This window comes from Microbacterium sp. AC035 (assembly GCF_979258485.1).
The window spans coordinates 113,953-1,022,838 of sequence record NZ_OZ409858.1 but is presented as its reverse complement, the minus strand read 5'-3'; the positions used below and the strand labels follow the sequence as shown (position 1 = coordinate 1,022,838).

The following is a 908,886-nucleotide window of genomic DNA, read 5'->3' as shown; positions in this document are numbered from 1 at the left end:
CGCACTTACAGGCTTGGCCAGGATTGTCCGGTTCAGCGTGTCAGGCCTCCGCGGAGCGTCCCGACCGTCCGCTCCTGCCTCTGGCGTCACAGCCGGTTGCTCGGTAGCGTTCGTTGATGCCGAACCGCACAGCTGCCGCGACCGTGGCGCTCTTCACCGCCCTGTCCGTCTCAGTGCTCGCCGGCTGCAGCGCGCCGACTCCGGAGATCGTAGAGACCGCGGCCGAGGTGCAGCCCGCCGCGAAGCCGACGCCGAGCGGCACCCCCACGCCGACCCCGACTTCGACGTCGACTTCAGAGGTGAGCCGCTGCGACGTGCTTTCCATGATCTCGATTCCCGGGTACAGCGAGGGAGATGAAGAGCCGACCTATTACGCCACGTGGAACGGTGTACTCCCGGTGGACAACGGCGAGACCGATCATGCCCGCGGCACGATCACGAAGACATCGGACGGCCGGATCGCGACGTACACGGTCGCGGAAGGGGATGCGCCGATCGCAGTGCGGGAACGGCTGTGCACGGACGTCCACGCGGCGATGACATACAACCGGCTGGGGTCGCTGCTCTATCCGGGCGATGTTCTGACGCTGGGGCCGGGAGCTATGGAGCCGCTCGCGACGGAACCGTTCGTGATGGAGCCTCAGCGACGCTGAGCGCGGAAAGCTGCTCTCGCCGAGCGCCCGGGTGCGACCGGCGACAGCCGAGCGTCGACGTGAAGGCGCACGGTGTTCTCGGAGCGGTTCTACGGCCGACCGCTGAGAGTGTCCGAGACGCTGTCTGCAGCCTCCGCAGCCTCCGCAGCCTTCCTGCGCTTGAGGTTGCGTCGCACGAGGGGCCAGAACAGCACGAGCACGCCCGTGGCGATGAGGCTCGTCCACACCTGGGTGCGGCCTCCCTCACTGAACATCATCACGACGATCACTGCAGCGATGCAGGCGATCAGCAGGATGTTCAGCCAGGGGTGCAGCCACATCTTGAGCTTGAGATTCGCGACCTCCTCCGGTGTCATCTTCTGGCGGAGCCGCCACTGAGTGACGGCGATGAAGACGTAGACGAGCAGGGCGACGAGGCCGGCCGAGTTCATGATGAAGTCGAAGATGCCGGATCCGGGCGTCAGGAAGTTCACCAGGGTGGCGATGAGTCCGCCGCTGGTCGAGGCCAGCAGCGCCATCACCGGTACGCCGTTCTTCGACCTCTTCGCCACGATCTTCGGCGCGAAGCCCTGCTCGGCGAGCGCCGCGAACATGCGCGAGGCCGAGTAGAGACCCGAGTTCAGCACCGAGATGACCGCGGTGAAGATGACGAGCTGCATGATGATGCTCGCCCCGGGGATGCCGAACTGCTCGAGGGCGTAGGTGAACGGTGCGTTGGCGACGTCTGTCGGAGCCGGCAGCTCGTTCCACGGCACGACGGTCACGATGATGAGCACCGAGCCGACGAAGAACAGCAGGATTCGCCAGATGATCGTGCTCGTCGCCTGGCGGATGCCCTTGGCGGGGTCTTCCGACTCGGCAGACGCCATCACGGCGATCTCCGTGCCGAAGTACGAGAAGATCACCAGCGCCACTCCTGTGAAGGCGACGCCGAAGCCGTTCGGGGCGAAGCCGCCGTGCTCCCACAGGTTCGAGATCGAGACCTCGGAGTTCGGCCACAGGCCGAAGGCGAACAGCAGACCGGCACCGAGGAACACGACGATCGCGAGCACCTTGACGCTGGCGAGCCAGAACTCGACCTCGCCGAACGCTCGGACGGAGATGATGTTCGTGCCGACGAAGATCCCGATCAGGATCAGCGACCACGCCCATGACGGGACTGCGGGGAACCAGCTCGCCATGGTCTCGCCGCCCAGCACCGCCTCGTAGGCGAGCACGCCGACCCAGAAGTACCAGTACAGCCACCCGACGACATACGCGGCCCAGTTGCCGAGGCCCACTCGTGCGTATTCCATGAACGAGCCGATGGCCGGGCGCGAAGCCGCCATCTCGCCGAGCATGCGCATTGCGAGGAACACGAGCAGCCCGCCGATGAGATACGACAGCACCGCGGCCGGCCCGACGGCGCGGATCACGTTGCCGGAACCGACGAAGAGGCTCGCCCCGATGATCCCGCCGAGGGTGATCATCGTGACATGGCGCGATCTCAGCTTCTTCGCCTGAGGTCTCTCGACGGGCACGAACCCCGCCGACGTCGCCGGCGAGACCGGCTTCTCCCAGGATGATTCTGACGGTTGGTTCATCTCGAAGCTGCCTTTCGTTGCCACGCGACCTGGACGTCGGGGCCGTAGTCCAGAGGTATCTCACCGACCGAGGAGGACACGCAGGGATGCCATGTTGCCACGTGTCCTGGTGGTGCGCAGTATTTTCTGCGGACTGACCGTCCGAGAGCCCGCACCCCGGGAAGCCGCCTATCTCTCTACCGGAAACGGAGAAGGCCCCACCGGATCGGCGGGGCCTTCTGCAGTCTGTGGTCGTGGGATCAGTCGCCGGCGAGGGACGCCGCGCCGATGATGCCCGAATTGTTGCGGTGGATCGCCGGGACGATCGGGGTCTTGAGGTCGAGCAGCGGGAGGAAGTCCCCGGCGTTCTTCGACACGCCGCCGCCGACCACGAACAGGTCGGGGCTGAACAGGAACTCGATGTGCGAGTAGAACTTCTGCAGACGCTCGGCCCACTCCGACCAGCTGAGCCCCTCTCGCTCCCGGGCGGAGGTCGCGGCATACGTCTCGACAGACTCGTACTCGCCGAAGTTCAGGTGACCGAGCTCGGTGTTCGGCAGCAGCACGCCGTCGTAGAGGAAGGCCGAGCCGATACCCGTGCCGAGCGTCGTGAGCAGCGTGAAACCGCGCACATCGCGGGCTGCACCGTGGCGTGCCTCGGCGACACCTGCCGCGTCGGCGTCGTTCACGAAGACGATGTTGCGTCCGAGGCCGTCGCGGAAGAACCGCTCGGCATCGAAGTCGACCCACTCCTTCGAGACGTTGGCGGCCGAGAGGGTCTTGCCGCGCTTGACGATGGCGGGGAACGCCACGCCGAGCGGGAGAGTCGAGTCCTTGACGTCGAGGGTCTTCAGCACGGTCTGCACCGCCTGCAGGACATCCTGCGGAGATGCACCCTCAGGAGTGGGCACGCGAACCCTGTCCGAGGCCATGATGCCGTGCTCCAGGTCGACGAGACCTGCCTTGATACCCGTGCCGCCGATGTCGACGCCGATCGCTTTTGCCATGCTCGATAGCTTAGCGACCGACGTCCGCGCCGATAGGATCGATGACACCACGTGAAGAAGGGGATCGGCCATGTCGAACGGCGATGAGAAGTACTGGTACAACCTGGAGACCGGTCAGGTGGAGTTCGGCATGATCTCCGCGTCGGCTGACCGTGTCGGTCCCTTCGACACCGAGGCAGAGGCGTCTCGGGCTCCCGAGAAGCTCAAGGAGCGTTCGCGTGCCTGGGCCGACGAGGAAGCCGCCGAGAGCGGCTGGGACGCCGGAACCGGCAAGGGCGCTGAGTGACCGTGGACAAGCAGAGAGATTTCGTCCTCCGGACGATCGAAGAGCGCGGCGTCAAGTTCGTCCGCCTGTGGTTCACCGATGTCATCGGCACTCTCAAGTCCGTCGCCATCGCGCCGGCCGAGGTCGAGGGCGCGTTCGCCGAGGGGATCGGGTTCGACGGCTCCGCCATCGAGGGGCTGACCCGCAGCTACGAGTCCGACCTGCTCGCGCAGCCCGACCCCACCACTTTCCAGACCCTCCCGTGGCGCGGCGAGATCGACCCCACCGCGCGCATGTTCTGCGACATCACCACGCCGGACGGGCGACCGGCCGTGTCAGACCCGCGGCACGTGCTCAAGCGCACGCTCGCGAAGGCCGCCGATGCGGGGTTCACCTTCTACACGCATCCCGAGATCGAGTTCTACCTGCTCAAGTCGTCGTCGTTCGGCCCTGAAGGCCCTGTACCTGTCGACTCGGCAGGGTACTTCGACAACGTGCCGGGCGGCACGGCCCACGACTTCCGCCGCCGCTCGGTGCGGATGCTCGAAGACCTCGGGATCTCAGTCGAGTTCAGCCACCATGAGGGTGGACCGGGCCAGAACGAGATCGATCTCCGCTACGCCGACGCGCTGACGATGGCCGACAACGTGATGACGTTCCGCACGGTCATCAAAGAGGTCGCGATCGAGCAGGGTGTCTACGCGACGTTCATGCCGAAGCCTCTGAGCGGTCACCCCGGAAGCGGCATGCACACGCACATGTCGCTCTTCGAGGGGGAGCGCAACGCGTTCTACGAAGAGGGTGCCAAGTACCAGCTCTCCAAGACCGGTCGTCACTTCATCGCCGGTCTCCTGCGGCACGCCAATGAGATGGCCGCGGTGACCAACCAGTTCGTGAACTCGTACAAGCGCCTCTGGGGCGGCGACGAGGCTCCGAGCTTCGTCACGTGGGGGCACAACAACCGTTCGGCGCTCGTACGCGTGCCGATGTACAAGCCGAACAAGGGCGGCTCGTCGCGCGTGGAGTATCGTGCGCTCGACTCCGCGGCGAACCCTTACCTCGCCTACGCGCTCATGCTCGCGGCCGGCCTCAAGGGCATCGAGGAGGAGTACGAACTGCCTCCCGAGGCCGAGGACAACGTGTGGTCGCTCAGTGACGCCGAGCGTCGTGCGCTGGGCTACTCGGCGTTGCCGGCGAGCCTCGATCACGCGCTCGAATACATGGAGAGCTCCGAGCTGGTCGCCGAGACCCTCGGCGAGTCGGTCTTCAACTACGTGCTTCTGAACAAGCGCAAGGAGTGGGAGGCCTACCGAGGCCAGGTCACGCCGCTGGAGTTGAAGAACAACCTCGAGCTCCTCTGAGCGTCGCCCATGGCCCGTTCGGACGACTCCGTCTCTCTTTCCGCGCTGGCCAGGCTGGGGTTCGCCGAGCTCAGCGAGGCTGCGGCGAACCTCACCGAACTCGCGACGCTGATCGGCGTCGACCGGTCGCTCCTGCTCAGCGAGGCGGATGCTGCTGATCCCGACGCGGCGGTCGAGGGGATGCTGCGTGTGGCGAGACGCGATGCGGCACCGATCGCGGCCCTGTTCACCGACCAGCGGGCACGCAGACGGGCATGGAGGGTGTTCGGGGCGTCGCAGGGCTTCGCCGACTTCTTCCTGAGACACCCCACCGAGGTGTCGGTGCTGGCCGACCGATCGACGGAGCTGCCTTCGGCGGACGAGCTGCGCACGCGCATGCTCGATGCGGTCGGCGCGCGAGACGGCTTCGCGGAGTCGGGCGACGACGGTGCGGTGGTCACCCTGCGTGTGGCCTACCGGCGCAACCTCGCTGTGATCGCCGCAATCGATCTGACGGCGCACAACCCCGTGCGGATCGTAGCCGACGTCGCCGCGTCGCTGGCCGACATCGCCGGTGCCGCACTGGAGGCGGCGCTGGCGATCGCTCGTCGACGGCTCGTCGACACGATGAGCCGTGACGAGGTCGCAGCCACGCAGCTCGCCATCATCGGCATGGGCAAGGCGGGCGCGCGCGAGCTGAACTACGTCAGTGACGTCGACGTGATCTTCGTCGGCGGAACAGCAGACGACGACGTCGTCTCGGAATCGCGGGCGATCGACATCGCGACGCGTCTCGCCAGGGAGACGATGCGCGGCCTGAGCGGCATCGAGGTCGAACCGCCGCTCTGGGAGGTCGACGCGGCGTTGCGTCCAGAGGGCAAGCAGGGCGCGCTGGTGCGATCTCTCGGCTCGCACCTGGCGTACTACGACCGCTGGGCCAAGAGCTGGGAGTTCCAGGCGCTGCTCAAGGCGCGACCTCTCGCAGGCGATCCCGGACTCGGCGCCGAGTACATCGCCGCGGTCCAGCCCAAGGTCTTCTCGAGCGCCGCGAGGGAGAACTTCGTCGACAGCGTGCAGCGCATGCGCGAACGGGTCATGGAGCACATCGACCCGGAGGATGCTCCGTACCAGCTCAAACTGGGATCGGGCGGGTTGCGCGACATCGAGTTCACGGTGCAGCTGCTGCAGCTCGTGCACGGCCTCACAGACCCGCGGCTGCGCACGCGCGGGACGCTGGAGAGCCTCGACGCACTCGTGGAGGGCGGCTACATCGGCAGGGCCGACGCTGCCTCGTTCGCCGACGACTACTGCGTGCTCCGTCTGATGGAGCACAGACTGCAGCTCAGGGAGCTCAGCCGCACCCACCTGATGCCACGCACGCCTGCCGGGCTGCGCGTGCTGGCCCGCAGCACGGGACTGGGCGAATCCGGCGAGGCGATCTGGGCTCGGTGGGAGAGCGTCCGGCGTGAGGTGCGCGACATCCACACCCGGCTGTTCTATCGCCCACTCCTCAGCGCCGTGGCTTCGCTGCCGGAAGAGGAGCGCACGCTGTCGACGGCGCAGGCGCACGACCGGCTCATGGCCATCGGCTTCCGGGATCCGGCAGGTGCTCTGCGGCACATCGGCGCGCTCACCACAGGGTTGAGTCGCAAGGCGACCATCCAGCGGCATCTCATGCCCGTCATGGTGCGCTGGTTCGCTGACGGCAGCGATCCGGACTACGCGCTGATCGCGTTCCGCCGCATCAGCGAGCGTCTCGGCGACACCCCCTGGTTCCTCCGGATGCTGCGGGATTCCTCCGGCGCCGCGGAGAGCCTGACGAGGCTGCTGTCGTCGTCACGGTACGTCGGCGAGCTGATGGAGTGGATCCCCGAGTCCGTGGCCTGGCTCGACAGCAGCGAGCTGCTCCGTCCTCGCAGCGGGGCCGCGCTCGACGAAGAGGCCAGGGCCATCCAGACGCGCCACCGGAATGTGGGGGACGCGTTGCAGGCCGTCCGCGCGCTCCGTCGCCGGGAGCTTCTGCGCACCGCCATGGGCGGCGTCCTCGACGTGCTGTCGATCGAGGAGATCGCGACCTCGCTCACCGAGATCACCGACGCCACGATCCAGGCTGCACTGCGCGCGGTCCGGCGCGAGATCGTCCCCGCCGAAGACGAGGCACTCGACTTCGCGATCATCGGCATGGGGCGGTTCGGGGGAGCGGAGCTGGGATTCGGCTCGGACGCCGACATCCTCTATGTCTACGACGCGAACGGCGTCGATGCTCAGCGGGCGCAATCGCTCGCCACCCGCATCGTCGCGGGGCTCAGAGAGCATCTGACCGATCACCGGGTGCCGCTGGACCTCGACGCCGACCTCCGACCGGAGGGACGCAACGGCCCCGTGGTGCGGTCGATCGACGCGTATGCGGAGTACTACCGACGCTGGTCGCTCTCGTGGGAGGCGCAGGCGCTGCTGCGGGCTCGAGGAGTCGCGGGCAGCGCGACTCTGATCGCGAAGTTCACTGCCCTCGCCGACAGCATCCGGTATCCCGCGGAGGTCGATCTGCAGGGCACCCGTGAGATCAAGCGGATCAAGGCTCGGGTCGAGGGGGAGCGGCTGCCTCAGGGCGTGGATCCGCGTCGCCATCTCAAGCTCGGGCCAGGCACTCTCAGCGATGTCGAGTGGCTGGTGCAGCTTCTGCAGCTGCAGCATGCCCACGATGTGCCTGAGCTGCGGACCACGTCGACGCTCACTGCCCTGGGGGCTGCTGTGGACGCGGGATTCGTCCCGGCGGATGCTGCCGATCTCCTCCGCGCCGCGTGGTTGCTGTCAAGCCGTCTGCGTTCCGCGATCACTCTGTACACGGGCAAGACGAGCGATGTCCTGCCGACGGACCCGCGTGACCTCGATGCGATCGGTCGGCTGCTCGGATACCCCGACCGCTCCGCGAGCGTGCTCGACGACGACTACCTCGGCGTGACCCGCCGGGCGCGCAGGGCGTTCGAGCAGCTCTTCTACGGGTGACCGCGCACTCGCTCCGTCAAGGGCTGGCGCGTCATTTGCCTTTTCCCGGCCTGTCGCACAGGCTGAGCGCATGACGATCTCGAAGCTCGGTGTGATCTGGAACCCCTCGAAGATCGATGAGGAGAAGCTGCGCGCCGCCGTGGCCGACATTTTCACCGCCGAGGTCGAGTGGTGGGAGACGAGCGTCGAGGACCCGGGTCGCGGAATGGCGACCGCCGCGGTCGAGGCGGGGTGCGATGTGGTGGTCGCCGTGGGCGGCGACGGGACAGTGCGTGCCGTGGCCGAATCCCTTGCCGGCACCGAGACGGCGCTCGGCATCGTCCCACAGGGCACCGGCAACCTGCTGGCCCGCAACCTCGAGATCCCACTCAACAACATTCCCGCCGCGCTCAAACGTGTCCGAGACGGCGAACCGAAGAAGATCGACATCGGCTGGGTCGACCTCGACGGTGAGGAGCATGCCTTCGTCGTCATGGTCGGGTTCGGGATCGACGCGCAGATGCTCGTCGAGACGGACGATGATCTGAAAGACAAGGCAGGCTGGCTCGCCTACGTCGAGGCGATGGGCCGCGCGCTCGCGGGCACCGAGATGACCGACATCACCGTGACTCTGAACGACGGCGATGCACAGGAGCTGCGCGGTCACACGATGCTGATCGGCAACTGCGGAATGGTGCAGGGTGGCATCCGTCTGCTCCCCGACGCGGTGCTCGACGACGGTCTGCTCGACATCCTGCTCGTCAGCGCCGACGGCCCGCTCCAGTGGCTCGACACCGTGCGCACCTTCGTCTGGGAGAACGGCATCCGGCGGATTCTCGGCAGCGTCGACGAAGCCGTGAGCAGCGAATCCACGCGGCACATCTCGGCGGAGAAGGCGACGATCACGCTGTCCGCCCCGCTCGCCTTCGAGATCGACGGCGAAGAGGTCGGCGAGGTGTCGTCGTTCGGGGTGCGGGTCCAGCCCGCGGCTCTCATCGTTCGCTGAGCGTTCCCGGCGGGACGACCTTGCTGTCCTGCGTCGGGAAGACGACCTTCTGCACGATGATGATGATGCTGGCGGCGACCGGGATCGCCACGAGCGCACCGAGGATGCCGCCGAGCGCGCCTCCGGCGATGGCCGCGATCACGACGAGCGAACCGGGAACCGCGACCGCCTTGTTCATGATTCTCGGAGACAGGACGTATGCCTCGATCTGCATGTATACGAGGTAGTACCCGAACGCGATCAGGGCGGTCACGGGGCTCACGATGAGGCAGATCAGCGCGTTGATGATCGACGCGCTCAGCGTGCCGACGAGAGGGATCATCGACCCGATGAAGGCGATCAGCGCGAGCAGGGCCGGCACGGGTGCACCGATGATGCTGAGCACGATCAGGCTCAGGACGCCGTTGATCAGCGCGAGGCTGGCCTGCCCCATCACATAGCGGCCGACAGCGCCGGAGACGTCTTCCAGGAGACCGCCGAAGGTATCCCGCTGGTACGAGGGGACGAAGCGCACCGCGACGCGCTTCATGCTGCGCAGCGAGGCCATGAAGTACAGGGTCAGGATGAGCACGATGGTGACACCGGTGAAACCTCCGGCGATCCCGGCGCCGACCGCGAAGACTCCGCCGCTGATGTTCAGGATGTTGCCCGGATCCTGGACGAAGCTCAGCACACCCTGTGCCGCATCATCGAAGGTGGAACCGAACTGCTCGCTCACGTCCTTGAACCAGGCGCTGGCCATGAAGTCCTCGACCATCTTGGGCCCGTCGTTGATCAGGTTCGTCACCTGCTCGATGAGAAGCGGCACGATCGCCAGGATGATTCCGGCGAACGCGAGGACCACCACGGAGACCACGATCGCGACCGCAGCGGGGCGAGGGAGCTTGCGTTCGATGAACGAGACGATCGGATCGAGGCCGAGCGCAAGGAAGATCGCGACTCCGATGTAGACCAGGACCGTCGCGAGCTGGTTGACGATCCCGCCGAGCATCAGTGCGACGAGCACCCCCAACGCGCCGAGCAGGCCGAACGTGAAGGGATTGATCCGGGCGATGGCGGCGGCGGCGGTCTTCGGCTGTGCCGGGGGAGTCTCGGTGGTGTGGACCTTCTTCGGCTGCAGCCTGTCGTTCTTGCGGCGCATGATGGCCCCCCACTTGTGTTCGTTCGGACCCCTCAGTTGACCAGTCGGGGCGGGCGAAAGCAAGCGCGACACGGCCCCGCCCCTTGTGGTGTATGGCGTGGTGAATGTCCGATGCCCGTGCGATCGTTCACGCATGGATGCGCTGACACTGAGACGCTGGTCCGCGGGCGATCTCGAGCTGCTGCGGCGAGCGAATACGCCGGAGATGACGGCATACCTGAACGGCGTCGAGACCGAGCGGCAGCTTGTCGATCGCAACGCCCGCTACCTGCGGCTGTGGGACGCGGGAGAAGCGAGGATGTTCGTCATCGAAGACGGTGAGCAGCGGCAGCTCGGATCGATCGGCTTCTGGAGAGTCGAATGGCGTGGCGAGCCGGCTTTCGAGACAGGCTGGTTCGTGGTCCCCGAGGCGCAGGGGAGGGGAGTGGCTTCCCGGGCTCTCGGCCTGCTGATCGATGATGCGAGAGAGCACCGTGATGGTCGAAGGTTCCTGACGGCATTCCCCTCGGTGGAGAACGCAGGTTCGAACGGCGTATGCCGTCGAAGTGGGTTCGAGATGGTGGGCACTTTCACCGATACATTCCGCGATGCCGAGCTGACGATGAACGAATGGGTGCTGGATCTCGTCGGCTGAGTGCGCAGATCATGCAGCGCCCGAATCCGCCGCACGGGGGATGCGCCGAGTGCGCGAGCCTTCGTACGGTGGGCGTATGACGGATGCAGAGAAGGACTCGCAGCAGAGGCCGCAGAACGGTCTCGCAGTCGGCATCGGCCTGGGGATCGCAGTCGGGGCGGGCCTCGGCCTCACCGTGTTCGACAACCTCGCACTCGGGATGGGGCTCGGGATATCGATCGGCGTCGCGATCGGAGTCGCCGTCGACGCCCGCAAGGACGAGTAGCTACGTACGACGCGCATGGGGGAGGAAGACCACCGCAACACGAGCTCGCCAGGATGACCTGACGGGCTCGAACGGAACTTCCCACTCTGGATCTACGGCGTATCCGACGAACTGGCGCGGCTCGTCCGAATCCTGTTGTGATGACGTGAAACACCCCCGCCTAGCCTTCGGGCCGGGCGGGGGCGTTCTGGGGCTAGGTCAGGCGGGCGCGGTGATGTACTTGAACTTCGAGAAGTTCTGAGTCCAGGCCGGTTCCCCGATCGTGCGGTAGGCCATCGAGTCGAATGCTGACCGCTCGACGCTCGCCTTGTTGCCAAGGCTGCGGATCGTCATGTTCAGGTGATCTACGAGCAGAAGGTTGTTTGTCGGGGTGTAGAGCCAAAGCTGAGTAGCCAAGTCGTCCTCCAAGCTAGGAATGAGTGGTTGCGGGTTGGTCGGCGACGGACCGGCGCCGACCGTAAGGAAATGGAGCGGACTGATGTACGCGCCATTGATGAGTACTTCGAAGTGAAGGTGAACGCCCATGCCGCTGGTCGGGCCGTACTGGCTATTGCCCATGTAGCCGATGGTCTGACCTTGACTGACCGTGGCCCCGTGTCCAACAGTGGGAGCTCCATTGAAGTGCGCGGAGCGGGTGACGACGCCGTTGCCGTGATCGATGAGTACGTTGTGCCCCCAGCCATGTCCGTCGCCGGAGGTTGATTGCCAGTCGCCACCGATCACTCTCCCGCTGGCGACCGCGAGGATGGGCATCCCCCGATACCCCCACGTGTCGAGCCCCATGTGTCGTCGGCCGTTCTCGCGCGGAGCGTTGAATTGCCCCGCCGCTTCTGTCGACGCCCGGAATGGGTCCGTGGGGTAGATGTAGCCATTGGCCGCAGTGACTGCGGCCGATGCTGGAGCAGCCTCTAGGATGCCGTTCCCTACGAGGGCAAGCCCGGCAGCAAGCCCGGTCGCAGCGAGAAGAGCGCGTCGAGATATTGGTGTTCCGTTGAACGTCGCCCCGGGTGGTTCCTGGTCTTGTGGTGGACTCATGGGTTCAAACTAGCGGCGCTGACGGCGCTGCCGCTGTCCGCTCTTCGGCCTACAGACACAGCGAGAATTTCTCGATATCGTGGTCTGTTCTTCCGGATGAGCGGTTCGGAATGTCGAGCGTACGGGTGTGACTCGCTCGGTGATTCAGCCCTTCCTATGTCAGTCTTTCGTCCCCAGCGTCGACATAGTCCGAGTGTTTTGATATCGCGATTGCGATCGGCATCTCCGCCTCGACCTCTGTTGAACGCCTTGCACGGACACAGGCCTCCACCTGCCTTCGGGCCGGGGCGGGCGGGGTCGTTCGTCCTAGCGCCCGCTATACCGCCGCGACTCGGTTGAGGAACCTCTCGACGGTCTGCCCTACGACGACATCCGGTTTCAACTGATCCACGAGATCCCAATCGACATCCGGCCCCCAGTGGAAGTGGAACTCTCGGAACAGGTGTTTTCCCCACCAAGAGAGGTAGCCGGCGAAGTCTCCGGTTCCGAAGAATGAGTTGCCGAAGATGAGCACTTTGAGCGGGCTCGGCGCGGTGCTGTTGGTCCACCTGAAACGCCGGCCCCTCATGCCGCCATCGGCAGGGAAGTGCTTCTCGATCATCGTGATGCCGCCCGCGTAGGCGGCAAGCTCATCGTCACTCGGCTCGACGATCCGTGAGTAGAGAGGCAACTTGAAACGACCGGTGAGGTCACCGACTGCATACCTGAACTGGTACATCCGCACGGCATCCACGAGCGGAACGAGCTGGGGGTCGATCTGAGCGGCCAGGGCAGAGAACATCCTCTGAGCACCGACCGCTGAGAAGTGCGTGTCCGCCATCAGGAATGGATCATCGACGTCGGTCCACTCCTCGAAGGGTGCGAGGCCGCTGACGTAGAAGTCGGCGTCGCGCAGCCTGTTCTCTATCTCTTGGAGCACGGGGCTCGGACCGTCGATATCGAGGGGAGCATCGTCGCGCAGGACGGTCAGTTTCTCCGGGATGATGGTCTGAACGAAGCGCGCCCCACGCGCCTCGCATCCCTCTCCTCGCTGGGCGAGCACATTCATCCACTGATCAACTCGCGACATGAGCGCATCGTCGACGGGCTCGTCGTACAGCGACAGCAGGGAGTTGGTCCCACCAGTGAGGAACAGGTGCCCGCGCAGACCGATGACCGCTGACCCATCCATCGACGGCAACCCGGCCGGCATGAGCATGGGGGACAGGTTGCCCGCCTCGACCTGGTGTTTCACCGCGTTCCGCTCCTCTGGGGACCAGAGGGTGGTCGACGACACGCCATTCAGTTCTTCGACGGCGGCCTTCTTCAGGGTGGCTAGACCGTCGGCTCCGAGGCTCAGCGTTGCCTCTCGGCCATCACTCAGAGCTTTGACCAGGAACCGTCCGGATACGATATCGAGAGCGGTGAAGCGTCGGGAACACTCGAGAGAGAACCATGCGTCTTGGGTCGTGATTTTCTGCAGGTCGTCACGAGTCGCGCTCGGTCTCGTTTCCCCGACGATCTCGCCGTCGAAGGTCGCGACCACGCGAACATCGCGGTTGTCCTCGGCCTCCGCGTCGTACACCCATCCTCTGATGGTGTGCTTGTCGAAATCGAAGCGTTCTGCGTATCCCCTCACCCGGTCAACTTTAGCGAACGGGCTGCGTGACGCATTCCGGCCACGACGCCCCCGCTGCGTGCAGTACTCAGTGAGCCCGGGCTGATGGCTGTCTTCCGAGCCAAGGACGTCGTCGATACTGACGGGGGCTCAGCACACAAGGGAAGAGGTGTTTCGCCCATGCATGACTCGGACTGGGCGAGATCGCTGCCAGCTCTGGCAGAAGTGAACGCAAGAGAGAGCCCGCCAGGCATAACCTGACGGGCTCTCTTAGAGTTTTGCGGACTCCCTGCGGACCAACCCCAGGAATCCCGCAGGAACTGGCTACACGCCGAAGTACAGCTCGTACTCGAACGGGTGCGGGCGCTGAGCCATCGGCAGGATCTCGTTCTCGTACTTGTACGAGATCCAGGTCTCGATGAGCTCCTCGGTGAACACGCCGCCCTCGAGGAGGAACTGGTGGTCGGCCTTCAGGGCCTCGAGCGAGTCCAGCAGGGAGTTCGGAACCTGCGGAATGTTCTTGGCCTCCTCGGGAGGAAGCTCGTAGAGGTCCTTGTCGACGGGCTCGTGCGGCTCGATACGGTTCTTGATGCCGTCGAGTCCTGCCATGAGCTGCGCGGCGAAGGCGAGGTACGGGTTGCCCGATGCATCCGGCGCGCGGAACTCGATGCGCTTGGCCTTCGGGTTGGAGCCCGTGATCGGGATGCGGATCGCAGCCGAGCGGTTTCCGGCCGAGTAGACCAGGTTGACCGGAGCCTCGAAGCCCTTGACCAGACGGTGGTAGCTGTTCAGGGTCGGGTTGGTGAACGCGAGCACTGCGGGGGCGTGCGCGAGCAGGCCTCCGATGTACCAGCGGGCGATGTCGCTGAGCTGGCCGTAGCCGGCCTCGTCGTAGAACAGCGGCTTTCCGTCGTTCCACAGCGACTGGTGCGTGTGCATCCCCGAGCCGTTGTCGCCGTAGAGCGGCTTCGGCATGAAGGTGGCGACCTTGCCCCACTCTTCGGCGGTGTTCTTGACGATGTACTTGAACTTCAGGATGTCGTCCGCCGAGTGCACCATGGTGTCGAAGCGGTAGTTGATCTCCTGCTGGCCGGCGGTGCCGACCTCGTGGTGCGAACGCTCGAGGATGAACCCGGCGTCGATCAGCTTCAGGGTGATGTCGTCGCGCAGGTCAGCGGTCTTGTCGACCGGGCTGACGGGAAAGTAGCCGCCCTTGTACGGGGTCTTGTTGGCGAGGTTTCCGCCTTCTTCCTCACGACCGGTGTTCCACGCGGCCTCTTCGGAATCGACCTTGTAGAAGCTCTCGCCGGCGGTGACCGAGTAGCGGACGTCGTCGAAGATGTAGAACTCGGCCTCGGGGGCGAAGACCGCGGTGTCGGCGATGCCGGTCGACGCGAGGTACTTCTCCGCCTTCTTGGCGACCTGACGCGGGTCCTTCGAGTAGATCTCACCCGTGCGCGGGTTGTAGATGTCGAACACCATGACGAGGGTGCTCGCCTCGCGGAACGGGTCGACGTATGCCGTGGTCACGTCGGGGATGAGCTGCATGTCTGATTCGTGGATGCTCGCGAAGCCGCGGATCGAGGAGCCGTCGAACAGCTGGCCGTTGACGAAGAAGTCCTCATCGACAGTGGACGCAGGGATGTTGAAGTGCTGCTGGACACCAGGAAGATCAGTGAAACGGATGTCAAGGAACTTGACGTCGTTCTCCTTGATGTAGGTCAGTACCTCGGACGAATCTTTGAACATGTACGACTCCTGGATTGCGGATCGATGGCTTCACGGCCATTGTGCACAGTACGTGCGGGGCGTTACCCCACGGTATCCGCTTTGTTTCCGGCATGTTACGCGCCGGTAGGCTGGATACGTGACGGATGCTGTGAACACGTACCCCGGAGAACGACTCGGAATGCCGCAGACGGGGACGGGCAGCATCGCTCGCCCTGGCCGACGGATCGGGGCTCTCCTCATCGACTACGTCGCTGCGACGATCATCGCCACCGGCTTCCTCGGATACGACCAGTTCGCTCTGCCCGCCGAGGCCGGGCTGACGATGTTCGCGCCGATGGCCGTATTCGCCGCGCTGCAGATTCTGTTCATCCCGACTGCGGGCGGCAGCCCAGGGCACCGCATCCTCGGCATGCGTGTCGTGCGCCTCGGTGGCGGCTGGGTGGGGGTGTGGCGACCGATCGTGCGCACGCTGCTCATCGTCATAGTGATCCCGGCGGTGATCTGGGATGCCGACCAGCGCGGTGTGCATGACAAGGTGACGGGACTCGTGCTCATCCGCGCCTGAGCCGGCTCAGTCCTTGCCGCGATTGCGGCGTCTCGCCTCTCGTGGTGCGCGGCCTCCGAGGAAGGAGCGCGCAGGGTCGACGACGTATCCCTGTCGCAGCGCCTCGCGTCCGATGAGCATCCTGAATCCCATCTCATCCCGATTGCTCAGCGTCACCTCGGCGAGCACCTCCCGGTCATGCAGGCGAATGAGCATCTCGACGACGAGGCGCTCCTGCGCGTGACCGGAGGAGCTCCGCACGGCGCGGCGATCGTGCACCGGGGATTCGACGATGACGGCGTCCTCCTGGCTGTCCTGCCAGGGCTTCACCCGGAACCGAACCCACGACACGCCGTCCCGCTCGAACTCCTGGATCTGGAATGCGTGCAGCGACGAGGTCCGAGCGCCCGTGTCGATCTTGGCTTTGAGCCAGTCCACACCGAGATCGGGCAGGCTCACCCATTCTCGCCACCCGATAAGGGTGTTTGAATGGGATGACTTACTCACCCGACCATCCTGGCAGGAAATCCCCCGTGAAGATCGCAGTGCTCTCCCGCGCGCCGCAGGCGTACTCCACCCAACGGCTGCGCGCCGCCGCGCTCCAGCGAGGTCACAACGTCAAGGTGCTTAACACGTTGCGGTTCGCGATAGACCTCACGGCCGATGAGCCCGATCTGCACTACCGCGGTCGTCAGCTCAGCGACTACGACGCGATCCTGCCTCGCATCGGCAACTCGATCACCTACTTCGGCACCGCCGTGGTCCGGCAGTTCGAGCAGATGGACGTCTACACGCCGAACACCGCGAACGGGATATCGAGCGCGCGCGACAAGCTCCGCGCGAACCAGATCCTCTCGCGCCACAACATCGCGATGCCGCCGACCGCCTTCGTGCGCAATCGAGCCGACGTGCGGCCGGCGATCGAACGGGTCGGCGGCGCTCCCGTCGTCATCAAGCTCCTCGAGGGCACACAGGGGATCGGCGTCATCCTCGCCCCCCAGGTGAAGGTGGCCGAGGCGATCATCGAGACTCTGCACTCGACCAAGCAGAACGTGCTGATCCAGAAGTTCATCTCCGAGAGCCGCGGGCGGGACATCCGCGCGCTCGTGGTGGGCGACCGCGTGGTGGCGGCCATGCGACGATCGGCGGCCGGAGACGAGTTCCGCTCCAACGTGCACCGTGGTGGCTCTGTCGAAGCCGTCGAGCTCGACCCCGTCTACGAACGCGCTGCTGTCCGCTCGGCCCAGATCATGGGTCTTCGCGTGGCCGGAGTCGACATGCTCGAGGGAGAAGACGGTCCCCTGGTCATGGAGGTCAACTCCTCGCCCGGATTGCAGGGCATCGAGACGGCCACGAAGCTCGACGTCGCCGGGGCGATCATCGACTACATCGCGGGGCAGGTGGCATTCCCCGAGATCGATGTGCGCCAGCGCCTGACGGTGTCCACAGGCTACGGAGTCGCCGAGCTGATGGTGCACGGCGCGGTCGACCTCGTCGGCAAGACGCTGGGCGAGGCCGGGCTCTGGGAGCGCGACATCACGGTGCTCACGCTGCACCGCGGCGTCTCCGTCATCCCCAACCCGCGTAAGCATGTCGTTCTCGAGGCCGAGGATCGGCTCTTCTGCTTCGGCAAGCTCGACGAGATGCGATCGATGGTGCCCGAGCGTCGCCGGCGTCGCGCGAAGGTGCGCCGACTGCCGCGCCAGCCGCTCTCCGAGTGACACGAAGAAGCGCGGCCGCTCCTCCGAGGAGGTGCGACCGCGCTTCTGCGTCTGCGGGGCGCTGGATCAGCGCGGGCGCTGAGCCCGGACCTTGGTGGGGTCGATGCCCTTCGGAATCGGCAGCGAGGAGATCGACTGCGACACCGACTCGATGCGTCGGATGACGGCGCCCATGGTGGCCTTGTCGATGACCTTCGGAAGCTTCTTGATGGTCTTGGCGAGGTCGGCGATCGCGACGTCATCATCGCCGTGGCCGACGTAGAGCACCGTCACGGGCACGCCGTGGGCGACACGGGCTGCCTTGCTGCGCTCGTCGTTGACGAGGCGGCTGAGGCGTCCGCGCGATCCCTCTCCGACGACGACGACACCGCCACGTCCGACCGTGCGGTAGACGGCGTCCTGCGTCTTCGGGTTGATGCCCACAGGTGTCTCGGAACCCTGCCAGTTGCGCCCGAGGCTCGTGCTGAGTACGTGTCCGGTAGCACCGGGCATTCCGTCGATCTTCTGGTACATCGCGGAGGTCGACAGGCGCGTCATCAAGAACATGGCGCCGAGCAGGCCGAGCATCAGGCCCGAGATGCCCCAGAGGATGAGGGTCCACACCTGGAACGGCGGGATCAGGTAGCCGACGATGAGGCCGAGGAGCACCCCGACGACCAGCAGCGCGATCTGAGCCCAGGGCAGCCAGGGGTAGATCTCTCTCGTGAACTTGAAGAGGGACTTGATCTGGGAGAAGAACCCCGGACGTTTCTCGGGCGCGGACGTGCGGTTTGCCATGTGCATAAGAATACCGACTCCGGGAGGCGCTCACGGCGTCGTTCGCGTCAGGCGGATTCCCGGGCCCCATCTTGCTCTGCACAGGTCATCGATCCGCGCGGATGCCTCCACATACCCCTTCATGTCCACACGCGATCCGAGCGATGCGCTGACATGGGGTGATGGCAGACACAGAAGCGCGACCACGAGGGGCGGTCCTCGCGCCCGGCGCACATCGCGTGATCAGAAGGATCGATCTGGGCGAAGGGCCGTATGGGGGAGTGCTGGTGACGCGAGGAGGAACGGTGGCGGTGCTCGTCGACTCCGCGTCGATCAGCGGCTGGGCAGGGTGGGAGCATGCGGGTGACGATCACGTCGCGGGGCCGCTCGACATCGTGCGGCGATCAGACGGGCATGACGTGCTTCTGCCGTGGTGCACGGAGCGAGTCTCCTCGTTCTTCGGGCGTCGTGTCGCCGCCGACGCTGCGTTCTCGTCAGGGGAGATGACGACTCTCGTGGCCAGCATCCTGCGCGGTATGGGCGAGCTTGCAAGAGGCACGACGCAGGAAGAGACCGGCGAGTGGTGGATCACGGATGACGGCAGACCGACGTTCGTGATCGGCGCCGGCGAGACTGCACGGTCGGCGGGGGCCGCCCTCGTGGCTCGGTTACGGCGGGACTGCGCCGACCGTACGCTCGCACGTCTGCTCGTCGTGATCGAGGAGGGGCTCACCGCCGACAGTGCGCGACCCGGTATGCCGGTGCGCCAGCTCGAGAAGTGGGAGGCCGAGCTCTTCGACACGGCAGCCCCGAAACCGTTGAGGCTGGACGTGCATGCACCCGAACTGGCGAGGGATGCGGACGCTGCGAGGCACGCAGCGGTTCCCAGGACCGACGTGCGACGTCCTGTGAGGAGCCGCTCCTCGTTGCCGCGGGAGGTCGGTCGCGTCAGGGCGCTGTCCTCGCGCATCCTCACTCCTCTCGTGCATCGTCTCGGCGCCTGGCGGGCGGCGGTCGTCGTTCGTCTCGAGCGCCAAGGCAGGCGCAACGCCGACCGAGACCCCCTCCTTCGAGGCGGGCGGACGGATGCCGGCGCTGGCGAACGCGTCGGCGCGCGGGGACGCTCGCGTGCCCGCGCCGAGGTGGGCGGTCGCGCTCCCGTGAGCCGTGGTCGGCGAACGATCGTCGCCGCGGGGGCGGCCGCCGTGGTGCTCGCTGGCGGGTTCCTCTGGCCGGGTGGGGCGACCGGGGAGCCTGCCGGGCGAGGTGCCGTTGCCGAGCCGAAGAGCACTCCCCGGGCGACGGAACACGACCGGATCCCCGCGGATCCGTCGCCGACGCCTTCTGCACCAGCACCAGTACCAGCACCAGTACCACCCTCGGGGGAGGGAAAGCCGCGTGACGGATCCGATTCGGAGGACCCCGTCGAGGCGGCACGATCGCTGATCGATGCGATAGGTGTCTGCAGCGAGACGGACGACGCGGTCTGCGCGGGTGCCGTCGCTGACGGTTCTGCCGGTGTCGTGGAAGCACTGGGCGGTTCCAGCGTCGGAACGCTGCAGTTCGAACCGGTGGACGAGTACGGGGACGTCGCCGTGATCCGGGTGTCCTCGTCCGAAGGGGGTGGCGATGGAGCGGCGCCCGCGGAGGGGGAGCGGATGGTCGTGCTCGTCCGGATCACAGAGAAATGGCTGGTCCGTGACGTCTACGACGTCGCGGACCAGCCAGGATGATGCTGCGGTCAGGCTCCGAGCTGAGCGGCGAACTGCGCCGACTCGAGGCGGGCCTTCACTGCGCCGAGGAAGCGGGCGGCGTCAGCTCCATCGATGATGCGGTGATCGTACGAGAGCGCGAGGTACACGTACGAACGGACGGCGATCGCGTCTGCGCCGCCGACCTTGACCAGACCGGGGCGCTTGACGACCGTTCCGGTGCCGAGGATCGCGGACTGCGGAAGGAACACGACGGGGGTGTCGAACAGCGCGCCCCGCGAACCGGTGTTGGTCAGCGTGAACGTGCCGCCGGCCAGCTCGTCGGGCTTCAGCTTGTTGTCACGCGTGCGCGCGGCGAGGTCGGCGATCTCGTGGGCGATCTCCGCGATGTTCTTCGATGCGGCATCGCGCAGAACCGGCGTGAGCAGACCGCGCTCGGTGTCGACCGCGATCGACACGTTCTCCGACTCCGGGTAGACGATGTTCTCCCCGTCGACCGTGGCGTTCACGATCGGGAAGGCGCGCAGCGCCTCGGCGGCAGCCAGAGCGAAGAACGGCAGGAACGACAGCTTGTCGCCGGTCTTCTCGAGGAACGATCCCTTGACGCTGTCGCGGTACTCCGCGAGAGCGGTGACATCGACCTCGACGACCGTCGTGAGCTGAGCCGTCTGCTGCATCGACTCGACCGCGCGCTTGGCGAGAACCTTGCGCAGGCGCGACATCGGCTGAGTGGTGCCGCGGAGCGGCGAGACCTCGAGCGGAGCGGGGGCAGCAGGAGCGGCAGTGGCAGCGGGTGCCGACGACGCGCTCTCAGCAGCCTTGAGGACATCTTCCTTGCGGATGCGTCCACCGACACCGGTGCCGGTGACACTGGCGAGGTCTACGCCCTGCTGCGACGCCAGACGACGCACGAGCGGCGTCACGTAGAGGTTGTCGCTCTCGGTCGGGAGCGACAGCTTCGACTCGGCGGCGGCGGGGGCCGGAGTAGATGCTGCAGCGGGTGCGGGCTCCGACGGTGCTGCCGCAGGAGCGGGGGCGACGGGTGCAGCCGTACCCTCGGCGGCGGGCGCCTGAGCCACGGGGGCCTCCGCAGCCGGAGCGGCGGGAGCTTCTGCAGGAGAGGCAGGAGTCTCGGTGGGGGCGGCGGGAGCCTGCGCAGCGGGAGCGGCTCCGGAGCCGACGCGTGCGAGCACGGCGCCCACCTCGACGGTCTCGTCTTCGCCTGCCACGATCTCCTGCAGCACACCGGCGACGGGCGACGGGATCTCGGTGTCCACCTTGTCGGTCGAGATCTCGAGCAGTGCCTCGTCGACCTCGACGGTGTCGCCGATCTGCTTGAGCCAGCGCGTGACGGTGCCTTCGGTGACGCTCTCGCCGAGTTCGGGGAGGACGATGTCCGTGGCGTCTCCTGCAGGTGCGGCGGCGGGAGCCGCCTCGGAGGCGGCAGGCGCGGCGGCTTCGGGCTCGGCGGGAGCCTCAGCCTGCGGGGCGGCGGGTTCGGCGGCCTCTTCCGCGGCGGGCGCGGCGGCGGCGGGAGCATCCGCTGCCGGAGCAGCCGCGCTGCCATCGCCGATGCGCGCGAGCAGCGCGCCGACCTCGATGGTCTCGTCCTCGGCGACGAGGATCTCCTCGATGACACCGGTGACAGGAGAGGGGATCTCGGTGTCGACCTTGTCGGTCGAGATCTCGAGCAGGCCCTCATCCGCCTGAACAGTGTCTCCCACCTGCTTGAGCCAGCGGGTGACGGTGCCCTCTGTGACGCTCTCGCCGAGAGGAGGGAGGACGACGGATGTGCTCATGACTGAGTCTCCTTCAGGAAGTTAAATGACGCGTGTCTAGCTTAGTGAACTGTTCACCGGTTGGTGTTCAGAGGGCGTGCAGCGGCTTTCCCGCGAGGGCGAGGAAGGCTTCTCCGAGCGCCTCGCTCTGTGTGGGGTGCGCATGGATGAGGGGGGCGATGTCCTCGGGGTGGGCCTCCCACGCGACGGCCAGCTGGCCCTCGGTGATGAGCTCGCCCACGCGGTCGCCGAGCAGGTGGACGCCGATGACCGGGCCGTCCTTGAGTCGGACGACCTTCACGAGCCCGCCGGTGCCGATGATCTCGCTCTTCCCGTTGCCCGCGAGGTTGTACTCGTAAGCCACCACGGCATCCGCGCCGTGCTCGGCGACGGCCGCATCCTCCGTGACGCCGACCGAGGCGACCTCGGGGCTCGAGTAGGTGACCTTGGGGATCTGGATGTCGGGGACGTTCACGGGCGAGAGCCCGGCGATGCGTTCGGCGACGGCGATGCCCTGCTGGAATCCGCGGTGCGCGAGCTGCAGTCCCGGCGTGATGTCGCCGACCGCCCAGACTCCGGGCACTCCGGTGCGGAGCTCCTCGTCGACCGTGACGAATCCGCGGTCGAGCGTGACACCCGCTTCCTCGAAGCCGAGGTCGGCCGTGACCGGTCCGCGACCCACGGCGACGAGCAGGTAGTCGGCGGTGAACTCCTTGCCGTCCTCCAGCGTGACGGTGACCGAGCTGTCGTCCTGGCTCGCGCTCTGGAAGCGGATCCCGAGCGAATACTGGATCCCGCGCCGGCGGAACGCCCGCTCGAGCCCCTTGCTCATCGCGATGTCCTCGTTGGGCACCAGGTGCGGCAGCGCTTCGATGATGGTGACCTCGGTGCCGAACGAGCGCCACACGCTGGCGAACTCGACGCCGATGACGCCACCGCCGAGCACCAGTACGCGCTCGGGGATCACATCGAGGGACAACGCCTGCTCGCTGGTGAGGATCCGACCGCCGATCTCGAGTCCGGGAAGCGTCCGGCTGTACGAGCCGGTCGCGAGGACAACGTCCGTGCCGACGTACACATCGTCGCCGACGCTCACAGAGCGGTCGGCATTGAGTCGGCCGAAGCCGGCGACGGTGGTGATTCCTCGAGCCTTCACCAGGCCTTCGAGGCCCTTGTACTTCTTCGCCACGATGCCCTCGCGGTAGGCGCGGACGCCGGCGGGGTCGATGCCCTCGAGGGTCGCTGAGATGCCGACATGGGCGGCATCCCGCACGTGCTCGGCGACCTCCGCCGCGTGCAGCAGCGCTTTCGTGGGGATGCAGCCGCGGTGCAGGCAGGTGCCGCCGACCTTGTCCTTCTCGATGAGCGCGACGGACTTGCCGAGCTCGCTCGCGCGCAGCGCCGCGGCGTATCCGCCGCTGCCTCCGCCCAGGACGACGATGTCGAACGTATGAGTGGTCATGGTCATGCCTCCTTGTGGGATGCTTCGGCGAACGCGATGATCGATCGGACCATCGCTCCTGTGGGGCCCTTGTCGGTGAACCCGTAGGGTGCGCCGTTGTGCTCGCCGGAGCCGGCGATGTCGAGATGCACCCAGGGGATGCGCGGAGCGTCCTTCTCGTCGGAGACCCGCCCGATGAAGCGGCGCAGGAAGAGTCCCGCGTACGATGCGCCGCCCATGCGGTCGCCCATGTTGGCGTTCTGCATGTCGGCGATGGGGGAGTCGAGCGAGTCCTCCATGTACTCCGGGAGCGGCATGTGCCACGCCAGTTCGCCGGCGGCGTCGGCTGCGGTGAGGAACTCGGCGACCGCCTCGTCTGCGCCGAAGACCCCGGTATGACGGTGGCCGAGTGCCATCACGATCGCGCCGGTGAGCGTCGCGACGTCGATGATGACGTCAGGGTTCGCCCGGCTGGCCGCCACGAGTCCGTCTGCCATGACCAGGCGCCCCTCGGCATCCGTGTTCGGGACCTCGACGGTCGTGCCGTCGAGGATGCGGATCACGTCGCCGGGGCGCAGCGCGCGACCCGACGGCATGTTGTCGGTGATGCACAGCCATGCGGTGACGCGCACAGGCAGGCCGAGTGCGGCGATCGCGCGAAGCGCGGCGACGCTGGTGGCGGCTCCGGCCATGTCGAACTTCATGCCGACCATCGAGGCCGCGGGCTTGAGCGAGAGCCCGCCGGTGTCGAAGGTGATGCCCTTGCCGACGAGCGCGATGTGGCGGGTGGAATCCGCCGGTGCGTAGTCGAGCCGGACGAGGCGGGGCGGCCTGTCGGAGCCCTGAGCGACGCCGAGGATGCCGCCGAAGCCCTGCTCTGCGAGGGCGTCTTCGTCCAGGATCTCGACACTGACGTCTGACAGGCCCTCGACGCTGTCCGCGGCGCGCTGAGCGAGCTGGGCGGGGCTCTGCCACTCGGCTGGCACGAAGACGAGGTCCTTGATGAGCGCGACGGCCTCGCCGATCGCGGTAGCCCGCGCGAGGTTCGTGTCGTCGGCGTCTGCATGCAGCAGGACAGACGAGGCGCGGGTCTTTCCGGCGTCTCTCTTGTAGCCGTCGAAACGGTACCCGCCGAGGACCGCGCCCTCGGCGGCGGCGCCGGCGAAGGACTCGAGCCCTGGCGCGAGAGCCACGGACACGGTCTCGAAACCGGTGAAGGAACGCAGTGCCGCGCCGACGGCGTCGCGCACCGCGGGGGCCCCTGCATCGCGCCCGACGCCGACGACGGCGAACGGGAGTGCCGTGACCTCTGGCGCGTACACGCGGGCGAAGGCTGACGCCGAACCCGTGAACCCGATGCCCTGCAGCGATTCGGCGAGACCGGGATAGCCGTCGAGCGATTCTGCGGAGTCCGAGATCTCGGGGATGACGAGCACTGCGGCGTCTGCAGCGCTTCCGGGGAACTGATCTGAGGTGCGCGAGAGCACGGGAAGCGTCATGAGTCCATCCTAGGTCGGTCGTGCGTCGGGTCGCCGAGCGGGTGTTCGCTCTCAGCATGAAGGTCACCGCCCGGCCGTCCGACCCTGCTCGTAGCATTGACTCATGCCCTTCTCCGGAGAGATCCATGAACGTGTAGCGAACGCACCGGTCGTGCCGCGCGGACTGCCCCTTGTACTGCTCCTGACAGGTTTCACCGACGCGGGCAACGCGGTCTCGGGGCTCATCGAGCACCTTCGAGAGACGACCTCTCCGCAGCCGGTAGCGGTCTTCGACAACGATGTGCTCCTCGACTATCGGGCGCGTCGTCCGGTGATCTCCTTCGATCAGGACCATCTGACAGAGTTCCGTCCCGCACGACTCGAACTCTCGCTCGCGACGGACGCCCTCGGCCAGAAGTTCCTTCTCCTCGCAGGGTACGAGCCTGATTTCGCATGGAACGAGTTCGCACGCACCGTGCTCGAACTCGCCGACGAGTTCGAGGTGTCCGGGCTGAACTGGGTGCATTCGATCGCGATGCCGGTTCCGCACACGCGCCCCATCGGCACGACGGTGAGCGGCAACAGGCGCGAACTCACCGTGGCGCACTCCGTCTGGCGACCGCGCACCCAGGTGCCGGCCACCGCAGGGCACCTTCTCGAATTCCGCTTCGCCGAGCACGGTGATCGGGTCGTCGGCTTCGTGCTGCTGGTTCCGCATTACCTGGCCGAGACCGAGAACCCCGACGCTGTGATCGCGGCGGCGGAGAAGCTGATGGCGGCTACGGGCCTGGTGATCCTCCTCGACGAGGTGCAGCAGCGTCGCGAGGACTACCTCACCCGCGTCGACGATCAGGTCCTCGGCAACGACGAGCTGCAGCAGATGGTGCAGGGTCTCGAGCGCCGCTACGACGCCTACATGGCTGGTCGTGACCCCGAGGACGGCTCGTACGACGAAGGCGGTTTCAACGAGCGTGACCTGCCGAGCGCCGACGAGCTGGCCGCAGAACTCGAGCGCTATCTCGCATCGCGCCCCAGCGGCGACGAGGACAAGCCGGGTCGGGGTTGACGTCAGAAGCGGGAACTTCGGCGGATTGCACCTGCATGCCCACACGTGTGCGATACTAGGACTCTGACCCGTTGTCAATCGATCTCTCCGGAGATCGGACTTGACAAGGGTCTTACTAGTGTCCGAAATGCTCCGGGGCCTGCGAGCGGCCCCGTGAAAGGCGAAACGTGACTCCTGCCACGACGAAGAAGACCCGGACGAAGAAGACCGCCGACGCTCCCGAGGTCGACGCTCCCGTCGAGGAGGCGGCTGAGAAGCCGGCCCCCAAGACGGCAGCGCAGCGGGCCGCTGCCAAGCGCGCGCCCGCGAAGAAGAAGAAGGCCGAAGACATCGTCGAAGACGACGAGACTCCTCCCGCCGCAGAGCCCGACGAGGACGACGAGGACTCGAAGCCGAAGTTCACCGAGCCTCTGCCGACCGGCGCCATCGTCATCTCGTCGAACGACGACGAAGACGTGCCCGTCTATTCGACGCAGATCACCGGCGCGACCGCCGACCCCGTCAAGGACTACCTGAAGCAGATCGGAAAGGTCGCGCTGCTGAACGCGGCCGAAGAGGTCGAACTCGCGATGCGCATCGAGGCCGGTCTGTTCGCCGAGGAGAAGCTCTCCACGATGACGGCCGCTGAGAAGGCCAGCCAGCTCGGACTCGACCTGCAGTGGGTCGCCCGTGACGGTCAGCGCGCCAAGAGCCACCTGCTCGGTGCGAACCTGCGTCTCGTCGTGTCTCTCGCCAAGCGCTACACCGGTCGCGGCATGCAGTTCCTGGATCTGATCCAGGAGGGCAACCTCGGGCTGATCCGTGCGGTCGAGAAGTTCGACTACACCAAGGGCTTCAAGTTCTCGACGTACGCCACCTGGTGGATCCGTCAGGCGATCACCCGCGCCATGGCCGACCAGGCCCGCACCATCCGCATCCCGGTGCACATGGTCGAGGTCATCAACAAGCTGGCCCGCGTGCAGCGCCAGATGCTGCAGGATCTGGGCCGCGAGCCCACGCCGGAAGAGCTCAGCCGCGAGCTGGACATGACGCCCGAGAAGGTCGTCGAGGTCCAGAAGTACGGCCGCGAGCCCATCTCGCTGCACACGCCCCTCGGTGAGGACGGCGACAGCGAGTTCGGTGACCTCATCGAGGACACCGAGGCCGTCGTCCCCGCGGACGCGGTCGGCTTCACGATGCTGCAGCGTCAGCTCGAGCAGCTGCTCGACTCGCTCTCGGAGCGTGAGGCCGGTGTCATCCGGATGCGCTTCGGACTCGGCGACGGCCAGCCCAAGACGCTCGACCAGATCGGTGACACGTTCGGCGTGACGCGCGAGCGCATCCGTCAGATCGAGTCGAAGACGATGGCGAAGCTGCGCCACCCGAGCCGCTCGCAGTCGCTGCGGGACTACCTCGAGTGATGCAGGCGAACGAGGGCAAGGCGCTCGAGACGAGTGTCGACGGCAAGAGCTACGCGCGCATCCCGCTGCGGACGCGCGTGGTCATGCCGAATGACGATCTCGACTCGGTCGTCATGGAGTACGCGAAGGATGCGGTGCAGCCGGGCGACCTGCTGTTCGTGACCGAGAAGATCGTCGCTATCACACAGGGGCGGTCGTACCGACTCGATGAGATCTCGCCGCGCCCGCTCGCACGCTTCCTCTCGCGATACGTCGTGCGCACCTCCTACGGCATCGGTCTCGGAATGCCCGAGACCATGGAGATGGCGCTGCGCGAGTGCGGCACTCTGCGGATCCTGTTCGCCGCAGGCGTCTCGGTCGTCACCAAGGCCTTCGGACGCCGGGGCGACTTCTATCGCATCGCCGGCGACAAGGCGCGTGCGATCGACGGCCCGACGAAGAACACGATCCCGCCGTACAACCAGGCGGTCGTTCTGGGCCCGAAGAACCCGCGCGAGGTCGCCGAGCGCCTGAAGAAGATGCTCGGCGGAGACCTCGAAGTGGCCGTCGTCGACATCAACGACATCGGCGGCAACATCCTCGGCTCGACTCTCGACAAGGCGGGCGAGCGTCGGCTCGTCCAGATCCTGGGCGACAACCCGCTCGGACAGGCGACGCAGTCGACGCCCATGGGCATCGTCCGCGAGGTCTGATCTTCGCGAGTCGCACTCACAGCAAGAAGGCCCGGATGCTCAGCATCCGGGCCTTCTTCGTGCCCGATTCGGGCCAGAACCCAGTCGCGTCAGAACCCGATCGCGGCCTGATAGCGCGGCTTGTGGCCGGTGCGGATGCCCGTGACGCTCGGCTTGTTCTCGTACACGCCGGCTCCCCAGTTGCCCTCGACCAGGACAGGTCCCTCGGGGGTGACCACCACGTCCCAGCCCACGTACTGCACCTGAGGCACGACGCGAGCCACCTGGTCGACGAACTCCCGGACCTCGTCCATCATCGGCAGCTGGAAGTCGGCGATCGGGAAGCCCGAATCCGGGTGCGTGACGTGCACGTGACCGTGCGAGTCGTAGCCCGAGCCGACGGCATGGCCGTTCTCGTCGAGCATCGTGTAGAAGCCGCCGAAGCTCATCTGGTCGCTCACCGCGCCGCGCCCGAACTTCTGTGCCATCGCGAGGATGTGCGTCTTCTCTCCATCGAAGAATGCGGTGATGCGGGTGGTGTTGACGGTGCCGGGGCAGACGGCCGCGAGGTCGGCGTGCTGGCGGATGACCTCTTCGACGAGGACCTGCTTCTTCGAGAGGAGGTCGGCGTGGAACGCATCCCAATCGGTGACATCGGCGGCGTGATAGCGGTGCACACCCGTGCCTGCCTGACCGTGGGTCTCCTTGACGACGATCGTGCCCTGACGCTCTGTGAAATCTCGCAGCTCGTCGGCGTTGCCCTCGGTGATGACCATCCACTCGCGCTTGAGGAACGCATCGAAGACGGGGTTGAACTCCGCCTTGTCGTGGAAGAAGTGACGGTAGTCCGGGTGGTCGTACTTCTGCGAGATCTCGTTCGACACCGGGTGGGTCATGAAGGTGTCGCGCTCCGCCTTGGTGAGGATCGCGAAGTCGTAGTCGATGTAGTCCTGGAACCCGACGTTGTGCCGCCCGGCCGACCACAGCATGTCGACGACCACGAGCGGGACGGCCTTGCCATGCTGGGACGACGCCTCTTTGGCCCTCTCGATGACCGAGGCTACGTCGATGCGGCGGGCGCGCGCCAGCAGATAGCGGACGCGGGGCGCGAGGGAAAAGCGTGACATGGATCTCCAAGGTCGGGGTCGCCTCCAGTCTACGGTGGGTGCGCAGGGCATCCTGAGAAGGCAGAGCTAGGCTGGAAACGTGTGTGAGAAGACATCGAGCTCCCGTCCGCGCGCGATGATCTCGCGGTCGGCGCTGGCTGCTGCATCGAGCGCCGCTGTCGGTGCCGGCGGCCGAGTGGCCGACCTTCGCAGGGATGCGTGGGGGCACGGAGTGCTCGCTGTCGCGCATGCCGTCGTCGCGGCAGGTGCCGCCGCCGTGCGGGTCGACTACGAGGCGGAGGTGGAGGCGCTGGCGCTCGAGGGCATCGATGCGACGACAGCCGGCGAAGCCGACATCGACCCGTTCCTGCTCTATGGACTGCCTGACTTCGACGGGACGCTGCGGACGAGTCCGGTGATGCGTCTCGCAGGCAGAGTGCTCTCCACCAAGCCGCTCGCAGCCGGAGACGCGGTCTCGTACGGCTACACGCATCGAGCGATGCGCGATACGACGGCCGCGCTGGTGACGGGCGGATACGCACAGGGGATCGTCCGCGCTCTGGGCAATGCCGCGCACGTCGAGATCGAGGGCGTGCAGCGTCCGATCATCGGACGTGTCGCGATGGATGTCTGCGTGATCGATCTGGAGGGATCTGCCGAAGTCGCCCTGGGGTCCGATGCCACCTATTTCGGAGGGCGCGGACCGGCCGCTCCCGGCCTCGCGAGGTGGAGCGCGGTGACAGGACTCACGGTCGCCGAGCTCGTCACGGTCGCGGGCTCCCATGCGGAGCGGGGGTGGGAGGCATGAGCCGCCCGGAGCTGCGCGTCGACACAGACCGCTTCAGATCGAACATCGGCGCCGTGCGTGATCGCATCGCTCCATCTGCGTTGATGATCGTGCTCAAAGACGACGCCTACGGCCACGGTCTCCGCTGGGCAGTGGAAGCCGCGAAGGGGATGGGCGTCGAATGGTACGGGGCGTACGACGTCCGGAGCGGCGTCGAGACCAGACGCGTGCTGGGAGACACCGGACGGATCTTCGCGTGGGCCACATCGAACGACGATGAGGTCGACGAGGCGCTGCACGCGCGCATCGATCTCGGTGTCGGGTCAGCGGAGTACCTCGCGCGCATCACCGCTCGGGCGGCGCGAGAGGGACTGCAGGCGCGGATCCACCTGAAGATCGACACCGGACTGCATCGCAACGGTCTGCTTCCCGACGAGTGGGCACGCACCATCGCCGACGTACGAGCCGGCGAGGCCGCAGGCCACCTGCAGCTCGTGGGCGTCTGGAGCCATCTCGCGGAGGCCAGCGACGACGAGGACGACGAGGCGCAGACACTGTTCCTCGATGCGGTGCGCGCGGCCGAGCAGTCCGGTGCCACGCCCGAGGCGCTGCACCTGACGGCATCCGCCGCATCCTGGTGGCGCCCTGAGCTTCGCGGCTCGGTGTCGAGGATCGGAGCATTCTGCTACGGCGTCCGCTCGGCGGATGGCCCGGAGCTCGCAGGTGTGACACCGGTCGCTGAGCTCACCGCGACGGTCATCGACATCGTCGACGGTGACGCCGTGTTGGGCATCGGCGCCTTCGACGGCATCCCGTCGTCGTTGGCGGGGGCTCGAGTCGGCACCGCCTCCGGTGCCCGGGAGCTTCTGCGTATCGACGCGACGACGTCGGTGGTCGAAGGGTGGCCGGGAATGCGGCTCGGTGATTCGGTCTGGATGTTCGGCGCAGGAGATCATGGCGAGTCGAGCGCGACGACCCTCGCCGAGCGCATCGACACCGTGGGTGAGGAGATACTCACCCGGCTCACCGCGCGCATCCGGCGAGTGAGCACCCCTTAACGAAAGCGGAGCCCGTCTGATGACGGGCTCCGAGGCGGATCTGACCGCAGCTGATCAGTCGATCAGGCGAGCGGTCTCGTCGTGCCAGCTCGTTGCGATGCTGCGGAGCTTCTCCTCGTACTTGCGCCCGTGGTGCGCGCAGAAGAGAAGTTCGGAGCCGTTGACCTCGGCGGCGATGTAGGCCTGAGCGCCACACGAATCACAGCGATCCATGGCGGTCAGGCGGAACTCGACGGCGGAGGTCTCACGTTCGGTCGTTGCGTTCATCATGGTGCCTCCTTGAGTGTCGGGTTCGCTGGTTGGGCGTGTTCAATACAACCACGCTGACGCTGTACGCATGCCCGGTTTGCGGCGTGTTTCGCTCAGCGCGTACGCGCGGGGCCCGGCATCGGGGTCGCGGGGGAGTGTCTGCGGCTTCAGGCGGGGCATCGCGAATAGACTCGGAGATTGTGACCGCCGAGTATTCCGCCCATCATCTCCAGGTGCTCGAAGGGCTCGAGGCCGTCCGCAAGCGTCCCGGTATGTACATCGGTTCGAACGGATCCCCGGGTCTCATGCACTGCCTCTGGGAGATCATCGACAACGCCGTCGACGAGGCCGTCGCGGGCAACGGCTCGAAGATCGACATCATCCTGCATGAAGACGGCAGCGTCGAGGTCCATGACCGCGGTCGTGGCATCCCCGTCGACGTCGAGCCCCGCACGGGTCTCACCGGCGTAGAGGTCGTCTTCACCAAGCTGCACGCCGGCGGCAAGTTCGGCGGCGGTTCGTACGCGGCATCCGGTGGCCTGCACGGTGTCGGAGCCTCCGTCGTCAACGCTCTGTCCGAGCGCCTCGACGTCGAGGTCGACCGAGGCGGCAAGACCTACGCCATGTCGTTCCACCGCGGCGAGCCGGGACTCTTCGCCGATGACGGCGAGAAGCGGCCGGACGCGAAATTCACGCCGTTCCAGGACAAGAGCGAGCTGCGGGTCGTCGGCAAAGCACCGCGCGGCACCAGCGGAACGCGCATCCGCTACTGGGCCGATCACCAGATCTTCACCAAGGATGCCGCGTTCCAGCTGAACGACCTGGTCACTCGCGCGCGACAGACAGCCTTCCTCGTCCCGGGACTTGAACTCGTCATCCGAGACGAGCGCGCGGCGAACGGGTCCGAGGTCGAGGGCCAGCCGATCGAGACCTCCTACCGGTACGACGGCGGCATCTCGGAGTTCGTGGAGTACCTCGCGAACGATGCGCCCGTCACCGACACCTGGCGCATCCAGGGCGAGGGCACGTTCAAGGAGACGGTTCCCGTTCTGCAGGCCGACGGTCACATGATCGCGACCGAGGTCGAGCGGGTCTGCGCGGTCGACATCGCGATGCGCTGGGGCACGGGGTACGACACGACGACCCGTTCGTTCGTGAACATCATCGCCACGCCCAAGGGCGGCACGCACAACCAGGGTTTCGAGCAGGAGCTGCTCAAGGTTCTCAGGGCGCAGGTCGATCAGAACACCCGTCGGCTGAAGGTCGGCAGCAACGACAAGCTCGAGAAGGACGACGTCCTCGCCGGGTTGACCGCGGTGCTCACGGTCAACGTACCCGAGCCGCAGTTCGAGGGGCAGACCAAGGAGATCCTCGGCACGCCGGCTGTGCGTCAGATCGTCGCACAGGTGCTTCGCAAGGATCTCGCTGCCCGGTTCAGCTCGACCAAGCGCGATGACAAGAGCCAGGCGACGCAGCTGCTCGACAAGGTCGTCGCCGAGATGAAGGCTCGGGTCTCCGCTCGCGCACACAAAGAGACCCAGCGTCGCAAGAACGCCCTCGAGTCGTCGACCCTGCCGACCAAACTGGTGGACTGCCGCACCAACGAGGTCGAGCGGAGCGAGCTGTTCATCGTCGAGGGCGACTCTGCACTGGGCACAGCGAAGAACGCCCGCAACAGCGAGTTCCAGGCGCTGCTGCCGATCCGAGGCAAGATCCTCAACGTCCAGAAGGCATCGGTGGGCGACATGCTCTCCAACGCCGAGTGCGCGTCCATCATCCAGGTGATCGGCGCGGGCTCCGGGCGTAGCTTCGACATCGACGCCGCACGATACGGCAAAGTGATCCTGATGAGCGACGCGGACGTCGACGGCGCGCACATCCGCACGCTGCTCCTCACCCTCTTCTATCGGTACATGCGTCCGCTCATCGAGCACGGTCGAGTGTTCGCCGCCGTGCCGCCGCTGCATAGGGTGATCGTGATGAACCCCGGCTCCAAGCCGAACGAGACGATCTACACCTACAGCGAGCAGGAGATGCACGCGCTGCTCGCAAAGCTCCGCAAGTCGGGCAAGCGGTGGCATGAGCCGATCCAGCGGTACAAGGGTCTCGGCGAGATGGACGCGGAGCAGCTCGCCACGACGACCATGGAGCGTGGCGGACGCCTGCTGCGCCGCGTGCGCATGGAGGATGCCGAGGCGGCCGGCCGGGTCTTCGAGCTGCTGATGGGCAACGAGGTCGCTCCTCGCCGGGAGTTCATCATCGAGTCGTCGGATCGGCTGTCCCGCGAATCGATCGACGCCTGAAGTTCAGCGATTCAGCGCCAGAGCGGCCCGATAGACGCCCAGCAGCGCGTCGCGGTGCGTGTCCTGAGCGACACGGTCGCGATGAGCGAGTGCGGCTGCGCTCATGAGCGTGAGCCGTGCAGGATCGTCGCGCAACTCTCGGATCGCGGTCGCCAGGCCGTCGGCATCCGGTGTGCGTGAGACGAGACCTCCGTCCGCGGGCAGCATCTCGAGGAGATCCGGGTCCGCGACGATGACCGGCAGCCCCGCGGCGATCCCCTCGAGGATCACCATCGGCTGATTGTCGAAGTCGAGAGAGCTCGACACCAGGACGTGAGCGCCCCGCATCGCTTCGAGGACGCGCGACTGCGCGACACCGCCGTGCACCGTGAGCCGGCCGGGCGGCATCCCGTCCGATGCCGAGGAGACGCGGCGTCTGGCCACGCCGTCGCCGAACATCTCGGCGCGGATGCCGGGGACCTGCCTCACGGCGTCGACGAACACCTCAGGGCGCTTCTCGGGCGACAGCCTGCCGCACCACATCACCCTCAACGGCTCCCCGGGTTCGAGCGTGCGTGGCGGGGGAGCGCCGACCTCCTCGAGTACGGTCGCCTCCAGGCCGTTCGAGATCACCGTGAGCGGCGTGTGCACACCCTGAGCCGAGAGCTTCGCCGCGAAGTGCGCCGAGGGCACGATGACCTGATCGGCATGGTTCGCCTGGCTGACCATGAGTCTCCACATGCGCTGTGCCGTGCGCGTCTTCGCGTACGGTGCGTCGCTGTCGACCGTCGCGCGGGCGTGGCTCATGCGGCGACGGTGCATGGTCGCGAGCAGCGCCGTCGTGATCGAGGGCAGCGGGAGCACGGAGCGGGTGTACACGTCGATGCGCCCGTGCATGGTCTGCACGACGGGTATGCCGAGCGCCCTCGCCGCCTCGAAACCGCCCAGCGCCGCGAACATCTCGGTGTGCACGTGGACGATCTCGATCGCGTGTGAGCGCAGACCTTCGGTGAGGGCCGCCGCCACCGCTGAGGGTGGCCAGGCGAACGGGTATCCGTCCGGCGCGAAGGCTCGGGCGGTCGGAAGGCGCACGACCTGCGGGTCATCGCTGGGGTCGGTGAGCGGCGCGAAGACGACGACCTCGTGCCCTGCGTGCTCGAGCGCTTCTCTGTGCGCCTTGATGGCGGTCTGCACGCCACCGAGCGTGGGCAGGTAGTAGTCGGTGACCATGGCGATGCGCACTCGACCACAATAGGACGACTATCGTGATGAGCATGTCCGGAGCCCGTGTGCTGGTGACGGGGGCGAGCGGGTTCCTCGGCGGCTACGTCGTGCCCGAGCTGCAGCGACACGGATACGAGGTCTTCGCCGCCGGTCGCAACGAGCAGGCGCTCGCGCGAATCGCCGACGCCGCGCATCGCGTGCCCGGTGATCTCGCTTCGCTCCGCCTTCGCGACCTGCCGCTGGATGCCGTGATCCACTGCGCGGCGCTGTCGACGCCGTGGGGTCCGTGGAAGGACTTCCACGAGGTGAATGTCGTGGGCACAGGTCACGTCGTCGAGTTCGCCCGCCGCAACGGGGTCAGACGGATCGTGCACGTGTCGTCGCCCAGCGTCTATGCCGCGGCCCGCGACCGCATCGCCGTCCGGGAACCCGACGTCGACCGCAGCAACCGTCTCAACGGCTACATCCGGTCGAAGATCGCCGCAGAGGACCTGCTGCTCGATGGGCTGGACAGCGGGGCGATAGCCGAGCTCGTGATCGTGCGTCCTCGCGGTCTGATCGGCGTGGGCGACCCGAGCCTCGTGCCGAGGCTGCTGGATGTGCATGCCAGGGTGGGCGTGCCGGTCTTCGATGGAGGCGACAATCTCATCGACGTCACGGCGGTCGAGAACGTCGCCTCGGCGCTGAGGCTCGCGGTCACCCGAGGAGATGCCGCGGGCGGGGTGTACAACATCACCAACGACGACCCGCGCCGATTCCGCGAGCTGCTGACGATCCTCCTCGCGAGGATGGGCCAGGCCCCGCGGTTCCGCCCGATGAACCGACGGGTGGCCTGGGCCCTGGCCTCCGCGATGGAGGGCGTCTGCTCGATGCTGCCGTGGCGACCCGAGCCTGCGCTCACCCGGTACACGCTCAGCACCATCGCCTATTCGCAGACGCTCGACATCACCCGCGCGAAGGCGGACCTCGGCTACCACCCCGAGGTGTCACTCGATGATGCCCTCGCCGCTGTCGCCGCTCACCTGGGGGAGAGCAGATGACAGGCCGCCTCCGTCACTACACCTGCGGCAGCACGTCGCACGACGTCGGTGCGATGTTCCGCGGGGGAGCGCGTGGAGTCCGCGAGTTCCCGTCCGGCGTATTCCTCTACGACGCCGCGGACGGCCGGCGCGTGCTGTTCGACACCGGCTATGCGACGGGACCGTGGCACACCGGCTGGCGTGGTGCCGTCTACCGGCTTCTGCTCCCTCCGGTCATCAGGGGCTCCGACGATGTGGCCGCACGGCTTCGCGCGGACGGCGTCGACCCGGCATCCGTCACCCACGTCGTGTTGTCGCACCTGCATCCGGACCACGTCGGGGGAGTCCGTCGCTTCCCGCATGCGACCTTCGTGCTCAGCGCGGGCCACGAGCGGACGCTCTCGGCCCCACGTCTGCGCGCGGGGGTGCTCACCGGCCTGCTCCCGACCTGGTTCCCGGATGCCGAGCGGATCGTGATCGGCGAGGAGGCCTTCTCCACCGTCGAGCTCGGCGGCACCGTGCTGCGCGCTCACGATCTTCTCGGCGACGGCTCATACCTCCTGCTCGATCTGCCCGGCCATGCCGACGGTCACCTCGGCGCGCTGATCGAGCGCCGTGTCCTGCTCGCAGGCGATGCGGCATGGGGGAACGACCTGATCCACGTGTCGGGGAACCTGAAGGCACTGCCCCGGGCGGTCCAGCACGATGCGGATCGATACGCCGCCACGGCGCGGAGTCTCGGCGTACTCGCGGCCGCCGGCATCCGTGTGGTCTGCAGCCATGATCCGCTCGACGCGAAGGAGCTGTTGAGCTGATGTCGAAGCTCAGGATCCTGCGCGAGTTCGTCGCGGTGCGGTGGCTGCGCCCGTTGCGGACTCGGGCCGCGATCGAGCGGCGTCAGAGGCGCCTGCTGCGCTCGCACCTGAGATTCCTGCGACGGCGGTCGCCGTACTTCCGTGACCTCCTGGCGACGCGCTCGTTCTCGGAACTGCCCCTCATGGACAAAAGCGTCATGATGAGTCGATTCGACGAGATCAACACCGTCGGCGTCGGAAAGAGCGAGGCACTCGCGCTGGCGATCGCGAACGAGCGCTCCCGAGACTTCGACGCGGATCTGGGCTCGAACTCGGTCGGCCTCTCGAGCGGGACCAGCGGGCACCGCGGCCTCTTCGTCGTCAGCAGTGCCGAGCGCGATGCCTGGGTGGGAACCGTGCTCGCCCGCACGCTCCCGCGGGGCACACTTCTCGGACACCGGATCGCGCTGTTCCTCCGCGCGGACAACAGTCTGTACGAGTCGGTCGGCTCACGGGCGGTGTCCTTCCGCTACTTCGACGTGTACGCCGACATGGATGACAACATCACCCGGCTGGGAGAGTACCGACCGACCATCCTGGTCGCTCCGCCGTCGGTGCTCAGACTGATCGCGCGTGCGGCCGATGCAGGTCGGCTCGACATCATGCCGCAGCGGGTGTATTCGGTGGCCGAGGTGCTGGAGATAGCCGACGAGCGGCGAATCACGGCTTCACTCGGTCAGCCCCTTCTGCACCAGCTCTACCAGTGCACGGAGGGGTTCCTGGCGCACACCTGCGAGCACGGTGTGATCCATCTCAATGAAGACGACATCCTGGTCGAGCGCGACGCATTGGATGCCGAGCGGTTCACGCCGATCGTGACGGATCTTCGCCGTCGTGCGCAGCCGATCGTCAGGTATCGGCTCGGCGACGTCCTGCGCGTGCGGACCCGACCGTGCCCCTGCGGCAGTGCGCTCACGGCGATCGAGCGCATCGAGGGCCGAGAGGGCGACACCCTGGTCTTCCGCTCGCTCGACGGCCGCGATCTGCCCGTCTTCGCCGATGTGATCGCACGCGCACTGCTGTACGCCGACGGATTCGACGAGTACCGCATCACTCAGATCGGCGAGTCGCACCTGCAGATCGCGCTCGACACCCTCGACGATCGATCGCGGGGTCTCGTCGAAGGCGAGGTGCACGCGTTGGCCGATCGGCTGGCGTGCGAGCGACCGGCTCTCACATTCATCGACTTCGTGAGCGACGGATCCGTGAAGCTGCGCCGCGTGGTGCAGGAATGGGGGGACCGGCGATGGTGAGGAATTGCGAGATCGTGGGCTGGGGGACGTCTCTGCCTTCGCGTGTCGTGCGGTTCGGGGACCAGACGCGGTATCGCATCGACGACGACGTGTCCCATCTCGACATGCTGACCGAGGCGTGCGAGCGGGCACTCGCGCACGCGGGCATCACGGCCGACGACGTCGACCTCGTTCTCGGCGCCTCGGCCGCGGGAATCCAGCCCATCCCGTGCACGGCCGCGCTCGTGCTGGAGAGGCTCTCGCTCACAGGCCACGCAGCGGCCTTCGACGTGAACTCGACCTGCACGAGTTTCATCACCGGTCTGGACATCGCCTCGCGGTATCTCGATGCCGGTGATCACGACACGATCCTGGTGTTCGCGGGAGACGTGGGAACGCGATTCCTGAATCCGGAGCAGCGGGAGAGCTTCGAGCTCTTCAGCGATGCAGGCGCGGCCGTCGTGCTGCGCCGCTCCGCCGACCCCGATCGAGGCGTGATCGCCAGCGCTCAACGCACCTGGCCCGCGTACGCGCACGACACGGAGATCAGAGGAGGGCTGTCGAGATCGCCCGCCCAGGCCTATTCCGCGGGGGATCCCGCCGATTACCTCTTCGACATGAACGGACGCCGGGCGCTGCTGGGGATGATGCGCGTGCTTCCCGAGTTCTTCGACGCGTTCCATCGACGATCGGGCATCTCGCACGAGGATGTCGCTCTCTGGGTTCCGCACCAGGCGTCTGCGGCGCTCGGACCGATGCTCGACCGCCTCGGGATCCCGGCAGACCGTCGGATCGACGAGGTGCGGGACTTCGGCAACATGGTCTCGTCGTCCGTGCCGTTCATGCTCATCCGGGCGCTCGAGAGCGGTCGCGTCGAGCCGGGCGACACGGTGATCCTCTGCGGCACGGCCGCGGGCCTCACCGCCAACATCCTCGCTCTCCGACTCTGAGCCGGACGGCGGCTGTCAGGTCAGCGCCAGGGAGAGATCGTACTCTCCCTGGCGCTCAGACCAGAGTGCGACCGATGCTCCCGATCACGCCGTCGATCGGCTGACCGGATGCATCGCGTCGTGCACCGGGTTCGGGGAGCTTGCGCACAGCGCCTGTCGGATCGACGGCCTGCGCGGGACTCGGCCCGACCCAGGCGACCGTGAGGCGGTCTTCGCCCTTCAGGAACGAGTGAGCGCGCACTCCGCCGGTCGCTCGGCCCTTCGACGGGTATTCGGTGAAGGACGTCACCTTGGCGCGGCCCGGCTCGGTGCCCGGCAGGCTGCTGTCCGAGCCCGAGACGGTGGCGACCACGGCATCGGCCTCCGGCGTGACCGCGCCGAAGAACAGCACCGACGAACCGGCGCCGAGCTTGACGCCGGCCATGCCGCCTGCGGGTGCACCCTGCGGTCGGACCGCGGAGGCCGAGAGCCGCAGCAGCTGTGCGTCGGTCGTGACGAAGACGAGGTCGGCGTCGTCCTGAGCTTCCATGGCCCCGACGACGGTGTCACCGGGCTTCATGCCGATGACCTCGAGATCCGGCCGCACGGGCAGCGTGGACGGGACGATCCGCTTGACCGTGCCCTGCGCGGTGCCGAGCGCGATCGGCGTATCGCTGTCGAAGCGGACGAAGCCGAGGATGCGCTCTCCGCGGGTGGTGATCCCGAGGTAGTCGCGCAACGGGGCGCCCGCTGCGAGCTGCACGGAGGACGACGGCACGGACGGCAGGTCGACGGGGGAGAAGCGCAGCACGCGCCCCTCCGTGGTCAGCGCGCCGATCTCTGCGCGAACCGTCGTATCGACCGTCGTCAGGATCGCGTCGTGCTTGCTCCGCCGCGCCGGAAGCGTCAGCTCCTGGCCCTCGGCGAGGTCCACCCGCACGGCGCGACCGGTCGTCGACAGCACGAGCACGGTCGGAGCGTCGGCGATCTGCAGGTCGACCGCGCCCTTCGTGGCGCGCGGCTTCGGGGGCGCGGCGTTCATCAGGAGCGTGCGGCGAGGGGTGCCGTATGCCTCAGCCACGGCATCCAGCTCCTCGGCTACCACCGCACGGAGAAGCACATCGCTACCGAGCAGCTCCCGCAGTCTGGCGATCTCGGCGAGCAGGGCGTCTCGCTCGGTCTCGAGCTCGATGCGCGAGAACTTCGTCAGGCGGCGCAGCCGCAGTTCGAGGATGTACTCGGCCTGCAGCTCGCTGAGGTCGAACACCGAGCGCAACCGGGCGCGCGCCTGTTCGGAGTCGTCCGACGAGCGGATGACCTGGATGACCTCGTCGATGTCGAGGATCGCGATGAGCAGGCCCTCGACGAGGTGCAGGCGCTCTTCGCGCCGGGCGAGGCGGTATCGACTGCGACGGGTGACCACCTCGAGCCGGTGCGCGACGTAGACGCGAAGCATCTCCTTGAGCCCGAGCGTGCGGGGCTGCCCGTCGACCAGGGCGACGTTGTTGATGCTGAAGGAATCCTCGAGCGGGGTGAGCCGGTAGAGCTGATCGAGCACTGCGTGCGGGTCGAAACCGGTCTTGATGCCGATTGCGACGCGCAGCCCGTGGTTGCGATCGGTGAGATCGGTCACGTCGCTGATGCCCTGCAGCTTCTTCGACTGCACGGCATCACGGATCTTCTCGATCAGTCGCTCGGGTCCGACCATGTAGGGCAGCTCGGACACGATGATGCCGGTGCGCCGAGGGCCGAGAGGCTCGACGGAGACCTTGCCTCGCACCTTCAGTGCGCCCCGCCCGTTCGTGTACGCGTCCTTGACGCCGTCGAGACCCATCAGGATCCCGCCCGAGGGGAAGTCGGGGCCGGGCACGAACTCCATGAGCTCTTCGGTCGTGGCGTCAGGGTTCTCGAGGAGATGCGTGGCAGCGGCGACGACCTCGATCAGGTTGTGCGGTGCCATGTTGGTCGCCATGCCCACGGCGATGCCGCTCGCGCCGTTGACCAGGAGATTCGGGAAAGCCGCGGGGAGCACGGACGGCTGCTGGAACTGGCCGTCGTAGTTCGGGATGAAGTCGACGACGTCCTCATCGAGGTTCTCGGTGAGGGCCATGGCAGGGGATGCCAGCCGTGCTTCGGTGTAGCGGGCGGCTGCGGGGCCGTCGTCGAGCGAGCCGAAGTTGCCGTGACCGTCGACCAGAGGCACGCGCAGAGCCCACTCCTGGGCGAGGCGCACGAGGGCGTCGTAGATCGCGGAGTCGCCGTGCGGGTGCAGCTTTCCCATGACCTCGCCCACGACGCGGGCGCTCTTGACGTGACCGCGGTCGGGGCGGAGTCCCATCTCCGCCATCTGGTAGAGGATGCGACGCTGCACGGGCTTCAGGCCGTCGCGAGCGTCGGGCAGAGCGCGCGAGTAGATCACCGAGTAGGCGTACTCGAGGAATGAACCCTGCATCTCTGTCTCGAGATCGATGTCCTGGATACGCTCAGGGGCGAGCTCGGCAGGCGGGGTCTTCGGCATGGGCATCCTGAGTGGTGCGAGGCTGAGGGCGTACGGGAGCCTGTGTCAGACTGGCTCGGATGTCCCTCATTCTACCGTCCGAGTCGCTTGCAGCCCGCAGCGTCGTCGGGGTGGCGGACGACGTGTTCGCCGCTCTGCGCGGCGAATCGGCGAGCCTGCCGCGGGCCGAATCCGTCGTCCTCGTCTTGATCGACGGCCTCGGCGCCATCAGTCTGCGCGCCCACTCCGGCCATGCCAGGGCGCTCACGTCGGGGATGGCGAAGAAGGATGTCGCCCACTCGGTCTTCCCGTCGACCACCGCGGCCGCTCTGACCAGCATCCTCACAGGGGTGTGGCCGGGCCAGCACGGTCTGGTCGGCTATCGCGTTCTCGACCCCTCCCGGGGGATCCTGGTCAACCAGCTCACGGGCTGGGAGTCGGAAGGACTGGATCCGGCGACCTGGCAGGCGGCTCCGACGGTCTTCGAACGCGCTCGAGCGGAGGGGCGTCCGACCTACGCGGTCGGCGTCGCAGCCTATGCGGCGAGCGGGTTCACCCGAGCCACGCTGCGCGGGGCCGACTTCGTCGCCGCACAGACACCCGCAGAGCGCGTCGAGGCGGCCTACGACCTCGCAGAGCGCCACCCGGGCTCCCTGGTCTACTGCTATCTACCGGAGGCCGACAAGGCCGGGCACAGGTACGGTCTCGACTCGGTGCACTGGGTGTCGGCGCTCGAGGAGATCGATGCCGCGCTGTCGCGACCCGTGCCGCCAGGTGTCGGCGTCCTCGTGACGTCGGATCACGGCATGATCGACGTGCCGGCGCATCGGCAGATCGTGCTCGAGGCCGAGCACCTCGTGGGGGTTCAGCACATCGGCGGAGAGCCGAGGATGCTCCACGTCTACGTGGAACCGGATGCCGACGGGGCGGTCGTGGCTGAGCGGTGGCGCCGTGATCTCGAGGGCCTCGCCGACGTGGGCACCCGGCAGCAGGCGATCGCATCCGGGTTCTTCGGCCCCGAGGTGACACGGGCCGCCGCGTCGCGGATCGGCGATGTGCTCGTCGTCGCGAGAGGCAACGGGGCCGTCTACGACGGCACCGCAGCCGACCAGCGCAGCCGGGGGATGATCGGTCAGCATGGCGGTCTGACTCCGGAGGAGCGTCAGGTTCCGCTGCTCAGATTCGGCGCCTTCGCCCGCTGAGCGTCTGCATCCGCGGTCCTGCGGACGCCCTATTCGTCGGTGCGTGCTCCGAACACGATCTCGTCCCACGACGGCATCGCGTTGCGGCGCTTGCGGCGTCCGTTGCCGCCCTCGTTGGACGGCTCCGGTGCGACCTCCGGCTCGTCGTCCTCGTGGGGCTGGACGTTCTCGAAGGCGTCGAACAGCGCGATCGGGTTCTGGTCCGTGTCGCTGTCGTCTGCGTGGTCGAGGATCGGCGCGGTCTCGCGCTGACCGCGCCGGCGTCGCAGCGCCTCGAGCAGATCGGCGGTCTCGGGGCTCGTCGTCGCTGATTCCGGGGCGCGTTTGATGGCTGCATCCTGCACGGCGGCTGTCGAGCGCTCCGGCGCGATGCTGTCGTCGACGTCAGCCTCGGGCGCGGGCAGCAGACGAGGGCCGAAAGCGCCGGAGTCGAAGCGGCTGTCGTCCTTGTAGGGCGATGCCTGCCGTTCGGCTTCGACAGCGCGCAGACGAGGGATGAGACCGTCGGGCAGCGAGCCCTGGCGCGACAGCTGGGTGGCATCGGCGTTGAGGGGCGCCAGTGCGCTGCGGCGAGGATCGAAGCTCCAGCGGGCGTCGTGCTCGACCTCGTTGGCGGTGAACTCGAGCTTGATGATCCAGCCGCTCTCGTCCTTCCAGCTCGCCCAGCGCTCGGCTGATGCCTCGACCTCCGACAGCTTGGCGCGGATCGCGGTGCCGAAGGTGGGCTGAGCATCGGGCTCGACGTCGCTGCCGATCAGGACGGGCACGGCGAGAGCCTGGCCGATGACGTGCTCGCGCTCGGCGAGGACGGGTCCTTCGAAGCGGATGACGTCATCGACGCCGATGCCGAGGAGTGCCGCCACCTCGGGTGCCGTCAGGCCGGCGCGGATCTGGGCCTGGATGTCGCGAGGGCTCGCGGCGAGCCGCTGAGCCGTCGGCTCGCTCTGCCGGGTCGCGCGCCGGATCTCACGGTGCAGGACGTCGTCGATGGGCAGCGCGAAACGCTCGCCCGACTCGGTCGCGAGTACGAGCAGTCCTGCTTCTGTGCCGACGATGGTGACGTTTTCCATGCGAATGCCCCTCTGATGGGTGTGCGTTCATGGTGTCACGCGGGGCCGCTCGGAGCCGGGAATACTCTGGGCGTGCCGTGAGTTTGGTCTGTCGCAGCCGCGGGCATTTGCTTATTCCTCCGCGGTCATGCAAACTATGGCCGCCGATTACCCCGACGGCGCACCACCCACTCGCATGAAAGTGGAGATTCACCACATGGCAACCGACTACGACGCCCCCCGCAAGAGTGAAGACGACTCCGAGTCGATCGAAGCCCTCAAGGAGCGTGTGCCGGACAAGCTCTCCGGCTCGTCAGGAGACGAAGACGCGGACAACCCGTCCAGCTTCGACCTTCCTGGAGCCGATCTTTCCGATCTCGAACTCGATGTCGTCGTGCTGCCCGCGCAGCAGGACGAGTTCACCTGCATGAACTGCTTCCTCGTGAAGCACCGTTCGCAGCTCGATCACGAGGGCGCTTCCGGCCCCATCTGCAAGGAGTGCGCTGCCTGAGCGCACCAGAGAACAAGATCTCACGCGCCCCCGACCTCACGGTCAGGGGCGCGTCGTCTTTCCGGGGCTGATCCATCCCGTCTCTGCAACCGTCGTTCGAGATCGCGCACAGAGCGGATGCCGCGGGGCGAGTGAGTGCGAGACGGGCGCGATCGTCAGCGCTGGGCTGCGGTGATCGCTGCGGCCAGCCGATCGGGAGTGCGCGTCGAGATCGTCCAGGCGTCCACCGGATCGTCGGAGTCCTCGTTCGGAACGACGACGATGCCGTCGACCCCGCCGCGGATGAGGTGCCAGCCTCGCGCCGGCAGTCCGGGGCCTCGCGCCTGGCGTGCCTCTTCGGCGCTCAGCGCTCGGGGCCTGCCGAGATGCCGGACCTCGATGTGCGCTCGACCGGCGCGAAGCACGTCGCCATCGACCGACACGACCGGGGCGAGGGCGATGAAGGCGACGACCAGCACCGCGGAGACCGCGGCTCCTACGATCAGGGCGACGGTCGAGCCGATGGGCACGAAGATGAGCGCCACCATGGGGCCCGCAAGAGCGACCGTCACCAGCAGCCACAGGCTGGGGGACAGTCTCTCGCGGTAGCGGGTCCGCGTGTCAGGATCGATGTTCTGCATTAGCCTCGGGGGGTGACTGAATCCGTTGATGTCCCCATTATCGCCTCTGTGGTGCCCGGCTACGCCCACCCCGGGGATGCCGGAGCCGATCTGGTGGCGGCCGAGGCCGTTCATCTGGCCCCGGGGGAGCGCGCGCTCGTCGCGACCGGCGTGCGCATCGCGCTGCCGGAGGGGTACGCGGCGTTCGTCGTGCCCCGCAGCGGTCTCGCGGCCAAGCACGGGATCTCGATCGTGAACTCGCCGGGGACGGTGGACGCCGGGTATCGCGGCGAGATCAAGGTGAGTCTGATCAACACCGACATTCACACGGCGTACGATGTCGCCGTGGGCGATCGCATCGCGCAGCTGATCGTGATGCCCGTGACGCGTGCCACCTTCATCCCGGTAGAGGAGCTGCCAGACAGCCTCCGCGGCGAGGGCGGCTTCGGCTCGACCGGCTACCAGGCAGGACTCCATTCATCTTCGGCAGGACAGATCAATGACTGACAACAACGCGACTCCTTCGAAGTCGGCACCGGGTGACCGGGCTACGCAGGGCCCCTTCGACGACTCCGAGGCGAACCCGGTGCGACCGTACATCGACCTCGGCGGCATCAAGATCCTGCCGCGCGAGGGGCTGAACCTCCGCCTCGAGGTCGAGGAGCAGTCCAAGCGCATCGTCGCCGTCGGCCTCGACTACGCCGACTCCTCTCTTCAGGTGCAGCCGTTCGCTGCGCCCCGATCCGGCGGGCTGTGGGACGAGACCCGCGTGCAGCTGCGTGATCAGGTCCGCACCCAGGGCGGGCGGGTCGAGGAGCGCGAGGGCCCGCTCGGCAAGGAGCTTCTCGCCGAGGTCCCTGCGGCTGCGAATGAGGGTTCCGAGCTGCGGCTCGCCCGGTTCATCGGCATCGACGGTCCTCGCTGGTTCCTCCGCGGCGTCATCGGCGGAGCAGCGGCGTCCGACCTCGAGGCCGCTGCCAAGGTCGAGGATCTCTTCCGGTCGATCGTCGTGGTCCGCGGTGGTGCTCCGATGCCTCCGCGAGACCTGATCCCGCTGAAGATGCCCGCGACTCCCGGCTCCGCGTGACCACGCCGGCTCCCGAGCCCGAGCAGAGCGCATCCGACATCGTCGGGGCAGCGCTCGGCGGCGCTGCTCGCCGCGCGGGTCTCGACCCTGCGGAGAGCGACGCGACGCACAAGGTCGTGTGGTCTGCGATGGGCGGGTGGCGCGGCATCCTCGAATCGGTGCTGCCCAGCCTCGCGTTCGTGATCCTGTTCACGCTCCGACCGGAACCCCTGATCCTGCCTCTGGGAGTGTCGGTCGGACTCGCGGCGGTGTTCACCGTCGTCAGGCTGCTCCAGAAGTCCCCGCCCTCGGCTGCCATCGGCGGCCTCGTGGCTGCGGCGGCAGCCGCAGCGCTCGCGCTGTGGACGGGACGGGGCGAGGACAACTTCGTCCCCGGCCTGATCACCAACGCCGTCTACGGCACCGGCATGCTCGTCTCGGCCCTGATCGGCTGGTCGCTGATCGGTCTCGCGGTCGGCTTCCTGATGGGAGAGGGCACCGCATGGAGGAGCGACCGTCGCAAGCGCCGCGCCTTCCTGTGGCTCGGCATCGCCTGGGCTGCGTTGTTCTTCGCCCGCCTCGCGGTGCAGCTGCCGCTGTACCTGGCCGGGGATGTCACGGCTCTGGGCACGCTCAAGCTCATCATGGGTCTGCCGCTGTTCGCCCCGCTGATCGCCGTCACCTGGCTCGTCGTGCGCGCGCTGTATCCGCGCGACCGTGGTGCCGACACGGCGACGCGGTCGTGATAGATTTATCTTGACATCAAGATAAATTGCAGGCTTTCGCCCGGAGGCCGAGCAGAGCAGACTGGTTAGGTCTGCCTTGCTAGCCGCAGGGGCTCGCTGGCGAGCAAGATGGAGGCGCCTGTCGCTCCCATCCGAATAGAAGGAGACGGAATCGTGTCCACGGTGAACAGCTTCGGTGCCAAGAGCACCCTGACGGTCGGCAGCACCGACTACGAGATCTTCCGCATCGACACGGTGCCCGGTTTCGACAAGCTCCCTTTCAGTCTCAAGGTCCTCCTCGAGAACCTGCTTCGCACCGAGGACGGCGCGAACGTGACGAAGGCGCAGATCGAAGCCCTGGGCTCCTGGGATGCTGCGGCAGACCCGAGCACCGAGATCCAGTTCACGCCGGCCCGTGTGGTCATGCAGGACTTCACCGGCGTCCCGTGCATCGTCGACCTCGCCACCATGCGCGAGGCCGTGACGGCGCTCGGCGGCGATGCGAACAAGATCAACCCGCTCTCGCCCGCCGAGATGGTCATCGACCACTCGGTGATCGCCGACCTCTTCGGCTCGGAGAACGCTCTCGAGCGCAACGTCGAGATCGAGTACGAGCGCAACGGCGAGCGCTACCAGTTCCTGCGCTGGGGCCAGACGGCCTTCAGCGACTTCAAGGTCGTTCCCCCGGGGACCGGCATCGTGCACCAGGTGAACATCGAGCACCTGGCCAAGGTCATCTACGACCGCGACGTCGACGGCGTGCTGCGCGCATACCCTGACACCTGCGTCGGCACCGACTCGCACACCACCATGGTGAACGGCCTGGGCGTGCTCGGCTGGGGTGTCGGCGGCATCGAGGCAGAGGCCGCGATGCTGGGTCAGCCCGTGTCGATGCTCATCCCGCGCGTCGTCGGCTTCAAGCTCTCGGGCGAGATCCCGGCCGGTGTCACGGCGACCGATGTCGTGCTCACGATCACCGACCTGCTGCGCAAGCACGGCGTCGTCGGCAAGTTCGTGGAGTTCTACGGCGAGGGCGTCGCATCCGTGCCGCTCGCGAACCGCGCCACCATCGGCAACATGTCGCCCGAGTTCGGTTCGACCGCGGCGATCTTCCCGATCGACGACGTCACCCTCGACTACCTGCGCCTCACCGGCCGCAGCGAAGAGGCCGTCGCTCTGGTCGAGGCGTACGCCAAGGAGCAGAAGCTCTGGCACGACGCCTCGCAGGAGCCCGTCTTCAGCGAGTACCTCGAGCTCGACCTCGGCACCGTGGTGCCGTCGATCGCCGGCCCGAAGCGCCCGCAGGACCGCATTCTCCTGTCCGAGGCCAAGTCGCAGTTCGAGCAGGACATCCTCGCCTACGCCTCGGCGTCGACGTCGGACTCGCTCGTCGATCTCGAGTCGAAGCACTCCTTCCCGGCATCCGACCCCGGTTCGGTCCCCGGCGAGGAAGAGCCGACCACGACTCGCCCCGTGCACATCAACAGCGGTGCTCCGGCGAACGCGTCGAAGCCCGTGCCGGTCACGACCCCCTCGGGCGAGAAGTACATCCTCGATAACGGTGCGGTCACCCTCGCCGCGATCACCTCGTGCACGAACACCTCGAACCCGTCGGTGATGATCGCCGCGGGTCTGGTGGCCCGCAAGGCGCTCGAGAAGGGGCTCAAGCAGAAGCCGTGGGTCAAGACCACGCTCGGCCCGGGCTCCAAGGTCGTTACCGATTACTACGAGAAGTCCGGCCTCGACAAGGACCTCGAAGGTCTCGGCTTCTACACCGTCGGCTACGGCTGCACCATCTGCATCGGCAACTCCGGTCCGCTGATCGAGGAGGTCTCTGCGGCCATCAACGATCACGACCTCGCCGTGACCGCAGTCCTCTCCGGAAACCGCAACTTCGAGGGACGCATCAGCCCCGATGTCAAGATGAACTACCTCGCCAGCCCGCCGCTGGTGATCGCCTACGCACTCGCCGGATCGATGCACTTCGACTTCGAGAACGACGCGCTGGGCAAGGGAACCGACGGCGAAGACGTCTTCCTGAGGGACATCTGGCCCACCCCGGCCGAGGTCCAGGAGCTCGTCGACTCGTCGATCTCCCGTGAGCAGTTCATCAAGCAGTACTCGACCGTGTTCGACGGCGACGAGCGCTGGCGCAGCCTGCCCACGCCGGACGACGACATCTTCCAGTGGGACGAGAACTCGACGTACGTGCGCAAGGCGCCGTACTTCGACGGCATGACGATGGAGCTCACCCCGGTGCGCGACATCGAGGGCGCGCGGGTCATGGCGACCCTGGGTGATTCGGTCACCACCGACCACATCTCGCCCGCCGGCAACATCAAGCCGGGCACGCCCGCGGCGCAGTACCTCACTGAGCACGGCGTCGATCGCAAGGACTTCAACTCCTTCGGATCGCGTCGCGGCAACCACGAGGTCATGATCCGCGGAACCTTCGCGAACATCCGCCTGAAGAACGTCATGGTCTCGGCCGTCAACGACGGCCAGGTCGTCGAGGGTGGCTTCACCCGTGACTTCACGAAGCCCGGCGGACCGCAGTCGTACATCTACGACGCGAGCATGAACTACCAGGAGCAGGGCACGCCCCTCGTCATCTTCGGTGGCAAGGAGTACGGCTCCGGCTCGTCGCGAGACTGGGCGGCCAAGGGCACGAGCCTGCTGGGCGTCAAGGCCGTCATCACCGAGAGCTTCGAGCGCATCCACCGCTCGAACCTCATCGGCATGGGCGTCGTCCCGCTGCAGTTCCCCGCCGGGGAGAGCTGGGAGTCGCTGGGTCTCGACGGCACCGAGGTCGTCTCGATCTCGGGTCTGGAAGAGCTCAACAACGGTGTGACGCCGAAGACGGTGCGGGTGACCGCGACGCCGACCGAGGACTCGCCCGAGGGCAAGCAGGTCGTCGAGTTCGACGCCGTCGTCCGGATCGACACCCCCGGCGAGGCGGACTACTACCGCAACGGCGGAATCCTGCAGTACGTGCTGCGCTCGCTGGTCTGATCACAGCGACATCAGGGGCCCGGTTCTTCGGAACCGGGCCCTTTCGCGTGTGCGCGCGCGGTGTCAAGGGGCGAGGCGTTCTCCGAGCTTTCCCGGGTGGTCGCGGTAGGATCGATCAGGCTTCGAACCGGAATCGGATGCCGCCAATGGTGCCTATGAGGAGGTGCAGATGCCCATTCTTCCGAGCATCTCAGGACCCCGTGATCTCGACTCCTTGTCTGCGGAGCAGCTCATCGAACTCGCCGGCGAGGTCCGCGAGTTCCTCGTCGAGAACGTGTCTCGCACCGGTGGACACCTGGGGCCGAACCTCGGTGTGGTCGAACTGACGATCGCCCTGCATCGGACCTTCTCCTCGCCCGATGACCCGTTCATCTTCGACACCGGCCACCAGTCCTATGTGCACAAGCTGCTCACGGGCCGACAGGACTTCTCGTCTCTCCGCGTCCGCGGCGGCCTCGCGGGCTATCCCCAGCGCGGGGAGAGCGCGCACGACGTGGTCGAGTCCTCCCACGCCTCGAGCTCCCTCAGCTGGGCCGACGGGGTTTCCCGTGCGCTGACCGCGACCGGTCGCGGCGATCGTCACGTGGTCGCGGTGGTCGGCGACGGCGCCCTCACGGGTGGTATGACGTGGGAGGCCCTCAACAACATCTCCGATGACAACGACCGGAACCTCGTGATCGTGGTCAACGACAACGGACGCTCCTACGCTCCGACCATCGGCGGGATGTCCCGGTACCTGAACCGGGTGCGCACCGCCGCGGCCTACAAGGAGCTGCACCACAAGTCGGATCGGCTCTTCCGGGCGTTCGGCCCCGTCGGCCGTGCGGTCTTCAGAGGCGTGCGTGGGGGCACGCACGGATTCCTGTCGCGCTTCACGAACAACGAGGCGCTGTACTCCAACCTCGACATCAAGTACCTGGGTCCGGTCGACGGGCACGACCTGCCGGCACTCCTCGAGACACTCGAGCTCGCGAAGTCCTATGGCGCTCCGGTGATCGTGCATGCGATCACGGAGAAGGGGCGCGGATACCAGCCCGCCCGGGATGATGAAGCCGACCAGTTCCATGCTGTCGGGCGCATCGATCCGACCACCGGCGAGACGCTCTCCTCGAGCGGCACCGGCTGGACCGACGTCTTCTCCGACGCCCTGGTCTCGGTCGGCGAGCGTCGCGACGACGTCATCGCGATGACGGCGGCGATGCTGCGTCCCACGGGACTCGCTCCGTTCGCCGAGCGGTTCCCCGACCGGGTGTACGACGTGGGGATCGCCGAGCAGCATGCTGTGGCCTCCGCCGCGGGTCTCGCGTTCGGCGGGCTGCACCCCGTCGTGGCCCTGTACGCGACGTTCATGGGACGCGCGTTCGACCAGGTCCTCATGGACGTCGCATTGCATCGCGCGGGCGTGACCTTCGTTCTCGATCGCGCGGGCGTCACCGGGCCGGACGGACCCAGCCACCACGGGATGTGGGACCTTGCGATGCTGCAGATCGTCCCGCACATCCGCATCGCGGCGCCTCGAGACGGGGCGCGCCTCACGGAGGCTCTCGACGAGGCAGTCCTCGTGGACGACGCTCCCACGGTCATCCGATTCCCCAAGGGTGACGTCGCACCCGAGCTGCCCGCGATCGAGCGCCTGCACGATGGTGTGGACGTACTGGCGAGAGGAGAGTCCGAGGACGTCCTCCTGGTGGCCATCGGCCCGTTCGCGGCTCTCGCGATGGATGTCGCCGAGCGGCTCCGAGCGCAGGGCATCGGCGCGACCGTGATCGACCCGCGATGGGCGATCCCCGTGCAGCCCTCGATCGTGAGCATGGCCGCGCGGCATCGACTCGTGATCACCATCGAGGACGGCATCCGGGTCGGCGGCATCGGCACTCGCGTGCGTCAGGTGCTTCGCGAAGCGGGCATCGACACGGCCGTCGACGAACTCGGGCTTCCGGACGAGTTCATCGATCATGCGTCGAGGGACCAGATCCTCGCCGACGCAGGCCTCACCGCGTCGAAGATCGCGCAGGACGTCGTCTCTCAGGTGCTCGGAACACGTATCCCTGTCGCTCGCGACGCGGGCGCGAACGGGACGGTCGACGTGCCGCTCCACGAGCGGCGCTGAGCGGCTTCATAGGTCGCACGTCGGCACGCGACCGCGGGGTTGCAGAGCACCCGACGGATCAGTTCAAGGCGTGGAGGGCGGCGACGGCCTGGGCTCCGCGATCGGAGTCACGGAGCGCGGTCGAGAGCAGGTAGCCGTCGGTCAACGCATCGCCGGTGACCATGACGCGCACGAGTTCGACTCCGCACGCGCGGCGCACCTCGTCGGCACTGGCTGCGATCACGCGGGTGTTGATCTCGTCGTTGTGCGGCAGGTCCGCGCCGTCGAGCCCGCGGATGACGTCGCGCAGCGCCGCGCCGACGATGTTCGAGGCGCGTTCTTTGACGTTGACGACGTCGAGTTCGAAGACCCGCAGATCTCGCCCGGTCGGGATCGGACGCCATTCGAAGGATGCATGCACACGGTGCTGGTGCCCGTTGGCCCCGGTCATCTCCCGCGCGGGCAGATCGGTGGCCCGGCACCGCACATCTATGAGCCGGTACCAGTAGAAGAGCGGGAATGCGCCGTGCGATCCCGGGTCGAGCACGACGACCTCACCGACCGCTCCGCCGCGCGACGTGGGACGACGCTGCGGGCGGTTCCGGATGATCGGCTTGCCGTTGCGAGTGCGGATCGCCGCCCACCCCTCGTCGACCGTGACGATGAAGATCTTCAACAGCGCCGGCACGACCAGCAGAATCGTGAGGATCGCCGTGCCGGTCTTGAAGAGGCCCGACATTCCCTTGCCACCCAGCATCGAGAGGAGCATGTCCATGCCACCACTGTGCCTCCTCCAGCGCACGCGGATCACCATCTTCGACGCGGAGGCGGAGGTGTTCATGCGCTGTTCCGCACGCGTTACCCCGCCTGCCGCGAGGTGGATACGGTGCGCGCGGATCGCGACGGTCGCGGCGTCGTCAGGAGAGCGCGGAGAGGGTCGCGGCGACGACGGATTCGACGCGTGACCGCTGGCGCTCTCGGTCCTCATCGACGAGTCCGACGCGAGTGCGTCGATCGAGCACGTCGTCGGCGGTGAGTGCGCCCTCGGCACGGACCGCGAACTCGATGGTGGCGCGCGACAGGCGCTCACCGGGCGCGGTGTCCCCACCCGGGCTGGCAGTGTCCGTGAGCCGCAGGGAGGCCGTGCTGCCGGCGCCCGCGTCGAGTCCGGCGGTGTGCACTGCAAGGTCGACCGCATCCTCTGCCATGCGCCGGTAGGTGGTCAACTTGCCACCGAGGACGTTGATGAAACCCTTCTGGGAGACGGTGACGAGGTGACGCCGCGAGATGTCCGCCGTCGAGAGGGCGCCCGTGTCGACGAGCGGGCGCAGCCCTGCGAAGGAGCCCCGCACCTGACCCCGACTGATCGGCGCCGCAAGCACTCGGTTGAGGGTGGCGAGCAGGAACGCGATCTCGCCCTCCGTGGCCGCCGGCACGCGCGGCACGGGTCCGGGAGCATCCTCGTCGGTGAGCCCGACGATCACCCGTCCGTGCTGCTGAGGCAGCGCGAACACGTAGCGGCTGATCGAGCCCTCGTGGGGGATCGTCAGCGCCGTCGAGGGATCGCCGAGATCGGCGGCATCGAGCACGATGTGGGTTCCACGGCTGGGACGCACCGTGATCGACTCATCGAGGCTCCCGGCCCAGACACCGGTGGCATTGACGACCGCCCGCGCACGGATCTCCAGGCGCTCCTCCGTCAGCACGTCCTGCGCTGTCGCGCCATCACTGCGCAGTTCGAGCGCCCGTACCCGTGTGAGGATGCGAGCACCGCGACTCGCCGCTGTCCTGGCGACAGTGACGACGAGGCGGGCATCGTCGACGAGCTGCCCGTCATACGACAGCATCCCGCCCCGTAATCCCGTGTGCGAGAGTGCGGGAACGAGGCGCTGAGCCGTTCGAGCCGAGACCAGGCGGGGCGGCGGCAGAATCCGGCTCGGTGTGTGTGCTCGCATGCGGAGCAGGTCTCCCATAGCCATCCCGATCGACCCGGCTGTGCGCTGGCGCGCCGTCACCCCGGTCGCGAAAGGCAGAAGCTGCCCGAGCGGACGGATCAGGTGCGGCGCGATCCGTGTCATCAGCAGGTGGCGCTCGAAGGCGCTCTCCTTCGCGGTGGCCACGTCTCCCGTCGCCAGGTAGCGAAGTCCACCGTGCACGAGCTTGGAGCTGAACCGGCTGGTGCCGAACGCGAGGTCTTCGGCCTCGAGAAGCGTGACGCTCAGGCCCCGTGCTGCGGCGTCGAGTGCGACGCCCGCGCCTGTGATGCCTCCGCCGATCACGAGGATGTCGACCGTCTCCTCCCCGGCCCGAAGGAGCTCGGCGGCCCGACGCGCTGCGTTGAGATCGGGGGAGTGAGCGGTCATGGCCTGAGCAGCCCATCGAGCGCGGCCCTCAGCTCGCGCTCCCAGGCATCCTCTGAGAGGAGCTCAGAGACCGTTCCGTGCGAGAGCACCGCCGATTGGGCGATGAGCAGCAGCATGACCGCGATCTCGTCAGGAGCTCCTGCGCGCACAGAGCCGCCACGCTGTGCCGTGCCGACAGCCGTGGCCAGCCAGCCCAGGATCAGTCGCTGACTCGATCCCACCCGCTGCAACGTGTACCGGGTGAATGCCTCCGGTTCCTCAGCGAGAAGCTGCCCGTACACCGCGTCGGCGCGGAAGAGCGCGGAGAAGCGGAGAACGTCGTCGACCAGCTCGTGCCGGGTGGTCGCATGCGCGGGGAACTGCTCGAGGATCCTCGCGACCCTGCGGAGTAGAGCTGCGCGCACGACATCATCGGCATCGCTCCAGCTGCGGTAGATCGTGGGACGGCTGTGACCGGCACGCCGAGCGAGCTCCGCGATCGTCACGCCCCGCACACCCCGGCGTCCGATCAGCGCATCGGCCGCATCGAGGATGCGCGACTGGGTGGGATCCCAGTCGGGCTGTCGGCCGGCCTCGATAGGGGCGGTCACTTGACGTTCTTCCATGATCTGTCACACTGTAACGTATGAGTGGAGAGAACGGCAGGGTCGCCGTGCGGTCGGAGATGCGGTGGAACGGCTGGGGTGAACCTGCCCGGGCATCGGATCTGCCGCGGGCGGTGCGGATGCTCCTGCCGTTGCTGCTCGGACGCGTGCGGAAGCCCGCAGCGGCGGTGGATCTCGCCGAGGTGCGGCTCGAGCCGTCGTCGCTTCAGGAGGACGATCTGCAGGAGCTCGGGTCGATCGTCGGAGCGGAGCACGTCGACACTGCGGACGAGTCTCGGATCCGCCATGCGGGTGGGCGCTCGACACCTGACCTGCTCAGACGGCGAAGGCGCGAGCAGGCGTCCCCGGACGCCGTCGTGCTGCCGGGGAGTCACGCCGAGGTCGTGGACGTGCTCCGCGCGTGCGCCGGGCGAGGGATCGCGGTCATACCGTTCGGCGGCGGCACGAGCGTGGTGGGCGCTCTCGACCCCGAGCGCGGCGCGCACCGCGGGGTGATCAGCCTGGATCTGCGGCGGCTCTCCGGCCTCATCCGCCTCGATGAGGTGAGCCGCGAAGCGTGCATCGCAGCCGGCACCACGGGGCCCGACGCCGAGGCGCTGCTTGCCGCGCAGGGCTTCGAACTCGGCCACTATCCGCAGAGCTTCCGCTACGCCACCATCGGCGGATTCGCCGCGGCGCGCTCCTCCGGGCAGAACTCCGCCGGTCACGGACGATTCGACTCCATGGTCACGGGGCTCAGAGTCGCGACCCCGACCGGTGACATCGATCTCGGCCGGTCACCGGGTTCCGCAGCCGGGCCCGATCTCATCAGGGTGTTCCTCGGGTCGGAGGGCATCTTCGGGGTGATGACCGAGGTGCGGGTGCGAGTCCATCCGGTGCCGCGGGAGCGCATCCTCGAGGCGTGGAGATTCCCCGACTTCCCGCAGGGCGTCGACGGACTGCGACTGGTGACCCAGAACGGCGGGGGCCCCACCGTCATCCGTCTCTCCGACGAGGCAGAGACCGCTGTCAGCCTCGCTCAGGTGGGCCGGATCGGGAAGGCACTCGCGACAGGTGCGAGCATCGTCACCGTGTACGAGGGCGACGGCATCGCCGAGCGTCGAGCACGCACCTCCGAGATCCTGACGGCGGCGGGCGGGGTGTCGTCAGGAGAGGGCGCTGCGGAGGGATGGCTCGACGGTCGATTCGACGGTCCCTACCTGCGTGATTCCCTGCTGGATGCGGGTGTGTTCTGCGAGACACTGGAGACCGCCACGACCTGGTCGAACCTGAAGCACCTCAGAACGGAGATCACGGCCACTCTCCGCCGTGGATTCGCGGAGGCCGGTGCCAGATCGTACGTCATGTGCCACGTCTCGCACGTCTATCCCACCGGCGCATCGCTGTACTTCACCGTGCTCGCGAACCTCCGGTCCGACCCCCTGGAGGCGTGGGCGGGGATCAAGCGACAGGTGAACGATTCGATCATCTCGGCGGGTGGCACCATCAGCCATCACCACGCCGTCGGTCGCGATCATGCCCCATGGCTCGAACAGGAGATCGGCGAGACGGGGGTGCGGATCCTGGCGGCCATCAAACGGGAGCTCGATCCGACGTGGATCCTCAACCCGGGCGCAGTCATCACGTCAGATCGGGCGGGCCGACGTGGCTGAGCACGTCGCGGTGCTGTCGAATCCCTTCGCCGGCAAGGGGCGCGGCGCTCGAGAGACCGAGGCCGCACTCGCGCATCTGCGCGCGCGGGGCGTGGATCTTCGGGTCTACACGGGAGAGTCGGCTGCATCCAGCCGGATTCTGGTGGCACGGGCGCTCCTGGAGAGTCCTCGGATGCTCGTCATCGTCGGAGGTGACGGCACGTTGTCCGGCATCCTCGACCCAGTGTGCGCGGCCGGCATCCCCGTCGTCCTTGTGCCTGCAGGCACCGGCAACGACCTCGCGAGAGCTCTGGGCCTGCCCCGCCGCGACCCGGTCGCCGCAGCCGAGCTCGCCCTGACCGGCGTGCCGCGCGCGATCGACGTCGGCGAGGTCCGCGCCGCGGGCCGGATCGACCCCTTCCTGACGATCGCCGCTCTCGGATTCGATGCGAAGGTCAGCGATCGAACCAACAGGCTGCGCTGGCCGCACGGTGTGCTGCGCTACTACCTCGCGCTGGTCGTGGAGCTCGTGCGTCTTCGCCCGATGGAGTTCACGGTCTCCGTCGACGGCGAGCCGCCCGTCCGCACCCCGGGAACGCTCGTCGCGGTGGGCAACACCGAGAGCTACGGAGGAGGTATGCCCCTGTGCGCCGGAGCCGCCGCAGATGACGGATTGCTGGACATCGTGCAGGTCGCTCCGATGACACGGCTCCGACTGCTGCGCCTGTTCCCTCTGCTGCTGCGCGGAGTGCATCTCTCGAGACCTGAGGTGACCCGGCGCCAGGCGCGCTCCGTGACGGTGAGCGCCCCAGGACTCGTCGTCTACGCCGACGGAGAGCGGATCGCCGAGAACGAGTGCACCATCGGAATCCGCCGGTCGGCTCTGACGATCCTCGTGCCCGCTGCTCCGGGGCGGCAGTCATGAACGACACGTCACGAGAACCGCAGCGCGACCTCGCCTTCGACGAGGAGGTCGTCGTCATCGGCTCGGGCTTCGGTGGTTCGGTGGCCGCACTGCGACTGGTGGAGAAGGGATATCGCGTCCGCGTGTACGAGGCAGGTCGTCGCTTCGAGGACGAGGACTTCCCGAAGACCAATTGGAACGTCCGTCGCTATCTCTGGGCACCGAAGCTCGGCTGCTTCGGCATCCAGCGCATCCATCGACTGCCGCACGTGATGATCCTCGCGGGAGCAGGGGTCGGCGGGGGGTCTCTCAACTACGCCAACACGCTGTATCAACCCAGCGGCGCGTTCTTCGACGACCCGCAGTGGAGTGCTCTCGCCGACTGGGAGACCGAGCTCGCTCCGCACTATGCGACGGCGAAGCGCATGCTCGGAGTCGTCGAACGCTATCCGCACACCGGCCCGGTCGAGCGCATCATGGCAGGCGCGGCCGACGACCTCGGCGTGGGCAGCACGTTCCGCCATGCACCGGTCGGCGTGTGGTTCGGAAAGCCCGGCGAACGCACGCCCGACCCCTTCTTCGGCGGGGAGGGGCCGGACCGCACAGGCTGCACGCTCTGCGGAAACTGCATGGTCGGATGCCGTGTCGGTGCGAAGAACACACTGATGAAGAACTATCTCGCCCTGGCCGAGAGGCGTGGCGTCGTCATCGAGGCGATGCGCACCGTGACCGAGGTGCGTGCACTCCCCGGCGGTGGCTTCGCCGTGACGACGGAGCGGAGCGGAGCATGGTTCCGACGAGAGCTGCGCACGGTCCGCGCGCACCAGGTGGTGCTCGCGGCAGGCACCTGGGGCACGCAGCAACTGCTGCATCGGATGAAGCACGCGGGGGCGCTTCCTCGCGTGTCCGAGGCTGTCGGCCTCCTCACCAGAACGAACTCGGAGGCTCTCGACGGCGCCGTCGCCGTCGAGGTTCCCCCGTCTCTCGAACTCGCGCGCGGAATCGCGATCACGACGTCCTTCCACATCGATGCGAACACGCATGTCGAGAATGTGCGATACGGGCCGGGATCGAACCTCATGGGGGCGCTCGCGTCGATCATGGTACCCGGCGACCGCGGACTCGGACGTCGGCTGGCGAGCCTGCTGGGGCAGTTCCTGCGTGCGCCGATCCGTCAGCTGCGCCTGGGGTCGCTTCGTCGCTGGAGCGAACGCGGCATCATCGCGCTGGTGATGCAGACCGTCGACAACTCCCTCTCGCTGTCGCTCCGGCGGCGGCTCGGGCGGCTGGTCATGACCAGCGCCCAGGGGCACGGTGCACCGAACCCCAGTCATCTGCCACAGGCACATCGTGCGACCGCGGCGATCGCGGCGCGCGTCGAGGAAGACGGCGGCATCCCGGCCGCGGCGCGAGGATCCTGGCCCGAGGTGTTCGGCATCCCGCTGACCGCACACTTCCTCGGAGGTGCGGTGATCTCGTCCAGCTCCGAGACCGGCGTGGTCGATCTCTACCATCGAGTGTGGGGTCATCCGGGGCTGCACGTCGTCGACGGCGCCGCAGTGCCGGCGAACCCCGGGGTGAACCCCTCGCTGACGATCACCGCGCTCGCTGAGCGGGCCATGTCGTACTGGCCGCGCGTGGGCGAACCTGACTCACGTCCTCCGCAGTAGACGCGAAGAAGGGGGCCGCGAGAACGCGACCCCCTTCGATCCCTCGGATCAGCGGTTCTCGATGCCGCGGATCTGCGGGGTGTGGAAATCGCCGCCGAACGCCCGCTGCGAGGCGCCCTCTCGGTCGAGGTAGGGCGAGGCCCCACCGTCGATGAACGGCCAGCCGGCGCCGAGGATGAGGCACAGGTCGATGTCCTCGACCTCGGGCACGACCCCCTCGTCGAGCATGAGCTTGATCTCGCTCGCGAGACCGTCCTGCACCCGCTGCAGGATCGTCTCGGCCGACGCGGGGGTCTTGCCGACGGCGGGCTTCAGCAGCTTCTCGGCCGGCTTCGTCCAGCCGGTCACCCGACCGCCCTTGTCCTTCTCGATCACCGCGTCGAGCTCCGCGAGAGCGTGGAAGTTCTCGTTCGCGTAGAAGCGTTCCGGGAACGCGTGCGCCATCGTGTCCTGCACGTGGGCGGCGACCTTCCATCCGACCAGATCGATCAGCTGGAAGGGTCCCATCGGCAGACCGAGAGGCGCGAAGGCCTTCTCGACATCCGTGATCGGAGTGCCCTCGTACACCGCGCGGGCGGCTTCGCCCATGACCTTCGCCAGCAGACGGTTCACCACGAAGCCCGGCGCGTCGGCGGTGAGGACCGCGTTCTTGCCGAGACTCTTCGCGACGACGAAGGCGGTCGACAGCGCAGCCTCGGAGGTCGTCGGTGTCTTGACGATCTCGATCAGCGGCATCACCGCGACCGGGTTGAAGAAGTGGAAGCCGACGAGACGCTCGGGGTGAGTGAGCTTCGCGCCGATCTCCTCGACTGAGAGCGACGAGGTGTTGGTCGCCAGGATCGCGTCCTCGGCGATGATCTTCTCGATCTCGCCGAACACCTGCTGCTTGACGCCGACCTCCTCGAACACGGCCTCGATGACGAAGTCGCAATCCGCGTACAGGCTCTTGTCGGTCGTGCCGGTGACGAGCGCACGCAGCTTGTTCGCGGAGTCCGCGTCCAGGCGACCCTTGCCCTCGAGCTTGCCGATCTCCTCGTGGATGTAGGCCACGCCCTTGTCGACACGCGCCTGATCGAGGTCGGTGATCAGCACCGGCACCTGCAGTTTGCGCACGAACAGCAGCGCGAACTGGCTCGCCATGAGCCCCGCGCCGATGATGCCGACCTTGGTGACCTTCTTGGCGAGAGCCTTGTCCGGCGCGCCGACGGGCCGCTTCGCACGCTTCTGCACGAGGTCGAAGGCGTACATGGATGCCGCGAACTGGTCGCCCGTCACGAGTTCGGCGAGAGCCTCGTCCTCGCGAGCGAAACCCTCGGCCTTCGTTCCGCTCTTCGCCCTGTCGAGCAGGTCGAGCGCGGCATACGGGGACTTCGGAACGGTGCCGATCTTCGACTCGAGCATCCCTCGGGCCATCTTGATGGCGATCGGCCACTTGGTGAGTCGTTCGATCTTGCCCGGCTCGTTCTTGCGCTCGACCTTCCTGCCGCCGAGAACGGCGTCGGCCCAGGCCAGCGAGTTCTCCAGGTAGTTCGCCGCGGGGAAGATCGCGTCGACGATACCCAGATCGAAGGCCTGCTGCGGCTTCAGCATCCGGTTCTGCTTGAGCGGGTTCGAGATGACGACCTCGAGGGCGTTCTCGATCCCGATCAGGTTCGGGAGCAGGTAGGCGCCACCCCAGCCGGGGATGATGCCGAGGAAGACCTCGGGCAGCGCGATAGCCGCGGCGGAGGCGTCGACCGTGCGGTAGCTGGAGTTGAGCGCGATCTCCAGGCCGCCACCGAGCGCGAGGCCGTTCACGAAGGCGAACGACGGGACGCCGAGTTCGCCGAGCTTGCCGAGGACCTTGTGACCGAGCTGGGCGATCAGGCGGGCGTTGTCACGCGAGCCGACCTTGCTGATGTCGGAGAGGTCGGCGCCGGCGGCGAGGATGTACTGCTTGCCGGTGATGCCGACCGCCTGGATCTCGCCGGCCGCAGCGCGCGCGGCGAGGGCGTCGAGTGTCTCGCCGAGGGCGGTGAGGGTGGCAGGTCCCAGGGTGTTCGGGCGGTTGTGGTCGCGTCCGTTGTCGAGAGTGACCAGTGCGAGCACCTTGCCTGAGGCGAGACGGATGTCGCGCACGGGGGAGTGCGTGATCACCTCGCCGTCGGTGAGGGCCTGGATGGGGGAGAAGTCGACGTTCGCGTACTGCTCGGAAATCGAGTGGGCCATCGGGCTTACTTCCTCTTCTTGCCGTCGTAGTGCGGGTTCTCCCAGATGACGGAGCCGCCCTGTCCGAGTCCGACGCACATGGCCGTCAGGCCGTAGCGCACGTCGGGTCGCTCGGCGAACTGCGCCGCGAGCTGGATCATCAGGCGCACGCCGGATGCCGCGAGGGGGTGGCCGAGTGCGATGGCGCCGCCCCACTGGTTGACGCGGGGGTCGTCGTCGGCGATGCCGAAGTGGTCGAGCAACGAGATCACCTGGATGGCAAAGGCCTCATTGAGCTCGAACAGCCCGATGTCGGCGATCGTGAGGCCGGCCTTCTGCAGTGCCTTCTCGGTCGAGGGGATCGGTCCGATGCCCATGATCTCGGGCTGCACGCCGGCGAAGGCGAAGGAGACCATGCGCATCTTCGGTGCGAGACCGAACTCCTTCACGGCTCCGCCTCCGGCGAGCAGCGACATGGTCGCGCCGTCGGTGAGCGGAGACGAGGTCCCCGCAGTCACACGACCGTGCGGACGGAAGGGCGTCTTCAGAGCCGCGAGATCCTCCATCGTGGTCTGCGGACGACGGCCCTCGTCTTCAGTGGCGAGACCCCAGGCGCCGTCGGCGCCCTTGGTCGCGACGGACACCAGGTCGGGCTGGATCTTCCCGGCGTCGTACGCCGCCTGGACCTTGTGCTGGCTGAGCATGCCGAACCGGTCGGAGCGCTCCTTGGTCAGGTGCGGGAAGCGATCGAAGATGCGCTCGGCCGTGACGCCCATGTTCAGAGCACCGGGGTCGACCATGCGCTCGGCGACGAAACGCGGGTTGGGATCGGCGTTGGCGCCGATCGGGTGGTGGCCCATGTGCTCGACACCGCCGGCGAGAGCGAAGTCGTACATGCCGACGCCGATCGACGCGCCCATGGTCGTCACACTGGTCATCGCGCCGGCGCACATGCGCTCGACCGCGAGTCCCGGCACCGTCTGCGGAAGCCCCGCGAGGATCGCCACGGAGCGGCCGAGGGTCAGACCCTGGTCTCCGGTCTGGCTGGTCGCGGCGATGGCGACGTCGTCGATGCGGTCAGCCGGGACGGCTGCGTTCCGCTCCATGAGGCCGATGGTCGCCTTGACGGCGAGGTCATCAGCGCGGGTGTTCCAGTACATGCCCTTTTCGCCGGCGCGCCCGAAGGGGGTGCGCACTCCATCGACGAAGAAGACGTCCGAGATCTCGGCCACTCTGCCTCCAAGTTTGTGCGGTGGCCTCAGTCTATGGAGGGCCGGAAACGGGGAGGAATCGGTTGGATCGAACCTACGAAGCGTCTGAGGGGGCCTCGTCGGGGGTTTGCGCTGCTTCTACAAAGGCGTCGGCAATCTTCTGTGCAGTCTGTGCAATCTGCCAGGGGCGGGCACCGAGGGCGGCGAGCGCCTCGCCGATCGCTTCGGGCGTGGTTCCCGGCACGTCCCATGCCACTCGACGGAGGTGATCGGGGGTCAGCAGGTTCTCCGTGGGCATGCCGAGCTCTTCAGCCGTGGCCTCGACGACGGGTCGAGCAGCCTTCAGACGAGCATCGGCCTCGGGATTGCGGTCAGACCATGCACGCGGCGGCGGCAGCGTGTCGCTCGGAACACGTTCACGGGGGAGCTCCTCCGTGGCACGTCCGTCGATCATCGCCTGCCACCAGCGATCGAGCTGTGTGCGGCTCGCCCGACCTTGGAATTCCTTGACTCCCGCGAGGGCCTGCTTGCTCTGCGGGTTCGCGAGCACGGCCGCGATCAGCGAGCGATCCGGCACCAGGCGCCCAGGAGAGACATCCTGATCCTGCGCGAACGCCTCACGGGCCTGCCACAGCGATCGAGCGACGGCCAGGTTGCGTGCACCCCGCACCTGGTGGAGACCGCTCAGTCGACGCCAGGGGTCCTCCCGAGGAGGCTTGGGAAGCCGGGTGAGCGTGGCGGCGAACTCCTCGGCCGCGTACTCGGTCTTGCCCTGCTCTTCGAGCTCTGCCTCCAGCGCCTCGTAGACGTCGATGAGGTGCAGCACATCGAGCGCCGCGTACTCGAGCCAGGCTGCGGGCAGCGGCCTGGTCGACCAGTCCGCGGCGGAATGCTCCTTCTTGAGGGTGATGCCGAGCGAGTTCTCCACGACCGCGGCGAGACCGACACGTTCGTGACCCAGCAGACGGGATGCGAGCTCGGTGTCGAAGATGGCCCGCGGCAGCAGATCGAGCTCGCGAAGCGAGGGGAGGTCCTGGCTGGCGGCGTGGAACACCCAGAGCACGTCGCCGATCGCCTCCTGCAGCGGGCTGAAGTCGCCGAGCGCGGGAGGGTCGAAGAGGAAGACCCCGGCGTCACGACGGAACACCTGCACGAGATATGCCCGCTGTGAATAGCGGAATCCGGATGCCCTCTCGACGTCGACGGCGACAGGACCTGTGCCTGCGGCCATTGCGGCGCATGCCGCATGGAACTCCGAGACGTCGGAGATCACGGAGTATTCAGTCACGTGCTGCCTTTCGCGCGCCGATAACGGCGATGCCCTCGGAACCAGGCGGAAGACCCGCCAGCATCCCGACCAGTTCGACCCAGGCCTCGACATGGGGTGTGAAGGGGCCCTCGGGTGTCCAGGACGCCCTCAACTCTATCTGTGCGCCGTCGCCTTCGACCGCGAGGCCCCCGAAGCCCTTCGACAGGGTCTTGGTCGATGTGCCGGAGGCGGAGTGGTATCCGGCGCCCCTCGAATCGAGCGCGTCGACGAGCCACGACCACGTGACGTCAGCGAGCAGAGGGTCGGTGCCGATCTCCGTCTCGAGCGGTGCCTGGGCGAAGATCACTATCCGCCAATCGCCGTCCCACGCTGCCGGATTGTCGGGATCATGCAGCAGCACGAAGCGTCCGGTGCCGTACGCGGACTCCCCGTCGTCGTCCGGGCGGACGTCGGCGGCGAGCGCGAGGGCGTGCGGGGCGAGGCCCTGCGGAGTGGGTATCTCGCGGATGGTGATGTCTGCGCGGAAGGCGATATCGCGCAGTTCGGCCACGGCGGCGTCGAAGATCGTCCCGGCATCGGGGTGTGCGGTCACGGCAACAGGCTAGAGTCAGGAAGCGATGAAGAGTCTCAGGCACGCCGTTGCACTCCTTGTCCCTGCACTGCTCGCTCTCGGGACGGCGCTGGCCCTGCTCGTCTTCAGCGTCGCACGCCGGGTCGTCAAGCCTGCCGCACGCCCCGCGAATGCAGAGATCCTCGCCGTGGACACCGGCGCGCAGACGATCGAGCTCACGCGGACACGAGATACCGAGCTGCCGGGGCGGTACGGCCTCTTCACGTCGGGAACCTACGGCTACGTCAAGCTCGGTGCTGTGCTCAACGCGGACGCGACGACCGTGCGGCGCAAGCTGCTCACGCAGATCGAGCCCGGCGCCCGGGTAGACAGGACCGCGGCGTTCAGCGGCTGGTACTACTCCACACCCAGCGAGCTGCATCTGCCTTGGCAGAACGTGCTCATCGGGTCGCCCGCCGGCCCCTGCCCGGCGTGGCTCTTCCCGGCCGAGTCATCGACGTGGGTCATCCAGGTGCACGGCCGCGGCGTCACCCGCGCCGAGTGCCTTCGCGCAGTTCCGGTGCTGCACGCCGCAGGCTTCCCGAATCTCGTCGTGTCCTATCGGAACGACGGCGAGGCTCCGCGCAGCAGAAGCGGTGCGTACGCTCTGGGGGCCGCCGAGTGGCGCGACGTCGATGCAGCGGTCTCTTTCGCCCTACGCCATGGTGCTGAACGGGTGATCCTGATGGGGTGGTCGATGGGGGGAGCCGTCTCGCTGCAGACCGCCCTCAACTCGGGCAACCGTGATCGCATCGCCGGACTGATCCTCGAGTCGCCCGTGATCGACTGGCGCAGCGTGCTGCGCTTCCAGGCCAGGGAATCGGGCATGCGAGCGCCGCTGCCGGATCTGGCGATGAGCGCGCTGTCCGTTCCGTTCACCGCGCGGCTCAGCGGCGCGGAGAACGCGATCCCGTTCGACAGCCTCGACATGGTGGCGCGAGCCGATGAGCTGACGGTGCCGATCCTCATCCTGCACAGCGACGACGACGGATTCGTGCCGGCCGACGCATCTCATGCGCTCCAGCAGGCCCGCCCTGATCTCGTCACCATGCCGGCGTTCTCCGGTGCGCGGCACACCAAGATCTGGAACTACGACCAGATCGGCTGGAACGACGCCATCACCGGATGGCTCGCAGCCCGGGGATTCAGCGCTTCTGCCTGACCTGCTTCTTGGCTCGCATGAGCATGCCCGTCATCCCGCCGATCCGCAGCGGCGACACCGCTCTGGTGAGTCCGATCGACTGCGGGTAGTCATCGGGGATCGCCAGGACTTCGTCGGCGGTGAGACCGGTGATGCCCTGCACGAGGATGCTGGCGAACCCACGCGTGGTCGGAGCCTCGGGCGGAGCCGTCGCGTGCATCGTGACCACGTCGTCGTTCACCTCGACATAGATGTAGACGGGGGACTGGCACTCCGCGACGCGCTCGCACATCTCGGGGTGGTTCGCGACCTCCTCGGAGACCTCGGGCAGTTCGTCCGAATACTCCAGCAGGAGCAGCAGGCGATCCGCCTCCGGGGTCTCGAGGAATCCGTCGCGGATCTCGGCGAGGGTGTCAGGAACTTCGCTCATGCTCATCCCTGCCATCCTTCCACGGTCAGAGGGATCCGGGCTCCGATCCGGTGACGATCGGAACGCGCACCGCGCTGCCCCACTCGGTCCAGGAGCCGTCGTAGTTGCGCACGTTCTCGAATCCGAGCAGGTGCTTGAGCACGAACCAGGTGTGGCTGGATCGCTCACCGATGCGGCAGTAGGCCACTACCTCGTCGCCGTCTGCGAGTCCGGCGCCGTCGCGGTAGATCGCGTCGAGCTCCGCGCGCGACCGGAAGCCGCCGTCCTCGGCGACGGCCTTCGCCCACGGCACGCTCTGAGCCGTGGGGATGTGTCCTGCGCGCAGAGCACCCTCGTCGGGGTACGCCGGCGCGGTGGTGCGCTCACCGCTGTATTCCTCGGGGGAGCGCACGTCGATCAGGGGGCTGCCGATGTGGGCGAGGACGTCTTCCTTGTAGGCACGGATCGCCGAATCGTCGCGTTCCACGACGGGGTAGTCCGTCGAAGTGATCTGGGGCGCGTCGCGGGTGATCTCGCGACCCTCGCCGATCCAGCGGTCGCGCCCGCCATCGAGCAGTCGCACATCCTCGTGACCGAACAGCGAGAAGACCCAGAGCGCGTAGGCCGCCCACCAGTTGTTCTTGTCGCCGTAGATCACGACGGTGTCCTCGCGGGAGATCCCCTTGCTGCTGAGGAGTGTGGCGAATCCCTCGCCGTCGACGTAGTCGCGAACGACCGGGTCGTTGAGCTCGGTGTGCCAGTCGACCTTCACAGCGCCCGGGATGTGACCCGTCTCGTAGAGCAGCACGTCCTCGTCGGATTCGACCACGACCAGGCCGGGCGTGCCGAGGCGTGCAGCCAGCCACTCGGTGGTGACGAGCCGGCCGGGCTCGGCGTACTCGGCGAACTTCGATGAAGTGGTGTCGAACTCGATGGCCACAGGGATCTCCTCAGACGGTGAGCGGCGATGATGCAGGGGGTGACGGCGTAATGTGGAGCCGATACTTCGACGATAGATCCACGCCGTGCGCCCTGCACCCGATTCGTAAGACTTCGACACAGGTGCGCCCCCGATACAGGACCGTGATGACCGACACGCCCACCCGCACGGGCATCGTGCACCTGACCGATCGACAGCCGACCGTCACTGGTCCAGAGATGCTGGCAAGCCTCGTTCCACCGCCGCAGTTCGACGGCGCGACGTTCGAGAGCTATCGCGCTGATGACGCGTACCCCTCGCAGGAGGAGGCCAAGGAGACGCTGATCCGCTTCGCCGGGAAGGGCGCTCCAGTGAAGCGGGGCGGCTTCTTCAGCCGGGCGAAGAAAGAGCCGGAGGTGAAGCCGGGCGTGTATCTCGACGGAGGGTTCGGCGTCGGCAAGACGCACCTGCTCGCGTCGATCTATCACGCGATGCCTGCGCGCAGGAAGTACTTCGGGTCATTCATCGAGTACACGGCTCTGGTCGGTGCACTGGGATACAAGAACACCGTCGACCTGCTCAAAGGCGCCGACCTGCTCTGCATCGATGAGTTCGAGCTCGACGACCCGGGCGACACCATGGTGATGACACGCCTGATCGGCGAACTCGTGCCGACCGGCACCAGACTCGCTGCGACCTCGAACACGCCGCCGAACGCGCTGGGTGAAGGACGCTTCGCGGCTCAGGACTTCCTCCGCGAGATCCATGCGATGTCCGACAGCTTCCAGACGATCCGCATCGACGGCGTGGACTTCCGTCAGCGCGCACTCGACGGACACGCCGTGGTCAGTGACGACGACGTCTACGGTCGCGCGATCGAAGAGGGTGCGGGCAGTGGAACCGCCTCCGACGACGCGTTCGCGGATGTGATCCGTCACCTCGCCCGCGTGCACCCCTCGCGCTACCTCCGCATCATCGCCGGGCTCGACCTCGTGGGCCTGCGCGATGTGCAGGTTCTGACCGATCAGTCCGAGGCGCTGCGCTTCGTCGCGTTCGTCGACCGTGTCTATGACGCGCAGATCCCCATCGTCGCCACCGGTGTGAGCCTCGATCAGGTGTTCGCGCAGGAGATGCTGAGCGGCGGATACCGCAAGAAGTACCTGCGTGCCATCTCCAGACTCAATGCACTTACACACGCGGATCGCCGTGTCGCGTAACGCGATGTTCACACGAGAGTCGTCTCTGTAACGCCACCGCAACAAACTTCACGCATACCGGAAATCGGGCCTCGTCACACTGAAGCTCTCAGTTTCCCGAATGTGAGGTTTGACTATGGATGCTCCAGGCAACATCTCCTGGGCGATCACCGCGACCGCCCTAGTACTGCTCATGACGCCCGGCGTCGCCTTCTTCTACGGCGGTCTGGTCAAGGCCAAGAGCGTCGTCAGCATGATGATGATGAGCTTCGGCTCGATCGGCCTCGTCGCCGTTCTGTGGATCCTCTTCGGATTCTCGATGAGCGCCGTCGACAGCCCCACCGCCTTCGCAGGCAACCCCTTCGCCGACATCGGCCTCTCCAGCCTCGCTTCCGGTGAGGGCTCGAACGTCGCACTTCTCGGAGTCGCATACGGTGCGACCTTCGCGATCATCACCGTCGCGCTCATCTCGGGCGCCATCGCCGACCGTGCGAAGTTCGGCAGCTGGCTGATCTTCGCAGGCGTCTTCGCCACGGTCGGATACTTCCCGGTCGCCGCATGGGTCTGGGGCGGCGGGTGGATCATGAACCTCGGAACCACGCTGTTCGGTGAGGACAGCGGCATCGGCGTCATCGACTACGCCGGTGGTACCGCTGTGCACATCAACGCGGGCGCTGCAGCACTGGCCCTCGCGATCGTCCTCGGCAAGCGCATCGGCTTCCAGAAGGGCATCCTCAAGCCGCACAACGTGCCGCTGACCCTCCTCGGTGCCGCGCTGCTGTGGTTCGGCTGGTTCGGCTTCAACGCCGGTGCAGAGTGGCTCGCAGAGGACATGGGCGGCGTCGGACTCATCGGCCTGAACACGCTCGGCGCAACCGCGGCCGCGATCCTCGGCTGGATCCTCATCGAGAAGATCAAGGACGGCAAGCCCACGTCGGTGGGTGCAGCGTCCGGTGCCGTCGCCGGTCTCGTCGCCATCACGCCTGCCTGCGCCAACCTGACCCCGGGCTGGTCGCTCCTCCTCGGTGCCGTCGCCGGTATCGTCTGTGCACTGGCGGTGGAGCTGAAGTTCCGCCTCGGCTTCGACGACTCGCTCGACGTCGTCGGCATCCACCTCGTCGGTGGCCTCATCGGAACTCTCTACCTCGGCTTCTTCGCCACCGGCACCGGCCTGTTCGTCGGCGGTGACGGTCGCCAGCTCGCTGTCCAGGTGATCGCCGCGCTCGGTGTCCTGATCTACTCCTTCGTCGTCGCCTTCATCATCGGCTTCGCGATCGAGAAGACGATCGGCTTCCGCGTCACCAGCGAAGACGAGATCGCCGGTGTCGACCAGGTCGTCCACGGCGAAGAGGGATACGCGCTGGCCGACGCCTGAACTGCCGTTAGGGTGACCGTGTGAGCAACTCGAACGGCATCCTGGCAAGACTCGCGGAGATCCTCTTCACAGCGCTGGGATCTGACCGGGCGTCTCGGACGAACAATCGTCCGAGACGCCCGGTCTCGCGTGTGCGCACCTCTGACGAGGTGCGCTCCGCTGCATCCGGCACGAATGATCCGCCGCGCGGAACGGGGACCGTGCGCATCGATCCCGACCGGATCCAGGCGCTCCGCATCGGCTACGCACCCGACCGGGATGGCGCGCCGGACGCGGGCGAGATCATCTGGACGTGGGTGCCGTACGAGGAGAACGACGGCAGGGGCAAGGACCGTCCGGTGCTCGTGATCGGTCGCGAATCCGCTGAGCGCGTGTATGCGGTGCGGATGACGAGCAAGGCCCATGACGGCGATCGTGACTACCTGTCGATCGGTTCCGGAGCCTGGGACTCGCAGGGGCGGGAATCCTGGGTCGACATCGAGCAGCTCTACAGCGTGCACGAGACCGGGCTGCGCCGTGAGGCCGCGGTGCTCGACCGGTCACGCTACGGTCGGGTCGCCTCCGCGCTCACGCGGCGATACGGCTGGGCGAGCGCCTGAGCACCTGACTCCTGCAATCCGTTCGGCGAACCGCTGCGAACCATCTGTGAGTCGCAGCACGCGACGACACCACAGGAGGAATCATGCGTTTCATCCCCACCAAGGTCCACGGAATTCTCGACTACGTCGTCGGCGTGGCGCTGATCGCTGCTCCATGGCTGTTCGGCTTCGCGAGCGTCGGCGGCCCCGCCGTGATCATCCCGATCGTGCTCGGCGTCGGACTCATCGTCTACAGCCTGTTCACGAAGTACGAGTGGGGCCCCTTCGGCTTCATCCCGATGCCCGTCCACCTCGTCTTCGACATCGTCGCGAGCCTCTTCCTGGCGCTGTCGCCCTGGATCTTCGGCTTCTCGACCGAGGCGCCCAACGTGTGGGTCCCGCACGTGGTGGTGGGTGTCGCAGTGATCCTCGTCGTGCTGTTCTCACAGCCCCAGCCCGCGAGTGTCAAGGCGACGGCGCGCGCCTGATCCCTCAGAACTCTGAAGCCCCGCACGGAACGTCGGCCCCGTGCGGGGCTTCAGTTCTGCAGCGACGCGCTCACCCAGCGTGCGTACAGCTGCCAGGGATCACCAGCCGCGCGAAGCCCCGCGATGTGGGAGGAGAGAACAGGGGTGAGCGTGAACCACTCGCCCCCTTCTCGGGCCTCCGCGAACTCCCGGTGCCTCGCCTGCTCCACATCCCGACCCCCACGCTCGAAGGCCAGGAGCTCTTCGTGACGGATGCTGGAGAGGCGCTGACGGGGACGACGGCTGGTGCCGATCTTCACTCGGCGGTCGTAGCGGATGTAGTAGACGACCTCGATCACCGGCCGCGGCAGTCCCGGATCCGGCGAGTCCCCGTATCGCCATCCGCACCACGCGCACATCAGAGCGGCACCCACGCGCACTGCATCCGCGTGGCCGCACAGCGAGCAGGGGGTGGGGAGCTGGATGGCCGGCACGGTCGGCACGTTACCGGCATCCACCGACGTCAGACCTCGCCTCTACGCCTCTTCAATCCGCGGGGCACCCAGTTCCACCAGGTGAAGTGGTGATCGCCCTGCTCGATGTCGAACACCTGTCCGCACACGGTGCACTCGCAGAGGTAGGTCATCGACCAGCCGGGTTCACTCGTGGAGAGGATCCGGACGTTCCCGTGCGCTTCCTCCTTGCGCGGGTCGTGCGTGAGCAGGCCAGGGTAGACGGCGCACCAGCACTTCCCGTCGCGATACTGCTCGAGTTTGAGGAGTGCGTGCTCGAGGTTGGCGTTGTTCGAATAGACCATCCCACCCAGATCGAGCCTCGTCGCCTCACGCCTGAGCTGAGGGAGGGCTGCGACAAGAGGGTCGAGAGTCTCGGCATCTCTGGAGTGGATCGTCTCCCACACTGCGTGCATCACGCGGCTGCGGTCGTCGGAGAGGAAATCTTCCAGCAGGGTCGTCACTCCGTCAGGCTAACAATGCGTGGCCGGACCGCACTGTCTTGACGTCGTCCGCAGCGCGCAGTCAGCGGGGGACGACGAGCGGAGTGCCAGTGTGCGGGTCGGGGATGATGCTGCAGCTGAGCCCGAACACCTCTTCGACACGGTCGCCTGTCACGATCGATGCAGGGTCGCCGGAAGCGACGATGCGGCCGTCGCGCATCATGATCATGTGATCGGCGAATCGCGCCGCCTGGTTGAGATCGTGGAGCACGGCGACGATCGTGCGCCCCTCCCCGTGCAGTTCGTGGAACAGGCGCAGCAGATCGTACTGATGCGCGATGTCGAGGAAGGTCGTCGGCTCGTCGAGAAGCATGGTGGGCGACTCCTGTGCCAGCAGCATCGCCACCCACACGCGCTGGCGCTGTCCACCCGACAGCTCGTCGACCAGACGCCCGGAGAGGTCTGTCGTGCCCGTGGCGGTCAGCGCTGCCGCCACCGCTGACTGATCGCGGTGCGACCACTGGCGCAGGATCGTCTGGTGCGGGTGCCTCCCACGCGCCACCAGGTCGGAGACCCGGATGCCGTCGGGAGCGATGGACGTCTGCGGCAGAAGGCCGAGACGCCGGGCGACCTCCCTGGTGGGCAGCTCGGTGATCGCCCGACCGTCGAGCAGCACCTGTCCCGTCCGGGGCTTCAGCAGGCGGGCGAAGGCGCGCAGCAGCGTCGACTTGCCGCACGCGTTCGGTCCGACGATGACCGTGAACGATCCGGTGGGGATGTCGACGCCGAGATGCTCGGAGACGACGCGGCCGTCGTATCCGATCGTGAGGTCGTCTGCGCGCAGCCGCGCAGCGCTGTCGATGTCGATGTCGGCGATGGTCATCGTCTTCTCGCTTCCTGAATGAGCAGCCAGACCAGGTAGAGGCCGCCGAGGCACACCGTGATGATGCCGACCGGGATCTGGGTGGGTGCGAACAGTCGTTGCGCCAGGACATCACTGGCGATCAGCAGAAGTGCTCCGACGGCTGCGGATGCTGTGAGGGTCACGCTCGCTGAGCCGGTCAGACGTCGTGCGACCTGCGGGGCGGCCAGAGAGATGAAGGCGATCGGTCCCGCCATGGCGGTGACGGCGGCGGTGAGGCAGACGCCGAGGACGATGAGCATCAGACGGGTGCCGCCGGTTCGAACGCCGAGGGCAGATGCCGTGTCGTCGCCCAGTTCGAGCAGGTGCATCCGATCCGCCATCGTCGCCACCGCCACCCCGATGGGAATGATCACGCACGCGGCGATCGAGACCTGCTCGGCGGTGATGACGTTGAGGGAGCCGGCGCCCCAGGCGCTGGCGAGCATCGCGATCCGCAGATCCGCGTTGAGGACGATCCAGGTGTTGACGGATGCCAGCATCGAGGCGACTCCGATGCCGACGATGATCAGCCGGAAACCCGTGAATCCCCGTCGGAATGCGAGGAGGTACACGAGCAGAGCCGTCGTGGCGCCGCCGACGAGAGCAGCTGCTGCGGTCGAGGCGACACTGATACCCGTCGTGGTGATCACGATCAGCGCGCCGGTGTACGCGCCGGCATCGAATCCGATGACGTCGGGACTGCCCAGCGGGTTGCGGGTGAGCGACTGGAAGATCGCGCCGCCCATGCCCAGGGCGACGCCGAACACCAGTGCTGCGAGCACACGGGGCAGTCGCCATTCGATGATCACGAGTTCAGCGCGTGGTTCGCCGAGACCGAGCAACGTCAGGAGCACCTCGCCGGGGGAGAAGGCGACATCGCCGAGGGTCAGGGCGAAGACGCCGAGGGCTGCGGCGGCCAGGAGCGCGAGCACGGCGACGATCGTCGCACGCACGCCGATCCGTCGCGAGAACACGGACGTACGCGGTGTGAAGACCCGTGGGCCGGCATCGACCGCGACGGGCGAGGTCAGAAGAGCGGTCACAGTCCGCTCACCTTCCGCCGACGCACGAGTGCGATGAGCACGGGGGCGCCGATCAGCGCCGTCATCACCGACACCGGAAGCTCTCCGGTGCGGAGTACCGATCGCCCGACGACGTCGGCGGTGAGCAGCAGCAGCGGGGCGGCGAACAGCGTGCCGAGGAGGATCCACCCCTGATGGGAGCCGACGAACCAGCGCACGGCGTGCGGAACCATCAGACCCACGAAGGCGATCGGTCCGGCTGCCGCGGTGGCTGCGCCGCACAGCAGAGTCACGGCGACGATCGAGAGCGTCCGGGTCAGGACGACCCGCGATCCGAGAGCCGTCGCGAGGTCGTCGCCGAGCGCGAGCGCGTTGAGGGAGGGCGCAAGGCAGAAGGCGAGTAGGAGACCGACGAGCAGGAACGGGATCACAGTGAAGACGTCAGGAGTGAGGGCGGTCAGCGATCCGGCGTTCCAGGTGCGGATCGCGTCGAAGGCACGGGGGTTGAGCAGTCCGACCGCCGCCACGACACCGCCCATCACGGCGCCGAGAGCTACGCCGGCCAGGGTCATCCGCATCGGATCCGGCGTCGTGCGACCCGCGGATCCGATCAGGTAGACGAGGACGGTCGCGACGATGGCTCCGGCGAACGAGAACCAGATGTATCCGCTGGCGGCGCTGAGTCCGAAGAATGCGACCCCGATCGTGACGCCGAGGCTTGCGCCGGCATTCACGCCGAGGATGCCCGGGTCAGCGAGCGGGTTGCGCGTGAAGCCCTGGATCAATGCACCGGCGATGCCGAGTGCGGCGCCTACGGCGAGACCGATCACCGTGCGCGGGATGCGCATGCCCTGGACGATCGCACCGGGGTCGCCCTCACCCGTGGTGAGCCCGCTCCAGACCTCGTCGACGCCGATGCGTTGCGAGCCGGAGAAGATGCTGGCGGTGCAGACGATCACCAGTGCGATGGCGAGGAGGACGATCACCAGGCCCCGGCGCGAGGCCGAGACCCGGGGTGTCTGCTCCTCCGTGAGAACGTCGGTCATGAGTCGGCGGTCACAGGCCCAGCTTCTCGAGCTCGGCCTCGTACGCTTCCTCGATGTCCTCTGTGGGACGGGTGTCGTCATCCCACATCGCCATGAGGCGTGCGTGGGTGCCTTCATCGAGCGAGTCGTAGCGCTCCCGCCACGCCTCGGCGTTCTCCGTCCAGTACCCGATCACCTTGTACGCAGACGCGGGCAGCTTGAGTTGGTGGCGCAGATGCTTGCGGACGCCTCGGGTCGCCTTCGTCTCCCCTGCGACCCAGACATAGCCAGGACCGCTCGGAAGCTCGGACGCACGGAGGATCTCCTCGATACGCGTGGGCGCGTGGCCGTTGCCGCCGTGCACCCAGTGCAACTCGACGCCGTCGGCCGGACGGATGTCGAGCTCGTCCTCGGGGGAGGAGACCTCGAGGACGACCCGGGTGCGGACGCCAGCGGGAGCGTTCTCGGCGAGGCGCGCGGCAGCGGGCAGCCCGGTCGCATCGGCGATCAGCAGCTGCCACTCGATCTCGGCCGGCGGATCGTAGAGTCCTTTCGGAGTGTTCACCCCCGCGACGTCGCCGGGGCGGGCGTTCAGCGCCCAGGCTGCCGCGACGCCGCCGTCGTGCACGACGAAGTCGATCGTCAGCTCGGCGGCTTCGGCATCCCATCCGCGAACCGTGTAGGTGCGCATCGGAGCCGGTTCGACGCCGTCGGCGAAGTCCCAATAGCCGTCTTCGGTAGGGAACGGGAGATTCGGCTCGTGCTGCCCTTCAGCGGGGAAGAAGACACGGAAGTACTCGTCTCCGACCCCGGTGGAGACGAATCCGTCGAGCCCCTCACCTCCGAAAACGATGCGGACCATGCAGGGGCTCAGGCGCTGCACGCGTTCGACGACGATCCGGTGGATCAGATTGACGATCATCCGAGAAGCGCCTTCTCGACCACGGTCAGGAACGCGTCCATGCCGCTGGGGGAGCCGTAGATCATCTCGTAGTTGTAGGGGTGATAGGCGCCGCCCTGGACGAAGGGCAGGTCCTGCCAGAGCTGATTCTGCTTCAGCGCGTCGTCGTCCTCGATCCACACGGTGCCGTCTTCGTCCGCACCCGTGAAGACGACATCCACGCCGTCCAGCTGCCCGACCTGCTCGGGGCTGAGCCTCGCATAGTCATCGCTCGCCGGGAGGCCGTCTTCGGTGGCGTTCATGAGCTCGTGCATCTCGAGGCCGAGGTCGGCGAACACCAGGCAGGGGACGCCGTAGCAGGATGTCGTGACATGGCCTTCGAAGTAGCCGACGTCGGCGACCACGGGGTGGATGTCGGTAGCGTCGAGACGGGCCCTGATGTCGGCGACGCGCTCTTCGTACTGATCGACCCAGGCCTGCCACTGATCCTGTCGTCCGAGGTCTTCGGCAGCCTGAGCCACCACATCCCGCCAGTCACCACCGTCGAACGCGTTGTACGTGTAGGTGGGAGCGATCTTCTGCAGCTTGCCGTCGAGGTCCTCCTCATAGCCGAGGCCGTTGAGGATGAAGTCCGGCTCCGCCTCGAGCACGGCCTCGAGGTTGAATTCGGGGAAATTGCCGAAGGTGTCGAGCCCCTCGAGCTCTTCCTGCGGGAAGAAGTCGGGGAACGATGTGAAGTCGTCGCGGATCGGCTGGGTGTCTGCGAGCTCGAAGCCGAGGGTGATGAGGATGTCGAGGTCGGTCGTGTAGAAGCCGAGCGCGGACCGCGGTTCGGCGGGGATCGTGATGTCGACGCCTGCGGGAGTGGTCAGCTCGACGGTTCGCCCCTCCTCAGAGGAGCCGGCGGCTGTCGAGCCGGCGCAGGAGGTGAGCAGGAGTCCGGTCGCGGCGAGCGCGACGAGAGAGAGGGGTGTGGAGCGCATGGATCGTCTTCCAGGTGTGGATTCGGGAGGCGCCGAAGAAGTTAGCTAAGGCTTGGCTTACCAAGTATGGATCGCCCGTGTGTCGCACAGGTGCCAGTCCGTGTCGCGCTCAGGCCGACTTCTTCGTGGCGTCGTTCCGCACCGAGGCGAATTCGCCCGGCGTGCGTCCGAGTTCTCGCCGGAACGCCTGCACGAACGCGCTCGGTGTCGCATAGCCCGATCGCCGGCTGACATACGCGACGGTGTGGTCGGCCGCGAGCCATTCGATGGCGCGGCGCATGCGCGCGCGAGTGCGCCAGGTCGAGAAGCTCATGCCGGTCTCTGCCGCGAAGAGACGAGACAGGTTGCGGGCGCTCGCGCCCACGTGACGACCCCAGTCCTCGAGTGACCTGTCGTCGGATGGGTCGGAGAGCAGAGTCTCGGCGACTCGTCGCGTCCGCATGTCGCGGGGGAGAGGGAGGTCGACCGTCGACACCTCGACGGGTTCGAGGAGGCTCAGGGCCAGCTCTTCGGCGTGCAGACGCGGGGAAGCCGAAAGGTAGGGGGAGGCTTCGAGGCGATCGAGAACCGCGCGCACCACTTCGGGCATGGCCACCGCGGTCGTCCGCCTCGCGATGGGAGGGATGTCGGCGGTGATGAAGGTGCAGCGGAAGGTCGTTCCTGCGGCAGCGACCACGCGATGGGTCACCCCGGCGGGGATCCAGAGGCCGAGCGATCCGGGGATGGCGAAGTAGCCGTCGTCTGTGTCGGCGGTCAGGCCCCCGCGTGCTCCCCAGAGCAGCTCATGACGGTCTTCGTGGGAATGGGCTCCCCATTCGCTGTGGTCCGACAGTACGAATGAGTTCGTGTCTATGCGCCAGACTTCCGACTCTGCAGGGCGCTGTCCGATCAGCGACATCGTCTCCCCATCTGTCGTCCCGCGGCATGGTTAGGTGACCCTAACTTAGCAGGTGGGCGTGCTGCGGTCGGAGTCCTGCCACTCGAGAGGTGCCGGTGATCGCCGCGCGGCATCGGCGCAACCGGTGAGGAAGGAGGCCATCACGCGAGGGGTCTCGACGCAGTCGACCTGCAGCAGCGCCATTCCGACGCGGAACGGTGCCCCGACCGGTCCTGGGGTACCCATCGGGACACCTAACCGGCTTCGCTGGGGAACTCCACCGGCTCAAGGCCGTGTTTTGTATGGCCACGGCCCAACGTATCGCCAATACATCGGTGTATCTAGTGGTTGCGGATACGCGGCGATTCGAGGGCCCTCTCAGGGGCCCGGCCGACCTCGAACCTCCTGGTGGTGACCACGCACCGGTCCGAGCCACCGTGTTTCGTCCCACCTAGGGTACGCCCGGGAATCGGTATCCGCCATGGGATGTGATGTTGCGCTGATCGGACGTAGCATCGCGCTCGAGAGCGTTCATCGGCCATGGTCTGGGGACCGCATCGATGACGCTCCGGTCGAGGGGCTCTTCCTCATCAGGGTCGCGCGACCCGGAGAGAGAGTCCCTCCGCTGTGCGATCTCCTCCGCTCGAACGCGATCGACCACGATGCCCACCCTGACCTCGCACGAAGAAGCCCCATCAGGCTTTCTTTCCCTGATGGGGCTTCGTTACTGTGGGCGATACCGGACTCGAACCGATGACCTCTTCCGTGTGAAGGAAGCGCGCTACCAACTGCGCCAATCGCCCATACCTGTGGGGTACGTCAACCGATACTACCCGACGGTCGGAGGCGAAGTTGACCACCCTGAGAGACACGCGCGAGATTCGGTTTCGGTTTGGACAGTCGCCGATCATCGGCTAATGTTTCATAAGTGCCCGGGACAACAACCGGGAACAACGCGGATGTAGCGCAGTTGGTAGCGCACAACCTTGCCAAGGTTGGGGTCGCGAGTTCGAGTCTCGTCATCCGCTCAAGTGCAGGGGCCTTCTTCGGAAGGCCTTCCGCACGTGGGGTCAATCCACACGGTGGCGTGGCCGAGCGGCTAGGCACCGGCCTGCAAAGCCGTTTACACGGGTTCGAATCCCGTCGCCACCTCAGTAACTGAATAGCCCGAACGGGCGCGATTGGCGCAGCGGTAGCGCGCTTCCCTGACACGGAAGAGGTCACTGGTTCGATCCCAGTATCGCGCACAGAGAAACCCCCGGTTTTCCGGGGGTTTTTTGTTTGTGCGGGGAGCTCTCGATGAATGAGGCAGCGACGAGATCGTTCACTCGGCGGTGATGAGCGTCGGAGCAGGGTCCTCCAGCCCACTCCGTAGCTCCACCCGTGTCCACGCGACGGGAGCATCGCTGAAGATCGGTTCGAGAACGTCCCACATCGACTCCGCGTCATCTCCGACGAAGTAGAGCTCGTAGCCGTACGCGCCGACATCGTTGCCGTCGATCATCCCGGCATTCGCCTCTGCGAGGGCCTCGTCGGCCTTCATCTCGGTGTCGAGAAGGGCGTCCATGAGATTCCCGTCGAACTTCTCGGGACGGTCCTCGAACATCACAACGACCCACGCATCGGTGCTGCCAATCGCGGCGATTGGGGGCGCTGCGTCCGACGGCTCAGACTCGTTGACTTGCCGGTCCGCCGCGCATCCGGCGAGAAGCACCAGCGGGATCGTGAGAGCGAGCGCGGTCTGAGCACCGGCGGAGAAGCGACGACGTGGCACAACGCAATCATGTCAGTCGACCAGGCGGCGCGACATGCCACTGAGCGTTCTCGGGCATCAGCCGGCGCGACGAACCGGCCGTACTGCAATCAGGAGGTCGGCTGTGACGATCGCTTGACGACGTCGTACGCCGCGAGCGCGCCCTTGCGTGTGGTGGCAAGATCGACGATCGGCTCTGACGGAGCATCCGATGCCCATTGGGAGATGTACAGACCCTGCGGATCGAACTTCTTGGCCTGAAGCTCGGGGTTGAAGACCCGGAAGTACGGCGCAGCGTCCGCTCCGGATCCCGCAACCCACTGCCAGTTGAAGGGATTGCTCGCACCGTCGGCGTCGACGAGGGTGTCCCAGAACCACTCCTCGCCGCGGCGCCAGTCGATGAGCAGGTTCTTCACGAGGAACGACGCCGTCACCATGCGCACCCGATTGTGCATGAAGCCGGTGTGCCAGAGTTCGCGCATGCCCGCATCCACGAGCGGGATGCCGGTGTCGCCGTGCTGCCACGCCTCGAGCTGCGCCGGATCGAGCGGCGGCCACGGGAACGCGTCGTACTGTCGGCGCAGATTGACGGTCGCCAGATCCGGCGAGTGGAACGTCGTATGCCAGGCGAACTCGCGCCAGCCGAGCTCCGAGAGGAAACCTGCGGCGCCGTGTGCGTCGACTGCCTCATGCCAGACGGTGAACGGGCTGAGCTCGCCCCAGCGCAGGCGAGGCGAGAGAAGGGAAGTGGCACCGGCCGATGGCTCGTCGCGCGCACGGTCGTACGACCCGATGTCCTCGTGCAGGAAGGCGTGCAGGCGAGCGCGCGCTGCGGGCTCGCCAGGCTCCCAGGTCTCGCGCAGTCCGCCGGCCCAGTCCGGGCGGGTGGGCAGCAGGTTCCAGTCATCGAGGTCGTCTGAGGCCGGCGCGCTGGCGACTCCGTCGAGGCTTCGCGGCGCGGGGAGTGGCGCACGCGGCGTGGGGAGCGCGAGGCAGGCGCGCCAGAAGGGTGTGAACACCGAGAAGTGCGTGCCGCTGCCGGTCTTCACGGTCCATGGCTCGTGCAGCAGCGAAGCCTGGAACGAGGTCACCTCGAGCCCGTCGGCGCGCAGCGAGGTCTTGAGTGCCGAGTCGACATCCCGCTCCGGGCCGCCGTAGCGACGGTTCCAGAACACCGCCGTGGCCCCGGTATCGGTGACGGTTTCACGCACGACGCGCTCGGCGGAACCGCGCCGGAGGACCAGCGACGCCCCCAGCTCGCGCAGGCGTTCGCTCAGAGACGCGAGCGAATGGTGCAGCCACCAGCGGGCGGCTCCACCCAGCGGACGGATGCCGGGCGATTCCTCGTCGAGGACGAAGAGCACCACGATGGGCTCATCACGATCGATTGCGGCCCGCAACGCCGGGTTGTCAGCGAGTCGGAGGTCGTCGCGGAGCCAGACGAGCGAGGGAGAGGCCATGTCTCCATTCTCACTCGCTCCACGGAATCGGCGGGCGGGGGTTGCCTGCGGGCTGTCTCAGCGGGTACGACGGCGCCCGCGACCCGCCCGAACAGGGGTCGGAGCCGTAGACCACAGCGCCCAGAGCACGAGCAGCGGCTGGAGGAACAGTCGCCCGAACCGGCGAGCTTCGGTGTCCAGCCCCGGTGTCGAGCGATGCGTGTGCCATTGGTGCACGTTGCCGGGGAAGACGGCGATGAAGAACGCGGCCGTCGCGATGCCCATGCGGCGCCGCTCGTGGGGGAGGGCGAGCAGCCCCGCCGCGAGCGCGACCTCTGCCGCGCCGGAGGCGATCACGATCGTGTCCTTGTCCAGGCGGGTGAGCGTCGTCGCCCAATCGGGCACCACCACGCGGAACCCGCGAGTGCTGACGAAGTGGATGACGCCGATCGAGCCCAGTGCGAGGGCGAGGATCCAGCGCGCGAGTGCTCTGACCATCCGCTCACGCTACCTCGGCTCACTCCTCTTCGAGGGTGCGGGCCGCCTCCCAATCACGGAATCCGTCGGCGATCTCCGGGGAACGGGTGTGGTGGAGGTAGTGCTCGCCGTCGATCGGTACGACGGTGCCGTCGTCCGCTGCCGCCGCCTGGCGCTCGTGCAGCGGGGTCCAGTCCGGGTTCTTCGCATTGTCCGCCTGCACGAACAGGAGGAGCGGGATGCTGGCCGGGAACGCAGTGCCGGCCGCATCCGCGAAGTTCGTCCTGATGTGCGCCATCTCGTTCAGATACGTGGGAGCGAGCGAGGTCCGGTGGCTGATCAGCGACATCTGCTCTCGAGCCTCGTCGGTGTAGGGGGCGTCGTCGAGGCCATCTCCTACGAGACTCGCGGCGAGCCGGATGAGCCCCAGACTCTTCGCCGCGCCCAACAGGCCGGTGGGGAACTCCGTGTCCATGCTCGGCTGCCCTGGCACACTGGTGTCGATGCCGACGAACGCCGTCACTTCATCCGGATATCGGTCGGCATACTCGATGGCGTAGAGCCCGGCGATCGAATGCCCCATCAGCACGTACTCGTCGACCTCGAGCGCCTGGAGAGCCTCGTGAATCTCGCCGACGATGTTCGCCGTGGTCCTGTCGGTGTCGGTGCCGTCGCTCAGGCCGTATCCGAACGGTTCGACGACGATCACCCGGTGATCCGTCGCGAGTTCGGACACCAACGGCTCGAAGTCGAGCACAGGCGAGGCCGTGCCGAAGCCCGGCAGGAGCACGATGTCCGTCGCACCCTCTCCCGTGATGAGGACGTTCATCTCCCGGCCGTCGACCGACACCAGACGCCCATAGGGTTCGATCCGATCCTGCTCGACGGCCGTGGCCACCGCATCGACGACCGTCGTGGTGGTGAGGCCGACCGCGACGACGGCGCCGATCGCGGTCAGCGCGACAAGGGCTCTCCTGAGGGATCTGCGCACGATGGCCTTCCCGGCACACGCGGATATCGGAAGGAACGCGCGCCTGCTCTCCAGCCTGACGAACGCGGAGTGCCTGCGCGTCAGCCCTCGGCAGACACCCGCGTACCGCGTCTGCGGTATGCGGATGTCATCCGGCAGGACGATCCGGGAGACGCCGACACACGGAATACTGGAGGTATGCCGACGATCCGTGAATCTCGCGACGGGTTTCGGCCGAATGATGTCGTGGTCGTCGCGCTGATCGTGGTCTTCGCGGTTCTGCCGTTCCCCGATGAGTCCTTCCGGGCGCGAGGCCTTCTCCTCGCACCGGCGCTCCTCCCCGCCGCGGCCATGCCTTTCCGTCGTCGCTGGCCGCTCGCGGTGCTGGCGATCTGTCTGGTCTGCGCCGTCGCGTCGGCGGCAGCGGGCACCATCGCTCCGAGCGCGCTCGTCGCCGCGGCTTTCGGCTGCTACGCGGCAATCGATCGACGAGGCCGCGGCATCGGACTGATCGCGGTCGGAGCTTCCGCCGTCGTCGCGTTCCTCTCGAACGGCTGGGCGCTCGCGGGGGATCTCCTCGACTCGACCGCGCTGCAGTTCGTCCTGCTCCTGGCCCTCGGCGGCGCGCTCGGAGACGCCGCCAGGTCACGCCGAGAGTTCGCTGCCGCGATGACCGAGCGCGCGGAGCGCGCCGAGCGGACCCGCGATGACGAGGCACGCAGACGTGTCGCCGAGGAACGGGTGCGCATCGCCAGGGACCTCCACGATGTCGTGGCCCACCAGATCGCCGTGATCAGCCTGAATGCCGGTGTCGCCTCCTCGGCGCTCGACACCAGGCCGGAGCGCGCCAGAGAGGCACTCACCACGGTGCGCAGCGCATCTCGCACCGTGCTCAGCGATATCGGAGGCCTCATGTCGCTGCTCCGCTCTGACGCACCCGACGACCACGATGAGCTCCGTCCGCAGCGCGGCCTGGCGGATCTCGACACCCTCGTCGAGAGATTCCGGCGCGGCGGTCTCCGCGTCGACCTTCGGCGACACGACGACGGATTCGCCCTCTCGCCGGCGAGTGACCACGTCGCGTATCTGGTGCTGCAGGAGGCGCTCACGAACGCCCACAAACACGGCCTCGGGGGCACCGCGACGGTCGCGTTGCGCATCGAGAGCGCGGCCCTGCACGTGACGGTCGTGAACCCGAGCAGAGCCGTCTCACCCGCTTCGCAGAGCCCCGGCAACGGGCTCCGCGGCATCCAGGAGCGGCTCGGAGCGGTGCGCGGAGCCGCACACTTCGGCAGCGACCGAGGGGTCTTCTCACTCGAGGCGTGGATCCCGGTCGAGAGCGTCGGGGCGCCATGACCGTCTCGGTGCTCGTGGCAGACGACCAGCCGCTCGTGCGACACGCTGTGCGGGACATCCTCATCGACGGTGGCCTCGTGGTCGCGGGTGAGGCATCGAACGGTCTCGATGCGGTGCGTCTGGCCAAGACGACCGCACCCGACGTCGTGCTCATGGACATCAGGATGCCGGAGCTGGACGGCATCGCCGCCACAGCGCTCATCCGCGACCAGAACGACGCTGCCGATCAGCCGCGGGTTCTGATCCTGACCACCTTCGAAGAGGACGAGAACGTGGTCGCGGCACTTCGCGCAGGTGCCAGCGGCTTCATCGGCAAGGCTGCGGAACCCGAGGAGATCGTCCGCGCGGTGCGGTTAGTCCACGGGGGAGAGGCCCTGCTGTCGTCGACCGCGACGCGCGCCCTGATCGCTCGCTCGGTCCGGCGCAGCGGACCGGACCCCGCCGCGCGATGGACCACCGCCCTCGCTCTCCTGACCCCGCGCGAGCGCGAGGTGCTGACGCTCGTCGCCGAGGGGCTCCCGAACACGGAGATCGCTGCGAGACTCACGATCTCGCCGCACACCGCGAAGACCCACGTGAATCGGATCATGGCGAAGGTCGACGCTCGCGACCGGGCCCAGCTCGTCATCCTGGCTTACGAGTCGGGGATGGTCGTCGCCGGAGCCTGAGCGGAGCGGTCCGGTGCGCGGCTCTGCGCCACACTGGGAGCCATGACCATCCTGCGCATCAGCATCCTGTTCGTGCTCGCCGCCGTCGCCGAGATCGGCGGGGCCTGGCTGATCTGGCAGGCGGTCAAAGAGAATCGAGGGTGGCTGTTCGCGGTGCTCGGCGTCATGGCGCTCGGCGCCTACGGCTTCATCGCGGCGCTCCAGCCGGATGCGAACTTCGGACGAGTGCTGGCCTCGTACGGCGGCGTGTTCATCGCAGGTTCGCTGGCCTGGGGGATCATCGTCGACGGCTTCAAGCCGACGATCTGGGACTGGGTCGGATCCGCCATCGCGCTCGTCGGAGCGGCGATCATCATTTTGGCGCCGACAGCGGCGAACACGGCCTCCGAGACGGTGTCGTAGCGGTCAATCGCCCCCGGCCATGCGAGTAGCCTAGATCCAGACCCAGATGGAGTGTGCAGTGCCTGAAAATGCTCAGCCGAAAGACGGCTTCGCCCTGTTCTCTGACCGTTCAGTCGTCGCGATGCGCGTCAACGGAACCCTCAAGGACCTCGCCGCGACAGTGACCGACGCCGACGAGGTCGAGCCGGTCACGATCGACAGCCCCGACGGGTTGAACATCCTCCGTCACTCGGCGGCTCACGTGCTCGCGCAGGCGGTGCAGCGGATCAACCCGCAGGCGAACCTCGGCATCGGCCCGCCCATCAACGACGGCTTCTACTACGACTTCGGCGTCGACACTCCGTTCACGCCCGAGGACATCAAGGCCATCACGAAAGAGATGCAGCGCATCGTCCGGGAGGGTCAGCGCTTCGTGCGCCGCGTCGTCACCGACGACGAGGCGCGTGCAGAGCTCGCCGACGAGCCGTTCAAGCTCGAGCTCATCGGCCTCAAGGGCGGCAAAGAAGCAGCCGAAGGCGCATCGGTCGAGGTCGGCGAGGGCGAGCTGACGATCTACGACAACACGACGCGCGACGGCGAGGTGGTCTGGAAGGATCTCTGCCGCGGCCCGCACCTGCCCAACACCCGCATGATCGGCAACGGCTGGGATCTCACCCGCATCGCCGCCGCGTACTGGAGGGGCAGCGAGAAGAACCCGCAGCTGCAGCGCATCTACGGCACCGCCTGGCCGTCGAAGGACGAGCTGCGTGAGTACCAGCACCGTCTCGAGGAGGCCGCCAAGCGCGACCACCGCCGGCTCGGCAAGGAGCTCGACCTGTTCTCCTTCCCCGAGGAGATCGGCTCGGGTCTCTCGGTCTGGCACCCGCGCGGCGGAGTCGTCCGCGGCGAGATGGAGCAGCACGCGCGCAAGCGTCACATCGAGGGCGGCTACACGTATGTGTACACCCCGCACATCTCGAAGGAAGACCTCTTCCTCACCTCGAACCACCTCGTCACGTACAAGGAGGGCATGTACCCGCCGATCGTCATGGACGAGGAGCGCGACGACGAGGGCAACATCACGAAGCAGGGCCAGGACTACTACCTGAAGCCCATGAACTGCCCGATGCACATCCTGATCTACAAGGAGCGTGCGCGCAGCTACCGTGACCTGCCGCTGCGGTTCGCCGAGAACGGCACCGTCTACCGCAACGAGCTCTCGGGCGCGCTGCACGGACTCACCCGCGTGCGCGGCTTCACCCAGGACGACTCGCACCTCTTCGTCACGCCCGATCAGCTCGAGGCGGAGGTCTCGAAGGTCCTCGAGTTCATCCTGTCGATGCTGCGCGATTTCGGTCTCACCGACTTCGAGCTCGAGCTGTCGATGAAGGACGACGAGAAGTCCAAGTGGATCGGCTCCGACGAGTTCTGGGAGTCGTCGACGGATGCCCTGCGTCGTGTCGCCGTGGCATCCGGGCTCAAGCTCACGGAGGTCCCCGGTGAGGCGGCATTCTACGGACCGAAGATCGACCTGAAGACGCGCGACGCGATCGGCCGCACCTGGCAGCTGTCGACCGTGCAGGTCGACCCGAACCTGCCCGAGCGCTTCGAACTCGAGTACATGGACAAGGACGGGCAGAAGAAGCGTCCGATCATGATCCACCGTGCCCTGTTCGGCTCGATCGAGCGGTTCTTCGCCATTCTGCTCGAGCACTACGCGGGCGACTTCCCCGTGTGGCTGTCTCCCGTGCAGGTCGTGGGCATCCCCGTGGCCGACGAATTCGCCGACTACCTGGGCGAGATCGTCCAGACGCTCCGTACACAGGGCGTGCGCGCCGAGCTCGACGACTCCGACGACCGGATGCAGAAGAAGATCCGCACGCACACGACCGGCAAGGTCCCGCTGCTGCTGATCGCGGGGGAGAAGGACCGCGACGCGGGCACCGTCTCGTTCCGCTACCGCGACGGCACGCAGGAGAACGGCGTGCCGATCTCCGATGCCGTGTCGCGCATCCGTGCCGCGATCGATGCGCACACGCTCGTGCAGACGGCAGGGGATCTGGCGTGACGACCCCCTCCGAGCCGTGGGAGGACGCCGGCGAGTTCGCCGGTGTCCCCGACGAGTTCCAGCGGCTGTGGACTCCGCACCGGATGGCGTACATCCAGGCGGGCCCCGAGCCGTTGCGCGAGGAGTGCCCGTTCTGTGAGGCGCCGAAGTTCCCGGATGCCGAGCGGCTGATCGTCGCCCGGGGTGAGACGGCCTACGTGCTGCTCAACCTTTTCCCGTACAACTCGGGGCACCTCCTGGTCTGCCCGTACCGCCATATCGGCACCTACGACCAGGCCACGCCAGAAGAGGTCGCCGAGATCGGCGTGCTGACCCAGATCGGAATGCGTGTGCTGCGGGAGGTGTCGCGCTGCGACGGCTTCAACATCGGGATGAACCAGGGCGCCGTCGCCGGTGCCGGTGTCGACGGCCACCTGCACCAGCACATCGTGCCTCGGTGGACGTCGGACGCCAACTTCTTCCCGATCATCGCCAAGACCAAAGCGCTGCCCCAGCTGCTCGGCGAAGTGCGAGAAGCCGTGGCGGACGCCTGGCCGAAGCCGTAGAGCGGCGGGTCAGCGCACCTGGCGTGCGGTGAACTGCATCCTCGGGTTCGCGTAGAACTCCTGCGCCTCGACGAGCTGCAGTTCGCGCGCCCCCGCCTCGAGCGTCGCGGCGAGCAGATCGAACACGCTGGATGCCGTGCGCTCGAGCGCCGTCTTCGCGTCGCCGGTCTCGACGTAGTGCGCCGTGAAGAGGGCCGCGGTGACATCGCCCGAGCCGTTGGCCTTCATCGGGAGGCGGGGCGTCTGCACGATCCACGCTCCGGCGGGGTCGGCGACGAGCATCTCGATGGTGCCCTCCTCGCGGTCGGGACGCTCCACGCTCGTGACGAGCACCGTGCGCGGACCCATCGCCGTCGCGAGGTCGACCGAGGCGAGTGTGGACTCGAGCGTGTCGGGCTCAGTGCCGGTGAGGAAGCCGAGCTCGAACTGGTTCGGGGTGATGATGTCGGCGGCAGGGACGACCTTCTCACGCAGCAGGATCGGGATGGCGGGTGCGACGAAGCATCCTGACTTCGCGTTGCCCATGACCGGGTCGCAGGCGTATACCGCGTCAGGATTGGCCGCCTTGACGCGCGCGACCGCGTCGATGATCACATCGCCGATGCCCTCGCCACCCTGATAACCGCTGAGCACCGCGTCGATCTCGCCGAACACTCCGCGCTCCTCGATGCCCGTGATGACCTCACGAACGTCGTTCGGATCGATCAACGGGCCACGCCAGGCGCCGTAGCCGGTGTGGTTCGAGAAGTTCACCGTGTAGACCGGGAGCACCTCGACGCCGATGCGCTGCAGGGGGAAGACTGCGGCGGAGTTTCCGACATGGCCGTACGCGACGGCGGACTGGATGGAGAGGATCTTCATTCTCCGATCCTTTCAGTGAGGGCGGGAAGGATCCCGCAGCGGGTGATCATCGCACGGCCGCGACGAGATCGGCGACGAGCGTGTCCGCGTCGTCGTCGGACAGATCGTGCACGGTGAGTCGCAGGTGGTGTGAGGGCTCGGCTCGCTCGTCGAGGGCGAAATCGTCCCCTGTGCGTGCCAGCCAGCCGCGTCGCATCAGTCGCTCTGCGACGATCCGCGCCGGCTTCGGGAGCTCGACCCACAGGCTGAGCCCGTCGGTGGCGGGGGAGTCGAGTCCCTGCTCGCGCAGACGGGTGGCGAACGCGGTGTTCCTGGCGGCGTAGTGCTCACGGGCCTCGGCGATCCGCGAGACGACCGAGTCGTCGGTGAGCTGGGTCAGCGTGAGGCGCTGCAGCAGGTGGCTCACCCATGTGGTGCCGGGGCTGAGCCGCATGGCGAGGCGCTCAGCCGTGGTCGCGTCGGTCGCGGCGATCGCGAGGCACATGTCGGGACCGAGGAACTTCGAGACCGAGCGCACGAGGGCGAACCGTCGGTGCTCCGGTCCGATGAGCGACTCGTAAGGCCGGTGGGACAGCATCGAGAAGTGATCATCCTCGATGACCAGGACGTATGGGTGGTTGGCGAGCACGGCGCGCAGCTCGGCGGCCCGGGCGGCCGTGAGGCTCGCGCCGGTCGGGTTCTGGGCTCGGGGAGTGCAGATCACGGCGCGGACGCCGGCATCCAGCGCGTCGCGAAGTCCTTGAACCGTCATGCCCTGGTCGTCGACGGGCACGGGGACCGCACGGTACCCCCCGAGCCGCACCGTGTGGATGCTGGCCAGGAAGCAGGGATCTTCGAGCGCGACGGCGTCATCGCGCATCAGCGCTTGGGCGAGCAGACGCTCCACGGCGTCGACCGCTCCGCTGGTCACGGTGATGCCGAAGTCGACGTGACCGATGTCGCCGGCGATCCACTCGCGCGCCCAGAGCTCGAGACCGCGGTCGATGACGGGCTCTCCGTAGAGCACGGGTCGCCCTGCGACCGTGGCGAGTGCCTGCGACGGATCGGGGATCAGCCGCGGGTCGGGGTTGCCTGTGCCGACGTCGCGCAGCACGGTGTCTGATGCATAGCCTTCCTGTGCGACAGTCTCGAGACCCGTGATGACAGTGCCGGCCCGGCCGCGCGAGATGACGATCCCCGCCTGGGCGAGCTGCCGGTATGCGGCGACCGCCGTGTTGCGGTTGACGCCGAGTGTCGCGGCGAGCTCGCGGACAGGCGGAAGGGGGCTGCCTGCGCGCAGGACTCCGCGGTCGCGCAGGCCGCGCACGCTGTCGGCGATGTCCGCTGCGGTCGTTCCGGTGATCTGGTCGCTCATGGGTCCTCAGCACTGATTCTAGGTCGTTCCGGACAGTGCTACTGTTTGGCCTAGATCAAACGAGACATCGTTCGACACCCACGCACATCGTGCTTCCCCGACAGGAGCTCTCATGACAGAACAGACCACCACCGGATCGTCGCGCGTCAAGCGCGGTCTCGCCGAGATGCTCAAGGGCGGGGTGATCATGGATGTCGTCACGGCGGACCAGGCGAAGATCGCCGAAGACGCCGGAGCCGTCGCCGTCATGGCCCTCGAGCGCGTCCCCGCCGACATCCGCGCGCAGGGCGGCGTCTCGCGAATGAGCGATCCCGACATGATCGACAGCATCATCGCCTCGGTCTCGATTCCCGTCATGGCCAAAGCGCGCATCGGCCACTTCGTCGAGGCGCAGGTTCTGCAGGAGCTCGGTGTCGACTACATCGACGAGTCCGAGGTGCTGTCGCCCGCCGACTACGTGAACCACATCGACAAGTACGGCTTCACGGTGCCGTTCGTCTGCGGTGCCACCAACCTCGGCGAGGCGCTCCGCCGCATCAACGAGGGGGCCGCGATGATCCGCTCCAAGGGCGAGGCCGGCACCGGCGACGTCTCCGAGGCGATGAAGCACATCCGCAAGATCCGCGGCGAGATCGCCGCTCTCACGGCACTGCCCAAGGACGAGCTGTTCGTCGCGGCGAAAGAGCTGCAGGCACCGTACGAGCTCGTCGCGGAGATCGCCGAGACCGGCAAGCTCCCCGTCGTGCTGTTCGTCGCCGGCGGTGTGGCAACTCCTGCTGACGCCGCGATGATGATGCAGCTCGGTGCCGACGGCGTGTTCGTCGGATCCGGCATCTTCAAGTCGGGCAACCCGGTCGAACGCGCGAAGGCGATCGTCAAGGCGACCACGTTCTTCGACGACGCGAAGGTCATCGCGGAGGTCTCGCGCGGGCTCGGAGAGGCGATGGTCGGCATCAACGTCTCCGACCTCCCCGCACCGCACCGCCTGGCCGAGCGTGGCTGGTAACCCACGGATCGGCGTCCTCGCTCTGCAGGGTGACGTGCGCGAGCACGCCACCCTGCTCGCCGGGCTCGGCGCCGAGGTCGCGCCGGTGCGTCGCCCGGAGGAGCTGGCGGCCGTCGACGGCCTCGTCATTCCCGGCGGCGAGTCGAGCGTGATCGACAAGCTGTCGCGCATCTTCGGGATGCAGGAGCCGATCCGCGCCGCGATCGCTGCCGGGCTTCCGGTGTACGGCACCTGCGCCGGGCTGATCCTCCTCGCCGACGAGGTGCTCGACGGCATCGAGGGGCAGCAGTCGTTCGGCGGCATGGACGTGAGTGTGCGCCGCAACGCCTTCGGTCGTCAGACCGAGTCGTTCGAGATCGGGCTCGACGTGCCGCTGCTGGGCGATGTGCCGGTGCACGCGACGTTCATCCGTGCGCCGATCGTCGAACGCGCAGGCGAGGGAGTCGAGGTGCTCGCCTCGCTGCCGGACGGCGGGATCGTCGCGGTGCGGCAGGGAGCGCTCCTCGGAACGAGCTTCCATCCCGAGGTCGACGGCGAGACACGGTTCCACGAGATGTTCCTCGAGGGGGTCCGGGAGTACGTCGCCAGGGGCTGACGTGCTGTGGTGCGACCCGCCACGGACCGCGGCATGACAAGCGCGGGCCTGAGGGCGGACTATTCTCGTTCGAGTGACTGGATCCAGGGCTGAGGCCGCGTATGCGCGTGCCGTCACCGCATTCAGCACCCCTACCCTCGATCTCCTGCACGGACGGTTCGCCCCTTTCGTCGTCGCATCACTCTCCCTTCTGTTCAATGCAGACAGGGCCTCGGTCGCGGTCGCTGATGCGCACGCCGAACTGGCCGAGGTGCTCGACGAGCTCCGCGCGGCGGGGTACGACGAGGACGACCGGAAACTGCCCTCGGGAACCGGACGTGACGTATGCCGCAACTGGGTGCGTCTCGGCTGGCTGATCCAGCAGATCGATGACGACGTCGAGGTCTATCGTCTGTCTGCTCACGCAGTCGCCGCACTCGAAATCTCGGGCCGCACCGGCGGGGGGCGCACTCGAGTGTCGAACTCCCGCGTCCGCACCCTGCTGGATGCCGTGGATCATCTCTCCGTCAGCGCCGAGGTCGACCCGGTTCGTCGCCTGTCACGACTGCGCGCGGAGCGCGATCTGCTCGACGCCGAGATCGCTCGCATCCAGGAAACCGGACACGCGGACCCTACGGACGACGAGGAGCTCCTCGAGGAAGCGGAGAACGTGCTGCACCTGGCGCGCGAGCTCCCCGCCGACTTCACTCGTGTGGCCGAGTCGCTCAGAGCGATGCAGCGCGACGTCGTCGCCCACCTCCGAAGGGACGAGAGGCCGACGAGCGAGGTGCTGCGCGAGTACCTCCAGCGTGCGCAGGACGTGATGCAGTCGACCCCGGAGGGACGCGCCTTCGCGGGAGCCCTGCGCCTGATCGGCGACCCTGACCGCATCGACGCCCTCACCGAGCAGCTCCGCGGCCTTCTCGACCTGCCCTTCGCCCGCATGCTCGACGGCACGCAGCGTGCCGAGCTCGACGCGATCGCGCGACGAGTGGAGCTGGGGGTCGAGGAGGTGCTGGCCGCTCAGCGCCACGCCTCGCATGTCATCACCGGACAGGTGAAGACCCACGATCCGCTGCGTGATCGTCAGATCGACGACCTCCTCCGAGACGTCATCGCAGGACTCCACGGGTGGTCCGGCCCCGCGACCGTCGTCGACCCGGTGCGCAGCATGCCGCTGATCGACCTCGGGCATCTGCGTCAGACCACCAGCGACATCCGTCCTCCTCGTGCTCCGGCGCCCCTCGCCGACGCGGACGATGTCGACTTCCTCGATCACGACACCCGGGCGTGGGGCGGTCCGCGATATGCGGAGCTCGAGGCGTACCTCGCCGGGCTCGATGCAGACTTCGATCTCGCAGAGGCGTTCAGGGCGGTGCCTGACGCGGCCAGACGTCCGGTCGATCTCCTCGGCCTTCTCGAGATCGCGCACCGCAATGGACTCACGGACGGTGACGGGATCTCGACGGTCGAAGCCCTGAGACCCGACGGGACGACTCGCCGGTTCGCCTTCGGCACCGTGACCGCCCGCAGCACGAAAGAAGATGCAGATGAGTGACGACGACCTCACCACAGCCGTCGCGGACGAGGGTTTCATCGCCCCCACGGCGATGGAGGACGACCTCGAGGCGCACTTCCCGGGTGACCGCGGAACGCTCGACCCGGAGATCAGGCGGGTGCTCGTGCACCTCCTCCAGCGCCGCTTCATCTCGATGGAGCGCAACCGCCGGGAGTGGACCCTGCTGCTCGAGCATCAGCAGGTCATCGAGTCGCGACTCAACGACATCTACCTGCGGCTGATCATCGATCATGCCCGAGGTTTCGCGTACAAGCAGCAGCTGCGCTCCGATGAGGTCGAGATGCCCGTGCTGCTGAAGGACTCTCCGTACTCCCGTGCGGAGACGCTCGTCCTGGTGCACCTGCGGACCGTCTATCAGCGCGAGTCGGCGTCGGGCGAGGGCTCCGTGCGGATCGACATCGAGGACGTCGAGCAGACGGTCCTCAGCTACTTCGCCGACGTGGACGGCGGAACCGCGAAGCAGCAGAGAGCGATCCGCAGCGCGTTGGACAGGTTGGACCGAGAGGGCATCGTGCAGGAGGAGACCAGCGGGCGGTATCGGATCACCGCGCTCGTCGAGGTGGTGCTCAGCGCCGAGACGCTCAAGGAGCTGCGCGAGTGGCTGCGGGCCCAGGCGGTGGTGGCGCGATGACGATGATGGACACGCTCTTCGGGATGATCCCCGCGCGCTCCCGCGGCCAGCAGTGGGTCGCTGAGGAGCTGCAGCTCATCAACTGGGGCGGCTACGACGGCGGACCGCACCGGGTGCGGTTCTCGCCGGATGCCACGCTGCTGTGCGGCGGCTCGGGGTCGGGCAAGTCCACGCTCATGGACGGCTACATCGCCCTGATGATGCCGCACACGACTCCGTTCAACGGTGCCTCGAACGGCGGGGTGACCGGGCGGCCGCGCGGCGAGGAGCAGCGGAACATCCTGTCGTACGGTCGGGGCAAGATCGACGAGTCCCGCACCGACGAGGGCACGAAGCTCCGCGTGCTGCGCGGCGACGGCGAGGACACGTGGAGTGCCGTCTCGATGACCTGGTTGGACCACGACGGCTCCCGCTTCACGGCGGTGCGCGGGTGGTACATCCCTGCGGACGCCCGCACGCTCGAAGACACCACCAGGCTGCGCGCCACGATCGACGGCGCCTTCGATCTCAGCCGGCTCGAGCGGGGCGCGGCGCAGCGTCTCAGCGATGCGTCGGTGCGCGCCGTCGGGCTCGATCCCGTCGCGACCGATCGCGAGTTCTCGGCGCGCCTGCATGCCGTGCTCGGTATCGGCGCCGCAGGCTCGGGCGCGAAGGCGATCAGCCTCCTCGCCCGCATCCAGGCCGGCCAGCAGATCACCACGGTCGACGACCTGTACAAGAAGCTCGTGCTCGAGGAGCCGGAGACGATGGCGACCGCCGACGCGGTGGTCGCTCATTTCGATGAGCTGGAGAGCACACGCACGCGGATGCTGGTCGCCAAGCAGCAGGTGGCGGCACTCGAGCCGATCCGCGGGATCTCGCAGCGCATCGAGGCAGCGACGGAGCGGATGCGGGTCGTGGACGAGGTCGGGGTCTTCTCCGAGTCGACCTCTCTCGCAGCTCTGTGGAGCGCCGAGCGTCGTCTCGACCTGCTGCGCGAGGTGGAGACGGACCTGCGCGACCGGACCCAGGCCCTCCACCTGGCGGTCAGAGAGAAGAACGCCCTCATCGCCGCGGCCGAGGTCGAGCGCGAGGGGCTTCTCGATGTGCTGCGACAGTCGGGAGGCGATCGTCTCGAGACCGCCCAGCGCGAGCTGCGCGGCGTCGAGCGCCGACTCGAGGACATCCAGCGCGAGCGAGCTCGTTTCGACGCCCTGGCCGGGGAGCTCGGCGTCGAGGTGCATGATGCCGCCGGGTTCGAGAACCTGCTCGCCGGCCTCGGTCGCGAACTCCCGCAGGCGGGTCTCCGGGATGCGCGTGCGGCCTTCGCGGACGCCGAGTCCGCGCGCCGGACGGCGGAGACGGAGCTGGCCCGGGTGCGTGCCGAGCGGGACCGCACCCGAGAGCTGCGGGGGAGCATTCCTGCGCATCTGCACGAGTCGCGAGCCCTGCTCGCTCAGGCGGCCGGGCTCGCTCCGACGGATCTGCCCTTCGTCGGCGAGCTGATCGAGGTCCGCACCGAGTTCGAGCCCTGGCGGGACGCGTTCAACCTCGCGCTCGGCGGATTCGCGCGGACGCTGCTGATCGATGTCTCGAACCTCGGGCGGTTCCGCGCCGCCATCGACACGGTGCGCACCGCCGAGCGCATCAGCTACGAAGGCGTGCACACCGGGCTCGCCGAGTCGACGACGGCGGACCCGCGAACGCTCCCCGGTCGTCTCGATCACCGCTCCACGCCGTTCACCGGGTGGCTCCAGCAGCGACTCCGCGAACGGTTCGAGTACGTGTGCGTCGACTCCTCGGCCGAGCTCGCCGAGCACCCTCGCGCGCTCACACTCTCGGGACAGGTCTCGCAGGGCGACCGCGGGTCGCACGGCGGGCACGGCCGCGCGAACATTCTCGGGTTCTCGAACGCCCGCCGGCTGCGGGAGCTCGACGAGCAGATCAGCGATCTGGAGAGTCGACGGGATGCTGCGGCAACGGCGGCTGCGGAGGCGGAGGCGGGCCTCGACAGGATCGAGGCCACAGCAAAGGCGCACGCGAAGATCGAGGACCTCACCTGGGATCAGATCGACGTCGGGGCCGTCTCGGCCGAGCGCTCTCGGTGGCTGGCTGTCGAGGCCGAGGTCACCGACGAGAATCCGAAGATCGCGGAGCTGCGAGCTCAGGCCGAGGAACTCAGGAAGCGTGCGGCCCGGCTTCGTGACGAGAACTCCCGCCTCGGCGGCGATCTCACGCTCGCTCAGGACCGCTGGGTCGAGGTGACCGACCAGGTCGACGCCTGTCAGCGGATCGTCGATGCGGCGGAGGCGGCGGAGACTGCGCTCGAGGAGCGGCACCGTTCCTTCCTCGACGCGCGCTTCCTCGGTGCGGACGCGGCCGTCAGCGTCACGGCGTCGGAGCGACTCGCCCACCTCGATTCCGCATTGCGCACCGCGGCGACCAGGCTGCTCGAGGATCGCACGTCGGCAGCCGCGGCGCACGCCGACCAGCGCGAGCAGATGCGGCGCCTGATGACCGGGTTCCTCGAGCGCTGGGACACGCTCACGATCCTGCCCGACCCCGACGAGTCCGTCGCCGAGTTCGAGGGCATTCTCGAGGCACTCGAGACCAACGGGCTGCACGAGCTCGAGTCCGAGTGGAGAGACAGCCTCCTCAAGCTCTCCGGAAACGATCTGACGAGTCTCGATTCGACTCTCGGCCGCTCGCTGCGCGAGATCAAGAACCGCATCGACCCGATCAACCGGATCATGGAGGAGCTGCCGTTCTACGACGACGAGCATCGCCTGCAGATCACGCCGCGCGAGAACCAGTCAGAGGCACGCAGACGGTTCCGCAGGGAGCTGCGCGAGGTGCGGGGACTGATCGAGGCGGCGACGACGGACGCCGATCGCGAGAGCGTCTACCGGAGGATGAGTCGCCTCATCGGCCGGATGCGGCGAACCGCACCGGACTTCGCCGAGCTCATCGATGTGCGCAACCACGTCAGGGTGAGCGCCGAGCGGATCCACGCCACGACCCGGGAGCACGTCGCGCTCTACGACCACATCGGCGAGAAGTCGGGCGGAGAGTCTCAGGAGCTCGTCGCGTTCATCGTGGGTGCCGCGCTGCGATATCAGCTCGGCGACGCGGGGGCTGCGCGTCCTCGATACGCGCCGGTGTTCATGGACGAGGCGCTCATCAAGGCCGATGCGCACTTCACGAAACGGGCGATCGGCGCGTGGCGGGGTCTCGGCTTCCAGCTCGTGATCGGTGCGCCGAACGACAAGTACAGCGCGATCGAACCGCACGTGGACGTGGAGTACGACATCCTCAAGGACACCCGCGGTCGCTCGTGGGCTCGGCCGAAGGTGGGCCTGCCCGCTGGGGGCGAGTGATCGGACTCGACGCGGCTCATCCGGCCACAAGGGTCCGGATCGCCCCGACCGTGCGGTCGATGTCGGCTCGGGTCGTCGCCCAGGACGACATCGAACAGCGCAGCGCTGCGCGACCCCGCCATTCGGCGCCGGTCAGAGCGGCCGTGCCCTCGACGAGAACGGCCTCACCGAGGGCGCGGGTCGCATCGTCGTCTTCGAGCCGGAACATGACCTGTGTGTAGCCTACGTCGTTGAGGATGCGGATGCCGTCGATCGTGGCAAGCCCCTCGGCCATCGCGACCGCGTTCTCGTGCAGCCCGTCGATCAGGTGGGCGATGCCGTCCCGTCCCAGACTGCGCATCGCCGCCCAGGCGGGGACGCCGCGTGCACGACGGGACAGCTCGGGGGTGACATCCCACGGATCCAGGCTCGTGTAGATCAGATAGTCGCCGCCGGTGCGGAACGCGGCGATCGAGTCGGCCGGGTCGCGGACGATGGCCATGCCGCAGTCGTAGGGCACGTTGAGTGTCTTGTGCGCATCGGTCGCCCACGAGTCGGCGTCGGTCATGCCCATCGTGAGCGGCCGGAGCGACTCGGATGCGGCGGCCCACAGGCCGAAGGCCCCGTCGACGTGCACCCAGGCGCCGTGCTCGTGGGCGATCGGCACGAGTGCCGCGAAGTCGTCGAACGCTCCGGTGTGCACTTCACCGGCCTGAAGGCAGACGATGGCCGGTCCTGAGCCGCTGTCCAGGACCTCGCTCAACGCGTCGGGGCGCATGCGCCCCTCGTCATCGGATTCGACGACGGTGATCTCGCTGCGGCCGATCCCGAGGAAGCGGGCCGCTCGGTCGATCGACCCGTGACGGTCGGCGCCGACGACGAACCGGATCGGCGGAGATTCCCGCAGCCCGTGTTCGCTGAGGTCCCATCCCGCTCGGGCGAGTACGGCGTTGCGCGCCGTCGCGAGGCAGGTGAAGTTCGCCATCTGGCCGCCCGTGACGAAGCCCACGCTCGCCGACTCGGGCAGGCCGAGGATGTCGAGCATCCATCGTCCCGCCACGCGCTCCAGAGCGACGGTGGTCGGCGTGAGCAGAGCCGAACCCGAGTTCTGGTCCCAGGCCGAGACGAGCCAGTCGGCGGCGAGAGCTGCGGGATGCGTGCCGCCGATCACGAATCCGAAGAAGCGTCCGCCGGGGATCGCGACGAGGCCGGGATCCGCCCGTGACGCGATCTCGTCGATGACAGCCTCGGCGCTCATGCCCTCGGCGGGCAACGATCCACCGAATGCATCGAGCATGTCGGCGAGGGTGGCGCGCGGCCACACCGGTCTGTCGTCGAGCGAGCCGAGGAACTCCAGCGCCGCGCGGTGAGCGGCTTCCAATCCGCGGATCCTGTCATCGTCGACGCTGTCGTCCATGAGTCAGGAGTACACCCGCGCGGCGCGTCACGCCAGAGGGGGAGCGTCCGGCGTCGGTCCGACGCCACCAGCGGCGCACCGGAGCCCCTCGACACGTGTGCAGCCGCATGGCGCGATCATGGTTCGATAGAATGGACGATGCCCTGGGCCGAGCCCACGGGCGGATACGACGAGCGGAGAAATATGTCCGGGCATTCCAAGTGGGCCACCACGAAGCACAAGAAGGCCATCATCGACTCCAGGCGCGCCAAGTCCTGGGCCAAGCTCATCAAGAACATCGAGGTCGCCGCCAAGCTCGGTGGAGCCGACCTGCAGGGCAATCCGACCCTCTTCGACGCCGTCCAGAAGGCGAAGAAGACCTCGGTCCCCAAGGACAACATCGACCGCGCGGTGAAGCGCGGAGCGGGCATCGGCGGCGAAGCGGTCGAGTACACCTCGATCATGTACGAGGGCTACGGGCCGAACGGCGTCGCCATGATGATCGAGTGTCTGACCGACAACAAGAACCGCGCGGCGGCCGAGGTGCGCACGGCGCTCAGCCGCAACGGCGGCACTCTCGCCGACCCCGGCAGCGTCGCGTACAACTTCAGCCGCAAGGGCGTCATCGTCGTCGGCTCCGAGGGGACGACCGAGGACGACGTCATGATGGCCGCTCTCGAGGCAGGAGCCGAAGAGATCGAGCCGCACGCCGAGGGCTTCGAGATCATCACCGAGGCGACCGACCTCGTCACCGTGCGCAGCGCGCTCCAGGAGGCCGGCATCGACTACGAGTCGGCCGATGTGGAGTTCGTGCCGAACCTCAAGGTCGAGATCGACGCAGACACCGCACGCAAGATCTTCCGCCTCATCGATGCGCTCGAAGACAGCGAGGATGTGCAGAACGTCTTCACGAACTTCGATCTCACTGCCGACGTGCAGGCCGAGCTCGAGAACGACGACGCGTAGGCGCGCCGACGGCTCGCCCCTCGGTACGACGCTTAGCCTGGGGGAGTGACCTCCTCCTCGCTTCGCGTGCTCGGCATCGACCCGGGTCTCACCCGATGCGGCGTCGGCGTGGTCGATGTGGACCGCGCTCGTCGGGGCACGCTCGTGCACGTCGGAGTGATCCGCTCTGCGCCTGACCTCCCGATCGGCGAAAGACTCGCGCTGGTCGCCGCCGGCATCCGCGAGGTGATCGAGACGCATCGCCCCGACGCGGTCGCGGTCGAGCGGGTGTTCGCACAGCAGAACACCCACACCGTGATGGGAACGGCGCAGGCGAGCGGCGTGGCGCTGCTGCTCGCCGCCGAGGCCGGCCTTCCTGCGGCGACGCACACTCCGAGCGAGGTGAAGGCGGCTGTGACGGGCTACGGCTCTGCCGACAAGCGTCAGGTCCAGGCGATGATCGCTCGGATCCTCCGCCTCGACGCTCCTCCGCAACCGCCCGATGCCGCGGACGCGCTGGCGATCGCGCTCTGTCACGCCTGGCGACGAGGAGCGGCCGGGGCGCCCGGGCAGGAGTCGTTGACGCCCGCCCAGAAGGCATGGGCTGACGCGGAGCGTGTCGCTCGAACATATCTACGATCGGGTGCGTAGGCTGGTCGGATGATCTCCTCGCTGCACGGCGCTGTTCTCCACTCGACCGCCGATCAGGTCATCATCGACGTCGGCGGCGTCGGATTCTCGGTCGCGGTTCCCGCCGACGTGGCACACACCGCTACCGTCGGCGAGAAGCTGCTGCTGCACACGAGCCTCATCGTCCGCGAAGACTCCCTGTCGCTGTTCGGCTTCGCCGATCGCAGCGAGCTGGAGATCTTCGGCCTGCTGATCAGCGTCACCGGAGTCGGACCGAAGTCCGCGCTGGGCGTGCTCTCGCACCTCACCGTCGACCAGATCGCGGAGGCCGTGACCGGCGAGGACGACGCGCCGTTCCGGCGTGTCTCCGGGATCGGACCGAAGACGGCCAAGCTCATCGTCCTGCAGCTCGCGGGCAAGGTGCATCCTGTGAGCGCCGGGTCGAAGCCGACGAAGTCCGGTCCGGTCGATGTCGTCGACCAGGTGACCGCCGCTCTCGTGGGCCTCGGGTGGTCCGAGAAGGTGGCCGCCGAAGCGGCCGCTCAGACCGCCGCCGAGGCCTCTGAGGCAGAGCGATCCGACGTGGCGCCGCTCCTGCGCCGCACCCTGGCTCTCCTGGGGCCGGCGCGTGTCTGACGTCCGCGACGCCGCCGAGCCGTCGGACGACACCGAGCTCGCGATCGAGGGCGCGCTGCGCCCTACGAGCCTGGGCGAGTTCGTCGGCCAGCAGAAGGTGCGCGGGCAGCTGCAGCTCCTGCTCGATGCCGCGCGCATCCAGAACCGTCCGCCCGACCACATCCTGCTCGCGGGCCCTCCAGGACTCGGCAAGACCACGCTGGCGATGATCGTCGCGCATGAGAGCGAGCGCCCGCTGCGGCTCTCGAGCGGACCGGCGATCCAGCATGCGGGCGACCTCGCCGCTCTGCTCTCCAGCCTCGTACCCGGTGAGGTGCTGTTCATCGACGAGATCCACCGGATGGCGCGCTCGGCGGAGGAGATGCTGTACCTCGCGATGGAGGACTTCCGCATCGACATCATGGTCGGAAAGGGGGCGGGCGCGACGAGCATCCCTCTGGATCTGGCCCCGTTCACGCTCGTGGGCGCGACCACCCGCTCAGGGCTCCTCCCGAACCCGCTGCGCGATCGCTTCGGGTTCACCGGCCATCTCGAGTTCTACGACGAGCCCGAGCTCGAACGGGTGATCGCTCGCTCGGCTCTCATGCTGCGTGTCGATCTGCCCCACGATTCGCTCTCGGAGATCGCGCGCCGGTCGCGCGGCACGCCCCGAATCGCGAACCGCCTTCTCCGCCGGGTGCGCGACTACGCGCTCGTCCACGGAGGCGGAGAGGCGTCGCTGCACGGAGTTCGGGCAGCGCTCGAGCTCTACGACGTCGACCCCATCGGTCTCGATCGCCTCGACCGGGCTGTCCTCGAGGCTCTCGTGCGCCGCTTCCGCGGCGGTCCCGTCGGCCTCAGCACACTCGCGGTCGCGGTCGGCGAAGAGGCCGAGACCGTCGAGAGCGTCGTCGAGCCCTACCTCGTGCGCATCGGATTCCTCGGCCGGACACCACGCGGCCGAGTGGCGATGCCGGAGGCCTACAGCCACCTCGGCATCGCACACCCCGATGGGGCACTTCGTCTTGATGACCTATAATCACTGAAGACTTCCCCCGATAGAACTGCGCGCCCGTTTTCTGGTGCGCGCACCTGAGAAAGGCCCTTCGCCACCATGCCCATGGAAATCCTCCTCTTCGGCCTTCTCGCCGTGCTCGTCGTCTTCATGTTCGTCAACGGACGCAAGCGCCAGAAGCAGATGAAGGCAGAGCAGGAGGAGAAGGCCACCAAGACCGTTCCCGGTGTCAAGGTGCTTCTGCAGGGCGGCATCTACGGCACGATCGTGGCCTACGACCACGATGACCTCGATTCGCCCGCGCTCGTCGAGATCGCGCCCGGCACGGTCATCGAGGTGCACAGCCAGGCGATCCTGCGCATCGTGGAGCCCAAGGACGCTCTCATCGAAGACGCTGACGACTCGGTCGTCGTGATCGACGAGGCTCCGATCGTCGACGACGCTCCGGCCATCGAGACCACCGAAGAGACCCGTCGTCGTCTCGAGCGCGACGCCGACGACAAGTAGCCTCCGCGCTGCACCACCTCGGCACTCCGGCATCTTAGAAAGCTGATCACACGTGGCCACTTCTTCCCCGGTCCGTCATGCCTGGCGGGTCCTCATGGGCCTGCTCCTGGTGACGGGCGTCCTCTTCGGCATCAACGCCCTCGGCGTCCACGTGTTCGAGAAGAGCTCCTGGACCCCTGAGCTCGCGCTCGACCTTCAGGGCGGCACGCAGATCGTGCTGAGCGCGGAGACCGAGGATGGAGCTGCGCCCTCGCCGGAGCAGCTCGACCAGGCCGCGTCGATCATCCGTCAGCGCGTCGACGCGTCGGGCGTGGCCGAGGCCGACATCACCACCGAGGGCGGCCGCAACATCGTGGTCCAGATCCCTGGTGTGGCCGACGAGCAGACCCGCGCCCGCATCCAGTCCAGCGCGCAGCTGGAGTTCCGCCCCGTGCTCGCCACGACCGCGGGGACGAACACCTTCGTGGGTGAGGACGGCAACGAGACTGCCTACCCGGCGCCGGACGACTCGGTGAACGACACCCCGACCGCCGAGCCGACGGATGCGAGCGACCTGTCATGGGTCACTGAGAAGCTCGCGGCCGAGTTCCAGGCGTACGACTGCGCCAACCCCGACAACGATCCGTCGAATGCGCCCAAGGATCAGCCGCTCATCGCGTGCGATCCCTCCGGTCAGGCGAAGTACCTGCTCGGTCCGACAGAGCTCACCGGTGATGCGATCACGGACGCCACCGCCGGCCGCGATCCGCAGTCCGGTGCGTGGAACGTGCAGCTCACGATGAACGGCGACGGCGCCGAGGCGTTCGGCGAGGTCAGCACCCGACTGAACCAGAACCGCCTGGCGGAGCTCTCGCCGCGTGACCAGTTCGCCTTCGTGCTCGACGGTTCGGTGATCAGCGCACCGCGGATGAACGGCCAGATCCTCGACGGTCGCCCCAGCATCTCGGGCGACTTCGATCAGGAGTCCGCGACCGCTCTGGCAGACCAGCTCAAGTTCGGCGCGCTGCCGCTGAGCTTCGAGGTGCAGAGCGACGATACGATCTCGGCGACGCTGGGAACCCAGCAGCTCCAGATCGGTCTCATCGCCGGACTCATCGGTCTCGCACTCGTCGCGATCTACTCGCTGATCGTGTACCGGGCACTCGGAACGGTGATCATCGCCTCGATCGCGGTGATGGCGGTGCTCACCTACGTCATCATCTGCATCCTCGCGTGGCGACTCGGCTTCCGTCTGTCGCTCGCCGGCGTCGCAGGTCTCATCGTCTCGATCGGTTTCACCGCAGACTCGTTCATCGTCTACTTCGAGCGAATCCGAGACGAGCTGCGCGACGGGAAGTCGATCACCTCGGCGGTCGAAGACGGCTGGGGCAGAGCCAAGCGGACGATCTACATCTCGAAGTCGATCAACATCCTCGCCGCGGTCGTGCTCTACATCCTCGCCGACTCCACAGTGAAGGGCTTCGCCTTCACACTGGGTCTGACGACCCTCATCGACGTGTTCATCTTCGTGATCTTCACCCACCCGGTGATGCAGCTCCTCGCCCGCACGAAGTTCTTCGGCGGGGGTCACAAGCTCTCGGGCCTCGACCCGGACTCGCTCGGCGCGGTGTACCGCAGCCGATCGCAGTTCCGCGCTGTATCCGCCGCCTCCTCGGGGCGCGGCGCGAAGAACGCCAGGGCCAAGGGCGAAGCCGAGCGCCGTCAGACCATCGCAGAGCGCAAGCGCGCCGAAGCACTAGCCGGTGACAGATCCAGCCGCACCGGAAGCGAGGGGGACGCCTGATGGCTTCCATGAACGAGTTCGGAAACAACCTCTACACGGGAAAGACATCGTTCCCGTTCGTCGCGAAGCGCCGCCTGTGGTTCATCATCGCGATCGTGCTGGTCGTCGGTTCGGCTCTGGTGCCCCTCTTCCGCCCGATCCAGTTCTCCATCGAGTTCACCGGCGGATCGCAGTTCACCGTGCAGGCACCGGACAGTCTCGAGCAGGAGACCGCGACGACAGCAGTGCAGTCCGTCGTGCCGGGAGCGGCGACCAAGGTCGTCGTCGTCGGCGGCAAGGACATCCGCGTCCAGACCGATCAGATGAGCGCGGCTGAGACGCAGCAGGTCGCCAACGCCCTCGCAGACGCCTACGGCATCGACCCCGAGAGCGTCACCTCGTCGTTCATCGGACCGGCGTGGGGAGAGAACGTCACCAAGCAGTCCCTGTGGGGGCTCGCGATCTTCCTCGCACTGACCTTCCTGATCCTCGCGATCTACTTCCGCACGTGGAAGATGTCTGCGGCCGCGATCATCGGACTGCTCGACGTGCTCGTCATCACGGTCGGCGTCTATGCCCTTGCCGGCTTCGAGATCTCGCCCGCCGCCGTCATCGGATTCCTCACGATCCTCGCGTACTCGCTGTACGACACGACGGTGGTGTTCGACAAGATCAGAGAGAACACGACGGAGGACGGCGAGAACTCGTCTCGGACGTTCGGCGAATCGGTCAACCTCGCGGTGAACCAGACGCTCATCCGATCGATCAACACGTCGGTCGTCGCGGCACTGCCCGTGGGAGCCGTGCTCTTCATCGGCGCCTTCTGGCTCGGCGCCGAGTCGCTCACCGACATCTCGCTCTCGATCTTCGTCGGCATCCTGGTCGCGACGTACTCGACGCTGTTCGTCGCCGCGCCGCTGTACTCGCTGTTCCGTGAGAACGAGCCGCAGATCGCGGCGCGCGACGCGAAGATCCGCGAGGCTCGAAGCCTCGCCACCGCAGAGGCCTGATAGTCCCCGCTCTGCGGGGCCGCACCCCGCAGAGCACGCGTAAGCTGTTGTGATTCGGAGGTGAGCGGATGGCGGAACCGCAGACGGCGTCGCAGGGATCCAGCCTGAGACGACTGGTTCCCCGCATCTTCTCCCGCGCGCCCAGGGTCAACGATCTCGACAATCTCATCCGCACGGTGCGGGCGAACCATCCGAAGGGCGACCTCGCGGTCATCGAGCGTGCCTACACGGTCGCCAAGGACAAGCACGCCGGGCAGCAGCGTCAGAGCGGCGAGCCGTACATCACGCACCCGCTCGCGGTCGCGCAGATCCTCGCCGAGATGGGCCTCGGACCTCGTGCGATCGCGGCGGCACTGCTGCACGACACCGTCGAGGACACGGGCTACGCCCTCACCGACCTCACGGCCGAGTTCGGCGACGAGGTCGCGATGCTCGTCGATGGCGTCACCAAACTCGACAAGGTCAAGTACGGCGAGAGCGCGCAGGCCGAGACCGTCCGCAAGATGATCGTCGCGATGTCGAAGGACATCCGCGTCCTGCTCATCAAGCTCGCCGACCGGCTGCACAACGCACGCACCTGGGGCTTCGTGCCGCCTGAGAAGGCCGCGAAGAAGGCGAAGGAGACTCTCGAGATCTACGCGCCGCTGGCCAACCGCCTCGGTATCCAGGCGATCAAGTCGGAGCTCGAAGACCTCTCGTTCGCCGTCCTCCACCCGAAGATCTACAACGAGATCCACAACCTCATCGCCCAGCGCACCCCGCAGCGGGAGAAGTACCTCGCTCAGGTCGTCGAGGAGATCGATGAGGATCTGCGCGATCTCCGCATCCGCGGCAAGGTCGTCGGACGCCCGAAGCAGCTGTACTCGGTCTATCAGAAGATGGTCGTGCGAGGTCGTGAGTTCGACGACATCTACGACCTCATCGGCATCCGGGTGCTCGTCGCCTCCGTGCGCGACTGCTATGCCGTCCTCGGCGCGATCCACGCGCGATGGACACCACTTCCCGGCCGTTTCAAGGACTACATCGCGACCCCGAAGTTCAACCTCTACCAGTCCCTGCACACCACGGTGATCGGTCCGTCCGGACGCACGGTCGAGATCCAGATCCGCACGCACGAGATGCATCAGCAGGCCGAGTACGGTGTCGCGGCGCACTGGATGTACAAAGAGCGCATGAACGGCGGCAAGGCCGAGGTGCGCGCATCAGACAGCGACATGGCCTGGCTGGCGCACATCTCCGACTGGCAGGCGGAGACCGCTGACCCTGGGGAGTTCCTCGATTCTCTCCGCTTCGAGATCGGCGCCAAAGAGGTCTACGTCTTCACACCCAAGGGGCGTGTGGTCGGACTCCCCGCCGGCGCGACACCCGTCGACTTCGCCTACGCAGTGCACACCGAGATCGGGCACCGCACGATGGGGTCGAAGGTCAACGGACGTCTCGTGCCTCTGGAGTCGGAGCTGAAGAGTGGCGATGTGGTCGAGGTCTTCACGTCGAAGAACCCCGATGCCGGCCCCAGCCAGGACTGGCTCGGCTTCGTCAAGAGCACCCGTGCACGCAACAAGATCCGCGGGTGGTTCACGAAGGAGCGGCGCGAGGAGGCCATCGAGCAGGGCAAGGAGGCCATCGCTCGCGCGATGCGTCGCCAGAACATGCCGCTGCAGCGCCTGATGAGTCAGGACTCGTTCGCCGAGGTGGCTCACCAGCTCCGCTACGAAGACGTCTCGGCGCTGTACGCCGCCGTGGGCGAGGGGCATGTGTCGACGCAGTCGGTGCTCGAGAAGGTCACGGCGCTGGTCGCGGCGACCGACCCTGCCACGGGTCCCATCGATCTCCCCGGCAGCATGCCCTCTCGCGAGCCTCGCTCGGGCGACTCGGGCGTTCTCGTGCGTGGTGCATCCGACATCCTGGTCAAGGTCGCGAAATGCTGCACCCCGGTGCCCGGCGATGCGATCGTCGGATTCGTCACGCGCGGCAGCGGCGTATCGGTGCACCGCACCGACTGCCCGAACGTCAAGGCACTCGAGAGCGAGGAAGACCGATTCGTCGAGGTGTCTTGGGCGCCGACGACGAAGAGCGTGTTCCGAGTGCAGATCCAGGTCGAGGCTCTCGACCGGTCTGGTCTTCTCTCCGACGTCACCCGGGTGCTGAGCGAGCACCACGTCAACATCCTGTCGGCGACGGTCAGCACCACGGACGAACGTCTCGCGATCAGCCGCTTCGTGTTCGAGATGGGCGACGCCGTGCACCTCGACCGCGTGCTGAACGCCGTGCGTCGCATCGACGCGGTGTACGACGTCTACCGCGTCACCTCGTCCTGACGAGCAGTCGTTCAAGCGCACCGCGTCCGGCCAGCTTCCCCGGCACGCGGATCATGGTGTCGAGTTCGCTGAGCGCAATCCGCACGAGCCCCGGTTCGGCGTGGGCGAGGAGAAGCATCCATCGCCGCAGCGACTCGTCGCGATGCAGTCCGAGGGCGAGGTCGACCATCGTGCGCTCAGGGCTCATCACCGGAACTCCGCCGAGCAGCACGACGTCCGTTCGAGCAAGCGCGGTGTCGTGCAGGATCACCCGAGGAGGCAGCGCAGGGCGGATGCGGTGGCTGACCGCGCGCCTGACGTGGTGGCGCGCGGGTGGCGTGTCGCCGGCCCCATGAATCCATGCTGCGGACGGCCCGGAGGCCGCAGTGTGGACGGGGACGAGAGTCGCGATCGCAGCCGCTCGCGCACTCGGGGTCTCGATCAGATCAGCGGGGATGTACCCCTCGCCGAGATCGACCAGGTGCCCGTCGATCCTCGCCGCGCTGAGTTCGGGGATCGTGAGGCGAACGCCGGGCAGGTACAGGAAAGCGGAATGCATCACGCCAGTCTGGCGCGGTGCATCCCGCGTTCCGAGTCGATCCGGGGATCTGTGGAGAAGGTCAGCCGCCCAGGGCGTTGAGCCAGGTGCGTCGCGCTTCGAGAGCATCGGCGGCAGCCTTGGCCGCCTTCTTGTCTCCTGACTTCTCCGCGGCGGCGAGCTCGGCCTCGAGCTTCTCGATCGCCTCGAGGAGCTGCGAGCTCATGTCGTTGGCGCGTGCCTTGGTCTCGGGGTTGTTCTTCTTCCAGTCGACCTCTTCACGAGCCTTGAGCGCCTGCTCGATCACGCGAAGTCGATCATCGAGAGCGCGCTCCTTGTCGCGGGGGAAGATACGACCGATCTCATCCCACTGGCGCTGGATGCCGGTGAGCAGTGCACGCGCACGCTTGATGTTCGGTTCATCGGCCACGGCCTTAGCCTCTTCGAGCAGTGCCTGACGAGCCTCGATCTTCGGGGCGGAGTCAGCCTCTTCGGCAGCGGACTGCTCGGCACGCGCCGAGTACAGTGCGTCACCGGCCGCCTTGAACCGCGCCCAGAGGGCGTCGTCGGCCTTGCGCCCGGCACGGCCCGCGGCCTTCCACTCGTCCAGAAGGGTGCGGTACGCCGGGATGCCGTCGACGCCGCGGGGTGCGAGGGCCTCCGCACGTTCGACCAGACGGGTCTTCGCATCGCGGGCGCTCTTGTGCGTGTCGTCGAGCTCGGAATAGAAGGCACGGCGTGCCTTGTCGACGGTTCCACGCGCGTCGCGGAACCGCTTCCAGAGCTGCTGCGAGACGCCCTTCGACAGGCGCGGACCGTTCTGCTGCTGTGCCTGCCAGGCGTCGAAGAGCTCGCCGAGCTCAGCGGTGACCTGCTTCCACTGCACCTTCGACAGATCGCGGGCGGCGATCTCCTCGGCGCGCTCGACGAGGGCGGTGCGCTCCGCGATGGCCTTGTCGACCAGTTCCTTCGCCTGCTGCGCCTCCTGAGCCGTCGCCTCGGACAGCGACGAGGTCAAGGCGTTCAGGCGTTCGCGGAGTCCGGCGAGGTCGCCGACGGCGGCCGCATCCGTCGCCTCGGCGAGGAGATGCCCTGCCTGCTTGACGAGATCGGCGGCGGAGGCGCCACCTGCCTGGTGACGCTGTTCGAGCGTGTGCACCTTGAAAGCGATGTCCTCGTATTTGCGCACGAAGTATGCGAGAGCTTCGTCGGGGGTGCCGTCAGGGTACTGGCCGACGACGCGCCACTCCTCACCCTCGCGAACCTCGACGGTGCCGTCGTCTGCGACACGACCCCACTTCGCGGCATCGGACGACGCGGTGACGGCTGCGGCAGCTGCTCCCGTCGGGGCGACAGCTGCGGGCGTCGGCACCTTCCGCGGCAGGGGCGCGGCAGGGGGAGCGGGAACGGGGGGAGTCGGCTTCGACGGCTCTGTGGCAGACACGGTGATTCTCCTTGCGCGGTAGGGCCCGCGGGAGGCGGAAAGGACGAGCTTCAGCCTAGTACGAGAGCGAGGTTGCAATGTGGTGCTCGGATCTCACAATGGCCGTTACCGATCTGTGAGCGAATCGTTCGACGCACGAAACACCACGCGTCACATCTGGGAAACACCAGGCTCCTATCGTCGCCATCACGACGTCCCCCGGCGATTGGAGCAGCATGAGCGAGGTCTTCCTCACCCCCAAGGAGATCGTCGTCGTCGGTGCGGGTATGGTCGCGCACCGTTTCGTCGAGAGTCTGATCAGTCGAGCTGAGACACCCCTGCATGTGACGGTGATCGGCGACGAGGCGCGCAGGCCGTACGACCGGGTCGGTCTCAGCGGGTTCTTCTCGGGATCGACGCCGGAGGATCTGGAGCTCGATCCTTCGGTCTTCGACGACTTCCGCGTGCGGTTCCTCCCCGATGACAGGGTGCTGCGGATCGACCGCGCGGCACGCACCGTCACGACGAGGTCGCGCACGAGCATCCCCTACGACACGCTGGTGCTCGCCACGGGCTCGTACGCCGCCAAGGTCGCGGTCGACGGCGCCGACCTGCCCGGCTGCTTCGTCTACCGGACCCTCGACGATGTGCAGGGCCTCAAGGACTTCGTCACGCAGCGGAGCGGAGTGCTCGGCCGTCCGCTGCGCGGCGCGGTCATCGGCGGAGGTCTGCTCGGCCTCGAGGCCGCCGGCGCGCTGCAGGGGATGGACGTGGAGGCGACCGTCGTGCAGTACTCGGATCGCCTGATGTCGGCGCAGCTCGACTCAGCGGGTGGAGGGATGCTCAAGCGACTGCTCGAAGCGCGCGGGATCTCGGTGCGCACCCAGTCGCGCACGACGCGTCTCGACCCCGACACCTCGGGTGCGGTCACCGCGCTCGAGTTCCAGGACGGCTCAGTCGAAAGAGCCGACGTCGTCGTCTTCACGGTGGGCGTGCGGCCGCGCGACGAACTCGCACGAAACGCGGAGATGCTCGTGGATCCGCGGGGCGGGATCATCATCGACGACCGGTGCGCGACCTCCGACCCGCACATTCTGGCGATCGGCGAGGTCGCCAGCTTCGAAGGCCGGTGCGTCGGCCTCGTGGCACCCGGCTACGCGATGGCGGAGGTCGCCGCCACCCGGCTCCTCGGCGGCGACGCGGCGTTCCCCGGATACGACGACTCCTCCAAGCTCAAGCTCTCGGGCGTCGACGTGGCGAGCTTCGGTGATACGATGGCGACCACGCCGAACGCTCTCGATGTCGTCTATGCCGATCCTGTGGCAGGGGTCTACAAGAAGCTCGTGCTGTCGGACGACGCGCAGACGCTGCTCGGTGGGATCCTCGTCGGCGACGCGGCAGCCTACGGCGCCCTGCGGCCGCTGGTGGGCGCAAAGCTCGGAGCAGACCCTGCCGCATATCTCCTGCCGGAAGGAGGCAATGAGGCCCCCGGCGGAGAGCTGCCGGACGAGGCCGTCGTCTGCTCGTGCTCCAATGTGACGGCGGGGCGCATCCGCCAGGCGGTGCACGACGAGGGCTGCACCGATGCCGCCGCGGTCAAGGGATGCACGAAAGCCGGCGCCACCTGTGGTTCGTGCGTCCTGATGGTGAAGAAGGTCGTCGGCCAGGAGCTGACGAAGCTCGGTCAGACCGTGTCTCACGCCCTGTGCGAGCACTTCGATCTCTCACGCCGACAGCTGTTCGACGCGGTGCGCGTCGCGCAGCTCACGACCTTCAGTGCGATCGTCGACCGGTTCGGACGAGGGCGTGGGTGCGACATCTGCAAGCCGGCGATCGCCAGCATCCTGTCGGTCCTCGTCGGAGCTCACGTGCTCGACGGGGAGAACGCCACGCTGCAGGACACGAACGACCACGTGATGGCGAACATGCAGAAGGACGGCACCTATTCGGTCGTGCCGAGAATGGCCGGCGGCGAGGTCACCCCGGAGGGCCTGATCGCGATCGGCCAGATCGCGAAGGACTTCGCGCTGTACACGAAGATCACAGGCGGTCAGCGCATCGACATGTTCGGGGCGCGGCTCGAGCAGCTGCCGGTGATCTGGCAGCGTCTGGTGGACGCAGGCTTCGAATCGGGACAGGCATACGGCAAGTCCCTGCGCACGGTGAAGTCGTGCGTCGGCTCGACCTGGTGCCGGTACGGAGTGCTGGACGCCGTCGGGATGGCGGTGAAGCTGGAGCTCCGCTATCGAGGGCTTCGCGCGCCACACAAGCTCAAGCTCGGCGTGTCTGGATGCGCTCGTGAGTGCGCGGAGGCGCGGGGCAAGGACGTCGGAGTGATCGCCACCGAGACCGGATGGAACATGTACGTCGGCGGAAACGGCGGGTTCACTCCGCGGCACGCCCAGCTGCTGGCCTCCGATCTCGACGACGAAGGTCTGATCACGGCCATCGATCGGTTCTTCATGTACTACATCCGTACGGCCGATCGTCTGCAGCGCACGGCTCCGTGGTGCGAGGATCTCGAAGGAGGCCTCGACGGCCTCCGGAGCGTGATCTTCGACGACAGTCTCGGTATCTGCGCCGACCTCGATGAGGCGATGGCGCAGCATGTCGATCGCTACGAGGACGAGTGGGCGGCGACCCTCGCCGACCCCACCAAACTCGAACGGTTCCGGTCGTTCGTGAATGCGGCGGACACCCCGGATCCGTCGCTCGCCTACGTCTCGGAACGCGGTCAGATCCGTCCGGCCACCGCGGAAGAGCGACGGACCGGCGGGGTCCTGATCGCCGGCACCGCTCTCGAGGTGCGTCGATGAGCATCGCAATCGACCCCTCCACGCACGTGCGGGTGTGCGCGATCGGCGACCTCGAGGTCGAGCGCGGGCGCGCGGCCCTCATCGACGGACAGCAGGTGGCGCTGTTCCTCCTTCCGGACGGGACGGTGCACGGTGTCGACAACCTCGACCCGTTCACCGGCGCGCACGTCATCTCGCGCGGGATCGTCGGCAGCCGGGGAGACGCCCCCACCGTCGCTTCTCCGCTGCACAAGCAGGTCTTCGACCTCCGTACCGGCGAGTGCATCGAGACCCACGGCAAGCCGCCGGCAGCGCTGCGGGTGTGGCCGGTCGCGATAGAAGACGGCGACGTCTACGTCGGGACGCCGGAGAGCACGGACTCATGAGGCGAGCACGAGTGGGCAGGGTCGATCTGATCGGAGGAGGGCCGGGTCCCGCCGATCTCATGACGGTGCGCGCGTACCGGCTGCTCATGGCGGCCGATGTCGTGATCGCCGATCGCCTCGGGCCGTTCGAGGAGCTCAGGAACGAGCTTCCGCCGCACGTCGAGATCATCGACGTCGGCAAACGACCGGGCCATCATCCTGTACCGCAGCACGAGATCGACGCGCTGCTGGTGGATCGCGCTCTCGCCGGGCACCGGGTGGTGCGCCTCAAAGGCGGCGACCCGTTCGTGCTCGGGCGGGGCGGAGAAGAGGTTCTCGCGTGCGAAGCAGCCGGCGTGCCGGTCAGCGTGACGCCGGGCGTCAGCAGCGCGATCTCCGTGCCCCAGGCCGCGGGGATCCCGGTGACCCACCGCGGCGTCGCGTCTGGTGTGCACATCGTCAACGGGCACGGCGAGCTCACCGCGAGTGCGCTCGCATCCATGGCAGATCCGTCTGTCACCACCGTGATCCTGATGGGGGTGGCATCCTTGCCGCGGCTGGCCGCATCGGCCGTCTCGCACGGCGTGTCCGGCGACACCCCCGTGGCGATCGTCGAGAACGGGCACACCGAGAGGCAGCGGACGATTCGCAGCACCCTCGCGCGGGCGGCGGAGGATGCGGCGTCGGCCCAGCTGGTGAACCCGGCCGTCATCGTGATCGGTGAAGTCGCTCGGGCGGGGCTCCTGCTGCCGACGCCGGCGATGATCGCGGAGAGTATCACATGACGACCGCGCGGGCACTGGACTCGGCGCTGGCCGGATGCACGATCATCGTCGCGGCCGACCGCCGTTCGATCGACCTGGCGACCGCTCTCGAACGTCGGGGAGCGGTCGTCCATCGAGCGCCCGCATTGAGCATCGTCACCAACTCCGATGACGCCGAACTGCTCGCCCGCACCGAGCGGGTCATCGGCTCTCCGCCGGACATCGTGATCGTGACCACCGGGGTGGGGTTCCGCGGGTGGATGGACGCGGCGCACGAGCACGGACTCGACGGGCAGCTCGACGCGGCGCTGCAGGGCGCCCACTTCGTCGCCCGAGGTCCGAAGGCGCACGGTGCGATCCAGCAGGCCGGTTTCACCGCCGACTGGGTCGCCGAGTCCGAGACGTCTGCCGAGGTGGGCGAATACCTCCTCGCCTCCGGCGTGGCGGGCAAGCGGATCCTCGTGCAGCATCACGGTGCCGGAGCGGACGGACTCGACGAGCTGCTGGCGGATGCCGGAGCCGACGTGCTGAGCATCACGGTGTACCGCTGGGGTCCTCCTCCGGATCCTGACGTGGTGCGACGTTCGGCGCTCCAAGCCGCAGGCGGAGAAGCCGATGCCGTGCTGTTCACCTCGGCGCCGGGAGCGGCATCGTGGATCGCGTTCGCCGAGGAGTCGGGCGCCCTGGAGAGCATCAGAAGGCGCGCCGAGTCGGGACGCCTCCTGCTGGCGTGCGTGGGGCCGATCACCGCGGCACCCCTGCAGACCGCGAACCTCCGCACCACGATCGCCGACCGAGGGCGACTCGGATCGCTCGCCCGAACGGTCATCGCGCACTTCGGAGGAGGGAGGGCGCCGTCGCTGCCGACCGACGCGGGCCTCGTCGAGGTCCGCAGCGGCGGAGTCCTCGTGGACGGCGCGTTCATCCCGCTCTCGCGCTCGGCGGCGGCGCTGATAGAAGCGCTGGCCTCGGCAGGTGGCCGTGTGCTCTCGCGGGCCGAGCTCGGCGGGGTGCTTCCGGGGGCCGAGCGCAACGGACACGCGGTCGAGGTCGCCGTGGCTCGGCTGCGGGAGGCACTCGGGGGCAATGAACTCGTGCACACCGTCGTGAAGAGAGGCTACCGCCTCGCCGTCACCGAGTACTGAGGGCCGCGGCAGGAGCCGACGGATCAGCAGATGTCGCAGTTCGTGCGCTGCAGACGAGGGCGAACCGCGGGTTCACTCGGCCGGAGCGTCTGAGGGGGCGGGTTCGGGACTCGCGGGTTCTGTCGGCAAGGGCGCGTCGGTCGGCTCGACGGTCGGCGTGGGGGAGGGCGCGGGCGGGTTCACCTGAGCGTGCACGACCTGACTCACGACGGCGCCGGCGACGATGAGCACGCCGACGACGACGGCGATCACGTTGTCGCGGGCGCGACGGCGGATCTGCCCCTCGTGCCAGGTCTTGCGGGCGGTGTGCAGGCGCGCGCGCTCCGCCTCGGTGCGCGACTGCTGCGTGCTCTTCCCGCGTCCGGCCATTGCGTGCTCCCTTACTGGACGTGAATGTGCAACGTCGCCTGAGAGCCTACCGTCGAGATCGCGCCGGCCTCTCCCGCCCGAAGTGTCGGCGCCCCGCGTTAGCCTGGACGAATGACCTCCGCAGCCGCACTGCTCTCCGGGCAGACGCCTCTCGCCGTGCGCATGCGCCCTGTGTCTCTCGACGAGGTCGCCGGTCAGAAGCACCTGCTGCGTGCCGGTTCCCCGATCGTCGCCCTGGCCGACCCTGCCGCCACCTCGCCGGGCGCCGTGTCGATCATCCTCTGGGGGCCGCCGGGCACGGGCAAGACGACCCTCGCGCAGGCGATCGCGCGGTCGTCCGGTCGCAGGTTCGTCGAGCTCTCGGCGATCACCGCCGGCGTGAAGGACGTGCGTGAGGTCATGCAGGAGGCGATCACCCAGCGCGACCTGTACGGCCAGACCACGATCCTGTTCCTCGACGAGATCCACCGATTCACCAAGGCGCAGCAGGACGCGCTGCTGCCCGGGGTCGAGAACGGCTGGGTCCTGCTGATCGCCGCGACCACCGAGAATCCCTCTTTCTCGGTGATCTCGCCGTTGATGTCGAGGTCGCTGCTCCTCACCCTGCAGCCGCTGACGGACGACGACATCGGGCTGCTCGTCGATCGGGCGGTGATCGATGCGCGCGGACTCAACGGTGCGGTGACCCTGGCCGATGACGCGCGCGCTGCCCTCATCCGACTGGCTTCCGGCGATGCGCGTCGCGCGCTCACCGGGCTCGAGGCGGCGGCAGCCGTCGCTCTGTCCAAGGGCGAGGAAGGCGCGGTGCCCGCCGCGACCGCCGATGACGTGGCTCAGGCCGTCGACAAGGCGCTGCTGCGATACGACCGCCAGGGCGACGAGCACTACGACGTCATCAGCGCGTTCATCAAGTCGATCCGCGGATCAGATCCCGACGCCGCACTGCACTACCTCGCCAGGATGATCGAAGCGGGGGAGGACCCCCGCTTCATCGCGCGACGTCTCGTGATCTCCGCATCTGAAGACGTCGGACTCGCCGACCCCCAGGCGCTCTCTATCGCGGTCGCCGCTGCCGATGCGGTCGCCTTCATCGGCATGCCGGAGGGGCGTATTCCGCTCGCTGAAGCGACCGTCTACCTCGCCACGACCGCCAAGTCGAACGCGGCGTATGTGGGGATCGACCAGGCGATCGCCGACATCCGATCCGGAGGCTTCGGGCGGGTGCCGCTGCATCTGCGCGATGCGCACTATCCGGGTGCCAAGCGGCTCGGCCACGGTCGGGGATACGTCTACCCGCACGACAGCGAGTTCGGCATCCTTCCGCAGCAGTATCTGCCTGACGAGCTGCGGGGAAAACGCTATTACGAGCCCAAGAACCTCGGTGCCGAACGCGACATCTCGGCCCGCCTGGAGCGCATCCGTCGCATCCTCGACGGCCGCTGACGCGAATCTGTTAGACTGGATCGGCTCGAAACCAAGTTTTCGGGCATCTCCTCGTTCACACCCCACCTTGCTGGCGCCCCGGCGTGCGCTCCAAGGAAGAACGCGGACGATACGTCCGTGAGTCGTGAAAGACGCGACCACGTCATCGGAAGGATAACTTCGTGACCACGAAGTCCCAGGACCGCCGCAAGGTGCGTCTGAGCCGTGCACTCGGCATCCCGCTCACCCCGAAGGCCGCCCGCTACCTCGAGAAGCGTCCCTACGCTCCGGGTGAGCACGGCCGCACCAAGCGCAAGGCTGACAGCGACTACGCCGTCCGTCTGCGTGAGAAGCAGCGTCTGCGCGAGCAGTACGGCATCCGCGAGAAGCAGATGCGCAACACGTTCAACGAGGCTCGCCGTCAGGACGGCCTGACCGGTGAGAACCTGGTCGAGCTGCTCGAGATGCGTCTCGACGCCCTCGTCGTGCGTTCGGGCTTCGCCCGCACCACCGCACAGGCTCGTCAGCTCGTCGTGCACCGTCACATCCTCGTCGACGGTCAGCTCGTCGACCGCCCGTCCTTCCGCGTGAAGCCGGGTCAGCTCATCCACGTCAAGGCCAAGAGCGAGGGCACCGAGCCCTTCCAGGTCGCAGCGGCCGGCGGTCACGCCGAGGTCCTGCCTCCCGTTCCCGGCTACCTCGAGGTCGAGCTCGACAAGCTCCAGGCTCGCCTGGTTCGTCGCCCGAAGCGCGCCGAGGTCCCCGTGACCTGTGAAGTGCAGCTCGTCGTCGAGTACTACGCAGCTCGCTGAGTTCAGCTTTTCCGCAGAAGGCGTCGGGGTCACCCGACGCCTTCTGTCGTTTCCGCATACGATGGAAGCACCGCGCCCACGCGGGCCAGAGGCAAGGATGGCGACATGAAGAACGTGCAGTGGTTCCTGATCGGTGTGATCGGCGGCTTCATCGCGGCGCATCTCATGAACAACGACCCGCGCGGTCATGAAATCCTCGCCGAGGTCGACGCCCGCTTCAACGAGTTCACCGGGATCGTCGGCGATGCCTTCCGCGAGGAGCAGGCTCGTCTCACCGACCCCGCTGACGACTGACCGTCACGGCACCCTCGCCGCGACCCCTCGTCAGTCGGCACGCCCTTCCACACCCTGTACGCAAGGACACCTGGCACCCCTATGAAAACTGCGGAGATCGCGGAACGGTATCTCGACTTCTTCGAGAAGCACGACCACCTCATCGTCCCTTCGGCCTCTCTGGTCAGCGACGATCCGTCGTTGCTGTTCACGGTCGCCGGGATGGTGCCGATGATCCCGTACCTCACCGGAGTCGTGCCCGCACCGCATCCGCGAATCGCCGACCTGCAGAAGTGCATCCGCACCAACGACATCGAAGAGGTCGGCAAGACCGCGCGTCACGGCACCTTCTTCCAGATGATGGGCAACTGGTCGTTCGGCGACTACTTCAAAGAGGGCGCGATCCGCTACGCGTGGGAGCTGCTGACGAGCTCCGAGGCCGACGGCGGGCTCGGGTTCGACGAGAAGGACCTCTGGGTCACCGTGTACGAGACGGACGACGAGGCCGAGGCCATCTGGCGCGACATCATCGGCCTCAAGCCCGAGCGCATCCAGCGTCTGGGACGCGCCGACAACTACTGGAACACCGGCCAGCCCGGCCCCGGTGGACCTGACAGCGAGATCTTCTTCGACCGCGGCCCCGCGTACGGCAAGGACGGCGGCCCGGCGGCCGACGACTCGAGGTTCCTGGAGATCTGGAACCTCGTGTTCATGCAGGACTTCATCGAGAACATCCGTGGCAAGACCGAGTTCGACATCGTGGGGGAACTGCCCCAGAAGAACATCGACACGGGCATGGGGCTCGAGCGCGTCGCCTTCCTCAAGCAGGGCGTCGAGAACATGTACGAGACCGATCAGGTGCGCCCGGTGCTCGACCGCGCGGTCGAGCTCTCAGGCCGCCGCTACGGTGCGGTGCACGAAGACGATGTGCGCTTCCGAGTGGTGGCTGATCATGTGCGCTCGTCGCTCATGCTGCTGTCGGACGGCGTCCGCCCGTCCAACGAAGGACGCGGCTACATCCTCCGACGCCTCATGCGGCGCACGGTCCGCTCCATGCGACTGCTCGGCGTCGACGAGCCGGTATTCCCCGAGCTCTTCGCCACCTCGCGAGACGCGATGAAGTCCGCCTACCCGGTGCTCGAGAAGGAGTGGGCGACCCTCTCCGCCTCGGCCATCGCCGAGGAGGAGACCTTCCGGCGCACGCTGGCATCGGGGTCCACGATCCTCGACCTCGCGCTCGACGAGACCAAGAAGAGCGGCGGAGCGTCGCTGAGCGGCTCCGAGGCCTTCCTGCTGCACGACACGTACGGGTTCCCGATCGATCTCACGCTCGAGGTCGCGGAGGAAGCGGGTCTCGCGGTCGACCGCGAGGCGTTCGACACGCTGATGCAGGAGCAGCGCTCACGCGCCAAGGCCGATGCACGCAATCGCAAGCGTCAGCTCGCGGACGTCTCGGTGTACCGCGATCTCCGTGCGCTGGGCGAGACGGGCTTCGACGGATACTCCGAGCTCGAGGTCGATTCGCGCATCCTCGGCATCCTCGTCGACGGTCACACGGTTCGCAGCGCGGCCGAGGGACAGATCGCCGAAGTCGTGCTTGCCGAGACCACGCTGTACGCCGAGTCCGGGGGCCAGGTCGCCGACAAGGGCGTGATCGTCGGACCCGGGTTCGAACTCGAGGTGCTCGATGTGCAGCGCCCGGTGCCCGGACTCATCAGTCACACCGTCGAGATCACTCGCGGTGTCGTCGCCGTCGACGATGCGGCCACCACCGTCGTCGACGCGGCGAATCGCCGCGCTGCGCGCCAGGCTCATTCGGCGACTCACCTCGTGCACGCGGCGCTCCGCGACACTCTGGGGCCGACCGCCACGCAGGCCGGTTCACTCAACCGCGCCGGGTACATGCGATTCGACTTCTCGTGGTCTCAGGCGCTCTCGGCAGACACGCGCACCGAGATCGAGGAGATCACGAACCGCGCCGTCAACGACGCTCTCGAGGTCACCACCCGCATCGTCACGCTCGACGAGGCGAAGGAAGCCGGAGCCATGGCTCTCTTCGGCGAGAAGTACGGCGATGTCGTGCGCATGGTCGACATCGGAGGTCCCTGGTCGCGCGAGTTGTGCGCGGGCACCCACGTCAGCACGAGCGCGGAGATCGGTCTCGTCAGCGTCGTCGGCGAATCGTCCGTCGGCGCGTCGAACCGCCGTATCGAAGCGCTGGTCGGTCAGGACGCCTTCCGGGAGCTCGCGGCGGAGCGGGCGCTGGTGTCGCAGCTGACGACCTCGCTCAAGACACCTCGCGACCAGCTGGCCGAGCGCATCGCCGATCTTTCTGCGAGCCTCAAGGCGGCCGAGAAGCGCATCGCGCAGTTCGAGTCCAAGGAGCGCGCAGGTCGTGTTCCCGCCATCGCCGATGCGGCGAGCCGCGTCGGCGCGTTCCGGGTCGCTGCGCAGTCGCTCGGCGAGGTGGCTTCGGCCGACGACGTGCGCGAGCTCGTCCTCGGTGTCCGGGACCGCCTCGGTTCCGACGCTGCGGTCGTGGCCCTCGGTGCCTCGGTCAACGGTCGCCCTGTGGTGGTCGTCGCGACGAACGATGCCGCTCGCGCAGCCGGAGCGAAGGCCGGAGCACTCGCGAAGCGCGCCGCTTCGGTGCTCGGAGGAGGCGGCGGTGGTCGTGACGACGTCGCTCAGGGCGGAGGCACGGATGTGGCCGCCTTGTCGGCCGCGCTCGAGGCCGTGTCGCAGGAGCTGCAGTCAGCGTGAGCGGTTTCCGCCGCGGCGTGCGGATCGGTGTCGACGTCGGACGGGCACGCGTCGGGGTCGCGCGTTGCGATCCGGACGGCATGCTCGCGGTGCCTGTCGAGACGGTTCAGCGGAACGAACAGGCGATCGACCGGATCGCCGCGATCGCCGAGGACTTCGACGTGCTCGAGTTCGTGGTCGGGCTTCCGGTGAACCTCATGGGTGCGGACACTGCGTCGACGACGGACTCCCGGGAGTTCGCCGCTGCTCTGCATGCTCGCACCGGCACGCCCGTCAGGCTGGTCGATGAGCGGCTGAGCACCGTCACGGCACACGCCGCGTTGCGTTCTTCGGGCAGATCACAGAAGAACTCTCGTAGCATTGTGGATCAGATCGCCGCGGTGGTCCTGCTGCAGCAGGCGATCGACACGGAGAAGAGCACCGGAAACCCGACCGGTGCCACGATTCCGCTCGACGAGGAGTCCCCCCGATAATGCCCGAACGTGAGAGTGCTTCGCCTCAGCACGATCCGGACGCCCGCCTGGGTGACCTGTTCGAGAACCTTCCCGACCCGTCGCAGCGGATACCGACGGTCGACAACACGCCACCCGCACCCGGGTCTCGGAGAGCGGCGCGCGAAGCCGCGGCCGCACAGCCGTCCGCTGCTCCTGCAGGCACGTCTCCGGACACCTCGACAGGTGAGGACGTGTCGACCCGCGCGATGCCGACGGCCGCGACCCGCGACGCGGCCGACGCTCGCTCGGCCGCGTCGTCCATGCCGTCGGAGGATGCGGCTGCTCCCGCCGACGGAGCCTCCGATCTCACCTCTGACGGGCCCGCCGGCGACGTGCCGCCCGCCCGGGCCGGGGATGGCTCCGCAGCTGGCGGCCGGCTCGAGGACCTCTTCCACGGACATCCGGAGGATCACACCGGAAACCGACCGCCGGCGAAGAAGAAGCGACGCACCGGGTGCCTCGTCGCCCTCGTCATCGTCCTCGCCGTGATCGGCGGCATCGTCGGCGCAGGCGTCTGGGCGTGGAACGCGTACGGCGACAAGATCAGCGATGCCCTCGGCTGGGGCGATCCCAAGGACTGGGAGCCGGGGATGGCCACCGGCGAGGTGCTCGTCACGATCCATGAGGGCGACACGGGCTCACCGGTGTCGACCGCACTGTACGAGGCCGGCGTCACGCGCACGGAGGACGTCTTCTACGACTATCTCGTCACCGAGAACGTCGCGGTGACCTTCTACCCGGGCATCTACTCCCTGAAGGAGAAGATGACGGCCGAAGCGGCGCTCGAGGCGCTCCAGAACCCCGAGAACAAGCGCGAGAACTCTGCGAGCGTCGGCGAGGGTGCAACCATCGAATCTTCGCTGCCCGACATGGCCGAATCTCTGGGGATGCCCATCGAGGAGCTCCAGGCGGCGGTCGATGCGGATCCTGCGACTTACGGTGTCAGCGCGCAGAGCCTCGAGGGGTGGCTCTTCCCGGCCGTCTACACGTTCGATCCGGAGGTGACCGCCACCCAGGTCGTCCAGCGCATGGTCGATCGCACGAAGGAAGCGCTCACGGAAGCCGCTGTGCCTGCGGAGGACGCGCAGCGCGTCCTGACCATCGCATCGATCATCCAGCGTGAAGGCCTCACCGCAGATTTCCCGAAGGTGTCTCGCGTGATCGAGAACCGTCTCGACATCGACATGAAGCTGCAGATGGACTCGACTGCGCAGTACGGATACGGCTCGCTCCACGAGGGTGTCGTCTCGAGTTCTGCCGAGGCCCTCGAGGACGACAACCCGTGGAACACCTACGTGCACACGGGCCTGCCGGTCACGCCGATCGCCAGCCCGAGCTACGCGGCGATCGACGCGGCGATGCATCCCGCAGACGGTCCATGGCTCTACTTCGTCACGACGAACCTCGCCACCGGAGAGACCCAGTTCTCGGTCACCTACGAGGAGCACCTGCAGGGAGTCGAGAAGTGGGAGCAGTGGTGCCAGGAGAACCCCGACGGGGGATGCTCGGCCGGATGACCCAGCGGCGCCTCGCGGTGTGGGGAGACCCGATCGCGCACTCCAAGTCCCCTCGACTGCATGCTGCGGCATACGAGGCGCTCGGACTCGACTGGGAGTACACGCGTCTCCAGGTCGATCAGGCCTCGTTCAGCGGCGCTCTGGGCGCTCTGGACGATTCATGGCGCGGGCTGTCGCTCACGATGCCCCTCAAGGAGCAGGCGCATCGAGCAGCGCGAACACACGATCGCTACGCGGACCTCACCGGCGCGGTGAACACACTGCTGTTGACGGACGGCATCCACGGTTTCAACACCGACGTCGGCGGCATCGTGGACGCTCTGGGCGAGCATGCGCTCCTCGGCATCGGGAGCGTGCGCATCCTCGGGGCCGGCGCCACAGCCGCATCCGCCCTGGTCGCGTGCGTCGAAGGAGGATCCCGCTCCATCGAAGTGCGCGCACGCCGACCTGAGCGTGCAGCCGAGCTCGTGGCTATCGGTCGACGGCTCGGGGTCGAGGTCTCGTCGTCCCCGTTCGACGCAGATGCGGTCGACGTCGGTCTCACCGTTGCGACGCTTCCCGGGGGAGCGGCCCTCGACGACGCGACCTCCGCACGCTTGAGTGCGAGCGGGGGAGTGCTGTTCGATGTCGCCTACTCGCCCTGGCCCTCGGCGCTCGCCTCCACCTGGAGAGACGGACGCGCCGTCTCCGGCGAGGGGATGCTGCTGCGTCAGGCCGTGCGTCAGGTCCGGATCTTCCTGCACGGCGATCAGAGCGTTCCGCTGCCGTCCGAAGACGCCGTGGTCGCCGCGATGAGGGCCGCTCTGCGGTGAACGGTCGTCACGCGGCACGATCCGGGTCGAAACGCGTGGGAGACTAGAGCAATGCTCCGCGTGCTCACTGCCGGCGAATCGCACGGCCCAGAACTCATTGCCGTCATGGAGGGTCTGCCTTCGGGCGTCCCGGTGTCCTCCGAGGCGATCCAGGCCGATCTCGCACGTCGCAAGCTCGGCTACGGGCGCGGCTCGCGCATGAAGTTCGAGCAGGACGAGCTGACGATCTCGGGCGGCGTCCGCCACGGAAAGACCCTCGGCAGCCCGATCGCTCTCCGCATCGGCAACACGGAATGGCCCAAGTGGATCGAGGTCATGAATCCCGAACCCGTCGAGCTGACCGACAAGTCCCGTGGCCGGAGCGCACCGTTGACGCGCCCGCGACCGGGACATGCTGATCTCGTGGGCATGCAGAAGTACGATTTCGACGAGGCGCGTCCCATCCTCGAGCGTGCCAGTGCCCGGGAGACGGCCGCCAGGGTCGCCCTCGGCGCCATCGCCCGCTCGTTCCTCGGCGAACTGGGCATCCGCCTGGTCAGCCACACGCTGTCGATCGGTCCCGTCCGGGTGCCGGACGGTGCTGCGCTTCCGACCCCGGATGACGTCGAGCGGCTCGATGCCGATCCGCTGCGCTGCTTCGACGCGGCCACCTCCGCTCTCATGGTGGCCGAAGTCGATGACGCGAAGAAGGACGGCGACACCCTCGGCGGAATCGTCGAGGTCCTCGCTTACGGTCTTCCGCCGGGGCTCGGCTCGCACGTGCACTGGGACCGCCGTCTGGATGCGCGTCTCGCGCAGGCCCTGATGAGCATCCAGGCGATCAAGGGGGTCGAGGTCGGCGACGGTTTCGAGACCACGCGTCGACGTGGCTCCGCCGCGCACGACGAGCTGTTCGCGACCGCAGAGGGCATCTCGCGCGGCTCGGACCGCGCGGGAGGCACCGAAGGCGGCATGTCGACCGGCACAGTGCTGCGTGTGCGCGCGGGCATGAAGCCGATCGCCACCGTGCCGCACGCTCTGCGCACCATCGACATCGCATCCGGAGAGGATGCCACCGCGCACCATCAGCGATCCGACGTCTGCGCTGTGCCTGCGGCCGGTGTCGTGGCCGAAGCCATGGTTGCGGTCGAGCTCGCCAATGCCGTGCTCGAGAAGTTCGGAGGCGACAGCATCGGCGAGACGCGCCGCAACCTCGACGGCTATCTCGCGGCGATTCCGGCCGAGCTGCGCACGACGCCCGCGTCCGAGGCGGCGCTCATCGCGCATGACGAGCGAGGCTGACCGGCTGACGCTGGTACTGGTCGGTCCGATGGCGGCCGGCAAGACCAGCGTCGGGCGTCGCGTCGCACGCAAGCTCGGGGTGCCCTTCGTCGACACCGACAAGCGCGTGGTCGCCGCACACGGCCCCATCCCCGCGATCTTCGCGGAGCACGGAGAGGCGCATTTCCGATCGCTCGAGCGCGCCGAGGTCGCAGCGGCTCTGCAGGCGGGCGGGGTGGTCTCTCTCGGCGGAGGGGCGGTGACGGACCCGGCCACGCGGACGCTGCTGCTCGAGCAGCCGGTCGTGTTCCTGACCGTCACCCCTGCGGCGGTGGCCGAACGCATCCACAGCGACGGACGCCCGCTGCTCGCGGGCGATGACCCCGTCGGCCGATGGACGCAGATCTTCGAAGAACGTCGAGACTGGTATGACGAGGTGGCATCGGTGACGTTCGACACGTCGCGGCGCCCCATGCAGCGCATAGCCGACGACATCGTGGCATGGAGGAGGGAACTGGGATGAGTACGACAAGCATCAGCGTGACGGGGGAGAACCCCTACGACATCTCGATCGGACGGGGCATCCTCGATCGGGTGTCCGCGGCCCTCGACGCCGGAGTGCGCAAGGTGCTCGTCGTGCACCCGCCCACGCTCGCCGCGCGCGCGGCGGAGCTCAGGGATCGGCTGCTCGCCGACGTCGACAACGGACAGCGAGAGGTTCTGCTCGCCGAGGTGCCGGATGCCGAACAGGGCAAGCGCATCGAGGTGGCCGCCTTCTGCTGGCAGGTGATGGGCCAAGCCGACTTCACGCGCTCGGACGCGGTCGTCGGATACGGCGGCGGAGCCGTGACCGATCTCGCCGGCTTCGTCGCGGCGACCTGGTTGCGCGGGGTGCAGCTCGTTCAGGTGCCGACCACCGTGCTCGGCCTCGTCGACGCATCCGTCGGCGGCAAGACCGGGATCAACACCGCCGAGGGCAAGAACCTCGTCGGCGCGTTCTGGGCGCCCCGTGCGGTGATCGGAGACCTCGATGAACTTGCCAGCCTCAGCCCGAACGAGGCGACCGCCGGCTTCGCGGAGGTGGTGAAGGCCGGATTCATCTGGTCCCCCGAGATCCTCGACATCATCGAAGCGGACCCCGCGCGCGCCGTGGACACGACGACGCCGGAGTTCCGCCGGGCGATCGAGCTCGCGATCGACATGAAGGCCCAGGTCGTCTCCGACGACTTCCGGGAGGCGGGGCAGCGCGAGATCCTCAACTACGGTCACACCCTCGGCCACGCGATCGAGCACGCGGAGAGATACCGCTGGCGGCACGGGGCGGCGGTCTCGATCGGCATGCTGTACGCGGCGGAGCTGTCACGGCTCGCCGGGCGGCTGTCGGACTCCGCCGCCGAGCGCCACCGCACGATCCTCGACTCGCTCGGGCTGCCGACCGGCTACCGTGCCGGTGCGTGGCCGCAGCTGCTCGCCACCATGCAGCGCGACAAGAAGAGCCGGGGCGGCATGCTGCGGTTCATCCTCCTCGACGACATCGCCAAGCCCACCGTGCTGCAGGCCCCCGACGAGTCGCTGCTCTTCGCCGCCTATCAGGAGATCGGCGAGTGACCCGCCGCATCCTGCTCGTCAACGGACCGAACCTCAACCTGCTCGGCAGCCGAGAGCCCGAGGTCTACGGCACGGCGACTCTGGCCGATGTCGAGAGGCTCACGGCTGAGGCCGCCGCGGAGGAGGGTTATGAGCTCAGGGCCCTGCAGAGCAACCACGAGGGGGTGCTGATCGACGCCATCCATGCCGCCAGGGAGGATTGCACAGCCATCATCATCAACCCCGGGGGACTCACGCACACGAGCGTCTCGCTGCGAGACGCCCTGACCGGAGTAGCGCTGCCCTTCGCCGAGGTGCACATCTCCGATGTGTACGCGCGGGAGGAGTTCCGGCATCATTCCTACCTTCACGACGTCGCGGCGGTGCGTGTGATCGGCGAGGGTGTCGACGGGTATGCGAGCGCCGTGCGGCAGCTCGCAGCGCTCATCGCGTAGAATCGACTCTCGGCCCACCCCAGTCCACCTCGGACGCGAGCGGCCCCCAGACTCCAGAAACGGAAAGCCCAGCGCATGGCATCTACCGCAGACATCAAGAACGGCGTCGTCCTCAGCATCGAGCGGCAGCTCTGGAGCGTCGTCGAGTTCCAGCACGTCAAGCCCGGCAAGGGCGGCGCGTTCGTCCGCACCAAGCTCAAGAACGTGATGAGCGGCAAGGTCGTCGACAAGACGTTCAACGCCGGCGCGAAGATCGAGATCGAAAACGTCGACCGTCGTGATTACACGTACCTGTACACCGATGGTGACGGGTACGTGTTCATGGACCAGACCGACTACGACCAGATCACGGTCCCCGCTGCGACTGTCGGTGACGCGAAGAACTTCCTGCTCGAGAACCAGCAGGTCACGATCGCACTCAACAACGGCAACCCGCTGTACATCGACCTCCCGGCTTCCGTGATCCTCGAGATCACTTACTCCGAGCCCGGTGTGCAGGGAGACCGTTCGTCTGCAGGCACGAAGCCGGCGACGCTCGAGACCGGCTACGAGATCCAGGTGCCGCTTTTCGTCGAGACCGGCACCAAGGTCAAGGTCGACACGCGCACCGGCGACTACCTCGGTCGCGAGAAGTAAGGCGTGAGCGCCCGTACGAAGGCGCGCAAGCGCGCACTCGACATCCTGTTCTCCGCTGACGTCCGAGGCGACGAGGTATCGGTGACCCTGGCCGCAGAGGCCAAGCGAGCCGCGAGCGAGCCCGCCCGTGAGGCTTCCTGGCTGTATGCGCGTGAAGTCGTCGACGGCATCATCGATCACCGTGACGAGATCGACGAGCTCATCACGACGCACAGCCGCGACTGGAAGCTCGAGCGGATGCCCGCAGTCGACCGTGCGCTGCTGCGCATCGGCGTCTGGGAGATCCTCTTCAACGCCGAGGTGCCGACGGCCGTCGCCATCGATGAGGCGGTCGAGCTCGCCAAGGAGTTCTCCACCGACGATTCGGGCGCATTCGTGCACGGCGTGCTCGCCCGCGTCTCTCGCGCGGCCTGAGCGACGACTCAGGGCGCGGTCGCCGAGATGTCGGAGGCCGCGGGAAGGATGGGGGCATGCCCGCGCCGCACGTCGATCTTCGAGATCTCATGCACATCACCGATGCGGGTGGTTACCAACGTGGTCTCGCATACTTCCGCGCGGGCAACGTGCTGGACGTGGTCTGGCATGAGGACCTCCTCGAACTCGAGGGGCACGTTCGCGGCAGCGCGGATGCCCAGTATGTGACCGAGATCCTCTTCCACTCGTCGAACGGGACACGGCGGGCGCGGACGACCCGCTGCTCGTGCCCGGTGCGGAGCGGCTGCAAGCACGTGGTCGCCACGCTGCTCGCGTCCAACGTGCACGAGTACTCCCAGCAAGCCGCTGTTCTTCAGCGACAGCCCGACGCGCAGCCCGAGACGACCGCGCCTCGCAGCGCCTCGGCGCCGTCGTGGCGCAGCCTGCTCGACCCGTCAGTGTCTCGGCACCCGCAGCGACTCGCGCTCGGGATCGAGCTGCGGCACCGCGAGTCCCGGAGCGAGAACCATTGGGGACCGCGTCCCGTTCGTGCAGCGACGGCACGCGACCTCGCTCGTCCGAACGGTGAGCTGCTGCTGGCGATCCGCCCGATGATGCGGAGCGCGCAGACCGGGGCCTGGATCCAGGGCGGCGCAGGCTGGGACGCCGTGCGTCGCGATGCGTCGCAGTTCGGCAGAGACCAGAACCGCTGGTTCGGCGACCTGCTCAGCATCTCGCGGGATTCACTGCTCTCAGGCAACGCCGGCGAGTGGCTCGTACTCGATCAGGTCGAGTCCCCGCTGCTCTGGCGGCATCTCCGATCCGGAGCCGAGCTCGGCATCCCGCTCGTCGCGAGCCAGAAGAGCGCATCGGTGCGCATCGCGACCAGCGCTGAGGTCTCGGCACGCATCTCGCGCACGGACGACGGCTCCCTGGCGGTGTCCGCGGAAGTGCGCATCGATGATCGAGACGTTCCCGACCGCGAGGTGCACCCGATCGGCCGCACGGGTGTGTACTCGGCTGGCCTTGTGGGCGCACGGATCGAGATCGTCCTCGCCGAGGCGCCGCTGAGCGAGCAGACGAGGGCGCTGCTCGCGGCATCCGATCCGATCGTCGTGCCCTCCGATGACGAGCAGGCGTTCATCACCGACGCCTATCCGCTGCTGGCGAGGCGCAGCACGGTGCGCACGGTCGGAGCCGTCGCGCTGCCGGACGTTCCGGAACCGGAGCCCGTGCTGACCGTGAGCTACGAGCGCGGCGATGTCGTGAGCTACTCCTTCGAGTGGACCTACGGCCAGTTCGGGCGTGTGCCGTTCGCCTGGAACGACGCGGCTGTGCGCGACGCCGCCGTCGAGACCGCCAAACGGGCGGCGATCGAATCCGCATGGCAGGAGTTCCGCACGACGAGCTTCAGGCCGAGCGGCTCCTTCCACGACATCGACGCGGCGGCGTTCGTCGCGGAGGGTGTGCCCGCGCTCGAGGCCGTGGGTGTCCGCGTCGAATCGAGCGGTGAGCGCAAGGCCTACCGCGAGCTCACGGGTGACCCTGAGGTCAAGGTCACGACCGTCGAGTCGACGGATTCCGACTGGTTCGATCTCGGCATCCTCGTGACGATCGACGGCCGGACGATCCCGTTCGGACCGCTGTTCACGGCGCTGAGCAAGGGGCGCAAGAAGCTGCTGCTCTCCGACGGCGGGTACTTCTCGCTCAACCATCCGTCGCTGGATCGTCTCCGTGACCTCATCGAGGAGGCGGGCGAACTCGACGAATGGGAGACGGGTCCACGGATCAGTCGCTACCAGACGGATCTCTGGGAGGAGTTCGAGGATCTCGCGGATGAGGCAGAGCCGGCTGTCAGCTGGCGCGCGACGGCTGACGGTCTTCGCCAGGCCACCGGGGTTCCTGCGACGCCGGTGCCTGCAGGAGTGCACGCCGACCTGCGCCCGTACCAGAAGACCGGCTTCGACTGGCTGGTCTTCCTGTGGCGTCATCGGCTGGGAGGGATCCTCGCCGACGACATGGGCCTGGGCAAGACCCTGCAGCTGCTCACGTTCGTGCAGCACACCAGAGAAGCCGGCGAGACCCGGCCGTTCCTCGTGCTCGCTCCGACATCGGTGCTGAGCACCTGGCGGTCTGAAGCCGCCCGGTTCACCCCGGGGCTTCGTGTCTCGATCGTCGACAGCACGAGTGGCAAGCGAGCTGACGCGTTGAGGGAGGCTGCCCGGTCGAGTGATCTGGTCGTGAGCTCGTACACGGTCGCACGACTCGATGAAGAGGAGTTCCGCGAGGTCGAGTGGGCCGGACTGATCCTCGATGAGGCGCAGTTCGTGAAGAACCCCAAGACCAGACTCCACCGCGCCATCTCGACGTTCCACGCCGACGTCACCTACGCCGTCACGGGAACGCCGATGGAGAACAGCCTCTCCGAGCTGTGGTCGCTGCTCAAACTCGCGGCCCCTGGCCTGTTCCCCTCGGCTCGCAAGTTCAAGGACCGCTACATCCAGCCCATCGAGAAGGGGAAGATCCCCGAGAACGAGGAGGGCGGCGCGTACCGGGCTCGGCGCCTCGCGCAGCTTCGCCGTCGCGTCAGGCCTCTGATGCTGCGACGGACGAAAGAGCTCGTGGCGCCCGACCTCCCTGCCAAGCAGGAGCAGATTCTCGAGGTCGAGATGAGCCCGGAACACCGGGCCCTCTACGACGTCGTGCTTCAGCGCGAGCGTCAGAAGGTCCTCGGGCTCGTCGACGATCTCGATCGCAACCGCTTCATCGTCTTCCGCTCCCTCACACTGCTGCGCATGCTGAGTCTCGCGCCTGCACTGGTCGACGAGGCCGACGCGGAGATCGGCTCGAGCAAGCTCGACACCCTTCTGGAGCGCGTGGTCGAGCTTCAGGCCGAGGGGCACCGCGCGCTCGTCTTCAGCCAGTTCACCTCGTTCCTCGATCTCGCGGCGGAGCGACTCGAGGCCGCGGGCATCCCCTATGCGCATCTCGACGGGTCCACGCGGCGCAGAGAGCAGGTGATCGACGGGTTCAAGGCGGGGGAGCAGCCCGTCTTCCTGATCAGCTTGAAGGCCGGCGGATTCGGACTCACGCTGACCGAGGCCGACTACGTCTTCCTGCTCGACCCCTGGTGGAACCCCGCCGCTGAAGAGCAGGCGATCGACCGCACGCACCGCATCGGGCAGACGAATCAGGTGTTCGTCTATCGGATGATCTCGACCGGCACGATCGAGGAGAAGGTCCTCGAGCTCCAGCGTCGCAAGGCCAGGCTCTTCACCGCGGTGATGGACGACGACGAGCTCTTCGCACAGTCGCTCACGGCCGACGACATCAAGGGTCTGTTCGACGAGGCTTGATTTGTTCCGGCCGGGTCACCGCATCCGCCCAGGACCCCGTCGGTAGAATCGAACGGTTCACTTCAGGAGGAATGCATGCGGATCACGGGACTCGGCCACGCCGGGATGTTCATCGAGACAGTCGGCGGGAACATCATCTGCGACCCGGTTCTCGGGCCCTCTTTCTTCGGCTCGTGGTTCCCGTTCCCCGACAACCGCGGGCTCGACTGGGAGCGATTCGGCCGTGAGGCGGACTTCCTCTACATCTCGCACCGGCACCGCGACCACTTCGATCCCGCGCTGCTCGAGCGCTACATCCGCAAGGATATCGAGGTGCTGCTGCCCGAATACCCGATCGATGATCTCGAGCGGGACATCAGGGCGCTCGGTTACACGAACATCACCTACGCGCCCGCGGGCGAGATCATCGAGCGCGGCGATCTGAAGATCATGATCACGCCGCTCCGGGCGCCGAGTGACGGCCCGATCGGCGACTCGTCGTTGAGCGTCGACGACGGCACGGGATCGATGCTGAACCAGAACGACTCCCACCCCCTCGACCTCGACACCCTGCTGCACTTCGGCAAACCCGACGCGTACTTCACGCAGGTCTCCGGCGCGATCTGGTGGCCCATGGTCTACGACCTGCCGCTGGACGCGAAGCAGAACTTCGCGAAGCTCAAGCGCGACGCGCAGAACAAGCGCGCCATGTACTACATCGACAAGGTCGATGCGCCGCATGTCTTCCCGATGGCCGGCCCGCCGATGTTCCTCCGCGACGATCTCTTCGACTTCAACGGGCTCGGCCGCAACGGAGAGTCGATCTTCACCGATCAGAAGCAGTTCCTCGCGCATATGAACGAGCTCTCGCCGCAGTACGACGGGCACCTGTTCGTACCGGGCACGGTCGTGACCGTCGATGCCGGTGAGGTGTCCTCCGAGCAGTCGCTGTACACCGAGGCCGAACTCGCCCACATCTTCGACGAGAAGTGGGACTACCTCGAAGAGCAGCGCGCCTCGCGTCAGCAGGAGATCCTCGATGAGGAAGCCTCGCGCGCCGAGGTCCTGCCCGCCGCCGAGATGCTCGAAGAGCTGAAGGCCTGGTGGGAGCCGCTCCTCAAGAAGTCACGCACCATCCGGTTGGGAGTCGGCGGCTGCGTCCGATTCAAGATCGGCGACCTCGACATGGTCGTGGACTTCCCTCGGGCGAAGGTCCGCGAGTACGCCGGCGAGGAATGCATCTACTGGTACACGATCCCTGCAGACCTCGTCTCCACGAACATCCGCGAACATGAGATCGACTGGTCGAACTCGATCTTCCTCTCGATGCAGTTCCAGGTGGGGCGCAGCGGAAAGTTCAACGAGTTCCTGACGACCTTCCTCAAGTGCCTGTCGGTCGACCGCATCGAGTACGTCGAGAACTGGTACCAGGAGCAGACGGATCAGACCGAGGATGCCGAGATCGGCGAGTGGCTCGTGCAGCGCCGCTGCCCGCATCTGCGTGCCGACCTGACGAAGACCGGGAAGGTCGACGAGGACGGCATCCTGACCTGCAGCATGCATGACTGGAAGTGGGACCTCAAGACGGGCCGCTGCCTGTCGACGAGCGGCCACCCCATCCGTTCCACGAAGATCGACGAGGTCAGCGACGCTGTGCTCCGTGAGGCCAGCTGACGTGTCGCGGTCCCCGCATCCGCAGGGGTCAGGTCGCGACGCCCGAACGTCGCGGTTCGAATACAACGGGCCTTTGCGTGGTGCCCGGTGGATCGTGCGCTCGGATCCTGAACGGCTCGTGCGCATCGCCGCAGACTTCTTGACCGGCGTGGGCTTCGAGCGCCTCGACGATGACTTCGAGCGCCGTCTTCGCGAGCGAGGCTCGGAGTGGACGGCGACGGCGCTGCAGATCGGCGATGAGAGAGGCTCGAAGCGCAGCTGGTGGCGCGGACTGCTGACCGAAGACCTCCCGTTCCCGTTGCCGCATGCGCTGCAGCCCGTGCTGCCCCCGACACTCGTCGTCGCCGCCGCGCGGCCCGTCGCGGCAGGCGTCGGCGAGCTCGTCGTCTTCCCCCACACCTCGGCACGCGGAGACGCGACGCATGCGCGGGCGGCGGCTCCACGGGTCACTGCCGCGCTGGAACAGATCACCGCCGCCGCAGGGGCCGAGGGCGCCATGCTCTCGCATGAGTCTCTCTCGGGCATAGCGAACGACGGGTCGCCCGCCTCCCAGGCGGTCGTGCGCGAAGTCCTGCAGTGGCGCTGAGCCGCGCTAGACTGGGTGCATCAAGCAACCTTTAACACCGTCCTGTGAGGCGGAGAAGGGAGCGGCCGATGAGTGCACGAACCGTGCTGCATGAAGCCGATATCTCGCGGGCACTGACCCGCATCGCACATGAGATCCTCGAATCCAATCGAGGGGCCGAGAACCTCGTCCTGCTGGGCATTCCGACCCGCGGAGTCACTCTCGCACATCGCCTGTCCGCCGTGATCGGCGAGATCGCGCAGACCACCGTTCCGGTGGGAGCCCTCGATGTCACGCTCTTCCGCGACGATCTCGCCACCCAGCCGACGCGGTCTCCTCGTCCGACCGACATCCCCGCCGGTGGCATCGACGGCAAGACCGTCGTCCTCGTGGACGACGTGCTCTTCTCCGGGCGCAGCATCCGTGCCGCACTCGATGCGCTGCAGTCGATCGGGCGCCCGTCGATCGTCCGCCTCGCGATCCTCGTCGATCGGGGCCATCGCGAGCTGCCGATCCGCCCTGATTTCGTCGGCAAGAACATCCCGTCCTCCCGGCAGGAGCGAGTCAACGTGCGGCTGGCCGAGCACGATGGCGCCGAGGAGGTGACGATCGAAGCATGAGACACCTCCTCGATACCCGCACCCTCGATCGCGAGACCGCTCTGCGCATCCTCGATGTCGCCGAGGACATGTCCGACACGCAGTCGCGCGAGGTCAAGAAGCTCCCGACCCTTCGCGGCAAGACCGTCGTCAATCTCTTCTTCGAAGACTCGACGCGAACCCGCATCTCCTTCGAGGCCGCGGCGAAGCGGCTGTCGGCCGACGTGATCAACTTCGCGGCCAAGGGATCCAGCGTCTCCAAGGGAGAGAGCCTCAAGGACACCGCCCAGACGCTGCAGGCGATGGGCGCGGATGCGGTCGTCATCCGCCATCCCGCGTCAGGTGCGCCGCAGACCCTCGCCACCAGCGGATGGATCTCCGCCGGAGTGGTCAACGCAGGCGACGGCACACACGAGCACCCGACCCAGGCGCTGCTCGACGCGTTCACGATCCGCAAGCGTCGCTTCGGAGCGGACAGCCGAGGTCGCGATCTCGCCGGCATCCGGGTCGTGATCGTCGGCGACGTGCTGCACTCGCGAGTCGCGCGGTCGAACGTCTGGCTGCTCGCCACGCTCGGCGCCGAGGTCACTCTGGTCGCTCCGCCCACCCTGGTGCCGCAGAACGTCTCCCTCTGGCCTGCGAGGGTCGTCTACGACCTCGACCAGGCTCTGGCAGACGGGCCGGATGCCGTGATGATGCTCCGCATCCAGCTCGAGCGCATGAACGCCGCATATTTCCCCACTGAGCGGGAATATTCCAGGCGATGGGGTCTTGACGCACTGCGTGTGGCCGGACTTCCGGACGGTAGCATTGTCATGCACCCCGGACCCATGAACCGAGGGTTGGAGATCTCCTCCGAAGCCGCCGATTCCCCGCGCTCGACCGTGCTGGAACAGGTGACGAACGGAGTGTCCATCCGCATGGCGGTGCTGTACCTGCTCCTTGCAGGAGAACGAGACGACGAACGAGGGGGAGACCAGTGAGCGAGACCCTCGTCATCACCGGCGCACAGCTTCTCGGTGCCGAGCGCGCCGACATCATCGTGGAGAACGGTCTGATCGCCGAGATCGGCACCGGGCTGAGCCGTGCGGGCGCGCGAGTCATCGACGCCGACGGCCTGGTCGCCCTTCCCGGACTCGTGGATCTGCACACCCATCTGCGCGAGCCCGGTTACGAAGCGTCCGAGACGATCCTCACCGGCACCAGGGCGGCCGCGTCAGGCGGCTTCACGGCAGTCTTCGCGATGCCGAACACCTCACCGGTGGCTGACACCGCCGGCGTGGTGGAGCAGGAGCTCGCTCTCGGTGAAGCCGCCGGGTACGCGACGGTCCAGCCCATCGGCGCCGTCACCGTCGGGCAGAAGGGCGAACGACTCGCCGAGCTCGGAGCGATGGCGACGTCGCGCGCTCGCGTCCGCGTCTTCAGCGACGACGGCTTCTGCGTCTTCGACCCGCTCATCATGCGGCGTGCTCTCGAGTACGTGAAGTCCTTCGGCGGAGTCATCGCGCAGCATGCACAGGATCCCCGCCTCACCGAGGGTGCCCAGATGAACGAGGGCACCGTCTCGGCCGAACTCGGACTCGCCGGATGGCCCGCGGTCGCCGAGGAATCGATCATCGCCCGCGATGTGCTCCTCGCCGAGCACGTGGGCTCGCGTCTGCATGTCTGCCACCTTTCGACAGCAGGCTCCGTCGACATCATCCGCTGGGCCAAGAAGCGGGGCATCGACGTCACGGCCGAGGTCACCCCGCATCATCTGCTGCTCACCGATGAACTCGTGCGCGGCTACGACGCGCGCTTCAAGGTCAATCCGCCGCTGCGTCGTGAAGAGGACGTGCTCGCGGTGCGTGAAGGACTCGCAGACGGCACCATCGACATCGTCGCGACCGATCACGCACCGCATCCGAGCGAGCACAAGTCGTGCGAGTGGCAGGCTGCCGCTAACGGCATGGTCGGAGTCGAGAGCGCGCTGCGCGTCGTGCACCAGTCCATGGTGCAGACCGGCCTGATCGGCTGGGAGGACGTCGCTCGCGTGATGAGTGCCGCGCCCGCACGGATCGGACGGCTCTCGGGCCACGGGCTGCCTCTGGAAGCAGGTGCTCCCGCCCAGATCACGCTCTACGACCCTTCGGTCGCGGGTGTCTTCACCGAGGCGGACCTGCACGGCCGCAGCGTGAACTCGCCGTACCTCGGCCGCGATCTTCCCGGTCGCGTCGAGTTCACGGTGCATCGCGGAATTCTGACGGTCGACTGCGCGGATGTCGTCGAGGAGCTGAACGCATGAGCGCACGCGACATCGCCATCGCGATCACGATCGCCGTGGCGGCCCTCGTGCTCGTCGTGATGTTCACCGCATGGCGACGACGACTCCGACGCGACTCGGGTCTCGCGGCACCTCTCGGTGTGCCGGAGCACGCCGAGGTGATCGACCGTCACGAGGTGCTCTACGTCTCGACGACCAAGCACGGACAGCCTCTCGAACGGCTGACCCTGCATCCGCTCGCCTACCGTGCCAGGGGAGAGGTCGCCGTCACGGATCGCGGGCTCGCACTCTGCCTCGACGGCGCGCCGACAGTCTTCATCGCCTCCGCACGGCTCGCGAGCGTCGACCGTGCGACGGTGACGATCGATCGCGTCGTGGAACCCGGCGGGCTCGTCCGCGTCGCCTGGAGCGCAGACGACGACACGATCGTCGACTCGTACCTGCGCCTCACCGACGGTGACCCCCAGAACTTCATCTCTGAACTGCAGCGTCTCGTCCCGGCCACGGACGACACCGCCGCCCCCGACACAGGAGCAACGTCATGACAGCCCTCCCCGAACCCGCCGTCCTCGTCCTCGAAGACGGGACCCGCCACACGGGCCGTGCATACGGCGCGCGTGGCACCACCTTCGGCGAGGTCGTCTTCGCCACCGGCATGTCCGGCTACCAGGAGACGCTCACCGATCCCTCGTACGCAGGTCAGATCGTCCTGCAGACGGCCCCGCACATCGGCAACACCGGCATGAACGACGAGGACCCCGAGTCCCGTCGCATCTGGGTGGCCGGCTACATCGTCCGCGACCCCTCGCGCGTCGTCTCGAACTGGCGAGCCAACGCCTCGCTCGACGAGATCCTCGAGCGCGACGGAATCGTCGGCATCAGCGGCATCGACACCCGGTCGATCACCCGACACATCCGCTCGGCCGGCTCGATGCGCGGGGGCGTGTTCTCGGGCGACGCCGCGAAGATCGACGCCGAGGAGCAGCTGCGCCTGGTGCGCGAGGCGCCGCAGATGGCCGGTCAGAACCTCTCGGCGCAGGTGTCCGTCGACGTCGCCACGGTGACGACGGCCATGGGCGAGAGGGTCGGCAACCTGGCGGTCCTCGATCTCGGCGTCAAGCAGGCCACGATCGACAACCTCGCGGCCCGCGGCTTCGAGGTGCACGTGCTGCCCCAGAACGTCACGATCGACGACATTCGCTCGATCGATCCGGTCGCGGTCTTCTACTCGAACGGACCCGGCGACCCCGCAGCGTCCGGCGATCACGTCGAGCTGCTCCGTGCGGTCCTCGACGACGGCCTCCCGTTCTTCGGCATCTGCTTCGGCAACCAGCTGCTCGGTCGCGCGCTGGGCCTCGGCACCTACAAGCTGCCGTTCGGTCACCGCGGCATCAACCAGCCCGTGCTCGACAAGTCGACCGGTCGGGTCGAGATCACCGCGCACAACCACGGCTTCGCGGTGGACGCCCCGCTCGAGGGCTCCTTCGACAGCCCGCACGGCTACGGCAAGGTCGAGGTCAGCCACGTCGGATTGAACGACAACGTGGTGGAAGGCCTCCGCGCCCTCGACATCCCCGCATTCTCGGTGCAGTACCACCCGGAGGCGGCCGCAGGCCCCCACGACGCCAACTACCTCTTCGACCGGTTCCGTGACATGGTCATCGCCAGCAAGAAGGACGCCAAGTAATGCCCAAGCGCGACGACATCAACTCCGTTCTCGTCATCGGCTCCGGCCCGATCGTCATCGGTCAGGCCTGCGAGTTCGACTACTCCGGCACCCAGGCGTGCCGCGTCCTCCGCGAAGAGGGCGTCAGGGTCATCCTGGTCAACTCCAACCCGGCGACGATCATGACCGACCCCGACTTCGCCGACGCGACGTACATCGAGCCGATCACGTGGCAGGTCATCGAGACCATCATCGCCAAGGAGCGTCCGGATGCCATCCTGCCGACCCTCGGCGGTCAGACCGCGCTCAACGCCGCGATCGAGCTGCACAACCACGGCATCCTCGAGAAGTACGACGTCGAGCTGATCGGTGCGAGCTTCGAGGCCATCAACAAGGGCGAGGACCGCCAGATCTTCAAGCAGCTGGTGCTGGATGCCGGCGCAGACGTGGCGCGCAGCATCATCGCGCACACCATGGACGATCTGCTCGAGGGCGCAGCTGAGCTCGGCTACCCGCTCGTCGTCCGTCCGTCGTTCACCATGGGCGGCCTCGGCTCCGGCTTCGCCTACGACGAGGAGGACCTGCGCCGCATCGGTGGCGCGGGGCTCCGGGACTCGCCGACCACCGAGGTGCTCCTGGAGGAGTCCATCCTCGGCTGGAAGGAATACGAGCTCGAGCTCATGCGGGACACCGCCGACAACACGGTGGTCGTCTGCTCGATCGAGAACGTCGACCCCGTCGGCGTGCACACGGGCGACTCGATCACGGTCGCCCCGGCGCTGACGCTGACCGACCGCGAGTACCAGAAGCTCCGTGACATCGGCATCGACATCATCCGCGCCGTCGGCGTCGACACCGGCGGATGCAACATCCAGTTCGCCGTCGACCCCAGCAACGGTCGCATCATCGTGATCGAGATGAACCCGCGCGTCTCACGTTCGAGCGCCCTCGCCTCGAAGGCCACCGGGTTCCCGATCGCCAAGCTCGCGGCGAAGCTCGCTCTCGGCTACCGCCTCGACGAGATCCCCAACGACATCACCGGTGTCACTCCCGCGAGCTTCGAGCCCACGCTCGACTACGTCGTCGTCAAGGTGCCGCGGTTCGCGTTCGAGAAGTTCCCGGCCGCCGACGCGACGCTGACGACCACCATGAAGTCGGTCGGCGAGGCCATGGCGATCGGTCGGAACTACGCGACCGCGCTGCAGAAGGCTCTGCGCTCGCTCGAGAAGCGGGGCTCGAGCTTCCACTGGGGCGAGGAGAACCGCTCGGCGGCCGAGCTGCTCGAGATCTCGAAGATCCCGACCGACGGCCGCATCGTCACCCTGCAGCAGGCGCTGCGCAAGGGAGCGACGGTCGAGCAGGCGTTCGAGGCGACCGCGATCGACCCGTGGTTCATCGACCAGATCGTGCTGATCAACGAGGTCGCCGAGACCGTGCGCACGGCGCCCGAGCTCGACGCGGCCACGCTCCGCTACGCCAAGGAGCACGGCTTCTCCGACGTGCAGATCGGGCAGCTCCGGGGCGACGACGAGGCCGAGATCCGCGGCGTGCGCCACGGATTCGGCATCCGCCCCGTTTTCAAGACGGTCGACACCTGCGCCGGCGAGTTCCCGGCCCTCACGCCGTATCACTACTCGAGCTACGACTTCGAGACCGAGGTCACGCCGTCCGATCGCACCAAGGTCGTGATCATCGGTTCGGGTCCCAACCGCATCGGCCAGGGCGTCGAGTTCGACTACTCGTGCGTACACGCGTCGTTCGCGCTGTCGGACGCCGGCTTCGAGACCATCATGGTCAACTGCAACCCTGAGACGGTGTCCACCGACTACGACACGTCGGATCGGCTCTACTTCGAGCCGCTCACGCTCGAGGACGTGCTCGAGGTGCTCGACGCGGAAGCCGCCAGCGGCACCATCCTCGGCGTCGTCTGCCAGCTCGGCGGCCAGACGCCGCTGGGCCTCGCCAAGGGCATCGAGGCCGCTGGCTACAAGGTGCTCGGCACGAGCCCCGAGGCCATCGACATCGCCGAGGAGCGCGAGCTGTTCTCGCAGCTGCTCGACTCGGCCGGGCTCATCGCACCGCGTCACGGCACCGCTGTGAACGCCGACGGCGCGGTGGCCGTGGCCGACGAGATCGGCTACCCCGTGCTCGTGCGTCCGAGCTTCGTGCTCGGCGGCCGGGGCATGGAGATCGTGTACAGCGCCGAGTCGCTGCGCGAGTACTTCGTGCGCACGGCGGGGGAGGTCATCATCGAGGAGGGCAAGCCCCTGCTCGTCGACCGGTTCCTCGACGATGCGATCGAGCTCGACGTCGACGCGCTCTACGACGGCACCGACCTGTACATCGGCGGCGTGATGGAGCACCTCGAGGAGGCCGGCATCCACTCCGGCGACTCCAGCTGCACCCTGCCGCCCGTCTCGCTGGGCCGCACCGACATCGACCGCGTGCGCGAGGCGACCCTCGCGATCGCCAAGGGCGTCGGCGTCCGCGGACTGCTGAATGTGCAGTTCGCGATCAGCGCCGGCGTGCTCTACGTCATCGAGGCGAACCCGCGCGCGAGCCGCACGGTGCCGTTCGTCTCGAAGGCTCTGGGCATCCCGATGGCCAAGGCGGCGAGCCGCATCATGGTGGGCTCGACGATCGCCGAGCTCCGCGCCGAGGGCATGCTGCCACAGCAGGACGGCTCGCGCGTGCCTCTCGATGCCCCTGTCTCGGTCAAGGAGGCTGTGCTGCCCTTCAAGCGTTTCCGCACCGCAGACGGCAAGACGGTCGACTCGATCCTCGGACCGGAGATGCGCTCGACCGGCGAGGTCATGGGCATCGACCGCGACTTCCCGACCGCGTTCGCCAAGAGCCAGGCTGCCGCATACGGCGGGATGCCGACCTCCGGCACCGTGTTCATCTCGGTGGCCGACTCCGACAAGCGCGCGGTGATCCTGCCGGCGCACCGCCTGCAGCAGCTCGGTTTCACGATCGTGGCCACAGAGGGCACCGCCGAGATCCTCTCGCGCAACGGCATCGCGGTGACGGTGGTCGAGAAGTACAGCGAGACCCAGGAGTCGGGAGCGACCAATATCGTCGATCTCATCAACGACGGGTCGATCGACATCGTCGTGAACACGCCTTCGGGTGGCGCGGCGCGCGCAGACGGATACGAGATCCGCGCTGCGGCCGTCGCCGCAGACAAGGCGCTGTTCACCACGATGGCGGTGCTCGGCGCCGCGGTGAGCGGCATGGATGCGGCGCACGAGGGCTTCCAGGTGAAGAGCCTGCAGGAGTACGCACTCGACCGGAAGGCTGCGGTGTGAGCGCACGCTTCGGCGAACGGGTCCGTGCCGCCGTGGCGCAGCACGGCCCGCTGTGCGTGGGAATCGACCCGCATGCGGCGCTGCTCGCGTCGTGGGGGCTCGGCGACGACGCGTCCGGCGTCCGCGAATTCGGCCTCCGCACAGTCGATGCCTCCGTCGGCCGTGCCGCGATCGTGAAGCCGCAGGTGTCGTTCTTCGAGCGCTTCGGCTCCGCGGGATTCGCAGCGCTCGAAGAGGTGCTGGCGGCTGCACGGGAGGCCGGGCTCATCGTCATCGCCGACGCGAAGCGCGGGGACATCGGCTCGACCATGGATGCCTATGCCGCGGCGTGGCTCACCCCTGGCTCTCCGCTCGAAGCCGATGCCTTGACTGTGAACCCGTTCCTCGGGGTCGGCGCGCTCGACGGCGCGTTCGCCCTCGCCGATGAGCATGACAAGGGTCTCTTCGTGCTCGCCGCCACGAGCAACCCCGAGGCGCAGACGCTGCAGCGCTCGGTCTCGGAGACCGGCCGTGCGGTGTCCGCGGACATCATCTCGGTCGTCTCGGCCCGCAACGCCGAGCACACGGACGCGGGCGAGTGGGGGAGCCTCGGTTTCGTCATCGGAGCGACGGTCGACTGGACGGATGCCGGCATCGCCGCGTTCGCGCCGATGGCGCCCATCCTCGCCCCCGGTTTCGGCGCCCAGGGTGCGACTCCGGCAGACCTGCACCGTCGGTTCGGCTCGATGAGCCCCGCGGTCATCGCGAGCGAGAGCCGCAGCATCCTCTCGGCCGGACCCGCCGGTCTCGCCGCCGCCATCGACGCTCGCGTCGCAGAGTATAGGGAGGCCGGCCGTGGCTGAGTCCCGTCCCGTCCCCGAGGTCGACCGTGCTGCCGCCGCACGCAAGGCGGTCGAGCGACGCCGTGCCCGTGCATCCCTCAAGCGCGATATGACGACGCGCGTCGTGACCCCGCAGTCGGTGCTCGAGCGGGCGACCGCCGATCCCGACTCGGTCGAGGGCTCGATGCGCATCACGGACTTCCTGCTCGCTCTCCCCGCGATCGGAGCGGGCAAGCGAGACCGGATCCTCGCCGAGCTGCACATCTCGCCGGTCAAACGACTGGGGGGTCTCGGAGTCCGGCAGCGGGCGGCGCTGTCGCAGTGGCTCGACTCGCGCTTCCCTCGCCTGCAGCCACGCGGCGCACGGAGCCGGCTGCTCGTGCTCGCCGGCCCGACCGCAGTGGGCAAGGGGACGGTCGCAGCCCATATCCGCGAGAACAACCCCGAGATCCACCTCTCGGTCTCGGCGACGACCCGTGCGCCGCGACCGGGCGAGATCGACGGCGTGCACTACTACTTCGTCGACGATGCCGAGTTCGATCGGCTGATCGCCGAGGACGAGCTCCTCGAATACGCGGTCGTGCACAACAAGTCGCGATACGGCACTCCCCGGGCGCCGATCGATGCCGCGCTGGCCGCGGGCAAGACCGTGCTGCTCGAGATCGACCTGCAGGGTGCCCGCCAGGTGCGCAAGGCCGAGCCGGCGGCGACACTCATCTTCTTGCTGCCGCCGACCTGGGACGAACTGGTTCAGAGACTGGTCGGTCGAGGCACCGAAGGCGCCGAGGAACGTGCTCGCAGACTGCGCACTGCGAAGGTCGAATTGGCCGCGCAGAACGAGTTCGACCACCTCATCGTGAACGAGGACGTCGCCGCAGCGGCCGCGGAGGTCGTAGAATTGTCTTCGAGCTCTGCGCGCTGAGCGTCTTCGCGCGCCCGCTGCACCGTCTTCGCGACGATCCCGTCGCCTGATCAGGAGGTCCCACCATGGCCGGACACCACACAAACGGAATCATCGATCCCCCCATCGACAACCTGCTCGACCGTGTCGACTCGAAGTACGAACTCGTGATCTACGCGGCCAAGCGCGCCCGTCAGATCAACGACTACTACTCCGACCTCCACGAGGGCAACCTGTTCGACAACGTCGGTCCGCTCGTCGACTCCTCCGTCGAGGACAAGCCGCTGACCATCGCTCTGCACGAGATCAACGAGGACAAGCTCCGCCTCCGTCACGCCGAGTGACGTCCGATGACCGCACCGCCGACTGATGTCGGCGGTGCGGTCCATCATGGGAGCCACCCCCTTCCTGCTGTCCGATTCCGTTCTGGAGCCCTGATGAGCGCGCTGCGTCTGTTCACGTCCGAGTCCGTCACCGAAGGACACCCGGACAAGATCTGCGACCAGATCTCCGACAGCATCCTCGATGGCCTCATCGCGAAAGACCCCGGTTCGCGGGTCGCGGTCGAGACGCTGGTGACCACCGGCCTCGTGCATGTCGCCGGCGAGATCCGCACCGAGGCGTACGTCGACATCCCGACGATCGTCCGACAGGTCGTCAACCGCATCGGCTACACGTCGAGCGACACCGGCTTCGACGGAGACTCGTGCGGCGTGAGCATCTCCGTCGGCGAGCAGTCGACAGACATCGCCCACGGAGTCGACAACGCCCAGGAGCACCGCGACGGCTCGTCGGTCGATCCGCTCGACGGACTCGGGGCCGGCGACCAGGGCATCATGTTCGGGTTCGCCACGAACGAGACGCCCCAGTTGATGCCGATGGCGGCGTGGACCGCACACCGCATCGCGGAGCGTCTCGCCGAGGTCCGCCGCTCCGGCGCGCTGCCGTTCCTCCGCCCCGACGGCAAGACCCAGGTCACGCTCGGGTACGACGGCTTCACGCCCAAGACCGTCGACGCGATCGTGCTCTCGACCCAGCATCACCCCGAGATCTCTCAGGACGAGCTCCAGGCGCAGGTACGCGAGCACGTCATCGACCCGATCCTCGAGACCACGGGACTCGATCTCGACGACATCACCTACTACATCAACCCTGCGGGTCCCTTCGTCACCGGTGGGCCCAAGGGCGATGCGGGTCTTACCGGACGCAAGATCATCATCGACACCTACGGGGGAGCGGCACGTCACGGTGGCGGCGCGTTCAGCGGCAAGGATCCGTCGAAGGTCGACCGTTCGGGTGCCTATGCGACTCGATGGGTGGCCAAGAACGCGGTCGCGGCTGGACTCGCCGACCGGCTCGAGGTCCAGGTGGCGTACGCGATCGGCGTCGCACGCCCGGTGGGTCTCTACGTCGAGACCTTCGGCACCGGCAAGGTGTCGGACGAGGCGATCACCCGCGCGATCGACGAGGTCTTCGATCTCCGTCCGCAGGCGATCATCGAGCACCTCGATCTGCTGCGCCCGATCTACGCCCAGACCGCCGCCTACGGGCATTTCGGTCGCGAGCTGCCCGAGTTCACCTGGGAGCGCACCGACCGCGCTGACGAGCTGCGACGCGCTGCTGGCCTCTGACGGAGCGAAGGCCTGATGGCGATCCGCTCATGACGACACAGAGCCGTCGTATCGCGCGCGTTCTGCTCGACTCGCCGCTTCCTCAGCTCGATCGGCTCTTCGACTACGCGCTCCCGACTGAGCTCGGGGACGTGCCGGTCGGGGTGCGCGTGCGAGTGCCGCTTCGCACAGCCGGCCGCATGATCGACGGGTATGTGGTCGAGATCGACACGGAGGACGACGCCGACAGGCCCCTCTCCGAGGTCGAGAGCGTCGTCTCGCAGGTTCCCGTGCTCCCCGAACGCACGTACCGGTTGGCTCGTCGTGCAGCCGACCGCGCGGCCGGGTCGGCGTCGGATGTGCTGCGTCTCGTCATCCCCAAGCGCCAGGTGCGGGTCGAGAAGGCCTGGACCGCTGACGCGCCGGCGCCAGTGCCGACCGAGGACGCCGTCGCCTCCGCCGCCTCGCTCCTCGCCTCGTACGACCACCTCGAGGAGGTTCTCGAGAACGCGGGCAGGGCTGCGGTGGAGGCCATCCCGATGCAGCATGAGGGCGAGCCGGGCTGGGCCGCTCTGCTCTCCTCGACCGCGACGCGGATGCTCGCCGCCGGACGCTCCAGCATCCTGATCGTGCCGGATCATCGAGACCTCGATCTGCTGCTCGCTGCGCTCGGGGCGCTCGTCCCGCCCGAGGCCGTCGTGCGACACGACTCGCGACAGACGAACCCCGATCGATACCGCTCCTTCCTCAGATCTCTCGAGGATGCGCCGTGCATCGTGGTCGGCAACCGCTCTGCCGTGTACGCCCCGGTGCGTGCCGGGCTCGTCGCGGTGTGGGACGACGGCGATCCGCTGCTCGGTGAGCCGCTCGCCCCTTACATCAACGCGCGCGACGCGGCGCTGCTCCGTCAGGAGCAGGAGGACTCCGCGCTGCTGTTCGTCGGTCACACCCGCACGACAGACGTCGAGCGCCTCGTCGCGCACGGCTATCTGCAGGACGTGCGAGCCGCGCGGCGTGTGATGCCGAGGGTGATCCTGAGCACCCCGCAAGAGATGGACGCGCCGACCGCACAGCGGATGCCGTCGTCGGCGTTCCTGTCGGCGCGAAACGCCGCAGCCGAGGGGCCGGTGCTCGTTCAGGTCTCGCGCCCGGGTTTCGCGCCGTCCCTCGTGTGCGCCGAGTGCCGCGCGCCCGCCAGATGCGCGCACTGCGGCGGGCCTCTGGGGGCCAAGCATCGTGGTGCGGTGCCGGTCTGTGCCTGGTGCGGCAGGGGCGCGCGAGCCTGGGCCTGCCCGACGTGCTCATCGACCAAGCTGCGTCTGGCCTCCTCGGGAAGCGAGCGGACCGCCGATGAGCTGGGAAAGGCGTTCCCCGGGGTCCGCGTGATCGTCGCAGACAGCGCGCACCCGGTCGAGCACGTCGCGGACAAACCGGCTCTGGTGGTCGCGACGCGCGGTGCCGAGCCGCTCGCAGAAGGGGGCTACCGCGCGGTGGTGCTGCTCGACGGCCCGCGGATGCTCCAGGCCCCCGATCTGCGCATCGGCGAGTCCTGCCTGCGGTGGTGGTCGAACGCGGCCGCACTCGCAGCGCCGGGGGCGCCCATCCACCTCGTCGGAGTCGACGGCACGATCGCCCGAGCGCTCGCGACATGGAACCAGTCCGGTTACGCACGCGCCGAGCTCGCCGAGCGCGCCCCGCTGCACATGCCGCCGGCCGCGCGCGTCGCCCTCGTCGAAGGGTCCGCTGCGGCGGTCGGCCGTGCGCTGGCAGCGCTGCAGGAGCTCGCGCTGCCGTCCGATGCGGTCCTGGGCCCTGTGCCCATCGAGTCCGACGATTATCCGCCGCGCGTGCGCGCGCTCGTGCGATTCGAGTACGGCGCCGGATCGAAGGTCGCGGCGGCGCTGCGAGCAGTCGTCGTCGCCGAAGCCGTCAGCAATCGTCGGGGCAAGGGCAAGTCGACTAGGAGCACGCTCTCGGTTCGGCTCGATATCCTCGACCCAGAGCTCTGATCAGTCCGCACCGATCCGATCTCCCCGATCCACACACAGCATCCCTCCGGAGCACCTTCATGCGTCTCGTCTTCGCCGGCACACCATCGGCAGCAGTCCCCACCCTCCTCCGCCTCGCGGCCGAGCACGACATCGCGGCTGTGGTCACGCGACCTGATGCGCCCCTGGGCCGCAAGAAGGTTCTGACGCCGTCGCCGGTCGCTCAGGCTGCGATGGACCTCGGCCTGCCGATCATCAAGGCTGCGCGTCTCAACGACGAGGCGACAGAGGCCATCGCCGCGCTGGAGGTCGAGCTCGGCGTGATCGTCGCGTACGGCGGACTCGTGCGAGAGCCGCTGCTCTCGACCCCGACCAGAGGATGGATCAACCTGCACTTCTCGCTCCTGCCCCAGTGGCGGGGCGCTGCCCCCGTGCAGCGCGCGCTGATCGCCGGCGATGCCGAGCTCGGAGCAAGCGTCTTCCAGCTCGTCCCCGCCCTCGACGCGGGCGATGTCTTCGCCACTCGCGTCGTCGACGTGGCCGCAGGGGCGACGGCCGACGCGGCGCTCGAGACCCTCGCCATCGATGGGGCGCAGCTGACGGCAGAGGTCGTGCAGGCCATCGTCGACGGCACAGCACGAGCGGTGCCTCAGCACGGAGAGCCGACCCTGGCACCGAAGCTGACTCTCGACGACGGACTGCTCGACTGGAGCCAGCCCCTCGCGCAGGTGTTCGCGCGCTTCCGGGGCGTCACTCCCGAGCCCGGGGCGCACACGTCCGTCGACGGGCTCCGCCTGAAGATCCTCGAGGCAGCACCGTCGAGCGACGTCGTCCCGCTCGAACCGGGGGAGATCACGGCGACGAAGTCGTCGCTCCTCATCGGCACGGGCTCAACCCCCCTGGCGGTCACTCGTGTGCAGCCGGCAGGCAAGGGTGCGATGAACGCGGTCGACTGGTGGCGCGGTCAACGCGACACCGACGGTCTGCGAGCCGGAGCATGAGCGGCCAGGAAGACGCGAAGCGTCGCGACGGCCGTCCGGGCGGTTCGCAGAGCAGGTCGCAGGGGCGACCGCAAGGGCAGCGAGGCGGTCAGACTCGGGGAGGTCACGCGCGGGATGGTCAGTCTCAGGGCCAGCGCGGCGACCAGTCTCGCGGGGCGCAGCGCACGGTGCAGCCCGCGCGTCGTGTCGCGTACGACGTGCTTCGTGCGGTGTCCGAGTCGGATGCCTACGCCAACCTGATCCTGCCTCCGGCGATCGCCGAGGCGCGCCTCGACCCGCAGGACGCCGCGCTCGCGACGGAGCTCGCGTACGGAACGCTTCGCCGTCGTGGCACCTACGATGCGATCATCGCCGCGGCCGCCGATCGGCCGGCGGAGGAGATCGACCCCGGCGTGCTCGACGCACTGCGTCTGGCCACCCATCAGCTGCTCGCCACACGGGTCGCCTCCCACGCAGCTGTGAACGAGTCCGTGAACCTGGTCGCCTCGACTCAGGGCCGAGGCGCATCGAGCTTCGCGAACGCCGTGCTGCGCCGGATCTCCCGCGAGACTCCGGGGGAGTGGGAGGAGCGCATCGAGAGCTCGGCGCGGTCCGATGACGAGCGTCTGGCACTGCGCTCCGCGCACCCCGTCTGGGTCATCAGAGCGCTGCGGCGTGCTCTCGCGGCCGAGGGACGCGCCGACGAACTCGACGACCTCCTCGACGCCGACAACGCCTCGCCGGAGGTGACGCTGGTCGCCCTCCCCGGACTCGCCGAGCCGGGTGAGCCCCGGCGACCGTATGCGCCGACGGCCTACGGATCGCCGGGCGGCGACCCGCATCGTGTGATCGCCGCGACCGGCGGCACTGTTCGCGTTCAGGACGAGGGCTCTCAGCTGGTGGCGCTCGCGCTGACGGCGGCCGCCCCGATCGCGTCTGGCGAGCGCTGGCTCGATCTGTGCGCCGGTCCTGGCGGCAAGACCGCGCTGCTCGCCGCTGTCGCCCGCGAGCACGACGTCACGCTCGAGGCCAACGAGGTCATCCCGACACGCGCACGTCTCGTGCGCAACGCGCTGCGTGCCGTGCCGGGCGAGGTCGTGGTGCACGAGGAGGACGGGCGCTCGTTCGGTGCCACCCACCCCGGTGCCTTCGATCGCATCCTCGTGGATGCGCCCTGCACCGGCCTCGGTGCCCTCAGACGGCGGCCGGAGGCGCGTTGGCGAAAGACCCCTGCCGACGTCGCAGAGCTCGTGCCGCTGCAGGTCGAACTCCTGAGCTCCGCGCTCGACGCACTCGCGCCTGGCGGGATCGTCGCGTACGTGACCTGCTCGCCGCATCTCGCCGAGACGACGGGCGTCGTCCAAGAGGTGCTCCGTGGCCGCTCCGACTTCGGCGAGATCGACGCGCGTGCCGTGCTCCGGAGCATCTCCGACTCGCCGATCGACCTCGGCGACGACGGTTCCGGTCGGGTGCAGCTGTGGCCGCATCGTCACGGCACGGATGCCATGTTCCTGGCGCTTCTCCAGCGCAGGGGCACCGAGCAGGGCGACGCGAACTCCGAAGAGAGAGACTAGAGACGTGGAACTCCCCAGCGCACCGCGCATCAACCCCAGCATCCTCGCCGCCGACTTCGTGAACATGCAGCGCGATCTCGCGAAGATCGCGACCGCGGACTTCGCGCACGTCGATGTGATGGACAACCACTTCGTGCCGAATCTCACATTCGGGCCGCAGATGGTCGAGCGCATCCAGGCGACCAGCCCGATTCCACTCGACGTCCATCTGATGATCACCGAACCGGAGCGCTGGGCGCCCGCCTACGCCGAGCTGGGGGCCGCCAGCGTCACCTTCCATCTCGAGGCCGCCGCTGATCCGATCTCGCTCGCTCGCACTCTCCGCGGCATCGGGGCCAGGGCGGGCGTCGCTATCAAGCCCGACACTCCCGCCGAGGGGCTCTACAGTGTGCTCGAGGAGTTCGACCAGATCCTCGTCATGACCGTCGAACCGGGGTTCGGCGGTCAGGGCTTCATGCCCGAGACGATGCCGAAGCTGCGTGCTCTCGCCGACGAGGCGAAGCGCAGAGGCTCGAACGTCTGGCTCCAGGTCGACGGCGGCATCTCCGATGCGACCATCGAGGCGGCGGCCGCCGCCGGCGCCGACACGTTCGTCGCGGGATCGGCGATCTACGGGGCCGATGACGTCGAGGCGGCCGTCACTCGGCTCAGAGACCGCGCCAGAGCCGCTAGCCTGGAATCGTGAAGACTTTCGACGAGCTGTTCGCCGAGCTCAGCGTCAAGGCCGAGACCCGTCCTGAGGGATCGGGCACGGTCGCAGAGCTCGACGGCGGCGTGCACACGATCGGCAAGAAGATCGTCGAGGAGGCCGCCGAGGTCTGGATGGCATCCGAGTACGAGTCCGACGAGGCCGCGGCCGAGGAGATCTCGCAGCTGCTGTATCACGTCCAGGTGATGATGATCGCGAAAGGCCTGAGCCTGCAGGACGTCTACCGACATCTGTGAAGCGCTCCGCCCCACTCGCTTCGATCTGAAGGCTTCCCATGCTGCGCATTGCTGTTCCCAACAAGGGCTCTCTCTCCGAGACGGCCGCCGACATGCTCGCGGAGGCCGGTTACGCCGGTCGCCGTGATCCCAAGACGCTCCACGTCGTCGATGCCGACAACGACGTCGAGTTCTTCTATCTCCGCCCGAAGGACATCGCGACCTACGTCGGCTCCGGCGCCATCGACGTCGGCATCACCGGTCGCGACCTGCTCCTCGACGCCCGCATGCCCGGTGCGCGCGAGATCGAGGCGCTCGGCTTCGCCGGGTCGACCTTCCGCTTCGCCGCGCCCTCGGGGCGCTACACCGACGTCTCCGAGCTCGACGGTCTGCGCATCGCGACGTCGTATCCCGGCCTCGTCGACGCGTTCCTCGACGAGCGGGGCATCGCCGTCGACCTGGTGCCCCTCGACGGCGCAGTGGAGTCAGCAGTGCGGCTCGGCGTCGCGGACGCCGTCGCCGATGTCGTCGAGACAGGGACGACGCTGCGTCAGGCCGGGCTCGATGTGTTCGGACCGGTGATCCTGCAGTCCGAGGCCGTCCTGATCGCCGGCCCCCAGGATGCCGAGGGATCTGAGACCCTGCTCCGACGCCTGCGTGGTGTCATGGTCGCTCGCCGTTTCGTCATGATCGACTACGACCTGCCGCTTGCTCTCCTCGACGAGGCTGTGAAGATCGCGGGCGGCATCGAATCGCCCACCGTCTCGCCGCTGCGCGACCCGGAATGGGTCGCCGTCCGCGTCATGGTGGCGCGTGCCAGGGTCAATCCCGTGATGGACGCGCTGTACGCGCTCGGCGCTCGCGCGATCCTCGTCACGGCGATCCACAACGCGAGGCTCTGATGACGCTCGCGAGTCGCGTCATCCCGTGCCTCGACGTCGCCGCCGGTCGCGTGGTCAAGGGCGTCAACTTCGAGAACCTGCGCGATATGGGCGACCCGGTCGAACTCGCTCGCCACTACGCGGCGCAGGGCGCAGACGAGATCACGTTCCTCGACGTCACCGCGACCGTCGACGCCCGCGCGACGACGTACGACGTCGTGCAGCGCACGGCTGAGCAGGTGTTCGTGCCGTTGACAGTCGGCGGGGGAGTGCGCAGTGTCGACGACGTGGCGCGGCTGCTCTCGGTCGGCGCCGACAAGGTCGGGGTCAACTCCGCCGCGATCGCTCGCCCAGAGCTGATCGGCGAGATCGCCGACCGCTTCGGTGCGCAGGTGCTGGTGCTGTCTCTCGACGTCAAGCGGGCGGCGGGCACCTCCTCCGGCTTCGTGGTCACCACCCACGGCGGGCGCACTCAGACCACCCTCGACGCGCTCGACTGGGCGCGTGAGGCGGCAGAGCGCGGGGCAGGCGAGCTGCTGGTCAATTCGATCGACGCCGACGGCACGCGAGACGGCTTCGACCTCGAACTGGTGAAGCTGATGCGCGAGGCCGCCTCGGTGCCCGTGATCGCGTCGGGCGGTGCGGGAAAGGCCTCAGACTTCGCCCCGGCGATCAAGGCAGGGGCGGATGCGGTCCTGGCAGCCAGTGTGTTCCACACCGGCGCGCTCACGGTGGGCGACGTCAAGGACGCGCTGCGTGCGGAGGGGGTGCTCGTCCGATGAGCGATGTCGAGGAGCGCATCGCTCAGGTCGCCTTCAACGACGACGGCCTCGCCCCGGTGATCGTGCAGCAGTGGGACACGGCAGAGGTTCTGATGCTCGCCTGGGTCGATGCCGAGGCACTCCGCCGCACCCTCACGACTGGACGCGCGGTGTACTGGTCGCGCTCGCGTCAGGAGTACTGGCGCAAGGGAGACACCTCGGGCCATATCCAGGTCGTGCACGAGGCGAGGCTCGACTGCGACGGCGACGCGATCCTGCTGCGCGTCGACCAGACGGGTCCCGCGTGTCACACCGGCACCCGCACCTGCTTCGACACGACGGATCTGCACGCCGTCGAGGGGAGCTCGGCCGAATGACGCTCGCTCGCAGAGGTCGCTCGATCGCCGTCTCCGGGTTTCTTCTCTCCGGCGCGATCGGGATCATCTCGTCGACGCAGACATGGCTCACGGTCGAACGCGCGGATGCCGGGGAGTCGATCCTCGTGCCCGGCGCGTCAGCGCTGCCGCTGCTCGCTCCTCTGAGCCTCGCAGTCCTGGCACTCGGCATCGCGCTCTCGATCGTCGGCCCGGTGATGCGACTCGTGTTCGGCGTGCTCGCCACCGCAGCCGCGCTCTTCCTCGGCTGGACCACTCTCCAGCTGCTCCTGACCGAGCCGTTGAGCGCTGTGGGCGCGACGGTCACCGAGACCACCGGGCTCGCGGGCAGCGCGGCGATCGCCGATGTCGTCGCCGGCATCGAGCTCTCGGCCTGGCCAGTCATGACGCTGATCGGCTGGGTCATCCTGTTGGCGGCATCGCTCGTCGTGCTTCTCACGTGGCGGGGATGGAAGCGCGGGGGTCGCCGGTATCGCACGGATGCGGCGCACGTCGATGCGACCGCCGGGCCGGTGGACGCGATCGATTCGTGGGACGACCTGTCCCGCGGAACCGACCCGACACGCTGACCCCGATAGACTTGACCCGAACCGCCCGTCGTCCCCCGGAGGAGACCATGACCAACCCGATCGCTGACCCCGGCCACGGACATTCGCCTGCCGCATGGACGGGCGTCATCATCATGCTCGCCGGCTTCACGATCGGCACGCTGGCTTTCTGCCTCGCCGAGTTCAGCCCGGTCTGGGTCGCCCTGATCTGGGTGGGTGCCGCGATCGTTCCGATCGGTGCGCTCGTGGGATGGCTCGTCTCGAGGGCCGGTTATGGCGTGAAGGGCCCCAAGTACTCTCCGAAGGCGCACTAATGGTGCTCGCCGACCTCACGGCCGGCGCAGTCGCAGACGCTGAACGTCGCGCTCTCACCCGGCCTCTGGCCGAGGTGGAACGCGAGGCTCTCGCACGCCCCGCCGCCAAGGATGCTCTCGCGTTCCTCGCTCCCTCCGAGCGAGTGAAGATCATCGCGGAGGTGAAGCGCGCCAGCCCGTCACGCGGTGCCCTCGCCGAGATCCCCGATCCCGCACTCCAGGCCTCTCTGTATGAGACAGGCGGTGCATCGGCGATCAGCGTCCTCACCGAGGAGCGTCGATTCGGCGGCAGCCTCGCCGATCTCGAGGCCGTCACGGCCCGCGTGTCGCTGCCTGTGCTGCGCAAGGACTTCATCGCGAACCGATACCAAGTGCTCGAAGCACGTGCGGCCGGTGCCGACCTCGTGCTGCTGATCGTCGCCGGTCTCGACCCGCACGTGCTCAGCGATCTGTTCGGCTTCATCACCGAGCTCGGGATGACTCCGCTGGTCGAGACGCACTCGGCCGACGAGCTCGAGGTCGCGATCGACCTCGGCGCTCCGTTGATCGGCGTCAACGCGCGCGATCTGAAGACCCTCGAGCTCGACCGCGACCTGTTCGGTCGCCTGGTCGACCGGATCCCGGATTCCGCGGTCAAGATCGCCGAATCCGCGGTCCTCACACCTGAAGACGTCACGCACTACCGCTCTGCGGGCGCGGATGTCGTACTGATCGGGGAGGCGCTCGTCACGGGCGACCCGGTCGCCACACTCAAGAGCTTCCTGGAGGCGTGATGAGCCTGCGAGACCAGCACGGTCCACTGTTCGGCGAATACGGCGGGCGCTACATGCCCGAATCCCTGATCGCCGCGATCGACGAGCTCTCCGCGGCGTACGCCGATGCGATCGTCGACCCGGAGTTCCGCGAAGAGCTGGCGTCGCTGCTCAGCTCGTACGCGGGCCGTCCGTCTCCGCTCACCGAAGTCGCGCGGTTCGCCGAGCACGCCGGTGGTGCGCGAGTCTTCCTCAAGCGCGAGGATCTGAACCACACCGGCTCCCACAAGATCAACAACGTGCTCGGGCAGGCGCTGCTGACCAAGCGCCTCGGCAAGAAGCGTGTGATCGCCGAGACCGGTGCGGGCCAGCACGGCGTCGCCACGGCCACCGCGGCCGCGCTGTTCGGCCTCGAGTGCACGATCTACATGGGTGAGGTCGACACCGAGCGTCAGGCGCTGAACGTCGCTCGGATGCGACTGCTCGGGGCCGAGGTCGTCGCTGTCACGTCGGGCTCGCGCACCCTGAAGGATGCGATCAACGACGCTTACCGCGACTGGGTCGCGTCTGTGGAGACCACCAACTACATCTTCGGCACCGCCGCGGGCCCGCACCCGTTCCCCGCGATGGTCCGCGACTTCCAGAAGATCATCGGCGAAGAGGCGCGAGAGCAGCTCCTCGACGAGGTCGGCCGCCTGCCCGACGCGGTCATCGCGTGCGTGGGAGGAGGATCGAACGCGATCGGCATGTTCGATGCCTTCCTCGACGACGAGGGTGTCAAGCTCTACGGAGTCGAGGCGGCCGGCGACGGCGTCGACACCCCCCGGCATGCGGCGTCCATCGAACGAGGACGACCCGGAATCCTCCACGGCGCGAAGACCTATGTGCTGCAGGACGAGGACGGGCAGACCGTCGAGTCGCACTCGATCTCCGCAGGTCTCGACTACCCGGGCGTGGGGCCGGAGCACTCCTGGCTCGCTGACATCGGACGTGCCGAGTACATTCCGGCGACCGACGACGAGGCCATGCAGGCGCTGCGTCTGCTCAGCCGGACGGAGGGGATCATCCCCGCGATCGAGTCGGCGCACGCCCTCGCCGGCGCGATGCGCCTCGGTCGCGAGCTCGGCCCTGATGCGGTGCTCGCCATCTGCCTCTCCGGCAGGGGTGACAAGGACATGGACACGGCCGCCCGCTACTTCGACCTCTACGACGCCGAGGCGCTCGCGCACGACGTCGAAGAGGAGAGCGATACCGAGGCAGCCGCGTCGAAGGGGGAGCCGGAACTGTGAGCCGCGTGGAACAGGCGATAGCCGCAGCCCATGAGGCCGGTCGCAGCGCCTTCGTCGGGTACCTGCCGGTCGGGTTCCCCGACCTCGAGACCAGCATCCAGGCGGCCATCGCCCTCGCTGAGAACGGCGTGGACATCATCGAACTCGGCCCGCCCTACAGCGACCCGGTCATGGACGGCGCGGTGATCCAGGAAGCGACCACTGCGGCGCTCGCGAACGGGTTCAAGATGAAGGACCTCTTCACCGCCGTGCGCGCGATCACCGCCGCAACCGACGTGCCCGTGCTGGTCATGACGTACTGGAACCCCGTGTTCCAGTACGGGGTCGATCGCTACGCCGACGACCTGCTCGCCGCAGGTGGCGCCGGGCTCATCACCCCCGACATCACACCGGAAGTCGCGGGGGAGTGGATCGCCGCGAGCGAGCGCACCGGTCTCGACCGTGTCTTCCTCGCCGCGCCCACCTCGTCGGACGAGCGGCTCGAGCTGGTCGTGAAGTCCTCGACCGGGTTCGTCTACACGGTCTCGACCATGGGCATCACGGGTGAGCGCACCGAGCTCGACCGGGCCGCCCGCACTCTCGTCGGCCGCCTGCGCGAGCACGGCGACGTTCGAGCCTGCGTCGGCATCGGCATCTCGACCGCCGACCAGATCGCCGGCGTCTCCGAGTATGCGGACGGCGCCATCGTCGGCACCGCACTCGTCCGAGCCCTGCGTGACGGCGGCATCCCCGCTCTCGCGGAGGTCACCCGAAACCTGGCAGTCGGCACGTCGTCGGCACGCCCCGTACACGAGAACTAGAATCGCACTCATGTCCCTCGCGCTTCACAGCACCTTCAGCGGCGTGCTCGCCAGCATCCCGAGCCCCCCGGTCTCCTACATCGACCTCGGCCCGCTCCGGATCCACTTCTACGCGCTCTGCATCATCGCCGGCATCATCGCCGCCGTGCTGCTGACCAACCACCGCCTCACGAGGCGCGGGGCAGAGCCGTGGGTCGTGATCGACATCTCGATCCTCGCCGTTCCGCTGGCGATCATCGGCGCGCGCATCTTCCACGTGCTCACCCACCCGAACTTCTACTTCGGCGAGGGCAAGAACACCTGGAACCCGTTCGAACCAGGCTCCGTCTGGGCGATCTGGGAGGGCGGCATCGCGATCTTCGGCGCGCTCATCGGCGGCGCCATCGGCGCGTACCTCGGGTGCCGCTGGACCGGCATCCGCTTCTGGACGTTCGCCGACGCGCTGGCACCCGGACTTCTGCTCGCGCAGGCCATGGGCCGTTTCGGCAACTGGTTCAACAAGGAGCTCTACGGCCTCCCCACCGACCTGCCGTGGGGTCTCGAGATCCCCGCTGACAACTCCGCGCTCCCCCCTGGGCTCCCGGAAGGCACGCTCTTCCACCCGACCTTCCTCTACGAGGTGATCTGGAACGGTCTCGGTGTTATCGTCCTGCTGTGGCTCAGCCGCAAGGCGACCGCGTTCCAGTGGGGTCGTCTCTTCGCGATCTACCTCATCTGGTACAGCGCCGGCCGAGTCGTCTGGGAGTCGATCCGCATCGATCCGAGCGAGATCATCCTGGGCCTGCGCAGCAACGTCTGGGCCGCGATCATCGGCATCGTCGTGGGTCTCGCGATCCTCATCGTGCAGTCGCGTCGTCACCCCGGACTCGAGCCGTCGCCGTACCAGCCCGGTCGCGGCCGGACCGACCTGAACGCTGATGTAGAATCGCAGGACAATCCCTCCGATTTCGTGGACGTGAGTGAGCCTCCGTCCGAAGAAGTCGCCGCAGGAGCCAGCGCCACAAGCACCGCTCCCACGGACACCGAAGGCGCTCGATAGCCGACCGGTCCGTGCGGACCCCACCACATCCACCCGGCCAATGACGTCCCCGGGTCAGCTGCAGATCTGAGGACGGTACTGGTGTATTTTCAGCCTCCCTACGGCGCTTCCGGCGCTTACCCCCCGAAGCAGGGCATGTACAACCCGGCGTTCGAGAAGGACGCCTGCGGCCTCGCCATGGTCGCTACCCTGCGTGGCGAAGCGGGCCACGACATCATCGCGCTGGCGCTCGAAGCGCTGCGCAACCTCGAGCACCGCGGTGCGATCGGCTCGGATGCCGGCACCGGAGACGGTGCGGGCATCCTGACGCAGATGCCCGATGCGTTCCTGCGAGCGGTCACCGATTTCGAACTGCCCCCGGTCGGCGAGTACGCCGCGGGTCTGGCGTTCCTCCCGCGTGATTCCAGCGAGCGTCGTCAGCAGAAGGCCGGCATCGAGAAGATCGCCCGCTCCGAGGGCCTGCGCGTCCTCGGCTGGCGCGAGGTCCCCACGGTCAACGACAACCTCGGCAAGCTCGCCGACGAGGCCCGTCCCGCGTTCGAGCAGCTCTTCGTGAGCGCCGGGGGAGCGACCCACTCCGATGCCCCGCTCACGGGCATCGCCCTCGATCGCGTCGCGTACCGTCTGCGCAAGCGCGCGGGTCACGAGCTGGGCGCCTACTTCGTCTCCCTCTCGGCTCGCACGCTCGGCTACAAGGGCATGGTCACCACCCTGCAGCTCGAGCCGTTCTACCCGGATCTGCAGGACGAGCGCTTCATGTCCGAGCTCGCGGTCGTGCACTCCCGCTACTCCACGAACACTTTCCCGTCGTGGCCGCTCGCTCAGCCGCTGCGCATGCTCGCGCACAACGGCGAGATCAACACCGTGGGCGGCAACCGCAACTGGATGCGGGCGCGTCAGTCGCAGCTCGAATCCGAGCTCCTCGGCGATGTCGCACCGCTGCTTCCGATCTGCACCGACGGCGCCAGTGACTCGGCATCGTTCGACGAGGTGCTCGAGCTGTTGACCCTCACCGGCCGCAGCCTGCCCCACGCCATCATGATGATGGTGCCCGAGGCCTACGAGAAGCAGTCCGACATCTCGCCCGAGCTGCGCTCGTTCTACGAGTACCACTCGAACCAGATGGAGCCGTGGGACGGCCCGGCCGCCCTCATCTTCACCGACGGCACCGTGGTCGGCGCGACTCTCGACCGCAACGGGCTGCGCCCCGGTCGCTGGACCGAGACGACCGACGGTCTGATCGTCATCGGCTCGGAGACCGGCGTGCTCACCTTCGAGCCCGAGCGCATCAAGCGCCGCGGGCGCCTGCAGCCGGGCAAGATGTTCCTCGTCGACACCTCGCAGCAGCGCATCATCGAGGACGAGGAGATCAAGCACGACCTCGCGACGATGCACCCCTGGCAGGAGTGGCTGGATGCCGGTTCCGTCCGTCTCGCCGACCTGCCCGAGCGCGAGCACATCGTGCACCCGCCGGCGTCGATCACCCGCCGCCAGCGCACGTTCGGCTACACCGAGGAGGAAGTGCGCCTCCTCCTGACGCCGATGGGCCAGACCGGTGTCGAGCCGCTCGGCGCCATGGGATCGGATACGCCGATCGCCGTGCTGAGCAAGCGTCCTCGCCTGCTCTTCGACTACTTCACGCAGCAGTTCGCGCAGGTCACGAACCCGCCGCTGGACTCGATCCGCGAAGAGGTCGTCACGAGCCTGAAGCTGGGTCTCGGCCCGGAGAGCAACCTGCTCACCTGGGGCCCTGACCACACGCGCACCGTGTCGCTGGACTTCCCGGTCATCGACAACGACGAGCTCGCGAAGATCCGCCACATCGACAAGGCGATGCCCGACCGCTCGAGCGTCACGATCCGCGGGCTCTATCACTTCGACGCCGGTTCGAACACGCTCGAGAAGCGTCTCACCGAGATGTGCGACGAGGTCGACGCGGCCATCGAGAGCGGCGCCGAGTTCATCATCCTGTCGGACCGCGACTCGAACAAGGATCTGACCCCGATCCCCTCGCTGCTCATGGTGTCGGCGGTGCACCACCACCTGATCCGTCGCGAGAACCGCATGAAGGTCGGTCTGATCGTCGAGGCGGGCGATGTGCGCGAGGTGCACCACGTCGCGACGCTGATCGGCTACGGCGCCTCGGCGGTCAACCCTTACCTCGCGATGGAGACGGTCGAGCACCTGGTGCGCACCGGCTACATCACGGGCATCAGCCCCGAGAAGGCCGTCCGCAACCTGATCTATGCGCTCGGCAAGGGCGTCCTGAAGATCATGTCGAAGATGGGCATCTCCACGGTGTCCTCGTACGCCGGCGCTCAGGTGTTCGAGGCCGTCGGTCTGAGCGAGGAGTTCATCGACCGCTACTTCACCCGCACCGAGTCGAAGCTCGGCGGCATCGGCATCCAAGAGATCTTCATCGAGAACCAGGCGCGTCACGACTACGCCTATCCCGAGGATGAGGCCGCTCGTGCGCACGAGCGACTGTGGACCGGTGGCGAGTACCAGTGGCGTCGCGACGGCTCACCGCACCTCTTCAACCCGGAGACGGTGTTCAAGCTGCAGCACGCGACACGCGAACGCCGCTACGACATCTTCCGTGAGTACACGAAGATGGTCGACGATCAGGCGGCGGAGCTCAAGACCCTCCGCGGCATGTTCACATTGCGCACAGGCACGCGCAAGCCGGTGCCGCTCGACGAGGTCGAACCGGTCTCGGCGATCGTGAAGCGCTTCTCGACCGGCGCCATGAGCTACGGCTCGATCTCCAAAGAGGCTCACGAGACGCTGGCGATCGCCATGAACCGGCTCGGCGGCAAGTCGAACACCGGTGAAGGCGGCGAGGACACCGACCGTCTGCTCGACCCCGAGCGTCGCAGCGCGATCAAGCAGGTCGCCTCCGGACGCTTCGGTGTCACGAGCCTGTACCTCACCGAAGCCGACGACATCCAGATCAAGCTCGCCCAGGGCGCCAAGCCCGGCGAGGGCGGCCAGCTGCCTCCGCAGAAGGTCTACCCCTGGGTCGCCCGCACGCGCGGCGGAACGCCCGGCGTCGGCCTCATCTCGCCGCCGCCGCATCACGACATCTACTCGATCGAAGACCTGAAGCAGCTCATCTTCGATCTGAAGCGGGCGAACCCCGAGGCGCGGATCCACACCAAGCTGGTCAGCCAGTCGGGTATCGGCGCGGTGTCCGCGGGCGTCGCGAAGGCGCTCAGCGACGTCATCCTGGTATCGGGCCACGACGGCGGCACGGGCGCGAGCCCGATGAACTCGCTCAAGCACGCGGGCACCCCCTGGGAGCTCGGTCTCGCCGAGACGCAGCAGACGCTGATGCTGAACGGCATGCGCGACCGCGTCGTGGTGCAGGTCGACGGCCAGCTGAAGACCGGGCGCGATGTGATCATCGGCGCTCTCCTCGGCGCCGAGGAGTTCGGTTTCGCCACTGCGCCGCTGGTCGTCAGCGGGTGCATCATGATGCGGGTCTGCCACCTCGATACCTGCCCTGTCGGCGTCGCGACGCAGAACCCCGTGCTGCGCGAGCGGTTCACCGGCAAGCCGGAGTTCGTCGTGAACTTCATGGAGTTCATCGCCGAAGAGGTGCGCGAGATCCTGGCGGAGCTCGGCTTCCGCTCGATCGACGAGATCGTCGGACGCGCCGAGCTCATCGAGGCGAACGCGGCATTGCAGCACTGGAAGGCAGAGGGTCTCGACCTGAGCCCCGTGCTCGAGGGCCCGGCGTTCCCCGCGAGCGAGCCGCGTCGCAGCCGTCGCACCCAGGATCACGAGCTCGAGAAGCACTTCGATGTGCAGCTCATCGACATCGCGAAGCCCGCTCTCCTCAACGGAGAGCCGGTCGTGGTCGAACTGCCCATCGCGAACACCGAGCGCGCCGTCGGCACCATGCTGGGCCACCAGGTCACCTCGCGCCACGGCGCGGCGGGGCTTCCCAGTGGCACCATCGACGTCACACTGCATGGCACGGCCGGTCAGTCACTGGGAGCGTTCCTTCCCTCGGGCATCGTGCTGCGCCTCGAAGGCGACGCGAACGACTATGTGGGCAAGGGGCTCTCGGGTGGCGACATCTCGATCCGTCCGGCTCGAGGCTCTGCCATCGCGCCGCACGAGAACGTGATCGCCGGCAACGTCATCGGATACGGCGCGACGTCGGGAACCATGTTCCTCTCCGGCGTCGTCGGCGAGCGATTCCTCGTCCGCAACTCCGGTGCCACCGCTGTCGTCGAGGGCGTCGGAGACCACGCGCTCGAGTACATGACCGGGGGAGTCGCGGTGATCCTCGGCTCGACGGGTCGCAACCTCGGCGCCGGCATGTCCGGGGGAGTGGCGTACATCCACTCGCTCGACAGCGGCAAGATCAACGCCCAGTCGCTCGGCAGCGGAGAGCTCAGGCTCGAACCGCTCGACCGTGCCGACCTCGAAGTGCTGCGCAGCCTGATCGTCGCACACGTGGAGCGCACGGCTTCGCCGCTCGGCTCCGACATCCTGGCGCGGTTCGATGAGACCGCCGGCCAGTTCACGAAGGTGCTTCCGCGGGACTACGCCGCCGTGCGCAGCATGCGCGAAGAAGCAGTCGCCGAGGGCATCGACCCCGACGGCGACATCGTCTGGAACCGCATCCTGGAGGTGACCGGTGGCTGATCCCAAAGGTTTTCTGAAGGTCACCGAGCGTGAGCTTCCGAAGCGTCGACCTGTGCCCGTGCGCATCATGGACTGGAAAGAGGTCTACGAGGCCGGCGACCAGGCTGTGCTGAAGCGTCAGGCCGGGCGCTGCATGGACTGCGGCGTTCCGTTCTGTCACCAGGGCTGCCCGCTGGGCAATCTCATCCCCGAGTGGAACGACCTGACCTGGCGCGGAGAAGGGCGTGCGGCGATCGATCGCCTGCATGCGACCAACAACTTCCCTGAGTTCACCGGTCGGCTGTGCCCGGCACCGTGCGAGAGCTCGTGCGTGCTCGGCATCAACCAGCCCGCAGTCACGATCAAGCAGATCGAGGTCTCGATAATCGACGAGGCCTTCGCCAAGGGCTGGGTCGAGCCGCAGCCTCCCGCCCGTCTGACCGGCAAGACTGTCGCCGTCGTCGGCTCCGGACCCGCGGGGCTCGCAGCCGCGCAGCAGCTCACCCGTGCGGGTCACACCGTCGCAGTGTTCGAGCGGGACGACCGCATCGGCGGTCTGCTGCGGTACGGCATCCCCGACTTCAAGATGGAGAAGGGTCAGCTCGAGTCGCGCCTTCGCCAGATGCAGGAGGAGGGAACGCGATTCCGCGCCGGAGTGGAGATCGGCAAGGACATCTCGTGGTCCGACCTCCGCGCTCGCTACGACGCCGTCGTGATCGCCACCGGCTCCACGGTTCCCCGCGACCTGTCGATTCCGGGTCGCGATCTCGACGGAGTGCACTTCGCGATGGAGTACCTCGTCGAGTCCAATCATGCGGTCGCCGGAGACAAGGTCCCCGAGCAGATCACCGCTGAGGGCAAGCACGTCATCGTGATCGGTGGAGGTGACACCGGTGCTGACTGCATCGGCACCGCGCATCGCCAGGGCGCGATCAGCGTCACGAATCTCGCCATCGGCAAGCAGCCGAGCACCGAGCGCCCGGAGCACCAGCCCTGGCCGATGATGCCGACGCTGTTCGAGATCGCCTCCGCACATGAAGAAGGCGGTGAGCGCGTCTTCCTCGCCTCGACCGTCGAGTTCCTCTCGAACGATGTCGGAGAGGTGCGCGCGCTGCGCGTCGCGGAGACCGAGTACATCGACGGACGACGCGTGCCCAAGAGCGGCACCGAGCGCGAGATCCCGGCAGACCTCGTGCTCATCGCGATGGGCTTCACCGGACCTGAGCAGGACGGCTACTCGGAGGACACGCTTCCGCAGGTCACCGACCGCGGTGCCTTCCGGCGCGACGACAGTTACGAATCGACCGTTCCCGGTGTCTTCGTCGCCGGCGACGCCGGTCGGGGGCAGTCGCTCATCGTCTGGGCGATCGCGGAGGGCCGTGCGGCTGCGGCGAACGTCGACCGCTTCCTCATGGGCACGACCGTGCTGCCCGAGCCGGTGCGCCCGCATGAAGTCGCTATCGGCCTCCAGCCCGCGTAGGCTGAGCCGCGGCACCGTCGCCTGATTTCCATCCCCCACTACCCTGGAGCAATCTTTGAGACGCGCGAAAATCGTCGCCACCCTGGGCCCCGCCACCTCCACGTATGAGACCGTACGTGCACTCATCGACGCCGGCGTGGACGTCGCCCGTCTGAACCTCAGCCACGGTGACTACTCCGTGCACGAGAACAACTACGCCAACGTCCGCAAGGCAGCCGACGACGCGGGCCGCGCCGTCGCCATCCTCGTCGACCTGCAGGGACCGAAGATCCGACTCGGCAAGTTCGAGGACGGCCCCTACGACCTCGCTGCCGGCGACATCTTCAAGATCACGACCGAAGACATCATCGGCAACAAGGAGATCTCGGGCACGACGTTCAAGGGCCTGCCCAACGACGTCAAGCCGGGGGACTTCCTGCTCATCGATGACGGCAAGGTCCGCGTCGAGGTCGTCGAGACCGACGGCGTCACCGTCACGACCCGCGTCATCGTCGCCGGCGCCGTGTCGAACAACAAGGGCATCAACCTTCCCGGTGTCGCCGTCAACGTCCCCGCTCTGAGCGAGAAGGACGAGGACGACCTCCGCTGGGGCCTTCGCATCGGCGCCGACCTCATCGCCCTGTCGTTCGTCCGCAACGCGGAAGACATCACGCGCGTGCACGAGATCATGGCTGAAGAGGGCGTCAAGGTCCCGGTCATCGCCAAGGTCGAGAAGCCGCAGGCCGTCGATGCGCTCGAGGGGATCGTCGACGCGTTCGACGCGATCATGGTCGCGCGTGGCGACCTCGGTGTCGAGCTTCCGCTCGAGGCCGTCCCGATCGTGCAGAAGCGCGCCGTCGAGCTGGCGCGTCGTATGGCCAAGCCGGTCATCGTGGCGACGCAGATGCTCGAGTCCATGATCAACAGCCCCGTGCCGACCCGCGCCGAGACGTCGGACGTCGCGAACGCGGTGCTCGACGGAGCCGACGCCGTGATGCTCTCGGGAGAGACCAGCGTGGGCGACTACCCGGTCGTCGTCGTCGAGACGATGGCTCGCATCATCGAGTCGACCGAGGAGCACGGTCTGGAGCGCATCGCGCCTCTGACGACCAAGCCCCGCACCCAGGGTGGCGCGATCACCCTGGCCGCTCTCGAGGTCGCCGAGTTCGTCGAGGCGAAGTACCTCTGCGTCTTCACCCAGTCGGGCGATTCGGCGCGTCGTCTGTCGCGTCTGCGCTCGCGCATCCCGATGATCGCGTTCACGCCGGAGCCGAACATCCGTCGCCGCATGGCGCTGACGTGGGGGATCCAGTCGAAGCTCGTCGACATGGTCCAGCACACCGACCTGATGTACCTGCAGGTCGACGACTACCTGCTCTCGAGCGGTCTCGCCGTCGAGGGAGACAAGGTCGTCGTCATCTCCGGTTCCCCTCCCGGAATCGTGGGCTCGACCAACGACATCCGCGTCCACAAGGTCGGAGACGCCGTGAACGGCGCTGCTCCGATCTACAAGGAAGCGACGATCTGATCCAGGTCGAACAGGAAAGGGGCGGAACGATTGTTCCGCCCCTTTCCTCGTCCCTCGGCGAAGCTTCGCCGGACCGTGTCAAGCCGCTGGTGCGAGGTCGCGCACCGAAACTACGCTGATGACATGACCCTTCTCTCTCGGCGCGGTGATCGAGGGGCGGACGCAATCCGCGCGCTGAGACGAGCCGGCTGGTGGATCGCCGACTACACCTACGCCGTGTACTGGCAGCTGCGTGCCGCCTTCGACCGACGGGACGCCGGATCCTTCGCGAGCGGCTCGGAGGCTCCGATCATCATCCTTCCAGGCGTGTACGAGACGTGGCGGTTCATGCAGCCGCTCATCACGGCACTCCACGCCAGAGGCCACCCCGTGCATGTCCTCGACTCGCTCAGGCGCAACCGCCGGCCCGTCGTAGAATCGGCCCAGCTCATGACCGACTTCCTCGAGACGACGCAGCTCACCGATGCGCTCATCGTCGCGCACAGCAAGGGAGGCCTCGCCGGCAAGATGGCGATGGCAGGTCCAGCGGGCTTTCGCGTGCGCGCGATGGTGGCAGTCGCCACGCCTTTCGGCGGCTCCAGCTACGCGCGGATGCTGCCGGTGCGCTCGCTCCGCGCGTTCGCGCCCTCGGACCCTTCCATCGTCCAGCTCGCGCGCCAGCGGGACGTGAACGAACGGATCGTATCCGTCTACGCCGAGTTCGATCCGCACATCCCCGAGGGCAGCGAGCTCGCCGGCGCGATGAAGAACGTGCGTCTCGACTCCGGCGGGCATTTTCGGGTCCTCGCGAATCCCCGAGTCCTCGCCGAGGTCGCCGCGTTGGCGGAGCGATGAGCTGCAGGTCGGCGCTCCGCAGTCGCTACCGCCCGCCTGCGGCCTCGCTGCTTCTCAGCCACAGCCCTGTACTCTGGTGCAGGCGCAGGCCGCCCGCATCTCGGCGGCCCCGCACCCCCAACCATGGATGACCTGACCATCGACCCCGCCGTGGCCGAGCCACCCGAGCGCTCCCGCCCGCTGGTCGGAGCGCCATCCGCACCTCCGTGCCGCGGCATCGGCGATCAATCGGAGTCCGACGACGCGCCGTCGCTCTCCAGGAAGCCGGGGAGCATCGGCGTCCGATACCGACTCCGGCGCCGCTTCCGCACCTACGACGCCATCGCGTGCGTTCCCGCGTACCTCGCACAGACGCGCTCCGGCGACACCATCCTCGGACCCGACGGACACCGGGTGTACGACGGACAGCTCTACGAACCGGTTCTGGTCGGCGGAATGTGCGTCGATGCGACCGACGAGAACCTCGACGCGATCCTGAGGGCCATGGTCCCGGGGGACGTCGTCACCGCCGATCACCCTGCGGCCGCGGAGCGGATGATCCTCGCGGCGATACGCCCCGCCCTCGACCGGTATCTGCTGATCGACGGTCGGGTATGGAACAGCATCTGAACTGATGTGCCGGCGGTGGGACTCGAACCCACACGCCCTTTCGGACAAAGCATTTTGAGTGCTCCGCGTCTGCCATTCCGCCACGCCGGCTCGTGTGTCGCGCCTTCGACTTTAGCGCAGACGATCCGCCTTCACCTTCACCCGCCGCGCCATCGGGGGACCTCGGAGGTGGTCTCCACTAGGATGGGTCTGTGACCGAGCAAGAACAGGCAGCAGAACAGCCCACGTCATCCGCACCCCGACGCGTCGTCGTCGCCGAGGACGAGTCGCTGATCCGTCTCGACATCGTCGAGATCCTCCGCGACAACGGCTTCGATGTCGTCGGTGAGGCAGGTGACGGTGAGACCGCTGTGGCTCTCGCGACCGAGCTGCGCCCGGACCTCGTCATCATGGATGTCAAGATGCCGCAGCTCGATGGCATCAGCGCAGCCGAGAAGCTGCACAAGGGCAACATCGCCCCCGTGGTCCTCCTCACGGCGTTCAGCCAGAAGGAGCTCGTCGAGCGAGCGAGCGAGGCCGGAGCGCTGGCCTACGTGGTCAAGCCCTTCACCCCGAACGACCTGCTGCCCGCCATCGAGATCGCCCTCGCCCGCCACGAGCAGATCATCACGCTCGAGGCCGAGGTCGCCGACATGGTCGAGCGCTTCGAGACCCGCAAGCTCGTCGACCGGGCCAAGGGGCTGCTGAACGAGAAGATGGGGCTGTCCGAGCCCGAGGCGTTCCGCTGGATCCAGAAGGCATCGATGGACCGCCGCCTCACGATGCAGGATGTCGCCAAGGCGATCATCGAGCAGCTCGCACCGAAGAAGTAGTCTGTGGAGCCGCTCGACGCGGACCATGTGCTTCGTCCGGTGCGGATCGGCGACGGTGCCGCGCTCGCACGAGCGTATTCAGCGAATCGCGAGCATCTCGCACCGTGGGAGCCGCTGAGGGAGTCGGAGTTCTTCACTCCGGAGTGGCAGGAGTTCCACGCGGAGCAGTGCGTCATCGAAGCCTCCGCCGGTCGGAACATCCGCTTCGTGATCCAGTCGTCCGACGGTGAGATCCGCGGACGGATCAACCTGAACAACATCGTCCGCGGTGCGTTCTGGAACGCGGACCTGGGCTACTGGGTCGACAAGACTCGGCTCCGTCGTGGTCTCGCCTCCCGCGGGGTTAGCCGCGTCGCCGCATATGCACGGGACGAGGTACGACTGCACCGCCTTCAGGCGGCGACATTGCTGCACAACTCCGGTTCACAGCTGGTGCTCGCGGACAACGGCTTCGAGCGCATCGGCATCGCGCCTCAGTATCTGCGCATCGCGGGGGAGTGGCAGGACCACCTGCTGTTCCAGCTGCTGCTGGACGAGCCGCTCAGCGCGCTTCGGGAACGTCCTTGATCATGTTCGTGATCCGGATCGTCGAGCACCTGCGACCCTGATCGTCCGAGACGACGATCTCGTGGACCGTGATGCTGCGGCCGAGGTGGACCGGCGTGCACACGCCGGTCACCACGCCGGAAGTCGCCGATCGCGTGTGGGTCGCATTGATGTCGACCCCCACGGCAAGTCGCCCCGGACCCGCGTGCAGGTTCGCGGCCATGGATCCCAGCGACTCGCCGAGCACGACATACGCGCCGCCGTGCATCAGACCGACGGGCTGAGTGTTGCCCTCGACGGGCAGCGTGGCGACGCAGCGCTCGGTGGTGAACTCGAGGAACTCCATGCCCATCTTCTGAGCGAGCGCGCCCATGCCGCGGGCTGTCGCCCAGTCGAGTCCTGCACTGGTCGCGGTGTCGCTCATGGTTCCTCCTCAGCGGGTGTCTGTCGTCCTCGTTAGGCTGACAGGGTGACGGACTCCGCAAAGCCTACCCTCATGGTCGTCGACGGCCATTCGCTCGCCTATCGTGCCTTCTTCGCCCTCCCGGTCGAGAATTTCACGACCAAAGACAATCAGCACACGAACGCCATCTACGGCTTCCTGTCGATGCTGGTCAACCTCATCAAGGCCGAGCAGCCGACGCACATGGCGATCGCGTTCGACACGTCTCGCCATTCGTTCCGCACGGATGTCTATCCCGAATACAAGGCGACCCGGTCGGAGTCGCCCCAGGAGTTCCGTGGGCAGATCCCGCTGCTGCAGGACTGCCTCGCAGCGATGTCGATCCCGGTGCTCACGAAAGAGGGCGTGGAGGCCGACGACATCCTCGCCACGCTTGCGGCGCAGGGTGCGGAGCAGGGCTACGACGTCCTCGTGGTCTCTGGCGACCGTGACACCATCCAGCTGGTCACCGACGACGTGACGCTGCTGTACCCATCGGTGCAGGGCGTCTCGCAGCTCAAGCGGTACGACCCGGTGACGGTGCAGGAGCGCTATGGAGTCAGGCCAGAGCAGTACCCCGACATCGCCGCCCTCGTAGGCGAGACGAGTGACAACCTTCCCGGTGTGCCGAAGGTGGGCGAGAAGACCGCCGTCAAGTGGCTGACCCAGTTCGGCTCGCTCGACGATCTGCTCGAGCGCTCAGGCGAGATCAAAGGCGTCGTGGGCGGCAATCTGCGCGACCACATCGAAGACGTTCGCCGCAACCGGCGACTCAACCGACTGCTGCGTGACGTCGAACTTCCCGTCGCACCGGACGATCTCGCCGTCACGCCGATCGATGCCCAGGCCGTGCGCGACATCTTCGCCCGTCTCGAGTTCCGCACTCTGCTGCCTCGCGTGTTCGAGGCGGTCGGTGCGGGCGAGGTGGCCGATGACCCGGCGACGTCTGTGGTGCTGCCGGAGCCGACCCAGGTCACCGCGGCGGATTTCATCAGCTGGGCCGAGGCCCAGACGGACGACGTCGCGCTGCGGATCCTGGTGCAGAACGGCGCGCCCACCCGTGTGGGGGCCGCGACGGAGAAGGAGCTCCGTGAACTCGACTGGAACGATGAGGCAGCCGGCGTGCTTCGCCCATGGCTCGAGTCCGCGAGTCCCAAGGTGCTGCACGACGCCAAGCCACAGGTGAAGGCGCTGCTGCGCCTCGGCATCCGCCTCCAGGGACTCGCGTACGACACGAGCCTCGCCGGGTGGCTGCTGCGTCCGAGCTTCCCCGACAAGACCCTCTCCGACCTGGTCGAGCGCTATCTCGGTGAGAAGCTCCCCGAGGCAGACCCATCGCAGCTCGTTCCCGAGACCGAAGGCGCCACGCCCTCGCAGGAGGCATGGTTCGCGCTTCGCGTCGCCACCGCACTGCGCGAGGACATCCCCGAGTCGGTCGCGACCGTGCTGACCGACATCGAACTTCCGACGCTGCTCACGCTGGCCGACATGGAGGTCGCCGGAGTCGCCGTCTCGCACGACGTGCTCTCGACGTTCTCCGGAGAGCTGGCGACCCGCGCCGAGGGCCTCGCACAGGAGGCGTTCGGCATCGTCGGGCGCGAGTTCAATCTCGGATCTCCGAAGCAGCTGCAGGAGGTGCTGTTCGACGACCTGCAGCTCCCCAAGACCCGCAAGACCAAGACCGGCTACTCCACGGATGCCGCGGTGCTCGCTGACCTGCAGGAGTCCCACCCGCACCCGTTCCTCGGTCTGCTGCTGCAGCACCGCGAGGCGACGAAGCTGCGCCAGATCATCGAGTCCCTCGACACCGCCATCCAGGCCGATCAGCGCGTGCACACGACGTACGTGCAGACCGGCAGCCAGACCGGACGTCTGTCGAGCACCGACCCGAACCTCCAGAACATCCCGGTGCGCACCGAGGAATCCCGTCGCATCCGCAGCGCCTTCCAGGTGGGAGAGGGCTTCGAGTCGCTGCTCACCGCCGACTACTCCCAGATCGAGATGCGGATCATGGCCCACCTCTCGGGCGACGAAGGTCTCATCGAAGCGTTCAACAGCGGTGAGGATCTGCACCGGTTCGTCGGCGCGCGCGTCTTCGGAGTCGAGCCGAGCGATGTGACCTCTGCGATGCGCACCAAGGTGAAGGCGATGTCGTACGGGCTCGTCTACGGTCTCTCGGCCTTCGGGCTCTCGAAGCAGCTCCGCATCGAGCAGTCGGAGGCGAAGCAGCTGATGATCGAGTACTTCGCGCGGTTCGGGGCGGTGCGCGATTACCTCAGGGCATCCGTCATGAAGGCCAAGGAGGTCGGGTATACAGAGACGATCTTCGGACGGCGCCGACCGTTCCCCGATCTTTCGAGCCCGAACCGTGTGCTGCGCGAGAACGCGGAGCGCGCGGCGCTCAACGCGCCCATCCAAGGAAGCGCGGCCGACATCATGAAGATCGCGCTCCTGCACATCCACGAGGATCTGAGGTCAGAGGGCCTCGCCTCGCGCGCACTGCTGCAGATCCATGACGAGCTCGTCGTCGAAGTGGCTCCGGGGGAGTGGGACGCGGCCGAGCGGATCGTTCGAGCGCGGATGGGCGACGCAGCGGATCTCACCGTGCCGCTCGACGTCCAGGTCGGGCGCGGACAGGACTGGAACGAAGCAGCTCACTGAGCGCCACCGCGCAAGGGTGGGCGCGACGGCAGGGGCAGGGCCTGGAGCCCTGTGACGGGCATGCCGATATCTTGCGCCTGAGGTGCAGGGCTACGCTGGAGGGATGACCTCATCCCCTCGCACACCGTCTGCCATCGACAGAGTCGCCGATGAGTGGGTCGACACCATCGCGGTGCTCGCCCCGACGCTCGGCACCTACATCGGCCGAGACGAGGTCAATGACCGTTTCGGCGACCTGAGCCCCGAAGGGCACGAGCAGATCGCGTCAGCGACCCGTTCGACGCTCGCGAAGCTGGAGGCACTCGAGCCGGTCGATGCGATCGACGCTGTCACGAAGACCGATCTCTCCGCTGAGCTCAGCCTCGACCTCGAGCTCCATGACGCCGACTGGCACCTCCGCGACCTGAACGTCATCGCTTCCGTGCCCCAGGATGTGCGTTCGTCATTCGATCTGATGCCGACGGCCACCAGCGACGACTGGAGCGTCATCGCGACCCGTCTCGCTGCGGTGCCGGGCGCCCTCCGGGGCTACACCGAGACCCTGCGCGCAGGCATCGCCGCCGGAGTCACCCCCGCTCGGCGTCAGGTGGTCGAGGTCGCGACGCAGATCGACCGGTACACCGCTGATGACGGATTCTTCGCCGCGTTCGTCGCCGAGGCGTCTCCCCAGGAGGGCAACCTCCCCGCATCCCTCGCCCGCACCCTCGCCGACAACTCCGCTGCGGCGCGAGTCGCATACGACGAGCTGCGCAGCTTCCTCGCGGAGGAGCTGGCACCGGCGGCGACCGAGACCGATGCCGTGGGTCGAGAGCTCTATGCGCTGAACTCCCGTCGCTTCCTCGGTGCGACCATCGACCTTGACGAGACCTACGAATGGGGCCGCGAAGAGCTCGCCCGCATGGTCGCCGAACAGACCGCGATCGCGAACGAGATCCTTCCCGGGTCGTCGGTCGAAGAGGCCGTCGCCCATCTCGAGGCCGACCCGGCTCGCAAGCTCGTCGGCACCGAGGCGCTGCAGCGCTGGATGCAGGAGACGAGCGACCGTGCGGTCGCGGAACTCGGCGCGACGCACTTCGACATCCCTGAGGCGATCCGCACCCTCGAGTGCATGATCGCGCCGACCCAGGAGGGCGGCATCTACTACACCGGTCCGACCGATGACTTCTCGCGGCCGGGCCGGATGTGGTGGTCGGTTCCCGAGGGCGTCACCGAGTTCGACACGTGGCGCGAACTGACTACGGTGTACCACGAGGGCGTACCGGGGCACCATCTGCAGATCGCACAGGCGGTCTACAACCGTGCCGAGCTCAACTCCTGGCGTCGTCTGCTCGCCGGCACCTCCGGTCACGCCGAGGGATGGGCGCTCTACGCCGAGCGCCTGATGCAGCAGCTCGGCTATCTCGACGACCCGGCCGACCGCCTCGGCATGCTCGACGGCCAGAGGATGCGTGCGGCCCGCGTCGTGCTCGACATCGGTGTGCACCTCGGAAAGCCGCGCCTCGACGGCGAAGGCATCTGGGACGCGGATTACGCGTTGGACTTCATGCGCAAGAACGTGAACATGTCGGATCAGTTCGTCCAGTTCGAGGTCAACCGCTATCTCGGCTGGCCGGGCCAGGCGCCGTCCTACAAGGTGGGCCAGCGCATCTGGGAGCAGGTGCGTGACGCCTATCAGGCTGAACGGGGCGCGGACTTCGACGTCAAGGAGTTCCACAAGCGCGCTCTCGACATGGGAGGTGTCGGACTCGACACGCTCCGAACCGCCCTTCTGACGCGCTGAGGGAATGCGACGGTCGGGTCCGCTGTTCATTCAGCTGAATAGAAAGGGCTGACATGAGCATCGAGTTCGGGCTGGACACCTTCGGCGACATCACGAGAGGCGACGACGGCGAGCTCCTCACCGGCGCGCAGACGATCCGCAACATCGTCGAGCAGGCGGAGCGAGCCGACAGCGTCGGGGTCGACTTCTTCGGCGTGGGGGAGCACCACCGCACGGAGTTCGCGGTGTCGGCGCCGGAGATGGTGCTCGCCACCATCGCAGGTCGCACCAAGGACATCCGCCTCGGCACCGCCGTCACCGTGCTGTCCTCGGACGACCCCGTGCGCGTCTTCGAACGCTTCGCCACTCTCGATGCTCTCTCGAACGGACGAGCAGAGGTCGTGCTCGGCCGCGGTTCGTTCATCGAATCGTTCCCGCTCTTCGGCTACGACCTCCGCGACTACGACGCCCTCTTCGAGCAGAAGCTCGAACTCTTCGTCGAACTCCTCACCGAGCAGCCTGTGACGTGGTCCGGAACGATGCGCGCGTCGCTCGAGAATGCGAACGTCTTCCCGAAGACGGAGAACGGCCTGCGCACCTGGGTGGGGGTGGGCGGCAGCCCGGAGTCCGTCGTGCGGGTCGCACGTCATGGATTGGGCTTGATGCTCGCGATCATCGGAGGCCCCGCCGGTCGCTTCCGTCAGTTCGTCGACCTGTACCACCGTTCGGTGGCCTCCTTCGGCACGACCTCGCACCCGATCGCCGTGCACTCGCCGGGCCACATCGCCGACACAGACGAAGAGGCATGGGAGGCCGCCTACTCCGGGTTCGAGGCGATGAACAACACCATCGGCCGCGAGCGTGGATGGCCTCCGTACAGCCGGGCACGTTTCCAGAACGACGTGGGCCCGGCCGGAGCGCTCTACGTCGGCTCACCCGATCGCGTCGCGGCGAAGATCGCCGACACCGTCACGACACTCGGGCTCGGTCGATTCGACATGAAGTACGCGACCGGAACGCTGTCACACGATGCGATGATGCGCAGCGTCGAACTCTACGGCTCCGAGGTCATCCCTCGGGTGCGCCGCCTGCTCGCCGACCGCGACTGACGCGCAGCTCGGCAGCGCGGTGCGGCCCTCTACGATGAAGGAATGGCCAACACCGCGCTGCCGAGCCGGGCGTCGATCGCCGGGCGTCTCGATGAGCTCCCGTTCACGCGCCGCCACCTCCGTCTTCTCACCGGCTCAGGTGTCGGCTGGGCGCTGGACGCGATGGACGTCGGACTCATCTCCTTCATCCTCGCGGCGCTCACCCAGCAGTGGGGCCTGACGAAGACGGATGCGGGATGGATCGCGTCCGTCGGCTTCATCGGAATGGCGATCGGCGCGACCCTCGGCGGCCTCCTCGCCGACCGGCTCGGGCGGCGCCAGGTCTTCGCCTTGACCCTCCTGATCTATGGCGTCGCAACGGGAGCGAGCGCCCTCGTGAGTGGGCTCGCTGCTCTCCTCGTGTTGCGGTTCCTCGTCGGGCTGGGGCTCGGCGCCGAGCTTCCCGTGGCTTCCACCTATGTGAGCGAGTTCGCGCCGGCCCGTATCCGAGGCCGGCTCATCGTCATCCTCGAGGCGTTCTGGGCACTGGGCTGGACGGCCGCCGCGCTGATCGGCTTCTTCGTGATCCCCGCGTCCGACGAGGGCTGGCGATGGGCTTTCGCCCTCGGCGCGATCCCCGCCGTCTATGCCCTCATCGTGCGGTGGGGGCTGCCCGAGTCTCCGCGATGGCTCGCCTCACGCGGGCGCATCGCCGAGGCCGACCGGATCGTCGCGACCTTCGAAGCGGACGCGGGTGTCGAACCAGGGCCGGCGATCAGGCGAGAGCCGGTCTCGCGAGCGATCGCCGTCACCGCACGCGCGCGCTTGACCACGCTGTGGAACGCGGAGTTCCGGGTGCGCACCCTGTGCTTGTGGATCGTCTGGCTCTGCGTGAACTTCGCGTATTACGGCGCCTTCATCTGGATCCCCAGCATCCTGGTCGACGCGGGCTTCGATCTCGTACGCTCCTTCGGGTTCACTCTCATCATCACTCTCGCCCAGCTTCCGGGCTATGCGGTCGCCGCATGGCTCATCGAGGTGTGGGGCAGGCGCACGACGCTCTCAGTCTTCCTCGTCGGATCGGCCGTGTCGGCGGTGTTCTTCGGGACTTCGACGACCGAGGCGACCATCATCGCCTCCGGCATGGCACTCTCGTTCTTCAATCTCGGCGCCTGGGGTGCGCTGTACGCCGTCACCCCGGAGATCTACCCGACATCCTTGCGAGGAACCGGGGCGGGCTGGGCCGCGGGGGTCGGCCGCATCGCGTCGATCGTCGCCCCGCTGGCCGTGCCGGTCGTGCTCGTCGCCGGGGGAGCACCTGTGCTGTTCGCGGTGTTCGGAGCATGCTTCATCGTCGCCGCGGCGGCGGCCTGGGGCCTGGTCGATCGCGGCGGGATGGCACTCGACGACCGCTGATGCCCGCCGTGTCCGTGCGCGGGAATAGGCTGTCGAGGTGACTGACGTTCGCTATGTGGCCATCGGAGACTCCTTCACCGAGGGAGTGGGTGACGTTCTGCCGGACGGTCGCGAACGAGGGTGGGCGGATCTCGTGGCTCAGGGCTGGGCGGATGCCGCCGGTCACTCCATCAGCTACGCGAACCTCGCGATCCGCGGCAAGCTGGCCTGGCCGATCGTCGAGCAGCAGCTGGAGCCCGCGCTCGCACTGCGGCCGACTCATCTTTCGTTCAACGGCGGCGGCAATGACATGCTCCGACCGAGGACCGACCTCGAGCACATCGCGGACGCGTTCAGTCGGGTTCTGCGCCGGTGCGACGAAGAGGGCGTCACCCTGATTCTGCTCTCCGGGGCGAACCCGAGCGGGCAGCTTCCGATGGGGGCGCTCGTGCAACGTCGCGGCGACCTGCTCTCCGACGCCGTGCTGCGCAGGGTCGAGGGTCGCGACGACGTCGTGCGGGCGCTGAACTGGCCCGATCGAGAGCTCGCGGACGCGAAGTACTGGTCGGCCGATCGCCTGCACATGAGCGCCGCCGGTCACCACCGCGTCGCCGCGCGGGTGCTGCAGGGCTTGGGGTTCGAGCCGCCGTCGACGTGGTGGTCTCCGACCTCTCTCACTGCGGGCGGCCCGGCAGGACTCGCCTACTACCGCGAGTACGTCGGCCCCTGGGTCAGGCGGCGAGTCACACGCACCTCCTCCGGTGACGGCCGTGCGGCGAAGTACCCCGACTGGGTCGAGAGGGTTCCGCACGCGTGACCGACATCGAGATGCGCCACATCTCCGGCGGCTCCGTCACCCTTCACGATGCGCGCCGCAAAGTCGAGCGCACGGTCGCCGTCGAGGACTTCGAGATCGGGGTGTTCCCGATCACCGAGGAGCAGCTCGCGGAGATCCTGCCCATCGCGTCTCGGCATCCTCGGCGACCCGCTGTCGATATCAGCTGGTTGCGCGCCGTCCACTTCTGCAATGCCGCCTCCGAATGGGAAGGCCTTGATCCGGTATATCGGTTCGACGGCGAGGAGGTCAGCTGGGATGCGACAGGGGACGGGTATCGGCTGCCCACCGAGGCCGAATGGGAGTACGCCTGCAGGGCGGGCTCGGTGGGTCCTCACTACGCCCCTCTTGCTGACGCCGCCTGGACGAGTGCCGATGCGATCTCCTCGCCGCAGGAGGTCGGTGGCAAGCTGCCGAACCTCAACGGACTCTTCGACACCCTCGGCAACGTGTGGGAGTGGTGCTGGGATCTTCTGGATCCGGCGCGCTACGGCGACTACCGGGTGTTCCGTGGTGGCGGATTCGCGGACGATTCCTGGAGTGTGCGGGCATCCGTGCGCCGAGGGGGAGGACCCCGGATGCATCACGAGGACGTCGGCATGCGCGTCGCCCGAGGGGCCTTCGACACCTCGGACGATGCACAGGGGTGGTCGGTGCGAGCAGATCGCGAGCGGGCGTTCGTCGACGGCGCCGTACCGTTCGGTTGGACGCCGCTGAGGCGACCCGGGCGCTGACGTCACCCGCGATCGATCAGCTTCACCATGTAGTGCTTCGGGTCGGCCGACGGAGCGAAGCCGTACTGCGCGTACAGGCCGCTGGCGGTGCTGGTGGCGAGCATGATGCGCTTGACCGTCGAGGAGTCGCGAAGGTCGTCCAGCACGCCTTCGACCAGCATCCGCCCGATTCCGTGCCCGCGTGCGCTCGTGTCGACGAACACGTCGCAGAGCCGTGCGAAGGTCACTCCATCGGTGACGACGCGGGCATACCCCACCTGCCGGTCGTCCTGGTCGCGGATCGAGTAGTTGCGCGATGCGTCGATCGCGGCATCCTGGGCCGTGCGACTACGGCCCTTCGCCCAGTACGACTCCTCACTCAGCCAGCGATGCACCAGCGCGCGATCGATCAGGGCGCGGTCGTTCGAGAAGGTGAAGGTCGTGGGCATGAGCATCATCCTAGAAGCCGTCAGCGCCGCCTCTCGGGATCCAAGCCCATCCTGATGCGCGTGCGCTTGCGCTCGATCAGGATGAAGGTGACGCCGAGGATCCAGAGCGGGATGGGCATGAGGAACGCGACCCGGAACGCCTCCAGCGAATAGGTCTCCGGGGTCCCTGCCCCTTGAAGGTCGAGCGCGAGGCCGATGAGGAAGATCGCGATCAGAGCCGCGATGAACCCGCCCGCGTTCGTCACTCCGGTCGCCGTGCTCAGGCGGTGCGACGGATTGTGGGTGCGCGCGTGGTCGAAGGCGATCATGCTCGCCGGGCCCCCAGTCGCGAGAGCGACGGCGAGCACGTAGAGCAGCCAGAGTGGCGCCGGCTCGGGCAGAGCGAGAACGACCAGCCAGGCGACGAACTGCACCCCGACCGCAGGCAGGACGAGTGCGAGCGAGCGCTGATTCGGCAGACGTCGCGACAGGTCGCCGATGATGGGACCGAGCGCCATTCCGGCGACCACGTACACGGAGATGATCCCCGCCGCGTGCGCGGTGTCGAGGCCCTGAGCCGCGGTGAGGAACGGCATTCCCCAGAGCAGGATGAAGGCTGTGCCGGCGAACGGAGTCGTGAAATGAGACCAGAAGGCGAGTCGGGTGCCGGGGTGAGCCCACGCCGCTCGGATCCCGACGCCGGTGTCGATCGCCGAGGTGACCACGCGGATCACGCCCGTGTCGGTGTTGACCGTCACGTCTGCACCACGCTCGACCGGGTGATTGCGGATCACGAGCGCGACGAGGATCGTGAACAGGACGCCGAGCCCGGCGATGCTGCCGAAGGTGATCGTCCACGTGGTCGCGTGCAGAAGAGCTGCCAGAGGAACGAGAGCGACCAGCTGGCCCGCCTGACCGATGATGCCGGTGAACTGCACCATGATCGGTCCCCGCTGTGCGGGGAACCAGGTCGCCACCAGCCGGAGCACCGCGGGGAAGATCGCCGCGTCGCCGGCGCCGAGCAGGACGCGAGCGAAGATGGCGATCCCGATACCGGGGGAGAGGGCCATGGCGAGCTGGCCTGCGGCCATCAGCAGCATGCCGATCGTCATGATCGGGCGGGAGCCGAAACGATCGAGCAGGATGCCGATGGGGATCTGCATGCCGCCGTAGACGGCGAGCTGAACGACGGCGAACAGGGCGAGGGTCGAGGCGTCCGCCTGGAACCGGTCGGCTGCCTCCACACCGACGGCACCGAGGGAGGTTCGGTTCGTGATCGCGAGGACGTACGCCGCGACACCTACGCCCCAGATGAGCCAGGCCCTCCAACCCGGGGTGGTCACGGGAGAGCGGGGAACCTGTTGCACTCCTCCCACGGTACTCCTGGTCCGGCGGTATCCCGACGCGCGGACTCTCGGAGCATGGGCTGTCGAATGTCCGACGCTCTCGCTACCGTGGCCGCATGACTCCTGCACCTGTGCACCACTCCATCAACTACGTCGAGCTCGTCGTCAATGATCTCGACACCGCGAAGCGCTTCTATCGAGATGCATTCGGGTGGGTCTTCGTCGACTACGGCCCCGCGTACGCCGGCATCGCCTCACCGACGGGCGACGGGTCGGAGGTGGGCGGCCTACTGGCATCCGACCAGGCACGACCGGCCGGCGGTCCCCTCGTGCTGCTCTACTCGGACGACCTCGATGCGACTCAGGCTGCGATCACGGAAGCGGGTGGCGCGGTGACCCAGGGGCCGTACGACTTCCCTGGTGGTCGGCGATTGCATTTCGTCGACCCCAGCGGCAACGAGCTGGGAGTCTGGGCCGCACAGTGAAGGCAGAATGAGGATGTGACGTCCCAACCTCATTCTCACCCTTCGCACGACGAGCGCCGCCCGTCGATCCGTGTTCGTGAGTCGCTGTGGGACGACGCCGATACGACCGCGGTGAGTGAGCTCGTTCGCACCTATCTCCTGCAGACGGAGATGGAGAAGATCACGCATGGCCAGGGAGAGTCGGTTGCGCCGACGACAGTGCTGCCTCAGAGATATGAGCGGGAGGTAGCGGATCCACGCGCAGCCTACGCGGATTGCACGACCCTTCTCGCCTCGATCGAACAGCGGCCCGTCGGAGTAGTGGTCGTCCGGGTCGATGGGGGAGAGGGCGAGATCAAGCGCCTCTGGGCAGATCCGGACCTCCGCGGACGTGGACTCGGATCTGCGTTGCTGGATGCTGCGCTGGCACGGACATCCGGGCGCGTCCGTCTGTCCGTCTGGGAGTGGCGGGCTCCGGCGATCGGCCTCTACGAATCTCGCGGTTTCGAGAGGGTCGCTTCCTGGGACGATCGGGAGGGACTCATCTGCATGGTAAGACCCGCAGATACTATGCTCTTGCGCTAACCATCTGCGTGCACAATACTTATCCTCATGGCTAACCATGACGGCGCGAACGAGGTGTTTCTGGCTCTCGCCGACCCCACACGGCGCGAGGTCATCCGCGCGCTCGGCCGCGGTCCCGCAAGCGTGGGGGAGCTCGCCCACCCCTTCGCGATCACGCTCCCGTCGTTCATGAAGCACATTCGCACGCTGGAGGACAGCGGGCTCATCCGCACCTTCAAGAGCGGTCGCGTGCGCACCTGCATACTCGACCGCGACCGTCTCGCAGTCGTGGAGGACTGGATCGAGGAGCAACGGCATGTCTGGGATGACCGGACGGACCGCCTCGAAGCCCTCGTGACCGATCCGGAGGAGACCCGATGACCAGCACCGCACTCGACCCGCGACTCGACCTGACTCTGCAGAGGACGATCCGTGCGTCGCCGTCGTCGCTGTGGCGCGCGTGGACCGACCCTGAGCTTCTCGCCCGGTGGTGGGTACCCGCGCCCATGCAGGCACGGGTCGATCGGCTCGACGTGCAACCCGGTGGCGCCTTCGTCACAAGCATGCGCGAGACAGCAGGGGAGTACCTGCCGCATACCGATGGGATCTTCCTCGTCGTGGAGCGCGAGAGACGACTGGTCTTCACCAACGCCATCGACAGCTCCTGGCGGCCGGCGAAGCCCGAGCCGGTCTCGATGACGGCGGAGATCATCCTCGACGAACACGCCGACGGTACGGCGTATCGTGTGATCGTGCGCCACGGTGATCCCGCCGCGCGGAATCTGCACGAAGACCTCGGCTTCTTCGAAGGCTGGGGTTCGGTGACGTCGGCGCTGGCCGAACTCGTCGAGACCGGATCGGCGGCAGGGGAGTGAACACCGCTCTCCGCTCGCGGGGCGCTCTGGGCGGGGAGACTCTGCGAACCGAGCGATTAGTCCTCCGACCTCAGGCGATCGCGGACGCGGACGTATTCCACCGGCTGTGGACCGAGCGTGACGAGCGCGTGCCCGCTCGTCGGAAGCTCGATGCCGACGGGCGCCCGACGGTCTCCGACATAGCGGCCCGGATCGCGAACGAGGGAAGGCAGCGCTCCGACCTGCTGTCTGTAGAGGACGCTGCGACCGGCGACGTGTACGGCTACTGCGGACTCATCTTCAAGGACAACGGAGCAGAGGGCGAGCCGGAGATCGCGTTCGAACTTCTGCGCAGCGCCCACAATCGCAGGTACGCGACGGAGGCCGCCACAGCCGTTCTCGCCTGGGCGGTTTCAGCAGGCCATGAGCGAGCCTGGGCGAGCGTCTGGGAATGGAATGTCGCCTCGCGCCGCGTGCTCGAGAAGCTCGGCTTCGTGGACTCAGCTCGTGATCGCCCCGCGAGCGAGCACGGGCGGAACATCCTGACGGTGAGGGCGCTACGTCCGACGCCACCATCGTCGATCCGACTCGCGGAGGATTCTGAATGACCGAACACGTCGTCATCGTCGAGCACGACGCTCTGTCCGATTCTCAGTCGGCCGCACTGCGAGATCTCTTCGACCGCGAGTACCAAGCAGAGCACGGAGCGTGGAACCCAGACCGCCCGTACGGCTACTCACCGGCTGACGTCCACACGGTGATCTTCCATGGCGCGATCGCGGTCGCGCATGTCGGATTCCAACGGCGCGTCATCCGCGTCGGCGACCGAGAGGTCGCGGTGGCTGGAACCGGGGGAGTCCTGGTCCATCCGGAGTGGCGCTCCGACGGAGTCGGCCGTCGCGTGATGGCTCACGCCCAACAGGTCATGCGCGACGACGATCGCGTGGACTTCGGCTACCTCGGGTGCCGAGAAGAGGTGGCGTCGTTCTACGAACGCACCGGGTGGTCGCGGGTTGATGCGGTGGAGCGTCACGTGTCGATGAGCGACGCGAGCGAGACGGTGACATCTTCAGCGGGGCCGATATTCGTGTTCGCGTCCACCTCAGGCGCCGGCGCAGATCCGTGGCCGCAGGGTGACATCGACCTTCATGGCACTCCCTGGTGATGACCCTCACGAGCGTCGGCCGACAGAGGAATCCCTCTGCTGCAGCGCTTCCGACGGGTGTACTTGCGCAGCAGACCTTCGACGCGGCGCTTTCCATCAAGGCGATCCCCACCCGAGAGAAGAGGCCCCTCCCGGTTCGAGCTGACATAATGTGCATTATCGGCATTACCGTGATCAGCGTGAACGAGGCTGTCGATAGGCTCGAGACGTGAACGGAAGCAACGTCGAGATCGATTGGGAAGCCGCGCGCAGCGCGAATCTGCAGAACTGGAACGACCGCGTGCCGTTGCACCAAGCTGCGTACGGATTGGATGCGTTCGACGAGCCGGGTCACATCAGCGACGTCGTGACCGACGACCTGCCGGTGCTCACTCGCTTCCTGCCCAGCGCGAGCCTGTCAGGACTCGATCTCTGCCATCTCCAATGCCACATCGGCACGGATACCATCTCGCTGGCACGCTCCGGGGCGATCGTGACGGGCGTCGACTTCTCAGAGCCCGCGCTCCGCGCTGCAGAAGCGCTCGCGAACCGCACGGGCGTCTCAGCCACCTGGGTCCACACCGACGTGCTCGATGCGCGCGACGCAGTGTCTGGCGACTTCGACGTCGTGTACACGAGCATCGGGACGATCTGCTGGCTCGAGGATCTCGATCGGTGGGCTGCGCAGATCGTCGCATTGCTGCGCCCGGGCGGCACGTTCTTCATCCGCGACGGCCATCCGGCGCTGCTCGCACTCGACGAGGATGCACCCGGGCTCACGACGCGCTACCCGTACTTCGGCGACGGCCGCGCACAGCAATGGGACGACGAGTCCACCTATGCCGGAGACGGCAAGGTCACTCACCCGCGCACGTACGAGTGGCCGCACCCCCTCTCCGAGATCCTCGGCTCCTTGCTTCGCGCAGGGCTCCGTCTCGTCCACTTCGACGAGGGCCGCACCCTCCCCTGGCGATTCAGCCCTCGAATGGTCGACGTCCCCCGCGGGTACGCTTGGCCCGAGGCCGAGCGCAACCTCGTGCCGTGCACTTACACGATCGTCGCCCACAAGGACTGACCTTCGGAGACCTGCCATATCGGCGAGGTACCCGTACGATGACGTCGTGATTCTGCCACGTGCGACCCCTTCGTCCGTTGCCATCTCATCTCCGGCGATCGGCGCACTACTCGATCGACTGCAGCATCTCGACATCGAGTGCCATTCGCTCATGATCACGCGCCGAGGCCGGGTCGTCGCGGAGGGATGGTGGGCGCCATATTCGGCCACTCGGCCGCACCTGCTCTACTCGCTGACGAAATCCTTCACGGCGATGGCCGTGGGGATGATGATTGACGACGGGCTGCTGAAACTCGACGATCGGGTCATCGACATCCTCCCGGCTCACGTCCCCCCAGACATGCCGCCCCGCGCACGTCTGCTCACGGTTCACCACCTGCTGACGATGACCGCCGGACACGCCGAGGACACGCTGGCGGGTGCGTGGGAACTCGAGCCGCAGGATCTGGTGCGAGGCTATCTGCGGATGTCGATCGAGGCCCAACCCGGGATCCAGCACACCTACGACAACGCGACCACCTTCGTACTGGCCAGAATGGTCGAGCAGGTCGGCGGTAGGTCGCTGTCCACGCTCTTGGCCCAGCGGCTCTTCGAGCCGATGGGTATCACCGATGTCGAGTGGGATCGAGTCGGCAGCGGCGCCGAGTTCGGCTTTCACGGCCTGCATCTCACCACGGAGGCCGTGGCAGCCTTCGGTGAGTTGATGCTGCGCGGCGGCGCCTGGCGAGGACGACAGTTGCTGTCTCGGGAGTGGATGGACCGTGCGACTCGCAAGCACATCGACAGTCGGCACTACTCGCCGGGTGCGCCCGGCAAGGACTTTCACGCCGGTTACGGATATCAGATCTGGATGTCCAGACACGGCTTCCACGGCAACGGCGCCTTCGGCCAGCAATGCGTCGTGGTTCCCGACTTCGATCTGGTCGTCGTGTTGACAGCCGCGCACACCGAGGTCGAACACGCCCAGGAGGTGCTCGACGCGATCTGGGATTGTCTGCTCCCCGGCGTCGATATACCCGGCGGCCCTGATGCGGATGCCATCTTGGCTCGGCGGCTTCGACAGCTGGCCATGCCCACGGTCGACGGTGACGAGCGGCGAGCCTCGATGCCTGTGACCGCCACCGTCGACGGCGCGCTCGAAGGATCCGCGTTGCCGGACGGTACTCCGCTCGTGATCGACGCGCGGCCGGGCGGGTGGGTGATCCAGTTCGCGGACTCGTTCGCCGTGCACGCAGGCTACGGTTGCTGGTCCGAGAGCAGTCCTCTGGGGCGCCCGGTCGTCGCATGCGGGGCATGGCAGGACGAGGCGTTCGTGTGTGAGATGCGCATCGTGAGCACACCGCATCGGGTGCGGTTGACAGTTCGGGGTGGAACTGCAGAACTCGTCTGGGTGACCAGTCCGCTCACTGGCACGGATCTGACGGTGCACCTGACATCGCCGCTGATGACCCGGCCCGACGTGGCCTGACCCGGCCTCTCCCCTACGCGCCGACGTACTCCGCCAGGTGCTCCCCCGTGACCGTCGACCTCGCTGCGACGAGATCTGCAGGGCTGCCCTCGAAGACGACGCGACCGCCGTCATGACCTGCACCGGGCCCGATGTCGATGATCCAGTCGGCGTGGGCCATGACGGCCTGGTGATGCTCGATCACGATCACGGTCTTGCCTGATTCGACGAGTCGATCGAGGAGACCGAGGATGTTCTGCACGTCAGCCAGATGGAGCCCCGTGGTCGGTTCGTCGAGGACGTAGGTGTCGCCCTTCTCCCCCATCTGGATCGCCAGCTTGATGCGCTGACGCTCGCCGCCTGACAGAGTCGACAACGGCTGCCCGAGAGAGAGATAGCCCAGGCCGACATCTTCGAGGCGTCCGAGGATCGCGGCTGCGGCCGGGAGCTTCGCTTCGCCCTCGGAGAAGAACACCCTCGCCTCCGCGACGGGCAGGTCGAGCACCTCGGTGATGTCTTTACCAGCGAGCTTGTACTCGAGGACGGCAGCTTGGAATCGCTTGCCGCCGCAGTCCTCGCAGGGAGTCTCGATCGTGTCCATGAAACCGAGCTCGGTGATGATGACTCCCGCACCCTTGCATGTCGGGCAGGCTCCCTCGGAGTTCGCACTGAACAACGCGGGCTTGACCCCATTGGCCTTCGCGAACGCCTTGCGAATGGGTTCGAGCATGCCGGTGTACGTGGCCGGATTGCTGCGCCGGGACCCCTTGATCGCCCCCTGGTCGATCGCGACGACCCCCTCGAGCTTCGACACCGATCCGTGGATCAGCGAGCTCTTGCCTGAGCCGGCCACCCCGGTGACCACGGTGAGGATTCCGGTGGGGATGTCGACGTCGACGTTCTGCAGGTTGTTCGCGGTCGCGCCACGGATCTCGATCGCACCGGTGCTGCCGCGCACCGATCCCTTGAGCACTGCGCGATCGTCGAGGTGATCGCCGGTGCGCGTGCCGCTGGCCTTCAGTCCTTCGACCGTCCCCTCGAAGCAGATCTCGCCTCCTGCACTCCCGGCGCCGGGACCGAGGTCGACCACGTGGTCGCCGATCACGATGGTCTCGGGCTTGTGCTCCACGACCAGCACGGTGTTTCCCTTGTCTCGCAGACGCAGCAGGAGCGTGTTCATCCGCTGGATGTCGTGGGGATGGAGGCCGATGGTCGGCTCATCGAACACGTAGGTGACGTCGGTGAGCGACGAGCCGAGGTGACGCAGCATCTTGATCCGCTGTGCCTCTCCCCCGGACAGCGTCCCGGAGGGACGGTCGAGGCTCAGGTACCCCAGGCCGAGCGTGACGAACGCGTCGAGGTTGGCGCTGAGCGCCTCGAGCAGCGGAGCGGCGCCCGGAAGCTCCAGACCGCGCACCCATTCAGCGAGATCGGTGACCTGCATGCGGCATGCATCGGCGATGCTGACGCCTTCGATCTTCGATGATCGAGCGCCCTCGGTGAGACGCGTACCGTCGCACTCGGGGCAGGTTGCGAAGGTCGCGACGCGCTCGACGAATGCCCGGATGTGGGGCTGCAGGGCGTCGAGATCCTTTGACAGCATCGACTTGGTGATCTTGGGGATGAGCCCCTCGTAGGTCATGTTGATGCCCGAGATCTTGACCTTGGTGACCTCACCGTAGAGAAAGAGCTGACGCTGCTTCTCGGTGAACTCCGCGACCGGCTTGTCGGCGGGGTAGAAACCCGACGCGGAGAAGCCTTTGACCATCCAGCCGTCCGCGGTGTACCCGGGGACCATGATGGCCCCCTCATCGAGGGACTTCGATTCGTCGACGATCTGGGAGAGATCGAGGTCGGACACCGACCCCCTGCCCTCGCATCGGGGGCACATCCCGCCGAGGTAGATCGCGTCCTTGACGATCTTCTTCTCTCCGCCCGGCCCTGTCATCACGCCGCTGGCCTTCTGCGTGGGGATGTTGAAGGAGAACGCCGTGGGGCCGCCGATGTAAGGCTGGCCCAACTTGCTGAAGAGTATCCGCAGCATCGCGTTCGCATCGGTGACCGTGCCGACGGTCGACCGTGGATTCGCCCCGAGGCGTTCCTGGTCGACGATGATCGAGGTCGTGAGACCCTCGAGCACGTCGACGTCCGGGCGTGGCACCGACGGCATGAACCCCTGGACGAACGCGCTGTAGGTCTCGTCGATCATGCGCCGCGATTCGGCGGCGATCGTGTCGAAGACCAGCGAGCTCTTGCCCGATCCGGAGACCCCGGTGAACACCGTGAGACGACGCTTGGGGATGTCGACGCTCACTTCTTTCAGGTTGTTCTCGCGCGCACCCTGCACGCGGATGATGTCGTGGCCGTCTGCGGGGTGCGTCGTCGTCATGGTGATCCTCGAGTAGGGACCGGCGTCAGCCGGCCTGGTTGATTCGGAGCAGATTGCCCGCGGGGTCGCGGAACGCGCAGTCGCGCACCCCGTATGGCTGGTCCATGGGCTCCTGGACCACGTCGGCACCGCTGTCGACGAGCCGCTCGAACACGGCGTCGAGATCGTCGCTCGCGAGCGTCAGCGCGCCGTAGCTTCCTTTGGCTATCAGTTCGAGGATCGTCTGGCGTTCGGTGTCGGTGATACCGGGGTCCGTGGCCGGCGGGTGCAGCACGATCGAAGTCCCTGGTTGCCCTTGCGGACCGACAGTGAGCCATCGCAGGCCGTCATAGCCGACGTCGTTGCGCACTTCGAAACCGAGGGCATCTCGGTAGAAGCCGAGGGCGGCCTCGGCGTCGGTGTGTGGGAGGAATGCGTAGTGGATGCTGATGTTCATGGGTTCACGTTAGATGCGCATCGGTGCGCGGTGCTTCTTGATTCCTGATCGGTCTGATGACGTGTTTCGCCTGGAAGGTGGGAATTCCCTCGACATCGGCTGCGCGCTCACGATACACGCGGGGTGGGACACCGACGAGCTCGGTGAATCGAGAGCTGAAGGTGCCGAGTGAGGAGCATCCCACTTCGAAGCACACCTCGGTGACGCTGAGATCGCCACGACGCAGCAGCGCCATGGCCCTCTCGATCCGACGGGTCATCAGATAGGAGTAGGGCGATTCGCCGTAGGTCTCTTTGAAGCGCCTGCTGAGGTGCCCCGCCGACATGTGCGCGCCGCGCGCGAGCGCCTCGACGTCGAGGGGCGTGGCGTAGTCGCGATCGATGCGATCCCGCACTCTGCGCATCACGACGAGCTCGCGGAGCCGCGCATCGTCGTCCGGGTTCACCTCACGATTTTCGCATGTCCTCTCGTATCCGAGTGTGAACTCCCACGACATATCGATATCAGCTTCCCCAATCTCGCCCCGGACAGCGCTACTCTGTCAGCATCCCTCACAGGATTTTCTCAGAAAGGGTCCCCCACCATGACTGATCCCCTCGCTACCGAAGCGAAATCTCTGTTCAAGTCCATCCGCGTCGTCCTCGCGGTCTCCGGCGCCATCGCATTGATCGCCGGCATCGTCCTGCTCGTCTGGCCTGCCAAGTCCGCCGTCATCGTCACCGGCATCTTCGCCACCTACCTCGTGATCGCCGGCCTCGTCTATGTCGGCCTCGGCATCTTCTCGCGCGTCAAGGGCGGCTGGGCTCGAGTGGGGCACATCGTGCTCGGCCTCGTCTACATCGTGGCCGGCGTCATCGCGTTCGCCAACCTCGGCGTCGCCGCTGCGACGCTCGCGCTCGTCGTCGTCATCTTCATCGGCATCAGCTGGATCGTCGACGGAGTGGTGGCGCTGTCTCTCCTCGGCCGAGACGGCTCGCGGGTGTGGACGCTGCTCTACGCGCTCCTCAGCATCATCGCCGGCATCGTCGTGCTCTTCTCCCCGCTGTACGCAGCGGCGGTCCTCTGGCTGGTTCTCGGCATCTCTCTCGTCGTCCTCGGAATCGTGCAGATCGTCCGCGCGATCACCCTCGGAAAGGACGCGAAGGAGTTCGTGGCCTCGGCGAAGGCCGACTCCGCGATCTGACTCTCCTCGCAACGCAGAGAGCCCCGTCCGTCCGGACGGGGCTCTCTGCGTTCGTCTCAGCGATTCACTCCGCTGCGAAGGCGCTCACATCACCCACGAGGCGGGTGTTGTCAGCAGGCACAGCATCGACCGCCGCGCGTGCGACCTCTGCCGCGAATTCCGAGACGTTGTAGAGCTTGCCTGCGGATTCGCGGCGCTCGGCGATCGCGCCGGGATTCGCACGCTCGAGCAGCGTCGCCGTGATCGTGCCTTCGATCATGTCGCCCGAGACGACGGTGAATCCGATGCCCTTCTCCGCGAGAGCCGGGATGCGCTCCCGGAGCGCGTCTTCGCCGGCGCGCTTCGACAGCGCGACCGGCTCGTACTCCGGCATCGTCGGCGTGGTGCGGATGAAGTGCGCCTGGTGGCTCGTGACGAACACGACTCGGGACCCGTCGCCGAGCAGAGGGGCAGCCGCGTCGAGGACGTTGAGCTGCGCATCGCGGTTGAGCGTCAGGGCGTAGTCCTCCGCCATCCCGGATTCCATGCCCCCGGATGCGTTGAGAACCAGCACGTCGAGGCGACCGAACTCGGCCTTCACCGCATCGAACATCTCACCGACCGACGCGGGATCCGTGAGATCCGCGCCGACGACGAGCACACGTCGTCCGAGCTCGCGCAGCTGGCCGGCGAGCTTCTCGGCGCGCGGCGCCTTGTTGCGGAAGTTGATGACCACGTCGGCGCCGGCCTCAGCGAGGTAGCGCACGGTGTCCGCCCCGATCCCTCGTGACGAGCCGGTGACAAGGGCGACCTTGCCCTCGAGAGAACCTGCGGGAAGAACGTCGGTCACGGTGACTCCTCTGATGCGTGAATCGCCGTGATGACACGGCGGTTTCAGACTATCAAGCCGACCCCGTCGAGCCGGGACCGGGCTCGCGCTGCGTGATAGGTTGACCGCAAAGGAGGCCGCATGGACAACTTCGCGACATTCGTACAGTTCATCGACCAATGGGCATGGATCGGGTGGCTGATCCTGATCGCCATCTTCCTCGTGATCGAGATGCTGACTCTCGACTTCACCTTCCTGATGCTGAGCTTCGGCAGCGTCGTCGGACTCGTCACCGACTTCCTCGGGATCCCGGTGTGGGTGCAAGTGCTGATCGCCGCAGCGGCGGCCGCGCTCTTCATCCTCTTCCTCCGTCCACCGCTGATCAAACGCCTGCATCGCGGTGAGGACCCGACCAAGTCCAACGTCGAAGCGCTGCTCGACCTGCGCGGCACCGCGCTGCAGGACATCACCCAGATCTCGGGCCAGGTGAAGCTGAGCAATGGCGACACCTGGACCGCCCGCACCGCCGGGGCCGTGCCGATCCCCCAGGGGTCACCGATCGCAGTGATCGCGATCAACGGCGCGACCGCGACCGTCCGTCCCGTCAACGACTAGGAGAACCTCTTGGACGATGCATCGTTCATTCCCGCAGCGATCGGGTGGATCCTCGTCATCGCGATCATCATCTTCGTGGTGGTCACGCTGGCTCGGTCCATCCGCATCATCCCTCAGGCCACCGCCGGGGTGGTCGAGCGTCTGGGCCGGTATCACAAGACGCTGATGCCGGGACTCAACATCCTGGTGCCCTTCATCGATCGGCTGCGGCCCCTCATCGACATGCGCGAGCAGGTCGTGTCCTTCCCGCCGCAGCCTGTGATCACCGAGGACAACCTGGTGGTCTCGATCGACACCGTGGTCTACTTCCAGGTGACCGATGCCCGGGCTGCGACGTACGAGATCGCGAACTATCTCGGCGCCGTCGAGCAGCTCACGACGACGACGCTCCGAAACGTCGTCGGTGGTCTCAACCTCGAAGAGGCTCTCACCAGCCGCGACAACATCAACGGCCAGCTCCGCGTCGTGCTCGACGAGGCGACGGGTAAGTGGGGCATCCGCGTCGGCCGAGTGGAACTGAAGGCGATCGACCCGCCGATCTCGATCCAGGACTCGATGGAGAAGCAGATGCGCGCCGAGCGTGACCGGCGCGCGGCGATCCTCACGGCTGAGGGAACGAAGCAGTCGGCGATCCTCGAGGCCGAGGGCGCGCGGCAGGCGGAGATCCTCCGCGCAGAGGGTGACAAGCAGGCCGCTGTGCTGCGCGCACAGGGTGAGGCCGAAGCGATCCAGAACGTCTTCACCGCCATCCACCAGGGCGAGCCGGACGACAAGCTGCTGGCCTACCAGTACCTGCAGATGCTGCCGAAGATCAGCGAGGGGCAGTCGAACAAGCTCTGGATCATCCCGAGCGAACTGACAGAAGCTCTCAAGGGCATCGGCTCCGCGTTCACGCCGAAGCCCGGCCAGCCTCCGACGAACTACCCGGGCGCGTGACGCACCCCTACTTCGAGAAGGCGGCCCACCCCAGAGTCCTCGCCCACCGCGGTCTGATCACCGCGGCGGGCGAGGACTCCGGCGTCTGGGAGAACTCGGCAGCGGCCTTCGCAGCGGCTCACGCCGCCGGTGCCGAGTACATCGAGACGGACTGCCGGATGACGGCCGACAGTGACGTCGTGCTGTTCCACGATGCGACGCTGCAGCGCCTTGTCGGTGATCCCCGACCCGTGCGGGATGTGCGCACACGTGAGCTCGCCAGGGTCTTCGCCGACCACGGCGGACTCCTCACCGCCGCGGAAGCACTGGCCGCGTTCCCGACGACACGCTTCAACATCGACGTGAAGACGACCGAGGCCGCCGAGCCCCTCGGCCCGATCCTCGCAGACCACACGCATCGTGTGCTCGTGACCAGCTTCTCGGATGCCGACCGTCGCGCCACGATCGCATCCGTGCTCCGGGCCGGTGCCGCTCTCAGACCGGCCACCTCGGGTGGCAGCCGCACCATCGCCGCCGTCAGCGCGCTCTCGGCCGTCCGCCTCTCCCCCGGCCGGGCGTTGCGCGACATCGACGTCCTGCAGATCCCCGAGCGTCATCGCGGAGTGAAGATCCTCACCACGTCCCTGCTGCGCGCCGCGCATCGACGCGGCGTCGAGGTCCACGTGTGGACCGTGAACGATGCCGGCTCGATGCGACGGCTCGTCGAGGCCGGCGTAGACGGGATCGTCACCGACCGCGCCGACGTCGCCCTGGCCACAGTCGGCCGCTGATCGCGCCACGCCGCCTTTACGCTGCGGCGCTGGGATTCCGCTGTGAATCGCGCCGAGAATCCGCTCGCGTGGATGAAGCGCACAGGCTGGAGCGTTATACCTGACAGCGACGAGAGGACCACACAATGGCAGATCGCAGCCTACGCGGCATCCGACTCGGCGCCCAGAGCCTACAGAGCGAAGAGGGCGTCGTTTTCATGGAGCGCCGTGAAACCACCTACATCTGTGACACCTGCGGCCATGTCACGAACCTGATGTTCTCGGCGGACGCAGAGCCGCCCCAGACCTGGGAATGCCGTGCCTGCGGAGCGGACGCCCGCCTGAACGTCGACGGCCAGGCCGTCACGCTCGACGCCACCGACGAGAAGGCCGCACGCACGCACTGGGACATGCTCCTGGAGCGTCGCACCCGCGCGGAGCTCGAAGAGCTCCTCGAAGAGCGACTCGCCTTCATCCGCGCGCGCCGCGGTGCGGGCGAAGACCCGACCCGCGAGAAGATCGGCGCCTAGCGCCGGCGGGCGCGCAACCACCCGAAGGCCAGCGCGCCCAACCCGCCCCACAGCAGAATCTGCTGGATCCAGGGGCCGAGAACCATTCCAGCGGTCAGGCCGGAGCGCAGTTCGACATCCTCGAGCAGCGCTCCGGCCTTTCCCGCATCCAGACTCGAGACGGTCGACCCGTCAGGTCGGATGACCTGACTGGTTCCGACGGTCGAGATGTTGACCACGCTGCGCCCCGTCTCGATCGCGCGCATCCGCGCGAAAGCGAGCTGCTGCAGGTTCTCATCGGTTCCACGGAAGTCGGCGTTGTTCGTCTGGAACACGAGCACCTCCGCGCCGTCTCCGATCCCCTCGTTGATGACGTCGTCGTAGATCACGTCGAAGCAGATCGCCAGCCCGACCTTCACTCCGTCGACATCGATGACCGGTGGATTCGTGCCCGGCGTGTACTCGCGTTGGATGAGACCGATCAGGTCAGGGGCGAGGGCGTTGAAGAAGGGGCGGTCGGGTACATACTCGCCGAAGGGAACCGGATGCCGCTTGTCATGCAGCTGGCCGTCGGCGCCGTCCTGCGTCCACAGCATCGACGTGTTGTAGAACAGACCTTCACGTTCCGTCGCGGCATTGGCAAGCAGCGGCGCGCCGATCCGCGAGGCGATCGCGCTCATCCTCCGCGTCAGCGAATCCGACTGGAACGGGTCGTAGTCGAGCGATCCCTCGGGCCAGACCAGAAGGTCGACGTCCTCGCCGTAGAGCGGTTCGGTCGCGTCTGTCTGCGCGTCGATGAGCGAGTACGGTTCGCGCTCGTCGAAATACCCGCTCGGCCCGTTCCCCTGCACGGCGGCGATGCGCATAGACCCGCTGACTGTCGTGGGGAACAGAGGAGTGACCAGCAGGGCCACCGTGACGATGACCGGTGCGATCAGCGCGGTCGGGCGGCGCCAAGCACGTTCGCGAACCACCTGGATGACGAGGGCGACGAGGAACACCATCAGGAAGCTGAGACCGCTGACGCCGACCCACGAGGTGATGGGGGCCAGCGGACTCTCGGCCTGGCTCATGCCCAGCCGTGCCCAGGGAAAGCCTCCGTAGGGCCAGGAGCCGACGAACAGCTCTCGCCCGACCCACAGGGCGGCCACGACGACCGGAAGGAGCAGGAGCCGCACCCAGGCGCTCGGGAAGGCCTTGGGGATCCAGCGATAGGCCAGGGTGGTCAGGATCAAGGCCGCTGCCGTGAGAACGCCTTCGAGGACGCTCAGCGCGGCCCAGGGCAGCGGCCCCAGATAGCGCGATGTGAACGACACGAGGAGTCCGAAGAAGATCACACCGTAGACGAGTCCCACCGCGAGCGCGCCTCCGGCCCGACGGCCGATCAGCGCGACGAGCAGCAGCGCGGTGGCCGGGAACGCCAGCGCCCACACCGCGGTGTCCGGGTAGGCGAGATCCATCAGGAGGGCAGCCGCCGCGGCGGCTGGAAGGGCGAGCGAAAGGGGTAGAAGAGGGCGCTGTCGCACTCGGGAATCAGGCATGGGTCCCGTTCTCACATCGAGGAGTAGGCGACGATGCCGCGGCGCACACCATCGAGAGCGACGCGCGCATTGCGCGCCAGCGCACCGTCCTCGGCGACGATGGAGAGCTGGTCGAGCAGGTCGATGGTCTGTTTGGCCCAGCGCACGAAGTCTCCTGCGGCCATGTCCGCGTCGACCAGGACGCGATCCAGCATCCCGCCACGGGCCCATGAGTGCATGGCTCCGGCGAGACCGGCGGCCAACGGCTCGGAACCCGGGAGATGGTGATCCTTCTCGAGGTCGTCGAGCTCGGCCCACAGCGTCGTGGTCTTCTCGTACGCCGCGCGGAAAGCCCCCCGTGGCAGATCGCGCTCGCCCGAGTTCGCCTCGTCGCGGCGTGGCTCGTAGACGAGGCAGCAGGCCATCGCGGCGAGCGAGGGTGCATCCAGACCGCTCCACAGCCCTTGCCGCAGAGATTCGGCGACCAGCAGGTCACGCTCCCCGTAGATGCGACGCATGGTCCGGCCGGCTTCGGTGAGGGTGGTCTCGTCATCCTCGTCTCGATGGAGGTAGTCGAGGGTCTCGAGCACCTCGACGACGCGGTCGAAGACACGAGCCACAGTTCCGGTCCTCGTCTCGATCTGACGACGGATACGGTCGTTCTGCCGCTTGAGCTTCCAGTAGCGCTCGGCCCAGCGGGCGTGGGATTCACGATCTGGACAACGGTGACAACCGTGACGTTGCATCCGGGTGCGCAGACCCTGGATCTGCTTCATGCGCTTGTCGCGCGACGCCCGGGGAGCGTTCGAGTCCTGGCGGTTCTTCTTCTCGAGGTCACTGAGCTCTCGACGGATCGAGGCGTAATCCAGGAAGTCACCATGGTCACAGACCATCGCCGCCTTGTAGCCCTCGAGGGACTCCTCCGCCTCGCGCACCTGACGGGCGAGTCCGACGACGGCCCGATCCGCCTGGAACTGAGCGAAGGACGATTCGAGCACCTCGCGAGCCCGCTGCTTGCCGAACAGATCGATCAGGTTGACGGCCATGTTGTAGGTCGGACGGAAACTCGAGTTGAGCGGATAGGTGCGTCGCGAGGCGAGTGCAGCGACCGCCTGCGGATCCATCCCCTCGGTCCACTGGACCACGGCATGGCCCTCGACATCGATGCCGCGTCGCCCGGCTCGTCCGGTGAGCTGCGTGTACTCCCCCGAGGTGATCGCCACGCGGGCCTCGCCGTTGAACTTCTCCATCTTCTCGAGCACCACGGTGCGCGCAGGCATGTTGATGCCCAGCGCCAGCGTCTCGGTCGCGAACACGACCTTCACGAGTTTGCGCTTGTAGAGCTCCTCCACCACCTCCTTGAAGGCGGGCAGAAGCCCGGCGTGGTGTGCGGCCACGCCGCGTTCGAGGTTCTCCAGCCAGTCCCAATAACCGAGAACTCCGAGATCTTCGTCCTGCAGCGACCGGGTTCTGTCCTCGACGATGGCGCGGATCTCGGCCCGTTCCTCGGTCGATGTCAGCCGGACACCCGATCTGCGCACCTGCTGGACCGCCGCGTCGCAGCCGACCCTGCTGAAGATGAAGAAGATCGCCGGCAGAAGGTTCGCCTGCTCGAGCAACCGCACAACATCGGGGCGGTCCATGCGCTCGATCCGTCGCACGTTCGCCGAGCGGACGGGTCGACGTCCTCCGCGAGGCGGACGCTGCGCCTGCCGTCCGGCATGACGATTGCTGCGATACGACTGCGCCTCGCGGTTGTTCTCATAGTTGGAACCGGTGAAGGAGCGGATGCGCATCAGCTCCTGATTCACCTGCGCTGTCGCGATTCCCGCGCGGTCGTCGAAGAGCGGAAGCAGGTCGTCGCGCACCAGCACATGCTGCTCGAGTGGCACCGGTCGGATCTCCGAGACGATCACCTCGGTGTCGCCGCGAACCGTGTCGAGCCAGTCGCCGAACTCCTCGGCATTCGAGACCGTGGCACTCAGCGAGACCAGTCGCACCTGCTGCGGCAGATGGATGATGACCTCTTCCCACACGGCCCCACGGAACCTGTCGGCGAGGTAGTGCACCTCGTCCATCACCACATACCGGAGGTCGCGCAACGCCGCGGAATCGGCGTAGATCATGTTGCGCAGCACCTCGGTCGTCATGACGACGATCCGGGCGTTGCCGTTGATGTTCGTATCGCCGGTCAGCAGACCCACATCGTCGGCCCCGTAGACGTCTACCAGCTCGCGGAACTTCTGGTTCGAGAGCGCCTTCATCGGCGTCGTGTAGAAGGCCTTGTCGCTCGGCGTCTGCATCGCGAGGTGGATCGCGAACTCCCCGACGATCGTCTTTCCCGCACCCGTCGGCGCCGCGACCAGCACACTCCGCCCGTCCTCGAGCGCATGGCACCCTTCGATCTGGAACGGGTCGAGCTCGAACTTCTGGTTGGCAGCGAAGCCGATGGTCGCCGGATGCCCCGCGGCTTCGCGAGCCGCGGCGTACCGTTCTGCCGGCGAGCTCATGCGCTCACGGGTTCGATGCCCGCGGCCGCGTCAGCCTTGCGCTTGCGCCGATCGAACAGCATCGAGATGAATGTCGCCGCGAAGTAGAGCACGATCATCGACCCCATCAGCAGCAGCATCGAGAAGACATCCGCGGGCGGCGTGGTGACCGCCGCGAAGATCGTGCAGACGAGGATCGCCACGCGCCAGCCCTTGAGGATCTCCTTGCCCGAGACGATGCCCGCAAGGTTGAGCGCGACGAGGAAGACGGGGAGGACGAAGGCGATGCCGAGCACCAGCAGGAACTTGAAGACGAAGTCGTAATACGTCGCGTAGTCGAAGAACTGCGCCATGCCCGTGGGCACGAACGAGGCCATGATCTCGATGACGTGTGGCAGGACGAAGAAGGCGACTGTGCACCCGCCGAAGAACAGAGGGATGGCTGCCCCCAGGAACCCCCAGGTGTACTGGGTCTCCTTCTTGGTGAGCCCCGGCATCACGAATGCCCATACCTGCCAGAGCCACACCGGTGCGGAGATGAGGAGTCCGATGGCGAAGGCGATGCGCATGCGCAGATCGAACCCGCTGGTCACGGTCGTGAAGTTGAGACCGACGTACTCACGGCCTTCTTCTTCGGCGATGGCGGCGATCGGGATCGACAGCAGATCGATGACGGGCCCGGTGATGACGAACGCGATGATCATCCCGACCACGAGCGCACCGGCCGCGATGAAGAGTCGCCGTCGCAGCTCGACCAGATGCGCGCCGAGAGACATCCGCCTGTCGCGGCCCGGCGTCTCCTGGTCGGCGGATTCGAGAGCGGACACGAACTATGCGGATCGAGGAGGCTGACCCGGATCCGTGTCGCGAGCCGTCACCGTCGTGTCTGCGACCGAAGTCGCGGGGGTCGGGGATGCGGGGTTCGCGGCGTCAGTCGCGTCCTCGTTCTTCATCGCCTTCATCTCGCCCTTGAAGACCCGGGCGGACTGACCGAGGCTCTTCGCGAGTGCCGGCAGCTTCGCCGCACCGAAGAGCAGCAGGATGACGGCGAGGATGATCAGCAGATGTGGCCAACCGAAAGCGCCCATGATTCTCCTTCGTCGTTTGTGAAAGTCTACCGGGCGTTGTCGCCGTCAGGGTGGCGATACAGGGCGAGTCCCGCAGCAGCCCATTCTCGCGCTGCGGTGCGGGCGACGCCGGGGTCCACGACTTCGAGGGCTCCGCCGAACTTCGCCGCCAGTCGCTTCACTCCCCGGGGGTCGGCGAGGTGCAGCCGCACGGTGACGATCCCGTCGCTCACGTCCGCGTTGTCGGCGGTGAGGAAGTCTCCGAGCAGTGGCGCCATCCGCTCGGGCACGCGAACTCGAACCTCGCCCTCGTCCTCGACGGCCGCGAATGCCTCAGGGACGTGGTCTCCGGCATGGGTGATCGGGATCTCGGTCAGATGCGCGTCGCTCACCCGATCCAGATGGAACGTCCGCATCGCCTGCCGCATATGGCACCAGCCCTGCAGATACCACTGCGCGTTGGTGATCAACACTTGCACCGGATCCACGGTGCGCGTCGTGGGCGCGGCATCGGGTGCCTGATAGGTGAACGACACGGCGACGCCGTTCTGCACACCCCGTGAGACGACCTGGCGCACCTCGTCGACGGCGCTCGGCGCGACGACCACCTCTGCCGGAGCGTCTGCCGCACCGCGCGAGAGCTTCGAGATGAGACCGCTGACGAGTCCGGAGTCGGAGACCGCCGGCACGGCCGCGACCATCTGCAGACCTGCGAGCAGAGCCGCTGCCTCGCGGGCGGTGAAGCGCGGAACCCGTCGCAGCGCGACATCGTTCGTGATCTCGATGACGTCCTCTTCGTCGAGGAGGTCCCAGTTGATGTCGAACATCTCCTGTGGCTGCTGCCAGAAACCTGAGTCACCCGGCAGTCCGATGACGGTCAGCTTCTCGACCATCTGACGCATCTCCGCCGGGGTCACCCCGAACTCCGCGGCCGCCTCAGCGAGGGAGACCTGACCGTGCTCGAGCAGATAGGGAACGAGCGTGAGGTAGACGCGTACGCGGTCGGCCGCGAGCAGCGGCTTGGACGGGGTGCTCATCGCGCCTCCCCTGCTTCTGAGTTCTTCGCGACGACTGCGGTCAGGCGATCGACGACGGCGGAGCGGAGCGCCACGGGCTCGACCACGCGCACCTCGGGACCGTACGAGGCGAGTTCATCGGCGAAGATGTGCAGGTCGACGAAGGGAACGAGGATGCCCTGGGGTGCCGCCGGCGTCGCGCGGCGGCCCAGACGCAGCGACGCCTCCGTTCCAGGGGTGACTTCGAGCAGCGCGGAGTTCTGAGACGCGACGCGATCGAGACCGCTCAGTGCACGCTCGCCGGCTCCTTCGCGCAGGGACGGGTCGAAGGCCTTCGCTGTCATCTTGACGTCGCCGACGATTCTGCTGAGCAGGAACATGCGATCCTCCTCGATGTCCACGTCGACGCCGAAGACATGCCATCTCGCCTCGTAGTCGACGAGAGCGAGCGGACGAATGCTCCGACGGCGCGGAGCGTCCTCCCCCGGCTTGAGGTAGTCGAAGACGACGACTCGACTCTTCTCGATCGCGTCCTGCAGCTGCGGGAATGCGGCATCGCGAGCGGTGATCCTTGGCGCGAAGCCGATGATCGGCTCGTCGCCGTCGATCCCGAGCGCCCGGATCTTGCGCACGCCGGCCTTGGCATCGCCCGATGCGGATTCGGCGCTCCAGACGCTGCCGGCCAGCTGCAGCACGGCGAGCTCCGCCGCGGTGAACTCGATATCGCTCGGAAGATCGTATTCCGCCTGCGGAATACGATAACGGGCTTCGCGCAGGTCGTTGGGATCGGCCTGGTCGCCGATCGTCTCGACCGGGACGCCGAGAGTGCGCAGTTCGTCTTTGTCGCGTTCGAACATCTTCTCGAGCGCGTCGGAGCGCACTCCCGCGTCGGCACGCTGACGATAGCCCGACACGTTGTCCAGGATCTGCTGCTTGGTGAGCCCGATCTCCGTGGCCATGAGCGCCACGACGAGGTTCGTCAGACGCTCTTCCGCGGGAATACGGGCAGCCATCACTGCTCCGGGACGGGAACGATGCCCAGGATGTCGACCACGATCGCGGTCGCCGGGGTGCCGTCGGCTTCCGGCACGACGACGAGCAGCTGCGACCCGACGGTCGCTCCGACGAGCTCCTTCGCAGCCGGACCGATGTTGGGCTCCGCACCCCAGCTGCTCGAGGTGACGGTCTTGTCGTCCCAGCCCAGGGCCATGATGTTGGTCACGATCGTCGAATCCTTCTCGACCTTCGCGCCATCACCCTTGATGAGAGTCTGGGTCACGGTCTCCTTGGGGGCATCACTGTCGGGGATGATCACACCCGGGGTTCCATCGGGAGCACGAACCACGGTCGGCAGGCCACGGGCGTCGTTGAACTGCGACGCTCCTTCGGCGTGTGCCAGATAGACGTCCTGCAGGTCGACGACCGCTACGACGTTCTCGTCCTTCGCGAGTCCGAATGCCTCGACATTGGCTTCGCCGAAGTCCTCGGGTGTCAGCACGGCGACGATCCGGCTGCCGCCGGTGGCGCACTCGAGCACCGTCTCGAGCCCGGCCGACCGCTCAGCCCAGTAGGAGATGCTGTGCACCCGGCTCGGGTCGCCGTTGAACTCGGATTCGTACAGCTTCTCGCCGCTCTCTCCGCCGTAGAAGGCGATGTCGAGCACCATGGGCTGCGAAGTCGACGTGAGGGTGTTCCCCTCGCCGGTGATCACGTCGGCGAAGGAGGTCTCGTCCGCCTTGACCGGACTGTAGACCGTGACGTCGGGAGCTTCGCCCAGATCGCCGTCCACGGACACCGAATCCTTGACGGACGCGGTCGACGCGGCCGCACGATCGCAGGCTTCCCCGGCGAACGAAGGCGCCGAAGCGCACCCGGTCAGAGTGAGGACGGCGAGGCTGAGGGTGGCCAGAACGGCGGACGTTTTACGCACGCGCTCCAGTCTATTCCGTCGGTGGCTCGGATTCGCGCGAACCGGATGCAAGACGCGCCCCTTCGGCGGCCTTGGCCGCCTCCCTGGCTCTCTTGCGGAGGTTCTTGTCGTTGATCTCCCGATCGCCGACGGCGCCGGGGGTCCACGCGTCGACATCCGCATCGCCGTAGCTGCTCTTCGAAGCCCTGCGCTTCACTTGGGGAGCTACGGCACCCGGTGCGAGCCGACGTGCCGTGAGCAGGAACCCGGTGTGAGCCACCATGCGGTGATCGGGCCTGACGGCGAGTCCTTCGACGTGCCAGCCTCGCACCATCGTCTCGGATGCCTCCGGATCGGTGAACAGCCCGGTGCCGCGGATGTACTCGGCGACCCGCGACAGCTGGGTGGCTGTCGCCACGTAGCAGAGCACGACGCCACCGGGGGTGAGCGCGTCGGCGACGACGTCCATGCACTCCCACGGTGCGAGCATGTCGAGGACGACGCGATCGACCGAGCCCGCGGGGAACTCGCTCGGAAGCGCATCCGCGAGGTCCCCGACAACCACGTTCCAGGTGTCGGGTGTCTCTCCGAAGAAGGTCTCGACGTTCCCGCGCGCGACCTGGGCGAAGTCCTCGCGGCGCTCGAATGACACCAGACGCCCGACCGGACCGATGGCCCGAAGCAAGGAGAGCGAGAGGGCACCTGATCCGACGCCCGCCTCGACCACGACGGCGCCGGGGAAGATGTCGGCCTGCATCACGATCTGCGCCGCATCCTTCGGGTAGACGATCGCCGCACCGCGTGGCATGGACATCGCGAAGTCACGGAGCAGAGGCCGCAGGGCGAGGTACTCGTGCCCTGAGCTGTTCGCGGCCACCGAACCGTCGGGAAGCCCGATGAGGTCCCGGTGCCGGAGAACTCCCTGATGGGTGTGCAGCTCCCCGTCCTCGCGGAGGGTCACGGTGTGCAGGCGTCCCTTGGGCCCGGTCAGCTGCACCCGATCGCCCTCCCTGAACGGCCCGCTCGGCCGCGGTGAGGTGATATCGGTCATCGGGTGGCTCCCGTCATGGAGGTCTTGCGGTCGAAGAGTTCGATCAGATCGGCGGCGGTGCGACCCTCGAGGCTCGGCCAGAGCTCGTGCGCCCCGACGTCGTCGAGGGAGACGATGTGCGGCACGCCGAGAGCGACGGCGCCGGAGGCGATGCCCGCGCGGAGTCCGGTCGGAGAGTCCTCGATGACCACGGCATCGGTGATATCGATCTCGAGCGACGACGCAGCGTGCAGGTACGGCTCGGGATGGGGCTTGGGGTGGGTCACGTCGTCGCCCGCGACGACGATGTCGAAGGCCTCGAACTCGATCAGGTCGACCACGCTCAGAGCCATGCGACGCAACGACATCGTGACGAGGCCGGTGGGGATCCCCGCCGACTTCAGATCCTGCAGAAGCTCGCGGGCACCGGGGCGGAACGGCACGCCCTGCGTCCGCAGCGCATGCTGCACTCCATCGGTGAGGAGCGAGATGATCGACTCGGCATCCATGTCGACACCCGCGTTCTGGAGGATGATCGCGCTGTCGATGAGACCGTTGCCGACGAGCTGGAGAGCGTCCTCGTGGGTCCACTTTCCGCCGAACGATTCGACAAGCGCCGTCTCGGCTGCCATCCAATACGGCTCGGTGTCGACGAGTGTTCCGTCCATGTCCCAGAGGATCGCGCGGGGCTGTCTGCTCACCGAACCATGTTACCCGTGGCTCCGCCCGGTCCCCGCGCCGTCGGACTAGCCTGGAGGGATACCGATCCGGAACTGGCGAAGGGAGCCCACGATGGATGTCCTCGGTTCACGCATCGTCATCGTCGCCTTCGATGGCTGGAACGACGCGGGTGAGGCCGCGAGCGGCGCGGTCGCCGCGCTGCGTTCCGCGAAAGACTACGACCTCGTGCACTCCATCGACCCGGAGCTGTACTTCGACTATCAGTACACCCGCCCTGCCACGAAGATGGATGCCGAGGGCCGGCGTCAGCTGACCTGGCCCGAAGCCGGGCTGTGGCGTCCGCGCGACCCCGGGCCCGGCCCCGAGTTCTGGGTGCTCACCGGAGTGGAGCCCGCGCGCACCTGGCAGTCGTTCGCGGCGGAGTTCATCGACGTCGCCCTTCGCGACGACATCACCGGGTTCGTGACCCTCGGCGCGATGCTCTCGGATGTGCCCCACACTCGACCGATCTCGATCTTCGCCTCGAGCCAGAACGAGCAGGTCCGCGAGGCTCATGGCCTCGAGCGCTCGCTCTACGAGGGGCCGGTCGGCATCCTCAGCGTGTTCGAGCACTTCGCCGAGAGCGCCGGCATCCCGACCGCCAGCCTCTGGGCGAGCGTCCCGCACTATGTCGCGTCGGCCACTCCGTCACCGAAGGTGACCCTCGCGCTGCTGGACCGGCTCGAGGAGCTGACCGGAGTGGACGTCCCCCGCGATCACCTGCGCACAGAGGCCGCTGCATGGGAGGCGTCGATCGACGCCGCCGCCGCCGATGACGAGGACATGACGGAGTACATCCGACAGCTCGAGCAGACGCGCGACACGTGGGACTCCCCCGATGCCTCGGGTGACGCGATCGCCCAGGCGTTCGAGCGCTATCTGAAGCGTCGCGGCGACGGCCCCGGAGACCACAAGCGCTGAGCTCGGAGCTCCGGGGCGCTCTGCTATGCCGCGATGAATCCGGTGCCGAGCAGGACCAGGAGCACCGTTCCCAGCAGGATGCGGTAGATCACGAACGGCAGGAAACTGCGCTTCGAGATGTAGTTCATGAAGAACGCGATCACTCCGAGGGCCACGACGAATGCAATGCCTGTCGCCGCGAGAGTGTCTCCGAAGGAGAAGAACGAGGGCTCGTCCCAGCTCTTGAACACCTGGTAGAAGCCGCTGCCGAACACGGCCGGGATCGCCAGGAGGAACGCATAGCGTGCGGCTGCCGCCCGCTCGTAACCGAGGAACAGCCCCATCGTGATCGTCCCGCCTGAGCGCGACACGCCGGGGATGAGCGCGAGCGCCTGCGCGAAGCCGTAGGCGATGCCGTGCGGATAGGTGAGCTGATCGAGCTTCCGTCGCTTCGCACCCACGTGGTCGGCGATGCCCAGCAGGATGCCGAACACGATCAGCATGATCGCGACGATCCAGAGCGACCGGAAGACCGTCTCGATCTGATCCTGGAAGAGCAGTCCGAGCACCACGATGGGGATGCTGCCGATGATGATCATCCACCCCATCCGAGCATCCGGATCGCTTCGCGGAACCCGGCCCGTCAGCGAGCGGAACCACTGCGCGATGATGCGGACGATGTCGCGCCAGAAGAACACCACCACCGCCGCCTCTGTGCCGATCTGCGTGATGGCGGTGAACGCCGCGCCAGGGTCTTCGCCGGACGGCAGGAAGGTGCCGAGGATGCGCAGATGGGCGCTGGAGGAGATCGGGAGGAACTCGGTCAGTCCCTGGACGATGCCGAGGATGAGCGCTTCGAACAAGTGCATGGAGGAGCTTTCTGATTCGTGGTGCGCGGACGCGGAGCAGAGAGCTCAATACGTGCGCAGCAGATCGGCCAGCACCCGCTGACCGAAGACAAGCGATTCTACGGGCACTCGCTCATCGACCCCGTGGAACATACCGGTGAAGTCGAGGTCGGCAGGCAGGCGGAGGGGCGCGAACCCGTACCCGGTGATCCCGAGATAGGCCAACGCCTTGTTGTCGGTGCCGGCACCCAGCAGATACGGGATGACCGGCACTCCCGGGTCGTGACGACCGAGACTCGCAACCATCGCGTCGACGAGGTCTCCCGCGAATGGCGTCTCCATGCCGATGTCCCGTACGACAGTCTGGATCTCGATGTCGTCGCCGACGATCTGCTGCAGCTCGGCGAGCACGTCGTCTTCGGTGCCGGGAATCACCCGCACGTCGATCAATGCCTCCGCCCGCTCCGGGATCACGTTGTGCTTGTACCCCGCGGTGAGAGCAGTGGGGTTCGTCGTCGTCCGGAACGATGAGCGGAGAAACGCCTCAGCGGGGCCGGCGGCTGCCGCGAGGGCATCGGGGTCGTCGACCGAGCGCCCGGTCAACGCACTCAGGCCCTGCAGCAGCGCCTCGGTGGTGGGCGTGAGTCGCAGGGGCCACCGCGTGCGTCCGAGGGCCGCCACAGCCTCGGCGAGCTTCGTGACGGCGTTGTCGTCGTGCAGACGGCTTCCGTGGCCCGCACGCCCCCTGGCGACCAGGCGGATCCAGATGAGCGCCTTCTCCCCCACCTGCAGCAGGTAGGCGCGGCGCTCGTCGACCGTGATCGAATAGCCACCCACCTCGCTGATGGCCTCGGTCGCTCCCGTGAACCACTCCGGGTGGTTCTGCACGACGAGCGCCGATCCTTCGACGCCGCCGTTCTCTTCGTCGGCGAAGAACGCGAGCACCAGATCCCGCTCGGGCTGCTCCCCCGCACGCAGGAGGTCGCCCACCGCGGTCAGGATCATCGCGTTCATGTTCTTCATGTCGACCGCACCCCGGCCCCAGAGCATGCCGTCCTTCACGATTCCCGCGAACGGGTCGATGCTCCAGTCGTCGGCCATCGCCGGCACCACGTCGAGATGCCCGTGCACGACCAGCGCCGGCTTGCTGCGATCACGTCCGGGCACGCGCGCCATGACGTTCGTGCGGCGCGGGATCGGCTCGTAGTACTCGACGTCCAGGCCGAGATCCTGCAGATAGGCGCCTACGTATTCGGCGGCCTCACGCTCGCCCTTCGCGTTGCCTCCGCCGAAGTTCGAGGTGTCGAATCGGATCAGGTCGCTCGCGATGCGAACCACCTCGGGGAGAGCCAGGTCAGTCATGAGGTCCAGGCTATCGAAACGACGTGGCGCGCCCGGGCGTCACCGTCGGTTTCTGAGTGCCTCGAAGCTCGTGCTAATGTAAATCTTCGTTCGGCAACGAACATCCAACACCTGCGCGGGTGGCGGAATGGTAGACGCGCTACGTTGAGGTCGTAGTGCCCGTAAGGGCGTGGGGGTTCAAGTCCCCCTCCGCGCACAGACAGGCCTCGGATATCCACACGATATCCGAGGCCTTCTTCGTACCCGCGTCTTTGTCGTGTCCTCGGCCAGAACTCGAGGTGAATTCCTCGAATCCCGGCCGACGGATGGCGTCGGCGTCAGAGCGCTCCGACGCCGAACACCAGACCGAGCACGTAGGTGACAGCCGCAGCGCCGAAACCGATCGCCAGCTGCCGCAGCGCTCGACGCAGGGGCGGACCTCCCGACAGGATCCCGACCATCGCTCCCGTCGACAGCAGAGCGACACCCACCAGCACGAGCGCGACGATGACCGCAGTGGTCCCTTCGAGACCGAAGATCCACGGCAGGACAGGGATGATCGCGCCAGACGCGAAAAGAAGGAAGCTCGAGATGGCCGCTGTCCAGTCGCTGCCGACGATCTCGTGGTCGTCTGCTGCGTGGATGTGGATCGGCCCTGTCGACGTGCGCTCGACTCCGGCGCGTGCGGCATCGACGATCCGACGTGCGCGCTCGAAGGCCTCCTGCTGTCCGATACCGCGCGCACGGTAGACCAGAGCGAGTTCGTTCTCGTCGATGTCGAGATCGGCAGCGGACGCCGCGGCGTCCTCGTTCGCTTCCGTCGACGCCAGCAGCTCGCGTTGAGAGCGCACGGAGACGAACTCCCCCGCTCCCATCGACAGCGCCCCGGCGAGCAGACCCGCGATCCCGCTGAACAGGACGAAAGCGGAGCTCACACCTGTGGCCCCGATACCGAGCACGAGGGCGAGGTTGCTCACGAGGCCGTCGTTCGCTCCGAAGACAGCCGCACGGAAGGAACCCGACAGGCGGCGTCTGCCACGCGCGGCGAGGCCGCGGACCACTTCGTAGTGCACCTTCTCGTCTGCGCGCATGGCGGGAGTCGCGTACTGCTCTGAGTCGTACGGGGATCTGGCCTCGGCGCTCTGCGCGAGCGCGAGGACGAAGATGGACCCGAACCGGCCGGCCATCCATCCGAGCAGGCGTGACCGGACGCCTGCTCGCGGCAGTCGCCCGGGCTCGGCGCCCAGCAGATCGAGCCAGTGCTGTTCGTGTCGACGCTCGGCATCGGCGAGGCTGAGCAGGATCTCGCGCTCCTCCCCCGTGCGACGGCTGGCGAGCTTCTGGTACACGAGCCCTTCGGCGCGTTCTTCCACGAGGTAGCGAGCCCAGCGGCGACGGTCTGCTGTGGTCGGCTCTGCGGCAGCGGGGGCTGTCATGAAGTCTCCTGATCGACGGTGCCCGAGGACGGGGCAACCGTTCAACGCTAGCTTCGAGCTCCTGTCACGGGCGCACCGGAAGCAGGATTGCCAGCTTTTCGGGCTTCCGAACAGAGGGCCGGATTCAGGACCGGACGCGCTTGCGGAGCACGTCGATGCGCGACTGCAACTGTGTGACTGTCGCCTGTGCGACCGCAGGCCCACCGCAGATTCGGCGCAACTCGGCGTGCACCGCACCGTGCGGCTCGCCCTTCTGACGGGCATACAGGCCCACGAGGCTGTTCAACAGCTGGCGCTGCTCGCGAAGCGTGCGATGCAGCGGCGCGGGGAGCGTGGTCGTCTCGGTCGGCCCGGCCTCGGCTTCTCTCGTCTCCCGCAGACGGGTCTGACGCGCCTGGCGCTGCATCAGCAGCTCGTGCACGTGCTCGGGCTCGAGGAGGCCGGGGAAGCCGATGAACTCCTCCTCCTCCGGCGTTCCGGGCTCGGCGAGCTGACCGAATTCCTGGCCCTCGAACACGACCCGGTCGAAGTGCGCCACCGATGAGAGCGCCTGATAGCTGAACTCCTGGGTCAACGCGTCCGATGCGTCGTCTTCGCGGTTGGCCGACTCGAGCAGGGAGTCCTCGAGACCATCGTCGTCCTTCGACTGACGATCGAGCGCGTGGTCGCGCTGCTTGTCCATCTCGTTGGCGAGCCCCATGAGCACCGGAACCTGAGGGAGGAAGACACTCGCCGCCTCACCCCTGCGGCGCGCCCGCACGAAGCGGCCGATCGCCTGCGCGAAGAAGAGCGGGGTCGAAGAGGACGTCGCATAGACCCCGACCGCGAGTCGGGGCACGTCGACGCCCTCCGACACCATGCGCACCGCGACCATCCAGCGATCCTCGCTGTTGCTGAACTTCTCGATGCGCTCGGAGGCCGTCGCGTCATCGGACAGGACGATAGTCGGCTGCTGGCCGGTGATGCTGTGCAGGATCTTGGCGTAGGCGCGCGCGACAGTCTGGTCCGTCGCGAGCACCAGTCCCCCGGCATCCGGCACATGATGCCTGATCTCGGTCAGACGACGATCCGCCGCCGAGAGCACCGCAGGCATCCACTCGCCCTCGGGATCGAGCGCGGTGCGCCATGCCTGCGAGGTCACGTCCTTGGTGTTGTCCTGACCGAGATGCGTCTCGAGCTCGTCGCCGCTGCTCGTGCGCCACCGCATCTTGCCCGCATACATGTGGAACAGCACGGGCCTGACGACGCCGTCGGCCAGCGCCCGCCCGTAGCCGTAGTTGTAGTCGGTGCGGGAGATCCGGGCACCGGACTCGTCGGGGTGATACTCGACGAACGGTATCGGCGCGGTGTCGCTCCGGAACGGGGTGCCGGAGAGAAGCAGTCGGCGCTTGGCCGGTCCGTACGCATCGCGGATCGCGTCGCCCCAGCTGAGCGCGTCGCCGCCGTGATGCACCTCGTCGAGGACGACGAGCGTCTTCGCGTCCTCGGTCAGATGACGGTGGACCGACGACTTCGCGGCCACCTGCGCGTAGGTCACCACGGCTCCGTGGTAGTGACGCGCCGGAGCCCAGTGGCTGTTGCGGAATCGGGGATCGAGACGGATGTGCACGCGAGCCGCGGCATCAGCCCACTGCGTCTTGAGATGCTCGGTCGGCGCGACCACGATGATCCGGTTCACCTCGCCCATGCGCATGAGCTCGACAGCCAGGGTGAGGGCGAACGTCGTCTTTCCCGCACCCGGTGTCGCCGCCACGAGGAAGTCACGCTGATCCGCCTGGAAGTACTGCTCGAGCGCCTCCTGCTGCCACGCGCGCAGCTTGTTAGCGGTTCCCCAAGGGGCGCGCTGAGGAAAGGACGGAGAGAGCATCGAGACAACGATAATCGCTGCCGCGGACACTCGGCACGCTCGAGCGCTCACCCGCGCGCGTCCTCACTCGCCGTTCGCACCCGAGTAGGCTCGGTCACTGCGCAGTCGCCGTCTACGGCAGCGTCCGTCCGTGAAGGAGAGCTGGATGACAGACCCGGATTCGACCCCCACCACGCACGCCGACAACGAGACCTCGCACCCGTGGCGACGGTTCGTGGCGATCGGCGATTCGTTCACCGAAGGCATCGGCGATCCCGATCCCTCCCGCCCCGGCGACCACCGCGGTTGGGCGGACCGCGTCGCCGAGGTGCTCTCGAGCCAGGTCGACGACTTCGCTTACGCGAATCTCGCCGTGCGCGGCAAGCTGATCGCCCAGATCGTGCGCGATCAGATCGAGCCCGCCGTGGCGCTGCACCCAGACCTCATCTCGATCTGCGCCGGCGGCAACGATGTGATCCGTCCAGGCACCGACCCCGACGCCATCGCCGCCCAGCTCGAGGATGCCGTCGCCCGGCTGTCGTCGACGGGCGCCGCCATTCTGCTCTTCACCGGAGTCGACACGGCATTCACCCCCGTCTTCCGGGCCTTCCGCGGCAAGGTCGCCATCTACAACGAGAACGTCCGCGCGATCGCCGAGCGGCATGACTGCATCGTCGCCGACCAGTGGGCGCTGAAGGTCGTGCAGGACATGCGGTTCTTCGACGACGACCGGCTGCATTACAACTCGCTCGGCCACCACGAGGTCGCCCGCATGGCACTGCGTGCGCTCAACGTGCCCAACGAGCTCGAGGCCATGCAGCCCGAGACGATCCCGCTCCGCACCTGGCGCGAGGCACGCACCGAGGACTTCGGCTGGGCACGGGAGCACCTCGTTCCCTGGGTCCTGCGGCGCCTGCGCCACGAGTCATCCGGCGATCACGTCGTGGCCAAGCGCCCCGAGCCCTCCCCGATCATCTTCCCGAAGGCCGACTGACCACCCCTCGGGGTCGTTCAGCTCGACCTGAGTGCCCACAGCGCGACCGCCGCGGCCGACGCGACGTTCAACGAATCGACCCCGCCGGACATGGGAATCGTCACGACGGTGTCCGCTTTGTCGAGCGCTGTCCGGGAGAGCCCGTCGCCCTCGGCGCCCATGACGACAGCCACGCGCTCGGGGCGGTTCGCGACATAGGCGTCGAGCGTCATCGCATCATCGCGCAGAGCCAGAGCGGCGACGTCGAACTCCGCAGCGTGAAGGTCCGCCACTGCCGACTCCCAGTCCGTGATGCGAGTCCATGGCACCTGGAACACGGTCCCCATGCTGACGCGCACGCTGCGGCGATACAGCGGATCCGCTCCCCCGGGCGACACCAGCACGGCGTCTGCTCCGAGGCCGGCGGCCGCACGGAACGCCGCGCCGACGTTGGTGTGATCGCCGACGTTCTCGAGGATCAGCACGAGCGAGGCGCCAGCGAGCACTTCGCTCACCGTCGGCAGCACGGGACGATGCATCGATGCGATCGTGCCCCGGTGCACGGCGAAACCGGTCACAGATTCGGCCACCTGGTCAGGGACGACGTACACCGGCACGTCGAGGTCGCCGACGATCGCTCCGATGTCATCCACCCGGCGTTCCTGCACGAGCACGGAACGCGGACGATGGCCCGCGGCGACCGCCCGAGCGATCACCTTCGTCGATTCGGCGATGTACAGCCCGCCGGCCGGTTCTTTCACGGTCCGGAGCGCGGTGTCGGTGAGCCCGCGGTAGTCGTCGAGTCGTCGGTCGTCCGGATTCGTCACGCGCAGCAGTTCCACGAGCCCCAGTCTGCCATCGCTCGATCCCCGACTCCGCGGTGAGCCACGACGCATCGACCACGCTGCGCACGCCGTAGACTCGCACAGGGAGGTCCTGTGAGCGCATCGAGTCCGGTCGAACTGTCGGCCACCATCGCTCGCACCGCCGAACTCCTGCGCGGTCGCAAGATCGCACTGCTCACCGGCGCCGGCATCTCCACGGACTCGGGAATCCCCGCCTACCGTGGCGAGGGATCCCGCAACCGGTCCGATCCGATGACCATCCAGCGGTACCTCGCCGACGAGGCTGCACGGCGCCGCTACTGGGTCGGCGGCCACCTCGGATGGCGGGCGTTCGCTCGGGCCCAGCCGAATCCCGGGCATCTCTCCCTCGCGGCGATGGAGTCGTCGGGCCAGGTCAGCGGTGTGATCACCCAGAACGTCGACGGTCTGCACCTGCGAGCAGGCAGCTCCCATGTCATCGAAGTGCACGGAACGATGCGCAGGGTGCTCTGCCTGAAATGCGGCCAGGTCTTCGACCGTCGCGACATCGCCGTGCAGATCGAAGAGCGGAACCCATGGATCACCGTCCCCGAGAACGTGGCGTTGAACCCCGACGGCGATGTGCTCCCCGAGAGCACCGACGGCTTCATCGTCCCCGTGTGCACGGTATGCGAGGGGATGCTGAAGCCTGACGTCGTGTTCTTCGGCGAGTACGTCCCGCAGGACCGCTTCAAAGCCGCTGAGTCGTTGCTCCGAGCCAGCGACGCGTTGATCGTCGCCGGCTCGTCCCTCGTCGTCAACTCCGGCGTGCGGCTCGTCGAACGCGCACGACGGCGGAGCATCCCGCTCATCATCATCAACCGTGAGCCCACGCGCGCGGATGTCTGGGCCGATGCCACCATCGCCGCAGGCACCAGCGATGTGCTCCCCGCGATCCAGGAGCTCCTCGAATGACTCTGCTCACCCTGATCCGCCATGGCCAGACGGACTGGAACCTGGCACGCCGGATCCAGGGGTCCACCGACATCCCTCTGAACGAGAAGGGCCGCGCGGATGCACGGACCGCCGCAGGTCTCCTCGAAGGCGTCACGCACCACTCGATCTACGCCAGCCCGCTGAAGCGCGCACGGGAGACGGCCGAGATCATCTCCGAGAGCCTGGGTCTCGGCTCCCCCGTGCTGGTGCCGGACATGCGCGAGCGCGAGTTCGGCGAAGGCGAGGGCATGCTCGTGTCGGAGTACATCGAGAAGTACGGCGATTGGCTGTCGCCGGTTCCCGGGGCGGAGACGTTGAAAGGAGTCGCAGAGAGAGCGCTCGTCGCACTCGACACGATCGCGCGTGACGCCCGACGTCGATCGGCACCGGTGGCGGAGTCCGTGATCGTCGTGACGCACGGGGGTGTGATCCGATCGCTGATCGACCACGTCTCCGGCGGCACGCTGCCGCGGGCGGGCGAGGTCCTCGCGAACGGCTCGGTGCACCGTTTCGAGGCTTCTCCAGGCTCACTGCGCCTGATCGACCAGGGGATCCTCGTCTGACCCGCGTCTGATCAGCGTCTGATCAGCGTCTGATCAGCGCGCGCGGCCGAGCACCGAGCGAGCGTGCCTGAGCATGGGCTCGTCGATCATGCGTCCTCTGAAGCGGAAGACCCCGCGCTCGCCCGCGGCGGCCGCGAGGACTCCGCGGGCCCACTCGAGGCTGGCTTCATCGGGCGCATACGCCGAGCGGATCACCGCGACCTGACTCGGGTGGATGCACGCGGTCGCGACGAACCCCGATGCCGCAGCGTCGACCGCTTCGGACTCGAGACCGGCGACATCCTCGATGTCGACGTGCACCGCGTCGATGGCGCCCTTGCCCTGAGCGCCTGCCTCCAAGAGCACCCGTGAGCGCGCGTAGCGCGCGATGTCGCGATAGCCGCCCTGCGCCGTGCGACTCGATGTCCCACCGAGGGAGGCCACGAGGTCTTCGGCGCCCCACATCATCGCGACGACCTGGGGGTGCGCGGCGATGAGTTCCGCGGCATGGATGCCCCTCGCCGTCTCGCACAGAGCGATCAGCGAGAACCGCTCATCGAAGGCGGCGAGACTGTCCGCGCTCTCCGTCTTTGCGACCATGACGGTGCGGAACTCGGTCTGGACAAGCGCAGCGAGATCCGCGGTGAAGGCATCAGTGCCCGGCGCGTTCACGCGGACGATCACTCGGTCGGCATCGAGATCGGCGTCGATGAGATGCCCGCGAGCGGCGGCCTTCGCGTCGGGAAGCACGGCATCTTCGAGGTCGAGGATGACCGCGTCCGCCTTCTCGAGAGCCCCCTGGAAGCGCTCCGGGCGGTCCGCCGGACAGAAGAGCAGGGCGGGCCCGAGGTCGAAGCTCATGCCTCCTCCCCGGGCAGGCAGTGGACGAGAACGGCACGGGTCGCCGTCGCGACGACCGTGGATTCCTGATTGCGTCCGGTATGAGAGATGGTCACGATCCCCTGGCCCGGTCGCGATGTCGAGAGCCTCTTCTCGACGATCACGCTCTCGGTGTACAGCGTGTCTCCGGCGAACAGCGGGTGCGGGAAGGCGATCTCACCGAATCCGAGCTGAGCGACGAGAGTGCCCTGAGTCAACTGCGCGACAGATGCCCCGACCATCGTCGAGAGCGTCCACATCGAATTGATCAGACGCGCGCCGAAAGGCTGCTGCGCGTCGGCGAACGCCGCGTCGAGGTGCAGCGCCTGGGTGTTCATCGTGAGGGTCGTGAAGAGGACGTTGTCAGCCTCGGTCACGGTGCGTCCAGGGCGGTGGAGGTATCGCGCGTCTGTGACGAACTCCTCGAAGAAGAGCCCCCGCTGGACGATGTCGTGCACGGTCATGTCTGCCACGCTACCCGGCGAGTCCGAGCGCCCGCGCGATGACCAGCAGCTGCACTTCGGTGGTGCCCTCACCGATCTCGAGGATCTTCGAGTCGCGATAGTGACGGGCGACCGGGAACTCGTTCATGAAGCCGTTGCCGCCGAAGATCTGCGTCGCGTCCCTGGCGTTGTCCATGGCAGCCTCTCCTGCGACGAGCTTCGCGATCGCGGCCTGCTCGGCGAACGGTCGACCCGCGTCGCGGAGACGCGCTGCATGATGCCAGGCGAGACGAGCGGTGTGCACTCTCGCGCGCATGCGCGCGAGAGTGAACTGCGCGTTCTGCCGCGTGCTGAGGGCGCTGCCGAAGATCGTGCGACTCTTCGCATAGTCGACTGCTGCTTCGAGGCAGCCTTCGGCCGCACCGGTCGAGAGTGCGGCGATCGCGATCCGTCCCTCGTCGAGGATGCTGAGGAAGTTGCGGAAGCCGCTCCCCTCCTTCCCCAGAAGGTTGCCCGCGGGCACGCGTGCGCCCGCGAAGCTGAGGGGATGCGTGTCGGACGCGTTCCATCCGACCTTGTCGTACGGTGCCTCGACGGTGAATCCCGGGGTGCCGTTGGGGACGATGATGGTCGAGATCTGCTTGCGCCCGCCTTCGTTGCCGGTGACGGCGGTCACGGTGACGAACCGGGTGATCGGGGTTCCCGAGTTGGTGATGAACTGCTTCGACCCGTCGATGACCCATTCATCCCCGTCACGACGAGCGGTCGTGCGGGTCGCTCCCGCGTCGCTGCCGGCCTCCGGCTCGGTGAGACCGAACCCCGCGAGGGCGCGGCCGGCGAGCAGGTCAGGCAGGTGCTCGTGCTTCTGGTCCTCGGACCCGAAGCGGAACACGGGCATCGCTCCGAGGCTGACTCCGGCCTCGAGAGTGATGGCGATCGACTGATCGACGCGCCCGAGCGCCTCGATCGCGATGCCCAGGGCCATGTAGTCGCCTCCCTGGCCGCCGTACTCCTCGGGGAATGGAAGACCGAACAGTCCGAGATCACCCATCTGGGTCACGACGTCCATCGAGAGGGTGTGCGTGCGGTCCGCTTCGTAGGACTGCGGCGCGACGACCGTCTCGGCGAAGTCGCGCACCATCGCGGCGAGCTCGCGCTCCTCCTCGGTCAGCTCGTACATGCTCACATCTCCTCCGTCGTCATATATGCGACCTGCTGATCGCGTCGTACCTGGTCGCCGACGGCGACCGTCAGGCGCACCGTCCCGTCGTGGGGGGCGAGCACCGGGTGCTCCATCTTCATGGCCTCGATCGAGACGAGAGGAGTGCCCGCGGTCACCACATCACCGTCGCGTACGTGCACGGCCACGACGCTTCCCGGCATCGGGGAGCGCGCGTCCGGTCTGCTCTCGGACGCACGCCGTTCTCGCGCCTCGAGGCGGTGCAGCATGCGGGCCCTGCGATCCAGCGGTCGCAGGTGTGCCGTGCGCCCTTCCTCGCTCACCCAGATGTCGCCGTCGACGTCCGTCGCGACCGCCGCACGGGATCGAGGACCGGCGGACGCAGGCGCGGGGATCACCTCGCCATGGTCGGTGAGGAACGAGACCTCTCGACGATCGCGAGCGGTGAGCGCCTCCCACACCTGACCCGCCCGTCGAGCCCTCCTCGCTTCGCCGACCGCGTCGTCGACGTGCGATACGGCGCGGCCTGCAGCCGCCAGCATCGTCGGCGACGGCGGCTCCTCCTCGAACGGCAGAAGAGTCTCGATGAGCCCGGTGAAGAGGTCGCCGGCCGTCACCCGCTCATCGCGGCAGAGCCGCCGGAGGAAGGCGATGTTCGTGTCCACGCCCAGCACGACGGTTCTGCTCAGGGCGTCGTCGAGGCGGCGGAGAGCAGTGCTCCGATCATCTCCGAAAGCGATCACCTTGGCGATCATCGGATCGTAGAATCCCGTCACCTCGCTGCCGGTCTCGACCGCTGCATCGACCCTCACGCCCTGAGGCGGGTCGAAGAGCAGGATGCGACCGGTCGAGGGAAGGAACCCGCGCTCGGGCGCCTCGGCATACACGCGGGCCTCGAAGGCGTGCCCGCGAACCGGCGGCGCGGGGTCGAGACGTCCTCCAGCGGCGACACGGATCTGCAGGGCGACGAGGTCGAGTCCGGTCACCTCCTCGGTGACGGGATGCTCGACCTGCAGGCGTGTGTTCATCTCGATGAAGAACACCTGGTCCGGGGCATCCGCGTCGATCAGGAACTCGACCGTGCCGGCACCGACGTACGCGACGCTCGCCGCGGCCTGCGTGGCGGCCTCGAGCAGACGGTCCCTGGTCGTGTCGGGGATGCCTGCAGAGGGAGCCTCTTCGATGACCTTCTGGTGGCGACGCTGAAGCGTGCACTCGCGCTCGCCGAGGGCGATCACGGTGCCATGCGTGTCGCCGAAGACCTGCACCTCGATGTGGCGGGGGCGTCGGATGAGCTTCTCGAGGATCAGTGAGTCGTCACCGAACGCCGATCGCGCGACCCGTCGCGCAGAGGCCAGGGCGGCGCCCAGGCCGGCCGGCGCCTCGACGACCTCCATCCCCTTTCCGCCTCCCCCCGCGCTCGGTTTCACGAGCAGGGGGTAGCCGACAGCGTCCGCCTCCTCGGAGATCTCCGCATCCGACAGACCTCTCGCGTCGAACCCCGGCACCACGGGGACTCCCGATCGGACGACATGATCGCGGGCCTTGGCTTTGTCTCCCATGATCTGGAGCGCGTCGATCGACGGCCCGATGAAGACGACGCCGCTCTCAGCGCAGGCTTCCGCCAGCCCGACACTCTCAGAGAGAAAGCCGTAGCCGGGGTGGATGGCCTGCGCTCCGGTCGCACGCGCGGCGGCGATGACGGCGTCGATGTCGAGGTACGACTCGGCGGCCGGGGCCGCGCCGATCCGCACAGCATCGTCGGCCTCGCGCACGTGGGGCGCGTCGGCATCCGCATCGCTGTACACGGCGATGCTGCGGATGCCCATGGTCCGCAGCGTGCGGATGATGCGCCGTGCGATCTCGCCTCGATTGGCGACGAGGACGGTGTCGAACTCGCGGGCGGCAGAGCTGTTCATAGTGGCGGTCACATCCTGAAGAGGCCGAAGCGGGGCTCCGGCAAGGGGCTTCGCGCGACCACGTCGAGGGCGAGCCCCAGCAGGTCGCGGGTCTGGACCGGGTCGATGATGCCGTCATCCCACAGGCGAGCAGTGGCGTAATACGGCTCGCCCTGAGTCTCGTACTGCTCACGGATGGGCTGTTCGAAGGCCGTTCGCTCGTCGGAGCTCCAGGTCTGTCCGCGTGCTGCGAGCTGGTCGTCCTTGACCGTTCCGAGAACGGACGCCGCCTGGGCGCCGCCCATCACCGAGATGCGACTGGCCGGCCACGTCCACAGGAATCTCGGCGAGTAGGCCCGTCCGCACATCGAATAGTTGCCTGCGCCGAAGGAGCCGCCGATGATCACCGTGAGCTTCGGCACGCGCGTGCTCGCGACCGCGGTGACCATCTTGGCTCCGTCCTTCGCGATGCCCCCTGCCTCAGCGTCCGACCCGACCATGAAGCCTGAGATGTTCTGCAGGAACACCAGGGGGATGCCGCGCTGATCGCAGAGCTCGATGAAATGCGCGCCCTTCAGCGCGGACTCGCTGAACAGCACGCCGTTGTTCGCCACGATCCCGACCGGATGCCCGTGCAGCCGCGCGAACCCGGTGACGAGCGTCGTGCCGTACTCCGCCTTGAACTCCCGGAACGTGTCGCCGTCGATCAGCCTCGCGATGACCTCGTGCACGTCGTATGCGGCGTTGACGTCGACGGGGACGACGTCGTAGAGCGACCCCGACTCCGCGGGCTCACGAGTGTCCTGCACCTCCCACACCGGGTGGAGAGGCGCCGGCAGCGTGGCCACGATGTCGCGCAGGATCTCCAGCGCGTGCTCGTCATCTTCGGCGAGGTGGTCGACCACACCGCTGCGCCGGGCGTGCAGTTCGCCGCCGCCCAGCTCTTCGGCCGAGACGACCTCGCCGATCGCCGCCTTGACGAGCGGCGGGCCACCGAGGAAGATCGTGCCCTGGTCCCGGACGATCACGGTCTCATCGCTCATCGCCGGGACGTAGGCGCCGCCGGCCGTGCACGAACCGAGCACAGCGGCCAGCTGCGGGATGCCCTCCGCGGACATCCGCGCCTGATTGAAGAAGATGCGGCCGAAGTGCTCCCGATCGGGGAACACCTCGTCCTGCTTAGGAAGGAAAGCGCCGCCCGAGTCGACGAGATACAGGCAGGGCAGTCGATTCTCGAGCGCGATCTCCTGCGCGCGCAGGTGCTTCTTGACGGTCAGCGGGTAATACGTTCCGCCCTTCACGGTGGCGTCATTGCAGACGACCATCACGTGGCGTCCGTGCACGAGACCGATCCCGGCGATCACTCCGGCGGCCGGCGCCTCTCCCCCGTAAAGCCCGTCCGCGGCGAGCGGTGCGATCTCGACGAAAGGGCTGCCCTCGTCGAGGAGTCTGGTCACTCGATCTCGCGGAAGCAGCTTGCCCCGAGCGATGTGCCGCTCACGAGACGCTTTGGGACCGCCGCTGGATGCTGCAGCCAGCCGTTCGTGCAGCTCGGCAGCGAGGGACTGCTGGGTTGCGGGCATCGTGACGTCCTCCTCGACCACAGGGCGCCGGCGTCATCGCCCTGGCGCACTCGATGCTTTCTCGGTTAGTGTTCACTAACCGACCGCATCAGGTTAGCGAGGATTAACTGAGATGACAAGCCCCCTCACAGCGCGCGATCGCGCGAAGGCGGAGCGGTCGGACGCGATCCTCCGAGAGGCCGCCCGACTATTCGCCGAAAGCGGGTACAACGGCGTCAGTCTCGAAGACATCGGCGCCGCAGTGGGCGTGTCCGGCCCGGCCGTATACCGCCACTTCGCGGGAAAGCAGGCGCTTCTCGGCGCCGTGCTGATCAAGGTGAGCGACGATCTCGTCGCGGGCGGCACCCGGGTCGCCGCTGACGGCCCCACTCCCGAGGAGCGCGTCCGCGCGCTCGTCGCCTTCCATGTCGATTTCGCGCTCGGCAACGCCGACGTGATCCGCGTGCACGATCGAGACGTCGTGCACCTCGCACCTCACGATCACGCCGCGGTCCGACGACTGCAGCGCGCCTACATCGAGCTCTGGATAGACACACTGCAGCCCCTCGTCGAGGCCGACGCCGACGAGCTCCGGCTGCGAGTGCAGGCGTGCTTCGGGCTGATCAACTCGACACCGCACAGCACGCGGGCAGCAGCCAGACAGCACTCCGCCACCGCGGCAGTGCTCGCCGCGATGGCGGAATCGGCGCTCCGAGCGACTATCTGAGGAGCATCGCCCGACCCGGCTCCTCCAGCACATCGGCGACGTCCTTGAGGAACTTCGCGCCCTCGGCTCCGTCGACGATCCTGTGATCGAACGAGAGGCTGAGAGTCATCACCTGGCGCAGGGCGATCTCGCCGCGGTGCTCCCATGGACGGCGTCTGACAGCACCGACAGCGAGGATCCCCGATTGTCCCGGCGGGAGGATCGGCGTGCCCGCATCGACTCCGAACACCCCGATGTTCGAGATCGAGAACGTGCCACCGGACAGTTCCGCCGGAGATGTCCTGCCCTCCCGCGCTGTGGTGGCCAGTGACTTCACGGCATCCGCGAGCTCGATGAGACTCAGTGCCTCCGCGTCGCGGATGTGCGGCACGATGAGTCCGCGTTCGGTCGCCGCGGCGATGCCGAGATCGACGTAACCGAACTGCACGATCTCTCCGGCGGCCTCGTCCCACCGCGCATTCAGACCGGGCGCGCGGCTCAGCGCGAGACACACCGCTTTAGCCACGACCGCGAGCGGACCGATCCGGTGTTCGGCCAGTGACCGGTCTCCTCGCAGCGATTCGAGGAACTCCATCGTCGATGTCACGTCGACCGTGTGGAAGACCGTGACGTGCGGCGCGGTGAATGCACTCTCGACCATCGCGGCCGCGGTGCGCTTGCGAATTCCGCGAATGGGGATTCGCGTCTCTCGCGAGGGTCCCTGGAGCCCGCTCGCGTCATTCGGAACCGCTGCATGTCGTGGGGCCGGGGCGGCCTGTTCGGCGGACGCTCCGGTGCGAGAGACGTGATCGTCGATGTCGCCCCGAGTGATCACGCGATCTCCGACCCATGCGGCCACGAGAGCCAGGTCGATGCCGAGGCGTTTCGCGTACGCGCGCACCGGAGGGGTGGAGCGGGGCCGTTCGACGACGACTTCGACGTTCGCAGTGGGCGAGGCGTCATGCGGTGCCGCCTCGAGCACAGCGGTGTCGGTCGTCACCCTGACGCCGGCTGCGCGACGGGCGCGGCGAGCGGGCCGCCCCGACGCCGTGGGTGCGGCTCCGTAGCCCACGAGGTTGGGCTGTGCCTTCTCCTGCCCTTCGCCTGCGGCTGAGTCCGCCGACGGCGACTCATCGACTCCCTCCACATCGAACTCGATGAGAGGAGCCCCCACTGCGATCGTCTCTCCCGCCTCAGCGTGCAGGGCGGCGACGACCCCTTCGTAGGGAGAAGGAAGCTCGACGATCGCCTTGGCCGTCTCGACCTCCGCGAGTGTCTGGTTGAGCGTGACCGTGTCGCCGGGCGCGACGAGCCACTGAACGACCTCGGCCTCGGTCAGCCCCTCACCGAGATCCGGCAGTCGGAATTCCGCGTTCATGCGTCTGCTCCCGTCAGGCTGTTCGGACGATCGAGCACGCGGTCGACGGCATCCAGCAGCCGGTCGAGGTCCGGCAGGTGGTACTTCTCGAGCTTGGCCGGCGGATAGGGAACATCATGCCCCGTCACACGCAGCGGGGCAGACTCGAGGTACTCGAAGCATCGCTCGGTGATGCTCGCGATCACCTCGGCAGCCACGCCCGCCTCACGCGACGCCTCGTGGGCGACGACGACCCGTCCGGTCTTTCGGACCGACGTCGCGACCGTGTCGTAGTCGACGGGCGACAGTGAACGCAGGTCGATCACCTCCAGCGAGATGCCGTCGTCCTCGGCAGCCTCGGCCGCCTGCAACGCGGTCGCCACCATCGCTCCGTAGGTGATGAGGGTCGCATCGTCGCCTGCTCGCACGACGCGCGCGAGTCCCATCGGCGCAGAATCCGCCAGCGGTGAGTCCAGGTCGACCTCGCCCTTGTGGTGATAGAGCCGCTTGGGCTCGAAGAAGACCACCGGGTCGTCCGACGCGATGGCCTGACGCAGGCTCCGGTAAGCGTCCTCAGGATTCGACACGGCGATCACCCGCAGTCCTGCCGTGTGCACGAAGTACGCCTCCGGCGATTCCGAGTGGTGCTCGGCCGCGCCGATCCCGCCGGCCCACGGGATGCGGATCGTGATCGGCATCCTGACCCGACCCTGTGTGCGATAGTGCAGCTTGGCGACCTGAGCGACGATCTGATCGAACGCGGGGTACACGAAGCCGTCGAACTGGATCTCCACGACCGGCCGATAGCCACGGAACGCCAGCCCGACAGCCATGCCGACGATGCCGGACTCCGCGAGGGGCGTGTCGATCACGCGCTTCGAGCCGAACTCGTCGAGGAGTCCGTCCGTGATGCGGAAGACACCGCCGAGCCTGCCGATGTCCTCCCCCAGCAGCACGACCTTGTCGTCGTCGCGCATCGCCTGGCGAAGACCGGCGCCCAGCGCCTTGCCGAGAGTGAGCTGGGTCATGCTCACACCTCGCCGTCGAAGGAGGCCAGGTACGCGGCGTACTCGTCCCGCTGACGCTCCAGCCCCGCGTGCGGCTCCGCATAGACGCCGTCGAACACGGCGAGCGGTGTGCGCGTCACCATGCTCAGGCACTCGGCGCGCATCTCGCGTGCCGCGATGTCCGCGGCGTTCTGCGTCTCAGCGACATGCTCATCGCTCAGCTCGCCGATAGACCGCAGATGCGCTTCCAGACGCGCGATGGGGTCGCGGCGACGCCATGCCTCGAGCTCGTCGTCCCTGCGGTAGCGAGTCGGATCGTCGGCCGTCGTGTGCGGACCCATCCGATACGTGACGGCCTCGATGTAAGCGGGGCCCCTTCCCGAGCGGGCGTGCGCGAGCGCCCAGCGCATCGCGGCCATGCACGCGAGAACGTCGTTGCCGTCGACCCGGAGGCTCGGGATTCCGAACCCGGGCGCCCGTCCCGCGATCGGGTACTTCGACTGCACCGTCACAGGCTCCGAGATCGCCCAGTGGTTGTTCTGGCAGACGAAGACGACCGGGGCCTGATACGACGAGGCGAAGATCATCGCCTCATTGACATCACCCTGACTCGTGGCGCCGTCGCCGAAGTAGGTGACGGCGACTTCGTCCGTTCCTTCATGGCGGATGCCGAGCGCATAGCCGACGGCGTGCAGCGTCTGCGCTCCGATGATGATCTGCAGCGGAGCGACCCGAAGCTCGGCAGGGTCATGGCCGGCGCCCTCCTCGCCACGCCACATGCGGACGAAGTCGCCGGGCTTCGCGCCGCGTGCGTAGATGACGCCTGTCTCCCGGTAGCTCGGGAAGACGTAGTCGCTCGGAGCGAGTGCCCGCGCGGTGCCGATCTGGGTCGCTTCCTGTCCCTGGCAGGGCGCCCAGAGCCCGAGCTGTCCCTGACGCTGAAGCGCGACGCCCTCTGCGTCGATGCGTCGGAGGATGACCATGTCGCGATGGAGCGCCCGCAGCTGCGCCGGATCGACGTCATCGACGTAGGGATCGAGCAACGGGTTCGGGATTCGCTCGCCCTCCGGTGAGAGGATGCGCTCGGAGAGTTCGAGATCCTGTGCCGTGTCGGCGATCGGGGTGATCTGCGGTGACATCATCGTCCTCCTCATTCGTGGCCGTCGTCACGGGTTCTACGCTCGGCCCCGGCCTCATCGCCGGTTGACTTGAGCGTACGTCCGCTCATCACCTCGCTCAAGCAACCGCGATCGGCTTGAGCATGTTGCCAAATATCGGCGGTAGCCACCCTGCTATCGTTTGGCAGTATGGCCGGACTTGACCGCATTGATCTGGAACTCCTCGCAGCCCTCGCCGACGACCCGCGCGTCACGATCGTGGCGCTCGCGGAGAACCTCGGGTTGTCGCGCAACACCATTCAGGCCCGTATGGCGAGACTCGAGCAGACCGGGATCTTCCAGTCCTACGAGCGGTCGTTCTCGACCGATGTGCTCGGGTTCCCTCTTCAGGCGTTCGTGAGCATCGGGGTCCGTCAGACCGAGCTGCCGCGAATCATCAACGAGCTGGCGCGCATCCCCGAGGTCGTGCAGGCGCATGGACTCAGCGGATCGATCGACCTGCTCGCGCGCGTCGCGTGCAGGGACGCCCGGCACCTCTTCGACACCGACGCCCGCATCCTGTCGATCGAAGGCGTCGAACGCACCGAGACCTCTCTCGCCATGGGCGAGGTGATCCCATTCCGCGTCGCCGGCCTCATCGGCCTCGCGCGACGGGAATCCTGAGGAATCGGCGAACCGCGCCCGCAGCTTCAGCAGGCGTCTCGTAGTGGATGAGGTGACCGACCTCGGCGATCTCGACCAGAGTGGCGTCGTCGAAGCGGGTCGCGAGCTGTCGCTCGACCTCGATAGGGGTGATGTCGTCTCGCTGGGCAGCGATGAGCAGCGTGGGCGTCGAGATCGATGAGGCGAACTCGCTCACGTCATGCGACACGCTCGTCACGAACGCATCCCGCAGGACGTCGCGGTCGGCGAAGCGCGAGAAATAGGTGTCGTGCTGGTCGTGGATGAACCGCCGCAGCTGCGGATCCGACGTCTTGGCCATCGTGATGCTCATGACCCTGACGATCAGACGATTGCGCAGGAGCGCTGTGCCCGCTCGCTCGGGCAGGCGCGCCCCGAGCGAGTAGTACAGGACGGCGAGGCGCGTCATGATGCCCTTCGGCCCCTCGAGCGCAGGTGCCCCGATCGGGTTGATCAGGATGAGTCGCGGTGTCTCGAGGCCCGCGGCGACCGCCGCGGAGGCGACGATCGATCCGAAAGAGTGTCCGAGCACCACCGCTCCGGGAGCCACCGCCGCGGCGAACTCCGTGAGCCACGCGACGTACTCGTCGAGATCGTAGGAACGTCCGACGACGGGTGCCGTCTCGCCGAATCCGGGAAGATCGGGAGAGATCACACGAACCTCGGGAAGGAAAGCGAGGACCGGCTCGAGGCCGTGGTGCTCACCTCGGAATCCATGCACCGCGATGATCGTCACGTCGGCGTCAGCGGGTCCGTACTCCCAGAACACGGTGGTCCCGCCTCTCACCTCGACCTCGTGGCGAACGACCGGCAATCGGCTGAGGCGGTCTGCGTAGGGAGAGGGGACGCTCATGCACCAAGTCTAGAGTCGACGGTTGCGTACTCTCCGTGTGCCTCCGCGCGGATGTCGGACCCCGGTTCTACGGTGAGATCATGCCCCCGATCCCCGCGCTCCCGCACTGGATCACCCGTGTAGGCGTGTTCGATCTCGAGACCACCGGTGTCGATGTGGAGCACGACAGGGTCGTCACCGCTCACGTGGGGCTCCTCGATGCCGACGGACGCGAGATCGCCGCGAAAGACTGGTTGTCGGATCCCGGCATGCCGATCCCCGACGGTGCCACCGCCGTGCATGGCATCACCACCGAGCACGCCCGCCGGCACGGACGTCCAGGTGCTGAGGTCGTCGGCGAAGTGACCGCTGCCCTCAGATCCCTGCTTTCGCAGGGGGTTCCGATCGTCGCGTACAACGCGGCATACGATTTCTCCCTCCTGGCGCACGAGGCGCATCGCCACGGAATCGCCCCGCTGGAGAATCCCTCCCCGATCATCGACCCTCTCGTGATCGACAAGGCGTACGACAGGTATCGCCCGGGAAAACGCACCCTGCAGGTGGTCGCCGCTCTCTACGCCGTGCGACTCGAGGACGCCCATGAGGCGGCTGCGGATGCGGTAGCCGCAGGCCGGGTCGCTCAGGCACTGGCGCGGCAGTTCATGCTCCCCGAGACTCTCGAAGAACTGCACACCCGCCAGATCGGGTGGGCCCGCTCCCAGGCGGCGAGCCTCACGGAGTACTTCATCCGGATCGGTCGCCTCGACCCTGAGGAGCGCCTCGACGGCACGTGGCCGGTGCGAGCACACCGCACCCCCGAGGAGGTGCCTCGCGATGCGGTTTCGAACCAGTGACGTCTCGCGCGTGGAGAGCACGTGGAAGCAGTATGTCCCCTCGGCAGTACTGCACGACGTCGACCCCGCGCGGTTCCGCTTCGATTGGCACTCTGCGGATCTCGGGGGTGTGAGCCTCGTTCGTTACGACCTCGCGGCTGAGGTCCGCTCGACAGCAGAACCCCACGACCAGGTTCTGGTGTGCCGAGTGGACGGTCCGGACGCACGGGTGCACTCCGATCGGGGCGATCTCGATGCGAGTCGCCCGTGGATCTCCGACGGACCACGGGTGCATGCGCGATGGGACGCGGGAGCCCGAGTCTCAGCACTCGTCTTCGAACGCGACTCGCTGTCGCAACTCGCCCAGCGGATCAGTGGTGACGATGACCTCTCCATTCGCATAGCCGATCTCTCCCCGCGCTCCGCGTACGCTGCCGCGACCTGGGATCGCATGTTCGCCTATCTCGAACAGAGCGCCGCACCTCTCGAGAACAGCACGGACGACGACGAGATCCTCCGCAGCGAGTTGGCACGGCATGCGGCCGCGACGACGCTCGCGGCCTTCGCGACGACGAGCCGGTTCGATCGCCATCGCCCGACGCAGAGCACTGCGGCCCCGGTGACGGTGCGCCGTGCTCTCGACTTCATCGCCGAGAACTCGCACCGTCCGATCACCGTCGATGACGTCGCGGCGTCCGTCCACATCTCGACACGGGGATTGCAGTACGCGTTCCGACGAGCACTCGATTCGACACCGGCTGAGTCGCTGCGACGAGCGCGCCTCGACGGCGCCCATCGCGACCTGCAGTCCGGGGCGGATTCGACGGTCGCCGCAGTCGCCCGCCGGTGGGGTTTCTCGCATCCTTCCCGGTTCGCAGCCGCGTATCGCGACACCTTCGGCGTGCTTCCTTCTGTGACCGCGACGAAGCACCGCCGATGACAGTTTGCGAACAGATTGTTCGTGTGCGTCGCGCGCCGAGGGCGGGCGGCGCGAAGGGATGCGCCCGGACGCATATATTCCGAGATATGGGTTCTCTCTATTACGGCGCCTCGGAGCCGATCCATATCGACGATCGGGCACTCGCGCACCTCAAAGTCGTCGTCGCTACGAAACTGCGTCGCAACGAGAGCTTCACACTGACCTGGAAGCACCCGGAGGGCGATCCCGAAGGCCGCTCGACGGTGTGGTTGCATCCCTCCATCCCCCTGCGGTTCGTCTTCGACGAGAGTGAGGCGCCGGAACTCAGCCGTCGATGGATCGAGGATCTCGCTCATTCGGCGAACTCGAGCGGTGGCATCACTCTCGTCGACGAGCTGATCGAGCCTTCGTCCGACCTGCAGGCCGCGGACGCTCGCTGACTCCCCTGCGCAGTCGGGGTGCGCTCCGCCGGTGTCAAGTCCCTCGTCCGCTCTGCTGATCGATGACACGATCGTCACGATGACGGTACGAAACGAGGACCAGGTGACGGGCAGTGCGCCTTCGATCGATCCGTGGACGCGACCCGCCCGCTCCCCCACGACCTCCGTGATCATCCCGGTCAAGGACGACGCGGTGCTGCTGGCGCGGTGCCTGCGGGCTCTGGGCGCGCAGCAGTCGCCGGCCGACGAGATCATCGTGGTCGACAACGACTCGTCCGACGCCTCGGCATCCGTTGCTCACGCCTCCGGCGCACGGGTGCTCACATGCCTCGAACCCGGCATCTCGGCTGCGGCGTCCACCGGATACGACGCCGCGCGCGGTGATCTGATACTCCGCCTCGATGCCGACTGCGTACCTGATCCTGACTGGATCTCCGCCGTCCTCGCCGCCTTCCGGGAGGACGAGAATACCGACGCGGTCACCGGAAGGGCACGATTCACCGACGGACCTCACGCACTTCGCATCCCGCTCGCTCGGCTCTATCTCGGGGCCTACTCCAGCGTCTTGCGCGTGACACTCGGCCATCGGCCGCTGTTCGGCTCGAACCTCGCGTTCCGCAGGGAGGCGTGGCACTCGGTGCGTGCCGACGTGCATCGGGGCGACCCTCACATCCACGATGACCTCGACCTCGCCTTCCACCTCGGCGAGAACCACCGGATCGCTCGGCTCCCGGGTGAGTCGATGGGGATGTCGATGAGACCATTCACCGCAGGCCAGTTCGGCAGGCGTGTGCACCGAGGCTTTCGCAGCGTGCTCGTGCACTGGCCGCGCGACTTCCCGCCCGTCCGATGGGCACGTCTGTTGATCCGACGTCGTCTGCTCGGCCCCGCACCGCGGAGGACGCGATGACCAGGTCCCCGCTGATCGGCTCGGCCGCCGCACCGTCGCTGCACGTGATGTCGTTCAACCTCCGCCGCGCCATGGACGGCCCCCTGTCTCCGAGACGCGACCGCTGGAGCGTCCGTGCCCCGGCCGTCGCCGAACTGCTCGGCTCGGAACTGCCGACGATCCTTGGGCTGCAAGAGGTGCTCCCGCACGCGATGACGGTCGTCACCCGAGCACTCAGCCCCGCTCACCGGTTCGTGGGCAGAGGAAGAACACGCGAAGGCACGGGCGAGGGCACTCCCCTCGTCTACGACGCGGAACGACTGGAGCTTCGTGAATGGGAGCAGCGGGCCCTTTCGGCGCACCCTGACGAACGGGGCAGTCGGTCCTGGGGCAACGTCCTCCCCCGCATTCTCGTGACAGCGGAGTTCACCGACAGGTCGACGGGCGTGCGGTTCCTCGTCGTCAACACTCATCTCGACCACCTGTCCTCTCGTTCGCGACGACGATCGGCCGAGGCCATCTCCGCAGTGGTCCGCGAGCGTGGCCTGCCGACGATCGTGATGGGGGATCTCAATGCCGGTCCCCGCTCCGGCGCTGTACGCGCGCTTCTCTCGCACGCGGAGCTCACGGATACCTGGAGCGCCGCGGAAGATCGGCTGACGCCGCTGTGGAGCACACTCAACGGATATGGGCGACCGCGTCTCACGGGGCGGCGCGTCGATTGGATGCTCGTCAGCCGAGACGTGCGGGTGCGTGCTGCCGCCATCAACGCACGTGTCTTCGACGGGATCAGACCCTCCGATCACCTGGCAGTGCAGGCGCTGCTGCATCTGGACGGGAAGACACAGTGAAAGAAGACACAGTGAGAGAGGACTTCCTCCGCCCGCCTCATTCCCTCGCGGAGTGGTCTGCAGACGCTCTGCGCGTTCTGGGGATCATCGGCGTCGGCGTTGCTCTGATCTGGCTCGGGCCGACGGACGCCGGCATCGCCGCACTCGCTCTTCCGGCCCTGATGCTGCCACGAGCGCTGGGTCTGCGCGGGTGGTTCGATCTGGCGGTCTGCGCGACCGTGCTCGTGGCCGCGTGGAGCAACGTCCTCGACCTGTACCGGACTATCCCGGGGTGGGATCTGGTCGTGCACCTGGTCTGCACGGGCGTTCTGACCATCATCGCCGCGCTGATCCTCACCCGGGCAGAGGTCGTCACGATGACTCGCGACCACGGCGCCCGGCCGCGAACTCCGCTCGTCCTCGCACCGCTCCTGGCCCTCGCACTCAGCGCGATGTGGGAGATGGTCGAGTGGCTGGGCTGGGCCTACCTCAGCGACGAGATCTTCGTCACGTACCAGGACACGATCGGCGACATGGTCTTCGGCGGACTCGGCGGCGTCGCCGCCGGCGTCATCCTCGCGACATCATCTCTGAGGCGACCGCGCTCGACAGGTCAGGTGGCCGGATCGAACAGCAGGAGTAGGGCGGGCGGGACGTGAACCCGCAGACGAAAGCGGGATGGGCTCAAGGGGCTTGGACGAGCACGGGGACTTCTTCTCCAGGAACCAAGTCGTCGACGCCGACGCCTCGCGCCACTCCCGATTCATACGGGAAGACGAGTACGGCTTCGTCGCTCGCGGTCGAGCGCTGGTTCGGCCCGTCGCCGGCGCCGAGCTCAAACGCCAATCCCGAGGGATGGGTGACTGTGTAGATGGTCGTCCCCTCAGGTGCGCCACTCCTCAGAGACATGCCCACGAGCCCGTCGGCGGAAGTGATGTCGTTGACGTAAACCACCACGGGGGTCCCCGCGCCGACGCTCCTTTCGTACTCGGAGGCGCCCAGGGTGCCAGGCAAGGCGACGTAGATCGACTTACTTGTCGGGTCCGTCAGTTCACCGGCAACTGTTCGGCTGACATCGATCCTCAGCAGAACGGGCGAGTAATTCGGAGTGCCTTCGGGTGCGTTCGTGTCGAGCTCCCCTTGCGTGAATCCGGCGACTTTACCGATGATTCCTGCTTCCGAGAACGCAGTCATCTCGTCAACCTCGGTGACAGGTTCGACGTCGAAATCGGGGGAATTCCAGTCCCCGATCAGGTCGTACGCGGTCGGTACTGGAACTGACGTCTCCGCAACGTGGGATGAGGGCGATGCGCACCCTGCGAGCAGTATCCCGCAGAGTGCAACTCCAGACGCAGCGAAGGCATCCTTGATCGTCTTCCGCATCGGGTTCTCCTTCGAGAGATTGCATGAACCACGGCCGAGAACGGCTGGGCGACACTCTGGGGCAAGGTCTGTTGCTTCGCTGGAGAAGGGGCATCGCGCGACGTGTGGTGGGTCGAATGTACGCCGTTGGTGGACGGAGGACCAGAGCGTGGCGATATGAAGCGCGCCATCGCTCGCCTCACCGTCTTCGTCGGCGAGTGTGGCACGTCCTCGGGCCGCCGCAGATGGCGGAGCCGCGACCCGCAGGCGTGAGACTGAACACGGGCGGGTTGTCCTGCTTGGTCGTCGGCTCCGCCCGGGAGATTCCGTGCTTGCGTAATTGTTGCCCTGGTCCTCGACGCTCGGGCTGAGACCCGACGCGGAACTCGCGGATTCTGGAGAGTCAGGAGTAGGGCGGGCGGGACTTGAACCCGCGATCGTTGGGTTATGAGCCCACTGCCTTAACCAGCTTGGCCACCGCCCCGTGACGACCAGCCTATCGGGCGAACCCGGTCATATCGGCGTGGCGGCGCCGTGGGTCTCCAGGTGCCCCAGATAGATGTCGGCATTGGCGATCAGATCCGCGCGCTCATCGTCACTGAGCGATCTGCGCACTTTCGCGGGAACCCCGGCCACCAACGAACCGTCGGGCACTTCGGTGCCTCCGAGCACCACTGCTCCCCCAGCGATGAGACAGCCTGCGCCTATGACGGCGCCGCTGAGGACGACAGCCCCCATGCCGATCAGCGAACCGTCTCCGATCATGCATCCGTGGACAACCGCGTTGTGACCGATCGACACCTTCGCTCCGACCACGACGGGATGAGCCGCATCGACGTGGACCGAGACGTTGTCCTGCACGTTGCTGCCGGGGCCGATGGTGATGGCTGCCGAGTCGCCCCGGAGCACGGCGTTGTACCAGACGCTCGCACCCGCAGCGATCGAGACGTCGCCGACGACGCGAGCTCCCTCGGCGATGAACACGTCGTCGGCTAACGACGGTGCCTTCCCCGGGAGCGCGAGGACAGAGGCTCCTGCTGCGATGCTCATGAGGTGAGACTATCCTCTGAACGCCGAATTTCCGCGTGATTCCGGGGCACTAAGCCGAGCCTTCGCTTGCTTGCGGAATGTTTTCAGACGAGTAGCGTTGTCATCATCAGGCACGAAGAGACAACTCCGGAGGAGTCAAGATGAGCAAGGTACAGACCGTTTCCACCACCGCCAGCGACCCGACCGTGGCAGCTGCAGCGGCACAGTTCCTCTCCCCCGTCGTGCTCGGACTTCAGGCGCTGACGATCGATGGCAAGCAGGCGCACTGGCACGTGCGCGGCGCCAACTTCGTCGGCGTTCACGAGCTCCTCGACACGATCGTCGCGCACGCTGGGGACTTCGCAGACACCGCCGCCGAGCGGATCGTCGCCCTCGGTCTGCCGATCGACGCGCGCATCAGCGCCGTGGCTGCCAAGGGCAGCGCGACCTCGGTTCCCGCGGGCTTCACCCAGTCCGATGAGCTCGTGCGCGCCGTCATCTCCGACATCGACGCGATCCTCGTCGACGTGAAGGCTGCGATCGACGGGCTCGACGAGGTCGACCTCACGAGCCAGGACGTCGCGATCGAGATCATGCGCGGACTCGAGAAGGACCGCTGGTTCCTCGTGTCGCACATCGCCGCGTAAGCAACCGTCTGACGAAGAAGGGCACCGGTTCTCCGGTGCCCTTCTTCGTGCTCCGGGCGTCATCCGCCGTGGGTGAGCCGACCCGCCACCATCGTCGCCGTCACCGGCATCCCGCGCAGTTCCGCTCCCGAGGCGGTCAGAGGGTCGTAGCCGCACAGCGCGATGTCGGCGAGCTCGCCTGGACGCACGGCGCTGCGGACGCTCGCCTGGAGAGCCTGCTCGCGCGTCAGGCGCTCCTCGGGGTGCCAGGGATCGCGGTCGTCGTCCGTGCGGGTGACAGCGGCGGCGATCGCCTGCCACGGATCGAGCGGCGCCACAGGTGCGTCGGATCCGAAGCGCAACTCCACTCCGGCGTCGCGCAGGGCGCCCAGCGGGTATCCGATCGAGGTCTGCCCAGCCCAGTGCCGTCCGACGAGATCTCTGTCGTCGAGCGCGTGCTGCGGTTGCACGCTCGCGACGACGCCGAGCCTTCCGAACCGCGCGAGATCGGCGTGCCTGACCAGTTGGGCGTGCTCGATCGTCCCGACCGCGCCTGACGCGGTGAAGGCGTCGAGAGCACCGGTGACGGCGCGATCGCCGATCGCGTGCACGGCGACCGCGAGTCCCGCTCCGGTGGCGGTGGTGAGGAGATCCACGAGCTCTGCCGGCGGCACCGTGAGCACTCCGAAGTTCTCAGGATCACCCGGATATGCGTGCGAGCACGCGGCGGTCCGCGTGCCCAACGAACCGTCGCTGATGATCTTCAGCGGCCCGACGTGGATCAGGTCGCGCCCGGCTTCCGGTGCGTCCTCGGCCTGGTGCAGCTCGCCCGACCTCAGACCCGCACGGATGGCTCGCTCGAGGTCGAACGGATAGATGGCGAACTCGACGCGATGAGCGGCGAACCCCGCCGCGACTCGACGTGGCCACGCGTCGGCGTTCCAGGCCATGTCGAAGTCCACCAGACCTGTGACCCCTCGGGACGCTGCTCGCTCGCCCGCGTCCCGGACCGCCGCGTCGCCGCGATCAGGATCCACGGCATTCAGTCGACGGGAGATCTCGAACGCGTCCTGCTCGCGCAGCATTCCGTCGACGCTGTCGAATCCCTCGATCCGCAGGGCCGCCGAGTTGAGCCACGTGCTGTGCACATCCGCGTTGATCAGGTAGGTGGGCACGCCCCCGGTGACACTGTCGAGGAGCGCGAGTGTGGGGTGATCGGGCCACATCGCATCGCGGAATCCGCTGCCCACCTTCCGCCCGTCCGGAAGGGGTGCCGCTGCCGCCATGATCGCAGCCGCTTCCGATGCGGAGGCCGCACCGCCGAGGGCGACGCGCTCCGCAGCCAGTGCCCACTGCACGGTGTGGACGTGGTTGTCCCAGAGGCCGGGCACCGCCCATGCTCCGTTCCCTTCGAGGGTCTCGCCCTGCGGCGCGAGAGCTCCCGTCGGGGCGATGTCAGTGATTCGGCCGTCCTCGACGAATATGTCGACGGGTTCGTCGTCGATCAGGAATTCTTTCCCGGGGCCGGAGACCCGCACCCCGACAAGTGTGCCGACCCGCTCCCCGATCCCGATCACGAACGTGCTCCGGCGCGCGCCTGCTGCGCGCGACGCATCTCGGCCGCCAGTTCGGGGTGTGCGTACGGGCCATCACCCTCGAGCTCGGCGATCACGGTCTCCACGGTCTCGAGCGGCTTGTTCTGACTGAGCTTGCGCTTGGCGACGACTCTGATCGGGGTGAGTCTGAAGCCCACTGTCCCTCCGGCGAGCCGCGTCACGAATGCGGGATCGTTCGGCCGTTCCCACATGCGCCGAGGCTCAGGCATACGCCCCTCGAAACGGTCGACCAGCCGGTCCAACACGGCGAGGTTCTCGTCATCGCCGAGTATCTCGGGAGTCCCCGCGAGATGCACGGCCGTGTAGTTCCAGGTCGGCACCGACTGCACATCGCCGTACCATCCGGGTGAGATGTAGCCGTGCGGTCCCTGGAAGACGACCAGCAGCTCCCTCTCGCCCAGGCCGTGGATCAGGTCGTCCGGCCGCCCGACATGGCCCACGACCGTGAGGTCGTCGCGATCCTCATCGAGCAGAACGACGTAGTGCGACGAGACGAGCCCATCGGGACCGTGGCTCACGATCGTCGCCCAAGGGTTCGCATCGATGATGCGACGGATCTCGGGCACATCAGCGAGCGTGAAACTGGGGTTCTGACGCATCCCCTCAGCCTATGGCCGCCGGGTCACGCTTGGCAGCGTGGGCACCAGTACAGCTTGCGTGCCCCGATCTCCTCGAGAGCGATCTCGGTGCCGCAGATGCGGCAGGGCAGCCCGGCGCGATGGTAGACCCAGTGCCGGTCGTCGCGGCTCGCCATCGCGGCTCGGTACGCATCGGGCGAGAGGTCGTCCATGGTCATCATCTGCCCGGTCTCGACGCCGATGGCAAGGAGACGCACCCAGTCGTGCCACAGGGCTCGCACGATGTCTTCCGGAACCTCGCGGCCGGGCGTGTGCGGGTTCAATCGCTGGCGGAACAGCATCTCGGCGCGATACACGTTGCCGATGCCGCTCACCACGGCCTGATCCATCAGCAGGAGCGCGATCACCGTCGGCTTCTTGCGGACCGCCTGAACGAAGCGCTCCTCGTTCTGTGCGGGATCACCCACGAGTGGATCGGGACCGAGCTTCGCGACGCTGGCGAGCATCTCTTCAGGGGTCTGAAGGACGCAGGCGGTGGGCCCCCGCAGATCTGCAGCGGTGATGTCGGTCATCAGACGCATTCGGACCTGGCCGACGACCGGGGGCGGCCATTCCAGACCCTCGTCAGCAAGGCCCTTCGTCTGCTCCGACATGCGGACGTGCACGCGAGTGCGTCGGGGGGCGCCGATCGAGGCGAGCGAGTTCTCGCCCGCGTCGTCGAGGATCTCCTCGTCGACCACCGTGCCCCGCTGGTTGGTCTGTCCCATTCGACCGTTCGCCGAGGCGATGGTGGGGTCGACCAGGATCTCTCCCGCGAAGTCCCAGGCTCCGTAGAGACCGAGGTGCACGCGCAGCCACACATCTCCCTCGGCCTCGAGGAACATCTGCTTGCCCACCGCCTGCACGCTGATCGCTTCGCGACCGTTCAGAACGGCCGCACCCTCGGCGAAACGTCCCTGCGGGCTCGAGGCGAGCATCGTCTTGCCGACGAAGTTCCGCTCGAACTGTCGAGCGATGCGATGGACGGAGTGACCCTCGGGCATATCAGGCCCGCGGATCCGGAAGCAGCGATCCGTCGCGCTCGAAATCTGCGATCTGACCGATGCGACGGACGTGGCGCTCGTCGTATGAGAACGGCGTCGCGATGAAGGTGTCGATGAACGAGGTGACCTCGTCGAAGGTGTGCTGACGCGCCCCGATCGAGATCACGTTCGCATCGTTGTGCTCGCGGGCCAGCTCAGCCGTCGACGTGTTCCACACCAGTGCGGCGCGGACGCCCTCCACCTTGTTCGCGGCGATCTGCTCGCCGTTGCCCGAGCCGCCGAAGACCACACCCAGCGTCCGGATGCCGGCTGCCTGGTCTGACACGACCGCCTGTGCCGCGCGGATGCAGAACGCGGGGTAGTCGTCGAGCGCGTCGTACTCCACCGGACCGTGGTCGACGACTTCATGCCCGGCACGGCGCAGATGATCCTGCAGCTGTGTCGAGAAGTCGAGACCGGCGTGATCGGTGGCGATATGGATGCGCATGGCATCCATCCTAGAAGCGCCGAAGGTCAGCGCGTGCTCACGGAGCCACGCCGGCAGCGGCCGGCTTGAATCCCGCCCGCACGTTCTCGCAGCAACCGGGGCGGCACACGTCGAACGCACCGGGAAGAGACGTCACATGGGGGCGTTCCTCATTGGGACGACCCTCCAGGCGCTCGACGATCAGGTCGACGATGCCGGTGACGAACGACGGAGCGACCCCGGGCGTCGGAGTGCGCGTGAAGGCGAGTCCCGCTTCCTCCGCCGCTTCAGCGGCCTCGGTGTCGAGGTCCCAGAGCACCTCCATGTGGTCGCTCATGAAACCGACGGGCACCACCGCCACGGCCTTGCGACCGCGTGCGGGCAGCTCGCCGATGACGTCGCACACATCAGGCTCGAGCCACGGCTGCGAGGCGGGGCCCGAACGGGACTGGTAGACCAGCTCCCATGAGACGTCAGCTGCGTCCGGGACGCTCTCGCGGACCCGATCCATCACCCAGGCGGCGACGGCGAGATGCTGAGCGGCATACGCGCCGCCCTCTCCCCAATCGATGTCGCGGGCGCCCGAACGCTCGGCATCCGCGGTCGGGATGCTGTGCGTCGAGAAGAGGATCTGGATGTCGGCGGGAGCGATGCCCTGAGCGAGGAAGGTCTCCACGGCCTCGCGGACGCCCGTCTCGAACGACTCGACGAAACCGGGGTGATCGTAGAAGGGACGGATCTTGTCGATCGTGACCGTCTCGCCGAGCTTCGTCTCCTCGAGCACTCGCGCGAAGTCCTCGCGGTACTGCCGGCAGCTCGAGAACGAGCTGTAGGCGCTCGTGGCGAAGGCGAGCAGCGTCGTCTTGCCATCGGCTGCCGCTTCGGTGACGACCTCTTCGAGGTACGGGCTCCAGTTGCGATTGCCCCAGTACACCGGAAGATCGATGCCACGGCGGGCGAGCTCGCCCTCGAGCGCCTCCTTGAGGATGCGGTTCTGCCCGTTGATGGGGCTCACGCCCCCGAAGTGGCGGTAGTGGTGCGCGACCTCTTCGAGACGCTCATCCGGGATCCCCCTGCCCCGCGTCACGTTGCGGAGGAACGGGATGACGTCATCCTGTCCCTCAGGGCCGCCGAAGCCGGCGAGCAGGATGCCGTCATAGGCCACGGGGGTGGTCATGTACGGCGCGCCGGAGGCAGCAGCATCGGAAGCAAAGAGGACGGTGTTCGGCTCGATCGCGGTCACCCGTCCATTCTTTCATCTCCTGGAAGTGAGTCAGGCCGCCGTGCTGGCGTAGGCTGTCATGGTTGCCGTGGGCGCCAACTGCGCTGGGTTGCGGCAGCATCCCCTCACCCCTGGGAGTACAGCTGTGCCTGGAGAGAACCTCACCCGCATCGAAGCGCAGGAGCGCCGCGACGTCATCGACACCCAGTCGTACGAAGTCTCGCTCGACCTGACGAAGGGTGCGGAGGTCTTCGGCTCCCGCAGCGTCGTCCGGTTCACCGCGACACCGGAGAGCCACACCTTCATCGACCTGATCGCACGCGACGTTCGCGAGATCTCGTTGAACGGCGAGCAGCTCGACCCCGACGAGGTCTTCGCCGACTCGCGCATCGCGCTCGCCGGGTTGCAGGCCGAGAACGTCCTCGTCGTCGACGCCGACTGCGAGTACACGAACACCGGCGAGGGCCTGCACCGATTCGTCGACCCGGTCGACGGCGAGGTCTACCTCTACTCGCAGTTCGAGGTCCCCGACTCGCGGCGCGTGTTCGCCGTGTTCGAGCAGCCCGACCTGAAGGCGACGTTCCAGTTCACGGTGACGGCACCGGCATCCTGGAAGGTCGTCTCCAACTCCCCCACGCCCGAGCCCATCGTCCACGACGACCACTCGGTGGCGACCTGGGGCTTCGAGCCGACGCCCCGCATCTCCTCTTACATCACGGCGCTCGTCGCAGGCCCCTACGAGGCGACGTTCTCCGAGCTCACCAGCGCATCGGGCCGCGTGATCCCGCTCGGCGTCTACGGTCGCAAGAGCCTGTGGCAGCACCTCGACGCCGAGTACATCTTCGACAAGACGCGCGAGGGCTTCGCCTACTTCGAGTCGAAGTTCGGCGTGCCGTACCCCTTCGCGAAGTACGACCAGCTGTTCGTCCCCGAGTTCAACGCGGGTGCCATGGAGAACGCGGGCGCGGTCACCTTCACCGAGACCTACGTGTTCCGCAGCAAGGTGACCGATGCCGTCAAGGAACGCCGCGTCGTCACGATCCTGCATGAACTGGCGCACATGTGGTTCGGCGACCTCGTCACGATGAAGTGGTGGAACGATCTCTGGCTGAACGAGTCGTTCGCGGAATGGGCGTCGACGATCGCGACGGCTGAGGCCACCGAATGGACCGAGGCGTGGACGACGTTCAACGCCATGGAGAAGACCTGGGCCTACCGCCAGGATCAGCTTCCCTCGACCCACCCCATCGTGGCCGAGATCAACGACCTCGAAGACGTGCAGGTGAACTTCGACGGCATCACCTACGCGAAGGGCGGCTCGGTCCTCAAGCAGCTCGCCGCCTGGGTCGGCATCGAGGCGTTCTTCGCCGGCGTATCGCAGTACTTCCAGAAGCACTCCTGGGGCAACACCGAGCTCAGCGACCTGCTCACCGAGCTCGAGGCCACCAGCGGACGCGACTTGAGCACCTGGTCGAAGAAGTGGCTCGAGACCGCGGGCGTCAACACTCTCGAACCGGTGATCGCAGATGACTCCGACGGCACGATCACGCGATTCGCCGTGACGCAGACCGCTCCGGCCGATTACCCGACCATCCGTCCTCACCGCCTGGGCATCGGCTTCTACTCCCTCCAGGGCGGCGCTCTCGTGCGCTCGCACTACGCCGAGGTCGACGTCGACGGAGACCGCACAGAGGTCCCCGAGCTGCACGGCCTCAAGCGCCCCGATCTCGTGCTGCTCAACGACAACGACCTCGCCTACGCGAAGATCCGCCTCGACGAACGCTCCCTCGCCACCGCGATCGCGCACCTCGCCGACATCACCGATCCCCTCGCCCGCTCCCTCGTCTGGGGAGCGGCATGGGACCAGACCCGCGATGCCGAGACCGCGGCCTCCGACTACATCGACCTCGTACTCGGCAACATCGGCCGCGAGACGGAGTCCACCACTGTCCGCACCACGCTGGCGCAGCTGCGCAGCGCCGCGACGCTCTACGTCACACCGGAGGCTCGCCTCGCCGCCCGCCAGAAGGTCGCGGACGGGCTCTGGGCGCTCGCAGAGTCCGCCGAGTCGGGAAGCGACAGTCAGCTGCAGTTCGTGACGGCGTTCGCGAACGCGCTCGTGACGCCAGAGCATGCGGGCATCATCGGTCGGCTGCGCTCCGGCGAGGAAACGCTCCCGGGTCTCGAGATCGACGCGGACCTCAGCTGGCAGCTGCTCGTCGGACTCGCCACGATCGGTGCGACGGATGCCGCTTCCATCGATGCCGCACTCTCGTCGGACAACACGTCGAAGGGCGGCGAGTTCGCCGCACAGGCACGTGCGGCGCTGCCCGACTCCGCCTCGAAGAAGGCCGCCTGGGCGTCGCTGATCGAGCGTGACGACGCCCCGAACACGATTGTGCGCTCCGCGGCGCTCGGCTTCGTGCACCCGGCGGGCGCCGAGGCTCTTCGCGAGTTCGTACCCGCGTACTTCGACATGCTGGTGCCGATCTGGGAGTCTCGCAGCTATCAGATCGCGCAGTATCTGGTCGTCGGCCTGTTCCCGACGGCCATCGCGGACGTCGAACTCCGTGATGCGACGCGGGCCTGGCTGTCTGCCAACCAGGACGCGGCACCGGCGCTGCGCCGTCTCGTGCTCGAGAACCTCGCCGACGTCGAGCGCGCCCTCGCTGCACAGTCCCGCGACGCCGAGGACTGAGCCGGCTTCTGCGATCAGGCCTCTGCGCGGTGCATCCAGCCCGCACAGAGGCCTGATCGTTAGTATCTGGAGTGATGATGATCCCCTTCGAAGTCACTCCCCAGCCTGCTGAGACCACTCTTCCCGCCTGGTGGACGAACACGCTCGGCGTGCTCCGTGACGTGGGCCTGCAGGCGCTCGGCGTAGTCGCGATCATCGCGGGTTGTGTCCTCATCGCCCTTGTGCTGCGAGTGGTGATCCGACGCGTCGTACACCGCATCGTCGACAGCGCGAAGAACAAAGCAGCGGTCGACGACACCCAGGCGCTCGAGCGCTCTCCGTTGGCCGATATGCGCCTCGTGCAGCGCACCCGAACGCTCGGCACGATCCTGCAGAACATCGTCAACGTGATGCTCGTGGTGATCGCCATCGTCCTCGTGGTCAATCACCTCACTCCGACACTGCTCGGCTCGCTGACGCTCCTCACTGCGGCTGTCGGCGCGGGTCTCGGTTTCGGTGCCCAGAACATCGTCAAAGACGTGCTCAACGGCATGTTCATCGTGGCGGAGGATCAGATCGGCATCGGCGACGTCGTCGACCTCGGCCTCGCGAGCGGTGTCGTGGAGTACGTCAGTGTGCGCATCACGCAAGTGCGTGACGTGAACGGAACACTCTGGTACGTCCGCAACGGCGAGGTGCTCCGCATCGGAAACATGTCGCAGGGCTGGGCCAGGGCGATCATCGACCTCGGCGTGCCGCTCGACTCCGACCTCGAGAAGGTCGAGCAGACGATGCTCGACACCGCGCTCGCGCTCTCGAAGGACCCGAAGTGGCGAACCCGCATCATCGAGAAGCCGGAGCTGTGGGGTCTCGAGTCGATCGACGGCGAGGCGCTGGTCGTTCGCCTCGTCATCAAAGCTCGCGCCAACGCCAAGGACGACGTCGCCCAGGAGCTCCGCAAGCGCCTGCGATCGGCGATGCTCGAGAACGATGTCGTCCTCCCGAGCATGACGACCGTGGTGCCCACCGGTCTCGAAGGTGCCCGCCGCGTCCGGGGCGCCAATCCGCCCAAGACACGTCCGAACGCCGTCACCGGCGTGCCCGTCATCCCGGATCGTGGAATCTGGCGGCGCAAGAAGACGAACGACGACGGGAGCTCCCAGAAGTGACGTTCTACGACGAGGTCGGTGGTCGCGAGACCTTCGCGAAGATCGTGTCGGTCTTCTACCGCGAAGTCGCCCTCGACCCGGTGCTGAAGCCGATGTACCCGGAAGAGGACCTCGGCCCCGCCGAGGAGCGGCTGCTGATGTTCCTCGAGCAGTACTGGGGCGGCCCGACGACCTACGGCGAGACGCGAGGGCACCCCCGCCTGAGGATGCGCCACATGCCCTTCCACGTCGACCCCGACGCTCGTGACCGGTGGCTCCGACACATGCGGACGGCTGTGGACGAGGCGCAGTTGTCGCCCCTCCACGAATCGACGCTGTGGGACTACCTCGAACGCGCCGCGTATGCCATGGTGAACACATTCGAGGCGTCCGGCATCGGCACGCCCTCGGCCGGGCGCCCGACGCTCGAGACCCGATCACGTCAGGAATCAACGGAGAGCACATGACGAACACGCCCCTGTCTGCAGACGTCCTGGTCATCGGATGGGGGCTCGCCGGTCTCGTCGCAGCAGGTGAGGCGCTGGACGCCGGCCGTCGTGTGATCCTGGTCGACCAGGAGCCACGCACGAACCTCGGCGGGCAGGCCTGGTGGTCGTTCGGCGGCCTGTTCCTGATCGATTCTCCCGAGCAGCGGCGGATGGGCATCCGCGATTCGCTCGCCCTCGCCACACAGGACTGGTTCGGGACCGCATCGTTCGATCGCCCTGAAGACGACTGGCCGCGACGGTGGGCCGAAGCGTACCTGCAGTTCGCCGCTGGAGAGAAGCGCTCCTGGTTGCGCGAGCGCGGAGTGGGTTTCTTCCCGGTCGTCGGCTGGGCCGAGCGCGGAGGGTACGGTGCACTCGGCCCTGGCAACTCGGTCCCCCGATTCCACATCACCTGGGGCACCGGGCCGGGTGTCGTCGCGCCGTTCGCTTCAGCGGTCGAACAGGGCGAGCGCGACGGCCGGATCACCATCCTCCCCCGTCATCGCGTGACGGAGCTCATCATGACGGACGGAGCGGTCACCGGCGCGCGCGGGACGATCCTGGAGTCGAGCCCTGCCGCTCGCGGCGTCGAGTCGTCACGGCACGCGATCGGCGACTTCGAGATCAGCGCCGGTGCCACGATCGTCTCGTCGGGCGGTATCGGAGGAAACCACGACCTCGTCCGCGCCGCATGGCCTGCCAGTCTCGGTGTGCCGCCTGATCACATGCTCACGGGGGTCCCCTCGTACGTGGACGGTTCGATGCACGCCGTGTCGGAGGTGGCCGGTGCGCGCCTCATCAACGGCGACCGCATGTGGCACTACGTCGAGGGCATCACCAATTGGGATCCGGTGTGGCCGTCGCACGGCATCCGAATCCTCCCCGGGCCGTCCTCGCTCTGGCTGGACGCCACGGGCAGGAGACTGCCCGTGCCGCTCTTCCCCGGCTTCGACACTCTGGGCACGCTCGCTCACCTCCGCGCCACCGGCTACGACCACTCGTGGTTCGTCGCCTCACGTCAGATCGTCGAGAAGGAGTTCGCCCTCTCGGGGAGCGAGCAGAATCCCGATCTCACAGGCAAGGATGTCGGACTGCTCGTGAAGTCCCGGCTCGCCAAGGGACCGACGGGTCCGGTGCAGGCGTTCCTCGACGAAGGAGAGGACTTCATCGTCGAGAACGACCTCGAATCGCTGCTCGAGCAAATGCAGAAGCATCCAGGCGGAGAATCACTCGACATCGATCACGTGCGGCGGGAGGTCATCGCACGTGACCTGGAGATGGACAACGAGTTCACGAAGGATGCCCAGATCGGCATGCTGCGTTCGATGCGCGGTTACCGCGGCGACAAGCTGATCCGCACCGCAGCTCCGCATCGCCTTCAGGATCCGGCCGCCGGACCTCTCGTCGCCGTCAAGCTGCACGTGCTCACCAGGAAGTCACTCGGAGGGATCACCACCGATCTCGATGGCCGCGCTCTCGGAGCCGACGGCTCACCGATTCCCGGTCTGTACGCGGCAGGCGAAGCGAGCGGCTTCGGCGGGGGCGGAGTTCACGGGTACCGTGCGCTCGAGGGAACGTTCCTCGGCGGGTGCCTCTTCTCGGGCCGCCAAGCCGGACGCGCCGCGGCCCGGTGACCTCACGCTCGCACCGTCGGTCGACGGCACTCCTCGGGTGACCGCGCCTCTAGCCCGACGCCGCTATCGGGCGGAGCCCGTGCCTCGGACCGCTGTCAGCCCTGTGGCAACGGGCCCTCGAGCGAGAACGTGGCCCCGCCGGAAAGCGAGTCGAGTCCATCGCCCGGACTGCATGACAGGGACTTCCTCCTCGCCGGAGATGAAGCCGAACGCATCGGCTGCGAAGGCGACTCCGCGCGGCAGGCCGCCGAGATCCTCATCGGGTTCGCCCCAGATCGCTGCACGGAGCGCTCTCACGGCTTCCTCCCCCGACCCGGGCGTCGCTCCGCGCGCTACGGCGCTGATCCCCCACTGCGCACGCCGGGCTATGACGGATGCTGCCAGAGTCGAGACCGTCAGCCACTGGCCTCGCGGCGGAGCGACTCCGGCCCACGCTGGCGAAAGACCTGTCTCGGGGAGACCCAGCGCGCGCTCATCGTCGGTCGCCGTGAGAGATGCGACGACGACATCGCACTCGAGCTCAGGGTCCGCCTGCACGACGCGCATCGCCAGCACCGTCGGGGTCTGGTCGAACAGACCCTGAGGCGAGAGAGCGGCCCCGGTGAGCGCGAGAACACCCCGCGCCGCCTGCAGCCGAACCCCCTCATCGGAGATGCGGGTCGCTCGGCCGAGGAAGGTCAGAACGTCCTTCGCGGTCTCGGCGTCTGCGAGAAGAAGCTGGTGGGGCACACCCTCTAAACTAGCAACGCCAGCGGCATCCGCAGTCGCGGAAAGGAACTCATGACCGCCGACGCACACGCGATTCGCACCGTCGAACAGCTCCTGGACGTGCTGGACCTCGATTCGACTCAGGCCCGCACCACGGAGGACATCTTCACGGGGTCTTCGCATCCGATGCCCTCTGGGCGGATATACGGCGGCCAGGTGCTCGCCCAGAGCCTCCTCGCCGCGGAACGGACGCTTCCGGAAGATCGTGCAGTGCACTCCATGCACGGGTATTTTCTTCGGCCCGGCGACGCAAGCCAGGGCATCACGATCGCGGTCGATCGCATCCACGACGGGCGGTCCTTCTCGACCCGTCGTTCGCAGGCGTATCAGAACGGGGTGCCGATCTTCTCGATGATCGCCTCCTTCCAGGACGACGATCCGGGCATCGAGCACGCAGTTCCGATGCCCGACGGCATCCCTGGTCCGGACTCTCTACTGCCCGACGAGGAGCGCGTCGACGGCCTGCCGTCCGGCGTCGTTCGCATGCTCAGCGATCGCGCCGCCGATGTCCGCCACATCGACTCGCCGATGTTCCTGCCGAGCGAGGATTCCCGGGTACCGCAGCAGGGTGTCTGGATGCGGATGAAGGCGCCTCTTCCTGACGATCAGCGCATCCATCGGGCAGCTCTTGCGTATCTGAGCGACATGACGATCCAGGAATCGATCCTGCGCGCCCATGGCGTGTACTGGGGGCTTCCCGGGCTGAAGGTGGCGAGCCTCGACCACGCGATGTGGTGGCACCGGCCCGCTCGCGTCGACGAATGGCTGCTCTACCTCCAGGAGTCGCCGAACGCTCGTGGCGGCCGAGGTCTTGCTCAGGGACGCATCTACACGCAGTCGGGCGACCTGGTGGCCTCCGTGGCGCAGGAGATCATGGTCAGAGTGCCCGACCCGGCCTGATCGCGGGCGCCTCGGGTCAACGGTGGGTGTACTCGATGGAGGGACCGACATACGGCTCCCACGCGTCGCGCATCTCCTGGGTGAGTCGGGTGGGCCGGCCCGTCTTGGCATCGACGAGCACGATGATCGCGGTCGACCGCGCATAGATCGTGCGGGGCTCGGCTGCAGGGTCGTTGTGCACCTCGTAGCAGACCTCGACGCTGGAGCCACCGAGCTTGCCGAACCACATCTGCACTTCGAGCGGGCGACGCTGATAGGGCACCGGTGCGAGGTACTCGATCTCCTGCCGCGCGATGAGCGTCAGGGTGCCCTCGTCGATGCCTGAGTCGAGCACGGCGGTCGAGGGCGCCTGTTCACCGGGACCCGCACGCCAGAACGCGCGCACGCGCGCCTCCTCGAGCAGCTTGAGCATCGAGGTGTTGTTGACGTGATTGAATGCGTCCAGATCGCCCCAGCGGAGGTGGATCGGAATGTGCAGCCGGGGTCCCGGTGTCAGGTCGGACATCGAGCGATCAGTCGCGCGTGAGCTTGCGGTGCGTCGAGCGGTGCGGCTTGGCCGCGTCGGCGCCGAGTCGCTGGATCTTGTTCTCCTCGTACGCCTCGAAGTTGCCCTCGAACCAGTACCACTGAGCGGGCTTCTCGTCGGTGCCCTCGTACGCGAGGATGTGGGTCGCGATGCGGTCGAGGAACCACCGGTCGTGGGTGATGACCACAGCGCAGCCGGGGAACTCGAGAAGCGCGTTCTCGAGTGAACCCAGCGTCTCGACGTCCAGGTCGTTCGTGGGCTCGTCGAGGAGGAGCAGGTTGCCACCCTCCTTGAGCGTGAGGGCCAGGTTCAGACGGTTGCGCTCACCACCGGAGAGCACACCTGCCTTCTTCTGCTGGTCCGGCCCCTTGAATCCGAACTTCGAGACGTACGCGCGTGAGGGGATCTCCGTCTTGCCGACCGTGATGACATCGAGGCCGTCAGAGACGACCTCCCACAGCGTCTTGTCGGGGTCGATGTTCGAGCGCGACTGGTCGACGTAGCTGATCTTGACAGTCTCGCCGATCTTGAGGTCACCGCCGTCGAGCGGCTCCAAGCCCACGATCGTCTTGAACAGGGTCGTCTTACCGACACCGTTGGGCCCGATCACGCCGACGATCCCGTTCGGCGGGAGGTTGAAGCTGAGACCGTCGATGAGCACCCGGCCGTCGAAGCCCTTCTGCAGCTTCTTCGCATCGATCACGATGCTGCCGAGGCGAGGCCCCGCGGGAATCGAGATCTCCTCGAAGTCCAACTTCCGGGTCCGCTCCGCCTCCGTCGCCATCTCCTCGTACCGCGCGAGTCGAGCCTTCGACTTGGTCTGGCGACCCTTCGCGCTGGACCTGACCCACTCCAGCTCCTCCTTGAGGCGCTTGGCGAGCTTGGCGTCCTTCTTGCCCTGGATCTCGAGGCGTTCGCCCTTCTTCTCCAGGTAGGTCGAGTAGTTGCCTTCGTAGCCGATCAGGCGGCCACGGTCGACTTCGGCGATCCACTCGGCGACGTGGTCGAGGAAGTACCGGTCGTGAGTGATGGCGATGACCGCGCCCTTATAGGCCTGGAGATGCTGCTCCAGCCAGAGCACGCTCTCCGCGTCGAGGTGGTTGGTGGGCTCGTCGAGCAGCAGCAGATCGGGCTTCTGCAGAAGCAGCTTGGCGAGTGCGACCCGTCGCTTCTCGCCTCCGGAGAGCGGGGCGATCGCCGCGTCCCCGGGGGGCGTGCGAAGGGCGTCCATGGCCTGCTCGAGCTGCGAGTCGAGGTCCCAGCCGTCCGCAGCGTCGATCTCCTCCTGCAGGGTTCCCATCTCGGCGAGGAGCGAGTCGAAGTCGGCATCGGGATCTGCCATCAGCATCGAGATCTCGTTGAACCTGTCGACCTTCGCCTTGATGGCGATACCGTCCTGGATGTTCTCGATCACCGTCTTGGTCTCGTCGAGCTCGGGCTCCTGCATCAGGATCCCGACCGAGAAACCGGGAGACAGCTTCGCCTCACCGTTGGACGGCGTGTCCATACCGGCCATGATCTTGAGGATCGTCGACTTACCAGCGCCGTTCGGGCCCACCATGCCGATCTTGGCACCGGGGAGGAAAGCCATCGTGACGTCGTCGAGGATGAGCTTGTCGCCCACCGCCTTGCGCGCACGAACCATCGAGTAGATGTACTCAGCCACCGAAAAACGCTCCTTCTGTTGGCGTCGAAGATCGACACTCCAGCCTACCGGCGATCGAGAGGGCCGCTACCGAGGGCAGACGCAACCTCTGAACACGCGGATGCGCGAACTGCCACACGCGTCGTCAAAAGGGCGAATCACCAGTCGATCGTCCTCGTCGCACCGACGAGACAACGCCCCTCGGCCAGCTGGGGCATGACGACCGTGACCGGTTCGCCCGTCGACGGACCCACCTGACCGACGAGGCACTCCGTGTCGCCCCAGCGTACGGCGAACATCAGGCTCTCGACCGGGTTGCCGACCGTCGTGACGTCCTGGGTCACCTGCATGGCGGCGCGGTCGAATCCTGCGGCCGTCAAGGCGTCGATGTATGCGCGACCCGACACCCTCTGATCGGACGCCCACACCTCACCGGTCACGGCTGCGAACAGCGGCAGATTGTCGTCCGCGGTGCCGTCCGCGACATACACGGGATCGGAGGGGGGCGTCGACGGGCTGGGGCTCGCACCGGCATCCGTCGGTTCCGGCGTGACTGAAGGCGATGAGGTCGGACCGCATGAGGTCAGCAGCAGCGCCATCATCACGGCGACGCCTGTCGCGATCGCCGCGCGCGGTGCGGAGGAGTCCGGTCGTCGAGGCACGAATCGAGTCTAAGGGTGTCCTCCCCCGCACACGCACGGCGATCGCACTCATGCGCGACATGGGCGCCGACGCCGAGCGGCCACGACGCCTCAGAGAGGGCTCGTGCCTGCGGGAGACGAGTCCACGAGGTCGCCCCCATCTCCCGACAGCCCGCTGTCCGCCGCCGCCCATGACGTGTCGAGGTCCGAGATGGAGCCTTCCGCTTGCGACGGGTGCCGTGTCTCGTCCTGCGGATCCGATGTCATCGAACTCCTGGGAGAGGCATCGGCCGCCGATCGCGCACTTCGGCGATACGCCGTCGTCCCCCACCGGAGGTCGTGGCCGATCGCGTCGGCATCTATGTCGACGCTCGTGCCCTGCTTGCCGTTGTTCTCCCATGCACGGATCTTCATCCTCCCCGTCACGATCACACTGTCGCCGGAGCGCAGCGAGACCTTCGCGTGCTCCCCCAGCTGACGGAAAGCCGCGACCGAGTACCAGTTCGTCATCACATCGACCCACGTCTGCGTCGCATCATCGAATCGCCGATGAGTGCTGGCGAGTCGGAAGTTGGTCACGGGAACTCCACTGGTCGTTCGCCCTTGGGTGGGATCGGTGGCGACGTTGCCCACGATGGTCACTGTGTCATGCATGTTCTCTCCTCTGTTCCCGGAGCGTGCGTCCGGACAACCTCAGAATGGGGCGTGTCACGACCTCGGCGATGCCGAGAACACGGGCACCCTGAACAACCCGACTCGGGGTCCGAATGTGCAGAGCGACTGCGTCTCGGGCACTGCGCAGTCCCAGGCCGCGAATGTCGGTGGTCGGTCATACGTTCGAATCAGGAAAGGAGATTCGATGTCTGCAACCCTGATCACTTCCGTACCCGAGGTTCCCTACGCCACACCGAGGCTGACGGCCAAGAAGGAGCACCTCGTGCGCGCCTCCGCTCGCCTCTGGCGGGTTCAGGACGCGAAGGAGCGGGTCCTCGGACACCTGCGCCTCATGCCCGATCCTCTCGGGGTGCGTTACCGGGCTGAACGCCTCCATCTCGCCACGGCATCGTTCCGACTCGTCGGCGACTTCTGGAGCGCAGATGATGCGGTGGCCGCGTTGCGCAACGGATGACCGCACTGCTCGGGTGATGGTGCCCCCGGCAGGATTCGAACCTGCGACCAAGAGATTAGAAGGCTCCTGCTCTATCCCCTGAGCTACGGAGGCGCACAGATCTACCGTACCGCGCCCGACTCGGATGTCGGAGCCGTCGATAGGATAGCGAAATGGTATCTGCCTCAGAGAACGACCGCCTCGTATGGATCGATTGTGAGATGACCGGTCTCGATCTGGCCGTCGACGAGCTCGTCGAGATCGCCGTCGTCGTCACCGATTTCGAACTCCGACCGGTCGACCCCGGCTTCCAGGTCGTCATCCGTCCGAGCGATGCAGCACTCGAGAACATGAACGACTTCGTGACGAAGATGCACGAGACGTCAGGGCTGATCACGGAGATCCCCCATGGTGTCTCGCTGGCAGAGGCCGAAGCGCAGACCCTCGCATACATCAAGAGATTCGCCCCTGTCGAACGCAAGGCTCCGCTTGCGGGCAACACCATCGGCACCGACCGGATGTTCCTGGCCAAGTACATGACTCAGGTCGACCAGTGGCTGCATTACCGCAATGTCGACGTCTCGAGCATCAAAGAGCTTTCGCGGCGGTGGTACCCCCGGGTGTTCTTCCAGGCGCCGGCGAAAGACGGCGGGCACCGCGCCCTCGCCGACATCCTCGAGTCCATTCGCGAGCTCCGCTATTACCGCGAGGCGGTCTTCGTCGATGAGCCCGGCCCGTCGAGCGACGATGCTCGCGACATCGCGGCGCGCACCGTGTCAGAGTTCACCCCGAACATGTAATAGACTCGTCTGGTTGCCGATCGCGATCGGCACATGGTGGGTATAGCTCAGCTGGTAGAGCGCTGGCTTGTGGTGCCGGATGTCGCGGGTTCGAGTCCCGTTACTCACCCCACTCAGAGAAGGCCCGAGTCGAGAGACTCGGGCCTTCTCTGTGTCTCGGCGCCTTCGCAGAACCGGACCCGACCGACCGTGATCGGGTGGAGGTGAGCCACCCATAGGATTGCGGGGTGTCGCTCCCCGTGTGGTTCTCGCTTCTGACTGCCTGTGTGGTGATCAGCTTCACGCCGGGGGCAGGCGCCATCAACACGATGTCGAATGCTCTGAGTCAGGGCTGGCGTCGTTCGATCTGGGGGATTCTCGGGCAGCAGCTCGCTCTCATCGTGCACGTCGTGATCGTCGCGGCGGGCCTCGGACTCGTCGTGTCGCAGTCCGAAGTGCTGTTCAACGTGATCCGATACGCCGGCGCGGCATACCTGGTGTTCCTCGGCATCCGTCTGATCCTCACGCGACCGAAGCTCCCCGCCGCCGACGAAGGGGCGACTGTCGACCTTCACGAGGGGCATTGGTCGATGATCAGACGAGGGTTCTGGGTGAACCTCCTCAATCCGAAGGCGATCGTGTTCTTCCTCGCATTCATCCCTCAGTTCATCCGCCTCGACGAGCCGCAGCTCCCCCAGTACCTCACCCTCATCGTCACGGTCATCATCGTCGACATCGTCGTGATGTGGGGGTTCTTCGCCACCGCGGCTCGGCCTTTCCGCCGACTCACACGATCGGCGAGAGGACAACGGACTCTCAACGGCGTCTTCGGAGTCCTCTTCATCGCCGTCGCAGGCATCCTCGTCTTCCTCCACTGATGCTCCGCGCGCTCTGCCGGCAATAGGCTGGACCTGATGGAGATGGATGCTGCGCACTTCGAGGAACTCGTGATCGACGAGCTCGATCGGCTGCCCGACGAGATGGTCGATGGTCTGGAGAACGTGGTGTTCGTCGTCGAGGATCGCCCGGAGGACGGAAGCCTCGACCTGCTGGGGCTGTACGACGGGCTCGCCCTCACCGAACGTACGCAGTACGGCTCCGGCGAACTCCCCGATCGGATCGTCGTCTACCGCGAGCCGCATCTGGCTGGGTGCGACACAGAGGACGAACTGCGCGACGAGGTGCACACCACACTGGTGCATGAGATCGCCCACTTCTACGGCATCGACGACGAGCAGCTCCACACGTTGGGGTGGGCATGAGTCCCCTCGCGACGCCAGACGTCGACGAACTGGTCGATCTCTCGGCAGCTCCACTGGAGCCATGGGAGGTCGTCGTGTGGAACGACCCCGTCAACCTCATGAGCTATGTCGTGCGAGTCTTCCGCACCTACTTCGGCTACTCGCTCGAGCGCGCGACGGTGCTCATGCGGCAGGTGCACCACGACGGCCAGGCGATCGTCGCGACGGGGCCTCGCGAGACCATGGAGGTGCACGCGCAGGCGATGCACGATTACGGCCTGTGGGCGACTGTGCGAAGGACCGCGAGATGATCGAGCCGATGGTCCGGATACGTATGGCTCGAGTCGAGGGCGCGCAGCTCGCGCAGCTCGTCGATGACTTCCGCGATCTCGTCGGCGCGAATCGCGACGTCGAGGATCCCGCGATCGGTCGCCTGGTTCCCGATCCCTATCCCGAGGACGAGGAATCATCTCGGGAATTCCGGGAGGCGACTCGAGATGGCCTGCTCGATCGACGTGCTCTGGACGCGGACATCGTTCGCACCGCCCTCGCCGGCATGCGCGGTGATCTCGACGAGATGTCACAGAGCGAGGCCTTCGCAGAGCATGACCTCGACATCCCTCCGACCGACGTCGACGCGTGGCTGCGCACCCTCACCGCACTGCGTCTCGTGATCGCGGAGCGCCTCGGCATCGAGAGCGATGGCGATCATGACCCCGAAGACCCGAGGTTCGGCGTCTACGACTGGCTCGGATACCGTCTGGAACTCACGATCGACGCCGCCGACGAACTCCTCTGAGAACTACGGCACCTCGACGACTCGGGTCGCGAGCGCGCGGGGATCGTCGCGCACGATGTGATCCGCCTCCTGCTGGGCCCAGCGTTCCCAATGCGGACGGTACGTGTCGCCGTCTCGCGCCAGCGCTCGCGCCTTACGGCCGGTCTCTGCGGACTCGACCCAGACGCGGACATCCGCGATCGCAGCCGTGGCAGGAGTGAGGATCCCGCTCCCCTCGATGAGCACCCCGAGTGCGGGGTCCACTGCGTGAGTCTCCGCCTCGGTGCCACTCCCCCAGTCCCATCGTCGCCACTCGCCGAGGTAACCTCTGCCGTGCGGGCGGAGGATGCCCTCCAACGCGCGCTCGACTCCGCCTCTGAGCCCGTCCCACCCCGGATAGATCGAGTCCAGCGCGACGAGCTGCACCCGTCCTGCGATCGGCCAGCGTTCGATGAGCATGCGCGCGAGAGTCGTCTTTCCCGCTCCGCTGCGACCGTCGATCAGGACGACCGGATTCGCCGCCGCCAGCATGTGGATGTCGTCGACGATCGAGGTCGCGGCACGCTCGAGGGCTGCAGCGACCGGGTCATCACTTCTTGAGGGCACGGATGATGCGAGAGAGCGCACGTCCGGTCGCCCAGACGAACGGCACAGCGACGACAAGCAGCGTCACGATGTTCGGCTCGAACCTGAGTCCTTCCTCACGGCGCACATAGACGCCGACCGGGATCGACACGCCACCGCCCCCGCCGCCTTCGGCACCATCACCGCTTCCTCCGCCGAAGCCGGAGTAGGTGAACGCCACCGGGGTGATGGTCGCCCCATCTATATCCTGCGGCTCGCCGTACGCGCTCTTGACGCCGAAGGAGGCGGCCTGCTGTCCGAGTTCCAGTGCAATGTTGGGCATGGCTCCACGCTAGCCCAGGAATCAGTCCGGAGAAGGGTCAATCCAGCCCGTGCGCGCGGGGGTGCTGCGCGGCACCACGCCCGTCGCCACGGCCGATGTGCCTCGCGCGGCTGATCGTGGCGATGCCGAACCGTGCAACGGCGTCGTCGACTGCGCCTTCGACCCGCCGCCAGTCCTCGTCCTCGTCCCAGAGGCCGAATCCGCTGCCACCAGCCGGCCGCAGCTTCTCTGCGCGCACGCCGACCAGTCGCACGGGGTCTCGTCGTTCGATCTGGTCGAAGAGCGCCTGAGCGGCCTCGCCGATGCGCTGGCCCACCGCGGTGGGCTCGGAGAGCGTCTGCGAACGGCTGAGCGTGCGGAAGTCGTCGAACCTGATCTTGATGGCGACCGTCGCCGTCTCCCATTCGGCTTTCCGCAGGCGCGCCGCGACACGGTCGGCGAGACGCAAGAGTTCCGCTCTCAGGAACGACCGATCCGAGATGTCGGTGTCGAAGGTCTCTTCATGCCCGATGCTCTTCTCGATGCGCTCCGTCTCGACGGCGCGTGGGTCCTCACCCCGTGCGAGATCCGCGAGCCGAGCGCTCAGAGCCGGACCGACGGCGCGGTCGAGCATCGCCCGCGACGCCGTGCGGATGTCGCGCACCGTGCGGATTCCGCGACCCTCCAAAGCCTCGGCTGCTTTGGGTCCCACGCCCCACATCGCGCGCACCGGCCGCGGGTCGAGGAAGTCCTGGGTCTCGGATGCCGCGATCACGAGCATGCCATCGGGCTTCGAGATCGTCGACGCCATTTTCGCCACATGCTTCGTGGCCGCGACCCCCACGCTGCACGTGATGCCCACCTCGTCCTTGACCCGCTCGCGCACGAGATGCGCGATCTGCGCAGGGCTGCCCCAGAGCCGTCGTACACCCCGCACGTCGAGGAACGCCTCATCGACCGACAGCGGCTCGACCAGTGGCGTGAACGACTCGAAGATCGCCATCACCTGACGCGAAACCGCCTGGTAGCGATGGAAGTGCGGAGGAACGATGCGCGCCGACGGGCACAGGCGCAACGCCTGGGAAACGGGCATCGCCGCACGTACGCCGTAGCGACGGGCCTCGTAAGAGGCACTGGACACCACTGATCGGCCGTCTGGTGACCCGATGATCAGCGGCAGGCCCCGCAGAGTCGGGTCGTCCAGCACCTCGACTGCCGCGTAGAACGCATCCATGTCGACGTGCAGGATGCTCGTGCCGGTGTCGTCGGCGTCGGCGGACGACACGATGCGCCCTCTGCCGTCACCGTGTCCCATGAGACCATTCTCCCCCCGACCTCAGACACGAGGTCCGGGGGATCCGGTTACTGTGCAGCGCGCTCGAGGACGAGTTCGCGGACTCGGGCTGCGTCCGCCTGACCCTTCATCGCCTTCATCACAGCACCGATCACGGCTCCGGCCGCTTGGACCTTGCCATCCTTGATCTTGGCTAGCACGTCGGGCTGAGCCGCGAGGGCCTCGTCGATCGCGGCGATGAGTGCACCGTCGTCCGAGACGACCGCCAGTCCGCGGCTGTCGACGACCTCCTGCGGAGTCCCCTCACCGGCGATGACTCCCTCGAGCACCTGACGGGCCAGCTTGTCGGTGAGGGTCCCGGCATCGACGAGCTTCTGCAGCGCCACGACGTTCTCGGGGGAGATCAGCTCCGTGGCATCCTTCTCCTGCGTGTTCGCGAGACGACTGATCTCGCCCGTCCACCACTTGCGGGCCGTGGCAGGAGTCGCGCCGGCGGCGATCGTCGCCTCGACGACCTCCAACAGCCCGCCGTTCCGCACGTCCTGGAACTCCAGGTCTGTGAAACCCCATTCGGCCATCAGTCGGCGCCGACGGGCCACGGGCTGCTCGGGCAACTGCGCTCGGAGCGCCTCGATCAGCTCGGCAGCCGGCTCCACCGGGAGCAGATCGGGCTCGGGGAAGTACCGGTAGTCATCGGCATCCGACTTGGGGCGACCCGGCGAGGTCGTTCCGCTGTCTTCGTGCCAGTGCCGGGTCTCCTGCGTGATCGTTCCGCCGTCGGCGAGGATCTGCGCCTGACGCTGGATCTCGTAACGCACGGCACGCTCGACGGAGCGCATCGAGTTCACGTTCTTGGTCTCGGTACGAGTGCCGAGCTTCTCCTGGCCGCGAGGGCGCAGCGAGATGTTCGCGTCGCAGCGGAGGTTGCCGCGCTCCAGGCGTGCTTCGGAGATCCCGAGGCTGCGGACGATGTCGCGAATGGTCGCGACATAGGCTTTGGCCACCTCCGGTGCGCGGTGCTCGGTGCCGAAGATTACCTTCGTGACGATCTCCACGAGCGGGACGCCTGCGCGGTTGTAGTCGACGAGCGAGTACTCGGCACCCTGGATGCGACCGGTCGCTCCACCCATGTGGGTGAGCTTGCCCGCATCCTCTTCCATGTGCGCGCGCTCGATCGGGATCTGCACGATCGTTCCGTCTTCGAGCTCGACCTCGACGGATCCCTCGAACGCGATCGGCTCGTCGTACTGGGAGATCTGGTAGTTCTTGCCGAGGTCGGGGTAGAAGTAGTTCTTCCGGGCGAATCGGCTCGACGGAGCGATCGAGCAGCCGAGCGCGAGACCCAGGCTGATCGACGAACGGATGGCGGTCTCGTTGACGACGGGCAGCGCGCCCGGCAGACCGAGGTCGACCGGAGCGATCAGCGTGTTCGGCTCAGCCGCGTGGTAGAGCTCGTTCGCCGGGTTCGGCGCGTCGGAGAACATCTTGGTGTTGGTGTTGAGCTCGACGTGCACCTCGAACCCGAGAACGGGCTCGAACAGCTCCAGCGCCTTGTCGAAGTCCATGAGCTTGGCGGTGGCCATCAGCGGGTCCCTCCCACGAGCTGGGGTGCACGCGTGAGGAGCGGCGCTCCCCACGAATCCACGAGAAGCGTCTCGACCGCCGCGCCGACCTTGTAGAGCCGTGCGTCCTCCCGCGCCGGTGCGATGAACTGGATGCCGACGGGCAACCCGTCCTCTGCCGCGAGGCCGCTGGGGATCGAGATCCCCGGGACGCCTGCGAGGTTGACCGGGATCGTCGTGATGTCGTTGAGGTACATCTGCAGCGGATCGTCGATCTTCTCGCCGATCTTGAACGCGGTGGTCGGTGCCGACGGCGTCGCGATCACGTCGACCTCCGCGAAGGCGCTGGCGAAGTCCTGCTGGATGAGGGTACGGACTTTCTGAGCACTGCCGTAGTAGGCGTCGTAGTATCCGGCCGACAGCGCATAGGTGCCGAGGATGATGCGGCGCTTGACCTCGTCGCCGAAACCGGCGTCACGCGTCGCGGACATGACGTCCTCGACGGTCGGGTTGCCGTCGGGGGTGACGCGGAGACCGAAGCGCACTGAGTCGAACTTCGCCAGGTTGCTGGATGCCTCCGCGGGAAGGATCAGGTAGTACGCGGCGACACCGTACTCGAAGTGCGGGGCGCCGATCTCGACGATCTCCGCTCCCTGAGCCTCCATCACAGCGAGGGCGCTGCGGAACGACTCGGCCACGCCGGGCTGGAAGCCGCTGTCGGGCAGCTCCCGGATCACGCCGACCTTGAGTCCCTTGAGCACGTCTCCGCGCGCGCCCTCCCGGGCGGCGTCGGCGAACGAGGGCCACTCATCGCGCAGCGAGGTGGAATCCTTCGGGTCGTGACCGCCGATCGCATCGTGCAGAAGCCCTGCATCGAGCACGGTGCGCGCGACGGGACCGACCTGGTCGAGGCTGGACGCGAGGGCGATCGCGCCGTAGCGGCTGACCCCGCCGTAGGTCGGCTTGACGCCGACCGTGCCGGTGACGTGCGCGGGTTGGCGGATCGATCCGCCGGTGTCGGAGCCGAGCGCCAGCGGCGCCTCGAACGCGGCGACGGCCGCAGCCGACCCGCCTCCCGAACCGCCGGGGATACGGTCGAGGTCCCACGGGTTGCGGGTGGGCCCGTACGCGGAGTGCTCGGTCGACGACCCCATGGCGAACTCGTCCATGTTGGTCTTGCCGAGCGGGATGAGCCCCGCGGCACGCGAGCGAGCGACGACGGTGGCGTCGTACGGCGAGCGATAGCCCTCGAGGATCCGCGAACCACTCGTGGTCGGCTGGTCCGTCGTGACCAGCACATCCTTGATGGCGAGAGGCACACCGGCGATCGGCCCCAGCTGCTCACCGGCGGCGCGCTGGGCGTCGACGGCCGCCGCGGCATCGAGCGCGCCGTCGTTCACGTGCAGGAACGCGTGCACGTCGCCGTCGACCGCGGCGATGCGGTCGAGGTGCGCGCGCGTCGCCTCGACGCTGGAGATCTCGCGACTGACGAGCTTGTCGGCGAGCTCGGCCGCGGTCATACGGATGATGTCGCTCACTGCTCTTCTCCCAGGATCGCGGTGACGCGGAATCGGCCGTCGGCCTGATCCGGCGCGTTCTGGAGCACCTGCTCATGCGTGAGGGTCTCGCCCACGACGTCGGGGCGGTAGACGTTGCTCAGCGGGATCGGATGACTCGTCGCGGCGACGTCAGGGCTTGCGACCTCCGACACCTTCGCGATGTTGTCGACGATGGCGTCGAGCTGGCCCGTCAGCCGGGTCACCTCTTCGTCGTTGAGCTGGATGCGCGCGAGGACGCCAAGATGGCGCACAAGATCAGGGGTGATTTCAGACACGACCCAAGTCTAGTTGCCGTGTCCGACGTCTCCCGCAGACGAGCGGGGCCGGTCCTATGCTGGGCAGGTGAGCTCGTACCAGCCTCCCCGCCCTTGGATCGCCAGCTACGCGGACGGCGTCCCCGACGATCTCGCCCCCGTCTCGGGATCTCTGATCGACATCGTCGCGGCATCCGCTCGCGACTACCCGGACGCTCCTGCACTGCAGTTCTTCGGCCGTGAGACGACCTACGCGCAGCTGCAGGAGGCGATCGACCGCGCCGCCGAGGGTCTGCGGGAGCTGGGCGTGCGCACCGGGGATCCGGTTGCGATCGTCCTGCCGAACTGTCCTCAGCACATCGTGGCGTTCTACGCGGTGCTCCGTCTGGGCGCGGTGGTGGTCGAACACAACCCGCTCTACACGCCGCGCGAGCTGCGGAAGCAGTTCGAGGACCACGGCGCGAAGCACGCGATCGTCTGGAACAAGGTCGTGGCGACGGTGCAGGAGTTCCCGGCAGATCTCGCCGTGACGAACGTCATCTCCGTCGACGTCACCCGGGCGATGCCTCTTCTCACGCGCGTGGCTCTGCGACTGCCGGTGGCGAAGGCGCGGGAATCTCGCGCGGCGCTCACGGAGCGCGTACGCGGAACCGTCACATGGGACTCACTCGTGCAGTCGCCCCCTGTTGCGGCGACCCACCCGAAGCCGGCCACCGGCGACCTCGCCATCATCCAGTACACGTCGGGCACCACGGGCACTCCCAAGGGAGCGGCGCTCACCCACGGAAACCTGCTCGCGAACGCCGCTCAGTCGCAAGCCTGGGTGCCCTCCATCCAGCGAGGCAAGGGATGCGTCGTCTACGCCGTCCTGCCCATGTTCCACGCCTACGGCCTCACCCTGTGCCTGACCTTCGCGATGTCGATGGGCGCACGCCTCGTGCTGTTCCCGAAATTCGATCCGGATCTCGTGCTCGATGTGATGAAGAAGCACCCGGCGACCTTCCTTCCGCTCGTGCCGCCGATCGCAGATCGGCTGCTCACCGCGGCGAACTCCCAGGGCGTGTCACTCGACGGCATCGAGGTCGCGATCTCCGGTGCGATGGCGCTGCCGCACGAGCTCGTGGTGCCTTTCGAGGCTGCGACGAACGGCTTCCTCGTCGAAGGCTACGGGCTCAGCGAGTGCTCCCCCGTTCTGATGGCGAATCCGGTCGCCGACAACCGTGTCCCCGGCACCGTCGGGCTCCCGTTGCCCGGCACCGAGTGCCGTGTGGTCGATCCTGAGAATCCGACCGTCGATGTCGAACCCGGCGCGGCGGGCGAGCTCCTCGTGCGCGGTCCTCAGGTGTTCTCCGGCTACTACGGCAAGCCGGAGGAGACCGACGCCGTCTTCGTCGACGGCTGGTTCCGCACCGGAGACATCGTGACGGTCGACCATGCGGGGTTCATCCGCATCGTCGACCGCATCAAGGAGCTCATCATCACCGGCGGCTTCAACGTCGCACCGACAGAGGTGGAGAGCGCACTGCGACAGCACCCGCAGGTCGCGGATGCCGCCGTAGTCGGCCTGCCGAGCGACCATTCCGGCGAGGAGGTCGTCGCTGCGATCGTCGTGGATGCCGGAACCGACGTGGACGTCGAGGCGATCCGCGAGTACGCGCGCAGCATCCTCACCCCCTACAAGGTGCCTCGTCGGATCTTCGTCGTCGACGAGCTGCCGAAGTCCCTCATCGGCAAGGTGCTGCGACGACAGGTCAGAGAGCGGCTCCTGGCGCTGACCTCGGGCTCCTGAGGGCGCCCTCACAGGCGCGGGAAGACGCGACGCGCTACCCTTGATCAGTGACCCCTGAAGACGCTGTACCCACCGAAGCCCCCGAGACCCCTGGATTCGAGGAACTCGGTATCACCGGACCCGTCCTCAAGGCGATCCGCGATCTCGGCTACGAGACCCCCTCCCCCATCCAGGCCGCGACCATTCCGACCCTCCTCGCGGGACGCGATGTCGTCGGCATGGCGCAGACCGGCACGGGAAAGACCGCCGCCTTCGCGCTCCCCGTGCTCGAGCGCCTCGACGTCTCGCAGAAGACGCCTCAGGCGCTGGTGCTCGCACCGACGCGCGAACTCGCCCTGCAGGTCTGCGAGGCCTTCGAGTCGTACGCCTCGAAGATGAAGGGCGTGCACATGCTGCCCGTCTACGGCGGCCAGGCCTACGGCGTGCAGCTCTCCGCTCTGCGCCGGGGCGTGCACGTGATCGTCGGAACGCCCGGCCGCATCATGGATCACCTCGCCAAGGGCACTCTCGATCTCTCCCAGCTGCAGTACCTGGTGCTGGACGAGGCCGACGAGATGCTGAAGATGGGCTTCGCGGAAGACGTCGAGCAGATCCTCGCGCAGACGCCCGTCGAGAAGCAGGTCGCCCTGTTCTCCGCGACGATGCCCCCGCAGATCCGGCGCCTCGCGCAGAAGTACCTGCGCGATCCCGAAGAGATCAGCATCAAGTCCAAGACCGCGACGGGCACCAACATCACGCAGCGATACCTCGTGGTGTCCTACGCGCAGAAGGTCGATGCGCTGACCCGCATCCTCGAGGTCGAGAACTTCGACGGCATGATCGTGTTCGTCCGCACCAAGAACGAGACCGAGACGCTCGCCGAGAAGCTGCGGGCTCGCGGTTACTCGGCCGCCGCGATCAACGGCGATGTGGCGCAGGTGCAGCGTGAGCGCAGCGTCAACCAGCTCAAGGACGGCAAGCTCGACATCCTCGTCGCAACGGACGTCGCCGCCCGTGGTCTCGACGTCGAGCGCATCAGCCACGTCATCAACTTCGACATCCCCACCGACACCGAGTCCTACGTGCACCGCATCGGCCGCACCGGCCGCGCCGGGCGCAAGGGCGACGCGATCAGCTTCATCACGCCTCGCGAGCGCTACCTCCTCAAGTCGATCGAGAAGGCGACCCGCCAGCAGCCGGCGCAGATGCAGCTGCCGAGCATGGACGACGTCAACACCACGCGTCTCGCGCGCTTCGATGACGCGATCACGACGGCGCTCGGCGACAACGCGCGCATCGAGAAGTTCCGCGACATCATCGCCCACTATGTGCGCAACCACGACGTGCCGGAGGCCGATGTGGCAGCCGCACTCGCGGTCGTCGCGCAGGGCGACACACCGCTGCTGCTCGACCCTTCGGATGACCCGCTGACGAAGGCCGTCGAGTACGACAACCGTCCGCCGCGCGAGAACAACAACCGCGACAGGCGCGAGCCGCGCGAGCCCCGTGAGCGTCGCGGGCGGGGTGACTACAAGCCCTACCGCATCGAGGTCGGTCGACGTCACCGCGTCGAGCCTCGTCAGATCGTCGGCGCGCTCGCCAACGAGGGCGGCCTCGGCCGCGACGACTTCGGCGCCATCAACATCCGGCCCGACTTCACGGTCGTCGAGCTGCCCGCGAACCTCGACTCGTCAGTGCTCGAGAAGCTGAAGGACACTCGCATCTCCGGTCGTCTGATCGAGATCAAGCCCGACCGCGGCCCCGCGTCGCGACGCAACGACGGACCCCGCGATGCCGGCGCTCGGGGTAGCTACGACCGCCCCCGCTACGATCGCGAAGACCGTCCGGCCCGCACCGACGATCGTGGCGAGAAGCCGTTCCGCAAGCCGCGCCACAAGGACTGACCGAGACATGCACATCGAGCGCGCCGGACCCGAAGACGTCCGGGGTCTGGCGCGCTTGAAGTGGATCGACAGAGCCGGTGCCGACGCCGCGGATTTCGACTCGTTCGCGAATGTGCTCCTGTCATGGTGGGAAGCTCATCGGGCCACACACACCGCGTTCGTCGCGCGGACGGTCGATGGTGCGATGATCGGCGCCGCCTGGATCGCGCTGCTGCCCCGAGTGCCGAGCCCCGGTGCGAGCGTCCGCCTCTCGGCAGACATCCAGAGCGTTTTCGTGTTGCCCGAGCACCGTGGTTCAGGTGTGGGAACAGCTCTCGTCGACGCAGCGACAGCCCATGCGAACAGTGCCGGCGCGTCGAGGATCACCGTGCACTCGAGCGAGCGAGCAGTTCCTGTGTATCGGAGACTCGGGTTCGCCGGATCACCGAAGTTGCTCCAACGCATCGCCGGAGCATGAGCACGTCAGGAGCCTGACGTTCCGGTCGACGCGGTGCGAGCGAGGCGCGCTGCCACATCGATGAGCGGTTCGGGACGAGCGAGCAGCGCCCGCTGCTCCGGGTTGTCGATGAGGTGCTGAAGCAGCCTGTGGGCGCCGTCGATCGTGGGAGCCCAATACCCGCCGACATGGTGGCGGCTGAGTGGCGCGGTGGTCGATTCTCCGTCGATGAGCACGTCGACCGTGCCGTCATCCGGGTCCAGTCCCAGATCCGAGAGAGCGAGAAACGTGAGCGCACCGATCACGATCGTGCTCACCAGACCCGGCAGCCGGAAGCGCGTCACCGGCACGTCGAGAAGCACCCGCTCCACCTGGCCCCATGGGACGATTCCTCGATTCTCGCTGCCCTCGCGAAAGAGCACAGCGTCAGGCGTGAGTCGCAGGTGGTGTCGTCCCGGGTCGCCGACGGCCAGAGCGCCGGGAACGACGATCAGCGGTCCGTAGCGTTTCATCCGAGCGCGTCCGGCCCCTCGGTGACGAGGATGTGGAACTGCGCCGCGTCGAGGATTCGGATACCCAGCTCCTCGGCCTTCCCGAGCTTCGACCCGGCTCCCGGCCCGGCCGCCACGAAGTCGGTCTTCTTGGAGACACTCGACGCCGCCTTGCCGCCGGCCCTGATGATCGCCTCCTGTGCTCCGTCGCGAGTGTAGCCGTCGAGGGATCCCGTGGCCACGATGGTCAGCCCGTCGAGGACGCCGCCCTCTACGATCGCCGCGCCCGGCCCCGGGTGCCCAGGGGTGGCCCACTGCACACCCGCCTCCGCCCACCGCTGCACGATCTCCTGGTGCCAATCGATCTCGAACCACGCGAGCAGCGAGTCGGCGATGATGCCTCCGACTCCCTCGACTGCGGCGAGCTCGTCTCGAGATGCGGAGCGGATGGCATCGAGGGAGCCGAACCACTGGGCGAGCGCCCGCGCAGCCACAGGGCCGACGTGACGGATGTTCAGAGAGACGAGAAGTCGCCAGAGGTCCTTCGTCTTGGCCTTCTCGAGCTCGGCCAGGAGCGTGACGGCCTGCGATGACGGCTGCGGCCCCTCGAGGCCTGACTTCTTCTCGGCGGCCGTGGGATTGCGGCGGAACGGCGCTCGGGTCTTCACGAGCCCGTCGTCGTCCTCCTTCGGCAAGCCCGTCTCCGCGTCGCGGACGAACAGCTCGATCGGCACGATCTCTTCGAGAGTGAGCGCGAACAGCCCTGCCTCGGTCTCGAGTGGCGGAACGGCAGGCGATGTCGGCTGTGTGAGCGCCGCCGCCGTGACTTCGCCGAGAGCCTCGATGTCGAGAGCGCCGCGGGATCCGATGTGCTCGACACGACCACGCACCTGCGCTGGGCACGAGCGTGCGTTCGGGCAGCGCAGATCGATGTCGCCTTCTTTCATCGGACGCAGCGGTGTGCCGCACTCCGGGCACTCGACGGGCATGACGAACTCGCGTTCCGTGCCATCGCGTTTGTCGACCACAGGACCGAGCACCTCGGGAATGACGTCGCCTGCTTTACGCAGAACGACCGTGTCGCCGATGAGCACGCCCTTCGCCTTCACCACGTCCTTGTTGTGCAGAGTCGCCTGCCTGACCACCGAGCCTGCCACCTGGGCGGGAGCCATCACCGCGAACGGCGTGGCCCTGCCGGTGCGACCGACCGAGACGACGATGTCGAGGAGCTTCGTCTGCACTTCTTCGGGTGGGTACTTGTAAGCGATCGCCCAGCGCGGGGCTCGGCTCGTGGCGCCGAGCTCATCGTGCAGCGAGAGCTCGTCGACCTTGACCACGATGCCGTCGAGTTCGTGTTCGATGTCGTGCCGGTGCTCACCGAAGTACTCGACGAACGCCGCGACCTCGTCGATGGTCGTACACACCTTGGTGTGAGGGCTCGTCGGCAGACCCCATGCTGCGAGCTGCTCGTACACCTGGCTCTGCGCGGCGACGGGCGGGTCCGGCCACGCGCCGATGCCGTGCACGTAGAGTGCTAGTGATTCGATGCGCAGCATCCCCGCCTCGAGCTCGAGACCGTTCTTCTTGTCGATCTGCTGCCGGAGCCCCCCGCTGGCCGCGTTCCGCGGGTTGGCGAAGGAGGGGAAACGTCGCGCCGCGGCTGTGCGAGCCTTCTCTTCGTCGAAGGGCTTCTTCGCGCCCGCGCGCGCGTCCCAACGGGCCAGCGCGTCGGCATACGCGCGGTCGCGGAACGACGCCTGTGCGGCATTCAGTCGTTCGAAGGCAGCCACGGGGATGAACACCTCGCCGCGAACCTCCACGATCGCGGGGTGACCCGAGCCGGTGAGTTCGAGCGGTATCTCCGGCAGCCGCAGAGCGTTCTCGGTGACGATCTCGCCGACGCGGCCGTCGCCGCGGGTCGCCGCAGAGGTCAGCCGGCCGTTCTCGTAACGGAGATTGATCGCGAGACCATCGATCTTCAGCTCGGTCAGCCAGTCGACGTCACGTCCTGCCGAGGCCCTCGTCTTCGCGGCCCATTCCCTCAGCTCCTCGATGGAGAACACGTTGTCGAGACTCAGCATCCGCTCGGCGTGCTCGATGGTCGCCAGGCCCGTCGCTTCGGCAGCGCCCACCATCTGGGTGGGGGAATCCTGACCCTGAAGCTCGGGATGCAGGCGTTCGAGCTCTTCGAGCCTGCGCATCCATCCGTCGTACGTGGAGTCGTCGACGAGCGAGGTGTCACGCCCGTAGTAGGCGTCCTTCGCCTCGAGGATGCGAGTGGTCAGCTCGTCGGCTTCTATACGGGCTTCTTCCAGCGAGATGTTCTCCGGCACTCCGCCAGTCTACGAGCGGCCACCGACATCCTCAGGGAGGCGCTACGCGTCGACCGGCACCGCAGACACCGTGCGGTCGATGGTGAACTGGCCGAGCACACGAGTGCCGACGTACAGCACCGCCGTCTGGCCAGGGGCAACGCCGTTGAGAGGCTCGACCGGCACGACGCGCACGCCGTCCGCCGACACGAAGGCCCGAGCGACCTCCGGCTCCGCATGGGCCCGGATCTGCACCTCGCAGTCGAACTCCGCGTCCACGGGCGCGGCGCCCGCCCAGCTGAACCTGTCTCCGGAGATCTCTCGCGTCGCGAGAGCTTCCTTCGGACCGACGACCACGGTGTTCGACACCGGCCGCACCTCGAGCACGAACCGGGGCTTGCCGTCTGCCGCCGGAACGCCGAGCTTGAGTCCACGACGCTGGCCTACCGTGAACGCGTGCGCACCTTCATGCGAACCGACCACGGAGCCCGTGCGGTCGACGATCTCCCCGGTCGCAGTGCCCACCTTCTCGGCCAACCAGCCCCGGGTGTCGCCATCGGGAATGAAGCAGATGTCGTGGCTGTCGGGCTTCTGGGCCACGCTGAGACCGCGCGCTTCCGCCTCCGCACGCACGACGGCCTTCGAGGGCGTGGTTCCGAGCGGGAAGTAGGTGTGCGCAAGCTGCTCGGCCGTCAGGACACCGAGAACATACGACTGATCCTTCGCGTTGTCGGCAGCCCTGTGCAGCTCGAGCCCGGCGTCAGTAGGGATCAGCGTCGCGTAGTGCCCCGTGCAGACGGCGTCGAAGCCGAGTTCGATCGCGCGCTCGAGCAGAGCGGCGAACTTGATCTTCTCGTTGCAGCGCATGCACGGATTGGGAGTGCGCCCCGCCTGGTACTCGGAGACGAAGTCGGCGATCACGTCTTCACGGAATCGCTCCGAGAAATCCCAGACGTAGAAGGGGATGCCGAGGAGATCTGCTGCACGCCGTGCGTCGAGAGCGTCCTCGATGGTGCAACAGCCTCTGCTCCCCGTCCGCAGCGTGCCTCCCGCACGGGAGAGCGCGAGATGCACTCCGACGACGTCGTGCCCCGCCTCCACGGCACGCGCGGCCGCGACTGCGGAGTCCACTCCGCCACTCATGGCCGCAAGAATCCTCATACGACCAGTCTACGAGCGTGCGGCTGAGCCGGAGCCGGAAGCTCTCGCGTAGACGTCGGCGATCGAGGCGAGAACCGCATCGACGTCGGCGTCCGTCGAGGTGCGCCCGAGTGTGAACCGGAGCACGCTGCGAGCATCCTGCTCGCTGCGTCCCATGGCGATCACCACATGCGACGGCTCTGCGACCCCTGCCTGGCAGGCCGATCCGGTCGACGCGGCGATGCCGGCCATGTCGAGGAGGAACAGCAGGCTCTCACCCACTGCGCCGGGGAACAGCACGTGCGCGTTGCCGGGGAGCCGCTCGGACGGGTGCCCGAGCAACTCCGCCTGAGGCACTCGGGTCAGGATGCCGTCGACCAGCCGGTCGCGCATCGCCGCGAGCCGAGTCGACTCCGATTCCCGTTCCGACTCGGCGAGTTCGAGCGCGGTGGCGAACGCCGCTGCGCCCGCCACATCCTGCGTCCCGGCACGGAGCCCCCTCTGCTGTGCGCCGCCGCGGAGCAGCGCCGAGAGCCGGGCGGTGCGAGCGGCGACCAAGGCACCGACACCGACCGGCGCCCCGATCTTGTGCCCCGCGACGCTCATCGCGACCAGGCCGGCTGCGTCTGACGCATCGCCCCTCAGCGCACGGAAGGACAGCGGAAGATGACCGAGTGCCGACACCGCATCGAGGTGCAGTGGAACGTGTGCGCGCGCGGTCGCCGAGGCGAGCATCGCAGCGTCGTTGATCGTCCCCGCCTCGTTGTTCGCGACCAGCGCGGTCGCCAGCGCCGCACCCGGAAGCTGCTGGGCGAAGACGCCCAGGTCGATGGCTGCCGTGCCATATACCGGAACAGCACGCAGTACCGCCCCAGCCGCCACCAGGGCCTCGACCGTGTCGACGGTTGCGTGGTGCTCCGCATCGGGCATCACGATGGCATCCGTCCCCGCCGGGCGCGCGTGCCAGAGCCCCTGCAGCGCGAGGTTTATCGACTCGGTGCCCCCTGAGGTGAAGACGACCTCGATGGGGTCGCAGTCGAGCACAGCAGCCGAGCGCTCACGCGCTTCCTCGAGCAGGCGCCGCGCTTCCTGCCCCGCGCCATGCGTCGACGACGCATTGCCGACGATCGAGCTCGCGTCCAGCCACGCCTCGCGCGCCTCGGGGCGCAGCGGGGTCGTGGCGGCGTGATCGAGATAGTGCTGCATCCCTCAACTCTCCCCCATTTCCAGCCTCCCGAGCGCACATGGAACTGAGTGCACGCGGTCCTGAGACCCGAGCGCAGCCCTCTATTGTGTACTCATGCCCGCGATCCGAGACATCACCGTGCCCGGCGGTACTGCACTCGACAACCTCGGTGTGCGCCTTCACGACGGCGTCGGGACCCTCCGCGTCTGGTCGCAGAATGCGTCGTCGATCGAACTCGTCGTCTTCGATGCCACCGACCTCGACTGGGTGATCGATCAGGTCGACCTCGCCCGCCTTCCCGGCGGCATCTGGGAAGTGACCACGGAGCTGCTCCAGCCCGGCACCCGATATGCCGTCCGTGTCGGAGGCCCGCACGGTCCAGGCAACACGTTCAACCCCGAGACCCTGCTGCTGGATCCCTATGCCCGGGGTCTCGCCCAGGGCGACGGCTATGAGGAGTGGCGTTCCGTCGTCATCGTCGACGGCTTCGACTGGGGAGACTCCGTCAAGCCGCGGATCCCCCTCGATCGGACGGTGATCTATGAAGGCCACCTGAAGGGGCTCACCAAGCGGCAGCCCGACGTGCCTCCTGCCCTGCACGGCACTTACGCCGGGCTCGCACACCCCGCGATGATCGAATACTTCCACTCTCTCGGTATCACCTCGATCGAACTGCTTCCCGTTCAGGCTTTCGTGCCGGAACCGCGGTTGCTCGAGCGCGGCCTGACGAATTACTGGGGCTACAACACCCTCAACTTCTTCACGCCGCACAACGCCTATGCGACCGAGGACGCGCGCAAGGGCGGCCCCGAGGCGGTTCTCGCCGAGTTCAAGGGCATGGTGAGGCTGCTGCACGAAGCCGGACTCGAGGTCATCCTGGATGTCGTGTACAACCACACGTCGGAAGAGGGACTCGGCGGTCCTCGCTCGAGTCTGCGTGGCATCGACAATGCGAGCTACTACCGGCAGGACGCGTCCGGCGCCTACATCGACACGACGGGCTGCGGCAACACTCTCGACACCTCGACGGACGCCGGCGCTCGGCTCGTGCTCGATTCTCTGCGCTACTGGGCGCAGGAGATGCAGATCGACGGGTTCCGGTTCGACCTCGCCGCTGCGATCGCGCGAGACGGCTCGCACACCTACACACCGGAGCACCCCCTGCTCACCGCGATCGCGAACGACCCGATCCTCCGCGAGACCAAGCTCATCGCAGAACCGTGGGATGTCGGCATGGGCGGCTGGCAGACCGGCAACTTCCCGAACGGCTGGTTGGAGTGGAACGACCGCTACCGCGACCGGGTGCGGAACTTCTGGCTGAGCGACATCGACTACGCGCGTCGTGCCTCTGCTCCTGTCGGCATCGGCGGTTTCGCCACGCGTCTCGCCGGGTCCTCGAACACCTTCGCGGACGAGAGGGGCCCGCTCGCGAGCATCAACTTCGTCACGGCACACGACGGATTCACGCTGCACGACCTCGTGTCTTACGACGTCAAGCACAACGAGGCGAACGGAGAGCAGAACCGCGACGGCGCCGACATGAATCGCGCGTTCAATCACGGCATCGAGGGTCCGACCGACGATCCGGCCATCCTCGCAGCCCGCCGCAAGGCGATGCGCAACCTGCTCGGCACTCTGCTTCTGTCGGCGGGGATCCCGATGCTCACGGCAGGCGATGAGGTCGGACGCACGCAGCGCGGCAACAACAACGCCTACGCCCAGGATTCGTCGATGACCTGGCTCGGATGGGACGCCGAGCCCTGGCAGGAAGACCTGCGAGCACACGTCGCTCGGCTCATCCAGCTCCGTTCCGAGAACCCCGCTCTGCGTCCGAGTCGATACGCGCGACTCGGCGAGCACATCCCCAACGCCTCAGTCATGGACTGGTTCGACCAGAACGGCGAGACGATGGAGAGCGAGCAGTGGACGGACCCCGGGAACCGGACGCTGCAGTACGTCGCGGCCTCGACACCCGACCTCGAGGCGGCCAACCGCATCCTCCTCATCGTGCACGGCACGGAGTCCCCCATCGACGTCCGTCTCCCGGAGGATCTCGAGGATGCGACGCGCTTCGTGTCCCTGTGGTCGAGCGCGGATGAGCGCCCTGATGCCGGCGGCGAGGTGTTCGCCCCGGGCGACATCCTGCCCATCCCCGGCACCTCCATGCGACTCTTCCGCGTGGAATGAGCGGCGGCGCGCCGGTGCTCTCAGCGAGCTACCCGGTCCACGTCCGTAGCGGTACATTCGGGGGGTGGCCGCACGTATGAGCAGCATCAGTCCGAAGGCTCTCCGAAGCCCCGCGCAGATCCCGACGCGCCCCTTGGGCGCCGTCTCGGACGGCGACGGGCTCGTAGCGACTCGCATTCCGCTCGTCGGTGGGACACCGGCCGTACCAGGCGGTTTCGCACCGAAGGCCTTCGTCGGCGAGGTGGTTCCGTTCAGCGTGGTCGCGTTCCGGGAGGGGCACGATCTCATCGGCGTGCAGCTTCGGTTGACCTCGCCCGACGGTGACGAGACGCTGCACAGACTGACCCCGTTCTTGGACGGGAGCGATCGCTGGGGTGCCGAGATCGCGATAGACCTGCAGGGTCGCTGGACGTTTCGCTTCGAAGCGTTCTCCGATGACTTCGCGACCTGGGCTCACGCCGCCGAGGTGAAGGTCGCCGCCGGCGTCGACGTGCCTGTGATGGCGGCACTCGGCGCCGAGCTGTTCACGCGCGCGGCGGGCCAGAAGGACCGCCCTGCAGCTCAGCGCAGACGTCTCGACGACGTCGCCGCCGCACTGTCCGGCGGAGACGCCGCGACCACGATCGCCGCGTCGACGGATGCCGAGCTCGCCGCTCTCTTCCGGGACCGGCCGCTCATGACACTGCGTTCGGCGTCAGCAGCGCACACGCTGCTGGTCGAGCGGACAGCCGCAGGCGTCGGCGCATGGTACGAGTTCTTCCCGCGCTCGGAGGGCGCGAAGCGCCTCAAGGACGGCACGATCAAGAGCGGGACGTTCCGAACGGCCGCCAAACGCCTTCCTGCTGTCGCCGCCATGGGATTCGACGTCATCTACCTGGTCCCCGTCCATCCGATCGGGACCACGAACCGCAAGGGCCGGAACAATACGCTGACGACGGAGCCGGGCGATCCGGGTTCGCCGTATGCGATCGGCTCCGCCGATGGCGGCCACGACGCGATCCACCCCGAGCTCGGCAAGCCTGCTGATTTCCGTGCCTTCGTGCGAGCTGCGAAGAGCGAAGGTCTGGAGGTCGCTCTCGATCTCGCTCTGCAGGCATCTCCGGATCACCCGTGGGTCGACGCGCACCCGGAGTGGTTCACGACCCTGCCCGATGGCACCATCGCCTACGCGGAGAACCCGCCGAAGAAGTATCAGGACATCTACCCCCTGAACTTCGACAACGACCCTGCCGGCATCTACCAGGAGATGCTGCGTATCGTCCAGCACTGGGTGCGCGAGGGTGTGAAGATCTTCCGGGTCGACAATCCGCACACGAAGCCGCTCCAGTTCTGGGAGTGGCTCATCGCCACGGTCAACGCGCAGGACCCGGACGTGATCTTCCTCGCCGAGGCCTTCACCCGACCTGCAGTGATGCGCGCCCTCGCCGCCGTGGGATTCCAGCAGAGCTACAGCTACTTCACCTGGCGAAACACCAAGGCCGAGCTCGAGGAGTTCCTCACCAGCGTCTCCCACGAGACCAGCGACTACATGCGACCGAACCTCTTCGTGAACACGCATGACATCCTCACCGAATACCTGCAGTTCGGCGGACGCGCCGCCTACCGGATCCGCGCGTGCATCGCGGCCACCGCTGCTCCGGTCTACGGCGTGTACGCCGGATACGAGCTCTTCGAGAATGTCGCACGCCCGGGTTCCGAGGAGAACATCGACAACGAGAAGTATGAGTTCAAATTCCGTGATTGGGAGGGTGCGGAGGCTGCCGGTGAGTCGTTGGCCCCGCTGCTGCGTCGGCTGAACGAGATCCGCAGCGCGCATCCGGCGCTTCGCCAGCTCCGGAACCTCTCCGTGCACTGGAGTGACGACGACTCCGTGCTGGTCTACAGCAAGCACCTCGATGCGGCTTTCACCGGCACCGGCCACTCCGACACGGTCCTCGTGATCGCGAACGTGGATCCGCATTCGGTTCGTGAGACCACAGTTCATCTCGACACGACGATCTGGGGTGTTCCGCCGGGCGAGCCGTTCGAAGTGGAGGACCTGCTGACCGGAGCAGTCTGGACGTGGGCCGACCACAACTACGTGCGCCTCGACGCCTTCGCCGAACCGGTGCACATACTGAAGGTGAGGAGACGAGCATGAGCTACGTCGAAGATGCCACGACGTCATCGGACTGGGCCGCAGTGGCGGCCGGCGCCCACCACGACCCGCACGCCGTGCTGGGCTCGCACCCGTTCACAGACGCAGGAGAGCGCACCGTCACGGTCATCCGTGCCCGTCGTCCTCTCGCCTCCTCGGTCGCCGCGGTCTTCCCGGACGGAAGCCGATTGGATCTCGATCACGTCGCGCACGGGATCTGGGAGGCTCAGCACGATGGCGCCCCCGTCCCCTATCGGATCGCCACCGCATACGGTGACGACGACGAGACGATCAGCGGCGACCCCTACCGACACCTCCCCACGCTCGGCGACGTCGACCTGCATCTGATCGCGGAGGGACGGCACGAGCGGCTGTGGCAGGTGCTGGGTGCGCACGCACAGGTTGCAGGGGGCGAGCCCGGTGTCGCATTCGCCGTGTGGGCTCCCAACGCCACGGCCGTACGCGTGGCCGGCGAGCACAACGGCTGGAACGGCGAAGCCCACGCGATGCGCTCGATGGGTGTGAGCGGCATCTGGGAGCTGTTCATCCCCGACCTCGCGATCGGCACGACCTACAAATACGAGATCCGCACGCGCAGCGGCTCCTGGATCTTCAAGGCCGACCCGATGGCCCAGGCGGCGCAGGTCCCGCCCGAGACGGCATCGGTCATCACGCAGTCGACGTACGCCTGGTCGGATGGTGCCTGGATGACGCGCCGTGCGGCGACACATGCGGTCGCCCAGCCGCTGTCAATCTACGAGGTCCACCTCGGTTCCTGGCGCGGAGGATTGAGCTACCGCGAGGCCGCCGATCCCCTCATCGCCCATGTCAACGAAGCCGGTTTCACGCACGTCGAGTTCATGCCGCTCGCAGAGCACCCCTTCGGCGGCTCTTGGGGATACCAGGTGAGCGGTTACTACGCCGCGACGAGTCGTTTCGGCAGCCCCGACGATCTGCGGTACTTGATCGACCGGCTCCACCAGGCCGGGATCGGCGTGATCATGGACTGGGTGCCAGGGCACTTCCCCAAGGATGCCTTCGCCCTCGCGAAGTTCGACGGGCAGCCGCTCTACGAGCATCCCGACCCTCGACGCGGCGAGCACCAGGACTGGGGAACCCTCATCTTCGACTATGGCCGCCCTGAGGTGCGTGGCTTCCTGGTGGCAAACGCGCTCTTCTGGCTGAGCGAGTTCCATGTCGACGGCCTTCGGGTCGACGCCGTGGCCTCGATGCTCTATCTCGATTACTCCCGCAATGAGGGTGAGTGGGAGCCGAACATCCACGGGGGCAGGGAGAACCTCGAGGCGATCCGCTTCCTGCAGGAGGTGAACGCGACCGCCTATCGCCTGCACCCGGGCGTGCTGATGATCGCAGAGGAGTCGACGAGCTTCCCCGGGGTGACCGCGCCGACCGACCACGCCGGACTGGGCTTCGGGTTCAAGTGGAACATGGGCTGGATGAACGACTCCCTCCAGTACATCGAACGCGACCCGATGTACCGATCGCACCATGAAGGCGAGATGACGTTCTCATTCGTCTACGCGTTCGGAGAGAACTATCTGCTGCCGATCAGCCATGACGAGGTCGTGCACGGCAAGGGCAGCCTTCTCGCGAAGATGCCCGGGGACCACTGGCACAAGCTCGCGAACGTTCGTGCCTACCTGGCGTACATGTGGGGCCATCCTGGCAAGAAGCTGCTCTTCATGGGGCAGGAGTTCGGGCAGCTCGCGGAGTGGTCCGAGTCCCGCGAACTCGACTGGTGGCTGCTGGAGCAGCCGTCGCATGCGCAACTGCAGGGTTTCGTCGGCCAGCTCAATCGCACCTATCGTGCCCAGGCCCCGCTCTGGGAGCGAGACAACGACGGCTCCTCGTTCGCGCGTCTCGGCGCTCCGAGCTGGGACCCGAACGTGATCGCGTTCGAGCGCCGCGACGCACACGGTGGCCGCGTCGTCGTGATCAGCAACTTCGCCGGCGTCGAGCGCAGCGGCCACAGCCTGACCCTGCCTGTCGCCGGCGTATGGCAGGAGATCCTCAACACGGATGCCGCAGAGTACGGCGGCCGCGGATCGGGCAATCTCGGCATGGTCGTCGCCCGTGCCGAGGACGGCGGACCCGCAATCGCGACCGTCACGATTCCTGCACTGTCCACGCTGTGGCTGCGACACGAGGGCGACCCCCACGTGCCCACGATCAGCCACGGCTGACCCTTCACGGCCGCCGTTCATGGCTGACCGCCCCACTGGGCTGGTCAGCCATGTCGTCGCGTCAGAAGAGCAGCGAAGAGAGCCTGTTCCGCGCAGAGACGACGCGAGGGTCTGCGGCACCGATCAGGCCGAAAAGCTCGATCAGGCGCGCTCTGACCGGCGTCCGCTCGTCCGAGGGAAGCTGAGCGAACAGGTCGAGCAGCCTTCCGAACGCATCGTCGACGTGTCCGCCGGCGAGGTCGAGATCAGCGACATCGAACTGCGCCTGGATGTCTCGCGGACCAGCCGCAGCCGCCGCCCGCGCATCGTGCAGGTCGAGCTTCTGGACCCGGTCGAGGAGCCGAACCTGCCCCAGACCGGCGATAGCGTCCTCGTCGCGGGGATTCTCTGACAGCGCCTTCTCATACGCCACGATCGCGGCAGCGTAGTCGCCCGTCTCGATGGCGGCGAAGGCCTCAGCGTGCAGAGGCGGCATCGGCGGTTCCGCCGGCTCCTCCTGTCCCTCGGCCGGCTCGCCGACGTTCAACGTTCCCGTCACGCCGTTCTGAGCCGCGAGCTGGAGCAACTGCGCGAAGACGTCCCTGACCTGCTGCTCGGGAACCGCCCCCGTGAACATCGGGACCGGCTGACCGGCGATGAGGGCGACGACCATCGGGATCGACTGCGCGCGAAAGCCCTGAGCGAGCTGCGGGTTGGCATCGACATCGACTTTGGCGAGAAGCACCTTGCCGCCGAGTTCCCGCGCCACCTTCTCGATGATCGGACTCAGCTGCTTGCACGGACCGCACCATTCCGCCCAGAGGTCCACGACCACCGGCACGGTGCGCGAGAGCTCGAGGATCTGGCCGAACGACTCGTCGGTCGCATCGACCACGATGTCAGCGGTTCCGGGAGCAGGACTCGGCGCACCCGCAGCCGGCGCCGCCGGGCGGTTTCGCAGAGAGGAGAGGTCGACGGCTCCTCGGAGCGCGGCGGGAGAGATATCGGTCACTTGATCACCTCGACGGAGAGAAGGTCCTGTCGGACTGCCAGAAGACGGATCTGCTCCGTCGATCCCTGCGAGGGAACGGAGAAGAACAGCTGGAACTCGTACTTGGTCGTCACACCCTTGGCGGACTCGGTCACGCCCGTGAGTGCCTTCGCCTGCGCGTTGTCGCCGAAGCGGATCACGGCGTCCGCCGACGTCGGCGTCACCGATTCCGTGTCGACGAGCGAGACAGCCACGATGGCGCCGCTGTCCAGCGTTGCCATCGATACCGGTGCGGAATCCGCCGGGATGATGTCGAACGCGGTCTGCGAGGTCTCTGCAGCGCCGTTGTCAGCGAGGTTCTGCACGACGGCCTGGCGACTGTCGCGAATCGACTGGGCGAGATTCTGAGAGATCTCATCGAAGAGCCCGTAGGACGCGCTGGTCTCCCCCGCATCGACGATGTCTGCGAACGTCGCTGCCAGCTCACTCGGCGGGAGGCTGAGGAACGCGGAATCGTCCGGCACGAGCGAGGTCCCGAGCCACGGCGCGGCCACCTCGGGGAAGACGGCGTCCGCCGACATCTCGGCCATGTTCGTGACCTTGTAGCTCGACCACGGATCCTGCTGAGTCATGGTGAGGATCACCGGCGGCACGGTGTCGTCCGCTGCATCCTTCGAGAGCAGAAGCACGGTGCGCGGCCACCGGTCGGTGGCTTCGGGCAGCACGACCTCGACGTCATCGGTCGGGATCACTGCAGGTACCGGGGTCTCCGGCAGAGCGGTCCGGAGCGCGTACTCGGTCGTGCGCGCTGTGAGCGCCGGCCCATCGAGACGGGTTCCCGCCAGAGCGATGTCCATCGCCGCGTCCGCGTCGGAGAGAGTCGTCGACACCTCCTGCAGGATTCGCTTCGCCTGCGACTCGGTCACTGCGGGTGGCTTCTGGTTCTCCGGGGCGATCACGGTCGCGCTGGGCGACGGCGACGGCGTACCCTCTCCGAACTGCGGCCAGGAGTCGGGCGAGCAACCGCTCGCGAGCAGCGCCGTCACCGCGAGCGCGGGCAACGCGAGCAGGCGGCGCCTGCGATCCGTTGTCGTCGCACGCATCTCGGACTTTCGATCCCGGTCGGGGCTCTGCGCGCCGGCCGCATCATCCGACCCTTCGCTTCCCGCTCCAGCCGTGTCCGCTCCCTCCCCGGAGGGTGCGGAGACTTCAGGTGCATCCGCTGCTGAGCCCTCGATCGCGGCGCGTTCCGACGGCGGCAGCTGAGCCACATCGATCGGCTCCGTAGCCGGAAGGGGGCCAGGGCCCTTGCGACGCGGTCCACGCCCGCGGCGCTGGTGACGGATGGCGAGGACATAGAGCACCAGCCCGGCGAGGAGCATGGCGGCGCCTGCCGCCATGAGCGGACCGGCAAGAGGCGTCGAGGTGTCGAGCGGCCACGAGATCGCGATGTCGTCTGGAGCGTCCTGGGTGCCGTCGTACGCGATGATCAGGCTGACGCCTTCGGGGATCTGCATGTTGTCCACGATGAGAGCATCGGTCTCGGTGAACGAATCGAGCCAGAGATCGGAGCCGGCCGGGTTGCGGCCCGTCTCCGCGGCTGCCCCGTCCTCGGCGGGGGTCGCGGACGGGGCAGGCGTCTCCGCGGGGGCGGGGCTCTCCGTCGGTGCCGGAGATGCCGTGGGTTTATCACCATCGTCCGTTGCACCGGCAGGAACCAGCTCCGCCTCGAGCTCGCCATCCTTGCCCGCGGTCACGTGATTGTAGGAGGCGTCAGCCAGCCACGCCTCCATGTCGGCCGTCCGCCCGTACGCCGCGAAGATCTCGCCTTCTCCCCGCACGAGCAGGGTCTGAGACCCGGGGTGCTCTCGCAGGACGTCGCCGTCCAGCAGCACGTAGGGGGCGGGTTCTTCTACAGCGACTGAGACCTCCTGGGTCGACGGACCCATGAAGATGGTTCGCTGCGCGACGCCTGCAGCGATCAGTCCCGCAGCCAGCACGAAGGCCACAACGGCCCATACGAAACGCACGAATAGTCTCCTCACACGGCCCGGACGCACGCCCGAGTCGCAACACTCGACATTTCAGACTAGCGAAATCACCTGTGCATTGCCCACGAGGGGCACGCCGGGGTCGCGCGCGGCACGTCGTCGCGGCCTGTCGCTATGCGGTGGATACGCTTGCAGAGTCCCCCATTCCGAGGAGCAGCGATGAAGATCCACAACCCGTTCCGTACCGCTCTCGTGGCGACGCTCGGCGTGGGGTTGGGCATCCTGCTGATCGGCAGCGTCGAAAGCCTCTCGACGGTGCTGCTGTACGTGGGCACAGCGCTCTTCCTGAGCTTGGGGCTCGACCCGCTCGTCTCGTTCCTCGAACGCAGGAGGCTCCCGCGCTGGCTCGCCGTGCTCATCACGATCCTCGCCGTTCTCGGTGTGTTCGCGGGAATCATCCTGATCGTCATCCCCGTGCTCGTCGATCAGATCTCGCAGCTCATCGCCGAGATCACGGCCATCGTCCAGCGAGGCACCTTCCTCAGCGACTTGCGCCAGTGGATGGTCGACACCTTCCCCAACCTCAAGGTCGACGATGTGTTCGCCTATGTCACGAACTGGCTCGAGACCAACCTCGCCCAGATCGGCGGGTCGATCGGCCAGAGCGTCCTCGCGGCCGGCGGCGCCGTCGTGAGCGGACTGTTCGGCGCCTTCATCATCCTCATCCTCACGATCTACCTCACCGCATCCACGCCGTCGCTCAAGCGCGCCGTCTATCAGCTCGCCCCCGCATCGAAGCGCGAGCGATTCATCGACCTCGCCGAGCAGATAACCGATTCGGTCGGCTACTACGTCATGGGTCAGGTCACTCAGGGTGTCATCAACGGCATCCTGAGCATGATCTTCCTCACGATCATCGATGCGCCGTTCCCCGCGGTGCTCGCCGTCGTGGCCTTCTTCTTCTCGCTGATCCCGCTCGTCGGAACTCTCACGGGGTCCACGATCATCGTCCTCGTGTGTCTGATCCCCGGACTCGGCTCGCCGGCGACAGCGATCGCGGCCGCGATCTACTACCTCATCTACATGCAGATCGAGGCCTACATCATCTCCCCGAGGATCATGAGCCGAGCAGTGTCGGTGCCCGGTGCGGTCGTCGTGGTCGCGGCGCTTGCAGGAGGCAGCCTGCTGGGCCTGCTCGGCGCGCTGATCGCGATCCCCGTGGCGGCCAGCATCCTGATCCTCTATCGGCAGGTGCTGATCCCCCGGATGAACGAGCTCTAGGCCTCGGGCCATTCGGTCGGAAGCGGGAGAGCCGCCGGATTCACCGCAGCGACGATCTCGGTGAGGACGCGCCGCGTCTGGCTCTCCCCCACCCAGAGGTGCTTGCCGCCCTCGACGGCGATCAGCTTCGCGTGAGGGATCGCAGAGAAGCGATCGCGTGCTTCGGCCGGGCGTAAGTAGTCGTCGAGCTCGGGAACGAGCACGACCACGTCGACGTCGGAGTTCGCCCACGCCGCGACCTCGGCGTCCGTCGCACGGTGGAGCGGCGGAGACAGGAGGATGATGCCCTCGACGTCGTGCTCCCGCCCGTACTTCAGGGCGAGTTCGGTGCCGAAGGACCAGCCGAGAAGCCACGGGCGCGGAAGAGCTCGCTCGCGCACGAACTCCATCGCCGCTGCGACGTCGAACTGCTCCGCCGCTCCCCCGTCGAAAGCCCCATCGCTGGTGCCGCGTGGCGAGGTGGTGCCTCTGGTGTTGAACCGCAGCACTGCGAGATCAGCCAGCGCAGGCAGTCGAGCTGCGGCCTTGCGGATGATGTGCGAGTCCATGAACCCACCGGCTGTCGGCAGTGGGTGCAGAGTGACCAGAGTGGCCGCAGGCGTCGATGACTCGGGCATCACCAACTCGCCGACGAGCCTCAGCTCATCCGCCGTCTCCAGCACGATGTCTTCCCGGCGTGCCGGGAGTTCGATCGGTCCACGGATCTCCATGCTCACGCAATCCTCCAACAGTGTGTGTGCCAGTGCCTTCGTGCGGCGAGATCCGCGGCATCGCCGAGAACTCCGTCCGCACGCCAGACCACGAGGTGCGCGGTGCCTGGCACGACGCTGCGCCCGCATCCCGGGCAGATGTACTCCTTGAGAGCCTGCACCGCCGACACCGGTTGCACTGTCCACTCCGACCCTCGACGCATCTCTGTGCGCTTCCAGGACGTCAGAAGGCGTTCGAGCGAGTCTTCAGCGTCAGGGCGCGCCGGACGCCGTTTGCGAGAGCGAGGCATGACGCCGGCTCACCACCAGTGGTTGTTCGTCCAGAAGGCGTGAGCGCCGGCCCAGCTGCCGTATCGTCCCGTGGCGTATCCCGTCGCCCAGCGCAGGTTATCGACCGGGTCGTAGCCGTTGCCGGGAACCTTGCTGCAGGGCAGTGCCTGGACGAGACCGCATGCACCTGAGGACTTGTTCGTCGCATTCGGGTTCCACCCGCTCTCGCGGGAGACGATGTAGTCGACGTAGCCCCAGTCAGACTCCGCGATGCCCGCAGCAGCCATCCACTCGGCAGGAGCTCCCCCTCCGGTGTAGAAGAGAGGAGCGCTGGGACCGGGTTTCGATGATCCCGACGAACCTGAAGACGCAGTGGTCGGCGTCGGTGTCGGGGTCGGCTTGGGTGTCACGTAGACCGAGAAAGTGCCTCGCTGAACCGGTGCGATCGCGGCGCCCTCTGCGGTGACGGTGAGATTCTGGGTCTCGCTGAGTGCGGCCGAGTATGCCGACTCCGGGCCGACCGTTTCAGGCTGCTGGGCGAGAGCGACGCCGGTCGGTGCCACCATGGCCGCAGCGAAGCCGACGACCGCGAGACCGCTGAAAAATCCTGCGACGCCCCGTCGACGACTGCCGTTGCGCGCCGAAAGAGTCGCCGATGCGGGCACAGGCGCGACGTCGTTTCGATGGGATGTCATGTCGTTTCGGGAGTTCACGATGAGTGGCAGTCTACCCGGTGAGGCCCGAGTAGGCCATCGGAACGCTCAGCGAACGGCCAGGATCACGTCGACGGTCGCATCGAGCAGAGCATCGACCTGCTCCTCCCGGTACCCCCCGCGCTGCATGCGGAACGCGGCGGAGCGCAGCTGCTCGGCCGTCAGGGGCTCGCCATCCCGCAGATAGCGTGCGATGCGGGTGCCGACATGATCGACCTCATCGATCCGGTAGCCGAAGGTGAGAAGGCCTGTGCGAGCGAAACGCTGCCGCTTCGGACGCGCGAGGTGGTCGAGGATGACCTGGGCATCGTCGCGGGCCTGCTCGACCCACGCTCCCGCGCCCTGCGAGCGTACGACTCGATCGCGCGCGCGAGCTGCCAGCGCGTCTTCCACTCGCCCGAGCGCTGCGTCGACCTCGGCCACGACATAGCCGTTCTTGACCAGAGGGAAGGATGCCACACGGACATCGGCCGCGCTGAGGTCGTCGGCGTCGGCTTCGAACGCCGCTCTGGCGGCCGCGAGGAAAGTGTCGACCGCAGACCGGTGATAGCCGCGCACACGGCCGGTGGTCAAGGAGAACGCCGGCGGTCCTTGAACGGCCGCGTCCGATGTCTGTACGTCGTCGGAGACCATCACAGCACCACCCAGGAGGAGAAGAGGAAATACAGGCACAGCGCGGGCACGGTCGACGGCAGGATGCTGTCGAGTCGGTCCAGGAGCCCTCCGTGGCCCGGGAGCCAGGAACTCATGTCCTTGATGCCGAGATCGCGCTTGAGCATGGACTCGCCGAGGTCGCCCAGGGTCGCGGACAGGAGTATGGCGACGCCGAAGATCACGCCGATCCACCACGGCAGGTCCAGCAGGAAGAGAGCGAGGAGCACACCGGCCGTGATCGACCCGACCACAGCTCCCCCGAATCCCTCCCATGTCTTCTTGGGACTGATCTTCGGCGCCATGGGGTGCTTCCCGAAGGCCAGTCCTGCGGCATACGCTCCGGTGTCGGCCACGACGGCGATCGCGATGAAGCTCAGCACCCACCACTGGCCCCCCTCCTGCTTGAGCAGGATGAGTGCGACGGCAGCGAGAAACGGCACGTAGATCTGGACGAACCCGCCGATGACCGCATCCGTCAGCACATCCCCGTAGGTTCTGCCGTCCTTGGCGATCATCTGGGCGACCAGCCGCCAGACGATCACGAATGCGACGGCGAAGAACAGCATGACCCAGACGAACCACAGGTCGAGGAAGAACGCGGACAGCACGAGCAGGGTCGCGGCGATGAACTGCGGGATCACGTCGATCCGTCGACCCGATGCACGCAACGCCAATGAGAGCTCGTAGACCCCGAGCAAGGCAGCGGCCAGCGCGAACGGCACGAAGAGGACCTTGATGAACAACAGCGACGCGAGCAGCGCGGCCCCGAACGCGAGTCCGATCAGGGTCGCGAGGATCAGGTCGCGCCCTGTGCGCTCCTTGATGCGCTCGTTGGCCTGATCGAGCTGACCTCGAGCATGCGTCACATGCGTGCCGAACTCGTCGCGCTTGGCCCGCCACTGCTCTCTGATCGCATTGTGTTCAGCAGTGTCCAGCGGCGACTCTGTCATCGCACGCTCGTCGGCGGGATGGGGCGGACGGGGCGGGATGCTCGTCGCGTCGAACGCCGCGAAGGCGCCGTCGACCAGCGGGACGGCGCCGGTCGACGTCGACGAGTCGCGCGCCGCGCGGCGCGTCTGCGGCTTGTCGGCGCCGTCATCAGTGGGTTCGTCGGACATGCCGCCTATACCTCGAGGAGTTCAGCCTCTTTGCGCTTGAGTGCGTCGTCGATGAGATCGACGTGCTGGCGCGTGAGGGCGTCGAGTTCCTTCTCTCCCCGAGCGATCTCGTCTTCACCGAGTTCGCTCTTGAGGCCGTCGAGTTCGTCCTTCGCCTTACGACGGATGCCGCGCACGTGCACCTTGGCGTCCTCCGCCTTGGTCTTGACGAGCTTGACGTACTCCTTGCGGCGCTCTGCCGTGAGCTCAGGCATCGTCACGCGAACGAGGTTGCCGTCATTCGTGGGGTTCGCACCGAGATTGGGCATGTCGCGAATCGCCTGTTCGATGCCCTTCAGAGCCGTCTTGTCGTAAGGCGTGATGATGAGCGTACGCGCCTCCTGGTTCGCCAGCGAGGCAAGCTGAGCGAGCGGAGTGGGCGTGCCGTAGTAGTCGACGAGCACCTTCTGGAACAGCTGCGGGTTGGCGCGGCCGGTGCGCACCGTGGAGAAGTCCTCCTTGGCGGCCTCGACCGCTCGTGCCATACGGGAGGTGGTTTCAGCGAGGACATCCGCGATCACGGTGACTCCTATCGTCGGGGTGTTCTGAAATTCTATCGGGCATGGCCCGGGAGCACCGTCAGGCGCTCAGGCGGTGACGAGAGTGCCGATCGGCTCTCCCAGGAGCGCACGCGTGACGTTGCCGGCAGGTTCCATACCGAAGACGCGCATATCCATGTTGTTGTCCATGCAGAGACTGAACGCCGTGGAATCGACGACCTTGAGCCCCCGCTGGAGTGCATCCCGATACGTGACGCGCTCGATGCGCTCCGCGTCGGCGTGCTTGTTCGGGTCGGCCGTATAGATCGCGTCCACGCCGTTCTTGGCGACGAGGACCTCCTGCGCGCCGATCTCGAGAGCGCGCTGTGCTGCGACCGTGTCGGTGGAGAAGTACGGCAGGCCCGCTCCGGCGCCGAAGATGACGACACGGCCCTTTTCCATGTGCCGCTCGGCCCGCAGCGGGATGTACGGTTCAGCGACCTGAGTCATCGAGATGGCCGACTGCACGCGAGTGGGCGCACCCGCCTGCTCGAGGAAGTCCTGCAGGGCGAGAGCATTCATGACCGTGCCGAGCATTCCCATGTAATCGGCTCGGCCGCGGTCCATCCCGCGCTGGCTGAGTTCGGCTCCGCGGAAGAAGTTGCCTCCGCCGACGACGATGGCGACCTCGACCCGATCGACCGCCGCAGCGATGTCGCGCGCGATCTGACTGACGATGTCCGGGTTGACGCCGAGCTGGCCGGCGCCGAACGCCTCGCCGGAGAGCTTCAGAAGGACGCGACGGCGTCCTGTGCGTTCGGTCATGGGGGTGATCCTCTCGTCCCGATTCAAGATAGTGCCTTCTGGGCATGAAGAAGGGGTTCGGATCGCGTTGATCCGAACCCCTTCGACGGTGTTACGCGCCGACCTTGAAGCGCGCGAAGTCCGTCACGGTGATCCCGGCGTCCTTCGCCACCTGAGCGACGGAGAGCTTGCTGTCCTTCGCGTAGTCCTGCTCGAGCAGGGCGACCTGCTTGATGAACGCGGAGACACGGCCCTCGACGATCTTGGGCAGCGCCGCCTCCGGCTTGCCCTCGTTGCGAGAGATCTCGGTCACGATCTGACGCTCCTTCTCCACGGCGTCGGACGGAACGTCCTCGCGGGAGAGGTACGACGGGTTCGCGAACGAGATGTGCTGCGCGATGCTGCGAGCGGTCTCGGCGTCATCACCCGTGTAGGCGACGACGACACCGATCTGCGGAGGCAGATCCTTGCTCGTGCGGTGCAGGTAGACCTCGACCTTGTCGCCGGAGATCGTGCGCACGCGACGCAGCTCGACCTTCTCGCCGATGATCGCGGCCTCTTCCGAGATGACCTGCTCGACGCTCTTGTCGCCCGCCTGGGCGGCGAGAGCGGTCTCGACCGAATCGGCCTTGACGGCTGCGACGGCGTCGGCGACCTTGTCGGCCAGCGCGATGAAGCGCTCGTTCTTCGCGACGAAGTCGGTCTCGCAGGCGAGCTCGATCAGCGTCACCGAACCGCCCTGTTCGCGAGCGACGATGAGGCCCTCGCTGGTGGAGCGGTCAGCGCGCTTCGCGTTGCCCTTGGCACCCTTGAGACGCAGGATCTCGGTGGCCTTCTCGACGTTGCCGTCAGCCTCCTCGAGCGCCTTCTTGGTGTCGACCATTCCCGTGCCGAGCTGCTCACGGAGCGCCTTGAGATCGGCGATGGTGAAGTTGGCCATGTGTGGTGGCTCCTTGCTTCGTGATGTGTGTGGTGGTCGCGGAATTACTTGGCGTCTGCTGCCTCGGCGTCGGCGACCTCAGCGGTCTCCTCACCGGAAGCATCAGCGATCGCCTCGTCGTGTGCCTCGGCACCGGCCTCGTCAGCAGCGGTCTCGTCGGCAGCGGGCGTCTCGACGACGGCGGCCTCATCGGCAGGCGTCTCGACGGCGGCGGCGTCAGCGGACTCCTGAACGGGGGTCTCGAGAAGCTCCTTCTCCCAGTCGGCGAGCGGCTCAGCGTCGCCCGTCTCGGGGTTGTGCTTCTGCTGGAGGCCCTCTGCCGCTGCGTCCGCGATGATGCGGGTGAGCAGCGAGACCGAGCGGATCGCGTCGTCGTTGCCGGGGATCGGGTACTGGAAGTCGTCGGGGTCCGCGTTGGTGTCGAGGATGCCGATCACCGGGATGCCGAGCTTCTTCGCCTCGTCGATGGCGAGGTGCTCACGCTTGGCGTCGACGACCCACAGGGCGGACGGCGTCTTGGTGAGGTTGCGGATACCGCCGAGCGACTTGTGCAGCTTGTCGAGCTCGCGCTTCTTGAGGAGGAGTTCCTTCTTCGTGAAGCCTGAAGCGGACGGGTTCTCGTAGTCGAGCTCCTCGAGCTCCTTCATGCGGGCGAGACGCTTCGCGATCGTCTGGAAGTTCGTGAGGAGTCCACCGAGCCAGCGCTGGTTGACGTAGGGCTGGCCCACGCGCGTCGCCTGCTCGGCGAGGATCTCCTGCGCCTGCTTCTTGGTGCCGACGAAGAGGATGGTGCCGCCGTGGGCGACGGTCTCCTTGACGAAGTCGTATGCCTTGTCGATGTACCCGAGCGACTGCTGCAGGTCGATGATGTGGATGCCGCTGCGCTCGGTGAGGATGAAGCGCTTGACCTTCGGGTTCCACCGACGGGTCTGGTGTCCGAAGTGCACGCCGCTGTCGAGCAGCTGGCGGATGGTGACCACAGCCATGGTCGTCTCCTGGTTCTGGCGCGGTTCTGCGCCTTTGAGGTTGTCAAGTCGATCGGACGATCGAACTCCCTGGTGCCCGGCGCACTCCCGCCTGAGTGAAAACAGGACCTGTGGGAGTGGATGCCACGACTGAAGTCGCTTTGGGCACGCGTAGTCACCTCGAGATCGAGGTGCTCCCCCAGCATACAGGAAGCGGGGCCCTCACTCACCCTGCACATCAGAGCCGCGTCACACATTCCGCACACGATCCGCGGGGGTGTCCGTCCAGCCCGATGCTTCTTCGCCTCCGTGACGGAGCATTGCCCCATGAGTACCGGCACTCGCGCGACCACCGCCTTCCTTCTGATGATCGTCGTCGCTCTCGTACCGCCGATCCCGACGACTGCGAGCGCATCTGCAACGGACGGTGCGCATCCGCTCTGGCGATGGCCGATCGATGCTCCCCGGGTGGTCGCGTCCCCATATCGAGCTCCGGCCCACGAGTACGGGGCGGGCCACAGGGGGATCGACATCGCGACGGCGCAGGGGACGATCGTCCTGGCGCCTGCCGATGGGATGATCGCGTTTCGAGGGACCGTCGTGGACAGACCCCTGATCACGATCGAGCATCCCGGAGGCTATGTGTCGACGTTCGAACCGCTGTCCTCCACACTGACCCCCGGCGACACCGTCTCCGCCGGCGAGGCGGTCGGCACCGTCGCGGCGGGCGGCCACACGGTGGTCGGCGCGATGCATCTGGGAGTACGGCTCGATGGCGCCTACATCAACCCGATGCTGCTCTTCGGCCCGGTTCCGCGAGCGGTGCTCCTCCCCTGCTGCGCCGCACCGTGAGAGACGCAGCGCCCGCGCTCACGCGCGGGGGTGGGCGAGACGATAGGTCGCAGTGAGACGCTCCGCAGAGACGTGCGTGTAGATCTGCGTCGTTCCCAGGCTCGCATGACCGAGGATCTCCTGGACCGCGCGCAGGTCTGCGCCGCCGTCCAGGAGATGAGTTGCGGCGGTGTGCCTGAGCGCATGCGGACCTACGGTATCTGCGCCGACGAAAGGCGCGAGCACTTCGGCGACGAGCGAGTACACCGCGCGCGGTCCGATGCGCGCGCCACGACTGCCCAGGAACAGGGCGGGAGAAGGCCGCGCTGTGCGAGCGGCGAGTGAGGGACGCCCTCGAGAGAGGTACGAGCCGACAGCATCGCGCGCAGGGACCCCGTAGGGCACCACTCGCTCTTTCGACCCCTTGCCCAGCACGCGCGCCGTGCCTCGATCGAGGTCCAGGTCGTCGACATCGAGTCCGCAGAGCTCGGAGACGCGGATGCCGGCGCCGTACAGCAGTTCGAGAATCGCGTGGTCGCGGAGCGGAATCGGCTCACCGGCAGCGGCGGCCCGGCGTTGCGCATCGAGCAGGGTCGTCATCGCGTCCTGCGAGGCGATGGTGGGAAGCGTTCGCCCCCGCTTGGGGGCCATGAGACGCAGACTCGGATCGTGGTCGACGAGTTGTTGCTCTTGAGCCCAGCTGAAGAACGACCGCGCCGCCGCCGCTCGCCGTGCCAGCGTCGACCGGGCGTCCCCGCGCTGAGTCGCCCGCCAGAGCCAGTCGCGGAGAGTCTCCAGTGTGACCTGGTCGAGCTCGAGCTCTCCGACGGTCTCGGCGAGATCCCGCAGATCTGACCGGTAGGCGCGCACCGTCGCGGATGACAGCCGACGTACCAGGGAAAGGTGGTCGGTGAAGGCATGTGCGGCTGCCGCGAACTCCATGGATCAAGTGTGCCGGAGCGTGGATCAGCGAAGCATCAGCCGCGCCGCTCGCCGTTCTGCGTCCTCTGCCATCCCCCATCGGCGCGCTGGACCGCTCCGTCGAGCTCGAGCAGCCCGAGCAACGCACTCACTCTCTCCGGGGCGAGTCCCGACCTTCGAGAAACTTCGAGAACGGCCCGCGCCGCACGCGTGCTCATGGCGTCGAGCACACGGGACTGGTCCGGGTCTGTTCCTCTTCCGGGAGATGTCTCTGGCCGCCCGCCGGCCCAGAGCTCGCGTATCTCGGCTGTCGTCGTGACGCAACGCGCGTCGTACTCTCGCAGGAGCCGATGACAGCCGGCCGACGATGCGGATGTCACCGGCCCGGGCACTGCGCCGAGTGGTCGCCCGAGTGCAGCTGCGTGCCCTGCCGTGTTCAACGACCCGCTTCGCCAGCCGGCCTCGACCACAACCGTCGCGTCGCTCACCGCAGCGATGAGTCGGTTACGCGACAGGAATCGCCACTTCGTCGGAGCCGTACCGCAGGGCACCTCGCTCGCCACGGCGCCGGTCTCGACGATTCGGCGTAGAAGCTGCTGATGGCCCTGGGGATATGCCCGATCGACTCCGCCGGCGAGGAAGGCGATGGTCCTTCCGCCGACCCCGAGCGCGGCGCGGTGCGCTGCACCGTCGATGCCGTACGCTCCCCCGGACACGACGACCGCACCCTCGGCGGCCAGCTCGCCTGCGAAGTCGCCGGCGAGCATCTCACCGTATCCGCTCGATGCCCGGGCGCCGACGATCGCGACTCTGGGCGCCGCGCTCAGCAGCATCGGATCTCCGCGCACCCAGAGCAGCGTCGGCGCGTGCACCCCGAGATCGTCGAGAGAACTCGGCCAGAGGGGATCTCCAGGGAGCAGCAGCCGGGCTCCGACATCCCGGCCCCCACGGAGCGCGTCGACCACGCTGCGCCTCTCGGCGCGGATCGTCCACCGAGCCCGCCCGTCGACGAGAGCCCGACCGCCGATCTCCGAGGTCGCCGCATTCTCTCGGCCCAATGCGAACCGGAGTGCGTCTGAGGGGCCGAGCTGCTCGATGAGGGTCCCGGCCACGCCATCGCCCGGCTCGGCGAGCACAGACCACGACACCCGGGCGAGGGCGTCCTCCACGTCACCAGGCGGCCGGACCTCTTCCAGCAGCGCCCGCACCGCAGCGTCGCCTGCGAGTGATTCGATCATGATGCGTATCCCCTCTTGAGAAACAGCGCCTGGCCCACCTCGTCGCGTCCTGGCCTGTCGGCTCCCGCAAGATCCGCCATGGTCCACGCGAGCCGCAGGACTCTGTCGTATCCGCGCAGAGTGAGCGTTCCCCGCTCGAGAGCCCGGTCGAGCGGCGCTCTCGCCTCACCGGAGATCTGCAGATCGAGTTGTCTCAGCCGAGATCCGGGCACCTGACCGTTGCGAAGCCATGGTGTCCCGCGCCACCGTGCGGCTGCTCGCTCACGCGCCTCGATGACCCTCGCGCGCGCGATCTCACTCGTCATGCCGGTGCGGTCTCCGCGCATCGCCTGGGAGGCGGACACCCGGGAGACATGCAGCTCCACATCTATGCGGTCGCGCAGCGGACCCGAGAGCCGCGTCGAGTACCGCCGGATCGCCAGAGACGGGCACGTGCACTCCGCACCACGCACTCCGTAGTTGCCGCACGGGCAGGGATTGAGCGCCAGGAGCAGCTGAAAACTCGCGGGAAAGTGCGCCGTGACGCCCGATCGGCTCACTTCGATGACACCTGACTCGAGCGGTTGCCGCAGTGCGTCGAGTGCGACTCTCGAGAACTCGGCCGCTTCGTCCAAGAAGAGCACGCCTCTGTGCGCTCGAGAGATCGCCCCCGGGCGAACAGACCTCGATCCACCTCCGACGAGGGCTGCGACGGAAGCGCTGTGGTGCGGCGACTCCAGCGGAGGCATGACATCGAGACTCCGCACAGACTCCCCCGCGAGCGAGCGGATCGAGGCCACCTCGAGCGCTTCATCTTCGGTGAGGCTGGGCAGAATGCCCGGCAGCCTTCGTGCGAGCATCGTCTTGCCTGCCCCCGGCGGGCCGCTGAGCAGCATGTGATGGCCACCCGCCGCGGCGACGATCAAGGCGCGCACGGCGTCCTCCTGCCCCACCACATCAGCGAGGTCGAGCTCCTCCGGGCGCTCGCGCGCGACCGCTGCCGACGCGACCGGATCGGTATCGAGCACGTCGACCTCGGCGCCATGCCAGACAGCCACCTGCGAAAGGCTCGCCGCGGGCCGCACCTCTATGCCCGGCACGAGCCTGGCCTCTGCCTCATTGCCCCAGGGGACTATCACGGTGTCGAACCCTGCGCGGGCGGCAGCGAACACGGACGGCAGCACCCCAGGTACTGGCCGGAGTCGACCGTCGAGCCCGAGCTCACCGAGGTGCACCACGCGTGCGATGGACCGGCTCGACAACGCTCCCCCGGCTGCGAGAGAAGCGACGGCGATGCTGAGATCGAAGCCTGCGCCCTGCTTCGGCAGGCTCGCGGGCGAGAGGTTGACCGTCAGCCGACGACGGGGAAGGGCGAGAGAGGTGTTCTTGCACGCGTTGTGCACACGCTGAACCGCTTCCCCGAGAGATTTGTCGGGAAGCCCGATGATCTTGAACTCGGGCGTCTGGTTCGAGATGTCCGCTTCCACCTCGACCATGTGCCCATCCACCCCCGTGAGCGCGACCGCCCAGGTGCGCGCAGTCTTCACGACACGTCCACGAGGTGCTCGAGGGTACTGTGCTGTGGATCTGTGCCGATGATCCCGATCGCCTCGATCCGGATCCTGAGCCCATCGGCCTGGTCGGGATGATCGGACGCCCAGGCATACGCGAGCTGCCAGAGCCGGCGGATCTTGCGGGCGTCCACCGCTTCGAATGGGTGCCCGTGAGAGATCGTCCTTCTCGTCTTGACCTCGACGACCGCGAGATGGCGTCCGCGGCGCGCGACGATGTCGATCTCGCCCTGCGCACATCGCCAATTGCGGTCGAGCACCTGGTATCCGATGCCAGTCAGGTACCGGACCGCTTGTTCTTCGCCGGATCTACCGAGTTCGTCTTTCGCTGCCATGCTGACAGCCTGTCGATCGACCTCGACGCGCAGCGCCCCGAGGGGGTCGACGAGCCGAGACCCTTGGAGAACCCGTCAGAAGCCCGGGCGGTGCAGAAGATGTCACTCCCCGTCGAGCGACAGCTCCTGGGGCAGTTCGAACTCGCGGCGCTGCAGCTCTTCGACGTTGACGTCCTTGAAGGTCAGCACCCGCACAGCCTTCACGAAGCGGTCGGCGCGATAGATGTCCCACACCCACACATCGCTCATCGAGATCTCGAAGTAGAAGTCGTGCTCGGTGTCGCGGCGTACGACATTCACCTCATTGGCGAGGTAGAACCGCCGCTCGGTCTCGACCACATACTGGAACTGTGCGACGACGTCGCGGTATTCGCGGAACAGCGCGAGCTCGAGTTCGCGGTCGTAGTCGTCGAAGGCTTCCTCATCCATGATCCCTCCATCCTAGAGTCGGCGGCACTTCGATGCCGCACGCAGACTCAGAACAGAGTCGGGACATCTGCGATCGCCCAGGACGACCGGTGGTGCGGGGAGAGCCCGAGGCTCCTGATCGCGTCGCGGTGCTCGAGGCTCGCATATCCCTTGTTCCTGTCCCACTGATAGGCGGGGTGACCTTCGTGGAGCTCGGCCATGTACGTGTCGCGGGCGACCTTCGCGATCACCGATGCCGCCGAGACCGACGCGCAGTCACGGTCGCCCTTGACCACCGGCCGGACGCGCAGGGGAACCGGGTGCACGGGCGACACGTAGTCGTGATTGCCGTCGAGCAGCACGAGCGCTCCATCGAGGACGACGCCCGAGTCGACCACACTCTGCACGGCGCGAGACGCCGCGAGCCCGAGGGCACGCATGATGCCCACCTCATCGACTTCGGCCGCACTCGCCCAGCCGACTCCCGACGCCTGCACCCACGCCGCGGCCCTCGCGGCGACATCAGGTCGTCGTCTCTCGGTGACGAGCTTCGAATCCCGCAGTCCTTCCGGGACACGGCGGCGCGCACCGGCTGCATCCATCACGGCGGCTCCGACCGCCACGGGGCCGGCAAGCGCGCCGCGTCCGACCTCGTCGAGGGAGATGATGAGATCGCACTCGCTCAGCAGCCTGCGCTCCAGAGTGAGCTTCGGAGCGACGACCGTCATTCCGAGTCCGGGACGCCGTTGAAGCTGTCGTGATGACCGTCGATCGTGCCCATCCGGTCGAACGGCCATGTGGTGAAGAACGCCTTGCCCACGACGTTCTCGATCGGCACGAAGCCACCGCTCGGAAGATCCTGGTGCGCTCGGGAGTCCCGCGAACGGTCACGGTTGTCTCCCAGCAGCCACAGGGATCCCTCCGGGACGACCACGTCGAAGGGATCGTTGGACGCCGCCGTGTCGCCGTCCGGCAGGTTCAGGTAGCTGAGCTCGTCGATCGGCGCGCCGTTGACCGTGATCTGACCCAGCGCGTTGCAGCACACGACGTGGTCGCCGGGCAGCCCGATCACTCGCTTGACGAGGTGATCCTGAGAGTCTGTGGCCGAGATGCCGATGACGTTCAGCATCCAGTCGAAGGCCTCGATGAGCGGAGGCTGAGCCGGGGTCTGCGGCTGACCGTCGAGCCATCCGCCCGGATCCTTGAAGACCACGACGTCGCCGCGTTCGTAGGCGGTCCACCGGGGAGTCAGCTCATCGACGAGGATGCGATCTTTGACCATGAGGGTGCGTTCCATCGAGGCAGATGGAATGTAGAAGGAGCGGACGACGAAAGTCTTCACGACGAACGAGACGAGCGCGGCGATGACCACGATCACCAGGACATCTCGCAGGAACACCAGGAACCCGCGACGCCGCTTCGTCGGTGGAGTGGACGCGGCGGCGGAGTCAGTCGTCATGAGGGGTTCCTTCACAGTCTCGCACCGCACTGAGACGGCATCATCAAGGGTCGCACACCCCGGGGAGAACACAGCACCCCGGGACATCGTGTCCCGGGGTGCTGTGGAGAACCTGCGCGTCAGTTGTCGCGCTTCTCCTTGATCTTCGCCTTCTTGCCCCGCAGCTGGCGGAGGTAGTAGAGCTTCGCGCGACGCACGTCACCGCGGGTGACGACCTCGATGTGGTCGATCACCGGGGAGTGCACCGGGAACGTACGCTCGACGCCCACCTGGAAGCTGATCTTGCGAACGGTGAAGGTCTCGCGCACGCCGTCGCCCTGGCGGCCGATGACGACGCCCTTGAAGACCTGGATACGCGAGCGGGTGCCCTCGGTGATGTTCACGTGTACGTTGACCGTGTCACCGGGGTTGAAGACGGGAACGTCTGAACGCAGCGAAGCTGCGTCGACGGCGTCGAGGATCTGCATGATCGTCTCTCTCTGCACTCGCCTCAGGTCGGTTGCATGATGTAAGTAGGAACAAGAAGAGGTGTGTGCTGAACGGAGCCGAAGCATCCGTGGGCTCCCCTGAGGCAGAACCGGTCACGGCACAAACACTCATTCTGCCATGGATGCTGCGCACGGCCAAAACGCCGCGTGCTATTCCGTCAGTCCCGAGAATCCTTCTCGCGCACCACGATCACTTCGTGCGCGCGGGTCTGAGGCGCGGGCTCGTCGACGCCGGGCACCGACGACCAGGCGATGGTCTCGCGTATCCGCGCTCCGCTTCCCTTTGCCTCGTTCCACAGCTGCCAGAGCTGCAGCCAGACGAGGCCGATGCCGACCACCACCGCTGCCGCGAGCAGCCAGCCGAACGCGCCGTCGATGAAGCACCCGACCGCGATCGTCAACCCGTGCCAGAGCGTGAAGCCGCCAACATCCCACCAGGAGACCGCTCGTTCGACCCGCACCGACGGACGGGAGCGGGTCAGGAGGGTGAGAAGGAGCTGACCGACGAAGACCGACGGCACAGCGATGAACAGCACCCACAGGATCGCCCATCCGCCCTGGAACACGCCCCACCCGACCAGCAGCCAGAGCGGCAGCAGGAACGCGGCCGGAATCAGCCACCGGAAGAACGCCTGACGCAACCACATGTCACAAATGGTACGACGAGGAGCTCGGCATCGTCCCGGTGTTCGCTGTGAGCGCGCGATCTCCGCGCGCACGCCTGCGTCCGGGAGATCGGGGAGAATGGAGGGGACGAGAGGACACCCGATGATCGAACTGCGCACCCCTGCCGAGATCGACGAGATGCGCGCCGCCGGTCGCTTCGTGGCTGAGACACTGGCAACCCTGCGCGACGAGACGAAGGTCGGCACGAATCTGCTGTCGATCGATCGTCGCGCGCACGATCTGATCCGCAAGGCCGGAGCGGAGTCGTGCTACATCGACTACCACCCGTCCTTCGGCGCCAGCCCGTTCGGCAAGGTGATCTGCACGTCGATCAACGACGCGGTGCTCCACGGACTCCCCCATGACTACGCGCTTCGCGACGGCGACCTGGTCTCGCTGGACTTCGCGGTGTCTGTCGACGGCTGGGTGGCGGACTCTGCCCTCTCGTTCGTCGTGGGCAGTCCGCGCGACGAAGACCTTCGCATCATCGACACGACGGAGCGCGCGCTCGACGCGGCGATCGGCGCTGCGGTCGTCGGCAACCGGATCGGCGACATCTCGGCGGCCATCGCTGCGGTGTCGCACGGCGAGGGCTACTCGATCAACACCGATTTCGGCGGGCACGGTGTGGGGCGCATCATGCACGGCGACCCCCACGTTCCCAACGACGGTCGGGCCGGGCGCGGATTCCCGCTGCGCGAGGGCCTGGTGTTCGCCCTCGAGCCGTGGCTGCTCGAGACCACCGACGAACTCGTCACCGACCCGGACGGCTGGACCCTCCGGAGCGTCGACGGATCGAGGGGCGCTCATTCGGAGCACACCGTCGCAGTGACCGCCGATGGTCCGGTCATCCTCACCGACAGATCGTTCCTCGGCGTCCGCTGACACTCACCGCTCTGCTCGGCCACTTCACGCGCGGCGATAGACGAACACATCCGTGACGATCGGCAGGTCGTACTCGTCATGACCCCGTGTCTCGGGGTCTGAATCCAGTACCGCCTCGATGGCCTCGAGCCACTGGGCGCGCGTTACCTCATCAGCGACGAGGAACGTGCTCACGGTCGACCAGCGACGGAGGTACGCGTCGCGTCGAATCCGCTCCGCCGAGTGAATCTGCTCACGACGCACGAAGTCGAAGCCGGGAAGCTCATCCGCCGCTGTGCTCGTGGTCGCGTCTGAGTCCCCGAGCGCAGGGTGCGCGATCCGGTGAGCCGCTCGATCCCACGCACACGACGGATCGAAGCGATTCCAGACGAGTCCGAGCGCTCCCGACGGAGCGAGCACTCGCGCGATCTCCGAGCACGCGGCATCCCGATCGAACCAATGGAAAGCCTGCGCGACCGTCACGACGTCTGCGGTGCCGGACCCGACCGGTATTCGTTCGGCGCTGCCAGGATGCGCCTCGACCCCCGGCAGCTTCGATCGCAGGATCGCGAGCATCGACTCCGACGGCTCGACGGCGATGACCCGCTGTGCTCGTCCCACGAGCAGTTCGGTGAACTTGCCGGTGCCGGCGCCGAGATCGAGCACTGTGCGCACCGCGTGGGGCATCACGACGTCGGCTGCAGCTGGCGGGAAACCCGGGCGGTAGCGGTCGTAGTCCGCGCCGGTGAGGGTGAAGGATCTCGCCAGCACGTCGTCGACCATGCCGTGACGCTATCAGACGACGGCGGGATGACCCGGCCCGGGACGGTGAGGCTGTGCCATCCTGAGTGCATGATTCCGGAGGATCGTCATGTGCCTGATCATCTGTTCCTGGTTCGGCACGGACAGACCCGATGGAATCTCGAGCGCCGGCTGCAAGGACAGCTCGACTCACCCCTGACCGAAGACGGCGTCAGACAGGCGCAGAGCGTTGCCGAGCGCGTGGCCGATCGTGGGATCACGACCGTCTGCTCGAGCCCGCTCGGCCGCGCACGACAATCGGCGGTGATCATCGCGGACCGGATCGACGCAGAACTCATCGAGGTGCCGGAGCTCGCCGATCTCGATCATGGCGAGATGGCAGGACTGACCTGGGACGAGATCGATCAGCGATTCCCCACGGCGCGCGCGGACAGGGCTGCTAACAGGTACGGCTGGGCTTTTCCGGGCGGCGAGAGCTATGCCCAGGCCAGAGGACGGGCCCGCAGGGCGCTTTCATCGTGCGGCTGGGCTTCGAGGGGTCTCCCTCTGCTGGTCAGTCACGAGATGTTCGGCCGGCTGCTCCGCGCAGACCTCCGGGGGCTGGACGGCGTCTCCGCGTTGTCGCTGAGACACCCGCAGGATGTGGTGTTCGAGATCGATCGAGGGACCGAACGTATGCTCTAGCGCTGATCGTCCGGCAGCAGATCCGGGCGGCGGCGGCGCGTGCGCTCGATCTGCTGATCGCGACGCCACGCGGCGATCACGGCATGATTGCCGCTCAACAGCACCTCGGGCACGGCCCGGTCTCGCCACACTGACGGCTTCGTGTACGACGGATACTCCAGGAGCCCGTCTTCGTGGGACTCCTCGACCAGGCTCTCCGGATTTCCCACGACGCCGGGGATCAGGCGACCGATCGCCTCGATCATCGCCATGGTCGCGACTTCTCCACCGTTGAGGACGTAGTCGCCGAGGCTGATGAGTCGCACTTCGCCGAGCGACGCCGCGTATTCGAACACCCGCTCATCGATGCCCTCATAGCGACCGCATCCGAAGATCACGTGCTCGCGAGTGCTGAGATCGTGTGCCGTGGCCTGGGTGAACACCTCGCCCGCGGGCGAGGGGAAGATGATCGTCGGCGGTCGGCCGTCGGCGGAAGGAGCCGTCGAAGCCAGTTCATCGAGCGCGAGCCCCCAGGGCTCGGGCTTCATCACCATTCCCGCTCCGCCGCCGTACGGGGTGTCGTCCACGGTGCGGTGGCGGTCAGAGGTCCAGTCCCGCAGATCTCGGACGCGCAGGTCGAGGATGCCGGCGCTCTGCGCCTTCCCGAGCAGGGAGAGCGTCAGACCGTCGAAGTAGGACGGGAAGATGGAGAGGACGTCGATGCGCACGGGCAGACCCTACCCGTGGTCACTCGGTGGCGTCGGCGTCCGAGGACTCCGCCGCCTCCGTCGCTTCGGAAGCGTCGGGAAGCTCTTCGAAGAGCCCGGCGGGCGGCGTGACGATGACGCGTCCGGCGCTGACGTCGACCGTCGGAACGATCGCTTCGACGAAAGGCACCATGATGTCCTGGTCGCCTGACCTGACGATGAGCAGATCCTGTGCCGGGAAGTGCTCGATTCGAACGACCTTGCCGACCACGTCTCCGTCGCGGACGACGTCGAGACCAGTGAGCTGGTGATCGAACCACGCGTTGTCTTCGACCTCGTCGTTGTCCTGATCGATCCACAGGATCGCTCGGACGAGGGTCTCAGCGCCTTCACGGTCGTCGACGTCCTTGAAGAAGACGACGGGGTTGCCGTTCATGACGCGATACTCGCGCACGACGACCGTCTTCCCGTGCCACGGAGATGCCTCCGGCACCTGCAACGTGAACTCGGCGCCGGTCGTGAAACGCCGCTCGGGATTGTCTGTGTAGAGCTCCAGCTTGAGAGCACCCTTGAGGCCATGGGCCTTGACGAGGCGCCCGACGCGCAGCTGGTTCTTGCCCTGGTTGCGGTCTGTCGACACCACGTCAGTCATCCGCGACATCGACACGGACACGACGCCCGTCCGCGAGTGCGGAGATGAGCGTACGCAGTGCCTTCGCGGTGCGGCCGCCGCGCCCGATCACACGTCCACGGTCGTCGGGGTGCACGCGCACCTCGAGGAGATCGCCTCTCGGCGAGGTGGAGGCGTTGATGCGGACATCCTCAGGGTGATCGACGATCCCCTTGACGATGTGTTCGAGCGCGGCGGCGAGCACGACGGATTACTCGGAGTCGGCGGCGGGAGCCTCAGCGGCCTCCGCGTCGGCCTTGGCGGGAGCCTCCTCAGCGGGAGCCTCTGCCTTCTTCTCGACCTTGGGCTTCACGACGGACTTCTTGGAAGCGTCGATCTCGAACGGAACCTTGGGCTCCTTGACCTTGAGCGTGGACTTCGCGTCCTTGTCGCCCTTGAACTTGCCCCAGTCGCCCGTGATCTTGAGCAGCGCTGCGACCTGCTCGGTCGGCTGAGCGCCGACGGACAGCCAGTACTGCGCACGGTCGGAGTCGATCTCGATGAACGAGGGCTCCTCGGTGGGGTGGTACTTGCCGATCTCTTCGATCACGCGACCATCGCGCTTGGTCTTCGAGTCGGCGACGACGATGCGGTAGTACGGCGCACGGATCTTGCCCAGGCGCTTGAGACGAATCTTGACAGCCACGATTCTCCTGAATTGTGTGGAAGTTGACGAACCGATCGCCTGGAGAGTGGGGTGCACACCCGGCGGAAGCTCAAATAGGGAGGACGAGTGCTGGATAGAGGGTCGAGCACGTCGTCCGACCTTCTATTCTGCCAGATCCGCGGCCCAGGAGCGAAACGGGGCGACACGGCGGTTGCCGTGTCGCCGACACCGCATGTCAGACTGTGGTCGTGAAGCTCGATTTCGCGTCATCGGCCCGGTCCACCGTAGGCCTCGAATGGGAGATCATGCTCGCCGATCCGGTGAGCGGTGATCTCGTCGGCCGCGCCCCCGAGCTGCTGTCGGCGCTCGAGCACGAGAGCGCCGACGAACGTCATACCGTGACGGGTGAACTGCTCACCAACACCATCGAGGTCACGAGCGGCATCGGCGATTCGGTGGCGCATGCGGTCGATGACATCGCCAACGCGATAGCGGCCGTGCGCTCGGCGACGGATCCGGCCGGTGTCGAACTGCTCTCTGCAGGCAGTCATCCGTTCGCGCAGTGGTACCAGCAGGAAGTGACGGACAAGACCCGGTACCACACCCTGATCGAGCGCACCCAGTGGTGGGGGCGCAACATGATGATCTGGGGAATCCACGTCCACATCGGCGTGGAGGACCGGCGCAAGGTCATCCCCATCATCAATGCCCTCGCGGCATACCTCCCGCACCTGCAGGCGCTCTCAGCGTCGAGTCCGTTCTGGGCGGGTGAACGCACGGGGTACGCATCCAACCGCGCCCTCGTCTTCCAGCAGCTGCCCACTGCCGGACTCCCCTGGCCGCTGAACGACTGGTCGGACTACGAGGCCTATCTCGACGACATGGTGCGCACCGGCGTGATGGCGGATGCCACCGAGGTGCGCTGGGACATCCGGCCGGCCCCACGGTGGGGAACGATCGAAGTCCGGGCCTGCGACGGACTCTCCACACTGCCGGAGCTGGCAGCGGTGGCCGCCCTCGTGCAGGTTCTGGTGGAGCATCTATCGCGGCAGCTCGACGAGGGCCGCACTCTCGCACAGATGCCGGCGTGGTATCACCGCGAGAACAAGTGGCGCGCGGCGCGCTACGGTCTGGACGCCCGAGTGATCGTGGACTCGGCGGGAACCCAGCGCCCCGTGCGGGAGCATCTGTCCGAGGTGCTCGAAGAGCTCGCACCGGTCGCAGTCGAACTCGGCTGCGTGCGCGAGTTCGGCAGCATCGACACGATACTCGAGAGCGGCGCGAGCTACGAACGGCAGCTGACGATCGCCAACGCGACAGGTGGTGACCTCGGGGCGGTCGTGCAGCATCTGATCCGGGAGTTCCGCTCAGGCCCCGAATCTTCGACCGACGAGCCGTAAGGGTCAGTCCTCCACGAGTCGGCGCGCCAGCCCCTCGTCGAGAACCACATCCGTGATGAGTTCGGCGGCGATCGCCGCGCGGAGGCTCGCGAGCTTGGGCACTCCCGATACGACGCAGACCCGCCTCGGCACGCGCCGCAGCCTGTCGAGGCCAGGACCGGTAGCGCGAGCGTTCACACGGATGTCCCTCCATGATCCGTCGGCGCGGAAGAAGACCGTTGCCACGTCGCCGATCGCGTGGTCCTCGCGGAGGCTCCGATAGTCATCGCGCCCGAGGTAGCCCCCGACGTAGACGCGGCTGGGCACCTCCGCAGCGGGAGAGCCGAGGCTGAAGACCGCGATGTCCATCTTCGACTGCAGATCGAGCACTCGCCGCGTGCTTCGCTCGCGCCACATCGCCTCGCGCGTCGAAGGGTCGTCGAAGAATGCCGGCACGGGAAACTGCTGCACTTGCGCGCCGAACGCGCTGCCGAAGCGCTGCAGGATGTCGCTCGAATACTCGACGCCACTCGTCTGCGTGTTTCCCGCACCGTTCAACTGCACGAAGGTCGTGTTGTGCGTCTCCTTCTGAGTGAGCCCCCGGCTCACTGCACTGATCGTCGATCCCCACGCGACGCCGACGATCATGTTGGAGTCGACGAACTGCGACAGCAGCCGCCCCGCTGTAAGAGCCACACGCTCGAGGCGCTCGACCTCGCTGACGATCTCCGGGATGGGTACGACGTGCGCGACCAGTCGGTGTCTGTCTCTGATGCGCTGCTCCAGCATCCCCAGACGCTCCAGAGGAGAGTTGATGCGGATGTCGACGAGTCCGCTCTCGCGCGCGAAGCTCAGCAGACGGGAGACCGACGATCGCGAGGTCTTCAGCTCCTTCGCGATCACCTCCATGGTCTTGTCCTGCATGTAGTAGAGCTGCGCGGCGGTGAGCGCGGCGATCAGCTTTGAATCGCGTGATCCGGCGTCCGACTGGCCCATGACGACCTCCTCGCGTCGATCTTTGCACATATGTGCAGCGGGCTTGCGCATGGTGGTCGATCGGGTCGAAGCTGGGAACACGCACAGAGAAGGGTCGAAGATGATCGAGTCGACACACTCATCACCGGAACGCGCCGAAGTCCGCGCCGTCCGTGAGTCCGGACGCACGAGCGTCCTTGTCATCGGAGCCGGGATCAACGGGATCTCCGCTTTCCGTGACCTCGCACTTCAGGGCGTCGACGTCCTGCTCGTCGAACGGGGAGACTTCGCCTCCGGGGCCTCCGCGGCCTCGAGCCACATGATCCACGGCGGCATCCGCTACCTCGAGAACGGCGAGTTCCGGCTCGTCCGCGAGTCCGTCGAGGAACGGAACGGTCTGCTCAAGATCGCGCCTCACTATGTGAAGCCGCTCGAGACCACGATCCCGATCTACTCCACCTTCTCGGGGATCCTCTCCGCTCCCCTGCGTTTCCTCACGCACAAGAGCGGCAAGCCGCAGGAGCGCGGCGCGTTCCTCATCAAGGTCGGGCTCACGATCTACGACACGTTCTCGCGCGACGGGGGCATGGTCCCTCGTCACCGTTTCCTGGGCCGCAAGCGCTCGCTCGCCGAGCTGCCCTCGCTCGACCCGAACATCAAGTACACGGCGACCTACTACGACGCCTCCATGCACGATCCGGAGCGTCTGGCGCTCGACGTCCTTCAGGACGGTCGCGCCGCGCATCCGGGCGCCGTGGCACTGAACTACATCGAGGCGATCGCCCGCGACGGAGAGAAGGTCGTCCTCCGCGATCGCGAGAGCGGCACGGAGTTCTCCGTCACGGCAGACGTGGTCGTGAACGCCTCCGGGCCCTGGACGGATCTCACCAATGACGCGCTCGGCAACGAAACGCGCTTCATGGGAGGGACCAAGGGGTCTCACATCGTTCTCGATCACCCGGAGCTGCTCGAGGCGACGCGTGGACGCGAGATCTTCTTCGAGCACTCCGACGGGCGCATCGTGCTGATCTACCCGCTCAAGGGCCGCGTGCTCGTCGGGACGACCGACATCGACGCGGATCCGCGCGAGCCGGCGGTGTGCACGGAGGAGGAGATCGACTACTTCTTCGACCTCATCCACCACGTGTTCCCGAAGATCGACGTGACACGCGAGCAGATCGTCTTCAACTTCTCGGGCATCCGTCCGCTTCCTCGCCACGAGGACACCGCACCGGGGTTCGTGTCCCGTGACTACCGCATCGAGGTGGACGAGAAGGGCGCTGCTCCGCTGGTGAGCCTCGTCGGCGGCAAGTGGACGACGTTCCGTGCACTCGGCGAGTCTCTGTCCGACGTGGTGCTCGATCTCATCGGCCGCACTCGCACGGTCTCGACCGCCGGACGAGCCATCGGCGGAGGTCGCGACTTCCCGCGCACCGAGAAGGCCCGTCGCATCTGGATCCAAGAGAACCTGCCGGGCGCCGGTGACCGCGCCGAGCGCCTCCTCGCCCGCTATGGAACACGTGCGGCACAGGTCTGGGAGTTCATCGAGCAGGGTGACGACGCTCCTCTCGCCGGCGATGACCTCTCCACTCGTGAGCTCGCCTGGATGGTGGAGAACGAGATGGTGGCGCGCCTGCAGGATGTCGTCATGCGACGCACCAGCATCGCATTCACCGGCCACGCCGATGCGGATGTGCTCGAAGAGCTTGCCGCAGCCCTGGCTCCTCTGCTCCACTGGGACCGTGCACGTCAGGATGCCGAGCTCGACCAGACGCGTACGATGCTGAACGATCGACATGGACTCCAGATCTCGTCCCGCGCACGCGGCTGACGAGAGATCCGAACGCCGCCCTCCACGCGGCGTAAATCCCAACAAGTGCCAGAGCTATGGGGCTCTGGCACTCAAGAAAGGTCAATGAAGACATGACTGAAGTGAATCTCGGTCTCTACTTCCTCTCGGAGTTCGTCGGCACCGCGATGCTGATCCTCCTCGGATGCGGTGTCGTCGCCAACGTCGCTCTTGCCAAGAACAAGGGCTTCGGCGGCGGCTTCCTGATGGTCAACTGGGGATGGGGCCTCGCGGTCTTCGTGGGTGTCCTCGTCTCGGCGTACTCCGGCGCCATCCTCAACCCGGCGGTCGGCATCGGCCTTCTCGTCGCGGGCAAGATCGACTTCTCGCAGTTCGCGGTGGCGACCGGAGCCGAGCTTCTCGGTGCGATCGTCGGTGCGATCCTCACGTGGCTCGCCTACAAGCAGCACTTCGACGAGGAGCCCGACCCGGCCAACAAGCTCGGCGTCTTCTCGACCGGCCCCGCCATCCGCTCCTACGGATGGAACCTCGTCACCGAGGTCATCGGCACGTTCGTCCTGGTGTTCGCGATCTTCGCGTTCGCTGACTACGGCGACATCGAGATCGGCGTCCCCGGCGGCCTCGGCCCGCTCAGCGCCCTTCCGGTCGCACTCGTCGTGGTCGCCATCGGTGCGTCGCTCGGTGGCCCCACCGGTTACGCGATCAACCCTGCACGTGACCTCGGACCTCGTATCGCCCACGCGATCCTGCCGATCAAGGGCAAGGGCTCGAGCGACTGGTCGTACTCGTGGGTCCCGGTCGTCGGTCCGCTGATCGGCGGCGTCCTCGCTGCCGTCGCAGCGCCCGTTCTGCTCAACCTCGCCTGAACCCGAACCTGACTTCAAAGGAGAACACAATGGCCGACTACATCATCGCCATCGATCAGGGCACCACCTCCAGCCGCGCGATCATCTTCGACAAGAAGGGCAGCATCGTCGCGACCGGTCAGAAGGAGCACGAGCAGATCCTCCCCAAGGCCGGCTGGGTCGAGCACGACCCTGCCGAGATCTGGCGCAACGTGCAGGAGGTCATCGGCCTCGCGCTGAGCCGCGGCGACCTGACACGTCACGACATCGCCGCCGTGGGAATCACCAACCAGCGTGAGACCGCAGTGGTCTGGGACAAGACGACCGGAAAGGCCGTCTACAACGCGATCGTCTGGCAGGACACCCGCACGCAGGAGATCGTCGACCGCCTCGCGGCCGACGGTGGCGTCGAGCGGTTCAAGCCCGTCGTGGGCCTGCCTCTCGCCACCTACTTCTCGGGCACCAAGATCGCCTGGATCCTCGAGAACGTCGACGGTGCGCGCGAGAAGGCCGAGGCGGGCGACCTCGTCTTCGGCACGACCGACAGCTGGGTGCTGTGGAACCTCACGGGCGGCGTCGACGGCGGTGTGCATGTCACCGATGTCACCAACGCCTCCCGCACGATGTTCATGGATCTCGAGACGCTCGAGTGGCGCGACGACATCCTCGAGGCGTTCGGCGTGCCGCGCTCTATGATGCCGGAGATCCGCTCCTCCTCCGAGGTCTACGGTGCGGCCGAGGACTCGTCGCTGCTGCGCGAGACGCCGATCGCCGGCATCCTGGGCGACCAGCAGGCCGCTACGTTCGGCCAGGCCGCGTTCAACCAGGGCGAGAGCAAGAACACCTACGGCACCGGATGCTTCCTCATCTTCAACACGGGCGAGGAGATCGTCCACTCGAAGAACGGACTGCTCACCACCGTCGGCTACAAGCTCGGCGACGGACCGACCCACTACGCTCTCGAGGGCTCGATCGCCGTCACCGGATCGCTGATCCAGTGGCTCCGTGACCAGCTCGGGATCATCGGCTCGGCCCCCGAGGTCGAAGAGCTCGCCAAGCAGGTCGACGACAACGGCGGCGTGTACATCGTCCCCGCGTTCTCCGGTCTGTTCGCGCCGTACTGGCGTCCGGACGCCCGCGGTGCGATCGTCGGCCTCACCCGCTACGCGAACAAGAACCACATCGCCCGCGCAGCGCTCGAAGCCGTCGCATTCCAGACCCGCGACGTTCTCGACGCGGTCAACGCGGATGCCGGTGTCGACCTCACCGAACTCAAGGTCGATGGGGGCATGGTCGCGAACGATGCGCTCATGCAGTTCCAGGCCGATGTGCTCGGCGTGCCCGTCGTGCGCCCGGTCGTCGCCGAGACCACCGCGCTGGGTGCCGCGTACGCCGCCGGTCTGGCAGTCGGCTTCTGGAACGGTCTCGACGACCTCTCCGCCAACTGGCAGGAAGACCGTCGTTGGGAGCCGTCGATGGAAGACGGCGAGCGCGACCGCCAGCTGCGCCTGTGGCGCAAGGCCGTCAGCAAGTCGATGGACTGGGTCGACGAGGACGTGAAGTGACCTCAGGATCCTGAGGAGGCGGGCCCGGAGGATTCCTCCGGGCCCGTTTCGTATTCTCCCCCGGATGTCACCGATGCGATGACATCGAGAAACGCAGTGGCGACGGCCCGCGGTGCTTTCGCGTCCCAGGCGACATGTTCGACGCGCACCGGTCCGCCGATGATCTCGGCAGCGACTGCGTCGGACGATGTGGCGGCGATGACACCCGGCGCCAACAGCGTGATCGCGAGCCCGGCCGACACGAGTCCGAGAATGAGCTCCGCGGAGTCCGCTTCGAACGACACATCGCGTGGCACGCCGGACGACGCGAACGCCGCGTCACTCTGCACGCGCCCCGACGTGCCCGCAGGGAAGTCCGCGAAGACCTCTCCGGCGAGCTCTTCCAGCGTGAGATCTGTGCGGCGCGCGAATCGATGAGTCGAAGGTACGGCGGCGACCAGGCTCTCGCGCGCGAGCTCTCTCGACGCGACACCGCTGGGGCTCACCTCGTCGCGCAGACCGAGCAGTGCGACGTCGAGCTCCCCTCGACGGACGCCGGCGACCAGGGCATCGCTGTTCCCCATGATGAGGTGCACCCGCGCCTCAGGGTGCGCCCTTCTGAATCGGGCGATCACGTGCGGAACAGAGACCGCGGTGACGGTCGGGATCACCCCGAGACGAAGGGTGCCGACCACTCGCCCAGCGGCCTGCGCTGCGGCTTCGCGTGCGTGATCCGCTGCAGCGACCGCGATCCTCGCGTGAGCGACGAATGCGTCCCCTGCCTCCGTCGTCCTCACGCTGCGACTCGAGCGCACGAACAGGCGCTGCCCGAGTTCACGTTCCAGCGCGGCGATCTGATGACTGAGCGCTGATTGAGTCACGAAGCAGCGCTCCGCCGCGCGGGTGAAACTCGACAACGACGCCACCTCGATGACGTACCTCAGCTGCTGCAGGTCCATGCTTACATGATCCATGTTCATGAGTGACATGCCAAACATGCGTTGGACTCATGGTTGCGCTTGGATCAGGCTGACACTCATGAACCGGCTGACCATGTTGCTCCTCACCTCGCTGGCGCCGCTCTCCTGGGGCACGACCTACATCGTGACGACCGAGCTGCTGCCCGCCGATCATCCGCTGCTGGCTGGCCTTCTCCGGTCGCTGCCCGCGGGTCTCGTGGCGCTTGCGATAGGCCGCACTCTGCCTCCTCACGGTTGGTGGCTGAAGTCGCTGGCTCTCGGCATCCTCAACATCGGCGCCTTCTTCCCGCTGCTGTTCCTGGCCGCCGAGCGATTGCCGGGCGGCGTCGCGGCGGCCGTCGCCGGAGTGCAGCCGCTGATCATCCTGGGCTTGGGCGCACTCGTACTCCGCGACAGGATCCGCCCTCTCACTGCCACTGCAGCCGCGGTCGGCGCCGGCGGTGTCGCTCTCGTGGTTCTGGGTCCGGCCGCGGAGCTCGACATCGTCGGGATCATCGCGGCGGTCGGGGGCGTCAGCGCGACCGCTCTCGGGATGATCCTCACCAAGCGCTGGGGCCGCCCATCCGGCGTCGGGCCGGTCGCATACGCGGGCTGGCAGCTGACTGCGGGCGGGTTGTTCCTGCTGCCTCTCGCGCTCGCGTTCGAGGGGCTCCCTCCGTCGATCGACGGCCGCGCAGTTCTCGGCTACCTCTGGCTGGGTACCGTTGGCGGTCTGATCGCATACACGCTCTGGTTCCGCGGCATCCAGGAGCTGCCCGTCATCGCCCCCGGACTGCTCGCTCTGCTCTCCCCCGTCATCGCGACGATACTGGGCACGCTCCTCGCCGGAGAGACGTTCACGCCGATTCAGGCCGTCGGAATGTCCCTCGTGCTGGGCGCGCTCGTCACGGGACAGCTTGCAGCGCTGTGGAGGCCACGAAGGGGCTTCACACCGTCGACCGAGGAGGCTCTCGCGGCGACCCGTCCGTGAAGAACGTCAGCTCTTGCCGAAGAGCTTCTGGATCTCTGCGAGATCTGCTTCGCTCGGCGCCTTGGCGCCACCGAGACCGAAACCCGAGCCTGTCGGCGTGGAGGCCGAGGTGAGCCCCGCATTCTCCGCAGCACGCTTCGCGGGGTTGCCCGAGCGGGATCCGCCCGAGGACTTGCCCTTCTTGCCGCGCTTCGACGACGCACCCGGCTTGCCCATACCGGGCATGGAGCCCATTCCGGGGATGTTCGGTGTGCCGCCGCGGGCGACGGTCTTCATCATCTTGGCTGCCTGATCGAAGCGCTGCACGAGCTGGTTGACGTCCGTGACGGTCATTCCCGAACCACGCGCGATGCGCAGACGACGCGAACCGTTGAGCACCTTGGGGTTGCGACGCTCGCCCGGTGTCATCGAACGGATGATCGCCTCGGTGCGGTCGATCTCGCGCTCGTCGAAGTCCTCGAGCTGCTGCTTCATCTGGCCCATGCCGGGAAGCATCCCCAGCATCTTCTTCATCGAGCCCATCTTCTTCATCTGCTGAAGCTGATCGAGGAAGTCTTCGAGGGTGAACTGCTCGGTCGCGAGCTTCTCGGCCATCTTGACGGCCTCTTCCTCGTCGAAGGCCTGCTGAGCCTGCTCGATGAGGGTGAGGATGTCGCCGAGATCGAGGATCCGGCTGGCCATGCGATCGGGGTGGAAGGGCTCGAGGTCTTCGAGGCGCTCACCCGTCGAGGCGAAGATGATCGGGCGACCGGTCACGGATGCGACGGAGAGCGCTGCACCACCGCGGGCGTCGCCGTCGAGCTTCGAGAGGACGACGCCTGTGAAGTCGACGCCTTCCTGGAACGCGCGAGCAGTGTTCACCGCGTCCTGACCGATCATGGCGTCGATCACGAAGAGGACCTCATCGGGGTCGGTCGCCTTGCGGATGTCGGACGCCTGCTTCATGAGTTCCGCGTCGACACCGAGGCGACCCGCGGTGTCGATGATGACGACGTCATGCTGGTGGCGGCGCGCATGCTCCACGCCGTCGCGCGACACCTTGACCGGGTCGCCCACGCCGTTTCCGGGCTCCGGGGCGTAGACCGTCGCGCCGGCCTGCTCAGCCACGACCTGGAGCTGGTTGACGGCATTCGGACGCTGCAGGTCGGCCGCGACGAGAAGGGGCGTGTGCCCCTCGCCCTCGAGCTGCTTCGCCAGTTTGCCGGCGAAGGTCGTCTTACCGGAGCCCTGGAGCCCCGCGAGCATGATGACGGTCGGCGCGGTCTTGGCGAACTGCAGACGACGCTGCTCTCCGCCGAGGATCTGCACGAGCTCTTCGTTGACGATCTGCACGACCTGCTGCGCGGGGTTCAGCGCCTTGCTGACCTCGTCGCCGAGCGCTCGCTCGCGGACCTTCGCGGTGAACTCCTTCACCACGGTCAGCGCGACGTCGGCGTCGAGCAGTGCACGACGGATCTCGCGCACGGTGCCGTCGACGTCGGCCGCAGTGAGCTTTCCCTTCGTGCGAAGGTTGCGGAAGGTCTCGGTGAGCCGATCGGAGAGCGTGCCAAAGGTAGCCATGGTGAGACCGAGTTTACGCGAATCCGGCACCATTCTCCGCGCTCGGAGCGGCACCGACCGCGAGCTCGGCCCTGAGCAGTTCTCGGGCGCGGGCATAACGCCCGCGCGCGGTCGACGAAGGGATGCCGAGAAGCTCCGCCGCGTGCACGAGCGGCAGCCGATCCCAGTGCACGAGCCGGACGATCTCCGCGAGATCGGGATCGAGCCGCGCGATGGCGTCCCGCACCTCGAGTCCCTCGTCGGCAGCAGGCGAGCTGTGCCTCTCCCGCCCCTGCATCCGCAGCCGATCCGCGAGCGCCCAGCGCCTCCGCTGGCCCCTCTCGTGGTTCGCGAGCGTGCCTCGGGCGACGCCGAAGAGCCACATCCGAGCGCGTTCCGGTTCGTCGGGAAGATCGGATGACCGACGCCACGCGATGACCATGGTCTCGCCGAGGAGGTCCGGTGCGTCGTCGGGGCCGACCCGACGCGAGAGGTAGGCGAGCAGGTCGGCAGCGCTCACCTCCAGCGCCCGGGTCAGGTCTGCATCTCGACTCATTCCCCGTCCCCCCAGTCCTCGTCGTCGCAGTGCACCTGACTGTGGGACTCGGCTCCCCCGAGCGTCTCGCTGGGGAAGCCGTTCTCGGCGAGCTCCTCGTGCACGAGTTCGTCGACAGCCACTCCGTGCGCAGTCCAGGCATCGAGGTCGGCCTGCCGGGGGTCGGGCTCGGCCTGCGTGTCCGCCGCCCGATCCTCCTCCAGCTCGGCCAGGATCCCCGGCACGAGAGGGGCTGCCGCCGCCTCGACATCGGTGGTCGCGAACCAGTCATCGATGATTCGATTGACCTCGGCGTCGATGAACAGGTCGTGTGTGTCGAGCGCGCTGAACCTCAGCTCGCACTGCCCCCAGGTCGGCGAGGTGTATCTGTAGATCCGATCCGGATCCTCGAGACCAGGGCTCCAGAGCCAATCGGACGACGCCACCGCCACACCCGTGCCGCCGATGAGGAAGAGAGCCAGCGCAGCGCTCAGCACGGTTCTCCGACGACCCCGACGAGGCGATCGAGTCTCGGCGCGCGCTGCGAGGATCACGGCCCGGATGTCCGCGGGTTCCGGCTTCGAGTGGGGAGGCGCGGAAAGATCGAGCATCTCGTCGAGCGGGTCGGTGGCCATGGTGTCTCCTCGGTCGGGAACGGTGTCTCACTCCTGACCTGTCCGGCTCGCGCGATTTCGTCCGCGGGAGATCAGGGCGCCGAGACGACCCACGGCAGTCGGCCGATCGCCAGCACGGCGTCGGCGAACCGGTCGCCCACGGAACCTCGGCCGGCGCCGCCCTCAGCCCACGCGCGCACAGCGGCGAGCACAGCCGCAGCCCAGGTCGCTGCGGCGATGTCCGCCGTGAGGGCGGCGACACCGGAGCGTCGGGCGAGATCGGCCAGCGCTGCCGCGAGACGAGCCTGGCGCAGAGCGGCATCCTGTTCGAGTTCGTCGTCGAGACCCATGGCCGACGAGTTCGTCATCGCGAGAGCGAGGCTGTCTGGCGCGAAGTCCGCGACGAGAGCCGAGAGGATGCGCCTCACCTGCGTGCCGTCGCGATCCTCGGGTTCTGCGACCAGGTCCTCGACTGCGCGACCGATCCGGTCGTCGAGGCCGGACCAGAGCACGTCGCTCTTCGACGAGAAGTAGTTGAAGAAGCTCGAGCGGCTCACACCTGCCCTCTGGGTGATGTCGGCGACAGAGGTCGCGTCGTATCCCCGCTCCAGGAACAGCTCGCAGGCAGCTTCGGCGAGGGTCTCGCGCGAAGACGCCTTCGGCCGCCCCGCTCTGCTCGTGCTGCTCATGTCAACACGCTACCGCGCGTCGCCGCCACGCGCCTTCGGCAGCACGGAGGAGTATTCTTAGACGCAATCCATCAATTGACCGAGAGCGACCGCACATGCTCGACATCCTCACCCCGGGGTTCGCCCCGCACTGCATCCCCTACACCGACGGCTGGGATCTGCAGCGCCGCACCCACGCCGACGTCGTCGACGGCACTCGCCCTGACACGCTCATCCTTCTCGAGCACGAGGCGGTGTACACCGCCGGCAAGCGCACCGAGCCGCAGGAGCGCCCGACCGACGGGACACCCGTGATCGACGTCGACCGCGGCGGCAAGATCACCTGGCACGGACCGGGGCAGCTGGTGGGCTACCCGATCGTCCGGCTGCCCGAGCCGATGGACGTCGTCGCGCACGTGCGTCGCCTCGAGCGCATCCTGATCGACGTGCTCCGGCCACTCGGCGTGGACGGATACCAGGTGGAGGGGCGCAGCGGGGTGTGGGTACGCCGTCCTCTGTCCGAGGACAAGGTCGCGGCGATCGGCGTGCGCGTGCAGCAGGGCGTGACGATGCACGGCTTCGCGATCAACTGCGACAACAGTCTCGCCGGGTTCGGCGGCATCATCCCCTGCGGGATCACCGACGCCGGAGTCACCACGGTGAGCGAGGTCATCGGGGCGGACGTCTCCCCCGTCGACATAGCCGACTCGGTCACTGCAGCCTTCCTTGCTGAATACATGACAGCCGACCACGCAGGAGCATACGCATGACCGCCGCACCCGAAGGACGCAAGCTCCTCCGCCTCGAGATCCGCAACGCCGAGACTCCCATCGAACGCAAACCGGAATGGATAAAGACGAAGGCGAAGATGGGGCCCGAGTACACGGCGCTCCACTCGCTGGTCAAGAGCGAAGACCTCCACACCGTCTGCCAGGAAGCCGGCTGCCCCAACATCTTCGAGTGCTGGGAGGACAGAGAGGCGACCTTCCTCATCGGCGGATCGCAGTGCACGCGCCGGTGCGACTTCTGCCAGATCGACACGGGCAAGCCCGATGCCTACGACACGGACGAGCCGCGCCGTGTCGCCGAGAGCGTCGTGCGGATGAACCTCCGCTACGCGACCGTCACCAGCGTCGCACGCGACGATCTGCCCGACACCGGCGCCTGGCTGAACGCGGAGACCGTGCGGAAGATCCACGAGCTCAACCCGAACACCGGCGTCGAGCTGCTCGCCAACGAACACAACGCCGATCCCGCGTTCCTCGGCCAGATCTTCGATGCCCGCCCCGAGGTCTTCGCGCACAACGTCGAGACCGTGCCTCGCATCTTCAAGCGCATCCGTCCGGCATTCCGATACGAGCGCTCGCTCGACGTGATCACCCAGGCGCGGGACGCCGGTCTCATCACCAAGTCGAACCTGATCCTGGGAATGGGCGAGGAGCCCGAAGAGGTCGTGCAGGCACTGAACGACCTGCACGATGCCGGATGCGACATCATCACCATCACGCAGTATCTGCGCCCCTCCCCTCGCCATCTCCCCGTCGCCCGATGGGTCAAGCCCTCGGAGTTCGTCGAGTTCAAGGAGGAGGCGGAGCGGATCGGCTTCCTCGGCGTGCTCGCCGGACCTCTGGTGCGTTCGTCCTACCGAGCGGGTCGGCTGTGGGCGCAGTCCATGGCGTCGAAGGGACGCGAGATCCCCTCGCACCTCGCCCACATCGCCGAGAGCGCGGATCTCGGCTTCGCTCAGGCGGTCTGACCGAAGCCGAGGTGGTGAGCGTCAGTCGGCGCTCATCACCGACTGCACGCTGCCGTCCGAGCCGAGGTTCACCAGCAGGACGTCGTCAGTGGTGGTGGCGTCGAGCGCGTACTCCAGCACGGCGAAGGGCTCGGACCCACCGTGTTCGTCGGCGAGGATCGTCATGCTCATGAGTCGCAGGGAGCGGATGATGTCGACGGCGGCGTCGCCGCTGACGTCGACGAGGACGTCCTCGAGTTCATCTCCGTAGGCCTCCTGCTGCTGCAGGATGTACTCGGTGACCTCGCTGGTGCGATCATCGACCTCTGCGAGCATGCCCCGCCTCGAGACGGCGTCGACGTTCTCGATGCCGGCGATGAGCGAAGCGGCGATGTCGAGCGCGTCGGCAGAGACATCGTCCTGGTCAGGAGCCGTGAGATCGACGGTGACGCTCTGGTCACCGAGCTCCACGGTCTCAGACCAGAAGATCGAGCCGTCGGGCCCTGAGGACAGGAGTCCGAAGTAGTCGTGTTCGATCGCCATAACGCTATGAAACCAGCCTCGTGCTCGCGGCGGTAGTCCCGTAATCAGCCGACGAGCGACTGGACGAAGACATGGGGGGTGAAACCGGTCAGATCATCGATGCCCTCGCCCTGGCCGAGAAGCTTGACGGGGATGCCGGTGCGCTCCTGCACAGCGAGGACGAAGCCGCCCTTGGCCGAGCCGTCGAGCTTGGTCAGGACGAGTCCGGTGACGCCTGCATGCTCGAGGAACGCCTCCGCCTGCATCACGCCGTTCTGACCCGTGGTGGCGTCGAGGACGAGCAGGACCTCACTGATGGGAGCCTGCTTCTCGATCACCCTGCGGATCTTCGAGAGCTCGTCCATGAGCCCTCCCTTGGTGTGCAGTCGGCCGGCCGTGTCGATGATCGCGATCTCGATCCCCTCGCGCTGAGCGAACTCGACGGTCTGGTAGGCGACTGACGCCGGATCCTGGCCCTCCTGCTGAGGGCGGACGATGGCCGCTCCCCCACGCTGAGCCCAGGTGGCGAGCTGATCGACCGCGGCCGCGCGGAACGTGTCGGCTGCTCCGACGACCACACTGCGCTGGAACCCGCGGAGGAACTTCGTGAACTTGCCGATCGTCGTGGTCTTGCCGACGCCGTTGACGCCGACGACCAGCACGACCGCGGGCCGCTCGGTGAGCTTCAGGGTCGTGTCGAACTTCGCGAAGTGCTCCTCGAGCGTCTCCCGCAGCATCCGCTGGAGATCCTGAGGATCGGTCGTGCGGTAGCGCTCGACCTTCTCGCGCAGCTCTTCGACGACACGCTCGCTGATGTCGGGGCCGAAGTCGGCCGTGATGAGGGCCGTCTCGAGGTCCTCCCACGTCGTCTCGTCGATAGTGGGCTTGACGAACATCCCGCGCAGCGCGCGAGTGAGGGACCACGACTTCTCCGCCATGACTCCAGCCTACGGGTAGCGCCGTCAGCCGGCCGCCGCCCGGTCGCCCACGCGCTGTCCGACCACCGCCGACACACCGTCCTGGCGCATCGAGACCCCGTAGAGGGCGTCGGCGATCTCCATCGTCCGCTTCTGATGCGTGATGATGAGCAGCTGCGAGCTCTCGCGAAGCTGCTCGAAGACGGTGAGCAGGCGGCCGAGGTTGGCATCGTCTAGGGCCGCCTCGACCTCGTCGAGGATGTAGAACGGGCTCGGGCGTGCCTTGAAGATCGCGACCAGCAGGGCCACGGCCGCAAGGGAGCGTTCGCCGCCCGAGAGCAGAGACAGCCGCTCGATCTTCTTGCCGACCGGACGCACCGAGACCTCGATGCCCGTCGTGAGCATGTTCTCCGGATCCGTGAGCGAGATGCTTCCGGATCCGCCCGGGAACAGCAGAGGGAAGACCTCACCGAACGCGACCCTCGTGTCTTCGAACGCGCTCGCGAAGATCGTCTGCATCCGCTCGTCGAGGTCGGCGATGATGGTCAGCAGGTCCTGGCGCGTCTGCGTCAGATCCGCGAGCTGCTCTGTGAGGAAGGCGTGGCGCTGCTCGAGCGCCGCGAACTCCTCGAGCGCGAGCGGGTTGACTCGACCGAGCTGCGCGAGCTTGCGTTCGGCGTCGGCGAGCCGGCGCTGCTGAATCCGGCGATCGAACGGGATCGCCGTGTCGTCGAGGAGGTCGTCTTCCGCTACCACGACTCCAGGATCACGGGGAACGGGCTGATCGGGGCCATATTCCGCAACGAGAATATCTTCATCCAACGCGAGTTCGGAGGCCACGCGCTCAAGCAGGCTGTTGAGGTGCAGCTTCTTCTCGTGGATCTGCAGCTCGAGGCCGTGGACGCTTTCCGTGAGCCCGGCGAGCCTCTCCCGCAGGGAGGTCTCCTGCGCGCGAAGCGCGGTGAGCTCGTGGTTCTGTGCCGATCGGGCGGCTTCGGCCTCGGCCAGCGCGACCCGAGCCTCGGTGACAGACCGATCGATCGAGTCCAGGATCCGGGGAAGCTCCTGCGCCACTCCGGATGCCGCTTCGCGCTGTGCGCGCCGGATGACCGCTCGACGTGCTGTTTCGGCGGCGGCGTCCCGCTCCTGTTCGCGCTGTCGCTCGAGGCCGACAACACGCGCCTGTGCAGCGCGAACACGCTCGCGGAGCGTCTCGATCTCCAGACGAGCTCGGACTTCATCTTCGCGCGCCAGCTCGAGCGCTTCGAGCAGACCATCACGCGCAGAGGCATCCAGCACGGGCCGTGGAGCGGCGACGGCCGCGTCCAACTCTGCCCTGGCGGCTTCGGCCTTCGCCTCCGCATCCTGCACCGCGCCCTGCGCCTGTGCGAGTCCCGCCTCGAGCCGCTCGCATTCGGCGACCGCCGACTCGTGGGTCACCGTGATGCGATTCACCTGTTCCGCATGAGTGGCCAGCGCGGCGTCGTGCTCCCGCAACGCTCGAAGCGCGTCCTTCGCCTGGCGACGGGACGTCTCCACAGCCTCGTCGGCGTCCTCGCGAGCCTCACGCAGTGAATCGACGATGACCTGCACCTCGGCCAGGCGCTCGTTCGCCGCGTCCCGTTCGGCGGCGAGCTCGAGACGGGAGCGCTCGCCTCCGGATCCGGTACGAAGCGTCTGCGCGGTGACGACGTCACCGGCCGTCGTGACGATCGTCGTGGTGGTGTCGCCGGCGACGTCGAGCGCGGCTCTCGCAGTGCGCGCCGCGTCGAGGCTCGCGGCGATGACGACGTGAGACAGGATTCCGAGGACGCCGTCCGGAGCCGTGACCGTATCGACCGCCGGCGTCACACCGTCGAGAGCGGGCAGCTCGATCGACGGGCGCGTCGCGTCGGCGACGACGAAATCCACCACTCCCCTGCGCTGGTCCGCCGCATCCCGTGCGAGAGCGAATGCATCGGTGGCCCTCTCCACGAGGACGCCTTCGGCCAGCGAACCGAGCACGGCAGCGATCGCGGCCTCGAACCCGTTCCTGACCTGCACGGAGTCACCCACAAGGCCGCGAACACCCGCGCCGCCTGCCTTCACGATCTCGGCGGCGCCTCCGGAGATCGCGAGCGCGCTTCCGAGTGCCGCCGATTTGGCGGTGAGCGCGTCGACTTCACGCTCTGCCGCATGCAGGCGTTCGCGGAGTGTCTCTCGCTCGGCCTCGGCTGCCGTGGCGGCACGTTGCGCACTCTCGTATGCGGCGGAGTGCTCTGCTGCTGTCCCCTCCGGGGCTTCCGCGTCATCGATCGCCTCGAGTGCTTCGGCTGCGGCGCGGCGACGCGCGTTCGCCGCCTCGAGCGCGTTCTCCTGCCGCAGAACCGCACCGCGCACCGCGGCCAGGGCCGACGCGGCCGCATCGGCTGTTCCTCGCAACGAGCTGAGCCGCATGTCGTATTCCGACACGAGTGCGCTCTGCTCGGCGATGTCCACATCGAGCGTGTCGAGTTCCGCGCGTGCGTGCACCACCTCGCGGCTCGCCACGGTCGCGGCGTCCTGAGCGTCGCCGAGGCCCGCGGAGATCTCGGTGATCTGGTCCTTGGCCTCGTCGATCGTGCTCTGAGTGACCGTGACGGCTGTGACCGCCGCGTCGTCCTCTTCCGAGCCGAGCAGCGCGAGTCGCTGATTGGCGAGGGTGTACAACCCGCGCATCCGCTCCTGCACCTGCTCGAGACCGAATGCCACTCCTCGCGCCTGATCCACGGCGATCGAGTTCTGATCCTGCTCAAGGCGCGTGATGCTCCCTCGCACCGCCTCGGCCTGATCGGACAGCACGAGTCGTTCGGTGTGCCGCTCGTGCTCCGTGCGAGTGTGATCGGCGAGTGCCGTGCGCAGCGCGACGACGTCGTCTGCGAAGATGCGCGCCTTGGCATCACGCACGACAGCGGCGATCGTCTGCGCTTCTCGGGCGATCTCGGCCTGGCGGCCCAGAGGCTTGAGCTGACGTCTGATCTCCCCCGCGAGGTCGCTCAGTCGAGTGAGGTTGGTCTCCATCGCGTCGAGCTTTCGGAGGGTCTTCTCCTTGCGTCGGCGGTGCTTGAGGATGCCTGCGGCCTCTTCGATGAATCCACGACGGTCCTCGGGCGAAGCCTGGAGCACGGTGTCCAGACGCCCCTGACCGACGATGACATGCATCTCCCGGCCGAGACCGGAATCGCTGAGCAGCTCCTGCAGATCGAGCAGCCGGCAGTTCTCCCCGTTGATCGCATACTCGCTCGCCCCGTTGCGGAACAGTGTCCGACTGATCGTCACCTCGGCGAATTCGATCGGCAGGGCGCCGTCGCTGTTGTCGATCGTGAGCTGCACCTCGGCGCGACCGAGCGGCCCTCTCGTCGACGTGCCGGCGAAGATGACGTCCTCCATCTTGCCGCCGCGCAGAGTCTTCGCTCCCTGTTCGCCCATGACCCAGGCGAGGGCGTCGACGACGTTCGACTTGCCCGATCCATTGGGTCCGACGATGCAGGTGACGCCCGGTTCGAACACGAAGCTGGTCGGCTGCGCGAAGGACTTGAACCCCTTGAGGGTCAGGCTCTTCAGATGCATGCGCGTGCCGCGCTTCCGGGGTGAATCACGCCCACACGCTACCGGAATGACGGCTCAGAACCGGCATCCCGCGCGGGAGCGGAGTGAACCGGAATCAGGCGCGACACGCCGAACCACGCCGGAGGTGCTTGACGGACACGCCCGGGTTTCGCTACCGTAACCTCCGGATCGCCACACGAAAAGGAGGTTACCGATGATCACTCAGCTCACTGCTCAGGCCACTGGCCTCGCCGCGCCATTCGCGCCGCGCCTTGCGCACTCGGTAACCACCGGCGTCCGTTTCGGCGCTCTCTCGTAGAACCGCAGCCCGAGAACTCCGCCCCGAACCACTCACCGGTCTCCGATCGATGACGGGGCTTCTCGCTCGCGTGTCTCCGCGCCCCACCCTCTGATCCCTACCGGATCACGGATCACCGCCGACCCCGGCGATCGCCTTCCGGCGCGCTGGGCTCTCGACTCTCGTCGCGCTCCGCCGGCCGTCTTCGCGGCGCTCTGCGTCAGCGCTGACCCATCACCACCACTCACCTCGAAGGAATCATCGTGAACACCACGCTGTATCGCAGCATCCCCCACCCTCCGGATACCGAGGACCATCAGGTCCTCCACATCCCCGCACCCGATGAGCTGCGGCGCCTCGCGCTGGCAGATCGTCTCTCGCTCAGGATCGGCCTCTGGCTGCTCCAGCGGGCTCAGCGCCCTCGTCCGGCGCACCGCGTCACCGGCCTCGAGGCGGACGCGCTGCATCTCGATCGGCGGAACCGCACCGCGGGCGAGACGTATGCCCTGCTCACCTACGACCTGCAGCGTCAGCTGCGCTGACCTGGAGATCACCATGAGCATTCCGCTCACCGCAGATGCGTCGCTGCATCCGCTCGTGCTGCCGGCACGGGCGGATGCGGCTGACGCGGCTGAGTTCCGCGAGCTCGCTCGGGTACGCAACGCCGTCTATCGCGAACTCACCGGTCGCACCGAACAGGACCTCACACCAGAGGCGCTGCTTCCGATCCTGCGCTCCCGCAAGGATCGCACGACCGCGGTGTGGACGGTTCGCGTGGAAGGAGAGATCGTCGGACGCACTGTCATCGACATCCCGCACGAGGAGGGGTCGCGTGTGGCCATCGCCTCGATCGAGATCCACCCGCGCGTCTGGGGACGGGGAATCGGGACGGCGATCCTGCCGCACGTCGAAGCGTTCGCTCGACTGCATGACCGCACGGTCGTGCAGAACTGGACGGAGCAGCAGGCGAGCGAAGGGCCGAGACTCGAAGCCCGGACCGGCTTCGGCAGCGTGCCGGACGACCACGTCGCGCGATTCCTCGTCCGCCACGGGTTCAGCCTCGAGCAGGTCTACCGGGTGAGTCGACTCGAGGTGAATCCCGAGACGGTTCGGCGTGCTCAGGAGCTGCGCGAAGACGCACGCGCGTTCTCTCAGGACTATCGCGTCATCCGGTGGATGCTCCCCACGCCGCCCGAGCATGTCGAGGGCTACGCGTGGCTCAAGTCGCGCATGTCGACCGATGCGCCGTCTGCCGATCTCGAGACCGACGAGGAGGTCTGGGATGCCGAGCGCCTGATCGCTTCTGAGAAACGAGTGGAGGAGATGGGCAGGTCATCCAGGTCACCGTCGCGCAGCACGTCCGAACGGGCGAGCTGAGTGCCTTCACCGAGCTCCGCATCGGACCGGATCTGGGCGCCACCACCCATCAGCACGACACTCTGGTGCTCAAGGAGCATCGCGGCCACCGATTGGGACAGCTCGTGAAGTGCGACGCGTTCCTGTCGTGGGCGGGCGTCGCCCCCGGGTCCCCCGACGTGATCACCTACAACGCCGAGGAGAACCGGCCGATGCTCTCGATCAATGAGGCGATGGGCTTCACGGCCATCGCCTATGAAGGCGCCTGGAAGAAGGAACTGTCATGACGACCACCACACTGACGGTCACGCCGCTCGTCATCCCCGCCACCCTGGACGCCGCGGACGGCTCGGACTTCCGCGCCTACGGAGAGCTCAACCGGCAGATCTGCGACGAGCTGGTCGGCCTGCCGGACATCGCCCCCGACGCCGCGCAGATGCTCGCATCCTGGCAGGACTCCAGCGACACGCTGCAGACCGGATTCGTGGCCAGGCACGGTGACGAGATCGTGGGCATGATCACGATCGCCTACGCCAGGGAAGCGGATGCGAAGGCGGCCGAAGCCGACCTCCTCGTGCCCGAGAAGCACTGGGGAATCGGCGTCGAGGATGCCCTCCTCTCACTCGCGGAGTCGGAGGCTCGGGCCCATGGTAGGTCTCTGGTGCAGATATGGACGCTCCACCGACCGGTCGAATCCGAACGGATGATCTCCCCGAAGACGGGCTGGGGCCGAATCCCCGCGAATCCGCTGTCGGATGCTCTCGAAGCCCGCGGATACGACTTCGAACAGGTCGAACGCAACAGCGAGCTGGATCTGCAGTCGGATCCCGCTCCGCTCCTGGCAGCTCTGGAGTCGGCGCAGGCGGCAGCGGGCGATGACTATCGCGTGCTGCAGTGGATGGCTCCGACACCGTCCGAGTTCCGAGACGGCTATGCGGCGATCCTCGCTCGCCTCTCGACAGATGCCCCGAGCGGCGAGATGGACTTCGTCGCTGAGGAATGGGACGCGGAGCGAGTCGTGCGACGAGAGAGACGGCTGACCGGCGCGGGTCAGGCTCTGTCGATCGTCGCGGTGCAGCACGTGCCGAGCGGGGACATAGTGGCGTACAACGAGCTGCTCGTCGGAGCGGACCGATCTGGAGTCACACACCAGCTCGGCACCCTGGTCTCTCGGGGGCACCGCGGGCATCGGCTCGGCACTGTAGTGAAGTGCGCGAATCTCCTGCACTGGCGAGAGGTGATGCCGCTCTCTCCCACGGTCTCCACTTTCAACGCAGAGGAGAACCGGCCGATGCTGAGCATCAACGAGGCGATCGGGTTCGCGCCGGTCTCCTATGCCGGAGCGTGGCAGAAGCGGATCTGACCGAGATCATCCGAGCGGTGTAGGCGCGCGCAGATTGATCATCCGCCTGGCCGATGCCGCACCCCCGGTGGCGTCGCGAGGCTGGAAGCATGAACGACTCCGTCCTCGACGCACGCTCCCTGACCAAGTCCTATGGCACCACCCGCGCACTCGCCGGGGTGGATCTCACGATCCATCGCGGCGAGTCGGTGGCGATCATGGGTGCCTCCGGATCCGGCAAGACGACACTCCTCCATGTGCTCGCCGGCATCGTCACGCCGGACTCCGGCACAGTGACCTTCCACCCCTCGACCGGGCAGCCTGTGGAGATCGCGGGACTCGGTGAATCCGCTCGTTCGCGATTGCGCAGGGAGAGATTCGGGTTCGTCTTCCAGCAGGGGCTCCTCATCCCCGAGCTCACTGCCGTCGAGAACGTGGCGCTCGCCTCGATGATCAACGGAGTGAAGAGAGCGGATGCCACGGCCCATGCCGCCTCCTGGCTCGCCGCGCTGGGCCTCACGGGGATGGAGGACCGCCGCATCGGCGAGCTCTCCGGCGGGCAGGCGCAGCGCGTCGCGATCGCACGGGCCCAGGCCACCGGCGCGGACCTCGTGTTCGCCGACGAGCCGACCGGTGCGCTCGACTCCCACACCTCGCAGGACGTCATGAACGCACTGCTGTGGTCGACGACCGGGCAAGGGCGGACGCTCCTCGTCGTCACCCACGATGCGGACGTCGCCGCGCGATGCTCGCGCGTCGTGGCGGTTCGCGACGGACAGATCGTCTCATCGGCGGTGTCCGCATGAACGCGCGAGTTCTCGCACTCCTTCTCCGACCGGCGAAAGGAGAGAGCGCTGTCCTCGCGCTCCCTGTGGTCGCCTTCGGCGTCGTCACCGCTCTGGTGCTGACCGTCGTGGGCGGTGCGCAGTCCTTCTGGACATGGACCGACGACTACGCGCCGATCTATCAGGCACTGGCTGCAATCGCTCTCGTGCTCCTCGTCGTGCCGCTGATGAACCTCGGTGGAGCGGCAGCGCGCCTCTCGGCCCGCCGCCGCGAAGAGCGGCTCTCGACCCTGCGTCTTCTCGGCGTGACCCCGATGGGTGTCAGCGTCGCCACCGTGATCGAGTCGATGCTCGTCGCGGCCGCAGGTGCCGTCGCCGGAGTGGTCGTCCATCTGGCGACCGCTCCCCTGATCGGGCTCATCCCGTTCCGTGGCACGGCTCTCGGCGCCGGTGCTGTGCTGCTCTCTCCCCTCAACATCGTGGCGGTCGTGGGCGGGGTCCTCCTTGTGGCGGCCGGCAGCGCCGTGCTGGGTCTCCGACGAGTGATCGTGTCACCGCTCGGGGTGCGCCTGCGGACGACGGCGTCGCCGGTGCACTGGTTCCGTGCGATCATCGGCGTCTCGGTTCTCGCCCTCGTCTTCGTCCTCGTCAAGATCTTCCCGTCCGTCGCGGGTCTCGCGGTGACGATCACCGTTCTGGCAGTGCTGTTCGCGGTGGCGCTGGCCGTGCTAAACGTGATCGGGCCGTGGATCCTCAAAGTCACAGCATCGCGTCAGCTGCGCAGGGCCGACCGACCCGAGCGTCTGCTCGCCGCCCGTCTGGTACTGGACTCGCCCAAGGCGGCTTGGCGTCAGGTGAGTGGCATCGCGATGACGAGCTTCATGGCGGTGTTCGCGGGGACCGGCGTCTCTCTGATGAACGTGATGAGCAGCGGCGACGCGACGCACGCTGATGCAGCACTCGCCGCGGACATGCGCACCGGTCTCGTCGTCACGCTCGTCGCCTCTTTCCTGATGGTCGCAGCGTCCGTGGGAGTCAATCAGGCGGCTTCCGTGCTCGACCAGCGCGAGCTGCACCGTAGTCTGCACCATCTCGGGATGCCGCTCGACACCGTCGACTCGGCCCGTCGCCGCGCGATCATGTCACCGTTGCTCGTCACCGCCATCGGATCGGCGACCTGCGCAGCCGTGCTCGTGTTCCCTCTGCTCGGGATAGCCCTGATCACCGCGCCAGAGTCGCTGCTGACCATCGGCATCGTGCTCTCGGCAGGCATCGGAATCGTCTGGCTGAGCACGCGTGCCACCCGGCCGCTGCTGGCGCGGTCGTTCGAGACGGCATGATTCTCAGCGTCGGCGCTGGCAGCGCGGGCAGAAATGACTCGACCGGTTCATGAAAGCCTCGCGACGGATCAGAGTGCCGCACCGAGGGCATGGTTGACCGCCTCGACCGTACGCGTTGAGGGAGTGCGCGAAGTATCCGGCCTGGCCGTTCACGTTGACGTACTGGGCATCGAAACTCGTGCCTCCCTCGGCCAGGGCCTTCGCGAGCACCACTCGGATCTCGGCGAGGAGACGCCGCGTCGCCGATGTCGACAGGGCTGTCGCGAGAGTCTCCGGGTGGATGCGCGCTGCCCAGAGCGCCTCGTCCGCGTAGATGTTGCCCACCCCGCTGATCACCTGCTGATCGAGCAGCACTCGCTTGACAGCGCTGCCTCGCTTTCGGAGGGCGCGCTCGAAAGTGCCGTCGTCGAAGAGCGGATCGAGGGGGTCACGAGCGATGTGCACGACCTGCGTGGGAATCATCGTCGGACCGTCCGGCACGAGGCGGTCGACCGCCAGCGACCCGAACGTCCTCTGATCGGCGAACACGATCGCGAGCTCGCCATGCTGGGGGTGCTCGATGCCGATGCGGATCCGTTCGTGGCGCTCGGCTCCGGCATCCGGCGCGCGGAGCAGCATCTGCCCGCTCATCCCGAGGTGTGCGATCAACGCGGAATCGTCGGCGTCGAGCGGAAGCCAGAGGAACTTGCCTCGTCGCTCGGCGGCGGTGAAGGTGCGCCCCTCGAGTCGCGCGACGAAGTCGGAGGCCCCCGCGGGGTGACGAGTCAGCGCACGTTCGTCGAACACGCTCACCCCGGTGATGACGGAACCGACCGCCGCAGGAGCGAGACCTGCTCGCACCACCTCGACTTCGGGGAGTTCAGGCACGCTCGTTGAGGAAGCGCCACGCGCTCAGCGCGGCCGCCATCTCTGCGGTCTTCTTGCTGCTGCCCTTGCCGGTCATCTGCACATCGCCGACGCTCACGGTCGCCACGAAGCGACGATCGTGATCGGGACCGCTCGCCTCCACTGAATACTGCGGCGGGATGGCACCCACGCGCGCAGCCAGCTCTTGAAGACTGGTCTTCGGATCCATCGCAGCGCCATAGCGCTCGGGGTCTGCAAGCAGCGGCTCGGTCAGACGGAGCACGAGCTCGGTGGCCGACTCAGGCCCCGCTGACAGATAGGTCGCGCCGATGACGGCTTCCATCGTGTCGGCGAGGATCGAATCCTTGTCGCGTCCGCCCGTCTGCTCCTCGCCTCGACCGAGCAGCAGATGGCTGCCCAGATCGATGCCTCTCGCCACCTCGGCGAGAGCGACCGTCGAGACGACACTCGCGCGCCGCTTGGCGAGTTCGCCCTCATCGAGCCCTGGATGGGTCGTGAAGAGCATCACCGTCACGGCCTGGCCGAGAATGGAGTCGCCGAGGAACTCGAGACGTTCGTTGTGAGGGATGCCGCCATGCTCATAGGCATATGAGCGATGGGTGAGCGCCAACTCCAGAAGCTCCGCGTCGATGTCGACGCGGAGCTTCTCTGGGAGTGGTCTCGTCCCCCCAGGGACCTCAGTCACAGAAGTGAAGTCGCGACTCAGACGTCGGCGACCTTGCGGCCCTTGTACTCGAGGAACAGCTCGGTGCCCTGCGAGTCGGTGACGACCTTCGCCTGGTGGGGGCGGCTGTAGACGGCCTTGCCGTTCTCGATGGTCTTGACGAGAGCGATGGGCGCCGCCTTCCACTGCGCGCGGCGCGAGCGGGTGTTCGAACGGGATACCTTGCGCTTCGGGGGGTTACCAGCCATGACTAGCTCTCTTCTTTCTCGGCGGCACGAGATTCTTCCGTGCCGTCTTGGTCTGTGATGTTCTGGAGCGCGCTCCACCGAGGATCGATGGGAGCCGCCTGCTCCTTGTCGGTGTTCGCTGTCAGCCTCTCGCCCGTCTCCGGGTCGAGCCCGGGGCAATCCGGCTGACACACCGGCTGAAATGGAAGCGCCAATACGGCCGCATCCCTGACTAGAGTTTCAAGATCCACGTGGTCGTCTTGAACCTCGAAGTCAGTTTCTTCCTCACCAGGATACGCGAAAAGCTCCTGGAACTCGACTTCGACGGGCCGAGTGATGTCGATGAGGCACCGACCGCACACGCCGGAGTACTCCGCATCGACGATTCCAGAGACCAGAATGCCCTCGTGGACCGACTCCAGACGGACATCCAGGTCGAGTTCGGAACCGGCTTCGTACGACACGATGCCCTCTCCCCAGGCATCCTTCAGGGTCACGGAGAACTCATGTTCGCGCATCTCTCCCGGCTTGCGGACGATGTCGCGGACGGGGAGGACGAAAGGACCACTCATTCGGGAACGCACCCAGCAATGGTACCGGCTAGATGCGGCGGGAGGCTGGCTTCGGGCTGAGCGCGGTGTGCGGAAGCGCGGCGTCAGATGCCGCGAGACCCCGTGTCGAGGAAGGCGGCGACCGCGGGAGGGACGAAAGGCGACACATCGCCTCCGAGCCCGGCCACCTGTCGCACCAGCGAGCTGGACACGAGAGCATGCGCGGGGTCAGGCAGGAGGAAGACCGTCTCGATGTCGGCGAGGTGCCGGTTGACGATCGCCATCGGCGATTCGTAGGCGACGTCGATCTGCGACCGGATCCCCTTGACCAGCACGCCGGCTCCCACGTCACGCGCGTAGTCGACGAGCAGGCCCATGCTCCACGATCCGACGATGACGTTGCCGTCCATGCCCTCATCGGCGATGGACTGCTCGATGAGCGAGAGTCGCGCCGCGATCGGCAGCATCGCTTCCTTGCCGGGGTTGTGAACGACGAGCACATGCAGCTCGTCGTACAGCTTGGCCGCCCGACGGATGACGTCGAGGTGGCCAAGGGTCGGCGGGTCGAAGGAACCCGGGACGACGGCGATCCGGCTGCTCATGCCCCCAGCCTAGGGCACGCCGTGCTGGTCAGTTCTTCGCCAGGGCTGCGCGATCATCGTCGCTCACCCGTCGTTCGATGGCAGATCTGAGCCCGGGGTTCGCATCGAGGCCAGGGTCGGCTGCGAGGATCACCTCTGCGAGCTCGCGCGCCCTGACGATCAGGCCGGAGTCCTTGACCACGCGCAGCAGCTTCAACGACGACCGCACGCCCGCCTGCGCTGCGCCGAGCACGTCGCCTTCGCCTCGGAGCTCGAGATCGACCTCAGCGAGGGCGAAGCCGTCGAGGGTCGCTGCAACCGCGTCGACCCTCTCGCGCGCCACCGAGCCGGCCTCCGCCTCGGTCACGAGCAGACACAATCCTGGTACGCCACCTCGGCCGACGCGACCCCTCAGCTGATGCAACTGGGAGACACCGAAGCGGTCGGCGTCGAGGACGATCATGGTCGAGGCGTTGGGCACGTCGACGCCCACCTCGATGACCGTCGTCGCAAGCAGCAGATCGATCTCACCCCGAGCGAAGGCCTGCATGACCGCGTCCTTCTCATCGGACGGCATGCGTCCGTGCAACACGGCTCGACGGAGACCGCCGAGCTTCGGATGCGTCGCGAGCGCCTCGTCGAGCTGAACGACGCCCCACCGCGGTCCGGATGCACCCTCGGGCTGAAGGACTGCGGGCTCTCCCGCCTCTGCCGTCTTCTTCGTGGTGTCGATCGCGGCACACACCGCGAAGACCTGACGCCCCTGGGCGATCTCCTCGGCGGCGCGCTCCCAGACGCGGTTGAACCACCCCGGATGCTCGGCGAGCGGGGCGACGAACGACTCGATTCCCGCCCGCCCCTTCGGCATCGTGCGGATCACCGATGTGTCGAGGTCGCCGAAGACCGTCATCGCAACGGTGCGCGGGATGGGTGTGGCGGTGAGCACGAGGGCGTGCGGGCTGGAGCCCTTGGCACGGAGAGCCTCGCGCTGCTCGACGCCGAACCGGTGCTGTTCATCGACCACGACGAGCCCCAGATCTGCGAAGGTCGTCTTCTCGCCGAGCAGTGCGTGGGTGCCGACGACGATCAGCGCCTGCCCGGAGGCGACGCGCAGGGCGGCTTTGCGACGCGCTGCGGCCGGCATCTGCCCGGTGAGCAGCGTGGGCATCACAAGCGGAGCCAGCTGGGGTCCGAGCATCTTCGAGATCGACCGCAGATGCTGGCCCGCAAGGACCTCGGTCGGCGCGATGAGCGCGGCCTGGCCGCCGGACTCGGCGACCTGGAGCATCGCACGCAGAGCGACCAGCGTCTTGCCGGAGCCGACCTCTCCCTGCACGAGCCTATTCATCGGCCACGAGCCGACGAGGTCCTTCGCGACCTGCTCGCCGACGGTCTGCTGATCGGGCGTGAGGTCGTACGGCAGCGACGCGTCGAAGCGCTCGAGCAGCCCGCCGGGCTTCGCCGCACGCGCCGTGGCGGAGAGCGCTCGCACTGCATCGCGCTGCTGAAGGAGAGCTGTCTGCAGCGTGAGCGCCTCGTGCATGCGCAGAGTGCGGACTGCGGGATCGATGTCGTTCCGGGTCTTCGGGCGATGGATCTGCTCGAGCGCCTCTCTCGCGGTCAGCAGCTCCTCCCGCTGCCGGACATCCGCGGCGAGAGGCTCGGGCACGTCACCGAGACCATCGAGCACGCGGGTGATGAACTTCGCGATCTGCCAGGTCTGCAGCGTCGACGTCGCGGGGTAGATCGGGATCAGCACGGCGGCGCGGGCGTCCGCACGCCGCCTGGCCGCATCCTCGTCATCGAACAGCTCGTACTCCGGGTGCGCGAACTGCGTCATCCCATTGAACTCGCCGACCTTGCCCGAGAAGACGCCTCGCCGACCGACGGCGAGATCCTCGGAGCGCCACTTGGCCGCGCCGAGGTTCTTCGCGAAGAACGTCAGAGACATCTTGCCGATGCCGTCGCCGATCACGACATCGACCATCGCGCCCCGCCGATTGCGCATCGCCCTGGCGCTCGACGACAGCACCTCGGCGACGATCGTCACCGTCTCACCGAGCGGAAGCTCGCGAATGGGAGTCAGCTCCCCAGGGTCGGCATATCGCCGGGGATAGTGCGACACGAGATCGCCGACCGTCTTCATGCCGAACGCCCGATCGAGGGACTTCGCCGGCGTGGAGCCCAGCGCATCCTCCAGCGACGAATCCAGCGTGAGCGACATGATCCGAGTCTAGGAGGCCGCACGGACACGACGTGCGCCGGAGCTGTCGTATCGTGAACGGGTGACGAGGATCATCGCCGGAAAGGCGCGTGGCGCGCGGCTCGACGTCCCCCACGCGGGAACGCGACCCACCAGCGACCGCGTGAGGGAGTCGCTCTTCGGAGCACTGGAGTCGGCCGACGCGATCGTCGGCGCCCGAGTGCTCGATCTCTACGCGGGCTCGGGCGCGCTGGGGTTGGAGTCGCTGAGCCGCGGCGCGGCCAGTGCTGATCTCGTCGAGCACGGCAGAGAGGCTGCAGGAGTCGTCCGTCGTAACGCAGCCACGGTCGCGAAGGCCGGCGCACCCGGCGCGAGGGTGCACCAGAGCACGGTCAGGTCGTTCCTGCTGCGAGCCTCCGGTCCATACGACCTCGTCTTCTCGGACCCGCCCTACGACCTCGACGACGACGCGATGACCGCGGATCTCATCGCGCTCGCGCCGTGCCTCGCACCCGACGCCCTCGTGATCATCGAGCGTGCACGGCGCTCCACGCCTCCCGACCTCCGGGCAGCCGGCCTGGATCTGATCCGTGAGAGGGCCTACGGCGACACCGCTCTGTGGTGGGCCGAGCCCGCGGTCGCACCCGAGACACCTCAGCCCGAGGCCGAATCCCAGTCACGATAGGGGTCCCAGCCGCTCACGTCTGCGGGAGCGTCATCGACCAGCAGATCATGCTCGCCCTGTGGGCTCACGACCCCGATGATGCGAAAGCCCGACGGCAGCATCCCCGGAGGGAAGGTGGCGAGCAGCGCATGATCCTCACCGCCGGCGAGAGCACGCTGCGGAGAGTCTCCGAGCGCGGCGCTGTCTAGGGCGATCGTGACGGCCGAGGCCGCCGCCATCCGCCGCGCGTCCAGTGCGAGGCCATCCGAGATGTCCATCATCGCTGTGGCTCCGGCTGTAGCCGCGAAAGGTCCGAGGCCGATCGGCGGCGACGGGCGGAGCTGCGCCGCCAGCGCGGCCCTCTCCCCCTGTCCGAGCACCGACGGGTCGACAGCGACAGGTGTCTCACCATCACGGAACCTGCCGAAGAGGACGGCGAGTCCGTGCGCGGCGTGACCGAGTTCGCCCGCCACCGCGACCACATCTCCGACTCGCGCACCCGAGCGCGTCACCGGCGTCCGCCCCTCGAGATCGCCGAGCGCGGTGACGGCCACGGTGAGGACGTCGGAGACGGTGAGGTCTCCGCCGACCACCGCGCAGCCCGGAGCCAGGGCCGCGCACGCCTCGCGGAAGCCGTCGGCGAGCCGTTCGATGAAAGAGAGCCTCAGATCGCGCGGAACCGCCAGCGCGACGAGCAGCGCGGTCGGGCGCGCCCCCATGGCGGCCACGTCGGCGAGGTTCACCGCCGCCGCCTTCCACCCGAGGTCATAGCCCGACGACCACGCGAGTCGGAAGTCGGGGCCGTGCACCAGCGTGTCCGTCGTGGCGACCACGGACCCCGACGGAGCAGCTATCACCGCCGCATCGTCGCCGGGACCGATGATCGTGTGACTGGCCTGCGCAGTCCTCGCCAGAATCGCCCGCAGGATCTCCCCCTCCGAAAGATCGCCGAGGGTCGGATCATCGTCGCGAGGTCGGGAAGGCATGCTGTCAAAGGTAGCCTGGATGCATGCCCCGCTCTCGTCGTCTCGCCGTCATCGCGGGGTCGCTGGTCCTCGTCGCAGCCCTCTCCGGATGCTCGACCACGATCCACCTCGAGCCGGCCGACGATGCGAACAATCCGGCATGCGCGGAGGTCTCCGTGCTGCTTCCCGACGCCGTGGGCGATCTGGACCGCGTGTGGACCGATGCCCAAGCCACCGGCGCCTGGGGCGATCCGACGGTCGTACTGCGCTGCGGCGTCGAACCGCCGGCACCGTCGACCGAAGTCTGCACGACCATCGGCAGCGTCGACTGGCTCGTTCTCGACCAGGAGGAAGAACGCCAGCGTCTGGTGACCTACGGTCGCGATCCTGCCATCGAGGTGATCATCCGCCGGGGCGAGGAGATCGACTTCCGCACGGTGGTCGAGAGCCTCTCGACGAGCATCCAGTCCGGCCTCGAACCGGCGACGGCTCGGTGCACAGACCGGGTGCCAACCGAGGAATCCCCTGACGCGGGATCGACCGAAGGCTGACCGAACGCCACCTGATCAGCGGTGCAGACCCGCTTCGATCAGCTCGGAGATCAGGTCGCCGTAGCTGAGTCCGGATGCCACCCAGCACTTCGGGAACATCGAGATCGGCGTGAATCCCGGCATCGTGTTCAGCTCGTTGACGACGAGGTCGCCTGCGGGAGTGACGAAGAAGTCGACGCGGGCGAGTCCCTTGCCATCCACCGCTTCGAAGACACGCACCGCGGTCTCGCGGAGGCGCTCGATCAGCGCATCGTCGACGTCGGCGGGGCACACGATCTCGACGCCGTCACCGCCGAGGTACTTGCCCTCGAAGTCGTAGAAGCTCCGCGAGGTGAGCACGACCTCTCCGGGCAGCGAGGCGCGGGCCCGCTCTCCGGCACGCCCAGCCAGAACGCCGACCTCGATCTCACGGCCGACGACCTGCGTCTCGACGAGAACCTTGCCGTCTTCGGCGAACGCGATCTCCATCGCGGCGTCGAGGCCGTCCCCATGGTCGACGCGTGACACGCCGACGCTCGATCCGGCGCTCGCCGGCTTGACGAAGACCACGTCGCCCAGCGCGGCGATCCGATCGCGGACCATCGCCGGAGCGTCCTGCCACTCGTTCCTGCGCACTGTGATCCCGGGCGAGACTGCGATACCCGCGGATGTGAGTGCAAGCTTCGTGAAGTGCTTGTCCAGCGAGACCGCCGAATCGAGGATGCCGCAGCCTGCGTAGGGCATGTCGATGACCTCGAAGAACCCCTGGATCGCTCCGTCCTCGCCATGCAGTCCATGCAGGAGCGGCAGCACGACGTCGACACGGCCGAGCGATTCGGTGTTTCCGTCCGGGCGAACCACGCGCAGCGTCCGGTCTCCGCCGGGCTCCGGCCACAGCACCCTGGTGCCGTTGTCTGCGACTTCGGGGAGATGCGCGGCATCGAGGGGGAACTTCGACGGGTCGTCGTCCTCGAGGACGAACGCCCCTTCGCGCGTGATCCCGACGGGGATCACCGCGTAGCGGTCACGATCAATCGCGCCCAGCACTCCGCCCGCCGTTGCGGAACTGATCGAATGCTCGCTGGAGCGCCCTCCGAAGAGCACCACCACCGTCTGCTTGTCCATGGTTGGTCCTCTCACCCTGCGGGGTGTCGTCGTCCGTCGTCAGGTGGGGTGCGATGTCGCGCGGGTTCATCTTGCCGTCGAGCACCATCTTCACCTGCTCGACGATGGGCATGTGCACCTCGGACTCGCGGGCGAGCTGCAGTACCGGCGCGACGGACGCGAGGCCCTCGGCTGTCTGCTGCATCTGCTTGACGACGTCCTGGAAGCTGTAGCCCTGGCCGAGAAGGCGCCCGGCCGTGTTGTTGCGGCTCAGTGGAGACTGGCATGTCGCGATCAGGTCCCCGAGCCCGGCGAGGCCCTGGAGCGTCTCCGGGTGGGCCCCGTTCGCGACGGCGAAGTCGGTCATCTCGACGAGACCGCGCGTGATGATCGACGCCTTCGTGTTCTCGCCGTACCCGACGCCGTCGACGATTCCGATCGCCACGGCGATGAGGTTCTTGAGCACTCCCCCGAACTCCGTGCCGATCACGTCGGTGTTCACGAAGGTGCGGAAGTAGCTGTTGCGTGCGGCGCGAGCGACCTCCTCGGCCGTCTCCTGGCTGCGCGAGGAGATCACGGCGGCCGTGGGCTGCTCGCGGGCGATCTCGAGCGCGAGGTTCGGTCCCGAGGCCACGGCGATCCGATCGGGATCGCACCGCAGCTCCTGTTCGATGACCTGACTCATCCGCAGCCCCGTGGTGCGCTCGACGCCCTTCATCAGGCTGACGATCTTCGCGTCGTTCTCGGCCAGCAGGGGCCGCAGCGCCTTGAGGTTCTCACGCAGAGACTGGCTCGGCACCGAGAGGTAGACCTGGTCGACATCACGCAGTGCGATCGCCAGCTCATGCGTCGCCGCCATCGTGCGCGGCAGATTGATGCCGGGCAGGTAGCGAGAGTTGCGCTTGGCCTCGTCGATCTCGTGCGCCAGCTCAGCGCGGCGGGCCCACATCGTGACCTGTGCGCCGCCGTCGGCCAGGATCTTTCCGAACGTGGTTCCCCAGCTGCCTGCGCCGATGACGGCGACCCGCGGGCCCGCGGGCGTGTTGCGCTTAGGAGTCAAGGCGACCCGTCTCCTTCTGTCCGTGTGAGGCGGGGTTCCAGCGTTCAGCCGGCGCCTTCTCGCCGCGCAGCTCTTCGAGCAGCGCCGTGATCGCGTTCATCAGTCGGTCGGTGGCCTCGTTCAGCGCTGCCGTCTCGCCCGCGCGACCACGCAGATCGGAGATGTCGACCGGGTCGCCGATGACGACATCCACGCGCTTGCGCAGCGGCCACAGGCTCAGACCCTTCTGATAGCGCCCCATGATCTCCTGCGTGCCCCACTGGGCCATCGGGATCAACGGGATGCCGTCGGTCAGCGCCAGTCGAACCGCGCCCGATTTGCCGCGCATCGGCCACATGTCCGGGTCGCGCGTCAGAGTTCCCTCGGGATACACGATCACGCCGCGTCCGTGCTCGACCAGCTCGGCCGACTGCTTCAGCGTCTGCTTCGCGGCCGATGCCGACGACGAACGAGCCACGGGGATCATCCCGGTGCGACGCAGGATCCATCCGAGCACAGGGACCTTGAACAGGCTCTCCTTGGCCATGAATCGGGGGGCGCGCCCGATCCGCCACACCGCGAGCGCCACGATGAGCGGATCGAACTCCGAATAGTGGTTCGGCGCCAGCACGAACGAGCCGTCCCGGGGAAGCTTCTCGGCGCCGCTGATACGGATCTTCGCGAGCAGGGAGATCAACGGCACGGCGATCGCTGCGAGCGGCCAGAACACACTGGGCCGCGTCGTCTCACGCGATCGGGAACCCATCCGGGTCACCGGATGACGTCGAAGTCGGCGCCCACGGCATCGAGCTTGGCGAGGAACTTCTCGTAGCCACGGCTGAGGATGTCGACTCCGGAGACCTTGGACTCGCCCTCGGCCGTCAGCGCAGCGATCACGTGGCTGTACCCGCCGCGCAGGTCGGGCACGACGATGTCTGCGGCGTGCAGCGGGGTGGGCCCGGTGATGACGGCCGCCTGCTCGAGATCCCGGCGAGGGACACGCCGCGGCCCGTCCTGCAGCCCGCGCGGGTGCACGACGATGTCGGCGCCCATCTTGACGAGCGCATCGGTGAAGCCGAGACGATTCTCGTAGACCGTCTCGTGCACGACCGAGCGGCCGTTCGCCTGCGTCAGCGCCACGACGAGCGGCTGCTGCCAGTCGGTCATGAAGCCGGGGTGCACGTCGGTCTCGACCACGACGGGCTTGAGCTCGCCGTCGCGGCGGAAGAGGATGCCGTCCTCCTGGATGTCGAACCAGCCGCCCGCCTTGCGGAAGATGTTGAGGAAGGTGAGCATCTCCTGCTGCTTGGCTCCGCCGACGAAGATCTCACCGTCGGTGGCCAGCGCCGCAGACGCCCACGAGGCCGCCTCGTTGCGGTCGAAGATCGACCGGTGGTCGTAACCGCGCAGCGTCTCGACACCCTCGATGAGGATGACGCGGTTCGGCTCGTAGGAGATGATCGCGCCCATCTTCTGCAGGACGGCGATCAGATCCATGATCTCGGGCTCGATGGCTGCGTTGCGCAGCTCGGTCGTGCCCTCGGCCCTGACTGCGGTCAGCAGCACCTGCTCGGTGGCACCGACGCTCGGGTAGGGCAGGTGGATGTTGGCGCCGTGCAGGCGGGCTCCGCCCGTCGAGAGTCGGATGCCGCTCGGCAGCTTCTCGACGATGGCGCCGAACTTGCGGAGCGCGTCGAGGTGGAAGTCGATCGGACGGTCGCCGATGCGGCATCCGCCGAGGTCCGGGATGAAGGCCTGACCGAGACGGTGCAGGAGCGGGCCGCAGAACAGGATCGGGATGCGGGAGGCACCGGCGTGCGCGTCGATCTCCTCGAAGTGCGCCGACTCGACATCACTCGGGTCGAAGACGAGAGCACCCGGCTCATCGCCGTCGGAGACCCGGACACCGTGCACCTCGAGCAGCGAGCGGACGACTGCGACATCGCTGATGGCTGGCACGTCGCGAAGCACGCTGACGGTCTCGCCGAGCAGGGAGGCCACCATCGCCTTGGTCGCGAGGTTCTTCGCGCCCTTGACGTCGACACGGCCGCGCAAAGGGCGTCCGCCTCGAATGGCGAGTACGTCTCCGGTCAAAGGGGGGACTCCGTCCGGAAGAGCGTCGCGCACAGGTGTCGTCATTCGGAGCCTCACTTCATTCAACGGAATTCGGGGCGGGGTCGCCCTCTGCTCCCCCGCCCCGCCGTTCACTGAACGGGAAGGGTCCGGGGCCGCCACGACTCGCGACGGGCCTCGAACTGCGCGATCTTGTCTTCGTTGCGCAGGGTGAGCCCGATGTCATCGAGCCCTTCGAGGAGCCGCCATCTAGTGTAATCGTCGATCCCGAGGTCAGCCTGGACTTCACCGATCGACGCGACCCGCGCCTCGAGGTCCACCGTGATGGATGCCCCGGGATTCCGGTCGATCTCGGCCCAGATCAGCTCGAGATCCTCTTCGGAGATGGTGGCCGCGAGGAGGCCCTGCTTGCCCGAGTTTCCTCGGAAGATGTCGGCGAACCGAGGGCTCAGCACGACCGCGAACCCGAAGTCGCGGAGCGCCCAGACCGCGTGCTCCCGGCTCGATCCGGTGCCGAAGTCCGGTCCGGCGACGAGCACCGACGCCCCCTGGAAGGCGGGCTGGTTGAGCACGAAATCGGGGTCCTGGCGCCAACCGTGGAACAGCGCGTCCTCGAAGCCGGTCTTCGTGACCCGCTTGAGGAAGACGGCAGGGATGATCTGGTCGGTGTCGACGTTCGAGCGCTTCAGCGGAGCGGCGATACCGGTGTGGGTGAGGAACTTCTCCATGGTCAGACCTCCGCCATCTCGTTCAGATCACTGGGACTCGACAGCGTGCCGCGGATCGCGGTCGCCGCGGCGACCAGCGGCGACACCAGGTGCGTGCGACCGCCCTTGCCCTGTCGACCCTCGAAGTTGCGATTCGACGTGGACGCGCAACGCTCCCCGGGAGCGAGCTGATCGGGGTTCATGCCGAGGCACATCGAGCAGCCGGCGAATCGCCACTCGGCGCCGAAGTCCTTGATGATCTTGTCGAGGCCTTCCGCCTCGGCCTCGAGCCGGACGCGGGCCGAACCGGGCACGACCATGACGCGGACGCCGTCGGCCTTCTTCTTGCCTTCGATGATCGACGCGAACGCCCGGAGGTCCTCGATGCGGCTGTTCGTGCACGACCCCATGAAGACGGCGTCGACCGGCACCTCCTTGAGCGGCGTGCCGGGGGTCAGATCCATGTATTCGAGAGCACGCTCGGCGGCGGCGCGCTCGTTGGCATCGGCGATCTGAGCGGGGTCCGGAACCGCTGCCGACAGCGAGCTGCCCTGACCGGGGTTGGTGCCCCAGGTGACGAACGGCTCGAGCTCGTCGGCGTCGATGAAGACCTCAGCGTCGAACGCCGCCCCTTCGTCGGTCGGGAGCGTGCGCCAGTAGGCGACGGCGTCGTCCCAGTCCTGACCCTCGGGTGCGTGCGGGCGGCCCTTCAGGTACTCGAAGGTCGTCTCATCGGGGGCGACCATGCCCGCGCGGGCGCCGGCCTCGATCGACATGTTGCAGATGGTCATCCGGCCCTCCATCGACAGCGCGCGGATCGCGCTGCCGCGGAACTCCAGAACGTATCCCTGACCACCACCGGTGGTGATCTTCGCGATCACGGCGAGGATGATGTCCTTCGCGGTGACCCCGGGTCGGAGAGTGCCCTCGACGGTGATCGCCATCGTCTTGAAGGGCTTGAGCGGAAGCGTCTGGGTCGCCATGACGTGCTCGACCTCGCTGGTACCGATGCCGAACGCCATGGCACCGAAAGCACCGTGAGTCGACGTGTGGGAGTCTCCGCAGACCACGGTGATGCCCGGCATGGTCAGTCCGAGCTGCGGACCCACGACGTGCACGATGCCCTGTTCGGCATCACCGAGCGAGTGCAGACGGACGCCGAACTCGGCGGCGTTGCGGCGCAGCGTCTCGATCTGGGTGCGGCTCGTGAGGTCGGCGATGGGCTTGTCGATGTCCCACGTCGGCGTGTTGTGGTCTTCGGTCGCGATCGTCAGGTCGAGCCGACGCAGCGGACGACCCTCGGATCGCAGGCCGTCGAACGCCTGAGGGCTCGTGACCTCGTGCACCAGGTGCAGGTCGATGTAGATGAGGTCGGGCTCGCCGTTCTCGCCCTTGACGACGAGGTGGTCGTCCCAGACCTTCTCAGCGAGGGTCCTGGGTCGGGCGGGAGCAGTATCTGCTGCGGGGATCTTCATTGCGTCTCTCCTGAGGCTGGCGGTTCGGCCCACGATGGACTCCGCGACGAGGAGGGGCTCAGAACGAGGTCTCGTCGCGGCCGCTAAGGAGGAGCACGATCCGCATGACGTCAGATTACCACCGCTTCAGCGACCGGAGTCGCCGCGTGACACGCTACTGTCACCCGCACCTTCGAGAGGCATCCGCATGACCGACGACACGACCGGCTTCGCCACCAGAGCGGTCCATGCCGCCCGGAATCAAGGCGCCGCGTCGTCGAGGGCGACACCGATCTATCTGACGGCGGGCTTCGAATTCGACGACTTCGATCACGCTGCGGACCACTTCGGCACCGGCGCGGGTTTCGGCTACACGCGGACGGGCAACCCGACGATTCGCGCCGTCGAACGACAGCTCGCCTCCCTCGAGTCGGCCGCGGAAGCGGTGCTCGTCGCGAGCGGTCAGGCCGCCGTCGTCACGGCTCTGCTCACCGTGGCCGGCGCCGGAGACCACATCGTCTCCTCGACGCACATCTACGAAGGCACCCGGGGGCTCCTGCTCGACAACCTCGCTCGTCTCGGCATCGAGACGACGTTCATCGACGAGATCGCCGATCCGGATGCGTGGCGGGATGCGATCCGCCCCACCACGCGCGCACTGTTCGCGGAGTCGATCGCGAACGCACGGAACGACATCCTCGACATCGCCGCAGTGAGCGCGATCGCGGATGAGTTCGCGATCCCGCTCATCGTCGACAACACCCTCGCCACGCCGTTCCTGCTCCGTCCGATCGAGCACGGCGCCGCCATGGTCGTGCACTCCGCATCGAAGTTCCTCGCGGGTCATGGATCGGTGCTCGGCGGTGTGATCCTCGACGACGGTCGTTTCGACGCGGATAAGGCCGGTCACAACGCACCGCACCTGGTGCTCCCCGGCCGCGGGGGCTTCCCGAGCGTCTTCGCCCGTCACGGCGGCAACGCTCGGATCGCCTACGCCCGCGAGTCGGTGGCTCCCCGCTTCGGCGCCTCGCCGTCTCCTCTCAACGCGTTCCTGATCGGACAGGGCGCCGAGACTCTCGGGCTCCGTGTCGAGCGCCAGTCCCGGAACGCGATCGAGGTGGCCAGGTGGCTGGCAGCCCAGGACGCGGTCGAGAGCGTCGACTACGTCGGCCTGGAGAGCCACCCGGATCATCGACTCGCTCGAAAGTACCTGCATGGCGGGTACGGATCGATCTTCACGTTCACGCTGCGCGGAGGGCTCGACGCGGCACGCGACTTCATCGAGAGCGTGGAGGTCTTCACGCACATGACCCACATCGGCGACGTGCGCTCGCTCGTGCTGCATCCCGCGACCACCAGCCACTCGCACCGGACGCCCGACGAGCGCGACCTGCTCGGCGTGCGGCCGGGAACGCTCCGGGTGTCGGTCGGCATCGAAGACGTCTCCGATCTCATCGCCGACCTCGCGCGGGTGCTGGAGCCGGCGCGGGAAGCCGTCGCATGAGCAGGCCTCAGCACTTCGGCTGGTTCCTCGCCCGTGGTTTCGGCCCGCAGGGGTGGGGATACCCCTCTCTCGACTGGGACTACGACTGGACCCGACCCGAGATCTATCAGGAGGCGGCGCGCACGCTCGAGCAGGCGGGCTTCGATCTCGTCGTCATCGAGGATGCGCCGTCGCTCGGCTCGCCGGACACGATCGACCTCCGCGTGCGCCATGCCTTCGGCGGCCCCAAACACGATCCGCTGCTCCTCGCTCCTTACCTGTTCCAGGCGACTCAGCATCTCGGAGTCGTGCCCACCGTGAATCCGGCGGCGTACCTCCCCTATACGGCGGCGCGGCAGTTCTCGACCCTTCAGCACCTCAGCGGCCACCGTCTCGGGCTCAACGTGGTGACCGACACAGGCAGCGCGCGTCACTTCTCAGCGGCAGCGCAGCTCGGCCACGATGCCGCCTACGACCGAGCCGAGGAATGGCTCTCGGGCATCCGCTCGCTCTGGCGCAGCTGGGGAGACGGAGCGCTGGTCGGAGACAGGGAGACCGAGGTGTTCGCGGACGGGTCGAACCTGAACACCGTGCGGCACCGCGGAGAGCACTTCTCGTTCGACGGCCCTCTGAACGCCGTGCCCTTCACCGACGGTGAGCCGGCGATCGTCTCCCCCGGCGGCTCGGGGCGCGGCCTCGGATTCGCCGGCGCCAACTCCGATGTCCAGCTCGCCCTCGCTCCGCTGGACGAAGCATCCGTGCGCGCCTATCGCGCGAAGATCCACGGTGCGGCGATCGCCGCCGGGCGTTCAGCCGCCGACATCAAGATCCTCTTCGCGATCCAGCCCGTGATCACTCCATCTGCGGAGGAGGCCGACCGGATCGTCGCCGCATCGGCACACCCCGATGACACGGCACTCGTGCAGATCGCGCGCAAGCAGTCGAGCGATCTCGAGACCGACCTCACCTCGCTCGATCTCGACCGGCCGCTCGACGTGTCGATCTTCGGGGAGCATGTCTCGCGCGGCAGCATCCAGCGTCTGATCGGCGACCGCGGAGAGGATGCCCCGCTGCGCGCCCACCTCACCGCCCTCGCCCGCGCCGGTCGCATCGCCGACCGTTCGGGCTTCGTCGGGACGGCCGAGGAGTTTGCCGATCTGATCGAGGAACTCGGCGAGTGGGGCAACGACGGCGTGCTGCTGTGGGGCGATTTCCACCCCGTCACGCTGCACCGCACGCTCGATGAGCTCGTGCCGGTGCTGCGTCGCCGGGGGATCCTGCGTCGCGAGTACGTGGACGGCGGACTGCAGGCCAACCTTCGCGCGTTCTGATCGGGCGGGCTACCAGCCCATCGAGCCGGGAACGCCCTTGAAGGGCCCGACGACGGACGACGTGACCCAGCCGCCATAGAACCCGCCCGGCTGCGGAACGACGACCTCGCCGCCGACGGTGCACGCGTCCATCGGCCCTGCGTACACCGCGACGCTGTTGCGGAGCACCTCGAAGCCGGGGGACGGATGCGGATAGTTCCATGCCGCACCGGGTGCGACCAGGCCTCCGCCGCGCACGTCGAGATAGCGCGCGGCGCCCTTGAACTCGCAGAACGATGAGCCAGGGGCGTCCACGAGAGCGCCCGCGATGAAGTCGGCCATCGGCAGGTAGTACACCGGAGGATGACTCGTCTCGAGCACCCGCACAGCACTCAGAGTGTCGGCGATGAGATCGCCCCCGAGGCGGATGGTGATGCGCTCGCGCACCTGCTCGACCCGCGGCGGCCGCGGATAGTCCCACACGGATTCCTGTCCGGGCGACGGAACGACGGGCTGAGGTCTGCGCATCTGTTCACTGTACGTCCCGGGGTGTTGACTGGGGAGCATGGCTGAACTGCCCATGTTCCCGCTCGGCTCGGTGCTCTTTCCCTACACGCCGCTGCCGCTGCGCGTCTTCGAGCCGAGATACCTCACGATGATCGGGCACCTGCTGGACGACGACGACCCGCAGTTCGGCGTCGTGCTCATCGAGCGCGGTCACGAGGTCGGCGGCGGCGATCGACGCAGCAGGATCGGCACCATGGCCAGGCTGGTCAGCGTGGCGGCGGATGCGCAGGTGCTGCACACCCTCGCAGTCGGCACGGCCCGCTTCACGGTCGATCAGTGGCTCGACGACGCGCCCTTCCCGCGCGCCGAGGTGACGCAGCTGCCTGAGCTGACCTGGAACGACGCCCTCACACCCCTGCGCACCGAAGCCGAGGCGATCGTGCGTCGGGTCCTCGCGCGCGCGGACTCGCCCTGGGATGCCGACACCGAGCTGTCGGAGGACCCGCTCGCCGCAGCCTGGCAGCTCGCCGCGATCGCACCACTGGGCGAGTACGACCAATACGCTCTGCTGCAGTCGAACTCACTCGGCGCCCTGCTGGGTCAGGTCATCGATCTCACCCTCGAAGCGGAGCTCCTCTGGTCAGCCGAGTGAGCGAGCTGCGATCACTCGACGAGCGGTGCCTTCTTCGCCGCTGACTTCTCGCGCGAAGACGCGATGAGGCTCGCGACCGTCGCGACGGTCATCGCCACGACGATGACGCCCAGCGAGACCATGTTGTCGATGTCGGGCACCCACTCGACATGCTCGCCGCCGTTGATGAACGGCAGCTCGTTCTCGTGCAGTGCGTGCAGGATCAGCTTGATGCCGATGAAGCCGAGGATCACGGCGATGCCGTAATGCAGGTAACGCAGGCGGTCGAGCAGGTCGCCGAGCAGGAAGTAGAGCTGACGCAGCCCCATGAGCGCGAAGATGTTCGCGGCGAAGACGAGGAATCCGTTGGTGGTGATCTCGAAGATGGCGGGAATCGAGTCGATCGCGAAGATCAGGTCGGTGACGCCGATCGTGATGAACACGATGACCATCGGCGTCCACATGCGCTTGCCGCCGACGGTCGTGCGGAGCTTCGCTCCGTCGTACTCCTCGCTGATGTCGATGCGACGACGCAGCAGCCGCACGACGAAGTTCTCGCGTTTGACCTCGCCGTCGTGATCACCCTCGGGCATCGCCTGCTTGATAGCGGTGTAGATGAGGAACGCACCGAAGATGTAGAAGATCGGCGAGAAGTGCTCGACGATCGCCACTCCGACGAGGATGAACGCGCCACGCAGGACGAGCGCGATGATGATGCCGACCATCAGCACCTGCTGCTGCAGGCGTCGCGGGACCGCGAACTGGGCCATGATCAGCACGAAGACGAAGAGGTTGTCGATGGACAGGCTGTATTCGAGCGCCCAGCCGGTGATGAAGTCGCCCGCGTTGCGCCACCCCGCGACATTGCCGAGGAGCACCGCGAACAGCAGTGCGAGTCCGACGTAGAACACGACCCACAGCGTCGACTCCTTGGTCGAGGGGATGTGGGGGCGAAGGCGGATCAGAAGCAGGTCGCCGATCAGGATGATCGTGAGGACGATCATCGAGGTGATCTCGAACCAGACGGGGATGTCCAAGGGCGTACAGCACCTTTCGGGAGGGTAGGAAGAACGCCGAAAGTCTCTCCCACGCACAGAGTGCGTCGCACGACCGGAGCAGCGATGACGGTGCTCGTGATGACGGTGGATGCGCTTGCGGGATACTCCCTCTCGCGTCACCAATGTTAGCGGAGCGGAGGGGCCGTGGTGGAATAGTCGACGTGACCTCGAACTCGCGCCCAGACAGCGCCACGAACGACATGCCTCCCCTCGCCTCCAGGCCGCAGAATTCCTGGGCTCGGGCGATCGGATCCCTCATCTTCGTCAGTCGCTGGCTGCAGGCCCCGCTGTACCTCGGGCTGATCGTCGCGCAGCTCGTCTACGTGATCGTCTTCATGGTCGAGCTGTGGCACCTCATCGAGGGCGTCATCCACGACATCTCCCACCTCGACGAAGCGGTGATCATGCTGGCCGTGCTCGGTCTGATCGACGTCGTGATGATCGCCAACCTGCTCATCATGGTGATCATCGGAGGCTACGAGACGTTCGTCTCGCGCATCAATGTCGACGGTCACCCCGACCAGCCCGAGTGGCTCTCGCACGTCAACGCCAACGTCCTCAAGGTGAAGCTGGCTATGGCGATCATCGGGATCTCCTCGATCCACCTGCTCAAGACCTTCATCGAGGTCGGTGGCATGAGCGAGAACGGGATCAGCACAGACGGCGAGAAGTACACCCCCATCGGCGTGCTCTGGCAGGTCGTCATCCACATGGTGTTCATCGTGTCGGCAGTGGCACTCGCCTGGATCGACCGCATGTCTCAGCAGACGCTCGCGAAGGCACACGCCCAGCCCGCGCACTGATCTGAGACGATGGGGCATCTTCCGACACTTCCCAGGTGAGAGACACCGAACGGAATCGGGATGCCAGTGCAGACGAGTGATCAGAAATGGGCGGCTCAGGCCGCGGCAGGTGACGAGAGCGCCTTCCGCGAGCTGTACCGCTCGTATGTCCGCCCGGTCTACTGGATCGCCCATGGCATGCTCGGCTCCCCCGCCGATGCCGAGGATGTGACCCAGGAGACCTTCGTCACTGCGTGGCGGAAGCTGCCGGGGTTCGAGCTGCAGGGGGACTCGATCCTCCCGTGGCTCGCAACGATATGCCGCTTCCAGGCCGCGAACCGCCTACGTCAGCGCAGGCGCGACCAGGCCCACACGACGGATGCGGCGGATGAGACCCTGCCTTCGACGATCAGCGTCGAGGAGCAGGTGATCACCGCGGAACTCGCGGAGCGGATCGCCGCCGAGGTCGGCACCCTGAGCGACCTCGACCGCGCGATCTTCCGGCTCTGCGCCGCCGAAGGCTATGCCTACCAGGCCGCAGCCGAGGAGCTCGGCGTGAGCCATGCCATCGTCCGGAACCGTCTCTCCCGAGTCCGCACCCGACTGCGCGGTGCCGTGAAGGAAGCGAGCGACGCATGAACGACAAGACCAGCACCGAGCAGCTGCCCGAGCTCACCGATGCCGCGGTGGCGCGCATCGAGCGCTCGGTATTCGCGGAGATCACGGCCGAGCGCCCCCGCGAGACCCCCGCCGCTGCCAGGTCGCGAACGCGCCGCCGCCGCTGGCTGACCGGCACCGGGATAGCCGCTGCGTTCGTGGTGGGCGTCCTGGTCACTCCCCCGATCCTCGGCATCGTGGGCGGCAGCGCCATGAGCACTGCGGGGAGCGGGGAGATGCCTGCGGGCGTCGCCGTGGAGGACTCGCGCTCCGGATCCTTCGATCAGAGCGCGCCCGGAGCCGCATCCGACTCTGCGGAATCCTCGAACCTGGCACCCGGCGCCGTCGACGTCGCCGACCGCGAGATCATCGCGACGGCGAACGCCACAGTGCAGGTGAAGGACATCGGCGACGCCGCCGCCGCGATCTCCGCACTCGCCGAGTCTCGTGGCGGTTATGTCGAGAGCACCGAGATCGGCCAGAGCGTGGCCGTCGACGGCACCTCGGAGCCTACGCCCTCCGACCCCGGATACGGCTGGATCAGCATCCGCGTGCCCTCGGCCGATCTCGCCGCCGTCATGGACGACCTCGCCGACTCGGGCGACGTGCTCTCGTCGTCGATCTCGAAACAGGATGTCACCTCCACGGCGATCGATCTGCGTGCGCGCGTGGATGCCACCAGGGCATCGGTGCAGCGACTCACCGAGCTGATGTCCCAGACCGGCACGGTCGCGGAGCTCATCGAGGCCGAGGTCGCGCTCACGGACCGCCAGGCGCAGCTCGAGTCGTACGAACAGCAGCTCGCCTCTCTCGACGACCAGGTCGCCATGTCGAGCCTCCAGGTGCAGCTGACCCGCACGACGCCGCCGACGACCGCCGATCCGGCCGGCTTCGCAGACGGCCTTCTCGCCGGCTGGAACGGCCTCGTGGTGTCGTTGAACGCACTGGTCGTGGCGCTCGGCTTCCTCCTGCCGTGGCTCGCCCTCGCCGGCGCGGTCGTGCTGGTGATCTGGCTCATCCGGCGCGCACGGCGCACTCGCCGGGCAGTCGGCGAACCGCCCGCCGAGGGCTGAGCCGCATCCCCCGAAAGGGCCGTCCCTCCCAGTGAGGGCGGCCTTTTCGTTGTTTTTCCGGGGTATACAAGAAGTCTTGTGCGAATTTGGACCCGGATTTACCGTTGCATCCATGGAAGACATCTCGGTGATCACGGCGGTGCACCACCCGCTGCGCCGCCGCATCTACGACTACCTGCTGCTGTACGGCACCTCGCAGGTAACCACGCTCGCACGATCGCTCGGGAGTCAGGTCGGGAGCATCAGTCACCACCTGAGGATGCTCGAACGAGCCGGGCTCGTCGAACGCGATGAAGACCCCTCCGGCGACCGTCGTACCAGCTGGTGGAAGCTCGCTCGACGCGGCCTCACCTGGTCGGCGGAGGACTACGTCGACTCCCCCGCCGACGCTCTGCTGGCACGCGAGGCGCAGCGCCAGGGAATCCGGATGCAGATCGATCGCCTTCAGCGGTGGCAGCGACGCCATGGCGACCCCGCCTATGCGGCGTACGATGCCTCGAACACCGAGACGACCGCCTGGGCGTCTCCTGACGAGCTCCGGGATCTGAGCGCGCGCCTTCTGCGCACGATGGAGGAATGGCGGGCGTCCGTCGACCTCGAGGACGGGCAGGAGCGCACGCCGATCTTCTTCTTCGCGCACGCGTTCCCGACGACGCCATGAGCACCGCGGTCGACCCCGTGCAGCTGTCGGAGCCACCGGCGTTTCGACGAGACCGCCGTGTGCACGCCTGGATCGCCGTCAAGGCGCTCTCCGATGCCGGGGATGCCCTGTGGACCATCGCCCTCGCCTGGACGGCCGTGCAGACGGCCTCGCCCGCGATCGCCGGGCTCATCGTCGCCGCCGGGACGATCCCCCGGGCGATCGTGCTGCTCTTCGGCGGTGTGATCGCGGACCGCTCCGATGCCCGGCGGGTGATGATGCTCTTCAACGTGCTGCGAGTCGGCGTGCTGGTCTCCGTCGCCCTCTGGGTTTTCGCGACCCCGCCGACCGTCGGCGTGCTGCTGTTCGCGGCGATCGCCTTCGGAGTCTGCGACGCGTTCTACGAGCCGTCGGCCGGAACCGTCGCCCGCCAGCTCGTACGCCCGGGCGATCTCCCCTCCTATGGTGCGCTCGCACAGACCGCGTCGCGCCTCGGAACCATGGCCGGCGCGGCGATCGGCGGCGTGCTCGTCGCCTACACGGGGCTCGTGGGCAGCGCGGCCGTCAACGCCCTCACATTCAGTCTCGTCATCGCCTTCATCGCGATCTGGCTCCGGCCGCGCTTCCTGCTCGCCCGCGCGGCGAAGGAGTCCACATTGCACGGCATCGCCCGCGGATTCACCCATCTCGGCAGTCACCCGACGACGCGCACCCTCGTCGTCGCGCTCTCGGGACTCAACCTCGCGGTCGGCCCGGCCGTGGGGATCGGGCTCGCGCTGCGCGCGCACGACGAGGGATGGGGCGCCCAGGCGGTGGGACTGTTCGAGGCGCTGCTCGGACTGGGTGCGGCGCTCGGCGCCGTCTCGGTCGTGAAGTGGCGACCGCGAAGAGAGGCGTTCGCCGGCTTCTGGGCGCTCGTCGTGCAGGGCGCCGGAATCATCGCACTCGGCTGGGGCCCGGCGTGGGCGGTCGCGACCGCGGCCTTCGTCATCGGCGCAACTGCGGGGTACGCCTCGGTCCTCCTGAGCGCCACCTTCTCTGCCACGGTCGACACCGCCTACCTCGGCCGGATGGGCTCGATCACCCGTCTCGGTGACGACTGTCTCATGCCCGTCGCCATGGCGGGGTTCGGTCTGCTGGCCTCGATCACGGCCGTCTGGGTGCCGTTCGCTCTCTTCGGCGGCACGATGATGGCGCTCATAGTTCTGCCGCTGAGCAACCGCACGTTCCGGCAGCTCGCCCTCGCACCGACGACCTGACCGCGCCTGCGGCCGCTCCCGTCGACAGCCTCCCGTCGCCGCTAGAGTCGTCGCTCTCGCACTGTGGTTGACGGGGGCACGCAGGAACGCTGCCTGACCTCCTCGCGGGCGGCGGTGCGCCCCGGATACGACGAAAGCCCTCGGAGAACCGAGGGCTTTCGTGTGTTGTGTGACCCCAGCGGGATTCGAACCCGCGTTACCGCCGTGAGAGGGCAGCGTACTAGGCCGCTATACGATGGGGCCGTCTGGCGGAACGTTTCCGTGCCGCGACAACTCAACAAGTATGCCATGACGATTCTCGCGCCGCCAAATCGAGCCGAGCCATCATCGATTCCCGGGCGTGGCGCACCGGCTCGACGGTTTGCCAGCGAGGCCGCGAAGGAGTTGACTCACCTCATGCGCATCACGAAATTCGAACATGCCGCTCTTCGCATCCAGCAGGGCGATGACATCCTCCTGATCGATCCCGGCTCATTCACCGCTCCCCTGAACGATCTCTCGGGTCTCGTCGCCGTCGTGATCACCCATGAGCACCCCGACCACTGGACGCCCGAGCACCTGGATCGGATCCTCCGCGCCGCCCCCGGCACTCCGATCTACGCTCCCGCTGGCGTTGCCCGTGCGGCCGAGGGCTACGACATCTCAGTGGTCGCTCCGGGCGAGACCGTCGAGGTCGGCGCGTTCACGCTCCGCTTCTTCGGCGGCACGCACGAGGTGATCCACTCGTCACTTCCCACCGTCGAGAACGTGGGCGTGCTGGTCAACGACGACTTCTACTACCCCGGCGATTCCTACGCGGTGCCGGAGGGCGTCGAGGTCGGCACGCTCGCCGCTCCGCTCGGGGCCCCCTGGCTCAAGATCGGTGAGGCCATGGACTACGTCCTCGCGGTGCACCCGCGTCGGGCTTTCGGCACTCACGACATGACCTTGTCTGTCGCAGGCAAGACGATGCACCGCCAGCGACTGCAGTGGGCGACCGAGCAGGGCGGCGGAGAGTTCTCTGTGCTCGAACCGGGCGACTCGCTCGACATCTGACCGTGGCGGACTCCCCCTCCGCCGAGTACTCGCTCGACGAGAGCGGCGTACGAGAGCTTCTCCGGCGAACCCGCCCCGATCTCGCCGGCCTGCCACTGAGACAGTTCGCCGACGGCTGGGACAACTCGATGTGGAGACTCGGGTCGGAGCTCGTCGTGCGACTGCCGAGGCGCGAGCTCGCCGTGCCCCTCATCGCGAACGAGCAGCGCGCGCTACCCGTGATCGGCTCTGCACTGGCGGCCATCGGCATTCGGTCTCCCGTCCCCGTGATCGCCGGGGAGCCGAGCGAGCACTTTCCACGTCCTTGGTCGGTCGTCCCCTGGATCGCCGGAACGACAGCGCTCGCATCGTCACGTTCGGACAACACGGCGTGGGCGCCGCGACTCGCAGACGCCCTGAGTGCGCTGCATGTCCCCGCCCCTGCGGATGCTCCGCTCAACCCGGTTCGAGGACGCGCCCTGAGCACTCGAGACGACGCGATACGGCCACGACTCGACGCATTCGCGAATCGCACGACGCTTCGAGACGCCTGGGCCGCGGGTCTCACCGCATCGGTCTGCTCGGAGCAGGTCTGGATCCACGGCGACCTACACCCGGGCAATGTGCTGGTGGCAGACGGCACGCTCACTGCGCTCATCGACTTCGGCGACGTCACGGTCGGCGACCCCGCCTACGACCTCGCGTCGTCGTGGATGATCTTCGACGCATCAGGTCGCAAGACCTTCCGCAGAGCGACCGGAGCCCGATACGACGAGGCCACCTGGATCCGCGCCAGAGCGTGGGCGGCGTACATCGCCCTCGTCCTCCTGACCCAGAGCGACGACCGACCCGAGTACTTCGCCGTGGGGGCGAGCACCGCCGACGAACTCGACGCGGACTAGCCCTGCAACGCTCGAACGCGCAGCGCTCGGGTCAGGTGATCACGCTGCTCGATCACGATCCGGCGCAGCGCCGCAGGCGCCGAGCTGTTGTCCTCGAGCCACGCATCCACGAGATCGAGCGACGGCGAGGCGGGGAACAGCCCCACGACCAGCCGCTGAGCCAGCTCGATGCTCCTCGTGCCCCACGCGTCACCGATCCTCTCGAAATACTCGGCGTCGAACCCCGCGATGAGATCACGGCGTCCGCCAGCCCGGAAGCCCGCGATCACGGCATCCAGATGATCGTTGCTGAGCGTTCCGTCGTTCCAGGCTGCATCCCAGGCTGCGGCCCTCACCGCGGCATCCGGTTGCGCGGCGAGTGCCCTGCGAGCAGCCGTGCGACCGCTTCCCGTATCGTCGGACTCCAGCTGGGCGGCGACGTCATCGGCCCCTGCGTGTCCTGTCGTGACGAGAGCTGTGAGCAGCTGCCACCGCAGATCAGGGTCGATGGTGAGACCCGCCGGGGCTTCGCCGCGCAGAAGCGCGCGGACCTCCGTCGCGTGCACGTCGTCGAACACCGACGCGGACGCGAGAGCACGCGCCCATGACAGCTGCGCATCGCTGCCGGCATCCGATGCCTGCAGCGCAGCCCAGGACGTCTCCACCCACGCCCGCTGCTCATCCTGTCGCTCGTGGTCGCTCGCATAGTTCCGGATCGCGAAGAGGGTGTTCGCGAGTATGCCGGCGAGCAGACCGATGTTTGGCTCGTGCGGGGCATGCGCGCGCACGATCGAGGTGTATCTCGCCACCGTCAGCTCGCCGTCGCGCGTGGCGTTCCAGAGTGACGACCACACGACGGCCCTCGCGAGCGGATCGTCGATGGAAGACAGCGATTCGTGCACCGTCGTCAACGAGGTGTCGTCGAGCCGAACCTTGGCATAGGTGAGGTCGTCGTCGTTGAGAAGCACGAGATCGGCGTCCGGGACGTCGATCGGCGTCCGCTCCTCGTGGATGTCGAGCGCGAGCTGGTCGCGACGGACCACCCGCCCGTCGACGCGGTGATAGAGACCGATGCGCAGACGATGCGGGCGAGGATCGCTCTGCACGAGTACGGCGCCGCCATGCGCCTCACGCTCGAGGCGCAGCGTGGAGACCCCGGTCGTCTGCAGCCATGCCTGCGACCACTCGGTCATGTCGCGGCCGGACACCGCGCTCAGCTGCACGAGGAAGTCGTCGAGAGTCGTGTTGCCGAAGGCGTTCGCGGCGAAGTACCGACGGGCACCCTCGAAGAACGCCTCATCACCGACGAAGGCGACGAGCTGCTTCAGCACCGCGGCACCCTTGGCATAGGTGATGCCGTCGAAGTTCAGCTTCGCCGCCTCGAGGTCGGTGATGTCCGCGACGATCGGGTGGGTCGTCGGCAGCTGGTCCTGCTGGTAGGCCCACGCCTTGCGGTTGGCGGCGAACTTGACCCAGGCGTCATGGAAGCGCGTCGCCACCGCTGAGGCATGCGAGCCCATGTAGTCCGCGAAGGACTCCTTGAGCCACAGGTCATCCCACCACTTCATCGTCACCAGGTCGCCGAACCACATGTGCGCCATCTCGTGCAGGATCGTGTTCGCCCGTGCAGCGCGCTGGGCGTCGGTCGCAGCGCCACGCGAGAGGTACGCCTCGGTGAACGTCACGAGTCCCGGGTTCTCCATCGCTCCGAGGTTGTACTCGGGCACGAAGATCTGGTCGTACTTGCCCCAGGGATAGGGGTAGGCGAAGGCATCCGTGAAGAAGTCGAGCCCCTGGCGCGTGATCTCGAGGATCTCCTCGGACTCCAGGTACTGCGCGAGCGACTGCCGAGCGAACACGCCGAGCGCGATGCGCTGATCACCGCGCGCCCATTCGCCGTCGACCCGGGCGTAAGGTCCCGCCGCGACGGAGGTGATGTAGCTCGAGATCGGGAGCGTCGGGGCGAACTCCACACGCTGCACCCCGACTCCGGCGTCGACGGTCGCCGCGACCTGGTTCGAGAGCACCTCCCAGCCCGCAGGGGCATCGATCACGAAGGTGTACGGCGCCTTGATGTCCGGCTGCTCGAAGCAGGCCATCACGCGTCGCGAGTCGGCCGGCTCGTACTGCGTGTACAAGTAGGTCCGGTCATCGACGGGGTCGTGGAACCTGTGCAGCCCCTCGCCGGAGCGGCTGTAGCTTCCGACCGCCTCGACACGCACCACGTTCGTGTCGGAGAGGTCGTGCAGCTCGATGCGCGCACCGTCGTAGACCACATCGCGCTCGACGCCGTTCACGACGACTCGCTCGACGTTCTCTCCGATGAAGTCCAGCCAGGTCGAGTGCGCAGTCGTGGTGAACTCCAACGTGGTGGTCGTGGAGAACCCGCTGCGCGCCCGCTCGGGTGCACCCGTGAGGTCGAGTTCGACGCGGATGCTGCTCACGGAGACGGCGGCGGATCGCGCCGCAGTCTCCTCTCGCGAGAGATTGGCTGTGTCCATGTCTCCATCCTTCCATCTGAGGTCAGCGGAGGAGGACGACCATTGCGTTGCATCACGCAACAAACAGGCGTAGAGTTGCACTATGCAACAGCAGGAGGGTTCATACGGACGCCAGAGCGACAGCGCCGCCGTCCTGCGATCCCTCGTCGCGATCACGCGTCGCGGCCTCGTCGACGCACGGGCCGAAGAACCGAGCCTGTCGATCACCGATCAGTCCATCGTCATGGCGATCGCCGACGCCCCTGGGATCCGTTCGACGGACATCGCCCGCATGTTCCGCCTCAACCGATCGACCGTGTCGCGTCAGCTCTCGACGCTCGTCTCTCTCGGCCTGGTGCAGGAGACACCGTCATCTTCAGGGCGTGGCCGTCCGCTCGAGCTGACAACCGAGGGCGAAGAAGTCTTCCGCAACACGCTGCGTTCGCTGCAGGGCGTGATCGATGAGCATCTCGCCCGATGGACGGATGCCGAGGTGCAGCGCTTCGCGCATGACCTCCAGCGCTTCGACAGAGGCGACGAACCTGCCTGACCCACGGCCCACAAGGCCACCAGAGGAAGAAGAGAAATGAAGAACATCACCGTTCTCGGCACCGGCGTGCTCGGATCGCAGATCGCGTTCCAGACCGCCTTCCACGGCTTCGATGTCGTCGCCTACGACATCGATCAGCCTGCGCTCGACCGCGCGGCCGAGCGCTTCGAAGGTCTGGTGGGGCGCTACGTCGCCGACGGAGTCGAGAACGCCGCAGACGGCGGTGCGCAGGCGGCGATCGGCCGCATCCGTCTCACATCCGACCTCGCTGAAGCCGCAGCCTCGGCCGACCTGATCATCGAGGCTGTGCCGGAGAGCCTCGAGCTCAAGCAGGGCATCTACCGAACTCTCGCCGACGCCGCACCGGCGAGGACGATCTTCGCGACGAACTCCTCGACCCTGCTGCCCAGTGCGCTCGCAGAGTCGACGGGGCGCCCGGACCGTTTCCTCGCCCTGCACTTCGCGAACGAGATCTGGTCTCACAACACCGCCGAGGTCATGGGCACACCCGCCACCGACGCCGCCGTCTACGAGAAGGTCGTCGAGTTCGCGGCTCAGATCGGCATGGTCCCGATCCAGATCAAGAAGGAGAAGGCCGGGTACCTGCTGAACTCGCTCCTCGTGCCCTTCCTCCAGGCCGGCGCCGACCTGCTCGTCGACGGGATCGCCGAACCGGAGGCGATCGATGCCACGTGGCGGATCGGCACGGGCTCCCCGGCTGGCCCCTTCGAGATCTACGACATCGTCGGGCTGACCACGGCATACAACATCTCCCGGATGGGAGGCGAGAAGCAGCAGCGCTTCGCCGAGCTGCTCAAGGAGCAGTACATCGACAAGGGCAAGCTGGGCGTGGCGACCGGTGAAGGTTTCTACACCTATCCCCGAGAGAGCTGAGTCCCCTCAGCGCCCGAGCAGCCGGCGGATCGCTGTCTCGGGCGAGACGCTCAGGTCGAGTGTCCGCCCACGTGCGTAGAGACGGAAGACGCGCGGGTCGATATAGCTCCCCCGCGCCACCGCGAGCGTGTTGCCGAGTGCCGTCGCCGTCGCCTGGACAGCGAGGCGCTCGGCGCGCCGCCGCTCGTTCTTCGTCTCGAGTCGACCGATCCGTGCGAGGGCGTCAGCCGCGAGGATCGTGCCGTGCAGCGTGCGGAAGTCCTTCGCCGTGAAAGCCGTCCCGGCGACCTCCCGCAGGTAGTCGTTGACTTCGCCCGACGTCAGGCGCACGCGTCTCCTCCCCTTCCGATAGGCCAGCAGAGGCGCACGCGGCGACCCGACGGCGAACTCCGAGAGCGCATCGGCCAGCGGTGCGTCCGTGATCTCGATGGACGCGACCTGCTTGCTCTTGGCGGGGAAACTCAGTGAGACGGTGCTTCCGTCCACTCGGACGTCACGGCGACGCAACGTGCTGAGCCCCCGGCTGCCGTGCTTGACGAGATATCGTTCCGACCCGATGCGCAGCGCGGCGTCGTCGAGCAGACGGAAAGACACCGCCAGCGCCCGCTCTCGCGTCAGGCCCGGTCCGCCGATGGCGCGCGTGACCTTGGCCCTGGCCGCAGGCAGGGCCGCTGCCAGCTTGAGCGCTCGGGCGAACTTGCGCTGATCCCTCCCCGTGCGCCAGAGCGGGTGGTAGAGATACTGGCGCCGGCCCGCGTCGTCGGTGCCGACCGCTTGGATGTGCGCGAGCGGGTCGGCGGCGATCCAGACGTCCTTCCAGGCCGGGGGAATCGCCAGATCGCGGATGCGCTCGCGATCCGGCTCGTCCACCGGCGTGTTGCCGGCATCGACGTATCGGAATCCGGAGCCCGATCTCACACGCCGGATCCCCGGCGTCTCGCCGGGCACAACTCTCGTGAGCGCCATCCTCGTCCTCTCGCCGCATCGTGCGTCGTCGATCACGATGCCGTCGCCACGTCGTCCGGTGAAGGGCATGGCGCCGGATGCCTTCGACCTGCTAGGTGATGGCGATCAGGCCCAGGAGGCCCTCGTCAGAGCCGACGCATGAGGATTGTCGACAGCACCGGGCGTCTGACATCCTCATCACTATGACGATGACACTCGAGGAGTTCCGCGAATCCCTGACCAGAGCAGATCTGCGGGCCGCCCTCGGGTTGCAGCTGACGGATATCGAGGCGGGGCAGGTCGCCGCTGACCCGGCCTCCACTCAGAGCTGGTACTCGTACTGGCTGTCGACTCAGCCGACGCCCCCTCCGCCCGCGTACGACGCGCGGTCGCACGACGCTCCTCCGCCCGCGCAATACGACGGCATCCCCTCCCCTGACGTGCAGCAGACCACACCGCTGCCAGGCGTGCTCGCAGGCTCGCCCGAACCCGCCTACGCAGCGGCTGAGGCGTACCCGGGGTATGGGGTCGCTCCCGGCGCTTCACCCGTGTATCCGGGTTCTCCGGTGGCGCCCGACGGCGAGTCCGGCAAGAGGAAGCGGGTCGGATTGTGGGTGACCCTGTCGATCCTCGGTGCTCTGCTGCTGATCGTGGCGATCGTCGTGGTCTTCGCCTTCGCCACCGCACGTCATTGGACGAAGACCGATGTGGCTGAACAACCCGAGACCTTCCACAGCGAAGAATACGAGACCGGCCGCGTCGACGTCACGATGGATGACGTGAACCCGTGCTCGGTGAACCAGGACTGGACCGACTGCACGAACCTGATGGTCGCGACCTATACGGCCGCCTGCGTCGATGTCGAGCTGACCGAGACCGCGACGCTCCTGTGCACGGAGTACAGCGCCGCGATCGACGAGATGAAGGCACAGGACGGCGACGGCTTCTACGTGGCGACCCTCGGCAGCTATGGGAGCCTGCATCAGACACCTGAGATCGACACTCGCCAGGTCTCCAACGACGACTACAAGCCTGCCGTGACCCACGAGGCGGTGTGCTACCTCGAGTTCATCGGCGAGTGCGAGTAGGCAGTCCGCCAGAAACGACGAAACCCCCGCCTGAGCGGGGGTTTTCGTCTTGCTGGGGTACCTGGACTCGAACCAAGAACAACGGAACCAGAAACCGCCGTGTTGCCAATTACACCATACCCCAAGGGCGAAACCGGAGTCTCGCACCGAGAGTCAAGCTTACCCGAGCCGTGGCCCGAATGCCAAAACGCCTCGATCCGTCCGGGCGCGTCGCCCGCCGGTCGCTGCAGGCACTCGACGATCACGACGGGCAGGAGAGCACCGAGCCGATGCTCCCCCGCCCGACGGCATCGTCAGTTCGCGAGGAACTCCGACAGCGACCGGAGGCGCCGCAGCGACTCGTCCTTGCCCAGGAGCTCCATGGACTCGAACAGCGGGGGCGAGATCCGACGGCCGGTGATCGCGACTCGGGGAGGGCCGTAGGCGATGCGAGGCTTGAGCTCGAGCTTCTCGACGAGCGCCTCGGCGAGCGCCTCCTGGATCTTCTCGGGCGTGAACTCGGTGACCGGCTCGAGCGCGACGACGCAGGCATCGAGGACCTCACCGGCGTTCGCGGGCAGCCCCTTGAGCGCGTCGGCGTCGTATGAGACATCGTCGGTGAAGAGGAACCCGACCATGCCAGGCACGTCGCCGAGCAGCTGCACGCGCTCCTGCACGAGCGGCGCGACGCGGAAAGCGAGCACGAGCTGCTCGTGCGTGGGCTCATCGAAGAGGCCCGCGGCAGCGAGGTACGGGATCGTCCTCTCGGCGAAGTCCTTCTCGTCGAGATTGCGGATGTGGTCGCCGTTGATCGACTCGGCCTTCTTCTGATCGAAGCGTGCCGGGTTCGGATTCACGTCGACGATGTCGAACGCCTCGGTGAACTCGTCGAGTGTGAACACATCACGGTCGTGGCCGATCGACCAGCCGAGGAGCGCGAGGTAGTTCAGCAGCCCCTCGTGGATGAAGCCGCGATCCCGGTGCAGGAACAGATCAGCCTGCGGGTCGCGCTTCGACAGCTTCTTGTTTCCGGTCTCCCCCAGCACCAGGGGCATGTGGGCGAAGCGGGGCACGAACGTGGTGACCTCTGCCTCGATCAGCGCCGCATAGAGCGCGAGCTGGCGAGCCGTCGACGGCATCAGGTCTTCACCGCGCAGGACGTGGGTGATGCCCATCAGCGCGTCGTCGACCGGGTTCACGAAGGTGTACAGCGGGATGCCGTTCGGACGCACCACCACGAAGTCCGGGAAGGATCCTGCGGGGAAGGTGACCTCGCCACGGATCAGGTCGACGTAGGTGAGGTCCTCGTCCGGCACTCGCAGACGGAGCGCGGGCTGACGCCCCTCGGCGCGGAACGCGTCCTTCTGCTCCGCCGTGAGGTCCCGGTCGTGGTTGTCGTACCCGAGCTGCTTGGCGCGGCCGGCGGCCTCGTTGCGAGCGTCGATCTCCTCCGCGGTGGAGAAGCTCTCGTACAGGGCACCGGAAGCGAGGAGCTTGTCGATCACGCCACGATAGATGTCGTGGCGCTCGGACTGACGGTAGGGAGCGTGCGGGCCGCCGACCTCGACGCCCTCGTCCCAGTCGATCTTGAGCCAGGTCAGGGCGTCGACGAGCTGTCGGAAGCTCTCCTCGCTGTCGCGGGCAGCGTCGGTGTCCTCGATGCGGAACACCATCTTCCCGCCGTTGTGGCGGGCGTACGCCCAGTTGAAAAGGGCTGTGCGGACCATGCCGACATGCGGCAGTCCGGTCGGCGAAGGGCAGAAGCGGACGCGTACGTCGGCTCCGCTGGCGGTCGTGGTGAGGGGGTGCGGGGTAGCCATATCCCATTGATTCTAGTTGCCGGGTGCCGTCTCGACCGCTCCGATCCGCCCGCCATCGCGGCCCGGTGACGAGTGGTCACCGTGGGTAACAGTCCCTCACCCTGGGTAACAACCCGCACTCGGCCCCGTCGCGCTCCTATCGTTGCCGCATCGACCAACCGGAAGGGTGACGACGTGACAATCACGGATGCAGTGACGACAGGCCTCAGCGATCGCTGGAGGGGCGCACCACGACCTCAGACGAGCCTCGAATGGATCGACCGCGCCGAGGAGGTGGCCGACATCCTCGCGGTGGATGCCGTCGAGAGGGACCGGGCGAACGCGACGCCCCGGGCCGAAGTCCAGCTGCTCAAGGACTCGGGTCTCGTCACGCTGCTGGGCCCTCGCGACCACGGCGGTGCCGGCGAGAGCTGGGACACCGCGTACCGGGTGATCAGGGCGGTGGCCCGCGGCGACGGCTCGCTCGGACAGGTCCTCGGCTACCACTACCTGTGGGCGTGGGCCGCCCGTCTCGTGGGAACGGAAGAGCAGATCGCCGCGGTCGAGGAGCTGTACACCGCGAACGACCTCGTCTTCGGCGGCGCCGTCAACCCCCGAGACTCCGACCTCGTGGTCCGCGAGGACGGCGACGACCTGGTGTTCTCCGGCAGGAAGTCCTTCTCGACAGGTGGACAGATCTCAGATCTGACCGTTCTCGAAGGCGTCCTCGAAGGCACGGAGACGCACATCTTCGCGATCGTCCCCACGGCGCAGGAGGGAATCGTCTTCGCGAACGACTGGGACAACCTGGGCCAGCGACTCACCGAATCGGGCTCGGTCGAGATCCGGGACGTCCGCGTCCCCTGGTCCGCGGCGGCCGGCTTCGTCGATCGGGTGTTCCAGCCTCTGACCTACAACACCCTGAACGTGCCGACCATCCAGCTCGTGTTCGCGAACTTCTACCTCGGCATCGCACAGGGTGCGCTCGAGACGGCATCCGCCTACACCCGATCCACCACCCGCCCTTGGCCGTATGGCGGCGACGACAAGCAGCATGCGACGGACGAGTGGTATCTGCTCGAAGGCTACGGCGAGCTGGCCTCGAAGCTGTGGGCGGACGAAGCACTGCTGGATGCGGTGGGCTCCGAGATCAGCGCGGTGCTGCACGCCCCGCGCGAAGAGCTCACTGCACGCAGACGGGGCGAGATCGCCGTGCGCATCGCGGCGGGGAAGTTGCGCATCATCGACGACGGCCTGGAGGTGGCCACGAAGATCTACGAGCTCACCGGTGCACGCGCGTCCGCCAACTCGGTCGGCCTCGACATCTTCTGGCGCAACCTGCGCACGCACAGCCTGCACGACCCGATCGCGTACAAGAAGCGGGAGGTCGGCGACTACGTGCTCCGCAATGAGGTGCCCGAGCCGACCTGGTACACCTGAGCTCCGCGCTGCCGCACCCTCGGCGCCGCTCCCGCGCAGGCGGTCTCGGCGCCGAGGGATCGCGGAGCACTCCGACCGCGCCCGGACTCAGCGCCGCGACGCGACGGCGACCGCAGCAGAATGGGCCAGCGGAAGGCGGCCGGCGATTGAGCGCTCGTCGCACACGGAGTCGAAGGCCGCGCGGAACGACCGCCGACCGGTGTCGTCGAGTGCTCGATAGAACTGCCCGGCTCCCCCGACGCCTCCCTCGGCGGACGCCCACAGCGCTGTCGACTTCACCGACCACGTCCAGGTGATCTCCCTCACCTGCGGGCGCACCCACCCCGCGTCGTCGAGCATCGTCGCGAAGCCCTCGACGGTGCGCTCGAAGTCCTTCTCCGGCGGCAGTCGCTCCCCCGTCGCAGGAATGAGTGCCGCACGCTCGCACACCTCTCGCCAGAGCCACGTCGGCGAGTTCGTCCAGATCGTGGCCGCGACGAGGTCGGCGGAGACACGGAGCAGCTCACCGGCCGATGCGCGCGGGTCGGCGACGTGGTTCAGCACGAAGTTCGCCACGACGACGTCGAACTGGCCGTCCTCGAAAGGCAGGTCAGGCAGCGTTCCGTCGCGCACCGGAATCGCGGGATGCTCGCGCAGCGCCACGTCTCGCATCGTCGGCTCAGGCTCGCATCCGGTCGCTTCCCAGCCGGCATCGGCGAATGCGGCCGTGAGCATTCCTGTGCCCGACCCCACGTCGAGCAGCGTCCGCTCCCCAGGGGTTCCGAACGCTCCGAGCAGGGCCTCCGCGGTCCCGACGCAGAGCGACGCGTAGGAGTCGGCGTATGCGCGTCCGGTGCCCGCCCAGTCCTTCATCCGCGAGAGCGGCCGAGCGGCGACAGCACGACGATGGCGATGACGATCACCGATGCCGCGATCCCGAGCCCTGCGTACTGGAAGTTCGCGAGCACCACACCCGCGAGCACAGCGCCTGCTGCGGCCGAGAGACTCATCAGCGAATCGCTGCGGCCCTGCCTGCGCGTGCGGATCTCGGGGGCACTCGACTCGGTCAGCAGCGCGGCCCCTGCCACCGTCGCCGCGCTCCATCCGAGCCCCAGCAGGATGAGAGCGACGATCACGCCCCATTCCCGATCGTTCGCGAAGACGGCGAAGGCGAGCGCCCCGGCGAGAAGGATCTGACCCAGCAGAACCACTCGTAGCCGCCCCCATCTGTCGGCGAGGATGCCGAAGACGGGCGACAGCGCGTACATGCCTCCGACGTGCAGGGCGATCGTGATGCCCACGAGCGCCGAGACATCGGCCGGGGTGGGCGCCATGCCGTGTGCACCGTGCGCCATATGGGCGAGGTGGACAGGGGTCATCGCCATGACGGAGGCCATCACCACGTGCGAACCGGCCACCGCGAACATCGCGTAGCGCGCGACCACAGGTCGGTCGGCGACGACAGTGCCCGTCGCCTTCGCGGCCGCCGAGGCGAGCCGCTGCGCTGCCAGAAGCGGGTCGGGCCGGAGCGCAACGAGGTACAGGACGAGCGCGACGCACTGAGCGACGAACGAGAAGGCGTACGAACCGGTCTGTGGCGGCATGCCGATCGCGGCCCCGACGATCTCCCCCGGCCCCAGCAGCAACGGCCCAGCGACACCGCCGATGGTGGTCGCCCAGACCACGATCGAGAGGTCCCTTCCGCGATGCTGCGGTGCGGCGAGGTCGGTCGCGGCGAACCGCGATTGCAGATTACCCGCATTGCCGGCGCCGATCATCAGGATGCCGACGAGCAGCAGCGGGAACACCCGCAACGACGCCGCGAGGATCACCACCGCGATGCCGACGAGGGCGAAGAGGTTTCCCAATGTGAGGGCTCGGCGTCGGCCCATCTTGGCAGCCAGGCGCGCGAGCGGGATGGCGCACAGCGCGGCGCCGAGGGTGACGGACGCCGTCGCGAGCCCCGAGAGTGCGTCGCTGCCGGAGATGTCGGCTGCGAGAAGCGCACCCAGAGACACCGTCGCCCCGAAGGCGATCCCGCCCAGGACCTGCCCTGTGGAGAGAACCAGCACGGTTCTCCGTTGCACCGCTGTCTGCTGAGCCGCCGTCAGGGCGACCACGGTCATGATGCGCGCACGGCGTCGCGCACGGTGTTGCGCAGAATACCCAGACCGGTGATCTCGACCTCGACGGTGTCGCCGGCGACGAACTCGCCCACACCGGCCGGTGTGCCCGTCAGGATGACGTCGCCTGGCAGCAGTGTGAAGGCAGCCGATGCGTGCTCGATGATCGCCTCGACGGAGTGGATCATGTCGGTCAGCGGGGCCTTCTGACGGACCTCGCCGTTGACTCGGGTCTTGATCGTCGCGACCGACGGATCGAACTCCGTGCTGATGGTCGGGCCGAGAGGGCAGAACGTGTCGAAGCCCTTGGCCCGAGCCCACTGGCCGTCCTTGCGCTGGAGGTCACGCGCGGTGACGTCGTTCGCGATCGTGTAGCCGAGGACGTGGTCGAGAGCGTCCGCCGCCTTCACGTTCTTCGCGACGCGTCCGATGACGACAGCCAGCTCGCCCTCGTATTCGGTCTGCTCAGAGATCGAGGGGCGCACGATGGCGTCACCGGGGCCGATCACGGCGGTGTTGGGCTTGAGGAACAGCAGCGGCTCCTCGGGGGCCACTCCCCCCATCTCGGCGGCATGGTCGTGATAGTTCTTGCCGACGCACACGATCTTGGATCGAGGGATGACCGGCGCGAGGATCACCGCATCGGCGATCGGGACACGGTCTCCCGTGGGCTCGTACCCGGCGAAGAGCGGATCGCCCGCGAGGACGACCAGGTCGGTGTCGTCGACGATCCCGAAGAGGATGGCGTCGTCATGGCTGAATCGGGCGATCTTCATCCCACCAGCCTAGCCAGAGTGCCGGACGACGAGGCCCCGCTGTGCAGCGTGCGCACAGCGGGGCCTCGTCAGTGCGACGTGCTCAGGCGTCGAGGCGCAGGAGCCAGCCGTGCTTGTCGTCCCGGCGGCCGTACTGGATGTCGGTGAGCTCTTCACGCAGCGACAGAGCGAGCTCGCCGAGCGGCTGCGGCTCGTCGAATCCGTCGCCCACCAGGGCGCCGATCGGCGTCACGACCGCGGCGGTGCCGCACGCGAACACCTCGACGATGTCGCCGGATGCCACGCCCTCGCGCCACTCGTCGATCGAGATCGGTCGCTTCTCGACCGTGTAACCGCGGTCCTCTGCGAGCTGGAGCAGAGAATCCCGGGTGATGCCCTCGAGGATGCTGTCGGACTCGGGCGTGACGACCCGGCCGTCCTTGAAGACGAACACGACGTTCATGCCACCGAGCTCTTCGACGTTGCGCTCTTCATCGAGGAACACGACCTGGTCGCAGCCCTTCGACGCTGCCTCGCTCTGAGCGAGCAGGCTCGACGCGTAGTTCCCACCCGTCTTGGCCTTGCCCGTGCCGCCCTTGCCCGCTCTGGCGTAGTCCTCCGAGAGCCAGATGCGCACGGGCTTCACGCCGCCGCTGAAGTAGGCGCCCGCGGGGCTGGCGATCACGTAGTACGCGACCTTCTGCGCCGCGCGGACGCCGAGGAAGGCCTCCTTGGCGAACATGAAGGGGCGCAGGTAGAGGCTCTGGTCGGCCCCGGACGGCACCCAGCGGCCGTCGACCGCGATGATCTCGCGCAATGACTGGATGAAGTACTCGGTCGGCAGCTCGGGCAGCGCGAGTCGACGTGCACTGGCCTGAAGCCGGGCGGCATTGCGGTCGGGGCGGAAGGTGTGGATCGAACCGTCTGCGTGACGATAAGCCTTGATGCCCTCGAAGATCTCCTGCGCGTAGTGCAGCACGGAGGCAGCGGGGTCGAGCGGGATCGGACCGTACGGCTGCACGCGCGGGCGGTGCCATCCGCCCTTGACGGACCAGCAGATGTCGACCATGTGATCGGTGAAGACCACGCCGAAGCCGGGGTTCTCGTGAACCTCGGCGACGCGTCCCGGCGTCGCGGCGGTCAGGTTCTTGGTCACCGCGAACTCCAGTGGAGCCACGGTGGTCTCGGCGTCGATGGTCGTCATCTCGTCATCCATTCCTCGTGCGGCGCGCATCCTCGCGCCGTCTCAGCCTACGCCTGTCGGTCAGAGCAGAGCAGTGATCGCGGAGCCGATCTCCGCCGTGCTGCGCGCACCCGAGCGGGTCGCGATGTCGGATTCGACGGCGACGCTCACACGAGCGGCCTCCGTAGCGAATCCGAGGTGGTCGAGCAGCAGCGCGACCGACAGGATGGCCGCGGTGGGGTCGGCCTTCTGCTGACCCGCGATGTCGGGAGCGGATCCGTGCACCGGCTCGAACATCGACGGGAACGCACCGTCGGGGTTGATGTTGCCCGAGGCGGCCAGGCCGATGCCTCCGGTGACCGCGCCGGCGAGGTCGGTGAGGATGTCGCCGAACAGGTTGTCGGTGACGATCACGTCGAAGCGCGAGGGGTCGGTCACCAGGAAGATCGTCGCTGCGTCGACGTGCAGATAGTCGACAGCCACATCGGGGTGCTCGGCGGCGACCTCGTTCACGACTCGCTGCCAGATGGCACCGGCGTGCACGAGCACGTTGGTCTTGTGCACGAGCGTGACCTTCTTGCTGCGCCGCTCGGCGAGGTCGAAGGCGTAGCGCACGACTCGCTCGACGCCGAACGCCGTGTTCACGGAGGTCTCGTTGGCGACCTCGTGAGGTGTGCCCTTGCGGATCGCGCCACCGTTGCCGACGTATGGACCCTCGGTCCCCTCGCGCACGACGACGAAGTCGATCGTGCCCGGGTTCGCGAGCGGTCCGGGAGCACCCGCGAACAGCTTGGACGGACGCAGGTTGACGTAGTGGTCCAGCGTGAAGCGCAGCTTCAGCAGCAGGCCACGCTCGATGTTCGCGTCCTTGAGCCGGGGGTCGCCCGGCGTGCCGCCGACCGCGCCGAGCAGGATCGCATCGTGCTCGGAGATCGACTGGAGGTCGCCGTCGGTGAGCGTGTCCCCCGTCTCGAGGTACCGGGCCGCACCGAGCGAGAAGCGGGTCTTGTCGAACGTCACATCGCTGGAGGCGGTGACCGCATCGAGTACCTTCTCGGCCTCGGCGACGACCTCTGGGCCGATTCCGTCACCGGGGATGACGGCCAGCTTCACGACACGCGACATGACACTCCTTGCATCGGGATGAACCGGCCAGCACTCGGGCGGATGCCGAGCGGGCCGGTTCTCCCAGAGTACTGGTCAGTGCGTGGGAGCCTTGCGCAGTGTGACGGCCGCGATCCCTCCGGCGAGGACGACCAGCCCCGCGCCGATCAGCGAGGTCACCATGACGCCCGAGCCGAATGCCGCGGATGCCGCGTCCCACAGCGCATCTCCGAGCTGTGCCGGAAGCTCCTGCGCGGCCGTGTAGGCGCCTGCGAGCGTCTCGGTCGCTGCATGCGCGGCTTCGGCGGGAATGCCATCCGGAACTACGAGCGCGCCTCGGTAGAACGCGGTGATGAGGCCACCGAGCACTGCCGTGCCGAGAACGGCGCCCAGTTCGTAGGCCGTCTCCGACACGGCGCTCGCCGCTCCCGCCTTCTCCGCCGGAGCGCTGGAGAGGATCAGTTCGTTCGAGATCGTCTCGGCGCCGCCGATGCCGATCCCGAGCACGACGAACGCGAGGATGAGGGGGGCGACGCCGTGGTCGACCGTCGTGAACGCGACGAGCAGGTAGCCCGCCACCGAGAAGACGAGTCCTGCCGGGACGAGGATGTGCGGGGGCACCCGACGCGAGATCGGCACCACCGAGAGCCCTGCCACGATCATCGCGACCATGCCCGGGACGAGTGCTGCTCCCGCGGTCATCGGCGAGAGGCCGAGCACCAGCTGCAGGTGTTGCGAGACGAAGTACAGGAAGCCGACCAGCGCGACCACGCTCAGCAGGTTCACCAGGATCGCTCCGGAGAACGAGCCGCGGCGGAACAGTGCCATGTCGAGCATCGGCACCTCGGCGCGCGTCTGACGTCGCACGAAGAGATAGCCCATGGCGACGCCGAGCAGTGCCCATGCTGCGGCCGTGAGACTCGGACCGTCGACGGCGAGCGACTTGATCGCGTAGACGACGGGGATCATCGCGGCCATCGAGAGCACGATGCTGACGATGTCGATGCGCCCCGGGTTCGGGTCGCGGCTCTCCGGCACCAGCAGAGGCGCGGCGATGAGGAGCGGGATGAGCACCGGCACGGCGATCAGGAAGACGGACCCCCAGTCGAAGTGCTCGAGCAGGAACCCGCCCACGATCGGACCGAGCGCAGAACCGGCGGAGAACGCCGACGCCCACACGGCGATGGCCAGGCGACGCTGGTCGCGGTTCTGGAAGATCGAACGCAGGAGCGACAGCGTCGAGGGCATCAGCATCGCCCCGAAGAAGCCGAGAAGTGCGCGAGCGGCGATCAGCAGACCCGCGGTCGGCGCGAAGGCTGCGAGAACCGAGACTGCGGCGAAACCGGTCGCACCGATCAGCAGCATCCGACGACGTCCGAAGCGGTCACCGAGGGTTCCCATCGTCACGAGCAGGCCGGCGAGCACGAGCGGGTACACGTCGATGATCCACAGCTGCTCGGCACCTGTCGGTGCGAGTGCGATCGATATCTCAGGGAGCGCGAAGCTCAACACCGTGTTGTCCACCGACACCAGGAGCACCGGCAGCATGAGGACGACGAGCGCCGCCCAGCCGCGGGCTCCGACGCGGGGAGCATCCGTCTCTGTCGTCGGGATCGACGCAGTACGGGTCATGGAACACCTCTCAGGATCACGACGGCCTCGTTACTAAACCGTCCAGATGGTATAGTAACAGAATCGTCACACTGCCGCGCTACTGTGATGCAAGACGAACAGAGGACCCCGATGCCCCGACCTCCCCTGGCCCGAGAACGCGTTCTCGACGCCTTCGAAGCGATCGTCATCGAAGACGGTGAGCGCGCAGCCACCCTCGACGCGACAGCCAAGGCCGCCGGCGTGTCGAAGGGCGGGCTGCTCTACCACTTCGGATCGAAAGAAGATCTGGCCGCAGGGCTGATCGAACGCCTCGACGCGCTCACGACGGCGGATCTCGAGCGTATGACGACGGCAGAAGAGGGGCCGGTGGCGTACTACGTGCGCACCTCCGTCATGGAGGACGATGCGCTGGATCGCGTACTGATCGCTGCGACGCGACTCGCCCAGGGCGGCTCGGCTCCGGCAGCCGACGCGCTGCGCAGGAACCGGGACCGGTGGGAGGACACGATCCGCCCCCACGTGCGGGATGCAGCGAGCCTCGACCTCGTGATGCTGCTGAGCGACGGGCTCTATTTCAACAACTCGCTCGATGTGCACGGACCGGAGCGATTGGTCCCCCGCAGCGACGAGCTCTCCGACCTGATCGCTCTCGTGCTCCGCACGACGGCACCCTGACTCCCGGCCCCACACGCAGAAAGCGGGAGGGCGGCCTTTCGGCCTGCCCTTCCGCTCCGCTGATCCGGGTCTGCGCTGTTCAGATGTCGGTGATCTCGATCTGACGGAACAGGTCGGCGTCGATCTCGCTGCGCAGGTCGTCGAGGAGGTCGTCGGACACCGGCGAGTCCAGCGTGAGCACGCTGAGGGCCTGGTCGCCGGCGCCGAGACGCGAGATCTGCATGCCCGCGATGTTGATGCCCGCCTCACCGAACTTCTGCCCGTAGACCGCGACGATTCCGGGGCGGTCGGTGTAGAGCATCACGACGTGGTGCTTCTCGATCGGCAGCTCGAGTGCGTGGTCGTTGATGGCGACCAGTTTCTCGGCCTGCTTGGGACCGGTGAGGGTGCCGGACACCGAGAGCTGCGATCCGTCCGAGAGCGCGCCGCTCAGGGTGATCACGTTGCGGTACTCGTCGCTCACGTCGTCCTGGAGCAGGCGGACCGCGATGCCGCGCTGGTCGGCGAGCAGCGGAGCGTTGACGTACGAGACCGTCTCGCTGACGATGTTCGTGAAGACGCCCTTGAGCGCCGCGAGCTTCAGGACACTGACGTCGAAGTCGTTCAGCTCGCCGTGCACCTCGACGTCGAGGCTCGTGAGAGGCGAGGTCGCGAGAGCGGCGAAGATCTGACCGAGCTTCTCGACGAGCGAGATACCGGGGCGGACATACGGATCGATGACGCCACCGGCGACGTTGACCGCGTCGGGAACGAGGTCGCCTCCGAGCGCGAGACGCACGGAACGCGCGACCGAGACGCCAGCCTTCTCCTGCGCCTCCTCGGTGCTCGCACCGAGGTGCGGCGTCACGACGACGTTGGGGAGGTCGAGCAGCGGACGAGCGGTTCCCCCCTCGGCGGGCGGCTCGGAGGTGAAGACATCGAGGCCTGCACCGGCGATCTCACCGGCGACGAGGGCCGTGTGGAGTGCCTCTTCGTCGATGAGGCCACCGCGGGCGACGTTCACCACGAAGGCGGTCTTCTTCATGGCCTTGAACTGCTCGGCGCCGATCATGCCGGTCGTCTCGGGCGTCTTGGGCATGTGGATCGTGAGGAAGTCCGCCTCAGCCACGAGCTCGTCGAGTGAAAGGAGCTGCACGCCGAGCTGCTGCGCGCGGGCCGACGTGACGTAGGGGTCGTACGCGACGACGCGCATGTCGAACGCGGCGAGGCGGGCGGCGACGAGCGCACCGATGCGGCCGAGCCCCACGATGCCGACGGTCTTCTCGAAGAGCTCGGCGCCCGTGAACGAGCTGCGCTTCCACTGGCCGGCGGCGAGCGAGGCGTGTGCCGCCGGGATGCGACGGGCGAGGCTGAGGATGTGTCCGACCGTGAGCTCGGCGGCGGAGACGATGTTCGACGTCGGAGCATTGACGACCATGACGCCGGCCGCGGTGGCCGCCTTGATGTCGACGTTGTCGAGTCCGACACCCGCGCGGGCGACGACCTTCAGCTTCGGCGCGTGCGTCAGCGCCTCCTCGTCGATGTGCGTCGCCGAGCGGATCAGCACCGCATCGGCCTCTGCGAGCGAGGCGAAGAGCGCCTCACGATCGGTGCCGTCGACGTTGCGGACGTCGAAGTCGGGGCCGAGGGCCTCGATCGTGGCGGGAGAGAGAACTTCGGCGATGAGCACGACGGGCTTCGGCACAGGGATCCTTCGGGGCAGCGCGACAGGGGGCCGATGCGCCGCACACCATGGGGGCGCGATCACCTCAACTGTACCCGAGCGCTCCTGCTGCTCCGTGCCGTGTGACGGTGTGGATCAGACCACCGACGTCACGAGCTCCGACAGGTTGAGGATGCTGTAGCCGATCAGACTGAGCCAGAACACCGCCACCACGCCGAGGCCGGCCAGCAGCACCAACGCGAGTTCGCCTGCTCGACGCCGTCGACCGATCCCATAGGCGAAGACGAAGACGATCACCGGGAAGACCACACCGAAGAGGAGCGTCACCCAGCCGATCCCGGTGAGTCCGCTCTGTGCCATCGAGATCAGGTGGGCCACGGCGTTCCAGACCGCGTAGGCGTAGAAGAGCCCTGCGATGCCGAGAACGACCGCGCTCAGCCGCCGAGGAGATCCGGTGGTCGCCGGCTGTGCCGACTGCTGCTCGGTCATGATCCGATCACCCCCACCGTCACGAAGGGCCACGGCACGAGGAGCACCACTCCGAGCAGGAGCAGGCCGATGCGGATCCAGGCGGCCTTGGCCCGGGTGAGGACCCACACCGCGAGGAACCAGAGCGCGGGCGCCGCCACCGCGAGCACGAACCACGGCACGTACATGGCATCGGCGACGATCAGATTGGCGAGCGGCTTGAGCCGCAGGCCTCCGACGACCCAGCCGATGCTGTAGAGCAGGTATACCCCACCGACGACCCCGAGTGTCAGGAGCATCGCTGTGCTGAGGTGAGTCGCTTCCGGCTCCTCGGGCATCGTGACCGAGCCATCCGTCTCGACGCGCCCGACGGCCTCGCTCCCCCGGCCGACGGCGTTCCACCCGTCCGGCAGGGCTGCATCTTCGGAGGCGCCACCACGGGGCGCGGATGCCTCTCTGTCGGACTTCTCGGGTGCGGGCGCCTTCGGTGCGACGCCGTCGTCACCGTCCCAGCTCAGGGCGTCGTCGGAATCGGAAGTCATGTCCCCAGCGTAGGACACGTCGTCCACTATGCTCGGGGGCATCTGGGCCACCGGGGCCCTCTCCGGAAGGACGATCGTGGCCGAGCAGAACAAGAGCGCCGACCAGAGCCCCTCTGACGGCTCCGTCGACGAACCCGCGGCCGGGTGGAAGCCGACGGCCGCCGCCAAGTCCAAGGCCACGATGTTCCGCTGGATAGCGGCCGCGCTGTGGGCGATCGCCATCGCGTCCGAAGCGGTCGCGATCTTCTGGCTGCTCCGCCAGCGTGAATACGTCGGCGAGGACGGTGCCCTCGTCCGTGATCCGGATACCGGTCTGCTTGAAGACCGCGGCGTCACCGTGGTGTTCCCGCAGTGGGCGTTCATCACGCTCCTCGTGCTGCTCGTGGTGATCGCAGCCCTCGCCATCACCGGTTCGATCCTGTGGAAGAAGGCGAACCGTCTCGACCCCGCGCGCAGGTCCGAGACGGTGCGCTTCTTCGTGCAGAACCAACTCGGCGCGATCATCGCGATCGTCGCGTTCCTGCCCCTGGTCATCCTCATCTTCCTCAATAAGGACATGAGCAAGGGCCAGAAGACCACCGCCGGGATCGTCGGCGTGGTCCTCGCTCTGCTCGCCACGGTGATCGGAGTGGACTTCAACCCGCCGTCCGTCGAGAAGTACACGGCAGATCAGTCTGCGGTGATCCAGCTCCTCGGCAAAGACGAGGTCGTGTGGGTCGACGGAGGCGCGGTCTACCACGTCTGCGAAGACGTGTCGGACATCCAGACGGGCAGCGAGAAGCGCATCGGCACCACAGCAGAAGCCGTGGAGGCCGGCAAATCCCGCCTCACGCTGAAGTTCGCATCCGAGCTGAACACATGCGGTCTCGCTGTGCCGCTCAACGCGGACGACATCGAGGCGGCACTGCGTGAGATCCAGGGCGGCCAGGTCGACACCGTACTACCCGCACCCGTGTGGGCGAACGGTGACGACGCCCCCGCCGTGGTGGAGGACGCGCCCGCCGCGGAGTGACTCCCCCGCCGCAGGACGAAGGGCCCGGTGCGGATCGCACCGGGCCCTTCGAATATCGAACCAGCGTCAGCGCGCAGCGCTGCCGTCGACGTAGTCCTCGTCCTGCTGCTTCCATGCGAAGAGCGAACGCAGCTCCTTGCCGGTGGCCTCGATGGGGTGCGTCTCCTCCTTGGCCCGCAGTGCGAGGAACTCCTCGCCACCGTTGTCCTGGTCGTCGATGAACCGCTTCGCGAACGCGCCGCTCTGGATGTCGGCGAGGATCGCCTTCATCGACTCCTTGACCTCCGGGGTCACGACGCGGGGACCCGACACGTAGTCGCCGTACTCGGCCGTGTCGGAGACCGACCAGCGCTGCTTGGCGATGCCGCCCTCCCACATGAGGTCGACGATCAGCTTCAGCTCGTGGAGCACCTCGAAGTAGGCGATCTGCGGCTGGTAGCCCGCCTCGGTGAGCGTTTCGAAGCCGGCCTGCACGAGGTGGCTGACGCCACCGCACAGCACGGCCTGCTCGCCGAACAGGTCGGTCTCGGTCTCTTCGGTGAAGGTCGTCTTGATGACACCGGCACGGGTGCCGCCGATGGCCTTCGCGTACGACAGGGCGGTCGCCCAGGCGTTGCCCGATGCGTCGCGCTCGACGGCGATGATGTCGGGGATGCCGCGACCGGCGACGAACTCGCGACGGACGGTGTGGCCCGGCGCCTTCGGAGCGACGAGGATCACGTCGACGCCCTCAGGAGCGTCGATGTAACCGAAGCGGATGTTGAAGCCGTGCGCGAAGGCGAGCGTCTTGCCCTCGGCGAGGTTCGGGGCGATGGACTCGCTGTAGATCGTGCGCTGGTGCTGGTCCGGCGCCAGGATCATGATGAGGTCGGCCCACTGCGTCGCGTCCGCGACGGTCTTGACCGCGAATCCGGCCTCCTCCGCCTTCGGCGCCGACTTCGAGCCCTCCTTGAGAGCGATCGCGACCTCGACACCCGAGTCGCGAAGGTTCTGCGCGTGCGCGTGACCCTGCGAGCCGTAGCCGACGATGGCGACCTTCTTGCCCTGGATGATCGACAGATCGGCGTCTGCGTCGTAGAAGATCTCGGTGCTCACTGGTTTTCTCCTTGATTGGTGTTCGTGTACGTGTGTGAAGTCTGATCAGCCGCGCAGGACGCGCTCGGTGATGCTCTTGCCGCCGCGGCCGATGGCGAGGAGACCCGACTGCGCGATCTCCTTGATGCCGAACGGCTCGAGGGCGCGGAGCATGGCGTCGACCTTGCCCCGATCGCCGGTGACCTCGATCACCAGCGCATCGGACGCGTAGTCGACGACAGAAGCGCGGAACAGGTTCGCGACCTCGATGACGTTCGACCTGTTCGCGTTGTCGGTGCGGACCTTGACGAGCATGTGCTCCCGCTGCACCGAGGTCGGGAAGTCGAGCTCCACGATCTTGATGACGTTGATCAGCTTGTTGAGCTGCTTGGTCACCTGTTCGAGAGGAAGATCCTCGAGGTCGACGACGACGGTGATGCGCGAGATGCCAGGCACCTCTGTCACACCCACCGCGAGCGAGTCGATGTTGAATCCGCGGCGTGCGAACAGACCCGCGACACGGGTCAGCAGACCGGGGGTGTTCTCCACGAGGAGGCTCAGCACGTGAGTCGACATGGTCAGTCCTCCTCGTCGAAAGCGGGCGCGTGCTCGCGGGCGTACTGGACGTAGCTGTTGCTCACGCCCTGGGGAACCATCGGCCACACCATGGAGTCGGCGCTGACGACGAAGTCGATGACGACGGGGCGGTCGTTCGTCTCGAGTGCGAGCTTGATCGCCGCGTCCACCTCCTCCTCCTTCTCCACGCGGATCGCGAGGCAGCCATAGGCCTCGGCGAGCTTCACGAAGTCGGGGATGCGCACGGTGCCGTGGCCCGTGTTCAGGTCGGTGTTCGAGTGGCGACCGTCGTAGAACAGCGTCTGCCACTGGCGCACCATGCCCAGCGAGGAGTTGTTGATGATCGCGACCTTGATCGGGATGTTGTTGATCGTGCAGGTGGCGAGTTCCTGATTCGTCATCTGGAAGCATCCGTCGCCATCGATCGCCCACACCACGCGATCGGGCTCGGCGACCTTGGCGCCCATGGCTGCGGGGACGGAGTAACCCATCGTGCCCGCACCGCCGGAGTTCAACCAGGCGTTGGGTCGCTCGTACTTGATGAACTGCGCGGCCCACATCTGGTGCTGTCCGACGCCCGCGGCATAGATGCCCTCGGGGCCGGTCAGCTCGCCGATCCTCTGGATCACGTACTGCGGCGCGAGCAGGCCGTCGGTGGTCGGCGCGTATCCGAGAGGGAACTCGGTGCGCAGCCCGTCGAGGTACGACCACCACTCCTCCGTGTCGGGGGTCGTCGTGCTGACGGCCGTGCGGAACGCGGACTCGAGATCCACCAGGACGTCGCGGACGTCACCGACGATCGGCACATCGGCTGTGCGGATCTTCGAGATCTCCGCCGGATCGATGTCGACGTGCACGACCTTGGCGTTCGGTGCGAAGAGTGCGGCCTTGCCGGTCACACGGTCGTCGAACCTCGCGCCGAGCGACACGATCAGGTCGGCCTCCTGCAGCGCCAGCACCGCGGGAACGGTGCCGTGCATGCCCGGCATGCCCAGGTGCTGCTGGTGCGAGTCGGGGAACGCGCCGCGAGCCATGAGGGTCGTCACGACCGGTGCGTTCGTCGTCTCGGCCAGAGCGAGCAGCTCGGCCGACGCACGACCGCGGATCACACCGCCTCCGACGTAGAGCACCGGCTTCTTGGCCTCGGCCAGGAGCGCAGCGGCCGCCTGGATCTGCTTGCCGTGGGCCTTCGTCACGGGTCGGTACCCCGGCAGGTCGTACTTGGGCGGCCAGACGAACGGCGCCATGGCCTGCTGGGCGTCTTTGGTGATGTCGACGAGCACCGGACCGGGTCGACCCGTCGATGCGATCTCGTATGCCGCGGCGATGGCACCGGGGATCTCTGACGCGTCCTTCACGAGGAACGAGTGCTTGGTCACCGGCATCGTGATGCCGACGATGTCGGCTTCCTGGAACGCGTCCGTGCCCATCAGGGTCGAGAACACCTGACCGGTGATCGCGAGCAGCGGCACCGAATCCATGTAGGCGTCCGCGATCGCAGTCACGAGGTTGGTGGCACCGGGACCGGAGGTCGCGATGCAGACGCCGACCTTGCCCGACGAGGAGGCATAGCCCTCGGCAGCGTGGCCTGCTCCCTGCTCGTGTCGCACCAGGATGTGCCGGAGCTCGGCGGCGTCCATGAGCGGGTCGTAGACGGGCAGGATCGCGCCACCGGGAAGACCGAAGACGTCCCTGACGCCGAGGAGCTCGAGCGTGCGGACCACGGCCTCGGCTCCGGAGATCTCCGGTGCGGCGGACTTGGGTGCGGGCGGCCTCGGCACAGCCGAGACGGTGTCAGCAGTCATGACACTCCTTCTGATGGTCTGTTGGCGACGTCGGAGGCGGGAAGCCGGAGCCGACGTGGATCAGCCGGTCGTCGCGCCCTCGGCGGCGGACCGCACGAGACGCGAGTACTTGGCAAGAACGCCACGGGTATAGCGCGGGGGTAGCGGCTCCCAGCCAGAGCGGCGGGAGGCGAGCTCCGCCTCGTCGACGAGTAGGTCGAGAGAGCGAGCTGCGATATCGACCCGTATCAGATCACCATCGCGCACGAAGGCGATGGGACCTGCGTCCACCGCTTCGGGTGCTATGTGGCCGATGCACAGGCCGGTTGTGCCGCCTGAGAATCGTCCGTCAGTCAAGAGTAGTACATCTTTTCCGAGCCCCGCGCCCTTGATGGCCGCGGTGATGGCGAGCATCTCACGCATACCCGGTCCGCCCTTCGGACCCTCGTAGCGGATCACGATGACGGTGCCCGCCTCGATCTCGCCGTTGGCCACGGCGTCCATGGCGGCACGCTCGCGCTCGAACACACGGGCGGAGCCCTCGAATACGGCGGCGTCGAAGCCCGCGGTCTTCACGACCGCGCCCTCGGGGGCGAGCGACCCGTGCAGGATCGTCAGGCCGCCGGTCGCGTGGATCGGGTTGTCGAACGTGTGGATGACCTCGCCGTCGATGGGCTGCGGGTCGAGGTCCGCGAGGTTCTCGGCCAGCGTCTTGCCTGTCACCGTGAGCGCGTCTCCGTGCAGCAGACCCTCGTCGAGCATCGCCTTCATGATCACCGGGATGCCGCCGTGGCGGTCGACGTCGTTCATGACGTACTTGCCGAACGGCTTCATGTCTGCGACGTGCGGCACCTTGTCGCCGATGCGGTTGAAGTCGTGCAGGCTCAGCTCGACTTCGGCCTCTCGCGCGATCGCGAGCAGGTGCAGCACGACGTTCGTCGAACCGCCGAGGGCCATCGCAAGGGCGATCGCGTTCTCGAACGCCTCTTTGGTGAGGATGTCACGGGTCGTGATGCCCTGACGGAGCAGGTTCACGACGGCCTCGCCCGAGCGGTGCGCGAAGTAGTCGCGGCGGCGATCCGCAGCGGGCGGTGCGGCCGAGCCGGGAAGGCTCAGGCCGAGGGCCTCGGCGACCGACGCCATGGTGTTGGCCGTGTACATGCCACCGCAGGCGCCTTCACCCGGGGCGATCGCGCACTCGATGCGCTTGAGGTCCTCTTCGCTCATGAGACCCGCGCGGCACGCGCCGACGGCCTCGAACGAGTCGATGATCGTGACGTCCTTCTCGGTGCCGTCCGACAGCTTGACCCAACCGGGTGCGATCGAGCCGGCGTAGAGGAAGACGCTGGAGAGGTCGAGGCGGGCGCTGGCCATGAGCATGCCGGGGATCGACTTGTCGCAGCCGGCGAGCAGCACCGATCCGTCGAGTCGCTCAGCCATCATCACGGTCTCGACCGAGTCGGCGATGACCTCGCGCGACACCAGCGAGAAGTGCATGCCCTCATGGCCCATCGAGATTCCGTCGGACACCGAGATCGTGCCGAACTGCAGCGGGTAGCCGCCGCCCGAGTGCACCCCCTCTTTCGCACCCTGAGCGAGACGGTCCAAGCTCAGATTGCAGGGGGTGATCTCGTTCCAGCTGGAGGCGATGCCGATCTGGGGCTTGTCCCAGTCGGCGTCGCCCATGCCGACGGCACGGAGCATGCCTCGGGAGGTCGTCGCCTCGATGCCGTCGGTGACGACGCGGCTGCGGGGCTTGATGTCGATGGGCGCGCTGCTGGAGGGATCATGCGAGGACATGACGGAAGTCTATTCCCGCCGAGAGGTGCGCTCGTCCGCGAGCGCCTCCAGAAGCTGAGCCATCTCTTGTGGATTCCCCACACGGAGCACGGCGGCGCTCTCCCCCGGGCCCACCCGCACGCCCAGATCACCGTCGGTGAGCACGCGCATCGCGTCTTCATCCGTCACGTCATCGCCCGCGAACAGGATTCCGGTCGCGTCGAAGTGCTCGCGGAGGGCCGCCATGGCGGCATCCTTGCCCTCGTTCCTCGATGAGAACTCGAGGACACGGTGCCCGGCACGCCGACGCCAGTGCGGGAACCGCTCGGCCACGAGAGCGTCGATCTCGGCGAACACCGCCTTCTCGACCTCGGGCGTGGCAGTGCGCGTGTGCACGCCCATCCCGAAGGTCTTGGGCTCGAGCTCGGCACCCTCGTAACGATCGATGATCGGTCGCGCAGCCTCCCACAGCTCCTCACGGGACCCCTCAGCGGTCTCGGCACCGTCGGTCGGGGCATCGCCGACACCCGGGTACCAGTACTGGGCGCCGTGCGAACCGGCCAGAGCGATCAGCGAATCGTCCGTGTGCTCGGTGATGACCCTCAGGTCGTGCATGCTTCGCCCCGACACGTAGGCGACCACTGTGTCTGGCAGGGCAGCGAGCCGAGCGACCTGAGTCGCGACCTCTGGGAGAGCGCGCGCGGCCATCGGGTCAGGGACGAGCGGAGACGCCGTGCCGTCGAAGTCCAGGGCGACGACCAGCCTGGGCGTGGCTGCGATGGCGCTCAGCGCCGGGTCTGCTTCTCCGGGGGTCCAGCTACGGGTCACAGGGTCTCCAATCGAGGCGGTGTCCTCCCAGTATGACCCGGCGGATCAGCGTCGGCGGACGTCAGCGAGCGCGCGGAGGAACGACGACGACCAGGCGTTCACGTCGTTCTCCAGCACGCGGCGCCGCAGGGACCGCATCCGCTTGCCCTGCTCGGCCGGCGTCATGGCGACCGCCGTCATGATCGCGTCCTTCAGCCCGGCGATGTCATGAGGGTTGACCCGCACCGCCTGTCGCAGCTCATCGGCGGCACCCGTGAACTCGCTCAGCACGAGCACCCCGCGATTGTCGGCCCGGGTCGCCACGTACTCCTTCGCCACGAGGTTCATGCCATCGCGCAGGGCGGTCACGAGCATGACGTCGGCGGCCAGGTACAGCGCGACCATCTCCTCGCGCGGATAGCCCTGGTGCAGATACCGGATCGCCGTGTGGCCCATCGTGTCGTGATCGCCGTTGATGCGGCCGACCGCCAGCTCGATCTCGTCTCGAAGGTGCACGTAGGCATCGACGCGCTCACGGCTCGGGCTCGCCACCTGCACGAACGTGACGTCGTCGACACTCAGCTGCCCGTCTTCGAGCAGCTCGCCGTAGGCCTTGATGCGGTGCCGAATGCCCTTCGTGTAGTCCAGCCGGTCGACGCCGAGCAGGATCTTCTTGGGATTGCCGAGGCTCGCTCGGATCTCGGCTGCCCGCGCCCTCACCTCGGGGCGGGCTGCGAGTTCGAGATACGGAGCCGTGTCGATGGAGATCGGGAAGGCCCTGGCGACCGCAGTGCGGGTGCCTCCGTCGTCCGTCGGGATCGCCACGGCCGACCCCTTGACCTCGTAGCGGAGGCGACGGCGCACGGCAGTCAGGAAGTACGTGGCGTCCTGCGCACGCTGGAATCCGATGACGTCGGCGCCGAGCAGTCCCTTGAGCACCTGATCGCGCCAGGGCAGCTGCGCGTAGAGACCGTGCGCCGGGAACGGGATGTGATGGAAATACCCGATCGTGACGTCGGGCCTCAGCTCCCGGATCATCTGCGGCACGAGCTGCAGCTGATAGTCGTGCACCCATACCGTGCCGTTGGGTGCGACGACGTCGGCAGCGGCCTCGGCGAACCGACGGTTGACCTTGACATACGCCTCCCACCATTCGCGGTGGTACTGCGGGGGCGCGATGACATCGTGGTACAGCGGCCAGATCGTGTCGTTGGCGAAGCCCTCGTAGTAGTCGGCGACCTCTTCGGCGCTGAGGGGCACGGGGATCAGGTCGATGCCGTTGATCTCGAATCGGTCCAGCTCGATGTCAGGCTGTCCCGGCCATCCCACCCAGGCCCCGCGCGCGCTGCGCATCATCGGCTCGAGAGCCGCGACCAGACCACCCGGGGAGGTCCGCCACTCCTCGTCTCCGTCAGGACCCACGACCCGGTCGACGGGAAGTCGGTTGGCGACGACGACGAAATCTGCGACTGACATTGGTGAGTGCTCCTGACGATGCAGTGGGGTTGCTCCTCAGGCTACAGAAGCTCAGACCGAGGCTACGCGAGGTCCGGTCGCACTGAGGTGCCAATTGACAAGGGCGGAAGCGAACGCTACGCCGGCGGCGATGATCGGCAGGACGAGGGCGCTGCCCGTTCCCACGCTCTCGGCGAGCTCCCCTGCCACGGCCGCTCCGAGGGACTGGCCGACGACGATCCCCGAGCCGAGCATCGTCATCACGGTGGCCGAGCGGCCGAGCGGACTGCGCGCAGCGCCGAAGCTGTACTGCGTCACCAGGGTCGGTCCGATTCCGATGCCCATGATCGCCAGTGCGACCATCATCATCGCGGGCGAGTCGACGAGGAGCAGCAGCAGGCTGCCCGCAAGCAGGATGCCGGAGAACATCAACCAGCGAGCGCGCAGCGAGAAGCGCACCGGCAGCCACGCGACGCCGAGGGCGAGGATCGCCGAGCCGACGCCCATGACACCGTAGAGGAGCCCTGCCTGCTCAGGGGCGCCTCGATCGGCCATGAAGGATGTGAGCGCCGTGAGCATCGTGCCGAAGAACATCCCCACTCCGAGGATGCCGATGACGACGATCAGCAGACGCGCACTGAAGAGCTCCGACACCGACGACGGTGCCCTGCCGTGCTCATCTCGGTGCACGGAGACGGCACGCGCACTCGGGTGCAGGGCGAATGCGCCGACGAACACCACCGTGAGCGCAGCCGCACCGATGAGCGGGGCCCACGGCGCGATCGCCGACGCGAGGATGCCGACGATGAAGGGCCCGAACACGAACACGGTCTCGTCGGCGGCGGACTCGTACGCCATGGTTCCCGAGACGGTGCGGGTGCGGAGGGACTCCGGCATCCGGTCGGCGATCATCGTGACGAGTCTGGATCGTGACATCGGGGCGACCTGCGGGGCCGTCGCGCCGATGCCGAAGGCGGAGATCAGCACGAGAGCGTCCGCTCCCCCGGTGTAGACGACGACGGCGAACAGCACCAGCATCGCCCCGTTGGCGATCGCCAGGATCAGCAGCACCATGCGCTGGCCGAAACGGTCGGCCGCGGCGCCCAGCAGGGGACCGAAGCACGCCGTGCCCAGGCCGACGGCTGCGGAGGTGAGACCGCCGAGCGAGAGCGACCCTCGCGCCGAGACGACGACGGTGAGGACTCCGACGACCATCATCGCGAACGGCAGCCGGGCGATGAACGCGATGATGAAGTACGGCAGGCCCGCGATACGGAGCAGTCCAGGTGCCTCCGGCGTCGGGGTCGGCGTCGGGGCGTGGTTCTGAGGGCTGGGAGTTGCGTGTGTCATGGGCTCTCGCGCGTCCGCAGACGCGGGGTCGGGTGCCGCCGCTGTCCGCCGGAAAGCCGGCGGCCGGTAGATACACGGATTGCGGCCGCGGACCAGCCGCGACTCCCCCATCGTACCGCGCGCGGCAGAACGGCGTCCGAGTACCTTACGCTCATCGCAGCTTCGCCTGACAGAATCCGGCCCCGATTGTCAAGGCTGAGCGCGGCCTGGCCAACGGAAGGTAGCGTGAGGGCATGAACTACCTCTCGGGAACCGGACTCCTCGGCGCCATCATGACGGGAACCACCCTTCTTCGCGGCTCCCGCGACACGCGGCTCACGTGGCGATCCGCTCTCGCGTGGGTGAGCTGGGGCATCAGTCTGGCCCTCGCCATCGGAGCGGTCATCGACACGCGCCGCGCGAAGCAGGGACGACCGGTCTCGCCGGACTCGCCCGTCTACGCGAAGCAGCAGAGGGAGCACGAGAAGGAAGCCAAGAAGGAGTCGAAGGGCATCAAGCCCCTCAAGCGCTGACTCGCCTCAGCGGGTGAGGATCAGCGCCTCGCCCTGTCCTCCGCCACCGCACAGCCCGACGGCAGCGGTGCCCGAACCGCGGCGCGCGAGCTCATGCGCGACGTGCACGACGAGCCGCGTGCCGGATGCTCCGATCGGATGACCGATCGCGACGCCGCCGCCGTGGATGTTGACGACGTCGCTGCTCAGACCGAGCTCGACCTGAGACCGTGCGACCACCGCTCCGAACGCCTCGTTGATCTCGACGACATCGAGGTCTGCGGGTGTGATGCCCTGCTTCTCGCACGCGCGTTCGATCGCCCGCGCGGGCTGGGCCTGCAGCGAGTTGTCCGGCCCTGCGGTCTGCCCGCTCGCGCCGACGGTCACGAGCACCGACCAGCCTCTGGTCGCCGCCGTGGCGCGGGTGGTCACGACGACCGCCGACGCTCCGTCGGAGATCTGAGACGAATTGCCGGCCGTGATCGAGCCGCCCTCGGCGAACGCCGGCCGAAGGCCCGCGAGCGACTCGACGGTCGTGTCAGGCCTGATGCCCTCATCGGCGGTGACGAGCAACGGCTCACCCCGGCGCTGGGGAACGGCGACGGACACGATCTCGTCGTCGAACACGCCGGCGGTCTGAGCCGCCGAGGCCCGCTGATGCGACAGCGCCGCCACCTCGTCCTGAGCCGCGCGCGTCAGCTCGTAGCGGGCGTTGTGGCGCTCGGTGGACGCGCCCATGCTCTCTTTGTCGTATGCGTCGGTGAGGCCGTCGTGGGCCATGTGATCGAGCACCTCGACGCTGCCGTACGTCCATCCGTCCCGCGACCCCATAAGCAGGTGCGGGGCCCTGGTCATCGATTCCATCCCGGCCGCGACGACGACCGCCGCGTCTCCCGTCCGGATCATCCGAGCCGCGTCGATGATCGCAGTGAGACCCGAGAGGCACACCTTGTTCACGGAGTGGGCGGGAACGTCCCAGCCGATGCCGGCTCCGATCGCTGCCTGTCTCGCGGCGTTCTGTCCGGAGCCGGCCGCGAGGACCTGGCCGACGATCACGGCGTCCACGTCCGAGGGATCGATGGATCCCTGTTCGAGGGCACCTCGGATCGCGAATGCGCCGAGCTCCGGTGCGCTGAAGCTCGCCAGTTGTCCCTTGAGGCGACCCTGGGGAGTGCGCGCCGCGGCGACGATCACGACGTCCGCGTCGCTCGAGTGGTCTTGGGCGGTCATCTTCGCCCCTCCGTTCTGTGCGTTCATCTGTCGTGCAGCTCTTCGGGGATCGTGAGTGCCGGCTCCGTCGCCGCCACGACCTGCTCCACCGTCACGCCCGGTGCGAGCTCGACGAGCGAGAGACCTTCCGGTGTCACGTCGATCACCGCCAGGTCGGTGATGATCCTATCGACCACCTGACGGCCGGTCAGGGGAAGCGAGCAGTCGTGCACGATCTTCGCCGATCCGTCCTTCGCGACGTGCTCCATCAGCACGATGACGCGCGCGGCACCGTGGACGAGATCCATCGCGCCGCCGGGGCCTTTCACCATCTTTCCGGGGATCATCCAGTTCGCCAGGTCTCCGCTCGCGGACACCTGCATCGCTCCGAGGATCGCTGCGTCGATCTTTCCGCCTCGGATCATCCCGAAGCTCGTCGCGGAGTCGAAGTACGCAGCACCCGGCAGGACGGTGACCGTCTCCTTGCCTGCGTTGATCAGGTCGGGATCCACCGCATCCTCGTGCGGATAAGGCCCGACTCCGAGGATGCCGTTCTCCGACTGCAGCACGACGGTGATGCCCTCCGGCACGTGGTTCGGCACGAGCGTGGGCAGCCCGATGCCGAGGTTGACGTAGGAGCCGTCCCGCAGCTCTGCTGCAGCGCGAGCGGCCATCTCATCGCGTGTGAGCGCCATGTCAGACTCCTTCCGGCGTGACGGTTCGACGTTCGATGCGCTTCGGGATGTCGGTGCCGACATCGACGACACGGTGCACGAAGACACCCGGCAGATGGACGCGGTCCGGATCCAGCTCGCCCGGTTCGACGAGCTGCTCCACCTGCGCGATGCAGATTCGTGCGGCCATCGCCGCGAGCGGGTTGAAGTTGCGCGCCGCCTTGTTGAAGATCAGATTCCCGTGTCTGTCCCCCGCCAGCGCATGGACCAGCGCGAAATCGGTGGTGATCGCCTCTTCGAGCACATACTCACGTGGTCCTTCCGCGGTGTCGAAGGTGCGAACATCCTTCGCCGGAGACGCCACCGCGATGCTGCCGTCGGGGTTGTAGCGTCGCGGGAGTCCACCTTCGGCGACCTGCGTGCCGACGCCGGTCTGGGTGAAGAATGCGGCGATCCCAGACCCTCCCGCCCTGAGCTTCTCGGCAAGCGTTCCCTGCGGGGTCAGCTCGAGTTCGAGTTCGCCGGAGAGGAACTGCCGCTCGAACTCTTTGTTCTCCCCGACGTACGACGAGGTCATCTTGCGGATGCGGCGGGCCGCGAGCAGGATGCCGAGCCCCCAGTCGTCCACTCCGCAGTTGTTGCTGACGATGCTGAGCCCGCTCGTGCCCTGAGCGAGGAGCGCCTCGATCAGCGCGATCGGGTTACCGGAGAGTCCGAAGCCCCCGACGGCGAGGGACGCACCGTCCTCGATGTCTGCGACCGCTTCTGCGGCGCTCGCCCACTGCTTGTCGATCACGCTTGCTCCTTCGAAAGGCATACCTGTTCAGCATCCGCTCCTGGTCGCCTGAGCGAAAGGCGCATGTTGCCATGTGGTCGCTTCGGGGCGTAGCGTCCACATTATGGAATCGAACGCCGTCGTTCCGGGAGCCCAGGCGATCGCTCGCGCCGCGAAGCTCCTCCGGCTCGTCACCGCCAGCGGGCACGAGGGAGCGTCACTGCAGGATCTCGCCCGCTCCGCCGACCTGTCCCGCTCGACCACCCATCGACTCCTGTCCGCGCTCCGGGCGGAAGGGCTGGTCGACCGCGAAGAGTCCAGCACGCGCTGGATGCCCGGGCCGGAGCTCTTTCTCATGGGATCCGTGGCTGCCGCGAGGTACGACGTGACCGCACTCGCCCGGGACATCGTCCGTTCCCTCGCGGTGAGGACTGAGGAGAGCGCCTTCCTCTCGGTGCGCAGGGCCGACGAGACGGTCTGCCTGCTCCGCGAGGAAGGGTCATTTCCGATCCGGTCCTTCGTGCTGAGCGAGGGAGTCCGGTTCCCGCTCGGAGTGGCAAGCGCTGGCCTCGCCATCCTGGCCTTCCTGCCTGACCACGATGTGGACGCCTATCTCGACCGTCATCCCGAGCTGGAGAGCACCTGGGGTCGCCAGCACAGCACCGGACCTCTGAGAACTCGCCTGAGCGAGACCAAGGAGCGGGGCTACGCGGTGAATCCAGGACTCATCGTCGAAGGCAGCTGGGGACTCGGCGCGGCCGTGTTCGATCGGTCTGGACGACCGGAATGGGCGCTGAGTCTGACCGGTGTCGGATTCCGCTTCGGCCCCGATCGCATCGGCGACCTCGGCAGGACACTCCTCGCCCACGCGCACCAGCTCTCGGCGCGGATCGCCGGCGCCCGACGCTGACTCGGGATCATTACATACCCTCTGGTATATACTTAGTGGTATGAATCGCCAGGATGTCATCCCCTCCCTCGTGCTCTCGGGATACGCGCTCGGCCGCATCGCTGCTCAGGACGCCGGTAACGATGCACCTGCGGCCCAGTGGCGGGTGCTGAGCCTGCTCGAGCAATCGGGACCGAAGCGGGTCGGAGAGCTCGCGGCTGCGGCACGCACGACCCAACCCGGCATGACGCGACTCATCGGGAATCTGGAGCGCGAAGGACTCGTCCTCCGCTCCCCCGATGCCGACGACTCGCGCGCGATAGCCGTCGCCGTCACAGACTCAGGCTCCCGCGCACTGCAGGCGTGGCGCGAGGAGTTCCGAGACACGCTCGCTCCGCGCTTCGCCGACCTCGATGCCGACGAGTGGGGAATCCTGACACGCGCCGCCGAGATCCTCGCGGCACACACCATCACCGACTCGACAGGAGCAGCAGAGTGAACACCCCCGCCACCTCAGTGTGGAAGCAACCGGCCCAGGTCTGGGCCGTCGCCTTCGCGTGCGTCGTCGCCTTCATGGGAATCGGCCTGGTCGACCCGATCCTCCCGGCGATCGCGGAGTCGCTCCAGGCGACCCCGTTCCAGACCGAGCTCCTGTTCACGAGCTACCTCGCGGTCACCGGACTCGCGATGCTCGTCACCAGCTGGATCTCGAGCCGCATCGGCGCCAAGAAGACCCTGCTGATCGGACTGGCCCTCATCGTCGTGTTCGCCCTCTTCTGCGCGCTCAGCGGCAGCGTCGACGCGGTCATCGGCTTCCGTGCGGGGTGGGGACTCGGCAATGCGCTCTTCATCTCGACCGCATTGGCGACGATCGTCGGTTCGGCCGCAGGGGGCAGCTCCGCGGCCATCATCCTGTATGAGGCGGCTCTCGGCCTCGGCATCGCGATCGGCCCGCTCCTCGGGGGCCTCCTGGGCGAACAGAGCTGGCGCGCACCGTTCTTCGGCGTCGTGGCGCTGATGGCCATCGCGTTCCTCGCCGTCCTCGTGCTGCTGCGCGGGCCGGGCGAGAAGCGCACCCCCGTGCCGTTCTCGGCGCCGTTCAAGGCCCTCGGCAACCCCGCGCTCGCGGTGCTGGCCGCTGCGGCGTTCTTCTACAACATCGGGTTCTTCATCCTGCTCGCCTTCTCGCCGTTCCCACTGGGCTTCGGGGCGATGGGGATCGGCTTCACCTTCTTCGGCTGGGGCATCGCGCTCGCCGTGACGAGCGTGTGGGTCGCACCGCTGCTGATGCGAAGGATGTCACGCACGCGTGTCATCCTCACGGTCCTCCCGCTTCTCGCGGTCGATCTGATCGTCGCCGGGCTCTTGGTCGAGTCGGCAGTCGCCCTCGTCGTCTGCATCGTGGTCGGCGGGCTGCTCCTCGGCGTGATGAACACCGTGCTCACGGAAGCGGTCATGGAGGCGACGGATCTGCCCCGCTCGGTGGCCTCGTCGGCGTACTCCTCGGTGCGGTTCCTCGGCGGAGCCATCGCTCCGCCGCTCGCGGCAGCTCTGTGGCACGCATTCGATGCAACGGTCCCCTACCTCGTGGCAGGCATCGCGGTGCTCGTCGCCGCTCTGACCGTCTTCCTCGGGCGCAGGATCCTCGCACACATCGACGACGAGCCGGATGACGCCGCCGTCGAAGACGCAGAGGCCATCCTGCTGGGCGACGCCGCCTGAGACTCGGGCCTGCTGCGTTCGATACCGTGGGGTCATGAACGACCTCCCCGAGCGCAGCAGGCTCGTCCAGCAGCACCTCATCGACGCGGGCGTCACGGCCGAGATACGCGTCCTGCCTGATTCCGCGCGGACCGCCCGCGAGGCTGCCGCCGCAATCGGATGCGATGTCGCAGCGATCGCGAACAGCCTCGTGTTCGTCGCCGACGAGACCCCCGTGCTCGTGATGACGAGCGGTGGGCACCGGGTCGATCTCGAGGTCCTGGCACGAAGCATCGGTGCCACCACGATCGCGATGGCACCGGCATCCGTAGTCCGCGACGCCACCGGCCAGGCGATCGGCGGGGTCGCCCCGGTCGGGCACCCGACGCGGCTCCGGACGTACATCGACGAGGATCTCCGCGAGCACCGAGAGCTCTGGGCAGCGGCCGGGCACCCGCACACGGTGATGCCGTTGACCTTCGACTCCCTTCGGCACCTCACCGACGGAGACGTCATCGCGGTCGGGTGACCGACCGCTACTTCACCGTGACCGTGATCTCGGCGGTCTGCTGATCGTCGACGTCCTCGGGCACTGTCCCGCGGAACTGGTACTCGAACTGGATCACCGTGGTGCCGTCGCCGACCGGCGCGAAACGATACGAGACCTCACTGGGAGCGCCGGTCTCGCCGTCTTGGCCGAGGTATCGGGTCCGCTCATCGCCCGGACCGAGCACGGCCGGGTCGGGCTCGCGAGTTATCACCCACGCGTCGCCGACCGACGGATTGATCTCGCCGAAATCGACGACGAGGGCTTCCTCAGGCGCGAGTGTGACAGACGAGGTCGTGTGGTCGACCGTCTTCTCGGCGGCTGAGCAACTCGTCAGTCCCCAGCCGAGAGATGTCGCGACAGTCACGACGGCACAGACCTTCACCAGTCTCCACATGGCCATCCCCCCCTAGCGTTTGCATCACGCTAGCGCACCGGAAGCCTGATCCTCGGCATCTCCGTGGGTGCAGAAAAGCCCCGATGACTGGCGAGAGTCATCGAGGCTGATCCGTGCACCCCCTCGGACTTGAACCGAGAACCCACTGATTAAGAGTCAGTTGCTCTGCCGATTGAGCTAGAGGTGCGTGGCGCGGTATTCCCCGGCCGAGGAATTACATTACCAGCCGATCGCCGCCGGGCGAAATCGAGCCGGGTCCTCGGCGTTCGCCGCGCGTGTCGCATCATGTCAACCCCTCTCAGAGTCCCGTGTCCGGGCGGTTATCCTGGACTCGTGACCGCCTCCCCCCGCGTCGACGACCTCTCTCGCGACCTCGCACTCGCCCTCCGACTCGCCGACGCCGCCGACGCGCAGTCCCTCCCCCGGTTCGACAGCCCCGACCTGGAGATCTCGACCAAGGCCGACCATTCGCATGTCACCGATGCGGACCTCGCGACCGAGCGGGCGATCCGCGAGATCCTCGCCACCGAACGACCGAGCGACGGCATCTTCGGCGAGGAGTTCGGCGCCGAAGGCAGCACCGACCGGCAGTGGATCATCGACCCGATAGACGGCACAGCGAACTTCCTCCGCGGAGTGCCGCTGTGGGGCACCATGATCGCCCTCGCGGTCGACGGAGTCCCCCAGGTGGGCGTCGTCAGCATGCCGGCCATCGGACGCCGCTGGTGGGCCGCCGCAGGCTCGGGAGCATGGACCGCGACGGAAAGCGGCCCCCGTCGCGTCAGAGCATCCTCCGTGTCGTCTCTCGACGACGCCAGCGTCAGCTTCCAGAGCATCACCCAGTGGGCCGAGTCCGGGCACATCGATCAGCTGCTCGCGCTCGCCGACCGGGTCTGGCGTGATCGCGCCTACGGCGACATCTACGCCTACATGCTCCTCGCCGAGGGGCGAATCGACATGGTCGCGGAGTTCGGCGTCAAGGAGTACGACGTCGCCGCTGCCGTGCCGATCGTGCGCGAGGCCGGCGGCCGGATGACCGGATTCGATGGCGCTGAGACGATCTCGGACCTGTCGGCACTGGCCACCAACGGCATCCTCCACGACGCCTTCCTCGATCTTCTGCACGACTGAACCCTGATGAAGGCTCGCCCGATGAACCGCTTCACCTCCGCCGCGCTGGGCGCTCTGCTGCTCACTGTCGCGCTGACATCCTGCGCAGGAGCGCCCGACGGCTCTGCGTCCCCCGGGCCGGACGCACCGAAGCCCTCTCCCACAGCCACGTCTCAGCCCGCCAGCACTCCGCCCACCACGCCCGCGGCGGAGCCCGCATGCGACACGATCGTGTCAGCCGGCACGGTGCAGGTCCTCACCGACGAGGGATGGTCGTTCGAGGAGAAGGAGTTCGTGGTGGGCGGCGTGACGCTGGCCGACGGCCTCCTCTGCTTCTGGGCCGATTACAGCGTCGCCTCCGACCACGGTCAGCTCTACGGCTGGTCGCCGATCAGCGCTGAGGATGCCACGAAGGCGCAGTCCTCGCTATTGGCAGAAGGCTGGACCCGAGAAGACGGCCCTGACGGCATCTACATCACCGAGAACCCGCAGTTCGCGATGGGCACCGACGAAGACGGATACGGCATGACCTACCTGTTCGGCGACGGATGGGTGAAGTTCGCGGACACGCGCCAGGGCCTGATCTTGATCGAGTGGTCCGCCTGATCGGACCCCGACCGGCCGCGCGGCGCGCTCACTGCGCCGGTGCGTCGATCACCTCGTCAACCAGGAGAATGCCGCCGGTGGAGTTCACCGACTGCATGAGGTCGTCGATCCACCGCGGGTTCAGCTGAGGCTGTTCCGGCTCGTCGAAGGTGAAGCGAAGCGGGATGGACGGATGGATCCAGATGGTGGACCGCCCGCCCGGCTCCCCTTCGGGGTGACGCCACGACAGAGTGAAACTCTCCTGTCGGCGGAGTTTCGTCGCGATGACGATCTTCAGATGCGCGAGTGCCCGGTCCTCGATGTGGATCGGAACGTCCGACGCGCCATAGAACAGCGTTGCCATGCCAACCAGAATACTGATTCAGACGGCGTTCGACGTGCACGCGACGCCGCCCCGGGGCACAGAACTTGCGCGGTGTATCGTCGCTCGCATGGACTCCGAGCTCGCTGACATCGCGGTGACGCTCTACACCGGATCGCCGGCAGAATTCGTGGCCGCACGCAACAGGAGAGCGGATGACGTCGAAGACGCCGATCTCGCGGCTCGGATCCGTGCTCTGAAGAAGCCGTCGGTCGCAGCCTGGGTGGTGAACGTCTTCGCCCACGAGCGCAGCTCGCAGCTCGGAGAGGCCCTGCAGCTCGCGGAGGAGCTGCGCGAAGCGCAGGAAGATCTGGATGCTCGGGCTCTCGCGCAGCTCGGCCGAGATCGACGTGCACTCACGAGCAGACTCGCCGCCGACGCCGCCGAACTCGCCGAAGCCCGGGGACAGCGCGTCACTGCGTCGACGCGCGAGGCGGTTCAACAGACCATCAGCGCCGCGTTCTTCGATCCGACCGCCGCCGCGGCCGTCGCCTCCGCCAGGCTCGTCCGGGAGCTGGAACCCGCTGGCACGTTCGCAGACATCGTCGACAGCATCGTCGGTGGAGGGGCACCGGGCACGCCCTCGGTCGCCGCCAAGCCTCTCGACGAGGTCAAGGCTCGCAGAGAGCGGCGGGACGCGGAAAGGGCGTTCAGAGGAGCGGAGAAGACGCACCACGACGCGGCGCGCGAAGCGGCGGCAGCCGATCGAGCGCTCCGCGATGCTGTGGTGAAGATCGAGGACCTCACACGCCGCGAGCAGGATCTCGAAGCCGATCTGGCGAAAGTGCGCCGCGAAGCAGAGCGTGTGCGGGGGGACGCCGAGAAGGCGGAGACCGAGCAACAGGTTCGCGCACAGCGCGTGCGCGAGTCGGAACAAGATCTCCGCACCGCACAGAAAGCCCTCGACCGACTCACCGGCCGCTGATCACCGGCGGCGAAGACGGGTCGGCTGGAATACGCGCACCCGAACGCGCTCGTCGGCGTACCGGTATTCTGTGTGTATCCTGAGCGCGGGACTCCACGGCGGAGCCCGTTTCACAGGGAGTGGCATGCGCAATCGGATCCTGGGTGCCTCTCTCGTGGCGGTCGCTGTCGTCGTCGTATGGCTCACTCCTTCGACGGCTCTGGCAGCGCCTCCGACCTCGGAGGAACGGATACTCGTCGCCACGCTCCTGGATCAGTTGCGCGTCGAAGCGCCTGCCACCGTGAAGTACGACCGCGACCTGTTCTTCGAAGGCGCGGACCTCGACCGGGATGGATGCCGCACCCGCCAGGAGGTGCTCCTCGAGGAGACGGACGTGCCCGCGACCGTCACCGGCGTCTGCACCGTCTCCGCGGGTCAGTGGTTGTCCTACTACGACAACGTCACGCATGTCGACCCCGCCGCAGTGGAGATGGATCACCTCGTCGCGCTCAAGGAGGCATGGGTATCCGGCGCATGGTCGTGGACCGACGCACAGCGAAAGGCGTACTCCAACGACGTCGACGACTACCGCACTCTGACCATGGTCACCGCGGCCGTCAACACGGCGAAGGCCGACAAGGATCCCGCCTCGTGGATGCCGTCCTACCGTCACGTTCGGTGCACCTACGTCGCCGAATGGGTCGCGGTGAAATGGCGTTGGAACCTGTCCGTCGACCCCACCGAGAAGAACGCCATCCAGACGCTCCTCAAAGAATGCGGCGCTCAACCGGACGCCTGGCTCCCGGCGATGCCGTCTGTCGGGCAGCCATCCGCACCACCCCTGCCAGAGCCCGTCGCCGTGCACCGATTCTGGAGCCCCGTCTACCAGGGGCACTTCTTCACCGCAGACCCGGCGGAACGCGATCAGATCATCGCACGCTGGCCCGATGTGTGGACCTATGAAGGACAGCGTTACACCGCGTTCACGACCCAGGTCGCAGGCACCATCCCGCTTTACAGATTCTGGAGCAGCACGTACTCGGGGCATTTCTACACCGCAGACCCGGCCGAGCGTGCTGCGGTCTCCGCCAGGTGGCCGAACATCTGGAAGGACGAAGGGGTCGCCTATTACGTGTACCCGGTGGACTCCCCGCAGGCCGACACCGTTCCGGTGGCTCGATTCTGGTCGAACTCCGCCGCCCATCACTTCTACACGGCGGACGCGGCAGAACGGGATGCAGTCCTCGCCAGATGGTCCAGCGTGTGGTGGCACGAAGGCGACAGCTTCCGCGTGCCCGCCGCGGGCGTACCCGGCCCTTAGCGACCCGGGCGACCGGGCGACCCCGGCGACACACTGCCAGCGCCGTCGTCGCCGCTGGAGCCACCGCGACTCACGACAGAGCAGAAAAAGGCCCGCCTCCCCAGTGATCACCAGGGAGGCGGGCCTTCTTGCTTGTGACAGCGACGTGGTGGAGCTGGGGGGAATCGAACCCCCGTCCAACGCTGAGTCTCCACGCCTTCTCCGGGCGCAGTCTGTGAAGACGTTCTGCTCGGCTCCGACCTTTGTCACAGACACCTAAGTCGACGAGCCCAGCCTGGGAAGAGTCCCACGTGACGTCCAGACGCCATCACGCAGCAAGATTCCTAAATGACGCCAGGATCCGTATCGGAATCACATACGGCCTGACGGACTATCGGGCTCGCTTATGCAGCGAGGGCGAAGTCGTTGCGCTTGGTTTCGGCAACTATTTTTTTGCAGAGAGCGTTTACGAGATAACTCTGCATCCTCGGCCCGCTTCTCGTGGATTCACAGGCGCTGTCGAAACCGATCAGCCCCGTGGTCCTTCTCTCGAAGGAGCCGCTGTCACACTGTTGATTTTTCACCTCGGGAACCGGAGTCCCCGAGCCTCATAGACTACAACGTTCGCAGCGGCTGCGCCATTCCTCGCCTCATCAGCGTGCTGGCGTAGAGTCACGGCATGAGCGAAGTCACTGTCACCGTCCGCGGCGAACACGAGGCGCGGCTCGCGCCCGAACGCGCCACCATCCGCGTCACCGTCCGCGCAGAAGGCGCCGACCGCGCATCGGTGGTCGACCGCGTCATGCATCTCACCGAGCCGGTTCGCGAGAGCATCACCACGCGGCGGGACACGGGCATCGTCGTCGACTGGTCGAGCAAACGCCTCTCCGTTCGCGCCGAACGTCCGTGGAACAGCGAGGGCAAGCGACTCGCGCCCGTGTACTACGCCAGTATCGATCTGACTGCGACCTTCGGCGAGGCATCCGAGCTCTCGCTCTGGGTCTCGGACGTATCGGCATGGGACGGAGTCGAGGTCGGCTGGGTCAACTGGCATCTCACCACCGAGACGAGTTCGCGGATAGAACGAGAGGTCGCGGCGGAGGCGGTCGGAGTGGCCGTCACCCGTGCACAGGCGTACGCGACAGCGCTCGGACTCGGCACCGTCGTCCCTGTCGAGATCGCCGATGTCGGACTGATCGCGCCCGCCCCCGTCCAGCCGTTCGCCGGGGTGGCGAAGATGCGCGGGGCCATGATGCAGGAGTCCGCAGACGCGGGTGGAGCGTCGATGGAGTACGAGCCCGACGAGATCGTCATCTCGGCAACAGTCGAGGCGCGGTTCCTCGCGCGTTGAACCTCGCCCGTCAGACGCGCACGGCGAAGGGCGCGAGATCGGCCGCGAGCCGCTCCGACACTCGCGCGTGCACGACGGTGCCCTGTTCGCTGTGCTCGACCGACAGCAGCATCCCCGTCTCATGGATCGCTGCGACCAGATCACCGCGGTCATAAGGAACCACCGCGTGCACCTCGACTGCGGGCTTCGGAAGCGCCTCTTCGATGGCCGCTCGAAGCTCCTCGATGCCCTCACCCGACCGCGACGAGACGAAGTGCGCTCTCGGCTCGAGGCCCTGCAGCACGAGGCGCTCGTCGTCGGCGATCAGATCCGCCTTGTTGAAGACGACAAGCTCCGGCATGTCGCGGACGCCGACGTCGCCCATCACGTCACGCACCGTCTGCAGCTGACCGGCGGGATCGGGGTGCGATCCGTCGACCACGTGCAGCACGACATCCGCATCGCCGACCTCTTCGAGCGTCGAACGGAACGCCTCCACGAGCTGGTGCGGAAGGTTGCGAACGAACCCGACGGTGTCGGTCAGCGTGTAGACGCGCCCGTCCGAGGTCTCCGACCGGCGTACGGTCGCATCCAGCGTCGCGAACAGGGCGTTCTCCACGAGGACCCCGGCGCTCGTCAGCGCGTTGAGCAGGCTCGACTTGCCGGCGTTGGTGTATCCGGCGATGGCGACAGATGGGATCGTGTTGCGCTTGCGCTCGGCACGCTTGGCTTCTCGGGCCGGACCGAAGTCGCGGATCTGACGCCGCAGAAGCGCCATCTTGGTGCGGATGCGGCGACGGTCGAGTTCGATCTTCGTCTCACCGGGGCCACGTGAGCCCATACCGGCACCGCCGGCGCCGACCTGGCCACCCGCCTGACGGCTCATCGAGTCGCCCCAGCCGCGCAGACGCGGCAGCAGGTACTCGAGCTGCGCCAGCTCGACCTGGGCCTTGCCCTCGCGACTCTTGGCGTGCTGACTGAAGATGTCGAGGATCACGGTGGTGCGATCGATGACCTTGACCTTGACGACGTCCTCGAGGGCGCGTCGCTGGCTGGGGGCGAGTTCGGTGTCTGCGATCACGGTGTCTGCACCGGTGGCTGCGACGATGCCCTTCAACTCCTGAGCCTTGCCGCGGCCGATGTAGGTCGCAGCGTCCGGATGCGGCCGTCGCTGGAGAACGCCGTCGAGCACGACCGCGCCTGCTGTCTCGGCGAGTGCCGCCAGCTCGCGGAGCGAGTTCTCTGCATCGTCCTGGGCACCCTGCGGATACACGCCGACCAACACCACGTTCTCGAGCCGGAGCTGACGGTACTCGACCTCTGTGACGTCTTCGAGTTCGGTGGAGAGACCGCCGACGCGCCGCAGCGCATGACGATCCTCGAGGTCCCACTGGTCGCCGTCCGAGGACGCGTGCGAGGCCGTCGAATGGTCCTGCAGCGCCTGTGCGGCGCCGAAGACACGTGCCTCCGTTCGCTTCTCCGCATTCGCGAGTACGCGATCGACTGCTTCGTCACCGGTGGAGTGTGTGCTGGTCTCCGTCATCCGTCCCTTATCTCTGGGTTTTGTTGCGAGCCTTAACCTTAGCCCGCACTGTCCGCTACGCTCACGGTATGGGGTCCGACCATTACTTCACCGCGGCCCCGGCAAGCCCCGAGAACCTGCGATCGATCCGTGTGACGCTCGCAGGCCGTGAGCTGGACGTCACCACCGCTGGTGGCGTCTTCAGCCCGGATCGGCTGGATGCCGGTACTGCCGTCCTTCTCGCAAACATGCCTCCCGTTCCGCCGGGAGGCAATCTTCTCGACCTCGGGAGCGGGTGGGGGCCCGTGACGTTGTCGATGGCCCTGGCCTCACCTCACGCGACCGTCTGGGCTGTCGACGTGAACGAGCGAGCCCTCGATCTCGTACGGCGCAACGCCGCGGCTCATGGTCTCAAGAACATCAACGCATCTCTCCCCGAGGATGTTCCCGCCGATGTGACATTCCGTTCGATCCGGTCGAATCCTCCGATCAGAGTCGGCAAGAACGAACTTCACGGACTGCTCGAGAAGTGGATCCCTCGGCTGGACGAGCGCAGCGATGCGTGGCTCGTCGTGCAGCGCAACCTCGGCGCGGATTCGCTGCAGCGCTGGATCGGCGCGACGTTCCATCCCGGTTTCAGCGTCCACCGGACTGCGACCTCGAAGGGATACCGGATCCTGAAGGTGCGCAAGCACGGCACCCCGCCCACCGAGCCGATCACGCTCGTCTGAGGCGTCGCGTCGTCGGTGATCATCGACGCACGAGCTCGGGAAGATCGCGCATGTCCGTGAACACTATGGCGCCTTCGCGTTCCAGCCACTCGGCCGGGGTCAGTCCACCGGCGTAGCCGAGAACCCGCATGCCCGCGGCCCGGGCTGCCTGCGCTCCGAATCGGCTGTCCTCGACCACCACGCAGCGTTCCGGGTCGACACCGAGACGCTCGGCCGCGTGCAGGAACAGGTCCGGAGCAGGCTTGCCGTTCGCGACGTCGTCGGCGCTGAAGATCCGTCCAGCGAATCGCGGAAGAAGGCCGGTCTGCGCCAGGTTCCTCCAGATCTTCGCATGAGATCCGCTCGATGCGACACATGTCGCCGTCGTGATCTCGTCGAGTGCTGCCTCTACCCCGGCCACTGCCGTCAACTCGCGTGCGAACGCGTCGAGGTACCACGACTGGTACGGCGCCTCCCAGTCGTCGGGAAGCGATCTCCCGAGATGCGCTTCGATCTCAGCACGGAAATACGCGGAGGAGCGTCCGACGAATCGGTGCAGGATCTCGTCGTGTGAGATGGCCCATCCGAGATCCGCGAGAACCCTGCGGTCCACCTCGATCGACACCTTCTCGCTGTCGACGAGGACACCGTCGCAGTCGAAGACGACCAGGTCGGGCCGGTCGGTCGCCTGCATCAGATCAGGTCGACCTCGCCGCTGAAGACGAGCTGGGCCGGTCCGGCGAGGGCGACGTGCTCACCGTCTTCGGCGGGGAACATGCGCACGCCGAGCGTGCCGCCCGGCACGTCCACGCGCCAATTGTCCGGCGCCTTCTCACCTGCCCAATAGCGCACAGCCAGAGCAGTGGCAGCGACACCCGTGCCACAGCTGAGGGTCTCCCCCACCCCGCGCTCTGAGACGCGCATGGAGACGTGTCCGATCCCGTCCCTCACGAGCGGCTCCCCCGGGACGACGAACTCCACGTTCGCACCTGCGGGCGGTGTCGGATCGAGGATGGGAGCGCGGTGGAGCTCGAGGGACGCCAGCTCTGCGTCGGAGGCGAGTGCGACCACGACATGCGGATTTCCGACGTCGATACCGAGGCCGGGCCTCGTGACGGGCAGCCCGTCGGCGGTGACGAGCGGGTCGCCGCCGGAGAGCTTCCACAGGCCGAGGTCCACCTGGTAACCCGTATCGCTGCGTGTGACGTCACGCACGCCGGCACGTGTCCCGATCGGGAGTGTGGAGCCGGGCTCGATCGTGGCGAGGCCGGAGCGCACGAGGTAGTGCGCGAAGACCCTGATGCCGTTGCCGCACATCTCGGCGAGGGAACCGTCTGCATTGCGGTAGTCCATGAACCACTCGGCAGCCGGCTCTTCCGCGAGTGCCGCCTTCCCGTCGGCGATCGCCGCAGAGCGAACGACGCGAAGGATGCCGTCGGCGCCGATGCCTCGGTGCCGATCGCAGAGTACGGAGACCTGCTCGGCGCTCAACTCGAGAACGCCGTCGGGGTCGGCGATGATGACGAAGTCGTTGCCGGTCCCGTGCCCTTTGGTGAATGCGACCATCCACCCAGTCTAGAGATCTCGGCTAGGCGTCGACGATCAGACGCCTTCCCGTGTTCGACACGGAGAAGCGCTCGTACCCGAGGTCATCGTAGAAGCCCAGCGCACCCTCGTTGCCTTCTCTGACCATGAGCTGCACCTTCGGACATCCCATATCGAGAAGCAGCCGTTCGGCCTCTCGGACGAGCGAGCGCGCGATCCCTTGACGGCGGTGCGACTTTGCGGTCGCCAGGTAGTAGAGCCATCCTCTGTGCCCGTCGTAACCAGCCATCACCGTGCCGATGATCCGCGGTGAGGTCGGCCTCGCCTCGCCGTCCTCGACGACCAGGAACAGCTCGGGCTGCACGGTGAGCTTGCGCTCGATGTCGAGCCGGGGGTCGTTCCATGGCCGTGTGAGTCCCGCCTCGCTCCACAGAGCGACCACAGACTCAGTGTCGGACGGATCGAAGGCCCTCACCGCCCAGTTCTCCGTCGAGGGCACGGGAGTCGACGACTCAGCCACGACGCACGCGGTAGCGGCCGCACATGAAGTTACGGTTGCGGGCGACCTCGAGAAGCTCGAGATCCAGAGCCCTCGGCAGCAACGGCGCCCCTGAACCGAGTGTCACAGGCGCGTATTGCACCCACACCTCATCGAGAAGACCGGCGTCGGCGAACTGCCCGGCCAGATCACCACCGCCGACGACCCAGAGATCCTTTCCGCCTGCGGCGGCGACCATCTCGGAGTGAACCGCGGTCACATCGCCCTCGGCGATGCGAATGTTCGCGTCGGCCGGAAGCTCGAGTGGTCGGTGGGCGAAGACCCAGGTGGGCTGCTCATACCCCCACCGGCCCTCCTCATGGTTCATGACCCATTCGAAGGTCGATGCTCCCATCGCCAACGCGCCGATCGTCTTCTCGAAGGATGCGTAGGACATGGGGCCGTCTTCGTCGATGTCCTGCTTCAGCAGCCAGTCGAGGGAGTGCTGGTCGGTCGCGATGAAGCCGTCGATGCTGCTCGCGGTGTAGAAGTGCGTTGCCATCTTCCAACCTTCTCATCGGGCACCGACATCAGCCACCGAGACCGGTGCGTCGGGCGCCTCAGGGCGCGACGAGCGACGCGACGTCTACGGGCGGTTCGTACCACGCGAGTCCGGGATACCGCTTGAACCAGGAGACCTGGCGGCGGGCGTAGCGTCGAGTGAGCGCCTGCGTCTCGGCGATGGCCTCGACCTGGGTGAGGCGGCCATCGATCTGCGCAAGAGCCTGGGTGTAGCCGATAGCACGCTGCGCCGTCACGCCGTCTTCGAGCCCGTGCCCTCGGAGCTCTCGCGCTTCATCGACCAGTCCCGCTTCCCACATGCGTTCGACCCGGGCGTCCAGCCGCTCGACCAGCGCTGCACGTTCGACGTGCAGACCGATCAGACGCGTGCCGGACTGCCAGAGTGCAGGCTGTTCGGGCAGAGCGGCGCCGTGCGTGGCACTGCCCTGTTCGATCACCTCGAGAGCGCGGATCACTCGTCTGCCGTTCTTGGGATCGACGCGGGACGCCGTCGCGGGGTCGAGCGCACGCAGCCGCTCGAGCATTCCGTGCACGCCCTCACTGTCGAGCTCGCGCTCCAGCCGCTCACGGATCACCGGATCGCGGGGCGGGAAGGCGAAGTCGAACACCACGCTGGAGACGTACAGACCCGACCCGCCGACGAGGATGGCATCGGCGCCACGCTGTTGGATGTCGGTGATCACGGAACGCGCCAGCGGCTGGTACCAGGCGACGGCGGCTTCTTCGTGCACCTCCCGGACGTCGAACAGGTGGTGCGGGATACCGCGGCGGTCAGCCGGCGCGAGTTTCGCTGTGCCGATGTCCATTCCGCGGTACAGCTGCATGGCATCGGCGTTCACGATCTCGGCGGCGTTGCCTCGACTGCGCAGCGTCTCAGCGAGATCGAGGGCGAGATCGCTCTTGCCCGTGCCCGTCGCACCCACGACCGCCCAGAGCCGCGGAACCCTGTCCGCGCCCTTCGACGCCGGAGCGGTCATGCCTCGAGCAGCGGTCACCTGCCGACGCGGAGCGTCGGAAGGCCGAGTGACACGGCGCGGGTGCCGTCGCCGGAGCTCGGTGCAGGCACGGCACACGACTCCGCCTGTCCGCGGTCCCAGGCGTCCCCACCGCGTGTGCGGCGGATCCGCAGCGCGGAGCCCGTCGGGTCGTCTGCGAGCAGGTGGAACGGGGCCGCATGGGTGATCGTCACCGAGACCACGTCGCCGGGTCGCGGGACAGCGGATCCGGGGGTGACTTCGAAGTGCACGAGGCGGTTGTCCTCGGCGCGTCCGGTGAGTCTGTGGGTCTCGGCGTCCTTCTTGCCTTCACCCGTCGAGACGAGCACCTCGACCACGCGTCCGACCTGCTTCTGGTTCTCCTCGAGGCAGATGCGCTCTTGAAGCGCCATCAGCCGGTTGTAGCGTGCCTGCACGACCGCCTTCGGAACCTGGTCTTCCATGGTCGCAGCGGGTGTGCCCTCGCGGATCGAGTACTGGAACGTGAAGGCACTCGAGAACCGTGCCTGTTCGACAACCCGCATCGTGTCTTCGAAGTCCTCCTCGGTTTCACCGGGGAATCCGACGATTATGTCGGTGGTGATCGCAGCGTGCGGAATACGATCACGGACGCGATCCAGGATTCCGAGGAACTTCTCGCTGCGGTACGAACGGCGCATGGCCTTGAGGATGCGGTCGCTGCCCGATTGGAGCGGCATGTGAAGCTGCGGCATCACGTTGGGAGTCTCCGCCATCGCGTCGATCACGTCGTCGGTGAATGCGGCGGGGTGGGGACTCGTGAAGCGGATGCGCTCGAGCCCGTCGATCTCACCCGCAGCGCGAAGCAGCTTGCCGAAAGCCTGCCGATCGCCGAACTCCACCCCGTAGGAGTTGACGTTCTGTCCGAGCAGGGTGACCTCGATGGCGCCGTCGTCGACGAGCAGGCGGATCTCATTCAGGATGTCGCCCGGGCGGCGGTCCTTCTCCTTGCCACGAAGGCTCGGAACGATGCAGAAGGTGCAGGTGTTGTTGCATCCGACCGAGATCGAGACCCAACCGCTGTGCGCAGAATCCCGTTTGGTCGGAAGCGTCGACGGGAACACCTCGAGCGACTCGAGGATCTCGAGCTCCGCGTCTCCGTTGTGGCGCGCGCGCTCGAGAAGTCCGGGAAGCGAACCCATGTTGTGCGTGCCGAAGACGACGTCGACCCAGGGCGCCTTATCGAGCACCGCCTGCTTGTCCATCTGCGCCAGGCAGCCGCCGACGGCGATCTGCATCCCGTCCTTGCGTCGCTTGACCGACGCGAGCTGGCCCAGTGTGCCGTAGAGCTTGCCTGCGGCATTGTCGCGCACCGCGCACGTGTTGATGATGACCACGTCGGCCTCGGCGCCATCAGTCGCGCGGACATATCCGGCGCTCTCGAGCGAACCCGAGAGTCGTTCCGAATCGTGGACGTTCATCTGGCAGCCGAAAGTGCGGACCTCGTACGAGCGCTGGCGCCCGTCGAGGTCGATTGCTGCTGACGACGACGCGATGATCGTCGGCTCACTGCGAGGGATAGTCATGATCTCCCCATTCTACGAGCCGATCCCAGACGTCGCCGCTGTGGCGAGAGCTTGAGGCCCTCGCCGTCGTCAGTCCGAGTCGACGAATCGCACGCCCGATGACGACGACCCGAAAGAGGCCTCGGCAAGAGCAGATTTCGCGGCCGTCATCGCGATGGCGCCGTTGTAGCCACGGCGAGACAACTGACCGACGAGGCGCCGCAACGCAGTGTCGCCGTCCAGCCGAGACATCGCTCGCGCCTTCGATCGCGCGTATTCGAGCGCGCGCTCGGCGTCATCGTCGGGAACGTCGTCGAGCGCCGCATCGATCACCTCGCGAGGGATGCCGCGTTGCGACAGTGCCCTCGACAGCGCTACCCGTCCCTGCCCCTTGCGCTCGATTCCGGACGTCACGAGTTGTCCCGCGAGAAGGGCGTCGTCGAGGTAGCCGCGCCGACAGAAATCGTCGATCACGTCGTCGATCACCGCCGAATCGAGCCGTTCGGCGTTCTGTCCATAGCCCCTCAGAACCATCCGCGCCTCTGACAGGGAGAGCGATCGAGTCCGCAGCTTGCGGACGAGAAGCTCCTCAGCCTCGGCGCGCAGCTGCGCGGGGTCGACTCCCACGACGTCGTCTGATCCCGTGTCCTGGGCCTGCAATGCACGCAACCTCGGGGCAGACCGAGCTGCTGCGCCGCGGGCGGGATGACGCTCACTGGGGCCACGCGAATCGATGGGTGCGACCGGGTTCGAATCACGGTTCGATCCGTCGTCGTCTGTCGACTTCCACAGCCCGGCGTCGGCGGACGAACGAGTCGTCACGCCCTCGCCCTCCGGATCCCGGCGGGCCTGCTTCGCCCGCGTGTCATCACGACCGAAGAGAGGGATGATGGGGGCGAGCTGCTCGGGCCCGCCCCCGCCATCACTCACGGTTCGCTCCGGCTGCTTCACAACCGCGAACCATCATGGTCATGCCGGACGGCGCTCGGCGAGCTCGTCGGCAGGCGCCTCGGTGGCTCCCCCGATGCCGAGCTTCTGCTTGATCTGCGTCTCGATCGCAAGCGCGACGTCGGGATTCTTGAGCAGGAACGATCGAGCGTTCTCCTTGCCCTGACCGAGCTGGTCACCGTCGTAGGTGTACCACGAGCCGGACTTCTTCACGATGCCGTGCTCCACACCGAAGTCGATCAAGCTGCCCTCGCGCGAGATGCCGATGCCATACAGGATGTCGAACTCCGCCTGCTTGAAAGGCGGAGCCATCTTGTTCTTCACCACCTTGACTCTGGTGCGGTTTCCGACTGCGTCGGTGCCGTCCTTCAGCGTCTCGATGCGGCGGATGTCCATGCGGACCGACGCATAGAACTTCAGCGCCTTTCCACCTGCGGTCGTCTCGGGTGATCCGAAGAAGACGCCGATCTTCTCGCGCAGCTGGTTGATGAAGATCATCGTGGTGTTCGTCTGGTTGAGCCCACCGGTGAGCTTTCGCAGCGCCTGCGACATCAGTCGGGCCTGCAGACCCACGTGCGAGTCACCCATCTCGCCCTCGATCTCGGCCCGGGGCACGAGAGCCGCGACGGAGTCGATGACGATCAGGTCGATGGCGCCGGATCGGACGAGCATGTCTGCGATCTCGAGAGCCTGCTCACCCGTATCGGGCTGCGAGACGAGAAGGGCGTCGATGTCGACACCGAGCTTCGCGGCGTAGTCGGGGTCGAGCGCATGCTCGGCGTCGATGAAGGCCGCGATCCCACCAGCGCGCTGTGCATTCGCGATCGCGTGCAGCGTGAGCGTCGTCTTACCCGAGGATTCGGGGCCGTAGATCTCGACGATTCGTCCACGCGGGAGCCCACCGACGCCGAGGGCGACGTCGAGAGCGATGGAACCGGTCGGAATGACGGCGACGGGTGCGCGCTCGTCGCTGCCCAGTCTCATGACCGAGCCTTTTCCGAACTGACGGTCGATCTGGGCGAGGGCTGTCTCGAGGGACTTCTCGCGGTCAGCGGGTGATGGCATGACGTGCTCCTTATGCTCGCGTGGTGCCGCCTGTAGGCTGTCGCGGTCCTCCCGGCTGGGCGGAACTCTCCGACAAGGCGTATGGCTCTTCGGCTTGCTTTTCACCGTACGAGGCACCTCGGACATTGCGTCGTCAGCTCCGCGAAACAGGGAGAACACCGTCTCTGAACCACTTGTGCAGAAGACTACGCCCGTTTCGAACACATATTCGACGACACGCCGCTACGGCGTGTCGTTAGTCGAACGCGTGTCGAACGCGTCAGGGCGTCATCGCTTGCGCGGTTCGAGGCGCCCGGCCCCGTGCCGCCGCTCCTGAGGCACATCGGTCTCGGCGCACAGCGCCAGCCAGATGTCACGCGGAGGTACGCCGGCATCCAATGCCTGGTCGGCAGTACGGCCGGACAGCTGAGTCAGGATGAGGTCGCTGATGAGAGACGACCCTCGACCACCGAATTCCGCGTCGACTGCGCGGAGGAACTCACTGCGACGCATCAGAGGATGAAGAGGATCCGAAGCTCAGTGGAGCGAGAGCTCTGGCTCTACGGAAGCCACGAGGTCATCCGGAACGACATCAGGGAAGACCTGGATGCCCTCGAGCACGGAGATGCGGTCTCCCACCTCTCGCATGATGATCGAGATGGGAACATCCAGAGCATCGGCCACCGAGGCGAGAATCTCGCTCGACGCCTCCTTCTGGCCCCGCTCGACCTCGCTGAGATAGCCGAGTGCCACAGATGCCTTGCTCGCAACCTGCCGGAGCGTACGCCCCTTCTGCAGGCGGAAGTCCCTCAGCACATCGCCGATTTCTTGTCGTACAAGAATCATCGGAACCTCCTCCCAGATCGCCTTCTCGAGGTCTCCCTCAAGGAGACCGCCAGTCTAGTCCTACCGACCTTCACAAAATCTACCTTCGCACGCTGTGCTTTCGGTGTGAGCACATAGGGGATAACGGAACGTCCGCATCAGCTATTCCCGGAGGATCCGCGCGAGCATCGCCACGGCCGCGTCGACCGCTTGAGCCCGGACCTGCGCGCGATCGCCGTCGAACCTGAATGACTCGCTCACAGAGGAATCCGGCGTCACGACGGCGATGTGCACTGTTCCGACGGGCTGACCGTCCGGTGACTCCGGTCCAGCGATCCCCGTTGTCGAGACGCCGACGTCGGCGGGAGTTCCCGAGACCTCCAGGGCGCGGCGCACCCCCGCTGCCATCTGCAGCGCGACGCCGGGATGCACCGGTCCATGCGCGTCGAGCAGTCCGTCGTCGACGCCCAGCAGTGTGTGCTTCACCGGGGTGGCATAGGCGACGATCGCTCCCCGCAACACCGCCGATGCACCTGGCACCGAGACGAACTCTGCAGCGAGAGCGCCGCCCGTCAGCGACTCCGCGATACCGAGGGTCCAGCCACGATCTACCAGCGCGGCGAGCACCTCCGACGCAGACGTCACGACGGCTTCCGTGACCCTCGCACCTGAGCCACGATGTAGTCGATGCCGCTCGCCACCGTGAGGATCAGCGCCAGGATCATCAGGATGGCGGTCCCGACCACCCACAGCTGGGCCCCGATCACCACGTGCAGCGGGAGCAGCGCCCAGGAGAGCGCCACGGCCTGGACCGCAGTCTTGACCTTGCCCATCCACGCGGCAGCCACGACGTGCTCCTTCGCGACCATGAGGCGGTGGATCGTGATGCCCCACTCGCGGATCAGGATCACGATCACGACCCACCAGTTGAGCTCACCGAGCACGGCCAGGCCGATGAAGCCCGCCCCGGTGAGCAGCTTGTCGGCGATCGGGTCCCACAGCTTGCCGAAGTCCGAGACGATGTTGTGGCGACGTGCGAGGTAGCCGTCGACCCAGTCGGTGGAGATGCCCACGACGAAGAGGATCGCCGCAACCCATCGGATGACGATGTCGTCGAGCCCGTACGTTCCGCCCATCAGGAGCAGGACGAAGAAGATCACCGCGAGCGGGATGCGCGCGATGGTTATCGCGTTGGGAAGCTGCCGTGGAATACTCATCAGTCTCTTCCTGTCAGTCCCCAGGCGTCTTCGTCGCCGTCGTCTTCAGCCTCGACCACCGGCAGCCCCTGGAACTGGGCCTCGATCGGGTCGTGCGGCGCTCCGGCCGCGGTCGCGGCGGCGGGAGCGGCGGGCTTCGGCGGAGCATCGTCACCTCGCAGCTTCGCCATGACCTGGGGCAGTTGCTCGGCCGTCGCCAGCACGTCACGTGCCTTGGACCCTTCGGACGGGCCGACGATCTCTCGCGACTCGAGGAGGTCCATCAGGCGACCTGCCTTGGCGAAGCCGACACGCAACTTTCGCTGCAGCATCGACGTCGAGCCGAACTGCGAAGACACGATGAGTTCGGCTGCCGCGAGAAGGAGTTCGAGGTCGTCCCCGATGTCCTCGTCGACCTCCTTCTTCTTCGTCGGCTCCAGCGCTTCCTGCACATCCGCGCGGTAGTCGGGACGGGCCTGACGCGTGACGTGCTTGACGACCGCGTCGATCTCCTTCTCATCGACCCACGCACCCTGCAGACGGAACGGCTTGGATGATCCCATCGGCGAGAACAGGGCGTCACCTTGGCCGATCAGCTTGTCAGCACCGGGGCTGTCGAGGATCACGCGGCTGTCCGTGACGCTCGTCACGGCGAAAGCGAGGCGCGACGGCACGTTGGCCTTGATCAGACCGGTGACGACGTCGACGCTCGGTCGCTGCGTCGCGAGCACCAGGTGGATGCCGGACGCGCGCGCCAGCTGGGTGATGCGGACGATCGAGTCCTCGACATCTCGCGGCGCGACCATCATCAGGTCTGCGAGCTCATCGACCACCACGAGGAGATACGGGTAGGGCTTGAGGACACGTTCACTGCCGACCGGGAGCTCGACCTCTCCGGCGCGCACCGCCCGATTGAAGTCGTCGATGTGGCGGAATCCGAACGACGCGAGGTCGTCGTACCGCATGTCCATCTCCTTCACGACCCACTGGAGAGCCTCGGCGGCCTTCTTCGGGTTCGTGATGATCGGTGTGATCAGGTGCGGCACTCCCGCATAGCTGGTCAGCTCGACGCGCTTCGGGTCGATCAGGACCATCCGCACGTCGGTGGGCCGAGCGCGCATGAGAAGGCTCGTGATCATCGAGTTCACGAAGCTGGACTTACCCGACCCTGTGGAACCGGCGACCAGGAGGTGCGGCATCTTCGCGAGGTTCGCGATGACGATGTTGCCGCCGACGTCCTTTCCGACGCCGATCGTCATCGGATGAGTGCTCTTGTGCGCTGCCGGAGACCGGAGCACATCCCCGAGCGCCACCATCTCCTTATCGGCGTTCGGGATCTCGATGCCGATCGCGCTCTTGCCCGGGATCGGCGACAGGATCCGCACGTCGTTGGATGCGACCGCGTAGGCGAAGTTGTTGCTCAGCTGAAGGATCTTCTCGACCTTGACACCATGGCCGACCTCCACCTCGTACTGAGTGACCGTCGGACCACGCGAGAATCCGGTGACCTTCGCATCGACCTTGAACTGCGTCAGCACGCTCGTGATCTGCTCGATCACCTTGTCGGTCGCTTCGGACCGCATGACCGGAGGTGGGCCTTCGACCAGGAGTCCCGGCGAGGGAAGCACGTAGGGAGTCACGGGCGCCTGCGGGCCCCGCTCCCCCGGCCCTGCGGTTCCGAAGCCGTCGAGTCCCGGCAGCTCGGGCATCTCGCCCGTGTCGGACTCGTCATCGAGAAGTGCGGTGGTCTGCTGCCCGGCCAACGACTCGGTTACCGAGCGCACGTCTGACAGCACCTCAGTCGCGGCATCCGAGGGGTTCTCCACGACGACGGCCTGGTCGTATGCAGGAGTCGGCTCCGAGGTGGTGAGCAGAGCGGTGATGTCGTCGGATCCGAGAGTCCCCTCGTCGGGATCCTCCTCGCGACCGGTCTTGTTGCGTCGCCACCACGGCAGGACATCCGGATCGTCGACCTTGTCTGCCTCATCGACCGCGGCGGCATCCTTCGCGGTCTTCTCCGGCCGCTCGGCGTCGAACATCCACGCGTAGAGATCTCCGAGTCGCTGACCGATGCGGTTCGGCGGGGTCTTGGTCAGGATCAGGACGCTGAGAACGGCGAGGACCGACAGCACGACGTACGCACCGACCGCGGTGAGGTAGGAGAGCGGCTCCCCGAGCATCCAGCCGAACAGTCCGCCCGCCTCGCTGAGCGCGGGCATGCCGTCCTTGGGCTGTGGCCGCACGAGCAGCCCCGCGGAATCGGCACGGCCGGCAGCCGTGTGGCAGAAGCCCGCGAGCGCGAGGATAAACAGTCCGAACCCGATGCCGATCCGCCCGTTGTCATGCACGGACGACGGGTGACGGAACAGCCAGCCGGCGAGCAGCAGGAGCAGGACCGGCATGACGAAGGCCACGCGTCCGACCAGAAGCCCCACCGAGTAGGCACTGATGTTGGCAGCGACCTCGTTGCCGATGAAGAACCACTCGTTGACCGCTCCGGCGATCGCCAACAGCACGAGCAGGAGGGGGAAGCCGTCGCGCCGATCGTCCTTCTCGAGGGTCTCGGGACCGAATGCTCGGAACAGTCCCCCGACACCATGGGCGAGGCCGTTCCAGGCCCGCACCGCCACAGGCGGCTTGTCGATCTCGTCGATGTACTTCTTGGGCGCTGCCTGAGCCTTCGGAGCAGCCTGCCTCTTCGGGCGAGGCGTGGCGCTCTCGGACGCGCGCGCTGACTTCGTGGTACTCCTGGCCATGATCTCACGTTACGTCGAGAGGCCGACAATCCCCGTAATGACGCGGCATTCCGGTGTCATCCGCCCGCGTAGCAGCCGTGGGTCAGGACCCGCGATGCACCATCGTGTCGCGCACGCTTCCTGCGTCCGTGACCACGAATCCCTCCGATCGGTACAGCGTCCGGGCGAAGTTGTCCCGTTCCACACTGAGGCTGAGCCGAGGGTGCCCCTGCTCCCGGGCGTGAACCACGAGGCGTCGAAGCAGAGTGCGCCCGACGCCGTGAGCACGCCAGATCGGCTGCACGCCGATGATGAGCTCCGGCACGGCGGTTCCGACGAATCCGAAACCCGCGTCGTCTGGCACGAGCATGCGGTACCACGCTGCGCCGATCGGCCGCCCGTCCGCGTCTATGGCCAGGAAGCCCGCATCCGCCGGTCGCATCCATCCGGAGACGTAGCGTCGATGCTCGACCGCGGTGAGGATCTCGTGGCGTGGTCGCGCCCCGCCCGAGCGCCAATTCGCCGCCTCGACGACCATGTCGCCGAGGAAGCTCCCGTCCGCCTGTTCGGCGGGTCGGATCGAGAAGTCGTCCGGCATGAGGAGAGCGTATGCCGCTCGCGTTACAGCCGAGTGTCGGTCGACTGTGAACCCGCGAGCGGCGCGGCTGCGATCACGCCTCGATGACGAGCGGAACGATCATCGGGCGACGACGGAGCTTCTGATTGACCCAGCGCCCGATCGTGCGGCGGATCACCTGTGAGAGCGCATGGGTGTCGCGCACGCCGTTGCCGGAGGCTTCCTTCAGCGCGGCGATGATCTTCGGTGTGACGTCGTCGAAGACGGAGTCGTCTTCAGCGATGCCGCGAGCGTGGATCTCCGGCCCAGAGATGATGCGACCCGTTGCAGCATCGACCACGACGATCACGGAGACGAAGCCCTCCTCGGCCAGAATCCGGCGGTCCTTGAGATCGGCGTCGGTGATCGCGCCGACAGTCGACCCGTCGACGTAGACGAATCCGAGGTCGAGCTGGCCGACCACGCGTGCATCGCCGTCCTTCAGGTCGATGACGGTGCCGTTCGACGCGATGATCGTGCGCTCGGCGGCGACTCCCGTGTCCTGAGCCAGCTTGGCGTTGGCGATCAGATGACGGTACTCGCCGTGGACGGGAAGGACGTTCTTGGGCTTGAGGATGTTGTAGCAGTAGATCAGCTCGCCGGCCGCGGCGTGCCCCGAGACGTGCACCTTGGCGTTCGCCTTGTGCACGACGTTCGCGCCGAGCTTGGTGAGTCCGTCGATCACACGGTAGACGGCATTCTCGTTTCCGGGGATCAGGCTCGACGCGAGGATCACGGTGTCACCTTCACCGGGCTCGATCGCGTGGTCGAGGTTCGCCATCCGGCTGAGCACGGCCATCGGCTCACCCTGAGAGCCGGTCGACATGTAGACGATCTTGTCGTCGGGAAGGTCTCGCGCCTTCTTGTAGTCGATCAGCAGACCGCTCGGCACCTTCAGGTAGCCCAGGTCCTCGGCGATCGTCATGTTGCGCAGCATGCTGCGCCCGAGCAGAGCCACCCGGCGGCCGTGCGCCGCTGCGGCGTCGAGGACCTGCTGCACTCGGTGCACATGGCTCGAGAAGCTCGCGACGATGACGCGTCGCGGCGCCTTGCCGATGACCTGATCGAGCACCGGGCCGATCGAGCGCTCGGTGGGGGTGAACCCCGGCACGTCGGCGTTGGTCGAGTCGACGAGGAAGAGATCGACCCCCTCCTCACCCAGGCGGGCGAAGGCACGAAGGTCGGTGATGCGCCCGTCGAGCGGGAGCTGATCCATCTTGAAGTCGCCGGTCGCGAGCACGAGGCCGGCGGGCGTGCGGATCGCGACCGCGAGGGCGTCGGGGATCGAGTGGTTCACCGCGATGAACTCGAGGTCGAAGGGCCCGACCTTCTCGCGCTGCCCCTCTTTCACAGTGAGCGTGTATGCCTTGATGCGGTGTTCCTTGAGCTTCGCCTCTACGAGTGCGAGCGTGAGGCCGGAACCGATCACCGGGATGTCGCTCTTCAGACGCAGAAGATACGGAACCGCGCCGATGTGGTCTTCGTGCCCGTGGGTGAGGACGACGCCGACGATGTCATCGAGTCGACCCTTGATCGGCTCGAAGTCCGGCAGGATCAGATCGACCCCGGGCTGGTGCTCCTCGGGGAAGAGCACTCCGCAGTCGACGATCAGGATCTTGCCGTCGAACTCGAAGATCGTCATGTTGCGACCGATCTCGCCGAGGCCGCCGAGCGGGGTGACCCGAAGCGTCCCCTCTTCGAGTGCTGCGGGGTCTGCGATCGGGATGGACATGCTGTCTCCTCAGTCGGACGCGCGACGCGTCCGTTCGTTCGTTGTGACGCGGCTCACCGCGTTCGGTCTCAGCGGGTTGTGCCGTGCACCTTCGGCAGGGCACCGCCCGCGGCCGCGTTGCGGTCGGGGCGGAAGTTGGAGAAGTCTGCGCCGGGGACGTCCCTGACGAGATCGAGCTCGTCCTCGATGAGAGCGGCCTCCCACTCTTCGGGTCCGACGAGCGGCAGACGCACGCGCGGGCTCGAGATGCGGCCGAGCCCGTGCAGGATGTACTTCGCCGCGACGGTGCCTGGCACGTGGGTCATGACGGCGCGCACCAGCGGTTCGAGCCGCTTGTGCTCAGCGGTCGCGGTCGCGAGATCGCCTCGGTTGACGGCGTCGATGATGGTGCGGTATGGCGCCGCAGCGACGTTCGCGGTCACACCGATCAAGCCGGTCGCGCCGATCGCGAGGTGCGGCAGCACGTTGGCGTCGTCTCCGGAGAAGTACATGAGGTCGGTCTGGTTCAGCACGCGGCTCACCTCGGAGAAGTCTCCCTTGGCGTCCTTCATGGCGAGGATGTTCGGGTGCTTCGCGAGCCGGAGGATCGTCTCGTACTTGATGGGGACGCCTGTGCGACCGGGGATGTCGTAGAGGATCACCGGGAGGTCGGTGGCATCGGCCACGAGACGGAAATGGGTCAGGATGCCGGCCTGCGTCGGCTTGTTGTAATACGGCGTGACGATCATGATCCCGTCTGCGCCGGCCTTCTCGCTGGCCTTGTACAGCTCGATCGCGTGCGCGGTCTCGTTGGACCCGCCGCCTGTGATGATCTTGGCGCGGCCAGCGGAGACCGACTTCCCGACCTCGACGAGCTTGAGCTTCTCGGGGTCCGTCAGGGTCGAGGTCTCGCCGGTCGTTCCCGTCACGACGATCCCGTCAGCACCAGCGGTGATGACGTCATCGATGTGCTTCTCGACGGCGGGCCAATCGACTTCACCGTCGGCCGTCATCGGAGTGACGAGCGCGACGAGAACCTGTCCGAAGGGGTTGCCCGAGTGCGTCATGCCCCCAGCGTATCGGTTAGCGTGCCGCTCACCCAGACGGGGCGAGGCGGATGACATCTCCGCGCGCGATCGCGATCTTCTCACGGAGCACCAGACCGGACAGCTCTCCCACCGTCGCCTCGTCCACGTGCTTCCGGAACATCTCGATGCCGGTGATCCGCGTCCGGGCCTGCAGAGCTCCGTCGCGCAGCACCACGATGTCGTCATCGACCCGCAGCGTGCCCGACGTGACCTTTCCCGTCGCCACCGTTCCGCGCCCGGTGATGGTGAAGACGTCCTCGACCAGGAACGTGGTCGAACTCGAGGGCACCGACAGCGAAGCCGACCCCGGAACGCGAATGCTGACGCCCATCGCCGTCTCCTCGGCGACGCCGGAGGTCATCGCAGCGAGTCGCGCTGCTTCGGCCTCGTTGTACCGGCGCAGCAGCTCGTTGGCATCCTCAGAGTCACGCTTCCTCCCGAACAGCCATCCCATGCAGTCGATACTAGGGATCCGCATAGGCTCGACTCCATGACATGGGTCACACGCGAGTCGTCGACGGTGTACGAGAACCGGTGGATCGAGGTGCGGGAGGACAAGGTCACGGGCCCCGGGGGCGACGGAATCTACGGCGTCGTGACCATGCGGCATCCGGCTGTCTTCGTCGTCGCGCTCGATGACGAAGACCGTGTCTGCCTCGTCTCGCTCGAGCGATACACGACAGGCGTCTCAATCGAGGTGCCTGCCGGAGGAAGCGACGGTGAGGATCCGCTCACAGCCGCGCAGCGCGAGCTGCTCGAGGAGACAGGGTTCGTCGCCGAGGACTGGACGTCCCTCGGAACCATGAACGCCCTGAACGGGATCGCCCACGCGCCAGAGCATGTGTTCCTCGCCCGCGTCATGGCGCCGGCGGATGACTCGACGCACAGCCAGGCAGAGGAGGGCATCGACGCCGTCACCTGGGTTCCGTTCGCCGAGGTCCTCGACATGATCGCGGACGGCCGGATCACCGATGGAGAGACCGTGGCGGCGATCGCCTACGCCGGCATCCGCCTGGGCAGATTCCGCTGACGCAGGCGCACCTGCGCTCTCGTCAGACGCGGCCGCGCCGTGCGACGCCGGACGTCAGCGAACTCGGCAGGATGGAAGCCACGGCCACGATGGCCTTGTAGCGCAGGGACGGGATCGAGACGGCACGACCGCGAGCAGCGTCCCGCAGAGCCTCTCGGACCACGTTGCGCGCATCGAGCCACATGAATCCGGGAACACCCTCGTGCCCCGGTTCGAGCCCCATCCGCTCGTGGAAGGACGTGTGCGTGAACCCGGGGCACACTGCAGTCACCGTGACACGGTCCCGCGAGTACTCCGCATTCGCCCATCGGCTGAACCCGATCAGCCACCCCTTGCACGCCGAATACGTCGAGCGCGAGATGAAGCCGGCCACCGAGGCGACATTGATGATCCTGCCGCCGCGTCCGCGCATCGATCGGAGCGCAACATGCATGAGACGCATCGACGCCTCGACGTGGACGCGCAGGTGGCGTACCTCGTCTTCGATGTCGTTGTCTGCGAACCGGAGCGGCAGACCGAATCCTGCGTTGTTGATGAGCAGATCCACAGGATCCGCGGTGTCGCGCAGACGCGCAGCCACGCGTTCGACTCCCTCGGACTCGGAGAGATCCGCAGGAATGACTTCGACCGCGACCCCGTACTCACCTCGAAGCTCGGCCGCCACGGCGTCGAGGGACTGCGCGGATCGCGCGACGAGGATCAGGTCGGTTCGTCGCCGGGCGAGCTGGCGCGCGAACTCGGCACCGAGTCCGGCGCTTGCACCGGTGATCAATGCGGTGGGCATCAGCGCTCGTAACCGAGGAAGCGGTAGCGGACTCCGGAGCGTGACGTCTGCCACTCCCCCTCGTCGACGAGGCGCCACCCCGCCTTGGAAGGCGCGTAGGCGTCGCCGGCGACGTCGATGTCGAGCTCTGTGACCTCGAGGCGGTCCGCGTCCGTTATCACGAGGCGGAAGATCTCGGCTCCCCCGATGATCCAGACCCTGTCGTGGCCGCGTACGGCATCCGTCACGGCCGCCGCGCGACGAGCCCCGTCCGCGGTCCAGTCCTGCTGACGGGTTATCACGATGTTCTCGCGCCCGGGGAGCGGACGAAAACGCTCAGGAAGCGAATCCCACGTCTTACGTCCCATGATCACCGGAGCACCGAGGGTGACCTCTTTGAAATGCGCCAGGTCTTCGGGGACGTTCCAGGGCATGCCGCCCTCTGCGCCGATGACGCCGCCATGCGCCTCCGCCCAGATGAGCCCCACCCAGGTCATACCGCGACCGCCGCCCGGATCGGAGCGTGGTGCTGATAGTCCTCGACGATGAAGTCCTCGTAGCCGTAATCGAGGATCGATTCGGGCTTCTGAGCGAACCGCAGCGTGGGGTACGGGAATGGGTCGCGAGTGAGCTGTTCCTTCACCTGCTCCAGGTGGTTGTCATAGATGTGGCAGTCACCACCCGTCCAGACGAAGTCGCCGGGCTCGAGTCCGACCTGCTGCGCGACCATCAGCGTGAGCAGGGCGTAGGACGCGATGTTGAAAGGGACCCCGAGGAAGAGATCGGCGCTGCGCTGATAGAGCTGGCAGGAGAGCTTGCCGTCTGCGACGTAGAACTGGAAGAGGGCGTGGCAGGGCGCGAGCGCCATGTCGGGGATGTCCGCCGGGTTCCAGGCAGACACGATGAGGCGACGGGAGTCGGGTGTCTGACGGATCTGCTCGATCACCTGCGCGAGCTGATCGATGCTCTCGCCCTCGGGTTTCGGCCAGCTTCGCCATTGCACTCCGTAGACGGGGCCGAGATCTCCGGATGCGTCGGCCCACTCGTCCCAGATGGTGACGCCGTGGTCTTGCAACCACTTCACGTTCGAATCTCCCCTGAGGAACCACAGGAGTTCGTAGGCGATCGACTTGAAGTGCACGCGCTTCGTCGTGATCAGCGGGAACCCCTTCGAGAGGTCGAAGCGGATCTGCCTGCCGAAGACGCTGGTGGTCCCGGTGCCGGTTCGATCCGACTTGTGGGTGCCCGACTCCAGGACGTCTCGGAGAAGGTCTTCATACGGCGTCGGGACGGCTGCGCTCATGTGTGCCAGACTACCCGCCCCGAGGGCGGAGGAGTCGGATCGTCACGATGCGACACATCGGCCTCGACGCTTTCGGATCACCGTATTCTCGACCCATGTCGCCCGCGCTCGCCCTCGCTATCGCCGCAGCGTTGCTGGTGTTCGCCGTCGCCATCGGAATCGTGCTGCGTCTCCTGGACGGAAGACGTCGCCGGGGCGGCCACTTGAGATTCGACCCGGTCGACGCCGGCGACCTGGAGCTGGGCGACCGCGCGACCTTCGTGCAGTTCAGCACCGAGATGTGCACTCGCTGTCCTAAGGTGCGGCGGATGCTGAGGGGCTACGCCGCCGAGTCGGCCGGCCTGCACCACGTGGAGGTCGACCTGACTCATCGGCCGGACCTGTCAGCCCGCTACCGAGTGCTGCAGACGCCGACGACCTTCATCGTCGACGGCTCCGGCGCAGTCCGCGCCCGATTCCACGGCGTGCCCCATCGTCACGCACTGGACGAAGCACTGGCCGCCGTATGAGACGGAAAAGGATGGAACACAGATGACCGCACCCGCAGGCATCGACCCCAGGGGGCCGCGATTCGCAGCGACGATCACGGCGGTGCTGCTGCTCGTCGCGACGTTCCTCGGGCTGGTCGGCATCTCGACCGCCAGGACGTTCGGCTGGTTCGCCTACCAGCCGCTGGCCTCGGCCGGCCTGGGTTCAGATACATGGGCTGTCAGCTCCGCGACGCTCGCGCAGCGGGCGCTGGACCCGGGGTTCCTCCTCACCGTGGTGATCGCGCTCCTGTTCCTGTGGAGTGTGCTGTCGCCGAGGACCGCGCCCTGGGGGCTGCTGTTCCGCCGGTTCCTGCGCCCGAGACTGGCACCTCCGAGCGAGCTCGAGGACCCGCGTCCTCCTCGCTTCGCTCAGGGCGTCGGTCTCTTCGTCGTGACGATCGGGCTCGTGCTTCACCTTGCCGGGGTGCCCTGGGCGCTGCCCGTCGCGACGGCAGCGGCGTTCATCGCGGCCTTCCTCAACGCCGCGTTCTCGTTCTGCCTCGGGTGCCAGATTTATCTGCTGCTGCAGCGGGCAGGTGTTGTCGGCCGCGCCGCACGCGCAGCCTGAGGCCGCTGTTCCGCCCGGCGCACCCGGTCGATAGGCTGGCCGGACACGCGATCCGCATACCGAGCAACGCGCGATACAACGGAGGAATCATGCCCGTCACCAGCGAAGCCACCACCACCTGGACCGGATCTCTCGCAGAGGGCTCGGGCACCGTCGCGTTCTCCTCGTCGAAGCTCGGCACCTTCCCGATCAACTGGAAGGCTCGCAGCGAGGGAAGCGACACGACGACCACGCCCGAGGAACTGATCGCCGCGGCTCACGCGTCGTGCTTCAGCATGGCCCTGTCGCACGCGCTCTCGGAGAACGGCACTCCGCCGGAGCGCGTCAACACGAGCGCATCGGTCACTTTCAAGCCCGGCGTCGGAATCAGCGGAAGCCACCTCAACGTCAACGCCGTCGTTCCCGGTCTCTCCCCCGACGACTTCCAGAGGATCGCCGCCGAGGCGAAGGTCGGCTGCCCGGTCTCCCAGGCTCTGGCCGGCATCGAGATCACGCTCGAGGCGACGCTCGCCTGAGTCCGGTCAGCCGCGAGCCACTCGAATCGCCTCACGGATGCTGGCGCGGGCGTCCTTCCGACGCCCCGCCGCATCCTGAACGACGCCCAGGCGGTACCGCGCACGCCAATCCGTCGGGTCGGCGTCGGAGATCTCCGCGTATCTCGCGATCAGCGGGTCGGCGTCGGCTCGGGCGATACGCCCGCTGGGCGTGAGCTCGGACTCCGCTTCGGGCATACCGCCCTCCGCGTCGAGCGCACGTCCCAGGCGATCGGCCGCGAATCCGAACTGCATCTCGCGGACGAGTGCCCACGCGCCGATCGGAGCGAGGACGATCAGGGCGACGCCCATGCCGATCGACACCGGCGTCCCGACGGCGAAGAACATCACGGCCAACCAGACGGCGACCGCGAGATAGACCAGCAGCGCCGCGGCCATGAGGCCGACGCCGATACGCGACATCACGAGCGGATGCCGATGTCGATCATGCTCTCCAGGCCGACGAAGACTCCATTCGCCTGGGCCGCGAACGGGACAGCCAGACGGATTCCCGGCGCGTAGGCGAGCGCAGGCTCGACCGTGTCGTGAGTGAACGTCAGTGATTCGCCCGGTCCCGAGAGGATGATCTCCTGCTTCGCGATGACGCCAGGACGCCGGAGCGAGTGGATCGGCACGCTGCCCACCTGCTGCCCTCTCGCACGCTGGTCGGCATGCGGAGCACTGACGGGGCCCTGCTCGGCTCGTGCGGCGGCGATGAGCTCGGCAGTGCGCACCGCGGTGCCACTCGGAGAGTCGACCTTCGCCTCGTGGTGCGCCTCGACGATCTCAGCCGATCCGAAGAAGGGCGCAGCTGCGGAGGCCAGCGCGGAGCCGAGTACGGATCCCAGCGAGAAGTTCGGAATGAAGACCGCCCCCGTACCCGCGTTCTCGACCAGAGGACGCACCAGAGCGATGCGTTCCGTGGACCATCCGGAGGTCGCGACCAGGATGTTGATCTGACGTTCCACCGCAGCGCGCACGACGTCGACGCTCACCTGGGGCGTGGTGGCATCGATCACGAGATCCGCACCGTCGAGCTCCGCGAGATCACTTCGAGAGGTGAGCACGCGACTCACCTCGAAGCCCTCGAGCCCATCGATCACCGCACCGATGATCGATCCGAGCTTCCCGGTTCCGCCGACGAGTGCTACCTGCGTGGTCATGCGCTCAGTCTATTTCTCCACGGCACGCGGCCCGCCGCGGCGGGCCGGGGTATCGGGAATCAGACCGGCATCGCGTCGGGAATGCCCGTCCGCAGCTCGACAGGAAGATGCCCGGTGTCGTTGTGAGTGAGCAGCGTCCACGGACGCCCCTGCTTCTGCGCGATCACGGTCAGCCCGCAGTGCGCCTGATTCAAGGTCATCCATCGCCATTCCGGGGCGCCGAGGACCTCTCGCACGAACCAGGAGATCACGAAGTTGTGAGTGATGAGCACCTCGTGCACGTCGCCCGGCTTGCGCACCAGGAACTCGTTGACCGCGTCGAACATCTGGGCGCGGCCGGCGTCGAGCTCGGCCTCGGTGACCGATCCGAAGAACGGCTCGTAGGCGGCCGGGGTCTCGTCGGTCATCCCCGTGGGCACGCAGTCGAAGAGCAGCGCGGTGGGCTCAGGGTCTACCGACGGGAGCCGCTGAGCGATCGCCCGAGCCGTCTCGTTCGCCCGCAGGAGGGGTGAGTGCCAGACGGCATCGAGCGGGAGTCCTGAGAGCCTGTCGGCGATGAGCTCGGCCTGACGCTGGCCGCGTGGCGACAGGGGTCCGTCAGCGAGACCGTGTTCGGCGTCCTGATGTTCACCGTGTCTGACCAGATATATGTAATGCGTCACAAACTCGCTCGCTTCATCGACAGCGTCCGCCGGGATCCACTCCACCCTATGTCAGGTCTGTGACAGAGGCGTTACGACGCTCAGTTGCCGGCGCGTGTGAGTTCGGCGACCTGAGCGCGCGAGAGAGTGACGCCCGCGCCCTGCATCAGCTCGTCGACATGGTCGGTCGCGAACGTGTTCACGATCGGTGCCGCGATGGTGCGCTGCGCGAGCAGCCAGGCGATGGACACGGCAGCCACCGGCACCTCGAGCTCGGTCGCCACCTGGTCGAGGGCCCGCAGGATCTTCGTGCCGCGACGGTTGAGGTGGCCGCGCAGCTGTTCTCCGCGCACACCGCGCGAGGTCAGAGCCTTGCTGCGGTGCCTTCCGGAGAGGAAGCCGTGCTCGAGAGCGTGCGACGGCGTCACGGCGAGGTTCTGAGCGCCCGCGACGAGACGGAGATCGCCCTCGAAGGGCTGACGACGGACGAGGTTGTACGGCGAATCGATCACCTCGATGCGCGGGTAGCCCGCGGAGGCGAGGATTCGAGCCTCGACGAGCCGCTCCGGCGCGAAGCCGAATGCCCCGAGCGCGCCGATCTTCCCGGCATCGACCATCCACTCGACGGTCGCGAGCGTGTCTTCGAGGTTCGTCGTGCGATCGAGAGTCGCGTCGAGATACAGCACGTCGATGCGGTCGACGCCGAGACGTACGAGCGAGCCCTCGACCGCGCGGACGAGGTTCACCGAGCCGAGGCCCGGGTTGTCGGCGTGGGCTCCGATCCGCACGCTCAACAGGGCACGATCGCGCCGCCCCCTGGACTGCAGCCACTGACCGATGATGTGCTCGCTGCGGCCGCCGGAGAATCCGTCAGCGGTGTGGATCGCGTTGCCGCCGAACTCCACGTAGCGGTCGAGGATCCCGTGGCTCGTCTCGAGATCGACGTTCCAGCCGAACTCGGCCGCGCCGAGCATCAGCGGAAAAGTATCGAGACCGGTCTCGCCGAGAGGTACGCGGATGCTCTCTCCTATGCCGGGGCCGACGATGGGTATGGGCGCGGACGGGTGCTCTGCCGTGCCCTGCTGCGCACGCTCAGCCGACGCTCCTGCGCCTACGCTGAACAACCGCATATCCTCACCCCCGTCGATCGGTGCGTACCGACCTGCGTCACTGCCTCGATTGCACCCCCCGGTGCGTACTTCGAGAGTAAGCGAGATCCGCGAACGCGCCGACCAATCCGGGGAACGGCGCGAGAACTTCCGATAACGGTTTGGTCACATCGGATACGACGAAGCCCGAGCCGTCCGTGAAGGACGACCCGGGCTCCGTGTGGAGACGGCGTCGATTACTCGGCGGCGGCCTCTTCAGCAGAAGCTGCGTCAGCTGCGGGAGCGTCGTCGAGCACGGGCTCGAGCGACAGCTTGCCGCGGTCATCGATCTTCGTGATCTTCACGAGGATCTTCTGACCGACCGACAGCACGTCGTCGACGTTCTCGACACGCTTGCCACCGGCGAGCTTGCGCACCTCGGTGACGTGCAGCAGGCCGTCCTTGCCAGGAAGCAGCGAGACGAACGCACCGAACGTCGCGATCTTGACGACGGTTCCGAGGAACTGCTCGCCCACCTCGGGGTTGGTCGGGTTGGCGATCGCGTTGACCTGGGCACGAGCGGCCTCGGCCGACGGGCCATCGGTCGCGCCGATGTAGACGGTGCCGTCCTCCTCGATGGAGATCTGAGCACCGGTCTCGTCCTGGATGGCGTTGATCGTCTTGCCCTTCGGGCCGATCAGCTCGCCGATCTTGTCGACCGGGATCTGCACGCTGATGACGCGAGGCGCGGTCGGCGCCATCTCGTCGGGCGCGTCGATCGCGGCGTTCAGGACGTTGAGGATCGTCAGACGAGCGTCGCGGGCCTGCGTGAGCGCACCGGCGAGGACCGAGGTCGGGATGCCGTCGAGCTTCGTGTCGAGCTGGATGGCGGTGATGAACTCACCGGTACCCGCGACCTTGAAGTCCATGTCGCCCAGAGCGTCTTCCGCGCCGAGGATGTCGGTCAGCGCCGCATAGCGGGTCTCACCGTCGACCTCATCGGAGACGAGACCCATGGCGATGCCGGCGACGGCTGCGCGCAGCGGCACACCCGCGTTCAGCAGCGACAGGGTCGACGCGCAGACAGAACCCATCGACGTTGAGCCGTTGGAGCTCAGCGCCTCGGACACCTGACGGATCGCGTAGGGGAACTCCTCGCGGCTCGGCAGCACCGGCACGAGGGCGCGCTCGGCGAGGAAGCCGTGCCCGATCTCGCGACGCTTCGGCGAACCGACGCGGCCGGTCTCACCGGTCGAGTACGGCGGGAAGTTGTAGTGGTGCATGTAGCGCTTGCTCGTGACGGGAGACAGCGAGTCGATCTGCTGCTCCATCTTGAGCATGTTCAGTGTGGTGACACCCAGGATCTGGGTCTCCCCGCGCTGGAAGATCGCAGAGCCATGCACGCGCGGGATGACCTGCACCTCAGCGTCGAGCGGACGGATGTCCGCGAGTCCACGACCGTCGATGCGAGCGCCCTCGGTGAGGATGCGACCACGGACGATCTTCTTAGTGACGGACTTGTACGCCGCGGAGAACTCGAGCGGAGCGGCGGCCGGGAGGTTGCCCGCCTCGGTCGCCTCGATGAGCTCGGCCCTGACGCGATCCTTGATCGCGTCGTCGGACGTCTGACGCTCGACCTTGTCGGCGATCTGGTAGACGCCGACGAGGTCGTCGTACGAGCGGCCGGCGACGAAATCGTAGACCTCCTGGCTGTACGCCGGGAAGACCGGGTAGACGCCCGGCTCCTTCGACGAGGTGGCTGCCAGCTCTGCCTGAGCCTTGACCAGCTGCGCGATGAACGGCTTCGAGGCCTCGAGTCCCTGCGCGACGATGGTCTCGTCGGGCTTCGTGGCTCCGGCCTTGATCAGGTTCCAGCTGCCCTCGGTCGCCTCAGCCTCGACCATCATGATCGCGACGTCTTCGGTGCCGTCGGCCTTGGTGACGACACGACCGGCGACGATCAGGTCGAACACGGCCTCGCTGACCTGCTCGGCGGTCGGGAACGCGACCCACTGGTCGGCGTGCTCGCCGTGGCCGGGGACGAACGCGAGGCGCACACCGGCGACCGGACCCGAGAAGGGCAGGCCGGAGATCTGCGTCGACGCGGAAGCGGCGTTGATGGCCAGAGCGTCGTAGAACTCGCCAGGAGCGATCGACATCACGGTGATGACGACCTGGACCTCGTTGCGCAGACCGTCGACGAACGACGGACGCAGCGGACGGTCGATCAGACGGCAGACGAGGATCGCCTCGGTCGAGGGGCGGCCCTCACGACGGAAGAACGAGCCGGGGATCTTGCCTGCGGCGTACGAGCGCTCTTCGACATCGACCGTCAGCGGGAAGAAGTCGAAGCCCTCGCGAGGGTGCTTGCCGGCGCTGGTGGCCGAGAGGAGCATGGTCTCGCCGTCGAGGTACGCGGCGACTGCGCCCTGAGCCTGCTGCGCGAGGCGGCCGGTCTCGAAGCGGATGGTGCGGGTGCCGAAGCGGCCGTTGTCGAGAACGGCCTCGGTGGCGGTGATTTCAGGACCTTCCAAGAGGTCTCTCCTTCTTTGTTTAGACTCGCGAGTCCGTATGACGCGCGAGCGCATTCATGAAGGAGCGGATGCTGACGGATATGGGCGCGCGGGCATTCCCGCGAATCTCACCTGCGCTGGCCACCAGTAGAAAGCCACCCGACGTCGTGCCGAGGAACCCACCACAGGGGACCAGCTCTCCGCCGATCGCTCCATGAGTCGATATGAAATTGTCCGGTCGGCACACGCCGACCTCGTCCAGCCTATCAGCGCGGCATCGAAACTCCTCGGCATCGCAGCTCCGGTTCATCGGACCAGCCTGCGGCGGCGCGCTCCCCGAGGGTTCTGACGACCGCACGCACGCACGCGGCGAGACTCCAGAAGTCAGCTGACGGCGACATTGCGCGGGGCGCTCGATCGCCCCAGGTAGACGTACCCGTCGTGCTTCGCGACGCGTCCGTCTCCCGCAGCGCGTCCGTGCAGCCGTCGCCATACCCACGGCAGCGCGTGTCGGCGCCACCAGAGCCCCGGCCCGATGGGCTCGTTCTCATGCAGAGCCGCGTCGAGGACTCCGAGGGCGTCAGCGTGCGGCACGGCGAGCACCTCCCCCGCCCGGTACGCGAGGAATCTGTGGCCACGACTGCTGAGGTGCACGAGGTCCTCGCCCCAGTTGGGGCGATCGGGAAGCGACGGGTGCAGGTCCGTGTCGATCAGGATGGCGCCGGTGCGTGCCGCGATGCCCGTGAGGGCCGTGGCGAACGCCGCGAACCGCCGCGTGAACAGCGCGGCCGCGCGCCGACGAGGAAGGAAGGGCGTGACGAGGAGGACATCCGCTCCGATGCTCCGGAGCTGCATGACCGCGCCCTCGAGCTCCGCGGCGAGCGCCGGGACGTCGGCGTTCGGTTTCACGAGGTCATTGGCGCCGATGAGGATCGACACGAGATCCGGTTCGAGTTCGAGAGCACGAGGAAGCTGCGTGACGCACAGATCGCGCACCCGCTTCGACCTGATGGCCAGGTTCGCATAGTGGAGCCCACCCCGCGCGGCGAGCAGGAGCGCGAGTCGGTCGGCCCATCCGCGAAGGGCACCGTCCGGTGCCGGGTCACACAGCCCCTCGGTGAGGGAGTCCCCCAATGCAACGTAACGCTGCCAACGGCGGGAGTCGACCGGGATGCTGGGCTCGGGACGCGACAGGCGGCGCGCGCGCAGCCCGGCATCCACTGCCCGGAGCTCGCGTGCCTCGTCGAAGTGCCCCAGCAGCTGATCGCAGATGCTCGCCCAGCTGCGCCCCTGCACCGCTTCGCGTCCCGCGGCGCCGAAGGCCCGGCGTTTGCGCGCGTCCCCGGTGAGGTCGGCGACGCGCATCCGCAGATCGTCGAGATCCCCCGGCCGATAGAGCCAGCCGTCGATCCCCATGCGCACGAGGCCGAGGGGGCCGCCGCGACCCGTGGCGATGACGGGCACCCCGCTGGCGTGGGCCTCCTGCAGGGTCTGGCCGAAGGTCTCGCTCTCCCCTGGGTGCACGAACACGTCGAACGATGCCATCGCCGCCGCGAGCACGTCGCCTTCGAGGTGCCCGAGGAACAGAGCGCCGGGCATCAGGGCTTCGAGCCGGGACCTGCTCGGTCCGTCGCCCACGATCACGAGGCGCGTCCCCGGGATCGTCTGCAGGATCGCCAGATCCTCGACCTGCTTCTCCGGGGCCAGCCGCCCCACATAGCCGATCACGACCTCGGGCCCCCACTCCGCACGCAGCGACGCGCTGCGGCGGCCCGACTGGAATCTCTCGGAATCGACCCCTCTGCCCCACAGGCGGACGCGATCGACGCCCAGCGCGGCGAGCTGGTGCGCCGAGTCAGGCGATGGAGCGAGCGTCAGGGTCGCACGGCGGTGAAGCCGGGCGATGTGCGCGTGCGCGACACCCGTCGCCACGGGGATGCGGTACCTCTGCGTGTATGCCGCGACATCGGTCTGGTACGCGGCGACCGAGGCCACGCCGAGCTGCTCCGCGGCGAGCGCGCCTCGCCATCCGAGAGCGAAGGGCGAGGCCAGGTGCACGACATCCGGAGCGAAGCGGCGCAGCGATGCCGCGACCTGGCGTGCCGGAGAGGTCCCCACCCGTACATTGCGATAGCCCGGGAGCGGGAGGCTGGGCATGGGTTCGACGGCCGCTCCGTGGAGCTCGGCGGGCATGCCGACCGCGTCGGGGGCGACCACGTGCGCGTCGTGGCCTGCGCGTTCGAGGTGGCTGAGGATCTGAAGTACTGACCCGGTGACACCGTTCATGTGCGGAAGGAAGGACTCTGTCACGATCGCGACTCTCACATCCTCAGAATGCTGCCACCGGCGCACGCGGCATGCAGGAAACGACCCCTGGCACCAGAAGTTCACCGGATGCTGGAGCGCTGGTCACCGGCTATCCGGACGTTGGTTCCCGTTCACCTGCGCCGAGCACTGTGGAGGTGTGCCGACCGACCTGCTCAGCGGCCCCTGGGCCCTCGTGATCATGAGCCTCCTCGTCCTCGGCGACGCATTCTTCGTGGTCATCCCGGGGGAGATCGCGGTGACCGCGCTCGGTGCCGTCGCCTCGACCACCGGCACTCCCCCGCTCTGGGCGGTGATCGTGTGCGCTGCAGTGGCGGCCGCCGCCGGCGACACAGCGTGTTACCTGATCGGCCGCACCGTCGGCACCGAACGCTGGAGATGGATGCGCGCGCCACGTGTGCGCCAGGCCCTCGCCTGGGCGCGACGTCGCCTCGACGGCGGGACCGCCACAGTGCTCTTCACCGCACGCTTCGTGCCGTTCGCCCGTCTGGCGATCAATCTCGTCGCCGGCGCCTCGCGCATCCACCCCGGCCGATATCTGCTGCTCGTCTCAGTGGCGGCCCTCGGGTGGGCCGTCTACCAGGCGTCCGTCGGTGCCGTCGTCGGCGCGCTGGTGCCAGGTGGCCCTGTGGTCGCGGTCGCGGTATCCGTGGCCATCGCGGTCGGTCTCGGCGCTGTGATCGACGTCGTGTCGCGCCGGGCCCGGAAGTGATCCACCCACCGGTCAGGAGCGTGCCCTAGGCTGGCGAGCATGAGCACCGAAGAAGGCGCCTCCTCCAGCGAGGAGATGAAGCGCAAGTTCAAGGAAGCGCTCGAGAAGAAGAACGCGCACCACCGGCAGGGCGAAGCCCACCTGGATGGCGACTCCGCCGTCCACGGCGCGCCCGCCCCGCAGACGCGGCGCGAGTTCCGACGCAAGAGCGGTTGACCACACGGATGCGGGAGCCGACCGTCGTCGGCTCCCGCATCCCTCTTCTCCGTCTCCTGCTCAGTTCTGCGCTGCTCGCGCTCGCGCCCTCTCCTCCTTCGCGGCCATCTCGTCGAGGGCGGACTCCTTGAGTCCCTGGATGTCGGCGGCGTTGCTCTCGTCTGCCATCCCGTGGTCGTCGACGCCATCGAGCGACGACTCTTCGAACGGCAGCGCACCGCTCAGCACCTGCTGCACCCGCGCGCGATCGATCTGGTGCGTCCAGGTGCCGATGAGCAGGGTCGCGACCGCGTTGCCGGTGAAGTTGGTCAACGCGCGCCCCTCCGACATGAAACGGTCGATGCCCACGATCACGCCGACCCCGTCCACCAGGTCGGGACGGTACGCCTGCAGGCCACCGGCGAGCGTGGCGAGTCCGGCGCCGGTGACACCGGCTGCCCCCTTGCTCGCGATGATCATGAACACGAGCAAGCCGATCTGCTCGCCGATCGTCATCGGCTGACCCATGCCGGTCGCGATGAAGAGAGAGGCCATCGTCAGGTAGATCGCCGTGCCATCGAGGTTGAACGAGTATCCCGTGGGCACGGTGATCCCGACGACCGGCTTCGAGACGCCGATGTGCTCCATCTTCGCGATGAGCCGCGGAAGGGCCGACTCCGACGACGAAGTGCCGACGATCAGCAGGTACTCGCGGGCGAGGTACTTCACGAGGCTGAAGATGTTCACCCGGGTCACCGCGAAGAGCAGCGTCCCCAGCACGACCACGATGAACAGGAAGCAGGTGATGTAGAACGCGATCATCAGTACGCCGAGACTCCAGATGGCGGCGATGCCCGTCTTCCCGACGACGGCGGCGATCGCCCCGAAGGCGCCGAGAGGTGCCAGCCACAGGATCATGCCGAGGATGCGGAACACCAGCTTCTGCAGGTTCTTCACCGCGTCCATGATCGGAGCGCCCTTGTCGCCCAGCCCCTGGAGCGCGAAGCCGACCAGCAGCGCGATGAACAGCACCTGCAGCACGCTCTCGCCGGTGAAGGCCGAGAAGAAGGTCGTCGGGATGATCCCGAGGATGAACTCCGTCGTGGTCTTCGCCTCGGTCTTCGTCGCGTCGTAGGTCGAGTTGGCCATGTCGAGGCCGGCGCCCGGGTGGATGATGTTGCCGACGACCAGACCGATCGCCAGCGCGAACGTGGACATGACCATGAAGTAGAGCAATGCGAGGCCGCCGATCTTGCCGACCGTCGCAGCCTTGGCGATCGACCCGACGCCCACCACGATCGTGCAGAAGATGATCGGCGCGATCATCATCTTGATCAGGGCGACGAAGCCTGTGCCGATCGGCTCGAGGCTCTTTCCGACCTCAGGCCAGATGAGGCCGACCGCCGCGCCGAGCACGACGGCGATGATCACCGAGACATACAGCCACGTGTGCCTGTCCCACGCCTGCTTGCCCCGCCGCCAGTGGAATCCGGGAAGTGAGAACCCTGTCGTGATGGCCATGTTTTCCTCCTTGATCATGAACGTCTTCGTCGCATGCCCTCGGGCGCCGTCGCCTTCGGTAAGCTCACCGTCGCGGACTTCACACGGCAACGCCATTTGTGGTCGTATTGGTCACCACTGATATGCCGGCTCCGCGATCACCGATGATCGGAAGGACGTGATGAGACCCGCCCGCAGCGTCGCCTCACGTGTGTTCGTCGTGCTCCTGATCGCGGCGCTCGTCGTCGGCGGCCTGGTCGCCGTCTTCCTCGTCACCGATGCGCAGCGCACCACGCACACCGAGGCTGAGCGGGTCACGGCGGCGGCAGCCGTGACACTCGCCGTGTCACCGCTGGTGACCGAATCGTTGGACGCCGGCGACGTCGACGCGGCCACTCGCGCTCTCGAGCCCTATGCACTCGACGTGATCGTCGGCGCGGATCTCGACTTCGTGACGATCATGACGCCGCAGGGCACCCGGGTCACTCACCCCGACACGGAGCAGATCGGTGAGAGGTACCTCGGCACGATCCCCGACAGCCCCCGAACCTTCACTGAGGTCTTCACCGGCACTCTCGGTCCTTCGGTGCGGACGATCGTTCCGGTCACCGCGGCCGATGGCGACCTGGTCGGCTGGGTGTCAGCCGGCGTGACGACGGAATCGATCTCCGACACCCTGATCCGCAGGCTCCCTCTGTCGCTCGGTATCACCGCGGGCCTGGTCGCCCTCGGTCTTCTCGGAGCCTGGGCCGCTCGCCGCTTCACGCGGCGCATCGCGGGCGATCTCCCGCCGGGGCAGGTGCGCGACGCCGTGTCGTCCTATGAGTCACTGCGCACGCTGGGCGATGCCCTGCGGGCGCAGACGCACGAGCACGGCAACCGCATGCACACTGCTGTCGCTCTGCTGGAGCTGGGGCGTGCGGACGAGGCGATCGAGATACTGACCGAGACCTCACGTCAGAGCCAATCGCTCATCGATCAGGTCACTGCGCGACAAGCCGGCGACTCCACGGTGGGCGCCCTTCTGCTCGGCAAGGCCTCGCAGGCGAAGGAGCGTGGGATCGACTGGCGGTTGCAGATCGATCCCGACACTCCGCGATCGCCCCTCTCGCCGGTCGACAGTGTGGCCGTTCTCGGCAACCTGATCGACAACGCCATGGATGCCGCGTCCGCAGGAACCGAACGATGGGTTCAGGTGACGCTCGAGCCGTCGATCGACGGCGGCATCGTGCTCGCTGTCGCGGACAGCGGGCCGGGGATCGCTTCCGAGCTGCGGACGAAGATCTTCCTGCAAGGGTTCTCGACGAAACCGGCGGGCTCACAGGGGCGCGGGGTCGGACTCGCACTCGTGCGATCCGTGGTCCTCGGCGTCGGCGGGACCGTGGACATCGAGGCCGACCCGACGACATTCCGAGTTGCTCTGCCACCGACGCGAAAGAGGCGCGCACCGTGATCCGCACACTGATCGTCGACGATGACGCTCTCACGCTGGAGCTCCACCGCTCGTACCTCGAGAGGATCGATGGCTTCGTCGTCGCCGGCGAGAGCACCCGAGCACGTGCCGCGGTGAGCGCCGTGCTCGAGCAGCCGCGTGGAGAGGCCTTCGATCTCATCCTTCTCGACATCACGATGCCTGACGGCTCGGGCATCGACGTGCTGCGCGCACTCCGTGCCCGTGCGGCGTCGGTCGATGTGATCGCGATCACCGGCGTCCGCGACGCGGATACCGTGCGGCAGATGGTCGCTCTCGGCGTGTATCAGTATCTTGTCAAGCCGTTCTCCTTCGCGGTGTTCGACGAGCGTCTCACGGCATACCGAGCGCACCGCGAGAAGGCACGATCCACGGATGGCGAGGCGACCCAGGCGGAGATCGACGCGCTGCTCGGTCGTACGACGAAAGCGATACCGGTTCCGAAGGGGCTCTCAGGGGCGACTCTGCAGAAGGTCACCGCCGAGCTCCGCACGGCCGGCGCCCTCTCGGCGAGTGAGGCAGCTCAGAGACTCGGGATGTCGAGGGTCTCCGTACGCCGGTATCTCGAGCATCTCGCTGCATCGGGAATCGTCCTCCGCAGCGCCCGCTACGGCGCTCGCGGACGTCCCGAGACCGAGTACGAGTGGAACCGTCGCACCGACGGATCCGTCTGAGTGCCGGATCGTCGGCTGCCGTTCGCGGCTCTCAGCGCTCTCCACGGCCTGCCGGCCTGCCGCTCGCCGCGAGTCAGCGCGAAAGGCGCCCCTCGTGCAGCAGGGCCTCGGGGTCGGCGAGCGCGCGAGCGCGACGGAGGCGGTCGATCGATGCCGCCTCGGCGCAGCGCTCCAGGGTCTGCCCCGGGCCCAGGAAGGTGGGTATCGTGTGCGGCGCCGTCGCCCGTGCCAGCACGTCACTGAACCCCGCCATGCTCGCGTCTCCCGGCTCGCTCGGGGCTCCCGGGAACACAGGAACCAGAGCGTGCATCAGCCAATCGACCCCCTGCAGAGTCGCGAGACCCGCACGTCTCGGATTCTCCAGCGCTCCGCCGAGCATGCGGATGTCGATGCCCATGATCGGCCACTGGTCCGGCTGCTCGCGGAAACGCATCAACTCATCGATCGTCTCGTCGTCGAGCGATGAGAGGGCTGCCGACACGCCTCGCCCGGGCGTCGGATCGGTGGGCTCCCCGCTCGACGCGGCGATGGTTCTCGGTGATGTGGCCCCGGAGACCGAGCGGCGCACCGTGCCGGCTCGACTCACCCCCTCGAGCAGATCATCGAAAGCGCCGTTCGTCGACAGCGCCTGCACGGTGATGAAGCTGCGTCCGCGGATCTCCTCTGGCAGCTGCGGGACATCGGGCATCCGCATCGAGTTCATGAACACGTTCAGTGAAGACGGCGCGTCGGCGGCGAGGTCTCGGACGGCCCGCACCACCGCGCCAGCATCCGAGGCGTCGAATGTGAGCTCAGCCCCCCACACGGCGGGTGCAGGCACCAGGTCGATCTCGAGCGCGGTGACGATGCCGATGACCCCACCCGCGCCCCGCAGCGCCCACATGAGCTCGGGGTCGCTGTGGTCGTCGACGCGCTCATGCGCGCCGTCGCTGCGCAGCATCCACACAGCGCGGAGATTGTCGGACCCCAGCCCGGCCGTGCGGCTGAACCACGAGTGGCCGCCGCCGAGGGTGTAGCCCGCGACGCTGACGACCGGGCTCGTTCCCGCCGGGGCGACCCAGCCGGTGCCCTCGAGCGCCTCGACCACGGCTCCCCAGCGGACCCCGCTGCCGACGCGCACTGTTCCGGATTCGAGGTAGACCTCGAGTTCGTCGAATGCCGTCATCCGCAGGATCACGGCGCCGGAGAGATCGCCGGAGGCACCGTGCCCTGAGGGTTGCACGGCGATCGTGACACCCGCATCGCGCGCTGCGCCGACGAGCGTGCGCAGATCGTCGAGACCGGCGGGAACGGCGACACCGACCGGATGCTGTTCGATCGCGAGGTTCCACGGTCGACGGGCGCGATCGAAAGCCTCGTCACCGGGGAGAAGAAGGGTTCCGCGCAGCGCGCGTCGCGCAGCGTCCAGCACAGACAGGTGGGCCATGACGTCACCGTACGATGCCCCACGGACATTGTCGATGGCGTCATGGCCCATCGGGTGACCCATGATCCGGGTGTCGCGGTCTACTCGCCGGCGAGACCGCCGAGCATGTGGCCGAACGAACGGCCCTCCCCGAGATAGGTCGCCGGGTCGTACGGGTCGGCTGCCGCAGCCACCTCGCGCTTCGCGATCGCCTCGGCGAGCTCGCGCGCGCCCTTCTCGACGCGCTTCGCGAGCGGAGCGACGTCGTCACCGGCCCCGCCCCAGTCGCTGGATGCGGCGAAGACGCCGGTCGAGACCGCGTCGGCATGCAGGTAGGCGAAGAGCGGTCGGATCGCGTAATCGATCGCGAGCGAGTGCCGAGCCGTGCCGGCGTTCGCTCCGATCAGCACCGGCTTCCCGGTGAGGGCGTCCGGATCGAGCACGTCGATGAACGATTTGAAGAGCCCGTTGTAGCTCGTCGAGAAGATCGGCGTGACGGCGATGAGCGCGTCCGCCGACACCACGGTGTTGATCGCGGTCTCGAGCGCGGGCGGCGCGAATCCGGTGAGCAGGTTGTTCGTGATGTCGTGGGCGTAGTCGCGCAGCTCGATCACGTCGACGCTCGCCTCGATGTCGTGGCCCGCGAGGGCCTTCACGGTCTCCGCCGCGAGGCGATCCGCGAGCATCCGCGTGGACGACGGGTTCGAGAGCCCGGCAGACACGACTGCGATACGACGAGTGGTCATCTCAAGCCTCCTTCCGGCTGAGTCCGAACGCTGCGCCCGCGGGGGCGGGAGAGTCCTGATAGGGCGAATCGCCCGTCAGGTTGTCGCCACGGTTCGCACCGGGGCGCGCCTGACGCGTCGGCCCGTCGCCGAACTCCGCCTTCACCCGCGCAGCGTGTGTCGGAGCATCGGGGACCGATGCGGGGCGGTCCTTCGCGAGCTCCTTGCGGAGCACCGGCACGACCTCGGAGCCCAGGATGTCGAGCTGCTCGAGCACCGTCTTCAGAGGCAGGCCCGCGTGGTCGATGAGGAACAGCTGGCGCTGATAGTCGCCGTAGTGCTCGCGCATCGCGGCGTAGCGGTCGATGACCTGCTGAGGCGAGCCCACCGTCAACGGGGTCATCTCGGTGAAGTCCTCCATGCTCGGTCCGTGACCGTACACGGGGGCGTTGTCGAAGTAGGGGCGGAACTGGTTCACCGCGTCCTGCGACTTCGCAGCCATGAAGACCTGCCCGCCGAGGCCCACGATCGCCTGCTCGGGGGTGCCGTGACCGTAGTGCGCGTAGCGCTGACGGTACAGCTCGATCAGACGCTGATAGTGCTCCTTCGGCCAGAAGATGTTGTTCGCGAAGAAGCCGTCACCGTAGTAGGCCGCCTGCTCCGCGATCTCCGGGGTGCGGATCGATCCGTGCCAGACGAACGGCGCGACTCCGTCGAGCGGACGCGGGGTCGAGGTGAAGCCCTGAAGCGGGGTGCGGAACTTGCCTTCCCAGTTCACGACGTCCTCCCGCCACAGCTTGTGCAGCAGCGCGTAGTTCTCGATCGCGAGCGGGAGGCCCTGCCTGATGTCCTGGCCGAACCACGGATAGACCGGCCCGGTGTTGCCGCGGCCGAGCATGAGATCCATACGCCCGTCGGAGACGTGCTGCAGCATCGCGTACTCCTCGGCGATGCGCACCGGGTCGTTGGTCGTGATGAGAGTGGTCGACGTCGAGACGATCAGACGCTCCGTCTGCGCTGCGAGTGCCGCGAGGAATGTCGTGGGGCTCGACGACCAGAAGGGAGGGTTGTGATGCTCGCCGATCGCGAAGACGTCGAGGCCGACTTCTTCACTGTGCTTGGCGATCGCAAGGGTCGCCTTGATCCGCTCCTGCTCACTCGGCGTCTCGCCGGTGGTCGGGTCGCGGGTGATGTCGCTGACCGACATGATTCCGAACTGCACCGGGACGCCTGCCTGCTCACTCATGATTGCTCCGTCTTCTCCGAATCGGGTGCCCTGCATCCGGTTCTATTCATTTGAATGTATCTGAGTCAACGCGATGCGAGCAACTTTATTCCCCGAGTAGCCTCAGAGGATGAACAGTGCCGGAGCCGACACGACGAACCCCGCCACCGGATCCGTGCAGAAGCCCCGCAAGCGCGTCCCGTTCTGGGACAACGCCCGCTACGCCTGCATCGTCCTGGTGGTTCTCGGGCACGCGATCCAACGCCTCACCTACGACTCCGACATCGCACTCGCTTCGTACCTCGCTCTCTACGCCTTCCACATGCCGGCCTTCGCGATCATCTCCGGCTACTTCTCGAAGTCCGGGTCCCCCACGCGAGTTCAGATGGCGCGCGTGATCACCGACATCCTGCTGCCCTATGTCATCTTCGAATTCCTGTGGACTCTGACGAAGTGGCTGGTCGAAGGACAGGCCGACCCGAACTTCACCAAGCCGTCGTGGACACTGTGGTTCCTGCTCGCACTCGGCATCTTCCGTCTCGTGCTCCCCTACCTCGCGCTGCTCCGATGGCCGTTGCTGTGGACGGTGATCATCTCGGTCGGGGTCGGCTATCTGCCCAACGTCGACAGCACGTTCTCACTGTCGCGCACTCTCGGCCTGCTGCCGTTCTTCGCGCTCGGATGGTGGCTGCGCGAGCGCGATGTGGTCGCCCGCTTCAGCCTCCTCGAAGTCCGCCCCTGGTGGATCCGCGCAGCCAGCGCAGCCGTGCTCGGCATGGCCGGCTTCGCCGCCTGGCAGTGGATCGACGTCTGGAAGGAGATCGACCTGCGCCACTGGCTGTTCTACGAGGATGCGTACGCGGACCTCGGCGGAGAGCAGTGGTGGGCGGGTGGCGTGCGCATCGCTCTGATGCTGCTGGCAGTGCTCCTGAGCGCCGCGTTCTTCGCTCTGATCCCCCGCGGCACCTACTGGTGGACGAGATTCGGCCAGTACACGATGTACGTGTTCCTGCTGCACTCGTTCGTGCTCTACCCGTTCCGCGAGTCCGGCGTGCTGCGCGATCTCGATCCGACATGGCTGTGGCTGCCGCTCGTGACCCTGTTGTCCGTGGTGCTGGCCCTCGCACTCGCGACGAAGCCCGTGCGCTGGCTCTTCCGCCCCCTGGTCGAGCCCCGCCCGCGATGGCTCTTCCGAGACCCTGAGCTGGCCCGACGCGAAGGCCACCGCAGCGACCCCACCGGATCCCGTCGGCCGCGCCACAGGGCAGCGGCTAACCTGAAGGAGTGACCAGAGCCGAGACGATCCGCGACCGCCTGGTGGACCACGTGAACGTCTCGGGGTTCGGCGCCCATGGGCTTCATGTGCTGGTCGGGGCCGATGCCGCAGAGCACCGGTGGACAGCCGACGTCCGCGAGGACATCCATTCGGTGGCGAAGGGCGTGTGCGTCCTCACGGCCGGAATCGCCGCCGACGAGGGCCTCGTGTCACTCGACGCTCCGATCGCCGCGTACGTCCCGGATCTCGCGCTCGGAGACGGAGTCGATCGGATCACGCTCCGACACCTGCTCTCGATGTCGAGCGGCATCGACCTCGCTTGGTCGGAGACCATGATGACCGACTGGCCCGACCTCGCACACGAGTTCCTCTCGCGCCCATCGCGCGGACCCGTCTTCCAGTACTCGAACGCCAGCACCTACGCGGCGATGGCGGTCCTCGCAACACGGGTGGGCGACATCGTCGACTATCTGCGTCCGCGGCTGCTCTCTCCTCTCGGCCTCGACGACATCGGGTGGGAGCGCTGCCCGCAGGGCCGGATCGTCGCCGGCGGCGGCATCGCGTTGCGCACCGAGGAGATGGCCCGCCTGGGCCGACTGATCCGCGATCGTGGGGAATGGGAGGGGCGGAGTCTCGTCTCCCCGGCAGTCATCGACGCGATGCACTCCGACTGGGTGACGGCGGGCCAGAACCCGGGATACGAGCGCTATGCGCTGTCCGGATGGGACGGCCCAGGCGCGGCCTGGCGACTGCACGGCGCCTACGGGCAGCTGCTCATCTTCCGCGGCGATGCCGTCGTGACGATCACCGCTGACGACCACTTCGGCGCAGACGCCATGTCGGCTTTCGTGGCGGAGACGCTGGGCGCCTGACCGCGCTCCGCGACCGTCAGGCGAAGAGCCCGGCGCCGACGTACGATCCGGGCTTCGCACCGGCGGGGATCGCCCAGATGCCCGAGCCGACATGCGTGATGTACTCGTTCATCCGGTCGGTCGACAGCCGTCGCTGCAGTGAGATGAACTGAGCAGGATCGCGCTGATATGACAGGAAGAAGAGCCCGGCGTCGAGCCGGCCGAGGTCGTTGTTGCCGTTGACGTAGTTGAAACCCCGGCGAAGGATCCGGATGCCGTTGTTCTGCTCCGGGTGCGCGAGCCGCACGTGCGCGTTCTGGTCTATCGCCGAGGAGCCGAAGTCCGGTGCGGCGAACTCGTCGCCGCCGGAGAGCGGAGCACCCTCGCCCTTGTCGCGCCCCACGATCGTGTTCTGCTCCGAGAGCCGCACCCGATCCCAGGTCTCGATCAGCATCGCGATCTTCCGAGCGACGAGATACGAGCCTCCCGCCATCCAGGAGGGCTGATCCGATGCTCCGACCCAGACATTCGCGTCGAGGGCGGTGGCGTCGTCGGCGAGGATGTTCGCCGTGCCGTCCTTGAATCCGAACAGGTTGCGCGGGGTCGCCTGAGCGGAGGTCGTGCGAGAGGTCTTGCCGAAACCGAGTTGCGACCAGCGCAGGCGTGCGCGCCCGAAGGCGATACGGCTGAGGTTGCGGATCGCGTGCACAGCCACCTGCGGGTCATCGGCGCAGGCCTGGATGCACAGATCGCCGTGCGACGCCTGCGGGTCGAGGTCGTCGCCCACGAACGCGGGAAGCCGCTCGAGCTTCTGCGGCCGCTGAGCGGCGATTCCGTAGCGGTCGCCGTCTTCGTTCTCGAACAGGCTCGGCCCGAAGCCGAACGTGATCGTGAGCCCGGCGGCCGGGAGGCCGAGAGCTTCACCGGTGTCATCCGGCGGCACTTCGGAGTCACCTCCGACGGCGCCCGTCGCGCTCACCTCGAGCCCCTTGGTCATTCGCGACGCCGCATACGTCCAGTCCTGCAGCAGTGTGATCAGATCGTCCCGATCAGTCCGCGGCATCATGTCGAACGAGGCGAAGTGCAGATGCTCCTGCACCGGAGTGGTGATCCCCGCCTGATGCGCGCCGAAGAACTCGTACGAGACCTGCGAGTCCGCGTCTGCTCTGGCACGGCCGAGGGCCACGCCACCGGCCAGTCCGCCGCCCACTCCCACTGCGAGGGAGGCGACTCCCCCGCCGATCGCGAGGCCGAGGAGGCCACGTCGACTGAGGCCCGTGGAAGAGGAGGCAGCAGCTGCCGACTCCGGCGTGGAGTCGGCAGCAGCTGCATCCTTCGAGCGTTCGTTCACCTGCGAGATCGTACCCTTCGAATCAGTCGAGGACTGTGCCGGTGAGCTGCGACAGCGGCTCGGCGAGCGCATTGATGAGGTCGGTGAACTCGCGCTTGTCGGCGTCGGTCAGTTCCGAGTAACCGACGAAGCCCTCGTCGAGCGAGCCGTGCGCCGCAAGCGACTCTTCGAGAGCCGCGTATCCGTCCTCGATCTCGGTCACGAGCGCTGCGCCGTCATCGCCCTGCGCGGTGGCGAAGTCCTGCACGAGAGAGAAGGCCATCTTGGAGCCCTCGACGTTGGCGGCGAAGTCGTAGAGGTCGGTTCCGGACCACCAGTCCTCCTCACCGGAGATCTTGCCGGTCGCGACCTCGTCGAGCAGTGCGATCGCACCGTTCGAGATCCCGCCGATCCCCTGGTCGTCCAGAGCCGTCGTGAAGTCGTCGGAGTGCACATAGTCGTAGAGCTCCTGCACGTCTGCGAGCAGCTGGTCGCCATAATCGGCGCGCTCCTCGGTCGTCGAGGGAGCCCAGTCCTGCCAGGCGGGCGTCTCGCCGTCGGCGTTGAGTGCGTCCTGAGCCGGCACCCAGAGATCCTTCTCGATGCGGTGGAAGCCGGTCCAGTCGATTCCGTCGGCGACGGCGTCGACCTCGCGGAAGTCGATGCGCGGGTCGAGCGTGCCGAGCGCCTCCGCAACGGGTTCGATGCGCTCGTAGAAGGCGCGGGTCTGGGGGAAGAGAGCGCGAGCGGCCTCGTCGTCACCCGACTCGTACGCGGCGACGAACTCGTCGACGGAGGGGACCAGCTGCCCGACCTGGTCCTTCACGAATGCCGCGTACAGGTCGACCGCCTGCTGCTTCTGCTCCGAGTCCTCTCCCTCGACCTCCACCCGGTCGCCCGTGACCGTGAACTCCGACTTGCCGACGCCCTCGCCGATCATTCCGGGCTTGCACAGCGTGAAGTACTTGCCTGGCTGCGCCACGACGGTGAGTGTGCGGGAGGCGGCCGGCGCGATGTTCTCGACCTCGCCGACGATGCGCAGTCCGTCGTCGGCGAGCAGGTAGAACTCCGAGGTCTGTGCACTGTCGTTCGTCACGTCGAACGTGAGCGTGCCGCTCTCGGCAGTCGTCGCGGAGACGGCGCACTCTGAGTCGGTCGACGAGACGTCGAACGCGGCGCCTGCTGCGGCATCGCTCTTGGCGACACAGCCGCTGAGGACGAGCGCTGCGGCGCCGGCTGCGGCGACAGCACCGAGGATTCGGCGAGAGGTGGTCATGCTGCTCCTTGCTGGGTGAGAGTGGGGGTCGAGACGTCACGGTCTGCAGACGTCGACGAACGAGGCGTGCTCGGCCGACGCGCGCGCAGTCCGCGGACGAAGAAGAATCCGACGACGACGATATAGACGGCCCATGCCGTGACCTGGAGCCACGTCATCCGCGGCATGAAGCCGACGGTCGCCTGCAGGATGGTGGCCCATGCTCCGTCCGGGGCGATGACGTTCGTCACGTCGAACGCCCACCCGAACGGGAACGCCGCCCAACCGAGTGCCACGGCGCCGGTGAGGGCGTCGATGGGGGCTGCAGAAGTGAAGGGTCCGGGCAGCGCACCGGCCTCCTGAAGGTCCATGATCGCGTAGGCGAGCACGCCGGCGGCGACGATCACGAGGAAGCCGCTCGTCCAGGTGAAGAACCGGCGGAGGTCGAGTCGGACGGCGCCGCGGGCGAGCAGCCATCCGATCACGACGGCGGTGAGGAGGCCGAGCATCGCTCCGAGCAGTGCGGCGGGGGCGTCTCCGAACGACTGGACCATCGACCACAGGAGCAGAGTCGTCTCGATCCCCTCCCTGGCCACGGAGACGAAGCCGATCGCGATCAGGGCCCAGAGGCCGCCGTGCGTGAGAGCCCGATCGAGCCCCCCTTCGAGCGTCGCCTTCATGGTGCGCCCGGCCTTCTGCATCCAGAAGATCATCCAGGTGACCATGCCGACAGCAAGCAGGGATAGCAGTCCGCCGATGAGCTCCTGCGCTTCGAACGTCAGCGAGTACGCCCCGAAGGTGAGGATCGCACCGATGCCCAGAGCGAGAGCGATCGCCAGCCCTACGCCGGCCCAGAGTCGCGGCAGCGCGTCGCTTCGGCCGAGGCGACGTAGGTAGGCCACGAGGATGCCGACGACGAGAGCGGCTTCGAGGCCTTCGCGAAGACCGATCAGGAACGTTGCGAGCACGGAATGAGACTCTCTGCGATAAGACTGAGGTAAGGCATCCCTTACCTCGGAGAGATTATCATCAGATCGCCGTCGCCTCGTACACGCGCCGAGGAGCGAGGAGAGTAATGCGACGCAACACTCGACCGTCCGCCTCACGACCGATTTACGCTCGATGCATGGCTGATCTCTCGCTCCCCATCCTCGACCTGTCCCAGCTCGATGCCGGCCCCGAGGCCGCAGCGCGATTCCGAGACGAACTACGCGCAGCGACGCATGATGTGGGCTTCTTCTACCTCACGGGCACGGGCGTCTCCCCCGAGCTCGAAGCTCGCCTGCACCGGGCCGCGCTCGACTTCTTCGCTCTTCCCGAAGAGGAGAAGCTCGCGATCGAGAACGTCAACAGCCCCCACTTCCGCGGATACACCCGCGTCGGGGGCGAACGGACGCAGGGCAAGGTGGACTGGCGTGAGCAGATCGACATCGGCCCCGAGCGCGAACCCATCGAGGGCGGACCCGCTTTCAACCGCCTCACCGGACCGAATCTCTGGCCGGCAGCCCAGCCCGAGCTCAAGGCGGTCGTCACCGAGTGGCACGACACGCTGACCGAGGTCGCACACAAGCTGCTGCGCGCATGGGCGGTCACCCTCGGGGCGGAGGAGTCGTACTTCGATGTGCCGTTCCGCGACCCGTCGACGCTCATCAAGATCGTCCGCTACCCGTGCACGCATGAGCCGGAGCCCCAGCAGGGCGTCGGCGCGCACAAGGATTCCGGTGTGCTCACCCTGCTCTGGGTCGAGCCCGGCAAGGGTGGGCTGCAGGTGGAGCGGAACGGCGAGTGGGTGTCGGCTCCGCCCGTGCCCGGCGCGTTCGTCGTCAACATCGGGGAGCTGCTCGAGTATGCGACCGGGGGCTACCTGAAGGCCACCAATCACCGGGTGATCTCCCCCAAGGCACCGGAGGAGCGCATCTCCATCCCCTTCTTCTTCAACCCCGCGCTCGACCAGCAGCTGCCGCTCCTGTCTCTCCCGGCCGACCTGGCCGCGGAGGCGACCGGCATCACCGAGGATCCGAGCAACCCCATCCACGCCACCTACGGCGAGAACGCCATGAAGTCACGTCTGCGCGCGCATCCTGATGTCGCAGCGATCCATCACCCCGACCTGGTCGGCGCGAAGGTCTGACACCGGTCACAGCGCGGGACCGCCTCCGAGCGCGACGATCTCGCGCAGCGCCTGGAGGTGGCCGGCGAAGGCCGCGCGGCCTGCGGCGGTCGAGTAGACCCAGGTGCGAGGACGGCTGCCGAGGCTCCCTTTTCGCGCGATGACGTACCCCGCCGCCTGCAGGTGCGTGATGGCCTTGCTCAGCGGCGAGTCACCGCACTGGAGGATCTCGCGGAGCGTCGCGAAATCCAGTTCGATGCCATCCCCGAGCGACGCCATCAGCGAGAAGCGGATCGGCGACGCGAAGTTGTCGTCGAGCCGGGTGCGGGGGTGGGGCGCCGCGGGCCCGTCAGTCACGCAGATCACGCCCGGGTATGAAGGAGACGGCGACGAACAGGATGATCACGGAGGCCCCCGCCAGCGCTCCCCCATCGAAGGGAATGGGGAGCAGGACGACCGCGGAGAGCGCCGAGACCGAGATAGCGAAAACGGTCAGGTGCGGCCATCGCCAGGATGCACCGATCGCAGGCAGCCCGAGATCGCTGCTGAACGCGAACATCCAGACGAACAGCATCAGCAGGACGAGCATGACCAGAACGCTCGCGAGCACTCCGTTCGGCGCCGACGCGAGCGTGATCAGCACCCCGAGCGCGACGCCGACGAGGATCGTCCCCCATCGAATGACGCGCGAAAGAGGCTGTGGGCGCGAGCGCGGCGGGCGGACGTCGCCGGACGCACGGGCGAGCTGTGCCGCTCCGTAGCCGCCCAAGCCGAACAGGACGAGTGCGGGCGGGATCAGCACTCCGATCGCCGGAAAGCCCGGCGCCCAGACAGCGAAGCCGAAAGCGACCAGCGCCACGGTGACGAGGAGCCCGCCTGCGACCAGCATCGGCCAGTTCGACCACGAGGGGCGACGCTGCATGCCGCTGCGCTGCGCCATTCCGCTCGCGAGCTGAACCCACACGAGGAAGCTGAAGACGATGGTCTGCGAGGCGAGGACACTGTCAGCCCGGAGGGCGAACGCCAAAACCGCCAGATACGCCGCCGTGGCCACGGCATTGACGATCTGCAGCCATGCCAGCGCTCGACGATCCACCGTGAGCTCACGGCGCGTGGCGACCGCTTCAGCCTCGTCGAGATACCTCTTGGCGATGTCCGCGCTGGGAGGTGCGAGCACCTCGTAGCCGTCGACAGGCTTCTGCTCCATGATGCCCCCCTCTTACTTTCCAGATGGAAAGCTCCCTACTTTCCTACGGGAAAGCTGGTGCGAGGTCAACCCCTGGAACATGACGAAGGCCGCCCCACACCTGGGGCGGCCTTCTCAAGAATGTTCTGCGCGATTGTACGCTGGAGCGCTCTGCGTTATCGGCGGAGACCCAGGCGTGCGATCAGCGAGCGGTAACGCTCGATGTCGACGCTCTGGAGGTAGCCGAGCAGACGACGGCGCTGACCCACGAGCAGGAACAGGCCACGACGCGAGTGGTGGTCGTGCTTGTGCTCCTTCAGGTGCTCGGTGAGGTCCTTGATGCGCTGCGTCAGCATCGCGGCCTGCACCTCGGGGGATCCGGTGTCACCGGGGTGCGTCGCGTACTCTTCGATGATCGCCTTCTTGACGTCTGCTTCCAGTGCCATAGATTCGATCCCCTCTCTGCTTGTTGCGCGGTGCCCGACGCCTGATGCGTGAGCTCTCTTTATCCGCGGCCGATCAAACGGCAACCTGAAGAGTCTACCAGGACTCGATGCCGCTGGAAGACCGCGACTGCGCGCGCCCGATGGCGCCTCGGATAACCTCGAACCATGCATGACGGACACTCGGCGTGAGCGCCGCGCGCAGCCACCTGATCGACCTCAGCCCCCTCAAGGCCAGCCCGGCGTTCGCGCGGATGTGGATCGGCTCGGTCCTCGCGGGGATCGGCGGCCAACTGACGATCGTCACGGTGATGCTGCACGTGTTCGCACTCACCGGGAGCACCTTCGCGGTCTCGATGATCGCCGTGGCCGGACTCGTGCCGATGATCCTCGCGGGGCTGTACGGCGGGATGCTCGCCGACGCATTCGACCGTCGCAGGGTGGCACTGATCGCCGCCACGGTGACCTTCGCCTCGACCGCGCTGCTCGCTGCGCTCACCTGGACGGGCACGGAGACCATCTGGTGGCTGTATGTGCTGAGCATCGTAAACTCCGCGGCGAACTCGGTCGGCATGGCCACCCGTACGGCGATCGTGCCGCGGCTCATCCCCCGCGACAAGCTCGCCGCCGCGTCCGCCCTCAACGGGGTGGCATTCGGACTCACGGTGATGGCCGGACCCGCCATCGCGGGAATCCTCGTCGCACTCACCGGGTACGGATGGACCTACACCCTCGATGTGATCCTGATGCTGTCGATGTTCCTCGGGCTGTGGAGCCTGCCTCCGCTTCGCCCCGAGGGCGAGATCGTGAGGCCGGGTTTCGCGTCGCTCGTGGACGGATGGAGATTCCTGCGCCGAGCGAGCAACATCCGGATGCAATACGTGGTCGACATCATCGCCATGACTTTCGGACAGCCGCTCGTGCTGTTCCCCGCTCTCGGGACAGTCCTCCTCGGCGGAGGAGCGGTGACGACCGGCATCCTCACCGCGGCCGTCGCTGCCGGCACCTTCGCTTCGAGCCTCTTCTCCGGACGGGTCGTGCAGTACCGCTGGCACGGACGCGGCATCGAGCGTGCGGTCGAGGCATACGGCGCCTCCATCCTGCTGTTCGGCGCGGTCCTGGTGGCCGGGGCCCTCTCCGCCGGAGCGACCGAACAGGTTCCGAATGTCGGGCTGATCATTGCGGCGTGCGTCGCACTCGCCCTCTCGGGCGCATCCGACAATGTGAGCTCGATCTATCGCAACACGATGATGCAGGCGGCGGTGCCAGACAGCATGCGCGGCCGTCTGCAGGGCGTCTTCATCATCGTCGTCGCCGGTGGCCCTCGCATCGGCGCGCTCTATGCCGGCACGCTCGCGACCCTCACGACACTGTGGGTCCCCCCGCTGATCGGCGGCCTGCTCGTGATCGCCCTGGTCGCTCTGCTCGCGCGCCGCAGCCCTGGCTTCCGTGCGTACGACGCAGAGAACCCCGAGCCCTGAGGGGCCCGGGGTTCTCGAGATCAGCTGATCAGTCCTGCTGCAGAGCACCCTGCAGGTCGAGGCTGATCGTGACATCCTTGCCGACCAGCACTCCGCCGGTCTCGAGGGCTGCGTTCCAGGTCAGGCCGAAGTCCTCGCGGTTGATGACCGTCTTGGCCGACGCGCCGGCCTTGTAGTTGCCCCACGGGTCGGAACCGAAGCCACCGAAGTCGAGTTCGAAGCTCACGGGCTTTGTGATGCCGCGGATCGTCAGGTCGCCGTCGACGAAGAGCTCGCCGCCCTCGGTGCGCGCACCGGTCGAGACGAACTCCATGGTCGGGAAGTTCTCGGTGTCGAAGAAGTCGCCGGAGCGGAGGTGCGTGTCGCGCCCCTCGTCCTTGGTGTCGATCGACGTGACGTCGACGCTGGCCTCGACGCGGGCGTCGAGGGGGTTCTCGGGGGCGATCAGGGTCGCGCTCTTGACACCGAAGGTGCCACGGACCTTCGAGATCATCATGTGGCGCACGCTGAAGGTGACCTCGCTGTGCGACGGGTCGAGCACCCAGGTGCCGGGACGGTAACCGGGAATGTCGATGCTGGTCATGGTTTCTCCTCGGGAGACATCAGCCGCATTGCGCGGCAACGGATGAGGGGCCGCGTTCACGGCGTCACGCGTTACAACTTACATGCACATGCATGTATTCCCGGAATGTGCGGAATCCCCTCCGCGCACGCAAAAAGGCGCCGCACCCCGATGGGGCACGGCGCCTTCCGGCGGTGATCCGGTCAGCCGACGGCGACGAGGTCGATGATGAAGATGAGGGTCTTGCCCGAGAGGAAGTGTCCTCCGCCGACAGGGCCGTAGGCGAGGTGCGGCGGGATGACGAGCTCGCGGCGCCCGCCTTCCTTCATTCCGGGGATGCCGTCCTGCCAGCCCTGGATCAGGCCGCGGAGCGGGAACTGGATGGTCTCGCCGCGTCCCCACGAGGAGTCGAACTCCTCGCCGGACTCGAACTCGACACCGGCGTAGTGCACGGTCACGGTGTCACCGGGCTTCGCCTCGGCACCGTCTCCCTCGATGATGTCGCGGATCACGAGCTCCGCGGGGGCGGGGCCGGTGGGGGCGTCGAACTCAGGCTTTGTGCGATCAGTCATGCTCTCCATCCAACCCGAGCCGTGGGCCGTCGGTCAACGGGATCGCTCCGCTGAGGGCGAAACCGCGATGCGCTCAGTGTCGCTCTCCCTTTCCAAGCCCTTGACACTCGTGCGCACCGGGTGCACCCTGTTTACAGACCAACTCAGCGCCCGGTAGACATGCAGGCATCGCCGCAGCACCGGGCGCTGAGTCTTGCGACGGGGAGCTCTTCGCGACTCCTCAGCCACGCACCTCGGCCGAATACTCGACGAGCATCGACGCGAGTTCTTCCGGGCGACTGAGCGCGACGCAGTGACCGGCCCGGATCTCGTCTGCGGCGACGCCGAGTCGCTTGCGCGCGAGTTCTCGGAGGAACGCAGGTGGAAAGAACCTGTCCTCGGTGCAGACGACGAACCTCGTCGGCACGCTCGGCCAGTCGGCGAGAGGCCAGGGAGCTGCCATCGCGGCTTCGGACGGATGTGCTCTCTCGCGGTCCATCGCCTCTTCCGCCGTCGCTCGAGGTACATCGTGATAGAAGCCGACGAACGGATCATCGTTCCCCGTGAGACCGCCGTCGCGAGCAGCCTGCGCCTCCACCGCCGCGCTGAAGCCGGTGTTCGACCACCAGTCATCCGGAGACTCCCCCGGCATCGGAATCATCGCAGCGAGCAACACGAGAGAGTCCGCCGCCAGCCTCTCGGCGACGATCGGCGCGGTGAACCCGCCGAACGAGTGACCGACGACGATTCCCCCTCGTCGTCCGCCGACAGCATCCACGACGGCATCCGCATAGTCGACGAGCGTGAGGGACTCGTCGTCGCCCGGCAGATCCGGCGCGATCACCTCGTGTCCGCGCTCCCGCAGGACGGCAGCGAGCCGATGCCATGACCACCCTGTGTCGCCCGCTCCGTGGACGAGGATGAAGCGGGTCATGACGGGGCTGCCTCAGTACGCCAGCAGGGCGGCCCGGGCGGCGCGCGTGCGAGCGAGCAGGGCCTGCTCGTCTGCAGGAGCCATCGGGTCGCGGCCCGTGATCGCCCGCTGACGGACGGATGCCAACGTCGTGGCGTCCTTGATGAACTCGCGCATCAGCGGACGTCGATCACCGCGCAACTGGGACGCCCAGGCGAGACCGGTCTTGCGCCCCGCAGGGGTGGCCAGCATCGTGACCTCCTCGGGGGTGAACCATCCGGCAGCCGCGTAGTCGCCCAGACGCGCCTTCGTCAGACGTGACTCCTCTCTCCGCAAGGCGATGATGCCGAGGATGAATCCGACGAACAGCGGCACCTGGAGGACGAAGTAGAGGAGGAAGAAGTTCGCGAAGGACGATCCGTTCCACAGCCCGTGCAGCACCATCGCCCCCAGCATCCCGAGGAGACCGAAACCGAGCGCAGCACCCGTCGAGGCGTGGCGTCGAGCGGCCAGACCGATCGCGAGGCCGGTGAGCGAGGTGAACATGGCGTGAGCGAACGGCGACATGATCGCGCGCAGGATGAACGTCACCGTCAGCTGCTCTCCCCCGCCCTCGATGAGGCTGATGGCGAAGTACTGGATGTTCTCGGTGAACGCGAATCCGGCGCCGACCAGGGCTCCGTACACGACCCCATCGACCGGTCCGTCGAACGATCGACGCGCGATGACGAAGATCAGGAAGACTCCGAAGCCCTTCCAGAACTCCTCGACGATGGGAGCCTGGATCACGGCGCCTGCGACCTCCCCCCTGAGCCCCAGCACGGCTGTCAGGCCCAGGTCGACGAGAAGCGTGAGTCCCACGGCGGCGATGGCACCCCAGGCGATCGCGAAGAACACGAGCGACTTGGGCTCGGGCTCCCATCGGTCGATCATGCGCACGACGAAGAAGACGATCGCAAGCGGCACGAGCGCGAGAACGAGACCGATGATCGACGCCAGTGGCCCGAGGAACAACCCGAAGTAGGCGATCAGCCCGAGCATCAGCAGCCCGAGGAACCCGAACAGCGAGAACAGGGCGGCCCGGCCACCTCGGCGCGCTGCGGGCAGCGCAGGCAGACCCGGGGCAGGTGATGGGGCGGCCGGGGCCGGCGGGGAGTAGGGAGTCGGCTGGGCGAGGACCGACGCATACCCCGGGTGCTGGGTGAAGTGGGCCGGTGCGTAGTTCGACTGCGCATACTGCTGAGCGGAGTACTGCTGCGGCTGCTGCGGATACGTCGGCTGCTGCGCGGGCGGCTGCTGCGCGGGCGGCGGCGTGTACGGCGATGGCTGGGACGGTCCTCCGGAACTCATAGCCAAAGCATATGGCGAACAACCAACTTCCCTCGGGTCTGGTGACTTCCTCCATCCAATCGACCCGAGCAGCGGATAGCGTAGGAACATGCGGTTCGCTCATCTGCGTCGTGCCGACTCCCCTGCTGCGCATCTCGCAGTCGTGGAGGGTGCCGATGCCATCCTCGTCTCCGACCTCCTTCCCGACCCCCCTGCGACGCTTCAGCAGCTGATCGAAGGAGGAGAGCAGACGCTCGCCGCGCTTCGTTCTGCTGTCGAGAGCGGCACCGCCACCCGGCATCCGCTCGAAGACTGGACGTTCTCGTCAGCAGTCATCGCCCCGCCCGCGGTTCTCGCAGTCGGCCTGAACTACGCCGCCCACTCGAGCGAGCTCGGCCTGAAGACCGACGCGGCTCCGACCGTCTTCACGCTGTGGCCCAACTCGCTGACGGGCCATGAGCAGACGACGTCGTGGCCGCGAGCGCTGAGCGAGGCCGTGGACTACGAGGCAGAGCTCGGCGTGCTGATCGGCACGCCTGCGAAGGACGTGGCCGAGGCCGACGCCCTCTCGCATGTCTGGGGTTACACCGTCGTCAACGACATCACCGCCAGGAACGTGCAGTTCTCGGAAGCTCAGTGGTCACGGTGCAAGTCCTTCGACGGGTTCACCCCGACCGGTCCGTTCGCGGTCACGGCCGACGAGGTCGCCGACCCGCAGGACCTCCACATCTGGGCGGTCGTAGACGGCCAGACCGTGCAGGACGCGAGCACCGACCAGATGGTCCGATCGGTCGCGAAGCTCATCGCGCACCTCTCGCAGTCGCTGACTCTGCTGCCCGGCACGCTGATCTCCACGGGCAGCCCCGGAGGAGCCGGCTACTCTCGCGACCCGCAGATCTTCCTCCGTGATCGTTCGACCGTGACGGTCGGCATCGACGGGATCGGCGAGCTCACCACCCACTGTCGAGTGCTGGACTGACGCCTCGTACGTACACAGAGCGAAGGGGCCCCGGCGGATATCCGCCGGGGCCCCTTCTGCACGTCTCGTCAGATCTCGATGAGGTCCTCGGCTGAGATCACCGGGATCGCGGCCGTGATCGCTTCCAGACCGGACAGGCGCGCGGGCGACAGCTGCTTGACGACCTCTTCGCGCGACATCAGACCCGCCTCGACGACCAGATCGGCCACGTTGCGGTTGGTCAGCAGCGCGGTCTTCGCCAGAGCGGCCGCTGCCGCATATCCGATGAACGGCGTGAGGGCGGTGATGACGCCGACCGAGGCGCCGACCATCGCACCGAGGCGGTCGCGGTTCGCGGTGATGCCGTCGACGCAGTTCACCCGGAGCGTCCACATCGCCTGACGCATCCACGTGATCGACTGGAAGATCGAGTGGGCGATCACGGGCTCGAAGGCGTTGAGCTGCAGCTGACCCGCCTCGGCCGCCATCGTGACCGTCATGTCGGCACCGGCGACCGCGAACGCGACCTGATTGACGACCTCCGGGATCACCGGGTTGACCTTGCCGGGCATGATGCTGGAACCCGCCTGCATCGCGGGCAGGTTGATCTCGCCGAAACCGGCCTGCGGCCCCGACGACAGCAGCCGCAGGTCGTTGCAGATCTTCGAGAGCTTCATCGCGTTGCGCTTCAGCGTCGACGAGAACGACATGAACGAGCCGGTGTCGCTGGTGGCTTCGACGAGGTCGGCGGAGGTGACGAGGTCGAGCGAGGTGATCTCGCGCAGATGCTTCAGCACGGCGGGCGCGTAGTCGACGTGGGTGGTGATGCCGGTGCCGATCGCCGTAGCACCCATGTTGATCTCGAACATGAGCGAGGCGTTCTCGGTGAGGCGGGTGTGATCGAAGCCGAGCGTCGACGCGAAGCCGTGGAACTCCTGGCCCAGAGTCATCGGCACGGCGTCCTGCAGCTGCGTGCGTCCGACCTTGAGCACGTCGTGGAACTCGTGCGACTTCTGCAGGAACGAGATGCGCAGCAGATCGAGCTCTTCGAGCAGAGACCGCAGCGTCAGCGACAGACCGATCTTGACGGCAGTCGGGTAGACGTCGTTGGTCGACTGGCTGCGGTTCGTGTGATCGATCGGCGACAGGAACGCGTAGTCGCCCTTCTGCCGTCCGGCCAGCTCGAGCGCGATGTTGGTGATGACCTCGTTCGCGTTCATGTTCGTCGAGGTGCCGGCCCCACCCTGGATCACACCGACGGTGAACTGGTCGTGGAACTCTCCGTCGATGACACGCTGAGCCGCTCGGTCGATCAGATCGGCGCGCTCGGGGTCGAGGACCCCGATCTCGCGATTGGCCCTGGCGCTGGCCTGCTTGACCATCGCGAGCGCGACGACGAGGTCGGGATAGACCGAGATCGGACGCTTGGTGATCGGGAAGTTCGCGTCGGCGCGGGCAGTGTGGATCCCCCAGTACGCGTCGGCGGGAATCTCCATGCTCCCGAGCGAATCGGTCTCGGTGCGGGTGGGGGCAGGCGCGGCAGAAGCCATGTCACATCCTTGTGGGTAGTGGCGAGTGTGTGGTGCGGGGGATGCATCCAGTCTACGCCTGCATGCATGCGCTGCCGGGGATACGACGGCGGGTCAGCGTTTGCGCGAGAAGGCCTCGAGGCGCTGGTCCGGGCTGAGGCGCGCCATCTTCTCCAGCCATGCCCGTGAGAAGTGATCACCGGTCGGTGCGTCCGTCACGGGCACCACTGTGTGCGTGATCGTCTCGGGACGCACATGCACGATCTGAAAAGCCTGTGCGGCATCCATGCCGTTCACGTCGGCGGCAGGGCGGGCGACGTTCATCGTGTAGCAGGTCGCCGAGGACACGCTCACCGGCACCCCCGCGAAGGTGCCGTGCGACGAGTAGTGCAGGTGTCCGGCGAGGATGCCGCGCACGTCGGTGTCGCGGATGACCGCTGCGAGTTCGTCCTGGTGCCGCAGTTCGAGGATGTCGAAGAGCGGAAGGTGGCTCGGCAGCGGCGGGTGATGCATCGCGAGCAGAGTGCCGTGCGGCGCCGGTTCGCGCAGAACCTCTGCCAACCACGAGAGCTGATCTGCGTCCAGGTCACCGTGATGCCACCCCGGCACACTCGTGTCGAGCGCGATCAGCCGCAGCCCGTCGAGGTCCCATACTCCCGTCACCGGCTCCTGGGTCGGGGGCAGGTCGAGCAGCCCCTCACGCAGCGCAGGGCGCTCGTCGTGGTTACCGGCCACCCAGACGACGGTCGTCCCGAGCTCTCGGGCGACGGGCTCCACCGCGAGGCGGAGTCGCCGGTAGGCATCCGGCTCCCCCAGATCCGTCAGATCACCGGTGATGACGATGGCCGCCGGGTGCGGATGCACGACCCTGATCGCCTCGAGAGTGCGGGCGAAATTCGATTCGACGTCGTAGCGTCCGCCGAGCCGCACTCCCCCCGCCAGGAAGTGCGGGTCGCTCACGTGGATCACGACATGACTTGCGGGCTCATGTCGACCGAAGACGAACTCGCTGTCGGAAGGCGCTGACATGCTCTCAGCCTAGGCCGCATGGCGACATCGGACCATGACGGCTCCACGTCAGCTGTAGTAGTCGCGATAGTGTGCTCGGATGGCGAAGAACGAGGCACGGCGAAGGATCATCGCGGATGCGGGCTTGACCGTCCTGGCGACGGACGGTTCTCGCGGGCTCACACATCGCGCCGTCGACACCGTGGCCGGTGTGCCGTCGGGGACCACGTCGAACTACTTCCGCAGCCGGGACGCACTCGTCGAAGGCCTCGTCGAGCGGATCGGCGAACGCCTCGCCCCGAGCGATGCCGACCTCGCCCGAAGGTCGACCGCGCAGCCCAGCAGGGAGCTCTTCGCCGACTACGTGAGAGATATCGTCAGGCGTCTGACCGACGACCGCGATGTCACGCTGGCGCTGTTCGAGCTGCGACTCGAGAGCAGCCGGCGCCCCGAAGTCGGCGCCCTCCTGGGTGCGTGGCAGAGAGCGGGGCTCGACGCCGACGTCGCATTCAACTCGGCAGCCGGTCTCCCGGGGGGTCGACGCGAGATCGCACTCTTCCACTACGCGATCGACGGGCTCCTGCTCGATCGGCTGACGACTCCGATCGATCCCGGAACGTCGACCGACGAGATCGTCGACGACCTGGTCGCCGGCCTCCTGCGCTGAATCCGGTCGATGCCGGACGTCGCGGTCAGTGCCCGACGACGATGATCAGGATGCCGGCCACCACAGCGACTGCGCAGAGCGCGAAGCACCCGTAAGCGCCGTATAGCGCGATGCGTCGCTGTCCCTCGGTGAGTGGACTCTTCCTCGCCGCCTTGGCCGCCTGCTTCGCCGCCCGCTTGAGTTCCTTCTCGGAGATCACGGTGATGGCGTCGGTGAACGCCGCCGGACTCACGACCGGCGCATGGCCGCTGCGGACCAGCAGTCGAAGGCCGAACGCGTAGAACGTCACGACCGCGCAGGCTCCGATCAGAGCCGCGAGGAACACCTGGACGAATGCGCCCCAGTCGATGCCGACACTCACTTCGACTCCTCGCTGTCCGCCTTCTCAGGGCTGTCGGTCTTCGTCACGGCGCCCGTCTTCGGCGCCTTCTTCGCGGCCTTCGCCTCCGCCTTCGCCTTCGCGTCGGCCCGGGCCGCGGCCTTGGCCGTCTCTCGGGCTTCAGCGCGGGCCTTCGCCTCGGCCTTCGCCTCGATGATCCGCTGCTGCCGGCGCGTGGGAGGAGGCGAGTCGGGGTGGTCGATCGCGAGACCCGATTCGGCGACGTCGCTCATCGCGTTCGCCGGGGTCACGGCGTCCTTGCGGGAGCGGAGGAACAGGCCGATGATCACGGCGAGAGCGAGGACCGTGTCGATCGCGATTCCCCAGAGCCCGAGCCACGTGATGAGCAGGGCCGCGAGAGCGCCGACGGCACCTGCCGCCGGAAGCGTGAGGAGCCAGCCGATCGCGATCCGACCGGCGGTCCGCCAGCGAACCGTCGATCCACGGCGACCGAGTCCCGAGCCGATGACCGACCCCGATGCCACCTGGGTGGTCGAGAGCGCGAAGCCGAAGGCGCTGGAGGCCAGGATGGTCGCGGCTGTCGAGCTCTCCGCAGAGAAACCCTGGGCAGGCTTGACCTCGGTCAGGCCCTTGCCCAGCGTGCGGATGATCCGCCACCCGCCGAGGTACGTTCCGAGGGCGATCGTGACCGCACAGGCGATGATGACCCAGAGGTACGGATCCGCCTGCTCGCTGTTCTGCCAACCGACTGTGATGAGGGCGAGGGTGATCACGCCCATCGTCTTCTGGGCGTCGTTCGTGCCGTGCGCGAGTGCCACCAGCGATGAGGTGAAGATCTGGCCCCAGCGGAAGCCGTCCCGCCCATCGGGCTTGCCGTCATAGCGCCGAGTGATCGAGTAGGCCAGCTTGGTCGCGGCGAACGCGATGACGCCTGCCGTCAGAGGGGCGATGAGCGCGGGGAGGATGATCTTCGACAGCACCATGCCGAAGTCGATGCCGCCGACCCCGACGCCGACCAGCGTGGCACCGATGAGTCCGCCGAAGAGCGCGTGGGACGAACTCGAAGGCAGGCCCAGCAGCCAGGTCAACATGTTCCAGGTGATCGCGCCGATCAGACCGGCGAAGATCATCGGGAGGAACACGTCGCCTTGGATGGTGTCCTCGCGGATGATCCCGTGCGACACGGTCTTGGAGACCTCCGTCGAGAGGAATGCGCCGACGAGGTTCAGCACTGCCGCGAGAAGGACAGCTGTCTTGGGCTTGAGCGCACCTGTCGCGATGGGCGTGGCCATCGCGTTGGCCGTGTCGTGAAACCCGTTGGTGAAGTCGAAGAAGAGTGCCAGCACGATAACCAGCACGACGATGAGGGCTGCGGTTTCCACCGTTCGCTTTCGGTCGTTGAGGAAGAAAGGAGAGGTGTCGACGGGATCGACGTGACGAACGAAGAGTTCACCGTGGGTTTTACTTCCGTTAACCGGCCCCGGTAGATCCTCCCACCCTCCCGGGTACCGGTCAACTCGACCTGGGCTAGCGTGGAACTCGTGACTGATGCCCCGATCGCAGACCGCCGCTCGACCCTCCGCACGCACCACGGCGACACATTCGATGATCCTTATGAATGGCTCCGCGAGAAGGACTCCGGCGAGGTGATCGCACACCTCGAAGCCGAGAACACCCACACCGAGGACGAACTCGCCCACCTGGCGGACCTGCGCGAGACGCTGTTCCAGGAGATCAAGGGCCGCGTGCAGGAGACCGACCTGTCCGTCCCCACGCGTCGCGGGAGCTGGTGGTACTACAGCCGCACGGAGGAGGGCGCGCAGTACGGCATCCATTGCCGAACCGCCGCGGGCGAGGACGACTGGACTCCCCCGGTGCTGGAGCCTGGCGTGGCGGTGCCGGGCGAGGCCGTGCTGCTCGACGGCAACGCCGAGGCCGAAGGCCACGAGTTCTTCTCCCTCGGCGCGTTCGACACCTCGGACGATGCGACGAAGCTGCTCTGGGCGACCGACTTCGAGGGCGACGAGCTCTACACGGTCCACGTGCGCGACCTCGTCACCGGCGAGACTCTCGCCGATGAGATCCCCGACACGGGTGGCGCGTTCTTCACGCCCGACGGCACCGGCATCCTCTACACCACCCGTGATGACGCATGGCGCCCCGACACCCTGTGGCTGCATCGCCTCGGCACGCCGGTCTCGGATGACGTGAAGCTCTTCCATGAGCCCGATGAGAAGTACTGGCTCGGCGCCGGCATCACCCGCAGCCGCAAGTACCTCGTGATCGCTGTCGGATCGAGCATCACAAGCGAGGAGTACCTCGTCGATCTCTCGGGCGATCTGACCGCCGCACCTCAGGTCGTGTGGCCACGCCGAGAGGGCGTCGAGTACTCGCTCGAGCACGCGGTGGTCGGCGGCGAGGACCGCCTGTTCATCCTGCACAACGACGAGGCCCTGGACTTCGAGCTCGTCTCGGTCTCAGCATCCGACCCTCAGGGAGACCGTCGCGTGGTCCTGGCGCATGAGCCCGGCCGCCGGCTGCTCGGGATGGACGCGTTCCGCGACTTCGCGACGGTGGAGTACCGCCGCGAAGGGCTCGAGCGTGTCGGGCTCCTCGACTACGCCACGGATGCGGTGGAGGACATCGTCTTCCAGGAACCCCTGTACTCTGCGGGCGTCAGCGGCAATCCGGAGTGGCATTCACCCTTCCTTCGACTCGGATACACGTCGTTCGTGACCCCGGGAACCGTCTACGAGCTGAACCTCGCCACCCGCGAGCTCCACCTGCGCAAACAGGTCACCGTGCTCGGCGGGTACGACCCCCTCGACTACGGCCAGAAGCGCGACTGGGCCACGGCAGCGGACGGCACGCGCGTGCCGATCTCGCTCGTCTGGAATCGCTCATTCGGCGAGCCGGGCTCCGAGGCGCGACCTGTGCACCTCTACGGCTACGGCTCGTACGAGCACTCGATCGATCCCGGTTTCTCGGTCGCACGCCTTTCAGAACTCGATCGAGGGATCGTCTTCGCCGTCGCACACGTCCGCGGCGGCGGTGAGATGGGCCGGCAGTGGTACGAGGACGGGAAGCTGCTGAACAAGCGCAACACCTTCACCGACTTCGTCGCATGCGCCGAGCACCTCATCGAGCAGGGCGTCACGACTCCCGAGCGCCTGGTCGCCGAGGGGGGAAGCGCCGGCGGACTGCTCATGGGGGCGGTGACGAACCTCGCTCCCGAACTGTTCGCCGGTGTGCTGGCGGCTGTGCCGTTCGTCGATGCGCTCACGACGATCCTCGACCCCTCGCTCCCCCTGACCGTGATCGAGTGGGACGAATGGGGCGATCCGCTGCACGGCGCCGACGTCTACGAGTACATGAAGTCGTACTCGCCGTACGAGAACGTTCGCGACGGGGTGCGCTACCCGCGCATCCTCGCCGTGACCTCGCTCAACGACACCCGAGTCCTCTACGTCGAGCCCGCGAAGTGGATCGCAGCCCTGCGCGTCGCCGGCGCGACCGACGCGCTGCTCAAGTGCGAGATGGTCGCCGGACACGGCGGTGTCAGCGGTCGGTACAACTCGTGGAAGGAGCGCGCTTTCGAGCTCGCCTGGATCCTCGACACTGTCGGGCTCGCCGCGGACTGACGCTCCACACTCGGTGATCTGAGTTCAGGGCGACGGGCTGAGATCAGGACGCACCACACAGCATCAGCCTGATCTGGCACTGTTGTCCTGCTTCCGACAGCTGCACTCGCTCCTGCACATTCGGCGATTGATCCGATTCGATACACATCAGAGCCGCCTGGCCCCATGAGAGGGCGTGCGGCTGCAGAGTGACTGGATGCGACTGGAGGACTGGCTTCGCGAGCGCGACGGAGCAGCACACACCACGGAGATCTACGCGGCCGGATTCAGCAGACACGCTGTCGCCTCGGCTGTCGACTCCGGGCGGATGCTGCGGCTCCGCCGCTCTTGGATCGCATCGAGGACATGCGATCCAGCGGTTCTCGCAGCCGTCGGCGTCAGCGGGCGTCTCACGTGCGTGACCGCCGCACGACGACTCGCGCTGTGGACGCCGGCTACCGCCGAGATCCACATCGCCGTCGCTCCGAATGCGGCGCGATTGGACTCAGCCGGCCTGCACGTGCACTGGTCATCTGGACCGGCACCGACCGGACCACACGCTGTCCTGGATCCGCTGATCAACGTGCTGCATCACGTCGCGCGATGCCAGGAGCCCGCCACGGCGCTCGCCGTCTGGGAGTCCGCACTCAACAGGCGCCTGATCGCCCCGGAAGTACTGAGCCGCATCGAATGGCGCAGCGCGCGAGCATCACGCATCGCTGCGGTCGCTGACGTCCTGTCCGATTCCGGGCTCGAGACCCACTTCGTCATACTGATGCGCTCGATCGGGGTGGTCGTCGTCCAGCAGGTATGGATCGACGGGCACCCGCCGGATGCCCTGATCGGTGATCGCCTCGCGGTCCAGTTGGACGGATTCGCCCACCACAGCAGTGCCCAGGATCGACGGCGCGATATCGAGGCAGACGCGCGATTGCGCGTGCGCGGCTACACCGTGCTCCGATTCGACTACCACCAGGTGCTGTTCCAACCACAACTGGTCCTGAACGTGATGCGTACGGCGATCGCCCAGCAGTTGCATCGGCGGGGATGAGTCGCGTCACCAACCGAGTTCAGGACAACCGCCTGAGATCAGGAGACTTCAATCGGAATCCTCCTGATTCACGTCGGTGGCCCTGGTCTCGCGTCGACGCCCGTGCGGACTGACGGGGAACTGCTCCGGCATCAGCCGAAGAGCGCTGCAGCCTCGTCGTAACGGCTGCGGGGAACCGTGTTCAGCTCGCCCAGTGCCTCTGCGAACGGGACGCGGACGATATCGGTGCCCTGCATCGCGACCATCTGGCCCCATGCCTTCTCGACGATCGCGTCTGCCGCGTGGAGTCCGAGGCGGGTGGCGAGCACACGGTCGAACGCTGACGGCGATCCGCCCCGCTGGATGTGCCCGAGGATCGTCGCGCGCGTCTCGATGCCCGTGATGCGCTCGATCGCAGGAGCGAGCTGGTCGCCGATGCCGCCCAGACGAGGGCGGTTGAACGCATCGAGGCCCTTGTCGCTGTAGGCCTCGTCCATTCCGAGCAGCTTGAACCCCTCGGAGACGACGACGAGCGGCGCACGCCCGCGGTCGTGCGCGCTCGAGACGAGTGCGGTGATGTCGTCGATGGACATCGGCACCTCGGGGATGCAGATCGCATGCGCGCCCGCTGCCATGCCCGCGTGCAGAGCGATCCAGCCGACGTGACGGCCCATGACCTCGGCCACCATACAGCGCTGGTGGGAGTCGCCGGTGGTGCGCAGGCGGTCCATCGCGTCCGTGGCGATGTTGACAGCCGTGTCGAATCCGAAGGAGTAGTCCGTGGCGCGAAGGTCGTTGTCGATCGTCTTCGGCACGCCGATGACGTTGATGCCATCCTTGGCGAGGCGGTCGGCCGCTGCGAGGGTGCCCTCGCCGCCGATCGCGATGATGCCGTCGATCTTGTGCCCGTAGAGCGTCTTGGCGATGTTCTCGGCGCCACCACGTTCCCCCTCGTAGGGGTTGGTACGGCTGGTGCCGAGGATCGTGCCGCCGACCTTCGACAGGCCCTTCACCTCATGCCGCGTGAGGGGGAAGAAGTCGCCGTCGACCACGCCTCGCCAGCCGTCGCGGATGCCGACGAACTCGAGGTCGTAGGTGGTGGTGCCCTTGAGCACGATGCCGCGGATGACCGCGTTGAGTCCGGGGCAGTCGCCGCCGCTCGTCAGAATGCCGATCTTCATGCTTGCCTCAGACGGTTCAGTGGAAGGGGGAACAGGCGACGGTGCCTGCGATCGACACTAGCGCTCCGAACCGACCGGGCGCCATTCGAGGCGATGAAAACCGGTGATCTTGCGGGTGATCCGAGACGATTCGTGACAAATGAGAAAGCAGGTCGCTCATCACGAGAAATCGGCGTCAAGAACCGAGGTTCTTAACGCCGATCTCCGTGGCATCACGCAGGGCTCAGACGGCTCCGAGAGCCTCTCGGAGCAGATGCATGAGAGCACCGAGCTGCACGGGCTCGGCAGCAGCCTCATCGAGAGCTTCGCCGTCGAGTGCACGCGCTGCGAGCCCCTGCTTCTGATCGATGAGCTCCGCGATCTTCGCGTCGATCGTGTGGGCCGCGATGATCCGCCAAGCGGTCACGGGCTCATCCTGTCCGATGCGGTGCACGCGATCGATCGCCTGCGTCTGCTCCGCCGCAGTCCACGACAGCTCGGCCAAGACGACGTTCGATGCCGCCTGCAGGTTCAGGCCGACGCCGGCAGCGGTCAACGAGCACACCGCGATGCCCACCGAAGGGTCGCTGTTGAAGTCGTCGATCGCCTGCTGGCGCGTGGTCGAGGTCTGGTCACCGCGGATGGAGACCGACCGGATGCCGGCGGAGGCGAAGTGCGCCTCTGCCTGGTCCATCACATCGATGTGCTTCGCGAAGAACACGACCTTGCCCACCGAACGCTGGAGCTGGGCCGCGTAATCGGCCGCGAGATGCGCCTTCGCCTGACCGATGCGGCGCACCATGGTGAAGACGTTGTCGCCGCCGGTGCCGGCGGCCTTCGACTCCTCGAGCTCGTTCTGAGCGACCAGACGCACGATGTCCTGGTCGATCTCGCCCGGTGCGAGTCCGCGGTCCCCTCGGGCCTCGATGATCCGCCGGTATCGAGCGGCGAGCCGCTCGCCCAGCTCGCGCTCGGCCTGACGGATGCCGCGCCCGAACTCATCGTCCAGCTGCACGGGCAGATCGGCGATGAGCTTGTCGGGCAGATCGGCTGCGACGTCCTTCTTCTTGCGCCGGACGATCCCCATCGAGATCACGGCTTCACGCGCTTCCGGGTAGAACGCCTTGTCGGCAGGCGTGAAGCCGGTCGCATCGAGCTTCTCCATCAGCTCCGGCCCCGGCTTCTCACCTGTGGTCCAGCCGAGGAAGCGCCAGATCGCATCGAAGTCCTCGACGTCGTTGATCAGCGGCGTGCCCGTGAGCGCGAGCATCAACGGGTTGCCGCCGGGTGTCCGCTCGCGCACACGGTTCGCGAGCGACAGCACGTTCTGCGAACGCTGAGAGCTGAGGTTCTTGATGAAGTGGGCCTCGTCGACGACCATGCCGCGAAGACCGATCGACGCGAGCCACGACATGTGACGGTCGAGGATCTCGTAGTTCACGATGAACACGTCGGCGAACGCGTCGATGTCGGTGCCATCACCCTGGATCACCGTCGCCCTGCGTTGCGGAGTCCACCGCTCGACCTCTCGCGCCCAGTTCATCTTGACGACGTTGGGAACGACGACGAGCAGCGGGTAGGCGCCGGCGACGGATGCGGCGAGAACCGACTGCGCGGTCTTGCCGAGGCCTGGTTCGTCGGCGAGCAGGAAGCTCCGGTGTCCTTCGCGCACCGCTTCGAGGAAGCGCGACTGGTGCACCATGACCTCGAGGCCCTTGGGCGAGAGGTGATCGTACTCGGGAGCCGGCGGCAGGTCCATGCTCGCGGCTCCTCCCCCGGCTCCGGTCTCGAATGCCTTGTACAGGGGCCCCATCAGCTCCCAGCCGTCCAGGCGTCGACGAGGGGTCGTGGTGGCACGCGGGGTGAGATCCGGGGCGAGGAACGGGTTCGCCAGCTGACGCGCCTCGACGGAGGGCGGCGTCACCTGGCGCTCCGCGATCCCGGCGGACACCATCGGCGTCTGCACGGGGGCGACGTCGGCGATGATGAGCTCTTCGGGGGCCAGTTCGGCACCGGACTCGAGCAGCCAGTCGCGTCGCATGCGCTTCGCAACGGGCGAGGTCGCCTGATCGGCTTCGAGGAGCTGGATCAGCGATGTGTCGCGTGCTGCCGTCTTCGCCAGGATCGTGGCCACGCCGTCGAGGCGCTTGAGCAGCTCGGCACGCGCGGCGTCGGCGATCTCGGGATCGGCCTTGACTCTCGCGCGCTCCTCGCGCACCAGGAACGCGATGACCTGGAACTTGACCCGGTTGGTGGGCCCGAGCTTTCCTCGCTGCGACTTCGCCTCGATCTCACGCACCTTGCGGGCGAGAATCGGGATGAGGGGTGCCTCATCATCGCGACGAGATGTCTTCTTGCGCCGTGTTGCGGCGGTTGCCGTGGTCGGCATGCTCCTCCTGAGCGTGAAGGCCGGAGCATCCATGGGATGAGTCGGCCGTTCTCGGTGTCCGCGTGTGGCGTGAGCCAGGACCGTACGAACAGTATTTCCGGTGATCGTCTACGAGCGAATGTCGCTCGAGGATCAAGGACCACCGAGACCCATTCTATGCCATGCGGCCTGAGCGACGCAGATCAGGACACGCAGAGTTCGGGCGGAGTTCAGCGGGAGCGACGCGACAGCACGCTCTCGGCATCCGTCACGTCGGAAGCCATCTGCGTCTTCAGCTTCTCGATCCCCTCGAACGCGACCATGCCGCGCAGACGCTCCACGAACTCGACGGTCACGTCGTGACCGTACAGGTCGAGATCTGTCTCGCCGATCACGTGCGCCTCGACCTGCCGCTCGAGCACATCGTCGAACGTGGGGTTCGTGCCCACCGAGATGGCTGCTCGATGCCGGAGTCCGGTCTCATGGTCGACGAGCCAACCGGCGTACACCCCGTCGGCAGGGACGAACGAGTCGACCGATGCCGAGAGGTTCGCGGTGGGGAAACCGAGTTCCCGTCCGCGCTTGAGTCCATGCACGACCTCGCCGCGCACATCGACATTGCGGTCGAGCACGCGTGCCGCGGCAGTGACGTCGCCGGCCATCAGGAGTTCTCGGATCCATGTCGACGAGACTCGGCGGTCCGACCCGTCGAGGAACACGTCGTCCACGACCTCGACGGTGAAGCCGTACTTCGGCCCCAGTTCTCTGAGTAGCTCGGGGTCACCTGCTCCGCCCCTGCCGAACCGGAAGTCCTCTCCCACGAGGATCGTGGACACATGGAGCGCACCGGTCAGGATGCCGGCGACGAAGTCCTCGGCGCTGCGCGCCGCGAACTCCTCATCGAAGGTCAGAAGCAGCGTGGCATCGAGCTCGAGCTCGCTCAGCAGTTCGAGCTTGCGGCCCACGGTGACCACGTTCTCGGGGCAGCGATCCGGTCGGAGCACGGCGAGCGGGTTGCGGTCGAAGGTGACTGCCACGGCCCGGACTCCCGACTGCGCCGCGATCTCCTTCAGGCGCCGGATCACCGCTCGGTGACCGGCATGCACGCCGTCGAACTTGCCGATGGCCACCGCTGAGGGGCCGAAGCCGGCGGGCACCTCGCTCGGGTCCCGGAAGACGATCATGCGTCGACCTCGGCGCGGAGAGATGGCTGTGCCTCGCGGGCCGGCCGATGGGTGCGCAGCCACCAGATGCCGAAGACCGGCAGCACGAGCGGGATGAACAGGTATCCGCGCCCGAACATCGACCAGACGGTGTCGTGCGGGAACAGTTCGGGGAAGAAGATGCTGAGCGAACCGACCACCAGGACTCCGGCGAGCTCGAAGACGATCGCCACCCACGCCACCGCGTACCAGCCGCGACGACTCGCGAGAACGAGCGCCAGAGTGGCGAGGATGTACACGACTGCGGCGAGTGCCGAGAGTGTGTAGGCAAGCGGTGCCTCGCCGAACTGTCGGAAGATCTGCACGAAGCTTCGACCGGTCGCCGCCAGCGCCATCACGGCGTAGACGATCACGAGGACACGGCCGATGCCGGTCATGCGGGAGGTGGGAACGGTGGTGCTCATAGCGTCCCCCATTCTAGATCCGGGCGGGAGGACTCGGATGCGCGCTCGACCGGCTCAGGCGACCTGGATGGTCCAGATGACGTGCATACGCCAGACCATGATCGCGACGGCGAGAGCAGCGACACCGAGGATCACGGTGCTCCAGCGACTGCGCTCCATCAGCGCCCACAGCACGGCACCCACGGGCAGGAGCACCGCAGACACGAGGTAGACCCAGTACTCGAGCAGATCACCCGTAGGAGGGTTTCCTGCCAACGGCGCCACGATCGCGACCACCACCTGGACGACGAGGAGCAGTTCGACCAGCGCGAGCGCTCCGACGGTGTAGTCGCTCGGACGCCGACCGGCCAGACCGAGCACGACGCAGAACACGCCAGCAGCGGCCGCGACCGCCACCTGGGCGATGGTCAGCCAGAGGATCATCCGACTGCCTCCGGCATGTTCATGGCGCTCTTGAGATCGGCCCCGCGTCTTTCGACGACTCCGACGAGGACGCCGTCCTCATCGATCGCGGCCGCCAGGGAGCCGGTCATCCGATCGGCTTGTCCGATCAGCCTCTTACCGTGACGGAGGTCTCTCGCTTCCTCGGTCGACACCGGCAGCGGATCGAGGACCCGCGCGGCCGCCGCGGCCGGGGTCAGCAGCGCCGTCTCCACGACATCGTCGACCTTCACCGCATCTGCGACGTCGAAGTCGCCGACGCGTGAGCGCCGAAGAGCTGTGAGGTGCCCACCGACACCGAGGGCGGCACCCAGATCACGAGCGAGCGAGCGGATATAGGTGCCGGAGGAGCAGTCGACGACGACGTCGAGGTCCAGAGACCCTGCGGTCGAGCGCTCGGCGATGACCTCGAAGCGCGAGACGGTGACATCGCGCGCGGCCAGCACGACCTCTTCCCCTGCGCGCACGCGGTCGTACGCGCGGCGTCCGTCGACCTTGATCGCCGACACCGAACTCGGCACCTGCGAGATCGCCCCGGTGAGTGCCCGGATCCCGGCGGACACGCGGTCGGGGGTGACCGAGTCCCAGGACTCCGCAGCGGCCCGCGTCAGGATCTCGCCATCGGCGTCGTCCGTGTCCGTCGTCTGCCCGAGACGGATCGTGGCCTCGTAGGTCTTGTCGGCTCCCACGATGTAGGTCAGCAGTCGCGTCGCGCCCTCGACGCCGATCACGAGCAGACCGGTTGCCATGGGGTCGAGGGTTCCCGCATGCCCGACCTTGCGGGTGCCGAGTGCACGCCGGGTGCGTGCGACGACGTCGTGGCTGGTCAGTCCAGCTGGTTTGTCGACGAGGAGGATGCCGGGCGAGACCATCTCTCAAGCCTACGATGCGTGCGAGCGCTTCATCGCACGCACGCACGCCGACCATGCCCCCTGGTCCCTCCTAGGGGATCCCTGTTCGCCTAGGCTGTCGAGGTGCCTTCGACATCGCGTCCCGCCGCCGAGGTGGCTCTGCCTCTTGCGCACTGGTATCGACGCGCGGCACGCGATCTGCCGTGGAGGCGCCCGCGATTCCATGAGGACTTCGGCGCCTGGGGCACGCTGGTCAGCGAGTTCATGCTGCAGCAGACCCCCGTGAACCGGGTGATTCCGCACCTCGAGGCGTGGCTCGACAGGTGGCCCACCCCCGCTGCGATGGCTGCCGCCTCGACCTCCGACGTGCTGCAGCAATGGGCCAACCTCGGCTATCCCCGCCGCGCCCTGTGGTTGCACCGCGCTGCCGTCGAGATCACGGAACGACATGGCGGAATCGTCCCCGAGGACGTGGACGACCTGCTCAGGCTCTCGGGAATCGGCGACTACACAGCAAGAGCGGTGGCCGTCTTCGCCTACGGAGCTCGACACCCCGTCGTCGACACGAACACACGACGCGTGATGGCACGGGCGATCCTCGGACAGGCGCAGCCGGGCCCTCCCTCGCGCCGCGATCTGGAGCTGATGGATTCGCTGCTCCCCGCCGATGTGGCGGATTCCGCCGTGTTCAACGCTGCGGCGATGGAGCTGGGCGCGACCGTCTGCACGGCGAGGTCGCCGCGCTGCGATATATGCCCTCTGGTCGACGGGTGCGCGTGGGTGGCTGCGGGGCGGCCGGACACCGGCGACACCCGTAGGCGTCAAGCCGCCTTCGAGGGCTCCGACCGTCAGGCCCGCGGAGCAGTGCTCCGGATCCTGCGAGCCGCGGCACCTGAGCCCGTTCTGATCGACTCCGTGCTCGCCGAGTGGCCGGATGCTCTTCAGCGCGACCGTGCGATCGACTCTCTCATCGTCGACGGCCTCGCCGAAGCCGATGGAGAGATGCTGTCGCTCCCCCGCTGATCATGCGGGTCAGATGAACTGCCCGATGCGGTGGGCGAGCACCGTGAGCTCGACGCGGGTCCGCACTTCGAGCTTCGCGAAGACGCGGCCCAGATGCACTTCCACCGTGCGCACCGACACATGGAGCGAGTCGGCGATGTCGCGGTTCGAGGCACCGCCGACCGCCAGCATCGCGACTTCGAGCTCGCGAGCGGTCAGCATCGACTCCCAGACTCGCCGGCACGCCGACAGCGGGTCGCCGAGGACGCTGACCCCGTCCGCCCTCTCCACCCGTTCGAGACGCACCGAGATGGCCCTCGCCCAGGCGGTCGCACCGGAGACCTCCAGAAGGTTCCGTGCCATCGACAGATGCTCTCGGCCGAGTTCGAGATCGCCCTTGATCAGCGACTTCGTGCCGATCATCGCTTCGACTCGCCCGCGTGAGAACGGCGAGGTCAAGGTGCGAGCGGCAGCGACGACGAGCGGACGCTCGACGCGCCATTCATCGTCCGAGCAGCTGGTGATCTGCACCCGCAGTCGCTGGGCGAGCGCGATCTCGGGCGGCTCGATCCGACGAGGGGTCCACGATGCGCCATGCGTGACGACGATGGCCTCCTCGAGTCCGGGAACCGACAGCGTCGGCTGCGGGGCGCCGCGATCTCTCCAGAGCCGCATGCACGCCGCCGCCTCGGCTGAGTGCCCTGACAGGAACGCCTCGATGCCTCGATCCACAAGCTGATCGATGCGGAGAGGGGCGGGAAGCGCAGCAGTGAGAGCCCTCGCGATCGGCCCCAGCCGACCGAGAACCGCGAGGTCGAGGCGCCGAGCGATCACGACGCCGAGCCCGGCGAACGGCACGGCGACGGGCAGTTCGATGGCCGCACGCATCATCCTGTCGCGCGCAGCTCCGATGTCACCACGCCACATCAGCAGCAGCACCTCGACCACCGCTCGATACGCCGCGATGAGAGGGCTGAGCTCGAAACCGGCCACGAACGGGTCCACTCCCCCGCCGACCGGCGAGTCTCCCGCTGCAAGCAGGCTGAGGCCCCTGTCGACGTCCCCGTCCAGCGCGGCCTGCAGAGCGCGGAGCATGCCTCCGGTGAGCGGACCCGCGCCGCGCACATGGTCGATCTCGCCGTCGCCCATGACGAGCCAGGCGAGAGCGATCACCGGGTCCCGAAGATCCTGGTCAGCGTCGACCCGCGCACTCGACGTCCGCAGAGCTTCGAGCCACGACCGCATCCCCCGGCGGTCACCGCGCTCGGCACACAGCATCGCTGCGAACGCCGTGGACCGTGCCCACGAGTACCAATGCTCGGCATCATCGACGCGAGGCTGGACCGCGCTCATGTCGACCTCAGGCACACCGCCGCGGAGATGCGCCTCGGCGACCAGCCACCCGCCGAGACCTTGCAGACGATAGAGCTCTGCGCCGTTCGGAAAGAGACTCCCCAGTCGTCTCGCCGCCTCGACGGCGTAGCCTGCGGCGATCGCTGCGACACCGGCCACGAGAGTCGCCTCATCCCGCTCCACGCCGCTCGAGTGCGCCGCGGCCTCGGCCGCGAGGTGGAAAGCCCGCTCGCTCAGGCCCGCCTCCGAATGCGCTCTGGCGATTCGGGTGAGCTCGTCGGCGGTCACGGGCTCCCCGTGCATCGCTGCACGAGCACCATGCCAGTCGGCGTCGACCCGCTCACCACGTTCATCGAAGAGCCTGCTCAATCTCGCGTGCACCGAGGCGGCCGCGGCCGACGCCGTCGTCGCGCGCAACCAGATCGCCAGCCGAGGGTCGGCGAGGCGGACTCGACCCGCGTGGATGTCGAGAAGCGCTCCGAGCGGACCTCGGGTGAGCTCTGCGGCGGACCGACCCGCGAAATCCACCAGCGGGTCGAGCCTGTCGTCGAGCCGCAGCGACACGGCGACGAGGACCTCACGGTCTCGATCATCGAGCTCCAACTGAGCGAACAGCGCCTCGACCGATGGCACCATCGGCAACGGCGACGGGAGCGCGCTGAGACCGTGGCGCTGAGCAGCGTCGAGACGAGCGGCGACCGCCAGGATCGTGTGCGGATCTTCTGACAGCTCGAACGCGAGTCGCGCCGCGACATGCGGCGCGCAACTCAGGTCGTTCTCGAGCAGGTCGTCGAGGATCTTCTCGACAGCCGCAGGCGCGACTGCTGCCGCCCCCAGCGCACGCGAAACGTCGATGTCGAACCCCCCAGTCCCCGCGGGCGAACGCCCGTCGAGCTGAGGTTATCAAGACAGTCGGACCCGCAGACGAGGGCTCCGATATTCAGGACTTCGTGTCGTCGTCTTCCTGGCGGAGGTACGGGTCCGCTTCGCCCGCGTGGGATGCCGAGGACGCGAGCCTCGCCACCTCGGCGTCTCGCTGCTGCGCTTCGCGCAGGAGAGCCGAGATGTGGTCGGCGTTCTCGGGCAGTGCATCCGGGATGAACTCGAGCGTGGGCACGAGGCGCGTGCTGAGCTGCTTCCCAACCTCGCTGCGCAGCATTCCGGTGGCGGAGGTCAGAGCCTCGCCACTGGAGAGACGTTCCTCTTCGGTGCCGAGCACCGTATAGAAGACGGAGGCATGCTGCAGGTCTCCTGTGACACGGACATCCGTGATCGTGACGAAGCCGAGGCGCGGGTCTCGCAGCCCCTTCTCGAGCCGCTCCGCAAGGATCACTCGAATGCGATCAGCAAGTCGGGCCTGTCGTTCACCAGCCATTGTTCTCTCCCTCTACGTACTCTTCGGGCGAGGATGCATCACGCACCCTCGCCCGAAGATATCGAACTCGATCAGCCGCGAGGCTTCTCGATCAGTTCTGTCGTCTCGATCTCATCACCGATCTGGATGTCGTTGAACTTGCCGAGGCCGATACCGGCCTCGTAGTCCGTACGCACCTCGGTGACGTCGTCCTTGAAGCGACGCAGCGACTCGATGGCGAGACCATCGGCCACAACCACACCGTCGCGGATGACGCGAGCCTTGGCGTTTCGCGTGATCGTTCCCGATCGCACGATGACACCGGCGATGTTGCCGAACTTCGAGGAGCGGAACACCTCGCGGATCTCGGCGACACCCGACTGGACCTCTTCGTACTCCGGCTTGAGCATGCCCTTGAGCGAGCTCTCGACCTCGTCGATCGCGTTGTAGATCACCGAGTAGAACCGGATGTCCACACCCTCACGCTGGGCGCGCTCGCGCGCCTTCGTGTCGGGGCGGACGTTGAAGCCCACGATGATCGCATTGTCGATCGTCGCGAGGTTGACGTCGGACTCCGTGATCGCACCGACACCGCGGTGGATGATGCGGAGCTGCACCGAGTCATCGACCTCGATCTTGAGCAGCGACTCCTCGAGTGCCTCGACGGCACCGGAGACGTCACCCTTGATGATGAGGTTGAGCGACTCGACCTTGCCCTCTTCGAGAGCACGGGTGAAGTCCTCGAGCGAGATGCGCTTGCGGGCCTTGGCCAGCTGGGCGTTGCGCTCGACCGCTTCACGCTTCTCAGCGATCTGACGGGCCATGCGGTCTTCTTCGGTGACGATGAAGACATCGCCTGCACGCGGCACCGAGTTCAGACCCTGCACCTGCACCGGACGCGACGGGTAGGCCTCGAGGACCTGCTCGCCGTTCTCGTCTGCCATCGCACGCACACGGCCGTACGCCGTTCCTGCGACGATCGCGTCACCGATCCGGAGCGTTCCGGACTGGATCAGCACCGTGGCGATGGATCCGCGGCCCTTGTCGAGCTTCGCCTCGATGGCGACACCGCGAGCGGCCTTGTTCGGGTTGGCCGTGAGGTCGAGACCCGCGTCAGCCGTGAGCAGCACAGCGTCCAGGAGTTCCTGGATGCCGGTGTTCGCCCGAGCCGAGACGTCGACGAACATGACGTCTCCGCCATACTCCTCGGCGACCAGACCGTATTCGGTGAGCTGCTGACGAACCTTGGCCGGGTTGGCGTCGGGCTTGTCGACCTTGTTCACCGCGACCACGATCGGCACATTCGCCGCCTGAGCGTGGTTCAGCGCCTCGACCGTCTGGGGCATGATGCCGTCGTCGGCTGCGACCACGAGGATCGCGAGGTCTGTGACCTGCGCTCCACGAGCACGCATGGCGGTGAACGCCTCGTGACCCGGGGTGTCGATGAAGGTGATGGCACGCTCGATGCCCTCGTGTTCCGTCCACACCTGGTACGCACCGATGTGCTGCGTGATGCCGCCGGCCTCACCGTCGATGACGTTGGTCTGGCGGATCGCGTCGAGCAGTCGGGTCTTACCGTGATCGACGTGACCCATGACGGTGACGACGGGCGGACGGATCTCGAGGTCGTCTTCGTCCTCCTCCTCCAGCTCCTGCGCGAGGTTGAGTCCGAAGCCCTCGAGGAGCTCCTTGTCCTCGTCCTCGGGCGAGACCATCTGGATCTTGTATCCGAGCTCCTCACCGAGCACCTCGAACGTCGCCTCGTCCAGGGACTCGGTGGCCGTGGCCATCTCGCCGAGGTTGAAGAGGATCGTCACGAGGGTTCCGGGCTGAACCGTGTAGCCGGTCAGCGTCTCGATCTTGTCGGCGAAGTCCGCGATCGACGCACCACGGCGCATGCGGATGATCTCCCCGTTGCCACGGGTGACGTTGACGCCACCGACGACCGGGGCGCTCCGCATCTCGAACTCTTGCCGCTTCGCCCGCCGCGACTTGCGCTGCTTGCTCTTGCCGCCGCCCTTGCCGAAGGCACCTGCGGTACCTCCGCCAGGACCACGACCGCGACCGCCGCCACCACCGGGGCGGCCTGCGAAGCCACCGCCGGGACGAGCACCGGGACCGGCACCGGGTCCACCGGCACCGCCGGGACGACCGGGACCGCCGGGACGCTGCTGGAACGGTGCGCCACCGGGACGACCGCCCTGCCCGCCGCGCGGAGCGCCGGGACGGGGGGAACCGGGACGAGGCGCACCCGGACGCGGGGCACCGGGACGCGGAGCCTGCGGACGCGGGATGTTGCCGGGAGTCGGACTCGGCCGCTGGCCCATGCCCTGCGCCGAGGCGAAGGGGTTGTTGCCGGGGCGCGGACCAGCCGGACGCTGGCCCATGCCCTGCGCCGACGAGAACGGGTTGTTGCCGGGACGCGGTGCGCCGGGCTTCGGCGCGCCGCCGTCGTTCGACTTCGGCGCAGCGGATCCGGACGCTGCATCCGTCGAAGCGGCCTCGGCAGGAGCCTCAGCGGCCGGGGCGGGAGCCTCGGGAGCCGGGGCGGCTACGGGCTCCTCCGGCGCGGGGGCCGGCTTGGGCCCGGGCTTGGGCCCGGGAGTCGGTCCGCCGGTCTTGGCGGCGCCGGGCTTCGAGGCACCGGGCGTTGCAGCACCGGGTGTTGCAGCACCGGGCTTGGCTGCACCGGGCTTGGCTGCACCGGTTTTGGCTGCACCGGTCTTGGCCGCTGCGGGAGCCGCGTCAGCGGATGCCTTCAGCGAGGCATCCGACTCGATGGCAGCGCGAAGCTTGCGCGCCACCGGCGGTTCGATGGTCGAAGAGGGGCTCTTGACGAACTCTCCGAGTTCCTTGAGCTTTGCAAGTGCGATCTTGCTGTCGACGCCGAGTTCGGCGGCGATCTCGTGTACGCGTGGTTTACCAGCCACAATTCTCCTGTCTGGGGTCGGTCCACCCAGACAGGGCAGACCACTAGTCGCGGACGGGTCTCATTTCGAGCCGTTCACTTTGTTTCCATAGCCGTTCAGCCTTTGTTTCTTGGTGGGTATTGTTCGATGATCCGCGTGTCCAGATTGCCGGACACGCGAAGTGCTCTGCCGAAAGCACGGCGCCGCAGAGCGGCATCCATGCATTCCGGTGTCGGATGCACCCACGCGCCTCGCCCTGGCAGAACGCCTCGCTCATCGATGATGAGGATCTCGTCCTGGGACACCACTCTGAGAAGAGCGGCGCGGGGAGCACGCGTGCGACAGCCGACGCACGTTCGTACGGGTTCCATCTTACACCTGTGTTCCCGTCCGACTCACGCGACGAGCGCGAGTCGGACGTGACGAGAGGTCAGTCCAGGACGCTGTCGGGCTGGATGTCGATCTTCGCGCCGGTGAGCTTCGCAGCCAGACGGGCGTTCTGCCCCTCCTTGCCGATCGCGAGGGAGAGCTGATAATCCGGCACGAGTGCACGCACGGCCCTGGTGTTCGCGTCGAGGATGAACGCGCTGGTCACCTTGGCAGGAGAAAGCGCATTCGCGACGAAGGCGGCGAGCTCGGGGTCGTGATCGACGATGTCGATCTTCTCGCCTGACAGCTCCTCGGTGACGGCGCGCACACGGCGCCCCATCTCACCGATGCACGCGCCCTTGGCATTGATCGCCGGGTCGTTGGCTCGGACGGCGATCTTCGTGCGGTGACCGGCCTCTCGGGCGAGCGAGACGATCTCCACAAGACCTGCGGCGATCTCGGGAACCTCGAGTGCGAACAGCCTGCGGACGAGGCCGGGGTGCGTGCGCGAGACGGTGATCTGCGGCCCCTTGAGCCCCTTCGCGACGCTCGTCACATACACGCGGAGGCGTGAGCCGTGGGTGTATTCCTCGCCGGGCACCTGCTCCTCCGGCGGAAGGATCGCCTCGACAGCTCCGAGATCGACGTGGATCATGCGGGGATTCGGTCCCTGCTGGATCACGCCCGCGACGATGTCGCCTTCCTTGTCCTTGAAGTCCCCCAGCACCACGTCATCCGCGATGTCGCGCAGACGCTGGCTGATGACCTGCTTCGCGGCGAAGGCGGCGATCCGGCCGAAGTCATCCGGCGTGGCGTCCTCTTCCCCGATGATCGCGCCCTCTTCGTCCTTGACGACCTGCAGCACGGCGACGTGCCCGGTTCGACGATCGAGCTCGACGCGGACGCCCTCGGGGGTGGCTCCTTCTGCGGAGACGTGCTTGGAGTAGGCGGTCAGGATGGCCTGTTCGATGATCGAGACCAGCTCATCGAAGGGGATCGCCTTCTCCTTCTCGATCCCACGCAGCAGACTCAGTTCGATATCCATGACGACTCCCTATTCAGCTCTCGTCGCGCGGGTGTGCACGCGCGACATCCGTACCACGATACCCTGTGCCCACCGCCGGTCGCCACGAGGGCAGCCGCACCGATGCGGTGCCGAGCGTGCAGGAGGACTCAGTGACGGCATACGACACCATCGTGATCGGGGCAGGGATGTCCGGGGTGACGGCGGCTCGCATGCTCGCCGACGCCGGAGCGGACGTCATCGTCCTCGAGGCGAGGGACCGCATCGGCGGCCGGATGCACACCGATCGCGCCGCAGGCTTCCCCGTCGATCTCGGCGCATCTTGGGTGCACGGCATCGCGCGCTCCGAGCTGTGGGACCTCGTGCAGGCACTCGGCATCCCGACGCTCGAGTACACCGTCGGCAGCTTCCAGGCCGGAGGGCGGCCCATCGAGAACTTCGACGGAGACGGCAGGCCGATGGATGCCGCGCGCACCTCGCAGTGGGTGTCCGACGTCGACGAGGCGGATCGCCTGCTGGTCGACGAGATCGAACGGTGCTCGCCCGGTGAGACCTATCTCGATGTCACCGAGCGCGCGCTCGACCGCACCGGCTTCGACCCTGAGCGCATCGACGAGATCCGGGAGTTCTTCCGTCATCGCGTCGAGGAGCAGTGCGGAGCATGGATCGGCGACCTCGACGCGCACGGGCTCGACGAGGACGCGATCGACGGAGACGAGGTCATCTTCCCCCGTGGGTACGACGAGCTCCCTCGGCGCATCGCCGCCGGACTCGACATCCGCCTGAGCCAGGTGGTCACCCGCATCGCGCGCACGGATGCCGGGGTCACGGTGTCGACCGACGACGGCGAGTTCTCGGCGCGCAGTGCGCTGGTCACTGTGCCGCTGGGCGTGCTCAAGGCGGGATCGATCGACTTCGCTCCTCCCCTGCCCGACAGCGTCGCGGGGCCGATCGCCCGACTGGGCATGGGGGTGTTCAACAAGGTGTTCATCCAGTTCCCCGAACGCTTCTGGAACGAGGAGAGCTACGTCCTGCGGGCCCTCGGCGAGGCGGGAGAGCACTGGCACTCCTGGTATGACGTGTCAGCGGTGAGCGGAGTTCCGACGTTGCTGACCTTCGCTGCCGGCCCGTTCGGCCGCAGGATGCAAGAGCTCTCCGACGAAGAGATCGTCGCGGATGTCGTGAGCGCTCTCCGCGCCCTCTACCCTGATGCGGTCGGCGAGCCCATCGCTCACTGGATCACCCGCTGGGGGAAGGACGCGTTCTCGAAAGGCTCGTACTCACATCTCGCGCTCGGGTCGTCGCACCACGACCATGACGAACTCGCGGGGCCTGTCGACGGAGTGCTGCACTTCGCCGGCGAAGCGACGTGGGGTGACGAGCCCGCGACCGTGGGGGCGGCCTTCTATTCAGGGCACCGCGCGGCGGAGCGGATTCTCGGGTGCTCGATCGATCTCGCCGCGTTTGCGGGCGGCATCACAGCGCGGGAGCGGACTCCAGCGAGTTGATCGCGCCGATCAGGCGGAAGAGACCGCCGACCTGACGCTGATCGAGGTGCAGAGCAAGACGAGGAAGATGCAGCACGTCATCATCGGCGACCTCGGGCGAACGCGGAGCAGTCCGCTCGATGCGTCCGCTCGCCAGCATCCCGGCGAACTGCTCGTTGAGCTGCTCCACCTCGGCATCGGATGGCTCGGCCCGGAGGCGCAGCACCAGGGTGTCTCCGAACCACCGCAGTGAGTCGTAGTTGCGCCAGAAACCTGCGATCACCGCCGCTGCCGACTCGACCGAGTCTGTGATGACGACGCGGTCGAAATCGCCCTCTGAGATCACGCCGGTGGGCGCGAGATCCTCGTCGATGAACCGCTTGAGTCCGTGCCAGAAGGTGCCGCCGGGCTCATCGAGCAGCACGATCGGGGTCGGCTCGGCCTTTCCGGTCTGCTGGAGGGTCAGCAGCTCGAACATCTCGTCGAGCGTGCCGAACCCACCGGGGAGGCAGATGAAACCGCTGGACTCCTTGATGAGCATGAGTTTGCGGGTGAAGAAGTACTTCATCGCCACCACGTGCTCGCTCGCCGCGATCAGGCTGTTGGCCTTCTCCTCGAACGGCAGTCTGATCGATACGCCGAGCGACAGCGCGGGGCCGGCACCCTCAGCGGCTGCCTGCATGATTCCCGGTCCTGCTCCGGTCACCACCATCCATCCGTCCGCAGCGAGAGCAGCCGCGACATCACGCGCCTGGACATAGAGCGGATCGTCGTGGAGGGTACGCGCCGAGCCGAACACCGTGACCTTCGGTACCCCTTCGAACGGTGCGAACAAGCGGAAGGCATCCCTCATCTCGGCGAGGGCGGCGGAGGCGATCTTGAGGTCGAGGCGGTTCGTGCCGTCCTCTCCCAGCAGCACCGCCGTGCGCATCATGCGCATGACCAGTCGGCGATCGGTCTTCACTCCGGCCTCGTCGAGGACGTTGTTGATCTCGGCGCTCAGAGACTCGGGCAGCGGTTCGTCCGTCATGCCCCCAGCCTGTCACGAGCCCCGGTCGAGCGGGTCTCCGCAACGCCGCGCTCCGCCCTCACCACGCGCGCGGCGCCTTGTCAACGCCCGTGTGGAGTCTGCCGGCCCGCGGCACAGTGGCCGCATGACAGAGATCACTGGACCCGAAGCACTCGCACGCGTACACGAACTCGTCGAGGACATCGACTTCACGATGCTGACGACGACCGATGACGACGGCAACCTGGTGAGCAGGCCGATGTCGACGAGGCAGATGGACGACGCGGGAGACATCTGGTTCTTCACCGCGGAGGACACCGAGAAGGTGGAAGAAGCGCGGGCCCACCGCCAGGTCGGCCTCTCGTATTGCGACGCGAAGGGAATGCGCTACGTGTCTGTGGCCGGCAATGCATCCGTGGTGCACGACCGCGCCAAGATGGAAGAGCTCTACTCGCCCTCCCTCGACATCTGGTTCGAAGACGGGCTCGACACCCCCGGCATCGCACTTCTCAAGGTCACTCCCACCGTCACCGAGTTCTGGGAACCCGCCAAGGGCAAGATCGCGATGGCGGCGGGGGCCCTGAAGGCTCTCGTCACGAAGGACACGCCTGACGACGACATCATGAACCACGGCCACATCGTCTGCTGACCGGCGACTCGGCTCCGTACAGACGGAATGCCGCGCACCTCGGTCGAGGGCGCGGCATTCGTGGTCTGTACCGTCAGCGACGGGTCAGCTGCTGCACGGCCTCGGCGACCGACACCGCTTCGCGAGCCCCGGTGCTGCGATCCCACAGCTCGACCTGACCTTCGGCAGCACCGCGACCGACGATGACGATCTTCGGCACGCCGACGAGCTCGGCGTCGCCGAACTTGACTCCGGGAGAGACTTTGGGGCGGTCGTCGTAGAGCACGTCGAGGCCTGCGGATTCGAGCTGGGCAGAGAGATCAGCCGCCACGTCGAAAGCCACCTGGTCACGACCGGCCGCAACGACCTGCACGTCGAACGGTGCGACCGATGCGGGCCAGATCAGGCCCTTCTCGTCGTTGTTCAGCTCCGCGATGATCGCGAGGATGCGGGTCACGCCGATTCCGTACGAGCCCATCGTGACCGTGACGAGTTTGCCGTTCTCGTTCAGCACCTTCAGACCGAGAGCCTCAGCGTACTTGCGTCCGAGCTGGAAGACGTGGCCGATCTCCATACCCCGAGCCAGCTCGACGGGTCCGGAGCCGTCGGGCGCGGGGTCACCCGCCCTGACGTTCGCGATCTCGACGATTCCATCGCCGAAGAAGTCCCGTCCGGCCACCACCGAGTGCGCATGCTTCTGATCGAGATTGGCGCCGGTGATCCAGCTGGTGCCCTCGCTGACGCGGGGGTCCACGAGATAGCGGATGCCGGTGGCGGACTCCTCGCCGAGCACGGCCCCGGTCGGTGACCATGGCCCGATGTAGCCCTTGACCAGCAGAGGGTTCTTCTCGAAGTCCTCGGCGGAGGCAGTCTCGACCTCGGCGGGCGCGAAGGCGACCTCGGCGCGCTTCTCGTCGACCTCACGGTCGCCCGGGATGCCGACGATCACCAGCTCGCGGGTGCCATCGAGGTGGGTGAGCGCGAGCACGACGTTCTTCAGCGTGTCGGCCGCGGTGTACTCGCCGTCGAGGTTCGCGTTGACGTGGGCCACGAGCGTCTCGATCGTCGGCGTGTTCGGCGAGTCGAAGATCACCGGCGCAGCATCCGCGTCGAAGGGGATCGCGTCGGGGACGGCCGTGGAGAACGCCTCCACGTTGGCTGCATACCCACCGGCGCTGCGCACGAAGGTGTCTTCACCGACCGGCGTCGGGTGCAGGAACTCCTCGCTGCGTGAGCCGCCCATCGCCCCGGCATCCGCCTGCACGATCACGTACTCGAGACCGAGGCGCTGGAAGATCCGCTCGTAGGCGTCGCGCTGCGCCTGGTAGCTGACGTCCAGACCCTCATCGGACGCGTCGAAGGAGTATGCGTCCTTCATGGTGAACTCCCGCCCGCGGAGCAGGCCCGCGCGGGGACGCGCCTCGTCGCGGTACTTGTCCTGGATCTGGTAGATCGTGAGGGGCAGATCCTTGTAGGACGAGTAGAGGTCCTTGACGAGCAGCGTGAAGGCCTCTTCATGCGTCGGGGCGAGCAGGTAGTCGCCGCCCTTGCGATCCTGAAGACGGAACAGCAGGTCGCCGTATTCGTCCCAACGCCCGGTCGCCTCGTACGACTCTCGGGGCATCAGAGCGGGGAAGTGCACTTCCTGGGCACCTGCCGAGGCCATCTCCTCGCGGACGACGGTCTCGATCTTGCTCTTCACGCGGAGCCCTAGCGGAAGCCACGCGAAGATGCCGGCGGCCTGCGGTCGGATGTATCCGGCGCGGATCAGCAGCCTGTGGCTCGCGACCTCTGCGCCTGCAGGGTCTTCGCGGAGTGTGCGGAGGAAGAATTTCGAAAGACGAGTGACCACCGGGCAAGTCTACTGACCGGTGGTCACTCGGTTTCGCGATACGTCAGTCGCTACACGTCAGTTGAGTGCGGGCAGGCCGTTGGGGATGACGCCACCGGCGTACAGGCTCGCTGCGAGCTCCTGCACGGCGGTCAGGGCCACGCGCTGCGGGAGGGGTCCGTAGGAGATGCGGGCGACGCCGAGCTTCTCGTACTCCGACGCCGCGAGGGTGCCGGGGAGGCCGATCACGCTGAGTTTGCCTTCGCCGAGTCCCTCGACGAGCTGCCTGGTGATGTTGGCGTCGAGCATGCCGGGCACGAACACCGCTGTGGCTCCGGCGTCGAGGAAGGCACGGCCGCGCTGGATCGCGTCGGCGACGCTTTCGGCGACGGGGCGGTGACCGGCGCGGACGAACGCGTCGGTGCGCGCGTTCAGCGCGAACGGGACGCCCTCTGCCTCCGCAGCCTTGACGATCGCCTCGACCGCCGCGACGGACTCGTCGAACGGCTTCAGGCGGTCTTCGACGTTGGCTCCCACGACGCCGGCACCGATCGCGAGGCGTGTGGTCTCCCCCGCGTCGCCGTACCCGTCGTCGAGGTCGGCGGTGACCGGAACCGAGACTGATGCCGCGATGCGACCGACCATGTCGATCATGATGTCTCGGGGGATCGTGCCATCCTCGAAACCGAACGAGGCGGCGATGCCGTGACCGGCAGTCGCGATCGCCTTCGTCTCGGGCAGCTTCGCGACAGCGCGGGCGGAGACGACGTCCCACACGTTCACGACGCGGAGGATCTCCGGGGCTTCATAGAGTCCGATCAGGGTCTTGGCCTTCGCAGCAGTGGTCATGCTTCCACGCTAGCGCCCAGTATTCCGGTCTAGGTCGGACGGACACGCGAATCACAGGTTCCCGAGGGGCCCGGCGCATCGGCGATCGTCCGAAGTATCGCCTCTCGGATCCTCACCCATCCGATCACCGGGGCGATGCTCGCCGTCGACCGCTACCGCCCCTCGGCCGCCCTGACACGGCACCTGAGAGCCCGCGATCAACGATGCCGATTCCCGACCTGCGGGCACCCCGCCCGCGACGGCGACCTCGACCACACCCGAGACCACGCCCTCGGCGGCGCAACCACGGCCGACAACCCTTCTGACCGTGGGAAGACAACGCGACCACACCCGAGACCACGCCGTCCTGCGTCCACGGCGTCATAGTGTGGGGGCATGCCTCAGCGCCGATCGCACGTTGCCCCGTCAGCCGCGCAGACCGAGCTCGCCGCAGCACTCGCGGCGCTCCGAGAGTCTCTCGACGCGCCGGCAGACTTCCCCGCCGCGGTCGTCGCCGAAGCAGAAGCCACGAAGGCGGCGACTCCCGAGCTCGATCTGCGCGACATCCCCTTCGCGACACTGGATCCTCTCGGGTCACGCGACCTCGACCAGGCGTTCCACCTCGAACGAGACGGTTCCGGCTATGCGGTCCGCTACGCGATCGCAGATGTCCCCGGATTCGTCGCGCCCGGTGGGGAGGTCGACGCGGAGGCTCGGCGTCGTGGCCAGACTTTGTATGCCGCGGACGGGACGATTCCCCTGCACCCCAAGGTCCTCAGCGAGGACCGCGCATCGCTCCTGGCCGATGTGGATCGCCCTGCCCTCGTCTGGACGTTCGCACTCGACTCCTCGGGCGTCGTCACGGACTTCCGTCTGGAGCGGGCTCTGATCCGGTCCCGCGCCCAGCTGGACTACGCCAGCGCCCAGGCCGCGCTCGACCGCGGCGAGGGCGGTCCGGCGGCGCTGCTGCCGGAGATCGGCGCGCTGCGGATCGAACAGGAGAAGATCCGCGGCGGCGCCAGTCTGAACCTTCCGGATGAGGAGGTGACCAGAGCAGCGGATGGCAGTTACGCGATCGAGCGCCGGCATCCGCTTCCCGTCGAGGAATGGAACGCGCAGCTCTCCCTCATGACCGGCATGGCAGCAGCGTCCCTCATGCTGGGTGCCGGCATCGGCATCCTTCGAACGATGCCGCAACCCGACGAGAAGTCCTTCGACGCGTTCCGCCATCAGACCGAGGCTCTCGGGCGCCCCTGGACGACCGGACGATACGGCGACTACCTCCGTCAGCTGGATCGCGCCGACCCGATGACCCTGCCCGTCCTCGAAGCGGCCGCGACCTTGTTCCGGGGCGCGGGCTATGAGACATTCGACGGCGCGGCCCCGAGCGACGCGGAGCAGGCCGCGATTGCGGCTCCGTACGCCCATGCGACCGCTCCCCTGCGTCGCCTCGTCGATCGCTGGTCCCTCGAGATCTGTCTCGCCGTGTCAGAAGGTCGAGAAGTGCCCGGCTGGGTTCGCGAGTCGCTCCCCGAACTCCCTGCGCTGATGCAGAGCTCGGGGCAGCGCGCGTCCAGACTCGACTCGGCGACCATCAACTGCGTCGAAGCCGCACTGCTCACCCCGCTCGTGGGCGGGACGGTCGAGGCGACCGTGATCGAGATACGCGGCGAGCGCGCGACGGTCCAGATCGCGGATCCCGCCGTGACCGCATCCGCACCTGTACCCGCCGGAACAGTGCCCGGAGGGCGCGTATCCTTGCGCGTCGTCAGCACGGATATCGCCCGGGGTGAGATCGAGTTCGCGATCTGACACCTAGGCTCTGCTCCATGCCCACATCGCCGTATATCAGCGGGATCCGCGAACGCATCGGTCACGATCTCCTGCTGCTCCCCGCGGTGACGGCTGTCATCCGGCGCGGTGACCGTTTCCTGATGTGTCGACGGGTGGACTCGTCGGAATGGGGCCTGGTCGGCGGCGGTGTCGAACCAGGTGAGGATCCGAAGGATGCCGTGCGGCGGGAGGTGCGCGAAGAGCTCGGGGTCCGCGCCGACATCGATCGTCTCGTCGGAGCGTACGGCGGGGAGGACCTCTTCGTCCGGTACGCCAACGACGACGTCGTCAGCTACGTCACGACCGCGTTCCTCTGCTCGATCCCGATGATTCGCCCCTGATCTTCGCCGACGGAGAGTTGGCCGAGACGGGATGGTTTGCGATAGACGAGATCGCAGGGCTGCGACGCGATCGAGGCGTCGACCGAATCCTCGCAGATGCGACCGACTTCATCCGGACTCCTGCCGCGACGTCGACCCCGATCGTCGAGAAGGCCGTCTGCTACGTGATCGCCGAGGGGCACCTGCTGGTGTTCACGCACGATGATGTCGACATCCTGGTCACCGGCGTCCAGGTCCCCGCCGGAACCGTTCAAGAGCACGAGGCACCTGCGCACGCTGCCGCACGTGAGCTGTTCGAGGAGACGGGTCTCCGAGGCTCCGTGACTCGGAGTCTCGGAACGGAGTTGTACGACCTGGCACCGGCGCGGAACGAGATCGCACGGCGTCACTTCTTCCAGATGGAGGCCTCTGACGCCGATGTGACGGCGGTCTGGCGCGCAGGCGAGGCCGATCCGGCGACCGGCGGCTCTCCGGCCTCATGGACCTGTCGATGGATCCCTCTCGCTCAAGCGCATGTGCTCGCCGGCGGGCTAGGCGCCAGGCTGGGTGCCGTCTCCCTCTGACCCGACCCGCCTGCGCACCGAGGGCTACGCTGACGGGGTGGATCACCTCGCCGTCGCAGCACGATTCGTCACCGCTCACTACCCCACAGCTGACGTCGCCCTCGTGGCGGGGAGCTCTGCACGGGGCGACCGCACCGCGACGAGTGACATCGACCTGCTGGTGCTCGGAGATCGGCTCTTCAGCGTCGAGGGGCAGACGAGCGAAGCCTCGACGCACGAGTTCGAGGGCGAGATCTTCGAGGTGTTCGCATACACCCCGACGGGGTTCGACGAGTGGGCGGCGCGAGGCATCGCGCAGCATCGGCCGGTGACGGTGCACATGCTCGTCGACGGCACCGCGATCCGCGACGATGGCCGACTGGCATCACTCCGCACGCATTGGCAGAGCGTGCTCGACGCGGGGCCTTCGCTCAGCGCGCAGGAGTGCGCGTTCCGCCGGTACGTCATCACGGATGTGCTCGACGATCTGGAGGATTCGACAGACCCTCTCGAGCAGCGAGTGGAGGCATCCATCCTGTTCGAGCGAATCGCAGAGCTCATTCTGCTCACCGAAGGACGCTGGATCGGGGCGGGAAAATGGCTCCCTCGGCGTCTCCGCGAGCTGAGCATGGAGCGAGCCGACCGTTTGGCGCTCCCTCTGATCGAGAGCGACTATGCGACCTTCGCGGCCCGCGTCTCGGCTGAGCTCGACCGCGCCGGCGGGCGCGTCCAAGCCGGTTTCGTACGCTGAGCAGGCTCAGACTGCGGGAACGGCCTTCGTGGTCATCACCAGCAGCTGCGGATCGGTCAGATTGAGCGAGACCGAGATGGAGACGAACTCGGAGAGAGACTCGACGTGGGTTCCGCCGCAGAGGATCTCCGCGTCACCATCCGGCAGTTCGCAGTGCCAGCTGCGACGGTCCACGATCGTGGGGCCCTCGGGAACCACGCGGCTCGTCGCGCCGGAGGCGACCCACGTGGCCAGCTGCGAGTTGATCGCGGTCTCGCGAACCTCGAGCGTCGTCGCGAAGGTCTCGGTGTCGAATCCGGCCCTGCGAAGACTCTTGCCCAGGCGGTACTCGTCGACCGCGCCGTCTTCATGGATACGGCTGGACTGGTTCGCCCGTGCCTCGAAGTTCGGGTTGCCCAGAGCATCGGAACCGGGGTCCTTGCGCCACAGGTCGGCGAGAGCGATGTCCAACGCCAGTGATGCCAGGTGGCAGGCGGTGTGACCGCGGCTGAGCCCTGCCCGTCGCGGGGCATCGACCGACAATTCGACGCGTGCGCCCTCGGCGAGCCAGGCGGGAGCATCGCCGTCGATCGGGTGTCCGACGAGCCAGGTCCATCCCTCCACGCCCCGCTTGACGGGGATCTCGGCTCCGACGGCGAACTCTCCCTCGTCCGACACCGCGGCCATCACGGCCTCGGCGATGCGGACGGCATTCCCCTCTGCAGACAGCTCACCTGTATCTCCCGGCTGGTCCGGCCAGGTGTGGTCGACCGGATGGAACGGGGTCGCGTCGACGACGACGACGGTTCCCCGCGATGACGTCTCGACTCGTGCGACGGTGCTCGACCCAGTGAGGTCGCCTCCCGCGAAGGAGACGATCGTGGACGACGGCATGGAACTCCTCGTGTCGAACCGGCGGGGGGTGCAGGTCGGTCAGGCCGTGACGACCTGAGCGGTGCCGAGCGGTGCCTCAGGCCCCATCTCGGCCGCGATCCGGTTGGCCTCTTCGATCAGCGTGGCGACGATATCCGCTTCGGGAACGGTCTTGACGACCTCGCCCTTGACGAAGATCTGCCCCTTGCCGTTTCCCGAGGCGACCCCGAGATCGGCCTCGCGCGCTTCACCGGGACCGTTCACGACGCAGCCCATGACGGCGACGCGCAGCGGCACGGTCATGTCCTTGAGCCCCTCGGTGACGTTCTCGGCGAGCGAGTAGACGTCGACCTGAGCGCGCCCGCACGACGGGCATGACACGATCTCGAGCTTGCGCTCGCGGAGGTTCAGCGACTGCAGGATCTGGTGTCCGACCTTCACCTCTTCGGCCGGCGGCGCTGACAGGGACACGCGGATGGTGTCTCCGATGCCCTCGCCGAGCAGGATGCCGAAAGCCGTGGCGCTCTTGATCGTGCCCTGGAACGCGGGACCGGCCTCGGTCACACCGAGATGCAGCGGCCAGTCGCCCCGTTCGGCGAGCTGACGGTACGCCTTCACCATGACGATCGGGTCATTGTGCTTGACCGAGATCTTGAAGTCGTGGAAGTCGTGCTCCTCGAACAGCGAAGCCTCCCAGACGGCGCTCTCCACGAGCGCCTCAGCGGTCGCCTTGCCGTACTTGGTCAGAATGCGGCGGTCGAGCGAGCCCGCGTTGACGCCGATCCGCAGCGAGACGCCCGCAGCCTTGGCGGCCTCGGCGATCTTGCCGACGTTGCCGTCGAACTCGCGGATGTTGCCAGGGTTGACCCGCACAGCGCCGCACCCCGCATCGATGGCGGTGTAGATGTAGCGCGGCTGGAAATGGATGTCGGCGATGACGGGGATCTGGCTCTTCATCGCGATGATCTTGAGCGCGTCGGCGTCGTCCTGATGCGGGACGGCCACACGGACGATCTCACACCCGGATGCGGTCAGTTCCGCGATCTGCTGGAGGGTCGCGTTGATGTCCGTCGTCTTCGTCGTGGTCATCGACTGGACGGTGACGGGCGCGTCACCACCGACGAGCACCTTGCCCACCTTGATCTGACGAGACTTGCGTCGCGGGGCGAGGACTTCGGGGATCTTCGGCATCCCAAGATTCACTGCTGGCACAACGCCCAGCCTACGCCGCCTGAATGCACGCAGGCTGGAAGTCGCCCGCCCCTGACGCGCGTCATGCGGCCTGGGCCCTGGCGTGCGGTGTGATAGTTTTCAGCCCATGCTCGCGAACTTCACCTGGTGGCCCGCCTCTTAGGCGGTGTGTTCGCGTTCCCACGAATCCAGACCGCCTCCGGGGCGGTCTTTTCGTTGAGCCGAGCCGGAGCCACGCACAGGAGACCCCGATGACCCTCTCACGTCTTGCCGAGCTCACCGCAGACCCGGCCGCATCCTTCGTGCTCATCGCACGCGACGGCGCCGAATCGGTGGAACTGCTCACCGGCGAGGTCGTCGATGTCGAACTGCTGGCTGACATACCGCTGTCGATCGACGGCACCCCCCGCGAGATCTTCACGATGGTGCCTTACCGTCAGGTTCGCGAGCGCGGCTTCGTCGCTCAGGACGACGGCGCACCCCTGCGATGCATCGTGGTGGATGAGCACCTGCATCTCGCGACGCCCGAGCTGCTCTCGACACTGCCTGCAGATCCCGTGCCCCTTCGTGACGGCGGGTTCGACATCCCCGACGACGAGTACGCCAGGATCGTCGAGACCGTGATCGCCGACGAGATCGGACGGGGCGAGGGGGCGAACTTCGTGATCCGCCGCGACTTCACCGCCGAGATCGACGTCGACGACCGGACAGCCGCGCTCACCTGGTTTCGCGCCCTCCTCACGCACGAGCGAGGCGCTTACTGGACCTTCGCGGTCGTCACACCCGGACACATCGCAGTCGGCGCGAGCCCGGAGGCGCACGTCGTCGCGCGCGGCGGCGTCGTGACGATGAATCCCATCTCGGGCACCTTCCGCCACCCTTCCGGTGGAGCCACGCGAGACACCCTGATCGACTTCCTCTCGTCCACGAAGGAGACGGAAGAGCTCTTCATGGTCGTCGACGAGGAGCTCAAGATGATGAGCGCGGTGTGCTCCGACGGCGGACGCATCACCGGCCCGCATCTGAAAGAGATGTCTCGCCTCACCCACACCGAGTACATGCTCCGCGGCCGCAGCACGCTGGACCCCCGCGACATCCTGCGCGAGACGATGTTCGCGCCGACCGTGACCGGCTCGCCGATGCAGAACGCGTGCGCGGTGATCCGCCGTCACGAGAAGAAGCCGCGTGGGTACTACTCCGGCGTGGCCGCCCTGTTCACTCCGAACGATGCGGGCGGGCACGACCTCGATGCGCCGATCCTGATCCGCACCGTGTACCTGCAGAACGGCTCGCTCAGTGTGCCGGTGGGCGCGACTCTCGTGCGGCACTCGGACCCGCGCGGCGAGGTGTCGGAGACCCACGGCAAAGCCGCCGGTGTTCTCGGCGCCATCGGGGCGATCGATCGCGACAGCGTCGCCGAAGCGCGCGATGATGCGGACGCCCCGGGTGAACGGCAGCCTCTCGCCGACGACCCCGCGGTCGCGGAGCTTCTCTCCTCGCGCAATGCCCGGCTGGCGGACTTCTGGCTGAATCCGCAGGGCGACGAGCTGACCGGGCCCTTCGCCGGCCGATCCGCGATCGTCGTCGACGCCGAGGATCGCTTCACCACGATGCTCGCCCACCAGCTGCGTCACCTCGGGCTCGGGGTCACGATCCGCGCCTGGAGCGACGTCGATGATGCGGAGCTCGACGCAGCCGACCTCGTGGTCGCAGGCCCAGGGCCGGGTGATCCCCGCGACGTCGAGAGCGACCGCATCCGCAGGCTGCGCGAGGTCGTGGCCCGACGCGTGGACGCGAGATCGCCGCTGCTCGCTGTGTGCCTGAGCCATCAGATCCTCAGCGATCGTCTCGGCATCGCTCTGACACCACTCGCCGCGCCGCATCAGGGACTCCAGAAATCGGTCCCCGTGTTCGGCGAGGACGCATCGATCGGCTTCTACAACACCTTCACGGCCAGGGTGGCCCCCGGTACGACATCGACGGGACCGGTCGACGTGTCAGCCGACCCCGAGTCCGGCGATGTCTACGCGCTTCGTGGCGACCGATTCGCGTCGGTCCAGGGGCACCTCGAATCGATCCTGTCGCGGGACGGCATCCGCACGCTCGAGCGTCTGGTCTCGCACGCGCTGGCCTGATCCGAGAGCGGATGCCGGGGCAACTCGGCTACCGAAGTAGCCGCGCCTCGAAGGCGATTCAGCCTCCGAAGATGTTCACCGGGTTGAAGACATCGGCGAGGAGCAGCACAGCCCCCATGACGATGAGCAGCGTGGCGACGACCACGGTCAGCGGCACGAGCCTGGTGGCGTCGACGGGCGGGGGCGGCGGTCGACGGAACAGCTTGGCCCAGGCACGGCGGATGCCGTCCCACAGCGCGACGACGACATGACCTCCGTCGAGCGGCAGCAGTGGGATCAGGTTGAACACGAACAGCGCCACATTCAGAGATCCGAGGAGCCCGAGGAGGACTGAGAAGCGGTTGAGGATCGGCGCATCGATCGCCGCGACTTCACCCGCGATGCGTCCGACGCCCACGACGCTCAGCGGCCCGTTCGGGTCGCGCTCAGACCCCGTGACCAGGGAGACACCGGTGTCCCAGATGCGAACCGGAAGAGTCACGATCATCGACCCGACGCGCGCGACGGTGTCGGCCGCCATCTGGGGTCCTGCCGACAACGGTTGCTGGACGAAGCCCATCTGCGCCGCCATGCCGACATATCCGACTTCCCGGACGACGGGTTGACCGTCCTCGCCCATAACCGGCTGTCCACTCGCATCTGTGATGGTGCGCTCAGCCTCGATCGGCGTGATGCTCAGCGTCTCCTCGGCGCCGTCTCGAAGAACCACCAGTCGCAGGGTCTCCCCTGGAGCCGCCTGCACGATGGCGGTCGCCTGCGCGAACGTCGACACGGGCTGCCCGTCGACGGACACCAGCACATCACCGGGTCTGATCCCGGCTTCTGCTGCCGGCGTCGCCGGGTCGCCTGCCTCGCACTCCGTCGCCGTCGATCCCGCGGGCAGGACGCACTGGTTCACCGAGGCGATCGTCGTGGTTCCCTGCTGCACCCCGATACCCGACACGAGAACGGTGAAGATGAGGACCGCGAGGATTAGGTTCATCAGCGGACCACCGAGCATCACGACGACGCGCTTCCACACGGGCAGGCGATAGAACACACGGTCCTCCGCGCCTTCCGCGATCGTCTCGTCGTTCGCGGACCTCGCGTCCTGCACGAGTGCGCGGAAGACGCCCTTCGCCGGACCGGATGCGGCGGAAGCCGGGTACATCCCCGACATCGAGATGAATCCACCGAGCGGCAGAAGCTTGAACCCGTACTCGGTCTCGCCGATGCGCTTGGACCAGAGCCTCGGGCCGAAGCCGATCATGTACTGGCCGACGCGCACGCCGAACAGCTTCGCCGGCAGGAGGTGGCCGACCTCGTGCAGACCGATCGACAGGCCGAGGCCGATCAGCATGAACACGATGCCACCCAGATAGAGCAGTGCTTCCACTCCCCCAAGCTAGTGCTCGCCGCCTAGGAATAAGCCCCATGTGCTGCATGGGGCGCAGACGTCGCACCGTTAGGCTTGTCCTGTGACCTCCCGCCAGCTGCGACTTCTGCGCGCAGCCACGGCATCCGGCGCCGCCACTCTGGTCGCTGCGGCGTCGCACACCACCGCGGGCGGAGCCGCCCCGCACCCGCTTCTGGTGCTCGCCGTCGCGACGCTCCTCGTGCCTCTGGCAGCGCTGCTCATCGGCGCCCGAGTGTCCCGGACGCGCGTCGCTCTGACCGTGCTGGTCAGCCAGGGGCTCTTCCACCTCGTGTTCCAGCTGCTCGGCACCCCGACCGATGGAACGGCGCTCGCGGGGCACGCACACCATCTCGATCTCGCCGCTCTGGGTCCGGTGGTCGCCACGACCGCTCCTGATGCCCTCATGCTCGTCGGACACGTCATCGCAGCGATCATCACCACCGTTCTGGTCTGTCACGGCGAGTCGTCGGTGCGAGCGATCGCCGGCTGGGTGCAGGCACGCCTGCGTCAGGCGGTCGCGCTGTTCCGACCGGCCCACGAAAGCCCCGCATTCCCGGTGTTCGCGATCCGAGTGCCGGCCGAGAGCGACTTCTCGGTATCGGTGTCGCGCCGCGGTCCTCCTGCACACGTCTGATCTCGCATCGCCTCTCCGAGGCGTTCCACCTTCCCGCGGATGCCGCGCACACCGCCGCGCCCGCAGATCAGCACACAGGAGTACCACCATGCGTTCCACCACCACCCGCCGCAACGTCACCGCAGGACTCGTCGGAGGCGCGATCCTCGCCCTCGCCATCCCTGCGATGGCCAGCGCCCACGTCAGTGTCAGCCCGGACGAGCTGACCGCAGGAGACCACGGCGTGCTGACCTTCTCGTTCGCCCACGGCTGCGAGAACTCCCCGACGACATCGCTCAAGGTGACGATGCCCGAGGGGCTCGCCTCCGTCGCGCCCACCATGGACAGCAACTGGTCGATCGACATCGAGAAAGGCGATGACGGACTCGTCAGCGCCGTGACCTACACCGCCGTCGCACCGGTGCCCAACGAACTGCGCGGCGCAGTGAGCATGGCTGTCGGGCTCGATGAGGACACGCCCGACTCGCTCGCTTTCCCGGTCGTCCAGACGTGCGTCGAGGGAAGCACCGAATGGACGCAGCTCGCAGAGGACGGCGAAGACCCGCACAGCCTCGATGCGCCCGCTCCGGTGGTCGAGGTCGTCGCCGCGTCCGCTGACGGACACGGGGCGCACGGCTCCGCGGAGGAAGCCGAAGACGCGGATGCCGCCGACTCGGATGCCGCCGACGAAGCAGACTCTTCGAACGCGCTCGGCACGGCGATGGGCGCGGGCGGCCTCGTCGCCGGCATCGCCGCACTCGTCGTCTCCGTAGTGGCCTACCGCCGCAAGGCGTGACGCCCTGGCGCGTCTCCTCGGCTCGATGGAGCCGGGGAGACGTGCCGCACCCCGTGATCCCACCGGAGCCGTGAGATCATGGATGCGACATGTCGATTGAACAACAACCGAGCCTGCCTCCCGTGCTCCGCCCCGCGAACCCGCCCCGGCGCGAGCTGTCCGAACTCGCCTCTCGATTCGCACGAGACGTCCGCGGCGAGGTGAACGGTGTCGCCCTGTCGGGCATCACCCTCGCCACTGCCGACCTCCGTCCCGGCGAAGCCTTCGTCGCGATCCGGGGCGTGAATCGCCACGGCGCCGAGTTCGCGGTCACCGCCGCCGAGAAGGGGGCCGTCGCGATCATCACCGACGAGGACGGCGCCGACATCGCCGAACCGGCCGGACTCCCTGTGCTCATCGTGGACGACCCCCGCGCCGTCCTCGGCGCACTGAGCGCGTGGGTCTACGGCACGGGCGCGGGTGCGCCGCTCCCCCTGCTGTTCGCCACCACCGGGACCAACGGTAAGACGAGCGTCTCGCATCTGCTCGAGGGCATCCTCGACCAGCTCGGCGTCGTCACCGGACTCTCCTCGACCGCCGAGCGCCACATCGCCGGTGAGGTCATCGTCTCGAGACTGACGACCCCGGAGGCGTCGGAGATGCACGCGCTGCTCGCGCTGATGCGCGAGCGCGATGTCGAAGCCGTGGCCGTCGAGGTCAGTGCCCAGGCGCTCTCTCGTCATCGCGTCGACGGCATCCGCTTCGACGTCGCCGGCTTCACCAATCTCAGCCACGACCACCTCGACGACTACGCCGACATGGAGGAGTACTTCGAGGCCAAGCTGCCGCTGTTCCGACCGGATCGGGCGACGCGCGCAGTGGTGTGCCTCGACTCGCCCAACGGCGCGATCGTCGTGCAGCGTGCGGAGATCCCTGTCGTCACCGTCGGCACCCCGTCGATCGCGGCCGATCCCAACGCCGCCGCCCGCGCCGACTGGGTCGTCGTGATCGACGACGAACGAGCCTCGGGGACTACGTTCACGCTCACCGGCCCTGCCGGATCCGTGACGACCACGGTGCCGGTGATCGGTCCGCACATGGCGGCGAACGCCGCTCTGGCCATCGTCATGCTGCTCGAGGGCGGCTATGCCTGGGATCGCATCGTCGCCGCCCTCGATCGTGACGGCGGCATCCATGCTCATCTCCCCGGGCGCACGCAGCTCGTCTCCGGAGACACCGGCCCTGTCGTCTTCGTCGACTTCGGGCACTCGCCCGACGCTTTCGAGAAGACGCTCGCCGCGGTCCGCCGCGTGACCCCGGGCAAGGTGCTGATGCTGTTCGGTGCCGACGGGGACCGCGACGCCAGCAAACGCTTCGACATGGCGCGCACCGCCGTCGAGGGCAGCGACATCCTCGTCGTGACCGACCACCACCCCCGCTTCGAAGACCCTGACTCGATCAGGGCCACTCTCGTCGCAGGCGCGCGCACCGCGCGCCCCGACGCCGAGATCCACGAGTACTCGCCGCCCGAGGCGGCCATCGTGGCGGCGGTCGGACTGGTCGGAGAGGGCGATTCGATCCTGTGGGCAGGCCCCGGGCATCAGGACTATCGCGACATCCGGGGAGTGCGCACGCCCTATTCCGCCCGAGAGCTGGCACGACGGGCGCTCCGCGCGGCCGGGTGGCCCGTGCCCGATTCGCACTGGCCCGTCCCCTACCCCGACGAAGACTGACTCGAGCGCCGGTGCCGTCGCGATCAGCGGTTGCGCACCGGCTCCTCGACCGCCACTCCCCTCAGGCGAGTCGCGGCCTCGCCGGAGATCAGACGCGCGCGATCAGCTGATCGGCCTTTCGGCGCGCCCACTCCTCGGCCTCGGCGAGCGATTCGACCGTCAGCGTCTGCGGCGGCTCGTGGGCGTCGACCACGCGTGAGATCGTGTCGACGATGCCGAGGAACGGCAGCCGTCCCTCGTGGAACGCATCGACCGCCTGCTCGTTGGCCGCGTTGTAGACCGCAGGGAATGTCGCGCCCGCACGGCCCACGGCCTTGGCGAGGTCGACGGCCGGGAAGGCGACGTCGTCGAGCGGCTCGAACGTCCACGAGGTCGCTTGGGTCCAGTCGAGAGGGCGTCCGACCCCACCGACGCGACTCGGCCAGTCGAGCCCCAGTGAGATCGGAAGACGCATGTCGGGCGGGGATGCCTGGGCGATCGTCGAGCCGTCGATGAACTCGACCATCGAGTGCACGATCGACTGAGGGTGCACGACGACCTCGATGTCGTCGTAGGCAATGTCGAACAGCAGGTGCGCCTCGATCACCTCGAGACCCTTGTTCACCAGCGTCGCGGAGTTCGTGGTGACCATGCGGCCCATGTCCCATGTCGGGTGCGCGAGCGCTTCCTGCGGCGTGACCTCGAGCATCTGTTCACGCGCGCGACCGCGGAACGGCCCACCGGACGCCGTCACGACAAGGCGTCGCACCTCGGCATGGGTGCCACTGCGCAGCGCCTGCGCGAGGGCCGAGTGCTCTGAATCGACGGGGACGATCTGATCGGGGGCCGCTGCTGCGAGAACCAGTTCGCCGCCGACGATGAGGGATTCCTTGTTCGCGAGAGCGAGGGTTCTGCCGGCTTTCAGCGCTGCGAGGGTGGAACCGAGCCCGATCGATCCGGTGATCGCGTTGAGCACCACGTCGGCCTCGACATCGCGCACGAGCTGTTCGGCCTCGGCCGCGCCCAATGCGGTGCTGTCGACATGGAAGTTCGCGGCCTGCTCCGCGAGCATCTCGGCGTTCGTCCCGGCGGCAAGGCCGACGAGTTCGAAACGACGAGGGTTGGCGCGGATGACGTCGAGCGCCTGCGTGCCGATGGAGCCTGTGGAGCCGAGGACGATGATGCGACGCATGCCGTCAGCCTATGGCAAGCCCTCGGCTCCTCTGCGTTACGGGGCCTGCTCGACCGGCGTCGTCGCGAGGATGTCGACGACGAAGACCAGGGTTTCGCCGGTCAGATCCGCGTCGTTGATCTCGCCCTCGCCGTAGCCGTCCTTCGGAGGCATCGCGACGACGACCTGCGAACCGACCTTCTGGCCCTCGAGTGCCATCTTGAACCCGGGGACCACTCCGCTGGTGGGGAACTGCGACGGGGCGGCGTCCCGGCTCCAACTGGAGTCGAACTCGGAGCCGTCGGACCACTTCACGCCGCGGTACTGCACCGTGACCAGGTCGCCCGCACCCACGACGGCGCCGTCGCCCTGCTTGAGCACGGCCACCGCGGTCTCGGCGGGGGCATCGGAGTCGGGGATCGTGATCGTCGGCGATCCGGCATCGTCGAGCTCGACGACGGGCATGCCATCGGTCGCGTCGACCTCGGAACCGGTCGCCGTCGTCGGAAGCTGCTCGATCGTCTCGACGTAGAGGACGCTGGGGTTCATGCCCTCCTGCGCCGAAGGAAGGGTCAGCACCACGCTGGATCCGATCGGGAGGCACTCGGCCGCGACGGTGAACACCGTCGACTGCGTGGGATCGACGATCTGCTGTGGCTGCTGGACGGCCAGGAGAGCGGACAGGACTCCGTCGGGGCCGCGCTCCGACGTGCTGAGCACTTCATTGGTGGTGGCATCGATGAGCTGGTACCGCAGGGATACGAGATCTCCGGGCATGACGTCATCGCCGTCGCCCTCGACCACCACCGAGCGCTCGGCCTCAGCAAGATCCGCGCCCTCGGGAACGGAGACCTTGACATCCGCACCGGATCCTTCGACGGTCACGGCATCAGAGCCTGCACCCGACGCGATGTCGGCGAGGCAGGAGCTCTCGGCACCGGCGTCGGGGGTGGCGGTCGACTCGGGCGTCGAGCCGCCGGAGCACCCCGCCAGCAGAAGGGTCGCCGCGGCGACGGTGGACAGGACGATAAGCGGACGCTTGCGCACAGTTGAACCTCAGGATCGCGGGCGGGACACCCCATCATCCCTCACGCCCCTTTGCTGATGCTGGGAGGCGCGCGCTGGCGCTTCATTCCCGCCGCGGCATGATTGCCGGGGTAATCTGCTCTGATGACGTCAGATCAGTCCGTGGAGCCCGAAACTTCGCCCGCAGAGACTGAGAAGCCTCGTCACGCAGGCTTCGCCTATGCGCTCGGTCGCAGCCTCATCACCCCGCTTGCGCGCACGATCTACCGGCCCCGCATCGAGGGTAGGGAGAACGTCCCGAAAGACGGCGCGGTCATCTTCGCGAGCAACCACCTGTCGTTCATCGACTCGATCGCGATTCCGGTGGCCGCACCGCGCCCCGTGCATTTCCTGGCGAAGTCCACCTATTTCGAGGGGACGGGATTCAAAGGCTGGCTCAGCAAGACGTTCTTCGAGTCGATCGGCGCCATCTCCGTGCGCCGCGGCGCGGGGAAGGCCGCCCTCGACGCCCTCGATGTGCAGCGCCAGCTGCTCGAAGAAGGCCTCGCCGTCGCGCTCTACCCCGAAGGGACACGTTCTACCGACGGACGCCTGTACAAGGGGCGCACCGGCGTCGCCTTCCTGGCTCTGCAGACCGGAGCACCGGTCGTCCCTGTCGGATTGATCGGCACGGACAAGGTGATGCCGGTCGGCGCGAAGATGCCGACGCTGAAGGAACGCATCACGGTGCGTTTCGGAGAACCGCTCGATCTCTCCCCCCATGGCCCCGCCACGAGCGGTCGCGCCCGCAGACTCGCCACGGACGAGATCATGGCCGCCATCCATGCCCTTTCCGGCCAGGAGCTGGCCGACGCCTACAACGAGGCTCCCGCGCAGGGCACGATCGAGAAGATCAAGCAGGCGCTTCCTCACGAGCGCCGCTGACGCGCACCGGCCGCTCAGCTCGTCGCGGCGCGCACCGACGCTTCGTGTCGCACGGGAAAGTTCATCGAGTTCGCGATGAAGCACCACTCGTTGGCCTGCGCATGAGCGCGCTCTGCCGCGTCGATCATCGATACGTCGGCGACGACGACGTCGGGACGCAGCATCACCTCGACGAAAGCGCCGCCGCCCTTGCCGTCCTCCCGCATCATCCCCGAGGCGGTGTCTCGATAGGAGACGACGACGACGCCTGCGGTGACGCAGGCGTGCAGGTACGAGAGCAGGTGGCACTCGGAGAGCGAGGCGAGGAGCAGATCCTCGGGATTCCACCGCGACGGATCGCCTCGGAACGGCTTGTCGGCGGAGGCGAGGATGTCGGGCTTGCCCGCGACCTCGAGCGTGACATCGCGCCGATACTCGCGATAGCCACTCGTGCCGGTGCCTGAGTTGCCCGTCCAGGTGGAGCTGAGTGAATAGCGGTGCTCGCCGAGCGGGGCTGATCGATCTGCCATGGCGACAGTCTGCCACCAGGATGGGCGCGACGATCACGGAGGCTGGCGCTGCGTTCGCCCAACCGACGATATCCTTGGGAGGTGCTGGAGACTCTCACCGTTCAAGATGCCGTGGAACTCGCCGTCGTCGAAAGAAGCGGATTCATCGAGTCTCGCCATGCGGGGGCCGCGGTCGTTCTCTCGCCTGACGGCGATGTCGTCGCGCGCTATGGAAACGCGGATGCCGTGATCCTGCCTCGCTCGAGCCTCAAGCCGCTGCAGGCGGTGGCATGCATCACCGCCGGGGCGACTCTCGACGGGGAGCAGCTCGCGATGTCGACCGCGAGTCATAGCGGAACCGACCGCCATGCAGCCGTGGTGCGCGACGTGCTCACCGAGGGCGGTCTCACCGAGGATCATCTGGGCTGCCCGCCGGCGTGGCCCGGTGATACCTCCGCCCGTGACGAACTCGTGCGCGAGCACGGCGCGCAGACCCGGATCCGCATGAACTGCTCGGGCAAGCACGCGGCGATGCTTCGCGCCTGCGTCGCGACCGGCTGGCCCACCGACAGCTATCTGGACCCCGCGCACCCGCTTCAGCTGCACATCCGCGAAGTCATCGAGCGTCTGACCGGTGAGAAGGTCGCCCACACCGCGATCGACGGGTGCGGCGCTCCCGTCTATGCGATCACGCTGACGGGCCTCGCGCGGTCGATCCATCGGATCGGCACCGCCTCGGACCGTTCCCCCTTCGCTCTGCACCGGGTCGCCGGCTCCCTGGTTCGCGCGGTGCGTGAGCACCCGTGGACCATCGACGGTCCCGGTCGCCCTGACACCATCGCGATCGAGAAGCTCGGAGTGTTCGCGAAAGGCGGCGCCGAGGGCATCATGGTCATGGTCGCTCCGAACGGAACGACCGTCGCGCTGAAGATGCTCGATGGCGGTGCCCGCGCGTCGACGATCGTGGCTGCGACTCTGCTCGCCCGCGCAGGCGGGCTCACCGACTCCGAGGTCGCGACGCTCGCTGCCGCTCTGCCTCTCGAGGTGCTCGGCGGCGGCGCGGAGGTCGGAGCCGTCCGCCCCGGAAGCGGCATCTGACCGCACGGCGCACCGCGCTGCTCATCACCTGGGCGCGAGGGCAGGGATCACGACACGACGAGGTCCGGCGTCCCCGATCAGCGACCAGGCTCGTCCGGCATGCGGTCGCGCGTAGGGCGGGAGTTCTCGCACGCCCGCGAGCTGCCGGAGCTCGGCCGCGTTCTCTGCCCGGATGAGCGCCTCCCCGCCCCTGCGCACCCGCTGCCACAGCGGCCAGTTACGTTGCCACGCATCCGCCTCGCCGAGCAGTATCGTCGGACGCGCCGGGGCCTCGAAGTCGCGAGGCTCACCTGAAAGCACCACGACGTCGCACCCTGGATGGGCGGCTGCCAGTGATTCGGCGACCGCCGACACTCCACCGCTGATGAGCGCCGTGAGAGCAGACCTCGGCGCCCAATCGTGGTCTTCCCGATATCGAGAAGCACCGCGCGCAGAGCCCGACGATCTCAATCGTTCTTCGGGGACCCAGGCGAGCTGGATCTCCCGGTCCCCCATCCGCATCCGCCCCGGCGGTCGGTCTCGATCGAAGCCCGCGGACTCGCCGCCTGCGGCCAGATGATCGACGCGGCTCGGCATTCTCAGCAGCCCTCGGCGCGGAAGCGCGTCGAGAAGCCGCCCGAGGGGTCCCGAGGTTCTGGTCGCAGTGAGCGCGAAGGTGGCTCCGGAGCCGTGCCTCAGGATCCTCTCCCAGAGCTGAGCGAGATGCTGGCCGTATTCGAGAGGCAGCTCGCTGATCCTGGCGTCGATGTCATCGCACAGGACGAGACCTGCGACACGCGCTCCGTCTGCCGCCAGCGCGACGACGGAGTCCCAAGCACGTTCCGGATCAGCAGGTATCCAGATCGGGTCCGCGTGCTGTTTGGCAAGCGCACGCAGGGCCGAAGTACGCCCCGATCCCGATCCGCCCAGGAACACGATTCCGCGCTCGGCGCCGATCGAGAGGAATTCGAGCGGCTGTCGCTGACGCTCGGGATCGTCAGCACGCCCCAGGATGGCTTCGCCCTTCCGGGTCTCGGCCTGTAGCGCCGCCAACGGGAGCATGCGCGGAAGAGCAGGCAACCACGGGCTGGGCGGGATGTCTGCATCAGCCCATCTCAATGCGATCGCCCTCAGATCTGCGGCGCCCGTCAGAGCCACTCTCATCGCCATCGGGTCAGCGTCCTGAGGACGACGGACCAGCGCCAGCCCCCTGGACTCCACACCGCCCGGAAGCTCGGCCGCGTCGTCGGTGCCGATGACGGCTCTGCTGTCTGCGGCGTCTGAGACACGCAGGCTCACCCTGAGCGGACAGTTGGCGGCCAGAGCATCGCGAATCACACCGGAAGCACGCTGGGTCCCGAGGATCAGATGCATACCGAGGGCTCTGCCCCTGGCGGCGATATCAGTGAACACGACCCCGAGATCGGCATGATCCTGGAGCAACGCCGCGAACTCGTCGACCACGATCACCAGCCTCGCCATTCCGATCTCCCGCACATCCCGTGCGCCTGCTTCCGCGAGAACGGACTCTCGGCGGCGCAGCTCTGCTGTCAGGCTGGAGACTCCCCTGCGGGCGCCCTCCTCGTCGAGATCGGTGATGACCGCGGCGACCTGCGGGAGCATCCGAAGCGGCTCGAAGGCCGTGCCCCCCTTGAAATCCGCCAAGACGAAAGTCACTCGGTCCGGGCCATGGCCGCTCGCCATAGCCGTCACCCACGACACCAGCAGCTCGCTCTTGCCGCTGCCCGTCGTGCCGGTGACGATGGCGTGCGGCCCGTCATCGACGATGTCGAGGACGATGTCTGCGCGTTCGCCTCGGCCCACCACCGCAGCGAGCCCGACCGGCGACTCGGGCTGGTTGAGATCGCTGAGTGCCACCCCGCCCGGGAGCGAGTCCAGCTCCTCGCCCTCGACCGAGCGTTCTTCGCCGGTCGCGACCGTCTGATCGCGAGACATGCACTCGGTCGCGACCTCGACGATGCCATGCGGAGTACGAACCCTCGCCCGGTGCGGTTCGAGGACGTCGACGACCGTCGTGATGCCCTCAGGGACGTCTTCGTCTCGGCCGAGCAGCCAGATCACAGCGTCAGCCGCGGGACGGGAGTCACCGCTTCGAGCCACCGCGAGACGAAACGAACCGCGCCGCGCGAAACGCGCCTGTGGAAACCCCGAGATCCCCAACTCCTCGAGATGTGGGCCGACCACCGACATCTGAGAGGCTCCGAATCTCAGACACAACTGGATCACGAGCGCTCTCGCGACAGCGGCGACGACGGGGAGGGCTCCGCGGAGTCCGACGCCGCCGCTGAGCGGAACCGTCACCGGCACGTGCTCGAGCCGGGCGCATCGCATCCGGAAGTCGCGCTCACGCTCCCCGTCGCCCCCCGATGCACGGACTGCGCTGTCGCCGACGCCGCTGCCCACGACGATCTCCGTATCGGCGTCCGGTGGTTCGAGGCCGCGCAAGGGCGGCTGCGCCAGGGCGGCCGCCGCGTCTGGACGACGGTGCCATCGCATCTGACGCTCATCATCGTGGAGCCGCGACAGCTGCGCCTCAGCGAGCGACCACGCCGCCGCGCTCTCCGTCTCGGCGACTCGGAGCGCCCTTCGCCGGGAGCGCGATCCGTCGAGCAGCGACGCGAAGATCATCAGCGGACCGAGCGCGGCGAAGCACAGGGAGAAGAGGGAACCGGTGACGAGCCAGAGCACCACGCCGGCGGCCACGGGCACGAGCGCCGCTATGAACGGCGTCGGTGGTCTGCGCGCTTGCGCGGGTGCGGCGGGGATCGCGATAGGCAGAGAGTCCATGCTCCCAGTGGACCTCACGGGAGAGGCGCGGAGAGCGCCCTCCACAGCGATCGGACGCTATTCGGAGGACTGGCCCGCTGTGGAGAAGGACTCGCCCTCGGCAGACGAGGACTCGTCCGCGACCTGCACGATCACGAGCGTCACGTTGTCGCGGCCCCCGTTCTCCAGCGCCGCCGCCAGCATCGCATCGACAGCGGCCGCAGGATCGGCGTTCTCGCGGAGGAAATGCTGGATGCCGTAATCGGTCAACTCTTTCGTCAGGCCGTCCGAGCAGATGACGAACCGATCGCCCGGCCGGACATCGAGCGTGACGTAATCAGGAGCAGTGAGCTCACTCGCTCCCACCGCTCGCGTGATCACGTTGCTGTACGGATGCCCTTCGGCCTCTTCAGGGCTGATCTTTCCTGCGGCGATTAGCTCCTGGACGACCGAGTGGTCGGTGGTGATCTGCACCAGACGATCGTCTCTGAGGAGATATACGCGCGAGTCGCCGATATTGAGAGAGGTCCAGTGCGGCTCGTCGTCTTCGAACTCGAGGAAGACTCCGGTGAGTGTGGTGCCGGTTCCTTCGTCCGTGGTCTCGGGGTGGTCGGCGATGTCGGCCACCGCAAGCTCCAGCGCTCCCTCGATGGATCCGCGATCGACTGCTCCTGCTGCGACGACGGCATCGAGTCGCTTGACCGTGCTCTGGCTCGCGATCTCGCCGCCGGCATGACCGCCCATTCCGTCGGCGACGATGAACAGCGGGTAATCAGCGAAGAACGCATCCTGATTCGTCTCGCGTCGCCGACCCACGTCGGTGACGCCCGCCCAGGAAAGCAGCAGCGGGCGCTGCGCAACCGTGACGCTGCGCGTCTTCGTCGTCGTCTCAGCCACTCGTCGCCTCCGGATCGCCTGCGGGTCGGGCTACCCCAGGACACTCACACATCGTAGTGGACGCTGCCCCGGTCGCACTCGCACCGCCGACCGTCACGCGCAGTCGCGCGGCGTCGATCGTCGGCTGCGAAATGACCATTCCTCCACGTTATCGCCTTCCACCGACGCTCTTCGCCACGGCGAGATGTCTTCCCCGCACAGCACAGAGCCCCCGACCGGAGTCGAGGGCTCTGTGTGACGTTCAGATCACGCCGGGGGCTGCGTGGGATCCGTGGGCGGAACCTGCGGAGCCGCCGGAGGCGCTGCCGGCGGTGCGGGCGGAGCCGTGGGCGGAGTGGACGGCGCAGCCGGGGGAACACCGGGGCCCGCCGGGGTCGACGGAGCAGCGGGCGGCGCGTACCCGGGCTGAGCCGGCGGCGCGTAGCCGGGCTGGGCAGGCGGCGCGTACCCCTGAGGAGCGGGAGGCGCGTAGCCCTGCTGAGGAGCGCCATAGCCCTGGGGAGCGCCATAGCCGGGGCCTGCTACCGGGCGCGGCTGTACGGGAACGCCGTCCCAGACGGTGGAGTCAGCAAGGAAGCCGTTGCCTGCCCACGGAGCAGGAACGATGTTCGGGTTCCAGCGGGACTTGTCGAAGGCGTTGATGCCGTACCAGACGATCGAGAGCAGAACGAACAGGACGACCCAGACAGCGTCCTTCTGCAGCTTGAGTCCGACCCGCCATGCAGCGAGAGCGAGAACCACGGCCAGGGCGATGCCCGTCAGGAAGTTGAGGTACGGGATGAACGAGAGACCGATGCCGATCAGGACGACCCACGGGGAGATGTCTCCGAGCTTCGCGAAGACCATCGTGTTGTACACCGGCACCCACGCGCGCCACTTGCCCTGGACACCTGCCTTTTCGAAGATCTTCATCAGGAAGATCGACGAGATCACATAGAACGCCAGTGCGAAGAGCAGACTGATCAAGAAGACGACGAAGAGACCGGCGATAGCCGCCCCGTTGTCGTAATAGTCGTTGTACATGATCCCCTCCGGATCCGATGGAGCTGACGCTGTGCGCGCCGCGACACCAACCATATCGGTGTGCCGATATGCGGGGCAACGACACACGCGCGGAGAGCCCGCTGCGCGTCATGCGCGGTCATTCCGCGACGACGAGCTCCTCGACGCCGGGTTCATCGGCGCTGCGGAGAACGAATCCTCGGCGATCGGCCCACGTCCGCAGCATCCGAAGGGATCGCAGCCGTGCCCGGTCCTCCGCCAGAGCCCGCACGAGCAGCCCCTTGGACTTCTTGTTGAAGTGGTTGAGGGCGCGACCGTGTTCCGTGACGACCCGGACATAACGGGAGGCCACCGCGTCCGGCACCGGGCCGAGCGCGACGTACGCCTCGCTCCGCAGGTCGAGAATGAAGTCGGGGTCCTCCCCCGCTATCGCCTCGGTGGTCGCGTCAGCCCAGTGCCGGCGCAACGGGGGCAGACCTGGCAGCGAGGTCCCCGCGGCCAGTCGGTACGGCGGTATGGGATCCAGCGCACCGATGGGGCCGAGCGGCGCCGAGTGGATCCACACGTGTGCACCGAGCCAGCGACGGGATGCGGGGGCGAGACTACCCGAGTCGAGAGCATCGAACAGAACCCCGGTGTAGCGATCCACCGCCGGCATGGTGGCCGCCGAGCGCAACATCCGATTGTGCGCGATGTCGCCCGCCTGCTTCGCACTGAGCTTCAGCACCCTCCGGGCGTGATCCTCATCTCCCGCCAGATCGATGAGAGCGTCGATCACCTCGTGCCGCGCAGCGGCCAGACCGGGAAGCGCGAGTGCGCTCACGTCGAGGGGTGCACCGTTCCCTCCTGGTCGCTTGGTCTCCGACGGGGGCAGCAGAATCTTCATGGGACCTCGGGGATACAGACGCGTCCGCCCCGGCTCCACAGGGGAGCCGAGGCGGACGCGATGAACTGACTGCTCAGGCGATGAGAGCCGCGTTGCCTGCCACGATCGTCAGGACATCGCTCTCCATCGAGAGGAATCCGTCCTGTGCGTTGGCGAGCACCTTGGTGCCATCCGTCTGCGTGATCCGAACCTCGCCCTGAGCGAGGATCGCCAGGACCGGCTCGTGGCCGGCCATGAATCCGATCTCGCCCTCGACGGTCTTGGCGACCACGAGACTCGCCTCTCCCGTCCAGACCTCCGCATCCGCGGAGACAAGGCTGACATGCAATGCCATGATCAGCCGTTCTCCTTCTGGATCCGCGCCCACTGCTCTTCGACGTCGGAGATGCCACCGACGTTGAAGAAGGCCTGCTCGGCGACGTGGTCGAAGTCACCGCGGGTGATCGCATCGAAGGACTCGATGGTCTCCTTGAGCGGGACGGTCGAACCCTCGACACCCGTGAACTTCTTGGCCATGTAGGTGTTCTGCGAGAGGAACTGCTGGATGCGACGTGCACGCGACACGACGATCTTGTCCTCTTCGGAGAGCTCGTCGACGCCGAGGATCGCGATGATCTCCTGCAGTTCCTTGTTCTTCTGGAGGATCTGCTTGACCGTGGTGGCGACGCGGTAGTGGTCCTCGCCCAAGTAGCGGGGGTCCATGATGCGCGACGTCGAGGTCAGCGGGTCGATGGCCGGGTACAGACCCTTCGACGCGATCTCACGCGAGAGCTCCGTGGTGGCGTCGAGGTGGGCGAACGTGGTCGCCGGGGCCGGGTCGGTGTAGTCATCGGCCGGCACGTAGATCGCCTGCAGCGAGGTGATCGAGTGGCCACGGGTCGACGTGATGCGCTCCTGGAGCACACCCATCTCGTCGGCGAGGTTCGGCTGGTAACCCACGGCGGAGGGCATGCGGCCCAGCAGCGTGGAGACCTCGGAACCGGCCTGCGTGAAGCGGAAGATGTTGTCGATGAAGAGCAGCACGTCCTGCTTCTGCACGTCACGGAAGTACTCCGCCATCGTCAGAGCCGAGAGGGCGACGCGCAGACGCGTTCCCGGCGGCTCGTCCATCTGGCCGAAGACGAGGGCCGTCTTGTCGAAGACACCCGCCTCTTCCATCTCGTGGATCAGGTCGTTGCCCTCACGGGTACGCTCGCCGACACCGGCGAACACCGAAACTCCACCGTGGTCCTGCGCGACGCGCTGGATCATCTCCTGGATGAGGACGGTCTTGCCGACACCGGCTCCACCGAACAGACCGATCTTTCCACCCAGCACGTAGGGGGTCAGAAGGTCAATCGACTTGATGCCGGTCTCGAACATGGTCGTCTTCGACTCGAGCTGGTCGAAGTTCGGAGCCTTGCGGTGGATCGGCCAGCGCTCGGTGACCTCGATGGTCTCACCGGGCTCGAGGTTCAGGACCTCGCCGATGACGTTGAAGACCTTGCCCTTGGTGACGTCGCCGACGGGGACCGAGATGGCCTCGCCGGTGTCGCGCACTTCCTGGCCGCGCACGATGCCGTCGGTCGGCTTCAGAGCGATGGCGCGAACGAGGTCGTCGCCGAGGTGCTGAGCGACCTCGAGGGTGATCTCGACCGAAGAGTCGCCGATGACGATCGTGGTCTTGAGTGCGTTGTAGATGTCGGGGATCGAGTCGTGCGGGAACTCGATGTCGACAACCGGACCGTTGACGCGTGCGACGCGCCCGACGACCGCGGTCGCCGGCTGGTCAGCCGTAGCGGTGGGGGTCATTTTCGTCTCTCTCCTGATGGTCTATTTGCTCGATGAGAGCGCGTCGGCGCCGCCGACGATCTCTGCGATCTGCTGCGTGATCTCCGCCTGACGCGCGTTGTTGCGCAGACGGGTGTAGTCGGTGATGAGCTTGTCGGCGTTGTCGCTGGCCGACTTCATCGCCTTCTGCGTCGCGGCCTGCTTGGCGGCAGACGACTGCAGGAGAGCGTTGAAGACGCGGCTCTGGATGTACACCGGCAGGATCGCGTCGAGAACGGTCTCGGCGTCCGGCTCGAACTCGTACAGCGGGTAGACGGCGTTGCCGGCCTCCGAGTCGTCGGCTTCCGTGATCTCCAACGGAAGCAGACGCACGGACTCGGGCGACTGCGTCATCATGCTGACGAAACGGTTGTACACGAGGTGGATCTCGTCGACGCCGCCGTCGTCTGCACCGCGCCCGAAGTCCTCGAGCAGCTTCGCCGAGATCTCCTCCGCGGTGTGGAACGACGGGGTGTCGGTGTCGCCGGTCCACTCCGCGGCCGCCGCGATGCGACGGAACTGGAAGTAGCCGACGGCCTTGCGTCCGACGAGGTAGAACACCGGCTCCTTGCCCTGCCCGCGCAGGAGCTCCGCAACCTCGAGACCCTCACGGAGGATCTGCGAGTTGAAGGCTCCCGCGAGACCGCGGTCCGAGGAGAAGATCACGACCGCGGAGCGGCGGATCGTCTCGGGCTCGCGGGTGAGCGGGTGGTCGACGTTCGAGTGCGTCGCGACGGCGGACACGGCCCTCGTCACGGCTCGCGCGAAGGGGCTGGACGCTTTGACACGTCCCATCGCCTTCTGGATGCGCGAAGCCGCGATGAGTTCCATCGCCTTCGTGATCTTCTTGGTCGTCTGAGCAGAGCTGATCTTCTGCTTGTAGACCCTGAGTTGAGCGCCCATGAATTCAGTTCCTCACGCGGTTACGCGCGACGACCCTTGACGATCTTCTCCTGGTTGACGTCCTCAGCCTCTGCTGCAGCGTGCTCCTCGTGGCCGGGAGCGCCGATGGCGTGTCCCTTGCCACCCTGGAACTCCAGGATGAAAGCGTCAGTGTGCTTCTCGAGCTCGGCGACGGTGTCGTCGTCGAGGACGTTGGTGTCGCGCAGCGTCTCGAGAACCTTCGTGTTGCGACGAAGGTAGTCGAGCAGCTCGCGCTCGAAGCGCAGGACGTCGGAGACCTCGAGGGTGTCGAGCTTTCCCTTCGTTCCGGCCCAGATCGAGACGACCTGCTCCTCGACGGGGTACGGCGAGTACTGAGGCTGCTTGAGCAGCTCGGTCAGACGCGCACCACGGGAGAGCTGACGACGCGAAGCCGCATCGAGGTCAGACGCGAACATCGCGAACGCCTCGAGCGAGCGGTACTGCGCGAGCTCGAGCTTCAAGGTTCCGGAGACCTTCTTGATCGACTTCACCTGAGCGTCACCGCCGACTCGCGAGACCGAGATACCCACGTCGACCGCCGGACGCTGGTTGGCGTTGAAGAGGTCGGACTGCAGGAAGATCTGGCCGTCGGTGATCGAGATCACGTTGGTCGGGATGTACGCCGAGACGTCGTTCGCCTTGGTCTCGATGATCGGAAGACCGGTCATGGAGCCTGCGCCCAGCTCGTCGGACAGCTTCGCGCAACGCTCGAGCAGACGCGAGTGCAGGTAGAAGACGTCACCCGGGTAGGCCTCGCGGCCCGGCGGACGGCGCAGGAGGAGCGATACGGCACGGTAGGCCTCAGCCTGCTTCGACAGGTCATCGAAGATGATGAGGACGTGCTTGCCGCCGTACATCCAGTGCTGGCCGATGGCCGAACCGGTGTACGGGGCGAGGTACTTGAAACCGGCGGGGTCGGATGCAGGAGCGGCCACGATGGTGGTGTACTCCAGAGCGCCGGCCTCTTCGAGCGCGCCCTTCACCGAAGCGATGGTCGAGCCCTTCTGGCCGATGGCGACGTAGATGCAGCGAACCTGCTTGTTGACGTCGCCCGACTCCCAGTTGTCCTTCTGGTTGATGATCGTGTCGATCGCGATGGCCGTCTTACCGGTCTGGCGGTCGCCGATGATCAGCTGACGCTGACCGCGGCCGACGGGGATCATCGCGTCAATGGCCTTGATGCCGGTCTGCATCGGCTCATGCACCGACTTGCGCTGCATGACGCCGGGAGCCTGGAGCTCGAGCTCACGCACGCCATCAGTGGCGATGGAGCCGAGGCCGTCGATCGGGTTTCCCAGCGGGTCGACCACACGGCCGAGGTAGCCGTCGCCGACGGGAACGGAGAGGACCTCACCCGTGCGGGTGACTTCCTGACCGGCCTCGACGCCGGTGAACTCGCCGAGCACGACGACACCGATCTGGTGCTCGTCGAGGTTGAGCGCGAGTCCCTTGGTGCCGTCTGCGAAGGTGACGAGCTCGTTCGCCATCACGCCGGGAAGTCCCTCGACGTGCGCGATGCCGTCTGCCGCGTCGATGACGGTGCCGACCTCGGTCGCCGCGGCCCCAGTGGGCTCGTATGCTGCGGCGAAGTCCTTCAGCGCGTCACGGATGACGTCGGGGCTGATCGATAGTTCTGCCATTGTCTTCCCTTTGTATCTGGGTGCGCGGTTCCCCGCGCGAAGTCGTGTTAGCCGGCGAGCTTCTGGCGAAGATCGGCGAGACGGGCGGAGATGCTGCCGTCGATGACGTCATCGGCGATCTGCACGCGCAGGCCTCCGACGACGGCGGGGTCAGAGACCTCGTTGAGTGAGATCTTGCCGTCGTAACGACGCGAGAGTGCGTCGCTGAGACGAGTGCGCTGTGCATCGGTGAGCGGCTTGGCGCTGTGCACCGTCGCCACCACGCGGTCGCCCTGATCTGCAACGATCCGAGTCGCCCGATTGAGCATCTGCCGGACACGGCGATCTCGAGGCTGACGAACCAACGCCGAGACGATCACCGCAGTCGCGTCGCTGACGCCGCCCGCGAGCAGCTTGTCGACGAGTGCACCCTTGGCGTCTTCTCCCCCGAGGCGGCTTCCGAGCGCGAGCTCGAGTTCCGCGTTGGCGGCGATGACACGGGTGAAGCCGAACAGCTCTCCCCCGATATCTGCCTGAGGTGCAGCGATAGCCGCAGCCCGGATGGCGAGTTCCTCGATGCCGTCCACGAGCTGTGAAGCCGAGGACCAGCGCTCAGCGACGACGGTCTTCAAGACGCTCTGGGCGTCCTGAGAGAAACCGCCGAAGACCGCTGCGACGACGTTCTGTCGCGCCACGACCGGAGCCGAGGCGTCGGCGAGCGCGCCGCTCAAATGAGACGACTCCGTCACGGCACGCGCAGCTGCGAACAGCTCCCGTGCCGTGTCGAGAGAGACGTCCTTCGCTGCAGCAAGCGCCTGAGTGGATGCCGCGAGTGCCTGAGTGGTCGCGCTGCCCATTACTGAGCCGCCTTCTCGGATGCTTCGAGGTCTGCGAGGAAGCGGTCGACCACTGCGGTCGCACGTGCATCGTCGGAGAGCGTCTCGCCGACCACGCCACCGGCGAGGTCGATGGCGAGCGAGCCCACCTCGCTGCGCAGCGAGACGAGAGCGGTCTGACGCTCGGCCTCGATCTGCGTGTGCGCGGTCGCGGTGATGCGAGCAGCCTCGCTCGACGCGGCGTCCTTGGCTTCGGCGACGATCTTCTTGCCGTCCTCGCGGGCGGCCTCACGGATCTCACCGGCCTCGGTGCGTGCCTCGGCGAGCTGCCGGGTGTACTCCTCGAGCGCGGCCTCAGCCTGCTTCTGTGCTTCGTCAGCCTTGGCGATGTTGCCCTCGATGGCGGCGGACCGCTTGTCGAGCATCGCCGTGAACTTCGGAAGGGCGACCTTCCACACGACGATGAGGATGATGAGGAACCACAGACCCGACCAGATGATGTCGTACCACGCAGGGATCAGCGGGTTTTGCGCTTCACCCTCAGCTGCGAGGTTCGTGACAAGAGCGTTCAGCATCCTGTCTCCTTCTGAAGTCGGTATGAATTACGCGGGGAACGGGATGAACGCGACGGCGATGCCGACGAACGCAAGCGCCTCGGTGAAGGCGATACCGATCCACATGAGGACCTGGAGGCGGCCGGCCAGCTCGGGCTGACGGGCGACACCCTCGATGGTCTTGCCGACGACGATGCCGACGCCGATGGCGGGGCCGATTGCTGCGAGGCCGTAGCCGACAGCTCCGATGTGACCGTTGATTTCAGCGAGAACCGTAGTAGCGTCCACGGGTTTTTCCTTTCGTTGGGTGGGTCGGCAGTTGCCGGCCCGCTCAGTGCTCTTCTGCGACCGCGAGCTGGATGTAGACCGCGGTGAGGACGGCGAAGACGTATGCCTGGAGAACGGCGACCAAGAGCTCGAAGAGCGTGAAGGCGCCGCCGAAGGCGAGGGTTCCGACACCGAGGACGGCCCAGCCGCCACCTGCGGTGAAGAAGAAGAACTGGGTGGCCGCGAAGCACAGCACCAGGAGCATGTGGCCGACGACCATGTTCATCAGGAGTCGAAGCATCAGCGTGACCGGGCGCAGGATGAAGGTCGAGACGAGCTCGATCAGCGCGACGATCGGGAGAGCGAAACCGGGAACGCCCTGCGGAAGCAGCGCATTCTTGAAGAAGCGCAGACCGTGCTGGCGGATACCGGCATAGATGAAGGTCACGTAGCTCACCACGGCGAGCGTCAGCGGCACGGCCGCGATGCTCGTGCCGGCGATGTTCAGGAACGGGATGATTCCCGTGATGTTCATGAACAGCACCATGAAGAAGATCGTGGTGAGGATCGGCAGGAATCGGTCGCCGTCCTTGCGTCCGAGCAGATCGTGCGCGATGTTGGTGCGGACGAAGTCGAGCCCCATCTCGACGACGCTCTGGAAGCGGCCGGGGACGATCTTCATGCGGCGGGTTCCGAGAACCAGGAGCAGCACCACGACGACTACGGCGAGCAACTGCACGAGGTGGATTCGGTGCACGGGGATACCCGCGACTTGGAAGAGGATCTCCGGGAAGAACTCGTCGATCGAAGGTCCGTGGAACTCGCCGTCAGAGGCGAGTTTGGGCATCAGGGTCGCAGCAAGATTGAACAGCGCGGGCTCCAGCTTCGGGGCACCGGTCAAAACCGGGGCGACGATGGTCGGTGTGCTTCAAGCGCAAGCGCTCGCGAACGAGCGGCGGGCACGTCATAACACTATCAGAATCTGAGGGTGTCCTAAGACCGCGGCGCCTCTTCTGCCGACCCCTCCTCGTCGCGGGACTCGGGGATCAGGTTGTGGCGTCCCGGAGCACGGTCCTCCGGCACGATGGTCGGCAGCTGCACACCGGGGGCGTGGTCGGTCGGTGCCTCGGTCGGCAGGGACGCGTCGCTCACATTCGGCAGTCGCATCCTCGTGATGACGATCACATCGACGACGAGGGTCGCCACGACGCCCGTGACGATCGACAGGAAGAACACCATCGGCTGGATCCACGGCTGACCGCTCAGGACGATCATGATCACGACGAAGAGGCCGAGCTTCAGCAGCCAGCCGCCGAGCACGATCGCGAAGAACAGCTGCACGTAGAGCGGGTCGCCGAACCAGCGGTTGGCGATGAGGATGCTGAGGGCGGTGATGCCGAGGAAGAGCATGGCGAGCACGACACCGAGAAGCCCGCTCACGAGCCCCTCTCCCCCACCCACGAGTAGGCCGATCCCGCCGGCGAGGATGGCGAGGACCACCATCGCGAGGGCGGACCAGAGCAGCGTCCTCCGCAGGATCGGATTGCTGGAAACGGGGCTCGGGCTCACGGGGACTCCACGGGTGTCGGGTCGGGCTCAGCAGACGCCGCGGGCTTCCGTCGGCGCAGAGGATTGAGGGTGATGACGAGGCACGCGGCGATTCCCACGAGGCCGAACACGACGCCGGGGAGGTACTGTCCGGGCCAGTCCTCGCGGGCGCCCACGTACATCAGGAGGACGGCGAGGGAGATGACAGCCGTCCAGGCGTAGAAGATCAGCACGGCATCACGGTCGCGGTGGCCGAGGTCGAGCATGCGGTGGTGAAGGTGCTTGCGGTCGGGAGAGAAGGGCGACTTGCCCGCGTTCATGCGGCGCAGAACGGCCAGCCCGAAATCGAGGAGCGGCAGCAGCACCACCAGCAGCGGCAGCAGGATCGGGATGAACGCTCCGAGGAGCTGCGATCGCCCGAGGCGCTCCGGGTCGAGGGCGGACGGCTCTAGCTGGCCGGTGACGGCGATCGCCGACGTCGCCATCAGCAGGCCGAGGACCAGCGCCCCCGAGTCGCCCATGAAGAGCTTCGCCGGACTCCAGTTGAAGGGCAGGAATCCGAGGCAGGCGCCGATGAGCACGGCCGCCAGGAACGAGGCGAGGTTGAAGTAGCTGGATGCGCCGGTGTCACGCGTCAGGATGTAGGAGTAGGCGAAGAAGACTCCGTTGGCGATCAGGCAGACACCGGCGACGAGACCGTCGAGTCCGTCGATGAAGTTGACCGCGTTCATCACGATGACGATCGCGAACATGGTGATGGTGATGCTCAGCCAGCTCGAGAACACGATCAGATCGCCGAACGGCAGCGAGAGGATCTGCAGCCCGCCGCCCACAGTGATGATCCCCGCGGCGAGGAACTGCGCGCCGAGCTTGATCATCCAGTCGAGATCCCACAGGTCGTCCACCACGCCGATGACGGCGATCAGCAGCGACGCGGCGAGGATCGACCACATGGTCTGCGGCGGCATCCACATGGTGGCGAAGAACGGGTTCGCGGCCGAGAATCCGATCGCTGCGGCGATGCCGAGGAAGATCGCGACCCCGCCGAGACGCGGGGTGGGGGTCGTGTGCACATCCCGCTCGCGGATGGTCGGGTAGAGCTTGAACCGCAGGCTCAGTCGCCAAACCGCCCAGGTCAACGCGAATGTGATCGCGGCGGTGAGGATGATCGTGAAGAGGTACTGCTTCACGAATCCCCGTCCGATTCCGATGCGTCGGGCTCAGGCTCGAGCAGATCGCCGAGCACCTCCTCCAGCCGTTCACGGCTGACCGCGCCGACGCGGAGGATGCGCACGCCGCCGGCGGTGGGCTCGGCACCACGGGGCACCAGGGATGTCGCGTCGACGATCGTCGACGCGATCCCGTCGCGACTGACGCCGTCTGCGAGGTAGACGGCGACGCTGTCTCCGAGCATGCGTTCGGCATCGAGCGCCGAGATCGCCGACTCACGACCGGTGAGGTTGGCGCTGGAGACCGCCAGCGGCCCTGTCTCGGCGAGAAGCTCGAGCGCGACGCGCCCTTCGGGCATCCTGACGGCGACTGTGCCCTGCGTGTCGCCCAGATCCCAGACGAGAGACGGCTGGGCGGGGAGGACGATGGTCAGCCCGCCGGGCCAGAACGCATCGACGAGACGCTGTACCGGCTCCGGCACCGACTCTGCGAGCGCATGCAGAGTCTCCTTCGTGCCGATCAGGACGGGTGGGGGCTGGTTGCGCCCTCGCCCCTTGGCATCGAGGAGACGCTGAACCGCTGCGGGAGAGAAGGCATCGGCCGCGACGCCGTAGACGGTGTCGGTGGGCATGACGATGAGTTCGCCGCGGCTGATCGCCTGGCGGGCGTGACGCATGCCGGCGAGGAGCTGGGCCTCATCGCCGCAATCGAAGATGGAGGACATGACGATCTGATTCTAGTTGGGGATGCCTGTGCGATTCGTGTCTGCGCGTCACGGGCGCAGAGCGGTCGTCGCTCTGTCTCGCAGGGTGAGGTCGCGATGCGTCGCCGCCGCCCGCCATCCGTCGCGAGTGAGGATGCTCCGGATCTCCTCGCCCTGGAGCTCTCCGTGCTCGATGACGAGCAGTCCGCCCGGATGCAGCAGCTCGAGAGCGCGCACGCTGAGCACGCGCACGATGTCGAGACCGTCCGCTCCCCCGTAGAGCGCCATCGAGGGATCGAAGAGCCGCACCTCGGGGTCACGGGGAACAGCTGAGTCAGGGACGTAAGGGGGGTTCGAGATCACGACGGAGGCCGTGCCGTCGAGCTCGGGGAACGCATGCGCGAGGTCTTCGTTCACGAGCGTGAGGTTCGCCACACCCGTGGTGTTCCGCACCGCCCACGGATAGGCGTCGGGCGAGAGCTCCGTGGCGAAGACGCGCGCGTGGGGCACCTCGGTGGCCATGGCGAGAGCGATCGCCCCGCTGCCCGTGCCCAGGTCGATCCCGATCGGCTCCGGAAGCGGGGAGCCGAGAAGCGCGTCGATCGCGTACTGCACGACCGTCTCCGTCTCAGGCCGGGGCACGAAGACTCCGGGACCGACCGCGAGCTCGAGATGCCGGAACGGCGCGGTCCCGGTGATGTGCTGCAGAGGCTCTCTCGCGGCGCGGCGGGCGACCAGCGCTCGCAGAGACTCTGCGCCCCCCTCATCGAGCGCATCGCCGCGGATGATGCCGGCCTGCACCTCGCCTCGTCGCATTCCGAGGACGTGGCCCGCCAGCAGCTCGGCGTCGACGAGGGGATCCGAGATGCCCGCATCGGCGAGCTGCCTTGCCGCGGCGTGCACGGCGGAGGCGAGGGAGAGATCGGGCATGGATCAAGCGTAGAGCGCGGCAGGTGTCATATTGCCCACCCCTCCAGGGCCCTCGCATAGGCTGGAGCGCGCAGTCCCCCCGCACAGGAAGGCTCTCCCCATGCCCGGAATCCACTCCGACATCACCACCGCTTTCGGCAACACTCCCCTGGTTCGCCTGAACCGGGTCACCGAGGGCCTCGGCGCCACAGTGCTGGCCAAGCTCGAGTTCTACAACCCGGCGTCGAGCGTGAAGGACCGGCTCGGCATCGCGATCGTCGACGCTGCGGAGGCGTCCGGAGAGCTGAAGCCCGGGGGCACGATCGTCGAGGCGACGAGCGGCAACACCGGTATCGCGCTGGCGATGGTCGGCGCTGCGCGCGGCTACAAGGTGATCCTCACGATGCCCGCGTCGATGTCGAAGGAGCGGCGCATGCTGCTCAAGGCGTTCGGCGCCGAGGTCGTCCTCACCGACCCCACCAAGGGCATGACGCACGCGGTCGCCGAGGCGGAGGCCATCGCCGCCCGGACGCCGGGTGCCGTGCTGGCGAAGCAGTTCGCCAACGAGGCGAACCCCGCGATCCACCGCCGGACGACGGCCGAGGAGATTCTGCGTGACACGGAGGGCTCCGTCGACTACTTCGTCGCGGGCATCGGCACCGGCGGAACCATCACCGGCGTCGGACAGGTGCTGAAGGAGCGCATTCCCGGCGTTCAGATCGTCGCCGTCGAGCCCAAGGACTCGCCCATCCTGACCGAGGGGCACCCCGGACCGCACAAGATCCAGGGCATCGGACCGAACTTCGTGCCGCCCATCCTCGACCGAGACATCCTCGATGAGGTCATCGATGTCACCTTCGACGATGCGATCCGGGTCGCACGCGAGACGGCGAGCAGAGAGGGCATCCTCGTGGGCATGTCGAGCGGTGCCGCGATCTGGGCCGCTCTGCAGGTCGCGCAGCGTCCCGAGGCCGCAGGGAAGACCATCGTCGTCATCATCCCCTCGTTCGGTGAGCGCTACCTCTCGACCGCCCTGTACGAGCACCTGCGCGAATCCTGATCCGTCCGATGGGCATGATCGGCCGAATGCGCGAGGACATCGCGGCAGCTCGACTTCGCGACCCCGCCGCTCGCAGCGCCGCGGAGGTGGCGCTCCTCTATCCCGGACTGCATGCCATCTGGGCGCACCGGGTCTCGCACGCGCTCTGGCGCCGGCGGCTCCGCCTGCTGGCACGCGCGACGTCACAGGTCTCGCGATGGCTGACGGGCATCGAGATCCACCCCGGCGCGCGGATCGGACGCCGATTCTTCATCGACCACGGCATGGGCGTGGTCATCGGCGAGACCGCCGAGGTCGGCGACGATGTGATGCTGTATCACGGCGTCACGCTCGGCGGCCGAACCAGGGACTCCGGCAAACGGCACCCGACGCTCGGTGACGGCGTCGCCGTGGGTGCGGGGGCGAAGATCCTCGGACCGATCACGATCGGCGAGGGATCGGTGGTCGGCGCGAACGCCGTGGTCACCCGCGACGCACCCGCCGACAGCATCCTCGTCGGTGTTCCTGCGAAGGCACGGGCACGCATCCTCGGCGAAGACACCAAGGCCGTGCTCACGGCGCCCGACTACTCCATCTGAGAGAGCACCCGGCGCCGGCCGGCATGTCTCAGCGAGCGCGTGCCTTCTCGACCCTCTTGCGCAGGAAGATCAGCGGCAACAGAACGCTGCCGAGCGCCGTGACGAGCCACACGATCACTGCGCCCAGCAGCCAGCCGGTGAGATCGACGATGCGCAGACCGCCGATCGGCAGCAGGACGACCACCACCAGGGCGATCAGGGTCGACACGATCCCGATGCCGCCCATCAGCACGGGCGCATAGCGATCGGCGATCTTGCTGACCCAGGGAGCGAGCACGCTCTGCACGATCGCGAAGATCAGGATGCAGATGACGAAGCCCCACCACTTGTCCCACTGGATCTGGAAGCCGTCGAGCACGAGATCGGCGACGATGAGGCCGAGCCCGGCGGACACGACGTACAGAAGCGCGCGAAAGAGGAACGTGATCACGCGCTGAGCATATCGCCCTCACTGCGCGACGAAGAAGGGGATGGCTCCGGACAGGATGCCGACGGCGAGCATCACCAGCGACACGATCACCGCACGCCAGAGCACCTTCTTGTGGTGATCGCCGAGGTTGACGCTCGCGAGCGACACGAGCAGCAGGATCGCCGGCACCAGAGGACTCTGCAGGTGCACCGGCTGACCGATGATCGACGCACGCGCCATCTCGACAGGGTCGATGCCGAAGGTCGCAGCACTCTGAGCGAGCACCGGCAGGATGCCGAAGTAGAAGGCGTCGTTGGACATGAAGAACGTGAACGGGATCGACAGGACGCCTGTGATGGGTGCGAGGAAGGGCCCGAGCGCCGGCGGCAGCACATCGGTGATCCACGTGGCCATCGCGTCGACCATGCCGGTGCCGGTCAGGACGCCGACCAGCACCCCGGCGGCGATCACCATCGACACCACTCCGACGATGCTGGGGGCGTGGGCGACGATCTCGGACGCCTGCTCCTTGATCCCCCGGAAGTTGACCAGCAGCGCGACAGCGGCGCCGACCATGAAGACGTATGGGAGCGGCATGATGTCGAGCACGAGCAGGACCATCACGGCGAGCGTGAGGGCGAGGTTGAACCAGATGAGCCTCGGCCGCAGGGTCGGTCGTGCCGGGTCGAGCATGGTGTCAGCCATCGCGGTGTCCGCAGGATCGACACTCGCCGCGGCCACGGGACCGTGCCCGCCCGCGACGACGACGATGTTGCCGGTGCGAAGCGCCGCACGGGCGCCGGGCTTCGGGCCGGCACCGCGGAAGATCTTGGGAACGGTCGACAGAGCACCGCCGTCTGCGCCCGTGAGCAGCGCCTCGGAGTCGAGACGTCCGAGGCGACGTCGCTCCTGCAGACCGAGCATCCAGGCGAAGCCGAGCGTCACGACGATGCCGACGCCGAGCGCCGGCAGCATGGGAACGAAGATGTCGGTCGGCTGCAGGCCCAGCGCGGTCGCGGCGCGCACGGTGGGCCCACCCCACGGCACGATGTTCAGCGTGCCGTTCATCAAGCCGGCGACGCAGGTGAGGACGACCGGGCTCATGCCGAGACGGAGGTAGATCGGCAGCATCGCCGAGGTCGTGATGATGAACGTCGTCGAACCGTCGCCGTCGAGGGAGACCGCACCGGCGAGGATCGCCGTGCCCAGCACGACCTTTGCGGGGTCATCGCCCAGAACTCGCGTGATCACGCGGATCAGCGGGTCGAAGAGACCGACGTCGATCATGATGCCGAAGAACATGATCGCGAACATCAGCAGTGCGGCTGTCGGCGCCATGGTGGCGATCGAATCGAGGATCATGTCGCCCATGCCGAGCCCGGCACCGGCGAACAGTCCGAACACGGTGGGCACGAGGATCAACGCCACCATGGGAGTCAGACGCTTCGTCATGATCAGGGTCATGAAGGCCAGCACCATGGTGAATCCGAGGAGCACGAGCACCCACTCCGGCGGAACGAACGCGACGTCGTACGTCGGCGCCTCTTCTGCGGCCGCTGACAGGCCGGTGAGTACGTCGGGCATGCTGTGACTCCTTCGTCGAAGCTCCGTCGACTGCGACGGATCCTGACGAGACTAGGCAATCCGACGCTCGCGAGCGCGGTATGCCGCATTCCCGGACGTTGTGCGCGTAGCGTGAGTTCTGCGCATATTGCGCGATCGTGCGGGCGAAGGGATCACAGTGTCGAAGGCGACCACGAGACCTCGATTCGCGACGCGCACACTGCTGCTGCACCTCGCCACGGTCGCGCTCGTGGTCGCGCTGTGCACCGGCGTCTACCTCGTGCTCGCCGTGCAGCAGCTGCGCACCGAGGCCGAGTCGACCGCACTCGGCATCGCCAGGACTCTCGCCGAGGACCCGCAGGTTCGAGCCGAAGTCGCACGCATCTCGTCAGCCCAGGAGGAACCCGATGCCGAGGCGCTCAGGAACGGAGACCTGCAGCGCATCGCATCGGGCGTCGCCGAGCGCACCGGCGCGCTGTTCGTGGTGATCGCCGACGCAGACGGCATCCGTCTCGCCCACCCCACCAGCTCCCGCATCGGCGAGATGGTCAGCACACCGTTCGCAGAGGTTCTCGCCGGCAACGAGGTCGTCGACTGGCAGACGGGGACCCTCGGAGAGTCGGCGAGGGCGAAGGTTCCGGTGCGCGACGATGCCGGGGTGCCCGTCGGCGAGGTCAGCGTGGGGTTCGAGCGCACCGGAGTCTTCGACGATCTTCCGCCGCTGCTCGCCGTGATTGGGGCCACCGCTGCGGCGGCCGTCGCTCTGGCGATCAGCGCGTTCCTCCTGCTGCGGCGTCGCTGGGAGCGGCTCACGCTCGGTGTGCAACCGGAAGAGCTCGTCGCGCTCGTGCAGAACCAGACAGCAGTGCTCAACGGGGTCGACGACGGTGTGCTCGCGGTCGACATCTCCGGAGTCGTTCGGGTCAGCAACGACGCGGCCGATCGGATGCTCGGCCTCGACTCGCCGGTCGGACTGCAGCTGGCGGGCCTCGGGCTGCCGCAGGCCGTCGTCGAGACGGCGACCGGCGGGCGCATCATGTCGACCGCCGTCGTGGACCGACGCGTGCTGTATTTCGACTCCAGGCCGGTCGTCCGCGACGGGCGACCGCTCGGAGACGTGCTGATCATCCGCGATCGCACCGACCTCATCGCGTTGACGGAGCGGCTTGAGACCGTCCGCGCTGTGACCGCTGCCCTGCGTGTGCAACGTCATGAGTTCGCCAACCGCATGCATGTGGTCGCCGGACTCATCGATGCGGCCAGGATCGACGACGCCAGGGATTTTCTCGACGAGCTCGTCGAGCGCGGCTCGGTCGGCTTCCCCGTCGCCAGGCTCGACCTGCTCAGCGACCCATTCCTGCAGTCGTTCCTCGGCGCCAAGGGCATCGAAGCCGGTGAGCGCGGGGTCGCGCTGCGCATCGCGGACGACACCCACCTGATCGGGAGCGTGGCAGAGCCGGAGGACGTCGCAGCCGTGCTCGGCAACCTCGTCGACAACGCGGTGACGGCAGCAGTCTCGGGAGAGCGGATTCCTCGCTGGGTGGAGGTCGCAGTGCTGGGAGACGGCGATGCGCTGGTGGTCACGGTCGCGGACTCCGGGGCGGGACTCGCGGGAGTCGACCCGATGGCGCCGCGTCCGCCGGGCGAGGACGAGCCCGATCGCGTGCACGGGCACGGTCTCGGTCTTCCCCTGGCTCGAGACATCGCGCGCCGCCGCGGCGGCGACCTCTGGATCATCGACGCGGGAGGCGAGGAGCACGGCGCTGTCTTCGCTGCTCGCATCGGCCGCGCCGTGTCCGACCCCTCGACGACCCAGGAGAAGCAATGACCGATCCCCTCCGCGTTCTGATCCTCGACGACGACTTCCGCGTAGGCCTGCTGCATCAGCGCATCGTCGACGACCAACCTGGGTTCACCGCTCTCGAGCCGGTGCGCTCGCTCGCCGAGGCGAGGGACGGCATCCGCTCGTCGCGTCCTGACCTGCTCCTGGCGGATGTGTTCCTCCCCGACGGAGACGGCATCGCCCTGGTGCGGGAGGCCGGTGTCGACGCGATCCTCATCTCGGCTGCCGACGACGCGCCGACCGTGCGCCGAGCGCTCAGATCAGGTGCCGTCGGATACCTGCTGAAGCCATTCGACCGTCGCGCACTGGTCGGCCTGCTCGAGCGCTACGCGCGGTACCGCAACCTGCTCGCCGGCGACCGACCCCTGCGGCAGGAGGACGCGGATCGCGCTCTCGCGATCCTCCACGGGGCGGGAGAGCCGGTATCGGTCTCGCGCTCGGCGACGGAGCAGCTGGTGCTCGCCGCACTCGGCGACGGCGAGGCCTCGGCGGCCGAGGTCGGGGAGCTCGTGGGCATCTCCCGCGCCACCGCACAGAGGCACCTCGCGGCTCTCGCCGCACGAGCCGTCGTGGAGGTGCGCTTGCGCTACGGTGCGACCGGACGACCCGAGCACCGGTACGCGGCCCGCACCTGATCGAAGGACAGACCAGGAGACACGCGCTATCGGCTCAGGAGTCGGAGCCCACCGCGGCGAGTCGAGCCTCTTCGTCTGCCTGGATGGCGCTGACGATGATCGGCTCGAGGGCACCGTCCATCACCTGATCGAGGTTGTACGCCTTGAAACCCGTGCGGTGGTCGGCGATCCGGTTCTCGGGGAAGTTGTAGGTGCGGATGCGCTCGGAGCGGTCCATGCCGCGGATCTGCGACTTGCGCGCGTCGGATGCCGCCGCATCCAGCTCCTCCTGCTGCTTCGCCAGCAGTCGCGCACGCAGCACACGCATCGCCGCTTCTCGGTTCTGCAGCTGCGACTTCTCGTTCTGCATCGACACCACGATGCCGCTCGGCAGGTGCGTGATGCGCACGGCAGAGTCGGTCGTGTTCACCGACTGACCGCCGGGGCCGGACGAGCGGAAGACATCGATCTTGAGATCGTTCTGATTGATCGCGATCTCGTCGGGCTCATCGACCTCGGGGAACACCAGCACTCCGGTGGTCGAGGTGTGGATGCGCCCCTGGGACTCGGTCGCGGGAACACGCTGCACGCGGTGCACGCCGCCCTCGTACTTGAGATGGGCCCAGACGCCCTGAGCGGGGTCTGTGGACGATCCCTTGATCGCGACCTGCACGTCCTTGTAGCCGCCGAGGTCGGATTCGTTGCGCTCGAGGAGCTCGGTCTTCCAGCCCTTCGAGGCCGCGTACTGGATGTACATGCGCAGCAGGTCTGCGGCGAACAGCGCCGACTCGGCACCGCCCTCCCCCGCCTTGATCTCCATGATCACGTCGCGAGCGTCATCGGGATCCCGCGGGATGAGCAGCCGTCGAAGCCTCTCCTGCGCCGCCTCGACACCCTCTTCGAGTGACGGGACCTCTGCGGCGAACGCCTCGTCCTCACGGGCGAGCTCGCGCGCGGCGTCGAGGTCGTCTGACGCCGCCACCCACGCCTCGTAGGCGGCGACGATCCTCGACAGCTCGGCGTAGCGGCGGTTCACACGCTTCGCCCGCGCAGCATCGGCGTGCACCGCCGGGTCGGAGAGTTCCTCCTGCACCCGGCGATGCTCGTCGATCAGAGTCTGGACGGACTCGAACACTCCGGCTCCGCTCAGCGGATGTTGCTGTCGTGTCCGTGCGGACCCGAAGGCAGCGTCGGAATCGCCTTCTGCATCTGCACGAGGAACTCGACGTTCGAGTGGGTCTCCTTGAGCTTGCCCAGGACGACCTCGAGCGCCTGCTGCTGGTCGAGTCCGGCGAGGGCTCGGCGCAGCTTCCACGTGATCTTGACCTCATCGGCCGAGAGCAGCATCTCTTCGCGGCGCGTGCTCGACGCGTTCACGTCGACTGCCGGGAAGATGCGCTTGTCGGCGAGCTGACGCGACAGGCGCAGCTCGCTGTTGCCGGTGCCCTTGAACTCCTCGAAGATGACCTCATCCATCTTGGAGCCGGTCTCGACGAGAGCCGTGGCGAGGATCGTGAGGGATCCGCCGTTCTCGATGTTGCGCGCAGCACCGAAGAAGCGCTTGGGAGGGTACAGCGCCGAAGCGTCGACACCACCCGAGAGCACGCGACCGGATGCCGGAGCCGCGAGGTTGTACGCACGGCCGAGGCGGGTGATCGAGTCGAGCAGGACGACGACGTCGCGGCCCAGCTCGACGAGACGCTTGGCGCGCTCGATGGCCAGCTCGGCGACCGTGGTGTGGTCTTCTGCCGGACGATCGAACGTCGAGGCGATGACCTCGCCCTTGACCGTGCGCTCCATGTCGGTGACCTCTTCGGGGCGCTCGTCGACGAGCACGACCATGAGGTGGACCTCGGGGTTGTTCTGCGCGATCGCATTCGCGATCTGCTGCAGGACGATCGTCTTGCCGGCCTTGGGCGGTGCGACGATGAGGCCGCGCTGTCCCTTGCCGATCGGAGCGACGAGGTCGATGATGCGCTGGGTCAGCTTCTCGGGAACCGTCTCGAGGCGCAGACGCTCCTGCGGGTAGAGAGGGGTGAGCTTGCCGAACTCCACGCGGGTCGCGGCGTCGTCGATCGACAGGCCGTTGATCGAGTCGACCTTCACGAGAGCGTTGTACTTCTGACGGCCCTGCTGCTCGCCTTCGCGGGGCTGCTTGATCGAGCCGACGATCGCGTCGCCCTTGCGCAAGTTGTACTTCTTGACCTGTCCGAGTGAGACGTAGACGTCGCTCGGGCCGGCGAGGTAGCCGGTCGTGCGCACGAAGGCGTAGTTGTCGAGCACGTCGAGGATTCCGGCGATCGGCACCAGGACGTCGTCCTCGCCGATCTCGGTGTCGAACTCATCGGTCGGCACACCGCCGCGGCGCTTGTTGCGCTGACGGTTGCGGCCGTTGCCGCCCTCGTCCTCGGCGGGCGCGCTCTGCGGCTGCTGCTGCTGCTGCTGCTGCTCGCCGCCCTGTCCGGTGCCGTTCTGACCGCGACCGCGGTTGCGGCTGCGGTTGCGGTTGCGGTTGCGGCCGCCCTGCTCGTCGCCGCCGTCAGCGGAGTCGGAGGAGGAATCGGCGGCAGGAGCGGAGTCTGCCGGGGCGGACTCGGCGGGCTTCTCGGCGGCCGGAGCCTCGGTGTCGGCCGCGGGCTTCTTGGCGGTGCGGCGTCCGCGACCGGTGGTCTTCTTCGGCTCGTCTGCGGAACCTGCGTCTGCGGACCCCGCGTCGGCGGAGGCGTTGCCCTCTGCGGTCTTGGCCGCGGGAGCCTCGGCGGATTCGGCGGAAGCAGGAGCGGACGTCGCAGGAGCCTCGGCGGCTGCTGCGGAGGCCTCGGCGTTGTCGGCGTCGGTCTTCTTCGCACGACTGCGGCGAGGGGCCTTGGCCTTGGGGGCGGCGTCAGCGGCGGGGGCCTCTGCTGCGGGGGCCTCGGCAGCCGGTGCGCTGTCTGCGGATGCGGCGGCCTTCTCGGCCTTCGCGGCGGCGGTCGCGGTGCTCGCGCGGCGCGGAGCGCGCTTGCGGGCCGGTGCCACCTCGGTCGCGGCAGTGGTCGCGGCGTCGGAGCTTGCGGCCTTCGCCACAGCCTCGGCGGCAGGTGCCGCCTGGTCGTTCTGGGTCTCGGAGAAATTCTCCACGAGTACTCCCTCTTTGGTCTCGGGGACATGAGCGGCACGCGCACAACGGGTGCTGCGCGCGATCGCACGGACTGACGCTCGGCGTCAGCCAGCCTCTGCACTGGGTTCTCGGAAAGAACAGAATTCTCGGTGAGAGCAGTGCCACAGGGGTTTGCGTGCGGGTCTTGCAGAGTTGCAATGGGGCCAGATTCACGCAGTTACGTGGAGCCCTCCGCTCGATTCCCCACTGTACCACCACGCACGTCGACCGCGAGCAGCAGCGCGTCCCACGGGGTGTCGGTCGTCGATTCGGCGAGTTCCACGGCGTCCTGTCGGCTTCCGGGGCCGTCAGCGAGGACCAGCACGCTGGGGCCGGCACCGGACACCACCGCGGCGAAGCCTGCCGCGCGAAGAGCCTGAACCAGTCGCTGAGTCTCGGGCATCGCCTCGGCTCGATAGTCCTGGTGCAGACGATCGGCCGTCGCATCGAGAAGCAGCTCGGGGCTCTGCATGAGTGCAGCGATGAGCAGGGCCGAGCGCGAGACGTTGAAGACGGCATCGGCGGTCGACACATGCGGCGGCTGCAGAGACCGCGCCTTCGACGTCGACATCGTGTAAGACGGCACGAGCACGAGCGGGGAGACGCCGCGGTGCACCAGCAGCTTCTTGTGCTGGGGTCCTCGCTCACCGACCCAGGCGATCGTCAGCCCGCCGAACAGCGCGGGCGCCACGTTGTCGGGGTGTCCCTCGATCTCGGTGGCGAGGCGCAGCATGTCTGCGTCGCTGATCTCCACATCGCCCTCGAGCAGTCCCTTGGCAGCGAGGATGCCTGCAGCCACCGCCGCACCGGAGGATCCGAGTCCACGACCGTGCGGTACGCCGTTCTCGGCGACGATGCGCAGCCCCGGAAGGGGTCGTTCGACGTCCGCGTAGACATGCGCGATCGTGCGGACGATGAGATTCGAGTCATCGCGCGGGATCTCCTCCGCGCCGGACCCGGAGACCTCGATCTCGAGCGCGCCTGCCGCGAGCTCCGTCACCAGGAGCGTGTCGTAGACGCTGAGCGCGAGTCCGAGGGTGTCGAAACCGGGCCCGAGGTTGGCGCTGGTCGCGGGAACCGTCACCTCGACCGTGCGCCCCACCGGCATCGTCACTCGCCTTCCACGCGGAGCACCGAGACGACCCGCTCGACGACAGAGCTGCCGGCGAGCGCATCGACCGTGGCGCTGAGCGCGGCATCCGTGGCCCGGTGCGTGCCGATGACGAGACGAGCGGTGGGCTCGCCCTCGCCTTCGACGGTCTGCACGACGGTGGCGACGGACACCGCTCCGTCGCTCAGGATGCCTGCGACGGTCGCGAGAACGCCCGGAGCGTCCGCGACCTCGAGAGTGATCTGGTATCGGGTCGTGACGTGACCGATCGGCACCACGGGGAGGTTGGCCCTGGTGGACTCCCCCACGCCGACGCCGCCGGCGATATGCCGGCGAGCGGCGGACACGACATCTCCGAGCACCGCGGATGCCGTCTGCACGCCGCCAGCCCCTGCGCCGTAGAACATCAGCGAGCCTGCCGCCTCAGCCTCGACGAAGACGGCGTTGTTGGCGCCGTGCACGGAGGCGAGGGGGTGCGACGTGGGGACGAGTGCCGGGTAGACGCGGACCGAGATCGACTCGGTGCCGTTCGCCTCGATGCGCTCGCACACGGCGAGGAGCTTGATCACGAAGCCGGCGGCTCGCGCCTCGTCGATCATCGACGCCGTGATCGTCGTGATGCCCTCGCGGTAGACGGCGTCCAGCGGAACAGCCGTGTGGAAGGCGAGGCTCGCGAGGATCGCGGCCTTCTGCGCGGCGTCGAAACCCTCGATGTCGGCAGTCGGATCTGCTTCGGCATAACCGAGGCGCTGCGCGTCGGCGAGCACGTCGGCGAAGTCGGCGCCCTCGGTGTCCATGCGATCGAGGATGTAGTTGGTCGTGCCGTTCACGATCCCCATGATGCGCACCACGCGGTCACCGGCGAGCGAGTCGCGCAGTGGGCGGATGATCGGGATCGCGCCCGCAGCGGCCGCTTCGTAGTAGACGGAGGCGCCCACGCGGTCGGCCGCCTCGAAGAGCTCGGGACCATGGGTCGCGAGCAGCGCCTTGTTGGCCGTCACCACATCGGCACCGGAGCCGATCGCCTGCAGGATGCTCGTGCGTGCAGGCTCGATGCCGCCGATCAGCTCGATCACGATGTCCGAGCCGAGGATCAGCGACTCGGCATCCGTCGTGAACAGCTCCTTGGGCAGATCCGTCTCGCGCGGCGCGTCGAGGTTGCGCACGGCGATACCGGCCAGCTCCAGCGTGGCACCCGCACGGTCGGCGAGTTCGTCACCGTGTCGCAGCAGGAGTGCGGCCACCTGGGAGCCGACCGCTCCGGCGCCGAGGAGCGCCACCCGAAGTCGTCGGTACTCAGTCGTCATTGCATCTCTCCTTAGGAGGGTTGTTCAGTCATGCTTCGTCGGCGATCGCGTCGTTCGTCGCGCGGATCACCCGTGGTTCTCAGGCGCCTCGACACCGACATCGCGTGACAGGACGTCGGCGATGGTCTCACCGCGGACGATGATCGCAGACCGGCCGTCGCGCACGGCGACGATCGGAGGGCGAGGGACATGGTTGTAGTTGCTCGCGAGCGGGGCGCAGTAGGCGCCGGTCGAGGGGACAGCCAGCAGGTCACCGGGAGACACATCAGCGGGGAGGTACTCATGGTCGACGACGATGTCGCCGGACTCGCAGTGCTTGCCGACCACTCGGCTCAGCTGAGGCGCGCCCGTGCCGAACCGTGAGGCGAGGCGGGCTGAGAACTGTGCTTCGTACAGGGCAGTCCTGGCGTTGTCGCTCATGCCGCCGTCGACGCTGATGTACCGCCGAGTGGCTCCGGTGTCGAGAGCGACGTCCTTGGTGGTTCCGACCTCGTACAGCGTCACGCCGGCTGTGCCGACGATCGCTCTACCGGGTTCGAACGACAGGGCGGGCACGGCGATCCCGCGAGCAGCACAGCCCTCGGCGACCGCCGCGACGATCTCACCCGCGAGCGTCTCGATCGGAGTGGGGTCGTCGACGCTCGTGTACGCGATGCCGAACCCTCCGCCGAGGTTGAGCTGAGGGACGGGCCCGCCGTCGAGCAGTGCGGCGTGCAGTTCCAGCACGCGCGACGCCGATTCGCGGAAGCCTGCGACACCGAAGATCTGAGATCCGATGTGGCAGTGGAGTCCGGCGAAGTCGAGACCGGGGATCTCACGGATGCGCGCGACGGCCTGTTCGGCTTCGGGCAGCGGGAAGCCGAACTTCTGGTCTTCGTGAGCAGTTGCGAGAAAATCGTGGGTCTCGGCGTGCACTCCGCTGATGACCCGCACGAGCACGCGCTGCACAGTGCCGGTCCTGGCGGTGATCGCCGCCAGACGCTCGATCTCGATCGCGCTGTCGACGATGATCGTGCCGATGCCCACCTCCACGGCGCGCTCGAGTTCGGCGACCGATTTGTTGTTCCCGTGGAAGCCCAGGGATGCCGGGGAGACGCCTGCCGCGAGCGCGACCTCGAGCTCTCCCCCGGTGCACACGTCGATGCGGAGTCCTTCGTCGATCACCCAGCGCGCGATCGTCGTGGTCAGCAGCGCCTTGCCCGCGTAGTACACCTGTGCGGTCGTGCCGTGGTCGGCCGCAGCGGCATCGAAAGCCGAGCGGAAGGAGCGGGCGCGGGAACGCACCTCGTCCTCGTCGATCACCAGCAGCGGCGTGCCGTATGTCTCAGCGAGAGCGGTGGCGGAGATGCCGGCGATCTGCAACGCTCCGTCGTCGCCGCGCACCGCGGAGGCCGGCCAGACGGCGGAGGGGAGATCATTCACGTCGTCGGGCACGACGAGCCATTCCGGGGCGAGCGAATCGGCAGGGGAAAGCAAGGAACACCAATCGTGGGACGGGTCTCGGGCGGATACGCGCACTGCGAGGTTGCCCCCGATTCTAGGGCACCAGGCATGCCGCATCAGTCATGGTGACGCTCGGCGTCAACCCCCTGCGGACACATCCTGCCGCCTCGTAAGGTGGTGCAGATGAGCACCGAATCCGCAGCACCCGATGCCCGACGCCCCGGCCCGATCGCGCGCGTCAGCACTGCGGCGATCCGCTGGGCCCTGACACGTCGTCCGGTGCGGGCCTTCCTTCTGTACTCCGAGCGTCGGGGTCCGATGCTCGCCGATAGCGTGACCTACCGTGCACTGTTCAGTGTGTTCGCCGCTGTTCTCCTGGGCTTCTCGATCGCCGCACTGTGGCTCGCCGGCAACCCCGATGTCTGGGATGCGATCATCTCCGCCGTGCAGTCCGTGGTGCCGGGCCTCATCGGCGAGGACGGCGTGGTGAATCCCGACGACCTCAAGGAGCCGATCTCACTGTCGATCGCCGGCGCGGTGTCGACGATCGCTCTGATCGGGTCGGCGCTCGGTGCGGTGGGGTCTCTGCGCACAGCGGTGCGCGTCCTCGCCGGAACCGCGCACGCAGACGTGCTGTTCATCTGGGTCATGCTCCGCAACCTGCTGCTCGCGGCCGGCGTCGCCGTGCTGTTCGTCGCCGCGGCGGCCGTCACCTTTGCCGGCCGACTCGGAATCACCTGGCTCAGCGGTTTGCTCGGCTTCTCCGAGGAATCAGCCGTCGCGTCATGGAGCATCCGGATCGTCTCGCTGATCGTCGTGCTCGCGCTCGACACCGTGCTCATCGCGGGCGTGTTCCGCTTGCTCTCCGGTCTCCGCCCAGCGGCGCGCTCCCTCTGGATCGGCGCGCTGATCGGCGGCGTCGGCCTGCTCGTGCTGCAGGAGCTGTCCGGGCTGTTCATCGGCGGTGCGACGAGCAATCCGCTGCTCGCCTCCTTCGCCACGCTGCTGGCGCTTCTGATCTGGCTCAACCTGTCGACCCAGGTCATCCTGATCTCCTGCGCCTACATCGTCACGTCGGAAGAGGAGCGCAAGGACCGCGTGCATGCTCGGTTCGGTGCGACGACCTTCCCGCAGCGACGGGTACAGCGCGCTGAGGCCGAGGTCGCGCTCGCGACGTCGGAGCTCCGCGCGGCGCAGAAGGCCGAGCGGGAGGCCCGCCTCGGCTCCGACGACGACTGAGCGTCAGCCCTGAGGGCAGGTGCCCTTCTCGAGCAGGCTCTCGTCGGTCGCGATGGCCCCGTCGACGTCGACGTCGATCACAGCCTCCGCTCCATCGATCTCGAGGCCGGTGAGTGTGATGCCGGCGGGCAGCTGATCGGCGATGCAGATGCGCTGCGTCTCGGTGAGCCGGTCTCCCAGGGCGCCGAGGGTCGAGCCGACCTGATCCGCGTCGACCTCGAGTCCGCCGATCGTCAGCCCGACGGGGGTGAGTTCGAGGTCTCCCTCCGCGACGCCAGGAGTCACCGTGAGGGAGATCGGGATCGCGATGCCCAGTACGCTCACGGAGCCTGCGACCGTCGCGTTCGGCGCATCGAGGGTGACCGTGTCGATCGGCAGATCGGTGTTCGACAGCAGATCGGTGAACTGCGACTCGTCGATGCGAATCGTGCCCGATGCGCCGCGCAGGTCGCCGCCGCGCAGCGGGACACCCGTGGCGGTGACGTCGACGGCACCTGTGATCCCTTCCAGGGTCACGGAGTCGGTCGAGAGGTGCAGGCTGTCGAGCGTTCCGCCGATCAGCTGGGGCAGCAGGATGCCGTCGGCCTCGACGTCGAGCTGCTGGTCAGCGGGCAGATCGAGCTGCTCGACCACGATCCCCCGCACGATGCCAGGCAGGACCGCGCGCGCGATGAGCTCGGCCGCGACGACAAGAGCGGCCAGAACCACGACGACGATCAGCAGTACCCACGGCCAGCGCTTGCGCGTGCGTGCCGGTGGCGCGGCACCGTCGACAGCAGCACCGTCCTTTCCCCCGGGGATCACGAGCGTCGGATGCTCGGAATCCGCAGCGGGGTAAGGAAGGGTGTGGTTGTCGTCGCTCATGCTGCCATCCTGCCCTACGGCGCCGGACGGCAGCAGGAGTCACATCCGCTCTGGCGCAGACACACCGAGCAGGTCGAGCCCGTTGCGGAAGACCTGACCTGCGGCGTCGTTGAGCCAGAGGCGCGTGCGGTGCACGGTCTCGATCGGGTCGTCGCCCTGAGGGATCACGCGGCAGTTGTCGTACCAGCGGTGGTACAGGCCGGCGAGCTCTTCGAGGTAACGCGCCACACGATGCGGCTCGCGAACCTCAGCGGCGAACGCCACGATGCGAGGGAATTCCTGCAGAGCGCCGAGCAGCGCGCTCTCGGTCTCGTGCGTGAGCGTCTCGGGGGCGAATTCCGAGCGGTCCACCCCGGAGTCGGCGGCGTTGCGCGCGACGTTGTGCGTGCGGGCATGCGCGTACTGGACGTAGAACACCGGGTTGTCGTTCGTGCGCTTCTGCAGCACGTCGAGATCGATGTCGAGGTTGGAGTCGGTCGAGCTCCGAGTCAGTGCGTAGCGCGCCGCATCCACGCCGACGATCTCGACGAGGTCTTCGAGCGTCACCACAGTTCCCGCACGCTTCGACATGCGCATCGGCTGGCCGTCGCGCACCAGGTTGACCATCTGCCCGATGAGGATCTGCAGGTTGACGTTCGGCTCATCGCCGAATGCCGCGCACATCGCCATGAGACGCTGCACGTATCCGTGGTGATCGGCGCCCAGCATGATGATGCACCGGTTGAAGCCGCGTTCCCGCTTGTTCAGGTAGTACGCCAGGTCGCCGGAGATGTACGCGGGCTGACCGTCGGACTTCACCACCACCCGATCCTTGTCGTCGCCGAACTCCGTCGTGCGCAGCCACAGAGCGCCGTCGGCCTCGAACATGTGACCGAGCTCCTGCAACCGAGAGATGGCGCGCTCGACCGCCCCCGACTCGTGCAGGTCGTTCTCGTGGAAGTAGACGTCGAAGTCGACGCCGAACTCATGCAGGCTCGCCTTGATCTCGTCGAACATCAGGTTCACGCCATTCGCGCGGAAGGCCTCCTGCAGGTCTTCCGGTGACAGCGTCGAGAGGTCGCCGTCGTACGCGAGTTCGACACGCTTCGCGATGTCGAGGATGTATCCACCGCCGTACCCGTCTTCGGGGGTCGGCTCTCCCAGGTGCGCGGCGACCAGGCTGCGCGCGAAGCGATCGATCTGCCCCCCGTGATCGTTGAAGTAGTACTCGCGGGTGACCTGTGCGCCCTGGGACTTGAGCATGCGGGCCAGCGAGTCGCCGACGGCTGCCCACCGGGTGCCTCCGAGGTGGATGGGACCGGTGGGGTTCGCAGACACGAACTCGAGGTTGATCGACTCGTCCGCGCGTGAATCGTTGTGTCCGTACTCCGCGCCGGCATCGACGATCAGCTTCGCCAGGGCGCCGGCGGCAGCCGCGTCGAGGCGGATGTTGATGAAGCCCGGGCCCGCGACCTCCGCGGTCTGCACACCATCGACCTGCGCGAGTCCGTCGGCGATCTGCTGCGCGAGTTCACGCGGGTTCGTGCCGAACGGCTTCGCCAGGCGCATGGCGATGTTCGAGGCCCAGTCGCCGTGGTCACGGCTGCGAGGGCGCTCGAAGACGATGTCGGCTGCGGTGAGCCCGAGCGGCTCGCCAGGACGTCGTTCCTCGGCGATCGGTGCGAGGACGGCGAGGAGGGCTGTGGCGAGCGTTTCAGGGTTCATAGGCCTCCCAGTTTACGGCGCGTCACGCGTAGGAATTTGCGACGGCGGGATCGTGATCTACAGTCATGCCATGAAGGCCGCCTCCGCCCGCCGTCGTCTGCCGGTCGCAGGCCTCGCTGTCGCAGTGATCTTGGCGCTCGCCGCGGTCGTCCTCGGCATCTGGCGCCCATGGGTTCCGGTGCCGTCCTCAGCGCCCGTCGGCGCGGCCGCGTCGACCGGCGACGCCGTCGCGATCGCGCCGGTTCCGCTGCTTCTTCCCGAGCATCCGACTGTTCTCGTGTTCGGCGATTCCTGGACCTACGGCTCGGCTGCGACCGACCCGACCCTCGGCTATGCGTATCGGCTCGCCGACCTGATCGGCGGCGAGACGATCGTCGAGGGCGTCCGGGGCAGCGGCTACCTCAAGCCCGGCCTCGACGGCCCCGCTTTCGGCGAGCGCATCGCCGCCCTGGATCCCACGCTCACTCCCGACCTGATCATCCTGCAGGGGTCGATCAACGACCGAGCTCAGGGTGAGACAGGGTACAGAGAAGCCGTCACCGCCGCCTGGGACGCGATGTCGGCGAAGTACCCGGAGGCGACGATCGTCATTCTGGGCCCGGCGCCGCATGAGCTGCCTGTGGGAGCCGAGACCGCTCGCATCGACGCCGATCTCAGCGAACTGGCCGCGGCCCGCAGCTGGTGGTACATCTCCCCCGTCGCGCAGGACTGGATCACCGACCAGAACTATCTGTCGGTCATCGATGTCGAGATCGGCCGCAAGCATCCGTCGACCGACGGCCACCGTTACCTCGCCGAGAAGCTGGCCGCGGCGCTCGGTGAACTGGGCGACGCGCCGGTGACCGAAGCGGGTGGGTCGGAGACCACTCCCGAGCAGTGATATTGTCGATCGGTACGCCTCCGTAGCTCAGTGGATAGAGCGCCGGTTTCCGGTACCGTAGGTCGCAGGTTCGACTCCTGTCGGGGGCACACACCACAACGCCAAAGGCCGCCTGATTTCAGGCGGCCTTTCTCGTTGCCCCCTGTTCTCGGATCCCTCACGCTCCCCGCGAAGGCGACGACGGGACTGCTTCGAGATCGTCAACGAATCACGTTTTCGGCTGTCGTCTCGGCCAGATTGGCGAGCAGCTGCAGGCGCTCGTGGGTGGCGGATCCGGGTTCGGCCGAAAAGACGATCATCTGGAGTCCGCGGTCCGAGGCGAGGTCCATCGCCTGGAATGTGAGCTCCAGGTCGCCCACCACCGGGTGGTGGACGATCTTGAGCCCGGTGCGGTGCTCGCGGACGTCGTGCGCTCCCCACAGCTTCCGGAAGAGATCGCTGCGGGTGGACAGCTCGCCGATGAGGTCGGTGAGCTGCCGGTCGTACGGCGATCGCCCTGCTTCGGCTCTGAGCAGGGCGACGATCTGTCGAGTCTGTCCTTCCCAGTGGGGGTAGAAGGTCTGGGCGCGCGCGTCGAGGAAGACGAAGCGTGCCGCGTTCGCGGGCGGGCGCGCGTGGTCGAGCATCTCGGAGAAGACCGCACGACCGAGCGCGTTCGTGGCGATGGCGTCGAGCCGGCCGTTCTGCACATACACCGGGACGGTGGACATCGCGTCGATGGTCTGACGTATTCCGGAGGTGAGCTGCGTCGTGCGGACAGGGCGCCGTCGCTGCTGCGGATGCGCGCCCGCGTTGGCCGCCCGGATCAGGTCATGCAGATGCGCGTGCTCGGCCTCATCGAGCTGAAGCGCTCGACTGACCCCGTCGATGACCGACTCCGACACCCCCGCCGCGTTCCCGCGCTCGAGACGCTTGTAGTACTCCGAGCTCATCCCGGCGACGAGGGCGACCTCTTCGCGACGCAGCCCGGGGACGCGGCGGCGGCCGCCGAAGTCCGGCAGCCCCACCTGCTCCGGAGTGAGCTTCGCGCGCCTCGTGGTGAGGAAGTCGCTGATGGCGGCATGAGTGTCCATGACATCGAAACTACGCCGGTGCCTGCGATCGTGAGGGGCCCTGTCGGGGCACCCATAGGTAGGGCCACGCTGACGCCGACGAAAGAGCGTTGACTCGGATCATCAGTCGGCGACAGAAGGACATGACATGAAGAACGCACATCTCGGAGCCCTCGAGGTCTCCCGCATCGGCCTCGGCGCCATGACCATGGCCGGCACCTACACGACCGGTGGCCGTCTCGACGACGGCGAGTCCATCCGCACCATCCACCGCGCCCTCGACCTGGGGGTCACCCACATCGACACGGCCGAGATCTACGGTCCCTACCTCAGCGAGGAGATCGTCGGACAGGCGATCGAGGGTCGCCGGGACCAGGTGAAGATCGCCACCAAGTTCGGCCTCGTCTCGCACTCCGGCGGTGGGCCCGGAGCGATCGACAGCAACCCGGCTAACGTGAAGGCAGCCGTCGAAGGCTCCCTCCGTCGTCTGAGGACCGACCACATCGACCTCTACTACCAGCACAGGGTCGACCCGAACACGCCCATCGAAGACACCGCAGGCGCGGTCGCCGACCTCATCACCGAGGGCAAGGTGCTGCACTTCGGACTGTCTGAAGCGTCGGCGCAGACCATCCGCCGCGCCCACGCCGTGCAGCCGGTCGCGGCGCTCCAGACCGAGTACTCGCTGTGGACCCGCGACGTGGAGGCAGAGATCCTTCCCATGCTCCGCGAGCTCGGCATCGGGTTCGTCCCCTACTCGCCATTGGGCCACGGCCTTCTCACGGGCCAGATCCGTTCTGCGGCGGAGATCCCCGACGACGATTGGCGCAAGACCAATCCGCGGTTCGTGGGTGAGAACTTCACACGCAACCTCCGTCTCGTCGACGAGGTCCGCTCCATCGGCGCCGAGATCGGCGCTACGCCCGCGCAGACCGCGCTGGCATGGATCCTCACCCGCGGCGACGACATCGCCCCCATCCCGGGAACGCGCCGCATCGCGCGCGTGGAGGAGAACACCGCCGCAGATGCCATCGTGCTCACTGCCGACCAGGCCGACCGGCTGACGGCACTCGAACCCGCGTCCGGAGAACGGCACGACGAAGCCAATATGGTCTCCATCGACAAGTGACCGGGCCTCTCACCTGAACGACAGGCTGGCCTCGCAGAGTTACCTCGCGTTGCTGCCGGCCACGTGAAGAGGGACCATCCTGATGGGTCGTCCGTCTTTCGACTCTCCGGCGCGTGCCGTCGGCGGGTCCTGCTCTACTGGTGCCGCATGGCCGCCTCGAGCCACGCTTCCGGGTCGACCAGGTGGTTGTGGTCGTCGAGTCCGAGGTCGATCTGTGCCCAATGGATCGTGCCGGAGAACACACCTCCCTTTGTCGCATATCCCTCGTATGCGGGCATCCCCGTGTCCTGTCCGACGTCGAGCCCCTCGTCGAACGAGAAGTACATCGGGTGCGTGCGGACGACCTCCGCGGTGCCGACGGGATCACCGTCGACGAAGAGGGTGACCGTCCCGCCTCGACCGATGCCGCCGCCGGCGTACGCGAACTCGGAGCGCACCTGATGTGTGCCAGGGGTCAGAGGATCTGCCGAGAGCGCCGTGCTGCGGAGCAGCCCGCAGTAGTTGTAGTGGAAGCCGACCTTGCCGCCCTCACCGAACAGTGACCATCCTCCGGTGCGACCGCCCTGCGCGAGGATCGCACCGTCGAGGGCTCCGTCGTCCGGGACGACGATCTCGGCGGTGGCCGACCATGACCGGTTCTTGACATTGATCGCGACGTTCTCGTTGAGCCGCGTCATCCCCGGGTACAGCCGCAGCGTCTCTCCCTGCACGATCGTCGGCCTGCCGGCGAACTCGGGGTTCATGCGCTGCGCCGCGCGATCATCGAGCGGGATGACGTTGTAGCGCGTCGCCTCGATCAGGAACAGCTGCTGCAGCTCAGCGAGCTTCTCGGGATGCTCCTTCGACAGGTCGTTCGACTGCGTCCAGTCGACCGTCGTGTCGTACAGCTCCCACACGTCCTCCGAGAAGTCCGGTGCTGCGCTCACGACGTCCCACGGCGTGCGGTGGCGGGTCTGGGCCGTCCAACCGCGGTTGTAGATCCCCCGGTTGCCCATGATCTCGAAGTATTGCGTGTGATGGCGCTCCGCCGCCGAGGCGTCGTCGAACGAGTAGGCGAAGGAGGTGCCGTGCATCGGGACCTGGGTCACGCCATTGACCGTGTGCGGTTGAGCGAGGCCCGCGAGCTCGAGGATCGTCGGGGCGACATCGATGACGTGATGCCACTGGTCGCGCACCTCCCCCTTGGCGGCGATGCGTCCCGGCCAGTGCACGATGGTGCCGTTGTGTGTTCCGCCGTAGTGGCTCGCCACCTGCTTGGTCCATTGGTACGGGGTGCACATGGCGTGGGCCCAGCCGACCGCGTAGTGGTTGTAGGCCTCAGGACCGCCCACTTTGTCGAGGTTCTCCTGCCAGAACTCGACCGTCTCGTATTCCGATCCTCCGTTGGCGGCCGTGGAGAGGATGAATGCCCCCTCGAGGCCGCCCTCCGCAGACGCGCCGTTGTCGCCGATGATGAACAGGACGAGGGTGTCGTCGAGCAGCTCGAGCTGTTCGAGCGCATCGATCACACGCCCGGTGTGATGGTCGGCGTACTCGAGGAAGGCTCCGTAGACCTCCATCTGATGCGCGAGGATCGGGCGTCGCTCCTCGGGCACCTCGTCCCACGAGGGGATGCCCTCGCTGCGCTCGGTGAGCACTGCATCCTCGGGGATCACGCCCAGTGCCTTCTGCCGCTCGAAGGTCGCAGCGCGCAGTGCGTCCCACCCCTGGTCGTACTTTCCCTTGTGCTTGGCGATCCACTCCTTCGGAACGTGGTGCGGCGCATGCGTCGCTCCCGGCGCGAAGTAGACGAAGAACGGCTTGTCGGGTGTGAGCGCCTTCTGCTGGTTGATGTAGTCGATGGTCCGATCGGCGAGGTCGGGCATGAGGTGATAGTCGGGATCGTCGGGGGCCTCGACGAAGCTCACGCCGTCGATGAGCGCGGGCGTCCACTGGTTCGTCTCACCCCCGATGAATCCGTAGAACTTCTCGAATCCGCTGAAGGCGGGCCAGTGGTCGAAGGGCCCCGTCGGCCCGGATTCCCACACGGGAACCTCGTGGCATTTGCCGAACTGCGCGGTGTTGTACCCGGCCTGTCGCAGGATCTCGGGCAGTGGCACGCACGAATTCGGACGCGTCGAGCGGTATCCGGGCGAGGGTGTCGCGGTCTCGGTGATCTGCCCCATACCGACCTGATGATGGTTGCGCCCCGAGAGCATCGCGGCCCGGGTGGGTGAGCAGATGGCCGTGGTGTGGAACCTGCTGTATCGCAGACCTCCCGCGGCGAGACGTTCGGCGGTCGGCATCGGCACCGGCCCCCCGAAGGCGCTGGAGGCCCCGAAGCCGACGTCGTCGAGCAGCACGAGCAGCACGTTCGGCGCTTTCTTCGGCGGACGCTTCATCTCGATGGGCGGAAGCTTCTCCTCCATCTTCTTCGCATCCATGACCATCGGACCCACGTAGGTCTGGTCAGGAATCGGCAGAACGCTTCCTGGAAGCTCAGTGGTCATGTGCGTCTTCTCCCCGTCGTGATGCCTCCAGTTCTATCGACTGCTCACCGTCTCGGCACGAGCTGCTCACCCTGACGAGGTGACCTCGCACTGCGCGGGGCGCTCACGCCGATGCGTCCTCCTCCCGCCGATTCTTCGCGGTGGCCCCGAGGGAGATCGTCGAGAGCAACCCGAGCGACAGGAACCCTGCCGCCGTCAATGCGGCGAAGCGCGTGCCGTCGGAGAATGCGGCCTTGGCGTCGTCCGCGATGTCAGCGGTCTCGGGCTGCGCCTCCAGCCCGCTGATCGCCGCTCCGGCGCTGTCGACGACGGTCGAGACGATCTGTTCGCGCTCGTCAGCGGGGATTCCCCGAGCGTCGAGTGATGACGCGAGAATCCCTGCCGTACTCGTGAACAGCACGGTCCCGAGCACGGCGACTCCGAGTGCTGCGCCGAGCTGTCGAGATGTCGACTGTGTGCCCGACGCCGCACCGCTGTCGTCGACCGGCACGTCGGCGAGCACGACGCCCGTCAGCTGAGCGGTCGCGAGGCCGACACCTAGTCCGTAGACGAAGAGGAACGGGACGAGCGGCACCCATGAGGCGTCAGGAGCAATCACGAAGCCGACACCCGCGACCCCGACGATCTCGGCGATGAGCCCTGCCCGCACGACCCAGACCGGCGCGATCTTCCCGCTGGCCGCCCCCGCAGCACCGCTCGCGACGAACGATCCGAGCGCGAGCGCGAGCAGCAGGAGCCCGGTCTGCAGCGCATCGAAACCCAGAACGAACTGCAACCACAGAGGCAGAGCGAGGATGATGCCGAACTCTCCCAGCGACACGACTGTCGCCGCGATGTTGCCGTTGCGGAACGAGGGGATGGAGAACAGACGCAGAGCCAGCAGCGTGGACCTGCCCTGCCGCTCGCGATGCACACCCCATGCGATGAACGCGACGAGTGCCACGATCGCCAGTGCGAAGGCGAAGGGGATCGGAGAGACATCGAGCGGCCAGGCCCAGTCGCCGACCTGCGGACGCTGTTCGACCAGCCACCAGCCGTACGTGCGCCCCTCGATCAGACCGAACACGAGGCTCGCCATCGTGATCACCGAGAGGATCGCCCCGACCACATCGATCTTCGACGTCCGGTCGCTGCGCGACTCCTCCACCGTGAGGAGCACGCCGATGATGATGACGATGCCCAGCGGGACGTTGATCCCGAACGCCCACCGCCAGGAGAAGGCAGTCGTCAGCCATCCGCCGAGCAGCGGCCCCACCGCCGCCATGCCACCGATCGTCGACCCCCACACCGCGAAGGCGATCCCCCGCTCGCGCCCGCGGAAGGTGGCGTTGATGATCGACAGCGTGGTCGGCAGGATCATCGATCCGCCCACTCCCTGCGCAAGACGGGCGAGGATCAGCATCCCGCCGTCCGGAGCGAACGCCGCGAGCACTGACGAAGCCGCGAAGACGACGACGCCGATGATCATCACGCGCCGACGCCCGAACCGGTCCGCCAGGCTGCCGAACACGAGCAGCAGTGCGGCGAACACCAGCGTGTATGCCTCCTGCACCCACTGCACTTCGGTGGAGGTGATGCCGAGATCATCCACGATCGCTGGAATCGCGACGTTCACGATCGTCGAATCGACGATGATCAGCGAGACGGCGATGCTGATGAAGACCAGGCCCACCCAGCGCAGGCGATTGTAGCGTTCCATGACTACTAGCTTAGCTAGCAATACGCGAGGCGTGCAGTTTTTCTTGTTATCGGGACGGCAGCGGCTACAACATCGCGGTGAGCACTCCCCCGTCCGCCCGCAGCGCCGCGCCGTTGGTCGCGGATGAGCGAGGGCTCGCGATGTAGGTCACCAGACTCGCGATCTCATCGGGCTCGATGAATCGCTCGAGCAGCGTAGTGCGGTTCTGACCGATGATGGAGCCTTTCATCACCTCGGGCGGAAGGGACTGCGCCTCTGCCACCGCTGAAACGCTCGCCGCCACCCCGTCTGAATACGTCGGCCCTCCGAGGATCGTGTTCACGGTCACCGCGGTGCCCCTGGTGCGCTTGGCCAGCCCGCTGCCGAGGGCGGTCATCGCGGCCTTCGTCGTGCCGTAGTGCACCATGTCGGCGGGGATGTTCACGCCCGACTCGCTGCTGATGAAGACGATGCGACCCCAACCGCGCGCGAGCATGCCTCCGAGAAGGTGCCGGGACAGCCGGACCCCGCTCATGACGTTCACCTCGAAGTAGCGACTCCAGTCGTCGTCCGTGATCGTCTCGAACTCGGCGAGGCCGAAGATTCCCACGTTGTTGACGAGAATGTCGACGTCGCCCAGTGCCTGCGCCAGGCGGCCCACGTCTTCTCGCCTCGCGAAGTCCGCCGCCAGTCCTGAGACCGTCGAGCCAGGGTGCTCCGCGCGCAATCGCCGGATCGCCGCATCCACACGCCGCTGATCGCGTCCGTTCACCGTCACGTCCACACCCTCGCGGGCGAGCGCGGAGGCGATCGCGAACCCGATGCCCTGCGTCGAGCCGCTGATGAACGCCGTCTTCCCGTGCAGCTGCAGATCCATGGTGCTTCCTCTCCTCGACGCGCACGCGCCGTTTTACTTGCTTGGGAAAGTTAACCGTAGGTCCTGAGACTTGCTCAGGCAAGTTCGCGGATCACCATCCCAGCGGCACGATGACCTAGTCTGAGGGCATGTCAGAGCAGCAGGACCCTTCCCCGCTCACCACGGAACAGCTCGAGATCTGGGCATCCGTCGCCACGCTCATCGAACGGCTGCCCACCGCGCTCGACGCGCAGCTGCAACGCGACAGCGGTCTGACGCACTTCGAGCACGGCATACTGTTCGCTCTCGACTCGGCACCCGAACGATCGCTGCGCCTGAGTGTGCTCGCCGGGTACGCGAGCTGCACCCTCTCTCGCCTCTCGCGGGCGGTCACCCGTCTCGAATCGAGAGACTGGGTGCGTCGCGTCGCGGACCCCGATGACGGGCGCTTCACACTCGGAGTCCTGACGGCGGCGGGACACGAGAAGGTCACGCGGTCGACGCCCGGCCACCACGCTCTCGTGCAGCAGCTCGTCTTCGACGCGATCACCGCCGCGCAAGCTCGACAGCTCGCAACGATCAGTCGACGGATCTCGTCGGCTGTCGGGCCGGACTCCGGGTGGAGCCCCACTGCAGCAGCCGACTGAGGCCCGAGCACGGCTGCGCTCCCTCGCCCGAAGCGGGTGACGGGGTCTCCACCGCACGCTCGGCCGGTGTCAGGATGGGCCGACGAACGGCCCGCACGACGCACCATTATCGAGAGAATCGAGAGCGCGATGGACGACCCGGCAGAGCTGCGATCCTGGAACCGGGGTGCGACGCGCGACGCGATCGAGCACTTCGTCCTTTCGGTCACGGAAGGTACGGACGCGGTCCCCGTCGAAGACCGAATCGCTGTGTTCGACAACGACGGAACCCTCTGGTCGGAGAAGCCCATGCCGACGCAGCTCCACTATGTCGTCGAACAGTGGCGTGTGGCCGCCGAGCTCGACCCGGAGCTGGCGCAGAAGCAGCCGTACCGCGCCGCCGTGAGCGGTGATCTCGCATGGCTGGGCGCGGCCATCGACAAGCACTATTCGGGTGACGACTCGGATCTGGGCGTCATCCTCCAAGCCCTCGGCGGACTCACCGATGGCGTCAGCGTGGAGAAGTACGCCGAGTCGGTGGCGGAATTCTTCGCGACCGCGACACATCCCGTGCTGGAGCGACGCTACGCCGATGCGGTCTACCAGCCGATGGTGGAGCTGCTCCGGTATCTCGAGCAGCACGGCTTCACCTGCTACATCGTGTCAGGCGGCGAGCGCGATTTCATGCGACCCATGACGCAGAGCAACTACGGCATCCCGCCGGAACGCGTCATCGGCTCGGCGTTCGGGCTCGGCTACGACGCGGAGAAGGCGGTGGTGCGCTATGCGCCTTCACTGGCCTTCTTCGACGACGGGCCGGAGAAGCCGGTGCGGATCTGGAGCAGGATCGGACGCCGACCGCTCTTCGCTGCCGGCAACTCCAACGGCGACGTGCCGATGCTGGACTTCGCCCGCCGAGGTCCACGTCCGGGCCTGGCCCTGCTGATCCACCATGACGACGACTCCCGCGAGGACACTCCGTACGATGCCGGTGCCGAGACGGCACTCGCGAGCGCCGTCGACGCCGGTTACATCGTCGTGAGCGTGCGAGACGACTGGGAGACGGTGTTCCCGGGCGTTTCCGGATCACCCGCAGACGTGCCGTGAGCACCCCCCGCGCCGCCGGCACCCACGTCCTCGTGGTGCTGGCGTGCGCGACGATCACACTGGCGGGACTATGGCTTCTCCGCGACGTGATCGCGCCGCTCGCGGTCGCTCTGGTGGTCGTCGTGATCTGCAGCCCGGCGAGCAGCGCTCTCGTCCGGCGCGGGTGGCCGCGGGGACTCGGCGTGACGGCGATCATCCTCCTCGCCTACTCTGTGCTGCTCACGATGGGCGCACTGGTGTGGATCGCCGGAGTGCAGTTCGTGGATCTCCTCGGCGACCTCTCCCCCGGTGGCGATCTCACGCATGTCGCATCGCAGCTCGACAGCTGGGCCGCGCTGGGCACCGGAGCCCCGAGCTCGGACTCCGGTGACGCCGCGCGCATCGTCGTGCCCGCTCTCGTCGCCGTCGCCCAGGGCGTCAGCAGCGCGGTCTTCGGCATCGCCGTCGCCCTGTTCCTCGTGTGCGCCTATGTGGTCGTGATGGCGGTGGATGCCGGGCGATATCAGAATGCCTCGATCGTCTTCGGCGCTCGGAAGGCCGAGACGATCGCGCGGATAGCGCGGCTGAACACGAACATTCGCCGCTACTACGTGGTGAACACCGTCTTCGGTGCCGTCGTCGCCACGATCGACGGCCTCGCGCTGTGGTGGCTCGGAGTGCCGGCGCCCGTGCTGTGGGCGGTCCTGGCCTTCGTGACGAACTTCATCCCCAACATCGGCTTCGTCATCGGACTCGTGCCACCGGCCATCCTCGCCCTCGCCGTGGGCGGGTGGCCCCTGCTGCTCGGCGTCATCGCCGTGTACTGCGTCGTGAACGTCGTGCTGCAGGTGTTCGTCCAGCCCAAGTTCGTGAGCGATGCGGTCGGCCTGAGCGTGACACTGAGCTTCTTCGCCGTCGTGTTCTGGACGGTGATCATCGGACCGGTCGGCGCTCTGCTGGCGGTCCCGCTGACGCTCGTGACCCGGACGTTGCTCCTCGAAGGCAGCGACGACACCCTCTGGCTGCGGTGGGTCTCGGGAGACCGCGGAGCTCGCCCTTCGCCTGAGACGACGACTGCGCGAAGGGTCAGACGCATCCCCTGGGATGCACATCGCATCAGGCGGTGGTCGCGATGACCGACGACATGACCGGCACCGCCCGAGAACTGCCGCGCTGGACCGTCGGCCGCCTGCTCGTCCTCTCGCTCCCCTGCGTGCTGATCGGCGTCGTCTCGGCCCTGATCCTGTTCGGTCTCGACGAGCTGGCGGCGGTCTTGCAGAAGGCGCTGTGGTCGGGGTTGCCGGCGCTCACCGGCATCGACCCGGATTCACCGTGGTGGATCCTCTCGGTGCTCACCCTCACCGGACTCGCGGTCGGGCTCGGAATCCAGCTGCTCCCCGGGCACGGCGGACGCGACTCGGCGACGACAGATCTCATCGCGCCGCCTCTGCCCCTGACCGCGCTGCCCTCCCTCGCCCTGGTCACTGTGCTGGGCCTCGCCGGCGGAGTCAGCCTCGGGCCCGAGAGCCCCATCATCGCCATCAACACCGGCATCCTCGTCGCAGCCTTCGGCAGCCTGTGGCCCGGCGTCTCGAGAGAGCTCGTCGTGCTGGTCACCGCCGCCGGCACCATCGGAGCGCTGTTCGGCACACCGGTGGCCGCCGCTCTCGTCTTCACCGGCGTCGTCGGCTCGATGGCGACCGGCGCACTCTGGGACAAGCTCTTCCTGCCGCTGCTCGCCGCTGGGGCAGGCGCGGTGACGATGTCGCTGCTGCATCATCCCGAGTTCGCCGTCCCTCTTCCCGCCTACGACACGGTCGCCGTGATCGACCTGCTGAGTGCGAGCGTCATAGCGCTCGTCGCCGCAGCCATCGGCATCGGAGCCGCCGCTCTGTTCCCGCTGGTGCACCGCACGTTCCGCCTTCTTGGCCACCCCGCGCTGTACGTGACACTCGGCGGGGCGCTGCTGGGGGTGCTCGGGATCATCGGCGGCCCGATCACCCTGTTCAAGGGCCTCGAACAGACCGCCGCCATCACAGTGAATCGTGCCGACTACAGCGCCGCCGACCTCGCTGTGATCGTGGCGGTGAAGGTCGTCGCGCTGATGATCGCCGCAGCTGCCGGGTTCCGCGGCGGGCGCGTCTTCCCCGCCGTGTTCATCGGAACGGCGATCGGCGTCCTCGCGAACGCCGTGATCCCTGACATCCCCGTGAGCCTCGCGGTCGCCAGCGGGGTGCTCGGGATGGTGCTCGCCATCGCCCGAGACGGGTGGATCGCGCTGTTCATCGCCGTGGCGGTCACCGGCAGCGTCACGGTGCTCGCCGTGCTCTGCATCGCCGTTCTTCCGACGTGGCTGCTCGTCTCGCGCGCTCCCGAGATGCTGATCCACCCACCGCCCGAGGGATCACCCGCGCAGGCGCGACCGGAGCCCGCAGCATGAGCGGCCCGATAGCCGACGACTCCAGCCCCGCGGATGCCGAGACGACACTGGATCGCTGGGAGTCCGCCGCGACCGTCCCCCTCACGGTGCTCGGCCTCGGGTTCATCGTCGCCTACTCCGTGCTCGTGCTCGTGCCCGACCTCCCCGCATGGGTGCGCATCATGCTCGGCGTCGAGATCGCGATCACCTGGCTCGCACTGGTCGTCGACCTCATCGTGCGAGTGGTGCTCACCCCGGCCGGCGGGCGGATCGCGTTCCTCGTGCACCATCCCATCGACGTCCTCTCGGTTCTCGTCCCCCTGTTCCGGGCGTTCCGCGTGGTCGAGCTCGCTCGCGGGCTGCCCTATTTCCACCGCCGCACGGGCAACGCGGTCAGGGCCCAGATCATCACCTTCGCCCTCGCCTACACGGTGCTGTTCGTGTACTTCATCTCTCTCGCCACCCTGCAGGTGGAGCGAGGCGCCCCCGACGCGACGATCGTCGACTTCGGCACGGCGATCTGGTGGGCGTGCGTCACGATCGCGACGGTCGGCTACGGCGACACCTACCCGGTGACGACCCTCGGACGGGTGTACGCGGTGTGCTTGATGATCGGCGGCATCGCGATCGTGGGCACCACCTCGGCGCTCGTCATCTCTTACATCGGTGACCGCGTGCGGCGGATCACCCACCGGGAAGAGACCCGAGAAGAGGTCTGACCGATGACGCCTCGCCCGCGACGGGTGACGTGCCGCAGAGCGCTCCGCTCAGCGATGCCAACATGAGCACATGAGCGACCACGCCCCGCGGCGCGCCCCGCGAGTTCTCCTGCCGAGCATGGCGGGATACCGTCGCGAATGGCTCGTGCCCGATGTCGTCGCCGGTCTCGCAGCCGGCGCCGTCGTGGTGCCGCAGGCTATGGCCTACGCCACCATCGCGAACCTCCCGGTGCAGGTGGGCCTCTACACCTGCATCATCCCGATGCTCGTGTACGCGCTGCTCGGCGGTTCCCGCGCGATGAGCGTGTCGACGACCTCGACCATCGCGACCCTCACGGCCACGACGCTGGTGACGGCATCCGTCGCGTCGAGTGTCGAGGACCCGGCAGGAAGCCTGATGACCCTGGCGATGCTGGTGGGTCTGCTGCTGGTAGGGGCGCGGCTGCTGCGATGGGGGTCACTGGTCGAGAACATCAGTGCGGCGACGATCCTGGGCGTCAAGATCGGCGTCGGCGGGACGGTCGCGGTCGGGCAGCTCCCGAAGCTCCTCGGCGAGACGACGGAAGTCTCGGGTGAGGGGTTCTTTCGCACGATCGGGGCCGCGATCACGGCTGCAGGGAGCATCAATCTGCCGACCCTCGCCCTCTCGGTCGGAAGCCTGATCGTGCTCTTGCTGCTGAAGAGGTTCGCACCGCGGGTCCCTGGCACTCTCGTCGTGGTCGTGGCCGGCATCGTCCTCGTGGCGTTGGCCGACCTCGACGAGAAGGGCGTGGAACTCATCGATCGCGTGCCGTCGGGGCTGCCGACACCGGGCCTGCCGGACCTCACTCAGATCGGTGCACTGCTGCCCGGAGCACTCGCGATCGCGGTCATGGTGTTCCTCGAGACCGCGGCGGTCGCGCGCAGCATGCGGCGCATGTCGGAACCGGCGATCGACGCGGACCAGGAACTCGTCGCGGTCGGGGCCGCCAATCTCGCCGGCACGTTCTTCACCGTTCTCCCCGCCGCAGGTGGATTCTCGCAGAGCGCTGTCAACCGGGATGCCGGCGCCAGGACGCAGCTCGCGACCCTCGTCACGGTCGCGCTCGCGATCGTCGTCGCGGTCTTCCTCGGGCCGGTGGTCTCGATGCTTCCCCAGGCGACTCTCGCGGCGATGGTCTTCCTCGCCGTCGCCGGACTCATCGACATCCCGATGCTCGTGCGCTGGGCTCGCATCAGTCCCATCGACTTCTGGATCGCCCTGCTCGTCGCCGTGCTCGGCTTGACCGTCGGGCTGCTCGCCGCGGTGGCGGCCGGGGTGGCCCTCACGCTGATCCTGGTTCTGCGCGAGCTCAACATCCCGAAGCTCGACATCGTCGGAGAACGTGACGGACGCATCGCGATCCATACCGTCCGCGGGCTCTACACCGCCAACGCCCTCGCGTGCGAGCGGGCCATCATCGATATCGCGGGCAGCCGGCCGGAGCCGATTCGGGTGGTGATCCTCGACGCCCTACGACTGGACATCGTGACCATCACCGTCCTCGACACACTCGAAGACCTCGATCGCGAGCTGGCGGCGATGGGCATCGCGCTGCACATCGCCGCGCTTCCGGAGCGCGCCACCTCGATCGCGGTGAAGACGGAGTGGTATCAGCGAATGATCGCCGAGGGCCGCGTGCACGCGAGCGTCGAGGAGGCCTTCACCGCGACCGAGTAGCGGCGGGGGCTCGGCTCGCTACTCGCGCGACAGCATCGCTGCGGCCTCGAGTTCGAGGTCGAGATACTGCTCGGCGCTCACATCGACACCGACCCCGAGCAGCTTGCCGCCGGTGAACGGGAACGGGACACCGTACTGGCTGCTCACAGGATCGGCGCTGTCCCATCCGATGCAGAGACCGTCGCCGCACAGCGTGAACTTGCCGATCTGAGCGCGCATCGGCCCGGAGGCGACTGCCTGGTCGTCGACGTAGAGAGTGGCGGTGCCGAGCGACTCTCCGTGCTCCCCCGGGCCTTCTCGGACGAACTCGACGCCGAGGGTATGCGGACCGGGAGTCAGCTGCCCGGAGGTGAACGTCTGCTCCGGCGGGATCCCTAGGAAGTTGTAGACGTACGTCAGGCGGTTGTCCTTGATGAACAGGGAGTGCCCGCCGAACCTCGATCCATGGGCGAAAAGCACTCCCTGCGCGCCCTCATCGAGCACGACGTCGGCGATGATCTTGTACGAGCGCCCTCGGACGTTGACGGCGACGCTCTCAGGCACCGCTGCGGTGTCGGGATAGTAGATGTAGCGCTCCCGGGGCCTCTCGGCCTGAGGCCGATCGATGGTGAGCTGCTCTCTCGCGGAGCGATCGTCCAACGGAAGGACGAAGTTGGCGTCGGCCTCCTCGAACCACGCGGCGATGAGCTCCTTCAGCTTCTCCGGCTCACTGGCTGCGAGGTCGTTCGACTCCGAACGGTCGATCTCGACGTTGTAGAGCTCCCACACGTCGTCCTCGAAATGCCCCTTGCCGGTCAGCGGGGCGTGCACGGCGGCCGCCTTCCAGCCGTCCTTCCAGATCCCTCGCGTGCCGAGCATCGCATAGTACTGAGTCTTCTTCTCGCTTGCGGCATCCGGCTCCGCATCGAAGCTGTACTTCATCGAGACCCCATCGAGCGGATGCTGCTGCACGCCGCGGAATGTCTCCGGCATCTCGATGCCGACCACGTCGAGCACCGTGGCGACGACGTCGACCGAGTGATGGTACTGATGACGCAGCTCTCCCTGCGCCCGGATGCCCTTGGGCCAGTGGATCACCATCGGATCGCAGGTGCCGCCGGCGAACTGCGAGTAGCGCTTGAACATCTGGAACGGTGTCGAGAAGGCGACCGCCCACCCTGTGGGGTAGTGATTGTAGGTGTCGGCGGAGCCGAGACGATCGAGCATCGCCAGATTCTCGGCGAGGTCGTCGGGATACCCGTTGAAGAACTTGTTCTCGTTGACCGAGCCGTTGGGCGACCCCTCCCCTGACGCGCCGTTGTCGGCGCAGTAGAAGACCAGCGTGTTCTCCAACTGACCGCTCTCTTCGAGATAGTCGATGATCCGGCCCACCTGCGCGTCGGTGTACTCCGAGAACCCGGCGAACACCTCGGCGAACTTCGCGAACAGGCGCTTCTCATCGTCGTTCAGCTCATCCCAGGGGCGTACCTCGTCCGCGGGGTTCGCGACGTCGTCCGGCAGCGGGTTGATGGGCGTCAGAGCGGTGCCCTCAGGGACGATGCCCTTCTCGACCATGCGGGCGAGCACCCACTCGCGATAGGCGTCATAGCCGTCGTCGAACGCGCCCTTGTACTTGTCGATGTACTCCTGCGGCGCGTGGTGGGGCGCGTGGTTGGCACCCGGGCAGAACCACATGTACCAGGGCTTCGACGGGTTCGAGGACTGCTGATTGCGGATCATCCGCAGCGCCTGATCTGCGAGGTCCTTCGAGAGGTGGTACCCCTCCTCTGGAGTCGCGGGGGCCTCGATGAAATGGTTGTCCTCGACGAGGTCGGGGTACCAGTTGTTCGTCTCACCGCCGAGGAAGCCGTAGAAGCGATCGAATCCGAGCTGGAGGGGCCACATCGAGCGGTTCCCGCCCGGGGAGACGTCCTCTTCCGGGACGTTGTGGTTCTTGCCGACCCAGAACGTCGAGTACCCGTTCTGCTGCAGGATCTGACCGACCGTGGCGCACTCGGCCGGGAGACGTCCCGCGAATCCGGGGAAGCCGTTCGTGCCCTCCATGATCACGCCCGCGCGGTTGACGTGATGGTTGCGGCCGGTGAGCATGGTCGACCGGGTCGGTGAGCACAGCGAGGTGGTGTGCCACTGCGTGTATGTGAGGCCCGACTGCGCGAGCCGATCCATGGTCGGCATGTTGATGCGTCCGCCATACGGGGACCAGGAGGCGAGGCCGGTGTCGTCGTAGAGGACCACCAGCACGTTCGGCGCGCCCTCGGGTGCGACCGGCAGCTCGTACGGCGACCAGTCCGGCACCGACTCCCGGACGTCCAGCTCGATCTTGCCCGAGAAGTCCGCGTTGAATTCCGACATCGTCTCTCCTTCGTCACCGTGTGAGAAATGGCCCGTCCCGAGGAGGCTAGCCACGACGAGGGCTGCCCGCCCCCGCGTGTCACCCGCGGAGGGTGAGCAACGTCATGTCATCCGGCATCGATTCGGCGGCGCGCCACCTCGGCGAGCGCGTCCTGCAGCGCATCTCCGAGTCGGGGCTGCTCGACGAAGATGTTCTCCTCGCCGACGACGGCGCGAACCCCCGTCGATGCCAGCTGCGCCTGCACCCGCGGTCCGACGCCCGCGACCATGAGAGTGGCCCCCACCGCCGAGAGCTCCTGCGCGTAGGTGCGGATCATCGTGAGGAATGTGACTCCGAGTTCGTCCGTGCCGCGGAGGCGGATGATCACGAAGGCTCCGGGGCTGCTGTGTTCGGCATCCGGAAGCTGCTGGCGGAACGACGGCGCAGAGGCGAAGAAGAGACTGCCGTACGGGGTCAGCACGATCGTCTCGCCCGGTTCGAGAGCTGCCGGCGGATCCTGCTCGATCGGACGCCCGTTCGGCTCGTCGAAGACCCATCGGCGCACCCGTACGCGATTCGACTGCCGCGCGATCTGCAGTACCACGGCGAGCCCGACTCCGGCGAGCACCGCATACTGCAGAGGGATCAGGAGCGTGAGCGCGAAGGTGACCAGGAACACGGCGATCTGGACGGCGCCGGTCTTGAACACCATGACGATCTGGTGCGGCTTGACCGTTCTGACTCCGACGAGGATCAGGAGGCCGGCGAGCGCGGGCATCGCGATGTATCCGATCAGAGGTCCGAACAGGAGCATGCTGAGCACCATCACGACGGCGGCGATGAGGTTGCCCGCCGCGCTGCGCGCACCGGCCGCGCGGGAGAGCGCCGTCGCCGACATGGAGCCGCCGACCGGGATGCCCTGCAGCATCCCGGTCGCGATGTTCGCGATGCCCTGTCCTCGGAAGTCGGCGGAGGCATCGGGGTATCGTCCGTCTGGATTCGGGATGGATCCGGAGATGGCTGCGCCCTGCACGAGGCCGACCAGCGCCAGCGACAGGGCGGGCACGATGAGGACGAAGAACGTCGACAGGTCCGGCAGCGAGATCGAGGGAAGACTGCGTCCCGCCTCCGCCACGTCTGCGATCGTCGCGACCGCTCCGTCCGGCAACACCACGGCGAGCACGGATCCGACGACGATCGCGACGACCATCGACAGGGCACCGAGCGGCGTGCGCTCGAGCACGAGGATCAACCCGATCGTGACGGCGCCGACGAGGACCGACCACCAGCTGATCTGCAGCACATTGGCGACGATGTCGACGACCCTCAGCAGTCGAGCGTCCGCGTCGCTGTCGAACCCGGTGAAGTTCTCGAGCTGGCTCAGCACGATGTTCACGGCGACCGCATTGACGAAGCCGATCAGCACGGCGGTCGGGATGAAGCGGACGAGGCTGCCCAGTCGCGCGATGCCGAGCACCAGCATCACGACCCCGGCCATCACGGTCAACATGGCCATCGCCCCCATGCCGTCGTCTCCGTGCACCTCGGGGACATCGGCGATGATCACCGCCATCGCCCCCGTCGCCTGCACCGACATGAAGACGGAGCCCGTCGCGAGTGCGCCCGCGAAAGTACCAACGATGTACGCGTTCAACCCCATCACGGGATTCACCCCGGCGAGCAGACCCGACGCGAGCCCGTCCGGAACGCTCTCGACTCCCAAGACGATTCCGGCCTTGAGGTCGCTGAGGATGGTGCGTCTCGAGCCGAAGCGACGCCGATAGCGCAGCCAGCGCTGTCGCATCTCGTCCCCGGTCATCTGCATCGGAGCGGAGTCAGATCTTGATCGGGAACGTCAGCAGGATCACGAGCCCCACGAGGGCGATCACACCGCTGAGTGCGAGGAATGTCCTGCGCCGCCAGACCGCGCTCTGGTGCTGCGACAGTGCGGCGAAGAACAGCACCAGGGCGAACAGCACCGTCAGCAGCGAATAGTCGTCGCCGCGCTGGTTGTTGGCGAGGGCCTCGTCGAATTTCGCGTCGGCTCGCGCGTTGAGCTCCTCGGCCTCCCTCGTGCCCGGGGGCACGTACTCCTCCATCACGAACGGCCCCTGCGATTCGCGGTCTTCAGCGATCCAGGCGTCGAACGCGATCGTGAACTCGGGGGTGAACCGCTGCTCGATGAACTGCACCAACTCCTGCCTGCCGTCCGCCTCCGCCAGCACCCACTCGGTGTAGATGGTGAGGTCGTACTGACGCGCGGCCTGGGCGGTCGACTGGGCCGACGCCGCCTGCACCCGGGCACTGGATGCCTGGCTGAAGGCGATCGACATCTCGCCGCCCCACTTCGACGCCTCAAATCCGCACCATGCCGTGACGACCGCCGTGATCGAGAGCAGGACGACCGTGACGACGTCGAGGATCCGCGTGGCTCTCGTGCGTTCGGGTGTCGAATCGTCCGTCATGCGCCCATCTTCTGCGTTGATCCGTGTCGAATGCAGCGGCGCTCACCCGTCGAGGGTGAGTGCCGCCGAGGCCGGGCTAGCTCACGGCATCCGGAGCAGGCTCCGTCATAGGCTCCGGTAACCGTTCCTCGCGCGGATCACGTGCCGGTACCTCCGCCTCCGCGTCCCCCTCCGGCCGCCGCAGCAGCTCGATGAGGATCGCGAGAACCAGCAGGCCCACTCCGACTCCGATGACCGCCCCGAAGGAGACCGGCCTCGTGACGATCAGCAGCGTCATCGCCGCGAGCGCACCGACGAGGAAGATCGGACCTCGGAAGCGGTCCACCCCTCGACCGAAGGCACCGGTCGTGAGGCCCCGCCGCTCGGCTGCACCGCGCACGGCCGAGAACCCGCTCTCGAGGAGACCCCTGAAAGCGACCGCCGTTCGACCCGAGCCTGCGAGCCACGCCCAGATCGCGATGAGCACACCGACGAGGGCGAGCGCGGCGATCGTTCCCGCAAGGAGCGACGTGAGCTGTTCGAACAGCGCGGTCGCCGCCGCGGCCGACATGATCGATGGGCTCACCGCGCGGATGAACACACCTCGCCCGATGCCCATGCCCGCCGTGAGCAGCAGGAATACGAGAGCGAAACCTGCGCTCGACCAGAACAGAGCTCGGGGACGATCGCGCATCAGCAGCACACCGGCGACGAAGAGGCCGAGCACGAGCCACGGCAACCAGAAACCGCCGATGTCCGCGACCTGGTACACCGTGCGCACCAGCGCGAGGGCATCCGCCTGGGCGATGGGAATCGACCTGTCGATCTCGGGGATCACGTCGGCGAGGCCGATCCCGCGCTCCGACATCGCCTCTTTGACCCGGTCGATCACCACTCCGAGTTCGATCGTGACCGCGCCGTCGTCGCCGAGCTGCACCGCCGTGCCCGGTGCGTTCTGGATGATCGCCGTGGCCCGCTCATGGGTGAAGCGCAGCGACTGCGTCCAGATGTCGGCGAACTGGTCTGATCGCACCACATCGCGCACCACTCCGTCGATCAGCGAGATCGCGCCGTTCGCGGCGGGGCCCTCGAGCAGCGAGATCGCCGTGTCGGCGCGCGGCGGAAGCCCGAGCGACCGGATGCCGTCGAACACCTCGCCGACGACCGCCGAGATGTCGACCTGCTCGTCTATCGCGGTGGTCACCTGATCGGCAACGAAATCCTGCACATCCGGATCGGACGCGAGCGGGGCGAATGTCGCGACGAAACGCTCGGTGTCGACCAGCTGCAGTCGAGCCCAGGTCCCCATCGCGGCGACGGGCGCGAGCACCACCGCCAGCACGAGCAGGATCGCACCGACGACGCTCTTCGCTCGGAATCGTCGCTTCTTCGGCGTGCGGAGTTCGTCGTTCTCCCGTTCGAGCGCGACGACGCGCTCGCGGAGCTCATCCAGTTCACTCATCCGAGTCCCCTCCGTTCTGCGTCGCTCACCCGAAGGCGGCGATGCCCTTGCCGATGATCACCACACCCAGCACAAGTAGCAGCACCGTCATGATGACGGCGTTCTCCGCCTGCAGCCAGTCGCGCAGTCTGCCCAGCGGCGCGCGCAGGCGCTCCGACGCGAGCAGGAATCCGACGACCGGGATCAACACCGTCGACGACGCGAGGATCGTGTAGATCACCACCACGACGACCATGTCTCCGACACCGAGCCCTGCGCCGCCCAGAGTCACGCCTGCACTGGCTCCGAGCAGCAGGTTCTTGGGGTTCAGAGCCGCGAGCAGCAGTCCGAGTCCGAGAGCCGTGAAGAACGTCATCCCGTCGATCTGACGCATCCACTTCGGCATCTCCGGCTGCGCGCCCGGCTTCGGTCTGCCCCGCCACTGGCGAACGGCCATGAGCAGCATCAGCACACCGAGAGCGAGCTGCACGACACCCAGAATCGGGGTGGCCTCATCACCGGACTGCTCGGGAAGGATCGATGAGAGTGCGGCGAAGAGCACTGCCACGATCACGATCCCCCCGAGCCATCCGACGAGGAACCCGACGCCCGTCGACCGCGCGCGCGGAGACATCAGCATCAGGATGCCGGCTATCACCGGCAGCGGGCTGATCGCGATTCCCACCGCGAGCGGCAGCAGCTGACCGATCACCTGACCCATGACGCCTCCCTCTCCTCGCCCCGCCCCACCGACTAGGCCAGCAGCTTCTGCTTCGCTGCGGCGAACTCCTCTTCCGACAGCACGCCGGAGTCACGAAGCGACGCCAGCTGCTGGATCTTGGCGATCATGTCGTCCGCGCCTCCGGCGGCCGGAGCCGCAGGAGCTGCCGGAGCATACTGAGCCGCGGCGTTCTGGGCTGCCGCGTCGATCTGCGCCTGCTGCTGCGCCGCCTCGTACTGCTGCTGCTCGTACTGTCCCTCCGCTCTCTGCTGCTGGTGACGCATCGATGCGCCGGACACCGCGGATGCGGTGCCTGCGACGACTGCTGTTCTCGCGGCGAGTCCGATCAGTCCCGGACGGCCGAATCTCCTCAGTGGCATGTCACTCTCCTTCCTGCTCGAGGATGTCCATCATGGCGTTGACGACGGGAGCGGGGATGCGGTCGGTCCGCAGCACCTCTCCTCCCGCTCGTGCGAGGTTCTCGGCCAGCGTCCGCGCGAACGCGAGCTCGAGCACGACGATGGCCGCCGAGCTCCCCGGGGGCACGGTCTCGGCGAGCGTCTCGATGTCCTCGTCGCCGGCCAGTCCGGCTGCGAGCGGCTCGAGTTCGTTGAGGCCGGGAAGATCGCCGTCTTCGAGGTCGAAGATCTCGATCTCGCCGTCGTCGGACTTGGCCAGGACGACGATGTCGAGCAACCGCACCGTCCCCGCGCCTATGAGGTCGTCCAGTGCTCCGAAGATGCTCGGATCCGGATGCCTCCCCTCGAACCCGACGAGGTAGTACTCCACGGGTCCGTAGCGGAAATCATTCATCTCGTGTTCCTCTCTCTGACGGCGCGTGCTCGCTGAGCTCTTCGATCGCCGCACGATTGGTGTCGAAGACCCTCTGGTCGTCGAGGATGCCCAGTCTCTTCAGACGGTCGACTGCCGTGGCGCGCAGGCGGCTGAACGACACGGTGACACCGTGGGAGCGCATCGATTCCATGAGGCTCTCGAACGACTCCGCAGCTGTGACATCGGCGTCCGTGACCGCCTCCATGTCGATCACGACGTGGCGCACAGCTCCCGGCCCTGGTGCCTCGACCGCCGATCGCACGGCGGTCGCGAAGGCATCCGCGTTCGCGAAGAACAGCGGCGCCGCCATACGCACGACGACGATCCCTGGTGCCGTCATCGTGCCCGGCTGCGCGGCGTCGAGGAGCGAAGCCGTCGGCCGGTCGTCGTCGGCGAGCACATCGATCGCCGGGCTCGATGCGCGTCGGGCCAGGTTGATGAGGGCGAGCACGAAGGCGATGAGGATGCCGGGGATCGAGCCGACGAACAGCGTCACGAGGAAGCACACGGCGCCGATGGCGAACTCGAAGCGATCGATGCGCCACAGCGCTGCGAATTCCTTGATGCCCAGCAGCGGGAGGATCGCCACCCCGACGATGGCCCCGATGGCCGGAGACGGGATGTCCTCGAGGAGCCCGGTGCCGAACAGCAGCAGAAGCAGGGTCCCGGCGGCGAGGACCAGCGAGGGCAGCTGGGTGCGCGAACCCGACTGGTCCATCGCCGCGGTGCGGCTGGTCGACGATCCGACCGCGAAACTGCCCTGTGCCCCGGCGGCGATGTTCGCGACCCCGAACGCGAGGAGATCGCGGTTCGGAGACGTGCGGTAGTGCCGCTTCTCGCCGTACGAGCGGGAGACGAGAAGCCCCTCGGCCGTCGTCACGAGAGTGAGCGCCATCGCCGACGGGACGAGCAGCAGCCAGGTCTGCCAGTCGAGCACGGGCCAGGTGAGGGTCGGTGCGCCCGCAGGCACCTCGCCGAGGACGGCGACGCCGCGATCCGCGAGCCCGGTGCCGAGCACCAGCACGGTGGCGACCACCATCACGACGAGCGCCCAGGGCACCGCTCTCAACAGCCGCCGCCCGAGGATGAGAACCGCGACGGATGCCGCGGATATCGCGAGCGACCACGGGTTCGTGGTTCCGAGTCCGCCGATGAGCCCGGCCACCTTGTCGACGAACTCTCCACCGGAATCGATCGAGACACCGAGCATCTTGGCGATCTGCGAGACGAGGATGTCGAGGGCGAGGCCGCCGACGAATCCGACCAGGATCGGCTTCGAGAGGAAGTTCGCGAGGAACCCCAGCTTGAAGACGGCGAGCAGCACGAACATGACGCCGCAGATGATCGCCTGCGCGAGGGCCATGGTGACGTAGTCGTCGGACCCGGCCGCGGCGAGGCCTCCGATCGAGGAGGCGACGAGCGCGGCTGCCGCCGCATCGGGCGACGCCACGAGCTGTCGGGAAGACACGACGAGCACGTAGACGATCGTCGGGACCACCAGTGCATAGAGCCCGGCGGTCGCGGGCAGACCGGCGATCTGCGCGTAGCCGATGTTGAGAGGGATCGCGATCGCGAGGAGGGTCACGCCGGCGAGCAGTTCGCTCACGAGATTCCGACGTGTGACGCCGACCAGCGGTCTCTGCACCTCGTCACCTCCGTGCTCGCGCCCTCGGTGCGGGCGATGTGCCCATGCTGACATCGGCGCCGCGACCACGACGTCGCCACTCACCCCAAGCGGGTGAAGGGCGTCGATCACTCCAGTGGAGGCGATGTCTCGCTGTCCTGGCGCGGGATCCACACCTGGCGGACGATGATCAGGATCGACGCCGTGATCGGGATCGCGACGAGTGCGCCGAGGAGGCCCAGCAGCGTCGCTCCGATCATCGCCCCGATGATCACGAGCACGCTCGGAACCGCCGCCGCTCGACCCATCACCCTCGGGGTGACGATATAGGCCTCGATCTGGATGTAGACGAAGTACGCGATGACGAAGATCAGGGCGGCTATCGGACTGACGAAGAGCGTGGCGACTCCGCCGATCACGAGGAAGACCAGCGAGCCGATCATCGGCACCAGCGTGATGAAGAACGCCACGATCGCCAGCACCACGGGCGCCGGCGACCCCACGACGAGCTGCAGCACGAGCACCACGGCCGCATTGATGGACGACAGTGTGACTCCCCCGGCGACCACGCCGCCCACCGACGACGTCACCTCGTCGAGCAGTCTCGAGAAGGTCGCTCGTCGATAGGCGGGAACGAGTCGAGCAGCCGCCGCCTTGATGCTCTCGAGCGACGCGACGAAGTAGAGCGTCAGCACCGACACCATCACGAAGCTCGACACCGCACCGATGACACCGAACCCCGCTTTGAGCACTCCCCCCGAGATCGTCAGGAACGACGACAGGGTCGTGAGCGAATGCAGCCCCTCGGCGATCACCGCCGAGAGATCCACGCCCAGGTTGCGTTCGAGATCGAGATACCACTCACTCTGCTGCATCGAGTCGATCGCCTCAGGCGCGCCGACGACCACCGCTGCGAGCTGACGGACCGTGGCCGGAACCACGACCAGGAGGATCACGACGACGAGGAGCAGGAACGCGACGGCGACGATCGCGACCCCGATCGGTCGGCGCACGCCGCGACGCTCCAGAGCGCGCACGGCCGGGTCGAGCCCGAGCGCGAGGAACACACCGAGGAAGATCGACATGAGGACCGTCGAGATGCCTGCGATGGTCGCGGCGAGCGCCATCGCCAGGAGCACACCGAGAGCCACCGCGAAACCGGAGCGCAGCGGATGCGCAGGCAGCACTCGCTGCAGTCGGCCCCACCGCGATGCGTTCGCTGGCACGGCCGCTGGATCCTGCCGTTCCGTCTGGTCCACACGAGGACTGTACCGAGGCGTCCGGACGGCCCGGATGGCCGCTCGCCCGCTCCGGGTGAGGGCGCGGCGACTTCGGTGATCCGCGGTGCCAATATCACCACAGACAGAAACTCAACGAGAGGAGTCTGCAATGTCCATATGGGATAGCTTCTGGGCCATCATCTGGTGGTTCTTCTGGGCTTTCGTATTCATCTCCTACCTGATGGTGCTCTTCAACATCATCGCCGACCTCTTCCGCGACCACGCGCTGAACGGATGGCTCAAGGCGCTGTGGATCATCTTCCTGATCTTCGTGCCCTTCCTCACCGCACTGGTCTACCTGATCGCCCGCGGCCCCGGCATGGCAGAGCGCAACGTCTCGTCCATGCAGGCGCAGCAGCACGCGGCCGACAGCTACATCCGCAGCGTCGCCGGCAGCAGCCCGAGTGACGAGATCGACAAGGCGGCCAGGCTCCTGGCCGCGGGCACGATCACCGAGGCGGAGTTCGCGTCGATCAAGGCTCGGGCCCTGGCCTGACGCCCAGGACTGGGGTGGTCGGACCGATGACTCGCGATCTCGGGGATGTGCAGATCCTCGTCGTGAGGATCGGCTCCGACCGCCCCAGTCCGGGGTTGCTCGAGGCTCTGCTGCGCCAGGTCGAAGCCGGCACTCTTCAACTCCTCGACTTCTTCCTCCTGCATCGACGGACCGAAGGCGGCTACGACCTCACCGAGATCGACGAGTCCGAGTTCTCCCTCGCCGGGCTGTCGCTGCAGATCGCCGGTCTGGTCGGCACGGACGACGCCCGGCGCATCGCGATGGACCTGCCCCTCGGCGCGTGGGCGGCAGTCGTCCTCGTCGAGCCGATCGAGCTGCTCGACGCGGTGTCGTTCGCGCGACTCTCGTCAGACCTCGCCCGTCTCGGTCATCCCCTGATCGACACGCATTCCGTGTCTGCGTCCACGGCCAACGCGGTGTGGGATCGAGCGCGCCGCCGCACGTGACCTGCGGCCCGCGTGCTCGGCACCCTCTCAGAGTGTGCTCCGCACGGCCTCCCGACGCGACGACACCTCCAGCTTGCGGTAGATCGAACGCTGGTGCGTCTTGACGGTGTTGATCGACAGCCCCAGCTCTCGCGCGATCTCGGGGAGGGTCCGAGAGGTCTGCAGCTGCCGGAAGACATCTCTCTCTCGCTCCGACAGAGAGCCCGACGCGGGGCCTGCGGTGTCTGAGGCGAGGCACCGGCCGATGAAGTCCTCGAACTCGGTGCCGTGATGCACGTGCTCGCTCAACAGTCGGCGGACGGCCGTCTCCCGCGGACCGAACGGCAGACGAACGTTCTCGCCTGATGCCACCGCAATCGCCGCCTCGCACAGGTCGTGGGCCTTGTCATGGTCGCCGACATGGCGGCGCATGACTGCCGCGGTGATCAAGGTCGACGACTTGACGTACGAGACCTCGGCGAAGATCCGCATCGAGCGCAGCATCTCGAGAGCGGCGGCGTAATCGCCTCCGCGCCGGAGCACCCCGGCGAGCGCGACGCCGATGAGCGGCAGGTCGGGGATCGGAAGGTGTCGTCGGGCGATCCGCAGGGCGCGGTCGCCGTTTCCGACGGCCTCTTCGAGCAGCGCGATGGCCGACTCTCGGAACACGGGCCACGAGACACCGTGGAGCATCTCGAGCGGGATGTCCTGGACCCCGATGGCTGCTCGTCGGCATGCCGCCGTCTCGCCGCCTTCCGCGGCAGCGTATGCCAACATCATCCGCGCGATCGCCGTGAACGACGGGTCATGACCGCTGGTGGCCAGCACAGTCTCGAAGTGGCACGCAGCGGCGTCCGTCTCGCCCGCCCAGTAGGCGACGAGACCGGCCGCTGCCGCTGTGCTGCCTCCCGCATAGCCGACGGCCGCCGACAGGGCGGGACCGGGAGCATCGATCTCGGCGAGCGTTCTCGCGGCATCCACGAAGCGGCCCTCCCAGGTCTGGCCGAAGGCGAGGTGCCCGAGTGCTCGCTTCCACAGCCCCACGTCCCCTGACCCCTCGATCTCCCTGGCAGCGGCGCCGAAGTACTCCGCGGGGAGCGTGGGATTCGTGGGATACCGGATCTCGGACCAGCCGATCAGATAGTTGACGGCCGCCCGATCGCTCACGAGTTCTTGCGCGCCGGAAAGCAGGGAGCGCAGAGTGGAGCCTGCCGACATGGCGTGCTCGCGGTCGTCGGCGACGAAGAGCTGCGCGATCGCGAGCGTCGTGGAGCATCCTCCCCCGGCCCTCGTGTGAGCGGCCTCGGCACGATCGATCAGCTCACGAGCGAGATGGTGCTCTCCGAGCACATCGGTCGCACACGCGCGCACGGCGAGGATCTCGGCGTCGTCCGGGTGGTGCCCGAGAAGGACGGTGGCGACGCGCTCGACCTCAGCCGCGTGCGCGCCCATGACCAACCGCATCCACTGGCTCATGAATGTCGCCCTGGCCCGGTCCGGATCCTGCGCACGCAGCGAATGGGCGACCGAGATCAGCGGGTCGGTGAGCTCCAGGAACCGCGCGACGCGTCTGTGGCGCTCGGCGTTGCGCTTCGGATCCTTGCGGGCGATCTCGATGCACTGACGGGCGAACGAGCCGTGCCAGCGGTAGACGACACCGTGGGGTCCTTCGAACCGATCGAGGAAGAGCCCCAGCCTGACGCAGTCGTCGAGAAGCGACCCTGCGTCGGCGCGACCTGTCACGGCGCTCGCCAGCTCGGGAGTGAGCTCATGGCAGATGGCGGCGTCGAGCACGAACTCGACGGTCTCCTGCGAAAGAGCGCTGAGCACGTGGTCGCGCACGTAGTCGCCGAGGAACGCGGATGCCGTCGCGGCATCGGATGACGGCCGCGCTCCCCCGATCGCCACGAGTTTGACGGCGATGGGCCATCCGTGCGTCTCGCGGAGGATGGTCTCCGCGTCCAGCCCCATCGCCCCCACGCCCTCGATCCGCTCGATCTCGGACCGCGTGAAGCGCAGAGTGTCGGGTCCGACGAACGCGCCGGGGTCCATCAGATGCTCCCTTGACAGCGTGATGTCCAGAAGGGTCGTCCCCACGAGCACCAGGTGGAGATTGTCCGGCGGCTGATCGGCCAGCAGTCCGAGCAGTCCGTCTCGCCAGTGCTCACCCGCGCGCTGCGCGTCGTCGATGACGAGGTGCACGAGAGCGTCGACCGCATCGAGCCCGTCGCAGATTTCGGCGTAGGCGCGCATGGGGTCGACGAGGCCGCGTGTGAGCGCAAGGGAGCGGCCCGCTCTCTCACTGCCGACGATCAGCGCATCGACCACTCCCTGCGCGAGGAACCCGGGTTCAGCATCCGACGGAGTGAGCGCGAGCCAGGAGAGCTCGTCTGTGCCGGATGCCCATTCGGCGACCGCCGTCGTCTTGCCGTATCCGCTCGGAGCGCTGACGACGCTGAGCTGTCGTCCCGTCGCCGCGTCGATCAGTGCATCGTTCACACGCGCTCGCCGCACGCCTCCCGGTTGTCGTTCCGGAGGGCGGAAACGCACAGCGGGTACAGGACGAGACAGGCGCGTGGGGGAGGCCATGCCCTCAACCTAGCGATGGCCGGTATATCGGACAAGGGGCCGTCTCTCAGTCGTCACGTCACCGCGTAGGAGCGCTCCCACATCGACACTCGCGGCAGGACCTCACCCGCATGGGGTGAGAGACCCACCATTCACGCCACCGTCGGTGCACTCTGAGACCAGCACGTCAGTTCGTGCGCAGGGGGTTCTCGATGACGGATGAGGGCGGCCATGAGTGAGCTGCTGATCACTCTCATCCCCGTCGCGCTCGGAGTCGTGCTCAGCCCGCTGGCGATCATGGCCTTAGTCGCCGTGCTGCTGTCTCGACGGGCGAGTGCGAACGGCATCGCGTTCCTGATCGGGTGGGTCGTCGGTCTCGCCGGTCTCCTCGCGCTGGCGCTCTGGCTGTTCGGCGTCTTCGAGGTGCACGGGCTCCGCGAACCGCCGCTCTGGGTGCCGATCCTCCGCCTCCTCATCGGACTCTTCCTCGTGGGCGCCGCCGTGTGGGTGTATCGCAGAGGCTCCGCGCGAATCCGTCAGATGGCCGCCGCATCCTCTCCGCAGCAGGTGGTCGCGGCCGCGCCGCAGCTCCCGGGGTGGCTGCATGCGGTCGAGACCTTCCGTCCCGTGCGCACCGGGTTCCTCGGCCTCGCGCTCTTCGTGCTCAATCCCGTCGACGCGTCCTGCGCCATCATCGCCGCGCTCGACATCTCTCTCGCGCAGATCGGCGGCGATGCCGTCTGGGTCGCTCTGGCATTCGTCGTCGTCGGCACGCTTCCGATCGCCGTGCCGGTGTTCTACGTCGCGATCCGAGGCGAGAGCTCTCAGCCGATGCTCGACGCCGCCCGCCGCTGGGTCGCCGGGAACACCCACGTGATGAACGCCGCTCTGCTGCTGGTGATCGGCGCCCTTCAGCTGCAGAAGGGCATCTCGGGCCTGCTGTGAATGAGGTCGTGCGTCGTCTCGCCGGGCCTGCCGCCATTAAATTGCGCACAATCTAATTGCGTGCAATGCTTGAGTCATGGCCGTGACCGATGAGATGGTGTGCTTCTCGCTGTACTCCGCCGCCCGCGCGACGACGCAGGCGTACCGCGCCCTCCTCGCGCCCTGGGGGCTGACCTACCCGCAGTACCTCGTGCTCGCCATCCTGTGGATGGAGGGCGAGCAGACCATCGGTTCACTGGGCGACGCCATGCAACTCGATTCGGGCACGCTGTCGCCGCTCGTGCGGCGGCTCGAACAGGCCGGCTACGTGGCCCGTGTCCGCAGCTCGACCGATGAGCGCGTCGTCATGGTGCAGCTGACAGGCGCCGGCACGGCGCTGCGCACCGAAGTCGCACCCGTTCACACCAAGGTCGCGGCCCTCGCCGGCATGCAGGACGACGACCAGCGTCACCGCCTGATCACCGAGCTGCAGCAGCTCACCGCACGGCTGCAGCACACCGACTGACCACAACCCGGAAGGAATCCACACGATGGACGCTCTCTACACCGCCGAAGCACTCGCCACCGGAGCAGGCCGCAACGGCCGCGTCACCACGGGCGAGGGCCGACTCGACCTCGACCTCGCGATCCCGAAGGAGATGGGAGGCAGCGGGGACGGAGCCAACCCCGAGCAGCTGTTCGCCGCCGGCTACGCCGCGTGCTTCCACTCCGCGCTGCAGACCGTCGCCCGTGCGCAGAAGGTGAAGATCGCCGACTCGTCGGTCGGCGCCCGCGTGCAGATCGGATCCAACGGCGACGGCGGCTTCGGCCTGGCCGTGCAGCTCGAGGTCGTCCTCCCCGACCTGCCTCATGAGCAGGCGCAGTCGCTCGCGGATGCAGCCCACCAGGTCTGCCCGTACTCCAACGCGACTCGCGGCAACATCGACGTCACGATCACCGTCACCGACGACTGATCCCCTCGAACATCCCCACGACCGATCCCACAAGGAGAACATCATGCGCGCCCTCACTCACGACACGTTCGGCGATCCCGAGCAGGTACTCACCGTCACCGAGCGTCCGACTCCGGACCCCGGGCCCGGCCAGGTCCGTCTGCGGATCGCCCTCTCCCCCATCCACAACCACGACCTCTGGACCATCCGAGGCACCTACGGCTTCAAGCCCGAGCTCCCGGCGGCATCCGGCACCGAGGCGCTCGGCATCGTGGATGCGCTGGGCGAAGGCGTCGAGAACCTCTCCGTCGGTCAGCGCGTCGCCACGGGCGGCACGTTCGGCGCCTGGGCCGAGTACGTCGTCGCCGACGCAGCCGGACTCATCCCCGTGCCGGAGTCGCTGAGCGACGAGAGCGCCGCGCAGTTGGTCTCGATGCCCTTCAGCACCATCAGCCTGCTGCAGTTCCTCGGCGCCGAGAAGGGCGATTGGATCGTGCAGAACGCGGCGAACGGCGCGGTCGGTCGCATGCTTGCCCAGCTCGGTGCTGCTCGTGGCGTGAACGTCATCGGTCTGGTCCGCCGCGCGGCCGGCGTCGACGAACTGCGCGAGCAGGGCATCGAGAACGTCGTGGCGACCGACCAGGACGGCTGGCGCGAGCAGGTCGCCGAGATCACCGGCGGTGCGCACGTCGCCTTCGGCATCGACTCGGTGGGCGGCTCGTCGGCGGGCGACGCGCTGTCGCTCCTCGGCGAAGGCGGCACGCTCGTGGCCTTCGGCGCGATGAACTCCCCCACCATGGAGATCGCATCCGGCGACGTGATCTTCAAGCAGGCCACCGTGAAGGGGTTCTGGGGCAGCAAGGTCATTCAGACGATGGATGCCGCCACACGCGGCGCCCTGTTCGGCGAACTCATCCAGCGTGTCAGCGACGGCACCCTGACCCTGCCTGTCGCCGGCGTCTTCGACGCCGCCGATGCGGCTGACGCTGTGCGTGCGAGCAACACCGCCGGCCGTGTGGGCAAGGTGCTCCTGCAGTTCTGAGTCGAGCGGCTGACCACCATCGCCACAGCCTCGCGCTCGCCTGGTGGTCAGCCGCCGAACTCGGTGCGGATGTCGGCGCCCAGGTGCAGACTCTGCACATGGAGATCACACTCGCACAGCCGGCAGGACTCGTCGTGAGCCCCGCCTTCAGTCACGTCGCCGTCATCCCTCCTGGGGCCACGACGATCCACGTCGGCGGCCAGAACGGCGTCGATGAGACCGGCGCACTCGTCTCGACGGATGCCGCCGAGCAGTCGCTCCGAGCCGTCCAGAACGCCCGCATCGCCCTCGAGTCAGCGGGCGCGAGCCTCGAAGACGTCATCAGCTGGACCATCTACATCCACCAGGATGCCGATCTCCGTGCTGCCTACGGCGCCGTCGCGTCGACGCTCGCACGCGATGGCGCACCTCCCCTGGTGACCGCTGCGCTCGTGGCCGGACTGGGCGTGCCAGGCGCACTGATCGAGGTGAGCGCCATCGCCGCTGTCATCCACGGCTGACATCCCCGGATCAGCGGCTCAGATCCTGCCCCGCACCGGTGTCCGCTCGGTCGAGTCACCACCGTCCGGCATCGCCATCTCGGCACGAACGCCGAGCAGTCGCACCTCCCGGTCGCGATCGAGAGTGGCCCCGAGGGCGAGAGCCGCGTCGACGACCGCGGCGCGCTCGTTCGCCGGCTCTGACAGCTTTCTACCGAACGTCCTGGTGTCGAAGGGCGCGTACCGCACCTTCAAATGCACGCGGACGACCGGCCGCCCTTCGGCGGCGCAGTCCTCGAAGGCCTGCCCTGCCAACTCGACCAGCGCCGCCTCCACCTCCGCAGCCGTCGTGAGGTTCTGCTGAAACGTCGTCTCACGGCTATGACTGCGCGCCACCCAGGGGGTGTCGTCGACCACGGCAGGTCCGAGGCCAGAACCGAGCCCGTGATACCAGACGCCCATCCGCGGTCCGAACTCCGCGATGAGCTGCCCCTCCTCCGCGTCAGCGAGCTCGCGCACGGTCGTGATGCCGTGGGCGGCGAGCCTCTTCTGCACCTTCGGGCCGACACCCCACAGGTCCCGCGTCGGCCGTGCACCCATCACCGCGAACCAGTTCTCGGCGGTGAGTCGGAACACGCCTCGGGGCTTGCCGAACTCGGTGGCGATCTTGGCGCGCACCTTGTTGTCGCCGATCCCGACCGAGCAGTGCAGCCCGGTCGACTCCAGCACAGCGCTCTGAGCGATGCGCGCCACCCCCTCAGGGTCGTCCGTCGTGACGCCGAGGAAGCACTCGTCCCAGCCGATGACCTCGAGCACCGCCCCTGGCAGCGTGCGCAGCGTCGACATCACCTCGGTCGATGCCGCCTCGTAGGCGTCATGATCCACCGGCAGGAAGACAGCGTTCTCCGGGGCCTTGCGTGCCGCGATCTTCAACGGCATCCCGGATCCGATGCCGAACTCGCGCGCCTCGTACGACGCCGTCGACACGACGGCGCGCTCCGTCGGATCCCCTCTGCCGCCGACGATCACGGGGAGCCCGGCGAGCTCAGGCCTGCGCAGCACCTCGACGGCAGCGATGAACTGGTCCATGTCCACGTGCAGAACCCAGTCGCTCATGCAACGAGTGTGGCCCGAGTCGGGCGGGAAGTCACCCCTCGGACACCATCAGCGCGCGGACGTCAGCCGATCGAGACGCCGATCGCCGTCGCGATCACGGCGAGCAGCGGCAGGGTGCCCTGCATCGCGGCCGCACGCAGCTTGCTCGGATCCGAGAGCACGAGCACCAGCGCGGCGGCGAGCATCATCCCCGTGCCGGCGAAGACCAGGGTCAGCCCGATCGTGGTGAGGCCGATGATCACGAAACCCACACCGAGCAGCGCGGTGAGCGCGAGGAACAGGTTGTAGAAGCCCTGGTTGAAGGCGAGGGCCTTCATGGTGACCGCGTCGGCCTCACTGGCGACTCCGAAGATCTTCCTCGTCTCGGGCTCCGTCCACCTGAGCGATTCGAGCGCGAAGATGAATACGTGGAAAGCGGCAGCGGCCGCGGCGAGGACGAGTCCGACGATGAGCATGACTCGATCGTATCGACCCGCGCGTGCCGTCAGATCAGGAAGATCGGCAGCAGCCCCGGGTTGTGCGCGTGCACGAGCACGGCGAACACGACGGCGTCGAACAGCAGATGCACGGTCACGACGTACGCGAGCGAGTGCGTCCGCACGAAGATGAAGCCCTGCAGGAGGGCGAACGGGATCGTGAGCAGCGGACCCCACTCGCGGTAGCCGAGCTCCCACAGGAAGGAGACGAACACGATCATCTGCAGCACGTTGGCGAGCGCATCGGGGAAGTGCCGGCGCAGCAGTGCGAAGACGGTGCAGATGAAGAACAGCTCGTCCCAGATCCCGACCGCTCCGACGCCGACGAACAGGCGCGCGATGAGTTCGGGTGAGTCGACGACCGGCCAGTTCTGGTAGACGCCGCTCGTGATGAAGTAGAAGGGCAGGATCAACCAGCCGAGCACGAGGACCGCCACCAGCCAGCCCCACTGCAGGCGCCCCCACCGCCGGTGCGCACGCCAGGGAAAGCCGATCGCGCGGTCTCGGAAGACGAAGCGGGAGACGACGTACGGCACCGCGACCGCCCCGCCGAGTGCCAGCGTGAATCGCAGCATCGCGAGGTTGTCCAGCTCCGCCGCCAACGGTATGACGCTCACGATGAGCATGCCGAGGGCGATCAGCGAGAGGTCACGGGTGAGCGAGGGCTGACGACTCACTCCGATCACGCGAGCACTCTCGGGCCGCACGCCGACGCTCACCGTCTGATCCGGCGGCGAGGGCACCCGTCGTTCGACGAGCCACGCGCCACCGACGCCGAGCGCGAGCAGCACCCAGCCGAGCCAGGCGATCTGCACCACGAAGAAGGCCGGTGCCGCCGCGCACACGAGCAGCGCGGGCACGAGAGCGGGCACCGTCGTCGACGTGCGCTGCCCAGCGGTCACGCGCGCGACTTCCGCCGATACACGAGATCGCGGATGTCGCGTCCCTTGGCGATCCCCTTGCGCTCGAAAGCCGTCATGACTCGTCCGTCGAACCGCTCCGCCCATTCACCGTCGAAAGCGCGCTCGAACAGCGGCTCCGCGTCCAGCACCTCGCGCATCTGCAGGGCGTAGTCCTCCCAGTCGGTCGCGAGCCGGAGCAGGCCTCCGTCGCGAAGCGCACGGGCGGCGGTGTCGCCGAACCCCTGGCGGACGAGGCGCCGTTTCGTGTGCTTCTTCTTGTGCCAGGGGTCGGGGAAGAAGATCCAGACCTCCGCAGCAGCAGCCTCGGGCAGGTACGACGAGAGCACCTCCGGAGCGTTCGCCTCGACCACCCGCACGTTGCGAGCGCCCTCGCGATCGGCATCGAGCATCGTCCGGGCGAGGCCGGCGCGAAAGACCTCGACCGCGAGGAAGTCGTCAGCGGGACGCGACGATGCCGCGGCGACGATCGCGTGACCTTGACCGGACCCGATCTCGACGTACAGATCGGCATCGCGCCCGTATTCCACGGAAGGATCGAGGCGCGCCTCAGGATGCACCGAGGTCCAGGCGACATCGCGAGGAACGTCGAGGAGGTAATGCGGTCCGAGTTCTTCGAACGCCCGCTCCTGGGCGTCGGACATCCGGCCGCTGCGGCGCACGAACGAGACCGGTTCGTCGCGGAAGGTGCGGGGTTCGGGCATGTTTCCAGGGTAGTCGGCGACGGGGAACGCCACCGACCGCGGCTCAGGGCGCTGGTGCCGTCACGAAGTCGATCAGCTCTTCCACCCGGCCCAGCAGCGCGGGCTCGAGGTCCCGGTAGGTGTGCACCTTCGACAGGATGTGCTGCCACGCCCGCCCCGTGTCGGCCTGCGTTTCGTATGGCCACCCGAATGCTCGGCAGATTCCGGTCTTCCAGTCCGTTCCCCGAGGGATCTCGGGCCATTTCGCGATACCCAGAGCCCGAGGTGTGACGCACTGCCAGACGTCCACGAAGGGGTGCCCGACGATCCGCACGTGCTTCCCGTGCGGACCTCGTGCCACGGCATCCGCGATGCGCGACTCCTTCGAACCGGGAACGAGATGATCCACCAGCACGCCGTAGCGGCGTGACGCGCTGGGCGGCTCCGCAGCGAGCAGGTCGTCGAGCAGATCGACTCCCTGCAGGAACTCGACGACCACGCCCTCGACCCGCAGGTCGGCTCCCCACACCTTCTCGACGAGCTCGGCGTCGTGCTTGCCCTCCACGAGGATACGGCTGGGCAGAGCGACCCTCGCCCGCTGGTCGGCGGCCACGAAGGATCCGGATGCCGTGCGGCGGAGCCCCTGCTCCTTCGCCGCGGGAGGGGTGAGCCGCACCGGCGATCCGTCGATCAGGAATCCGCCGCCGAGGGGGAAGAGGCGCTTGCGTCCTACCCGGTCCTCGAGCTCGACGTTGCCGCCCTGCACCCGAGTGACCGCTCCGCAGAATCCGTCCTGCGCGACCTCGACGACGAGATCGAGCTCGGCCGGGATCTGGGGCACCGGCTTCGCCGCGCGCTCCCGCCAACCAGCCGCGAGCACATCCGATCCGTACCTGTCGTCCATGCCATCCAGCGTATGTGTCTCCGCTGAGGGCGAACGGTCATCCCCGCTCGGAAGCTGTCGCGTGTCGGCCTCAGTGCATAGACTCGTGCCATGGGGCTCGGCTGCCGGTCGGAGGGAACACGATGAAGACACGGTGGCTGGCGCTGGCCGCAATGACCGCGGCAGCAGCCGCAGGAGCCTTCTCCGTCTCGGCTGCGTCTGCGACCGATCCGGTCACGCTCGACTCGGGATACGTGACCGACGACGCCGACGTGCTCAGTGCGAGCGAAGAGGATGCCGTCGAGGCTCGGCTTCAGACGCTCAGCGACAACTCCTCCTCCGATCTCTTCGTCGTCCTCGTCGACGATTTCACCTCGCCGACCGACAACGCTCAGTGGGCCGACACGGTCGCCGAGAACAACAACCTGGGCTCCGAGCAGTACCTCCTCGCCATCGCGGTGGACGGGCGCAGCTACTACATCTCTGCCGCACCCGACGGTCCGCTCAGCGACAGCAAGCTCGACGACGTGGAAGACAAGATCCAGGGCCTGGCTGCGCAGGAGGACTGGGAGGGCATGATCGTCCTCGCCGCCGACGAGATCCAGGGTGACGGCGGCGCCGGCGCGCTCCGCGCCACGCTCATCGTCGTCGGGATCATCGCTCTCGGCCTCATCGTCTGGCTCGTCGTCTCTCTCATGCGCCGTTCCCGTCGGAACGCAGAGATCCGCAGGCGCGGGGCCATGCCCGAGAAGCCCGATCCGAACGATCCGTTCTCGACGCTGACCGACGAGCAGGTGCAGACGCAGGCGGGAGCTGCACTCGTGCAGGCCGACGATGCGATCACCTCGAGCCGGGAGGAACTCGGATTCGCCGTCGCTCAGTTCGGCGAGGCGGCCACCTCGGCGTTCACCGGTGCCGTCGAGACCGCCAAGGCCAAGATGTCCGAAGCCTTCGACCTCAAGCAGAAGCTCGACGACGAGATCGAGGACACTGTCCACGATCGCCGGGCCTGGCACATCCGCATCATCCAGATCTGCGACGAGATCGACGACGTCCTCGACGAGAACACCGAGGCGTTCGACGCCCTTCGCAAGCTCGAGCAGAACGCGCCGCAGGAGCTCGAGCGGGTCAGGGGCGAGCGGGCAGCGCTCACCCCTCTTCTCGCCGGCGCCTCCTCCGCTCTGTCGGCGCTCGCCGACACCTACGACGCCACGGCCCTGTCGACCGTCGCTGACAATCCTGCGCAGGCCCAGGAGCGAGCACTGCTCGCCGACCGTTCGATCGAGGCCGCAGGTCAGGCGATCGCCGCCGGCAGATCCGGCGAGGCGGCCTTCGCGATCCGCACGGCCGAGCAGTCGATCGCCCAGGCCGCTCAGCTGGTCGACGCGATCACCGCGCTCGGCGCGGAGCTGACGGACATCGAAGCCCGGGCGCAGGCCCTCGTCGCAGAGCTGCAGGCCGACATCGCCGCCGCGCAGCAGCTGCCCGACTCCGGTGGAGCCATCTCCTCCGTCGCTGCGGCGACCGTCCAGCAGCTGCAACAGGCGCAGACCGGTCTCGCCGGCACCTCACGGAGCCCCCAGCGGGTCCTCGACGCCCTCACCGCGGCGAATGCGCAGATCGATGCCGCGATCGCCCAGGGCACGCAGGCCGCAGAGCGCGCCCGCCGAGCACAGCAGATGCTCGAGCAGACACTGACCCAGGCCGGCTCGGAGATCCGCGCAGCGCGGGAGTTCATCGAGACCCGCCGCGGCACGGTCGGGTCCACTGCGCGCACTCGGCTCTCGCAGGCCGAAGCCTCCCTGACACAGGCGCTGAACCTGCGCGCATCCGACCCCGAAGCGGCGCTCACCGAGGCCGGGCGCTCACTCGACCTCGTCCGTCAGGCCACGTCGTCTGCTCAGGCCGACGTCGAGGCGATGAGCCCGAGCCGGTACCAGAACGACGGATGGGGCGGAGGCGGCAGCATCTTCGGCGGCTCGGGGTCCGGCGGATCCGGCCTCGGAGGAGACATCCTCGGCGGCATCATCGGCGGCCTGCTCTCCGGCGGCGGAGGCGGCGGCGGGTCCTCCCGCAGCAGCAGCTGGCGATCCAGCGGAGGCGGAGGCTTCCGCAGCTCCGGTTTCGGCGGAGGAGGCGGCAGCCGCTCCAGTGGCCGCAGCGGCCGTTCGGGAGGGCGACGCTTCTGAACCGCACATCTATCGACCCCAGACATCGAGTCCGACCCTCTGAAAGGAACCACGCATGACCAAGCAGTCCATCTTCGGACGTATCTCGACCCTTGTCCGCGCGAACATCAACTCGCTTCTGGACTCTGCGGAAGACCCGCAGAAGATGATCGACCAGCTCGTTCGCGACTACACGAACAGCATCGCCGACGCCGAGTCGGCCATCGCCGAGACCATCGGCAACCTGCGTCTGCTGGAGCGCGACCACGAAGAAGACGTCCAGGCGGCCACCGAGTGGGGCAACAAGGCGCTCGCGGCGAGCCGCAAGGCCGACGAGATGCGCACCAAGGGCGATGCCGCAGACGCCGACAAGTTCGACAACCTCGCGAAGATCGCTCTCCAGCGCCAGATCAGCGCCGAGCGGGAGGCGACCGGGGCAGAGCCCCAGATCGCCGCACAGACCGAGATCGTCGACAAGCTCAAGTCCGGCCTCAACGGCATGAAGGACAAGCTCGGCGAGCTGAAGAACAAGCGCAGCGAGCTGCTCGCCCGCGCGAAGGTCGCCGAGGCGCAGACGAAGGTGCAGGACGCGGTCTCCTCGATCAACGTCCTCGACCCCACCAGCGAGCTGGGCCGTTTCGAAGACAAGGTCCGCCGCCAGGAGGCTCTTGCGCAGGGCAAGATCGAACTCGCGGCATCGAGCCTCGACGCGCAGTTCGAGAGCCTCGAGGACCTCGGTGAGCTCACCGAGGTCGAAGCTCGTCTCGCCGAGCTGAAGGCGGGCGGCTCCGCCCCTCGCCAGGCCATCGAAGGCTCCTGACACACCTGCGGGTGCCTCGGATCCTCGTGTCCGAGGCACCCGCTCCTCTTTCTCAGCTGGAGGCACCCATGGTGCGTTTCCTCGTCGTCCCGCAGTGGCAGGGCTCCCCCGCCGCCCGCGCGATGCTTCTCGTCGACGGCGCCTCGGCGATCGCCGGTGACCTTCCGCGTGCGGCGACCACCGTGCTCGATGTGCCGGTGGAGGCAGGCGAGTCTCTGGGCACGGGCGTTCGCCGCCTCAGCGCACTCATGCGCACCAGGGAGCTCGTCGATGCGAGCATGTCGGCCGACACGGTGATCATCGGCGGCGATTGCAGCGTGACGGTCGCGGCCCTGGCGGCTCTGCCGGGTGGGACAGACGACCTCGCCGTCGTGTGGTGCGACGCTCACGCCGATATGCACACGCCCGACACCTCGCCCTCCGGCGCCTTCTCGGGTATGGCGCTCCGCGCGGTGCTCGGCGAGGGCGAGACTCAGCTCGCCGTGACGCCCGGGATTCCCCGTGGTCGAGTGGTCACGGTGGGCATGCGCAACCTCGATGAGGCCGAGCTCACCGCTCTGGACGGCCTGACACAGCTCTCCGTCGAAGATCTCGAGTCGCCCGATGCCCTGGCCGACGCGGTCGAGGCGACAGGCGCACGCCGCGTGTGGGTGCATATCGATGTCGATGTGCTCGACCCCGCCGAGATCGCCGGAGTCTCCTCTCCTGCCCCGTTCGGACTCGCGCCCGCAGCTCTGAGCGCAGCGATCCGCGCGCTGCGGGCACGCGTGCCGCTGGCAGGCGCCACCATCGCGGGGTTCGCCCCTCGGTCGCCTGCCGATGCGGTCGATGATCTCGGCGCGCTGCTTCGTCTCGTCGGTGCAGTCGCATGACTGCTGACTGGCGTCCGGCCGCCGAGCTCGCCCTGGCCCGCGGTCGACGACTCGACCGACGGATCCCCGCGTTCCTCCTCCGTTCGCCCATCAGCCGGATCGGCTATTGGTGGGGCACGGCCGTCGGCTGGATCTGGGGCTCGCTGTGGAGCACCGGCCCCGTCGAGCGACGAGCGGGACTCTGGGTGTTCCGCGGGATGCCGAAATGGACGTTCAATCGCGGTGGCGTCTGCGTGGGCGGTTGCTTCCTCACCGGAGACACGCGTCCGAGCGACGCGATGCTGCGACATGAGGCCGTGCACAAAGCACAGTGGCTGCGTTACGGCTTCCTGCTCCCGGTGCTCTATCTCTTCGCGGGTCGGGACCCGCTGCGCAACCGCTTCGAGATCGAGGCGGGCCTCGAAGACGGCAACTACGTCCGCCGCAGCAGGTCTGCGCCGTAGTCGGCCCAGAGCCTTCAGCCGTAGACGAGCGGAGCCCTCAGGCTTAGGAGGGCAGGGCCCTCAGCCTTGGAAGCGCAGAGCCTCAGCGCTCGAGGGGCAGAAGTCCGAACCGCTCGGGCGCGTGGATCTGAGCGGGCTGGATGTCGAGGGTGTCCGTCAGGTGCTCGACGATGTCGGCAGTGCCGAGGTATCCGCCCAACAGGGTGATGTGCGTCTCGAGCTCGTCGTCGCAGAGCATCTCGTCAGCCCAGGCGCAGGTCGCTCGCGCGAGCGCCTGACCAGGAGCGCAGGCGCGGCCCGTTCCGGGTGCACCCGATCGTTGAGCTCGTGCGAGCCAGGTGACCGTCATGCGTCCGGGGGCCTCGATCACGCCGATGTCCGACGCGTCCGCGACCTCGATGAAGATCCGGCCCGATGCGCACAGCGGCAGAGTCGAGAGGAAGACCTCGAGTTCGACGAGCGAATGCTCGTCGGCAGTGACCAGGTGGTGAGCGCGACGACGTGCGGCGCGGCGCTCGGCACGCGTGCTGCGAGTCTCGACGAAGGTCTCCATGATTCAACAATCATACAGCACGTGAAGGGTTGCCTAACCTTGCTCGACGACTTCTTCCACGAGCGCCGACCGGAGAGCAGCGAGCTCCTGATCCGTCATTCCGTTCGCGCGCAGATAGCCGGCGGCAGAGCCCCACCGCTCGTCGACCTGCTCGAGCAGCGCCCTCATGACCGGCGCAGGAGACTGCGTGGCCAACGCGACGGCGTGCACCGCCTGCGGATGCTGCGACCTCAGGTATGCGGCGATCCGGTGCGATCGCTCGGCAGGGAGCAGCGACTCGGTGAGGGCGTAGTCCTCGACGATCGCTTCACGATCGGCACCCACTGCTGCGAGCGCGAGGGCTACCGTCACCCCGGTGCGGTCCTTGCCGACGGTGCAGTGAACCAGGGTCGGCTCTCCGGCCGCGATGATGCGGATGGCGGCGACGAGCCGCTCGCCGCTCTCCTCCAGAAGATGCAGATAGAGGTCTTCCAGACTCGTGTCGGTCTCGAAGAACGAACGCACGGAACCGAGGAAGAGCGGAAGGTGGGTGGTGTCCGGTCCCTCGATCTCGGTCGGCTCCGCGGCGACCTCCTCACCGTCGCGGAGGTCGACGATGTGGGCGACACGACGACGAACCTCATTCACACCGGCCGTGGTGGCGGCGGAGAGCTGGCCGGAGCGCAGCAGCATCCCCGAGCGGATCCGCCCGCCGTCAGCGGGGAGCCCGCCGACGTCGCGGAAGTTGTTGACGCCGTCGATCTCGAGGACGCTCATGCCTGCGCCTGCGGGGCGCGCGGCGGAACAGGGTATCGACCGGCGATGACGACCCTGTTGAAGGCGTTGATCGAGACGCAGGCCCAGCTCAGGGCCGCGTACTCCTTCTCTGTGAAGACACCGCCGACACGGTCGTAGACCTCGTCGGAGATGCCCTCCTCGGAGATGAACGTGAAAGCCTCGGCGAGCTCGAGCGCAGCCTCCTCGCGGTCGCTGAAGACATCGCTCTCACGCCATGTCGCGATCTGCATGAGCGTATCCGTGTCGATGCCGGCTTTCAGCGCCCTGTCGACGTGCAGACGTGTGCAGTAGCTGCATCCGTTCAGCTGCGAGGAGTGGATCATCACGATCTCCTTGAGCCGATCGTCGATGCCGTTCGCGGCGCAGATGTCCCCGACCGTGCGGGCGAACGCGTCGAGCGCCTGATAGGCCGCTGGCTCGGTCTTGGAGAGATGCACTCGGGTCTCGCTCATGCCTCAATGATATTCCGAAGTGCACTCGTCTCGGCGAGTTGATGCGAGTGGCCGTGAATGCAGAACAATAAGCAAGTAGGCGCGCTCATGAGCATTTTGTGCGCCGTAGCAGTGTTCTCGCTTCACAAATTGACCTCGCATTTCCGCAGCACCCGGAAAGCAGAGCAGAATATGCAGGTGGCGAACGACACCAGCGAGTTCAACTATCTTCCCGCACAGGCGCAGGCGATGGGGGTCCCCGTGCCGCCCGTCCGAAGAGTGACTCTGCCACTCCCCGATGGCCGTCATGTCAGCGCGCTGTTGTTCGGCGACGAGACGCCCCGCGTCACGCTGCTGCACGGTGCCGGTCTCAACGCCCACACGTGGGACACGACGGTGCTCGCACTGCAGCAGCCGGTGCTCGCGATCGACCTCGCCGGGCACGGCGACTCGTCGTGGCGCAGCGACGTGGACTACACCCCTCGCACGCTCGCGATCGACGTCGCAGCAGCACTCGACGCCTGGACCGATGGCACACAGCTGGTCGTCGGCCAGTCGCTCGGCGGCCTCACCGGCGCCGCCCTCGCTGCAGCCCGCCCCGACCTCGTCTCGGAGCTGATCGTCGTCGACATCACCCCTGGCATCGACACCGCTGCCGGACCGGCCGCCCTGCGGGAGTTCTACGCGGGCCCGACCGATTTCGAGACCCGCGACGAGCTCGTCGATCGCGCGATCTCCTTCGGGTTCGGAGGCGCCCGATCCGACACCGAGCGCGGCGTGTTCCTGAACACCCGTGTGCGTGACGACGGCCGTGTCGAGTGGAAGCACCACTTCGCGCACCTGGCCGCTCAGACGCTGGCCGCGCACGACCGTGGCGACGTCTCGGCGCCGTCCCCGCTCCACACCACCGGATGGCAGGATCTCGCGGAGACGACGGCCCCGGTGACCCTGGTCCGGGCGATCGACGGCTTCGTGAGCGAGGCGGATGCGCAGGAGTTCGGCGAGCGCCTGCCGCATGCACGCGTCACCGCCATCCAGGCCACCCACAATGTTCAGGAGACGGCGCCCGCCGAACTGGCGTCGCTGATCTCCTCGTCCCTTCCACCTCGCGGAATGTGACGTTCCGTTCCACATTCCGCCCTCACCGCCCGACACATCCCTAGGCTCGATCCAACGGCACACAGCAACTGCCGCACCGAGAGGAAACAACCCATGTTCCGACGTACGCGACGACTCGCGCTGATCTCCGCGATCGCGGCGAGCGCCATCGTCCTCACCGCCTGCGCAGGTGCCGCAGAGCCGGAGACCACCGAACCGGCCGGAGAGCCTGATCCCGACGCGACGCTCCAGGTGGGCCTCGTTCTGGAGCCCACGAACCTCGACATCCGTCACACCAGCGGCGCCGCGCTGGAGCAGATCCTGATCGACAACATCTACGAGGGTCTCATCAGCCGGACGCAGGAGAACGAGATCGTGCCGCGGCTCGCCTCCGACTACGAGGTCTCCGAAGACGGACTCACCTACACGTTCACCCTGAACGACGGCATCACCTTCCACAGCGGCACCGCGCTCACCTCCGCCGATGTCGTCGCCTCGTACGAGGCCGTGCGCACGGACCCCACGCTGCAGGGCAATGCCGAGTTCACCTCAGTGGCGTCGATCACAGCGCCCGACCCGACCACCGTGCAGATCGTGCTGACGGAGCCGAACCAGAACTTCCTGTTCTCGTTGACGGGTCCTGCAGGCCTCGTGTTCCAGACCGGAGACACGACCGATCTCAAGACCGCCGAGAACGGCACGGGGCCGTTCACCCTGACGCGATGGAACAAGGGCAGCGCCATCACCTTCGCCCGCAACGAGGCCTACTGGGGCGAGCCGGCAGGGGTCGCCGAGGTCGAGTTCCAGTACATCCCCGACTTCACGGCAGGGGTGAACACGGCTCTCGACGGCGGTGTCCAGGTGCTCACGGCAGTGGATCCGAATCTCGCCCCGCAGCTCGAGGAGTCCGGTGACTTCTCCCTCACGACCGGCCGGACCACCGACAAGGCGACGCTCGCGTTCAACAACGCCAAGGCGCCCCTCGATGACGTCCGGGTGCGCGAAGCACTGCGTCTCGCGATCGACCACGAGGCTCTCGTCGAGGCCGTCGGCGCGGGCTCCACGCTCTACGGACCGATCCCCGAGCTGGATCCCGGTTACGAGGACCTCTCCGACGTCGTCTCCTACGACCCCGAGAAGGCCAAGGAACTGCTCGCCGAAGCCGGGCAGGAAGATCTCGAGCTCACCCTGACGATCCCGAACTTCTACGGCACGACTGTTCCGAAGGTTCTCATCTCCGACTTCCAGAAGGTCGGAGTCACCCTCGACGTCGACTCGGTGGAGTTCCCGGCCTGGCTGGAGGACGTCTACACCAACCACGACTACGACCTGAGCTTCGTGCTGCACGTCGAGCCGCGCGACTTCGGCAACTTCGCGAACCCCGAGTACTACTTCGGGTACGACAACGCCGAGGTCCAGGGCCTGTACACCGAGGCCTTGGCCGAGGTCGACCCGGACAAGTCCGCAGACCTGCTCGCCGAGGCCGCTCGGATCGTCTCCGAGGACCACGCCGCGGACTGGCTGTACAACGGTGCGACGATCACGGCCGTGAGCCCGCTGGTCACGGGCTTCCCCGAGGACTCGATCAACTCGCGCATCAACCTGGCCGGCGTCACCGTGGCCACCGAGAAGTGATGACGCGCACTTCGTGATCCGCTACGCGCTCGTCCGAGGAGTCCTGCTCATCGCAGGGCTCCTCGTGTCGAGTGCAGTGATCTTCCTGACGCTGCGGGTCTTTCCCGGCGACGTCGCACAGCTGATCGCGGGAACCCAGGCCTCCCCCGCCGAGGTCGGGGCGCTCCGCGAATCGCTGGGCCTCAACCGCCCCCTTCCGGCACAGTACGCCGAGTGGATCGGGGGCATCTTCCGCGGCGATCTCGGCACGTCACTGCTCTCGGGCGCATCAGTCGGCGAGGAGCTGCTCGAGAAGGCGCAGGTGACGGTTCCGCTCGGGATGCTCGCCCTGCTGATCGCCGTTCTCATCGCAGTGCCCTTCGGCATCCTCGCCGCGCTGCGTCGCGGGGGCCACGGCGGCACGGCCCTCAGCGTCGGCGCACAGGCCCTCGCCGCTGTGCCGGTCGTGTGGGCGGGGATGATGCTCATCGTCGTCTTCTCGGTCTGGCTCGGCTGGCTTCCGCCGCAGGGCTTCCCTCGCACGGGCTGGACCACTCCCTGGAAGGCGATCGAGTCGCTCCTGCTGCCCGCACTGACGATCGGCATCGTCGAGGGGGCGATGCTCATGCGTTTCGTCCGCAGCGCAACCCTTCAGGCGGCTGGCCAGGACTTCGTCCGCACGGCGGCGGCCAAGGGACTCACCCGCACCCGCGCCCTCATCTCGCACGGCATCCCCGCTGTGGGCCTCTCGATCATCACCGTGCTGGGTCTCCAGATCGCCGGGATCATCGTCGGGTCGGTCGTCATCGAGCAGCTCTTCACGCTGCCGGGGATCGGACGGATGCTGGTGGCCGACGTCGGCACGCGCGACCTCATCAAGGTGCAGAGCGAACTCCTCGTCCTCACCGGATTCGTGCTCGTGGTCGGATTCGTCGTCGACCTCATCCATCGTGCGATCGATCCGCGGCAGAGGGAGGCGTGATGCCCGGTTGGCTTCCGAGGCTGGCGCGATCCGCCACCGGGCGATTCGGCCTGATCGTCGTCGCCGTCGTCGCGCTCACCGCCCTCGTCTCGCTGTTCTGGACACCGTTCGATCCACAGGAATCCGACCTGCGCGCTCGCTGGTCGGTCCCGAGCTGGCCGCATCTGCTCGGCACCGACGACACAGGGCGCGACATCCTCAGCCTCCTCATGGCGGGCTCTCGCACGACGTTGTTCGTCAGCATCGGCGCCGGCGTCATCGCGACCCTCGTCGGCATCGCCCTCGCCGCACTCGGAGCGCTCACCGCCCGTTGGCTGCGCGAGACGGTGGCCGTGCTCGTCGACATCCTGATCGCCTTCCCTGTGCTGCTGATCGCCATGATGATCTCCTCGGTCTGGGGCGGCTCGCTGTGGGTGGTGATCTGGTCGGTCGGCATCGGCTTCGGCGTCAACATCGCCCGTGTCACGAGACCCGAGCTGCGCCGCGTGCAGCAGAGCGACTTCGTCCTCGCCGCGCGGGCGTCCGGCCTCACGACCGGACAGAGCCTCGCTCGCCATCTTCTTCCGAACGTCGCCCCGGTGTTCATCGTGCAGCTCTCGTGGTCGATGGCGGTCGCGGTGCTCGCCGAGGCCGGACTGTCGTACCTCGGCTTCGGCGCCTCGGTCACCGAGCCGAGTTGGGGGCTGCTCCTCGCCGACCTGCAGCGCTACATCGGGGTGCATCCGCTCTCGGTCATCTGGCCCGGCCTCGCGATCACGATCACCGTGCTGGCGCTCAACCTCCTCGGCGACGGCCTGCGTGAGGCCACCGATCCCACGCTGCGCCACCGCGCTGCGGAGACCCACACACCGGCGGTGATCGCATGAGCCTCGAGGTGACAGACCTCGTCGTCCGCATCGACGGGCGTCCCGTCGTCGACGGAATCTCGTTCGAGGTGCCGGACGGATCCCGCCTCGGACTGATCGGCGAATCCGGCTCCGGCAAATCACTGACCGCTCTCGCGGTGCTCGGCCTGCTCCCCGATGGCGCGGTCGCGAGCGGCAGCATCCGCTGGGACGGCACCGAGCTGATCGGACTGCCCGATCGCGAACTCGCGAGACTGCGCGGCGACGAGATCGGGATCGTGTTCCAGGAGCCCCGCACCGCACTGAACCCGATCCGCACGATCGGCAGACAGATCGCCGAGTCGATCCGCATCCACGAGGGCATCGGTCGGCGGGAAGCCCGCGAGCGGGCGATCGAGGAGGCAGCGCGCGTGCGACTGCCCGACCCCGCAGCGATCGTCGATCGCTATCCGCATCAGCTGTCCGGCGGTCAACGACAGCGAGTGGCGATCGCGATAGCGCTCGCGTGCCGGCCCCGCCTGCTCATCGCCGACGAGCCGACGACCGCTCTCGATGTCACGATCCAGGCGGAGATCCTCTCGCTGCTGTTGAACCTCGTCGAGGAGCAGGGCATGTCGCTCATGTTCATCACGCACGATCTCGCGGTGCTCGCCCAGGTGGCGACCCAGGGCGTCGTCCTCGAACACGGACTCGTGGTCGAGGCCGCCCCCGTGAGCACACTCCTCACCGCTCCGGCATCCCCGATCACGCAGGGGCTTCTCCGCGATGCCACCGCCACCCTCTGGCGACCGGAAGGGGGCACGCGATGAGTCTGATCGAGGCCCGGGCGCTGCGACGCGACTTCGTGGTCCCGAAGCGGTCGACGTTCGAACGCACCCGGCGGCAGACCGCACTGGCACCGACCGATCTCGACATCCTCGAGGGGTCATCCGTGGGCATCATCGGCGAGTCCGGATCGGGCAAGTCCACTCTCGTCCGGCTGCTTCTGGGCCTCGACAGCCCGACATCCGGCACCGTTACGGTCGATGGCAGGACGGTGGACGCCTCAGCCTCCACGCGATCGCTGCACTGGCTGCGCCGTCAGACGGGGCTCGTGTTCCAGGACCCCTACGCATCGTTGGACCCGAGGATGACCGCCGCGCAGATCGTCCGTGAGCCCCTGTGGGCGCTCGGGATCGACGGAGATCATCGCGCCAGGGTGCGTGAGGTCCTCGAGCAGGTCGGGCTGGAGCCCGATATGGGCGACCGGTATCCGCATGAGTTCTCGGGCGGACAGCGGCAGAGGATCGCCCTGGCGAGGGCCATCGTGCACCGTCCGCGCATACTCGTCGGCGATGAGCCCCTGTCAGCACTCGATGTGACCGTTCGCGCTCAGATCCTCGAGCTGCTGATCGAGCTGCGGCGCACCGCCGACCTCACGCTGGTCCTGGTGTCGCACGACATCGGGGTGGTGCAGAACCTCTGCGACGCCGTGGTCGTGATGAAGGACGGCAGCATCGTCGAGCGAGGTGCCACCGCAGACGTGCTGCTGCGTCCGACGCAGGACTATACGAAGACGCTTCTGGCAGCGATCCCGGTGATCCCCGCTCCCCCGGTGTGAGTGCGGCTGTCAGCGCCCGGAGCTCGTGCTGAAGAACTTCCGCCGACGACTCGGGCGCAGGGCTCGTCGCATGTAGACGGTGCCGAGGTCGCGGCCGAACTTGTGTCCGACGCGACCCATGCGCCCTGCTTCGACGAATCCGAGCTTGGCGTGCAGGCGGATCGACGCATCCGCCTTGGTGTCGCTGATCACGGCCACCATCTCGCGGATGCCGAGGTGCTCGCATGCGTCGATGAGCGCCTGCAGCAGGGCGACCCCGAGGCCCTTGCCCCCGGCCCCTGGTCCGAGGTAGATCGAATCCTCGACGGTATACCGATACGCCATCTTCCCGGCCCACGGCTGCGCCAGCGCATACCCGATCACGACTCCGGCCGGCGAGACCGCCACTAGGAAGGGCAGGCCGAGCTTGCTCAGCAGCGCGAACTTCTCCCGCCAGTAGGGGATGCTGCTGCGCCGCTCATCGAGGGTCACGACCGAGTTGCTGACGAAATGGTTGTAGATCTCGCGCACGTACGGCAGATCGCCCGACCGCGCAGGACGGATCGAATAGGAGAACACCTCGGGTTCGGGCTGCGGGCGCAGATGGCGCGGCAGCACACGTCGGCGATCACCGGGCTCGAACTGCATGCGATCAGCTTAGAGGGGGCTCGCCGCCGATGCGCCAGTCGATCGGGCTCGCGCCGAGTCCTTCGAGCATCGTGTTCGCCCGCGAGAACGGTCGGGAGCCGAAGAATCCCCGACTGGCGGAGAGCGGCGACGGATGCGCCGACACGATCACCGGGGTCTCGCCGAGGAGCGGCTGCAGGTTCGCGGCGTCTTTTCCCCAGAGGATCGCGACGAGCGGTCGGTCGCGATCGACGAGGGCGCGGATCGCGAGCTCGGTCACCTGCTCCCACCCCCATCGGCGATGGGAGCCGGCCTCCCCCGGGCGCACGGTCAGCACCCTGTTCAGCAGCAGCACGCCCTGGTCGCTCCACGCGGTCAGATCTCCATGGGGCGCCGGCGCGATGCCGAGGTCGCTCTCGAGCTCCTTGTAGATGTTCCCGAGGCTGCGCGGCAGCGGACGCACGTGGCTGTCGACCGCGAACGACAGACCGATCGGATGCCCGGGAGTCGGATAGGGGTCCTGACCGGTGATGAGCACCTTGACGTCGGACATCGGGCGCTCGAACGCCCGGAGCACATGATCGCCCGCGGGGAGGTAGCCCCGCCCTGCGGCCTGCTCGTCGCGCAGTCGCTCGCCGAGGGCGGTGATCGTCTGCTGAGCCGGGGCGAGCGCGTCAGCCCACTCGGGATCGATGAGGCCGTCGTCGGCGAGCTGGGCCAGAGTTCGCGCAGCCATCGTTCAGTCGATGGGTCGCACGCGCAGCGGGCCGCGAGCGAGCAGATGGTTCGCCGACTGCGCGACGGGTCGCATCGTGATGAGGTCGAGGTTCACATGGCCGGGGGCATCCAGCGCGTAGGCGATCACGTCGGCGACGTCCTCGGCCTGCAGCGGCGCCTCGACCCCCGAGTACACGGCCTCTGCAGCGACCGAGTCGCCGCCCAGCCGGTTGAGGGTGAACTCCTCGGTGTGCACCATGCCCGGAGCGATCTCGGCGACGCGGATCGGCTCACCGTTCAGCTCGAGGCGGAGAGCGTGCACCAGCATCGCCTGCGCGGCCTTGGCTGCGTTGTAGCCACCTCCGCCGGGGTATGCCACCTGCGCGGCCGTCGACGTCACGAACACCGTGTCGGCGTGCCCGTCTGCCGCCGCGGCCCGCCGCAGCAGGGGCAGGAGACCTGCGACCAGACGCTGGCTCGAGAGCACATTCGCGTCGTACATCCACTGCCAGTCGTCGATCGATGCGTTCTCGACCCGGTCCGTCCCTCGCGCGCCGCCGGCGACCTGGACGAGAGCATGCACGGGCCCAGAGGCCTCGAGCTCGGTGACCAGTGCTGCCACGGCATCCGGATCCGTCAGATCGCACGCGATCGTCGAGGCACCCGTCTCCGCTGAGAGCGCCGCCAACCGGGACGCACGTCGTGCGACTCCGACGACTCCCCAGCCTCGCGCGCGCAACGCTCGTACCGTGGCCTCTCCGATACCCGAACTCGCACCCGTCACGACCGCACGCCTGTTCACCATTCCTCCACCGTACGATGTTCCGGCGACTATCTCGCCTCGTGCACGGCCACGTCGCGCTTTCGGGTCGACGATGCGTTCATCTCCCGCGACCTCGCCTCGCTGGTGAGCACCACCGCGACACCGATTCCGCACAGTGCGAACCCTGTCACGGTGATGACGGTCATCGGCTCTCCCAGCAGGATGCTGCCGGCGAGCGACGTCGCGGGCGCGATCAGGAAGAGCAGAGCCTGCAACGCGGTGATGCCCACCCGTTGCAGCAGCCACCAGTACAGACCGTAGGCGGCGAGTGTCGGGAACACCGCGGTGAGCACGACCGCGAGCCAGAAGGAGGCCGACGCCGGCGGGATCAGGGTTCCGGTCACCACCGCGATGAGGAGGAGCAGCACCGCGGTGACCGTCACGTGGACGGTCAGGGTGAGGAGCACGCCGCTCTTCACCGCCGACCTCCGCTGCAGCAGGGTGCCGATGATGAGACACACCATCGCGACGGCCGGGAGCAGATACGCCAGTGGAGGCGCCTCGGAGGAACCGAACTGCGAACGCACCACGAGCAGCACGCCGATCGCTCCGATGACCAGCCCCACCCATTGCGCACCTCGCACCCGCAGACCGAGCACCGGGCCGACGAGCACGGCCACGACGAGCGGCTGCACCGCGTCGATGAGGGCGACGGTCCCGGTCGCTATGCCCACCGCGACGGCGCCATAGACCGCGAGACAGTATCCGAACTGCGCGAAGAGTCCGATCGTGGCCTGGGTGCGCAGATCGCGGGCACTCAGCCCCTTCGCTCCACCGGAGATGAGGAGGACGGCGAGGAGGAGGACTGCCAGTGGCACGAAACGCCATACGAGGAGCGTCAACGGCGACACATCCACCGTGGCGTAGGCGGGAATGATGAATCCCGCGCTCCAGGTCACGATGAAGGCGACGGCCGCGGCGACAGTCACCAGAGCGTGAAGTAGACCGATCTGTTTACTCATGCGTTTGACTATACAGACTGGTATAGTCAAACGCATGACGACGCCCGTTCCCGAGCTCGCCCCGCTCACCCCCGGAGGTCAGCGTGTTCTCGACGCCGCGTCCCGGCTCTTCTACGAACGCGGCATCCATGCCGTCGGAGTAGACACGATCGCCGAAGCGGCCGGCGTCACGAAGAAGACGCTCTACGACCGCTTCGGATCGAAGGAGGCGCTCGTCGTCTCCTACCTCCAGCACCGCGACGCCCGGTGGAGGGAGCATGTGGCCACGCATCTCGCCCGTGTGCCCCTGCCCGGCCCTGAGCGCGTGCTCGCGATCTTCGACGCCGCCATCGCCTGGTCTGACGAGAACAGCCCGAAGGGATGCAGCGCCATCAACGCCCGCGCCGAGATCGGCGACGGAAACGACGACCACCCGGTGTTCCCCGAGGTGTCGCGCCAGAAGATCTGGCTGCTCGATGTGTTCGAGGAGCTCTGTGCCGAGGCGCTGATCCCCGATCCCCGTGCGATGGCACAGGCGATGATGCTGCTGTACGAGGGGGCGATCGTGACAGTCGGGATGACGACGTTCGCCGAGCCGTTCATGATCGCTCGCACGTGGGCTGCGAGACTGCTGGGTCAGGCCTGAGCCACCGGCCCGTCAGCCCGCGGATTCGGCCCGAGTTCATTACGTCACATTTCCCACCCGCTGTTGACAGCCGACGATATTCCGTACTGTCGCATCATCGACATCAGTCGAACCGACCTTCCAACAGTTCCAGGGGGAACACATGTCCGCACCCGAGACCTGGCGTTTCGAGACGAAGCAGATCCACTCCGGAGCTGCTCCCGACCCGGTGACCAAGGCCCGCGCCACGCCGATCTACCAGACCACGTCGTACGTGTTCGACAGTGCCGACCACGCGGCGAACCTCTTCGCCCTGGCCGAGTTCGGCAACATCTACACCCGCATCCAGAACCCGACCCAGGACGTCCTGGAGCAGCGTCTCGCGGCGCTCGAGGGGGGCACCGGCGCCCTCGTCCTCGCCAGCGGCCAGGCTGCATCGACGTTCGCGGTGCTCAACATCGCGGAGGCGGGCGACCACATCGTGTCGTCGAGCTCGATCTACGGCGGCACCTACAACCTGTTCAAGTACACGCTCGCGAAGCTCGGCATCGAGGTCACGTTCGTCGAGAATCAGGACGACCCCGAAGAGTGGCGACGCGCCCTGCGCCCGAACACCAAGCTGTTCTTCGCGGAGACCATCGGAAACCCGCAGATCAACATCCTCGACATCCGCACCGTCGCCGACGTGGCGCACGAGGGCGGCGTGCCGCTGATCGTGGACAACACGATCGCCACCCCGTATCTGATCCGCCCGTTCGAGCACGGCGCCGACATCGTCGTGCACTCCGTCACCAAGTTCCTCGGCGGGCACGGCACCACCATCGGCGGCGCGATCATCGACGGCGGCACCTTCGAGTGGTCGAAGAACGTCGAGAAGTTCCCCGGGCTCACCGAGCCCGACCCCTCGTACCACGGTGCCAGCTACACCGCTGCCGTCGGCGACCCGCTCGCCTACATCATCAAGGCGCGCGTGCAGCTGCTGCGCGACCTCGGCTCGGCCATCGCACCGCAGAGCGCCTGGAACCTCATCCAGGGCATCGAGACACTCTCACTGCGCATCGAGCGCCATGTGCAGAACGCCCAGGAGATCGCCGAGTGGCTCGACGGCCGCGACGACGTCGCGTCGGTCAACTACTCGGGCCTGCCCTCCTCCCCCTGGTATGCCAAGGCGAACCAGTACGCCCCCAAGGGCGTGGGCGCGGTGCTGTCGTTCGAGCTCAAGGGCGGCGTCGAGGCCGGTCGCGAGTTCGTGAACAGCCTGTCGCTGTTCAGCCACCTCGCCAACATCGGCGACGTGCGCTCGCTCGTGATCCACCCCGCGTCGACCACGCACGCGCAGCTCACGCCCGAGCAGCAGCTCACAGCCGGCGTCACCCCCGGTCTCGTGCGCCTGTCGGTCGGCATCGAGAACATCGACGACCTCAAGGCCGACCTCGACGAGGCGCTCGGCGCGGCTCGCCGCGTGTCGGAGGCCGCACGCGCCTGACCCTCTGTCGGACACAGCAGGTGCCCCGGGCTTCGGCTCGGGGCACCTGCTGTGTTCCGGGGCGCGTACGGCCGGTGCACAGACAGCTCGGCCGACAATGAGAGGCCTGCCAGAGGAGCTCACGATCACCGCCACGCCGAATTCGCCGACACGCCGACGCTCGAGTGCGCGCGCGGGGCGCATCATCGCGGTCGCAGGGCTCGTGGTGCTGGCCATGGTCGTGGCCGTCTGGATCCCCGGCGTCGTAGGCACGGCCGCCGCCGCGCTCCTCCCCTGGTGCGGCCTCGCACTCGGAGTCCTGTCGGCGATCGCGCTCGTCCGGGCACGCCGCGTCGTCCTGGTGTTGCTCGTGCCCATCCTCGTCTGGGTGCTGGCGATCGCGCCCTCAGCCCCCGGATTCGCATCGGGTGCAGCCGACAAGACGTCCACGGTCGAGATCGTCAGCCAGAACGTGCGCGCGCACTCCGGCGGCGCAGCGGAATCCGCGGCCGACCTCGCCGCCTCCGGCGCCGACATCATCGCGCTGACGGAGCTCGACGCCGACAGCCTCGCCGCCGCCCGAGACACGCTCGCCGCCGACTACCCGCACTCCTATGCGATCGGCACAGTCGCCGTCTGGAGCCGCCTTCCGATCGCCGATGCGCAGGCGCTGTCGCTCGGCCTCGACTGGAAGCGAGCATTGCGGGTGGTGGTGAACGCGCCGGATGCCGACGTCGCCGTCTACGTCATGCACGCCGCCTCCGTGCGGCCGGGAGTGCAGGACGGCCGAGACGCGATGCTGTCCGGTATCGCCGACGCGGTCGCCGCCGACACCGCCGAATCCGTCGTCGTCGTCGGCGACTTCAATGCCGCCTCCGCCGACCCGGCGCTGGGGGCCGTCCGGTCGCAGCTCGACTGGGTTCGACCGACCGACGGCACCCTCGGGTTCACCTGGCCTGCATCTCTGCCGCTCGCCAGAATCGACCACGTCTTCGTGCGAGGGGCGACCGTGCTCGAATCGACCACGGTACGAGCCGGCAGCAGCGACCACCTGGCAACCCTGACGACTCTCGATTTCTGAGACCACGCGTCGGCACATCAGACGGCGGCACACCCCGGTACGTAACGTGCGGCCGACGGGTCGCGTGCCAGGCGAGAATGGGAGCATGGACTGGCAGACGACCTCTGAAGACACGGTGCCGTCGGCGCCCGTGACGGAGGCCGACGTGCGTCTGCTTCGCGCACGACCACCCGCGACCGGCGCCTGGCGAGATGGCGACCCGGCGGGCGGACGCAGTTTCGCCTCGTTCGGGCCCTTCCCGACCGAGAGCGGCGCCGAGCTCCCCGGCATCCGTCTCGCATTCGAGACGTGGGGCGAGTTGAACGAGGCCCGCGACAACGCGATCCTGGTGCTGCACGCGCTCACCGGAGACAGTCATGTCCGCGGCGGCGCCGGGGCGGGACACCCGACCGCGGGCTGGTGGGAGGATGTCACGGGGCCTGGAGCACCGCTCGACACCGACCGCTGGTTCGTCATCGCGCCGAACATGCTCGGCGGGTGCCAGGGCTCAACCGGTCCTGCCAGCATCGCGCCCTCCGGATACGAGTGGGCATCCCGCTTCCCATACCTGACCATCCGCGACCAGGTCGCGGCGCAGGTCCGCCTGGCCGATTCCCTCGGGATCGACACCTGGGCCGCCGTGATCGGCGGGTCCATGGGCGGAATGCATGCCCTCGAATGGGCCGTCTCGCACCCTGACCGCGTCGCCCGCCTCGCCGTGCTCTCGTCGCCGCCCGTCACGACCGCCGATCAGATCGCCCTGAACACGGTGCAGCTCGAGACGATCCGCATGGACCCGCGGTTCCAGGGTGGCGAGTATTACGACCTGGCAGACGGCGAAGGCCCGCATCGCGGCCTGGCCCTGGCCCGGCGCATGGCTCTGCTGAACTACCGCAGCCCGATCGAGCTCAACCAGCGTTTCCAGCGTTCCTGGCAGTCCGGGGTCTCGCCTCTCGGTCACGGTGGTCGCTTCGCCGTCGAGTCGTACCTCGACTTCCACGGCAACAAGTTCACCCGCCGTTTCGACGCGAACAGCTACATCACCCTCGTCGAGGCCATGAACTCGCACGACGTCGGTCGTGACCGCGGTGGCGTCGAAGAGGCGCTGCGCGCCGTGACCGCCACGACACTCGTGCTGGGGATCGACAGCGACCGCCTCTTCCCCGTCGACGGCCAGCACCGCATCGCCCGGAGCATCCCGAACACCCTCGACGGCACAGAGGCGGTGGTGCTGACCAGCGATTTCGGGCACGACGGCTTCCTCATCGAGACCCAGGCAGTCGGCAGCAATCTGCGCCGGCTGCTCGCGAGCTAGCTCTCGTCGATCACCCAGGGCAGGGAGCCGGTCCGCAGTCGCAGTCCGTCCCACTCGAAGTGGGTGCCGTGCGTCGATTCGACCACGCGGGTCGAGAAGTGTCGGGCCACCCCTGCCGAGGCGAGGGCGGCATCGGCCGATGCGAAACGGCTGAGCTGGTGCAGCGTGACCCATGTCGGTGGGAACAGCGTCAGTTCCCCTGTCGCGTGCCTCGACAGAGCCTCCGCGGGGCTCAGCCACACCACATCGACGACCTCGTCGACCGAGACTCGCGGTTCGTCGTCCGGAGCAGAGGCGAGGAAGAACCAGGTCCGGATGCGGGTGGGCGCCTCGACCGGCGGCTGCCAGCGCGACAGCAGCACCGGATCGCTGATGACCAGGCCGACCTCCTCGGCCGTCTCGCGAACCGCCGCCCGGCGCGCATCGTCGCTCTCGTCCGCCCCCTCTCGACGGTCGGACGGCTCCACCTTCCCGCCAGGGAACACCCAGGCCCCGGGGAACGAGCCACGATCAGGCCGACGCATCAACAGCACGGCGAAGCCTTCGGGCGTCGGGCGCAGCAGAACCGCCGTCCCGGCCGCGGGCAGATCGTCGAGGTCGGTCACAGGGCTCACTCTACGAGCCGTGCCGCCTCTCACGCCGCAGCGAGCACCGGTCTCCGTGCCTCGGAGCGATAGGACAGCAGGGCGATAACGAGGCCCGCGACCGCGAGCGCAGCCCCGGTCCACGACGGCGCGACGAAGCCCCATCCTGCGGCGATCACCATGCCACCGAGGAACGCCCCGAGGCTGTTGCCGATGTTGAGCGCAGAGTGGTTCATCGCTGCGGCGATCGACTGGTTGTCGCCGGCGACATCCATCAGCCTGGTCTGGATCGTCGGGCTGAGCACCGAAGACACGAAGCCGACCACGAACACGAGCAGAGCGAGTGTGACGATCCAGAATGCGAGCGTGGCGAGAAGGGCGAACACCACGGCCATCGCCGCGAGTCCGAAGAGCAGCGTGCGTCGCAGGTCGATGTCTGCGAGATGACCGCCGACGAGGTTGCCCGCTGTCATCCCGAGCCCCATCAGCACCAGCACGATCGGCACTGCCCACTCGGGAGAGCCCGCCACCTCGGTCACGAGGGGTGCGATGTAGCTGTACACGGCGAAGAACCCGCCGAAGCCGATGGCACCGACGCCGAGCGTGAACCAGACCTGAGGAATGCGGAAGACGCCGAGCTCTTCGCGCATCGTCCGCCCTGGAGATCCGGGGTGCTTCGGAACGAAGAAGGCGATGCACACGGTCGCGAGGGCGAAGACGAGAGTGACGACCGCGAACGCCACCCGCCATCCCCAGAGCTGGCCGAGGAAGGTGCCCAGGGGCACTCCCACGACGTTCGCCACGGTCAACCCGGTGAGGATGAAGGCAACGCCCTTGGCTCGGTTGCCCGGCCCCATGACGTCCGCCGCGACCAGAGCACCGATGCCGAAGTAGGCGCCGTGCGGCAGACCGGCGAGGAACCGCGAGGCGCCCACCAGCTCGAAGGTCGGCAGGAACACCGTCAGCATATTGAACACGGTCAGCGCCAGCGCCAGGCCGATCATCACGCGGTGCCGAGGGTAGCGGGCGACGAAGCCGGCGATCGTCGGGGCGCCGACGACCACGCCGAGCGCATAGAGCGAGATCAGCCACCCTGCCTGACTCAGCGCATCCTCAGGGCTGCTCGCCCACAGAGCGGGCAGCAGTTCGTCGGCGATGTTGGGCAGCAGGCCCATCACGACGAACTCGGTCATGCCGATGCCGAAACTGCCGATGGCGAGGGAGAGGAGCGCCCACTTCGCCGCACCCCTCGATTCAGTCGAGGGATTCACTCGTCGATTCTACGGGGTCTCCGCGTCTTCGATCGCCGCCTCGAGCCGTTCGACCTTCGCGTCGAGCTCACCCGTGTATCCCGGTCGGATGTCGGCCTTGAGCACGAGAGAGACCCGCGAGCCGAAGGGCATCACGGCTTCTGTGGCGCGCTTGACGACATCCATCACCGAGTCCCAGTCCGGACCCTCGATCTCGGTGAACATGCTGGTCGTGCGGTGCGGCAGACCCGACTCCCGCACGACGCGGACTGCGGCGGCGACCGCATCATGGACCGACGCGTCGGAGCGCTCGGTTCCGTCGGAGGGGACGCCGCTCGGCGCGACGGAGAAGGCGATCAGCATGGTTTCACTCCCGGGTGGTGGACGGACGGTGGGCGGGCACGCGGACGAGGGCACGGATGCCGACGGCGAGGAGCACGAGGAGAACGACGTTCCGCAGAGTCAGGACGGCGACAGGCAGCACCTCGACACGCAGCAGCGCGTCGTAGCTGAGCGGATAGACCAGGCACGTCAGGGCGCACAGCGCGAGCACGAGCAGCGCGGGGCCCGCGGCTCGCGTGCGGTCGAAGACGATCCAGAGGATGACCGGAGCGAGCAGCCACGTCTGGAACTGGGGCGAGCCCACTTTGTTCACGACGATCAGGGTCGTGACGAGACTCAGCGCGAGCGGAGGGAACAGCCGGGCGAACGACGCACCGCGTGACGCTTTGAACCCGCCGATCACGGTGATCACGACGACGACGACCGCCATCAGCGGAGTGAGCACCGCGCTGACGGCGTCCGCCCCCTGCGCGCTGATCTGGAACGTCAGGATGTCGAAGCTGTACTCGATGCGGGCGGCCCCGGCGATCGCGAGCCACAGGAACGGGGTCGCAGCCACGGCCTCGATCTGCAGTCCGCGCCCGGTCTGTTCCGTCAGGAATCCGAACATCTCGGTATCGGCCCCGAAGACGAGCAGTACGACGAGGACGCCTGCCGACACGGCTGCGGCGGTGAGCAGCATACGCATCCGACTCTTGGCCGCCACCACGGCTGCGAGCAGCAGCGCTCCCGGCCAGATCTTGATCCAGGCGCCGATCGTGAGCAGCACGGCGGCGGCGGCCGGACGGCGAACCGACCAGAGTGCGCCGATCACCGCGAGCGGCACCGTGATCGCGTCGATCCGGTACATCCCGATAGGTCCCAGCAGGAGTAGGGCGACCACCCAGAACCATGCGGCGATCCGCCGTGGCTGCGACGGCGATCGTCCGACGAGCACCGCGAAGGCGATCGCATCGAGCACCGCGACGAGCACGGCCCACGCGATCAGGTATGCCGCTGAGGCGCCCAGCGCGGCGATGAGCGGTGTCGACAGGATCTTGGCGACCAGCATGGGGACGAGCGCGAGCTGCGGGTAGACCCAGGTCTCGGTGATGCCGACGATCTCCCCTCCCGACAGCGCAGCAGACGACCAGGGCTCGTAGACCAGCACGACGTCACCCATCGGCTGACTGGGGAAAAGCCAGCCGGCGGCCGCCGTGACGAGATGCACGACGGCGAAGGCGCTCCAGAGCACGACGAGACGGATCGTCGAGGTGCGGCTCACGCGCTGATGTCCGCGATCGCGCGAGGCAGAGCCTCTGCGACGTCGAGGGCGACGATCGGATGACCCTGCGCACCGCCCGCCGTGCCGATGCCGGCGGCGATGCGGCCGGCATGGCCGTGCAACCAGGCTGCGGCCGCCGCGACCTCGGCCGTCGCTGCCTCGGCATTTCCGGCGAGCAGTGCTCCGAGCACACCGCCGAGGACGTCGCCGGTGCCCGCCGTCGCGAGCCACCCGGTTCCCGCCTCCACTCGGATCACGCCCCCGTCTGCATCGGCGATCAGCGTCTGAGCGCCCTTCAGCAGGACTGTCGCACCGAGGTCGGCCGCGACCCGGGCGACAGCGCTGACACGGTCGTCCGCGGCAGCGGATCCCAGCTGATCCTGCAGGCGCTCGAACTCCCGTCGATGCGGCGTCAGCACGAGAGGCGCTTGACTTCCCGGCGCCAGATCCAGCGCGCCCGCGTCGACGACCACCGGCACGGATCCGGCGAGCAGGTCGCGCAGTTCCCTCTCCGCCGCGCGGCTGCGGCTCGCGGCATCCGTCCCGGAGCCGATCACCCACGCCCCGACGCGTGCGCCGGCGGCGTGCGGGCTGACCACCGTCTCAGGGCGCCGAGCGATCACCGCATCCGCTGCCGGACCGTCTCCGACATATCGGACGAATCCCGCTCCCGCACGCCACGCCGCTTCCACGCTGAGAACGGCGGCACCGGGGTAGGCGGACGAGCCGGTGCGCAGGCCGACGACCCCACGGGAGTACTTGTCATCATCCACTCCGGGCACGCGCAGGAAGCGTGCGGTGTCCTCGCGGGACCAGTCGCGTGCGTCGGGCATGACTCCACGTTAGTGCGGCGGCCCGCATGGCCCCACCCGACGAGTAGCGTCGAGGAGTGAGCATTCTCTTCTCTCCACTGAGCATCCGTTCCGTCACCTTCCGCAATCGGCTCTGGGTCTCCCCCATGTGCATGTACAGCGCGGTCGACGGCGTCGTCCAGGAATGGCACCACACCCACCTCGCCCAGTTCGCGTCCGGCGGCGCCGGTCTGATCGTGGCCGAGGCGACGGCCGTCGTGCCCGAAGGACGCATCTCGCCGCGGGACGCGGGCCTGTGGAACGACGAGCAGCGCGACGCGTGGGTGCCGGTCGTCGAGGCGATCCATGCGCGCGGCGCCGCAGCCGGCATCCAGCTCGCGCATGCCGGTCGCAAGGCGTCGACCTGGTGGCCCTGGGCGGACGAGCGCGGGTCGGTCCCGGATGCGGAGGGCGGATGGACGACCTCCGCACCCTCTGATGTGCCGTTCGAGGGCTTCGCGGAGCCTGCAGCGCTCGATCACGACGGCATCGACGCCGTCGTCGAGGGGTTCGCGACGGCGACCCGCCGTGCCCTCGACGCGGGCTTCGACGTGCTCGAGGTCCACGGTGCGCACGGATACCTGCTGCACCAGTTCCTGTCCCCGCTCTCGAATCTGCGAGACGACGAGTACGGCGGGTCGCTCGAGAACCGCGCTCGGCTGCTCCTCCGAGTGGTGGACGCGATCCGTGAGGTCGCCGGAGACGGAGTACCCGTGTTCGTGCGCATCTCGGCCACCGATCACGCCGAAGGCGGTTTCACGCCCGACGAGGCGGCGACGGTGAGCGCCTGGGCGACCGAGCACGGCGCCGACCTCATCGACGTCTCCAGCGGCGGACTCGTCGCACACCAGCAGATCAGCGTGTTCCCCGGATACCAGGTGCCGCTCGCCGAGACCGTGCGCCAGGGCGGACGCATCCCCGTGACCGCGGTAGGACTGATCACCGCCGCCGAACAGGCCGAGCAGGTACTCGCCGAGGGCGCGGCGGATGCGATCTTCGCCGGCCGCGAGTGGTTGCGCGACCCGCACTTCGCCCTCCGCGCGGCTCATGAGCTCGGTGCCGACATCGCCTGGCCGCCGCAGTACGAGCGGGCGCGCTGGCGCTGATCACCGCCCGATGGAATGGAGAAGCCCCCGGTCCGCAGGGACCGGGGGCTTCTCGATGAGTCCGGCTCAGTGGCCGCGGATGCGACGGGTCGCGTCTTGCACCTCGCCGACGAGCTCCTCGAGGATGTCCTCCAGGAAGAGCACGGCGGTCGTGCGGCCCTGGGAGTCTCGGACCTTCGCCAGGTGACGCCCTGCTCGTCGCATCACGGCGAGAGCGTCCTCCAGATCGGTGTCCTCCTGCACCGGAACCATATGGTTGATGCGCTTCGAGGGCAGCGGTTCGACCAGCTTCTCTGCAGCGCCCGGTCCGTCCGATGCCCGCAGGATGTCCTTGAGGTGGACGTATCCGACCGGCACTCCCTCATCGTCGACGATCACATAACGCGAGAAGCCGTAGCGGGCGACGGCCTTCTCGACATCATCGGGGGTCGTCGACTGCGGAAGCGTGACGAGATCGCTGAGCGGCACGGCGACGTCGCGAGCCTTCTTGTCGGTGAATTCCACCGCGGCCGCCACGGTGCCCGCCGTGTCGGTCAGTACGCCCTCTCGACGCGACTGATCGACGATCGTCGCGACCTCGTCGAGCGTGAACGTCGACGCCGCCTCGTTCTTCGGCTCGACCCGGAACAGCCGCAGCACGCCGTTGGCGGCCGCGTTCAGCAGCCAGATCACCGGCATGAAGATCTTCGACACCAGTACCAGGGGCGGCGCGAGAATGAGCACCGCACGCTCCGGCACCGAGAACGCGAGGTTCTTCGGAACCATCTCGCCGAAGACCACATGCAGGAACGACACGATCAGCAGAGCGATCGCGAACGACACGGCATCGACGACTCCGTCCGACCAGCCGAACGCGTGCAGCGGCACCGCGAGCAGATGATGGATCGCGGGTTCGGAGACGTTCAGGATCAGCAGTGAGCAGATGGTGATGCCCAGCTGCGAGGTCGCCAGCATGAGCGTCGCGTGCTCCATCGCGAAGAGCGCGGTCTTGGCGGCGCGCGATCCGCGGTCCGCCTTCGGCTCGATCTGCGACCGGCGCGCGGAGATCACTGCGAACTCGGCGCCCACGAAGAAGGCGTTCGCCACGAGCAGCACGACCAGCCAGGCAAGTCCTCCCCAGTCGTTCATCGTCCGACCACCTCTCCCGGCATCTCCGGACTCGGCACATATCGGATGCGGTCGACGCGGCGACCATCCATGCGCACGACCTGGAGCTTGCCGGTGTCGAGGTCGACCTCGTCGCCGACGGACGGCACGCGTTCGAGGATGCTCATGACGTAACCGGCCACGGTGTCGTACACATCGCCCTCCGGAACCTCCACGCCTGCTCTGCGTCGGAGCTCATCCGGCCGCAGCTCTCCGGGGAAGGTGATGCCGTCTCTGCCGCGGACGACTCCGGCACGCGTGCGGTCGTGCTCGTCGGAGACCTCGCCCACGAGCTCCTCCACGAGGTCCTCGAGGGTGACGAGCCCGGCCGTTCCTCCGTATTCGTCGACCACGACAGCCAGCTGGTAGCCGCGGGCTCTGAGCTCGGAGATGAGCGCGTCGACGTGCACGGTCTCCGGGACGCGGAGCGGATCGGTCGAGAGCGCGCCCACCGGCACTTCGCCTCGTCGATCACGCGGGACGGAGATCGCGGCTTTCAGGTGCACGACACCCGTGATGTCGTCGAGATCGTCGTCGTAGACGGGGAAGCGGCTGTGTCCGGTGCGGCGAGCGAGCTGGATGACGTCGTCGGCCGAGTCGCCGACAGCGAGGGCGTGCATGCTCGGACGAGCCGTCATCACGTCGGCGGCCGTCAATCGGGAGAACGTCAGCGTGCGGTCGAGCAGACTCGCGGTATCGGCTTCGAGCAGCCCGGCACTCGCCGAGCGACGCACGAGGGAGGAGAGCTCCTCGGCGCTGCGCGCCCCCGAGAGCTCTTCCTTCGGCTCGATCCCCATGCTCCGCAGCACGCCGTTCGCGCTGCCGTTCAGCACCACGACGGCCGGCTTGAAGACGGTCGTGAAGGCGACCTGGAACGGCATGACGAGCTTGGCGGTCGCGAGCGGCAGAGCCAGCGCGAAGTTCTTGGGAACCAGCTCGCCGAGGATCATCGACAGCACGGTGGCGACCAGCATCGCGACGATCGTCGCGATCGGACCGACGGCGGCGTCAGGGATGCTCCATGCCACCAGAGTCGGACCCAGGAGGTTCGAGAGCGCCGGCTCCATCGTGTAGCCGGTCAGCAGCGTCGTCAGCGTGATGCCCAGCTGTGCGGAGGACAGATGGGTCGACGTGTGCTTGAGTGCGCTGATGGTCAGCGACAGGCGGGATTCGCCGCGGGCCTGACGGGCCTCGAGATCGGCGCGGTCGAGGTTGACCAGGGCGAACTCGCTCGCGACGAACAGCCCGGTGCCCACAGTGAGCAGAAGCCCCACGCCCAAGAGGATGTAGTCCATCAGTCGTTCCTCCCGAGACGGGGAGGCAGGCAATGGGGCGATGTACTACAACTGGGAGGGTCGTCCATGGTGTCCACGATTCTACGGGATCGCGGCGGTTCGGAGCGCTGACGGCTACCAGCTGACCGGGAGCGCCTTTCCCTCTTCGTATCCGGCGGCGGACTGCAGCCCGACGAGCGCCCGTTCATGGAACTCCGGCACCGAGGATGCGCCGGCATAGGTGAATGACGAGCGCACACCCGACGTGATCATGTCGAGCAGGTCCTCCAGTCCCGGGCGCAACGGGTCGAGGTAGATCTTCGACGACGAGATCCCCTCGGCGAACAGTTCCTTGCGGGCACGCTCGTAAGCATCGAGACGGCCGAACCGGGCCTGCACGGCCTTCGTGGAGGCCATGCCCCAGGATTCCTTGTAGATGCGACCCTCGGCATCGCTCTGCAGCTCGCCCGGGGCCTCGATCGTCCCCGCGAACCAGGAGCCGACCATCACGGACGCGGCACCGGCGGCGAGCGCGAGCGCCACATCGCGCGGGTACCGCACTCCCCCGTCCGCCCAGACATGCGCGCCGAGCTCCTGGGCGGCCTGAGCCGTCTCGAGCACAGCGGAGAACTGCGGGCGGCCGACGGCGGTCATCATGCGCGTCGTGCACATGGCGCCCGGCCCCACGCCGACCTTGAGGATGGAGGCGCCGGCCTCGACGAGGTCCTTGACGCCGTCTGCGGTGACGATGTTGCCCGCCACGATCGGGATGCCGAGGTCCAGAGCGGCGACGGCGCTCAGCGCGCGCAGCATCCCCTCCTGGTGTCCGTGCGCCGTGTCGACCACGAGCACATCGACGCCGGCACCGGCGAGCGCCTTCGCCTTGGCTGCGACGTCTCCGTTGATGCCCACCGCAGCAGCGACGGCGAGGCGGCCGTCGCCGTCCAGTGCCGGCCGGTACAGCGTCGACCGCAGGGCGCTGCGCGCGCTGAGAGTCCCGACGAGGTGCCCGTGGTGCGTGATCGTCACCATGTCGACGCCCGCATCGGTGATCACGTCGAACGCATGACGCTCTGATCCGATGTCATCCGCATCGAGGGACGGCGTGCCGGCGTGCACGAGGTCGCCCAGCTGCGCATCGGTCAGCGCAGTGGCGAGGCGAGTCGCGGGCAGGATGCCGAGAATGCGTTCCGCATCGTACGGACCTCCCCCTGTCGCCACGACGATGCCGTGCCCTGCGGTCGCCGGCATCAGCCGGAGAGCATCGGACACCGATGCCTCGGGCGGCAGCACGATCGGCGTGTCCCACAGCACGGGCTGCGCCTTGACGTCGCGGATCGCGGCATCGAGACCCTGCAGCGGCATGTCCTGAGGGAGCACTCCGAGTCCGCCACGCCGCGCGAGGACCGCCGCGAGCCGGGGGCCGGTGACGGAGTTCATGTTCGAGGCCACGATCGGGAGCGTGGCCGGGGTGCCGTCCTGCGGAGCCAGATCGACCTGCAGACGGCTGGTGACGGCGGATCGTCGGGGCACGAGGAAGACGTCGGAATAGGTCAGATCGACTGTGGGTGACTCACCGGAGAACTCCATACCCCCACGGTACTCAGATAGCGGCGACGAGGGCGCATGCCTTCGACGAATGCACGAGGAAACACGTTAGGCTTAGAAGTCGAGAGTGTGCGGGCCCGGACGCATCACGCGTCCTGCTGTGCATACGTGGACTTCAGCGATGAAAGAGGGCGATCGAGCGTGTCGAACCAGGTGACCGGCGTCGGGGGCGACGGGGGGTTCGGAGCCAATTCCTGGCTCGTGGAAGAGCTCTACGAGCAGTACAAGGTGAACCGCGACTCCGTCGACAAGGAGTGGTGGCCCATCCTCGAGAAGTACCAGTCGGATGCCGCCACCGGCGCCGCGACTCCCGCGCCTGCTGCCGAGCAGCCCGCGCATCCGGTGACCGCCCCCATCCCCGTCATCGGCGCACAGCCCGTGGCGCGGACCACGACCAAGCCTGCCGCCGCGGCGCCGATTCCGGCGCAGGCCCCGAAGCCCGCGGCGAAGGCCGAGGCACCGGAGTCGGCGGAGCCCGTCGAAGAGGACAAGGTCACTCCGCTCCGCGGTCTGCCCAAGACCCTCGCCGCGAACATGGACGAGTCCCTGACCGTCCCCACCGCGACCAGCGTCCGCACGGTGCCCGCGAAGCTGATGATCGACAACCGCATCGTCATCAACAACCACATGGCCCGCACCCGCGGCGGCAAGATCAGCTTCACCCACCTCATCGGCTGGGCGCTCATCCGCACGCTCGACGAGTTCCGCAGTCAGAACGTGTTCTATGCCGAGATCGACGGCAAGCCCTCGGTCGTGGCACCTGCGCACGTGAACCTCGGCATCGCCATCGACCTGCCGAAGCCCGACGGCACGCGCGCACTGATGGTCCCCAGCATCAAGCGTGCCGACACACTGTCGTTCAGCGAGTACCTCGTCGCCTACGAGGACCTCGTCACGCGGGCCCGCAACAACAAGCTCACGGCCGCCGACTTCCAGGGCACCACCGTGTCGCTGACCAACCCGGGAGGCATCGGCACAGTGCATTCCGTGCCCCGCCTCATGAAGGGGCAGGGCTGCATCATCGGCGCCGGTGCGCTCGAGTACCCGGCGGAGTTCCAGGGCGCGAGCGAGAAGACGCTCAACGAGCTCGCGATCGGCAAGACGATCACCCTGACGAGCACGTACGACCACCGTGTCATCCAGGGTGCCGGTTCCGGAGAGTTCCTCAAGAAGGTGCACGAGCTGCTGATCGGGCAGCGCGGCTTCTACGACGACATCTTCGCCGCTCTGCGCATCCCCTACTCGCCGATCCGCTGGAACCCCGACATCGCGGTGGACCTCGCCGAGCGCGTCGACAAGCAGTCCCGCGTGCAGGAGCTCATCAACTCGTTCCGCGTGCGCGGACACCTGATGGCCGACATCGACCCGCTCGAGTACGTCCAGCGCTCGCACCCCGACCTCGAGATCGAGAGCCACGGACTCACCTTCTGGGACCTCGACCGCGAGTTCGTCACGGGCGGGTTCGGCGGCCGTCGGGTCGCGAAGCTCCGCGACATCCTCGGTGTACTGCGCGACTCCTACTGCCGCACGCTCGGCATCGAGTACATGCATATCCAGGACCCGGAGCAGCGTCGCTGGTTCCAGGAGAAGGTCGAGGTCAAGTACCAGAAGCCCGGCCACGACGAGCAGCTGCGCGTCCTCCGCAAGCTCAACGAGGCCGAGGCGTTCGAGACCTTCCTGCAGACCAAGTTCGTCGGCCAGAAGCGATTCTCACTCGAGGGCGGCGAGTCTCTCGTCCCGCTGCTCGACGAGATCCTCCAGGGTGCGGCCACCGCCGGCCTCGAGGGTGCAGCGATCGGCATGGCGCACCGCGGTCGCCTGAACGTCCTGACGAACATCGCCGGCAAGACCTACGGCCACGTGTTCCAGGAGTTCGAGGGCACGCAGACCCCGGGCAACCAGCGCGGCTCCGGCGACGTGAAGTACCACCTCGGCACCGAGGGCACCTTCGTCGCCGACGACGGCTCCGAGCTCCCGGTCTACCTCGCCGCCAACCCGTCTCACCTCGAGACGGTCGACGGCGTCCTCGAGGGCATCGTCCGCGCCAAGCAGGACCGCAAGCCGATCGGCACGTTCGCCTGGCTGCCGATCCTGGTGCACGGTGACGCGGCGTTCGCCGGTCAGGGCGTGGTCGTCGAGACGCTGCAGATGTCTCAGCTGCGCGGATACCGCACCGGCGGCACGATCCACGTCGTCGTCAACAACCAGGTCGGCTTCACGACCCTCCCCAACGACTCGCGCAGCTCGGTGTACGCGACCGATGTCGCGAAGACGATCCAGGCGCCGGTTTTCCATGTGAACGGCGACGACCCCGAGGCCGTCATCCATGTCGCGCAGCTCGCTTTCGAATACCGCGAGCGGTTCCACCGCGACGTCGTCATCGATCTCGTCTGCTACCGCCGCCGCGGGCACAACGAGGGCGACGATCCCTCGATGACCCAGCCGCTGATGACCGACCTGATCCAGGCGAAGCGATCGGTGCGCAAGCTCTACACCGAGTCGCTCGTCGGTCGTGGTGACATCACCGAAGAGGAGTACGACGAGGCCAAGGCCGACTTCCAGAACCGTCTGGAGATCGCCTTCGCCGAGACCCACGCCGCCGAGACCGGCGCCAATCAGGTCGCTCCGGACCTCCCGCCCGCGGACGAGCAGGTCGGCGCCCCTGAGATCACGGGAGTCTCGAACGAGGTCATCCAGCTCATCGGCGACGCGTTCGTGAACAAGCCCGAGGGCTTCACCGTTCACCCCAAGCTGCAGCAGCAGCTCGAGAAGCGTCTCGACATGAGCCGCAACGGCAACATCGACTGGGGCTTCGGCGAGCTGCTCGCCTTCGGTTCGCTCCTCGTCGAGGGCACGCCGGTGCGTCTCGCGGGGCAGGACTCGCGACGCGGCACGTTCGTGCAGCGTCACGCGACTCTGCACGATCGCGCGAATGGCCAGGAGTGGCTGCCGCTGTCGAACCTCTCCGAGTCCCAGGGTCGTTTCTTCGTCTACGACTCGCTCCTGAGCGAGTACGCGGCCCTCGGCTTCGAGTACGGCTACTCGGTCGAGGCGCCTGAGGCTCTCGTGCTGTGGGAAGCCCAGTTCGGCGACTTCGTCAACGGCGCCCAGACGGTCATCGACGAGTACATCTCCGCGGCCGAGCAGAAGTGGGGACAGCAGTCCAGCGTCACGCTGCTGCTCCCCCACGGCTACGAAGGACAGGGACCGGACCACTCGTCCTCCCGCATCGAGCGCTTCCTCCAGATGTGCGCGCAGGAGAACATGATCGTCGCGCGCCCCTCGTCGCCCGCGTCGTACTTCCACCTGCTGCGCCGTCAGGCGTACGCCCGTCCCCGCAAGCCACTCATCGTCTTCACGCCGAAGGCCATGCTGCGTCTGCGCGGAGCGACGAGCCCGGTCGAGGCCTTCACGCAGGGCCGTTTCGAGCCCGTTCTCGACGACAGCCGCGATCTCGACCGCACTGCGGTGAAGAGGGTGCTCGTGCACTCGGGCAAGGTCCACTGGGATCTCAAGGCCGAGCTCGAGAAGAACCCGAACCCGGAGGTGGCGCTCGTGCGCCTCGAGCAGCTGTACCCGACACCGATCGACGGACTGAAGGCCATCACCGACTCGTACCCGAACGCCGAGCTGGTGTGGGTGCAGGAAGAGCCGGAGAACCAGGGAGCGTGGCCGTTCCTGGCGCTCGCGTTCGCCGATGTCCCCGGTGACCGCAGCTTCCGTCCGGTGTCGCGTCCCGCGTCGGCATCGCCTGCGACGGGCTCGTCCAAGGTGCACGCGGCCGAACAGGCGAAGCTCCTGCGCGACGCGCTGACGATCGGCTGATCCGAGCTGAAGCGAAAGGGGCGCCTCGACATCGGTCGAGGCGCCCCTTTCTGCGCTGCGTGTTCAGTACCAGATGTCGAGGGCCGGCGCGGGGAACGAGACGAACGCGCGATCCAGGGCGTCGACGACGGTCGAGTCCGCGTCGATCCGGCCCGCCGCGCGCAGCGTGGACGCCCGCACTCCCCCGGCGAACAGGATCGAGAGCGCTGAGACGTCGAGCTCGGCGTCCACGGCCACGTCCTCGACGGAGTCGACAGATGCCTTCCCTGCCTGATCGACACGCAGACGCCAGTCTCCGGACGCGAATCCGAGCGGATCGCGAACGCGGAGCACTGCATCGATCTGCGCGGAGTAGGTTCTGGCCGTCAGAGCCGTGGGCAGATCGAGAAGTCGCAGCCAGCCGTGGTCGTGCACGGTCTGAGTGACACCGCGGGGGTCTCTTACAAGCCACGGAAGCGCATCGTCGAGCGGGCGCAGGTCGGCCGTGACCTCGTCGACGAGATCGTGCTGCAACGCGAACCCCCACAGAGCCGCGGTCGCCTCGGGAGTCTCGGCGACGAGCAGGCGCACGTTCAGTGCGAATCGGAAGGATCCGCTCCGCTCGCTGAGCGTGAAGGCCATCGCCCCGCGCACCTCGCCGTCGGCATCTCTGAAGCGGATGCCGCGCACCTGATCGCGGTCGGTGTCGCTCGGGGACAATCCCGCGATGCCGGTCCATCGCGAGGACCATCCAGGGATCTGTCCGCCGCGATGACCTCGGACACGATCATGCACCGACCCCAGTTCGGCGGCGAGCATGTCGCGGTCGACGTACTCGACGCGACCTCCCGATGCGGGTCCGGCCCAACCTGCCCGACGGGTGTCGACCGTGAAGCGCGACATGTGCAATGCCGAGCCGAATCCGTACCGGCCGTAGATCGTCGCTTCCGAGACGGTCAACCCCACGATCGGCACTCCTGCCGCTGCCGCTGCGCGCAGTTCTCCTTCGAGGAGCGCCCTCGCTATGCCGCGGCGACGATGCGTCGCCGACACCGTGACTCCGCTGATCGCCCACATCGGCAGCTCGCCGCCGCCGGGCAGCGCCATCGGGGTGACCCATGAGTCGATCGTGGCGACGGGCGGAGCATCCGTCGCTGCAGCGTCGTAGACGCCGATGTTGCGTCGGGATTCGAACGCCGACCGGCCGGAGGCGAGCACCTCAGGTGTCGGTTCTGCGCCCAGGAATCCTCGGGTCATCGCCCGCTGGAAGCTCTCCGACTGAGCACCGTCCGCGGTATCGACCACGCGGTAGACCAGCGCTTCTGCGGCCAGGTGCTCGGCGGAGGTCGGGTCGGCAGGGATGTCGCGTGAATCGATGACCGTCATGCTTCCACCCTACGGGCGAACGACGACAGCACGATCCGGGGCACCGACGGCGGCCCGACGACTGTCAGTGCTGCGCGGCCTGAACCTCACGCAGTCGAGCGAAGACCTGGTCGCGCAGCTCTTCGGGCGCTGTCTCCTTGCACGCGCGCGCCACGACCTCGGTGAGGGTCGTCGCCACGAGCGCTTCATCCCGGCAGGACGGGCAGTTCTCGAGATGCTCGCGGATCTCGGTGTGCTCCGTGTTGCACACCTCGTTGCGGAGGTACTCCTCGAGATCCTTGCGGGCCTTGTCGCAGCCGCAGTCGGTCATTTCGTGCTCCTCGGGTCGGCCGCGGAGATTCCCCGCTCCACGGCGTAGTCGGCCAGCAGCTCCCGCAGCATCCGCCTGCCTCGATGCAGACGGCTCATCACGGTGCCGATGGGTGTCTTCATGATGTCCGCGATCTCCTGATAGGCGAAGCCCTCCACATCCGCGAGGTACACCGCCAACCTGAAGTCCTCGGGAACGGCCTGCAACGCGTCCTTGACGACCGATGCGGGCATGTGGTCGATGGCTTCCGCCTCGGCCGAACGGCTGTGCGAAGCAGTGGTCGACTCGGCACCGCCCATCTGCCAGTCCTCGAGCTCGTCGATCGTGCCCTGGAACGGCTCTCGCTGCTTCTTGCGGTAGATGTTGATGTACGTGTTGGTGAGGATGCGATACAGCCACGCCTTCAGGTTCGTGCCCTGCGAGAACGTCGCCCAGGACCCGTAAGCCTTGACGAACGTCTCCTGCACGAGATCAGCAGCGTCAGCCGGGTTGCGCGTCATGCGCATCGCCGCGGCGTAGAGCTGATCCATGAACGGGATCGCCTGTTCCTCGAATTCGCGCCGAGGGTCGCTGACCGTCTCTGCGGTTGCCGTGTCATCCATCACCGGCCAGTCTAGGCGGGTGAGGTCGACGGACTCGCGTTCCAGCGTTGCGAGCATGCTCTCTCCTTGTCGGCGTGCGCCCATATTCGGTCATGCGGACACTCGCGTTTACTAAGGTGGGAACCGATGAGCGCCAACAGGTATTCCCCCTCCCCTGTCCAGGGCGTCTACGTCGCGCCGACCAGCACCTCAGCCGTTCATGCGACCGTGACGATCCCGGGCTCGAAATCGCTCACCAACCGCGAACTCATCATCGCCGCGATCGCCGACGGACCGGGCAGACTCATCGCTCCCCTGCACTCCGATGACTCACGCCGCATGATCGACGCGCTTCGCGCCCTGGGCGTCGGAATCGAAGAGATCGACGGCGACGGAGAGTTCGGTCCCGACCTGGCGATCACTCCCGCCAAGCTCGTGGGCGGCACCACGATCGACTGCGGTCAGGCCGGCACCGTGATGCGCTTCATCGCGCCGCTGGCGGGCCTCGCCCAGCACGATGTGCACCTCACAGCTCACGAGACGGCCCTGCACCGGCCGATGGGCGGACTGATCAGCGCACTGCGCGACCTCGGAGTCGACATCGACGATGAGGGCACGTGGGCACTGCCGTTCACCGTCCGCGGCCACGGTCGCATCCGCGGTGGGCGCGTCGAGATCGATGCCTCGGCATCCAGCCAGTTCGTCTCGGGACTGCTGCTCGCCGCCCCGCGGTTCGACGTGGGTCTGCACCTTGTGCACACCGGCGAACACCTGCCGAGCCTTCCCCACATCGACATGACCATCGAGGCCCTGAGCCGACGCGGCATACGGATCGAGCGCCCCGCAACGGGCGAGTGGCTCGTCGAGGCGGGCGTGCCGCGCGCCAAGGAGATCGCGATCGAGCCCGATCTCTCGAACGCCGCACCGTTCCTCGCAGCCGCACTGGTCACGGGGGGCGCCGTGTCGGTGCCGGGTTGGCCCGTGCACTCCACGCAACCCGGCGCCCTGCTTCCCGAGATCCTGCAGGCCATGGGCGCGCATGTCGGCCGTCACAGCGGCACTCTGACGGTGCGGGCGGGCTCCGAGATCCGCGGGCTCGACATGGATCTGTCCGCGGCGAGCGAGCTGACCCCGACGCTGGTCGGACTGGCGGCGTTCGCGTCCGGTCCCACCACGATCCGCGGTATCGGTCACATCCGGCTTCACGAGACCGATCGCATCGCCGCTCTCGTCGGGAACGTCCGCGCTCTCGGTGGCGAAGCGGAAGAGCTCTCCGACGGCCTGCGCATCATTCCGCGACAGCTGCGCGGTGGCTCGTGGGCCGCGCACCACGACCACCGGATGGCCACGACGGGCGCCCTCATCGGCCTTCGCGTCCCCGGCGTGGAGATCGACGACATCGGCACCACCTCCAAGACTCTTCCGGAGTTCACCCTCCTGTGGGAGCGAATGCTGCAGGGCGCATCCTCGTGAGCTGGCTCGACGACTCCGACGACCTCGACGACGACTTCGAGGACTTCGACGAGAGCAGCATCCGCACGCGTCCGAACCCGAAGGCCAACCGCCCTCGAACCAAGCGACGCCCGGCTCACGACGACGCGCAGATCGGTCGCGTCCTCGGGGTCGACCGGGGCAGGTACTCGGTGCTGATCGATGAGGACACGCCTGACGAGCGCATGATCACCGCCGCGCGGGCGCGGGAACTCCGCCGGAACCCGATCGTCACCGGTGATCTCGCCAAGGTCGTCGGTGACATCTCGGGCGAAGACGGCACTCTGGGGCGGATCATCGGCATCGCCGACCGTACTTCCCTGCTTCGGCGCAGCGCCGACGACACCGACCAGGTCGAGCGGGTGATCGTCGCGAACGCCGACCAGATGCTCGTCGTCGTCGCCGCCGCAGACCCCGAGCCGCGTGCCCGCCTGGTAGACCGCTACCTCGTGGCCGCATTGGATGCGGGTGTACGTCCACTCCTCGTCGTCACGAAGACGGACCTGGCAGACCCCAGCGCGTTCCTGTCGCATTTCGACGGACTCGATCTGCGCGTCTTCACCAGCGCGCAGGACGAGATGCCCGTCGACGAGATCGGCGCGGCACTCGTGGGGCACTCCACGGTCTTCGTCGGGCACTCCGGTGTGGGCAAGTCGACGCTCGTGAACGCTCTGGTGCCCAGCGCTCTGCGCGCGACGGGTCACGTCAACCAGGTCACCGGCCGTGGCCGGCACACCTCGTCCTCGACCGTCTCGCTGCGCTACGTCAGCGAGGAGGGCAACGGCTGGGTGATCGACACTCCCGGCGTCCGATCCTTCGGGCTGGGGCACGTGAACCCCGCGAACATCCTCGCCGCCTTCACCGAGCTGGCGGAGATCGCCGAGAAGTGCCCGCGCGGATGCACGCACCTCGTGGATGCTCCGGATTGCGCCCTCATCGAAGCGGCCGAGAACGGCGAGCTGAGCGAGACAGGGCGAGCTCGCCTGGACTCGCTGCAGAGGCTGCTGCAGACCTTCGCCGACAAGGCGGAGCAGGCGCCCGGCCGGTAGGCTGGATCCGTGACTGTGCGCCTGGAACCCGGATCCGCTGCCCCCGACTTCGCCCTCCTCGATCAAGACGGCGCGACCGTCCGACTCGAGGATCTGCACGGCCGGAAGACGGTGCTGTATTTCTACCCGGCTGCCATGACGCCCGGCTGCACGACGCAGGCCTGCGATTTCCGTGACAGCATCTCGTCGCTCGAGGGCGCCGGATATCGGGTGATCGGGGTCTCGCGCGACGAGCCTGCGAAGCTCGCCGAGTTCCGCGAGCGGGACGGCCTGACCTTCACCCTTCTCAGCGACCCGGACCACGCCGTGCACACCGCATACGGCGTCTGGGGCGAGAAGATGAACTACGGCAAGGTCGTAGAGGGTGTCATCCGCTCGACCTTCGTGCTCGACGAGCAGGGCACGATCACCCTCGCTCAGTACAACGTCAAGGCGACAGGGCACGTCGCGCGTCTGCGCAAGCTGCTCGGCATCGACGCCTGAGAGTCACTCCGCCGGGCGCTCGTTCTCAGCGCGTGTGCTCGCGATCAGCAGCGCGAAGCACAGCAGCGCCGGCAGACCGACTCCGACGGCGAACGCCCAGCTGATCGGCTGCAGGGTCAGCGAAGCGAGCGCGAGCGCGATGGCGAGCACCTGGAAGACGACGCCACCTGAGCGCGCCCAGGAATGGCCCTTCCTGGTCCCGACGGCGAAGGCGATGAGTGCGACAGCGCCGACGAGCGTCAGCACGATGAGGGCGAGCGCAGTCGGCAGCGATGCGGCATCGCCCGCGCCGAGCCCGACGAGTTCGATGAGGGCGAAGACGATCAGCGCAGCACCCTCTGCCGCGAGGACCGCGGCGGCCGCCAGAGCGAGGCCGGGTGAGCGCACTGTTGTCTCCTGAGAATCGAATGAGAACGGCTGAAACCCTTGATTTCGCCGGTTTCATGTAACAGAATAGACAGCGTCATGTGCTCCCACAGCGGCGTGGGGCGGGCTCGTCGCCCGCATCACAAAAGCGGGCATCCGTCCGTATCTCATACAGGGTAGCTGAACCCGATCTGCACCCGAAATCCGAGTCGTCGCAATGCGTCGATTTCTGAAAAACCACACCGAGGAGCCCCCATGGACTGGCGCGATAAGGCCGCCTGCCTGACTGTCGACCCCGAGCTGTTCTTCCCAGTCGGGAACACCGGCCCGGCCGTCGACCAGATCGAGAAGGCGAAGACCGTCTGCGCCACCTGCACGGTGACCGAGATCTGCCTGCAGTACGCCCTCGAGTCCAGCCAGGACTCGGGCGTCTGGGGCGGCCTCTCCGAAGATGAGCGCCGTGCCCTCAAGCGCCGCGCCGCTCGCGCCCGCCGCGCCTCCTGAACGAACAGAAGCGGCCCGAGACGATGTCTCGGGCCGCTTCTGTGTCTCCGCTCGACGCCGCGGCCGATTGTTTCGGCTAGTTCGTCAGCCAGCGAAGCGGGATGTCGATGACCACCTCGGTTCCCTCGCCCTCGCTCCCCCGCCACTCGATCGATCCGCCGAGCTCGCCTTGGATGAGGGTGCGGATGATCTGCGTTCCCAACCCCTGGCCGATCCGCCCCTCCGGCAGCCCCTTGCCGGTGTCATGCACGGTGACGCGCAGATTCTCCTCGGTGCGCGCAGCATCGATGGTGACCATGCCCTCCTGCCCGGCGAGGCCGTGCTCCACTGCGTTCGTGACGACCTCGGTGAGAGCGAGCGCCAGCGGTGTCGCATACTCACTCGGGAGAACTCCGAAGCGACCGGTCGACCGAGTGCGCGCTCGGGTGTTCGGCGCCGACGCGACTTCGGCCACGAGCTTGAGGACGCGATGGAACACCTCGTCGAAGTCGACCTTCTGCGTCAGACCCTGCGCCAGGGTGTCATGCACGACGGCGATCGAGTCGACCCGTCTCATCGCCTGGGTCAGCGCATCGCGTGCCTCATCGGAGTGCGTACGACGCGCCTGGATGCGAAGCAGCGACGCGACCGTCTGCAGATTGTTCTTGACTCGGTGGTGGATCTCGCGGATCGTCGCATCCTTGGTGATGAGCTCCTGCTCCTGGTGGCGCAGCTCTGAGACATCCCGGCACAGCAGGATGGCACCGATGCGGGTTCCGTGATCCTTGAGCGGAATCGCCCGCAGCGACACCGTCACGCCGCGCGCTTCGATGTCGGTCCGCCATGGTGCGCGTCCGGTGACGACGACGGGCAGCGACTCGTCGACCTGTCGAGACGGCGGCACGAGCCTCGTGGTGACCTCGGCGAGGGATTCCCCCTCGAGTTCATCATCGAAACCCATGCGATTGAACGCGGAGAGGGCGTTCGGGCTTGCGAACGTCGTGATCCCGTCGACATCGATGCGGATCAGGCCGTCGGACGCGCGCGGAGCACCGCGGCGAGGAGACGTCGGAGCGGCCGGATCCGGGAAGCTGCCGTCGGCGATCATGCGGAAGATGTCGTTGGCGCACTCGTCGAACGTGATCTGCTGCCGAGACGGCGTCCGAGCCTCGCCCAGGTTGGTGTGGCGGGTGACGACGCCGATGACCATGGCCTGGTGTTCGCCGCCGCGGCGTTCGTTGACGATCGGCACAGCTCTGACACGTGTCGGGGTCTCTTCGAACCAGTCCGGCGACGACGAGTCGACGATCTTCGCCGAATCGAATGCCCCCTGCACCTGCGTGCGCCACTGAGGGCGCACCCGCTCGCCGACGATGTCCCGATAGAACAGCGTGGCCGCTCCACTCGGGCGGGCGTGCGCGACGGCGACGAAGGAGCCGTCGTCGGTCTCGATCCAGACCACGATGTCCGCCGAAGCGAGGTCCGCGAGAAGCTGACCGTCACCGGCGAGTCGGTGCAGCCACTCGACATCGTTGTCGGCAAGACGGCCCTGGGCATTGGCGAGGTCGCTGAGCGTTGACACCCCACCAGCCTAGAGCGCGCGGGCTCAGAGAACGGCCAGCGACGTCGCACGCCAGCGGCGGTCGAGTCCCTCGAGCCGGATCGCGACCGCTCGGGTGCGTCCCGGCCCGGCGACGACGACGACTGCTTCGACCTTCCCGTCGACAGGCTCTGTCACGCGGATCGACAGGATCTCGAAGGTCGGGCGCGCAGGCGAGACCCCCCTCGCACTGCGCGCCCTCGCCGAGAGGTTCGCTCGCGTCACCAGGCTCCGGTACGCGTCTTCATTGAACCAGCGGGCGAGCTGATCGACCTCTCTGACTCCCGCGAGCACCTCGAGGACGCCCTGCGTCAGGCTCCGCAGCAGCGGATGCGGATCCGGCAGCTCGGCACGCGGCGTCGGCTGTGGTGCGAAGTACTCGTGAAGCATCATCTGAGGCACTCTCCATCGGGAAGACTGCGCCAAGTAGAGCATGCGCCCAGTCGCCGTTCGGGCCGTGTTCGGGATGTATGTGGATAACTCGTACATGCCCGCCGGGACATCACTTACGGTGGGGCGCGTGCACTGGGATCGACTGTTCGAAGACCTCGAAGGCCAGCTCGCCTCGGAGTGGGAGAGCGAGCGCGCTGCACTGGATGCCGAATCCGAGCGATTGCGCATCTCGAGGCTCGAGCTTCGTACCCGTCTCAGGGTGCTCTGCGCCTCAGCCGCTCCGACGACGATCGACCTACCGCACGGAAGACGCGTTCGCGCCCGGCTCAACACGCTCGGCGCCGATTGGGTCGCCACGACGATCGCCCAGGCCGAGGAATCGGCGGCCAAGCGGTCGACGCTGATCGTTCCCTTGCACGCGGTGCGCGGGCTCACCGTGGATCACGGCCTGCTGCTGTCCAGCCTGGAAGAGGACGACGCCGTGCCCGCGCTCCGGGAGCGCATGTCGCTCGGATTCGTCCTGCGTGATCTCGCCCGGCGGCGGGTCCCGGTGAGGATCGTCAGCGTCGACGGCTCCGAGATGCACGGGACGATCGACAGGGCCGGAGCAGATCATCTGGACCTCGCTCTGCACGATCCGGGAGAGGCACGGACCGCCTCAGCGGTGCGCAGCTTTCAGATCATCCCGTTCTCTGCCGTGACCTCGGTGCAGACCGTCGGAGATCAGATGCTGTGACGGCGGGAAGCACCCCAGACCTCCGGGAAACTCGCCTCATTCGCCTGCCGCCACAATGCCATCCGCCTGGCCTCTTCCGACTGCTCGGCGAGGTACTCCGAAAGGCTCGATTCCTCGATGCGCCATCTGGCAGGGGCGCCGAGCTGGCACCCGCGCAGACGTCCCTCGTAGACGAGTTCGATGACCTCGTGCACCTCGATGCTCAGCAGCTCCGCCACCTGCGCCGGCGCGAGGAAGCCCTGAGTGGGCTGTGAGGAATGAAGCATGCCCCCATTCTCCCCCTGCCGCGCAGGAGCGCCAGCGCCGATCCGATGCTGTGGATAAGTCTCGAGCAGCTGCGCCGATTTCTGTGACCATGTCGGCATGAGCAAGTTCGTCCGTTCCCGCCGCGCCTTCTGGGGTGACGCGCGGTTCCTGATCGGCATCGCGGTGGTCGCGCTTTCGATCGGCGGCGTCTGGGCCGTCGTCTCCACCTCCGGCACCACGACTCCGGTGCTTCAGGCGACGCGCACGATCGCTCTCGGTGAAGCCCTCATCGCAAGCGACTTCCAGGTGGTCGAGGTCGGACTCGGAACAGTCACGGATCGCTACCTGGCACCGCAGGAACTGCGCCCCGGCCAGATCGCGTCCCGCACTGTCTTCGAAGGAGAGCTCATGGCGACAGCTGCTGCCGAAGACGGCGACGCGAACAGGACGACCACGATCGTGGTGGAGAGCAGCACGGGTATCCCCGCAGGTGTCGCCGCGGGGAGCGTGATCGAGCTATGGCACTCGCCGCCGGTCGACGACGGCAGCAGCCAGGGTCTGCCTCGTATCCTCGTGGCCGACGCGACTGTCGCGTCGGTCACGAAGACCGAGGGAATGCTCACCGCCGAAGGCACCACCGCGGAGGTTGTCATCGACCGAGCGGATGTCGCCGACGTGCTGGCCGCGATCACCGGCGGCTCGGTGCTCTCCGTCGTGCCGATCGGTTCGACCTCGTGACTTCGGTGATCATCGCCGTCCCGGAAGCCCGTGCGCGCGGCTTGGCCGACGAGCTCGAGATGGAGGGCATCAGCGTGGTCTCCATCGTGCCACCGAGCAGAGTCCTCCCTCTGCCCGAGGGCATCGACGCCGCCATCGTCGCCGCCACCCGCGCGGTCCTGACAACCGAACTCGTGGCCGAGTGCGACAGAGCCGGCGTGCGGATCATGCCACTCGGCGACGGCGACAGCAGGCTGCTCGGACGCTACGGACTCATCGCGGCCCTCCCGGCGGATGCGAGCGGCTGGGAGGTCGCAGCAGCGCTGACCGCCGACATCCCGAACACCGTCGAGCGTGCGGCATCACCTCCGCATCGCCTCACGGTCGTGTGGGGCCCCTCCGGCGCCCCCGGGAGATCGACGATCGCGATCCAGCTCGCCGTCGAACTCTCCCGGACGGGCCGACGCACCGCTCTGGTGGATGCCGACACCGTCGCACCGTCGCTCGCACTGCTTCTGGGACTCAGCGACGACGCGCCGGGTATCGCCGCCGCGTGCCGACGCGCAGAACTAGGCGCACTCGACTCAGCCGAGCTCACGAGGCTGGCCACGATCCTCGAGACGAGCGCTGGAGAGATAGAGGTCCTCGGCGGCATCAATCGTCCTGGACGCTGGCCGGAACTCGGAGCGAGTCGTCTGCAGACGACTCTGCGCGCCTGCCGCAGCTGGGCAGAGGAGACCGTCGTCGATGTTGCGAGTGCGTTCGACGCCGACGACGAAGCGACCTACGACCTCACCGGCCCGCGCCGCCACGCGGCCACGGTCGCGGCGCTGCAGGAGGCGGATGCGGTCATCGCGGTCGCGTCGGCGGATCCCCTCGGCATCAGTCGCTTCGTGAGAGAGCACGCCGAACTCAGACGGCTCACGGCCCCCATCCCCATCAGGGTCGTCGTGAACCGGGTCCGACCCGGCCCGCTGGGCATCGACGCACGTGGTCAGATCCGGCGCACTCTCGAGCGGTTCGCGGGCATCACCGACGTCGAGTTCCTGCCATTCGACCAGCGCGCCGCTGACTCCGCTCTGCTGCACGCCCGGCCGATGGCAGACGTCACGCCGCGTTCGACCCTGGTCGCCGGTGTTCGCCGCATCGCAGAGGCCTACGCATCTACGGCGTACGAGCCGCCTACTGGCGGTAGCTCGAGAGGAAGTTCCCGAGGCGCTCGACGGCTTCTGCGAGCACGCGGGGCTCGGGGAGCGTGACCAGCCTGAGGTGATCCGGCGTCGGCCAGTTGAAGCCCGTCCCCTGCACGAGAAGGATGTGCTCGGACACCAACAGGTCGTAGACCAGCTTCGCATCATCCCTGATCTCGTGGACGTTCGGGTCGAGACGGGGGAAGGCATACAGGGCACCGACGGGTTTGACGCAGGAGACGCCGGGGATCGATTCCAGCCCTTCCCATGCGATGTCGCGCTGCTCGTGCAGGCGTCCGGTCGGAGCGATCAGCGCATCGATCGACTGCACGCCACCGAGAGCCGCCTGCACCGCATACTGCGCAGGCACATTCGGGCAGAGGCGCGTGGACGCGAGCAGGTTGATCCCCTCGAGGAAGCCCTTCGCGTGGCCCTGGGGGCCGGTGATCACGAGCCACCCGGAGCGGAATCCGGCGACCCGATATGTCTTCGAGAGGCCGTTGAAGGTCAGGCACAGGAGGTCGGGCGCCAACGTGGCCGTCGGGATGTGCACCGCGCCGTCGAACAGGATGCGGTCGTAGATCTCGTCGGAGAGCAGCAGCAGCTGGTTCTCTCTCGCGATCTGCACCATCCCCTCGAGCACCTCTCGGGAGTAGACGACCCCGGTCGGGTTGTTGGGGTTGATGATCACGAGGGCCTTGGTCCGAGGAGTGATCTTGGAGCGGATGTCCTCGAGGTCGGGTTGCCACCCGTTGTCCTCGTCGCAGAGATAGTGCACGGGGGTGCCGTCAGCCAGACTCGTCATGGCGGTCCACAGCGGATAATCCGGTGCGGGGATGAGCACCTCATCCCCCTCGTCGAGGAGCGCCTGCATCGTCATCGTGATGAGCTCGGAGACGCCGTTGCCGAGGAAGACGTCTTCCGGATCGAATCGTGGGAATCCCGGAATCTCCTCGTACCGACTGACCACGGCGCGGCGCGCAGAGATGATCCCCTTGCTGTCGCTGTACCCGTGAGCGGTCGGAAGCGCCGCGAGCATGTCGTGCACGATCTGGTGGGGAGCTTCGAAGCCGAAGATGGCGGGGTTGCCCGTATTGAGCTTGAGGATCCGGTGGCCCTCGGCCTCGAGCCGCGCCGCCTCGACGAGCGTGTTTCCACGGATCTCGTACAGGACGTTCTTGAGCTTCGACGACTGGTCGAAGTGGCGCGTTGGTGTCATTGCGCAAGCCTACAATGACGCGAAGAAGGGCCGATCCACCCGGACCGGCCCTTCATCGACGTCGCGCTACTTCTTCTTCTTGCTCTGCGCGCGGCGCTGCTCACGGTTGCCGGCAGGTGCTGCCGGTGCCTCTGTACGCTGTCCGAACGCTCCGCGCGGAGCCTCCTCGGGTTCGGCCTGTTCGGCCGGCGCCTGACGCGCTGCAGCAGCCTGGCGGAGCTTCTCGGTCGCCGCCTGCTGAACCTGCCCGCGGTCGTCGCGCACCTCGACCTCGCCGGCATCGTTCGCCGCCGAGTATTCGAGGTGCTGATCTCCCCCGCCTTCAGCGAGGCCCTTCGCCTCGACCTCGGCGGTCTGCGAGTCGCCTGCCCGACGGACCTCGACCTCGAGGTTGTAGAGGTACCCGACGGACTCCTCCTTGATCTGGCCCATCATCGACTGGAACATCGCGTACCCCTCGCGCTGGTACTCGATGAGCGGGTCGCGCTGCGCCATCGCACGAAGACCGATGCCGTCCTTGAGGTAGTCCATCTCGTAGAGGTGATCGCGCCAGCGACGGTCGAGCACCTGGAGCACGACACGACGCTCGAGCTCGCGGGTGGCCGCTTCTCCGAGCGACTCCTCGCGGGTCTCATAGGCGATCTTCGCGTCCGACAGCAGTTCGCGGGTCAGACCGTCGGCGGTGATCCCGCCCTTGCGACCGGCGGCCTCGGACACGACCTCGTCGATCGTCACGCTGACCGGATAGAGCGTCTTGAGCTCGGTCCAGAGTGCGTCGAAGTCCCAGCTCTCGTTGTGTCCCTCACCCGTGTGGTCGCGCACGACGCCGCTGATCGCGTCTTCGATGAAGTGCTGGACCCGGTCGGCGATGTCGTCGCCCTGCAGAATGTGACGACGGTCGGCGTAGATCGCCTCACGCTGGCGGTTCAGGACGTCATCGTACTTGAGGACGTTCTTGCGCATCTCCGCGTTGCGGGACTCCACCTGCGACTGAGCGCTGCGGATGGCGCGCGACACGAGGCCCGACTCGATCGGGACGTCGTCGGGGAAGTTGGTGCGAGCCAGAATCGCCTCGGCGGCACCCGACTGGAACAGACGCATCAGGTCGTCGGTGAGGCTCAGGTAGAAGCGGCTCTCGCCGGGGTCGCCCTGACGACCGGAACGGCCTCGCAGCTGGTTGTCGATTCGACGCGACTCGTGGCGCTCGGTACCCAGGACGTAGAGGCCACCGGCCTCGATGACCTTCTCGGCCTCCTCGGACACGATCGCCTTCATCGCCTCGTAGGTCTCGTCCCACGCGATCTCGTATTCCTCGGGCGTCTCGACCGGGTCGAGGCCCTTGCCCTTGAGCTCCTGCACGGCGAGGAACTCCGCGTTGCCGCCGAGCATGATGTCGGTTCCACGACCGGCCATATTCGTCGCAACGGTCACGGCGCCGAGGCGGCCCGCGCGTGCCACGATCTCGGCCTCACGCGCGTGGTTCTTCGCGTTGAGGACCTCGTGCTTGACGCCCTTCTTGGCGAGCAGTCGAGAGAGGTACTCGCTCTTCTCGACGCTCACGGTGCCCACGAGCACCGGCTGGCCGTTCGAGTGGCGCTCCGCGATGTCTTCGACAACCTGAGCGAACTTCGCGGTCTCGTTCTTGTAGACGAGATCCGACTGGTCCTTGCGGACCATCGGGCGGTTCGTCGGGATGGGGATGACACCGAGCTTGTAGGTCGACATGAACTCCGCCGCCTCGGTCTCGGCAGTACCCGTCATGCCGGCGAGCTTGTCGTAGAGACGGAAGTAGTTCTGCAGCGTGACCGTCGCGAGAGTCTGATTCTCGGCCTTGACCGGCACGGCCTCCTTGGCCTCGATGGCCTGGTGGATGCCCTCGTTGTAGCGGCGCCCGACGAGGATGCGACCGGTGTGCTCGTCGACGATCATGACCTCGTCGTTCATGACGACGTAGTCGGTGTCCTTCTTGAACAGCGCGAGGGCCTTGATCGAGTTGTTGAGGAACGAGATCAGCGGAGTGTTCGCGGACTCGTACAGGTTGTCGATGCCGAGGTAGTCCTCGACCTTCTCGATGCCGGGTTCGAGCACGCCGACCGTGCGCTTCTTCTCGTCGACCTCGTAGTCGACGCCGGCCTCGAGGGTGCGGGCGATCTTCGCGAACTCGGCGAACCAGCGGTTGGCCTCGCCCGATGACGGGCCCGAGATGATCAGCGGCGTACGCGCCTCGTCGATGAGGATCGAGTCGACCTCGTCGACGATCGCGAAGTAGTGCTCTCGCTGAACGAGGTCTTCCTTGCGCCACGCCATGTTGTCGCGGAGGTAGTCGAAACCGAACTCGTTGTTCGTGCCATAGGTGATGTCGGACGCGTACTGCTCGCGGCGCACGGCCGGAGTCTGCCCGGACACGATGATGCCGGTGGACATGCCGAGCGCCCGGTACACGCGGCCCATCAGCTCAGCCTGGTAGCTCGCGAGGAAGTCGTTGACCGTGATCACATGGACGCCTTCGCCTGCGATCGCGTTCAGGTAGGCCGGGAACGTGGCGACCAGGGTCTTTCCCTCACCGGTCTTCATCTCGGCGATGTTGCCGAGATGAAGTGCGGCACCACCCATGATCTGCACGTCGTACGCGCGCATTCCGAGCGTGCGCTTCGCCGCCTCACGCACCGCGGCGAACGCCTCGGGCATGAGCTGATCGAGCGACTCGCCCTTCGCGAACCGCTCGCGCAGCTCGACGGTCTCGTTGCGCAGTTCGTCGTCCGTGAGCTTGGAGATGTCCTCTTCCAGCGCGTTCACGGCCTTGACCACCTGGTTCAGGCGGCGGATGACCCGCCCTTCTCCCGCGCGCAGCAGCTTCTCAAGAGGATTCGCCACAGATGTCATCTCCCTGTCGATGGTTCCGGCGGCGCCGCTTGTCGGGCGCGTGCCAGGCATACCTTGCCATGTTACCCGTCCGTGACCTGCGCGTCGTCTGCATGGCGTGCCGCCGTGGAGTTTCCGAGTATGTATATATTGATCCACGACACCGGGAGGTCCACATGTCGGTCCGACAGAGTCTGCTCGCGATCCTCGCGCAGGGCCCCTGCTACGGGTACCAGCTGCGCCACGAGTTCGACCGGCGCACGGGCTCGGTCTGGCCACTCAACGTCGGTCAGATCTACAACACGCTCGAGCGCCTCGAGCGCGACGGGCTGGTCGAGCGTGGAGCACCCGATCCACAGGGCCATGTGTACTGGGAGATCACCGACGCCGGTGCGTTCGAGGTCGACCGGTGGCTGGCGTCGCCCGTCGCTCGGAGCCGGGCCGTGCGCGACGAGCTCGCGATCAAGCTGGCCGTCGCGGTGACGCTTCCGGGCGTGGATGCGACCCGCCTGATCGCGGCCCAGCGCGCGGCGTCGAAGGAGCATCTCGGCGAGCTCGCCACGGCGAGGGAATCGCGCGAGGACGACAGCCCCCAAGGGCTCGCACGGTCGCTCGTCGTCGATTCGATGATCTTCACCGCGGAGGCCGAGCTCCGCTGGCTCGAACACGTGCAGGCGCGGCTCGCACAGCATCCCCAGCACGCGCTCGCCCTCGAGCTGACGGCCGAGCGGCCGAAGCGCGGACGTCCGGCGAGGGGCGAGGTCGCAGCGCTCGTCTGAGCGGAGTTCGCCCGAAGCGTATGCACAGCCAGTGGTGCGGCCCGGGAAACTAGGATCAGTCCTATGGCTGGAATATGGGGCAGACGCAAGCGCGAGCAGGAACAGCTGGCCGCACAGGACGCCGACCTGGCTCGCCGCGCAGAGCAGGCACTCGTCGCTGCTGACGAGCGCATCAGGAGCACCTCCGACGAGTTGGCGTTCGCGGAGGCCGAGCTCGGCGAACAGCTGACTCGAGACCTGAAGAAGGCACTGAGCGCTGTGCGCACTCATCTGCGCGAGGCTTTTCAGCTCCACCAGCTCAACCACGACGAGATCCCTGACACTCCCGAAGAGCTCCGCACCCGCAACGCGCGGATCATGCAGCTGTGCGATTGGGCGCAGGATCTGCTCGACGAGAAGACTTCGGACCTCGCGACATCGATCTCGAAGGTGCGTCGCGCACCGGAGGTCATCGCCCAGGTCCGAGCGGATGCCGAGACGCTCAGCGCGCGGATCCCGCACACCAATGAGACCGTCGCCCGCCTCTCCTCGCGCTATTCGGATTCGGCGATGCACCAGATCACGGCCAGCGCGGCCGAAGCCGAGCAGCTGATCGCGTTCGCCACTCATGGCGCCGCCGTCTCGGAGCGTCGTCGCGCAGCGAAGCAGAACGAGGAGGCGAACCTCGCCCTCGAGACCGCCACCGAGGCGACGCGGCGCGCATCCGCTCTGCTCGATGCCGTAGAGGATTTCGAGATCGAGGCGCTGCGCGCCGAGTCGACACTCGCCGAGGTCGTCGCGGACTCCCGGAACGACCTCATCGCAGCTCGGACCGCTCCGCAGGTGCCCGCTGTCACTGCGGCGGTCTCGGCCCTGCAGGACGCCCTCAGCGCACTGTCGCCCGCCGGTTCTCCGGGAGACCCCTTCGCCGAGCTCTCGCAATTGCGCGAGGCGAACACCGCCCTCGACGACGCGATCGCCACCGCCCGCCACCGGGAAGCACACCCGCTGCCCAGCATCCAGCAGGTGCAGCACGCGATCGACGACGCGGATCGTCAGCTCGGCGTCGCCCGCGGACTCATCGCCGGGCACCGGGGCTGGATCGGCGCGGATGCCCGCACTCGCCTCGCCGAGGCGGAACGGCTGCGCGCCGACCTGTCGGCACTGCTGCCGGCGGAAGAGACCCGCGACGAGGCGCTCGTCAGCGCTCGGCGCGTCGCGCACCTCGCCTCCGAAGCACTGCAGCTCGCTCAGCGTGACATCGATTCGTCGCGACCGCAGGATCAGGGCTGGGGCGGCGGAGACGGCTGGGGCGGTGGCGGCTGGAGCGGCGGCGGCCGACGCGGCGGAGGCAGCGACGTCGCCTCCGGGATTCTGGGAGGTCTCGTCATCGGGAGCATCCTCGACGGGATTTTCGACTGACCTGCGCCACGCACACACGACAACGGCCCGGTTCCTTCTGGAACCGGGCCGTTGTCATGTCAGCCTCAGGAGGCGAGCGCCTCGGTGGGCGGAGCCTGGGTCTCCAGGGCGATCACACCGTAGTCCCAGCCCTTGCGTCGGTAGACGACGCTCGGGTGATCGGTGCGCACATCGACGAACAGGAAGAAGTCGTGCCCGACCAGCTCCATCCGGTCGACCGCCTCTTCGACGGTCATCCATTCCGCGCCGAAGTTCTTGGTGCGGATCACCACCGGCGAGTAGACCTCGTCGTCCTCGTTCTGGATCGGCACTGCGCCCGTTGCGACTGCGCGAAGCACCTCCACGGACGCGGGCTGGACATCGATGCCCTCCAGCGCACCGCTCTCTTTCTCGAAGTGCGCCCCACGCGGGTGCTGGCGCCCGTCGACTCGCTTCTCCTTGGCTCGACGAAGCTGTTCGGCCATCTTGTCGACGGCCATGTCGAGTGCGACGAACTTGTCTCCGTCCGTGGCCTCGGCGCGCACGACAGGACCCTTGCTGACGAGCGTCAGTTCGACGGTCTCGTCCGGCACATGACCGTTGCGGTACACCCGGTGGGTGACCTTGACATCCAGCCGTTGCGCACGGGACGCGAACGTCTGGATCTTGGCGATCTTCTCTTCGACAACGGTTCGGAATCGATCGGTGATACCCACCCCGACGCCAACGATGCTCGTTTCCATTGCTGCCTCCTTGTCCCGGTCCTCCCGGCCAAGGGCGGACCGTGGTCGCCTTGTGACCCCCAACGGTAGTCCGCCTGACCTCGGATGTCACGGGTCATTTGCTGCGTGTCTCCGATGCGTTCGCATTCCGTTCGCCGAGACGGAGTGTCGCGGCGAGCGCGACCGCCGACACGACTCGGAAGCCGGCATCTCTCAGCGTGCGTGCCGCTTCATCGAGAGTGGCTCCGGTGGTCACGACGTCGTCGACGAGCACGACGACTCCGCCCCCGATCACCGATCGCGATCGCATGCTCCCCCGTGCGTTCTCCGCTCTGCCGGCCGAATCGAGTCCGCGCTGATCCGCGCGTCGCCCCCGTGGCGCCAGCAGGCGATCGGGCACCGACCCCGCCCGTCGGATCAGCAGTTCGGGCACGCGGTATCCCCGTCGTCTGAACGCACTCCGCGATGTCGGGGTGGGCACCAGGCGCACCGGCGCATCGGCCTCGCCCTGCGCTGCGACGACGCCGGCAAGCACCTCGCCCAACGCTGCTCCGAGCGGGCGCGCGAGCAACGTCTCGCCGTCATCCTTGAGCCTGCGGATGCATCGAGCTGCGATCGACTCGAACGGCATGGCGGCGCTGACGACGAGACCGTCGGGCGTGCGTCGCACGAGCGGCGCGGACCGGATCCCCTGCCGGCATGCGTCGCACAGCAGCGTCTCGGGTCGATCGCAACCCGCGCAGGTCGCCGCCAGCAGGAGAGCGAGCACCTCGACGCCGACGGCGTGGACGAGAGGATGCGACAGCATCCGTCGATCCTGTCGCACGCGTCGCGCGCTTCGGCCGAGGGCCGTTGCGCATCTCATCCGCTGTGAACGCTCAGTCCTCACCGGCTCGTCGTGCAGAGGCAGTCGCGCTCAGTGGCCCGCCCTGGTGGCGAGGAGCGAGACTCCGGTGATCGACTCGCTCCATGCCGACCCGGTCCGAGCGAACACGGCGCCGTCCGCGCCCAGAACCCGAAGACCGGTCGTGGCTCGCGAGCCCGCTATCGACACCGCATCCGTCGGCGCGACTTCGGCCGTCCCCGGCCCTCCGACGACCTGCGTGACGACCATCCGGTCGGCGGGGTCGGTCAGCAGGCCCAGACGGTCTGCGCCCAGCCAGACGATACCCACGGCGCTTCCGTCGAGCTGCGCCAGCGGCTCGGTCGGCCCCAGTTCGGTCGGCAATCCCGTCTCGTCGCGGATCACCGAGGAGACGACGATCCAGCGCTCGCCGCCGATCACGACGGCGGCAGCCACCCTGGCGCCGTCGGCCGACACTCGGATGGCGGAGACCGACGATGCTTCGGGCCACGCGCCCGCGATGGCCTGCGGAGCGACATCGCTGCCGATCGCCTGCAGAGCCGCCGGCGCGTTCGACGGCACCGACCACGTGTAGTCGTAGGGGTCCATGGACGGCCGCACCAGTGAGGGGCGCGTATCCAGTTCATCGAAGCCGCCTTCTCCGGCAAGCCACACGTGACCGTCGATCAGCTGCACCGCCGCGTGGGAGCTGTCGATCGACACGTCGATCGCCGTGACGGGTTGACCCGCGTTGAGAATCTGATCCGTGACACCCGGGATCGGGGTGATCTCGCCGCCCACCAGCATCCCGAACGTCCCGTCCTTCATGACGAGGCTGCCCGCATCCGCCTTGTCGGTCACGACTTCGACGACCCCGGCTTCCAACGCGCGTCCGTCGACGGTGAAGCGCACCTGGTCGATCTGCACCCCCGCGGCCGCGAGGGTCGCCTGCAGCTGAGTGCGCATGCGCGCGAGAGTCGTCGGATCGAGTCCGAGAGCGGCGCGGTTCAGTGCGACATCCGCGATCTGATCCGGATCGATCGGGACGGAGTCGCGTGCGAGCTGCACCTCCTGCGGGAACGCGCTCTGCACCGCGGGATCGAGCCACGGGCTCGGTGCACCGCCGATCAGCGATTGCGCGATGGTCGTGGCCACCGTGGCGCGTCTGGGGAACCAGCGCACATCGGGGACGAGCCGTTCCCAGCTCTGGTCGAAGTACTGCAGGGCGTAGTCGTCATACACACGCGAGAACCTCGACTCATCGATCACCACTCCGTCAGGAGCTTCGGAGATGCGCCACTGGCCGTCCGTGAGCTCGACCACGAAGGCCGAGTTCGACGCACCGAACGCCTCGGAGTACGCTCCGGTCGCGTCGACGCTGGCGACCTGGTCGAAGGAGACGCGCACGTCGGCCGTGTCGCCGTCATCGACGTCGTCGTCGTCATCGATGTTCGAGGTGAACGAGCGGGTCGCGGAGCTCACATCGATCGACACTCCGGTGTTCGGACGCCAGGTCGACGCGAGATCGGGGGTGAGGAAGCTCCGAGCCGTGGCCCAGTTGTCCGCGGGCGTGATCGCCGCCTCCACGAAGCCCTCGACGATCGCGGCCGGTCCTGCGCCGTCCACCGGGCCTGACGCCAGAGGGAGGAAGTCCTGCCCCTCGGGCGAGGAGCCGAGGGGCTTGCCCGGTTGCGCGTCTCCGCTCGTCGGTAGACCCGTGCATGCAGACAGGATGAGCACCGCGGCCGTGATCGCGAGTCCGCGCAGCGCGCGCCGCGTCATGGTCGTCATTCGATGCTCCCTCGATCGAAGAGCTCGGCCGGCACGTCGGCGAGCTGGATCGGCTGCGTGGCGTCGTCGATGTCGGCGCGAGAGTTCTGCGGCTCGACCGGGATGGGCGAGGGGCCATCCGTCGCGTCCCCCCTGCGAGGCAGAGTCAGGACGAAGTTCGTGCCGACCCCGAGCTCAGACCAGACGGCGAGTGAGCCGCCGTGCAGAGTCGCGTCGCCGAGCGCGATCGACAGCCCGAGCCCCGTGCCCCCGAGCGTGCGCTGGCGAGAGGGGTCCGCGCGCCAGAACCTGTCGAACACACGCTCCGCATCGGCCGGGTCCATGCCGAGACCGAAGTCGCGGACGCCAGCGGCCACAGCGTGCTGGTTGCTGTCCACGGTGACGACGATCGGCCTGCCCTCACCGTGCTCGATCGCATTGCCGATCAGATTGCGCAGCACCCGTCGCACTCGCCGCGGATCCATGTCCACCGGCGAGTACCCGCCGGGCGCGACGAGCCTCAGCTCGCTGCCCCGGTCATCGGCGAGAGGCTTCATCTGCTCGATGATGTCCTCGGCGAGGTGCGCGAGGCTCGTCGCCTCGAGCTCGAGCTGCACGGATCCTGCGTCATAGCGGCTGATCTCGAGCAGATCCGACAGCAGAGTCTCGAACCGCTGCACCTGCGTGTGCAGAAGCTCAGTGGTGCGTGCGGTCGTCGGGTCGAACTCCCCCCGTTGATCGTTCAGCATGTCGGCGGCGAGGCGGATCGTGGTCAGCGGAGTGCGCAGCTCATGCGACACGTCCGACACGAAGCGCTGCTGCACGAGAGAGAGTTCGCCGAGTTCCTTGATCTGGGATTCGATGCTGTCAGCCATGGCGTTGAAGGAGCGCCCGAGCGTCGCGATCTCGTCTTCTCCGTGCACGTCGATGCGCACCGCGAGGTCGCCCGATGCCAGACGCGCGCTGGTCTCCGCGGCCTCGACGATCGGCGTGGACACCGTGCGGAGAACGATGAAGGAGATCGCGGCGACGATCGCCACGAGCCCGATCCCGGCGACCCAGAGGGTGCGCTGCACGAACGTGAGGGTGTTGTCGGCATCCGCCAGGTCGTATGCGAAGTAGATCTCGAACGGCCCCGCCTCCGGCACCCGCAGCTGCTGTCCCACGATGATCCCCGGAACCGATCGCCCCCCGACCTCGAGCGACACGGATTGCCAGGACTGCCAGTCGTCGAACTCGACCACTCGATTCCTGAGGCCCGAGGTGATCAGATTGTCGCTCAGGCCGGCGGTGAAGCCGTTGAGCGGGACGTCAGGGTCGACCTCCATGCGGAATCCGGCGAGGCCTTCGGCCGTCGAGTTGCGCCCGAGGTCCTCCTGCACGCTGTCCCACAGCTCCGGGAGTGCTGCCGGATCGTCGCCGAGCGCAGTGGCGTCGAGAGTCGCCTGAGCTTGATTGACCGAGCGCGCGGCGTCGTCGAGCGCCTCGTTCTTGCGCGACTCGAACAGATCGTTCTGGATCACGAGCGCCATGGTGACGCAGGTGATCAAGATCGCCGTCGACGTCAGCAGCAGCGTGATCGTCAGCGTTCGGAACCGCAGGGAACTGCGCCACAGCGCTCGTAGGACGGTCGGCCAACCACGCCAGTCGCGGATGACAGCGACCGCCGTGGTGGTCGCTGTGGTCGCGGCCATGGTGGGCCTAGCCCGCGCCCCCGGCACGGTAGCCGACGCCCCGCACCGTCATCACGATCTTGGGGTTGTCGGGGTCGAGCTCGACCTTCGCCCGCAGACGCTGCACGTGCACATTCACCAGCCGCGTGTCGGCCTTGTAGTGATAGCCCCACACCTGCTCGAGCAGCATCTCTCGCGAGAACACCTGCTGCGGCTTGGAGGCGAGGGCGACGAGCAGCTGGAACTCCAGAGGTGTCAGCGCGATCGGAGCCGTTCCGCGGCGCACCTCGTGGGCGTCGACGTCCACCGTGAGGTCCCCCACTCGCAGCTGCTCCCCCACGTTCTGCGACGTGGGCCGGAGCCGGGTTCGGATCCGGGCGACGAGCTCCTTCGGGTTGAAGGGCTTGACGATGTAGTCGTCGGCTCCCACCTCGAGGCCTCGAACCACGTCGGCGGTGTCGCTGCGGGCGGTGAGCATGATGACGGGGACTCCGGACTCGGCGCGGATCCGCGTGCAGATCTCGATTCCATCCATGCCTGGCAGCATCAGGTCGAGCAGCACGAGGTCAGGGCGCTGTGTGCGCCACTCATCGACCGCCCGCGCACCGTCGGCGCAGAACACCGGCTCGAAGCCCTCGGTGCGCAGCACGATGCCGATCATCTCGGCGAGCGCGGTGTCGTCGTCGACCACAAGAATGCGTGAGGTCATAACTGTTACCTTATGGCACTCAGTACCACGGCCCCCATGTCTACGCGCCGACGGGTCATGTGACACGATGGGAGCGCACGACGGAGGGAGTGCCGGTGAGCGGCCAGACGTGGACCCCTGCCCCGAAGAAGGGCATCATCCCCCTGCATCCGCTGACGTTCGGGATGCTGCTGAGCAAATCGTTCGTCGCGCTGCGGCACAACCCCAAGGTCCTCTTCGGCTTCGGAGTGGTGATCCAGCTGGCGGTCGTCGTGCTGAGCGCCACGGTGATGGGCTTCGTGTTCGTCACGACCTTCACGCGGCTCGAGTCGCTCTCTCCCTCGTCTCCGGACTTCGAGGCCGTGTTCGCCGGCACCATCGCCATGAACATCGTCGCCGGCATCGCCGTCGGTCTCGCGTCCGTCGCCTTCACCGCTCTGATGCAGGGAGTCGTCGCCGCCGAGATCGGCTTCGCCGCGATCGGGGTGAAGGCGAGCCTCAAAACCCTCTGGCGCAAGATGATCCCGTCGTTCTGGCGGCTCGCGGCGTTCGCGTCGCTCTCGGTCATCTTCATCTTCGGTGTGATCGTGATCCTCTTCGTCATCATCACCGGCTTCATCGCGAGCGGGCTCGGCGGTTCCGTCGAGGCCATCGGTGGCATCGTCATCCTCGTCCTGGTCCTGCTGCTCGCCACAGTCCCGCTCACGGTCTGGCTCACGACCAAGCTGCTCCTGGTGCCGTCGATCCTCGTTCTGGAGCGCGCGAAGTTCCGCGATGCGCTCGTACGATCATGGCGCCTCACCCGCGGCCGCTTCTGGATCGCCTGGGGAGTCACCTTCCTCATCGGCGCCATGATGGGCGTGGCGATGCAGCTCGTGAGCCTGCCCGTCTCCCTGCTGAGTTCGATGCTCGGGTCGGTCATCGCCCCGACCGGATCTGCCGACACCGCGACGATCATGGGATTCGTCTTCGCTCTCCTCGCCCCGCAGATCCTGCTGCTGGTTCTGCAGGCCATCACCCTCGTGGTCCAGAGCACCGCGGGCACCCTGGTGTATCTCGACAGCCGGATGCGGTACGAGGGTCTCGACCAGACGCTGATCAGCCACGTCGAGAGACGCGACCTCGGGTGGACGGACGAGCAGCTCGGCGATCCGTTCGTCATCGACCCCGAGCGCGCCGTGTCGAGTGCGCCGCCACCCAAGCAGGTTCCGGAATGGGTCGCGATGACACCCCCCGGCTATGAGATGCAGCAGTACCAGGGCCAGCCGTACACCGGTTCGGGGTACCCGGCGCAGCCGTACCAGGGCCAGCAGTACGCCGGGCAGCAGTACCCCGCGCAGCCGCCCTACGCCCAGCCGTACCCGGGCGAGCCGTACCCCGCGCAGCAGTACCCCGCGCAGCCGTACCCCGCGCAGCAGTACCCGGCCCAGCCTCCCGCCCAGCCTCCGTACGCGCCGGCAGCTGCACCGATGCCGCCCCAGCAGGCCGCCGGGGGATCCGTCGTGCCCGCTGACCCGCCCCCTCCCGTTGCTCCCCCGAACACTGCCCCTCCTGCTGCTCCCCCGGCATCGCCCGACGAGTCGACCTGGGCCGCGCCGGGAACAGGCAGCGAAGGATCTGCATGATCCGCTCGCTCGACGATGTGCGGGTTCCTGACGGAGACGATGCGAGGCAGTGGGCCGAGCAGGAGCTCTCCGATCCGCGCTACGCCGACGCCAAGCCGACCTGGTTCGACCTCGTCGCGCGCGACATCGGACGGTTCCTCGCCGACCTGTTCAGCTCCGACAACGGCGCCAGTGTGGGCCCCTCTGCCCTGATCATCGTGAGCGTCATCGTCTTCGGCGCTCTCGTGGCGGCGCTCATCATCTGGGGCCGCCCGCGCCGCGCCCAGACGATCCGTCGACCCGGGAGCGGCCTGCTCGGTGCCGATGATGACCGCTCGGCCGCTCAGCTGCGGGCCGATGCCGATCGCTGCGCCCGGGGAGGCGATTGGGACGAGGCGACGATCCTGCGATTCCGTGCGCTCGCCAGGGGACTCCTCGAGCGCGACCTCATCGATCCCTCCCCGGGAGCGACGGCGCAGGCGATCGCACGTGAGGTTTCGGTCGTGTTCCCTGCGGAGACGATTCCGATCCGCCAGGCCGCGGTCTCCTTCGACGACGTGCGCTACCTCCGGCATCCGGCGACCGCTGAGCGCTATGCCGAGCTCGCCGCGACGGACGACCGCCTCAGCGCACTGCGTCCAGAGGCGGTGTCGGCGTGAGCGTTCTCGAGGACCACGGCGCCGCGGCGTCGACGGCTGAACGCGCACCTCGCGGCAGACGGTCGCGATCCCTTCTCGGGTGGGCGGTCGTCGCGGCGCTCGTGCTCGGCGGCGTCTTCGTCGCGATCCAGGTCGGTGTGCGCATGCCCGATCAGCGTGGGTCACTCGACCCTGAGAGCGTGGGCGATTCGGGAGCGATGGCCATCTCCCAGATCCTCGAGGACAACGGCGTCGAGGTCTCGGTCTTCCGCTCCCGGAATGAGGCGCGAGCCGCGCTCGATGACGACGCCACCCTCGTGATGGCCAATCCCTACACGCTCTCCGACGACGCGATCGCCGAGCTGATCGAACCAGCTGACCGAGTCGTGTTCCTCTCGAGCAGCACGCATCTGTTGAACCTCCTGCGCATCGGCGACAACGCCACACCGGATTCGACTCCGGTGCAGGCCGAGTGCGACGCCCCGGAGTTCGCGGATGTCGGAACCATCCGCCCTGACCGGCTGTTCACGCCCGGCGACGGTGTCGAGGGCTGCTTCGGTGCGACCGACGCAGCGGCCGTGCTCATCGACGAGGCCGACGGCACGACGCATGTCGTCGTCGAGGGCGCGCGTCTCTTCAGCAACGCGTACCTGGCCGAGGACGGGAACGCAGCCCTCGCGCTCGCGCTGCTCGGTCAGACCGACCGGGTCGTCTGGTACGTGCCGAGCTTCAGCGACACCGACATCGAAGGCGAGACCGATGACACGCTCGGCTCGCTCACCCCCGGATGGGTGACACCCGCCATCCTGCTGCTCATGATCGCCGGCATCACGGCGGCTCTGTGGCGCGGTCAGCGTTTCGGACCACTCGTCGCCGAGACCCTTCCGGTGACCGTCCGCGCCTCGGAGACGATGCATGGACGGGCACGCTTGACGGCGAAGGCAGGTGACGCCGCGCACGCGGCGGACGCGATCCGTGACGGCAGCAGGCGCCGGCTCGCACGCCGGCTCGGACTCGCTGTCACCGCGGGCGCCGAGGAGGTCGCGGATGCCGCAGCCGACCGGCTCCTCATCCCCCGTGGATCTCTGCACGACCTCCTCGGGGGCGCGGCGCCCGCGGACGATCCATCGCTGATCGATCTCGCTCGGCGACTGCAGGAGCTCGAGAGCGCCGTCGACGCCTCCTCCTTCACGGAACGGAGACCCGAATGATCCGTCGATCCCATCGAACCGCCGTCCATCCATCCGAACGGAAGCCGAGGACACCACGTGACCGCTGAGACATACAACGACGCCGAACTGCGTCAGGCCATGCACCGTGTGCGCACGGAGGTCGACAAGGCCGTCGTCGGACAGGCGGGCACCGTGACCGGCCTGCTGGTGTCGCTTCTCGCGCGAGGCCACGTGCTCCTCGAGGGCGTGCCCGGGGTGGCGAAGACGCTCGTCGTACGCTCGTTCGCGCGTGCGCTGGGCCTCGACACGAAGCGCGTGCAGTTCACCCCCGACCTCATGCCCGGAGACGTCACCGGTTCGCTCGTGTACGACGCCCGGACGGGAGAGTTCGACTTCCGTGCAGGGCCGGTGTTCACGAACATCCTGCTCGCCGACGAGATCAACCGCACGCCCCCGAAGACGCAGGCCGCCCTGCTGGAGGCGATGGAGGAGCGACAGGTGTCCGCCGACGGCGTCAGCCGACCGCTCCCGGATCCGTTCCTCGTCGCTGCGACGCAGAACCCGATCGAGCACGAGGGTACCTACTCGCTTCCGGAGGCGCAGCTCGACCGCTTCCTGATGAAGCTGGTGGTGGGGATGCCCGAGCGGGATGCCGAGGTGTCGGTGCTCCGCAAGCATGCATCGGGCTTCTCGCCGCGCGAGCTGACGGGCGTCGAGGCGACCGTCTCCGCCGACGAGATCCGGGCGGCTCAGGACGCAGCCGGTCGTGTCGAGGTCACCGACGATGTCCTCGGCTACGTCGTCGATCTCGCGAGAGCCACTCGGCAGTCGCCCTCGGTCGAGCTCGGCGCGAGTCCTCGCGCTTCGACGGGTCTGTTGGCCGCCGCGAAGGCATGGGCGTGGCTCAACGCGTCCACCGCGGTCACCCCTGATCACGTGCAGACCATGCTCGTTCCGGTCTGGCGGCACCGACTGCAGCTGCGCCCGGATGCGCAGATGGAAGGCGTGTCGGCGGATGCCGTGCTCACGTCCGTCGTGCAGCAGACCAGGGTGCCGATCTAGGTGTTCGTCACCGGCCGTCTCGCACTCGCCGTCGCCGTCGGCATCGTTCCGCTCGTCCTCGCCGGACTCGCGGAGTTCCCGCCTTACGCCGCACTGGGCATCTGGGTGCTGTTGTGCGTCCTGCTGCTGGTGGTCGACGTACTGCTCGCACCGAGTCCGCGCTCCGTCATCGTCACGAGACGCGTGCCGACCCGCGCCCGGATCGGTGAACCGGTTCCCGTCAGCGTCGCGCTGCAGAATCAGGGCACCCGCACCCTGCACGCGGTGATCCGCGACGCATGGCAGCCGACGGCCGGAGCGGGCGAGGAACGCCAGCGCCTCAGCGTGCCACCGGGTGAACGGCGACGCGTCTCCGTGCCGCTGCTGCCCCGGCGTCGAGGTGAGCTCGCGAGCGAGTTCGTGATGATCCGGTCGCTCGGTCCGCTCGGTCTCGCCGGACGGCAGGCCAGCCACCGGGTTCGCGGAACGATCCGGGTGCTCCCTGCCTTCTCCTCGCGCAAGCACCTGCCGTCACGGCTCGCACGGCTGCGCGAACTGGACGGCAACACGAGCATCCAGGTGCGCGGCCAGGGAACCGAGTTCGACTCGCTCCGCGAGTACGTCCGGGGCGACGACGTGCGGTCCATCGACTGGCGCGCGACCGCGCGGGCCGGAACCACGATGCTGAGGACCTGGCGGCCCGAGCGCGACCGCCACGTCGTGATCATCATCGATACGGGACGCACCGCCGCTGCACGGGTCGGCGATGGAACGCGGGTCGACGCCGCCCTCGAGGCATCCCTTCTGCTCGCCGCACTCGCCGCACGCGCGGGCGATCACGTGCATCTGCTCATGTACGACCGCGTCGTGCGGGCCCGCGTCACCGGTGTCGACGGGACCGCGCTGCTCCCCGCCCTCACGGACGCGATGGCCCCGGTGCACGCTCGCCTGGTCGACACCGACTGGCCAGGCGCTTTCGCCGCGGTTCGCACCCTGACGACCCGCCCCGCGCTGATCGTGGTGCTGACGGCGCAGGACGCCGCCGAGTCGGCCCGCGGATTCCTCGGAGCCTTTCCCGACGCGAGCAGGGCGACCTCCATCCTCGTCGGCTCCGTCACCGACGACGGCATCGCTGATCTCGCGGCACAACGCGGTTCCCGCGAGGAGATCTACCTCGCGGCCGCTGCCGAACGCACCATGCGCGATGCGGAGAACGTGGCCGACGCGGTGCGCCGCGCCGGCGGAGAGGCCATCGCCGCCGACCCCGAGGCCCTGCCACCGAGAATCGCCGACCGATACCTCGAACTGAAGGCCGCCGGGCGACTGTGACCCGCTGAGGCGTCAGCCGGCCAGGAGCCTCGGAGTCCCCGCCTCGTATTCGACGAGGTCTCCGGTCTCGCCGCGGCGGTAGGCGCGCCCGCCGATGACGAGCATGTAGATCAGGAACGCGGCGAGCGCAGCGGCGCCGATGCCGATCTTGACGGGCCAGGGCAGAGCCCACCCGGTCACGAAACCCTCGATCAGGCCCGAGACGAACAGCGAGAAGACGAGTCCGATCGCCACCGTCGCGAGCGAACGCCCCTCGGCGGCGAGCGACTCTCCTCTCGAACGGTGCCCCGGCGCGACCCACGACCAGAAGAGATGGAGTCCACCGGCCGCGGCGACGAAGATCGATGTCATCTCGAGAAGGCCGTGCGGGAGGATGTAGAGGATCATCACGTCGACCTGATCATGCGCGGCCATGACGGCACCGGATACCCCGAGACCCATCGCATTCTGCACGAGGACGTTGATGGGCCAGAGCCCGGTGATGCCGAACAGGACACACTGCAGCGCGATCCAGGCGTTGTTCCACCAGACCATGCCCATGAACACCGCCGCGGGGTTCTCGGTGTAGTAGCCGGTGAAGCTCTCGTCCGCGTACTGCTCGAGCAGGTCGGGCGGGCCGAGAGTGGCCAGGAGCGCCGGGTCTGCCGAGATCCATGCGGCGGTGCCGACCACGATCGCGATGAACGACACGGCGACCACGAGTGTCGTCCAGCGCAGCCGGTAGAGGGCAGCGGGCAGCTGCAGGGAGAAGAAGCGGCCGGTCTGGGTGAGGATGTTGTCGGACGCGCCGGTGAGTCGCAGCCGCGCGCGCACGAGGATCGTCGAGAGATACGCGCCCTGTGGCGATTCGCCCACCGAGGTCTTGAGCTCGGCGAGATCAGCGGACGCCGCGCGGTACCGGACGATCAGCTCGTCGACGCCCGCACCGTCGAGTCGGGCGCGGCTCAACTGCTCGAGTCGCTCCCACTCGGCGCGGCGCGCATCTGTCAACGCATCGGCATCCACCTGATTTACTGTACTCATGTCCGCCGCGCTCGATGCATCCGACGAGGTCCTCTCCGGCGAAGCCGTCGCGATCGACGTGCAGCCGATCGGCTTCCTCCTGCGCGCCGCGGGGGCGATCATCGACCTTCTGGTCGGCCTCGCCGTCTTCCTCCTCACCCTCTTCCTGCGGATCTGGCTGCTCGACATCGGCGTTCTCGACCAGGCGACCGACACGATCGCGCTCATCGCCTCGATCGTGATCAGCTTCGTGGTCCTGCCGATCACGATGGAGGTCGCGCTGAAGGGCCGCAGCCTCGGCAAACTCGCGGTGGGCGGTCGCATCGTTCGCATCGACGGGGGCGCGACCGGATTCCGCCACGCGTTCATCCGAGCACTCCTCGGCGTCCTGGAGATCTACATGACGCTGGGCAGCGTCGCGGTGCTCGCCGGAGCGTTCAGCGCCCGATCGCAACGCCTCGGAGACATGGTCGCCGGCACCTACAGCCAGCGCGTGCGCACGCCGAAGCTGATCCCCAGCGTCCCCGTACTGCCGCCGATGCTCGCCGGCTGGGCGCAGATCGCCGATGTCGCCCGCCTTCCTGACCGACTAGCACGGCGCATCTCGCAGTTCCTGCAGAGCGCTCCGCGAATGGTGCCGGCCGCCCGGGCGAAGGTGGCGCAGGATCTGCTCGCCGAGGCATCGCCGTTCGTCTCGCCTCCGCCCCCTGCTGCACCCGAGGTCGCGCTCATCGGCATCACCGTGCTCCGGCGTGAGCGGGAGCGCCGCGCCCTGCAGAACGCCGATCGCCGGGCGGAGAAGCTCACCGGTCGTCGCGTCGGCGTCTGACCGCGCCTTCCTCCGGACTCCGCCCGGCGCACGTCAGAAGCGGATCGCGTCGATCACCTTGACGCGCAGCGCGACCAGCGCAGGGATGAAGCCGGCGACCGCTCCCACCAGGATCGACGCAGCCAGACCGACGAAAGCCGCGCGCATCGGGAACGGGGGGATGTCCTGGATGCCGTAGAAGAGCGAAGTCACCACCCAGTCGGAGCGGAGCACCGCGACCACGATCGCGATGCCGACGAGCCCGGCCACCGTGGTCGCGACGAGGCTCTCGAGGAACACCGAGAAGAAGACCCGGCCCGACGTCGCGCCGAACGCACGGCGCACGCCGATCTCACGCACCCGCTGCCGCATCGCGACCAGCTGGATGTTGATCAGGCTCAGCGCTCCGAGGGCGAGGATCACCGCGGCGATGCCTCCGGTGACCATCTCGAACGTCGCCTGCGCATCGAGAGCCCCGGGTTGGGCCGCCCAGTCAGAACGGCTGACAGACACGGTCTGCCCTTCCGGAAGCCCTGCCCGCAGATCCATCGCGAGCACCGGTGCGATCTCGTCGACCTGCCCCTGCCCGAGCCAGATCTCGTACTGCGGCCATGCGCCCTCCGGCAGGGCGTCGACGCGAGCACGATATGCGTCGTAGAGGATGTCGACGCGGAGCTCCTCATCGCCGAAACCCTGACGAGGCACGACTCCCACGACCTGGTAGGTGCCCCCGGCCGGCCCGGCGAGTGTCAGGGTCGGGTGCTGAGCGACGGGTGTCCGCCCGATGCGGTCCCACAGAGCCTCGGTGATCACGACGGGCGGCGACAGAGCCTCGGCATCGGCATCGCGCATCCAGCGTCCTTCGAGCAGCTGCTCGCGATGGATCTGCGAATAGAGCGGGTCGATCAATCGCGAGTTCACGTCGACGATGCCGTCAGGGAGCTGCACGGGGACGACCATGCCCTGCGCGATCCTCGCGGTATGACTGAACTCGAATCGGTCGGTGACCCGTGTGAATCGTTCGTCGAAGGCGTCGAAGTCGACCGGCGTGCCGTCGTCGCTGCTGATCGCGACGACCAGGGTCGCCGCCCGGCCGCCCCACCGATCCGACTGCTCGGCTTGGAACTGGCGCTGATACTCGGAGATGGCGACGACCCCGGTGAGGGCCGCGACAGAGACCGCGATGCCGATCAGACTGAGCAGCACCCGCAGCTTGTGCACGCGGATCTCTGACCAGGCGTCCGAGAGCGCACCGAGGATGCCGGTCACGACGCTGCTCCGCGACGTGAGGACGGCATGGACGGCATGGACGGCATGGACGGCATGGACGGCATGGCAGCCGGTGCGGACGCTCCCGAGTCCGCAGAGGCGGCGGACGGGACGGAGGCAGCGAGAGTGGAGGCCTCGAATGCGCGACTGAGATCGGCCGTCTCGAGCACTCCGGCGTCGAGCCGGTAATGCCGCCGGGCACGGGCGGCCACGTGAAGGTCGTGAGTGATCGTCACGAGTGCGGCATCGGTCTCGGTGGCCACCTCGTCGAGCAACGACATGACCGATGCTCCCGTGTCGATGTCGAGAGCCCCGGTCGGCTCATCCGCGAGGATCAGCACAGGTCGGCGCACGAGCGCCCTCGCTATCGCGACCCGCTGCTGCTCGCCTCCGGAGAGCCGGTCGGCGATCTGCTCGATGCGGTGGCCGAGGCCGACCCGCTCGAGCATGTCGGCGGCGATCTGCCTCCTGTTCCAGAACATCCGACCCCGCGCATGGCCGAGGGGCATCATCACGTTGTCTAGTGCCGTCCGCCCGGGCAGCAGATTGAACTGCTGGAAGACGAAGCCGACGTTGTCCCCGCGCAGTCTGTCCAGCCGCCCGGAGCGCATTCGCCGCACTTCGCGGTCTTCGAAGGACACGGACCCGGTTGTCGGGGAATCGAGCATCCCGAGGATGTTGAGCAGCGTGGACTTGCCCGAGCCCGACCTGCCGACGATCGAGACGTGGTCTCCGGCACTCACCTCCAGCGAGATCCCCCGCAGGATCTCGAGTTCCGAGTCGTCCGCGAGTCTCACGCTCTTGGTCACATCGCTGAGCGCGACGAGCGTCACCAGCTCATCCCGCTGTCGCACTGCTCGACGCCGGGCTCGATCTCGTAGCAGAACTCCTCGACCGGCGCGACGAATCCGGGAACGAACTGCCTGATCGACTCGCCCTCCTCGAGACCGGAGACCACCTCGACCATCGCTCCGTCGCTCACGCCGAGCTCGACAGCGCGCTCTTCGGGTTCGGCGCCGTCGCCGGCATCGACCCACACATTGCCCGTGCCGGCACCGCCCTGCACTGCCGTGACCGGGACCACCAGGGCGTCGTCGACCTGTCCGAGCGCGAGGTCCATCGTCGCCGGCAAACCTGCGAAGACGACCTGGTCACCGGGGACGGAGCATCTGACGCTCGCCGTGCCCTCCGCACTCACCTGCACTCGCACTCCCGTGCAGGCGAACGGCGCCGGTCCGCCGGTGATGGTCACCGACGCCTCGGACGGTGCGTTCACCAGGCGGTACAGCTGCACAGGCTCCACCGTCGCCAGCAGGTGGTAGCGCGCCGGCGTGAGCGTGAAGATCTCGGTGCCCGCGGACGTCACCTGCCCCTTCACCAGAGCGATCTCCGAGACGTCACCCGCCTCGGACGCCAGCACATCCACATCCTTCTTCGGTTCGTCCTGTCTGATCGTGAAGAGCTTCTGACCGGCCGCGACCGTCGCTCCCTCCGGCACGTGCACAGCGACGACCGTGCCGGTGACCTCGGTGCGCACCGGGAAGGAGTCGTCGCGAGCGACATTGCCGCTCAGAGTGAGCGCGTTCACGACAGAGCCTCGCTCGACGGGGATGATCGGGTCTCCGATCGACGACTCGGGGCTGACCATCGCCTCGCTGCTGTCAGGGAAGAACGCGATCTTCACGAGAGCTGCGGCGCACGCTCCGAAGACGAGCACGAGGAGTAGGGGGAAGATCCAGCGTCGCCAGACGATCACAGCGGCCTTTCCGGCGGCGCCGCCCTGGCGCATCCGCGGTCAGCGTAGCCGGATGCGTCGAGGACTCACCGCGACCGGGCGGCGTGTCTCATCCAACGAAGTGAAGAACTCAGGTGCGAAGCGCCTCGTGACGAACCACGAGCCATCCCGCAGGCACGGAGAGCCGCTCCGCGTGCTGCGCGCACAGATCGTGAGCATGGGGATGCCGCGCCATGCCCAACGGCCCCAACGCCGCCATCTGGTCGCCGTAATCGTAGGTGAGCGTCGCCACGGCTTCACGCGCGCAGCCGACTTTCGAGCAGAGTCTTCCGTCCATTCACGCCAGGCTACGTCCCGGTTCTCCCGACGAGCGGATGCCGCGCCGCCCTGGCCCACAGACTCGGCCTAGACTTTCGCTATGCCCCGCCGTCCCCGCACCTCCGAAGCACCCCGACGCGGGGCCAGGCACGGACGGCACGGACGACTCGGACGCAGTGAGGTCGTGCGTCCTCCCCTGGCTCCTCTCGACGGGCGCATCGACCGATTCGATCTGACCGTCGGCACTGCGGTGGAGTTCCTCCGCGGCACGTGGCCGGAGCTGCAGGAGGTGCGGTTCGAGATCGGTGCGATGCCGGCGTTCGATGCGACGGACGAAGTGCCCCGTTGGCACCTCGACCATGACAAAGCGCGGATCGTGCTCTTCCGGCTTCCGATCGAGCGGCTCCTGCCACCCGGGCATGACGACGGCGCTCACCGGAGGATGGCTATCGAGAGCGCCGTCTTCAGGGCTGCGGCGGAGTACGTCGGCCGCGAACCGTGGGATCTCGGCGGTCACGACCACTGAGATCGGAGAGTCCGCTCGCCGGCGGACTCGTCACGGATAGACGGTGATGCTCTGCTGAGCCCCCGTCGCGGGCCAGACCGGCCACACCGCTAGCTCCCCGGCCGCACTCATCGCGACGGATGCATGCACGGGTGCCGACGTCGACATCGCGTAGACCGTGCGCGGCTTGACATCGACCGATGCCGACGAGCCGGCGGGCACGGTGACTTCGATCGGATCTCCCCCCGCGGTGGGAGCGAGCTGCACCGTCGCGTCGGACTCCTCGCGGTTGGCGAGCACCACGCGGGGGCTCGGCCCCGCAGTCACAGCCACGTAGACATCGTCCTCGAGCTCCGGGGCCGGCGTGACCCAGGCGAAATCGTCCTTCGGGCCGGCGACGTCCTGCTGTCGCACGCCGGCGAGCACCGGGTTGTCGGATTCGATGCTCATCGTGTAGCTCCCCGGCGAGAGCGCCGACAGCGAGAGCTCCGTCGGCACGTCCGCGGTGAGCGGCACGGTGAACTCCTCGGAGACCGTCGATGATCCGACCTCGCTGACCTTCACCACTGCCTGGGAATCGACCTCGGGCGACATCAGACGCAGGACCGCCATGTCGGCGTTGTCGCCCTGATTCTCGAAGACCTCGATGCCGGGAAGCACCGGCTCACGCTGCGCCGCGGGAACCGCATCCTGCAGATCGATGCCCGCAGGGTCGAGCGTGCGGGTGAGCGAGGACTGCAGCACGGCTCGCACCGGTGCACCCGTCGCCGCCACCTTGACGATCGGGAAGTCCGATCCGGCGGCGATCGATGTCAGCGGGAGGGCGATCTGCGACTCCGCGGGGACGATCACGGTGCTCGACGCCCGCACTGAGCCGTACGCGCCGAGTGACACCGTGGAGGGCACGACGCCCGGATTCGTGAGAACGACGAGGTCCTCGGTCCCGGTGGCGACAGTCCCGCCCACGAGCCACGACTCGAGGCCGGCAGGGCGACACGGAGCGGCGGCGAGACCCGACAGATCCGCCTCTGCGAGGCTGGCGGACTCCGTGGCGCCGAGCAGCGGAGCCTGGCGTCCTTCGACGGCGCCGACGAGGCGCTGCGCGGATCCGCCGTCGGCGAGGTCCCTCGCGCTCAGAGGGGTCGACTCCGGTCGTCCCGACGAACCCTCCACCGTCAGCTGAGGAGAAGCCGCCGACACCATCTCGAGAGGATTGGAGGGATCGCGTCCGACGGCGCGCAGATCTCCGTTGCACACGAGCACCGTGTCGCCGGGAAGAGGCGTGACCTGCGCCTGAGCAGGCTGGTGCACGACTGTCGGCCACGGCGCCGTGATGCCGAAGGCGACGCCGACGACGCACGCTCCGGCGACGACTGCGCCGGTCAGGACTCGAGCGCCGGTGGCCGCCACCCGGAATGCGCGGTTGCCGGTCATCGTCGCTGCCTCTCGTCGTCTTCGGGGTGTTCGTCGGCCTGGTCCGTCGCGCCCGCGTCGCCTTCATGGCCATCCACGACGTCATCGGAGACGGTGTCGGCATCGGTGTCGGCACGCTCCTGCATGCCGCTCGATGTGTCGTGCTCAGGGGAACCGAGCTCGGCGGCGTCTGAGGAGCCGACGTCGGTCGTTCCCGCAGCCTCAAGGACCTGAGCGTCCCCCGTCGACGTGCGAGGGGCATCGCGGCCCTCGGAGTCCTCGTGGTCCTCCGGGTGTCGCGGAAGAACGATCGGCTCTTCGGGCGCGCGTCCGACGATGCGCGACCTGGCACGTGCCGCTCGTCGCGATGCACGCGTCGGCACGGACAGCAGCAGCGCGGCGAGAACGAGCGCGAGCTGGATCGTGACCACGAAGCGCGCAGTCGCCTGCTCAGCCGACGAGAGCGGGGCACGCGGCGACGCGTCGGCCTCGAGCCGATAGAGCACACCGCGATCGGTGGAACCGGCCTGGACGAACCCCGCCCGCTGGTCGAGCGACGTCACGGCCGCAGTACGCAGAGAGCGGGCACGATCGGACTCCTCGCCCGAGATCTGCGCGACGAGGACATAGGAGATCCCCGTCTTCCCCAGTTCATCGGCCGCATCGAAATCGCGCGCCGAGAGCAGGTCGACCGCCAGCGTGGTGAGGTCGGAACCGCGCAGCTCGGTCGCTGTCGACAGAATCGTCGTCTGTGCGCTCAGCGTCTCGCTTGCGCCCCACGCGACCTCGGTCGCAAGCCCTCCGTCGTTCTGGGGCGTGAGCACGAGCGTGCCGATCTCGCGATCCGCTCCTGCTTGTGCGGCGACGTACGCCGGCAGGGTCGACGCGGGCCCCTCGCGAAGCTCGGAGAGATCCGTGTGGAATGCCGCGAGCGCAGGAACCGCGCATACCGCGATCGAGAGCCCGGCGACCGCCGCGCTCAGGACCCTCACCCGCGGCATCGACAACGCCGTGTCGAGAGTCACGAGAGCGGCGCCCGTGACTCCGATCCAGGCCAGGCTGAGACCGGAGCCCGGCCAGATCGCGACGGGCGCGCCCTGGGCGAAGGACACGGCGACGCCGACCGCGAGGAATGCGGTGGCGATGCCCGAGAGTGCGACGACCAGAAGCGTGATGCCCGCTCGCCAGCGCGGAGCGACCGACGATCCGAGAGCGAGAAGCGCCAGCGGGGCGAGCAGCACACCCGCCCACGGCGCAAGGTCGAGGCCGACCCGGGAGACCCATCCGGCCATGTCTCCGGACGGGAATCCCGTGGCCAGGGCGAGTCTGCCTGCCGCATCGGCTGCCGCCTGCGGCCCGCTCCAGACCGAGCCGGGATCCGCGAGAGCAGCGATGATGTCTCCGTGTCGGAGCTGCCAGAGCACGAGCGGAGCGAAGAGGGCGACAGCAGGAACCGGCACCCAGAGCAGGCGGATGGCCCCGCGGATCCGGGCGCCTGCGAGAGTGATGCCGAGCGCGACGACCCACAGCAGAAGGAGCGCCGGGGCCAGAGACGGTGCGCACGCCGCGACCGCGGCGAAGAGGATCGAGGCGGCACCTGCCGCACCCCACGAACGATGGGCCACCGCAGCGGCGTGGAACAGCCACGGCAGGAGGAGGTGCACCAGCACGCCGGCCGGACGACCGTCGATCAGGGCGGTCAGGAAGGTGGGCGCGAGCGCCCACACGATGCCGGCGAAGATGCGCAGTCCCGCACGATCCGTGACACGGGTGGCGGCGAACCAACCGCCGAGCACGGCAAGCGGCAGCGCCAGCACCCAGAGGAGCACGAGGGAGAACGACGGGGCGCCCGGCCAGAGCGACCCGAGGACTGCGAGCACCGCGGCGAACGGATCCGCGGGGCCTACGACGTCGACCCCGAGGCCCCGAAGCCCCCAGGCGGCATCGCTCCAGAGGGCTCCGACCGTCTCGCGCAGCGGAAGCAGAGCGCCACCGCCCAGCACCGGCCACGCGAGGATGGTGGTGAAGGTGGCGAGGCTGACCACGAGTGCGCCGAGCACCGCCCAGGCGCCGCCGCCGGAGAAGAACCGCAGCTCGCTGGCGGATCCGCCCTCGCTGCCGTGACCGTCGTCCAGCCGTCGACGCAGGTCGGAGCTGCTCACACGCAACGGTGCGATGCTCGACCAGCTCGATGTCCGGAACGAGCGGATCCGCGCGCGAGATCGGGCGATCGCGCCGAAGCGGAACATCGCCGTGACTGCCGCTGCCCACTCGGGAGCGACCGCCTCGGGCCGCTTGCCGATCAGATCGGTCATCGAGCGCCAGAGGGCAAGCGGAAGGAGGCTCAGCCAGTGCAGCGGCACGGCGATCGCCGGGGCGTAGGCGAGTCTGCGGTGCAGCTGCGCGAGTCTGGTCGCGAACGCGCGCCGACCTCGCGCGGTCGGCAGCGCGCCGGGTCCGTCGGGCGAGACCGACACTCTCGCCGACGGCGCGAGCACGACGCGTCCGCCGCCGAGTCGGGCGCGGACTCCGAGGTCGAGCCCCTGGTCGGCGCCCGCGAGGGCCGGATCCGGTCGCAGCGCATCGCGGACCTCGCCGCGGATCAGCATGCCGCGGATGTCGGCGCCCAGAGCGTCGTCGCTGCCATCGTGCTGTCCCTGGTCCAGCTCACCGGCGGCCAGCTCGACAGCACGTCCGAGGGTCGTCATGCTGACCCCGAGCGAGACGATCTCGCGGTCGTTGTCGGTGTGCACGAGCTTCGGCGCCACGATCGCCGCAGACGGCGAGCGCTCGAGCGTGCCGACCAGGCGCTCGAGAGCGCGCTGGTGAGGTGCCGTGTCGTGCGCGAGCAGCCAGACAGCACTGCCCTCGAGGATGCGGGGTCTGGCCAGCTCGACCGCGTCGGCGAACGATGTGCTGCCGCGCGCCTGGATGATGCCTTCGACGGCGCTCGCGATGGCCTCGCTCTCGCGGGCAGAGGCGGCATCGCCGCACATCACGAGCGTGATCGCGGCGGGGGGTGTGGTCTGGGAGCGCAACGCATCGAGTGTGCGGAGCAGCTGCGCGCGGGCGGAGGAACCGGGGCGCGCGACGATGATTGCATGAACTCGGGCTGGCATGACCTGGTCAGCCTATGCGCGCCTCAGAGCTGCGGGGCATACCTGCTGCGGCGTGGCCGCGAAGCCATGAGGATCGGATGTGGTCCTCGGGAGCGGCACGAAGCGCGGGTGCGGCACACGCGATGCCGACGATGGGGTCTCAGCTCGCGCGACGCTTGAGCTTGCGGCGCTCGCGCTCGGAGAGGCCGCCCCAGATTCCGAAGCGCTCGTCGTTGTTGAGCGCGTATTCGAGGCATTCGCCACGCACATCGCACGACGTGCAGATCCGCTTCGCGTCACGAGTGGATCCGCCCTTCTCAGGGAAGAACGCCTCAGGATCGGTCTGCGAGCAGAGCGCATCGCTCTGCCATGCCAGAGCGTTCTCGTCGTCGGTCTCGACCTTCCGAACCCCGGGGACACCGAGGTTGATCGGATCGACGAACCAGTTCTCCGGTACGTCTGAACGGTAACCCGTCATCTCGCTCTCCAACCCCTAAATTCCGCCCCCTCGGCGGGCCGTGCTCAACTAATTACACCCGTGTCATTCGCATCGGTCAAGTCGCGGATCGTAAACCCTCAATCCAGTCTTGAAGGTTCTTGACCTCTGCGCGGCGTGTCGCGCGCGCGCCCCGAAGGTCAGCCTCGTGCGTCGGGAGCACCGGGAGAGGCGACGAACGCCTCACCTCGGCCGCTGATCGTCAGACGCACCTCGTCTGGAGTCGCGAACGCCGCCGTGCCGACCGCGACATCGCGCACTTCGTCGTCTGCTCCGCTCACCGCCACACGACCGGACGTGGCGAGGACCATGGTCGGCCCCTCCACATCGATCACGACGCTCGCACCATCGAGCTCGATCCGCCGCAACGAGAAATCGGCCACGGGAACCGGGTACTCGGTGATCGCATCCGCCGACGTCGGACGCAGCACCGGCACTTCGCCCGTCGTGGTGTCGAGGATCGAGAGCAGCTCGGGCACGTCGATGCGCTTCGGAGTGAGGCCTCCGCGCAGCACGTTGTCGCTCGCCGCCATGATCTCCACCCCGAGGCCGGCGATGTAGGCATGCAGGAGGCCTGCGCGCAGGAACACGCCCTCTCCCCTGCGCAGCACCACATGGTTCATGAGAAGTGCGACGACCACCCCCGGGTCACCCGGGTAGGTCTCGGCGATCGACGCGACCCCGCGAAGAGTGGTCGACCACTCCCCCGACGGAGAAGCTGCGGCGGCGTGCACCGAACTCACGATATCGTCCACCACCTCCTGCGCCTCGCCCGACAGCAGCCAGCCGATCGTGTCGCGGAGCACGTCACCGCGGCCGCTCAGACGAGAAGCGAGCGCCTCGACCCCCGCACCGTGCCCCAGCACGTCGAGCAGACGCAGGGTGTCGTCGACGGGGCGCAGACCACTCAGCGACTCGAAGCGATCGCTCAGCGCGACGATCAGCTCCGGCTTGTGATTGTCGTCGCGATAGTTGCGGTTCGGGTCCGTGGCTGCGAGCGCCGACTCCCGCGCCCACCCGGCTCTCGCCTGCTCGATGGTCGGGTGCACCTGGATCGACAGCGGCGATGCGGCTGCGAGGAGCTTCAGCAGGTAGGGCAAGGATCCCCCGGTGACGGTGTCGAGCGTCCCGTCGCCCTGCACGTCCGCAGGGTCTCCCGGGTGGTCGCCGAACCACACCTCGGCCTCAGGCCCCCCCGTCGGGGTGCGGCCTTCCAGGTCAGCGAGAAGCGTCGCCGACCCCCAGGCGTAGTCACGGGGCACATTCGAGAGGCTGAGCAGCATGACACCAGGGTATTGGCATGCGAACTCGCCGTGCCACGACGCACGGCATCAGGTATGTCGCGAACTGCGCGCTGTAGCCTGAACGCGATGGCGCAATACACGAAGCACCCGGTCGCCGCCCCGCCCACCGCTCCAGAGCGCGAGTCGACGGGGCACCTTCTGCTGCGCGGGTACATCGGCCTCGTGCTCTTCGCGACATTCGCGCACTCGGCGGTCTACAACCTCGTGGGCGAGATCGGGGCGTTCATCACCCTCATCGTGTTCCTGATCGCCACGCTCGCCATCGGCATTCCGATGGTCTCGCGTCGGCGTCCGGCAGCGTTCGCCTGGCGTCGCCTGCCATGGGCCGCCATCGCCTACACGGCGCTGGCTCTGCTCTCGGTCGCCTGGTCGCAGTGGCGGGGAGCGACCGTCATCACCTGGGTCCTGCTCGCGACCGTCACCGTGAACGCCCTGTTCATCGTGCACGTGCTGTCGTGGCAGGAGATCGTGCGAGCGCTCGCGTCCGCTTTCAAGTGGATCCTCGGATTGTCCCTCGCGCTCGAGCTCTGGGTCGCCCTCGTCGTGCACGCTCCGATCCTGCCGAACTTCTTCGTCCGCCCCGAGGGCGAGGCGAACGCGCACTGGTACTGGGTTCGGGGCAACCTGCTCGAGGGAGGCCGCATCCAGGGCATCGTGGGCAACTCCAACGTGCTCGCCATCGTCTGCCTGTTCGCGATCCTCACGTTCGGCGTGCTGTTCGCCGCCCGTGCGCGGTGGCGAACGACTCTGGCTCTGTGGACTCTGCTGGCCGGCTACTTCCTCCTCCGAGCCGGATCCGCCACCGCCTACGCATGTGCTGCGGCCGCGGCCGTGGTACTCGTCGTCGCTCTGCTGATGCGACGCACGACGACACCCGGCGGGCGCACGAGGCTCTACGTGGTGTCCATCGGCGGTGCGGTGGTCGCCGGCGCCGTCGTCTGGCTGCTGCGCGAGCCGCTCTTCGCCCTGCTCGGCCGCAGCGCGGACCTGACCGGCCGCTCCGACATGATCTGGGACAAGGTCCTCGCGCGGGCTGCCGAGCATCCGATCTTCGGCAATGGCTTCTCGAGTCCCTGGGTCCCTTTCGATCCCGCATTCGCCGGATGGATCGAGGATCACGGCATCACCGTCTTCCACGCGCACAACATGTGGCTCGACGTGCTGATGCAGCTCGGCGTCGTCGGTGTCGTCCTCATGGCGCTCGCGTACCTCAGTCTCCTGTGGCGCTCGTGGTTCTTCGCTGTCGACAGACCTCGCTGGGACCTGAAGTCCGACCGCGCCTATTCGGCGATCACACTGCTTCCGAGCCTGTTCACCGTCGTGCTGCTCGTGCAGGGGCTAACCGAGTCGACCCCCATCATGCTCTGGGGATGGATGCTGCTGGTCCTGCTGACGTTCAAACTCAAGGTCGTGCCCCTGGTGGGCGTGGGCGAACGTGAACGCGTGATCGAACGCGGCGAGCGAAGCCGGCGGGTTCCGTGACGCCGGAACGTCGTCTGAACGACCTCCTCGGCTCGGCCGAGTTCGCTCGCGCGTACACGGTGACCGTCCTCACGGCGGTCTTCTCATCGTTCACGATCGAGGCCGCGGCATCGCACGTCACCCTCGCCGCGATCATCGCCGTGCTGTGCGTGCTCGGCGCATGGATCCTGTGGGTGCGGCGCGAGGAGCTCTCGCTCCTGCGGATCGCTCCCTCGTCGCTCCTGGCCTTCCTCGCGTGGGCGGCCGTCAGCATCGTCTGGACGACCGACAAGTCGGACACCGCCTTCGGGTGGATGCAGCTCTTCGGATTCGCATTCCTGGCGGTCACCGTCGGCCACATCCGCGACACACTGCAGACCGTCCGAGCCCTCGGCGACACACTGAGGTTCCTCCTGCTGGTGTCGCTCGGCCTGGAGATCCTCTCCGGGGTACTGCTCGACACCCCGTTCACGTTCCTCGGCATCCAGGGCGATCTGGCCCTCGGAGGCCCGGTGCAGGGGATCTTCGGCAGCAGGAACATGCTCGGATTCGTCACGGTGATCGCACTCATCACGTTCGTGGTGGAGTGGCGGACGCAGTCGCTGACGGCTCGCATCGCGATCCCCTCGATCGCGCTCGCGGCGCTGCTGGCGTTCTTCTCGTCCTCGCCCACCGTGCTGGTGCTCGCGGCTGCGGTCGGCGTCGTCGCCGTCGCTCTCGCCATCGTCCGTCATGCACCCGCAGAGCGGCGGACGATCGTGCAATGGGTGCTCGGCGTGCTCGTCGCCCTCGCCCTCGCCGCGGCCTTCGCCCTGCGCCACGTGATCATCGCACTGCTGGATGCGGGGTCCGACTTCTCGATCAGGGCGACACTGTGGAACACGATCCTCGATTTCGTCGCTCTCAAGCCGGTGGAGGGTTGGGGCTGGTTCGGGGCGTGGGCCCGCGGCGAGTTCCCCTTCACCTACATCAACTTCCTGCTCGACGACCACCATCAGAGCGCACTGAACGCCTATTTCGACGTACTGCTGCAGCTGGGCGCGGGCGGGCTCGTGCTCTTCCTCCTGTTCGGCGGCATCGCGACGGTGCGGTCCTGGCTCGTCGCGAGCGTGCGACGTTCGGTTGTCTACGCCTGGACGCCTCTCATGCTCGTCACGCTCGCCGTGGAGTCGATGTTCGAGAGCTTCACCCTGGTCGGCGCCGGGTGGTTCATGCTGGTCCTGTGTGCCCTGCGGGCCGGCCAGACGAGGTCATGGCGCGAGAACATCGACGCCGCGCACACCGGCGCGATCCCGACCCTGCGCCCCGAACGCTGACCTCCCCGCCGCGCCCTCGGCGGATTCCGAACTGCTCCGGGTAGGGTGGATCTGCTCGCGGCGCCCTGCGGGCCCCGAGCCTCCGGAGATTGCACCTCGTGACTCACGCCCCCTTCGACCCGGCGTCCGCGACGATCGTCATCGTCACGTACAACCGATCCCACCTCCTGACCGGTCTCCTCGAGAGCATCACCGCGATGGACCCGAAGCCCGGCCACGTCGTGATCATCGACAACGCCTCGTCCGACGACACGACCGACATCGTGGAGTCCTTCCGCCCGAAGCTCGGCACCGAGGTCGTCTACCGCCGACTCGAGACGAACACCGGCGGATCGGGGGGCTTCAGCGAGGGCATGCGCACCGCGTACGAACTCGGCTCCGAGTGGATCTGGATGATGGACGACGACGTCGAGGTCGTGACGGACGGTCTGGCCAGGATGGGCAAGTGGGCTCCGCGCTTCAAGAGCATCCAGGGTCGCCGCTACGACTACGACGGCAGCGAGTTCTACTGGCAGTACCGGATCGCAGAGCGCATGGGGATCCCGATCCCGTTCGCGCCGTCCGGCTTCGACTCGTCCGGCTTCAAGGAGATGAACAGCGGATGCTTCGAGGGGATGTTCATCCATCGGTCGATCGTCAAGCAGATCGGCCTGCCCGACCACCGCTTCTTCATCTACTGGGATGACCAGATGTACGGGTGGCTCGCCTCGCGCAAGACCACTGCGGTGATCGTCGACGAGTTCGTCCTGCGACGCACTCGCGAGATCAAGCAGTGGGACATGGGCATCCGTCACATGAATGCTTCGAGCAACGCCTACCGGTTCTACATCATGCGCAACCGGGCGTACATCAAGCACTACTACCGCGTGCATGGCAACTACAACCCCGTGCTGTTCGGACTCGGGACGTCGATGACGTTCGCGAAGGAGCTCATCCGACTCCTGTTCGTCGAGCGCACGGTGCGAGGAACGAGCAATCTGTTCCGGGGACTCAAGGAGGGCGGCAAGCTCGGCCGCGATCGCTCCTGGAAGCCCATGCCCGCCCTGGAGGACTGACAGCATGACCGACGAACCGCAGCCCGACCTCCGCTGGGCCCCTCTGGAGCCGAAGCCGCGCAATCGCGGTCGGGTCTGGCTCATCGTCGGACTGGTCGTCGCAGCGCTCGTCATCGTGGGCGTGCTGCTGTTCTTCCTCCTGCCGCGCGGAGAGTCGCCGACTCCCGGCGCCAGCGGATCACCCTCCCCTTCCGCCTCGCCGTCTGCGTCGTCGTCTCCGTCCACCTCGCCTTCGCCTACTGCGACTCAGACGGAAGTCCCTCCGCCGACGGCGGCGCCGGAACCGTCGACGCCGGTCACGACCCCGCCTCCCGTCGCAGACCCCTCCGTCGATGCCTTCCGCGGGCAGGTGCGCGGCTGGCTCGACGATGCTCTGACCGGGCTTCAGATCGCCAGTGAGACGAGCGGTCAGGATGCGACCGCCGTGATCGAGAGTCTTCAGGCAGACGCCCAGAGACTGGGCGAGATCGCACCTCCCGGATCCATCGAATCCGCCTGGGGCGCGGCTGTGGACGACTACAACCAGAAGCTCAGCGCTCTGCGCTCGGAGGCGACCGCGGGCACGCCGTCGGTCGACAGCGCACGCGCTGCCGTGAACGAGCTCCGCGCTGTCGTCGGTCTCTGACCTCGAGGGTGAGTCCCGCGTCGTGCGGGCTCAGTCGACGCTGGACTCGAGGCGGCGCAGGCGCTCCTCGTAGTGGGCGGCGAGTTCGAGCCGGATTCGCGCGCGTTCGTGTTCGGCCTGTGCTCGGCTGAGCGCGCCCTCGGCATCCAGATCTCCCGCTTCGAGCCGCACCCGCAGCCATTCGAAGCGCTGCTCGAGTGCCGCGACCTGCGGGGCGATGCGGTCGAACTCGGATCTGATGTACGAGAAGTCGGCCTGGGTGCCGGCGAGGCGTGCCTCGTAGTCGCGCTGTGCGTCTTCGAACTGCTCGAGGGCTGGCCTGATTCGGGCCTCCACTCTCGCATCCACACGGTGTTCGACGACGGCGTCGAGTCTGCGACGGAGTCGGTTCAGCATTCAGTCCTCAATCATTCGGGTGATTGTCGATGGTCTGTGACGTTCAGCGGTGGTAGCTGATGCGGCCTGATTCGATCCAGCCCCGCACGAGCTTCGATTCAAGGTCTATCCGGTGCTCTGCGCCCACGGCCGAAGGATCGCCGTACGCGTGGTTCCAGGCCGTCTGATCCGGGGAGTCGACGAACGAGAATCCAGCCGCATCGACCCGAGCTCGAGGGAACAGACGGGTCGCGATCCACAGCATCACCGTCCCTGTCGTCGCCCACTGACCACCGCTGCGCGGATCAGCGCCCATCGCCTCACCGAGTGGCAGCACCACCTCGCGGTTCGGCATCGTCACGATCCCGAGATCCTCGGGCCAGAAGGCGGGAAGTTTCGGATTCTCCCAGAGCAGGCGCCCCGGTTCGATCATCAGATAGAGGCGCTCGGAGTAGCCGTCGAAGAACCAGGGAGTCGGCCGCACACCGCGGTTGAAGACCACGACATCGGCGCGTCTCCCCACTGACCGTGCACCGTCGACGTCGTCCACGCGAAAGCCATTGACTCTGAACACGACGTCCGCCGTGTCGATCAGCTCGGCCCGCTCATCGGACGGCTCGAGCGGCTGATTGCCGACGACGGCGATCCGGCGCACCGGGGCCGTTCGCCCGTACGCGCCCACGAGCGGACGGAGTCGATCGTAGAACTCGGCCTCACCGGCCATCGCCCTGTCATCACCGACAAGATTCGTCACACGCCCCATGAGACCTCAGCTTAGGGCACGCCGACGAGGACTCCAGCGGCACGGCGGTGAGTCCGCGACAGGACGCGTCTAGAGTTGTCGGCGTGACTTCTTCGCAGACCATTCAGCTCTCCGCGGCGAGCATCGGGGCCGGCTCTTCGGTGTTCACCATCGCTGAGATGTCGGGAAACCACAATGGCGACCTCGATCGCGCGCTCAAGATCGTCGACGCCGTCGCCGCCACCGGCGCCGATGCCCTCAAGATCCAGACGTACACGGCCGACACTCTCACGATCGATTCGAACAAGCCCGCCTTCCAGGTCGCGAGCGACCATGGTCTCTGGGGCGGCCGCAACCTGTATTCGCTCTATCAGGAGGCGCACACGCCGTGGGAGTGGCACGCGCCGATCTTCGACCGCGCGCGCAGCCACGGACTCATCCCGTTCTCCACCCCGTTCGACCCGAGCTCGGTCGCGTTCCTCGAGGACCTGGGTGTGGAGATGTACAAGACCGCATCCGCCGAGATCGTCGACCTGCCGTTGCTCCGCGAGGTCGCCCGCACAGGAAAGCCGATGATCGTGTCCACCGGGATGGCGACGCTGTCCGAGATCGACGCCGCGGTCACCGCGATCCGCGGCGCCGGCGGCACCGAGCTGGTTCTGCTCGCCTGCACCGCCGCCTACCCCGCAGTTCCCGAGGAAGCGCGACTGGGCAACATCGAGGCGCTGCGGAACGCCTTCGACGTCCCGGTGGGACTCTCTGACCACACGCTCGGTATCGGAGTCGCGGTCGCTGCCGCCGCCCTCGGCGCGGTCGTGATCGAGAAGCATGTCACGCTCGACCGCACGGATGGCGGGGTCGATGCGGATTTCTCTCTCACGCCCGAGGAGTTCCACGCTCTCGTCGTGGCCTCGGAACAGGCACGGGTCGCGTCGGCGAGCGGCGTGTCCTTCGGACCGACAGCCCAGGAAGAGGCGGTTCTCGCCCTTCGCCGGTCTCTGTTCGTCGTCACCGACGTGCGTGCCGGTGACAGGGTGAGTCCGGAGAACGTGCGGTCGATCCGTCCGGCCGGAGGACTCCGCCCCGATGACTTCGACCTCGTGAGCGGCCGCACCTTCACGCGAGACGTGGAACGCGGGACGCCACTGACCTGGGATGTGCTCTAGGTCACGCTCTCAGGACAGTCGCCATTTCGCCAGGGTGAGGAAGCCGTCTTCATCCGCGGGGAGATGCGGAAGATAACCGGCGCGCTCGAACAGTCGGCGAGACGCGACATTGTCGTGGTGCACCGCCGCCACCAGTCGAAGCGGGGGCAGTGCAGCGAGCGCGCTTTCCGCCGCCTGAACCACTGACGCGGCGATACCGCGACCGCGGCTCTCGGGGGCGACCGTGATCGAGATCTCCCACTCGCCTTCCGCCCTTCTGTCCCAGCGGCAGGTGGCGACCGGCATCCCGTCGCGTTCGATCATCAGGAGTCGACGATCGGGGTCCTCGAGGCTTCTCGCGAGCCAGTCGCGGTGGGATCGCCAATCGATCTCACCGCGCGAGCGGGAGCTGAGCCGGACGGTCGGGTCGTTGCGCCACTCGAGGAGCATCTGCCCGTCCTCGGCCGTCGCTGGGCGAGCGAGTGCGCCAGACCGAGGCTCGACGTGCGGTCGGGTGTGCAGCAGCTGCTCCCAGGAGGCCACGATCCGCCAGCTGCCGAGCCCATCGACGATCTGCTTCAGCGCGGCGGCCGTCGAGGCGAGCGATTTCGGAGAAGCCAGGAGATCGCCGAGCAGGCCGATCCGCTCCTCGAGGTTCTGATGCGGCGGCTCCCCCAGACCGACCGCGAGCCCCCGCTCGACGATCTGACGGTATCCGGCACGCTGGTTGTCCGCCACGCAGACGAGTGCCATCGGAAGCCCCATGCAGGCGAAGTCCCAGACCGAGGTTCCGGCAGCGGTCACGGCCAGATCGTGGCCTCGGGCGATCGCGGGGAGGTCGTCCACGAAACCCAGGACCTCGACGGAGTGACGCGAGGACTCCGCCGCTGAGCGCACCTCCGCACGAAGGCGGGGGTCGATCACGGTGATCTCCACACGGGAAGGCAGGCGGTCGAAGGCGGCGACGACGCGAGCGGTCACACCGTGAGGATCCGTGCCGCCCATCACGACCAGCACCCGAGGCACCGTCAACGGCGGCCTCCGCACGTCGCGCTGTGCGAGCACCTGCGCACGGACGACCGCGGCGTCGATGCCTGCCAGATGGCTGAGGCTGCGCTCAGGGCTCGCGAAAGTGCGCTCGGCCGCCAGGTTGGCATCGATGGCGAGATCGGCACGACGCACACCGAACGGACCGTCCTGCATGTTGCTGATCAGCGGTCCGAGGGATGAGAGATCGGGAATCTCCCGGTAGCTGTCCAGATGGATCACGTCGACGCCGCGCGCGAGATCTGCGAAGTCGTCGATGCTCACCCCCGGCCCATGAGTCGTGAACAGCCCCAGCTCTGGATCCATCCGTCGGAGGATGTCCGCACCGGCATCGTCGACATCGCCGAACACCGACGCCACCCACCCGCGGTCACGCGCGACGCGGGCGACCGTGAGCGTGCGCATCAGGTGTCCCATGCCCGTCTCGACACCAGCGTTGCAGTGCAGGAGGACCCGTCGCCCGCTCATCGCACGTCCCTCTCCTCCGGGGCGCGCCTGCGCCCACCCGATAGGATAGGCCGGGCATGGAACAACCCGAGCATCCATGCGATCACGACAACGCTGAGGAGACAGAGTGTCGGTTCTCGAGGGCGCGAGCATCCTCATCACTGGCGGCACCGGGTCATTCGGAAAGGCGTTCATACGCCACGCCCTGACGCACCTGGATCCCCGCCGTCTGGTCATCTTCTCGCGTGACGAGCTCAAGCAGTACGAGGTGCGACAGCAGTTCGGCGACGACCCTCGACTGCGCTGGTTCATCGGCGACATCCGCGATGAGAGACGCCTCGCGCGCGCACTGCACGGCGTCGACTACGTGGTGCATGCCGCCGCGCTCAAGCAGGTGGACACCGCCGAATACAACCCCTTCGAGTTCGTGAAGACGAACATACTCGGCAGCCAGAACGTGATCGAGGCATCGATCGACGCCGGCGTGAAGCGCGTCGTCGCCCTGTCGACGGACAAGGCCTCGAGCCCGATCAACCTGTACGGCGCGACCAAGCTCACCGCCGACAAGCTCTTCATCACGGGCAACCACTACGCCGCCGCGTACGACACCCGATTCGCCGTCGTGCGGTACGGCAACGTGATGGGATCACGCGGTTCGGTCATCCCGTTCTTCTCCCGCCTGGGCGCGGAAGGCAAGCCGCTTCCGATCACCGATCTGCGCTGCACCCGGTTCTTCATCACGCTCCCCCAGGCCGTCGAGATGGTGGTCGACACGTTCGAGCTCATGCAGGGTGGCGAGCTCCTCGTCCCCCGCATCCCCTCGATGAAGGTCACCGACCTCGCCCACGCCGTCGTTCCTGGAGCCGAGCTCGTCGACGTGGGTCTGCGCCCCGGCGAGAAGCTCCACGAGGAGATGATCAGCCCGGAGGAGGGCCGCCGCGCGGTCACGGTCAGCGACGGCAAGTACTTCATCATCCAGCCGGACCTCGCCTCCTGGGGCTATCAGATGCCCGCGGGCGCAGTGCCGGTGCCCGAGGGCTTCGCCTATCGTTCGGACAGCAACGACCGATGGTATTCGCAGGAGGAGATCGCGCAGATCATCGAGGCGGGGATCTGACGGTGCTGCCGTACGGACGTCAGTCGATCTCGGAGGATGACATCCAGGCCGTCGTCGAGGTGCTCCGCGGCGACTGGCTCACGACGGGCCCCGCGGTCGCCGCCTTCGAGGCGAGGATCGGCGAGGTCGCCGGAGGTCACCGCGCAGTCACCGCGACCTCGGGGACGGCGGCGCTCCACATGGCGTATGCCGCCGCCGGAGTCGCCCAGGGCGACACCGTGATCTCGACACCGATGACCTTCATCGCCACGACCGCGATGGCATCGGTCCTCGGGGCGAACATCGTGTTCGCCGACATCGAGGAGGACACTGCGCTGATCGACCCGGATGCGGTCGACGCGCTCGTCGATGAGCGGACCACGGTGATCGCCGCTGTCGATTACGCCGGCCACCCTGCGGACTACGACAGGCTCTCCGCCGCGGCTTCGAGAGTCGGCGCCCTGGTGCTCGATGACGCCGCGCACTCGATCGGCAGCACGTACAAGGGCCGACCGGTCGGCGACCTCGCGGATCTGACGACGTTCTCATTCTTCCCCACGAAGAATCTCACGACCGGCGAGGGCGGTGCGCTCGTGGCCAAGGATCCGCTCCTCGCGCAGCGCGCCCACGAGTTCCACTTCATCGGGCTCGTGCGCGACGCCGATCGATTCGCGGTGACGACCGAGGGCGCCTGGCATCAGGAGGTCCATGAGTTCGGCTTCAACTACCGGCTGGACGACATCGCGTGCGCACTGGGCATCTCCCAGCTCGCACGGCTCGATTCATTCAGGCGGCGACGCGCCGAGATCACTCGCCGCTATGACGCGGTGCTCTCCGGCGTCGACGGGGTGCGCACGCCGGTCCAGCGCGACCACGTCGATCTGATCCGCCATCTCTACCCGGTGCGCATCCTCGATCGGCGCCGTCGTGAGGTCTTCGACCGGATGCGTGCCGACGGCATCGGAGTGCAGGTCAACTACATGCCCGTGTACTGGCATCCGGTCTATGCGGATGCCGGTTACCGCCGAGGCATGTGCCCCAACGCAGAGGCCTTCTACGCCGAGGAGCTCTCGCTCCCCATCCACCCGGAGCTCACCGACGATCAGGTCGACCAGGTCGTCGAGTCGCTCGTCAGGGCTCTCCGTTGACGCGTATCGGGATCATCACCCAGGCGCGGATGACCAGCAGCCGCCTTCCGGGCAAGGTGCTGATCCCCGCCGGCGGCCGCTCGATGCTCGATCACCATATCGACAGGCTCCTCGCCGCCGATCTGCCCGTCGTCCTCGCCACGACGACCAATGCCGCCGACGACCCCCTCGCGGCGCTGGGGCACGCGCGAGGTGTCGAGGTCTTCCGCGGCAGTGAGGTCGACGTGCTGAGCCGCTTCGCGGGGGCGGCGACTTCCGCAGGACTCGACGTCATCGTCAGAGTGACATCGGATTGCCCTCTGATCGATCCGGCTCTGATCTCCGAGGGGGTTCGCCGATTCGTCGAGCTCGATGACCCTCACGCGCACGTCTCCAACGTCCTCGAGCGCACGTACCCGCGCGGGTTCGACTTCGAGGTCTTCTCCGCGTCAGCGCTCGCCGAGGCCGACAGGAACGCCACCGAACCGGCGGAGCGGGAACACGTCACCCCCTACCTCTACACGGGGCGGTCGCCGCGGTCGACCATCCACTCGGTGGCCCAGCAGATCGATGCCTCGCGCTATCGGGTGACCCTGGACACCCCTGACGACCTGATCGTCATCCGGGCGCTCATCGAAGAGCACGGCGCTGCCGCGCTTGATGTGTCCGAGATCGTGGCCGTCCTTGACGCCCACCCCGAACTCGCCGCGGTCAACGCGCACGTGGAGCAGAAGAAGCTCGGCGAATGACCGTGAGGGCGGCTGCCCGCCTGTGTCAGCCGCGGTTGTAGTCCGCGTTGTATCGGTCGAGAACGTCTGCGATCGGCCCGTCGAGCACGAGCGCGCCCTTGTCGAGATAGAGACCGCGGGTGCAGAATCGGCGCAGGTCGCGCTCGCTGTGGCTGACGAAGAAGAGCGTGCGCCCCTCGGCGAGGAGCTCGTCGATGCGCTTGTAGCACTTGTCTCGGAACGCCTTGTCTCCGACCGCGAGCACCTCATCGACGAGCAGGATCGGCTCGTCGAGCTGGGACACGACCGAGAACGCCAGACGCACCTTCATGCCGTTCGACAGGTGCTTGTAAGGAGTGTCCTCGAAACCGGCCAGCTCGGCGAAGGCGATCATGCTGTCGTAGCGCTCCGCGACCGCGTCACGCGGCATCCCGTGCAGACCTGCCATCAACGCGACGTTCTCGCGCACAGTCAGGTCGCCCACGAACCCGCCCGTGATCTCGATCAGCGGAGCGACTCCGCCCTTCACCTTCACCGCCCCCTCGTCCGGGAGCAGCACCTTCGCGACGAGACGGAGCAGCGTGGATTTGCCCTGGCCGTTGCGCCCGACGACGCCGATCGACTCTCCTTGCTGCACTGTGAACGAGACGTCGCGCAGCGCCCAGAACTCTCCGGAGCGCGACCGCCGCGCCGCAGGGGCGAAAAGGTCTTTGAAGTTCTGGCGCCCACGGCGGTTTCGGCGGAAACGGACGCCCAGCCCCCTGGCCTCGATCGCGACGTTCATCCCAGCTCCTTCAACACGGTGCGCTCGAGGGACCGGAACGTCCATAGGCCGAGCGCAAGAATGACGAGGGTCATCCCCACGCTGACGAGCAGCGTGAAAAGGTTCCACTGGTCGGGGAAGAACGGCATCCGATACAGCATGAAGATCCCGGCGAGCGGATTGAACGCACCGAGGGTCTGGAAGATGCCGGGAAGATCTGTGACGTTGTAGATGATCGGAGTCGCATAGAACATGGCACGCAGGATCAGCGCGGTCGTGCGCTCCAGGTCGACGAAGAGGACGCAGAGCGGGGCGACCAGAAGCCCCAGGCCCACGAGAAGGAGCGTCTGCAGGAACACGGCGACCGGAACCCAGAGGATTCCCCAGCCGACCTGCACAGTGTGCGCCGGGTCCTGCTCCACCACCAGGTTGATGATCACGAACGCCGCGAGCACGGGCAGGGAGAAGAGGAACTCCACTCCCTTGCTCAAGACGATGCGGTTGACCCAGATCGATCGAGGGATCGCGGTCGAGCGCACCAGCTTCGCGTCCTTCTTGAACGCGCGGGTGAAGTCGGTGACCGACGTGTTGAACCACACCCAGGGCAGCAGGGCGCTGATGAGGAACACGATGTACGGATCCTCACCGACATCGCGGTTGAAGATCTGCGTGAAGACGAACCAGTAGATCACGCTCATCACGAGCGGATCGAGCACCGACCACAGGTACCCGAGCAGGCTCGTCGAATACCGCACCTTCAAGTCCCTGGCCGACAGCAGCCACAGGGAATGCAGATAGCGCCGGAGCGTTCCGGGTGCCCCGGCAGCAGTGTGACTCACAGTGCCGAGTCTACGAGAGCGAGTTGTTCCACAGCGACAGCGCCGAGCCGATGGCCATGTGCATGTCGAGGTACTGGTAGGTGCCGAGGCGTCCGCCGAAGTGCACGTCCTTCTCGCCCTTCGCGAGCTCACGGTACGCGAGCAGACCGTCGCGGTCCGTCGGCGTGTTGACGGGGTAGTACGGCTCGTCCTCGCGGTTGGCGAAACGAGAGAACTCGCGCATGATGACGGTCTTGTCGGAGTCGTAGACGTCCTTGCGCTCCGGGTGGAAGTGCTTGAACTCGTGGATGCGCGTGTACGGCACGTCCATGTCCGGGTAGTTCATGACGCTCGTGCCCTGGAAGTCGCCGATGTTCAGCACCTCCTGCTCGAAGTCGAGAGTGCGCCAGCTGAGGGCTCCCGCCGTGTAGTCGAAATAGCGGTCCACGGGGCCCGTGTAGATGATGGGCAGCTGTCCGACTGTCGCCTTCTTGTTCAGCGGCTGACTCTCGTCGAAGTAGTCGACGTTCAGCTTGACCTCGATGTTGGGATGATCGGCCATCCGCTCGATCCACGCGGTGTAGCCGTCGGTCGGCAGCCCCTCCCACGTGTCGTTGAAGTAGCGGTTGTCGTACGTGTAGCGCACGGGGAGACGGCTGATGATGTCGCCCGAGAGCTTCTGCGGGTCGGTCTGCCACTGCTTGGCCGTGTAGTCGCGGAAGAAGGCCTCGAACAGAGGCCGGCCCACGAGGGCGATGCCCTTCTCCTCGAAGTTGGCCGCCGTCTTGACGTCGAACTCCCCCGCCTGCTCGCGCACGAGGGCTCTCGCCTGGTCGGGCGTGTACGCCGACTGGAAGAACTGGTTGATGGTGCCGAGGTTGACCGGCATCGGGAAGACCGTTCCCTTGTGGGTCGTGTAGACCCGGTGCACGTAGTTCGTGAAGCTCGTGAAGCGGTTCACGTACTCCCACACCGTGGCGTTGGACGTGTGGAACAGATGGGCGCCGTAGCGATGCACCTCGATGCCCGTCTCGGCCTCCGCCTCGCTGTAGGCATTCCCGCCGATGTGGTGGCGACGGTCGATGACCGTGACCTTGCGGCCGGCATCGGCTGCACGTTCTGCGATGGTGAGGCCGAAGAAGCCCGACCCGACGACAAGAAGATCCATGTTGCTGCTTTCTGCCCACAAGGCTCACATCCGCACGGCGTCGCGCGGCACACAGCAGACAACTCTACCGGCAGCGGGCTCGGCGCAACCTGTCAGCCCGCCTCGACGCCGAGAGGGCCTCCGGTCTCCAGCATCGCCTGCAGCATCGGAGCGAGGGTCCGCCCGTACGTGTCGGAGATGTGATTGTCGTCGATGTACACGGCGATGTTGCCGATCGATCCTCGGCACATGTCGTCGGGGCAGAGCCATGGCCGGAAGTCCACGGCGACGACCCCCTCGAGCGCCGCCAGGTCGTCGAGGTCCTCCCCCACGGCGAACCCGGGTTCGGGGACATCGCACGAGGTTGCGGCAGCTCCCGGGGGGATCTCCGATTGCTCCAGCGCGCACTCGTACATGTCGAAGTCGAAGCGCGGATTGTCGCGCACGGCGATCACCTGGATCCCGTTCGCGGTGAGCTCGTCGGCGATCTCTCGGATCCCCTCCACGAGCACCTCGGGCGACGCGGGCGTCGCCCGAGTCACGACGAGGTACACGGCGTCCGGCTGCACCCTGGTCGCGTACTCGATCGCGGCGGCGCGCCACTCCTCGCACGGCGGACCCGCGGCCGACCAGGTCGGCGCCCCGATGCCGATCGCGCATCCCCCCTTCAGCAGCGCGACGATGCCCCATCCCTGCTGATCGGCGAGCACCGCGAGGGGAGACATGAGCTGCTGCGCATGGGAGTCCCCCATCACGAGCACCCGCCAGGCATCCGAATCCTCCGCGTTCGCGGTCTGAGCGCAGCTGCCCTGCAGCACCGGCTCCTCAGGCGCGAGGTCGCCCGCGCAGCTGCCCTTCAGGTCCACCCACTCCTCATCGAGGGCCGTGGCCAGCGGCCTCAGCGGGAGATCGACGCCGGAGAGGTCGATCGGCGTATCGATCTGCGCGGCCCCCGGATACCCGCCGGTGTCGCCGGCCACCAGGGCTGCCTCACGCTGCTCGATCGTGAGCTGCCATGCGGCGAGCGGTGCTGCGACGACGACGACGGACGCCGCGAGAACGAGCGCACCGAGCCGATGCGAACGCTCGATGACACGGGAGTCGCGAAGAGGTCGTTCGACGAGCATCGACACGAGACGCGCCAGCACGAGTGACACGAAGACGATTCCGGCGCCGGCCAGCCAGCCCGGCTCGGAACGCCCGCTCAGCATCATCCAGGTCACGAGGACGGGCCAGTGCACGAGATAGAGCGCGTAGGCATCGCGCGCGATGTATCGCAATGGCGCTGATTCCAGGATCATCGCCGGACCGCCACGCGGGCGGTCGCGCCCGGCGATGATGACGAGCGCCGTGCAGACCACAGGCCACAGGGCGAGGTACCCGGGGAAACCGCCCTGCACGTCGAGCACGATCCCGCACATCACGATGCCGACGATGCCTGCCCATCCGAGAACCGCCCCGATCGAAGGACGGACTCGGACGAAGGGGAGAGCGATCGCGACGAGCGAGCCGGCCGCGAACTCCCACAGCCGTGTGCGCGTGTCGAAGTACGCGAACGACTGGGCCTGCACGGTCTCGACGATCGAGAACCCGAGCGAAGCCACGAAGATCGCTCCGAACACGAGCGCCAGCACGGGGACGACCATGCTCCGTCGCCGGCGGAGCACCACCCACACCGCCGCGATGATCAGGGGCCAGAGGATGAAGACCTGCCCCTGCACCGACAGCGACCAGAAGTGCTGGAACGGACTCGGCGTGACGGACTCACGCGCGTAGTAGTCGACCTCCGACAGGGCCAGCGTCCAGTTCTCGACGTAGAAGAGGCTCGACCAGGCTTCGTGCCAGACGCGCGGCCATTCGGTCTGCGGATACGCCACGAGCGCGACGGCGAGCACGCCGACGATCGTCACGGCTGCCGCGGGCAGCAGCCGTCGGAAGCGGCGCAGCCAGAAGGCGCCTAGTGCGAGCGGGCGCTGAGACTCGACCCGCCGCACGAACGACGCGGTGAGGAAGAACGCGGAGACCATCAGGAAGACGTCGACGCCCCCCGAGACGCGGCCCAGCCACACGTGATAGGCGACGACGAGCAGAATCGCCAGCGCACGGAGACCATCGATGTCGGCACGGTGCGTCAGCGGACGCACGGAGTCAGCCGCGGCAGGTCGAGGCCAGGTCGGTCGCGTCTGAGTCATGAGGGAGGGCGTATCGGCGGTGGGTTGTCGCCGCGGTCGTCTCGGGTCGACCGTCTGCCGTTCTCAGCCTATCTGCTCTGAGTCAGCAGCCGTTCGGCCGCCGCGTCGATCTCGATTCCGAGCAGTCGGGCGTACTCGAGATTGAGGTGATCCGCGTCGTAGTAGACGGGGATGCCACCCACCACGGCGTAGCACGAGGTCGCATCGCAGAAGCGGTCCGTCAGATCCAGCACGCTGATCGATGCCGACCCGGCTGCCGCACCTGCGGCGACGATCGGGTCGCGCGGGTGCGCCTCAGCGCGAGGACGCGCGCAGGCGCGCGGCTCGTCCGCGTTGTGAAGCACGCAGTCTGGGCTCCGGACCTCCGCATTGAACGGAGGATCCGCCAGCGCGAGCACCTTGATGCCCTCATCGTTCCAGCGCTTCCAGTAGTCCAGCAATCCTTGCGACATCTGATCGATCTGCGGCCTGTCGCTCCCGTCATCGACCAGCTGAAGCCGAGATGCCATCGCGGTGATGACGAGGTCGGGGTCGTCTTCGGCGACCGTGTCGGCGAGGTCACGGGACCACTCGCGACACCTCTCGACATCGGCGGCACCCCACGCGCTGCGGAATCCGATGAACTCGACGTCGGCCACGGGGCACCCTCCGTAGTAGCTCGTGTCGACGATCCAGCCGTTCTTCTCGGCGATGTCGAACACGGCCCCCTGCCACTGCTGCGCATGAGAGTCGCCGATCAGCCAGACCCGTGTCGGATCCTTCGCACCGTGCGAGAAGTCGCACTCGTGCGTGGTCTTCAGATCTCCATAGGTGAGGATCGGCAGGAACTCACCGCACTCATCAGGGGTGTAGAAGTACTCGTTCTTCTTCGTCATCACCGAATAGTCCGCCGCCCCGAAGGGGTCGGCGCACTCGGCCCCCGGAGCGAGCGCCGAGGGACCCTCGCAGGTCGACGCGACGACCTCGTCGGGCGGTCCGTCCGCCTCGACCCGTGCGGTGAACGACGCGAGGACTCCGGCCACGAGAGCAGCGATGACGACCATGCCGGTGACCATGAGCCCGAACGCTCGGCGCGAGGATCCCCGCCAGTACCCCCACGTCTGTCCGGCATCCTCGACGAACCTCTTCGTCAGCGAGGCCAGCACGAGCGCGATCGCCAGCACCGCGACCTTCGACAGGGTGGTCGCCTCTCCGCCGATGACGAACGGCGCCACGACGATGAGCGGCCAATGCCACAGATACAGCGAGTACGAGATGCCGCCGACCCACTGCACCGGCCGCAGTGCCGTCGCCTTCGAGTGCCAGAGAGAGGCATACCCGCCTCCGGCGAGGATCACGGCCGCGGTGCCGAGGACGGGCACGAGCGCGGTGTACCCGGGGAAAGCCGTCGTGTGATCGTAGACGAGGGCGGCGAAGACGATGAGTGCGAACCCGACCAGGCTGACGATGTCAGCGGCCATGCGTCCGAGCGGTATCCGGCTTCCGAAGAGCGCGATCGCGCCGCCGACGGCGAACTCCCACCCGCGCGTGAAGGTCGCGAAGTACGCCTGAGGCGGTGCGACGATCGTGTAGATGACGCTGGCGGCGAAGGAAAGCACGCCCACCACGGCCACGACCATGATCAGCGCGTTGGCGGTCCTCGCCCTCGCTCCGCGCCGAGTCGTCGGGCCTCCGGTGCGCCGAGCGACGGCGAGCGCGGCCAAAAGCAGCAACGGCCAGACGATGTAGAACTGCTCTTCGACCGACAGCGACCAGTAGTGCTGGACGACGCTGGCCGCATCGTTGAGCGCCGAGTAGTTGACCGACATGGATGCCAGGAACCAGTTCTCGACGTACCCCGCACTCGCCGCGACCTCCCAGGCGCCCCGCTCCCACCGCGGGTAGGGAAGGAACACCACGAGGAGCAGGAGCGACACCGCCAGGACGAGCAGCGCGGCCGGAAGCAGCCGCCGGATCCGTCGAGCGTAGAACGCCCCGAGTCGCACTCCCCCGGTCCGCGTCATCTCCCCGACGAGGTGCCCTGTGATGAGGAAGCCGGAGATCACGAAGAAGACGTCGACACCGACGTAGCCGCCGGGCAGGCGTGTCGGCCAGAGGTGGTTGAGCACCACCAATCCGATGGCCACAGCGCGAAGCGCCTGGATGTCGGTTCGGAAGACCCGCGCCTTCGGTGCCGCGGCGGGAGCATCCGCGGTCCGCAACGACACGCTCACGGCGCGAGATACTCCCGGAGCAGTTCGTCGCCCGCACGCGGGGTGAAGCCGATGCCGTGAACTCGCGTCAGATCGAGCACGCTGTTCAGCGGGCGCGGGGCGACGGGCGACGTCGCCGAGGCGAAGTACTGCTCCGTCGACACACCCGTGACACGCGTCGCATCGTGGCCGGCGAGCTCGAACACACGGCGAGCGATGTCGGCCCAGGTGACGACCTCACCCTCGGAGGTCAGGTTGTAGACCCCGAACGGCGGACGGGTCTCGACCAGGGTGCGGATGAGGCGAGCGATCTCGGTCGCGAACGTGAGTCGCCCGCGCTGGTCGTCGACGACCTTCGGATCGACTCCCTTCGCCGCCAGCGAAGCCATCGTGCTGACGAAGTTGCTTCCGCTGCCGATCACCCAGGAGGTGCGGACGATGTAATGACGCGGCGCGGTCGAGACCGCGAGATCGCCGGCCGCCTTGGACTGACCATAGACGCCGAGAGGACACACGAGGTCGTCTTCGGTGTACGGCCGATCGGCGGTTCCACCGAATACGTAGTCGCTCGACACGTGCACGAGCGTGATCCCGTGCTCTGCGGCGATGCGAGCCAGAGCGGCGGGCCCCGAGGCGTTGACCGCCCATGCGTCGCGCCTGCCGTCGGGCGTCTCCGCGCGATCCACCGCCGTGTACGCCGCGGCGTTGATGATCGTGTCGTAGTCGCGCCATCGGCGGGCGTCGGCCAGCGTCGCCGACCCGAGATCGAATTCGGCGCGCGTCGTCCACTCGACGCTGTGCATGCCGTCGAGCTCTGCCCGGAGCGCTGTTCCCAGCTGTCCGCCAGAGCCGATCACGAGCGTCTTCCGAGGAGCGACCGGCTCCACGTCTGCGAGGCGGGGGTGTGCCAGGTCCTTCGCGGACACCTCCGCCTGCGCAAGCGGGATCGGCCACTCGATCGCGGCGGTCTCGTCTGCGAGATTCAGGAACGAATAGGACGCGTCCGGCGACCAGTGGTCGTTCACGAGATAGGTGTAGGCGGTGTCGGGCTCGAGGGTCTGATACGAGTTTCCGACGCCACGGGGCACGAAGATGGCCTTCGACGGATCGAGCTCTGCGGTGAAGACGGCGCCGAACGTCGGGCCCTCGCGCAGGTCGACCCAGGCGCCGAAGATGCGACCGGTCGCGATCGACACCCACTTGTCCCACGGCTCCGCGTGGATCCCGCGGGTCGTTCCGACGGCATCGTTGAAGGAGACGTTGTTCTGGACCGGACCGAAATCGGCGAGGCCGAGCGCCGTCATCTTCTCGCGCTGCCAGTTCTCCTTGAACCACCCACGCGAATCGCCGTGAACCGGCAGATCGAAGATCTCGAGCCCCGGGATCGTCGTCTCAGTGCGGCTCAGGGACTTGCCGAAGTCGATCTCGGTCATCGGGTCACTGCCCCTTGGAGGCGTAGAACGCCTCGGTCTGATCCTTGGACGGTGCCCACCACGACTCGTTGTCGCGGTACCACTCGATGGTGGCCGCCAGTCCGGACTCGAAGTCCGCGAACTCCGGCTTCCAGCCCAGCTCCGTGCGCAGCTTCGTGGAGTCGATCGCATACCGCAGATCGTGACCTGCGCGGTCGGTGACGTGGTCGTACGCGTCTCGCGGCTGGCCCATCTCTTCGAGGATCAACTCGACGACGTCCTTGTTGTTGCGCTCGCCGTCGGCTCCGATCAGATAGGTCTCGCCGATCTGACCCTTCTCGAGGATCGTCAGCACTGCAGACGAGTGGTCGTTCGCGTGGATCCAGTCCCTGACGTTCTCGCCCGCCCCGTAGAGCTTGGGACGGATGCCCCGGATCACGTTGGTGATCTGACGCGGGATGAACTTCTCGACGTGCTGATACGGCCCGTAGTTGTTCGAGCAGTTCGAGATCGTCGCCTGCACGCCGAACGAGCGGCCCCAGGCACGGACGAGCAGATCGCTGCCCGCCTTCGTCGACGAGTACGGCGACGACGGGTTGTACGGAGTCTGCTCGGTGAAGCGCTCGGGGTCGTCGAGCTCGAGATCGCCGTAGACCTCGTCGGTGGAGATGTGGTGGAACCGTGTCTCGTGCTTGCGCGCGGCTTCGAGCAGCGTGTAGGTGCCGATGATGTTGGTGTCCAGGAACGGACGGGGGCTGTGCAGCGAGTTGTCGTTGTGCGACTCCGCCGCGTAGTGCACCACGGCGTCCGCCTCGGCGGTGAGCCCGTCGACGAGCTCGGCATCGGTGATGTCGCCGTGCACGAACCGCACACGGTCTTCAGGCAGCCCCGCGAGCGAGGCCCGGTTGCCGGCGTAGGTGAGCGCGTCGAGGACCGTGACCGTGTGGTCGGTGTGCTCGGCCACATAGTGGACGAAGTTCGACCCGATGAATCCGGCGCCTCCGGTGACGAGGATGTTCGACATCAACGACCTCTTTCCAGGGTCTCGAGCAGGTATGTGCCGTAGCCGGACTTCACGAGCTTCGTGGCCCGTTCACGCAGTTCGTCGTCGGTGAGGAAGCCCTGGCGCCATGCGACCTCTTCCGGCACGCCGATGCGCAGCCCGGTGCGGCGCTCCATGGTGCGCACGTAGTCACCGGCATCCGACATCTGATCGAACGTGCCGGTGTCCAGCCATGCGGTTCCGCGAGGAAGCACCTCGACCTGGAGCCCGCCGCGCTCGAGATAGGCGCGGTTGATGTCGGTGATCTCGTACTCGCCGCGAGCGCTCGGCTCGAGGGTGCGGGCGATCTCGACCACGTCGTTGTCGTAGAAGTAGAGTCCCGGCACGGCGTAGTTGCTCTTGGGGTGCTCCGGCTTCTCCTCGAGAGAGACGGCGCGACCGTCGGCGTCGAACTCGACGACACCGTAGGCATTGGGCTCTGCGACCCAGTAGGCGAACACGGCACCGCCCTCGACGTCCGTGTAGCGCTTGAGCTGGGTGCCGAGCCCCGGACCGTAGAGGAGGTTGTCACCGAGCACGAGGGCGACCTTGTCGTCGCCGATGAAGTCGGCTCCGATGACGAAGGCCTGTGCGAGGCCGTCCGGCGACGGCTGCTGCGCGAACGTGAGATTGACTCCGAACTGCGAGCCGTCACCGAGAAGACGCTCGAACTGCTCGGCGTCGTGAGGCGTGGTGATGATCAGGATGTCCCGGATCCCCGCCAGCATCAGCGTCGACAGCGGGTAGTAGACCATCGGCTTGTCGTACACGGGTATCAGCTGCTTGGAGATGCCGATCGTAATCGGGTGCAGTCGAGTGCCTGAGCCGCCAGCGAGAATTATGCCTTTCACCCCCATATCGTGCCACATCCCAGCTGGGACTCAGAAAGACACGATTTACTTGCGTCACATCGTTCACACTGGCATCGTCTGTGCATTTCCGTCACAATGAGCAGGTGACCGGCTCAAAATCCCCCCACCTGCTCGGCCTCCTCGCCAGTGCAGCGGCTGTCGTCCTCGCCGCATCCCTGCTCGTGGCGACGCCGGCCAGTGCCGTGTCGCCCTCATCCTCCGGCGGTCTCTCGACAGCCGCGACTGCGCTGACATCGTCAGCTGCGGCGACGGGATCGGCGGATGCGTCGATCCGCGACACCGCGAACCTCGCGCAGTTCAAGCCGGGGAACATCATCTCCGATGCCGTCTTCTTCCAGGGCGACACCATGTCCGCCGGTCAGATCGACTCGTTCTTCCGCGGCAAGGTGGCGTCGTGCCGCGCTGGATACGTCTGCCTCAAGGACTACCGCCAGAACACACCGAACCGTCCAGCCGACAGCTACTGCCGGGGCTACAGCGGGGCGGCCAACGAATCGGCGGCCACGATCATCGCGCGGGTCGCGCAGTCCTGCGGCATCAACCCGCGCGTGCTGATCGTGATGCTCGAGAAGGAGCAGAGCCTCGTCACGCACACGTGGCCGAGCAGCTGGCGCTTCGACATGGCGCTCGGTCAGGGCTGCCCGGACACGGCGGCGTGTGACCCCGCATACGCAGGCTTCTTCTACCAGATCTACGGTGCGGCCAGGCAGATGCAGATCTACGCCGAGGGGCGCTGGTTCACGTACTACGCGCCGGGAAAGACCTGGAACATCCTGTACCACCCCAACAGGGCCTGCGGCTCGGCACCGGTCCGCGTCGAGAACAAGGCGACCGCCGCGCTCTACTACTACACGCCGTATCAGCCGAACCGGGCGGCACTCAATGCCGGCTACGGCAGTGGGGACGGGTGCTCCAGCTACGGCAACCGCAACTTCTACCAGCTCTTCACCGACTGGTTCGGCAGCACGCAGACCCAGAGCGCCACGTCGGCCACCCTCGCGCAGGTCCCGGGTCGCGCGGAGATCTATCTCGTGCAGTCCGGCACGCGCCACCATGTCGTCGCAGGCGAGGACTACGCCGCTCTGCGGTCGAGGCTCGGCGGGGCCGTGTCGGTGGCCGCGGCGTATCTCGACCCGATGCCAGAGGGCAAGCCGGTCACGCGATACGTGCATGACCCTCGAACGGGCACCCTGTACCTCCTGGAGCCCGACGGCACCCGGCATCGCTTCGTCGACGCGGCTCAGATCGCGCTGTTCGGATACTCGTTCAGCTCGTACGTCAACCTCACCGGCGCCACGGCGGACCGATTCTCCGAGGGTGCACCCGTCGGATCGTTCTTCCGCTCGGGGGCGGAGCCGGAGGTATACCTCTATCAGGCGGGTCTGCGCAGGCACGTCGCCAACCAGCAGACGTGGCTCGAGGTGTCCAGAGGAACGTCCGGATATGTCGCCTCGATGAAGCCGTCAGCGGCTGCATCGATCGGCAACGGGCTCCTCGTCATCAAGGCGAACAGCCTGGTGCGCGCCGCGGACTCGAAGGACATCTACCTCACGCTCCTCGGCGATCGCCTGGTGCACGTGCCCAGCACCGCCCTCGCCGCCGAGTTCGGCGCCACGAGCCTCACCGTGGTACCGCGCAGTTCGGTCGCAGCCAACCCGAAGGTCGGGTCGACACTCACCCCGATCGTCTCCTGCGGTAACACCAACCTGCTCGCCGCGGGCGGCAAGGTCTATCCGGTGTCGGGCACGCAGTTCGGCAGCATCAAGCCGACGAAGCTCGGCAGCGGCGAATGCGGCGCGATGACCCGGGCGAAGACGACGGTCTCCGTCCCGCTCTTCGTCCAGCCGCAGGGTGCAGCTGAGATCTACGTCGTCTCGGGCGGCACGCTGCGGCACGTGCAGTCCCCGGCCGATCTGCTGGCCCTCAACGGATCCAGACCGTTGCAGGTGCTGCCCTGGTCACAGGCCACCGTCAGGTGGTACGGCATCGGCCCTGCGTTCCTCCCCTCGAACTCCTTCGTGCGATTCACCGGGCGCGACGAGATCTACCGATTCGAGAACGGGATGCTGCGTCACGTTCGCAGCATCAAGACCCTGCTCCAGCTCAACGGAGGAAAGCTGCCGCGGGAGTATGTGCTCCCGGGTGAGCAGCTCTCGCAGTTCAAGGTCGGGTCCCCCCTGCTCACCAACGGAGTCGACTTCGTGCAGTTCACCGGCACGCCCGAGATCTACTTCTACGAGAACGGCAAGCTGAGGCACGTGACGTCGATCACGGTCTTGCTGAGACTCGGCGGAGGACGCGCACCCGCGGTGCTCCAGATCGCCCCCGCGTTCAAGGCCGACTACTCGGTCGGGGCTCCGATCACGTGACCGTCCCGTTCCGGTCGATCCGATAGGATCGGGGAACTATGAGTTTGTCGTCGGACCGTGTCCTCGTGATCGTCCCCGCGTGGAACGAGGCCCGCAACGTCGGACGCACCGTTCACGAGATCCGGGCCGCAAGTGCCGACTTCGATCTTCTCGTGGTCGATGACGGATCCACCGATGACACGGGCGCAGTCGCACGAGAGGCCGGCGCGACGGTCATCTCCCTCCCCTTCAATCTCGGCGTCGGCGGGGCGATGCGCACCGGCTTCACGTACGCGAAACGTCACGGCTACACCCGCGCGATCCAGGTGGACGCCGATGGGCAGCACAATCCTGTCGACATCGCCCGCGTCCTCGACGGTCTCGACACCGCAGACATCTCGATCGGCGCTCGTTTCGCGGACGTCGGCGACTATTCGGTCCGCGGTCCGCGCCACTGGGCGATGCTGTTCCTGGCGAAGACGGTGTCCAGAGTCGCCAAGACCCGTCTCACCGATGTGACGAGCGGCTTCCGTGCCGCCAACAGCAGGGCCATCGAGCAGTACGTCCGCTACTACCCCGCCGAGTACCTCGGCGACACCATCGACTCCCTCGTCGCAGCGTGCCACGCCGGATTGACGGTGACGCAGGTGCCCGTGGCCATGCGGCCGCGAGTCCACGGCACCCCGAGCCAGGGCCCGATCGGAGCGTCGATCTATCTGCTGCGCTCGGTGTTCACCCTCGGCCTGGCGATGCTGCGTCGCCCCGGTTCGACGACCCCCTCGACGAACGTCCGCGAACGGGAGGACGCACAATGATCGTCGCCATCGGGATCGCCCTCTCGCTGTTCATCCTCGCCCTGGTGTTCTGGATGCTTCTCACGAGACGCCTCCGCGAGAAGTACGCGGTGATGTGGATCGTGATCGCGCTCAGCGTCCTGCTGCTCGGGATCTTCCCGCAGCTCCTGCTCTGGGCGACTGCGCTGCTCGGGGTGCAGGTGCCGGCCAACCTCCTGTTCGCTCTCGCGATCACCCTGCTCCTGGGGGTCTCGCTGCATCTCTCCTGGGAGCTCTCCCAGGCTGAGGACGAGATCCGCCGCGTCGCGGAGGAGGCTGCGCTGTCGCGCGCCGAGGTGGACAGGTTGGACAGCCGCATCGCGGCCCTGGAGGCTCAGCACCGGGGCGGCGGCGCCGACAGCGCTCCCCCGGTATGACGTCCCGAGCCCCGAGCGACGGCGTCTGGGCGGTCGTCACCGTTCATCGCCCAGAGAGGGTGCCCCCGCTGCTGGCTGATCTCGGCGCCCAGGTCACCGGGATCATCGTGGTCGACGACGGCAGCGGCCCCGAGTTCGATCCGATCCGCGCGGAGATCGCGTCGAGCGGAGCACTGATGATCGCCTTGGAGCACAACTCCGGCATCGGCGCCGCGCTGAATCACGGCATCCGCTGCGCGATCGACAACGGCGCGAGTGCGATCGTGACGTTCGATCAGGATTCGACCGTCGCGCCTGGGTTCGTCACTGCTCTGAACGCCGCCCGCGAGAATGCCCTCGCGCACCGCGTCCCCGCCGGCCCGGTCGTTCCGGAGTTCTTCGCCGACGTCTCCCAAGCCGGGCCGTCGACACGACAGGGTGTCGTGTACGCCGCTCACGCGATCCAATCCGGCATGTACCTCCCCGCCGACGTGGTCGAACGGGTCGGCCTGATGGACGAATCCCTGTTCATCGACCTCGTGGACACGGACTTCGAGATCCGCTGCCGTGATGCCAACCTGCCGAGCATCGTCGCCCCCGGCCTCCGACTGCCGCACCGCCTGGGCGCGCGCTACCGGATCCCGGGACCGCTCGGAGCGCTGCTGCCCACCCTCACCCTGAGCACCCCGTTCCGCTACTACTACCGGGCCAGGAATCGAATCGTGCTGGGGCGGCGCCACCCGCGGCATCGTGCGCGACTGCGCCGCGACGCGCGAGCCGACTACGCATACTTCCTGATCGCGTGGATGCTGGCGAGGCCCCGCTCGACCATGCGAAAACTGCTCGCCGCGGGGTTCCGAGACGGACGGGACGAGCGCATGGGCAGGATGCGGCCGTCGCTCGCTACCGAAGCCGCCCGTGTCACCTGGCGCGCTCGCCCGCTCCCGGACGCGGAATCCGCCTGAGACGGTCTAGGGTGCCACAGTCGGTTTACGTCGACGCCCCCGGACCACCCACCCCGATGCCCAGCTCGCCAGGTATGCGATGACGAACGGCATCGGCACCACCCGTGCGCGCCGGACTCGACGCAGCATCCCCACGGTCTCGCGCAGTCGCCGCCCCGATCCGAAACGCCGATCCATCTCGATCGCGGATGGCGAGAGGGGATCCCGTTCCACGAGCGTCTGCGCCATCAGCTGACGCCATCCCGCGTAGATCCAGAACAGCATCCGTGCCATCGCCGGAGGAGAGGCGGTCCCCTCGTAGCGCGCAGCGAACCCGACCGCGTTGGCCCAGGCTCGTCGCAGGGTTGCGATCGGGCCGAGCCGCAGACGGCTCGGATCACCGAACACGTTGGCGGAGTGCTGCACGTAATCCTGCACGACATCCTCGACGATGAGACCGCCTCCCTGTGCCATCCCGACGACCGCGAGCCAGTGGTCGTGCGCGACGGTGTGGGAGGAGAGACGTGGAAACGGCAGCGCCGTCGACAGCAGGTCGCCGCGGAAGATGCACAGCGAGCCGGTGAACTGATTCACGATCATCGTCGATGCGGCGTCGAGCTGCCGGCGCTCGGTGAATCCGAGCACCTCATCACCGGGGTGGGCCACCAGTCGGGCCTGGCCGGACACGATCGCGGACTCCGAGAGGTGCGGGAGCAGTGTCTCGAGCTTGTGGGGGTACCAGAAGTCGTCCTGGTCGCTCAGAGCCACCCATTCGGCCTCTGCGGGCACCGCCTCGAGCCCCCGCTCGAAGTTCAGGTAGAAGCCGAGACGTCGGCCGTCTGCGAGGATCCTGAAGCGGTCGTCTCCGGCCGCGACATCGGCGACGACCTCCTCGACGGTCTCCAGTTCTCCGTCGACCGAGATGATGCACTCCCAGTCCGTCACCGTCTGGTCGCGGATCGAGGCGAGCTGGCGGGCGAAGAGCTCCTTGGAGGGTCGATAGGCGGCGAGCACGATAACTCCAACCATCTGGTCCCTGACCTCTCCTTCACGCCGTCTCCAGTAGTCTAGGCTCGCACGCGTTCACGTCCCCGCCATCCCGAATGGTGTTGGGCCGCAATGGTCCGAGGAGTCCCATCGATGAAGGTTCTACTGTCACGCTTTGCGGGCTTTAGCGCCGTTCCTCTGATCTCCTTCATCGCCCCACTGTTCCTGCTCCCCATCATCCCGAACGTCTTCGGCTTGGCGGCCTGGGGCTCCGTGGGCACGGCCCAGGCCGTCGGAACCGTCTGCGCGATCATCGCGGGGTTCGGCTGGAACATCTCCGGCGGAGCGCGCATCGCGCTCAGCGCCGACGATGCCGCCCGGCGTCAGATCTTCGGTGATTCGTTCTGGTGCCGCGGCCTGCTCGTCGTGACGGCGGGATTGATCGGCGCCGCGCTCAGCTCGTTCCTCGTCCCCGCCGAGTTCCGCCTCGTCGCCGCACTCGTCACCCTGGCGACCACCGCTGCGGCCATGACCGTCGTCTGGTACGCAGTCGGCGTGGGCAACGCGCGAGTGGTGCTGCTGTTCGAGACCGTCCCGGTGAGTGTGAGCGTTGCACTTGCGATTCCCCTCCTCCTGCTGACGGAGCAGTTGCTGTGGTACCCGGTGCTCACGCTGATCGGCTTCCTCACCGGTCCTCTGCTGCTGAACCTCCGCCTCTATCGACGGCCCGTGCCCCCGTTCGCGGGGAAGCGGATCCTGCGCGCATACCGGGCGAACCTCTCGGTCGCCGCGGCGGAGACGATCGGCGGGTCGTACACGTCTGCACCCATCCCGCTCGCGCAGGGCATCCTCGGCGCGACGGCCAGCGGTCAGGCCACCTCTGCGGACAAGTTCTTCCGCATCGCACTCTTCGCCATCACGGTCCTGTCGAACACTCTGCAGAAGTGGGTGCTCGAGGTCTCGTATGCACATGGTCGGGCACGCCGCCATTTCGTGGCCTTCGGACTCCATGCTGCACTCGCGCTCATCGGCGGCACGGCGCTGACACTGCTCGGCCCGCTGCTCTCCACACTCCTCTTCGGTGCGGAGGCGACGCCGGAGACCGCCGTGTTCCTCGGCTTCGGGGCGACCTTCGCGCTGACGAGTCTGACCACCCCCTTCATCCGCAATGTGCTGGTTCCCGCCGGCCTCAACCGCTACGTGCTCTTCGGCACCCTCGGCGCTGCTCTCGTCGGACTCCCGCTCATGGTCCTGGGCTCCCAATGGGGTCTCAGCGGGATCATCGCCGCCCTCGCGGCCTCGGAGCTCGTGATCCTCGCCGTCGTCGGGGCTGCCGGAACACATCATCTGCTCCTGGAGAGGCGATCGGCTTTCGCTCTCGTCGCGCCAGCTGAGGGAGACATCGCATGACCGAGGCCGTGAGCGTGTGCATGGCGACATACAACGGCGAGCGATTCGTCCGGCACCAGCTCGAATCGATCCTCGACGGACTCCTCCCCGGCGACGAGGTGGTCGTGGTCGACGATGCCAGCACTGACGGCACCGCAGCTGTCGTGGCCGCTCTCGGAGACGATCGCATCCGACTGATCCGCTCCGAGACGAACCAGGGATACGTGAAAGCCTTCGAGGCCGCGATAGCCGAAGCGACCCGCGAGATCATCTTCCTCTCCGACCAGGATGACGAGTGGGTCCCCGGCCGCCGTGCGCTGCTGGTCGAGGCACTTCGCGACCGGTCGATCGCGGCCGGCGACCTCGTGCTGCTGCCTGACGACGCACCTCTGCGTTCTCCGCTCACCGGACGCCCGTGGCACCTCGATGCCCTGCCCTCAGGCGGCTCTCTGGCGAATGAGCTGCGTCTGCTCGCGGGCGACGCGCCCTACTACGGGTGCGCGATGGCGTTCCGACGCGAGGCCAGAGACCTCATCCTGCCCTTTCCCGAGTTCCTCGTCGAGTCGCATGATCTGTGGATCGCGACCGTCGGCAATACCGCTCGGGAGCTCGCGCATGTCCAGAGCCCGGTGCTGCGGCGCCGCCTGCATGACGCCAATGCGTCGGCCCCGAAGCCGCGAGGACTCCGCAAGGCGCTGCAGTCGAGGTGGATGCTCCTCCGCGCATGGCGTGAAGCATCGCGTCGCGTCCGCGCAGCGCGCTGACACCACCGTCATGCGCCTGAGCTGCCGCGCAGGGCTCCGCGCCCTCAGCTCAGGTCGACGACGTGCGCCAGCGACGATCGCACACCCCGCGCCGTGCCGTGCCGCAGCACGAGAGGCAGCGCGGCGATCCCGTGCAGCCGCGACATGAGGCGCACCCGTGCGGTCCGCGCTGTGCGGCTCCATCCTCGCTCAGCAGCCGATCGGCGCGCGATGCGGTAATACCGCCGCTCATCGAGAAAGCGACTGCCGTCGAGCAGCGTCTTCTGGGATGCGCTCTCCAGATGGCGACGATACGAGAATGCGAGCGTCGGCGTGTAGGCCAGCGTGCCGCCGTCGAAGGCGATGTCCATCAGCAGCGCCAGGTCCTGGATGACCGGAAGGTCGTCCGTGAAGTCGATACGGCGAAGCGTCTCCACTCGGAGCGAGAGCGACGGCCAATAGAGCCAGTTGCCCCTGATCAGCGTGGTGGCCATGTCCGGGCCGCTGAAGACAGTCACTCCCCGCCCCTTCGGAGCGAGGTGGCGCTGCTTGATCCGATCGACGAGGGGAAGGACGACAGCCCCGTTCTCGTCGATGACCTGAACCGCCGGCTGGATGACGTCGGCATGCGGCACTGCGCGGGCCGCCGCGCGGACGACCTCCACATAATTCGGGTGCAGAAGGTCGTCGCAGCCGAGGATCGTGACGAAATCCCCCGACGCACGCCGAACCGACTCCCGGAAGTTCTCGGTGATCCCGACGTTGTGCTCGTTCCGGGAGTAGACGATCCGCTCATCCCGCTCTTCACTGAAGTGGACTGCGACCGAGTCATCGGGATAGCAGTCGTCGATGATCGTCAACCGCCAGTCCGGATCGGTCTGGGCGCGGACGGATTCGACTGTCTCGTAGAGCTGATCCGGGTCGCCCCAGAACGGCACGAAGATCTCGTAGGTCATGACCCGAGTCCGCACGAGACGATCTTGAAGAGCTTCGCGTCGCCGCGCTGCTCGACGAGTTCGACGAAGGGCGAGCTGTCGAGGTCATCGAGTCCCGAGTAGTCCGCGTCGTTCTCCTGGAAGTCCCCGTCGGCACTGAAGTCGAGGACGTACGCGACCCCGGTGTCCTCGAGCGCGTCGCAGACCTGCGGAGAGTCGCCATCCGTGCTCAGCATCGTGTTGATCGCTTCAGCGTCGTCGGTGAGGTCCATCAGGAGATGGGGCATGAGGACCCGTCTTCCGCTCACACCGTACGCGAACGATGCTCCCGTCCACGGGTCTCCCGCGATGACCGCATCCTCCGGGACGAGCTCTGCGAGGTCCTCCATGAGATCGAGTTCGTCTGGAGACACGATCGGCCCACCGGGTCGGAGCTCGTAGGTGAACTCGATGTCGGCGGCAGCCTGTCGAATCGCGGCGTTCTGCGTGACCCCGACGAGCGCGATCACGACGATGGCGATCAGGACGATGGGCAGGCGCTCGGAGAACCGTCGGACCCGCGTCAGCACTCGCTGCCGAAGGAGCCAGGTCACGAGGACGATTCCGCCCAGCGCCGCGAGCGGCAGTACTCCGATCGCCCAGAAGGCGGCGATACGCGGCGGATTGTTGTACCACGGAGCGGTGAACCAGAAGCGCAGCGTCTCATACGGCGACGCCGACACGATGATGTAGAGCACAGCCGAGATGACCGCCATCGCGAGGATCGACCACCGCGCGTAGGTGCCTCTGCGGATGACGCTGTATGCGCCGATGATCATCAGGGCGGTGATCCCGAGCGAGCTCGGATAGCCGTACACGCTCGCCGCGACGACTTCACCGATCGAGTCGGGAACCGTGTTGATGATGGGCCAGTAGATCTGGCTGGCCGGGGGCCGTACCACCTGCAGGAGAACGACCCCTGCAGCGGCGTATGCGACCAGCAGGCCGATGCCGATCAGTCGCGGTCGACCCGGGGTCCTCACCTCGTGCAGAAGCCTGGCGAGGACGAAAGGCACCGTGAGCGCGACGACCGCCATGAGCGCGCCCGGGTGCGCGACACCCAGACCGGGCACCACGAGCACCAGCAGGAGCGCCCAGTCCTGACGACGCGGCACCCTTCCGGGCCTGAGCAGCCACCAGGCGACGACGATGGCGGCGGGTGCGACGGCGAGGCCGAGGAACAACGGGTAGAGCACGCCGTAATGCAGCAGCAGGAAGGGGAATGCCGGGAAGGCGGCGGCCAGCGCCCCCGCGATCACCGTCATGATCTGGTTGCGGCCCAGGAGCTCGCGCACGAGGAGCACCGCGCCGATCGGCCAGACGACCGCAGCGACGACGATGATCATCGCGTTGGTCGCGAGCGGCACGGAGGCTCCGCTGAGCGCGACGACGATCGAGACCATCGCATGCCAGCCGGACGGGTAGAACGGAACGCCCGCCGGCGAGGTCATGCTGCCCAGCCACAGGGGCGATGCGTTTCCGGTGTCGAGCACGTACTGGACGGCGTTCAGGTGGAAGAAGTTGTCGTATCGCTGCGAGAAGAACTCCGGGTCGTGCATGCTTCTGACCAGCACGAACGCGATGAGAGCGGCGGGTACGACGATCGAGACGATCACGGCGACCAGTTGCCTGGCGCTCGAGCGCTGACGGAGCGGCACAGGCGTGCCGACGTGCTTCGACCAGAAGTATGCGGCGACCGAAGCCACAGCAGTGAGGATGAGCACCGGAAGGATGCTCCACCGGATTCCCACGAACGGCGCCGCGAGGGCGGCGACTGCGACGAGCGAGACGCTGAGCGCGGGGGCCAGCGCGACGAGCCTCATTCCGCGCAGGCGGAGGAGGAAGCCGAGCAGCAGTCCGGGAAGGAAGAGAAGAGCGCCGGTGACGAGCAGCGCGGGCAGGATCGAGACCCAGCTCACGCCGCCTCCGCCTCCGGGTAGCGGATCTTCGGGTTGAAGGTGATGCCCTTCAACCACTTGCCGAGCAGTTTCGCTCGCAGGTCCAGAGGAACGCGGCCTCGGTGGAGGCTCACGAACAGCCGTGCACCGAACTCCACGAAGTACAGGAAGCCACGATGGTGCAGCTGCCAGGACGCCTCGTTGCGCACACCGTACGAGAACTTCCACAGGCTCTTGCGGTCGACCATCGCGAAGTTGACTCCGCGGTTGTCCCCCATGTCATGGACGACGACGCTGTCGAGCACCTGCACACCGGGGCAACGCGCGGTGAGGCGAAGCGTGTACTCGCGGTCGTCGAACCAGATGAAGTACTCGGAATAGGGAAGCCCGTACTCCGCGATGGCCCACCGCGGGATCAGCACCGAGACGAACGAGCACGCGGTCACCATGACGTTCTTCTGCCCCTTGACGAGCAGGCGTCCCCAGTCCCACGTCGTCACCGGGTTGTTCATCTCGCAGATGCTGCCGTCGGTGAACTCGACGACCGAGCACGCGAAGGGAACGTCGCCACCGAGTTCCTCGACCGCCCCGTCGAAACCGGCGATGAGGCTCGCGAGGGCTTCGGGCTTCGGATAGCAGTCGTCGTCCATGATCCACACGTGATCTGCACCGGACGCGTATCCGCGCAGCATCCCCTCGGAGAAGCCGCCCGCTCCCCCGGAGTTGGTCGACATGGTCACAACTTCGAGGGGCACCGCTGTCTCGAGCGCGGCAAGGTACTCCGCCGTGCCGTCGGTCGAGGCGTTGTCGATCACGAACAGCGTCTCGACGGGGTGCGTCTGCGCCTCGATCGACGCGATCACGGTCTTCAGCTTCTCGAGCCGATTGAACGTGACGACCACTCCAGCGACACTCACCACGAGCCCACCTCTTCCTTGAACCATGAACTCGCGGACTGCTGGGACAGCAGCTTCTTCTCAGCCTTGCGCTCCTTGCGCCACAGCGCTTCCCTCGCCTCTTCGTCGTCGACGAGCGGGCCCACCGCGTCAGCGAGCTGGCGCGCTGCGAGACGGGCATATCGAGGAACCAGGGCAGTCTCCGGGATGATGTCGCCCTGGGCGCCGACGTCCGTCGAGATCACCGGCACTCCGTGCGCGATCGCCTCGAGAGTCGTCAGTGTGAGTCCCTCATTGTGGGAGGCGACCACGAGCACGTGGGCTTCGTCGAGCGTGTCGGAGACCGGGGTGTCGGAGGTGCGCCGGATGATGTCGGCCCCCAGGCCCTCCGCCTCGATGATGTCATCGACCCAGCTCGACAGCTCCCCACCGCCGTGGAGGATGAAACGCAGCGAATATCCCTGCCGTTTCAGGCGGCGCGCCATCGCGAGGTACACCTCCGGCGCTTTCTGCCGCGCCATGCGGCCGACGAACGCGACAGTGAACTGCTCTCCCTCGACCCGCGGGCGGAACACGGCATCCTTCGGCTTCACGGTGAGTCCGCCGAGCGGTGCCATGACCACGCGGTCGGAGGGGATCCGCTGGACGTCTGTCATCCAGCGCGCGAGGCTCGGCGAGATCACGTGATGCGTGGTGATCGACTTCGATGCGATGGCACTGCTCAGGGGATAGCCGCCCCCGGTGTACTCGACGATGTGCGTGCTGTCGACGATGGGGATGCCGGGGCGCGACGCCGCGATCCACGCCACCCGGTCGTAGAGCCACTGGTTGTGATGGATGACGACGCCCCGCACGTCGAAGGTGCGCAGCAGCGCGCGGAGCAGTGGTTCGACGCCGGCCGTCTGAGACTCGACGGTGGGCTCCGAGAACGGGATGAGCAGCGCCCCGTCGAGCTCGGGACGGGTGACCCACGGCTGGTGGGAGTCCCGATTCGTGAGCACGATCGGGAGCAGGCCGGCCTCACGCACCAGTCGCACCGTCTCGAAGGCCCAGAGCTCAGCGCCGCCGAGTTCGAACCAGTGGAGACCGATGATCACGGCCTTCTGCGCGCCCTCGGGGGCAGGGGCGGCCGGCACGATCACCTCGCCCTCGTGCGCACCCCCACGTCGGAACTCGCCTTCGTAGTCGCGAGGCTCGATGGCGGTCGTGAGCTTGCGGCGGAATCTGAGCAGCGAGAGATCGCGCGCGTCGTCGTAGAGGAGCGGAGCGCGCGACTTGACACTCCGTGCGATCCGTCCGACGAGCCCCGGGCGCTGGGGTCGGTAGGGGTCGGAGCTCAGAACACTGTCGGATGAGACGTGCAGATGCCTGGTGGGCGACGCGACGAGAGCGGCGGAGGCGGCCTCCGTGTGCTCGGGATCACGCTCTTCGACGGAGACGGAGCTCACGATGCCGAAGCTCCCGATACGGTGGCGGTTGTTCCTCGAGAGCCCGTCGAACGTGCTGTCGTCAGTCAGGCGGGGAGTCGTCTCCACCGAGCCGTCGTAGAGATGGACCCGGAGCGCCCGTTGGGGCGCCATGAGCGCATGGAAGTTCAGCGCACCGACGAGGAGGCGACGCTCACGCTCCGACAGATCCACACCCGTCTGCGGGTCCTCGAAGCGGAAGAGTGCAGGCTGATCGAGAGCTTGAAGAGGTGTCACGGATACAGTTTGCTTTCGGATCGACGGACGCACGAGACCTCCGCGATCCTACCAGCGACCGTGACTCCGACCCTGGGTTGAGCCTGTGCCGCGCGTTCGGCGCTTCCCCATCGATCTGCCAGGGACGAGGCGTCAGGGATCGTATGATTGCTCACGGTGCGCCCGAGACCGTCGGCGCGTCGGAAGGTGGAATCGCGGTGCAACAGGCTCGCACAGCCGACGACCAGAGAATGACGACTCCTGGCGCGAATCGAGGGCTCCTCGAGGTCTTCCGGCAAAGGCATCTGCTCTCGCTCATCGTGCGCAAGGAAGTGCAGATCCGCTACCGGGGCTCCATCTTCGGGTGGCTCTGGTCCTACGTGAAGCCGCTCGTGCAGTTCGTCGTCTTCTTCGTCGCGATCGGCGTCTTCCTCGGTCTGAACGACCGGGTCGACTTCTTCCCGATCTATCTGCTGTCCGGTATCACCGTGGTGACCTTCTTCAATGAGGCGTTCTCCAACGGCACCCGCTCACTGGTCGACAACGCGGCGCTGATCAAGAAGATCTACCTGCCCCGCGAGATGTTCCCGATCGCGAGCATGATGATCGCCGCCGTGAACACGGTGCCCCAGATCATCGTGGTGATCGCGATCTCGCTGTTCTTCGGCTGGGCGCCGACGTTCGCGTCCATCGGCGCGATCCTCCTGGCCCTGGTGATCATCGCGGTCCTGGCCAGCGGGCTCGGCCTCTTCTTCGGTTCGATCAACGTGACGTTCCGCGATGCGCAGAGCTTCGTCGAGATCATCGTCATGATCGCGATCTGGGCCTCCCCCGTGATGTACGAGTGGACCCAGGTCGCCAGGGTCGTGCCCGATTGGCTCTTCGTCCTCTACCGACTGAACCCGATCACCGCCGCCGTCGAGCTGTTCCACTACGGAGTCTGGTTCCCGCTCGGACCCGATGCCTCCCCGATCCCCGACGTATGGATGTACGGGCTCATCGCACTCGTGACGTCACTCATCGCGCTGGTCATCGGCCAGCTCGTCTTCCGCCGACTGGAGGGCCGCTTTGCCCAAGATCTCTGATGCGCAGCCACTCCCGCGGATCATCATCGACGACGTCCACAAGACCTTCAAGCTCCGGCACACGCACTCGATCAAGGAGACGGCTCTCGCCGCGATCCGTCGCAAGCCGCTGACCACGGACTTCCACGCCCTCGACGGCGTCTCGTTCGACATCCAACAGGGCGAATCCGTCGCGCTCCTCGGCTTCAACGGTTCCGGCAAGTCGACGATGCTCAAGCTGATCTCCGGGGTGCTCGAACCGGATGCCGGCACGGTGCTCACTCGCGGTCGCGTCGCCGGTCTCATCGAGGTCGGCGCGGGGTTCCACCCGGATCTGTCCGGTCGCGAGAACATCTTCCTCAACGCCGCGATCCTGGGCATGACCAAGAAGGAGACCGAGGCACGGTACGACGAGATCGTCGCGTTCAGCGAGATCGAGCAGTTCATCGACACCGAGGTGAAGCACTATTCATCCGGCATGTTCCTCAGACTCGCCTTCTCCGTGGCGATCCACACCGAGATGGACGTCCTGCTGATCGACGAGATCCTCTCCGTCGGCGACGAGCCGTTCCAGAAGAAGTGCCTCGCACGCGTCCGCGAACTGCACGCACAGGGCAAGACGCTCGTCGTCGTCAGCCACGATCTCAACATGGTCTCGAACCTGTGCGATCGAGGCATCCTGCTCCAGAAGGGCAAGGTGCGCTTCGACGGGCCCAGCGCGGATGCCGTCGAGGTCATGCGCTCCTGATCAGAGCCTGCCCCCGAGGCGGGCTCGGGACTCAGAGGTCCGCGTGCAGTCCCCACACGCGCTCGGCCGCGCCGAGCCACGAGAACGATCTCGACCGATCGGTGCCGAGCACGCTCAGGCGACGTGAGCCGTCGCCGACCGCATCGGCCACGGCCTCGGCGACGTCCGCCGGATCGGCTATCACTCCCCCGTCGGCTATCACGTCGTGGTGCACTCCGCTGTCGACGGCGACCACCGGCACGCCGAGCGTCATCGCCTCGACCGCACGCCACGGCCACACGGCGCGTGCGCTCGTGGCCACCAGGACGGACGCACCTGCGAGGACCGCTGCCCTGTCAGCCACCGTCAGCGCCCCGCGCACATGCGCCTTCGATTCGGGCAGTCCTGCTGCCGCGGCGATCTCGGCCAGCCTCGGTTCAGAACCTTCCGGTGCGTCGAGCACCACGGCTTCCGTGCCCGCCGCGATCGCCGCCCGGAAACCGTGCTCGAGCGACGCAGCGGAGCCCGTCAGGACCAGATAGCCCGCAGGCAGAGACAGAGAGGCTCGTCGGGCAGTCGCGTCGAACGGGACCACCAGCGCCGACGGCGCCGCTCCCGGGATGACGCGGATCCGCCCACTCAGCTTCGCGATCTCCGCCAGTCGCGCGCCGACCGCATGAGAGGGGACGACGACGGCATCCGCGTGCTTGACCGCTCGTTTCAGCATCGCGCGCTGCCAGGCGACTGCGGACTTCGACAGAGCGTCGGGCTCTTCCCACGCCTGCAGATCCCACAGCGTGACGGTGGTCTGATCGTGGTCGTGCAGGCGGTCATGCCGCACCAGGGGCGCCATCAACGTCGGCGAGTGGATGAGACCTCCGCCGACCCCCGGCGCGATCCCCAGCTGCCACGATGCCGCGAGCTCACGCCGTGCGAGCGACAGTCTGCGCACATCCGTGAGACCCGGAATCTGCACCTCGGCACCGGACGGGACGATCGCCTCGACCTCGCAACCGGCCGGAGCGGTCGAGATCAGCGCCGCGGTGAGGTCGGATGCCGCAGACGCATGATCCGCGTGCACGACATGCGTCAGCTGATCCAGAACCACACGCAGCCGAGCACCCATGCGACAACAGTAATCGCCCTCGCGCTCCGAACCTGGGAGCGTGACCGAGAGCGACGCGGATCGGGGACACCGCGCACCTCTGATATGCCGCTTCGTGCTTGAATGCAGGGGTGAGTGACGGACGACTGCCTGTACGTCGTCGATGGGTGCGGTGGACCATCGGCGTGATCGTGATCCTCTTCGTGCTCGCGATCGGCTGGGTCGCCATCCGCGGCATCGGTGCGGTGAACAGCCTGCAGGAGGTCGCGGCGTCATCGTCGAAGCTCAAGCAGGCGATCGGCGAGGGCGACCTCGACAGGGCAGCATCGCTCTCTTCCCGGATCGCCCACCATGCGGGATCCGCCCACGACCTGACATCCGATCCGATCTGGCACGGATTCGGTCTCCTTCCATGGCTCGGTCCGAATTTCTCGGCGGTGAGCGAGGTCGCGGCGATCGCCGACGACGTCGCCTCGGACGCGCTCGTCCCCGTTCTGCAGGCCGCCGACGAGCTCGACCTGGCGAGTCTGGGACTCTCGGGCGGGGCAGTCGATCTGGCGCCGTTCGCGCAGATCGAGCCGTCGCTCGCTGACGCGAGCGCGACGCTGACGTCTGCCGAGACGCGTGCCATCCGCATCGATGCGGATGCGACTCTGCCGCCGCTCGCCGACGCAGTGCGGGAGATGAGATCGACCGTCACCCAGGCCGCCACGGTGGTCGGAGCGCTGCACGGAGCGTCCGCGCTGCTGCCGAGCATGCTCGGCGCGGAAGGGCCCAGGAACTACGTGCTCGCGATGCAGAACAACGCCGAGCTGCGATCCTCGGGCGGCATCATCGGGGCCATCGCCCTCCTCAACGCTGAGAACGGCCGGATCACCCTCGTGCAACAGGCCTCCGTCCCCGACTTCCCGGCCCTCGAGACCCCGATCCCGCTCAGCGAGTCGACCGTCGCGCTCTTCGAGGATCGTCCGGGTCGCTACATGCAGAACCTCACGAGCATCCCCGATTTCACCGAGGCGGGTCCTGCGATCGCGACACGCTGGCAGAACCGCTTCGGACAGCCGGTCGACGGGGTCATCGCGGTCGACGCCGTGATGACCGAGACCCTCGTCGCAGCCACAGGACCGCTCACGTTCGGGCCGTTCAGCGCCACCGAGGAGACCGTGGTGGGACTGCTGCTCTCCGAGATCTACGCCGCCGTCCCCGATCCGCTGGCACAGGACGAGATCTTCTCGCAGGCCGCGGGAGCGCTCCTCTCCGCAGCACTGACCCAGGCGGATCCGAAGGACCTCGTCGCCGCTCTCTCGGCCTCGGCAGACGAGCGGCGTATCCGCATCTGGAGCGCGCACGAGGACGAGGAGGCGATCCTGTCGGCGTCGACTCTCGGCGGAGCGCTGCCAGAGGACGACACCCAGACTCACGTCGGCGTCCTGTTGAACGACACCACCGGCGGCAAGATGGACTTCTATGCCGACGCCGCCATAACGACCTCGATCGGCACCTGCGAGGGCGAGCCGACCACGCAGGTGACGGTGACGTGGAGGAACGATGCGCCGGCCGACGCAGGCACTTCCCTGCCGCCCTACGTGACCGCTGACGGGTTCTACGGGGTGCCGGCCGGGTCGACACGGACTCTGATCACCGTGTACGGCCCCGAGGGCGCGACTCCGTCTCACATCGACCGCGACGGGGAAGAGGCGAGTGTGCAGACGGCTCTGCTCGGCTCCCGGTCGGCCGTTCAGCACGAGGTTCTCCTGGCCCCGGGTGAGTCGTCGAAGATCACGGTCGAGTTCCAGGGAACCGGGGCCGGAGAGCGGCTCACGGTGGTCGACCACACGCCCATGGTGGACACGCCGGAGACATCTCGCGAGCAACTGCGTTGCGCATCGTGACTTTCCGTATTCGATGATGTAGGGTCAATCCCACTGGGGAATATCTGAGTTCTGCAATTCTGTCGTGGGGACAGGAAGAACTCACGCAGTCGGATGCAGGGGTGTATTCGAAGGCGATTCCGCGTGTATTTCTGGGGAGAATCATGCTGAAGAAACTGGCTGCCATCAGCCTTACCGCTGGCGTACTCGTGCTCATGGCACCTGCTGTCGCCTCTGCCTCGCCGGTCGTTCCGACCGAGTCGGACTCGTACGCCGGCACACCGCGGGTGACCGTCGATGATCCGATCATCGACACCTGCGAGGTGTCGACCGTCGCGTTCGGCGCCGGGTACTTCCTGCCGTCCGAGAATGTCGGGGTGTCCGTCTCCGGCTTCAACGCCGGCGACTCCGCCGTCTCGGGCAACACGGCGGCCGCAGACGGCAGCCTCGTCGTCACCTTCCGCCCGCCGGCCGACGGTGAGGGCTCCTACGCGCTCGCCTTCGGCGGTTCGCGGTCATACACGGCTACGGTCACGGTCTCACACGGCCATGATTCCGCCGTGAGCTGCGACCACGATCCTGGTGTCGCGTCCGCAGGCACAGAGCTTCCGCTCACCGGCGGTGGGCTCGAACTCGCACTCACGGGCGGCAGCGTGTCGCCGTGGGTTCTCGGAGGTGGAGCCGCCGCACTGGTGGCTGGTGGAGTACTCGTCGCGACAGGTGTCACACGCCGCAAGCGCGCATAGGTCAGGTTCCCGCTCTCAGCGGGAATCGACTGGACGACGGTGATCCCTCCCCCTCCGATCACCGTCGTCTGGTGAATCCGGTCATGCACCGGAGGCCCACGGCCGCCACTTCACTCTCAGGTGGCGGCCGTGGGCTCACTCATGTGTCCACGAGTGAGCGAACCACGCCGACGCCACTCGCGGCATCGCGATGAAGGACCGTCGGCCGCGGGTTCGACGGCCACGGCGTGCGACCACAGGTTCGACTATCGGGCGCAGACGATCACGGGGTCGGGGTCGGGGTCTCCGTCGGAGGATGCAGCGTCTGCTGCATCATCTCGTGGATGTGCCCGTAGTCCGGAGCATGCTCGTCCACACCCTGATCGGGGGTGAGCTCGACCGTCGTGACGGTCTGCTCACGAGCCTTGGTCATCAGGTCGAAGAACTCGGGAAGCTTGTCCTGAGGCAGATCGGTGCTGATCAGTGCGGTTCCCGCGGACGCGACCTCGTTGAACCGGGTGAGCACGGTCTGCGGTGTGAACTGCGCGAGAATCGCTTCCTGCAGTTCGCGCTGCCGCTTCATCCGGTCCCAGTCACTGGTCGTGTAACGCGATCGCGCATACCACTGCGCCGTGTCGCCGTCCATGTGCTGCTGCCCGACCTCGATCCAGCCGATCGCCCACGCATCGACGTCATACGGGTCCACGCCCTCGGGCGGACCGCCCTTGGGCAGCCTCTCCGTCACGTTGATGTCCACGCCGCCGAGCGCGTCGACGAGCGCCGCGAAGCCGTGCATGTCGACGAACACGTAGTACGGGATCTCGATCCCGAGAACACCCTCGGCGGCATCCTTCGTGGCCTCGATCCCTGCATCCGAACCATGCGCCGCAGCATCGGGATACAGACCGGTGCCGTTGTCGTCTCGGCAGATCTCCGCGGCGTTGCGCACATGGTTCATCCAGCCGTTCCACCCGCACGAGTTCGAGCTGTGTCCCTCGAAGCCGTTCGGATACAGCGCCTGCATCGGGCTTCCCTCGCTGAAAGGCGCATTGGGAAGCTCACGCGGGATTCCGGTGATCGTGACGGCGCCGGTGGTCGCGTTCACAGAGACCACCGAGATGCTGTCGAACCTCATCGAGTCGCGGCCTTCACCGCTGTCCGCTCCGAGCAACAGGATGTTGTAGTACCCCTCGCTCGGCGGCAGACTCGGACCGCTCTGGCCGAAGATCGTGTTGATCGTTCCCCGCGCGGTGCCGACGTAGGACGCCGCATATCCGGTGCCCGTTCCGACGAGACCGAGCAGAAGCAGTGCGACGAGCGGGATGGCGAACTTCGAGGGACCGGGGATTCTGACCAGTCTGACGAGCCGCAGCACGTCGAAGGTGAGCACCACCCACAACACGAGGTATGCGATCAGCAGCACCTGGACGAGCGTGAGGACGACCGCCGAGAACCATCCGGCGCCGACGGTGAGCCACAGCAGCACGGGACGGGCGAACAGAGCGACACCCGCGCCCACGATCAGGAGGAACCACGCGAGCAGCGTCGCTCCGAGACCGATCCGCCCGAGCCGACGATTGCCCGCGAGCACCTGCGCGGACCCGGGGACGAGCAGATTCAGCAGCACGAGCCACCAGCCGCGCTTGGTCATCGTTCCCGCATCCGCGGTGTTCGGATGCCGCAGGGGGTGGGTCTCGATCAGAGGTCGCGCCGTACCTCGCGGCGGCGCAAGGGTCACAGGGACCCCTTAAGCCGATCGTTCTTCTCCTCGACCTGCGCTTCGAGATCGAGCGCGTACGCCTCGATGCGATCAGCGAGATCGTCGTCGGACGTGCCGAGGATCCGCGCGGCGAGGATGCCCGCATTGCGCGCTCCTGCGATCGACACCGTCGCGACCGGGATGCCCGCAGGCATCTGCACGATGGAGAGGAGGGAATCCATCCCGTCGAGGTAGGCGAGCGGCACGGGGACGCCGATGACCGGCAGCGCCGTCATCGAAGCGAGCATCCCTGGAAGATGTGCGGCCCCGCCGGCGCCGGCGATGATCACTCGGATGCCGCGGCCCCGCGCTTCACGCGCGTACTGCATGAGCTTGTCGGGGGTGCGGTGCGCCGAGACGACCTCCACCTCGTGCGGGATCGCGAAGTCCGTCAGCGACTGAGAGGCATCGCTCATCACGCGCCAGTCGGAGTCGGATCCCATGACGACGCCGACGAGGGGCGCGGCGGAGGAGTGCAATGGCTCAGTCACCCACTCAGGCTACGGTCTGGTGCTGGGAGAAACCCCGAACGGCACACCCCTGGACGCACCCTCAGTCGAAGTGAGCCGCCGTCGCACGGGCCACGTACACCGCATCGTCGAGATCATCGCCCGTCACGTTCACGTGCCCGACCTTGCGGCCTGGACGCGGCGCCTTGCCGTAGGTGTGGATCTTGGCCGACGGATGCTCCGCCATCGCTCCCGCGAAACGGTCGCCGAGCGAGCCGCTCTTCGGTCCTCCGAGGATGTTCACCATCACCGACCAGGCGGCCTGAGGCGCGGTGTCGCCGAGGGGCAGATCGGCGACGGCACGCAGGTGCTGCTCGAACTGTCCGGTCACGGCGCCGTCCTGGCTCCAGTGTCCGCTGTTGTGCGGGCGCATCGCCAGCTCGTTCACGAGGATCCGCTCGTCGTCGGTCTCGAAGAGCTCGACCGCGAGCATGCCGGTGACCCCGAGTCCCTCGGCGATCGACCGCCCGATCTCCTCGGCGACCTGGGCGAGACGGTCGGTCGCATGCGGCGCCGGCGCGATCACCTCGGCGCACACACCCTCACGCTGCACGGTCTCGACGACGGGATAGGCGACGATCTGGCCGCTTGGGCGGCGAGCCACCTGCTGCGCGAGCTCGCGAACGAATCCGACGAGCTCCTCGACCAGCAGAGCCTCGTCGTCGGCGAGCCCGTCGAGCCAGTCCTGAGCATCGCTCGCCGCTCGGACCACGCGCACGCCCTTGCCGTCGTAGCCACCCCGCGGCGTCTTCACGACACCCTGCCCGTCGTGCTCGTCGAGGAACGCCTGCAGCTCGGATGCATCGCGAACCGGCGCCCACTCGGGCTGGGGCACGCCGAGCTCGGCGAGCCGCGCTCGCATGAGGAGCTTGTCCTGGGCGAACTGCAGAGCATCCGGCCCAGGGTGCACCGCGACGCCCTCGGCGACGAGAGCCCGCAGCACCTCCTGCGGGACGTGCTCGTGGTCGAAGGTGACGACGTCGACGTCTCTGACGAACGCACGGACGACATCGAGGTCGTGATAGTCGCCGACCGCGACCGCCGCGAGCTGCGCGGACATCCCCTCGTCTTCAGCGAGCACCCTCAGGTCGAGCCCGAGCTCGACCGCCGGAGCGATCATCATCCGAGCCAGCTGACCTCCACCGATCACACCAACGCGCAGCGCCATGGGCCGCCTCCATTCGTCCTGACCATTCTCGCGCATCGGCGCGCACGCCGTTCACGCATGGCCGATAGCGGTGCAGCGGTGCGGAGGTCAGAATCCGGCCGTGCCGTCGTTCCCCGACTGCGCATCGCGATGCGCGAGGATCTGGCTGACCTCGATCTGATCGGCCAGCGTCTCGTGCACGAGCGTCACGTTGGGCACGTTGGCGAGACGCAGCGGCGCATCGACCCCGTTGGAGAGCGTGATCGTGCCGACACCCCACATCCGCTGGATCACACCGCGTCTGACCCCGATCGTGTAGCCGCGCGCGTGTGACATCTCCTGCCGGTTGCGAGCACCGACGCCGTGGTTCACGATGACCCGCCGCGTGGTGAGCGTCACCGAGTGCGAGTACCAGATGACCCAGGGCACGACCGCCAGCAGGAGCACGATCGCGGCGGCCGAGCTCAACAGCATCCAGTTCTCGAACGGCGCCGGGAGATTGTCGTAGAAGAAGGACGTCGCACCGAACACCGCGATCAGCACCAGCGCCGACCAGAAGAGTCTCCGCGCGTGTGCGCGGAACCGAGCGATGAGCAGCTCTTCGGCGGGCGCACCCGGCGGTGGCATCGTCGGCCTTCCGCCGAGAGTCACGGGCTGAGTCACCCCTCCATTGTGCCCGCAACCGCCGACATCGCCGCTCGCACGCCGGGCGTGTCAGACTCATGCAGGTCGGACGTGCACCACATCACCCGCTGAGATCGCCGTCTCGACGCCTCCCGCCAGAACCAGCAGCCGGCCGTCGTCATCCAAAGCGGTGGCTCTTCCGACGAGCACGGAGTCCCCGGGAAGCGAGACCCTCACGTCGAGCCCGATCGTGGCGCAGCGCCGACTCACCGCGTCATGGAGCCCACTGGACACGGCGTCGCCCACTGCGGCGAGCTCGACGAGCAGCCGATCGAGCTCGCGCAGATACGCGGCGAGCAACCGATCGGCATCGGCCAGGGTGCCGAGGACGGCGAAGGACGTCGCGGTCGGCACCGGCAGCTGAGACTCCGTCATCGCCGTGTTCACGCCTGTCCCCACGATGACCGCATCCTGCGTCGCCTGTGCCAGGATTCCGCAGATCTTGCGACCGTCGACCAGCACGTCGTTCGGCCACTTGACCGCGACCTCGTGGCCCGGAAGCTGCTCGGCGATCGCATCCGCCATCGCCGCCCCGGCGGCGAGGGGTATCCAGCCTCGCACTGAGGGGGACGGCAACCGCCGCAGCAGGACGGAGACGGCGAGCGACGCTCCCGGCGCGGCGGTCCAGGAGCGACCGAGTCTGCCGCGTCCGGCTGTCTGGTTGTCGGTGAGGAGCACCGACAGGTGCGGAGTCGAGAGCGGCTCGCGTGCTCGCTCGCTCAGGATCTCGTTGGTCGACCCCGCGTCGTTCAGCACCTCGAGATGCGCGGCGACCGCCGCGGTCAGCGGAAGGTCCATCGTCAGACCTCCTCTTCGTCGGCCTCTTCGTCGTCGTCGTCCTCGTCGGTGCGCACCGCCCCGATCTCATGCGCCTGCCAGTGATCCCACTCCTGCATGAGGCGCTCGATCGCGGCGTGGAACTTCTCGGTCGCCGCTCCTGGCGTCGTGTCGCCGAAATAGTGCTGCACCCACATGCGCAGCCTCGCGATGGCCACCTCATCGGCACGGACGCGTTCGACCTCGGCGACGATGTCGCCTGCAGCGTCGGCGCTGAGCCACTCGCAGTCCGACAGATAGCCGTTGGTGTCGATCGACGCCCGCTCGTCGGCCGGTCGCGTGATCATCAGCGGCTTGCCGACGGCCAGACGGTCGTAGACCATCGCCGAGATGTCGACGATCGCGACGTCGGCGGCAGCCAGCTGCCATCCGAGCTCCGGCCCGTGGTCGTACACGTGCTGAGCAGCGGGGTCCGCGGCGTTCGCTGCGGCGATGGCCGCGATGATGCGGCGGTGCGCTGCGCCGTATTCGTCGTCCACGACTCCGCTTCGCGGGTGCGGTCGGTAGATCACTCGGTGTCCACGGGACGCGAGGAGCGTCGTGACCAGCGTCTCGCCGTGCGTGGCGATCGACCCGTAGTGGGCGCTCGGGCGGTCGCCCTCCCACGTCGGCGCGTAGAGCACGACGGTGCGCTCGTCCGGCACGTACGGCAGCGTGCCCGAGTAGTGGTCGGCCTGCGGCCGACCGATCTCGATGGTCCGCTGATCGATGTCCCAGTTCCAGAGCGTCCGCGACAGACGGTCACGTGCTGCCTGCCCGGCGACCAGCGCATAGTCGTACGCCTTGTACTGATTCGTCGTCATGTACATCTTGTCGGACTCGCCGTGGTTGATGAACACGTGCCAGCGCCTGCCGTAACGGAACATCTGGAAGTTGCGGGTGTTCTGGTTGACATACAGGACGACACGGATGTCCTGCGACGAGATGAACCTCTCGAGGTCGCGGATCGTGGGAACGAAGGCGACCGGCGGTCCATCCTCATCGAGCAGCTTGTCGGCGCCGGTGGCCGAGCGGGACAGCACGACGACGGGCCAGCGCTTCGACAGCTCGGCGAGCGGGCGGTACCACTGCCGCATCTGGTACATGTTCACGTCGCCGTCGGCGAAATACACCGCCACCTGGTAGTGCTCCGGCTGATGCGGCTCACGTTCGGCGAGACGCCGTCGCACGCGCTGCACGGCTTTGCGCGAGGCGAGCGCCCGCTTCAGCAGACGGTAGGCCTTCTTCGCGTCGGACACTGCACCCATCCCTCCAGGATACCGAGTGCGAGGACGCGAGCCGACGGCAGCCGCCCGAGGCGCTCGATCGCGCGAATCAGCGAACGTCCGAGCAGTGCATGCCATGATCGTCATGTGCCTGACAACGACATCGCCACCCCAGAGATCGGAGTGTCGTTCGTCATGCCCGTGCTCAACGAGCGCGCCTACCTCGAGCGAGCGATCGCGTCCGTGCTGACCCAGGAGCTGACCGTCCCGGCCGAGCTCGTGCTCGCCCTCGGCCCGTCCACCGACGGCACGACCGAACTCGCTCAGCGTCTCGCCGCGGACGACGACCGCATCAGACTCGTCGACAATCCCGCGGCGCACATTCCGGTCGGTCTGAATGCGGCCATCCGCGCCAGCCGCTTCGCGACCATCGTGCGCGTCGACGCGCATTCCGAGCTTGCTCCCGGCTACGCGGCGCTCGCGCTGCAGACTCTCGAGCGCACCGGCGCCGCGAACGTCGGCGGCGTGATGCGCGCCGACGGCCGCACGCCGTTCCAGACATCGGTGGCGCGCCTCTACAACTCGCCGGTCGGCCTGGGTGGAGGCGCGTACCACGGTGGCACGCACGAGGGCGAAGCCGAGTCCGCGTACCTCGGCGTCATGCGTCGGACGGTGCTCGACGAGGTGGGGCTCTTCGACGAGTCGATCCGCCGCGGCGAGGACTGGGAACTCAACCTCCGCATCCGTCAGGCGGGACACCTCGTCTGGTTCGACCCGAACCTCTCCGTGACCTACTGGCCACGCGAGAGCTGGGTGCGCCTCGCGCGTCAGTTCCGAGCGACCGGAGCATGGCGCGGCGAACTGGTGCGCCGATACGGGCGTCGCAACGGCATCCGCTTCTTCGCTCCCCCGGCGCTCGTCGTGCTCGTCGCCGTCGCCGTCGTCACCGGGATCCTGCAGCTCACCGGCGTCCTCACCGGAGTGCTCTCGCTCGTCGTCTCCGCCGTCGTCTACCTGCCACTGGCGGCGTACTTCCTGCTCGTCGCCGCCGTCGCCTGTCTGCCGGGTGGCGGCGGGCCACGTCAGAGGCTGTGGACCCTGTTGGTGCTGCCCACCATGCATCTCTCATGGGGCCTCGGTTTCCTCGGGGGCGTGCTGCGGGGTGCTCGCGGCACCGTCGACGCATCGCGCCTCGGCACTCGCAACACTCCGCTCCCCTAGAACACGGTCGGCAGCTCGGGGCGAATCACCTGGTGACATACCCCTGGTCGAGGATGCGTGCGACGACCCGCTCCGCCGAGTGCCCGTCGTCGCGGGAATTGAACTGCGCCCGCCAGGCGGCGTATCGCTCGGCATAGACATTCTCGTGAGCGCTGTCCGCGAGCGCCGCGACGAGTTCGTCCTGCGAGTGGACCAGGGGTCCTGGCGCGCGCGTCGCGAGATCGAAGTAGAACCCTCTGAGCTCTCCGCGGTAGTGATCGAGGTCCGGCACGAGGAAGAACATCGGCTTTCCCGTGACACTGAAGTCGAACATGACCGACGAGTAGTCGGTGACCAGAACATCGGCAGCGAGCAGGAGCTTCGAGGTCTCGGGGTAACCGGTGACGTCGATGACGCGGGCTCCGGCTCGATCCCGCCCTGTATCGATCGTGCGGGAGTGACCGCGCACGAGCACGACGGAGTCCGTGTGCCTGGCGAGTTCCTCCGGGTCGACGAAGTCGACCATCTCGGTCCGGTCATCACGCCACGTCGGAGCGTACAGCAGCACCCGCTCGCCGTCGGCGATGCCGAGGTCGGCGCGGATCGACGCCGCATCGTCGGTGACGAGGGCATCGTTCCTCGGATATCCCTCGACCCAGATCGGTCGGCCGAAGAACGCGTATGCCTTGCGGAGAATACGCTCGGAGTACGTGTTCTGCGCAAGGAGCACGTCCCAGCGGCGCGACTCCTTGATGACGGCCGCCATGCGGCGAGGGTCGAATCCGGGCCGATGCAGGGCGAGCCGCTTGAGCGGAGTGCCGTGCCAGGTCTGCAGCACCTTCTGACCCGGTTTGCGGACGAACCTGCGACGCAGCCAGTCGTTGACGACCAGCAGTCGCGACGCAGCTCGGGCGCGCCACCACTCCGGGCTGCCTTCGACGACGGCGATGGCTCCGTCCGGAACCGCGACGGAGAGATCGACCACGCTCCAGTAGCGGACGACATCCGGTGCCTGTGCGAAGAGTGCCCGGTCGATGGCCTGCGGGTTGCAGCCGACGGTGCGGCCGTAGAAGCTCTCGAAGAAGACGGCGTTCTCGGTGGCTCCGGGGTGCGCGACATAACGACCCTCGAGAGTCGCCTGCCCCTCGCTCGTCTCGTAGGCGGGGTCGATCGGCGCCGCGATGCGCACTGTGGCACCGTCGACGGCGATCCGCACACCGGTCAGCACCTCAGGCGCGACGAGGAGGTCGTCGAACTCGGCATCGTCGATGCGCAGCTCGTAGTCCCCTGCGGGCAGCGGAAGCTCCGGGCCGCCCCACCGCGACGCACGCAGCGGGAAGGTGGCCTTCCAGGTCTTGCCCCCGCCGCTGATCCGAGCGGCCACACGGGCGCGGGGCCCGACCAGCTCCGCCGTGGTCGGGCGCTGACCGGCGCCTGCGATGACCAGCGTCTCTGCGGCCTCATCGATCCGGGCCGTGGTCATGCTGCTCCCTTCGGCGCGGGAATCCCCCGCGCACGGATTGTCTCGTAGACGCGCCGGGTGTTGCCTCCGTCGCGGAAGGCGTGCATCTCCGCGCTGAGCGTACCCGAACGCTCAGACCGCGCAGCGAAGACGTCGTGATCGTCCAGCAGTGCCGCCAGCTGCGGCAGAAGCGAATCCCAGCTGCCAGGGGCGTCGTCGCCCGCGACGTCCTGGAATCGGCCGTAGAAGCCTCGCGAGCGGGCGTAGTCCTCAGCGTCGGGGGCCAGGAACAGCACCGGCATCTTCAGCAGCCCCACGTCATAGGCGAGCGAAGAATAGTCGGTGACCAGCACATCGATTGCCGGCAGCACGGGGGTGACATCGGTCAGCAGTACCGATCCGAGCATCCGGATCCTTCGACTGGGCAAGGGGGGCGCATACCCGCCCTCGCCGAGCGGGTGGGAGCGAACGAGCAGTACGGCGTCGTGCTCTTCGAGCACTCGGATGATCTCCACCCACTGGGCAGCCGTCGGGACCGCCGGATCGTCGGCTCCGTCGCGCCACGTCGGCGCGTAGAGGATGGTCCGGGCACCGGTCGGCAGACCGCCGAGCACACGGTTCAGGACGTCGGATGCTGTCGCTCGACGCTCGATCGGGTCACCTGACGACAGCACGTCGACACGCGGTTCGCCGGTGACGACGACCCGGCCGTCACCGAGCGCGAAGGCCGATTCGAGGCGTCCCCTCGAACGATGCGACGCGGCCGGCAGCACTCGGATCCGCTGAGCGGCACGCCGGTACAGGATGCCGATGAGACGGCGCAGCACGGCACCGCCGGGTATGTCCGGGACCTGCGTGGTCGCGGGCGAGTCCAGTCCGATGCGCTTGAGAGGGATGCCGTGCCACAGCTGCACGACGAATGCGCCGGGCACGGCATAGCGGTTCACGTCGCCGAGACCGTGCGTGACCACGACGACGCCGGCACGGGCCGTGGCCCACCACCCTCGCAGGCTTTCCTTGCGCGTCGTGCGGAGACCGAGCGCGGCGGCGTCGCTGTCCTCCCGATCGGACGAGGTGAGCCACACGGTGTCGTGTCCTTCGGCTGCGGCGAAGCGCTGCAGGGCGAGAGCCCCGTCTCCGACACCGGCCCCGCACCCGAACACCCAACGGGTGCCGCGCGGGATGACGAGCGTGCCGACGCGCCCTGCGAGGTAGAGCGGTATCCGAAGCAGCTTGGCCGCATTGCCGGAGCCGAAAGAGAAGGACGCCACCCCGCGAGCCTATCGCGGGGTGGCGTCCTTCTCTGCGAACGCGATCTTCCGAGTCAGCCGGCGAGTTCACCCAGGGTCACGTCGGCCTCGTACTCCTTGCCGCCGCGGATGTACGTGACCTTCGCCTCGCTGCCGGCGGCCGCTGCGCGCACCTGCGCCGTGAGGTCGCTCGCGCTCGTGATGGGCACTCCGTTGAAGGCGGTCACGACGTCGTCGGCTTTCAAGCCACCGGCGGCCGCCGCGCCGCCACCCGTGACGTCGGCGATGTAGGCGCCCGAGACGTCGGCGTTCTCGACGCTGGCCGCATCTCGGACCGATGCTCCGAGCAGGCCGTGGCTGGCTGCACCGTCGGCGATGATCTCCTCGGACACGCGCTGAGCGATGTTGGCGGGGATCGCGAATCCGATTCCGATCGAGCCCGACTCCTCGGAGCTCCCGGAGCTCGCGATCGCGACGTTGATGCCGATCAGCTCGCCCTTGGCGTTCACGAGCGCACCACCGGAGTTTCCGTGGTTGATCGCCGCGTCCGTCTGGATGACGGCGATCGAGATGGAATCGGACGACTGCTGCGACGTGTTGCCGGGCAGATCGAACTGGAACGGTCCTTCACCTTCCTCGGGCGTCTCCTGCTCGTTCTGCGGAGCGTCCTCGGACGACGAATCGGGAAGAGCCGATGAGGCGATCTGGATGCTGCGGTTCAGGGCGCTGACGATTCCGGTCGTGACCGAGTTCGACAGACCGAGAGGCGCTCCCAGTGCCACCGCGGTGTCACCGACGTTGAGCTTCGACGAGTCGGCGAAGTCGATCGGGGTGAGATCCGTCGCATCCTCGAGCTTGATCACCGCAAGATCGTAGATCGGGTCGGTCCCTACGACCGTCGCTGAGAAGATGCGCCCGTCCGAGGTGGTGACCCGGATCGTCGGGTCGGCCACGGCGCCGCCGAGGGTGACGACATGGGTGTTGGTGAGCACGTAGCCGTCGTCGCTGATGATGACGCCCGACCCGCTGCCGCCCTGATCGGAGCCCGCCACCTCGATGGTGACGACCGACGGGAGCGCCGCGGTCGCGACGGCGGTCGTCTCGTTGACGGATCCGGGGTTGTTGACCGTGATGGTCTCGGGGCCCTGGGCGACGCCCGTCGACCCCTGATTGGAGATCCCGTTGAGGATCGCTCCGCCGCCGAATCCCGCGACGCCGCCGACGAGGGCGGCTGCGAGCACGATCGCGGCGAACTTCACTCCGGCGCGAGGCTTCGACTCCTTGACCTTCGTGGGGCCGCCGACCGGCTGGCCGGGCTCGGCTCCGGGGTGAAGACCGAATGCGGCACCTTGGGACGTCGCGGTCGGCGCCCCGATGGGTGCCTGATGCTGTCCTGGCTGGTGCTGTCCTGCCTGTACTCCCGGTGCTCCGAAGTACGGCTGGGGCACGGTCTGAGCTGCGGGTGCCACCGGGGCACTCGGAGCTTCGAAGACCGGAGCGGGCGACGACGCGAACGTCGAGGGGACGTGGTGTCCCTGGTATGGCCCCGGAGCGGCGACGGTGCCGGTGGTCTCTGCGGCGGCATCCGTCGTCGAACGGTCGACGACCTCTGCTGCCTCGGTGGACGGCGCTGCGTCGTGAGACGCAGGTGCCGAGTGGTCCTGGGTGCTGTCTTCGTTCATGGTGTGTGCTCCTTCAACAACGCCCTCTTAGAGTGACGCCTGTATCTGTGCGTTTCGTATGGCGAAGATGAGTTTCACCTATGGCCTTAGCCTGTTCTTCATGAGTGTCATCCCCGGAGCATGGCGGCGCACGGCAGCAGGAGCCGGTCTGCTCGCACCAGACGGAAGCGTCGCGCCCACCATCTTCGCAGAGATGTCCGCTGCTGCGGCCCGAACCGGTGCGATCAATCTCGGGCAGGGATTTCCCGATGAGGACGGCCCCGCAGAAGTGCTCGACGCCGCCAGGGCGGCGATCTCCCGCGGAGTGAATCAGTACCCGCCCGGCAGAGGGAACCCCGACCTGCTCGAGGCGATCAGCGAGCACCAGCGGCGTTTCTACGGGCTGGACGTGGACCCCGCGCGCGAGGTGATCGTGACCGCCGGCGCGACGGAGGCGCTGACCGCGACTCTGCTCGCCCTCATCGACGGCCCGGACGACGAGGTCGTCGTCTTCGAGCCGTACTACGACTCCTATGCGGCCGCCGTTGCACTCGCCGGTGCCCGGCTGCGCACGGTGCCGTTGCGAGCACCGGACTTCCAGCCGGATCTCGAGCTGCTGGCGGCGACGGTCTCCGACCGCACGCGCATCATCCTGGTCAACGATCCCCACAACCCCACCGGTGCCGTGTTCGATCGCGAGGTGCTCGCAGAGGTAGTCCGTCTCGCCGAGCTGCACGATGCGATCATCGTCACCGACGAGGTCTACGAGCATCTCGCCTTCAGCGGCCCGCACACCCCTGTCGCCACCCTGCCGGGCGCCGCCGAGCGCACACTCACGATCTCGTCGGCGGGCAAGACGTTCTCCGCGACCGGATGGAAGATCGGCTGGGTGCACGGACCCGCCGACCTCATCACGGCAGTGCTGACAGTGAAGCAGTATCTGACGTACGTGAACGGCGCGCCGTTCCAGCCCGCCATCGCCGTGGGACTGCGACTCGGCGACGAGTTCTTCGCGGGTGCGGCGGCGACATTGGCTCACAAGCACGAGATTCTCGGCACGGGGCTCCGCGCGGCGGGGTTCACCGTGTTCCCGCCGCAGGGCGGCTACTTCACCGTGGCCGACGCGTCAGCGCTCGGCGGCGCGGATGCGGCCGCGTTCTGCCGCGCGCTTCCTGACCGCGCGGGAGTCGTGGCGATCCCCCTGAGCGCCTTCGTGTCGGCGGCGCGTCGCGACGAGTACGCAGGACTCGTGCGCTTCGCGGCGTGCAAACGCGTCGAGATCCTCGAGGACGCCGCAGAGAGACTCGCGTCGAGCTTCTGATCACTCGACCGATTCAGCGCGGCCCGACGGCGTATCTGCGCACCCGCAGCGACGGGTTCACCGCGCGCACCCGCTCGATGGCCGCCCGCTCGACGACCGCGACCGCGATGCCCTCGTTCGTTCCCACTCCGGCGAGCACGACCCCCTGCGGATCGACGATCTGCGAATGACCGACGCCGATCGGGGTCGGATGATCGGCGGCGATCACGTAGGCGGTGTTCTCGATCGCTCTCGCAGCCAGGAGCGTCGTCCAGTGATGCTCTTTGAGCGGACCGCGCACCCACTCGGCCGGCACCACCAGGGCATCGGCGCCCGCATCCATCAGGAGGCGTGACACCTCGGGGAAGCGCAGGTCGTAGCAGGTCATCAGCCCGAACCTGAGTCCGGCGACCTCGAACGTCGCCGCTCCCCCGACCTCCCCCGCCTCGACCCAGTCGGACTCCGTCTGGCCGAACGCGTCATACAGGTGCTGCTTGCGGTAGGTCGCGAGGAGTCCGTCGCCTCGAACCGCGACGACCGTGTTGCGCACGTGCGTCGTGTCCGAGGCCCGTTCGGCCAGCCCGGCGACGATCACCACGCCGTAGTCGGCGGCGAGCGCCGTCAGCGTGGAGACGAACTCGCCATCGAGCGTCTCCGCGTTCTCGGCCAGCGTGGCGTCCATCGGGTCGACGAAGTAGCTCGAGTACTCGGGGAAGACGATCAGCCGCGCACCGCGCGCCGCAGCATCCGCCGTCAACTCCGCGATGCGGTCGCGATTGTCCTCCCGCGAGGCCGTCGGCGCGAACTGGCACACGGCGACGGGAACGGCGGCTGAAGCGGTCTCGGTCATGCTCACATCCTCCCCCATGGGTTCCCGTCGCGCCTCGATTCGCGGACTCCCGAATCCCGTGTTAGGCTATAAAACGTGCCGCGGGGTGGAGCAGTTCGGTAGCTCGCCGGGCTCATAACCCGGAGGTCGCAGGTTCAAATCCTGTCCCCGCAACGAGAATGCGACACAAGAAAGGCCCCTGATCGGGAGAGATTCCGATCAGGGGCCTTTCGCATGTGCGCCTCCCGAGGACCTCGCAGCCGAGCGGCATCAAGAGCGCTCGACTCGCCCGCGACGTGGCTCGTCACGACGTGGTGCCTGTCGACCGTCCTGCCGGGCAGGTTGACCACACGACCGCATCACACGCGGATCAACTCGCTAAACTGTCCCGCCGAACAGGGCCGCTGTCGACGGCGGCCCTGCCGTCAAGAACAACGACACGGAGGGCCATCATGACGCAGACACCCGGAAGCGCCGCAAGGAACCGCCAGTCGCCCGCTTCGAGCGCATCCCGGCGCGCGATCGTCAGCCTCTGGATCGGCGCCGTCTCGCTGCTGCTCTCGGCAGCACTGTTCGTGCTCGTCTTGCCGATCCCAGCGCTCCCCCCGGCCGCTGCAGCCGCCGCGCTACTGGCGATCGTTGCTCTCCTGGTGGGCGGCCGAGCGAGACGCTCCGGGTCGCCCCGCGCGGGGACTGCGGCCGTCGTCGTCGCAGCGGTCGCCCTCGTCGTCGATCTCGTGCTGGTCGGCGTGATGGCAGCCGGCGCCCTCTCCGGCAACGGCCTCACGCAGGTCGAGGTGCGCGCCACTGGCGGGCCCACATTCACGGTCTCCTTCGCCGACGACACGCAGACGTACGACGAGGAGTGGTCTTCCACCGGCTGGAAGCAGTTCACGACGACCGGGGATACGGCGCAGATCGTCGTCACCGCCCCGGACGGAGACACGGACTCGACAGTGAGCTGTCAGATTCGCTGGAATGACGAGCTGGTCGTCGAGCAGAGCGGCACGGGCTCCGTCACCTGCCGCTACGACGCCGGCTGATCGGCTGGACTGACCGGACCGGGCTGATCGAGCCGGCGTCGCCGGAACGTCCGCCGCGCCCTCGTCCGGCTCCGCCCATGGAGCGGATAAACGGACGATGCCGCCCCTCGCGAACGAGGGACGGCATCGTGTGCAGACGGGGCCGGGGCTGTCACTCCCCCGACGACGCCTCGAGTCCGAGCAGCGTGTTCACCGCGTCGGTGAGCCGCTTGTCGGCCTCGGCGAACTTCGTCAGATCGCCTTCCTTGAGAGCCGCTTCACGGTCGGTCAGCGCCTGCTGGGCCGCCGCGAGAGCCTCCGCCTCGACGTCGGTCGGCGCGGTCGGCTCAGTCGGGACCTCACCGGTGTCCGGATCCGGTTCCGTCGGCTCGACCTGATCGTCTCCACCGGCCGCACCGGCGTCACCGCCGAACAGCGTGTCGAGGGCCGCGGTCAGCGTGTCCTCGAACGCGACCTTGTCTCCGAAGGCCACGAGGACCTTCTGCAGACGAGGAAGCTTCGTGCCCTCCGAAGACTGCACATAGACCGGCTGCACATAGAGCAGGCCGCCACCGACTGGCAGCGTCAGCAGGTTTCCGTAGAGCACCTCCGACTCACCCTGTTGCAGCAGGTTGAGCTGGGGCACCACCGACGTATCCGAGTTGTACGTATTCTGCACCTGTCCAGGGCCGGGCACCGTCGTATCGGTGTCGATCTCGAGCATCCGCAGTTGACCGTAGCCCTCGGCCTTCACGCCGGCTTCAGACCCCGCGTCCGAGTCCACCGCGAGGTAGCCCATCAGCACGTCGCGGTTTCCACCACTGCCCGTCGCCGACGGGATGAAGGTCGAGAACATCGAGAACCGCGGGGAATCCTGCCCCGGCATCTGCATCGTCAGGTAGTACGGCGGCTGCAGGACCGCGTCGCTGCGCGGGTCGTTCGGCGTCTGCCACCGGTTGTCCTGCTGCGCGAACGAGCCTGCGGTGTCGATGTGGTAGATCCCGAGGATGTCCCGCTGGACCTTGAACAGATCGGTCGGGTAACGCACGTGGCTCATCAGATCAGCCGACATGTCGCTCACGGGCTTGAGCGTCGACGGGTAGATGTTCTGCCACGTCTGCAGCACGGGATCCTTGTCGTCCCAGGCATACAGCGTCACCGAGCCGTCGTAGGCGTCGACCGTCGCCTTGACCGAGTTGCGGATGTAGTTGATCTCGTCGATCGCGAGCGTGGGCGACGGGATGTTCGAGTCGGCGATGGCCTCCGACAGGCTCACGTTCGTCGAGTACGGGTAGGTCGCGCTCGTCGTGTAGCCGTCGACGATCCAGACGACGCGTCCGTCGACCACGCTGGGGTAGGGATCGCTGTCGAGCTCGAGGTACGGAGCGACCTTCTGCACACGCGTCTTGGGGTCGCGGTCGTAGAGAATCTGCGACTCTTCGTTCACCAGGTTGGAGAACAGGATCTGCTCCGACTGGAACTTCAGGGCGTAGAGGAGCTTGGTGAAGGTGTTGCCGATCTGCGGTCCGCCATCGCCCTCGAACGTGGTCTTGGTCTCGGTCGAGCCGTCCTTGCCGCGCGGGTAGTCGATCTCGACGGGGTCGGTGCCGTCGGGCGAGCCGACGATCGAGTACTCGGGAGAATTCTCGCCGAAGTACACGCGAGGCTCGAACTCCTCCTGCTTGGTGAGGAAACCGTCAGACGGGATGCCCCGCTCGAGGAAGACCGGCTCGCCGTCGGGCGTGCGCTGGTTGCCCGCCGCGACCACCAGGCCGTAGCCGTGGGTGTAGACGGCAGCGCGGTTGTTCCAGTTGCTGACGTCGACGCCTTCCATGTCGAGGTCACGCACGGAGACCACGGTGTCCTGCATCTCACCGTCGATCTCGTAGCGGTCGACGTCGAGGTTCTGCTGGAACTGGTAGTACCCACGGTACTGCTCGAGCTGGCGCACGGCCGGGCTGATGACGGCGGGGTCGACGATGCGGATGGATGCCGTGGTCTCGGCATCCTCGCGCAGCTGGCCGGCCTCGGCGTCGGTCTCGGCCTCGAACGGCGTCGTCTCGAGGTTCGCGACACCGTACGCCTCCTTCGTGCCGTCGATGTTCCGCTGGTAGAACTCGGCCTGATAGGCGTTCTGGTTCGGTCGCACCTGGAAGGTGGTCACGGCCCACGGGAAGCCGACGCCCACGACGAGCGAGGCGACGATCAGCAGCGCGGTCGCGGCGAGCGGGAAGCGCCAGCGACCGATGACGGCCGTGACGAAGAAGAGGACGGCCACGATGGCGGCGATGATCGTGAGGATCGCGAGTCCGGGGATCGTCGCGTTGACGCCGGTGTACGCGGGACCGACGATGCGGTCGTCCTGCGCGACGAGGGTCTTGTAGCGGTCGAGCCACAGGCTGGCCGCCTGCACGAGCAGGTAGAGACCGGCGATGATCGCGAGCTGGATGCGTGCGGGCTTCGAGATGCGCAGTTCGCCCTGGCCGATCCGCACGGACCCGTAGAGGTACGACACCAGAGCGGTCACGATGAGGGTGAGCAGGAGCACCGCCGACACGAAGGCCAGGAGGATCGAGTAGAAGGGCATCGCGAACATGTAGAAGCCCGTGTCGACGCCGAATTGCGGGTCCACCGTGTCCGTGGCCACACCGTTCGCCCACAGCCACACGGTCTTCCACTGGCTGGCCGCGGAGAACCCTGCGAACAGGCCGAAGAAGATCGGCATACCCCACATCGCGAGGCGGCGGAGCGGCTCGATGACCTCCTGGTACCTGTCGAGCTGCGAGCTGAGCCGCACGTAGACGGGACGCAGCCGGTAGGCGAGCTGGATGGCGACGAACAGCGGCACGGCCATGCCGAGAAATCCGACGACGAACATCACCGCCGTGGCGATCCATTGGGTGGTGAGAACTCCCTCGAAGCCCACCTGGTCGAACCAGAGGAATTCGGTGTAGAGCGACGCGAAGACGAAGAAGGCGGCGATCAGCGCGGCGATGATCGCCAACGAGATGCCGAATATTCGGCGCGAGGTTCGGGGAGTGGCCGGGTTCGGTGCAGAAGTCGAGGTCACCGTCCCATCCTAGGCACGCCTTACTGTGCTGCGGCTGTCATCCCTGTCACGGGGAGGTCACGACGTCGCACGACGGCAACGATCCGACGTCGCCGCCCTCGGCGATCACCTCGAGCGCTGCGAGCGATTCCTCCAGTGTCGACGTGCTGATCACGGTCAGGCCGTCCGGCACATGACCGGTGACCTCGTCGCAGTTCGTCGACGGTGCGAGGAAGTAGTCCGCCCCGGCATCGCGAGCGCCGTAGAGCTTCTGCCGGATGCCGCCGATCGGTCCGACGGTCCCGTCGGCTTCGATCGTCCCGGTGCCCGCGACGTTCTGCCCGCCGTTGAGCTCTCCCTCGGTGATGGTGTCGATGATGCCGAGCGCGAACATCATCCCGGCGCTCGGGCCGCCGACGTTGTCGAGCTGGAGCGTCACATCGATCTCGAAGTCGTAGTCGGTGCGCAGAGTCACGCCGATCAGCCAGGTCGTCACGTCGCCGTCCGTCTGCTTCGCGGGCGTCACCTCGACGACCTGCTCTTCGCCGCCGCGCTGCACCGTGAGCTCGACGGGCGCGCCTGCCGCATCCTGGATCGCCTGACGCAGCTGCTTGGCCGAGGTCACGGCGGTGCCGTCGACGGCCGTGATGACGTCCTCCGCCTCGAGTGCGTCCTCCGCCGGTGCATCCTCGACGACCTCCTGCACGACGACCTCGGCTCCCGTGTCATAGCCGAGCTCGTTGAGCGCCGCGGCTGTCGCCTCGTGCTGCGAGTCGACCATGAGGGTCGCGTTGCGTTCATCTCGCTGCTCGGTGGTGACCCCCTCGGGGAAGACCGAGTCGAGCGGGACCACCGCTCGCGAAGAATCCATCCAGGCCAGAGCGAGCTCGAACCAACTCGGCGTGCGCTCACGGTTGCCGACGACCTGCACTGTCGTGAGGTCGAGCGATCCTGCGGTCTCGAACGTCTCCGCACCCTCGACCTGGATGAGGGGAACCTGTTCGCCGTCCGCACCGGCGGCGGTGCCGAGCGTGTCGTAGACAGGGCCCGGCCGTTGGATGACATACGGCGTCGGGAGGAAGGTGAGCACGACGAGCGCGATCAACGCGACGACCAGCGCCCAGACTCCCAGTCCGAGCTTCACAGGCCGGGTTCGATCCACAGGGTTCCTCCGTCGTTCGCGGGCGGCGTACAGCGATCTGCCCGCTTCGGGGTCTCGCGGCCGATCCTGTGACTAGCGTAGATGCCACGGCTTTAGGCGTGCTGAGAGGCGAGCGACATGTCAGACAACGACCCGACCCCCGAGGACTTCCAGGAGTTCCTCCGACGAATGATGTCCGGCCAGGGTGCCGGCGACATCGACCCCGAGGCGCTGCAGAACGCCTTGTCGGGCATGGATGGGATCCAGATCGACCCGGCGATGATGCAGACGATCATGTCGCAGCTGCAGGGTGCGTTCGGCGGTGACGCCTGGGAGAACGCCCTGCGTCAGGCGCTGCACATCGCCAACCGCGACGGCCTCGGGATCACCGACGGCTCGCGGAGCTCGCTCGTCGACTCGTTCGCACTCGCCGACCTGTGGCTCGGCGAGGCGACGACGATCTCCGAGCTCGCCGAGTCTCCCCAGGCGATGACGCGGGGCGAATGGGTCGAGGCGACCCTGCCCGTGTGGAAGGAGATCGCCGATCCGGTGTCGACGAGCATCGCCGATGCGCTCACCAGCGCTCTCGACACGCAGGTGCCCGAAGAGATGCGCGATGTCGTGCAGGGTGCCGGGAAGCTCATGCGCGGTCTCGGCGGCTCGGTGTTCGCCGCGCAGTTCGGGCAGGTGCTCGGCAACCTCGCGCTCGAGGTGGTGTCGGGCGGCGATGTCGGCATCCCCGTGCTTCCGGCCGGAACTGCGGCTGTCATCCCGCAGAATCTGACGGCGTTCGGCGACGGTCTCGAGATCCCGGAAGACCAGATCACTCTCTATCTGGCGACACGTGAACTCGCCTACGCCCGCCTGTACCGCCATTCGAAGTGGCTGCACCTGCACGTCATGGCGCAGATCACCGATTTCGCCCGCGGAGTCACGGTCGATGTCGAGGCACTCGAAGACGTCGCGAGCCGCCTCGACCCCTCGAACCCAGAGGAGCTCCGCGCGGCGATCGAAGGCGGCGCTCTGCTGCCCACCCAGACGGAGGCGCAGCGCGAGGCACTCGCTCGTCTCGAGAATCTCGTGGCGACGATCGACGGCTGGGTCGATGTCGTGACCGCCCAGGCCACGTCTCGCCTTCCCGACGGAGCGAGGATCGCCGAGGCGGCCCGCCGTCGCCGCGCGGTGGGCGGCCCGGCCGAGGACGCTCTCGGCGCGCTCGTCGGCCTGAAGCTGCGACCGCGTCGTCTGCGTGAAGCGTCGGCGATGTGGCAGGCGGTGACCGATGCCGTCGGCATCACGGGGCGCGACGCGCTCTGGGACTACCCCGACCTCATGCCCACCTCGGAGGACATCGACGACCCGTCTGCGCTGGTCGCCCGGCTCCAGGCGAGCGCACGGGGAGAGCAGCCCGTCGCCGACGAGTTCGACGAGGCCCTGGCGCGTCTGCTGGACGGCGACGACTTCTCAGGAGAGGAACCGGAGAAGTCGGACGGTGAGCAGGGCCCCGAGGGCGGCGACGGCCCCGGAGGAGACCGCCCCGTGTGAGCGGAGTGTGAGCGGCGTGCGCTGACTTTTCCACGGATGCCGGAGACTCCCCCACTCGGACCTCGGCTTTGCGCAGAATCGAGGGATGTCTCCTCTGACGCCCAAGACCATCACCCGCCTGGACCCCGCCGTCCCGCTGCTCTGGCGTGACGGCGAGACCCTGCAGATCGGGATCGAGGGCACGCTGCGCATCCCGGCGTCGGAGCCGTGGGTGGAGCGTCTGATCGGTCGCATGGCCGCCGGGTTCCGGCGCACGGCCTTCGACGTGGTCGCGCACTCCGCCGGTGCACCGCGAGCCGAGGCACGGATGCTCCTCTCGCGGCTCGAGCCGTTGCTCGTCGACGATGCCCCCGCTCCGAGAGCGGCGTGGGTGGAGAGCATCGACGTCGCCGACGCGCGATGCGAGTACCGCATGCGCGAGGCACTTCTCGACGAGGGCATCGACGCAGGGGTGCGGGAGAACCCCGGCGACATCGGAATCGTGCTGGTCGAGGGTGCGGCCGCAGCCCTGCACTTCGCCCGCTATCTTCGCGACGACACCTCCCACCTCCCCGTGGCGCTCGAGCGAGGGCGGACGACTGTCGGCCCCCTTGTGGTTCCGGGAGAATCCGCCTGCCTGACCTGCCGCGACGAGCATGAGCGCCAGCGCGATGACGCCTGGCCCCGGATGCACGCTCAACTCATCGGACGGGCGTCAGGTCCCATCAGTGCCGCGCGGATCGCGGACGCGGCGACGCTCGTCGCGCGACTCCTCGCGGAGACGTCGACAGCGGGCTCGTTCGTCGAGGTCAGCGGCGATGGTCGGCGCGAGTGGCGTTCGGTGACGTTTCACGAAGAATGCCGGTGCCGCGAGCAGTCGTTCCCATCTCTGCCAGGAACCGCGACGGCGCCCGCTCCCCTCGCCCCGCTGAGCGCGACCACGACAGTGAGAGAGTACGCGCGGCCCGCGTGACGCCGACGTAGGCGAGGCGGCGTTCTTCGTCGATCGCCTCGAACCCCGTGGCGTACGAGATCGGAAGCGCTCCCTCGGCCCACCCTGCGAGGTGCACGTGCGGCCACTCGAGCCCCTTGGCGGCGTGCAGAGTCGAGAGCGTCACCGTGCGCATCGTGGGTTCGTGCTGATCTTTCGCTCGCGCCATGAGCGCATCGCTGAAGGTTCGCAGGTTCTCGTCCGGCCCGGCATCCTCGGCGAGTCGCAGAATCGCCCGCCGGGCCTCCCACCCGTCGCGCTGCGCACCCCCGGCGGCAGGTGGCTCCTCAGAGAGCCCCAGTTCGCGCAGGACGCGCTGGACGCCGGGGAGGAACCCCTGCTCCGTCGGAGCGACGGCAGCGGCCCGCAAGGCCAGGATCGCCTGTCGCACCTCGGGCATGGCGAAGAACCGCGTCCCGCCGAGCACCGAGGTCGGGATGCCCTGTGCGGCGAGCGCCTGCTGCAGCACAGCCGACTGCGCATGAGCCCGATAGAGCACCGCGATCTCGGAGGGTGAGGCCCCGGATTCGATCCGCGCCGCCACGGCAGCGGCGATCCCCTCGGCCTCGTCGCGCTCGGAGTCGTACGCCGTCACCGTGGGCGATTCCGCGTTGAAGGTCTCCCTCGCGGGGATGAGCTCCAGCGCACCCGGCCGACCCTTCATGAGGGCGTTCGCCGCTTCGAGGATCGGCGCCTGCGAACGGTAGTTGGTCTCGAGCCGTACGACCGTGGCCTCCGGATGCCGCCGCTCGAACTCCAGCAGGAATCGCTGTTCGGCGCCGGCGAACGAGTAGATGGTCTGACTTGCATCGCCGACGACGCAGATGTCCTTGCGATCACCCAGCCAGAGTTCGAGCAGTCGGTTCTGGAGCGGAGAGACGTCCTGATACTCGTCGACCGTGAAGTGGCGATACTGCTCGTGCACAGAGGCGGCGACGCGGGGCTCCGCTTCGAGCATCCCGGCGCATGCCAGCAGCACGTCTTCGAAGTCGAGTTGGCGCCGCTCGTCCTTCAACGCCTCGTAGCGCTGTTGCAGCTCGACGAACTGCGCCGAGTCGATTCCGCTCATCGTGCGACCGAGCAACGAGTGCTGTTCGATCGAGAGCATCGACACCTTGCGCCATTCGATCTCCGAGGCGATGTCCCGGAGGGTCGCGGTGCTCGGACGCAGACGCATCGAGTCGGCGGCCTGACCGAGCAGCCTCACCTTGTTGTCGATGATCGACGGAGCGGGTGAGCCGGCCAACGTCGGCCAGAAGAAGTTGAGCTGCGCGAGCGCGGCGGCGTGGAACGTGCGCGCGGCGACGCCTTCCACGCCCAGGGCGCGCAGACGTCCCCGGAGCTCCCCCGCCGCCTTCGCAGTGAACGTGACCGCCATGACGCGCGAAGGCGAGTACGCACCGGTGTCGACACCGTGGGCGATCCTGTGGGTGATCACCCGTGTCTTGCCCGTTCCCGCGCCGGCCAGCACGGCGACGGGCCCGCGCAGAACGGATGCCGCCTCGCGCTGTCGATCGTCGAGGGCTTCGAGCGCGCTCACGCGCGCTCCTCGAACCATTCGAGGATGAGCGCGCGCGCGATCGATGCGGGTCCGGGCAGGCCGACCGGTCCGTCGCCGGCGAGAGCGGACCCGATCTCGTCGCGGGTGAACCAGCGCACGTCGATGATCTCCTCGCCGTCCGGCCGCAGCACGTGATCGTCCAGAGCCACCGCACGGAACCCGAGCATGAGCGAGCGTGGGAAGGGCCACGGCTGAGACGCGACATAGCGCAATGAGGCCAGGCGGACGCCCGATTCCTCCTCGAGCTCGCGATGCACGGTCGACTCCAGGGACTCGCCCGCCTCGGTGAATCCGGCGAAGCACGAGTACATCCGTCCGCCCCAGTTCGCGTTCGCACCGAGCAGGAGCCGTTCGCCGTCCGAGCTCTCGACTGCGACGATCACCGCAGGGTCCGTGCGCGGGAAGTGCTCGCGACCGCAGACGAGGCAACGACGCGACCATCCGGCCTGGCGCACCTCTGTGCCTCCCCCGCAGCGAGGGCAGAACGGCGCGTCGCGCAACCAGCCACCCAGCGCGAGGGCCTCGATGAGCAACTCGGTGTCGCGGGAGTCGAGACGCGCGCCAAGGTCGCGGAGACCCAGCCAGACCTCCTCCGGGGCGGCGTCGACGGTGTCGCCCTCCGGCGGCAGAACGGCGAGGAGGAGAGCGCTTCCGTCTTCGTCGCGGCCGAGGAGCGCCCACGTCGCGTCGACGATCTCGGACGCCGGCACTCGCAGCAGGGCGGCCGGATCGAGGTCGCTGCCGGAGATGCGCACCCGACCGTCACGCACGGCGATCACCCTCGTCGCGTCGTCGGCGCGGAGCCGATCGAGGACGCCCGGTTCGACACGCAGATCCGCGGCGCGGTCGAGGGACGTGCTGCTGTCGGCGATCATCGGCTCCCTCTCTCACGGGCGTGGCGGAAGCGGGACCGCCCCCACGTCCACCTACCCTGGAGGCATGGGACGCTCTCCATTCACTCTAGCCGCGGCGGTGACTGCCGCACTGCCCGGCGCCGAGGTGACCGGGGCACGCGCGCTCAGCGCCGACGGTGACGGCCGCTTCGACTCCGCCGTCGCCACCCTCGCCGACGGACGCGAGCTCGCGATCCGCGTGGCAGACGACGACGAGACCTCTCGGGAGCTCGCCGCCGAGGCCCTCGCGCTCAGGGCGCTGACGGCCGGTGCGCGGGCGATGCTGCCCTTCAGCGCTCCCGAGTACATCGGCGAGACCCGCCTGGCAGACGCACACGCACTCGTGACCGAGCTGCTGCCCGGTTTCCAGATCGAAGCCGCGATGGTGCCGGCCGGCCGAGGCGCCGCCGAGTCGATGGGCGCGGCGATCGCCGCTGTGCACGCGCTCCCGACGTCGGTCGTACGAGGCGCCGGGCTGACCACGCGGTCTGCCCAGGAGAGCCGCGACGAACTCGCTCGCCTGGTCGACGTCGCGGCATCGACCGGACGCGTCCCCGCTCGGCTCACCGTCAGGTGGCGGGACGCCATCGCCGACGACGACCTCTGGCGTTTCGAATCGACGGTGGTGCTGGGTGGAGTGCAGTCGACCTCGTTCATCTTCCGCGACGATCCGGACCTCGGCCCTGAGGTCACCGGACTCGTCGGATGGCATTCCCTTGCTGTCGGCGACCCGGCGATCGATCTCTCCTGGCTGTCGACCGCGCCCGATGCGGCCGACGACGTCCACGCCTCGTACGCGCGCGCAGCCGACCGCGGCCCCGACGCGGCGCTCGAAGTGCGCGCTCGACTGCTCGCCGAGCTCGAGTTCGCCCGCTGGCTGGTGCACGGAGACTCGCTGCACCGCCCCGATATCGTCGACGATGCCGCCGCTCTTCTCGAGGCGCTGGCAAACGGGCTGCACAGCGACGATCTCGGCGTGATCGCGTCGCGCAACGAAGGTGTCGAGTCTGCTCTCGATGCGCTCGACAGGGTTCCGGCGAGTGCCGTCTCGAGCGTCGACACATCGATGCAGACCGATGCGTACAACCCGAACGATCTCTGGCGCGACGACAGCGACGCCCAGAGCACGAGCGACCTCAGCGATACGGCAGACGCCGCGCGTCGTCTTCAGGTGGGCGGCCTCGAGACCGAGGACCTGTCCGCGGTGCGCGACCAGGTCTCGGGAGACCTCGGCACGGCGCGGAGCTCGTCTGGCGGCGACGCTCATGCCCGGGCGTCCGAGAAGGCGGACGGCTCCGACGAGGGATCGCCCGAGGATGAAGCTCAGCGAGCAGCGCGGGCAGCGCTCCAGCGCTGGAAGAGCTCCGACTCGGAGTAGACCCGGTCACCGCGGATGACGAGGTCGTCTGCGACGTAGTACAGCGCGACGTCGATCTCGTCGAGCGGCACTCCGAACCGGCGATGGTAGGCGAGGCGGTACAGCGCGAGCTGCAGCATCCGCTCTTCTCTCTCTTTGGGTGTGCGAGGAGCCTTGCCCGTCTTCCAGTCGACGATCTCGATACGCCCGCCCCGATCCTCGCGTCGGTAGACCGCATCGAGCTTGCAGATGACGATGTGGCCGTCGTCGCCCGACCGTGCGCCGCCGCCCAACGCGAAGTCGATCTCGATCTCTACCGCGATCGGCTTGAGGGTTCCCCATTCGCTGGCCTCGAAGATCTTCTGCAGAGACGAGAGGTCGGCGGCATCGGCCGACGACACCTCCGCTGCTCCGACGGTCTCGCTGAAGGACAGATCGTCTTCATCCAGCTCCCACAGCGCCTCGTCGACACGCTGACCGACGCCTACCAGTTCGCTTCGCCGCTCGACCCACGCATGGAACAGCGTGCCCAGGCGCGTCTGCCGGTAGGGTCGCTCCGGCATCGGGCGGACGATGGACGACACCGTGCCGGTGAAGTCGGTGACGTAGTCCTTGAAGCGCGAGGCGGGCACGCGGGTCGGCGGCGCCGCATCGGTGCCGCGCAGCCGGGCAGCACGCTCGGTGAGCAGACGGACCAGTTCCGGGGAGGCCGCCGGGTCGCTCTCGGCTGCCGCACGCACGGCTGCGGCGGCTGCCTCGACGACGCCGCGTCGAGCTCCCAGTGGGTCGAGCGGCCATGTGAGCGTGGCACCCGGACCGTCGTAGGGGTTCTCGTCAGGATCCGCGGGCTCGATCGGCCCGCGTCCGAGAACCTCCATCGCCTCCATCAGGTAGGGGCTCGGCGCCTTCGGCTGCTTCTGCCCCGCCCAGTGCGCCCCGGTCAGGAGCAGGTGGCTGCGCGCCCGCGTGACAGCCACATAGGCCAGCCTTCTCTCCTCCTCCTGCTGATACTCGCGGTAGGCGTCCTTGAACACGGTGATCGCGCCCGGCGCCGTCTTGCTCCTGCTCGTCAGCGACGCGATCCCCGCCTTGAGCCGCTTGGCCGGATCGAGCTCCTCGTCGGAGGGGGGAAGCCAGCTGAACGTCGGCAGAGCCGCACTGTCGCCCCGCAGAGCGAACGGCAGCACGCCGAAGCCGAACCACCCTGCCGTGTCCGTCGGCCGCGACGGCAGTTCTCCCTCGACCATGCGCACCACGGCGACCGCATCCCATTCCAGCCCCTTGGACCCGTGGATGGTCAGAAGCTGGACCACCCCCGGCTCCGGCGGCTCCGGGCGCGGCACCAGCTCATCCGTGCTCTCCGCCTTCTCCAGCCAGGCGAGGAGACTCGAGATGGTCCCCCGCTCATCAGCGGCGAGGAACGACCGGACCTCATCGGTGAATGCACGCAGCTGCGTGGCGGCGATGCGCGCCGGTCCCCTCGTCTCGTTCGCAGCGAGCTCGATGTCGAGGCGCAGCTCGAGCTCGATGAGCCTCAGCATGTCGGGAAGCGGCAACGACGACGCTCGACGGAGACGTTCGAGCATCTCCCCCGCCGCCCGTATGCGAGAGCGCCCCTCTGGGGTGATGCCCGACAGGAGGCGGTAGTCGTCGCTGAGGCCACGGAGCACATCGACGGCGTCGATGATGGACAGCGCCTCGTCGGCTCCACGCGACGCACGGATGCGCTTGCGCAGCTCGTCGTCCAGCGGCAGCAGCCCGCTGTCACGCCGGGAGAGCTCCGCCGCGAGATCCTGCAGTGCGGCCATGTCGGCGACCCCGACCGAGAATCGAGGCCCGACGAGGAGTCTGATCAGCGCAGAGCCCGCAGTGGGATCGTGCAGCACCCGCAGCGTCGAGACGACGTCGACCACCTCGGGCGTCGCGAGGAGACCGCCGAGGCCCAGGATGCGGTGGGGAACCCCCTGCGCGGCCAGCGCTGCAGCGAAGGTCTGCATATGGCGCTTCGACCGGAACAGCACCGCCCCGGTGTGCGGCTTCGCGGGGTCAACGTGTGCCGCACGACGCGCAGCGAACCACTCGGCGACCGCGCGCGCCTCCTCGTCGACCGTGAGCGGGAAGCTCACTTCGACCGAGCCGGGGCCCGCACCCGGGCGAGCCTCGAGGGGTGGGACGTCCAATCCGGGTCTGCGCAGAGGACCGAGGATGCGGTTGGCGACACCGAGGATGCTCCGGTCGTTGCGCCAGCTCGTCATCAGGCTGTAGTTCCCGACCGCCTCGTGCTCGGAGAAGGTCCGCGCGAAGGCGTGCAGGTTGTCTGCACTGGCGCCGCGCCAACCGTAGATCGACTGGTGGGGATCGCCGACCGCCATCACGGCGGAGTCGCGGAAGAGCCGCGCCAGGAATTGCGTCTGGATCACGGAGGTGTCCTGATACTCGTCCAGAAGCACGACCTGATGCTGCTGTCGGAGGTCGTCGCGCACATCGGGTGAGGACTCGACGATGTCGTAGGCGCCGCTGACCTGGTCGGCGAAGTCCAGCACACCGCGGCGTTCCTTCTCGGCGATGTAGTCGCGGACCAGCACCGACAGCGCGGGGAGGGCGCGCAGGTTCGCGGTGGCGGTCGCGACATCCGCATTGCTCCGGTACGTTTCGAAAGCCTCAGCCTGACGCAGCGCGATCCGATCCGCGCGATCCAGGTCGACCCTGTGATCGAGCGAGTCGCCGGCGAGGCGCTGAACCGCGTCGACCACTCCCGCCACCGATCGGTCGATCTCCTCCAGCTCGGGGAGGTCGGCGCGCAGCACGACGTCCCGCACCAGCATCCAGGATGCCGCCTGGCTGAGCATGGCGACGTCGGACTCACGGCCGATGCGCGCCGCGTGCTCGCGCACGATGCCGTCCGCGAACGCGTTGTAGGTCGACACCTTCGGACGGATCAACAGGTCCTCTGCGGAGAGCGGGGCAGCATCGCCCGCGGTGCCGAAGCGCTCGGCGAGTTCATCGAGCACCTGCGATCGCACGACCTCGCGCTGACGACTGTTCGCCGCTTTCGCCACGCGATCGAGCGAGTGGCTCGCCACGATCTCCGGAAGGTGCGGCAGCAGCCCTCTCCTCCCGTACTCGTCGATGAGCGCCAGTCTGACGCCGATCCGCTCGGCGAGCTCGCCCGCGGCCTTGCGCGTGAAGGTCAGCCCGAGAATCTGATCGCGGCGCACGTGCCCGTTCGCGACGAGCCAGACGACGCGACCGGCCATCGTCTCGGTCTTGCCACTGCCCGCTCCTGCGACCACGAGAGCCGGTGCGGGTGGCGACTCGATGACTCGCTGCTGGGCCTCTGTGGGCGCCGGAAGGCCGAGAGCGGCGGCGACATCCAGTGCAGAGATGCCGTGCCCCGCTCCCGTCCACGCCGTCACGCGCTCACCGCGGCGACAGTGTGGATGCGGCACGGCTGGACGCGCCACTGGGTGTCTGCGCAGTGCGCCTCGACGTGCGCGGTGAAGCTGGACGCCGACATGCCTCGAGCGGCCTCGGCGATGCGTCCGAGGAACTGCACCCGCTCTTGGCCGGCGAGGGTGTGCTGGTGTGCGACGCGGAAGTCGCTCCCGGCGAGCGTCTTGGCCACCAGCACGAGCCGGGCTCCGGCCAGCGCCGCCGACTCCGCGCCCGCGATGAGACCCTCCTGCACCGCCACCTGATACGCGGCGAGCTGCGCGTGGTCCGCGACCTTCTGCTCGCTCTCCGGCTCGTACTTGCCCGTCTTCAGATCGACCACCACGACGCGCTCTCCTCCCTGCGCATCGGCCATACGCGTCCATCTCTGCCCTCGGGCCTTCGCGTGTTCCCCGCCGCCGGCGGTGTAGGCCTCGACCCTGTCGATGAAACCGTGAACGATCGCATGGTGCGGGTGAGGTTCGTCCGGTGCGGTGCTCACCGCGCGGACAGCAGGCGGGGCGCCGATCTCTTCCGGAACCTCGACCGCGAATCGGAACTCGACCTCGCCGGCGATCACACGACCGCCTTCCTCTGCCACGTCCGAGAGATAGCTGTGCAGTCGATCGATGTACAGGTCGGCTCGACGGCGCTCTTTCCTACCGATCCAGGCCGTCTCGAAGTCGAGCTCGGGCCAGTGCTCGGCCAGAACCTCGCGCAGGCGATCCAGTTCTCCGTCAGGCACCTGTTCCATCGCTTCATGGATGATGGTGCCGATACCCGCCGACGGCGGCATCACGGTGTCGCCGCCGAGTGCGGAGACCGCCCAGTTCAGCTCGCATTCCTCGAACGATTCCATGCGTGACGGCGACACCCGAGCCGCGTCGACCGCGAGGTCGTGCAGTGGGGCGTCGGTCGTCGGCGGAGCCACGCCGTACCACTCGGACGGGTCCGCGCCCGGCACGCCCTCCCTCGCGAGCACCGCCAGCTGTGCGGACGCGTGCTCTCGCGCGGCCAGGGAAGTCGAGGTCGTCAGCACCCGGCGATGACGTGCGACGAGCCCTCGCAGGGTGAGCGGGTGCTCCGCCGAGGCATGCAGCTCGGGTGGATCGGGCGGTGGGAGGAAACCGAAGAACGGGCTGGGCGTCAGGTCGTCGTCGTCGACCGCGGTGATCAGGAGTCTGCGGCGTGAGCGAGAGATCGCGCGCACGAAGAGACGCAGCTCGTCGTGGAGCGCCGCACGGCGCCGGTCGAGGGTCTCGGGCGGGTGCTCGGCGGTGCCGGTGCGGGCGGCGAGCAGCGCATCGGCGAGGCGCCAGGTCTGCAGCATCCCGCCGCGCAGGCGCACGTTCGGCCAGATGCCGTCCTGCACTCCGGCCACCACGACGGCGTCGAACTCGGTGCCGAGCGCTGTCGCCGGCGTGAGCAGGGTCACCCGCCCCGGCCGATCGGGACTCGACAGGGAGTCTTCGGGCACCTCGCTGTCGAGGATGTCACGCACGAACGCCTCGGGCTTCTCATTCGGGGTGCGCTCGACGAATCGCTTCGCCGCGCCGAACAACGAGACGAGGGCGTCGAGGGCTCTCGCGGTCTCGGCACCGCTGGGCTGCAGCGAGATCTCACGCCACGCGACCTGGAGCTTGCGCCCGTCGACCGCCCTGGCCTGATCCCAGACTCGCCACAGGAGATCGTGGATCGTCTCGCCCTCGGCCGCCGCGTCGGCAACCTCGGCGACGGTCGAAGCGAAGCGCGCAGCCAGTCGGGATTCCTGCGCGTCGATGAGGGTGAAGTGGTCGGGCGAAGCCAGCGCCTGACGCAGCAGCTCCCGAGCCGGAGTCGAACCGCCGAGGTCGAGCTCGATATGGCGCAGACGTGCGCGAAGACGCCGGAGGCCGATCGCATCCATGCCGCCGAAGGGGGTGCGGAGCGCCTCCTCCCAGTCGTTGGAGGTCCGGTCGTCCGGTGCGGTGAGGGCCAGGCGCACGATGCCGACGATGTCGCGCACGATCGGCTCGGAGCCGAGTGGACGCTGCACACCCGCGGCCCTCGTCGGAATCTCGCGCGCCGCCAGCTCGGACTCGAGCTGGGTCACCTGGCGGGTGTCGTGCGCGATCACCGCGATGCGATCCCACGGAACACCGTCTGTGAGGTGCCATTCACGCATGACGCCGGCGATGCGGTCGAGCTCTTCATGCGGCGACGGCGCGATGAAGGTGCTGACGCCGGAGGGGGCGCCTGCGTCCCGTGCGTCGAGCGGTTCGGGGGCGCGTCGGTGGTCGATGCGGCCTGAAGCCCCGATCGCCTGTGTGACGGTGCGGGTGAGGGATGTGAGAGCGCGTGCCTGGCGATGAGGCGCGTCGAGGACGTGCACCTCGCCGAGCGCCGCGGCGAGCTGAGCGAACAGCTCGGGACTCGCTCCGCGGAACGCCCCGGAGGAGATGTCGGGATCGCCGAAAGCGAGCACTGCCGTGCCTCGCGCGCGGAGCGCCTCGACCACCGCGATCCCGCCGCGTGTCAGTTCCTGCGCATCGTCGATGAGGACCACTCTCAGATCGCCGAGAGGCCCCAGGGCGTTCGGCTCAGCCGCCTGCAGGATGGTGCATGCCTCGGCGAGCAGATCTGCGGCGTCTCGATGCGATGCCCGCGCCTGATCGAGCACCTCGCGGTAGTCGACGAGGAAGTCGGCGACTGCCGACCACGCGGCATCGTCGGCCGCGCGCAGCTCCTCGGGCCGCGCGCCGAGCTCGACGCACTCGGCGAGGAATGCACGAAGCTCCGACCGGAAGCCCTTCGATGCGCGCACCGCGGGGCTCAGGGCCTGCGGCCATACGATGCGCTCGTCTTCCGCATCGCCCGCGAGCAGCTCGGCGATCAGGCGGTCCTGGTCTGCCCCTGTCAGCAGGGCCGGAGGCTCTGCTCCCGCGCGCACCATCGCTCCGCGCACGACCTGGAAGGCGAACGACCCGAGAGACCTGGCCAGCGGGCCGGGAGTGGCCTGACCGATCCGCACTCCGATGCGGTCCCGCAGCGCCGTGGCCGCCTGCCTGCTCGGTGTGAGCACGAGGATCTGCTCCGGAAGCATCCCGACGCTGTCCAGCAGATGCACCACGCGCTCGGTGAGAGAGCGGGTCTTGCCCGTGCCCGGCGCCCCGATGATGACCCCGGATGCCGACGCGTCTGCACCGATCACGGTGTTCTGCGCGGCATCCTCTGTCATGTCCTCCACGCTACTGCGGCGCACGGACATCGCCGCTCGCCGCCGTCTCACGACGCTGTGCGCTCAGGGCGAAACCGACCGGGTCGGCGGATCCCGGCACCTCGTCGCCCGGTAGAGTTGGGCGCAGTCGTCGGCCTCCGAGGCCGACTCGACCACAGCATCGTCGACTGGAAAACAGGAGTACGCGTGGAAATCCGCATCGGCATCATCAACACCGGCCGCGAGCTCAGCTTCGAGACCGCTTCGAGCGCGGACGAGGTCCGCGCGCAGGTCTCGTCTGCTCTCGAGCAGAACACCTCTCACCTGAGCTTCGCCGATGTGAAGGGCAACTCCTACCTGGTTCCGACCGCGAACCTGGCCTACATCGAGCTCGGCACCGAGGAGTCTCGTCGCGTCGGCTTCTTCGCCTGACCCCACGATGTACATCCTCCTCGCTCTCGTCGGAGCGTGCGCGCTCGGCATCGCGGCCCATTACATGATCGGTGGCCGCGAGCTGCGCGGGGTCGCTCTGACGCCCGCGATGGCCACGGCCCTCGCCGCGCTCTTCTACACAGGCTTGCAGTGGCTGGGCGTCGGAGAGGACAGCATCTGGCTGTGGCTCGCGAGCATCGTCGGCTCCGTAGCGGTCGCAGCAGGCCTCACGGTCGCGATCGTCGCGTCGCGCCGCCGGTCGGACGCCACGACCAGAGCCGCACTCGGCATCTGAATCGCTCCGTCTAGGAGGCGAGCCCCATCGCGTCCATGCGGCGGGCGTGCGCGCCCATCAGCTCGGTGTAGACGAGCTCGACACGGTCTTCGCTCATGGCGGCGAGTTCGGGCTGCCGCAGGGCCGAGCGGCACACGAGGATCGTGTCGCCGACCAGACGACGCGCCCACATCGACAGAAGCGATCGCCACTCGCCGTCGCCGTCGATGGTCTCCTGGATGATCGCGACGATCTCGTGTCGCGCGTCGTCCTCAGCCAGGATCTCGGCGACCCGTTCTCCCGTGTCCCCATAGCTCGATGCGAGGGCGAAGTAGAAGTCGTCGAGCATGCCCGCCGTGATGTACACGGCGAGGAGAGTCTCCCTCGGGCGCGCGCCGATCGTCTTCCTGCGGAAGGCGTCGAGATTCTCACGGAACGGGAGCATGAGCTGGGTCGGGTCGTCGCCACGCTCTGAGATGACATCGACGATCGCCCGGTGCTTGGTGAGCGCAGCGCCGGCGGCGCGCGAGAGAGACTCCTTCTCGGAGAGCTCGGGCGTCGCCCTGATGAGTCGGGTGAGCGTCTCGAAGTACCCCAGCTGCAGGTATGCGGCCTGCCCGAGGAATCGCGGCAGCTCGGGGGCCAGTTCGGCGAAGTCGACGCGCGTCGCTGCGCCTTGATCCCCTCGACTGCGCAACGTCAGTGTGCGCCGGGGCGTCCTACGCTTCCAGAACCAGTTCACCACGGGCTTCACAATACTCGGACGACGGGGTCCTTCCGGGCGTCACCACCCCCTCGGGTAGGCTGTCGGTGTCCCCGCCGTCGGAGCGGGGCCCGCGCCTGTGGCACAAAGACGGCGTGGATCCGTGAACGTGGCGATCTTCGCAGGTCGCCGGACAGGCACTCTGAACATTGACAACCTTCGCTGATCTCGGAATCGATCAAGACATCATCGACGCGCTCTCCTCCAAGGGAATCGTCGACGCATTCCCGATCCAGGAGCAGACCATCCCCCTCGGCCTTCCCGGCCAGGACATCATCGGCCAGGCCAAGACCGGCACCGGCAAGACCTTCGGGTTCGGCATCCCCGTGGTTCAGCGACTGGGGCTCGACCCCGAGCACGGCGTCAAGGCGCTCATCGTCGTTCCCACGCGCGAACTCGCGGTGCAGGTGTACGAAGACATCGACCTGCTCACGAGCAACCGCTCGACCAGCGTCGTCGCGATCTACGGCGGCAAGGCCTACGAGGGCCAGATCGATCAGCTCAAGGCCGGTGCGCAGATCGTCGTCGGCACGCCTGGTCGCCTGATCGACCTCGCAGGCCAGCGCCTGCTCGACCTGTCGAACGCGACCGAGGTCGTGCTCGACGAGGCCGACAAGATGCTCGACCTCGGCTTCCTCGCCGACATCGAGAAGATCTTCCAGAAGGTCCCCGCCGTTCGCCACACGCAGCTGTTCTCGGCGACCATGCCCGGCCCGATTGTCGCGCTCGCTCGTCGATTCATGTCGAACCCCATCCACATCCGTGCGAGCGACCCCGATGAGGGTCTCACGCAGGCCAACATCAAGCACCTCGTATACCGGGCCCACTCGCTCGACAAGGACGAGATCATCGCCCGCATCCTGCAGGCCGAGGGTCGCGGCAAGACCGTCATCTTCACGCGCACCAAGCGTGCAGCGCAGCGTCTGGTCGACGAACTCAGCGACCGCGGATTCAACGTCGGCGGAGTGCACGGCGACATGGGTCAGGATCAGCGCGAGCGTTCGATGGCGGCCTTCAAGGCGGGCAAGCGAGATGTGCTGGTCGCGACCGACGTCGCCGCCCGAGGCATCGACGTCGATGACGTCACCCACGTGATCAACCACACCATTCCCGACGAGGACAAGACGTACCTGCACCGCGTCGGTCGCACAGGCCGCGCGGGCAAGACCGGCATCGCCGTGACGTTCGTCGACTGGGAAGACCTGCACAAGTGGGCGCTGATCAACCGCGCTCTCGAGTTCGGTCAGCCCGAACCCACCGAGACGTATTCGTCGAGCCCCCATCTGTTCGAAGACCTCGACATCCCCGCCGGAACGAAGGGCCGTCTCGTCTCGGCGCCGAAGACCCAGTCGGTGAAGACCGAGCGAGCGCCGCGTCCCGAGCGCGCAGCAGACGTGGCTGCAGAGGGCACGGACGAGGGTGGCACCCGTCGCCGTCGCCGTCGTCGTGGCGGTTCGACCCCGGTGGGTTCCACATTCGCAGAAGGCGCTTCCGAGGCACCTGCCGGTGACTCGCAGTCCGCACCGTCGGCCGACCGCAGCGCCGAGGGCGCCGGCACCCACGACGGTGCAGGCAAGGAGCACCACGACGGCAAGCCGGCTCCGGCGCGTCGTCGCCGTCGTCGTCGCGGAGGTTCGGGCGGCGCGGGAGCAGCTCCGGTCTCCGGAGCCTGACCGACCTGAGAGGGGGCGGATGCTGCAGCAGCGGCATCCGCCCCCTCTGCCGTCCCGCGCCCCGCGACGCGCAGTGAGCCGCCCGCCGAACGCCCGGCCTCAGGCGTAGCGCGGGGCGGTGCCGGTCGCGCGCTCTATGAGCCGCTGGACCATCTCGTCCGAGGTGGTGTTCTCGCCGGGCAGGTTCGGTTTTCCGGTGCCGTGGTAGTCGCTCGAGCCCGTGATGATCAGATCGTGCTTCGCCGCGATCGCATGCAGCGCCTTCCTGCCTGACGCGGTGTTCTCACGGTGGTCGATCTCGAAACCGCCCAGGCCCGCGACTATCAGCTGCTCGATGAAATGCAGGGGCATCATGTGGTCCCGCCCGACCGTCGCCGGGTGTGCGATGATCGCCACCCCTCCGGCGTCCGTGATCAGACGTACCGCGGTGAGCGGGTCGGGAGCGTAGTGCGGCTCGTAGTACCCCTCGCGCGGGTGCAGGATCCCGTCGAACGCCTCGGTACGGTCCCGGACGATCCCCCGCGCGACGAGAGCGTCGGCGATGTGCGGGCGACCCACGGTCGCGTCGAGGGTGGTCTGAGCGAGGACGTCGTCCCAGTCGAGGTCGTAATCGCGACCGATGCTGCGGACGATCCTCTCGGCACGACCGATCCGATCGCCGCGGATCCGATCGGTCTCGGCTCTGAGCGCCTCGTCGAGCGGGTCGAACAGGTAGCCGAGCACATGCACACTGCGCCATTCGTGCTTCGCCGAGAGCTCCATGCCGGGGATGAACGTCATCCCCAGTCGGGCGGTGGCCGCTGCCGCCTCCTCCCATCCCGTGCTGCGGTCGTGGTCGGTCAGCGCCACGGTGCGCAGACCGTATGCGTGCGCCTGGCTCACGACCTCAGCCGGCGCCTCCGTGCCGTCCGAGTGGTTGGAGTGCATGTGCAGGTCGGACGGACCGGCGAAACGGCGGGGGGAAGCGGTGGCCATCCTCCGAGCGTACCGACGACGGCGGGCGCCGGTCGCGACCGCCTGTCGCTCTAGGGACTTCACAGAGAGGACTTCTAGGCTGAAGGGGATGTTTCGACTACTGGGGATCCTCTTCACCGTGCTGCTCGCGATCGCGACGGCGGTCGTGGTGTGGCCGCAGTTCTTCCGTCTCGAGCAGACCTTCCCCTTCGCTCAGATCGTCGCCGCCCGCGGGGTGGTGCTCGCAGCGTTCCTCGTCATCGCTGCTCTGTCTCTGCTGCTGCTCCTCGCGAAGCCGTTGCGCGGCTTCGCCGCATCCGTCCTGATCATCGCGCTGCTCGGCGCGGGGGCGACGGGGGCCATCGGCTTCGTCCGGGGTTTCGGTGCGGACACGCTTCCCGCTGCGACGGACTCGAGCATCAGGGTGCTCACCTGGAACACCGCCGGCGATGAGGTGTCGGCCGAGGAGATCGCCAGGGAGATCCTCGATCGGGAGGCCGACATCGTCGCGCTGCCCGAGACCACGGAAGAGGTCGGCGAGCAGGTGGCAGTGCTGCTGCGCGATCAGGATCACCCGATGTGGGTGCACCACGTGCAGTTCAAGCCCGACGTCGTCGACGGTCCGAAGTCATGGCACACGACCGTCCTCGTCTCCCCCGACCTCGGCGAGTACTCGGTGATCGCCTCGTCGGAGGACGGCTCGAACAACACCGGCTCGGTGCCCAGCGCCGTGCTGATGCCGATCGATGGCACGGGCCCCGGGATCGTCGCCGTGCACGCCGTCGCACCGCGTATGGACGACATGGCGCAGTGGCAGAGCGACCTGCGATGGATCGCCGACCAGTGCCCCGCGGGCGACTTCATCGTCGCCGGGGATTTCAACGCGACGATCGATCACATGGCCGGACTCGGCGTCGACGGCGGCGATATGGGCTACTGCCGCGACGCGGCGACCCGGACGGGGAACGGCTTCAGCGGAACCTGGCCGAGCTCGCTGCCGGCGTTGCTCAGCACCCCGATCGACCACGTGATGGCGTCGCCCAGCTGGGCGGCGACCGGATCGGTCGTGATCGGCGGCGGCGGTGGCAGCGACCATCGCGGACTCGTGGTGCAGCTCGAGCCCACGGGCTGACATCCCGCAGTCGTCACGCAGGTGACAGACTGGAGGGATGAGCACCGCAGAACGCGACACGATCGCAGAGCCGACGACCGAGACTCCCGTCGAAGCCACCACCACGAACCGGAAGCAGCCCTTCCCGCGCGGATTCCTCGACACGATCTCGACCGGATGGGCCGAACGCCCCGAGTCGATCCCCGCGCCCCGCGCGCAGGCGCCGTTCGCCGCCGTGCGCCGCGCCGCCGTCTCTGCCGCCTTCCCCGGCAAGCGTCTGGTCATTCCGGCCGGCTCGCTCAAGCAGCGCAGCAATGACACGGACTACCCGTACCGCGCGCATTCGGCCTTCGCACACCTCACCGGGTGGGCATCGGACGCCGAGCCCGACTCGATCCTCGTGTTCGATCCGACCGACGCCGGCCACGACGTCACCCTGTACTTCCGCGAGCGCGCAGACCGCACCACGACGGAGTTCTACGCGGATGCCACCGTCGGCGAGTTCTGGATCGGCCCCCGCCCCTCGCTCGCCGGGGTCGCCGCAGACCTCGATGTCGCGACCGAGCACCTCGCAGAGTTCTCGAGCACCGAGGGCGAGCTGGTCCTCGAGGAGGACGACGACCTCACGCGGTTCGTCTCGGAGCTCCGACTCGTCAAGGACGAGTACGAGATCGCCGAGATGCGCCGTGCCGTCGACATCACCGCACAGGGCTTCGAGGACGTCATCCGCTCGCTTCCGGAGGCGATCGCGCACGCTCGAGGCGAGCGGGTCGTCGAGGGCGTCTTCCATCGCCGCGCACGCGAAGACGGCAACGGCGAGGGCTACGACACGATCGCGGCGTCCGGTCCGCACGCGTGCTACCTGCACTGGACCCGCAACGACGGAACAGTCGTTCCCGGCGACCTGATCCTGGTGGATGCCGGTGTCGAGGCCGACAGCCTGTACACCGCCGACATCACCCGCACGCTGCCTGTCTCCGGCACCTTCACCGAGGTGCAGCGCCGCGTCTACGAGACCGTCCGCGAGGCCGCCGACGCCGCCTTCGCCGCAGCTCGAATCGGAGTGCGCTTCCGCGAGGTGCACGAGGCCGCCATGCGCGTCATCGCCGCACGCGTCGCCGAATGGGGTCTGCTGCCGGTCACCGCCGACGAGGCGCTGGATGCAGACGCCGGTGGACAGCACCGTCGTTACATGGTGCACGGCACATCGCACCATCTGGGCATCGATGTGCACGACTGCGCTCAGGCGCGGCGCGAGATGTACTACGACGGCATCCTCGCCCCGGGCATGGTGTTCACGATCGAGCCCGGCCTCTATTTCCAGATCGACGACCTCACGGTGCCCGCGGAGTACCGCGGCATCGGGGTGCGCATCGAGGACGACATCCTGATGACCCAGGACGGCCCGGTCAATCTGTCCGCCGACATCCCCCGCACCGCCGACGAGGTCGAAGCCTGGATCGCGCGCGTCCAGAGCTGAGCCCGCTGCATGCACGAGGGCGAGCTCGAACTCACCGAGGAGACCGCTGCGCGACTGATCGCGCAGCGGTTCCCCGAGTTCGCGCACATGCCCATCGAGCGGGTCGGCACCGCAGGGACCGTCAACACGATCATCCGGATCGGCGACGATATCGCGGCACGGTTCCCCCTCGTCGCGGAGTCGGCTGAGGTACTCGCCGCCGAGGCTGCGGCGATGGGAGAACTCGCAGATGTCTGCGCCGTGCCATCGCCTCGTCCTCTCGGTGTCGGTGCGGCGACGTCGGCGTATCCCTCGGCATGGTCGGTGCAGACCTGGGTGCCTGGCGAGACGGCGGGCCATGCTCTCCACGCGACATCCGACCGTCTGGCACTCGACGTCGCCACGCTGATCGCGTCGCTGCGGGCCGCGGATGCGCGCGGTCGCGAGTTCGACGGCCAGGGTCGTGGCGGCGTCCTCGCCGATCATGATGAGTGGGTCGGACTCTGCGTCCGCAGAAGCTCCCATCTGATCGATGCCGCTCGCGTGGAGCGGCTCTGGGGAGCCCTGCGCGACCTGCCGCGCTCCGGCCCGGATGTGATGAGCCATCGCGATCTCACCCCGTTCAACCTGCTGGTCAGGGGCGATCACCTTGTGGGCGTCCTCGACGGAGGCGGATTCGGCCCTGCGGATCGCGCCCTCGACCTGGTCGCCGCCTGGCACCTGTTCGACGCGCCCCGCCGACGCGCAGTGCGCGAGCAGGTCGGCGCGTCGGATGTCGAGTGGCTGCGCGGTGCCGGATGGGCACTGCAGCAGGCGATGGGTCTCGGCTGGTACTACGAGGCCTCGAATCCTGCGATGAGCACCCTCGGTCTCTCGACCGTGCATCGACTGCTCGACGACGCTGAGCTCACGGCGCTCGGGTGATGGCTACGCGGGCGGATCCGCGACGATCTCGACCTTGAATCCCTGCTCGTTCTCGACCCACCCGGCCGTGAGGTCGAGCCCCAGCCGTTCGAACAGCCACCCCCAGCTGCCCGAGGCCTCATCGATGTCAGGCACCCAGACCTCGACGTGGTGCAGGCCCTTCATGACTGCTGCACGAACTCCGCGACGAACGGCGCGAGCGACGCTCCGATCTCGGACGCAGGGCGCTTGCGCCCCTTGACCTCGAAGGTGTGTCCGCCGCCCTCGATCCAGATGACGCGCGCGTTCCGGCAGGTCGCCACGACCTCTTCGAACTGCGTCACGGGCTGGATGAACGGATCGTTCGTCCCTTCGATGAACAGCTGCGGAACGCCGATGGCCGGCAGGTGCTCGGCGCGCGGCTTCTCCGGCTTGCCCGGCGCGTGCAGCGGGTACCCGAGGTACGCGAGACCGTCGACGGAGAGTCCCTCCGCGACGGCCATGGACGCCATGCGTCCGCCGTACGACTTGCCGGTCGCCCAGATCGCGTCGTCCGGGTTCCGCTCGCGCGCGAAGGCGACGACCGCTTTCCAGGTTGCGATCGCATGCGACGCCGGCCCCGGCATCCTGCGTCCCTGCTCGACGTAGGGGAAGTTGAAGCGCAGCGTGGCATGTCCGCGAGAGGCGAGTTCCTCGGCGAAGCCCGTGAGGAAGGGGTGGTCCTTGCCGGTGCCCGCGCCGTGCGCGATGATCACGGTCGATCCGCTGTCTCCTGCCGACCAGTCTGCGGAGACGACCGTCGGTCCGGCGGGCAGATCGACGTGGATCTCGACCATCAGGCGCGCAGGTAGGGAATCGCGAACGGTATGCGCACGACCTTGCCGCTCGACGCCTTCACCATGCCCACGATCACGAGAACGAGGTGCAGCACCGACAGAGCGAAGTAGATCGTGATCGGAATGCCGATGGGATAGAACCCGCTCGACGGAGAGTCGGCTGTGAGCGAGAAGAGGATCACGAAATGCGAGATGAGCAGCACCGTCGACACGAGCAGGTAGGTGAGGCCCCAGTTCGCGGCCGCCCGAGCGTTCTCGCTGGCCACACCGCCGAAGCGACGCGACGCTCCGCCGCTGACCGCCATCGCGATCCCTGATGCGAGTCCGCCCACGAAGGGGAACGGGATCAGGATCAGGAGGCCGAGAGCCCACGGGAGCAGGCCGCGGGGCGGCACAGCTGCGGGATAGGCACCCGCGGGGTAGCCCTGCGCCGGATACCCCTGCGCGGGAGGCATCTGCGGCGGGGCGTATCCGACGGGCTGCTGTGGTGCCGACGCCTGACCGGGAGCGATGGGAGGGACGTATCCCGGTGACTGTGGCGCCGGATGCTGTGCGTACCCCGGAGCCTGTGGCGGCGTGTAACCGTACGAGGGCGCCGGCGGCACCGCTCCGTGGGAAGGCGGCGCGGGCGGGGCCGGAGGAACCGGAGGGTGTCCGGGTGTCGCCGCGGAGCCGGTCTCGTTCTGAGCGTCGGACATCAGACGGTTCCCGCAGAGGTGGGCGGAAGTCCGGGCTTGCCGGGGTCGGGCGTATCGATCGGAGGTGCAGTCGGATCTGCGGGGCGGGGCGGAACGGTCGGCTCCTCGGGAGCGGCCTCCGGGCCACCGAGCGGCGGGGTGGGCCCGGCTTCGGGAGTGGGGTCCTCAGGCGAGACGGGAGGCGTCACCGGAGGTGCAGGCGCCGGGGCCGGCTGTCCACCGGGAGCGATGCGCTCACCGTACCGCGGCGGCTCGTCGAGGTCGACCGGAGCGCGCACCGGGGAGGGCTTCGCCGCGCCGAGAGCCAGACGCGCCTTCGCGAGCGAGGTGGACTGCACCCGAACCTCGTAGTGGTCGGCGGCGAACTGCGTGACGCTCGCGAAATCGCGGCGTCGGCGCACGATCGCATACGTGACGAGGCTGAGGAGCATGCCGAGCGCGACGCCGATGAAGACGAACCCGACGAAGAGCTGGATCGGCACCTCCGGGTTGCCGATCACGAGGATCGCGGAGAGGAACAGGCCGATGAGCACTCCGTTGATCGCTCCCGACCGTGCTGCGGCCGCATAGCCGAGGCGTCCGGTGATGCGCTCGACCGTCCGGACGCTCTGCCCGATGATCGCGATGTCTCGGGCCGGCACCTCCTGGGCGATCAGTTTCGACACCGTCTTCTGGGCGCCTTCGTAATCGCGGGTGGAGGCGACGATCTCGCCCTCATCGCGGCTGTCAGCTGGACGGTTCAGCATGCTCATCCCGCCATTGTTCCATGCCTTGTGGTGACAGGGCCGGGAGTGTGTCGTGCGGCAGCCCCGCCGGGGGCCACGGGAGGACACCGCGCACTACGCTGGACGGGTGAGCACACAACGGGTATTCGCCGCGCGCCTGGCAGGTTGCGCCGTCTTCGATCCCGTGGGCGACCGGCTCGGCAAAGTCCGAGATGTCGTCATCGTGTACCGAAGTACGGCTGCTCCGCGTGTCATCGGACTCGTCGTCGAGATCCCCGGGCGGCGACAGGTCTTCCTGTCGATAGGCCGGGTGACGTCGATCCGTGCAGGCCAGGTGATCAGCACCGGGCTCATCAACGTGCGCCGCTTCTCGCCGCGTGCCGGCGAGGTACGGGTGCTCGCCGAGCTCCTCGGTCGCCGAGTCAGCCTCGTCGACGGCACCGGCACGGCAGTCATCGAAGACGTCGCCATCGAGCCGAACCGTCTGGGCGAATGGGCCGTCAGCCAGCTCTTCCTCCGCCGCCCGAAGACCAGCGCGTCGCCGTTCGCCAAGGGCCCGACGACCTTCGCCGCCTGGAGCGAGGTCGCCGAGCAGCACTCGCCCGGTGAGTCGCAATCCGCCGAGCAGCTGGTCGCCTCCTACTCCGAGCTTCACGCCGCCGACCTCGCGAACACCCTGCTCGATCTGCCGCAGCAGCGCATGATCGAGGTCGCCGAGGAACTCTCCGACGATCGTCTCGCCGATGCTCTGGAAGAGATGCCGGAGGACGACCAGGTGCACATCCTCGATCGCCTCGGCGACGAGCGAGCCGCCGACATCCTCGACCAGATGGAGCCGGACGACGCCGCCGACCTCCTCGCTCAGCTGCCGCCCAATCGTCTCGAGCAGCTTCTCGAGCTGATGGAGCCGGAGGAGGCCGAGGACGTCAGGATGCTCCTGCGCTACGGCCCCGACACGGCGGGTGGTCTCATGACTCCCGAGCCGATCATCCTCTCCGCCGACGCGACGGTGGCGGAGGCGCTGGCTCTCATCCGGCGTCACGAACTGCACCCCGCCCTCGCCGCAGCCGTGTTCGTGACTCTGCCGCCCTTCGAGACGCCGACAGGCAGACTGCTCGGGATGGTGCACTTCCAGAGGATGCTGCGCTACCCGCCGCACGAGCGTCTCGGCGCGATCATGGATGACAGTCTCGAGCCCGTGCGGGTCACCGCATCTGCGGCCGAGGTGGCCAGGATGCTCGCGAGCTACGACCTGGTCTCGCTTCCGGTGATCGACGCCGCGCATCGTCTCGTCGGCGCGATCAGCATCGACGACGTCCTCGACTATCTGCTGCCCGACGACTGGCGGACGCATGACAGCGACGAGCCGGCGGTCCCCAAGGAGGTGCGCTGATGCCCCGCTCCCGTTCGCCTCGGCTCGACGCTCCGCTGGGGCGCGGCACCCCACGGCAGCGGCCGACGTCGCGCGACCGCTTCGGCCGTTTCACCGAGTGGGTCGCGCGCGCCATGGGCACCCCGGCGTTCCTGCTCATCCTCACTCTGTTCTGCGTGCTCTGGATCTGCTGGAACACTCTACTGCCCGATCACCTGCGCTTCGATGACGCCGCGCTCGGCTTCACGGCTCTCACCCTCATGCTCTCTCTGCAGGCGTCATACGCGGCACCTCTGATCCTCCTCGCACAGAACCGCCAGGACGACCGCGACCGCGTGCAGATCGAGCAGGATCGCCAACGCGCCGAGCGCAACCTCGCCGACACCGAATACCTCGCTCGAGAGATCGTCGCGCTGCGGATGTCGCTCGAGGAGCGCAACAACCAGGTCGTGACCCGCGATGTGCTCCGCCAGGAGCTCAAGTCCCTGCTCGCCGAGCTCGGCGAGCATGATGACGAGACGGCCGAGCGACGCCCCCGCGGCCGCTCCGCATCATCATGAGCTCTGCCGAGTCCGTCCGAGCGGCCGTCGCCGGCGTCACCGACCCCGAGCTGCGCAGACCCATCGGCGACCTCGACATGGTCAGGGAGATCAGCGTCGAGGGAGCACACGCGCACGTGGCGATCGTGCTCACGATCGTCGGTTGTCCTGCAGCGGCTCGCATCGAATCCGATGTCCGCGCCGCCGCCGCCGCGGTGCCGGGCATCGCGGAGGTGGAGGTGGAGGTCGGCGTGATGACGCCGTCCGAACGCAAGGCGCTCACCGAGAAGCTGCGTGACGGGCGGCCTGCTCGCCAGATGCCCTTCGGGCCGGACTCGCTCACACGGGTGATCCTCGTCTCGAGCGGCAAGGGCGGCGTGGGCAAGTCCACCGTGACAGCGAACCTCGCGGTCGCGCTGGCTGCTCAGGGACTCTCGGTCGGCCTCGTCGACGCCGATGTGCACGGCTTCTCGATCCCGGGACTCCTCGGCATCCCTGCGGGAACACAGCCCACGCGCATCGACGACCTCATGCTTCCGCCCGTCGCCCATGGCGTGAAGACCATCTCGATCGGGATGTTCCTCCGTGACGGCGAGGCGGTGGTGGCCTGGCGTGGCCCGATGCTGCACCGCACGGTGCAGCAGTTCCTGACAGACGTGTTCTTCGGCGATCTCGACATCCTTCTGATCGACATGCCTCCGGGCACAGGCGACATCGCCATCTCGATCGGGCAGCTGCTGCCCCACGCCGAGGTGCTGGTCGTCACGACGCCGCAGGCGGCAGCGTCCGATGTGGCGATCCGCAGCGGGCTGGTCGCCCGCCAGACCGGTCAGCGCGTGATCGGAGTGGTCGAGAACATGGGCGCCCTCACCCTTCCGGACGGCACCGTGGTCGATCTGTTCGGTTCAGGGGGCGGCGCCGCCGTGGCCAGCGCACTGTCGGAGACACAACCCGTGCCCTTGCTCGCATCGATCCCCCTCAGTCCCGCGCTCCGGGCGGGCGGTGACGAAGGGGTGCCGGTGGTGCTCAGAGACCCCGGGGACGCGGCAGCCGTCGCCATCCGCGAACTCGCGGGCTCCCTCGCCACCCAGGGTCGCGGTCTCGCCGGCCGTTCGCTCCCGATGACCCTGGGCTGACACGATCGTGGCTCTCCCCGTCGACGAGAAGCTGCTGCGAGGCATGGCGCGCGACGCCGCGATCTACGCCCTCACCCGCCCCGCGGCGATCGTGATGTGGGTCGCCCTCGTCGCGGCATTCGTCGTCAGCATCCTCAATCTCACCGCCACGGGCGGTGCGCAGGGGCCGTCGGGTCTGCTGCCCGTCGCGAGCATCGCCCTCATGGTCTACGCGGTCGTGATGACGGTCGCCGGCGCCAGACGCGCGGTGCGGGCCGCGAACCCTCCGGGCAGCGCCGTGTGGATTCGACTCGGCGACAGCTCTCTGCACGTCGGCACCGGCAGTCGATCGTCGGACATCGCATACACCACCTTCCAGAGCGTGCGTGCCGGGAGACATGCCGTGCTCCTCAGACTTCGAGGGGCGTCCGCGGTCACGGCGATCCCGCGTGCGCTGCTGTCCGACGACGACATCGTGACGCTGCGGTCCAGGATCGGCTGACCTCGATCAGGCCGGAGACGGCTTCGGCGCACGGCGGGTGATCAGGCGCCTCAGCAGGATCACCAGGGGAAGGGCCACCGCGAGAGGCGGGCTCATCACCGCTCCGAGAGCGAGCAGAGTCCCCACCGCGAAGTCGTTGCCGCCGGTGCGGCCGAGCCCGATGCTGCCCTCGCCGATCGAGTCCCCGGCGACGAGGAACAGACCGTCGTACGTGTCGAGCGAATCCCGGCAGTCCACCAGGTGGGCGCCTGCCTCGACCGCGGTGAACTGGGCGGACTGCACGAACCCCGGCCGCGGCGTCATCCACCAGAGCACATCGTCCCAGCTCACCGCGGATGCGCCCCGCTGAGGACGCTCGCCGCCGTCCGGCCCGATGACGGTGCAGTCCATGGTGCCGAGCGTGGCGGAGATCCCACTGGTCCAGATGCCCACTCGCGATCCGGCGTCGAGGTCTACGGTCATCGTCGTCCCGATCGGCGCGTCCTCGGCGGCCTCGATCGACCGCACGATCGGCATCACCCACAGGGTCCAGACGAGGATTCCTGTCAGGGCGCAGATCGCAGCGACGACGAATGCCATCCGGTCTCTGCTTCGGAGCCGACTCGGGTCGACCGTTCGCGTCACGTGGCTTCGGGATCGAACGGCGGCGGACTCGCGACGGAGAACTCCGGTCGCACCCTCGGCGTCCGCACGGGCTTCACCGAAGGCTCTGCGACGACCGCGTCCGCCCTCGCGGGCCCGGGCGCCGCATCGTCTTCGAAGAGCGCGTCACGGATGATGCGTCTGGGGTCGTACTGCCGAGGATCGAGCTTGCGCCAGTCGACGTCGTCGATGTCGGGACCCATCTCGTCGCGGACGCGTGATTTGGTGTCGCGGAGGAACTCGCCGGCACGCCGAGCGAGCTTCGCGACGCTCTCGGCGTAGCGGGGCAGCCGCTCCGGTCCGATGAGCAGCGCAGCGATCAGACCGATGAGCAGCAGCTTCTCGAAGGTGATCCCGAACTGCATGTGTCCAGGCTACCGCCGCGCCTGCCGTTGTGCCGCGCACCGACCGCATACGCTGGGAGAACACATATCTCAGTCGGGAGAATCAGGCAATGAGCGAGAACGATGCGAACGCACGTTTCATCCGCGAGTCGATCGTGGAGCCTTCGCCGATCGCCCGCGCGCGTGCGCACGCCATCGAACTCGGCGCGTCGCCGATCAGCGCGGCCGTCGGCTCGCAGATCGCCGTGCTGGCCGCCGCGACAGGTGCCAGGTCGATCGTCGAGATCGGCACCGGGGCCGGCGTCTCGGGCCTCTGGCTGCTGCGAGGCGCCCCGCAGGCCGTGCTGACCTCGATCGACAACGAACCCGAGCATCTGGCCGCGGCTCGGCAGGCGTTCGCAGAGGCTCGAGTCCCCGCGACGAAGGCTCGTTTCATCACTGGTCGCGCCGCCGACGTGCTGCCCCGCATGAACGAGGCGTCGTATGACATCGTGCTCGTCGATGCCGACCCCGAGAACGTCATCGACTACGTCGAGCACGGGCTGCGATTGGTGCGGACCGGCGGAATGGTCCTGGTCCCCCGCGTTCTCAGCGGCGGCCGCGTGGCCGACCCGGTGCAGCGCGACGAGGTGACCTCGGCCTACCGCTCTCTCGTGCAGGAGACCCAGGAGTCGTCCGCCGTACTCGCGACCGTCTCGGCTTCCGGTGAAGGTCTGCTCCAGCTGATCAGTGTCGGCGAGGCCTGAGCCTCCTCCACTCCATACAGACGGAAGAGGGCGACGGATCGATGATCCGTCGCCCTCTTCGTGAATCCGCGTGCGCGAATTCGAGTTCTCTCAGGCGGGCTTCACGACGGCTGCCAGCACGTCGTGCAGTTCCTTCGCCTCTGCGTCGTTCACGGAGACGACCAGACGGCCGCCTCCCTCGAGCGGGACGCGCACGATGATGAGTCGTCCTTCTTTTACGGCCTCCATGGGTCCGTCTCCGGTCCTCGGCTTCATCGCTGCCATCGTGGGCTCCTTTTCCTCCGGTGGTATGCGATCAGTTTATCGGGTGTTACCGGAACCTGGATGTCCCCTATGAAGAAATGCATCAAGCCTTAACATTCACGGCACCTGCCAGAACGTGTTCCCGAGCGCGTAAATGTGGTAAATCCAGAGCCACTGACCCAGCAGGCAGACCGCCAGAACCCCGAGCCGCCACACGCGCGAGCGCGGCACGGCGAGCGCTCCCCAGGCAGGACTCAACGGCAGGAGCAGCCGGAACGTGCTCGACTGCGGGAAGAAGACGGCGAGCAGGTAGAGCAGGTAGCTCGCACTCCAGAGCCTCAGGTCGGGACCGAGCGCACGCACCTGAGGCAGGTAGAGCAGAGCGGCACCGGCCGCCACGACGAGGAGGGCGAGGGCGACCGGACCCCACCCGCCGGGGAGTCCCCACTGGGCGAACCAGAACTGGGACGCCTGGATCCAGCCCTCGAAAGGCACGAACCCGTCGACTCCGCCGACGAGCCAGTTCCGGCGCCACGCGAGCTCGGTCGCGAGATACGCACCCGGGTCCCCGGTGACGATGCCCGCGATGACCTGCCACGAGAAGCCCGCGACGGTGGCGAGCGCGCCGAGCGCCACGATGTGCACGATCTCCTGCGGCACGAGGGGGTCATCTCTGCGGTACCACCAGCGGAGGATGCCGTGCAGACCGAGATAGAGGGCGAACGCGAGTATCCCCGGCCTGGTGAAGGCCATGACGGGGATGAGGAGATACAGCCAGACGTAGTTCCGGCGCACCGTGGCATCGAGCGCGAGAAACAGCAGGAGGAGGAACAGCGTCTCGGCGTATCCGACCTGGAACATCGCGGCGATCGGCCCCGAGGCGAAGAACACCACCGCCCACATCGCCGCCCGCGCGCCGATGCGGTCGTGCAGCAATCGGTGCAGGGCCAGACATGCGAAGTAGCCGGCGACGAAGGACAGCAGGAACGCGCCCATCCCCCACGAACTGAAGACGAACCCGACCGCCTTGGCGGCGAAAGCGAACACCGGCATGAACGCCCAGGCGTTCTCGGCGACCTCACCGGACTCGGTGAGGGGAAGGGATGAGGGATACCCCTCTTCGGCGACGAGCCAGTACCACTGCGCGTCCCAGCCGACGATGAAGTCGGCGAGCCCCGGCTCGGCCCCGAACCTCGACAGAGACGTCGACTGCGTCGCCGCCACGATCATCATCGCAGTCGTCACGGCGCGCGCCGCGAGGTAGATCAGGGCGATCCGCAGCGCCAGTGGCGCACCCGCCCATCGACGGGTCGCGGTCAGCGCGAACTGAGCCATGCGCGCAGTCCTCGCTCGACGGCGTCGATCTGCGCGAGCGGAACGCGCTCCTCGTCATGGTGGGCGAGGTGCGGGTCTCCCGGTCCGTAGTTCACTGCGGGGATGCCGAGGGCCGAGAAGCGCGCGACATCCGTCCAGCCGTACTTCGGCCGCGGTTCGGCGCCGACGGCAGCCACGAAGTCCCGGGCGATCGGCGCATCGAGACCGGGTCGCGCGCCTTCGGCGGCATCGGTGATCTCGACGTCGAAGCCGGCCAGCAGGTTGCGGATGTGCGCTTCCGCATCCGCCGCCGATTTGCTCGGAGCGAACCGGTAGTTCACCTCGACCTCGCACGCATCGGGGATCACGTTGCCCGCGACCCCTCCGGTGATACGGACGGCGCTCATGCTCTCGCGATAGAGCAGGCCGTCGACAGCGATCTCTTTCGCACGGTACTCGGCCAGACGCGCGAGGATCGGGGCGGCCCGATGGATGGCGTTCTCACCGATCCAGGCGCGGGCGGCGTGCGCGCGGACGCCGGTGGTGCGCACGATGGCGCGCATCGTGCCGTTGCAGCCACCCTCGACCTCGCCGTTCGACGGCTCGCCGAGGATCGCGAAGTCGGCCTGGAAGAGGTCCGGCCGAACGGCGGCGAGAAGCGCGAGCCCGTTCTTCGACGCCTCGACCTCCTCGTTGTCGTACCACATCCAGGTGATGTCGACCGAGGGCTCGGTGAGCTCTGCGGCGAGCTTCAGCTGCACCGCGGTGCCGCTCTTCATGTCGACGGTCCCCCGGCCCCAGAGGTAGGCGACACCGTCGATCTCGAGGTCCTTCGTCGGCACGTTGCCGTTGATCGGCACGGTGTCGATGTGACCGGCGATCGCGACCCGCTGCGCACGACCCAGATTCGTCCGGGCGACGATCGTATTTCCGTGTCGGAGCACCTCGAGGTGGGGGTAGGCGGAGATCGCCTCCTCGATGGCGTCCGCGAGTGTCTTCTCGTCACCCGAGACACTCGGGATGTCGCAGATCGCACGGGTCAGGTCGACGGAGGACGCTGTCAGGTCGAGCATCATGCACCCAGCCTACTTACCCCGACATCTGTGCGATCGTCCACGCCTGGTCGCGATACCGTGGAGGCATGACTGAGGCGCGCACCGTGTGGGGTACCGGACTTTCGACGATCGCCGGAGACGGCACTGTTCTCGACGCCTGGTTCCCCGAGCTGACGGCCGTCGCGCCCAGCGCCGAAGATGCAACCGCCGCCCTCGCGGCGCTCGAGCCGCTCGCCGGTCCTGACGAGCGCCGCAACGTGACCGTCGAGACCGTGCAGCTGCACGTCGACCTGGATGCTGCGCCGACGTCGACCGCTGACGCCTACCTGCGACTGCACGCGCTCTCGCACCTGCTGGTGCGACCGAACGAGCTCAACCTCGACGGCATCTTCGCCCACCTGCCGAACGTGGCCTGGACCAACGCCGGCCCTGTGCATCCCGATGACGCAGCGCGACTCCGCCCGCTGCTCCAGCGTGCGGGTATCCAGGTGCAGGGACTCGACAAGTTCCCCCGGCTCACCGACTACGTGCAGCCTGCCGGTGTGCGCATCGCCGATGCGTCGCGCGTCCGCCTCGGCGCCCACCTCTCCCCCGGCACGACAGTCATGCACGAGGGCTTCGTGAACTTCAACGCGGGCACACTGGGCGCGTCGATGGTCGAAGGACGCATCTCTCAGGGGGTCGTGGTCGGCGACGGCAGCGACATCGGCGGCGGCTCGTCGATCATGGGCACGCTTTCGGGCGGCGGCTCGCACCGCGTCTCGATCGGATCCCGCACGCTGTTGGGCGCCAACGCGGGGATCGGCATCTCGCTCGGCGACGACTGCATCGTGGAAGCCGGACTCTACGTGACGGCCGGCACCAAGATCGTGCTCCTCGACGGCCCGGTGACCCCCGATGGCGGCAGGAAGACCGTCAAGGGGGCCGAGCTGTCCGGTCAGGACGGCCTGCTGTTCCGCCGCAACTCGCTCAGCGGAGCGGTCGAGGCCGTGCGACGCGCGGGCGTCGGCGTCACACTCAACGAGGCGCTCCACGCCTGAGCGACGCGCTGAGCAGCAGCGCGTCCCAGGCTTCTCCTCCTGACGCGTGATAGTGTCGAAGCGACGATCCTCGCGATGCGAGACGTCTGCGTCGTCGACACGCTCCCGCGCCACTTGCCTGGTTCTGGCCATTTCGAACGGCGAAACGATGCGCGATCCCGCGCCGTCGCCCACCCTTCCGCACCCGGCCCGATGGTTCGTGCGTGCATTCTCACGGAGATTCCCCTATGACTTCCTTCCTCGATCTCGGCGTGCCCGCCGACCTCGCCGCAGTCCTCGCCAAGGACGGCAAGACCGAGGCGTTCGCGATTCAGCGCGACACGCTTCCCGACTCCCTCGCCGGTCGTGACCTCCTCGGCCGCGGCCGCACCGGCAGCGGCAAGACGATCGCGTTCGCCCTCCCCCTCGTCGCCCGTCTCTCCGCGTCCTCGCGCAACAGCCGTCCTGGCCACCCGCGTGGTCTCGTGCTCGCGCCGACCAGGGAGCTCGCCACTCAGATCGCGGCGACCATCGCCCCGCTCGCCGAGGCCAAGGGCCTGCGCGTCACGACCGTCTTCGGCGGCGTCAGCCAGCGCCCGCAGGAGCAGGCCATGCGCAATGGCGTCGACATCGTCGTGGCGTGCCCCGGCCGCCTGGAAGACCTGATGAAGCAGCGGGTCGTGCAGCTCGACGCCGTCGAGGTCACCGTCCTCGACGAGGCCGACCACATGGCCGACCTCGGATTCCTCCCGGGAGTCACCCGCATCCTCACCGCCACGCCGGCCGGAGGCCAGCGCCTGCTCTTCAGCGCGACCCTCGACCGCGGCATCGACACGCTCGCTCGCCGGTTCCTCTCGAACGCGGTCAGCCACGAGGTCGACGAAGAGAGCGTTCCCGTCGGCGAGATGACCCACCGCGTGCTGGTCGTCGACTCGACCGACAACAAGACCGAGCTCGTGCGCGAGCTCGCGTCCGGCACCGGTCGACGCATTCTCTTCACCCGCACGAAGCACCAGGCGAAGAAGCTCGCGAAGCAGCTCACCGCGGCCGGCATCCCGGCCGTCGACCTGCACGGCAACCTGTCGCAGAATGCGCGTGAGCGCAACCTCAGTGCCTTCTCATCCGCTCCGGAAGACGGAGGCGTGCGCGTCCTCGTCGCCACCGACGTCGCGGCCCGCGGGGTGCACGTCGACAACGTCGATCTCGTCGTGCACGTCGACCCGCCGATGGAGCACAAGGCGTACCTGCACCGTTCAGGTCGCACCGCTCGTGCCGGAGCCGCAGGAACGGTCGTGACTGTGGTGCTCCCCGAGCAGCGTCGCGACGTGAAGGACCTCCTGCGCAAGGCCGCGATCAGCGCCGCACTCGAGCCCGTCACCACCGCCGCGGTCACCGAGCTGGTTCCCGAGCGCGCCGCGCACGTGCGCCCTGCACCCATCCAGCAGCAGCAGCAGCAGCGCCAGGCGCCCAAGCAGCGCCCCGCTGGTGGCGAGCGCAACTCAGCCGCCAACCCGCCGTCGCGTCGCAGCCGTCGTCCCCGCTCGGGCCAGGGCGGCCAGGGCGCGCCGGCAGCCCAGGCGGGTTCGCGACAGGGCGGACAGGGCGGATCGCGTCAGGGCGGTCAGTCGCGCAACCAGGGCGGCCGTGGTTGGAGCTCGCAGGGCCGCTGAACCCCGCTGTCATAGAGGCGGGTGCGCCGATGCTCAGGCATCGAGGCACCCGCCTTTCTGCGCCCCTCGGCGAAAAACCAGAGTGTGCGGGGGGCGCCGCGATCAGCGCCGCACCGCCGCCAGAACCTGCGGGTCCGAGCAGCCGCGGACGAATCCTGCGAGGCGACGACGGATCTCGAAGCCGAGCACACGAACGCCGATCCATTCGGCGATCGGTGCGAGCCAGGCCGGGCGGCATGAGAAGTTGTACTTCCACACGGCCAGCGTGCCCTCAGGCACCTCGGTGAACCGCCAGCCCCCGCCGAGCTTGGTGAAGAACCACGGCCCCCGGTCCATCACCATGCCCACATTCGTGGGCGGGGCGTACGACACGTACCGGCTCACCATCGAGAGACCGAACCGCTGCCGGGTGAAGGTGCGCACGCCTTTCGCGGGGGCGACAGCTTCGTCCATGAGATGCTGCTCGCTGATGAACCTGTCCCAGCGTCGGCGCACCGCTCCCGTCGTCTGAGACACCGCGAACGCCGTCGCCGGGTCGACCGGGACGACAGCCTCGGCGCTGACGACGGGCATCGTGCTCGATGTCAGCGCGTCTGGAAGGTGCGCTCGGGGGAACCCGTGTAGAGCTGCTGCGGGCGACCGATCTTGGTCTGCGGGTCGAGCTGCAGCTCGCGCCACTGTGCGAGCCATCCGGGCAGACGACCGATCGCGAACAGCACGGTGAACATGCGCGTCGGGAAGCCCATCGCCTTGTAGATCACGCCGGTGTAGAAGTCGACGTTCGGGTAGAGACGACGCTCTTTGAAGTAGTCGTCTGCGAGTGCGAGCTCCTCGAGCTCCTGAGCGAGGTCGAGCAGCGGATCCGTGACGCCGAGCTCGGCGAGCACTTCGCCTGCCGCCTCCTTGACGAGCTTGGCGCGGGGGTCGTAGTTCTTGTAGACCCGGTGACCGAAGCCCATGAGCTTCACGCCCTCTTCCTTGTTCTTCACCCGCTCGACGAACCGCGAGACGCTCTGGCCCGAGTCGCGGATCTGGCCGAGCATGGTGAGGACGGCTTCGTTCGCCCCGCCGTGCAGCGGCCCGGAGAGGGCCTGGATCCCCGCGGAGATCGATGCGAACTGGTTCGCACCGGTCGAGCCGACGAGGCGCACCGTCGAGGTCGACGCGTTCTGCTCGTGGTCCTCGTGCAGGATGAGCAGCAGCTCGAGGGCCTTCGACATGACCGGGTTGACCTGGTACTCCTCGGAATGCACACCGAAGTTGAGCTTGAGGAAGTTCTCGACGAAGCCGAGGGAGTTGTCGGGGTAGAGGAACGCCTGGCCGATGCTCTTCTTGTGCGCGTAGGCCGCGATGACCGGCAGCTTCGCCAGCATCCGGATCATGTTCAGCTCGACGTGCTCCGGGTTGTGCGGGTCGGTCTGACCCTCGTAATAGGTCGAGAGGGCGGCGACGGCCGACGACAGCACCGACATGGGGTGCGCAGTGTGCGGAAGCGCCGAGAAGAAGCGCTTGAGGTCTTCATGCAGCAGCGTGTGCCGACGGATCTTCTCGTCGAACTCCGCGAGCTCCGCGGCCGAGGGCAGCTCACCGTAGATGAGGAGCCAGGCGACTTCGAGGTAGCTCGTCGATCCGGCGAGCTGCTCGATCGGATACCCGCGGTAGCGCAGGATGCCCTTGTCTCCGTCGATGAACGTGATCGCGGACTTGGTCGACGCGGTGTTCACGAAACCGTAGTCGAGCCCCGTGTAGCCGGTCTGTCGCGTCAGCGTCGAGAAGTCGATGCTGTCATTGCCCGCCGTGCCCCGCACGAGTGGGAATTCAGCGGTCGTCTCGCCGATCGTCAGCTTCGCTGTCGCCTGCTGCTCTGCCGCTGCGCTCACGCGGGCCTCCTCATGGATCTTCATCAAGTCGGATGTGGCGATGTCACGGCGCTGTGCACCAGGTCTGTTCGAGATCGTCGATACACGACCGAATCGCCTTTACAGCCTAGTAGGCGCACAGGCCTACTGTGACAACCGACAAAAGAACCCGCGGTCTGAGGCGAGAACCTACACGGCCTGTTCACGCAGGCGCCGGGCGCCCTCGGCGATCCGCTCGGACGGAGCCGTCAACGCCAGCCGCACATGCTGATCGGAGGACGTGCCGTAGAACGGTCCGGGCCCGGCGAGGATGCCGAGATCGGCCAGCCTCTCGATGCTCGCCCAGGCATCCTGCCCCTCTGTCGCCCACAGATAGAGACCGGCTTCAGAGCCGTCGATCCGGAACCCGGCCGCTTCGAGCGCGGGCCGCAGCATGTCGCGCCGCGCACGATAGAGCTCCTTCTGGGCCGCGACGTGCTCGTCATCACCCAGGGCCACGGCCATCGCGTGCTGCACCGGCTCCGGCGGCATCAACCCGAGATGCTTGCGCGCGGTGAGCAGCTCGCCGACGATGCGCGCGCAGCCTGCCACGAAGGCCGCCCGATAGCCGGCGAGATTCGACTGCTTGCTCAGCGAGTAGACGCTGAGCAGGTTCGCCCTGCTGCCGCCCGTCACGCGCGGGTCGAGGATCGACGGGATCGCCTCGGTCGCCCACCGGCCGTCCCACCCGAGCTCGGCGTAGCACTCGTCGCTGGCGAGCACGGCCCCGAGCTCGCGCGCCCGAAGGACTGCGGCCGACAGCTCGTCCACGGTCCAGGTGCGGCCGTCCGGGTTGCCCGGCGTGTTGATCCAGATGAGCTTGGTGCCCTCGGGCCAGTCGGCGGGATCGTCGGAAGGCAGCGGCGTGGCTCCGGCGACGCGGGCACCCACCTCGTAGGTCGGGTACGCGATGCGAGGATGCACGACGATGTCACCGTCGCCGAGACCCAGCAGAGTCGGCAGCAGCGCCACGAGCTCCTTGGAGCCGATCGTCGGGAGCACGTTGTCGATCGTGAGATCGGACACACTCCTGCGGCGGGCGTACCACGCCACGATCGCCTCGCGCAGAGCGGGCGTGCCGACGGTCTGCGGGTACGCGTGCGCGTCGGTCGCCTCCGACAGCGCTCGGCGGATCAGCTCGGGCGTCGGATCGACGGGCGACCCGACGGACAGGTCGACGATCCCCCGCGGATGCTGGGCGGCGCGCTGGCGGTAGGGAACGACCGCATCCCACGGATAGTCGGCGAGATCGCGAACGCTCACGGACTACTCGCCCTGGGGAGGGAGAGCGGCGATGATCGGGTGATCGTGCGCGATGACGCCTACCTTGGCGGCACCACCGGGCGACCCGACCTCGTCGAAGAACTCGACGTTGGCCTTGTAGTAGTCCTGCCACTCGTCAGGCAGGTCGTCTTCGTAGTAGATCGCCTCGACGGGGCACACCGGTTCGCACGCGCCGCAGTCGACGCATTCGTCCGGGTGGATGTACAGCGAGCGTTCGCCCTCGTAGATACAGTCAACGGGGCACTCGTCGATGCAGGCGCGGTCCTTGACATCGACGCACGGGAGAGCGATCACATACGTCACTCCCCCAGTCTACGACTCGCTGCCCGTCCGATCGCCCAGGACAGGGGGTCGCCGGGCACCCGACACATCGCCATCGGATGCCTCGGTCCGCTCTGCGGGCACGGGCGACTGGGCTTCGACGCGTGCGGGTAGCCGAGAGAACGACGGCCACGCCACGGCGAGCAGTACGAGTCCCGCCACGAGATAGGTCCAGATGCGACCGCTGAGCGTGTCTTCGACCACGACCGATCCGCCTGGGCCCACACCGGAGATGAGCACCAGCATGCCCAGCATGCCGAGTCCCGCGGCGAGAGTCGCTCCACGATCGTGGGTGAGCGCGCGGATCGCGACGAGGATCGCGCCGCACGCGATCGCTCCCACCAGGAGCCCCACGGGCACCGGTCCCCACATCAGACTGTGGCCGATCGTCCCGGCGACGCCGAAGACGCCGCCGACGAGAGCCGCGGCGATCCATGACAGCACCCGGGAGATCCAACCGTTACGCACGAGTCGATCCTACGCGCGCCGACGATCTGCTCCGCTCAGGCGGCGAGCCCGAGCAACCGCAGAAGTGCGGCGACGAGTGCCGCAGCGAACACCACGACCAGGAACGACTGACGCAGCCAGAGAAGACCCCCCGCGACGAGCAGAGCGGGGACCCGCGCATCGACGACCACCGCCTGCCCCGCACCGAGAGTCTGCACGGCGACGAGTGCGGCGAGGAGCGCCACCGTGAGCAGGTCGGAGATTCGCGCCGGTCGTGGTGCCTCGAGCACGCTCGGCGGCACGAGGTAGCCGGTCGCCTTCAGTGCCAGGCAGATCAACGCGGCGAGCAGGATCGCACTCCAGATGCTCATCGAACACCCTCCCCGGCGTCTGCCGCCGCGCCGTCGATTCTCCCCAGCCAGTTGAACCAGCCGACGACGATCGCGACGACCGCGGCGACCAGCACCGGCAGCCCGGGCATGATGAACGGCGTGAGCGCCGCCGCGACGGCCGCTGCGGCCACGCCGACCGCGATGGCCTGGCGTTCCTTGAGGCGTGGCCAGAGCAGCGCCAGGAACGCGGCGGCAGCGGCAGCATCCAGCCCCCAGGTCTTCGGGTCGCCGAGCACGTCGCCGACCAGCGCGCCGATCAGGGTCGTGATGTTCCACCCGAGGAAGATCCCGATGCCGGTGACCCAGAAGCCGACCTGCCTCAGGCGAGGATCACTCTGCGAGATGGCCACCGCGGTGGACTCGTCGATCGTGAAGTGCGCCGCTGCGATCCGGCGGCCTGACGTCGTGCCTACGATCGGAGACATCCGCATGCCGTACGCGACGTTGCGCACCCCGAGCAGCGCCGCCGATGCGATCGCCGAGGGAAGCGCTGACACTCCCCCTGCGGCGAACACGCCGACGAAGGCGAACTGCGATCCACCGGTGAACATCAGCAGACTGAGGACGCACGTCTGCCAGACATCGAGCCCGGATGCCACGGCGAGCGCGCCGAACGAGACGCCATAGGCACTGGTCGCCAGTACCACCCCCAGAGCTTCGCGCCACACCTCGCGCTCGGCGGTCATCGCACAACCGTTCGCTGCAGTGAACACATGACCATCATTCTGAACAACACCGCACGGATGGTCAAGCGAACGATCGTTTGACATACTGAACAGATGGAGGATCTCCGAACCCGCATCGCCCGCACGTTGCGCAAAGAGCGTGAGAGGGCCGGCCTGTCCGTCTCCGAGCTGGCACGCCGCGCGGGGATCTCGAAGGCGACCGTCTCGCAACTCGAATCCGGCTCGGGCAATCCCAGCGTCGAGACGCTCTGGGCTCTGGGCGTCGCGCTCGGGGTCCCGTTCGCCGTCCTCGTCGACCAGCAGACCAATGCGCCGACGCTCATCCGCGCCGACGATCATGCGGGGGTGCCGTCGTCAGCGGCGGCATACAGCGCGACCCTGCTGTCGGCGAGCCCTCCGGGCGCCCGGCGGGACGTCTACCTGATCCACGCCGAGCCCGGCGATCCGCGGCGCTCCGATCCGCATCATCCGGGGACCACCGAGCACGTGGTCCTCATCTCCGGGCAAGCCCGGATCGGCCCGGCAGACGCCCCGGTGCTGCTCGATCCCGGCGACTACCTCTCGTATGCCGGCGACGCACCGCACCTGTTCGAGGCGACCGTCGCCGGAACCAGCGCGGTTCTCATCTCCGAGCTGCGCTGAGCGTCATTCCGGACCCGCGCCCGCGACCGGTGACGGGTCGGGGATCTCGTCGGGCTTGTACCTCGGAAGCCTCGATGCCGGCAGGATCGCCACCGCGCTGAGGCCTGCGAGCAGCAGCAGCCCGAGTCGCAGCGTACCCAGACGCGACTCCTCATTGACGGCCACCGCCGCGTCGATCTGCTCCGGGGTCGCGTCGGTCTGTTCGAGCGCCACGCGGAGATCGTCGTTGCTGACGAAGTTCAGGTTGTCCATGTCGACCTGCGCGACGAGCGAGGGCGGCAGGTCAGGATGCTCGACGACCGCGCGACCGATGCTCAGTCCGAGAAGCGAGACGAGGAGCGCGCCGGCCAGGGCGGTTCCGACCGCTGAGGCGAGGTTCTGCGTCGTGCCTCGGAGTGACCCGACATCCCCTGCGAGCTCGGCGGGGGCGGAGGTGACGAGCACGTTGAACACGAGGGTCACGAGCGCACCCTGACCGATCCCGAAGACGATGAGTCCGAGGATCGTCGGGAGCGTCTCCCAGTTGTTGTTCACGACGAAGGACAGCCAGACGAGCGCGACCGTCGTCAGGATGAAACCGAAGACGCCGATCACCCGCGGCGGATAGCGCTTGTAGAAGCGGACGACGAGCGTGGCGGTGATGAAGACCGTCAGGTTGAACGGCATCATCGCCAGCGACGTGTCGAAAGGCGTCCTCCCCTGCACTATCTGGATGTACAGCGGGATGGTGAAGTTCACGCACGCCTCGAGCGCCACGACGATGAACATCGCGTAGACGGCCGCGCGCTCCTTCGACGAGTCGAGGATGCTGAGGTCGATCAGGGGCACCTTGCCCTCGGCCATTCGCCTCCGAGTCCAGACGAAGAAGCACTGCCCGAGCACGATCCCCACGACGACGAAAGCGGGTGCGGGTGAGAGTCCGAGGATGCTGAAGGGCGCAGCCTCCGTCGCGGCGACCGCACCCCACCCGTTCAGGTTGTTGAAGCCGAGGGTGAGAAGGACGATCGCCGCGCCGATGAGCAGCGAGGCGACGAGGTCGATGCGGATCGACGCATCTCCGCGATCACCACGGAGGGTGAAGCTGAATGCGAACACCACCACCGCGATGCCGAACACGATGAAGAACATCGGACGCCATCCGACGAGCGTTCCGAGAGTGCCGCCGATCAGGAAGGCGGTGACCCCCGAGATCGCCCTGGCGGAGCCGATGGCGCCGATCGCTGTGGCCTGCTGCGGTCCGCGATAGTTCTCGGCGATCAGCGCCACGATCGAGGGGACGATGATCGCCGCCGCCGCGCCGGCGACAGCCTGTCCCGCGATCGCCCACCCCACGCTCGGAGACACGATCATCAGCACGGAGGATGCGGCGAAGAGGCCGATCACGATACGGAAGATGAGCACCCAGCCGATTCTTTGACCGAGCTTCGCGCCGGTCATGACCAGCGCTGCCACCGCGAGCCCGTACATCACGATCGTCGTGCTGGCGACGGTCGGCGGCACTCCGAACTCGCTGACCATGCCACCGAGCGAGATCGGGAGGGCGGCCACGTTGAACGACATGAGCACCTGGGCGAGGAAGAGGCTGACGAGCGGCATCCAGGAGGTCTTGGTGGGCGCCGGGGCGGTCTGAGTCATGGCAAGGTCCTCCGAACGGTGGATGGGGTCAGTCCGTCGGCCGAGTGGTCGCCGAGGGTGCAGAAGCGAACAGGTTCAGCCCGAGTGCGCGCGAGAGGTGTCCGATCGCGAGCTGCGACCGCACCGAATTGCCCGCGGGATCGAGACGAGGGGAGAATCCGGCGACTGCGCCCTTGCCAGGTGCGACTGCCACGATGCCTCCTGCGACCCCCGACTTGGCCGGCAGCCCGATCTCGAACAGCCACTCCCCCGAGGTCTCGTAGAGGCCGGTCGAGGCGACGACGGCGAGGGTGTCGCGACACACATCCGCCGAGACGACACGCTCGCCGGTGATCGGGTTCACGCCGCCGTCTGCGAGTGTCGCTCCCATCACCGCGAGATCATGCGCGGTGACGCTGAGCGCGCACTGACGCGTGTAGACGTCCACCACTTCATCCGGGTCACCGGACAGCCGACCGTAGCTGCGCAGCAGCCATCCCATCGCCCGGTTCCGCTCGTTCGTTTCCGCCTCCGACGCGTAGACGATCCCGTCGAGGCTCAGCGGGCGTCCGGCGAACGCCGAGAGCCCCTCTCGGACGCGCTCCCACTGCTCGACGGCCGTCTGCCCCGGCATGAGCGCCGTGGTGGCGATCGCACCGGCGTTGACCATCGGATTCATGGGATGCCCCGCATTGAGCTCTAGCGCCATCAACGAGTTGAAGGCGAGTCCCGTGTTGTTCACACCGACGATCTCGCGCACCCGCTCATGGCCGTGCTCCTGGATGGCCAGCGCGTAGACGAACATCTTCGATATCGACTGGATCGAGAACGGATGCACTGCATCTCCGGCGTCGTGCAGGCCGCCATCGACCTCGATGACCGCGAGGCCGAACAACTCGGGGTCGACTTCCGCGAGCACCGGAATGTAGTCGGCGACAGCGCCCCTCCGGTCATCCGCGTAACGGCGGTGGGCTTCGCGTACGAGCTCGTCGACGCTGTCCCACCCCGGCAACGCCCCGGTCGACACCTGTTGGGGGATGTCTGCCAGTGCCGCGACGTCCATGCGTTCTCCTCCGAGTTCACGACCCCCCAGCCGTCACCGCTCACCGTAGTGGCAATGCCTCGCGCTGCCTAGAGCACAGAGTGCCTGTTTCAGCTTCTGTCCGAGAACGCCGAGACCCACCGCCGCACGCGTGCGGGGTGGGTCTCGGTGGTGACGCCGGTCGGATGCCGGGTGCTCAGTACCAGTTCACGGACTGCGAGTGCCCCCACGCGCTACAGGGGGTGCCGTACACCGACGAGATGTATCCCAGACCCCAGCGGATCTGCGTGGCCGCGTTCGTCTGCCAGTCGGATCCGGCAGACGCCATCTTGCTTCCGGGCAGAGCCTGCGGAATCCCCGTCGCGCCCCCCGAGGCGTTGTACGCCTTGTAGTTCCAGCCGGATTCCTTGGTCCACAGTGAATCCAGGCAGGAGAACTGGTCGGCACCCCACCCGTACTGACCTGAAGCGATGTCGCGAGCCGCGGCCTTCGCACCGTCGACGGTGTTCGTCTGAGCGAGTGCCGCGGCTTCAGCCGCCGCCTGCACTGCAGCCGCGTCCGCGGCCGCTTTCGCCTGCTGAGCAGCCACGAACGATTCCTGCAGGGCGGCGGTCTCAGCGACGATCTCGTCCGTCCCGGTGACCGCATACGCAGTGAGGCTCGTGAGCTCCCGGTCAGAGAACTCGTCGCGGTCCGAGAGCTGAGCGACCCAGGCGGTCACGTCGGCGGTATCGACCGAAGAGGGTGCAGTGCCGAGGTCGAGACCCGATGCCGCGACCTCGGCGTTCACAGCCTCAGCTGCGGCGACGGCTTCCTGAGCGGCGACCATCGTCAGGGCTGAGTCGTCAGCGCTCTTCGCCGGCTGATCGGTCTCGCCGGTGACGAAGGACGTGACGCCGGCGACGGCGTCCGGCAGCTCGGCACCGGCCGCGGGGGCGGACACGATGCCGACGGTCAGGGCGACACCGAGCAGGCCGCCGGTGATGGTGCCGAGAATCAGCTTGGGGCGACGTGCCGTGATCGCGTTGCGGGCTGATGCCGCCGCGTGGGCGCGCCGAAGCGCACGGGTGTTCTGAAGCATGGGTTCGACTTTCGGGTCGTCGTACGCCCGTAACAGGACACTCATCGGGAGGTTGCCCCAGGCGCAAGGTAACGATTCTGCAACGTCCCGCCTGGGTGTTTCATGAAAAAAGGGCCCTGTGCAGTCATTTTCAGCTGCGCAGGGCCCTTCTCTTAGAGGATTCTCAGGAGCCGGCATCCTGACGCTTCAGGCGCGCGGTGTCGCGAGCACGCGTGTTGGCGTCGAGGTTGACCTTGCGGATGCGGACGACCTCGGGAGTGACCTCGACACATTCGTCGTCACGGGCGAACTCGAGGCTCTCCTCGAGCGTCAGCTGGCGCGGAGGGGTCATCGACTCGAAGGTGTCGGAGCTCGCCGCACGCATGTTGGTGAGCTTCTTCTCCTTCGTGATGTTGACGTCCATGTCGTCGGCGCGCGAGTTCTCGCCGATGACCATGCCCTCGTAGACCTCCTGCGTGGGCTGCACGAAGAACGACATGCGCTCCTGCAGGGCGATCATCGCGAAGGGGGTGACGACACCCGAGCGGTCCGCGACGATCGAGCCGTTCTGGCGGGTCGTGATGGAACCTGCCCACGGCTCGTAGCCGTGCGAGATCGCGTTGGCGATTCCGGTGCCGCGGGTCGTGGTCAGGAACTCGCTGCGGAAGCCGATGAGGCCACGGGACGGGACGATGAACTCCATGCGCACCCAGCCGGTGCCGTGGTTCGTCATGTTCTCCATGCGGCCCTTGCGGTTCGCGAGCAGCTGCGTGATGGCGCCGAGGTGCTCCTCCGGCGTGTCGATCGTGAGGTGCTCGAACGGCTCGTAGGTCTTGCCGTCGATCTTCTTCGTGACCACCTGCGGCTTGCCGACCGTGAGCTCGAAGCCTTCACGACGCATGTTCTCGACGAGGATCGCCAGAGCGAGCTCGCCACGCCCCTGGACCTCCCAGGCGTCGGGGCGTCCGACGTCGACGACCTTGAGCGAGACGTTGCCGATCAGCTCCTTGTCGAGACGGTCCTTGACCATGCGAGCGGTGAGCTTGTGGCCCTTGACCTTGCCCATGAGCGGCGAGGTGTTCGTGCCGATGGTCATCGAGATGGCGGGGTCGTCGACCGTGATCGCGGGAAGCGGGCGGACGTCCTCGGGGTCGGCGATGGTCTCGCCGATCGTGATGTTCTCGAAGCCGGCGATGGCGACGATGTCGCCGGGGCCTGCGGACTCGGCGGGGTAGCGCTCGAGTGCACGCGTCTTGAGCAGCTCGGTGATGCGAGCGTTCTGGTGCGTGCCGTCTGCACGGACCCAGGCGACGGTCTGGCCCTTCTTCAGCGTGCCGTTGAAGACGCGGAGAAGCGCGAGGCGACCGAGGAACGGGCTGGAGTCGAGGTTGGTGACCCAGGCCTGCAGCGGGTGCTCGTCGTCGTACTCCGGAGCCGGAACGTGCTCGAGGATCGCCTCGAAGAGCGGCTCGAGGTCGTCGTTGTCAGGCAGCGACCCGTCGGCCGGGCGGTTGCGCGACGCAGCGCCGGCACGGCCGGAGGCGTAGACGACGGGGACGTCGAGCAGAGCGTCGACGTCGAGGTCGGGCACGTCGTCGACGAGGTCGGATGCGAGGCCGAGCAGCAGGTCGTGGGCCTCTTCCTCGACCTCGGCGATGCGAGCGTCGGGGCGGTCGGTCTTGTTGACCAGGAGGATGACGGGCAGCTTGGCCTCGAGCGCCTTGCGCAGCACGAAGCGGGTCTGCGGAAGCGGGCCCTCGCTGGCGTCGACGAGCAGCACGACACCGTCGACCATGGACAGGCCGCGCTCGACCTCTCCACCGAAGTCGGCGTGACCGGGGGTGTCGATCACGTTGATAGTGATCTCCTTGCCCTGAGCATGCTTGCCCTTGTAGGTGATCGCCGTGTTCTTGGCGAGGATCGTGATGCCCTTCTCACGCTCCAGGTCGTTGGAGTCCATCGCGCGTTCATCGACATGCGCGTGTTCGCCGAAGGAGCCCGTCTGACGCAGCATGGCGTCGACGAGGGTGGTCTTACCGTGGTCGACGTGAGCGACGATTGCGACGTTGCGGAGGTCAGAACGGAGGGCGTGCGCCATGCAGATGTCCTAAAGAGTGTGGGGTTTTGCCGAGAAGCCGACGTTCCAGACTACCGTATGCCGACGACTCGTTCCTGAGCGCTCGAAGTACGATCGGGAACGTGACCGCTGTCGACCTCTCCCCCGCCCCCTCTCGCAGTCGCCTGTGGTGGGAGATCGCCATCGTCCTCGCCCTCGGTCTCGGCCAATCGGCGGTGTACGCGATCGTTCAGCTCGCCTACCGGCTCACGGACGAGACGCCGCTGGCCGATCAGACCGCCACCCTCAACCCCTCCCGAAGCGACAGGGAGATCTTCGACCTGATCTACCAGGTCCTGTCGATCGGGTTCTCCCTCGTCCCGGTGCTGCTCGTGTGCTTCCTGCTGTGGCAGTCGTCCAGACCGCATCTCGGCCGACTGGGTCTCGACGGCACCCGGGTCGGACCCGATGTCGGTCGAGGCATCCTGCTGGTCGCGGCCATCGGCATCCCCGGTCTCGGTCTGTATCTCGCCGGGCGTGCCCTCGGACTCTTCGTCGCGGTCAACCCGGCAGGGCTCGACACCCACTGGTGGACGGTCCCGGTCCTTCTCCTCGCGGCAGCCCGGGCATCGCTGCAGGAGGAGTTCGTCGTGCTCGGCTATCTCTTCGCGCGGCTCAGGCAGCTGGGCTGGGGGCCCTGGGCGATCATCTTCACCACATCGGTGCTGCGGGCGAGCTACCACCTCTATCAGGGCCCTGGAGCGTTCATCGGGAACCTGGCGATGGGGCTGCTCTTCGGATGGCTGTTCCAGCGCAGCGGACGGCTCATGCCGTTCCTCGTCGCGCACTTCCTGATCGACGCCACGGTGTTCGTCGGCTACCCCTGGGCGGCGGCCACCTGGCCGATGCTCTTCGGGCTCCCCGGCTGACGGTGCTCCGCGCGCTCAGCCGTTCGCGATGACGATCGACGCCACGGCCCAGAGCACGATGACGCCGAGCGCGATGAGCGCCCGAGAGTCCCAGGTGCGGCGGATCGGAGCGTCCGCGGTCGAGGGAGCCGCCTGCCAGCGGTCCCGGATCTCGGTGAGCTCGCGGAGTCCGGCAGGCGCCTTGGCCTCGTCGTCCTCGCGCACCTGGCGCCGGATCGGACGTGCTCTCGCCGGTCCCCCGTAACTGGAGAGATCCGTGCCGTCGTCGAGCGAGAAGACGAGCTGCCAGCGCAGGTCGATGTCGCGGACGCGGCTCCACCCGAACGACGTCCGGCGCAGCATGTTCTGCACCATCGCCCCCTCGCCGTCGACGCGCACGACCGAGACGAAGGCGATCTCGTACACGACCCAGAGACCGAGCAGCACCCACGGGGCGAGCAGGAGCATCTGTCCCCACCCGGCACGCACGACGGCATCGCCGAGCAGGAAGAGCGCGAGCAGCGAGCAGAGAACGAGGGAGACAGGCCCGGAGGCCGCACGGAATCTCCGTGCGGCCTCCGGTCGAGGTTCGGTGCTCACTCTCAGTGACCGCCGAGGGTGATCGATGCCCCGGGGATCGCCTTCAGCAGACGATCGGTGTACTCCTGCTGCGGGTTGGCGAAGATCTCGTCGACGGTGCCCTGCTCGACGATCTTTCCCTTCTCCATGACGCACACGAGGTCGCTCGAGACACGGACGACGGCGAGGTCGTGCGTGATGAACAGATACGTGAGCCCGAGCTCCGACTGGAGCTCGGCCAGCAGCTGCAGCACCTGATCCTGCACCAGCACGTCGAGCGCCGACACCGCCTCATCGAGGACGATGATGTCGGGCTTGAGCGCGAGCGCACGCGCGATGGCGACACGCTGACGCTGTCCGCCCGAGAGCTCGTTCGGATACCGGGTCGCCAGAACGCGCGGCAGCGAGACCTGGTCGAGCAGCTCCTCGACCCGCTCGCGCTGTGACGCGCGGTCGCCGACACCGTGGATCTGCAGCGGTTCGGCGATCGTGTTGCCGATGTTGCGCAGCGGGTCGAGCGAGCCGTACGGGTCCTGGAACACGGGCTGCATGCGCCGACGCAGTCCGAACGCCTGAGCGTTCGAGAGCTTCGACACATCCTGGCCGTCGATCTCGATGACGCCGCTGGTGGGCTCCTCGAGCTTCAGCACCATCTTCGCCACGGTGGACTTGCCGGAACCTGACTCCCCCACCAGGGCGAGGGTCTTGCCACGGGGGATCGCGAACGAGACGTCGTCGACCGCACGGAAGGCTTCACTGCGGAAGCCGCCCTGGCGGATCCGATAGTCCTTCGTGAGCCCGGCGACGCGCACCGTCGGCGGGATGTCGGCGAGGTCGTCGAGAGTCTCGATGCCTCGATCCTCCACCACCGCCTGGATACGCTGCGATGCGACGCTGGGCGCCGCGGCGACCAGCCGCTTCGTGTACGGATGCTGCGGGTTCTCGAGGATCTCGCGGCTGGGGCCGGCCTCGACGATGTTGCCGCCGTTCATCACGATGATCTTGTCGGCACGCTCGGCGGCGAGGCCGAGGTCGTGCGTGATCAGGAGCACCGAGGTGCCCTTGTCGCGAGTGAGCGAGGCCATGTGATCGAGGATCACGCGCTGCACCGTCACATCGAGAGCCGAGGTCGGCTCGTCGGCGATGAGCAGCTTCGGGTCGGCCGCGAGGCCCATGCCGATCAGCGCACGCTGGCGCATGCCGCCCGAGAACTGGTGCGGGAACTGGTGCAGACGCTTCTCGGCGTCAGCCAGACCGGCCTGCTGCAGCACCTCGACGGTGCGCGCCTTGGCGGCGTCGCGCCCCTGAGCGATGCCGTTCGCACGGATCGCCTCCTTGACCTGGAAGCCGATGCTCCAGACCGGGTTGAGGTTCGACATCGGATCCTGCGGCACGAAGCCGATATCCCGACCGCGCACAGCCTCGATCTCGCGACGGTTGAGTGTCGTGAGCTCGCGGCCTTCGAGGGTGATCGAACCGGCGGTGACCTCGCCGGTTCCCGGGAGCAGGTTCACGATGGCCGTGGCCGTCGTGGACTTGCCGGAGCCCGACTCGCCCACGATCGCGACGGTCTCGCCGGGCATGACGTCGAAGCTGACTCCGTGGAGCACTTCGCGCAGGCCCTCCTGCGTGCGGAACGCGACCGTGAGGTCGCGGATGCTCAGCAGCGGGACCTGTTCGGTGATTCGCTCGCTCATCGGCGTGCCCTCGCCTTCGGGTCGAGGGCGTCTCGGATGAGCTCGCCCAGGGTGACGAACGCCAGCACCGCGAGGGTGAGTGCGATCGACGGATAGATGAGCGCCATCGGCGCGACACGCAGCGAGGCCTGAGCCTTCGCGATGTCGTTGCCCCACGACATCACGTCGCTGCCGAGACCCACACCGAGGAACGACAGGGTGGCCTCCGCGACGATCGCCGCCGCGAGTCCGAGCGTGGAGACGACGAGGAGCGGCGCGATGGCGTTCGGGACGACGTGGTTCAGGAGGATCTTGAACTTCGACTGACCGAGCGCCTGCGAGGCCATGACGAAGTCCGCCTGCCGCACCCGGAGCACCTCAGCGCGCACGACGCGGGCCGTCGAGGCCCACGCGAACGCTCCGATAGCGAAGGCGAGTGTCCACACCGAGCGGGAATCCCGGAAGACGGTCATCACGACGACTGCCGCGAGGATGTACGGGATCGCGAAGAAGATGTCGCCGATGCGCGACAGCAGACCGTCGAGCCATCCGCCGTAGAAGCCCGCGAGGGCTCCCATGATCAGGCCGAGGACCGACGAGATCAGGGTCGCGATCAGACCGACCGCAAGGGAGGTCTGCGACCCCCAGACGATGCGGGCGTAGATGTCACAGCCCTGGAACGTGAACCCCAGCGGGTGCCCCTCGGTCGGGCCGCCGTTGCTGTTCGCCAACTGGCAGTCGTCGTTCGGCGGTGTGGCGGTGAACAGGGTCGGCCACAGCGCCATGACGAGGAAGAAGAGCGCGAGCACGATCGAGAACCAGAACAGCGGACGACGCCGGACGTCGAACCAGGCGTCTCGCCAGAGATTGCTGGGCTTGTCGGAGATGCGGACGGCGTCGACAGCGATCGACTCCGTCTCGATCGGGGCGACGTAGTGCTTCTGAGAGGTGGGATCAGGCATAGCGAATCCTCGGGTCGAGCAGACCGTAGAGCAGGTCGATGAGAAGGTTCACCAACACGTACAGGATGACGAACACGGTCACGAACGAGACGACCGTGGGTCCCTCGCCGCGCTGGATCGCCTGGAACAGCGTGTTTCCCACACCGGGGACGTTGAAGATGCCCTCGGTGACGGTGGCACCCACGAGCAGCACGCCGAAGTTCGTGGCGGAGTTGGTGATCACGGGGATCAGCGAGTTGCGCAGCACGTGCACGGGCAGAACACGGTTGCGCGACAGGCCCTTGCTGTAGGCCGTGCGCACCCAGTCCTGGTTCAAGGTCTCGATGACGGAGCTGCGCATCAGGCGCATGCTCACGGCGTAGAGGCTGAACCCGAGCACGATCGCCGGCAGCCAGAGACCGCCCCAGCCGTTGTCCGCGCCGACAGTGGGCTTGAACCATCCGAGCTGGATCGCGAGGAAGTACTGCGCGAGGAACGCGACGACGAAGATCGGGATCGCGATCGCGACGAGCGCGACGACGAGCGAGACGTTGTCGAACAGCTTGCCCTTGCGCAGTGCCGAGATGGTGCCGATGATGATCGCCAGCACGAACTCGATGGCGATCGCCATCACCGCGAGGCGGCCGGTCACGGGAAGCGTGGCGGCGAGCACCGCAGACACCGGCCGACCGGAGTAGGTGGTGCCCAGGTCACCCTGGAACACGCCGGTGATGTAGTACCAGTACTGCACGATGAACGGATCGTTCAGGTGGTACTGCTCGCGCAGCTGTGTGACGACTGCCGGACTCGGCGTCTTGTCGCCGAACAGGGCGAGGATCGGATCGCCGGGCATGGCGAACACGAGGAAGTAAATGAGCAGGGTGGCTCCGAAGAAGACCGGGATCACCTGCAGAAGACGTCTCAGAATGTAACCGAGCATCCGCTTGTCCCTTCTTAGAGGGCAGAGAAAGCCATGCGAACACAAGCCTGTGAGGCGGTGACGAAGAATCGTCACCGCCTCACAGGTGAAGTGCCGTCAGACTTTACTCGCCGGCCTTCGTGATCTCGTAGTACAGCGGAACCGAGTTCCAGCCGAACGTGACGTTGTCGACGTTCTCGCTGAAGCCACCGGTCACGTTCGAGTACCACAGCGGGATCGCGGGAAGATCCTGGAACAGGACCTCCTGCGCCTGGCTGAAGTCCTCGATCTGCGCGTCGGCGTCGGGGTTGCTGATTCCGGCCTTGATGAGGTCGTCGAACTCGGGGTTCGAGTAGTCACCGTCGTTGGAACCGGCGCCCGTTGCGTAGAGCGGTCCGAGGAAGTTGTACAGACCCGGGTAGTCGGCCTGCCAGCCCGAACGCGCTGCCGTGGTGATGGAGCGGTCGTTGATCTTCGTGCGAAGATCCTGGAAGGTCGGGTACGGGTCACCCGATGCCTCGATGCCGAGCGTGTTCTTGATGCTGTTGCTCACCGCGTCGACCCAGGCGTCGTGCCCGCCGTCGGAGTTGTACGCGATCTTGAACTCGCCGTCCCACGGTGCGATGGCGTCGGCCTCGGCCCACAGCTCCTTCGCCTTCTCGGGGTCGTAGTCGAGGACCTCGCTGCCGGGAACCGAGTCGGACCAGCCTGCGATGACCGGCGACGTGAAGTCGGCGGCCGGGGTGCGGGTGCCCGAGAAGATGGTCTCGGTGATCTCTTCGCGGTTGATCGCCATCGACAGCGCCTGACGACGCAGCTGGCCCTCTTCGCCGCTGAAGTGCGGGAGGAACTGGCCGATGGTGAACGACTGGAACACTGCCGACGGCTGGTTCACTGCGCGGTCGCCGAGCTCGTCGGCGAAGACGGGCAGCGAGTTGGTCGGGATCGCGTCGATGACATCGACCTCGTTCGACAGCAGGTCGGCGTACGCCGCTTCCTGCGTGGCGTAGAACTTGATCGTCAGACCGCCGTTGGCCGCCTTGCGGGGGCCGTCGTAGTCGTCGTTGCGGACGAGGTCGATCTGCACGTCGTGCTGCCACGCGTCTTCGCCGTCGATCATGTACGGGCCGTTGCCGATCGGGAACTGGCCGAAGGCCTCCATGTCCTCGAAGGCCGCGTCGGGCAGCGGGTAGAACGCCGAGTATCCGAGACGCAGTGCGAAGTCGGAGGCCGGCTTGTTCAGCGCGATCGTGAAGGTGTAGTCGTCGACCTGCTGGAGACCAGCCATGTCGCCCTGCGCACCGAAGACGTCGTCATCGGGGTTGGCCGGGTCGCCCGGGTCGTTGATGAAGCCCTCGATGTCCTCGAAGAAGTAGCCGGAGAGCTGTGCGTTCTCGGCCTGTGCGCCGTAGTTCCACGCCTTGATGAAGTTGTCGGCGGTGACTTCTTCACCGTCGGTGAAGGTCAGGCCTTCCTTGATCTTGACGGTGAGGTTCTGCGGGTCCTCCGTGGTGATCTCCTCAGCCACGTCGTTGACCGGCTTGCCGTCGGCGTCGTAATAGATCAGACCGGCGAAGATCTCGTCGAGGATCTTTCCGCCACCCACCTCGTTGGTGTTGGTGGGGATCAGCGGGTTCTCGGGCTCCGAGCCGTTCGTGGTGATGATGGCGTCCGCGTCACCGGTTGCACCGGATCCGCCGTCGCCGTCGTCGCTTCCACCGCTCGCGCAGCCCGCGAGCGCCAGGGCGCCGATCGCGAACAGCGCAGTGCCCGCAAGGGCGATCTTGTTGCGCTTCACTTTGTGTCCTCCTGTGGACGGGAATTCATCAGACTGCGCGCTCATCGTCGAACGCGTAGGGATAGTTGACTGTATCCCGGCATACTGCGGACATCGCGCTCGGCTAATGAACCGTTACTGAGTGGTGATATCCCGTAATATCGCGGAAACATCCGGAAATGCACGGAAATGAGAAGCGGCGTCGCATCCGGAAGGACACGACGCCGCTTCACGCGATCATCTGATCAGGCGAATGCCTCGATGGGCGGGCAGGCGCAGACGAGGTTGCGGTCGCCGTACGCCTGATCGATGCGGCGCACCGGCGGCCAGTACTTGCCTGCGACCAGGGCGTGCACCGGGTAGGCGGCGTCCTCGCGGGTGTACGCGTGGTTCCACTCCCCTGCGATCAGCGAGACCGCGGTGTGCGGAGCGTTGACGAGAGGGTTGTCGTCCGCAGGCCAGCGGCCGGAGGCGACGGCATCCGCTTCTGCCTTGATCATGATCATCGCCTCGATGAACCGCTCGATCTCGCCGAGGTCCTCGGACTCCGTGGGCTCGACCATGAGCGTGCCCGCGACGGGGAACGACATGGTCGGCGCGTGGAAACCGTAGTCGATGAGGCGCTTGGCGACGTCGTCGACCGTGATCCCGGTCGCTTCCTTGAGCGGACGCAGGTCGAGGATGCACTCGTGCGCGACCCGACCGTCTTCCCCCGCGTACAGCACCGGGTAGTGCTCACCGAGGCGCGCCGCGATGTAGTTCGCCGACAGCACGGCCGCCGCGGTCGCATTGCGGAGGCCGTCGGCGCCCATCATCCGCACGTACGACCAGGAGATCGGCAGGATGCCGGCCGACCCGTACGGTGCGGCGGAGACGGCGCCACCCTCGAAGACGAATCCGCCCGCGTGCTCCGCTCGCTGCGCGAGCGGGTGCGACGGCAGGTAGGGCGCGAGGTGCGCCTTGGCTGCGACGGGACCCACACCGGGGCCGCCGCCGCCGTGCGGGATCGCGAACGTCTTGTGCAGGTTGAGGTGCGAGACGTCGCCGCCGAGATCGCCGAACCGGGCATACCCGAGCAGTGCGTTGAGGTTCGCGCCGTCGACGTAGACCTGACCACCGGCCTCGTGCACCGCGGTCGTGATCGCGACCACGTCCTGCTCGTACACGCCGTGCGTCGACGGATAGGTGATCATCAGGGCGGAGAGCTCGTCGGCGTGCGCCGCGATCTTGGCCTGCAGGTCGTGGAGGTCGACGTTGCCGAGCTCGTCGCAGGCCACGACGACGACCTTCATGCCGGCGAGCACCGCAGAGGCCGCGTTCGTCCCGTGCGCGGACGACGGGATCAGGCACACCGTGCGCTGCGTGTCGCCGTTCGCGAGGTGGTAGCCGCGGATCGCGAGCAAGCCGGCGAGCTCGCCTTGCGATCCGGCGTTCGGCTGCAGCGACACTGCGTCGTACCCGGTGACCTCGGCGAGCCACGCCTCGAGCTGGGTGATCATGTCGAGGTATCCCGCGACATCGGAGGCGGGCGCGAACGGGTGGATGCCCGCGAACTCGGGCCACGTGATCGACGCCATCTCGGTCGCCGCGTTGAGCTTCATCGTGCACGAGCCGAGGGGGATCATGCCGCGGTCGAGCGCGTAGTCCCGATCGGCCAGGCTCTTGAGATACCTCATCATGGCGGTCTCGCTGCGGTGCGCATGGAAGACCGGGTGCGTGAGGTACTCGTCCTGTCGGAGCAGATCCCCGGGAAGCCCGCCCTGCGAACCGGAGCCGAAGAACCCGAAGGCGCGTTCCCGGGCACCGCCGAAGACCTGAGCGACCTGGTGGAGCTCGGCGACCGTCGTGGTCTCGTCGATCGAGATGCCGATCGTGTCGGCGTCCGCGGCGTACAGCAGGATGCCGAATCCGTGATGAGCCTGCTCCGCGAACTCCGCAGCGCGTCCGGGCACCCGCACCTGGAGGGTGTCGAAGAACGAGTCGTGGATGATCTCCGCGCCGGCATCGGCGAGCCAGTCGCGCAGCATCGCGGTCTTCGCCGCGACCTCCCGGGCGATCGACTTCAGCCCGTCGGGTCCGTGGTAGACCGCGTACATCGAGGCCATCACCGCGAGCAACACCTGAGCCGTGCAGATGTTGCTCGTCGCCTTCTCGCGGCGGATGTGCTGCTCGCGGGTCTGCAGAGACAGCCGATAGGCCGGCTTGCCGTCGGCGTCGACCGAGACGCCGACCAGACGCCCGGGGAGCTGTCGCTCGAGTCCCGCGCGCACCGCCATGTAGCCGGCGTGCGGGCCCCCGAAGCCGATCGGCACGCCGAATCGCTGGGTCGTTCCCACCGCGACGTCGGCGCCGAGCGATCCGGGCGACGAGATGAGAGTGAGAGCGAGCAGGTCGGCCGCGACGACGGCGAGTCCGCCGGCGAGGTGGGCCGCATCGATCACGGCGGCGGGGTTCCAGACACGGCCTGACGCACCGGGGTACTGCACGAACACGCCGAACAGCTCGGCGGGCAGTTCCTCCCCCGCGGCGAAGTCGACCGACACGAGTTCGATGCCCACGGCCTCGGCGCGGGTCTCGAGAAGCGCCTTCGTCTGCGGGAACGCATCCGCGTCGACGGCGAACACGTTCGACGCCTTCTTCGAGGCACGGCGCGCCAGCAGCATCCCCTCGACGACAGCCGTCGACTCATCGAGCATCGACGCGTTGGCGGTGGTGAGTCCGGTCAATTCGGCGACCATCGTCTGGAAGTTGATGAGCGCCTCGAGGCGCCCCTGCGAGATCTCCGGCTGGTACGGCGTGTAGGCGGTGTACCAGGAGGGGTTCTCGAGCACGTTGCGCTGGATCACCTGAGGAGTGACCGTGCCGTAGTACCCGAGGCCGATCATCGGACGGTTCACCGTGTTGCGGGAGGCGAGCGCACGCAGCTCGGCGAGCGCCTCCGTCTCACTCGCCGCGCGTGGGATGACCGAATCCGTGGAGGCGGGGGTGAATATCGAGGAGGGCACGGCCTGACGCATCAGCGCCTCGACGGGACTCCAGTCCTCGAGCTTCGACTCGACACCGAGGGCGTCGAGCATCTGACGCTGGGCAGCGGCGGTGGTTCCGATGTGACGATCGGCGAAAGAGACCACTGGTCGATCAGCCCTCCGTGAGAGCGACGTACGCGTCGCGGTCCATCAGGCCCTCGAGGGCACCCGCGGCGACGGAGACCTTGATGAGCCAGCCTCCGGCGAACGGCTCGGCATTCACGAGCGAAGGGTCGTCGACGACGGCGTCGTTGATCTCGACGACCGTGCCGGCGACCGGGGCGTAGAGCTCGCCGACCGACTTGGTCGACTCGATCTCGCCGACGACCGAGCCTGCGGCGATCTCCGTGCCGACCGCAGGGAGCTCGACGAACACGACATCGCCCAGCTTGTCAGCCGCGTAATCGGTGATCCCGATTGTCACGGTGTCGCCGTCAGCGGCGATCCATTCGTGCTCGTCGGTATAGCTGAGTGCGTTCAGATCGGTCATTTCATCCTCCGGTAGAAAGGCAGGGCGGTCACGGTCGCGGGGATCCTGGTTCCCCGCACATCAAGGAATACTGCGGTTCCCGCGGCAGCGGAAGACGGTTCGACGTAGGCCATCGCGATCGGGTGGCCGAGGGTCGGGCTCAGAGCACCACTGGTGACCTCGCCCAGCACGGTGCCGTCTGCGTCGACCACCGAGTAGCCCGCACGTCCGGCGCGCTTCCCCTCGGCGACGAGGCCCACGAGCACCGGCGCGTCGGATGCGGCATCCACCGCTCCCTTGCCGATGAAGTCCTCCTTGTCGGACACCACCACTCGCGCGAGACCGGCCTGAGACGGCTTCGTCTCGCGCGAGAGCTCATGTCCGTAGAGCGGCATGCCCGCCTCGAGTCGGAGGGTGTCGCGCGCGGCGAGGCCCGCGGGGACGAGCCCGTGCTTCTCCCCCGCGTCTGTGAGAGCGTCCCACAGAGCCGGCGCATCGGCGACGCGCACGAGCAGTTCGAAGCCGTCCTCGCCGGTGTACCCGGTGCGGGCGAGGAGCAGCGGCGCGCCGAGGAACATCGCGTCAGCCCATGCGTAGTACTTCTGCTCGGACCACGGGATGCCGAGCTCGGTGATGCCCGTCGTCGAGGAGAGGATCGCCTCAGAGGCCGGGCCCTGAACAGCCAGCAGCGCGTACTCGTCGGAGACGTCCTCGACGTCGACTCCTCGATCTCCGATGAACCCCGCGAAGCTGCGGTCCTCGCCTTCGGCCCTGGCGGGCAGCTCGCGCTCGAGCAGCGAGGGGAACGATCGCACTCGCGACGCGAACGCCGCGTCGACGAACCCGCGGTTTCCCGCGTTCGCGATCACCAGGAACCGATCCTCTGCGAGTCTGTAGACGATGACATCATCGATGATCCCGCCGTCATCGGCCAGCATCAGCGAGTACTTGGCCTTGCCCACGGCCATCGCCGACAGCCGGCCGGCGAGCGAGTAGTCGAGGAAGTCCCCGGCGAAGTCGCCGGTGACGAGGAACTCCGCCATGTGGGAGATGTCGAAGATGCCCGCAGCCTGGCGCACGGCGTGGTGCTCGGCGAGGTCGGAGGTGTAGCGCACCGGCATCTGCCAGCCCCCGAAGTCGGTGAACGATGCGCCGAGCGCTTCGTGACGATCACGCAGAGGGGTGTAGCGAGGGTCGGACATGGAGTTCTCCCGGGCTGGGTCGGGTGGAACAGCGGCGACGCTGCTCCTGGGAACTCCCCCTCTGTCATGGGCCTGAGAGCTTCGCCCAGAGACTGGGCTTTCACCGTCGGCGGACATCTGGCGAGGAGCGGGGACGCGCGGGTGCTCGTCGCCGGGTTCGCTGGATATCGCTTTTCAGAGTGGCCGGAACCGCGCGGTACGCGTACCTGAGAGATTGGCGGGGAGGCTTGCTCCTTCGGTGCCCGGCTGCATTCGCCGGGGCTCTCCCGCGGGGTTCATTCGGCCTGTCTTCAATTGTCGCCTCAGTCTAGCGGGTCGACGTCGTCGGCACAGGTCGCAGGAAGCCGTGCTCTCCCGACGCCCCCGAGCGGGAGGCGGCAGGAGAGCACGGCGTCAGGAGAGCACGGCGTCAGGATGGGGGTCAGCGGCCCGCCAGCTCGGCCCGGACCTCATCACGAAGGCGCCCGAGGTTCTCGGGTTCTGGCGCTGCGCCCAGCAGTGTCTTCGTGTACTCGTGCTGCGGATTGAGGATGACCTCGTCTGCAAGCCCGCGCTCCACGACGTCCCCCTTGTAGAGGACCATGATCTCGTCGCTGAAGTGCCGGGCCGTCGCGAGATCGTGCGTGATGTAGAGCACGCCGAGGTTCTCCTCCCGCTGCAGATCGGCCAGCAGGTTGAGTACCCCGAGCCGGATCGAGACATCGAGCATCGAGACCGGCTCATCCGCGACGATGAACCGTGCCCCGGGCGCCAGCGCCCGTGCGATCGCCACGCGCTGTCGCTGGCCACCCGACAGCTCGTGCGGACGACGCTCGGCGAAGCTCTCCCCGGGTGACAGCCGCACACGCTCGAGCAGCTCGATGGCGCGCGCACGCACCTCGGCGCCGGAGAGCTTCGGATGGTGGAGCCTGATCGGTCGCTCCAGGTGGTGGACGATCGTGTGGAACGGGTTCAGCGAGGCGAACGGGTCCTGGAAGACCATCTGCACCTGCGAGCGGTAGTCCTCGACCGCCCGGCCACGCATTCCGGATTCCTTCCCGTCGAGCAGGATCTGCCCGCTCGTCGGCGTCTCGAGCTTCATCAGCATCCGGGCGATCGTCGACTTGCCCGAGCCCGATTCACCGACGAGGGCGACCGTCTTGCCTGCTTCGATGGTGAACGAGACGTCTTTGACCGCGTGCAGGACCGACGTCTTGAGCCCTGATCGCAGAGTGAAGTCCTTCACCAGGTTGCGGGCCTCGAGGGTGTGAGCGCTCATCGGATCTCCTCCTGACTGGGCTGGTTGCCGGTTCGGACGAAATCGCCACGCTCTCCGGTCAGACTCGGGAAGCTCGACAGCAGCTTCTTCGTGTACTCGTGCTGGGGCGTGCGGTAGATCTCCTCCGCCGTGCCCTCCTCGACGATCTGCCCCTGCAGCATGACGGCGATGCGGTCGCTGATCTCGATCAGCATCGGAAGGTCATGCGTGATGAAGATCACTGCGAAGCCGAGCCGCTCGCGCAGCCGCATGATCTCGCGGATGATCCCGCGCTGCACGACCACGTCGAGTGCCGTGGTCGGCTCGTCCATGATCATGACCTGCGGATCCAGCGCGAGTGCCATAGCGATCATCATGCGCTGGCGCATGCCGCCGGAGAGCTCGTGCGGGAAGCTCGTGAGCCTCGACGGGTCGACCCCGACGAGAGTCAGCAGCTCCTCTGCCCTGGCCTGCTTGTCCTTCTTGGACATGCCGGGGCGATGGGTCTCGAAGATGTCGAAGATCTGCGCCTTGACGCTGATCACCGGGTTGAGCGAGTTCATCGCGCCCTGGAACACCATCGAGATCTTGTCCCAGCGGAACGCCCTCAGCCCCTCTCCGTCGAGTGCGACGATGTCGATGTCGTGGCCGTCGCGGTCGTGGAACACGATCTCACCGCCGGTCATGAGCGCCGGCGCCTTGAGAAGCCGGTTCATGCCGTACGCGAGGGTGGTCTTGCCGCAGCCCGATTCGCCTGCGAGGCCGAGGATCTCGCCGCGGTTCAGCGTGAGGGACACGTTCCGGACCGCCTTGACCGGCGGATCCACCTCGTACTCGATCGACACGTTGCGTGCGGTCAGCACGGCATCCGGAGCGCTCATGCGGCGACCCCCTTCGTCTTGGCGGCCTTGCGCACGCGTCGAGCAGCGTCGGGCGCATTGCGCAGCTTGGGGTTGATGACCTCGTCGATCGCGAAGTTGATGAGCGAAAGCCCCGCGCCGAGGAGAGCGATCATGATTCCCGGAGGGACGAACCACCACCAAGCGCCTCGTCCGAGTGCCTGGCCGGACTGCGCGTCGTTGAGGATGGTCCCCCAGGTGATCGACGAGGTGGGCCCCAGACCGAGGTACGAGAGACCGGCTTCACCGAGGATCGCGAAGATGATCGCGAACAGGAACTGCGCGGTGAGCAGCGGCAGCAGGTTCGGCATGATCTCGACCAGGATCACCCGGAAGGATCTCTCCCCCGCGACCTTCGACGCGTAGACGTAGTCACGGGTGCGCAGTGATCTCGTCTGCAACCGGAGCACGTAGGCGGCGCCGGCCCAGGAAGTGATGCCGAGGACGAAGGCGACGAGCTGCCAGTTGCGCTCGGGGACGAATGACGCGATCACCATGACCAGCGGCAGACCGGGAATCACGATCATGACGTTCGTGAGCAGTGCGAGGCCATCCTCCCGCCATCCGCCCAGGTACCCGGCGAGAACCCCGAAGAGCAGCGACAGCACGATGGCGATGCCGCCGGCGACGACGCCGACCAGGAGCGACCCCTGAGCGCCGATCGCGAGCTGGGCGAACATGTCGTTGCCCAGCTTGGTGGTGCCGAGCAAGTGCTCCGGCGACGGCGGCAGCAGAGCCGGGTTGTCGGTGCTCCGCGGATCCTGCGAGAAGATCGGGGCGATGATCGCGAACAGCACGATCGACAGCACGAGGACCGCGCCGACGACGAATTTCCCTGAGGTGATGGGGAGCACGCGGCGGCGCTTGCGCCCCCGGTGGGTCGCCATCGAGATGGTGCTCGCGGGCTGGGTCGTGGGCTGATCCTTGGTGATCAGCACTGCGTTCTCGGTGTCAGACATTCTGGCGAGCCCTCGGGTCGATGAAGCCATAGACGAGGTCCATGATGAAGTTGGCGGCGAGCACCGTGATGGTGATGACGAGGAAGAGCCCCTGCATCAGCGCGTAGTCGTTGTTCGTGACCGCCTGGAACATCAGCTTGCCGATGCCCGGATAGGTGAACACCTGCTCCATCACGATCGAACCCGCCACGACGAAGCCGAGGGTGATCGAGAACCCTGCGATCGACGGGATCGCGGCGTTGCGCGCGGCATAGGTGGTCATGATGCGACGAGGGCGAAGACCCTTCGCCTCGGCCGTGAGCACGTAGTCCTCGGCCATGGTCTGCACCATCATGTTGCGCATTCCGAACATCCAGCCGCCCACCGATGAGATGACGATGGTGATGGCGGGGAGGATCGCGTGCGAGAGCGCATTCGTGAAGAACGCCCATGTGGGCTCTGGCCCATCGGGGAACTCGAAGACGTCGTAGCCGCCGAAGATCGGGAACCAGCCGAGTCCGACCGCGAAGACCGAGACGAGCAGCAGCGCCATCCAGAAGTAGGGGATGGACTGCAGCACGGTGGTCGCGGGGATCAGGTGATCGACCCAGGTGCCACGCTTCCACCCGGCCCAGGCGCCGAGCACGACGCCGAGGATGAAGGAGATCACGGTCACCGTGCCGACGAGGATGAGCGTCCAGGGCAGCGCCTGGCTGATCAGCTCGCTCACCGGAGTGGGGAACTTGGTGACGGAGATGCCCAGGTCGCCCTGGAACATGCGACCCCAGTACGCGATGTACTGGTCCCAGAGAGACGAGTCATCACCGCCGAGCAGCAGCTTGATGTTGCGGATCGTGGTCTCGGAGACCTCGCCGCCGGCTCGCTGCATCTTGGCGATCATGATGTCCGCCGGGTTCCCCGGCATGAGCCGGGGAAGCAGGAAGTTGAGTGAGATCGCGGCCCACAGCGTGAACGCGTAGAACCCGATTCTTCGTGCATAGAACTTCATGTCACTGACCTTGCTTCCTGCTCCCCCGACCTCATGTGCTTAGTTCGCCGGCTCGAGCTGCGTCAGGACGTAGCCCGCGGCGATCGCGCCCCAGGACGGCGGGAAGGCGTAGAGGTCCTCCTCCGTCGGCCAACCCGTGAAGTCCTTCGTGTTGTAGAAGGTCTGCGTGGCGTTGATCACCAGCGGGATGTAGGGCAGGTCACGGACGATCTCGGTCTGGATCGTGCCGTACAGTTCCTTCTTCTCGGCCTCGTCGTTCGTGCTGACGGCCGCCTGGATGGCGGTGTCGACCACCGGGTTGCTGTACCGGCTGAAGTTCCAGCGACCGGCGGGAACCTCGGTGCCCACCGGGCTGGTGGATTCGACTGCCGTGCCACCGAACCAGTCACGGTAGATCTGGAACGGGTCGGCGACCGAGGTGCCGATGACACCGCCGACGATGAGCTGGAAGTCGCCGCCCTGCCGGGCGTCGGAGAACTCCTGCCACTGCACGGTGGATGCCGTGACCTTGATGCCGGCCGCTTCTGCCTGCTCGGCGATCAGCTTGGCGGCGTCGTTGTAGTCGGTCCAGCCGTCGACCGAGATCAGGCTGAGCTCGATCGGCACGCCGTCCTTCGCGTAGTAGTCGCCGTCCTTCGTGTAGCCGGCGGTCTCGAGGATCTCGCCCGCCTCTGCGGCGTCCGCCTCCTGCGGGCTGACCTCGTTGGCGGAGTCCGCGACCCACTTCTCATCACGCGGAAGCAGCGCGAAGGTGGGCGAGATGTCGCCGGTCAGACCGACGAACGCCTTGTCCTTGATCGCCGCGCGGTCGATGGCGACGTTGAGCGCCTGCCGGACCGCGACATCGGTCTGCGGACCTGTGCAGCCGAGCTCGGCGTTCGAGCAGGTGTAGAGCACGGTCGGGTCCTGCGGGGTGTTGATCCAGTCGATCGCGCCGTTGCCCGTGACATCGTCGGGGTTCGGGATGAACATGCCCGTCCAGTCGAGCTTGCCTGCGGCGAGCAGATCCTGCGCGGTCTGGTTGTTGTCGACCGCGATGTACTGGACCTTCTTCACTCCGAGCTCGTCGGCATCGCGGAAGTTCTCGTTGGCGACGAGCGTGTACGACTCGCTCGTCGTCTTGTCGACCACGTAGGCGCCGGAACCGACCGGCTCCTCGTTCGCGAAGTTGGCGAAGTCGGTGACCTCCGACCAGATGTGCTCCGGGAGGACGTAGGTCGAGCCGAGACGCTGGAACTCGGTCGTGTACTGCGCGGTCGTGTAGGTGAGGACGACCGTGGTGTCGTCGGTCGCCTCCGCGGAGACCAGGCCGTTGCCCTCGGGGTTGTTCGCCTCGTACGAGAAGGAGAACGCGACGTCTGCCGCGGTGAGCGGCTCTCCATCGCTCCACTTGAGGTCGGGCTTGATGGTGATGGTGATCGCCGTGCCGTCTTCGTTGTACTCGAACGAGTCGCCGATCAGGCCGACCGGCTCGGCGTCCGCCGTCTTGTTGAAGAAGAACAGCGGCTCGTAGATCGGTCCGAGCGCACCGTGGAGCACGGTCGGGGCGAACGGGTTGTAGTTCGCGGTGATGGGGGTCTGGCTGCCGGCCCAGACACGAAGAGCGCGGTCGCCGTCGCCACCGCTCCCCTCATTGCCTCCGCCTGCGCCACAGGCCGTCAGGCCCAGGGCGAGGACGGATGCCCCCGCCACAGCGGTGAGCGCGATCTTGCGCCTTCCGTTACGGATCATTCTGTATTTCCTCTCGGTGCTGCACTGCAGGAGGGATTTCTCCGGGTGTGGAGACGAACTCCGGGAAGGAGTTCGTAACAGATCCCGGAAGGGATTTGTTAGGACAGTAACCTAACAAATCCCTCTGGTGGCGACAAGAGGCCAGAACGCTGGTATATAACGTTTCGGCTTCAGGGCGTGCGACGTCACGAAGGTGCACTAACAGTCCCGATGACACTAAGATCGGAGCGGGAGGTTAAGGTACCTATGACCCAAAGCAGAGGAATCGACGTCGCCGTGTCGACCGTGATCCTCACCCTTCGCCGCACGGACAACGGCTCCGCTGTGCTGGCGCTGCCTCTGGTGCTGCGAACGCGCGAGCCGTTCGCCGGCCAGTGGGCCCTCCCCGGCGGCTGGCTCACCGAGACGGAATCGCCCGTCGATGCTGCAGCACGGACCCTGGCGGAGACCACCGGCCTGACCCCGAGCTACCTCGAGCAGCTCTATGCCTTCGGGGCTGTCGACCGCTCCCCCACGCGCGTCGTGTCGATCGTGTACTGGGCCCTGCTCCGACAGGACGACGTCGACGCGCAGAGCGCCGCGCATCGCGCATCCGGCAGAGCACCCGAGAACGTGCGCTGGTTCGACCTCGACGAGATCCCGCCGCTCGCCTTCGACCACACGAAGATCGTGGACTACGCGCTGTGGCGCCTGCGGAGCAAGGTCGGCTACAGCCGTGTCGCCCACGGATTCCTTCCCGCCGAATTCACCCTGGCCGACCTCCGCGAGGCGTACGAGGCGATTCTCGCAAGACACCTGGACCCCGCGAATTTCCGGCGTCAGGTCGAGGCAGCGGGCAACCTCATCCCCACCGACCAGTTCCGCACCGGCAGCCACCGCCCCGCGCGCCTGTACCGCTACAACACCGATGTCGAGCTGGCCGATCACGGCCCCCTCGGCCCTGAGGAGACGAGCACACGATGAGCATCACCTTCGTTCCCACCCCGGTCGTCCAGCCGGTCGACGCCTCTGTCGACCATGCGATCCAGTCGATCGTGTCCGGCGCCTCGACCGACGCGACCTGCACGACCGACCTCGCCGTCGGCCCCTGGGACTTCGACTCCCGCCCCGGGTATGGCCCGGGCTCGTCGATGGGCGATGTCATCCCGACCGGAGCACCGCGACAGGGAGAGCTCCCCGCCGAGTACCGCGAGGCAAGCGAGGAAGACCTCGACGAGCGCATCCGCGTGGCGAAGGCGGTGCTCGGCGACCGTGCCGTCATCCTCGGACACTTCTACCAGCGCGAAGAGGTGGTGCGACACGCCGACTACGTGGGCGACTCGTTCCAGCTCGCGACCGCCGCGAAGGAGCGACCGGATGCCGAGGCCATCGTGTTCTGCGGCGTGCACTTCATGGCCGAGACCGCCGACCTCCTCTCCGGCGCCGACCAGGCCGTCATCCTGCCGAACCTCGCCGCCGGATGCTCGATGGCGGACATGGCGGACATCGATCAGGTCGAGGACTGCTGGGAGCAGCTCGCAGAGGTTCTCGGCGACCTCGACGCGCAGGACGACGACGGTCGGGTCCCCGTGATTCCCGTCACCTACATGAACTCCTCCGCGGCGATCAAGGGCTTCGTTGGCCGACACGGCGGAATCGTCTGCACCTCGTCGAACGCGCAGACCGTGCTCGAGTGGGCGTTCGAGCGCGGGCGGCGGGTGCTCTTCTTCCCCGACCAGCACCTCGGACGCAACACCGCGAAGGCGATGGGCGTGCCCCTCGAGCAGATGCCGATGTGGAACCCTCGCAAGGCGCTCGGCGGCTCTTCGGCATCCGAGCTCGTCGACTCCCGGGTGATCCTCTGGCACGGGTTCTGCTCGGTGCACCGTCGGTTCACGGTCGACCAGATCGACCAGGCGCGGATCGAGCACCCCGGCGTGCGGGTGATCGTGCACCCGGAGTGCCCCATGGCCGTCGTCGACGCGGCTGATGAGGCGGGTTCGACCGACTACATCCGCCGAGCGATCGCTGCCGCGACCACGCCGACGACCTTCGCGATCGGCACCGAGATCAACCTCGTTCGCCGCCTCGCCGCGCAGTTCCCCCAGCACGAGATCTTCTGCCTCGACCCGGTGGTCTGCCCCTGCTCGACGATGTACCGCATCCACCCCGGCTACCTCGCCTGGGTGCTGGAAGAGCTCGTCGCGGGGCGCACGCCGAACCGGATCACGGTGACGCCCGACGTGGCCGACCCCGCGCGTGTCGCTCTCGAGCGGATGCTGGCGGCGAAGCCGCCCGTGGTGACGAGCGCTCGATGAACGTCATCGTCGTCGGCTCGGGAATCGCCGGCCTGACCGCAGCACTGCATGCGCGGGAGGCGGGGCATTCGGTCACCGTCGTGACGAAGGGCGCGATCGGCGACGGCTGCACAGGCTACGCACAGGGCGGCGTCGCCGGCATCTACGGTGCCGGCGACTCTGCGGGACAGCACGCGGCTGACACGATCGATGCCGGGGCAGGGCTCTCGGATGTATCCGCCGTCGAGGTCCTCGTGCGCGAGGGCGCGACCCGGATCGCCGAGCTGATCGCCCGGGGCGTCGCATTCGACCGCTCACCGGACGGTGAACTTCTCCTCGGACGTGAGGCTGCTCATCGTCACGCCCGCATAGTCCACGCCGGCGGCGATGCCACCGGAGCGGCGATCGCCCGGACGCTGGTGGCCGCGGTCCGCAGCGCGGACGTCACCGTGGTCGAAGAAGCCTTCCTCGCCGATGTCATCGTCGAGGAAGGCAGCGCGCGCGGCATCCGCGTGGTGGTCGACGGCGTCGTCTCCGACCTCTCAGCCGATGCGGTGATCCTCGCGACGGGCGGAGCCGGTCACCTCTATGCGCACACCACGAACCCCCTGGGAGCCACCGGCGACGGCATCGCCGCAGCCCTGCGTGTCGGCGCAACGGTCGCGGACCTCGAGTTCGTGCAGTTCCATCCGACGATCCTGGCCGAAGGACCCGCGTTCCTCGTCTCCGAGGCCGTGCGCGGCGAGGGCGCAACCCTGCTCGATGCGGCAGGCCGGCGATTCGTCTTCGACAGCCACCCGGACGGCGAACTCGCCCCCCGGGATGTCGTCGCGCGCGCGATCGCCCGCCAGGCCGCTCGGCAGGGATCCCCCGTACGACTCGACGCGACGATGATCGGCAGACCCCGACTCGCGCATCGATTCCCGACGATCGATCGCGTGACGCGTGAACGTGGTCTCGACTGGTCTTCCGAGCCGATTCCCGTGACGCCGGCTGCGCACTACCTCATGGGCGGCGTGGTCACGGACCTCGACGGACGCACGTCGATACCCGGCCTGTTCGCGGTGGGCGAGGTCGCGCGCACGGGCGTGCACGGAGCGAACCGCCTCGCATCGAACTCCCTCCTCGAAGGAGCCGTCTTCGGCGCACGCGCGGCAGCGGCACTCGACTCACCATGGCAGCATCCTCCGGTGGCCGCGCGCGAAGAGCGCGCGAACGGCCTGCTGCGCGGCGAGAGCCCCTTCGCCGATGATGCGGACGCCCACGTCGTCGCGTTCAGTCGCGCGGCACTCCAGCGGCTGATGTGGGACCACGTGGGCCTGCTGCGTTCGGAAGACGGCCTCCGCCGTGCAATGGCCACCGCACGTCGCTGGCTCGCCGCCGCCCCCGACCCCACGACCGTCGCCCAACGCGAGGACGCGAACCTCCTCCTGCTCGCCGAGGCGACGGCATCCGCAGCTCTCGCCCGCACCGAGTCGATCGGCGCCCACTTCCGCGAACCCGTCGCCGCAGCCCTCCTGGAGACCGTCTGATGCTCACCCCCGCCCACATCACCCGTGTCGTCGGCGCAGCCCTCGAGGAGGACGCCCCCTGGGGCGACCTCACCAGCGCGACCCTGCTCCCCTCGGATGCCACCGCCACCGCCGATCTGGTCGCTCGCGAGGCGGGCATCTTCAGCGGGGGCGAGGTGTTCTCGGCGGCTTTCCGTCTCACGGATCCGGCGCTCTCGATCGACGTGCACGTGGGTGACGGGGACGCCTTCGCGGCCGGTGACGTGCTCGCCTCGGTGTCGGGATCCGCCCGCGGGATCCTCACCGCCGAGCGCATCGCACTGAACTTCGCACAGCGGATGAGCGGCATCGCGACAGCCACCGCAGCATATGTGCGCGCGATCGAGGGGACGTCCGCACGCATCGCCGACACCCGGAAGACGACTCCAGGGCTCCGCGCCTTCGAGCGGCATGCGGTGCTCTCGGGGGGCGGACACAATCACCGCCATTCGCTGTCCGATGCGGTGATGGCGAAGGACAACCATCTCGCAGTGCTGAAGCGCTCCGGCGTAGACCTCGCCACCGCCCTGCGCGAGGCGTTCTCTCGCCTCCCCCACACCACCCACGTGGTGGTCGAGGTCGACCGGCTCGACCAGATCCCGGCAGTGCTCGACGGCGGAGCGCACACCGTGCTGCTCGACAACTTCTCGCTCGATGAGCTGCGGGCGGGGGTGGCGCTCATCGGCGACCGCGCGCAGGTCGAAGCCTCTGGCGGAGTGACTCTCGACACGGTCGGCGACATCGCGGCGACCGGCGTCGATGTGATCTCGGTCGGCGCGTTGACGCACTCCGCCAGGGCCCTCGACCTCGGCCTGGACGTGCGGATCGACTGACGCTGATGCTCTACCTCGATCATGCCGCGACCGCGCCCGTCCGCCCGGAGGTGCTCGACGCGATGCACCCCTTCCTCACCGGGGTGTTCGGCAATCCCTCGAGCCATCACACGTACGGGGAGGCTGCGGCGAGCGCGCTCGACGAGGCGCGTTCACGGGTCGCTCGAATGCTCGGCATGCGGTCCGGCGATGTGATCTTCACCTCCGGCGGAACGGAGTCGAACAACCTCGCGGTGAAGGGGATCGTACTCGCAGCCCTCGCGCGCGGCCGGGGGCACCTGGTCGTGTCGCCGATCGAGCACGAGTCGATCCTCGAATCCGCCGACTACCTGCGTCGCTTTCACGGCGTCGAGGTCACGGCTGCTCCGGTCGACGCTCACGGTCGGATCTCCGTGGACGCCCTGACGCGGACATTGCGCGAGGACACCGCACTGGTGGCCATCGGACACGCCAACAACGAGATCGGCACGATCCAGGACGTGCCCTCACTCGCGGCAGCGGCCCGGAGCGCCGGGGTGCCGCTGCACGTCGACGCGGTGCAATCGGCGGGGTGGCTCTCTCTCGTCGGTCTCGAGGCGGATGCGATAGCGGTCGCCGGGCACAAGCTCGGAACCCCCAAGGGAATCGGGGCTCTCGCCGTGCGCGGGCGCGTCGCGCTCGAACCCCTCCTGCACGGGGGCGGTCAGGAACGAGGCCGCCGCTCGGGCACCGAGAACGTCGCGGGTGCGGTGGCCCTTGCCACGGCGCTCGAACTCGCCGAGTCCGAGCGCGAGGAGCTCACCGCTCGACTCAGCGCGTCCACGGGTCGATTCATCTCAGCGGTGCAGACGCTCGTGCCGCAGGCATCGCTCACCGGCGACCCGATAGCGAGGCTCCCCGGCACAGCGAGCTTCACCTTCGCGGGCGTCAGCGGCGAGGCCGTCCTGCTCGAGCTCGAGCGACGGGGAGTCGTGTCGTCGAGCGGCTCCGCGTGCGCTGCCGGAAGCGACGAGCCCTCGCACGTGCTCCTCGCGTGCGGCGTGTCTCCCTCGGCCGCCCAGACCTCCGTGCGCTTCACGTTCGGACGCGAGGCACTGCCCTCCGATCTGCCTGAGCGGCTCGCCGGACTGGTGGGCGAGTCGGTGCGCGCGGTCGCCCACCGCTGAACGGCGTGAGCAGCGCGTGCGGCCATAGACTCGGCTGGTGACCGCCACCGCCCCGATCGTGACCCTGATCGTCCCCGGCCGCGACATCGGCGCCTTCGCCCCGGCCGCACTCGACTCGCTGCGCTCGCAGTCCGAGACCCGGTGGCGCGCTCTCCTCATCGACGATGGCTCCGCCGACGACACCGCGGAGATCTTCGCTGCGGCCGCTGCGGCGGACCCACGGTTCCGAAGCCTGCGGCACGAGGCGTCGCGAGGGCTCGGTGCCGCACGGAATGTGGGCCTCGACCTGGTCGACACCCCCTTCGTCGGGTTTCTCGACGGCGATGACGAGCTCACCCCGACGGCGCTCGAACGCCTCCTCGGCACCATCGCAGAGACCGGCAGCGATTTCGTCGCCGGTGCCTACGTGCGATCGCGCTTCGACGGCGAGCGCTACCTCCCCGGGCGGGTGCAGCCATGGGTGTCGGCCGCGACGTCTCCTGCACGACTCGGCACCACGATCATGGAGCACCCCCGCGCGAGCGCCAACATCGTCGCGTGGTCGAAGATCAGTCGCACCGATTTCTGGAGCGATCTGAGATTTCCCGAGGGCGTGGCATACGAGGATCAGGTGGTCGCGCAGCTGATGTACACGCGCGCCCGCAGCTTCGACGTCATCCCCGACACCGTGGTGCGGTGGCGTCTGCGGGCCGACGGCACCTCGATCACGCAGGGTCGGGCGCAGCTCCCGGTGCTGCGCGACTACCTCGAAGCACTGCGCGGAGGGATCCGCGTGCTGCACGAGGCAGGTGCCCAGGCCGCCGTCACGGCCCGGCTCGAGCTGATCCTCGCAATGGATGTGCCTCCACTGCTCGAGATCGCCCGCACCCACGCCGATTCCCGGTATTCGTCGGAGATCGACGCGTTCGTCGCCGAGATAGAGGCACTCCCCGAGCACTCCGACGCGCGCCCCGACCCCGCCCTCACCGCCGCTCTGGCATGGTGAGCCTCGCCCCAGGAGACCGATGAACCAGTACCTCGCAGACCTCTTCTCGCTCGAGGGACGCACAGCCGTCGTCACCGGCGGCAGTTCGGGCATCGGACGAGGCATCGCCACCGCACTCGCGAGGGCGGGGGCCTCCACGGTGGTCGTGGCACGAGGAGAAGCCCGGATCGCCGAGACCGTCGCGGAGCTCACTCGCGCCGGTGGCCGCGCAGCCGGCATCGTCGGCGACCTCGGCACCCGAGCAGGGATCCGCGCACTCGCTGAAGCCGCCGCCGAGCCGTTCGGCGAGCCGGACATCCTCGTGAACTCCGCAGGGATCAACATCCGCCCGCCGTTCGCCGAGATCACAGAGGACGACTGGGATGCGACGATGACCGTCAATGCGCTCGCCCCGTTCCTGCTCGGGCAACGGTATGCCACGGGCATGGCCGAGCGAGGCTTCGGGCGCCTGATCCACATCAGCTCACAGCAGGCTCACCGCGCCTTCGTCGGCAGCGGCGTCTACGGCGCGTCCAAGGGAGCCGTCGAGTCGCTGATGCGCTCGGAGGCCGAGGCGTGGGGCGGCACCGGAGTCACGAGCAACACCCTCGTTCCCGGGTTCGTGCTCACCCCGCTGAATGCGCGGTTGCAGGAGGATCCGGAGCAGATCGCGGCGCTGGCCGCCCGGACGATGATCGGCCGCAACGGATTGCCCTCTGATTTCGCGGCGGCGGCAGTGTTCCTCGCCGGTGTCGGCGCGAGCTACGTCACGGGACAGTCGTTGTTCATCGACGGCGGCCTGTCGGTCCACTGAGGGCGTGTCACCCTTCGGCCGGGTACACCCGCTCGTCCCCGCGAGGCACATCGAGCAGCGGAACCGGCGCGGTGAGCGCCTCGACCGCATCCGCACCGGCTGAGTCCTCCGGCGCACGGTCGGCCCTGCGGTCGGCGAGAGCGGCGCGCAGGCCGCCCGAGACAGTCGACTCGATGACCGTCTCCGTGTCGAGCACACGCGACGCGGCCACCTGCTGTGCGGCGAGCTCCGCGTAGAGACCTCCCAGAGCGAGGAGCTCGGCATGCGTGCCCGACTCCACGATCAGGCCGGCCTCGACGACGTGGATGACGTCCGCACCCATGATCGTCGAGAGACGGTGCGCGATCGTGAGGGTGGTGCGACCCTTCGCCGCTTCGTCGAGCGCCTCCTGCACGACGCGCTCCGAGACCGTGTCGAGGGCGGAGGTAGCCTCGTCGAGCAGGAGAACAGGCGGGTCCTTCAGCAGAACACGGGCGATCGCGATGCGCTGCTTCTCGCCACCCGAGAGACGGTAGCCCCGCTCGCCGACCACCGTGTCGTAGCCGTCTTCGAACCCGCTGATGATGTGGTGGATGTTCGCCGCGGTGCAGGCGGCGATCATCTCCTCCTCCGTGGCCTCCGGGCGGGCGTACAGCAGATTCTCGCGGATCGTGGCGTGGAACAGGTAGGTCTCCTGCGACACGATGCCGACCTGGTCGATGATCGACTCCTGCGTGAGGGTCTTCACGTCCGCTCCCGCGAACAGCACGGCGCCGCCGTGCGCCTCGTACAGCCTCGGAGCCAGGTAGAGAACCGTCGTCTTGCCTGCGCCGGACGGACCGACGAACGCGACGTGCTGACCCGGTTCAGCGACGAACGACACCCCCTGCAGAGTGGGACGGGCGTCGGGCGCGGCATCCGGGTAGCGGAAGACGACATCCGCGAACTCGATCCGCCCCCGCGGTCCCGGGGCTTCTGCCACCGTGATCGCGTCCGGAGCGTCCTGGATCTCGGGCACGAGGTCGAGGTACTCGAAGATGCGGGCGAACAGCGCGGAGGACGTCTGCAGGTCGAGCGACACCCGCATCAGGCCCATGAGCGGCTGCAGCAGACGGGCCTGGACGGTGGTGAAGGCCACGACCGTGCCTGCGGTGATCGCACCGCTGCCACCGGCGATGAGGTACCCCGAGACGAGGTAGATGACGGCAGGGACGCTCGCCATCAGCACCTGCACGACGGCGAAGAAGCCCTGACCGCTCATCGCTCGCCGCACCTGCAGCATGACCTGATTGCGGTTCTCGGCCTGGTATCGCTGCGACTCCGTGCGCTGTCTGTTGAACGCTTTCGACAGCAGCATCCCCGAGACGCTCAGGGTCTCCTGCGTGATCGAGGTGAGCTCCGACAGCGACTCCTGCGTCTCGCCGGCGATGCGCGCCCGCACCTGCCCGACGCGCCGCTGCACGATGATCAGGAACGGCATCAGCACGACGGCGATCAGAGTGAGGCGCCAGTCGATCAGGATCATCGCGACGAGAGAGGCGATCACCGTGACGACGTTGCCCAGGATGCTGGTGACGGTGTTCGTCAGAACGCCCGAGACACCGCCGACGTCGTTCTGCAGGCGGGACTGGATCACGCCGGTCTTCGTCCTGGTGAAGAAGCCGAGCTCCATCGCCTGCAGGTGCTCGAACAGACGGACTCGCAGATCGCCGGTGACGCTGTTGCCCACCGTCGAGGTCAGCCAGGTCTGCGCGACGCCGAGAATCGCGGAGACCAGGAAGAACCCGACCATCGCGGAGACGAGCCAGATCAGCAGTTGCAGCTGCGGGCCCCCGCCGTCGACCGGGAACAGCGCGTCGTCGAAGATGCGCTGCACGATCAGTGGCGGGATTACTGCGATCGCGGCGCCGATCACGACCAGCACACCGGTCCAGAAGATGCGCCAGCGGTAGGGCCGGAAGAGGCTGATCACTCTGGCACCCAGACCGCTGATCCTCGGCGCCTCGGCATTGAGGCGACGCTGCGCGCTCTCGTCCACCCCGCGGAATCCACCGCGTCCGCCACCCATGCTCATGCCGCAAGCGTAGTCAGCGCACAGGGCGAGGCGGCCCGAGCACCGATCCTGATCATCCGCTGTGAGCGGATTCGTCCGCATCCGGAATGAAATGTCCGACCCTGCCGTTACGCTGAATGGTTCCCGCGCACTCGCGCACTCCCCCTTCTTCTCTGCCCTGGAGGCCGTATGTCTGCCGTCGACACCGGTTCGATCACCACGCCCCCTTCCGCCCCCAGCGGCGAGATCGCCCGCAGCGACATGCGCGTGATCTGGCTCCTCCTCGTCGCCGCGTTCGTCGCGATCCTGAACGAGACGACGATGGGGATCGCGATCCCGCATCTGAACGTCGATCTCGGCATCCCGCCGGAGCTCGGCCAGTGGCTGACGAGCGCGTTCATGCTGACCATGGCCGTCGTGATCCCCACGACCGGGTTCATCCTGCAGCGGTTCACGACGCGCCAGGTGTTCATCGCCGCGATGATCTCGTTCTCGCTCGGCACCCTCGTCGCCCTCGTGGCACCAGGGTTCGAGATCCTGCTCGTCGGACGCGTCATCCAGGCCGCCGGCACGGGCATCATGATGCCGCTTCTCATGACCACGATCATGAACGTCGTCCCGCCGCAGTCGCGCGGTCGCATGATGGGCCGGGTCGGCCTCGTCATCTCACTCGCACCGGCGATCGGACCGACGCTCGCGGGTGCGGTGCTCGAGACGCTCCACTGGCGCGCGCTGTTCGCGATCATCCTTCCGATCGCGCTCGTCTCGCTGTTCATCGGCGTCCGGTGGATGACGAACCTCGGCGAGACCCGCAAGGTCCCCCTCGACGTGCTCTCGATCCCGCTCGCAGCGCTCGGATTCGGCGGCATCGTCTTCGGCCTCAGCCAGTTCGGTGGCGAGGGCGGTTCGGGTGAGGCTGCCGGCGTGACCGCACTCGTCGTCGGCGCCGTCGCGCTCGCGCTGTTCGTGTGGCGTCAGCTGGTGCTGCAGCGGATCGACGATGCACTGCTCGACCTGCGGGTGTTCCGCTCGTCCAACTTCACCTTCGCCGTCATCATCATGGCTATCCTCGCGCTGTCCATGTTCGGCACGCTGACCCTGCTCCCCCAGTACCTCCAGAACGTCGCAGGCCTCAACGCGCTCGAGTCCGGCCTGATCCTGCTCCCCGGGTCGGTGCTGATGGGTGTGCTCGGTCCGCTCATGGGTCGCGTCTACGACGCCCGTGGCACGCGCCCGCTGCTGATCCCGGGAACGCTCCTCGTCTCGGCCGCGCTGTTCTACTACTCGACGGTCGGCGAGCACACCGTGTGGTGGGTGCTGATCATCGTGCAGGCGGCGATGTCGGTCGGGCTGGCGATGTCCTTCACGCCGCTGTTCTCCGCATCGCTCGGATCACTGCAGCGGTCGCTGTACTCGCACGGCTCCGCGGTGCTGAACACGCTCCAGCAGGTCGGCGGGGCAGCCGGTGTCGCTGTCCTCACCGTCACCTACTCCGCCATCCTGCACGCAGGAGAAGCCGAGGGTCTCGATACCGCGACCGCCGGTGCACCCGGCGCGCGGATGGCCTTCCTCATCGCCGCGATCATCTCGCTCGCCGCCGTCGCTCTGAGCCCGTTCGTCCGCAAGCCCGCGGACGACGTCTCCGGCGGGGCACATGGCGGCGGCCACTGACCGTCACCGCTGCGGCGGCGTCTGATCGCTACTGCGTCTTCGGCGCAGGGAAGTGGCAGACGCCGCCGCTGCAGTACCCGGCGGCGTCGTCCTCAAGCAGGTTCGGAGTCCCGGTCAGCGGCTGAAGCACGGTCGGTGCGTCCTGCTCGGCGGAGTCCTGTGTCTTGGCCATCATTCGATCGTACGCCTGTGCCGACGGGGTGGCGCGAAAAAGCCTCGCCAGACGAGAACGGGTCACAGGCAGTTCTGCCCTACGGTTGACGAGTGCTCAAACGACTCCTCGCCCGCCTCTTCTGGGCAGCCAGCCGCTGGACCCTCACCGCCGAGGCGACCCCGACACGACCCACCATCCTGATCGGTGCGCCGCACACGTCCAATTGGGATTTCGTCCTCATGCTGGCTATCGCGTGGCGACTCGACATCGAGGTGCACTGGCTCGGCAAGAACAGTCTGTTCCGTGGCTGGCGAGGGCCGATCATGCGGAGCATCGGCGGCATCGCCGTCGACCGCGCCGACCCTGCACGGGTCGTCAACGACGTCGTCGCGCAGGTGCATTCCGGCAGCGTCTTCGGCCTCGTGATCACGCCCGACGGCACTCGCGGAGGAAACGAGTACTGGAAATCCGGCTTCTATCGGATCGCGCAAGAGACCGGGATGCCGGTGACACTCGGATTCGTCGACCGCACCACCATGACCACAGGTCTCGGACCCACCCTCGAGCTGACAGGTGACGTGGCTGCCGACATGGACCGGATCCGTGCGTTCTACGCCGACAAGGCAGGCCTGCGTCCGGAGCGCCGCACGACCCCCAGGCTGCGCGAGGAGCAGCCCTTCGAACAGAGCTGAGCGATGGGGTCAGTCCGCGTCCTCGTCGGCGATCTCCAAGCGTGTCTCCGAGCGCGCGTAGTCGAGGTCTTCGTCTGAGAGGGTCTCGGTCATGCCGACCACGGCGCCCGTGATCGTCCGGATCTCCCCTCGAGCTCGTTCGCTCAGCTGCGGTGCCGACTCGCCGAGCACCTCGACCCGCGCGTCGAGCGACAGTTCCGACCACCACTCTCGGATCGGTGGAAGCGTCATCATGATCTCCTTCTCCGTCGACGCGCAAGCGGCTGGACAGGATCCGAGGCCGCCCGCGAGACTGGCCGCATGGAACCCGACGACCGAACCGTGCCATCCACGGAACTCGACGACCGCCGTGACGGACGCGACGAGACGCGCAACGAGCGAGCGGACCGCAACTGGGAAGAGCTCCTGCAGGAACTGCGGGTGATGCAGACCGGCACGCAGATCCTCACGGGTTTCCTCCTCGCCGTGGCGTTCACTCCTCGGTTCGAGGACATGGACGAGTTCCAGCGAGACGTGTATGTGGTGCTGGTGGGCCTCGCTGCGGTGGCCACCATTCTGGCGCTGGCCCCGGTGGCCATGCATCGAGCGCTGTTCGGACGGCGTCGCAAGCCCGAACTCGTGCGGGTGGCCGCTCGGATCGTGAAGATCGACCTCGTGGCGATCGCCGCACTCACGATCGGCGTCACCACCCTCATCATCGACTTCACCGTCGACCGAGCGGCGGGGCTCATCGCGCTCGTCTCCTCGTTCGTGGGCGTGCTCCTGCTCTGGCTCGTCCTGCCCCGCCTCGTACGGCGCGAGGCCGAACGAGGCGGGGCGGACGGGGACAGCTGACGAGCCGCCCGCGCAGAGTCAGCGACCGGCCGGAGTGCGGTTCTCGGCGCTGACCATCCACGCGAACTGCTCGAGGCTCTCGAGCACCGCGTGCAGGATGTCGGCGGAGGTGGGGTCCTCTTCGTCGACGGCGTCGTGCACGTCGCGGATCGTCCCCACGACGGCGTCCAGTCGCGCTGTCACGAGGTCGATCGTGTCGGTCGTCGAGACCTCGCCCATCGGGAACGCGGGGAGCGACGTCGACTCTGCGATCGTGTCGGTGCGCCCGTCGGGCACTGCGTGCAGCGCCCGCATACGCTCTGCGACCGTGTCGCTGAAGGTGCGCGCGGCATCGATGATCTCGTCGAGCTGTCGGTGCGTGTCCCGGAAATTGCGGCCGACGACGTTCCAGTGCGCCTGCTTGCCCTGCAGCGAGAGCTCGATAAGGTCGACCAGCACCAGCTGCAGGTTCGCCGCGAGCGTCGCCGATGCGGTGAATCCCTTCTCGGCGTTCTGTCGCCTGGTCGTCTTCGCTCCGCGCTTGGATGCGTTGCCGGTCTTGGACGCGGTCTTCTCAGCCATGGAGTCCTCCTGGGGTTGGGGAACTGCGAGGCTAGCTCTGCTCGACGTCCGGATCGAGGGGGTTGACAGTCCCCCCGGTCTCATCGGATCGTGGCGCAGTGACGAAATCAGAGAGAGCACAGACAGACATCGACCGCGACGCATCAGACGTGGTGATCGGGCCGGTGTCGGAGTCGGATGCGGGTGAGGTGCTCACCCTTCAGCGAGCGGCGTTCGTCTCGGAGGCGCAGATCTACGGCAGCGCCGACATGCCGCCGTTGACCCAGACCCTGCCCGAGGTCGAGGCCGAGCTGCGATCCAGCAAGGGGCTGACGGCGCGCAGGAACGGCCGGCTGCTGGGAGTGATCCGATTCGTCGAGGACGAGGGAGTGCTGCTGATCGGCCGGATCGCCATAGCGCCCGATATGCAGGGCGAGGGCATCGGGCGCACGCTGCTCGACGCGGCTGAGCGATCCTCGACCGCGAGCACCGCAGAGCTCTTCACCGGCAGCCTGAGCGAGGCGAACATACGTCTCTACAAGGCCTGCGGCTATGAGGAGGCGGAACGGGTGCCCCAGGGTGACGGAACCGAGCAGGTGTTCCTGAGAAAACCTCTGCATCAGGTGGGAGACCCCTCCGAACCGGGCGCGTCGGGTTGAATCACGCCCGGGTGTGGGGAATCGTGGCCCGGACACGCCGCACCCGCGTCGTGACCGCAACCGGAAGGAGAGTCTCGTGCTCACCCTCACCGATAACGCCACCGCAATCGTGAACACTCTCGTCAGCCGTCAGACCGACGCCACCGACGCAGGCCTTCGCATTCACTCCACGCCCGCTGCCGGACCGGACGGAGGCGCACGACTCGCGGTCCTTGTGACCCCAGACCCCGAACCTGAGGACCAGGTGGTGGAGGTCTCGGGCACCCGTCTCTTCCTCGACGAGACCGCTGCAGCCGCGCTCGACGACAAGGTGCTCGACGCCGGTGTCGACGACGAAGGCTCCGTCTCCTTCGCGGTCCTTCCGCAGGTGGCCTGAACGGGAATCACCGGATGCCGCGGCTCATCGAGCCGCGGCATCCGTGCGCCCGGGGCGCGCTCGCATCCGCCTCGCGTAGGTTAGACGGAGACCCGCGATCGTCGCGGATCCAGAAGGATCGTTCACCCGCATGAAGCTGGCATTGCTCCGTCGCTACGTCGTCCTCGCCGAGACGCTGCACTTCCCCCGAGCCGCCGAGCAGCTGGGAATCCCTCTGGCGTCGCTCTACACCTCTCTCGACAAGCTCGAGGACGAGGTGGGGCACGCTCTGATCAACCGCGAGGGAACGCCGCGCCTGACGAACGTCGGCCAGCTGTTCCTCGCCGAAGCACAGGCGACAGTCGCCGCTGCTCCCCCGCCTGCGCCGAAGACGGCGGGCCCGGCTGGTGGCAAGGCCAAGGCCTCCAAAGGCAAGGGCCGCGCGCCCATCGTGAAGGGGCAGCCGAAGCCGTACAAGAAGCGTCAGGGACGCTGAGCCCTATCGCTCGCTCACCTGGCCGTTCTCGACGCTCCACCGGCGGTTCGTGTGCACGGCCTCCAGCATCCGCCGGTCGTGCGTCACGAGAAGCAGGGTGCCCGCGTAGGACTCCAGCGCCTGCTCCAGCTGCTCGATGGCCGGCAGATCGAGATGGTTGGTGGGTTCGTCGAGCACCAGCAGATTGACGCCGCGCGCCTGCAGCAGCGCCAGCGCCGCCCGGGTGCGCTCTCCCGGAGAAAGGGCACCGACAGGTCGAGTGACGTGGTCGGCGCGCAGACCGAACTTGGCAAGGAGGGTGCGCACCTCTGCCGATGACAGCTCTGGAACGAGAGCCTCGAACGCGTCCGCGAGCGCCGCGTCACCGATGAGCAGCGAACGGGCCTGATCGATCTCGCCGATCTGCACGCTGCTCCCGAGACTCGCCGTGCCCTCGACCGGCGCCTGCCGCCCGAGCAGAGCTCGAAGCAGCGTCGATTTGCCCGCACCGTTCGGACCGGTGATCCCGATCCGATCCCCGGCGTCGATCTGCAGCGAGAGCGGCCCCAAAGTGAAAGACCCCTGCCGGAACACCGCACCGCTGAGCGTCGAGACCACGCTGCTCGACCGCGGCGCCGAGCCTATCGTGAACTCCAGCTGCCACTCCTTGCGAGGCTCTTCCACCTCATCGAGGCGCGCGATCCGGCTCTCCATCTGGCGCACCTTCTGCGCCTGCTTCTCGCTCGACTCGGCCGATGCCTTGCGCTTGATCTTGTCGTTGTCCGGCGCCTTCTTCATGGCGTTGCGCACACCCTGGCTCGACCACTCTCGCTGCGTGCGGGCGCGGGAGACGAGATCGGCCTTCTTGTCGGCGAACTCGTCGTACTTCTCCCGCAGGTGGCGTCGCACGACCGCCCGCTCCTCGATGTAGGCGTCGTACCCACCCCCGTAGAGACGATTCGAGCCCTGTGCGAGATCGAGCTCCAGCACTCGGGTCACGCTGCGGGCCAGGAACTCGCGGTCGTGACTCACCAGCACGACACCCCCACGGAGTCCGCGGACGAAAGCTTCGAGTCGGTCGAGACCATCGAGGTCGAGATCGTTGGTCGGCTCATCGAGGAACACGATGTCGAAGCGGGACAGCAACAGTGCGGCGAGGCCGACGCGGGCGGCCTGACCACCGGACAGCCCGGTCATGAGCGCATCGTCGGCGACACCGCTCCCGCTCGGGAGTCCGAGGTCGGCGAGCACCGCAGGGATGCGCTCCTCGAGATCGGCTGCGCCGCTCGCGAGCCACCTGTCGAGCGCCTCAGAGTAGGTGTCTGCAGGGTCTGTGCCCGCCGGCGCGAGCGTCGGGTCGCCGAGCGCCGCCGCGGCGGCATCCATCTCACGGGTCGCCGTCGCGCAGCCGGTGCGCCGCGCGATGTACTCCGCGACGGTCTCACCTTCCACTCGCTCGTGCTCCTGGGGCAGCCAACCGACGAACGCATCGGTCGGTGCGAGCGAGATCGATCCTCCCATCGGTGCATCCACGCCGGCGAGAAGGCGGAGCAGTGTCGACTTGCCTGCTCCGTTCGCACCGACCACCCCGATCACGTCTCCGGGAGCGACCGTCAGATCGAGCCCCTCGAAGAGGATGCGGTGGCCGTAGCCGCCCGCCAGATTCTGGGCGACGAGGGTGGCGGTCATCAGACCATCATCTCAGGCGGCAACGGAATCTCGGACGTGGGCCTCTGACGGGAAACCGTCGGTCTCCCGTCAGAGCAGGACCCGATCATGGGTGGCGATCCCGAGCTCCTGCCCGGGATACCGCAGTCCCGAGAAGTACATGTTGGTGTGCGCGACGATCTGCTCGCCCGAGATCAGCACGCCGTCCCACTCGGTGTCGACCGTCGTGTGCGCATCGCTCACGAGGGTGACGTCGTAGCCCTCCGCCGCCGCACGCTGCATGGTGGTGCGGACGCAGAAGTCGGACTGCGCGCCGGTGATCACCAGGTGCGTCGCCCCCAGCTCGTCGAGCGTCGCTCGCAGAGTCGTGTCGGCGAACGAGTCCCGGTACTCCTTGCGAACGAGGGGTTCGCCGTCTGCACGGCGCAGCGGAGACGCCAGCTCCCACTCAGGGGTACCCACGCCGACAGGGTCGTGATGCACCCAGACGACGGGCACTCCGGCCGCGCGAGCTCTGTCGACCAGGACTGCGGCGCGGGAGAGCACTCCCTGTTCGTCGAAGCATCCGGGTGTCACCCCGGCCTGCAGGTCGATCGCGACGACGACTGTGCGGCCAGGTGCTGCCATCGGGGTCAGTCCCAGTCCAGGTATTCCTCGATGATCACACCGGTCTCGATCGGGTGATGCATCGGGAACAGGTGGTCGCCGGCGATCGTCTTGATGCTCGATCGGTCGGGGATCGTCGCCTGCAGCGCTTCGGCGTTCGCCGCGGGGGTCTCCGTGTCTTCGGTTCCCTGCACGATGAGCACCGGGATCGCCGGCGCGACCGCGATGTCGACGTCCTCGACCCCGAGCAGAAGCAGGCCGTTGGCCCGGTCACTGTGCGCTGCCACCAGCGCCCGTGCGATCGTCCCGCCGAAGCCATGACCGCCGACCCAGGTGTCTTCGATGCCGACGTGATCGATCACGGCGATGACGTCGTCGACGCGCTCGTCGAGCGTAGCCTCGGACTTCGACCGGTGCCCGATCCGCAGCACGTGGAAGCCCGCCTCCTCGGCGAGGTAATGCGCGGCGACGCCCAGAACGTCCGCAGCGAGCCCCTGCTCCTGGATCAGAACCAGCTTGACCGGGCCGTCTCCCTCGTCCACGAAGGGGATGGCGCGGCCCTCTGGCTCGAAGATCTGGGTATCGGTCATGGGCGCGCGGCTCCTCGTTCGGCTGTCAGGGGTCGACATCAAGCGTAGTCGAGCGCGTCCGGGGAGGTCGGACCCTCGCGACCCCGCACGCGCTCAGGGGCGTAGAGTCAGGGCAGGAGCTGACCTTGGTTCCCCAAAGATGGGAACCCGTTGTCCGACACGACACGCTCGTCCACTGCACGCACCTCGACCTCCGCTTCAGCACCGGGGCTTCTGACCCTCGGCCTGCTGGCCGATTCCTCGATGGAGAACGAGCGACGCCTCCCCATTCATCCCCGTCACCTCGACCGGATCGATGCGGATGTGCGTTCCCGCATGATCGTCGAGCACGGGTACGGCACGGACTTCCAGCTCGAGCCCGGCTACATCGAATCCCGGGTGGGACGCGTCACCGATCGCGCAGACGTGCTCGCCTCGGCCGATGTTCTTCTGCTGCCGAAGCCGCAGCTCGCCGATGTGGCCGAGATCGCCGAGGGGCGGATCCTCTGGGGGTGGCCGCACTGCGTGCAGGATGCGTCCCTCACTCAGACCGCCATCGACAGCCGTCTGACACTGATCGCTTTCGAGGCCATGAACCACTGGACATCGCAGGGCGACATGAGTCTGCACGTGTTCCACAAGAACAACGAGCTGGCCGGCTACTGCTCCGTGATCCACGCTCTGAGCCTGGTCGGTTCGACCGGCGACTACGGCCCGCGACTACGCGCCGTCGTCATCGGCTTCGGCGCGACGGCACGAGGCGCGGTGACCGCGCTGAACGCGCACGGAGTCCATGACATCGAAGTCCTCACGCAGCGCGGCGCCGCGGCGGTGGGCTCCCCCATCCACAACTCTCATCTGACTCAGCTCAACACCGAGGACGGGCCCACGCACCTCAGCACGGTCGAGACGGAGGACGGCCCCGTGCTCCTCCCCGATTTCCTGGCGACATACGACATCGTCGTCAACTGCACACTGCAGGACGTCGCAGCACCGTTGACGTATCTGCGGACCGAGGACCTCGACCGATTCGCGTCCGGAAGCCTGATCATCGACGTCTCCTGCGACGAGGGCATGGGCTTCGAATGGGCTACTCCGACGACGTTCGACGAACCGATGTTCACGGTAGGACAGGGCGTGAACTACTACGCCGTCGATCACAGTCCGTCGTACCTGTGGAACTCAGCGACCTGGGACATCAGCGAGGCTCTATTGCCCTTCCTCCGCACCGTGCTCTCCGGTCCCGAAGCATGGGCCGAGAACTCGACACTCACCCGCGCGATCGAGATCCGCGACGGAGTGATCCAGAACCCCAGCATCCTGAGCTTCCAGGGCCGTGGGGCCGACTACCCGCACACGCTCGTCGCGTAGCGAGAGTCCGCGGCGTCGCTGACGCCGACGGCTGCAGTCGTCAGTTGTCGACGCTCCGGACGCCTTATCACTCGGAATGATCGCTGCGGTCTTCCAGGTCGGGTTTCGTCCGCAAGACATCGGCGATCTCCTCCTCCGGTCTCGGCGCGACGGTCTCGTCGAGTTCGAGTTCCGGGACTGATGGCTCGTCCGGGGCGGGTATGTGCTCGTTGTGGTCAGACACGGCGAAGTCCTTCGGTCGGCAACACGCATAGCGTACGCCGCTATATGTGCCGTTTCAGCCCGACGTGGGCAGTCTGATATCCGAGTCGGGCATAGAAGGCGCGAGTCCGATCCCGTGCTTCATCGGTGGTCACCTGCGCCAGTCGGGCCCCACGTGCCCGACCGAATTCGTGGGCCCACTCGAGCATCGCCGTGCCCAGGCCCCGTGACCGCTCCCCTGGTGCAACCCGCAGTCCCTCGATCTGCAATCGGGTCGAACCGCCGCGGGAAAGGCCCGGGATGACGGTCAGTTGCATCGTGGCGACCATGCGGTCGGTACTGTCGCGCACCACCCCCAGGTAGTTGGAACTGTCGCGAGCGACCGCGCTGAACGCCGCCTCATATCGTTCGAGCTCGACGCTCTCGCGGTCCGAGCCGAACTGGTCATCGAACAGCAGCGCTGCGATGGCCTCGATATCGTCGCGGCTCGCGCGTTCGATCCGGAAGGTTCGGCCGTCGACCTGCACCCGTCCACGCACTGACGACCGCGCATCCGCCTGCAGTCTGGCGACGAGCAGATCCAGCCATCCGCCGACGTTGGCGCGAGCCTCGACGGTGTCGGGATAACGGCATCGCAGGTGCAGACCCGACTCATCCAGGATGAACCACAGCATGACGCCGTCCGTGTCGGTCGCAGCGCTGACGTACTGGGCGTCGAGCCCGACGGAGTCGATGCGCACGGGCAGCCTGCGCAGGTCCAGCCACGAGATCGCGAACATCCCGGGAGCCACGGGCATGCCGCCCCACGGAGCGAGTACGTCGGCGAGCGGCCACGCACCGAGCTGCACCGCCTCCTTCACCGCCGCCGCCGCTGCGCGCGGTTCGGCGACGTCGGACTCGAGGACGGAGTTGGTGATGAACCAGCCGACCGAGTCATGCCAGGTGTCCTCGAAGCGACTGTGCACGGGAAACACGGCTCGTAGCGGGGCACCCGCCATCTCGCGGGTCACCGAGGTCATCGCAACCACTGCGCGTGCGAGGGTCGAGACGCCGTCGTCACGGGCTTGTGCAGCGAACGCTGCGGCGTCGTCGACATCGAACACATCGCGCACTTCCACTCGCTCGCGATGCAACTCGGGCGCCCCCAGGGGCAATGGGAACTGCGGCATCACACCACCGCTGTCCTCGATGATGTCTTTCCAGCGCTGACGCACGTGGTCTGGCGCAGCATCTCGATCCAACAGTGCCTGCGTGTGTTCGACGAAGGCGGGTGCCGGACGCGGCATCGGCTTCGCGCCGACCCTTCCCGCGTCGAGCGCGGACAGCAGGTCGCGCGCGATCACCAGCATCGACCACATGTCGACGTGCGCGTGGTCCGCTGCGATCACGACAGTGAGCCCCGCAGCCGTCTCCAACACGCACAGCCGGTGCGAAGGATGCCGGTAGGGCGAGCACGCGGTGTCGAGAATGTCCCGCAACGCGTCGTTGACCGTCTGACCTGGGCCGACCTGATGCTCGGCCCAGCTTCCGGGGCCGATCTCGATCTCGTGGAGCACCGGATCGCCATCCGGGCCGGGCGCGAAGGCCGATCGCAGCGTGCCGTGGCGGGCCACGACAGCCAGCCAGGCGTCGGCGATCGACTCACGACGAGTCTGTGCAGGCAACCGGAAGGACAAAGCCATCCAGGAGCCGGGTCGGTCGCCCGCCCCGACATGAAGTCGCTGATCGAACGACACGGGCAGGCGACGCCCCAGTACTGAGGCGCTCACGTCGTACCCCCAGAGCCGTCCGAACGGGAGGCGGAGGTGCGTGACGTTGGTCAGTCGCATGGGCAGTACCTTATCGGCCCCGGATAACCTGAAAACTCCACGGCTGCCCGACCCGACGCGGTCAGCCACCGATCGAGGAGCCTGATGCCCACTTTCGAGGTACCCGGAGCCGAGCTGGCTGTGGCCTTGAGCGATGAAGGCGGACACCCCGTCGTCCAACTGCACGGCCTCACATCGAGTCGCGCCCGCGACCGGGTGCTCAACCTCGACCTCGGTCGAGGGCTCAGCGGAACTCGACTGCTGCGATACGACGCCCGGGGCCATGGCCGATCGACCGGGCGGAAGATCCCCGAGGACTATCGCTGGGAGAACCTCGCTGAGGATCTGCTGCGACTGCTCGATCACTGGTTCCCCGGCGAACGCGTCCACGGGGTCGGCCCCTCCATGGGCGCAGCGACTCTCCTGCATGCTGCGACGATCGAGCCGGACCGCTTCACCGGGCTCACGCTCATGGTGCCGCCCACCGCGTGGGAGACCAGACCCGGTCAGGCCGCACACTACCGAGCAGCGGCTGAGCTCATCGAGTCTGTCGGTGTGGAAGCATTCCACGCCGCCACGCGGGGATCAGTTCCACCCCCGGCCACCGTCGGTGCGCCGGAGACATGGCCCGATGTCGCCGACGCTCTCTTGCCGTCGTTGCTTCGCGGGGCGGGACTCAGCGACCTCCCTGGCCCTGAGGCCGTGGCGCGAATCGGTGTGCCGACGACGATCTTGGCGTGGGTGGATGATCCGGGCCATCCGCTGTCGACCGCCGAATCGCTCGTCGCGCTGCTCCCGCACGCAACCCTGACGGTCGCTCGCACCCCAGCGGGTGTCGAAGCCTGGCCCGAGATCCTGAGTCAGGACGTCGAGCGTCGCGGCTAGACCGCCTCATCGACCAGACTGGACCCGTGGACGACTGCGACACCTGCGATTCGGTCGGGGTACCCGGCGTCGGCGCGCTCCCCTGGGATATCGACGCGACGACAGAGGCGCTGATCGACAGGGTCCGCGCCGGCCGGATGCACGAACTGCGGGGTGACGTTCCGCTCGAGGACATGATCCCTCTGCTCGAGTCAGAGCTGATGTACACGATCGTCAGCTTCGTGGAGTGTCTCGATTGCGGACGCGTGCTGTTCTGGGGACTATGCGTCCGCGGGAACCCGATACTCCGGCACGCAGAGAGGACCGAGATCGATCACCGACAGTGGGGTGCGGTGCCACCACGAGCGCGATGGGCGCGCAGGTGACAGGGTCAGCGAATCCGTCGACGGCAGGCACAGAGCACTCGTCCCCGGCTGCGGCCAGCCCGCCTCAGTTGTTGAAGCGGAACTCCACGACGTCGCCATCCATCTCGGGTCGAACCGACGAGGAACCCGCCCTTGCGACGGCCGCTAGCCCGAGAAGGTACCGCGTACCCACCTCAGCCATCGTGATCGACCGCAGCTTGTAGCCGAGCGGTCGAGGATGCCACGTGGCATCTGGTCGAACCTCGTTCAGGTAGATATAGCGCGAAGTCACATCATCCAGAGTGCCGATCCAGATCGCGCTGCGTTCATTCTCCTTCTGAATCCCGACCAATTCGCCTTGACGCGCAAAGCCGCCGAGGGCGGACGCAGCGTCGTCTAAATCGAGGTCGATGGAGAAGGAAGGCGGCCACTCAGGCTGAGTCTTGACGAACTCCTGGGCAAACGTCTCGTCAGACGTGACACGCGCGACGTCGCGCAATCGGAGCACGACGTACCCGTCGAAGTATCCGCCGTCGGCGGTCTGCGCCACGAGGATCCACTGCTCGCCGATCCGAAGCACGATGCCATCGACCCGGTCGGCGAACTTCGGCTTGCGCTCGATACGCAAAATCGACTTCGCCTCCTGCGCTCGTAGGAGCGCCCGGTGCAGTCGCCGGGAAACCATCGGATCAGCTCTCGCTCGTAGATGTGTTTCCGATGCGGAACTCCACCACATCGCCGTCGCTCGTCGCGTCCTCATCCTCGTCATCGCCCTCGGCGAGATACGCGGTCCCGAAGACGTCGCACCCCAGCTTGGCAAGGTAGCTGATCAGGTCCGCCTCCAGAACGAACCCACCTTGCGTGCTGTCCGAGTCTCCGGACCACCAGAGCCTGGTCTCACCGCCTTGGCGTAGTTCCGCAAGCACTTGCGAACTGGGCTGCAGCCTCGCGATCAGCTCTCGAAGCGACGAGAACCCGGTCTGATCTTCGTCACTTGGCTCGTTCACGACGGTGAGCGACCAACGGGTGTGCTGATAGCGCAGATGCTCCGGCGCAAGGTCTCTCCCAGCGCGTCCCGCCGGGGTGAGATCCCCATTCTCGCCTGAGCTGCTGGGTTCAAGTCCGAGCATCGCGGAGATTTCGCTCACGCTTTTCGTGTCGCTGTAGACGCTGAACGACGCCCTGTTACCCCGGATCATGGACGAGAGCTTACTTCGATCCGCCAGATGTGTTTCCGATACGGAACTCCACCGAGTTCCCGTCGCTCATACTGAACTCACGACGTCCCGGTTCACTCAAACGGCTCTGTGGCGGTGCCGATGTCCTCAGTCACCATGATCCTGCGACCGAGCAGCTCGCTCAACACGATTTCGAGCGACCGGGCGTCACCTGCGAGTGGCTCCCGACCGACCACGAAGACGATGACGCCGTCCGACTGATCCGGGAAGGTACGCAGATCACCGTCATAGCCCGCGAGATCGAAGGCGTGGCGGACAGCCACCTTCTGCTGTTGAGTGAACACCAGGCCCCTCGTCCCTACTTGGACCCGCTTCAGTTGTTGAAGCGGAACTCCACGACGTCGCCGTCCTGCATGACGTAGTCCTTGCCCTCGAGGCGGGCCTTGCCCTTGGAGCGGGCTTCGACGACCGAGCCGGTCTCGACGAGGTCGTCGAACGACACGATCTCGGCCTTGATGAAGCCCTTCTCGAAGTCGGTATGGATGACGCCGGCGGCCTGCGGTGCCTTGGATCCCTTGGGGATCGTCCACGCCCGCGCCTCTTTGGGGCCAGCCGTGAGGTACGTCTGCAGACCCAAAGTGTCGAAGCCGATGCGAGCGAGCTGGTCGAGACCGGACTCGTCCTGACCGGTCGACGCGAGCAGCTCCGCGGCATCCTCGGGGTCGAGGTCGATCAGCTCGGACTCGATCTTCGCGTCGAGGAAGATCGCCTTCGCAGGAGCGACCAGCGCGGCGAGCTCCGCCTTGCGGGCATCGTTCGTGAGCACGCCCTCGTCGACGTTGAAGACGAAGATGACCGGCTTGGCCGTGAGCAGTCCGAGCTCGCGGATGGGTGTCAGATCGATGCCGGCGACGGACAGCAGCACACCGCGCTCGAGAGCGTCTTTCGCCGCGTTGGCGGTCTCGAGGACGACGGGCTCGATCTTCTTGCCGCGCACCTCCTTCTCGTACCGCGTGATCGCCTTGTCGACGGTCTCGAGGTCGGCGAGCATGAGCTCGGCGTTGATCGTCTCCATGTCGGATGCCGGATTGACGGCTCCGTCGACGTGCACGACGTCGTCATCTGCGAACCCTCGCACGACCTGCGCGATGGCGTCCGCCTCGCGGATGTTCGCGAGGAACTTGTTGCCGAGGCCCTCGCCCTCGCTCGCGCCGCGCACGATACCCGCGATGTCGACGAACGACACCGCAGCGGGCAGGATGCGCTCGCTGCCGAAGATCTCGGCGAGCTTGTCGAGACGCGGATCGGGCAGGTTCACCACCCCGACGTTCGGCTCGATCGTCGCGAACGGATAGTTCGCCGCGAGCACGTCGTTCTTGGTCAGAGCGTTGAAGAGGGTGGACTTGCCGACATTGGGCAGGCCGACGATTCCGATAGTGAGAGCCACGGGGTAGGAGTCTACCGGTCGTGGGTGCGACCATCCTGCGGGATGCCGCTGGCGGCCACTCAGTCCCGCACGGCGCGGAACGCGTGCGTGACGTAGGGCAGCTCGATCGTGCCGTCGGCGACGCCGAGTTCGTCGAAGAGTCGGTCCATCTGCCGCAGGATCTCCTCGCGCTCTTCGGCGGGCGCGGCGATCAGGTAGCTGCGCGACAGCGCCATCTGGTGCAACTGCGTCCTGGTCATCGACCGCGTCCACTCCCAGCGCTCCGTCTCGACCTGGCCGAACGGCGCTTCGATGCGCGGCCCTGCGGTGCCAGGACCGTTCACCAGGTTCTCCGCCGGGCTGCTGTGCATGATGTCGGTCAAGCGGCGCACCCAGTCCGTTCGCTCATCGCGGATGTTCCAGATCAGCCCCAGCACTCCCCCGGTGCGGACGACCCGTCCGATCTCCGCGGACGCGGCGACCGGCTCGACCCAGTGCCATGCCTGGCCGAGAACGGCGGCATCGGCGCTCGCGTCGGGCAACGGCATCCGTTCGGCCGAACCCTGGAAGGTCGGGATCCCGGGGACGCTCTGGCGCAGGGCGGCGAGCATCTCGGGATCAGGGTCGACAGCGACGACCTCGGCATCCGGAGCCTGGGCCAGCACTCTGGTGAGCTTGCCCGTTCCCGCGCCGACGTCAACGATTCGGCGCGTTCCGTGCGGCATGCGCTCGAGCATCCACGCGACCGCCTCGAAGGGGTACTCGGGCCTTCCGGCCTCATAGTTCGCGGCCTCGGCGCCGAAGGATGTCGCTCGGTCGGTACTCATGTCGCCAGCCTACGGCGAGTCCTCCTGGGGCGTATCGGATGCCGGGAGAGAGTGGGGATGTGCCATTGGACTTCACCGCTATCGACTTCGAGACGGCGAATTCCAGCCCCGCCTCGGCGTGCTCCGTCGGCCTCGTGCGTGTGCGCGATGGCCGGATCGTCGCGACAGCCGGATGGCTGATCCGCCCGCCCGCAGGGCACGACGAGTTCCAGGAGTGGAACACGAAGATCCATGGCATCCGCGCGCACGACGTGCTCGACGCCGCCACATGGGCGGATCAGTTCGACCGCCTCTGCGCCTTCGCGGGCGCCGACGTGCTCGTGGCGCACAACGCTGGCTTCGACCTCAACGTGCTGCGCCGCGCGTCGGAAGCCACCGGCGGCGACTGCCCGCCGTATCGCTCGCTGTGCAGCCTGCAGGTGGCACGCAAGACCTACGACCTCGAGTCGTACCGGCTCCCGAAAGCCGCCGAGGCTGCCGGCTTCACCGGCTTCTCACACCACGACGCGCTCGCGGACGCGCTCGCCTGCGCACACATCATCATCGATGCCGCGCAGAGGAACGGTGCTTCCGACGTCTTCTCCCTGGCCGATGTGCTCAAGTTGCGGGTGACCGACCCGGTCGTCGCCACTCTGGAGCGCGCGGTCGCCTGAGTCGCACCGGACGAATGTCCGTGGCCGAGCACATCATGGAGCACATGGATGCTCTCACGCTCGTTCTCCTCCTGGCCGCGCTCGCGGCTGGCGCCACAATGGGGTGGTTCCTCCGCGGTTCGCGTGGTGCGGCAGATCTCGCCCGCACCGAGGCGGAGCTCGCAGCCGCCCGAGACGATCGCGACCGACAGTACGACCTGTACCGGGATGCCGTCGAGCACGCGCGACTCGAGCAGCGAGCCGAGGCACAGCGGGTGCAGCAGCAGAATGCGGTGCTCACGGCTCTCGCCCCCGTTCGCGAGAGCCTGCAACAGATGCAGCAGAAGGTCTCGGCGATCGAGCAGGAACGGCATGCGCAGTTCGGCTCCCTCGCGGAGCAGCTCAGACGAGCACAGGAGTCGGACGAGGCGCTGCGGTCGACGACGGAGTCGCTCGCCGGAGCGCTGCGGTCGACCGCCACGCGCGGCGTCTGGGGCGAGACTCAGCTGCGCCGCGTCGTGGAGGCGGCAGGACTGATCCGTCACGTCGACTTCGACCTGCAATCGACCATCTCGACGGACCGAGGTCAGGGCCGCCCTGACATGGTGATCCGCCTGGCCGGCGGCACGTCGATCGCGGTCGACGCGAAGGTGCCGCTCGACGCCTATCTCGAGGCTTCTGCGCTGCCGCTGGGAGACGCCCACGAGACCCAGCGGCGTGCGCATATGCAGAAGCATGTGAAGGCCGTGCGCGCCCATGTCGACGCACTCGCGAAGAAGGCGTATTGGTCGGGTCTCGACGCGAGCCCCGAGTTCGTCATCTGCTTCCTGCCGAGCGAGTCGCTCCTCGCGGCGGCCATCGACGAAGACCCGACGCTGTTGGACTACGCCTTCAGCAGGAAGGTGGCGCTCGCATCGCCCGTCAATCTCTGGGCGGTGCTCAAGACCGTGGCCTATAGCTGGACGCAGCAGGAGGTCTCGACCGAAGCACGCGCCCTTCTGAACTTGGGAACGCAGCTGTACGACCGGCTAGGAGTGCTCGCCGGTCACGCCGACGATCTGCGCCGTGCGCTCGAGCGCACGGTCGACAGCTACAACAGGTTCGCCGGCTCGCTCGAGAGCCGGGTGCTCGTGACTGCTCGGCAGTTCCCCGGGATCAGCGCGTCAACGCTCGACTCGGCCCCACCCGCCGTCACCGCACAGACTCGGCGCTTCACCGCACCAGAGCTCATGATCGACTCGGAGAAGGCTCTCCACCCGCAGCCGCATCACGCCGAGGACGCGCCCGCAGACACGGACTCGTCGCTTCAGGCAGACGTCGGAGATGTCCGCTCTCGTCTCGGCTACGAAGTGCCGGCGCAGACGGGGTCGGGCTTCCTGCCGGTCGAGCCCGACGAGACTCGGAACTGAGGTCAGGCGACGCCCGGCACGCCGCTGAGCAGAAGGATGACGAGGCCGCTGGTCACGACGAAAGCGCCGATCATCCACCAGGAGCTGACTTCATGCCCCTCATCGAGGCGCTTTCGGAACAGCACGTCAGCGCGGCGAGCGGGGTCTGTGACAGCGGTCTTGACCACGGTCGGCGCCGGAGCACCCGTTGGAAGAGGCACACCTGCCTCATCGACGTTGATCCGCATGATTCGACCGGTGGGCGTCGTCACGATCTTGGTCGGCGCGGCCTTGGAACCATTCGTGTGCTGCGTTGTCATCGGTCTGCCCTCCTGTGCCTGCGGTGCCTGGCGGCTCCGTCGACGGCGACAAATCCAGTGACAATTGTGACACGGACGCGCGAGAAACCTCGGCTCGGCGCTGCGCACGGCGGTACCGGGTCGGTAACGATGACCGACTCGCTCAGGTCCCGGCGCTCAGAGCCACTTCGAGACGAGGTGCTCCGAGGCGATCCTCCGGAGGGTCCCCGATGCGCCGCGCAGCACGACGCTCTCGGTGTAGATGTACCCACCCTCTCGGCGAACCCCGGCCACGAGCTGACCATCCGTGACGCCCGTTGCGACGAAGATCGTGTTGTCCCCGCGCACGAGGTCGTTGGCTTCGTAGACCTTGTCCATGTCGAGGCCGGCATCGATGCCGCGCTGGCGCTCATCGTCGTCGCGAGGCCAGAGCCGCCCCTGGATGTGCCCGCCGAGCGCCTTGATGGCACACGCCGTGACGATTCCCTCAGGGCTGCCTCCGACGCCCACGCACATGTCGGTGCGGGCGGCGTGACGCGCAGCGTTGATGCCACCGGCGACGTCACCGTCGCTCATCAGTCGCGTGCCGGCGCCGGCATCCCGGATCTCCTGGATCAGCTGCTCATGACGCGGGCGGTTCAGCACCGATACGACGATCTCGTCGACCGGCTTTCCGAGAGCTCCCGCGAGCTTGCGGATGTTCTCGCCGATCGGAAGGCGGATGTCGACCACTCCGACGCCGGCGGGGCCCGTGACGAGCTTGTCCATGTAGAAGACGCTGGAGGCGTCGAGCATCGATCCACGATCGGACACCGCGATGACGGAGAGCGCGTTCTGACGCCCCGCCGCGGTCAGCGACGTGCCGTCGATCGGGTCGACCGCGATGTCGCACTCCGGGCCACTGCCTGTGCCGACCTCTTCACCGTTGAAGAGCATCGGCGCGTTGTCCTTCTCGCCCTCGCCGATCACGACCCGCCCCTGGAAGGCCACGGTCCCGAGGAAGGCCCGCATGGCATCGACGGCCGCGCCGTCGGCCGCTTCCTTCGCCCCACGACCGATGAAGGGGACAGCACGGATCGCGGCCGCCTCAGTGGCCCGCACCAACTCCATCGCGAGGTTTCGATCGGGACGAAGAGGGCTCAGATCCGCTGTAAGACTAACCATGCGGTCAGCCTAATCATCTGACGGGTCTGAAACGCCTGTTTTCGACCTGGCGCCAGTGAAGGAAGTGCGATTCTTAACGTGGGCGCAGGAGGAGGTGGTCGGACGGCCGGCTCCGACAGCATCCGCCAGTCAGCCCCGATAGAGTGACTGCTGTCCCGGCTTCCCAAATTGCAGGAGTTCTCATGCCCGTCGCCACCCCGGATCAGTACGCCGAAATGCTCGACCGCGCGAAGGCCGGCGGCTTCGCGTACCCGGCTTTCAACGTCTCCAGCTCGCAGACGATCAACTCGGTCCTCCAGGGCCTGACCGAGGCAGGTTCCGACGGAATCATCCAGGTCACCACCGGTGGAGCGGACTACTTCGCCGGCCACACGGTCAAGGCACGCGCGACCGGCGCACTCGCCTTCGCCCGCTTCGCGACCGAGGTCGCGAAGAACTACCCGATCACCGTCGCGCTGCACACCGACCACTGCCCGAAGGATGCCCTCGCCGGATTCGTCGAGCCGCTGATCTCCGCCTCCGAAGACGAGGTCAAGGCCGGGCGCAACCCGATCTTCCAGTCGCACATGTGGGACGGCTCGGCTGTCCCCCTCGCGGAGAACATCGAGATCGCCAAGGATCTCCTCCCCCGCATGAAGAACATCAACGCGATCCTCGAGGTCGAGATCGGTGTCGTCGGCGGCGAGGAAGACGGCGTGGCGCACGAGGGATCCAACGACGCGCTCTACACGACCTTCGCCGACGTCGACCAGGCCGTGCAGGCGCTCGGCCTCGGCGAGCAGGGTCGCTACATCGCCGCTCTCACGTTCGGCAACGTCCACGGTGTGTACAAGCCGGGTGGAGTGAAGCTGCGCCCCGAGCTCCTCGGCGAGATCCAGCAGCAGGTCGCCGCGAAGTACAACACCGGCGCGAAGCCGCTCGACCTCGTCTTCCACGGCGGCTCGGGATCGACCGACGACGAGATCGCCCTCGCCGTGGCCAACGGCGTCATCAAGATGAACATCGACACCGACACGCAGTACGCGTACACCCGGGCGATCGCCGACTACATGTTCAAGAACTACGACGGCGTCCTGAAGGTCGACGGCGAGGTCGGCAACAAGAAGCAGTACGACCCGCGCGCCTGGGGCAAGATCGCCGAGACGGCCATGGCCGCTCGCGTCGTCGAGTCCACGCGCCAGCTGGGCTCATACGGACAGTCGCGGAGCTGATCCAGCCCGAGAACAAGAGATGCCCCCGGCCGAACGGCCGGGGGCATCTCTTGTTTCACACGGTCATTGACCCGCCGTCTTGGCGACGAAGTCGATGAAGGCCGGGTCGTTCATCAGTGGAATCGCAGCGCACACAGACGCCACGAGCAGAGTGACGGCCGCGCCGGCCAGCGGAACCCACCACGAGAGCTTGCCGGTGCGCAGGCGGCGGATCGACAGGAAAGCGGTGAGCGACCAGCCCACGGCGAGCACGATCGCCGCGACCGTGCCCCAGATCCTGCCCTCAGCGAAGTTGGTGAACTCGCCGTCCACGCCGAGAACCGTCATCATCTGATTCATCGCGGTGGAGAAGTCGAGGTACGACAGCCCTGTCATCACGACGTTGATCAGCCCGTAGGCGAGCAGTGCGATGGTCACGAAGCGATCGACGGGACGCGGACGAGCCGCTGCCGAGGCGGAAGGGACTCGGTCGCCGCGAGCGGGCACGCTCTCGGTCGCGCTCATCTCCACAGCCTGCACCTCACCCAGCGGCGGCAGTCCTGCTGCTCTCCGCTGCTCTTCGAGGGTCGCGATTTCGCCGTACTGGGGACGCTGATCGGTCATTCGGCCATGGTATCCGCCCGGTCGATGCACGACTCACAGACTGCAGGCCCGAAAGAATGGCGGCCCCGGAGGAGTGGGGACTCCTCGGGGCCGCGGACTCGGAACGCTGGGGACGCTCGTCATCCAAGTGGGTCGAGGAACGCTGGGGACGTTCCACCACCGGTAGCGCCGATTGCACAGACGACTACAACTCACATGTTAGGGAAAACGCGTGCCCGAGCACCAGGGGCACTTCTTCAGATAGTGAAGAAGCACCGGACGGGCGACGCGTGCTGCGTCAGATCGACGTCGCGAGACGGGCTGCGCCGCCGCCAAGAGCATCCGCCCCCAACTGCACCGACAACCGTCGCGCCACGAGCTTGAGCTTCCCGACGAGGCCGCGATCGAAGCGCGGGTGTCCCACCGGAAGCGAGACGGCGAGTGAGGCTCTGACGTTCGGGGCGATCACGGGAACGGCGACGCAGGTGTTGCCGATGGCATACTCCTCGCGGTCCACGGCGAATCCCGGAGAGCGGTCGAGCTCCGCGAGCAGCGAACGCCGGTCACTGATCGTGCGAGACGTGAGTTCCTCCAGCGGATGCCGAGAGAGATAGTCGGCGCGCTCCTCTCCGCTCAGATCGCTGAGGATCTGCTTGCCGAGCGCCGTGGCATGCGCGCTCGAGTCGAGACCGACCCACAGATCGAGCCGAGGACTGCGCGTGGCCTCCACGATGTCGATGAGGTGCACTTCGCCGTCCTGATATCGAGACAGGTATGCGGAAGCGCCCACCTCGTCGGCGGTCTGACGCAGCGCCGCTCGGACGTGCGCGAAGAACACGCCCCCGGCGTCGGACTGCATCCGGAACGCGGGGAAGTTCTCGCCGAGGACCAGACCGTCCGGCTCGCTCACGAGGTATCCCTCATGCACCAGCGTGCGCACGAGGTTGTAGGTCGTGCCCGGGGTGAGGCCGGTTCGCATGGCGAGAGTCTTGACCGGCACCGGGCGCGGAGAGTTCGCGACCATGTCGACGAGTCGGAGTGCACGCTGGACCGAGCCGATCAGCGTCGGTGCCGCCTCTGTGGCGGCCACCGTCAGGCGTTCCCGCTGGAAGAACGGCCCCCCAGCGCACGCGCGTCGCGCTGGCCCGCAGCATCCTGCCGCAGTTCCTTCGGCAGCGAGAACATCAGGTCCTCCTCCGCCGTCTTGACCTCTTCGACGTCGCGGTAGCCGGCGCCGTCGAGCGCCTCCAGCACCTCGTGCACGAGGACCTCGGGAACGGAGGCGCCGCTGGTGACGCCCACCGTGACGACGCCGTCGAGCCACTCCTGCTTGACCTCTTCGGCGTAGTCCACGCGGTAGGCGGCCTTGGCACCGTACTCGAGTGCGACCTCGACCAGGCGCACGGAGTTGGAGGAGTTCGCCGACCCGACGACGATCACGAGATCGGCGTTCGCGGCGACCTTCTTGATCGCGACCTGGCGGTTCTGGGTCGCGTAGCAGATGTCATCCGACGGCGGATTGTGCATCTCGGGGAACCGAGCCCGCAGGCGATTCACCGTCTCCATGGTCTCGTCTACCGAGAGCGTGGTCTGCGAGAGCCAGACGACCTTCGACGGATCCTTCACCTGCACGGTGTCGGCTTCGGCCGGGGAGTTCACGATGGTCACGTGCTCGGGGGCTTCCCCGGCCGTGCCCTCGACCTCCTCGTGCCCCTCGTGGCCGATGAGCAGGATCTCGAAGTCGTCGCGGGCGAACCGGACGGCCTCGCGGTGCACCTTGGTGACCAGCGGACAGGTCGCGTCGATCGCGTGGAGTCCGCGATCGGATGCCGCCTCGACGACAGCTGGCGAGACGCCATGCGCGCTGAAGACGACATGAGCGCCCTCGGGAACCTCGTCGACCTCCTCGACGAAGATCGCGCCCTTGTCTTGGAGCTCGGTCACCACGTGGATGTTGTGCACGATCTGCTTGCGCACGTAGACGGGAGCGCCGTAGCGCTCGAGGGCCTTCTCGACGGCGACCACCGCGCGATCCACCCCGGCGCAGTACCCCCGCGGAGCGGCGAGCAGAACACGCTTGTTCCCGACGACCGGGTTATCCTGAAGCCGCCCGGCCGCGCCACGTACTCGTGGAACGCGCGGAAGGGGCAGATGTACGGCAGTCGAGGTCACTCTTGAATTCTACCGTCGACAACCTGAGCAGGAGCGGGAAGGTGCACTGAGCGGATGACGGTCTTCGAAGCCACGACGAGCCCCGGCGAGTCCCCGCCGGCGGATGCGGTCGCTCCGCGCGACTCGTCGGCCGACGCTCCCACCTCGGTCGCGCGCCTGAACGGCACGATCCGCGACTTCGTGGCCCGCTGGAACACCGTGTGGGTCGAAGGCGAGATCACCTCCTGGAACGTGCGCGGCGGCAACATCTTCGCGCGCCTCAAGGACACGCGATCCGACGCGCAGATCTCGATCCGGATCTGGTCGAGCGTCCGCCCGCGGATCCCCGGCGATCTGGCCGTGGGCGACCACGTCGTCGCGGCGGTCAAGGCCGACTACTTCGTCAAAGCCGGCGACTTCAGCTTCGCCGTGTCCGCGATGAAGCACGTCGGTCTTGGCGATCAGCTCGAGAAGCTCGAGAAGCTCCGCCTGCAGCTGCGTCGGGAGGGCCTTTTCGACCCCTCCCGCAAGAAGCGCCTGCCCTTCCTCCCCCACGTGATCGGACTGATCACCGGCGAGAAGTCCGATGCCGAGAAGGACGTGCACCGCAACGCGGAGCTGCGCTGGCCCCAGGTGCGGTTCCGCACCGAGTACGCCGCCGTGCAGGGCGACCGGTGCGTGCCGGAGACCCTCGCCGCATTGGCACGTCTCGATGCCGACCCCGATGTCGATGTGATCGTCATCGCCCGAGGTGGCGGTGATCCGCAGACGCTTCTCGGGTTCAGCGACGAGCGTCTCGTGAGGGCCGTGGCGGCTGCGTCCACTCCGATCGTCAGCGCGATCGGGCACGAGAACGATCACCCGTTGCTCGACGACGTCGCTGATCTGCGCGCATCGACTCCCACGGACGCCGCGAAACGCGTCGTCCCCGATGTCAGCGAGCAGAGGGCTCTGATCGCGCAGCTGCGCTCGAGAGCGACGACCAGACTGACGCAGCGGCTCTCGCACGACATCGCGCAACTCGAGCAGCTGCGCTCGCGCCCCTCTCTGCGCTCCCCCGATCCGATCATCGAGTCGCGATCTCAGGACGTGTGGTTGCTGCTCTCGCGCGGCCGCGACACGATCAGGCGCCAGCATGATGCAGCCGGTCGCGCGACCAGCGAGCTACGGGCCTCACTGCGGGCGCTCTCTCCTGCAGCCACGTTGTCGCGCGGCTACGCGATCGCCCATCTCGACGGCGGAGTGATCCTCCGCGACGCCGCGGACGCGCCGGCCGGCAGCGGCCTGACGATCACAGTCGACCGCGGCTCGATCGCGGCGCGCTCCGAGGGTGAGATCGAGGAAGCACCGGTGCCTCGTTCCGGCTGAGCGCGCCCTGCGCACGGCGTAGGATGGAGGCGTGAGTGCGCTGAATGACACCCCCGTGGACACGCTGTCATTCGAGGCCGCTCGAGATGAGCTCGTGAAGGTCGTCTCCGAACTCGAACAGGGCGCTCCGACCCTCGAGCAGTCGCTCGCGCTCTGGGAGCGCGGCGAGGCCCTCGCCGCTCGCTGCGAGGAATGGCTGCTCGGCGCGAAGCGTCGCCTCGAGGCCGCGCGCGCCACGTCGACCGGCACCGCCGAGGGAGACGAATCGTGAGCAAGCAGGCTCCCATCGTCGCCGAGCTCGGGCGTCCGGAGACGCCCGACGAGACAGCCGCACGCAAGGCCGCCTCGAGCAAGGCCTACCGCTCGAGCCAGACCGTGCGCAGCCTGGTGGCCGCGCTGATCGTCACACTCGCCATCGTCGCGGTGATCGTGCTGGCCGTTCCCCGCGGAGAACCTGCGACCACGCAGAAGATCGACGTGGTCGGCATCGCCGCCGACGTGGAGTCCACCATGGATCGCCCCGTGATCGTGCCCGATCTGGCGGACTTCTGGCGGGTCAACACCGCAGAGCTCACGAGCGGCGCCACCGTGGTCTGGGACGTCACTCTGGCACCATCCGCGGAGGACGAGCGCGGATTCATCAAGCTCGCGCAGGCCTTCGACGCCGACTCCTCCTGGGCCCCTCAGCGTCTCAACGGCACCGCCCCCACCGACACGACGTCGATCGGCGGCCTGGACTGGGATGTCTACGACCTCGGCGATGCCGGCGCGAAGCAGAACATCACCTATGCGATCGGCACCCAGGCGGGTGACGACTACCTGTTGCTCTACGGTTCGCGTTCCGCAGACTCCACCGCGGAACTCGCGGAGTCTCTCGTCCCCCAGATCCGCGACCTCTCGGAGTGAACATGACCCACGCGCTCACCCCCGCTGCTGCCTGGAAGCAGATGCAGGACGGCAATCAGCGATTCGTCGATGACGCACCCCGGCATCCGAATCAGGATGTGGCTCGCCGCAAGCACCTCGCCGCCGCGCAGCATCCTGTCGCGACCCTGTTCGGCTGCTCCGACTCGCGCCTCGCCGCTGAGATCATCTTCGACCTCGGACTCGGCGACCTGTTCGTCGTGCGCAACGCCGGCCAGGTGATCGGCGAGTCCATCGTCGCGAGCCTCGAATATGCGGTCGCCGTGCTGAACGTGCCCCTGATCGTCGTCCTCGCACATGACTCATGCGGCGCCGTGCGTGCCGCCATCGACGGAACGGCCATCGACGCCGCTCCCCTGCCCCCGCACATCTGGAAGCTCATCGCCCCGATCGTCCCGGCGGCCCGCAAGGTGCTGGCCGAGAGCGGCGGCACCACGGTCGACGAGATCGACGCGGAGCTCGTCGGCGAGGAGCACCTGCGCAACACGGTCCGGGACCTGCTGCAGTCGTCCGAGGTGATCTCGCAGGCTGTCTCCGACGGCCGTCTGGGCATCGTCGGCGCCAACTACCGTCTGGCCGAGGGCACAGCGGTGCCCGTCATCACGGTCGGAATCGACACAGACGGAAACGACACCGAGGGGCACGGCCCCGCAACCAAGGAGGGTTCGGAATGACCGACCAGCACAGCGGCGCAGACGCGCAGGGGTACCGCATCGAGCACGACACCATGGGCGAGGTGCGGGTGCCCGTGAACGCGCTCTACGGAGCACAGACGCAGCGCGCCGTCGAGAACTTCCCCATCTCGGGCAAGGGCCTCGAATCCACGCAGATCGCTGCGCTCGCACGCATCAAGAAGGCTGCCGCGCTCGCGAACAAGGAGCTGGGCACCCTCGACGGCGCCATCGCCGACGCGATCGCCCAGGCGGCCGACCAGGTCGCCTCCGGCGCTCACGACGGCGAGTTCCCGGTCGACACGTACCAGACGGGCTCGGGCACGTCGTCGAACATGAACATGAACGAGGTGCTCGCCACTCTCGCGACGCGGATCCTCGGTGCGAATGTGCACCCGAACGACCACGTGAACGCCTCGCAATCGTCGAACGACGTGTTCCCCACCTCCGTGCACATCGCCGTCACGCAGGCACTCATCGACACGCTCATCCCCGCGCTCGACCACCTCGCCGTCGCCTTCGAGGCGAAGGCCGAGCTGTGGAAGGACGCGGTGAAGTCCGGCCGCACGCACCTCATGGACGCCACCCCGGTCACCCTCGGCCAGGAATTCGGCGGCTACGCCCGTCAGATGCGTCTCGGCATCGAGCGCGTGCAGTCCGCACTTCCTCGCGTGGCAGAGGTCCCTCTCGGCGGCACCGCCACCGGCACCGGCATCAACACTCCGCTCGGCTTCCCGCAGAAGGTCATCGAGCTGCTCGCAGCCGAGACCGAGCTGCCGATCACGGAGGCGAAGGACCACTTCGAGGCTCAGGCCAACCGCGACGGACTCGTCGAGGCGTCGGGCGCGCTGCGCACGATCGCGGTCTCGCTGACCAAGATCAACAACGACCTGCGGTGGATGGGCTCGGGCCCCAACACGGGTCTCGGCGAGCTGCACATCCCCGATCTGCAGCCCGGATCGTCGATCATGCCCGGCAAGGTCAACCCGGTCGTCCCCGAAGCTGTGCTCATGGTGTGCGCCCGAGTGATCGGCAACGATGCGACCGTCGCGTGGGCCGGCGCCTCCGGCTCGTTCGAGCTCAACGTCGCCATCCCGGTCATGGGCACGGCCGTGCTCGAGTCGATCCGACTGCTCGCGAACGCCTCGCGCGTGCTCGCCGACAAGACCGTCGACGGACTGCAGGCGAACCTCGACCGCGCCGCGGCCTTCGCCGGCATGAGCCCGTCGATCGTCACCCCGCTCAACAAGCTCATCGGCTACGAGGCGGCGGCGAAGATCGCCAAGCACTCGGTCGCGAAGGGCATCACGGTGCGCGACGCGGTCATCGACCTCGGCTACGTCGAGCGCGGCGACCTGACGCTCGAGCAGCTCGACGAGAAGCTCGACCTGCTGTCGATGACCCACCCCGGTTGATCATCGGTCGCTGACACACGGATGCCGCAGGGACCGAGTCCCTGCGGCATCCGTCGTCTCCGGCCCCTGTCGCCCGGCGTCCGACCGTTCGCCCGTTCTGCACACGACGTCCCGTCCTGCACACTGATGCACGGCGCATGGTCGCTGTGCGTGACGGGCTGTGCAGCCTGGGACGAGTCACTCAACCTCCACCCCTCCTCTTTCCGGCTCGGTTGTCCACTCATCGCGGCTTCGCGTCGGGGAGCGTCGCCGAGCAGGCGGCAGGGTGGTCGTCATGCTCTCTGCACCCGACACCATTCAGCGACTCGGCGGCATCGCGCGCGGTTCCCGGCTCGAGGGTCTCGGGTTCGACCGACGCACGCTGTCACGCAGGGTCGATTCCGGGGAGATCGAGCGGCTGCGCCCCGGCGTCTTCGCGTCAGGTCCAGTACCGGACGACGTGCGCACAGCTGTCATGCACGGGGGTGCCACCACCTGTGTGACCGTACTCCGAGCGCACGAAATCTGGACGTTGCCCACGGCACTCGCCGTGCACGTCTGGCTCGGTCCCGGCCGTCATGGCCATCAGCATCCCGACTGCACCTGCGTCATCCACTACTACCGGGGGACTCGCCCTCTCTCTACGGCCTCTCTCGCCGTCGCGCTCGTGCACTTCCGACGATGCGCCGGCGACGAAGCGTTCTTCGCGGCCTACGAGTCTGCCTGGCGACTCGGCAAGCTCTCGAAGGCTGCACGTGGACAGGTGCGAGCTGCGCTCCCCCAGAACGCGCGCTGGCTCGTCGATATCGCACGGTCGGATGCGGACAGCGGTCTGGAGTCGTTGCTGCGGTTGAGACTGCATCTCCTCGGGATCAGGCTTGACTGCCAGGTGACGATCGACGGAGTCGGGCGCGTCGACTTCGTCATCGACAGGCGACTGATCCTCGAAGCAGACGGCAAGTCGAATCACGACGATGCCTCACATCGGCACAAGGATCTGGTGCGAGACTCGGCGGCCTCGGCTCGAGGTTACGAGACGCTGCGATTCGATTACGCGCAGATCGTGCACAACTGGGCGGAGGTCCAGAAGGCCATCCTCGCCGCGATTCACCGTTCGTCGACGCGGGACTGACATCCGCGATTCCACCGCACCGAAGTCTGCGTTACGAATTGCACACGATGCCCCAGATCGCACACCTTTCGACAAGATCGATGTGCACACCGCGGCAACGTGTGCAGATCGGCGCATCCGTCGTCTCCGGCCCCTCAGCAGCAGCGGGCGCCCGGGTCGGTGTCCTGCTGGGCATAGTGCGCACGCCAGAACTCTCGTTCTGTGAGCGGCTCTCGCTCGGGATGCCGTTCCCGCTCGTGCGCGACGTAGGACGTGTACCGCGACTGTCCCGTCACGCCGTTCACGTACCAGGCGACCATCTGCCAGGCCCGCCGAACATGGTCGGTCACCACGGCAGCCATCAGTGCCCCCTCGTCGGCTGGACGGACGAGGGCTGTGCGTTCCACTGCTTCTCGACCGCCCGTTCTTCCGACGACGCTATGAGACCGGCGGGTGCGAAGCGGCGCGACGGCACCTCCGGGTCCTCGTGGTCGATGACAGGGCCGGGACGCACGGCCTGGATGACCTTGATGAGCGAGATGGTGATGACGATCACCGACAGCACGAGGAACGTCACCGACAGGATGCCCTGGATCATCGTGTTGCGCACGACCGCTTCCATCGCCGCGACGCTGGTGGCCGTGCCGAACGACGTCTCTCCCGCTGCGAGAGCATCTCTGAACGCGACATGATTCGCGAAATAGCCGACCTGCGGCACGCTCGAGAAGATCTTCTGCAGCGAGGCAGTGACCGTCACGACCGTGACGAACGCCAGAGGCAGGGCGACCACCCACAGGACCTTGAACGTGCGTCTGCGCGCCACGATGGTGAGCACCACCGCGAGGGCGATGGCCGCCAGCAGCTGGTTCGCGATGCCGAACAGCGGGAACAGGGTGTTGATACCGCCGAGCGGATCTGTGACGCCCATGATGAGCACCGCGCCCCACCCCGCGACCATCACCGCCGTGCAGATCCACGCGCCCACTCGCCACGAAGTGTCCTTGAAGCGGGGGATGACGTTGCCCACCGAGTCCTGCAGCATGAAGCGCGCGACGCGGGTGCCGGCATCCACCGCCGTCAGGATGAACAGCGCCTCGAACATGATGGCGAAGTGATACCAGAACGCCATCATCCCGGTGCCGCCGATCCACTGCTGCATGATGTGCGCGAGGCCGAGGGCCAGCGTCGGTGCGCCGCCGGTGCGGGAGACGATCGACTCCTCCCCCACCGCCTCGGCCGTGCTCGTGAGCATCTCCGGTGTCAGATTCACTCCGGTCAGGCCGAGACCGTTGACGAACGCCACCGCGCCCTCGACGGTGCCGAGTGTCGCGGCCGGCGACGAGTTCATCGCGAAGTACAGCCCTCGGTCGATCGAGATCGCCGCCACGAGGGCCATGATCGCCACGAAGGACTCCATGAGCATCCCGCCGTAGCCGATGAAGCGGGTCTGCTTCTCCTTCTCGATCATCTTCGGCGTCGTGCCCGACGCGATGAGCGCATGGAATCCGCTCAGCGCCCCGCAGGCGATCGTCACGAAGAGGAACGGGAAGAGCGCCCCTGCCCAGACGGGGCCGGTCTCCCCCGAGGCGAACTCGCTGAAGGCCGGGACGGTGATCTCTGGCCGCACGAACAGGATCGCGACGGCGAGCGCCACGATGACACCGATCTTCATGAACGTCGAGAGGTAGTCGCGCGGGGCGAGCAGCATCCATACGGGCAGCACCGCGGCGATGAAGCCGTAGATGATGATGCCCCAGGCGATCGTCGTCCGGTCGAGCGTGAAGATCGCCTGGCCCCAATCGGTCTCCGCGACCATGCCGCCGCCGATGATCGCGGCCATCAGCAGCACGAAGCCGATGATAGACACCTCGGTGATCTTGCCAGGGCGGATCCACCGGAGATAGGCGCCCATGAACAGGGCGATCGGGATCGTCATCGCCACGGAGAACACGCCCCAGGGGCTTTCGCCGAGGGCGTTCACGACCACGAGCGCGAGGATCGCCGTGATGATGATCATGATGAGGAGCGTCGCGATGATCGCGGCGGTGCCGCCGAATCGGCCCAGCTCGTCGCGGGCCATCTGCCCGAGCGAACGCCCTCCTCGCCGCATCGAGAAGAACATCACGAGGTAGTCCTGCACGGCACCGGCCAACACGACTCCGACGATGATCCAGATCGTGCCCGGAAGGTAGCCCATCTGCGCGGCCAGCACCGGACCGACGAGCGGGCCGGCACCGGCGATGGCGGCGAAGTGGTGACCGAACAGCACTCGACGATCCGTGGCGACGTAGTCCTTGCCGTCTGCCTTGTATTCGGCGGGGGTCGCCCGCCGGTCGTTCGGCCTGACCAGGTTGCGCTCGATGAACTTCGAGTAGAAGCGGTAGAACACGAGGTAGGTGCAGACCGCCGCGAACACGAACCAGATCGCGTTCACCGTCTCTCCTCTGACGATCGCGAGCATCGTCCAGGCGATACCACCGAGCAGCGCGATCGCCACCCAGAGCACGACCTTCAGCGGTGTCCATCGCGGCTTCTCATCCACTGCTACGGGCGGCAGCCGGTCGTCTTCTACGGTCTTCGTCGTCTCACTCATCGCGCATCACTCCATCGTCTGCGGTCGGTGCCACGAGCGTATGCCGACGTCTGCGCAGACGGAAGCGAATCGCCGACGCATCCTCCGGAATACACGACAGCGGATGCCGTGAGACCACGGCATCCGCTGTCGGAGGGTCAGCTCAGCTGAGCTCGCCTCCCTCCAGAAGCTCTGTCACGAGGGCCGCGATGGCCGAGCGCTCGGACCGCATCAGGGTCACGTGGGCGAAGAGGTCGTGCCCCTTGAGAGTCTCGATCACGCTGGCGATGCCGTCGTGGCGGCCGACGCGGAGATTGTCACGCTGACCGACGTCGTGGGTCAGGATCACTCGGGAGTTCTGCCCCATGCGGCTGAGGACCGTCAGCAGCACATTGCGCTCGAGGGACTGCGCCTCATCGACGATCACGAACGCGTCGTGCAGCGAACGGCCGCGGATGTGCGTGAGCGGAAGCACCTCGAGGATGCCCCGTTCGACGATCTCCTCCATGACGTTGCCGGAGACCACCGAGCCGAGTGTGTCGAAGACGGCCTGCCCCCACGGCCCCATCTTCTCGCCCTGGTCACCGGGCAGGTAGCCGAGTTCCTGACCCCCGACGGCGAACAGCGGCCGGAACACGATGATCTTCTTCTGCTGCTGTCGCTCGAGCACCGCCTCGAGACCGGCGCAGAGCGCCAGGGCCGACTTTCCGGTGCCCGCGCGCCCGCCGAGTGAGACGATCCCGATATCGGGATCGGTGAGAAGGTCGATCGCGATCCGCTGTTCGGCGGAGCGCCCGTGCATGCCGAAGATGTCGCGATCGCCACGCACGAGCTTGTACTCGCCGTCACCGGTGACCCTGCCGAGCGCGGATCCGCGCTCGGAGTGGATGATGAGTCCGGTGTTGACCGCCAGGCCTCTGGCGTCTTCGCTGATGCCGACCTCACTCTCGTACAGGTCGCTGATCTCATCGCCCGACAGGTCGAGCGTGGTGATGCCCGTCCACCCGGAGTCGACGGCCTGCTCGGCGAGATACTCCTCTGCACGAAGGCCGAGGGATGCGGCCTTGACCCGCATCGGAAGATCCTTCGAGACGATCGTGACGTCCTGACCGTCCTGCGCGAGGTTCATGGCGACGGAGAGGATGCGGGTGTCGTTGTCGCTGAGTCGGATCCCGGCCGGGAGCACCGAGGCATCGGTGTTGGCGAGCTCGACGCGGAGCGTGCCACCCTCCCCGACCTCGACCGGGAAGTCCAGACGCCCGTGCTCGACACGAAGGTCGTCGAGATGACGCAGCGCCTGACGGGCGAAGTAGCCGATCTCGGGGTCATGGCGTTTGCCCTCGAGCTCGGTGATGACCACGACCGGAACGACCACCGAATGCTCGGCGAACCGGAAGAAGGCCTGCGGATCACTCAGCAGGACGGACGTGTCGAGCACATAGGTCCGGAGATCCTGATCAGGATCAGCGGACGCTGCTCGCGTCGTCGTCTTACGGGTGGACTGCTGCGCGGTGCCTGTCGACTGCTGCGCTGTACGTGAGGTCACGACCCACTCCCGACCCGGGGAATCCCGGTTGTTCGAACGAGTCGACCAGGGGGTCACGAGTCGTCAACCTGAGGCCGACCCGACGGGCACCTTGCCCGATGCCTAGAAGCTACGACCAGGTGCCGACATTCGCTCGGCTCGACACGCCACCAGTTCGTTACGTGTTGATTAACGAGTCGTGACCGACCGTCTGCGAGGGGCGGATCAGCGACCGAAGCGCCGATCGCGATCGGCGAAGTCGCGGATCGCTCGGAGGAAGTCGACCTGGCGCAGATCGGGTCCGAGCGCCTCGACGAAGTAGAACTCGCTGTGGGCGCTCTGCCACAGCAGGAAATCGCTCAGCCGTTGCTCCCCGCTCGTGCGGATGACGAGATCGGGATCCGGCTGCCCACCGGTGTAGAGATGCTCGCCGATCATCTCGGGCGTGAGATGCGCGGCGAGGTCTTCGATGGTGCCGCCCGAAGCCTGGTGCGCGGTCACGATGCTGCGCACGGCGTCGACGATCTCGTTGCGGCCGCCGTAGCCGACTGCGAGATTGACGTGCAGTCCCGTGTGGTCGCGCGTGCGTTCCTGCGCGTCGTCGAGCACCCTCGCGAGCTCCGCAGGCAGGATGTCGGAGCGGCCGACGTGCTTCACTCGCCAATTGCCTTCGCGCGACAGGGCCTCGGCGAGCTCCGCGATGATCTCGATCAGGTCGGCGAGCTCGGCGGAGTCGCGCTTGAGCAGGTTGTCGCTCGACAGCAGATAGAGCGACACGACGCGGATGCCGAGCTCGTCGCACCATCCGAGGAACTCCCGCATCTTCGCGGCACCGGCACGATGGCCCTCCGCCGGGGTCTCGTAACCCAGCTGACGCGCCCATCGTCGGTTGCCGTCGATCATCATCGCGACGTGATGCGGCACCGACTCCGGGTCGAGGTGTCGGCGAAGCCTGCTGGTGTAGAGCCGGTACAGCGGCCCCCGCCCCTGAACATCGCGTGACATCACCTCCCTACGCTATCGTGCCGACGCCGTAGCGACACGGACTGACGCTCAGGTTGTGCACGCACCCGGGCCTGACCACCCGCCTAAAATGAGGGCGTGAGCACACCCGACTCCTCGGTACCCGACGTTCCCCAGCTGCCTCTCATGGACGAGGCCGCGCACGACGCCGCCGTCGAGATCAAGCCCACGTGGCGCGGATGGATCCACGCGGCGACGTTCCCGATCGCGCTGGTCGCCGGCGTGGTGCTGATCATCGTCGCGCAGGGCGGCGCCGCCAAATGGGCCGCAGCCGTGTTCATGGCGTCGTCGCTGCTGCTGTTCGGCAACTCGGCGCTCTACCACCGGTTCGACTGGAGCCCGAAGGTCAGGATGACCCTCAAGCGGATCGACCACGCGAACATCCTGCTTCTGATCGCCGGCACGTACACCCCACTCGCCGTCCTCGCACTGCCCCCGGGGAAGGGGGCACTGCTTCTCGTCTTCGTCTGGACGGGTGCGCTGATCGGCATCCTGTTCCGGGTGTTCTGGATCAACGCCCCGCGATGGCTCTACGTAGCGCTCTACCTGCTCCTCGGATGGGCGGCGGTGATGTACCTCGCCGACCTCTTCGTCGCGAACGCGACGATGATGGTCCTCGTCATCGTCGGCGGGCTGCTCTACACCGGCGGTGCGATCGTCTACGCGCTCAAGAAGCCGAATCCGTGGCCCGGCCGTTTCGGCTTCCACGAGATCTTCCACGTGTGCACGGTTCTCGCGTTCCTGTGCCATTGGTTCGCATGTCTGCTCATCGCCCTGGCACCGCTGTCCCCGTCACTCGGGGCCTGAACCGCTCCGTGCGGCGTCAGCGCCTCTCGGGGTCGTCGTCGCCTTCGCGGACGATCGGCAGATCGGCATCGGTCTCGGTCGCCTCGTCTGCCGCCAGAGCGGCCTCTTCGGCGTCGAGCTCTTCCCGGACCTCTTCGCGGTAGCGCACCCGACGGATCCGACGGTTCATGTCGAGGATCAGGAGGATCACTGCGATCAGGATGATCACCACGGCGGCGAAGCCGACGAATCCGGGCGTGACCAGCTCCGGTGCCACCGTCATCGTGGGCGTCGGCATCGGGGTCTCGGTCAGAGCAAGCATGGAGTCTGCCTTTCATGCGCAGGTCGCATAACCTGGAGTTACCAGCCTAACGACCGGAAGACCCACCCTGTGACGACCGCACAACAGCTCGACGACCGCTATGGCCGCACCCGCACCAGACGGGGTCCGTGGATCGTCGTCATCACCCTCGCCGTGCTGCTCGTCGGCGCATTCGGCTGGATGATCGTCACGTCGCAGATGAACGCGGTCGACTCCGACGACCTCGGGTTCGACCTGGTCGACGAGCACAGCGTCACCGTGCGCTTCCAGATCACCGGGGTGCAGGGAAAGGACGTGGCCTGCGTCGTCGAGGCACTCGACGAGGAGTTCGGAGTGGTCGGGTGGAAGGTCGTCGAGATCCCTGCCGGAGACACGCATTCCCAGGCGCTCTCGGCCACTGTTCCCACCGTCGCAGCCGCGACCACAGGTTTGGTGAACAGCTGCTGGGTCGCCTAGACTCGTGCCAGACAGATGACGCCCTGGCACCGTGCCGGGGCGTCTTGGCATATCCCCCGCGGAACGTCGCCGGGTACCTACCGAAGGAGCTTCGTCATGTCTACTGACGCTCAGGTTCCCTTCCTCACGCAGGAAGCGTATGACCGGCTCGTCGCCGAGCTCGAGCACCTCTCCACCACCGGTCGCGAAGAGATCGCCAAGCGCATCGAAGCGGCACGCGAAGAGGGCGACCTCAAGGAGAACGGCGGATACCACGCCGCCAAGGACGAGCAGGGCAAGCAGGAGGCGCGGATCCGCACCCTCGAGAACCTCCTCAAGACGGCCAAGGTCGGCGAGGCACCGGCGAGCCGCGGCATCGTCGAGCCCGGCACGGTCGTGACCGCTGTGGTCGCCGGTGGCGAAGAGGTCTTCCTCCTCGGCAGCCGCGAGATCGCCGTGGGCAGCGACCTCGACGTGTACAGCGAGGCCAGCCCTCTCGGGCAGGCGATCCTCGGGCTGAAGGTCGGCGAGAAGTCGTCCTACGAGGCTCCGAACGGCCGCGCGATCTCGGTAGAGATCGTGAACGTCGAGACCTACACGGGCTGACCCAGGCCACGCCGACACAGCGTCCTGACATGCAGATGCCCCGTCCACTCGGACGGGGCATCTGCATGTCAGGACGTCGTCAGTCCGGTACGACGATCGGCTGGAAGCCGGCGTGGCGGAGCGTGTCGAGGGTGTGCTCGGAATGCTCGGCGCCACGCGTCTCGACGCTGAGCTCGAGGAACACCTCGCTGATCTGCAGACCGTGTCCGTGCCGCGTGTGCATGGCCTCGATCACGTTGGCTCCCGCCTGGGCGATGAGCTCGGACACGCGTGCGAGCTGACCGGGGCGGTCCGGCAGCGGGATGCGGATCGTGAGGTATCGACCCGAGGCCGCAAGGCCGTGCGAGACGACACGCTGCAGCAGCAGCGGGTCGATGTTGCCGCCGGAGACGACGGCCATGGTCTTGCCGCTGGCCTTCACCTTGCCGGCGAGGATCGCGGCGACTCCGACCGCACCCGCGGGCTCCGCGATCACCTTGGACTGCTCGAGCAGCACCAGGATGGCGCGTGCGAGGTCGTCGTCCGTCACCGTGACGACCTCGTCGACGAGGTCCTTGATGATCTCGAACGGGATGGCGCCGGGTCGTGCGACCAGGATGCCATCGGCGATCGTGGGCTTCGTCTCGATGTCGACCGGGTATCCCGCCTCGAGCGAGGGAAGCATCGCCGCGGCGTTCTCAGCCTGGACGCCGATGATGCGGACGGTGCGGCCGAGCTCGGCAGCCTTGGCCTTCACCGCGGCGGCGACACCGGCGATGAGGCCTCCCCCGCCGATCCCCAGCACGATGGTGTCCACATCCGGGGCATCCTCGAGCAGTTCGAGTCCGAGTGTGCCCTGCCCGATGACGACATCGCGGTGGTCGAACGGATGGATGATCACCGCTCCCGTGCGCTCGGCGAACTCGGCGGCGAGACGCAGCGAGGTAGCCACCGTCTCACCCTCGAGCACGACCTCGGCGCCGTAGCTCCTGGTCGCCAGCAGCTTGGGCACCGGGATGCCGATCGGCACGAAGATGGTCGCCTGGATTCCGAGGGTCTGCGCCGCAAGTGCGACGCCCTGCGCGTGATTTCCCGCGGACGCCGCGACCACCCCGCGTGAGCGCTCCTCGGCGCTCAGCTGGGAGAGGCGATATGCGGATCCCCGGATCTTGAAGGATCCCGTTCGCTGCAGGTTCTCCATCTTGAGGACGACCGGGGCACCGAGCACATCCGACAGAGCGCGCGAGGGCAGGGTCGGCGTTCGCGTGATCACCTCAGCCAGACTCTGAGCGGCGTTCTCGAACTCGGTCAGGCTGGGGACTGCGCTCATCGATTCCTCCGTGTGCGCTCGCGCGGCACTGTGCTCCAGATTAGGTCTGCGTTCGGTTGGTCGCCGGTGCGCCAGGCGCCGGTGCTGACCGTCACCGCTGCGACGTTGACGAAGGCTGCCAGCGGCACCGCGAACAGCGCCCCGGGGATGCCGCCGACCATCGAGCCCCCGGCGACCACCAGGACGACGGCGAGCGGATGGACCTTGACAGCCGAGCCCATCAGGATCGGCTGGAGGATGTGGCCCTCGAGCTGCTGCACGCCGAGCACGACGGCCAGCATCGCGAGCGCGATCCAGGGGCCGTTGTAGACCAGCGCGAGCAGGACGGCGATGGCGCCCGTCACTACGGCACCGACGATCGGGACGAACGAACCGAGGAAGACGAGCACGGCGACCGGGATCGCCAGCGGAACGCCCAGCAGAGCGGCGCCGACGCCGATGCCGACCGCGTCGATCGCCGCCACCAGGAGCTGCGTTCGGGCGTAGTTGACGATCGTGGCGAAGCCGTTGCTCGCCGCGGCGTCGGCGGCGGGGCGAGCTGCGCGCGGGAAGAGGCGCAGCGTCCAGCGCCAGATGCCCCGGCCGTCGGCGAGCAGGCAGATCAGGATGAACAGCGAGAGCACCGCTCCGGTCACCACGTGCGCAGCGGTCGTCCCGACCGCGAGCGCGCCGTTCAGGAGCGTCTGCGTCTGCTCGTTGACGACTTCGAGGGCCTGGTCGATGTACCCCTGGATCTGCGATTCGCTCAGGTGCAACGGCCCCGTGAGCAGGAACTGCCGGAACTCATCGACCGCCTGTGCACTGCGCTCCTGCACGTCGGGCAGCTGCGCACGGACCTGCCAGATCACGAGCCACATCAGCAGGGACACGATGGCGAGCGTGCCGATGATCGAGAGGGCGACCGCCAGCCACCGCGGGAAGCGGTGGCGCAGCATCCACTGGAATCCCGGCCACAGCAGCGCCGTGATGAGGATGCCGACCATGAGCGGGATCACGAGCAGCTTCAGCTCGATGACGAGCCAGATGAATCCGGCCACCACCGCGGCGATCAGCAGGATGCGCCAGGAGTATGCCGCCGTGACGCGCAGCCCTCGAGGGACCGCTTCGTCGGCCTCGGTGGTCACCGTGCGGTCGAGGGAGACGGGGCGCGGACGGAAGAGGTCTCTCAGCCGCGGACGCTGCTCTTCGCTCATCGGCCAAGTCTACGGCGCAGACGCCGCCGGTCGTGACGGGCCGGGCGCAGATGTCGGCGCTCGGCGCTACCCTGACGAGGTGACCGACACCCTCAGCGCCGCCCAGGCCCGTCGCATGGCGCTCGCCGCGCAGGGCTTCTCACGTGCACGTCCGGCCGCGGTGTCGGCTCGACACATCCACCGCGTCATGGATCGTCTCGGCGTGCTGCAGATCGACTCGGTCAACGTCTTCGCGCGGTCGCACTACATGCCGCTGTTCTCGCGCCTGGGCGCCTACGAACCGGCCCTGTTCGATCGTGTCTTCCATTCACGCACGACCCACTACGTCGAGTACATGGCACACGAGGCGACGTTCATCCCCATCGACGACTGGCCGCTCTGGCGATTCCGCATGGATCACTTCCGCGCCAGATGGGCGGCCCCCGATTCCTGGATGAGCACCAACACTCGCACCCTGCGCTGGGTGCAGGACGAGCTCCGGGCGCGGGGGCCCCTGCGACCGGCGGATCTCCGAGAGGATGCGCCCCGCGAGCGCGGCACGTGGTGGGATTGGGACGACGTCAAGCTCGCGCTCGAGCACCTGTGGCGCACCGGCGACGTCGCGATCAGCGGTCGGAAGGGCTTCGAGCGCAGCTACGCCCTCGCCGAGCAGGTGATCCCCGACGCCATCCTGTCGCGCCACGTACCGCGGGACGATGCGATCCGCGAGCTCACTCGTCGGGCGGCGCGCTCGTCGGGAGTCGCGACGCAGTCGGATCTCGCCGACTACCACCGCATCCGCGATCGCGCGGCGGTCTCGCAGTCGATCGCCGATCTGGTCGACACGGGTGAGCTCCTGCCGGTGTCGGTGCGGGGGTGGGACCGCGGTGGTCGCCCGCTCCCGAGCTGGCGACATCGGGAGGCCGTGCTGCCGCGCCGGATCGACGCCGCCGCCCTGCTGACACCGTTCGATCCCGTCGTCTGGTTCCGCGACAGAGCGCTGCGCGCCTTCGAGCTCGACTACCGGATCGAGATCTACGTCCCCGCCGACAAGCGGCGATACGGCTACTACTCGCTGCCAGTGCTCGTCGGCGACCGGATCGTGGCCCGAGTCGATCTGAAGGCCGACCGCGCGACGTCGACGCTTCAGGTGCAGTCGGCCTGGTGGGAGCCTCAGGCCAGGCCGGATGCCGACGCCGAGCGGATCGCCGCAGAGCTGGCGCTCGCAGCGGGCTGGCAGGGCCTCGCGCATGTCTCTGTCTCGCGGTGGGGCACCGCGGCAGAGGCTCTTCACGCTGCGCTGTCGGTTCGCCCGGACACCTCGGTGCGTCGCCATGTGCACGCGAGAGAGGTGCCGTCGTGAACCGCGGCCTCACCTGGGCGATCGGCGGCGCCGCTGCCGCGCTCCTCGTCGTGGGGGCGGCGTCATGGCTGTGGCTGTCATCGAGCGACGTCCCTCCTGTGGCCGATCCCACTGCGACGAGCGGCGCACCGACGCCTGAGAACGATGAGCGCACGGCCGCGCAGCAGGCGCTGGACGACCACCTCGAGGAGTGCACATCTGCGGAGGTCGTCGATGACGCCGTTCCCGACGGATGCGGGATCAGGATCCCGTGGGGCACCGAGTTCGCCGCGGTCGACGACGTCCGCTTCCGCATCGAGCAGCTGCCGGTCCTGGAGCTGACGGACGGTGGCTTCGTCGCCGACGGCGGCATCCTCGTGGCCACCGTCTCAGGCACAGGTCAGGACGGCAGTCCGAGGACCGAGACGTATCGCACGGAGTCCTGGACGCTCCGCGGCGGCGTGACCGTCGACGGTGACGAGGTGAAGCTCGACGTCTGGTGAGCGACCCTCAGGCCCTGTGATCGACTCGCCACCCGCGACCGGACATGCAGAAGGCCCGATGCGCCGGTGCGCATCGGGCCTTTTCGCGGGTCAGAACTGCACGCGGGGCGGCTCGGAGATCGCGCCGCTGTCAGCGACCTCGAAGAACTCACGCTCCGTGAATCCGAGTCCCTTTGCGAAGAGATTGTTAGGGAAGACCTTGATCTTGGTGTTCAGTTCGCGGACCCCGCCGTTGTAGAAGCGGCGCGCGGCCTGGATCTTGTCCTCGGTGTCGACGAGGGCCTGCTGCACCTGCAGGAAGTTCTGGCTCGCCTGCAGCTGCGGATACGCCTCTGCGACCGCGAAGAGGCTGCGGAGTGCCTGCTGAAGGTGACCCTCGGCGATGCCCGCCTCACCGGGGCTGCCGGCGGAGAGCGTCTCGGCTCGCGCACGAGTGACGTTCTCGAAGACCGCCTTCTCATGCGAGGCATAGCCCTTCACCGTCTCGATGAGGTTGGGTATCAGATCTGCCCTGCGCTTCAGCTGAACCGTGATGCCACTCCACGCCTCATCGACGCGGACGTTCAGCTGCACCAGCGAGTTGTAGGTCGCCCAGAGGTAGATTCCGATGAGCAGAATCACACCGACGACGATCAGTACCGGCACGAGCCATTCCATCAGAGGCCCACCCTTCCTCGTGTTTGTCTCATCCTATCGGCGCAGCCTGCGCGTCGACTGGGTGCGCCGGCCAGGCACAGAACCGGATCATGCGCCGAGAACCCGATCGAGGTACCGATTGGTGAACCGACGATCGGGGTCGAATCGATCGCGGAGCGCGGTGAAGTCAGCGAAACGCGGGTAGCTCTCGCTCAGCTGCTCAGCCGTCTGCGTGTGCAGCTTGCCCCAGTGGGGGCGCCCCCCGTGCTCGATCATGATCTGCTCGACGGCCTCGAAGTACGCGGTCGGGTCGGCACGCCAGTAGCGGTGGACCGCGATGTAGCCGCTCGCCCTGCCGAACGCCGTCGACAGCCATCTGTCGTCTTCCGCCGCGAAGCGCACCTCGATGGGAAACTCGATGCGCCAGCCGCGCTGCTCGATGAGGTCGCACACCGCACGGAACGCCGGCACGACATTCTCCACGGGAAGCGCGTATTCCATCTCGCGGAACCTCACCGTGCGGCTCTGCGTCAGGACTCGGTGCGACAACTCGGTGTACCGCCGATCGCCCGTGAGCTTCACCGCGAGTCTGTTGAAAGGCGGAGTGATGGCCGGCACAGCCTGCCCGGCCGCGCACACCGCCCGGTACACGCCGTTCGAGAGCAGCGTCTCGTCGATCCAACGTCCGACCACAGGCAGCGGCTGCCGCCTCGTCGACTCGGGCACCCTCGTCTGCCTTTTGGTCAGGGCGACATCCGTGTGCGGAAACCAGTAGAACTCGAAGTGGTCCGATGCCGCGACCCTGTCGTGCAGGGTCTCGAGCACCTCCTCGAGCAGCACCGGCTCATCGATCGCTTCCATGAGGAAGATCGGCACGCACTGCAGCGTCACGTCGACCAGGATGCCGAGGGCGCCGAGGCCCAGCGCGACCGCAGGAAGCAGGTCGGCGTTCTGCCTCTCATCCACTCGGAGGAACTCCCCTGCGGCTGTGACCAGGGTCGCACCGACGACCTGAGTCGCGAGACCGCCGAAGCCCGCTCCGGTGCCGTGCGTCCCCGTCGAGATCGCGCCCGAGATCGACTGCCGGTCGATGTCGCCGAGGTTCTCCATCGCGAGGCCGAGCGGTGCGAGGAGCGAAGGGATGCGGTGCAGTCGAGTGCCCGCAAGCAGCGTGACTCGTCCGGTCGCCGCGTCCGCCGACACCAGACCCTGCATGTCGTCGAGCTCCAGCAGCACCCCGGGTGCCACGGCGATGCCCGTGAAACTGTGCCCGGCACCGACCGCTTTCACCGTCAGCCCCTGTGCGACCGCGGCGCGGACTGCGCGCTGCACGCCTTCAGGGGTGCGGGGGCGCTCGACGCGAAGCGGTGTGACCTGCGCCGACCTTCCCCAGTTCTGCCAGGTGCCCCCGATCCGGGTCACAGGAAGGCCTTCCCCTCGCCGCGGTACGTCGGAAGCTCGCCGATGATCTCATCGCCCGAGACGAGCTGGTAGCTGTCGATGCGCTCGGCGGGTTCGCCGCTCTTCGCATGGCGGAACCAGACGCGGTCACCCACGCCGAGCCGTTGTGCCTCTCGACCCTGCAGCGGAGTCTGCACCTCGCCTGCGGCCTCACGAGGCAGTGTGCGCAGCCCCTGCGGCCAGACGGGCAGCGGCTGCCGCGATGCGACGGCGGGGCCCGACGCGATCCATCCGCCACCGAGCACGGTCGCGATGTCGGCGGCGGGCCGCCGCACCACGTCGAAAGCGAAGGCGGACGCCGGCGCCGGGCGGAACGACCGGTATCCGTCGAAGAGATGGCCGCCGAGCAATCCGCTGCCCGCGCTCGCCTCGGTCAGCGATTCGTCGCTGCCGGTGAACTCGAGCGAGCCGGTGCCGCCCCCGTTGAGGAACTCGAGTGACGCGACCTCTGACAGCGCACCGACGATCGCCGCTCGACGATCGCGCAGCTCGGATCGGGAACGAGCCTGCATCAGACGGATCACCGGGGCGTCCGCTCCGGCCTTGTCGCCCTGACCTGCGATCTGGGCCTCGTACATCTGCAGCCCGACGAGCCGGAATCCGGGGCGCCGCACGATCGTGCGTGCGAAAGCGGCGACCTCGCCAGCGGTGAACAGAGCAGACCGCCGCACGCCGATATGGCCGAGAGCGGCGGATCGCAGTGACGCGTCGGCGTCGATCGCGACGCGGATGTCAGGGCGGCTGCCCGCAGGCGCGACGCTGTCGACGATGTCGAGGTGCGCGGGATCGTCGACCATCAGCGTGATCCGTCTGGCCGCCTCCTCGGACTCGAAGAGCTGGGCGAGTCCCGCGCGATCGACTGTCGGATATCCGACGACGATGTCATCGTGCGTCTCGGCGAGCCAGAGGGCCTCGGCCAAGGTGAAGGCGAGTATCCCCCTGAACCCCGGGAGCTGCAGCACGGCGTCGAGGATCGAGCGGACGCGCACGGACTTCGACGCGACGCGAATCGGCAGTCCCCCCGCGCGGACCAGCAGGTCCAGGGCGTTGTAGCGCAGCGCCTCACGATCGATCACCGCCACGGGAGCCGGCAGATGGCCGGTCGCGGCAGACAGGCGCGGCCAGTATCGTGATGGGTCCTGCCACTCGGGCGAGACGGCGCTTCGTCCCTGATCGGGGCTCAGATCGGCGGTGAGGTCGAGCACTCCCCCACCCTATGGGTTGGGTGGACTCGGATTCACTCTTTCTGAGATCGAGTTGCACTGCGAAGGCGCAACCCATTCGGAATCCCGATACTTTAGCCGCGACCGTCGTAATGAACACCGTGGATCGTCGTCTTGATCAGTGAGACCGTCATTCGTGGCGGGCTCACCGGCCGTGTCCGGCCGGTTGCCGGGGGGTAGCGATGCTGTCTCAGCAGCATCACAGGGAGACGGGCGCTGGGACGCCCGTCTCCCTTCGCCCAGGGCCGCGCAGCGCGAGAGACCACCGCGCAGCGCCCGTCGCGCGTCCGGCCACCACTCCCCGTGTACTCTGAGCCAGTCACGGCATGGAGCCCCCGTAGCCCAATGGCAGAGGCAGGCGACTTAAAATCGCTTCAGTCTGGGTTCGAGTCCCAGCGGGGGCACCCACATCCAGTGCGGGGTCATGAGGGACTCATCGCAGGCCGTCTGCGCAGTCGCTCCCCGGTCGTTGTTCCCACCACAGCTCGTATTCGCGCCCGTCGCCCGTGTCGATCGTCCACGGCGGGAACACGACGTACCGATCCTTCGCGAGGCTCCACGATGCGTCCGCCCGCGTCGAACGAGGGTCGTCCGCGGGCAGCTCATCCTCCGTCGTCCAGGAATCAGCGGGGTGGCTCTTCGCCCAGTCGTAGATGAGCTGACCCGTCTGCGACCAGTCGCGCTCGTTCATGCTCTCGGCGATATCGGCGGGCATCGGCAGGCGTGACGACGTGCGGTAGTCGTAGGTGCAGGAGTACGTATGCCCGTCGTCGCCGACATAGTTCAGGGAGATCGTCACGTTGGTGGTGAGCCAGGGCCGCTGACCTATCACGAACAATGCGACGACGACCAGGGCGGTCGCAACGACAGCGGTGACCGCGATCAGCCACCTCGTTCGTCGACGCGTTCGAGCCGGTCTGGAGGGCTGCAGAGCGGGTTGACTCATGAACGACTCCTTTCCTGTTGCGAGCGCGTGCGGATCACCATGTGAAACCCTGGCACATTCGAAGGCGCCGAATACGCCGGCGACTGTCATGCCGACTTCCGCGAATGTGACGCGGCCGACTCGCCAGCGCCTCGGATGACGCCACCCGGAGCACGGCGAACCGGGCGAGTGGGACCGAAAGGCGCCTAGGACGCACGCGCCTCACGGACGCGCCGGAGGATCAGAACGGCGAGCGCGATGGCCAGTGCCGAGTAGACGGCGTAGTCGAGGTATCCGAGCAGGTGCTCGAGCTGCTCGTGCTGAGTGCCGAGCACAGCGCCGACCCCGATGAGCAGCGCATTCCACAGGCCGCTTCCCACGATCGTGTACGCGCTGAATCGGACCAGGTTCATGCGCGTCGCGCCCGCCGGGATGGAGATGAGGCTCCGCACACCGGGAACCATCCGGCCGACGAGCACCGTCCATCCGCCGCGTCGCCGGAACCAGTCCACTCCCCGATCCAGGTCGGCACGGCTGACCAGCTTGGTGGCGGAGAGGAGCCGCACCGCCCGTTCGATGCCGATGGCCGCCCCAAGCCAGTAGAGCAGAAGCGCGCCGAGCCACGACGCGAGAGTGCTCCAGAGGATCAGCCATCCGAGGGTGAGGTCACCGCTCTGGCTGAGGTACCCCGCGAAGGGCAGGATCACCTCGCTGGGAATGGGTGGGACGAGCACCTCGAGGAACACGAGCACACCCACACCGATGTCGCCGAGATGGGTGAGGACATCGGCGGCGAATCCGGTGAGACCGGAGAAACCGTGATCAGACGCCGTCGGGTCGGCTGCGGCCATGCTCGCGATGCTCATCGACCGAACAGATCGCCGATTCCGGGAATCCCGAGGTCACCGAGCCGCTGCCCCCACTCGCTCGCCGTGTCGCCGAGACCGGAGACGGTCTCCCCGGCGGATCCGAGCACGCCTTCCGCAGCACCCGCGAGCTCCTCGCCGCCGAGGCCGCTCGCGATCGCCTCGATGTCGACGCCCTGGGCGAGTGCGTCGAAGTCGACTCCGAGACCGGCGGCCTGCTCGAGAAGAGGCGCGGCGACGGCGCTGCCGATCGCACCCACCGCGACGACCCCCAACGCCCCCATCGCGGCACCGCCGACGGCACCGGCGGCGCCGAATCCGCGCACGCGCGAGAGTATGCCCCGCATACGCCCAGGACGCGCCGCCTCCGACCGACCGGCCGCGCGGGCGAGATCATCGGGCGAGGACGATGCAGGACGCTCGCCCGGTGCGAGCTCGGCATTCATGCGCTGCTGCACCTGTGCACGCTGAGTGGGGGTCAGACGCGCGAAGGCCTCTCGATGGATCTGTTCGACGCGGTGCGGATCAGCGGTCTCGAGCAGGTAGTCGTATCGCGCGATCGCTGCACGGTCGGCATCCGAGATCGCGCCGGCCGCGCCGGGTGCGCCGGGTGCAGGAGGCGAGTAGGGATCCCGAGCCGCCGGGCGGGCGGGCGGAGGCGCGTAGCGATCTGTACCGCCCTGACGACCGACCGGTGAAGGCGGCGTCGCTGCATGCGAGCCGGTGCGGTCCGTGCGGGATCCGCTCTCGTCGAGATCGAGAGCGCGAGCGGCCATCCCGAGCAGTCGGTTGAGTTTTCCCATGGTGACGGTTCCTTCGTGGTGTGGACGACCACGGGACTCGACAGCAGGGCGGTGAGGGTCCATGGTCGTCCGCGGATACGGACGCCAGGTCTCCTCCACCCTCGCGGGCCGGTGGGCCGGGACACGACTTCGTATCCGTAATGACGACACCACCGCAGACGGGAGTACTCCCCTTGCACTGCCGAGGCTAGCAATCGCGCCTATGAGCGGGATGCGAGACACACCCTCGCAGAGACGCCGAACGCCCCGACTCCCAGGAGTCGGGGCGTTCGAGGAGAGGACTACTTGGCAGCAGCCGTCGCAGCAGACTTCTTCGCTGCCGGCTTCTTGACCGCGGTCTTCTCGCCGGCGGGCTTCTCATCGGCAGCCTTGTCTACGGCCTTCGCCTGCTCGGCAGGAGCCGTGACAGCGGGCGCAGGTGCGTCGGCAGCCGGACGCGGGCGAGCGGCGAACTCCTCGAAGACGTAGCGCGGGTTCTGCACCGTCTCGAGGTTGACCATGTCGCGGCCGAGCCACAGGTTGTTCCACCAGCCCCAGACCACGCGGAACTTGCGCTCCCACGTGGGCATCGCGAGGCCGTGGTAGCCACGGTGCGCGACCCAGGCGACGAAGCCCTTGAGGGCGATCTTGCCGGACTGGAAAACACCGTTGTAGAGACCGAGGCCCGCGACGGCGCCGAGGTTCTTGTGGAAGTACTCCTTCGGCTCCTCACCGCGCAGAACGGCGACGAGGTTCTTCGCGAGCAGCTTCGCCTGGCGCACCGCGTGCTGGGCGTTCGGCACGCAGAAGCCGCCGACTCCGCCGCCGGAGAGGTCGGGAACGGCTGAGACGTCGCCGGCTGCCCAGGCATCCGGAACGAATGCCTCGGGGGTGCCGACTCGCAGGTCTGCACGGGTCTGGATGCGACCGCGCTCTTCGACGGGAAGGTCGCCACCGCGGACCACGGTCGGGTTCGCCATGACACCTGCGGTCCAGACGATGAGGTCGGTCGGGATGATCTCGCCGGTCGAGAGCTCGACGTTGCCGTCGATCGCACTGGTCAGCTGTGTGTCGAGGTGCACGTTGGCGCCGCGCTTCGCGAGGTCCTTGAGCACCCACTCGCTCGTCGGCAGCGACACCTCGGGCATGATGCGACCCATCGCCTCGATGAGGTGGAAGTGCGTGTCCTCGAAGCTGAGCTGCGGGTACTTGCCCACCAGCGACGAGGCGAGCGAGCGCAGCTCGGCGAAGACCTCGATGCCGGCGAAGCCGCCGCCGACGACGACGACCGACAGCAGACGGTCGCGCTCGGGGCCCGCGGGCAGCGATGCGGCCTTGTCGAAGTTCGACATCAGGCGGTCACGGATCGCGACGGCCTCTTCGATCGTCTTCAGGCCGATCGCGTTGTCTGCGATGCCGGGGATCGGGAACGTGCGGGAGACCGCACCCGCGGTGACCACGATCTGGTCGTACGAGAACTCGTACGGCTCTCCCACGGGAGGGGTGATCGTCGCGACCTTCTCGGCGTGGTTGATTCCGGTCACCTTGGCGGTGAGCACGTTCGTCCGCTTCAGGTGGCGACGGTGTGCGACCACCGAGTGGCGGGCTTCGATCGAGCCGGCAGCCACCTCGGGGAGGAACGGCTGGTACGTCATGTACGGCAGCGGGTCGACCATGGTGACGTCTGCTTCACCCTTGCGAAGGTGCTTCTCCAGCTTCCACGCCGTGTAGAAGCCTGCGTAGCCTCCACCGACGATCAGAATCTTGGGCACAGTGCTGTTCTGAGGCACAGGGGGACAACTCCTCGGGAGTCAGGGATGTGGCGTGCGAGCGCGCGCCGATCGGATGCGCCGGGCAGCTGCGGTGACGCCAAGCGCTATCAGGATACCAGGGACTGTGAGCGCGATGAGCGGCAGGGTACCGTAGCGCAGCGATTCAGCGCTGGGAAGCAGCGGTGAACCGGGTTCGGACGGCGCATCAGCATCCGGCAGGGGTGGCACCTCGACCGGTGCGACGCTGGGTTCGGGCTGCGGAACCGTCTCCGCGCGTCGGAACAGCCGGACCCACTCGGCGAGGTCGCCCATCGGATTCTCGGAGACCTCGGGCACGTCGGTCGTGATCGCCGCCTCGGCATCCACCAGACCGTAGCCGTAGAGGGGATCGGGGAGGTCTGCCATGCCCGGCACCTTGATGGCGGTCTTGATGATGCGGTTGATGACGTTCGCGGCATCGAGGTCGGGATGCGCAGATCGTATGAGAGCGGCGATTCCCGCGACGATGGGCGCCGCACCGCTGGTGCCGCTCCACGGCACGACCGTGCCGTCTGCCGAGACGCCCCGGAGCCCCTCACTGGGAGCGGCGATCCCGATGGTGATCCCCTGCGTCGACGCCTCGATGCTCGCAGTGCCCGTCTGATCGACTCCACCGACCGTCAGCACGCCGGGGATCGTCGCGGGGGCGCCGATGATGTTGGTGCCGCTCCCCCGGTTGCCCGCGGCGACGACCACCACCACATCGTGCTCGAAGGCGTAGAGGAACGCGTCGTCCCAGCTCCGGTCCCAGTCCAGCGTGTTCGTGGTGAACGAGAGATTGATGATGTCGGCACCATGATCGACCGCCCAGCGCATCGCCTTCGCGACCTGCTCGGTGAACGGCACGGCGGCGGCAGCTCCGAAACCCACCGAGATCGACAGCAGATCGGCCTCAGGGGCGACTCCGATCATCCCCTTGCCGTCTGCGGAGCCGCGTCCGGCGGCGAGCGAGGCCACCCAAGATCCGTGATTGCCGTCGATGGCTCCCACCGGGGTACGCCCGTCGGGAGTTCCGGTGCCGGACACATCCGTGCCGCCCACGACGGCGTCATCGAAGACTCCGGGGACCTTGCCGATCCCGGTGTCGATGACGGCGATCGTCACTCCATCGCCGCGAGTGGTCTGCCAGGCCTCACGGATGCCGGCGCCGTCGAGCCAGTACTGGGCCGCGCGATCCGGGTCTGCGGGATCGTCCGGCACGGGCGGCGGGGTCGCTGCCGCGCCGAGGAGCAGGACGGATGCCACGATCGTCGCCAGCGCGGCACCGTTGCGCAGCATCCGCGGTCGCCTCATGCGGTCGATGCCTCAGCGTCACGCAGGGCGGCGCCGGGGTCGTCGCACCGGCACTTCTCCGGCGACCAGCTCGAACGCTCGAGAGCAGCGTCGCCGATCGGGTTCACGCCCGGACCTGCCGCGAGAGCGTGCCCCGCCAGAGCATGCAGGCACTTGACGCGGGTCGGCATGCCGCCGGCGGAGATCCCGTCGATCTCGCCGACCTCGCCGAACTGCGCCCGGTCGGCGAGGTACGCCTGGTGCGCTGCGAGATAGGCCGCTGCGACCTCCTCGTCCTCGGCGAGCAGTGCTGCGAGCTCGGGCATGACCTGCGTCGCCTCGAGGGTCGACATCGCAGCGGTCGCGACCGGATGCGTCAGGTAGTAGAACGTGGGGAACGGTGTTCCGTCGGGAAGCCTGGGCGTCGTGGCGACGACTGTGGGGTTGCCGCACACGCATCGGGCCGCGATGCCCACGACGCCGCGGGCGGTCCTTCCCAACTGGGCCGACACCACGGCGAGCTCGGCGGTCGTGGGAGCGGGGAATGGCGGCGTGGTCACCCGTCCAGCGTACGGGAGCCGACCGGGAGGATGCTCGGAGCGCACTCCCCGGCGGATGCGCGGACCGTCAGCGGCTGACGGCCGCCGTGTCGCTCAGTCCCGCGGATGTCAGCGTGCGCAGCAGCTGCGGCATCCAGTCGGACGGCGTCTCCTCGAGGGTGTCGCTGACCGGTCCCTGCTGCTGCGGAAGCGCCGCGGGATCGAGATCGTTGTCGATCAGGTAGACGACCTCGCCGGGCTTGACGTAGTACAGGCGCTCGCGTGCTTGCGTGGTGATGTAGGCAGGATCGCTCCAGCGCTCGCGCTCCTGCTCGAGCGCGGCGATCTGGTCTTCGGAGACCTGGATCGACTCCTCCAGAGCCGAGATCTTCTGCCTCTGGTCGATGAAGGTGCCCAGTGTCGGCACCAGCACCCAGGCCCCGAGCACGACGAGCGACAGCATGATGACCGAGAACGCCGAGAGACGGATGCCGGACGCCCACTCGCGCACATCGACTCGACGCTCCTGGGAGCCGCGATTCGCCGCTCCCCGCGGCTGGCGGGCCGGCGGCTTCACCGTCGTGGTGGGGCGGGAGGCACCCGAAGACGCCGAAGGAGGAGCCGGTCGTCGTGCCACGGCTCCTCCTCCGTACGTGCCGCTCAGGCGGCGTGTGTCTGTCTCAGCAGTGTTCAGCCCTGGTAGCGCGGGAACGCCGAACGGCCGGCGAAGACCGCCGCCTCGCCCAGCTCTTCCTCGATGCGCAGAAGCTGATTGTACTTCGCGACGCGCTCGCTGCGAGCAGGCGCACCAGCCTTGATCTGACCCGCGTTCGTCGCGACGACGAGGTCGGCGATCGTGGTGTCCTCGGTCTCACCCGAGCGGTGCGACAGCATCGCGGTGTAGCCCGAGCGCTGCGCGAGGCTGACCGCGTCGAACGTCTCGGTGAGCGTCCCGATCTGGTTGACCTTGACGAGCAGCGAGTTCGCGACGCCGCGCTTGATGCCGTCCGCGAGACGGGTCGGGTTCGTGACGAACAGGTCATCGCCGACGAGCTGGACCTTCGAGCCGAGAGCGTCGGTCAGGAGCTTCCAGTTGTCCCAGTCGTCTTCAGCCAGGGCGTCCTCGATCGTGACGATCGGGAAGTCGTTGACGAGGCCCTCGTAGTACTCGATCAGCTCGGGGCCGGTCCAGTCTTTGTTGTCGAGGCGGTAGACGCCGTCCTTGAAGAACTCGGTGGCTGCGACGTCGAGGCCCAGCGCGATGTCGGTGCCCGGCGTGAATCCGGCCTTCTCGATCGCCTTGACGAGGAAGTCCAGGCCCTCGCGGTTGCTGGGCAGATCGGGGGCGAAGCCGCCCTCGTCGCCGAGACCCGTCGCGTATCCGGCGGCCTTCAGCTCCCCGCGCAGCACGTGGTAGGTCTCGACACCCCAACGGAGCGCCTCGGAGTACGTCTCGGCGCCGATCGGGGCCAGGAAGAACTCCTGCATGTCGATGCCGTTGTCGGCGTGCTCGCCGCCGTTGATGACGTTGAAGAGCGGAACGGGCAGCAGGTGCGCGTTCGGTCCGCCCAGGTAGCGGAACAGGGGCAGGTCGGCGGAGTCGGCCGCGGCCTTCGCCACCGCGAGGCTGACGCCGAGGATCGCGTTCGCGCCGGTGCGCTGCTTGTTCTCCGTGCCGTCGGTCTCGATCAGGATCGCGTCGACGATGCGCTGCTCGCTCGCCTCCACGCCCTCGAGCGCCGGGCCGAGCTCGTCGATGATCGCGTCGACGGCCTTGACGACGCCCTTTCCGCCGTAGCGGCTCTTGTCGCCGTCACGGAGCTCGTACGCCTCGAATGCGCCGGTGGATGCACCGGACGGGACGGCGGCCCGCTGGACCACACCGTCGTCGAGGAGCACCTCCACCTCAACGGTCGGGTTACCGCGCGAGTCGAGAATCTCGCGTGCGCCTACAGCCTCGATCAGTGCCACTGATGTGCTCCTTGCTCAGAGAAAACGTTGTGTGGAGCGTCGTCGATCCGCGCCCAGTCTAGCCCGCTCGCCGCCGACCTCTCGGGTCCGTCTCGGCGGCTCACACCACGACGGCGAGCGCGAAGCCGTCCCAGCCCTTGGCACCGACCGTCTGCAGCGCGGTCGCGTCGAACCGCGGATCCTCCCCGAGCATCCGCAGTGCGTCTCTGGTGCCGACGACCTTGGAGTCCGTCGAGTCCGCACGCACGATCTCACCCTCTCGTCCGATGTTGTCGAGGATGACGACGGTTCCGGGATGCCCCAGCTTCGCCGCCCAGTCGAGGTAGACGGTGTTCGACTCCTTGTCCGCGTCGATGAAGACGAGATCGAAACCGCCGACGAGGGTCGGGAGCACGTCCGCCCCCCGGCCGATCCGGATGTCGACCCGGTCTCCGACACCGGCGGCATCGATGCTGGCGCGGGCGACGGCGGCGTTGTCGGCTTCGGCCTCGACCGTGACGACCCGGCCGCCCGGCCCCACGGCCCGCGCGAGCCAGATCGTCGAATATCCGCCGAGCGTGCCGATCTCGAGCACACGGCGAGCGCCGCTGATGCGCGCGATCAGGTGCAGCAGCTTGCCCGAGACCGGCGCGACCTCGATGGCCGGCAGCCCCGCGTCGCGCTGCGCGACGAGCGCCGCCTCGAGCTCTGGATCGTGACCGACGAGGGTGTCGACGAGATAGGCGTCGGCGTGGGACCAGGCGGCGGGAGTGGAATCCATGCCCTCAGCAAACCGCGAGGCAGTGGGACCGTCAAGAGGGGTGCGGCGACTGTCCTCCGTCGCGCGGAGCGGACAGCAGCCGACCGGGCGCTCCTGCCAGCTCGGGCTGCTGACGGAACTGTCCGGTGACGATGAGGATCGCGATCACGACCGCGGCCGCGATCCATCCGGCGATGCCCAGCGGGCCGGCGAGCGCGAGATCGGGCTGCGAGGCGGAGACGAGGATCACGAGGCCGGCCGCGGCGTTCAGCGAGCCGTGGGCGAGAACCGCCGGCCAGACGGACGCCGAGCGCAGACGCAGCCAACCGAGCAGGATGCCCCAGGCGACGCAGCCGCCGACCATGAAGAGCACACCGGTGAAGTCGGTGCGGCCGAAGTTGTAGCCGAGGAGGATCACCGGACTGTGCCACAGCCCCCAGATCGCTCCGCTGATCAGCAGGGTCGGCCAGGTGCCGAGGGGTCGCAGCGCCGGCACGAGCCACCCACGCCACCCCAGTTCCTCGCCGAAGGCCAGGACGCTGTTGAAGAGGGCGCCCAGCGGGATCATCGCGATCTGCGAGATCACGAGGAGCTCGACCGGCGGCATGGGCGTGCCCTCGGGAAGCATCTTCGTGAGTTCGGCCGAGAATCCCGCGAAGGTCGGATCGAGCCGGATGAACCCGAGCGCCGCGGCGAGCAGGATGCTGAGGCCCACGACGAGTGGAGGGGCGAGCCAGCCGATGACCATGAGCCAGACGACGCGCTTGGCCGGGCGCAGCGGCCAGAGCCCGAAGAAGCGCACCCGTTCGCCGGGGGCGGGGATGCGCATCGTGAAGGTGATCACGAGGGCTGCGACCGCGGGTGTCAGCATCATCACGGGCAGCAGGACACCCGCGACCGGCTCCGCGAGACCGTCGCCCAGCCACAGGGGCAGAGCCGCGAGCCAGGCGAGCCCGCAGGCGAGCACGGTGAACGCGATGACGGCGGCGATGCGGATGCGGTTCATGATGGTTCTCCTCGGTCGGATGCTCTGAGTGCGCGGGTCGGCGATGGGATCAGCGCCGCGCGGCTGCTGCGAGGACGGATGCGGCGGTGCCCGCGTCGTCGACCGTGACGACGAACACCCGCCAGTTCGTGCGGGTGACCTCGAGGGCCTCGCCGGCGCGCAGCACGAACCCGCGCCGTCCGTCCGTGCCGATGCGATATCCCCAGCCGCCGAACTCGGCGAACGGGTCGACCTGGATCGAACGGGTGCTCGCGATCTCGTCGGCCGGGATGGCGAGACGCGGCCATCCTGCCGCGGAGCGAACACGCAGCCCGGCCGGGCTCGCACGGACGCGGAAGGACAGCCCCGTGACGACGACCACCACCAGGAGGAGCGAGACCGCCGCCGTGATCCATCCCGCGGCGATCCCCTGCGCGAGCAGCAGGACAGTCATCGCGATCGCGAAGAACACCCCGATACCGAGCACGATCTGTCCCGACTTCGCGATGGACACGCTTCGCATCCACACCGCACGCTCGTGATCGGCCAGGGGCAGCGGCGGCGCCGGAGCATCGGACGGACGTGCGGGGATGGCGGTCTTCGGCTGCAGGAACCAGCCCGCCACGCTCAGGGCGGCCAGGACGACAAGGAACACGGGGACCCACGGCGTGATGTCGGCCGCGTCCGCGGCATCGGCGAGCCCCCGCTGCGCGGCGGTTGTGACGATGGCGAGCGTCGCCATCATCCCCGCCATGCCGAGGCTCGTCGCACCGAGCAGCCGCGCGGTCGCGGACCACTGCGGCTGCGGGACCGGTGCGGCAGCTCCCCGCTGCGGGAGTCTGTGGGAGAACAGCGCGATGAACGCGAACAGCACGACGACACCTCCGCCGAGACCGATCAGCAGGACGAGGGGCGTCCACCGAGGGGCGAAGCCGTCGACACCGTCGGGACCCCAGTGGATAGCCGCAGGGTCCGGCACCTCGGGGAGCCAGGCGAGCACGACGATGCTCGCGAGCGCGATCAGCGCCAGCGGGAGGATCACCCCCACCCACCAGTAGGCGGTGCGGGCTCTGCGGATCTCGGGGGTCATGCGTCGGTCTCCTTGATGAGGGCGGCCAGGGTCGTGGACGAGACGCCGAGCGAGGCGGCGCGGGCGACGAGCGCGGTGATGTCCTGTGCGAGCTCGGCCAGAGGTGCGGCGGAGGCTGCGACCACCGCTCCCCTGCCGCGACGCAGATCGATCAGACCCTCGTCTCTGAGCTGCTGATAGGCGCGGAGCACCGTGTGCAGATTGATCTCGAGGGCATCTGCCAGCTCGCGCGCGGCGGGCAGCCGATCGCCGGGGCCGAGCCGCCCGGTCAGGACGTCGGCACGGACGGACGCCGCGACCTGATCGAAGAGCGGCCGAGCACTGTCGGCATCGATTCGAATCAGCATCGCGTTCCTGAATTTCTACTAGTTATAGGAGAACTATAACAACTGTCGGAACCCTCCAGCAAGCTTCGCCTCCCTCGCTGCATCATCCACACTGACCTCATGCGCATCACTCCCCGCCGCCTCGCCACGGGCATGAGCCTGTGGATCCCCAACCTCTTCAGCGGAATCCGCATCCGCCGCTTCAGCGAGGACTGGACCCAGGCGACCGTCGAGCTGCACGTGAACGTCTTCACGCGCAATTACGTCAAGACGGCGTTCGGCGGCTCGATGTCGGCGATGACCGATCCCTACTTCTTCATGCTCGTGATGCACCAGCTCGGACGGGACTACGTGGTGTGGGACACCCGCGGCGAGATCGAGTTCCTCAAACCGGGCCGGGGAGTCCTCACCGCCGAATTCGAGGTCAGCAGGGAGCGGGCCGCAGAGATCCGCGAGCGTGCCCACGGCGGAGCGAAGGTGCTCGAGTGGTTCGAGACAGTGATCACCGACCGCGACGGCGATGTCGTCGCGAGAGTGCGTCGTGAGGTCTACATCCGAGAGAAGAAGCGCATCACCGCCACGCGGAGCTGACCCGCAGGGTGGCGCAGACACTCGGAGTTCACCCTCGCATGGCACGATGACGGGATGCCCCTCGCACGCCGCCTGAGACTCGGCGACGCCGTCGCCATCGGACTCGGGTCGATGCTCGGCGCCGGCGTGTTCTCGGTGTGGGCTCCGGCGATGGGCGTCGCCGGCAGCGGCATCCTGCTCGCCCTGGCGATCGCCGCGCTCGTCGCATACTGCAACGCCACCGCGTCTGCGCAGCTCGCCGCAGCCCACCCCGTGGCCGGCGGCACCTACGCGTACGCCAGAGCTGAGATCGGCCCGTGGTGGGGCTTCATCGCCGGCTGGAGCTTCGTGATCGGCAAGATCGCGAGCTGCGCCGCGATGGCCATGACCTTCGCCGCCTACGCGGCGCCCGAAGGCTGGCGGGTGCCGATCGCCTCGACCGCGGTCGTCGCTCTCGCGACCGTCAACTGCTTCGGCGTCACGCGAACCGCCCTCGTCACCCGGATCCTCGTCGTGTGCTCGCTGCTGGGGCTCGCCGTCGTCGTCGCGACCGGACTCGGCGGGTCGTCCGCAGCCTCCCCTGCCCCGCTCCCTGACGCCAGCGCATACGGCGTGCTGCAGGGAGCAGGACTGCTCTTCTTCGCCTTCGCGGGGTACGCGCGCATCGCGACGATGGGTGAAGAGGTCGTCGACCCCGCTCGGACGATCCCGCGGGCGATCGCCCTCGCACTGGGTGGTGCGGTCGCCGTCTACACGCTCGTCGCGATCACGGTCATCGTCGTGCTCGGCGGCGACGCGGCGACGAGCACGACGCCTCTGGCGGACGTCGCCGCGGCCACCGGCTGGCCGGCTCTCACCCCGGTGATCCGCGTCGCTGCGGCGGCAGCCTCCCTCGGCGCTCTGCTCGCGCTACTCACGGGCATCGGGCGGACGACCCTGGCCATGGCCCGCGAGCAGGATCTGCCGCGGTTCCTCGCGAAGATCGACGAGCGCTGGCAGGTGCCCCGCCGTGCCGAGATCGCGATCGCGATCATCGTCGTGCTGATCGTGTTCGTCGCCGATCTCCGCGATGCGATCGGATTCTCCTCGTTCGGGGTGCTGCTGTACTACCTCATCGCGAACGCCGCGGCGTTCCGACAGCAGGCGGAGGCTCGCCGCTATCCGCGCGCGTTGCAGGTCATCGGAGCGCTGGGGTGCCTCCTGCTCGTGAACACGCTGCCGGTCGTCGCCTCGGCGATCGGAACCGTGGTCGTGCTCCTCGGAGTGGTCTATCGGATGACGCGCCTCAGACTGTCGCGGTGATCAGGCCCGCGCGCTCTCGTCCCGGAACTGCTCAGACGACCCGGCACGATACGTCCGAGGGGCGATGCCGAGGATGCTGCGGAAGTCACGCGTGAGGTGGGCGTGATCGGAGTATCCGAGCTCGGCCGCAAGGCCCGCCAGGTCGACCCCCGGGTCGAGACGCATCCGCTCGGCCGCCTCCTGCAGGCGGCGCCGACGGATCATCGCCGCCGGCGAGACGCCGACATACCGGTGGCACAGCCGCTGCAGGGTGCGGGTCGAGACAGCGAGTCTCAGCGCCGCCTCCTCGAGGCTCCCGGCTGCATCATCGCCCATGAGCACTTCGACCAGCGCGTTCGCGTGCCGGGCACTCTCGTCGAGAGGTCCGACCCGGCGCACGAGCCAGTCGGACAGCACCGCGGCGGCACGCTCGCGGCGCCCCTCTCCCGTCGCCATCGCAGCACTCACCGCGTCAGCGAGATCGGGCGCATCGACTGTCTGCTCGGTGTCGACGAGCGTCCCCGGGTCGTCGACGAGTGCTCCCACAGCGCCGGGCCGCAGCAGCGCGCCGACGGCCCAGCCGGTGCCGGTCAGGTCGCGATGCGACGCCCGCGTCGTCGCGCCGGACAGGGTCACGACGCCCTGCTCGACCACGAGATTCAGCGCCGGGTAGCCGACGACCTCCTGGCGTGAGGATCGTCCGGGCTCGATCGACCACTCCGGGATCCAGAACCACACGACGAGATCCCGCGCGGCCGCAGCGGGCGGCAGACGGTGGAACTCGGGCAGCCGGGCCGGGTACAGCACCCCTCGGGTCGGACGCACGTCTACTCGTCGCTCGGGCGAGCCGCGGGAGGCCCCGCGACACGCGGCGATGGCGCCGCAACCGGATCAGCAGGCGGCCACACCACGAGCAGGAACGCCGCGATCGGTCCCAGGAAGACGGTGAGCACGAACCACGCCAGTGCAGACCTGTTGCGAGTGCGGGCGAACCCACCGGCGAGGATCGCGACGGTCAGCCACATCGCCGACACCGTCGGTCCGAGGTACTCGACATCCATGATCTCGACCCTACGACCCACGCCCCTCGAGCAGCCCTGTGCGCCGCAGTCTGTCGCGGATCTTCAAGCGCACGCCGCCCGCGAATCCGTACCGTGAACGCATGACCCCAGACAATACGACCGGCGTGACCGGCGCACACACCACCGACGGCCGCCCGCACAGCGCGACCTCGCTCACCCCGTTCCTCGCGATCCCCGGAGCCAGAGAGGCGATCGACTTCTATCGAGACGTCTTCGGTGCTCGCGTCGTCGACGTCACGGAGTTCGGGGGCGTCGTCGCCCACGCCGATCTCGACTTCGGCCTCGGCCGCCTGCAGCTGGGCGAGCCGAGCCCGGAGTATCACCTGGTGCCCGCGCCCTCGGGTGACGACGACTGCTACTCGATGGGCCTCTACGTCTCGGACGTCGACGCCGTGGTCGAGCGGGCGGTCACTGCGGGAGCGACGGTGCGAGAAGCTCCGTCGGCCTTCGTCTCAGGCGACCGATTCGCGAGCATCCGCGACCCTTTCGGCGTGCGATGGTCGGTGATGACCCGGGTAGAAGACCTCTCGGATGACGAGAGCGCGCGTCGCGTCGCCGAATGGGCCGCCTCGTTCAGTGCGGCCCCGGCTGACGACGCGAGCTGAGCGCCGCCTCCGCGGCGAGGCACGCGACAGGAAGCAGCACCTCGGCCGTGCGCCGATAGCCGAGCGCGCTCGGATGGAAGCGATCCATGCTGAACATGGCCTCCGGATCGTCGAAGAACATCGGACCCACGGCTCTGCGGAGATCGACAGGGCTCGCCCCCGCCGATCGCGCGGTCTCGGCCTGCGCTTCGGCCAACCTGCGAGACATGCTGGAGATCAGGCGCCGCAGCGGCTGCGGCACGGGGCGCAGCGCACCGAGGTCGGGGCATGTGCCGACGACCACCTCGGTGCCGCGGCGCCGCAGCTGCAGGATCGTGTCGCGCAGGTGCTGCGTCGAGACGGCGAGCGGGAGGCGGTGGGTCACGTCGTTCCCGCCGACCACGATCACGGCCACGTGCGGTGCATACCCGTCGGGCAGACCCGCCAGCTGGGCAGCGAGATCGGGCGACTCCGAGCCGACGACCGCGGCGGTGCGCAGGCGGACCGGTCGCCGCATGCGCCGCGCCATGCCCTTCGCGAGCCGACCGCCGAGCGTCTCCTTGCGGCGCTCGGCGCCGAGACCCGCCGCCACCGAGTCGCCCAGCACCAGGAGCTGCACAGGATCGCCGTCGAGCGCACGACGCCAGACGCGATCCGCATCGATCGACCGCTCGCCTAGCGGTTTGCCGATGCGCCGACGCGCGATCGCCGCCTGACGCGTCAGCACGAACCGGATGCCGACGGCGGCCGCGACCGACGCGGCACCGATTGCGGTGAAGGCGACGAGATGCTGTCGGCTCATGGTCTGATTCGATCCGACCGGCGTGAACGCCGAGTGAACGGCATCCGCAGTGTCCGTCTGCAGGACCGGGGCACGTCCGCAGGACGAAACCAGCGGTCTGCCCCTGCATCCCGTGCGGTCGTCCTGCAGACGGACTCCCGGGGTTCGAAAGCCGGGCCCGACGTTCGAAAGCCGGGCCCGACGGGCGAAGGAGGAGCCGAGCCTCAGGACAGGGGCTTGAGCTCCAGTTCGGCAGCGCCCGCGGACACGGTCGCGAACTCCGTGTATCCGTCGGCGGCCGAGCGCTCCAGCAGAGCCTTCACGTTCTTCGTGCGCCGTTCCAACCGCACCCTGGCACCGGATGCCACGAGTCCGGCCTTGTGAGCGACGAGCTCGGCGACCGGCACGTCGGCGTCGTGGATGAGCACGACGGCACGCTCGCCGGCATCCGCTCCCGTCGTCAGGAGATCGACGAGCCTCTCGAAGCCGAGCGAGAACCCCACGGCCGGGACCTGCTGGCCGAGGAACCGCCCGATCATCCCGTCGTAGCGACCTCCGCCGCCGAGCGAGTACGCCACCGACGGATGCGCGAGCTCGAAGATCGTGCCGGTGTAGTAGCCCATGCCGCGCACGAGGAACGGATCGAAGACCAGCGGGATGTCGGTCGCACCTCGACCAGCGGCGACGGCCTCGCCGATGCCGACGAGGTGCCCGACGATCTCCTCGGGCGCGTTCTCGGGGAGCGCCTTGCGTATCTGCCGCTCGCCGAAGGGGTTGTACTCCATGGTCTGCGGACGAAGGAGGAAAGCCTCGAACGCGTCGACGGCGGTCGCGGCCGAGCCGCGCTCGCGCAGTTCGGCAGCGACGCCGTCTGGGCCGATCTTGTCGAGCTTGTCGATCGTGATCAGAACGCCGGGGCGCTCCTCGCCCGTGAAACCGAAGCTGTCGAGCATCCAGTCGAGTGCCCGGCGATCATTGATGCGGACGGTCGCTCCGTCCAGGCCCAGCGCGTCGACGGCGTCGAGCGAGGCGACCATGAGCTCGGCCTCTGCTCGCGAGGAGTCGTCACCGATGATGTCGATGTCGCACTGCACGAACTGTCGGTAGCGGCCCTTCTGGGGGCGCTCGGCGCGCCAGACCGGCCCGATCTGGATGGAGCGGAACACGCCGGGAAGCTGCCCCCGATTGCTGGCGAAGAAGCGAGCGAGCGGCACCGTGAGGTCGTAGCGGAGTCCCAGATCGGCGAGTGCACCCTGGTCGTCGGCCGACTCGCGGATCGCCTCGGCGTCGAGGCCGCGGCGCAGCACGTTGTACGCGAGCTTCTCGTTGTCGCCGCCGATGCCGGCATGCAGTCGCGAGTACTCCTCGAGTGCGGGCGTCTCGATCTCGTCGAAGCCGTGAGACCGGTAGCGATCGCGGATGACCGAGAGGACTCGCTCACGGCGTGCCTTGTCGGCGGGGAGGATGTCGCGCATTCCGCGCGGCGGGTTCACAGTAGCCACGCCTCCATCCTTCCAGGTCGGCGGGGCAGGCCGTGGCCTCAGTCCCCCGATTCCGCCTCGCGGACCTCGTCCTCGATGCCTCGGAGCCGTTCCCGCAGTGCTCGTTCCGCATCCCAGCCCTCGGTGCGGGCGAGCGCGACGAGGCCCAGCAGCGCGTCGCCCAGCTCGGCTTCCGACGTCGGCCTCGCGGCAGCCTCCGCGGCATCCGGCTCGGCGTCGATGACACCGGCTCCGGCAGCTCGACCGACGATCTTCTGCGCCAGGGCGAGCGCCGGCATCCCGCGCGGGATCCCGTCGAGCACGCTTCGTCTCGTGCGCTTCTCCGCCGCCTTCGCGGCGTTCCAGTGCACGAGGACCTCTTCGGGCGTCGTCGCGGTCTCGCCGCCGAACACGTGAGGGTGCCGACGCACCATCTTCTCGGTCAGCGTGGCCGCCACATCGTCTATGTCGAACGGGTCGTCCGGATCCTGCGCAGCGATGGCGGCGTGGAACAGCACCTGCCAGAGCAGGTCGCCGAGCTCTTCGCGCAGATCGTCGCGCGTGCCGTTCTCGACCGCGTCGATCACCTCGTGCGACTCCTCGATGAGATACGGCACGAGATCGCGGTGCGTGATCTGCTGAGACCAGACGCAGCGCTCTCGTACCTCCCGCATCGTCTCGGCTGCGGCGCGAAGCGCGTCGCGGTCGCGGTCTGCGCTCACCGGCACTGCCTCGGACATCGCTCTCCCTGCCGTCATCGTCCCTGCCTCCTGGTCACGGGGTCACGACGCCCAGGCGTCGGTAGGTGCGGGCACGGAGCGAGACGATGACGCCCGACAGGATGAGCGCCGCGAGCGAGCCGACGAGCACGCCCAGGATCGCCTGGTCGCGAATGCCCGCATCGGTCGCGAAGGCGAGATTGGCCAGCAGCAGCGAGACGGTGAAGCCGATCCCCCCGAGCGCGCCGGCGGCGAAGATGTCGGCGAACGGCAAGGCGGGCGCTGAACCTCGGGGCCGGATCCGCATCGCCAGCCATCCGAACAGCGAGATTCCGACGATCTTGCCGATGGGCAGGGCGACGACGATCCCCCAGAAGGCGGGCGACAGCTCGGACGGTGCGAGAGCGGGGATCACCACGAACGCGGCCACGAAGGCGAAGAGGGGCAGGATCGCGCCGTTCACCGTCGGCTCGAGAGCGTGACGGGTGCGCGCGGCAGGGACGGGCGACATCACGAGCCCGAGCATCACGCCGGCGATCGTGGCATGGATTCCAGACGACGCCACGAGGCCCCAGGCGACGATGCCGACCACGACCATCGCGACGGCGATCGCCGGGTGCCCCTTGGCGTGCAGCAGTCTGCTCAGCAGCCAGAAGGCCACGACCGCGACGACGGCGAGGGCGAGGAACAGCCACTGCACATCGTGGGCGAAGAGCACGGCGATGAAGATGATGCCGATGATGTCGTCGAGGATCGCCAGCGCGAGCAGGAACACCCGCACGTTCGAGGGCAGCCCGCGGCCGAACATGGCGAGGACGCCGAGCGCGAAGGCGATGTCGGTCGCGGTGGGGATGGGCCAGCCGGTGGCGGTCGCCGAGTCGCCCGCGATGAGGAGATAGACGGCGATCGGCACCAGCACGCCCCCTGCGGCGGCGATCGCCGGCTGCACGGCCTTGCTCGGAGAGTCGAGCTCGCCGTGGGTCAGCTCGTGTCGCAGCTCGATCGCCACGACCAGGAAGAACACCGCGAGCAGCCCGTCGGACACCCAGTGCTCGATCGAGAGGTCGAGGACGGTGCCGGGGACCGCGATATGGAAGTCGAGGACTGCGGCGAGCGCATCGTGCGACGGGAGATTCGCCAGGAGGATGCCGAGTCCTGCCGCGACGAGGAGGAGGACAGCGGGGAACTGCTGACCTCGGAGGGGGTTCGCGGAGATGCGCATCGCCCCCATGGTAGTTGCGCCCGTGCCCGGCGTCTCGCGCCGTCATGCGTTCAGAGCACGGTCCCGACCCGGGATACTCTCGAACGGTGACCCCCGAACACGCCTTCCCCGAGCCCACTGACACCTCGGCCATCCGCATCATCGGCCGTTTCGAAGCGGGCCGTGGCATTCCGGATGCCATGCGCACCGACGTGAGAATGCTCGGCGCCCTTCTCGGCCAGGTTCTGCGCGAAGCAGGCGGAGACGACCTCTTCGAGGATGTCGAGCGCCTGCGACTGGCGACGATCCAGGCCTACGACGAGGAGACCTCCGACGCGTTCGACCGCGCCGCGGCGATCGCCGAGTCGTTCAGCATCGCGCGCGCCGACGAGGTGGCCAGGGCGTTCACCTGCTACTTCCACCTCGTGAATCTCGCCGAGGAGCACCAGCGCGTGCGGGTGCTGCGCGAGCGCGCCGGCCAGCCCGGCCGCGAGGATGCCGCAGACACGGTCGCCACGGCGTACGCGCGCCTGAAGACCGAGGTCGGCGACGACGAGGCTCGTCGTCGCCTCGAGGGCCTGCGCTTCCACCCGGTGTTCACCGCTCACCCGACAGAGGCGCGCCGCCGCGCCGTGTCGTCGAGCATCCGCCGTCTGTCCGAGCTGCTCACCCAGCACGACGCCGCGAGCGAGGGCGGGGCCGAGGAGCACCGTGCACGCCGCCGGATGCTGGAGGAGATCGACACCCTGTGGCGCACCGCTCCCCTGCGTGCCGAGAAGCCGTCACCGACCGACGAGGTGCGCACGGTCATGGGCGTCTTCGACGAGACGCTGTTCACCACTGTGCCGCACGTGTACCGGCGCATCGACGACGCCTTGCGTGGCGATGACTCCGGCTCCAGCGCACCGGTCGTCCCCGCCTTCGTGCGCATCGGCTCCTGGGTCGGCGGCGATCGCGACGGCAACCCGTTCGTGACGGCATCCGTGACACGGGAGGCGTCGCAGATCGCCTCGGACCACGTGCTGCGCGGTCTCGAGCGCGCGCTCGAGCGCATCGGCCGCACTCTCACGCTCAGCGCCGAGGACACGCCCCCGAGTGACGCCGTCTCGGCGCTCTGGGACTCGTTCGCCGCCGCCGAGCCGCGGGTCGCACACGAGCTGGCCGCCCGCTCGCCCGGCGAGCCCCACCGACGGGTGCTGCTCGCTCTGGCACATCGCGTCGCAGCCACGAGGCATGGCGACGAGCAGGGGTATGCCCGGCCGGAGGAGCTGCTCGAAGACCTCCGCGTGGTGCAGTCCTCGCTGTCGGATGCCGGTGCGAAGCGCCACGCCTTCGGCGGTGTGCAGCACCTGATCTGGCAGGTGGAGACGTATGGCTTCCACCTCACCGAGCTCGAGGTCCGTCAGCACTCGCAGGTGCATGCGAAGGCCCTCGCGGAGCTCGAGAGCGGCGAGGCGATCAGCGCCCAGACCGAAGAGGTGCTCGAGGTCTTCCGCGCGATCGCCGAGATCCAGCGGGACCGGGGCCTCCGCGCCGCCGGCCGCTACGTCGTGTCGTTCACGCAGGCGGCCTCCGACCTCGCGAACGTGCATCGGCTCGCCGCGCACGCGCTCGGCGACGACGCGCCCGTGCTCGACGTCGTGCCCCTGTTCGAGACGTTCGCCGACCTGCAGGCCGCCCCGGGCATCCTCGCGGAGGCCGTGACGTTCCCCGAGTTCCAGGCGCGCCTCGCGGCCACGGGCAACCGGCTCGAGGTCATGCTCGGATACTCGGATTCGTCGAAGGACGTCGGCCCGGTCGCGGCCAACCTCGCGCTGTACGAGGCTCAGGAGAAGATCGCGCAGTGGGCGCTGGAGTCCGACATCGAGCTGACCCTGTTCCACGGCCGTGGTGGCGCCCTCGGGCGCGGCGGCGGACCGGCCAACTCGGCGATCCTCGCGCAGCCGCCGCACTCGGTCGACGGTCGCTTCAAGCTCACCGAGCAGGGTGAGGTCATCTTCGCCCGTTATGGCGAGCCGGCCATCGCGATGCGCCACATCGACCAGGTCGCCGCGGCGACCCTGCTCGCATCCTCGCCGTCGGTCGAGAAGCACACGAGCGACGCGGCGGCGCGGTTCGCCGACATCGCCGCCGTCATGGACGCGTCCTCCCGCGAGCGGTTCTTCTCGCTCGTGAAGGCCGAGGGATTCGCCCCCTGGTTCGCCACGGTGACGCCTCTCGAGGAGATCGGCCTGCTCGCCCTGGGTTCGCGTCCTGCCAGGCGCGGACTGTCGGTGGAGTCGCTCGAAGACCTGCGCGCCATCCCGTGGGTGTTCGCCTGGACCCAGGCGCGCATCAACCTGGCCGGCTGGTTCGGCCTCGGAACGGCTCTCGCGGCGGTCGGCGACGAGGCGCGACTCATCGAGGCCTACCGCGACTGGCCGCTGCTGCGCACCATGATCGACAACGTGGCGATGAGCCTCGCGAAGACCGATGAGCGCATCGCCCGCCAGTACCTCGCACTCGGTGACCGCGACGATCTCGCGCAGCTCGTGCTGGACGAGCTCTCGCTCACCCGTGAATGGGTCATCCGCCTCACGGGCGGTGTCGGACTGCTCGAGAACAAGCCGATCCTGCAGCGCGCGGTGCAGCTGCGCACGCCATACGTCGACGCCCTGTCGCTGCTGCAGCTGCGTGCTCTGCGCGCGTTGCGCGACCCCGCGGAGGCGACCGGATCAGGTGCCGACGACGAGCAGAAGCGCCTGCTGCTGCTCTCGGTGAGCGGCGTCGCGGCCGGCCTGCAGAACACCGGGTGATCGACGCCCATCGCGCCTGAGCGAGTGCATGCCTGGGTGAAGATCCTCATATCGGCGTGCCCGCTAGAGTGAAAACTCCGCCCGATCCGGCGAACCCTCACGCGACACGATCGCACGCAGCACCATCCCCCGATCAGAAAGCTCTTTCGCGTGACCTCTTCGTCTTCCGCAGACTTCCACCCGCTCGCCGAGTCCGTGCAGCCCGTCTTCGACACGGTGCTCGTCCGCAGCCCGCACGAACCGGAGTTCCAGCAGGCCGTGCACGAGGTGCTGAACTCGATCGCGCCGGTGCTCGCGCGCAACCCGCAGTTCGTCGACGGAGGCATCCTCGACCGCCTGGTCGAGCCCGAGCGTCAGATCCTGTTCCGGGTGCCGTGGGTCGACGATGCCGGTCGTCTGCAGGTCAATCGCGGCTACCGCATCCAGTTCTCCTCTGTCCTCGGCCCGTACAAGGGCGGCCTGCGCTTCCACCCCTCGGTCAACCTGTCGATCATCAAGTTCCTCGGGTTCGAGCAGATCTTCAAGAACGCGCTCACGGGGCAGGGTATCGGCGGCGGCAAGGGCGGCTCCGACTTCGACCCGCACGGCCGTTCGGATGCCGAGATCATGCGCTTCTGCCAGTCGTTCATGAGCGAGCTCTACCGACACCTGGGCGAGCACACCGACGTCCCCGCGGGCGACATCGGGGTCGGCGGCCGCGAGATCGGCTACCTCTTCGGTCAGTACCGCAAGATCACCAACCGTCACGAGTCGGGCATGTTCACCGGCAAGGGCACCGGCTGGGGTGGCGCCGAGGTGCGCACCGAGGCCACCGGGTACGGGGCGGTGTTCTTCGCGCAGGAGATGCTCGGCGTGCACAACGACTCCCTTGACGGCAAGCGCGTCGGGGTCTCGGGCTCGGGCAACGTCGCGATCTATGCGATCCAGAAGGCATCGCAGCTCGGCGCGACCGCTGTCACGGCATCCGATTCGTCAGGCTACGTCGTCGACGACGCCGGGATCGACGTCGACCTGCTCCGCCAGATCAAGGAGGTCGAGCGCGCCCGCATCGTCGAGTACGCGAACCGTCGTCCGGGTGCCAGGTTCGTCGAGGGCGGCAGCGTCTGGGAGGTTCCCGTCGACATCGCAGTGCCCTCCGCGACGCAGAACGAGCTCGATCTCGACGCCGCCGAGGCCCTCATCGCAAACGGCGTGCGCGCCGTGTCGGAGGGCGCGAACATGCCCTGCGTCCCCGCAGCCGTCGAAGCGTTCCAGGGCGCCGGTGTGCTGTTCGCGCCCGGCAAGGCCGCGAACGCCGGTGGCGTCGCGACCTCTGCGCTGGAGATGAGCCAGAACGCCTCGCGCCAGCGGTGGAGCTTCGATGCGAGCGAGAACAAGCTGCGCGAGATCATGGCGGACATCCACAGCGCCGCATTCGATGCCGCGGAGCGCTACGACGTCGCAGGCGACTACGTCGCCGGAGCGAACATCGCCGGCTTCGAGCGCGTCGCCGGCGCGATGCTCGCGCAGGGCGTCATCTGACCCACTCGCGCCCCGCGCACGTGCGAAGAGCCGCCTCCCTCACGGGTGGCGGCTCTTCTGCATCCCGGGTCGTCAGCTCTCGTCGACCGGCACCTTCACGACCTTGTTGAATCCGGTCACCGGCTGGTTCTCGTCGAACGCGACGACCTTCTTGCGGAAGCCCCTCGTGATCACGGCCAGGTAGATCAGGCCGAGAGCGGTCCAGATCAGACCCCCGGTGAGCGCGTCCGCGTGCAGGTTGACCCACAGCAGCCCGGTGAGCAGCATGCCGATCCCGGGCATCACGATGTACGAGAAGATGTCGCGCGGTGTGTGGCGACGGCCCTTGCGGATCGCGAACCATGCGATCACGGAGATGTTGACGAAGGTGAACGCGATGAGCGCGCCGTAGTTGATCCATGCGGCGATCAGTTCGAGTGTGAACGGGATCGCCAGCAGCGAGATCGCGCCCACCAGCACGATGTTGAACGTCGGCGTGTGGGTGCGGGGGTTGATATAGCCGAACGCCTTCTGCGGCAGCACGTTGTTGCGGCCCATCACGAGCAGCATGCGTGACACCGACGCATGCGAGGCGAGCCCCGATGCCAGGGTCGCGCAGAAGCCCGCCGCCGTCAGCACGGCCATGAGCACGTTGCCGCCCACGAGGTTTCCGATGATCGGCAGCGTGGAGTCCTCGACGTACTGCATGTCGCCGCCGGGGGCGAACTCGTTCCAATCGGGGAATCGCAGCTGTGTCACATACGCGGCCACGAGGAAGATCGCCCCGCCGAGCAGCACGGTGAGGAGGATCGCCTTCGGCATCGTCTTCGGGTCCTTCGCCTCCTCGGCGTACATGGTCACCGCGTCGAAGCCGATGAACGAGAAGCAGACGATCGTCGCGCCCATGAGCACGGCGCCGATGGTCGCACCGTCGTGGATGAACGGGGCTGCGGAAGCGATCGTCGCCGCGCCCTCACCGCGCATCAGCTGCGCGACGACCATGACCACGAAGACGACCATGACCACGATCGAGAACACCAGCAGGATCATGTTCATGTTCGAGGTGCCGCGCATCGTCATGTAGATGATGCTCGTGACGAGGATGCAGTAGAGCACGACCCAGATCCAGCCGGGGATGTCGGGGAACAGCGCCTCGAGGTAGCTGCGGATGATGAGGCAGTTGACCATCGGAAGAAGCACATAGTCGATGAGCGAGGTCCAGCCGACCATGAAGCCGAGGTTCGGATGGATCGATTCGCGCACGTACGTGTAGGCGGAGCCGGCGCTCGGGATGGCTCGGGAGATCTTGCCGTAGCTGATCGCGGTGAAGACCATCACGACGAGGGCGACGAGGTAGGCGGCGGGGACGACGTTGTCGGTGTCACGAGCCACCATCCCGAACGTGTCGAACACGACGGTCGGCGTCATGTAGCCGAGACCTAGACCGACGATCGCCCAGAGACCGAGGTTGCGGCGCAGTGTTCCGCCGCCCTGCGCGAGCGGTTTCGTCTTGATGGGCGTGGCCATGAGTACTCCTTCGGGAACAGCGCATGGGCCGGACTTCGGGCGGTCCGACACTGACGCTCAGTATGTACCCGGGATATTCATCAGCGGAAGAGCAGATCTGATTCGAAATACGCATTTAACATGCCGAGAACCGACTCGATTCGAAGACTCTCCTCCGGTCACCATCCGTCCGTGAGCACACGGTCGAGCATCGCGACGACGTGGTCGGCGCTCTCCGGCGTCAGGCAGAGCGGCGGCTTGATCTTCAGCACGTTCGAGCGTTCCGAGGTGGTGAGCACGATCACGCCGAGCTCCCGCATCCGCTCGCAGATCGCCGCCGCCTCGGCATCCGCCGGCTCCATCGTCTCGCGATCGCGCACGAGCTCGACGCCGAGATAGAGGCCCTGACCATGCACAGGACCGACGATCGGATGCCGCTGCGCCAGCGCTCGAAGCGCGCCTGCCAGATGCCGACCGACCTCGAGCGCGTTTCGCTGCAGGTCGTCCTCGACCATCGCATCGAGGACGGCGAGACCGACGCTGCTGCTGAGAGTGCTGCCACCGGCTGAGGAGAAGAACTGGCCCTGGCTGCTGAGCGCGTCGGCGATCCGCTTCGAGGTGATCACGCCCCCGATGGGGAAGCCGTTGCCCATCGGCTTCGCGATCGTGACGATGTCGGGAACCACGCCGGACTGCTCGAATCCCCAGAAGGTAGACCCCATGCGGCCGAAGCCCACCTGCACCTCGTCGGCGATGGCGAGACCGCCACGCGCTCGCACGAGTTCGTAGGCTCCCGCCAGATAGCCGTCGGGCAGGAGCACTCCCCCGGCGTTTCCGAGCACGGACTCGCACAGGAACGCCGCCGGCTCTCTGCCGTCTGCGGCGAGACGGTCGAGGTCCGCCGCGAGATCGGCGAGGTACCGGTCGGCCGTGTTCCGGCCGCGATATGTGCCGCGGAAGGGATTGGGCACGTCGGCGACATGCACCCAATCCGGTCTCGTCGCGAGAGCATGCGGATTGTCGTAGGCGCTGGTCGTCACGGCATCGCTCGCCATCGTCCAGCCGTGATACGCCTCTCGAAGCGCCACCACCGTGCGTCGCCCGGTGGCCGCCTGGGCGAGACGGATGCCGAGGTCGACCGCCTCCGAGCCGCTGTTCACGAGCAGCACGGTGTCGAGGCCGCTCCCCTCGGGCATCAGCGCGATCAGCCTCTCGCTGTACTCCGCGAGGCCGCGGAACAGGAACCTCGAATTGGTGGCGAGCGTCTTCAGCTGCCGATTCGCCGCCGCCGCGACCTCGGGGTGGCCGTGTCCGAGCCCCGCGACGTTGTTCACCATGTCGATGTAGCTGCGACCGGTCGTGTCGACGAGGTGGTGCCGCCAGCCTCGCTCGATCTGCGGCGGGTGCTCGTAGTAGCGCTCCTGTGCGGCCGCGAAGATGCGCTCCCTTCGCGTGAGCTCCTGCCCGGCCTCGTCCCGCTGCGCGTAGGAGGGGAGCCCGAGCAGCCCCGCCGGATCTGCCGTGAAGCGGCGCCATGCCTCGACACGATCGGGGGCGACGAGGTGCGCGGCAGCAGGCGCATCGGAGCGCAGCGCCGGGAGCGTCGGAGCATCCGCCCGCCTGAGCCCGACGATGATCGTCCTGTTCTCGAAGGATGCGGCGAGCCTGCCGATGCTCTCGCCCCGCTCGACTCGTCCGCTGCGGTTCGGCTCGAGGTCGGCGCCTCGGATCTCGAGTGCCCACCCCGTGTCGAGCGCGACGCGCACCGCACCCTCGGTGATCTTCAGCTCGCCCTCTGCCGGCGCGATCATGCGAGAGGACGGCCCGGGGGCGACGTGCACCTCGGTCTCGATCGGCCACGTGGCGGCGGCACTCGCGGTGTCGATCGTCGTGCGAGTGAGCCGGAACACACCGTAGGGCACGACGGCGGCACGAGCACCCTGCGCATGCGCTTCCGCGATGAGGAGCGCTTCGGCGTCGGAACGCAACCATCTTCCGGCGTCCAGCCCCTCGGCCTCGATGCCGGGGTCGATCACGGCCACGCGACCATCGAGATCCGGAAGAAGAGTCGACAGCTCGGGGCGCGTGCGGTCGGCCGCGTCGACCAGCGGCGCATCGGGCACAGTCGTCTCCGGCGCAGTCGCGTCGGGCGCGGTCGTCTCCGGCTCCCCTGATTCGGGCTCTTCAGCCTCCGGAGTCTCGGGTCGCCCGGTCTCAAGCTCCTCGACTCCGGGTTCAGGCGCCGCGCGAGGCGGCGCAGCCCCCTCCGGCGATTCGAACTCGGGCGCCTCGAACCCGAGCCGAGCGAGCACCAGCTCGGTCGCCTCGGGAAGCCGTACGGCGGTCGCGGCGTCGAAGATCGCCTGCTCGCCGGCGATCCTCTGGCGGGCGTAGTCGTTGTCCCCGTCGATCGCGAGCTGTCGCCAGCCGCTGGCGACGAGAAGAGCTGCTCTCAGCACGACGAGGGACCACACCGCGACCGCCTCGTCGCGAGTGAGCGGGGCATCGGCGTGGAACGCCGCGACGGTGTCGAGTGCCCGAAGCGGGCGCTCGGGCTCGTGGTGCAGCATCGACGAGACGCATACCGCGAGTTCGGCGACCCGCCATCCGAGCCCCAGGTCTCCCAGGTCGAGCACCGTGTGAGGGTGCAGTCGGGAATCGGCGCCGCGCACCCCGGTGACGTTGTCGTCGGTGAGGTCGCCGTGGATCGGCTGCACCGGCAGCGCAGCGGCGACGGACGACAGAGCCGTGTGCGCCTCGTCCGCCGCCGTGCGAACGCGCGAGCGCAGCTCGGCATCCGTGATGGCCGGGGCGAGGCCGATGATCTGCTCGTACGCGACGCGCATGTCCCACATCTGGTCGCGGTCGAGCCCCGGGTGCGCGAGACCGGCGAGCGCGTTCACGGATGCCGATGCCAAGGCGCCGAACTCGGCGAGGACGATCGGGGCGAGATACCCCGCATCGACCAGCGGCTCGCCCTCGGCGAACTCGCTGCGCCGCACCGCGAAGCCCCGCCAGCGCTGTGTGAGCTGCCCGTCGCGTCCTGGAATCACCGAGGGAACAGGCACGCCCGCCGACCGATACGCGTCGAGAGCTGCGTGCTGCGCGGATCGTGCGTCATCACCGAAGACCGGGTTGTCGACGCGCAGGATGCTGCGGGACCCGTCGGGTTCGAGCAGCACGAAGTTGCGGTCCTGATTGCTGCCGAGCTCGCTGGCCACCGCCTCGACTCCGTAGCATTCGCGGGCGATCAGCACGGCGTCGTCCGTGCTGATGTCCGGTCGGACGAGCCCTGTGCCGTCGCTCACCCTCGACCCGCCGCGCGGCCGTCGGCGTCGAGACGCACATCGTCGGCGTGCCGGGCCAGCGAGCTGCCGTAGCGCTCGGTCAGCTGCACCATCAGATCGGGGGTGTCGCGGTCCACTCCGAACACGTGACCGGGGAAGTCCAGTTCGGGCTGAGCCGCTGCGATCTCGGCCTCCCGGTCGGGCGAGAGCAACTGCACCGGATCACCCACCGCGACCCAGCCGATCGGCACGACCGTGCCCGACGGCAGCACCGCCCGGCGGTGCACGATGGCGTTCACGCGGACCTCGCATCTGTCGCCCACCAGTGCTCCGTTGAAGATCCGTGCGCCGGACGCGAGGAAGACCTCTTCGCCGACGGTCGCCCCGGCGATGCTCGCGAGGGTTCCCACGAGCGTGTGCGAACCGATGTGCACGGCATTCGCAGCCGTGGCCCTGATGAGCGCGTTCTCCATCACGATGACATGCTCGCCGATGCTGATCGGACCTCCCTCGGCGGTGATCACAGCGCCGTGCAGCACTTGGCAGTCTGGACCGATCGTCACGTCTCCGGAGATCACGGCGGTGGGAGCGACGACGGCGGTGTCATGGATCCGGGGCCGAGCCCCGAGGTGCTCGTACAACATGACGCCAGCGTAGCGCCGCCGCGCACGGGTCGAGAAGGCTGACCGGGCCTCCTGCTACGCTGACGCCCATGAAGTGCAGCTGACTCGATCCCTCCCCCGCCTCGGACCGCCATTCGGCGTGCCCGCGGCTTCTTCGATCGAAAGGCTCACTGCCATGCACTCCCCCGACCTTCCCCTTTTCGGACGCACCGCGCTGGTGACCGGCGTCTCGCGCAGACGCGGCATCGGATTCGCCACCGCGACGACGCTGGCCTCCCTCGGTGCGAACGTGTTCTTCCACCACTTCCGCCCCCATGATCTCGACCACCCCTGGGGCGGGGACGATCTCGACGCGGTGCGCGCGGGCATCCGCGACTCTCTCGCGTCCGGGGCTGTGATGGGCGACGCGCAGGCTGATCTTCGCGACCCCGACAGCATCGAATCGCTGCTCGACGCGGCATCGTCCCTCTCCGGCCGTCTCGACATCGTCGTATGCAACCAGGCGATGAGCGGCGGCGACGGCACGATCTTCGACATGACCGCCGACCGACTGGATGCGCATTGGCAGGCCAACGCCCGCGCCTCGCTGCTGCTCACCGCCGGGCTCGCGCGTCGGGTCCGCCATGGGCTCGGCGGACCCGAGTCACCGGTCGCGCGCCCCGGCGACAGCATTCCGACGCTCGGCCCCTTCGAGAAGCCGACCGCCCACGTCGTCTGGATGACCTCCGGTCAGGGGCACGGAGCCATGCGCGGCGAGATCTCGTACGCGACGAGCAAGGCCGCGTTGGCGGGGATCACACGCTCGACAGCCGCCGAGCTGCTCGACGTCGGGATCGTGCTGAACACCGTCAATCCCGGCCCGGTGAACACGGGCTACCTCGACGCCGACACGACGGATCGCGATCTGTCCGGCGTCGACGAGTGGATCGCCGGCACCCCGTTCGGACGTGTCGGCCGACCGGACGACCCGGCCCGCCTGATCGGGTGGCTGTGCACGGATGCGGGCTCGTGGGTGGTCGGTCAGGTGCTGACCACCGACGGCGGCTTCTCGCTGTAGTCGGTTCCCGTCACTCGACCTTCGCGGGCTCCGGGAAGATGGCTGTGAACAGCTGCTCGACCCATTCGAGCAGCTGGGCATCGGGAAGCGGCTCGAGGCCGACACCCACCGCGGCCGGGATCGTCGGCATCGGCACCACGAGCGCCTCTCCCCCGGAGACCAGCTTCGCCTTCGGATAGAGCCGCTGCAGGCGCACCTTGATCGAGTCCTCGAGCCGCGCCGGCGCGATGCGCAGATTCGACCCCATCACCACGACGTCGGCGAGTCCGGCCTTGGCGGCCCGACGACGCAGACGAGCGACGGCGATGAGTCCCGTGACCTCGTCGGGCGGGGTGCCGTAGCGGTCGGTGAGCTCGTCGATCACGAGATCGATCGCGTCGTCCTTCGCGGTGGCCGTCGAGGCGGCCGAGAGCTTCTGGTACGCCTCGAGACGAAGTCGCTCGCTGTCGATGTAGTACTCGGGGATGCGCGCGTCCAGCGGCAGCTCGAGGCGCAGCTCCTGACCCGACTCGACGTCTTCGCCTCGGAACGTCGCGACCGCCTCGCCGATCATCCGAAGGTAGAGGTCGAATCCGACGCCCGCGATGTGGCCGGCCTGCTCGCCGCCGAGCAGGTTGCCGGCGCCTCGCAGTTCGAGGTCCTTGAGCGCGACCTGCATTCCGGATCCGAGGTCGTTGTTCACTGCGATCGTCTGCAGGCGGTCTGCGGCCGTCTCGCTGAGCGGCTTCATCTCGTCGTAGAGGAAGTACGCATAGGCGCGCTCACGACCACGGCCGACGCGGCCGCGCAGCTGATGCAGCTGACTCAGACCGTACTTGTCGGCCCGGTCGATGATGATCGTGTTGGCATTCGCGATGTCGAGGCCCGTCTCGATGATCGTGGTCGAGACGAGCACATCGAACTTGCGCTCCCAGAAGTCGTCGACGACCTGCTCGAGCGCGTGCTCGCCCATCTGACCGTGCGCCACGGCGATGCGCGCTTCGGGCACGAGCTCGGCGAGCTGGGCGGCGACGCGCTGGATTGACTGCACGCGGTTGTGCACGAAGAACACCTGGCCCTCGCGCAGGATCTCTCGTCGGATCGCCGCCGCCATCTGCTTGTCACTGCGGGGACCCACGAACGAGAGGATCGGATGCCGGTCCTCCGGCGGCGTCGCGAGAGTCGACATCTCGCGAATGCCCGTGACAGCCATCTCGAGCGTGCGCGGGATCGGGGTCGCGCTCATCGCGAGGATGTCGACGTTGGTCTTCATCTTCTTGAGCGTGTCCTTGTGCTCGACGCCGAAGCGCTGCTCCTCGTCGATGATCATCAGGCCGAGATCCTTGAACATGACCTGGTCGGTGAGGATGCGGTGCGTGCCGATCACCATGTCGACGGTGCCGTCGAGCAGACCGTCGAGAGTGAGACGCGCCTCCTTGTCGGACTGGAACCGCGACAGCGGGCGCACCTTGACGGGGAATCCGGCGAATCGCTCGGTGAACGTCTCGAGATGCTGCTTCACGAGGAGCGTGGTCGGCACGAGCATCGCGACCTGCTTGCCGTCCTGGATCGCCTTGAACGCCGCGCGGACCGCGACCTCGGTCTTGCCGAAGCCGACGTCGCCCGAGAGCAGCCTGTCCATCGGGATCGGTCGCTCCATGTCGGCCTTGATCTCGTCGATGGTCTGCAGCTGATCGAGGGTCTCGGCGAACGGGAACGCCTCCTCGAGCTCGCGCTGCCAGGGGGTGTCGGGCCCGAAGGCGTGACCCTTCGCGCTCATGCGCGCCGAGTACAGCTTGACGAGCTCGACGGCGATGTCGCGCACGGCTTTGCGAGCCTTGCCCTTCGCCTGCGACCAGTCGCTGCCGCCCATCTTCGAGAGGGTCGGCCCCTCACCGCCGACGTACTTCGAGAGCAGGTCGAGCTGATCTGTGGGCACATAGAGCTTGTCGCCCGGGTATCCGCGCTTCGACGGCGCGTATTCGAGCACCAGGTAGTCACGCACCGATTTCGTCGCGTTGCGCCCGCCGGTCGAGACCTCGCGCTGGGTCATCTCGACGAAGCGGCCGATGCCGTGGGTGTTGTGCACGACGAAGTCGCCCTGCTTGAGCTGCAGCGGATCGACGACGTTCTTCCGACGGGAGGCGAGCTTCTTGACGACGCGCTGGTCACCGCCGATCGTGCGGCCGTAGAACTCGTTGTCGGTGAGAACGGCGAGCTTGGCCTCGGGGATCTGGAATCCGGCCTCGACCGAGCCGGTGACGAGCGTCGCGACGCCCGTGTCGGGTGCGTCGATGAGCTCGGACACTATGCGGGCGGCGATCCCCCGGTCGGAGAGCACATCGCGGGCGCGGTCGACGAGGCCCGCTCCGGCGGCGATCACGACGATCCGCCAGCCGTCGGCGACCTTCGCCTCGACGAACGAGATCGCGCCGTCGACGTTGCCGTGGAACGAGGGGATGACCGAAGCGTCGATGGTCTCGGCGTCCTCGCCGCCCATCGAGAACGGGCTCAGGCGCCACCAGACGCCGCCGCGGTCACGGACGACCTCGCGCAGCCGGGCGATCGTGAGGAAGTCGCCGGCGCCGAGATCGATGGGCGCCGACGCACCCGAGGTCGCCGCGCTCCAGGCCGCGTCGAGGAACTCGCGGTTGGTCTCGCCCAGCGTGATCGCCCGAGCACTCGACCTCTCGGGGTCGACGACGGCGGTCGCGCTGCCCTCGGGCAGATACTCGGCGAGTGACTTGAGCGGCCCGGAGACCGCCGGAAGAAGGGACTCCATGCCTTCGACCGGGATGCCCTCCGCCATCTTCTCGAGCATGCCCGCGATCGCCGGGAACCCGCCGATCAGCGCTCGCGCGCGATCGCGTACGTCGGGAGTCAGCAGCAGCTCGCGGCTCGGAGGCAGATCGACGCCGTCGACATCGCCGGGGAGGGAGCGCTGATCGGCGACCGAGAACGCGCGGATCTGGTCGATCTCGTCGCCGAAGAACTCGACGCGGAACGGATGCTCCGAGATCGCAGGGAAGACGTCGAGGATGCCGCCGCGCACGGCGAACTCGCCACGGCGCGACACCATGTCGACACGCGAGTAGGCGCGCTCGACCAGCTGCTCGACGACGTGGTCGAGCTCGTGCCCTCTGCTGGCGGTACGCAGCTCGAGCGGCGCGATCTCGCCGAGGTTGCCCGCGATCGGCTGGAGTGCGGCTCGCACCGAGGCGACCACGACGAGGGGATGATCGCCCGACCACTCCGCGATGCGACGCAGGGTCTGCAGTCTCTGGCCCACGGTGTCAGGGCTCGGGCTGAGGCGCTCGTGCGGGAGCGTCTCCCACGCGGGGAATGTCACGACCTCGGCATCGGGGATGTACGCGGCGAGCGCCGCGGCGAGGCTCTCGGCGCGTCTGCCCGTCGGCACGACAGTCAGGAGCGCGGCCGGATGCCCGGCTGCCCGGCGCTTGTCGAGCAGACCGGCGAGGGCCGGAGCGTCGAGGCCGTCGACGAGGCCGAGGTCGGCATCGGTCTGGGCCCACGTCAGGGCGTCACGAAAAAGAGATGCCTCTTCCAAGGCGCGCAGAATCCCCGGCACAGTCACCGGACAAGCCTAGCCGCGGCCACCGACACCGGCATCGGGATCGCCACGGACACGCGCTGCGGGAGCCGTAGGATGCCGGGATGGAACCGGTCACCCTCACCACCGAGCGCCTCGTCCTGCACGTGCCGGACGAGTCGGACGTCGATGCGATCACCGCGGCCTGTCAGGACCCGGAGATCCCTCGGTGGACCACGGTGCCGAGCCCCTACACGCGTGAGCACGGCGAAGGCTACGTGCGCCTGATCCGCGAATGGTGGGCCGACGGGAGCCAGACGATCTGGTGCGCCTACCGCGAGGGCGAACTGGTCGCGTCGATCGGGCTGCATGACATCACCGAGCACCGCACCGGCGGGCACGCGGAGATCGGATACTGGGTCACCGAATCAGCACGCGGCAACGGCTACCTCGTCGAGGCGGCTCGCGCCGTCGTCGACTGGGGGTTCGAGGAGCTCGGTCTGGCTCGGCTGGGCTGGCGCGCGGTGGCCGGCAACGTCCCGTCGGCCCGTGCCGCTCGCGCGTTGGGTTTCCGCTATGAGGGGCTGGGGCGCCAGGCGCTCACCAGCGACCGCGGTCGCGACGACGGATGGTTCGGCGGGCTCCTCCCGACCGATGACGGTGCGCCGGTGGACTGGCCGATCCTCCAGGGAGCCGCCCTAGCCGCGTGTCCGACGTCGGTGGCAGGATGAGCGCATGCCTGAGATGCCGGAGGTCCAGGGCCTGACCGCGTTTCTCACCGAGCGCGCGGTGGGGCGGACGATCGTGCGCACGAGCGTGGGGGCGATCGCCGCGCTGAAGACCTTCGATCCGCCGAACACCGCTCTCCACGGAGCGAAGATCACTGCGGCGTCGCGACGAGGCAAGTTCATCGTGCTCTCGTGCGGCGACGACCTGCACCTCGTGTTCCACCTCGCCAAGGCAGGGTGGCTGCGCTGGTACGAGAATCTGCCGACGACGCTGATCAAACCCGGCAAGTCGCCCATAGCCATCCGGGTCGGACTCGCCGACGAGAGCGGATTCGACCTCACCGAGGCAGGCACGAAGAAGTCGCTCGCCGTCTACGTCGTGCGCGATCCGGAAGAGGTGCCGGGCATCGCCCGACTCGGCCCCGACCCCCTCGAGGCGTCCTTCACCCGCGACGTGTTCGCCGACCTGCTGCGCGGCAGGCGCACGCAGATCAAGGGGCTGCTGCGCGACCAGGGTGTGATCGCCGGGATCGGCAACGCGTACTCCGACGAGATCCTGCACGCGGCGCGCATGTCGCCCTACGCGATCGCCGACAAGCTGGGCGACGACGAGATCGATCGTCTGTACGCCGCGATGCAGACGACGCTGACGGATGCCGTGGCCGAGGCCTCGGGCAAGCCGCCGGCCGACCTCAAAGACGCGAAGCGCCGAGGGATGCAGGTGCACGCCCGTCGCGGCGAGGAGTGCCCCGTGTGCGGCGACACCGTTCGCAGCGTCTTCTTCGCCGACCGCTCGATGGAGTACTGCCCGACCTGCCAGACCGGGGGCAAACCACTCGCCGATCGCCGCCTGTCGCGGCTGCTCAAGTAGCACTTCGACGCGGAATGAAATGCATTCGGATGTGTTGAGTACACTCAGAGCATCAACGTGCTCCGGGGTCGGTGAGAATCCGAACCGGCGGTGACAGTCCGCGAGCGTCTCGGTTCTTCGAGATGCCGATCCGGTGGAATTCCGGGACCGACGGTGGTGCGAGGCGCAGCCTCGCTAGTCCGGAAGGGAGGCAGCACGGTGCGCCGCCGCGCGCGCGTTCTGCCGACGTCTCCCCTCGAGGAGAATCCCCGGAGCCTCAGAGAGGACCACGGATGGCAGTGAACGAGGCGGAACGGCGGGCGATGTCCCGTGCGCTCGAGCTCGCGGCGCTCGGCCCTCGAGGCCTCAACCCCCAGGTCGGCGCCGTCATCCTCTCCCCCGAGGGCGAGATCATCGCCGAAGGCTGGCACCACGGTGCCGGCACCCCTCACGCCGAGGTCGATGCGCTCTCGAAGCTCGCACCCGGCGCCGCCGACGGTGCGACCGCAGTCGTCACACTCGAACCCTGCAACCACACCGGGCGGACAGGCCCGTGCGCCGTCGCGCTCATCGAGGCGGGCGTCTCGCGCGTCGTCTACGCCCTCGACGATCCCGGCGCCGTGTCGGGCGGCGGTGCCGACCGCCTTCGCTCAGCGGGGGTGAGCGTCGATTCGGGCGAGCAGGCCGATGTCGCACACGATCTCATCGACGGCTGGCTCACCGCTCAGAGCCTCGGGCGACCGCACGTCACCGTGAAATGGGCCCAGTCCCTCGACGGCCGCGCGGCGGCATCCGATGGAAGCAGTCAGTGGATCACCGGACCGGAAGCCCGGGCCGACGTCCACCGACGTCGAGCCGCGGCCGATGCGATCGTCGTCGGAACCGGCACTCTGCTCTCCGACGACCCCTCGCTGACGGCCCGCGACGGTGATGGGCTCTACGACCGGCAGCCGGTCCCCGTCGTGATCGGCTCGCGTCAGACCCCCGATGGCGCGGCGATCCGTCGGCATCCGAAGACGCCGCTCTTCTACGACACCCATGACCTGCACGATGTTCTCGCCGACCTGCACTCGCGCGGCATCCAGAGCGTGTTCGTCGAAGGCGGTCCGACGCTGGCAAGTGCCTTCGTCGCCGACGGACTCGCAGATCGCGTGCTCGCCTACCTCGCGCCGGTGCTGCTCGGCGGCGATCGGCTGGCCCTCACAGACATCGGCGTCGGATCGATCGACGCCGCCCGCAGACTGACGATCGAGGAATGGCTGCCTCTCGGGGCGGACCTGCTGGCGATCGCTCATCCCGCGCTCACCACAGAAGAAGGAGCCGCCTGATGTTCACCGGAATCATCGAGGAGATCGGCGAGATCACCGCCATCGCGCCTGCCGGAGACGGCTGGCGCCTGACGGTTCGCGCCCCCAAAGCGGTCTCCGACGCCGTGCACGGCGAGTCCATCGCGGTGTCGGGCGTCTGCCTCACGGTCGTCGACTCGACAGCCGACACCTTCGACGCCGACGTGATGAAGCAGACCCTCGACGTCGCAGCGCTCGGCACAGCGACCGTCGGCACCCGTGTGAACATCGAGAAGGCGATGCCGGTCGGCGCACGGCTCGGCGGCCACATCGTGCAGGGACACGTCGACGGCGTCGGCAGCGTGCTCGAGGTGCGCCCCGGGGAGCAGTGGAGCGTGCTGCGCATCTCGCTGCCGCACGACCTCGCGCCGCTCGTGGTCGACAAGGGCTCCATCTCGGTCGACGGCACCTCGCTCACGGTGAGCGCGGTCAGCCCCGTCGACGGCGATGCCCACTGGTTCGAGATCTCGCTCATTCCCGAGACCCTCGCCGCCACCACCCTCGGCTCTCGCACGGTCGGCGACCGTGTCAACCTCGAGACCGACATCCTCGCCCGCCACGTCGAACGTCTGCTGGCGTTCAGGGCAGCACCGGAAGGAGGCTCGCGATGAGCCTTTCCACCATCTCCGAGGCCCTCGAGGCCCTGCGTGCCGGACGGCCCGTCCTGGTCGCAGACGATGAGAACCGCGAGAACGAGGGCGACGTCATCATGTCGGCGGAGCTCGCGACGCCCGAATGGGTCGCGTGGACGGTCCGCTGGTCGTCCGGGTTCATCTGCGCGCCGATGCCCGCCGACCTCGCCGACAACCTCAACCTGCAGCCGATGGTCGCGGCGTCGGAAGACGCGCGCTCGACCGCCTACACCGTGAGCGTCGACGCGGCGGAGGGTGTGACGACGGGCATCAGCGCGCACGATCGAGCCCACACGCTGAACGTCCTGGCGAACCCCGAGTCGACCGCGACGAGCATCATCCGCCCTGGACACGTGCTTCCCCTGCGCGCCGTGGACGGAGGCGTGCGCGAGCGCAGCGGCCACACCGAGGCCGCCGTCGATCTGATGAAGCTCGCCGGTCTCCGCCCGGTGGGCGCCATCGCCGAGGTCGTCGCCGAGGACGGCAGCATGATGCGGCTTCCCGGCCTCATCGAGCTGGGCGCGCGCGACGGGGTGCCGGTCATCACGATCGAGCAGCTCATCGCGCACCTCAACGAGACCGACCCCACCGGCTGGTCGCCCGAACGCGCCAGTCGTCGCGTGAGTCTGCGCGCCGATGCGACCGTGCCGACGACGCACGGCACGTTCCGCTTCCTCGCCTACAAGGACCGGGTCACCGGCACAGACCACATCGCCGTCGTGTCAGGCGAGCCGAGCGAGACCGCCCTCGTGCGGGTGCACTCGGAGTGCCTGACCGGCGAGGCGTTCGGCTCTCTCAAGTGCGAGTGCGGCCCCCAGCTCGACGCCGCGCTCGACGCGATCGAGCAGGACGGCGGCATCGTCATCTACATGCGAGGCCACGAGGGCCGGGGCATCGGTCTGATCAACAAGCTCCGCGCCTACAGCCTGCAGGAGGAGGGTCTCGACACGGTCGACGCCAACCTCGCACTGGGGCTGCCGGCAGATGCCCGCGACTATGCGGCTGCGGCAGGGATTCTCGCCGACCTCGGAGTGTCGAAGGTGCGCCTGCTGACCAACAACACCGACAAGGTGAATCAGCTGCGCGGTCTCGGGCTCGACGTCGTCGAGCAGGTGCCGCTGATCGTCGGCGTCGGGCCCAACAACCACCAGTACCTCGAGACCAAACGTGACCGGATGGGTCACATCATCGGAGAGGCGGAGCTCGCAGAGGCTCTCGCCGACGGACGGAAGGATGACGCATGAGCGGCGCAGGAGCACCCAAGACGGAGAAGATCGACGGACGGGGACTGAAGGTCGTCATCGTCGCCGGCACCTGGCACGACGTCATCACCGACGGCCTGATCGCCGGTGCGCAGCGCGTCCTCGACGAGGCCGACGCGGCGTACCGACTCGTGCGCGTGCCGGGCTCGTTCGAGCTCGCTCTCGCCGCCCAGGCCGCGTTCGCGGGCGGAGCGGATGCCGTGGTCGCCCTCGGCGTGATCATCCGCGGCGGAACCCCGCACTTCGAGTACGTCTCGGCGGCGACGACCGACGGGCTGACCCGCGTCTCGCTCGATGCGGGCAAGCCGGTGGGCTTCGGCGTCCTCACGCTCGACGACGAGAAGCAGGGCCTCGACCGTGCGGGTCTCGAGGGCTCGAAGGAGGACAAGGGCGCAGAGGCGGCGGATGCCGCACTGCGCACCGCCCTCCTCGTGCGCGAGCTGCGCGGCTGAGGTCAGCCTGCCCTTGCTGGCGGCCCGTCGTCGCGCACTCGTACGGTGAGGGTATGGAGACCCTGCGCCACATCGTCCTGTTCGTGCACCTCATCGGCTTCGCCGTGCTGTTCGGCGCCTGGGCGGTGCAGGCGTTCGGTGGCAAGCGCGAGTTCACGCGCCTGATGAGCATCGGCATGACGATCGCCGCAGTCGCCGGTCTCGCACTCGCGGCTCCGTGGGGGCTGCCCGACGGCGTCGAGATGAACTACGCCAAGATCGGCACGAAGCTCGTCGTGCTCCTCGTGATCGGCGCACTCCTCGGCATCGGCACGTCGAAGCAGCGCAAGTCCGGCTCGGTGCCGACCGTGATGTTCTGGCTCGTCGGCATCCTGACCGCTCTCAACGCAGGTATCGCGGCGATCTGGCGCTGACCCTCCGCACCGACGCCTCAGACACGCAGCGGGACCACGACGTCGGCGCCTGCCTCCTCGGTGAGCCGCGCCCCCATCTGCACGAACGTCGGCTGCGGGATGAAGCCTCCCGCGAAGAGCGCCTGACCTTGGGCGAAGCCCTGCGCCCGCCGGATGTCGTCTTCGCCGACGAAGCCGAACACCTCAGCCAACTCGGCGATGTCCCGCGGGGCGTTCACACGCATGAGGCCGAGGTTGTCGCACTGCGAGAGCACGTTCGGATGGATCTTCGTCGGCCGCTGCGTCGACAGGAACAGCCACAGACCGAACTTGCGCCCCTCGGCGGCGATCTGCACCAGCTGCTCGGTGAGCGCTCGTTCGACCGCGGTGCGCGGCTCGGGCGAGCAGAGGTTGTGCGCCTCGTCGATCACGATGAGGATCGGCCGTCGGCTCTCCCTACGCGCCCACAGCTGTTCGAGCACGGCGAGGGCCGCCACCTTCGGCTCGGCAGGGTGGTCGAATCCGCCGAGATCGAGCACCGTCGCCCGCGGGCGCTCCTCGATCACGTCGACGACGGAGCCCGCGCCCCGCGACCACAGATCCCACTCGAGCACCTGAAGGTTCTCCATGCGGTTGGCGAGGCGCACCCGGGCGGGAACGCCGGACTCGCGGAACTCCTGCAGCATCCGCTCGGTGTCGAACTCCGTGGCGCTCACGGACCAGTGCAGGAGGACGTTGTACTCCTCGGCATCCGCGATCGGATCGATCTGCAGAACCGCAGCCTTCGCCGCGGGTGACAGATCGAGGTAGCGGGTGTGCAGTCGCTCGCCGGCATCATGCCCCGAGCGGAACACGCGTATGTCGCTCTGCGCGATCTGCGCGGCGTGGTCGCCCCTCGCCCCGGGTCTCGTCTCGGCCAGCCGCACGAAGTCGGCGTTGGGGTCGAAGATCAGCATCGGCAGCTCGGTGTGCAGCAGGAGCTGCTCGAGGACGACTCCGAGCGCATAGGTCTTGCCGCTGCCGCTCTGCCCGCACCAGAACGTATGACGGTTGAATCGTCGCGCATCGAGGTGCACGGGCTCCGTGGGGTCAGCGGTCAGGGATCCGATGGTCAGCTCGGTCATGCGGTCACCCTAGCGACGCCGGGGAGTGTCGCTGCGAGGAGGATCACCCGATGCGGATGATCCCCCTCTGGATGGCTCGCCCGCCCCCTGTGATACTGACGTCCGATTCGCCTACGACGGTCGCTCGGAGAACGGAGAACCGCATGGACACGAGTCGTCGATCGACGGGGGCGAGAACCTTCGGCGAACGGCGGGACGCGGGTCGCTCCGCGCGCACGCGGATGCCACGATCGCAGCTCGGCATCTGGTCGCCGAAGGATGACAGGCCGGACCCGATCGATCTGCTGGAGGAGCAGGGGAGATCGCGCGTCCGGGAGCTCACGCCGGTGAGATATGCCCGGATGGCGACCTCGCCCCTCGCGTTCTATCGCGGCTGCGCGCTGCTGATGGCATCGGATCTCGCCTCGGCCGGGCACACCGGGATCATCACGCAGCTCTGCGGCGACGCTCATCTGTCGAACTTCGGCCTGTACAGCACGCCGGAGCGGAACCTCACATTCGATATCAACGACTTCGACGAGACGCTCCCTGGGCCGTTCGAGTGGGACGTCAAACGTCTCGCGGCGAGCTTCGCCGTGGCGTCGAGGCAGCGGGGATTCTCCCCCGAGGAGGGGCGCGCCTGCGTGCTGGCCGCTGCGCGCGGCTATCGCACGGGCATCAGGGAGGCGGCGAAGGCGACGGTGCTCGACGCGTGGTACGACCGGCTCGACGCGGAGCGAGCGCAGCAGTGGCTGCGCGCGGAACGCCGTGACGATCGCGCGGGAGACGACGAGGTCGGTCGCCTCGATGCCGTGATCGAGAAGGCCCGAAAGCGGGGTCACCGGAAGGCCTTCCGCAAGCTGGTGCGCGTGGTGGACGGCGATCTGCGGATCATCGCCGCCCCGCCGCTGATCGTGCCTGTGGAGGACATCCTCCGAGACGCGAACGATGCCTCCGACGACGAGGAGGTCATGCGGCACGTGATCGCGGCCTATCGGACGACGCTCGTCGGCGAACGCCACCCTGTCGAGGAGTACCGCTACCGGCACATGGCTCGCAAGGTCGTCGGGGTCGGAAGCGTGGGGACCCGCGCCTGGGTGCTGCTGTTCAGCGGTCGAGACGACGACGATCCGCTGCTCCTTCAGGCGAAGGAGGCACAGGAATCGGTTCTCGAGCGCTTCCTCGGTCCGAGCGAGTTCGCCTCCCACGGAGAGCGTGTGGTGCGGGGGCAGCGCCTGATGCAGGCGTCGAGCGACATCTTTCTCGGATGGCAGTCGATCGTCGGGGTCGACGGCCAGCACCGCGACTTCTATCTGCGTCAGCTGCAGGACGGGAAGGGCGGGAGCGATCCGGACACGATGACAGCACGGGGCGCGACCCTCTATGCCCGGATCTGCGGTGAGACGCTCGCCCGTGCCCACGCGCGTTCCGGCGATCGCGTCGAGATCGCCGGATATGTCGGTCGCGGCTCCGCGTTCGACGACGCGGTCGCCGACTTCGCCGCCGCATACGCCGAGCAGAATGATCGGGACTTCGCCGCGCTCACCGCCGCGCTCGCGTCCGGGGGCCTTCCGCGCGAGTCCGGGGACAGGTGAGACGGATGATCCGATCGGCCCCCGCGCTCCGTTCGGCCCCCGCGCTCCGTTCGGCCCCCGCACATGCGGGCGCCCATGTCGCGGGCCCGATCCCGAGCGGACGGAGCGGGTACTGGCTCATCCTCGCTCTCGCTGCCACCGCCTACGCCTTCAGCGCCGCCCAGGCGACGACGGATCCCAGCCCATGGGCATTGACCGTGCAGCTGCTGACGGTCGCCGTCGTCCTCCGGGTGACCGAGGTGCGCGAGCGGGTGCAGCACATCGCCTGGGTGATCCTCGCCCTCGCCGCCGCCGCGACAGTCGTCGTCGGGGTGCTGGGCACCGGAGGCAGAGGCCTCGACATCGTGCTGTCCGCGGCATCCGTGATCGCCTTCCTGATCGCGCCCGTCGCGATCATCCGGCATCAGGTGCGGCGACGTGGCGTGGACATCGAGGCTCTGCTCGCCGCTATCGCCGCGTACGTCCTGGTCGGCATGTTCTTCACGCTGCTGTACAACCTGGTCGCGCTGCTCACGGTCGCGCCGACCTTCGGCACGGACGTCGTGGATTCGCTCTCCACCCAGCTCTTCTTCTCGTTCACGACGCTGACGACCACCGGGTACGGCAACATCGTGCCGGTCTCGTCGGGGGTTCAGGCGATCGCCGTCGCCGAGGCGATCACCGGGCAGCTGTTCCTGATCACCGCGGTCGCGCGCATCATGCGGGGCGCCCGCAGGCCGCCGCCCGGAGCGGACGCGTCACACGAGGGGGCGTCATGAAGAAGTGGAATGTGGTCATCGTGCTCGGCGCCGCGCAGTTCGTCATGGTGCTCGACGGCACGGTCATGAACGTGTCGATCTCGACCGTCGTGGACGATCTCGACACCTCGGTCGCGGCGATGCAGGCGGCGATCACGTTCTACACACTGACCATGGCGGCGTTCATGCTCTTCGGCGCCAAGCTCGGAGACGTGTGGGGACGACGACGCGCCTTCGTGATCGGCTCGTGCGTCTACGCGGCCGGATCGCTGATCACGGCGTTGAGCCCGTCGGTGGGATTCCTGTTCCTCGGCTGGTCGGTCATCGAGGGACTGGGCGCCGTGCTGGTCATCCCCGCGATCGCGGCCCTCGTCGCCGACAACTATCAGGGCCGCGACCGCGTCACCGCCTTCGCCGTCGTGGGTGCCGTCTCGGGTGCCGCTGTCGCCGCCGGTCCACTGATCGGGGGCGCCGTGACCACCTACTCCAGCTGGCGGTTCGTCTTCGTCGCCGAGGTGGTGATCATGCTGGGAGTGGTGCTCTGCGCCCGCATGATCACGGACTCCACCCCCCGTCGGTCGATCCGGATCGACGTCGGCAGCGTGCTGCTGTCATCCGCCGGGCTCGTGCTGATCGTCTTCGGGATGCTGCAGAGCAAGACCTGGGGATGGGTGATCCCCTTGGATCGGCCGGAGATCGGCGGTATCCCGATCGCCCCGCTCGGCGTCTCCCTGACGACGTGGTGCATCGCGCTGGGCGCAGTGCTGATCGCCGCGTTCATCAGCTGGCAGCGACGACTGATCCGCGATGGACGGGCACCGCTGATGCAGCCCGATCTGTTCGCGATCAGCACGCTGCGCAGCGGTCTCTCCGTGCTCGGTGCGCAATACGCGGTGACCGCCGGGCTGTTCTTCATGGTGCCGGTCTACCTGCAGATGACGCTCGGGCTGGACGCGCTCGAGACGGGCATCAAGATCTTCCCGCTCTCGGTCTCGCTGATCCTCTTCTCTGTGGTCGGCACAGCACTGTCGCGACGGTGGTCCCCGCGACGCATCGTGCGGGTCGGCCAGTCGACCCTCGTGCTCAGCGCGCTTCTGCTGCTGGCATCCGTGACCGATGACCTTCGGAGTGCCCTTTTCGCGCTGGGCATGTTCCTCGCGGGCAGCGCCCTGGGCCTTCTCGCCTCGCAGCTCGGCAACGTGAACATGTCGAGCGTCTCGGAGAAGGACACCAGCGAGGCCGGTGGGCTGCAGGGTGTGTTCCAGAACCTCGGGTCATCGCTCGGCACCGCCCTGATCGGGTCGATCCTCATCGGCGCCCTGTCGACCTCGTTCGCCTCCGGGGTCGCGACGAGCGACCTGCCGAGCGAGGTGCAGGTCACGGTGAACGCGGCGACGGATCGAGGCGTCACCGTGGTGCCGGCGGCCGATGTGGCCGGTCTCGCGACCGACGCCGGACTCGGCGACGAGGATGCCGCAGAACTCGCAGAGATCTATCGAGAGTCGCAGCTCTCGTCGCTGCGGGTGGCGTTCGTGGGCCTGATCGTGATCAGCCTGCTGTCGATCCTGTTCTCGCGCGGCATCCCGTCGGAGGCCATGGTCCGTCGACGAGCAGAAGCAGCCGCCGACGCGCCCGAGACGACATGAGGGGGTGCTGAAGCGCCCTATGCTCGCGGCGCAGCAGTGCTCTCGCGCACGACGAGCTCGGTGCCGACCAGCGGGGTCTGGGTGCGCTCTCCCCCGTCGAGCTCCGAGAGCAGGGCGTCGACGGCGAGGGCGCCGACCTTCTCGGGGTGCTGCTGCACGGTGGTCAGCGGCGGCCAGAGCTGGGCTGCATCCGGCAGACCGTCGAAGCCGACCACGCTGACGTCCCCGGGGATCTCACGGCCGGCCTCGCGGAAAGCCCGGACCACGCCGATCGCCATCTGGTCGTTCGCCGCGAACACGGCGGTCACGCTCTCGTCGTCGCGCAGAAGGACCCCCGCTCGGTATCCGGATTCGGCCGACCAGTCGCCCTGCAGCGGCTCAGGAGCCTCGAGACCGCGGGCCTCGAGCGTCTCGCGCCACGACTCACGCCGACGCTCGGCCGAGTAGGACTTCGCCGGGCCCGCGATGTGCCAGACCGTCTTGTGGCCGAGGTCGAGCAGGTGCTCGACGGCGAGCCGCGCGCCCTGCGCCTGGTCGGTGTCGACGAAGGGATGTGTCGATCCCCGGTTGGAGTCGACCAGCACGACGGGCAGCCCGTCGGGGATCTCGACCTCGGCCTCATCGAGCTGGTGCGCCTCGATCACGATGATGATGCCGTCGACCGCGTGCTCCTCGAGGCGACGGAAGGCTCCGGCGACGGTGTCGCGGGCGCTCGATTCGACGGGGATGAGGGTGAGGGCGTATCCCATCTGCGAGGCGCGCACCGCGATCGCGTCGAGCGTGCGCTGGTTCCCGTAGGAGCTGAACGAGAACATGATGACGCCGATCGCGCGGAATCGACCGGAGCGCAGCGCGCGGGCGGCGCTGTTCGGCCGATACCCGAGCCGCTGCATGGCGTCTTCGACGCGCGCTCTGGTGGTGGCCCCGACGTAGCCGCGCGCGTTCACGACCCGCGAGACGGTCTGTCCGGAGACTCCGGCCTCTCGGGCCACGTCCTCCATCGAAGGGTCTCGCCGCCGCTGCGGCGGCTCTGCCGACTGTTCCGAGGTCACGAGCACTCATCCATTCATGTGTTGACGTTGACACACTAGCAGCGCATCGAATATGTTGACGTTGACACACGGCGCCGTGAGCGCCCGATCTCTAAGAAGGTTCTCGTCAATGACGACTCAAGATTCCGCAGCCCTGGCGGACCACGGCATCCGCCGGCGTGAGAAGCGCGACTGGAAGGGATGGGCCTTCGTCGGCCCGTTCATGGTCGTGTTCGCCCTGGTGTTCCTCACTCCCCTCGCATACGCGCTGTACCTCAGCTTCTTCCAGGAGAAGCTGATCGGCGGCACCGCGTTCGTCGGGTTCGACAACTACGTGCGAGCGCTGACCGACCCCCAGTTCTGGGAGGCATTCGGCCGCGTCGTGCTGTTCCTCGTCGTGCAGGTGCCGATCATGCTGATCCTGGCCCTCGCCGCGGCCCTGGCGCTCGACAGCGCCCGTCTGCGCGGGGCGTCGTTCTTCCGCATCCTCATCTTCCTGCCGTACGCGGTGCCCGCGGTCGTCGCGGTGCTGATGTGGGGTTACATCTACGGCGACCAGTTCGGTCTGACGTCGAACCTCAACGACTTCCTCGGCAGCGACCTGATCACTCCGTTCGCAAGAGAGTGGATCCTGGTCTCGATCGGCAACATCGTGACGTGGCAGTTCGTCGGCTACAACATGCTGATCTTCTACTCCTCGCTGAAGACGATTCCGACCGACATGTACGAAGCGGCGTCGCTCGACGGAGCAGGCGCATGGCGCACGATCTTCTCGATCAAGATCCCCTCGGTGCGCGGCGCCCTGGTGATCGCGACCATCTTCTCGATCATCGGCAGCTTCCAGCTCTTCAACGAGCCCAACATCCTGCGCCCCCTGGCCCCGAACGTGATCACGACGTACTTCACACCGAACATGTACGCGTACAACCTCTCGTTCGCCGGACAGCAGTTCAATTACGCCGCGACGATCGCCATCATCATGGGCGTCATCACCGCGGTGATCGCCTACGTCGTGCAACTGCGCGGCTCGAAGTCGGAGGTGCGCTGACATGGCACTCCCCCTCGCCCGCCCCTCGCAGAAGCGCCACGATCTGATGAATCCGCGCAAGTCGAAGATCCTGCTCATCGTGATGGTGATGTACGCGCTGTACACGCTGGTGCCGCTCATCTGGCTGCTGTTCAGCTCGACGAAGACCCAGTCGGGTCTGTTCAGCTCGTTCGGACTGTGGTTCTCCGACGACTTCGCGTTCTTCGACAACCTGGTCGCGACCTTCTCGTACCAGGACGGCATCTTCCTGCGCTGGCTCGGCAACACGCTGCTCTATGTGGTCGTCGGAGCCGGTGGCGCGACGCTGCTGGCGACCATGGCCGGCTACGGACTCGCGAAGTACCGCTTCCCCGGTCGCCGCGCGGTGTTCGCCGTCGTCCTCGGTGCCGTCGCCGTCCCCGGCACCGCCCTCGCGGTGCCGACCTTCCTGCTCTTCAGCGAGCTGGGGCTCACCAACACCCCGTGGGCTGTCATCATCCCCTCACTGATCAGCCCGTTCGGCCTGTACCTGATCTGGGTGTTCGCCTCGGATTCGGTGCCGACCGAGTTGCTGGAGGCCGCGCGCATCGACGGTGCCGGAGAGTTCCGCACCTTCTTCACGATCTCGATGCGACTGCTCGCACCCGGAATCGTGACGGTCACCCTCTTCACCGTGGTCGCGACCTGGAACAACTACTTCCTGCCGTTGATCATGCTGTCCGACCCCGCCTGGTACCCGCTCACCGTCGGCCTCAACCAGTGGAGCAACCAGGCGATCGGCGCCGGATCCCAGCCGATCTACAACCTCGTGATCATGGGCTCGCTGCTCACGATCATCCCGATCGTCATCGCCTTCCTGCTGCTGCAGAGGTTCTGGCAGTCAGGTCTCACCGCCGGAAGCGTCAAGGAGTAGCTCCCGGCATCCCTCCGCACCGCACACGTCGGTCCGATGCTGGACCGCACCCCCGAAAGGACACAGCAATGAAGCACCTTCCCTCACCCGCCGCACGGCGCACCCTCGCGGTGCTCGCGGCCGGAACCGTGGCAGCGCTGGCGCTGGCCGGTTGCAGCACCGGCGACACCGGCTCCGGCGGCAGCGCTGCCGGCGACGGCTCGTTCGACTCCGTCGAGGCCGCTCTCGAGAAGGGTGGCGAGATCACGTACTGGTCGTGGACCCCCTCTGCCGAGGCTCAGGTCGAGGCCTTCGAGAAGGAGTACCCGAACGTCAAGGTCAACGTGGTCAACGCGGGTACCAACAACGAGGAATACACCAAGCTCCAGAACGCCATCAAGGCCGGATCCGGCGCCCCCGACGTCGTGCAGGTCGAGTACTACGCCTTCCCGCAGTTCGCCCTGACCGACGCGTTCGTCGACCTCTCGCAGTACGGCTTCGCCGACTTCGAGGACGACTACACCGCCTCGACGTGGAACTCCGTCACCGACGGCGACGCCATCTACGGCCTGCCGCAGGACTCAGGCCCCATGGCGCTGTTCTACAACAAGGCCGTCTTCGACGCCGCCGGCGTCGCCGTGCCCACGACGTGGGACGAGTACTACGAAGCGGCGAAGGCGATCCACGCAGCGAACCCCGACGCCTACATCACGAACGACACCGGCGACGCCGGCTTCGCGACCTCGATGATCTGGCAGGCCGGCGGCAAGCCGTTCGCGACCTCCGGCACGGACGTCACGATCGACCTGCAGGACGACGGCTCCAAGAAGTGGACCGAGAACTGGAACCGCCTCGTCGAGGAAGACCTCCTCGCCCCCTACGGCAGCTGGAGCGACGAGTGGTTCCGCGCCCTCGGCGACGGCAGCCTGGCGACCCTCGTGATCGGCGCCTGGATGCCCGGCAACCTGATCACCGGAGCTCCCGACGGAGCCGGTGACTGGCGCGTCGCGCCGATGCCGACCTACGACGGCACACCGGCGACGGCCGAGAACGGCGGCGGTGGCCAGGCCGTGACCACGCAGAGCAAGAACCCGGAGCTCGCAGCCGGATTCCTGTGGTGGCTGAACAACTCGGAGGAGAGCATCTCGACCTTCCTCGAGTCGGGCGGCTTCCCGTCGACCACGGCTGAGCTGTCGAGCGAGGAGTTCCTCGCCGACGCTCCCGAGTACTTCGGCGGCCAGAAGATCAACGAGGTCCTGGCCGCAGCGGCCGACGACGTCGTCGAGGGCTGGAGCTACCTGCCCTACCAGGTCTACGGCAACAGCATCTTCGGCGACACCGTGGGCCAGTCGTACCAGAACGGCACCGACCTCAACGAGGGCCTCGTGACCTGGCAGGACGCCCTGGTCGAGTACGGCAACTCGCAGGGCTTCGCCGTCAACAAGTAATCGCACGTCCGGCCGGGCGGGGACTCGCTCCCCGCCCGGCCCTCCCATCGAAAGCACCTCATCGTGACCTCCTTCTCCATCGGCGAGACAGACTTCCTCCGCGCCGGGCTCCCCCACCGAGTGATCTCCGGGGCCCTGCACTACTTCCGCATCCACCCGGACCAGTGGCAGGACCGCATCCGCAAGGCCCGCCTGATGGGGCTCAACACGATCGAGACCTATGTCGCCTGGAACGCGCACGAGCCGCGGCGCGGCGAATGGGATACCACAGGCTGGAACGACCTCGGCCGATTCCTCGACCTGATCCAGGCCGAGGGAATGGACGCGATCGTCCGGCCCGGCCCCTACATCTGCGCCGAGTGGCACAACGGCGGCCTGCCGAACTGGCTCACCGCGGGCGAGCGCGAGCTGCGCTCCTCCGAGCCCACCTATCTCTCCGACGTGAGCGACTACCTCCGTCGGGTCTACGAGATCGTCGCCCCGCGGCAGATCGACCGGGGCGGCTCGGTGGTGCTGGTGCAGATCGAGAACGAATACGGCGCCTACGGCTCCGACAAGGCCTACCTCGAGGCGCTCGTCGCCCTGACACGAGAGTCGGGCATCACCGTCCCCCTCACCACGGTCGACCAGCCCACCGACCGGATGCTGGCCGACGGCAGCCTGCCCGAGCTGCACAAGACCGGATCGTTCGGATCGCGCAGCGCCGAGCGCCTCGCCACCCTGCGCGCCCACCAGCCCACCGGCCCGCTGATGTGCTCGGAGTTCTGGGACGGCTGGTTCGACTGGTGGGGTGGCGTGCACCACACGACCGACGTGGCCGCAGCGGCCGCCGACCTCGACGAGCTCCTCGCCGCCGGCGCCTCGGTCAACATCTACATGTTCCACGGCGGCACGAACTTCGGTCTCACGAACGGCGCGAACCACAAGGGCCGCTACCTGCCGATCGTCACCTCGTACGACTATGACGCCCCTCTCGACGAGGCGGGCGATCCGACCGCGAAGTTCTTCGCGTTCCGCGACGTCATCGCCAAGTACGCCACGGTGCCGGACGAGCTTCCGGCCACCGCCGAGCCCGCCCCCGTGTTCTCGGTGCCGCTGGTCGCCGCAGGGCCGTGGACGGATGCCGCGGCGTCGACTCTCTCTTCGACGGCACCGATCACGTTCGACGAGCTGGAGCACTTGAGTGCCCTCGTCCGCTATGACATCACTCTGCCCGAGGGAGTCGGCGGTCAGCTCGTGCTCGACGAGGTGCGCGACCTCGCCTGGGTGAGCGTCGACGGTCAGCCCGTCGGAACGCTCTCACGCACCCGTCATGACCGTTCCCTGCGGATCCCATCAGGCCGTGCGCTCAGCATCCTCGTCGAAGAGGGAGGTCGGGTGAACTACGATCACCGACTCGGTGAGCAGAAGGGTCTCATCGGCACGCCCGAGCTCGACGGCCTGCCGCTGACCGGGTGGCACTCGACACCGCTCGACGTCGCGGCTCTGGCTGCGGAGATCGGATCCCGCGTCGCGGAACCGTCGGTCGCGGCGCCGACCGGTCCGTCGGCGTGGGTCGCGGACTTCGACCTCGACTCCCCCGCGGATCTGTTCCTCGACACCGCCGCCTGGAGCAAGGGCTACGCGTTCGTCAACGGGTTCTTCTTGGGGCGTTACTGGCGAAACGGCCCGCAGCGCACCCTCTTCGTGCCCGCACCCGCGACCGTCGCCGGGGCGAACAGGCTCGTGGTGCTCGAGCTCGAGCACCTGCTCGACCCGACCGCCGACTTCGTCTCGGCACTCGCTCTCGGCGACACCGAGGAATAGCCCTCCGAGCGCCACCCGACCCGATACCGTGTGTCTGTGCCGCGTCGAAGGTTCTCCACTCCCTCACCTGCCGCTCGCGCGCGCTATGCCAAGCGACGCCAGGGTCGAGTGGCGCGGGCCGACAACGACCTCACCGCCGAGCAGTGGACGTCACTGCGAGAGGCCTGGGGAGGATGCGCATATTGCGGAGCGGACGGCATCGCTCTGCAACGCGATTGCGTGATGCCGATCTCGCGAGGCGGGCGGTACACCGTCGAGAACGTGGTTCCTGCGTGCGGTTCGTGCAACGCGAGCAAGCGCAACGACGAGGTCACGTCGTGGCTCCGTCGCAAGCGGCTCGACGAACGCGCCTTCCTCACCCGATACGACGCGATCCTCAGCGACCTGCGCCAGACCGACTGAACGGCCTCACTCCCGACTCGTCCGCGAACTCCACACGGCTGCGGTGAGACGAGCGGCGTCGGCCCGGGTGATGCTCTGCCAGTTGCGGCCGCCGCGCGCGAATGCCTCGTGCACTCCCGGCGGAACCGCGGCCGACTCGACCGGACGATCGAGCCAGTCGCACGCGCGCACGTGCACGAGGTCGACGTTCCGCGCCTCGGCTGAGGCGTCGTAGCGCCACGGTCCGGTGACCCTGCCCAGCCACAGGAACCCGTCGGCGTCACGCGTCCAGACGAACGCCCCCTCAGGCACCCCCGCGAACCGCTCGAGTCGGCGTGCCATCCGCTCTCCGTAGACCGCGTCCACCGCGGCGAGCGCATCGGCGATCGAGTCCGGTGCATCGTCGAGCCTGCCGCCCACTCCGCACACGCCGAGCGCCAGCGCCCGCTCGACGGCGGGCCCGGCGGTCACGTCGTCGTCGCGCGAGCGCATCGGAGCGCGGTATGCCGAGGGAAGGCCGATGTCGTCGCTGCCGCGAGGTGAGGCGCTCATGCGATCGGCACCAGCGTGGCCTCGATCCGTCCTCCGTCGATGGTGACCGTCATGATCGTGCACACCGGCTGACGACGCCGATCGGTCGGCGAGCCCGGGTTCAGCAGCCGCATCCCCGAGGGGGCGACGGTGTCCCACGGAATGTGCGAGTGACCGAAGACGAGCAGATCGCTGCCCGGGAACGCGGCGTCCATCCGCTCTTCACGTCGCTGCTTCGCCCCGGTCTCGTGCACCACCGCCACCTCAACCCCATCGACCGTGAAGCGGGCGATCTCGGGCAGCCGTTCGCGCAGCGCCGGGCCGTCGTTGTTCCCGTAGACGCCCACGAGCACCCGCGAGCGGGACTCGAGCAGATCCAGCGTCGCGACGTCGATCCAGTCGCCCGCGTGCACGACGATGTCGGCGTCCTCGACCGCCCGCAAGACCGCCTCGGGCAGGCGCTTCGCACGTGCGGGCACATGAGTGTCGGCGATCAGCAGCAGTCTCGTCGTCACGGTTCTCCCCGTCTCGCGTAGGCTTCGGCATCCGCCTCCGACTCTACGCACGCGCGTGCGACCGACGTCATACGTACCCAGCAAACGTTCAGGAAGGCGTAGGATCTCTCGGTGCCTTGGTATACCGGGCACTCGGAACTAAGGAGCAGCATGAGTACGACCACAGCGCCCGCGAACCCGCGCTCGCGCGTCATCACGGCGAGCCTCGTCGGCACCACGATCGAGTTCTACGACTTCTACGCGTATGCGACAGCGGCCGTGCTCGTGTTCCCGGTGCTGTTCTTCCCCACGGGCAACGACACCACCTCGCTGCTGTCGTCGTTCGCCGTGTTCGGTGCCGCGATGGTCGCCCGTCCGATCGGCGCGGTCGTGTTCGGCCACTTCGGTGACAAGTTCGGACGCAAGGCCACGCTCGTCGCCTCCCTGCTCACGATGGGCATCGCGACCTTCATCATCGGGCTCCTGCCCACGTTCCAGCAGATCGGCTGGTGGGCAGCGCTGCTGCTGCTGATCCTGCGCCTGGCGCAGGGCTTCGCGCTCGGTGGCGAGTGGTCGGGTGCGGCTCTCGTCGCCACCGAGAACGCCCCGGCCGGCAAGCGCGCCTGGTACGGCACCTTCCCGCAGCTCGGAGCGCCGCTCGGCTTCATCATCGCCAACTTCCTGTTCCTCGGCATCAACTGGCTGCTGCCGCATGCCGACAACCCGGCGCTGAAGTCCGAGGCGTTCCTGTCGTGGGGCTGGCGCATCCCGTTCCTGTTCTCGGCCGTCATGGTCATCATCGGCCTGTGGGTCCGGCTCAAGCTCGTCGAGTCCGACACCTTCAAGAAGGCGGAGAAGAAGGGCGCGATCCGCAAGCTGCCCCTCGCGACCGTGTTCCGTCATCACTGGAAACAGCTGATCCTCGGCACGTTCATCATGCTGGCGACATACGTGCTCTTCTACCTGATGACGAACTTCACCCTCGCGTACGGCACGAAGCCGGCCACGCTCGAGACGGCGTCGGCCGCCGCGCAGGCCGCTGCCGAGGCGACAGGCAAGGACTTCGACGCGTCGGCCTTCGCTGCGCAGTTCTATCCGGGTCTCGGGTTCGCCTACACCGACTTCGTGCTCATGCAGATCGTCGGCGTCGTGTTCTTCGGCATCTTCACGCTGCTCTCCGGGCCGATCGCCGACTCGATCGGTCGTCGCAAGCTGCTGCTGTGGGTCACCGGGCTCATCATCGTGTTCGGCTTCACGTTCAACGCCTTCCTGCTCCCCGCGATGGACCCGAAGTTCACCGGCGCACTCGCGCAGGCGTTCCTCGTGTTCGGGTTCATGCTCATGGGCGCGACATTCGGCCCGATGGGAGCGCTGCTTCCCGAGCTCTTCCCGACGAACGTCCGGTACACGGGTTCCGCGATCTCGTACAACGTGTCGTCGATCCTCGGCGCGGCCGTGGCGCCTCTCATCGCCCTGTGGCTCTGGGAGCTCGGCGACGGCGCCCCGTGGCTCGTCGGTCTCTACCTGTCGGCGATGGGGGTGCTGACCTTCATCGCACTGCTGCTGTCGAAGGAGACCAAGGACAACGACTACGAATCCGACCTCGGAGTCGCGGCTGCGGTCGAGCTCTGACGCGTTCGTCCCACGAAGGGCGGCATCTCCTTGGGAGGTGCCGCCCTCAGTCGTCTCGCCTCAGTGGGCCGTCTCGTGCTCAATAGGACGCGTGGATGGAACGCGTCGACCCGTCGAGCGTCATCGTCCCGCCATAGGGGACGATCCACTGCGGCCGCGTGTGGCCGAACGGCACTCCCACGCACACGACCGCGTCGGGGTTGTACCGCGAGACCGTCTCGATCACCGCGTCTCGCTGCGCCGCGCGAAGAGCATCGGCCTCGGCCGGCGACGGCTGGAACTCGAAATCACTCACCGGCGGACGCGCGACGACCACGCCGGCGACGGCATCGAGGATCCCGCGCTCACCCAGCCCGCGCATCCATCGAGCCACCCAGCTCGCCGGCGGGCGCTCCTCGCTCGTCTCGAGCAGCAGGATCCCGCCGCGCAGATCGTAGGTCGTGGGCAGCCGGTCCGCGAGCGCGAGCGCATCGATGCTCTCGAGGCAGCCGCCCCAGGTGCGACCCTCGACACGCGCTCCAGGGCCCGACCAGGTCCACTCCTCGGTCGCGATCCGGTCTCCGTACTCGGTGAGCGCGAGGGGGCCGTCCCAGCGCTTTCCGTTGTCTTCCGATTCGCCTGGTTCGGTGATCTCGAGCGTGCCGCCGTCGAGCAGCGCCGCTCGCAGCGAGCGCAGGTGCACGTCGTCGACCGCGGGACCCGGCCCGAGGTGCACGGCCGTGGACCCGCCGTAGTAGCCCCGGATGCCGAGCCCCCACAGCCAGTTGAGGATGTTGGTGTTGTCGCTGTACCCCAGGAACGGTTTGGGATCGGCCTGAGCGACCGCGGGATCGAGGTGCGGCACCACCAGGATCTGATCGTCTCCGCCGATCGTCGCGAGGATCGCGCGGATGCCGGGGTCGGCGAAGGCCGCGTTGACGTCGGCCGCTCGGGCTTCCGGGCTCGCATCGAGCTGTCGTGTGGTCGGGAACTCCACCGGGATCAGTCCGGTCAGCTGCTCGAGTCGGTGCAGAGCCTGCTCGTGGATCTCCGGGGCGACCGCAGGGGCGGCGAAAGCGGGCGACAGGACGGCGACGCGGTCGCCTGGTACAGGTTTCGATGCAGACAGCATCGGCCCAGTCTCGCATCGCGCGCGTTTCCCTGTCCGTCAATTTCTGTTGACATCTCTCGTCGCGTCAACAAAGATTGACGCAGGAGGCCCCTGATGACCATGAAGACCGCGATCGCACAGGATGACGGCAGCGAGCCGCTGTCGGAACTGCACCGACTCGCCGCCCTGCGCAGTGAGCTGGCCAGGGCCGAAGAGACCCAGGTGCGCCGTGCGCGCAATCTCGGATACTCCTGGCAGGCGATCGCGAGCTCGCTCGGTGTCTCGAAACAGGCGGCGCACCGCCGGTTCGGCAGGCACTGAACCGCATACAGCCCATCCACAGAATCCGTCCTCGCACGAAGTACGGTCGAACTACCCCCCTTTCAGAACGAGGTTCCGCATGTCCAGCACGGCGACATCACGCCGACGCGGACGCGGCGCGCAGCACGACGGTCCGCGCGCCACCTTCCGCCAGCTCCTCCCCTTCCTCTTCGAGCACAAGCGCACGCTCATCGTCGTCGCTGTGCTCAGCGTGTTCGGAGCGGCCACGTCGCTCGCGCAGCCGCTGCTGGTCGGCCAGCTCATCGAGACCGTGCAGTCCGATCAGGGTCTGGGCATCCTCGTCTGGATCCTCGTCGGTCTCGTGGTCGTGTCGTCGATCATCTCCGGCTACCAGCACTATCTGCTGCAGCGCACCGGCACAGCGGTCGTGTACTCCAGCAGACGCAAGCTGATCTCCCGCATCCTGCACCTGCCGATCAGCGAGTTCGACGCCCGACGCACCGGCGACCTGGTCTCGCGTGTCGGCACCGACACCACGCTGCTCTATGCCGTGCTCACCCAGGGATTGGCGGATGCCGTCGGCAGCGCGATCCTCTTCCTCGGCGCCCTGATCGCGATGCTCGTGATCGACCCCGTGCTGCTGCTGCTCATCGTCGTCGTGATCGGCGCCTCGGTCGTCGTCGTCACCGCGCTCAGCGGCCGCATCCGCACCGCTTCCACCGCGCAGCAGGAGAAGGTCGGCGAGCTCGCCTCCGGCGTCGAGCGCGCCGTGGGGTCGATCCGCACCGTGCGCGCCTCAGGGGCGACCGAACGCGAGACCGAGACGGTGTCCGTCCTCGCCTCCGAGGCCTACAGCATCGGCGTGCGCATCGCGAAGATCTCATCGCTCGTGGTTCCGATCGCCGGCGTCGCGCTGCAGGTCTCGCTCCTCGTCGTTCTCGGCGTGGGCGGCCTCAGGGTCGCGGCGGGCACCATCACCATCGCGTCGCTGATCACGTTCATCCTGTTCCTGTTCATGCTCGTGATGCCGCTCGCGACCACGTTCGGAGCGATCACCTCGGTGAACCAGGCGCTCGGAGCACTCGGCCGCATCCAAGAGGTGCTGAACCTGCCGGTCGAGACCGAGCACGATGCCGAGATCGCCGCCTCCTTCCCTCGCGACGAGGCGGACCCTCACGCCCCTGCGATCGAGTTCCGCGACGTGCGCTTCCGCTACCCCGAGAACGTGGTCGCCGCACGGCTGGCCGCTGCGAAGGAGGCGCAGACGCTTCTCGCCGACGCCCACCTCGAGCCGACCGACGACCCGGCCGCCCCGGCGGAGCGAGAGGTCCTGCGCGGAGTCTCGTTCGCCGTGCCCCGCGGCGCGCGCGTCGCACTCGTCGGACCCAGTGGAGCAGGCAAGAGCACGATCCTGTCTCTCGTCGAGCGCTTCTACGATCCGACTGGCGGATCGATCCGTCTCTACGGCCACGACTCGCGCACCTATCCGCGCGACGAGCTGCGCGCGCAGTTCGGCTATGTCGAGCAGGACGCCCCCACGCTCGCCGGAACCCTCGGCGACAACCTGCGTCTCGCCTCGCCGAACGCCTCGGACGAGGCCTGCGAGCAGGTGCTGCGCGCCGTGAACCTGGGCGACGTGCTCGAGCGCGACCCTCTGGGCCTCGAGGCTCCCGTCGGCGAGGACGGCGTGATGCTCTCCGGCGGAGAGCGTCAGCGTCTGGCGATCGCCCGCGCGCTCCTCACCGATGCGCCGATCCTGCTGCTCGACGAGTCGACGTCGTCTCTCGACGGCGTGAACGAGCAGCGCATGCGGGAGGCCATCGACGCGGTGTCGACCGACCGCACGCTCATCGTCATCGCCCACCGGCTGTCGACCGTCATCGACAGCGACCTCATCGTGGTGCTGCAGGACGGCGCTGTCGTCGGCCAGGGCACACATGCCGAGCTGATCGAGTCGACGCCGCTCTACCGCGATCTGGCACGGCACCAGCTGCTCGCCTGAACAGCGTCACCTGGCGTCGGAACATGCGCGAAGGCGGGATGTCAGAGACCACTCAGCCATGGGTTCGCCTCAGCCATCCCGCCTTCGCGGTCTGGGGGTAGGGGGATCTGGGGTATAGAGCGCCGGCTCCCCCGAACCGGCGCCCGGTCTGTCAGGCCTTGTCTAGTCGGTAGCGCAGCGACGCCAGTTCGGCGCGCAACGCGGCCGGCACCTTATCTCCGAACGTGTCGTAGAACTCCTCGGTGAGGTCGGCCTCGGTCTGCCACGCTTCGGTGTCGATCGAGAACAGCTCCTCGAGATCGGCCTCCGGCACGTCGATTCCGTCGAGGTTGAGATCCTCGATCAGCGGCAGGCGGCCGATCGGGCTGTCGACGGTCGAGACCTCGCCTGCGACGCGACGGATGATCCAGTCGACGACGCGCGAGTTGTCGCCGAATCCCGGCCACAGGAAGCGACCGTCCGAACCGCGACGGAACCAGTTGACCTGGAAGATGCGGGGTGCGCGATCGAACCGCAGACCACGTCCGACCTTCAGCCAGTGGCCGAAGTAGTCGGCCATGTTGTAGCCGCAGAACGGCAGCATCGCGAAGGGATCGCGGCGCAGCTCGCCGACCGTTCCTTCGGCGGCGGCAGTGCGCTCAGACGAGATGTTGGATCCGAGGAACACGCCATGCGTCCAATCCGTCGCCTCCACGACGAGCGGCACGTTGGTCGCACGGCGTCCGCCGAAGAGGATGACGTCGAGCGGCACGGCCTCTTCCCAGTCCTCCGAGATCTGCGGGCACTGGGCGGCCGAGACCGTGAAGCGCGAGTTGGGGTGCGCGGCGGGGCGACCGGAGTCGGGCGTCCATGCGTTGCCCTCCCAGTCGGTGAGGTGAGCCGGAGCCTGATCGGTCAGCCCCTCCCACCACACGTCGCCGTCGGGGCGGAGTGCGACGTTCGTGAAGATCGTGTTGCCCCAGAGCGTCTCGACCGCGGTGACGTTGGTCGACTCGCCGGTTCCGGGCGCGACGCCGAAGAAGCCGGCCTCGGGGTTGATCGCCCAGAGGCGACCGTCTTCACCCGGGCGGATCCACGCGATGTCGTCGCCGAGGGTCTCAACGCGCCATCCAGGGATCGTGGGGCGCAGCATCGCGAGGTTCGTCTTGCCGCACGCCGAGGGGAATGCCGCAGCCACGTGGTACGCCTTGCCGGCGGGGTCGATCACACGGATGAGCAGCATGTGCTCGGCCAGCCAGCCTTCGTCACGCGCGATCACCGAGGCGATGCGCAGCGCGAAGCACTTCTTGGCGAGGATCGCGTTGCCGCCGTAGCCGGAGCCGAACGAGTAGACCTCGAGGGTCTCGGGGAAATGCACGATGTACTTGTCGTCGTTGCACGGCCACTCGACATCGGGCTCTCCCGCGGCGAGCGGTGCGCCGACCGAGTGCACGGTCTTGACCCAGGGCGCACCCTCGGCGATCTGGCGAGTGACCGCATCACCGACGCGAGTCATGATGCCGATGGATGCCACGGCGTAGGCGCTGTCGGTGACCTGGACGCCGATATGCGAGAGCGGCCCGCCGACCGGACCCATCGAGAACGGCACGACGAACATCGTGCGGCCTCGCATCGAGCCCTCGAAGATCTCGGTCATCTTCTCGCGCATCTGCGCAGGAGGCGCCCAGTTGTTGGTCGGACCGGCATCCTCCTCGTTCTCCGACGAGATGTAGGTGCGTCCCTCGGTGCGCGCGACGTCGCTGGGGTGCGAGCGGGCGAGGTACGAGCCGGGCCGCCACTCGGGGTTGAGCTTGATCAGCTTGCCCTCGTCGACGAGTCCGCGCAGCAGCCAGTCGTTCTCGGCACGCGAGCCGTCGACCCAGTGGATCGACGCCGGCTGCGTGAGAGCGGCGATCTCATCGACCCACGCGGCGAGCTCTGCCATCGCAGGGGTGTCATACGTCGGAGCCGTCCCGAAGGTGCGCACAGGTGCGACAGATGATGCTCGGGGGGTGAAGACTTCGGCGATCGCCATGACTACTCCTTTGAAGTGAGGGGCGTTTGTTCCATCATGTTCCCCCTCAGAGGCGACTTTCCGTCATATCGTGCGATAAGAATCGAAGTTCTTTAGCTAGGATCAAGGAATGGCTCCTTCCGGCATCCACCTCGCGACTCTCGGCCACCGCATCAGGCACCACCGCCTCGAGAAGGGGTTCACGCTCGACGAGCTGGGTGCGCTCGTCGGCGTCGCCGGCTCGCAGCTGAGCCTGATCGAGAACGGCAAACGCGAGCCGAAGCTCTCGCTGCTGCAGGCCATCGCGCAGGCCACGGACACCGAGGTCACCGATCTCATCTCCGGCGAGCCGCCGAACCGACGTGCCGCGCTCGAGATCGAACTCGAACGCGCACAGGAGAGTCCCGTGTTCCGGCAGCTCGGCATCGCTCCGGTGCGGGTCACGAAGGGCATGAGCGATGAGACCATCGAATCCATGCTCGGCCTGCACCGCGAGCTGCAGCGACGCGAACGCGAGGCGATAGCGACCCCTGAAGAGGCGAGACGGGCGAACACCGAGCTGCGGTTGCGGATGCGCGAGCAGAACAACTACCTCGCCGACATCGAGAAGCTCGCAGAGAAGCAGCTGCGGTCGGCCGGTCACGTGCAGGGTGCGCTCACGCACCGCACGGTGAGCATCATGGCCGACAAGCTCGGTTTCGAGCTGATCTACGTCAACGATCTGCCGCACTCGACCAGATCCGTGACCGATCTCGAGAACGGCCGCATCTACCTGCCGCCGGCGTCGATCCCCGGCGGCCATGGCCTGCGGTCCATGGCGCTGCAGGCCATGGCGCATCGCCTGCTCGGCCACACCCCGCCGACCGACTACGCCGATTTCCTGCAGCAGCGACTCGAGATCAACTACTTCGCGGCATCCTGCCTGATGCCCGAGACGGCATCCGTGGCCTTCCTGCAGCAGGCGAAGAAGGATCGCAACCTCGCCGTCGAGGACTTCCGCGACGCGTTCGGCGTCACGCACGAGGCCGCGGGCATGCGGATGACGAACTTGCTCACGCAGCACCTCGGAATGTCGCTGCACTTCCTCCGCGTCGACGCCACCGGCGCGATCACCCGCGTCTACGAGAACGACGATCTGCCCCTGCCGATGGACGTCACCGGCGCCGTCGAAGGCCAGCGGGTGTGTCGCAAGTTCCAGGCGAGGGCGGCGTTCACGCAGCAGAACCGCACGAATGAGCACCACCAGTACACCGACACGCCCTCCGGCACCTTCTGGTGCTCCACCCAGACCGGAGCCGCGACCGACGGCGAGTTCTCGATCACGGTCGGCGTTCCCTTCGACGACGCCCGCTGGTGGCGCGGACGAGAGACCGCGGACCGCGCGGTCTCGACGTGCCCGGACGAGGCGTGCTGCCGACGCCCCTCCGCCGACCTCACAGACCGGTGGAACGGAAAGGCCTGGCCCAGCGCTCGCGTGCACACGCACATGTTCTCGCCGCTCCCCCGCGGCGCATTCCCCGGCGTCGACGACAACGAGGTCTACAACTTCCTCGGGCGTCACGCGAGCGAGTGAGCTGAGCCGCGGCAGACCGGATCAGCCGTCGAGGAAGCGGGTGAACCGCGCGAGCGCAGCGCGCACCGCTTCCTCGCCTGGCGCCGGTGCCTCGTCCGCGGACTCGAAGAGCTCTGGAGGCGTGCCGAGCGAGGCGCTCGCGTGCGTCCAGCATCCGATCACCCGGCCGTCGGCGACGATCGTCGCTCGCACCATGCCGTTCTTGCCCGGACCGACCAGCGCGAGATGCTCGGGAGCGCAGACCGCCGTGCGGTCGGCGTACGAGATGTAGTACTCGTCGAAGGCCGCCAGGGCGAGCACCGACGGAGCATTCGATGACCGCCGCAGGCGATCGACGCTGACGAACATGCCCTCCTCGACTTCGTGCACCCGGCCCGTCGCCCGGTCCCGAGCGTCGCGCGACTGCCCGAGCGTGAGCCCCGACCACCAGGCGAAGTCAGCGACTCCGGCCGGCCCGTGCCCGTCGATGTAACGCACGAAGAGCTCGGCGAGCGGGTCATCGGGGGCCGCATGCTCGCTGATGTGCTGATCGACCAGGACGAAGCGCTGCTCCCGACTCACACCGTCGCGCGCGACCACCGGACCCTGGCAGATCAGGCCGTCGAGCGTGAGCTCGCTCAGCAGGTGGATGCCCCGCTGCCCGGCCGGGTCGATGCCGACACCCGCGAACACCTCGAACATCTCGGCCCGCGTGAGGCCTCCGTCACCCAGGCGAGGCACGGCTGCCGCCACGACCGCCGCGACCATCGGCGCGTCGATCCCGAGATCGCGGCGCCTGCCCGCCGCCTGTCGACGCTGCCGCTCAGCGGTCACGGACATCACCCAGCGAAGGTCACGCGCCGGGATGATGTGCAGGGTGCCGCGCATGGTCCACGCCCGAACCAGGTCGCCCCGGTCGAAGGCGCGATCCACCGTGCGGAGCGCGGACTCGCCGCGCGTGCGGGAAGCCAGTGCCCACCTCCCCGCGATGAAGTCCTGACTCTGCACGGCGAGCATGTGCGACGCGGCATCCGTCACCGTGCGCGCCGGAGTGCTCAGCCGATGAGAGCGGAGCCGCTCGGTGCGCAGAGTCGCGGTCTTCATGCCCTCATCATGCCGGGCAGGACGGACATCGCGCACTCAGCCGCGCAGCGTCACCTCACGGCGCTCGGGGAGCACGATCGGATGCGAACCGGCCATGACCTCGAGCACGCGGATCACCTGGCACGAGTACCCGTACTCGTTGTCGTACCAGACGTACAGCACGACATCCCGGTCGTTCGCGATGGTGGCGAGGCCGTCGACGATGCCCGCGCGGTGCGAGCCGACGAAGTCCGTCGAGACGACCTCGGGGCTCTCGACGTAGTCGATCTGCTGGCGCAGCTTCGAGTGCAGCGAGACGCGGCGCAGGTAGTCGTTGAGCTCGGCCCTGACCGCCGGACGCTCGAGGCTGAGGTGCAGCACGGCCAGCGACACATCGGGCGTCGGCACGCGGATCGCAGAGCCGGTGAGCTTGCCCTCGAGCTCGGGCAGCGCCCGCGCCACGGCCTTCGCCGCGCCCGTCTCGGTGATCACCATGTTGAGCACGGCCGACCGGCCACGACGGTCACCGCTGTGGAAGTTGTCGATCAGGTTCTGGTCGTTGGTGAACGAGTGCACCGTCTCGACGTGACCCCGCACGATGCCGTACGCCTCGTCGATCGCCTTGAGCACCGGGGTGATGGCGTTCGTGGTGCACGAGGCTGCGGTGATGATCCGGTCGTCGGGCTCGATCGTGCTGTCGTTGATGCCGTGCACGATGTTCTTCAGGGCACCCTTGCCAGGCGCCGTGAGCAGCACGCGCGCGACCCCCGTCGACTCCAGGTGGCGACTGAGACCCGCCTCGTCGCGCCATCGTCCGGTGTTGTCGACGACGATCGCGTCGTCGATGCCGTACGCCGTGTAGTCGATCGTCGAGGGGTCATCGGAGTAGATCACCTGGATGCGGGTGCCGTTCGCGATGATCTGATCGGCGTCCTCGTCGACCGTGACGGAGCCGGCGAAGCGGCCGTGCACCGAGTCGCGCAGCAGCAGCGACGCGCGCTTCACGAGGTCGTTCTCGGATCCTCGACGCACCACGATCGCGCGCAGGCGCAGACCGCTGCCACCCCCGTTGTGCGCGACGAGGATGCGGGCGAGCAGCCGCCCGATGCGACCGAAGCCGTACAGCACGACGTCGGTGGGCGCTGCCGCGACCGCACCCATCGCCGGTGCGAGCACCTCGGCCAGGTACGCGTCGAGGGGCAGGTCGCTGTCGGCGTGGCCCGCGGCGAGGCGCGCGAGGTCGAGCGACGACGCACCGGGTGCGAGTTCGTGTACCGCCTCGAGCACCCCGAGGGTCTCGTCGAGCGGAAGCTGTTCATGCCCGAGCTGGGCGACCCGATCATGGACCTCCACGATCGCCGTGGCCGAGAGCCCGAGAAGTCGGTGCCCGTGGAGGGAGGTGACCACGTCGCGTTCGCGCTTGAGAGCGCCGATGAGCGGGATCATCCGCTCGGCCAGCTCTTCTCTCGCCGTCCAGTCGTCGTAGGGTGCGGCGGTTACGTTCATCTGCGTCCTTGCATGTGTGAGCGCGCCGAGGTCGCCGGCGCGCGAGATTGCCGGGTGAGCTTCGGGGGATGCGTCCAGGGTACGCGCCGCGCGGCGAGGTTCTGAAATCGCGGCCTGTCGCCCGCCGTTCACCCACACGACAGGGAATCCTGCGACCATCCGACGCGTTGTCCCCCGGGCACGCCCCGCGTCGAAAGGCACCAGATGACCGACACCTCCCGCCCGTCCGCGTGGCCACCGCTGCTGATCGCGATCGCCCTCGAGGTGACGGCCACCTTGTCGCTGCGGGCCGCCGAGGGTTTCACCCATCCGCTGTGGCTGATCCCCGTCGTGATCGGCTACACCGGCTCGCTCTGGCTGCTGTCGATCGTGCTGGATCGAGGGATGCCGGTGGGTGTGGCCTACGGCATCTGGGCCGCGATCGGCGTCGTCCTCACCGCGATCATGGGCACGGTGCTCTTCGGCGAGCTTCTCGGGACGGTGCAGATCATCGGGATCGGCGCGATCGTGGTCGGTGTGCTGCTCGTCGAGCTCGGGTCGCACCCGCGCGAGGCGTTCGCGGAGGTCGGAGCATGACCTGGCTGCTCCTCGCCCTCGCGATCGCGAGCGAGGTCACCGCGACCCTCAGCCTGCGCGCGTCCGAAGGCCTCCGTCGCCGGAGGTGGATCCCCGTGATCGTCATCGGCTATCTCGCCGCGTTCACACTGCTCGGCACGATCCTCGCCATGGGCATGCCGGTGGGCGTCGCCTACGGAGTATGGTCAGCGGCCGGCGTCGCGATCACCGCGATCCTGGGCCGAGTGATCTTCAAGGATCACTTCTCAGTCATGATGGCGATCGGCGTCGCACTGATCGCCCTGGGCGTCGTGCTGATCGAGTTCGGCGGAGCGCACTGACGTGACCTCAGAACCCCACGCACATCACGGTGACTCCCGCCGCCATCGCCCACGACTCCACAGCGAGCAGGCGGGCGGTCCGCCCCTGATGCACGGGCACGAGCACCCACTCGGAGACGACCGTCCAGAGCACCACGCCGATGACTCCGGCTATCACGAGCACCGAGAGGAGTCCGTCGAGCCCATGCCCACCGTGGCCGCCTGACTCGACCACCGACTGCGTCGTCCCGCGCCCGTCACCCGCCGACAGGCTCTCGAAAGAGCAGGTCGCCATGACGAGGGAGACCAGCGCGCGGTGGCAGCAGGTCGCAGCCGCCGGGGTGCCCCGCACGCCGGCTGTGCCCAGCATCGCGGAGACGATGAGGACGAGTCCGGTCACCAGACCGATCAGCGGATCACCGCCGCTCACTGCGATGACGAGCATCGCCGCCGCCATGATCAGCGCGCTCTGCCGCCCCTGCCACGGCACGGCCCGCCAGGCAGCCACGCACGCCGCAGCCGAGACGACGGCGGCGAGCGCCATCAGCCACGGTGCTGCGGGGAGGAGGTGGTCCACACTCGCATCATATTGATCAACTGCTCAAAATAGCGATACCTGCGGTGGATGCGTCAGGATGGGCATGTGCCCCGCGTCGTAGACCATGATGAGCGCCGCCGGCAGATCGCCGAGGCGCTGCTGGCCGTGGCCGCGCGCGACGGCCATGAGGCGGTGTCGTCTCGTGCCGTGGCCAAGGAGCTCGGTGTCGCGACAGGCTCGCTCTGGCACTATTTCGACGGGTTCGACGATGTGATCCGCGCCGCAGCGACCATCGTGACCCGGCGCACCGATGAACGGATCGCCGCGGCCACGGATGGGCTCAGTGGACTCGCACGCCTCGACGCGCTCATGCATGAAGTGCTCCCCATCGACGACCGCACGCGCACTGAGGCCTACGTCGTCGTCGGGTTCTGGGGGCGCATCGCGACTCTCGCGCCCGCGCCGAACGCAGGGGCACCCACGGTCGCGACCTGGCAGGAGGGCATCCGTGACGCCCTCGATCAGGCGATCACCGACGGCGAGCTGTCACCGTCGACTCCGACCGGCGCCGTGATGGAGCTGCTGCGCTCGATCACCTACGGGCAGCAGGTCATCGAGGTCACCGAGCCACAGGAGGCCTCAGCGCACCTCGCGGTGTACGACAGCATCCTCGCCCCCTGGCGCAGCTGAGCACACCGCACTCCCCTGCCGTTCGCCGGGGCCGCCGCGTCCGGCCGGCGCCCGAGCCCCTCGGAATCCTCGTCCGTCGCTCTTGTGCGCCCCGCCGCGCCGTCGTACCATCGATCCAATCCGTTTATTGAGCGATCGCTCGAAATAGTGAGGTACGCCGATGTCCCACCGCCAGCCCGTCTCCATCGACCGGATCCCGACCCCGCATCCGCTCGACCCGCTCACCGGCGCCGAGATCGCCGCGGCGCGCGCCGTGCTCGACTCCGCAGGACTTCTCGGCGAGTCCGTGCGCGTGCCGATGCTGCTGCCCGACGAGCCCACGAAGCAGGAGCTCGCGGCATGGTCACCAGGCTCCCCCATCGACCGCCGGGTGGACGCGACGCTCCTCGACACCGCGACGGGTGTCGCCAGTGAGGTCGTCGTCTCGATCACCCGAGGCGAGGTCCTGCGCAACGAGCGGGTTCCCAACGATGCGCCGCCCTACGGCCAACCTCAGTACCTGTTCGAAGAGTACGAACGCGCCGAGGTGATCGCGAAGGCGTCCCCCGAATGGCAGGCGGCGATGACGCGCCGCGGACTCGCGGAGCACATGGCACTCGCGTTCTGCGGACCACTGGCGCCGGGGTACACCGGCCGCTCCGATGAGGTGGGACGCCGCGTCATCCGCTCCCTCACCTTCCTGAAGTACGACGAGGCCGACTCCCCCTGGGCCCACCCCGTCGAAGGACTGGTCGTGCACATCGACCTCACCACCGGCGGCGTGATCCGCATCGACGACGAGGGCGACGTGCCCGTGCCCGCCGGCCACGGCAACTACTACCCCGAGGCTCAGGGCGCGGCGCGCACGACGCTCAAGCCCATCGAGATCACACAGCCGGAAGGGCCGAGCTTCGCCGTCACCGGATCTCTCGTCGAGTGGGAGAACTGGTCGATGCGGGTCAGCTTCAACGCGCGAGAGGGACTCGTGCTGCATGACGTCGCGTTCGACGGACGCTCGGTGCTGAGCAGGGCCAGCGTGCCCGAGATGGTCGTCCCCTACGGCGACACCGCGCCGGGGCGCTTCTGGATCAGCTACTTCGACGCCGGCGAGTACCTCCTCGGCAAGAACGCCAACCACCTCGAGCTCGGCTGCGACTGCCTGGGGGTGATCCGCTACCTCGACGGCTACGTCGCCGACGACCACGGCCATCCCGTGCGCATCCCCAACGTCGTCTGCATGCACGAGGAGGACTACGGCATCCTCTGGAAGCACACCGACCTCGCAGGACGCTCCGATGTGCGCCGGTCACGCCGTTTCGTGGTGTCGTACTTCTCGACGATCGGCAACTACGACTACGGGTTCTACTGGCACTTCTACCTCGACGGGTCGATCGAGGTCGTGGCCAAGGCCACCGGGATCGTGTTCGCCGGCGCCGGAGAACCCGGTGTACGGCAGAAGCATGCCACCGAACTCGCCCCCGGGGTGTTCGCGCCGGTGCACCAGCACCTGTTCTGCGCCCGCCTCGACGTCGCGATCGACGGCGAGGCGAACCGTCTGTTCGAGATCGACGCCCAGCGCATCCCGATGGGACCGGACAACCCGTTCGGCAACGCCTTCACGTGGTCGGAGACCCAGCTCGCCACCGAATCCGCCGCTCAGCGCGATGCCGACTCGTCCGTCGCGCGTACCTGGGAGGTGCAGAGTGCCTCGCGCACGAACCACGTCGGGCGTCCGACCGCGTACCACCTGATCCCCCAGCCCACCGCACTGCTGATGGCCGACCCCGCGTCGTCCGTGGCGGCGCGTGCGACCTTCGCGACCAGACACCTGTGGGCGACCCAGCACGAGCAGGGTCAGATCTGGCCCGCCGGAAGATACCCGAACGCACACCAGGGCGGCTCGGGCCTGCCCGAATACACGGCCGGAGACCGATCTCTCGACGGCGAGGACATCGTGCTCTGGCATACCTTCGGCCTCACGCACTTCCCCCGCCCTGAGGACTGGCCGATCATGCCCGTCGACTATGCAGGGTTCTGGTTCAAGCCGAATGGGTTCCTCGATCAGAACCCCGCGATGGATGTGCCCGAGTCGTCTCAGGCGCACGTCTCGGCGGATGCCGGATGCTGCGGAGGCGGCGACGGCTGCAGCTGCGGCCACTGAGCCTCGGCGTCGCCGTCGGCGGTCAGCGCGTCGCCGTCATCGGGCAGCCCCTGACGGAAGCATGCGGCGAACGTGCCCCTCACGAGAGTCGAGCGATCGCGACGCGCAGGATCCCGTCGGCCTCGCGGAGCGCCTGAGCCGACGCGTCCGCGGCCGCCCCCGTGGAGATCATCAGGATCGCGAGCTTGACAGAGCCGCCGGCCGCGTCCAGTGCCGCGGAGGCCTCGTCGACCCCGACGCCGGTGAGTTCCGTGACCGTGCGGATCGAGCGTGCATGCAGCTTCTCGTTCGTGGCCAGCAGGTCGACCATCACCCCGCGGTGCGTCTTTCCGAGCTTGATCATCGACAGGGTGGTGAGCATGTTGACGACGAGCTTCTGGGCTGTTCCCGACTTCAGACGCGTGGATCCCGAGATGAACTCGGGGCCCGTGACGACCTCGATCGCGATATCGGCGACAGCACCGATCTCGGATGCCGGGTTCGAGGCGATCGCGACGGTGAGCGCGCCGAGTCCCCTCGCGAAGTCGAGACCGCCCACGACATACGGCGTGCGACCGGACGCCGAGATGCCGACGACCGTATCGCGCTCGGTGAGCCCGAGAGCCCGCAGCGAGATCGCCGCGGCGGCGTCGTCGTCCTCGGCGTTCTCGACGGCAGCGCGGATCGCCGTCTCACCGCCCGCGATCAGCCCCACGACCATCGAGGGGTCCGTGCCGAAGGTCGGCGGGCATTCGCTGGCGTCGAGCACTCCGATGCGGCCTGCGGTGCCTGCCCCGAGATAGATGAGGCGCCCACCGGAGCGGAAGCGGTCGGTGATGCCGTCGACGGCTGCGGCGATCTCGGCGCTCCGCTCCCCGACCGCGGTCGGGACGCGGTGGTCCTCGGCGTTCATGCGCCGCACGAGCTCCGCGGTCTCGAGCAGATCCAGATCACCGCGTTCCGTCGTCGACGCCTCGGTGCCGAGCGTCGAGAGGACGTCGAGGAGTGCTGTCAGTCTGGCGTGTTCATTCGGCACGATGCACGAACCTTTCATGGGGAAGATCAGCGCGCTGGGCGAGCAGGAGCGCCCCGTCGAGCGCGTCGCCGGCGGAGACGACGACCGCATGGCCTGTGGCGCGCAGCGCGTCGTCGAGTGCGGCGTGGAACCACACGTGTTCGGTGAGGCCTCCGTGGAGGGCGACTTCGCGGTCGCCCGAGGATGCGGCGACGGCTGATGCGACGAGCAGACGGACCGCCTCGGCGGCGATCTCCGTCGAGACGGGATCGCCGTGCTCTGCCGCATCGAGCACCAGAGGCGCCAGGGTGGCGAGGCGGCGAGGCAGCGGGCCGTCCGTCGAGAGCCAGTCGGGAATGGCTGCGGAGCCGCCGATCGTCGACGCCACCGCGTCCGTGAGCGCCGTCGCGGGCGCGAGGCCGACCGAGGCGCGCAGCACAGCGCGCAGCGCCTCCCGCCCGAGCCAGGATCCGCTGCCGAAGTCTCCCAGCTCGGGCCCCCACCCGTCGATGAGGGTGGCCACCTCGCCGTCGATGCCGAGAGCCGCCGCGCCGGTGCCGGCGATCAGCAGCACGCCCGCCCTGCCCGCGAGCGCTCCGGCGTGGGCCGAGACGACGTCGGAGGTCACCGCGACCGGCGCCTGGAACGCGTCGGCGAGGCTGCGAGCGAGTGCGGATGCGGCTTCGGGGGCCGCCCAGGCTCCCGCCGCGCCGATCGAGACGGCGGCGATCGGCGCATCGAGCCGCTCTCTCAGCGGAAGGATCGCGGCAAGCGCTGCGGCGACGCCGTCTGCGGCCGCCAGACCCGGTGCGCCGATGCCGTCGTAGACGGGCCGGCGGTGCGAGCCGCGATCGTCGGCATCCCCCGGCCCGAAGATCACCGCACGGCATCGCGACTTGCCGAGGTCGACGGCGACGAGGGCACGCGAGGAAGGCATGGAAATAGTCTACGCATCACCCCTCCCGCATGAAAGAATTGTTCACACGACGGAAACCCGCCCTCAGCCAGGAGAGCCATGAGCATCCAGACCACGATCGCCACGGCGGCCGAGAAGCTTCCGCCGTCGCTGGCGCGCATCGCTCGGACGATCGCCGACGATCCGACCATCGTGGTCGACAGCACCATCACCGAGATCGCGGCGAGATGCGACACCTCGGTCGCCTCGGTCGTCCGCTTCTGCCGCGTCATCGGCGTGAACGGCTATGCCGCGTTGCGGATGGCCCTGGCCACCGAACTCGGTCGCGAGTCCGTGCAGTTTCCGGCAGCGTCCGGTTTCGGTTCCGAGATCTCCGCGGCCGACACCCTGCGCGAGGCGACGGCGAAGGTCGCCGCGCTCGAGCTCCTGGCCATCGAAGAGACCATCGCCAACCTCGACTACGACGATCTCGCGGCCGCAGTCGAAGCCGTCGACGACGCCGATCGCATCCTGCTCTTCGGTATCGGAGCGAGCGGACAGGCGGCGGCAGACCTCGGCCGCAAGCTGCTGCGCATCGGGCACACGGCGATCGTGCTCACCGACGCCCATGAGGCGAGCGCCGCCGCGTCGCTCGGAGCCAGGAAGACGGTCGCCATCGGCTTCTCGAACTCGGGCACGACTCGCGAGACCGTGCACTTCCTGCAGACCGCGCGGGCAGCGGCGGGCGTCACGATCGGTGTCACGGGAGGATCAGCGTCACCCGTCGCCGAGAGCTGCGATCACGCCCTGCTCACTCGTGCCCGCGAGCCGCGGCTCCGCGCCGGTGCGATGGTGAGCCGGATCGCGCAGCTCGCTCTCGTCGACTGCCTGTTCATCGGCGTCGCGCAACGTCGGCATGCCCACACCATCCACGCGCTTCAGCGCACGGCCGACGCCACGCAGCCGCTGCGCTGACGATCTGCCCTCAGGCCTGCACCGGTTCGTGTCGGCGCGCGGGATCGACCGACCCCGCCGTCCGGAGGAACACGATGATCCAGCTGAAGATCAGCACGGCCGCGATCAGCTCGACCGCCGTGAGGTTGTAGTAGCCGACGGCGAAGAACACACCGAGCAGGACGATCACGAGCACGTAGATCCAGCCCAGCACCACGAACACCCGCGGGATCGTGCGCACGAACCAGGGCAGCCCGACGACGATGACCGCGAACGCCACGGTCATCCCGGTCGCCACGGTGTTGTGCACGAGGAAGAACTCGTCGACGGGGAAGATCCCGACGCACGCGAGGAAGATTCCGATCAGGATGAGCCCGCCTCGCACGATCCGCCGGCCGCGACGATCGATGCGGTCATCGACCGGGAGACCCGCTGTGGCATAGCGTGCGATCGTCGTCACCAGGACGCCAGCGATGATCAACGTGGCGTTGAACGCCAGGGAGGCGCTGTTGCTGCTCATCCCGAGCGCCGACAGGTTGTCCTGCCACCAATGCACATCACTCGAGGCGAGCATCGCCGCGAATGCTCCCACCACGAGGAAGACGGCCAGGACGAGCGAGAGCACGGTCGGCGTCAGCGCCACGGCGCTCAAGAACGTCACATAGGCCGTGAGTGCGAACGCCACGGCCACGAGGATCGCTCCCGGGAAGGCGAAGACCGGGGCATCCGTGAAGCTGCGGTCGAGCAGCTCGGCGATGCCCAGCCAACCCAGGTAGGCGATCGCCGCGTGCGCGAAGGCGATCGCGGCGAGGTCGTACCAGCGCAGCCGATCGCCCGGAACGCTGAAGCCGTCGCGAGTGCCGTCCGGGGCGATCTCCGCCGGTCTGACGACGAGACGACCGATCGCGAAGGCGAGAACGGCGGTAATCGCTCCACCGTAGGCAGTGAAGGCGCCGATCGAACCCGTGCCGCTGATCGCCAGTTCCCTGCCCCAGAAGACCGGCCACCCGATCACGAAGCCGAGCACGAAGAACACCGCCCCGACGATGAGCGCGGTGGCCTCGAACACCGCATCCGCTGTGTCGGGTCCGCGCAGCTGACGCAGGACCTGCATGACCTTGTCGCCGAGATATCGCATCACTGGCCTCCGCCCACATCATAGAAGCCTCGCCCTCCGGACCGTGCCGGTGATAGCATCGCGGCACGGATCGTATACAACGTCGTCGTTCCACCACCCGAGGTGATCAGTCATGAACGGTGCACCCGCCGCCCCCGCCGAATCGGTATCGACGCTCGTCGCGCGCAACATCAGCGAATTCCGGGCGGCCGTCTCGGAGTCCTTCGTGCCGCTGCAGGTGTCGACGGCCGGGCCCGACCACTTCCGCGGGATCATCCGCGGCGCCTCGGTCGACGAGGTGCACGTCAACGAGGTGCGGGCCACCTCGCACGTCGTCGAGAGGACCCCCGAGCTCATCGCACGCAGCGACCGGTCGTACTTCAAGCTCAGCCTCATGCTCGCCGGCACCGGGATGCTGATCCAGGACGACCGTGAGGCCGTGCTCCAGGCCGGAGACCTCGCCGTCTACGACACCGATCGACCGTACTCCTTGGTGTTCGACGATGACTTCCGCACGATGGTCGTGATGTTCCCCAAGCACCTGATCAGCCTCCCGTCAGACATGATCGGGCAGCTCACCGCGGTGCGGATCTCGGGTCAGGGCGGACTGGGAGGGATGGTCGTGCCCTATCTGACCCAGCTCGCGGGCAACCTCGATCAGCTCGCCGGCACGACGGGAGCCCGGCTGGCGCACAGCGCGCTCGATCTCGTCACCACGGTGTTCACCCGCGAACTCGGCCTCGACGGGGTGTCGGCCGACCCTCATCGCGCCCTCGTGCAGCGCATCCGCTCATACATCGACCGCAACCTCGCCTCTACGGATCTGGGACCCGCGACCATCGCATCGGCGCACTTCATCTCGACCCGGCACCTGCACGGCCTGTTCCAGGAGCAGGGCGTGACCGTCTCGACGTGGATCCGCACGCGTCGCCTCGAGCAGTGCCGCCGGGATCTGCTCGACCCCATGCTCGCGGATCGTCCCGTCGCCGCGATCGCAGCCCGATGGGGATTCGTCGATGCGGCGCACTTCAGCCGCGCATTCAAGTCCGCGTTCGGGATCTCGCCGAGCGAGTACCGCGCGGCGCACTGACCCGGCACCGTTCAGTCCGGGTGCGCAGCGCCTGGCGAACGGCCGGTCAGGGAACATAGACCGGCGGCGCGAACATCGTGCCTCCGTACAGCAGCTGTACCGCGACGAAACCCGGCAGCGATACCGCGACGACGAGCACCAGCGCCAGCGCCAGACTCGCCAGCACTCCGCGGCGTCCTCCGTCGCGGACGGCCAAGAACGCACCGATCGCGACCAGCGCGTGGAACACCAGCACCGGCACCAAGCCGACGGTGAACCCCCAGCCCTCCATCGTCGACCCGGCGGAGACGGCCTTGGACTGCTCGCTGAACTGCTCCTCGTAGGACATTCCGCACCACACCCACGCCACGGCGAAGATGAGCAGAGCGAAGAAGACGGATGCCGTCCAGGCCACCGCCTTGACCGCGGGCGAGAGGGCGGCCCGGGGTTCTGTTCGCATGCCTCATCCTGGCATCCGCCGTGAGCGGCGCCGCCGACGCCACGGCGGATTCCCAGGCCCGTCCTTGCCCTGCAGGGCACGCCGGTTGACTGTCGGCGCGCGATGGCGCCGCTTCTCTTGAGCGGATGCCGGGGCGCGCCGGAGCATGAGGCAAGCACACCGCGAGGATGCGGTGCCCGGAGCGACGACGCTTCGCCGCATGCGACGTCAGGACCACCATGACCGCCTCTGTCACGACCGACCCAGCGCTGGACGAATGGCGCACCTACGACGAGTTCGCCGCCGGAATCGACACCTACAGGCTGCCGAACGCCTCGCTGTCCGGCACGGCGCTGACGCTCACGCTCGATGACGGCTCGACGCTGTCATTGACGTTCGACGCGATCGCCGTCACCTGGGCGGGATTCGCGGAGTCCGGCACAGACCCCTACGACGCCGTGGCTGTGCGCGATGACATCGTCTTCGTGAACATCCCGCTCGAGAGCCGCGAACGCGAGGCCATCACCGTCGTGTACTCGACCACGACCCACCGGGCGACCGTCGTGCGTTCACGGATCGCGGCTGAAGCGGCCGAAGGCACGCCTCAGGTCGGGCAGGACTTCTGGGCGGCGACCACCGACGGCGGCACCGCCACGGGCGAGGTGCCTGGGCCGAGCCGAGACCTCATCGGCAAGCGCAACATCTATCGCTACAGCCCCCAGCATCTCTACGAGCACGTCTACGTCTCGAGCCGACGCTACGCGTGGCAGTGCCTCGAGGGCGTGCAGCGCGGTCACGGCGACATGGACCTGTCGACCGTGTGGAAGTTCGCCGACGGGCTCTACCTGTTCTGCTTCCGCGAGTTCCGCATCGCGGTGGCCAGCGTCTGGCTGCACGACCTCGGCTACCAGCTGATGACGACCGGGATCTTCCTCGGTCTCAACGGCGACGGCGATGCCGAGCACTCCCGCGGCGGCGGCCACATCTATCCGCTGGGCTCCGTCGACTATCCCGACGCTCAGCCCGTCTGACCCGCCGACGGCCTCAGGAAGGATTCCCATGAGCAACGCAGACATCATCGCAGAGCACTATGCGGCCAGCGACCGTGGCGACCTCGACGGCATGCTGGCACCGCTCGCCGCCGATGTGAGCTGGACCGAGGCTGCGGGTTTTCCGTATGCCGGCACGTATCTGGGGCCGGATGCCGTGGCCGCAGGGGTCTTCCAGCGCATCCAGGACGAGTGGGACGACTACACGGTCGCGATCGACGAGGTCATCGACGGCGGCGACGTGGTCGTCGGAATCGGCACCTACTCGGGTACGTACCGAGCGACCGGTCGATTCTTCGCCGCTCGTGTCGCGCACGTCTGGCGCCTGAACGATCGCAGGGTCGTCGCGTTCGAGCAGTTCACCGACACCGAACTGGTCAACCGCGCGCTGCGCGACTGACCGCAGCAGTCCCGAAGCACACGAGAGGCAGGAATCACATGAACAAGCGAGTATCCGGCACTGCGGCGCTCATCGCCGTGGCAGCCCTCACCCTGGCCGGCTGCGCCGGCGGAGACGGAAGCGGAGGCGGCGAAGGCGCCCCCATCGTCGTCGGCTCCGTGAACACGATCAGCGGGCCGGCGACGTTCCCCGAGGCATCTCTCGCGGCGGCCGCCGTGTTCGACGCGTTCAACGAGGCCGGCGGCCTGGACGGACGCACCATCGAGTACAAGACCCTCGACGACAAGGGAGACCCGGCGACCGCCACCGCATCGGCCCGCGAGCTCGTCGGCAGCGACAGCGCCGTCGCGCTGGTCGGCTCCGCCAGCCTGATCGAGTGCGAGATCAACGCGAAGTACTACGAGCAGGAGGAGATCCTCTCGCTCCCGGGCATCGGGGTCGACACCGGCTGCTTCGCCAGCGACAACATCTCCCCCGCGAACGTCGGTCCGTTCAACGACATGACCCTCACCCTGCAATACGGCTCCGAGGTGCTGGGGCTCGATGACATCTGCATCCTGCTGGAGATCGCAGGATCCACGCGCCCGACCTATCAGGCCGCGATTGACAAGTGGACCGAGATCACCGGCAAGGAGCCGAAGTACGTCGACGACACCGTGCCCTATGGTGCATCGGACTACACGCCCTACATCGTGAAGGCCCGTGAGCAGGGGTGCAAGGCACTCGCGATCAACCCGGTCGAGCCCGACGCGATCGGACAGGTCAAGGCCGCGAACGCCCAGGGATGGGACGACGTGACCTGGCTCTATCTGACCAGCGTCTACAGCGAGAACTTCGCTGACGCGATCGACGATGCGGGCGCCGGCATCTACGTGCCCGCCGAGTTCTACCCGTTCACGGACGACAACGAGATCAACTCCGAATGGCGGGAGCTGATGGAGGCGAACGAGATCCCCCTCACCTCGTTCAGTCAGGGCGGCTATCTCGCGGCGACCTACTTCATCGAGGTGCTCGAAGGCATGGACGGCGACATCACGCGCGAGACGGTGACCGAGGCGCTGCGCGGGATGGACCCGATCGAGAACCCGATGGTCGGAACACCCTATGCCTTCGGCACGCAGAATACCGCCGGGTGGCCGATCATCCTCGAGTCCGGCACGAACGCCTGGGAGAAGGTCGCCGACGACTGGCTCCGCATCGGCGAGTAGTCGACCCTCGCCTGCCGCCGAGCGCATTCTCGGCGGCAGGTCCTCTCCCCCTCACACCAGAAAGGACGCCTCATGCTGCAAGGCGCCATCGCCGGTCTCGCCGCCGGCGGTCTCTATGCGGTCCTCGGAGTGTGCCTGACCTTGATGTCCCGCCTCGTGCGGGTCGTCAACTTCGCGCAGGCTGCGACCGGGATGTTCGGTGCGTTCAGCGCCGTGTGGTTCGTCAGCGAACTGGGGATGCCGATCTGGCTCGGCTCCGTGCTCGGCGTGCTCGTCGGCGGGGTCCTCTCCGCCGCGATCGGATGGATCGCCGCGACCTGGCTCTCCGAAGCCTCCACCACCACCCGTTCGGCGATGACCGTCGGCCCCCTGCTTCTGCTGATCTCGATGTCGTTCATCCTGTTCGGCAACAAACCGCAGCCGTTCACGCCGATCATCGCCGGCCCCGCGTTCTCCTTCGGCGGGGTCGTGATCAGCCAGGTGACGATCGCCACCGTCGTCATGGCGATCGCGACGGCGGTGGTGGTACGGATCGTCCTGCGCCGCACGAGAGTAGGCACGCAGCTTCGCGCACTGTCGGAGCGGCCGACGACCGCCGAGCTCCTCGGCATCCGCTCGCGTCCGCTCTCGATCGCCGTCTGGTTCGTCACCGGCGTGATCAGTGCCATCGCGATCATGATCGTGGCGCCGTCGCAGTCGAACGACGCGACGAGCCTCGCGATGCTCATCGTCCCCGCCGCAGCCGCCGCGCTGCTCGGCGGCTTCCGCCGACTCGACCTCGCGGTCGTCGGCGGAGTCGTCCTCGGTGTGCTCGGCGGGCTCGTCGCGCAGATCGACGAGGTCGCGCTCGTGCGCAACTTCCTCCCGTTCCTGTTCATCGTCGTCCTGCTCCTGTGGACGCAGCGCAAGGAGGTGTGGGATGCCGCTCGCTGACCGTCCCTGGTTCCGTCTGTCCTGGCCTCTCGCCGTCGCCGCTGCCGCGGTCGGAGTGGGTGCCCTCCTGAGCGCGGCGCTTCCGGGCTATTTCGTGTTCCTCGCGATCAGCGCGGTCGTCGCGGCGATCGCGATTCTGGGCCTCGGCATCGTCACCGGGTCTGCCGGCATGATCGCACTGTGCCAGCTCACGTTCGCCGCGGTCGGCGCCTGGATCGTGTCGCTGCTGAACGTCATGCAGGCCCCGGGCGGCTTCGTCGTCTGGCTCGGGCTGGGCGGCATCGCCGCCGGTCTGGTCGGCATCCTCGTCGGGCTTCCGGCGCTGAGGCTTCGCGGCGTCAACCTCGCCGTCGTCACACTGGGCTTCGCGGCTGCCGCGGATGTGACCCTAGTGCAGATACAGTTCCCCGGGTCCGCCGACGGCACGGCTGTCGAACGCCCCTCGATGTTCTCCAACGACCGCGAGTTCTTCTTCCTCTCGGTCGTGGTGCTCGCCGTCTGCGCACTCGGCGTCTTCTTCCTGCAGCGCGGGCGGTGGGGCTCGAGCTGGAAGGCCGTCGCGTTCTCGGAACGCGGCACCGCCGCCGCCGGCCAGAGCGTGCAGAGCGCGAAGCTCACCGCTTTCGCCGTCTCGGCCGCCCTCGGAGGCATCGCCGGCGGGCTGCTCGCCGGCCAGGTGCAGCTTCCCTTCGCCTCGAGCTTCACACCGCTGCAGTCGCTCGCCCTCTACGTCCTCGCCGTCATGTCGGGAGCGCATCTGATCGATATGGCGATCCTCGGCGGCATCCTCTGGGTGCTGGTGCCGGAGCTGCTGAAGCGCTGGGGCGTGCCGCAGGACTGGGCCTTCGTGGTCTTCGGCGTGCTCGGTGTGCAGGCGCTCACCAGCGGAACAAACCTCGGGCAGGGCATCCGCAACCTGATCTGGAAGCGGACGGATCGCAAGACGGCGTCTGCGACGCTGACGGCGTTGCCTCCGGACGCCGATGCGGGTGACGCCGCCATCACGACCACGACCACCGCGACCGTCGACGAGCGCGCGCTGAACGGCGCGCCGGTGCTCACGGTCGAGGGACTCACGGTGCAGTTCGGGGCGCTGAAGGCCCTCGACGATGTGTCGTTCCAGGTGCCGGCAGCATCGATCATGGGGCTCATCGGCCCCAACGGAGCCGGCAAATCGACTTTCGTCGATGCGATCAGCGGCTTCCTGCCGAAGCACGGCGGTCGGGTGATGCTCGGTGATCGCGATCTCGCCGGTCTCTCGCCGACGCGTCGCGCGCGGCTCGGGCTGCGCAGGACCTTCCAGCAGGACAGGGTGCCACCGGCCCTCACGGTCGGCGCATATGTGAGGTTCGTCGCGAGGCGCCGGCTCGCCGCATCCGATATCGACGAGGTCCTGGAGTTCTTCGGGTGCCCGCCGGCCGGTGCGCGTCTTTCCAGCGTCGATGTCGGCACCAGACGGCTGGTCGAGGTGGCGGCGAACGTGATCTCGCGTCCGCGGCTGCTGATCCTCGATGAACCGGCCGCCGGCCTGTCGCACGACGAGCACCTCGCTCTCGCCGCGCGCCTGCGTGAGCTGCCCGCGCGCTACGGAGTGGCGCTGATCATCATCGAGCATGACCTGGATCTGGTGCGCTCGGTGTGCCCGACGCTCACCGTGCTCGACTTCGGCCGGGTGCTGGCGAGCGGACCGCAGGCCGAGGTGCTCGCGAACCCGGAGGTCGTGAAGGCGTACATGGGAGAGACGGAGCTGCTGAAGTGAGCGAACTCGTGCTGGACGGGGTGACGGTCAGCCGCGGCGCCGGCCCGGTGATCTCGGATGTGTCGCTGACGGTGCGAGGCGGCGAGGTGCTCGCCCTGGTCGGTCCGAACGGCGCAGGCAAGACGAGCCTGATCGAGTCGGTGTCAGGCGTGACCCCGCACTCCGCGGGGTCACTGATACTCGACGGCGAGCCGATCGACAAGCTGTCCCGGGTGTCGAGGGCTCGCCGGGGCATCGTGCACATCGAGCAGGGGCGGGCCGTGTTCCCGTCGCTGACCGTGCGCGAGAACATCTCGCTCACGGCGCGGACGACTGCGGAACTGGATGCTGCGCTCGCGCAGTTCCCCGAGCTCGAGAAGCGCATCGACTCACCCACCGCTCTGCTTTCGGGCGGCGAGCAGCAGATGGTCGTGCTCGCCCGGGCGTTCGCGGCGAAGCCCCGAATCCTGTTGATCGACGAGATGTCGCTCGGGCTCGCACCGGTGGTCTTCATGCGTCTCATGCCGATCGTGAAGTCGATCGCGGAGTCCGGCGTCGGAGTGCTGCTCGTGGAGCAGTTCACGCAGCTCGCCCTCGGGCTCGCCCGGGAGGCCGTGGTGGTCGCCGGTGGGCAGGTGTCTTTCCAGGGCACGTCGGAGGCGCTTCAGGAGGATCCGCAACTGCTGCACCGCGCGTATCTCGGCGGGTGATACTCGTCCGTCTGAGTCCTCAGATGCTGCACAGTAGCCTGAGGGGATGACCGAGACCATCAGCGCCCGCGCCGTCCTGCTCGATATGGACGGCACTCTCGTCGACTCGACCGCCGTCGTGGAGCGCCTGTGGTTGGCGTGGGCCGAGCCCCACGGCATTGCTCCCGAAACCGTGTTGAGCGTCGTGCACGGTCGCCAGGGGCATCAGAGCATGGCGATCATGCTTCCCGAGCGGGATCACGAGATCAACATCCGCGAGAACGCCGTGATGCTGGCGAACGAGAGCGAGGACGTCGACGGCGTCGTCGCGATCGAGGGCGCAGACGCCCTGCTCGCCGCGCTGCTCCCCTACCCGCACGCGATCGTCACCTCGGCTGATCTCACGCTGATGAATGCGCGCATGGGACAGGCCGGGCTCACGGTGCCCTCGCTGACCGTGACCGCAGAGAACGTGTCGGCGTCGAAGCCGGATCCCGAAGGCTTCCTTCTGGGAGCGAAGCTGCTCGGTGTCGACCCGGCCGACTGCGTCGTGTTCGAGGACTCCGGCGCCGGCATCCAGGCTGCTCACGCTGCGGGGATGCGGGTGATCGGGGTGGGCTCGCACGCGACGTCGCACGAGCCGACCTTCCACGTCGACGACCTCACCCAGGTCGCCGTGGTGCCGACCGTCGGCGGATTCGAGCTCACGATTCGCTGATTCGCTGATTCGCTGATCGGTGACGCGGTGGTCGGTGACGCTCACCCACGTCATCCGGTCCGGGCGAGCCGCGCGGGGCGTTTCAGTCCGGCCGCGCTGAGCCTCGGTATGCGCCATCGCTGTTCGGCATCCCACCATCTCGGTCCTCGCACCTGCGGGACGCCGTCGTCCATCCGGATCTCCCACCCCGAGGTTCCGAGGGATCTGTGGTGCCACCAGCACAACGGCACACCGTTATCCGTATGAGTCGGACCACCCCTGGCATGTTCGGTGACGTGGTGGATCTCGCACCATGATGCCGGAACATGGCACCCGGGGATGAGGCACTCTTTGTCGCGGGCGATGATCGCCCGGCGTTGGTGCACGGTGAAGACCCGGTCGGTGGTCGTGATCCCGATGATCCTGCCCTCATCGAACAACACCCTTTGGATGGTCCCGGCGCAGGCGACCTGGGCCGCCACGGAGACGGGGACGTGGGCACCGGATCCGGGGATCGTTGCCCACCCGCCATCACGGTGGGCGCCGCTCGTCCCGGTCGCAGCGTTCCGGAAGGTCACACCGGCCCCGTGAGAAGCGTGGGCGGCGAGGTGCTTCGCGTCGACGTTGACGACCAGGACCGGTGCGGAACCACCGAGAGTGGGCATGCCCTCGTGCCGGGCAGCGATGGCGAAGACCATCGCGAGGGCGTCGTGGCGCTTCTGCGACGCAGTGCGGTCATCGAGCACGCACCGCGGATCTGAATTGAACGGGTCGGCATCGTCCGCGGCCGCGTCCGCATCCGCATCCACATCCACATCCACATCGGCATCGGCGCCCTCGCTCGGGACGAAGTGCACTCCGGGCATGGGCGGGCCGTCGCCCTTGGGGTTGAGGATCGCGTCCAGGATGAGCTGCAACTGGGCAGCAGCATCCGGTGTCAGATACCCACGGATCGCATGCACGCCGTCCTTGAGACGACCGATCGTGATGCCCCGGCGACGACGGGAGTCCTCATCCTTCGGTTCCTCCCCATCGGGGTCGAACATCGACGCGAGGTCCTCCGCGAGCGCTTTCAAGTCCTGCGCAGTCGGCGCCGGATCCGACTCATCAACCTCCAGGCCGCCATCAGCCGCGTCCACCACGAGGCCGTGCCCGCGCGCACACCCCGCCAACGCGACATCCGCCGCCAACCGCTGATCGACCGTGAGGCGATCCCACACCTTCTCGATCGGCCCCGTCGCTGCCAGAAACCCGGCGACCCCGACCACCCCGTCAAGCAGCGCCAGCCGCATCTCGGACCACCGGGCCGGCATCCTCTCCCCCGCCAGACTCACCGGCCGCCGCACCAGATCGACGACCTTGTCGACCCTGGCCGCTCCCCGCACATCGACCGACACCGTTCGCTGCAGCAGCTCGTTCAGACCACGGCAGCCCGCCGAGTGCGGAAAGTCGGCCGCGTCGCCCGTCGCGATGGTCTCCACGATCACGGCCTCCACGCGGCGGAACGTCGCCCCCGCGCCCTGCAGCACCGCGATCCGATCCGCATCCGACAACCCGGCGAGCGCGTCGTCGGACAGCACCGCGTCAAGGTCGGCGATGACCCGATCCAGGAGCTCCGCAGTGCTGTTCATACCCCCGAGTCAACCCGGGACCACCGACATTCGAGTCCCGAAACCACGCTGAATTAGCCCAGATCAGATGCGTATTCCGATCTCCCGGAATGACACAGCGGGTGCGACCCAGATCGCACCCGAGATGCGGTGGGAAACCACACGAAGCGCGACCGACAAGCGAGAGACGATAGACGAGATACGAGAAGCAAGAAACAAAGAAACGAGAGACGCGAGAAGGGGAACGCAGAGACATCAGAGCGGGAACGACCGGACCGGGGACGAGAGCGCCGATGCCGGGACCGAGCACACGCGCCCCCTACATCCCCGCATGATCGAACGCGATCGTCGGCACATCCACGACGTGCGATCCGCCGTCCGCCACGATCACGGCGCCGGTGACATACGACGACTCCCCCGAGCCGAGGAACCGCACGACCGACGCGATCTCCGCCGGCCGAGCCGGGCGCCGCAGGGGCACATCCGCCGTGACGGTCGCATACGCCTCTTCCCGAGAGCCCAGCCCGGCCTGTGTGGCGAACTCGTCCATCTCGTCGTCCGCCATCGGGGTCTGCACCCACCCTGGGCACACGGCGTTGACCCGCACACCCTGTCGCCCGTAGTCGCGGGCCAGAGTCCGCGTCAGGCCTATGAGCGCGTGCTTTCCGACCGTGTATCCGGCCACCGACGGCCCCGCGAAGAGACCGGCGAGCGAAGACACGATCACGATCTGCCCCTTCGCCTCGATCAGCGACGGCAATGCCTCTCTCGCCATGACGAACGCCGTGGTGAGGTTGGCGCGGATCGCCGCATCCCAGCTGTCGTCGTCGGTGTCGGCTACGGGTGAGAAGCCGTGTCCGCCAGCGTTCGCCACGAGGACGTCGAGACGCCCGAACGTCGCGAGCATCTCGGCCACCGCGGCCTGGGCGGATGCCGTGTCGGCGGCATCCGCGATGATCGGGTGAGCGCCCACCGCATCCGCCACTGCTCGCAACGGCTCGGGCCGTCGCCCGACCACGACGACGTGCGCCCCCTCTGCCGCATACCGCTCGGCGATCGCCGCGCCGATTCCGGTTCCGCCACCCGTGATGACGACGACGCGCCCCGAGACCGTCGATCCGACTGCAATTCCCATGTCTGCTCCTGTTCCTGGTGCGCTCGCGCGCAGTTCACGCGCTCGCGCGCAGTTCATGCGCTCGCGCGCCGTCCGGTGGCTCCGAGGTCATCAGGCGGGGAATCCCGACCGGGCCGAATACCCGAAGTCGCTGACGATCGTCGTGCCGTTGATCGCTCGGCTGCGTGGCGAGACGAGATACAGCACGTGAGAGGCGACGTCCGCCGGCGACTGCACCGCGAACGACGGATCGACGAAGGCCTCGGCACCGAGGTCGCCGCGACTCATCGGAGTGTCGACGATCGATGGCGCCACCGTGTTCACTCGGATGCCGTCAAGGGCAAGGTCGACCGACAGCGCGCGACCGAACTGCACGAGCGCGGCTTTCGACGCGCAATACGGCACCATGCCGGCGGAGGCGACGAGAGCCGAGTCACTCGCGAGCAGCACGACGGATGCCGCAGCCGATGCACGCAGCGCGGGAAGCGCCTGCGCGAGCACGAGGAACGGGCCCGTGACGTTGACGGCGAACACCGTGTTCCACTCCAGCAGCGTGATCTCGTCGATGGCTGACCCGACCGGGCCCGAGACTCCGGCACAGCAGACGACCGCATCCAGCCGGCCGAGCTCCGCGACGGAGGTCGAGACCGCATCCGCCACCTGCGCTTCGTCGGTGACATCCGCCACACGCACCACGGCGTCACGGCATCCGCGTGCAGTCTCAGCGAGCGCAGCCCCATCGCGATCGAGCAGCGCCACGCGCACCCCTTCCGCGGCGAGCGCGAGCGCCGTCGCCCGCCCGATGCCGCTCGCCGCTCCGGTGATCAGCGCGGTCGTGCCGCTCAGCTGCAGGTCCATGATCTCCCCGAGACTCCGCGGTAGCGCCGGTGGCGCTCTTCGAGGACGGCGGTGTCATCACGGTCATCCTGCTCTGCCGATCGCAGCCCTGGAACTCGGCCACGGCGGCTGTGCGCGCTGGCACCATCGTCCTTCGCTCAGGGTCAACCGCCGGGCCCACGGCGCGAGCAGACTCGCTCTATCGACGATCCCCCTCATCCTCGATGCCGTTCGACACGGCCGTCACCCAGCAAAGGAGCCGACGTGGCAGACCCGATATCTGCGTCCACGACGCAGCAGGACCACACCTCTCTTCGATCCGGCGCGCTGGGCGTCGCCGGGATCGTCTTCCTCGTGCTCGCCGCCGTCGCACCGCTGACCGGCATCGTGGTCGTCGCCTCCCTGGCGATCGCCCTCGGAAACGGCGGCGGCACGCCGATGGCGTTCTTCCTGGTCGCCGCGATCCTGTTGCTGTTCGCCGTGGGATATGCGCAGATGTCGAAGCAGCTCGTGAATGCCGGCGGCTTCTATGCCTTCGTCGTGAAGGGCCTTGGTCGCACGGGCGGTCTCGTTGCGGGCCTCATCGCCACGCTCGGCTACAACTTCTTCGTGGTCGGGACGATCGGCACCAGCGGCTTCTTCATGCAGAACATCATCCGCGACCTCACGGGCCTCGACGTGCACTGGCTGATCTGGGGTCTGCTGTCGATCGTCGTCTGCTTCGTGCTGGCGAGGGTCGGCGTCGACTTCAGCTCCAAGATCCTCGGCGTCTGCCTCGTGCTCGAGGTGCTGATGCTCGTGGTCTTCGACGTCTCGGTGCTCGTGCAGACCGGATACGACGTGGCCGCGTTCAGCCCCGAAGCCGTGTTCTCGGGGTCCCTGCCGATCGGCCTGCTCCTGGCGGCTACGGGGTTCCTCGGTTTCGAGGCGACCGCCCTGTTCAGCGAAGAGGCGAAGCAACCGCTGCGCACCATCCCGCGGGCGACCTACACCTCGATCATCGCGATCGGCGTGATCCTCGGCGTCACCACCTGGGCCGTGGTGAGCGCGACCGGCGTCGCGCAGGCACAGGCCACGGCTCTCGAGCACCTGCCGACGGGCGACCTGATCTTCATGCTGTCGCAGCAGTACCTCGGCGGTCCGCTGACCACGGTGATGATGATCCTGCTGCTGGTCAGCCTGTTCGCGGCGATGCTCGCGTTCCACAACTCGGCGACGCGCTACCTCTACTCCCTCGGGCGCTCGCGCATCCTGCCGCATGCTCTGGCCCGCACCCGTCGCAACGGCGCCCCGCAGCTCGCCGGGATCGTGCAGGCCTCGTTCGCGGCGATCGTGGCGATCATCTTCGCGATCGCCGGCGCCGACCCCATCCTCACCCTGGTGCCGGCCATGCTCGGCTTCGGCACCCTGAGCGTGCTGATCCTGCAGGGACTCGCTGCGATCTCGATCGTCGTGTACTTCCGACGTGCCGGCGACCCGCGGTGGTGGAGCACGTTCATCGCTCCGGGGATCGGATTCCTCGGCATCGCCGCGATCTCGGTGCTCGCGATCGTGAACTTCAACATCGTCGCCGGATCCGAAGAGCTCGCCATCCGCCTTATGCCGCTGCTTCTCGTGGTGGCCCTCATCGGCGGCATCGTCTACGGCGCCTATCTCAAGCGCTCCAGACCTGCCGTCTACGAGGGCCTCGCCTCCGATCTCGAGCGCTTCAGCGATCGCTGACGCCCCCCCTGACCCCACCCCCGTTTCAAGGAGAGACATGACGACTCTGAACCCCGCCGACACATCCACGTGGCTTCCGCTCGAGGGCCTTGCCCCCGGATTCGATGCGAACAAGGCCCCGCACTCGACAGCGCTGAGCGGCCACGAGATCACGGTCGTGAACGCGCGCGGAACCCGCATCTCGCACCGCTTCGCCGACACCACGGTCACGTGGGACTACCGCCCGGGCTCCGAGGACTCCACGGCGCCGGCATCCGACACCGACGACTACGAGGCCTTCGAGGTCGACGACGACCTGTACTTCGTGCAGTTCCATCACAACTACCTGCCGAACGAGGCGGTGTCGCTGGTCGTCGATCTGCGCCACGGGCGCGCCCTCGCCGTCATCTCGGTGATCCTGCCTGCGCCGGAGCAGGGACGCACCCGCGTGCAGCACGTGTTCGCGCCGAGCATCATCGAGGGCGCAACCGTGACAGGGGCGGAGCCTGCCCCGACGACGACGCTGATCGGCCGCCGCGTCGAATGGGTGTACAGCGAGGAGCACGCATACGAGCACGTCTACCTCTCGGAGCGCTGGTACTCGTGGCAGTGCCTCGCCGGTCCCGAACGGGGCCTCGCCGACACCGACGAGAACAGCGTGTGGGAGGTGCGTCCCGGCATCTACGTCTTCGCGTGGCGAGAGAAGGTGATCCCCTGCGCATCGGTGACGATCGCCGACCACCGCGATGTCAACGCGATCCGCTCGCACGGCGTGCTGTTCGGACTCGACGAGTCGGGTGAGGTGCCGACCCACTTCACGTTCGGCGCGCATGGCCGGCTGCTCTCGACGACGCATCACGCCGACGGGCTCGAGCCCGCCCTGTTCGGGGCCGTCTGAGATGGCGGCCGCCGAGCTGATCGTCACGGGCTCGATGATCCGCACGGCGGATCGCCGGAGGCCCGTCGTCGAGGCGTTCGCCGTGCGAGACGGGCGGATCCTCGATGTCGGAACCAGGACCGAGATGCAGGCGCACCGTGGGCCGGACACGCGGATGCTGGACGTCGGGGACGCCGCGGTCTACCCCGGTTTCGTCGACGTGCACAATCACCACGCGATGGCCGGTCGCACCGAGCTGTTCGAGCTCTCGCTGCCGCCGTCGCTCGCTCTCGACGACGTCCTCGACCTCGTGCGGGACAAGGCGCAGACGCTGCCGCCGGACGCGTGGATCGTGGGCGGCCCGGTGTCGACCACGCTGCTGCCGACCCTCGCGAACACCGCGACCAGGCGACGTCTCGACGAGGCGGCCGGCGGCCGACCGGTCGTGCTCGTCGAGGACTCGAGGCACAACCGGTGGGCCAGCACGCGGGCGCTTCAACTCGCCGGGATCACCGCCGACGACATCCCCTCCGGCGGTGTCACGCTGCTCGATCCCGACGACGGGACGCCCACCGGAGTGCTGTTCGAGGCGGCGGGCATCCCGGTGCAGGAGGCCTACGACCGCAGCGGCGGACTGACCGAGGAGCAGCACATCGCCGCATCGCGCCGCGGCGTCGAGATCCTGAACTCTTTCGGCATCACGACGTTCCAGGATGCGGGGGTGTCGACCGACATCCTCGCCGCCCTCGCGTCGCTCGACCGCTCGGAGGAGCTCAACGCCTGGGTCGTCTCGTCGTTGCTGATCAACGATGAGATCTTCGGATTCGATCCGATCGGCGCCGCGCTCATCGATCTCGGCGAGCAGTTCCGAACCCCGCACCATCGACCGGACTTCGTCAAGATCTTCCTCGACGGTGTGCCCCCTGCCCGGACGGCGTCGTTCCTCGAGCCCTACAAGGCGGATGCCGTGCACGGCGCCCACTTCCACGGCGAGACGACCATGGACTTCGACGAGCTGCACACGTGGCTGCGGTCGGTCGCCGAGCGCGGTCTCGGTGCCAAGGTGCACTGCACGGGCGACGGGTCGGCGCGTCTGGTGCTCGACGTCGCCGAGCACATCCGCGCCGAGGGCTTCACCACGCCGATCCAGATCGCGCACGGTCAGTTCCTCGCCGATGACGACATCCCCCGGTTGCGAGCCCTCGACGTGTCAGCCGACATCTCGCCGTTCATCTGGTTCCCCGGCGTGATCCCGCAGGCCTTGGCCGAGGTGCTCGGCGACCGGGCCGAGCACTCTCAGCCCAACCGCTCGCTGCTCGATGCCGGTGCGCTCGTCGCCGGCGGCTCGGACTGGCCGGTGAGCGAGTCGCCGAACACCCTCGAGGGACTGCAGGGGCTCGTGACGCGCGCCGACCCGCTCGGACGCGCACCCGGCGTCCTCTGGCCAGAGCAGGCGATCACCGCCGAGGAGGCGCTGGAGGTCTTCACGATCAATGCCGCGACCGCGATGGGTCTCGGCTCGGAGACCGGATCTCTGACGCCCGGCAAGTCCGCGGACTTCGTCGTGCTCGAGCGGGATGCGATCGCCGGCCCTGCCGACGAGATCGTGCACACCCCCGTGCGCTCGACGTGGTTCGCGGGCCGCGAGGTCTACTCCGCGGGCTGAGCTCGATCGCGGCAGCTCCCGCGCGCGCATTTTCCGTGCGGGGTCAAATTCGCATCGCTCAGGAGCGATTCGGATGCGTTATTGACCCCGCATGCGGCACGAGATGCGTTATTGACCCCGCATGCAGGACGAGGTGCGGGTTCGAGCTCGCACGCCGGATGAGACGCCGAAGCCCCCTCCCGCACTTCGCAGGAGGGGGCTTCGAACGTGCACAGGCGTCAGCTCCCCAGCAGGAACCTCGCGCCCAGTTCGCCGATCATCGCGGCGGGCGCATTGGTGTTGCCCGTCGGAACGGTGGGGATCACCGATGCGTCGATCACGCTCAGCCCCTCGAGGCCGCGCACCCGCAGGAGCGGGTCGACGACCGCCTCGGCATCCGACCCCATCCGGCACGTGCCGACCTGGTGGTGATACGTGATGGCGGTGCGGCGCACCCAGTCCTCGACCCCCGCATCGAGCACGTCGGGTCCCGGATACACCTCGGTCGCGCCCCATTCGTCGGCGAGCGCCGGCTGCGCGCCGATCCGGCGGCACTGACGGACGGATGCTGCGAGCGAGGCGACATCCCTCTCGTCTTCGAGTGCGGCGAGGTCGATCAGTGGCGGGTCGTCGAGGTCCGGACCAGACAGGGTGAGCGCTCCGCGACTGTGCGGCGTCACCAGGCCGGCCATGAGTGTGAATCCGTCGTCACCGCGCGGTTCGAGGTCGCCCCACATCGGCACGGAGAAGTGGATCGGCTGCGTGTCGGGCTCGGCGAGGTCGCCACGGCTGCGCCAGAACAGATGCGACTGTGTGACGGAGACACCGGGCTGCGGCGGCCCCACCGGTCGCTCCGTCGTGAAGATGACCGGGGAGAGCAGGTGGTCGTGCAGGTTCTTGCCGACACCCGGCGCATCGAGCACGACCGGGATGCCGAGGGCGGTGAGCTCGTCGGCGGGGCCGATGCCGGAGCGCAGGAGGATCACGGGCGATCCGATCGCACCGGCCGAGAGAACGATCTCGTCGGCGAAGATGTCTTCGGCGTCGGTGCCGGCGCCGAGCCGGACTCCGACGGCACGGCCCTCCTCGACGATCACCGAATGCACCTCGCGATCGGTGAGGATCGTGAGCCTGTCGGCGATCGGCTGCGCGTAGGCCATCCAGGTGTTCACCCGTCGCCCGTCACGGATCGTCACCTGCTGCTGCGAGACTCCGTCGAGGGTGCCGCCGTTGTAGTCCGGATTGCGGGGCAGGCCCTCTTCGACCGCCGCGTCGATGATCGAGGCCTGGATCGGCGAGAGCTCGTAGTCGTCGGTGACGGGCAGCACATCGTGCTCGAGCGCGTCGAAGACGGGTTCCACCGTGCTCCACCCCCACCCGATCGCCCCGGCGCGCTCCCACCCGTCATAGTCGGAGGCCGCGCCGCGCACCCAGATCATCGCGTTGAGCGCGTGAGATCCTCCGGTGACCTTTCCACGCGGAAGATGCAGTCGACGACCGCCGGCGTGCTCCTGCGGGACGGTGAAGAAATCCCAGTCGTCGGCGGAGTGCCAGAGCTCCCCCGCCCTCGACGGATCGTGGATCGCCGGGTTCGAGTCATACCCTCCGGCCTCGATCAGCGTGACCTCGACGCCCGCATCCACCAGCCGTCGAGCGACGATCGCGCCCGAGGTTCCGGCCCCGACGACGATCGCGGACTTCATGCCTGCGCCTTGCGCCCCGGGCCCGACACGACCTGCGTCACGGCGACGGACTTGAGGCCCTCGACACCGAATTCCAGGCCGTAACCCGAGCTCTTCACTCCGCCGAACGGCACCATCGGGTGCAGCCCGCCGTGCGAGTTGATCCACACCGTGCCGGACTCCATGCGCGTCGCGGCCTCGCGGGCGGCCTCGGGGTCGCTCGACCACACCGACGCACCGAGACCGACGTCGACCGAGTTGGCGAACGCGAATGCCTCGTCGACATCGCTGTACCTGATCACCGGAAGCGCGGGTCCGAACTGCTCCTCCTGCACGAGGGCGGCGTCGTTGTCGATGTCGGCGACGATCGTGGGCCGGTAGAACAGCTCGCCGAGCTCGGGCGCCGCCTCGCCGCCCGTGACGACGCGGGCGCCGCGCCCCTTCGCGTCCTCGACCAGCCGCGAGACGATGTCGAACTGGGCGCGATTCTGCAGCGGACCCAGCACGTTGCCCTCGTCGAGCCCGTTGCCCATCGGCACGGATGCCGCGATCGCGGCGAGCGCGTCGACGACCTCGTCGTAGACGGAGTCGTGCACGTAGAGGCGCTTCATCGCCGCGCACGTCTGGCCGGTGTTGATGAACGCGCCCCAGAAGAGATCCTCGGCGATCGCCGACACCTCGGTGCCCGGCAGCACGATGCCTGCATCGTTGCCTCCGAGTTCGAGGGTGAGACGGGCGAGGTTGCCGGCCGAGCTCTCGATGATGCGTCGACCGGTGGCGGTCGATCCGGTGAACATGATCTTGTCGATATCGGGGTGGGAGGCGAGGCGGGCGCCCACCTCGCGGTCGCCCGAGACGCCGATGAGCACGTCGGCCGGCAGCACGTCGTTCATCACCGCCAGCATCGCCAGCACGCTCAGGGGCGTGTACTCGCTGGGCTTCGCGACGACGGTGTTGCCCATGCGCAGCGACGGACCGATCTGCCAGATCGTGATCATCAGCGGCCAGTTCCACGGACCGATCGCCCCGACCACTCCGGCGGCCTTGTACACCAGCTCGGCATGCAGGGTCTCGTCGTCGACGAGCACCTGCGACTCGAGCGGGATCGACGCGTTGGTGCGGAGCCAGGCCGAACACGCACCCAGTTCGAAGCGCGCGTTGGGACCGTTCAGCGGCTTGCCCTGCTCGCGCGAGAGCAGATGCGCGAGGGGTTCGGCGTTCGCATCGATCGCATCCGCCGCCGCGATCAGCAGCTCGCTGCGCTTCGCGTGCCCGAGGGCCTCCCAGCCCGGCTGGGCTGCGCGCGCCCGCGCGATCGCGTCGTCGAGGTCGGCGACCGAATGCTCGGGCGCGCGCCCGATGACGTCGCGTGTGGCGGCATCCGGGATGTCTCGTCCGACGCCCTCCGGCGCCTGGATGCGGTCGAGCAGCGCGGCGGCTGCGGATGCGGCGGATTCGGACATCGGGACTCTCCTTCGAGCGGGACGCGTGCCAAGGATCTGGCGGTCGTCTCATTGTCGAACGCCGCGGGGACGCACACTTGTCGAGGAGCGCGCCGCAGATGTCCGAGTGCGAAGGGATGTCCTCGGTGCGTGCTCAGATCAGGGTGAAGTCCTCGAAGATGAGGGTCGTGCGCGTGGAGCGGATCGAGGGGATCGCCTGTATGTCCTCCAGCACGATGCGGCGGAGGTCGCGCGCATCGCTCGCGCGCACCAGCAGGATGACGTCGAAGTCACCGCCGACGAGCGCCATGTGCTCGATCTCGGGGATGGCGCGCAACCGAGCGCTGACGTCCTGCCAGGTCGCCTGCTCGATCGCGAGGGTGACGTAGGCGCTCGCATGGTGGCCGAGCAGCACGGGGTCGGTGCGCACCGAGTATCCGGTGATGATCCCCGCCTCGGTGAGGCGCTTGATGCGCGCATGCGCTCCCGCCCTCGAGATGTGCACCGCCTCGGCGATGGCCGTCATCGACGCACGTGCGTCGAGCCGCAGCTGTTCGAGGATGGCGTGGTCGGTGTCGTCCAGCGTGGTCATGGAACCCCTTCGTCCTATGCCCGAATTCTGACACTCCGTCGCACGAAGGGGCAACTGGATCGCATTCATCCACGATGTGGCGATTGTTGTTGGACGTTTGTCGGTGGAGGCGCAAGCTGTCCTCATCAGGTTCGGCAAGGAGGGCGAACGGATGGAACACACGGATCTGCTGCCGCGCGAGACCGCGGTCCAGCTCATCGACGCAGACGGACGGGTCATCGAGGACGAGCGCTATGCGCTGCCGGACGCCGACGCCCTGCTCGCCGCCTATCGGGGCCTCGTCGAGGGCCGACGCATCAACGACCAGGCCAGCGCTCTCGTTCGACAGGGCCGCTTGGCCGTCTACCCGTCGTCGCACGGTCAGGAGGCCTGCCAGATCGGCATCGCTCTCGCTCTCGCGGATGACGACTGGCTCTTCCCCACGTACCGCGACTCGGTGGCGGTCATCGCGCGCGGCGTCGCTCCTGCCGAGGCGATGGTGCTGCTCAAGGGCGACTGGCATTCGGGCTACGACGTGCGCGAGCACCACGTCGCTCCGCAGGCGACTCCCCTCGCCACGCAGCTCCTGCACGCGGTCGGCTTCGCGTATGCCGCGAAGCGGCGCGGAGAGCGCACGGTGGTCGTGGCCCTGTGCGGAGACGGTGCGACCAGCGAGGGCGACTTCCACGAGGCCATGAACTTCGCGGCCGTCTTCCGGGTGCCCGTCGTCTTCTTCGTGCAGAACAACGAGTTCGCGATCTCGGTGCCGCTCAGCCGTCAGACCGCGGCTCCCTCCCTCGCGCACAAGGCGATCGGATACGGGATGCCGGGGCAGCGCGTCGACGGCAACGACGTCGCCGCGGTGCTGTCGGTGCTCGGCGAAGCGGTCGACCGGGCGCGCGCGGGCGAGGGACCGACGCTCGTCGAGGCGCATACCTATCGGATGCAGGCGCACACGAACGCCGACGACGACACCCGCTATCGCGAGCGCGCCGAGGTTCAGGGGTGGGTCGCTCGGGATCCACTGGCGCGCCTGCGCGCCCTTCTCACGAGCACGGGCGCCCTCACGGAAGAGCTCGAGGCCGAGTTCACCGACGGGGCTGAGCAGACGGCCGCGGCGATGCGCGAGGCCCTCAACACGGATGCCGATATCGACCCCGAGGACCTCTTCCGCTTCGTGACCGAGTCCCGATCGCCGCAGCGCGAGGAGCAGTGGCACATGCTGCGGGGCGAGATCGAACGCACGCACGCGACCGCAGGAGGTGCACGATGACCATCGCCCACGATGACGTCCGCGTCGACACGCGCTCAGCGGCCGTATCGACCATGAGCATGGCCGCCGCCCTCAATCTCGCTCTCGCGGATGCGATCGAGAGCGACCCGGAGGTCGTGGTGTTCGGCGAAGACGTCGGCGCACTCGGGGGCGTCTTCCGGATCACCGACGGACTCACCGCACGGTTCGGCGAGGACCGGTGCTTCGACACCCCGCTCGCCGAATCCGGCATCGTCGGCACCGCCGTCGGCATGGCGATGAACGGCATGCGTCCCGTCGTCGAGCTGCAGTTCGACGCCTTCGCCCTTCCGGCGTTCGAGCAGATAGTCAGTCACGTCGCGAAGCTCGGCAACCGCACCCGCGGCGCTGTGCGGATGCCTCTCGTGATCCGCATCCCGTTCGGCGGCGGCATCGGCGGAGTCGAGCACCACTGCGACTCGTCGGAGGCGTATTACGCTCACACTCCCGGACTCACGGTCGTGTGTCCGTCGACCCCGCAGGACGCGTATTCGATGCTCCGTGCAGCGATCGCATCGCCCGACCCGGTGATCTTCCTCGAACCGAAGAAGCTGTACTGGACGAAGGGCGAGGTCGACACCGCGGTCGTCGCCGAGATCGGCACCGCCAGGGTCGCGCGCGAGGGCACCGACGTCACCCTGATCGCCTACGGCGCCTCGGTGCCGCTCGCTCTCGAGGCGGCAGACGTCGCGGCATCCGAGGGGCGGAGCGTGCAGGTCGTCGACGTCCGTTCGCTGTCGCCGTTCGATGACGAGACGGTGACGGCCGCGGTGCGTTCGACCGGACGAGCCGTGGTGATCGCCGAAGCCCCGGGCTTCGCCAGCGTCGCCTCCGAGATCCAGGCGCGGGTGTTCGAGCGATGCTTCGAATATCTGGAGGCACCGGTCCGACGCGTCACCGGCTTCGACACCCCGTACGCGCCGCCGAAGCTCGAGCACTGGTACCTGCCCGATGTAGACCGCGTCCTCGACGCGATCGATTCGCTGCACTGGGAGGACGCATCATGACCGCGCTCACGAGCCGCGTGTTCCGCCTGCCCGATCTCGGCGAAGGCCTGACCGAGGCGGGTCTCGTGCAATGGCTGGTCGCGGTCGGCGACACCATCGTCACCGATCAGCCGATCGCCGAGGTCGAGACGGCCAAGAGCATCGTCGAGCTGCCCTCGCCCTTCGCCGGAGTCGTGACCGCCCTGCACGGATCGCCGGGCGAGACGATCGACGTCGGCGCGCCGGTGCTCGAGGTCGCCGACGCGACGCGACCCGCGCTTCCGACCGCGCCCGACGCGCCGAAGGGGGCGGATGCCGTCGAGCACGATGCCTACCGGGAGGAGGAGCGAGCGGGGTCGGGCAACGTCCTGATCGGCTACGGAACCTCCGAGCGGGTGACGACCGGTCGTCGTCGTGCGCGCGCGACACCGTCAGAGCCGACGTCGGAAGAGGCCGATGATCCCACCCCGGCGGAGCATGCCGCCCGGCGTCCGGTGGCGGTGCGCTCACCGCTCGTCCGACGTCTGGCGCGGGATCTGGGGCTCGACGTGCACGACATCACCCCGACCGGACACGACGGCTCGATCACCCGCGCCGATGTCCTGGCTGCGGCGGTGGACGATGCGGTCGACGGCGCCGCGGCACAGCACCTCACCACGAGCGCGAAGAACCTCGACGGACTCACCGTGGTCTCTCGCGAGCGTCTGTCCGCCCTGCGCAGAGCCGTGAGCGCGAAGCTCAGCCGCAGTCGCTCCGAGATCCCGGAGGCGACCGTGTGGGTTGACGTCGACGCCACTGAGCTGTGGGCGCTGCGCGCGGGCATGGCGCCGGAGGGCGGCAGGGCCCCCTCGCTCACGGCGATCATCGCGCGCTTCGTGCTGCTCGCGCTGGAGGATCACCCTGTGCTGGCCTCTCGGCTGAGCGACGATGCGACCGAGCTCATCTCGTTCGAGGGGGTCAATCTCGGCGTCGCCGCCGACACCGCACGCGGGCTCGTCGTTCCGGTCATCCCCCGCGCCCACGACCTCACCGTCGCACAGCTCGACACGGCGCTGCGCGAGCTGACGACCGCCGCCCGTGCCGGGACCATGCCGCCGGAGCGCCTGCGCGGATCGACATTCACGCTGAACAACTACGGCGGGCTCGGGGTCGACGGCTCAGCCGCCATCATCAACCACCCCGACGTCGCGATCCTCGGAATCGGTCGCATCATCGAGCGCGCGTGGGTGGTCGACGGCCAGATCGTCCCCCGCCGCATCGTGCAGATCTCGCTGGTGTTCGACCACCGGGTGTGCGACGGCGGGTACGCCGCGAGCTTCCTCCGACGAGTGACCGAGCTCATCGAGCATCCGCTGCGTGCGTTCGGGAGAGTGTGAGGGGCTCGCGCTTGGGCCGAGGGTCGGCGTACGCTACTCTCGTCAATTACTGACCGATCATTCGGTAAGTAGCTCGGGGCGACGCAGCGTCGCTCTTCCCCCACCCGCAGAACAATGGAGTTCTCATGACGTCAGCAGTCTCCGCCCGCAACTCGACGGCGCGAATGCCCGCCGAGGAACGGCGAGTCCTCGCCAGCACACTGGTCGGCACCTCGATCGAGTGGTACGACTTCTTCATCTACGCACAGGCCGCCGGCCTCGTGCTCGCCCCACTGTTCCTCGCCCCGATCGCCGAGGAGAACAAGGGTTTCGCGCAGATACTCTCCTTCGCCACCATCGGCATCTCCTTCCTCTTCCGCCCCCTCGGAGCCATCGTCGCCGGGCACCTCGGCGACAGACTGGGCCGCAAGAAGATGCTCGTCTTCACGCTCGTGATGATGGGACTCTCCACCTCCCTGATCGGACTGCTGCCGACCTACGCGGCGATCGGTGTCGCCGCACCCATCCTGCTCATCGTGCTCCGCATCCTGCAGGGGTTCTCGGCCGGCGGCGAGTGGGGCGGTGCGGCGCTGATGGCCGTCGAGCACGCACCGAACACCCGCCGGGGGCTCTTCGGCGCGTTCCCGCAGATCGGTGTCCCGATCGGCATGATCCTCGCCACAGCCACACTCTGGGTGCTGACGAGCTCGATGTCGCCCGAGGCGTTCCTCGAGTGGGGCTGGAGGATCCCGTTCCTGCTGTCGATCGTGCTCATCGCCGTCGGCTACGTGATCAGGCGCGCAGTCGACGAGAGCCCGGTGTTCGAGGATCTCCGACGTCGCCGCCAGGAGGCCTCCGCGCCGCTGGGCCGCCTGTTCCGCAAGAACACCAAGCACGTCGTGCTCACCGCGCTCATCTTCATCGGCAATAACGCCGCCGGCTACCTGCTCATCGCGTTCTTCGCCACGTACGCGGTCACCGCCCTCGGCATGGAACGTCCTCCCGTGCTGCTGGCCACGACCCTCGCCTCGTTCGGATGGCTCATCTTCACGCTGTGGGGCGGTCATCTGTCGGACCGCCTCGGGCGGGTCCGCACCTTCCAGATCGGGTACATCGCGCTCGCCGTCTGGGCCGTGCCGATGTGGTTCCTGATCGACACCGCGAACATCCTCTGGTACTTCGTCGCGCTGTTCGTGATGACGTTCGCACTCGGGCTCTCGTACGGCCCGCAGGCGGCCCTCTATGCCGAGATGTTCCCGGCCAACGTCCGCTACTCGGGCGTCTCGATCGGATATGCGCTGGGGGCGATCCTCGGCGGAGCGTTCGCACCGATGATCGCGGAGGCTCTGATGAACCGGTTCCAGGCAGCTTGGACCATCGGCGTCTACATCGCCATCACAGCGGTGATCTCCCTCATCGCCGTATCGATGGTGAAGGAGACCAAGGGCGTCGACCTGCACGCCTGACGGAGTCCTGACATCTGCCGGACGGCGGGCCGGTCGGTCACACGACCGGCCCGCCGTCAGCCGAAGACGAGCGGCGTGCGTGCCGTGGCGTCCTCGACCGTGATGCCGACGATCGTCGATCCCTCCTCGAGGGCCCCGCGATCGGCCTGGAATCGGAAGACCTGCCCGTCGCGCGTCGTGACGGCATAGTAGTGATCGCTCGAAGACACGACATCGACCACGGTGCCCCCGGGGTAGGCGGACATCGCGTCGGCTGCGGGAGCACCGACCTGGATCTCGCCCCGAGCCGGCAGCGCAGTTCCCTCGACGACGCTCTCGCCGAGGCTGCGATCGTTCCCGACGGTGATCGACCAGACCGCGTCGCCGGCCTCGGCGGGATGCACCAGGATCGTCCCGGCCTCCTCGGGGGCGACGAGCGTCCACGGCCCGCCATCGTACTCGGGCTCGACGACCTGTACATCGGGTCCCGCTGCGGCGATCGCGGAATCGACCGAGTCGCCCAGGCGGAGCGGACCGACCCCGCCGACACCGATCTGCCAGTCGCTCCACACGGCGCCGGGGTCGCCGGACGGGTCGGTCTCCGCGACGGGCGGGTTCTCGGTGAGCTCCTCGATCAGTCCCGACCTGGCCTCCGCGGCGCGGCTCTGCAGCAGCAGGGCGGCGGCCTCGGCGTCGAAGGTGCGCTCGCCGGTGAAAGGCTGCCACAGCTGGACGATCACGTTCCCGGTCGACGCGAACGTGCTGAACGATCGCCAGTCGAGACCCGCGTCGATCAGTGAGCCCGCGAACGCCCGGACATCCTCCGAGGGCTCGGGAATCACGGCATCGAAGGTGATGGCTCCCTCTTTGGCGAACTCGGCGCACTGCTCGGCCGCCTGGAGCAACTGATCCATGCGCCCCTCGGCCTGCGCCTCATCGGCGAACTGCATGATCGTCATCCGGCCGAGCCCATTGGCGGGATCCGTCGGCACCTGCCACTCGATCGTTCTCGCCCCGACGCTGCCGAGTGACTGCTCGGCATAGAGGGCATCGCAGATCGGCGGATCCGCAGGGAGAGCCCCGCCATCCGACACCTGTTCGAGCACCGGCGAGGGCTCGCCGACGTCGGAGGCCTCGGGCAGGATCCCGACGATCTCCTCTGGGGCGAGCGCGAACGCGTCGAGTTCATCCCCGACGAACACGATCGGTCCGGCGTAAGGCTCTGGTGACGCGGTCGTCTGCGACGGCGAAGGCGACGGAGGTGATGACGTCTGAGGACTCGGGGCGCAGGCGCTCACGGCGACCAAGGTGCCGATCCCGATCGAGGCGAGCGTCACTCGCGCTCGACCCTTGGTGAAGACAGCCATTGAATCCTCCGACCTCGTCATTCGCCGATGTAGACGTCCCCTCCTCGGAGCCTAGGGGCGCCGAGGCGACCTCGACCAGGAGCCCGCGCATGTCGAGATCAGAATGAGAGGAAGACATGCCGGAGATCGCATATGTCGCTGACCCGACGCCCGCCCCTCACTCTCCGCTGAGTGCGGCAGCGGCAGCGGCGCGGGCATCGGCCGCCGTCGCTGCTCTCAACACCGCTTCCGCAGCGGCATCGCACTGCTCGCCCGTGACGCCGGCGAGCGCCGCCGCGACCCGACCCAGCGCACGGGGTGTCATCGACAGCGAGGTGACGCCGAGCCCCACCAGCACTGCGGCCAGAGTGGGATCGGCACCGGCCTCCCCGCATACGCCCACCGGCAGGCTCCACCGGCGTCCGGCCGCACCCGCCTGCCCGATCAGTCGCAGCACGGCCGGCTGCCACGGATCGTTCAGATCGCCCAGCTCTCCGAGCAGTCGATCGGCCGCGAGCGTGTACTGAGCGAGATCGTTGGTGCCGATGCTGACGAAATCGACGACCTCGAGCATCTCGGAGGCGAGGAGCGCGGCGGAGGGCGTCTCGATCATCACCCCCACCGTCTCCAGTCCGGCCTCCCGGGCACGCTCTGCGAAGTCTTGCGCCTCATCGACCGTCGCCACCATCGGAGCCATGACCTCGACGAGCGCAGACTCCGCCTCCGCTGCGAGCGCGAGAGCTCGCAGCTGATCGTCGAGCAAGGCGGGCGATCGCCGCGCGATCCGCAATCCACGCACGCCGAGGGCCGGATTCTCCTCCGCGTCGGCGTTCGCGAAGGGCAGAGGCTTGTCGCTGCCCGCATCGAGCGTGCGCACGACGACCTTCCGCCCCGGGAACGCCGCCAGAACGCCCCTGTAGGCGTCGACCTGCTCATCGATCGAGGGCGCGTCGACGCGGTCGAGGAAGCAGAACTCGGTGCGGAAGAGGCCCACTCCCTCGGCGCCCGATGCCGCGGCCGTCAGCGCCTCGGCCGCCCCGCCGACGTTGGCGAGCAGAGCGATCCGGCGCCCGTCGGCGAGCACTCCCTCTCCGTCGAAGGGCACCACGATCGCCGCGGCTCTCGCCTCCTCGATCCTGGAGCTGCTCGGGTCGACCTCGACCGTGCCCCGGTCGCCGTCGACGAGGATCACGTCGCCGGATGCGATCCCCGTGGCACCGGCGACCCCGACGACCGCCGGGATTCCGAGCGAGCGGGCGATGATCGCGGTGTGCGAGGTGGGTCCACCCTGCTCGGTCACGAGCGCGACGCAGTTGCCGCCCTCGAGGGCGGCGGTGTCGGCCGGCGCCAGGTCGGTCGCGACGAGCACGAAAGGCTCGTCGCGTTCCGGGACACCCGGCATCTCGACCTCGAGGATCTCGGCGATGATCCGATCGCGAACGTCGCGGATGTCGGCAGCACGCTCGGCCATCCGACCTCCCAGTGCCTTGAGCCCCTTCTCGTGCGCGACGGCAGTCTCCCAGACGGCTCGGGCGGCGGTGCGCCCCTTCGATCGCACGAGCGCCGTCGCGTCGGCGACGAGTTCGGGGTCGGAGGCGAGCAGACGCGAGGCGTCGAGGATGGCCCGCGCTTCGCCTGTCGCCTCCGACGTGCGGCGGCGCAGCTGATCGGCCACCGCCACGGCTGCCCACTCGATCGCCGACACTTCGCTCTCGCGCTCGTCTGCCTCGATGGTCATGCCCGGGTCGGGTTCGTCGAGCGGGGCAGCCAACAGCACGGTCTGCGCCGCGACACGGCCCGAGCTCACGCCTCGCCCGCTCAGCACCGTCCCGGATGTCACCGGCGCCACGTCCGGAAGATCCATCGATCGCTGGTGCACGAGCTCTGTCGGTGTCTCTGCGACGTCGATTCCTTCACCGAATCCGTCGTCGAACAGCGCGACCAGTCGATCGAGAGCGCCGTCGGCGTCGGCGCCGGTCGCCGAGAGGCGCAGTTCGTCGCCCTGCCTGGCACCGAGCATCAGCAGCCGTGACAGGCTGGCCGCCACTGCCTCCGGCCCGTGGGGCAGCCGAGTCAGTCGCACATCAGCCCCCGCGGCGGCCTCGGCGATCAGCGCGGCCGGACGCGCGTGGATGCCGAGGGGGTTGCGCACGGCGACCACGCGGGTCGCCGTGTCGCTCTCGACGAGCGCCGGGGCGGCGAGAGGGGCAGGCGCCTCCGGATCGCCGAGCTGGCCGGTCTTCGCGCCCAGCGCAGCAGCGGCCTCCTCGGCCACGACCTCGAGCGATGCACCGGAGGCCGCAGACACTGCTGCGGCGAGCAACCCCTCCACGAAGGGCGCGGGCGTGAGACGAACAGCGACGTCGCTCATCCGCAGCTCGAGCGCGAGCTCGGCGCTCAGCACCGCCGAGCCGAGATCCATCAGCACGAGGACACCGTCGCAGTCGGCGGCCAGTTCGTCGATGGCCGCGGCGACCGCCACGGCATCCGTGCCGAGAACGGCGGTGCCGTCGGCATCCGAGCCCGCCCCCGCGGCCACCAGCACGCGCACTCCGCCGCCCCGCACCATCTGCAGGGCAAGCTCGAGGGCCGCCTCCCCGAGCCGAGCGCTGTGGGAGACGGCGACGATGCCGATCATCAGGACGATTCCGTGGTGGCCCGCGCGAGCGCCTCGAACAGCAGCGTCGTGGAGGCCGCCCCCGGATCGATGTGTCCGGCGCTGCGCTCACCGAGGTAGCTCGCGCGTCCCTTGCGCGCCACGAGCGGCTCGGTGGCATCGCGTCCGACAGCCGCAGCCTCGGCCGCCGCCACGGTCGCCTCTTCGAGGTCCGCCCCGCCGGCGATCGCCGCGTCGAGGGCGTCCACCGCGGGCGCCATCGCATCGAACATGGTCTTGTCGCCTGCTTCGGCCTTGCCCCGCGCGACGATGCCGTCGAGGCCCGCTCGCGCTGAGGCCGCGAGCCCGGCGGCGTCGAGTTCGGTGACAGGTCCTGCGGCCATGCCCATCCGCAGGAACAGCGTCCCGTAGAGCGGTCCGCTGGCTCCCCCGACCGAGCTGACGAGGGTCATGCCGACCGTCTTGAGCAGCTCGTCGACGGTGGACGGCACGCCCGAGTCGAGCTTCGCCACGACCGCATCCATCCCGCGCGCCATGTTGGCCCCGTGGTCTGCGTCGCCGATCGCCGAGTCGAGCTCGGTGAGCCATTCGCGCTTCTCGGCGATCACGTCGCGGAACCGCCGGATCCAGTCGGCGAGGGCCGCGGTGTCGATCGCCGCCATCATGCTCCCCACCGCAGTCCGGGCGTGTTCACCGGGGCATCCCACAGCCGCAGCAGCTCGTCGTCGGCTTTCAGCACGGTGAGGGAGCAACCGGCCATGTCGAGTGACGTGATGTAGTCGCCGACCAGGTTGCGTGCGATCTGCACTCCCGCCTCCTCGAGCAGCGACACGACCTCGCCGTACATCAGATACAGCTCGATCAGGGGCGATCCGCCCATGCCGTTGAGCATCACGATCGCGGGTCCGGCGGCGTCGAGGTCGGCGAGGATCGGCTCGACGAGCTGACGAGCGATCTCGGACGCGGGGGCCAGCGGCTCGCGGTGACGACCGGGTTCGCCGTGGATGCCGATGCCGATCTCCATCTGGTCATCCGGCAGGTCGAACGTGGGTTTGCCCGCTGCGGGGACCGTGCAGCTCGTGAGCGCCATTCCCATCGAGCGCCCCTGACCGTTGATGCGCTGGGCGAGCTCCACGATCGAGGCGAGATCCTGCCCTTCCTCCGCTGCCGCTCCGACGAGCTTCTCGAGCAGCACGGTGAGTCCGACCCCACGGCGCCCCGCCGTGTAGAGCGAGTCCTGCACGGCGACATCGTCGTCGACGATCACGGTGCCGACCTCGATGCCCTCCATCGCGGCGAGCTCGGCGGCCATCTCGAAGTTCAGCACATCACCCGTGTAGTTCTTCACGATGTGGAGGACCCCCGCACCGCGGTCCACGGCTTTGGTCGCAGCCTGCACGCGGTCGGGAGTGGGCGAGGTGAAGATCTCACCGGCGACGGCCGCGTCGAGCATGCCGACACCGACATACCCGCCGTGCAGCGGCTCATGTCCCGACCCGCCACCGGAGACGACCGCGACCTTTCCCTGCGCCTTCGGCGTCGCGCGCGTGATCACGTGCGTCTCGAGGTCGACCGACAGTTCGGGGTGCGCGAGAGCGACGCCTCGCAGCGACTCGACCAGCACATCGGCGGGGTTGTTGATGAGCTTCTTCATCGTTCGATCTCCCTTGATCTCTGCGGTGGCGATCTTTCGCAATATTGGAAAGTTATTCGTCAATGTCGAATATGCTCGGACGCAGTCGAGTTGTCAAGATCAACCTGACGACCGATGAGAGTGTCCGGCTCGACGACGATCCGGAGGGAGGAGCCTCGATGATCCAGGCCATCGATCGGGCGGCGAAAGTGCTCGAACTGCTGCAGGGAGCGCGCCACCTCGGCATCACCGATCTCTCCCTGGCCCTGAGTCTCCCCCCGTCGACCGTGCACGGGATCGTGAAGTCACTCCGGGAGCACGGCCTGGTCGCGAAGGAGCGTGGCGGGCAGCGCTACATGCTGGGGCCCACGCTGCTGCGCCTCAGCAACGTCTACCTCGACACGCTCGACGTCAGGGCACGGGCCATGCGCTGGACCCAGGAGCTCGCCCGCCGGACCAACCTGCCCGTGCGGCTCGGCGCACCGCACTTCCACGAGGTGCTCGTGATCCACCATGACCTGCGCCCGGACGACAGCCAGCAGATGCTCGAGACGGGTGTGGCGATCCCCGCTCACGCCTCGGCGATGGGAAAGGTGCTCCTCGCACACGACCTGGGCTTCCAGCGCACCGTCTTCGAACGGCCGCTGCACAGCCTCACCGGTGACACGATCACCGACGTCGCTCGACTGCTGCTCGATCTGCCCACCATCGCAGAACGCGGCAGCGCCTCGGAGACCGATGAGGCCGTGCTCGGAGAATCGTCCGTCGCCGCACCGGTCGCCGACGCCTCGAACGACATCATCGCCGCGGTCGCCGTCGTGATGCCCACATCGCAGGCTCCGGCATCCGATGTCGTGCTGAACGCGCTCCGGGAGACGGCGCGAAACATCTCACGCGAACTCGGGGCCACCAGCTGGCCTCCCCGGGTGGCTCCGGCCGACGACTGAGTCGACTCAGCGCGACTGCAGTCCGTCCAGGCTCACCCTGAGGATGTCCTCCCCCAGTTCGTCGGGGTCGACGGGTCCGCCGGGCCGATACCACTCGACGACCGAGTTGATCATGCCGAAGATCAGCCTCGTCGCGACCGCCGCATCGACGTCGACACGGATCAGCCCCTCGGCCTGGGCCTCGGCGACGATCGCCGTCACCCGCTGATCGAACGCCCGCCGGCGCACGAGAGCAGAGGTCTCGACATCGCCGTTGCCGCGCACACGCAGCAGCAGTGTGACCGAGGGCAGCTTCTCGGTCAGCACCCGCACAGCTCCGCGGATGATCGCCCGCAGGCGGTCGGAGGCCAGCGGATGCCGCGCTGTCGCGTCGTCGACGACGGCCTCCAGTGCATCGAGCGCGTCGTCGAGCGCGAGTGCGAGAATTGCCGACTTCGATTCGAAGTGGTGGTACAGAGCCGACTTGGTGAGCCCCAGCGTCGCGCTCAGATCGGCGACGCTGGTGGCGTCGTAGCCGTGCTCGTTGAACACCTTGACGGCGACCGCGAGCACCTGTTCGCGGTCATAACCTGGCCGGCCGCGCTTGGGGGCCGGCGCGCCGATTCCGGGCTGTGCCATGGCCCCAGTCTGTCAGTCCCGATGAGTTGCCATTCGCGGAAGGATCTGAGATCGTATTCCTGACCGATCGGTCTGAAAATATCGCCAGCGTGGGCGTTCGAGAGGATGACGATGTCCGAGGCCTATCTCGTGGACGGGGTTCGCACCGCCGTCGGGCGCTACGGAGGCGCACTCGCCGGCATCCGTCCCGATGATCTGGCAGCCCTCGTGGTGGGCGAGACCGTCGCTCGATCGTCGATCCCCGCCGAGTCGATCGACGAGGTCATTCTCGGAGCCGCGAATCAGGCGGGCGAGGACAACCGGAACGTCGCCCGGATGGCTGCGCTCCTCGCCGGCCTCCCCGACTCGATCCCCGGCCTCACGGTGAACCGGCTCTGCGCCTCGGGCATGTCCGCCATCGCGATCGCGGCCAACGCCGTGCGCGCAGGTGACGCCGACCTCATCGTCGCCGGCGGAGTCGAATCGATGACGCGTGCCCCCTGGGTGCAGGCGAAACCCGAGCGGGCGTGGGCGAAGCCCGGAGCGGCGTTCGACACGTCGATCGGATGGCGCTTCACGAACCCCCGGCTGGGTGCCCGCGACAAGGCGACGTTCACGATGCCCGAGACTGCGGAAGAGGTCGCCCGCCTCGACGGGATCACCAGGGCGGCTGCCGATGCCTTCGCGCTCCTGAGCCATCAGCGTGCGGTCGCCGCGATCGATGCGGGGCGCTTCGCCCCCGAGATCGTCGGAGTCGAGACGGGCCACGGCATCGTCGACACCGACGAGGGACCGCGGCGGGACACCACGCTCGACGCACTCGCGAGGCTGCGCCCCGTCGTCGCAGGCGGCGAGGTCGTCACCGCCGGCAACTCCAGCTCGCTGAACGACGGAGCTTCCGCGATCGTCGTGGCGAGCGCCGAAGCCGTCGAGCGGCACGGGCTCCGACCACGCGCGCGGATCGTCGCATCGGCGACCGCCGCACTGGCCCCCGAGATCATGGGGCTCGGTCCGGTGATCGCGACTCAGAAGGCGCTGACGAAGGCGGGCCTGCAGCTCGGCGACATCGGAGCCGTCGAGCTGAACGAGGCCTTCGCATCGCAGTCGCTCGCCTGCATCCGGCGCCTGGGCCTCGACCCGTCGATCGTCAATGCCGACGGCGGAGCCATCGCGCTCGGCCACCCCCTCGGCTCCAGCGGATCCCGCCTGCTCGTGACCCTGCTCGGCCGACTCGAGCGCGAAGACGCGCGATACGGACTGGCCACGATGTGCGTCGGCGTCGGCCAGGGAACGGCGATGATCGTGGAGCGTCTGACATGACCCTGCGCATCGAGGAGCGGCACGACCGCGTCATCGCCACGCTCGACCGCCCGGACAAGCGCAACGCGATCGACCAGGAGACGGTCGATGCGCTGCACGAGCTGTGCGCGATGCTCGAAGAGACTCCCCGCACCCTCATCCTCACCGGCACCGACGGGGTCTTCGCCGCGGGCGCCGACATCGCCCAGCTGCGCGATCGCACCGCGGACGACGCGATGCGCGGCATCAACGCGACGGTGTTCATCCGCATCCACCAGCTGCCGATGCCTGTGGTCGCGGCGATCGACGGCTACGCGCTCGGCGGCGGAGCGGAACTCGCCTACGCGGCCGACATCCGCATCGCGACGCGTGCGTTGCGCATCGGCAACCCCGAGACAGGACTCGGGATCATCGCCGCGGCCGGCGCGACCTGGCGCCTGCCCGAGATCGTCGGCGATGCCAGGGCGAGCGAGCTCCTGTTCACCGGCCGGGCACTCGACGCCGAGGAGGCGCTGCAGTGGGGGCTCGTGTCGTCGCTGCATCCGGTCGACGAGCTGCTCGCCGCCGCGCACGGAATCGTCGATCGGATCGCGGCGAACGATCCGCTGGCGACGCAGTACACGAAGCGTGCTCTGCGGACTCCGCGCGCCGGACATCCGGCTGTCGAGCTCGAGCTGCAGGCCGAGCTGTTCGAGTCTGCGGAGAAGCACCGCCGCATGACCGCGTTCCTGGAGAGGAAGAGCCGATGAGCGTCCCGGAGAACGCACCGGTCAGGGTCGGGGTGCTCGGCGGAGGACGGATGGGCGCAGGAATCGCGCATGCGTTCCTGCTCGCAGGGTCCCGCGTCAGCGTGGTCGAGCGCGATGCGGCGAGCGCCGACGCGGCGCTCGATCGCATCCGCGACAGCATCCGTCGATCGGTCGAACGCGACCCGTCCCTCGACGAGACGGAGATCGGCGCTCGCCTGGCGACCGGTGCCGACATCGCGTCCTTCGCCGACAGCGACCTCGTGATCGAGGCCGTGCCCGAAGATCGCGACCTCAAAGAACAGGCGCTCGCTCGCGCCGAGGTCGCCATGCCTGCACACGCCACTCTGGCGAGCAACACCTCGTCGATCTCGATCGACGACCTCGCCGCGGCTCGGCTGCGCCCCGAGCGATTCCTCGGCCTCCACTTCTTCAACCCGGTTCCTGCCTCGGCACTCGTCGAGATCGTGCACGGAGCCGCGACCGACGCGGGTACCACCGAGAGCGCGGGGCGCTGGGTGGCAGCCCTCGGCAAGACGCCGATCGTCGTGCGCGACTCCCCCGGATTCGCGTCGTCGCGGCTGGGGGTGATGCTCGGCCTCGAGGCGATCAGGATGCTCGAGGAGGGTGTCGCGTCAGCAGCCGACATCGATGCGGCCATGACTCTGGGCTACCGGCATCCGATGGGCCCGCTGCGCACCACTGACGTCGTCGGGCTCGATGTGCGGCTGGGCATCGCCGAGGAGCTGGAACGCACGCTCGGCGAGCGGTTCGCGCCGCCGGATCTGCTGCGGCGGATGGTCGCCGAAGGAAAGCTCGGCCGCAAGAGCGGCGAAGGGTTCTACGCATGGAACGAGGAGAGATGACCGAGTATCTGCCGAGCTACGTCCAGGGCGAGTGGTGGACGCCCTCGTCCCCCACGCGGTCCGCGGAGGTGCGCGATGCGTCGACCGGCGAGGTCGTCACCCTCGTCTCCACCGACGGCCTCGATCTCGCCGGCGCGCTGGAGCACGCTCGCTCCGTGGGTCAGCGGAGCCTCGGCGCCCTCACCTTCCATCAGCGCGCGGTGCTGCTGAAGCAGTTCGCCCTCGCCCTCACCGACCGCAAGGACGAGCTGTATGCTCTCTCCTCCCGCACTGGCGCCACGAAGGCCGACTCGTGGGTCGACATCGACGGCGGCATCGGGGTGCTGTTCTCGTACTCCGGCAAGGGCCGCCGTGAGCTGCCGAACAGCCGCGTGCACGTCGACGGGCCGGTCGAGCCGCTGTCGAAGGACGGATCCTTCCTCGGGCGCCATGTCTACACGACGCTGCCCGGCGTCGCCGTGCAGATCAACGCCTTCAACTTCCCGGTCTGGGGATCGCTCGAGAAGTTCGCGCCGGCGTTCCTCGCGGGCATGCCGACCCTCGTCAAGCCGGCGACGCCCACCGGATACGTCGCCGAAGCGATGGTGCGGATCCTCGTCGAGTCGGGCCTGCTTCCCGACGGCTCGCTGCAGCTCGTGAGCGGGAGCGTGCCCGACCTCTTCGAGAGCCTGCGACTCGGCGACATCGTCGGCTTCACCGGCAGCGCCTCGACGGCCGAGAGCCTCAAGGCGCACCCCTCCGTGCAGACCGGTGGGGTGCGATTCACGGCCGAGACCGACTCGATCAACGCCTCGGTGCTCGGCACCGACGCGACCGAGGGGACCCCCGAGTTCGACGCCTATGTCCGGCAGCTCGTCACCGAGATGACGAGCAAGGCCGGTCAGAAGTGCACGGCGATCCGCCGCGCGATCGTGCCGACCGGGTCGGCGGATGCAGTGATCGCCGCCGTGCAGGCGCGCCTCACCGCGAAGACGGTGCTGGGCGATCCACGAGCCGAGGGAGTCACCATGGGCCCCCTCGCCTCGACCGCGCAGCGTGACGAGGTGCTGCGTCAAGTCGGAAGACTGCAGGATGCGGGCGGACGGATCGTCATCGGCTCGACCGATGCCCCCGAGGTGCGCCTCCGCGACGGCAGCACCGGGCCCTCGCCCGACGGCGCGTTCGTCTCGCCGCTGCTGCTGCGCTTCGACGACCCTCAGTCAGAGGCCGCCCATTCGGTGGAGGCGTTCGGGCCGGTGTCGTCCCTGCTCACGTATGACACGATCGCCGACGCCGCAGCGCTCGTCGCCCGGGGCGGCGGATCATTGGTCACCAGCCTCGCCACGCACGACCCTGTGCAGGCGGTGGAGCTGGCCACGCGCATCGCTCCGTTCAATGGTCGGATGCTGCTGCTCGACCGCGACGATGCGCGCTCCTCGACCGGTCACGGTTCTCCGCTGCCGAACCTCGTGCATGGCGGGCCCGGCCGAGCAGGCGGCGGCGAGGAGCTCGGCGGCATCCGCGCGGTGCTGCACCACATGCAGCGCACCGCGGTGCAGGGTTCACCTGAGATGCTCACGGCGCTGACCGGGGTCTGGCACACGGGTGCTGCGGCGCGCAGCGATGGTCGGCATCCGTTCCGCAAGTCGCTCGCCGAGCTCCGCATCGGCGATCAGATCGTCTCGGCCTCGCGGGAGGTGTCGCTCGCCGACATCGAGACGTTCGCGCACTTCACCGGCGACACGTTCTATGCGCACATGGACGAAGCCGCCGCCGCCGCGAACCCGTTCTTCCCCGGCCGCGTGGCGCACGGGTACCTGCTCGTCTCGTGGGCCGCGGGTCTCTTCGTCGATCCCGAGCCGGGCCCCGTGCTCGCGAACTACGGCCTCGAGAACCTGCGTTTCATCACGCCGGTCTCCCCCGGCGACACGATCCGCGTCGAGCTCACCGCCAAGCAGATCACGCCGCGCGAGACCGATGAGTACGGCGAGGTGCGCTGGGATGCCGTGATCCGCAACCAGGCCGACGAGCTCGTCGCGACCTACGACGTGCTCACACTGGTCAGCAAGGAGCCCGCACCCGAGGTCGCAGCCGCATGAGGCCGATGATGCAGCGCGATGCCGCGTCGGCGATGCTCGGCCTGATCGTCGAGCTCGACGAGCCCGGCGAGGCGGTCGTGTCGATGACGGTGCGCGCTGACATGCTGAACGGCTTCGCGATCACGCATGGCGGGCTGGTGTTCACGCTCGCCGACACGGCCTTCGCGATCGCCTGCAACGAAGACGAGCGCGTCACGGTCGCCGGCGGTGCCGACATCACGTTCCTGAAATCCACGACAGCGGGGCAGCGGCTGACGGCTCGCGCGGTGCGCAGGGTCGTCAGGGGACGCAATGGGTTGTACGACGTGACGGTGACCGACGAATCAGGCGATGTCGTCGCAGAGGTGCGCGGCCGCTCGCTCACCACGAACCGATCGCACCCGGGCTGAGCGCCCGAACGCTCAGTGTCCCGTTCATGACGAAGGAGTCGACGATGATCACAGCACGTACCGAGATCGGCACCGAGGCGCACCTGCACTCGCCCGACCGGCTCGCCCGGTTGCAGCTGGAGCGCCTGCAGTGGACGGTGCACCACGCGTACGAGAATGTGCCGGTCTATCGCCGCAAGTTCGACGAGCACGGTGTGCACCCCGACGACATCCGCACCCTCGACGACGTGCAGAAGCTGCCCTTCACCACCAAAGCCGACCTGCGCGAGAGCTACCCGTTCGGGATGTTCGCCGTTCCCATGCCAGACGTCCGTCGCATCCACGCGTCGTCCGGCACGACGGGGCGTCCGACCGTCGTCGGCTACACCGAGGGCGACCTCGACCGATGGAGCGATCTGATCGCGAGGTCGCTGCACGCGGCCGGCATCCGCGCGGGGATGAAGGTCCACAACGCATACGGCTATGGACTCTTCACCGGTGGGCTGGGCGCACACGCGGGGATCGAGCGGCTGGGGGCCACCGTGATCCCGGTGTCGGGAGGGCAGACCGCGCGGCAGGTGCAGCTGATCGCCGATTTCGAGCCGGACGCGATCCTCTGCACCCCCAGCTACCTGCTCACGATCGCGGATGCCATGGAGGCGGCGGGGATCGATCCGACGAAGACATCGCTGCGAGTGGCGGTACTGGGCGCCGAACCGTGGACGAACGAGATGCGGCGGGAGATCGAGCGACGACTGAACATCGACGCGGTCGACATCTACGGGCTCAGCGAGGTCATGGGACCAGGTGTCGCGAGCGAGAGCGTGCTCACGAAAGACGGGCCGCACATCTGGGAGGACCACTTCCTGCCCGAGATCATCGACGGCGACACGGGCGATCGACTGCCGGACGGAGCGCTGGGCGAACTCGTGTTCACGTCTCTCACCAAGGAGGCGTTTCCTGTCATCCGATACCGCACACGCGACCTGACGCGACTTCTTCCCGGCACGACCTACCCCGCTCTGCGGCGCATCGAGAAGATCACCGGACGCAACGACGACATGATCATCCTGCGCGGTGTGAACCTGTTCCCCACGCAGATCGAGGAGCTCGTGATGGGGATCGAGACGCTGACGCCGCACTTCGTGCTCGAGCTGCACCATGTCGCGCACCTCGACACCATGACAGTGCGCATCGAGCGGCACCCGTCGTTGAGCGCCGAGGAGTGCGACGCCGCGGCGGCGGTGCTCCACCACCGCATCAAGATGCACATCGGCACCAGCGTCGACGTCAAGGTCGAGGAGCCCGGCACGCTGCCCCGCAGCGAGGGCAAGTACAAGCGCGTGTACGACCTGCGCTGAGAGATCAATCGCCTATCCGCGATATCGCGGATAGGCGATATCATCACTGCATGAGTCGCGCCGCCGAGTTGATCCGCTACGCCCGCCGCCAGAGCGGACTCACGCAGTCCGCTCTGGCTCGACTGGCTGGCGTGACGCAGAGCGTCGTCAGCGAATATGAGACCGGCAGGCGCGAGCCGTCTTTCGACGCGGTCGACCGGCTGATCTCGGCTGCTGGGCTGATCGTCGAGGTCACCCCGCGCACTCCGGAGGAGCAGAGCGCGCGCGACCGAGTGATCGCTCTGTCCGGTGAACTCCGGCGCGCACTCCTGCCGCTCGGGGTGCAGCGCATCCGCCTCTTCGGCAGCGTCGCTCGCGGCGACGAGAGTGCGTCAAGTGACATCGATCTGGCCGTCGATGTCGCGCCGACCGTCGGCGTGTTCGATCTGCTGCGGATGCGGCGCGAGGCCGAGAAGATACTCGGCCGACCGGTCGACCTTGTCCCCTCCGACGGCCTCAAACCCGCGGTGGCAGAAGCGGTCGAACGTGAAGCCGTCACGTTGTGAACCGGCACACGTCCGAGAGGCTTCAGGACATCGCGGCCGCCTGCGAGGCGGTCTCTCGCTACGAGCGCCGAATCGACAGCGATGACGAGATCGTCTTCGATGCCATTCGTGCACGGCTCGTCGAGATCGGCGAGGCGGTCAAGGGCCTCAGCGAAGCCGCGACCGCGGCCGAGCCCGGTATCCCGTGGGCGGAGATCGCTGGAATGCGCGACTACCTCGCGCACCGCTACTTCGACACCACGCATGCCATCGTCATGACGACTGCGAGATCCGACGTACCGCTGCTTGCCGCAGCCGTTCAGAGGATGCGGTCGAGAGAACGGGACGCATCGACGAAGCGCTGATCGATGCTCCTGACGCGGGCGTCAGCCGCGGAGCGCGAGCACGAACGGAAGGACCTCCGTGGCGCCGGCATGACGCAGTGTGCGCGCGGCGACCGTGAGAGTCCATCGACTGTCGGCCAGGTCGTCTACGAGGAGCACCGGACCCTCGGGAATGTCGAGACCCTGCGCGCTGAACCTGTCCCAGAGACCGGCGAGACGGAAGACGCTGTTGCCGCCGGGCTGACCCGTCGGCCCGCCGTTCACGAGGTCGAGCGCACCGAGGTAGGGAAGCCGGCCGATCTCGGAGATCCCCCTGGCGAGAGAGTCGACGAGCAGCGGATGCGAACGCGACGGCATGGCTACCACCGCGACCGGGCGCTCCGCCCAGCCCCAGCCCGCGAGCACACGCACGCAGCCGCCGAGCACCTGCGGAGACACGGGCGCGTCCGGCGCCCCCGCTGCGAAGAGCTCGCGCAGAGCACCGCCCCAGCCGAGGTCGGTGAGCCGGGCGAGCGCGCGGCCCTCTCCCGCCTGCTCCCCCGCCGCGATACGCCCCTTCACCGGCACGTCGAGCTTGTCGGCGCCGGTCGGCCAGGCGCGGCGCGGCTCGACCGGAACACCCACCCGATCGAGCGACTCCGCCGCCTGAGTCGTCGCGGATGCGCCGATCTCGCTCGGGAACCAGATGCCCGCACAGTTGTCGCACCTGCCGCAGGGGGCGGCTGTGTCATCGTCGAGCGAACGCTGGAGGAACTCCATCCGGCAGCCGTCGGTCTGCTCATAGTCGATCATGTGCTGCTGCTCGGCTCGACGCTCACCGGCGATGCGTTCGTAACGCTCGGCGTCGTAGGTCCAGGGCTCACCCGTGGCCACCCATCCGCCCTGCACGCGCCGCACCGCACCGTCGACATCGAGCACCTTGAGCAGCAGTTCGAGCGGCGTGCGCCGGATGTCGACCATGGCCTCGAGCGCGGGAGTCGAGATCGGCTGGTCGCCGAGCGCCCCGATCACGCGCTCGGCACGCTCACGGTCGGGCATCGACGCCGTCGCGAAATAGTGCCAGATGTCGCGGTCTTCGACGCCGGGCAGCAGCAGCACGTCGGCGCTCTCACTCGCACGGCCGGCACGACCGACCTGCTGGTAGTACGCGACCGGTGATGACGGAGCGCCGAGGTGCAGCACGAAACCGAGATCCGGCTTGTCGAACCCCATGCCGAGGGCGCTCGTGGCGACGAGTGCCTTCACCTCGTTGCGCTTCAGCATCCCCTCCGACTCCGTGCGCTCGTCGGTGTCGGTCTGCCCTGTGTACGCGCGCACCTCGTGGCCGTGATCGCGGAGCAGTCGCGCCGTGTCGACCGCGGCGGCGACCGTGAGCGTGTAGATGATGCCGGAACCGGGGAGATCGTCGAGGTGACTGAGCAGCCACGCCAGACGGCTCGCCGAGTTGGGCAGACGCAGCACCCCGAGCCTCAGCGAGGTGCGGGCGAGCGGACCGCGGATCGTCAGCACCTCCGGCTCGCCGCCCGAGGAGTCGGCACCCCCTGTGCCGAGCTGCTCGGCGACGTCGGCGACGACCCTGCTGTTCGCCGTCGCCGTCGTGGCCAGCACGGGCACCGACTGCGGCATCTGCTCGATGAGGTCGCGCAGGCGTCGGTAGTCGGGCCGGAAGTCGTGGCCCCAGTCGCTGATGCAGTGCGCCTCGTCGACCACCAGCATGCCGATCCGTCGAACGAGCGCCGGCAGCTGCTGCTCGCGGAACGCGGGGTTGTTGAGTCGTTCGGGAGAGACGAGCAGCACATCGACCTCGTCTCGGTCGAGCTGCCCCATCACCTCCGACCACTCGTGCGCGTTGGTCGAGTTGATCGCGACCGCCCGCACACCGGCCCGCTCGGCCGCGGCGATCTGGTCGCGCATCAGCGCGAGAAGAGGCGACACCAGAACGGTGGGCCCGGCACCCTGCCGTCGCAGCAGCAGCGTCGCGACGAAGTAGACGGCCGACTTGCCCCACCCCGTGCGCTGCACGACGAGTGCGCGGCGACGCCCCTCGACCAGCGCTTCGATCGCCTCGTACTGCCCGTCGTGGAAGTCGGCGTCGGAGCGACCGACCAGCTCGCGCAGCGCCGAGAGTGCAGCGCCGCGGGTATCGACAGAGGGGGTGGAAGTCATGTCTCCACTCTGCCCGAGACCGCCGACACCGGGGGCCTCGCCGTCCACAGGGTCGCCACGGCCCTTCATCCGACGACGTCGTCTACCGTGGAACGATGATCACCCGAGAACTGGCCGTGTCCCTGCGTGATGCCGGACTCGTGTGGCATCCCTCCGAGGGCGATCGCTTCCAGCTCGACCTCCCGAACGATGTCGAGCTCGAGGCCGAGGCCGACGTCTTCACCGTGAGTGCGATGACGATCGAGGCGAGACAGACCCCCAGCGGCACCGACCTCGCCTTCAACGGCACCACCGAGTGGGCGCTCGACGCGGTCACGCTGGCGGATGCCGTATGGCTCCCCCGCGAGGATCAGCTGCGCGAGCTGCTGCGCGGCACGTTCCGCGCACTCACCCGCCTTCCCGACGCCTTCGTCGTCGAGGCCGAGATCGCCGGTGAGACCCTGCGTTTCGAGCATCCGGACCCCTCGGAGGCATACGGCCTCGCTCTTCTCGATCTCGTCTCGCGCTCCCGCTGAGCGCCGCTTCTTGCGCACGACGGACGGGCGTGTCAGAATTACCTAACGACC

At 67.6% G+C, this 908,886-nt stretch carries 863 protein-coding genes, 15 tRNA genes, 2 other RNA genes and 3 riboswitches (1 of these 883 only partly in view); of the genes, 411 read left to right on the top strand and 469 right to left on the bottom strand.

Annotated features, from left to right (window positions below):
* Positions 1-2, top strand: an RNA gene (gene rnpB / locus ACZ0AA_RS04895) — RNase P RNA component class A (it extends 355 nt beyond the left edge of the window).
* Between the two features lie 114 nt (positions 3-116).
* Entirely contained in the window at positions 117-653 is a 537-nt protein-coding gene (locus ACZ0AA_RS04890; RefSeq protein WP_463512288.1) for a hypothetical protein, read from the top strand.
* Between the two features lie 89 nt (positions 654-742).
* Here ACZ0AA_RS04890 and ACZ0AA_RS04885 read toward each other — a convergent pair whose 3' ends face one another.
* Both ACZ0AA_RS04885 and ppgK read right to left on the bottom strand, forming a co-directional pair.
* On the bottom strand, positions 743-2,236 hold the full coding sequence (locus ACZ0AA_RS04885) for an amino acid permease (protein WP_463512287.1): 1,494 nt from the start codon (positions 2,234-2,236) through the stop codon (positions 743-745).
* 239 nt (positions 2,237-2,475) lie between these two features.
* Positions 2,476-3,222: a polyphosphate--glucose phosphotransferase gene (gene ppgK / locus ACZ0AA_RS04880; protein WP_400860110.1), complete on the bottom strand. Its 747-nt coding sequence runs from the start codon at positions 3,220-3,222 to the stop codon at positions 2,476-2,478.
* Positions 3,223-3,292: 70 nt separating this feature from the next.
* Between ppgK and ACZ0AA_RS04875 the strand changes: the two genes are divergently transcribed.
* From ACZ0AA_RS04875 to ACZ0AA_RS04860, 4 genes are all read left to right on the top strand, one after another.
* On the top strand, positions 3,293-3,508 hold the full coding sequence (locus ACZ0AA_RS04875; protein ID WP_400860111.1) for an SPOR domain-containing protein: 216 nt from the start codon (positions 3,293-3,295) through the stop codon (positions 3,506-3,508).
* 2 nt (positions 3,509-3,510) lie between these two features.
* A complete protein-coding gene (gene glnA / locus ACZ0AA_RS04870) occupies positions 3,511-4,848 on the top strand; it encodes a type I glutamate--ammonia ligase (RefSeq protein ID WP_042541155.1) in 1,338 nt (445 codons plus the stop codon).
* Positions 4,849-4,857: 9 nt separating this feature from the next.
* Positions 4,858-7,833: a bifunctional [glutamine synthetase] adenylyltransferase/[glutamine synthetase]-adenylyl-L-tyrosine phosphorylase gene (locus ACZ0AA_RS04865; RefSeq protein WP_463512286.1), complete on the top strand. Its 2,976-nt coding sequence runs from the start codon at positions 4,858-4,860 to the stop codon at positions 7,831-7,833.
* Positions 7,834-7,903: 70 nt separating this feature from the next.
* Positions 7,904-8,818 carry a diacylglycerol/lipid kinase family protein gene (locus tag ACZ0AA_RS04860; protein ID WP_463512285.1) on the top strand — a complete coding sequence of 305 codons (915 nt, stop codon included), beginning with the start codon at positions 7,904-7,906 and terminating at the stop codon, positions 8,816-8,818.
* Here the strand turns inward: ACZ0AA_RS04860 and ACZ0AA_RS04855 are convergent.
* On the bottom strand, positions 8,805-9,959 hold the full coding sequence (locus ACZ0AA_RS04855) for an AI-2E family transporter (protein ID WP_463512284.1): 1,155 nt from the start codon (positions 9,957-9,959) through the stop codon (positions 8,805-8,807). The two genes, ACZ0AA_RS04860 and ACZ0AA_RS04855, sit on opposite strands and share 14 nt — an antisense overlap.
* Before the next feature lie 133 nt (positions 9,960-10,092).
* Between ACZ0AA_RS04855 and ACZ0AA_RS04850 the strand changes: the two genes are divergently transcribed.
* Positions 10,093-10,593 (top strand): GNAT family N-acetyltransferase, encoded by a 501-nt coding sequence (locus ACZ0AA_RS04850; protein WP_463512283.1) that lies wholly within the window; start codon positions 10,093-10,095, stop codon positions 10,591-10,593.
* Between the two features lie 76 nt (positions 10,594-10,669).
* The gene (locus ACZ0AA_RS04845) at positions 10,670-10,858 is read left to right on the top strand and encodes a hypothetical protein (RefSeq protein WP_463512282.1); all 189 of its coding nucleotides are present in this window, start codon (positions 10,670-10,672) and stop codon (positions 10,856-10,858) included.
* A 198-nt stretch (positions 10,859-11,056) separates the two neighbouring features.
* Here the strand turns inward: ACZ0AA_RS04845 and ACZ0AA_RS04840 are convergent, their stop codons facing one another.
* From ACZ0AA_RS04840 to glnA (ACZ0AA_RS04830), 3 genes are all read right to left on the bottom strand, one after another.
* Positions 11,057-11,641 carry a M23 family metallopeptidase gene (locus tag ACZ0AA_RS04840; RefSeq protein ID WP_463512281.1) on the bottom strand — a complete coding sequence of 195 codons (585 nt, stop codon included), beginning with the start codon at positions 11,639-11,641 and terminating at the stop codon, positions 11,057-11,059.
* A 568-nt stretch (positions 11,642-12,209) separates the two neighbouring features.
* Positions 12,210-13,511: an alginate O-acetyltransferase AlgX-related protein gene (locus ACZ0AA_RS04835; protein WP_463512280.1), complete on the bottom strand. Its 1,302-nt coding sequence runs from the start codon at positions 13,509-13,511 to the stop codon at positions 12,210-12,212.
* Positions 13,512-13,814: 303 nt separating this feature from the next.
* On the bottom strand, positions 13,815-15,239 hold the full coding sequence (gene glnA, locus ACZ0AA_RS04830) for a type I glutamate--ammonia ligase (RefSeq protein ID WP_140037208.1): 1,425 nt from the start codon (positions 15,237-15,239) through the stop codon (positions 13,815-13,817).
* A 160-nt stretch (positions 15,240-15,399) separates the two neighbouring features.
* Here glnA (ACZ0AA_RS04830) and ACZ0AA_RS04825 point away from each other — a divergent pair, with 160 nt between their 5' ends.
* Entirely contained in the window at positions 15,400-15,786 is a 387-nt protein-coding gene (locus tag ACZ0AA_RS04825) for an RDD family protein (RefSeq protein WP_463513822.1), read from the top strand.
* Between the two features lie 6 nt (positions 15,787-15,792).
* Here the strand turns inward: ACZ0AA_RS04825 and ACZ0AA_RS04820 are convergent, their stop codons facing one another.
* A complete protein-coding gene (locus tag ACZ0AA_RS04820; protein ID WP_463512279.1) occupies positions 15,793-16,272 on the bottom strand; it encodes an ATP-dependent zinc protease family protein in 480 nt (159 codons plus the stop codon).
* Between the two features lie 26 nt (positions 16,273-16,298).
* Between ACZ0AA_RS04820 and ACZ0AA_RS04815 the strand changes: the two genes are divergently transcribed.
* Positions 16,299-17,486: a RimK family alpha-L-glutamate ligase gene (locus tag ACZ0AA_RS04815; protein ID WP_400860122.1), complete on the top strand. Its 1,188-nt coding sequence runs from the start codon at positions 16,299-16,301 to the stop codon at positions 17,484-17,486.
* A 66-nt stretch (positions 17,487-17,552) separates the two neighbouring features.
* Here ACZ0AA_RS04815 and ACZ0AA_RS04810 read toward each other — a convergent pair whose 3' ends face one another.
* Positions 17,553-18,263, bottom strand: a complete 711-nt coding sequence (locus tag ACZ0AA_RS04810) for a DUF4191 family protein (RefSeq protein WP_400860123.1) — start codon at positions 18,261-18,263, stop codon at positions 17,553-17,555.
* A gap of 161 nt (positions 18,264-18,424) precedes the next feature.
* Between ACZ0AA_RS04810 and ACZ0AA_RS04805 the strand changes: the two genes are divergently transcribed.
* Positions 18,425-19,975: a hypothetical protein gene (locus ACZ0AA_RS04805; protein WP_463512278.1), complete on the top strand. Its 1,551-nt coding sequence runs from the start codon at positions 18,425-18,427 to the stop codon at positions 19,973-19,975.
* Positions 19,976-19,983: 8 nt separating this feature from the next.
* Here ACZ0AA_RS04805 and sucB read toward each other — a convergent pair whose 3' ends face one another.
* The 3 genes from sucB to ACZ0AA_RS04790 form a co-directional block, all read right to left on the bottom strand.
* Positions 19,984-21,753, bottom strand: coding sequence for a 2-oxoglutarate dehydrogenase, E2 component, dihydrolipoamide succinyltransferase (gene sucB / locus ACZ0AA_RS04800; protein ID WP_463512277.1), 1,770 nt, complete (start codon positions 21,751-21,753; stop codon positions 19,984-19,986).
* A 67-nt stretch (positions 21,754-21,820) separates the two neighbouring features.
* On the bottom strand, positions 21,821-23,194 hold the full coding sequence (lpdA, locus tag ACZ0AA_RS04795; protein ID WP_463512276.1) for a dihydrolipoyl dehydrogenase: 1,374 nt from the start codon (positions 23,192-23,194) through the stop codon (positions 21,821-21,823).
* A gap of 2 nt (positions 23,195-23,196) precedes the next feature.
* On the bottom strand, positions 23,197-24,672 hold the full coding sequence (locus tag ACZ0AA_RS04790) for a leucyl aminopeptidase (protein ID WP_463512275.1): 1,476 nt from the start codon (positions 24,670-24,672) through the stop codon (positions 23,197-23,199).
* A 103-nt stretch (positions 24,673-24,775) separates the two neighbouring features.
* Here ACZ0AA_RS04790 and ACZ0AA_RS04785 point away from each other — a divergent pair, with 103 nt between their 5' ends.
* From ACZ0AA_RS04785 to ACZ0AA_RS04775, 3 genes are all read left to right on the top strand, one after another.
* Positions 24,776-25,717, top strand: a complete 942-nt coding sequence (locus tag ACZ0AA_RS04785) for a proteasome assembly chaperone family protein (RefSeq protein ID WP_400860133.1) — start codon at positions 24,776-24,778, stop codon at positions 25,715-25,717.
* A 167-nt stretch (positions 25,718-25,884) separates the two neighbouring features.
* Positions 25,885-27,117, top strand: a complete 1,233-nt coding sequence (locus ACZ0AA_RS04780; protein ID WP_042540194.1) for an RNA polymerase sigma factor — start codon at positions 25,885-25,887, stop codon at positions 27,115-27,117.
* Entirely contained in the window at positions 27,117-27,809 is a 693-nt protein-coding gene (locus ACZ0AA_RS04775) for a coenzyme F420-0:L-glutamate ligase (protein ID WP_463512274.1), read from the top strand. The genes ACZ0AA_RS04780 and ACZ0AA_RS04775 overlap by 1 nt, the downstream gene beginning before the upstream one ends.
* 89 nt (positions 27,810-27,898) lie before the next feature.
* On the opposite strand, the gene ACZ0AA_RS04770 is transcribed toward ACZ0AA_RS04775, so the two are convergent.
* Positions 27,899-28,915 carry a sugar-transfer associated ATP-grasp domain-containing protein gene (locus tag ACZ0AA_RS04770; RefSeq protein ID WP_463512273.1) on the bottom strand — a complete coding sequence of 339 codons (1,017 nt, stop codon included), beginning with the start codon at positions 28,913-28,915 and terminating at the stop codon, positions 27,899-27,901.
* 79 nt (positions 28,916-28,994) lie between these two features.
* Here ACZ0AA_RS04770 and ACZ0AA_RS04765 point away from each other — a divergent pair, with 79 nt between their 5' ends.
* Together ACZ0AA_RS04765 and ACZ0AA_RS04760 are read left to right on the top strand one after the other, a co-directional pair.
* Positions 28,995-29,702, top strand: coding sequence for an alanine racemase C-terminal domain-containing protein (locus tag ACZ0AA_RS04765; protein ID WP_463512272.1), 708 nt, complete (start codon positions 28,995-28,997; stop codon positions 29,700-29,702).
* Entirely contained in the window at positions 29,699-30,739 is a 1,041-nt protein-coding gene (locus tag ACZ0AA_RS04760; RefSeq protein WP_463512271.1) for an alanine racemase, read from the top strand. Before ACZ0AA_RS04765 ends, ACZ0AA_RS04760 begins: the two co-directional genes overlap by 4 nt.
* 54 nt (positions 30,740-30,793) lie before the next feature.
* Here ACZ0AA_RS04760 and ACZ0AA_RS04755 read toward each other — a convergent pair whose 3' ends face one another.
* Positions 30,794-31,006 carry a DUF7455 domain-containing protein gene (locus ACZ0AA_RS04755; protein ID WP_042540282.1) on the bottom strand — a complete coding sequence of 71 codons (213 nt, stop codon included), beginning with the start codon at positions 31,004-31,006 and terminating at the stop codon, positions 30,794-30,796.
* 182 nt (positions 31,007-31,188) lie between these two features.
* Here ACZ0AA_RS04755 and ACZ0AA_RS04750 point away from each other — a divergent pair, with 182 nt between their 5' ends.
* On the top strand, positions 31,189-33,291 hold the full coding sequence (locus ACZ0AA_RS04750) for a DNA gyrase/topoisomerase IV subunit B (RefSeq protein ID WP_463512270.1): 2,103 nt from the start codon (positions 31,189-31,191) through the stop codon (positions 33,289-33,291).
* A 3-nt stretch (positions 33,292-33,294) separates the two neighbouring features.
* On the opposite strand, the gene ACZ0AA_RS04745 is transcribed toward ACZ0AA_RS04750, so the two are convergent.
* Positions 33,295-34,512, bottom strand: a complete 1,218-nt coding sequence (locus ACZ0AA_RS04745) for a glycosyltransferase (RefSeq protein ID WP_463512269.1) — start codon at positions 34,510-34,512, stop codon at positions 33,295-33,297.
* Between the two features lie 32 nt (positions 34,513-34,544).
* Here ACZ0AA_RS04745 and ACZ0AA_RS04740 point away from each other — a divergent pair, with 32 nt between their 5' ends.
* From ACZ0AA_RS04740 to ACZ0AA_RS04725, 4 genes are all read left to right on the top strand, one after another.
* Positions 34,545-35,534: an NAD-dependent epimerase/dehydratase family protein gene (locus ACZ0AA_RS04740; protein WP_463512268.1), complete on the top strand. Its 990-nt coding sequence runs from the start codon at positions 34,545-34,547 to the stop codon at positions 35,532-35,534.
* Positions 35,531-36,328: an MBL fold metallo-hydrolase gene (locus ACZ0AA_RS04735; protein ID WP_463512267.1), complete on the top strand. Its 798-nt coding sequence runs from the start codon at positions 35,531-35,533 to the stop codon at positions 36,326-36,328. The genes ACZ0AA_RS04740 and ACZ0AA_RS04735 overlap by 4 nt, the downstream gene beginning before the upstream one ends.
* Positions 36,328-37,620: a F390 synthetase-related protein gene (locus tag ACZ0AA_RS04730; protein WP_463512266.1), complete on the top strand. Its 1,293-nt coding sequence runs from the start codon at positions 36,328-36,330 to the stop codon at positions 37,618-37,620. The genes ACZ0AA_RS04735 and ACZ0AA_RS04730 overlap by 1 nt, the downstream gene beginning before the upstream one ends.
* An 89-nt stretch (positions 37,621-37,709) precedes the next feature.
* Positions 37,710-38,549: a 3-oxoacyl-ACP synthase III family protein gene (locus tag ACZ0AA_RS04725; protein ID WP_400860154.1), complete on the top strand. Its 840-nt coding sequence runs from the start codon at positions 37,710-37,712 to the stop codon at positions 38,547-38,549.
* 55 nt (positions 38,550-38,604) lie between these two features.
* Here the strand turns inward: ACZ0AA_RS04725 and ACZ0AA_RS04720 are convergent, their stop codons facing one another.
* Positions 38,605-41,046, bottom strand: coding sequence for a DNA gyrase/topoisomerase IV subunit A (locus ACZ0AA_RS04720; RefSeq protein WP_463512265.1), 2,442 nt, complete (start codon positions 41,044-41,046; stop codon positions 38,605-38,607).
* 59 nt (positions 41,047-41,105) lie between these two features.
* Here ACZ0AA_RS04720 and ACZ0AA_RS04715 point away from each other — a divergent pair, with 59 nt between their 5' ends.
* On the top strand, positions 41,106-42,227 hold the full coding sequence (locus ACZ0AA_RS04715; RefSeq protein WP_463512264.1) for an alkaline phosphatase family protein: 1,122 nt from the start codon (positions 41,106-41,108) through the stop codon (positions 42,225-42,227).
* Between the two features lie 29 nt (positions 42,228-42,256).
* Here the strand turns inward: ACZ0AA_RS04715 and sepH are convergent, their stop codons facing one another.
* Positions 42,257-43,297, bottom strand: coding sequence for a septation protein SepH (sepH, locus tag ACZ0AA_RS04710; RefSeq protein ID WP_463512263.1), 1,041 nt, complete (start codon positions 43,295-43,297; stop codon positions 42,257-42,259).
* 196 nt (positions 43,298-43,493) lie between these two features.
* Here sepH and ACZ0AA_RS04705 point away from each other — a divergent pair, with 196 nt between their 5' ends.
* A complete protein-coding gene (locus ACZ0AA_RS04705; RefSeq protein ID WP_042540214.1) occupies positions 43,494-43,787 on the top strand; it encodes a DUF4193 domain-containing protein in 294 nt (97 codons plus the stop codon).
* A 155-nt stretch (positions 43,788-43,942) separates the two neighbouring features.
* On the opposite strand, the gene ACZ0AA_RS04700 is transcribed toward ACZ0AA_RS04705, so the two are convergent.
* Positions 43,943-44,407, bottom strand: coding sequence for a DUF3093 domain-containing protein (locus tag ACZ0AA_RS04700; RefSeq protein ID WP_463512262.1), 465 nt, complete (start codon positions 44,405-44,407; stop codon positions 43,943-43,945).
* A gap of 12 nt (positions 44,408-44,419) precedes the next feature.
* On the opposite strand from ACZ0AA_RS04700, the gene dut reads away from it, so the two are divergent.
* From dut to dxs, 5 genes are all read left to right on the top strand, one after another.
* Positions 44,420-44,893 carry a dUTP diphosphatase gene (dut, locus tag ACZ0AA_RS04695; RefSeq protein WP_400860163.1) on the top strand — a complete coding sequence of 158 codons (474 nt, stop codon included), beginning with the start codon at positions 44,420-44,422 and terminating at the stop codon, positions 44,891-44,893.
* On the top strand, positions 44,886-45,473 hold the full coding sequence (locus ACZ0AA_RS04690) for a DUF3710 domain-containing protein (RefSeq protein WP_311257136.1): 588 nt from the start codon (positions 44,886-44,888) through the stop codon (positions 45,471-45,473). Before dut ends, ACZ0AA_RS04690 begins: the two co-directional genes overlap by 8 nt.
* Positions 45,470-46,198: a DUF3159 domain-containing protein gene (locus ACZ0AA_RS04685; RefSeq protein WP_463512261.1), complete on the top strand. Its 729-nt coding sequence runs from the start codon at positions 45,470-45,472 to the stop codon at positions 46,196-46,198. The genes ACZ0AA_RS04690 and ACZ0AA_RS04685 overlap by 4 nt, the downstream gene beginning before the upstream one ends.
* Positions 46,199-46,351: 153 nt before the next feature.
* A complete protein-coding gene (locus ACZ0AA_RS04680; RefSeq protein ID WP_400860167.1) occupies positions 46,352-49,189 on the top strand; it encodes an aconitate hydratase in 2,838 nt (945 codons plus the stop codon).
* 169 nt (positions 49,190-49,358) lie between these two features.
* Positions 49,359-51,299: a 1-deoxy-D-xylulose-5-phosphate synthase gene (gene dxs / locus ACZ0AA_RS04675; RefSeq protein ID WP_400860169.1), complete on the top strand. Its 1,941-nt coding sequence runs from the start codon at positions 49,359-49,361 to the stop codon at positions 51,297-51,299.
* 58 nt (positions 51,300-51,357) lie between these two features.
* Here the strand turns inward: dxs and ACZ0AA_RS04670 are convergent, their stop codons facing one another.
* From ACZ0AA_RS04670 to ACZ0AA_RS04660, 3 genes are all read right to left on the bottom strand, one after another.
* Complete coding sequence (locus ACZ0AA_RS04670) at positions 51,358-52,119, bottom strand: SPFH domain-containing protein (protein ID WP_400860171.1); 762 nt, start codon at positions 52,117-52,119, stop codon at positions 51,358-51,360.
* A 76-nt stretch (positions 52,120-52,195) separates the two neighbouring features.
* Positions 52,196-53,641 (bottom strand): glycerol-3-phosphate dehydrogenase/oxidase, encoded by a 1,446-nt coding sequence (locus tag ACZ0AA_RS04665; RefSeq protein ID WP_463512260.1) that lies wholly within the window; start codon positions 53,639-53,641, stop codon positions 52,196-52,198.
* On the bottom strand, positions 53,638-54,231 hold the full coding sequence (locus ACZ0AA_RS04660; protein ID WP_463512259.1) for a TetR/AcrR family transcriptional regulator: 594 nt from the start codon (positions 54,229-54,231) through the stop codon (positions 53,638-53,640). The genes ACZ0AA_RS04665 and ACZ0AA_RS04660 overlap by 4 nt, the downstream gene beginning before the upstream one ends.
* A gap of 35 nt (positions 54,232-54,266) precedes the next feature.
* On the opposite strand from ACZ0AA_RS04660, the gene ACZ0AA_RS04655 reads away from it, so the two are divergent.
* Genes ACZ0AA_RS04655 through ACZ0AA_RS04645 form a run of 3 tightly spaced genes read left to right on the top strand, consistent with a single transcriptional unit; the run spans position 54,267 to position 58,451 of the window.
* Positions 54,267-55,898, top strand: coding sequence for an FAD-binding oxidoreductase (locus tag ACZ0AA_RS04655; RefSeq protein WP_463512258.1), 1,632 nt, complete (start codon positions 54,267-54,269; stop codon positions 55,896-55,898).
* Positions 55,891-56,802, top strand: coding sequence for a YegS/Rv2252/BmrU family lipid kinase (locus tag ACZ0AA_RS04650; protein WP_463512257.1), 912 nt, complete (start codon positions 55,891-55,893; stop codon positions 56,800-56,802). Before ACZ0AA_RS04655 ends, ACZ0AA_RS04650 begins: the two co-directional genes overlap by 8 nt.
* A complete protein-coding gene (locus ACZ0AA_RS04645) occupies positions 56,799-58,451 on the top strand; it encodes a GMC oxidoreductase (protein ID WP_463512256.1) in 1,653 nt (550 codons plus the stop codon). The genes ACZ0AA_RS04650 and ACZ0AA_RS04645 overlap by 4 nt, the downstream gene beginning before the upstream one ends.
* 48 nt (positions 58,452-58,499) lie before the next feature.
* Here ACZ0AA_RS04645 and ACZ0AA_RS04640 read toward each other — a convergent pair whose 3' ends face one another.
* The 4 genes from ACZ0AA_RS04640 to ACZ0AA_RS04625 form a co-directional block, all read right to left on the bottom strand.
* Positions 58,500-60,659 carry a 3-hydroxyacyl-CoA dehydrogenase NAD-binding domain-containing protein gene (locus ACZ0AA_RS04640; RefSeq protein WP_463512255.1) on the bottom strand — a complete coding sequence of 720 codons (2,160 nt, stop codon included), beginning with the start codon at positions 60,657-60,659 and terminating at the stop codon, positions 58,500-58,502.
* A 5-nt stretch (positions 60,660-60,664) separates the two neighbouring features.
* On the bottom strand, positions 60,665-61,870 hold the full coding sequence (locus ACZ0AA_RS04635; protein WP_400860181.1) for a thiolase family protein: 1,206 nt from the start codon (positions 61,868-61,870) through the stop codon (positions 60,665-60,667).
* A gap of 73 nt (positions 61,871-61,943) precedes the next feature.
* Positions 61,944-63,137: a ribonuclease D gene (locus ACZ0AA_RS04630; protein ID WP_463512254.1), complete on the bottom strand. Its 1,194-nt coding sequence runs from the start codon at positions 63,135-63,137 to the stop codon at positions 61,944-61,946.
* On the bottom strand, positions 63,130-63,711 hold the full coding sequence (locus ACZ0AA_RS04625) for a DUF3000 domain-containing protein (RefSeq protein ID WP_400860184.1): 582 nt from the start codon (positions 63,709-63,711) through the stop codon (positions 63,130-63,132). Before ACZ0AA_RS04625 ends, ACZ0AA_RS04630 begins: the two co-directional genes overlap by 8 nt.
* A 25-nt stretch (positions 63,712-63,736) precedes the next feature.
* Between ACZ0AA_RS04625 and ACZ0AA_RS04620 the strand changes: the two genes are divergently transcribed.
* On the top strand, positions 63,737-64,891 hold the full coding sequence (locus ACZ0AA_RS04620) for an alpha/beta hydrolase family protein (protein ID WP_463512253.1): 1,155 nt from the start codon (positions 63,737-63,739) through the stop codon (positions 64,889-64,891).
* On the opposite strand, the gene ACZ0AA_RS04615 is transcribed toward ACZ0AA_RS04620, so the two are convergent.
* Complete coding sequence (locus ACZ0AA_RS04615; RefSeq protein WP_400860188.1) at positions 64,875-65,306, bottom strand: SufE family protein; 432 nt, start codon at positions 65,304-65,306, stop codon at positions 64,875-64,877. The genes ACZ0AA_RS04620 and ACZ0AA_RS04615 overlap by 17 nt on opposite strands.
* Positions 65,307-65,325: 19 nt before the next feature.
* Positions 65,326-66,219 (bottom strand): sulfurtransferase, encoded by an 894-nt coding sequence (locus ACZ0AA_RS04610; protein ID WP_463512252.1) that lies wholly within the window; start codon positions 66,217-66,219, stop codon positions 65,326-65,328.
* Between the two features lie 146 nt (positions 66,220-66,365).
* Here ACZ0AA_RS04610 and zapE point away from each other — a divergent pair, with 146 nt between their 5' ends.
* The 4 genes from zapE (at position 66,366) to ACZ0AA_RS04590 (ending at position 69,835) form a co-directional block, all read left to right on the top strand.
* Positions 66,366-67,415 carry a cell division protein ZapE gene (gene zapE, locus ACZ0AA_RS04605; protein WP_463512251.1) on the top strand — a complete coding sequence of 350 codons (1,050 nt, stop codon included), beginning with the start codon at positions 66,366-66,368 and terminating at the stop codon, positions 67,413-67,415.
* A 115-nt stretch (positions 67,416-67,530) separates the two neighbouring features.
* The gene (locus tag ACZ0AA_RS04600; protein WP_400860194.1) at positions 67,531-68,769 is read left to right on the top strand and encodes an ammonium transporter; all 1,239 of its coding nucleotides are present in this window, start codon (positions 67,531-67,533) and stop codon (positions 68,767-68,769) included.
* A gap of 20 nt (positions 68,770-68,789) precedes the next feature.
* Complete coding sequence (locus ACZ0AA_RS04595) at positions 68,790-69,368, top strand: type II toxin-antitoxin system PemK/MazF family toxin (protein ID WP_463512250.1); 579 nt, start codon at positions 68,790-68,792, stop codon at positions 69,366-69,368.
* Positions 69,369-69,451: 83 nt separating this feature from the next.
* Positions 69,452-69,835 carry an SPW repeat domain-containing protein gene (locus tag ACZ0AA_RS04590; protein WP_463512249.1) on the top strand — a complete coding sequence of 128 codons (384 nt, stop codon included), beginning with the start codon at positions 69,452-69,454 and terminating at the stop codon, positions 69,833-69,835.
* Positions 69,836-69,885: 50 nt separating this feature from the next.
* Here ACZ0AA_RS04590 and ACZ0AA_RS04585 read toward each other — a convergent pair whose 3' ends face one another.
* The 10 genes from ACZ0AA_RS04585 to ACZ0AA_RS04540 all read right to left on the bottom strand — a co-directional run bounded on the left by ACZ0AA_RS04585 (position 69,886) and on the right by ACZ0AA_RS04540 (position 77,284).
* Positions 69,886-70,308 (bottom strand): GIY-YIG nuclease family protein, encoded by a 423-nt coding sequence (locus ACZ0AA_RS04585; RefSeq protein WP_400860199.1) that lies wholly within the window; start codon positions 70,306-70,308, stop codon positions 69,886-69,888.
* A 29-nt stretch (positions 70,309-70,337) separates the two neighbouring features.
* Complete coding sequence (locus ACZ0AA_RS04580) at positions 70,338-70,790, bottom strand: hypothetical protein (RefSeq protein WP_463512248.1); 453 nt, start codon at positions 70,788-70,790, stop codon at positions 70,338-70,340.
* Positions 70,791-70,851: 61 nt separating this feature from the next.
* On the bottom strand, positions 70,852-71,652 hold the full coding sequence (locus ACZ0AA_RS04575) for an ABC transporter ATP-binding protein (RefSeq protein WP_463512247.1): 801 nt from the start codon (positions 71,650-71,652) through the stop codon (positions 70,852-70,854).
* A complete protein-coding gene (locus tag ACZ0AA_RS04570) occupies positions 71,649-72,716 on the bottom strand; it encodes a FecCD family ABC transporter permease (protein ID WP_463512246.1) in 1,068 nt (355 codons plus the stop codon). The genes ACZ0AA_RS04575 and ACZ0AA_RS04570 overlap by 4 nt, the downstream gene beginning before the upstream one ends.
* Positions 72,713-73,741, bottom strand: coding sequence for an iron chelate uptake ABC transporter family permease subunit (locus ACZ0AA_RS04565; RefSeq protein WP_463512245.1), 1,029 nt, complete (start codon positions 73,739-73,741; stop codon positions 72,713-72,715). The genes ACZ0AA_RS04570 and ACZ0AA_RS04565 overlap by 4 nt, the downstream gene beginning before the upstream one ends.
* Positions 73,742-73,751: 10 nt before the next feature.
* Positions 73,752-74,642 (bottom strand): siderophore-interacting protein, encoded by an 891-nt coding sequence (locus ACZ0AA_RS04560; protein WP_463512244.1) that lies wholly within the window; start codon positions 74,640-74,642, stop codon positions 73,752-73,754.
* The gene (locus tag ACZ0AA_RS04555) at positions 74,639-75,604 is read right to left on the bottom strand and encodes an ABC transporter substrate-binding protein (RefSeq protein WP_463512243.1); all 966 of its coding nucleotides are present in this window, start codon (positions 75,602-75,604) and stop codon (positions 74,639-74,641) included. The genes ACZ0AA_RS04560 and ACZ0AA_RS04555 overlap by 4 nt, the downstream gene beginning before the upstream one ends.
* A gap of 109 nt (positions 75,605-75,713) precedes the next feature.
* Positions 75,714-76,502 (bottom strand): helix-turn-helix transcriptional regulator, encoded by a 789-nt coding sequence (locus tag ACZ0AA_RS04550; protein WP_463512242.1) that lies wholly within the window; start codon positions 76,500-76,502, stop codon positions 75,714-75,716.
* A 45-nt stretch (positions 76,503-76,547) separates the two neighbouring features.
* Positions 76,548-76,727: a hypothetical protein gene (locus tag ACZ0AA_RS04545; RefSeq protein ID WP_463512241.1), complete on the bottom strand. Its 180-nt coding sequence runs from the start codon at positions 76,725-76,727 to the stop codon at positions 76,548-76,550.
* A 484-nt stretch (positions 76,728-77,211) separates the two neighbouring features.
* Positions 77,212-77,284: transfer RNA gene (locus ACZ0AA_RS04540), tRNA-Val, on the bottom strand.
* A 152-nt stretch (positions 77,285-77,436) separates the two neighbouring features.
* On the opposite strand from ACZ0AA_RS04540, the gene ACZ0AA_RS04535 reads away from it, so the two are divergent.
* The 3 genes from ACZ0AA_RS04535 to ACZ0AA_RS04525 all read left to right on the top strand — a co-directional run bounded on the left by ACZ0AA_RS04535 (position 77,437) and on the right by ACZ0AA_RS04525 (position 77,728).
* A tRNA-Gly gene (locus tag ACZ0AA_RS04535) sits at positions 77,437-77,509 on the top strand.
* Between the two features lie 53 nt (positions 77,510-77,562).
* Positions 77,563-77,633 (top strand) — tRNA-Cys (locus ACZ0AA_RS04530).
* A gap of 23 nt (positions 77,634-77,656) precedes the next feature.
* Positions 77,657-77,728: transfer RNA gene (locus tag ACZ0AA_RS04525), tRNA-Val, on the top strand.
* 77 nt (positions 77,729-77,805) lie between these two features.
* Here the strand turns inward: ACZ0AA_RS04525 and ACZ0AA_RS04520 are convergent.
* The 4 genes from ACZ0AA_RS04520 to ACZ0AA_RS04505 all read right to left on the bottom strand — a co-directional run bounded on the left by ACZ0AA_RS04520 (position 77,806) and on the right by ACZ0AA_RS04505 (position 81,141).
* On the bottom strand, positions 77,806-78,087 hold the full coding sequence (locus ACZ0AA_RS04520; protein ID WP_463512240.1) for a hypothetical protein: 282 nt from the start codon (positions 78,085-78,087) through the stop codon (positions 77,806-77,808).
* 257 nt (positions 78,088-78,344) lie between these two features.
* The gene (locus ACZ0AA_RS04515; RefSeq protein ID WP_463512239.1) at positions 78,345-79,694 is read right to left on the bottom strand and encodes a cryptochrome/photolyase family protein; all 1,350 of its coding nucleotides are present in this window, start codon (positions 79,692-79,694) and stop codon (positions 78,345-78,347) included.
* A gap of 57 nt (positions 79,695-79,751) precedes the next feature.
* Complete coding sequence (locus ACZ0AA_RS04510) at positions 79,752-80,171, bottom strand: DoxX family protein (protein WP_400860217.1); 420 nt, start codon at positions 80,169-80,171, stop codon at positions 79,752-79,754.
* A gap of 19 nt (positions 80,172-80,190) precedes the next feature.
* Positions 80,191-81,141: an alpha/beta hydrolase gene (locus tag ACZ0AA_RS04505; protein ID WP_463512238.1), complete on the bottom strand. Its 951-nt coding sequence runs from the start codon at positions 81,139-81,141 to the stop codon at positions 80,191-80,193.
* 177 nt (positions 81,142-81,318) lie between these two features.
* Between ACZ0AA_RS04505 and ACZ0AA_RS04500 the strand changes: the two genes are divergently transcribed.
* The 5 genes from ACZ0AA_RS04500 to ACZ0AA_RS04480 all read left to right on the top strand — a co-directional run bounded on the left by ACZ0AA_RS04500 (position 81,319) and on the right by ACZ0AA_RS04480 (position 86,138).
* Positions 81,319-82,476 carry a sensor histidine kinase gene (locus tag ACZ0AA_RS04500; RefSeq protein ID WP_463512237.1) on the top strand — a complete coding sequence of 386 codons (1,158 nt, stop codon included), beginning with the start codon at positions 81,319-81,321 and terminating at the stop codon, positions 82,474-82,476.
* Entirely contained in the window at positions 82,473-83,144 is a 672-nt protein-coding gene (locus ACZ0AA_RS04495; RefSeq protein ID WP_463512236.1) for a response regulator, read from the top strand. The genes ACZ0AA_RS04500 and ACZ0AA_RS04495 overlap by 4 nt, the downstream gene beginning before the upstream one ends.
* Before the next feature lie 42 nt (positions 83,145-83,186).
* Positions 83,187-83,546, top strand: coding sequence for a YnfA family protein (locus ACZ0AA_RS04490; protein WP_463512235.1), 360 nt, complete (start codon positions 83,187-83,189; stop codon positions 83,544-83,546).
* Between the two features lie 121 nt (positions 83,547-83,667).
* Entirely contained in the window at positions 83,668-85,593 is a 1,926-nt protein-coding gene (thrS, locus tag ACZ0AA_RS04485) for a threonine--tRNA ligase (RefSeq protein ID WP_463513821.1), read from the top strand.
* Entirely contained in the window at positions 85,590-86,138 is a 549-nt protein-coding gene (locus ACZ0AA_RS04480; RefSeq protein WP_400860227.1) for an HIT family protein, read from the top strand. Before thrS ends, ACZ0AA_RS04480 begins: the two co-directional genes overlap by 4 nt.
* A 9-nt stretch (positions 86,139-86,147) precedes the next feature.
* Here the strand turns inward: ACZ0AA_RS04480 and pdxY are convergent, their stop codons facing one another.
* Both pdxY and ACZ0AA_RS04470 read right to left on the bottom strand, forming a co-directional pair.
* Positions 86,148-86,999 (bottom strand): pyridoxal kinase PdxY, encoded by an 852-nt coding sequence (gene pdxY / locus ACZ0AA_RS04475; RefSeq protein WP_463512234.1) that lies wholly within the window; start codon positions 86,997-86,999, stop codon positions 86,148-86,150.
* A gap of 46 nt (positions 87,000-87,045) precedes the next feature.
* Positions 87,046-88,353 (bottom strand): aminotransferase class I/II-fold pyridoxal phosphate-dependent enzyme, encoded by a 1,308-nt coding sequence (locus ACZ0AA_RS04470; RefSeq protein WP_463512233.1) that lies wholly within the window; start codon positions 88,351-88,353, stop codon positions 87,046-87,048.
* 112 nt (positions 88,354-88,465) lie between these two features.
* Between ACZ0AA_RS04470 and pdxS the strand changes: the two genes are divergently transcribed.
* From pdxS to ACZ0AA_RS04445, 5 genes are all read left to right on the top strand, one after another.
* Positions 88,466-89,359 carry a pyridoxal 5'-phosphate synthase lyase subunit PdxS gene (pdxS, locus tag ACZ0AA_RS04465; RefSeq protein ID WP_400860232.1) on the top strand — a complete coding sequence of 298 codons (894 nt, stop codon included), beginning with the start codon at positions 88,466-88,468 and terminating at the stop codon, positions 89,357-89,359.
* Entirely contained in the window at positions 89,349-89,954 is a 606-nt protein-coding gene (pdxT, locus tag ACZ0AA_RS04460) for a pyridoxal 5'-phosphate synthase glutaminase subunit PdxT (protein WP_400860233.1), read from the top strand. Before pdxS ends, pdxT begins: the two co-directional genes overlap by 11 nt.
* A gap of 73 nt (positions 89,955-90,027) precedes the next feature.
* A complete protein-coding gene (locus ACZ0AA_RS04455; protein WP_463512232.1) occupies positions 90,028-91,491 on the top strand; it encodes a DUF3375 domain-containing protein in 1,464 nt (487 codons plus the stop codon).
* On the top strand, positions 91,484-92,143 hold the full coding sequence (locus ACZ0AA_RS04450) for a DUF4194 domain-containing protein (RefSeq protein ID WP_400860237.1): 660 nt from the start codon (positions 91,484-91,486) through the stop codon (positions 92,141-92,143). The genes ACZ0AA_RS04455 and ACZ0AA_RS04450 overlap by 8 nt, the downstream gene beginning before the upstream one ends.
* On the top strand, positions 92,140-95,499 hold the full coding sequence (locus ACZ0AA_RS04445; RefSeq protein WP_463513820.1) for an ATP-binding protein: 3,360 nt from the start codon (positions 92,140-92,142) through the stop codon (positions 95,497-95,499). The genes ACZ0AA_RS04450 and ACZ0AA_RS04445 overlap by 4 nt, the downstream gene beginning before the upstream one ends.
* Before the next feature lie 16 nt (positions 95,500-95,515).
* Here the strand turns inward: ACZ0AA_RS04445 and ACZ0AA_RS04440 are convergent, their stop codons facing one another.
* Positions 95,516-96,895, bottom strand: coding sequence for a pyridoxal phosphate-dependent decarboxylase family protein (locus ACZ0AA_RS04440; protein WP_463512231.1), 1,380 nt, complete (start codon positions 96,893-96,895; stop codon positions 95,516-95,518).
* 183 nt (positions 96,896-97,078) lie between these two features.
* Here ACZ0AA_RS04440 and ACZ0AA_RS04435 point away from each other — a divergent pair, with 183 nt between their 5' ends.
* The 8 genes from ACZ0AA_RS04435 to ACZ0AA_RS04400 all read left to right on the top strand — a co-directional run bounded on the left by ACZ0AA_RS04435 (position 97,079) and on the right by ACZ0AA_RS04400 (position 105,676).
* Positions 97,079-97,840, top strand: a complete 762-nt coding sequence (locus tag ACZ0AA_RS04435; RefSeq protein ID WP_056510015.1) for a YebC/PmpR family DNA-binding transcriptional regulator — start codon at positions 97,079-97,081, stop codon at positions 97,838-97,840.
* Positions 97,841-97,885: 45 nt separating this feature from the next.
* The gene (gene ruvC / locus ACZ0AA_RS04430) at positions 97,886-98,470 is read left to right on the top strand and encodes a crossover junction endodeoxyribonuclease RuvC (protein ID WP_311257202.1); all 585 of its coding nucleotides are present in this window, start codon (positions 97,886-97,888) and stop codon (positions 98,468-98,470) included.
* A gap of 9 nt (positions 98,471-98,479) precedes the next feature.
* Complete coding sequence (gene ruvA, locus ACZ0AA_RS04425) at positions 98,480-99,085, top strand: Holliday junction branch migration protein RuvA (protein ID WP_400860241.1); 606 nt, start codon at positions 98,480-98,482, stop codon at positions 99,083-99,085.
* Positions 99,078-100,103, top strand: a complete 1,026-nt coding sequence (ruvB, locus tag ACZ0AA_RS04420) for a Holliday junction branch migration DNA helicase RuvB (RefSeq protein ID WP_400860243.1) — start codon at positions 99,078-99,080, stop codon at positions 100,101-100,103. Before ruvA ends, ruvB begins: the two co-directional genes overlap by 8 nt.
* 81 nt (positions 100,104-100,184) lie before the next feature.
* Positions 100,185-100,586, top strand: a complete 402-nt coding sequence (locus ACZ0AA_RS04415; protein WP_400860245.1) for a preprotein translocase subunit YajC — start codon at positions 100,185-100,187, stop codon at positions 100,584-100,586.
* A gap of 52 nt (positions 100,587-100,638) precedes the next feature.
* Positions 100,639-102,369, top strand: a complete 1,731-nt coding sequence (gene secD / locus ACZ0AA_RS04410; RefSeq protein WP_400860247.1) for a protein translocase subunit SecD — start codon at positions 100,639-100,641, stop codon at positions 102,367-102,369.
* Entirely contained in the window at positions 102,369-103,358 is a 990-nt protein-coding gene (gene secF, locus ACZ0AA_RS04405; RefSeq protein ID WP_400860249.1) for a protein translocase subunit SecF, read from the top strand. Before secD ends, secF begins: the two co-directional genes overlap by 1 nt.
* 68 nt (positions 103,359-103,426) lie before the next feature.
* Positions 103,427-105,676, top strand: a complete 2,250-nt coding sequence (locus tag ACZ0AA_RS04400) for a RelA/SpoT family protein (RefSeq protein WP_400860251.1) — start codon at positions 103,427-103,429, stop codon at positions 105,674-105,676.
* On the opposite strand, the gene ACZ0AA_RS04395 is transcribed toward ACZ0AA_RS04400, so the two are convergent.
* Positions 105,663-106,214 carry a type IV toxin-antitoxin system AbiEi family antitoxin gene (locus tag ACZ0AA_RS04395; protein ID WP_463512230.1) on the bottom strand — a complete coding sequence of 184 codons (552 nt, stop codon included), beginning with the start codon at positions 106,212-106,214 and terminating at the stop codon, positions 105,663-105,665. The genes ACZ0AA_RS04400 and ACZ0AA_RS04395 overlap by 14 nt on opposite strands.
* Positions 106,215-106,275: 61 nt before the next feature.
* Positions 106,276-107,637, bottom strand: coding sequence for a DUF349 domain-containing protein (locus ACZ0AA_RS04390; protein WP_400860255.1), 1,362 nt, complete (start codon positions 107,635-107,637; stop codon positions 106,276-106,278).
* Positions 107,638-107,852: 215 nt separating this feature from the next.
* On the opposite strand from ACZ0AA_RS04390, the gene nirB reads away from it, so the two are divergent.
* From nirB to ACZ0AA_RS04370, 4 genes are read left to right on the top strand one after another with little or no spacing between them, the layout of a single operon-like run.
* Entirely contained in the window at positions 107,853-110,432 is a 2,580-nt protein-coding gene (gene nirB / locus ACZ0AA_RS04385; protein WP_463512229.1) for a nitrite reductase large subunit NirB, read from the top strand.
* The gene (gene nirD, locus ACZ0AA_RS04380) at positions 110,429-110,797 is read left to right on the top strand and encodes a nitrite reductase small subunit NirD (protein ID WP_463512228.1); all 369 of its coding nucleotides are present in this window, start codon (positions 110,429-110,431) and stop codon (positions 110,795-110,797) included. The genes nirB and nirD overlap by 4 nt, the downstream gene beginning before the upstream one ends.
* Positions 110,798-110,808: 11 nt before the next feature.
* Entirely contained in the window at positions 110,809-111,561 is a 753-nt protein-coding gene (cobA, locus tag ACZ0AA_RS04375) for a uroporphyrinogen-III C-methyltransferase (protein WP_463512227.1), read from the top strand.
* The gene (locus ACZ0AA_RS04370) at positions 111,558-112,685 is read left to right on the top strand and encodes a uroporphyrinogen-III synthase (RefSeq protein ID WP_463512226.1); all 1,128 of its coding nucleotides are present in this window, start codon (positions 111,558-111,560) and stop codon (positions 112,683-112,685) included. Before cobA ends, ACZ0AA_RS04370 begins: the two co-directional genes overlap by 4 nt.
* A 72-nt stretch (positions 112,686-112,757) precedes the next feature.
* Here the strand turns inward: ACZ0AA_RS04370 and ACZ0AA_RS04365 are convergent, their stop codons facing one another.
* Positions 112,758-113,054: a hypothetical protein gene (locus ACZ0AA_RS04365; protein WP_463512225.1), complete on the bottom strand. Its 297-nt coding sequence runs from the start codon at positions 113,052-113,054 to the stop codon at positions 112,758-112,760.
* A gap of 111 nt (positions 113,055-113,165) precedes the next feature.
* Here ACZ0AA_RS04365 and ACZ0AA_RS04360 point away from each other — a divergent pair, with 111 nt between their 5' ends.
* The 45 genes from ACZ0AA_RS04360 to ACZ0AA_RS04140 all read left to right on the top strand — a co-directional run bounded on the left by ACZ0AA_RS04360 (position 113,166) and on the right by ACZ0AA_RS04140 (position 163,554).
* Positions 113,166-114,497, top strand: a complete 1,332-nt coding sequence (locus tag ACZ0AA_RS04360) for a replication-associated recombination protein A (RefSeq protein ID WP_463512224.1) — start codon at positions 113,166-113,168, stop codon at positions 114,495-114,497.
* A gap of 161 nt (positions 114,498-114,658) precedes the next feature.
* Positions 114,659-115,288 carry a 30S ribosomal protein S4 gene (gene rpsD, locus ACZ0AA_RS04355; RefSeq protein WP_052677824.1) on the top strand — a complete coding sequence of 210 codons (630 nt, stop codon included), beginning with the start codon at positions 114,659-114,661 and terminating at the stop codon, positions 115,286-115,288.
* Positions 115,289-115,393: 105 nt separating this feature from the next.
* The gene (locus ACZ0AA_RS04350; protein WP_400785398.1) at positions 115,394-115,582 is read left to right on the top strand and encodes a hypothetical protein; all 189 of its coding nucleotides are present in this window, start codon (positions 115,394-115,396) and stop codon (positions 115,580-115,582) included.
* An 81-nt stretch (positions 115,583-115,663) separates the two neighbouring features.
* Positions 115,664-118,324: an alanine--tRNA ligase gene (gene alaS, locus ACZ0AA_RS04345; protein WP_463512223.1), complete on the top strand. Its 2,661-nt coding sequence runs from the start codon at positions 115,664-115,666 to the stop codon at positions 118,322-118,324.
* A complete protein-coding gene (ruvX, locus tag ACZ0AA_RS04340; protein WP_400860270.1) occupies positions 118,321-118,797 on the top strand; it encodes a Holliday junction resolvase RuvX in 477 nt (158 codons plus the stop codon). The genes alaS and ruvX overlap by 4 nt, the downstream gene beginning before the upstream one ends.
* Entirely contained in the window at positions 118,797-120,335 is a 1,539-nt protein-coding gene (gene mltG / locus ACZ0AA_RS04335; RefSeq protein WP_463512222.1) for an endolytic transglycosylase MltG, read from the top strand. The genes ruvX and mltG overlap by 1 nt, the downstream gene beginning before the upstream one ends.
* Complete coding sequence (locus ACZ0AA_RS04330; protein ID WP_463512221.1) at positions 120,332-121,147, top strand: shikimate dehydrogenase; 816 nt, start codon at positions 120,332-120,334, stop codon at positions 121,145-121,147. The genes mltG and ACZ0AA_RS04330 overlap by 4 nt, the downstream gene beginning before the upstream one ends.
* A 51-nt stretch (positions 121,148-121,198) precedes the next feature.
* Positions 121,199-122,428 (top strand): chorismate synthase, encoded by a 1,230-nt coding sequence (aroC, locus tag ACZ0AA_RS04325; RefSeq protein ID WP_400860275.1) that lies wholly within the window; start codon positions 121,199-121,201, stop codon positions 122,426-122,428.
* Entirely contained in the window at positions 122,412-122,930 is a 519-nt protein-coding gene (locus tag ACZ0AA_RS04320; RefSeq protein ID WP_400860276.1) for a shikimate kinase, read from the top strand. The genes aroC and ACZ0AA_RS04320 overlap by 17 nt, the downstream gene beginning before the upstream one ends.
* Entirely contained in the window at positions 122,927-124,015 is a 1,089-nt protein-coding gene (aroB, locus tag ACZ0AA_RS04315; protein WP_463512220.1) for a 3-dehydroquinate synthase, read from the top strand. Before ACZ0AA_RS04320 ends, aroB begins: the two co-directional genes overlap by 4 nt.
* Positions 124,012-124,449 (top strand): type II 3-dehydroquinate dehydratase, encoded by a 438-nt coding sequence (gene aroQ / locus ACZ0AA_RS04310; protein WP_400860278.1) that lies wholly within the window; start codon positions 124,012-124,014, stop codon positions 124,447-124,449. Before aroB ends, aroQ begins: the two co-directional genes overlap by 4 nt.
* Before the next feature lie 75 nt (positions 124,450-124,524).
* Positions 124,525-125,085 carry an elongation factor P gene (gene efp / locus ACZ0AA_RS04305; protein WP_140037127.1) on the top strand — a complete coding sequence of 187 codons (561 nt, stop codon included), beginning with the start codon at positions 124,525-124,527 and terminating at the stop codon, positions 125,083-125,085.
* Between the two features lie 3 nt (positions 125,086-125,088).
* On the top strand, positions 125,089-125,499 hold the full coding sequence (gene nusB / locus ACZ0AA_RS04300; RefSeq protein ID WP_400860280.1) for a transcription antitermination factor NusB: 411 nt from the start codon (positions 125,089-125,091) through the stop codon (positions 125,497-125,499).
* 56 nt (positions 125,500-125,555) lie between these two features.
* Complete coding sequence (locus tag ACZ0AA_RS04295; RefSeq protein ID WP_400860281.1) at positions 125,556-128,855, top strand: DEAD/DEAH box helicase; 3,300 nt, start codon at positions 125,556-125,558, stop codon at positions 128,853-128,855.
* 75 nt (positions 128,856-128,930) lie between these two features.
* Positions 128,931-130,508, top strand: a complete 1,578-nt coding sequence (locus ACZ0AA_RS04290) for a Rieske 2Fe-2S domain-containing protein (protein ID WP_400860283.1) — start codon at positions 128,931-128,933, stop codon at positions 130,506-130,508.
* 73 nt (positions 130,509-130,581) lie between these two features.
* Positions 130,582-131,094, top strand: coding sequence for a hypothetical protein (locus tag ACZ0AA_RS04285; RefSeq protein WP_400860284.1), 513 nt, complete (start codon positions 130,582-130,584; stop codon positions 131,092-131,094).
* Between the two features lie 68 nt (positions 131,095-131,162).
* Entirely contained in the window at positions 131,163-131,693 is a 531-nt protein-coding gene (gene pyrR / locus ACZ0AA_RS04280) for a bifunctional pyr operon transcriptional regulator/uracil phosphoribosyltransferase PyrR (RefSeq protein ID WP_400860286.1), read from the top strand.
* On the top strand, positions 131,690-132,655 hold the full coding sequence (locus tag ACZ0AA_RS04275) for an aspartate carbamoyltransferase catalytic subunit (RefSeq protein WP_400860288.1): 966 nt from the start codon (positions 131,690-131,692) through the stop codon (positions 132,653-132,655). The genes pyrR and ACZ0AA_RS04275 overlap by 4 nt, the downstream gene beginning before the upstream one ends.
* Complete coding sequence (locus tag ACZ0AA_RS04270) at positions 132,652-133,956, top strand: dihydroorotase (protein WP_463512219.1); 1,305 nt, start codon at positions 132,652-132,654, stop codon at positions 133,954-133,956. Before ACZ0AA_RS04275 ends, ACZ0AA_RS04270 begins: the two co-directional genes overlap by 4 nt.
* Positions 133,953-134,480 carry a PH-like domain-containing protein gene (locus tag ACZ0AA_RS04265; protein WP_400860292.1) on the top strand — a complete coding sequence of 176 codons (528 nt, stop codon included), beginning with the start codon at positions 133,953-133,955 and terminating at the stop codon, positions 134,478-134,480. The genes ACZ0AA_RS04270 and ACZ0AA_RS04265 overlap by 4 nt, the downstream gene beginning before the upstream one ends.
* Positions 134,477-135,622 carry a glutamine-hydrolyzing carbamoyl-phosphate synthase small subunit gene (gene carA / locus ACZ0AA_RS04260; protein WP_400860294.1) on the top strand — a complete coding sequence of 382 codons (1,146 nt, stop codon included), beginning with the start codon at positions 134,477-134,479 and terminating at the stop codon, positions 135,620-135,622. The genes ACZ0AA_RS04265 and carA overlap by 4 nt, the downstream gene beginning before the upstream one ends.
* A complete protein-coding gene (gene carB, locus ACZ0AA_RS04255) occupies positions 135,622-138,909 on the top strand; it encodes a carbamoyl-phosphate synthase large subunit (protein WP_400860297.1) in 3,288 nt (1,095 codons plus the stop codon). The genes carA and carB overlap by 1 nt, the downstream gene beginning before the upstream one ends.
* On the top strand, positions 138,906-139,751 hold the full coding sequence (pyrF, locus tag ACZ0AA_RS04250; RefSeq protein ID WP_400860300.1) for an orotidine-5'-phosphate decarboxylase: 846 nt from the start codon (positions 138,906-138,908) through the stop codon (positions 139,749-139,751). Before carB ends, pyrF begins: the two co-directional genes overlap by 4 nt.
* Entirely contained in the window at positions 139,744-140,652 is a 909-nt protein-coding gene (gene gmk, locus ACZ0AA_RS04245) for a guanylate kinase (RefSeq protein WP_400860302.1), read from the top strand. The genes pyrF and gmk overlap by 8 nt, the downstream gene beginning before the upstream one ends.
* Positions 140,653-140,717: 65 nt before the next feature.
* The gene (rpoZ, locus tag ACZ0AA_RS04240; RefSeq protein WP_042536631.1) at positions 140,718-140,975 is read left to right on the top strand and encodes a DNA-directed RNA polymerase subunit omega; all 258 of its coding nucleotides are present in this window, start codon (positions 140,718-140,720) and stop codon (positions 140,973-140,975) included.
* Positions 140,976-141,068: 93 nt separating this feature from the next.
* Positions 141,069-142,262, top strand: coding sequence for a methionine adenosyltransferase (gene metK, locus ACZ0AA_RS04235; protein ID WP_463512218.1), 1,194 nt, complete (start codon positions 141,069-141,071; stop codon positions 142,260-142,262).
* 29 nt (positions 142,263-142,291) lie between these two features.
* The gene (locus ACZ0AA_RS04230; RefSeq protein WP_400860305.1) at positions 142,292-144,250 is read left to right on the top strand and encodes a primosomal protein N' family DNA-binding protein; all 1,959 of its coding nucleotides are present in this window, start codon (positions 142,292-142,294) and stop codon (positions 144,248-144,250) included.
* A 59-nt stretch (positions 144,251-144,309) separates the two neighbouring features.
* On the top strand, positions 144,310-145,230 hold the full coding sequence (gene fmt / locus ACZ0AA_RS04225; protein WP_400860307.1) for a methionyl-tRNA formyltransferase: 921 nt from the start codon (positions 144,310-144,312) through the stop codon (positions 145,228-145,230).
* Between the two features lie 167 nt (positions 145,231-145,397).
* Positions 145,398-146,783, top strand: coding sequence for an RsmB/NOP family class I SAM-dependent RNA methyltransferase (locus ACZ0AA_RS04220; protein WP_400860309.1), 1,386 nt, complete (start codon positions 145,398-145,400; stop codon positions 146,781-146,783).
* A 4-nt stretch (positions 146,784-146,787) separates the two neighbouring features.
* A complete protein-coding gene (rpe, locus tag ACZ0AA_RS04215) occupies positions 146,788-147,468 on the top strand; it encodes a ribulose-phosphate 3-epimerase (RefSeq protein WP_400860311.1) in 681 nt (226 codons plus the stop codon).
* Complete coding sequence (locus tag ACZ0AA_RS04210) at positions 147,465-147,728, top strand: phosphoribosyl-ATP diphosphatase (protein ID WP_042536637.1); 264 nt, start codon at positions 147,465-147,467, stop codon at positions 147,726-147,728. The genes rpe and ACZ0AA_RS04210 overlap by 4 nt, the downstream gene beginning before the upstream one ends.
* Before the next feature lie 38 nt (positions 147,729-147,766).
* Entirely contained in the window at positions 147,767-148,609 is an 843-nt protein-coding gene (gene hisG / locus ACZ0AA_RS04205) for an ATP phosphoribosyltransferase (protein WP_400860312.1), read from the top strand.
* Positions 148,609-149,370, top strand: a complete 762-nt coding sequence (hisF, locus tag ACZ0AA_RS04200; RefSeq protein WP_463512217.1) for an imidazole glycerol phosphate synthase subunit HisF — start codon at positions 148,609-148,611, stop codon at positions 149,368-149,370. The genes hisG and hisF overlap by 1 nt, the downstream gene beginning before the upstream one ends.
* Positions 149,367-149,726, top strand: coding sequence for a phosphoribosyl-AMP cyclohydrolase (hisI, locus tag ACZ0AA_RS04195; protein ID WP_400860316.1), 360 nt, complete (start codon positions 149,367-149,369; stop codon positions 149,724-149,726). The genes hisF and hisI overlap by 4 nt, the downstream gene beginning before the upstream one ends.
* Positions 149,723-150,313, top strand: coding sequence for a Trp biosynthesis-associated membrane protein (locus ACZ0AA_RS04190; protein ID WP_400860318.1), 591 nt, complete (start codon positions 149,723-149,725; stop codon positions 150,311-150,313). Before hisI ends, ACZ0AA_RS04190 begins: the two co-directional genes overlap by 4 nt.
* A 47-nt stretch (positions 150,314-150,360) precedes the next feature.
* Positions 150,361-150,606: an HGxxPAAW family protein gene (locus ACZ0AA_RS04185; RefSeq protein WP_400860320.1), complete on the top strand. Its 246-nt coding sequence runs from the start codon at positions 150,361-150,363 to the stop codon at positions 150,604-150,606.
* Positions 150,607-150,608: 2 nt separating this feature from the next.
* The gene (gene trpC / locus ACZ0AA_RS04180) at positions 150,609-151,379 is read left to right on the top strand and encodes an indole-3-glycerol phosphate synthase TrpC (RefSeq protein ID WP_400864565.1); all 771 of its coding nucleotides are present in this window, start codon (positions 150,609-150,611) and stop codon (positions 151,377-151,379) included.
* The gene (gene trpB, locus ACZ0AA_RS04175; RefSeq protein ID WP_400860321.1) at positions 151,379-152,647 is read left to right on the top strand and encodes a tryptophan synthase subunit beta; all 1,269 of its coding nucleotides are present in this window, start codon (positions 151,379-151,381) and stop codon (positions 152,645-152,647) included. The genes trpC and trpB overlap by 1 nt, the downstream gene beginning before the upstream one ends.
* Positions 152,644-153,447, top strand: a complete 804-nt coding sequence (gene trpA / locus ACZ0AA_RS04170) for a tryptophan synthase subunit alpha (protein ID WP_400860323.1) — start codon at positions 152,644-152,646, stop codon at positions 153,445-153,447. The genes trpB and trpA overlap by 4 nt, the downstream gene beginning before the upstream one ends.
* Positions 153,448-153,457: 10 nt before the next feature.
* Complete coding sequence (gene lgt / locus ACZ0AA_RS04165) at positions 153,458-154,486, top strand: prolipoprotein diacylglyceryl transferase (protein ID WP_463512216.1); 1,029 nt, start codon at positions 153,458-153,460, stop codon at positions 154,484-154,486.
* A gap of 135 nt (positions 154,487-154,621) precedes the next feature.
* On the top strand, positions 154,622-159,145 hold the full coding sequence (gene gltB / locus ACZ0AA_RS04160) for a glutamate synthase large subunit (protein WP_400864568.1): 4,524 nt from the start codon (positions 154,622-154,624) through the stop codon (positions 159,143-159,145).
* Positions 159,138-160,604, top strand: coding sequence for a glutamate synthase subunit beta (locus ACZ0AA_RS04155; RefSeq protein WP_463512215.1), 1,467 nt, complete (start codon positions 159,138-159,140; stop codon positions 160,602-160,604). Before gltB ends, ACZ0AA_RS04155 begins: the two co-directional genes overlap by 8 nt.
* Positions 160,605-160,659: 55 nt before the next feature.
* The gene (pyk, locus tag ACZ0AA_RS04150) at positions 160,660-162,111 is read left to right on the top strand and encodes a pyruvate kinase (protein WP_463512214.1); all 1,452 of its coding nucleotides are present in this window, start codon (positions 160,660-160,662) and stop codon (positions 162,109-162,111) included.
* A 123-nt stretch (positions 162,112-162,234) separates the two neighbouring features.
* Positions 162,235-162,945 (top strand): esterase/lipase family protein, encoded by a 711-nt coding sequence (locus ACZ0AA_RS04145; protein WP_463512213.1) that lies wholly within the window; start codon positions 162,235-162,237, stop codon positions 162,943-162,945.
* Positions 162,946-163,068: 123 nt separating this feature from the next.
* The gene (locus tag ACZ0AA_RS04140; protein WP_463512212.1) at positions 163,069-163,554 is read left to right on the top strand and encodes a hypothetical protein; all 486 of its coding nucleotides are present in this window, start codon (positions 163,069-163,071) and stop codon (positions 163,552-163,554) included.
* Positions 163,555-163,561: 7 nt separating this feature from the next.
* On the opposite strand, the gene ACZ0AA_RS04135 is transcribed toward ACZ0AA_RS04140, so the two are convergent.
* A tRNA-Leu gene (locus tag ACZ0AA_RS04135) sits at positions 163,562-163,644 on the bottom strand.
* Between the two features lie 101 nt (positions 163,645-163,745).
* On the opposite strand from ACZ0AA_RS04135, the gene ACZ0AA_RS04130 reads away from it, so the two are divergent.
* Positions 163,746-164,366 (top strand): ANTAR domain-containing response regulator, encoded by a 621-nt coding sequence (locus ACZ0AA_RS04130; protein WP_042536652.1) that lies wholly within the window; start codon positions 163,746-163,748, stop codon positions 164,364-164,366.
* A gap of 3 nt (positions 164,367-164,369) precedes the next feature.
* Entirely contained in the window at positions 164,370-164,933 is a 564-nt protein-coding gene (locus tag ACZ0AA_RS04125; RefSeq protein ID WP_400860334.1) for a GNAT family N-acetyltransferase, read from the top strand.
* Here ACZ0AA_RS04125 and ACZ0AA_RS04120 read toward each other — a convergent pair.
* Entirely contained in the window at positions 164,908-165,336 is a 429-nt protein-coding gene (locus ACZ0AA_RS04120) for a hotdog fold thioesterase (protein ID WP_056376870.1), read from the bottom strand. The two genes, ACZ0AA_RS04125 and ACZ0AA_RS04120, sit on opposite strands and share 26 nt — an antisense overlap.
* A 45-nt stretch (positions 165,337-165,381) precedes the next feature.
* Between ACZ0AA_RS04120 and polA the strand changes: the two genes are divergently transcribed.
* The 6 genes from polA to ACZ0AA_RS04090 all read left to right on the top strand — a co-directional run bounded on the left by polA (position 165,382) and on the right by ACZ0AA_RS04090 (position 173,826).
* Entirely contained in the window at positions 165,382-168,015 is a 2,634-nt protein-coding gene (gene polA / locus ACZ0AA_RS04115; RefSeq protein WP_400860337.1) for a DNA polymerase I, read from the top strand.
* Between the two features lie 103 nt (positions 168,016-168,118).
* Entirely contained in the window at positions 168,119-169,795 is a 1,677-nt protein-coding gene (locus ACZ0AA_RS04110; protein ID WP_463512211.1) for a DUF885 domain-containing protein, read from the top strand.
* A gap of 53 nt (positions 169,796-169,848) precedes the next feature.
* Positions 169,849-170,883, top strand: a complete 1,035-nt coding sequence (locus ACZ0AA_RS04105; protein ID WP_463512210.1) for an LLM class flavin-dependent oxidoreductase — start codon at positions 169,849-169,851, stop codon at positions 170,881-170,883.
* A gap of 42 nt (positions 170,884-170,925) precedes the next feature.
* A complete protein-coding gene (locus tag ACZ0AA_RS04100) occupies positions 170,926-172,278 on the top strand; it encodes an MFS transporter (RefSeq protein WP_463512209.1) in 1,353 nt (450 codons plus the stop codon).
* A 37-nt stretch (positions 172,279-172,315) separates the two neighbouring features.
* Positions 172,316-173,074, top strand: a complete 759-nt coding sequence (locus tag ACZ0AA_RS04095; RefSeq protein ID WP_463512208.1) for an SGNH/GDSL hydrolase family protein — start codon at positions 172,316-172,318, stop codon at positions 173,072-173,074.
* Positions 173,075-173,085: 11 nt separating this feature from the next.
* Positions 173,086-173,826 (top strand): formylglycine-generating enzyme family protein, encoded by a 741-nt coding sequence (locus ACZ0AA_RS04090; protein WP_463513819.1) that lies wholly within the window; start codon positions 173,086-173,088, stop codon positions 173,824-173,826.
* A 2-nt stretch (positions 173,827-173,828) separates the two neighbouring features.
* On the opposite strand, the gene ACZ0AA_RS04085 is transcribed toward ACZ0AA_RS04090, so the two are convergent.
* Together ACZ0AA_RS04085 and ACZ0AA_RS04080 are read right to left on the bottom strand one after the other, a co-directional pair.
* The gene (locus ACZ0AA_RS04085; protein ID WP_463512207.1) at positions 173,829-174,254 is read right to left on the bottom strand and encodes a GNAT family N-acetyltransferase; all 426 of its coding nucleotides are present in this window, start codon (positions 174,252-174,254) and stop codon (positions 173,829-173,831) included.
* A gap of 20 nt (positions 174,255-174,274) precedes the next feature.
* The gene (locus ACZ0AA_RS04080) at positions 174,275-175,600 is read right to left on the bottom strand and encodes an MFS transporter (protein WP_463512206.1); all 1,326 of its coding nucleotides are present in this window, start codon (positions 175,598-175,600) and stop codon (positions 174,275-174,277) included.
* Between the two features lie 95 nt (positions 175,601-175,695).
* On the opposite strand from ACZ0AA_RS04080, the gene ACZ0AA_RS04075 reads away from it, so the two are divergent.
* The 8 genes from ACZ0AA_RS04075 (at position 175,696) to ACZ0AA_RS04040 (ending at position 181,148) form a co-directional block, all read left to right on the top strand.
* Complete coding sequence (locus tag ACZ0AA_RS04075) at positions 175,696-176,064, top strand: VOC family protein (RefSeq protein ID WP_463512205.1); 369 nt, start codon at positions 175,696-175,698, stop codon at positions 176,062-176,064.
* A gap of 150 nt (positions 176,065-176,214) precedes the next feature.
* A complete protein-coding gene (locus ACZ0AA_RS04070; RefSeq protein WP_463513818.1) occupies positions 176,215-176,628 on the top strand; it encodes a GNAT family N-acetyltransferase in 414 nt (137 codons plus the stop codon).
* A gap of 27 nt (positions 176,629-176,655) precedes the next feature.
* Positions 176,656-176,988, top strand: coding sequence for an ArsR/SmtB family transcription factor (locus ACZ0AA_RS04065; RefSeq protein ID WP_463512204.1), 333 nt, complete (start codon positions 176,656-176,658; stop codon positions 176,986-176,988).
* Positions 176,985-177,482, top strand: coding sequence for an SRPBCC domain-containing protein (locus ACZ0AA_RS04060; RefSeq protein WP_463512203.1), 498 nt, complete (start codon positions 176,985-176,987; stop codon positions 177,480-177,482). Before ACZ0AA_RS04065 ends, ACZ0AA_RS04060 begins: the two co-directional genes overlap by 4 nt.
* On the top strand, positions 177,479-178,069 hold the full coding sequence (locus ACZ0AA_RS04055) for a GNAT family N-acetyltransferase (protein WP_463512202.1): 591 nt from the start codon (positions 177,479-177,481) through the stop codon (positions 178,067-178,069). Before ACZ0AA_RS04060 ends, ACZ0AA_RS04055 begins: the two co-directional genes overlap by 4 nt.
* Positions 178,066-178,626 carry a GNAT family N-acetyltransferase gene (locus ACZ0AA_RS04050; RefSeq protein WP_463512201.1) on the top strand — a complete coding sequence of 187 codons (561 nt, stop codon included), beginning with the start codon at positions 178,066-178,068 and terminating at the stop codon, positions 178,624-178,626. Before ACZ0AA_RS04055 ends, ACZ0AA_RS04050 begins: the two co-directional genes overlap by 4 nt.
* A gap of 208 nt (positions 178,627-178,834) precedes the next feature.
* Complete coding sequence (locus ACZ0AA_RS04045; RefSeq protein ID WP_463512200.1) at positions 178,835-179,680, top strand: class I SAM-dependent methyltransferase; 846 nt, start codon at positions 178,835-178,837, stop codon at positions 179,678-179,680.
* A gap of 46 nt (positions 179,681-179,726) precedes the next feature.
* Entirely contained in the window at positions 179,727-181,148 is a 1,422-nt protein-coding gene (locus tag ACZ0AA_RS04040) for a serine hydrolase domain-containing protein (protein ID WP_463512199.1), read from the top strand.
* A 13-nt stretch (positions 181,149-181,161) separates the two neighbouring features.
* On the opposite strand, the gene ACZ0AA_RS04035 is transcribed toward ACZ0AA_RS04040, so the two are convergent.
* The 3 genes from ACZ0AA_RS04035 to ACZ0AA_RS04025 are packed head-to-tail and all read right to left on the bottom strand — an operon-like array spanning position 181,162 to position 184,355.
* On the bottom strand, positions 181,162-183,516 hold the full coding sequence (locus tag ACZ0AA_RS04035) for an ATP-binding cassette domain-containing protein (protein ID WP_463512198.1): 2,355 nt from the start codon (positions 183,514-183,516) through the stop codon (positions 181,162-181,164).
* Between the two features lie 25 nt (positions 183,517-183,541).
* Entirely contained in the window at positions 183,542-183,952 is a 411-nt protein-coding gene (locus ACZ0AA_RS04030; protein WP_463512197.1) for a VOC family protein, read from the bottom strand.
* 4 nt (positions 183,953-183,956) lie between these two features.
* On the bottom strand, positions 183,957-184,355 hold the full coding sequence (locus ACZ0AA_RS04025) for a helix-turn-helix transcriptional regulator (protein ID WP_400864574.1): 399 nt from the start codon (positions 184,353-184,355) through the stop codon (positions 183,957-183,959).
* A 180-nt stretch (positions 184,356-184,535) separates the two neighbouring features.
* Here ACZ0AA_RS04025 and ACZ0AA_RS04020 point away from each other — a divergent pair, with 180 nt between their 5' ends.
* On the top strand, positions 184,536-185,135 hold the full coding sequence (locus tag ACZ0AA_RS04020) for an HdeD family acid-resistance protein (RefSeq protein WP_400860364.1): 600 nt from the start codon (positions 184,536-184,538) through the stop codon (positions 185,133-185,135).
* A 64-nt stretch (positions 185,136-185,199) separates the two neighbouring features.
* Here ACZ0AA_RS04020 and ACZ0AA_RS04015 read toward each other — a convergent pair whose 3' ends face one another.
* The gene (locus ACZ0AA_RS04015; RefSeq protein ID WP_463512196.1) at positions 185,200-185,964 is read right to left on the bottom strand and encodes an SDR family oxidoreductase; all 765 of its coding nucleotides are present in this window, start codon (positions 185,962-185,964) and stop codon (positions 185,200-185,202) included.
* Between the two features lie 120 nt (positions 185,965-186,084).
* On the opposite strand from ACZ0AA_RS04015, the gene ACZ0AA_RS04010 reads away from it, so the two are divergent.
* The 4 genes from ACZ0AA_RS04010 (at position 186,085) to ACZ0AA_RS03995 (ending at position 188,773) form a co-directional block, all read left to right on the top strand.
* Positions 186,085-186,558 carry an NfeD family protein gene (locus ACZ0AA_RS04010; RefSeq protein ID WP_400860368.1) on the top strand — a complete coding sequence of 158 codons (474 nt, stop codon included), beginning with the start codon at positions 186,085-186,087 and terminating at the stop codon, positions 186,556-186,558.
* Positions 186,559-186,567: 9 nt separating this feature from the next.
* Positions 186,568-187,494 carry an SPFH domain-containing protein gene (locus ACZ0AA_RS04005; RefSeq protein ID WP_400860370.1) on the top strand — a complete coding sequence of 309 codons (927 nt, stop codon included), beginning with the start codon at positions 186,568-186,570 and terminating at the stop codon, positions 187,492-187,494.
* Complete coding sequence (locus tag ACZ0AA_RS04000) at positions 187,491-188,264, top strand: glycerophosphodiester phosphodiesterase family protein (protein WP_463512195.1); 774 nt, start codon at positions 187,491-187,493, stop codon at positions 188,262-188,264. The genes ACZ0AA_RS04005 and ACZ0AA_RS04000 overlap by 4 nt, the downstream gene beginning before the upstream one ends.
* A 125-nt stretch (positions 188,265-188,389) precedes the next feature.
* Complete coding sequence (locus tag ACZ0AA_RS03995; RefSeq protein WP_042536672.1) at positions 188,390-188,773, top strand: RNA polymerase-binding protein RbpA; 384 nt, start codon at positions 188,390-188,392, stop codon at positions 188,771-188,773.
* On the opposite strand, the gene lnt is transcribed toward ACZ0AA_RS03995, so the two are convergent.
* Genes lnt through ACZ0AA_RS03950 form a run of 9 tightly spaced genes read right to left on the bottom strand, consistent with a single transcriptional unit; the run spans position 188,770 to position 198,451 of the window.
* Positions 188,770-190,293 carry an apolipoprotein N-acyltransferase gene (gene lnt / locus ACZ0AA_RS03990; protein WP_463512194.1) on the bottom strand — a complete coding sequence of 508 codons (1,524 nt, stop codon included), beginning with the start codon at positions 190,291-190,293 and terminating at the stop codon, positions 188,770-188,772. The genes ACZ0AA_RS03995 and lnt overlap by 4 nt on opposite strands.
* 11 nt (positions 190,294-190,304) lie before the next feature.
* A complete protein-coding gene (locus ACZ0AA_RS03985; protein WP_400860374.1) occupies positions 190,305-192,782 on the bottom strand; it encodes a DEAD/DEAH box helicase in 2,478 nt (825 codons plus the stop codon).
* Complete coding sequence (tatC, locus tag ACZ0AA_RS03980; RefSeq protein ID WP_400864577.1) at positions 192,779-193,537, bottom strand: twin-arginine translocase subunit TatC; 759 nt, start codon at positions 193,535-193,537, stop codon at positions 192,779-192,781. The genes ACZ0AA_RS03985 and tatC overlap by 4 nt, the downstream gene beginning before the upstream one ends.
* Before the next feature lie 54 nt (positions 193,538-193,591).
* Positions 193,592-193,849, bottom strand: a complete 258-nt coding sequence (tatA, locus tag ACZ0AA_RS03975) for a Sec-independent protein translocase subunit TatA (RefSeq protein ID WP_463512193.1) — start codon at positions 193,847-193,849, stop codon at positions 193,592-193,594.
* Between the two features lie 26 nt (positions 193,850-193,875).
* Positions 193,876-194,865 carry a helix-turn-helix transcriptional regulator gene (locus ACZ0AA_RS03970; RefSeq protein WP_463512192.1) on the bottom strand — a complete coding sequence of 330 codons (990 nt, stop codon included), beginning with the start codon at positions 194,863-194,865 and terminating at the stop codon, positions 193,876-193,878.
* Positions 194,862-195,857, bottom strand: coding sequence for a helix-turn-helix transcriptional regulator (locus ACZ0AA_RS03965; RefSeq protein ID WP_400860380.1), 996 nt, complete (start codon positions 195,855-195,857; stop codon positions 194,862-194,864). The genes ACZ0AA_RS03970 and ACZ0AA_RS03965 overlap by 4 nt, the downstream gene beginning before the upstream one ends.
* Positions 195,857-196,774, bottom strand: coding sequence for a hypothetical protein (locus tag ACZ0AA_RS03960; RefSeq protein WP_400860381.1), 918 nt, complete (start codon positions 196,772-196,774; stop codon positions 195,857-195,859). Before ACZ0AA_RS03960 ends, ACZ0AA_RS03965 begins: the two co-directional genes overlap by 1 nt.
* A 10-nt stretch (positions 196,775-196,784) precedes the next feature.
* Complete coding sequence (locus tag ACZ0AA_RS03955; protein WP_463512191.1) at positions 196,785-197,804, bottom strand: tRNA (adenine-N1)-methyltransferase; 1,020 nt, start codon at positions 197,802-197,804, stop codon at positions 196,785-196,787.
* On the bottom strand, positions 197,801-198,451 hold the full coding sequence (locus ACZ0AA_RS03950) for an HAD family hydrolase (protein WP_463513817.1): 651 nt from the start codon (positions 198,449-198,451) through the stop codon (positions 197,801-197,803). Before ACZ0AA_RS03950 ends, ACZ0AA_RS03955 begins: the two co-directional genes overlap by 4 nt.
* Positions 198,452-198,575: 124 nt before the next feature.
* Between ACZ0AA_RS03950 and ACZ0AA_RS03945 the strand changes: the two genes are divergently transcribed.
* Positions 198,576-199,424, top strand: coding sequence for a PAC2 family protein (locus tag ACZ0AA_RS03945; protein ID WP_400860387.1), 849 nt, complete (start codon positions 198,576-198,578; stop codon positions 199,422-199,424).
* A 23-nt stretch (positions 199,425-199,447) separates the two neighbouring features.
* Here ACZ0AA_RS03945 and ACZ0AA_RS03940 read toward each other — a convergent pair whose 3' ends face one another.
* The gene (locus ACZ0AA_RS03940; RefSeq protein WP_463512190.1) at positions 199,448-200,272 is read right to left on the bottom strand and encodes an undecaprenyl-diphosphate phosphatase; all 825 of its coding nucleotides are present in this window, start codon (positions 200,270-200,272) and stop codon (positions 199,448-199,450) included.
* Positions 200,273-200,317: 45 nt separating this feature from the next.
* The gene (locus ACZ0AA_RS03935; protein ID WP_463512189.1) at positions 200,318-201,613 is read right to left on the bottom strand and encodes a M20/M25/M40 family metallo-hydrolase; all 1,296 of its coding nucleotides are present in this window, start codon (positions 201,611-201,613) and stop codon (positions 200,318-200,320) included.
* A gap of 113 nt (positions 201,614-201,726) precedes the next feature.
* Between ACZ0AA_RS03935 and ACZ0AA_RS03930 the strand changes: the two genes are divergently transcribed.
* Positions 201,727-201,809 (top strand) — tRNA-Leu (locus ACZ0AA_RS03930).
* Positions 201,810-201,930: 121 nt separating this feature from the next.
* On the opposite strand, the gene ACZ0AA_RS03925 is transcribed toward ACZ0AA_RS03930, so the two are convergent.
* Together ACZ0AA_RS03925 and ACZ0AA_RS03920 are read right to left on the bottom strand one after the other, a co-directional pair.
* Positions 201,931-203,028, bottom strand: coding sequence for a VIT1/CCC1 transporter family protein (locus ACZ0AA_RS03925; RefSeq protein WP_463512188.1), 1,098 nt, complete (start codon positions 203,026-203,028; stop codon positions 201,931-201,933).
* Between the two features lie 124 nt (positions 203,029-203,152).
* Positions 203,153-204,895 (bottom strand): DEAD/DEAH box helicase, encoded by a 1,743-nt coding sequence (locus ACZ0AA_RS03920; RefSeq protein WP_042536686.1) that lies wholly within the window; start codon positions 204,893-204,895, stop codon positions 203,153-203,155.
* 145 nt (positions 204,896-205,040) lie between these two features.
* On the opposite strand from ACZ0AA_RS03920, the gene ACZ0AA_RS03915 reads away from it, so the two are divergent.
* The gene (locus tag ACZ0AA_RS03915; RefSeq protein ID WP_400860392.1) at positions 205,041-205,868 is read left to right on the top strand and encodes an SGNH/GDSL hydrolase family protein; all 828 of its coding nucleotides are present in this window, start codon (positions 205,041-205,043) and stop codon (positions 205,866-205,868) included.
* Between the two features lie 17 nt (positions 205,869-205,885).
* Here ACZ0AA_RS03915 and ACZ0AA_RS03910 read toward each other — a convergent pair whose 3' ends face one another.
* The gene (locus ACZ0AA_RS03910; protein ID WP_400860393.1) at positions 205,886-206,689 is read right to left on the bottom strand and encodes a TrmH family RNA methyltransferase; all 804 of its coding nucleotides are present in this window, start codon (positions 206,687-206,689) and stop codon (positions 205,886-205,888) included.
* A 96-nt stretch (positions 206,690-206,785) separates the two neighbouring features.
* On the opposite strand from ACZ0AA_RS03910, the gene ACZ0AA_RS03905 reads away from it, so the two are divergent.
* Both ACZ0AA_RS03905 and ACZ0AA_RS03900 read left to right on the top strand, forming a co-directional pair.
* Positions 206,786-207,625 (top strand): Sir2 family NAD-dependent protein deacetylase, encoded by an 840-nt coding sequence (locus tag ACZ0AA_RS03905; RefSeq protein ID WP_400860395.1) that lies wholly within the window; start codon positions 206,786-206,788, stop codon positions 207,623-207,625.
* Entirely contained in the window at positions 207,622-208,209 is a 588-nt protein-coding gene (locus ACZ0AA_RS03900) for a histidine phosphatase family protein (RefSeq protein ID WP_400860397.1), read from the top strand. Before ACZ0AA_RS03905 ends, ACZ0AA_RS03900 begins: the two co-directional genes overlap by 4 nt.
* Before the next feature lie 33 nt (positions 208,210-208,242).
* On the opposite strand, the gene ACZ0AA_RS03895 is transcribed toward ACZ0AA_RS03900, so the two are convergent.
* Genes ACZ0AA_RS03895 through ACZ0AA_RS03875 form a run of 5 tightly spaced genes read right to left on the bottom strand, consistent with a single transcriptional unit; the run spans position 208,243 to position 214,171 of the window.
* Positions 208,243-209,049, bottom strand: a complete 807-nt coding sequence (locus ACZ0AA_RS03895) for an HpcH/HpaI aldolase/citrate lyase family protein (protein ID WP_400860399.1) — start codon at positions 209,047-209,049, stop codon at positions 208,243-208,245.
* A complete protein-coding gene (locus ACZ0AA_RS03890) occupies positions 209,046-209,531 on the bottom strand; it encodes a MaoC family dehydratase (RefSeq protein WP_400860401.1) in 486 nt (161 codons plus the stop codon). The genes ACZ0AA_RS03895 and ACZ0AA_RS03890 overlap by 4 nt, the downstream gene beginning before the upstream one ends.
* A 10-nt stretch (positions 209,532-209,541) precedes the next feature.
* Entirely contained in the window at positions 209,542-210,690 is a 1,149-nt protein-coding gene (locus tag ACZ0AA_RS03885) for an acyl-CoA dehydrogenase family protein (RefSeq protein ID WP_463512187.1), read from the bottom strand.
* Positions 210,691-210,692: 2 nt separating this feature from the next.
* The gene (locus ACZ0AA_RS03880) at positions 210,693-212,609 is read right to left on the bottom strand and encodes an acetyl/propionyl/methylcrotonyl-CoA carboxylase subunit alpha (protein WP_463512186.1); all 1,917 of its coding nucleotides are present in this window, start codon (positions 212,607-212,609) and stop codon (positions 210,693-210,695) included.
* Between the two features lie 8 nt (positions 212,610-212,617).
* Positions 212,618-214,171 carry a carboxyl transferase domain-containing protein gene (locus tag ACZ0AA_RS03875; protein WP_463512185.1) on the bottom strand — a complete coding sequence of 518 codons (1,554 nt, stop codon included), beginning with the start codon at positions 214,169-214,171 and terminating at the stop codon, positions 212,618-212,620.
* A gap of 112 nt (positions 214,172-214,283) precedes the next feature.
* On the opposite strand from ACZ0AA_RS03875, the gene ACZ0AA_RS03870 reads away from it, so the two are divergent.
* Complete coding sequence (locus ACZ0AA_RS03870; protein ID WP_400860407.1) at positions 214,284-214,877, top strand: TetR/AcrR family transcriptional regulator; 594 nt, start codon at positions 214,284-214,286, stop codon at positions 214,875-214,877.
* Here the strand turns inward: ACZ0AA_RS03870 and ACZ0AA_RS03865 are convergent.
* Genes ACZ0AA_RS03865 through pdhA (ACZ0AA_RS03855) form a run of 3 tightly spaced genes read right to left on the bottom strand, consistent with a single transcriptional unit; the run spans position 214,870 to position 218,359 of the window.
* Complete coding sequence (locus ACZ0AA_RS03865) at positions 214,870-216,234, bottom strand: dihydrolipoamide acetyltransferase family protein (RefSeq protein ID WP_400860409.1); 1,365 nt, start codon at positions 216,232-216,234, stop codon at positions 214,870-214,872. The genes ACZ0AA_RS03870 and ACZ0AA_RS03865 overlap by 8 nt on opposite strands.
* Positions 216,231-217,241, bottom strand: coding sequence for an alpha-ketoacid dehydrogenase subunit beta (locus ACZ0AA_RS03860; RefSeq protein WP_400860411.1), 1,011 nt, complete (start codon positions 217,239-217,241; stop codon positions 216,231-216,233). The genes ACZ0AA_RS03865 and ACZ0AA_RS03860 overlap by 4 nt, the downstream gene beginning before the upstream one ends.
* A gap of 2 nt (positions 217,242-217,243) precedes the next feature.
* A complete protein-coding gene (gene pdhA / locus ACZ0AA_RS03855) occupies positions 217,244-218,359 on the bottom strand; it encodes a pyruvate dehydrogenase (acetyl-transferring) E1 component subunit alpha (protein WP_400864580.1) in 1,116 nt (371 codons plus the stop codon).
* A gap of 168 nt (positions 218,360-218,527) precedes the next feature.
* Between pdhA (ACZ0AA_RS03855) and ACZ0AA_RS03850 the strand changes: the two genes are divergently transcribed.
* Positions 218,528-219,001, top strand: coding sequence for an Lrp/AsnC family transcriptional regulator (locus ACZ0AA_RS03850; RefSeq protein WP_042536698.1), 474 nt, complete (start codon positions 218,528-218,530; stop codon positions 218,999-219,001).
* Here the strand turns inward: ACZ0AA_RS03850 and ACZ0AA_RS03845 are convergent.
* Positions 218,973-219,872, bottom strand: a complete 900-nt coding sequence (locus tag ACZ0AA_RS03845; protein WP_400860413.1) for an alpha/beta fold hydrolase — start codon at positions 219,870-219,872, stop codon at positions 218,973-218,975. The two genes, ACZ0AA_RS03850 and ACZ0AA_RS03845, sit on opposite strands and share 29 nt — an antisense overlap.
* An 80-nt stretch (positions 219,873-219,952) precedes the next feature.
* Here ACZ0AA_RS03845 and ACZ0AA_RS03840 point away from each other — a divergent pair, with 80 nt between their 5' ends.
* The 6 genes from ACZ0AA_RS03840 (at position 219,953) to ACZ0AA_RS03815 (ending at position 224,421) form a co-directional block, all read left to right on the top strand.
* The gene (locus tag ACZ0AA_RS03840; protein WP_400860415.1) at positions 219,953-220,705 is read left to right on the top strand and encodes an exonuclease domain-containing protein; all 753 of its coding nucleotides are present in this window, start codon (positions 219,953-219,955) and stop codon (positions 220,703-220,705) included.
* Positions 220,686-221,624 carry a helix-turn-helix transcriptional regulator gene (locus ACZ0AA_RS03835; RefSeq protein WP_400860417.1) on the top strand — a complete coding sequence of 313 codons (939 nt, stop codon included), beginning with the start codon at positions 220,686-220,688 and terminating at the stop codon, positions 221,622-221,624. The genes ACZ0AA_RS03840 and ACZ0AA_RS03835 overlap by 20 nt, the downstream gene beginning before the upstream one ends.
* An 86-nt stretch (positions 221,625-221,710) precedes the next feature.
* Complete coding sequence (locus ACZ0AA_RS03830) at positions 221,711-222,043, top strand: DUF7882 family protein (protein WP_463512184.1); 333 nt, start codon at positions 221,711-221,713, stop codon at positions 222,041-222,043.
* 79 nt (positions 222,044-222,122) lie between these two features.
* Entirely contained in the window at positions 222,123-222,953 is an 831-nt protein-coding gene (locus ACZ0AA_RS03825) for a glycosyltransferase family 2 protein (protein ID WP_463512183.1), read from the top strand.
* Entirely contained in the window at positions 222,950-223,783 is an 834-nt protein-coding gene (locus ACZ0AA_RS03820) for an endonuclease/exonuclease/phosphatase family protein (protein ID WP_400860422.1), read from the top strand. The genes ACZ0AA_RS03825 and ACZ0AA_RS03820 overlap by 4 nt, the downstream gene beginning before the upstream one ends.
* Before the next feature lie 11 nt (positions 223,784-223,794).
* Positions 223,795-224,421, top strand: coding sequence for a hypothetical protein (locus tag ACZ0AA_RS03815; RefSeq protein WP_400860424.1), 627 nt, complete (start codon positions 223,795-223,797; stop codon positions 224,419-224,421).
* A 25-nt stretch (positions 224,422-224,446) separates the two neighbouring features.
* On the opposite strand, the gene ACZ0AA_RS03810 is transcribed toward ACZ0AA_RS03815, so the two are convergent.
* From ACZ0AA_RS03810 to ACZ0AA_RS03800, 3 genes are all read right to left on the bottom strand, one after another.
* Complete coding sequence (locus ACZ0AA_RS03810; RefSeq protein WP_400860426.1) at positions 224,447-225,145, bottom strand: hypothetical protein; 699 nt, start codon at positions 225,143-225,145, stop codon at positions 224,447-224,449.
* Between the two features lie 389 nt (positions 225,146-225,534).
* Positions 225,535-225,608: transfer RNA gene (locus ACZ0AA_RS03805), tRNA-Ile, on the bottom strand.
* Between the two features lie 29 nt (positions 225,609-225,637).
* Positions 225,638-226,174, bottom strand: a complete 537-nt coding sequence (locus tag ACZ0AA_RS03800) for a gamma carbonic anhydrase family protein (RefSeq protein ID WP_400860429.1) — start codon at positions 226,172-226,174, stop codon at positions 225,638-225,640.
* Positions 226,175-226,314: 140 nt separating this feature from the next.
* On the opposite strand from ACZ0AA_RS03800, the gene ACZ0AA_RS03795 reads away from it, so the two are divergent.
* The gene (locus ACZ0AA_RS03795; protein WP_400860431.1) at positions 226,315-226,800 is read left to right on the top strand and encodes a Dps family protein; all 486 of its coding nucleotides are present in this window, start codon (positions 226,315-226,317) and stop codon (positions 226,798-226,800) included.
* Between the two features lie 59 nt (positions 226,801-226,859).
* Here the strand turns inward: ACZ0AA_RS03795 and ACZ0AA_RS03790 are convergent, their stop codons facing one another.
* The 5 genes from ACZ0AA_RS03790 to ACZ0AA_RS03770 are packed head-to-tail and all read right to left on the bottom strand — an operon-like array spanning position 226,860 to position 231,725.
* Positions 226,860-228,317, bottom strand: coding sequence for an amidohydrolase (locus tag ACZ0AA_RS03790; protein ID WP_400860432.1), 1,458 nt, complete (start codon positions 228,315-228,317; stop codon positions 226,860-226,862).
* Positions 228,318-228,352: 35 nt separating this feature from the next.
* Positions 228,353-228,994: an FMN-binding negative transcriptional regulator gene (locus ACZ0AA_RS03785; RefSeq protein WP_400860433.1), complete on the bottom strand. Its 642-nt coding sequence runs from the start codon at positions 228,992-228,994 to the stop codon at positions 228,353-228,355.
* Positions 228,995-229,017: 23 nt separating this feature from the next.
* Positions 229,018-230,016: an Fpg/Nei family DNA glycosylase gene (locus tag ACZ0AA_RS03780; protein WP_463512182.1), complete on the bottom strand. Its 999-nt coding sequence runs from the start codon at positions 230,014-230,016 to the stop codon at positions 229,018-229,020.
* Position 230,017: 1 nt separating this feature from the next.
* Positions 230,018-230,503, bottom strand: a complete 486-nt coding sequence (locus ACZ0AA_RS03775) for a ribose-5-phosphate isomerase (RefSeq protein ID WP_400860435.1) — start codon at positions 230,501-230,503, stop codon at positions 230,018-230,020.
* A gap of 37 nt (positions 230,504-230,540) precedes the next feature.
* A complete protein-coding gene (locus tag ACZ0AA_RS03770; RefSeq protein WP_400860436.1) occupies positions 230,541-231,725 on the bottom strand; it encodes a ferrochelatase in 1,185 nt (394 codons plus the stop codon).
* A 124-nt stretch (positions 231,726-231,849) separates the two neighbouring features.
* On the opposite strand from ACZ0AA_RS03770, the gene pepN (ACZ0AA_RS03765) reads away from it, so the two are divergent.
* The 4 genes from pepN (ACZ0AA_RS03765) (at position 231,850) to ACZ0AA_RS03750 (ending at position 237,651) form a co-directional block, all read left to right on the top strand.
* Positions 231,850-234,402 (top strand): aminopeptidase N, encoded by a 2,553-nt coding sequence (gene pepN, locus ACZ0AA_RS03765; RefSeq protein WP_400860438.1) that lies wholly within the window; start codon positions 231,850-231,852, stop codon positions 234,400-234,402.
* A 74-nt stretch (positions 234,403-234,476) separates the two neighbouring features.
* Positions 234,477-235,550, top strand: coding sequence for a mechanosensitive ion channel family protein (locus tag ACZ0AA_RS03760; protein ID WP_463512181.1), 1,074 nt, complete (start codon positions 234,477-234,479; stop codon positions 235,548-235,550).
* Positions 235,547-235,996, top strand: a complete 450-nt coding sequence (locus ACZ0AA_RS03755; RefSeq protein WP_463512180.1) for a globin — start codon at positions 235,547-235,549, stop codon at positions 235,994-235,996. The genes ACZ0AA_RS03760 and ACZ0AA_RS03755 overlap by 4 nt, the downstream gene beginning before the upstream one ends.
* Entirely contained in the window at positions 235,993-237,651 is a 1,659-nt protein-coding gene (locus ACZ0AA_RS03750) for an FAD-binding dehydrogenase (protein WP_463512179.1), read from the top strand. Before ACZ0AA_RS03755 ends, ACZ0AA_RS03750 begins: the two co-directional genes overlap by 4 nt.
* Positions 237,652-237,714: 63 nt before the next feature.
* Here the strand turns inward: ACZ0AA_RS03750 and ACZ0AA_RS03745 are convergent, their stop codons facing one another.
* Positions 237,715-238,380: a hypothetical protein gene (locus tag ACZ0AA_RS03745; RefSeq protein ID WP_400860445.1), complete on the bottom strand. Its 666-nt coding sequence runs from the start codon at positions 238,378-238,380 to the stop codon at positions 237,715-237,717.
* A gap of 51 nt (positions 238,381-238,431) precedes the next feature.
* Here ACZ0AA_RS03745 and ACZ0AA_RS03740 point away from each other — a divergent pair, with 51 nt between their 5' ends.
* Complete coding sequence (locus ACZ0AA_RS03740; RefSeq protein ID WP_400860446.1) at positions 238,432-239,319, top strand: acyl-CoA thioesterase; 888 nt, start codon at positions 238,432-238,434, stop codon at positions 239,317-239,319.
* A gap of 16 nt (positions 239,320-239,335) precedes the next feature.
* Here ACZ0AA_RS03740 and ACZ0AA_RS03735 read toward each other — a convergent pair whose 3' ends face one another.
* From ACZ0AA_RS03735 to ACZ0AA_RS03720, 4 genes are all read right to left on the bottom strand, one after another.
* Positions 239,336-239,824: an acyl-CoA thioesterase gene (locus ACZ0AA_RS03735; RefSeq protein WP_400860448.1), complete on the bottom strand. Its 489-nt coding sequence runs from the start codon at positions 239,822-239,824 to the stop codon at positions 239,336-239,338.
* 7 nt (positions 239,825-239,831) lie between these two features.
* Positions 239,832-241,511 carry an energy-dependent translational throttle protein EttA gene (gene ettA, locus ACZ0AA_RS03730; RefSeq protein ID WP_140036997.1) on the bottom strand — a complete coding sequence of 560 codons (1,680 nt, stop codon included), beginning with the start codon at positions 241,509-241,511 and terminating at the stop codon, positions 239,832-239,834.
* 137 nt (positions 241,512-241,648) lie between these two features.
* Entirely contained in the window at positions 241,649-242,152 is a 504-nt protein-coding gene (locus ACZ0AA_RS03725) for a DUF6993 domain-containing protein (RefSeq protein ID WP_400860450.1), read from the bottom strand.
* A 90-nt stretch (positions 242,153-242,242) separates the two neighbouring features.
* Entirely contained in the window at positions 242,243-242,785 is a 543-nt protein-coding gene (locus ACZ0AA_RS03720) for a single-stranded DNA-binding protein (RefSeq protein ID WP_463512178.1), read from the bottom strand.
* A 205-nt stretch (positions 242,786-242,990) separates the two neighbouring features.
* Here ACZ0AA_RS03720 and ACZ0AA_RS03715 point away from each other — a divergent pair, with 205 nt between their 5' ends.
* Positions 242,991-243,260 (top strand): hypothetical protein, encoded by a 270-nt coding sequence (locus ACZ0AA_RS03715; RefSeq protein WP_400860454.1) that lies wholly within the window; start codon positions 242,991-242,993, stop codon positions 243,258-243,260.
* Positions 243,261-243,277: 17 nt separating this feature from the next.
* Here the strand turns inward: ACZ0AA_RS03715 and ACZ0AA_RS03710 are convergent.
* Positions 243,278-243,353, bottom strand: a tRNA-Arg gene (locus ACZ0AA_RS03710).
* Positions 243,354-243,412: 59 nt separating this feature from the next.
* Here ACZ0AA_RS03710 and orn point away from each other — a divergent pair.
* The 6 genes from orn to ACZ0AA_RS03680 all read left to right on the top strand — a co-directional run bounded on the left by orn (position 243,413) and on the right by ACZ0AA_RS03680 (position 246,058).
* Positions 243,413-244,039, top strand: coding sequence for an oligoribonuclease (orn, locus tag ACZ0AA_RS03705; protein WP_400860456.1), 627 nt, complete (start codon positions 243,413-243,415; stop codon positions 244,037-244,039).
* A 36-nt stretch (positions 244,040-244,075) separates the two neighbouring features.
* Positions 244,076-244,151, top strand: a tRNA-His gene (locus tag ACZ0AA_RS03700).
* Between the two features lie 115 nt (positions 244,152-244,266).
* Complete coding sequence (locus ACZ0AA_RS03695) at positions 244,267-244,896, top strand: LysE family transporter (RefSeq protein WP_400860564.1); 630 nt, start codon at positions 244,267-244,269, stop codon at positions 244,894-244,896.
* Positions 244,897-244,932: 36 nt separating this feature from the next.
* Positions 244,933-245,280: a metallopeptidase family protein gene (locus ACZ0AA_RS03690; protein ID WP_400860565.1), complete on the top strand. Its 348-nt coding sequence runs from the start codon at positions 244,933-244,935 to the stop codon at positions 245,278-245,280.
* A complete protein-coding gene (clpS, locus tag ACZ0AA_RS03685; RefSeq protein ID WP_400860567.1) occupies positions 245,277-245,570 on the top strand; it encodes an ATP-dependent Clp protease adapter ClpS in 294 nt (97 codons plus the stop codon). The genes ACZ0AA_RS03690 and clpS overlap by 4 nt, the downstream gene beginning before the upstream one ends.
* Complete coding sequence (locus ACZ0AA_RS03680; RefSeq protein WP_400860568.1) at positions 245,567-246,058, top strand: DUF2017 family protein; 492 nt, start codon at positions 245,567-245,569, stop codon at positions 246,056-246,058. Before clpS ends, ACZ0AA_RS03680 begins: the two co-directional genes overlap by 4 nt.
* Before the next feature lie 3 nt (positions 246,059-246,061).
* Here the strand turns inward: ACZ0AA_RS03680 and ACZ0AA_RS03675 are convergent, their stop codons facing one another.
* The 6 genes from ACZ0AA_RS03675 to gatC are packed head-to-tail and all read right to left on the bottom strand — an operon-like array spanning position 246,062 to position 251,613.
* Positions 246,062-246,643, bottom strand: coding sequence for a nucleoside/nucleotide kinase family protein (locus ACZ0AA_RS03675; protein WP_400860570.1), 582 nt, complete (start codon positions 246,641-246,643; stop codon positions 246,062-246,064).
* Positions 246,627-246,944, bottom strand: coding sequence for a hypothetical protein (locus ACZ0AA_RS03670; protein ID WP_400860572.1), 318 nt, complete (start codon positions 246,942-246,944; stop codon positions 246,627-246,629). Before ACZ0AA_RS03670 ends, ACZ0AA_RS03675 begins: the two co-directional genes overlap by 17 nt.
* A 37-nt stretch (positions 246,945-246,981) precedes the next feature.
* Positions 246,982-248,238 (bottom strand): DNA polymerase IV, encoded by a 1,257-nt coding sequence (gene dinB, locus ACZ0AA_RS03665; RefSeq protein WP_400860573.1) that lies wholly within the window; start codon positions 248,236-248,238, stop codon positions 246,982-246,984.
* Positions 248,239-248,285: 47 nt separating this feature from the next.
* Positions 248,286-249,800 (bottom strand): Asp-tRNA(Asn)/Glu-tRNA(Gln) amidotransferase subunit GatB, encoded by a 1,515-nt coding sequence (gatB, locus tag ACZ0AA_RS03660; RefSeq protein WP_463512177.1) that lies wholly within the window; start codon positions 249,798-249,800, stop codon positions 248,286-248,288.
* Complete coding sequence (gene gatA / locus ACZ0AA_RS03655; protein ID WP_463512176.1) at positions 249,800-251,317, bottom strand: Asp-tRNA(Asn)/Glu-tRNA(Gln) amidotransferase subunit GatA; 1,518 nt, start codon at positions 251,315-251,317, stop codon at positions 249,800-249,802. Before gatA ends, gatB begins: the two co-directional genes overlap by 1 nt.
* Entirely contained in the window at positions 251,314-251,613 is a 300-nt protein-coding gene (gene gatC / locus ACZ0AA_RS03650; protein ID WP_400860578.1) for an Asp-tRNA(Asn)/Glu-tRNA(Gln) amidotransferase subunit GatC, read from the bottom strand. The genes gatA and gatC overlap by 4 nt, the downstream gene beginning before the upstream one ends.
* Positions 251,614-251,680: 67 nt before the next feature.
* On the opposite strand from gatC, the gene ACZ0AA_RS03645 reads away from it, so the two are divergent.
* The 3 genes from ACZ0AA_RS03645 to ACZ0AA_RS03635 are packed head-to-tail and all read left to right on the top strand — an operon-like array spanning position 251,681 to position 255,721.
* Positions 251,681-253,381, top strand: a complete 1,701-nt coding sequence (locus ACZ0AA_RS03645) for a long-chain-fatty-acid--CoA ligase (RefSeq protein ID WP_463512175.1) — start codon at positions 251,681-251,683, stop codon at positions 253,379-253,381.
* Positions 253,382-253,428: 47 nt separating this feature from the next.
* Positions 253,429-255,264 (top strand): DEAD/DEAH box helicase, encoded by a 1,836-nt coding sequence (locus ACZ0AA_RS03640; protein ID WP_400860582.1) that lies wholly within the window; start codon positions 253,429-253,431, stop codon positions 255,262-255,264.
* A gap of 7 nt (positions 255,265-255,271) precedes the next feature.
* Entirely contained in the window at positions 255,272-255,721 is a 450-nt protein-coding gene (locus tag ACZ0AA_RS03635; protein WP_400860583.1) for a GNAT family N-acetyltransferase, read from the top strand.
* 5 nt (positions 255,722-255,726) lie between these two features.
* Here the strand turns inward: ACZ0AA_RS03635 and ACZ0AA_RS03630 are convergent, their stop codons facing one another.
* From ACZ0AA_RS03630 to ACZ0AA_RS03615, 4 genes are read right to left on the bottom strand one after another with little or no spacing between them, the layout of a single operon-like run.
* Positions 255,727-256,212, bottom strand: coding sequence for a hypothetical protein (locus ACZ0AA_RS03630; protein ID WP_463512174.1), 486 nt, complete (start codon positions 256,210-256,212; stop codon positions 255,727-255,729).
* The gene (gene ligA, locus ACZ0AA_RS03625; protein ID WP_463512173.1) at positions 256,209-258,524 is read right to left on the bottom strand and encodes an NAD-dependent DNA ligase LigA; all 2,316 of its coding nucleotides are present in this window, start codon (positions 258,522-258,524) and stop codon (positions 256,209-256,211) included. The genes ACZ0AA_RS03630 and ligA overlap by 4 nt, the downstream gene beginning before the upstream one ends.
* Before the next feature lie 42 nt (positions 258,525-258,566).
* On the bottom strand, positions 258,567-259,664 hold the full coding sequence (gene mnmA, locus ACZ0AA_RS03620; protein WP_463512172.1) for a tRNA 2-thiouridine(34) synthase MnmA: 1,098 nt from the start codon (positions 259,662-259,664) through the stop codon (positions 258,567-258,569).
* Between the two features lie 9 nt (positions 259,665-259,673).
* Positions 259,674-260,849, bottom strand: a complete 1,176-nt coding sequence (locus ACZ0AA_RS03615; protein ID WP_463512171.1) for a cysteine desulfurase family protein — start codon at positions 260,847-260,849, stop codon at positions 259,674-259,676.
* A gap of 94 nt (positions 260,850-260,943) precedes the next feature.
* On the opposite strand from ACZ0AA_RS03615, the gene glgX reads away from it, so the two are divergent.
* From glgX to glgB, 3 genes are all read left to right on the top strand, one after another.
* Positions 260,944-263,016 carry a glycogen debranching protein GlgX gene (glgX, locus tag ACZ0AA_RS03610; RefSeq protein ID WP_400860592.1) on the top strand — a complete coding sequence of 691 codons (2,073 nt, stop codon included), beginning with the start codon at positions 260,944-260,946 and terminating at the stop codon, positions 263,014-263,016.
* Positions 263,017-263,092: 76 nt separating this feature from the next.
* Positions 263,093-265,156, top strand: coding sequence for an alpha-1,4-glucan--maltose-1-phosphate maltosyltransferase (locus ACZ0AA_RS03605; protein ID WP_463513816.1), 2,064 nt, complete (start codon positions 263,093-263,095; stop codon positions 265,154-265,156).
* On the top strand, positions 265,153-267,357 hold the full coding sequence (gene glgB / locus ACZ0AA_RS03600) for a 1,4-alpha-glucan branching protein GlgB (RefSeq protein ID WP_463512170.1): 2,205 nt from the start codon (positions 265,153-265,155) through the stop codon (positions 267,355-267,357). The genes ACZ0AA_RS03605 and glgB overlap by 4 nt, the downstream gene beginning before the upstream one ends.
* A 61-nt stretch (positions 267,358-267,418) precedes the next feature.
* Here glgB and ACZ0AA_RS03595 read toward each other — a convergent pair whose 3' ends face one another.
* Both ACZ0AA_RS03595 and ACZ0AA_RS03590 read right to left on the bottom strand, forming a co-directional pair.
* Complete coding sequence (locus ACZ0AA_RS03595) at positions 267,419-268,348, bottom strand: tetratricopeptide repeat protein (RefSeq protein ID WP_463512169.1); 930 nt, start codon at positions 268,346-268,348, stop codon at positions 267,419-267,421.
* Entirely contained in the window at positions 268,345-270,357 is a 2,013-nt protein-coding gene (locus tag ACZ0AA_RS03590; RefSeq protein ID WP_463512168.1) for a glycosyl transferase, read from the bottom strand. Before ACZ0AA_RS03590 ends, ACZ0AA_RS03595 begins: the two co-directional genes overlap by 4 nt.
* Before the next feature lie 180 nt (positions 270,358-270,537).
* Here ACZ0AA_RS03590 and ACZ0AA_RS03585 point away from each other — a divergent pair, with 180 nt between their 5' ends.
* Positions 270,538-271,599 carry an AI-2E family transporter gene (locus ACZ0AA_RS03585; protein WP_400860599.1) on the top strand — a complete coding sequence of 354 codons (1,062 nt, stop codon included), beginning with the start codon at positions 270,538-270,540 and terminating at the stop codon, positions 271,597-271,599.
* On the opposite strand, the gene ACZ0AA_RS03580 is transcribed toward ACZ0AA_RS03585, so the two are convergent.
* From ACZ0AA_RS03580 to rpsB, 9 genes are all read right to left on the bottom strand, one after another.
* Positions 271,596-272,309 carry an alpha/beta hydrolase gene (locus ACZ0AA_RS03580; RefSeq protein ID WP_463513815.1) on the bottom strand — a complete coding sequence of 238 codons (714 nt, stop codon included), beginning with the start codon at positions 272,307-272,309 and terminating at the stop codon, positions 271,596-271,598. The genes ACZ0AA_RS03585 and ACZ0AA_RS03580 overlap by 4 nt on opposite strands.
* A gap of 2 nt (positions 272,310-272,311) precedes the next feature.
* Positions 272,312-272,599 carry a hypothetical protein gene (locus ACZ0AA_RS03575; protein ID WP_400860601.1) on the bottom strand — a complete coding sequence of 96 codons (288 nt, stop codon included), beginning with the start codon at positions 272,597-272,599 and terminating at the stop codon, positions 272,312-272,314.
* 9 nt (positions 272,600-272,608) lie between these two features.
* On the bottom strand, positions 272,609-273,274 hold the full coding sequence (locus ACZ0AA_RS03570) for an aggregation-promoting factor C-terminal-like domain-containing protein (RefSeq protein ID WP_400860603.1): 666 nt from the start codon (positions 273,272-273,274) through the stop codon (positions 272,609-272,611).
* A 66-nt stretch (positions 273,275-273,340) separates the two neighbouring features.
* The gene (locus tag ACZ0AA_RS03565; protein WP_400860605.1) at positions 273,341-273,925 is read right to left on the bottom strand and encodes a DivIVA domain-containing protein; all 585 of its coding nucleotides are present in this window, start codon (positions 273,923-273,925) and stop codon (positions 273,341-273,343) included.
* Positions 273,925-275,064, bottom strand: coding sequence for a phosphatidate cytidylyltransferase (locus ACZ0AA_RS03560; protein WP_400860607.1), 1,140 nt, complete (start codon positions 275,062-275,064; stop codon positions 273,925-273,927). The genes ACZ0AA_RS03565 and ACZ0AA_RS03560 overlap by 1 nt, the downstream gene beginning before the upstream one ends.
* A 5-nt stretch (positions 275,065-275,069) precedes the next feature.
* Positions 275,070-275,624, bottom strand: a complete 555-nt coding sequence (frr, locus tag ACZ0AA_RS03555; RefSeq protein WP_400785667.1) for a ribosome recycling factor — start codon at positions 275,622-275,624, stop codon at positions 275,070-275,072.
* 66 nt (positions 275,625-275,690) lie between these two features.
* A complete protein-coding gene (pyrH, locus tag ACZ0AA_RS03550) occupies positions 275,691-276,407 on the bottom strand; it encodes a UMP kinase (RefSeq protein WP_042536766.1) in 717 nt (238 codons plus the stop codon).
* 91 nt (positions 276,408-276,498) lie between these two features.
* On the bottom strand, positions 276,499-277,326 hold the full coding sequence (tsf, locus tag ACZ0AA_RS03545) for a translation elongation factor Ts (RefSeq protein WP_400860608.1): 828 nt from the start codon (positions 277,324-277,326) through the stop codon (positions 276,499-276,501).
* A 44-nt stretch (positions 277,327-277,370) separates the two neighbouring features.
* On the bottom strand, positions 277,371-278,312 hold the full coding sequence (gene rpsB, locus ACZ0AA_RS03540; protein WP_463512167.1) for a 30S ribosomal protein S2: 942 nt from the start codon (positions 278,310-278,312) through the stop codon (positions 277,371-277,373).
* A gap of 306 nt (positions 278,313-278,618) precedes the next feature.
* Between rpsB and ACZ0AA_RS03535 the strand changes: the two genes are divergently transcribed.
* Entirely contained in the window at positions 278,619-279,143 is a 525-nt protein-coding gene (locus ACZ0AA_RS03535; RefSeq protein ID WP_463512166.1) for a murein hydrolase activator EnvC family protein, read from the top strand.
* An 18-nt stretch (positions 279,144-279,161) separates the two neighbouring features.
* On the opposite strand, the gene ACZ0AA_RS03530 is transcribed toward ACZ0AA_RS03535, so the two are convergent.
* The 9 genes from ACZ0AA_RS03530 to ACZ0AA_RS03490 form a co-directional block, all read right to left on the bottom strand.
* On the bottom strand, positions 279,162-280,064 hold the full coding sequence (locus ACZ0AA_RS03530; RefSeq protein ID WP_400860612.1) for a tyrosine recombinase XerC: 903 nt from the start codon (positions 280,062-280,064) through the stop codon (positions 279,162-279,164).
* Positions 280,065-280,099: 35 nt separating this feature from the next.
* The gene (gene dprA, locus ACZ0AA_RS03525; RefSeq protein WP_463512165.1) at positions 280,100-281,281 is read right to left on the bottom strand and encodes a DNA-processing protein DprA; all 1,182 of its coding nucleotides are present in this window, start codon (positions 281,279-281,281) and stop codon (positions 280,100-280,102) included.
* On the bottom strand, positions 281,278-282,807 hold the full coding sequence (locus ACZ0AA_RS03520) for a YifB family Mg chelatase-like AAA ATPase (RefSeq protein WP_463512164.1): 1,530 nt from the start codon (positions 282,805-282,807) through the stop codon (positions 281,278-281,280). The genes dprA and ACZ0AA_RS03520 overlap by 4 nt, the downstream gene beginning before the upstream one ends.
* Positions 282,804-283,166, bottom strand: coding sequence for a YraN family protein (locus tag ACZ0AA_RS03515; RefSeq protein ID WP_463512163.1), 363 nt, complete (start codon positions 283,164-283,166; stop codon positions 282,804-282,806). Before ACZ0AA_RS03515 ends, ACZ0AA_RS03520 begins: the two co-directional genes overlap by 4 nt.
* 102 nt (positions 283,167-283,268) lie before the next feature.
* Positions 283,269-283,595, bottom strand: a complete 327-nt coding sequence (locus tag ACZ0AA_RS03510; protein ID WP_042541663.1) for a DUF2469 family protein — start codon at positions 283,593-283,595, stop codon at positions 283,269-283,271.
* A gap of 47 nt (positions 283,596-283,642) precedes the next feature.
* A complete protein-coding gene (locus ACZ0AA_RS03505; protein ID WP_463512162.1) occupies positions 283,643-284,302 on the bottom strand; it encodes a ribonuclease HII in 660 nt (219 codons plus the stop codon).
* Complete coding sequence (gene lepB / locus ACZ0AA_RS03500) at positions 284,299-285,033, bottom strand: signal peptidase I (RefSeq protein WP_400860620.1); 735 nt, start codon at positions 285,031-285,033, stop codon at positions 284,299-284,301. The genes ACZ0AA_RS03505 and lepB overlap by 4 nt, the downstream gene beginning before the upstream one ends.
* Before the next feature lie 119 nt (positions 285,034-285,152).
* The gene (gene rplS, locus ACZ0AA_RS03495; RefSeq protein ID WP_042542128.1) at positions 285,153-285,500 is read right to left on the bottom strand and encodes a 50S ribosomal protein L19; all 348 of its coding nucleotides are present in this window, start codon (positions 285,498-285,500) and stop codon (positions 285,153-285,155) included.
* Positions 285,501-285,679: 179 nt separating this feature from the next.
* Positions 285,680-286,168, bottom strand: a complete 489-nt coding sequence (locus tag ACZ0AA_RS03490) for an MFS transporter permease (protein ID WP_463512161.1) — start codon at positions 286,166-286,168, stop codon at positions 285,680-285,682.
* A 121-nt stretch (positions 286,169-286,289) separates the two neighbouring features.
* Between ACZ0AA_RS03490 and map the strand changes: the two genes are divergently transcribed.
* Positions 286,290-287,072 (top strand): type I methionyl aminopeptidase, encoded by a 783-nt coding sequence (gene map / locus ACZ0AA_RS03485; protein ID WP_463512160.1) that lies wholly within the window; start codon positions 286,290-286,292, stop codon positions 287,070-287,072.
* A 24-nt stretch (positions 287,073-287,096) separates the two neighbouring features.
* Here the strand turns inward: map and ACZ0AA_RS03480 are convergent, their stop codons facing one another.
* Positions 287,097-287,834 carry a class I SAM-dependent methyltransferase gene (locus ACZ0AA_RS03480; protein WP_463512159.1) on the bottom strand — a complete coding sequence of 246 codons (738 nt, stop codon included), beginning with the start codon at positions 287,832-287,834 and terminating at the stop codon, positions 287,097-287,099.
* Between the two features lie 90 nt (positions 287,835-287,924).
* On the opposite strand from ACZ0AA_RS03480, the gene ACZ0AA_RS03475 reads away from it, so the two are divergent.
* Positions 287,925-288,497 (top strand): histidine phosphatase family protein, encoded by a 573-nt coding sequence (locus tag ACZ0AA_RS03475; RefSeq protein ID WP_463512158.1) that lies wholly within the window; start codon positions 287,925-287,927, stop codon positions 288,495-288,497.
* Here the strand turns inward: ACZ0AA_RS03475 and trmD are convergent.
* The 4 genes from trmD to rpsP are packed head-to-tail and all read right to left on the bottom strand — an operon-like array spanning position 288,494 to position 290,499.
* Entirely contained in the window at positions 288,494-289,204 is a 711-nt protein-coding gene (gene trmD / locus ACZ0AA_RS03470) for a tRNA (guanosine(37)-N1)-methyltransferase TrmD (RefSeq protein WP_463512157.1), read from the bottom strand. The two genes, ACZ0AA_RS03475 and trmD, sit on opposite strands and share 4 nt — an antisense overlap.
* A 19-nt stretch (positions 289,205-289,223) precedes the next feature.
* Positions 289,224-289,835, bottom strand: coding sequence for a ribosome maturation factor RimM (rimM, locus tag ACZ0AA_RS03465; RefSeq protein ID WP_463512156.1), 612 nt, complete (start codon positions 289,833-289,835; stop codon positions 289,224-289,226).
* Entirely contained in the window at positions 289,828-290,058 is a 231-nt protein-coding gene (locus tag ACZ0AA_RS03460; RefSeq protein WP_042541671.1) for an RNA-binding protein, read from the bottom strand. Before ACZ0AA_RS03460 ends, rimM begins: the two co-directional genes overlap by 8 nt.
* Positions 290,059-290,064: 6 nt before the next feature.
* Positions 290,065-290,499 (bottom strand): 30S ribosomal protein S16, encoded by a 435-nt coding sequence (gene rpsP / locus ACZ0AA_RS03455; RefSeq protein WP_400860631.1) that lies wholly within the window; start codon positions 290,497-290,499, stop codon positions 290,065-290,067.
* A gap of 209 nt (positions 290,500-290,708) precedes the next feature.
* Here rpsP and ACZ0AA_RS03450 point away from each other — a divergent pair, with 209 nt between their 5' ends.
* A complete protein-coding gene (locus ACZ0AA_RS03450) occupies positions 290,709-291,860 on the top strand; it encodes a glutamate--cysteine ligase (RefSeq protein WP_463512155.1) in 1,152 nt (383 codons plus the stop codon).
* Positions 291,861-291,863: 3 nt separating this feature from the next.
* Here the strand turns inward: ACZ0AA_RS03450 and ACZ0AA_RS03445 are convergent, their stop codons facing one another.
* A complete protein-coding gene (locus tag ACZ0AA_RS03445) occupies positions 291,864-292,835 on the bottom strand; it encodes a sugar-binding transcriptional regulator (protein ID WP_463512154.1) in 972 nt (323 codons plus the stop codon).
* A 100-nt stretch (positions 292,836-292,935) separates the two neighbouring features.
* On the opposite strand from ACZ0AA_RS03445, the gene ACZ0AA_RS03440 reads away from it, so the two are divergent.
* From ACZ0AA_RS03440 to glpK, 3 genes are all read left to right on the top strand, one after another.
* The gene (locus ACZ0AA_RS03440; protein WP_400860636.1) at positions 292,936-294,645 is read left to right on the top strand and encodes a glycerol-3-phosphate dehydrogenase/oxidase; all 1,710 of its coding nucleotides are present in this window, start codon (positions 292,936-292,938) and stop codon (positions 294,643-294,645) included.
* A gap of 92 nt (positions 294,646-294,737) precedes the next feature.
* On the top strand, positions 294,738-295,490 hold the full coding sequence (locus tag ACZ0AA_RS03435; RefSeq protein WP_400860638.1) for an MIP/aquaporin family protein: 753 nt from the start codon (positions 294,738-294,740) through the stop codon (positions 295,488-295,490).
* Positions 295,491-295,519: 29 nt separating this feature from the next.
* Positions 295,520-297,034 carry a glycerol kinase GlpK gene (gene glpK / locus ACZ0AA_RS03430; protein ID WP_463512153.1) on the top strand — a complete coding sequence of 505 codons (1,515 nt, stop codon included), beginning with the start codon at positions 295,520-295,522 and terminating at the stop codon, positions 297,032-297,034.
* 2 nt (positions 297,035-297,036) lie between these two features.
* On the opposite strand, the gene ACZ0AA_RS03425 is transcribed toward glpK, so the two are convergent.
* On the bottom strand, positions 297,037-297,972 hold the full coding sequence (locus tag ACZ0AA_RS03425) for a LysR family transcriptional regulator (RefSeq protein WP_463512152.1): 936 nt from the start codon (positions 297,970-297,972) through the stop codon (positions 297,037-297,039).
* Between the two features lie 79 nt (positions 297,973-298,051).
* On the opposite strand from ACZ0AA_RS03425, the gene ACZ0AA_RS03420 reads away from it, so the two are divergent.
* Positions 298,052-298,963: an EamA family transporter gene (locus ACZ0AA_RS03420; RefSeq protein WP_463512151.1), complete on the top strand. Its 912-nt coding sequence runs from the start codon at positions 298,052-298,054 to the stop codon at positions 298,961-298,963.
* 6 nt (positions 298,964-298,969) lie between these two features.
* Here the strand turns inward: ACZ0AA_RS03420 and ffh are convergent, their stop codons facing one another.
* From ffh to ACZ0AA_RS03400, 4 genes are all read right to left on the bottom strand, one after another.
* Complete coding sequence (gene ffh, locus ACZ0AA_RS03415) at positions 298,970-300,523, bottom strand: signal recognition particle protein (RefSeq protein ID WP_400860645.1); 1,554 nt, start codon at positions 300,521-300,523, stop codon at positions 298,970-298,972.
* Between the two features lie 13 nt (positions 300,524-300,536).
* Positions 300,537-301,058 (bottom strand): RNA polymerase sigma factor, encoded by a 522-nt coding sequence (locus tag ACZ0AA_RS03410; protein ID WP_400860646.1) that lies wholly within the window; start codon positions 301,056-301,058, stop codon positions 300,537-300,539.
* On the bottom strand, positions 301,055-301,672 hold the full coding sequence (locus tag ACZ0AA_RS03405) for a hypothetical protein (protein WP_463512150.1): 618 nt from the start codon (positions 301,670-301,672) through the stop codon (positions 301,055-301,057). The genes ACZ0AA_RS03410 and ACZ0AA_RS03405 overlap by 4 nt, the downstream gene beginning before the upstream one ends.
* A gap of 71 nt (positions 301,673-301,743) precedes the next feature.
* Positions 301,744-302,340, bottom strand: coding sequence for a TetR/AcrR family transcriptional regulator (locus tag ACZ0AA_RS03400; protein WP_400860649.1), 597 nt, complete (start codon positions 302,338-302,340; stop codon positions 301,744-301,746).
* A gap of 95 nt (positions 302,341-302,435) precedes the next feature.
* On the opposite strand from ACZ0AA_RS03400, the gene lipB reads away from it, so the two are divergent.
* Both lipB and lipA read left to right on the top strand, forming a co-directional pair.
* Positions 302,436-303,089, top strand: coding sequence for a lipoyl(octanoyl) transferase LipB (gene lipB, locus ACZ0AA_RS03395; protein WP_400860651.1), 654 nt, complete (start codon positions 302,436-302,438; stop codon positions 303,087-303,089).
* A complete protein-coding gene (gene lipA, locus ACZ0AA_RS03390) occupies positions 303,086-304,075 on the top strand; it encodes a lipoyl synthase (RefSeq protein ID WP_463512149.1) in 990 nt (329 codons plus the stop codon). Before lipB ends, lipA begins: the two co-directional genes overlap by 4 nt.
* Positions 304,076-304,096: 21 nt before the next feature.
* Here the strand turns inward: lipA and ACZ0AA_RS03385 are convergent, their stop codons facing one another.
* Genes ACZ0AA_RS03385 through smc form a run of 3 tightly spaced genes read right to left on the bottom strand, consistent with a single transcriptional unit; the run spans position 304,097 to position 309,081 of the window.
* Positions 304,097-304,597: a DUF2004 domain-containing protein gene (locus ACZ0AA_RS03385; protein ID WP_053095921.1), complete on the bottom strand. Its 501-nt coding sequence runs from the start codon at positions 304,595-304,597 to the stop codon at positions 304,097-304,099.
* Between the two features lie 44 nt (positions 304,598-304,641).
* Positions 304,642-305,514 carry a signal recognition particle-docking protein FtsY gene (gene ftsY, locus ACZ0AA_RS03380; RefSeq protein WP_400785749.1) on the bottom strand — a complete coding sequence of 291 codons (873 nt, stop codon included), beginning with the start codon at positions 305,512-305,514 and terminating at the stop codon, positions 304,642-304,644.
* Between the two features lie 24 nt (positions 305,515-305,538).
* On the bottom strand, positions 305,539-309,081 hold the full coding sequence (gene smc, locus ACZ0AA_RS03375) for a chromosome segregation protein SMC (protein ID WP_463512148.1): 3,543 nt from the start codon (positions 309,079-309,081) through the stop codon (positions 305,539-305,541).
* 540 nt (positions 309,082-309,621) lie between these two features.
* Here smc and ACZ0AA_RS03370 point away from each other — a divergent pair.
* The 6 genes from ACZ0AA_RS03370 to ACZ0AA_RS03345 all read left to right on the top strand — a co-directional run bounded on the left by ACZ0AA_RS03370 (position 309,622) and on the right by ACZ0AA_RS03345 (position 314,181).
* The gene (locus ACZ0AA_RS03370; RefSeq protein ID WP_400860655.1) at positions 309,622-309,900 is read left to right on the top strand and encodes a hypothetical protein; all 279 of its coding nucleotides are present in this window, start codon (positions 309,622-309,624) and stop codon (positions 309,898-309,900) included.
* 13 nt (positions 309,901-309,913) lie between these two features.
* Positions 309,914-310,735, top strand: a complete 822-nt coding sequence (locus ACZ0AA_RS03365) for a GNAT family N-acetyltransferase (RefSeq protein ID WP_463512147.1) — start codon at positions 309,914-309,916, stop codon at positions 310,733-310,735.
* Positions 310,736-310,800: 65 nt separating this feature from the next.
* Complete coding sequence (locus ACZ0AA_RS03360) at positions 310,801-311,001, top strand: hypothetical protein (RefSeq protein ID WP_463512146.1); 201 nt, start codon at positions 310,801-310,803, stop codon at positions 310,999-311,001.
* Positions 310,998-312,077 (top strand): GNAT family N-acetyltransferase, encoded by a 1,080-nt coding sequence (locus ACZ0AA_RS03355; protein ID WP_400860658.1) that lies wholly within the window; start codon positions 310,998-311,000, stop codon positions 312,075-312,077. Before ACZ0AA_RS03360 ends, ACZ0AA_RS03355 begins: the two co-directional genes overlap by 4 nt.
* 89 nt (positions 312,078-312,166) lie before the next feature.
* The gene (locus tag ACZ0AA_RS03350; RefSeq protein ID WP_463512145.1) at positions 312,167-312,862 is read left to right on the top strand and encodes an ABC transporter ATP-binding protein; all 696 of its coding nucleotides are present in this window, start codon (positions 312,167-312,169) and stop codon (positions 312,860-312,862) included.
* A complete protein-coding gene (locus tag ACZ0AA_RS03345) occupies positions 312,859-314,181 on the top strand; it encodes a permease (RefSeq protein ID WP_463512144.1) in 1,323 nt (440 codons plus the stop codon). Before ACZ0AA_RS03350 ends, ACZ0AA_RS03345 begins: the two co-directional genes overlap by 4 nt.
* 3 nt (positions 314,182-314,184) lie before the next feature.
* Here ACZ0AA_RS03345 and mutM read toward each other — a convergent pair whose 3' ends face one another.
* From mutM to ACZ0AA_RS03315, 6 genes are all read right to left on the bottom strand, one after another.
* Complete coding sequence (gene mutM, locus ACZ0AA_RS03340) at positions 314,185-315,048, bottom strand: bifunctional DNA-formamidopyrimidine glycosylase/DNA-(apurinic or apyrimidinic site) lyase (RefSeq protein ID WP_463512143.1); 864 nt, start codon at positions 315,046-315,048, stop codon at positions 314,185-314,187.
* Positions 315,041-315,733: a ribonuclease III gene (gene rnc, locus ACZ0AA_RS03335; RefSeq protein ID WP_400860664.1), complete on the bottom strand. Its 693-nt coding sequence runs from the start codon at positions 315,731-315,733 to the stop codon at positions 315,041-315,043. Before rnc ends, mutM begins: the two co-directional genes overlap by 8 nt.
* Before the next feature lie 17 nt (positions 315,734-315,750).
* Entirely contained in the window at positions 315,751-315,960 is a 210-nt protein-coding gene (gene rpmF, locus ACZ0AA_RS03330; RefSeq protein WP_314841597.1) for a 50S ribosomal protein L32, read from the bottom strand.
* A gap of 2 nt (positions 315,961-315,962) precedes the next feature.
* Positions 315,963-316,511, bottom strand: coding sequence for a YceD family protein (locus tag ACZ0AA_RS03325; RefSeq protein ID WP_400864592.1), 549 nt, complete (start codon positions 316,509-316,511; stop codon positions 315,963-315,965).
* Between the two features lie 83 nt (positions 316,512-316,594).
* Complete coding sequence (gene coaD, locus ACZ0AA_RS03320) at positions 316,595-317,092, bottom strand: pantetheine-phosphate adenylyltransferase (RefSeq protein WP_042541696.1); 498 nt, start codon at positions 317,090-317,092, stop codon at positions 316,595-316,597.
* A 28-nt stretch (positions 317,093-317,120) separates the two neighbouring features.
* Positions 317,121-319,295: an ATP-dependent DNA helicase RecG gene (locus ACZ0AA_RS03315; RefSeq protein WP_400860665.1), complete on the bottom strand. Its 2,175-nt coding sequence runs from the start codon at positions 319,293-319,295 to the stop codon at positions 317,121-317,123.
* Positions 319,296-319,356: 61 nt separating this feature from the next.
* On the opposite strand from ACZ0AA_RS03315, the gene rsmD reads away from it, so the two are divergent.
* Entirely contained in the window at positions 319,357-319,959 is a 603-nt protein-coding gene (gene rsmD / locus ACZ0AA_RS03310) for a 16S rRNA (guanine(966)-N(2))-methyltransferase RsmD (RefSeq protein ID WP_400860667.1), read from the top strand.
* Here rsmD and thiL read toward each other — a convergent pair.
* The gene (gene thiL, locus ACZ0AA_RS03305) at positions 319,929-320,924 is read right to left on the bottom strand and encodes a thiamine-phosphate kinase (RefSeq protein ID WP_463512142.1); all 996 of its coding nucleotides are present in this window, start codon (positions 320,922-320,924) and stop codon (positions 319,929-319,931) included. The genes rsmD and thiL overlap by 31 nt on opposite strands.
* A gap of 23 nt (positions 320,925-320,947) precedes the next feature.
* Here thiL and ACZ0AA_RS03300 point away from each other — a divergent pair, with 23 nt between their 5' ends.
* The gene (locus ACZ0AA_RS03300) at positions 320,948-321,454 is read left to right on the top strand and encodes a DUF3515 family protein (protein ID WP_463512141.1); all 507 of its coding nucleotides are present in this window, start codon (positions 320,948-320,950) and stop codon (positions 321,452-321,454) included.
* A 15-nt stretch (positions 321,455-321,469) separates the two neighbouring features.
* On the opposite strand, the gene ACZ0AA_RS03295 is transcribed toward ACZ0AA_RS03300, so the two are convergent.
* From ACZ0AA_RS03295 to leuC, 6 genes are all read right to left on the bottom strand, one after another.
* On the bottom strand, positions 321,470-322,558 hold the full coding sequence (locus ACZ0AA_RS03295; RefSeq protein ID WP_400860671.1) for a D-alanine--D-alanine ligase family protein: 1,089 nt from the start codon (positions 322,556-322,558) through the stop codon (positions 321,470-321,472).
* Entirely contained in the window at positions 322,464-323,597 is a 1,134-nt protein-coding gene (locus ACZ0AA_RS03290; RefSeq protein ID WP_400860673.1) for an NAD(P)H-dependent glycerol-3-phosphate dehydrogenase, read from the bottom strand. The genes ACZ0AA_RS03295 and ACZ0AA_RS03290 overlap by 95 nt, the downstream gene beginning before the upstream one ends.
* Positions 323,587-324,342 (bottom strand): lysophospholipid acyltransferase family protein, encoded by a 756-nt coding sequence (locus ACZ0AA_RS03285; protein ID WP_400860674.1) that lies wholly within the window; start codon positions 324,340-324,342, stop codon positions 323,587-323,589. The genes ACZ0AA_RS03290 and ACZ0AA_RS03285 overlap by 11 nt, the downstream gene beginning before the upstream one ends.
* Positions 324,343-324,347: 5 nt before the next feature.
* On the bottom strand, positions 324,348-325,715 hold the full coding sequence (gene murA / locus ACZ0AA_RS03280; protein WP_463512140.1) for a UDP-N-acetylglucosamine 1-carboxyvinyltransferase: 1,368 nt from the start codon (positions 325,713-325,715) through the stop codon (positions 324,348-324,350).
* A 65-nt stretch (positions 325,716-325,780) separates the two neighbouring features.
* Positions 325,781-326,377 (bottom strand): 3-isopropylmalate dehydratase small subunit, encoded by a 597-nt coding sequence (gene leuD / locus ACZ0AA_RS03275; RefSeq protein WP_463512139.1) that lies wholly within the window; start codon positions 326,375-326,377, stop codon positions 325,781-325,783.
* 2 nt (positions 326,378-326,379) lie between these two features.
* Positions 326,380-327,831, bottom strand: coding sequence for a 3-isopropylmalate dehydratase large subunit (gene leuC, locus ACZ0AA_RS03270; RefSeq protein ID WP_463512138.1), 1,452 nt, complete (start codon positions 327,829-327,831; stop codon positions 326,380-326,382).
* A 187-nt stretch (positions 327,832-328,018) separates the two neighbouring features.
* Between leuC and ACZ0AA_RS03265 the strand changes: the two genes are divergently transcribed.
* Together ACZ0AA_RS03265 and ACZ0AA_RS03260 are read left to right on the top strand one after the other, a co-directional pair.
* Positions 328,019-329,314, top strand: a complete 1,296-nt coding sequence (locus tag ACZ0AA_RS03265) for an O-acetylhomoserine aminocarboxypropyltransferase/cysteine synthase family protein (RefSeq protein WP_463512137.1) — start codon at positions 328,019-328,021, stop codon at positions 329,312-329,314.
* On the top strand, positions 329,311-330,624 hold the full coding sequence (locus tag ACZ0AA_RS03260) for an LLM class flavin-dependent oxidoreductase (protein ID WP_463512135.1): 1,314 nt from the start codon (positions 329,311-329,313) through the stop codon (positions 330,622-330,624). Before ACZ0AA_RS03265 ends, ACZ0AA_RS03260 begins: the two co-directional genes overlap by 4 nt.
* 9 nt (positions 330,625-330,633) lie before the next feature.
* Here the strand turns inward: ACZ0AA_RS03260 and ACZ0AA_RS03255 are convergent, their stop codons facing one another.
* Positions 330,634-331,131, bottom strand: a complete 498-nt coding sequence (locus ACZ0AA_RS03255) for a DUF427 domain-containing protein (protein WP_463512134.1) — start codon at positions 331,129-331,131, stop codon at positions 330,634-330,636.
* Positions 331,132-331,168: 37 nt separating this feature from the next.
* Between ACZ0AA_RS03255 and ACZ0AA_RS03250 the strand changes: the two genes are divergently transcribed.
* Positions 331,169-331,762: an LON peptidase substrate-binding domain-containing protein gene (locus ACZ0AA_RS03250; RefSeq protein ID WP_463512133.1), complete on the top strand. Its 594-nt coding sequence runs from the start codon at positions 331,169-331,171 to the stop codon at positions 331,760-331,762.
* An 11-nt stretch (positions 331,763-331,773) separates the two neighbouring features.
* Here ACZ0AA_RS03250 and ACZ0AA_RS03245 read toward each other — a convergent pair whose 3' ends face one another.
* Positions 331,774-332,778, bottom strand: coding sequence for a TerC/Alx family metal homeostasis membrane protein (locus ACZ0AA_RS03245; protein WP_400860690.1), 1,005 nt, complete (start codon positions 332,776-332,778; stop codon positions 331,774-331,776).
* Positions 332,779-332,960: 182 nt separating this feature from the next.
* Between ACZ0AA_RS03245 and ACZ0AA_RS03240 the strand changes: the two genes are divergently transcribed.
* The 5 genes from ACZ0AA_RS03240 to ACZ0AA_RS03220 all read left to right on the top strand — a co-directional run bounded on the left by ACZ0AA_RS03240 (position 332,961) and on the right by ACZ0AA_RS03220 (position 337,210).
* A complete protein-coding gene (locus ACZ0AA_RS03240; RefSeq protein WP_400860691.1) occupies positions 332,961-333,602 on the top strand; it encodes a TIGR00645 family protein in 642 nt (213 codons plus the stop codon).
* Between the two features lie 60 nt (positions 333,603-333,662).
* On the top strand, positions 333,663-334,220 hold the full coding sequence (locus ACZ0AA_RS03235) for an RNA polymerase sigma factor (protein ID WP_463512132.1): 558 nt from the start codon (positions 333,663-333,665) through the stop codon (positions 334,218-334,220).
* Entirely contained in the window at positions 334,217-335,311 is a 1,095-nt protein-coding gene (locus tag ACZ0AA_RS03230; protein ID WP_463512131.1) for a DUF4349 domain-containing protein, read from the top strand. The genes ACZ0AA_RS03235 and ACZ0AA_RS03230 overlap by 4 nt, the downstream gene beginning before the upstream one ends.
* A 112-nt stretch (positions 335,312-335,423) precedes the next feature.
* Complete coding sequence (locus ACZ0AA_RS03225) at positions 335,424-335,972, top strand: ArsR/SmtB family transcription factor (RefSeq protein ID WP_056308008.1); 549 nt, start codon at positions 335,424-335,426, stop codon at positions 335,970-335,972.
* Positions 335,969-337,210, top strand: coding sequence for an MFS transporter (locus tag ACZ0AA_RS03220; protein WP_463512130.1), 1,242 nt, complete (start codon positions 335,969-335,971; stop codon positions 337,208-337,210). Before ACZ0AA_RS03225 ends, ACZ0AA_RS03220 begins: the two co-directional genes overlap by 4 nt.
* Before the next feature lie 170 nt (positions 337,211-337,380).
* Here ACZ0AA_RS03220 and ACZ0AA_RS03215 read toward each other — a convergent pair.
* Positions 337,381-337,453, bottom strand: a tRNA-Glu gene (locus ACZ0AA_RS03215).
* A gap of 153 nt (positions 337,454-337,606) precedes the next feature.
* Between ACZ0AA_RS03215 and ACZ0AA_RS03210 the strand changes: the two genes are divergently transcribed.
* The gene (locus tag ACZ0AA_RS03210; protein ID WP_463512129.1) at positions 337,607-338,245 is read left to right on the top strand and encodes an MBL fold metallo-hydrolase; all 639 of its coding nucleotides are present in this window, start codon (positions 337,607-337,609) and stop codon (positions 338,243-338,245) included.
* A 2-nt stretch (positions 338,246-338,247) separates the two neighbouring features.
* Positions 338,248-339,126 carry an aminoglycoside phosphotransferase family protein gene (locus tag ACZ0AA_RS03205; protein WP_463512128.1) on the top strand — a complete coding sequence of 293 codons (879 nt, stop codon included), beginning with the start codon at positions 338,248-338,250 and terminating at the stop codon, positions 339,124-339,126.
* On the opposite strand, the gene pepN (ACZ0AA_RS03200) is transcribed toward ACZ0AA_RS03205, so the two are convergent.
* Entirely contained in the window at positions 339,123-341,606 is a 2,484-nt protein-coding gene (gene pepN / locus ACZ0AA_RS03200; protein WP_400860702.1) for an aminopeptidase N, read from the bottom strand. The genes ACZ0AA_RS03205 and pepN (ACZ0AA_RS03200) overlap by 4 nt on opposite strands.
* 82 nt (positions 341,607-341,688) lie before the next feature.
* Between pepN (ACZ0AA_RS03200) and ACZ0AA_RS03195 the strand changes: the two genes are divergently transcribed.
* Both ACZ0AA_RS03195 and ACZ0AA_RS03190 read left to right on the top strand, forming a co-directional pair.
* Complete coding sequence (locus ACZ0AA_RS03195) at positions 341,689-342,135, top strand: MarR family winged helix-turn-helix transcriptional regulator (RefSeq protein WP_463512127.1); 447 nt, start codon at positions 341,689-341,691, stop codon at positions 342,133-342,135.
* 36 nt (positions 342,136-342,171) lie between these two features.
* Positions 342,172-343,029: a 3-hydroxyacyl-CoA dehydrogenase gene (locus ACZ0AA_RS03190; protein ID WP_463512126.1), complete on the top strand. Its 858-nt coding sequence runs from the start codon at positions 342,172-342,174 to the stop codon at positions 343,027-343,029.
* Between the two features lie 6 nt (positions 343,030-343,035).
* Here ACZ0AA_RS03190 and ACZ0AA_RS03185 read toward each other — a convergent pair whose 3' ends face one another.
* A complete protein-coding gene (locus ACZ0AA_RS03185; RefSeq protein WP_400864595.1) occupies positions 343,036-343,995 on the bottom strand; it encodes a DNA topoisomerase IB in 960 nt (319 codons plus the stop codon).
* 182 nt (positions 343,996-344,177) lie between these two features.
* Here ACZ0AA_RS03185 and ACZ0AA_RS03180 point away from each other — a divergent pair, with 182 nt between their 5' ends.
* Positions 344,178-345,062 carry a hypothetical protein gene (locus ACZ0AA_RS03180; RefSeq protein WP_400860707.1) on the top strand — a complete coding sequence of 295 codons (885 nt, stop codon included), beginning with the start codon at positions 344,178-344,180 and terminating at the stop codon, positions 345,060-345,062.
* 52 nt (positions 345,063-345,114) lie between these two features.
* Here ACZ0AA_RS03180 and ACZ0AA_RS03175 read toward each other — a convergent pair.
* Both ACZ0AA_RS03175 and gltX read right to left on the bottom strand, forming a co-directional pair.
* A tRNA-Gln gene (locus ACZ0AA_RS03175) sits at positions 345,115-345,186 on the bottom strand.
* 169 nt (positions 345,187-345,355) lie between these two features.
* On the bottom strand, positions 345,356-346,861 hold the full coding sequence (gene gltX, locus ACZ0AA_RS03170; protein WP_463512125.1) for a glutamate--tRNA ligase: 1,506 nt from the start codon (positions 346,859-346,861) through the stop codon (positions 345,356-345,358).
* A 174-nt stretch (positions 346,862-347,035) separates the two neighbouring features.
* Between gltX and ACZ0AA_RS03165 the strand changes: the two genes are divergently transcribed.
* Positions 347,036-348,280, top strand: a complete 1,245-nt coding sequence (locus ACZ0AA_RS03165) for an acyl-CoA dehydrogenase family protein (RefSeq protein ID WP_400860711.1) — start codon at positions 347,036-347,038, stop codon at positions 348,278-348,280.
* Between the two features lie 87 nt (positions 348,281-348,367).
* Here the strand turns inward: ACZ0AA_RS03165 and ACZ0AA_RS03160 are convergent, their stop codons facing one another.
* The 6 genes from ACZ0AA_RS03160 to ACZ0AA_RS03135 form a co-directional block, all read right to left on the bottom strand.
* Positions 348,368-349,132 (bottom strand): class I SAM-dependent methyltransferase, encoded by a 765-nt coding sequence (locus ACZ0AA_RS03160; protein WP_400860713.1) that lies wholly within the window; start codon positions 349,130-349,132, stop codon positions 348,368-348,370.
* Positions 349,129-350,385 carry an MFS transporter gene (locus ACZ0AA_RS03155; protein WP_400860714.1) on the bottom strand — a complete coding sequence of 419 codons (1,257 nt, stop codon included), beginning with the start codon at positions 350,383-350,385 and terminating at the stop codon, positions 349,129-349,131. Before ACZ0AA_RS03155 ends, ACZ0AA_RS03160 begins: the two co-directional genes overlap by 4 nt.
* On the bottom strand, positions 350,382-351,158 hold the full coding sequence (locus ACZ0AA_RS03150; RefSeq protein WP_463512124.1) for a fumarylacetoacetate hydrolase family protein: 777 nt from the start codon (positions 351,156-351,158) through the stop codon (positions 350,382-350,384). Before ACZ0AA_RS03150 ends, ACZ0AA_RS03155 begins: the two co-directional genes overlap by 4 nt.
* 82 nt (positions 351,159-351,240) lie before the next feature.
* The gene (locus tag ACZ0AA_RS03145; RefSeq protein WP_400860718.1) at positions 351,241-352,341 is read right to left on the bottom strand and encodes a branched-chain amino acid aminotransferase; all 1,101 of its coding nucleotides are present in this window, start codon (positions 352,339-352,341) and stop codon (positions 351,241-351,243) included.
* Between the two features lie 60 nt (positions 352,342-352,401).
* Positions 352,402-353,445, bottom strand: a complete 1,044-nt coding sequence (locus tag ACZ0AA_RS03140) for a 3-isopropylmalate dehydrogenase (RefSeq protein WP_400860720.1) — start codon at positions 353,443-353,445, stop codon at positions 352,402-352,404.
* A gap of 75 nt (positions 353,446-353,520) precedes the next feature.
* Positions 353,521-355,056: an MFS transporter gene (locus ACZ0AA_RS03135; protein WP_463512123.1), complete on the bottom strand. Its 1,536-nt coding sequence runs from the start codon at positions 355,054-355,056 to the stop codon at positions 353,521-353,523.
* A gap of 111 nt (positions 355,057-355,167) precedes the next feature.
* Here ACZ0AA_RS03135 and ACZ0AA_RS03130 point away from each other — a divergent pair, with 111 nt between their 5' ends.
* On the top strand, positions 355,168-355,713 hold the full coding sequence (locus tag ACZ0AA_RS03130; RefSeq protein WP_463512122.1) for a TetR/AcrR family transcriptional regulator: 546 nt from the start codon (positions 355,168-355,170) through the stop codon (positions 355,711-355,713).
* Between the two features lie 79 nt (positions 355,714-355,792).
* On the opposite strand, the gene serA is transcribed toward ACZ0AA_RS03130, so the two are convergent.
* The 3 genes from serA to ACZ0AA_RS03115 form a co-directional block, all read right to left on the bottom strand.
* Positions 355,793-357,397 (bottom strand): phosphoglycerate dehydrogenase, encoded by a 1,605-nt coding sequence (serA, locus tag ACZ0AA_RS03125; protein WP_400860723.1) that lies wholly within the window; start codon positions 357,395-357,397, stop codon positions 355,793-355,795.
* A gap of 114 nt (positions 357,398-357,511) precedes the next feature.
* The gene (locus ACZ0AA_RS03120) at positions 357,512-357,865 is read right to left on the bottom strand and encodes a hypothetical protein (RefSeq protein WP_463512121.1); all 354 of its coding nucleotides are present in this window, start codon (positions 357,863-357,865) and stop codon (positions 357,512-357,514) included.
* Positions 357,862-358,386 (bottom strand): hypothetical protein, encoded by a 525-nt coding sequence (locus tag ACZ0AA_RS03115; RefSeq protein ID WP_463512120.1) that lies wholly within the window; start codon positions 358,384-358,386, stop codon positions 357,862-357,864. Before ACZ0AA_RS03115 ends, ACZ0AA_RS03120 begins: the two co-directional genes overlap by 4 nt.
* A gap of 76 nt (positions 358,387-358,462) precedes the next feature.
* Here ACZ0AA_RS03115 and ACZ0AA_RS03110 point away from each other — a divergent pair, with 76 nt between their 5' ends.
* Positions 358,463-359,398, top strand: a complete 936-nt coding sequence (locus tag ACZ0AA_RS03110; protein ID WP_463512119.1) for a hypothetical protein — start codon at positions 358,463-358,465, stop codon at positions 359,396-359,398.
* Between the two features lie 66 nt (positions 359,399-359,464).
* On the opposite strand, the gene ilvC is transcribed toward ACZ0AA_RS03110, so the two are convergent.
* From ilvC to ACZ0AA_RS03075, 7 genes are read right to left on the bottom strand one after another with little or no spacing between them, the layout of a single operon-like run.
* Positions 359,465-360,493, bottom strand: a complete 1,029-nt coding sequence (gene ilvC, locus ACZ0AA_RS03105; RefSeq protein ID WP_400860731.1) for a ketol-acid reductoisomerase — start codon at positions 360,491-360,493, stop codon at positions 359,465-359,467.
* A 45-nt stretch (positions 360,494-360,538) separates the two neighbouring features.
* Complete coding sequence (gene ilvN / locus ACZ0AA_RS03100) at positions 360,539-361,048, bottom strand: acetolactate synthase small subunit (protein WP_042541743.1); 510 nt, start codon at positions 361,046-361,048, stop codon at positions 360,539-360,541.
* A gap of 2 nt (positions 361,049-361,050) precedes the next feature.
* Entirely contained in the window at positions 361,051-362,853 is a 1,803-nt protein-coding gene (locus ACZ0AA_RS03095; RefSeq protein ID WP_400860733.1) for an acetolactate synthase large subunit, read from the bottom strand.
* 60 nt (positions 362,854-362,913) lie between these two features.
* Entirely contained in the window at positions 362,914-364,632 is a 1,719-nt protein-coding gene (gene ilvD, locus ACZ0AA_RS03090; RefSeq protein WP_311257481.1) for a dihydroxy-acid dehydratase, read from the bottom strand.
* 9 nt (positions 364,633-364,641) lie between these two features.
* Positions 364,642-365,439, bottom strand: a complete 798-nt coding sequence (gene otsB, locus ACZ0AA_RS03085) for a trehalose-phosphatase (RefSeq protein ID WP_400860734.1) — start codon at positions 365,437-365,439, stop codon at positions 364,642-364,644.
* A gap of 45 nt (positions 365,440-365,484) precedes the next feature.
* Positions 365,485-366,894 carry an alpha,alpha-trehalose-phosphate synthase (UDP-forming) gene (locus tag ACZ0AA_RS03080; RefSeq protein WP_463512118.1) on the bottom strand — a complete coding sequence of 470 codons (1,410 nt, stop codon included), beginning with the start codon at positions 366,892-366,894 and terminating at the stop codon, positions 365,485-365,487.
* A gap of 51 nt (positions 366,895-366,945) precedes the next feature.
* Positions 366,946-368,223 (bottom strand): MFS transporter, encoded by a 1,278-nt coding sequence (locus ACZ0AA_RS03075; RefSeq protein WP_463512117.1) that lies wholly within the window; start codon positions 368,221-368,223, stop codon positions 366,946-366,948.
* Positions 368,224-368,456: 233 nt separating this feature from the next.
* Between ACZ0AA_RS03075 and ACZ0AA_RS03070 the strand changes: the two genes are divergently transcribed.
* The gene (locus ACZ0AA_RS03070) at positions 368,457-368,735 is read left to right on the top strand and encodes a hypothetical protein (protein ID WP_140036887.1); all 279 of its coding nucleotides are present in this window, start codon (positions 368,457-368,459) and stop codon (positions 368,733-368,735) included.
* Positions 368,736-368,741: 6 nt separating this feature from the next.
* Here ACZ0AA_RS03070 and ACZ0AA_RS03065 read toward each other — a convergent pair whose 3' ends face one another.
* From ACZ0AA_RS03065 to ACZ0AA_RS03055, 3 genes are read right to left on the bottom strand one after another with little or no spacing between them, the layout of a single operon-like run.
* Positions 368,742-369,944 carry an acetyl-CoA C-acetyltransferase gene (locus ACZ0AA_RS03065; protein ID WP_463512116.1) on the bottom strand — a complete coding sequence of 401 codons (1,203 nt, stop codon included), beginning with the start codon at positions 369,942-369,944 and terminating at the stop codon, positions 368,742-368,744.
* 23 nt (positions 369,945-369,967) lie between these two features.
* Positions 369,968-370,618, bottom strand: coding sequence for a CoA transferase subunit B (locus ACZ0AA_RS03060; RefSeq protein ID WP_463512115.1), 651 nt, complete (start codon positions 370,616-370,618; stop codon positions 369,968-369,970).
* A 1-nt stretch (position 370,619) separates the two neighbouring features.
* Positions 370,620-371,393, bottom strand: a complete 774-nt coding sequence (locus tag ACZ0AA_RS03055; RefSeq protein WP_463512114.1) for a CoA transferase subunit A — start codon at positions 371,391-371,393, stop codon at positions 370,620-370,622.
* Between the two features lie 103 nt (positions 371,394-371,496).
* Here ACZ0AA_RS03055 and ACZ0AA_RS03050 point away from each other — a divergent pair, with 103 nt between their 5' ends.
* The 4 genes from ACZ0AA_RS03050 to ACZ0AA_RS03035 are packed head-to-tail and all read left to right on the top strand — an operon-like array spanning position 371,497 to position 374,491.
* On the top strand, positions 371,497-372,282 hold the full coding sequence (locus tag ACZ0AA_RS03050; RefSeq protein ID WP_463512113.1) for an IclR family transcriptional regulator: 786 nt from the start codon (positions 371,497-371,499) through the stop codon (positions 372,280-372,282).
* Positions 372,283-372,322: 40 nt separating this feature from the next.
* On the top strand, positions 372,323-372,760 hold the full coding sequence (locus ACZ0AA_RS03045) for a MarR family winged helix-turn-helix transcriptional regulator (RefSeq protein ID WP_463512112.1): 438 nt from the start codon (positions 372,323-372,325) through the stop codon (positions 372,758-372,760).
* Complete coding sequence (locus ACZ0AA_RS03040; RefSeq protein ID WP_463512111.1) at positions 372,757-373,983, top strand: MFS transporter; 1,227 nt, start codon at positions 372,757-372,759, stop codon at positions 373,981-373,983. The genes ACZ0AA_RS03045 and ACZ0AA_RS03040 overlap by 4 nt, the downstream gene beginning before the upstream one ends.
* A gap of 34 nt (positions 373,984-374,017) precedes the next feature.
* Positions 374,018-374,491 (top strand): YbaK/EbsC family protein, encoded by a 474-nt coding sequence (locus ACZ0AA_RS03035; protein ID WP_463512110.1) that lies wholly within the window; start codon positions 374,018-374,020, stop codon positions 374,489-374,491.
* A 7-nt stretch (positions 374,492-374,498) separates the two neighbouring features.
* On the opposite strand, the gene ACZ0AA_RS03030 is transcribed toward ACZ0AA_RS03035, so the two are convergent.
* Positions 374,499-374,912, bottom strand: a complete 414-nt coding sequence (locus ACZ0AA_RS03030) for a hypothetical protein (RefSeq protein WP_400860753.1) — start codon at positions 374,910-374,912, stop codon at positions 374,499-374,501.
* A 108-nt stretch (positions 374,913-375,020) separates the two neighbouring features.
* A tRNA-Lys gene (locus ACZ0AA_RS03025) sits at positions 375,021-375,093 on the bottom strand.
* 146 nt (positions 375,094-375,239) lie between these two features.
* Between ACZ0AA_RS03025 and hisN the strand changes: the two genes are divergently transcribed.
* Both hisN and ACZ0AA_RS03015 read left to right on the top strand, forming a co-directional pair.
* Positions 375,240-376,037, top strand: coding sequence for a histidinol-phosphatase (gene hisN, locus ACZ0AA_RS03020; protein WP_463512109.1), 798 nt, complete (start codon positions 375,240-375,242; stop codon positions 376,035-376,037).
* Positions 376,038-376,058: 21 nt separating this feature from the next.
* A complete protein-coding gene (locus tag ACZ0AA_RS03015; RefSeq protein WP_463512108.1) occupies positions 376,059-376,622 on the top strand; it encodes a hypothetical protein in 564 nt (187 codons plus the stop codon).
* Positions 376,623-376,650: 28 nt separating this feature from the next.
* Here the strand turns inward: ACZ0AA_RS03015 and ACZ0AA_RS03010 are convergent, their stop codons facing one another.
* Positions 376,651-376,965 carry a DUF7882 family protein gene (locus ACZ0AA_RS03010; protein ID WP_400860757.1) on the bottom strand — a complete coding sequence of 105 codons (315 nt, stop codon included), beginning with the start codon at positions 376,963-376,965 and terminating at the stop codon, positions 376,651-376,653.
* Between the two features lie 88 nt (positions 376,966-377,053).
* Between ACZ0AA_RS03010 and ACZ0AA_RS03005 the strand changes: the two genes are divergently transcribed.
* Together ACZ0AA_RS03005 and ACZ0AA_RS03000 are read left to right on the top strand one after the other, a co-directional pair.
* Positions 377,054-377,908, top strand: coding sequence for a transposase (locus ACZ0AA_RS03005; RefSeq protein ID WP_463512107.1), 855 nt, complete (start codon positions 377,054-377,056; stop codon positions 377,906-377,908).
* Between the two features lie 124 nt (positions 377,909-378,032).
* Positions 378,033-379,208, top strand: coding sequence for a GmrSD restriction endonuclease domain-containing protein (locus tag ACZ0AA_RS03000; protein WP_463512106.1), 1,176 nt, complete (start codon positions 378,033-378,035; stop codon positions 379,206-379,208).
* Positions 379,209-379,354: 146 nt separating this feature from the next.
* Here ACZ0AA_RS03000 and ssrA read toward each other — a convergent pair.
* Positions 379,355-379,724, bottom strand: a transfer-messenger RNA (tmRNA) gene (gene ssrA, locus ACZ0AA_RS02995).
* A 142-nt stretch (positions 379,725-379,866) separates the two neighbouring features.
* Between ssrA and ACZ0AA_RS02990 the strand changes: the two genes are divergently transcribed.
* Entirely contained in the window at positions 379,867-380,538 is a 672-nt protein-coding gene (locus tag ACZ0AA_RS02990) for an SIMPL domain-containing protein (protein ID WP_463512105.1), read from the top strand.
* Between the two features lie 10 nt (positions 380,539-380,548).
* Here ACZ0AA_RS02990 and hflX read toward each other — a convergent pair whose 3' ends face one another.
* Positions 380,549-382,060, bottom strand: coding sequence for a GTPase HflX (gene hflX / locus ACZ0AA_RS02985; RefSeq protein ID WP_463512104.1), 1,512 nt, complete (start codon positions 382,058-382,060; stop codon positions 380,549-380,551).
* A 68-nt stretch (positions 382,061-382,128) separates the two neighbouring features.
* Here hflX and ACZ0AA_RS02980 point away from each other — a divergent pair, with 68 nt between their 5' ends.
* On the top strand, positions 382,129-382,770 hold the full coding sequence (locus ACZ0AA_RS02980) for a class I SAM-dependent methyltransferase (RefSeq protein ID WP_400860762.1): 642 nt from the start codon (positions 382,129-382,131) through the stop codon (positions 382,768-382,770).
* Between the two features lie 19 nt (positions 382,771-382,789).
* Here the strand turns inward: ACZ0AA_RS02980 and ACZ0AA_RS02975 are convergent, their stop codons facing one another.
* The 17 genes from ACZ0AA_RS02975 to ACZ0AA_RS02895 all read right to left on the bottom strand — a co-directional run bounded on the left by ACZ0AA_RS02975 (position 382,790) and on the right by ACZ0AA_RS02895 (position 398,489).
* A complete protein-coding gene (locus ACZ0AA_RS02975; RefSeq protein ID WP_463512103.1) occupies positions 382,790-383,443 on the bottom strand; it encodes an HAD family hydrolase in 654 nt (217 codons plus the stop codon).
* On the bottom strand, positions 383,443-384,315 hold the full coding sequence (gene dapF, locus ACZ0AA_RS02970) for a diaminopimelate epimerase (RefSeq protein ID WP_463512102.1): 873 nt from the start codon (positions 384,313-384,315) through the stop codon (positions 383,443-383,445). Before dapF ends, ACZ0AA_RS02975 begins: the two co-directional genes overlap by 1 nt.
* Positions 384,316-384,337: 22 nt before the next feature.
* Positions 384,338-384,814 carry a GNAT family acetyltransferase gene (locus ACZ0AA_RS02965; protein ID WP_463512101.1) on the bottom strand — a complete coding sequence of 159 codons (477 nt, stop codon included), beginning with the start codon at positions 384,812-384,814 and terminating at the stop codon, positions 384,338-384,340.
* Entirely contained in the window at positions 384,807-385,334 is a 528-nt protein-coding gene (locus tag ACZ0AA_RS02960; RefSeq protein WP_463512100.1) for a dihydrofolate reductase family protein, read from the bottom strand. The genes ACZ0AA_RS02965 and ACZ0AA_RS02960 overlap by 8 nt, the downstream gene beginning before the upstream one ends.
* 58 nt (positions 385,335-385,392) lie before the next feature.
* Positions 385,393-386,331, bottom strand: a complete 939-nt coding sequence (gene miaA / locus ACZ0AA_RS02955) for a tRNA (adenosine(37)-N6)-dimethylallyltransferase MiaA (RefSeq protein WP_463513814.1) — start codon at positions 386,329-386,331, stop codon at positions 385,393-385,395.
* Positions 386,332-386,345: 14 nt separating this feature from the next.
* Positions 386,346-387,893 (bottom strand): tRNA (N6-isopentenyl adenosine(37)-C2)-methylthiotransferase MiaB, encoded by a 1,548-nt coding sequence (gene miaB, locus ACZ0AA_RS02950; RefSeq protein WP_463512099.1) that lies wholly within the window; start codon positions 387,891-387,893, stop codon positions 386,346-386,348.
* A 69-nt stretch (positions 387,894-387,962) separates the two neighbouring features.
* Positions 387,963-388,802 (bottom strand): regulatory protein RecX, encoded by an 840-nt coding sequence (locus ACZ0AA_RS02945; RefSeq protein ID WP_463512098.1) that lies wholly within the window; start codon positions 388,800-388,802, stop codon positions 387,963-387,965.
* A gap of 39 nt (positions 388,803-388,841) precedes the next feature.
* Complete coding sequence (recA, locus tag ACZ0AA_RS02940) at positions 388,842-389,885, bottom strand: recombinase RecA (protein ID WP_311257506.1); 1,044 nt, start codon at positions 389,883-389,885, stop codon at positions 388,842-388,844.
* Positions 389,886-390,152: 267 nt separating this feature from the next.
* Positions 390,153-390,377 (bottom strand): DUF3046 domain-containing protein, encoded by a 225-nt coding sequence (locus tag ACZ0AA_RS02935; protein ID WP_400860774.1) that lies wholly within the window; start codon positions 390,375-390,377, stop codon positions 390,153-390,155.
* Between the two features lie 24 nt (positions 390,378-390,401).
* Positions 390,402-390,710, bottom strand: coding sequence for a helix-turn-helix domain-containing protein (locus ACZ0AA_RS02930; RefSeq protein ID WP_042541772.1), 309 nt, complete (start codon positions 390,708-390,710; stop codon positions 390,402-390,404).
* Positions 390,711-390,851: 141 nt separating this feature from the next.
* Positions 390,852-391,334 carry a CinA family protein gene (locus ACZ0AA_RS02925; protein WP_463512097.1) on the bottom strand — a complete coding sequence of 161 codons (483 nt, stop codon included), beginning with the start codon at positions 391,332-391,334 and terminating at the stop codon, positions 390,852-390,854.
* Positions 391,331-391,906 (bottom strand): CDP-diacylglycerol--glycerol-3-phosphate 3-phosphatidyltransferase, encoded by a 576-nt coding sequence (gene pgsA, locus ACZ0AA_RS02920; protein ID WP_463512096.1) that lies wholly within the window; start codon positions 391,904-391,906, stop codon positions 391,331-391,333. Before pgsA ends, ACZ0AA_RS02925 begins: the two co-directional genes overlap by 4 nt.
* Positions 391,906-394,641, bottom strand: coding sequence for an FtsK/SpoIIIE family DNA translocase (locus ACZ0AA_RS02915; RefSeq protein ID WP_463512095.1), 2,736 nt, complete (start codon positions 394,639-394,641; stop codon positions 391,906-391,908). The genes pgsA and ACZ0AA_RS02915 overlap by 1 nt, the downstream gene beginning before the upstream one ends.
* Positions 394,642-394,723: 82 nt before the next feature.
* Positions 394,724-395,218: a GNAT family N-acetyltransferase gene (locus ACZ0AA_RS02910; RefSeq protein WP_463512094.1), complete on the bottom strand. Its 495-nt coding sequence runs from the start codon at positions 395,216-395,218 to the stop codon at positions 394,724-394,726.
* 73 nt (positions 395,219-395,291) lie between these two features.
* Positions 395,292-396,968, bottom strand: a complete 1,677-nt coding sequence (locus ACZ0AA_RS02905) for a ribonuclease J (RefSeq protein ID WP_400860781.1) — start codon at positions 396,966-396,968, stop codon at positions 395,292-395,294.
* 68 nt (positions 396,969-397,036) lie between these two features.
* Positions 397,037-398,014 (bottom strand): 4-hydroxy-tetrahydrodipicolinate synthase, encoded by a 978-nt coding sequence (dapA, locus tag ACZ0AA_RS02900; protein WP_400860782.1) that lies wholly within the window; start codon positions 398,012-398,014, stop codon positions 397,037-397,039.
* A 28-nt stretch (positions 398,015-398,042) separates the two neighbouring features.
* Positions 398,043-398,489, bottom strand: a complete 447-nt coding sequence (locus ACZ0AA_RS02895) for an EF-Tu/IF-2/RF-3 family GTPase (protein ID WP_463512093.1) — start codon at positions 398,487-398,489, stop codon at positions 398,043-398,045.
* A gap of 36 nt (positions 398,490-398,525) precedes the next feature.
* On the opposite strand from ACZ0AA_RS02895, the gene ACZ0AA_RS02890 reads away from it, so the two are divergent.
* A complete protein-coding gene (locus ACZ0AA_RS02890) occupies positions 398,526-399,065 on the top strand; it encodes an NUDIX domain-containing protein (RefSeq protein ID WP_463512092.1) in 540 nt (179 codons plus the stop codon).
* Between the two features lie 22 nt (positions 399,066-399,087).
* Here ACZ0AA_RS02890 and ACZ0AA_RS02885 read toward each other — a convergent pair whose 3' ends face one another.
* From ACZ0AA_RS02885 to ACZ0AA_RS02875, 3 genes are read right to left on the bottom strand one after another with little or no spacing between them, the layout of a single operon-like run.
* Positions 399,088-399,849 (bottom strand): SDR family NAD(P)-dependent oxidoreductase, encoded by a 762-nt coding sequence (locus tag ACZ0AA_RS02885; RefSeq protein WP_463512091.1) that lies wholly within the window; start codon positions 399,847-399,849, stop codon positions 399,088-399,090.
* Entirely contained in the window at positions 399,849-400,325 is a 477-nt protein-coding gene (locus ACZ0AA_RS02880) for a dihydrofolate reductase (protein WP_463512090.1), read from the bottom strand. The genes ACZ0AA_RS02885 and ACZ0AA_RS02880 overlap by 1 nt, the downstream gene beginning before the upstream one ends.
* Positions 400,322-401,131, bottom strand: a complete 810-nt coding sequence (locus ACZ0AA_RS02875) for a thymidylate synthase (protein ID WP_463512089.1) — start codon at positions 401,129-401,131, stop codon at positions 400,322-400,324. The genes ACZ0AA_RS02880 and ACZ0AA_RS02875 overlap by 4 nt, the downstream gene beginning before the upstream one ends.
* Before the next feature lie 95 nt (positions 401,132-401,226).
* On the opposite strand from ACZ0AA_RS02875, the gene ACZ0AA_RS02870 reads away from it, so the two are divergent.
* The 3 genes from ACZ0AA_RS02870 to ACZ0AA_RS02860 all read left to right on the top strand — a co-directional run bounded on the left by ACZ0AA_RS02870 (position 401,227) and on the right by ACZ0AA_RS02860 (position 402,744).
* Positions 401,227-401,640 carry a thioredoxin family protein gene (locus ACZ0AA_RS02870; RefSeq protein WP_463512088.1) on the top strand — a complete coding sequence of 138 codons (414 nt, stop codon included), beginning with the start codon at positions 401,227-401,229 and terminating at the stop codon, positions 401,638-401,640.
* 22 nt (positions 401,641-401,662) lie between these two features.
* Positions 401,663-402,229, top strand: a complete 567-nt coding sequence (locus ACZ0AA_RS02865; RefSeq protein WP_463512087.1) for a DUF4395 domain-containing protein — start codon at positions 401,663-401,665, stop codon at positions 402,227-402,229.
* A gap of 89 nt (positions 402,230-402,318) precedes the next feature.
* Positions 402,319-402,744 carry an OsmC family peroxiredoxin gene (locus tag ACZ0AA_RS02860; protein ID WP_400860799.1) on the top strand — a complete coding sequence of 142 codons (426 nt, stop codon included), beginning with the start codon at positions 402,319-402,321 and terminating at the stop codon, positions 402,742-402,744.
* A 6-nt stretch (positions 402,745-402,750) separates the two neighbouring features.
* Here the strand turns inward: ACZ0AA_RS02860 and ACZ0AA_RS02855 are convergent, their stop codons facing one another.
* From ACZ0AA_RS02855 to ACZ0AA_RS02830, 6 genes are all read right to left on the bottom strand, one after another.
* The gene (locus ACZ0AA_RS02855) at positions 402,751-403,185 is read right to left on the bottom strand and encodes a hypothetical protein (protein WP_400860801.1); all 435 of its coding nucleotides are present in this window, start codon (positions 403,183-403,185) and stop codon (positions 402,751-402,753) included.
* Positions 403,185-403,925, bottom strand: coding sequence for a 4-hydroxy-tetrahydrodipicolinate reductase (gene dapB / locus ACZ0AA_RS02850; RefSeq protein WP_463512086.1), 741 nt, complete (start codon positions 403,923-403,925; stop codon positions 403,185-403,187). Before dapB ends, ACZ0AA_RS02855 begins: the two co-directional genes overlap by 1 nt.
* Positions 403,926-403,984: 59 nt before the next feature.
* Complete coding sequence (locus ACZ0AA_RS02845; protein WP_140036848.1) at positions 403,985-404,587, bottom strand: histidine phosphatase family protein; 603 nt, start codon at positions 404,585-404,587, stop codon at positions 403,985-403,987.
* 80 nt (positions 404,588-404,667) lie between these two features.
* Positions 404,668-405,696, bottom strand: a complete 1,029-nt coding sequence (locus tag ACZ0AA_RS02840; protein WP_400860804.1) for an aldo/keto reductase — start codon at positions 405,694-405,696, stop codon at positions 404,668-404,670.
* Positions 405,697-405,911: 215 nt separating this feature from the next.
* On the bottom strand, positions 405,912-408,188 hold the full coding sequence (locus tag ACZ0AA_RS02835; RefSeq protein ID WP_400860806.1) for a polyribonucleotide nucleotidyltransferase: 2,277 nt from the start codon (positions 408,186-408,188) through the stop codon (positions 405,912-405,914).
* A 363-nt stretch (positions 408,189-408,551) separates the two neighbouring features.
* The gene (locus ACZ0AA_RS02830; RefSeq protein WP_463512085.1) at positions 408,552-410,477 is read right to left on the bottom strand and encodes a GDSL-type esterase/lipase family protein; all 1,926 of its coding nucleotides are present in this window, start codon (positions 410,475-410,477) and stop codon (positions 408,552-408,554) included.
* Between the two features lie 154 nt (positions 410,478-410,631).
* Here ACZ0AA_RS02830 and ACZ0AA_RS02825 point away from each other — a divergent pair, with 154 nt between their 5' ends.
* Both ACZ0AA_RS02825 and ACZ0AA_RS02820 read left to right on the top strand, forming a co-directional pair.
* On the top strand, positions 410,632-411,204 hold the full coding sequence (locus ACZ0AA_RS02825) for a DedA family protein (protein WP_400860808.1): 573 nt from the start codon (positions 410,632-410,634) through the stop codon (positions 411,202-411,204).
* Positions 411,205-411,243: 39 nt separating this feature from the next.
* Complete coding sequence (locus tag ACZ0AA_RS02820; protein WP_091232420.1) at positions 411,244-411,420, top strand: DUF5302 domain-containing protein; 177 nt, start codon at positions 411,244-411,246, stop codon at positions 411,418-411,420.
* 60 nt (positions 411,421-411,480) lie between these two features.
* Here the strand turns inward: ACZ0AA_RS02820 and ACZ0AA_RS02815 are convergent, their stop codons facing one another.
* Positions 411,481-412,920, bottom strand: coding sequence for a cation:dicarboxylate symporter family transporter (locus ACZ0AA_RS02815; RefSeq protein WP_463512084.1), 1,440 nt, complete (start codon positions 412,918-412,920; stop codon positions 411,481-411,483).
* Positions 412,921-413,080: 160 nt separating this feature from the next.
* Between ACZ0AA_RS02815 and ACZ0AA_RS02810 the strand changes: the two genes are divergently transcribed.
* Positions 413,081-414,352 carry an ATP-binding protein gene (locus ACZ0AA_RS02810; protein WP_463512083.1) on the top strand — a complete coding sequence of 424 codons (1,272 nt, stop codon included), beginning with the start codon at positions 413,081-413,083 and terminating at the stop codon, positions 414,350-414,352.
* Entirely contained in the window at positions 414,349-415,044 is a 696-nt protein-coding gene (locus tag ACZ0AA_RS02805; protein ID WP_463512082.1) for a response regulator, read from the top strand. Before ACZ0AA_RS02810 ends, ACZ0AA_RS02805 begins: the two co-directional genes overlap by 4 nt.
* Before the next feature lie 73 nt (positions 415,045-415,117).
* Here ACZ0AA_RS02805 and ACZ0AA_RS02800 read toward each other — a convergent pair whose 3' ends face one another.
* The 3 genes from ACZ0AA_RS02800 to ACZ0AA_RS02790 form a co-directional block, all read right to left on the bottom strand.
* Complete coding sequence (locus tag ACZ0AA_RS02800) at positions 415,118-416,470, bottom strand: FAD-binding oxidoreductase (protein WP_463512081.1); 1,353 nt, start codon at positions 416,468-416,470, stop codon at positions 415,118-415,120.
* An 80-nt stretch (positions 416,471-416,550) separates the two neighbouring features.
* Complete coding sequence (locus ACZ0AA_RS02795; RefSeq protein WP_400860813.1) at positions 416,551-417,195, bottom strand: FMN reductase; 645 nt, start codon at positions 417,193-417,195, stop codon at positions 416,551-416,553.
* A gap of 1 nt (position 417,196) precedes the next feature.
* A complete protein-coding gene (locus ACZ0AA_RS02790; protein WP_463512080.1) occupies positions 417,197-418,420 on the bottom strand; it encodes an LLM class flavin-dependent oxidoreductase in 1,224 nt (407 codons plus the stop codon).
* Positions 418,421-418,529: 109 nt separating this feature from the next.
* On the opposite strand from ACZ0AA_RS02790, the gene ACZ0AA_RS02785 reads away from it, so the two are divergent.
* Together ACZ0AA_RS02785 and ACZ0AA_RS02780 are read left to right on the top strand one after the other, a co-directional pair.
* Positions 418,530-419,687 carry an acyltransferase family protein gene (locus ACZ0AA_RS02785; protein WP_463512079.1) on the top strand — a complete coding sequence of 386 codons (1,158 nt, stop codon included), beginning with the start codon at positions 418,530-418,532 and terminating at the stop codon, positions 419,685-419,687.
* Complete coding sequence (locus ACZ0AA_RS02780; RefSeq protein WP_463512078.1) at positions 419,684-420,547, top strand: serine hydrolase domain-containing protein; 864 nt, start codon at positions 419,684-419,686, stop codon at positions 420,545-420,547. Before ACZ0AA_RS02785 ends, ACZ0AA_RS02780 begins: the two co-directional genes overlap by 4 nt.
* A gap of 16 nt (positions 420,548-420,563) precedes the next feature.
* On the opposite strand, the gene efeB is transcribed toward ACZ0AA_RS02780, so the two are convergent.
* The 3 genes from efeB to efeU are packed head-to-tail and all read right to left on the bottom strand — an operon-like array spanning position 420,564 to position 424,079.
* Positions 420,564-421,877, bottom strand: coding sequence for an iron uptake transporter deferrochelatase/peroxidase subunit (gene efeB, locus ACZ0AA_RS02775; protein WP_400860821.1), 1,314 nt, complete (start codon positions 421,875-421,877; stop codon positions 420,564-420,566).
* Positions 421,878-421,899: 22 nt separating this feature from the next.
* Positions 421,900-423,132 carry an iron uptake system protein EfeO gene (gene efeO / locus ACZ0AA_RS02770; protein ID WP_463512077.1) on the bottom strand — a complete coding sequence of 411 codons (1,233 nt, stop codon included), beginning with the start codon at positions 423,130-423,132 and terminating at the stop codon, positions 421,900-421,902.
* Positions 423,129-424,079, bottom strand: coding sequence for an iron uptake transporter permease EfeU (gene efeU, locus ACZ0AA_RS02765; RefSeq protein ID WP_400860823.1), 951 nt, complete (start codon positions 424,077-424,079; stop codon positions 423,129-423,131). Before efeU ends, efeO begins: the two co-directional genes overlap by 4 nt.
* 158 nt (positions 424,080-424,237) lie before the next feature.
* Here efeU and ACZ0AA_RS02760 point away from each other — a divergent pair, with 158 nt between their 5' ends.
* Complete coding sequence (locus ACZ0AA_RS02760; RefSeq protein ID WP_463512076.1) at positions 424,238-425,242, top strand: isopenicillin N synthase family dioxygenase; 1,005 nt, start codon at positions 424,238-424,240, stop codon at positions 425,240-425,242.
* Positions 425,243-425,248: 6 nt separating this feature from the next.
* Here the strand turns inward: ACZ0AA_RS02760 and ACZ0AA_RS02755 are convergent, their stop codons facing one another.
* The 3 genes from ACZ0AA_RS02755 to rpsO all read right to left on the bottom strand — a co-directional run bounded on the left by ACZ0AA_RS02755 (position 425,249) and on the right by rpsO (position 426,853).
* The gene (locus ACZ0AA_RS02755; protein WP_400860827.1) at positions 425,249-425,578 is read right to left on the bottom strand and encodes a transcriptional regulator; all 330 of its coding nucleotides are present in this window, start codon (positions 425,576-425,578) and stop codon (positions 425,249-425,251) included.
* Positions 425,571-426,428: a hypothetical protein gene (locus tag ACZ0AA_RS02750; RefSeq protein WP_400860829.1), complete on the bottom strand. Its 858-nt coding sequence runs from the start codon at positions 426,426-426,428 to the stop codon at positions 425,571-425,573. The genes ACZ0AA_RS02755 and ACZ0AA_RS02750 overlap by 8 nt, the downstream gene beginning before the upstream one ends.
* A gap of 155 nt (positions 426,429-426,583) precedes the next feature.
* Positions 426,584-426,853, bottom strand: a complete 270-nt coding sequence (gene rpsO, locus ACZ0AA_RS02745; protein ID WP_017203073.1) for a 30S ribosomal protein S15 — start codon at positions 426,851-426,853, stop codon at positions 426,584-426,586.
* A gap of 185 nt (positions 426,854-427,038) precedes the next feature.
* Here rpsO and ACZ0AA_RS02740 point away from each other — a divergent pair, with 185 nt between their 5' ends.
* On the top strand, positions 427,039-428,331 hold the full coding sequence (locus tag ACZ0AA_RS02740; protein ID WP_400860831.1) for an MFS transporter: 1,293 nt from the start codon (positions 427,039-427,041) through the stop codon (positions 428,329-428,331).
* Positions 428,332-428,359: 28 nt separating this feature from the next.
* On the opposite strand, the gene ACZ0AA_RS02735 is transcribed toward ACZ0AA_RS02740, so the two are convergent.
* The 4 genes from ACZ0AA_RS02735 to ACZ0AA_RS02720 all read right to left on the bottom strand — a co-directional run bounded on the left by ACZ0AA_RS02735 (position 428,360) and on the right by ACZ0AA_RS02720 (position 431,707).
* Positions 428,360-428,914: a YceI family protein gene (locus tag ACZ0AA_RS02735; protein ID WP_400860833.1), complete on the bottom strand. Its 555-nt coding sequence runs from the start codon at positions 428,912-428,914 to the stop codon at positions 428,360-428,362.
* 182 nt (positions 428,915-429,096) lie between these two features.
* The gene (locus ACZ0AA_RS02730) at positions 429,097-429,465 is read right to left on the bottom strand and encodes an FKBP-type peptidyl-prolyl cis-trans isomerase (RefSeq protein WP_053095804.1); all 369 of its coding nucleotides are present in this window, start codon (positions 429,463-429,465) and stop codon (positions 429,097-429,099) included.
* Positions 429,466-429,685: 220 nt separating this feature from the next.
* Positions 429,686-430,378: an alpha/beta fold hydrolase gene (locus ACZ0AA_RS02725; protein ID WP_463512075.1), complete on the bottom strand. Its 693-nt coding sequence runs from the start codon at positions 430,376-430,378 to the stop codon at positions 429,686-429,688.
* A 12-nt stretch (positions 430,379-430,390) separates the two neighbouring features.
* Complete coding sequence (locus ACZ0AA_RS02720; RefSeq protein WP_463512074.1) at positions 430,391-431,707, bottom strand: PrsW family intramembrane metalloprotease; 1,317 nt, start codon at positions 431,705-431,707, stop codon at positions 430,391-430,393.
* 88 nt (positions 431,708-431,795) lie between these two features.
* Here ACZ0AA_RS02720 and ACZ0AA_RS02715 point away from each other — a divergent pair, with 88 nt between their 5' ends.
* A complete protein-coding gene (locus ACZ0AA_RS02715) occupies positions 431,796-432,665 on the top strand; it encodes a fumarylacetoacetate hydrolase family protein (RefSeq protein WP_400860838.1) in 870 nt (289 codons plus the stop codon).
* A 68-nt stretch (positions 432,666-432,733) separates the two neighbouring features.
* Here ACZ0AA_RS02715 and ACZ0AA_RS02710 read toward each other — a convergent pair whose 3' ends face one another.
* Both ACZ0AA_RS02710 and ACZ0AA_RS02705 read right to left on the bottom strand, forming a co-directional pair.
* Complete coding sequence (locus ACZ0AA_RS02710) at positions 432,734-434,194, bottom strand: aspartate ammonia-lyase (RefSeq protein WP_400860840.1); 1,461 nt, start codon at positions 434,192-434,194, stop codon at positions 432,734-432,736.
* A 93-nt stretch (positions 434,195-434,287) separates the two neighbouring features.
* Positions 434,288-435,202: a metallophosphoesterase gene (locus tag ACZ0AA_RS02705; RefSeq protein WP_463512073.1), complete on the bottom strand. Its 915-nt coding sequence runs from the start codon at positions 435,200-435,202 to the stop codon at positions 434,288-434,290.
* 79 nt (positions 435,203-435,281) lie between these two features.
* Here ACZ0AA_RS02705 and ACZ0AA_RS02700 point away from each other — a divergent pair, with 79 nt between their 5' ends.
* Entirely contained in the window at positions 435,282-435,848 is a 567-nt protein-coding gene (locus tag ACZ0AA_RS02700; protein WP_400860842.1) for a TetR/AcrR family transcriptional regulator, read from the top strand.
* Positions 435,849-435,873: 25 nt separating this feature from the next.
* On the opposite strand, the gene ACZ0AA_RS02695 is transcribed toward ACZ0AA_RS02700, so the two are convergent.
* Together ACZ0AA_RS02695 and ACZ0AA_RS02690 are read right to left on the bottom strand one after the other, a co-directional pair.
* The gene (locus ACZ0AA_RS02695) at positions 435,874-436,209 is read right to left on the bottom strand and encodes a peptidase (RefSeq protein ID WP_463512072.1); all 336 of its coding nucleotides are present in this window, start codon (positions 436,207-436,209) and stop codon (positions 435,874-435,876) included.
* A complete protein-coding gene (locus ACZ0AA_RS02690) occupies positions 436,206-437,570 on the bottom strand; it encodes an anion permease (RefSeq protein ID WP_463512071.1) in 1,365 nt (454 codons plus the stop codon). Before ACZ0AA_RS02690 ends, ACZ0AA_RS02695 begins: the two co-directional genes overlap by 4 nt.
* A 159-nt stretch (positions 437,571-437,729) precedes the next feature.
* Here ACZ0AA_RS02690 and ACZ0AA_RS02685 point away from each other — a divergent pair, with 159 nt between their 5' ends.
* Both ACZ0AA_RS02685 and ACZ0AA_RS02680 read left to right on the top strand, forming a co-directional pair.
* Positions 437,730-439,829 carry a S9 family peptidase gene (locus tag ACZ0AA_RS02685; RefSeq protein ID WP_463512070.1) on the top strand — a complete coding sequence of 700 codons (2,100 nt, stop codon included), beginning with the start codon at positions 437,730-437,732 and terminating at the stop codon, positions 439,827-439,829.
* Between the two features lie 196 nt (positions 439,830-440,025).
* The gene (locus ACZ0AA_RS02680; protein WP_463512069.1) at positions 440,026-440,859 is read left to right on the top strand and encodes an endonuclease domain-containing protein; all 834 of its coding nucleotides are present in this window, start codon (positions 440,026-440,028) and stop codon (positions 440,857-440,859) included.
* A 131-nt stretch (positions 440,860-440,990) separates the two neighbouring features.
* Here ACZ0AA_RS02680 and ACZ0AA_RS02675 read toward each other — a convergent pair whose 3' ends face one another.
* The 6 genes from ACZ0AA_RS02675 to truB all read right to left on the bottom strand — a co-directional run bounded on the left by ACZ0AA_RS02675 (position 440,991) and on the right by truB (position 447,306).
* Complete coding sequence (locus ACZ0AA_RS02675) at positions 440,991-442,019, bottom strand: ATP-dependent 6-phosphofructokinase (protein WP_042541814.1); 1,029 nt, start codon at positions 442,017-442,019, stop codon at positions 440,991-440,993.
* 223 nt (positions 442,020-442,242) lie between these two features.
* Positions 442,243-444,387, bottom strand: a complete 2,145-nt coding sequence (locus ACZ0AA_RS02670; RefSeq protein ID WP_400860850.1) for a DEAD/DEAH box helicase — start codon at positions 444,385-444,387, stop codon at positions 442,243-442,245.
* Positions 444,388-444,596: 209 nt separating this feature from the next.
* A complete protein-coding gene (locus tag ACZ0AA_RS02665; RefSeq protein WP_400860852.1) occupies positions 444,597-445,550 on the bottom strand; it encodes a bifunctional riboflavin kinase/FAD synthetase in 954 nt (317 codons plus the stop codon).
* Positions 445,547-445,993, bottom strand: a complete 447-nt coding sequence (locus ACZ0AA_RS02660; RefSeq protein ID WP_400860853.1) for a hypothetical protein — start codon at positions 445,991-445,993, stop codon at positions 445,547-445,549. The genes ACZ0AA_RS02665 and ACZ0AA_RS02660 overlap by 4 nt, the downstream gene beginning before the upstream one ends.
* Before the next feature lie 54 nt (positions 445,994-446,047).
* Positions 446,048-446,416, bottom strand: a complete 369-nt coding sequence (locus tag ACZ0AA_RS02655) for a hypothetical protein (RefSeq protein WP_400860855.1) — start codon at positions 446,414-446,416, stop codon at positions 446,048-446,050.
* Positions 446,413-447,306: a tRNA pseudouridine(55) synthase TruB gene (gene truB, locus ACZ0AA_RS02650; RefSeq protein WP_400860857.1), complete on the bottom strand. Its 894-nt coding sequence runs from the start codon at positions 447,304-447,306 to the stop codon at positions 446,413-446,415. Before truB ends, ACZ0AA_RS02655 begins: the two co-directional genes overlap by 4 nt.
* Positions 447,307-447,408: 102 nt before the next feature.
* On the opposite strand from truB, the gene ACZ0AA_RS02645 reads away from it, so the two are divergent.
* A complete protein-coding gene (locus ACZ0AA_RS02645; RefSeq protein ID WP_400860858.1) occupies positions 447,409-448,308 on the top strand; it encodes an HhH-GPD family protein in 900 nt (299 codons plus the stop codon).
* Positions 448,309-448,317: 9 nt separating this feature from the next.
* On the opposite strand, the gene ACZ0AA_RS02640 is transcribed toward ACZ0AA_RS02645, so the two are convergent.
* From ACZ0AA_RS02640 to nusA, 5 genes are all read right to left on the bottom strand, one after another.
* Positions 448,318-450,276, bottom strand: coding sequence for a LuxR C-terminal-related transcriptional regulator (locus ACZ0AA_RS02640; RefSeq protein ID WP_463512068.1), 1,959 nt, complete (start codon positions 450,274-450,276; stop codon positions 448,318-448,320).
* Positions 450,277-450,580: 304 nt separating this feature from the next.
* Positions 450,581-451,015, bottom strand: a complete 435-nt coding sequence (gene rbfA, locus ACZ0AA_RS02635) for a 30S ribosome-binding factor RbfA (RefSeq protein ID WP_400860861.1) — start codon at positions 451,013-451,015, stop codon at positions 450,581-450,583.
* Positions 451,016-451,086: 71 nt separating this feature from the next.
* Positions 451,087-453,924 carry a translation initiation factor IF-2 gene (infB, locus tag ACZ0AA_RS02630; RefSeq protein ID WP_463512067.1) on the bottom strand — a complete coding sequence of 946 codons (2,838 nt, stop codon included), beginning with the start codon at positions 453,922-453,924 and terminating at the stop codon, positions 451,087-451,089.
* Positions 453,925-454,019: 95 nt separating this feature from the next.
* A complete protein-coding gene (locus ACZ0AA_RS02625) occupies positions 454,020-454,274 on the bottom strand; it encodes a YlxR family protein (RefSeq protein ID WP_400860864.1) in 255 nt (84 codons plus the stop codon).
* Positions 454,275-454,333: 59 nt separating this feature from the next.
* Positions 454,334-455,317 (bottom strand): transcription termination factor NusA, encoded by a 984-nt coding sequence (gene nusA, locus ACZ0AA_RS02620; RefSeq protein WP_400860865.1) that lies wholly within the window; start codon positions 455,315-455,317, stop codon positions 454,334-454,336.
* Between the two features lie 65 nt (positions 455,318-455,382).
* Here nusA and ACZ0AA_RS02615 point away from each other — a divergent pair, with 65 nt between their 5' ends.
* On the top strand, positions 455,383-456,804 hold the full coding sequence (locus ACZ0AA_RS02615; RefSeq protein WP_463512066.1) for a flavin monoamine oxidase family protein: 1,422 nt from the start codon (positions 455,383-455,385) through the stop codon (positions 456,802-456,804).
* Here the strand turns inward: ACZ0AA_RS02615 and ACZ0AA_RS02610 are convergent.
* The gene (locus tag ACZ0AA_RS02610; protein WP_463512065.1) at positions 456,773-457,813 is read right to left on the bottom strand and encodes an LOG family protein; all 1,041 of its coding nucleotides are present in this window, start codon (positions 457,811-457,813) and stop codon (positions 456,773-456,775) included. The genes ACZ0AA_RS02615 and ACZ0AA_RS02610 overlap by 32 nt on opposite strands.
* Before the next feature lie 124 nt (positions 457,814-457,937).
* Here ACZ0AA_RS02610 and ACZ0AA_RS02605 point away from each other — a divergent pair, with 124 nt between their 5' ends.
* Positions 457,938-458,441: a pyridoxamine 5'-phosphate oxidase family protein gene (locus ACZ0AA_RS02605; RefSeq protein WP_463512064.1), complete on the top strand. Its 504-nt coding sequence runs from the start codon at positions 457,938-457,940 to the stop codon at positions 458,439-458,441.
* Positions 458,442-458,514: 73 nt separating this feature from the next.
* On the opposite strand, the gene ACZ0AA_RS02600 is transcribed toward ACZ0AA_RS02605, so the two are convergent.
* Positions 458,515-460,272, bottom strand: coding sequence for a proline--tRNA ligase (locus ACZ0AA_RS02600; RefSeq protein WP_463512063.1), 1,758 nt, complete (start codon positions 460,270-460,272; stop codon positions 458,515-458,517).
* Between the two features lie 57 nt (positions 460,273-460,329).
* On the bottom strand, positions 460,330-461,100 hold the full coding sequence (locus ACZ0AA_RS02595; RefSeq protein ID WP_463512062.1) for an isocitrate lyase/PEP mutase family protein: 771 nt from the start codon (positions 461,098-461,100) through the stop codon (positions 460,330-460,332).
* A 375-nt stretch (positions 461,101-461,475) separates the two neighbouring features.
* Here ACZ0AA_RS02595 and ACZ0AA_RS02590 point away from each other — a divergent pair, with 375 nt between their 5' ends.
* The 4 genes from ACZ0AA_RS02590 to ACZ0AA_RS02575 are packed head-to-tail and all read left to right on the top strand — an operon-like array spanning position 461,476 to position 464,546.
* The gene (locus ACZ0AA_RS02590) at positions 461,476-462,891 is read left to right on the top strand and encodes an RNB domain-containing ribonuclease (RefSeq protein ID WP_463512061.1); all 1,416 of its coding nucleotides are present in this window, start codon (positions 461,476-461,478) and stop codon (positions 462,889-462,891) included.
* 17 nt (positions 462,892-462,908) lie between these two features.
* Positions 462,909-463,253 carry an NUDIX domain-containing protein gene (locus ACZ0AA_RS02585; RefSeq protein ID WP_463512060.1) on the top strand — a complete coding sequence of 115 codons (345 nt, stop codon included), beginning with the start codon at positions 462,909-462,911 and terminating at the stop codon, positions 463,251-463,253.
* Positions 463,254-463,270: 17 nt separating this feature from the next.
* On the top strand, positions 463,271-463,816 hold the full coding sequence (locus tag ACZ0AA_RS02580; protein ID WP_463512059.1) for an NUDIX domain-containing protein: 546 nt from the start codon (positions 463,271-463,273) through the stop codon (positions 463,814-463,816).
* Positions 463,800-464,546, top strand: a complete 747-nt coding sequence (locus ACZ0AA_RS02575) for a nucleotidyltransferase domain-containing protein (protein ID WP_400860879.1) — start codon at positions 463,800-463,802, stop codon at positions 464,544-464,546. The genes ACZ0AA_RS02580 and ACZ0AA_RS02575 overlap by 17 nt, the downstream gene beginning before the upstream one ends.
* Positions 464,547-464,552: 6 nt before the next feature.
* Here ACZ0AA_RS02575 and ACZ0AA_RS02570 read toward each other — a convergent pair whose 3' ends face one another.
* Both ACZ0AA_RS02570 and ispG read right to left on the bottom strand, forming a co-directional pair.
* The gene (locus ACZ0AA_RS02570) at positions 464,553-465,419 is read right to left on the bottom strand and encodes an alanyl-tRNA editing protein (protein ID WP_463512058.1); all 867 of its coding nucleotides are present in this window, start codon (positions 465,417-465,419) and stop codon (positions 464,553-464,555) included.
* 39 nt (positions 465,420-465,458) lie between these two features.
* Positions 465,459-466,589 (bottom strand): flavodoxin-dependent (E)-4-hydroxy-3-methylbut-2-enyl-diphosphate synthase, encoded by a 1,131-nt coding sequence (gene ispG / locus ACZ0AA_RS02565; protein WP_400786086.1) that lies wholly within the window; start codon positions 466,587-466,589, stop codon positions 465,459-465,461.
* A gap of 251 nt (positions 466,590-466,840) precedes the next feature.
* Between ispG and ACZ0AA_RS02560 the strand changes: the two genes are divergently transcribed.
* Positions 466,841-468,724: a chorismate-binding protein gene (locus ACZ0AA_RS02560; protein ID WP_463512057.1), complete on the top strand. Its 1,884-nt coding sequence runs from the start codon at positions 466,841-466,843 to the stop codon at positions 468,722-468,724.
* Positions 468,725-468,782: 58 nt separating this feature from the next.
* On the opposite strand, the gene ACZ0AA_RS02555 is transcribed toward ACZ0AA_RS02560, so the two are convergent.
* Complete coding sequence (locus tag ACZ0AA_RS02555; protein ID WP_400860883.1) at positions 468,783-470,099, bottom strand: M50 family metallopeptidase; 1,317 nt, start codon at positions 470,097-470,099, stop codon at positions 468,783-468,785.
* A gap of 82 nt (positions 470,100-470,181) precedes the next feature.
* Here ACZ0AA_RS02555 and ACZ0AA_RS02550 point away from each other — a divergent pair, with 82 nt between their 5' ends.
* From ACZ0AA_RS02550 to ACZ0AA_RS02540, 3 genes are all read left to right on the top strand, one after another.
* Positions 470,182-470,754, top strand: a complete 573-nt coding sequence (locus ACZ0AA_RS02550; protein WP_400860885.1) for a hypothetical protein — start codon at positions 470,182-470,184, stop codon at positions 470,752-470,754.
* Positions 470,755-470,842: 88 nt separating this feature from the next.
* Entirely contained in the window at positions 470,843-471,529 is a 687-nt protein-coding gene (locus tag ACZ0AA_RS02545) for a YcnI family copper-binding membrane protein (protein ID WP_400860887.1), read from the top strand.
* Between the two features lie 89 nt (positions 471,530-471,618).
* The gene (locus ACZ0AA_RS02540) at positions 471,619-473,241 is read left to right on the top strand and encodes a Mur ligase family protein (RefSeq protein ID WP_400860888.1); all 1,623 of its coding nucleotides are present in this window, start codon (positions 471,619-471,621) and stop codon (positions 473,239-473,241) included.
* Positions 473,242-473,329: 88 nt separating this feature from the next.
* Here ACZ0AA_RS02540 and dxr read toward each other — a convergent pair whose 3' ends face one another.
* Positions 473,330-474,412, bottom strand: coding sequence for a 1-deoxy-D-xylulose-5-phosphate reductoisomerase (dxr, locus tag ACZ0AA_RS02535; protein WP_400860889.1), 1,083 nt, complete (start codon positions 474,410-474,412; stop codon positions 473,330-473,332).
* A 36-nt stretch (positions 474,413-474,448) separates the two neighbouring features.
* On the bottom strand, positions 474,449-475,438 hold the full coding sequence (locus ACZ0AA_RS02530) for an FKBP-type peptidyl-prolyl cis-trans isomerase (RefSeq protein ID WP_463512056.1): 990 nt from the start codon (positions 475,436-475,438) through the stop codon (positions 474,449-474,451).
* A 123-nt stretch (positions 475,439-475,561) separates the two neighbouring features.
* On the opposite strand from ACZ0AA_RS02530, the gene ACZ0AA_RS02525 reads away from it, so the two are divergent.
* Positions 475,562-476,341, top strand: a complete 780-nt coding sequence (locus ACZ0AA_RS02525) for a lysophospholipid acyltransferase family protein (RefSeq protein ID WP_400860892.1) — start codon at positions 475,562-475,564, stop codon at positions 476,339-476,341.
* Positions 476,342-476,355: 14 nt separating this feature from the next.
* Here the strand turns inward: ACZ0AA_RS02525 and ACZ0AA_RS02520 are convergent, their stop codons facing one another.
* Positions 476,356-476,850 (bottom strand): OsmC family protein, encoded by a 495-nt coding sequence (locus ACZ0AA_RS02520; RefSeq protein WP_400860894.1) that lies wholly within the window; start codon positions 476,848-476,850, stop codon positions 476,356-476,358.
* Positions 476,851-476,931: 81 nt separating this feature from the next.
* Between ACZ0AA_RS02520 and ACZ0AA_RS02515 the strand changes: the two genes are divergently transcribed.
* Positions 476,932-477,927: an asparaginase gene (locus ACZ0AA_RS02515; RefSeq protein ID WP_400860896.1), complete on the top strand. Its 996-nt coding sequence runs from the start codon at positions 476,932-476,934 to the stop codon at positions 477,925-477,927.
* A 24-nt stretch (positions 477,928-477,951) separates the two neighbouring features.
* Here ACZ0AA_RS02515 and ACZ0AA_RS02510 read toward each other — a convergent pair whose 3' ends face one another.
* The 16 genes from ACZ0AA_RS02510 to prmC all read right to left on the bottom strand — a co-directional run bounded on the left by ACZ0AA_RS02510 (position 477,952) and on the right by prmC (position 493,838).
* Positions 477,952-480,714, bottom strand: a complete 2,763-nt coding sequence (locus ACZ0AA_RS02510; protein ID WP_400860898.1) for an FtsK/SpoIIIE domain-containing protein — start codon at positions 480,712-480,714, stop codon at positions 477,952-477,954.
* Positions 480,715-480,771: 57 nt separating this feature from the next.
* Positions 480,772-481,590 (bottom strand): PP2C family protein-serine/threonine phosphatase, encoded by an 819-nt coding sequence (locus tag ACZ0AA_RS02505; RefSeq protein ID WP_400860900.1) that lies wholly within the window; start codon positions 481,588-481,590, stop codon positions 480,772-480,774.
* A gap of 246 nt (positions 481,591-481,836) precedes the next feature.
* Positions 481,837-482,613: a large exoprotein gene (locus tag ACZ0AA_RS02500; protein WP_463512055.1), complete on the bottom strand. Its 777-nt coding sequence runs from the start codon at positions 482,611-482,613 to the stop codon at positions 481,837-481,839.
* 118 nt (positions 482,614-482,731) lie between these two features.
* Positions 482,732-483,478 (bottom strand): YaaA family protein, encoded by a 747-nt coding sequence (locus tag ACZ0AA_RS02495; protein WP_463512054.1) that lies wholly within the window; start codon positions 483,476-483,478, stop codon positions 482,732-482,734.
* A 73-nt stretch (positions 483,479-483,551) separates the two neighbouring features.
* Positions 483,552-483,812: a F0F1 ATP synthase subunit epsilon gene (locus ACZ0AA_RS02490; RefSeq protein WP_053095764.1), complete on the bottom strand. Its 261-nt coding sequence runs from the start codon at positions 483,810-483,812 to the stop codon at positions 483,552-483,554.
* Between the two features lie 2 nt (positions 483,813-483,814).
* Complete coding sequence (gene atpD, locus ACZ0AA_RS02485; RefSeq protein WP_400860906.1) at positions 483,815-485,269, bottom strand: F0F1 ATP synthase subunit beta; 1,455 nt, start codon at positions 485,267-485,269, stop codon at positions 483,815-483,817.
* A gap of 21 nt (positions 485,270-485,290) precedes the next feature.
* Positions 485,291-486,190, bottom strand: coding sequence for a F0F1 ATP synthase subunit gamma (locus ACZ0AA_RS02480; protein ID WP_056376573.1), 900 nt, complete (start codon positions 486,188-486,190; stop codon positions 485,291-485,293).
* A gap of 20 nt (positions 486,191-486,210) precedes the next feature.
* The gene (gene atpA, locus ACZ0AA_RS02475) at positions 486,211-487,851 is read right to left on the bottom strand and encodes a F0F1 ATP synthase subunit alpha (RefSeq protein WP_400786124.1); all 1,641 of its coding nucleotides are present in this window, start codon (positions 487,849-487,851) and stop codon (positions 486,211-486,213) included.
* A 47-nt stretch (positions 487,852-487,898) separates the two neighbouring features.
* A complete protein-coding gene (locus ACZ0AA_RS02470) occupies positions 487,899-488,687 on the bottom strand; it encodes a F0F1 ATP synthase subunit delta (protein WP_463512053.1) in 789 nt (262 codons plus the stop codon).
* Positions 488,687-489,241, bottom strand: coding sequence for a F0F1 ATP synthase subunit B (locus tag ACZ0AA_RS02465; protein ID WP_463512052.1), 555 nt, complete (start codon positions 489,239-489,241; stop codon positions 488,687-488,689). Before ACZ0AA_RS02465 ends, ACZ0AA_RS02470 begins: the two co-directional genes overlap by 1 nt.
* 27 nt (positions 489,242-489,268) lie before the next feature.
* A complete protein-coding gene (gene atpE, locus ACZ0AA_RS02460; RefSeq protein ID WP_045265023.1) occupies positions 489,269-489,508 on the bottom strand; it encodes an ATP synthase F0 subunit C in 240 nt (79 codons plus the stop codon).
* A gap of 43 nt (positions 489,509-489,551) precedes the next feature.
* Positions 489,552-490,334, bottom strand: coding sequence for a F0F1 ATP synthase subunit A (gene atpB / locus ACZ0AA_RS02455; protein ID WP_463513813.1), 783 nt, complete (start codon positions 490,332-490,334; stop codon positions 489,552-489,554).
* Between the two features lie 146 nt (positions 490,335-490,480).
* Positions 490,481-491,056: a hypothetical protein gene (locus tag ACZ0AA_RS02450; RefSeq protein WP_463512051.1), complete on the bottom strand. Its 576-nt coding sequence runs from the start codon at positions 491,054-491,056 to the stop codon at positions 490,481-490,483.
* Positions 491,053-492,225: an MraY family glycosyltransferase gene (locus tag ACZ0AA_RS02445; RefSeq protein ID WP_363570963.1), complete on the bottom strand. Its 1,173-nt coding sequence runs from the start codon at positions 492,223-492,225 to the stop codon at positions 491,053-491,055. Before ACZ0AA_RS02445 ends, ACZ0AA_RS02450 begins: the two co-directional genes overlap by 4 nt.
* Positions 492,222-492,929 (bottom strand): L-threonylcarbamoyladenylate synthase, encoded by a 708-nt coding sequence (locus ACZ0AA_RS02440; protein ID WP_400860916.1) that lies wholly within the window; start codon positions 492,927-492,929, stop codon positions 492,222-492,224. The genes ACZ0AA_RS02445 and ACZ0AA_RS02440 overlap by 4 nt, the downstream gene beginning before the upstream one ends.
* Positions 492,930-492,977: 48 nt before the next feature.
* Entirely contained in the window at positions 492,978-493,838 is an 861-nt protein-coding gene (gene prmC / locus ACZ0AA_RS02435; protein WP_463512050.1) for a peptide chain release factor N(5)-glutamine methyltransferase, read from the bottom strand.
* A 100-nt stretch (positions 493,839-493,938) separates the two neighbouring features.
* Here prmC and cysK point away from each other — a divergent pair, with 100 nt between their 5' ends.
* Both cysK and epsC read left to right on the top strand, forming a co-directional pair.
* Positions 493,939-494,877: a cysteine synthase A gene (gene cysK, locus ACZ0AA_RS02430; protein WP_400860920.1), complete on the top strand. Its 939-nt coding sequence runs from the start codon at positions 493,939-493,941 to the stop codon at positions 494,875-494,877.
* Positions 494,878-494,885: 8 nt separating this feature from the next.
* A complete protein-coding gene (epsC, locus tag ACZ0AA_RS02425) occupies positions 494,886-495,455 on the top strand; it encodes a serine O-acetyltransferase EpsC (protein ID WP_463512049.1) in 570 nt (189 codons plus the stop codon).
* Positions 495,456-495,483: 28 nt separating this feature from the next.
* Here the strand turns inward: epsC and ACZ0AA_RS02420 are convergent, their stop codons facing one another.
* Both ACZ0AA_RS02420 and ACZ0AA_RS02415 read right to left on the bottom strand, forming a co-directional pair.
* Positions 495,484-495,885: a hypothetical protein gene (locus ACZ0AA_RS02420; RefSeq protein ID WP_400860924.1), complete on the bottom strand. Its 402-nt coding sequence runs from the start codon at positions 495,883-495,885 to the stop codon at positions 495,484-495,486.
* An 18-nt stretch (positions 495,886-495,903) separates the two neighbouring features.
* The gene (locus tag ACZ0AA_RS02415; protein WP_400860926.1) at positions 495,904-497,448 is read right to left on the bottom strand and encodes a CitMHS family transporter; all 1,545 of its coding nucleotides are present in this window, start codon (positions 497,446-497,448) and stop codon (positions 495,904-495,906) included.
* 157 nt (positions 497,449-497,605) lie between these two features.
* Here ACZ0AA_RS02415 and ACZ0AA_RS02410 point away from each other — a divergent pair, with 157 nt between their 5' ends.
* Positions 497,606-499,255 (top strand): sensor histidine kinase, encoded by a 1,650-nt coding sequence (locus ACZ0AA_RS02410; protein ID WP_463512048.1) that lies wholly within the window; start codon positions 497,606-497,608, stop codon positions 499,253-499,255.
* Positions 499,252-499,905 (top strand): response regulator, encoded by a 654-nt coding sequence (locus tag ACZ0AA_RS02405; protein ID WP_463512047.1) that lies wholly within the window; start codon positions 499,252-499,254, stop codon positions 499,903-499,905. Before ACZ0AA_RS02410 ends, ACZ0AA_RS02405 begins: the two co-directional genes overlap by 4 nt.
* Before the next feature lie 34 nt (positions 499,906-499,939).
* Here ACZ0AA_RS02405 and prfA read toward each other — a convergent pair whose 3' ends face one another.
* The 5 genes from prfA to lysA all read right to left on the bottom strand — a co-directional run bounded on the left by prfA (position 499,940) and on the right by lysA (position 506,917).
* On the bottom strand, positions 499,940-501,019 hold the full coding sequence (gene prfA / locus ACZ0AA_RS02400) for a peptide chain release factor 1 (protein ID WP_400860930.1): 1,080 nt from the start codon (positions 501,017-501,019) through the stop codon (positions 499,940-499,942).
* Between the two features lie 11 nt (positions 501,020-501,030).
* Positions 501,031-503,004: a transcription termination factor Rho gene (gene rho / locus ACZ0AA_RS02395; protein WP_463512046.1), complete on the bottom strand. Its 1,974-nt coding sequence runs from the start codon at positions 503,002-503,004 to the stop codon at positions 501,031-501,033.
* A 197-nt stretch (positions 503,005-503,201) separates the two neighbouring features.
* Positions 503,202-504,131, bottom strand: coding sequence for a homoserine kinase (gene thrB / locus ACZ0AA_RS02390; RefSeq protein ID WP_400860934.1), 930 nt, complete (start codon positions 504,129-504,131; stop codon positions 503,202-503,204).
* 2 nt (positions 504,132-504,133) lie between these two features.
* On the bottom strand, positions 504,134-505,441 hold the full coding sequence (locus ACZ0AA_RS02385) for a homoserine dehydrogenase (protein ID WP_400860935.1): 1,308 nt from the start codon (positions 505,439-505,441) through the stop codon (positions 504,134-504,136).
* 66 nt (positions 505,442-505,507) lie between these two features.
* A complete protein-coding gene (gene lysA, locus ACZ0AA_RS02380; RefSeq protein WP_400860937.1) occupies positions 505,508-506,917 on the bottom strand; it encodes a diaminopimelate decarboxylase in 1,410 nt (469 codons plus the stop codon).
* Between the two features lie 150 nt (positions 506,918-507,067).
* On the opposite strand from lysA, the gene ACZ0AA_RS02375 reads away from it, so the two are divergent.
* On the top strand, positions 507,068-508,123 hold the full coding sequence (locus tag ACZ0AA_RS02375) for a YihY/virulence factor BrkB family protein (RefSeq protein ID WP_400860939.1): 1,056 nt from the start codon (positions 507,068-507,070) through the stop codon (positions 508,121-508,123).
* Positions 508,124-508,126: 3 nt separating this feature from the next.
* On the opposite strand, the gene ACZ0AA_RS02370 is transcribed toward ACZ0AA_RS02375, so the two are convergent.
* Both ACZ0AA_RS02370 and argS read right to left on the bottom strand, forming a co-directional pair.
* Positions 508,127-508,987 carry an LmeA family phospholipid-binding protein gene (locus ACZ0AA_RS02370; protein ID WP_400860941.1) on the bottom strand — a complete coding sequence of 287 codons (861 nt, stop codon included), beginning with the start codon at positions 508,985-508,987 and terminating at the stop codon, positions 508,127-508,129.
* Between the two features lie 39 nt (positions 508,988-509,026).
* Positions 509,027-510,691 (bottom strand): arginine--tRNA ligase, encoded by a 1,665-nt coding sequence (argS, locus tag ACZ0AA_RS02365; RefSeq protein ID WP_400860942.1) that lies wholly within the window; start codon positions 510,689-510,691, stop codon positions 509,027-509,029.
* A 70-nt stretch (positions 510,692-510,761) separates the two neighbouring features.
* Here argS and ACZ0AA_RS02360 point away from each other — a divergent pair, with 70 nt between their 5' ends.
* Both ACZ0AA_RS02360 and ACZ0AA_RS02355 read left to right on the top strand, forming a co-directional pair.
* Positions 510,762-511,571, top strand: a complete 810-nt coding sequence (locus ACZ0AA_RS02360; RefSeq protein ID WP_400860944.1) for an SGNH/GDSL hydrolase family protein — start codon at positions 510,762-510,764, stop codon at positions 511,569-511,571.
* A gap of 16 nt (positions 511,572-511,587) precedes the next feature.
* Positions 511,588-511,660: transfer RNA gene (locus tag ACZ0AA_RS02355), tRNA-Arg, on the top strand.
* Positions 511,661-511,771: 111 nt separating this feature from the next.
* Here the strand turns inward: ACZ0AA_RS02355 and ACZ0AA_RS02350 are convergent.
* Entirely contained in the window at positions 511,772-512,644 is an 873-nt protein-coding gene (locus ACZ0AA_RS02350; RefSeq protein WP_400860946.1) for a helix-turn-helix transcriptional regulator, read from the bottom strand.
* 127 nt (positions 512,645-512,771) lie between these two features.
* Between ACZ0AA_RS02350 and ACZ0AA_RS02345 the strand changes: the two genes are divergently transcribed.
* Positions 512,772-513,752, top strand: coding sequence for an aldo/keto reductase (locus tag ACZ0AA_RS02345; protein WP_400860947.1), 981 nt, complete (start codon positions 512,772-512,774; stop codon positions 513,750-513,752).
* A gap of 134 nt (positions 513,753-513,886) precedes the next feature.
* Here ACZ0AA_RS02345 and ACZ0AA_RS02340 read toward each other — a convergent pair whose 3' ends face one another.
* The 3 genes from ACZ0AA_RS02340 to ACZ0AA_RS02330 all read right to left on the bottom strand — a co-directional run bounded on the left by ACZ0AA_RS02340 (position 513,887) and on the right by ACZ0AA_RS02330 (position 518,796).
* Entirely contained in the window at positions 513,887-516,241 is a 2,355-nt protein-coding gene (locus ACZ0AA_RS02340; protein ID WP_463512045.1) for an arylsulfatase, read from the bottom strand.
* A gap of 103 nt (positions 516,242-516,344) precedes the next feature.
* Complete coding sequence (locus tag ACZ0AA_RS02335; RefSeq protein ID WP_463512044.1) at positions 516,345-517,940, bottom strand: MFS transporter; 1,596 nt, start codon at positions 517,938-517,940, stop codon at positions 516,345-516,347.
* Positions 517,941-518,004: 64 nt separating this feature from the next.
* On the bottom strand, positions 518,005-518,796 hold the full coding sequence (locus ACZ0AA_RS02330) for an SDR family NAD(P)-dependent oxidoreductase (RefSeq protein WP_463512043.1): 792 nt from the start codon (positions 518,794-518,796) through the stop codon (positions 518,005-518,007).
* 128 nt (positions 518,797-518,924) lie between these two features.
* Between ACZ0AA_RS02330 and ACZ0AA_RS02325 the strand changes: the two genes are divergently transcribed.
* The 6 genes from ACZ0AA_RS02325 to ACZ0AA_RS02300 all read left to right on the top strand — a co-directional run bounded on the left by ACZ0AA_RS02325 (position 518,925) and on the right by ACZ0AA_RS02300 (position 525,324).
* Entirely contained in the window at positions 518,925-519,422 is a 498-nt protein-coding gene (locus tag ACZ0AA_RS02325) for a MarR family winged helix-turn-helix transcriptional regulator (protein WP_463512042.1), read from the top strand.
* 129 nt (positions 519,423-519,551) lie between these two features.
* Entirely contained in the window at positions 519,552-520,508 is a 957-nt protein-coding gene (locus ACZ0AA_RS02320) for an HAD family hydrolase (RefSeq protein WP_463512041.1), read from the top strand.
* Complete coding sequence (locus ACZ0AA_RS02315; protein ID WP_463512040.1) at positions 520,505-521,623, top strand: AI-2E family transporter; 1,119 nt, start codon at positions 520,505-520,507, stop codon at positions 521,621-521,623. The genes ACZ0AA_RS02320 and ACZ0AA_RS02315 overlap by 4 nt, the downstream gene beginning before the upstream one ends.
* Entirely contained in the window at positions 521,620-522,927 is a 1,308-nt protein-coding gene (locus ACZ0AA_RS02310) for an ion channel protein (protein ID WP_400860961.1), read from the top strand. The genes ACZ0AA_RS02315 and ACZ0AA_RS02310 overlap by 4 nt, the downstream gene beginning before the upstream one ends.
* Positions 522,924-523,625 carry a potassium channel family protein gene (locus tag ACZ0AA_RS02305; protein WP_463512039.1) on the top strand — a complete coding sequence of 234 codons (702 nt, stop codon included), beginning with the start codon at positions 522,924-522,926 and terminating at the stop codon, positions 523,623-523,625. Before ACZ0AA_RS02310 ends, ACZ0AA_RS02305 begins: the two co-directional genes overlap by 4 nt.
* A 70-nt stretch (positions 523,626-523,695) precedes the next feature.
* Positions 523,696-525,324 (top strand): SulP family inorganic anion transporter, encoded by a 1,629-nt coding sequence (locus ACZ0AA_RS02300; protein ID WP_400860965.1) that lies wholly within the window; start codon positions 523,696-523,698, stop codon positions 525,322-525,324.
* An 18-nt stretch (positions 525,325-525,342) separates the two neighbouring features.
* On the opposite strand, the gene ACZ0AA_RS02295 is transcribed toward ACZ0AA_RS02300, so the two are convergent.
* The 9 genes from ACZ0AA_RS02295 to ACZ0AA_RS02255 all read right to left on the bottom strand — a co-directional run bounded on the left by ACZ0AA_RS02295 (position 525,343) and on the right by ACZ0AA_RS02255 (position 535,946).
* Positions 525,343-527,676, bottom strand: coding sequence for an arylsulfatase (locus ACZ0AA_RS02295; RefSeq protein ID WP_463512038.1), 2,334 nt, complete (start codon positions 527,674-527,676; stop codon positions 525,343-525,345).
* 107 nt (positions 527,677-527,783) lie between these two features.
* Positions 527,784-529,475: a SulP family inorganic anion transporter gene (locus ACZ0AA_RS02290; protein ID WP_463512037.1), complete on the bottom strand. Its 1,692-nt coding sequence runs from the start codon at positions 529,473-529,475 to the stop codon at positions 527,784-527,786.
* A 16-nt stretch (positions 529,476-529,491) separates the two neighbouring features.
* Complete coding sequence (locus tag ACZ0AA_RS02285; protein WP_400860970.1) at positions 529,492-530,121, bottom strand: hypothetical protein; 630 nt, start codon at positions 530,119-530,121, stop codon at positions 529,492-529,494.
* Between the two features lie 76 nt (positions 530,122-530,197).
* Positions 530,198-531,562 (bottom strand): coiled-coil domain-containing protein, encoded by a 1,365-nt coding sequence (locus ACZ0AA_RS02280; protein ID WP_400860971.1) that lies wholly within the window; start codon positions 531,560-531,562, stop codon positions 530,198-530,200.
* 25 nt (positions 531,563-531,587) lie between these two features.
* Entirely contained in the window at positions 531,588-532,262 is a 675-nt protein-coding gene (locus ACZ0AA_RS02275; RefSeq protein ID WP_400860972.1) for a GAP family protein, read from the bottom strand.
* Between the two features lie 32 nt (positions 532,263-532,294).
* Positions 532,295-532,642 carry an SHOCT domain-containing protein gene (locus ACZ0AA_RS02270; protein ID WP_400860973.1) on the bottom strand — a complete coding sequence of 116 codons (348 nt, stop codon included), beginning with the start codon at positions 532,640-532,642 and terminating at the stop codon, positions 532,295-532,297.
* A 1-nt stretch (position 532,643) separates the two neighbouring features.
* Positions 532,644-533,075, bottom strand: a complete 432-nt coding sequence (locus tag ACZ0AA_RS02265; RefSeq protein WP_400860976.1) for a DUF6325 family protein — start codon at positions 533,073-533,075, stop codon at positions 532,644-532,646.
* Complete coding sequence (locus tag ACZ0AA_RS02260) at positions 533,068-534,702, bottom strand: SulP family inorganic anion transporter (RefSeq protein ID WP_463512036.1); 1,635 nt, start codon at positions 534,700-534,702, stop codon at positions 533,068-533,070. The genes ACZ0AA_RS02265 and ACZ0AA_RS02260 overlap by 8 nt, the downstream gene beginning before the upstream one ends.
* 146 nt (positions 534,703-534,848) lie before the next feature.
* A complete protein-coding gene (locus ACZ0AA_RS02255) occupies positions 534,849-535,946 on the bottom strand; it encodes an AI-2E family transporter (protein ID WP_400860980.1) in 1,098 nt (365 codons plus the stop codon).
* Positions 535,947-536,109: 163 nt separating this feature from the next.
* Here ACZ0AA_RS02255 and ACZ0AA_RS02250 point away from each other — a divergent pair, with 163 nt between their 5' ends.
* Both ACZ0AA_RS02250 and ACZ0AA_RS02245 read left to right on the top strand, forming a co-directional pair.
* Positions 536,110-536,496, top strand: a complete 387-nt coding sequence (locus ACZ0AA_RS02250; RefSeq protein ID WP_400860982.1) for an SHOCT domain-containing protein — start codon at positions 536,110-536,112, stop codon at positions 536,494-536,496.
* Between the two features lie 26 nt (positions 536,497-536,522).
* Positions 536,523-536,963: a DUF6325 family protein gene (locus tag ACZ0AA_RS02245; protein ID WP_400860984.1), complete on the top strand. Its 441-nt coding sequence runs from the start codon at positions 536,523-536,525 to the stop codon at positions 536,961-536,963.
* 27 nt (positions 536,964-536,990) lie between these two features.
* Here the strand turns inward: ACZ0AA_RS02245 and ACZ0AA_RS02240 are convergent, their stop codons facing one another.
* A complete protein-coding gene (locus ACZ0AA_RS02240; RefSeq protein WP_463512035.1) occupies positions 536,991-539,441 on the bottom strand; it encodes a LuxR C-terminal-related transcriptional regulator in 2,451 nt (816 codons plus the stop codon).
* Positions 539,442-539,741: 300 nt separating this feature from the next.
* Here ACZ0AA_RS02240 and ACZ0AA_RS02235 point away from each other — a divergent pair, with 300 nt between their 5' ends.
* The 5 genes from ACZ0AA_RS02235 (at position 539,742) to ACZ0AA_RS02215 (ending at position 542,929) form a co-directional block, all read left to right on the top strand.
* Positions 539,742-540,455 (top strand): GAP family protein, encoded by a 714-nt coding sequence (locus tag ACZ0AA_RS02235; protein WP_463512034.1) that lies wholly within the window; start codon positions 539,742-539,744, stop codon positions 540,453-540,455.
* Between the two features lie 76 nt (positions 540,456-540,531).
* Complete coding sequence (locus ACZ0AA_RS02230; RefSeq protein ID WP_463512033.1) at positions 540,532-540,960, top strand: MarR family winged helix-turn-helix transcriptional regulator; 429 nt, start codon at positions 540,532-540,534, stop codon at positions 540,958-540,960.
* 25 nt (positions 540,961-540,985) lie between these two features.
* Positions 540,986-541,408, top strand: coding sequence for an organic hydroperoxide resistance protein (locus ACZ0AA_RS02225; RefSeq protein WP_400860992.1), 423 nt, complete (start codon positions 540,986-540,988; stop codon positions 541,406-541,408).
* Positions 541,409-541,451: 43 nt separating this feature from the next.
* Positions 541,452-542,429, top strand: a complete 978-nt coding sequence (locus tag ACZ0AA_RS02220; RefSeq protein WP_463512032.1) for a zinc-binding dehydrogenase — start codon at positions 541,452-541,454, stop codon at positions 542,427-542,429.
* Between the two features lie 98 nt (positions 542,430-542,527).
* A complete protein-coding gene (locus tag ACZ0AA_RS02215) occupies positions 542,528-542,929 on the top strand; it encodes a RidA family protein (RefSeq protein ID WP_400860996.1) in 402 nt (133 codons plus the stop codon).
* An 18-nt stretch (positions 542,930-542,947) separates the two neighbouring features.
* On the opposite strand, the gene ACZ0AA_RS02210 is transcribed toward ACZ0AA_RS02215, so the two are convergent.
* The 5 genes from ACZ0AA_RS02210 to ACZ0AA_RS02190 all read right to left on the bottom strand — a co-directional run bounded on the left by ACZ0AA_RS02210 (position 542,948) and on the right by ACZ0AA_RS02190 (position 547,007).
* Positions 542,948-544,024, bottom strand: coding sequence for a DNA polymerase IV (locus ACZ0AA_RS02210; RefSeq protein ID WP_463512031.1), 1,077 nt, complete (start codon positions 544,022-544,024; stop codon positions 542,948-542,950).
* A gap of 62 nt (positions 544,025-544,086) precedes the next feature.
* On the bottom strand, positions 544,087-544,479 hold the full coding sequence (locus ACZ0AA_RS02205) for a DUF1304 domain-containing protein (protein WP_400861000.1): 393 nt from the start codon (positions 544,477-544,479) through the stop codon (positions 544,087-544,089).
* 29 nt (positions 544,480-544,508) lie between these two features.
* The gene (locus ACZ0AA_RS02200; RefSeq protein WP_400861002.1) at positions 544,509-545,402 is read right to left on the bottom strand and encodes a CPBP family intramembrane glutamic endopeptidase; all 894 of its coding nucleotides are present in this window, start codon (positions 545,400-545,402) and stop codon (positions 544,509-544,511) included.
* On the bottom strand, positions 545,399-546,124 hold the full coding sequence (trmB, locus tag ACZ0AA_RS02195) for a tRNA (guanosine(46)-N7)-methyltransferase TrmB (protein WP_400861005.1): 726 nt from the start codon (positions 546,122-546,124) through the stop codon (positions 545,399-545,401). The genes ACZ0AA_RS02200 and trmB overlap by 4 nt, the downstream gene beginning before the upstream one ends.
* Positions 546,125-546,167: 43 nt before the next feature.
* Complete coding sequence (locus ACZ0AA_RS02190) at positions 546,168-547,007, bottom strand: DUF3097 domain-containing protein (protein WP_400861007.1); 840 nt, start codon at positions 547,005-547,007, stop codon at positions 546,168-546,170.
* A gap of 122 nt (positions 547,008-547,129) precedes the next feature.
* On the opposite strand from ACZ0AA_RS02190, the gene ACZ0AA_RS02185 reads away from it, so the two are divergent.
* From ACZ0AA_RS02185 to ACZ0AA_RS02170, 4 genes are all read left to right on the top strand, one after another.
* Complete coding sequence (locus ACZ0AA_RS02185) at positions 547,130-549,175, top strand: TPM domain-containing protein (RefSeq protein ID WP_463512030.1); 2,046 nt, start codon at positions 547,130-547,132, stop codon at positions 549,173-549,175.
* Between the two features lie 55 nt (positions 549,176-549,230).
* Positions 549,231-549,974: a PspA/IM30 family protein gene (locus ACZ0AA_RS02180; protein ID WP_042541884.1), complete on the top strand. Its 744-nt coding sequence runs from the start codon at positions 549,231-549,233 to the stop codon at positions 549,972-549,974.
* A 68-nt stretch (positions 549,975-550,042) separates the two neighbouring features.
* Positions 550,043-550,846 carry an arginase family protein gene (locus ACZ0AA_RS02175; RefSeq protein WP_463512029.1) on the top strand — a complete coding sequence of 268 codons (804 nt, stop codon included), beginning with the start codon at positions 550,043-550,045 and terminating at the stop codon, positions 550,844-550,846.
* Positions 550,843-551,289 carry a Fe-S oxidoreductase gene (locus tag ACZ0AA_RS02170; RefSeq protein WP_400861014.1) on the top strand — a complete coding sequence of 149 codons (447 nt, stop codon included), beginning with the start codon at positions 550,843-550,845 and terminating at the stop codon, positions 551,287-551,289. The genes ACZ0AA_RS02175 and ACZ0AA_RS02170 overlap by 4 nt, the downstream gene beginning before the upstream one ends.
* Before the next feature lie 82 nt (positions 551,290-551,371).
* Here ACZ0AA_RS02170 and ACZ0AA_RS02165 read toward each other — a convergent pair whose 3' ends face one another.
* The 3 genes from ACZ0AA_RS02165 to ACZ0AA_RS02155 are packed head-to-tail and all read right to left on the bottom strand — an operon-like array spanning position 551,372 to position 553,071.
* Entirely contained in the window at positions 551,372-551,842 is a 471-nt protein-coding gene (locus ACZ0AA_RS02165; protein WP_400861016.1) for an SIP domain-containing protein, read from the bottom strand.
* A 33-nt stretch (positions 551,843-551,875) separates the two neighbouring features.
* Entirely contained in the window at positions 551,876-552,598 is a 723-nt protein-coding gene (locus tag ACZ0AA_RS02160) for a tyrosine-protein phosphatase (protein ID WP_463512028.1), read from the bottom strand.
* A complete protein-coding gene (locus tag ACZ0AA_RS02155) occupies positions 552,595-553,071 on the bottom strand; it encodes a carboxymuconolactone decarboxylase family protein (protein WP_042541889.1) in 477 nt (158 codons plus the stop codon). Before ACZ0AA_RS02155 ends, ACZ0AA_RS02160 begins: the two co-directional genes overlap by 4 nt.
* A gap of 171 nt (positions 553,072-553,242) precedes the next feature.
* Here ACZ0AA_RS02155 and ACZ0AA_RS02150 point away from each other — a divergent pair, with 171 nt between their 5' ends.
* From ACZ0AA_RS02150 to ACZ0AA_RS02125, 6 genes are all read left to right on the top strand, one after another.
* On the top strand, positions 553,243-554,169 hold the full coding sequence (locus ACZ0AA_RS02150) for an alpha/beta fold hydrolase (protein WP_463512027.1): 927 nt from the start codon (positions 553,243-553,245) through the stop codon (positions 554,167-554,169).
* Positions 554,170-554,262: 93 nt separating this feature from the next.
* Positions 554,263-555,783, top strand: a complete 1,521-nt coding sequence (locus ACZ0AA_RS02145) for an ABC transporter substrate-binding protein (RefSeq protein ID WP_463512026.1) — start codon at positions 554,263-554,265, stop codon at positions 555,781-555,783.
* A 13-nt stretch (positions 555,784-555,796) separates the two neighbouring features.
* Positions 555,797-556,744, top strand: coding sequence for an ABC transporter permease (locus ACZ0AA_RS02140; protein ID WP_463512025.1), 948 nt, complete (start codon positions 555,797-555,799; stop codon positions 556,742-556,744).
* Complete coding sequence (locus ACZ0AA_RS02135; protein WP_400861027.1) at positions 556,744-557,610, top strand: ABC transporter permease; 867 nt, start codon at positions 556,744-556,746, stop codon at positions 557,608-557,610. Before ACZ0AA_RS02140 ends, ACZ0AA_RS02135 begins: the two co-directional genes overlap by 1 nt.
* On the top strand, positions 557,607-558,398 hold the full coding sequence (locus ACZ0AA_RS02130) for an ABC transporter ATP-binding protein (RefSeq protein ID WP_463512024.1): 792 nt from the start codon (positions 557,607-557,609) through the stop codon (positions 558,396-558,398). Before ACZ0AA_RS02135 ends, ACZ0AA_RS02130 begins: the two co-directional genes overlap by 4 nt.
* The gene (locus ACZ0AA_RS02125) at positions 558,395-559,189 is read left to right on the top strand and encodes an ABC transporter ATP-binding protein (RefSeq protein ID WP_463512023.1); all 795 of its coding nucleotides are present in this window, start codon (positions 558,395-558,397) and stop codon (positions 559,187-559,189) included. Before ACZ0AA_RS02130 ends, ACZ0AA_RS02125 begins: the two co-directional genes overlap by 4 nt.
* Positions 559,190-559,198: 9 nt before the next feature.
* Here the strand turns inward: ACZ0AA_RS02125 and ACZ0AA_RS02120 are convergent, their stop codons facing one another.
* The 4 genes from ACZ0AA_RS02120 to ACZ0AA_RS02105 are packed head-to-tail and all read right to left on the bottom strand — an operon-like array spanning position 559,199 to position 562,297.
* Positions 559,199-559,816 carry a GNAT family N-acetyltransferase gene (locus ACZ0AA_RS02120; RefSeq protein WP_463512022.1) on the bottom strand — a complete coding sequence of 206 codons (618 nt, stop codon included), beginning with the start codon at positions 559,814-559,816 and terminating at the stop codon, positions 559,199-559,201.
* 4 nt (positions 559,817-559,820) lie between these two features.
* On the bottom strand, positions 559,821-560,531 hold the full coding sequence (locus tag ACZ0AA_RS02115) for a uracil-DNA glycosylase (protein WP_463512021.1): 711 nt from the start codon (positions 560,529-560,531) through the stop codon (positions 559,821-559,823).
* A 3-nt stretch (positions 560,532-560,534) separates the two neighbouring features.
* Entirely contained in the window at positions 560,535-561,317 is a 783-nt protein-coding gene (locus tag ACZ0AA_RS02110) for an SDR family oxidoreductase (RefSeq protein ID WP_400861037.1), read from the bottom strand.
* A gap of 26 nt (positions 561,318-561,343) precedes the next feature.
* Entirely contained in the window at positions 561,344-562,297 is a 954-nt protein-coding gene (locus ACZ0AA_RS02105) for a DMT family transporter (RefSeq protein ID WP_463512020.1), read from the bottom strand.
* 34 nt (positions 562,298-562,331) lie between these two features.
* Here ACZ0AA_RS02105 and ACZ0AA_RS02100 point away from each other — a divergent pair, with 34 nt between their 5' ends.
* From ACZ0AA_RS02100 to metX, 4 genes are all read left to right on the top strand, one after another.
* Complete coding sequence (locus ACZ0AA_RS02100; protein WP_463512019.1) at positions 562,332-562,922, top strand: TetR/AcrR family transcriptional regulator; 591 nt, start codon at positions 562,332-562,334, stop codon at positions 562,920-562,922.
* 142 nt (positions 562,923-563,064) lie between these two features.
* Positions 563,065-564,387 carry a bifunctional o-acetylhomoserine/o-acetylserine sulfhydrylase gene (locus ACZ0AA_RS02095; protein WP_400861044.1) on the top strand — a complete coding sequence of 441 codons (1,323 nt, stop codon included), beginning with the start codon at positions 563,065-563,067 and terminating at the stop codon, positions 564,385-564,387.
* Positions 564,388-564,484: 97 nt separating this feature from the next.
* Positions 564,485-565,447: an endonuclease/exonuclease/phosphatase family protein gene (locus ACZ0AA_RS02090; protein WP_463512018.1), complete on the top strand. Its 963-nt coding sequence runs from the start codon at positions 564,485-564,487 to the stop codon at positions 565,445-565,447.
* Positions 565,448-565,532: 85 nt separating this feature from the next.
* A complete protein-coding gene (metX, locus tag ACZ0AA_RS02085; protein WP_400861048.1) occupies positions 565,533-566,741 on the top strand; it encodes a homoserine O-acetyltransferase MetX in 1,209 nt (402 codons plus the stop codon).
* On the opposite strand, the gene ACZ0AA_RS02080 is transcribed toward metX, so the two are convergent.
* The 5 genes from ACZ0AA_RS02080 to ACZ0AA_RS02060 are packed head-to-tail and all read right to left on the bottom strand — an operon-like array spanning position 566,738 to position 571,014.
* Positions 566,738-567,346, bottom strand: coding sequence for an NUDIX hydrolase (locus ACZ0AA_RS02080; RefSeq protein WP_463512017.1), 609 nt, complete (start codon positions 567,344-567,346; stop codon positions 566,738-566,740). The genes metX and ACZ0AA_RS02080 overlap by 4 nt on opposite strands.
* A 29-nt stretch (positions 567,347-567,375) precedes the next feature.
* Positions 567,376-568,596, bottom strand: coding sequence for an MFS transporter (locus ACZ0AA_RS02075; protein WP_463512016.1), 1,221 nt, complete (start codon positions 568,594-568,596; stop codon positions 567,376-567,378).
* Between the two features lie 9 nt (positions 568,597-568,605).
* The gene (locus ACZ0AA_RS02070; RefSeq protein ID WP_463512015.1) at positions 568,606-568,938 is read right to left on the bottom strand and encodes a thiamine-binding protein; all 333 of its coding nucleotides are present in this window, start codon (positions 568,936-568,938) and stop codon (positions 568,606-568,608) included.
* A gap of 4 nt (positions 568,939-568,942) precedes the next feature.
* Positions 568,943-570,181 (bottom strand): hypothetical protein, encoded by a 1,239-nt coding sequence (locus ACZ0AA_RS02065; RefSeq protein ID WP_463512014.1) that lies wholly within the window; start codon positions 570,179-570,181, stop codon positions 568,943-568,945.
* Entirely contained in the window at positions 570,178-571,014 is an 837-nt protein-coding gene (locus ACZ0AA_RS02060) for an NAD(P)H-hydrate dehydratase (protein WP_463512013.1), read from the bottom strand. The genes ACZ0AA_RS02065 and ACZ0AA_RS02060 overlap by 4 nt, the downstream gene beginning before the upstream one ends.
* A gap of 56 nt (positions 571,015-571,070) precedes the next feature.
* Between ACZ0AA_RS02060 and ACZ0AA_RS02055 the strand changes: the two genes are divergently transcribed.
* Positions 571,071-572,138, top strand: coding sequence for an NADH:flavin oxidoreductase/NADH oxidase (locus ACZ0AA_RS02055; protein ID WP_463512012.1), 1,068 nt, complete (start codon positions 571,071-571,073; stop codon positions 572,136-572,138).
* A 66-nt stretch (positions 572,139-572,204) separates the two neighbouring features.
* Here ACZ0AA_RS02055 and ACZ0AA_RS02050 read toward each other — a convergent pair whose 3' ends face one another.
* The 3 genes from ACZ0AA_RS02050 to guaB1 all read right to left on the bottom strand — a co-directional run bounded on the left by ACZ0AA_RS02050 (position 572,205) and on the right by guaB1 (position 576,148).
* Positions 572,205-573,266 (bottom strand): hemolysin family protein, encoded by a 1,062-nt coding sequence (locus tag ACZ0AA_RS02050; protein ID WP_400861061.1) that lies wholly within the window; start codon positions 573,264-573,266, stop codon positions 572,205-572,207.
* Positions 573,263-574,579: a hemolysin family protein gene (locus tag ACZ0AA_RS02045; RefSeq protein WP_463512011.1), complete on the bottom strand. Its 1,317-nt coding sequence runs from the start codon at positions 574,577-574,579 to the stop codon at positions 573,263-573,265. The genes ACZ0AA_RS02050 and ACZ0AA_RS02045 overlap by 4 nt, the downstream gene beginning before the upstream one ends.
* A gap of 114 nt (positions 574,580-574,693) precedes the next feature.
* Entirely contained in the window at positions 574,694-576,148 is a 1,455-nt protein-coding gene (guaB1, locus tag ACZ0AA_RS02040) for a GMP reductase (protein WP_463512010.1), read from the bottom strand.
* Positions 576,149-576,307: 159 nt separating this feature from the next.
* On the opposite strand from guaB1, the gene ACZ0AA_RS02035 reads away from it, so the two are divergent.
* Positions 576,308-579,991 carry a multifunctional oxoglutarate decarboxylase/oxoglutarate dehydrogenase thiamine pyrophosphate-binding subunit/dihydrolipoyllysine-residue succinyltransferase subunit gene (locus ACZ0AA_RS02035; RefSeq protein WP_400861066.1) on the top strand — a complete coding sequence of 1,228 codons (3,684 nt, stop codon included), beginning with the start codon at positions 576,308-576,310 and terminating at the stop codon, positions 579,989-579,991.
* 63 nt (positions 579,992-580,054) lie between these two features.
* Here the strand turns inward: ACZ0AA_RS02035 and ACZ0AA_RS02030 are convergent, their stop codons facing one another.
* From ACZ0AA_RS02030 to ACZ0AA_RS02020, 3 genes are all read right to left on the bottom strand, one after another.
* Positions 580,055-581,356 carry a GNAT family N-acetyltransferase gene (locus ACZ0AA_RS02030; protein WP_463512009.1) on the bottom strand — a complete coding sequence of 434 codons (1,302 nt, stop codon included), beginning with the start codon at positions 581,354-581,356 and terminating at the stop codon, positions 580,055-580,057.
* Positions 581,357-581,420: 64 nt separating this feature from the next.
* Entirely contained in the window at positions 581,421-581,666 is a 246-nt protein-coding gene (locus ACZ0AA_RS02025) for a zf-HC2 domain-containing protein (protein ID WP_042541911.1), read from the bottom strand.
* On the bottom strand, positions 581,663-582,325 hold the full coding sequence (locus tag ACZ0AA_RS02020; RefSeq protein ID WP_400861070.1) for a sigma-70 family RNA polymerase sigma factor: 663 nt from the start codon (positions 582,323-582,325) through the stop codon (positions 581,663-581,665). Before ACZ0AA_RS02020 ends, ACZ0AA_RS02025 begins: the two co-directional genes overlap by 4 nt.
* A gap of 69 nt (positions 582,326-582,394) precedes the next feature.
* Between ACZ0AA_RS02020 and aroA the strand changes: the two genes are divergently transcribed.
* Genes aroA through bcp form a run of 3 tightly spaced genes read left to right on the top strand, consistent with a single transcriptional unit; the run spans position 582,395 to position 585,270 of the window.
* Positions 582,395-583,720 (top strand): 3-phosphoshikimate 1-carboxyvinyltransferase, encoded by a 1,326-nt coding sequence (gene aroA / locus ACZ0AA_RS02015; protein WP_463512008.1) that lies wholly within the window; start codon positions 582,395-582,397, stop codon positions 583,718-583,720.
* Positions 583,717-584,787 (top strand): ribosome small subunit-dependent GTPase A, encoded by a 1,071-nt coding sequence (gene rsgA / locus ACZ0AA_RS02010; RefSeq protein ID WP_463512007.1) that lies wholly within the window; start codon positions 583,717-583,719, stop codon positions 584,785-584,787. Before aroA ends, rsgA begins: the two co-directional genes overlap by 4 nt.
* Before the next feature lie 9 nt (positions 584,788-584,796).
* Positions 584,797-585,270: a thioredoxin-dependent thiol peroxidase gene (gene bcp / locus ACZ0AA_RS02005; RefSeq protein ID WP_463512006.1), complete on the top strand. Its 474-nt coding sequence runs from the start codon at positions 584,797-584,799 to the stop codon at positions 585,268-585,270.
* Positions 585,271-585,273: 3 nt separating this feature from the next.
* Here bcp and ACZ0AA_RS02000 read toward each other — a convergent pair whose 3' ends face one another.
* On the bottom strand, positions 585,274-585,657 hold the full coding sequence (locus tag ACZ0AA_RS02000) for a hypothetical protein (protein WP_463512005.1): 384 nt from the start codon (positions 585,655-585,657) through the stop codon (positions 585,274-585,276).
* 234 nt (positions 585,658-585,891) lie between these two features.
* Between ACZ0AA_RS02000 and ACZ0AA_RS01995 the strand changes: the two genes are divergently transcribed.
* Positions 585,892-586,140 (top strand): WhiB family transcriptional regulator, encoded by a 249-nt coding sequence (locus tag ACZ0AA_RS01995; RefSeq protein WP_028503730.1) that lies wholly within the window; start codon positions 585,892-585,894, stop codon positions 586,138-586,140.
* A 76-nt stretch (positions 586,141-586,216) separates the two neighbouring features.
* On the opposite strand, the gene ACZ0AA_RS01990 is transcribed toward ACZ0AA_RS01995, so the two are convergent.
* Entirely contained in the window at positions 586,217-587,701 is a 1,485-nt protein-coding gene (locus ACZ0AA_RS01990) for a sensor histidine kinase (RefSeq protein WP_400861077.1), read from the bottom strand.
* A gap of 24 nt (positions 587,702-587,725) precedes the next feature.
* Positions 587,726-588,112, bottom strand: coding sequence for an Rv3235 family protein (locus ACZ0AA_RS01985; protein ID WP_181164351.1), 387 nt, complete (start codon positions 588,110-588,112; stop codon positions 587,726-587,728).
* Between the two features lie 127 nt (positions 588,113-588,239).
* Here ACZ0AA_RS01985 and ACZ0AA_RS01980 point away from each other — a divergent pair, with 127 nt between their 5' ends.
* Positions 588,240-588,848 (top strand): hypothetical protein, encoded by a 609-nt coding sequence (locus ACZ0AA_RS01980; protein ID WP_400861080.1) that lies wholly within the window; start codon positions 588,240-588,242, stop codon positions 588,846-588,848.
* Here ACZ0AA_RS01980 and ACZ0AA_RS01975 read toward each other — a convergent pair.
* Complete coding sequence (locus ACZ0AA_RS01975) at positions 588,836-589,114, bottom strand: helix-turn-helix domain-containing protein (RefSeq protein WP_400861082.1); 279 nt, start codon at positions 589,112-589,114, stop codon at positions 588,836-588,838. The two genes, ACZ0AA_RS01980 and ACZ0AA_RS01975, sit on opposite strands and share 13 nt — an antisense overlap.
* Positions 589,115-589,211: 97 nt before the next feature.
* Here ACZ0AA_RS01975 and ACZ0AA_RS01970 point away from each other — a divergent pair, with 97 nt between their 5' ends.
* Complete coding sequence (locus ACZ0AA_RS01970) at positions 589,212-589,832, top strand: hypothetical protein (RefSeq protein WP_463512004.1); 621 nt, start codon at positions 589,212-589,214, stop codon at positions 589,830-589,832.
* On the top strand, positions 589,829-591,070 hold the full coding sequence (locus tag ACZ0AA_RS01965; RefSeq protein ID WP_463512003.1) for an AAA family ATPase: 1,242 nt from the start codon (positions 589,829-589,831) through the stop codon (positions 591,068-591,070). The genes ACZ0AA_RS01970 and ACZ0AA_RS01965 overlap by 4 nt, the downstream gene beginning before the upstream one ends.
* Here the strand turns inward: ACZ0AA_RS01965 and ACZ0AA_RS01960 are convergent.
* A complete protein-coding gene (locus ACZ0AA_RS01960) occupies positions 590,994-592,220 on the bottom strand; it encodes a pyridoxal phosphate-dependent aminotransferase (protein ID WP_400861087.1) in 1,227 nt (408 codons plus the stop codon). The two genes, ACZ0AA_RS01965 and ACZ0AA_RS01960, sit on opposite strands and share 77 nt — an antisense overlap.
* Before the next feature lie 66 nt (positions 592,221-592,286).
* Positions 592,287-595,094, bottom strand: a complete 2,808-nt coding sequence (gene secA / locus ACZ0AA_RS01955) for a preprotein translocase subunit SecA (protein ID WP_400861088.1) — start codon at positions 595,092-595,094, stop codon at positions 592,287-592,289.
* Between the two features lie 164 nt (positions 595,095-595,258).
* Here secA and ACZ0AA_RS01950 point away from each other — a divergent pair, with 164 nt between their 5' ends.
* Together ACZ0AA_RS01950 and ACZ0AA_RS01945 are read left to right on the top strand one after the other, a co-directional pair.
* Complete coding sequence (locus tag ACZ0AA_RS01950) at positions 595,259-595,861, top strand: PadR family transcriptional regulator (protein ID WP_400861089.1); 603 nt, start codon at positions 595,259-595,261, stop codon at positions 595,859-595,861.
* A gap of 63 nt (positions 595,862-595,924) precedes the next feature.
* Positions 595,925-597,262: a coiled-coil domain-containing protein gene (locus ACZ0AA_RS01945; protein ID WP_463512002.1), complete on the top strand. Its 1,338-nt coding sequence runs from the start codon at positions 595,925-595,927 to the stop codon at positions 597,260-597,262.
* 65 nt (positions 597,263-597,327) lie between these two features.
* On the opposite strand, the gene hpf is transcribed toward ACZ0AA_RS01945, so the two are convergent.
* The 5 genes from hpf to mtrA all read right to left on the bottom strand — a co-directional run bounded on the left by hpf (position 597,328) and on the right by mtrA (position 602,959).
* Positions 597,328-597,984 (bottom strand): ribosome hibernation-promoting factor, HPF/YfiA family, encoded by a 657-nt coding sequence (gene hpf, locus ACZ0AA_RS01940; RefSeq protein ID WP_400861092.1) that lies wholly within the window; start codon positions 597,982-597,984, stop codon positions 597,328-597,330.
* Positions 597,985-598,078: 94 nt separating this feature from the next.
* Complete coding sequence (locus ACZ0AA_RS01935) at positions 598,079-598,771, bottom strand: ComF family protein (RefSeq protein WP_463512001.1); 693 nt, start codon at positions 598,769-598,771, stop codon at positions 598,079-598,081.
* Positions 598,772-598,879: 108 nt separating this feature from the next.
* Complete coding sequence (locus tag ACZ0AA_RS01930) at positions 598,880-600,598, bottom strand: GerMN domain-containing protein (protein WP_463512000.1); 1,719 nt, start codon at positions 600,596-600,598, stop codon at positions 598,880-598,882.
* Entirely contained in the window at positions 600,595-602,271 is a 1,677-nt protein-coding gene (mtrB, locus tag ACZ0AA_RS01925) for an MtrAB system histidine kinase MtrB (RefSeq protein ID WP_400861097.1), read from the bottom strand. Before mtrB ends, ACZ0AA_RS01930 begins: the two co-directional genes overlap by 4 nt.
* A 7-nt stretch (positions 602,272-602,278) precedes the next feature.
* Complete coding sequence (mtrA, locus tag ACZ0AA_RS01920) at positions 602,279-602,959, bottom strand: MtrAB system response regulator MtrA (protein WP_400861099.1); 681 nt, start codon at positions 602,957-602,959, stop codon at positions 602,279-602,281.
* Between the two features lie 95 nt (positions 602,960-603,054).
* Here mtrA and ACZ0AA_RS01915 point away from each other — a divergent pair, with 95 nt between their 5' ends.
* From ACZ0AA_RS01915 to ACZ0AA_RS01895, 5 genes are all read left to right on the top strand, one after another.
* Complete coding sequence (locus tag ACZ0AA_RS01915) at positions 603,055-604,563, top strand: glycerophosphoryl diester phosphodiesterase membrane domain-containing protein (RefSeq protein WP_463511999.1); 1,509 nt, start codon at positions 603,055-603,057, stop codon at positions 604,561-604,563.
* A complete protein-coding gene (locus ACZ0AA_RS01910) occupies positions 604,560-605,201 on the top strand; it encodes a DUF4129 domain-containing protein (protein WP_463511998.1) in 642 nt (213 codons plus the stop codon). The genes ACZ0AA_RS01915 and ACZ0AA_RS01910 overlap by 4 nt, the downstream gene beginning before the upstream one ends.
* Complete coding sequence (locus tag ACZ0AA_RS01905) at positions 605,198-606,391, top strand: DUF4350 domain-containing protein (RefSeq protein WP_463511997.1); 1,194 nt, start codon at positions 605,198-605,200, stop codon at positions 606,389-606,391. The genes ACZ0AA_RS01910 and ACZ0AA_RS01905 overlap by 4 nt, the downstream gene beginning before the upstream one ends.
* 99 nt (positions 606,392-606,490) lie before the next feature.
* Entirely contained in the window at positions 606,491-607,414 is a 924-nt protein-coding gene (locus ACZ0AA_RS01900; protein WP_042542171.1) for an AAA family ATPase, read from the top strand.
* Positions 607,415-608,722 (top strand): DUF58 domain-containing protein, encoded by a 1,308-nt coding sequence (locus tag ACZ0AA_RS01895; RefSeq protein WP_463511996.1) that lies wholly within the window; start codon positions 607,415-607,417, stop codon positions 608,720-608,722.
* A gap of 12 nt (positions 608,723-608,734) precedes the next feature.
* Here ACZ0AA_RS01895 and ACZ0AA_RS01890 read toward each other — a convergent pair whose 3' ends face one another.
* Complete coding sequence (locus ACZ0AA_RS01890) at positions 608,735-609,727, bottom strand: stage II sporulation protein M (RefSeq protein ID WP_463513812.1); 993 nt, start codon at positions 609,725-609,727, stop codon at positions 608,735-608,737.
* A gap of 16 nt (positions 609,728-609,743) precedes the next feature.
* On the opposite strand from ACZ0AA_RS01890, the gene ACZ0AA_RS01885 reads away from it, so the two are divergent.
* Complete coding sequence (locus ACZ0AA_RS01885) at positions 609,744-610,553, top strand: RDD family protein (protein WP_400861107.1); 810 nt, start codon at positions 609,744-609,746, stop codon at positions 610,551-610,553.
* A 33-nt stretch (positions 610,554-610,586) separates the two neighbouring features.
* Here ACZ0AA_RS01885 and ACZ0AA_RS01880 read toward each other — a convergent pair whose 3' ends face one another.
* The 4 genes from ACZ0AA_RS01880 to ACZ0AA_RS01865 form a co-directional block, all read right to left on the bottom strand.
* Positions 610,587-611,801, bottom strand: a complete 1,215-nt coding sequence (locus ACZ0AA_RS01880; RefSeq protein WP_400861109.1) for an ABC transporter permease — start codon at positions 611,799-611,801, stop codon at positions 610,587-610,589.
* Positions 611,798-612,634 (bottom strand): ABC transporter ATP-binding protein, encoded by an 837-nt coding sequence (locus ACZ0AA_RS01875; protein ID WP_463511995.1) that lies wholly within the window; start codon positions 612,632-612,634, stop codon positions 611,798-611,800. The genes ACZ0AA_RS01880 and ACZ0AA_RS01875 overlap by 4 nt, the downstream gene beginning before the upstream one ends.
* The gene (locus ACZ0AA_RS01870) at positions 612,631-613,590 is read right to left on the bottom strand and encodes an efflux RND transporter periplasmic adaptor subunit (protein WP_400861113.1); all 960 of its coding nucleotides are present in this window, start codon (positions 613,588-613,590) and stop codon (positions 612,631-612,633) included. Before ACZ0AA_RS01870 ends, ACZ0AA_RS01875 begins: the two co-directional genes overlap by 4 nt.
* 76 nt (positions 613,591-613,666) lie before the next feature.
* Positions 613,667-613,873, bottom strand: a complete 207-nt coding sequence (locus tag ACZ0AA_RS01865; protein ID WP_463511994.1) for a DUF3499 family protein — start codon at positions 613,871-613,873, stop codon at positions 613,667-613,669.
* Positions 613,874-614,038: 165 nt separating this feature from the next.
* On the opposite strand from ACZ0AA_RS01865, the gene ACZ0AA_RS01860 reads away from it, so the two are divergent.
* Complete coding sequence (locus ACZ0AA_RS01860) at positions 614,039-614,380, top strand: metallopeptidase family protein (protein ID WP_400864608.1); 342 nt, start codon at positions 614,039-614,041, stop codon at positions 614,378-614,380.
* A 30-nt stretch (positions 614,381-614,410) separates the two neighbouring features.
* Here ACZ0AA_RS01860 and ACZ0AA_RS01855 read toward each other — a convergent pair whose 3' ends face one another.
* From ACZ0AA_RS01855 to manA, 4 genes are all read right to left on the bottom strand, one after another.
* Entirely contained in the window at positions 614,411-615,793 is a 1,383-nt protein-coding gene (locus ACZ0AA_RS01855; protein ID WP_463511993.1) for a DUF5719 family protein, read from the bottom strand.
* Entirely contained in the window at positions 615,790-618,891 is a 3,102-nt protein-coding gene (locus ACZ0AA_RS01850) for a glycosyltransferase (protein WP_463511992.1), read from the bottom strand. Before ACZ0AA_RS01850 ends, ACZ0AA_RS01855 begins: the two co-directional genes overlap by 4 nt.
* A gap of 139 nt (positions 618,892-619,030) precedes the next feature.
* Positions 619,031-619,348 (bottom strand): WhiB family transcriptional regulator, encoded by a 318-nt coding sequence (locus tag ACZ0AA_RS01845; protein ID WP_400861119.1) that lies wholly within the window; start codon positions 619,346-619,348, stop codon positions 619,031-619,033.
* A gap of 158 nt (positions 619,349-619,506) precedes the next feature.
* A complete protein-coding gene (gene manA, locus ACZ0AA_RS01840) occupies positions 619,507-620,649 on the bottom strand; it encodes a mannose-6-phosphate isomerase, class I (protein ID WP_463511991.1) in 1,143 nt (380 codons plus the stop codon).
* A gap of 87 nt (positions 620,650-620,736) precedes the next feature.
* On the opposite strand from manA, the gene ACZ0AA_RS01835 reads away from it, so the two are divergent.
* The 4 genes from ACZ0AA_RS01835 (at position 620,737) to ACZ0AA_RS01820 (ending at position 625,127) form a co-directional block, all read left to right on the top strand.
* Positions 620,737-622,152, top strand: a complete 1,416-nt coding sequence (locus ACZ0AA_RS01835) for an O-antigen ligase family protein (RefSeq protein WP_463511990.1) — start codon at positions 620,737-620,739, stop codon at positions 622,150-622,152.
* Positions 622,149-623,447, top strand: a complete 1,299-nt coding sequence (locus ACZ0AA_RS01830; RefSeq protein WP_463511989.1) for an O-antigen ligase family protein — start codon at positions 622,149-622,151, stop codon at positions 623,445-623,447. Before ACZ0AA_RS01835 ends, ACZ0AA_RS01830 begins: the two co-directional genes overlap by 4 nt.
* Before the next feature lie 98 nt (positions 623,448-623,545).
* The gene (locus tag ACZ0AA_RS01825) at positions 623,546-624,502 is read left to right on the top strand and encodes a glycosyltransferase family 2 protein (protein ID WP_463511988.1); all 957 of its coding nucleotides are present in this window, start codon (positions 623,546-623,548) and stop codon (positions 624,500-624,502) included.
* A gap of 4 nt (positions 624,503-624,506) precedes the next feature.
* The gene (locus ACZ0AA_RS01820; RefSeq protein ID WP_463511987.1) at positions 624,507-625,127 is read left to right on the top strand and encodes a hypothetical protein; all 621 of its coding nucleotides are present in this window, start codon (positions 624,507-624,509) and stop codon (positions 625,125-625,127) included.
* A 30-nt stretch (positions 625,128-625,157) separates the two neighbouring features.
* Here ACZ0AA_RS01820 and ACZ0AA_RS01815 read toward each other — a convergent pair whose 3' ends face one another.
* Both ACZ0AA_RS01815 and ACZ0AA_RS01810 read right to left on the bottom strand, forming a co-directional pair.
* The gene (locus ACZ0AA_RS01815; RefSeq protein ID WP_400861130.1) at positions 625,158-625,523 is read right to left on the bottom strand and encodes a hypothetical protein; all 366 of its coding nucleotides are present in this window, start codon (positions 625,521-625,523) and stop codon (positions 625,158-625,160) included.
* Between the two features lie 43 nt (positions 625,524-625,566).
* Positions 625,567-626,256: a hypothetical protein gene (locus tag ACZ0AA_RS01810; RefSeq protein WP_463511986.1), complete on the bottom strand. Its 690-nt coding sequence runs from the start codon at positions 626,254-626,256 to the stop codon at positions 625,567-625,569.
* Between the two features lie 92 nt (positions 626,257-626,348).
* Between ACZ0AA_RS01810 and pseI the strand changes: the two genes are divergently transcribed.
* Positions 626,349-627,410, top strand: coding sequence for a pseudaminic acid synthase (pseI, locus tag ACZ0AA_RS01805; RefSeq protein WP_463511985.1), 1,062 nt, complete (start codon positions 626,349-626,351; stop codon positions 627,408-627,410).
* A 9-nt stretch (positions 627,411-627,419) separates the two neighbouring features.
* On the opposite strand, the gene ACZ0AA_RS01800 is transcribed toward pseI, so the two are convergent.
* Positions 627,420-628,904 carry a GNAT family N-acetyltransferase gene (locus tag ACZ0AA_RS01800; protein ID WP_463511984.1) on the bottom strand — a complete coding sequence of 495 codons (1,485 nt, stop codon included), beginning with the start codon at positions 628,902-628,904 and terminating at the stop codon, positions 627,420-627,422.
* Positions 628,905-629,010: 106 nt separating this feature from the next.
* On the opposite strand from ACZ0AA_RS01800, the gene pseB reads away from it, so the two are divergent.
* From pseB to ACZ0AA_RS01785, 3 genes are read left to right on the top strand one after another with little or no spacing between them, the layout of a single operon-like run.
* Positions 629,011-630,000, top strand: coding sequence for a UDP-N-acetylglucosamine 4,6-dehydratase (inverting) (gene pseB, locus ACZ0AA_RS01795; protein WP_400861141.1), 990 nt, complete (start codon positions 629,011-629,013; stop codon positions 629,998-630,000).
* A 2-nt stretch (positions 630,001-630,002) separates the two neighbouring features.
* Entirely contained in the window at positions 630,003-631,127 is a 1,125-nt protein-coding gene (locus tag ACZ0AA_RS01790) for a DegT/DnrJ/EryC1/StrS family aminotransferase (protein WP_463511983.1), read from the top strand.
* The gene (locus ACZ0AA_RS01785; protein ID WP_463511982.1) at positions 631,013-631,855 is read left to right on the top strand and encodes a cytidylyltransferase domain-containing protein; all 843 of its coding nucleotides are present in this window, start codon (positions 631,013-631,015) and stop codon (positions 631,853-631,855) included. The genes ACZ0AA_RS01790 and ACZ0AA_RS01785 overlap by 115 nt, the downstream gene beginning before the upstream one ends.
* A gap of 25 nt (positions 631,856-631,880) precedes the next feature.
* Here the strand turns inward: ACZ0AA_RS01785 and ACZ0AA_RS01780 are convergent, their stop codons facing one another.
* The 8 genes from ACZ0AA_RS01780 to rfbA all read right to left on the bottom strand — a co-directional run bounded on the left by ACZ0AA_RS01780 (position 631,881) and on the right by rfbA (position 642,251).
* On the bottom strand, positions 631,881-632,618 hold the full coding sequence (locus ACZ0AA_RS01780) for an ABC transporter ATP-binding protein (protein WP_463511981.1): 738 nt from the start codon (positions 632,616-632,618) through the stop codon (positions 631,881-631,883).
* Positions 632,615-633,436, bottom strand: a complete 822-nt coding sequence (locus tag ACZ0AA_RS01775) for an ABC transporter permease (protein WP_463511980.1) — start codon at positions 633,434-633,436, stop codon at positions 632,615-632,617. The genes ACZ0AA_RS01780 and ACZ0AA_RS01775 overlap by 4 nt, the downstream gene beginning before the upstream one ends.
* 10 nt (positions 633,437-633,446) lie before the next feature.
* The gene (gene glf / locus ACZ0AA_RS01770; RefSeq protein WP_400861152.1) at positions 633,447-634,583 is read right to left on the bottom strand and encodes a UDP-galactopyranose mutase; all 1,137 of its coding nucleotides are present in this window, start codon (positions 634,581-634,583) and stop codon (positions 633,447-633,449) included.
* A 92-nt stretch (positions 634,584-634,675) separates the two neighbouring features.
* Complete coding sequence (locus tag ACZ0AA_RS01765; RefSeq protein WP_463511979.1) at positions 634,676-636,754, bottom strand: acyltransferase family protein; 2,079 nt, start codon at positions 636,752-636,754, stop codon at positions 634,676-634,678.
* A 68-nt stretch (positions 636,755-636,822) separates the two neighbouring features.
* Positions 636,823-638,967: an acyltransferase family protein gene (locus tag ACZ0AA_RS01760; RefSeq protein WP_463511978.1), complete on the bottom strand. Its 2,145-nt coding sequence runs from the start codon at positions 638,965-638,967 to the stop codon at positions 636,823-636,825.
* Complete coding sequence (locus tag ACZ0AA_RS01755; RefSeq protein WP_463511977.1) at positions 638,964-640,379, bottom strand: sugar nucleotide-binding protein; 1,416 nt, start codon at positions 640,377-640,379, stop codon at positions 638,964-638,966. Before ACZ0AA_RS01755 ends, ACZ0AA_RS01760 begins: the two co-directional genes overlap by 4 nt.
* A 4-nt stretch (positions 640,380-640,383) precedes the next feature.
* Positions 640,384-641,382 carry a dTDP-glucose 4,6-dehydratase gene (rfbB, locus tag ACZ0AA_RS01750; protein WP_463511976.1) on the bottom strand — a complete coding sequence of 333 codons (999 nt, stop codon included), beginning with the start codon at positions 641,380-641,382 and terminating at the stop codon, positions 640,384-640,386.
* Positions 641,382-642,251 (bottom strand): glucose-1-phosphate thymidylyltransferase RfbA, encoded by an 870-nt coding sequence (rfbA, locus tag ACZ0AA_RS01745; protein ID WP_295104846.1) that lies wholly within the window; start codon positions 642,249-642,251, stop codon positions 641,382-641,384. The genes rfbB and rfbA overlap by 1 nt, the downstream gene beginning before the upstream one ends.
* 104 nt (positions 642,252-642,355) lie before the next feature.
* Between rfbA and ACZ0AA_RS01740 the strand changes: the two genes are divergently transcribed.
* From ACZ0AA_RS01740 to ACZ0AA_RS01725, 4 genes are read left to right on the top strand one after another with little or no spacing between them, the layout of a single operon-like run.
* A complete protein-coding gene (locus ACZ0AA_RS01740; protein ID WP_463511975.1) occupies positions 642,356-644,641 on the top strand; it encodes a hypothetical protein in 2,286 nt (761 codons plus the stop codon).
* A gap of 38 nt (positions 644,642-644,679) precedes the next feature.
* Positions 644,680-645,435 carry a glycosyltransferase family 2 protein gene (locus tag ACZ0AA_RS01735; protein WP_400861166.1) on the top strand — a complete coding sequence of 252 codons (756 nt, stop codon included), beginning with the start codon at positions 644,680-644,682 and terminating at the stop codon, positions 645,433-645,435.
* Positions 645,432-645,830 carry a DUF2304 domain-containing protein gene (locus ACZ0AA_RS01730; RefSeq protein WP_463511974.1) on the top strand — a complete coding sequence of 133 codons (399 nt, stop codon included), beginning with the start codon at positions 645,432-645,434 and terminating at the stop codon, positions 645,828-645,830. The genes ACZ0AA_RS01735 and ACZ0AA_RS01730 overlap by 4 nt, the downstream gene beginning before the upstream one ends.
* Positions 645,827-646,774 (top strand): glycosyltransferase, encoded by a 948-nt coding sequence (locus tag ACZ0AA_RS01725; RefSeq protein ID WP_463511973.1) that lies wholly within the window; start codon positions 645,827-645,829, stop codon positions 646,772-646,774. The genes ACZ0AA_RS01730 and ACZ0AA_RS01725 overlap by 4 nt, the downstream gene beginning before the upstream one ends.
* A 6-nt stretch (positions 646,775-646,780) precedes the next feature.
* Here ACZ0AA_RS01725 and ACZ0AA_RS01720 read toward each other — a convergent pair whose 3' ends face one another.
* Positions 646,781-647,782: a glycosyltransferase gene (locus tag ACZ0AA_RS01720; protein WP_463511972.1), complete on the bottom strand. Its 1,002-nt coding sequence runs from the start codon at positions 647,780-647,782 to the stop codon at positions 646,781-646,783.
* A gap of 111 nt (positions 647,783-647,893) precedes the next feature.
* Here ACZ0AA_RS01720 and ACZ0AA_RS01715 point away from each other — a divergent pair, with 111 nt between their 5' ends.
* Complete coding sequence (locus ACZ0AA_RS01715) at positions 647,894-649,150, top strand: polysaccharide biosynthesis protein (protein WP_463511971.1); 1,257 nt, start codon at positions 647,894-647,896, stop codon at positions 649,148-649,150.
* Positions 649,147-649,893 carry a glycosyltransferase gene (locus ACZ0AA_RS01710; RefSeq protein WP_463511970.1) on the top strand — a complete coding sequence of 249 codons (747 nt, stop codon included), beginning with the start codon at positions 649,147-649,149 and terminating at the stop codon, positions 649,891-649,893. The genes ACZ0AA_RS01715 and ACZ0AA_RS01710 overlap by 4 nt, the downstream gene beginning before the upstream one ends.
* Before the next feature lie 44 nt (positions 649,894-649,937).
* Here ACZ0AA_RS01710 and ACZ0AA_RS01705 read toward each other — a convergent pair whose 3' ends face one another.
* The 4 genes from ACZ0AA_RS01705 to ACZ0AA_RS01690 are packed head-to-tail and all read right to left on the bottom strand — an operon-like array spanning position 649,938 to position 655,343.
* A complete protein-coding gene (locus tag ACZ0AA_RS01705; RefSeq protein WP_400861180.1) occupies positions 649,938-650,828 on the bottom strand; it encodes a glycosyltransferase in 891 nt (296 codons plus the stop codon).
* Positions 650,825-652,765: a DUF6541 family protein gene (locus ACZ0AA_RS01700; RefSeq protein WP_463511969.1), complete on the bottom strand. Its 1,941-nt coding sequence runs from the start codon at positions 652,763-652,765 to the stop codon at positions 650,825-650,827. Before ACZ0AA_RS01700 ends, ACZ0AA_RS01705 begins: the two co-directional genes overlap by 4 nt.
* Positions 652,762-653,661, bottom strand: coding sequence for a glycosyltransferase family 2 protein (locus ACZ0AA_RS01695; RefSeq protein ID WP_463511968.1), 900 nt, complete (start codon positions 653,659-653,661; stop codon positions 652,762-652,764). Before ACZ0AA_RS01695 ends, ACZ0AA_RS01700 begins: the two co-directional genes overlap by 4 nt.
* Positions 653,658-655,343 carry a glycosyltransferase gene (locus ACZ0AA_RS01690; RefSeq protein ID WP_463511967.1) on the bottom strand — a complete coding sequence of 562 codons (1,686 nt, stop codon included), beginning with the start codon at positions 655,341-655,343 and terminating at the stop codon, positions 653,658-653,660. The genes ACZ0AA_RS01695 and ACZ0AA_RS01690 overlap by 4 nt, the downstream gene beginning before the upstream one ends.
* A gap of 230 nt (positions 655,344-655,573) precedes the next feature.
* On the opposite strand from ACZ0AA_RS01690, the gene ACZ0AA_RS01685 reads away from it, so the two are divergent.
* Together ACZ0AA_RS01685 and ACZ0AA_RS01680 are read left to right on the top strand one after the other, a co-directional pair.
* Entirely contained in the window at positions 655,574-656,407 is an 834-nt protein-coding gene (locus ACZ0AA_RS01685) for an ABC transporter permease (protein ID WP_463511966.1), read from the top strand.
* Positions 656,391-657,134 carry an ABC transporter ATP-binding protein gene (locus ACZ0AA_RS01680; protein ID WP_463511965.1) on the top strand — a complete coding sequence of 248 codons (744 nt, stop codon included), beginning with the start codon at positions 656,391-656,393 and terminating at the stop codon, positions 657,132-657,134. The genes ACZ0AA_RS01685 and ACZ0AA_RS01680 overlap by 17 nt, the downstream gene beginning before the upstream one ends.
* A 31-nt stretch (positions 657,135-657,165) precedes the next feature.
* Here the strand turns inward: ACZ0AA_RS01680 and ACZ0AA_RS01675 are convergent, their stop codons facing one another.
* Complete coding sequence (locus tag ACZ0AA_RS01675) at positions 657,166-658,239, bottom strand: glycosyltransferase (protein ID WP_463511964.1); 1,074 nt, start codon at positions 658,237-658,239, stop codon at positions 657,166-657,168.
* Positions 658,240-658,349: 110 nt separating this feature from the next.
* Between ACZ0AA_RS01675 and ACZ0AA_RS01670 the strand changes: the two genes are divergently transcribed.
* Positions 658,350-660,110 carry a DUF4012 domain-containing protein gene (locus ACZ0AA_RS01670; RefSeq protein ID WP_463511963.1) on the top strand — a complete coding sequence of 587 codons (1,761 nt, stop codon included), beginning with the start codon at positions 658,350-658,352 and terminating at the stop codon, positions 660,108-660,110.
* 143 nt (positions 660,111-660,253) lie between these two features.
* Positions 660,254-660,835 carry a hypothetical protein gene (locus ACZ0AA_RS01665; RefSeq protein WP_400861194.1) on the top strand — a complete coding sequence of 194 codons (582 nt, stop codon included), beginning with the start codon at positions 660,254-660,256 and terminating at the stop codon, positions 660,833-660,835.
* Positions 660,836-661,097: 262 nt separating this feature from the next.
* Here the strand turns inward: ACZ0AA_RS01665 and ACZ0AA_RS01660 are convergent, their stop codons facing one another.
* The 6 genes from ACZ0AA_RS01660 to ACZ0AA_RS01635 form a co-directional block, all read right to left on the bottom strand.
* On the bottom strand, positions 661,098-662,552 hold the full coding sequence (locus ACZ0AA_RS01660; RefSeq protein WP_463511962.1) for an LCP family protein: 1,455 nt from the start codon (positions 662,550-662,552) through the stop codon (positions 661,098-661,100).
* Positions 662,549-663,016, bottom strand: a complete 468-nt coding sequence (gene purE, locus ACZ0AA_RS01655) for a 5-(carboxyamino)imidazole ribonucleotide mutase (RefSeq protein ID WP_042542183.1) — start codon at positions 663,014-663,016, stop codon at positions 662,549-662,551. The genes ACZ0AA_RS01660 and purE overlap by 4 nt, the downstream gene beginning before the upstream one ends.
* 109 nt (positions 663,017-663,125) lie before the next feature.
* Positions 663,126-664,250, bottom strand: a complete 1,125-nt coding sequence (locus ACZ0AA_RS01650) for a 5-(carboxyamino)imidazole ribonucleotide synthase (protein WP_463511961.1) — start codon at positions 664,248-664,250, stop codon at positions 663,126-663,128.
* Between the two features lie 87 nt (positions 664,251-664,337).
* A complete protein-coding gene (locus ACZ0AA_RS01645) occupies positions 664,338-664,892 on the bottom strand; it encodes a PH domain-containing protein (RefSeq protein WP_463511960.1) in 555 nt (184 codons plus the stop codon).
* A 57-nt stretch (positions 664,893-664,949) separates the two neighbouring features.
* Entirely contained in the window at positions 664,950-665,711 is a 762-nt protein-coding gene (locus tag ACZ0AA_RS01640) for a biotin--[acetyl-CoA-carboxylase] ligase (protein WP_463511959.1), read from the bottom strand.
* A 2-nt stretch (positions 665,712-665,713) separates the two neighbouring features.
* Positions 665,714-666,997: a CDP-glycerol glycerophosphotransferase family protein gene (locus tag ACZ0AA_RS01635; protein WP_400861202.1), complete on the bottom strand. Its 1,284-nt coding sequence runs from the start codon at positions 666,995-666,997 to the stop codon at positions 665,714-665,716.
* A gap of 153 nt (positions 666,998-667,150) precedes the next feature.
* Here ACZ0AA_RS01635 and ACZ0AA_RS01630 point away from each other — a divergent pair, with 153 nt between their 5' ends.
* Complete coding sequence (locus tag ACZ0AA_RS01630) at positions 667,151-668,176, top strand: glycosyltransferase (protein ID WP_463513811.1); 1,026 nt, start codon at positions 667,151-667,153, stop codon at positions 668,174-668,176.
* Between the two features lie 25 nt (positions 668,177-668,201).
* On the opposite strand, the gene ACZ0AA_RS01625 is transcribed toward ACZ0AA_RS01630, so the two are convergent.
* From ACZ0AA_RS01625 to ACZ0AA_RS01615, 3 genes are read right to left on the bottom strand one after another with little or no spacing between them, the layout of a single operon-like run.
* Positions 668,202-669,638, bottom strand: a complete 1,437-nt coding sequence (locus ACZ0AA_RS01625; protein WP_463511958.1) for a CDP-glycerol glycerophosphotransferase family protein — start codon at positions 669,636-669,638, stop codon at positions 668,202-668,204.
* The gene (locus ACZ0AA_RS01620) at positions 669,635-670,888 is read right to left on the bottom strand and encodes a CDP-glycerol glycerophosphotransferase family protein (RefSeq protein WP_463511957.1); all 1,254 of its coding nucleotides are present in this window, start codon (positions 670,886-670,888) and stop codon (positions 669,635-669,637) included. Before ACZ0AA_RS01620 ends, ACZ0AA_RS01625 begins: the two co-directional genes overlap by 4 nt.
* A 53-nt stretch (positions 670,889-670,941) precedes the next feature.
* The gene (locus ACZ0AA_RS01615) at positions 670,942-672,549 is read right to left on the bottom strand and encodes a S1C family serine protease (RefSeq protein WP_463511956.1); all 1,608 of its coding nucleotides are present in this window, start codon (positions 672,547-672,549) and stop codon (positions 670,942-670,944) included.
* Positions 672,550-672,649: 100 nt separating this feature from the next.
* Here ACZ0AA_RS01615 and ACZ0AA_RS01610 point away from each other — a divergent pair, with 100 nt between their 5' ends.
* Positions 672,650-673,849 carry an aminotransferase class I/II-fold pyridoxal phosphate-dependent enzyme gene (locus ACZ0AA_RS01610; protein WP_463511955.1) on the top strand — a complete coding sequence of 400 codons (1,200 nt, stop codon included), beginning with the start codon at positions 672,650-672,652 and terminating at the stop codon, positions 673,847-673,849.
* Positions 673,850-673,862: 13 nt separating this feature from the next.
* On the opposite strand, the gene ACZ0AA_RS01605 is transcribed toward ACZ0AA_RS01610, so the two are convergent.
* Positions 673,863-674,678 (bottom strand): carbon-nitrogen hydrolase family protein, encoded by an 816-nt coding sequence (locus tag ACZ0AA_RS01605; RefSeq protein ID WP_463511954.1) that lies wholly within the window; start codon positions 674,676-674,678, stop codon positions 673,863-673,865.
* 79 nt (positions 674,679-674,757) lie between these two features.
* On the opposite strand from ACZ0AA_RS01605, the gene ACZ0AA_RS01600 reads away from it, so the two are divergent.
* A tRNA-Met gene (locus tag ACZ0AA_RS01600) sits at positions 674,758-674,831 on the top strand.
* Between the two features lie 278 nt (positions 674,832-675,109).
* Positions 675,110-675,700 (top strand): hypothetical protein, encoded by a 591-nt coding sequence (locus ACZ0AA_RS01595; RefSeq protein WP_463511953.1) that lies wholly within the window; start codon positions 675,110-675,112, stop codon positions 675,698-675,700.
* A gap of 151 nt (positions 675,701-675,851) precedes the next feature.
* Here the strand turns inward: ACZ0AA_RS01595 and ACZ0AA_RS01590 are convergent, their stop codons facing one another.
* Positions 675,852-678,749, bottom strand: a complete 2,898-nt coding sequence (locus tag ACZ0AA_RS01590; protein WP_400861220.1) for a UPF0182 family membrane protein — start codon at positions 678,747-678,749, stop codon at positions 675,852-675,854.
* 46 nt (positions 678,750-678,795) lie between these two features.
* On the bottom strand, positions 678,796-679,890 hold the full coding sequence (locus ACZ0AA_RS01585) for a YlbL family protein (RefSeq protein ID WP_463511952.1): 1,095 nt from the start codon (positions 679,888-679,890) through the stop codon (positions 678,796-678,798).
* A 117-nt stretch (positions 679,891-680,007) separates the two neighbouring features.
* Here ACZ0AA_RS01585 and ACZ0AA_RS01580 point away from each other — a divergent pair, with 117 nt between their 5' ends.
* The gene (locus ACZ0AA_RS01580; RefSeq protein ID WP_463511951.1) at positions 680,008-681,414 is read left to right on the top strand and encodes a zinc-dependent metalloprotease; all 1,407 of its coding nucleotides are present in this window, start codon (positions 680,008-680,010) and stop codon (positions 681,412-681,414) included.
* Between the two features lie 788 nt (positions 681,415-682,202).
* Here ACZ0AA_RS01580 and ACZ0AA_RS01575 read toward each other — a convergent pair.
* Both ACZ0AA_RS01575 and nudC read right to left on the bottom strand, forming a co-directional pair.
* The gene (locus tag ACZ0AA_RS01575) at positions 682,203-683,942 is read right to left on the bottom strand and encodes an ATP-dependent helicase (protein ID WP_463511950.1); all 1,740 of its coding nucleotides are present in this window, start codon (positions 683,940-683,942) and stop codon (positions 682,203-682,205) included.
* Positions 683,921-684,820, bottom strand: coding sequence for an NAD(+) diphosphatase (gene nudC, locus ACZ0AA_RS01570; protein ID WP_463511949.1), 900 nt, complete (start codon positions 684,818-684,820; stop codon positions 683,921-683,923). The genes ACZ0AA_RS01575 and nudC overlap by 22 nt, the downstream gene beginning before the upstream one ends.
* A 64-nt stretch (positions 684,821-684,884) precedes the next feature.
* Here nudC and ACZ0AA_RS01565 point away from each other — a divergent pair, with 64 nt between their 5' ends.
* The gene (locus tag ACZ0AA_RS01565; protein WP_463511948.1) at positions 684,885-686,216 is read left to right on the top strand and encodes a phosphotransferase; all 1,332 of its coding nucleotides are present in this window, start codon (positions 684,885-684,887) and stop codon (positions 686,214-686,216) included.
* On the opposite strand, the gene ACZ0AA_RS01560 is transcribed toward ACZ0AA_RS01565, so the two are convergent.
* On the bottom strand, positions 686,162-689,611 hold the full coding sequence (locus ACZ0AA_RS01560; RefSeq protein WP_463511947.1) for a UvrD-helicase domain-containing protein: 3,450 nt from the start codon (positions 689,609-689,611) through the stop codon (positions 686,162-686,164). The two genes, ACZ0AA_RS01565 and ACZ0AA_RS01560, sit on opposite strands and share 55 nt — an antisense overlap.
* A complete protein-coding gene (locus ACZ0AA_RS01555; protein ID WP_400861238.1) occupies positions 689,608-692,844 on the bottom strand; it encodes an ATP-dependent helicase in 3,237 nt (1,078 codons plus the stop codon). Before ACZ0AA_RS01555 ends, ACZ0AA_RS01560 begins: the two co-directional genes overlap by 4 nt.
* A 186-nt stretch (positions 692,845-693,030) precedes the next feature.
* Here ACZ0AA_RS01555 and ACZ0AA_RS01550 point away from each other — a divergent pair, with 186 nt between their 5' ends.
* Positions 693,031-693,255 carry a DUF3107 domain-containing protein gene (locus ACZ0AA_RS01550; RefSeq protein WP_042541981.1) on the top strand — a complete coding sequence of 75 codons (225 nt, stop codon included), beginning with the start codon at positions 693,031-693,033 and terminating at the stop codon, positions 693,253-693,255.
* 7 nt (positions 693,256-693,262) lie between these two features.
* Entirely contained in the window at positions 693,263-693,550 is a 288-nt protein-coding gene (locus ACZ0AA_RS01545) for a hypothetical protein (protein WP_400861241.1), read from the top strand.
* Positions 693,551-693,560: 10 nt separating this feature from the next.
* Here the strand turns inward: ACZ0AA_RS01545 and ACZ0AA_RS01540 are convergent, their stop codons facing one another.
* The gene (locus ACZ0AA_RS01540; protein WP_400861242.1) at positions 693,561-694,274 is read right to left on the bottom strand and encodes a ferritin-like fold-containing protein; all 714 of its coding nucleotides are present in this window, start codon (positions 694,272-694,274) and stop codon (positions 693,561-693,563) included.
* A 167-nt stretch (positions 694,275-694,441) separates the two neighbouring features.
* Between ACZ0AA_RS01540 and ACZ0AA_RS01535 the strand changes: the two genes are divergently transcribed.
* A complete protein-coding gene (locus ACZ0AA_RS01535; protein ID WP_400861244.1) occupies positions 694,442-695,965 on the top strand; it encodes a DEAD/DEAH box helicase in 1,524 nt (507 codons plus the stop codon).
* A gap of 99 nt (positions 695,966-696,064) precedes the next feature.
* Here the strand turns inward: ACZ0AA_RS01535 and ACZ0AA_RS01530 are convergent, their stop codons facing one another.
* Positions 696,065-696,940, bottom strand: coding sequence for a PHP domain-containing protein (locus ACZ0AA_RS01530; RefSeq protein WP_400861246.1), 876 nt, complete (start codon positions 696,938-696,940; stop codon positions 696,065-696,067).
* Between the two features lie 88 nt (positions 696,941-697,028).
* Between ACZ0AA_RS01530 and ACZ0AA_RS01525 the strand changes: the two genes are divergently transcribed.
* From ACZ0AA_RS01525 to ACZ0AA_RS01515, 3 genes are read left to right on the top strand one after another with little or no spacing between them, the layout of a single operon-like run.
* Positions 697,029-698,051, top strand: a complete 1,023-nt coding sequence (locus ACZ0AA_RS01525) for an endonuclease/exonuclease/phosphatase family protein (protein ID WP_400861248.1) — start codon at positions 697,029-697,031, stop codon at positions 698,049-698,051.
* A gap of 37 nt (positions 698,052-698,088) precedes the next feature.
* The gene (locus ACZ0AA_RS01520; RefSeq protein WP_400861250.1) at positions 698,089-699,510 is read left to right on the top strand and encodes an aminopeptidase P family protein; all 1,422 of its coding nucleotides are present in this window, start codon (positions 698,089-698,091) and stop codon (positions 699,508-699,510) included.
* A gap of 9 nt (positions 699,511-699,519) precedes the next feature.
* A complete protein-coding gene (locus tag ACZ0AA_RS01515) occupies positions 699,520-700,413 on the top strand; it encodes a phosphotransferase (RefSeq protein ID WP_400861252.1) in 894 nt (297 codons plus the stop codon).
* A 3-nt stretch (positions 700,414-700,416) separates the two neighbouring features.
* Here the strand turns inward: ACZ0AA_RS01515 and ACZ0AA_RS01510 are convergent, their stop codons facing one another.
* The 4 genes from ACZ0AA_RS01510 to ACZ0AA_RS01495 all read right to left on the bottom strand — a co-directional run bounded on the left by ACZ0AA_RS01510 (position 700,417) and on the right by ACZ0AA_RS01495 (position 702,678).
* A complete protein-coding gene (locus ACZ0AA_RS01510) occupies positions 700,417-700,578 on the bottom strand; it encodes a hypothetical protein (RefSeq protein ID WP_463511946.1) in 162 nt (53 codons plus the stop codon).
* Positions 700,575-701,228 (bottom strand): alpha/beta hydrolase family protein, encoded by a 654-nt coding sequence (locus tag ACZ0AA_RS01505; protein WP_463511945.1) that lies wholly within the window; start codon positions 701,226-701,228, stop codon positions 700,575-700,577. Before ACZ0AA_RS01505 ends, ACZ0AA_RS01510 begins: the two co-directional genes overlap by 4 nt.
* Positions 701,228-701,683 carry a magnetosome magnetite crystal formation protein family gene (locus tag ACZ0AA_RS01500; RefSeq protein WP_463511944.1) on the bottom strand — a complete coding sequence of 152 codons (456 nt, stop codon included), beginning with the start codon at positions 701,681-701,683 and terminating at the stop codon, positions 701,228-701,230. The genes ACZ0AA_RS01505 and ACZ0AA_RS01500 overlap by 1 nt, the downstream gene beginning before the upstream one ends.
* A gap of 242 nt (positions 701,684-701,925) precedes the next feature.
* A complete protein-coding gene (locus tag ACZ0AA_RS01495) occupies positions 701,926-702,678 on the bottom strand; it encodes a YflT domain-containing protein (protein ID WP_463511943.1) in 753 nt (250 codons plus the stop codon).
* 100 nt (positions 702,679-702,778) lie between these two features.
* On the opposite strand from ACZ0AA_RS01495, the gene ACZ0AA_RS01490 reads away from it, so the two are divergent.
* From ACZ0AA_RS01490 to ACZ0AA_RS01475, 4 genes are read left to right on the top strand one after another with little or no spacing between them, the layout of a single operon-like run.
* Positions 702,779-704,044: a magnesium transporter MgtE N-terminal domain-containing protein gene (locus ACZ0AA_RS01490; RefSeq protein WP_463511942.1), complete on the top strand. Its 1,266-nt coding sequence runs from the start codon at positions 702,779-702,781 to the stop codon at positions 704,042-704,044.
* Positions 704,044-704,583 carry a DUF1003 domain-containing protein gene (locus tag ACZ0AA_RS01485; protein WP_400861263.1) on the top strand — a complete coding sequence of 180 codons (540 nt, stop codon included), beginning with the start codon at positions 704,044-704,046 and terminating at the stop codon, positions 704,581-704,583. Before ACZ0AA_RS01490 ends, ACZ0AA_RS01485 begins: the two co-directional genes overlap by 1 nt.
* Positions 704,580-705,698, top strand: coding sequence for an Mrp/NBP35 family ATP-binding protein (locus ACZ0AA_RS01480; RefSeq protein ID WP_400861264.1), 1,119 nt, complete (start codon positions 704,580-704,582; stop codon positions 705,696-705,698). Before ACZ0AA_RS01485 ends, ACZ0AA_RS01480 begins: the two co-directional genes overlap by 4 nt.
* A 7-nt stretch (positions 705,699-705,705) precedes the next feature.
* Complete coding sequence (locus ACZ0AA_RS01475; protein WP_463511941.1) at positions 705,706-706,179, top strand: YcxB family protein; 474 nt, start codon at positions 705,706-705,708, stop codon at positions 706,177-706,179.
* Positions 706,180-706,185: 6 nt separating this feature from the next.
* On the opposite strand, the gene ACZ0AA_RS01470 is transcribed toward ACZ0AA_RS01475, so the two are convergent.
* Together ACZ0AA_RS01470 and ACZ0AA_RS01465 are read right to left on the bottom strand one after the other, a co-directional pair.
* Positions 706,186-706,758 carry a hypothetical protein gene (locus ACZ0AA_RS01470; RefSeq protein WP_463511940.1) on the bottom strand — a complete coding sequence of 191 codons (573 nt, stop codon included), beginning with the start codon at positions 706,756-706,758 and terminating at the stop codon, positions 706,186-706,188.
* 41 nt (positions 706,759-706,799) lie between these two features.
* Positions 706,800-707,186 (bottom strand): Sec-independent protein translocase family protein, encoded by a 387-nt coding sequence (locus ACZ0AA_RS01465; protein ID WP_400861271.1) that lies wholly within the window; start codon positions 707,184-707,186, stop codon positions 706,800-706,802.
* 89 nt (positions 707,187-707,275) lie between these two features.
* On the opposite strand from ACZ0AA_RS01465, the gene ACZ0AA_RS01460 reads away from it, so the two are divergent.
* Positions 707,276-707,911 (top strand): O-methyltransferase, encoded by a 636-nt coding sequence (locus ACZ0AA_RS01460; protein WP_463511939.1) that lies wholly within the window; start codon positions 707,276-707,278, stop codon positions 707,909-707,911.
* 90 nt (positions 707,912-708,001) lie between these two features.
* Here ACZ0AA_RS01460 and ACZ0AA_RS01455 read toward each other — a convergent pair whose 3' ends face one another.
* The 3 genes from ACZ0AA_RS01455 to dapE all read right to left on the bottom strand — a co-directional run bounded on the left by ACZ0AA_RS01455 (position 708,002) and on the right by dapE (position 710,544).
* Positions 708,002-708,175 (bottom strand): DUF3117 domain-containing protein, encoded by a 174-nt coding sequence (locus tag ACZ0AA_RS01455; RefSeq protein WP_079112537.1) that lies wholly within the window; start codon positions 708,173-708,175, stop codon positions 708,002-708,004.
* A 96-nt stretch (positions 708,176-708,271) separates the two neighbouring features.
* A complete protein-coding gene (locus ACZ0AA_RS01450) occupies positions 708,272-709,489 on the bottom strand; it encodes a hypothetical protein (RefSeq protein WP_463511938.1) in 1,218 nt (405 codons plus the stop codon).
* Positions 709,471-710,544: a succinyl-diaminopimelate desuccinylase gene (gene dapE / locus ACZ0AA_RS01445; protein ID WP_400861278.1), complete on the bottom strand. Its 1,074-nt coding sequence runs from the start codon at positions 710,542-710,544 to the stop codon at positions 709,471-709,473. Before dapE ends, ACZ0AA_RS01450 begins: the two co-directional genes overlap by 19 nt.
* Before the next feature lie 65 nt (positions 710,545-710,609).
* Between dapE and dapD the strand changes: the two genes are divergently transcribed.
* Both dapD and ACZ0AA_RS01435 read left to right on the top strand, forming a co-directional pair.
* Positions 710,610-711,563, top strand: a complete 954-nt coding sequence (gene dapD, locus ACZ0AA_RS01440; protein WP_463511937.1) for a 2,3,4,5-tetrahydropyridine-2,6-dicarboxylate N-succinyltransferase — start codon at positions 710,610-710,612, stop codon at positions 711,561-711,563.
* Positions 711,564-711,790: 227 nt separating this feature from the next.
* Positions 711,791-713,212: a DEAD/DEAH box helicase gene (locus ACZ0AA_RS01435; protein WP_463511936.1), complete on the top strand. Its 1,422-nt coding sequence runs from the start codon at positions 711,791-711,793 to the stop codon at positions 713,210-713,212.
* A 102-nt stretch (positions 713,213-713,314) separates the two neighbouring features.
* On the opposite strand, the gene ACZ0AA_RS01430 is transcribed toward ACZ0AA_RS01435, so the two are convergent.
* The 7 genes from ACZ0AA_RS01430 to ACZ0AA_RS01400 all read right to left on the bottom strand — a co-directional run bounded on the left by ACZ0AA_RS01430 (position 713,315) and on the right by ACZ0AA_RS01400 (position 718,240).
* Entirely contained in the window at positions 713,315-713,785 is a 471-nt protein-coding gene (locus ACZ0AA_RS01430; protein ID WP_463511935.1) for an SRPBCC family protein, read from the bottom strand.
* Positions 713,786-713,796: 11 nt separating this feature from the next.
* Entirely contained in the window at positions 713,797-715,116 is a 1,320-nt protein-coding gene (locus ACZ0AA_RS01425) for a citrate synthase (protein ID WP_150115050.1), read from the bottom strand.
* A 144-nt stretch (positions 715,117-715,260) separates the two neighbouring features.
* Entirely contained in the window at positions 715,261-716,373 is a 1,113-nt protein-coding gene (dapC, locus tag ACZ0AA_RS01420) for a succinyldiaminopimelate transaminase (RefSeq protein ID WP_463511934.1), read from the bottom strand.
* A gap of 3 nt (positions 716,374-716,376) precedes the next feature.
* Entirely contained in the window at positions 716,377-716,697 is a 321-nt protein-coding gene (gene fdxA / locus ACZ0AA_RS01415; protein ID WP_042542002.1) for a ferredoxin, read from the bottom strand.
* A 9-nt stretch (positions 716,698-716,706) separates the two neighbouring features.
* Entirely contained in the window at positions 716,707-717,183 is a 477-nt protein-coding gene (locus ACZ0AA_RS01410) for a histidinol dehydrogenase (RefSeq protein WP_463511933.1), read from the bottom strand.
* A 35-nt stretch (positions 717,184-717,218) separates the two neighbouring features.
* Positions 717,219-717,533 (bottom strand): AzlD domain-containing protein, encoded by a 315-nt coding sequence (locus ACZ0AA_RS01405; protein WP_463511932.1) that lies wholly within the window; start codon positions 717,531-717,533, stop codon positions 717,219-717,221.
* Complete coding sequence (locus ACZ0AA_RS01400; RefSeq protein ID WP_463511931.1) at positions 717,530-718,240, bottom strand: AzlC family ABC transporter permease; 711 nt, start codon at positions 718,238-718,240, stop codon at positions 717,530-717,532. Before ACZ0AA_RS01400 ends, ACZ0AA_RS01405 begins: the two co-directional genes overlap by 4 nt.
* Positions 718,241-718,333: 93 nt before the next feature.
* On the opposite strand from ACZ0AA_RS01400, the gene ACZ0AA_RS01395 reads away from it, so the two are divergent.
* Positions 718,334-718,882: a helix-turn-helix domain-containing protein gene (locus ACZ0AA_RS01395; RefSeq protein WP_463511930.1), complete on the top strand. Its 549-nt coding sequence runs from the start codon at positions 718,334-718,336 to the stop codon at positions 718,880-718,882.
* Between the two features lie 3 nt (positions 718,883-718,885).
* On the opposite strand, the gene ACZ0AA_RS01390 is transcribed toward ACZ0AA_RS01395, so the two are convergent.
* The 4 genes from ACZ0AA_RS01390 to typA form a co-directional block, all read right to left on the bottom strand.
* Entirely contained in the window at positions 718,886-720,517 is a 1,632-nt protein-coding gene (locus ACZ0AA_RS01390; RefSeq protein ID WP_463511929.1) for an MFS transporter, read from the bottom strand.
* Positions 720,518-720,545: 28 nt separating this feature from the next.
* Entirely contained in the window at positions 720,546-721,559 is a 1,014-nt protein-coding gene (glsA, locus tag ACZ0AA_RS01385) for a glutaminase A (RefSeq protein ID WP_400861303.1), read from the bottom strand.
* Positions 721,560-721,734: 175 nt separating this feature from the next.
* Entirely contained in the window at positions 721,735-722,619 is an 885-nt protein-coding gene (locus tag ACZ0AA_RS01380; protein WP_400861305.1) for an aggregation-promoting factor C-terminal-like domain-containing protein, read from the bottom strand.
* Positions 722,620-722,782: 163 nt separating this feature from the next.
* Positions 722,783-724,696 (bottom strand): translational GTPase TypA, encoded by a 1,914-nt coding sequence (gene typA, locus ACZ0AA_RS01375; protein ID WP_400861308.1) that lies wholly within the window; start codon positions 724,694-724,696, stop codon positions 722,783-722,785.
* Between the two features lie 92 nt (positions 724,697-724,788).
* Between typA and ACZ0AA_RS01370 the strand changes: the two genes are divergently transcribed.
* Positions 724,789-725,583, top strand: a complete 795-nt coding sequence (locus ACZ0AA_RS01370) for a CPBP family intramembrane glutamic endopeptidase (RefSeq protein ID WP_400864615.1) — start codon at positions 724,789-724,791, stop codon at positions 725,581-725,583.
* Between the two features lie 15 nt (positions 725,584-725,598).
* Here ACZ0AA_RS01370 and ACZ0AA_RS01365 read toward each other — a convergent pair whose 3' ends face one another.
* The 13 genes from ACZ0AA_RS01365 to ACZ0AA_RS01305 form a co-directional block, all read right to left on the bottom strand.
* On the bottom strand, positions 725,599-726,162 hold the full coding sequence (locus tag ACZ0AA_RS01365) for a PH domain-containing protein (protein WP_400861311.1): 564 nt from the start codon (positions 726,160-726,162) through the stop codon (positions 725,599-725,601).
* 2 nt (positions 726,163-726,164) lie between these two features.
* Positions 726,165-727,838, bottom strand: a complete 1,674-nt coding sequence (locus ACZ0AA_RS01360) for a dipeptide ABC transporter ATP-binding protein (protein WP_400861313.1) — start codon at positions 727,836-727,838, stop codon at positions 726,165-726,167.
* The gene (locus ACZ0AA_RS01355; RefSeq protein ID WP_400861316.1) at positions 727,835-728,779 is read right to left on the bottom strand and encodes an ABC transporter permease; all 945 of its coding nucleotides are present in this window, start codon (positions 728,777-728,779) and stop codon (positions 727,835-727,837) included. The genes ACZ0AA_RS01360 and ACZ0AA_RS01355 overlap by 4 nt, the downstream gene beginning before the upstream one ends.
* Entirely contained in the window at positions 728,772-729,698 is a 927-nt protein-coding gene (locus tag ACZ0AA_RS01350; protein ID WP_400861318.1) for an ABC transporter permease, read from the bottom strand. The genes ACZ0AA_RS01355 and ACZ0AA_RS01350 overlap by 8 nt, the downstream gene beginning before the upstream one ends.
* Positions 729,699-729,801: 103 nt before the next feature.
* Entirely contained in the window at positions 729,802-731,475 is a 1,674-nt protein-coding gene (locus tag ACZ0AA_RS01345; RefSeq protein WP_400861320.1) for a peptide ABC transporter substrate-binding protein, read from the bottom strand.
* 224 nt (positions 731,476-731,699) lie between these two features.
* Positions 731,700-734,531, bottom strand: coding sequence for an aminomethyl-transferring glycine dehydrogenase (gene gcvP, locus ACZ0AA_RS01340; RefSeq protein WP_400864618.1), 2,832 nt, complete (start codon positions 734,529-734,531; stop codon positions 731,700-731,702).
* A 61-nt stretch (positions 734,532-734,592) separates the two neighbouring features.
* Positions 734,593-734,970: a glycine cleavage system protein GcvH gene (gcvH, locus tag ACZ0AA_RS01335; protein ID WP_400861322.1), complete on the bottom strand. Its 378-nt coding sequence runs from the start codon at positions 734,968-734,970 to the stop codon at positions 734,593-734,595.
* Positions 734,967-736,151: a glycine cleavage system aminomethyltransferase GcvT gene (locus tag ACZ0AA_RS01330; protein WP_400861325.1), complete on the bottom strand. Its 1,185-nt coding sequence runs from the start codon at positions 736,149-736,151 to the stop codon at positions 734,967-734,969. The genes gcvH and ACZ0AA_RS01330 overlap by 4 nt, the downstream gene beginning before the upstream one ends.
* Before the next feature lie 54 nt (positions 736,152-736,205).
* Positions 736,206-736,334, bottom strand: a riboswitch (glycine riboswitch).
* 1 nt (position 736,335) lies between these two features.
* Positions 736,336-736,430, bottom strand: a riboswitch (glycine riboswitch).
* Between the two features lie 142 nt (positions 736,431-736,572).
* Positions 736,573-737,409, bottom strand: coding sequence for an ABC transporter ATP-binding protein (locus tag ACZ0AA_RS01325; protein WP_400861326.1), 837 nt, complete (start codon positions 737,407-737,409; stop codon positions 736,573-736,575).
* Complete coding sequence (locus ACZ0AA_RS01320) at positions 737,406-738,269, bottom strand: ABC transporter ATP-binding protein (RefSeq protein ID WP_056508768.1); 864 nt, start codon at positions 738,267-738,269, stop codon at positions 737,406-737,408. Before ACZ0AA_RS01320 ends, ACZ0AA_RS01325 begins: the two co-directional genes overlap by 4 nt.
* A complete protein-coding gene (locus tag ACZ0AA_RS01315; protein WP_400861330.1) occupies positions 738,266-739,246 on the bottom strand; it encodes an ABC transporter permease in 981 nt (326 codons plus the stop codon). The genes ACZ0AA_RS01320 and ACZ0AA_RS01315 overlap by 4 nt, the downstream gene beginning before the upstream one ends.
* Positions 739,239-740,234 carry an ABC transporter permease gene (locus tag ACZ0AA_RS01310; RefSeq protein ID WP_400861332.1) on the bottom strand — a complete coding sequence of 332 codons (996 nt, stop codon included), beginning with the start codon at positions 740,232-740,234 and terminating at the stop codon, positions 739,239-739,241. Before ACZ0AA_RS01310 ends, ACZ0AA_RS01315 begins: the two co-directional genes overlap by 8 nt.
* Positions 740,235-740,273: 39 nt before the next feature.
* The gene (locus tag ACZ0AA_RS01305; RefSeq protein ID WP_400861335.1) at positions 740,274-741,965 is read right to left on the bottom strand and encodes an ABC transporter substrate-binding protein; all 1,692 of its coding nucleotides are present in this window, start codon (positions 741,963-741,965) and stop codon (positions 740,274-740,276) included.
* Positions 741,966-742,211: 246 nt separating this feature from the next.
* Between ACZ0AA_RS01305 and ACZ0AA_RS01300 the strand changes: the two genes are divergently transcribed.
* Genes ACZ0AA_RS01300 through ACZ0AA_RS01270 form a run of 7 tightly spaced genes read left to right on the top strand, consistent with a single transcriptional unit; the run spans position 742,212 to position 749,547 of the window.
* On the top strand, positions 742,212-742,928 hold the full coding sequence (locus tag ACZ0AA_RS01300) for an NUDIX hydrolase (RefSeq protein WP_400861338.1): 717 nt from the start codon (positions 742,212-742,214) through the stop codon (positions 742,926-742,928).
* A complete protein-coding gene (gene nadA, locus ACZ0AA_RS01295; RefSeq protein ID WP_463511928.1) occupies positions 742,925-744,262 on the top strand; it encodes a quinolinate synthase NadA in 1,338 nt (445 codons plus the stop codon). The genes ACZ0AA_RS01300 and nadA overlap by 4 nt, the downstream gene beginning before the upstream one ends.
* On the top strand, positions 744,259-745,773 hold the full coding sequence (gene nadB / locus ACZ0AA_RS01290) for an L-aspartate oxidase (RefSeq protein ID WP_463511927.1): 1,515 nt from the start codon (positions 744,259-744,261) through the stop codon (positions 745,771-745,773). The genes nadA and nadB overlap by 4 nt, the downstream gene beginning before the upstream one ends.
* Positions 745,773-746,624, top strand: coding sequence for a carboxylating nicotinate-nucleotide diphosphorylase (nadC, locus tag ACZ0AA_RS01285; RefSeq protein WP_463511926.1), 852 nt, complete (start codon positions 745,773-745,775; stop codon positions 746,622-746,624). The genes nadB and nadC overlap by 1 nt, the downstream gene beginning before the upstream one ends.
* Positions 746,625-746,629: 5 nt before the next feature.
* On the top strand, positions 746,630-747,769 hold the full coding sequence (locus ACZ0AA_RS01280; RefSeq protein ID WP_400861347.1) for a cysteine desulfurase family protein: 1,140 nt from the start codon (positions 746,630-746,632) through the stop codon (positions 747,767-747,769).
* Between the two features lie 37 nt (positions 747,770-747,806).
* Complete coding sequence (locus ACZ0AA_RS01275; protein ID WP_463511925.1) at positions 747,807-748,754, top strand: glycosyltransferase family 2 protein; 948 nt, start codon at positions 747,807-747,809, stop codon at positions 748,752-748,754.
* Positions 748,755-748,773: 19 nt separating this feature from the next.
* Positions 748,774-749,547, top strand: coding sequence for an SDR family NAD(P)-dependent oxidoreductase (locus ACZ0AA_RS01270; RefSeq protein WP_463511924.1), 774 nt, complete (start codon positions 748,774-748,776; stop codon positions 749,545-749,547).
* A 7-nt stretch (positions 749,548-749,554) separates the two neighbouring features.
* Here ACZ0AA_RS01270 and ACZ0AA_RS01265 read toward each other — a convergent pair whose 3' ends face one another.
* Complete coding sequence (locus tag ACZ0AA_RS01265) at positions 749,555-751,600, bottom strand: ABC transporter ATP-binding protein (protein ID WP_463511923.1); 2,046 nt, start codon at positions 751,598-751,600, stop codon at positions 749,555-749,557.
* Positions 751,601-751,768: 168 nt separating this feature from the next.
* Between ACZ0AA_RS01265 and ACZ0AA_RS01260 the strand changes: the two genes are divergently transcribed.
* The gene (locus ACZ0AA_RS01260; protein WP_400861357.1) at positions 751,769-753,250 is read left to right on the top strand and encodes an MDR family MFS transporter; all 1,482 of its coding nucleotides are present in this window, start codon (positions 751,769-751,771) and stop codon (positions 753,248-753,250) included.
* 28 nt (positions 753,251-753,278) lie between these two features.
* Here ACZ0AA_RS01260 and ACZ0AA_RS01255 read toward each other — a convergent pair whose 3' ends face one another.
* Positions 753,279-753,422 carry a hypothetical protein gene (locus ACZ0AA_RS01255; RefSeq protein ID WP_400861360.1) on the bottom strand — a complete coding sequence of 48 codons (144 nt, stop codon included), beginning with the start codon at positions 753,420-753,422 and terminating at the stop codon, positions 753,279-753,281.
* Positions 753,423-753,514: 92 nt separating this feature from the next.
* Between ACZ0AA_RS01255 and ACZ0AA_RS01250 the strand changes: the two genes are divergently transcribed.
* The gene (locus tag ACZ0AA_RS01250; RefSeq protein WP_463511922.1) at positions 753,515-754,096 is read left to right on the top strand and encodes a 1-acyl-sn-glycerol-3-phosphate acyltransferase; all 582 of its coding nucleotides are present in this window, start codon (positions 753,515-753,517) and stop codon (positions 754,094-754,096) included.
* 9 nt (positions 754,097-754,105) lie between these two features.
* Here ACZ0AA_RS01250 and ACZ0AA_RS01245 read toward each other — a convergent pair whose 3' ends face one another.
* The gene (locus tag ACZ0AA_RS01245) at positions 754,106-754,327 is read right to left on the bottom strand and encodes a hypothetical protein (protein WP_463511921.1); all 222 of its coding nucleotides are present in this window, start codon (positions 754,325-754,327) and stop codon (positions 754,106-754,108) included.
* A gap of 69 nt (positions 754,328-754,396) precedes the next feature.
* Here ACZ0AA_RS01245 and ACZ0AA_RS01240 point away from each other — a divergent pair, with 69 nt between their 5' ends.
* Positions 754,397-754,930 carry a DUF6328 family protein gene (locus tag ACZ0AA_RS01240; RefSeq protein WP_400861369.1) on the top strand — a complete coding sequence of 178 codons (534 nt, stop codon included), beginning with the start codon at positions 754,397-754,399 and terminating at the stop codon, positions 754,928-754,930.
* Positions 754,931-754,948: 18 nt separating this feature from the next.
* Here ACZ0AA_RS01240 and ACZ0AA_RS01235 read toward each other — a convergent pair whose 3' ends face one another.
* Entirely contained in the window at positions 754,949-755,491 is a 543-nt protein-coding gene (locus ACZ0AA_RS01235; protein WP_400861372.1) for a Dps family protein, read from the bottom strand.
* Between the two features lie 98 nt (positions 755,492-755,589).
* Here ACZ0AA_RS01235 and ACZ0AA_RS01230 point away from each other — a divergent pair, with 98 nt between their 5' ends.
* From ACZ0AA_RS01230 to ACZ0AA_RS01220, 3 genes are all read left to right on the top strand, one after another.
* The gene (locus ACZ0AA_RS01230) at positions 755,590-756,129 is read left to right on the top strand and encodes a GNAT family N-acetyltransferase (RefSeq protein WP_400861374.1); all 540 of its coding nucleotides are present in this window, start codon (positions 755,590-755,592) and stop codon (positions 756,127-756,129) included.
* 76 nt (positions 756,130-756,205) lie between these two features.
* Positions 756,206-756,505, top strand: a complete 300-nt coding sequence (locus tag ACZ0AA_RS01225) for a Fe-S cluster assembly protein HesB (protein WP_400861377.1) — start codon at positions 756,206-756,208, stop codon at positions 756,503-756,505.
* Positions 756,506-756,635: 130 nt separating this feature from the next.
* Positions 756,636-756,980 (top strand): LysR family transcriptional regulator, encoded by a 345-nt coding sequence (locus tag ACZ0AA_RS01220; RefSeq protein WP_400861378.1) that lies wholly within the window; start codon positions 756,636-756,638, stop codon positions 756,978-756,980.
* Between the two features lie 3 nt (positions 756,981-756,983).
* On the opposite strand, the gene ACZ0AA_RS01215 is transcribed toward ACZ0AA_RS01220, so the two are convergent.
* The 3 genes from ACZ0AA_RS01215 to ACZ0AA_RS01205 form a co-directional block, all read right to left on the bottom strand.
* Complete coding sequence (locus ACZ0AA_RS01215) at positions 756,984-758,648, bottom strand: ABC-F family ATP-binding cassette domain-containing protein (RefSeq protein ID WP_463511920.1); 1,665 nt, start codon at positions 758,646-758,648, stop codon at positions 756,984-756,986.
* A gap of 69 nt (positions 758,649-758,717) precedes the next feature.
* Positions 758,718-759,254 carry an isochorismatase family protein gene (locus ACZ0AA_RS01210; protein ID WP_463511919.1) on the bottom strand — a complete coding sequence of 179 codons (537 nt, stop codon included), beginning with the start codon at positions 759,252-759,254 and terminating at the stop codon, positions 758,718-758,720.
* Between the two features lie 5 nt (positions 759,255-759,259).
* On the bottom strand, positions 759,260-759,823 hold the full coding sequence (locus tag ACZ0AA_RS01205) for an alpha/beta fold hydrolase (protein ID WP_463511918.1): 564 nt from the start codon (positions 759,821-759,823) through the stop codon (positions 759,260-759,262).
* Between the two features lie 243 nt (positions 759,824-760,066).
* On the opposite strand from ACZ0AA_RS01205, the gene ACZ0AA_RS01200 reads away from it, so the two are divergent.
* A complete protein-coding gene (locus ACZ0AA_RS01200) occupies positions 760,067-761,173 on the top strand; it encodes a N(5)-(carboxyethyl)ornithine synthase (protein ID WP_463513810.1) in 1,107 nt (368 codons plus the stop codon).
* Positions 761,174-761,240: 67 nt separating this feature from the next.
* Here the strand turns inward: ACZ0AA_RS01200 and ACZ0AA_RS01195 are convergent, their stop codons facing one another.
* Together ACZ0AA_RS01195 and ACZ0AA_RS01190 are read right to left on the bottom strand one after the other, a co-directional pair.
* Complete coding sequence (locus ACZ0AA_RS01195) at positions 761,241-761,396, bottom strand: hypothetical protein (RefSeq protein ID WP_400861389.1); 156 nt, start codon at positions 761,394-761,396, stop codon at positions 761,241-761,243.
* A gap of 40 nt (positions 761,397-761,436) precedes the next feature.
* A complete protein-coding gene (locus ACZ0AA_RS01190) occupies positions 761,437-763,203 on the bottom strand; it encodes a GNAT family N-acetyltransferase (RefSeq protein ID WP_463511917.1) in 1,767 nt (588 codons plus the stop codon).
* 84 nt (positions 763,204-763,287) lie between these two features.
* On the opposite strand from ACZ0AA_RS01190, the gene ACZ0AA_RS01185 reads away from it, so the two are divergent.
* Complete coding sequence (locus ACZ0AA_RS01185) at positions 763,288-764,067, top strand: alpha/beta fold hydrolase (protein ID WP_463511916.1); 780 nt, start codon at positions 763,288-763,290, stop codon at positions 764,065-764,067.
* A 429-nt stretch (positions 764,068-764,496) separates the two neighbouring features.
* Here ACZ0AA_RS01185 and ACZ0AA_RS01180 read toward each other — a convergent pair whose 3' ends face one another.
* The 5 genes from ACZ0AA_RS01180 to ACZ0AA_RS01160 form a co-directional block, all read right to left on the bottom strand.
* Positions 764,497-765,096: a hypothetical protein gene (locus ACZ0AA_RS01180; protein WP_463511915.1), complete on the bottom strand. Its 600-nt coding sequence runs from the start codon at positions 765,094-765,096 to the stop codon at positions 764,497-764,499.
* A 4-nt stretch (positions 765,097-765,100) separates the two neighbouring features.
* Positions 765,101-765,610: a DUF4279 domain-containing protein gene (locus ACZ0AA_RS01175; protein WP_463511914.1), complete on the bottom strand. Its 510-nt coding sequence runs from the start codon at positions 765,608-765,610 to the stop codon at positions 765,101-765,103.
* Between the two features lie 92 nt (positions 765,611-765,702).
* On the bottom strand, positions 765,703-765,933 hold the full coding sequence (locus ACZ0AA_RS01170) for a hypothetical protein (protein WP_463511913.1): 231 nt from the start codon (positions 765,931-765,933) through the stop codon (positions 765,703-765,705).
* Between the two features lie 29 nt (positions 765,934-765,962).
* Complete coding sequence (gene ychF, locus ACZ0AA_RS01165) at positions 765,963-767,036, bottom strand: redox-regulated ATPase YchF (RefSeq protein ID WP_056376106.1); 1,074 nt, start codon at positions 767,034-767,036, stop codon at positions 765,963-765,965.
* A 59-nt stretch (positions 767,037-767,095) separates the two neighbouring features.
* Complete coding sequence (locus ACZ0AA_RS01160; protein ID WP_463511912.1) at positions 767,096-767,842, bottom strand: class I SAM-dependent methyltransferase; 747 nt, start codon at positions 767,840-767,842, stop codon at positions 767,096-767,098.
* A gap of 59 nt (positions 767,843-767,901) precedes the next feature.
* Here ACZ0AA_RS01160 and ACZ0AA_RS01155 point away from each other — a divergent pair, with 59 nt between their 5' ends.
* Together ACZ0AA_RS01155 and ACZ0AA_RS01150 are read left to right on the top strand one after the other, a co-directional pair.
* Complete coding sequence (locus ACZ0AA_RS01155; RefSeq protein WP_463511911.1) at positions 767,902-768,495, top strand: exonuclease domain-containing protein; 594 nt, start codon at positions 767,902-767,904, stop codon at positions 768,493-768,495.
* Positions 768,496-768,539: 44 nt separating this feature from the next.
* Positions 768,540-769,883 (top strand): DNA recombination protein RmuC, encoded by a 1,344-nt coding sequence (locus ACZ0AA_RS01150; RefSeq protein ID WP_463513809.1) that lies wholly within the window; start codon positions 768,540-768,542, stop codon positions 769,881-769,883.
* 2 nt (positions 769,884-769,885) lie between these two features.
* Here the strand turns inward: ACZ0AA_RS01150 and ACZ0AA_RS01145 are convergent, their stop codons facing one another.
* Positions 769,886-770,182 (bottom strand): hypothetical protein, encoded by a 297-nt coding sequence (locus ACZ0AA_RS01145; RefSeq protein WP_400861407.1) that lies wholly within the window; start codon positions 770,180-770,182, stop codon positions 769,886-769,888.
* A gap of 156 nt (positions 770,183-770,338) precedes the next feature.
* Positions 770,339-771,325, bottom strand: coding sequence for a class II fructose-bisphosphatase (gene glpX / locus ACZ0AA_RS01140; protein ID WP_400861410.1), 987 nt, complete (start codon positions 771,323-771,325; stop codon positions 770,339-770,341).
* A 182-nt stretch (positions 771,326-771,507) separates the two neighbouring features.
* Between glpX and fbaA the strand changes: the two genes are divergently transcribed.
* Entirely contained in the window at positions 771,508-772,536 is a 1,029-nt protein-coding gene (fbaA, locus tag ACZ0AA_RS01135; protein ID WP_400861413.1) for a class II fructose-bisphosphate aldolase, read from the top strand.
* A 63-nt stretch (positions 772,537-772,599) separates the two neighbouring features.
* Here the strand turns inward: fbaA and ACZ0AA_RS01130 are convergent, their stop codons facing one another.
* The 3 genes from ACZ0AA_RS01130 to ACZ0AA_RS01120 all read right to left on the bottom strand — a co-directional run bounded on the left by ACZ0AA_RS01130 (position 772,600) and on the right by ACZ0AA_RS01120 (position 775,269).
* The gene (locus ACZ0AA_RS01130) at positions 772,600-773,139 is read right to left on the bottom strand and encodes a DUF6264 family protein (RefSeq protein ID WP_400861416.1); all 540 of its coding nucleotides are present in this window, start codon (positions 773,137-773,139) and stop codon (positions 772,600-772,602) included.
* A 277-nt stretch (positions 773,140-773,416) separates the two neighbouring features.
* On the bottom strand, positions 773,417-774,208 hold the full coding sequence (locus tag ACZ0AA_RS01125) for an IclR family transcriptional regulator (RefSeq protein ID WP_463511910.1): 792 nt from the start codon (positions 774,206-774,208) through the stop codon (positions 773,417-773,419).
* Between the two features lie 2 nt (positions 774,209-774,210).
* On the bottom strand, positions 774,211-775,269 hold the full coding sequence (locus ACZ0AA_RS01120) for a 4-hydroxy-3-methylbut-2-enyl diphosphate reductase (RefSeq protein ID WP_463513808.1): 1,059 nt from the start codon (positions 775,267-775,269) through the stop codon (positions 774,211-774,213).
* 75 nt (positions 775,270-775,344) lie between these two features.
* Between ACZ0AA_RS01120 and xseA the strand changes: the two genes are divergently transcribed.
* The 6 genes from xseA to ACZ0AA_RS01090 all read left to right on the top strand — a co-directional run bounded on the left by xseA (position 775,345) and on the right by ACZ0AA_RS01090 (position 780,758).
* Positions 775,345-776,637 carry an exodeoxyribonuclease VII large subunit gene (gene xseA, locus ACZ0AA_RS01115; protein WP_463511909.1) on the top strand — a complete coding sequence of 431 codons (1,293 nt, stop codon included), beginning with the start codon at positions 775,345-775,347 and terminating at the stop codon, positions 776,635-776,637.
* Positions 776,638-776,668: 31 nt separating this feature from the next.
* Entirely contained in the window at positions 776,669-776,908 is a 240-nt protein-coding gene (locus ACZ0AA_RS01110) for an exodeoxyribonuclease VII small subunit (RefSeq protein ID WP_042542048.1), read from the top strand.
* On the top strand, positions 776,905-777,543 hold the full coding sequence (locus ACZ0AA_RS01105) for a DUF4245 family protein (protein ID WP_463511908.1): 639 nt from the start codon (positions 776,905-776,907) through the stop codon (positions 777,541-777,543). The genes ACZ0AA_RS01110 and ACZ0AA_RS01105 overlap by 4 nt, the downstream gene beginning before the upstream one ends.
* Positions 777,544-777,545: 2 nt before the next feature.
* Positions 777,546-778,235: a carbonic anhydrase gene (locus ACZ0AA_RS01100; RefSeq protein WP_400861429.1), complete on the top strand. Its 690-nt coding sequence runs from the start codon at positions 777,546-777,548 to the stop codon at positions 778,233-778,235.
* A complete protein-coding gene (locus tag ACZ0AA_RS01095) occupies positions 778,232-779,647 on the top strand; it encodes a class II fumarate hydratase (protein WP_463511907.1) in 1,416 nt (471 codons plus the stop codon). Before ACZ0AA_RS01100 ends, ACZ0AA_RS01095 begins: the two co-directional genes overlap by 4 nt.
* Positions 779,648-779,921: 274 nt before the next feature.
* A complete protein-coding gene (locus tag ACZ0AA_RS01090) occupies positions 779,922-780,758 on the top strand; it encodes a DUF559 domain-containing protein (protein ID WP_463511906.1) in 837 nt (278 codons plus the stop codon).
* A gap of 134 nt (positions 780,759-780,892) precedes the next feature.
* On the opposite strand, the gene ACZ0AA_RS01085 is transcribed toward ACZ0AA_RS01090, so the two are convergent.
* The 4 genes from ACZ0AA_RS01085 to ACZ0AA_RS01070 all read right to left on the bottom strand — a co-directional run bounded on the left by ACZ0AA_RS01085 (position 780,893) and on the right by ACZ0AA_RS01070 (position 785,839).
* Positions 780,893-781,099 (bottom strand): YbdD/YjiX family protein, encoded by a 207-nt coding sequence (locus ACZ0AA_RS01085; protein ID WP_463511905.1) that lies wholly within the window; start codon positions 781,097-781,099, stop codon positions 780,893-780,895.
* Positions 781,099-783,330, bottom strand: a complete 2,232-nt coding sequence (locus ACZ0AA_RS01080; protein ID WP_463511904.1) for a carbon starvation CstA family protein — start codon at positions 783,328-783,330, stop codon at positions 781,099-781,101. The genes ACZ0AA_RS01085 and ACZ0AA_RS01080 overlap by 1 nt, the downstream gene beginning before the upstream one ends.
* A 142-nt stretch (positions 783,331-783,472) precedes the next feature.
* The gene (locus tag ACZ0AA_RS01075; RefSeq protein WP_400861442.1) at positions 783,473-784,855 is read right to left on the bottom strand and encodes a PhoH family protein; all 1,383 of its coding nucleotides are present in this window, start codon (positions 784,853-784,855) and stop codon (positions 783,473-783,475) included.
* Between the two features lie 204 nt (positions 784,856-785,059).
* Positions 785,060-785,839, bottom strand: a complete 780-nt coding sequence (locus ACZ0AA_RS01070; protein WP_400864629.1) for an isoprenyl transferase — start codon at positions 785,837-785,839, stop codon at positions 785,060-785,062.
* Positions 785,840-785,983: 144 nt separating this feature from the next.
* Here ACZ0AA_RS01070 and trhA point away from each other — a divergent pair, with 144 nt between their 5' ends.
* Positions 785,984-786,664, top strand: coding sequence for a PAQR family membrane homeostasis protein TrhA (trhA, locus tag ACZ0AA_RS01065; protein WP_463513807.1), 681 nt, complete (start codon positions 785,984-785,986; stop codon positions 786,662-786,664).
* A 16-nt stretch (positions 786,665-786,680) separates the two neighbouring features.
* Here trhA and ACZ0AA_RS01060 read toward each other — a convergent pair whose 3' ends face one another.
* Positions 786,681-786,965, bottom strand: a complete 285-nt coding sequence (locus ACZ0AA_RS01060) for a hypothetical protein (protein WP_400861445.1) — start codon at positions 786,963-786,965, stop codon at positions 786,681-786,683.
* Positions 786,966-787,034: 69 nt separating this feature from the next.
* Between ACZ0AA_RS01060 and ACZ0AA_RS01055 the strand changes: the two genes are divergently transcribed.
* Both ACZ0AA_RS01055 and greA read left to right on the top strand, forming a co-directional pair.
* Positions 787,035-787,421 carry a DUF4307 domain-containing protein gene (locus ACZ0AA_RS01055; RefSeq protein WP_311260036.1) on the top strand — a complete coding sequence of 129 codons (387 nt, stop codon included), beginning with the start codon at positions 787,035-787,037 and terminating at the stop codon, positions 787,419-787,421.
* A gap of 96 nt (positions 787,422-787,517) precedes the next feature.
* Positions 787,518-788,006 carry a transcription elongation factor GreA gene (gene greA / locus ACZ0AA_RS01050; protein WP_053095514.1) on the top strand — a complete coding sequence of 163 codons (489 nt, stop codon included), beginning with the start codon at positions 787,518-787,520 and terminating at the stop codon, positions 788,004-788,006.
* Between the two features lie 79 nt (positions 788,007-788,085).
* Here the strand turns inward: greA and ilvA are convergent, their stop codons facing one another.
* Complete coding sequence (gene ilvA, locus ACZ0AA_RS01045) at positions 788,086-789,315, bottom strand: threonine ammonia-lyase (RefSeq protein WP_400861449.1); 1,230 nt, start codon at positions 789,313-789,315, stop codon at positions 788,086-788,088.
* Positions 789,312-790,508, bottom strand: a complete 1,197-nt coding sequence (locus ACZ0AA_RS01040) for an AI-2E family transporter (protein ID WP_463511903.1) — start codon at positions 790,506-790,508, stop codon at positions 789,312-789,314. The genes ilvA and ACZ0AA_RS01040 overlap by 4 nt, the downstream gene beginning before the upstream one ends.
* A gap of 79 nt (positions 790,509-790,587) precedes the next feature.
* Between ACZ0AA_RS01040 and ACZ0AA_RS01035 the strand changes: the two genes are divergently transcribed.
* Entirely contained in the window at positions 790,588-791,850 is a 1,263-nt protein-coding gene (locus ACZ0AA_RS01035) for a winged helix-turn-helix domain-containing protein (RefSeq protein ID WP_463511902.1), read from the top strand.
* On the top strand, positions 791,847-792,332 hold the full coding sequence (locus tag ACZ0AA_RS01030) for a hypothetical protein (protein WP_463511901.1): 486 nt from the start codon (positions 791,847-791,849) through the stop codon (positions 792,330-792,332). Before ACZ0AA_RS01035 ends, ACZ0AA_RS01030 begins: the two co-directional genes overlap by 4 nt.
* Before the next feature lie 90 nt (positions 792,333-792,422).
* Here the strand turns inward: ACZ0AA_RS01030 and ACZ0AA_RS01025 are convergent, their stop codons facing one another.
* The 3 genes from ACZ0AA_RS01025 to ACZ0AA_RS01015 all read right to left on the bottom strand — a co-directional run bounded on the left by ACZ0AA_RS01025 (position 792,423) and on the right by ACZ0AA_RS01015 (position 795,634).
* Positions 792,423-792,989: a LemA family protein gene (locus tag ACZ0AA_RS01025; protein ID WP_042542063.1), complete on the bottom strand. Its 567-nt coding sequence runs from the start codon at positions 792,987-792,989 to the stop codon at positions 792,423-792,425.
* Positions 792,990-793,076: 87 nt separating this feature from the next.
* On the bottom strand, positions 793,077-794,390 hold the full coding sequence (locus ACZ0AA_RS01020) for a D-arabinono-1,4-lactone oxidase (RefSeq protein ID WP_463511900.1): 1,314 nt from the start codon (positions 794,388-794,390) through the stop codon (positions 793,077-793,079).
* On the bottom strand, positions 794,387-795,634 hold the full coding sequence (locus ACZ0AA_RS01015) for a type III PLP-dependent enzyme domain-containing protein (protein WP_463511899.1): 1,248 nt from the start codon (positions 795,632-795,634) through the stop codon (positions 794,387-794,389). Before ACZ0AA_RS01015 ends, ACZ0AA_RS01020 begins: the two co-directional genes overlap by 4 nt.
* A 349-nt stretch (positions 795,635-795,983) precedes the next feature.
* Here ACZ0AA_RS01015 and ACZ0AA_RS01010 point away from each other — a divergent pair.
* Positions 795,984-796,056: transfer RNA gene (locus tag ACZ0AA_RS01010), tRNA-Leu, on the top strand.
* Between the two features lie 29 nt (positions 796,057-796,085).
* Here the strand turns inward: ACZ0AA_RS01010 and ACZ0AA_RS01005 are convergent.
* From ACZ0AA_RS01005 to ACZ0AA_RS00950, 12 genes are all read right to left on the bottom strand, one after another.
* Positions 796,086-796,598 carry a hypothetical protein gene (locus ACZ0AA_RS01005; RefSeq protein WP_463511898.1) on the bottom strand — a complete coding sequence of 171 codons (513 nt, stop codon included), beginning with the start codon at positions 796,596-796,598 and terminating at the stop codon, positions 796,086-796,088.
* Positions 796,599-796,783: 185 nt separating this feature from the next.
* The gene (locus ACZ0AA_RS01000; protein WP_463511897.1) at positions 796,784-797,443 is read right to left on the bottom strand and encodes a DedA family protein; all 660 of its coding nucleotides are present in this window, start codon (positions 797,441-797,443) and stop codon (positions 796,784-796,786) included.
* Positions 797,440-798,246: a cation-transporting ATPase gene (locus tag ACZ0AA_RS00995; RefSeq protein WP_463511896.1), complete on the bottom strand. Its 807-nt coding sequence runs from the start codon at positions 798,244-798,246 to the stop codon at positions 797,440-797,442. The genes ACZ0AA_RS01000 and ACZ0AA_RS00995 overlap by 4 nt, the downstream gene beginning before the upstream one ends.
* 281 nt (positions 798,247-798,527) lie before the next feature.
* Complete coding sequence (locus tag ACZ0AA_RS00990) at positions 798,528-799,997, bottom strand: NAD(P)/FAD-dependent oxidoreductase (RefSeq protein WP_400861472.1); 1,470 nt, start codon at positions 799,995-799,997, stop codon at positions 798,528-798,530.
* Positions 799,998-800,036: 39 nt separating this feature from the next.
* The gene (locus ACZ0AA_RS00985) at positions 800,037-801,314 is read right to left on the bottom strand and encodes a S8 family serine peptidase (RefSeq protein WP_400861475.1); all 1,278 of its coding nucleotides are present in this window, start codon (positions 801,312-801,314) and stop codon (positions 800,037-800,039) included.
* An 11-nt stretch (positions 801,315-801,325) separates the two neighbouring features.
* On the bottom strand, positions 801,326-801,868 hold the full coding sequence (locus ACZ0AA_RS00980) for a DUF501 domain-containing protein (protein WP_400861478.1): 543 nt from the start codon (positions 801,866-801,868) through the stop codon (positions 801,326-801,328).
* A 67-nt stretch (positions 801,869-801,935) separates the two neighbouring features.
* Positions 801,936-802,484, bottom strand: a complete 549-nt coding sequence (locus tag ACZ0AA_RS00975; RefSeq protein ID WP_463511895.1) for an FtsB family cell division protein — start codon at positions 802,482-802,484, stop codon at positions 801,936-801,938.
* A 53-nt stretch (positions 802,485-802,537) separates the two neighbouring features.
* On the bottom strand, positions 802,538-803,818 hold the full coding sequence (eno, locus tag ACZ0AA_RS00970) for a phosphopyruvate hydratase (protein WP_400861481.1): 1,281 nt from the start codon (positions 803,816-803,818) through the stop codon (positions 802,538-802,540).
* Between the two features lie 100 nt (positions 803,819-803,918).
* Positions 803,919-804,578 carry an O-methyltransferase gene (locus ACZ0AA_RS00965; RefSeq protein WP_400861483.1) on the bottom strand — a complete coding sequence of 220 codons (660 nt, stop codon included), beginning with the start codon at positions 804,576-804,578 and terminating at the stop codon, positions 803,919-803,921.
* Between the two features lie 31 nt (positions 804,579-804,609).
* Positions 804,610-805,563, bottom strand: a complete 954-nt coding sequence (locus ACZ0AA_RS00960) for a CPBP family intramembrane glutamic endopeptidase (protein ID WP_400861486.1) — start codon at positions 805,561-805,563, stop codon at positions 804,610-804,612.
* Positions 805,564-805,612: 49 nt separating this feature from the next.
* Positions 805,613-806,632: a DUF1648 domain-containing protein gene (locus tag ACZ0AA_RS00955; protein WP_463511894.1), complete on the bottom strand. Its 1,020-nt coding sequence runs from the start codon at positions 806,630-806,632 to the stop codon at positions 805,613-805,615.
* A complete protein-coding gene (locus ACZ0AA_RS00950; RefSeq protein ID WP_400861490.1) occupies positions 806,629-806,979 on the bottom strand; it encodes a GntR family transcriptional regulator in 351 nt (116 codons plus the stop codon). The genes ACZ0AA_RS00955 and ACZ0AA_RS00950 overlap by 4 nt, the downstream gene beginning before the upstream one ends.
* 99 nt (positions 806,980-807,078) lie before the next feature.
* Here ACZ0AA_RS00950 and ACZ0AA_RS00945 point away from each other — a divergent pair, with 99 nt between their 5' ends.
* Together ACZ0AA_RS00945 and ACZ0AA_RS00940 are read left to right on the top strand one after the other, a co-directional pair.
* Entirely contained in the window at positions 807,079-807,549 is a 471-nt protein-coding gene (locus tag ACZ0AA_RS00945) for a PaaI family thioesterase (protein ID WP_463511893.1), read from the top strand.
* Positions 807,550-807,603: 54 nt separating this feature from the next.
* Positions 807,604-808,830, top strand: a complete 1,227-nt coding sequence (locus ACZ0AA_RS00940; RefSeq protein WP_400861495.1) for an APC family permease — start codon at positions 807,604-807,606, stop codon at positions 808,828-808,830.
* Here the strand turns inward: ACZ0AA_RS00940 and ACZ0AA_RS00935 are convergent, their stop codons facing one another.
* Positions 808,831-809,634 carry an AraC family transcriptional regulator gene (locus tag ACZ0AA_RS00935; protein ID WP_400861498.1) on the bottom strand — a complete coding sequence of 268 codons (804 nt, stop codon included), beginning with the start codon at positions 809,632-809,634 and terminating at the stop codon, positions 808,831-808,833.
* A 2-nt stretch (positions 809,635-809,636) separates the two neighbouring features.
* Complete coding sequence (locus tag ACZ0AA_RS00930) at positions 809,637-809,870, bottom strand: hypothetical protein (protein ID WP_400861500.1); 234 nt, start codon at positions 809,868-809,870, stop codon at positions 809,637-809,639.
* Positions 809,871-809,971: 101 nt separating this feature from the next.
* Here ACZ0AA_RS00930 and ACZ0AA_RS00925 point away from each other — a divergent pair, with 101 nt between their 5' ends.
* Complete coding sequence (locus tag ACZ0AA_RS00925; RefSeq protein ID WP_400861503.1) at positions 809,972-810,496, top strand: VOC family protein; 525 nt, start codon at positions 809,972-809,974, stop codon at positions 810,494-810,496.
* Here the strand turns inward: ACZ0AA_RS00925 and ACZ0AA_RS00920 are convergent.
* From ACZ0AA_RS00920 to ACZ0AA_RS00905, 4 genes are all read right to left on the bottom strand, one after another.
* Positions 810,465-811,277 (bottom strand): SGNH/GDSL hydrolase family protein, encoded by an 813-nt coding sequence (locus tag ACZ0AA_RS00920; protein WP_400861505.1) that lies wholly within the window; start codon positions 811,275-811,277, stop codon positions 810,465-810,467. The two genes, ACZ0AA_RS00925 and ACZ0AA_RS00920, sit on opposite strands and share 32 nt — an antisense overlap.
* A 203-nt stretch (positions 811,278-811,480) precedes the next feature.
* A complete protein-coding gene (locus tag ACZ0AA_RS00915; protein ID WP_463513806.1) occupies positions 811,481-812,731 on the bottom strand; it encodes a histidine--tRNA ligase in 1,251 nt (416 codons plus the stop codon).
* A gap of 65 nt (positions 812,732-812,796) precedes the next feature.
* Positions 812,797-813,477: a nucleoside triphosphate pyrophosphohydrolase gene (locus ACZ0AA_RS00910; RefSeq protein WP_400861508.1), complete on the bottom strand. Its 681-nt coding sequence runs from the start codon at positions 813,475-813,477 to the stop codon at positions 812,797-812,799.
* A gap of 34 nt (positions 813,478-813,511) precedes the next feature.
* Positions 813,512-814,678 carry a Na+/H+ antiporter NhaA gene (locus ACZ0AA_RS00905; protein WP_400861510.1) on the bottom strand — a complete coding sequence of 389 codons (1,167 nt, stop codon included), beginning with the start codon at positions 814,676-814,678 and terminating at the stop codon, positions 813,512-813,514.
* An 86-nt stretch (positions 814,679-814,764) separates the two neighbouring features.
* Between ACZ0AA_RS00905 and ACZ0AA_RS00900 the strand changes: the two genes are divergently transcribed.
* Positions 814,765-817,452 (top strand): phosphoenolpyruvate carboxylase, encoded by a 2,688-nt coding sequence (locus ACZ0AA_RS00900; protein WP_400861513.1) that lies wholly within the window; start codon positions 814,765-814,767, stop codon positions 817,450-817,452.
* Between the two features lie 150 nt (positions 817,453-817,602).
* Positions 817,603-818,973 carry an NADP-specific glutamate dehydrogenase gene (gene gdhA, locus ACZ0AA_RS00895; RefSeq protein WP_400861515.1) on the top strand — a complete coding sequence of 457 codons (1,371 nt, stop codon included), beginning with the start codon at positions 817,603-817,605 and terminating at the stop codon, positions 818,971-818,973.
* A 72-nt stretch (positions 818,974-819,045) separates the two neighbouring features.
* Here gdhA and ACZ0AA_RS00890 read toward each other — a convergent pair whose 3' ends face one another.
* The 3 genes from ACZ0AA_RS00890 to ACZ0AA_RS00880 all read right to left on the bottom strand — a co-directional run bounded on the left by ACZ0AA_RS00890 (position 819,046) and on the right by ACZ0AA_RS00880 (position 824,389).
* Positions 819,046-820,479 (bottom strand): APC family permease, encoded by a 1,434-nt coding sequence (locus tag ACZ0AA_RS00890; RefSeq protein WP_463511892.1) that lies wholly within the window; start codon positions 820,477-820,479, stop codon positions 819,046-819,048.
* Between the two features lie 158 nt (positions 820,480-820,637).
* Complete coding sequence (locus ACZ0AA_RS00885; protein ID WP_463511891.1) at positions 820,638-823,766, bottom strand: aminotransferase class III-fold pyridoxal phosphate-dependent enzyme; 3,129 nt, start codon at positions 823,764-823,766, stop codon at positions 820,638-820,640.
* A complete protein-coding gene (locus ACZ0AA_RS00880; RefSeq protein WP_400861522.1) occupies positions 823,763-824,389 on the bottom strand; it encodes a gamma carbonic anhydrase family protein in 627 nt (208 codons plus the stop codon). The genes ACZ0AA_RS00885 and ACZ0AA_RS00880 overlap by 4 nt, the downstream gene beginning before the upstream one ends.
* Before the next feature lie 154 nt (positions 824,390-824,543).
* Here ACZ0AA_RS00880 and ACZ0AA_RS00875 point away from each other — a divergent pair, with 154 nt between their 5' ends.
* A complete protein-coding gene (locus ACZ0AA_RS00875; RefSeq protein WP_463511890.1) occupies positions 824,544-825,425 on the top strand; it encodes an SDR family oxidoreductase in 882 nt (293 codons plus the stop codon).
* 10 nt (positions 825,426-825,435) lie between these two features.
* On the opposite strand, the gene mfd is transcribed toward ACZ0AA_RS00875, so the two are convergent.
* Positions 825,436-828,999: a transcription-repair coupling factor gene (gene mfd, locus ACZ0AA_RS00870; RefSeq protein WP_400861528.1), complete on the bottom strand. Its 3,564-nt coding sequence runs from the start codon at positions 828,997-828,999 to the stop codon at positions 825,436-825,438.
* Between the two features lie 80 nt (positions 829,000-829,079).
* Here mfd and ACZ0AA_RS00865 point away from each other — a divergent pair, with 80 nt between their 5' ends.
* The 7 genes from ACZ0AA_RS00865 (at position 829,080) to ACZ0AA_RS00835 (ending at position 834,637) form a co-directional block, all read left to right on the top strand.
* Positions 829,080-829,685, top strand: coding sequence for a GNAT family N-acetyltransferase (locus tag ACZ0AA_RS00865; RefSeq protein ID WP_463511889.1), 606 nt, complete (start codon positions 829,080-829,082; stop codon positions 829,683-829,685).
* 4 nt (positions 829,686-829,689) lie between these two features.
* Positions 829,690-830,553 (top strand): Fpg/Nei family DNA glycosylase, encoded by an 864-nt coding sequence (locus tag ACZ0AA_RS00860; protein WP_463511888.1) that lies wholly within the window; start codon positions 829,690-829,692, stop codon positions 830,551-830,553.
* Positions 830,554-830,607: 54 nt separating this feature from the next.
* Positions 830,608-830,753: riboswitch (FMN riboswitch) on the top strand.
* Between the two features lie 72 nt (positions 830,754-830,825).
* The gene (gene ribD / locus ACZ0AA_RS00855; RefSeq protein WP_463511887.1) at positions 830,826-831,860 is read left to right on the top strand and encodes a bifunctional diaminohydroxyphosphoribosylaminopyrimidine deaminase/5-amino-6-(5-phosphoribosylamino)uracil reductase RibD; all 1,035 of its coding nucleotides are present in this window, start codon (positions 830,826-830,828) and stop codon (positions 831,858-831,860) included.
* A complete protein-coding gene (locus ACZ0AA_RS00850; RefSeq protein WP_463511886.1) occupies positions 831,860-832,489 on the top strand; it encodes a riboflavin synthase in 630 nt (209 codons plus the stop codon). The genes ribD and ACZ0AA_RS00850 overlap by 1 nt, the downstream gene beginning before the upstream one ends.
* Entirely contained in the window at positions 832,486-833,754 is a 1,269-nt protein-coding gene (ribA, locus tag ACZ0AA_RS00845) for a GTP cyclohydrolase II (protein WP_463511885.1), read from the top strand. The genes ACZ0AA_RS00850 and ribA overlap by 4 nt, the downstream gene beginning before the upstream one ends.
* The gene (ribH, locus tag ACZ0AA_RS00840) at positions 833,751-834,224 is read left to right on the top strand and encodes a 6,7-dimethyl-8-ribityllumazine synthase (protein ID WP_400861543.1); all 474 of its coding nucleotides are present in this window, start codon (positions 833,751-833,753) and stop codon (positions 834,222-834,224) included. Before ribA ends, ribH begins: the two co-directional genes overlap by 4 nt.
* 53 nt (positions 834,225-834,277) lie before the next feature.
* Complete coding sequence (locus tag ACZ0AA_RS00835) at positions 834,278-834,637, top strand: Fe-S protein (RefSeq protein ID WP_463511884.1); 360 nt, start codon at positions 834,278-834,280, stop codon at positions 834,635-834,637.
* Positions 834,638-834,654: 17 nt separating this feature from the next.
* Here ACZ0AA_RS00835 and ACZ0AA_RS00830 read toward each other — a convergent pair whose 3' ends face one another.
* Positions 834,655-835,740, bottom strand: a complete 1,086-nt coding sequence (locus ACZ0AA_RS00830) for an ATP-binding protein (protein WP_463511883.1) — start codon at positions 835,738-835,740, stop codon at positions 834,655-834,657.
* A 143-nt stretch (positions 835,741-835,883) separates the two neighbouring features.
* Between ACZ0AA_RS00830 and ACZ0AA_RS00825 the strand changes: the two genes are divergently transcribed.
* From ACZ0AA_RS00825 to ACZ0AA_RS00815, 3 genes are read left to right on the top strand one after another with little or no spacing between them, the layout of a single operon-like run.
* The gene (locus tag ACZ0AA_RS00825; RefSeq protein WP_463511882.1) at positions 835,884-837,314 is read left to right on the top strand and encodes a DUF2252 domain-containing protein; all 1,431 of its coding nucleotides are present in this window, start codon (positions 835,884-835,886) and stop codon (positions 837,312-837,314) included.
* 5 nt (positions 837,315-837,319) lie between these two features.
* On the top strand, positions 837,320-838,072 hold the full coding sequence (locus ACZ0AA_RS00820; protein WP_463511881.1) for an ion channel: 753 nt from the start codon (positions 837,320-837,322) through the stop codon (positions 838,070-838,072).
* On the top strand, positions 838,069-839,697 hold the full coding sequence (locus tag ACZ0AA_RS00815; RefSeq protein ID WP_463511880.1) for an MFS transporter: 1,629 nt from the start codon (positions 838,069-838,071) through the stop codon (positions 839,695-839,697). The genes ACZ0AA_RS00820 and ACZ0AA_RS00815 overlap by 4 nt, the downstream gene beginning before the upstream one ends.
* A 17-nt stretch (positions 839,698-839,714) precedes the next feature.
* On the opposite strand, the gene ACZ0AA_RS00810 is transcribed toward ACZ0AA_RS00815, so the two are convergent.
* Complete coding sequence (locus ACZ0AA_RS00810) at positions 839,715-840,698, bottom strand: LacI family DNA-binding transcriptional regulator (protein ID WP_463513805.1); 984 nt, start codon at positions 840,696-840,698, stop codon at positions 839,715-839,717.
* A 160-nt stretch (positions 840,699-840,858) separates the two neighbouring features.
* Between ACZ0AA_RS00810 and ACZ0AA_RS00805 the strand changes: the two genes are divergently transcribed.
* From ACZ0AA_RS00805 to ACZ0AA_RS00785, 5 genes are all read left to right on the top strand, one after another.
* Positions 840,859-841,776 (top strand): carbohydrate ABC transporter permease, encoded by a 918-nt coding sequence (locus tag ACZ0AA_RS00805; protein ID WP_400861556.1) that lies wholly within the window; start codon positions 840,859-840,861, stop codon positions 841,774-841,776.
* 46 nt (positions 841,777-841,822) lie between these two features.
* Positions 841,823-842,668 (top strand): carbohydrate ABC transporter permease, encoded by an 846-nt coding sequence (locus tag ACZ0AA_RS00800; protein WP_463513804.1) that lies wholly within the window; start codon positions 841,823-841,825, stop codon positions 842,666-842,668.
* A 68-nt stretch (positions 842,669-842,736) separates the two neighbouring features.
* Positions 842,737-844,095: an ABC transporter substrate-binding protein gene (locus ACZ0AA_RS00795; RefSeq protein WP_463511879.1), complete on the top strand. Its 1,359-nt coding sequence runs from the start codon at positions 842,737-842,739 to the stop codon at positions 844,093-844,095.
* Between the two features lie 63 nt (positions 844,096-844,158).
* Positions 844,159-845,901, top strand: coding sequence for a glycoside hydrolase family 35 protein (locus ACZ0AA_RS00790; RefSeq protein ID WP_463511878.1), 1,743 nt, complete (start codon positions 844,159-844,161; stop codon positions 845,899-845,901).
* Positions 845,902-845,937: 36 nt separating this feature from the next.
* Entirely contained in the window at positions 845,938-846,303 is a 366-nt protein-coding gene (locus tag ACZ0AA_RS00785) for an HNH endonuclease (protein ID WP_463511877.1), read from the top strand.
* Between the two features lie 6 nt (positions 846,304-846,309).
* On the opposite strand, the gene ACZ0AA_RS00780 is transcribed toward ACZ0AA_RS00785, so the two are convergent.
* Positions 846,310-846,834, bottom strand: a complete 525-nt coding sequence (locus tag ACZ0AA_RS00780; protein WP_463511876.1) for a GAF domain-containing protein — start codon at positions 846,832-846,834, stop codon at positions 846,310-846,312.
* Positions 846,831-847,328 (bottom strand): metallophosphoesterase family protein, encoded by a 498-nt coding sequence (locus ACZ0AA_RS00775; protein WP_463511875.1) that lies wholly within the window; start codon positions 847,326-847,328, stop codon positions 846,831-846,833. Before ACZ0AA_RS00775 ends, ACZ0AA_RS00780 begins: the two co-directional genes overlap by 4 nt.
* A gap of 150 nt (positions 847,329-847,478) precedes the next feature.
* Between ACZ0AA_RS00775 and ACZ0AA_RS00770 the strand changes: the two genes are divergently transcribed.
* Positions 847,479-848,939, top strand: a complete 1,461-nt coding sequence (locus tag ACZ0AA_RS00770; protein ID WP_463511874.1) for an MFS transporter — start codon at positions 847,479-847,481, stop codon at positions 848,937-848,939.
* A gap of 79 nt (positions 848,940-849,018) precedes the next feature.
* Here the strand turns inward: ACZ0AA_RS00770 and ACZ0AA_RS00765 are convergent, their stop codons facing one another.
* Complete coding sequence (locus ACZ0AA_RS00765; RefSeq protein ID WP_463511873.1) at positions 849,019-850,050, bottom strand: S66 family peptidase; 1,032 nt, start codon at positions 850,048-850,050, stop codon at positions 849,019-849,021.
* A 93-nt stretch (positions 850,051-850,143) separates the two neighbouring features.
* Between ACZ0AA_RS00765 and ACZ0AA_RS00760 the strand changes: the two genes are divergently transcribed.
* Together ACZ0AA_RS00760 and ACZ0AA_RS00755 are read left to right on the top strand one after the other, a co-directional pair.
* A complete protein-coding gene (locus tag ACZ0AA_RS00760) occupies positions 850,144-850,350 on the top strand; it encodes a hypothetical protein (protein WP_056510103.1) in 207 nt (68 codons plus the stop codon).
* 79 nt (positions 850,351-850,429) lie between these two features.
* The gene (locus tag ACZ0AA_RS00755) at positions 850,430-852,313 is read left to right on the top strand and encodes an ABC transporter ATP-binding protein (protein WP_463511872.1); all 1,884 of its coding nucleotides are present in this window, start codon (positions 850,430-850,432) and stop codon (positions 852,311-852,313) included.
* A 151-nt stretch (positions 852,314-852,464) separates the two neighbouring features.
* Here ACZ0AA_RS00755 and ACZ0AA_RS00750 read toward each other — a convergent pair whose 3' ends face one another.
* Positions 852,465-854,327: a phosphoenolpyruvate carboxykinase (GTP) gene (locus ACZ0AA_RS00750; RefSeq protein WP_463511871.1), complete on the bottom strand. Its 1,863-nt coding sequence runs from the start codon at positions 854,325-854,327 to the stop codon at positions 852,465-852,467.
* A gap of 109 nt (positions 854,328-854,436) precedes the next feature.
* Between ACZ0AA_RS00750 and ACZ0AA_RS00745 the strand changes: the two genes are divergently transcribed.
* Positions 854,437-855,879: a helix-turn-helix domain-containing protein gene (locus tag ACZ0AA_RS00745; protein WP_400861572.1), complete on the top strand. Its 1,443-nt coding sequence runs from the start codon at positions 854,437-854,439 to the stop codon at positions 855,877-855,879.
* Positions 855,880-855,900: 21 nt separating this feature from the next.
* Here ACZ0AA_RS00745 and ACZ0AA_RS00740 read toward each other — a convergent pair whose 3' ends face one another.
* Both ACZ0AA_RS00740 and ACZ0AA_RS00735 read right to left on the bottom strand, forming a co-directional pair.
* Positions 855,901-856,962: a winged helix DNA-binding domain-containing protein gene (locus ACZ0AA_RS00740; protein ID WP_400861573.1), complete on the bottom strand. Its 1,062-nt coding sequence runs from the start codon at positions 856,960-856,962 to the stop codon at positions 855,901-855,903.
* Positions 856,963-856,998: 36 nt separating this feature from the next.
* On the bottom strand, positions 856,999-858,447 hold the full coding sequence (locus ACZ0AA_RS00735) for a glyceraldehyde-3-phosphate dehydrogenase (protein ID WP_400861575.1): 1,449 nt from the start codon (positions 858,445-858,447) through the stop codon (positions 856,999-857,001).
* 204 nt (positions 858,448-858,651) lie between these two features.
* Here ACZ0AA_RS00735 and ACZ0AA_RS00730 point away from each other — a divergent pair, with 204 nt between their 5' ends.
* Both ACZ0AA_RS00730 and ACZ0AA_RS00725 read left to right on the top strand, forming a co-directional pair.
* Complete coding sequence (locus ACZ0AA_RS00730; protein ID WP_400861576.1) at positions 858,652-859,023, top strand: DMT family transporter; 372 nt, start codon at positions 858,652-858,654, stop codon at positions 859,021-859,023.
* Entirely contained in the window at positions 859,020-859,343 is a 324-nt protein-coding gene (locus tag ACZ0AA_RS00725; protein WP_400861578.1) for a DMT family transporter, read from the top strand. The genes ACZ0AA_RS00730 and ACZ0AA_RS00725 overlap by 4 nt, the downstream gene beginning before the upstream one ends.
* Before the next feature lie 7 nt (positions 859,344-859,350).
* On the opposite strand, the gene ACZ0AA_RS00720 is transcribed toward ACZ0AA_RS00725, so the two are convergent.
* Positions 859,351-859,899 (bottom strand): hypothetical protein, encoded by a 549-nt coding sequence (locus ACZ0AA_RS00720; protein ID WP_400861580.1) that lies wholly within the window; start codon positions 859,897-859,899, stop codon positions 859,351-859,353.
* A 66-nt stretch (positions 859,900-859,965) separates the two neighbouring features.
* On the opposite strand from ACZ0AA_RS00720, the gene ACZ0AA_RS00715 reads away from it, so the two are divergent.
* Positions 859,966-860,550 (top strand): TetR/AcrR family transcriptional regulator, encoded by a 585-nt coding sequence (locus ACZ0AA_RS00715; protein ID WP_431738776.1) that lies wholly within the window; start codon positions 859,966-859,968, stop codon positions 860,548-860,550.
* A gap of 160 nt (positions 860,551-860,710) precedes the next feature.
* Positions 860,711-862,690, top strand: coding sequence for a primary-amine oxidase (locus ACZ0AA_RS00710; RefSeq protein WP_400861583.1), 1,980 nt, complete (start codon positions 860,711-860,713; stop codon positions 862,688-862,690).
* Positions 862,691-862,769: 79 nt separating this feature from the next.
* On the opposite strand, the gene murQ is transcribed toward ACZ0AA_RS00710, so the two are convergent.
* Both murQ and ACZ0AA_RS00700 read right to left on the bottom strand, forming a co-directional pair.
* Positions 862,770-863,705 (bottom strand): N-acetylmuramic acid 6-phosphate etherase, encoded by a 936-nt coding sequence (gene murQ / locus ACZ0AA_RS00705; RefSeq protein ID WP_400861584.1) that lies wholly within the window; start codon positions 863,703-863,705, stop codon positions 862,770-862,772.
* Complete coding sequence (locus ACZ0AA_RS00700) at positions 863,695-864,621, bottom strand: N-acetylglucosamine kinase (protein WP_400861586.1); 927 nt, start codon at positions 864,619-864,621, stop codon at positions 863,695-863,697. Before ACZ0AA_RS00700 ends, murQ begins: the two co-directional genes overlap by 11 nt.
* Positions 864,622-864,699: 78 nt before the next feature.
* Between ACZ0AA_RS00700 and ACZ0AA_RS00695 the strand changes: the two genes are divergently transcribed.
* Positions 864,700-865,554 (top strand): MurR/RpiR family transcriptional regulator, encoded by an 855-nt coding sequence (locus tag ACZ0AA_RS00695; protein WP_400861588.1) that lies wholly within the window; start codon positions 864,700-864,702, stop codon positions 865,552-865,554.
* Between the two features lie 10 nt (positions 865,555-865,564).
* Here ACZ0AA_RS00695 and ACZ0AA_RS00690 read toward each other — a convergent pair whose 3' ends face one another.
* Positions 865,565-866,671, bottom strand: a complete 1,107-nt coding sequence (locus ACZ0AA_RS00690; protein WP_400861590.1) for a DUF998 domain-containing protein — start codon at positions 866,669-866,671, stop codon at positions 865,565-865,567.
* 112 nt (positions 866,672-866,783) lie between these two features.
* On the opposite strand from ACZ0AA_RS00690, the gene ACZ0AA_RS00685 reads away from it, so the two are divergent.
* Positions 866,784-867,740, top strand: coding sequence for an AraC-like ligand-binding domain-containing protein (locus ACZ0AA_RS00685; RefSeq protein WP_400861592.1), 957 nt, complete (start codon positions 866,784-866,786; stop codon positions 867,738-867,740).
* Between the two features lie 46 nt (positions 867,741-867,786).
* On the opposite strand, the gene ACZ0AA_RS00680 is transcribed toward ACZ0AA_RS00685, so the two are convergent.
* The gene (locus tag ACZ0AA_RS00680; protein WP_400861594.1) at positions 867,787-868,179 is read right to left on the bottom strand and encodes a hypothetical protein; all 393 of its coding nucleotides are present in this window, start codon (positions 868,177-868,179) and stop codon (positions 867,787-867,789) included.
* A gap of 218 nt (positions 868,180-868,397) precedes the next feature.
* Here ACZ0AA_RS00680 and ACZ0AA_RS00675 point away from each other — a divergent pair, with 218 nt between their 5' ends.
* The 7 genes from ACZ0AA_RS00675 to ACZ0AA_RS00645 all read left to right on the top strand — a co-directional run bounded on the left by ACZ0AA_RS00675 (position 868,398) and on the right by ACZ0AA_RS00645 (position 874,893).
* Complete coding sequence (locus ACZ0AA_RS00675) at positions 868,398-869,189, top strand: MoaF C-terminal domain-containing protein (RefSeq protein ID WP_400861595.1); 792 nt, start codon at positions 868,398-868,400, stop codon at positions 869,187-869,189.
* A gap of 28 nt (positions 869,190-869,217) precedes the next feature.
* Positions 869,218-869,607: a nuclear transport factor 2 family protein gene (locus ACZ0AA_RS00670; protein WP_400861597.1), complete on the top strand. Its 390-nt coding sequence runs from the start codon at positions 869,218-869,220 to the stop codon at positions 869,605-869,607.
* Between the two features lie 38 nt (positions 869,608-869,645).
* Complete coding sequence (locus ACZ0AA_RS00665; RefSeq protein WP_400861599.1) at positions 869,646-870,815, top strand: ABC transporter substrate-binding protein; 1,170 nt, start codon at positions 869,646-869,648, stop codon at positions 870,813-870,815.
* 72 nt (positions 870,816-870,887) lie between these two features.
* Positions 870,888-871,748 (top strand): branched-chain amino acid ABC transporter permease, encoded by an 861-nt coding sequence (locus ACZ0AA_RS00660; protein ID WP_400861601.1) that lies wholly within the window; start codon positions 870,888-870,890, stop codon positions 871,746-871,748.
* Complete coding sequence (locus ACZ0AA_RS00655) at positions 871,735-873,507, top strand: branched-chain amino acid ABC transporter ATP-binding protein/permease (protein ID WP_463511870.1); 1,773 nt, start codon at positions 871,735-871,737, stop codon at positions 873,505-873,507. Before ACZ0AA_RS00660 ends, ACZ0AA_RS00655 begins: the two co-directional genes overlap by 14 nt.
* A complete protein-coding gene (locus ACZ0AA_RS00650; protein WP_463511869.1) occupies positions 873,504-874,196 on the top strand; it encodes an ABC transporter ATP-binding protein in 693 nt (230 codons plus the stop codon). Before ACZ0AA_RS00655 ends, ACZ0AA_RS00650 begins: the two co-directional genes overlap by 4 nt.
* Positions 874,197-874,242: 46 nt before the next feature.
* Positions 874,243-874,893, top strand: coding sequence for an HAD-IA family hydrolase (locus tag ACZ0AA_RS00645; protein WP_463511868.1), 651 nt, complete (start codon positions 874,243-874,245; stop codon positions 874,891-874,893).
* A gap of 50 nt (positions 874,894-874,943) precedes the next feature.
* Here ACZ0AA_RS00645 and ACZ0AA_RS00640 read toward each other — a convergent pair whose 3' ends face one another.
* The 3 genes from ACZ0AA_RS00640 to ACZ0AA_RS00630 form a co-directional block, all read right to left on the bottom strand.
* Positions 874,944-876,503 (bottom strand): HNH endonuclease signature motif containing protein, encoded by a 1,560-nt coding sequence (locus ACZ0AA_RS00640; protein WP_463511867.1) that lies wholly within the window; start codon positions 876,501-876,503, stop codon positions 874,944-874,946.
* Between the two features lie 298 nt (positions 876,504-876,801).
* Complete coding sequence (locus ACZ0AA_RS00635) at positions 876,802-877,617, bottom strand: SDR family NAD(P)-dependent oxidoreductase (protein ID WP_463511866.1); 816 nt, start codon at positions 877,615-877,617, stop codon at positions 876,802-876,804.
* Between the two features lie 90 nt (positions 877,618-877,707).
* Positions 877,708-878,454, bottom strand: a complete 747-nt coding sequence (locus ACZ0AA_RS00630; RefSeq protein ID WP_463511865.1) for an SDR family NAD(P)-dependent oxidoreductase — start codon at positions 878,452-878,454, stop codon at positions 877,708-877,710.
* A gap of 243 nt (positions 878,455-878,697) precedes the next feature.
* On the opposite strand from ACZ0AA_RS00630, the gene ACZ0AA_RS00625 reads away from it, so the two are divergent.
* From ACZ0AA_RS00625 to ACZ0AA_RS00615, 3 genes are read left to right on the top strand one after another with little or no spacing between them, the layout of a single operon-like run.
* On the top strand, positions 878,698-880,155 hold the full coding sequence (locus ACZ0AA_RS00625; protein WP_463511864.1) for an APC family permease: 1,458 nt from the start codon (positions 878,698-878,700) through the stop codon (positions 880,153-880,155).
* 37 nt (positions 880,156-880,192) lie between these two features.
* The gene (locus tag ACZ0AA_RS00620) at positions 880,193-881,032 is read left to right on the top strand and encodes a molybdenum cofactor biosynthesis F family protein (protein ID WP_400861615.1); all 840 of its coding nucleotides are present in this window, start codon (positions 880,193-880,195) and stop codon (positions 881,030-881,032) included.
* Between the two features lies 1 nt (position 881,033).
* Positions 881,034-882,677 carry an amidohydrolase gene (locus ACZ0AA_RS00615; RefSeq protein ID WP_463511863.1) on the top strand — a complete coding sequence of 548 codons (1,644 nt, stop codon included), beginning with the start codon at positions 881,034-881,036 and terminating at the stop codon, positions 882,675-882,677.
* A gap of 218 nt (positions 882,678-882,895) precedes the next feature.
* Here ACZ0AA_RS00615 and ACZ0AA_RS00610 read toward each other — a convergent pair whose 3' ends face one another.
* The 3 genes from ACZ0AA_RS00610 to ACZ0AA_RS00600 form a co-directional block, all read right to left on the bottom strand.
* On the bottom strand, positions 882,896-884,359 hold the full coding sequence (locus tag ACZ0AA_RS00610; RefSeq protein ID WP_463511862.1) for a GMC family oxidoreductase: 1,464 nt from the start codon (positions 884,357-884,359) through the stop codon (positions 882,896-882,898).
* On the bottom strand, positions 884,356-885,801 hold the full coding sequence (locus ACZ0AA_RS00605) for an aldehyde dehydrogenase family protein (protein WP_463511861.1): 1,446 nt from the start codon (positions 885,799-885,801) through the stop codon (positions 884,356-884,358). The genes ACZ0AA_RS00610 and ACZ0AA_RS00605 overlap by 4 nt, the downstream gene beginning before the upstream one ends.
* Positions 885,802-885,934: 133 nt before the next feature.
* A complete protein-coding gene (locus ACZ0AA_RS00600) occupies positions 885,935-886,372 on the bottom strand; it encodes an Lrp/AsnC family transcriptional regulator (RefSeq protein ID WP_400861621.1) in 438 nt (145 codons plus the stop codon).
* A 151-nt stretch (positions 886,373-886,523) separates the two neighbouring features.
* On the opposite strand from ACZ0AA_RS00600, the gene pdhA (ACZ0AA_RS00595) reads away from it, so the two are divergent.
* The 4 genes from pdhA (ACZ0AA_RS00595) to ACZ0AA_RS00580 all read left to right on the top strand — a co-directional run bounded on the left by pdhA (ACZ0AA_RS00595) (position 886,524) and on the right by ACZ0AA_RS00580 (position 891,449).
* Positions 886,524-887,624 carry a pyruvate dehydrogenase (acetyl-transferring) E1 component subunit alpha gene (gene pdhA / locus ACZ0AA_RS00595; protein ID WP_463511860.1) on the top strand — a complete coding sequence of 367 codons (1,101 nt, stop codon included), beginning with the start codon at positions 886,524-886,526 and terminating at the stop codon, positions 887,622-887,624.
* On the top strand, positions 887,621-888,649 hold the full coding sequence (locus ACZ0AA_RS00590; RefSeq protein ID WP_463511859.1) for an alpha-ketoacid dehydrogenase subunit beta: 1,029 nt from the start codon (positions 887,621-887,623) through the stop codon (positions 888,647-888,649). Before pdhA (ACZ0AA_RS00595) ends, ACZ0AA_RS00590 begins: the two co-directional genes overlap by 4 nt.
* Positions 888,646-890,004 carry a dihydrolipoamide acetyltransferase family protein gene (locus ACZ0AA_RS00585; protein WP_463511858.1) on the top strand — a complete coding sequence of 453 codons (1,359 nt, stop codon included), beginning with the start codon at positions 888,646-888,648 and terminating at the stop codon, positions 890,002-890,004. The genes ACZ0AA_RS00590 and ACZ0AA_RS00585 overlap by 4 nt, the downstream gene beginning before the upstream one ends.
* A gap of 125 nt (positions 890,005-890,129) precedes the next feature.
* On the top strand, positions 890,130-891,449 hold the full coding sequence (locus tag ACZ0AA_RS00580) for an MFS transporter (protein WP_463511857.1): 1,320 nt from the start codon (positions 890,130-890,132) through the stop codon (positions 891,447-891,449).
* A 56-nt stretch (positions 891,450-891,505) separates the two neighbouring features.
* Here ACZ0AA_RS00580 and ACZ0AA_RS00575 read toward each other — a convergent pair whose 3' ends face one another.
* The 4 genes from ACZ0AA_RS00575 to dhaK form a co-directional block, all read right to left on the bottom strand.
* The gene (locus tag ACZ0AA_RS00575) at positions 891,506-892,795 is read right to left on the bottom strand and encodes a hypothetical protein (RefSeq protein ID WP_463511856.1); all 1,290 of its coding nucleotides are present in this window, start codon (positions 892,793-892,795) and stop codon (positions 891,506-891,508) included.
* A gap of 157 nt (positions 892,796-892,952) precedes the next feature.
* Positions 892,953-895,412: a phosphoenolpyruvate--protein phosphotransferase gene (ptsP, locus tag ACZ0AA_RS00570; protein ID WP_463511855.1), complete on the bottom strand. Its 2,460-nt coding sequence runs from the start codon at positions 895,410-895,412 to the stop codon at positions 892,953-892,955.
* On the bottom strand, positions 895,412-896,053 hold the full coding sequence (gene dhaL / locus ACZ0AA_RS00565; protein ID WP_463513803.1) for a dihydroxyacetone kinase subunit DhaL: 642 nt from the start codon (positions 896,051-896,053) through the stop codon (positions 895,412-895,414). The genes ptsP and dhaL overlap by 1 nt, the downstream gene beginning before the upstream one ends.
* The gene (dhaK, locus tag ACZ0AA_RS00560) at positions 896,053-897,045 is read right to left on the bottom strand and encodes a dihydroxyacetone kinase subunit DhaK (protein ID WP_463511854.1); all 993 of its coding nucleotides are present in this window, start codon (positions 897,043-897,045) and stop codon (positions 896,053-896,055) included. The genes dhaL and dhaK overlap by 1 nt, the downstream gene beginning before the upstream one ends.
* A 158-nt stretch (positions 897,046-897,203) precedes the next feature.
* Between dhaK and ACZ0AA_RS00555 the strand changes: the two genes are divergently transcribed.
* Complete coding sequence (locus tag ACZ0AA_RS00555) at positions 897,204-897,971, top strand: IclR family transcriptional regulator (RefSeq protein ID WP_463511853.1); 768 nt, start codon at positions 897,204-897,206, stop codon at positions 897,969-897,971.
* Between the two features lie 6 nt (positions 897,972-897,977).
* Here the strand turns inward: ACZ0AA_RS00555 and ACZ0AA_RS00550 are convergent, their stop codons facing one another.
* Positions 897,978-898,589: a TetR/AcrR family transcriptional regulator gene (locus ACZ0AA_RS00550; protein ID WP_400861638.1), complete on the bottom strand. Its 612-nt coding sequence runs from the start codon at positions 898,587-898,589 to the stop codon at positions 897,978-897,980.
* A 111-nt stretch (positions 898,590-898,700) separates the two neighbouring features.
* Here ACZ0AA_RS00550 and ACZ0AA_RS00545 point away from each other — a divergent pair, with 111 nt between their 5' ends.
* The 8 genes from ACZ0AA_RS00545 to ACZ0AA_RS00510 are packed head-to-tail and all read left to right on the top strand — an operon-like array spanning position 898,701 to position 906,175.
* A complete protein-coding gene (locus ACZ0AA_RS00545; protein WP_463511852.1) occupies positions 898,701-899,888 on the top strand; it encodes a thiolase family protein in 1,188 nt (395 codons plus the stop codon).
* A complete protein-coding gene (locus ACZ0AA_RS00540) occupies positions 899,885-900,616 on the top strand; it encodes an enoyl-CoA hydratase/isomerase family protein (protein ID WP_463511851.1) in 732 nt (243 codons plus the stop codon). The genes ACZ0AA_RS00545 and ACZ0AA_RS00540 overlap by 4 nt, the downstream gene beginning before the upstream one ends.
* Positions 900,613-901,479 carry a 3-hydroxyacyl-CoA dehydrogenase family protein gene (locus ACZ0AA_RS00535; RefSeq protein ID WP_463511850.1) on the top strand — a complete coding sequence of 289 codons (867 nt, stop codon included), beginning with the start codon at positions 900,613-900,615 and terminating at the stop codon, positions 901,477-901,479. The genes ACZ0AA_RS00540 and ACZ0AA_RS00535 overlap by 4 nt, the downstream gene beginning before the upstream one ends.
* A complete protein-coding gene (gene paaZ, locus ACZ0AA_RS00530; protein ID WP_463511849.1) occupies positions 901,476-903,557 on the top strand; it encodes a phenylacetic acid degradation bifunctional protein PaaZ in 2,082 nt (693 codons plus the stop codon). Before ACZ0AA_RS00535 ends, paaZ begins: the two co-directional genes overlap by 4 nt.
* Positions 903,558-903,562: 5 nt before the next feature.
* Entirely contained in the window at positions 903,563-903,946 is a 384-nt protein-coding gene (gene paaI / locus ACZ0AA_RS00525) for a hydroxyphenylacetyl-CoA thioesterase PaaI (RefSeq protein WP_463511848.1), read from the top strand.
* A gap of 44 nt (positions 903,947-903,990) precedes the next feature.
* Complete coding sequence (gene paaK, locus ACZ0AA_RS00520; protein WP_463511847.1) at positions 903,991-905,286, top strand: phenylacetate--CoA ligase PaaK; 1,296 nt, start codon at positions 903,991-903,993, stop codon at positions 905,284-905,286.
* Between the two features lie 50 nt (positions 905,287-905,336).
* A complete protein-coding gene (locus ACZ0AA_RS00515) occupies positions 905,337-905,831 on the top strand; it encodes a helix-turn-helix domain-containing protein (protein WP_400861650.1) in 495 nt (164 codons plus the stop codon).
* On the top strand, positions 905,828-906,175 hold the full coding sequence (locus ACZ0AA_RS00510) for a HepT-like ribonuclease domain-containing protein (RefSeq protein WP_463511846.1): 348 nt from the start codon (positions 905,828-905,830) through the stop codon (positions 906,173-906,175). The genes ACZ0AA_RS00515 and ACZ0AA_RS00510 overlap by 4 nt, the downstream gene beginning before the upstream one ends.
* Positions 906,176-906,196: 21 nt before the next feature.
* Here ACZ0AA_RS00510 and ACZ0AA_RS00505 read toward each other — a convergent pair whose 3' ends face one another.
* Positions 906,197-908,320: a RecQ family ATP-dependent DNA helicase gene (locus ACZ0AA_RS00505; protein ID WP_463511845.1), complete on the bottom strand. Its 2,124-nt coding sequence runs from the start codon at positions 908,318-908,320 to the stop codon at positions 906,197-906,199.
* 95 nt (positions 908,321-908,415) lie between these two features.
* On the opposite strand from ACZ0AA_RS00505, the gene ACZ0AA_RS00500 reads away from it, so the two are divergent.
* Complete coding sequence (locus ACZ0AA_RS00500; RefSeq protein WP_400861655.1) at positions 908,416-908,835, top strand: pilus assembly protein CpaE; 420 nt, start codon at positions 908,416-908,418, stop codon at positions 908,833-908,835.
* The last annotated feature ends 51 nt before the right edge of the window (positions 908,836-908,886 follow it).

Coding starts and splice junctions, on each gene's coding strand:
- ACZ0AA_RS04890 (WP_463512288.1), top strand. CDS start 117: ATGCCGAACCGCACAGCTGCCGCGACCGTGGCGCTCTTCACCGCCCTG.
- ACZ0AA_RS04885 (WP_463512287.1), bottom strand. CDS start 2,236: ATGAACCAACCGTCAGAATCATCCTGGGAGAAGCCGGTCTCGCCGGCG.
- ppgK (WP_400860110.1), bottom strand. CDS start 3,222: ATGGCAAAAGCGATCGGCGTCGACATCGGCGGCACGGGTATCAAGGCA.
- ACZ0AA_RS04875 (WP_400860111.1), top strand. CDS start 3,293: ATGTCGAACGGCGATGAGAAGTACTGGTACAACCTGGAGACCGGTCAG.
- ACZ0AA_RS04865 (WP_463512286.1), top strand. CDS start 4,858: ATGGCCCGTTCGGACGACTCCGTCTCTCTTTCCGCGCTGGCCAGGCTG.
- ACZ0AA_RS04860 (WP_463512285.1), top strand. CDS start 7,904: ATGACGATCTCGAAGCTCGGTGTGATCTGGAACCCCTCGAAGATCGAT.
- ACZ0AA_RS04855 (WP_463512284.1), bottom strand. CDS start 9,959: ATGCGCCGCAAGAACGACAGGCTGCAGCCGAAGAAGGTCCACACCACC.
- ACZ0AA_RS04850 (WP_463512283.1), top strand. CDS start 10,093: ATGGATGCGCTGACACTGAGACGCTGGTCCGCGGGCGATCTCGAGCTG.
- ACZ0AA_RS04845 (WP_463512282.1), top strand. CDS start 10,670: ATGACGGATGCAGAGAAGGACTCGCAGCAGAGGCCGCAGAACGGTCTC.
- ACZ0AA_RS04840 (WP_463512281.1), bottom strand. CDS start 11,641: ATGGGGCTCGACACGTGGGGGTATCGGGGGATGCCCATCCTCGCGGTC.
- glnA (WP_140037208.1), bottom strand. CDS start 15,239: ATGTTCAAAGATTCGTCCGAGGTACTGACCTACATCAAGGAGAACGAC.
- ACZ0AA_RS04825 (WP_463513822.1), top strand. CDS start 15,400: ATGCCGCAGACGGGGACGGGCAGCATCGCTCGCCCTGGCCGACGGATC.
- ACZ0AA_RS04810 (WP_400860123.1), bottom strand. CDS start 18,263: ATGGCAAACCGCACGTCCGCGCCCGAGAAACGTCCGGGGTTCTTCTCC.
- ACZ0AA_RS04805 (WP_463512278.1), top strand. CDS start 18,425: ATGGCAGACACAGAAGCGCGACCACGAGGGGCGGTCCTCGCGCCCGGC.
- sucB (WP_463512277.1), bottom strand. CDS start 21,753: ATGAGCACATCCGTCGTCCTCCCTCCTCTCGGCGAGAGCGTCACAGAG.
- lpdA (WP_463512276.1), bottom strand. CDS start 23,194: ATGACCACTCATACGTTCGACATCGTCGTCCTGGGCGGAGGCAGCGGC.
- ACZ0AA_RS04790 (WP_463512275.1), bottom strand. CDS start 24,672: ATGACGCTTCCCGTGCTCTCGCGCACCTCAGATCAGTTCCCCGGAAGC.
- ACZ0AA_RS04785 (WP_400860133.1), top strand. CDS start 24,776: ATGCCCTTCTCCGGAGAGATCCATGAACGTGTAGCGAACGCACCGGTC.
- ACZ0AA_RS04775 (WP_463512274.1), top strand. CDS start 27,117: ATGCAGGCGAACGAGGGCAAGGCGCTCGAGACGAGTGTCGACGGCAAG.
- ACZ0AA_RS04770 (WP_463512273.1), bottom strand. CDS start 28,915: ATGTCACGCTTTTCCCTCGCGCCCCGCGTCCGCTATCTGCTGGCGCGC.
- ACZ0AA_RS04760 (WP_463512271.1), top strand. CDS start 29,699: ATGAGCCGCCCGGAGCTGCGCGTCGACACAGACCGCTTCAGATCGAAC.
- ACZ0AA_RS04755 (WP_042540282.1), bottom strand. CDS start 31,006: ATGAACGCAACGACCGAACGTGAGACCTCCGCCGTCGAGTTCCGCCTG.
- ACZ0AA_RS04740 (WP_463512268.1), top strand. CDS start 34,545: ATGTCCGGAGCCCGTGTGCTGGTGACGGGGGCGAGCGGGTTCCTCGGC.
- ACZ0AA_RS04735 (WP_463512267.1), top strand. CDS start 35,531: ATGACAGGCCGCCTCCGTCACTACACCTGCGGCAGCACGTCGCACGAC.
- ACZ0AA_RS04730 (WP_463512266.1), top strand. CDS start 36,328: ATGTCGAAGCTCAGGATCCTGCGCGAGTTCGTCGCGGTGCGGTGGCTG.
- ACZ0AA_RS04720 (WP_463512265.1), bottom strand. CDS start 41,046: ATGCCGAAGACCCCGCCTGCCGAGCTCGCCCCTGAGCGTATCCAGGAC.
- ACZ0AA_RS04715 (WP_463512264.1), top strand. CDS start 41,106: ATGTCCCTCATTCTACCGTCCGAGTCGCTTGCAGCCCGCAGCGTCGTC.
- sepH (WP_463512263.1), bottom strand. CDS start 43,297: ATGGAAAACGTCACCATCGTCGGCACAGAAGCAGGACTGCTCGTACTC.
- ACZ0AA_RS04705 (WP_042540214.1), top strand. CDS start 43,494: ATGGCAACCGACTACGACGCCCCCCGCAAGAGTGAAGACGACTCCGAG.
- ACZ0AA_RS04700 (WP_463512262.1), bottom strand. CDS start 44,407: ATGCAGAACATCGATCCTGACACGCGGACCCGCTACCGCGAGAGACTG.
- ACZ0AA_RS04690 (WP_311257136.1), top strand. CDS start 44,886: ATGACTGACAACAACGCGACTCCTTCGAAGTCGGCACCGGGTGACCGG.
- dxs (WP_400860169.1), top strand. CDS start 49,359: ATGCCCATTCTTCCGAGCATCTCAGGACCCCGTGATCTCGACTCCTTG.
- ACZ0AA_RS04670 (WP_400860171.1), bottom strand. CDS start 52,119: ATGAACACCTCCGCCTCCGCGTCGAAGATGGTGATCCGCGTGCGCTGG.
- ACZ0AA_RS04665 (WP_463512260.1), bottom strand. CDS start 53,641: ATGACCGCTCACTCCCCCGATCTCAACGCAGCGCGTCGGGCCGCCGAG.
- ACZ0AA_RS04655 (WP_463512258.1), top strand. CDS start 54,267: ATGAGTGGAGAGAACGGCAGGGTCGCCGTGCGGTCGGAGATGCGGTGG.
- ACZ0AA_RS04645 (WP_463512256.1), top strand. CDS start 56,799: ATGAACGACACGTCACGAGAACCGCAGCGCGACCTCGCCTTCGACGAG.
- ACZ0AA_RS04640 (WP_463512255.1), bottom strand. CDS start 60,659: ATGGCCCACTCGATTTCCGAGCAGTACGCGAACGTCGACTTCTCCCCC.
- ACZ0AA_RS04620 (WP_463512253.1), top strand. CDS start 63,737: ATGAAGAGTCTCAGGCACGCCGTTGCACTCCTTGTCCCTGCACTGCTC.
- ACZ0AA_RS04615 (WP_400860188.1), bottom strand. CDS start 65,306: ATGAGCATGAGCGAAGTTCCTGACACCCTCGCCGAGATCCGCGACGGA.
- zapE (WP_463512251.1), top strand. CDS start 66,366: ATGACCGACACGCCCACCCGCACGGGCATCGTGCACCTGACCGATCGA.
- ACZ0AA_RS04600 (WP_400860194.1), top strand. CDS start 67,531: ATGGATGCTCCAGGCAACATCTCCTGGGCGATCACCGCGACCGCCCTA.
- ACZ0AA_RS04590 (WP_463512249.1), top strand. CDS start 69,452: ATGCGTTTCATCCCCACCAAGGTCCACGGAATTCTCGACTACGTCGTC.
- ACZ0AA_RS04575 (WP_463512247.1), bottom strand. CDS start 71,652: ATGACCATCGCCGACATCGACATCGACAGCGCTGCGCGGCTGCGCGCA.
- ACZ0AA_RS04565 (WP_463512245.1), bottom strand. CDS start 73,741: ATGACCGACGTTCTCACGGAGGAGCAGACACCCCGGGTCTCGGCCTCG.
- ACZ0AA_RS04560 (WP_463512244.1), bottom strand. CDS start 74,642: ATGATCGTCAATCTGATCCACCGGATCGTCGTCGAACGCGTGCAGCGC.
- ACZ0AA_RS04555 (WP_463512243.1), bottom strand. CDS start 75,604: ATGCGCTCCACACCCCTCTCTCTCGTCGCGCTCGCCGCGACCGGACTC.
- ACZ0AA_RS04550 (WP_463512242.1), bottom strand. CDS start 76,502: ATGTCGCTGATCGGACAGCGCCCTGCAGAGTCGGAAGTCTGGCGCATA.
- ACZ0AA_RS04545 (WP_463512241.1), bottom strand. CDS start 76,727: ATGGGTACCCCAGGACCGGTCGGGGCACCGTTCCGCGTCGGAATGGCG.
- ACZ0AA_RS04520 (WP_463512240.1), bottom strand. CDS start 78,087: ATGTTCGAGGACCGTCCCGAGAAGTTCGACGGGAATCTCATGGACGCC.
- ACZ0AA_RS04515 (WP_463512239.1), bottom strand. CDS start 79,694: ATGGCCTCTCCCTCGCTCGTCTGGCTCCGCGACGACCTCCGACTCGCT.
- ACZ0AA_RS04510 (WP_400860217.1), bottom strand. CDS start 80,171: ATGGTCAGAGCACTCGCGCGCTGGATCCTCGCCCTCGCACTGGGCTCG.
- ACZ0AA_RS04500 (WP_463512237.1), top strand. CDS start 81,319: ATGCCGACGATCCGTGAATCTCGCGACGGGTTTCGGCCGAATGATGTC.
- ACZ0AA_RS04495 (WP_463512236.1), top strand. CDS start 82,473: ATGACCGTCTCGGTGCTCGTGGCAGACGACCAGCCGCTCGTGCGACAC.
- ACZ0AA_RS04490 (WP_463512235.1), top strand. CDS start 83,187: ATGACCATCCTGCGCATCAGCATCCTGTTCGTGCTCGCCGCCGTCGCC.
- thrS (WP_463513821.1), top strand. CDS start 83,668: ATGCGCGTCAACGGAACCCTCAAGGACCTCGCCGCGACAGTGACCGAC.
- pdxY (WP_463512234.1), bottom strand. CDS start 86,999: ATGAAGATCCTCTCCATCCAGTCCGCCGTCGCGTACGGCCATGTCGGA.
- ACZ0AA_RS04470 (WP_463512233.1), bottom strand. CDS start 88,353: ATGAGCGACCAGATCACCGGAACGACCGCAGCGGACATCGCCGACAGC.
- pdxS (WP_400860232.1), top strand. CDS start 88,466: ATGACAGAACAGACCACCACCGGATCGTCGCGCGTCAAGCGCGGTCTC.
- ACZ0AA_RS04450 (WP_400860237.1), top strand. CDS start 91,484: ATGAGTGACGACGACCTCACCACAGCCGTCGCGGACGAGGGTTTCATC.
- ACZ0AA_RS04445 (WP_463513820.1), top strand. CDS start 92,140: ATGACGATGATGGACACGCTCTTCGGGATGATCCCCGCGCGCTCCCGC.
- ACZ0AA_RS04440 (WP_463512231.1), bottom strand. CDS start 96,895: ATGGACGACAGCGTCGACGATGACAGGATCCGCGGATTGGAAGCCGCT.
- ACZ0AA_RS04435 (WP_056510015.1), top strand. CDS start 97,079: ATGTCCGGGCATTCCAAGTGGGCCACCACGAAGCACAAGAAGGCCATC.
- ruvA (WP_400860241.1), top strand. CDS start 98,480: ATGATCTCCTCGCTGCACGGCGCTGTTCTCCACTCGACCGCCGATCAG.
- ACZ0AA_RS04415 (WP_400860245.1), top strand. CDS start 100,185: ATGGAAATCCTCCTCTTCGGCCTTCTCGCCGTGCTCGTCGTCTTCATG.
- secF (WP_400860249.1), top strand. CDS start 102,369: ATGGCTTCCATGAACGAGTTCGGAAACAACCTCTACACGGGAAAGACA.
- ACZ0AA_RS04400 (WP_400860251.1), top strand. CDS start 103,427: ATGGCGGAACCGCAGACGGCGTCGCAGGGATCCAGCCTGAGACGACTG.
- ACZ0AA_RS04395 (WP_463512230.1), bottom strand. CDS start 106,214: ATGCATTCCGCTTTCCTGTACCTGCCCGGCGTTCGCCTCACGATCCCC.
- nirB (WP_463512229.1), top strand. CDS start 107,853: ATGAGCGAGGTCTTCCTCACCCCCAAGGAGATCGTCGTCGTCGGTGCG.
- nirD (WP_463512228.1), top strand. CDS start 110,429: ATGAGCATCGCAATCGACCCCTCCACGCACGTGCGGGTGTGCGCGATC.
- ACZ0AA_RS04370 (WP_463512226.1), top strand. CDS start 111,558: ATGACGACCGCGCGGGCACTGGACTCGGCGCTGGCCGGATGCACGATC.
- ACZ0AA_RS04365 (WP_463512225.1), bottom strand. CDS start 113,054: ATGGCCGGACGCGGGAAGAGCACGCAGCAGTCGCGCACCGAGGCGGAG.
- ACZ0AA_RS04360 (WP_463512224.1), top strand. CDS start 113,166: ATGACCTCCGCAGCCGCACTGCTCTCCGGGCAGACGCCTCTCGCCGTG.
- ACZ0AA_RS04350 (WP_400785398.1), top strand. CDS start 115,394: ATGAAGAACGTGCAGTGGTTCCTGATCGGTGTGATCGGCGGCTTCATC.
- alaS (WP_463512223.1), top strand. CDS start 115,664: ATGAAAACTGCGGAGATCGCGGAACGGTATCTCGACTTCTTCGAGAAG.
- mltG (WP_463512222.1), top strand. CDS start 118,797: ATGCCCGAACGTGAGAGTGCTTCGCCTCAGCACGATCCGGACGCCCGC.
- ACZ0AA_RS04330 (WP_463512221.1), top strand. CDS start 120,332: ATGACCCAGCGGCGCCTCGCGGTGTGGGGAGACCCGATCGCGCACTCC.
- aroC (WP_400860275.1), top strand. CDS start 121,199: ATGCTCCGCGTGCTCACTGCCGGCGAATCGCACGGCCCAGAACTCATT.
- ACZ0AA_RS04320 (WP_400860276.1), top strand. CDS start 122,412: ATGACGAGCGAGGCTGACCGGCTGACGCTGGTACTGGTCGGTCCGATG.
- aroB (WP_463512220.1), top strand. CDS start 122,927: ATGAGTACGACAAGCATCAGCGTGACGGGGGAGAACCCCTACGACATC.
- efp (WP_140037127.1), top strand. CDS start 124,525: ATGGCATCTACCGCAGACATCAAGAACGGCGTCGTCCTCAGCATCGAG.
- ACZ0AA_RS04295 (WP_400860281.1), top strand. CDS start 125,556: ATGCCCGCGCCGCACGTCGATCTTCGAGATCTCATGCACATCACCGAT.
- ACZ0AA_RS04290 (WP_400860283.1), top strand. CDS start 128,931: ATGCGGATCACGGGACTCGGCCACGCCGGGATGTTCATCGAGACAGTC.
- pyrR (WP_400860286.1), top strand. CDS start 131,163: ATGAGTGCACGAACCGTGCTGCATGAAGCCGATATCTCGCGGGCACTG.
- ACZ0AA_RS04275 (WP_400860288.1), top strand. CDS start 131,690: ATGAGACACCTCCTCGATACCCGCACCCTCGATCGCGAGACCGCTCTG.
- ACZ0AA_RS04265 (WP_400860292.1), top strand. CDS start 133,953: ATGAGCGCACGCGACATCGCCATCGCGATCACGATCGCCGTGGCGGCC.
- carA (WP_400860294.1), top strand. CDS start 134,477: ATGACAGCCCTCCCCGAACCCGCCGTCCTCGTCCTCGAAGACGGGACC.
- carB (WP_400860297.1), top strand. CDS start 135,622: ATGCCCAAGCGCGACGACATCAACTCCGTTCTCGTCATCGGCTCCGGC.
- rpoZ (WP_042536631.1), top strand. CDS start 140,718: ATGGCCGGACACCACACAAACGGAATCATCGATCCCCCCATCGACAAC.
- metK (WP_463512218.1), top strand. CDS start 141,069: ATGAGCGCGCTGCGTCTGTTCACGTCCGAGTCCGTCACCGAAGGACAC.
- ACZ0AA_RS04230 (WP_400860305.1), top strand. CDS start 142,292: ATGACGACACAGAGCCGTCGTATCGCGCGCGTTCTGCTCGACTCGCCG.
- fmt (WP_400860307.1), top strand. CDS start 144,310: ATGCGTCTCGTCTTCGCCGGCACACCATCGGCAGCAGTCCCCACCCTC.
- hisG (WP_400860312.1), top strand. CDS start 147,767: ATGCTGCGCATTGCTGTTCCCAACAAGGGCTCTCTCTCCGAGACGGCC.
- hisF (WP_463512217.1), top strand. CDS start 148,609: ATGACGCTCGCGAGTCGCGTCATCCCGTGCCTCGACGTCGCCGCCGGT.
- hisI (WP_400860316.1), top strand. CDS start 149,367: ATGAGCGATGTCGAGGAGCGCATCGCTCAGGTCGCCTTCAACGACGAC.
- ACZ0AA_RS04190 (WP_400860318.1), top strand. CDS start 149,723: ATGACGCTCGCTCGCAGAGGTCGCTCGATCGCCGTCTCCGGGTTTCTT.
- ACZ0AA_RS04185 (WP_400860320.1), top strand. CDS start 150,361: ATGACCAACCCGATCGCTGACCCCGGCCACGGACATTCGCCTGCCGCA.
- trpB (WP_400860321.1), top strand. CDS start 151,379: ATGAGCCTGCGAGACCAGCACGGTCCACTGTTCGGCGAATACGGCGGG.
- lgt (WP_463512216.1), top strand. CDS start 153,458: ATGTCCCTCGCGCTTCACAGCACCTTCAGCGGCGTGCTCGCCAGCATC.
- gltB (WP_400864568.1), top strand. CDS start 154,622: ATGTACAACCCGGCGTTCGAGAAGGACGCCTGCGGCCTCGCCATGGTC.
- ACZ0AA_RS04145 (WP_463512213.1), top strand. CDS start 162,235: ATGACCCTTCTCTCTCGGCGCGGTGATCGAGGGGCGGACGCAATCCGC.
- ACZ0AA_RS04140 (WP_463512212.1), top strand. CDS start 163,069: ATGGATGACCTGACCATCGACCCCGCCGTGGCCGAGCCACCCGAGCGC.
- ACZ0AA_RS04120 (WP_056376870.1), bottom strand. CDS start 165,336: ATGAGCGACACCGCGACCAGTGCAGGACTCGACTGGGCGACAGCCCGC.
- ACZ0AA_RS04110 (WP_463512211.1), top strand. CDS start 168,119: ATGACCTCATCCCCTCGCACACCGTCTGCCATCGACAGAGTCGCCGAT.
- ACZ0AA_RS04105 (WP_463512210.1), top strand. CDS start 169,849: ATGAGCATCGAGTTCGGGCTGGACACCTTCGGCGACATCACGAGAGGC.
- ACZ0AA_RS04100 (WP_463512209.1), top strand. CDS start 170,926: ATGGCCAACACCGCGCTGCCGAGCCGGGCGTCGATCGCCGGGCGTCTC.
- ACZ0AA_RS04090 (WP_463513819.1), top strand. CDS start 173,086: ATGCGCCACATCTCCGGCGGCTCCGTCACCCTTCACGATGCGCGCCGC.
- ACZ0AA_RS04085 (WP_463512207.1), bottom strand. CDS start 174,254: ATGCCCACGACCTTCACCTTCTCGAACGACCGCGCCCTGATCGATCGC.
- ACZ0AA_RS04075 (WP_463512205.1), top strand. CDS start 175,696: ATGACTCCTGCACCTGTGCACCACTCCATCAACTACGTCGAGCTCGTC.
- ACZ0AA_RS04070 (WP_463513818.1), top strand. CDS start 176,215: ATGGAGAAGATCACGCATGGCCAGGGAGAGTCGGTTGCGCCGACGACA.
- ACZ0AA_RS04065 (WP_463512204.1), top strand. CDS start 176,656: ATGGCTAACCATGACGGCGCGAACGAGGTGTTTCTGGCTCTCGCCGAC.
- ACZ0AA_RS04060 (WP_463512203.1), top strand. CDS start 176,985: ATGACCAGCACCGCACTCGACCCGCGACTCGACCTGACTCTGCAGAGG.
- ACZ0AA_RS04050 (WP_463512201.1), top strand. CDS start 178,066: ATGACCGAACACGTCGTCATCGTCGAGCACGACGCTCTGTCCGATTCT.
- ACZ0AA_RS04035 (WP_463512198.1), bottom strand. CDS start 183,516: ATGACGACGACGCACCCCGCAGACGGCCACGACATCATCCGCGTGCAG.
- ACZ0AA_RS04030 (WP_463512197.1), bottom strand. CDS start 183,952: ATGAACATCAGCATCCACTACGCATTCCTCCCACACACCGACGCCGAG.
- ACZ0AA_RS04025 (WP_400864574.1), bottom strand. CDS start 184,355: ATGCGCAGAGTGCGGGATCGCATCGATCGCGACTACGCCACGCCCCTC.
- ACZ0AA_RS04020 (WP_400860364.1), top strand. CDS start 184,536: ATGACTGATCCCCTCGCTACCGAAGCGAAATCTCTGTTCAAGTCCATC.
- ACZ0AA_RS04010 (WP_400860368.1), top strand. CDS start 186,085: ATGGACAACTTCGCGACATTCGTACAGTTCATCGACCAATGGGCATGG.
- ACZ0AA_RS03995 (WP_042536672.1), top strand. CDS start 188,390: ATGGCAGATCGCAGCCTACGCGGCATCCGACTCGGCGCCCAGAGCCTA.
- lnt (WP_463512194.1), bottom strand. CDS start 190,293: ATGCCTGATTCCCGAGTGCGACAGCGCCCTCTTCTACCCCTTTCGCTC.
- ACZ0AA_RS03985 (WP_400860374.1), bottom strand. CDS start 192,782: ATGAGCTCGCCGGCAGAACGGTACGCCGCGGCTCGCGAAGCCGCGGGG.
- tatC (WP_400864577.1), bottom strand. CDS start 193,537: ATGTCTCTCGGCGCGCATCTGGTCGAGCTGCGACGGCGACTCTTCATC.
- tatA (WP_463512193.1), bottom strand. CDS start 193,849: ATGGGCGCTTTCGGTTGGCCACATCTGCTGATCATCCTCGCCGTCATC.
- ACZ0AA_RS03970 (WP_463512192.1), bottom strand. CDS start 194,865: ATGAGCACCCCGTCCAAGCCGCTGCTCGCGGCCGACCGCGTACGCGTC.
- ACZ0AA_RS03965 (WP_400860380.1), bottom strand. CDS start 195,857: ATGGCTGCCCGTATTCCCGCGGAAGAGCGTCTGACGAACCTCGTCGTG.
- ACZ0AA_RS03955 (WP_463512191.1), bottom strand. CDS start 197,804: ATGACCGATATCACCTCACCGCGGCCGAGCGGGCCGTTCAGGGAGGGC.
- ACZ0AA_RS03950 (WP_463513817.1), bottom strand. CDS start 198,451: ATGGACGGAACACTCGTCGACACCGAGCCGTATTGGATGGCAGCCGAG.
- ACZ0AA_RS03945 (WP_400860387.1), top strand. CDS start 198,576: ATGGATGTCCTCGGTTCACGCATCGTCATCGTCGCCTTCGATGGCTGG.
- ACZ0AA_RS03940 (WP_463512190.1), bottom strand. CDS start 200,272: ATGCACTTGTTCGAAGCGCTCATCCTCGGCATCGTCCAGGGACTGACC.
- ACZ0AA_RS03935 (WP_463512189.1), bottom strand. CDS start 201,613: ATGACTGACCTGGCTCTCCCCGAGGTGGTTCGCATCGCGAGCGACCTG.
- ACZ0AA_RS03925 (WP_463512188.1), bottom strand. CDS start 203,028: ATGACAGCCCCCGCTGCCGCAGAGCCGACCACAGCAGACCGTCGCCGC.
- ACZ0AA_RS03920 (WP_042536686.1), bottom strand. CDS start 204,895: ATGCTCTCTCCGTCCTTTCCTCAGCGCGCCCCTTGGGGAACCGCTAAC.
- ACZ0AA_RS03915 (WP_400860392.1), top strand. CDS start 205,041: ATGACAGACCCGGATTCGACCCCCACCACGCACGCCGACAACGAGACC.
- ACZ0AA_RS03900 (WP_400860397.1), top strand. CDS start 207,622: ATGACTCTGCTCACCCTGATCCGCCATGGCCAGACGGACTGGAACCTG.
- ACZ0AA_RS03895 (WP_400860399.1), bottom strand. CDS start 209,049: ATGAGCTTCGACCTCGGGCCCGCCCTGCTCTTCTGTCCGGCGGACCGC.
- ACZ0AA_RS03890 (WP_400860401.1), bottom strand. CDS start 209,531: ATGACCGTGCACGACATCGTCCAGCGGGGGCTCTTCTTCGAGGAGTTC.
- ACZ0AA_RS03885 (WP_463512187.1), bottom strand. CDS start 210,690: ATGTACGAGCTGACCGAGGAGGAGCGCGAGCTCGCCGCGATGGTGCGC.
- ACZ0AA_RS03880 (WP_463512186.1), bottom strand. CDS start 212,609: ATGAACAGCTCTGCCGCCCGCGAGTTCGACACCGTCCTCGTCGCCAAT.
- ACZ0AA_RS03875 (WP_463512185.1), bottom strand. CDS start 214,171: ATGCCCGCAACCCAGCAGTCCCTCGCTGCCGAGCTGCACGAACGGCTG.
- ACZ0AA_RS03870 (WP_400860407.1), top strand. CDS start 214,284: ATGACAAGCCCCCTCACAGCGCGCGATCGCGCGAAGGCGGAGCGGTCG.
- ACZ0AA_RS03865 (WP_400860409.1), bottom strand. CDS start 216,234: ATGAACGCGGAATTCCGACTGCCGGATCTCGGTGAGGGGCTGACCGAG.
- ACZ0AA_RS03860 (WP_400860411.1), bottom strand. CDS start 217,241: ATGACCCAGCTCACTCTCGGCAAGGCGCTGGGCGCCGGTCTTCGCCAG.
- pdhA (WP_400864580.1), bottom strand. CDS start 218,359: ATGTCACCGCAGATCACCCCGATCGCCGACACGGCACAGGATCTCGAA.
- ACZ0AA_RS03850 (WP_042536698.1), top strand. CDS start 218,528: ATGGCCGGACTTGACCGCATTGATCTGGAACTCCTCGCAGCCCTCGCC.
- ACZ0AA_RS03845 (WP_400860413.1), bottom strand. CDS start 219,872: ATGAGCGTCCCCTCTCCCTACGCAGACCGCCTCAGCCGATTGCCGGTC.
- ACZ0AA_RS03840 (WP_400860415.1), top strand. CDS start 219,953: ATGCCCCCGATCCCCGCGCTCCCGCACTGGATCACCCGTGTAGGCGTG.
- ACZ0AA_RS03835 (WP_400860417.1), top strand. CDS start 220,686: ATGCGGTTTCGAACCAGTGACGTCTCGCGCGTGGAGAGCACGTGGAAG.
- ACZ0AA_RS03830 (WP_463512184.1), top strand. CDS start 221,711: ATGGGTTCTCTCTATTACGGCGCCTCGGAGCCGATCCATATCGACGAT.
- ACZ0AA_RS03825 (WP_463512183.1), top strand. CDS start 222,123: ATGACGGTACGAAACGAGGACCAGGTGACGGGCAGTGCGCCTTCGATC.
- ACZ0AA_RS03820 (WP_400860422.1), top strand. CDS start 222,950: ATGACCAGGTCCCCGCTGATCGGCTCGGCCGCCGCACCGTCGCTGCAC.
- ACZ0AA_RS03810 (WP_400860426.1), bottom strand. CDS start 225,145: ATGCGGAAGACGATCAAGGATGCCTTCGCTGCGTCTGGAGTTGCACTC.
- ACZ0AA_RS03800 (WP_400860429.1), bottom strand. CDS start 226,174: ATGAGCATCGCAGCAGGAGCCTCTGTCCTCGCGCTCCCGGGGAAGGCA.
- ACZ0AA_RS03795 (WP_400860431.1), top strand. CDS start 226,315: ATGAGCAAGGTACAGACCGTTTCCACCACCGCCAGCGACCCGACCGTG.
- ACZ0AA_RS03785 (WP_400860433.1), bottom strand. CDS start 228,994: ATGCGTCAGAACCCCAGTTTCACGCTCGCTGATGTGCCCGAGATCCGT.
- ACZ0AA_RS03780 (WP_463512182.1), bottom strand. CDS start 230,016: ATGCCCGAGGGTCACTCCGTCCATCGCATCGCTCGACAGTTCGAGCGG.
- ACZ0AA_RS03775 (WP_400860435.1), bottom strand. CDS start 230,503: ATGCGCATCCATATCGCCACCGATCACGCCGGTCTCGACTTCTCGACA.
- ACZ0AA_RS03760 (WP_463512181.1), top strand. CDS start 234,477: ATGATGATCCCCTTCGAAGTCACTCCCCAGCCTGCTGAGACCACTCTT.
- ACZ0AA_RS03750 (WP_463512179.1), top strand. CDS start 235,993: ATGACGAACACGCCCCTGTCTGCAGACGTCCTGGTCATCGGATGGGGG.
- ACZ0AA_RS03740 (WP_400860446.1), top strand. CDS start 238,432: ATGACCGCCGACGCACACGCGATTCGCACCGTCGAACAGCTCCTGGAC.
- ACZ0AA_RS03735 (WP_400860448.1), bottom strand. CDS start 239,824: ATGTCCGACCTGACACCGGGACCCCGGCTGCACATTCCGATCCACCTC.
- ACZ0AA_RS03720 (WP_463512178.1), bottom strand. CDS start 242,785: ATGCATGACACAGTGACCATCGTGGGCAACGTCGCCACCGATCCCACC.
- ACZ0AA_RS03715 (WP_400860454.1), top strand. CDS start 242,991: ATGTCTGCAACCCTGATCACTTCCGTACCCGAGGTTCCCTACGCCACA.
- orn (WP_400860456.1), top strand. CDS start 243,413: ATGGTATCTGCCTCAGAGAACGACCGCCTCGTATGGATCGATTGTGAG.
- ACZ0AA_RS03690 (WP_400860565.1), top strand. CDS start 244,933: ATGGAGATGGATGCTGCGCACTTCGAGGAACTCGTGATCGACGAGCTC.
- clpS (WP_400860567.1), top strand. CDS start 245,277: ATGAGTCCCCTCGCGACGCCAGACGTCGACGAACTGGTCGATCTCTCG.
- ACZ0AA_RS03680 (WP_400860568.1), top strand. CDS start 245,567: ATGATCGAGCCGATGGTCCGGATACGTATGGCTCGAGTCGAGGGCGCG.
- ACZ0AA_RS03670 (WP_400860572.1), bottom strand. CDS start 246,944: ATGCCCAACATTGCACTGGAACTCGGACAGCAGGCCGCCTCCTTCGGC.
- dinB (WP_400860573.1), bottom strand. CDS start 248,238: ATGGGACACGGTGACGGCAGAGGGCGCATCGTGTCGTCCGCCGACGCC.
- gatB (WP_463512177.1), bottom strand. CDS start 249,800: ATGGCCACCGCCAAGCTCATGGACTTCGACAAGGCGCTGGAGCTGTTC.
- ACZ0AA_RS03635 (WP_400860583.1), top strand. CDS start 255,272: ATGCACATCGAGCGCGCCGGACCCGAAGACGTCCGGGGTCTGGCGCGC.
- ACZ0AA_RS03630 (WP_463512174.1), bottom strand. CDS start 256,212: ATGAAACGCTACGGACCGCTGATCGTCGTTCCCGGCGCTCTGGCCGTC.
- mnmA (WP_463512172.1), bottom strand. CDS start 259,664: ATGAGGATTCTTGCGGCCATGAGTGGCGGAGTGGACTCCGCAGTCGCG.
- ACZ0AA_RS03615 (WP_463512171.1), bottom strand. CDS start 260,849: ATGCAGCACTATCTCGATCACGCCGCCACGACCCCGCTGCGCCCCGAG.
- glgX (WP_400860592.1), top strand. CDS start 260,944: ATGCCCGCGATCCGAGACATCACCGTGCCCGGCGGTACTGCACTCGAC.
- ACZ0AA_RS03605 (WP_463513816.1), top strand. CDS start 263,093: ATGAGCAGCATCAGTCCGAAGGCTCTCCGAAGCCCCGCGCAGATCCCG.
- glgB (WP_463512170.1), top strand. CDS start 265,153: ATGAGCTACGTCGAAGATGCCACGACGTCATCGGACTGGGCCGCAGTG.
- ACZ0AA_RS03585 (WP_400860599.1), top strand. CDS start 270,538: ATGAAGATCCACAACCCGTTCCGTACCGCTCTCGTGGCGACGCTCGGC.
- ACZ0AA_RS03580 (WP_463513815.1), bottom strand. CDS start 272,309: ATGGAGATCCGTGGACCGATCGAACTCCCGGCACGCCGGGAAGACATC.
- ACZ0AA_RS03575 (WP_400860601.1), bottom strand. CDS start 272,599: ATGCCTCGCTCTCGCAAACGGCGTCCGGCGCGCCCTGACGCTGAAGAC.
- ACZ0AA_RS03570 (WP_400860603.1), bottom strand. CDS start 273,274: ATGACATCCCATCGAAACGACGTCGCGCCTGTGCCCGCATCGGCGACT.
- ACZ0AA_RS03565 (WP_400860605.1), bottom strand. CDS start 273,925: ATGGTCTCCGACGACGTACAGACATCGGACGCGGCCGTTCAAGGACCG.
- ACZ0AA_RS03560 (WP_400860607.1), bottom strand. CDS start 275,064: ATGTCCGACGAACCCACTGATGACGGCGCCGACAAGCCGCAGACGCGC.
- pyrH (WP_042536766.1), bottom strand. CDS start 276,407: ATGACCGAACGCACAGGACGCCGTCGCGTCCTTCTGAAGCTCTCCGGC.
- tsf (WP_400860608.1), bottom strand. CDS start 277,326: ATGGCCAACTTCACCATCGCCGATCTCAAGGCGCTCCGTGAGCAGCTC.
- rpsB (WP_463512167.1), bottom strand. CDS start 278,312: ATGGCTGTGGTCACCATCCGCCAGCTGCTCGACAGCGGCGTGCACTTC.
- ACZ0AA_RS03535 (WP_463512166.1), top strand. CDS start 278,619: ATGAGTACCGGCACTCGCGCGACCACCGCCTTCCTTCTGATGATCGTC.
- ACZ0AA_RS03530 (WP_400860612.1), bottom strand. CDS start 280,064: ATGGAGTTCGCGGCAGCCGCACATGCCTTCACCGACCACCTTTCCCTG.
- dprA (WP_463512165.1), bottom strand. CDS start 281,281: ATGATCGAATCACTCGCAGGCGACGCTGCGGTGCGGGCGCTGCTGGAA.
- ACZ0AA_RS03515 (WP_463512163.1), bottom strand. CDS start 283,166: ATGGCAGCGAAAGACGAACTCGGTAGATCCGGCGAAGAACAAGCGGTC.
- ACZ0AA_RS03510 (WP_042541663.1), bottom strand. CDS start 283,595: ATGGATGAGGAAGCCTTCGACGACTACGACCGCGAACTCGAGCTCGCG.
- ACZ0AA_RS03505 (WP_463512162.1), bottom strand. CDS start 284,302: ATGACGGTCGTCGCTCCGAAGCTCACTCTGGAGCGCAGGCTGCTGAGC.
- lepB (WP_400860620.1), bottom strand. CDS start 285,033: ATGACGACTGACTCCGCCGCCGCGTCCACTCCACCGACGAAGCGGCGT.
- rplS (WP_042542128.1), bottom strand. CDS start 285,500: ATGCAGATCCTCGACGCCGTCGACGCAGCTTCGCTGCGTTCAGACGTT.
- ACZ0AA_RS03490 (WP_463512161.1), bottom strand. CDS start 286,168: ATGTGGTTGCGTCAGGCGTTCTTCCGGTGGCTGATTCCGGCCGCGTTC.
- map (WP_463512160.1), top strand. CDS start 286,290: ATGATCGAACTGCGCACCCCTGCCGAGATCGACGAGATGCGCGCCGCC.
- ACZ0AA_RS03480 (WP_463512159.1), bottom strand. CDS start 287,834: ATGGTCGACGACGTGCTGGCGAGATCCTTCACCCTCACCGGCGCGGAC.
- rimM (WP_463512156.1), bottom strand. CDS start 289,835: ATGACTGACGTGGTGTCGACAGACCGCAACCAGGGCAAGAACCAGCTG.
- ACZ0AA_RS03445 (WP_463512154.1), bottom strand. CDS start 292,835: ATGGGCCAGTCGGACGCCGGATCACGCGATTCAAAGCTGATCGCCGCG.
- ACZ0AA_RS03440 (WP_400860636.1), top strand. CDS start 292,936: ATGATCGAGTCGACACACTCATCACCGGAACGCGCCGAAGTCCGCGCC.
- ACZ0AA_RS03435 (WP_400860638.1), top strand. CDS start 294,738: ATGACTGAAGTGAATCTCGGTCTCTACTTCCTCTCGGAGTTCGTCGGC.
- glpK (WP_463512153.1), top strand. CDS start 295,520: ATGGCCGACTACATCATCGCCATCGATCAGGGCACCACCTCCAGCCGC.
- ACZ0AA_RS03425 (WP_463512152.1), bottom strand. CDS start 297,972: ATGGACCTGCAGCAGCTGAGGTACGTCATCGAGGTGGCGTCGTTGTCG.
- ACZ0AA_RS03420 (WP_463512151.1), top strand. CDS start 298,052: ATGAACCGGCTGACCATGTTGCTCCTCACCTCGCTGGCGCCGCTCTCC.
- ffh (WP_400860645.1), bottom strand. CDS start 300,523: ATGGCTACCTTTGGCACGCTCTCCGATCGGCTCACCGAGACCTTCCGC.
- ACZ0AA_RS03410 (WP_400860646.1), bottom strand. CDS start 301,058: ATGAGTCGAGATGCAGACCTGACCCGGGCGCTGGAGGTGAGCGCTGCC.
- ACZ0AA_RS03405 (WP_463512150.1), bottom strand. CDS start 301,672: ATGGCCACCGACCCGCTCGACGAGATGCTCGATCTTTCCGCGCCTCCC.
- ACZ0AA_RS03400 (WP_400860649.1), bottom strand. CDS start 302,340: ATGAGCAGCACGAGCAGAGCGGGGCGGCCGAAGGCGTCTTCGCGCGAG.
- lipB (WP_400860651.1), top strand. CDS start 302,436: ATGCTCGACATCCTCACCCCGGGGTTCGCCCCGCACTGCATCCCCTAC.
- lipA (WP_463512149.1), top strand. CDS start 303,086: ATGACCGCCGCACCCGAAGGACGCAAGCTCCTCCGCCTCGAGATCCGC.
- ACZ0AA_RS03385 (WP_053095921.1), bottom strand. CDS start 304,597: ATGGCGATCGAACACGACTACTTCGGACTCCTGTCCTCAGGGCCCGAC.
- ftsY (WP_400785749.1), bottom strand. CDS start 305,514: ATGGCGGAGAAGTCGTGGTCCCTCACTCGCGCGCTGCGCGGGATGTTC.
- smc (WP_463512148.1), bottom strand. CDS start 309,081: ATGCATCTGAAGAGCCTGACCCTCAAGGGGTTCAAGTCCTTCGCGCAG.
- ACZ0AA_RS03365 (WP_463512147.1), top strand. CDS start 309,914: ATGAGCATTCCGCTCACCGCAGATGCGTCGCTGCATCCGCTCGTGCTG.
- ACZ0AA_RS03355 (WP_400860658.1), top strand. CDS start 310,998: ATGACGACCACCACACTGACGGTCACGCCGCTCGTCATCCCCGCCACC.
- ACZ0AA_RS03350 (WP_463512145.1), top strand. CDS start 312,167: ATGAACGACTCCGTCCTCGACGCACGCTCCCTGACCAAGTCCTATGGC.
- ACZ0AA_RS03345 (WP_463512144.1), top strand. CDS start 312,859: ATGAACGCGCGAGTTCTCGCACTCCTTCTCCGACCGGCGAAAGGAGAG.
- rpmF (WP_314841597.1), bottom strand. CDS start 315,960: ATGGCTGGTAACCCCCCGAAGCGCAAGGTATCCCGTTCGAACACCCGC.
- ACZ0AA_RS03325 (WP_400864592.1), bottom strand. CDS start 316,511: ATGAGTGGTCCTTTCGTCCTCCCCGTCCGCGACATCGTCCGCAAGCCG.
- coaD (WP_042541696.1), bottom strand. CDS start 317,092: ATGAGCAGCCGGATCGCCGTCGTCCCGGGTTCCTTCGACCCGCCGACC.
- ACZ0AA_RS03315 (WP_400860665.1), bottom strand. CDS start 319,295: ATGTCGCTCACGCTGGATTCGTCGCTGGAGGATGCGCTGGGCTCCACG.
- thiL (WP_463512142.1), bottom strand. CDS start 320,924: ATGCCTTCCCGACCTCGCGACGATGATCCGACCCTCGGCGATCTTTCG.
- ACZ0AA_RS03300 (WP_463512141.1), top strand. CDS start 320,948: ATGCCCCGCTCTCGTCGTCTCGCCGTCATCGCGGGGTCGCTGGTCCTC.
- ACZ0AA_RS03295 (WP_400860671.1), bottom strand. CDS start 322,558: ATGGACAAGCAGACGGTGGTGGTGCTCTTCGGAGGGCGCTCCAGCGAG.
- ACZ0AA_RS03285 (WP_400860674.1), bottom strand. CDS start 324,342: ATGGGTTCCCGATCGCGTGAGACGACGCGGCCCAGTGTGTTCTGGCCG.
- murA (WP_463512140.1), bottom strand. CDS start 325,715: ATGACGACACCTGTGCGCGACGCTCTTCCGGACGGAGTCCCCCCTTTG.
- leuD (WP_463512139.1), bottom strand. CDS start 326,377: ATGGAGAAGTTCCTCACCCACACCGGTATCGCCGCTCCGCTGAAGCGC.
- leuC (WP_463512138.1), bottom strand. CDS start 327,831: ATGAAGATCCCCGCAGCAGATACTGCTCCCGCCCGACCCAGGACCCTC.
- ACZ0AA_RS03265 (WP_463512137.1), top strand. CDS start 328,019: ATGACCGACGACACGACCGGCTTCGCCACCAGAGCGGTCCATGCCGCC.
- ACZ0AA_RS03260 (WP_463512135.1), top strand. CDS start 329,311: ATGAGCAGGCCTCAGCACTTCGGCTGGTTCCTCGCCCGTGGTTTCGGC.
- ACZ0AA_RS03255 (WP_463512134.1), bottom strand. CDS start 331,131: ATGCGCAGACCTCAGCCCGTCGTTCCGTCGCCCGGACAGGAATCCGTG.
- ACZ0AA_RS03250 (WP_463512133.1), top strand. CDS start 331,169: ATGGCTGAACTGCCCATGTTCCCGCTCGGCTCGGTGCTCTTTCCCTAC.
- ACZ0AA_RS03235 (WP_463512132.1), top strand. CDS start 333,663: ATGCCAGTGCAGACGAGTGATCAGAAATGGGCGGCTCAGGCCGCGGCA.
- ACZ0AA_RS03230 (WP_463512131.1), top strand. CDS start 334,217: ATGAACGACAAGACCAGCACCGAGCAGCTGCCCGAGCTCACCGATGCC.
- ACZ0AA_RS03225 (WP_056308008.1), top strand. CDS start 335,424: ATGGAAGACATCTCGGTGATCACGGCGGTGCACCACCCGCTGCGCCGC.
- ACZ0AA_RS03220 (WP_463512130.1), top strand. CDS start 335,969: ATGAGCACCGCGGTCGACCCCGTGCAGCTGTCGGAGCCACCGGCGTTT.
- ACZ0AA_RS03210 (WP_463512129.1), top strand. CDS start 337,607: ATGCGCATCACGAAATTCGAACATGCCGCTCTTCGCATCCAGCAGGGC.
- pepN (WP_400860702.1), bottom strand. CDS start 341,606: ATGGACACAGCCAATCTCTCGCGAGAGGAGACTGCGGCGCGATCCGCC.
- ACZ0AA_RS03195 (WP_463512127.1), top strand. CDS start 341,689: ATGCAACAGCAGGAGGGTTCATACGGACGCCAGAGCGACAGCGCCGCC.
- ACZ0AA_RS03190 (WP_463512126.1), top strand. CDS start 342,172: ATGAAGAACATCACCGTTCTCGGCACCGGCGTGCTCGGATCGCAGATC.
- ACZ0AA_RS03185 (WP_400864595.1), bottom strand. CDS start 343,995: ATGGCGCTCACGAGAGTTGTGCCCGGCGAGACGCCGGGGATCCGGCGT.
- ACZ0AA_RS03180 (WP_400860707.1), top strand. CDS start 344,178: ATGACGATGACACTCGAGGAGTTCCGCGAATCCCTGACCAGAGCAGAT.
- gltX (WP_463512125.1), bottom strand. CDS start 346,861: ATGGCTACCCCGCACCCCCTCACCACGACCGCCAGCGGAGCCGACGTA.
- ACZ0AA_RS03160 (WP_400860713.1), bottom strand. CDS start 349,132: ATGAAGGACTGGGCGGGCACCGGACGCGCATACGCCGACTCCTACGCG.
- ACZ0AA_RS03155 (WP_400860714.1), bottom strand. CDS start 350,385: ATGACCGTGGTCGCCCTGACGGCGGCTCAGCAGACAGCGGTGCAACGG.
- ACZ0AA_RS03150 (WP_463512124.1), bottom strand. CDS start 351,158: ATGAAGATCGCCCGATTCAGCCATGACGACGCCATCCTCTTCGGGATC.
- ACZ0AA_RS03145 (WP_400860718.1), bottom strand. CDS start 352,341: ATGACGACCATCGACGCCGAGACCACCGTGGCTCCACTGGAGTTCGCG.
- ACZ0AA_RS03140 (WP_400860720.1), bottom strand. CDS start 353,445: ATGTCGCGTGTCGTGAAGCTGGCCGTCATCCCCGGTGACGGAATCGGC.
- ACZ0AA_RS03135 (WP_463512123.1), bottom strand. CDS start 355,056: ATGACCCGTACTGCGTCGATCCCGACGACAGAGACGGATGCTCCCCGC.
- ACZ0AA_RS03130 (WP_463512122.1), top strand. CDS start 355,168: ATGCCCCGACCTCCCCTGGCCCGAGAACGCGTTCTCGACGCCTTCGAA.
- ACZ0AA_RS03120 (WP_463512121.1), bottom strand. CDS start 357,865: ATGACCGAGCAGCAGTCGGCACAGCCGGCGACCACCGGATCTCCTCGG.
- ACZ0AA_RS03115 (WP_463512120.1), bottom strand. CDS start 358,386: ATGACTTCCGATTCCGACGACGCCCTGAGCTGGGACGGTGACGACGGC.
- ilvN (WP_042541743.1), bottom strand. CDS start 361,048: ATGTCGACTCACGTGCTGAGCCTCCTCGTGGAGAACACCCCCGGTCTG.
- ACZ0AA_RS03095 (WP_400860733.1), bottom strand. CDS start 362,853: ATGACTGCTGACACCGTCTCGGCTGTGCCGAGGCCGCCCGCACCCAAG.
- ilvD (WP_311257481.1), bottom strand. CDS start 364,632: ATGTCCTCGCATGATCCCTCCAGCAGCGCGCCCATCGACATCAAGCCC.
- ACZ0AA_RS03080 (WP_463512118.1), bottom strand. CDS start 366,894: ATGTCAGTCGCAGATTTCGTCGTCGTCGCCAACCGACTTCCCGTCGAC.
- ACZ0AA_RS03075 (WP_463512117.1), bottom strand. CDS start 368,223: ATGACACACGCAACTCCCAGCCCTCAGAACCACGCCCCGACGCCGACC.
- ACZ0AA_RS03070 (WP_140036887.1), top strand. CDS start 368,457: ATGAACTACCTCTCGGGAACCGGACTCCTCGGCGCCATCATGACGGGA.
- ACZ0AA_RS03065 (WP_463512116.1), bottom strand. CDS start 369,944: ATGACCGCCCAAGACCACTCGAGCGACGCGGACGTCGTGATCGTCGCC.
- ACZ0AA_RS03060 (WP_463512115.1), bottom strand. CDS start 370,618: ATGGCGCTCACACGCGATGAGATGGCCGCTCGCGCTGCAGCAGAGCTG.
- ACZ0AA_RS03050 (WP_463512113.1), top strand. CDS start 371,497: ATGGAATCGAACGCCGTCGTTCCGGGAGCCCAGGCGATCGCTCGCGCC.
- ACZ0AA_RS03045 (WP_463512112.1), top strand. CDS start 372,323: ATGAATCGCCAGGATGTCATCCCCTCCCTCGTGCTCTCGGGATACGCG.
- ACZ0AA_RS03035 (WP_463512110.1), top strand. CDS start 374,018: ATGAACGACCTCCCCGAGCGCAGCAGGCTCGTCCAGCAGCACCTCATC.
- ACZ0AA_RS03030 (WP_400860753.1), bottom strand. CDS start 374,912: ATGGCCATGTGGAGACTGGTGAAGGTCTGTGCCGTCGTGACTGTCGCG.
- ACZ0AA_RS03015 (WP_463512108.1), top strand. CDS start 376,059: ATGAACCGCTTCACCTCCGCCGCGCTGGGCGCTCTGCTGCTCACTGTC.
- ACZ0AA_RS03010 (WP_400860757.1), bottom strand. CDS start 376,965: ATGGCAACGCTGTTCTATGGCGCGTCGGACGTTCCGATCCACATCGAG.
- ACZ0AA_RS03005 (WP_463512107.1), top strand. CDS start 377,054: ATGGACTCCGAGCTCGCTGACATCGCGGTGACGCTCTACACCGGATCG.
- ACZ0AA_RS03000 (WP_463512106.1), top strand. CDS start 378,033: ATGCGCAATCGGATCCTGGGTGCCTCTCTCGTGGCGGTCGCTGTCGTC.
- ACZ0AA_RS02990 (WP_463512105.1), top strand. CDS start 379,867: ATGAGCGAAGTCACTGTCACCGTCCGCGGCGAACACGAGGCGCGGCTC.
- hflX (WP_463512104.1), bottom strand. CDS start 382,060: ATGACGGAGACCAGCACACACTCCACCGGTGACGAAGCAGTCGATCGC.
- ACZ0AA_RS02980 (WP_400860762.1), top strand. CDS start 382,129: ATGGGGTCCGACCATTACTTCACCGCGGCCCCGGCAAGCCCCGAGAAC.
- ACZ0AA_RS02975 (WP_463512103.1), bottom strand. CDS start 383,443: ATGCAGGCGACCGACCGGCCCGACCTGGTCGTCTTCGACTGCGACGGT.
- dapF (WP_463512102.1), bottom strand. CDS start 384,315: ATGGTCGCATTCACCAAAGGGCACGGGACCGGCAACGACTTCGTCATC.
- ACZ0AA_RS02960 (WP_463512100.1), bottom strand. CDS start 385,334: ATGGCAACGCACTTCTACACCGCGAGCAGCATCGACGGCTTCATCGCG.
- miaA (WP_463513814.1), bottom strand. CDS start 386,331: ATGACCGCTCCGGCGTCGAAGGGCGCGGACAGGGTTCCGCGGCTCTGG.
- miaB (WP_463512099.1), bottom strand. CDS start 387,893: ATGACTATCCCTCGCAGTGAGCCGACGATCATCGCGTCGTCGTCAGCA.
- recA (WP_311257506.1), bottom strand. CDS start 389,885: ATGCCATCACCCGCTGACCGCGAGAAGTCCCTCGAGACAGCCCTCGCC.
- ACZ0AA_RS02935 (WP_400860774.1), bottom strand. CDS start 390,377: ATGCGTCGCAGTGAGTTCCTCCGCGCAGTCGACGCGGAATTCGGTGGT.
- ACZ0AA_RS02930 (WP_042541772.1), bottom strand. CDS start 390,710: ATGATTCTTGTACGACAAGAAATCGGCGATGTGCTGAGGGACTTCCGC.
- pgsA (WP_463512096.1), bottom strand. CDS start 391,906: ATGAGTATTCCACGGCAGCTTCCCAACGCGATAACCATCGCGCGCATC.
- ACZ0AA_RS02915 (WP_463512095.1), bottom strand. CDS start 394,641: ATGGCCAGGAGTACCACGAAGTCAGCGCGCGCGTCCGAGAGCGCCACG.
- ACZ0AA_RS02910 (WP_463512094.1), bottom strand. CDS start 395,218: ATGCCGGACGACTTCTCGATCCGACCCGCCGAACAGGCGGACGGGAGC.
- ACZ0AA_RS02905 (WP_400860781.1), bottom strand. CDS start 396,968: ATGTCCATCCCGATCGCAGACCCCGCAGCACTCGAAGAGGGGACGCTT.
- dapA (WP_400860782.1), bottom strand. CDS start 398,014: ATGACGCACTCGGGCAACCCCTTCGGACAGGTTCTCGTCGCGCTCGTC.
- ACZ0AA_RS02895 (WP_463512093.1), bottom strand. CDS start 398,489: ATGGGATGGCTGTTCGGGAGGAAGCGTGACTCTGAGGATGCCAACGAG.
- ACZ0AA_RS02890 (WP_463512092.1), top strand. CDS start 398,526: ATGACATGGGTCACACGCGAGTCGTCGACGGTGTACGAGAACCGGTGG.
- ACZ0AA_RS02885 (WP_463512091.1), bottom strand. CDS start 399,849: ATGCCCACCGCATTGATCACCGGTGCAAGCGCCGGACTCGGTGCCGAG.
- ACZ0AA_RS02880 (WP_463512090.1), bottom strand. CDS start 400,325: ATGACCTGGGTGGGGCTCATCTGGGCGGAGGCGCATGGCGGCGTCATC.
- ACZ0AA_RS02875 (WP_463512089.1), bottom strand. CDS start 401,131: ATGAGCGCAGCCGTCCCGACGCCGTATGAAGACCTTCTCCGAGACGTC.
- ACZ0AA_RS02870 (WP_463512088.1), top strand. CDS start 401,227: ATGTCGCCCGCGCTCGCCCTCGCTATCGCCGCAGCGTTGCTGGTGTTC.
- ACZ0AA_RS02865 (WP_463512087.1), top strand. CDS start 401,663: ATGACCGCACCCGCAGGCATCGACCCCAGGGGGCCGCGATTCGCAGCG.
- ACZ0AA_RS02860 (WP_400860799.1), top strand. CDS start 402,319: ATGCCCGTCACCAGCGAAGCCACCACCACCTGGACCGGATCTCTCGCA.
- ACZ0AA_RS02855 (WP_400860801.1), bottom strand. CDS start 403,185: ATGTCGCGTATCGGCGTCGGCCTCATGGCCGCGGCGCTGCTGGTCTAT.
- dapB (WP_463512086.1), bottom strand. CDS start 403,925: ATGACCACGCAGGTAGCACTCGTCGGCGGAACCGGGAAGCTCGGATCG.
- ACZ0AA_RS02840 (WP_400860804.1), bottom strand. CDS start 405,696: ATGCGGTTGTTCAGCGTAGGCGCAGGAGCGTCGGCTGAGCGTGCGCAG.
- ACZ0AA_RS02820 (WP_091232420.1), top strand. CDS start 411,244: ATGAGCACCGAAGAAGGCGCCTCCTCCAGCGAGGAGATGAAGCGCAAG.
- ACZ0AA_RS02815 (WP_463512084.1), bottom strand. CDS start 412,920: ATGGCCATCACGACAGGGTTCTCACTTCCCGGATTCCACTGGCGGCGG.
- ACZ0AA_RS02810 (WP_463512083.1), top strand. CDS start 413,081: ATGAGACCCGCCCGCAGCGTCGCCTCACGTGTGTTCGTCGTGCTCCTG.
- ACZ0AA_RS02800 (WP_463512081.1), bottom strand. CDS start 416,470: ATGGCCCACCTGTCTGTGCTGGACGCTGCGCGACGCGCGCTGCGCGGA.
- ACZ0AA_RS02795 (WP_400860813.1), bottom strand. CDS start 417,195: ATGACCACTCGTCGTATCGCAGTCGTGTCTGCCGGGCTCTCGAACCCG.
- ACZ0AA_RS02790 (WP_463512080.1), bottom strand. CDS start 418,420: ATGAGTGAGCAGGCAGGCGTCCCGGTGCAGTTCGGAATCATGTCGGTC.
- ACZ0AA_RS02785 (WP_463512079.1), top strand. CDS start 418,530: ATGAACAGTGCCGGAGCCGACACGACGAACCCCGCCACCGGATCCGTG.
- efeO (WP_463512077.1), bottom strand. CDS start 423,132: ATGACCACCTCTCGCCGAATCCTCGGTGCTGTCGCCGCAGCCGGCGCC.
- ACZ0AA_RS02760 (WP_463512076.1), top strand. CDS start 424,238: ATGGCTGATCTCTCGCTCCCCATCCTCGACCTGTCCCAGCTCGATGCC.
- ACZ0AA_RS02750 (WP_400860829.1), bottom strand. CDS start 426,428: ATGGAGCAGAAGCCTGTCGACGGCTACGAGGTGCTCGCACCTCCCAGC.
- rpsO (WP_017203073.1), bottom strand. CDS start 426,853: ATGGCACTGGAAGCAGACGTCAAGAAGGCGATCATCGAAGAGTACGCG.
- ACZ0AA_RS02735 (WP_400860833.1), bottom strand. CDS start 428,914: ATGACCAGCATCGACATTCCCGGTTACCGTCCCGGCACCTGGGTGCTC.
- ACZ0AA_RS02730 (WP_053095804.1), bottom strand. CDS start 429,465: ATGACTGATCGCACAAAGCCTGAGTTCGACGCCCCCACCGGCCCCGCC.
- ACZ0AA_RS02725 (WP_463512075.1), bottom strand. CDS start 430,378: ATGACCCGCTTCATCCTCGTCCACGGAGCGGGCGACACAGGGTGGTCA.
- ACZ0AA_RS02720 (WP_463512074.1), bottom strand. CDS start 431,707: ATGAGTTCCGGAGGACCGTCCCAGCCATCGCCGTACACGCCGCCGCCC.
- ACZ0AA_RS02715 (WP_400860838.1), top strand. CDS start 431,796: ATGCGGTTCGCTCATCTGCGTCGTGCCGACTCCCCTGCTGCGCATCTC.
- ACZ0AA_RS02710 (WP_400860840.1), bottom strand. CDS start 434,194: ATGGCTTCTGCCGCGCCTGCCCCCACCCGCACCGAGACCGATTCGCTC.
- ACZ0AA_RS02705 (WP_463512073.1), bottom strand. CDS start 435,202: ATGTCAGCGCCTTCCGACAGCGAGTTCGTCTTCGGTCGACATGAGCCC.
- ACZ0AA_RS02700 (WP_400860842.1), top strand. CDS start 435,282: ATGGCGAAGAACGAGGCACGGCGAAGGATCATCGCGGATGCGGGCTTG.
- ACZ0AA_RS02680 (WP_463512069.1), top strand. CDS start 440,026: ATGCGACTGGAGGACTGGCTTCGCGAGCGCGACGGAGCAGCACACACC.
- ACZ0AA_RS02675 (WP_042541814.1), bottom strand. CDS start 442,019: ATGAAGATCGGCATTCTGACGAGCGGCGGCGACTGCCCCGGACTCAAC.
- ACZ0AA_RS02670 (WP_400860850.1), bottom strand. CDS start 444,387: ATGCCGACCACGGCAACCGCCGCAACACGGCGCAAGAAGACATCTCGT.
- ACZ0AA_RS02665 (WP_400860852.1), bottom strand. CDS start 445,550: ATGATCGTCTTCCGGGACCCGAGCGAGGTGCCCGCCGGCTTCGGCCCC.
- ACZ0AA_RS02660 (WP_400860853.1), bottom strand. CDS start 445,993: ATGAGCACCACCGTTCCCACCTCCCGCATGACCGGCATCGGCCGTGTC.
- ACZ0AA_RS02655 (WP_400860855.1), bottom strand. CDS start 446,416: ATGATCCTCTGGCTGACCATCGCCCAGGTGGCGGTCGCGGCCGCTGCT.
- truB (WP_400860857.1), bottom strand. CDS start 447,306: ATGGTCTCGCCCGGCATCCTCCTCGTCGACAAACCAGCTGGACTGACC.
- ACZ0AA_RS02640 (WP_463512068.1), bottom strand. CDS start 450,276: ATGGTGCCATCGGTCGAGGCGCTGTTCGCTCAGTTGGAGCTCGATGAT.
- rbfA (WP_400860861.1), bottom strand. CDS start 451,015: ATGGCTGGTGAACGACAGGCCCGACTTGCTGATCGCATTCGAGTGATC.
- ACZ0AA_RS02625 (WP_400860864.1), bottom strand. CDS start 454,274: ATGGAACCCGTACGAACGTGCGTCGGCTGTCGCACGCGTGCTCCCCGC.
- nusA (WP_400860865.1), bottom strand. CDS start 455,317: ATGGATATCGAACTGAGTCTGCTGCGTGGGATCGAGAAGGAGAAGGCG.
- ACZ0AA_RS02610 (WP_463512065.1), bottom strand. CDS start 457,813: ATGACGGACGAACCGCTGCCCGAGTCTCTGAGCGCCGAGATCAACAAC.
- ACZ0AA_RS02605 (WP_463512064.1), top strand. CDS start 457,938: ATGACAGAGATCACTGGACCCGAAGCACTCGCACGCGTACACGAACTC.
- ACZ0AA_RS02595 (WP_463512062.1), bottom strand. CDS start 461,100: ATGACCACTGCTGCGAAGGCCAAGACCCTGATCGGACTCTATGAAGCC.
- ACZ0AA_RS02590 (WP_463512061.1), top strand. CDS start 461,476: ATGCCTCAGCGCCGATCGCACGTTGCCCCGTCAGCCGCGCAGACCGAG.
- ACZ0AA_RS02585 (WP_463512060.1), top strand. CDS start 462,909: ATGCCCACATCGCCGTATATCAGCGGGATCCGCGAACGCATCGGTCAC.
- ACZ0AA_RS02570 (WP_463512058.1), bottom strand. CDS start 465,419: ATGCCGTCGTCCACGATCGTCTCCTTCGCGGGAGGCGACCTCACTGGG.
- ispG (WP_400786086.1), bottom strand. CDS start 466,589: ATGCCGAAGATCCCCGAAGTCCTCGCCCCGCGACGCAAGTCTCGTCAG.
- ACZ0AA_RS02560 (WP_463512057.1), top strand. CDS start 466,841: ATGACCCTCTCACGTCTTGCCGAGCTCACCGCAGACCCGGCCGCATCC.
- ACZ0AA_RS02545 (WP_400860887.1), top strand. CDS start 470,843: ATGCGTTCCACCACCACCCGCCGCAACGTCACCGCAGGACTCGTCGGA.
- ACZ0AA_RS02540 (WP_400860888.1), top strand. CDS start 471,619: ATGTCGATTGAACAACAACCGAGCCTGCCTCCCGTGCTCCGCCCCGCG.
- dxr (WP_400860889.1), bottom strand. CDS start 474,412: ATGCGTCGCATCATCGTCCTCGGCTCCACAGGCTCCATCGGCACGCAG.
- ACZ0AA_RS02525 (WP_400860892.1), top strand. CDS start 475,562: ATGACGTCAGATCAGTCCGTGGAGCCCGAAACTTCGCCCGCAGAGACT.
- ACZ0AA_RS02520 (WP_400860894.1), bottom strand. CDS start 476,850: ATGGCAGATCGATCAGCCCCGCTCGGCGAGCACCGCTATTCACTCAGC.
- ACZ0AA_RS02510 (WP_400860898.1), bottom strand. CDS start 480,714: ATGGACTCTCTGCCTATCGCGATCCCCGCCGCACCCGCGCAAGCGCGC.
- ACZ0AA_RS02500 (WP_463512055.1), bottom strand. CDS start 482,613: ATGTACAACGACTATTACGACAACGGGGCGGCTATCGCCGGTCTCTTC.
- ACZ0AA_RS02495 (WP_463512054.1), bottom strand. CDS start 483,478: ATGAAGATTCTGCTGCCCCCGTCGGAGACCAAGCGACCAGGAGGGAAC.
- ACZ0AA_RS02490 (WP_053095764.1), bottom strand. CDS start 483,812: ATGGCATTGCATGTCAGCCTTGTCTCCGCGGATGCGGAGGTCTGGACG.
- atpD (WP_400860906.1), bottom strand. CDS start 485,269: ATGACCCCCACCGCTACGGCTGACCAGCCGGCGACCGCGGTCGTCGGG.
- ACZ0AA_RS02480 (WP_056376573.1), bottom strand. CDS start 486,190: ATGGGCGCTCAACTCAGGGTCTACAAGCAGAAGATCAGCTCTGCTCAG.
- atpA (WP_400786124.1), bottom strand. CDS start 487,851: ATGGCAGAACTATCGATCAGCCCCGACGTCATCCGTGACGCGCTGAAG.
- ACZ0AA_RS02470 (WP_463512053.1), bottom strand. CDS start 488,687: ATGGGCAGCGCGACCACTCAGGCACTCGCGGCATCCACTCAGGCGCTT.
- ACZ0AA_RS02465 (WP_463512052.1), bottom strand. CDS start 489,241: ATGCTGAACGCTCTTGTCACGAACCTCGCAGCTGAGGGTGAAGCGCAA.
- atpB (WP_463513813.1), bottom strand. CDS start 490,334: ATGCCCAAACTCGCCTCTGACGGCGAGTTCCACGGACCTTCGATCGAC.
- ACZ0AA_RS02440 (WP_400860916.1), bottom strand. CDS start 492,929: ATGTCCTCCATCTTCGATTGCGGCGATGAGGCCCAGCTCCTCGCCGGC.
- prmC (WP_463512050.1), bottom strand. CDS start 493,838: ATGCCCGATCTCTCCCTCGCCTCCGCCGTGCACGCCGCGGCAAGGCAG.
- cysK (WP_400860920.1), top strand. CDS start 493,939: ATGCCCGGAATCCACTCCGACATCACCACCGCTTTCGGCAACACTCCC.
- epsC (WP_463512049.1), top strand. CDS start 494,886: ATGGGCATGATCGGCCGAATGCGCGAGGACATCGCGGCAGCTCGACTT.
- ACZ0AA_RS02415 (WP_400860926.1), bottom strand. CDS start 497,448: ATGCCCGACGTACTCACCGGCCTGTCAGCGGCCGCAGAAGAGGCGCCG.
- ACZ0AA_RS02405 (WP_463512047.1), top strand. CDS start 499,252: ATGACCGATCCCCTCCGCGTTCTGATCCTCGACGACGACTTCCGCGTA.
- thrB (WP_400860934.1), bottom strand. CDS start 504,131: ATGCCGGTGGGGCGCACGGTCGAGGTGACGGTTCCCGCGACCAGCGCC.
- ACZ0AA_RS02385 (WP_400860935.1), bottom strand. CDS start 505,441: ATGACGACTGAGTACCGACGACTTCGGGTGGCGCTCCTCGGCGCCGGA.
- ACZ0AA_RS02375 (WP_400860939.1), top strand. CDS start 507,068: ATGAGCACCGAATCCGCAGCACCCGATGCCCGACGCCCCGGCCCGATC.
- ACZ0AA_RS02370 (WP_400860941.1), bottom strand. CDS start 508,987: ATGAGCGACGACAACCACACCCTTCCTTACCCCGCTGCGGATTCCGAG.
- argS (WP_400860942.1), bottom strand. CDS start 510,691: ATGAACCCTGAAACGCTCGCCACAGCCCTCCTCGCCGTCCTCGCACCG.
- ACZ0AA_RS02360 (WP_400860944.1), top strand. CDS start 510,762: ATGAAGGCCGCCTCCGCCCGCCGTCGTCTGCCGGTCGCAGGCCTCGCT.
- ACZ0AA_RS02350 (WP_400860946.1), bottom strand. CDS start 512,644: ATGGACACTCATGCCGCCATCAGCGACTTCCTCACCACGAGGCGCGCG.
- ACZ0AA_RS02345 (WP_400860947.1), top strand. CDS start 512,772: ATGAAGAACGCACATCTCGGAGCCCTCGAGGTCTCCCGCATCGGCCTC.
- ACZ0AA_RS02340 (WP_463512045.1), bottom strand. CDS start 516,241: ATGACCACTGAGCTTCCAGGAAGCGTTCTGCCGATTCCTGACCAGACC.
- ACZ0AA_RS02335 (WP_463512044.1), bottom strand. CDS start 517,940: ATGGAACGCTACAATCGCCTGCGCTGGGTGGGCCTGGTCTTCATCAGC.
- ACZ0AA_RS02330 (WP_463512043.1), bottom strand. CDS start 518,796: ATGGATCTGCAGCTGCACGGGAAGACGGCGTTCATCAGCGGCTCGACG.
- ACZ0AA_RS02325 (WP_463512042.1), top strand. CDS start 518,925: ATGTCAGAGCAGCAGGACCCTTCCCCGCTCACCACGGAACAGCTCGAG.
- ACZ0AA_RS02320 (WP_463512041.1), top strand. CDS start 519,552: ATGGACGACCCGGCAGAGCTGCGATCCTGGAACCGGGGTGCGACGCGC.
- ACZ0AA_RS02310 (WP_400860961.1), top strand. CDS start 521,620: ATGACCGACGACATGACCGGCACCGCCCGAGAACTGCCGCGCTGGACC.
- ACZ0AA_RS02305 (WP_463512039.1), top strand. CDS start 522,924: ATGAGCGGCCCGATAGCCGACGACTCCAGCCCCGCGGATGCCGAGACG.
- ACZ0AA_RS02300 (WP_400860965.1), top strand. CDS start 523,696: ATGAGCGACCACGCCCCGCGGCGCGCCCCGCGAGTTCTCCTGCCGAGC.
- ACZ0AA_RS02295 (WP_463512038.1), bottom strand. CDS start 527,676: ATGTCGGAATTCAACGCGGACTTCTCGGGCAAGATCGAGCTGGACGTC.
- ACZ0AA_RS02290 (WP_463512037.1), bottom strand. CDS start 529,475: ATGACCGGGGACGAGATGCGACAGCGCTGGCTGCGCTATCGGCGTCGC.
- ACZ0AA_RS02285 (WP_400860970.1), bottom strand. CDS start 530,121: ATGACGGACGATTCGACACCCGAACGCACGAGAGCCACGCGGATCCTC.
- ACZ0AA_RS02280 (WP_400860971.1), bottom strand. CDS start 531,562: ATGAGTGAACTGGATGAGCTCCGCGAGCGCGTCGTCGCGCTCGAACGG.
- ACZ0AA_RS02275 (WP_400860972.1), bottom strand. CDS start 532,262: ATGGGTCAGGTGATCGGTCAGCTGCTGCCGCTCGCGGTGGGAATCGCG.
- ACZ0AA_RS02270 (WP_400860973.1), bottom strand. CDS start 532,642: ATGCCACTGAGGAGATTCGGCCGTCCGGGACTGATCGGACTCGCCGCG.
- ACZ0AA_RS02265 (WP_400860976.1), bottom strand. CDS start 533,075: ATGAATGATTTCCGCTACGGACCCGTGGAGTACTACCTCGTCGGGTTC.
- ACZ0AA_RS02250 (WP_400860982.1), top strand. CDS start 536,110: ATGTCCATATGGGATAGCTTCTGGGCCATCATCTGGTGGTTCTTCTGG.
- ACZ0AA_RS02245 (WP_400860984.1), top strand. CDS start 536,523: ATGACTCGCGATCTCGGGGATGTGCAGATCCTCGTCGTGAGGATCGGC.
- ACZ0AA_RS02235 (WP_463512034.1), top strand. CDS start 539,742: ATGAGTGAGCTGCTGATCACTCTCATCCCCGTCGCGCTCGGAGTCGTG.
- ACZ0AA_RS02230 (WP_463512033.1), top strand. CDS start 540,532: ATGGCCGTGACCGATGAGATGGTGTGCTTCTCGCTGTACTCCGCCGCC.
- ACZ0AA_RS02225 (WP_400860992.1), top strand. CDS start 540,986: ATGGACGCTCTCTACACCGCCGAAGCACTCGCCACCGGAGCAGGCCGC.
- ACZ0AA_RS02220 (WP_463512032.1), top strand. CDS start 541,452: ATGCGCGCCCTCACTCACGACACGTTCGGCGATCCCGAGCAGGTACTC.
- ACZ0AA_RS02215 (WP_400860996.1), top strand. CDS start 542,528: ATGGAGATCACACTCGCACAGCCGGCAGGACTCGTCGTGAGCCCCGCC.
- ACZ0AA_RS02210 (WP_463512031.1), bottom strand. CDS start 544,024: ATGAGCGACTGGGTTCTGCACGTGGACATGGACCAGTTCATCGCTGCC.
- ACZ0AA_RS02205 (WP_400861000.1), bottom strand. CDS start 544,479: ATGCTCATCGTCGGACTCGTCCTCGCCGCGGCCGCTGCCGCTTTCCAC.
- trmB (WP_400861005.1), bottom strand. CDS start 546,124: ATGCCCGAACCCCGCACCTTCCGCGACGAACCGGTCTCGTTCGTGCGC.
- ACZ0AA_RS02190 (WP_400861007.1), bottom strand. CDS start 547,007: ATGGACGACAGGTACGGATCGGATGTGCTCGCGGCTGGTTGGCGGGAG.
- ACZ0AA_RS02185 (WP_463512030.1), top strand. CDS start 547,130: ATGAAGACACGGTGGCTGGCGCTGGCCGCAATGACCGCGGCAGCAGCC.
- ACZ0AA_RS02180 (WP_042541884.1), top strand. CDS start 549,231: ATGACCAAGCAGTCCATCTTCGGACGTATCTCGACCCTTGTCCGCGCG.
- ACZ0AA_RS02175 (WP_463512029.1), top strand. CDS start 550,043: ATGGTGCGTTTCCTCGTCGTCCCGCAGTGGCAGGGCTCCCCCGCCGCC.
- ACZ0AA_RS02170 (WP_400861014.1), top strand. CDS start 550,843: ATGACTGCTGACTGGCGTCCGGCCGCCGAGCTCGCCCTGGCCCGCGGT.
- ACZ0AA_RS02165 (WP_400861016.1), bottom strand. CDS start 551,842: ATGGAGACCTTCGTCGAGACTCGCAGCACGCGTGCCGAGCGCCGCGCC.
- ACZ0AA_RS02160 (WP_463512028.1), bottom strand. CDS start 552,598: ATGAGCGTCCTCGAGATCGACGGCGTCAACAACTTCCGCGACGTCGGC.
- ACZ0AA_RS02155 (WP_042541889.1), bottom strand. CDS start 553,071: ATGAGCGAGACCCGAGTGCATCTCTCCAAGACCGAGCCAGCGGCCTAT.
- ACZ0AA_RS02150 (WP_463512027.1), top strand. CDS start 553,243: ATGCAGGTGGCGAACGACACCAGCGAGTTCAACTATCTTCCCGCACAG.
- ACZ0AA_RS02145 (WP_463512026.1), top strand. CDS start 554,263: ATGTTCCGACGTACGCGACGACTCGCGCTGATCTCCGCGATCGCGGCG.
- ACZ0AA_RS02135 (WP_400861027.1), top strand. CDS start 556,744: ATGCCCGGTTGGCTTCCGAGGCTGGCGCGATCCGCCACCGGGCGATTC.
- ACZ0AA_RS02130 (WP_463512024.1), top strand. CDS start 557,607: ATGAGCCTCGAGGTGACAGACCTCGTCGTCCGCATCGACGGGCGTCCC.
- ACZ0AA_RS02125 (WP_463512023.1), top strand. CDS start 558,395: ATGAGTCTGATCGAGGCCCGGGCGCTGCGACGCGACTTCGTGGTCCCG.
- ACZ0AA_RS02120 (WP_463512022.1), bottom strand. CDS start 559,816: ATGCAGTTCGAGCCCGGTGATCGCCGACGTGTGCTGCCGCGCCATCTG.
- ACZ0AA_RS02115 (WP_463512021.1), bottom strand. CDS start 560,531: ATGGCTGCGCGAACTCTGGCCCAGCTCGCCGACGACGGCCTCATCGAT.
- ACZ0AA_RS02110 (WP_400861037.1), bottom strand. CDS start 561,317: ATGGTGAACAGGCGTGCGGTCGTGACGGGTGCGAGTTCGGGTATCGGA.
- ACZ0AA_RS02105 (WP_463512020.1), bottom strand. CDS start 562,297: ATGAGTAAACAGATCGGTCTACTTCACGCTCTGGTGACTGTCGCCGCG.
- ACZ0AA_RS02100 (WP_463512019.1), top strand. CDS start 562,332: ATGACGACGCCCGTTCCCGAGCTCGCCCCGCTCACCCCCGGAGGTCAG.
- ACZ0AA_RS02095 (WP_400861044.1), top strand. CDS start 563,065: ATGTCCGCACCCGAGACCTGGCGTTTCGAGACGAAGCAGATCCACTCC.
- ACZ0AA_RS02090 (WP_463512018.1), top strand. CDS start 564,485: ATGAGAGGCCTGCCAGAGGAGCTCACGATCACCGCCACGCCGAATTCG.
- metX (WP_400861048.1), top strand. CDS start 565,533: ATGGACTGGCAGACGACCTCTGAAGACACGGTGCCGTCGGCGCCCGTG.
- ACZ0AA_RS02070 (WP_463512015.1), bottom strand. CDS start 568,938: ATGCTGATCGCCTTCTCCGTCGCGCCGAGCGGCGTCCCCTCCGACGGA.
- ACZ0AA_RS02060 (WP_463512013.1), bottom strand. CDS start 571,014: ATGCCCGACGCACGCGACTGGTCCCGCGAGGACACCGCACGCTTCCTG.
- ACZ0AA_RS02050 (WP_400861061.1), bottom strand. CDS start 573,266: ATGAACGACTGGGGAGGACTTGCCTGGCTGGTCGTGCTGCTCGTGGCG.
- ACZ0AA_RS02045 (WP_463512011.1), bottom strand. CDS start 574,579: ATGGACTACATCCTCTTGGGCGTGGGGCTTCTGCTCACTGTGGGCACC.
- guaB1 (WP_463512010.1), bottom strand. CDS start 576,148: ATGGAGTTCTCCGGTGAGTCACCCACAGTCGATCTGACCTATTCCGAC.
- ACZ0AA_RS02030 (WP_463512009.1), bottom strand. CDS start 581,356: ATGACGGTCATCGATTCACGCGACATCCCTGCCGACCCGACCTCCGCC.
- ACZ0AA_RS02025 (WP_042541911.1), bottom strand. CDS start 581,666: ATGACCGACTGCGGCTGCGACAAGGCCCGCAAGGATCTCGAGGAGTAC.
- ACZ0AA_RS02020 (WP_400861070.1), bottom strand. CDS start 582,325: ATGCTCGCAACGCTGGAACGCGAGTCCGTCGACCTCACCCGCCTAGAC.
- aroA (WP_463512008.1), top strand. CDS start 582,395: ATGAGCGCCAACAGGTATTCCCCCTCCCCTGTCCAGGGCGTCTACGTC.
- ACZ0AA_RS01995 (WP_028503730.1), top strand. CDS start 585,892: ATGGACTGGCGCGATAAGGCCGCCTGCCTGACTGTCGACCCCGAGCTG.
- ACZ0AA_RS01985 (WP_181164351.1), bottom strand. CDS start 588,112: ATGATGCTTCACGAGTACTTCGCACCACAGCCGACGCCGCGTGCCGAG.
- ACZ0AA_RS01975 (WP_400861082.1), bottom strand. CDS start 589,114: ATGCTTCATTCCTCACAGCCCACTCAGGGCTTCCTCGCGCCGGCGCAG.
- ACZ0AA_RS01970 (WP_463512004.1), top strand. CDS start 589,212: ATGAGCAAGTTCGTCCGTTCCCGCCGCGCCTTCTGGGGTGACGCGCGG.
- ACZ0AA_RS01960 (WP_400861087.1), bottom strand. CDS start 592,220: ATGACACCAACGCGCCACTTCGACCAGTCGTCGAAGCTCAAGAACGTC.
- ACZ0AA_RS01950 (WP_400861089.1), top strand. CDS start 595,259: ATGTCGGTCCGACAGAGTCTGCTCGCGATCCTCGCGCAGGGCCCCTGC.
- ACZ0AA_RS01945 (WP_463512002.1), top strand. CDS start 595,925: ATGGCTGGAATATGGGGCAGACGCAAGCGCGAGCAGGAACAGCTGGCC.
- hpf (WP_400861092.1), bottom strand. CDS start 597,984: ATGGAAACGAGCATCGTTGGCGTCGGGGTGGGTATCACCGATCGATTC.
- ACZ0AA_RS01935 (WP_463512001.1), bottom strand. CDS start 598,771: ATGCTGTCGCATCCTCTCGTCCACGCCGTCGGCGTCGAGGTGCTCGCT.
- ACZ0AA_RS01930 (WP_463512000.1), bottom strand. CDS start 600,598: ATGACGACCATGACGCGGCGCGCGCTGCGCGGACTCGCGATCACGGCC.
- mtrB (WP_400861097.1), bottom strand. CDS start 602,271: ATGGCCGCGACCACAGCGACCACCACGGCGGTCGCTGTCATCCGCGAC.
- mtrA (WP_400861099.1), bottom strand. CDS start 602,959: ATGACCTCACGCATTCTTGTGGTCGACGACGACACCGCGCTCGCCGAG.
- ACZ0AA_RS01910 (WP_463511998.1), top strand. CDS start 604,560: ATGATCCGCTCGCTCGACGATGTGCGGGTTCCTGACGGAGACGATGCG.
- ACZ0AA_RS01900 (WP_042542171.1), top strand. CDS start 606,491: ATGCACCGTGTGCGCACGGAGGTCGACAAGGCCGTCGTCGGACAGGCG.
- ACZ0AA_RS01885 (WP_400861107.1), top strand. CDS start 609,744: ATGTCCGCCGCGCTCGATGCATCCGACGAGGTCCTCTCCGGCGAAGCC.
- ACZ0AA_RS01870 (WP_400861113.1), bottom strand. CDS start 613,590: ATGCGCCAGGGCGGCGCCGCCGGAAAGGCCGCTGTGATCGTCTGGCGA.
- ACZ0AA_RS01865 (WP_463511994.1), bottom strand. CDS start 613,873: ATGGACGGAAGACTCTGCTCGAAAGTCGGCTGCGCGCGTGAAGCCGTG.
- ACZ0AA_RS01855 (WP_463511993.1), bottom strand. CDS start 615,793: ATGACCGGCAACCGCGCATTCCGGGTGGCGGCCACCGGCGCTCGAGTC.
- ACZ0AA_RS01850 (WP_463511992.1), bottom strand. CDS start 618,891: ATGCCAGCCCGAGTTCATGCAATCATCGTCGCGCGCCCCGGTTCCTCC.
- ACZ0AA_RS01845 (WP_400861119.1), bottom strand. CDS start 619,348: ATGACGGGTTACCGTTCAGACGTACCGGAGAACTGGTTCGTCGATCCG.
- manA (WP_463511991.1), bottom strand. CDS start 620,649: ATGCTGCTCAGCCTCTCGAATGTGCCCCGTGACTACGCCTGGGGGTCG.
- ACZ0AA_RS01835 (WP_463511990.1), top strand. CDS start 620,737: ATGGCGCAATACACGAAGCACCCGGTCGCCGCCCCGCCCACCGCTCCA.
- ACZ0AA_RS01820 (WP_463511987.1), top strand. CDS start 624,507: ATGACCGACGAACCGCAGCCCGACCTCCGCTGGGCCCCTCTGGAGCCG.
- ACZ0AA_RS01815 (WP_400861130.1), bottom strand. CDS start 625,523: ATGCTGAACCGACTCCGTCGCAGACTCGACGCCGTCGTCGAACACCGT.
- ACZ0AA_RS01800 (WP_463511984.1), bottom strand. CDS start 628,904: ATGAGCGGGCGACGGGTCCTCCTGCACTGCAACGCTGGTGTCGAGACG.
- ACZ0AA_RS01780 (WP_463511981.1), bottom strand. CDS start 632,618: ATGAACGTCGCGATCGAGGCCAGGGGGCTGGGCGTCCGTTTCCGCCGA.
- glf (WP_400861152.1), bottom strand. CDS start 634,583: ATGGATCTTCTTGTCGTCGGGTCGGGCTTCTTCGGCCTCACCATCGCA.
- ACZ0AA_RS01765 (WP_463511979.1), bottom strand. CDS start 636,754: ATGACTCAGACGCGACCGACCTGGCCTCGACCTGCCGCGGCTGACTCC.
- ACZ0AA_RS01755 (WP_463511977.1), bottom strand. CDS start 640,379: ATGACCGAGATCGACTTCGGCAAGTCCCTGAGCCGCACTGAGACGACG.
- rfbB (WP_463511976.1), bottom strand. CDS start 641,382: ATGTCGAACATCCTCGTCACCGGAGGCGCCGGATTCATCGGGTCGAAC.
- ACZ0AA_RS01735 (WP_400861166.1), top strand. CDS start 644,680: ATGAGTTTGTCGTCGGACCGTGTCCTCGTGATCGTCCCCGCGTGGAAC.
- ACZ0AA_RS01730 (WP_463511974.1), top strand. CDS start 645,432: ATGATCGTCGCCATCGGGATCGCCCTCTCGCTGTTCATCCTCGCCCTG.
- ACZ0AA_RS01725 (WP_463511973.1), top strand. CDS start 645,827: ATGACGTCCCGAGCCCCGAGCGACGGCGTCTGGGCGGTCGTCACCGTT.
- ACZ0AA_RS01720 (WP_463511972.1), bottom strand. CDS start 647,782: ATGGTTGGAGTTATCGTGCTCGCCGCCTATCGACCCTCCAAGGAGCTC.
- ACZ0AA_RS01715 (WP_463511971.1), top strand. CDS start 647,894: ATGAAGGTTCTACTGTCACGCTTTGCGGGCTTTAGCGCCGTTCCTCTG.
- ACZ0AA_RS01710 (WP_463511970.1), top strand. CDS start 649,147: ATGACCGAGGCCGTGAGCGTGTGCATGGCGACATACAACGGCGAGCGA.
- ACZ0AA_RS01705 (WP_400861180.1), bottom strand. CDS start 650,828: ATGACCTACGAGATCTTCGTGCCGTTCTGGGGCGACCCGGATCAGCTC.
- ACZ0AA_RS01685 (WP_463511966.1), top strand. CDS start 655,574: ATGACGACTCCTGGCGCGAATCGAGGGCTCCTCGAGGTCTTCCGGCAA.
- ACZ0AA_RS01675 (WP_463511964.1), bottom strand. CDS start 658,239: ATGGGTGCTCGGCTGCGTGTGGTTCTGGATCAGCTGACGCATGTCGTG.
- ACZ0AA_RS01665 (WP_400861194.1), top strand. CDS start 660,254: ATGCTGAAGAAACTGGCTGCCATCAGCCTTACCGCTGGCGTACTCGTG.
- purE (WP_042542183.1), bottom strand. CDS start 663,016: ATGGGATCCGACTCCGACTGGCGCGTGATGAGCGATGCCTCTCAGTCG.
- ACZ0AA_RS01650 (WP_463511961.1), bottom strand. CDS start 664,250: ATGGCGCTGCGCGTTGGTGTGATCGGTGGAGGTCAGCTGGCTCGGATG.
- ACZ0AA_RS01640 (WP_463511959.1), bottom strand. CDS start 665,711: ATGGACCTTCCGCTGACCGCGGCGGTCGCCGCGCATCTCGAGGTGCTG.
- ACZ0AA_RS01635 (WP_400861202.1), bottom strand. CDS start 666,997: ATGGGTGCAGTGTCCGACGCGAAGAAGGCCTACCGTCTGCTGAAGCGG.
- ACZ0AA_RS01630 (WP_463513811.1), top strand. CDS start 667,151: ATGCCCGTGCTCAACGAGCGCGCCTACCTCGAGCGAGCGATCGCGTCC.
- ACZ0AA_RS01625 (WP_463511958.1), bottom strand. CDS start 669,638: ATGACCACGGCCCGGATCGATGAGGCCGCAGAGACGCTGGTCATCGCA.
- ACZ0AA_RS01615 (WP_463511956.1), bottom strand. CDS start 672,549: ATGAACGAAGACAGCACCCAGGACCACTCGGCACCTGCGTCTCACGAC.
- ACZ0AA_RS01610 (WP_463511955.1), top strand. CDS start 672,650: ATGAGTGTCATCCCCGGAGCATGGCGGCGCACGGCAGCAGGAGCCGGT.
- ACZ0AA_RS01605 (WP_463511954.1), bottom strand. CDS start 674,678: ATGACCGAGACCGCTTCAGCCGCCGTTCCCGTCGCCGTGTGCCAGTTC.
- ACZ0AA_RS01595 (WP_463511953.1), top strand. CDS start 675,110: ATGACGCAGACACCCGGAAGCGCCGCAAGGAACCGCCAGTCGCCCGCT.
- ACZ0AA_RS01580 (WP_463511951.1), top strand. CDS start 680,008: ATGTCAGACAACGACCCGACCCCCGAGGACTTCCAGGAGTTCCTCCGA.
- ACZ0AA_RS01575 (WP_463511950.1), bottom strand. CDS start 683,942: ATGGTTCGAGGAGCGCGCGTGAGCGCGCTCGAAGCCCTCGACGATCGA.
- nudC (WP_463511949.1), bottom strand. CDS start 684,820: ATGATCGCCGACAGCAGCACGTCCCTCGACCGCGCCGCGGATCTGCGT.
- ACZ0AA_RS01565 (WP_463511948.1), top strand. CDS start 684,885: ATGGGACGCTCTCCATTCACTCTAGCCGCGGCGGTGACTGCCGCACTG.
- ACZ0AA_RS01555 (WP_400861238.1), bottom strand. CDS start 692,844: ATGACAGAGGATGCCGCGCAGAACACCGTGATCGGTGCAGACGCGTCG.
- ACZ0AA_RS01545 (WP_400861241.1), top strand. CDS start 693,263: ATGTACATCCTCCTCGCTCTCGTCGGAGCGTGCGCGCTCGGCATCGCG.
- ACZ0AA_RS01530 (WP_400861246.1), bottom strand. CDS start 696,940: ATGGCCACCGCTTCCCCCCGCCGTTTCGCCGGTCCGTCCGACCTGCAC.
- ACZ0AA_RS01525 (WP_400861248.1), top strand. CDS start 697,029: ATGTTTCGACTACTGGGGATCCTCTTCACCGTGCTGCTCGCGATCGCG.
- ACZ0AA_RS01520 (WP_400861250.1), top strand. CDS start 698,089: ATGAGCACCGCAGAACGCGACACGATCGCAGAGCCGACGACCGAGACT.
- ACZ0AA_RS01515 (WP_400861252.1), top strand. CDS start 699,520: ATGCACGAGGGCGAGCTCGAACTCACCGAGGAGACCGCTGCGCGACTG.
- ACZ0AA_RS01510 (WP_463511946.1), bottom strand. CDS start 700,578: ATGAAGGGCCTGCACCACGTCGAGGTCTGGGTGCCTGACATCGATGAG.
- ACZ0AA_RS01505 (WP_463511945.1), bottom strand. CDS start 701,228: ATGGTCGAGATCCACGTCGATCTGCCCGCCGGACCGACGGTCGTCTCC.
- ACZ0AA_RS01500 (WP_463511944.1), bottom strand. CDS start 701,683: ATGCCTCCCGCGCAGGGGTATCCGGCGCAGGGCTACCCCGCGGGTGCC.
- ACZ0AA_RS01495 (WP_463511943.1), bottom strand. CDS start 702,678: ATGAGCATGCTGAACCGTCCAGCTGACAGCCGCGATGAGGGCGAGATC.
- ACZ0AA_RS01485 (WP_400861263.1), top strand. CDS start 704,044: ATGCCCCGCTCCCGTTCGCCTCGGCTCGACGCTCCGCTGGGGCGCGGC.
- ACZ0AA_RS01480 (WP_400861264.1), top strand. CDS start 704,580: ATGAGCTCTGCCGAGTCCGTCCGAGCGGCCGTCGCCGGCGTCACCGAC.
- ACZ0AA_RS01470 (WP_463511940.1), bottom strand. CDS start 706,758: ATGGCATTCGTCGTCGCTGCGATCTGCGCCCTGACAGGAATCCTCGTC.
- ACZ0AA_RS01465 (WP_400861271.1), bottom strand. CDS start 707,186: ATGCAGTTCGGGATCACCTTCGAGAAGCTGCTGCTCATCGGTCTGATC.
- ACZ0AA_RS01460 (WP_463511939.1), top strand. CDS start 707,276: ATGAGCGAGAACGATGCGAACGCACGTTTCATCCGCGAGTCGATCGTG.
- ACZ0AA_RS01455 (WP_079112537.1), bottom strand. CDS start 708,175: ATGGCAGCGATGAAGCCGAGGACCGGAGACGGACCCATGGAGGCCGTA.
- ACZ0AA_RS01450 (WP_463511938.1), bottom strand. CDS start 709,489: ATGGCTCAGTTCGCGCTGACCGCGACCCGTCGATGGGCGGGTGCGCCA.
- dapE (WP_400861278.1), bottom strand. CDS start 710,544: ATGATGCTCGACCTGACAGCGTCCTCCGTCGACCTGACCCGTGCGATC.
- dapD (WP_463511937.1), top strand. CDS start 710,610: ATGACTGAGGCGCGCACCGTGTGGGGTACCGGACTTTCGACGATCGCC.
- ACZ0AA_RS01435 (WP_463511936.1), top strand. CDS start 711,791: ATGACTTCCTTCCTCGATCTCGGCGTGCCCGCCGACCTCGCCGCAGTC.
- ACZ0AA_RS01430 (WP_463511935.1), bottom strand. CDS start 713,785: ATGCCCGTCGTCAGCGCCGAGGCTGTCGTCCCGGTCGACCCGGCGACG.
- ACZ0AA_RS01425 (WP_150115050.1), bottom strand. CDS start 715,116: ATGAAGATCCATGAGGAGGCCCGCGTGAGCGCAGCGGCAGAGCAGCAG.
- ACZ0AA_RS01405 (WP_463511932.1), bottom strand. CDS start 717,533: ATGAGCATCTGGAGTGCGATCCTGCTCGCCGCGTTGATCTGCCTGGCA.
- ACZ0AA_RS01400 (WP_463511931.1), bottom strand. CDS start 718,240: ATGACCGCCGAGCGCGAGGTGTGGCGCGAAGCTCTGGGGGTGGTACTG.
- ACZ0AA_RS01395 (WP_463511930.1), top strand. CDS start 718,334: ATGGAGGATCTCCGAACCCGCATCGCCCGCACGTTGCGCAAAGAGCGT.
- ACZ0AA_RS01390 (WP_463511929.1), bottom strand. CDS start 720,517: ATGACTCAGACCGCCCCGGCGCCCACCAAGACCTCCTGGATGCCGCTC.
- glsA (WP_400861303.1), bottom strand. CDS start 721,559: ATGGACGTCGCGGCACTGGCAGACATCCCCCAACAGGTGTCGACCGGG.
- ACZ0AA_RS01380 (WP_400861305.1), bottom strand. CDS start 722,619: ATGCTTCAGAACACCCGTGCGCTTCGGCGCGCCCACGCGGCGGCATCA.
- typA (WP_400861308.1), bottom strand. CDS start 724,696: ATGGCGCACGCCCTCCGTTCTGACCTCCGCAACGTCGCAATCGTCGCT.
- ACZ0AA_RS01360 (WP_400861313.1), bottom strand. CDS start 727,838: ATGAGCGAGCGAATCACCGAACAGGTCCCGCTGCTGAGCATCCGCGAC.
- ACZ0AA_RS01355 (WP_400861316.1), bottom strand. CDS start 728,779: ATGCCTGATCCCACCTCTCAGAAGCACTACGTCGCCCCGATCGAGACG.
- ACZ0AA_RS01350 (WP_400861318.1), bottom strand. CDS start 729,698: ATGCTCGGTTACATTCTGAGACGTCTTCTGCAGGTGATCCCGGTCTTC.
- gcvP (WP_400864618.1), bottom strand. CDS start 734,531: ATGCTCGACGCCCTCGGTGTCGAGTCGAAGCTCGAGGACTGGAGTCCC.
- gcvH (WP_400861322.1), bottom strand. CDS start 734,970: ATGACCGATCTGAACGCACTCAGCTATACCGACGAGCACGAATGGATC.
- ACZ0AA_RS01330 (WP_400861325.1), bottom strand. CDS start 736,151: ATGTCCGACCCTCGCTACACCCCTCTGCGTGATCGTCACGAAGCGCTC.
- ACZ0AA_RS01325 (WP_400861326.1), bottom strand. CDS start 737,409: ATGAGCGCTCACACCCTCGAGGCCCGCAACCTGGTGAAGGACTTCACT.
- ACZ0AA_RS01320 (WP_056508768.1), bottom strand. CDS start 738,269: ATGAGCGCTCCGGATGCCGTGCTGACCGCACGCAACGTGTCGATCGAG.
- ACZ0AA_RS01315 (WP_400861330.1), bottom strand. CDS start 739,246: ATGTCTGACACCGAGAACGCAGTGCTGATCACCAAGGATCAGCCCACG.
- ACZ0AA_RS01310 (WP_400861332.1), bottom strand. CDS start 740,234: ATGAAGTTCTATGCACGAAGAATCGGGTTCTACGCGTTCACGCTGTGG.
- ACZ0AA_RS01305 (WP_400861335.1), bottom strand. CDS start 741,965: ATGATCCGTAACGGAAGGCGCAAGATCGCGCTCACCGCTGTGGCGGGG.
- ACZ0AA_RS01300 (WP_400861338.1), top strand. CDS start 742,212: ATGACCCAAAGCAGAGGAATCGACGTCGCCGTGTCGACCGTGATCCTC.
- nadA (WP_463511928.1), top strand. CDS start 742,925: ATGAGCATCACCTTCGTTCCCACCCCGGTCGTCCAGCCGGTCGACGCC.
- nadB (WP_463511927.1), top strand. CDS start 744,259: ATGAACGTCATCGTCGTCGGCTCGGGAATCGCCGGCCTGACCGCAGCA.
- nadC (WP_463511926.1), top strand. CDS start 745,773: ATGCTCACCCCCGCCCACATCACCCGTGTCGTCGGCGCAGCCCTCGAG.
- ACZ0AA_RS01280 (WP_400861347.1), top strand. CDS start 746,630: ATGCTCTACCTCGATCATGCCGCGACCGCGCCCGTCCGCCCGGAGGTG.
- ACZ0AA_RS01270 (WP_463511924.1), top strand. CDS start 748,774: ATGAACCAGTACCTCGCAGACCTCTTCTCGCTCGAGGGACGCACAGCC.
- ACZ0AA_RS01265 (WP_463511923.1), bottom strand. CDS start 751,600: ATGAGCATGGGTGGCGGACGCGGTGGATTCCGCGGGGTGGACGAGAGC.
- ACZ0AA_RS01260 (WP_400861357.1), top strand. CDS start 751,769: ATGTCTGCCGTCGACACCGGTTCGATCACCACGCCCCCTTCCGCCCCC.
- ACZ0AA_RS01255 (WP_400861360.1), bottom strand. CDS start 753,422: ATGGCCAAGACACAGGACTCCGCCGAGCAGGACGCACCGACCGTGCTT.
- ACZ0AA_RS01245 (WP_463511921.1), bottom strand. CDS start 754,327: ATGACGCTTCCACCGATCCGAGAGTGGTGGTCGGAACTGTCGCTCGAC.
- ACZ0AA_RS01240 (WP_400861369.1), top strand. CDS start 754,397: ATGGAACCCGACGACCGAACCGTGCCATCCACGGAACTCGACGACCGC.
- ACZ0AA_RS01235 (WP_400861372.1), bottom strand. CDS start 755,491: ATGGCTGAGAAGACCGCGTCCAAGACCGGCAACGCATCCAAGCGCGGA.
- ACZ0AA_RS01220 (WP_400861378.1), top strand. CDS start 756,636: ATGAAGCTGGCATTGCTCCGTCGCTACGTCGTCCTCGCCGAGACGCTG.
- ACZ0AA_RS01215 (WP_463511920.1), bottom strand. CDS start 758,648: ATGACCGCCACCCTCGTCGCCCAGAATCTGGCGGGCGGCTACGGCCAC.
- ACZ0AA_RS01210 (WP_463511919.1), bottom strand. CDS start 759,254: ATGGCAGCACCTGGCCGCACAGTCGTCGTCGCGATCGACCTGCAGGCC.
- ACZ0AA_RS01205 (WP_463511918.1), bottom strand. CDS start 759,823: ATGACCGATACCCAGATCTTCGAGCCAGAGGGCCGCGCCATCCCCTTC.
- ACZ0AA_RS01200 (WP_463513810.1), top strand. CDS start 760,067: ATGGAGAACGAGCGACGCCTCCCCATTCATCCCCGTCACCTCGACCGG.
- ACZ0AA_RS01190 (WP_463511917.1), bottom strand. CDS start 763,203: ATGCGACTGACCAACGTCACGCACCTCCGCCTCCCGTTCGGACGGCTC.
- ACZ0AA_RS01185 (WP_463511916.1), top strand. CDS start 763,288: ATGCCCACTTTCGAGGTACCCGGAGCCGAGCTGGCTGTGGCCTTGAGC.
- ACZ0AA_RS01180 (WP_463511915.1), bottom strand. CDS start 765,096: ATGGTTTCCCGGCGACTGCACCGGGCGCTCCTACGAGCGCAGGAGGCG.
- ACZ0AA_RS01175 (WP_463511914.1), bottom strand. CDS start 765,610: ATGATCCGGGGTAACAGGGCGTCGTTCAGCGTCTACAGCGACACGAAA.
- ACZ0AA_RS01160 (WP_463511912.1), bottom strand. CDS start 767,842: ATGAGTACCGACCGAGCGACATCCTTCGGCGCCGAGGCCGCGAACTAT.
- ACZ0AA_RS01150 (WP_463513809.1), top strand. CDS start 768,540: ATGGATGCTCTCACGCTCGTTCTCCTCCTGGCCGCGCTCGCGGCTGGC.
- ACZ0AA_RS01145 (WP_400861407.1), bottom strand. CDS start 770,182: ATGACAACGCAGCACACGAATGGTTCCAAGGCCGCGCCGACCAAGATC.
- glpX (WP_400861410.1), bottom strand. CDS start 771,325: ATGGTTAGTCTTACAGCGGATCTGAGCCCTCTTCGTCCCGATCGAAAC.
- fbaA (WP_400861413.1), top strand. CDS start 771,508: ATGCCCGTCGCCACCCCGGATCAGTACGCCGAAATGCTCGACCGCGCG.
- ACZ0AA_RS01130 (WP_400861416.1), bottom strand. CDS start 773,139: ATGACCGATCAGCGTCCCCAGTACGGCGAAATCGCGACCCTCGAAGAG.
- xseA (WP_463511909.1), top strand. CDS start 775,345: ATGACGGTCTTCGAAGCCACGACGAGCCCCGGCGAGTCCCCGCCGGCG.
- ACZ0AA_RS01100 (WP_400861429.1), top strand. CDS start 777,546: ATGACCCACGCGCTCACCCCCGCTGCTGCCTGGAAGCAGATGCAGGAC.
- ACZ0AA_RS01095 (WP_463511907.1), top strand. CDS start 778,232: ATGACCGACCAGCACAGCGGCGCAGACGCGCAGGGGTACCGCATCGAG.
- ACZ0AA_RS01090 (WP_463511906.1), top strand. CDS start 779,922: ATGCTCTCTGCACCCGACACCATTCAGCGACTCGGCGGCATCGCGCGC.
- ACZ0AA_RS01085 (WP_463511905.1), bottom strand. CDS start 781,099: ATGGCTGCCGTGGTGACCGACCATGTTCGGCGGGCCTGGCAGATGGTC.
- ACZ0AA_RS01080 (WP_463511904.1), bottom strand. CDS start 783,330: ATGAGTGAGACGACGAAGACCGTAGAAGACGACCGGCTGCCGCCCGTA.
- ACZ0AA_RS01070 (WP_400864629.1), bottom strand. CDS start 785,839: ATGTCACGCGATGTTCAGGGGCGGGGGCCGCTGTACCGGCTCTACACC.
- trhA (WP_463513807.1), top strand. CDS start 785,984: ATGGACGAGGCCGCGCACGACGCCGCCGTCGAGATCAAGCCCACGTGG.
- ACZ0AA_RS01060 (WP_400861445.1), bottom strand. CDS start 786,965: ATGCTTGCTCTGACCGAGACCCCGATGCCGACGCCCACGATGACGGTG.
- greA (WP_053095514.1), top strand. CDS start 787,518: ATGTCTACTGACGCTCAGGTTCCCTTCCTCACGCAGGAAGCGTATGAC.
- ilvA (WP_400861449.1), bottom strand. CDS start 789,315: ATGAGCGCAGTCCCCAGCCTGACCGAGTTCGAGAACGCCGCTCAGAGT.
- ACZ0AA_RS01040 (WP_463511903.1), bottom strand. CDS start 790,508: ATGAGCGAAGAGCAGCGTCCGCGGCTGAGAGACCTCTTCCGTCCGCGC.
- ACZ0AA_RS01025 (WP_042542063.1), bottom strand. CDS start 792,989: ATGGAATGGCTCGTGCCGGTACTGATCGTCGTCGGTGTGATTCTGCTC.
- ACZ0AA_RS01005 (WP_463511898.1), bottom strand. CDS start 796,598: ATGAGTCAACCCGCTCTGCAGCCCTCCAGACCGGCTCGAACGCGTCGA.
- ACZ0AA_RS01000 (WP_463511897.1), bottom strand. CDS start 797,443: ATGAGCATCGCGAGCATGGCCGCAGCCGACCCGACGGCGTCTGATCAC.
- ACZ0AA_RS00995 (WP_463511896.1), bottom strand. CDS start 798,246: ATGGGAAAACTCAACCGACTGCTCGGGATGGCCGCTCGCGCTCTCGAT.
- ACZ0AA_RS00985 (WP_400861475.1), bottom strand. CDS start 801,314: ATGCTGCGCAACGGTGCCGCGCTGGCGACGATCGTGGCATCCGTCCTG.
- ACZ0AA_RS00965 (WP_400861483.1), bottom strand. CDS start 804,578: ATGGATTCCACTCCCGCCGCCTGGTCCCACGCCGACGCCTATCTCGTC.
- ACZ0AA_RS00960 (WP_400861486.1), bottom strand. CDS start 805,563: ATGAACCGCATCCGCATCGCCGCCGTCATCGCGTTCACCGTGCTCGCC.
- ACZ0AA_RS00955 (WP_463511894.1), bottom strand. CDS start 806,632: ATGACCCCCGAGATCCGCAGAGCCCGCACCGCCTACTGGTGGGTGGGG.
- ACZ0AA_RS00950 (WP_400861490.1), bottom strand. CDS start 806,979: ATGCTGATTCGAATCGATGCCGACAGTGCTCGGCCGCTCTTCGATCAG.
- ACZ0AA_RS00945 (WP_463511893.1), top strand. CDS start 807,079: ATGCGCATCACTCCCCGCCGCCTCGCCACGGGCATGAGCCTGTGGATC.
- ACZ0AA_RS00940 (WP_400861495.1), top strand. CDS start 807,604: ATGCCCCTCGCACGCCGCCTGAGACTCGGCGACGCCGTCGCCATCGGA.
- ACZ0AA_RS00930 (WP_400861500.1), bottom strand. CDS start 809,870: ATGGATGTCGAGTACCTCGGACCGACGGTGTCGGCGATGTGGCTGACC.
- ACZ0AA_RS00925 (WP_400861503.1), top strand. CDS start 809,972: ATGACCCCAGACAATACGACCGGCGTGACCGGCGCACACACCACCGAC.
- ACZ0AA_RS00920 (WP_400861505.1), bottom strand. CDS start 811,277: ATGAGCCGACAGCATCTCGTCGCCTTCACCGCAATCGGTGCCGCGTCG.
- ACZ0AA_RS00915 (WP_463513806.1), bottom strand. CDS start 812,731: ATGCGCGACATCCTCCCCGCCGACAAGGCACGCCGTGAGCGAGTCCTC.
- ACZ0AA_RS00910 (WP_400861508.1), bottom strand. CDS start 813,477: ATGTCCGAGGCAGTGCCGGTGAGCGCAGACCGCGACCGCGACGCGCTT.
- ACZ0AA_RS00905 (WP_400861510.1), bottom strand. CDS start 814,678: ATGCGCATCTCCGCGAACCCCCTCCGAGGTCAGCAGTTCCCCGCTGTC.
- ACZ0AA_RS00890 (WP_463511892.1), bottom strand. CDS start 820,479: ATGGCCACGCCCATCAAGACGAAACCGCTCGCGCAGGGCGGCGGAACA.
- ACZ0AA_RS00880 (WP_400861522.1), bottom strand. CDS start 824,389: ATGTTGTACGAGCACCTCGGGGCTCGGCCCCGGATCCATGACACCGCC.
- ACZ0AA_RS00875 (WP_463511890.1), top strand. CDS start 824,544: ATGCACTCCCCCGACCTTCCCCTTTTCGGACGCACCGCGCTGGTGACC.
- ACZ0AA_RS00865 (WP_463511889.1), top strand. CDS start 829,080: ATGGAACCGGTCACCCTCACCACCGAGCGCCTCGTCCTGCACGTGCCG.
- ACZ0AA_RS00860 (WP_463511888.1), top strand. CDS start 829,690: ATGCCTGAGATGCCGGAGGTCCAGGGCCTGACCGCGTTTCTCACCGAG.
- ribD (WP_463511887.1), top strand. CDS start 830,826: ATGGCAGTGAACGAGGCGGAACGGCGGGCGATGTCCCGTGCGCTCGAG.
- ACZ0AA_RS00850 (WP_463511886.1), top strand. CDS start 831,860: ATGTTCACCGGAATCATCGAGGAGATCGGCGAGATCACCGCCATCGCG.
- ribA (WP_463511885.1), top strand. CDS start 832,486: ATGAGCCTTTCCACCATCTCCGAGGCCCTCGAGGCCCTGCGTGCCGGA.
- ribH (WP_400861543.1), top strand. CDS start 833,751: ATGAGCGGCGCAGGAGCACCCAAGACGGAGAAGATCGACGGACGGGGA.
- ACZ0AA_RS00835 (WP_463511884.1), top strand. CDS start 834,278: ATGGAGACCCTGCGCCACATCGTCCTGTTCGTGCACCTCATCGGCTTC.
- ACZ0AA_RS00830 (WP_463511883.1), bottom strand. CDS start 835,740: ATGACCGAGCTGACCATCGGATCCCTGACCGCTGACCCCACGGAGCCC.
- ACZ0AA_RS00825 (WP_463511882.1), top strand. CDS start 835,884: ATGGACACGAGTCGTCGATCGACGGGGGCGAGAACCTTCGGCGAACGG.
- ACZ0AA_RS00820 (WP_463511881.1), top strand. CDS start 837,320: ATGATCCGATCGGCCCCCGCGCTCCGTTCGGCCCCCGCGCTCCGTTCG.
- ACZ0AA_RS00815 (WP_463511880.1), top strand. CDS start 838,069: ATGAAGAAGTGGAATGTGGTCATCGTGCTCGGCGCCGCGCAGTTCGTC.
- ACZ0AA_RS00810 (WP_463513805.1), bottom strand. CDS start 840,698: ATGGAGGACGTGGCCCGAGAGGCCGGAGTCTCCGGACAGACCGTCTCG.
- ACZ0AA_RS00805 (WP_400861556.1), top strand. CDS start 840,859: ATGACGACTCAAGATTCCGCAGCCCTGGCGGACCACGGCATCCGCCGG.
- ACZ0AA_RS00800 (WP_463513804.1), top strand. CDS start 841,823: ATGAATCCGCGCAAGTCGAAGATCCTGCTCATCGTGATGGTGATGTAC.
- ACZ0AA_RS00795 (WP_463511879.1), top strand. CDS start 842,737: ATGAAGCACCTTCCCTCACCCGCCGCACGGCGCACCCTCGCGGTGCTC.
- ACZ0AA_RS00780 (WP_463511876.1), bottom strand. CDS start 846,834: ATGAGCGCCTCACCTCGCGGCAGCGACGACATCGGCCTTCCCTCGGCA.
- ACZ0AA_RS00770 (WP_463511874.1), top strand. CDS start 847,479: ATGAGTACGACCACAGCGCCCGCGAACCCGCGCTCGCGCGTCATCACG.
- ACZ0AA_RS00765 (WP_463511873.1), bottom strand. CDS start 850,050: ATGCTGTCTGCATCGAAACCTGTACCAGGCGACCGCGTCGCCGTCCTG.
- ACZ0AA_RS00760 (WP_056510103.1), top strand. CDS start 850,144: ATGACCATGAAGACCGCGATCGCACAGGATGACGGCAGCGAGCCGCTG.
- ACZ0AA_RS00755 (WP_463511872.1), top strand. CDS start 850,430: ATGTCCAGCACGGCGACATCACGCCGACGCGGACGCGGCGCGCAGCAC.
- ACZ0AA_RS00750 (WP_463511871.1), bottom strand. CDS start 854,327: ATGGCGATCGCCGAAGTCTTCACCCCCCGAGCATCATCTGTCGCACCT.
- ACZ0AA_RS00745 (WP_400861572.1), top strand. CDS start 854,437: ATGGCTCCTTCCGGCATCCACCTCGCGACTCTCGGCCACCGCATCAGG.
- ACZ0AA_RS00740 (WP_400861573.1), bottom strand. CDS start 856,962: ATGAAGACCGCGACTCTGCGCACCGAGCGGCTCCGCTCTCATCGGCTG.
- ACZ0AA_RS00735 (WP_400861575.1), bottom strand. CDS start 858,447: ATGAACGTAACCGCCGCACCCTACGACGACTGGACGGCGAGAGAAGAG.
- ACZ0AA_RS00730 (WP_400861576.1), top strand. CDS start 858,652: ATGACCGACACCTCCCGCCCGTCCGCGTGGCCACCGCTGCTGATCGCG.
- ACZ0AA_RS00725 (WP_400861578.1), top strand. CDS start 859,020: ATGACCTGGCTGCTCCTCGCCCTCGCGATCGCGAGCGAGGTCACCGCG.
- ACZ0AA_RS00710 (WP_400861583.1), top strand. CDS start 860,711: ATGTCCCACCGCCAGCCCGTCTCCATCGACCGGATCCCGACCCCGCAT.
- ACZ0AA_RS00700 (WP_400861586.1), bottom strand. CDS start 864,621: ATGCCTTCCTCGCGTGCCCTCGTCGCCGTCGACCTCGGCAAGTCGCGA.
- ACZ0AA_RS00695 (WP_400861588.1), top strand. CDS start 864,700: ATGAGCATCCAGACCACGATCGCCACGGCGGCCGAGAAGCTTCCGCCG.
- ACZ0AA_RS00690 (WP_400861590.1), bottom strand. CDS start 866,671: ATGCGATATCTCGGCGACAAGGTCATGCAGGTCCTGCGTCAGCTGCGC.
- ACZ0AA_RS00685 (WP_400861592.1), top strand. CDS start 866,784: ATGAACGGTGCACCCGCCGCCCCCGCCGAATCGGTATCGACGCTCGTC.
- ACZ0AA_RS00680 (WP_400861594.1), bottom strand. CDS start 868,179: ATGCGAACAGAACCCCGGGCCGCCCTCTCGCCCGCGGTCAAGGCGGTG.
- ACZ0AA_RS00675 (WP_400861595.1), top strand. CDS start 868,398: ATGACCGCCTCTGTCACGACCGACCCAGCGCTGGACGAATGGCGCACC.
- ACZ0AA_RS00670 (WP_400861597.1), top strand. CDS start 869,218: ATGAGCAACGCAGACATCATCGCAGAGCACTATGCGGCCAGCGACCGT.
- ACZ0AA_RS00665 (WP_400861599.1), top strand. CDS start 869,646: ATGAACAAGCGAGTATCCGGCACTGCGGCGCTCATCGCCGTGGCAGCC.
- ACZ0AA_RS00660 (WP_400861601.1), top strand. CDS start 870,888: ATGCTGCAAGGCGCCATCGCCGGTCTCGCCGCCGGCGGTCTCTATGCG.
- ACZ0AA_RS00655 (WP_463511870.1), top strand. CDS start 871,735: ATGCCGCTCGCTGACCGTCCCTGGTTCCGTCTGTCCTGGCCTCTCGCC.
- ACZ0AA_RS00645 (WP_463511868.1), top strand. CDS start 874,243: ATGACCGAGACCATCAGCGCCCGCGCCGTCCTGCTCGATATGGACGGC.
- ACZ0AA_RS00640 (WP_463511867.1), bottom strand. CDS start 876,503: ATGAACAGCACTGCGGAGCTCCTGGATCGGGTCATCGCCGACCTTGAC.
- ACZ0AA_RS00635 (WP_463511866.1), bottom strand. CDS start 877,617: ATGGGAATTGCAGTCGGATCGACGGTCTCGGGGCGCGTCGTCGTCATC.
- ACZ0AA_RS00630 (WP_463511865.1), bottom strand. CDS start 878,454: ATGGACCTGCAGCTGAGCGGCACGACCGCGCTGATCACCGGAGCGGCG.
- ACZ0AA_RS00620 (WP_400861615.1), top strand. CDS start 880,193: ATGACGACTCTGAACCCCGCCGACACATCCACGTGGCTTCCGCTCGAG.
- ACZ0AA_RS00615 (WP_463511863.1), top strand. CDS start 881,034: ATGGCGGCCGCCGAGCTGATCGTCACGGGCTCGATGATCCGCACGGCG.
- ACZ0AA_RS00610 (WP_463511862.1), bottom strand. CDS start 884,359: ATGAAGTCCGCGATCGTCGTCGGGGCCGGAACCTCGGGCGCGATCGTC.
- ACZ0AA_RS00605 (WP_463511861.1), bottom strand. CDS start 885,801: ATGTCCGAATCCGCCGCATCCGCAGCCGCCGCGCTGCTCGACCGCATC.
- ACZ0AA_RS00600 (WP_400861621.1), bottom strand. CDS start 886,372: ATGACCACGCTGGACGACACCGACCACGCCATCCTCGAACAGCTGCGG.
- pdhA (WP_463511860.1), top strand. CDS start 886,524: ATGGAACACACGGATCTGCTGCCGCGCGAGACCGCGGTCCAGCTCATC.
- ACZ0AA_RS00590 (WP_463511859.1), top strand. CDS start 887,621: ATGACCATCGCCCACGATGACGTCCGCGTCGACACGCGCTCAGCGGCC.
- ACZ0AA_RS00585 (WP_463511858.1), top strand. CDS start 888,646: ATGACCGCGCTCACGAGCCGCGTGTTCCGCCTGCCCGATCTCGGCGAA.
- ACZ0AA_RS00580 (WP_463511857.1), top strand. CDS start 890,130: ATGACGTCAGCAGTCTCCGCCCGCAACTCGACGGCGCGAATGCCCGCC.
- ACZ0AA_RS00575 (WP_463511856.1), bottom strand. CDS start 892,795: ATGGCTGTCTTCACCAAGGGTCGAGCGCGAGTGACGCTCGCCTCGATC.
- ptsP (WP_463511855.1), bottom strand. CDS start 895,412: ATGATCGGCATCGTCGCCGTCTCCCACAGCGCTCGGCTCGGGGAGGCG.
- dhaL (WP_463513803.1), bottom strand. CDS start 896,053: ATGGCGGCGATCGACACCGCGGCCCTCGCCGACTGGATCCGGCGGTTC.
- dhaK (WP_463511854.1), bottom strand. CDS start 897,045: ATGAAGAAGCTCATCAACAACCCCGCCGATGTGCTGGTCGAGTCGCTG.
- ACZ0AA_RS00555 (WP_463511853.1), top strand. CDS start 897,204: ATGATCCAGGCCATCGATCGGGCGGCGAAAGTGCTCGAACTGCTGCAG.
- ACZ0AA_RS00550 (WP_400861638.1), bottom strand. CDS start 898,589: ATGGCACAGCCCGGAATCGGCGCGCCGGCCCCCAAGCGCGGCCGGCCA.
- ACZ0AA_RS00545 (WP_463511852.1), top strand. CDS start 898,701: ATGTCCGAGGCCTATCTCGTGGACGGGGTTCGCACCGCCGTCGGGCGC.
- ACZ0AA_RS00540 (WP_463511851.1), top strand. CDS start 899,885: ATGACCCTGCGCATCGAGGAGCGGCACGACCGCGTCATCGCCACGCTC.
- ACZ0AA_RS00535 (WP_463511850.1), top strand. CDS start 900,613: ATGAGCGTCCCGGAGAACGCACCGGTCAGGGTCGGGGTGCTCGGCGGA.
- paaZ (WP_463511849.1), top strand. CDS start 901,476: ATGACCGAGTATCTGCCGAGCTACGTCCAGGGCGAGTGGTGGACGCCC.
- paaI (WP_463511848.1), top strand. CDS start 903,563: ATGATGCAGCGCGATGCCGCGTCGGCGATGCTCGGCCTGATCGTCGAG.
- paaK (WP_463511847.1), top strand. CDS start 903,991: ATGATCACAGCACGTACCGAGATCGGCACCGAGGCGCACCTGCACTCG.
- ACZ0AA_RS00515 (WP_400861650.1), top strand. CDS start 905,337: ATGAGTCGCGCCGCCGAGTTGATCCGCTACGCCCGCCGCCAGAGCGGA.
- ACZ0AA_RS00505 (WP_463511845.1), bottom strand. CDS start 908,320: ATGACTTCCACCCCCTCTGTCGATACCCGCGGCGCTGCACTCTCGGCG.
- ACZ0AA_RS00500 (WP_400861655.1), top strand. CDS start 908,416: ATGATCACCCGAGAACTGGCCGTGTCCCTGCGTGATGCCGGACTCGTG.